This is a genomic window from Collinsella sp. i05-0019-G5, from assembly GCF_042851345.1.
Lineage (GTDB): Bacteria > Actinomycetota > Coriobacteriia > Coriobacteriales > Coriobacteriaceae > Collinsella.
This window is the reverse complement of the sequence record NZ_AP031421.1, coordinates 173,015-1,095,760: the sequence shown is the minus strand read 5'-3', so window position 1 is coordinate 1,095,760 and position 922,746 is coordinate 173,015. Positions and strand designations below refer to the sequence as shown.

Annotated in this window: 826 protein-coding genes, 19 tRNA genes, 3 rRNA genes, 2 other RNA genes, 4 pseudogenes and 3 riboswitches (2 of these 857 only partly in view); of the genes and pseudogenes, 298 read left to right on the top strand and 556 right to left on the bottom strand. The window is 60.4% G+C overall.

Features of this window, described 5'->3' with window-relative positions; genetic code table 11:
* The 9 genes from ACGHIZ_RS04990 to ACGHIZ_RS04950 all read right to left on the bottom strand — a co-directional run.
* Positions 1 to 312: the 5' portion of an NADH-quinone oxidoreductase subunit C gene (locus tag ACGHIZ_RS04990; RefSeq protein ID WP_161145593.1), read on the bottom strand. 1,461 nt of this gene lie to the left of the window's left edge; the window shows 312 of its 1,773 coding nt (coding positions 1-312); its start codon is at positions 310 to 312; the stop codon falls past the left edge of the window.
* 3 nt (positions 313 to 315) lie between these two features.
* Positions 316 to 1,875, bottom strand: coding sequence for a hydrogenase 4 subunit F (locus tag ACGHIZ_RS04985; protein WP_161145199.1), 1,560 nt, complete (start codon positions 1,873 to 1,875; stop codon positions 316 to 318).
* A gap of 3 nt (positions 1,876 to 1,878) precedes the next feature.
* Positions 1,879 to 2,532 (bottom strand): hydrogenase 4 membrane subunit, encoded by a 654-nt coding sequence (hyfE, locus tag ACGHIZ_RS04980; RefSeq protein WP_117584080.1) that lies wholly within the window; start codon positions 2,530 to 2,532, stop codon positions 1,879 to 1,881.
* 13 nt (positions 2,533 to 2,545) lie between these two features.
* The gene (locus ACGHIZ_RS04975; RefSeq protein ID WP_055286165.1) at positions 2,546 to 4,003 is read right to left on the bottom strand and encodes a hydrogenase 4 subunit D; all 1,458 of its coding nucleotides are present in this window, start codon (positions 4,001 to 4,003) and stop codon (positions 2,546 to 2,548) included.
* A gap of 15 nt (positions 4,004 to 4,018) precedes the next feature.
* Positions 4,019 to 4,945, bottom strand: coding sequence for a respiratory chain complex I subunit 1 family protein (locus ACGHIZ_RS04970; protein WP_022095201.1), 927 nt, complete (start codon positions 4,943 to 4,945; stop codon positions 4,019 to 4,021).
* Positions 4,946 to 4,957: 12 nt separating this feature from the next.
* A complete protein-coding gene (gene hyfB / locus ACGHIZ_RS04965) occupies positions 4,958 to 6,976 on the bottom strand; it encodes a hydrogenase 4 subunit B (RefSeq protein WP_390449650.1) in 2,019 nt (672 codons plus the stop codon).
* A complete protein-coding gene (locus ACGHIZ_RS04960) occupies positions 6,969 to 7,586 on the bottom strand; it encodes a 4Fe-4S dicluster domain-containing protein (protein WP_022095203.1) in 618 nt (205 codons plus the stop codon). Before ACGHIZ_RS04960 ends, hyfB begins: the two co-directional genes overlap by 8 nt.
* Positions 7,587 to 7,664: 78 nt before the next feature.
* Entirely contained in the window at positions 7,665 to 9,887 is a 2,223-nt protein-coding gene (gene fdhF, locus ACGHIZ_RS04955; RefSeq protein WP_082421866.1) for a formate dehydrogenase subunit alpha, read from the bottom strand.
* Between the two features lie 74 nt (positions 9,888 to 9,961).
* Entirely contained in the window at positions 9,962 to 10,480 is a 519-nt protein-coding gene (locus tag ACGHIZ_RS04950; protein ID WP_022095206.1) for a 4Fe-4S dicluster domain-containing protein, read from the bottom strand.
* Between the two features lie 428 nt (positions 10,481 to 10,908).
* Between ACGHIZ_RS04950 and ACGHIZ_RS04945 the strand changes: the two genes are divergently transcribed.
* Positions 10,909 to 11,232 (top strand): type II toxin-antitoxin system RelB/DinJ family antitoxin, encoded by a 324-nt coding sequence (locus ACGHIZ_RS04945; protein ID WP_149926611.1) that lies wholly within the window; start codon positions 10,909 to 10,911, stop codon positions 11,230 to 11,232.
* Positions 11,225 to 11,701 (top strand): PIN domain-containing protein, encoded by a 477-nt coding sequence (locus tag ACGHIZ_RS04940; RefSeq protein ID WP_390449645.1) that lies wholly within the window; start codon positions 11,225 to 11,227, stop codon positions 11,699 to 11,701. The genes ACGHIZ_RS04945 and ACGHIZ_RS04940 overlap by 8 nt, the downstream gene beginning before the upstream one ends.
* A 141-nt stretch (positions 11,702 to 11,842) precedes the next feature.
* Here the strand turns inward: ACGHIZ_RS04940 and ACGHIZ_RS04935 are convergent, their stop codons facing one another.
* The 16 genes from ACGHIZ_RS04935 to glp form a co-directional block, all read right to left on the bottom strand.
* Positions 11,843 to 12,844 carry a hypothetical protein gene (locus ACGHIZ_RS04935; protein ID WP_390449642.1) on the bottom strand — a complete coding sequence of 334 codons (1,002 nt, stop codon included), beginning with the start codon at positions 12,842 to 12,844 and terminating at the stop codon, positions 11,843 to 11,845.
* 333 nt (positions 12,845 to 13,177) lie between these two features.
* Positions 13,178 to 13,251 (bottom strand) — tRNA-Gly (locus tag ACGHIZ_RS04930).
* A 6-nt stretch (positions 13,252 to 13,257) separates the two neighbouring features.
* A tRNA-Pro gene (locus ACGHIZ_RS04925) sits at positions 13,258 to 13,334 on the bottom strand.
* A 91-nt stretch (positions 13,335 to 13,425) separates the two neighbouring features.
* Positions 13,426 to 14,784, bottom strand: a complete 1,359-nt coding sequence (brnQ, locus tag ACGHIZ_RS04920) for a branched-chain amino acid transport system II carrier protein (RefSeq protein WP_390449639.1) — start codon at positions 14,782 to 14,784, stop codon at positions 13,426 to 13,428.
* Between the two features lie 77 nt (positions 14,785 to 14,861).
* Entirely contained in the window at positions 14,862 to 16,001 is a 1,140-nt protein-coding gene (locus tag ACGHIZ_RS04915; protein WP_225093461.1) for an aminotransferase class V-fold PLP-dependent enzyme, read from the bottom strand.
* Positions 15,998 to 16,249 carry a DUF3343 domain-containing protein gene (locus ACGHIZ_RS04910; protein WP_117765837.1) on the bottom strand — a complete coding sequence of 84 codons (252 nt, stop codon included), beginning with the start codon at positions 16,247 to 16,249 and terminating at the stop codon, positions 15,998 to 16,000. The genes ACGHIZ_RS04915 and ACGHIZ_RS04910 overlap by 4 nt, the downstream gene beginning before the upstream one ends.
* 19 nt (positions 16,250 to 16,268) lie before the next feature.
* Positions 16,269 to 16,895: a sulfurtransferase-like selenium metabolism protein YedF gene (gene yedF / locus ACGHIZ_RS04905; RefSeq protein WP_225093460.1), complete on the bottom strand. Its 627-nt coding sequence runs from the start codon at positions 16,893 to 16,895 to the stop codon at positions 16,269 to 16,271.
* A 61-nt stretch (positions 16,896 to 16,956) separates the two neighbouring features.
* Positions 16,957 to 18,006, bottom strand: a complete 1,050-nt coding sequence (selD, locus tag ACGHIZ_RS04900; protein WP_390449635.1) for a selenide, water dikinase SelD — start codon at positions 18,004 to 18,006, stop codon at positions 16,957 to 16,959.
* 70 nt (positions 18,007 to 18,076) lie between these two features.
* Positions 18,077 to 18,841, bottom strand: coding sequence for an acyl-CoA dehydratase activase (locus ACGHIZ_RS04895; protein WP_349125438.1), 765 nt, complete (start codon positions 18,839 to 18,841; stop codon positions 18,077 to 18,079).
* A gap of 155 nt (positions 18,842 to 18,996) precedes the next feature.
* Entirely contained in the window at positions 18,997 to 20,160 is a 1,164-nt protein-coding gene (locus ACGHIZ_RS04890) for a double-cubane-cluster-containing anaerobic reductase (protein WP_390449631.1), read from the bottom strand.
* Between the two features lie 153 nt (positions 20,161 to 20,313).
* Complete coding sequence (locus ACGHIZ_RS04885; RefSeq protein ID WP_390449628.1) at positions 20,314 to 21,597, bottom strand: double-cubane-cluster-containing anaerobic reductase; 1,284 nt, start codon at positions 21,595 to 21,597, stop codon at positions 20,314 to 20,316.
* Between the two features lie 430 nt (positions 21,598 to 22,027).
* On the bottom strand, positions 22,028 to 23,098 hold the full coding sequence (locus ACGHIZ_RS04880; protein ID WP_390449625.1) for a sulfate/molybdate ABC transporter ATP-binding protein: 1,071 nt from the start codon (positions 23,096 to 23,098) through the stop codon (positions 22,028 to 22,030).
* Between the two features lie 3 nt (positions 23,099 to 23,101).
* A complete protein-coding gene (gene modB / locus ACGHIZ_RS04875) occupies positions 23,102 to 24,544 on the bottom strand; it encodes a molybdate ABC transporter permease subunit (protein ID WP_390449622.1) in 1,443 nt (480 codons plus the stop codon).
* 68 nt (positions 24,545 to 24,612) lie between these two features.
* Positions 24,613 to 25,485, bottom strand: coding sequence for a molybdate ABC transporter substrate-binding protein (gene modA / locus ACGHIZ_RS04870; protein WP_390449619.1), 873 nt, complete (start codon positions 25,483 to 25,485; stop codon positions 24,613 to 24,615).
* Positions 25,486 to 25,688: 203 nt separating this feature from the next.
* A complete protein-coding gene (locus ACGHIZ_RS04865; RefSeq protein ID WP_390449616.1) occupies positions 25,689 to 26,168 on the bottom strand; it encodes a molybdenum cofactor biosynthesis protein B in 480 nt (159 codons plus the stop codon).
* A 10-nt stretch (positions 26,169 to 26,178) separates the two neighbouring features.
* Entirely contained in the window at positions 26,179 to 27,441 is a 1,263-nt protein-coding gene (glp, locus tag ACGHIZ_RS04860) for a gephyrin-like molybdotransferase Glp (RefSeq protein ID WP_390449613.1), read from the bottom strand.
* A 210-nt stretch (positions 27,442 to 27,651) separates the two neighbouring features.
* On the opposite strand from glp, the gene ACGHIZ_RS04855 reads away from it, so the two are divergent.
* Positions 27,652 to 29,073 carry a chloride channel protein gene (locus tag ACGHIZ_RS04855; protein WP_390449610.1) on the top strand — a complete coding sequence of 474 codons (1,422 nt, stop codon included), beginning with the start codon at positions 27,652 to 27,654 and terminating at the stop codon, positions 29,071 to 29,073.
* A gap of 86 nt (positions 29,074 to 29,159) precedes the next feature.
* Positions 29,160 to 30,122 carry a diacylglycerol/lipid kinase family protein gene (locus tag ACGHIZ_RS04850; protein ID WP_390449607.1) on the top strand — a complete coding sequence of 321 codons (963 nt, stop codon included), beginning with the start codon at positions 29,160 to 29,162 and terminating at the stop codon, positions 30,120 to 30,122.
* Positions 30,123 to 30,207: 85 nt separating this feature from the next.
* Here ACGHIZ_RS04850 and ACGHIZ_RS04845 read toward each other — a convergent pair.
* The 4 genes and pseudogenes from ACGHIZ_RS04845 to ACGHIZ_RS04830 form a co-directional block, all read right to left on the bottom strand.
* Positions 30,208 to 30,519 (bottom strand): annotated as a pseudogene (locus ACGHIZ_RS04845) (peptide chain release factor-like protein); the annotation flags it as partial.
* Positions 30,520 to 30,671: 152 nt separating this feature from the next.
* Positions 30,672 to 31,250: a xanthine phosphoribosyltransferase gene (locus ACGHIZ_RS04840; RefSeq protein ID WP_035138016.1), complete on the bottom strand. Its 579-nt coding sequence runs from the start codon at positions 31,248 to 31,250 to the stop codon at positions 30,672 to 30,674.
* 159 nt (positions 31,251 to 31,409) lie between these two features.
* The gene (locus ACGHIZ_RS04835; RefSeq protein ID WP_390449603.1) at positions 31,410 to 32,714 is read right to left on the bottom strand and encodes an MFS transporter; all 1,305 of its coding nucleotides are present in this window, start codon (positions 32,712 to 32,714) and stop codon (positions 31,410 to 31,412) included.
* Positions 32,715 to 32,856: 142 nt separating this feature from the next.
* The gene (locus ACGHIZ_RS04830) at positions 32,857 to 34,140 is read right to left on the bottom strand and encodes an O-acetylhomoserine aminocarboxypropyltransferase/cysteine synthase family protein (RefSeq protein ID WP_117629414.1); all 1,284 of its coding nucleotides are present in this window, start codon (positions 34,138 to 34,140) and stop codon (positions 32,857 to 32,859) included.
* Positions 34,141 to 34,373: 233 nt separating this feature from the next.
* On the opposite strand from ACGHIZ_RS04830, the gene ACGHIZ_RS04825 reads away from it, so the two are divergent.
* Entirely contained in the window at positions 34,374 to 34,820 is a 447-nt protein-coding gene (locus tag ACGHIZ_RS04825) for a C-GCAxxG-C-C family protein (RefSeq protein WP_117635734.1), read from the top strand.
* A gap of 67 nt (positions 34,821 to 34,887) precedes the next feature.
* On the opposite strand, the gene ACGHIZ_RS04820 is transcribed toward ACGHIZ_RS04825, so the two are convergent.
* From ACGHIZ_RS04820 to rpsA, 3 genes are all read right to left on the bottom strand, one after another.
* Positions 34,888 to 35,526, bottom strand: a complete 639-nt coding sequence (locus ACGHIZ_RS04820) for a YigZ family protein (RefSeq protein WP_192934556.1) — start codon at positions 35,524 to 35,526, stop codon at positions 34,888 to 34,890.
* A gap of 213 nt (positions 35,527 to 35,739) precedes the next feature.
* An RNA gene (rnpB, locus tag ACGHIZ_RS04815) (RNase P RNA component class A) lies at positions 35,740 to 36,101 on the bottom strand.
* A gap of 323 nt (positions 36,102 to 36,424) precedes the next feature.
* Entirely contained in the window at positions 36,425 to 37,591 is a 1,167-nt protein-coding gene (gene rpsA / locus ACGHIZ_RS04810; RefSeq protein WP_022095232.1) for a 30S ribosomal protein S1, read from the bottom strand.
* A 339-nt stretch (positions 37,592 to 37,930) separates the two neighbouring features.
* Between rpsA and ACGHIZ_RS04805 the strand changes: the two genes are divergently transcribed.
* Entirely contained in the window at positions 37,931 to 38,665 is a 735-nt protein-coding gene (locus ACGHIZ_RS04805; protein WP_390449598.1) for an HAD family hydrolase, read from the top strand.
* Here ACGHIZ_RS04805 and ACGHIZ_RS04800 read toward each other — a convergent pair.
* Positions 38,662 to 39,981 (bottom strand): serine dehydratase subunit alpha family protein, encoded by a 1,320-nt coding sequence (locus ACGHIZ_RS04800; protein ID WP_161194720.1) that lies wholly within the window; start codon positions 39,979 to 39,981, stop codon positions 38,662 to 38,664. The genes ACGHIZ_RS04805 and ACGHIZ_RS04800 overlap by 4 nt on opposite strands.
* Positions 39,982 to 40,251: 270 nt before the next feature.
* Here ACGHIZ_RS04800 and rpiB point away from each other — a divergent pair, with 270 nt between their 5' ends.
* Positions 40,252 to 40,719, top strand: coding sequence for a ribose 5-phosphate isomerase B (rpiB, locus tag ACGHIZ_RS04795; protein ID WP_035138007.1), 468 nt, complete (start codon positions 40,252 to 40,254; stop codon positions 40,717 to 40,719).
* 180 nt (positions 40,720 to 40,899) lie between these two features.
* Here the strand turns inward: rpiB and ndk are convergent, their stop codons facing one another.
* From ndk to ACGHIZ_RS04775, 4 genes are all read right to left on the bottom strand, one after another.
* Positions 40,900 to 41,304 (bottom strand): nucleoside-diphosphate kinase, encoded by a 405-nt coding sequence (gene ndk, locus ACGHIZ_RS04790; protein ID WP_055251725.1) that lies wholly within the window; start codon positions 41,302 to 41,304, stop codon positions 40,900 to 40,902.
* A gap of 377 nt (positions 41,305 to 41,681) precedes the next feature.
* Complete coding sequence (argH, locus tag ACGHIZ_RS04785; protein WP_390449593.1) at positions 41,682 to 43,112, bottom strand: argininosuccinate lyase; 1,431 nt, start codon at positions 43,110 to 43,112, stop codon at positions 41,682 to 41,684.
* Between the two features lie 118 nt (positions 43,113 to 43,230).
* Positions 43,231 to 43,401: a hypothetical protein gene (locus ACGHIZ_RS04780; protein ID WP_156058436.1), complete on the bottom strand. Its 171-nt coding sequence runs from the start codon at positions 43,399 to 43,401 to the stop codon at positions 43,231 to 43,233.
* A 233-nt stretch (positions 43,402 to 43,634) separates the two neighbouring features.
* Positions 43,635 to 44,861 (bottom strand): argininosuccinate synthase, encoded by a 1,227-nt coding sequence (locus ACGHIZ_RS04775; protein ID WP_035138001.1) that lies wholly within the window; start codon positions 44,859 to 44,861, stop codon positions 43,635 to 43,637.
* Positions 44,862 to 45,416: 555 nt separating this feature from the next.
* Here ACGHIZ_RS04775 and ACGHIZ_RS04770 point away from each other — a divergent pair.
* Positions 45,417 to 46,244, top strand: coding sequence for a Cof-type HAD-IIB family hydrolase (locus ACGHIZ_RS04770; RefSeq protein ID WP_390449588.1), 828 nt, complete (start codon positions 45,417 to 45,419; stop codon positions 46,242 to 46,244).
* Positions 46,245 to 46,589: 345 nt separating this feature from the next.
* On the opposite strand, the gene polA is transcribed toward ACGHIZ_RS04770, so the two are convergent.
* Positions 46,590 to 49,334 (bottom strand): DNA polymerase I, encoded by a 2,745-nt coding sequence (gene polA / locus ACGHIZ_RS04765; protein ID WP_390449585.1) that lies wholly within the window; start codon positions 49,332 to 49,334, stop codon positions 46,590 to 46,592.
* Positions 49,335 to 49,500: 166 nt separating this feature from the next.
* Here polA and ACGHIZ_RS04760 point away from each other — a divergent pair, with 166 nt between their 5' ends.
* Positions 49,501 to 50,898 carry an aminopeptidase gene (locus ACGHIZ_RS04760; RefSeq protein ID WP_390449583.1) on the top strand — a complete coding sequence of 466 codons (1,398 nt, stop codon included), beginning with the start codon at positions 49,501 to 49,503 and terminating at the stop codon, positions 50,896 to 50,898.
* 103 nt (positions 50,899 to 51,001) lie between these two features.
* Positions 51,002 to 51,811, top strand: coding sequence for a YaaA family protein (locus tag ACGHIZ_RS04755; RefSeq protein ID WP_390449580.1), 810 nt, complete (start codon positions 51,002 to 51,004; stop codon positions 51,809 to 51,811).
* A 40-nt stretch (positions 51,812 to 51,851) separates the two neighbouring features.
* Here the strand turns inward: ACGHIZ_RS04755 and ACGHIZ_RS04750 are convergent, their stop codons facing one another.
* Entirely contained in the window at positions 51,852 to 52,367 is a 516-nt protein-coding gene (locus tag ACGHIZ_RS04750) for a hypothetical protein (protein WP_117736398.1), read from the bottom strand.
* 62 nt (positions 52,368 to 52,429) lie between these two features.
* Positions 52,430 to 52,546, top strand: a riboswitch (TPP riboswitch).
* On the opposite strand from ACGHIZ_RS04750, the gene thiC reads away from it, so the two are divergent.
* Together thiC and thiD are read left to right on the top strand one after the other, a co-directional pair.
* On the top strand, positions 52,538 to 53,872 hold the full coding sequence (thiC, locus tag ACGHIZ_RS04745) for a phosphomethylpyrimidine synthase ThiC (RefSeq protein WP_390449577.1): 1,335 nt from the start codon (positions 52,538 to 52,540) through the stop codon (positions 53,870 to 53,872). It overlaps the preceding riboswitch by 9 nt.
* Before the next feature lie 177 nt (positions 53,873 to 54,049).
* Positions 54,050 to 54,880 (top strand): bifunctional hydroxymethylpyrimidine kinase/phosphomethylpyrimidine kinase, encoded by an 831-nt coding sequence (gene thiD, locus ACGHIZ_RS04740; protein WP_390449574.1) that lies wholly within the window; start codon positions 54,050 to 54,052, stop codon positions 54,878 to 54,880.
* A 261-nt stretch (positions 54,881 to 55,141) separates the two neighbouring features.
* On the opposite strand, the gene ACGHIZ_RS04735 is transcribed toward thiD, so the two are convergent.
* The 45 genes from ACGHIZ_RS04735 to ACGHIZ_RS04515 form a co-directional block, all read right to left on the bottom strand.
* Complete coding sequence (locus ACGHIZ_RS04735) at positions 55,142 to 56,215, bottom strand: N-acetylmuramoyl-L-alanine amidase (protein ID WP_390449571.1); 1,074 nt, start codon at positions 56,213 to 56,215, stop codon at positions 55,142 to 55,144.
* Between the two features lies 1 nt (position 56,216).
* Positions 56,217 to 56,522, bottom strand: a complete 306-nt coding sequence (locus ACGHIZ_RS04730) for a hypothetical protein (RefSeq protein ID WP_390449568.1) — start codon at positions 56,520 to 56,522, stop codon at positions 56,217 to 56,219.
* A 10-nt stretch (positions 56,523 to 56,532) separates the two neighbouring features.
* Positions 56,533 to 56,946 (bottom strand): hypothetical protein, encoded by a 414-nt coding sequence (locus tag ACGHIZ_RS04725; RefSeq protein WP_390449566.1) that lies wholly within the window; start codon positions 56,944 to 56,946, stop codon positions 56,533 to 56,535.
* A 78-nt stretch (positions 56,947 to 57,024) separates the two neighbouring features.
* The gene (locus ACGHIZ_RS04720; RefSeq protein ID WP_390449563.1) at positions 57,025 to 57,282 is read right to left on the bottom strand and encodes a hypothetical protein; all 258 of its coding nucleotides are present in this window, start codon (positions 57,280 to 57,282) and stop codon (positions 57,025 to 57,027) included.
* The gene (locus tag ACGHIZ_RS04715; RefSeq protein ID WP_390449560.1) at positions 57,279 to 58,844 is read right to left on the bottom strand and encodes a hypothetical protein; all 1,566 of its coding nucleotides are present in this window, start codon (positions 58,842 to 58,844) and stop codon (positions 57,279 to 57,281) included. The genes ACGHIZ_RS04720 and ACGHIZ_RS04715 overlap by 4 nt, the downstream gene beginning before the upstream one ends.
* Positions 58,837 to 61,023 (bottom strand): fibronectin type III domain-containing protein, encoded by a 2,187-nt coding sequence (locus ACGHIZ_RS04710; RefSeq protein WP_390449557.1) that lies wholly within the window; start codon positions 61,021 to 61,023, stop codon positions 58,837 to 58,839. Before ACGHIZ_RS04710 ends, ACGHIZ_RS04715 begins: the two co-directional genes overlap by 8 nt.
* 1 nt (position 61,024) lies before the next feature.
* Positions 61,025 to 63,448 carry a hypothetical protein gene (locus ACGHIZ_RS04705; protein ID WP_390449554.1) on the bottom strand — a complete coding sequence of 808 codons (2,424 nt, stop codon included), beginning with the start codon at positions 63,446 to 63,448 and terminating at the stop codon, positions 61,025 to 61,027.
* Positions 63,449 to 63,619, bottom strand: a complete 171-nt coding sequence (locus tag ACGHIZ_RS04700) for a hypothetical protein (protein ID WP_270225841.1) — start codon at positions 63,617 to 63,619, stop codon at positions 63,449 to 63,451. It abuts the gene before it with no gap.
* A gap of 125 nt (positions 63,620 to 63,744) precedes the next feature.
* Entirely contained in the window at positions 63,745 to 64,170 is a 426-nt protein-coding gene (locus ACGHIZ_RS04695; protein ID WP_390449551.1) for a hypothetical protein, read from the bottom strand.
* A gap of 2 nt (positions 64,171 to 64,172) precedes the next feature.
* Positions 64,173 to 64,742: a hypothetical protein gene (locus ACGHIZ_RS04690; protein WP_270225844.1), complete on the bottom strand. Its 570-nt coding sequence runs from the start codon at positions 64,740 to 64,742 to the stop codon at positions 64,173 to 64,175.
* Positions 64,743 to 64,750: 8 nt separating this feature from the next.
* Positions 64,751 to 65,119 carry a hypothetical protein gene (locus tag ACGHIZ_RS04685; RefSeq protein WP_390449548.1) on the bottom strand — a complete coding sequence of 123 codons (369 nt, stop codon included), beginning with the start codon at positions 65,117 to 65,119 and terminating at the stop codon, positions 64,751 to 64,753.
* A complete protein-coding gene (locus ACGHIZ_RS04680; RefSeq protein ID WP_390449545.1) occupies positions 65,109 to 65,507 on the bottom strand; it encodes a hypothetical protein in 399 nt (132 codons plus the stop codon). Before ACGHIZ_RS04680 ends, ACGHIZ_RS04685 begins: the two co-directional genes overlap by 11 nt.
* Positions 65,459 to 65,875, bottom strand: coding sequence for a hypothetical protein (locus ACGHIZ_RS04675; protein WP_390449542.1), 417 nt, complete (start codon positions 65,873 to 65,875; stop codon positions 65,459 to 65,461). The genes ACGHIZ_RS04680 and ACGHIZ_RS04675 overlap by 49 nt, the downstream gene beginning before the upstream one ends.
* An 8-nt stretch (positions 65,876 to 65,883) precedes the next feature.
* Positions 65,884 to 66,765, bottom strand: coding sequence for a P22 phage major capsid protein family protein (locus ACGHIZ_RS04670; RefSeq protein ID WP_390449539.1), 882 nt, complete (start codon positions 66,763 to 66,765; stop codon positions 65,884 to 65,886).
* A gap of 6 nt (positions 66,766 to 66,771) precedes the next feature.
* Positions 66,772 to 67,335: a Clp protease N-terminal domain-containing protein gene (locus tag ACGHIZ_RS04665; protein WP_390449536.1), complete on the bottom strand. Its 564-nt coding sequence runs from the start codon at positions 67,333 to 67,335 to the stop codon at positions 66,772 to 66,774.
* A gap of 109 nt (positions 67,336 to 67,444) precedes the next feature.
* The gene (locus ACGHIZ_RS04660; RefSeq protein WP_390449533.1) at positions 67,445 to 67,867 is read right to left on the bottom strand and encodes an HK97 gp10 family phage protein; all 423 of its coding nucleotides are present in this window, start codon (positions 67,865 to 67,867) and stop codon (positions 67,445 to 67,447) included.
* Positions 67,867 to 68,088, bottom strand: coding sequence for a hypothetical protein (locus ACGHIZ_RS04655; protein WP_390449530.1), 222 nt, complete (start codon positions 68,086 to 68,088; stop codon positions 67,867 to 67,869). Before ACGHIZ_RS04655 ends, ACGHIZ_RS04660 begins: the two co-directional genes overlap by 1 nt.
* Before the next feature lie 82 nt (positions 68,089 to 68,170).
* Positions 68,171 to 68,404: a hypothetical protein gene (locus ACGHIZ_RS04650; RefSeq protein WP_117790601.1), complete on the bottom strand. Its 234-nt coding sequence runs from the start codon at positions 68,402 to 68,404 to the stop codon at positions 68,171 to 68,173.
* A complete protein-coding gene (locus tag ACGHIZ_RS04645; RefSeq protein ID WP_390449527.1) occupies positions 68,397 to 70,142 on the bottom strand; it encodes a phage minor head protein in 1,746 nt (581 codons plus the stop codon). Before ACGHIZ_RS04645 ends, ACGHIZ_RS04650 begins: the two co-directional genes overlap by 8 nt.
* A 78-nt stretch (positions 70,143 to 70,220) precedes the next feature.
* Positions 70,221 to 70,331 carry a CD1375 family protein gene (locus ACGHIZ_RS04640; RefSeq protein WP_253279184.1) on the bottom strand — a complete coding sequence of 37 codons (111 nt, stop codon included), beginning with the start codon at positions 70,329 to 70,331 and terminating at the stop codon, positions 70,221 to 70,223.
* A 1-nt stretch (position 70,332) separates the two neighbouring features.
* Complete coding sequence (locus tag ACGHIZ_RS04635) at positions 70,333 to 70,674, bottom strand: hypothetical protein (protein WP_390449524.1); 342 nt, start codon at positions 70,672 to 70,674, stop codon at positions 70,333 to 70,335.
* Between the two features lie 10 nt (positions 70,675 to 70,684).
* Positions 70,685 to 71,716, bottom strand: a complete 1,032-nt coding sequence (locus ACGHIZ_RS04630) for a hypothetical protein (protein ID WP_390449521.1) — start codon at positions 71,714 to 71,716, stop codon at positions 70,685 to 70,687.
* A gap of 347 nt (positions 71,717 to 72,063) precedes the next feature.
* Positions 72,064 to 73,689 carry a hypothetical protein gene (locus tag ACGHIZ_RS04625; RefSeq protein ID WP_390449518.1) on the bottom strand — a complete coding sequence of 542 codons (1,626 nt, stop codon included), beginning with the start codon at positions 73,687 to 73,689 and terminating at the stop codon, positions 72,064 to 72,066.
* The gene (locus ACGHIZ_RS04620) at positions 73,690 to 74,592 is read right to left on the bottom strand and encodes a hypothetical protein (protein ID WP_390449515.1); all 903 of its coding nucleotides are present in this window, start codon (positions 74,590 to 74,592) and stop codon (positions 73,690 to 73,692) included.
* Positions 74,592 to 76,025, bottom strand: coding sequence for a phage portal protein (locus ACGHIZ_RS04615; RefSeq protein WP_390449512.1), 1,434 nt, complete (start codon positions 76,023 to 76,025; stop codon positions 74,592 to 74,594). The genes ACGHIZ_RS04620 and ACGHIZ_RS04615 overlap by 1 nt, the downstream gene beginning before the upstream one ends.
* Positions 76,026 to 76,029: 4 nt before the next feature.
* Positions 76,030 to 77,226: a PBSX family phage terminase large subunit gene (locus tag ACGHIZ_RS04610; RefSeq protein ID WP_390449509.1), complete on the bottom strand. Its 1,197-nt coding sequence runs from the start codon at positions 77,224 to 77,226 to the stop codon at positions 76,030 to 76,032.
* Between the two features lie 3 nt (positions 77,227 to 77,229).
* A complete protein-coding gene (locus ACGHIZ_RS04605) occupies positions 77,230 to 77,655 on the bottom strand; it encodes a helix-turn-helix domain-containing protein (protein ID WP_390449506.1) in 426 nt (141 codons plus the stop codon).
* A 118-nt stretch (positions 77,656 to 77,773) separates the two neighbouring features.
* Positions 77,774 to 78,127, bottom strand: coding sequence for a hypothetical protein (locus ACGHIZ_RS04600; RefSeq protein WP_390449503.1), 354 nt, complete (start codon positions 78,125 to 78,127; stop codon positions 77,774 to 77,776).
* A 358-nt stretch (positions 78,128 to 78,485) separates the two neighbouring features.
* Positions 78,486 to 78,896, bottom strand: coding sequence for a hypothetical protein (locus tag ACGHIZ_RS04595; RefSeq protein WP_390449500.1), 411 nt, complete (start codon positions 78,894 to 78,896; stop codon positions 78,486 to 78,488).
* Positions 78,893 to 79,111 carry a hypothetical protein gene (locus tag ACGHIZ_RS04590; RefSeq protein WP_390449497.1) on the bottom strand — a complete coding sequence of 73 codons (219 nt, stop codon included), beginning with the start codon at positions 79,109 to 79,111 and terminating at the stop codon, positions 78,893 to 78,895. The genes ACGHIZ_RS04595 and ACGHIZ_RS04590 overlap by 4 nt, the downstream gene beginning before the upstream one ends.
* A 79-nt stretch (positions 79,112 to 79,190) precedes the next feature.
* Entirely contained in the window at positions 79,191 to 79,499 is a 309-nt protein-coding gene (locus ACGHIZ_RS04585; RefSeq protein ID WP_390449494.1) for a hypothetical protein, read from the bottom strand.
* Positions 79,499 to 79,732: a hypothetical protein gene (locus tag ACGHIZ_RS04580; RefSeq protein WP_390449491.1), complete on the bottom strand. Its 234-nt coding sequence runs from the start codon at positions 79,730 to 79,732 to the stop codon at positions 79,499 to 79,501. The genes ACGHIZ_RS04585 and ACGHIZ_RS04580 overlap by 1 nt, the downstream gene beginning before the upstream one ends.
* Positions 79,722 to 79,964, bottom strand: a complete 243-nt coding sequence (locus ACGHIZ_RS04575; RefSeq protein WP_390449489.1) for a hypothetical protein — start codon at positions 79,962 to 79,964, stop codon at positions 79,722 to 79,724. The genes ACGHIZ_RS04580 and ACGHIZ_RS04575 overlap by 11 nt, the downstream gene beginning before the upstream one ends.
* Positions 79,961 to 80,851 (bottom strand): hypothetical protein, encoded by an 891-nt coding sequence (locus ACGHIZ_RS04570; protein ID WP_390449486.1) that lies wholly within the window; start codon positions 80,849 to 80,851, stop codon positions 79,961 to 79,963. The genes ACGHIZ_RS04575 and ACGHIZ_RS04570 overlap by 4 nt, the downstream gene beginning before the upstream one ends.
* 109 nt (positions 80,852 to 80,960) lie before the next feature.
* The gene (locus tag ACGHIZ_RS04565; protein ID WP_390449483.1) at positions 80,961 to 81,437 is read right to left on the bottom strand and encodes a single-stranded DNA-binding protein; all 477 of its coding nucleotides are present in this window, start codon (positions 81,435 to 81,437) and stop codon (positions 80,961 to 80,963) included.
* On the bottom strand, positions 81,434 to 81,775 hold the full coding sequence (gene mihF, locus ACGHIZ_RS04560) for an integration host factor, actinobacterial type (RefSeq protein ID WP_390449480.1): 342 nt from the start codon (positions 81,773 to 81,775) through the stop codon (positions 81,434 to 81,436). Before mihF ends, ACGHIZ_RS04565 begins: the two co-directional genes overlap by 4 nt.
* Positions 81,776 to 81,778: 3 nt before the next feature.
* Positions 81,779 to 82,765 carry a DUF1351 domain-containing protein gene (locus tag ACGHIZ_RS04555; protein ID WP_390449477.1) on the bottom strand — a complete coding sequence of 329 codons (987 nt, stop codon included), beginning with the start codon at positions 82,763 to 82,765 and terminating at the stop codon, positions 81,779 to 81,781.
* A complete protein-coding gene (gene bet / locus ACGHIZ_RS04550; RefSeq protein WP_390449474.1) occupies positions 82,765 to 83,664 on the bottom strand; it encodes a phage recombination protein Bet in 900 nt (299 codons plus the stop codon). The genes ACGHIZ_RS04555 and bet overlap by 1 nt, the downstream gene beginning before the upstream one ends.
* Complete coding sequence (locus ACGHIZ_RS04545; protein WP_390449472.1) at positions 83,657 to 83,953, bottom strand: hypothetical protein; 297 nt, start codon at positions 83,951 to 83,953, stop codon at positions 83,657 to 83,659. The genes bet and ACGHIZ_RS04545 overlap by 8 nt, the downstream gene beginning before the upstream one ends.
* A 16-nt stretch (positions 83,954 to 83,969) precedes the next feature.
* Complete coding sequence (locus tag ACGHIZ_RS04540) at positions 83,970 to 84,428, bottom strand: RusA family crossover junction endodeoxyribonuclease (protein WP_390449469.1); 459 nt, start codon at positions 84,426 to 84,428, stop codon at positions 83,970 to 83,972.
* The gene (locus tag ACGHIZ_RS04535; protein WP_390449466.1) at positions 84,425 to 84,565 is read right to left on the bottom strand and encodes a hypothetical protein; all 141 of its coding nucleotides are present in this window, start codon (positions 84,563 to 84,565) and stop codon (positions 84,425 to 84,427) included. Before ACGHIZ_RS04535 ends, ACGHIZ_RS04540 begins: the two co-directional genes overlap by 4 nt.
* Positions 84,546 to 84,794: a hypothetical protein gene (locus tag ACGHIZ_RS04530; protein ID WP_006234222.1), complete on the bottom strand. Its 249-nt coding sequence runs from the start codon at positions 84,792 to 84,794 to the stop codon at positions 84,546 to 84,548. Before ACGHIZ_RS04530 ends, ACGHIZ_RS04535 begins: the two co-directional genes overlap by 20 nt.
* 285 nt (positions 84,795 to 85,079) lie before the next feature.
* Positions 85,080 to 85,292: a hypothetical protein gene (locus tag ACGHIZ_RS04525; protein ID WP_055309833.1), complete on the bottom strand. Its 213-nt coding sequence runs from the start codon at positions 85,290 to 85,292 to the stop codon at positions 85,080 to 85,082.
* Positions 85,293 to 85,303: 11 nt separating this feature from the next.
* A complete protein-coding gene (locus ACGHIZ_RS04520; protein WP_390449461.1) occupies positions 85,304 to 86,275 on the bottom strand; it encodes a prohibitin family protein in 972 nt (323 codons plus the stop codon).
* A gap of 151 nt (positions 86,276 to 86,426) precedes the next feature.
* Positions 86,427 to 86,630 carry a helix-turn-helix domain-containing protein gene (locus tag ACGHIZ_RS04515; protein WP_117790573.1) on the bottom strand — a complete coding sequence of 68 codons (204 nt, stop codon included), beginning with the start codon at positions 86,628 to 86,630 and terminating at the stop codon, positions 86,427 to 86,429.
* Between the two features lie 117 nt (positions 86,631 to 86,747).
* Between ACGHIZ_RS04515 and ACGHIZ_RS04510 the strand changes: the two are divergent.
* The 4 genes and pseudogenes from ACGHIZ_RS04510 to ACGHIZ_RS04495 all read left to right on the top strand — a co-directional run.
* Positions 86,748 to 86,873, top strand: a pseudogene (locus tag ACGHIZ_RS04510) (helix-turn-helix transcriptional regulator); the annotation flags it as partial.
* A gap of 57 nt (positions 86,874 to 86,930) precedes the next feature.
* Complete coding sequence (locus ACGHIZ_RS04505; protein WP_390449866.1) at positions 86,931 to 87,380, top strand: LexA family protein; 450 nt, start codon at positions 86,931 to 86,933, stop codon at positions 87,378 to 87,380.
* 18 nt (positions 87,381 to 87,398) lie between these two features.
* A complete protein-coding gene (locus tag ACGHIZ_RS04500; protein ID WP_390449458.1) occupies positions 87,399 to 88,688 on the top strand; it encodes a DUF4041 domain-containing protein in 1,290 nt (429 codons plus the stop codon).
* 387 nt (positions 88,689 to 89,075) lie between these two features.
* A complete protein-coding gene (locus ACGHIZ_RS04495; RefSeq protein WP_390449455.1) occupies positions 89,076 to 90,203 on the top strand; it encodes a hypothetical protein in 1,128 nt (375 codons plus the stop codon).
* A 202-nt stretch (positions 90,204 to 90,405) separates the two neighbouring features.
* On the opposite strand, the gene ACGHIZ_RS04490 is transcribed toward ACGHIZ_RS04495, so the two are convergent.
* The 5 genes from ACGHIZ_RS04490 to ACGHIZ_RS04470 all read right to left on the bottom strand — a co-directional run bounded on the left by ACGHIZ_RS04490 (position 90,406) and on the right by ACGHIZ_RS04470 (position 94,184).
* Entirely contained in the window at positions 90,406 to 91,017 is a 612-nt protein-coding gene (locus ACGHIZ_RS04490) for a pentapeptide repeat-containing protein (protein WP_390449453.1), read from the bottom strand.
* A 79-nt stretch (positions 91,018 to 91,096) separates the two neighbouring features.
* Positions 91,097 to 91,756 (bottom strand): SGNH/GDSL hydrolase family protein, encoded by a 660-nt coding sequence (locus ACGHIZ_RS04485; protein WP_117786659.1) that lies wholly within the window; start codon positions 91,754 to 91,756, stop codon positions 91,097 to 91,099.
* Positions 91,757 to 91,833: 77 nt separating this feature from the next.
* Positions 91,834 to 92,964 carry a TIGR02452 family protein gene (locus ACGHIZ_RS04480; RefSeq protein ID WP_390449450.1) on the bottom strand — a complete coding sequence of 377 codons (1,131 nt, stop codon included), beginning with the start codon at positions 92,962 to 92,964 and terminating at the stop codon, positions 91,834 to 91,836.
* A 137-nt stretch (positions 92,965 to 93,101) separates the two neighbouring features.
* The gene (locus ACGHIZ_RS04475; protein ID WP_390449447.1) at positions 93,102 to 93,797 is read right to left on the bottom strand and encodes a Bax inhibitor-1 family protein; all 696 of its coding nucleotides are present in this window, start codon (positions 93,795 to 93,797) and stop codon (positions 93,102 to 93,104) included.
* A gap of 84 nt (positions 93,798 to 93,881) precedes the next feature.
* The gene (locus ACGHIZ_RS04470) at positions 93,882 to 94,184 is read right to left on the bottom strand and encodes a hypothetical protein (RefSeq protein WP_390449444.1); all 303 of its coding nucleotides are present in this window, start codon (positions 94,182 to 94,184) and stop codon (positions 93,882 to 93,884) included.
* Between the two features lie 286 nt (positions 94,185 to 94,470).
* Here ACGHIZ_RS04470 and ACGHIZ_RS04465 point away from each other — a divergent pair, with 286 nt between their 5' ends.
* The 3 genes from ACGHIZ_RS04465 to ACGHIZ_RS04455 all read left to right on the top strand — a co-directional run bounded on the left by ACGHIZ_RS04465 (position 94,471) and on the right by ACGHIZ_RS04455 (position 97,025).
* Complete coding sequence (locus ACGHIZ_RS04465; protein ID WP_055251696.1) at positions 94,471 to 95,520, top strand: inorganic phosphate transporter; 1,050 nt, start codon at positions 94,471 to 94,473, stop codon at positions 95,518 to 95,520.
* A gap of 67 nt (positions 95,521 to 95,587) precedes the next feature.
* Entirely contained in the window at positions 95,588 to 96,211 is a 624-nt protein-coding gene (locus ACGHIZ_RS04460) for a DUF47 domain-containing protein (protein ID WP_055251695.1), read from the top strand.
* 283 nt (positions 96,212 to 96,494) lie between these two features.
* Positions 96,495 to 97,025, top strand: coding sequence for a nitroreductase family protein (locus ACGHIZ_RS04455; RefSeq protein WP_390449439.1), 531 nt, complete (start codon positions 96,495 to 96,497; stop codon positions 97,023 to 97,025).
* A gap of 167 nt (positions 97,026 to 97,192) precedes the next feature.
* On the opposite strand, the gene ACGHIZ_RS04450 is transcribed toward ACGHIZ_RS04455, so the two are convergent.
* From ACGHIZ_RS04450 to arcA (ACGHIZ_RS04290), 33 genes are all read right to left on the bottom strand, one after another.
* Complete coding sequence (locus tag ACGHIZ_RS04450) at positions 97,193 to 97,867, bottom strand: DivIVA domain-containing protein (RefSeq protein ID WP_006234242.1); 675 nt, start codon at positions 97,865 to 97,867, stop codon at positions 97,193 to 97,195.
* A 60-nt stretch (positions 97,868 to 97,927) separates the two neighbouring features.
* Positions 97,928 to 98,131 (bottom strand): YggT family protein, encoded by a 204-nt coding sequence (locus tag ACGHIZ_RS04445; protein WP_233540750.1) that lies wholly within the window; start codon positions 98,129 to 98,131, stop codon positions 97,928 to 97,930.
* Positions 98,132 to 98,230: 99 nt separating this feature from the next.
* Positions 98,231 to 98,953 (bottom strand): cell division protein SepF, encoded by a 723-nt coding sequence (locus ACGHIZ_RS04440; protein WP_055251691.1) that lies wholly within the window; start codon positions 98,951 to 98,953, stop codon positions 98,231 to 98,233.
* Between the two features lie 60 nt (positions 98,954 to 99,013).
* Positions 99,014 to 99,751 (bottom strand): YggS family pyridoxal phosphate-dependent enzyme, encoded by a 738-nt coding sequence (locus tag ACGHIZ_RS04435; RefSeq protein WP_390449434.1) that lies wholly within the window; start codon positions 99,749 to 99,751, stop codon positions 99,014 to 99,016.
* Positions 99,752 to 99,870: 119 nt separating this feature from the next.
* A complete protein-coding gene (locus ACGHIZ_RS04430) occupies positions 99,871 to 100,728 on the bottom strand; it encodes a phosphate uptake regulator PhoU (RefSeq protein WP_390449431.1) in 858 nt (285 codons plus the stop codon).
* A 92-nt stretch (positions 100,729 to 100,820) separates the two neighbouring features.
* Complete coding sequence (gene pstB, locus ACGHIZ_RS04425) at positions 100,821 to 101,624, bottom strand: phosphate ABC transporter ATP-binding protein PstB (RefSeq protein WP_390449428.1); 804 nt, start codon at positions 101,622 to 101,624, stop codon at positions 100,821 to 100,823.
* A gap of 12 nt (positions 101,625 to 101,636) precedes the next feature.
* Entirely contained in the window at positions 101,637 to 102,542 is a 906-nt protein-coding gene (gene pstA / locus ACGHIZ_RS04420) for a phosphate ABC transporter permease PstA (protein WP_117798213.1), read from the bottom strand.
* Between the two features lie 3 nt (positions 102,543 to 102,545).
* Positions 102,546 to 103,472 (bottom strand): phosphate ABC transporter permease subunit PstC, encoded by a 927-nt coding sequence (pstC, locus tag ACGHIZ_RS04415; RefSeq protein ID WP_117776690.1) that lies wholly within the window; start codon positions 103,470 to 103,472, stop codon positions 102,546 to 102,548.
* Between the two features lies 1 nt (position 103,473).
* Complete coding sequence (locus ACGHIZ_RS04410; protein WP_117803367.1) at positions 103,474 to 104,310, bottom strand: phosphate ABC transporter substrate-binding protein; 837 nt, start codon at positions 104,308 to 104,310, stop codon at positions 103,474 to 103,476.
* On the bottom strand, positions 104,307 to 105,107 hold the full coding sequence (locus ACGHIZ_RS04405) for a polyphenol oxidase family protein (protein WP_390449422.1): 801 nt from the start codon (positions 105,105 to 105,107) through the stop codon (positions 104,307 to 104,309). Before ACGHIZ_RS04405 ends, ACGHIZ_RS04410 begins: the two co-directional genes overlap by 4 nt.
* Before the next feature lie 210 nt (positions 105,108 to 105,317).
* On the bottom strand, positions 105,318 to 106,472 hold the full coding sequence (ftsZ, locus tag ACGHIZ_RS04400) for a cell division protein FtsZ (protein WP_055251674.1): 1,155 nt from the start codon (positions 106,470 to 106,472) through the stop codon (positions 105,318 to 105,320).
* 199 nt (positions 106,473 to 106,671) lie between these two features.
* Positions 106,672 to 107,460, bottom strand: coding sequence for a cell division protein FtsQ/DivIB (locus tag ACGHIZ_RS04395; protein ID WP_231501570.1), 789 nt, complete (start codon positions 107,458 to 107,460; stop codon positions 106,672 to 106,674).
* Between the two features lie 424 nt (positions 107,461 to 107,884).
* Positions 107,885 to 108,796, bottom strand: a complete 912-nt coding sequence (murB, locus tag ACGHIZ_RS04390) for a UDP-N-acetylmuramate dehydrogenase (protein ID WP_390449418.1) — start codon at positions 108,794 to 108,796, stop codon at positions 107,885 to 107,887.
* A 5-nt stretch (positions 108,797 to 108,801) separates the two neighbouring features.
* Positions 108,802 to 110,220, bottom strand: coding sequence for a UDP-N-acetylmuramate--L-alanine ligase (murC, locus tag ACGHIZ_RS04385; RefSeq protein WP_390449415.1), 1,419 nt, complete (start codon positions 110,218 to 110,220; stop codon positions 108,802 to 108,804).
* Positions 110,221 to 110,317: 97 nt separating this feature from the next.
* Positions 110,318 to 111,433, bottom strand: coding sequence for an undecaprenyldiphospho-muramoylpentapeptide beta-N-acetylglucosaminyltransferase (murG, locus tag ACGHIZ_RS04380; protein ID WP_271740023.1), 1,116 nt, complete (start codon positions 111,431 to 111,433; stop codon positions 110,318 to 110,320).
* On the bottom strand, positions 111,423 to 112,916 hold the full coding sequence (ftsW, locus tag ACGHIZ_RS04375) for a putative lipid II flippase FtsW (protein ID WP_271740016.1): 1,494 nt from the start codon (positions 112,914 to 112,916) through the stop codon (positions 111,423 to 111,425). The genes murG and ftsW overlap by 11 nt, the downstream gene beginning before the upstream one ends.
* Positions 112,917 to 112,952: 36 nt before the next feature.
* Positions 112,953 to 114,359 (bottom strand): UDP-N-acetylmuramoyl-L-alanine--D-glutamate ligase, encoded by a 1,407-nt coding sequence (murD, locus tag ACGHIZ_RS04370; protein WP_390449411.1) that lies wholly within the window; start codon positions 114,357 to 114,359, stop codon positions 112,953 to 112,955.
* A gap of 9 nt (positions 114,360 to 114,368) precedes the next feature.
* Entirely contained in the window at positions 114,369 to 115,388 is a 1,020-nt protein-coding gene (mraY, locus tag ACGHIZ_RS04365) for a phospho-N-acetylmuramoyl-pentapeptide-transferase (protein WP_006234262.1), read from the bottom strand.
* Positions 115,389 to 115,391: 3 nt separating this feature from the next.
* The gene (gene murF, locus ACGHIZ_RS04360) at positions 115,392 to 116,816 is read right to left on the bottom strand and encodes a UDP-N-acetylmuramoyl-tripeptide--D-alanyl-D-alanine ligase (RefSeq protein ID WP_215675024.1); all 1,425 of its coding nucleotides are present in this window, start codon (positions 116,814 to 116,816) and stop codon (positions 115,392 to 115,394) included.
* A 126-nt stretch (positions 116,817 to 116,942) separates the two neighbouring features.
* On the bottom strand, positions 116,943 to 118,565 hold the full coding sequence (locus ACGHIZ_RS04355; RefSeq protein ID WP_022094484.1) for a penicillin-binding protein 2: 1,623 nt from the start codon (positions 118,563 to 118,565) through the stop codon (positions 116,943 to 116,945).
* 260 nt (positions 118,566 to 118,825) lie between these two features.
* Positions 118,826 to 119,296 (bottom strand): hypothetical protein, encoded by a 471-nt coding sequence (locus ACGHIZ_RS04350; RefSeq protein ID WP_022094483.1) that lies wholly within the window; start codon positions 119,294 to 119,296, stop codon positions 118,826 to 118,828.
* Positions 119,297 to 119,386: 90 nt separating this feature from the next.
* Positions 119,387 to 120,307 (bottom strand): 16S rRNA (cytosine(1402)-N(4))-methyltransferase RsmH, encoded by a 921-nt coding sequence (gene rsmH / locus ACGHIZ_RS04345; protein ID WP_022094482.1) that lies wholly within the window; start codon positions 120,305 to 120,307, stop codon positions 119,387 to 119,389.
* A gap of 65 nt (positions 120,308 to 120,372) precedes the next feature.
* The gene (locus tag ACGHIZ_RS04340) at positions 120,373 to 120,807 is read right to left on the bottom strand and encodes a division/cell wall cluster transcriptional repressor MraZ (protein WP_006234269.1); all 435 of its coding nucleotides are present in this window, start codon (positions 120,805 to 120,807) and stop codon (positions 120,373 to 120,375) included.
* Between the two features lie 463 nt (positions 120,808 to 121,270).
* On the bottom strand, positions 121,271 to 122,212 hold the full coding sequence (xerD, locus tag ACGHIZ_RS04335) for a site-specific tyrosine recombinase XerD (RefSeq protein WP_271740013.1): 942 nt from the start codon (positions 122,210 to 122,212) through the stop codon (positions 121,271 to 121,273).
* Between the two features lie 2 nt (positions 122,213 to 122,214).
* Positions 122,215 to 123,876: a CTP synthase gene (locus ACGHIZ_RS04330; protein ID WP_006234274.1), complete on the bottom strand. Its 1,662-nt coding sequence runs from the start codon at positions 123,874 to 123,876 to the stop codon at positions 122,215 to 122,217.
* A gap of 263 nt (positions 123,877 to 124,139) precedes the next feature.
* Complete coding sequence (gene tnpA, locus ACGHIZ_RS04325) at positions 124,140 to 124,598, bottom strand: IS200/IS605 family transposase (RefSeq protein WP_055287554.1); 459 nt, start codon at positions 124,596 to 124,598, stop codon at positions 124,140 to 124,142.
* Positions 124,599 to 124,801: 203 nt separating this feature from the next.
* Entirely contained in the window at positions 124,802 to 125,140 is a 339-nt protein-coding gene (locus ACGHIZ_RS04320) for a hypothetical protein (protein ID WP_161115922.1), read from the bottom strand.
* A 256-nt stretch (positions 125,141 to 125,396) separates the two neighbouring features.
* The gene (locus ACGHIZ_RS04315) at positions 125,397 to 126,878 is read right to left on the bottom strand and encodes a DUF1846 domain-containing protein (protein WP_006234276.1); all 1,482 of its coding nucleotides are present in this window, start codon (positions 126,876 to 126,878) and stop codon (positions 125,397 to 125,399) included.
* A 485-nt stretch (positions 126,879 to 127,363) separates the two neighbouring features.
* Positions 127,364 to 128,851 carry a YfcC family protein gene (locus tag ACGHIZ_RS04310; protein ID WP_370739707.1) on the bottom strand — a complete coding sequence of 496 codons (1,488 nt, stop codon included), beginning with the start codon at positions 128,849 to 128,851 and terminating at the stop codon, positions 127,364 to 127,366.
* A 138-nt stretch (positions 128,852 to 128,989) separates the two neighbouring features.
* A complete protein-coding gene (argF, locus tag ACGHIZ_RS04305) occupies positions 128,990 to 129,985 on the bottom strand; it encodes an ornithine carbamoyltransferase (RefSeq protein WP_006234279.1) in 996 nt (331 codons plus the stop codon).
* A 105-nt stretch (positions 129,986 to 130,090) separates the two neighbouring features.
* Positions 130,091 to 131,332, bottom strand: coding sequence for an arginine deiminase (gene arcA, locus ACGHIZ_RS04300; protein WP_006234281.1), 1,242 nt, complete (start codon positions 131,330 to 131,332; stop codon positions 130,091 to 130,093).
* A gap of 572 nt (positions 131,333 to 131,904) precedes the next feature.
* Positions 131,905 to 133,029 (bottom strand): aminotransferase, encoded by a 1,125-nt coding sequence (locus tag ACGHIZ_RS04295; RefSeq protein ID WP_271740011.1) that lies wholly within the window; start codon positions 133,027 to 133,029, stop codon positions 131,905 to 131,907.
* A gap of 149 nt (positions 133,030 to 133,178) precedes the next feature.
* Positions 133,179 to 134,420, bottom strand: coding sequence for an arginine deiminase (gene arcA, locus ACGHIZ_RS04290; protein ID WP_006234281.1), 1,242 nt, complete (start codon positions 134,418 to 134,420; stop codon positions 133,179 to 133,181).
* A 551-nt stretch (positions 134,421 to 134,971) separates the two neighbouring features.
* Between arcA (ACGHIZ_RS04290) and ppk1 the strand changes: the two genes are divergently transcribed.
* The 5 genes from ppk1 to ACGHIZ_RS04265 all read left to right on the top strand — a co-directional run bounded on the left by ppk1 (position 134,972) and on the right by ACGHIZ_RS04265 (position 141,136).
* Positions 134,972 to 137,380, top strand: coding sequence for a polyphosphate kinase 1 (gene ppk1, locus ACGHIZ_RS04285; RefSeq protein WP_117745919.1), 2,409 nt, complete (start codon positions 134,972 to 134,974; stop codon positions 137,378 to 137,380).
* Between the two features lie 113 nt (positions 137,381 to 137,493).
* Complete coding sequence (gene rlmD / locus ACGHIZ_RS04280; protein ID WP_390449398.1) at positions 137,494 to 138,807, top strand: 23S rRNA (uracil(1939)-C(5))-methyltransferase RlmD; 1,314 nt, start codon at positions 137,494 to 137,496, stop codon at positions 138,805 to 138,807.
* Positions 138,808 to 138,912: 105 nt separating this feature from the next.
* On the top strand, positions 138,913 to 139,455 hold the full coding sequence (locus ACGHIZ_RS04275) for a DJ-1 family glyoxalase III (RefSeq protein ID WP_055287259.1): 543 nt from the start codon (positions 138,913 to 138,915) through the stop codon (positions 139,453 to 139,455).
* Complete coding sequence (locus tag ACGHIZ_RS04270; RefSeq protein WP_117745917.1) at positions 139,452 to 140,033, top strand: nucleoside triphosphate pyrophosphatase; 582 nt, start codon at positions 139,452 to 139,454, stop codon at positions 140,031 to 140,033. The genes ACGHIZ_RS04275 and ACGHIZ_RS04270 overlap by 4 nt, the downstream gene beginning before the upstream one ends.
* A gap of 101 nt (positions 140,034 to 140,134) precedes the next feature.
* The gene (locus ACGHIZ_RS04265) at positions 140,135 to 141,136 is read left to right on the top strand and encodes a P1 family peptidase (RefSeq protein ID WP_117745916.1); all 1,002 of its coding nucleotides are present in this window, start codon (positions 140,135 to 140,137) and stop codon (positions 141,134 to 141,136) included.
* Positions 141,137 to 141,508: 372 nt separating this feature from the next.
* Here the strand turns inward: ACGHIZ_RS04265 and ACGHIZ_RS04260 are convergent, their stop codons facing one another.
* Both ACGHIZ_RS04260 and glf read right to left on the bottom strand, forming a co-directional pair.
* A complete protein-coding gene (locus tag ACGHIZ_RS04260; protein ID WP_390449393.1) occupies positions 141,509 to 142,540 on the bottom strand; it encodes a glycosyltransferase family 2 protein in 1,032 nt (343 codons plus the stop codon).
* Entirely contained in the window at positions 142,533 to 143,735 is a 1,203-nt protein-coding gene (gene glf / locus ACGHIZ_RS04255; protein WP_390449390.1) for a UDP-galactopyranose mutase, read from the bottom strand. The genes ACGHIZ_RS04260 and glf overlap by 8 nt, the downstream gene beginning before the upstream one ends.
* A gap of 231 nt (positions 143,736 to 143,966) precedes the next feature.
* Between glf and pta the strand changes: the two genes are divergently transcribed.
* Positions 143,967 to 144,947 carry a phosphate acetyltransferase gene (pta, locus tag ACGHIZ_RS04250; protein WP_006234296.1) on the top strand — a complete coding sequence of 327 codons (981 nt, stop codon included), beginning with the start codon at positions 143,967 to 143,969 and terminating at the stop codon, positions 144,945 to 144,947.
* A gap of 352 nt (positions 144,948 to 145,299) precedes the next feature.
* Here pta and ACGHIZ_RS04245 read toward each other — a convergent pair whose 3' ends face one another.
* The 7 genes from ACGHIZ_RS04245 to rnd all read right to left on the bottom strand — a co-directional run bounded on the left by ACGHIZ_RS04245 (position 145,300) and on the right by rnd (position 152,132).
* A complete protein-coding gene (locus ACGHIZ_RS04245) occupies positions 145,300 to 146,478 on the bottom strand; it encodes an acetate/propionate family kinase (protein WP_138374492.1) in 1,179 nt (392 codons plus the stop codon).
* Positions 146,479 to 146,642: 164 nt separating this feature from the next.
* Positions 146,643 to 147,821: an acetate/propionate family kinase gene (locus ACGHIZ_RS04240; RefSeq protein WP_138374493.1), complete on the bottom strand. Its 1,179-nt coding sequence runs from the start codon at positions 147,819 to 147,821 to the stop codon at positions 146,643 to 146,645.
* A 147-nt stretch (positions 147,822 to 147,968) separates the two neighbouring features.
* Positions 147,969 to 148,304, bottom strand: a complete 336-nt coding sequence (locus tag ACGHIZ_RS04235; RefSeq protein ID WP_035137921.1) for a histidine triad nucleotide-binding protein — start codon at positions 148,302 to 148,304, stop codon at positions 147,969 to 147,971.
* A 49-nt stretch (positions 148,305 to 148,353) separates the two neighbouring features.
* The gene (gene xseB / locus ACGHIZ_RS04230) at positions 148,354 to 148,620 is read right to left on the bottom strand and encodes an exodeoxyribonuclease VII small subunit (RefSeq protein ID WP_006234311.1); all 267 of its coding nucleotides are present in this window, start codon (positions 148,618 to 148,620) and stop codon (positions 148,354 to 148,356) included.
* 42 nt (positions 148,621 to 148,662) lie between these two features.
* Positions 148,663 to 150,114, bottom strand: coding sequence for an exodeoxyribonuclease VII large subunit (gene xseA, locus ACGHIZ_RS04225; protein WP_390449385.1), 1,452 nt, complete (start codon positions 150,112 to 150,114; stop codon positions 148,663 to 148,665).
* 115 nt (positions 150,115 to 150,229) lie between these two features.
* Positions 150,230 to 150,934 (bottom strand): zinc metallopeptidase, encoded by a 705-nt coding sequence (locus ACGHIZ_RS04220; RefSeq protein WP_022094105.1) that lies wholly within the window; start codon positions 150,932 to 150,934, stop codon positions 150,230 to 150,232.
* A 64-nt stretch (positions 150,935 to 150,998) separates the two neighbouring features.
* On the bottom strand, positions 150,999 to 152,132 hold the full coding sequence (gene rnd, locus ACGHIZ_RS04215; RefSeq protein ID WP_390449382.1) for a ribonuclease D: 1,134 nt from the start codon (positions 152,130 to 152,132) through the stop codon (positions 150,999 to 151,001).
* A gap of 98 nt (positions 152,133 to 152,230) precedes the next feature.
* On the opposite strand from rnd, the gene ACGHIZ_RS04210 reads away from it, so the two are divergent.
* The 5 genes from ACGHIZ_RS04210 (at position 152,231) to ACGHIZ_RS04190 (ending at position 159,184) form a co-directional block, all read left to right on the top strand.
* On the top strand, positions 152,231 to 153,148 hold the full coding sequence (locus ACGHIZ_RS04210) for a diacylglycerol kinase family protein (RefSeq protein WP_117820686.1): 918 nt from the start codon (positions 152,231 to 152,233) through the stop codon (positions 153,146 to 153,148).
* Positions 153,149 to 153,556: 408 nt separating this feature from the next.
* Positions 153,557 to 155,506 carry a C69 family dipeptidase gene (locus ACGHIZ_RS04205; protein ID WP_390449379.1) on the top strand — a complete coding sequence of 650 codons (1,950 nt, stop codon included), beginning with the start codon at positions 153,557 to 153,559 and terminating at the stop codon, positions 155,504 to 155,506.
* A gap of 400 nt (positions 155,507 to 155,906) precedes the next feature.
* On the top strand, positions 155,907 to 156,479 hold the full coding sequence (locus ACGHIZ_RS04200; protein WP_390449376.1) for a hypothetical protein: 573 nt from the start codon (positions 155,907 to 155,909) through the stop codon (positions 156,477 to 156,479).
* Positions 156,480 to 156,693: 214 nt separating this feature from the next.
* Complete coding sequence (locus tag ACGHIZ_RS04195) at positions 156,694 to 158,445, top strand: ABC transporter ATP-binding protein (protein ID WP_390449373.1); 1,752 nt, start codon at positions 156,694 to 156,696, stop codon at positions 158,443 to 158,445.
* Positions 158,438 to 159,184, top strand: a complete 747-nt coding sequence (locus tag ACGHIZ_RS04190; RefSeq protein WP_390449370.1) for an energy-coupling factor transporter transmembrane component T family protein — start codon at positions 158,438 to 158,440, stop codon at positions 159,182 to 159,184. The genes ACGHIZ_RS04195 and ACGHIZ_RS04190 overlap by 8 nt, the downstream gene beginning before the upstream one ends.
* Before the next feature lie 125 nt (positions 159,185 to 159,309).
* Here ACGHIZ_RS04190 and ACGHIZ_RS04185 read toward each other — a convergent pair whose 3' ends face one another.
* Positions 159,310 to 160,056: an aspartate/glutamate racemase family protein gene (locus tag ACGHIZ_RS04185; RefSeq protein WP_373199815.1), complete on the bottom strand. Its 747-nt coding sequence runs from the start codon at positions 160,054 to 160,056 to the stop codon at positions 159,310 to 159,312.
* Positions 160,057 to 160,140: 84 nt separating this feature from the next.
* Positions 160,141 to 161,397: an ATP-grasp domain-containing protein gene (locus ACGHIZ_RS04180; RefSeq protein WP_373199814.1), complete on the bottom strand. Its 1,257-nt coding sequence runs from the start codon at positions 161,395 to 161,397 to the stop codon at positions 160,141 to 160,143.
* Between the two features lie 234 nt (positions 161,398 to 161,631).
* Between ACGHIZ_RS04180 and ACGHIZ_RS04175 the strand changes: the two genes are divergently transcribed.
* Positions 161,632 to 162,264 carry an MOSC domain-containing protein gene (locus ACGHIZ_RS04175; protein ID WP_226812443.1) on the top strand — a complete coding sequence of 211 codons (633 nt, stop codon included), beginning with the start codon at positions 161,632 to 161,634 and terminating at the stop codon, positions 162,262 to 162,264.
* A 234-nt stretch (positions 162,265 to 162,498) separates the two neighbouring features.
* Positions 162,499 to 163,632: a glucosaminidase domain-containing protein gene (locus ACGHIZ_RS04170; RefSeq protein ID WP_118081795.1), complete on the top strand. Its 1,134-nt coding sequence runs from the start codon at positions 162,499 to 162,501 to the stop codon at positions 163,630 to 163,632.
* Between the two features lie 39 nt (positions 163,633 to 163,671).
* Here the strand turns inward: ACGHIZ_RS04170 and ACGHIZ_RS04165 are convergent, their stop codons facing one another.
* The 3 genes from ACGHIZ_RS04165 to ACGHIZ_RS04155 form a co-directional block, all read right to left on the bottom strand.
* Positions 163,672 to 165,045 carry a serine/threonine-protein kinase gene (locus ACGHIZ_RS04165; RefSeq protein WP_229090626.1) on the bottom strand — a complete coding sequence of 458 codons (1,374 nt, stop codon included), beginning with the start codon at positions 165,043 to 165,045 and terminating at the stop codon, positions 163,672 to 163,674.
* Between the two features lie 95 nt (positions 165,046 to 165,140).
* On the bottom strand, positions 165,141 to 165,563 hold the full coding sequence (locus ACGHIZ_RS04160; RefSeq protein WP_118081799.1) for an XRE family transcriptional regulator: 423 nt from the start codon (positions 165,561 to 165,563) through the stop codon (positions 165,141 to 165,143).
* Positions 165,564 to 165,610: 47 nt separating this feature from the next.
* Entirely contained in the window at positions 165,611 to 166,054 is a 444-nt protein-coding gene (locus ACGHIZ_RS04155) for an FxLYD domain-containing protein (RefSeq protein ID WP_390449364.1), read from the bottom strand.
* Between the two features lie 222 nt (positions 166,055 to 166,276).
* On the opposite strand from ACGHIZ_RS04155, the gene ACGHIZ_RS04150 reads away from it, so the two are divergent.
* The 5 genes from ACGHIZ_RS04150 to ACGHIZ_RS04130 all read left to right on the top strand — a co-directional run bounded on the left by ACGHIZ_RS04150 (position 166,277) and on the right by ACGHIZ_RS04130 (position 173,258).
* A complete protein-coding gene (locus ACGHIZ_RS04150; protein WP_390449361.1) occupies positions 166,277 to 168,598 on the top strand; it encodes an NAD(P)/FAD-dependent oxidoreductase in 2,322 nt (773 codons plus the stop codon).
* A 21-nt stretch (positions 168,599 to 168,619) separates the two neighbouring features.
* The gene (locus tag ACGHIZ_RS04145) at positions 168,620 to 169,897 is read left to right on the top strand and encodes an aconitase X (protein WP_390449359.1); all 1,278 of its coding nucleotides are present in this window, start codon (positions 168,620 to 168,622) and stop codon (positions 169,895 to 169,897) included.
* Positions 169,898 to 169,911: 14 nt separating this feature from the next.
* Positions 169,912 to 170,355: an aconitase X swivel domain-containing protein gene (locus tag ACGHIZ_RS04140; RefSeq protein WP_195544163.1), complete on the top strand. Its 444-nt coding sequence runs from the start codon at positions 169,912 to 169,914 to the stop codon at positions 170,353 to 170,355.
* Positions 170,356 to 170,465: 110 nt separating this feature from the next.
* On the top strand, positions 170,466 to 171,887 hold the full coding sequence (locus tag ACGHIZ_RS04135) for a M20/M25/M40 family metallo-hydrolase (RefSeq protein ID WP_390449356.1): 1,422 nt from the start codon (positions 170,466 to 170,468) through the stop codon (positions 171,885 to 171,887).
* A 51-nt stretch (positions 171,888 to 171,938) separates the two neighbouring features.
* A complete protein-coding gene (locus ACGHIZ_RS04130) occupies positions 171,939 to 173,258 on the top strand; it encodes an MFS transporter (protein ID WP_349117182.1) in 1,320 nt (439 codons plus the stop codon).
* Positions 173,259 to 173,351: 93 nt separating this feature from the next.
* On the opposite strand, the gene ACGHIZ_RS04125 is transcribed toward ACGHIZ_RS04130, so the two are convergent.
* Together ACGHIZ_RS04125 and ACGHIZ_RS04120 are read right to left on the bottom strand one after the other, a co-directional pair.
* Positions 173,352 to 173,675 (bottom strand): hypothetical protein, encoded by a 324-nt coding sequence (locus tag ACGHIZ_RS04125; protein WP_195544160.1) that lies wholly within the window; start codon positions 173,673 to 173,675, stop codon positions 173,352 to 173,354.
* A 2-nt stretch (positions 173,676 to 173,677) separates the two neighbouring features.
* Positions 173,678 to 174,865 carry an N-acetyldiaminopimelate deacetylase gene (locus tag ACGHIZ_RS04120; protein ID WP_390449352.1) on the bottom strand — a complete coding sequence of 396 codons (1,188 nt, stop codon included), beginning with the start codon at positions 174,863 to 174,865 and terminating at the stop codon, positions 173,678 to 173,680.
* 144 nt (positions 174,866 to 175,009) lie between these two features.
* A riboswitch (Lysine riboswitch) is annotated at positions 175,010 to 175,178 on the top strand.
* A 65-nt stretch (positions 175,179 to 175,243) separates the two neighbouring features.
* Between ACGHIZ_RS04120 and dapA the strand changes: the two genes are divergently transcribed.
* Genes dapA through dapD form a run of 3 tightly spaced genes read left to right on the top strand, consistent with a single transcriptional unit; the run spans position 175,244 to position 179,045 of the window.
* The gene (gene dapA, locus ACGHIZ_RS04115) at positions 175,244 to 177,553 is read left to right on the top strand and encodes a 4-hydroxy-tetrahydrodipicolinate synthase (RefSeq protein ID WP_195544159.1); all 2,310 of its coding nucleotides are present in this window, start codon (positions 175,244 to 175,246) and stop codon (positions 177,551 to 177,553) included.
* The gene (dapB, locus tag ACGHIZ_RS04110) at positions 177,546 to 178,286 is read left to right on the top strand and encodes a 4-hydroxy-tetrahydrodipicolinate reductase (RefSeq protein ID WP_390449349.1); all 741 of its coding nucleotides are present in this window, start codon (positions 177,546 to 177,548) and stop codon (positions 178,284 to 178,286) included. The genes dapA and dapB overlap by 8 nt, the downstream gene beginning before the upstream one ends.
* A 39-nt stretch (positions 178,287 to 178,325) precedes the next feature.
* On the top strand, positions 178,326 to 179,045 hold the full coding sequence (gene dapD, locus ACGHIZ_RS04105; RefSeq protein ID WP_117564410.1) for a 2,3,4,5-tetrahydropyridine-2,6-dicarboxylate N-acetyltransferase: 720 nt from the start codon (positions 178,326 to 178,328) through the stop codon (positions 179,043 to 179,045).
* 255 nt (positions 179,046 to 179,300) lie between these two features.
* Here the strand turns inward: dapD and ACGHIZ_RS04100 are convergent, their stop codons facing one another.
* From ACGHIZ_RS04100 to ACGHIZ_RS04060, 9 genes are all read right to left on the bottom strand, one after another.
* A complete protein-coding gene (locus ACGHIZ_RS04100; protein WP_349088630.1) occupies positions 179,301 to 180,305 on the bottom strand; it encodes a nucleoid-associated protein in 1,005 nt (334 codons plus the stop codon).
* Between the two features lie 111 nt (positions 180,306 to 180,416).
* A complete protein-coding gene (locus tag ACGHIZ_RS04095) occupies positions 180,417 to 181,577 on the bottom strand; it encodes a DUF2974 domain-containing protein (protein WP_390449345.1) in 1,161 nt (386 codons plus the stop codon).
* 127 nt (positions 181,578 to 181,704) lie between these two features.
* On the bottom strand, positions 181,705 to 182,655 hold the full coding sequence (locus ACGHIZ_RS04090) for an L-lactate dehydrogenase (protein ID WP_006234343.1): 951 nt from the start codon (positions 182,653 to 182,655) through the stop codon (positions 181,705 to 181,707).
* 201 nt (positions 182,656 to 182,856) lie between these two features.
* Positions 182,857 to 184,020 (bottom strand): pyridoxal phosphate-dependent aminotransferase, encoded by a 1,164-nt coding sequence (locus ACGHIZ_RS04085; protein WP_006234344.1) that lies wholly within the window; start codon positions 184,018 to 184,020, stop codon positions 182,857 to 182,859.
* Between the two features lie 118 nt (positions 184,021 to 184,138).
* Positions 184,139 to 186,139 carry an NAD(+) synthase gene (locus ACGHIZ_RS04080; protein ID WP_196022592.1) on the bottom strand — a complete coding sequence of 667 codons (2,001 nt, stop codon included), beginning with the start codon at positions 186,137 to 186,139 and terminating at the stop codon, positions 184,139 to 184,141.
* Positions 186,140 to 186,450: 311 nt separating this feature from the next.
* The gene (locus ACGHIZ_RS04075; RefSeq protein ID WP_390449341.1) at positions 186,451 to 188,214 is read right to left on the bottom strand and encodes a B12-binding domain-containing radical SAM protein; all 1,764 of its coding nucleotides are present in this window, start codon (positions 188,212 to 188,214) and stop codon (positions 186,451 to 186,453) included.
* Between the two features lie 14 nt (positions 188,215 to 188,228).
* Positions 188,229 to 188,771, bottom strand: a complete 543-nt coding sequence (locus tag ACGHIZ_RS04070) for a hypothetical protein (protein ID WP_196022590.1) — start codon at positions 188,769 to 188,771, stop codon at positions 188,229 to 188,231.
* A 7-nt stretch (positions 188,772 to 188,778) separates the two neighbouring features.
* Complete coding sequence (locus ACGHIZ_RS04065) at positions 188,779 to 189,963, bottom strand: MFS transporter (protein ID WP_215673814.1); 1,185 nt, start codon at positions 189,961 to 189,963, stop codon at positions 188,779 to 188,781.
* Positions 189,941 to 190,222, bottom strand: coding sequence for a DUF2087 domain-containing protein (locus ACGHIZ_RS04060; protein ID WP_196022588.1), 282 nt, complete (start codon positions 190,220 to 190,222; stop codon positions 189,941 to 189,943). Before ACGHIZ_RS04060 ends, ACGHIZ_RS04065 begins: the two co-directional genes overlap by 23 nt.
* A 492-nt stretch (positions 190,223 to 190,714) precedes the next feature.
* On the opposite strand from ACGHIZ_RS04060, the gene ACGHIZ_RS04055 reads away from it, so the two are divergent.
* Both ACGHIZ_RS04055 and ACGHIZ_RS04050 read left to right on the top strand, forming a co-directional pair.
* Positions 190,715 to 191,668 (top strand): hypothetical protein, encoded by a 954-nt coding sequence (locus ACGHIZ_RS04055; RefSeq protein WP_161144876.1) that lies wholly within the window; start codon positions 190,715 to 190,717, stop codon positions 191,666 to 191,668.
* Positions 191,669 to 191,806: 138 nt separating this feature from the next.
* Positions 191,807 to 193,108: a hypothetical protein gene (locus ACGHIZ_RS04050; RefSeq protein WP_390449336.1), complete on the top strand. Its 1,302-nt coding sequence runs from the start codon at positions 191,807 to 191,809 to the stop codon at positions 193,106 to 193,108.
* A 103-nt stretch (positions 193,109 to 193,211) separates the two neighbouring features.
* Here ACGHIZ_RS04050 and ettA read toward each other — a convergent pair whose 3' ends face one another.
* The 3 genes from ettA to ACGHIZ_RS04035 all read right to left on the bottom strand — a co-directional run bounded on the left by ettA (position 193,212) and on the right by ACGHIZ_RS04035 (position 196,051).
* Positions 193,212 to 194,891 carry an energy-dependent translational throttle protein EttA gene (gene ettA, locus ACGHIZ_RS04045; RefSeq protein ID WP_390449333.1) on the bottom strand — a complete coding sequence of 560 codons (1,680 nt, stop codon included), beginning with the start codon at positions 194,889 to 194,891 and terminating at the stop codon, positions 193,212 to 193,214.
* Between the two features lie 184 nt (positions 194,892 to 195,075).
* Complete coding sequence (locus ACGHIZ_RS04040; RefSeq protein WP_390449330.1) at positions 195,076 to 195,780, bottom strand: SdpI family protein; 705 nt, start codon at positions 195,778 to 195,780, stop codon at positions 195,076 to 195,078.
* Positions 195,773 to 196,051, bottom strand: a complete 279-nt coding sequence (locus ACGHIZ_RS04035; RefSeq protein WP_152074836.1) for an autorepressor SdpR family transcription factor — start codon at positions 196,049 to 196,051, stop codon at positions 195,773 to 195,775. Before ACGHIZ_RS04035 ends, ACGHIZ_RS04040 begins: the two co-directional genes overlap by 8 nt.
* Positions 196,052 to 196,349: 298 nt before the next feature.
* On the opposite strand from ACGHIZ_RS04035, the gene ACGHIZ_RS04030 reads away from it, so the two are divergent.
* Both ACGHIZ_RS04030 and ACGHIZ_RS04025 read left to right on the top strand, forming a co-directional pair.
* A complete protein-coding gene (locus ACGHIZ_RS04030) occupies positions 196,350 to 197,141 on the top strand; it encodes a ThiF family adenylyltransferase (RefSeq protein ID WP_390449327.1) in 792 nt (263 codons plus the stop codon).
* Positions 197,142 to 197,155: 14 nt separating this feature from the next.
* Positions 197,156 to 197,938 (top strand): TatD family hydrolase, encoded by a 783-nt coding sequence (locus ACGHIZ_RS04025; protein ID WP_390449325.1) that lies wholly within the window; start codon positions 197,156 to 197,158, stop codon positions 197,936 to 197,938.
* A gap of 79 nt (positions 197,939 to 198,017) precedes the next feature.
* Here ACGHIZ_RS04025 and ACGHIZ_RS04020 read toward each other — a convergent pair whose 3' ends face one another.
* Positions 198,018 to 198,272: a hypothetical protein gene (locus ACGHIZ_RS04020; protein ID WP_390449323.1), complete on the bottom strand. Its 255-nt coding sequence runs from the start codon at positions 198,270 to 198,272 to the stop codon at positions 198,018 to 198,020.
* Between the two features lie 120 nt (positions 198,273 to 198,392).
* Here ACGHIZ_RS04020 and ACGHIZ_RS04015 point away from each other — a divergent pair, with 120 nt between their 5' ends.
* Positions 198,393 to 198,590 (top strand): type II toxin-antitoxin system RelB/DinJ family antitoxin, encoded by a 198-nt coding sequence (locus tag ACGHIZ_RS04015; RefSeq protein WP_390449320.1) that lies wholly within the window; start codon positions 198,393 to 198,395, stop codon positions 198,588 to 198,590.
* A 238-nt stretch (positions 198,591 to 198,828) separates the two neighbouring features.
* Here the strand turns inward: ACGHIZ_RS04015 and ACGHIZ_RS04010 are convergent, their stop codons facing one another.
* From ACGHIZ_RS04010 to ACGHIZ_RS03950, 13 genes are all read right to left on the bottom strand, one after another.
* Positions 198,829 to 199,257, bottom strand: a complete 429-nt coding sequence (locus tag ACGHIZ_RS04010) for a secondary thiamine-phosphate synthase enzyme YjbQ (RefSeq protein ID WP_117786627.1) — start codon at positions 199,255 to 199,257, stop codon at positions 198,829 to 198,831.
* Between the two features lie 2 nt (positions 199,258 to 199,259).
* Positions 199,260 to 200,120, bottom strand: a complete 861-nt coding sequence (locus ACGHIZ_RS04005) for an amidohydrolase family protein (RefSeq protein ID WP_390449317.1) — start codon at positions 200,118 to 200,120, stop codon at positions 199,260 to 199,262.
* A gap of 27 nt (positions 200,121 to 200,147) precedes the next feature.
* The gene (gene frlD / locus ACGHIZ_RS04000) at positions 200,148 to 200,948 is read right to left on the bottom strand and encodes a fructoselysine 6-kinase (protein WP_390449314.1); all 801 of its coding nucleotides are present in this window, start codon (positions 200,946 to 200,948) and stop codon (positions 200,148 to 200,150) included.
* Between the two features lie 121 nt (positions 200,949 to 201,069).
* On the bottom strand, positions 201,070 to 201,933 hold the full coding sequence (locus tag ACGHIZ_RS03995; protein WP_390449312.1) for a PfkB family carbohydrate kinase: 864 nt from the start codon (positions 201,931 to 201,933) through the stop codon (positions 201,070 to 201,072).
* 13 nt (positions 201,934 to 201,946) lie between these two features.
* Positions 201,947 to 202,915 carry an SIS domain-containing protein gene (locus ACGHIZ_RS03990; RefSeq protein WP_390449309.1) on the bottom strand — a complete coding sequence of 323 codons (969 nt, stop codon included), beginning with the start codon at positions 202,913 to 202,915 and terminating at the stop codon, positions 201,947 to 201,949.
* 62 nt (positions 202,916 to 202,977) lie between these two features.
* Positions 202,978 to 203,829 (bottom strand): sugar phosphate isomerase/epimerase family protein, encoded by an 852-nt coding sequence (locus ACGHIZ_RS03985; RefSeq protein WP_390449306.1) that lies wholly within the window; start codon positions 203,827 to 203,829, stop codon positions 202,978 to 202,980.
* Position 203,830: 1 nt separating this feature from the next.
* Positions 203,831 to 205,414 carry an amidohydrolase gene (locus ACGHIZ_RS03980; protein WP_390449303.1) on the bottom strand — a complete coding sequence of 528 codons (1,584 nt, stop codon included), beginning with the start codon at positions 205,412 to 205,414 and terminating at the stop codon, positions 203,831 to 203,833.
* Between the two features lie 9 nt (positions 205,415 to 205,423).
* Entirely contained in the window at positions 205,424 to 206,887 is a 1,464-nt protein-coding gene (locus tag ACGHIZ_RS03975) for a YfcC family protein (RefSeq protein WP_161194911.1), read from the bottom strand.
* A 218-nt stretch (positions 206,888 to 207,105) separates the two neighbouring features.
* On the bottom strand, positions 207,106 to 207,849 hold the full coding sequence (locus ACGHIZ_RS03970; RefSeq protein ID WP_390449299.1) for a GntR family transcriptional regulator: 744 nt from the start codon (positions 207,847 to 207,849) through the stop codon (positions 207,106 to 207,108).
* Positions 207,850 to 207,999: 150 nt separating this feature from the next.
* Complete coding sequence (locus tag ACGHIZ_RS03965) at positions 208,000 to 208,659, bottom strand: HAD family phosphatase (protein WP_311774750.1); 660 nt, start codon at positions 208,657 to 208,659, stop codon at positions 208,000 to 208,002.
* 64 nt (positions 208,660 to 208,723) lie between these two features.
* On the bottom strand, positions 208,724 to 209,566 hold the full coding sequence (locus ACGHIZ_RS03960) for a Cof-type HAD-IIB family hydrolase (RefSeq protein ID WP_117803851.1): 843 nt from the start codon (positions 209,564 to 209,566) through the stop codon (positions 208,724 to 208,726).
* Between the two features lie 236 nt (positions 209,567 to 209,802).
* Complete coding sequence (gene pgi, locus ACGHIZ_RS03955; protein WP_117564424.1) at positions 209,803 to 211,497, bottom strand: glucose-6-phosphate isomerase; 1,695 nt, start codon at positions 211,495 to 211,497, stop codon at positions 209,803 to 209,805.
* Between the two features lie 199 nt (positions 211,498 to 211,696).
* Positions 211,697 to 212,272, bottom strand: coding sequence for an iron-containing alcohol dehydrogenase (locus tag ACGHIZ_RS03950; protein WP_347499836.1), 576 nt, complete (start codon positions 212,270 to 212,272; stop codon positions 211,697 to 211,699).
* A gap of 175 nt (positions 212,273 to 212,447) precedes the next feature.
* Between ACGHIZ_RS03950 and ACGHIZ_RS03945 the strand changes: the two genes are divergently transcribed.
* The gene (locus ACGHIZ_RS03945; RefSeq protein WP_390449293.1) at positions 212,448 to 213,953 is read left to right on the top strand and encodes a DNA repair protein; all 1,506 of its coding nucleotides are present in this window, start codon (positions 212,448 to 212,450) and stop codon (positions 213,951 to 213,953) included.
* On the top strand, positions 213,946 to 214,371 hold the full coding sequence (locus ACGHIZ_RS03940) for a hypothetical protein (RefSeq protein WP_271759673.1): 426 nt from the start codon (positions 213,946 to 213,948) through the stop codon (positions 214,369 to 214,371). Before ACGHIZ_RS03945 ends, ACGHIZ_RS03940 begins: the two co-directional genes overlap by 8 nt.
* A gap of 26 nt (positions 214,372 to 214,397) precedes the next feature.
* Here the strand turns inward: ACGHIZ_RS03940 and ACGHIZ_RS03935 are convergent, their stop codons facing one another.
* The gene (locus ACGHIZ_RS03935; protein ID WP_390449290.1) at positions 214,398 to 214,781 is read right to left on the bottom strand and encodes a heavy-metal-associated domain-containing protein; all 384 of its coding nucleotides are present in this window, start codon (positions 214,779 to 214,781) and stop codon (positions 214,398 to 214,400) included.
* Positions 214,782 to 214,956: 175 nt separating this feature from the next.
* Between ACGHIZ_RS03935 and ACGHIZ_RS03930 the strand changes: the two genes are divergently transcribed.
* Positions 214,957 to 215,661, top strand: coding sequence for a DUF3793 family protein (locus ACGHIZ_RS03930; RefSeq protein ID WP_118226543.1), 705 nt, complete (start codon positions 214,957 to 214,959; stop codon positions 215,659 to 215,661).
* A 46-nt stretch (positions 215,662 to 215,707) separates the two neighbouring features.
* Positions 215,708 to 216,127 (top strand): flavodoxin, encoded by a 420-nt coding sequence (locus ACGHIZ_RS03925; RefSeq protein WP_118226545.1) that lies wholly within the window; start codon positions 215,708 to 215,710, stop codon positions 216,125 to 216,127.
* 116 nt (positions 216,128 to 216,243) lie between these two features.
* Here the strand turns inward: ACGHIZ_RS03925 and ACGHIZ_RS03920 are convergent, their stop codons facing one another.
* From ACGHIZ_RS03920 to ACGHIZ_RS03895, 6 genes are all read right to left on the bottom strand, one after another.
* Positions 216,244 to 216,996 (bottom strand): amino acid ABC transporter ATP-binding protein, encoded by a 753-nt coding sequence (locus ACGHIZ_RS03920; RefSeq protein ID WP_055251428.1) that lies wholly within the window; start codon positions 216,994 to 216,996, stop codon positions 216,244 to 216,246.
* A 12-nt stretch (positions 216,997 to 217,008) separates the two neighbouring features.
* Positions 217,009 to 218,370, bottom strand: coding sequence for an ABC transporter permease subunit (locus tag ACGHIZ_RS03915; RefSeq protein WP_390449285.1), 1,362 nt, complete (start codon positions 218,368 to 218,370; stop codon positions 217,009 to 217,011).
* 117 nt (positions 218,371 to 218,487) lie between these two features.
* Positions 218,488 to 219,348, bottom strand: coding sequence for an ABC transporter substrate-binding protein (locus ACGHIZ_RS03910; protein ID WP_195239157.1), 861 nt, complete (start codon positions 219,346 to 219,348; stop codon positions 218,488 to 218,490).
* A gap of 147 nt (positions 219,349 to 219,495) precedes the next feature.
* Positions 219,496 to 220,362 carry a deoxyribonuclease IV gene (locus ACGHIZ_RS03905; protein ID WP_117848784.1) on the bottom strand — a complete coding sequence of 289 codons (867 nt, stop codon included), beginning with the start codon at positions 220,360 to 220,362 and terminating at the stop codon, positions 219,496 to 219,498.
* Positions 220,363 to 220,534: 172 nt separating this feature from the next.
* Complete coding sequence (locus ACGHIZ_RS03900; RefSeq protein ID WP_390449281.1) at positions 220,535 to 221,554, bottom strand: Gfo/Idh/MocA family protein; 1,020 nt, start codon at positions 221,552 to 221,554, stop codon at positions 220,535 to 220,537.
* Between the two features lie 90 nt (positions 221,555 to 221,644).
* Complete coding sequence (locus tag ACGHIZ_RS03895; RefSeq protein ID WP_117800398.1) at positions 221,645 to 222,835, bottom strand: aldo/keto reductase; 1,191 nt, start codon at positions 222,833 to 222,835, stop codon at positions 221,645 to 221,647.
* A 162-nt stretch (positions 222,836 to 222,997) separates the two neighbouring features.
* Between ACGHIZ_RS03895 and ACGHIZ_RS03890 the strand changes: the two genes are divergently transcribed.
* Positions 222,998 to 223,192, top strand: a complete 195-nt coding sequence (locus tag ACGHIZ_RS03890; RefSeq protein ID WP_390449278.1) for a hypothetical protein — start codon at positions 222,998 to 223,000, stop codon at positions 223,190 to 223,192.
* Between the two features lie 122 nt (positions 223,193 to 223,314).
* Positions 223,315 to 224,229, top strand: coding sequence for a ketopantoate reductase family protein (locus ACGHIZ_RS03885; protein ID WP_390449275.1), 915 nt, complete (start codon positions 223,315 to 223,317; stop codon positions 224,227 to 224,229).
* A gap of 91 nt (positions 224,230 to 224,320) precedes the next feature.
* On the opposite strand, the gene ACGHIZ_RS03880 is transcribed toward ACGHIZ_RS03885, so the two are convergent.
* The 3 genes from ACGHIZ_RS03880 to ACGHIZ_RS03870 all read right to left on the bottom strand — a co-directional run bounded on the left by ACGHIZ_RS03880 (position 224,321) and on the right by ACGHIZ_RS03870 (position 227,125).
* Positions 224,321 to 224,539, bottom strand: a complete 219-nt coding sequence (locus ACGHIZ_RS03880; protein ID WP_117640812.1) for a hypothetical protein — start codon at positions 224,537 to 224,539, stop codon at positions 224,321 to 224,323.
* Between the two features lie 186 nt (positions 224,540 to 224,725).
* Positions 224,726 to 225,502: a hypothetical protein gene (locus ACGHIZ_RS03875; RefSeq protein ID WP_390449272.1), complete on the bottom strand. Its 777-nt coding sequence runs from the start codon at positions 225,500 to 225,502 to the stop codon at positions 224,726 to 224,728.
* 312 nt (positions 225,503 to 225,814) lie between these two features.
* The gene (locus tag ACGHIZ_RS03870; protein WP_390449269.1) at positions 225,815 to 227,125 is read right to left on the bottom strand and encodes an O-acetylhomoserine aminocarboxypropyltransferase/cysteine synthase family protein; all 1,311 of its coding nucleotides are present in this window, start codon (positions 227,123 to 227,125) and stop codon (positions 225,815 to 225,817) included.
* Positions 227,126 to 227,398: 273 nt separating this feature from the next.
* Between ACGHIZ_RS03870 and ACGHIZ_RS03865 the strand changes: the two genes are divergently transcribed.
* The 5 genes from ACGHIZ_RS03865 to ACGHIZ_RS03845 all read left to right on the top strand — a co-directional run bounded on the left by ACGHIZ_RS03865 (position 227,399) and on the right by ACGHIZ_RS03845 (position 230,921).
* On the top strand, positions 227,399 to 228,301 hold the full coding sequence (locus ACGHIZ_RS03865; RefSeq protein WP_117640815.1) for a LysR family transcriptional regulator: 903 nt from the start codon (positions 227,399 to 227,401) through the stop codon (positions 228,299 to 228,301).
* A 99-nt stretch (positions 228,302 to 228,400) separates the two neighbouring features.
* Positions 228,401 to 228,886, top strand: a complete 486-nt coding sequence (gene rnhA, locus ACGHIZ_RS03860) for a ribonuclease HI (RefSeq protein WP_390449266.1) — start codon at positions 228,401 to 228,403, stop codon at positions 228,884 to 228,886.
* Positions 228,887 to 228,959: 73 nt separating this feature from the next.
* A complete protein-coding gene (locus ACGHIZ_RS03855) occupies positions 228,960 to 230,066 on the top strand; it encodes a Gfo/Idh/MocA family protein (protein ID WP_195624790.1) in 1,107 nt (368 codons plus the stop codon).
* Between the two features lie 2 nt (positions 230,067 to 230,068).
* Positions 230,069 to 230,479 (top strand): acylphosphatase, encoded by a 411-nt coding sequence (locus ACGHIZ_RS03850; protein ID WP_390449263.1) that lies wholly within the window; start codon positions 230,069 to 230,071, stop codon positions 230,477 to 230,479.
* A 61-nt stretch (positions 230,480 to 230,540) separates the two neighbouring features.
* A complete protein-coding gene (locus ACGHIZ_RS03845) occupies positions 230,541 to 230,921 on the top strand; it encodes a Fur family transcriptional regulator (protein WP_195232123.1) in 381 nt (126 codons plus the stop codon).
* Between the two features lie 15 nt (positions 230,922 to 230,936).
* Here the strand turns inward: ACGHIZ_RS03845 and ACGHIZ_RS03840 are convergent, their stop codons facing one another.
* From ACGHIZ_RS03840 to ACGHIZ_RS03830, 3 genes are all read right to left on the bottom strand, one after another.
* Positions 230,937 to 231,734 (bottom strand): HAD-IIB family hydrolase, encoded by a 798-nt coding sequence (locus tag ACGHIZ_RS03840; RefSeq protein WP_195232124.1) that lies wholly within the window; start codon positions 231,732 to 231,734, stop codon positions 230,937 to 230,939.
* 84 nt (positions 231,735 to 231,818) lie between these two features.
* The gene (locus ACGHIZ_RS03835; protein WP_195232125.1) at positions 231,819 to 232,397 is read right to left on the bottom strand and encodes an urease accessory protein UreE; all 579 of its coding nucleotides are present in this window, start codon (positions 232,395 to 232,397) and stop codon (positions 231,819 to 231,821) included.
* A gap of 3 nt (positions 232,398 to 232,400) precedes the next feature.
* The gene (locus tag ACGHIZ_RS03830) at positions 232,401 to 232,829 is read right to left on the bottom strand and encodes a peptidylprolyl isomerase (protein ID WP_117640821.1); all 429 of its coding nucleotides are present in this window, start codon (positions 232,827 to 232,829) and stop codon (positions 232,401 to 232,403) included.
* 120 nt (positions 232,830 to 232,949) lie between these two features.
* Here ACGHIZ_RS03830 and ACGHIZ_RS03825 point away from each other — a divergent pair, with 120 nt between their 5' ends.
* Both ACGHIZ_RS03825 and ACGHIZ_RS03820 read left to right on the top strand, forming a co-directional pair.
* Positions 232,950 to 233,963 carry a dipeptidase gene (locus ACGHIZ_RS03825; protein WP_390449257.1) on the top strand — a complete coding sequence of 338 codons (1,014 nt, stop codon included), beginning with the start codon at positions 232,950 to 232,952 and terminating at the stop codon, positions 233,961 to 233,963.
* Between the two features lie 74 nt (positions 233,964 to 234,037).
* Positions 234,038 to 234,814: a M48 family metallopeptidase gene (locus tag ACGHIZ_RS03820; RefSeq protein ID WP_195232127.1), complete on the top strand. Its 777-nt coding sequence runs from the start codon at positions 234,038 to 234,040 to the stop codon at positions 234,812 to 234,814.
* Positions 234,815 to 234,820: 6 nt separating this feature from the next.
* Here ACGHIZ_RS03820 and folB read toward each other — a convergent pair whose 3' ends face one another.
* The 39 genes from folB to uvrA form a co-directional block, all read right to left on the bottom strand.
* Positions 234,821 to 235,306 carry a dihydroneopterin aldolase gene (gene folB / locus ACGHIZ_RS03815; protein ID WP_022094401.1) on the bottom strand — a complete coding sequence of 162 codons (486 nt, stop codon included), beginning with the start codon at positions 235,304 to 235,306 and terminating at the stop codon, positions 234,821 to 234,823.
* Positions 235,307 to 235,349: 43 nt separating this feature from the next.
* The gene (locus ACGHIZ_RS03810) at positions 235,350 to 235,931 is read right to left on the bottom strand and encodes an HD domain-containing protein (protein ID WP_175406008.1); all 582 of its coding nucleotides are present in this window, start codon (positions 235,929 to 235,931) and stop codon (positions 235,350 to 235,352) included.
* Position 235,932: 1 nt separating this feature from the next.
* On the bottom strand, positions 235,933 to 236,490 hold the full coding sequence (gene folE, locus ACGHIZ_RS03805; protein WP_117766073.1) for a GTP cyclohydrolase I FolE: 558 nt from the start codon (positions 236,488 to 236,490) through the stop codon (positions 235,933 to 235,935).
* A gap of 66 nt (positions 236,491 to 236,556) precedes the next feature.
* Entirely contained in the window at positions 236,557 to 237,138 is a 582-nt protein-coding gene (gene nrdG / locus ACGHIZ_RS03800; protein WP_390449252.1) for an anaerobic ribonucleoside-triphosphate reductase activating protein, read from the bottom strand.
* A gap of 427 nt (positions 237,139 to 237,565) precedes the next feature.
* A complete protein-coding gene (gene nrdD / locus ACGHIZ_RS03795) occupies positions 237,566 to 239,788 on the bottom strand; it encodes an anaerobic ribonucleoside-triphosphate reductase (RefSeq protein ID WP_118081896.1) in 2,223 nt (740 codons plus the stop codon).
* 634 nt (positions 239,789 to 240,422) lie between these two features.
* Positions 240,423 to 240,497 (bottom strand) — tRNA-Val (locus tag ACGHIZ_RS03790).
* A gap of 3 nt (positions 240,498 to 240,500) precedes the next feature.
* Positions 240,501 to 240,576, bottom strand: a tRNA-Gly gene (locus tag ACGHIZ_RS03785).
* Positions 240,577 to 240,717: 141 nt separating this feature from the next.
* The gene (locus ACGHIZ_RS03780) at positions 240,718 to 242,451 is read right to left on the bottom strand and encodes a glycoside hydrolase family 13 protein (protein ID WP_229028178.1); all 1,734 of its coding nucleotides are present in this window, start codon (positions 242,449 to 242,451) and stop codon (positions 240,718 to 240,720) included.
* A gap of 337 nt (positions 242,452 to 242,788) precedes the next feature.
* Positions 242,789 to 242,864 (bottom strand) — tRNA-Gly (locus ACGHIZ_RS03775).
* A gap of 42 nt (positions 242,865 to 242,906) precedes the next feature.
* Positions 242,907 to 242,980 (bottom strand) — tRNA-Cys (locus ACGHIZ_RS03770).
* Positions 242,981 to 243,014: 34 nt separating this feature from the next.
* A tRNA-Gly gene (locus ACGHIZ_RS03765) sits at positions 243,015 to 243,090 on the bottom strand.
* A 105-nt stretch (positions 243,091 to 243,195) separates the two neighbouring features.
* Positions 243,196 to 243,942, bottom strand: coding sequence for an anti-sigma factor antagonist (locus tag ACGHIZ_RS03760; RefSeq protein ID WP_195232130.1), 747 nt, complete (start codon positions 243,940 to 243,942; stop codon positions 243,196 to 243,198).
* 81 nt (positions 243,943 to 244,023) lie between these two features.
* Complete coding sequence (locus tag ACGHIZ_RS03755; protein WP_390449247.1) at positions 244,024 to 246,369, bottom strand: SpoIIE family protein phosphatase; 2,346 nt, start codon at positions 246,367 to 246,369, stop codon at positions 244,024 to 244,026.
* Between the two features lie 59 nt (positions 246,370 to 246,428).
* Positions 246,429 to 246,518, bottom strand: a tRNA-Leu gene (locus ACGHIZ_RS03750).
* A 593-nt stretch (positions 246,519 to 247,111) separates the two neighbouring features.
* Positions 247,112 to 248,140, bottom strand: coding sequence for an ABC transporter ATP-binding protein (locus tag ACGHIZ_RS03745; protein WP_006236139.1), 1,029 nt, complete (start codon positions 248,138 to 248,140; stop codon positions 247,112 to 247,114).
* The gene (locus ACGHIZ_RS03740; protein ID WP_390449244.1) at positions 248,141 to 249,232 is read right to left on the bottom strand and encodes an ABC transporter ATP-binding protein; all 1,092 of its coding nucleotides are present in this window, start codon (positions 249,230 to 249,232) and stop codon (positions 248,141 to 248,143) included.
* Positions 249,233 to 249,234: 2 nt separating this feature from the next.
* Entirely contained in the window at positions 249,235 to 250,170 is a 936-nt protein-coding gene (locus ACGHIZ_RS03735) for an ABC transporter permease (RefSeq protein ID WP_006236141.1), read from the bottom strand.
* Between the two features lie 14 nt (positions 250,171 to 250,184).
* Positions 250,185 to 251,222 carry an ABC transporter permease gene (locus tag ACGHIZ_RS03730; RefSeq protein WP_006236142.1) on the bottom strand — a complete coding sequence of 346 codons (1,038 nt, stop codon included), beginning with the start codon at positions 251,220 to 251,222 and terminating at the stop codon, positions 250,185 to 250,187.
* Positions 251,223 to 251,378: 156 nt separating this feature from the next.
* Positions 251,379 to 253,055, bottom strand: a complete 1,677-nt coding sequence (locus ACGHIZ_RS03725; protein WP_040359996.1) for an ABC transporter substrate-binding protein — start codon at positions 253,053 to 253,055, stop codon at positions 251,379 to 251,381.
* A 294-nt stretch (positions 253,056 to 253,349) separates the two neighbouring features.
* Positions 253,350 to 253,604: a preprotein translocase subunit SecG gene (gene secG, locus ACGHIZ_RS03720; protein ID WP_006236144.1), complete on the bottom strand. Its 255-nt coding sequence runs from the start codon at positions 253,602 to 253,604 to the stop codon at positions 253,350 to 253,352.
* Between the two features lie 159 nt (positions 253,605 to 253,763).
* On the bottom strand, positions 253,764 to 255,317 hold the full coding sequence (gene gpmI / locus ACGHIZ_RS03715) for a 2,3-bisphosphoglycerate-independent phosphoglycerate mutase (RefSeq protein ID WP_055251837.1): 1,554 nt from the start codon (positions 255,315 to 255,317) through the stop codon (positions 253,764 to 253,766).
* Positions 255,318 to 255,322: 5 nt separating this feature from the next.
* The gene (gene tpiA / locus ACGHIZ_RS03710) at positions 255,323 to 256,090 is read right to left on the bottom strand and encodes a triose-phosphate isomerase (protein WP_271743380.1); all 768 of its coding nucleotides are present in this window, start codon (positions 256,088 to 256,090) and stop codon (positions 255,323 to 255,325) included.
* Positions 256,083 to 257,273 carry a phosphoglycerate kinase gene (locus ACGHIZ_RS03705; RefSeq protein ID WP_006236149.1) on the bottom strand — a complete coding sequence of 397 codons (1,191 nt, stop codon included), beginning with the start codon at positions 257,271 to 257,273 and terminating at the stop codon, positions 256,083 to 256,085. Before ACGHIZ_RS03705 ends, tpiA begins: the two co-directional genes overlap by 8 nt.
* A gap of 140 nt (positions 257,274 to 257,413) precedes the next feature.
* The gene (gap, locus tag ACGHIZ_RS03700; protein WP_006236151.1) at positions 257,414 to 258,439 is read right to left on the bottom strand and encodes a type I glyceraldehyde-3-phosphate dehydrogenase; all 1,026 of its coding nucleotides are present in this window, start codon (positions 258,437 to 258,439) and stop codon (positions 257,414 to 257,416) included.
* Positions 258,440 to 258,632: 193 nt separating this feature from the next.
* Positions 258,633 to 259,562: a DNA-binding protein WhiA gene (gene whiA / locus ACGHIZ_RS03695; RefSeq protein ID WP_006236152.1), complete on the bottom strand. Its 930-nt coding sequence runs from the start codon at positions 259,560 to 259,562 to the stop codon at positions 258,633 to 258,635.
* 6 nt (positions 259,563 to 259,568) lie between these two features.
* A complete protein-coding gene (rapZ, locus tag ACGHIZ_RS03690; protein WP_006236153.1) occupies positions 259,569 to 260,489 on the bottom strand; it encodes an RNase adapter RapZ in 921 nt (306 codons plus the stop codon).
* A 98-nt stretch (positions 260,490 to 260,587) separates the two neighbouring features.
* Positions 260,588 to 261,274, bottom strand: coding sequence for an N-acetylmannosamine-6-phosphate 2-epimerase (locus ACGHIZ_RS03685; RefSeq protein WP_006236154.1), 687 nt, complete (start codon positions 261,272 to 261,274; stop codon positions 260,588 to 260,590).
* Between the two features lie 140 nt (positions 261,275 to 261,414).
* On the bottom strand, positions 261,415 to 262,380 hold the full coding sequence (locus tag ACGHIZ_RS03680) for an ROK family protein (RefSeq protein ID WP_006236155.1): 966 nt from the start codon (positions 262,378 to 262,380) through the stop codon (positions 261,415 to 261,417).
* A gap of 171 nt (positions 262,381 to 262,551) precedes the next feature.
* A complete protein-coding gene (locus ACGHIZ_RS03675; RefSeq protein ID WP_390449240.1) occupies positions 262,552 to 263,472 on the bottom strand; it encodes a dihydrodipicolinate synthase family protein in 921 nt (306 codons plus the stop codon).
* A 68-nt stretch (positions 263,473 to 263,540) separates the two neighbouring features.
* Positions 263,541 to 264,392, bottom strand: coding sequence for an acetylxylan esterase (locus tag ACGHIZ_RS03670; protein WP_195622264.1), 852 nt, complete (start codon positions 264,390 to 264,392; stop codon positions 263,541 to 263,543).
* Positions 264,385 to 265,311 carry an acetylxylan esterase gene (locus ACGHIZ_RS03665; protein ID WP_229077155.1) on the bottom strand — a complete coding sequence of 309 codons (927 nt, stop codon included), beginning with the start codon at positions 265,309 to 265,311 and terminating at the stop codon, positions 264,385 to 264,387. The genes ACGHIZ_RS03670 and ACGHIZ_RS03665 overlap by 8 nt, the downstream gene beginning before the upstream one ends.
* A gap of 131 nt (positions 265,312 to 265,442) precedes the next feature.
* Positions 265,443 to 266,270: an ABC transporter ATP-binding protein gene (locus ACGHIZ_RS03660; RefSeq protein WP_006236159.1), complete on the bottom strand. Its 828-nt coding sequence runs from the start codon at positions 266,268 to 266,270 to the stop codon at positions 265,443 to 265,445.
* Complete coding sequence (locus tag ACGHIZ_RS03655) at positions 266,271 to 268,286, bottom strand: dipeptide/oligopeptide/nickel ABC transporter permease/ATP-binding protein (protein WP_035138893.1); 2,016 nt, start codon at positions 268,284 to 268,286, stop codon at positions 266,271 to 266,273.
* Positions 268,287 to 268,289: 3 nt separating this feature from the next.
* Entirely contained in the window at positions 268,290 to 269,246 is a 957-nt protein-coding gene (locus ACGHIZ_RS03650; RefSeq protein ID WP_035138896.1) for an ABC transporter permease, read from the bottom strand.
* A gap of 157 nt (positions 269,247 to 269,403) precedes the next feature.
* Entirely contained in the window at positions 269,404 to 271,017 is a 1,614-nt protein-coding gene (locus tag ACGHIZ_RS03645; RefSeq protein WP_238057733.1) for an ABC transporter substrate-binding protein, read from the bottom strand.
* Positions 271,018 to 271,382: 365 nt separating this feature from the next.
* A complete protein-coding gene (uvrC, locus tag ACGHIZ_RS03640; protein ID WP_390449234.1) occupies positions 271,383 to 273,323 on the bottom strand; it encodes an excinuclease ABC subunit UvrC in 1,941 nt (646 codons plus the stop codon).
* Positions 273,324 to 273,329: 6 nt separating this feature from the next.
* Positions 273,330 to 274,910, bottom strand: coding sequence for a murein biosynthesis integral membrane protein MurJ (gene murJ / locus ACGHIZ_RS03635; protein ID WP_117794699.1), 1,581 nt, complete (start codon positions 274,908 to 274,910; stop codon positions 273,330 to 273,332).
* A 105-nt stretch (positions 274,911 to 275,015) separates the two neighbouring features.
* Entirely contained in the window at positions 275,016 to 275,516 is a 501-nt protein-coding gene (gene ybaK / locus ACGHIZ_RS03630) for a Cys-tRNA(Pro) deacylase (RefSeq protein ID WP_195246823.1), read from the bottom strand.
* 132 nt (positions 275,517 to 275,648) lie between these two features.
* Entirely contained in the window at positions 275,649 to 278,528 is a 2,880-nt protein-coding gene (uvrA, locus tag ACGHIZ_RS03625) for an excinuclease ABC subunit UvrA (protein ID WP_390449231.1), read from the bottom strand.
* A gap of 193 nt (positions 278,529 to 278,721) precedes the next feature.
* On the opposite strand from uvrA, the gene ACGHIZ_RS03620 reads away from it, so the two are divergent.
* The 4 genes from ACGHIZ_RS03620 to ACGHIZ_RS03605 all read left to right on the top strand — a co-directional run bounded on the left by ACGHIZ_RS03620 (position 278,722) and on the right by ACGHIZ_RS03605 (position 284,844).
* Complete coding sequence (locus tag ACGHIZ_RS03620; protein WP_161178032.1) at positions 278,722 to 280,875, top strand: LTA synthase family protein; 2,154 nt, start codon at positions 278,722 to 278,724, stop codon at positions 280,873 to 280,875.
* Positions 280,876 to 281,020: 145 nt separating this feature from the next.
* The gene (locus tag ACGHIZ_RS03615) at positions 281,021 to 281,851 is read left to right on the top strand and encodes an Mrp/NBP35 family ATP-binding protein (RefSeq protein ID WP_006236172.1); all 831 of its coding nucleotides are present in this window, start codon (positions 281,021 to 281,023) and stop codon (positions 281,849 to 281,851) included.
* Positions 281,852 to 283,123: an NAD(P)/FAD-dependent oxidoreductase gene (locus tag ACGHIZ_RS03610; protein ID WP_390449226.1), complete on the top strand. Its 1,272-nt coding sequence runs from the start codon at positions 281,852 to 281,854 to the stop codon at positions 283,121 to 283,123. It abuts the gene before it with no gap.
* A gap of 80 nt (positions 283,124 to 283,203) precedes the next feature.
* Positions 283,204 to 284,844 carry an NAD(P)/FAD-dependent oxidoreductase gene (locus ACGHIZ_RS03605; protein WP_390449223.1) on the top strand — a complete coding sequence of 547 codons (1,641 nt, stop codon included), beginning with the start codon at positions 283,204 to 283,206 and terminating at the stop codon, positions 284,842 to 284,844.
* Positions 284,845 to 285,005: 161 nt separating this feature from the next.
* Here the strand turns inward: ACGHIZ_RS03605 and tnpA (ACGHIZ_RS03600) are convergent, their stop codons facing one another.
* From tnpA (ACGHIZ_RS03600) to recJ, 16 genes are all read right to left on the bottom strand, one after another.
* Positions 285,006 to 285,464 carry an IS200/IS605 family transposase gene (gene tnpA / locus ACGHIZ_RS03600; RefSeq protein ID WP_055287554.1) on the bottom strand — a complete coding sequence of 153 codons (459 nt, stop codon included), beginning with the start codon at positions 285,462 to 285,464 and terminating at the stop codon, positions 285,006 to 285,008.
* 192 nt (positions 285,465 to 285,656) lie between these two features.
* Positions 285,657 to 287,897: an excinuclease ABC subunit UvrB gene (gene uvrB / locus ACGHIZ_RS03595; RefSeq protein ID WP_390449220.1), complete on the bottom strand. Its 2,241-nt coding sequence runs from the start codon at positions 287,895 to 287,897 to the stop codon at positions 285,657 to 285,659.
* A 51-nt stretch (positions 287,898 to 287,948) separates the two neighbouring features.
* A complete protein-coding gene (locus ACGHIZ_RS03590) occupies positions 287,949 to 288,530 on the bottom strand; it encodes a lytic transglycosylase domain-containing protein (protein WP_138375036.1) in 582 nt (193 codons plus the stop codon).
* Positions 288,523 to 289,164 (bottom strand): dephospho-CoA kinase, encoded by a 642-nt coding sequence (gene coaE / locus ACGHIZ_RS03585; RefSeq protein WP_138375037.1) that lies wholly within the window; start codon positions 289,162 to 289,164, stop codon positions 288,523 to 288,525. Before coaE ends, ACGHIZ_RS03590 begins: the two co-directional genes overlap by 8 nt.
* A 192-nt stretch (positions 289,165 to 289,356) precedes the next feature.
* Positions 289,357 to 289,472 (bottom strand): 5S ribosomal RNA (rrf, locus tag ACGHIZ_RS03580).
* 148 nt (positions 289,473 to 289,620) lie between these two features.
* A 23S ribosomal RNA gene (locus tag ACGHIZ_RS03575) occupies positions 289,621 to 292,596 on the bottom strand.
* 397 nt (positions 292,597 to 292,993) lie between these two features.
* Positions 292,994 to 294,499: ribosomal RNA gene (locus ACGHIZ_RS03570) — 16S ribosomal RNA — on the bottom strand.
* The 16S, 23S and 5S rRNA genes sit together here, the layout of an rRNA operon.
* Before the next feature lie 534 nt (positions 294,500 to 295,033).
* Positions 295,034 to 295,393 (bottom strand): 50S ribosomal protein L20, encoded by a 360-nt coding sequence (gene rplT / locus ACGHIZ_RS03565; RefSeq protein ID WP_006234421.1) that lies wholly within the window; start codon positions 295,391 to 295,393, stop codon positions 295,034 to 295,036.
* A gap of 46 nt (positions 295,394 to 295,439) precedes the next feature.
* Positions 295,440 to 295,631, bottom strand: coding sequence for a 50S ribosomal protein L35 (gene rpmI, locus ACGHIZ_RS03560; protein WP_006234422.1), 192 nt, complete (start codon positions 295,629 to 295,631; stop codon positions 295,440 to 295,442).
* Positions 295,632 to 295,663: 32 nt separating this feature from the next.
* Positions 295,664 to 296,233 (bottom strand): translation initiation factor IF-3, encoded by a 570-nt coding sequence (infC, locus tag ACGHIZ_RS03555; RefSeq protein ID WP_006234423.1) that lies wholly within the window; start codon positions 296,231 to 296,233, stop codon positions 295,664 to 295,666.
* A gap of 431 nt (positions 296,234 to 296,664) precedes the next feature.
* Positions 296,665 to 296,751: transfer RNA gene (locus ACGHIZ_RS03550), tRNA-Leu, on the bottom strand.
* Positions 296,752 to 296,790: 39 nt separating this feature from the next.
* On the bottom strand, positions 296,791 to 298,224 hold the full coding sequence (locus ACGHIZ_RS03545; protein ID WP_022094122.1) for a transglutaminase-like domain-containing protein: 1,434 nt from the start codon (positions 298,222 to 298,224) through the stop codon (positions 296,791 to 296,793).
* Between the two features lie 251 nt (positions 298,225 to 298,475).
* Positions 298,476 to 299,342, bottom strand: coding sequence for a class II fructose-1,6-bisphosphate aldolase (fba, locus tag ACGHIZ_RS03540; RefSeq protein ID WP_270226836.1), 867 nt, complete (start codon positions 299,340 to 299,342; stop codon positions 298,476 to 298,478).
* 195 nt (positions 299,343 to 299,537) lie between these two features.
* On the bottom strand, positions 299,538 to 300,221 hold the full coding sequence (locus tag ACGHIZ_RS03535) for an MBL fold metallo-hydrolase (RefSeq protein ID WP_195246505.1): 684 nt from the start codon (positions 300,219 to 300,221) through the stop codon (positions 299,538 to 299,540).
* 84 nt (positions 300,222 to 300,305) lie between these two features.
* Positions 300,306 to 302,666 (bottom strand): bifunctional (p)ppGpp synthetase/guanosine-3',5'-bis(diphosphate) 3'-pyrophosphohydrolase, encoded by a 2,361-nt coding sequence (locus ACGHIZ_RS03530; protein ID WP_238022544.1) that lies wholly within the window; start codon positions 302,664 to 302,666, stop codon positions 300,306 to 300,308.
* Between the two features lie 15 nt (positions 302,667 to 302,681).
* The gene (recJ, locus tag ACGHIZ_RS03525) at positions 302,682 to 305,969 is read right to left on the bottom strand and encodes a single-stranded-DNA-specific exonuclease RecJ (protein ID WP_195246501.1); all 3,288 of its coding nucleotides are present in this window, start codon (positions 305,967 to 305,969) and stop codon (positions 302,682 to 302,684) included.
* Between the two features lie 316 nt (positions 305,970 to 306,285).
* On the opposite strand from recJ, the gene ACGHIZ_RS03520 reads away from it, so the two are divergent.
* Positions 306,286 to 307,242, top strand: coding sequence for a bile acid:sodium symporter family protein (locus tag ACGHIZ_RS03520; protein WP_238022542.1), 957 nt, complete (start codon positions 306,286 to 306,288; stop codon positions 307,240 to 307,242).
* A gap of 27 nt (positions 307,243 to 307,269) precedes the next feature.
* Here ACGHIZ_RS03520 and ACGHIZ_RS03515 read toward each other — a convergent pair whose 3' ends face one another.
* From ACGHIZ_RS03515 to ACGHIZ_RS03480, 8 genes are all read right to left on the bottom strand, one after another.
* Positions 307,270 to 308,070, bottom strand: a complete 801-nt coding sequence (locus ACGHIZ_RS03515) for a DUF4931 domain-containing protein (protein WP_161145022.1) — start codon at positions 308,068 to 308,070, stop codon at positions 307,270 to 307,272.
* Between the two features lie 3 nt (positions 308,071 to 308,073).
* Positions 308,074 to 308,751, bottom strand: coding sequence for a copper homeostasis protein CutC (locus ACGHIZ_RS03510; RefSeq protein ID WP_161145021.1), 678 nt, complete (start codon positions 308,749 to 308,751; stop codon positions 308,074 to 308,076).
* Positions 308,752 to 308,926: 175 nt separating this feature from the next.
* Complete coding sequence (locus ACGHIZ_RS03505) at positions 308,927 to 309,628, bottom strand: ABC transporter ATP-binding protein (protein WP_390449862.1); 702 nt, start codon at positions 309,626 to 309,628, stop codon at positions 308,927 to 308,929.
* Positions 309,629 to 309,640: 12 nt separating this feature from the next.
* Entirely contained in the window at positions 309,641 to 310,501 is an 861-nt protein-coding gene (locus ACGHIZ_RS03500; RefSeq protein WP_055310550.1) for an ABC transporter ATP-binding protein, read from the bottom strand.
* A complete protein-coding gene (locus ACGHIZ_RS03495) occupies positions 310,491 to 311,570 on the bottom strand; it encodes a branched-chain amino acid ABC transporter permease (RefSeq protein ID WP_138375196.1) in 1,080 nt (359 codons plus the stop codon). The genes ACGHIZ_RS03500 and ACGHIZ_RS03495 overlap by 11 nt, the downstream gene beginning before the upstream one ends.
* A gap of 9 nt (positions 311,571 to 311,579) precedes the next feature.
* Positions 311,580 to 312,461 carry a branched-chain amino acid ABC transporter permease gene (locus ACGHIZ_RS03490; protein WP_390449210.1) on the bottom strand — a complete coding sequence of 294 codons (882 nt, stop codon included), beginning with the start codon at positions 312,459 to 312,461 and terminating at the stop codon, positions 311,580 to 311,582.
* 139 nt (positions 312,462 to 312,600) lie between these two features.
* Complete coding sequence (locus ACGHIZ_RS03485) at positions 312,601 to 313,788, bottom strand: ABC transporter substrate-binding protein (protein ID WP_138375195.1); 1,188 nt, start codon at positions 313,786 to 313,788, stop codon at positions 312,601 to 312,603.
* Positions 313,789 to 313,950: 162 nt separating this feature from the next.
* Complete coding sequence (locus tag ACGHIZ_RS03480) at positions 313,951 to 314,253, bottom strand: hypothetical protein (RefSeq protein ID WP_229025963.1); 303 nt, start codon at positions 314,251 to 314,253, stop codon at positions 313,951 to 313,953.
* A 250-nt stretch (positions 314,254 to 314,503) separates the two neighbouring features.
* Here ACGHIZ_RS03480 and ACGHIZ_RS03475 point away from each other — a divergent pair, with 250 nt between their 5' ends.
* Both ACGHIZ_RS03475 and ACGHIZ_RS03470 read left to right on the top strand, forming a co-directional pair.
* Positions 314,504 to 315,847 (top strand): homoserine dehydrogenase, encoded by a 1,344-nt coding sequence (locus tag ACGHIZ_RS03475; protein WP_390449206.1) that lies wholly within the window; start codon positions 314,504 to 314,506, stop codon positions 315,845 to 315,847.
* A 214-nt stretch (positions 315,848 to 316,061) separates the two neighbouring features.
* Positions 316,062 to 316,811, top strand: a complete 750-nt coding sequence (locus ACGHIZ_RS03470) for an SDR family NAD(P)-dependent oxidoreductase (protein ID WP_390449203.1) — start codon at positions 316,062 to 316,064, stop codon at positions 316,809 to 316,811.
* A 345-nt stretch (positions 316,812 to 317,156) separates the two neighbouring features.
* Here the strand turns inward: ACGHIZ_RS03470 and ACGHIZ_RS03465 are convergent, their stop codons facing one another.
* A complete protein-coding gene (locus ACGHIZ_RS03465) occupies positions 317,157 to 318,719 on the bottom strand; it encodes a cation:proton antiporter (RefSeq protein WP_196026051.1) in 1,563 nt (520 codons plus the stop codon).
* A gap of 184 nt (positions 318,720 to 318,903) precedes the next feature.
* Here ACGHIZ_RS03465 and ACGHIZ_RS03460 point away from each other — a divergent pair, with 184 nt between their 5' ends.
* Positions 318,904 to 322,650: a phosphoribosylformylglycinamidine synthase gene (locus ACGHIZ_RS03460; protein WP_390449200.1), complete on the top strand. Its 3,747-nt coding sequence runs from the start codon at positions 318,904 to 318,906 to the stop codon at positions 322,648 to 322,650.
* A gap of 261 nt (positions 322,651 to 322,911) precedes the next feature.
* Entirely contained in the window at positions 322,912 to 323,685 is a 774-nt protein-coding gene (locus ACGHIZ_RS03455; RefSeq protein WP_390449197.1) for a DMT family transporter, read from the top strand.
* Positions 323,686 to 323,876: 191 nt separating this feature from the next.
* Here the strand turns inward: ACGHIZ_RS03455 and ACGHIZ_RS03450 are convergent, their stop codons facing one another.
* The 4 genes from ACGHIZ_RS03450 to ACGHIZ_RS03435 form a co-directional block, all read right to left on the bottom strand.
* Positions 323,877 to 325,019, bottom strand: coding sequence for a diguanylate cyclase (locus ACGHIZ_RS03450; protein ID WP_225093341.1), 1,143 nt, complete (start codon positions 325,017 to 325,019; stop codon positions 323,877 to 323,879).
* Positions 325,020 to 325,207: 188 nt separating this feature from the next.
* A complete protein-coding gene (locus ACGHIZ_RS03445; RefSeq protein ID WP_225093340.1) occupies positions 325,208 to 326,230 on the bottom strand; it encodes a 2-keto-3-deoxygluconate permease in 1,023 nt (340 codons plus the stop codon).
* A gap of 140 nt (positions 326,231 to 326,370) precedes the next feature.
* A complete protein-coding gene (locus ACGHIZ_RS03440) occupies positions 326,371 to 326,694 on the bottom strand; it encodes an AzlD domain-containing protein (protein WP_225093339.1) in 324 nt (107 codons plus the stop codon).
* Positions 326,684 to 327,298: an AzlC family ABC transporter permease gene (locus tag ACGHIZ_RS03435; protein ID WP_390449194.1), complete on the bottom strand. Its 615-nt coding sequence runs from the start codon at positions 327,296 to 327,298 to the stop codon at positions 326,684 to 326,686. Before ACGHIZ_RS03435 ends, ACGHIZ_RS03440 begins: the two co-directional genes overlap by 11 nt.
* A gap of 204 nt (positions 327,299 to 327,502) precedes the next feature.
* Between ACGHIZ_RS03435 and ACGHIZ_RS03430 the strand changes: the two genes are divergently transcribed.
* Entirely contained in the window at positions 327,503 to 328,315 is an 813-nt protein-coding gene (locus tag ACGHIZ_RS03430; protein WP_368141091.1) for an HD domain-containing protein, read from the top strand.
* Here the strand turns inward: ACGHIZ_RS03430 and ACGHIZ_RS03425 are convergent.
* The 3 genes from ACGHIZ_RS03425 to ACGHIZ_RS03415 are packed head-to-tail and all read right to left on the bottom strand — an operon-like array spanning position 328,312 to position 331,937.
* Positions 328,312 to 329,517, bottom strand: a complete 1,206-nt coding sequence (locus ACGHIZ_RS03425; RefSeq protein ID WP_148332570.1) for an electron transfer flavoprotein subunit alpha — start codon at positions 329,515 to 329,517, stop codon at positions 328,312 to 328,314. The genes ACGHIZ_RS03430 and ACGHIZ_RS03425 overlap by 4 nt on opposite strands.
* Complete coding sequence (locus ACGHIZ_RS03420; protein WP_055310559.1) at positions 329,518 to 330,333, bottom strand: electron transfer flavoprotein subunit beta/FixA family protein; 816 nt, start codon at positions 330,331 to 330,333, stop codon at positions 329,518 to 329,520. It lies immediately after the preceding gene.
* A gap of 2 nt (positions 330,334 to 330,335) precedes the next feature.
* Complete coding sequence (locus ACGHIZ_RS03415; protein ID WP_161115343.1) at positions 330,336 to 331,937, bottom strand: FAD-binding oxidoreductase; 1,602 nt, start codon at positions 331,935 to 331,937, stop codon at positions 330,336 to 330,338.
* Positions 331,938 to 332,283: 346 nt separating this feature from the next.
* On the opposite strand from ACGHIZ_RS03415, the gene ACGHIZ_RS03410 reads away from it, so the two are divergent.
* The 3 genes from ACGHIZ_RS03410 to ACGHIZ_RS03400 all read left to right on the top strand — a co-directional run bounded on the left by ACGHIZ_RS03410 (position 332,284) and on the right by ACGHIZ_RS03400 (position 333,776).
* Complete coding sequence (locus ACGHIZ_RS03410) at positions 332,284 to 332,580, top strand: hypothetical protein (protein WP_148332566.1); 297 nt, start codon at positions 332,284 to 332,286, stop codon at positions 332,578 to 332,580.
* Positions 332,577 to 333,086 (top strand): hypothetical protein, encoded by a 510-nt coding sequence (locus tag ACGHIZ_RS03405; RefSeq protein WP_148332564.1) that lies wholly within the window; start codon positions 332,577 to 332,579, stop codon positions 333,084 to 333,086. Before ACGHIZ_RS03410 ends, ACGHIZ_RS03405 begins: the two co-directional genes overlap by 4 nt.
* Before the next feature lie 90 nt (positions 333,087 to 333,176).
* Positions 333,177 to 333,776 carry a hypothetical protein gene (locus ACGHIZ_RS03400; protein WP_148332562.1) on the top strand — a complete coding sequence of 200 codons (600 nt, stop codon included), beginning with the start codon at positions 333,177 to 333,179 and terminating at the stop codon, positions 333,774 to 333,776.
* A 31-nt stretch (positions 333,777 to 333,807) separates the two neighbouring features.
* On the opposite strand, the gene ACGHIZ_RS03395 is transcribed toward ACGHIZ_RS03400, so the two are convergent.
* The gene (locus tag ACGHIZ_RS03395) at positions 333,808 to 334,020 is read right to left on the bottom strand and encodes a hypothetical protein (protein ID WP_390449188.1); all 213 of its coding nucleotides are present in this window, start codon (positions 334,018 to 334,020) and stop codon (positions 333,808 to 333,810) included.
* Between the two features lie 39 nt (positions 334,021 to 334,059).
* Here ACGHIZ_RS03395 and ACGHIZ_RS03390 point away from each other — a divergent pair, with 39 nt between their 5' ends.
* From ACGHIZ_RS03390 to ACGHIZ_RS03370, 5 genes are all read left to right on the top strand, one after another.
* Positions 334,060 to 335,490, top strand: a complete 1,431-nt coding sequence (locus tag ACGHIZ_RS03390; RefSeq protein ID WP_368141088.1) for a hypothetical protein — start codon at positions 334,060 to 334,062, stop codon at positions 335,488 to 335,490.
* A 49-nt stretch (positions 335,491 to 335,539) separates the two neighbouring features.
* Complete coding sequence (locus ACGHIZ_RS03385) at positions 335,540 to 336,325, top strand: DUF554 domain-containing protein (RefSeq protein WP_346973581.1); 786 nt, start codon at positions 335,540 to 335,542, stop codon at positions 336,323 to 336,325.
* Positions 336,326 to 336,413: 88 nt separating this feature from the next.
* A complete protein-coding gene (locus ACGHIZ_RS03380) occupies positions 336,414 to 338,174 on the top strand; it encodes a TerB N-terminal domain-containing protein (protein ID WP_368141087.1) in 1,761 nt (586 codons plus the stop codon).
* Positions 338,167 to 339,471 carry an ATP-binding protein gene (locus tag ACGHIZ_RS03375; protein WP_368141086.1) on the top strand — a complete coding sequence of 435 codons (1,305 nt, stop codon included), beginning with the start codon at positions 338,167 to 338,169 and terminating at the stop codon, positions 339,469 to 339,471. The genes ACGHIZ_RS03380 and ACGHIZ_RS03375 overlap by 8 nt, the downstream gene beginning before the upstream one ends.
* Positions 339,472 to 339,587: 116 nt before the next feature.
* Positions 339,588 to 342,032: a DEAD/DEAH box helicase gene (locus ACGHIZ_RS03370; RefSeq protein ID WP_368141085.1), complete on the top strand. Its 2,445-nt coding sequence runs from the start codon at positions 339,588 to 339,590 to the stop codon at positions 342,030 to 342,032.
* Positions 342,033 to 342,058: 26 nt separating this feature from the next.
* Here the strand turns inward: ACGHIZ_RS03370 and ACGHIZ_RS03365 are convergent, their stop codons facing one another.
* From ACGHIZ_RS03365 to ACGHIZ_RS03350, 4 genes are all read right to left on the bottom strand, one after another.
* Entirely contained in the window at positions 342,059 to 342,937 is an 879-nt protein-coding gene (locus tag ACGHIZ_RS03365) for a spermidine synthase (RefSeq protein WP_368152546.1), read from the bottom strand.
* Complete coding sequence (locus ACGHIZ_RS03360) at positions 342,938 to 344,845, bottom strand: elongator complex protein 3 (RefSeq protein ID WP_390449181.1); 1,908 nt, start codon at positions 344,843 to 344,845, stop codon at positions 342,938 to 342,940. It abuts the gene before it with no gap.
* 99 nt (positions 344,846 to 344,944) lie between these two features.
* Positions 344,945 to 345,841 (bottom strand): DUF4097 family beta strand repeat-containing protein, encoded by an 897-nt coding sequence (locus ACGHIZ_RS03355; protein ID WP_368141082.1) that lies wholly within the window; start codon positions 345,839 to 345,841, stop codon positions 344,945 to 344,947.
* Positions 345,841 to 346,557, bottom strand: coding sequence for a helix-turn-helix domain-containing protein (locus ACGHIZ_RS03350; RefSeq protein ID WP_196032178.1), 717 nt, complete (start codon positions 346,555 to 346,557; stop codon positions 345,841 to 345,843). The genes ACGHIZ_RS03355 and ACGHIZ_RS03350 overlap by 1 nt, the downstream gene beginning before the upstream one ends.
* 219 nt (positions 346,558 to 346,776) lie before the next feature.
* Here ACGHIZ_RS03350 and ACGHIZ_RS03345 point away from each other — a divergent pair, with 219 nt between their 5' ends.
* From ACGHIZ_RS03345 to ACGHIZ_RS03335, 3 genes are all read left to right on the top strand, one after another.
* The gene (locus tag ACGHIZ_RS03345; protein ID WP_368155431.1) at positions 346,777 to 347,697 is read left to right on the top strand and encodes a hypothetical protein; all 921 of its coding nucleotides are present in this window, start codon (positions 346,777 to 346,779) and stop codon (positions 347,695 to 347,697) included.
* Between the two features lie 118 nt (positions 347,698 to 347,815).
* Entirely contained in the window at positions 347,816 to 348,655 is an 840-nt protein-coding gene (locus ACGHIZ_RS03340) for a tRNA (guanosine(46)-N(7))-methyltransferase TrmB (RefSeq protein WP_368141080.1), read from the top strand.
* Positions 348,656 to 348,965: 310 nt separating this feature from the next.
* Positions 348,966 to 351,647 (top strand): DEAD/DEAH box helicase, encoded by a 2,682-nt coding sequence (locus ACGHIZ_RS03335; RefSeq protein ID WP_390449176.1) that lies wholly within the window; start codon positions 348,966 to 348,968, stop codon positions 351,645 to 351,647.
* Positions 351,648 to 351,726: 79 nt separating this feature from the next.
* Here ACGHIZ_RS03335 and ACGHIZ_RS03330 read toward each other — a convergent pair whose 3' ends face one another.
* From ACGHIZ_RS03330 to ACGHIZ_RS03300, 7 genes are all read right to left on the bottom strand, one after another.
* Positions 351,727 to 353,484: a DUF2130 domain-containing protein gene (locus tag ACGHIZ_RS03330; RefSeq protein WP_225093324.1), complete on the bottom strand. Its 1,758-nt coding sequence runs from the start codon at positions 353,482 to 353,484 to the stop codon at positions 351,727 to 351,729.
* A gap of 139 nt (positions 353,485 to 353,623) precedes the next feature.
* The gene (locus ACGHIZ_RS03325; RefSeq protein ID WP_390449173.1) at positions 353,624 to 354,388 is read right to left on the bottom strand and encodes a ChbG/HpnK family deacetylase; all 765 of its coding nucleotides are present in this window, start codon (positions 354,386 to 354,388) and stop codon (positions 353,624 to 353,626) included.
* Between the two features lie 67 nt (positions 354,389 to 354,455).
* Positions 354,456 to 355,001, bottom strand: a complete 546-nt coding sequence (locus tag ACGHIZ_RS03320) for a metallophosphoesterase (RefSeq protein WP_225093322.1) — start codon at positions 354,999 to 355,001, stop codon at positions 354,456 to 354,458.
* Positions 355,002 to 355,067: 66 nt separating this feature from the next.
* Positions 355,068 to 355,247, bottom strand: a complete 180-nt coding sequence (locus ACGHIZ_RS03315; protein WP_225093321.1) for a hypothetical protein — start codon at positions 355,245 to 355,247, stop codon at positions 355,068 to 355,070.
* Positions 355,248 to 355,265: 18 nt separating this feature from the next.
* Complete coding sequence (locus ACGHIZ_RS03310) at positions 355,266 to 355,592, bottom strand: HIRAN domain-containing protein (RefSeq protein WP_128620442.1); 327 nt, start codon at positions 355,590 to 355,592, stop codon at positions 355,266 to 355,268.
* Between the two features lie 422 nt (positions 355,593 to 356,014).
* Positions 356,015 to 357,394 carry an aldehyde dehydrogenase gene (locus ACGHIZ_RS03305; RefSeq protein ID WP_368141078.1) on the bottom strand — a complete coding sequence of 460 codons (1,380 nt, stop codon included), beginning with the start codon at positions 357,392 to 357,394 and terminating at the stop codon, positions 356,015 to 356,017.
* An 8-nt stretch (positions 357,395 to 357,402) separates the two neighbouring features.
* Entirely contained in the window at positions 357,403 to 358,623 is a 1,221-nt protein-coding gene (locus ACGHIZ_RS03300) for an iron-containing alcohol dehydrogenase (protein ID WP_390449168.1), read from the bottom strand.
* A gap of 253 nt (positions 358,624 to 358,876) precedes the next feature.
* Here ACGHIZ_RS03300 and ACGHIZ_RS03295 point away from each other — a divergent pair, with 253 nt between their 5' ends.
* Positions 358,877 to 359,440 carry a ferritin family protein gene (locus ACGHIZ_RS03295; RefSeq protein ID WP_070097113.1) on the top strand — a complete coding sequence of 188 codons (564 nt, stop codon included), beginning with the start codon at positions 358,877 to 358,879 and terminating at the stop codon, positions 359,438 to 359,440.
* Between the two features lie 242 nt (positions 359,441 to 359,682).
* Here the strand turns inward: ACGHIZ_RS03295 and ACGHIZ_RS03290 are convergent, their stop codons facing one another.
* Together ACGHIZ_RS03290 and ACGHIZ_RS03285 are read right to left on the bottom strand one after the other, a co-directional pair.
* Positions 359,683 to 360,564, bottom strand: a complete 882-nt coding sequence (locus ACGHIZ_RS03290; RefSeq protein ID WP_225093318.1) for a hypothetical protein — start codon at positions 360,562 to 360,564, stop codon at positions 359,683 to 359,685.
* 538 nt (positions 360,565 to 361,102) lie between these two features.
* Positions 361,103 to 362,542, bottom strand: a complete 1,440-nt coding sequence (locus ACGHIZ_RS03285) for a PLP-dependent aminotransferase family protein (protein WP_006234492.1) — start codon at positions 362,540 to 362,542, stop codon at positions 361,103 to 361,105.
* Between the two features lie 145 nt (positions 362,543 to 362,687).
* On the opposite strand from ACGHIZ_RS03285, the gene pdxS reads away from it, so the two are divergent.
* The 3 genes from pdxS to ACGHIZ_RS03270 all read left to right on the top strand — a co-directional run bounded on the left by pdxS (position 362,688) and on the right by ACGHIZ_RS03270 (position 364,507).
* The gene (gene pdxS, locus ACGHIZ_RS03280) at positions 362,688 to 363,578 is read left to right on the top strand and encodes a pyridoxal 5'-phosphate synthase lyase subunit PdxS (protein WP_022094325.1); all 891 of its coding nucleotides are present in this window, start codon (positions 362,688 to 362,690) and stop codon (positions 363,576 to 363,578) included.
* Between the two features lie 20 nt (positions 363,579 to 363,598).
* Positions 363,599 to 364,186, top strand: a complete 588-nt coding sequence (pdxT, locus tag ACGHIZ_RS03275; protein ID WP_225093316.1) for a pyridoxal 5'-phosphate synthase glutaminase subunit PdxT — start codon at positions 363,599 to 363,601, stop codon at positions 364,184 to 364,186.
* Positions 364,187 to 364,297: 111 nt separating this feature from the next.
* Positions 364,298 to 364,507 (top strand): hypothetical protein, encoded by a 210-nt coding sequence (locus tag ACGHIZ_RS03270; RefSeq protein ID WP_390449164.1) that lies wholly within the window; start codon positions 364,298 to 364,300, stop codon positions 364,505 to 364,507.
* Here the strand turns inward: ACGHIZ_RS03270 and ACGHIZ_RS03265 are convergent, their stop codons facing one another.
* Positions 364,508 to 365,419, bottom strand: a complete 912-nt coding sequence (locus ACGHIZ_RS03265; protein ID WP_368152512.1) for a hypothetical protein — start codon at positions 365,417 to 365,419, stop codon at positions 364,508 to 364,510. It abuts the gene before it with no gap.
* Positions 365,420 to 365,571: 152 nt separating this feature from the next.
* Entirely contained in the window at positions 365,572 to 366,921 is a 1,350-nt protein-coding gene (locus tag ACGHIZ_RS03260) for an MFS transporter (protein WP_390449160.1), read from the bottom strand.
* 267 nt (positions 366,922 to 367,188) lie between these two features.
* On the opposite strand from ACGHIZ_RS03260, the gene ACGHIZ_RS03255 reads away from it, so the two are divergent.
* Positions 367,189 to 367,599 (top strand): peptide deformylase, encoded by a 411-nt coding sequence (locus ACGHIZ_RS03255; protein WP_225093313.1) that lies wholly within the window; start codon positions 367,189 to 367,191, stop codon positions 367,597 to 367,599.
* 75 nt (positions 367,600 to 367,674) lie between these two features.
* Here the strand turns inward: ACGHIZ_RS03255 and ACGHIZ_RS03250 are convergent, their stop codons facing one another.
* The gene (locus ACGHIZ_RS03250; RefSeq protein WP_276530462.1) at positions 367,675 to 369,156 is read right to left on the bottom strand and encodes an aminotransferase class I/II-fold pyridoxal phosphate-dependent enzyme; all 1,482 of its coding nucleotides are present in this window, start codon (positions 369,154 to 369,156) and stop codon (positions 367,675 to 367,677) included.
* 202 nt (positions 369,157 to 369,358) lie between these two features.
* Entirely contained in the window at positions 369,359 to 370,216 is an 858-nt protein-coding gene (locus ACGHIZ_RS03245) for a LysR family transcriptional regulator (RefSeq protein ID WP_225093312.1), read from the bottom strand.
* A 118-nt stretch (positions 370,217 to 370,334) separates the two neighbouring features.
* Here ACGHIZ_RS03245 and ACGHIZ_RS03240 point away from each other — a divergent pair, with 118 nt between their 5' ends.
* Together ACGHIZ_RS03240 and ACGHIZ_RS03235 are read left to right on the top strand one after the other, a co-directional pair.
* Positions 370,335 to 371,246 carry a DMT family transporter gene (locus tag ACGHIZ_RS03240; protein ID WP_390449156.1) on the top strand — a complete coding sequence of 304 codons (912 nt, stop codon included), beginning with the start codon at positions 370,335 to 370,337 and terminating at the stop codon, positions 371,244 to 371,246.
* A gap of 138 nt (positions 371,247 to 371,384) precedes the next feature.
* Positions 371,385 to 373,634, top strand: a complete 2,250-nt coding sequence (locus tag ACGHIZ_RS03235; protein WP_368141147.1) for a KUP/HAK/KT family potassium transporter — start codon at positions 371,385 to 371,387, stop codon at positions 373,632 to 373,634.
* A gap of 79 nt (positions 373,635 to 373,713) precedes the next feature.
* Here the strand turns inward: ACGHIZ_RS03235 and bsh are convergent, their stop codons facing one another.
* Positions 373,714 to 374,679 carry a choloylglycine hydrolase gene (gene bsh, locus ACGHIZ_RS03230; RefSeq protein ID WP_035137018.1) on the bottom strand — a complete coding sequence of 322 codons (966 nt, stop codon included), beginning with the start codon at positions 374,677 to 374,679 and terminating at the stop codon, positions 373,714 to 373,716.
* A gap of 243 nt (positions 374,680 to 374,922) precedes the next feature.
* Positions 374,923 to 375,342 carry a peptide deformylase gene (locus ACGHIZ_RS03225; protein ID WP_196025965.1) on the bottom strand — a complete coding sequence of 140 codons (420 nt, stop codon included), beginning with the start codon at positions 375,340 to 375,342 and terminating at the stop codon, positions 374,923 to 374,925.
* Positions 375,343 to 375,535: 193 nt separating this feature from the next.
* Here ACGHIZ_RS03225 and ACGHIZ_RS03220 point away from each other — a divergent pair, with 193 nt between their 5' ends.
* Both ACGHIZ_RS03220 and ACGHIZ_RS03215 read left to right on the top strand, forming a co-directional pair.
* A complete protein-coding gene (locus tag ACGHIZ_RS03220; RefSeq protein WP_225093310.1) occupies positions 375,536 to 376,846 on the top strand; it encodes an NCS2 family permease in 1,311 nt (436 codons plus the stop codon).
* 143 nt (positions 376,847 to 376,989) lie between these two features.
* Complete coding sequence (locus tag ACGHIZ_RS03215; RefSeq protein WP_225094240.1) at positions 376,990 to 377,649, top strand: alpha/beta hydrolase; 660 nt, start codon at positions 376,990 to 376,992, stop codon at positions 377,647 to 377,649.
* Positions 377,650 to 377,709: 60 nt separating this feature from the next.
* On the opposite strand, the gene ACGHIZ_RS03210 is transcribed toward ACGHIZ_RS03215, so the two are convergent.
* The 4 genes from ACGHIZ_RS03210 to ACGHIZ_RS03195 form a co-directional block, all read right to left on the bottom strand.
* Entirely contained in the window at positions 377,710 to 379,044 is a 1,335-nt protein-coding gene (locus tag ACGHIZ_RS03210; RefSeq protein ID WP_161160389.1) for a uracil-xanthine permease family protein, read from the bottom strand.
* A gap of 123 nt (positions 379,045 to 379,167) precedes the next feature.
* Positions 379,168 to 380,301, bottom strand: coding sequence for a 5-methyltetrahydropteroyltriglutamate--homocysteine S-methyltransferase (locus tag ACGHIZ_RS03205; RefSeq protein WP_368141149.1), 1,134 nt, complete (start codon positions 380,299 to 380,301; stop codon positions 379,168 to 379,170).
* Positions 380,302 to 380,456: 155 nt separating this feature from the next.
* On the bottom strand, positions 380,457 to 381,353 hold the full coding sequence (locus ACGHIZ_RS03200; RefSeq protein WP_055286633.1) for a LysR family transcriptional regulator: 897 nt from the start codon (positions 381,351 to 381,353) through the stop codon (positions 380,457 to 380,459).
* A gap of 10 nt (positions 381,354 to 381,363) precedes the next feature.
* Positions 381,364 to 382,272 carry an HAD-IIB family hydrolase gene (locus tag ACGHIZ_RS03195; RefSeq protein WP_390449149.1) on the bottom strand — a complete coding sequence of 303 codons (909 nt, stop codon included), beginning with the start codon at positions 382,270 to 382,272 and terminating at the stop codon, positions 381,364 to 381,366.
* Positions 382,273 to 382,365: 93 nt separating this feature from the next.
* Positions 382,366 to 382,476: riboswitch (TPP riboswitch) on the top strand.
* A 51-nt stretch (positions 382,477 to 382,527) separates the two neighbouring features.
* Between ACGHIZ_RS03195 and thiM the strand changes: the two genes are divergently transcribed.
* From thiM to ACGHIZ_RS03180, 3 genes are read left to right on the top strand one after another with little or no spacing between them, the layout of a single operon-like run.
* Positions 382,528 to 383,367: a hydroxyethylthiazole kinase gene (thiM, locus tag ACGHIZ_RS03190; protein ID WP_233543036.1), complete on the top strand. Its 840-nt coding sequence runs from the start codon at positions 382,528 to 382,530 to the stop codon at positions 383,365 to 383,367.
* 3 nt (positions 383,368 to 383,370) lie between these two features.
* Positions 383,371 to 383,712 (top strand): thiamine-binding protein, encoded by a 342-nt coding sequence (locus tag ACGHIZ_RS03185; RefSeq protein ID WP_225093307.1) that lies wholly within the window; start codon positions 383,371 to 383,373, stop codon positions 383,710 to 383,712.
* Positions 383,709 to 384,404: a thiamine phosphate synthase gene (locus tag ACGHIZ_RS03180; protein WP_006234517.1), complete on the top strand. Its 696-nt coding sequence runs from the start codon at positions 383,709 to 383,711 to the stop codon at positions 384,402 to 384,404. Before ACGHIZ_RS03185 ends, ACGHIZ_RS03180 begins: the two co-directional genes overlap by 4 nt.
* Positions 384,405 to 384,640: 236 nt before the next feature.
* Here ACGHIZ_RS03180 and ACGHIZ_RS03175 read toward each other — a convergent pair whose 3' ends face one another.
* Entirely contained in the window at positions 384,641 to 385,510 is an 870-nt protein-coding gene (locus ACGHIZ_RS03175; protein WP_390449146.1) for a patatin family protein, read from the bottom strand.
* A 324-nt stretch (positions 385,511 to 385,834) separates the two neighbouring features.
* On the opposite strand from ACGHIZ_RS03175, the gene ACGHIZ_RS03170 reads away from it, so the two are divergent.
* From ACGHIZ_RS03170 to ACGHIZ_RS03160, 3 genes are all read left to right on the top strand, one after another.
* Positions 385,835 to 388,552 carry an EAL domain-containing protein gene (locus ACGHIZ_RS03170; protein ID WP_390449143.1) on the top strand — a complete coding sequence of 906 codons (2,718 nt, stop codon included), beginning with the start codon at positions 385,835 to 385,837 and terminating at the stop codon, positions 388,550 to 388,552.
* A gap of 180 nt (positions 388,553 to 388,732) precedes the next feature.
* Positions 388,733 to 389,464 (top strand): GGDEF domain-containing protein, encoded by a 732-nt coding sequence (locus ACGHIZ_RS03165; protein ID WP_390449141.1) that lies wholly within the window; start codon positions 388,733 to 388,735, stop codon positions 389,462 to 389,464.
* Complete coding sequence (locus ACGHIZ_RS03160) at positions 389,461 to 390,264, top strand: diguanylate cyclase domain-containing protein (protein ID WP_390449137.1); 804 nt, start codon at positions 389,461 to 389,463, stop codon at positions 390,262 to 390,264. Before ACGHIZ_RS03165 ends, ACGHIZ_RS03160 begins: the two co-directional genes overlap by 4 nt.
* A 397-nt stretch (positions 390,265 to 390,661) precedes the next feature.
* Here the strand turns inward: ACGHIZ_RS03160 and ACGHIZ_RS03155 are convergent, their stop codons facing one another.
* The 6 genes from ACGHIZ_RS03155 to ACGHIZ_RS03130 all read right to left on the bottom strand — a co-directional run bounded on the left by ACGHIZ_RS03155 (position 390,662) and on the right by ACGHIZ_RS03130 (position 396,318).
* The gene (locus tag ACGHIZ_RS03155; RefSeq protein WP_390449134.1) at positions 390,662 to 392,236 is read right to left on the bottom strand and encodes an ATP-binding cassette domain-containing protein; all 1,575 of its coding nucleotides are present in this window, start codon (positions 392,234 to 392,236) and stop codon (positions 390,662 to 390,664) included.
* An 83-nt stretch (positions 392,237 to 392,319) separates the two neighbouring features.
* Positions 392,320 to 393,429 (bottom strand): methyltransferase, encoded by a 1,110-nt coding sequence (locus tag ACGHIZ_RS03150; RefSeq protein ID WP_390449131.1) that lies wholly within the window; start codon positions 393,427 to 393,429, stop codon positions 392,320 to 392,322.
* Positions 393,430 to 393,443: 14 nt separating this feature from the next.
* Positions 393,444 to 393,764 (bottom strand): hypothetical protein, encoded by a 321-nt coding sequence (locus ACGHIZ_RS03145; RefSeq protein WP_390449128.1) that lies wholly within the window; start codon positions 393,762 to 393,764, stop codon positions 393,444 to 393,446.
* 61 nt (positions 393,765 to 393,825) lie between these two features.
* Positions 393,826 to 394,026: a hypothetical protein gene (locus ACGHIZ_RS03140; RefSeq protein WP_147348626.1), complete on the bottom strand. Its 201-nt coding sequence runs from the start codon at positions 394,024 to 394,026 to the stop codon at positions 393,826 to 393,828.
* A gap of 38 nt (positions 394,027 to 394,064) precedes the next feature.
* Positions 394,065 to 394,865 (bottom strand): hypothetical protein, encoded by an 801-nt coding sequence (locus ACGHIZ_RS03135; RefSeq protein WP_390449125.1) that lies wholly within the window; start codon positions 394,863 to 394,865, stop codon positions 394,065 to 394,067.
* A 445-nt stretch (positions 394,866 to 395,310) separates the two neighbouring features.
* Positions 395,311 to 396,318: a radical SAM protein gene (locus ACGHIZ_RS03130; protein WP_390449122.1), complete on the bottom strand. Its 1,008-nt coding sequence runs from the start codon at positions 396,316 to 396,318 to the stop codon at positions 395,311 to 395,313.
* Positions 396,319 to 397,319: 1,001 nt separating this feature from the next.
* Here ACGHIZ_RS03130 and ACGHIZ_RS03125 point away from each other — a divergent pair.
* From ACGHIZ_RS03125 to ACGHIZ_RS03110, 4 genes are all read left to right on the top strand, one after another.
* Entirely contained in the window at positions 397,320 to 397,943 is a 624-nt protein-coding gene (locus ACGHIZ_RS03125) for a flavodoxin family protein (protein ID WP_390449119.1), read from the top strand.
* Between the two features lie 201 nt (positions 397,944 to 398,144).
* Positions 398,145 to 398,486: an arsenate reductase family protein gene (locus ACGHIZ_RS03120; protein WP_055252194.1), complete on the top strand. Its 342-nt coding sequence runs from the start codon at positions 398,145 to 398,147 to the stop codon at positions 398,484 to 398,486.
* 86 nt (positions 398,487 to 398,572) lie between these two features.
* Entirely contained in the window at positions 398,573 to 399,703 is a 1,131-nt protein-coding gene (locus tag ACGHIZ_RS03115; RefSeq protein ID WP_390449115.1) for a GTP-binding protein, read from the top strand.
* Between the two features lie 98 nt (positions 399,704 to 399,801).
* Complete coding sequence (locus ACGHIZ_RS03110) at positions 399,802 to 400,401, top strand: tRNA (cytidine(34)-2'-O)-methyltransferase (protein ID WP_390449112.1); 600 nt, start codon at positions 399,802 to 399,804, stop codon at positions 400,399 to 400,401.
* A 143-nt stretch (positions 400,402 to 400,544) separates the two neighbouring features.
* On the opposite strand, the gene ACGHIZ_RS03105 is transcribed toward ACGHIZ_RS03110, so the two are convergent.
* From ACGHIZ_RS03105 to ACGHIZ_RS03095, 3 genes are all read right to left on the bottom strand, one after another.
* Positions 400,545 to 401,192, bottom strand: coding sequence for a DUF4230 domain-containing protein (locus ACGHIZ_RS03105; RefSeq protein WP_118267933.1), 648 nt, complete (start codon positions 401,190 to 401,192; stop codon positions 400,545 to 400,547).
* A gap of 248 nt (positions 401,193 to 401,440) precedes the next feature.
* On the bottom strand, positions 401,441 to 402,325 hold the full coding sequence (locus ACGHIZ_RS03100) for a DUF6591 domain-containing protein (RefSeq protein WP_390449109.1): 885 nt from the start codon (positions 402,323 to 402,325) through the stop codon (positions 401,441 to 401,443).
* A 155-nt stretch (positions 402,326 to 402,480) separates the two neighbouring features.
* Positions 402,481 to 403,116 (bottom strand): recombinase family protein, encoded by a 636-nt coding sequence (locus ACGHIZ_RS03095; RefSeq protein ID WP_118267929.1) that lies wholly within the window; start codon positions 403,114 to 403,116, stop codon positions 402,481 to 402,483.
* Positions 403,117 to 403,524: 408 nt separating this feature from the next.
* Here ACGHIZ_RS03095 and ACGHIZ_RS03090 point away from each other — a divergent pair, with 408 nt between their 5' ends.
* Positions 403,525 to 404,454, top strand: a complete 930-nt coding sequence (locus tag ACGHIZ_RS03090; RefSeq protein ID WP_199576900.1) for an ATP-binding protein — start codon at positions 403,525 to 403,527, stop codon at positions 404,452 to 404,454.
* 42 nt (positions 404,455 to 404,496) lie between these two features.
* Here the strand turns inward: ACGHIZ_RS03090 and ACGHIZ_RS03085 are convergent, their stop codons facing one another.
* The 4 genes from ACGHIZ_RS03085 to ACGHIZ_RS03070 form a co-directional block, all read right to left on the bottom strand.
* Positions 404,497 to 406,989 (bottom strand): excinuclease ABC subunit UvrA, encoded by a 2,493-nt coding sequence (locus ACGHIZ_RS03085; RefSeq protein WP_390449105.1) that lies wholly within the window; start codon positions 406,987 to 406,989, stop codon positions 404,497 to 404,499.
* A 52-nt stretch (positions 406,990 to 407,041) separates the two neighbouring features.
* On the bottom strand, positions 407,042 to 408,160 hold the full coding sequence (locus ACGHIZ_RS03080; protein WP_390449102.1) for an AAA family ATPase: 1,119 nt from the start codon (positions 408,158 to 408,160) through the stop codon (positions 407,042 to 407,044).
* Positions 408,161 to 408,253: 93 nt separating this feature from the next.
* A complete protein-coding gene (locus tag ACGHIZ_RS03075) occupies positions 408,254 to 410,257 on the bottom strand; it encodes a GTP-binding protein (protein WP_390449099.1) in 2,004 nt (667 codons plus the stop codon).
* 305 nt (positions 410,258 to 410,562) lie between these two features.
* Positions 410,563 to 411,051: a GNAT family N-acetyltransferase gene (locus ACGHIZ_RS03070; RefSeq protein WP_390449096.1), complete on the bottom strand. Its 489-nt coding sequence runs from the start codon at positions 411,049 to 411,051 to the stop codon at positions 410,563 to 410,565.
* Between the two features lie 77 nt (positions 411,052 to 411,128).
* Here ACGHIZ_RS03070 and ACGHIZ_RS03065 point away from each other — a divergent pair, with 77 nt between their 5' ends.
* The gene (locus ACGHIZ_RS03065; RefSeq protein WP_117629603.1) at positions 411,129 to 411,425 is read left to right on the top strand and encodes a hypothetical protein; all 297 of its coding nucleotides are present in this window, start codon (positions 411,129 to 411,131) and stop codon (positions 411,423 to 411,425) included.
* A gap of 48 nt (positions 411,426 to 411,473) precedes the next feature.
* Here the strand turns inward: ACGHIZ_RS03065 and ACGHIZ_RS03060 are convergent, their stop codons facing one another.
* Complete coding sequence (locus ACGHIZ_RS03060) at positions 411,474 to 412,178, bottom strand: class I SAM-dependent methyltransferase (RefSeq protein WP_390449093.1); 705 nt, start codon at positions 412,176 to 412,178, stop codon at positions 411,474 to 411,476.
* A 434-nt stretch (positions 412,179 to 412,612) separates the two neighbouring features.
* Between ACGHIZ_RS03060 and ACGHIZ_RS03055 the strand changes: the two genes are divergently transcribed.
* Entirely contained in the window at positions 412,613 to 413,014 is a 402-nt protein-coding gene (locus tag ACGHIZ_RS03055) for a hypothetical protein (RefSeq protein WP_390449090.1), read from the top strand.
* 125 nt (positions 413,015 to 413,139) lie between these two features.
* On the opposite strand, the gene ACGHIZ_RS03050 is transcribed toward ACGHIZ_RS03055, so the two are convergent.
* Complete coding sequence (locus ACGHIZ_RS03050) at positions 413,140 to 413,952, bottom strand: putative RNA methyltransferase (protein ID WP_390449087.1); 813 nt, start codon at positions 413,950 to 413,952, stop codon at positions 413,140 to 413,142.
* A gap of 178 nt (positions 413,953 to 414,130) precedes the next feature.
* Here ACGHIZ_RS03050 and ACGHIZ_RS03045 point away from each other — a divergent pair, with 178 nt between their 5' ends.
* Entirely contained in the window at positions 414,131 to 415,513 is a 1,383-nt protein-coding gene (locus ACGHIZ_RS03045; RefSeq protein WP_390449084.1) for an MATE family efflux transporter, read from the top strand.
* 27 nt (positions 415,514 to 415,540) lie between these two features.
* On the opposite strand, the gene ACGHIZ_RS03040 is transcribed toward ACGHIZ_RS03045, so the two are convergent.
* Positions 415,541 to 416,407, bottom strand: a complete 867-nt coding sequence (locus ACGHIZ_RS03040) for a LysR family transcriptional regulator (protein ID WP_390449081.1) — start codon at positions 416,405 to 416,407, stop codon at positions 415,541 to 415,543.
* Positions 416,408 to 416,564: 157 nt separating this feature from the next.
* Here ACGHIZ_RS03040 and ACGHIZ_RS03035 point away from each other — a divergent pair, with 157 nt between their 5' ends.
* A complete protein-coding gene (locus ACGHIZ_RS03035) occupies positions 416,565 to 417,467 on the top strand; it encodes a DMT family transporter (protein ID WP_390449077.1) in 903 nt (300 codons plus the stop codon).
* Between the two features lie 88 nt (positions 417,468 to 417,555).
* A complete protein-coding gene (locus ACGHIZ_RS03030) occupies positions 417,556 to 418,281 on the top strand; it encodes a uracil-DNA glycosylase (RefSeq protein WP_250786957.1) in 726 nt (241 codons plus the stop codon).
* A 50-nt stretch (positions 418,282 to 418,331) separates the two neighbouring features.
* Here ACGHIZ_RS03030 and ACGHIZ_RS03025 read toward each other — a convergent pair whose 3' ends face one another.
* The 3 genes from ACGHIZ_RS03025 to ACGHIZ_RS03015 form a co-directional block, all read right to left on the bottom strand.
* Positions 418,332 to 419,012 (bottom strand): SDR family NAD(P)-dependent oxidoreductase, encoded by a 681-nt coding sequence (locus ACGHIZ_RS03025; protein WP_196032399.1) that lies wholly within the window; start codon positions 419,010 to 419,012, stop codon positions 418,332 to 418,334.
* Between the two features lie 9 nt (positions 419,013 to 419,021).
* Entirely contained in the window at positions 419,022 to 419,744 is a 723-nt protein-coding gene (locus ACGHIZ_RS03020; protein WP_390449073.1) for a VUT family protein, read from the bottom strand.
* 156 nt (positions 419,745 to 419,900) lie between these two features.
* A complete protein-coding gene (locus ACGHIZ_RS03015; RefSeq protein WP_390449070.1) occupies positions 419,901 to 421,514 on the bottom strand; it encodes a peptide chain release factor 3 in 1,614 nt (537 codons plus the stop codon).
* Between the two features lie 566 nt (positions 421,515 to 422,080).
* Between ACGHIZ_RS03015 and ACGHIZ_RS03010 the strand changes: the two genes are divergently transcribed.
* The 5 genes and pseudogenes from ACGHIZ_RS03010 to ACGHIZ_RS02990 all read left to right on the top strand — a co-directional run bounded on the left by ACGHIZ_RS03010 (position 422,081) and on the right by ACGHIZ_RS02990 (position 425,388).
* Complete coding sequence (locus ACGHIZ_RS03010; RefSeq protein WP_055309996.1) at positions 422,081 to 422,461, top strand: GntR family transcriptional regulator; 381 nt, start codon at positions 422,081 to 422,083, stop codon at positions 422,459 to 422,461.
* 23 nt (positions 422,462 to 422,484) lie between these two features.
* On the top strand, positions 422,485 to 423,366 hold the full coding sequence (locus ACGHIZ_RS03005) for an ABC transporter ATP-binding protein (RefSeq protein ID WP_195240227.1): 882 nt from the start codon (positions 422,485 to 422,487) through the stop codon (positions 423,364 to 423,366).
* Positions 423,363 to 424,061: an ABC-2 transporter permease gene (locus tag ACGHIZ_RS03000; RefSeq protein ID WP_390449067.1), complete on the top strand. Its 699-nt coding sequence runs from the start codon at positions 423,363 to 423,365 to the stop codon at positions 424,059 to 424,061. Before ACGHIZ_RS03005 ends, ACGHIZ_RS03000 begins: the two co-directional genes overlap by 4 nt.
* A gap of 451 nt (positions 424,062 to 424,512) precedes the next feature.
* A pseudogene (locus ACGHIZ_RS02995) lies at positions 424,513 to 424,926 on the top strand (EamA family transporter); the annotation flags it as partial.
* Positions 424,921 to 425,388, top strand: coding sequence for an EamA family transporter (locus tag ACGHIZ_RS02990; RefSeq protein WP_390449857.1), 468 nt, complete (start codon positions 424,921 to 424,923; stop codon positions 425,386 to 425,388). The pseudogene ACGHIZ_RS02995 and the gene ACGHIZ_RS02990, both read left to right, overlap by 6 nt.
* Positions 425,389 to 425,482: 94 nt before the next feature.
* Here the strand turns inward: ACGHIZ_RS02990 and ACGHIZ_RS02985 are convergent, their stop codons facing one another.
* The 3 genes from ACGHIZ_RS02985 to ACGHIZ_RS02975 form a co-directional block, all read right to left on the bottom strand.
* Complete coding sequence (locus tag ACGHIZ_RS02985; protein ID WP_390449064.1) at positions 425,483 to 426,784, bottom strand: chloride channel protein; 1,302 nt, start codon at positions 426,782 to 426,784, stop codon at positions 425,483 to 425,485.
* 125 nt (positions 426,785 to 426,909) lie between these two features.
* The gene (locus ACGHIZ_RS02980; RefSeq protein ID WP_117717011.1) at positions 426,910 to 427,443 is read right to left on the bottom strand and encodes a TIGR00730 family Rossman fold protein; all 534 of its coding nucleotides are present in this window, start codon (positions 427,441 to 427,443) and stop codon (positions 426,910 to 426,912) included.
* Between the two features lie 36 nt (positions 427,444 to 427,479).
* The gene (locus ACGHIZ_RS02975; protein WP_117717010.1) at positions 427,480 to 427,905 is read right to left on the bottom strand and encodes a potassium channel family protein; all 426 of its coding nucleotides are present in this window, start codon (positions 427,903 to 427,905) and stop codon (positions 427,480 to 427,482) included.
* A 213-nt stretch (positions 427,906 to 428,118) separates the two neighbouring features.
* On the opposite strand from ACGHIZ_RS02975, the gene ACGHIZ_RS02970 reads away from it, so the two are divergent.
* On the top strand, positions 428,119 to 430,923 hold the full coding sequence (locus ACGHIZ_RS02970; RefSeq protein ID WP_390449060.1) for an ATP-binding protein: 2,805 nt from the start codon (positions 428,119 to 428,121) through the stop codon (positions 430,921 to 430,923).
* A gap of 42 nt (positions 430,924 to 430,965) precedes the next feature.
* Entirely contained in the window at positions 430,966 to 431,445 is a 480-nt protein-coding gene (locus ACGHIZ_RS02965; RefSeq protein WP_118081398.1) for a pyridoxamine 5'-phosphate oxidase family protein, read from the top strand.
* A gap of 95 nt (positions 431,446 to 431,540) precedes the next feature.
* Here the strand turns inward: ACGHIZ_RS02965 and ACGHIZ_RS02960 are convergent, their stop codons facing one another.
* A complete protein-coding gene (locus ACGHIZ_RS02960) occupies positions 431,541 to 432,755 on the bottom strand; it encodes a MalY/PatB family protein (RefSeq protein WP_390449057.1) in 1,215 nt (404 codons plus the stop codon).
* Between the two features lie 112 nt (positions 432,756 to 432,867).
* Positions 432,868 to 433,605, bottom strand: coding sequence for a tRNA (N6-threonylcarbamoyladenosine(37)-N6)-methyltransferase TrmO (gene tsaA, locus ACGHIZ_RS02955; protein ID WP_390449054.1), 738 nt, complete (start codon positions 433,603 to 433,605; stop codon positions 432,868 to 432,870).
* A 141-nt stretch (positions 433,606 to 433,746) separates the two neighbouring features.
* Here tsaA and ACGHIZ_RS02950 point away from each other — a divergent pair, with 141 nt between their 5' ends.
* The 3 genes from ACGHIZ_RS02950 to ACGHIZ_RS02940 all read left to right on the top strand — a co-directional run bounded on the left by ACGHIZ_RS02950 (position 433,747) and on the right by ACGHIZ_RS02940 (position 435,990).
* A complete protein-coding gene (locus ACGHIZ_RS02950) occupies positions 433,747 to 434,574 on the top strand; it encodes a TipAS antibiotic-recognition domain-containing protein (RefSeq protein ID WP_390449051.1) in 828 nt (275 codons plus the stop codon).
* Positions 434,575 to 434,625: 51 nt separating this feature from the next.
* On the top strand, positions 434,626 to 434,871 hold the full coding sequence (locus ACGHIZ_RS02945) for a glutaredoxin family protein (RefSeq protein ID WP_390449047.1): 246 nt from the start codon (positions 434,626 to 434,628) through the stop codon (positions 434,869 to 434,871).
* 852 nt (positions 434,872 to 435,723) lie between these two features.
* A complete protein-coding gene (locus ACGHIZ_RS02940) occupies positions 435,724 to 435,990 on the top strand; it encodes a ribbon-helix-helix protein, CopG family (RefSeq protein WP_390449044.1) in 267 nt (88 codons plus the stop codon).
* 147 nt (positions 435,991 to 436,137) lie between these two features.
* Here ACGHIZ_RS02940 and ACGHIZ_RS02935 read toward each other — a convergent pair whose 3' ends face one another.
* Positions 436,138 to 437,097 (bottom strand): tRNA dihydrouridine synthase, encoded by a 960-nt coding sequence (locus ACGHIZ_RS02935; protein ID WP_390449041.1) that lies wholly within the window; start codon positions 437,095 to 437,097, stop codon positions 436,138 to 436,140.
* Positions 437,098 to 437,633: 536 nt separating this feature from the next.
* Between ACGHIZ_RS02935 and ACGHIZ_RS02930 the strand changes: the two genes are divergently transcribed.
* Positions 437,634 to 438,767 carry a hypothetical protein gene (locus tag ACGHIZ_RS02930; RefSeq protein WP_390449038.1) on the top strand — a complete coding sequence of 378 codons (1,134 nt, stop codon included), beginning with the start codon at positions 437,634 to 437,636 and terminating at the stop codon, positions 438,765 to 438,767.
* Positions 438,768 to 439,039: 272 nt separating this feature from the next.
* Here ACGHIZ_RS02930 and ACGHIZ_RS02925 read toward each other — a convergent pair whose 3' ends face one another.
* The 4 genes from ACGHIZ_RS02925 to ACGHIZ_RS02910 form a co-directional block, all read right to left on the bottom strand.
* The gene (locus tag ACGHIZ_RS02925; RefSeq protein WP_390449035.1) at positions 439,040 to 442,294 is read right to left on the bottom strand and encodes an ATP-binding cassette domain-containing protein; all 3,255 of its coding nucleotides are present in this window, start codon (positions 442,292 to 442,294) and stop codon (positions 439,040 to 439,042) included.
* Between the two features lie 253 nt (positions 442,295 to 442,547).
* Entirely contained in the window at positions 442,548 to 443,519 is a 972-nt protein-coding gene (locus ACGHIZ_RS02920; protein WP_390449032.1) for a TlpA family protein disulfide reductase, read from the bottom strand.
* Positions 443,520 to 443,548: 29 nt separating this feature from the next.
* Positions 443,549 to 444,451 (bottom strand): 4Fe-4S binding protein, encoded by a 903-nt coding sequence (locus tag ACGHIZ_RS02915; protein ID WP_390449029.1) that lies wholly within the window; start codon positions 444,449 to 444,451, stop codon positions 443,549 to 443,551.
* The gene (locus ACGHIZ_RS02910; RefSeq protein WP_035586275.1) at positions 444,444 to 444,569 is read right to left on the bottom strand and encodes a CD1871A family CXXC motif-containing protein; all 126 of its coding nucleotides are present in this window, start codon (positions 444,567 to 444,569) and stop codon (positions 444,444 to 444,446) included. Before ACGHIZ_RS02910 ends, ACGHIZ_RS02915 begins: the two co-directional genes overlap by 8 nt.
* A gap of 111 nt (positions 444,570 to 444,680) precedes the next feature.
* On the opposite strand from ACGHIZ_RS02910, the gene ACGHIZ_RS02905 reads away from it, so the two are divergent.
* The 4 genes from ACGHIZ_RS02905 (at position 444,681) to ACGHIZ_RS02890 (ending at position 452,101) form a co-directional block, all read left to right on the top strand.
* Positions 444,681 to 445,355, top strand: a complete 675-nt coding sequence (locus ACGHIZ_RS02905; RefSeq protein WP_349089276.1) for a response regulator transcription factor — start codon at positions 444,681 to 444,683, stop codon at positions 445,353 to 445,355.
* Positions 445,352 to 446,503, top strand: coding sequence for an ATP-binding protein (locus ACGHIZ_RS02900; protein WP_390449026.1), 1,152 nt, complete (start codon positions 445,352 to 445,354; stop codon positions 446,501 to 446,503). Before ACGHIZ_RS02905 ends, ACGHIZ_RS02900 begins: the two co-directional genes overlap by 4 nt.
* A 98-nt stretch (positions 446,504 to 446,601) precedes the next feature.
* Positions 446,602 to 447,576, top strand: coding sequence for a helix-turn-helix transcriptional regulator (locus ACGHIZ_RS02895; RefSeq protein ID WP_390449023.1), 975 nt, complete (start codon positions 446,602 to 446,604; stop codon positions 447,574 to 447,576).
* 157 nt (positions 447,577 to 447,733) lie between these two features.
* Positions 447,734 to 452,101, top strand: a complete 4,368-nt coding sequence (locus ACGHIZ_RS02890; RefSeq protein WP_390449020.1) for a hypothetical protein — start codon at positions 447,734 to 447,736, stop codon at positions 452,099 to 452,101.
* Between the two features lie 112 nt (positions 452,102 to 452,213).
* On the opposite strand, the gene ACGHIZ_RS02885 is transcribed toward ACGHIZ_RS02890, so the two are convergent.
* Complete coding sequence (locus ACGHIZ_RS02885; RefSeq protein WP_161170694.1) at positions 452,214 to 453,221, bottom strand: hypothetical protein; 1,008 nt, start codon at positions 453,219 to 453,221, stop codon at positions 452,214 to 452,216.
* 415 nt (positions 453,222 to 453,636) lie between these two features.
* Between ACGHIZ_RS02885 and ACGHIZ_RS02880 the strand changes: the two genes are divergently transcribed.
* From ACGHIZ_RS02880 to ACGHIZ_RS02870, 3 genes are all read left to right on the top strand, one after another.
* Positions 453,637 to 455,019: an ATP-binding protein gene (locus ACGHIZ_RS02880; RefSeq protein ID WP_040358713.1), complete on the top strand. Its 1,383-nt coding sequence runs from the start codon at positions 453,637 to 453,639 to the stop codon at positions 455,017 to 455,019.
* Positions 455,020 to 455,176: 157 nt separating this feature from the next.
* The gene (locus ACGHIZ_RS02875; RefSeq protein WP_390449017.1) at positions 455,177 to 457,174 is read left to right on the top strand and encodes a type IIA DNA topoisomerase subunit B; all 1,998 of its coding nucleotides are present in this window, start codon (positions 455,177 to 455,179) and stop codon (positions 457,172 to 457,174) included.
* A gap of 45 nt (positions 457,175 to 457,219) precedes the next feature.
* A complete protein-coding gene (locus ACGHIZ_RS02870; protein ID WP_390449014.1) occupies positions 457,220 to 459,460 on the top strand; it encodes a DNA gyrase subunit A in 2,241 nt (746 codons plus the stop codon).
* A 103-nt stretch (positions 459,461 to 459,563) separates the two neighbouring features.
* On the opposite strand, the gene ACGHIZ_RS02865 is transcribed toward ACGHIZ_RS02870, so the two are convergent.
* Both ACGHIZ_RS02865 and ACGHIZ_RS02860 read right to left on the bottom strand, forming a co-directional pair.
* Complete coding sequence (locus ACGHIZ_RS02865; protein ID WP_390449011.1) at positions 459,564 to 460,094, bottom strand: flavodoxin family protein; 531 nt, start codon at positions 460,092 to 460,094, stop codon at positions 459,564 to 459,566.
* A 146-nt stretch (positions 460,095 to 460,240) separates the two neighbouring features.
* On the bottom strand, positions 460,241 to 460,435 hold the full coding sequence (locus ACGHIZ_RS02860; protein ID WP_390449008.1) for a hypothetical protein: 195 nt from the start codon (positions 460,433 to 460,435) through the stop codon (positions 460,241 to 460,243).
* 272 nt (positions 460,436 to 460,707) lie between these two features.
* Here ACGHIZ_RS02860 and ACGHIZ_RS02855 point away from each other — a divergent pair, with 272 nt between their 5' ends.
* Entirely contained in the window at positions 460,708 to 461,127 is a 420-nt protein-coding gene (locus ACGHIZ_RS02855) for a YjdF family protein (RefSeq protein WP_390449005.1), read from the top strand.
* Between the two features lie 208 nt (positions 461,128 to 461,335).
* Here ACGHIZ_RS02855 and ACGHIZ_RS02850 read toward each other — a convergent pair whose 3' ends face one another.
* Positions 461,336 to 461,785, bottom strand: a complete 450-nt coding sequence (locus tag ACGHIZ_RS02850; RefSeq protein WP_196026013.1) for a hypothetical protein — start codon at positions 461,783 to 461,785, stop codon at positions 461,336 to 461,338.
* Positions 461,786 to 462,241: 456 nt separating this feature from the next.
* On the opposite strand from ACGHIZ_RS02850, the gene ACGHIZ_RS02845 reads away from it, so the two are divergent.
* The 5 genes from ACGHIZ_RS02845 to ACGHIZ_RS02825 all read left to right on the top strand — a co-directional run bounded on the left by ACGHIZ_RS02845 (position 462,242) and on the right by ACGHIZ_RS02825 (position 465,507).
* Complete coding sequence (locus tag ACGHIZ_RS02845) at positions 462,242 to 462,970, top strand: lantibiotic protection ABC transporter ATP-binding protein (protein ID WP_373094132.1); 729 nt, start codon at positions 462,242 to 462,244, stop codon at positions 462,968 to 462,970.
* Positions 462,967 to 463,737 carry a hypothetical protein gene (locus ACGHIZ_RS02840; RefSeq protein ID WP_390449001.1) on the top strand — a complete coding sequence of 257 codons (771 nt, stop codon included), beginning with the start codon at positions 462,967 to 462,969 and terminating at the stop codon, positions 463,735 to 463,737. The genes ACGHIZ_RS02845 and ACGHIZ_RS02840 overlap by 4 nt, the downstream gene beginning before the upstream one ends.
* On the top strand, positions 463,737 to 464,552 hold the full coding sequence (locus ACGHIZ_RS02835; protein WP_390448998.1) for a lantibiotic ABC transporter permease: 816 nt from the start codon (positions 463,737 to 463,739) through the stop codon (positions 464,550 to 464,552). Before ACGHIZ_RS02840 ends, ACGHIZ_RS02835 begins: the two co-directional genes overlap by 1 nt.
* Before the next feature lie 109 nt (positions 464,553 to 464,661).
* The gene (locus ACGHIZ_RS02830) at positions 464,662 to 464,946 is read left to right on the top strand and encodes a hypothetical protein (RefSeq protein ID WP_390448995.1); all 285 of its coding nucleotides are present in this window, start codon (positions 464,662 to 464,664) and stop codon (positions 464,944 to 464,946) included.
* A 45-nt stretch (positions 464,947 to 464,991) separates the two neighbouring features.
* Positions 464,992 to 465,507: a response regulator transcription factor gene (locus ACGHIZ_RS02825; protein WP_390448991.1), complete on the top strand. Its 516-nt coding sequence runs from the start codon at positions 464,992 to 464,994 to the stop codon at positions 465,505 to 465,507.
* Here ACGHIZ_RS02825 and ACGHIZ_RS02820 read toward each other — a convergent pair.
* Positions 465,467 to 466,608, bottom strand: a protein-coding gene (locus ACGHIZ_RS02820) for an IS3 family transposase (RefSeq protein ID WP_390446814.1) whose coding sequence is annotated in 2 segments (ribosomal slippage) — positions 465,467 to 466,350 and positions 466,350 to 466,608 — 1,143 coding nt in all. Because the reading frame shifts where the segments join, the coding sequence is not laid out codon by codon here. The genes ACGHIZ_RS02825 and ACGHIZ_RS02820 overlap by 41 nt on opposite strands.
* Positions 466,609 to 466,712: 104 nt before the next feature.
* On the opposite strand from ACGHIZ_RS02820, the gene ACGHIZ_RS02815 reads away from it, so the two are divergent.
* Positions 466,713 to 466,874, top strand: a complete 162-nt coding sequence (locus tag ACGHIZ_RS02815; protein WP_390398069.1) for a helix-turn-helix domain-containing protein — start codon at positions 466,713 to 466,715, stop codon at positions 466,872 to 466,874.
* A 26-nt stretch (positions 466,875 to 466,900) separates the two neighbouring features.
* On the top strand, positions 466,901 to 468,298 hold the full coding sequence (locus tag ACGHIZ_RS02810) for a sensor histidine kinase (RefSeq protein ID WP_390448988.1): 1,398 nt from the start codon (positions 466,901 to 466,903) through the stop codon (positions 468,296 to 468,298).
* Between the two features lie 79 nt (positions 468,299 to 468,377).
* On the opposite strand, the gene ACGHIZ_RS02805 is transcribed toward ACGHIZ_RS02810, so the two are convergent.
* The gene (locus tag ACGHIZ_RS02805) at positions 468,378 to 468,665 is read right to left on the bottom strand and encodes a hypothetical protein (protein ID WP_390448985.1); all 288 of its coding nucleotides are present in this window, start codon (positions 468,663 to 468,665) and stop codon (positions 468,378 to 468,380) included.
* 8 nt (positions 468,666 to 468,673) lie between these two features.
* Positions 468,674 to 469,309, bottom strand: a complete 636-nt coding sequence (locus tag ACGHIZ_RS02800) for a GyrI-like domain-containing protein (protein ID WP_390448982.1) — start codon at positions 469,307 to 469,309, stop codon at positions 468,674 to 468,676.
* Between the two features lie 217 nt (positions 469,310 to 469,526).
* Between ACGHIZ_RS02800 and ACGHIZ_RS02795 the strand changes: the two genes are divergently transcribed.
* The 5 genes from ACGHIZ_RS02795 (at position 469,527) to ACGHIZ_RS02775 (ending at position 472,385) form a co-directional block, all read left to right on the top strand.
* Positions 469,527 to 469,796: a hypothetical protein gene (locus ACGHIZ_RS02795; protein ID WP_390448979.1), complete on the top strand. Its 270-nt coding sequence runs from the start codon at positions 469,527 to 469,529 to the stop codon at positions 469,794 to 469,796.
* A 184-nt stretch (positions 469,797 to 469,980) separates the two neighbouring features.
* On the top strand, positions 469,981 to 470,652 hold the full coding sequence (locus ACGHIZ_RS02790; RefSeq protein ID WP_071128201.1) for a DUF3800 domain-containing protein: 672 nt from the start codon (positions 469,981 to 469,983) through the stop codon (positions 470,650 to 470,652).
* A 774-nt stretch (positions 470,653 to 471,426) separates the two neighbouring features.
* Positions 471,427 to 471,645, top strand: coding sequence for a helix-turn-helix domain-containing protein (locus tag ACGHIZ_RS02785; RefSeq protein ID WP_390448976.1), 219 nt, complete (start codon positions 471,427 to 471,429; stop codon positions 471,643 to 471,645).
* A gap of 78 nt (positions 471,646 to 471,723) precedes the next feature.
* Positions 471,724 to 471,972 carry an AlpA family transcriptional regulator gene (locus ACGHIZ_RS02780; protein WP_250787663.1) on the top strand — a complete coding sequence of 83 codons (249 nt, stop codon included), beginning with the start codon at positions 471,724 to 471,726 and terminating at the stop codon, positions 471,970 to 471,972.
* Between the two features lie 5 nt (positions 471,973 to 471,977).
* The gene (locus ACGHIZ_RS02775; RefSeq protein ID WP_390448973.1) at positions 471,978 to 472,385 is read left to right on the top strand and encodes a hypothetical protein; all 408 of its coding nucleotides are present in this window, start codon (positions 471,978 to 471,980) and stop codon (positions 472,383 to 472,385) included.
* Here the strand turns inward: ACGHIZ_RS02775 and ACGHIZ_RS02770 are convergent.
* Positions 472,325 to 473,466, bottom strand: a protein-coding gene (locus ACGHIZ_RS02770) for an IS3 family transposase (protein ID WP_390446773.1) whose coding sequence is annotated in 2 segments (ribosomal slippage) — positions 472,325 to 473,208 and positions 473,208 to 473,466 — 1,143 coding nt in all. Because the reading frame shifts where the segments join, the coding sequence is not laid out codon by codon here. The genes ACGHIZ_RS02775 and ACGHIZ_RS02770 overlap by 61 nt on opposite strands.
* 261 nt (positions 473,467 to 473,727) lie before the next feature.
* Between ACGHIZ_RS02770 and ACGHIZ_RS02765 the strand changes: the two genes are divergently transcribed.
* The 19 genes from ACGHIZ_RS02765 (at position 473,728) to ACGHIZ_RS02675 (ending at position 494,045) form a co-directional block, all read left to right on the top strand.
* On the top strand, positions 473,728 to 474,516 hold the full coding sequence (locus ACGHIZ_RS02765) for an ATP-binding protein (RefSeq protein ID WP_250787665.1): 789 nt from the start codon (positions 473,728 to 473,730) through the stop codon (positions 474,514 to 474,516).
* 201 nt (positions 474,517 to 474,717) lie between these two features.
* The gene (locus ACGHIZ_RS02760; protein ID WP_390448969.1) at positions 474,718 to 475,251 is read left to right on the top strand and encodes a peptide ABC transporter substrate-binding protein; all 534 of its coding nucleotides are present in this window, start codon (positions 474,718 to 474,720) and stop codon (positions 475,249 to 475,251) included.
* Between the two features lie 57 nt (positions 475,252 to 475,308).
* Entirely contained in the window at positions 475,309 to 475,860 is a 552-nt protein-coding gene (locus ACGHIZ_RS02755) for a hypothetical protein (protein ID WP_390448966.1), read from the top strand.
* Positions 475,857 to 477,674, top strand: a complete 1,818-nt coding sequence (locus ACGHIZ_RS02750; RefSeq protein WP_390448963.1) for a VirD4-like conjugal transfer protein, CD1115 family — start codon at positions 475,857 to 475,859, stop codon at positions 477,672 to 477,674. Before ACGHIZ_RS02755 ends, ACGHIZ_RS02750 begins: the two co-directional genes overlap by 4 nt.
* An 84-nt stretch (positions 477,675 to 477,758) precedes the next feature.
* Complete coding sequence (locus tag ACGHIZ_RS02745) at positions 477,759 to 477,974, top strand: hypothetical protein (protein ID WP_006234636.1); 216 nt, start codon at positions 477,759 to 477,761, stop codon at positions 477,972 to 477,974.
* Between the two features lie 30 nt (positions 477,975 to 478,004).
* Entirely contained in the window at positions 478,005 to 478,412 is a 408-nt protein-coding gene (locus ACGHIZ_RS02740; protein WP_390448960.1) for a PrgI family protein, read from the top strand.
* A complete protein-coding gene (locus ACGHIZ_RS02735; protein ID WP_390448957.1) occupies positions 478,381 to 480,858 on the top strand; it encodes a VirB4-like conjugal transfer ATPase, CD1110 family in 2,478 nt (825 codons plus the stop codon). The genes ACGHIZ_RS02740 and ACGHIZ_RS02735 overlap by 32 nt, the downstream gene beginning before the upstream one ends.
* Before the next feature lie 2 nt (positions 480,859 to 480,860).
* A complete protein-coding gene (locus ACGHIZ_RS02730; protein ID WP_390448954.1) occupies positions 480,861 to 482,462 on the top strand; it encodes an NlpC/P60 family protein in 1,602 nt (533 codons plus the stop codon).
* A 30-nt stretch (positions 482,463 to 482,492) separates the two neighbouring features.
* The gene (locus tag ACGHIZ_RS02725; RefSeq protein WP_390448951.1) at positions 482,493 to 483,191 is read left to right on the top strand and encodes a hypothetical protein; all 699 of its coding nucleotides are present in this window, start codon (positions 482,493 to 482,495) and stop codon (positions 483,189 to 483,191) included.
* Positions 483,192 to 483,193: 2 nt separating this feature from the next.
* On the top strand, positions 483,194 to 484,195 hold the full coding sequence (locus tag ACGHIZ_RS02720) for a conjugal transfer protein TrbL (RefSeq protein WP_390448948.1): 1,002 nt from the start codon (positions 483,194 to 483,196) through the stop codon (positions 484,193 to 484,195).
* A 109-nt stretch (positions 484,196 to 484,304) separates the two neighbouring features.
* A complete protein-coding gene (locus ACGHIZ_RS02715) occupies positions 484,305 to 484,763 on the top strand; it encodes a DNA gyrase (protein ID WP_227110334.1) in 459 nt (152 codons plus the stop codon).
* Positions 484,764 to 484,775: 12 nt separating this feature from the next.
* Positions 484,776 to 487,517, top strand: a complete 2,742-nt coding sequence (locus tag ACGHIZ_RS02710) for a VaFE repeat-containing surface-anchored protein (protein ID WP_390448945.1) — start codon at positions 484,776 to 484,778, stop codon at positions 487,515 to 487,517.
* 72 nt (positions 487,518 to 487,589) lie between these two features.
* Positions 487,590 to 488,321, top strand: a complete 732-nt coding sequence (locus tag ACGHIZ_RS02705) for a class B sortase (protein ID WP_390448942.1) — start codon at positions 487,590 to 487,592, stop codon at positions 488,319 to 488,321.
* A 238-nt stretch (positions 488,322 to 488,559) separates the two neighbouring features.
* Positions 488,560 to 489,201, top strand: coding sequence for a hypothetical protein (locus ACGHIZ_RS02700; protein WP_199408229.1), 642 nt, complete (start codon positions 488,560 to 488,562; stop codon positions 489,199 to 489,201).
* 11 nt (positions 489,202 to 489,212) lie between these two features.
* Positions 489,213 to 489,467, top strand: a complete 255-nt coding sequence (locus ACGHIZ_RS02695) for a hypothetical protein (RefSeq protein WP_197736875.1) — start codon at positions 489,213 to 489,215, stop codon at positions 489,465 to 489,467.
* A 128-nt stretch (positions 489,468 to 489,595) separates the two neighbouring features.
* On the top strand, positions 489,596 to 490,192 hold the full coding sequence (locus tag ACGHIZ_RS02690; RefSeq protein WP_199408227.1) for a hypothetical protein: 597 nt from the start codon (positions 489,596 to 489,598) through the stop codon (positions 490,190 to 490,192).
* A 341-nt stretch (positions 490,193 to 490,533) separates the two neighbouring features.
* Positions 490,534 to 491,820 carry an MFS transporter gene (locus tag ACGHIZ_RS02685; RefSeq protein WP_390448939.1) on the top strand — a complete coding sequence of 429 codons (1,287 nt, stop codon included), beginning with the start codon at positions 490,534 to 490,536 and terminating at the stop codon, positions 491,818 to 491,820.
* A 261-nt stretch (positions 491,821 to 492,081) separates the two neighbouring features.
* On the top strand, positions 492,082 to 493,551 hold the full coding sequence (abc-f, locus tag ACGHIZ_RS02680) for a ribosomal protection-like ABC-F family protein (protein WP_075279303.1): 1,470 nt from the start codon (positions 492,082 to 492,084) through the stop codon (positions 493,549 to 493,551).
* Positions 493,552 to 493,643: 92 nt separating this feature from the next.
* Positions 493,644 to 494,045: a hypothetical protein gene (locus ACGHIZ_RS02675; protein WP_198666432.1), complete on the top strand. Its 402-nt coding sequence runs from the start codon at positions 493,644 to 493,646 to the stop codon at positions 494,043 to 494,045.
* Positions 494,046 to 494,159: 114 nt separating this feature from the next.
* Here ACGHIZ_RS02675 and ACGHIZ_RS02670 read toward each other — a convergent pair whose 3' ends face one another.
* From ACGHIZ_RS02670 to ACGHIZ_RS02645, 6 genes are all read right to left on the bottom strand, one after another.
* Complete coding sequence (locus ACGHIZ_RS02670) at positions 494,160 to 494,714, bottom strand: hypothetical protein (RefSeq protein WP_075279302.1); 555 nt, start codon at positions 494,712 to 494,714, stop codon at positions 494,160 to 494,162.
* A complete protein-coding gene (locus ACGHIZ_RS02665) occupies positions 494,711 to 495,982 on the bottom strand; it encodes a relaxase/mobilization nuclease domain-containing protein (protein WP_117205493.1) in 1,272 nt (423 codons plus the stop codon). The genes ACGHIZ_RS02670 and ACGHIZ_RS02665 overlap by 4 nt, the downstream gene beginning before the upstream one ends.
* Entirely contained in the window at positions 495,970 to 496,416 is a 447-nt protein-coding gene (locus ACGHIZ_RS02660; RefSeq protein WP_117205494.1) for a CopG family transcriptional regulator, read from the bottom strand. Before ACGHIZ_RS02660 ends, ACGHIZ_RS02665 begins: the two co-directional genes overlap by 13 nt.
* Positions 496,417 to 496,626: 210 nt before the next feature.
* On the bottom strand, positions 496,627 to 497,583 hold the full coding sequence (locus tag ACGHIZ_RS02655) for a ParB/RepB/Spo0J family partition protein (protein WP_096227022.1): 957 nt from the start codon (positions 497,581 to 497,583) through the stop codon (positions 496,627 to 496,629).
* The gene (locus tag ACGHIZ_RS02650; RefSeq protein ID WP_033499416.1) at positions 497,570 to 498,334 is read right to left on the bottom strand and encodes a ParA family protein; all 765 of its coding nucleotides are present in this window, start codon (positions 498,332 to 498,334) and stop codon (positions 497,570 to 497,572) included. The genes ACGHIZ_RS02655 and ACGHIZ_RS02650 overlap by 14 nt, the downstream gene beginning before the upstream one ends.
* A 205-nt stretch (positions 498,335 to 498,539) precedes the next feature.
* Positions 498,540 to 498,911: a YraN family protein gene (locus tag ACGHIZ_RS02645; protein ID WP_096227021.1), complete on the bottom strand. Its 372-nt coding sequence runs from the start codon at positions 498,909 to 498,911 to the stop codon at positions 498,540 to 498,542.
* A gap of 547 nt (positions 498,912 to 499,458) precedes the next feature.
* Between ACGHIZ_RS02645 and ACGHIZ_RS02640 the strand changes: the two genes are divergently transcribed.
* From ACGHIZ_RS02640 to ACGHIZ_RS02620, 5 genes are all read left to right on the top strand, one after another.
* A complete protein-coding gene (locus ACGHIZ_RS02640) occupies positions 499,459 to 499,734 on the top strand; it encodes a hypothetical protein (RefSeq protein ID WP_052118776.1) in 276 nt (91 codons plus the stop codon).
* 168 nt (positions 499,735 to 499,902) lie between these two features.
* A complete protein-coding gene (locus tag ACGHIZ_RS02635; RefSeq protein ID WP_227561562.1) occupies positions 499,903 to 500,115 on the top strand; it encodes a YlcI/YnfO family protein in 213 nt (70 codons plus the stop codon).
* Between the two features lie 2 nt (positions 500,116 to 500,117).
* Positions 500,118 to 500,951: a GIY-YIG nuclease family protein gene (locus tag ACGHIZ_RS02630; RefSeq protein WP_368134016.1), complete on the top strand. Its 834-nt coding sequence runs from the start codon at positions 500,118 to 500,120 to the stop codon at positions 500,949 to 500,951.
* Entirely contained in the window at positions 500,952 to 503,513 is a 2,562-nt protein-coding gene (locus tag ACGHIZ_RS02625; protein WP_368134017.1) for a type I restriction-modification system subunit M, read from the top strand. It begins immediately after the preceding gene.
* 1 nt (position 503,514) lies between these two features.
* Positions 503,515 to 504,756 (top strand): restriction endonuclease subunit S, encoded by a 1,242-nt coding sequence (locus ACGHIZ_RS02620; protein ID WP_390448929.1) that lies wholly within the window; start codon positions 503,515 to 503,517, stop codon positions 504,754 to 504,756.
* A gap of 117 nt (positions 504,757 to 504,873) precedes the next feature.
* Here ACGHIZ_RS02620 and ACGHIZ_RS02615 read toward each other — a convergent pair whose 3' ends face one another.
* From ACGHIZ_RS02615 to ACGHIZ_RS02595, 5 genes are read right to left on the bottom strand one after another with little or no spacing between them, the layout of a single operon-like run.
* Positions 504,874 to 505,116 (bottom strand): restriction endonuclease subunit S, encoded by a 243-nt coding sequence (locus ACGHIZ_RS02615; protein WP_390448926.1) that lies wholly within the window; start codon positions 505,114 to 505,116, stop codon positions 504,874 to 504,876.
* Between the two features lie 24 nt (positions 505,117 to 505,140).
* Complete coding sequence (gene tnpC, locus ACGHIZ_RS02610) at positions 505,141 to 506,928, bottom strand: IS66 family transposase (protein WP_390448923.1); 1,788 nt, start codon at positions 506,926 to 506,928, stop codon at positions 505,141 to 505,143.
* Between the two features lie 45 nt (positions 506,929 to 506,973).
* Positions 506,974 to 507,333: an IS66 family insertion sequence element accessory protein TnpB gene (gene tnpB, locus ACGHIZ_RS02605; protein WP_390448920.1), complete on the bottom strand. Its 360-nt coding sequence runs from the start codon at positions 507,331 to 507,333 to the stop codon at positions 506,974 to 506,976.
* Positions 507,330 to 507,770: an IS66 family insertion sequence element accessory protein TnpA gene (tnpA, locus tag ACGHIZ_RS02600; protein WP_390448917.1), complete on the bottom strand. Its 441-nt coding sequence runs from the start codon at positions 507,768 to 507,770 to the stop codon at positions 507,330 to 507,332. The genes tnpB and tnpA (ACGHIZ_RS02600) overlap by 4 nt, the downstream gene beginning before the upstream one ends.
* 57 nt (positions 507,771 to 507,827) lie before the next feature.
* On the bottom strand, positions 507,828 to 508,658 hold the full coding sequence (locus ACGHIZ_RS02595; protein ID WP_390448914.1) for a hypothetical protein: 831 nt from the start codon (positions 508,656 to 508,658) through the stop codon (positions 507,828 to 507,830).
* 69 nt (positions 508,659 to 508,727) lie between these two features.
* On the opposite strand from ACGHIZ_RS02595, the gene ACGHIZ_RS02590 reads away from it, so the two are divergent.
* A complete protein-coding gene (locus ACGHIZ_RS02590; RefSeq protein ID WP_390448911.1) occupies positions 508,728 to 509,246 on the top strand; it encodes a restriction endonuclease subunit S in 519 nt (172 codons plus the stop codon).
* On the opposite strand, the gene ACGHIZ_RS02585 is transcribed toward ACGHIZ_RS02590, so the two are convergent.
* From ACGHIZ_RS02585 to ACGHIZ_RS02560, 6 genes are all read right to left on the bottom strand, one after another.
* The gene (locus ACGHIZ_RS02585) at positions 509,243 to 510,169 is read right to left on the bottom strand and encodes a tyrosine-type recombinase/integrase (protein WP_390448908.1); all 927 of its coding nucleotides are present in this window, start codon (positions 510,167 to 510,169) and stop codon (positions 509,243 to 509,245) included. The two genes, ACGHIZ_RS02590 and ACGHIZ_RS02585, sit on opposite strands and share 4 nt — an antisense overlap.
* On the bottom strand, positions 510,111 to 510,830 hold the full coding sequence (locus ACGHIZ_RS02580) for a restriction endonuclease subunit S (RefSeq protein ID WP_390448905.1): 720 nt from the start codon (positions 510,828 to 510,830) through the stop codon (positions 510,111 to 510,113). The genes ACGHIZ_RS02585 and ACGHIZ_RS02580 overlap by 59 nt, the downstream gene beginning before the upstream one ends.
* Positions 510,827 to 514,027: an HsdR family type I site-specific deoxyribonuclease gene (locus ACGHIZ_RS02575; RefSeq protein WP_368134277.1), complete on the bottom strand. Its 3,201-nt coding sequence runs from the start codon at positions 514,025 to 514,027 to the stop codon at positions 510,827 to 510,829. The genes ACGHIZ_RS02580 and ACGHIZ_RS02575 overlap by 4 nt, the downstream gene beginning before the upstream one ends.
* A gap of 1,201 nt (positions 514,028 to 515,228) precedes the next feature.
* On the bottom strand, positions 515,229 to 515,651 hold the full coding sequence (locus ACGHIZ_RS02570; protein WP_390448903.1) for a plasmid mobilization protein: 423 nt from the start codon (positions 515,649 to 515,651) through the stop codon (positions 515,229 to 515,231).
* 5 nt (positions 515,652 to 515,656) lie between these two features.
* Positions 515,657 to 516,727, bottom strand: a complete 1,071-nt coding sequence (locus ACGHIZ_RS02565; RefSeq protein ID WP_390448900.1) for a tyrosine-type recombinase/integrase — start codon at positions 516,725 to 516,727, stop codon at positions 515,657 to 515,659.
* A gap of 1 nt (position 516,728) precedes the next feature.
* Positions 516,729 to 516,932, bottom strand: coding sequence for a hypothetical protein (locus tag ACGHIZ_RS02560; RefSeq protein ID WP_006681531.1), 204 nt, complete (start codon positions 516,930 to 516,932; stop codon positions 516,729 to 516,731).
* A 140-nt stretch (positions 516,933 to 517,072) separates the two neighbouring features.
* Between ACGHIZ_RS02560 and ACGHIZ_RS02555 the strand changes: the two genes are divergently transcribed.
* Positions 517,073 to 517,486 carry a helix-turn-helix domain-containing protein gene (locus tag ACGHIZ_RS02555; RefSeq protein ID WP_368134076.1) on the top strand — a complete coding sequence of 138 codons (414 nt, stop codon included), beginning with the start codon at positions 517,073 to 517,075 and terminating at the stop codon, positions 517,484 to 517,486.
* A gap of 616 nt (positions 517,487 to 518,102) precedes the next feature.
* On the opposite strand, the gene guaA is transcribed toward ACGHIZ_RS02555, so the two are convergent.
* Positions 518,103 to 519,701, bottom strand: a complete 1,599-nt coding sequence (gene guaA / locus ACGHIZ_RS02550; RefSeq protein ID WP_035136929.1) for a glutamine-hydrolyzing GMP synthase — start codon at positions 519,699 to 519,701, stop codon at positions 518,103 to 518,105.
* Between the two features lie 267 nt (positions 519,702 to 519,968).
* On the opposite strand from guaA, the gene ACGHIZ_RS02545 reads away from it, so the two are divergent.
* The gene (locus ACGHIZ_RS02545) at positions 519,969 to 520,982 is read left to right on the top strand and encodes an asparaginase (RefSeq protein ID WP_195568504.1); all 1,014 of its coding nucleotides are present in this window, start codon (positions 519,969 to 519,971) and stop codon (positions 520,980 to 520,982) included.
* A gap of 22 nt (positions 520,983 to 521,004) precedes the next feature.
* On the opposite strand, the gene ACGHIZ_RS02540 is transcribed toward ACGHIZ_RS02545, so the two are convergent.
* Positions 521,005 to 521,223 carry a helix-turn-helix domain-containing protein gene (locus ACGHIZ_RS02540; RefSeq protein WP_035136926.1) on the bottom strand — a complete coding sequence of 73 codons (219 nt, stop codon included), beginning with the start codon at positions 521,221 to 521,223 and terminating at the stop codon, positions 521,005 to 521,007.
* A gap of 76 nt (positions 521,224 to 521,299) precedes the next feature.
* On the opposite strand from ACGHIZ_RS02540, the gene ACGHIZ_RS02535 reads away from it, so the two are divergent.
* Positions 521,300 to 521,689, top strand: a complete 390-nt coding sequence (locus tag ACGHIZ_RS02535; protein WP_138111664.1) for a hypothetical protein — start codon at positions 521,300 to 521,302, stop codon at positions 521,687 to 521,689.
* 9 nt (positions 521,690 to 521,698) lie between these two features.
* Here ACGHIZ_RS02535 and ACGHIZ_RS02530 read toward each other — a convergent pair whose 3' ends face one another.
* From ACGHIZ_RS02530 to ACGHIZ_RS02505, 6 genes are all read right to left on the bottom strand, one after another.
* On the bottom strand, positions 521,699 to 522,052 hold the full coding sequence (locus tag ACGHIZ_RS02530) for a DUF1648 domain-containing protein (RefSeq protein ID WP_225093255.1): 354 nt from the start codon (positions 522,050 to 522,052) through the stop codon (positions 521,699 to 521,701).
* A 41-nt stretch (positions 522,053 to 522,093) separates the two neighbouring features.
* Positions 522,094 to 523,170, bottom strand: a complete 1,077-nt coding sequence (gene ychF / locus ACGHIZ_RS02525) for a redox-regulated ATPase YchF (protein WP_035136922.1) — start codon at positions 523,168 to 523,170, stop codon at positions 522,094 to 522,096.
* A 114-nt stretch (positions 523,171 to 523,284) separates the two neighbouring features.
* The gene (locus ACGHIZ_RS02520) at positions 523,285 to 524,538 is read right to left on the bottom strand and encodes a 4Fe-4S binding protein (RefSeq protein WP_195568502.1); all 1,254 of its coding nucleotides are present in this window, start codon (positions 524,536 to 524,538) and stop codon (positions 523,285 to 523,287) included.
* Positions 524,539 to 524,689: 151 nt separating this feature from the next.
* Positions 524,690 to 525,757 (bottom strand): glycerol dehydrogenase, encoded by a 1,068-nt coding sequence (locus ACGHIZ_RS02515; protein ID WP_195568500.1) that lies wholly within the window; start codon positions 525,755 to 525,757, stop codon positions 524,690 to 524,692.
* A gap of 113 nt (positions 525,758 to 525,870) precedes the next feature.
* Positions 525,871 to 526,971, bottom strand: a complete 1,101-nt coding sequence (locus ACGHIZ_RS02510) for a glycerol dehydrogenase (RefSeq protein ID WP_138111652.1) — start codon at positions 526,969 to 526,971, stop codon at positions 525,871 to 525,873.
* An 83-nt stretch (positions 526,972 to 527,054) separates the two neighbouring features.
* Positions 527,055 to 528,278 (bottom strand): iron-containing alcohol dehydrogenase, encoded by a 1,224-nt coding sequence (locus ACGHIZ_RS02505; RefSeq protein ID WP_035136916.1) that lies wholly within the window; start codon positions 528,276 to 528,278, stop codon positions 527,055 to 527,057.
* A gap of 500 nt (positions 528,279 to 528,778) precedes the next feature.
* Between ACGHIZ_RS02505 and ACGHIZ_RS02500 the strand changes: the two genes are divergently transcribed.
* From ACGHIZ_RS02500 to ACGHIZ_RS02490, 3 genes are read left to right on the top strand one after another with little or no spacing between them, the layout of a single operon-like run.
* On the top strand, positions 528,779 to 529,855 hold the full coding sequence (locus ACGHIZ_RS02500) for a hypothetical protein (protein ID WP_035136915.1): 1,077 nt from the start codon (positions 528,779 to 528,781) through the stop codon (positions 529,853 to 529,855).
* The gene (locus ACGHIZ_RS02495; RefSeq protein WP_138111650.1) at positions 529,855 to 530,898 is read left to right on the top strand and encodes a hypothetical protein; all 1,044 of its coding nucleotides are present in this window, start codon (positions 529,855 to 529,857) and stop codon (positions 530,896 to 530,898) included. The genes ACGHIZ_RS02500 and ACGHIZ_RS02495 overlap by 1 nt, the downstream gene beginning before the upstream one ends.
* A gap of 45 nt (positions 530,899 to 530,943) precedes the next feature.
* Complete coding sequence (locus ACGHIZ_RS02490; protein WP_229066804.1) at positions 530,944 to 533,121, top strand: MurT ligase domain-containing protein; 2,178 nt, start codon at positions 530,944 to 530,946, stop codon at positions 533,119 to 533,121.
* A gap of 264 nt (positions 533,122 to 533,385) precedes the next feature.
* Here ACGHIZ_RS02490 and ACGHIZ_RS02485 read toward each other — a convergent pair whose 3' ends face one another.
* Positions 533,386 to 534,678: an IS30 family transposase gene (locus ACGHIZ_RS02485; protein WP_390448890.1), complete on the bottom strand. Its 1,293-nt coding sequence runs from the start codon at positions 534,676 to 534,678 to the stop codon at positions 533,386 to 533,388.
* A 192-nt stretch (positions 534,679 to 534,870) separates the two neighbouring features.
* Between ACGHIZ_RS02485 and ACGHIZ_RS02480 the strand changes: the two genes are divergently transcribed.
* Positions 534,871 to 534,947, top strand: a tRNA-Glu gene (locus ACGHIZ_RS02480).
* Between the two features lie 634 nt (positions 534,948 to 535,581).
* On the opposite strand, the gene ACGHIZ_RS02475 is transcribed toward ACGHIZ_RS02480, so the two are convergent.
* Positions 535,582 to 537,669 (bottom strand): glutamine synthetase III, encoded by a 2,088-nt coding sequence (locus ACGHIZ_RS02475; protein WP_138111648.1) that lies wholly within the window; start codon positions 537,667 to 537,669, stop codon positions 535,582 to 535,584.
* A 426-nt stretch (positions 537,670 to 538,095) separates the two neighbouring features.
* On the opposite strand from ACGHIZ_RS02475, the gene ACGHIZ_RS02470 reads away from it, so the two are divergent.
* The 6 genes from ACGHIZ_RS02470 to ACGHIZ_RS02445 all read left to right on the top strand — a co-directional run bounded on the left by ACGHIZ_RS02470 (position 538,096) and on the right by ACGHIZ_RS02445 (position 545,460).
* The gene (locus ACGHIZ_RS02470) at positions 538,096 to 538,968 is read left to right on the top strand and encodes a methylenetetrahydrofolate reductase (RefSeq protein WP_138111646.1); all 873 of its coding nucleotides are present in this window, start codon (positions 538,096 to 538,098) and stop codon (positions 538,966 to 538,968) included.
* Positions 538,968 to 539,756, top strand: a complete 789-nt coding sequence (locus tag ACGHIZ_RS02465; protein ID WP_138111643.1) for a hypothetical protein — start codon at positions 538,968 to 538,970, stop codon at positions 539,754 to 539,756. Before ACGHIZ_RS02470 ends, ACGHIZ_RS02465 begins: the two co-directional genes overlap by 1 nt.
* Positions 539,757 to 539,765: 9 nt before the next feature.
* Positions 539,766 to 542,324 carry a homocysteine S-methyltransferase family protein gene (locus ACGHIZ_RS02460; protein WP_217495600.1) on the top strand — a complete coding sequence of 853 codons (2,559 nt, stop codon included), beginning with the start codon at positions 539,766 to 539,768 and terminating at the stop codon, positions 542,322 to 542,324.
* A gap of 108 nt (positions 542,325 to 542,432) precedes the next feature.
* The gene (locus ACGHIZ_RS02455) at positions 542,433 to 543,797 is read left to right on the top strand and encodes a PFL family protein (RefSeq protein ID WP_138111640.1); all 1,365 of its coding nucleotides are present in this window, start codon (positions 542,433 to 542,435) and stop codon (positions 543,795 to 543,797) included.
* A gap of 479 nt (positions 543,798 to 544,276) precedes the next feature.
* Positions 544,277 to 545,002, top strand: a complete 726-nt coding sequence (locus ACGHIZ_RS02450; protein ID WP_138111637.1) for a methyltransferase domain-containing protein — start codon at positions 544,277 to 544,279, stop codon at positions 545,000 to 545,002.
* Between the two features lie 158 nt (positions 545,003 to 545,160).
* Positions 545,161 to 545,460 carry a YhbY family RNA-binding protein gene (locus ACGHIZ_RS02445; protein ID WP_006234690.1) on the top strand — a complete coding sequence of 100 codons (300 nt, stop codon included), beginning with the start codon at positions 545,161 to 545,163 and terminating at the stop codon, positions 545,458 to 545,460.
* 69 nt (positions 545,461 to 545,529) lie between these two features.
* Here the strand turns inward: ACGHIZ_RS02445 and ACGHIZ_RS02440 are convergent, their stop codons facing one another.
* The 11 genes and pseudogenes from ACGHIZ_RS02440 to ACGHIZ_RS02390 all read right to left on the bottom strand — a co-directional run.
* Positions 545,530 to 548,526 (bottom strand): BTAD domain-containing putative transcriptional regulator, encoded by a 2,997-nt coding sequence (locus ACGHIZ_RS02440; RefSeq protein WP_138111634.1) that lies wholly within the window; start codon positions 548,524 to 548,526, stop codon positions 545,530 to 545,532.
* A gap of 449 nt (positions 548,527 to 548,975) precedes the next feature.
* Positions 548,976 to 549,704, bottom strand: a complete 729-nt coding sequence (nagB, locus tag ACGHIZ_RS02435) for a glucosamine-6-phosphate deaminase (RefSeq protein ID WP_117583336.1) — start codon at positions 549,702 to 549,704, stop codon at positions 548,976 to 548,978.
* 272 nt (positions 549,705 to 549,976) lie between these two features.
* A complete protein-coding gene (locus tag ACGHIZ_RS02430; protein WP_320676340.1) occupies positions 549,977 to 550,444 on the bottom strand; it encodes a PTS glucose transporter subunit IIA in 468 nt (155 codons plus the stop codon).
* 101 nt (positions 550,445 to 550,545) lie between these two features.
* Positions 550,546 to 551,883 (bottom strand): phosphoglucosamine mutase, encoded by a 1,338-nt coding sequence (glmM, locus tag ACGHIZ_RS02425; protein ID WP_117862485.1) that lies wholly within the window; start codon positions 551,881 to 551,883, stop codon positions 550,546 to 550,548.
* 123 nt (positions 551,884 to 552,006) lie between these two features.
* Complete coding sequence (gene rpsI / locus ACGHIZ_RS02420) at positions 552,007 to 552,402, bottom strand: 30S ribosomal protein S9 (RefSeq protein ID WP_022094634.1); 396 nt, start codon at positions 552,400 to 552,402, stop codon at positions 552,007 to 552,009.
* A gap of 2 nt (positions 552,403 to 552,404) precedes the next feature.
* Positions 552,405 to 552,848: a 50S ribosomal protein L13 gene (rplM, locus tag ACGHIZ_RS02415; RefSeq protein ID WP_022094635.1), complete on the bottom strand. Its 444-nt coding sequence runs from the start codon at positions 552,846 to 552,848 to the stop codon at positions 552,405 to 552,407.
* Positions 552,849 to 553,041: 193 nt separating this feature from the next.
* Entirely contained in the window at positions 553,042 to 553,920 is an 879-nt protein-coding gene (locus ACGHIZ_RS02410; RefSeq protein ID WP_138114202.1) for a patatin family protein, read from the bottom strand.
* A 629-nt stretch (positions 553,921 to 554,549) separates the two neighbouring features.
* Positions 554,550 to 556,061: a recombinase family protein gene (locus ACGHIZ_RS02405; RefSeq protein WP_390448883.1), complete on the bottom strand. Its 1,512-nt coding sequence runs from the start codon at positions 556,059 to 556,061 to the stop codon at positions 554,550 to 554,552.
* Positions 556,062 to 556,063: 2 nt separating this feature from the next.
* The gene (locus tag ACGHIZ_RS02400; protein WP_390448880.1) at positions 556,064 to 556,792 is read right to left on the bottom strand and encodes a hypothetical protein; all 729 of its coding nucleotides are present in this window, start codon (positions 556,790 to 556,792) and stop codon (positions 556,064 to 556,066) included.
* 2 nt (positions 556,793 to 556,794) lie between these two features.
* Positions 556,795 to 557,277, bottom strand: a complete 483-nt coding sequence (locus ACGHIZ_RS02395) for a LexA family protein (RefSeq protein ID WP_390449854.1) — start codon at positions 557,275 to 557,277, stop codon at positions 556,795 to 556,797.
* A gap of 84 nt (positions 557,278 to 557,361) precedes the next feature.
* Positions 557,362 to 557,475 (bottom strand): annotated as a pseudogene (locus ACGHIZ_RS02390) (helix-turn-helix domain-containing protein); the annotation flags it as partial.
* A gap of 101 nt (positions 557,476 to 557,576) precedes the next feature.
* Between ACGHIZ_RS02390 and ACGHIZ_RS02385 the strand changes: the two are divergent.
* From ACGHIZ_RS02385 to ACGHIZ_RS02275, 23 genes are all read left to right on the top strand, one after another.
* Positions 557,577 to 557,774 (top strand): helix-turn-helix transcriptional regulator, encoded by a 198-nt coding sequence (locus ACGHIZ_RS02385; protein ID WP_117637851.1) that lies wholly within the window; start codon positions 557,577 to 557,579, stop codon positions 557,772 to 557,774.
* 28 nt (positions 557,775 to 557,802) lie between these two features.
* The gene (locus ACGHIZ_RS02380; RefSeq protein WP_390448878.1) at positions 557,803 to 558,147 is read left to right on the top strand and encodes a hypothetical protein; all 345 of its coding nucleotides are present in this window, start codon (positions 557,803 to 557,805) and stop codon (positions 558,145 to 558,147) included.
* 9 nt (positions 558,148 to 558,156) lie between these two features.
* A complete protein-coding gene (locus ACGHIZ_RS02375) occupies positions 558,157 to 558,402 on the top strand; it encodes a hypothetical protein (RefSeq protein ID WP_390448875.1) in 246 nt (81 codons plus the stop codon).
* A gap of 88 nt (positions 558,403 to 558,490) precedes the next feature.
* Positions 558,491 to 558,691 carry a hypothetical protein gene (locus ACGHIZ_RS02370; RefSeq protein ID WP_117637854.1) on the top strand — a complete coding sequence of 67 codons (201 nt, stop codon included), beginning with the start codon at positions 558,491 to 558,493 and terminating at the stop codon, positions 558,689 to 558,691.
* Complete coding sequence (locus ACGHIZ_RS02365; RefSeq protein WP_158551308.1) at positions 558,679 to 559,077, top strand: hypothetical protein; 399 nt, start codon at positions 558,679 to 558,681, stop codon at positions 559,075 to 559,077. Before ACGHIZ_RS02370 ends, ACGHIZ_RS02365 begins: the two co-directional genes overlap by 13 nt.
* Positions 559,074 to 559,439 (top strand): RusA family crossover junction endodeoxyribonuclease, encoded by a 366-nt coding sequence (locus ACGHIZ_RS02360; protein WP_158551309.1) that lies wholly within the window; start codon positions 559,074 to 559,076, stop codon positions 559,437 to 559,439. Before ACGHIZ_RS02365 ends, ACGHIZ_RS02360 begins: the two co-directional genes overlap by 4 nt.
* Positions 559,436 to 559,993, top strand: a complete 558-nt coding sequence (locus ACGHIZ_RS02355; RefSeq protein WP_117765305.1) for a hypothetical protein — start codon at positions 559,436 to 559,438, stop codon at positions 559,991 to 559,993. Before ACGHIZ_RS02360 ends, ACGHIZ_RS02355 begins: the two co-directional genes overlap by 4 nt.
* A gap of 42 nt (positions 559,994 to 560,035) precedes the next feature.
* Positions 560,036 to 560,332, top strand: coding sequence for a hypothetical protein (locus tag ACGHIZ_RS02350; RefSeq protein ID WP_117765307.1), 297 nt, complete (start codon positions 560,036 to 560,038; stop codon positions 560,330 to 560,332).
* A complete protein-coding gene (locus ACGHIZ_RS02345; RefSeq protein WP_390448870.1) occupies positions 560,320 to 561,603 on the top strand; it encodes a ParB N-terminal domain-containing protein in 1,284 nt (427 codons plus the stop codon). The genes ACGHIZ_RS02350 and ACGHIZ_RS02345 overlap by 13 nt, the downstream gene beginning before the upstream one ends.
* A complete protein-coding gene (locus ACGHIZ_RS02340) occupies positions 561,604 to 562,614 on the top strand; it encodes a DUF1351 domain-containing protein (RefSeq protein WP_117637859.1) in 1,011 nt (336 codons plus the stop codon). It abuts the gene before it with no gap.
* Position 562,615: 1 nt separating this feature from the next.
* The gene (locus ACGHIZ_RS02335; protein WP_199410671.1) at positions 562,616 to 563,188 is read left to right on the top strand and encodes an ERF family protein; all 573 of its coding nucleotides are present in this window, start codon (positions 562,616 to 562,618) and stop codon (positions 563,186 to 563,188) included.
* Positions 563,189 to 563,542: a hypothetical protein gene (locus tag ACGHIZ_RS02330; RefSeq protein ID WP_390448866.1), complete on the top strand. Its 354-nt coding sequence runs from the start codon at positions 563,189 to 563,191 to the stop codon at positions 563,540 to 563,542.
* Positions 563,539 to 564,093, top strand: coding sequence for a single-stranded DNA-binding protein (locus ACGHIZ_RS02325; protein ID WP_390448863.1), 555 nt, complete (start codon positions 563,539 to 563,541; stop codon positions 564,091 to 564,093). The genes ACGHIZ_RS02330 and ACGHIZ_RS02325 overlap by 4 nt, the downstream gene beginning before the upstream one ends.
* Positions 564,094 to 564,118: 25 nt before the next feature.
* Positions 564,119 to 564,814, top strand: coding sequence for a conserved phage C-terminal domain-containing protein (locus tag ACGHIZ_RS02320; protein WP_390448860.1), 696 nt, complete (start codon positions 564,119 to 564,121; stop codon positions 564,812 to 564,814).
* A complete protein-coding gene (locus ACGHIZ_RS02315) occupies positions 564,798 to 565,526 on the top strand; it encodes an ATP-binding protein (RefSeq protein ID WP_152067353.1) in 729 nt (242 codons plus the stop codon). The genes ACGHIZ_RS02320 and ACGHIZ_RS02315 overlap by 17 nt, the downstream gene beginning before the upstream one ends.
* Positions 565,513 to 565,908, top strand: coding sequence for a hypothetical protein (locus tag ACGHIZ_RS02310; protein ID WP_118349165.1), 396 nt, complete (start codon positions 565,513 to 565,515; stop codon positions 565,906 to 565,908). Before ACGHIZ_RS02315 ends, ACGHIZ_RS02310 begins: the two co-directional genes overlap by 14 nt.
* Entirely contained in the window at positions 565,905 to 566,153 is a 249-nt protein-coding gene (locus ACGHIZ_RS02305; RefSeq protein ID WP_390448856.1) for a hypothetical protein, read from the top strand. The genes ACGHIZ_RS02310 and ACGHIZ_RS02305 overlap by 4 nt, the downstream gene beginning before the upstream one ends.
* Positions 566,154 to 566,164: 11 nt before the next feature.
* Positions 566,165 to 566,374: a hypothetical protein gene (locus tag ACGHIZ_RS02300; protein WP_346964631.1), complete on the top strand. Its 210-nt coding sequence runs from the start codon at positions 566,165 to 566,167 to the stop codon at positions 566,372 to 566,374.
* Positions 566,371 to 566,562 (top strand): hypothetical protein, encoded by a 192-nt coding sequence (locus tag ACGHIZ_RS02295; protein ID WP_117637866.1) that lies wholly within the window; start codon positions 566,371 to 566,373, stop codon positions 566,560 to 566,562. The genes ACGHIZ_RS02300 and ACGHIZ_RS02295 overlap by 4 nt, the downstream gene beginning before the upstream one ends.
* Before the next feature lie 2 nt (positions 566,563 to 566,564).
* Entirely contained in the window at positions 566,565 to 567,059 is a 495-nt protein-coding gene (locus ACGHIZ_RS02290) for a hypothetical protein (protein WP_390448852.1), read from the top strand.
* Between the two features lie 2 nt (positions 567,060 to 567,061).
* The gene (locus ACGHIZ_RS02285; protein WP_390448849.1) at positions 567,062 to 567,247 is read left to right on the top strand and encodes a hypothetical protein; all 186 of its coding nucleotides are present in this window, start codon (positions 567,062 to 567,064) and stop codon (positions 567,245 to 567,247) included.
* The gene (locus tag ACGHIZ_RS02280; protein ID WP_390448846.1) at positions 567,244 to 567,465 is read left to right on the top strand and encodes a hypothetical protein; all 222 of its coding nucleotides are present in this window, start codon (positions 567,244 to 567,246) and stop codon (positions 567,463 to 567,465) included. Before ACGHIZ_RS02285 ends, ACGHIZ_RS02280 begins: the two co-directional genes overlap by 4 nt.
* Entirely contained in the window at positions 567,462 to 567,596 is a 135-nt protein-coding gene (locus ACGHIZ_RS02275) for a hypothetical protein (RefSeq protein WP_264297873.1), read from the top strand. Before ACGHIZ_RS02280 ends, ACGHIZ_RS02275 begins: the two co-directional genes overlap by 4 nt.
* Before the next feature lie 754 nt (positions 567,597 to 568,350).
* Here the strand turns inward: ACGHIZ_RS02275 and ACGHIZ_RS02270 are convergent.
* The gene (locus tag ACGHIZ_RS02270) at positions 568,351 to 568,566 is read right to left on the bottom strand and encodes a pentapeptide repeat-containing protein (RefSeq protein WP_390449851.1); all 216 of its coding nucleotides are present in this window, start codon (positions 568,564 to 568,566) and stop codon (positions 568,351 to 568,353) included.
* 50 nt (positions 568,567 to 568,616) lie between these two features.
* Here ACGHIZ_RS02270 and ACGHIZ_RS02265 point away from each other — a divergent pair, with 50 nt between their 5' ends.
* The 29 genes from ACGHIZ_RS02265 (at position 568,617) to ACGHIZ_RS02125 (ending at position 591,386) form a co-directional block, all read left to right on the top strand.
* Positions 568,617 to 569,048: a hypothetical protein gene (locus tag ACGHIZ_RS02265; RefSeq protein WP_117765325.1), complete on the top strand. Its 432-nt coding sequence runs from the start codon at positions 568,617 to 568,619 to the stop codon at positions 569,046 to 569,048.
* Between the two features lie 13 nt (positions 569,049 to 569,061).
* Positions 569,062 to 570,315, top strand: coding sequence for a PBSX family phage terminase large subunit (locus tag ACGHIZ_RS02260; protein ID WP_373198039.1), 1,254 nt, complete (start codon positions 569,062 to 569,064; stop codon positions 570,313 to 570,315).
* Positions 570,315 to 571,829 (top strand): hypothetical protein, encoded by a 1,515-nt coding sequence (locus tag ACGHIZ_RS02255; RefSeq protein ID WP_390448842.1) that lies wholly within the window; start codon positions 570,315 to 570,317, stop codon positions 571,827 to 571,829. The genes ACGHIZ_RS02260 and ACGHIZ_RS02255 overlap by 1 nt, the downstream gene beginning before the upstream one ends.
* The gene (locus tag ACGHIZ_RS02250; protein WP_390448838.1) at positions 571,829 to 573,505 is read left to right on the top strand and encodes a phage minor capsid protein; all 1,677 of its coding nucleotides are present in this window, start codon (positions 571,829 to 571,831) and stop codon (positions 573,503 to 573,505) included. Before ACGHIZ_RS02255 ends, ACGHIZ_RS02250 begins: the two co-directional genes overlap by 1 nt.
* Positions 573,502 to 573,705: a hypothetical protein gene (locus tag ACGHIZ_RS02245; protein ID WP_390448835.1), complete on the top strand. Its 204-nt coding sequence runs from the start codon at positions 573,502 to 573,504 to the stop codon at positions 573,703 to 573,705. The genes ACGHIZ_RS02250 and ACGHIZ_RS02245 overlap by 4 nt, the downstream gene beginning before the upstream one ends.
* A gap of 193 nt (positions 573,706 to 573,898) precedes the next feature.
* Entirely contained in the window at positions 573,899 to 574,456 is a 558-nt protein-coding gene (locus tag ACGHIZ_RS02240) for a phage scaffolding protein (RefSeq protein ID WP_390448832.1), read from the top strand.
* Between the two features lie 3 nt (positions 574,457 to 574,459).
* Complete coding sequence (locus ACGHIZ_RS02235; RefSeq protein WP_117637877.1) at positions 574,460 to 575,341, top strand: hypothetical protein; 882 nt, start codon at positions 574,460 to 574,462, stop codon at positions 575,339 to 575,341.
* 14 nt (positions 575,342 to 575,355) lie between these two features.
* On the top strand, positions 575,356 to 575,511 hold the full coding sequence (locus ACGHIZ_RS02230) for a hypothetical protein (RefSeq protein WP_271736837.1): 156 nt from the start codon (positions 575,356 to 575,358) through the stop codon (positions 575,509 to 575,511).
* On the top strand, positions 575,501 to 575,860 hold the full coding sequence (locus tag ACGHIZ_RS02225; protein WP_117637878.1) for a hypothetical protein: 360 nt from the start codon (positions 575,501 to 575,503) through the stop codon (positions 575,858 to 575,860). The genes ACGHIZ_RS02230 and ACGHIZ_RS02225 overlap by 11 nt, the downstream gene beginning before the upstream one ends.
* Positions 575,861 to 575,892: 32 nt before the next feature.
* Positions 575,893 to 576,186: a putative minor capsid protein gene (locus ACGHIZ_RS02220; RefSeq protein WP_147336073.1), complete on the top strand. Its 294-nt coding sequence runs from the start codon at positions 575,893 to 575,895 to the stop codon at positions 576,184 to 576,186.
* A 2-nt stretch (positions 576,187 to 576,188) separates the two neighbouring features.
* Positions 576,189 to 576,539 (top strand): minor capsid protein, encoded by a 351-nt coding sequence (locus tag ACGHIZ_RS02215; protein ID WP_118349157.1) that lies wholly within the window; start codon positions 576,189 to 576,191, stop codon positions 576,537 to 576,539.
* A gap of 1 nt (position 576,540) precedes the next feature.
* The gene (locus ACGHIZ_RS02210; RefSeq protein WP_117637881.1) at positions 576,541 to 576,939 is read left to right on the top strand and encodes a minor capsid protein; all 399 of its coding nucleotides are present in this window, start codon (positions 576,541 to 576,543) and stop codon (positions 576,937 to 576,939) included.
* A 2-nt stretch (positions 576,940 to 576,941) separates the two neighbouring features.
* Entirely contained in the window at positions 576,942 to 577,658 is a 717-nt protein-coding gene (locus ACGHIZ_RS02205; RefSeq protein WP_117637882.1) for a phage tail tube protein, read from the top strand.
* Between the two features lie 108 nt (positions 577,659 to 577,766).
* Entirely contained in the window at positions 577,767 to 578,270 is a 504-nt protein-coding gene (locus ACGHIZ_RS02200) for a hypothetical protein (protein ID WP_390448826.1), read from the top strand.
* Entirely contained in the window at positions 578,270 to 578,926 is a 657-nt protein-coding gene (locus tag ACGHIZ_RS02195; protein WP_390448823.1) for a Gp15 family bacteriophage protein, read from the top strand. The genes ACGHIZ_RS02200 and ACGHIZ_RS02195 overlap by 1 nt, the downstream gene beginning before the upstream one ends.
* Before the next feature lie 2 nt (positions 578,927 to 578,928).
* Complete coding sequence (locus ACGHIZ_RS02190) at positions 578,929 to 581,619, top strand: phage tail tape measure protein (RefSeq protein WP_390448820.1); 2,691 nt, start codon at positions 578,929 to 578,931, stop codon at positions 581,617 to 581,619.
* Complete coding sequence (locus tag ACGHIZ_RS02185; RefSeq protein WP_117637885.1) at positions 581,616 to 582,329, top strand: distal tail protein Dit; 714 nt, start codon at positions 581,616 to 581,618, stop codon at positions 582,327 to 582,329. The genes ACGHIZ_RS02190 and ACGHIZ_RS02185 overlap by 4 nt, the downstream gene beginning before the upstream one ends.
* Positions 582,329 to 584,881: a phage tail spike protein gene (locus tag ACGHIZ_RS02180; protein WP_390448816.1), complete on the top strand. Its 2,553-nt coding sequence runs from the start codon at positions 582,329 to 582,331 to the stop codon at positions 584,879 to 584,881. Before ACGHIZ_RS02185 ends, ACGHIZ_RS02180 begins: the two co-directional genes overlap by 1 nt.
* 21 nt (positions 584,882 to 584,902) lie before the next feature.
* Positions 584,903 to 585,223 (top strand): hypothetical protein, encoded by a 321-nt coding sequence (locus tag ACGHIZ_RS02175; RefSeq protein WP_117637887.1) that lies wholly within the window; start codon positions 584,903 to 584,905, stop codon positions 585,221 to 585,223.
* 3 nt (positions 585,224 to 585,226) lie between these two features.
* Positions 585,227 to 586,129, top strand: coding sequence for a BppU family phage baseplate upper protein (locus tag ACGHIZ_RS02170; RefSeq protein WP_390448813.1), 903 nt, complete (start codon positions 585,227 to 585,229; stop codon positions 586,127 to 586,129).
* A gap of 12 nt (positions 586,130 to 586,141) precedes the next feature.
* Entirely contained in the window at positions 586,142 to 587,050 is a 909-nt protein-coding gene (locus tag ACGHIZ_RS02165; RefSeq protein ID WP_390448810.1) for a DUF6273 domain-containing protein, read from the top strand.
* Positions 587,051 to 587,154: 104 nt separating this feature from the next.
* Positions 587,155 to 587,625: a hypothetical protein gene (locus ACGHIZ_RS02160; protein WP_390447100.1), complete on the top strand. Its 471-nt coding sequence runs from the start codon at positions 587,155 to 587,157 to the stop codon at positions 587,623 to 587,625.
* A gap of 52 nt (positions 587,626 to 587,677) precedes the next feature.
* Complete coding sequence (locus ACGHIZ_RS02155; protein WP_006235543.1) at positions 587,678 to 587,797, top strand: hypothetical protein; 120 nt, start codon at positions 587,678 to 587,680, stop codon at positions 587,795 to 587,797.
* A 192-nt stretch (positions 587,798 to 587,989) separates the two neighbouring features.
* A complete protein-coding gene (locus tag ACGHIZ_RS02150; protein WP_390448808.1) occupies positions 587,990 to 589,243 on the top strand; it encodes an RNA-directed DNA polymerase in 1,254 nt (417 codons plus the stop codon).
* Complete coding sequence (locus ACGHIZ_RS02145; protein ID WP_117637890.1) at positions 589,191 to 589,436, top strand: hypothetical protein; 246 nt, start codon at positions 589,191 to 589,193, stop codon at positions 589,434 to 589,436. The genes ACGHIZ_RS02150 and ACGHIZ_RS02145 overlap by 53 nt, the downstream gene beginning before the upstream one ends.
* Before the next feature lie 86 nt (positions 589,437 to 589,522).
* Positions 589,523 to 589,936, top strand: coding sequence for a hypothetical protein (locus tag ACGHIZ_RS02140; RefSeq protein ID WP_390448805.1), 414 nt, complete (start codon positions 589,523 to 589,525; stop codon positions 589,934 to 589,936).
* Positions 589,937 to 589,949: 13 nt separating this feature from the next.
* A complete protein-coding gene (locus ACGHIZ_RS02135; protein WP_117637892.1) occupies positions 589,950 to 590,255 on the top strand; it encodes a hypothetical protein in 306 nt (101 codons plus the stop codon).
* Between the two features lie 3 nt (positions 590,256 to 590,258).
* Positions 590,259 to 591,071, top strand: coding sequence for an N-acetylmuramoyl-L-alanine amidase (locus tag ACGHIZ_RS02130; protein WP_373092434.1), 813 nt, complete (start codon positions 590,259 to 590,261; stop codon positions 591,069 to 591,071).
* A gap of 3 nt (positions 591,072 to 591,074) precedes the next feature.
* Positions 591,075 to 591,386, top strand: a complete 312-nt coding sequence (locus ACGHIZ_RS02125; RefSeq protein ID WP_346971874.1) for a hypothetical protein — start codon at positions 591,075 to 591,077, stop codon at positions 591,384 to 591,386.
* A 105-nt stretch (positions 591,387 to 591,491) separates the two neighbouring features.
* Here the strand turns inward: ACGHIZ_RS02125 and ssrA are convergent.
* Positions 591,492 to 591,855: a transfer-messenger RNA gene (gene ssrA / locus ACGHIZ_RS02120) on the bottom strand.
* Positions 591,856 to 592,092: 237 nt separating this feature from the next.
* Between ssrA and ACGHIZ_RS02115 the strand changes: the two genes are divergently transcribed.
* Positions 592,093 to 592,527 carry a hypothetical protein gene (locus tag ACGHIZ_RS02115; protein WP_138114199.1) on the top strand — a complete coding sequence of 145 codons (435 nt, stop codon included), beginning with the start codon at positions 592,093 to 592,095 and terminating at the stop codon, positions 592,525 to 592,527.
* A 58-nt stretch (positions 592,528 to 592,585) separates the two neighbouring features.
* On the opposite strand, the gene ACGHIZ_RS02110 is transcribed toward ACGHIZ_RS02115, so the two are convergent.
* The 6 genes from ACGHIZ_RS02110 to ACGHIZ_RS02085 all read right to left on the bottom strand — a co-directional run bounded on the left by ACGHIZ_RS02110 (position 592,586) and on the right by ACGHIZ_RS02085 (position 599,702).
* On the bottom strand, positions 592,586 to 593,101 hold the full coding sequence (locus ACGHIZ_RS02110) for a PIN domain-containing protein (protein WP_138114196.1): 516 nt from the start codon (positions 593,099 to 593,101) through the stop codon (positions 592,586 to 592,588).
* Complete coding sequence (locus ACGHIZ_RS02105; RefSeq protein WP_138114193.1) at positions 593,098 to 593,451, bottom strand: hypothetical protein; 354 nt, start codon at positions 593,449 to 593,451, stop codon at positions 593,098 to 593,100. Before ACGHIZ_RS02105 ends, ACGHIZ_RS02110 begins: the two co-directional genes overlap by 4 nt.
* Before the next feature lie 139 nt (positions 593,452 to 593,590).
* Positions 593,591 to 595,606: a heavy metal translocating P-type ATPase gene (locus ACGHIZ_RS02100; RefSeq protein ID WP_254668683.1), complete on the bottom strand. Its 2,016-nt coding sequence runs from the start codon at positions 595,604 to 595,606 to the stop codon at positions 593,591 to 593,593.
* 78 nt (positions 595,607 to 595,684) lie between these two features.
* Positions 595,685 to 595,930 (bottom strand): DUF6110 family protein, encoded by a 246-nt coding sequence (locus ACGHIZ_RS02095; protein WP_022094642.1) that lies wholly within the window; start codon positions 595,928 to 595,930, stop codon positions 595,685 to 595,687.
* Between the two features lie 187 nt (positions 595,931 to 596,117).
* Complete coding sequence (locus ACGHIZ_RS02090; protein ID WP_138114187.1) at positions 596,118 to 597,875, bottom strand: ABC transporter ATP-binding protein; 1,758 nt, start codon at positions 597,873 to 597,875, stop codon at positions 596,118 to 596,120.
* On the bottom strand, positions 597,876 to 599,702 hold the full coding sequence (locus ACGHIZ_RS02085) for an ABC transporter ATP-binding protein (protein WP_175406121.1): 1,827 nt from the start codon (positions 599,700 to 599,702) through the stop codon (positions 597,876 to 597,878).
* A gap of 120 nt (positions 599,703 to 599,822) precedes the next feature.
* Here ACGHIZ_RS02085 and ACGHIZ_RS02080 point away from each other — a divergent pair, with 120 nt between their 5' ends.
* Entirely contained in the window at positions 599,823 to 600,821 is a 999-nt protein-coding gene (locus ACGHIZ_RS02080; RefSeq protein WP_229107869.1) for a helix-turn-helix transcriptional regulator, read from the top strand.
* Positions 600,822 to 600,885: 64 nt separating this feature from the next.
* Here ACGHIZ_RS02080 and ACGHIZ_RS02075 read toward each other — a convergent pair whose 3' ends face one another.
* The 9 genes from ACGHIZ_RS02075 to ACGHIZ_RS02035 form a co-directional block, all read right to left on the bottom strand.
* A complete protein-coding gene (locus tag ACGHIZ_RS02075; protein WP_138114181.1) occupies positions 600,886 to 602,250 on the bottom strand; it encodes an ATP-binding protein in 1,365 nt (454 codons plus the stop codon).
* A 343-nt stretch (positions 602,251 to 602,593) separates the two neighbouring features.
* A complete protein-coding gene (gene gatB, locus ACGHIZ_RS02070; RefSeq protein WP_195568837.1) occupies positions 602,594 to 604,270 on the bottom strand; it encodes an Asp-tRNA(Asn)/Glu-tRNA(Gln) amidotransferase subunit GatB in 1,677 nt (558 codons plus the stop codon).
* A complete protein-coding gene (gatA, locus tag ACGHIZ_RS02065) occupies positions 604,270 to 605,784 on the bottom strand; it encodes an Asp-tRNA(Asn)/Glu-tRNA(Gln) amidotransferase subunit GatA (protein WP_253056683.1) in 1,515 nt (504 codons plus the stop codon). Before gatA ends, gatB begins: the two co-directional genes overlap by 1 nt.
* Positions 605,784 to 606,095: an Asp-tRNA(Asn)/Glu-tRNA(Gln) amidotransferase subunit GatC gene (gene gatC, locus ACGHIZ_RS02060; RefSeq protein WP_055250987.1), complete on the bottom strand. Its 312-nt coding sequence runs from the start codon at positions 606,093 to 606,095 to the stop codon at positions 605,784 to 605,786. The genes gatA and gatC overlap by 1 nt, the downstream gene beginning before the upstream one ends.
* 303 nt (positions 606,096 to 606,398) lie before the next feature.
* Entirely contained in the window at positions 606,399 to 607,316 is a 918-nt protein-coding gene (locus tag ACGHIZ_RS02055; protein WP_157758027.1) for a class C sortase, read from the bottom strand.
* Between the two features lie 143 nt (positions 607,317 to 607,459).
* A complete protein-coding gene (locus tag ACGHIZ_RS02050; RefSeq protein ID WP_390448793.1) occupies positions 607,460 to 608,467 on the bottom strand; it encodes a hypothetical protein in 1,008 nt (335 codons plus the stop codon).
* Positions 608,468 to 608,939: 472 nt separating this feature from the next.
* On the bottom strand, positions 608,940 to 610,616 hold the full coding sequence (locus tag ACGHIZ_RS02045; protein WP_390448790.1) for an isopeptide-forming domain-containing fimbrial protein: 1,677 nt from the start codon (positions 610,614 to 610,616) through the stop codon (positions 608,940 to 608,942).
* Between the two features lie 75 nt (positions 610,617 to 610,691).
* A complete protein-coding gene (locus tag ACGHIZ_RS02040) occupies positions 610,692 to 612,356 on the bottom strand; it encodes a SpaA isopeptide-forming pilin-related protein (protein ID WP_390448787.1) in 1,665 nt (554 codons plus the stop codon).
* A complete protein-coding gene (locus ACGHIZ_RS02035; protein ID WP_390449947.1) occupies positions 612,349 to 612,675 on the bottom strand; it encodes an LPXTG cell wall anchor domain-containing protein in 327 nt (108 codons plus the stop codon). The genes ACGHIZ_RS02040 and ACGHIZ_RS02035 overlap by 8 nt, the downstream gene beginning before the upstream one ends.
* A gap of 114 nt (positions 612,676 to 612,789) precedes the next feature.
* Between ACGHIZ_RS02035 and ACGHIZ_RS02030 the strand changes: the two genes are divergently transcribed.
* Together ACGHIZ_RS02030 and ACGHIZ_RS02025 are read left to right on the top strand one after the other, a co-directional pair.
* A complete protein-coding gene (locus ACGHIZ_RS02030; protein ID WP_390446657.1) occupies positions 612,790 to 613,845 on the top strand; it encodes an IS1595 family transposase in 1,056 nt (351 codons plus the stop codon).
* 47 nt (positions 613,846 to 613,892) lie between these two features.
* On the top strand, positions 613,893 to 614,108 hold the full coding sequence (locus ACGHIZ_RS02025; RefSeq protein ID WP_390446660.1) for a type II toxin-antitoxin system RelB/DinJ family antitoxin: 216 nt from the start codon (positions 613,893 to 613,895) through the stop codon (positions 614,106 to 614,108).
* Between the two features lie 5 nt (positions 614,109 to 614,113).
* Here ACGHIZ_RS02025 and ACGHIZ_RS02020 read toward each other — a convergent pair whose 3' ends face one another.
* From ACGHIZ_RS02020 to ACGHIZ_RS01985, 8 genes are all read right to left on the bottom strand, one after another.
* On the bottom strand, positions 614,114 to 617,257 hold the full coding sequence (locus tag ACGHIZ_RS02020; protein WP_390448784.1) for a Spy0128 family protein: 3,144 nt from the start codon (positions 617,255 to 617,257) through the stop codon (positions 614,114 to 614,116).
* Between the two features lie 503 nt (positions 617,258 to 617,760).
* The gene (locus ACGHIZ_RS02015) at positions 617,761 to 618,582 is read right to left on the bottom strand and encodes an HAD family hydrolase (RefSeq protein WP_390448781.1); all 822 of its coding nucleotides are present in this window, start codon (positions 618,580 to 618,582) and stop codon (positions 617,761 to 617,763) included.
* Between the two features lie 218 nt (positions 618,583 to 618,800).
* A complete protein-coding gene (locus tag ACGHIZ_RS02010; protein ID WP_390448778.1) occupies positions 618,801 to 620,081 on the bottom strand; it encodes an MFS transporter in 1,281 nt (426 codons plus the stop codon).
* A gap of 265 nt (positions 620,082 to 620,346) precedes the next feature.
* Positions 620,347 to 621,645: a molybdopterin-guanine dinucleotide biosynthesis protein B gene (gene mobB, locus ACGHIZ_RS02005; RefSeq protein WP_195568418.1), complete on the bottom strand. Its 1,299-nt coding sequence runs from the start codon at positions 621,643 to 621,645 to the stop codon at positions 620,347 to 620,349.
* Positions 621,646 to 621,649: 4 nt separating this feature from the next.
* The gene (gene moaA, locus ACGHIZ_RS02000; RefSeq protein ID WP_238057592.1) at positions 621,650 to 622,705 is read right to left on the bottom strand and encodes a GTP 3',8-cyclase MoaA; all 1,056 of its coding nucleotides are present in this window, start codon (positions 622,703 to 622,705) and stop codon (positions 621,650 to 621,652) included.
* A 234-nt stretch (positions 622,706 to 622,939) separates the two neighbouring features.
* Positions 622,940 to 623,977 carry a hypothetical protein gene (locus ACGHIZ_RS01995; protein WP_195568419.1) on the bottom strand — a complete coding sequence of 346 codons (1,038 nt, stop codon included), beginning with the start codon at positions 623,975 to 623,977 and terminating at the stop codon, positions 622,940 to 622,942.
* Positions 623,978 to 624,192: 215 nt separating this feature from the next.
* Positions 624,193 to 626,091 (bottom strand): ABC transporter ATP-binding protein, encoded by a 1,899-nt coding sequence (locus tag ACGHIZ_RS01990; RefSeq protein ID WP_390448772.1) that lies wholly within the window; start codon positions 626,089 to 626,091, stop codon positions 624,193 to 624,195.
* Complete coding sequence (locus tag ACGHIZ_RS01985) at positions 626,084 to 627,913, bottom strand: ABC transporter ATP-binding protein (RefSeq protein ID WP_390448769.1); 1,830 nt, start codon at positions 627,911 to 627,913, stop codon at positions 626,084 to 626,086. Before ACGHIZ_RS01985 ends, ACGHIZ_RS01990 begins: the two co-directional genes overlap by 8 nt.
* A 259-nt stretch (positions 627,914 to 628,172) precedes the next feature.
* On the opposite strand from ACGHIZ_RS01985, the gene ACGHIZ_RS01980 reads away from it, so the two are divergent.
* From ACGHIZ_RS01980 to ACGHIZ_RS01970, 3 genes are all read left to right on the top strand, one after another.
* Positions 628,173 to 629,519 (top strand): MATE family efflux transporter, encoded by a 1,347-nt coding sequence (locus ACGHIZ_RS01980; RefSeq protein WP_390448766.1) that lies wholly within the window; start codon positions 628,173 to 628,175, stop codon positions 629,517 to 629,519.
* Positions 629,520 to 629,574: 55 nt separating this feature from the next.
* Positions 629,575 to 630,414 (top strand): MerR family transcriptional regulator, encoded by an 840-nt coding sequence (locus tag ACGHIZ_RS01975; RefSeq protein WP_390448763.1) that lies wholly within the window; start codon positions 629,575 to 629,577, stop codon positions 630,412 to 630,414.
* 108 nt (positions 630,415 to 630,522) lie between these two features.
* Positions 630,523 to 631,695, top strand: coding sequence for a hypothetical protein (locus ACGHIZ_RS01970; protein WP_390448760.1), 1,173 nt, complete (start codon positions 630,523 to 630,525; stop codon positions 631,693 to 631,695).
* A 427-nt stretch (positions 631,696 to 632,122) separates the two neighbouring features.
* Here the strand turns inward: ACGHIZ_RS01970 and ligA are convergent, their stop codons facing one another.
* Entirely contained in the window at positions 632,123 to 634,351 is a 2,229-nt protein-coding gene (ligA, locus tag ACGHIZ_RS01965) for an NAD-dependent DNA ligase LigA (RefSeq protein ID WP_390448757.1), read from the bottom strand.
* A 214-nt stretch (positions 634,352 to 634,565) separates the two neighbouring features.
* Between ligA and ACGHIZ_RS01960 the strand changes: the two genes are divergently transcribed.
* The 4 genes from ACGHIZ_RS01960 to ACGHIZ_RS01945 are packed head-to-tail and all read left to right on the top strand — an operon-like array spanning position 634,566 to position 636,220.
* Positions 634,566 to 634,967 (top strand): hypothetical protein, encoded by a 402-nt coding sequence (locus ACGHIZ_RS01960; RefSeq protein WP_148331695.1) that lies wholly within the window; start codon positions 634,566 to 634,568, stop codon positions 634,965 to 634,967.
* A gap of 54 nt (positions 634,968 to 635,021) precedes the next feature.
* A complete protein-coding gene (locus tag ACGHIZ_RS01955; RefSeq protein ID WP_195443935.1) occupies positions 635,022 to 635,390 on the top strand; it encodes a hypothetical protein in 369 nt (122 codons plus the stop codon).
* Between the two features lie 44 nt (positions 635,391 to 635,434).
* Entirely contained in the window at positions 635,435 to 635,956 is a 522-nt protein-coding gene (locus ACGHIZ_RS01950) for a hypothetical protein (protein WP_390448753.1), read from the top strand.
* Positions 635,957 to 635,968: 12 nt separating this feature from the next.
* Positions 635,969 to 636,220, top strand: a complete 252-nt coding sequence (locus ACGHIZ_RS01945; protein ID WP_148331698.1) for a helix-turn-helix transcriptional regulator — start codon at positions 635,969 to 635,971, stop codon at positions 636,218 to 636,220.
* A gap of 109 nt (positions 636,221 to 636,329) precedes the next feature.
* On the opposite strand, the gene ACGHIZ_RS01940 is transcribed toward ACGHIZ_RS01945, so the two are convergent.
* From ACGHIZ_RS01940 to kdpA, 14 genes are all read right to left on the bottom strand, one after another.
* Positions 636,330 to 637,793 carry a S1C family serine protease gene (locus ACGHIZ_RS01940; RefSeq protein ID WP_390448749.1) on the bottom strand — a complete coding sequence of 488 codons (1,464 nt, stop codon included), beginning with the start codon at positions 637,791 to 637,793 and terminating at the stop codon, positions 636,330 to 636,332.
* Positions 637,794 to 637,965: 172 nt separating this feature from the next.
* On the bottom strand, positions 637,966 to 638,589 hold the full coding sequence (locus ACGHIZ_RS01935) for a hypothetical protein (RefSeq protein ID WP_089573198.1): 624 nt from the start codon (positions 638,587 to 638,589) through the stop codon (positions 637,966 to 637,968).
* 20 nt (positions 638,590 to 638,609) lie between these two features.
* Entirely contained in the window at positions 638,610 to 638,963 is a 354-nt protein-coding gene (locus ACGHIZ_RS01930) for a hypothetical protein (protein ID WP_117855322.1), read from the bottom strand.
* Positions 638,953 to 640,092 carry a hypothetical protein gene (locus ACGHIZ_RS01925; protein WP_390448744.1) on the bottom strand — a complete coding sequence of 380 codons (1,140 nt, stop codon included), beginning with the start codon at positions 640,090 to 640,092 and terminating at the stop codon, positions 638,953 to 638,955. Before ACGHIZ_RS01925 ends, ACGHIZ_RS01930 begins: the two co-directional genes overlap by 11 nt.
* 170 nt (positions 640,093 to 640,262) lie before the next feature.
* Positions 640,263 to 640,925, bottom strand: coding sequence for a response regulator transcription factor (locus ACGHIZ_RS01920; protein WP_089573201.1), 663 nt, complete (start codon positions 640,923 to 640,925; stop codon positions 640,263 to 640,265).
* Positions 640,926 to 640,975: 50 nt separating this feature from the next.
* Positions 640,976 to 642,313 (bottom strand): glutamine synthetase family protein, encoded by a 1,338-nt coding sequence (locus ACGHIZ_RS01915; protein WP_390448741.1) that lies wholly within the window; start codon positions 642,311 to 642,313, stop codon positions 640,976 to 640,978.
* A gap of 134 nt (positions 642,314 to 642,447) precedes the next feature.
* A complete protein-coding gene (locus tag ACGHIZ_RS01910) occupies positions 642,448 to 642,819 on the bottom strand; it encodes a DUF86 domain-containing protein (protein WP_195404025.1) in 372 nt (123 codons plus the stop codon).
* Positions 642,806 to 643,300 carry a type II toxin-antitoxin system RelB/DinJ family antitoxin gene (locus ACGHIZ_RS01905; RefSeq protein ID WP_390448738.1) on the bottom strand — a complete coding sequence of 165 codons (495 nt, stop codon included), beginning with the start codon at positions 643,298 to 643,300 and terminating at the stop codon, positions 642,806 to 642,808. The genes ACGHIZ_RS01910 and ACGHIZ_RS01905 overlap by 14 nt, the downstream gene beginning before the upstream one ends.
* Positions 643,301 to 643,342: 42 nt before the next feature.
* A complete protein-coding gene (locus ACGHIZ_RS01900; RefSeq protein WP_390448735.1) occupies positions 643,343 to 644,365 on the bottom strand; it encodes a LacI family DNA-binding transcriptional regulator in 1,023 nt (340 codons plus the stop codon).
* A 120-nt stretch (positions 644,366 to 644,485) separates the two neighbouring features.
* Positions 644,486 to 645,178, bottom strand: a complete 693-nt coding sequence (locus tag ACGHIZ_RS01895; protein WP_117736193.1) for a GntR family transcriptional regulator — start codon at positions 645,176 to 645,178, stop codon at positions 644,486 to 644,488.
* A gap of 205 nt (positions 645,179 to 645,383) precedes the next feature.
* Positions 645,384 to 647,333 (bottom strand): FAD-dependent oxidoreductase, encoded by a 1,950-nt coding sequence (locus ACGHIZ_RS01890; RefSeq protein ID WP_390448732.1) that lies wholly within the window; start codon positions 647,331 to 647,333, stop codon positions 645,384 to 645,386.
* Positions 647,334 to 647,580: 247 nt separating this feature from the next.
* Positions 647,581 to 648,171, bottom strand: a complete 591-nt coding sequence (gene kdpC, locus ACGHIZ_RS01885) for a potassium-transporting ATPase subunit KdpC (protein WP_118385318.1) — start codon at positions 648,169 to 648,171, stop codon at positions 647,581 to 647,583.
* A gap of 12 nt (positions 648,172 to 648,183) precedes the next feature.
* Positions 648,184 to 650,244 (bottom strand): potassium-transporting ATPase subunit KdpB, encoded by a 2,061-nt coding sequence (gene kdpB, locus ACGHIZ_RS01880; RefSeq protein ID WP_390448729.1) that lies wholly within the window; start codon positions 650,242 to 650,244, stop codon positions 648,184 to 648,186.
* Positions 650,245 to 650,260: 16 nt separating this feature from the next.
* Positions 650,261 to 652,084, bottom strand: a complete 1,824-nt coding sequence (gene kdpA / locus ACGHIZ_RS01875; RefSeq protein WP_117628962.1) for a potassium-transporting ATPase subunit KdpA — start codon at positions 652,082 to 652,084, stop codon at positions 650,261 to 650,263.
* A gap of 334 nt (positions 652,085 to 652,418) precedes the next feature.
* Between kdpA and ACGHIZ_RS01870 the strand changes: the two genes are divergently transcribed.
* A complete protein-coding gene (locus ACGHIZ_RS01870) occupies positions 652,419 to 655,154 on the top strand; it encodes an ATP-binding protein (protein WP_390448726.1) in 2,736 nt (911 codons plus the stop codon).
* Entirely contained in the window at positions 655,147 to 655,851 is a 705-nt protein-coding gene (locus tag ACGHIZ_RS01865) for a response regulator (protein WP_117583373.1), read from the top strand. Before ACGHIZ_RS01870 ends, ACGHIZ_RS01865 begins: the two co-directional genes overlap by 8 nt.
* 291 nt (positions 655,852 to 656,142) lie before the next feature.
* Here the strand turns inward: ACGHIZ_RS01865 and ACGHIZ_RS01860 are convergent, their stop codons facing one another.
* The 6 genes from ACGHIZ_RS01860 to aspS all read right to left on the bottom strand — a co-directional run bounded on the left by ACGHIZ_RS01860 (position 656,143) and on the right by aspS (position 662,104).
* Positions 656,143 to 656,343, bottom strand: coding sequence for a hypothetical protein (locus ACGHIZ_RS01860; protein ID WP_035136858.1), 201 nt, complete (start codon positions 656,341 to 656,343; stop codon positions 656,143 to 656,145).
* A gap of 175 nt (positions 656,344 to 656,518) precedes the next feature.
* On the bottom strand, positions 656,519 to 658,846 hold the full coding sequence (locus ACGHIZ_RS01855; protein ID WP_390448723.1) for a ferrous iron transporter B: 2,328 nt from the start codon (positions 658,844 to 658,846) through the stop codon (positions 656,519 to 656,521).
* A gap of 125 nt (positions 658,847 to 658,971) precedes the next feature.
* Positions 658,972 to 659,193, bottom strand: a complete 222-nt coding sequence (locus ACGHIZ_RS01850; RefSeq protein ID WP_006234774.1) for a FeoA family protein — start codon at positions 659,191 to 659,193, stop codon at positions 658,972 to 658,974.
* Positions 659,194 to 659,232: 39 nt separating this feature from the next.
* The gene (locus tag ACGHIZ_RS01845; RefSeq protein WP_022094360.1) at positions 659,233 to 659,475 is read right to left on the bottom strand and encodes a FeoA family protein; all 243 of its coding nucleotides are present in this window, start codon (positions 659,473 to 659,475) and stop codon (positions 659,233 to 659,235) included.
* Positions 659,476 to 659,711: 236 nt separating this feature from the next.
* On the bottom strand, positions 659,712 to 659,960 hold the full coding sequence (locus tag ACGHIZ_RS01840) for an HPr family phosphocarrier protein (RefSeq protein ID WP_040358817.1): 249 nt from the start codon (positions 659,958 to 659,960) through the stop codon (positions 659,712 to 659,714).
* A gap of 356 nt (positions 659,961 to 660,316) precedes the next feature.
* Positions 660,317 to 662,104 carry an aspartate--tRNA ligase gene (aspS, locus tag ACGHIZ_RS01835; protein WP_390448719.1) on the bottom strand — a complete coding sequence of 596 codons (1,788 nt, stop codon included), beginning with the start codon at positions 662,102 to 662,104 and terminating at the stop codon, positions 660,317 to 660,319.
* Positions 662,105 to 662,360: 256 nt separating this feature from the next.
* Here aspS and serB point away from each other — a divergent pair, with 256 nt between their 5' ends.
* The 4 genes from serB to ACGHIZ_RS01815 all read left to right on the top strand — a co-directional run bounded on the left by serB (position 662,361) and on the right by ACGHIZ_RS01815 (position 665,365).
* Complete coding sequence (serB, locus tag ACGHIZ_RS01830; RefSeq protein ID WP_035136849.1) at positions 662,361 to 662,996, top strand: phosphoserine phosphatase SerB; 636 nt, start codon at positions 662,361 to 662,363, stop codon at positions 662,994 to 662,996.
* Between the two features lie 116 nt (positions 662,997 to 663,112).
* Positions 663,113 to 663,895, top strand: a complete 783-nt coding sequence (gene larB, locus ACGHIZ_RS01825) for a nickel pincer cofactor biosynthesis protein LarB (protein WP_390448715.1) — start codon at positions 663,113 to 663,115, stop codon at positions 663,893 to 663,895.
* Between the two features lie 10 nt (positions 663,896 to 663,905).
* The gene (locus tag ACGHIZ_RS01820) at positions 663,906 to 664,823 is read left to right on the top strand and encodes a LarC family nickel insertion protein (RefSeq protein WP_390448712.1); all 918 of its coding nucleotides are present in this window, start codon (positions 663,906 to 663,908) and stop codon (positions 664,821 to 664,823) included.
* Positions 664,824 to 664,825: 2 nt separating this feature from the next.
* A complete protein-coding gene (locus tag ACGHIZ_RS01815; protein WP_390448709.1) occupies positions 664,826 to 665,365 on the top strand; it encodes a TetR/AcrR family transcriptional regulator in 540 nt (179 codons plus the stop codon).
* A 325-nt stretch (positions 665,366 to 665,690) separates the two neighbouring features.
* On the opposite strand, the gene larD is transcribed toward ACGHIZ_RS01815, so the two are convergent.
* From larD to ACGHIZ_RS01715, 20 genes are all read right to left on the bottom strand, one after another.
* Complete coding sequence (gene larD, locus ACGHIZ_RS01810) at positions 665,691 to 666,422, bottom strand: D/L-lactic acid transporter LarD (protein ID WP_152067525.1); 732 nt, start codon at positions 666,420 to 666,422, stop codon at positions 665,691 to 665,693.
* Between the two features lie 49 nt (positions 666,423 to 666,471).
* Positions 666,472 to 667,842, bottom strand: coding sequence for a nickel-dependent lactate racemase (gene larA / locus ACGHIZ_RS01805; RefSeq protein ID WP_390448705.1), 1,371 nt, complete (start codon positions 667,840 to 667,842; stop codon positions 666,472 to 666,474).
* Positions 667,843 to 668,167: 325 nt separating this feature from the next.
* Positions 668,168 to 670,981, bottom strand: a complete 2,814-nt coding sequence (locus ACGHIZ_RS01800; RefSeq protein ID WP_390448702.1) for a phosphoenolpyruvate carboxylase — start codon at positions 670,979 to 670,981, stop codon at positions 668,168 to 668,170.
* 257 nt (positions 670,982 to 671,238) lie between these two features.
* Entirely contained in the window at positions 671,239 to 672,552 is a 1,314-nt protein-coding gene (gene hisS, locus ACGHIZ_RS01795; protein WP_390448699.1) for a histidine--tRNA ligase, read from the bottom strand.
* 303 nt (positions 672,553 to 672,855) lie between these two features.
* The gene (locus ACGHIZ_RS01790; RefSeq protein ID WP_390449945.1) at positions 672,856 to 673,470 is read right to left on the bottom strand and encodes an MFS transporter; all 615 of its coding nucleotides are present in this window, start codon (positions 673,468 to 673,470) and stop codon (positions 672,856 to 672,858) included.
* 95 nt (positions 673,471 to 673,565) lie between these two features.
* Positions 673,566 to 673,700: a hypothetical protein gene (locus ACGHIZ_RS01785; protein ID WP_255413075.1), complete on the bottom strand. Its 135-nt coding sequence runs from the start codon at positions 673,698 to 673,700 to the stop codon at positions 673,566 to 673,568.
* Between the two features lie 3 nt (positions 673,701 to 673,703).
* The gene (locus tag ACGHIZ_RS01780) at positions 673,704 to 675,005 is read right to left on the bottom strand and encodes a M20 family metallopeptidase (protein ID WP_390448695.1); all 1,302 of its coding nucleotides are present in this window, start codon (positions 675,003 to 675,005) and stop codon (positions 673,704 to 673,706) included.
* 116 nt (positions 675,006 to 675,121) lie between these two features.
* Complete coding sequence (locus ACGHIZ_RS01775; protein ID WP_117716632.1) at positions 675,122 to 676,105, bottom strand: DMT family transporter; 984 nt, start codon at positions 676,103 to 676,105, stop codon at positions 675,122 to 675,124.
* A 333-nt stretch (positions 676,106 to 676,438) separates the two neighbouring features.
* Complete coding sequence (locus ACGHIZ_RS01770; RefSeq protein ID WP_390448691.1) at positions 676,439 to 678,628, bottom strand: YhgE/Pip family protein; 2,190 nt, start codon at positions 678,626 to 678,628, stop codon at positions 676,439 to 676,441.
* Entirely contained in the window at positions 678,629 to 681,370 is a 2,742-nt protein-coding gene (locus ACGHIZ_RS01765; protein WP_390448688.1) for a YhgE/Pip family protein, read from the bottom strand.
* A 359-nt stretch (positions 681,371 to 681,729) separates the two neighbouring features.
* Positions 681,730 to 683,754, bottom strand: coding sequence for a molecular chaperone HtpG (gene htpG, locus ACGHIZ_RS01760; protein WP_346964897.1), 2,025 nt, complete (start codon positions 683,752 to 683,754; stop codon positions 681,730 to 681,732).
* Positions 683,755 to 683,956: 202 nt separating this feature from the next.
* Positions 683,957 to 684,457, bottom strand: a complete 501-nt coding sequence (locus ACGHIZ_RS01755) for a GNAT family N-acetyltransferase (protein ID WP_346964823.1) — start codon at positions 684,455 to 684,457, stop codon at positions 683,957 to 683,959.
* Between the two features lie 39 nt (positions 684,458 to 684,496).
* Complete coding sequence (locus ACGHIZ_RS01750; RefSeq protein ID WP_022094060.1) at positions 684,497 to 685,147, bottom strand: tyrosine-protein phosphatase; 651 nt, start codon at positions 685,145 to 685,147, stop codon at positions 684,497 to 684,499.
* A 17-nt stretch (positions 685,148 to 685,164) separates the two neighbouring features.
* Complete coding sequence (locus tag ACGHIZ_RS01745) at positions 685,165 to 685,902, bottom strand: CpsD/CapB family tyrosine-protein kinase (protein WP_055309657.1); 738 nt, start codon at positions 685,900 to 685,902, stop codon at positions 685,165 to 685,167.
* Positions 685,903 to 685,904: 2 nt separating this feature from the next.
* Positions 685,905 to 686,561, bottom strand: coding sequence for a YveK family protein (locus ACGHIZ_RS01740; protein ID WP_117786113.1), 657 nt, complete (start codon positions 686,559 to 686,561; stop codon positions 685,905 to 685,907).
* 195 nt (positions 686,562 to 686,756) lie between these two features.
* Positions 686,757 to 688,181, bottom strand: coding sequence for a cell wall metabolism sensor histidine kinase WalK (locus ACGHIZ_RS01735; protein WP_117786112.1), 1,425 nt, complete (start codon positions 688,179 to 688,181; stop codon positions 686,757 to 686,759).
* Between the two features lie 3 nt (positions 688,182 to 688,184).
* A complete protein-coding gene (locus ACGHIZ_RS01730; protein WP_117786111.1) occupies positions 688,185 to 688,913 on the bottom strand; it encodes a response regulator transcription factor in 729 nt (242 codons plus the stop codon).
* Positions 688,914 to 688,977: 64 nt separating this feature from the next.
* Positions 688,978 to 689,853: a phosphate ABC transporter ATP-binding protein PstB gene (gene pstB, locus ACGHIZ_RS01725; protein WP_390448681.1), complete on the bottom strand. Its 876-nt coding sequence runs from the start codon at positions 689,851 to 689,853 to the stop codon at positions 688,978 to 688,980.
* 103 nt (positions 689,854 to 689,956) lie between these two features.
* Entirely contained in the window at positions 689,957 to 691,195 is a 1,239-nt protein-coding gene (locus tag ACGHIZ_RS01720; protein WP_390448676.1) for a sensor histidine kinase, read from the bottom strand.
* 25 nt (positions 691,196 to 691,220) lie between these two features.
* Complete coding sequence (locus ACGHIZ_RS01715; RefSeq protein WP_390448673.1) at positions 691,221 to 691,916, bottom strand: response regulator transcription factor; 696 nt, start codon at positions 691,914 to 691,916, stop codon at positions 691,221 to 691,223.
* A gap of 197 nt (positions 691,917 to 692,113) precedes the next feature.
* Between ACGHIZ_RS01715 and ACGHIZ_RS01710 the strand changes: the two genes are divergently transcribed.
* Positions 692,114 to 693,454, top strand: a complete 1,341-nt coding sequence (locus ACGHIZ_RS01710; RefSeq protein ID WP_390448670.1) for a D-alanyl-D-alanine carboxypeptidase family protein — start codon at positions 692,114 to 692,116, stop codon at positions 693,452 to 693,454.
* A gap of 161 nt (positions 693,455 to 693,615) precedes the next feature.
* Here ACGHIZ_RS01710 and ACGHIZ_RS01705 read toward each other — a convergent pair whose 3' ends face one another.
* From ACGHIZ_RS01705 to serS, 9 genes are all read right to left on the bottom strand, one after another.
* Positions 693,616 to 694,767: a TM2 domain-containing protein gene (locus ACGHIZ_RS01705; protein WP_035136829.1), complete on the bottom strand. Its 1,152-nt coding sequence runs from the start codon at positions 694,765 to 694,767 to the stop codon at positions 693,616 to 693,618.
* A 176-nt stretch (positions 694,768 to 694,943) separates the two neighbouring features.
* A tRNA-Ser gene (locus ACGHIZ_RS01700) sits at positions 694,944 to 695,034 on the bottom strand.
* 209 nt (positions 695,035 to 695,243) lie between these two features.
* Positions 695,244 to 696,326, bottom strand: a complete 1,083-nt coding sequence (locus ACGHIZ_RS01695; RefSeq protein WP_346964819.1) for an AAA family ATPase — start codon at positions 696,324 to 696,326, stop codon at positions 695,244 to 695,246.
* A 162-nt stretch (positions 696,327 to 696,488) separates the two neighbouring features.
* The gene (locus ACGHIZ_RS01690; RefSeq protein WP_368141436.1) at positions 696,489 to 698,930 is read right to left on the bottom strand and encodes a tetratricopeptide repeat protein; all 2,442 of its coding nucleotides are present in this window, start codon (positions 698,928 to 698,930) and stop codon (positions 696,489 to 696,491) included.
* Between the two features lie 375 nt (positions 698,931 to 699,305).
* A tRNA-Arg gene (locus tag ACGHIZ_RS01685) sits at positions 699,306 to 699,382 on the bottom strand.
* Between the two features lie 157 nt (positions 699,383 to 699,539).
* Positions 699,540 to 699,616 (bottom strand) — tRNA-Arg (locus tag ACGHIZ_RS01680).
* A 353-nt stretch (positions 699,617 to 699,969) separates the two neighbouring features.
* Positions 699,970 to 700,046, bottom strand: a tRNA-Arg gene (locus ACGHIZ_RS01675).
* 77 nt (positions 700,047 to 700,123) lie between these two features.
* Positions 700,124 to 700,501, bottom strand: coding sequence for a hypothetical protein (locus tag ACGHIZ_RS01670; protein ID WP_346964817.1), 378 nt, complete (start codon positions 700,499 to 700,501; stop codon positions 700,124 to 700,126).
* A gap of 173 nt (positions 700,502 to 700,674) precedes the next feature.
* The gene (gene serS, locus ACGHIZ_RS01665; RefSeq protein ID WP_040359108.1) at positions 700,675 to 701,958 is read right to left on the bottom strand and encodes a serine--tRNA ligase; all 1,284 of its coding nucleotides are present in this window, start codon (positions 701,956 to 701,958) and stop codon (positions 700,675 to 700,677) included.
* A gap of 111 nt (positions 701,959 to 702,069) precedes the next feature.
* Here serS and ACGHIZ_RS01660 point away from each other — a divergent pair, with 111 nt between their 5' ends.
* Positions 702,070 to 702,243: a DUF6724 family protein gene (locus tag ACGHIZ_RS01660; protein ID WP_171025133.1), complete on the top strand. Its 174-nt coding sequence runs from the start codon at positions 702,070 to 702,072 to the stop codon at positions 702,241 to 702,243.
* Positions 702,244 to 702,399: 156 nt separating this feature from the next.
* Here ACGHIZ_RS01660 and proC read toward each other — a convergent pair whose 3' ends face one another.
* The 27 genes from proC to ACGHIZ_RS01525 form a co-directional block, all read right to left on the bottom strand.
* Positions 702,400 to 703,170 (bottom strand): pyrroline-5-carboxylate reductase, encoded by a 771-nt coding sequence (proC, locus tag ACGHIZ_RS01655; protein ID WP_055285927.1) that lies wholly within the window; start codon positions 703,168 to 703,170, stop codon positions 702,400 to 702,402.
* 73 nt (positions 703,171 to 703,243) lie between these two features.
* Positions 703,244 to 703,714 carry a 23S rRNA (pseudouridine(1915)-N(3))-methyltransferase RlmH gene (gene rlmH / locus ACGHIZ_RS01650; RefSeq protein ID WP_035136824.1) on the bottom strand — a complete coding sequence of 157 codons (471 nt, stop codon included), beginning with the start codon at positions 703,712 to 703,714 and terminating at the stop codon, positions 703,244 to 703,246.
* Between the two features lie 6 nt (positions 703,715 to 703,720).
* Positions 703,721 to 704,659 carry an SPFH domain-containing protein gene (locus ACGHIZ_RS01645; protein WP_390448662.1) on the bottom strand — a complete coding sequence of 313 codons (939 nt, stop codon included), beginning with the start codon at positions 704,657 to 704,659 and terminating at the stop codon, positions 703,721 to 703,723.
* A gap of 288 nt (positions 704,660 to 704,947) precedes the next feature.
* Positions 704,948 to 705,034 (bottom strand) — tRNA-Leu (locus tag ACGHIZ_RS01640).
* Positions 705,035 to 705,077: 43 nt separating this feature from the next.
* Positions 705,078 to 705,995: a TatD family hydrolase gene (locus tag ACGHIZ_RS01635; RefSeq protein ID WP_055285924.1), complete on the bottom strand. Its 918-nt coding sequence runs from the start codon at positions 705,993 to 705,995 to the stop codon at positions 705,078 to 705,080.
* Positions 705,985 to 706,845, bottom strand: coding sequence for a 16S rRNA (adenine(1518)-N(6)/adenine(1519)-N(6))-dimethyltransferase RsmA (gene rsmA, locus ACGHIZ_RS01630; protein ID WP_055285922.1), 861 nt, complete (start codon positions 706,843 to 706,845; stop codon positions 705,985 to 705,987). The genes ACGHIZ_RS01635 and rsmA overlap by 11 nt, the downstream gene beginning before the upstream one ends.
* A gap of 110 nt (positions 706,846 to 706,955) precedes the next feature.
* Positions 706,956 to 708,557 (bottom strand): methionine--tRNA ligase, encoded by a 1,602-nt coding sequence (metG, locus tag ACGHIZ_RS01625; RefSeq protein WP_238057947.1) that lies wholly within the window; start codon positions 708,555 to 708,557, stop codon positions 706,956 to 706,958.
* A 69-nt stretch (positions 708,558 to 708,626) separates the two neighbouring features.
* Positions 708,627 to 709,505 carry a 16S rRNA (cytidine(1402)-2'-O)-methyltransferase gene (rsmI, locus tag ACGHIZ_RS01620; RefSeq protein ID WP_390448658.1) on the bottom strand — a complete coding sequence of 293 codons (879 nt, stop codon included), beginning with the start codon at positions 709,503 to 709,505 and terminating at the stop codon, positions 708,627 to 708,629.
* A 6-nt stretch (positions 709,506 to 709,511) separates the two neighbouring features.
* Positions 709,512 to 710,573 carry a glycoside hydrolase family 5 protein gene (locus ACGHIZ_RS01615; protein ID WP_138113978.1) on the bottom strand — a complete coding sequence of 354 codons (1,062 nt, stop codon included), beginning with the start codon at positions 710,571 to 710,573 and terminating at the stop codon, positions 709,512 to 709,514.
* Between the two features lie 468 nt (positions 710,574 to 711,041).
* Positions 711,042 to 711,114, bottom strand: a tRNA-Phe gene (locus tag ACGHIZ_RS01610).
* A gap of 123 nt (positions 711,115 to 711,237) precedes the next feature.
* Complete coding sequence (locus ACGHIZ_RS01605; protein WP_035137167.1) at positions 711,238 to 711,522, bottom strand: ribbon-helix-helix domain-containing protein; 285 nt, start codon at positions 711,520 to 711,522, stop codon at positions 711,238 to 711,240.
* Complete coding sequence (locus ACGHIZ_RS01600; RefSeq protein WP_117736226.1) at positions 711,522 to 711,788, bottom strand: hypothetical protein; 267 nt, start codon at positions 711,786 to 711,788, stop codon at positions 711,522 to 711,524. The genes ACGHIZ_RS01605 and ACGHIZ_RS01600 overlap by 1 nt, the downstream gene beginning before the upstream one ends.
* 58 nt (positions 711,789 to 711,846) lie before the next feature.
* Positions 711,847 to 712,227 carry a DUF192 domain-containing protein gene (locus ACGHIZ_RS01595; protein ID WP_138113976.1) on the bottom strand — a complete coding sequence of 127 codons (381 nt, stop codon included), beginning with the start codon at positions 712,225 to 712,227 and terminating at the stop codon, positions 711,847 to 711,849.
* Positions 712,203 to 712,679 carry a TadE/TadG family type IV pilus assembly protein gene (locus ACGHIZ_RS01590; protein WP_055285913.1) on the bottom strand — a complete coding sequence of 159 codons (477 nt, stop codon included), beginning with the start codon at positions 712,677 to 712,679 and terminating at the stop codon, positions 712,203 to 712,205. Before ACGHIZ_RS01590 ends, ACGHIZ_RS01595 begins: the two co-directional genes overlap by 25 nt.
* Positions 712,679 to 714,739, bottom strand: a complete 2,061-nt coding sequence (locus tag ACGHIZ_RS01585) for a hypothetical protein (protein WP_138114453.1) — start codon at positions 714,737 to 714,739, stop codon at positions 712,679 to 712,681. The genes ACGHIZ_RS01590 and ACGHIZ_RS01585 overlap by 1 nt, the downstream gene beginning before the upstream one ends.
* A 64-nt stretch (positions 714,740 to 714,803) precedes the next feature.
* Positions 714,804 to 715,229: a pilus assembly protein gene (locus ACGHIZ_RS01580; protein WP_229030339.1), complete on the bottom strand. Its 426-nt coding sequence runs from the start codon at positions 715,227 to 715,229 to the stop codon at positions 714,804 to 714,806.
* 46 nt (positions 715,230 to 715,275) lie between these two features.
* Positions 715,276 to 715,494, bottom strand: a complete 219-nt coding sequence (locus ACGHIZ_RS01575) for a hypothetical protein (RefSeq protein WP_138113972.1) — start codon at positions 715,492 to 715,494, stop codon at positions 715,276 to 715,278.
* Between the two features lies 1 nt (position 715,495).
* Positions 715,496 to 716,059: a hypothetical protein gene (locus ACGHIZ_RS01570; protein ID WP_217495597.1), complete on the bottom strand. Its 564-nt coding sequence runs from the start codon at positions 716,057 to 716,059 to the stop codon at positions 715,496 to 715,498.
* Complete coding sequence (locus ACGHIZ_RS01565; RefSeq protein ID WP_089572694.1) at positions 716,023 to 716,256, bottom strand: hypothetical protein; 234 nt, start codon at positions 716,254 to 716,256, stop codon at positions 716,023 to 716,025. Before ACGHIZ_RS01565 ends, ACGHIZ_RS01570 begins: the two co-directional genes overlap by 37 nt.
* Before the next feature lie 10 nt (positions 716,257 to 716,266).
* Positions 716,267 to 716,908, bottom strand: coding sequence for a type II secretion system F family protein (locus ACGHIZ_RS01560; protein ID WP_117746903.1), 642 nt, complete (start codon positions 716,906 to 716,908; stop codon positions 716,267 to 716,269).
* Positions 716,905 to 717,798, bottom strand: coding sequence for a type II secretion system F family protein (locus ACGHIZ_RS01555; RefSeq protein ID WP_229030340.1), 894 nt, complete (start codon positions 717,796 to 717,798; stop codon positions 716,905 to 716,907). The genes ACGHIZ_RS01560 and ACGHIZ_RS01555 overlap by 4 nt, the downstream gene beginning before the upstream one ends.
* Positions 717,799 to 717,803: 5 nt before the next feature.
* Complete coding sequence (locus ACGHIZ_RS01550; protein WP_138113966.1) at positions 717,804 to 719,132, bottom strand: CpaF family protein; 1,329 nt, start codon at positions 719,130 to 719,132, stop codon at positions 717,804 to 717,806.
* Positions 719,129 to 720,778 carry a P-loop NTPase gene (locus tag ACGHIZ_RS01545; RefSeq protein WP_161145129.1) on the bottom strand — a complete coding sequence of 550 codons (1,650 nt, stop codon included), beginning with the start codon at positions 720,776 to 720,778 and terminating at the stop codon, positions 719,129 to 719,131. Before ACGHIZ_RS01545 ends, ACGHIZ_RS01550 begins: the two co-directional genes overlap by 4 nt.
* Positions 720,778 to 721,437 (bottom strand): Flp pilus assembly protein CpaB, encoded by a 660-nt coding sequence (gene cpaB, locus ACGHIZ_RS01540; protein ID WP_227790272.1) that lies wholly within the window; start codon positions 721,435 to 721,437, stop codon positions 720,778 to 720,780. The genes ACGHIZ_RS01545 and cpaB overlap by 1 nt, the downstream gene beginning before the upstream one ends.
* A gap of 252 nt (positions 721,438 to 721,689) precedes the next feature.
* Positions 721,690 to 722,643 carry a ribosome small subunit-dependent GTPase A gene (rsgA, locus tag ACGHIZ_RS01535; protein ID WP_175406139.1) on the bottom strand — a complete coding sequence of 318 codons (954 nt, stop codon included), beginning with the start codon at positions 722,641 to 722,643 and terminating at the stop codon, positions 721,690 to 721,692.
* 478 nt (positions 722,644 to 723,121) lie between these two features.
* Positions 723,122 to 725,803, bottom strand: coding sequence for a cation-translocating P-type ATPase (locus ACGHIZ_RS01530; RefSeq protein WP_138113960.1), 2,682 nt, complete (start codon positions 725,801 to 725,803; stop codon positions 723,122 to 723,124).
* Positions 725,804 to 725,943: 140 nt separating this feature from the next.
* Positions 725,944 to 726,171, bottom strand: coding sequence for a hypothetical protein (locus tag ACGHIZ_RS01525; RefSeq protein WP_217495596.1), 228 nt, complete (start codon positions 726,169 to 726,171; stop codon positions 725,944 to 725,946).
* 74 nt (positions 726,172 to 726,245) lie between these two features.
* Here ACGHIZ_RS01525 and pyk point away from each other — a divergent pair, with 74 nt between their 5' ends.
* On the top strand, positions 726,246 to 727,706 hold the full coding sequence (gene pyk, locus ACGHIZ_RS01520) for a pyruvate kinase (protein WP_138113958.1): 1,461 nt from the start codon (positions 726,246 to 726,248) through the stop codon (positions 727,704 to 727,706).
* 761 nt (positions 727,707 to 728,467) lie between these two features.
* The gene (locus ACGHIZ_RS01515) at positions 728,468 to 729,205 is read left to right on the top strand and encodes a DUF559 domain-containing protein (RefSeq protein WP_138113956.1); all 738 of its coding nucleotides are present in this window, start codon (positions 728,468 to 728,470) and stop codon (positions 729,203 to 729,205) included.
* On the opposite strand, the gene ACGHIZ_RS01510 is transcribed toward ACGHIZ_RS01515, so the two are convergent.
* The 6 genes from ACGHIZ_RS01510 to pheS all read right to left on the bottom strand — a co-directional run bounded on the left by ACGHIZ_RS01510 (position 729,202) and on the right by pheS (position 736,805).
* Positions 729,202 to 730,050 carry a hypothetical protein gene (locus ACGHIZ_RS01510; protein ID WP_229030341.1) on the bottom strand — a complete coding sequence of 283 codons (849 nt, stop codon included), beginning with the start codon at positions 730,048 to 730,050 and terminating at the stop codon, positions 729,202 to 729,204. The genes ACGHIZ_RS01515 and ACGHIZ_RS01510 overlap by 4 nt on opposite strands.
* Before the next feature lie 80 nt (positions 730,051 to 730,130).
* The gene (locus tag ACGHIZ_RS01505; protein WP_138113952.1) at positions 730,131 to 730,901 is read right to left on the bottom strand and encodes an energy-coupling factor ABC transporter ATP-binding protein; all 771 of its coding nucleotides are present in this window, start codon (positions 730,899 to 730,901) and stop codon (positions 730,131 to 730,133) included.
* Positions 730,902 to 730,945: 44 nt separating this feature from the next.
* A complete protein-coding gene (locus ACGHIZ_RS01500) occupies positions 730,946 to 731,782 on the bottom strand; it encodes an energy-coupling factor transporter transmembrane component T family protein (RefSeq protein ID WP_390448642.1) in 837 nt (278 codons plus the stop codon).
* Positions 731,760 to 732,845 (bottom strand): cobalt transporter CbiM, encoded by a 1,086-nt coding sequence (gene cbiM / locus ACGHIZ_RS01495; RefSeq protein WP_390448639.1) that lies wholly within the window; start codon positions 732,843 to 732,845, stop codon positions 731,760 to 731,762. The genes ACGHIZ_RS01500 and cbiM overlap by 23 nt, the downstream gene beginning before the upstream one ends.
* A 245-nt stretch (positions 732,846 to 733,090) precedes the next feature.
* Positions 733,091 to 735,544, bottom strand: a complete 2,454-nt coding sequence (gene pheT, locus ACGHIZ_RS01490; RefSeq protein WP_390448636.1) for a phenylalanine--tRNA ligase subunit beta — start codon at positions 735,542 to 735,544, stop codon at positions 733,091 to 733,093.
* Between the two features lie 184 nt (positions 735,545 to 735,728).
* A complete protein-coding gene (pheS, locus tag ACGHIZ_RS01485; RefSeq protein ID WP_035136801.1) occupies positions 735,729 to 736,805 on the bottom strand; it encodes a phenylalanine--tRNA ligase subunit alpha in 1,077 nt (358 codons plus the stop codon).
* Between the two features lie 504 nt (positions 736,806 to 737,309).
* Here pheS and ACGHIZ_RS01480 point away from each other — a divergent pair.
* Positions 737,310 to 738,884 carry a carboxypeptidase M32 gene (locus ACGHIZ_RS01480; RefSeq protein WP_390448633.1) on the top strand — a complete coding sequence of 525 codons (1,575 nt, stop codon included), beginning with the start codon at positions 737,310 to 737,312 and terminating at the stop codon, positions 738,882 to 738,884.
* A gap of 97 nt (positions 738,885 to 738,981) precedes the next feature.
* Here ACGHIZ_RS01480 and glmM (ACGHIZ_RS01475) read toward each other — a convergent pair whose 3' ends face one another.
* The 3 genes from glmM (ACGHIZ_RS01475) to ACGHIZ_RS01465 all read right to left on the bottom strand — a co-directional run bounded on the left by glmM (ACGHIZ_RS01475) (position 738,982) and on the right by ACGHIZ_RS01465 (position 743,881).
* On the bottom strand, positions 738,982 to 740,313 hold the full coding sequence (glmM, locus tag ACGHIZ_RS01475) for a phosphoglucosamine mutase (RefSeq protein WP_195568372.1): 1,332 nt from the start codon (positions 740,311 to 740,313) through the stop codon (positions 738,982 to 738,984).
* A gap of 83 nt (positions 740,314 to 740,396) precedes the next feature.
* Positions 740,397 to 742,709: a DUF4012 domain-containing protein gene (locus tag ACGHIZ_RS01470; protein WP_195568374.1), complete on the bottom strand. Its 2,313-nt coding sequence runs from the start codon at positions 742,707 to 742,709 to the stop codon at positions 740,397 to 740,399.
* A 149-nt stretch (positions 742,710 to 742,858) separates the two neighbouring features.
* Positions 742,859 to 743,881 (bottom strand): DMT family transporter, encoded by a 1,023-nt coding sequence (locus tag ACGHIZ_RS01465; RefSeq protein ID WP_195568376.1) that lies wholly within the window; start codon positions 743,879 to 743,881, stop codon positions 742,859 to 742,861.
* 289 nt (positions 743,882 to 744,170) lie between these two features.
* Between ACGHIZ_RS01465 and ACGHIZ_RS01460 the strand changes: the two genes are divergently transcribed.
* Positions 744,171 to 744,245, top strand: a tRNA-Val gene (locus ACGHIZ_RS01460).
* Positions 744,246 to 744,676: 431 nt separating this feature from the next.
* Positions 744,677 to 745,363, top strand: a complete 687-nt coding sequence (locus tag ACGHIZ_RS01455; RefSeq protein ID WP_195568377.1) for a DUF5710 domain-containing protein — start codon at positions 744,677 to 744,679, stop codon at positions 745,361 to 745,363.
* Between the two features lie 38 nt (positions 745,364 to 745,401).
* Here the strand turns inward: ACGHIZ_RS01455 and ACGHIZ_RS01450 are convergent, their stop codons facing one another.
* Together ACGHIZ_RS01450 and ACGHIZ_RS01445 are read right to left on the bottom strand one after the other, a co-directional pair.
* Complete coding sequence (locus ACGHIZ_RS01450; RefSeq protein WP_390448629.1) at positions 745,402 to 745,758, bottom strand: hypothetical protein; 357 nt, start codon at positions 745,756 to 745,758, stop codon at positions 745,402 to 745,404.
* Between the two features lie 50 nt (positions 745,759 to 745,808).
* Positions 745,809 to 746,891 (bottom strand): HNH endonuclease, encoded by a 1,083-nt coding sequence (locus ACGHIZ_RS01445; RefSeq protein ID WP_390448627.1) that lies wholly within the window; start codon positions 746,889 to 746,891, stop codon positions 745,809 to 745,811.
* Between the two features lie 215 nt (positions 746,892 to 747,106).
* On the opposite strand from ACGHIZ_RS01445, the gene ACGHIZ_RS01440 reads away from it, so the two are divergent.
* Positions 747,107 to 747,598, top strand: a complete 492-nt coding sequence (locus tag ACGHIZ_RS01440; protein ID WP_195245854.1) for a hypothetical protein — start codon at positions 747,107 to 747,109, stop codon at positions 747,596 to 747,598.
* 100 nt (positions 747,599 to 747,698) lie between these two features.
* Here ACGHIZ_RS01440 and ACGHIZ_RS01435 read toward each other — a convergent pair whose 3' ends face one another.
* Entirely contained in the window at positions 747,699 to 749,165 is a 1,467-nt protein-coding gene (locus ACGHIZ_RS01435) for an ATP-binding protein (RefSeq protein ID WP_195569202.1), read from the bottom strand.
* 572 nt (positions 749,166 to 749,737) lie between these two features.
* On the opposite strand from ACGHIZ_RS01435, the gene ACGHIZ_RS01430 reads away from it, so the two are divergent.
* On the top strand, positions 749,738 to 752,773 hold the full coding sequence (locus tag ACGHIZ_RS01430; protein WP_390448624.1) for an insulinase family protein: 3,036 nt from the start codon (positions 749,738 to 749,740) through the stop codon (positions 752,771 to 752,773).
* Between the two features lie 315 nt (positions 752,774 to 753,088).
* Positions 753,089 to 753,685, top strand: a complete 597-nt coding sequence (locus tag ACGHIZ_RS01425) for a 5-formyltetrahydrofolate cyclo-ligase (RefSeq protein ID WP_052043998.1) — start codon at positions 753,089 to 753,091, stop codon at positions 753,683 to 753,685.
* Positions 753,686 to 753,727: 42 nt separating this feature from the next.
* Here ACGHIZ_RS01425 and metA read toward each other — a convergent pair whose 3' ends face one another.
* The gene (metA, locus tag ACGHIZ_RS01420; RefSeq protein ID WP_035136791.1) at positions 753,728 to 754,654 is read right to left on the bottom strand and encodes a homoserine O-succinyltransferase; all 927 of its coding nucleotides are present in this window, start codon (positions 754,652 to 754,654) and stop codon (positions 753,728 to 753,730) included.
* Positions 754,655 to 754,864: 210 nt separating this feature from the next.
* Here metA and ACGHIZ_RS01415 point away from each other — a divergent pair, with 210 nt between their 5' ends.
* Entirely contained in the window at positions 754,865 to 755,842 is a 978-nt protein-coding gene (locus ACGHIZ_RS01415; protein WP_117877461.1) for an L-lactate dehydrogenase, read from the top strand.
* Positions 755,843 to 755,974: 132 nt separating this feature from the next.
* On the opposite strand, the gene ACGHIZ_RS01410 is transcribed toward ACGHIZ_RS01415, so the two are convergent.
* The 5 genes from ACGHIZ_RS01410 to ACGHIZ_RS01390 form a co-directional block, all read right to left on the bottom strand.
* On the bottom strand, positions 755,975 to 756,943 hold the full coding sequence (locus ACGHIZ_RS01410; protein ID WP_349075017.1) for an SIS domain-containing protein: 969 nt from the start codon (positions 756,941 to 756,943) through the stop codon (positions 755,975 to 755,977).
* Between the two features lie 144 nt (positions 756,944 to 757,087).
* On the bottom strand, positions 757,088 to 757,843 hold the full coding sequence (locus tag ACGHIZ_RS01405; protein ID WP_390448618.1) for a GntR family transcriptional regulator: 756 nt from the start codon (positions 757,841 to 757,843) through the stop codon (positions 757,088 to 757,090).
* A 2-nt stretch (positions 757,844 to 757,845) separates the two neighbouring features.
* Positions 757,846 to 759,828: a RecQ family ATP-dependent DNA helicase gene (locus ACGHIZ_RS01400; protein WP_390448615.1), complete on the bottom strand. Its 1,983-nt coding sequence runs from the start codon at positions 759,826 to 759,828 to the stop codon at positions 757,846 to 757,848.
* A 332-nt stretch (positions 759,829 to 760,160) separates the two neighbouring features.
* The gene (locus ACGHIZ_RS01395; protein ID WP_022095156.1) at positions 760,161 to 760,880 is read right to left on the bottom strand and encodes a GntR family transcriptional regulator; all 720 of its coding nucleotides are present in this window, start codon (positions 760,878 to 760,880) and stop codon (positions 760,161 to 760,163) included.
* Positions 760,881 to 761,099: 219 nt separating this feature from the next.
* The gene (locus ACGHIZ_RS01390) at positions 761,100 to 762,107 is read right to left on the bottom strand and encodes a YitT family protein (RefSeq protein ID WP_390448612.1); all 1,008 of its coding nucleotides are present in this window, start codon (positions 762,105 to 762,107) and stop codon (positions 761,100 to 761,102) included.
* 504 nt (positions 762,108 to 762,611) lie between these two features.
* On the opposite strand from ACGHIZ_RS01390, the gene ACGHIZ_RS01385 reads away from it, so the two are divergent.
* Complete coding sequence (locus ACGHIZ_RS01385; protein WP_055310779.1) at positions 762,612 to 763,850, top strand: IS110 family transposase; 1,239 nt, start codon at positions 762,612 to 762,614, stop codon at positions 763,848 to 763,850.
* 172 nt (positions 763,851 to 764,022) lie between these two features.
* Here ACGHIZ_RS01385 and ACGHIZ_RS01380 read toward each other — a convergent pair whose 3' ends face one another.
* From ACGHIZ_RS01380 to ACGHIZ_RS01350, 7 genes are all read right to left on the bottom strand, one after another.
* Positions 764,023 to 764,652, bottom strand: coding sequence for an HAD family hydrolase (locus ACGHIZ_RS01380; RefSeq protein WP_390448610.1), 630 nt, complete (start codon positions 764,650 to 764,652; stop codon positions 764,023 to 764,025).
* A 156-nt stretch (positions 764,653 to 764,808) separates the two neighbouring features.
* Positions 764,809 to 765,792: an SIS domain-containing protein gene (locus tag ACGHIZ_RS01375; protein WP_390448607.1), complete on the bottom strand. Its 984-nt coding sequence runs from the start codon at positions 765,790 to 765,792 to the stop codon at positions 764,809 to 764,811.
* Positions 765,793 to 765,991: 199 nt separating this feature from the next.
* Positions 765,992 to 766,825: a PTS system mannose/fructose/sorbose family transporter subunit IID gene (locus tag ACGHIZ_RS01370; RefSeq protein WP_390448604.1), complete on the bottom strand. Its 834-nt coding sequence runs from the start codon at positions 766,823 to 766,825 to the stop codon at positions 765,992 to 765,994.
* Between the two features lie 13 nt (positions 766,826 to 766,838).
* Complete coding sequence (locus tag ACGHIZ_RS01365; RefSeq protein ID WP_195246997.1) at positions 766,839 to 767,633, bottom strand: PTS sugar transporter subunit IIC; 795 nt, start codon at positions 767,631 to 767,633, stop codon at positions 766,839 to 766,841.
* A 36-nt stretch (positions 767,634 to 767,669) separates the two neighbouring features.
* Positions 767,670 to 768,593, bottom strand: coding sequence for a PTS mannose/fructose/sorbose transporter subunit IIAB (locus tag ACGHIZ_RS01360; protein WP_117746781.1), 924 nt, complete (start codon positions 768,591 to 768,593; stop codon positions 767,670 to 767,672).
* Positions 768,594 to 768,776: 183 nt separating this feature from the next.
* Positions 768,777 to 769,859 (bottom strand): DMT family transporter, encoded by a 1,083-nt coding sequence (locus ACGHIZ_RS01355; protein ID WP_390448600.1) that lies wholly within the window; start codon positions 769,857 to 769,859, stop codon positions 768,777 to 768,779.
* A 402-nt stretch (positions 769,860 to 770,261) separates the two neighbouring features.
* The gene (locus ACGHIZ_RS01350) at positions 770,262 to 771,254 is read right to left on the bottom strand and encodes an SIS domain-containing protein (protein WP_006235139.1); all 993 of its coding nucleotides are present in this window, start codon (positions 771,252 to 771,254) and stop codon (positions 770,262 to 770,264) included.
* Positions 771,255 to 771,459: 205 nt separating this feature from the next.
* On the opposite strand from ACGHIZ_RS01350, the gene ACGHIZ_RS01345 reads away from it, so the two are divergent.
* A complete protein-coding gene (locus ACGHIZ_RS01345) occupies positions 771,460 to 772,182 on the top strand; it encodes a GntR family transcriptional regulator (protein ID WP_390448597.1) in 723 nt (240 codons plus the stop codon).
* Between the two features lie 47 nt (positions 772,183 to 772,229).
* Here the strand turns inward: ACGHIZ_RS01345 and ACGHIZ_RS01340 are convergent, their stop codons facing one another.
* The 27 genes from ACGHIZ_RS01340 to ACGHIZ_RS01210 form a co-directional block, all read right to left on the bottom strand.
* Positions 772,230 to 772,811, bottom strand: coding sequence for a GNAT family N-acetyltransferase (locus ACGHIZ_RS01340; protein ID WP_118080704.1), 582 nt, complete (start codon positions 772,809 to 772,811; stop codon positions 772,230 to 772,232).
* Between the two features lie 77 nt (positions 772,812 to 772,888).
* Positions 772,889 to 773,914, bottom strand: coding sequence for a low specificity L-threonine aldolase (locus ACGHIZ_RS01335; protein WP_271737325.1), 1,026 nt, complete (start codon positions 773,912 to 773,914; stop codon positions 772,889 to 772,891).
* Between the two features lie 45 nt (positions 773,915 to 773,959).
* On the bottom strand, positions 773,960 to 774,823 hold the full coding sequence (locus ACGHIZ_RS01330) for a phosphatase PAP2 family protein (RefSeq protein ID WP_390448593.1): 864 nt from the start codon (positions 774,821 to 774,823) through the stop codon (positions 773,960 to 773,962).
* 87 nt (positions 774,824 to 774,910) lie between these two features.
* Complete coding sequence (gene mfd, locus ACGHIZ_RS01325) at positions 774,911 to 778,543, bottom strand: transcription-repair coupling factor (protein ID WP_390448590.1); 3,633 nt, start codon at positions 778,541 to 778,543, stop codon at positions 774,911 to 774,913.
* A gap of 222 nt (positions 778,544 to 778,765) precedes the next feature.
* Complete coding sequence (locus ACGHIZ_RS01320; RefSeq protein WP_390448587.1) at positions 778,766 to 780,232, bottom strand: hypothetical protein; 1,467 nt, start codon at positions 780,230 to 780,232, stop codon at positions 778,766 to 778,768.
* A 209-nt stretch (positions 780,233 to 780,441) separates the two neighbouring features.
* On the bottom strand, positions 780,442 to 781,488 hold the full coding sequence (locus ACGHIZ_RS01315) for a zinc-ribbon domain-containing protein (RefSeq protein WP_390448584.1): 1,047 nt from the start codon (positions 781,486 to 781,488) through the stop codon (positions 780,442 to 780,444).
* Positions 781,489 to 781,606: 118 nt separating this feature from the next.
* Positions 781,607 to 782,272, bottom strand: a complete 666-nt coding sequence (gene nth / locus ACGHIZ_RS01310) for an endonuclease III (RefSeq protein ID WP_390448581.1) — start codon at positions 782,270 to 782,272, stop codon at positions 781,607 to 781,609.
* 62 nt (positions 782,273 to 782,334) lie between these two features.
* A complete protein-coding gene (locus ACGHIZ_RS01305; protein ID WP_390448578.1) occupies positions 782,335 to 784,137 on the bottom strand; it encodes an ABC transporter ATP-binding protein in 1,803 nt (600 codons plus the stop codon).
* Positions 784,138 to 784,262: 125 nt separating this feature from the next.
* A complete protein-coding gene (locus tag ACGHIZ_RS01300; protein WP_390448575.1) occupies positions 784,263 to 785,618 on the bottom strand; it encodes a DNA recombination protein RmuC in 1,356 nt (451 codons plus the stop codon).
* 51 nt (positions 785,619 to 785,669) lie between these two features.
* Entirely contained in the window at positions 785,670 to 786,233 is a 564-nt protein-coding gene (locus tag ACGHIZ_RS01295) for a hypothetical protein (RefSeq protein ID WP_390448572.1), read from the bottom strand.
* Positions 786,230 to 786,760, bottom strand: a complete 531-nt coding sequence (locus ACGHIZ_RS01290; protein ID WP_390448570.1) for a DUF6036 family nucleotidyltransferase — start codon at positions 786,758 to 786,760, stop codon at positions 786,230 to 786,232. Before ACGHIZ_RS01290 ends, ACGHIZ_RS01295 begins: the two co-directional genes overlap by 4 nt.
* Before the next feature lie 123 nt (positions 786,761 to 786,883).
* Complete coding sequence (locus ACGHIZ_RS01285; RefSeq protein WP_022095171.1) at positions 786,884 to 787,318, bottom strand: hypothetical protein; 435 nt, start codon at positions 787,316 to 787,318, stop codon at positions 786,884 to 786,886.
* Between the two features lie 464 nt (positions 787,319 to 787,782).
* The gene (locus tag ACGHIZ_RS01280) at positions 787,783 to 788,415 is read right to left on the bottom strand and encodes a hypothetical protein (protein WP_390448567.1); all 633 of its coding nucleotides are present in this window, start codon (positions 788,413 to 788,415) and stop codon (positions 787,783 to 787,785) included.
* A 278-nt stretch (positions 788,416 to 788,693) separates the two neighbouring features.
* Positions 788,694 to 789,233, bottom strand: a complete 540-nt coding sequence (gene rbr, locus ACGHIZ_RS01275; protein WP_055285276.1) for a rubrerythrin — start codon at positions 789,231 to 789,233, stop codon at positions 788,694 to 788,696.
* Between the two features lie 114 nt (positions 789,234 to 789,347).
* On the bottom strand, positions 789,348 to 790,253 hold the full coding sequence (locus tag ACGHIZ_RS01270; protein ID WP_390448565.1) for an adenine glycosylase: 906 nt from the start codon (positions 790,251 to 790,253) through the stop codon (positions 789,348 to 789,350).
* 21 nt (positions 790,254 to 790,274) lie between these two features.
* Entirely contained in the window at positions 790,275 to 790,760 is a 486-nt protein-coding gene (locus ACGHIZ_RS01265) for an Rrf2 family transcriptional regulator (protein ID WP_117735425.1), read from the bottom strand.
* Between the two features lie 343 nt (positions 790,761 to 791,103).
* A tRNA-Asp gene (locus ACGHIZ_RS01260) sits at positions 791,104 to 791,181 on the bottom strand.
* A 406-nt stretch (positions 791,182 to 791,587) separates the two neighbouring features.
* Entirely contained in the window at positions 791,588 to 792,055 is a 468-nt protein-coding gene (locus tag ACGHIZ_RS01255) for a YfcE family phosphodiesterase (RefSeq protein ID WP_390448562.1), read from the bottom strand.
* Positions 792,056 to 792,146: 91 nt separating this feature from the next.
* Positions 792,147 to 792,863 (bottom strand): LytTR family DNA-binding domain-containing protein, encoded by a 717-nt coding sequence (locus ACGHIZ_RS01250; protein WP_118238181.1) that lies wholly within the window; start codon positions 792,861 to 792,863, stop codon positions 792,147 to 792,149.
* Between the two features lie 72 nt (positions 792,864 to 792,935).
* A complete protein-coding gene (locus tag ACGHIZ_RS01245) occupies positions 792,936 to 794,279 on the bottom strand; it encodes a histidine kinase (RefSeq protein ID WP_118238179.1) in 1,344 nt (447 codons plus the stop codon).
* Complete coding sequence (locus tag ACGHIZ_RS01240) at positions 794,251 to 795,462, bottom strand: glycosyltransferase (RefSeq protein ID WP_390448558.1); 1,212 nt, start codon at positions 795,460 to 795,462, stop codon at positions 794,251 to 794,253. The genes ACGHIZ_RS01245 and ACGHIZ_RS01240 overlap by 29 nt, the downstream gene beginning before the upstream one ends.
* Before the next feature lie 182 nt (positions 795,463 to 795,644).
* On the bottom strand, positions 795,645 to 796,895 hold the full coding sequence (locus ACGHIZ_RS01235; protein ID WP_390448555.1) for an MFS transporter: 1,251 nt from the start codon (positions 796,893 to 796,895) through the stop codon (positions 795,645 to 795,647).
* Positions 796,896 to 796,996: 101 nt separating this feature from the next.
* On the bottom strand, positions 796,997 to 797,941 hold the full coding sequence (locus ACGHIZ_RS01230) for a zinc dependent phospholipase C family protein (protein WP_390448552.1): 945 nt from the start codon (positions 797,939 to 797,941) through the stop codon (positions 796,997 to 796,999).
* A 92-nt stretch (positions 797,942 to 798,033) separates the two neighbouring features.
* Entirely contained in the window at positions 798,034 to 798,768 is a 735-nt protein-coding gene (locus tag ACGHIZ_RS01225; protein WP_390448549.1) for a LytR/AlgR family response regulator transcription factor, read from the bottom strand.
* Between the two features lie 38 nt (positions 798,769 to 798,806).
* A complete protein-coding gene (locus ACGHIZ_RS01220) occupies positions 798,807 to 800,192 on the bottom strand; it encodes a sensor histidine kinase (protein ID WP_390448546.1) in 1,386 nt (461 codons plus the stop codon).
* A 117-nt stretch (positions 800,193 to 800,309) separates the two neighbouring features.
* Positions 800,310 to 801,587: an amidohydrolase family protein gene (locus ACGHIZ_RS01215; protein WP_117648122.1), complete on the bottom strand. Its 1,278-nt coding sequence runs from the start codon at positions 801,585 to 801,587 to the stop codon at positions 800,310 to 800,312.
* 131 nt (positions 801,588 to 801,718) lie between these two features.
* Entirely contained in the window at positions 801,719 to 803,170 is a 1,452-nt protein-coding gene (locus tag ACGHIZ_RS01210; protein ID WP_118385411.1) for an APC family permease, read from the bottom strand.
* 565 nt (positions 803,171 to 803,735) lie between these two features.
* Between ACGHIZ_RS01210 and ACGHIZ_RS01205 the strand changes: the two genes are divergently transcribed.
* Positions 803,736 to 804,566 carry a C39 family peptidase gene (locus tag ACGHIZ_RS01205; protein ID WP_390448542.1) on the top strand — a complete coding sequence of 277 codons (831 nt, stop codon included), beginning with the start codon at positions 803,736 to 803,738 and terminating at the stop codon, positions 804,564 to 804,566.
* A gap of 373 nt (positions 804,567 to 804,939) precedes the next feature.
* Here the strand turns inward: ACGHIZ_RS01205 and arcC (ACGHIZ_RS01200) are convergent, their stop codons facing one another.
* The 4 genes from arcC (ACGHIZ_RS01200) to ACGHIZ_RS01185 form a co-directional block, all read right to left on the bottom strand.
* Entirely contained in the window at positions 804,940 to 805,902 is a 963-nt protein-coding gene (gene arcC, locus ACGHIZ_RS01200) for a carbamate kinase (protein WP_117794039.1), read from the bottom strand.
* A 23-nt stretch (positions 805,903 to 805,925) separates the two neighbouring features.
* Complete coding sequence (gene argF, locus ACGHIZ_RS01195; protein ID WP_117584179.1) at positions 805,926 to 806,933, bottom strand: ornithine carbamoyltransferase; 1,008 nt, start codon at positions 806,931 to 806,933, stop codon at positions 805,926 to 805,928.
* Positions 806,934 to 807,018: 85 nt separating this feature from the next.
* Positions 807,019 to 808,263 (bottom strand): arginine deiminase family protein, encoded by a 1,245-nt coding sequence (locus tag ACGHIZ_RS01190; protein ID WP_117779474.1) that lies wholly within the window; start codon positions 808,261 to 808,263, stop codon positions 807,019 to 807,021.
* Between the two features lie 41 nt (positions 808,264 to 808,304).
* Complete coding sequence (locus tag ACGHIZ_RS01185) at positions 808,305 to 809,741, bottom strand: YfcC family protein (RefSeq protein ID WP_199413514.1); 1,437 nt, start codon at positions 809,739 to 809,741, stop codon at positions 808,305 to 808,307.
* A gap of 277 nt (positions 809,742 to 810,018) precedes the next feature.
* On the opposite strand from ACGHIZ_RS01185, the gene ACGHIZ_RS01180 reads away from it, so the two are divergent.
* Together ACGHIZ_RS01180 and ACGHIZ_RS01175 are read left to right on the top strand one after the other, a co-directional pair.
* Positions 810,019 to 811,269 carry an arginine deiminase family protein gene (locus ACGHIZ_RS01180; RefSeq protein WP_390448537.1) on the top strand — a complete coding sequence of 417 codons (1,251 nt, stop codon included), beginning with the start codon at positions 810,019 to 810,021 and terminating at the stop codon, positions 811,267 to 811,269.
* 1 nt (position 811,270) lies between these two features.
* A complete protein-coding gene (locus tag ACGHIZ_RS01175; RefSeq protein WP_055252611.1) occupies positions 811,271 to 811,921 on the top strand; it encodes a LexA family transcriptional regulator in 651 nt (216 codons plus the stop codon).
* 141 nt (positions 811,922 to 812,062) lie between these two features.
* On the opposite strand, the gene arcC (ACGHIZ_RS01170) is transcribed toward ACGHIZ_RS01175, so the two are convergent.
* Positions 812,063 to 813,025 (bottom strand): carbamate kinase, encoded by a 963-nt coding sequence (arcC, locus tag ACGHIZ_RS01170; protein WP_006235166.1) that lies wholly within the window; start codon positions 813,023 to 813,025, stop codon positions 812,063 to 812,065.
* A 659-nt stretch (positions 813,026 to 813,684) separates the two neighbouring features.
* On the opposite strand from arcC (ACGHIZ_RS01170), the gene ACGHIZ_RS01165 reads away from it, so the two are divergent.
* Positions 813,685 to 815,046 (top strand): ATP-binding protein, encoded by a 1,362-nt coding sequence (locus ACGHIZ_RS01165; RefSeq protein ID WP_390448532.1) that lies wholly within the window; start codon positions 813,685 to 813,687, stop codon positions 815,044 to 815,046.
* Between the two features lie 371 nt (positions 815,047 to 815,417).
* On the opposite strand, the gene nifJ is transcribed toward ACGHIZ_RS01165, so the two are convergent.
* The 6 genes from nifJ to ACGHIZ_RS01135 form a co-directional block, all read right to left on the bottom strand.
* Positions 815,418 to 818,957 carry a pyruvate:ferredoxin (flavodoxin) oxidoreductase gene (gene nifJ, locus ACGHIZ_RS01160; RefSeq protein WP_390448530.1) on the bottom strand — a complete coding sequence of 1,180 codons (3,540 nt, stop codon included), beginning with the start codon at positions 818,955 to 818,957 and terminating at the stop codon, positions 815,418 to 815,420.
* Between the two features lie 451 nt (positions 818,958 to 819,408).
* Complete coding sequence (locus ACGHIZ_RS01155; protein WP_390448527.1) at positions 819,409 to 820,347, bottom strand: FHA domain-containing protein; 939 nt, start codon at positions 820,345 to 820,347, stop codon at positions 819,409 to 819,411.
* A gap of 3 nt (positions 820,348 to 820,350) precedes the next feature.
* Positions 820,351 to 822,195 (bottom strand): serine/threonine protein kinase, encoded by a 1,845-nt coding sequence (locus ACGHIZ_RS01150; protein ID WP_390448525.1) that lies wholly within the window; start codon positions 822,193 to 822,195, stop codon positions 820,351 to 820,353.
* A complete protein-coding gene (locus ACGHIZ_RS01145; protein ID WP_117564927.1) occupies positions 822,192 to 823,097 on the bottom strand; it encodes a hypothetical protein in 906 nt (301 codons plus the stop codon). Before ACGHIZ_RS01145 ends, ACGHIZ_RS01150 begins: the two co-directional genes overlap by 4 nt.
* A 245-nt stretch (positions 823,098 to 823,342) precedes the next feature.
* Positions 823,343 to 823,939: a recombination mediator RecR gene (gene recR, locus ACGHIZ_RS01140; protein WP_089573257.1), complete on the bottom strand. Its 597-nt coding sequence runs from the start codon at positions 823,937 to 823,939 to the stop codon at positions 823,343 to 823,345.
* 13 nt (positions 823,940 to 823,952) lie between these two features.
* Positions 823,953 to 824,273, bottom strand: a complete 321-nt coding sequence (locus ACGHIZ_RS01135) for a YbaB/EbfC family nucleoid-associated protein (RefSeq protein WP_006235174.1) — start codon at positions 824,271 to 824,273, stop codon at positions 823,953 to 823,955.
* Positions 824,274 to 824,676: 403 nt separating this feature from the next.
* Here ACGHIZ_RS01135 and ACGHIZ_RS01130 point away from each other — a divergent pair, with 403 nt between their 5' ends.
* Positions 824,677 to 825,096: a hypothetical protein gene (locus ACGHIZ_RS01130; RefSeq protein WP_147352053.1), complete on the top strand. Its 420-nt coding sequence runs from the start codon at positions 824,677 to 824,679 to the stop codon at positions 825,094 to 825,096.
* A gap of 21 nt (positions 825,097 to 825,117) precedes the next feature.
* On the opposite strand, the gene dnaX is transcribed toward ACGHIZ_RS01130, so the two are convergent.
* On the bottom strand, positions 825,118 to 827,598 hold the full coding sequence (gene dnaX / locus ACGHIZ_RS01125; RefSeq protein ID WP_158551940.1) for a DNA polymerase III subunit gamma/tau: 2,481 nt from the start codon (positions 827,596 to 827,598) through the stop codon (positions 825,118 to 825,120).
* A 116-nt stretch (positions 827,599 to 827,714) separates the two neighbouring features.
* On the opposite strand from dnaX, the gene ACGHIZ_RS01120 reads away from it, so the two are divergent.
* The gene (locus ACGHIZ_RS01120; RefSeq protein ID WP_390448520.1) at positions 827,715 to 828,440 is read left to right on the top strand and encodes a hypothetical protein; all 726 of its coding nucleotides are present in this window, start codon (positions 827,715 to 827,717) and stop codon (positions 828,438 to 828,440) included.
* A gap of 74 nt (positions 828,441 to 828,514) precedes the next feature.
* Here ACGHIZ_RS01120 and ACGHIZ_RS01115 read toward each other — a convergent pair whose 3' ends face one another.
* From ACGHIZ_RS01115 to ACGHIZ_RS01095, 5 genes are all read right to left on the bottom strand, one after another.
* Entirely contained in the window at positions 828,515 to 829,183 is a 669-nt protein-coding gene (locus ACGHIZ_RS01115; RefSeq protein WP_373205084.1) for a hypothetical protein, read from the bottom strand.
* The gene (locus ACGHIZ_RS01110; protein ID WP_270226961.1) at positions 829,180 to 829,824 is read right to left on the bottom strand and encodes an ATP-binding cassette domain-containing protein; all 645 of its coding nucleotides are present in this window, start codon (positions 829,822 to 829,824) and stop codon (positions 829,180 to 829,182) included. Before ACGHIZ_RS01110 ends, ACGHIZ_RS01115 begins: the two co-directional genes overlap by 4 nt.
* Entirely contained in the window at positions 829,821 to 830,618 is a 798-nt protein-coding gene (locus ACGHIZ_RS01105; protein ID WP_147356338.1) for a hypothetical protein, read from the bottom strand. The genes ACGHIZ_RS01110 and ACGHIZ_RS01105 overlap by 4 nt, the downstream gene beginning before the upstream one ends.
* A gap of 38 nt (positions 830,619 to 830,656) precedes the next feature.
* Positions 830,657 to 831,538: a hypothetical protein gene (locus tag ACGHIZ_RS01100; RefSeq protein ID WP_118098139.1), complete on the bottom strand. Its 882-nt coding sequence runs from the start codon at positions 831,536 to 831,538 to the stop codon at positions 830,657 to 830,659.
* A gap of 676 nt (positions 831,539 to 832,214) precedes the next feature.
* Positions 832,215 to 833,678, bottom strand: a complete 1,464-nt coding sequence (locus ACGHIZ_RS01095) for a LuxR C-terminal-related transcriptional regulator (protein WP_390448516.1) — start codon at positions 833,676 to 833,678, stop codon at positions 832,215 to 832,217.
* Positions 833,679 to 834,789: 1,111 nt separating this feature from the next.
* Between ACGHIZ_RS01095 and ACGHIZ_RS01090 the strand changes: the two genes are divergently transcribed.
* The 7 genes from ACGHIZ_RS01090 to ACGHIZ_RS01060 all read left to right on the top strand — a co-directional run bounded on the left by ACGHIZ_RS01090 (position 834,790) and on the right by ACGHIZ_RS01060 (position 846,549).
* The gene (locus ACGHIZ_RS01090; RefSeq protein WP_117584196.1) at positions 834,790 to 836,643 is read left to right on the top strand and encodes a serine/threonine-protein kinase; all 1,854 of its coding nucleotides are present in this window, start codon (positions 834,790 to 834,792) and stop codon (positions 836,641 to 836,643) included.
* A complete protein-coding gene (locus ACGHIZ_RS01085; RefSeq protein WP_035136732.1) occupies positions 836,640 to 837,653 on the top strand; it encodes an FhaA domain-containing protein in 1,014 nt (337 codons plus the stop codon). The genes ACGHIZ_RS01090 and ACGHIZ_RS01085 overlap by 4 nt, the downstream gene beginning before the upstream one ends.
* 6 nt (positions 837,654 to 837,659) lie before the next feature.
* On the top strand, positions 837,660 to 838,076 hold the full coding sequence (locus ACGHIZ_RS01080) for an FHA domain-containing protein (RefSeq protein WP_006235180.1): 417 nt from the start codon (positions 837,660 to 837,662) through the stop codon (positions 838,074 to 838,076).
* Positions 838,073 to 839,872, top strand: coding sequence for a Stp1/IreP family PP2C-type Ser/Thr phosphatase (locus tag ACGHIZ_RS01075; RefSeq protein WP_390448512.1), 1,800 nt, complete (start codon positions 838,073 to 838,075; stop codon positions 839,870 to 839,872). Before ACGHIZ_RS01080 ends, ACGHIZ_RS01075 begins: the two co-directional genes overlap by 4 nt.
* Positions 839,873 to 839,888: 16 nt before the next feature.
* Complete coding sequence (locus ACGHIZ_RS01070; RefSeq protein WP_390448509.1) at positions 839,889 to 842,759, top strand: FtsW/RodA/SpoVE family cell cycle protein; 2,871 nt, start codon at positions 839,889 to 839,891, stop codon at positions 842,757 to 842,759.
* A 132-nt stretch (positions 842,760 to 842,891) separates the two neighbouring features.
* Positions 842,892 to 844,853 carry a Stk1 family PASTA domain-containing Ser/Thr kinase gene (gene pknB, locus ACGHIZ_RS01065; RefSeq protein WP_390448507.1) on the top strand — a complete coding sequence of 654 codons (1,962 nt, stop codon included), beginning with the start codon at positions 842,892 to 842,894 and terminating at the stop codon, positions 844,851 to 844,853.
* 412 nt (positions 844,854 to 845,265) lie between these two features.
* Complete coding sequence (locus ACGHIZ_RS01060; protein ID WP_390448504.1) at positions 845,266 to 846,549, top strand: tyrosine-type recombinase/integrase; 1,284 nt, start codon at positions 845,266 to 845,268, stop codon at positions 846,547 to 846,549.
* Between the two features lie 51 nt (positions 846,550 to 846,600).
* Here the strand turns inward: ACGHIZ_RS01060 and ACGHIZ_RS01055 are convergent, their stop codons facing one another.
* Positions 846,601 to 847,347 carry a hypothetical protein gene (locus ACGHIZ_RS01055; protein ID WP_390448502.1) on the bottom strand — a complete coding sequence of 249 codons (747 nt, stop codon included), beginning with the start codon at positions 847,345 to 847,347 and terminating at the stop codon, positions 846,601 to 846,603.
* Positions 847,348 to 847,604: 257 nt separating this feature from the next.
* Between ACGHIZ_RS01055 and ACGHIZ_RS01050 the strand changes: the two genes are divergently transcribed.
* The 5 genes from ACGHIZ_RS01050 to ACGHIZ_RS01030 all read left to right on the top strand — a co-directional run bounded on the left by ACGHIZ_RS01050 (position 847,605) and on the right by ACGHIZ_RS01030 (position 851,938).
* Positions 847,605 to 847,850, top strand: a complete 246-nt coding sequence (locus ACGHIZ_RS01050; RefSeq protein ID WP_390448499.1) for a hypothetical protein — start codon at positions 847,605 to 847,607, stop codon at positions 847,848 to 847,850.
* Positions 847,838 to 848,722 (top strand): DnaB-like helicase C-terminal domain-containing protein, encoded by an 885-nt coding sequence (locus tag ACGHIZ_RS01045; RefSeq protein WP_390448496.1) that lies wholly within the window; start codon positions 847,838 to 847,840, stop codon positions 848,720 to 848,722. The genes ACGHIZ_RS01050 and ACGHIZ_RS01045 overlap by 13 nt, the downstream gene beginning before the upstream one ends.
* Before the next feature lie 42 nt (positions 848,723 to 848,764).
* Positions 848,765 to 849,076 (top strand): plasmid mobilization protein, encoded by a 312-nt coding sequence (locus ACGHIZ_RS01040; protein WP_390448493.1) that lies wholly within the window; start codon positions 848,765 to 848,767, stop codon positions 849,074 to 849,076.
* A gap of 194 nt (positions 849,077 to 849,270) precedes the next feature.
* On the top strand, positions 849,271 to 850,989 hold the full coding sequence (locus ACGHIZ_RS01035) for a type IV secretory system conjugative DNA transfer family protein (RefSeq protein ID WP_390448491.1): 1,719 nt from the start codon (positions 849,271 to 849,273) through the stop codon (positions 850,987 to 850,989).
* A gap of 10 nt (positions 850,990 to 850,999) precedes the next feature.
* The gene (locus tag ACGHIZ_RS01030) at positions 851,000 to 851,938 is read left to right on the top strand and encodes a relaxase/mobilization nuclease domain-containing protein (protein ID WP_390448488.1); all 939 of its coding nucleotides are present in this window, start codon (positions 851,000 to 851,002) and stop codon (positions 851,936 to 851,938) included.
* Between the two features lie 534 nt (positions 851,939 to 852,472).
* On the opposite strand, the gene ACGHIZ_RS01025 is transcribed toward ACGHIZ_RS01030, so the two are convergent.
* The 9 genes from ACGHIZ_RS01025 to ACGHIZ_RS00985 all read right to left on the bottom strand — a co-directional run bounded on the left by ACGHIZ_RS01025 (position 852,473) and on the right by ACGHIZ_RS00985 (position 864,688).
* Positions 852,473 to 854,242, bottom strand: a complete 1,770-nt coding sequence (locus ACGHIZ_RS01025) for a DUF262 domain-containing protein (protein WP_390448485.1) — start codon at positions 854,240 to 854,242, stop codon at positions 852,473 to 852,475.
* Positions 854,242 to 857,070, bottom strand: a complete 2,829-nt coding sequence (locus ACGHIZ_RS01020) for a DNA methyltransferase (protein ID WP_390448482.1) — start codon at positions 857,068 to 857,070, stop codon at positions 854,242 to 854,244. Before ACGHIZ_RS01020 ends, ACGHIZ_RS01025 begins: the two co-directional genes overlap by 1 nt.
* A 363-nt stretch (positions 857,071 to 857,433) precedes the next feature.
* Positions 857,434 to 857,509, bottom strand: a tRNA-Arg gene (locus ACGHIZ_RS01015).
* A gap of 305 nt (positions 857,510 to 857,814) precedes the next feature.
* Positions 857,815 to 858,213 (bottom strand): DUF956 family protein, encoded by a 399-nt coding sequence (locus ACGHIZ_RS01010; protein WP_117716162.1) that lies wholly within the window; start codon positions 858,211 to 858,213, stop codon positions 857,815 to 857,817.
* 120 nt (positions 858,214 to 858,333) lie between these two features.
* Positions 858,334 to 859,254: a PTS system mannose/fructose/sorbose family transporter subunit IID gene (locus ACGHIZ_RS01005; protein WP_117564942.1), complete on the bottom strand. Its 921-nt coding sequence runs from the start codon at positions 859,252 to 859,254 to the stop codon at positions 858,334 to 858,336.
* Between the two features lie 16 nt (positions 859,255 to 859,270).
* Positions 859,271 to 860,089 (bottom strand): PTS mannose/fructose/sorbose transporter subunit IIC, encoded by an 819-nt coding sequence (locus ACGHIZ_RS01000; protein WP_035136637.1) that lies wholly within the window; start codon positions 860,087 to 860,089, stop codon positions 859,271 to 859,273.
* A gap of 18 nt (positions 860,090 to 860,107) precedes the next feature.
* Positions 860,108 to 861,097 carry a PTS sugar transporter subunit IIB gene (locus ACGHIZ_RS00995; RefSeq protein ID WP_390448479.1) on the bottom strand — a complete coding sequence of 330 codons (990 nt, stop codon included), beginning with the start codon at positions 861,095 to 861,097 and terminating at the stop codon, positions 860,108 to 860,110.
* Positions 861,098 to 861,447: 350 nt separating this feature from the next.
* A complete protein-coding gene (locus ACGHIZ_RS00990) occupies positions 861,448 to 861,876 on the bottom strand; it encodes a hydrogenase maturation nickel metallochaperone HypA (RefSeq protein ID WP_390448476.1) in 429 nt (142 codons plus the stop codon).
* Between the two features lie 34 nt (positions 861,877 to 861,910).
* Positions 861,911 to 864,688, bottom strand: coding sequence for an FAD-dependent oxidoreductase (locus tag ACGHIZ_RS00985; protein WP_390448473.1), 2,778 nt, complete (start codon positions 864,686 to 864,688; stop codon positions 861,911 to 861,913).
* Positions 864,689 to 864,876: 188 nt separating this feature from the next.
* Here ACGHIZ_RS00985 and ACGHIZ_RS00980 point away from each other — a divergent pair, with 188 nt between their 5' ends.
* From ACGHIZ_RS00980 to ACGHIZ_RS00970, 3 genes are all read left to right on the top strand, one after another.
* Complete coding sequence (locus ACGHIZ_RS00980) at positions 864,877 to 865,539, top strand: TetR/AcrR family transcriptional regulator (protein ID WP_390448470.1); 663 nt, start codon at positions 864,877 to 864,879, stop codon at positions 865,537 to 865,539.
* A gap of 63 nt (positions 865,540 to 865,602) precedes the next feature.
* Positions 865,603 to 866,610 (top strand): DUF5692 family protein, encoded by a 1,008-nt coding sequence (locus ACGHIZ_RS00975; RefSeq protein ID WP_195246710.1) that lies wholly within the window; start codon positions 865,603 to 865,605, stop codon positions 866,608 to 866,610.
* 242 nt (positions 866,611 to 866,852) lie between these two features.
* Positions 866,853 to 868,340: a hypothetical protein gene (locus ACGHIZ_RS00970; RefSeq protein ID WP_390448467.1), complete on the top strand. Its 1,488-nt coding sequence runs from the start codon at positions 866,853 to 866,855 to the stop codon at positions 868,338 to 868,340.
* Positions 868,341 to 868,413: 73 nt separating this feature from the next.
* On the opposite strand, the gene ACGHIZ_RS00965 is transcribed toward ACGHIZ_RS00970, so the two are convergent.
* The 7 genes from ACGHIZ_RS00965 to ACGHIZ_RS00935 all read right to left on the bottom strand — a co-directional run bounded on the left by ACGHIZ_RS00965 (position 868,414) and on the right by ACGHIZ_RS00935 (position 873,936).
* Positions 868,414 to 869,766 (bottom strand): ATP-binding protein, encoded by a 1,353-nt coding sequence (locus tag ACGHIZ_RS00965; protein ID WP_117655936.1) that lies wholly within the window; start codon positions 869,764 to 869,766, stop codon positions 868,414 to 868,416.
* 207 nt (positions 869,767 to 869,973) lie between these two features.
* Positions 869,974 to 870,141: a hypothetical protein gene (locus ACGHIZ_RS00960; RefSeq protein ID WP_164473271.1), complete on the bottom strand. Its 168-nt coding sequence runs from the start codon at positions 870,139 to 870,141 to the stop codon at positions 869,974 to 869,976.
* A gap of 232 nt (positions 870,142 to 870,373) precedes the next feature.
* Entirely contained in the window at positions 870,374 to 871,234 is an 861-nt protein-coding gene (locus ACGHIZ_RS00955) for a PTS system mannose/fructose/sorbose family transporter subunit IID (protein WP_390448463.1), read from the bottom strand.
* On the bottom strand, positions 871,231 to 872,058 hold the full coding sequence (locus tag ACGHIZ_RS00950; RefSeq protein ID WP_118345060.1) for a PTS sugar transporter subunit IIC: 828 nt from the start codon (positions 872,056 to 872,058) through the stop codon (positions 871,231 to 871,233). The genes ACGHIZ_RS00955 and ACGHIZ_RS00950 overlap by 4 nt, the downstream gene beginning before the upstream one ends.
* Before the next feature lie 12 nt (positions 872,059 to 872,070).
* Entirely contained in the window at positions 872,071 to 872,568 is a 498-nt protein-coding gene (locus tag ACGHIZ_RS00945; protein ID WP_117839966.1) for a PTS sugar transporter subunit IIB, read from the bottom strand.
* 47 nt (positions 872,569 to 872,615) lie between these two features.
* The gene (locus ACGHIZ_RS00940; RefSeq protein ID WP_158558613.1) at positions 872,616 to 873,038 is read right to left on the bottom strand and encodes a PTS sugar transporter subunit IIA; all 423 of its coding nucleotides are present in this window, start codon (positions 873,036 to 873,038) and stop codon (positions 872,616 to 872,618) included.
* A gap of 10 nt (positions 873,039 to 873,048) precedes the next feature.
* Positions 873,049 to 873,936: a class II fructose-bisphosphate aldolase gene (locus ACGHIZ_RS00935; RefSeq protein WP_117839964.1), complete on the bottom strand. Its 888-nt coding sequence runs from the start codon at positions 873,934 to 873,936 to the stop codon at positions 873,049 to 873,051.
* Between the two features lie 249 nt (positions 873,937 to 874,185).
* On the opposite strand from ACGHIZ_RS00935, the gene ACGHIZ_RS00930 reads away from it, so the two are divergent.
* Positions 874,186 to 874,974, top strand: a complete 789-nt coding sequence (locus tag ACGHIZ_RS00930) for a DeoR/GlpR family DNA-binding transcription regulator (protein WP_158558612.1) — start codon at positions 874,186 to 874,188, stop codon at positions 874,972 to 874,974.
* A gap of 74 nt (positions 874,975 to 875,048) precedes the next feature.
* On the opposite strand, the gene clpB is transcribed toward ACGHIZ_RS00930, so the two are convergent.
* The gene (gene clpB / locus ACGHIZ_RS00925; protein ID WP_390448458.1) at positions 875,049 to 877,673 is read right to left on the bottom strand and encodes an ATP-dependent chaperone ClpB; all 2,625 of its coding nucleotides are present in this window, start codon (positions 877,671 to 877,673) and stop codon (positions 875,049 to 875,051) included.
* A gap of 286 nt (positions 877,674 to 877,959) precedes the next feature.
* The gene (locus tag ACGHIZ_RS00920) at positions 877,960 to 878,631 is read right to left on the bottom strand and encodes a hypothetical protein (RefSeq protein ID WP_124785760.1); all 672 of its coding nucleotides are present in this window, start codon (positions 878,629 to 878,631) and stop codon (positions 877,960 to 877,962) included.
* A gap of 234 nt (positions 878,632 to 878,865) precedes the next feature.
* Here ACGHIZ_RS00920 and ACGHIZ_RS00915 point away from each other — a divergent pair, with 234 nt between their 5' ends.
* A complete protein-coding gene (locus ACGHIZ_RS00915) occupies positions 878,866 to 879,534 on the top strand; it encodes a hypothetical protein (RefSeq protein WP_117839960.1) in 669 nt (222 codons plus the stop codon).
* A 272-nt stretch (positions 879,535 to 879,806) separates the two neighbouring features.
* Here the strand turns inward: ACGHIZ_RS00915 and ACGHIZ_RS00910 are convergent, their stop codons facing one another.
* From ACGHIZ_RS00910 to dnaK, 5 genes are all read right to left on the bottom strand, one after another.
* Positions 879,807 to 882,107 (bottom strand): hydratase, encoded by a 2,301-nt coding sequence (locus ACGHIZ_RS00910; RefSeq protein WP_124785759.1) that lies wholly within the window; start codon positions 882,105 to 882,107, stop codon positions 879,807 to 879,809.
* A 287-nt stretch (positions 882,108 to 882,394) separates the two neighbouring features.
* Positions 882,395 to 882,811: a heat shock protein transcriptional repressor HspR gene (locus tag ACGHIZ_RS00905; protein WP_117839958.1), complete on the bottom strand. Its 417-nt coding sequence runs from the start codon at positions 882,809 to 882,811 to the stop codon at positions 882,395 to 882,397.
* Between the two features lie 72 nt (positions 882,812 to 882,883).
* On the bottom strand, positions 882,884 to 883,849 hold the full coding sequence (locus tag ACGHIZ_RS00900) for a DnaJ C-terminal domain-containing protein (protein WP_117770265.1): 966 nt from the start codon (positions 883,847 to 883,849) through the stop codon (positions 882,884 to 882,886).
* A gap of 107 nt (positions 883,850 to 883,956) precedes the next feature.
* Positions 883,957 to 884,799, bottom strand: coding sequence for a nucleotide exchange factor GrpE (locus tag ACGHIZ_RS00895; protein WP_117770264.1), 843 nt, complete (start codon positions 884,797 to 884,799; stop codon positions 883,957 to 883,959).
* A gap of 2 nt (positions 884,800 to 884,801) precedes the next feature.
* Positions 884,802 to 886,694 (bottom strand): molecular chaperone DnaK, encoded by a 1,893-nt coding sequence (dnaK, locus tag ACGHIZ_RS00890; protein WP_117770263.1) that lies wholly within the window; start codon positions 886,692 to 886,694, stop codon positions 884,802 to 884,804.
* A 595-nt stretch (positions 886,695 to 887,289) separates the two neighbouring features.
* On the opposite strand from dnaK, the gene ACGHIZ_RS00885 reads away from it, so the two are divergent.
* Positions 887,290 to 887,475, top strand: coding sequence for a DUF362 domain-containing protein (locus ACGHIZ_RS00885; protein ID WP_006235216.1), 186 nt, complete (start codon positions 887,290 to 887,292; stop codon positions 887,473 to 887,475).
* Positions 887,476 to 887,679: 204 nt separating this feature from the next.
* Here the strand turns inward: ACGHIZ_RS00885 and ACGHIZ_RS00880 are convergent, their stop codons facing one another.
* The 4 genes from ACGHIZ_RS00880 to nadA are packed head-to-tail and all read right to left on the bottom strand — an operon-like array spanning position 887,680 to position 891,546.
* Positions 887,680 to 888,225 carry a transcription repressor NadR gene (locus ACGHIZ_RS00880; protein WP_118227044.1) on the bottom strand — a complete coding sequence of 182 codons (546 nt, stop codon included), beginning with the start codon at positions 888,223 to 888,225 and terminating at the stop codon, positions 887,680 to 887,682.
* Complete coding sequence (nadC, locus tag ACGHIZ_RS00875) at positions 888,225 to 889,085, bottom strand: carboxylating nicotinate-nucleotide diphosphorylase (protein WP_124785757.1); 861 nt, start codon at positions 889,083 to 889,085, stop codon at positions 888,225 to 888,227. The genes ACGHIZ_RS00880 and nadC overlap by 1 nt, the downstream gene beginning before the upstream one ends.
* 3 nt (positions 889,086 to 889,088) lie before the next feature.
* Positions 889,089 to 890,492 (bottom strand): FAD-binding protein, encoded by a 1,404-nt coding sequence (locus tag ACGHIZ_RS00870; RefSeq protein ID WP_390448449.1) that lies wholly within the window; start codon positions 890,490 to 890,492, stop codon positions 889,089 to 889,091.
* A 28-nt stretch (positions 890,493 to 890,520) separates the two neighbouring features.
* A complete protein-coding gene (gene nadA, locus ACGHIZ_RS00865; RefSeq protein WP_390448446.1) occupies positions 890,521 to 891,546 on the bottom strand; it encodes a quinolinate synthase NadA in 1,026 nt (341 codons plus the stop codon).
* A gap of 292 nt (positions 891,547 to 891,838) precedes the next feature.
* On the opposite strand from nadA, the gene ACGHIZ_RS00860 reads away from it, so the two are divergent.
* A complete protein-coding gene (locus tag ACGHIZ_RS00860) occupies positions 891,839 to 892,561 on the top strand; it encodes a LytR/AlgR family response regulator transcription factor (protein ID WP_390448443.1) in 723 nt (240 codons plus the stop codon).
* Positions 892,561 to 893,838 carry a GHKL domain-containing protein gene (locus tag ACGHIZ_RS00855; protein WP_117839952.1) on the top strand — a complete coding sequence of 426 codons (1,278 nt, stop codon included), beginning with the start codon at positions 892,561 to 892,563 and terminating at the stop codon, positions 893,836 to 893,838. The genes ACGHIZ_RS00860 and ACGHIZ_RS00855 overlap by 1 nt, the downstream gene beginning before the upstream one ends.
* A 64-nt stretch (positions 893,839 to 893,902) precedes the next feature.
* Here the strand turns inward: ACGHIZ_RS00855 and ACGHIZ_RS00850 are convergent, their stop codons facing one another.
* Positions 893,903 to 894,478, bottom strand: coding sequence for a hypothetical protein (locus ACGHIZ_RS00850; protein WP_124785755.1), 576 nt, complete (start codon positions 894,476 to 894,478; stop codon positions 893,903 to 893,905).
* 136 nt (positions 894,479 to 894,614) lie between these two features.
* Here ACGHIZ_RS00850 and trxA point away from each other — a divergent pair, with 136 nt between their 5' ends.
* The 9 genes from trxA to ACGHIZ_RS00805 all read left to right on the top strand — a co-directional run bounded on the left by trxA (position 894,615) and on the right by ACGHIZ_RS00805 (position 902,896).
* Complete coding sequence (gene trxA / locus ACGHIZ_RS00845) at positions 894,615 to 894,935, top strand: thioredoxin (protein WP_117776407.1); 321 nt, start codon at positions 894,615 to 894,617, stop codon at positions 894,933 to 894,935.
* A gap of 221 nt (positions 894,936 to 895,156) precedes the next feature.
* Positions 895,157 to 895,405, top strand: coding sequence for a hypothetical protein (locus tag ACGHIZ_RS00840; protein WP_006235225.1), 249 nt, complete (start codon positions 895,157 to 895,159; stop codon positions 895,403 to 895,405).
* 1 nt (position 895,406) lies between these two features.
* Complete coding sequence (gene nikR, locus ACGHIZ_RS00835) at positions 895,407 to 895,901, top strand: nickel-responsive transcriptional regulator NikR (RefSeq protein WP_117839950.1); 495 nt, start codon at positions 895,407 to 895,409, stop codon at positions 895,899 to 895,901.
* Positions 895,902 to 895,943: 42 nt separating this feature from the next.
* Positions 895,944 to 898,412, top strand: coding sequence for a carbamoyltransferase HypF (hypF, locus tag ACGHIZ_RS00830; protein WP_390448437.1), 2,469 nt, complete (start codon positions 895,944 to 895,946; stop codon positions 898,410 to 898,412).
* A 131-nt stretch (positions 898,413 to 898,543) separates the two neighbouring features.
* Entirely contained in the window at positions 898,544 to 898,804 is a 261-nt protein-coding gene (locus ACGHIZ_RS00825; protein ID WP_089573632.1) for a HypC/HybG/HupF family hydrogenase formation chaperone, read from the top strand.
* Complete coding sequence (hypD, locus tag ACGHIZ_RS00820) at positions 898,804 to 899,916, top strand: hydrogenase formation protein HypD (protein ID WP_241154622.1); 1,113 nt, start codon at positions 898,804 to 898,806, stop codon at positions 899,914 to 899,916. Before ACGHIZ_RS00825 ends, hypD begins: the two co-directional genes overlap by 1 nt.
* Positions 899,917 to 900,130: 214 nt before the next feature.
* Positions 900,131 to 901,165 (top strand): hydrogenase expression/formation protein HypE, encoded by a 1,035-nt coding sequence (gene hypE, locus ACGHIZ_RS00815; protein ID WP_124785753.1) that lies wholly within the window; start codon positions 900,131 to 900,133, stop codon positions 901,163 to 901,165.
* A 125-nt stretch (positions 901,166 to 901,290) separates the two neighbouring features.
* Entirely contained in the window at positions 901,291 to 901,959 is a 669-nt protein-coding gene (locus ACGHIZ_RS00810) for an HAD family hydrolase (protein WP_124785752.1), read from the top strand.
* 385 nt (positions 901,960 to 902,344) lie between these two features.
* Positions 902,345 to 902,896, top strand: a complete 552-nt coding sequence (locus ACGHIZ_RS00805; protein ID WP_241154621.1) for a transposase — start codon at positions 902,345 to 902,347, stop codon at positions 902,894 to 902,896.
* On the opposite strand, the gene ACGHIZ_RS00800 is transcribed toward ACGHIZ_RS00805, so the two are convergent.
* Positions 902,856 to 903,997, bottom strand: a protein-coding gene (locus tag ACGHIZ_RS00800) for an IS3 family transposase (protein WP_390448431.1) whose coding sequence is annotated in 2 segments (ribosomal slippage) — positions 902,856 to 903,739 and positions 903,739 to 903,997 — 1,143 coding nt in all. Because the reading frame shifts where the segments join, the coding sequence is not laid out codon by codon here. The two genes, ACGHIZ_RS00805 and ACGHIZ_RS00800, sit on opposite strands and share 41 nt — an antisense overlap.
* Before the next feature lie 137 nt (positions 903,998 to 904,134).
* Here ACGHIZ_RS00800 and ACGHIZ_RS00795 point away from each other — a divergent pair.
* From ACGHIZ_RS00795 to ACGHIZ_RS00780, 4 genes are all read left to right on the top strand, one after another.
* Positions 904,135 to 904,296 carry a hypothetical protein gene (locus ACGHIZ_RS00795; RefSeq protein ID WP_241154619.1) on the top strand — a complete coding sequence of 54 codons (162 nt, stop codon included), beginning with the start codon at positions 904,135 to 904,137 and terminating at the stop codon, positions 904,294 to 904,296.
* 155 nt (positions 904,297 to 904,451) lie between these two features.
* Entirely contained in the window at positions 904,452 to 905,690 is a 1,239-nt protein-coding gene (gene istA / locus ACGHIZ_RS00790) for an IS21 family transposase (protein WP_390447279.1), read from the top strand.
* On the top strand, positions 905,687 to 906,475 hold the full coding sequence (gene istB, locus ACGHIZ_RS00785) for an IS21-like element helper ATPase IstB (RefSeq protein ID WP_390448427.1): 789 nt from the start codon (positions 905,687 to 905,689) through the stop codon (positions 906,473 to 906,475). Before istA ends, istB begins: the two co-directional genes overlap by 4 nt.
* 112 nt (positions 906,476 to 906,587) lie before the next feature.
* Positions 906,588 to 906,971: a transposase gene (locus ACGHIZ_RS00780; RefSeq protein WP_338400903.1), complete on the top strand. Its 384-nt coding sequence runs from the start codon at positions 906,588 to 906,590 to the stop codon at positions 906,969 to 906,971.
* 533 nt (positions 906,972 to 907,504) lie between these two features.
* On the opposite strand, the gene ACGHIZ_RS00775 is transcribed toward ACGHIZ_RS00780, so the two are convergent.
* From ACGHIZ_RS00775 to ACGHIZ_RS00760, 4 genes are all read right to left on the bottom strand, one after another.
* Positions 907,505 to 908,062: a hypothetical protein gene (locus ACGHIZ_RS00775; RefSeq protein WP_390448424.1), complete on the bottom strand. Its 558-nt coding sequence runs from the start codon at positions 908,060 to 908,062 to the stop codon at positions 907,505 to 907,507.
* Between the two features lie 236 nt (positions 908,063 to 908,298).
* Positions 908,299 to 908,835, bottom strand: a complete 537-nt coding sequence (locus ACGHIZ_RS00770; RefSeq protein ID WP_055310775.1) for a PTS glucose transporter subunit IIA — start codon at positions 908,833 to 908,835, stop codon at positions 908,299 to 908,301.
* A 151-nt stretch (positions 908,836 to 908,986) separates the two neighbouring features.
* Entirely contained in the window at positions 908,987 to 910,426 is a 1,440-nt protein-coding gene (locus ACGHIZ_RS00765; protein WP_124785750.1) for a glycoside hydrolase family 1 protein, read from the bottom strand.
* Positions 910,427 to 910,596: 170 nt separating this feature from the next.
* Positions 910,597 to 911,589 (bottom strand): helix-turn-helix domain-containing protein, encoded by a 993-nt coding sequence (locus ACGHIZ_RS00760; protein ID WP_124785749.1) that lies wholly within the window; start codon positions 911,587 to 911,589, stop codon positions 910,597 to 910,599.
* Between the two features lie 114 nt (positions 911,590 to 911,703).
* Between ACGHIZ_RS00760 and ACGHIZ_RS00755 the strand changes: the two genes are divergently transcribed.
* Positions 911,704 to 914,295: a glycoside hydrolase family 2 gene (locus ACGHIZ_RS00755; RefSeq protein ID WP_124785748.1), complete on the top strand. Its 2,592-nt coding sequence runs from the start codon at positions 911,704 to 911,706 to the stop codon at positions 914,293 to 914,295.
* 166 nt (positions 914,296 to 914,461) lie between these two features.
* Positions 914,462 to 915,316 (top strand): MurR/RpiR family transcriptional regulator, encoded by an 855-nt coding sequence (locus ACGHIZ_RS00750; protein WP_117839942.1) that lies wholly within the window; start codon positions 914,462 to 914,464, stop codon positions 915,314 to 915,316.
* Positions 915,317 to 915,460: 144 nt separating this feature from the next.
* On the opposite strand, the gene ACGHIZ_RS00745 is transcribed toward ACGHIZ_RS00750, so the two are convergent.
* Entirely contained in the window at positions 915,461 to 916,081 is a 621-nt protein-coding gene (locus tag ACGHIZ_RS00745) for a helix-turn-helix domain-containing protein (RefSeq protein ID WP_117839941.1), read from the bottom strand.
* A 386-nt stretch (positions 916,082 to 916,467) separates the two neighbouring features.
* Here ACGHIZ_RS00745 and ACGHIZ_RS00740 point away from each other — a divergent pair, with 386 nt between their 5' ends.
* Positions 916,468 to 917,562: an IS110 family transposase gene (locus tag ACGHIZ_RS00740; RefSeq protein WP_118260311.1), complete on the top strand. Its 1,095-nt coding sequence runs from the start codon at positions 916,468 to 916,470 to the stop codon at positions 917,560 to 917,562.
* 425 nt (positions 917,563 to 917,987) lie between these two features.
* Here the strand turns inward: ACGHIZ_RS00740 and pyrE are convergent, their stop codons facing one another.
* Positions 917,988 to 918,668 (bottom strand): orotate phosphoribosyltransferase, encoded by a 681-nt coding sequence (gene pyrE / locus ACGHIZ_RS00735; protein WP_390448418.1) that lies wholly within the window; start codon positions 918,666 to 918,668, stop codon positions 917,988 to 917,990.
* 438 nt (positions 918,669 to 919,106) lie between these two features.
* Between pyrE and mgtA the strand changes: the two genes are divergently transcribed.
* Positions 919,107 to 921,875, top strand: a complete 2,769-nt coding sequence (gene mgtA, locus ACGHIZ_RS00730) for a magnesium-translocating P-type ATPase (RefSeq protein WP_390448415.1) — start codon at positions 919,107 to 919,109, stop codon at positions 921,873 to 921,875.
* A gap of 189 nt (positions 921,876 to 922,064) precedes the next feature.
* Here mgtA and ACGHIZ_RS00725 read toward each other — a convergent pair whose 3' ends face one another.
* On the bottom strand, positions 922,065 to 922,746 hold the 3' portion of the coding sequence (locus ACGHIZ_RS00725; RefSeq protein ID WP_117839938.1) for a DUF4038 domain-containing protein. The gene runs 632 nt beyond the window's last position; the window shows 682 of its 1,314 coding nt (coding positions 633-1,314); its start codon lies off the right edge, out of view; its stop codon occupies positions 922,065 to 922,067.

Here is a 922,746-nt window from a genome sequence, read left to right as displayed (position 1 = left end):
CTTGGCGGGATCGACCTCGGCACGCACGGTCACCCAGCCGGGGTCCTCCCCCTCCATGGAGATGACGTAGTACACGGCATAACGGCCGCACAGGCTGCGCTCGTCGTTGCCGATGATCACGGGGATCCAGCCGTAGCGTTCGTAGTACAGGTAGTGGACGGCCTCGGGCAGCTTGTCCTGCTTGACGGTGATCGTCAGCTGGTCCTCGCACTGCCACTCGACCTTCTCGATGCAGCCCGGAACGGCGCGGCGCAGGGCCTCGACATGGCTCTCGCAGCGACGGGCATACACCTTGTTCTCAGTTTCAATCATTCGTTACTCCACCTCGCTCTGAGCGGTCTCGGTACCGAACACAGCGCGGTACATCGGCGTCGCGTGAAGTTCCTCGGTGCTCTGCTCGAGCACGATGCCGGTAGCGGTCTCCACACCGTGCACGAGGGGCAGCGGGGTGGCAATGCCAAACCACAAGATCATGACAGCCAGGATGATTTCGGGGATAAGCATGAGCGCCGGGGCCTCATGCTTGCCCATGCCCTGGGGCGCATGGCCGAATACCGACTTGAGTGCGATACGGGTGAGCGCGGAGATGGCCACGGTAAGACCGAGGGCGACCACGACGACCAGCCACATGGGACCGGCGGTAACACCGGCGACAAAAGTCAGGAACTCAGAGATGAACATGCCAAAGGGCGGGAAGGCGGCAAGGCCGAGCAGCGCCAGGATGGCGAGCGCGGCGGTTGCGGGCGCAACCTCGACGACGCCCTGGATCTTGGCCAGGCTACGCGTGCCAAAGGCGTGCTGGATGTTGCCGGACACGCAGAAGGCAAGCGTCTTGGTAAAGCCGTGGAACACGCAGTGCAGCAGGGCCGCGGCGATACCCAGCGGGCCACCGATACCCAGGCACAGGGCGATAACGCCCACGTTCTCCACAGACGAGTACGCAAAGCGGCGCTTGAGGTCGTCCTGGCGAAACATCGAGAGTGCCGCCACCAAAATGGACAGCGTGCCGACGATCAACAGCAGAAGTTGCGGATACTCGGCACCCACGGCCTGGATGGTAAAGCCGTAGAAGCGCATGATCACAAGCATGGCACACTTAAGCAGAACACCCGAGAGCAGGGCCGAGACAGGACTCGGAGCCTGAGAGTGGGCATCGGGCAGCCAAGTGTGCATGGGGAACAGGCCAGCCTTGGTGCCAAAGCCGATCACGATAAACGCAAAGGCGAGGCGCATGAGCGTCGGGTCGAACTGGTCGGCATACGGCAGCACGCACGACAGGAATGCGGCCTCGTGGGCGTTGGGAATCACGTCGGCGGCGTTGGCGTAGATCAGCAGCGTACCGAACAGGCCAAATGCCACGCCGGCGGTACAGACCATCGCATACTTCCAAGAAGCCTCGAGGGCCGTCTTGTTCTTGTAGATACCCACCAGGAACACAGTGGAAAGCGTGGTTGCCTCCACGGCGGCCCACGTGAGGATCATGTTGTTGGACAGGCACGCGAGCAGCATGGTGAACACAAACAGGCTAAACAGCGCAAAATACTGCTTGGCGCGCTCGGCGGGCATGGAGCCCTCCTCGATATCGGCCTTTACATAGGGCAGCGAGAACAGCCCCGTAAGAAAACCGATAAAGCCGATGAGCAGCACAAAGATGGCGCCCAGCGAATCGAGGTGGAACCACAGGCCAAGAGCGCTCGCGGTTTCGCCGCTCATAAGGACGTCGCCGGCCGTCATAATCGACAGCACCAGGACGGCTGCGACGGAGACCAGGTTGAGACCGGCAAACACGTTATAGGACGTGTTCTTGGGCAAAAACGCCATGACCAGCGAGAACACCAAAGGAGTCGCGAGCAGGGCGAGAATCAACGTTTCCATGGACTACCCCCTCAGCTCGGACAGGTCGCGCGCATCGAGCGAGTGGGAGTCGTCCCAAATGCGACGCACGACGATGGACATGATGATGACGGCAAAGATGGCGTCGGTGGCGATACCGATCTCGATGATCTCGGGAGCGGTGGGGGCCAAAAGCGCGAGCGTCACGTGGCTGCCGTTTTCCATAAGGCAGTATCCAAAGATCTGCTTCATGATGTTGCGCTGCGAGATGATGCAGGTGAGGCCCACGAAGAAGTGAGCGAAGCTAATAGCGAGCGCAGGCGTTGCGACCTCGGCCGTGGGCAGGCTGATCTGCGTCACAACGGCAAAGCAGATCGCGACCTCGACGGCGATGATGCAGATGGCCCACGCGGGCTTAAGGCCGGCCTTGAGCGATGCGTCGCTCGGCTCGCCCATCTTCTTGTATGCGCGGTTGAGGATGTAAGGGACCAGGACGACCTTAGTGATAAAGGCAGATCCGGCCCACATAAGCAGCTCCTGCGCACCGGTAGTAGCACCGAGCGTAGCGAGCAGTCCCACGAGCACCAGCGACTGCACCGCATACCAGCGAATGGCGTGCTTGATGTTCTTGGAGACGACCACCATGGTGGACGTGACGATCAGAAGGCCGCCAAGGATGTTGACGATCGAATAACCCATGTCGTTCTACCTCCTAACCGATCCAGCTGGCCGAAAGCGGGCCGCTGACGATGACCATGATGATGAGCACGATGAACACGAACGCCATCGCGCGGGGAAGCGGGGCTCCCGCAGCGACCTCGTCGCTCGGCTCGCCGGGCAGGCAATAGCCCATCCACTTGAGGAACCAGGCGAAGGTGGCGACGGTCTCGGCGACCATGATGCACACGAGCACCAGGATCGCGACGTTGCCGGCACCCACAGAGAAGCCGCCGGCGATAATCTGGAACTTCGAGAAGAACGTGTTCATGGGCGGCACGCCGGCAATAGCGAGCGCGGCGACACCGAAGCCCACGCCCGAGATCGGGTACTTCTTTACGATGCCGCGAAGCTTGGGCAGCATACGCGTGCCGAGCGTAAAGGAGAACGAACCGGCGATCAGGAAGAACAGCGTCTTGGCGAAAGCGTGGTTAAAGATGTGGCAGACGGCGCCATCGAAGGCGAGCTGGCTGCCAAAGACCGAAAGGCCCAGACCAAAGAACACATAGGAGAGCTGGGCGATCGTGGAAAAGGCCAGCAGACGCTTCATGTCCTTTTGCGGCAGGTACATAAGGAAGCCAAAGAGCATGGTGACCATGGCGTCGATAATGGCGACCCAACCCACGATCTCGGGGATCTCGCCGGCAGAGACGAGTGCACGCGCGAACACGCACACGCCGACCTTGACCATCGAGGCGCCATGCAGATAGGCCGAAACAGGCGTCGGCGCCTCCATGGCCGAAGGCAGCCACATGTACATGGGGACCTGCGCGGACTTGGCCCAAGCGGCAAAGAGCACCAGCAGAAGGACGATAGCCTTGAGCTTGGCGTCGAGGCCGGCAATCGCGGTGATGGCGAAGGTGCCGGTGTGGGCAAACACGATGGCAGCACCCAGATACAGGCCGAGCGCACCGATATGCGTGATGATCAGGGCCTTCATGCCGGCCTTCTTGGCCGTAGGCGACATGTAGTAGCTGATCAGGCCCCAAGAGCAGGCACCCGTGATCTCAAAGAACACGAGCTGGCCCAAAAGGGTCGAGCTGTACACGAGGCCGGCCATGGCACCGATGAAGGTCGCGAGGTACGCGTAGAAGCGACGACGCGGTGCGTCGGGATGCTCACGGTTATTCTCGCTCATATAGGGAATCGAATAGATCACGACAAGCAGGCCGATACCCACAAAGGCGGGCGCGAGCAGCGTGCTCATGCGATCGAAGGTGAATCCCATGACGAGGGTCTGCCCAAACGAGATCAGGGGGACCTGAGTGTCGGGCATGCCGGCGCCAGCGAAATTCGCGGCGAGGGCGATGGTGCAGACCGTCGAGACGGCGGCACCCAAAACGCTGAACCACTTGGCGTACGGACGGGGGAACAGGGCGACGAGCACCGAGGCCACCATCGGGGCCGCGATAGCGACCAAGCCGAGAAGGGACAGACTGACTGCAAATGACATTGTTTCTCCCTTCTCCTACACGCCGACGACCACGAAGACAAACGCCAGAACGGCGATCCCCACGACGGCCCAGGTCTGATTGCCAAGCACCTTAAAACGCGAGCGCGAGCAGGAGTTCTCGATCACGCCGCATACGACAAAGTCGATCAGGCACTTCACCAGGAAGATGACTGCACCCAGAACGGCGGCTGCGCCTACGGTTGCGGGCTCGCCCCAGGGGACGAAGATCGCGCAGAACCAGGCGACGACCAGGACCTGCTTCATGGACATGGCGAGCTTGGCCATCGCAAGCGACGGGCCGGAAAGCTCGGCGAGCGGGCCTTCCTGAAGCTCCTGCTCTGCCTCGGCCTGGTCAAACGGCAGCTTGCCGAGCTCCATGTAGCAGGCAATCGCAAAGGCGATGCCGGCGAGGATCACGGCGACCGGCGCGTCGATGGCGCCCGTCATGATGTGCTGACCCATGGTGGCGATGTCGGTGGAGCCGCACACCAGGGCGGCGGCAAACAGCGCCAGCAGCATGGACGGCTCGATGAGCACGCTCATGAGCAGCTCGCGGACGCCGCCGATACCGGCGTAGGCGTTGGACGAATCCACACCGCAGAGGGCGAAGAAGAAACGGGCGAGCGCCAGGCTGTACATGATGGTAATGGCGTCACCAAAGACCGGGATGGGGCTTTGTGCCGTAAAGAGCGGCAGACCCATCGCGAGCATAAAGGCGACGGCGAAGAACAGCGGCGGCATGATGCGCAGCGCAAAGCTCGCATCCTCGCTCTGGGACTCGGGGCGCGCAAAGAGCTTGGCCAGGTCGCGGTAGTCCTGCATGATGCTGGGGCCGCGACGGTTGTGCATCTTGGCGCGGATCACGCGGCCGAGACCGGAGAAGAACGGTGCGACGGCCATGACGACCACGCCCTGCAGAACGGCAAGTACGATGTTGTTCATGCTCTCCCCTCCTTAACCCATTTGCACGGCGAGCACGAGGAACACCACGAGTGCCGCGACGATGTAGCAGATATAGATGCTGTAGTTGCCGCCCTCGAGCTTAGTCGCGAGATCGGCGAGCTTCTCGACACCCTTATGCGGGGCATCGACGAGAACCTTGTCGGGTACGGGCTCCACAGCCTCGGCCACACCGGTGAGCTTCTGGAAGAAGTGCGCGATGGACCAGCAGACGGCCGTGCAGCGGTCGCGCAGCGTGTAGAGCGGCTGCATAAACCAGGACACCTCGGAGGCAAAGGTCGTGGCCACGACGGGCATATGCTCGTTGGGAGCATAGCCGCATGCCCACGGCTGGGACTTCTGCACCTTGCCGACGGTCTTGAGCTTGCGATAGCCGCAGGCAAGGCCGACAAGCACCACGAGCGCAATGGCGATCGCGGGCGTGGAGGTGGCAGCGCCGGAGTACTGGTTCATGAGCTCCATGCCCTCGGCGGCAAACACGCCACCGTACGGATGCAGCACGGACGCGGCGACATCGACCAGCACGGGCGCGATCACGGGAGCGCCAATGCCCAGCACGACGCAGATGGCCGCGAGCAGGCCCTGCGCAAACACCATGGGGGCAGGAACCTCCTTGGCATTGGACGCGGCCTCGGAGCGGGGCGCGGAGGCAAAGGAGACGCCATAGGCCTTGACGAAGCACGTGACGGCCAGTGCGCCGGTAATTGCGAGCGCGACGGCAGCGAACACGGCCACGATCATGACGGCCTTGTCGCCCTGCATGGCAGCGTTAAACAGCGACTGGTAGGTAAACCGCTCGGACACAAATCCGTTGAAGGGCGGGATGGCCGAGATGGCAAGCGCGCCAATAAGGAAGCAGATGGCCGTTGCCGGCATACGACGGAACAGGCCGCCCATCTTCTCCATATTGCGCGTACCCGTGGAGTACAGCAGCGCACCGGCGCCCAAGAACAGCTCGCCCTTAAACATCGCGTGGTTAAACGTGTGGTAGAGGGCGGCCATCAGAGCCAGGACGGCGATGCCGACCGAGTTGAGCGCCATGGCGGCCATGGAGGCGCCGACGCCGAGCAGAATGATGCCGATGTTCTCGACGGAGTGATAGGCCAGCAGGCGCTTGATGTCATGCTCCTGCAGGGCGAAGGCCACGCCGAGGACCGACGAGATCGCACCGAAGACCATGACCATAAGACCCCACCAGACCTGAACGCCAGAGGCGGAGAGCAGGTCGAGGCCCACCTTGAGGATACCGAAGATACCGATCTTGATCATGCCGCCGGACATGAGGGCCGACACGTTGGACGGCGCCTCGGGATGCGCCTTGGGCAGCCAGCCGTGCAGCGGGATGATACCGGCCTTGGCGCCAAAGCCAAAGAAGGCGAGCACGAAGCACACGGATGCGACCGCGGGGCTAAACTGCGTAGCGCGGAAATCCGCAAAGGCAAACGAGCCGCCGGCGAAGTTGGTCATGGTGAGGAAGCTCGCCATGATGAGCACAAAGCCCACGTGCGCGATCACAAAGTAGAGCCAACCGCCATGGATGGAGTTCTCGTTCTCCTCGATCACGACCAGGAAGTACGAGGTCAGCGACATGAGCTCAAAGGCGACCAGGAACCAAAACACGTTGTCGCCGGTGATGACGAGCATCATGGACGCCACGAAGGTGTTAAAGAAGAAGCCGGCGCGGCCCTTTTTGCCCGGGTACTCATCAAAGTAGTTGAGACCGTAGATTGAACCGGCAAACGCGAGCACCGAGATGAGCGCCACGAACAGGCCGGACAGCTGGTTGAGCAGCAGCTGGAAATGGGCAAACGGGAAGAACACGATGGTGTCGACCGACGTGACATCGCCCAGCACGGCCTGGATACCGGCCACAAACGAAAGCACCGCGGCGACGGCGCCGATTAGGCAGCCGGCGGTCTTGGCGGCGTTATCGGCCTTGATCAGCAGAACCGAGGCGAGCGCACCGATGCACGAGACGGCAAGCGATGCGATAAACAGCGTCATGCTATCCATTGTTTACGCTCCCTTCTGCTTTCTCGGACAGGCCCTGGGCCACAGCGGTAACGTCGACGACCGGACCGTTTTCGATCGAGCGCAGGCGCTTGGCCTCGTCGAGCTCGCGATCGGCCGCGCCGCCCATGACGGTCAGCGCCTTGGTGGGGCACGCCGCCACACAATGCGGGCCGTCCGGATCGAAGGCGCACAGGTCGCACTTGACAGCGCAGGTGTACTGGCCAGGAGCCCACGTAAGCAGGCTGCTCAGGGACTTAGGATACGAAGGCGTCGGGTCGCACATGCCTGCGACACCGGCGATAGACGTGCCATCGGGATGGATGGCTCCGAAGGGGCACGCGATGGCGCACAGCCTGCACCCGATGCACTCCTGCTCCTTGACGTGGATGCGGTCGCCATCGTGCTCGATGGCATTCACCGGGCAGACCTCGGCGCAGGGGGCACCCTCGCAATGGTGGCAGGCAAGGGCGGCCGAAATACCGCCGGTCTTCACGAGCGCCAGGCGCGGCGTATCCTGAAGACCCTGCATCCGGTGGGCGTCGGCACAGGCGGACTGGCATGTTCCGCAGCCGATGCACCTCTCCGGGTTGATGTCGATGAAGCGGTTCATCCCCACTTCCTTTCAAAATAACGGGCCGGGCTCCCGAACGTACGGGACGCCCGGCCCAAAAAGCCAACGAGAACGGGACTACACGATTTGGTTCACGTGCGTCTCGTCGTCGAACTTGGCGGCACCGGGCTCAACGTCCTGGGGAGCGGCGGCGTCCACCAGAGCCTGCTTGAGCTCGGTGTACTGACGCTCCACCTCGCCCTCAGCCCAGACCTGGTCGGCGATAGCGTCGACCTGGCAGGCGGAGAACTTGTCCTCGGGCGTATGCGAGACCGGGTCGACCTTGTGAATGGTCAGCTCGTTGCACTTGCCGATCCACCACTGGTAGGTCATGTAGACCGTGCCCTTGTTGATGCGATCGCTCACGTCGGCACGGCTGTATACCTGGCCGCGGCGGCTGTGAATCGAGACGATGTCGCCATTCTTGATGCCGCGCGCCTGGGCGTCCGCGGGATTCATGCGGACAAAACCGGGCTCGTCGGCAAGCAGCGCCAGCGTCTTGCAGTTGCCGGTCATCGAGCGGCAGCTGTAGTGGCCGACCTCGCGGACGGTGCACAGGATGAGCGGGTACTCATCGTCGGGAAGCTCGGAGGGCGCCTCCCAGTCGTGCGCCATCAGGTTGGCACGGCCATCCTTGGTGGTGAACTTGCCACCAGCGAACATGTCAGGCGTACCGTGGTCGTTCACATCGGTGCTCTTGACGGGCCACTGGGCGTAACCGCCCTCGGGAGCCATCTTCTCGTAGGTCGCGCCCACAAAGTTGGGGCACAGGCTAATGCACTCGTTCCAGATCTGCTCGGTGTTGTCGTAGTGCATGGGATAGCCCATGCGCGTAGACAGGTCCGCGAAGATCTCCCAGTCGTGACGGCACTCGCCCTTGGGCGGAACAGCCGCGTCAAAGTGCTGGAAGCTACGGTCGGATGCGGTAAAGACACCCTCGTGCTCGCCCCAAGAGGTAGCGGGCAGGATGACGTCGGCGAGCATGGTCGTCTGCGTCATAAAGATGTCCTGGCAAATGAACAGATCCAGCTCGGAGAGCGTCTTGCGCATGCCGGCCGAATCGGGCTCGGTCTGCACCGGGTCCTCGCCGTAGTTGTAGAAGCAGTGCACCTTGCCCTCGTCGACCAGGTGGCCCAGGTCGGTGAGCTTGTAGCCCTCCTCGAGCGGGAGCTTTTCCTCGGGCACGCCCCAAGCCTTGGCAAACTTGGCACGCACAGCCGGGTCGGTGACTTTCTGGTAGCCAGGATACAGGTTGGGCAGCATGCCCATATCGCAGGAGCCCTGGACGTTGTTCTGGCCACGCACGGGCGCGAGGCCGGAGTTGGGTTTGCCGATCTGGCCGGCAACGCAGGCGATGGAGGCGATGGTGTGCACCGTCTTCAGGTTCTGCTTCTGCTGGCATACGCCCATGCCCCAGCCAATGATGGCAGAGGGCTTCGCCGTGGCGTACATCTCGGCAGCTTGGTGGATCAACGCAGGCTCGACGCCCGTGATGTCCTGTACGGATTCGGGAGTGTAGTTCTTGATGGTCTCCCACCACTCGTCAAAGCCGTTCGTGTGCTCGGCGACGAATTCCTTGTCGTAGAGGCCATCGTTGACCAAGCAGTTGGCAAAGGCGTTGAGGAACGCGACGTTGCAACCGTTCTTGATCGGAAGGTAGAGATCGGCGATACGCGCAGTTTCGATATGGCGCGGATCGGCGACGATGATCTTGCAACCCTTTTCTTTGGCTCGCACGATACGCCTTGCGACGATGGGGTGCGAATCGGCAGGGTTATAGCCGAAGAGGAAAATGCAGCCCGCATCCTCCATACCGGGGATGGAGCATGACATGCAACCTGAACCAACCGTGTCCATCAGACCGAGGACAGTAGGGCCGTGTCAAGTACGGGCGCAGTTGTCCACGCTGTGGGTGCCGATGCACGCACGCGTAAACTTCTGCATGACGTAGTTCGCCTCATTGCCGCCGCCTCGCGAAGAGCCGGTGGTCATGACAGCGTTAGGACCATATTCGTCAATTATGGCCTGCATCTTAGATGCGGTGAAATCCAGTGCCTCGTCCCAGCTTACGCGCTCAAGATCCGCGCCCTTAGTGCGGCGGATCATCGGGTGCAGTACGCGAGGAGTCAAGATCTTGGTGTCGTTGATGAAGTCGTAGCCGCTCATGCCCTTAAGGCACAGCTCGCTCTGGTTGGTGATGCCGTTGAGCGGTTCGGTGCCCACGACCTGGCCGTTTTGGACCAGGAGGTTAAACTGGCAACCGGCGCCGCAGTACGGGCAGATCACTTTATGCTTCTCCATGACACCCTCCTTCCTTTCTCTGCTACCGAATGCTCGGTACTTATTTGACAATCATTGGGCCTGTCGCCCGACGCTTACGCCTCGTTTTCGATGGTGGCGCGGGCACGCTCGGCAGTCAGTTCTGCCAGACGCTCCTCGTCTACCAGGGTGAGGCCCTTGGTCGGACACGCCTCGGCACACGCCGGACCGCCGGGACGGTCCACGCACAGGTCGCACTTGAGCACGAAGCTCTTAGTCTGCGAACCCACGCGAACGTCACCCATCAAGACGGGGACCTGCGTGGTCGCCACGCTCACGGCGCCAAAGGGGCATGCCATGACGCAGCTCTTGCAGCCGATGCAGTTGTCCTCGTTGACGCCGATGCGATGGTTCTTTGGATCAAAGAACAAGGCGCCCGTGGGGCAGGCCTTGGCGCACGGAGCGTCCTCGCAGTGGTGACATGCCACCGGCGCGGAAATCTCGTAGGTGCGCGTTACGCGCAAGCGAGGTGCGGCGATGTTGCCGGGAATATCGTGCGCCTCGATGCACGCCGCCATACAGGTTTGGCACCCAATGCAGCGTGAAGAATCAGCCACGACTCGTTTATTGCCCATGTTGTTCACTCCCTCCTGAATCCCATGCCGGAGAGACCCTGTCGACGTTGCCCCGGACCGCCCGTGGTCCGGCATCGACGAATCGAATGCATGCGGCGAAACAGGCACTCGGTAGAGTTTCTCCAACGATATACAGGTTAAATATACGCAGTTGCAGGGGGCAAACTTGAGCATAGGCCCTGCAATACGGGTGTATTGCAGGGGTTTTGGCAGGTTGGAATTATTCTCTAGAAGCTATAAAGGTGAGTGTATTACATGCGTACATCCAAGGGAGATTTCACGCTCGTTTCTGAAAGATGTAGTACGTTTGTAATATCGTTTACACTCAATTACTCTAGTGCAATAAAGTAGTGGTTGTAAGATTGGCTATTATTAGCCGATGTTGTATTTGACTATTCGAATTGCACGCTCATTAAGGGAGGCCAGTGATGTCATCGACTCAAAAACGAGCCATCCTGCAGGTGCGCATTCGCGAGGAAGACAAGCAGCATGCCGAGCGTCTCTACGACGCCATGGGCACATCGCTCGCCGAGGCTGTCCGTCTATTTGTCGCGCAGAGTATTTTGATGCGCAAGCTCCCCTTTCAGCCGGTCGCCGTGCGCTCCAAGGACGGCACGTCCGCCTATGGACTGCTCAAAGCATATGGGGACCCCAATCGCCGCTCCGAGGAGCGCAATGCCTGGATTGAATACCTAGCCACAGAAAGCGACGAGTCGGTTTTGGGTCCCGAGGAAGTAGATATCCATGAGTAGCACCATCATCGACGAGACCGTCATCCTTCGCTACCTGCTTGACGACGACGAGGTCCTGTCACCGCGCGCTGCCAAGGTCATCGCCACGCGCACCGCACGTGTCTACCCCGAAATCATCACGCGCGTCGTGGTCACGCTGCGCGACGTCTATAAGGTTCCCCGCGTTGAAATTGCTGCGGCCATGAAAAGGCTGCTCGATGACGTCATGGTCGACGAGCCCACCGTTGTCGCCCTTGCCGTCAAACTCTTCGGCAAGACCCATATGGACTTTACCGACTGCCTCCTCGCAGCCCGAACCACCATCTACAACGATGATGTCGTGAGCTTTGGCAAGCCCATCATCCAAGGCATGATCGACTACCGCCGCCAGCGCCAAACCGCCGCCGACGCCCGCAGCCGAAGCACCGACGCCCGCGGACACGGCACCGACTCCACCATCGACAAGCTCCGCCACCACGGTCGCCACTAACCGGCAGGCAACGGCATCGCCCGCCCCTCAGCCCCATCCCCTCCTAAGTTGCGGTGAAATACGGACTGTTTCATGCCTTTAAAGGCCTCGATAGTCCGTATTTCACCGCAACTTATTGAAGGTTGGCTGCGAACGATTTCTCTATCGGGAGTCGGCGTAGGGTTTTGTTGTCGGAATACCGTAACCGCGCATCATGGCACCGAACGATTCTACTTCGTAGGTGTCCGAGAGTTTGAAATGAATGACGTTGTGGCCCATGGCGCGAAGGTTCGCATCGCGCATGAGGGCCGCTCGATAGGTTTTTGCCGCCGCTTGCTCCGGATCATTTTGAGCTTCGTCTTCAAACTTACCCAGCCCATGCAGCTCTGCCAGCGTCCATGAGCCGTCTGGCATCTGCCAGCCATAATCTGCTAGATAATAGCCAGCGTTTCCTGGTCGCGGTATCTCAACTTGAAGCTCAGGCGCGGCAACCCCAGCGAGAATCATCGCTGCTCTCGCCTCGGACTCGCCGCCATTGTCTGACCTGCCATCCATATGCTCAAAAACGTCAAAAGCACGCGCGATGCCATGCAACCCTCGGCAATTTGCCTGCGCATATGCCCGCAGCTCTTCGCGTTCGACATCGTACTCACGGGCCAAGCCATCGACATAGCCCAGCGCATAACGAAAGGCGCTCGTTCGAGCGATATCAACAACCGTTCGATACGGATCCGTCAGCGTAAACAGACCGAGACGCCACACTTCGCCCACCCGCCAGCGCTTGTATTCAACGAACTCATACGTATCACGCCTTGTAGACCGTGGCAGCAGTACTTGCACTTTATCCAGAAGCGTATACGCCGAGCCGATGCCGTAGAGCAGCGCTGCTGTCGATCCGCAAAACACAGCATCCGGTTCAACGACCGCAATAGCGGATGCCAGCTGAAAGATGCGATCTTCAACCCCAAGATTATTCCAATAGACCGGATCCGCATACACGTGGTTGTAAAGACGAAGCATGAGCTCTTCCTGCATATGCTCACGCGCACGGCGTTCATCCCAAGGATCAATTGTTATAAGCAGCTGTCCATCTTGATGAATTCCAACGGCCGAGAATAGCATTCTTGCATATGACTGCGGAAAATGTTTGCCTTTATCGAGCATGGCCAACCCCATAACCATCACGGCGGAGAGAATACCATTACGCTATCGCATGCTTCCGTCCGCAGGCCTTGCCAAAAGCTGACCAAAAGCTTGACGTCGCAGGTCAGAGCTTCAAAAAATATTTCCACTCTCGGTAGACGGTCGCTACGACCCTCCCAACGGCATCAAAATCCAACCTTACAAATAGTTGCGGTGAAATACGGACTACATGGGCCATAAAAGCCGGAAAACAGTCCGTATTTCACCGCAACTTAGGAGGGGATGTGGGGTCCCCGGCATGTATATGAAAACAGCTCTGGTCCCAAAAGGAGCCAGAGCCGTTCGTCTATCTTATGGAGCGGGCGACGGGAATCGAACCCGCGTCATCAGCTTGGAAGGCTGGGGTTCTACCATTGAACTACGCCCGCAAGATATGGTCGGGACGACAGGATTTGAACCTGCGACATCCTGCTCCCAAAGCAGGCGCGCTACCAAACTGCGCCACGTCCCGAAGGTGTTGAGCAGCTAAGGTCTAAACCTTGCGTGTCCCAAAGCGAAGGAAATTATAGGGGAGACTCCCCGCCTGTGCAAGCGCAGAAACCCTAGCTCCTCGAATGTGCGACAAAACGACTATGGAGCAGACCGATCACAAAGGCAACCACGGCAACCGGCGCCCACGCGGCACCGATATCTGCCAGTGGCAGCGCATCAAACGGTAGCCACGCGCCCGCAAAGAACGCGTCGCGAACCGAGGTGATCACGCTCTGCACCGCGACAACGCCGCCGACCCAGACCCATACCTGCGAATGCGCGTCGCAAAAGCCGTGCACCAGGCCCATAAGTACCAGCACGATGGCAACGGGATACAGGGCATTGAGCATAGGCACCGAGAACATGAGGATCACGTCGAGACCCACGTTGGAGAGCACGCACGAAAACGCTGCGAACACAAAGGCGAGAATCGCGAAGGGTCGGCGCATGGCCTCCTCGGAAGCCTCCGCTCCCCCTTCGACCACATACGTCTCGCAGAAGTAGCGTGAGCAGCAGCTGATAAGGCCGATGCACACGTTCATGCAAGCGAGGAAGAAAATCGCAAAGACGACAACCGTGCCAGCAAGACCAAAGTGCATAGAGGCAGAACGCGCAAGAATCGCGGCGCCGTTGGTGGCATCGGGCATAACCGTGCCGAGTTGCATTCCGGCAAGCGCCAGGCCGCAGTAGATGATGGCCATGAGCACGCCGGCGATCACACCGGAACGCGAAATCTCGAAGGCCACGCGCTTGTCGTCGGTAACGCCCAGCTCGTGAATGGTCTCGGCGATGATAATGCCAAAGGCGAGCGACGCAAGCAGATCCATGGTCTGATAACCGGTCAAAAAGCCCTGCACGGTAGCACCGGCATTGTAGGGAGTCTGCGGCGCGGCAGCCGGTCCCAGCGGCGAGATCACGGCAGCACCCACGACCAGCACGATGAGCGCAATGAGCGCGGGGCCCGTAATGCGCCCGAGCACGCGCGTGATAACGCCCGGACGCAGCGTGAGCGCAAACGCGACGACAAAGAAGCCAACGGCAAACACCAGGCGAGCCGTGCCGAGCGAAACGCCCTCGGGCAGTAGCGGCACCAGCATCTCGAAGGCCGTAGAGCTTGTGCGCGGAATGGCCAGGCACGGGCCGATGGCCAAATACACCGCCGCAACGAAGAATTCGCCAAACTTAGGATGCACGCGCCCAGCCAGCTCGCGGGCCGTGCCGGCGAGCGCGACGGCGATAAATCCCATAACAGGCAGACCGATAGCGGCAATCAAAAGGCCGATCATGGCAAGCGGCGTGGCCGTGCCGGCCTGAAGTGCCAGCAATGGCGGAATGATGAGGTTACCGGCGCCAAAGAGCATCGAGAACAGCGCAATGCCGACGGTAACGACATGGTCGGAGCGCAGACCGCGCGGTGCGGATGAGGCCATAGGCACACCTTTCGGGTCGAAACAAAAACGGGACGGGCAAAAACACCCATCCCGCAAGTATAAACGGTCTAGCAGCTTTAGCAGGCTAAATCGCGCAAAGCGTCAATCGCGGTATCGACTTCCTCGTCCGTGTTGAAATACCCAAACGAGAAGCGAACGACACCCTGGCGCTCGGTCCCGAGCGCGCGGTGCATGAGCGGAGCGCAATGGGCGCCGGGGCGCGTCGCAATCCCCCACCCTTGCATGAGCGCGTCCGAGATCTCGGCAGAGTCGATATCACCCACGTTGAGTGAGACGATCGCCGAGCGCACGGGCTGGTCAAACGCACCGTAGAGCTTAATCCCCGGAATCTCGCGCACGCCAGCGAGAAAGCGATCAGCCAGCGCTCGCTCATGCGCCGCGATCGCCTCGACCCCGCCTTGCGCCTCGATAAAGTCGAGGCCGGCAGAAAGGCCCGCGATGCCGTGGCCGTTGAGCGTGCCCGCCTCAAGACGCGTGGGCCACTCAAGCGGCTGCAGCGCATCGAAGCTGTGCACGCCCGTGCCGCCCATGGCCCACGGCCACACGTCAATGCCCTCCGCCACGGCCAGCCCGCCGGTCCCCTGCGGACCCATGAGTCCCTTGTGGCCAGTAAAGCACACCACGTCGAGCCCCATGGCCTGCATATCGATATGCGCCGTGCCGGCAGACTGCGAGGCATCGACGATCACCAGCGCGCCGGCCGCATGGGCCATGGCGGCCACGCGCGCAATGTCGACCTCATTGCCGGTCACATTGGAGGCGTGCGTCACCACTACGGCACGCGTGTCAGGCGTCACCAGCCGCTCGAGCTCGTCGTAGTTGAGCGCGCCGCTCGCATCGCAGCCCGCATGCTCAACGGTCACGCCCCGCTCTACCGCCAGGCGGTTAAGCGGACGTAGCACGGAGTTGTGCTCGAGCACCGTCGTGACCACACGGTCGCCGGGGCACACCACCCCGTTGATGGCGGTGTTGAGCGCCGCGGTTGAGTTGGGCGTAAAGCACACATGGTCCGCCCTCGGACAACCTAAAAGGCGCGCGAGCTTGGCACGGCAACCGTGAATCGTACGAGCGGCATCGAGGGCGCCCGACGTGGCGCCGCGCCCGGCATTGCCGAGCGAGTACATCGCCTGCGTCACGGCATCGATGACCGTCTGCGGCTTGTGCATGGTCGTCGCCGCGTTATCCAGGTAGATCATCGCACGACCTCCCACATATCAATCACGGTATAGCCCTCGGTGGGAACGCCCGCCGCGGCAAGCTCGCTGCGCAGCAGCTCCTCATCGGCAGGCAACGCCTTCCACGCCAGACCGCAGCCGGCAGCGACCTCCCCGGGCACGGGAATCGTTCGCCCGGGAAGGCCGCGCTCGATGCACAGGGACTCGCAGCCCATGGCGGCCGCCGTGGTGGGAAACGTGATGACAAGCGCCGGGCGCTTCTCCCTCATGGCAACTCCAACCAATACGCTACGGGCGCACGACACGCACGGCCTGCTCCATCTTCTCCACGATCACGTACATGTTGGTGACCTCGCCCACCGCAAGCTGGTCCTTAATGCCAAAGTGGTCCAGGCAGGTACCGCAGGTGAGAATCTCGACACCCTGCTCCGCCAGCCCCTTCAGGTCATCGAGCACCGGCGAACCCTCGACGGTGAGCTTGGCGCCGCCGTTGTAGAACAGCATGGTCGCAGGCAGCTCCTCCTGCTGCGTCACGGCAAAGATAAACGCCTTCATGAGCTTGTGGCCCAACTCGTCGTCGCCACGGCCCATGCAATCGGTGTAGACGGAAATGACGAGCTTGCCCTTGCCGGCGTTGGCGTCGCAGAAGGCAGCGCCATCCTGCTCGGGATCGGCCACGGCAACGGCGCCAGAAGTCGCCACGGTCACGTGCCACTCGGCGTCAGAAACCTTCTCGACCGAGGCCGTGCAGCCCTTCTCCTGCGCCATCTTGGAGATGTTCTTGACGGCGGTCTCGTTATCGACCGAGGTCACCACGGCACCCTCGCCGTCAAGCTGTTTGAGTGCCTTAAGCGTCTTGACGACGGGCAGCGGGCAGGCATCGCCCATGGCATTGACTTCAATCTTGGTAGACATAGCAAAATCCTTTCGAAAGAACCGTTCTAGAGAACGGTAAACAGTTACATAAACGTGCGGGCTAGCGAACAACGCGAACGGCAGGACCGCCCGGCACCGGCTCGCACACGCGACCGACGGCGGCGGCGATACGTCCTTCGGCATGCAAACGGCGCGCAAGCTCATCCACATCCGCCGCGGGCGCCGCGATGAGCAAACCACCCGAGGTCTGCGGATCGTACAGCGCATCCAACATGCCCGGCTCCAGCTCATCGTCAACCGTCACGCGCGGGCCAAAGAAGTCCTGGTTGCGGTAGGAGCCCGCGGGGATAATGCCCAGACGCGCCATGTCGAGCACCTGGTCAAAGAGCGGCACCGCCCCCGACGCAAGCTCAATCTGCACGCCCGAGCCCTCGGCCATCTCGCACGCATGCCCGATCAGGCCAAAGCCCGTGATGTCGGTGCAGCCGTGAAGCTCAAGTCCCTCGGCCAGACGAATCGGAGCCTCGTTGAGGGTGCGCATCGAGTCAAACATGGCTGCGGCCTCGTCCCGCTCGATGAGCTCGCCCTTAATGGCCGTGGTGATGATGCCCGAGCCAACCGCCTTGGTCAGCAGTAACGCATCGCCCACGCGCGCGCCGCTGTTGGCGAGCATGCGGTCGAGCGCGACAAACCCGCTCACGGACAGGCCGTACTTGGGCTCGTCGTCGTTGATGGTGTGACCGCCCGCGATGGAGCAACCCGCCTCGACGCACTTGTCGGCGCCGCCCGCCAGAATCTGACCGGCAACCTCAACGCCCAGACAGCTCGGGATGCACAGCAAGTTCATGGCATGGCTCGGCCGCCCGCCCATGGCGTAGATGTCCGACAGCGAGTTTGCCGCGGCGATCTGGCCAAACAAAAACGGGTCGTCGACCATCGGTGGGAAGAAGTCGATGGACTGCACGAGACCCAAGTTATCGCCAACGCGAAAGACGCTCGCATCGTCGGAGGTATCGAACCCCACGAGCAAGTTGTCATTATGCACATTGGGCAAATCGCCCAGGACCTGGGCGAGGGCTCCGGGAGCCAGCTTGGCGGCTCAACCGCTCGCGGCCGTCATAGACGTGAGCTTAATCTGATCGTCAGCCATCGATACCTCCTCTCATCGGTCAATCATTTTCTCCCAGTATACGCATGAATGCGAGCCGACGGCGGATGCATTAATTGAGCGCCTGTGCGCGAATCGCCGCGCCGATCGCTCCGGCAAAGCGAGCCTGGGGCGAGGTGGTCACCGGCGATCCCAGTAGCTCGCCCAACCGCTCCACCACGAAGGCGTTCTCGCACAGGCCACCGGTCAGGTAGTACGGGGCGCCCGCGGCCTGCCCGGCCATGGTCGCCACGCGCGAGACCACGCTGTCGATCACGCCACGCGCAATGTTCTCGCGCGGCTCGCCACGACCGATCAGGCTGATGACCTCGCTTTCGGCAAACACCGTGCACATGCTGGAAATCTTGGTAGGCTCGCCGGAACGTGCCAGATCGGCCATCTGCTGCTGGGAAATACCTAGGCGGTCGGCCATGATCTCCAAAAAGCGCCCCGTGCCGGCGGCGCACTTGTCGTTCATGGCAAACTTGGCCACTCGGCCACTTTTAAGCTGAATGACCTTGGTGTCCTGACCGCCCACGTCGATCACGGTGCCGTGATCGCCAAACAGGCGCACGGCACCGGTACCGTGGCAGGTAATCTCGGTCACGACCTTGTGCGCATAGGGCACGGCGACACGACCGTAGCCGGTCGCGACCACGCGCACGTCGTCGGCCGTCACGTCGTAGCCGGCCGCTGCCAGCGCCTCGCGCAGCCGCTCGGAAGCATCGACCGAGGAAAACCCGGTTGGCTGCACGCACGTCCACGCCACCGAACCCTCCCCATCGACCACAGCAGCCTTAGCCGCCGTAGACCCGATATCAATCCCGATCCCTATCATGGCTCTCTCCCAATCTAAACATCAAAGGTAACGGCGCGTTCAGGCGCCTTAGCTCTAGGTTTCTCAGGTGCCGGAGATTGCCCCGAAAGAGGAGCGCAGCGTACTTTGGGTACGCAAGCGACGGTTTGAGGGGCAAAATCCGGTGCCTGAGAAACCTAGAGGGTTTCGATGAAGTCGGCGATGCGGGTCTCGATCTGACCCATGTCGCCATTGCTGTAATCGGTCTCAATCTTCATGTACGGAATGCCCGCACCCTCGACAGCCTCCTGCATGCGCGCGCTCTCAACGTTGAAGGTGTGGCAGGCCTGCAGCACGCTCTCTACCACGCCATCGACATGGTACTTCTCGCACATAGCCAGCGTGTTTCCCATGCGGCCTTCGTTAGGCGTCATGACCGAGCAGTTGATGTCCAGGTAGCGGTCGGCGATGGCGCGCAGGATGTCGGGAGCATCCGGGTCGATCATCATGGCCGCCGTGCGCTCGCCCGAGCAGTCGTCCATGCACACGACCACACCACCGTTGGACTCGATGGTGCGGCCGATCTTGTTGATCACGCCGCCCACCGGGCAGCCAGTGATCAGAATGCGCTTGGCGTCTGCCGCAACCGGGCGCTCGCCCGCGTCGTAGGCCTCGCGCAGCTTGGCAACCTTTTGCTCCAGCTGCTGCGTATAGGCCTCGATATCAAAGCTGAACGTACCGGCAAACATGGTGCTCATCAGGTCGACGCCGCTCATGGCCGCCGGCTGGTTGGCCTGCAGGGCAAACATGTCGAGCTGGGCCGCACGCAAGCGGTTGCGACGACGGACGGCAGCGCGCAGGTCATCGTCGGTAATCGTGATGCCGTAGAAGCCCTCGAGCTCCTCCTTGAGCAGGCGGCACTCCTCGTACCAGCCTTCGCGCTCGTAGGCGCGATCGCGACCCTGCGGAAGATGCAGAATGTGCGTGCGCTTGAGCTCGTTGAGTAGCTCGTACATCTTCTTCTTGCCGTCGCAGGTGGTCTCGCCGATGATCATGTCGCTAAAGTGCGTAAACGGGCACTTTTGCGAGTAGGCAAAACCGTACGTCGACTTGATGAGCGGGCACAGGTTTGCCGGCAGCACCTTCTCGGCCTCGGGAATCACCTCGTCGGATGTGCCGCACAAGGCCACACTTGCAGCGCCCGCGGCATCGATAATCTCGAGCGGCGTATAGCTGCACAAAAAGCCGACCAGGCGATTACCCGCCTGCTTATAATCCTTGACGCGAATAAACGCCGCCTTGCGCTGCTCGTTGAACTCCTCAAACGTGGACGGCAACGGCTGCTCAATATATTCCGGCATATAGCTCCTTAACAAACCTTTTAACCAACCAAGGAAACGGCTTTCCCAGGTGCCCGAGGTTGCCGTGAAAGAGAAGCGCCGCATACTTTGGTAGCAAGCGACGGTTTGAACGGCAAGATCGGGTGTCCGGGAAAGCCGCCGGGACGGATAGCCCTAAATGGTTTCCAAGAAGGCCTCAATCCTGGTTTGTAGCTGGCCTGCATCCTCGCCGGCGTAGTCGGTCGTGATGTGCATAAACGGAATGCCGGCCTCCTCGGCGGCCTTCTCCACGGCAAACGACTCCATCTCGTAGAGCGTGCAGAACTGCAGGGCCACGTCGACGATGCCGTCGGCATGCAGGTCCTTGGCCATCTGGACAATGTCCTTCATACGCTGGTCGTTGGGCGTAAAGACGGCGCAGTTGATCTTAAAGTAGCGCTCGGCGATGGCATCAAGCATCTCGTCGACCGTCTCACCGGACTCGTCGACCAGATCCTTGTAGTAGCGCGAACCCGTGCAGGACTCCTCGCCCACCACGACGCCGCCGGCCTTCTCGATGAGGTTGAACAGCTTCCAGTTGGGCACGGCCATGGGCGTGCCGGTGTACAGGATGCGCTTGGTCCCCTTGGGCGCCACGCCCTCGCCGGCCTCGACACGCTGCTCGCACTCAGCCGCCATATCGTTAATGGCTCCGGTCAGACGCGGCGTGTCGTCCATAAAGGCGGCCTGAACGGTCAGCAGGCTGTCGAGACCGCTGATGGGCGCCGGGTCGGCAGCGCGCGTGGCAGCGAGGCGCTGCAGGGCACGGCGCTTCTCATTTACGGCGTGGATGGCGGCTTTCAGACGCTCAGGCGTAATCGTGACGCCGCACTCTTCCTCGATCTTGGCGGCGAGTTTCTTGACCTCGGCCTTCCAGGTCACGAGCGTCGACTCGTCGTGCACGTTGGGGATATCCATGACGTACATATTCTTTTGCGTCGCAAAGAACTCGTAGGCCTTCTTCTTACCGTCGCAGGTGTTCTCGCCTACCACCAAGTCACTCGACTCAATGTAGGGGCAGACCTCGCCCGGCTTAAAGCCGGCAAAGCTCTTGATGAGCGGACAAGTGTTGCGCGGCAAGTGCTCCTCGACCTTGTCGGTTGCCCAGTCGGCACCCGAGCACAGACCAACGGGAATGCCGTCACAGGCAAGCACGATCTCCTCGGGCACGTACACGCAGAACGACCCCACGATCTTGGTGGCCTCGCCGGCCTCCTTCTTGTCGAGCATCTCCTTAATACGGCCGCTGTGGATGTTGGTGGCCACGAAGTCCAGGTAGGACGTTGACTTGGGACGGTTGTTCTGCGACAGGAACATGTCCCCGTACATCTGGCCCACGGCGCCCAGCAGCATATCGTGGTCGGCAAGATTCATGCCGAGGCTCTCCCACATCGGATGAAAATCGAGTGCTTCAGCCATAACGGTTCCCCTCTCGAACCAAAAATGAATAGCTACGGTATTGCTGCACGGTGGGTGGCGAAAACCCAGCCGCGCCTAAACCCGGAATTTTGGGGAACCTGCTTTGCGGTCGATTATTTAGTTGTGCGTCGTCTCTCCCGGAGCCGTGAACATACCTGCTCATATGCGGCTCCGAGCCATATATAGGGCACGCGCGGCAACGCGGCGAATGTATGTCGTCTGCGGCATATGCGTACCCTCCTTTACAAGATAAGATCAACTATATCAACGGTCATCGACCATGCGAACACCGTTGACATTCGTACGACAGCATCGTGTGCCGTCGTTTAATAAACAATTCTCTTGATTGATAAGAGTTTGTCATCTCTCATTCGGCGAACGGCAAAAACAAAGCCGCCGAGGCTTATATCCCCGACGGCATTACCCGGCGCTATCGACAAACCAAATGGATCCTGCTGGCATCGAAGTGCATGCGCAGCGTCTCGCCTGCTTGCGGTAGCTCGTCGACAGGCACGCCCACCTTGTTGACCTTCCACTGCAGACGCGTGGGCGCATCAGCGCGCGGCACGTCCAGCAGCACCAGCCGCTCAAAGCGCGAATCGCTCACACGGGCCACATGCAAATCGTAGCTGTTACGGCCCCGCTCAACGCGATTATCAATATGGAAATAGCTTGCGCGAACGCCCAGGTACGCCACATTATCGGGGACCTCGCGGCCCACGTTAAAGGTCATGCCCCAGTCGAGGGCCTCAACTTCTTCGTCGCCGATTTTGCGCGCACGGCTTGTGTTCTTGCAGCCAGTTAGGCGCAGCGCCGCCAGCGTCTGCGGACGGCGGACCACGTCCTCGACGGAGCCGAGCTCCTCAACATGCCCGTCGTGCATCACACAGATGCGCTGGCACAGGCGGCATGCCTCGTCGATGTCGTGGCTCACGTAGAGCACGGTGCGGTTGCAGACATCGAACAGGTCGAGCATATTCTGCTCGAGGGCGCTCTTGAGGTACGCATCGAGCGCACTCATGGGCTCGTCGAACATAAAAATGCCCGGATGCGCCGCCACCATGCGGGCAAGCGCCACGCGTTGTTGCTGGCCGCCCGAGAGCCGCGCGGGATAACGGTCGGCGAAATCGGCCAGGCCAAAGATGCCCAGATAGCACTCGGCCAGCCTTTTGCGCGCCGCGGCGTCGCCCGCGTCCTTTACACCGGCACATACGTTATCGGCCACCGTCATGCTGGGAAACAGCTGATAGTTTTGGAACAGCAGGGCGCATTTTCGCTCCTGGGGCGACAGGTTGATGCCCGTCGCTGAGTCAAAAAAGGTCACGCCGTTGACGACGATCTTGCCCTCGTCGGGCGTCTCAACACCGGCAATGCAGCGCAGTGTGCAGCTCTTGCCGCAACCCGAAGCGCCCAGCAGCGCCACACGCTCCTCACCGGCCTCAAGCTGCATGTCGAGCATAAACCCGGGATAGTGCTTTTTGATATCCAAAACGAGTGACATGGCCTATCGTCCTCCCTGCGGCGCCGTATCATCGCGCATGAGCTCGGCCAGCGCCTCGCGATCAATACGCAAGGCATCGCCGCCCGCCGGGTCGAGCGAATCGCCCTGTCCGTTGAGATCTTTGGTCTGCTTGCGCTCCGCACGGGAAAAGCCCCGCTCGCGATACTTTTGCGAATGAGCGGTGTACATGTTGATGAACAGGATGACTAGGAAACTAAACACGATCACGACGACGACCCAAAAGAGGGCTACCGACGTGTTGCCGCCCATCCACTCAAAGTAGATGGCAATGGGGATGGTCTGCGTAATACCGGCGTAGTTGCCCGCAAAGAACAGCGTGCAGCCAAACTCGCCCATCGCGCGGGCAAAGGCGAGCACCGTGCCGGCGGCGATGGAGGGCCAGCCGAGCGGCATCATGAGCTTGGCAAAGATGCGACGTTCGGACCATCCCAAGGTTCGCGCGGCGTCGAGCATCTGCGTGTCGAGGCTCTCAAAGGCACCGAGTGCCGTACGGTAGACCAATGGAAACGACACCACCACGGCAGATATCACCGCCGCGGGCCACGTAAAGACAATCGAGATGCCGTGCGCGATGAGCCACTGGCCCACCCCGGTCGAGCGACCAAACAGCATGAGGAGCAGAAAGCCGCAGACCGTGGGCGGCAGCACCATAGGAATCGTAAAGACCGAATCGAGCAGACCCTTGATGCGACTCGAGGTACCCATAGTCTTCCACGCGGCGAACAGGCCCAGCGCAAAGGAGATCAGCAGGGCAAGACCGCTCGTTTTAATGGACACCCAAAACGGGCGATAGTCGATGTCGCTCAAAAAGGAGGCTAGAGAGGTCAAGGGCCCCTGCTCATCCCGCAACACGACAGACGATGCCTCTACCATTTGAGCGCTATCAAGCCAACGCGCGCCGCCCTTGGCATCACCTGAGGCTGATGCAATCACCACATAGCGGTCCCCATCCGCACCGCGTTTGTCAAAGCCATAGGTATACCCGCCGGCGTCAAACGTTGTTTCCGTCGTGACATACCAAGGAAGATCCACGTCCCCTAGCTGCGCACCTCCCATGCAGTTTGCGCTGTCGAGCTCACTGACGAGGGCCTTGAGACCCGATACGCACTCGTTGTCCTGCGGATCCAATCCATACTTCTCGACCGCCTTGGGCGATATCCACACCACAACGCGATCGGCAGCAGGCGCCACCACAAGGTCCACGTCCTCGTCAACGGGAAACCGGTAGCCCTCAGGCTGGCCCTCCATGGCACGAGCGGTCCCCCTGGCCAACCGCTCAAAACCCTCGATCCCATAGGAAAGCCCATGAGCGGTCGCAGCAACCTGGTCCTCGTCCTCAGCGTCCCCAGCAAACGCAAATCCAGGCACCCAGCAAAGCATGAAGGTCAAAGCACAGGCGACAAGCATGCGGAATCTATTAAGCACGAAAAGCTCCAAGCGGATACAAGGACGGAGTTAAACACAAAACGATGGAATTATCGCGCCAAGCCGCACTACGCGGAAAGCTCAAAGCCGTACTTGGCCCAAATCTTCTGGGCTTTCTTGTTGGTCAGGCAGAAGTCGATGAACGCCTTGGCCTCGTCGGCATGCTCAGAGCTATCGGCGACAGCACCGGGATACACGATGGGCTTGTGCGAATCCTCGGGGCACACGAAGGCCTCCTCGATGCCGTCGTAGCGAAAGATATCGGAGCTGTAGACAAAACCAGCCACACAGTCGCCCGTAGAGACGTAAGACGCAGCAGTGCCGACCTTGTCGGCCAGGGCCACCTTGTCGGCGATCTCAGGCGCGTACTCGCCGTCATCACCCTCGGTGCCGGTGTAGAGGCCCACGGAAGCCAGCGCCTGGTTGGCGTACTTGCCGGCGGGGACGGTCTTGGCGTCGCCAATGGCGATCTTGCCGTCCAGATTCGCGACGTCGGCGATGGCCTCGACCTTGGTGTCGGAGCCCTCGGCGCGAATGATCACGAGGTCGTTGGCGAACATATCCTCACGGGTGTCGGCGTCGACGAGCTCGGCGGCTTCGGCGTCGTCCATGGTGCCCTTGGAGGCCGTGATGAGCACATCGACGGCGGCACCGGCGCGCATCTGCTCGACAAGGTCGCCAGACGCCTTAAACTGCGTGTCGGCAAACGCAGTGCCGGTCTGCTCGGTGTAGAGCTCCTGAACCTCGGACAGGGCCTTCTCGAGCGAGTTGGCGGCAAAAACCTGCAGCTCGACAGCTTTCTTGGAAGATGCCTTAGCAGAACCGGCATCGGATCCGGCCGGCTCGGACGTCTTGTTGCCCGAGCAGCCGGCAAGACCAAGGCCGGCAGCGGCGACAGAAGAAAGCGAGACGAATCCGCGGCGAGAAACCATATCGAACATGTTCAACCCTTTCGAACGCTATACCCGGGCACCCCGCCGCAGGCTTTATTCTGTTACTAGATTATACTTCTGCGCGAATAATATTTGTGATAATTAGTTCTAGTCTAATTAGTTTCTTTTACCGATAACCCCGAGATGGCTGCACTGTCGCTGCATAAAAAGGCGGAGCAGCCCGCAAGGTCGCTCCGCCGCAGGTAGCGCGCTTATTTGGCGTGCCCGCCGCCCGCCGTCATCTGGGCCGCATGCTCCAGCTGATCGCTCACGGCCTCCCAGCTTTCGCGGGCCGCTTTCGTGGATCCCGGAAAGTTGATGACAAGCGTATACCCACGCTGCATGCACACGGCGCGCGAGAGCATGGCGCGGCGCGTCTTGGTCATGGAGTACGCACGGATTGCCTCTGCAATACCCGGCACATCGCGGTCGCAGACGGCACGCGTCGCTTCGGGCGTTACATCGCGCATCGAAAGCCCCGTGCCGCCGCAGGTGAGCACGACATTGGCGTGGCACTCATCGGCGGCTTCCACAATGGCATCACCGATCTCGCTGGCGTCGTCGCGCACGACCACATGCGAGGCGACCGTCCATCCCTGTGCCTCGATAAGTTCCTCGAGTGCGGCTCCAGCCTCGTCCTGGGCAAGATCGCGCGTATCCGAGCACGTCACGATCGAAATCTTCAACTCCATAGCATTCCTCCTACAACACGGCGTCCTCAGGCAGGTCGACACGCATGACATCCACGACGTCGCCCGCCTTGAGCTCGCACGGTCCTTCGTCAATACGCAGCAGGCAGTTGGCCCGCTGCATCGTGCCGAGCAGCGCCGAATTCTGCGTCTTGGCCTCGGTCACCAACAGCTCACCGGTCTCGGGGTCGCGCAAAACCGTGGCGCGATCGAAGAAACGTCGGTCCTGGCGCTTTTTCACACCGTGCGTGAGCGTCGCCTGCTGCACGGGACGCGCACCCTCGGCAAAGCCGCGCATCTTGTGGATCGCCGGGCGGGCGAGCATCTCAAAGCCTACATACGCCGCGGCCGGATTACCTGAAAGCCCCAGGTAGGGCTTACCCCCGAGCAAGCCAAACGTGATGGCCTTGCCCGGACGCATCGAGATGCGGTCAAACAGCACCTCGCCCTCGCGCTTAACCAACGCCGTCACGTAATCGTAGTCGCCCGCTGAGGCGCCACCGCTCGTAATGACAAAATCGCACTCCTGCACGGCACGATGCACCAGCTCGGCAATCGCCTGCTCATCATCGGGCGCAATGCCGTAGAACACGGGCTCGGCGCCGGCATCGAGTGCTTCGGCCATCAACGCCGACGAATTGGAGTCGCGAATCTGCCCACGCGCCGGCACGCTGCTCGGTGCGACCAGTTCCGTGCCCAGCGAGATAATTCCCACACGCGGGGCAGCGTGCACCTTCACGCTCGCGTATCCGGCGCTTGCCAGCAGACCCGCGCCCGCCGGAGCCACGACCTCGCCGGCGTGCATCACGACATCGCCGGCATGGGCCTCCTCGGCGGCAGAGCGAACGTTCTCCCCTACCTTGGCAGGCGCCGAGAACCTCACATGCGAGTCCTCGTTACCATCGCCGTCGAGCACGTCGACGATCTCGTATTTCACCACGGCATCGGCACCCTCGGGCACCAGCGCGCCCGTCATGATGCGGACCGTCTCGCCCGCGCCGATTGTGCCCTCAAACACATGGCCCGCGGCCTCATGTCCGATAACGTCGAGCGTCACCGGCGCCTCGCCAGATGCCTGCGCCAAGTCCGCCGAGCGCACGGCATACCCGTCCATGGCGCTGTTGGCAAACGGCGAGATGTCGATATCGGCCACCGCGTCCTCTGCCAAGGGAAGACCGGCGGCCTGCCACACGGGAATCTCGATGAGATCCGTCGGAGCAACGTGCGACAAAACAATCGACTGCGCATCCTCCAGCGGAATGAGTTTCTCTGCCATATGCACCTCTTAATGCCACGGCGCACATCACGGGCGCCGATTCTTTATGTTTATCTCAGTATAATCCCCCGCCGCACGACGGCGGCACGGCCCATGCCCACGAATACACCTGTCGGTAACGGACGGCGAAACAGAACCGAAACCAACCTGCCGGTTTGTCTCGTTTGCCACGTTCTATAATGCTCGTGTTGCAACCCAAAAGAGGAACGTATGGCTTTTACCGACAAACCCGAAAGCGCAAACGAGGCGCAGGATCATTCCCAGCCGCTCGACGACGGCGGCCTTTTCTCCCTGAACGACGTCATCATGGCAGGCAGGCAACAGCTCACCCGCTCCGAGTATCTCTTGGCTGCCGACACGCGCCGCAACGCCCGCAACCTACTCGCGAGCTCCAAGTTGCTCGTGCTCGTCGTCATCGTCTCGCTCGCCATGGGCGTTGCCGCTTGGGCGTTTTTGGCCTCGCTGAATATCGCGACCGACTATCGCGAGCACCATGCGTGGGTCTACGCGCTGCTTCCCGTTGTGGGCGTTGCCACCGCATGGGTGTACAAAAACCACGGCCTTGCCGCCAAACGCGGTAACAACCTGGTCATCGACTCCGCTCTGGGCACACGCCTCATCCATATGCGCATGGCCGTCCTCACCTTCGTCTGCTCCACGCTCACACACCTAACGGGCGGGTCAGCCGGTCGCGAGGGAGCTGCGGTGCAGATTGGCGGCACCATCGCCAGCAACATCTCGAGCCTCGCCCACCTCAAAAAGCACGACCACCACGACCTCATGCTCGCCGGCATCTCGTCGGCCTTTGGCGCCGTATTCGGTTCGCCCCTTGCCGGAGCTTTCTTTGGCATGGAGATGTGCTTTATCGGCAAGATCGACTACACCGCGGGCATCTATTGCCTGGTCGCCTCGTTTACCGGCTACTTTACGTCGCTTGCCTTGGGAACCGAGTACGAGGCGAATGTCATCGCCAGCGTTCCCAACATGACACCACGGACGGTTGTCATCGTTGTTATCAGCGCCATTATCTTCGGTCTGACGGCACGCCTCTTTGCCTGGTCGGTTCGAACCGTCAAGAGCCTGTACGGTCGCCTTATCACCAATTACCTCGTTCGCGCACTCATAGGCGCACTCGTGGTTTTAGCCGCCTATGCCCTCCTCGACGCCTGGGACTACGCCGGCCTTTCCACGTGGCTTTCCGGCGCCGGATTTGCCGGCAACACCACCCTGGCGGACGCAGCCATCAAGTTGGTCGTCACAGCGCTTACCCTGGGCGCGGGCTTCCAAGGCGGCGAGGTCACGCCCCTGTTTGGCATCGGCGCGGCACTCGGTGGCTGGATCGGTTGCCTTACCGGGCTCGACCCCAGTTTTCTGGCGGCTCTCGGCATGCTCGGCGTGTTCTGCGCCGGCCTCAACGTGCCCATCACCACCTGCATGATGGCCATCGACCTGTTCCACGGCACGGCCGCCGGGTTCTTTGTCATCGTGGCCTTTATCAGCTACCTAACCGGCGGACACCGCGGCGTGTACCCCGCCCAGCGCATCATCTCGCCCAAGCGCCGTTCGCTTATTGTGGATGAGGGCGGTACGGTAGCGGATGCTATCGAGCGCCACAACGACCTGATAGAGTAGATGTAATAATCGCCGTGCAGCCACAATCGGGGTCAATTCGACCTGAGCGCGACCGCACTGTCATGTCACACGCCGGGAGTCGCCCCATGCACGCAACTGATTTTGGCCGCACGCTCATTATCGCCAACCCAGCCGCCCAGTCAGGTGCGGCACGCGAAGTTGCCGAGCGCCTGCAACGCTTTTTGGACATGACTGCACGCGCATCCCAGTTTGACCTGGTGCTGACCGAGCGCATGGGACACGCCAAGGAGCTGGCCGCACAGGCTCAGGGCTATCGCACCGTTATCGCCCTTGGCGGCGACGGCGTGATTCACGAGGTCGTCAACGGACTTATGACGCAAGAGCAGGACGCCCGCCCCGCTCTTGCCATCCTACCTGTGGGCTCCGGCAACGATTTTGCCCAGACGCTCGGTATCGACGATTTCTCCGGCAAGGATTTTGGCGCGCTGCTCACCTGCGAGCTGCAACGTCAGGACATCGGGCGCATTCGCTCTTGGAGTCCTGCGAGCGGCAGCGGCGAGGCTACCGTTGAGTACTACGACCAGACGCTTTCGATCGGCATCGATGCCGCCATCGGCCTTGGCACCGCCGAGCTGCGCAAAAAGACGGGTCTCACCGGCGCGCCGCTCTACACCCTCTCGGGACTTGAGCAGTTTGGCCTACGCTATCGCAACTACCCCATGACAGCCAGCTTTGACGGCGCGCCCGCCGAGCGCGTGAGGGCGATCATCATGGCGATTCAGCTGGGCCCCACGTATGGCTCGGGCTATCGCATCTGCCCCGGCGCCGACCCCTGTGACGGTATGTTCGACGTCTGCTACGCCTGCGGCCCCGTTCCGCGCGCGGTCGCGCTTCCCATGTTCCTTTCGGCCAAAGACGGCCACCATACCAAGCTGCCACCGGTTCGCATGCGCCGCTGTCGCCATGCCGAGCTTACCTTTGAGGAGCCCGACTACCCCATCCAGGCCGACGGTGAGCCCATTGTCGCCTCGCGCATCGAGGTCGACGTCCTCGCCGGAGCCCTCCACGTCTGGCACCCCACCCGCTAATCCCACCTAAGTTGCGGTGAAATAGGGACTGCCTTGCGGCTTTAGCTGCATAAACAGTCCCTATTTCACCGCAACTTAGGAGTGGCTATTCGTCGCTGCCCGGTTTGCGACGGTTGGCCTTTTTAATCGCGTTGAAGTGCTTGTCGTTGAGCCTGCGCTGGCGAGAGCGTTGAGGCACCTTGGTCTTTACGCGTCGACGCGGTGGACACCCGCGACGCTCAAGCTCTGCCCTCAGCTTACGCAAACAGCTCGCACGATTCTGAAACTGACTGCGGCTCTCGCGCGCCGTCACGGTAATCCCCGTGGGCCCATGCTTCATGCGCACCGCTGAATCCGTCGTGTTCACGCCCTGCCCGCCCGGACCTGTCGCGCGAAACACCTGCACCTCGCAATCGCGCGCCAACTCCTCGACCGACATCTCGGCATAGCGCGCATACTCGCGCCATCCCATCTTGTTCTCATCCATATCAACACCTCCCCTCATACAAAAAATGTGACAAAGGGACAGTCCCTTTGTCACATCGCATACCAATCGCTTGTGTTGCGAGCCTAGGCGAAGGTGATCTCGCCGTTCTCGCAGTCCATATCGGCGATACGGGCCAGGCTCTCAACGCGGAAGCCGCGCTTGCGGAGCTTATCGCCACCGCCTTGGAAGCCCTTCTCCACCGCAATGCCAATACCAGATACCTCGGCACCCGCAGCCTCACAGATCTTGATAAGACCCTCGAGCGCGCAGCCGTTGGCCAGGAAGTCGTCGATAATCAGGACCTTGTCGCCCTCGGACAGGAAGCGCTTGCCAACGATAACCGGGTACTCCTTCTGCTTGGTAAAGGAGTAGATGGTCGTGGCATACTGCTCGCCGTCGAGGTTGATGGACTGTGCCTTCTTGGCAAAGACCACCGGCACGCCGCCAAAATGCTGGGCCGCAATGCAAGCCATGCCAATGCCCGAAGCCTCGATCGTCAGGATCTTGTTGATCTCGACACCCTCGAACAGACGGGCCCACTCGGCACCCATATGGTCGAACAGCTCAACGTCGCACTGGTGGTTGAGGAAGGCATCAACCTTAAGGACGTTACCGGCCTTTACGATGCCGTCATGGCGAATACGATCCTCAAGCTCCTGCATGGCGCAACCCCTTCTCGCGGCAACGATACCGCGCGATTAATAAACGTTGTTCGATAGTCTACCACGGACCGACTCCCGCCCGCCCCACAAGCCCCTACGCATCATAAAGCCGCAAGACCAGTAGATGGGCCCGATTCGTGGCAAGCCTGCCTCCACAGGCTAATGGCGGGCACGCACCCTCACCAAACGCACCATGGCGAGCGCAAAGCCCACAGCGGCCACAGCCATCAACACATAGAACACCGAGCGGAAACCAAACAAGAACACATCCGGACGGCCTGCAACAAAACTGGTCACGGCCTCGCCCATCGCCACGCTCATCTGCCCATACAGGATATTCGACGCCACCGTAATGCCCACTGCCATACCCGCATAGCGCGCCAGGCTACCCAGGCTGCCAGCAAAGCCGAGCGCTTCGCGCGGAGCCGAGCCCATGTACAGCGAGTTATTGGGGCTCTGAAAAATCGACGTTCCGCACGACATAAACGCGACACAGCACACGATCACAGGGATGGAAGAGTGCTCGTCGAGCGTACTTACCGCAAAGAGACCGCACACGTACACACCCAGGCCCACCGCCGTGGGGCCCTCGCAGCCAACGCGGTCCGAAACCGTACCCGAAAGCGGGCCGATAAAGGCATTCACCATCGGCAGCGCCAAAAAGAGTAGTCCAGAGATGTCGGAACCAAAGCCGTGAGCGTCCTGAAAATAGAACGGCAGGATAAACTCGGATGCGCCAATACCAACGAACACGATGAGCATGCAAGCAAGGTTGATGGTGAAGGCCGAATTTGCAAAGCAGCGACGAGCAGCCTCAACCAGGGACATGGGGCGCTCGCCGGCCTCCGGCTTAACATGCGGTAGTGTATAGAGTCCCACGATAAACGAGATGACGCCAATGGGCAGGTTGATGAGGAAGATGCTCTCCCAGGGAAAGCTTGCCACCAGCATGCCGCCGAGCACGGGGCCGCACATCATGCCGAGGGCCACGAAGGTCGCGAGAATACCCATGGCACGACCGCGCTCGCGCGCCGGAAACGACTCGGTGATGATACCCATGTTGTTAGCCATGGCCGCCGCGCAGCCGACGCCCTGCACAATGCGTGCCAGAATAAGAACTTCGAGCGAACTCGAAAGGCCGCAAAGCAGCGAGCCGGCCGTAAAAACGATTACGCCCAGCTGGAATACGCCCACCTTGCCGCGCACGTCGCCCAAGCGGCCAAACGGCAGCATAGCCACGCATGTCGCAAGCAGGTACACCGAGCTCACCAGCTGGATGCGGTCGAGGCCCACGCCCAGCTCCTTTTGCATCACGGGCAACGCCACGGTCACGACGGTCGAATCCAGACACGACATAAACGTCATGATGAGCACGGTAAACAGAATCGCCCATTTGTTCTTGCCATGGGTGTCGCCCTCAAGGGCAAGGTGCTCGCGGCGCAGCTGCTCTGCGGTTTTCTCCATATCCATCCTTTCGAGTGGCACAACGCAAAAAACGGGGCCCCAATCGCCTGCGAACAGTCGCGATTGGGGTCCCGCCTACGGAATCGGAACTATATGTCACCGGAACCCCAAGAGGCTCCGTCGCTTCATACGAGAAGCTAGCCTAGCACTGCTCGAGCGCCTGCTCAAGGTCGGCAATCAGATCGGCCGTGTCCTCGAGGCCGCACGACAGGCGCACCATGTCGGCGGAGATGCCGCAGGCGATGAGCTCCTCATCGTTCATCTGACGGTGCGTAGCGTTAGCGGGATGCAGGCAGCAGGTGCGAGCATCGGCCACATGCGTGGCGATCTGGGCGAGTTTAAGGCTCTTCATAAAGGTCTCGGCCGCCGCGCGACCACCGTTAAAGCCAAAGCTCACGACGCCGCAGGTACCGTTGGGCATGTACTTCTGAGCCAGGTCATAGTACTTATCGCCCTCCAGGCCCGGATAGCTCACAAAGCGCACCTTGGGATGGCTCTGCAGGAACTTAGCAACGGCCAGGCCGTTCTCACAATGACGCGGCATACGCACATGCAGGCTCTCGAGCGAGCTATTCAGGAAAAACGCCGCCTGCGGGTTCTGCATGGGGCCGAGGTCGCGCATGAGCTGAGCGGTTGCCTTGGTAATGAAGGCACCCTCGCGACCGAACTTCTCGGCATAGGTCACGCCGTGATAGCTCTCGTCGGGCGTGGTGAGACCCGGGAACTTGTCTGCATGGGCCATCCAGTCAAACTGGCCGTGGTCGACGATCACGCCACCCAGGTAGGCCGCATGCCCATCCATGTACTTGGTGGTAGAGTGCGTGACGATGTCGGCGCCCCACTCAAAGGGACGGCACATCACGGGCGTCGGGAAGGTGTTGTCGACCATCAGCGGCACGCCGTGGTCATGCGCGGCCTTGGCAAAGCGCTCAATATCGAGCACGGCAAGGGCGGGGTTGGCAATCGTCTCGCCAAAGACGAGCTTGGTATTGGGCTCAAAGGCTGCCTCCAGCTCCTCATCGGTGCAGTCGGGGGCGACAAACGTGCAAGTCACGCCCATGCGGCCCATGGTGTGGGCGAGCAGGTTATACGTACCGCCGTAGATAGCAGAGCTCGCGACCACGTGATCACCGGCACCGGCCACGTTAAAGATCGCGAGGAAGTTCGCGGCCATGCCCGAACTCGTGAGCATCGCAGCGGTGCCGCCCTCCATCTCGCAGATCTTGGCGGCGACCAGATCGCACGTGGGATTCTGCAGACGGCTGTAGAAGTAGCCCGACTCCTCCAGGTCAAACAGCTTGCCCATGTGCTCGGACGTGTCGTATTTCCACGTGGTGGACTGGTAGATGGGCACCTGGCGCGGCTCCGCATCGCCCGGATGATAGCCGCCCTGAACGCACGTGGTACCGATAGTCTGCTCGCACATATCCAACTCCCTTACTTGGGTTTTGTTTTATTCGGTTCACAATACCGCTACCCCGCACCCCTCTCAACCCATCCCGCCGATAGGTTATGGGACAAATTAATCAGGTTTATTTGTCCCAAATCTTAAGAAAGTGTTCGATGGCGAAAAACAATGAGATATGCACTGCGGTCTCGATAAGCGAATGCGCCAGCAAGGGTACCATAGGCGGGTACACCGCAATCAAGGAGACACCGATGAAGCAGATTGATACCACTCAGCTCAACACTGCCACCTGCCAGGCTCAGGCTGCCGAATACCACGCCCGCGGCTTTAACTGCGCGCAGGCCGTCGCCTGCACGCTCGCGCCCGCCGTCGGGCTCGACCCCCAGGTCGCCTTTACCCTCACCGAGGGCTTTGGCGCCGGCATGGGCGGCATGACCGAAACTTGCGGTGCCATCTCGGGCGCCGTGGCCATCATGGGCTTTGTAATGAGCGATGGCATGGAAAACCCCAAGACCAAGGGCCAGACCTACAAACTGTCGCGCGAGATTGCCAAGCGCTTTGGCGAGAAGAACACGACGACCGTCTGCGGCACGCTCAAGGGCATCGGATCGGACAAGGGTCCGCTCCGCAGCTGTCCCGGTTGCATCGACGATGCCGTCGAAATCGCCTGTGATGTACTAAAGCAGCTCGCCGAGTAAACGGCAGCGACATAAAACGACGGTCGGTGTGCTTGGGATCCGTCCAAAAGCACGCCGACCGTCGCCGTTAGAACTCGGCAAATTCGGGAGTGCTGACCTCAATCTCCTCGCGCCCCGCCATAAGCTCGCGCATCTTAGCGCAAAACGACCCCTGCTCCCCCGCCTTAAACACCAAATGAAGTGTCACGGCATCCGCGTACTCGGTATCCGAAACCTTGGCACCGGAATCCTGGGCCAAGCGAAGCACCTGCTCATACTGCGGATAGGCCACATGCACGTCAACAGGCACGACACTCGTCATCTCGACGATCTGCCCGGCCTCCTGAGCCGCGGCCACCGCCGCCTGCGTCGCCGCGGTATAGGCGCGTACCAAGCCACCGGGCCCCAACAACGTACCACCAAAATAGCGTGTCACTACGCAGCAAACATTTTTGAGCTCCGCACCGCGCAACACCTCGAGTGTCGGCATACCGCTCGTGCGGCTCGGCTCACCATCATCGCTCTGGCGCTCGCGTCCATCGACCAAAATCCACGCGGGAACATTGTGTCGAGCGTCGTAATGACGCTTGCGAACCATCTCGATAAAGGCATTCGCCTCGTCCTCGGACTCAATATGGACCAGCTGGGCAATAAACCGGCTCTTGCGGTCCACAAACTCGCCCGAAACCTCAATATTCGATTGCAGAGTAAAATAGCTGTCCAACAAAGCCCCTCAACAAAACTAAGCGCGGCAACAAACAGCCTCAATAATACGATAACCCTAGTAAAAAGAATGGCAACGCCGATGATTCCGTCAACGAAAGCGAGAACCCGTCAGCGCGAGCAAGGTGCCTTGAAAGCCGAGGGCATTGACCTTATGGTCATGCCCGAAGGTTTGAAAGGCAGATTGCCGCGCTGACGGGTTCGCAGCGTCAACAAAGTGCCGAGTGGGCCGATAAGCCGGGTTCTGTCGTGAACGGTCATTTATCTTGTCTGCACGTTACCGTGCAGCTCCACGCACGCTACCCGAACGCGGACCGGGCCGGCCCATAGCGTTCCTATTCGCGCTTGCTCCGGATGGGGCTTGCCAAGCCGCCGTGTTGCCACGACGCTGGTGGTCTCTTACACCACCGTTTCAGCTTTTCCCTTTACGCCTTGCGGCGCAGGTGGGAGTCTTCTTTTCTGCGGCGCTTTCCGTCGGATCACTCCGCCCGGCCGTTAGCCGGCATCCCGCCCTCTGGAGCCCGGACTTTCCTCACGCGTACTGCAAGCAGCACATCGCGCGACCGTCTGGCCCACTCAGCAGTGCAAAAGTGTAACACACCGTTGCCGCAGGCAATGGCACAACGCAAACGCTCGACACGATAAACCAAGAACCGCCATGCGCTACAATGGTCCTGTCGATGGGCAACGTCGTCAGTCGAGACGCGACCGCGCTCCGCACCCCTCCGTCTACTCGGTGTGTTCCCGCCTCCTCCCCGAGGCGGGATGTCGGCTTTTTTCATGCACCGACAATCCAATAGCCTGTGGACAGCCCGGCAGCATTGCGCATCTCGGCGCCAAATGCAAAAAGGGACCCGTCCATTACGGACGGATCCCTTAAAACAAGTGATCGTCAAACCGATTTACTCGGCGTCGGTCTCCTCGTCCTTCTTCTCGGAAGGAAGCGGGGTAACCTCGATCTCGACGCCCAGAGTCTCAGCAGCGGACTTCATGGACAGGGAGATACGACGACGGTCGAGGTCGATCTCCATGACCTTGACCTGAACCTTGTCGCCCACGTGGGTGACCTGAGAAGGCTGATCGACGTGCTTGTTGGCCATCTCGGAGATGTGCACCAAGCCCTCGATGCCCTCGCCCAGGTCGACGAAAGCGCCGAACGGGACAAGCTTGGTCACAGTGCCCTCGACGATAGCGCCGACGGGGTACTTCTTGACCAGTGCGCGCCACGGATCCTCGGTGGTCTGCTTGAGACCCAGGGAGATGCGCTCGCGGTTGAGATCGACGTCGAGAACCTCGACCTCGACCTCCTGGCCGACCTTGACAACCTCGGAAGGATGGTTGACGTGGTTCCAGGAGAGCTCGGAGATGTGGATGAGGCCGTCGATACCGCCGAGGTCGACGAAGGCGCCGAAGTCGACGATGGAGGAAACGGTGCCCTGGAGACGCATGCCAGACTTGAGCTTGGACAGGATCTCGGAACGCTCGGCCTTACGGGACTCCTCGAGCACGACGCGACGGGAGAGGACGACGTTGTTGCGGTTGCGGTCCATCTCGATGACGCGAGCCTCGATGCGGGTGCCCATGTAGGAGGTGAGGTCCTTGACGCGACGGAGGTCGACGAGGGAAGCGGGCAGGAAGCCACGCAGGCCGATGTCGAGGATCAGGCCGCCCTTGACAACCTCGATAACCTCGCCCTCGACATTCTCGCCGGAGTTGAACTTCTCCTCGATGCGGTTCCAAGCACGCTCGTACTCGGCACGCTTCTTGGACAGGACCAGACGACCGTCCTTGTCCTCCTTCTGGAGAACCAGAGCCTCGATGGGATCACCGAGTGCAACGATGTCTGCAGGGTTAGCGTCCTTGCGGATGGACAGCTCGCGGACCGGGATAACGCCCTCGGACTTGAATCCGATGTCAACGAGCACCTCGTCATGCTCGATCTTAACGACAGTGCCGTTAACGAGATCGCCCTCATCAAAGTCGGTAATCGTACCGTCGATGAGGTTGTTCATCTCCTCCTCGTTGACATCGTCAAGAGAGAAAATGGACGAGTTCTGAATCTCACTCAAAGGTGGACCCCTTTCGAACTACGGGGCCCCGATTGCTAGGACCTACAGAAGGGTGCGACAAGCACACAACGTTTAGGAACACTCGGGAGCCGACAGATACTAATGTGACGCTTATGCAATCACGTTCGTATAGGTTACGGGGAAATGAGTTCGATTTCAAGCGTGAACTGCGATTTTTTACTCGTGTGGAGACTTTTTCGTAATCTTATGAACACACGTCTCCGCAACTTGACGATAACCAGCCAGGCATTCGGCTTTGGGGTAAAGTATCCGGAGCCAACGATTCTAGATCGATTTTTCGAGAAAGGTGCCCGCGTGCTCAAAGCAGTCGTTTTCGATATGGACGAAACGCTTCTTAGCATCAACCTCAACGCGTTCATCCTTCGCTATTTTAAGGATGTCTCTTCGATGCTCGCGGATATCGGGCGCCGCAGCCGCGGTGGCACGATGGCACGCCTCGGCACCATCCTGGTCGACCTCAACGCCAATCGCCGCAGCGGCACGGACAACCGCACCAATCTTGAGTTTTACCAAGAAGAGGTCGAGCGCCGATGCGGGATTTGCCTCTCGGACCCACTTATCTACGAGGCGTTTACCTACTACGACCGCGAAGTTCTTCCGTACAAGAATGACGAACTCATCAACGCCCATGCCATGCCGGGCGCACACGCCGCGCTCCAGGCCGTACAGGGCGCAGGGCTGCGCTGCGCGCTCTTTACCAACCCCAGCTTTCCGCAGGGGGCCATCGAGTGCCGCATGGGTTGGGGCGACCTGGCCGACGCCCCCTTTGAGCTCGTCACGCACATGGGAAACGCCACCCGCTGCAAGCCTGATGCCACCTACTATCTAGAGCAGCTTCAGGTGATGGGGCTCGAACCGCACGAGGTCCTTATGGTGGGCAACGATCCCAAACGCGACTTCCCTAGCCCCGCCTGCGGCATTCAGACTGCCTATGTAGGCCAGGGCAAGCCCAACCGAGTCACCTGGCGCGGAACCATGGAAGGCTTCGCCCGCGACTTTAACGCCGTAGTAGAGGCCTTCTACGAGCACCAAGTAGCCGACGAACTGTCCTAGCACACTTGGGTTTTGCCGATCATGATGTTGAGGATCTCGACGTCGGTATCTTTCATGCCCACACGGCCTACGTAGCCCATACTGGCGATTGTCTGCTCAACGGTATCTTGGATCAGGCCCTCGCCGGCGCGGAAGCCGCGACCCTGCATGGCCATATCATGGCCCAGGATCGCTGCATCGACGGCAGCCGAGATCTTGGCGGCACAGCTCGCCTTGGCGCCATCGCACACGATGCCGCCCACATTGCCGAGCGTATTGGAGACCGTCGCACCGATTTGCTCGCGCGTGCCACCGCACAGCCAGGTAATCGCGGCACCGGCACCGCACGCAGCGCAAATAGCGCCGCAAAACGCCGAGAGCGCACCAATGTAGCTCTTGATATGCACGGCAATGAGATCGGACAGCATCACGGCACGCACCAGGCGCTCGTGGTCGCAGCGCAGGTACTCGGCATACTCCATGACGGGCAGTGCGCAGGTAATGCCCTGATTGCCCGAGCCGCACACAATGGCGACCGGCAGCGCGCAACCGTTCATGCGGGCGTCGGACCCGGCGGCCGCACGGGCACGGGCACGGCAGGCGACGTCATCGGCACGAGCACCCAGCAGCGTACGACCCACCTCGGCGCCCCAAGCGTGCGCAAGGCCCTCGGCACTGATTGCGCCATTCAGCTCAATCTGACGCTCAACGGCAGCGCGGGCGCCCTCAATGTCACCGTCCTCGATAAAGTCGATGATGGAATCAATGGACATGGGCGTATCGGCGTTATCTGCCGCACGCTCGGCCACCACGCGCTCGGCGCAGGCGGCGCACTCCCCCGCCGACTTGCCGCATACCGGAATACCATCGAGCGTATGGCACGTGACATTAGTGTGGTGATCGGTAATCTCGACGACCGCGGTATGGCCCCCGGACGTCGCAGTCACCTTGATGTAGAGGTTGGGCACACCCTCGACAAGCGACACATCGCAGTAGCCGGCGTCGGCGAGGAGCTCGGCCACGCGAGCGCGGTCTTCATCGTTAACGCTCTCGAGCACCTCGAGCGCGCTCTTAGCGTCGCCGCCCACGGCACCCAGCACGGCCGCGGCTTCAATACCGTGCATACCGCCCGAGTTGGGCACGGTCACGCTCTTAACGTTCTTGATAATGTTGCCCGAGCAGGCAACATCCATATGATCGGGTTCGCAACCGAGCGTCTGGCTCGCCAGCGCCGCTGCATAGGCAACGGCAATGGGCTCGGTGCAGCCGAGTGCACAGACAAGCTCGCGGTTCAAAACATCGCAAAACGCGGCATCACGGATGGAATCGGTAGGCATAGGTATCTCCTGCTTGCATAACGGGCTGGACTCTCAAAATAGTTGGCTCCTTTATTTGATAACAATGCATCAAAAACCGCAACCACGGTTCCGGCGGACGGCGCTCAAGCACAAATTGGCGGCATTATTCATGAGAGGCCGGTCTTGTTGCCTGCTAAAGCGTTTGACCAAAAAACGCCCGAGCGTTTACGCAAAAGTCGCGCTATCATGCAGTCGAACGCGGTAAACACCTTTAGCATTTGCGCCGCACAGACCAGAGAGGAACCATCCATGAAGATCGGTATCGGTAACGACCACGCCGCCGTCGAGCTCAAGAACATCATTTCCGAGCACCTGAAGGAACGCGGCTGCGAGGTCGTGAACTTTGGCACCGACACCTCCGAGAGCTTCGACTACCCCATCGCCGGTTACAAAGTGGGCAAGGCCGTTGCCAACGGCGACGTTGACCTGGGTATCCTGATCTGCGGCACCGGCGTCGGGATCAGCCTGGCTGCCAACAAGGTCGAGGGCGTACGCGCCGTCGTGTGCTCCGAGCCCTTCAGCGCCAAGCTCTCGCGCATGCACAACAACACCAACGTGCTCGCCTTTGGCGCCCGCGTCGTTGGCTCCGAGCTCGCCAAGATGATCGTCGACGAGTGGCTCGACGCCGAGTTTGAGGGCGGCCGTCACGAGCGTCGCGTTAACCTCCTCAACGAGATCGACCACACGCGCGGCCTTAAGATCGTCGACGAGGCCTAAAGATTCACAAAGCCATACGACGCTAACGCCAGCCCCCGCCCGGAAGAAACATCCGGACGGGGGCTCTTTAGTAGATTTGTGGGGGTTTACCAAAAGTCTACTGGAATAAAAAGGGCGCCGCGGATGAAGTTCCGCGGCGCCCAAGCCACACGCTAACAGCTTTAAGGAGTCAAAGCTGGTTTAGCCAAAAAAGCGCTTGATCTCGATCTCGGCGTTCTCCAGGCAGTCGGAGCCGTGGATCACGTTGGCGTTGACATCGACAGCAAAGTCGCCGCGAATGGTGCCGGGGGCAGCATCAAGCGGGTTGGTGGCGCCCATAAGGGTGCGCATCTTGGAGACAGCGGAGAGGCCGGAAACGACCATCTTGACGACCGGACCGCTCGTCATAAAGTCGCAGAGACCGCCAAAGAAGGGCTTGTCGGCCAGATGGGCGTAGTGCTCCTCGACGGTAGCGCGCTCGAGCGTGGTCATCTCCATGCGCTCGATAACAAGGCCGCTGCGCTCAATGCGAGCAACGATCTCGCCGATCTTGCGATCGCGCACGGCGTCGGGCTTAATCATGATGAAGGTCTTCTCGATAGCCATAAGGTAGCCTTTCAAGTAGGTTCGCGCGTGCCCAAGTCCCATTCCGGCACCCGCCTGGACTGCATCGTAACAGAGTTCTAGCTGCAGTTAAACAAAAAGCCGTTTATTGAAGCGTTATTATTTATTAAAGCGCTCCATATGTGTCACTTCTGTTTCGAAGCCCGACTAGAGTACCATCCGTCCCACTTTCAACTGCAACGAACAGAACGGGCGGTCGATTGTCGCCCGTGAACGCACCCCCTTCACAACCTGCGCAAATGTCCTACAGAAGTTCTCGACAAGCTCCTTTCTTCTCTATAACAAAACGGGTGCCCACCGTAGCGGGCACCCGTAAAGGCAAAATATGATGAACACACCAGACAGACGCATCCAATAAGCTAATTAGCTCCGTGGCCCATCTCGACGACCTTGGATAACGAGCCAAACACACCCTCATCGGCCGCGAGCTGCGCCTCGGCTCTTCCCAACTGCACGGCAACGGCAGCAGGGGCGGTACCACCCTCGGTCGTGCGCGCGGCGACAATCGACGGGATGTCGAGTGCCTCGGTAATGTCGCGCTCAAAGAGCGGACTTGCTTCCTGAAACACCTCAAACGGCAGGTCCTCAAGATTGCAGCCGCGCTTCTCACACATTAGGACAAGATGACCCACCACGGCATGTGCCTCGCGGAACGGCAGGCCGCGCTTTGCCAGGTAATCGGCAGCATCAGTGGCTGCCAAGTGGCCCACACCACACTCGCGCGCCATGGCGTCCTCGTTGACAGTCCAGGTCGAGATCATGCCGGCCATAACCGACAGGCACTGCATGAGCGTATGGGCGGTATCGAGCGCACCCTCCTTGTCCTCCTGCAAGTCCTTGTTATAAGCAAGCGGCAGGCCCTTCATGGTCACGAGCAGCTGCACCAGGTTGCCGTACACGCGACCGCTCTTGCCGCGGATAAGCTCAGCAAAGTCGGGGTTCTTCTTCTGCGGCATGATAGACGAGCCGGTGGAATACGAGTCGGAAAGCGTGATAAAGCCGAATTCGGAGCTCGACCACAGCACGATCTCCTCGGAAAGACGCGACAGGTGCATGGCCATGACGGAGCCGGCGTAATGCAGATCGAGCAGGAAATCACGGTCGGAAACCGCATCGAGCGAGTTGGGAATCACACCCGCAAAGCCAAGTTCGGCAGCCGTCATCTGGCGATCGAGCGGATAGCTCGTACCGGCAAGCGCGGCAGCACCCAGCGGGCAGTTGTCGGCGGCATCAAAGGCGGCCTTCAGGCGCGAAAAGTCGCGCGCGAACATCCAGGAATACGCCAGCAGATGATGCGAGAGCAGCACGGGCTGAGCGTGCTGCATATGCGTGTAGCCCGGAAGAATCACCTTGTCGTACTTCTTGGCCGCATCCACCAGCACATGGCGCAGCTCAAGATTGGCCTCCATGAGCTCCTTGGCCAGCGTCTTGACGCCCAGGCGCGTATCGGTCGCCACCTGGTCGTTGCGCGAACGCCCAGTATGCAAGCGCTTGCCAGCCTCGCCGATACGACGCGTCAGCTCGCTTTCGATGGACATATGAATGTCCTCGTCGTTGATATCAAAGGTGAAGTTGCCGGCATCGATATCCTGTTCGATTCCGGTCAGGCCCTCGGCAATCGCCTGCTCGTCCTCGGCGCTGATAATGCCCTGGGCCGCCAGCATCTTGGCATGTGCCTTAGATCCGGCGATATCCTGCTTATAGAGATGTTTGTCAACCGGCAACGACGCGCCAAACTCCTGCGTGACCTCGGCCACGCCTGCCTCAAAACGACCGCCCCAAAGAGCCATGGAACCGTCCCCTTTCATCAAATCCCAAAACAAGCGCCCAAAGCAATGCGCCCTGTCGCTAAAGCGATTTCTCAACCGCTAGTTTTGCATATTCCCCACCATGTGCGAGGCCATATAGCTAATTTGCAAAGAAGTGACGCGCCATGCACTTGGCGCCCAACGTCTCCCTCCGAATGTTGCCCTGCGAACCATCGATCCAGGCCTTTAGGCTCATAGGAACGTCCTCGACCTTTGCAGCATCGAACTCGGGCGCGAGGGCAAGTAAAGCATGCGCGATAGCATTGAACATAATGGATACTCCCCATATATATAGGCGCAGGGCCGTCAAATTGATAGGAGGAGCCCCGCCGGACAACCCCGGCGGGGCTCGGACTCAGCCGCAGACGCGGCATCATATATGCGGGCGGAACGTAGGGGCCACCGATGTTAAGAAGTGTCAGCAAGCATAACGAGAGGTAGGGACCCCATGCGCCCGTTATGTATCACGCGGATGGGCCGCGCGGATACCAAAGGAAGGAGGCGCTAGGCCTGGGCGGCAGCAGAGCTGGGGCCCTGGACCTTAGCCCACGTCTTGAGCGACAGCGTATCGATCTCGATAAAGCCGGCGCTGGCCTTCTCGTCAAACGTAGTGTCGCGGTCGTAGGTAGCCAGACCGTAGTCATACAGGCTAAACGGGCTCTTGCGGCCGACGACATGGCAGTTGCCCTTAAAGAACTTCAGACGGACGGTGCCGGTCACGAACTTCTGGGTGTCGGCCATAAAGGCATCGAGCGCGTTTTTGAGCGGGCTGTACCACTGGCCGTTGTACACGGCGGTGGCCCAATCCTGCTCGAGCTTAATCTTGGTCTTGAGCAGGTCGCCCTCGACGCAGATGTCCTCGAGCGCCTTGTGGGCGGTGATGAGCGTCAGGGCGCCAGGAACCTCGTAGCACTCGCGACTCTTGAGGCCCACCAGACGATCCTCGACCAGGTCGAGACGGCCAAAGCCGTTGTCACCCGAAATCTTGTTGAGGGCGATGACGATCTCGGAGAGTTTCATCTTCTTGCCATCGACGGCGACAGGCTTGCCCGCCTCAAACTCAATCTCGGTGTAGGTCGGGGTGTCCGGCGTGTCCTCGGGGTTCTTGGTCATAACCCAGGCGTCGTCGAGCGGCTCGTTCCAGGGATCCTCCAGGTGACCGCACTCGATGGCGCGACCCCACAGGTTGTCGTCGATGGAATAGGGGTTGTCGTTGGCGCCCTCGGGAACCGGCACGTTGTGGGCGTGAGCATAGGCAACCTCATCGGGACGGCACTTCAGATCCCACTCGCGAACCGGGGCGATAACCTTAAGCTCGGGGTCGAGGGCCTTGACGGCAGCCTCAAAACGAACCTGGTCGTTACCCTTGCCGGTGCAGCCGTGGGCGACGTAGGTCGCGCCAAACTCGTGAGCGACCTCGACAAGCTTCTTGGCGAGCAGCGGGCGAGACAGCGCGGAGAGCAGCGGGTACTTGTTCTCGTACATGGAGTTTGCGGCGATGGCCTTAGTCAGGAACTCATCGGAGAACTCGTCGCGCAGGTCGAGCACCTGGCAATCGAGAACGCCCAGGTCAAGCGCCTTCTGCTTCTTGGCATCCAAGCCGGTCTCCTCCTGGCCCACGTTGCCGCAGACGCAAACGACATCGAGATTCTTCTCGTCCTGGAGCCACTTGACACATACGGATGTATCAAGACCACCGGAATATGCGAGAACGACTTTTTCCTTGCTCATGGCTGTTTCCTTTCGCCCTTGGTAGCTAGTTAGAACATCGGTCAGTTGCAAGTCATTTCGAGGTCAAAAAACCGTGCAATATCAGGTTAAATAGCAAAAAAGCAGCACAGCATGCCCTTGAAACATGCGTTTATATCGTGCTAAAACCCAACGACCTCAAAATGGCTCTGTTGGGGCATTTCACCCCATACGAACAGAGACGATTGCTATCGTCGTCGGGAAATTGCGCGCTGGCGTCGGATGGCATTATCTGCAGTGGTGATGATCTTTACGAACTGCATCTGCCTCTCCTTTCACCTATCGCCGGGCGCAATTCTAATATCGTAAACGGTACCTTTTCTTCGGTAAGCGGTTGTATTTCCGTCTCCGTTTTCGATGGTCGCTATATTACGCTAAAGTGCCCGCAGCACAAGCGACAAATTCAAATTTCTGAAAAGTTTTTTCATTACTTTGTGAAGCGTGGTGCAAATACGCTCCGTTCCTGCGACAATACGCTCAGTTACTGGTTGATGGTTATAACGTCTGAAACAATTTCGAAACGAAAGGCGCGCTTTTATGCAAACTTACGAATCGGACACCAATATCGGAAGCATTAAGATTCTCGCCGTCGACATGGACAAGACGCTGCTCACCGACAAGCGCGTGTTGCCGCAGGGTCTTGATGAGCGCCTGGACAAGCTCGCCGACGCAGGCATTGTATTCTGCCCCGCCAGCGGACGCCCCGCCCCCAAACTCGAGGAAATGTTCGAGAACATTAAGAACCGCCTTGCTTTTTGTCCCGACAACGGAGCCTGCGTCATCTATCGCGGCAGCTATATCTATAAGAGCAACATCGATGTGGCGCTGTATCAGCAGGTGCTTGCTCGTGCCTCGGAGGACCCGCGCGCCGTTCCCGTCCTGTGCTGCTACGACGAGTTCTATGTGCTCGCCCGCGACCATCAATACCACGACGAGATCAGCGTCTACTACAACACGATCAACTATGTCGACACCTTTGAGGGCCTTGATATCGAGTCCAATAAGATCTCGATCTTTTTCCCCGCCTACGATGCCGAGCCCGCGTTCCGCGAGACCTATAACCCCGCGTTCTCGGATCAGCTCTATGTCACCAATGCCGGCCGCGAGTGGATCGACTTTATGAACCTGGGTGTCGACAAGGGCGCCGGCGTCGCGCATCTGTGCGAGCAGCTGGGCATTGATATCGCCGATGCCGCCGCCGTGGGCGATACGTACAACGACATCCCCATGCTGGAGCGCGTCGGGCATAGCTTTATCGTGGATAATGCCGAGGAGCACATGAACGCGCACGCCAAATGGCGTATTCCGAGCAACAACGACGGGGGCGTACTGACGCTCATCGACGCCATCCTGGCGGCTCGGTAACGTGGCTCGTCGGACCTGGCCGGGCGGCGCGGATTAGTTTTTCGTTCGGTCAGGTCCTGGGCTCGCTCGGAAAGCACATTAAGTGCTTTCCGGCTCGTGCGGAATCTACGAAAAACTAATCCGCGCCGCCCGGCCAGGTCCTAGGTTTACTTTCCTGCCGCCAAGATGGCGTCTTGAGTGTCTAGATACTTAGCTGAAATGATTTGAGCAGAGGGGAGCCCCTTGTTGGAAGGGGCTCCCCTCTGTTTTGGTTACTGTGGGACAAATTAATCAGTAGTGTTTGTCCCAAATCTTAAGTATGTGGGGGCTTGCGTCTTGGGCGAGCTTGCCTTACGGAGTGCTTCCCTATTTCGCGTCGGCCCAGGTTATGCCGGTGCTGGCTTCGGCGATCAACGGTACGCGGAGGTCTACTACGTGTTCCATGACGTCGCGGACCATGGTGGTTAGGCGCTCGACTTCGTTGACGGGGCACTCAAAGTCCAGTTCGTCGTGTACCTGCAAGATCATGTGGGCGGCAAAACCCTCTTCTTCCAGGCGGCGGCTCACGCGGGCCATGGCGATCTTGATGATGTCGGCCGCGGTGCCCTGCATGGGGTGGTTCATGGCCGTGCGCTCGCCAAAGCCGCGGAGTTGCGGGTTTTTGGCCTTGAGCTCCGGAATATGACGCCGGCGGCCGTACATGGTCTCGGCGTAGCCCGTCTGCTTGGCACGTGCCACCACGCTGTCGAGGAACGTACGCACACCCGGGTAGGCCTCGTAGTAGCGGTCGATCATGTCGCGCGCCTCGGCCATCGAGATGTGCAACGACTGCGACAGACCGTAGGCCTGCTGACCGTACACGATGCCAAAGTTCACGGCCTTAGCGCGGCTGCGCAAGTCGGGCGTCACCTCGGAAACCGGCACGCCAAACACGCGCGCGGCCGTCTCGGCATGGAAGTCTTCACCCTCGTTAAAGGCGCGCACCAGGTGCTCGTCTCCCGAAAGATGCGCCAGCAAACGCAACTCAATCTGCGAGTAGTCCACCGCCAAAAAGACGCTGCCCTCGCCCGCCGAGAACGCCGTCTTGACGGTACGCCCCAGCTCCGAGCGCGTCGGAATGTTTTGCAGATTGGGGTCGCTCGAAGACAGGCGCCCCGTCGCGGTGATGGTCTGGTTGTACGTGGTGTGCACACGCCCGTCACCACGGCGCAGCGGGCCCAACGTGTCCAGATAGGTCGACTTAATCTTGGACTTCTCACGCCAGTCCAAAATCAGGCGCACGATCTCGTGGTCGCGGGCAAGGTCGCTCAGCACCTTGGCGTTGGTCGAATAGTAGCCGCGCTTGGTCTTTTTGAGGCCCTTGGTCGGAAGTCCCATAACATCAAACAGCACGTGCGAGAGTTGCATGGGGCTGCCGATGTTAAAGGTCTCGTCGCCGGCCAGGTCGCGAATGCTGCGCTCGACCTCGGCAATCTGGGTCGCCAGGCCCTCGGACAGACTGTGCAGGCGGTCGGGGTCCACGAGCATGCCCGCGCGCTCCATCTTGGCAAGCACCGGCACGAGCGGCATCTCGATCCCATCGAACACGTTGGCGGCGTTCTCGCGGGCCATGCGGTCACGCAGCGGTGCAACCAGCGCCAGCGTCAAGGCCGCCGTGCGAGCGGCGGGCGCAGGAGCGTCCTCGCCAGCACCCTCTGCGCCGCGCGCCGCAGGCAGCGCCATCTGCAGATACGTATCGGCCAGATACACCTCATCAAACTCGGAGCGGTCGGAATCCAACAGGTAGGCGGCAACAACGGTATCGAAGATGCGCGTGGAATCGACTGCCAGCGGATCCATGAGCTCGAGCTCAGAAGAATCGATGGGCGAAAGCTCATGCAGAAGCGCCTTCATATCCGGGCTCGCCACACGGCCTTTCATAAACAGACGCGCGAGCACGCCGGCAATCACGCCGTGGGCGAAGTTGAAGCCCTCAACCTCAGCCGCCGCACCGCTGTCGCCCTCCTCGAGCGCAAACAGGCCCTTGGACGTCGCCAACCACAGCGTGCGCGTCAGCCCAAAGAGCGCGCCCTCTTCCTTGTCATCGTCCACCACGGCGGCGACCCACTCGCCGGCATCAATCACGCGGGAGACCTCAGCCGCAACGGCACCAAGCGCGCCAGCATCGCCGGCGGCTGCGCGCAAAACGGCGGGAATCTCAAACGTGCCGGCAGCTGCCCCGCCCTCGCCGCCGATCAGCGCCAAGAAACGGTTCTGCATGGCGGTGATACCAAGCGTGCCCAGCGCCGCGGAAACCTCATCGGCGGAAAACGCCGGGAAGGACGTCGCCTCAAAATCGAGCTCAACGGGTGCATCGGTGCGGATGGTCGCCACCTTACGGCTCAGCAGCGCGTCGTCGATGTGTGCGCGCAGGTTTTCTCCCATCTTGCCCTTGACCTCGTCGGCGTGTGCGATGACCTCATCCAGGCTACCGTACTGCGCAATGAGCGCGCTCGCCTTTTTGGGGCCGATGCCCGGCACGCCGGGGATGTTGTCGGACGTGTCGCCCTTCAGACCATAAAAGTCGGGCACGAGCGCCGGCGTGATGCCGTGATACAGATCGTCCACGCTCTCGGGCGTCATGATCGCCACGTCGGACAGGCCCTTGCGGGTCGAGACCACGTTAACGTGCTCGGTCACGAGCTGATACATATCGCGATCACCGGTCACCAGCAGCATGTCGCAGCCGGCCTCCTCACCCAAGCGCGCCATGGTTCCCAGGATATCGTCGCCTTCCCAGCCCTCGGACTGCAGAATCGGCACGTTGAGCGCGGCGAGCAGCTCCTTGATCATGGGGAACTGCGCGTGCAGGTCGGGATCCATGGGCGGGCGCTGCGCCTTGTACTGCGGCAGCATCTCCATACGCACGCGCGGCTTGCCCTTGTCAAACGCCACGACAACGCCGTCGGGATTAAAGGCATCGATCATCTTGAGGAACATGTTCAGAAAACCAAAGATCGCGTTGGTGGGGCGACCGTCCGGCGCGTTCATGGTCGGCGGCACGGCGTGGAAGGCGCGATGCATGAGCGAGTTGCCGTCGATGACGGCAAAGGTACGGCGCTTTTCAGACATATTGAATACCTCGCTTTGGGCTGGGCACGGTTTGCTCACACCAGTTTACACGCTCCCCGCCCCGCGGCCACCGCACATCAGGCTTCCCTGCCGCCGCGGGCCCGCGCGTGATACGATGGCTCACGGTACATCAACCAGCACGATCGATCCGAAAGGAGCCTGCGTCATGGAGCGTCCCAGCGCATGGAAAAAGTACACGCCACAGCAGATCGAGGAGCTCGAGGAGCTTTGCCGCGGCTATAAGCAGTTTTTGAGTGAGAACAAGACCGAGCGCCTGTGCGTCAAGGCCGGCATCAAGATGGCCGAGGAGGCGGGCTACGTCAATCTGGAGACCGTGATCGCCGAGGGCCGCGCGCTCAAGGCCGGCGACAAGGTGTACGCCGCCAACCACGGCAAGGACCTCATGCTCGTCAACCTGGGCACCGCCCCGCTCGAGCAGGGCTTTAACATCCTGGGCGCCCACGTGGACTCGCCGCGCCTGGACCTCAAGCAGAACCCCGCCTTCGAGGCCGGCGACATGGCTTATCTCGACACGCACTACTATGGCGGCGTCAAGAGCTACCACTGGGTCGCTTCCCCGCTCGCACTCGTGGGCGTCATCTGCAAAAAGGACGGCACCACCGTCGACATCAACATCGGTGACAAGGCCGACGACCCGGTCTTTACCATCTCCGACCTGCTGATCCACCTCTCGAGCGAGCAGATGGCCAAGCCCGCCAAGGACGCCGTCGACGCCGAGATCCTCGACGTGATCGTGGGCGGCCGCCCCGTCAAGTTTGACGAGGACGACAAGGACGCTCCCAAGGAGCCCGTCAAGCAGATGTTCCTGGATATCCTCAAGGAGCAGTACGACGTCGAGGAGGAGGACTTCCTCTCCGCCGAGATCGAGGTCGTGCCCGCCGGCCCCGCCCGTGACATGGGCCTCGACCGCTCCATGATTCTGGGCTATGGCCACGACGACCGCGTCTGCGCTTACCCCTCCATGCTCGCCCAGATCAACGTGGCAGACGTCGAGCGTACGAGTATCACGCTCATCGTCGACAAGGAGGAGATCGGCTCCGTGGGCGCCACCGGCATGACGAGCCGTTTCTTCGAGAACACCGTCGCCGAGATCATGACGCTCGCCGGCGAGAGCAGCCCGCTGGCCCTGCGCCGCGCACTCGCCCGCAGCCGCATGCTCTCCTCTGACGTGTCCGCCGGCTTTGACCCGGGCTACGCCGGCAAGTTCGAGACCAAGAACGCCGCCTTTATGGGTCGCGGCCTGTGCTTTAACAAATACACGGGCAGCCGTGGCAAGGGCGGCTCCAACGACACCGACGCCGAGTATGTGGCCCTCATCCGCGACATCATGGACGAGGCAGGCGTGGACTTCCAGACCTGCGAGCTCGGCCGCGTCAACGCGGGTGGCGGCGGCACCATCGCCTACATCATGGCCGAGTATGGCATGAACGTCATCGACTCCGGCGTTGCCGTCCTGTCCATGCACGCCCTGTGGGAGGTCGCCAACAAGGCCGATATCTACGAGGCCTATCGCGGCTACAAGGCCTTCATCGAGCGCGCGTAACCAACCCTTCATCAGTTGCGGTGAAATACAGACTAAACTGGCCCATAAACGGCCAAAACGGGCCGTATTTCACCGCAACTTTCTTTTTTGCAAAGGAGAGTCCATGCCGCAGGTCATCATTTCGCCCGCCAAGCAGATGCGCGCGGCCCAAGATGCTTTTGAAGTCCTGGGCATTCCACCTTTTGCGCACGAGACGGCTCGCCTCCACCGCGCACTGCTAGATATCGAGCGGAATGAAGGCAGCGGAGGTCTGCAGGCGCTATGGAACGTGAGTGACAAACTGCTGGGGCCTTGCCTCAACACCCTGCATGAGTTTGGGCCCATCCTGAAAAACGGCGATCTCGACAATCCCGCACTCGCCCGTCACCTCTCCCCTGCCGTCATGTCCTATCACGGCATTCAATACCAGAGCATGGCGCCCGAGGTGATGGATTCCGCGCAGCTCGCATGGCTGCAAGACCATCTGTGGATCCTCTCGGGCCTTTACGGGTGCGTTCGCCCCTTTCATGCCGTCGAACCATATCGGCTGGAAATGGGCGCGAAGCTCGCCGTTGACGATGCCCGAGACCTCTATGCGTTTTGGAGCGACAAGCTCGCGCGGGCTATCGCCCCGGCAGGCTCAAACACCACGATCGTCAACCTCGCCAGCGTAGAGTACGCCAAAGCCGTTCTGCCCCATCTCGCGGGCGACGCCACGGTCGTCACGTGCCTCTTTGGCGAAGGCATCCGCAACGGCAAGCCCATCCAGCGCTCGACCGCCAGCAAAAAGGCACGTGGTTCCATGGTGCGCTGGATGGCAGAAAACAAGCTCGAGGATGTAAGCGGGCTCACCGCGTTTGATGTTGGTTATCGTCACTTTCCCGAGCTTTCAAATAAGAACACTTTGGTCTTCCTGAACGAACAGACCTTGTAGGACCACCGCTACTTTTGAATGTGCTGCCTAGGCACGGCGTCTATTCCGCCAAGCCGTCGGCTTTGGCAACTTCGTTTGTCGAGCCATCTTGGTAGGTAATCTTAACGTGCTCTACCTCGGACACCGCAACACCCGATGGGGGCTCCAAGCGCCATTCCGTCAGCGCGATATCCATCGTCGTGGGCACATCCCCTTGATCTTTGAGCTCGACCGACAGCGTCTTAAGCGACGCATCGAAGGTCACGCGCTCGATCTCTTCACCAGGAATGGAACCGCCGCTCAGCTGCAGCTGGACAAATCCATCGCGCGGATACCAATAGTCGCCCGGCGCGGCAACGGTATTGCCACCCGCGACCTTCACCGTCATTATCGGTAGGCTATCATCAGCCTCGAACTCCCATGCAGCGCCGCCGCGACCACCAAACGTCCAGATACAAACGGCAATCACCAGCACGGCAAGCACCGCAAAGCCAATCGCGACAAGGCCATGGTGCGCACGGCTTTCCTCGGCCGATACATCCCATTGCGTCTCTCGATATAGATGCTTGTCTTCCATGTTCGCCTCCCCACAGGCACGCTCGTTGGCCCAATCGTACCCATTCAGGCTATACTTGAGCCCATGACATAACGGGGAGCTTGCAGGACAAGACGGCAGGCTGAGACTGGGCGCGCCCGCCCTGACCCGCAAACCTGATATGGGTAATGCCAACGAAGGGAGCCGTGCCAATGAGCACACAGACCGAGCCCAAGCTCGTCACGCAAATCGACTTCGCCCGCGCCGGGCAGATCACACCGCAGATGAAGGAGGTCGCCGAGCGCGAGCATCGCGACCCCGAGTACATCCGCGAGCGCGTGGCCGACGGCCGCATCGCCATTCCCGCCAACATTGTGCATATCAAAAAGGGCATGCGCGCCTTTGGTGTCGGCGAGGGCCTGTCCACCAAGGTCAACGTGAACTTGGGCATCTCGGGCGACAAGGCCGATGCCGCCGAGGAATGGAAGAAGGTCAAGATTGCCGAGGACTTTGGCGCCGACGCCATCATGGACCTCTCCAACTCGGGCAAGACGCGCCAGTTCCGCCAGCAGCTCATCGACGAGACGCCGCTTATGGTGGGCACCGTCCCCATGTACGACGCCATCGGCTACATGGAAAAGCCGCTGGTCAAGCTCACCAAGGACGACCTGCTCGAGGTCGTTCGCGCGCACGCCGAGGACGGCGTGGACTTCATGACCATCCACTGCGGCATCAATAAGTCGGTCATCAAGACCTTTAAGGAGACCGGCCGCCTCATGAACATCGTCAGCCGCGGCGGCTCGCTGCTGTTTGGCTGGATGGAGGTCACCGGTAACGAGAACCCCTTCTACGAGTTCTACGACGAGGTGCTCGAGATCTGCCACGAGTACGACGTGACGATTTCGCTTGGCGACTCCTGCCGCCCGGGCTGCCTCTACGACTCCAACGACGCAACCGAGACCGCCGAGATGATCGAGCTGGGCAAGCTGTGCAAGCGCGCCTGGGCCGCCGGCGTCCAGGTCATGGTCGAGGGCCCGGGTCACATGGCGCTCGACGAGATCGCCGCCAACATGAAACTGCAGAAGCGCCTGTGCCACAACGCCCCGTTCTATGTGCTCGGGCCGCTGGTGACCGATATCGGCGTGGGTTACGACCACATCACCGCCGCCATCGGTGGCGCTATCTCCGCCAGCTCCGGCGCCGACTTCCTGTGCTACGTGACGCCGGCCGAGCACCTGTGCCTGCCCAACGCCCAGGACGTGCTCGATGGCCTCATGGCCACCAAGATCGCCGCACACGCCGCCGACATCGCCAAAAAGGTGCCCCACGCCCGCGACATGGACGACAAGATGGGCCAGGCACGCCGCAAGCTCGACTGGGAAGAGATGTGGAAGTGCGCGCTCGACCCGGTCACCGGCAAGAAGCGCTACGAGGAATCCCCCGCCGCAACCGAGGGCACTTGCACCATGTGTGGCAAGATGTGTGCCGTCCGTACCGTCAACAAGATCTTCGAGGGCACCACGATAGATCTGGGCATGGAGGACTAACTCGTCACCGGAGCCGCAATCGGTAACAAGGTGTTCGTCAACTGTTGACGTGTGAACATTTGCTTGCGTTTGCGTAAAGATTGCACTACCCGCCCGGGATCGGCATACAGCTGGCCCGGGCAACTTTATAATGCAGGCAGAAGACCCATTTGAATCCGACCGGACAAGGGAGCGAACATGGATCGCAGCAAGGTTCCCGCCGTTCTATCCATCGCAGGATCCGATTCCAGCGGTGGAGCCGGCATTCAAGCCGACATCAAGACCATCACGGCGCACCGCCTGTATGCCGAGACGGCCATCACAGCCATAACCGCACAAAACACGCTCGGCGTCACCGCCGTGCAGAATATCTCCCCCGATATCGTCGCTGCGCAAATTGATGCCGTCTTTGACGATATTCGCCCGAGCGCCGTCAAGATCGGCATGGTCTCCTCTGTCGAGATTATCGAAGTCATCGCCGACCGCCTGAGCGCCTGGAACGCAACGAACGTGGTCGTCGACCCCGTTATGGTCGCCACCTCGGGCGCGCGCTTGATTGCCGAGGATGCGGCCGAGGCGCTCACGCGTCGCCTGTTCCCGTTGGCAACGGTCATCACGCCCAATATTCCCGAGGCCATGGCGCTGCTCGATTACGAAGTCGATTCCGAGCGCACGCAGCAAAATGCCGCCATGCTCCTCACCCGCCGCTTTGGCTGCGCATCCCTCGTTAAGGGCGGGCATTTTGTCAACGAGGCCAACGATGTATTGGCCGAACCCGCGCCACTCGATGACGAGGGCAACCATCTAGGCGATCCGCTCACCACGTGGTTCCGCCACAAGCGCATCGAGACCGACAACACACACGGCACCGGCTGCACGCTTTCGTCCGCCATCGCCTGCGCGCTGGCCCAGGGCATGGATCTTGCCGATGCCGTCAATGCGGGCAAGGCATACCTGACAGGCGCTCTGGCCGCCGGCCTGAACATGGGCAAAGGCTCTGGCCCTGTCAACCACATGTGGCAGTACTGAGACAGTTTGCCGCAGCTCGCTATTGATGCTGACCATCAGGCAAAACTCGCTGACGGCACCGCAACACGCTGACCGTACTTGGGGTTTTGCGCCCACTTGGGATATTCGAGGGATACGAGAAAGGGGCCGTGGCGACGAACCGCCACGGCCCCTTTTGCTGTTATCGCCCGCGGTCGCTCCCGCCCCAGATCAGGGCGAGCGCGACAACCGTGACGAAACTGCCCAGAATCGCGCCGAGCGCCGCGCCCATGACGAAAGCCATTACCACGGCACCCCGTCGGTGACGCAGACCTGCAGACGGTCGAGCGGCTCGCCGTAGATACCGGCGTAGTCGTCGCCGCTATAGGTAGAGCCGTCGTCGCACACGGTGTTCAGCCATCCGGCGCGCGCAGTGGTCTGGGAGCGGTACCACGCCTGCTTGTACTCCTCGCCGCTCGGCGTCACGTAGTACATGCGTACGCCGTCGATGGTATGGCCGGCGATACCGGCGCAGCCGTTTACGGTGTCGTTGCGGTCGCCCTTGGCGACCCAGTCGAGCCAGCCGTCCTCGACGGTGTGGACCTGATACTTGAGCGTACCGCGATCAACTCGGGCGCAAAGGAGGTCATGCTGTCGGCACGGGTAGCCCGCGAAGCCGTCGTCGCCGGCACCGAAGTCAGTCACCTCGTCCAGCCAGCCGCCACCCTTGAGGTGCAGCGAGTAGTGTACGGGAACACGGGCGCCAGTGGAGCGAGGGAAACCGCCCGGCGCGCCCTGCGACTCCGAAGGCGCAGCAGGGGTCGCCGCGGGCTGCACAGTCGGCGCGGACGGCTGCGTGCCGCCGACCATCGCGTCGTACCACTCGACGGCGCGCTGCATGTAGTGGTCGCGCTGCGAGCCGGCCAGCTCGCCGGGGCAGGACGTGGACGACCAGTGCTTGTGTGGGAACACGTTCACCATCCATGCCGGGCGGCCCAGCCCGTAGTACAGGCACAGCGCCGCCACGAGGTGCGCACCGCTCTCGATAGCGGCCTCGTGAACCGTCCACGGGCCGCGCGCGCTGTTGGCGTGCTCGATGGAGATCGTGGTGTCGTTGCCGCCGCCCGTGCCGATGCCGTCGCCGCAAGCGTAGGCGCGGTCGGTGTCGTTGACGTGCTGCACGATGTAGCCGTTGCGGTCGACCGAGTAGTGGGCAGAGCAGCCGTTGGCGGCCCAGATGCTGTTGCACTGGGCCGCATTGAGGTCACCCGCCATATGGTGGATCGTGACGCCCTTGATGCCGAAGGGTCGTCCCGCCGAGAAGTTGCAGCCGAGGAGCTTGTACTCGTCCGGTTGGACGTTCGCGAAATCTGCCATGTTAGTCCTCCTTAATGTCGCCGAGCGCGAGCAGCGCGTCGAGCCATTTGTCCGTGATGCCGACGGATTTGAAGGCGGCATAGGCCACCTGCACGCCGCCGACACACGCGAAGATGGACGTCACCCACGCCGAGGGGTCGGTGGGCACGCCTCCCGCCATGGCCGTGAGGGCGCCGCACCCCGCCGAGATGGCGATGGCCGTCCAGCGGGCGACGCTACCCGTCATGGCCTTGGTCTTGATGGCCTGCACGATGTACGGCACGACCAGCACCGTGCACACCGTGAGCCCTGCCTGAATCTCAGTCATTTGATTGCTCCTATCTGTTTGTCTCCTTGTTGTACATGAGGTCGACGCGGTCGTAGATGTGGTCGACCTTCTGCGCCATTCCTTGGCTGCGTGCCTGGCTGTGCGCGAGGTCCGAGTGCAGCACCTCGTTCGAGGCCACCACGGACTCCATCAGCGTCTTCATGGCCTCCATGAGGCTGTTGGACCTCTCCATCTGGCTGGCGATGCGGCCCTCCATCTGCGAGCGCTCGCGGTCGCGCTGCGCCCGCGCGGCCACCTCCTCCTGTTTGCGCTCCTCGCGCTTGAGGTCGATGTTCGCCTTGCGCTCGTTTTGGGCCTTGTATTCGTCCAAAAACTGCCTGCCGAAGTAGAAGGCGACGAGCACAAGCAGCACGCCTCCCAGCCACCCCGGGCCATACGGCGCGAAAAGCTTGAGCGCCTCCATCCGGCCTCCTTCCCGTTCTGCAGTGTGGTGGGGCCCATTCCCCGCCACACTGCAGGTTCAGGCCTCCGTAACGCCGGCCTACACCGCCGCCATCGTGCCGACGCACACGGCCAGCGGGCCCTGCGACAGGATCACGGCGCGGTCGGTGATGATGCACCCCGTGCAGGAGCGCACCATCGGGACCGTCACCACCGCGCCGTGCAGCATCACGTCGAGCGCCGTGTCGTGGACGCCCACGACCGTGCCGAACTCCATCGTCAGCCGCTTGCCGCCCGACGGCATCGCCGCCGCCAGCCGCGCCGCCGCGCCCTTGATCTCGGCTGCCGAATCGCTCATCGCTCGTACCTCCTCGCCGTGTGCTTTATGACGCAGCCGGCGTCGAGCGTCAGCGTCTGCTTCTGGATTGCCAGCTTGCCGACAACCCCGCCGGTCCTGTAGTTCATCGCCACCGCCATGCACGGCTCGACGGGCTTGTAGACGCTCCTGAACTCGTCCGTGCGCGTCACGGCGCGCTCGGTGGCGAGCAGCTCCGCCGCCTTGCGGTCCGCCGCCGCCTGCATGGCGTCCTGGGGCCAAGGCGTGGCGTTGCCTCCCTCCTCGACCTTGTCGGCGACGAAGATGGCCTCGCCGCCGTCGATGTAGCAGTAGCCCCAGCTGACCTTGCTGTGGTTCTCCGTGGCGTGGTAGGTGTAGCTGACCTTCTGCCACTCCCCCGTCATGGTGAACCCCTTGGTCACCGGGCCAAGCGCCCTCTCCTGATCCCAGAAAGACTGTATGATGCCCGTCGCGCCCTTAGTGCCCTTGACCCACACGCTCTGCGTGTAGTCCGTATCCTTCTTGACGCTCGGCCCCTCGTCCTGGCAGAAGCCGACGCGCCCGCCACTCGAGACGACCTTGATGCCGAAAAGCACGCCCACCTGCGGCGAGTCGGGGACGTAGACGGTCTGGATGCTGCCGTGCGACTCGCTCTGCCTGAAGCTCTTATCCGACTTCTTGCCGGTGCCGATGAGGGCGTTGGCGGCGCCCTCGACAAGGTTGGCGTCCTCGGTATCCACGCCCGGCAGGCTGTCGTAGCTGTAGCTCTTGACGATTCGACGACCGACCGAGACGGTCGAGAGGTCTGAATCGGGCGAGTCGTCCACCGCCGTGCCGCGCACCGATGCGTCCTGCGTGCTGAAGTCCACGTGCACGACGTTGCAGACCTCGGCGCGGTTAGTCGATTCGGTCATGGCCGGCATGAAGCGCGCATCCCTGCCCTCGGTGAACTCCGCCGAGATGGGCATGTCGGCAGGCTCGACGTAGCGCCTGTAGATCACGTTGCCCATCCGGTCGGTCACCGGCGAGCGGAACCCGGCCGCCTTGAGGAGCAGGTCCACCGCGTCCAGCTTATTCTTAGCGTCGTTGTCCCCGCCCACGCCGAAAACCAAGGTGCTGCCCAGAAGGAGGCTGCTGGGGTCGGCGTAGACGGTGAGGCCGACCGATTCGGCTATCTTGACGGCCTCGTCAACCAGATTGCTGCCCGCAACGATCACGTACGGCCCGTCGAAGTCGTCGTCTTTGAGCCGCTTCAGGAGGCCGTAGGCGTTGATCTGGCCCTCGCGGTAGGCGCCGTCGATGTCCACCGAGTCCACCTGCGGCATGAATGTCCCGAGGCACTCGCGCCTCTTGCTGCCGTCCGTGAAGGTGGCGTTGAGGTACACGCGCAGAAAGTCGTTGCCAACGTCGAACTTGTCGGCGAAGTCCAGGGATGCAGTCTCGTAGAGCGCCGTGTTCGCGTTGCGCTCGATGGAGCCGCCGTTCTCGATGTCGCGCACGAAGTCGAGTTCGAGTCCCGTCTCACGTGATACGCGCACGAAGTCGTAGGAGGCGTCGAACGGCCTTATCCAGCTATCAGCCATTGGCGGGCTCCTCCCACGTCTCCCACGTCGGGTCGCACGAAGCCACCCACGCGCCGTCGGAACGCTTCACGCTACAGTTGAGGCGGGCGCGGAACCGCTCGCCGTAGAGATCGCGCACCCAGAAGCGCCCCGCCATGTTCATGACCTCGAGGAATGACTTGTAGTCCTCCTCGTCGAGCAGCAGGAAGTCCATGCTGTCCTTGACGTCCCGTTCGTTGATGCCGTACGAGACGGGCAGCCCTTCCCCGCCGTCGGCGAAGTGCAGCATCTTGTATCCGTGCGTCACCTTGCGGCTCGAGCCCTTCTTGAGATAGCGCCCGAGCCACGACCTCTCAGCGCCGGCTCCCCAGTTGAGAGCCACCTCGCGGCTCGCCACGGTCGTCTTGACCCTCGTCGCTGTGCTCACGCCCGTCGCGGCGTAGGCAACCGCGACGTACTCGAACTCGCTGTTGAGCGGAGGCAGCGGGTCGCTCGCGCCCTCGCCAGCCGCAAGGTGCGAGCCGAGCTGCAGGTTCGAGCCGTCGGGCAGGACGCGCGACACGGTGAAGTGGGACGTCTCGGGCGTGTCGTCACTGTCGGCCTTGCCTGGGAATACCGACAGCTGGCATCCCAACCTCTCGTCGACGAAGATGTTGAGCGACGGTTTGGCTGGCGGTGCCCAGTCAGTCCGGAAAGTTCTCGAGGCGGCGACCGACAGCGACGATCCGGCTGTGACTGTGAGCACGACCCTGTAGACCGTGCGGTTGGCGAAGGCGTGCTGCGCATAGCCCAGGCCAAAGGAGCGCGCGTCCTTGTCAAGCATCCCGCTCCACAGGATGTTGCCCCTGATGTCGCGCAAAGACAGGTACTGTCGGCTGACGCCCGTCTCGTCGGCCACCTTCCACGTGAAGGTATGCGGCACCGCGCGCAGGGTCGCCCCGTCCGCAGCCGGATCGGTGAAGAATGTCTGGGGCGCGTCCGCCACGGTATATGCCGCCGCGCTCGACCATGCGCCCCAGTCCTCGTCGAGGCCCTTGGTGCGCACGCGCACGGAGTAGAGGCCCTTGGTGCCGGTCGGCAGCTTCAGGCTCGCACCCGGGCCATCGACCGTCGTGGTGGTTGGACCCGTCGGCGTCGTGACCTGCACCTCGGCTGAGGTCTGCGCCGAGCCGTCCGGATGGTTGGGCACCCATTCGAGCGTCGCGGTCGAACCTGTGGCGTAAGCCGCCCTGACGCCCCTGATGGACGGTGCGAGCGGCGGGCATATTGTCGTGACCTCGTTCGACTCGGTCCACGGTCCCTTGAGGCCGCTCTTGACCGCGCGGGCGCGGTAGCGCACCGTACCCGCCGGTGCCTCCTCGTCCTCCCAAGAGGCGTTCACGTCCGCATCGACCCACGTCTTTCCACCGTCGGTCGTGAGCTGGAACTCCCAGCTGTCGACGAAGGCCGGTGCGTCGTGCCCCTTGAGCACGACCTTCGCCGCCTCCGCCTTGACCGCCTCGAGCATGCCGAGCGCCGTCGGCGTGGTGTAGATCGCCGGCGCGCTCACGCCGTAGTCCGACGTGCCGCCAGGGCCCGTAGCCTTGGCCGAGAAGATGTACATGCAGCCCGGCTCGAGGCCGTTGTAGGTGTGGCTCGTGGTATCCCAACTGACGGTGCCGACGTCGACGAACTCCCCCGTGCCGTTCTTCACCGCGCCGACGGTCACGGTCGACCAGGGATAGTCACCGTTCATGCCCGTGTAGTCGGTGTCCCAGCTGACCTTCGCGCTGGTGTCGCTCAGGCGCTCCGCTCTGATGTTCTTCGGCGTGTGCGGCGTGTGGTAGGCGCGGCACGGCACCGTGACGGTGTTGGAGGCGTTCGACGTTCCATTGCCGAAGCCGCCCGTGACGTTAATCTGGCCAGTGAAGGTGTGGTTGTAGGCGTCGCCGTTGCCGCGCGCGAGCTCGACGTCGCGCGACGTGCACTGCACCCATACCCAGCCGGAGTTGTTCGTCGAGTAGACCGAGCCGTTCCACGAGCCGCCCGCCGACGAGCTGCCGTTTGCGTAGCAGTCGATGGCGTAGCGCGTGCCGTAGCCGTGCGTGACGCGGTAGGTCACGGTGGTGTCCGTGCGCCCGACCTCAACAACGTCCACGTACGCGCACCAGCAGTACTTTCTATAGCCACTGCCGCCTTGAACCCAGTTTCCCTGCGCCATGCTACGCGACCCCCATCGCCATGCTCTGCTCCACCGCCGCGACGAAGGCCCTGAACGCGGACGCCACGCGCCCGTCGATGCCCAGCAGGTCGCCGTCGAGGTAGAGGTTGTAAACGTTTCCGCCGCCCGCGATGCCCGCGGCTCCGCTGGCGGTCGCCCCGTATGCTCCGCCGCCGGTAACGCTCACGCCGAACACGGCGGCCTTCTCGACGTTGCGTACCGCCGACCTCATGGACTTCACCGGCTCGTCCGCTGTGTCGTCGATGCCGAGGGCCGCGCCCTGCATCACGTAGCCGAACATCTTGCGGAACACGCGCGAGGGCGAGTGGATTCCGAGCAGGTTCTTGGCAGCGTCGATGGCGCCGCCCACCACGCCGGTAATCTTGCTCACGACCACGCCTGCCGCGCCGCTGATTCCGTTTGCGATGCCCTGCACGATCTGCGAGCCGATGGAGGCCACGCGGCCCGGGATGGAGGACAGGGCGCCCATGATCGCGCTGCCGATGTTGGCTGCAGCCGAGGTCACGAAGCCGACCGCGCCGCGGATGGCGGAGCCCAGGCTGCTGATTCCGTTGCGGCCGATGCTCGCCAGGGTGGACGGCAGGTTCTGGATTGCGCCGCGGATAGCGGACACGATGTTGGTGCCGCACGCGCTGACGAAGCCGGCCATGCCGGCGATGCCGTTGCCCAGGAACGTGATGGCGTTCCTGCCTAGGCTCAGCCAGTCGAGCGCCGACCAAGCCGAGACGAAGGCCGAGAAGATGCCCGGGATGTTGGCGATGAGCGTCGGTATCGCCTGCACGATGCCAAGCGCCAGCGTCACGATTGCCTGGATGCCGGCACCGAGCAGTATCGGCGCGTTGTCGTTGATCGCGCTGGCGAGGTTCTGCACGATGACCGGGGCCTGCTCGATGAGCGTCGGCAGGCTGTCGGCTATGCCCTGCGCCAAGCCGACGATGAGGTTCGCCGCGCCCTCTGCCAGAACGCCCGCGTTCTCGGCTATGGACTCGGAGAGGCCGGTGAGAATCTGCAGGCCGCTCTCCGTGATGGAGGGCAGGTTCTCAGACAGGTAGCCGCCGAGCGATGTCATGAGCGACGCCGCCGTCTCGGAGAGGAACGACAGCCCCATCTCGATTCCCTCGGCGAGCCTGGGAACGACCTCGCCGCCCACGTCGGCGAAGCCCCCGGCGATGCCGGGCAGCGATGAGGTGATGTTCTCCTGCAGCGTGGACAGGTCGCTCTCGAGCAGCGTCAGGCCGTAGGCCATGGCGAGGTGCAGAGACTCGAGCGGGTTGTCACCAGCCGACCAGATCTCGCCAAGGCCCTTGAAGCGCTCGCCGATCTCGTCCACGCCGTCCGAAACGGCGGAGAGGATGTCGCCCATAGGCCCGGGCACGGCCTCAGCCGCGCTGTCGAGCGCCTGCGTGAAGATGCTGACGAACGCCTGGCCGAGCACGGGACCGACCGACGTGACAAGGCTCGGTAGCTGCGACAGCGCCGTGCCGACGATGGTCGCAATGCGCGGGACGACGTTCGATGCCGCCGTCTCGACCGACTGTAACAGCTCCTCGGTGAGCTTGCCCATGTCGGCGTCGTCCTTGCCGAGCTCCGTCACCCAGTTCTCCCAGGCGGCCTTCGCCATGTTGCAGGAGCCCTCGATGGTCGTCGCGGCCTCGCGCGAGGTCGTGCCGGCGATCTGCATCTGCTCCTGCATCGTGTGGATGGCGAGCACGATGTTGTCGAATGAGAGACTCGACTCGTCCACGGCGGAGTTGACGGCGTGCGCGTCCTTGACGAGGCGCTGCATCTCCTCCTTGGTTCCGCCATACCCCAGCTTGAGGTTGTCGAGCATCGTGTAGTTCTGCTTGGCAAATCCCTGGTACGCGTTCTGGAGGTCCTCCATCGCCGTGCCGAAGGTGTTCGCGTTGTCGCTCATGTCGACCATTGCCGTGTTGGCATACTCGGCGGCCTTGACCGTGTCGCCGCCGAGCGATTTGACGAGCGAGGCCGAGAAGCCTGTGACCTGCTCCATGTACCGGTTGGCGCTCAGGCCGGCCGTTATGTAGGCGCGGTCGGCGTTTGCCAGCACCGTCGTCTGGGCCTGCTCGAGCTGCTCCCACTTACCGGAGCACTGCTCGACGGTCTGGCCGGTCATGGCGGCGTAGTCCCCGAGGGACTTGCCCATGTTGCCGAATATCTTCTGTATGCCGCCGACGTTCTGCTCGTATGCGGCGTATGCATTCATGCTCATGCCCGTGACGGCGGCGACGCCCGCCCCCACGGCGGCGACGCCCACGCCTACCGCCTTGGCGGCGGTCGCGCCGGCCTTGCCGAGCGTGCCCACGACCTTCGAGGCGACGCCCTCCACCTTGCCGCTGGCCTCGTCCTTGAGGCCGACCTTAATCATCAGGTCGAGAAGGTTCACCTAGACCACCTTCAATCCCATCCGCTCGATGATGTCTGCGGCGATCTCGTCGCCGCCGCGCGTGTCCTCCGCCTCGGACCCATCGCCAGCACCGCCGTTGACGATGCTCAGGAAGGGCTCCTTGAGCCACTTCCCCTGCGCCATGAGGCGCACCGACTCGCTCAGGTACACGCGGAACGCCTCCCGCTCGTCCCGCTCGCGCCACCGCGCGACCATGTACCTACAGAAAGGGCGAGCACGCCGTGGCCCGACGTACTCGCCCAGACAGAGCCATATGTGAGATGGGTCCTCGGCGGCTATCCAAAAAAAGGAGCCAGGACGTCCTTGATGCCGTCGATGCCGTCGATGGCATCCTTGATGTCGGCCACCCACTTCTTGACGGTGAACTCGGCCTTGTACTCCTCGAGCGTCTGGCCGTCGAGTGCGGCGAGCAGCTTGTAGCTGATCTCGCCACCCTGGCGCAGCACGTCGGGCAGAAGACCCACCACCATGTCCACGGCGAGGCCGTTGACCTCGGCGGTGGCGGCTGCCTTCGCGGCCTCGGGGTCGCCCTTGGCCTTGGCGGTCGCCTTGGCCTTGGCCTTGGCGGAGTCGGAGCGGAACTTGGCGTAGGCGGCCTTTGCCTTCGCGCCGAGTTCGCCGTTCATGACGTCCTCGGCAACGTCCGCCAGCAGGCACATGGCGTTCTGGAACTCGTCGGCGTTAAGGTTCTCCAGCTTCATGTTTAGGCTCCAATCTCCTGTTTGATATACAGCTCGTAGGGCACGATCTCGGGGTTCTTGATTGAGTAGTGGCCCGTGAACTCGAACGCGAACTGACCCTTGGCCTTGTTCTGCGTCGTGATCTGCAGGCCGCCCGTGTTGAGCGCGTTGATGAGGCGGATGGCGATATAGCCGTTGCCGTTCTCGCCCGAGTAGTCGCCGATGAGCCAGATGTCGGCGAAGTCCTCCTCCGAGAGCGCGGAGCGCGGGACGATCTTCCCCTCGGTCTCGTCGGCTGCAGCTGCGAGCTTCTTGCCGAGCGCGGTGTTCAGCGTCACGAAGGTGCCGCTCAGCTTGGCCTCGATGCTGTCGATGCGCTTCAGCTCCATCGTGTTGGCGGGGCAGTTGTCGATGTCCTCGCCGTAGTCGATGAAGCTGGGCGTGGCGGCGAAGCTGGTTCCGCCGCTCGTCGCGCCCATCAGCTCGGACTCCGCGACCTCGGCGGTCTTGGGGTTGAAATTCGTGGCGAGCAGGCCCGCGTTGATGACGATCTCCTTGAACGTGTTCTCGGGGATGCGCGTGAACTTAGACATATGACCTCCTAGTAGCTGGTCATGTACTCAATGGTCAGGTTGATGATTCGGCGCTTCACGGCGTTGTCCTCGTCGGCCATGGCGTTGCAGAACGGCTCGCCCTGCATCACCCACATGCCGCCGCCGTCGCACGGCAGCAGCACGCCGGAGAGCCCGAGTGCCCGGGCGACCTCCTCGGCCTTGGCGTTGGGCGCGGCCTCGGACGATGTATGGAACCAAAGGTTCACCTCGGAGTTGCACTGCGTGCCGAATGCCGCGGTCGGCAGGTCGTAGGTGATGTAGGGCATCTTCGCCTTGCGCGGCACCGCCGAGTCGCGGTATACGGGAAGGCCGAAGCCCTCGAGCCAAGCCTGCAGCGCCGCCGCCTTAGTCGCCATCCGGCACCTCCCACTCCTCCGCGCCGCACTGGCCGAAGCCAAACGACGCGCAGCACGGCGCGGCGCCGTCGTCCGCGTTCGACGTGCAGCGGAATACCTGCCCGTCGAACGCACGCTGGAAGAGGTCGCCGTACCGCAGCGGCTCGGCGGTCGTCACGGTGTAGACGTTCCTCACGCCGTCGTGCTCCGCGATGCGCGAGGCCGTGGAGCTGTCGCGCACGATCGCCGCCGTGAAGCCGTCGCCGACGGCGAGGACGGTCTTGAAGCCGCCCTCACCGTCGGGCTCGGTCTTTGCGACGAGCCTCGCGCACGCCACCGCCATGCGCTCGTACAGGCGGCTCACAGCTTTCTCCAAGGGTCGAGACGCGCCTTGAACTGCTGTCGCCACGTGATGGGCGAGCCGTCGCCGCCGACGCGCGTGTAGCTGTAGCCGCCGAAGCTCTCGGATGCGTACGGGCTGTCCAGCTCCTTGGCGTGCTCGGTCTGCCACGCCGCGATCTCGTTAGCGAGGTCGACCACGGCGCGCGGGATGGCGAGCGCCCAGACGGTGCCGACGAACTCCTCGTCCGTGAGTCCGTTGTAGGGCCACGCGTGCAGCCCGTCGTTGAAGGTCGAGCCCGTGATGCGGACGTACTGGCCCTCCTTGAGGCCGAGGGCCGCGGGCGGCACGAGGCGGCCGTCCTCGATACGGACGCGCCCCGTGCGCTTGTCGGCGACGAACCAGTTGCGCAGCGACAGAAGCACCTGCTCGAGCATCTCTGCGCCTATCGCTTATCGGTGATGACGGCGGCGAGCTCGGGGCTGAGGGTCTTGACGCCGCAGAGCATGTCGATGGAGACGGTGTCGGTCTTGGTCTTCTGGTCGTAGCCCTGCACGACGCGCAGGCCGAAGCCGTCGTAGGAGGTGGAGAACGCCTTGGGGGCGCCGAGCGGCATCTCGAGCTGGCGGGTCACGAGCGCGAAGGCGTTCTTGTGGAACGCGATGGACGGCGTGTAGTTGGCCGTCTCCGCCGTGGTCTTCTGCACATTCTGGTCGCAGTAGAAGTCGAGGCCGTACTTGCGGCCAAGCGATGCCTCCTTGAGGGCGGTGCCGTTGTCGCCGACGGCGGATGCATTGGTGAACGCCTCGGTGTTGAGCAGGTCGGCCTCGGCCTGGGAGCCGTAGACGAAACGGCGCTCCGTGGAGGGCGCCTTGGCGTCCACGAGGAACTTGCGGGCGGCGATGATGTCCGCCACGGCGATGGCGCCCTTGGTGTGGTCGACGCGGTTCGTGACGTCCTTCTCGAGCGCGAGCAGGTAGCCGTCGATCTTGTCGGCGAAGGCCTGCATCGCGGGGACGAGGAACTGTGCGGAGAAGTCGACGATGCCCATCGTCAGCTCCTTGGACGTGACGGCGAACGTCACGTCGAGCAGCTTGTCCATCTTGACGGGAACCTTGCCCTCCGTGGCGTCCTGCACCTCGACCTCGGTAGTAAACTCCTTGGCCTCGAAGGTGGCGGGCTTGCGGACGGTGATGGTGTCGCCCACGCCGGCGACGAACTCGGAGGAGTAGTCGCGGTGGACGAGGTTTGCCATGACGGCGTTGGTGCGCAGGACGTCCAGCGCCTCGTTGGCGATGATGTTGGGTGTGAGGATGGTGTTAGCCATTTAGCCCTAGCCTCTCTGCTCCGCCTTGTACTTCATGTACTCGGCGGTGCTCATTTCGTTGATGTCCTTGCCGCCCTCGCCCTTGGGGGCGTGGGCCACGTCGGCGCCCTTGACGGTTGTGGTTGCGATGAAGTCGGCCCAGTCGGCCTTGATGCCCTCGGTGAGCTTGTCCGCGCCCTCGATAGCGCCGTCCTTGACGGTCACGTTCTCGAGGTCGGAGACCTTGAGAACGGTCTCGATGCGCTTGGGGTCGACGCCCGCCGACTTGAGCAGCTCTCGGTACAGGCCGCGCTTCTCGGCTGCGGCCTTCTCGCCCTCGACCTTGGCCTTGTAGTCGTCGAGCTCCTTGCACTTGGCCTTGTACTTTTCCTCGTACTCGCCCGCGCCCTCGCCCTTGGCCTTGAGCGCGTCCAGCTCCTTCTTGTAGCCGTCCGCCTTGCCCGCGGCCTCCTTGAGCTCGTCGCGCTGCGCCTTGAGCGCGTCCACGCTCTCGGCGTGCTCCTCGATGATCTGGTCGATCTTCTCGTCCTCGATGCCCATTGCCTTGAGCATCTTTCGCGTGAGTGCCAACAGAATCTCCCTTGCTTCGGAATGGGCGGGTCCCAGCCTGTTGCCTCGGCAGGGCCCGCGCCGCAATACCTCGCGGCAAGGGTGAGTATCCAAGCGGAGTAACGCGGCCCTACGCGCCACCCCTCAGGTGCTTCTCGAGAATCGCCCGGTACGCGTCGCCGTGGCCCGTCGCCGCCTTGCGCAGGAAGTGCTTGCCCTTCATGCGGGAGGTCCCCTCCTCGACGTACGGCGCGTACTCGACGTTGGTGCCGATGAAGCAGTCGTAGCCTTTGAGGAGGTGCGTGACGGAGTTGCGCAACCTGCCCGTGTCGACCGGGCACGTCGCCTTGGCGTAGCCCTCCGCGACGAGGCCTATCTCCTCCAAGCCCGTCTTGTAGGCGCGCAGGAGGGCCTTCTCGACCTGCTCGATGTTGTTCTGCCGTATCTCGATGCACTCGGCGGTATCCAGCTTCGCGGCGTTTACGATCTCCTCGGTGATGAGGGTGCCGTGCCGCCCGTGGTCACCGACGCCGCCGACGAGCCCGTAAGCCATCAGTCGAGCACCTCGCAGCCGTAGCCAACGCGGCCGTTGACGTCCGCCTCGATGGCCTCGATGGCCTGCACCGGCACGCCCTCGCACCCGAGCGTGCAGCCGTCGTCGGGCTCGACCTCGTCGCCGCGCTGCGTGCAGATGTAGGTATCCGGGAACGTGAAGCCGAAACCCAGCTTTACGGCGCAGTTGCCGCAGTTCGCACAAGTGAATAGCTCTTTCATGCCTGACCCAATCTCTCTGCGGGCAGTGTCGCGGCACGGTCACGCGGCATGAAAAAAGCCCCGCCGTGGCGGGGCCTGCTGGCTAGTTATTTAGTTCGCTTTCGAATATCTCGACTATATCGGCTTCAAGAGCATCCTCGAACTTATCCGGGCCAAACAGCTCGTAGTACTCCCTGCGATTCTCGTCGTCGTATTTGGCCTCTTTAAGCCATAGCTCCTGAACGGCTTTAGGCTTGGAATCGAGAACGTGACCTATAGCGTCGACGTCGTCTCTTCCGTCGAGATAGCTAACGGCTTCGTTGAGTATGTCATTCATGATGCTCAATCTTGAAACCGAACCTCTCCTCAATCGCCCGAAACAGCCTGTCCTCGTTGCCGCCGTAAAGCCTTTGGATCCTAAGGTACTTCACCTCATCGACATTATAGGACGCATCCGGCTCGGAAACCTTCTCGAACGTGTAGATACTTCCATCGTGAGCTGCGATTATCCCCATCTCGCAGCCCTTGCCGCCGACCGCCAAAAGGTCAGCCGCGCTCGGGATGCCAGAGGCCGGGTGGTTGTGGAGCAGCACTACGCGCCGACCGTCCCCGATTGCCGCCTCGACCTTCTTGCCGAACTTCGCCGGAGGGACCACGGTGCTGCCGACGGTCGAGTTAACGCAGCTCGTGATTGTCTTGCCCGTTGACAAGTCGATGGCGTAAAGGTCCTCGCCGTTCGTGCCCCCTCGGTGGCTGAGGATGCGTCTTATACTCGCATGTACGCCGTCCGCGGCATCTTTGCCGACGGCTTTAGACACCTTTGCCCTGTAGTCCCTGCTCGCGATCTTCCCCATATCCACCGCGAACTCCATTGAGTGCTCTACCGGCTTAGCCCTCGATTTCCCGCCGCCCTCGTAAACCGTGCCGAGCGCCGAGTCCAGCACCTTTTGCTGGTCGCCCGCCGACATCTTCCTGAACCCGCTCGACGGTATGCCGTAGTCCTCGAGCTGGAGCGAAAGCCGCTTTCGCGCCTCGGTCTTGGATACGCCCGCAACGTCCAGCTTGCGCTTGGTTCCGGGCATGTCTATGAACTCTGAGATGCTGCGGTTCGCGGGCTTCGCGCCGTTGACGGCTGGCTTGCCCGCCTTCCATTCCTCGTATGTCATGCCCTCGGGCAGGCGGCTGAACCGCTCGCCGTCGAGCACGTCAAGCCCGTCGCAGCACGCCACCAGCGTGCAGCGGCAGTTCGCGGTCTCGGCATACGGAGCCTCGGGGTCGCCCGGGTAGCGGCACCCGTTGCTGAACTTCTCCCCGACCTCTACCTTCTCGCGGTCGAGCTCCCTGTGGCTCGAGCGCGTGCGCAGGTCGAGCGTCGCCACCCATTCCTGCTGCACCTTGATACCGAGCCCCTTGGCCCTCTTGTAGCTGTCGACGCGCCCGGCGTTCTCCGCCGCCGTCGTCGAGGTTCGGGCCAAGCGTACCGCCGCCGCGCGGTTCGCACCCGTCACGTCCTGCATGCGCTTGGCTATCTTCGGTATCGACTCGCCGAGCAGCACGCCCTGCGTGATCTGGTTGGCGATGAGCCGGCGGTTCCACGCCACGTCCTTGGCGACGTTGACGGACGGCTTGGGCAGGTAGCTGTCGTGGTCGGTGAGCAGCCTCTGCGCGGTCGACGCGTCCTGCAGTGCGTAGGCCGTGTCAACGCCCACGGCGCTCTCGACCTGCCACGTGCCGTAGTTGTAGTTCTCGGCGTAGACCTCTGGCAGCCTGCCCTCGATGGCGGCGGCCGCGACGACGTTCGCGTGCGTCATGGCCTCGGCGCACTGCTTGAGGACGATTCGGTAGCGCCTGCCAGCCGCTATCTTCCCGCGTCGCCAAGACCTGTATTGCGCCTTTGTGATCTCGCCGGCCTCGAGCCGCCCGCGCATCTTCTCGTCGTCGGCCTCGAACTGCGCCAGATAGCGCTTGAGGTTGGCGTAGGCCGTCTTGCTCGCCTCGCCGTACACTCCCGCCACCTCGCGCTCGAACGCCCGAATCTCGGCGTCTGAGAACTCGTGAGCGCTATCCTTCGCCATGCGCCGCCTCCAATCGTCGGCACGCATGGTCGCCCGCGCATAACGGAAAAGGGCCCCGACCGAAGCCGGGGCCCTTCCCTACTCGCCGTCCGCCTCTAGCATCTGGCGCACCTCGTCGCGCCAGCGCTCGGGAACGCTCTCGAGCGTGCGCTTGCCGCTTTTCACGGCGCGGTAGTAGATCTTCGCCAAGTTACTCACCTCCAACGATGTCGCCGAGCTCGAGAAGGGCCGCCTGCGAGTCGGCGACCTGCTGCTGGAGCGATGCGATCTGCTCCTCCATGCTCATGCCGTCCGCCTCGTGTGCCGCCCAGACGGTGTCAAAGTCGGCCTTTGCGCCCTCGACCGTCAGCTCGCCAGTCGGGTCGGTGAAGTGCAGCTCCTCATAGGTGAACACCTTCACCTTGACGGAACCGCCGTCGCCGCCCTGCTCCTCGCGCTCGCCCTCGGCGATGCCGCGGCGCAACCAGACGTCGGTCCCCGCGATCTCGACCGCCTCGGGCATCTCGCCCGTTCGCTCAGACTTCACAACCATAAATTACCTCCTAACCCACGGCCCTCGCCGCGTTGAATATGCACCGCTTACCGTTCATCTGGTGCTCCATGACGGCCGTTTTCAACCAGCCCCAGTAAGAGCACACGCGCCTTGCCAAGCGCTCGGTGCGCCTGCGCATGTAGCGCGCGAACGCGCGTCGCAGTCGTTTCCAGAGCCTCTTTCGCAAGTCGACCCGGCGCCCGCGAGCGCACCAGATGCGATAGCCCGCGAAGTCGATGGGCTCGGCGCCGTTGCGCCTCACCTTCCACGGTTTCAGCGACAATCCTAGCCGCCCCAAAACGCGCGCGGCGATGGCCGCAGCCTTCCTGAGCGAACGCTTTGAGTTGCCGAGAAAATAGCCGTCGTCGGCGTACCACACCTGGCATCCCGCGAGCCTCACGCGCTTGCCGCGCCGCTCCTTCGCCGCCTCCTCGACCGCGTGGTACGCGAACGAGATCACGAACGCCGCCAACCGAAGCGACAGGTAGCTGCCGAGGATAAGGACGCCGTTCATCGTCGACAGCAGCGAATGGAGCAGGTAGAGGACCTGGCTGTTCTTGACGTAGCGCGCCACCAGACCCTCCACCACCGCCGTCCGCATCGAGCCGTAGCAGTTGCGGATGTCGACGTGTACGTGGTAGGCGAAGCGGTGAACCTCGCGCCTGAGCTTGCGCATCCCCAGCGCCGCGCCCTTGCCCTTGACGCCGCTCGACACCTGCCAGAAGCCGACCTTGGCGGCAAGGAGCGGCTCGAGCGCCCCAACGCAAAGGTAGTTGCACACCTGCCGCTTGATGCTCTCGACGCTTATCTCGCGCAGCTTGCCGCTGTTCGGGTCGTGTTTCAGATAGGTTCGGATGGGCTCGAACGTCAGCGTCTCGGTCGAGAGCTCTAGCCAGATGCGGTCGACGAACGCCGTCTCGGTGCCGTATTCGTCGGCGACGCGCCAGCCGTTCTCCTTGCCGGAGTCGCTTTTCTTCCATCGGTGCAGGGCCTCGACGACGCTTCTGCGCGTGAGCTCGAGGCCCTTGCAGTAGGTTTTCATAGATCAAAGCTCTTTCTGTCTGTCATACGAGCGTTCGCCTTGCGGCTACCAGCCCGTGAGCCTTGCGGACAAATTTCACTCAAAGGAGTCAGGCTGAGCCGCGTCCCGCCAGAAAGCGGCGGGCGCGGTAGACACGGTGCGAGTAGAGATTTATAGACAGGTTGCCGGGAGACGAAGTTCCAGTTCGCCCTGCCAGACCTGTTCCTCGAGTTCGCGTAACGAAGACCAGCCGCCGAGCCGTTCCTCAGGTTGCCGAGGAACTGAACCAGAAACCAGCGCCGCCCTCACCGTGAATCCCTGTTTGGAGTTAGGAGGGGGCCAGCCCCCTCTCAGGGCTACGCCCTGATTCACCCCCGGCTACGGCCCGTAGCAGAAAGCCGGGAGACGAAGCTCCAGCCCGCCCCGCCAGACCAGTTCCACGAGTTCGCGCAACGAAGACCAGCCGCCGAGCCGCTCCCCAGGCTGCCGAGGAACTGAACCAGACGGATTGTGCCTTTGACTTTGCCGCCGGAGGTGTCGAAGTAGAAGTAGTCACCGACACCGGTCGTCGCCGAGCCGCCGAGCCCCTTTCCCAAGATGAGGCCGTTGACGAACTGGATGTCGAGCATGTAGCCATCTGCCGCCGGCATGCACGCCGCCGTCGGGGTCACCCCGTCCGCCACGGCGTTCTTCTTCTCATTGCGTGTGTCGGGGTTGACCGCGATGCCGAAGCCCATGCCGTCGGAGACGAAGAGCGTATCGCCCATGAACTCCCACAGGCCCAGCCCCGTCTCGACGCCGCCGGCCTTGAACGGATGCTTGCCGTCCTTCGCCACCTGGCCGTCGCCAACGAGGGCATCGGTGTTGCCCGTGCACCACGGCGCACTCTGGAGCCATGTGTTCACGGTCGTGTCGAACGCCTTGGCGACGTCCATGAGAAGCGCCACGTTGCCGTCTGCGAGCGTCTCCTTGCCGCCGACGACCGCGCCGTCGAACACGTCGTACGCCGCCGCGGCGCCTCGGTCTGGGCACGTGGTGCCCGTGTCGGTGCCGTACATCATCGACGCACCCACGGGAATCTTCGCCGCCTGCTCGGCGGTGACGACCACGCGCGTGACGCCTGTCTCGGCGAGCGCGGGGTGGATCTGGATGTTGAAGTCCGTGCAACCCGGGAAGTCCACCTGGGAGGACTTGCAGAGCGTCTTGGTCAACTGGTGGAAGTTGATATACCACTGGTCATAGACGCTCATGCCCGAGTAGCCCGTGGTCGCGGTCTTGCAAAGGTCCACGAGCGAGTCGTGCGACGTCGTGCGGTTGGCGACCTTCGCGCCCGAGACGGAGCGCGGGCGCCCGTCGGCGTCGATGCTCATGGGGTATGTCGGCGTCAGCATGTACGGTCGCAGCGTGCCGTCCGGCAGCAACGCCTTGGGGTTCGGCTGCGAGCCGCTGAATCGGCTGTCGGACCACGAGACGAGCAGGTTGCCGTTCGTCAGCACCTCGACCGCCTGCCACACGACCGGCGCGATCTCGTAGACGTTGTTGCCGTGTCCGTTGTCCACGCGCGAGAAGCCGTAGTCGACGCCGTCGATAGCCTCGACCCACGGCACGCCGTCGGCGTCGGCACCGGCGTTGGCGGACACGTGGAACCACGGGCCGCCCTCGGCGTCGAACGGGTCGACAGCCGCGCTCGTCGCCGTCGCGGACACGAACTCGGTGGAGGCCACGCGCTTCGCGGCAGCGCTCATGGGCTGGATGTCGGTGGGACTGCCCGCCGGGATGAGGAACGTGTACACCAGCCCCGTCTTGTGCTTGTCGACCATCGCGGCGACGCTCTCGTTGGAGTAGCGGCCCGTCGAGGCGTCGCGCTCGAGCGACTTCTGGTCGCCCAGATTCTTCACCGCGCCGACAAGCGCCCACACCGCCTTGTCCGATGCCAGCGGGTCCGCGTACTCGAACCCCTCGGTTGCCTGCTCGGTTGCCTGCGTATCGGCCATTTAGGCACCTACCTTTCGCATTTGGCAAATCTTGCCGTTTACCTTCTTGAGTCCCAGCGCCGTCACGGCAGCCGCCGAGTCGATAATCGACTGGTAGTTCAGGGCTGCCGTCTTGGCGTCCTTGAGCGCCGCCTGCGCGTCGGCGAGGGCCTTGGTCGAATCCTGCTCGCGCTTCTGCTCGGCGGTCTTGCGCCCCGCCTCAGCCTCCTTGCGCTTCGTCTCGTTCTGCCCGCGCTCGGTCTCTTTCTCCTTGCGCCCCGCCTCGGCGTCGTCGCGGCCCTTCTCCGCCGTTTCGACAGAAGCCTTGAGCTGCTTGAACTCGTTGTTGACCTTGTTCACGCCAGCCGCCGCGTCCGTCGCGGGCTTCTTGAGCTCCGCGATCTGCTCGGCGGTGAGGTCGCTATATCTCAACGCGTCGCCCTTCGGCACGCCGACGACCAGCACGTTGTTCTCCATCGTCGCCGTTGCCTCCGAGCCCGAGGCGAGCGTCGTGGCTCGTGCCCCCTTGACCTCGGCGGCGACGGCCCTGTCGCGTGCGGCCTCCGCCGCCTTCTGCGCGGCCTTGGCCTCGTCTCGCGCCGTCTCTGCGTCCTTGATGGTGCGCTGGTCGCTCGGCTCGTAGATGTACTCGGCGGGCTTGGCTCGCCTCTTTACGTCCCAGAGCGCCTCGATGCGCGTGCGCCCGCCGTATGCCTCGTCCGTGATGTAGGCCCATGCGTACACGCGCCCAGCCGCCTGGAGCAGCTCGTCGGGAATCTTCGCCTTGCTGTCGGCCACCGCGACCGTGTAGCACGTCCCCGTGGTCGACTTGGCGAAATGCACCTGCTCGCAGCCGACAACCTCGACCTCGCGCCCGGTGTCCCACTGCCATAGCTCGCCGTCAAGCACCTGCAATGCCGCCATCACTCATCACCTTCCTCATCCTCGTTGTCCTCGTCGCCCTCCTGGGCACCCTTCGCGTTCGCCGCCAGGGCGGGCGGCAGCGCTGCCATGCGCTCCTCCTGCTCCCGCTGCTTTCGCTCCAGAATCTTCGCCCTCTCGTCGGGCGTGATGTTCGGCAGCTTTCGCAGGATCGTCTCCTCGTCCAGCCACTCGGCCTCTAGGCACACGGTCTCGACCTGCTCCTTGGTGTTGCTGATGCGGGCGCGCGTGAACACGGGCGTGTCCTCGATGCCCTGCAATGCGAGGATGTCCATGATACCCTCGCGGATGTGGCGCTCGAACTCGGCGGCCTCCTCGTCCATCGGCTGGTATGCCGCGTCGATATGGTCGTTGGTCGCCCCCGCCGCGATGGTATGGACGTCCAGCGCGCCGAAGTCCTCGTAGATGTCGGCCTTGATCTGCGCCAGCGTCTCCTTGCGGCCCTCGACGGGCACCTCCTGCGTGTACGGCGTCACGGACTGCCCCTGCTCGGCGTCGACCTCGGCCACGTGCGTCAGCTTGAGCTTCGCCCGCCACAGGTCGAGGTCCCCGTCGTCCATACCGCCGGCTCCGTTGATGAGCCAGTAGATCTGCGCGCAGTCGCGCGTGTCGTTCACCAGGCCGCTCTTGATGAGGTCGTAGGCGTCGATGCTCTCGCGCATGCCGACGAGCGTGCTCTGGTGCGCGTCGCCGCCCCAGACCGCCACGATGGGCAGACGGGAGTAGTTCTCCGCATCGACAGCCAGCTTCATCCCGTCCGCCGGTATCTCCTGATACGTGACCTTGTAGGCGCGCTTGGCCTCGGCCACCTCGAAGTCGAAGCCGCTGCCGCCCGACACCATCTCCGTGTAGCCGTCCTGCTCGTAGAGGGTCGCGTGCCACGGGTGGTCGGAGTCGAGCCGCCAGAACCTCACACCGGCGTATAACGCCCCCGAGTACTCGTCCCACACCGGGCAGAACTCGTCGGCGGTGAACACGTCGATGTGGTCGAGGTTCCAAAACGGGAACGACACACCGTGGATGAGCGCCTTGAGCCCCATCTCCATGACGTCGTCGTCGAAGCGGTCGCCAAGCCCCTCCTTGGTCGTGTCCTTGCCGCCCGCCGAGACGTCCACGAAGCTCACGCCCTTACCGAGCGAGTACGTGCAGCGCTGGACGTTCAGGCGCTTGAACAGGTTACTCGCCAGCCTCAGCTTCGAGGCCGTGAAGTCCTCGGCCTCGGCACCGGAGCACGAGTAGATCTTCTGCACGAAACGGTTGATCGTGACGTTGTGCTGGCGGTAGTACTCGTTCGCGGTGACGGCGTTGCGGTACATCTCGCTCGACATGTGCCGCTCGATGGCGTCTGCCGCGAACGCCGTCGCCGACGCCGCCGCCTTGAGGTCGCCATCGGTCACCAAAGGCCCCTTAGACAAGCCGCTACCTCCCTCCAAAGAATGGGTTTACCTGCTCTTTCGCAGGCTTGTACATGCGCAGTGTTGCCACGCCGTAACGGAGCGCGTCGCAGCTGTGGTCCTCGACCTTGACAGGCCTGTCGCCGTCCGCCTTGGCGTCCCAGCAGTAGCCGCCGAGCTCGCCTATCAGCCCCGCGCAGGCATCGGAGATGCGCACCGTGCCGTTGCCCAGGCACACCCCCGTCTCTCGTATGCCGTCCGCGACGTCGTTGCGCCCCTTCTTGGTCTTGAACCCGGCCTGCCGCATCGCGGCGATGAAGCTCGTGGCGCTCGGGTCGATGATGAACGTGGGCGGCTTGCCCAGCCCGCGCACGAAGTCGGCCATGTCGGCCACGTAGTCGGCGTCCGTCTTCTGATGCCCCGTGTCGCGGCCCGAGTAGCGGTACTCGTCCACCGCGTGCCACACCTTGCCGTCATACGCCCACAGCAGCGCCGCGAAGGCGTTCTGCGTGCCGTAGTCGCAAGACACCGCGTACTTGGCGGCGCTACCCGTATATCGACTCTCTAGGGCACCCTCCCACTCGGGATAGACCAGACCCTCGGCCAACGTCCACTTGCCCAAGATGTAGCGGTCGTAGTACACGCCGCTGCCGTAGTCCTTGATGAGGGCTTCGACCACATCCGGTGCCAGCGCGCCGTCCCAGATCGTGTAGTCCTGCCTGTAGATGTCGCTGTCGCCGTCGAGGAACCGCTTGAACCAGTGGTTCGGGCTGTCGGGGTTGCAGGTGCCGTCGAAGCAGCTATGCTCGCAGCGCAGGCGGCTCTTGAGCATCTGGAACACGTCTTCGCTCCACGTGGCGACCTCGTCGCCGTAGACCCACTCGAACGTGGCGCCCTGAATCTTGGATACGCTTGTCTTCTTATCCGCCCCGAGGCAGTAGACCTTGCGCCCGAATATCTGGGCCGTGTTGTCCCGCCCGATCTGGCTGACGACGTCTTCGCTGTAAAGGGAGCGCATCGGCTCGAGGATGTTGCGCTCGAGCGTCGAGCGGGTGTTCCCGATCATCACCGCCAGCCCCTCGCCCCTCATGGCGAGAAGCCTCTGCGGTATGGTCACGGCTATGTCGACGTAGCTCTTTCCCGAGCCCGTCGCCCCGCATTTTACGTTGTATCGGTGCGTGCAGTTGGCGAGATACTCGCCTTGCATCCTCGTGAGCGGCATCGGCTACTCGTCCCCGCCGATTGAGGACGGCACGGACAGAACCAGCTCCTTGGCGGCCTTGAGCACCGCCGTGTCGGTGGTGTCCATGATGCGCTGCGCCTTGGCGTACTCCTGCGGGTACTTGCGCTCGAGAAGCCACGCCGCCGCCTGCCAGCTGTCGCCGCTCGCATCCATGATGCGGCCCACGAGCGTCGCCTTGCGCTCGACCTCGCCCTTTTTCATGGCTTGACACAGTTGACGTTGATTGTCGGTTCTGGGGTGGTTAATCCAGCGGCTGTATGTCTCGGGGGCCACCCCGAGATATGCGGCGATGTCCTTGTCGGTCATGCCGACGCGGCACAGGCGGAGGGCATCCTCTATGCCCTCCTTGGTCAGTTTTTCACGCCCTTTTCCCGCCACAAAATCACATTTCCGCTGGTAGATAGCCATATGGAAACGCGAACGTTCCCACCTTTTTACGCTCGTGGACAAGCACGTGCGTTTGCCCACGAGCGTAAAAAGGGGGTAACGTTCAAAGAAAAGGCCCCGGTTTTCCGGGGCCTTTCGGCTATTCGACCTTTTTCCTGTGCGCGGCCTGTCGTATGCGGTTGCTCTCCGCCTCTTCATCGAGCTGCCTCTTCCGCTCCGCCAGATAGCACCCCTTGCACAGCCTCCACTTCTTCGCCTGCGCCGACGTGTCGAACACGGGCCGCGCGTCGCACACGATGCACAGCCCATCCGTTCCGGTCGAAAAGCGCCCGTACCGCTGCCGCGCGTGCCTCACGGCGCTCGGCGTCACCCTCAGCTCCGCCGCGATCTCCGCCGCCGTCCGCTCCGGGTGCGCCTGCATCCGCCTTATCATCTCGTCCGTCCACAGGACGTAAGAGGAGCGCCCCTTCCGGAGCGCCCACTCGTCCCTCAACGGATGTGTTGACTTTGTAGATGGGCCTTTCGGCCCATCTCCTACAGGTGGCCTACACGCCATTCGCATACCCCCTCGCGCTCGGTTTGCTTCGGCTACCATACCAAGCGCCGGGGACTACCTCACGCACGGCGCTCGATTATCGCCCCGCACTTCGGGCAATGGACGGCTTCATACGCAAGCATGTCCCCATCAGCCGAGACACTAAGCTCAATCTCGGTATCCAGCTCAACCTTGACCATCGGTTCACCATCGCATCCGCGCATCAGTGTCATAGTCCCAATCGGAACGTTTTGGCAGCCATTATGCGGAGCGTCGTATGTTGACATGACGCGAGGGCCGTCGCAGAAAAAGCAGCTCATTCGCCCTCGCCCCTCAGCTTGCGGATACGGTCTGCAATGTCGCGCATGGCAATTCGACCGCAGCCGTCCTCGCCACCGGGGCACGATGCGCAGCCATCTTCGTCTTTGTCTCTGTGGAAGTAGGCGCAAGCCTCGTAATACCGCGCGTCACCTGCCTCGCTCAAGTCCTCAAGCAGCCTCTCCCAAGTGTCGGGCAACGCGATATGCATGTCCTTCGGCTTGAAGCTGTTGTAGTACAAGTTGCCTTCGTACTCGGCTTTAATCGTCCATTCGATTTTCTGGCTCTCTACCAACGTTCTGAAGTGAAACTCCTTCACGCTCACCTTTGTTCCGCATAGGTCGTACAGAACCTCAGTGTCCAGCGGAATCTCGCGTCCCTCGGCATCTTTCGGCAATTCGATATTCATAGCCCAAACTCCTCGTAGTCGCGGCACTCGCCGCACTCGTCCTCGCAGTACAGCAGGTTCTCCATGAGCCACGCCACGGCCCACTTCGCCAGGCGCCAGAACCCTTCCTTGCGGTCAGGCGCCTCCGCGTCGTAGGCGCGCTCGAACTCGAGGTGGCAGTAGCCGTAGTCGACGTGGATGTCGCTGCCGCAGAAGTGCCTGCAGTTCCCGCACATCCGAGGCTCGCAGTCCCCGCCGAAATGGCGCTCGATAGTGGCGTCGGTCACCCCCATCGGGTAGCCGCCGACCCTCGAGTCACTCATCGCAGTCCGCCCCCCCTACGCTCTCGTCGAGCAGGTCGATGGCATCCCCGACGGTCGCCTCGATGCTCGTCAGCTGGCGGCGCAGATTCTGCACGAGGTTCGCGTCGGCGACCTCCGCCCTTCCCGCCTCATAGGCGCGCTCGATCATGTCGACTACGGCCACCTGCATCGCCGTGTCGTTGTAGCCGCGCCTGACGCGGTATTTCCCCAGATAGGCGTGCGCCCTGTCCTGCGGCCTGCACTCGCGGTCGAAATGGAACACCTCGACCGCGTCGGCCTTGATCTGCTCCAAAGTCTCCATCAGATTCGTCTCCCCTCAGCCAGCGCGGCGCGCATGGCGTTGACCTCGCAGCCCGACTCGCTCCTCGTCCCGAGGTACACGTCCACGGGCCGCTTGCTCTCGTTCCTGTGAGCCACGTTCTCGCACCAGCCGCAGCAGTACCGCTGGCGGGCGCCCCTCGCGCGGAACCGCCTGCCGCACTGGCGGCACACGAGCACGTTGCCCCCTCGCATGTCCCGCGACTCAGCCCTCATGGCGCGCCTCCCAGTAGTTGCACCTCGCGAGCCCCTGCGTGGTGTGCACGAAGTCGGGGCAGCGCATGCACGTGTACCGCTTGCGGCCCTCGCCGGACGCCGTCATGACCGCCTCGCTCACGGCGCAGAACCCGCACGTCTCGCAGCGGGCGCTGCGCGGCCCGTCGTCGTAGATGCTCGCGGACCCCTTCGGTCTGCCCATGTTCTCGCTCCTCTCGTCGCCCAAGCTCATGACGCCCTCCTCTCGCATGCGGCCCTCGCATCCAGCAGACGCCGCGCGTCCTGGTACGCCTTGAGCGCCACCGGGTCGGCGGTCGTCCCCCTCGGGGCCTTCACCTTCGCCGGGTCGATGCCCGGATGTTCCTCGCGCCACCTGCGCTCGAGCTCCGCCCTCGTCTGCTCGGGCGTCCTCGTCGGCTTGAACGTGGCGGCTTGAATCTCGGCGTCGGTCGGCTTGCCGCGGGCATGGGCCTCGGCGTCGAGGCGCTTCTGGTTGCCGTTCCACAGCATCGCCGCAGCCTTGAGCGAGGTCACGGGCATCCCGTTCGAGCGGATCCAGCCCTGCGACTCGTAGTGCGCCCAGAACTTGTCGGGGTCGCCGCTGATGCAGTTGGCGGCGAAGTACGCGCGGCACTCGTCCAGTGTCGGCGGGGCGAAACCGTCGGCGTCGCCGCCGCGCGTGCCATCAACACAAGCTAGGCTAGGTAAAGCTAGGCTAGGACAGGCTAGGTTAGGGTTTTCGCTTTCGGAAACCTCGGTTTCGGGTTCTGAAAACCTAGGTTTCCCGTTTTCAAAACCTAGGTTTTCGCTTTCGGAAACCTCGGTTTCGGGTTTTTGCTCAGGCTCAGGTTCGGGCTCCGGCTCGGTCTTGGCCTTGCGCGGCCTGCCGCCCTTCTTGGCCTGCTCGCGCTTGTTCTTGGAGTTGTCGATGGCGTTCTTGAGTCCCTTGAAGGCCCTTTTGACGCTCTTGGGCAGCTCGATCTCGACCCCGTGGAGGCCGTACATGAGCACCGCGTCCGCGAGCATCATGCGCTCCCTCATGTCCTCGGGGTCGTTCGGATCGTAATCGTCGTAGAGCTCGGCTATCGAGCTGGCGAAAACCGTGAAGTCGTTGGCCATCAGAACCACCCCCAGAGAAGCGAAGAGAAGAACAGGAAACCCGCGGAGAAGGAGGCGGCGAACAGGGCCGCCCCCCAGTGGTCGCGGATGATGTCGGGTACGTGCCTCATCAGAACGGCACGTCCTCGTCGTAGAGCTCGGACTGCGGGACCGCGGCGTAGGCCTGCTGGGCGCTCCACTGCGGCGCGGCCTGCGCCTGTGGCTGCACGGGCACCGTGTCCGCGAGGCTCTGCTGCGGCTGGGCCTGCGTCTGCCCCTCACGGCGCACCATAACCTCGATCTCGTCGACGATAACCTCGAGCTTCGAGCGCTTCTGGCCGTCGCGCTCCCAAGAGCTGTAGCGCAGCTTGCCCTCGATCGCGACCTTCATCCCCTTGGCGAGGAAACGGCCAACGGCCTCGGCGCGGTTGCCGAACATGGTGCAGTCGACGAAGTTGGGATAGTCCTCCCACTCGCCCGTCTGCGCGTTGCGGCGGCGGTCGTTTACCGCCACGCCAAAGGACAGGACCTGCGTCCCGCCGGCGGTGGCGCGCAGCTCGGGGTCGCGGGTCAGATTGCCGCTGATGTTCACTCGGTTGATGCTCACTGCCCGTCCTCCTTCGCGGTCATGTTGTTCTTGATAAACGCGACAAGGCGCGGCCCCTGCATGTAGCCCAGGCCGCTCACGCGGCGACCATCGGGGATGTCAAGCGCCTTGACGATCACCTTCGCCTTGACCGTGCCGATGCCCGGGAACGAGCGGGCGAACTCCTCGACCTTGAGCCTCTGCGCGATGGGCGCCTCGATGGCCGCCTCGGGCGGGATGTTGCCCGCCTTGCAGGCGGCCTTGAACGCGGCGCGCTCGCGGCGCGTGTGGACGGCCTTCGCCATCGCCTCCTTGCGCTGCTCCGGCGTTCGGGTCGGCGGCAGGTTCTTCTCCTCCATGTCCTACATCCTCTCGACGTATCCGTGAATGCCGTTGTCGACCATGACGGCCCTCACGCGGCGCAGCTCGTCCGCCGTGGCGCACTCGATGACAACGCGGTAGCCCCCCTGCGGTGCTGGGGCCGCATCCTCGGCCACATCCGGCTCGGGGCGCGACGGCACCACCCGCACGCATCTCGGCACGCCCAAGGGCGGCTCAGGCTCCTCGGCGGGCAGCGGCTCGGGGTCGAGCGGCAGCGGCGCGGGCTCCGGCTCGGGCTCCGGTGCGGGCGCCATCGCCTGCTCGTAGGTCGACACAAGCGCGGCGGCCTTGGCGACCTCATCGCGGTGCGCGGCGACCGCAGCCGCAACCTCGCCCGAGTCCGTCGGCAGGGTCATCGTCCACCACGCCACGGCCCACGCCTTCTCGGACTCGTCCGCGTAGTCCAGGCCGTTGACGAACTTGAACTGGTGCAGCAGCTCGCCCACGCGGCGCTCGATGATGTTCTTGGCCTTGACCTCTCCGAAGCTCGCGTTGAGCCACTTGTCGTCGGCGATGCGCTCGTATGGCACCAGCGGCCCCATCTCGCCCGCGAGGTCGTAGTAGTGGCCCTTGAGCGCGGCGAGGCGGCGGGACCTGCACTCGCCGTCGTATCGGTCGATTTCGGCCTTGTACTCATCGGAGAGCCTGTCGATGGGCGCCGTGATCTCGCCGATGGTCTTGTCGAACGTCTTGAGCAGGTCGCTGTACTTCTTCTTCGCGGCCTTTCGCTGCGCCTCGATGGGCTTCTTCACGTCGTTGACAGCCGCGCGGTACTTCTTCGCCGCCTTGAAGTCCTCGTCCTTCTTGATGCGCTTGACGTCCATGTAGTCCGCCAGCTTCTCGTCCACGTTCTTCTTAAGCTTTGCCAGCTTGTCCTCGAGCGTGTCGTCGATGGCGAGAGACGCCACCAGCGTGTCGAAGTCTTCCTCGAGCGGCACGGCCTCGACCGCCAAAACCTCGTCTGCCATTAGAAGCCTCCCAGAAAGTCGTCGTCGGTCGCGTACTCAGCGGGCGCGGGCTCATAGACGGGCGCGGGCTCCGGCTCGGGTGCGGCGGGCTCGGGTTGCGCCTTGCGGGCCGCGATCTCCTCCTCCATCCACAAGGCCGCGCGGCGCGCCTGCATGAGCGTCATGTCGTGCATGGAGCCCGACGTGCAGCCCACGGCGGCGCAGATGGCAGCCATGGCCCCGGCGCTGTCGAGCGCGGTCGCCGCCATGAACGGCCTGAACAGGTCGCGCACGGGCTGCAGGTCGGCCACGGGCTCGACGCTCTCGGCCTCGACGGCCTGAGTGCCGGCGTGCATGTCGCGCTCGACCTTCTGGTCCATCTCCTCGCCCGTGTACATCCCGCCGAACTCGTCGGGGTAGGCAAGGCGCCATGCCGCAGCCTTGGCGCACTTGTCGATCATGACGCCGGGCATCTTCGCCCAGTTGCTCTTGCCGGTGCTGTAGTCGGTGAGCGCCAGCTCGACGTAGGCCGGCTTCTTACCGTCGGTGAACGCGACCTCGGCCCAGCCGCCGATGAGCTGCTCCCCGATCATCTTGTAGACGGCGGAGCCCTTCTTCTTGACGACCTCGCCGTCGCGGAGCACCACGACGCCGCTGTCGATGCCGCCGTAATTTGGCTGGCGGTTCGCGCGGCGGTTGAACACCTGATAGGCCGTGATGATGCTCGCGGGGGCGTTGCCGTACTTGACCAGATAGACCTCCTTGGTGAAGGGGTTCAGGTGCTGGCGGTTGCACAGCTCCACGCACAGCGCCAGCTCGCTTTCGGTCGCGTTCGGGCACAGACGCTCGCGGATGTCCTGCGAGGTGAACTTGACGGGCATGCCCGCGTCGTCCTTGAACTCGATGACTTCGTTACTCATCGACACTCACCTCGCATCCGTAGAGCTTGGAGATAGTGGCGACGGCGCCGCTCTCGGCGTAGACGTCCTCGCACCTCTTGCCGTACGCGATGATGACGGCCAGGAAGTTTCGGTCGAACTCGATGGGCTCCTCGTCCATCAGCACGGGCGCGACCGCCATGCCGTAGGCGACGCCGCGGAGCACCGCGGGGTCGATATCCTTCTTGAGCGCCTCGGCGTTGAACTCCGCGTTGATGAGGACGTTGCCCACGGCCTGCCTCATGAGTTCCTTGAGTGCCTTGCGTTTCATTTCTATGTCTCCGTTTCTACTTTTTCTCTGCGGCTGGGTCTGCCCAGCCGCGATATACCTGTATGTCCATGTGCGGCTCAACGCCGCGCCGACGAGGCCACTTGACGACGTGGAGCTCGACCACCTGGTTGTCGTCACCCCAGACAGCCCCGTTCATCCCGTCCAGCACCAGCTTGGCTATGTTGTCCGCGTCCGGCTTGAACGTGTAAGGCTCCGACGTGATGCTCTTCGGCCTCGACTCCGGCAGCGGGCCGTACGCGTCGATGCGTACCGCGACGGGGACCCTGAACGGGAACAGCATCCCCTTGAGACCCGGGTACGCCTCCCGCATGGCCTTGAGCGCCGCGTCGCGGATGGCGGCCTCGTTGCGGATGGTCTCGGTGGGCGTGTACATCCGCGCGTGGCGTCGGTCGAGCCTGTGGCGAAGCTTGCCGGCCACGAACGGGACGGTGAACGCGAAGTTCCTTCCGATCACAGCATCGACCCCATTCCGAGCACGACGCGGATGCCATCCGCCGCGAGCAGCATCGCCCGCAGGACGTACGGCATGAGCGCGTACACCGCGAACAGGAGCGCGATGTACGCAGCGCACCTAAGCAGCCTCGATGCCATGCGTTCCCTCCTCGATCCACTGTTCCACCCATTCAGGGCGCACCATGCGCCCCACCTTGCGCCCCTCGGGCAGCTGCGAGCGCAGGCGGCCCGCCTTGCACTCGATGCGCAGCGTGTCGTATGGCACCCCCGTCACCCTCGACGCCTCGCGCAGCGTGTACATGAGCTTGTGTCTGATGCCAAGCTCGTCGGCCATCTGCTGGAACGTTTTGGCTCTGCTAGAATCCATGAGTGACCTCCTTTCAGGTCAGGGAGCCGTCCCTGCTTTCCACACTGGGCGGCTCCTTTTTTGTCTTTCCGGGGCCTCGCCCCCGGCACGGCACCGGTAGGGAACGTCCCCGCGGCTATGGTTATCGGAGAGCCGCGGGGCAACGGTGCCGCCCCGGGGATGGGGCCCGCGGGTATTGCCTGAGCGGCAATACCCGCGTTAACGCGTTACACACGCGTTAGGCTTCGGGCCATGATTCGTAGACAGCAGACATATCGCCCGAAGCACGTCCGACCAGCGGGCCCCCTACTCGTGCGGCTCGTCGACTGGGTCGAGCGGCACCCTCGCATCAGCGCCGCGATCGTCCTCGCCGGGTTCATCAACGACGCCTGCGACCTGCTTGGGCGCGTCGTTGATCTCGCGATGTTTCTCATGAAGCTCGCGGGTGTGCTCTAGCACGAACGCGACCGCGAGAACGTCGAGGAAGACCCGGACGGCCGCATGGATAAGGTTCAACATCGCCGCCGCCCCTACTTCGTGCCCACGATCGGCTGGGAGCCCTCGGGCACGACGACGAGGTTGCCGTCCTTTCCGATGCTCTTGAGCGCGTCGATGTAATGCTGCTGGAGGACCTGGTCGTTGAGCGAGTTCGCGAGGACCGCGTTCGCGTCCGCCTCGCCCTGCGCCTCGATCTTCTTTGTTTCGGCCTCGACCTTGGCCGTCTCCTGCTCGTTCTGGGCCTTCTGCTTCGCGACCTCGGCGGCCTGAGCCTCGCTGTAGCTCTTGGTGATGTTCTTCGGGTAGCGGACGTCCTGCACGCTCACCTGCTCCACCGTGAGGCCTATGCCCTTCCACTTCTCGGTGAGGGCCTTCTGGACGGCCTTGGTGAACTGGGAGCGGTCGGTGAGCATCGTCACCGTGTCGAAGCCGCCCGAGACCTCGCGGGTGACGGCGCGGACGTCGTTGGAGATGTACTTCTCCACGAAGCTCTCCTGCGTGCCGTACTCGCTGTAGAGGCTGAGCGCGGCGTCGGGGTTCAGGGAGTAGTTGACCTGGATGTCGATGTTGGCGCTGGCGCCCGACCTGTCGTTGATGGAGACCTGCTTACCCTCGTAGGAGCCGCCGTCCACCTTGTAGTCGGTGTCACCGTAGAAGTTGATGAGGTTGTTGCGGGTGTCGTAGGTCACGACGTCCTGCCAGGGGGCCTTGGCGTGGAAACCGGCCTCGGAGGTCGAGCCGGCGAGCGAGCCGCCGAGGTTGCGGATGACGCAGACCTCGCCGGTGTCCTGCGTGTAGAGGCAGGCGGCGGCGGCGATGGCGGCACCTGCCAGGATGAGGGGCAGGGCGCACGCGGGCGAGACGATGCGGGCCTCGTACTTGTTGCCCCAATAGTCCGCGGGCCTGGCGGCCTTCTCGCGCTCGGCCTCGTTATACCGCTTGATGGCGACGGCGGCGGCCACGCCGCCGAGTCCCAGACCAGCTCCGATAATCAGTTGAATCATGTCGCCCTCCCCTACAGCTCGAAGTCGGAAAAGTCGCGGGCCTCGACGGGCTCGGCCTCGACCGTGATGGCCTCGGGGACGTTCCAGCCGCCCAGCTCGATGTCGATGTAGTTCTCGTTCATGGTTCTCTCCGTTTCGTTTGCACCCTAATTTATTTAGGGTCGATTCCCAAAAAAATATTGCCGTCAATGCCGAAGTGCTTACCTAGTTTGTCTGCCATCGTGGCCGTAAGCTTGTCCGCTTGTGCATCCTCGATGGCTGTAAGCGTCGGCTCGGTAACTCCCAAAGCTGCGGCGATTTCCTTTTTCTGGAATCGCTTGGCCCCCGCTTCTCGAAACTCCTTAAGGTTCTGCATCCGTTCCTCCTTTCGTTGACCTAATCATAATCTAATTTTGGTCAAACCACAATTACTTTTTTCTTTAAACCAAAATTATTTTTGCTTAGGATAAAAGCGACCCAGTTAGGAGGCACTATGGAATTTGGTGAGAAGCTTCGGTCGCTACGCATAAAAGCAGGATTGACCCAGCTAGACATCGCCGAAAAGCTCGACGTGTCAGCAGCGGCCATCGGAGCATGGGAAAACGGTCGGGCAAAGCCTCGCCTAACCAAGTTAGGGCAGCTTGCCGAACTTCTTGGAACGAGCGCAGCCGACCTAATGGGAGAGACCCCGGAGCACGTGCGCCCCAACGGCGCCCAGTACGTGACCCTGCCCGTGCTCGTCGCCGGGCACGCAGGCGAGTTCACCGATGAATTCGGTCCCGACGAGGTCGCTGACGTGCCGATCTCAGTCCTTGAGCGCGTCAACGACCCGGACGCCTACCTCATGCGCGTGCGCGGCTCATGCATGAATCGCAGGTTTGCCGACGGCGAGAACGCACTGCTCTCCCCCAGATGCGAACCGCGCAACGGCGACGCCGTGGCGGCCGAGTACAACGGCGAGATGATCCTTAGAAGCTACTACCGCGGGGCGTCGACCCTCGTGCTGTCGCCGGACAGCTACGAGGACGGCTACACCGACATAGTGTTCGACGATCCGGAGAACGCCAGCGTGAACTTCCGTGGCGTCGTCAAGTGGCACCAGGCCAGCGAGGTCAAGAGATATTAGAGACAGAAAGGCGAACCGATGGCTTTCAGGGACATGTTCAAGGCGACCGAGTACAAGCAGCGGGTAGAGGAGCTCGAGTCCATGCTCACGCCGGAGATGGCGGACGCGGATAGGCTCAGGCGCGAGGCCGAGGACCTCAGGAAGAAAATCGAGAAGGAGAAGGCCTCGCTCGAGAAGCTGGAGAAGCAGAACGGCAAACTGGATGCCATCGTCAAGGAAAAGGAGTCCAAGTCGCGCGCCCTCGATGACGAGCTGCTGGTCGAGGAGTTCGGCCTGTACCGCCCGCGCTTCGACTTCGCCGACTCGACTCACTACAAGGACGCCCTCGACCGATGCCGCAGGAAACAGAAGGAGGCCGTCAAGAGCTTCAGTAAGGCCGCGGACAAGACGTCCTGGACGGTCAACGGCAGCGCCTCGAAGGGTAAGGCGATGGTCCGCGAAATCTCGAAGCTGCTCATGATGGCGTACAACGGCGAGTGCGACGAAATCGTGCGCAAAGTCAAGGCGACCAACGTCGAGCGCTCGCTCGAGAGAATCGAGAAGTCGGCCGCAGCCATCAACCGCAACGGCAAGACCATCGGCATATCCATCCCCGCCGCATACGTCCTCCTCAAGCAGGAGGAGGTTCAGCTGGCCTTCGAGTTCGCACAGGAGAAAGAGGAGGAGAAGGAGGCGCTGCGCGAGGCCCGCGAGCAGGAGCGCGAGGCCCGGAAGCTCGAGCGCGAGATAGCGGCCGAGCGCAAGAAGCTCGAGAAGGAGCGCTCCCAGTACCTCAAGGCGTACAAGGACATCTCGGCACGCCTGAATGATGCCGGCGACGACGAGCGCGCCGATCTCGAGGAGAAGGCCGCGGAGCTCAAGGCGAAGCTCGACGACGTGGACAGGGCAGTGTCGGATGTCGATTACCGAGAGGCGAACCAGAAGGCAGGCTTCGTATACGTAATCTCCAACATCGGCTCATTCGGTGAGGGCGTCTACAAGATCGGGATGACGAGGCGCCTTGAGCCGATGGACCGCATCCGCGAGCTCGGAGACGCGTCCGTCCCGTTCAATTTCGACGTGCACGCGCTCATCTTCTGCGATGACGCCCCGAAGCTCGAGGCGGCGCTGCACCGGGCCTTCGAGGACAGGAAGGTGAACATAGTCAACCAGCGCAGGGAGTTCTTCCGCGTGTCGCTCGATGAGATCGAGGAGGTCGTCAAGGCGAACTACGACAAGACCGTCGAGTTCCACAGCGTGCCCGACGCCGAACAGTACCGGACGAGCGAGAAGTTGCGCGAGAGGGGCATTTTCCACCCGCTCGCCTAAAGAAAAAGCCCCGGATTTCGGCCCCGAGGCTGGCCACGTCCTGAGCTGTAAGCAAAGGGCTAACTCATAAAAGCAGGAGGCGCCGCCTGGACGCCTCCTGGGGACTCCTTCACACACACGGTGGATGAGCTAATCAGATTGTCGCCCAATCGCGACGAAATGTAAACCGAACACGTTGTGGAGATTGGGGGCCGGCAAGGGTGAGACCCCATGCGTCTACATCTAGGGAGGTGATGCCCATGAAAGCGAAAAATCTCGGGACCGTAGGCTGATGCCGAGGCCCCGAGACCAAGGAGACGGCCCCTGCACTTTGGAACGTGAGACGGGGCCGAGGTCAGAACCGGGCGAAACGGAGAATAAGCCCGCGATCTGAACGGATCTGATTATATGACAAAGAAGCAGCGCCGCCGCGTCTGGGGCTCCGTGACCGAGATGAGGCGCGGCAAGAAGTACGTCCTGCGCTGGATGCAAAACACGCCGCAGGGCCGCAGGCGCAAGACCAAGACCGTGTACGGAACCTACCGCGAGGCGTGCGCGGAACTCGACCGCATCCACGTCGAGCACGCCGACGACGCGCCCGTGCCCACCATAGCCAAGGCCTACGAGACGTGGCTCGTCCCCAAGATGGCCGCACAGGTCGAGGCGGGGACGCTCGCCCCCAACACCCGCGACCTCGTGCTGCGGTCGTGGAAGAACTACGTCGGACCCCGCTGGGGCGCAATGCCCGTCGACCAGCTGCGCGCCGTCGAGCTGCAGGACTGGCTGCTGACACTGCCCGCCGCCACCGCCGACACTGCCCTGCTCACCCTGCGCAAGGTCTACGCCTGCGTCTCGACCTTCATCCGCCTGCCGCTCGACCCCTTCGCCGCCAGCATCAGGTACACCATGCCCACCCGCAAGACCCGCGAGCGCTCAAAGCGCGTCTACACCCTCGACGAGGCCCTGGACGTCCTCGTCGCACTGCGCGGCAACCCCCTGGAGCCCGCGTTCATCCTCGCGTGCTTCGGCTCCTGCCGCTCGGGCGAGTCGCTGGGCGTGCGCACCGAGGAGGTGTTGCACTGGGAGCGTAGCGGCACCGTCCTCGCCTCCGCCGACATCTGCCGCCAGATGCAGCAGTCCGGCACCGAACCGGTGGGCGCCCTCAAGACCGCCAAGTCCGCGCGCACCGTCGTGATCTTGCCGCAGGCCGCCGAGCGCCTCGTCGAGATAGCGGCGGCGCGGGCCGCCGAGGGCCGCGAGTGGCTGAGCGACCGGGGCGACGGGCTGCCCATGAACCGGAGCATCTGCAACGACCGCTGGCGGAAACTCTGCTCCGCCCGCGGCATCGAGCACATCCCGTGGTCGAACCTGCGCAACTCGTGGCGTACGATAGCGGAGGTCGAGCTTCGCCTGCCGTGGGACCTCATCGAGATGCTGATGGGCCACGCCCTCCCCGGCGTATCGGGACGGCACTATATCCGCCCCACCGCCGAGCAGGTCGTCCGCGCCGCCTTCGACGCGCTTGGGATAAGTTAGGATATTCCCCCGCAAAGCCGCAGGTAGATGGCACGCAGTTAGTTGTGGCAGTACTAAATAGCCAGTAACCTGCCAAAAAGAGACAGGCTACTTTGCACCAAAAACCGTCGCAACATTCGATGAAAATCGTGCAAACGCGAAAAATCATTGAATGTTGCGACGGTTTGATTTTAGATAGCGGTCGAGCAAAGGACCAGAGCGCCTATTCGTCGGCGAGCTGGATGCCGAGCAGGCCCGAGAGTGCCAGCGCCTGCTCGGCATTGACCGTCAGGCCACGCAACTCATGGTAATCGCCCGAAACAACGGGCGCTGCAAATGTACAGCGCGACACATCAACGCCGGAAAGCGACGTCTTGAACACATCAACACGCGTCAGGTCACAGCCATCCAGGCGTATCTGACCCAGCTTGGCACCCTGAAACGCAGCCTCTCTCAGACGTGTATCGCATGCTGTCATAGGGCCAATACGCCCCTCCGAAAGATTTGCGTAGCTCAAGTCGCACGATCCAAACGACACACTCGACAGACGCGCCCTGAGCAAGTTGAGTCCCGGTGCCGAGCAATCGACGAAGTCGCAGCGATTGAGCCAACAGCCTTCCATGTTGCAGCGGATAAAGCGGCAACCGCGAAACACCACGTCGCGAAACGTCGAGCCGCTCCAGTCAACACCATCGAACTCGCAAGACCGGAACACGACGCCATCGAAGGTCGCGCCGTTCGCAACGTCATAGGCAAGATCCAAATCTTCGAAAGCGGTATTGGAGACGAGCTCATCGCCCTCGGCAAAGAGGTCGATGAGCTCGTCCATGCCCATATGGGAGCCAAGCCGTTCGTTTACCCGGGCAAAGCCACCACAAAGGCGTCTGTCCCCTTTGTGGTGGCTTGAGGCTGCGCTACTCACCGAGCATCTCTTGGAGCTTGGCTGCCACGGCATGTCCCAAGCTCTCGTGGCTCTCGGGCATCATATGCAGGTAGTCGATATCGCCCGGCTCGGCAAACTCGGCGGCATTCAAAAAGTCGCAGCCAAACTGCTCGGCCACGTGCGCGTAGTACTCGCCAAAATGCTCCGAGGCCTCGACGGAATGCTCGTCAAAGTCGGTCATATACACATCGGCGATTTGCGGCTTGATCTTGATAGGAGCCATCAGCAGAATGCGTGGACAAGGCGCGGCGTTGGTCCACGGAAACGCGCGGACGGCGCGAATCAGCGCCATAGCGCCACGGGCGATATCGGAAGCTGTCACGTTAAAGACCGTCTTACAGTCGTTGGTGCCTAGCATGATCACAATGGCGTCCAGCGGCTTATGGGCCTCGAGCAGCATCGGTAGCGCGCGAATGCCGTTGAGGTTGGTGTCCAGATGGCACATATCGTCGCGCACCGTCGTGCGGCCGTTGAGCCCCTCCTCAATCACATGCCAACCCTCACCCAGGTCGCGCTGGGCCACACCACACCAGCGCACATCCTGCGCATAGCGCACCGCAGTGCCATCGCGCATACCAGCCGGATCATAGCCATAGGTGTTGCTGTCACCAAAGCACAGAACGTTTTTCATCTTGAGCTCCCCATTCAGTAAAAAGCCGACGGGGCGATCCCTCCCGTCGGCTTGGCATATCACATCACGCGCGCCGCTTACAGGTACTTGCGCCAGTCGTCCTCATCCTCATCATCCTCGGCGGCAGCCTGGGCCTGCTCGGCGGCACGAGCGGCTGCGGCGCGGGCGGCAACCTGGGCATAGGACTCCTCGTTGCGCTCGGGGAAGCTTGCCAACACATGCTCGAACTTGGCGAAGTCCTCATCCCAGCGCGTAGAGGGCACAGCAAAGAAGACCCGCTTGACCTTGAAGTCGCCCGATGCGAGCTCCTTGCGGAAAATCTCGGCCACGGCCTCGGCATCAAAACCGTTGTTGTCGCAGCCCCAAGCGCCCAGTACGAGCTTCTCGCGATCCAGCTCGTCGCAGATGGCGAGCACAAAGCGGATACGGTCGCGCAGCGCGTCCAGCAGCGCATCGTCGCTCACGCGGTACTCCTGGCGTGCGCGCTTGGCATTGGGCGCGGCGGCCACGATCACATCGGCATACGCATGCACGTGGTTGCGGTCAAAACGCACCGCAGGCACTACCAGCGCACGGTTGCGGTAGAGCTCGCAGTTGATATTGCGGCGACGGTTCTCGCCATACCACTTGCGCTGCTTGTCGAGCACGTTGTACAGATACGAATCGGCGCAGAGCGTAGCCTCCTGGCCCAGATAGCCCTGGATGTAGCCGCCACCCGGGTTGGTGAACGAGGCAAAGGCGAGCACTGCCATGTCGCAGAACTGCGCATAGCCACGGCCGTTGTCCAGAATGGCCTGCGTGGCGGAGGCATCAAGCACGGTGACCTCGGGCAGGGTCGGAGCGGGCTCCTCGGCAGGCGCGGACTCGGTCTCTGCGGGTTCCTCGGCAGGCGCAGACTCGTCCGTGACCTCGGCCTCGACGGACGCAACCTCAGCGGCCTCGACCTCGGCGGACTCAGACTCCTCGGCAACCGGCTCCTCGGCAGCCGCAGCCGCTTGGGCCTTGGCCTTCATCGCCGCGACAAAGCCGGCAGGCATACCGTCGAATTCGCGAACGCCGGCAAGCGAGCGCTCGATATCCTTGGCACACGCCTCGGACACAGCCGCCACGTGGCGCTCGGCGGCCTTTGCGCGAGCCTCACGCTTGGGGTTGGGCTGTCCCGCGCGGTTGGGCCTGCGGTTACGGTTCCTGTTGTCGACATCTGCCATGAGTGGTCACCTTTCCTGTCGCTGCCGCTTTCGGTTTTTCCCATCCATGATACCCCGCCATGTACAAAAAAGACGGCCCCGAAGGACCGCCTTTCGCATTGATTTACGCACGCGGCAAGCACCGCTGCAACTCGCCGCTAGTCGCGACGACCAAGGATATTCAGGATACGCAGGAACACGTTGATGATATCCACGAACAGGTTGGACGCCATGAGCACAGCGTTGGGCAGCGTGGGCGGCACCGTCGTGGCCACATAGGTGTCGTAGCCAATAAAACCGGCGAACACCACGATCACGATCAGGTCGGTAATAGACTGCGAAACACCCATAAACATCAGCACGATCTCGACCAGGATCGTGGCAAGCAGAACGCCAAAACCGATGCCGTACACGCGCTGGAAGAACTTGGGGAAGGTCACGCCCAGCGCGCCAAAGACAAAGGTGATGGCGGCGGTGGCGATAAAGGCGGTGTTGATGGTGGGCAGGTCGTAGTTGGCAAGGCCAAACGACGCGGTCAGGCCAAAGGTGCTCGCAAAGATCACGTAACCCGTGAGCGACAGGCCCACAGACTGCTTGCCCGCGGCAGCCGACATCATGACAATGCCGACGATGGTCAAAATAAACGAGCCAAAGACCAGCGGCAAAGCGGCGCCGCTCATCATCATGCGGGCAAACGCCATGGTGCTCGTAAAGTAGGCGCCGGCGCCCATGGCGCAAAAGCCCGAGAAGATCAGGGCAGATATGGCGAGATTGTACGCGCGCGGCGACATCTCCTTGGCGCGACTTGCGCCGGTCTCGACGGGGCCGTTCTGATAGCCCTGGATATCGTTCATAGTTTCGTCCTTTCAAAAAGCGCCGCGAATGACGGCGCAGCAGATGACAAGATTCCTACCATTGTAGCCGAACGCCGTGCGTCCCTACTTACGGCGCTCGCCCTCGAGGGTGCGGTCAAACGCCCAGACCCACCAACGCATCACGTGGGCCTGCGAGCCGTCCGGCCGTCCGCACGCCTGGTCCTCCAGATATAACTCGGTCGCGTGCCCGCCAAAACGCACCTTATAGGTTGCCGTACGGATGCCGTGAACCGTCAGGCCAAACCCAGTGGTCGAGACAATCTCGTCAATCGTAAAGCAACGACCGTCGACCCAGCAGACGGTGACCGGCACGACCTGTCCGCCCGCGAGGATGCGAGCCACGACGTCCACATACTGCTTGTGCACGCGCCGAGTTTTGCCATCTGTCTGTCGATATTCCATGCCTCCTATTATCGAACGCATGTTTGCATTTTGTAAAGCGAACAGGCTGTGGTTTTGGGGTGTCGGAGCGATCGCATGTGTCCGCATGGCGTGTTAGCAAAAAGAACACCCGCGGTCAACAGGGATAATATTCAATTTTAGTGCCAAAAAATTCACTGCTCCCATCAGAACTCGGTAAAGAAACCCGCAGGAGGTGATACGATTTATCATGTTTCTGTAACGTGCCTGCAAACTTCGAGAAAGCCCATATATGGACGTAACGTTCTCAACCTTCCTCGGCCAACTTGTGTCGAACCCAGTCCTTGCCGTCACCGTGATCCTCGCGCTCGGCGCCATCTTCGTCAATGGATGGACCGACGCACCCAACGCCATCGCGACCTGCGTCACTACGCGTTGCATGCCCGCCCGCGCCGCTATTCTCATGAGTGCCGCATTCAACTTCTTGGGCGTGCTCATCATGACGCACTTTAACGCGAGCGTCGCCAACACCATCTCCCATATTGTCGACTTTGGCGGAAACAGCACCATGGCGCTCGCCTGTCTGTGCGCGGCGCTGTTCTCCATCGTCGTCTACGGCGCCACAGCGTCGCGTTTTGGCATCCCCACCTCGCAAAGCCACAGCCTTATCGCCGGCCTGACCGGTGCCGCCATCGCCCTCGGCGGTGCGAGCAGCGTCAACGTCCACGAGTGGATGAAGGTCATCTACGGCCTGGCGCTCTCCATCGGTCTGGGCTTTGTCATGGGCTGGGTCCTGTGCAAGCTCGTCTCGATTCTTTTCGCCGCCGCCAACAGGCGACGTGCCAATGTCTTCTTTAAATACGCTCAGATCGCGAGCGCTGCGGCCATGAGCTTTATGCACGGCGCGCAGGATGGACAGAAGTTCATCGGCGTGCTCTTTTTAGGCGTGGCCTTTGCCAGCGGCCAGACGAGCGTCGGCGATGCCGGCATCCCCATCTGGATTATGCTGCTATGCTCGGCCACCATGGGCATCGGCACCAGCGTGGGCGGCGAGCGCATCATCAAGTCCGTTGGCCAGAGCATGGTCAAGCTCGAAAAGTACCAGGGCTTCTCCGCCGACCTGGCGGGCGCCGCGAACCTGCTGCTTGCCACCCTTACCGGCATCCCCGTGTCCTCCACGCACATCAAGACCTGCGCCATCATGGGCGTCGGTGCCGTCAAACGCCTCTCGGCCATCAACTTCGGCGTCGTCAAGGACATGATGTTCACCTGGTTCTTCACCTTCCCCGCCTGCGGACTCATCAGCTTTGTCATGGCCAAGCTGTTCATGATGTTCATCTAGTCAAACCGAACGTCCATCCGGACCGTAACACCTCGCCCACCCGTCTTCGCCTCGAAAGGACCCACTCATGGCAAAGAAACCCGATTCGTTCTACTTTGACAACTACGTCGCCTGCGCCGACCTCGCCGTCCAGGCCGCCGAGCTGCTTACCAAGATTTTCGAGAACTTCGATCCCGCGAAGATTCACGATATGCTCGACAAGATGCACGCGATCGAGCATGCGGCCGACAAGAAGCACCATGAGCTTGAGGACGCCCTGCTCACGGCCTTTATCACCCCGCTTGAGCGCGAGGACCTGGATCTGATGAGCTGCTCGCTCGACACCGTGCTCGACCGTATCGAGGGCGTCGTGCAGCGCGTCTACTTCACCAACATCCAGAGCATCCATCCCGACGCCATCGTCATCGCCCACAAGGTGACCGACGCCTGCCGCGCCATGAAGGACCTGATGGTCGAGCTGCCTAACTACCGCAAGTCCAAGACGCTGCGCGAGCTCGTCATCCAGATCAACACCATCGAGTCCGAGGCCGACGAGCTCTATATCAACGCCATGCGTAACCTGCACGTTAACGGCAAGGACCCGCTCGAGGTCATCGCTTGGCGTGACGTGTACGCCTTCCTGGAGTACTGCGCCGACTGCTGCGAGAATGTGGCCGATGTCGTGGATTCGATTGTCATGAAGAACAGTTAATTGGGGGTACGTGTCCCGGCGGCGAAGGGCCGGCCACGGTTTGCTTTCTCACTCCGGCTGCTTTGCAGAGTCGTTCGAAAGTAAACCGTGGCCGGCCCTTCGCCTTACGTACCACCATTGGGAACTTTAGCTGATAGATTTAGCGCGATGGGGGTTTGGCTGAAGGGACCTATGGTACCCGTTCGGACACTTTGGCCCTTGATGAGCGTTTGGCTGATTGCTGCTTTGGGTACTGTTTGGGTTACTTTGGGTTTGTTTGATTTTTAATTGTTGGAGGGCTTGTATGGCGTATTTGGATCTGGCTCGGGGTCGGTATTCTTGTCGTTCTTTTGAGGATCGGGCTGTGGAGCAGGCTGTGGTGGATGCCATTGTTGAGGCGGGGCGGATTGCTCCTTCTGCTTGCAATAATCATCCAACCCGTGTGATGGTGTTGGATACGCCTGAGCTTCTGGAGAAGGCTGCTGCTTGTCAGCCTCGGTTTGCTCGTGATGGGTCTATCTTTGGGGCTCCGCTTGTCTTTCTTATTTGCAGCGTTACCGATGGTGCTTGGGTACGCCCGTATGACCAGATGAATTCCAGTGAAATCGATACGTCCATCGTGTGCGATCAGATGATGATGGAGGCCACCGAGCAGGGCCTGGGAACGTGCTGGGTATGCCATTTTAAGCCTGAGGTGGCACAGGAGCAGTTCAATCTGCCCAAGGGCGTCTATCCCTATCACATGCTCGTCTGCGGATATCCTGCCGACCACATCGCCGATCCCGAGCATCGCGAGGCCCGTACCATTCCCCTCCCCAACTTCCTCCTCAAGTAGATTTTTGGGACATGCCTTAAAACCTACCCTTGACCGCTCACCCATTCGCCGAGCTCTGCGCCACTACGTGCAGAGCTCGGTTTTTTATGTTGCGCGCCCCGGTACAGTCATAAAAAAGGGCCCGCAAGCTGCGGGCCCTTTCTAGGCACTAAATTGTAGGCCGAATGTTAGTCCAAGTCGTCGGCGGCAAAGTTGTCGATCGGGGCGAAGGGATCGGCCACGGGGACAACCGGGTCAGCGACGGGCAGCGGCTCGGCGGGAACAGTCACCGCAGGAGAAGCGGCAGAACCGACCGGCGTGGAGGCCATGAGGTCGGCCGGGAAGGAGTTCTGGGCATCATCCATAAAGTGCTGGATGAGCTTGAGGTACTCGGCCTTGAACTCCTCGCGGGAAGCCTTCAGACGGTCGATTTCCTCGAGCTCGGCCTGCTTCTCGGTCAGAGCCTGGCGGATAACCTCGCGGGCCTTGGCGTCAGCCTCGTTGCGGATACGCTCAGCGTTCTCGTTGGCATCGTTGACGATGGTCTCAGCGGTCTGCTGGGCAGCGATCAGGGCAGCGGAAATCTGGCGCTCCTGAGCGGAGAAGTCAGGGGCGGGAGCAGCCACGGGGGCGGCAGGAACGGCCTGGGCGGTGGCATCCTGAGCCTGGGCAAGCTGAGCCTGTGCGTCGGCAAGCTGCTGCTCGGTAGCAGTCAGACGACCCTTAAGGTCGACAATCTTAGCGAGCATAGCGTCAACCTCGGAGGACAGCGTCTCCAAGAAGACGTCGACCTCGGCAGGATCGTAGCCACGCTTGGCCTCAGAGAAAGTCTGAGCCTGGATGTCTGCAGGGGTAATAGCCATAACAAGTCTCCTTTTTCATCGCCTCGGCGTACACGCCCGACGTAAGTTACTAAGTCAGTTCTATACGAGTATACCTATAAGAAGCTGCAGAACCAGCCTCTGCACCAACTGCAACGCAATAATCGCAACGACCGGCGAAAAATCGACACCGCCCATCGGCGGGATGAAACGACGGAACAGGCCGAGCCACGGACCGCACACGCTATCGAGCACCGCAGCAATATCCTGAAGCAAACCGCCCTGCTTCATGGGAATCCACGTCATAAAGCAGTAGACGACAATGAGCGTGGAATAGAAGTTGAACAGCGTGTTGACCAGCTGGACGATAGTGTAGATGTTGATGGGAATCTCCTCGTCTTGTCTTTACTTAAGGTAGCCGTCGGCACGAAGCTTCTTGAGATCGGAATCTTTGACCTCGCAACCGGCGGGCAGCACCATGAACACGCGGTCGCCTACCTCCTTGACCGTGGCGCCCAGACCGCAGGCAAAGCCGTAAGAGAAGTCCAAGACGCGCTTGGCAACTTCGGTGCGTACGCCCACAAAAATCAGTGCGACAGGCTGCTTGGTGCGAACGCGGCGCACCACGGTCTCCACGTCGTCATAGCTCTCGGGGCGCAGGACATAGGCCGGCAGCTGCGGCGTGGCGTTGATGATATTGCTCGCATAGGCCGAGGCATCGCTCGGTGCAGGCGCGGGTGCAGCGGCGGCACGGGCGCGGGTGTTCTCGGCGTAGCTCGACGGCGTGTCATAGGCACCAGGACGATAACCGCTCGCAACACTGTCCTGCGAGCGCGAAGGCGGGTTATACGTCGTGGCATGGCGGGAGTCATCGCCGACCAGCTGGCCGGAGCGCGTATACACGGCAACCGACTCAGCTTCACCGCGGCGCGTCTGACCAAGCAGGCCGTTGCTCGGCTCGTCTTGGGTGTAGAAGCCCTCGCCCGAAGCACCGCTGTAGCCGTTGCCCTGATAACTATCGTCATAGCCGTCATCGTAGCCGTAGTCGTCGTCCTGGCCATAACCCTGGTCGTAACCCTGCTGGCCGCCCAGGTGCATCTTATTTTTAATCTCGTCAAGGAAGCCCATGGTTGTGTCCTCTCGCGGTTTAGTGCAGGCGCCCCGATAATCAGTGCGCACTTCAGAGCCTTATTTTACTGCAAACTCCGGGCTAAATACTACCCTGCCCAGGCGAACGAGCGTAGAGCCCTCCTCAAGGGCAGGCTCAAAGTCCTCGCTCATGCCGCAGGAAAGCTCAGGCAGGTTCAAATCGGGATGCGCCGCCTCCAGCTCATCCCTCAGCTCACGAAGCCCCGCAAAGGTGCGGCGTGCCACATCCTTATTCCCCCGGGGCGCCATAGTCATAAGCCCCTGTACGCAAATTCCCTCAAGTTCCGCAAGCTCACCCGCGGCGGCGCGAATCTCATCGGGCGAAAAGCCTCCCTTCGACTCCTCACCACTCACATTGACCTCGATGAGCACACGCTGGGGGCCAGCGAGCTCGCCTGCCTCAATCTTGCGGACAGAACGGCTCGAGATCGCCTGTGCCAGATGCAGCGAACCCACCGAGTGAATCAGCTCGGCTGAGCCCAGCACCGCATTGATCTTATTGGTCTGCAGGTTGCCGATCATATCGAAGCGCACCTCGGGCAGCTCCGGATGCTCCGCCAGACCCGTGAGCTTGCGAACCAGCTCCTGCGGGCGGTTCTCGGCAAAATGGCGATACCCCGCCTGGATGGCGGCAACGGTCTCATCGACACCAACGGTCTTGGACACGGCAATGAGGCGCGCGGCGTCGTGGGGGCGGCCCGCGCGATCGAGCGCCGCATAAAAACGTTCCAGAATCTGCTCGCGGCGAGCGCGCATCAAGTCCAAATAGTTATCCATTGCCAATCGCCTCCGCTGACAGCCAAACAAGTAGTCCCATGCTAACGCAAGAGCGCGGCCCCGCATGTGCAAGGCCGCGCTCACTTAGGTATTTACAATCTTTCGACGAACGGGGCTACTTACTCCTCGTCGTCCTCGCCATCGTCCTCGTCCTCAAGATGATCGAGCAGGTAGCGAAGACCCTCGCTGACCTCGTTAGCGGGCACCTTGGCAACGTAGCGAGCGTCGACGGCGGGCCTCATGATAACACCCTCGCCCGAAGGCACGCGCATGCTCTCGAGCTCATCCTCGTCCACACGGGCGATATCGCCGGCGTTCATACGCTGACCAGTCAACAGGAAGGTCAGACGGCAAGCGGCATCGATGGAAATCGAAGCGATGCGATCGAGGTAGCGCGAAACCATGATAGCGCGGCGCAGGTCGTCATAGTTGCTGTCGTCGTCCATAAAGTCGCCCGTATCCATACGGTTAAAGGTGCGGAAGAACTTCTCGTAGGCGGCGCGCACTGGCTCGTCCTCGACGGCCAAGTTGCAGATGATGGACATGTCATTGGTGACGAGCGCAGAAAGCGAAGAGCCCAGCACCTGGTAAACAGCTTCGGCCTCGGCCTCAACCGTACCGACGAGCTCCTGGGGCAGCGAGATGTCGGCCTTGACCATGTGACGCGTGGCGCGGCAGATCTGGCGAACCTTATCGGTCATGCGCTGCAGGTTAAAGTCGACGTAGATGATCGTCTGAAGCAGGCGGAAGTCGGAGGCGACCGGTGACTGCGTGGCGATCAGGTTGTAGCAGACGGCCTCCAGGTTGGCGCAGCGCGCGTCAATCGAAAGCGTACGTTTCTTGGTCTTGGTGGCGAGCTTGCGGTCGTCGGTCACATAGGCCTTCACGGCATCGTGGAGGGCCAGATCGACGGCCTCGTAGATGCTCAGCATCTCGTGACGGGCCTCGACGAGCTGACGGGAAAACAGTTTGCGCATGGTTCACTCCAATCAGTTGGGTGCGGTCATGCCGCCCGCACAGTGAATACGCACCGGACCAGGTCCGATCGGCTTGGGACTAGTCGCACCGATCAGCCAAAGCGGCCGGTGATATAGTCTTCCGTCCGCGAGTCCACCGGGCTGGTGAAGATCGCGTCGGTTTGACCATACTCGATGAGCGTGGCGGGCTCGCCGGCAACTTCCTGCAAGAAGAATGCGGTGTAGTCGCTGATACGAGCTGCCTGCTGCATTGAATGCGTGACGATGATGATCGTCATCTCGGGCGCCAGCTCGGCCATCAGATCCTCGACCTTAGAGACGGACGTGGGGTCGATGGCGGAGCAGGGCTCGTCCATCAGGAGAACATCGGGTTGCACCGCAAGCACGCGCGCGATGCACAGACGCTGCTGCTGACCGCCCGAGAGCGCCAAACCATCCTTGTTGAGCTGATTGGATACCTCTTTCCAGAGGTTGGCGCGCTTGAGCGATTCTTCCACGATGTCATCGAGGTCGCTTTTGCTAGTCACGCCCTGCAGACGAGGGCCAAAGGCGACATTCTCGTAGATGGATTTGGGAAACGGGTTGGGCTGCTGAAAGATCATGCCCACGCGACGACGGAGATCGACCGGGTCGACGCCCTCGGCATAGATATCATTGCCGTCGAGCGTCATGGTGCCCTCGACGCGCGTACCCTCGATCAGATCATTCATGCGGTTGATGCAGCGCAAAAACGTCGACTTGCCGCAGCCCGAAGGGCCAATGAAGGAGGTGATGGCGTTTTTGGCGATGTTGAGGTCAAGCCTCGTCAGCGCATGAAAGTCACCGTACCAAAAGTTGAAATCCTTGGCCGTAATGGCCGCTTGCTCCAGCGTGGGAGCGGACTGATAAACGGACATGGGACTCCTTAACTAGCGACGCTTGCGCGACAGGAAGCGCGCAAACAGGTTGAAGGCCAGAATGATCACCATCAGCAAGAGCGCGGTGCCGTAGGCTGCGTTCATGTTGATGCCGTCGTTGGCAAGCAGGTACAGGTGAACCGTCATGGGGCGGCCGGAATCGAGCGGCGAAATAGGTAGATTGATGGCTTGGCCCATGGTGTAGAGCACCACCGCGGTCTCGCCGATGGCGCGGCCGATGGCAAGGACAATGCCGGTGGCGATGCGGCCGAAGGCAGAGGGAAGCACGATCTTGGAGACGACCTGCCACTTGGTGGCGCCCAGGCCATATGCACCCCAACGGATATAGCGTGGAACGGCGCGGATTGCCTCCTCGGTGGTGCGCATGACGATAGGCAGCATCAGAAGTGCCAGCGCCAGCGCGGCAGAGACCATCGAAAGACCTAGGCCCATGGCCTCGACAAACAAGGCATAGCCAAAGAGGCCCATAACAATGGAGGGCACCGAGGCCAGGGCATCGGCAGCATAGCGAATGATGTCGACGACCTTGCCCTGCTTGGCGTACTCGGCCAGATAGACGGCTGCCAGCACAGCAATCGGCGTGCAGATAAGCATGGCGAGCGCCGTCACATAGACGGTCGAGACGATCGTGGGCCAAATTCCGCCCTCGGCGTTGACGCCCTGGGGCCAACCGAAGATAAAGTCGAGCGAGATATGCGGCAGGCCGTTAATGACCACATAGGCAATGATAGCGACCAGCACCAGCGTGGTGATGTAGGCAGCCGCGCGGAATACGCCGAGCATGATCTTGTTGGACAGGTCCTTGTTGATGCGACCCTTCTTGCCATGGGAAAGGGCACGCTTGATGCGCTCGCGCGACGAGGTCGTATCGACCGTCGTGTCAACGGAATCGGACATAGCCTACCCCCTCTTCTTCTTGGAAATCAGACGGACGATGCCCACCAGCGTGGCGGAGATGATAAACAGGACCACGCCCATGCCGAACAGCGCCGAGCGGTGCAGACCCGAGGAATAGCTCATGTCGAGCGCGATCTGGCTCGTGAGCGTCGAGATGGGGCTCGCAATGCTGTCGGGAATAACCGGGGCGTTACCCACGACCATGAGCACGGCCATGGTCTCGCCGATGGCACGGCCCATACCCAGCACGATGGCATCCACGATACCCAGCTTGGCGGCAGGTAGCACGACCTTATAGATGGTCTGCCACTTAGTAGCACCCATGGCATACGATGCCTCGCGAATACCCATGGGAATGGAATTGAGGGCATCGATGGTGAGCGTGGTGATGGTAGGGACGATCATGATGGCAAGCACGAACCACGCCGTCAGCGCACCAAAACCAAGACCACCGGTCAGTTGCGCGATAAACGGACGGATGATGATCATGCCAAAGAAGCCATAGATGATAGAAGGGATGCCGGCCAACAGGTCAACGGCAGGGCTGATGAGCTTGCGCACGCGCTTGCTGGCGATCTCGACCAGATACACGGCCGTGCCCACGCCTAGGGGCACACCCATGGCGAGCGCACCGACGGTCACCAGACCCGAGCCGGCAAGCAGCGACACGATGCCGTAGTGGCCCTCAGAGGGCGCCCACGTAAAGCTAAAGAAGTCCGCCAGACCGATGTCGGTAAAGACGGGCAGCGCCGAGTACGTGGTAAAGACAAAAATCAGGATGACGGTAACAACCGCCAAGAACGCGCAGGCAAAGAAAATCCACTGCAGCGCCTTCTCCTTGATATAGGTGCTGCGCGATACGAGCGCCAGCTCGCGCTTCTTGGGCGCCTGAGCATTCTGCTCAGTCTGGGAGTTTTCCTGTGCTTCCATGCTACTCACTCCCCTTCTCGTCGTTGGTGACGGGAATAAAGCCCGCCTCGCGAATCTGCTTGTCCATCTTTTCGGACGTCACGTAGTCGATGTAATCCTGCGCCTGCTGCGAAGGCGCACCCTTCACAAAGAAGTAAAGGTCGCGCGAGATGGGATAGCCGCCACTCGCGACCGTCTTCTCGGACGCCTCAACATGATTGACCGAGACGGCCTTGACCGAGGTCTTGGCGTTGAGGCTATCGACGAAGCCCAGCGAAATGTAGCCGATAGCCCCGCGCGAACGAGATACCACGTCGCGCACCTGGCCCGTGCCCGAAAGAACGGCGGAGCGGCGATCGAACGGGGTACCGTCCATCACGATGGTGCGGAAAGCTTCACGCGTGCCAGACGCCTCATCTCGGTTGATAACCTGAATCCTCAGGTCCTCGCCACCGACTTCTTTCCAGTTGGTGATCTTGCCGGCATAGATATCGCGGAGCTGCTCGGTCGAGAGGTTATCGACGGGGTTGTCTTCGTTCACGATGACCGCGATACCGTCGTGGGCAATGACGATGGGAGTCAGGCCCAGATCCTGTTCGTCGGCATTGAGTCCACGGGAGGAGCTGGCGATATCGGCCGTGCCAGCGCTGACGGCTTCGATGCCAGCGGAAGAGCCCAAACCGGAAACGAGCACGTCGATGCCGGTCTCCTCCTTAAAGCCCTCTGCCGCAATTTCGGCGATAGGAAGGCAGGTCGTGGAGCCGGCCACGGTAATGGAAGAGGTAGAAGATCCCGAAGAACAGGCGCACAGCGTAAGCGTAAGCACAGCGGCGCTCAGGACCGATACGATCTTTCTCATAGCATCACGCCGATCGCAGCATGGCGCCCACAGGTGCCGTCCTCGTTACGGTAGGAATAAAAGCGGTCGTTCTGACGCACAGTCGAAAGCTGGGTATCCACGATATTATCCGCGTCCACACCGGCATCTACCAGCGCCTCACAAATGGCAGCGGAAAGATCGAGCATGCGAGAGGCACTCGCATCGATGCAAGAGAACTCGACGGCAAAGCGATCCATGAGTTCCTGGGATACCTCATATTCGTCAGCCAAGATATGGGGGCCGATATAGGCGGAAACGTCGCTCGCATCGCAGCCGGCAGCATCGCAAAGCGCCTGGCACGCCTTGGCAGAAATACGTGCAATCGTGCCCTTCCAACCGGAGTGCACCACGGCAAATCCGCCAGGGGCCACCAGCACCACGGGAACGCAGTCGGCAAAGCAGAGCAGCACGGGCACGTCATGGGACGTACAGACGATGGCATCGCAGCCCTCGGCAATCTGCTCGCGAACAGCCTCAAGATCGTCGGCGCCGTTCGAAGTCACCGTAACGATATGGTCACCATGTACCTGATTGGGCACGAGCAGATTATGCTCGCACTCAGTGGCGCCCATAGCTTCGAGCGCTCGACGACGATTTTCTTGAACAGCAAAGGGGTCATCGCCTACATGCGAGCCCAGGTTGAGCGAGGAGTACGCATCTTCAGAAACGCCACCGGTGCGCTCGGTAAAGGCAAAGCGGACATCGGATGTCGCGCCCTCCACCAACGTAACTCCATCATGGTCGACACGCGAAACGTTGTCCGCACGTGCTGCCATACTAAAGCCTCCTAATAACACAAGTACCGCGGCGTCGCCGCACAGTCCGCGTTTATACGGCTGTCATACTTCCTTAAAAGGATACCCGCAGCGGTAGGGACCAAACGTAAAGGGAACGTAAGGAGATTGGAGGCTTTCGTTTACAAACGAGAAACAAAACGGGGTGCATCCAAATGGACACGCCCCGTGCAGGTCGTTGAGAAAAACGAACTAGAAGCTACCGCGCTTCAGGAAGTCGGGAAGCTCGAACTGGTCGTTGCCAAAGTTGGGCAGCTCGGTACCACCGACGTTGCGGGTCGGAGCGGCCTGAGCCGGGCTGGCAGCCGGAGCGGTGCGCTGCGGCTCAGCGGAGGCAGCGGCCTTGCTCTGAGACTGCTGAGCAGCAAAGAGCTCATCCTGACGGTTGACGTTGGAGTCGGAGAAGCCCGTAGCGATGACGGTGATACGCACCTGATCGCCCAGGGACTCGTCGACAACGGTACCGAAGATGATGTTGGCCTCGGGGTCGACGGCGTTGGCGACAACGTCGGCGGCGTCGCTGATCTCCTGGATGCCCAGGTCCTTGGAACCGGCGATGGAGAGCAGCACGCGCGTGGCACCATCGATGGAGCTCTCGAGCAGCGGGCTGGAGATGGCCTGCTGGGCAGCGTCGACGGCACGAGTATCCCCAGAAGAGGTACCGATACCCATCATGGCGGTACCGGCCTGCTTCATGATGGTCTTAACATCGGCGAAGTCCAGGTTGATGATACCGGGGACGGTGATGAGGTCGGTGATGCCCTGGGTGCCCTGGGAAAGGACGCCATCGGCAATCGCGAAGGCCTCGAGCATGGTGGTCTTCTTCTCGGCGATGTCGAGCAGCTTATCGTTAGGAATGACGATCATGGTGTCGACGCAATCGGAGAGGGTCTTGATGCCCTCCTCGGCGCTCTTCTTACGCTTGCGGCCCTCGAAGGTGAAGGGCTTGGTCACGACGGCGACGGTCAGTGCGCCGACCTCGTTCATCGCGATATCGGCAACGATGGGAGCAGCGCCGGTACCGGTGCCGCCGCCCTCGCCGCAGGTGATAAACACCATGTCGGCGCCAGCGAGCGCCTCGGCGATGTCGTCGCGGGACTCATCGGCAGCCTTGCGGCCAACCTCGGGATTGGCGCCGGCGCCCAGGCCGCGGGTAAGGTCGGTGCCGATGTGCACCTTGATATCGGCATCAGAGATCGCGAGTGCCTGAGCATCGGTGTTGATGGCAACAAACTCGACGCCGCGGATGCCCTCTTCGATCATTCGATTGACCGCGTTGGTACCGCCGCCGCCGACGCCGACCACCTTAATGACGGCAAGGTAGTTGTTGATCTCTGTCTCGTGCATGTCGGTCCTCCGAACAAAGGTTATAGCCATAGCATGGGTCGACCCCTGCGCACATTAACCTTCAGGTTGAAAGTAAATGCAAAGGTAAACCGTATTATGTTTGCACATTATGAACGTATCAGTCAAATAATTGACCGTGAAAACCAAACAAACCAGATAAACGGCGTGGTATGGCCCCTCAACAAAGCATCAACCAGCGCTACGAGGTCGGAGCATTCCTAAATGTGTAGTTGCCCGGAGAGCGCACATTGATATACGTTACGCCCTCTACCTGCGAAAGCAACTTGGTGACTACGCGTTCCTTCTTGGCGATATCGTCCGAATCGCCCAGCGACACCTCAATGCCGTTATTGAGGTTTGCCGAGATGGCTTCGACCGAAGGCGTGGAAATATCCTTGACTTGTCCCAAGAACTCGCTCGAAAAACCACGCACATAATCCAGGCCGGCCTTAACGGCTTTGGAGTTCACCGCCTGGCCGGAAACAGGAGCGACATCCGCCGAGACATCAGTCAACAACACCGCGCCATAATGCTTGGCGAGCGCCAGCGCGGCATCGATTCCGGTCAAGGTATTTGAGCCCTGCCCTGTCGTGATGACGTTGCCCTGGTCGTCCACTTCGACCGACGTCGACAGCGGGGCGATCCAGGTGTCATCGTCTCCGATAGCCCAGGCAAGGTCGTCGGAGCTGATATACGCAATGGCGATAACTTTACGCTCCGTCGGCGTGATGATAAGCGTATGGGGAAACTGGCGTTGGACATCCACGCCCGAAACCCACGGGTTCTGCTTGAGATCCTCGGTAATCTGGTCGGGATCGACGTTAAAAAGCGACGTTCCCTCGGGCAAGTCGATCAGCTGGATAGCATCGTGCTTCGTCACATGCTCGCTGCCTTGAATCTGAATATCAGTGGCGGTAAACAATCCAGAGTTAATCACCACGATGGCAACGACGACGAGCACAGCCAAGACGGCCAGAACGCCGCCCACGATTTTGCCTTTGCCTGTAACGACAGAAGCGGCATCTGATGTTTTATTTACCATTGCCCCAAGTGAAGACAACGGGTTGACGCCTTTTTTACTCGAAGGCTTCTTAGCGGTAGCCGGCACCGATGTCAGCGAGCGCGGTTTCGATGCGCCCAGCGTACGACCTGGACGCGGCGCTTTAGTTCCCGTCGAGGGCTTAGGAGTTGCCATGGGACGGGCAGGCTTGGCGCCCATAACAGGCTTTGACGTCGTCGAGGGACGCGAGGACTTTTTTGCGGCCGGACGATTACCGAGCTGCGAGCCGACGACCGGACGACTGGTCTGTCGAGCATGCCCGACAGACTTAGAGTGCGCAACGGTATTGCGTTGAGGTTTGGCAGGCGCGCCGGAACGCCCTCCGGCGCGGCGGAAGGTGGGTTTCGATGCTCTAGAAGCCGAGGAATTTAACTTCCGGTCTGAGCTCGATGCCATACGCCTCCCTCACCTTTCCGTGCACATGTCTAATAACCGCGGCAACGTCATCGGCCGAGGCAGTTCCGTTATTAACGATAAAATTAGCGTGAACGGGCGAAACTTCCGCGCCGCCAATCGAAAAACCCTTTAATCCACAATCCTCGATAAGCTTGCCCACACTCGCATCGGGCGGGTTGCGAAAGACAGACCCGCAGGATGCGCGACCCATGGGCTGCGTACGCTTGCGCCTCGTCAGGTACCGCTCCATGCGCTCGCGAATGTCGGCCTTGGGCGCCGGTTTAAGCTTGAACACGCACTCGAGGATGATCTCATTGCGGGGAAGGCTACATTCGCGGTAGCCCCAAGTGATCTCGGACCCCGCATAATGCTTGATACCGGATGCCGGGTCAAACGTTACGACATCCTCAACCAGCGAGCCAATCCACTCGGTCCGTGTGCCGGAATTCATAGATATCGCACCGCCGACCGAACCAGGAATGCCAACGGCAAACTCAAGGCCCGAGAGGCTACGCGACAGGGCATCGTTGACCAGGCGCGCAAACATCACGCCCGCACCGACCGTCAGCGTACAACCGTCATCGGCAACAACCGTGCGCTGAAACTCACGTCCGAGCGAAATGACGGCACCGCGATAACCGCCATCGGCAACCAGCAGATTGGAGCCCTTGCCGATGATGACCCACGGCACCTGCTCGCGATCGAGCACCGCCACGGCGCGGCGGAGGGCATGATAGCTATGGCACGTCACAAAGAGGTCGGCCTTGCCGCCGATACGATAGCTCGTATGACGCGCAAGGCGCTCGTCCTCGATCACATCCGTGTCGATCATGCCCGAGAGCGCCATGACGGCGTTAAACAGACCCATTAGACTTAAGCGTCTTTCTTGGCAGTCAGATACTCGATGAACTCGGGACCGACGGTCGTAACATCTCCGGCACCCATGGTGAGCAGCAGGTCGCCCTCGCCCACCATCTGCTCGAGCTCCTGATTGAGCTCAAGACGGCTGGAGCAGTACACGACCTCCTTGCCAGGATGCTTGGCGCGCACGGTATCGGCGAGCATCTTAGAGGTGACACCCGGAATGGGCATCTCGCCAGCCGAGAACACATCAATCAGCAGCAGTTTATCGGCATTGGCAAATGCATCGGCAAAGTCGTCGCACAGGGCCTGCAGACGCGAATAGCGGTGCGGCTGGAACACGACGTCGACGTGCTTGTAGCCCAGCGACGAAGCGGCGGCAAGCGTCGCCTTGATCTCGGTGGGGTGATGGCCGTAATCATCGACCACGGTGATGCCATCGATATCGCCCACGTGGGTAAAGCGACGGCGGACGCCCTCAAAGCTCGAGAGCGCCTTGGCGGCGGCGTCGATGTCAAGGCCCAGGACATGGGCGACGGTGAGCACGGCCGTGGCGTTGAGCATGTTGTGGCGACCGGGATTGCTCTTGATCTCCACAGCGTGCTCAGTGCCGTCCTCAAAGCGAACGATAAAGTCACTCTGGATGCCCTTGACATCCGGGTGCACGCAGACGATGTCGTTGCTCTCGGCAAAGCCGTAGGAAAGCACGTGACGGCCCGTCGACTTGGCGAGCTCGACCAGATGCGGGTCCTCGCCGCAGACGATGACGGTGCCGTCCTCGCCCACCAGGCTCATGAATTTGGCGAAAGTTGCCTCGATCTCCTCGATACCCGAGTAGTGATCGAGGTGGTCGGCCTCGACGTTGGTCACAATGACCACGTTGGGGTTCAGGAACAGGAAGGAGCTGTCGGACTCGTCGGCCTCGGCGACAAAGTAGTCGCCCGAGCCGTTCTTGCCGTTCGTGTCATAGCCCTCGACGATGCCGCCGATCAAGAAGCTCGGATCCAGGCCCATGCGGTCGAGCATGGTGGCGCACATCGAAGACGTGGTGGTCTTGCCATGCGTGCCGGCAACAGCGACGGTGGTGTAGCCGTGGCCCAAAGCAGAGAGCATCTTGGCACGGGGCCACACGGGAATACCAAGCTCGCGAGCGCGCACGAGTTCAGGGTTGGACTCCGGAATAGCGGTGGAGACAACAACCACGTCGGGCTTGACCTCGTCGATCGTGGCGGCCTCATGGCCCACATGCACCTTCACACCAGCGCGGGTAAGCTGGCGGATATAACGTGACGTCTTAAGGTCGGAGCCGGTAACGGCATAACCGCGCTCGCGCAGAACGAGGGCGATGCCGCTCATGCCGGCGCCGCCGATACCGATAAAGTGGGCGCTCTTAAACTCGGGCGCGGAGGTTGCAGTCTGGGAATCAGCCATGTGCTCGTGTACTCCTTGCGTAAACACTGCCTGTAACCCGTTAACTGTACCGCACCTACCGCATCAGCGCGAGGGCGACCGACGATATCCCGTCTAACTAACGCAAACCCTCTACCGCATCCGCCAGAAGAGCGGCGGCCCTATCCTGAGCCAGACCACGCGCCGCCTGACGCATGGCGTCGCGTGCCGCCGCGTCATCGACCAGGTGCAGCAGCTCATCGGCAAAGGCAGAACCGTCGATATCGGCATCGGCGCAGAGCACGCCGGCCCCGGCGTCGACCAGATAACGGGCATTGGTGGTTTGGTGGTCGGCTGTCGCATGCGGGTACGGCACGAGCACCGAAGGCACGGCGAGCGCAGCGATCTCGGCCACGCTCGATGCGCCCGAACGCGAGAGCACCAAATCGGCAGCAGCCAGCATATCGCCCATGTTGTCGATGTATGGCTGGACGCGGTAACGCTTCGCCTCCTCGGGCGTCAGCGCCAAAGCGCGCTCGGTCTCCTCAAAGCCGTCGGCACCCGTCGAATGCAACACATAGAGATTCTTGCGCGAAAGCAGCTCGTTTTTGAGCGAAACCACGCGCTCGTTGAGGTGCTGGGCGCCAAGTGAACCGCCAAAGACGAGCAGCAGCGTAGCGTCCTCGGGAACACCAAGTGCCTTGCGGCCGCGAGCGCGATTGCCCTCGATCACCGAGCGACGTACGGGGTTACCGGTCATGAGCACGTGGTCAGGGTCACCTTCGCGCTCAAAGACCGAACGCGCTGCCGGCACCGAGATGCACACGCGGGCGGCGTGGGAGTTCATCATCTTGTTGGCCAGACCCGGAACAGAGTTCTGCTCGTGCAGCAGATACGGAACGCCGGCGCCCTTGCACCAACCCAGCAGTGGGACCTCAACGTAAGCACCAAAGCCGATAGCGGCATCGGGCTTACCGACCTTCGAGAAGTGACGGGCGAGCGCACGCTTGGCTTTGTTGACACGCCACAGCGAGGTCAGCGCCGTCCAAGGACGGGAGCGGTCGAAGCCCGTGACCGTAATGGGCACAAAATCAAACCCAGCCTCGGGGACCAGACGACCCTCGAGCTTGCGCGACTGGCCCACGAACACAACGTGGTGGCCACGGTCACGCAGCTCTTCGGCCAAGGCGAGCGCGGGGTTGATGTGCCCGGCCGTGCCGCCGGCTGCAATAGCAACGGTCATTTTATCGGTCATGGTAGTCCCTTCGTACACGCGGTCCCTGGTCGTCGGTACGCAGACGCGCCGACGGGTCCGAGTTCAAATCGATTCGATTATATCCGCCGCCCGCGTTGCGAGGGCTGGGGCGCTGAGGACGACCTTGCGGCGCCGTTCGCTGACGCGGGCGGGCTGCCGGCTCGGTCGCAGAGCCATCCAGGACGGTAAAACCGTTACGCGAAGATCGCTCGCCGCGCACGTGGGGCACGCCGGCGGTACTCTCATCCATAACGGCAAAGCTCTCGCGGCGGCGGTCATACTCATCGCGGCGGGCGCTCTCGTACGAAACGCGCAGGATCAACCCGGCAAGCATGAGCGACACAATAATCGACGAACCGCCGTAGCTAATAAACGGCAACGGTTTGCCCGTCATGGGAAACACGTTGAGGATGCCCAGCGCGTTAATCAAAAACTGCACTGCGAGAATGACCGCGGAGCCAGACGCCATAAGCGCGCCCCGGCGATCGGTCGCCTGCTCGGCAATGCGAAACGCCGAGTAGATCAGCATCGCAAACACCAAGAAGAACAGCACGGTTCCGACAAAACCGACTTCCTCGCCAATGATGGCCAGGATGTAGTCATTGTGCGCCTCGGGCAGATACGAGTACTTCATGGTTGAGTTGCCGATGCCACGGCCGAACAGACCGCCCGAGGCAAAGGCCATAATGGCAAGCGTGGCCTGATAGCCGTCACCATACTCGTCGGCCCAAGGGTTCAAGGCAACCTGAATACGCACCATACGGTACGGCTCTGCGACAAGCGCAATCACGATCACGAGAATGCCGAAGATTAGCACGCCGATGATAAATCTGGGGTCGAGACCCGCAAACAACGCCATGCACATGAGGGTCAACAGGATGATCAGGACAGTACCGAAATCGGGCTGGATAAAGATCAGAAAGAGCGAAATGCCCAGGTAGATGCCCATCTTGCGAAGGAATTCGTTGATGTTGCCACCGGGCGAAAAGAAGCGATCAAGCATGATGGCCGAATACGCAATGGCAAATGGCTTTAAAAACTCGGAAGGCTGGAACTGAATGCCGGCGATGTTAAGCCAGCGCGTGGCGCCACGGCTGCCGCTGCCCACCAAGAACACCAGAAACAGTAGCCCTATCATGCCTATGAGGAAGATCCTGAGCACATCCTCCCCAAACCAGCTGTCCGGCAAAACGCGCACGATGGCAATCAGCGCCAGAACACCGACCACGGCAAACGCGGCCTGTCGACCCAGAAAAAACGTCGCCGAGCCATTCTCGTGCAGCGCCTCGACCGAAGACGCCGAGTACACCATCAGCAGGCCAAAGCATACCAAGGTAAACAAGCAGGCCATGAATATCAAACGGGGGCGCATGATACGGGCGGGAACGCCGGCAATATAGCGTTCGCTAAACGACTGCCCGCCGCGACCGGAACGCGGTGTGCTGCGCCGCGAGGAAGCACGGTCCGAGTCGGGCCTCCTCATACCTTGTCGGGGGCTCTCCTCTCTCACCGGCAACCCCTATTCCATTTGCGATTTCGCCGCAGCGGCAAGCTGGGCCACATAGTCCTTAAACACGCGGCCGCGCTCCTCATAGCCCGAGAACTCATCGAACGAAGAGCAGGCAGGAGAAAGTAAGATCACGTCGCCACGGCTCGACAGCGAACGGGCGACGTCCACGGCATCGCGCAGGTCATCCGCCTGGGCGATATCCACATCGCCGTCGACATCGGCCTCGTCCATAGCGGCGGTGAAACGCTCGCGCGCATCGCCAAAGCAGACGACCGAGCGTACGTTATCCATAACAACGCGCGCGAAGTCCGTGAGCGGCGTGCCCTTATCGTGGCCGCCGAGCAGCAAGATCACGTCGTCATCGGGAAATGCCGTCAGTGCCTTCTCGACCGCATCGGTGTTGGTCGCCTTGGAATCGTTGACGTAGCGCACGCCGTCAATCTCGCCACACGGCTCCACGCGGTGCTCGAGCGGCTGGAACGAGGCAAGACCGCGGCAGACACCATCGACATCGGCACCGACCGCCAAGGCAGCCGTGGCGGCGCACAGGGCATTGATAACATTGTGATGGCCCGAGATCTTGAGCTCGGATGTAGCGATGAGCGGGGTCTCGACGCCCTTCAGGCGCACGACCATCTTGCCGTCGCGCACAAAGGCGGCATCCTCGCCCTCAGGCTCGTCAAAGGCAACCTTGCAGATGCGACGACCCGGCGTGTAGATGTACTCATCGAACTCGTGAATGCCGGCGTCTTCGACGTCGACAACCGCCAGATCGTCATCGACCATATTGTCAAACAGTTTGATCTTGGCAAGCGCGTAGTTCTTATGGCTCTTATGCCAGCCCAAGTGGTCGGGAGTGATGTTGAGCAGCACCGCCACGCGGGGGTGGAGCTCGGTTGTCGTAGCAATCTGATAGCTCGAGAGCTCAGCCACAAACCACTCGTTGTGGGCTCGGCCGTCAATCTCGTTGACCGGCGGCTCGCCGATGTTGCCGACAGCAACGCTGGCCTCGCCGGCAGCCTTAAGCAGATAATCAGCCAGCGACGTGGTGGTCGTCTTGCCGTTGGTGCCCGTGATGGCAATCCAGTTATCGGGCGACAGGCGATAGGCAAACTCGGGCTCACCCATAATCTGGGCGGCATGCTCGCGCCCGGCCTTAAAGAAGCCCGAGAACTCCGAGATGCCCGGGCACGTCACGCATACGTCATAGGCGCCCTCGACCTGTTCGGTCCCATAGACAAACGACGCACCAGCAGCCTCGAGCGCACGCGTGGCGTCATTGGGTTCAGAGGTGCCACCGCCATACACGGTAACGGCACTTACGCGCTCGGAATGTGCCAGCGCCCAGCGGGCGACATCGAGACCGGATTTGCCCTGACCCAAAACGAGCAGGCTAAAGACATCAGCAAGAGGCATGAAAGACCACTATCCCAACTGGAAGAACAGGGCAAGGCCAACGGCACCAAAGGCAGCAGCGATAATCCAAAAACGGATGACGACCTTGGTCTCGGCCCAGCCCTTCTTTTCGAAATGATGATGGATGGGCGCCATAAGGAAGACGCGCTTGTGCGTAAAGTGGAAGTAGACAACCTGAATCATGACCGACAGGGTCTCAACGATAAACAGGCCGCCGATGATGAGGGAGACGACCTCGGTGTTGGTCATGATGGACGTGCAGGCAAACGCGGCGCCTAGGGCAAGCGAGCCGGTATCGCCCATAAAGATGCTCGCCGGATAGCAGTTGAACCACAGAAAGCCCAAGCAGGCACCGGCACACGCGGTGCAGAAGATGGACAGGTTCACGTCTCCGTGCAAAAACGCCATGGCAGCCATGGCGAGCATGGCAATCATGGAGGTGCCGCCAGCAAGACCGTCAAGGCCATCGGTCAGGTTCACGGCATTAGAAAGACCGGCGATCATCAGCCAGCAAAAGACAATGTAGAGCCACGGGAACGAAAGGCCGCAGATGGTGGTCGAAAGCACGCCAAGGTCAATCGTCAGGCCGCCGGGAAAACGAATCTCGGGGGCGACGCCGCACCAGTTAACGGCAAGTACCGTAAAGGTGACACAGATAATGGTTAGGCCGATCATCTTGGCATGAGGCGTCAGACCGAGCGAGCGCCCATGCGTAACGGAGGTCAGGTCGTCGATCAGGCCCAGCACGCCTGTCGCCAGCGTGGCGAGCAGCACGAGCACGAGCTCGGTGGTGAGCTTGCCCATCAGCAGGCAGGTCAGCGAAATCGCGACGAGAATGACAACGCCACCCATGGTGGGCGTTCCCTGCTTAACCAAATGACGCTTGGGGCCGTCGGCACGAACCTGCTGGCCGATACCCTCGACCTTAAGTAGCTTGATCCACCACGGCATGAGCAGCAGCGCAATGGCAGCGGCGATGCCAAGCCCCAAAAAAGCCTGATACGTTGGATACGAGGGATTGCCGAACATGGGCTAGCACACACCTTCCACAAAGCGGTCGAGCTCAACAAAGCGGGAACCCTTGACCAGTACAACATCATGTTTTTCAAGCGCGCCGCCCATGCGGTCGAGCACCTGCTGATAATCGGAGAACACCTGGATGCGGTCCTCGTCCATGCCCATCATGCGCGCGGCATCGGCCATAAGCTGGGCCAGCTCACCACCCACGCACGCCAGCATGTCGAGCTTCTTGGCGGCGGCATAGGCGCCCACGAGCTCATGCATGCGAGGAGCCTCATCGCCCATCTCGCCCATCTCGCCCAGGATCGCCATGCGAGACCCCGTGCACGAAAGCGAGCACAGCAGATCGAGACCAGCAGCCATGGATTCGGCGCTGGCGTTATAGGAATCGTCGATGACGCGGGCACCGCTCTTGGCGCGCTTGATCTCCTGGCGGTGCCCGGTGATCGTGAGGCCCCTAAAGGCAGCATCGATCTGCTCGGGCGTCACGCCCAGGCGATAGGCAACCGCGGCGGCCTTAACGGCATTTGGGACGGACTGCACGCCGGGGATGGCAAGCATGGTATCGGTCGTCTCACCCTGGCCAAAATCGAGCGTAAAGACCGGACGGCCCTCGTCATCAACACGAATGTCGCGGGCACGGACCTCATCATCGTCCGAGACGCCGGCCAGCATCACATCGATACCAGCAGGCTGGGCGAACGTATCGCGAATGAACGGCGTAAAGTCGTCCTCACCGCCCAAAACCAGCAGCGGCAAGAAGTCGCCGGCGGCGCACATACCCTGGACAATCTCGGCCTTAGCGCGGGCGATGTTCTCGCGGCTGCCCAAAATGCCGATGTGAGAGGTACCAATCTTGCTCACGATGGCAAGGTTGGGATTGGCGGACTGGGACAGGCGCTCAATCTCGTGGAAATGGTTCATGCCCATCTCGAGCACCAGGACCTCGGTATCGGCCGGAGCAGAAAGCACCGTGAGCGGCATGCCGATCAGGTTATTGAAATTGCCCTTGGTGGCCCAGACACGATAGCGCTTGGCGAGCACGGCGGCGAGCACGTCCTTGGTCGTCGTCTTGCCGATGGAACCGGTAATACCAACGACCAGGCAGCCAAGCTCCAGACGGTACGCGTGCGCCAAACGCAGCAGAAAGTCCTCGGGATCATCGGTCAGCAAGATGGCACAGCCCTTGTCCTGCGCCAGCGAGACCAGCTCGGCCTCGGGCTCACGCGTCATCACGACGGCGCCGGCACCCGACTGGACGGCACGGGAAGCAAAATCATTGCCGTCGACGTTTTCACCGGGAAAGGCGACGAAAATCGTCCCTTCCTCGACCTGACGCGAGTCGATAACGCACCCGCGGCATACCCGATCGGCTTCTCCCGTCACGGTTCGGGCCCCTGTTGCGGCCGCGAGGTTGTTGACGGCGATCTCTATCATTGCAGCTCCCCTGTAAACCTAATAATGCTATCGGCGTATTGTATCCCAGCGCCGCACATGCGTGGTGCAGGGCATGTGAACACCCTCATATGGGACAACAAACCACGCCCCAAAGATTGTAACCCCCTACTTCGTGTGCGGGATACCCAGCACGTCGAGCGCGTTGGCCATAATGGACTGGAACGGCACCGCAGCGGCATCTGAGCCGCTCGGCGTTCCGTCGAGCGTGATATAGCACAGCACCTTGGGCGATTGTGCCGGCGCAAAGCCCATAAAGGACGACATGTAGTTCTCCTTGAGGTAGCCGCCGTTCTCGTCGGCTCGTTCGGCCGTACCGGTCTTACCCGCCACGTCATAGCCGTCAACCGCGCCGCCAACGCCCGTTCCCTCGGACACGACCGTCTGCATGCACGATGTCACCTGGGATGCGGCGTCCTCAGAAATCGCGCGTTCGCCTTCGCCCCAGTCCTTCTCGTCGCCTTTGCTGGACTTATAGAAGTGCGGGGTCATCATCACGCCGCCGTTGGCGATGCCGCCCACGGCACGTGCGATCTCAATCGGCGAGACGGACAGCGCCTGTCCAAAGCTCATCGATCCCAGCGTGGCGCCGTCATACTGGTCACGCTCCTTGACGATGCCCAGGCTCTCGCCCGGAAAATCGACACCGGAGCTGTGACCGATGCCCCACTTGTCCACATAGGCGGCAAAGTCGTCGGCACCGATCTTGCGCCCCACCAGGACAAAGCCCACATTGGACGAACGGCGCATCATCTCGCGCACATCCATGGTCATGCCATAGTCGCGCTTATCGGCATCGGTAACGGTATCGTCGCCCACCTTGATGCTCGCCGGCACCTCAAACGACGTACTCGATCGTACGACGCCCAAGTCGAAGCCGGCGCCCGCCACGAGCGTCTTAAAGACCGAGCCGGGCTCGTAGGCGTCAGTGACCAGGCGCAGGTTCATATCCTCGGTCTTGGCGTTCTCCAGATCGGTCTGGTCGTAGGTCGGGTACGAGCAGGCTGCGAGAATTTCACCGGTCGTGGGGTCGGTGACCAAAGCCGAGCCGTTCTTGGCCTTTGTCTTCTCGACAGCCTCTGCCAGAGCATCCTCAGCCGCACGCTGGATATTGACGTCGAGCGTCGTCACGATATCAACGCCGTCGACCGCGGCCACCTTTTTATAGGCACCGCCCGCGATATAGCTGCCGTCCCTCGCGCGCTCGCGCACGAGAGAACCGTTCGTGCCGGTCAGAAGCTTGTTGTATTGCTTTTCGAGACCCGTCAAGCCGTCGTTGTCCACATTCACTACACCCAGCACCTGCGATGCCAGATTGCCGTATGGATATACGCGCTTCATGGCCTGCTCAAAAAGCACGCCGGGCAGGTTCTTCTTCTCCAGCACCGCAGCATCGTCTTCGTCCACTTGGCGCTTGATATACACCCAGGTGCCATCGGACTCGACGAGCTTGCGGCAGGTCTTTTTATCGATTCCAGTTGCCTTGACCAGCGCCGACACCGTCTTGTCAACATCCTCGACAAGCTGCGGGTTCACGGCGATGTTGCGACATTCGACCGACGACGCCAGCACGTTACCGTTGCGGTCGTAGATGGTGCCGCGTTTGGCATAGAGGGTCTGCGCAAGCAGGCGGCGCGCATCGGCACGCTCGCGCAGTTTATCGGCTTCGACAATTTGATAGTCGGCAAGGCGAAAGACGCCCAAGCCCAAGCCAAGCCCAATGAATCCCATGACGGCTTTGCGGCGAGGCAGAGGCGCGCCTGTGAGCCATTCGGTCGACGAGCTCTTGCGCGACCTGGTGTTATGCACTTGAGGGCCGCCCGAGCCGCGAAGTCGCGACGCCGGGTCGTTGCCACGGGACTGCCCGGCGTTGTAAGATTGCCGACCCGTTCCTTGATAACCAGAACGTCCCCGCGACGAGGGACGTCCAGAACCGCGGCCCCCATCGGAACCGCGGCGATAGTCATTTGTCATACTCAGCTACCGTCTTGCTACTGAGCGGTCGCGGTCGCGTTGGCGCCCGCGGCTGCATCCTGCGAAAAGTCAAGTGTAACGCTCTCGCTGGGCTCCACCATGCCATAAGCGCCCGCAAGGTCGCGAATGCGCGTGTCGGCGCCATAGACCGAATGCATGACCTCCAGGTCGGAGCTCTCATCGGTCGCCTTTTCGAGCGTGTTGGTAAGCTCGGCGTTGCTGTTGAGCACCTGGGCCGTAACGCCGGCGAGCGCCACGCGGGCGACGCCGATCGTCATGAAGATAGCCGCAATGATGCAAAACGTTTTAAGAACGCTCATGAAAACCGGGCTTACCGCCTGGTTTGCCTGACGGCCCGCGCCCGTGTAGACATCAAAGCGCGGCGTGCGCTGCTCACGGGGAGCAACGGGGGCCTGCGGCGTCTCACGATAGGCGGGCATGGCGTTCATATCATAGGCGAGTGCTGCGCTTGAAGTGTTGTAGCCCATGATATGCCGCCTCCCATCCCGAGTACGTTGGTAGTGTGTTTAAGCTTCGTTTATGGTGCGAGCGGGAGGTCCAATATCGCGCGGTCGCGCCTACAGACGCTGCGCCACGCGGATTTTGGCTGATCTCGCCCGAGGGTTGCGCTCAACCTCATCAGGCTGGGCAACCAAGGGTTTGCGGGTGATGACCTTGAGTATCGGCACGTTGCCGCACACGCACACCGGAATCTCCGGCGGACACGTGCACCCCTGGCTCATCTCCTTAAAGTGGTTCTTTACGATACGGTCCTCGAGCGAGTGATACGAGATGACGCAGATACGTCCGCCCGGGTTGAGCCACCTGGTGGCGGCATCAAGCCCTCGTTCGAGCACATCGAGCTCGTGATTGACCTCGATGCGAATGGCCTGGAAACTTTTCTTGGCCGGGTGTCCGCCATGCCGACGAGCGGCAGCCGGGATACCCGCCTTGATGATCTCGACAAATTGGCCGGTGGTTTCGATCGGTTCTTGCTCGCGGCGGCGCACGATCTCGCGCGCGATCTGCGAGGCGAACTTCTCTTCGCCGTAGACGCGTAGAATCCGGGCGAGGTCGTGTTCGTTATAGGTGTTGATGACCTCAGCTGCGTTTAAGGTGTTATTACCCGGATCCATCCGCATGTCCAATGGGGCGTCCTCGTTATACGAAAAGCCCCTGCCAGGGATATCGAGTTGCGGTGACGAAACGCCCAAATCGAACAGGAAGCCATCGACCCCGGGCACCTCGGCCGAGCAAAGTAGCTCGTCCAAGTCGCCGAAGTTGCCCTTCAGCAGCTGGTGCGGAACGCCGGGAACCTCGCGGTCCAGACGGGCGCCAGCGGCCTCGAGGGCCATGTCGTCCTGATCGACGCCGAGCAAAAGGCCCGTCTCCCCCACCTGCGCGGCCATCTTTACCGAATGGCCGGCACCGCCAAGGGTGCAATCGCAGACAACGGAGCCGCTCTTTAGCCGCAGCGACTCAAGCACTTCGCCGAGCATGACAGGTTCATGCCGATATTCTTGTGTCAAGATCCCACGCTCCATCCGTTACCCGTGCCTTGCCCTTACGAGAAGAAGAGGTCCAGCAGGGCCTCATCGTCATCGTCCTCATCGGCCGCGGCGCGATCCCAAACCTCAAGGTGGTCGTAGTTGCCCACAACCGTGACCTCGCGGTCGAGGTTCGCCTGCTTGCGGAGAGACTCGGAAAGACCGATACGACCGGCGCTGTCCACGTCCATCGACGTGGTGCGCTTGTTGATCGCCCTCATGAGCTTCTGGTCATTAATGTCACGCGGGTTAAAACCCTCGTGGCCCTCACGACCCGCGAAGAGTCCTTCGACCCACTTATCGAAGGCCTCGGCAGAGAACACGTACAGAGCATCGACATCCAGGGCTTTGAACACGCGAACGTGCTCTCCAAGCTCCTCGCGAAGGGGTGCAGGCAGGGATAGACGACCTTTTGCATCGAGATTGCGCTCGTATGCACCCGTCATTCCCATGTGCGCCCTCCCCTCGGTTACTCAGATGGCACGTACGCGGGGAACCACCCCGCCTGTCGACGTCATCAATAATATGGGGAACCGCCCCATTTTTCAACACCTTTCCCCACCTCTTCCCCCACTCCGCCCCACCACTCCACCCACCATATATTGCAAAACACCCCCAAGCATATGTTCGAAAACACAATATGTTGTGTTTACAGCAACGGCGGGATGCCACCTGTGGCACCCCGCCGTTCAACCTCAACCTTCAAGTTGACCTTGAGGCGATTTTTGCGTCCCTTTACATGCCGTTCACATCGCCCCCAAACTCCCCCACCCAAGGCACGTGCGGCCCACCACCGCGACGCCAAGTGGCGAAAAATGGGACGGGGCCCCAGATTGCCCATGCGTGCGCAAAAGCACGCCGCGGCAATCTGGAGCCCGTCCCCAAATACCTATAAATATGCAGGTCAGCGATGTGTTAACGATGTGCCAGCGGGTGCGCCGCCAGATAGACCTCGGTCAGTTGTGTACGATCGACATGCGTGTAGACCTGCGTGGTCGATATATCGGCATGTCCCAAGATCTCCTGTAGCACACGGAGGTCTGCGCCGCCCGCAAGCATATGGGTAGCAAAGGAGTGACGCAGCGTGTGGGGATGGAGTCCCACCAGCCCCACCTGGCGCCCGTAGCGCTCACAGATGGCATGGATGCCCTGGCGCGACAGACGGCGGCCGTTCTTATTTAAAAAGACCGCCGAGGTCTCGGTTCCGCGGGCATGGGCCGCCAAGCGAGAACGCCCCTCAGTTACATAGAGCATCAGAGCTCGCGCCGCGCTTCCCACCAGCGGGGACAGGCGTTCCTTCGAGCCCTTACCGCGAACGAGCACAAAGCCATCGTCGATATGGATATCGCCCACATCGAGCCCCACCAACTCGCTCACACGCAAACCGCATCCGTAGAGCACTTCCAAGATGGCATGGTCGCGCAAGCCCATCTCGCCCTCGGGGAAGTCTTGATCGAGCAGCGCCGAGACATCCTCCACCGATAGATACTCCGGCAAACGCTCAGCCTTTTTAGGAAGGCGCAACGCCGCCGTTGGATTTTGGGCCACAGCCCCATCGCGCACCAAAAAGGCATGCAGGCCCTTCACGGCCGCAAGCGCACGCTCCACCGAGGCATCGGAATAGCCCCCATCGCGACGGTCGGCGACAAAGCCCTCCACGACCTGACGGGTCACCTCTTCAAAAGACACAATACCCGCCCGCTCCAGATAGGCGCAGTATGTCGTCAGGTCACGACGATAGGCCGCAATCGTGTTGCGCGCCAAACCCCGCTCGACCGCGAGGTAATCGAGATACTCCCCCGCCGCCACGGCGAGCGACGAGGGAGTAGCTTCGGTATGTTCCTTATTCGCCGGCACCCTTAGTCCGTAGCGAGGTTCATGGGCGTCACCTGCAGACGGTCGACACCCTCGTGCTGGCCGATCGAAGCGCGCACGAACTCGCGGAACAGCGGCTGCGGGTTGGTCGGGCGGCTCTTAAACTCGGGATGAGCCTGGGTTGCCACATACCACGGATGCACGTCGCGCGGCAGCTCGACCATCTCGACCAGGCGCTCGTCGGGCGACAGACCCGAGATAACCAAACCGGCGTCCTCGAGCTGGTCGCGGAAGGCGTTGTTGAACTCAAAGCGGTGACGGTGACGCTCGTAGACGAGCTCCTCGCCATATGCCTCGCGAGCGAGGGTATCGGCGGCGAGCTTGCACGGATAGGCGCCCAGGCGCATGGTGCCGCCCTTCTCGGTCACGTCCTCCTGCGAGCTCATCAGATCGATGACACTATACGGGCCATCCGGATCGAACTCGGAGGAGCTGGCGCCGGCAAGGCCGACGACGTTGCGCGCAAATTCGCACACGGCCACCTGCATACCCAGGCAAATGCCCAGATACGGAATCTTGTGCTCACGGGCAAACTCGGCCGCGAGGATCTTGCCCTCCAGGGCGCGCTTGCCAAAGCCGCCGGGGACCAGGATGCCCGAGGCGTCGCCCAGAACCTCGGAGACATTCTGCTCGTCGAGGCTCTCGCCGTCGACCAGCTGGACGTCCACATGGCGATCGTAGAAGACGCCCGCATGGTGCAGGGCCTCGATAACCGACAGGTACGCATCGGGCAGCTGCGTGTACTTGCCCACGACGGCGATCTTCACCTTGTCGGCGTGATGGTTGGCGTGATTCTGTTTGCGCAGGAACTCGTTCCACTCGCTCATGTCGCGCTCACGCGGGTCCAGACCCAGGCGCTCGCAAATGCGCAGGTCAAAGTCCTGCTCGGCAAGCAGCTGCGGAACATCGTAAATGCTCGCGCAGTCCTCGTTGGTAAAGACACAATCGGTGTCGACGTCGCAGAAGCTTGCGATCTTTCCGCGGATAGCGTCATCGATATGGTGGTCGGAGCGCAGCACGATGATATCGGGCTGGATGCCAAAGCTGCGGAGCTCCTTGACGGAATGCTGCGTGGGCTTGGTCTTGACCTCGTGGGCGGCGGCGATATAGGGAACGAGCGACACGTGGATGTAGCAGACGTTCTCGGGGCCGGCCTCCTTGCGGTACTGACGGATGGCCTCGACAAACGGCTGCGACTCGATGTCACCGATGGTGCCGCCCAACTCAGTGATGACCACGTCGGAGCCGGTCTGTTCCTCAATACGACGGAACTTATCCTTAATGGCGTTCGTGACGTGCGGAATCACCTGCACGGTGCCGCCCAAAAAGTCACCGCGACGTTCGCGGGCGATCAGACTCTTATAGATGGCACCAGTCGTAAAGTTGGAATCGCGGGTCAGGTTCTCGTCAATAAAGCGCTCGTAGTGGCCCAGGTCCAGATCGGACTCGTAGCCGTCCTCGGTCACAAAGACCTCGCCATGCTGGAACGGGCTCATGGTGCCGGGGTCGACGTTCAGATACGGGTCGGCCTTTTGCATCGTCACCTTGTACCCGCGCGACTTGAGCAGACGGCCCAGCGAGGCCGCGGTAATACCCTTGCCCAGAGACGAAACCACGCCACCGGTTACGAACACATGCTTGGTCATATTGAGTTACCTGCGCTTCCCGTAGAAGTTGTCCATACACATCTTACGGGTCTTCATTGTAATACTCGCGACGCGCGCCGCACGCAATTTTTCTCGCGTGCGATTGCATTTCTCAATCTTGAAATCAGAACCACCCTTAAAAAGGGTGGTTTGCTCTTAGGGTATAACCCACGGGCCCCGGGCTCGCGTCTAAAGGCGCGGGCCCGGACTTCGTCCAGGCCTAGTGCATCTTGACCCGTGGCGCGCCGGTCGAACCGGCAGCATCACCCCCTCTTGAAGGGGTCCTCGTACTCCTTCACGCTCAGCTTGTCCAGCGCGATGTCGTGGGACTCCTGCTCCCTGATGTACTTGGCGATCGTCGCCTCGTTCAGGCCGACGGTGGACACGTAGTAGCCCTCCGCCCAGAACTTCCTGTTGCCGAACTTGTACTTGAGGTTGGCGTGCCTGTCGAATATCATCAGCGAGCTCTTCCCCTTCAGGTAGCCCATGACGCTCGCGACGCTGTACTTCGGCGGGATCGCCAGCAGCACGTGCACGTGGTCGGGCATCAGGTGCCCCTCGATTATCTCGATCCCCTTGTACTCGCACAGCTTCCTGAGGATCTCCCCTATGTCGCTCCTGATTTGGTTGTAGATCACTTTGCGCCTATACTTCGGCGTGAACACGATGTGGTACTTGCACATCCACTTCGTGTGGGAAAGGCTGTAGGCCTTCTGGGCCATGGCGACCACCCCTTCGACTCGAATTCTTGACGGCCTGAACAATCGTCAATATCGGTCGGAGGGGTGGCTTTGTAAAGCCGTTTGTCTCCACCCGCGTAGCGGGTGGTTTAAAGCTGGCCGCTGCGCGGCCAGCGGACTAAAGTCTTGAACAAAACGCCGCCCGGTTTCCCAGGCGGCGTCGCTGTGGCAAGGGTTACATGCTGCTATCGATCAGCAACCTCGTCCTCAAGCATTTCTTGAACGAGCATGCCGGTACGGACGCCCTCAAGATACCACTCGCCACGTTCGGTGAGGCAAATGCCATTTGCAAGCTGACCGCCGTCGTCGCTATAACGCGAGACGACATCAATCATGCCTTCGGAATCCAAACGATCGATTGCGGCGCGGACACGATACGGCGAAACCCCCACGCGCTCGGCAAGCGTTTTGCGCGAGAAACCATACGGCCCGCCATTGTCTTCGGTTTGCTGGTCGATCTCCATCAACACCAGCACCTCGACACGCTTCATATCGTTGACACTCGCACGACCCTTGCCCGCCATAGCAGCCTCCTCAAACCGAGCACGAGCATCTAACGCGCCGTGCGCGACCGACACACCTCACGATGGCAGGTAATATCCATCATGCGGCATCCCGCTAAGGATGAAACAGTTACGGTTATTGTATACCGCTCAAATTGTTTCTAGGCAGGTAAACAGCTATTTTTCGCCGAAATAGGCGCTTTATTGATCAAAAAGCCGTACCGGGCGCTAACCCGATACGGCCAAAATGCAATGCAATTACCGCGGTGCTTCAAACTTAGCGATGGAAGAAACCGCGGCGCTCAAACTTGGGCTCGCAGCACACGTTGATACCCAGTTTGCGCAGTACCGTCTCGTCCGTCGGCGAGATGATCACGCTAAAGAAGGCATCGCAACCGCGCAGCTGCTCCAGGCCCGAAAGGACGCGAGCGGCCGTCTCACTCGTGGCCGAGGTGATCGACAGCGCCATAAGCGTCTCGTCGGTGTGGAGGCGCGGGTTTTTGCTTCCCAGGAAATGCGTCTTGAGCTTGCTGATGGGCTCGATCGCCTCATCGCTAATGACCTCGAGCTCAAGGTCGACGCCCGAGACATGCTTGAGGGCGTTCATAATGAGCGAACTTGCGGCGCCCAGGCGCGTGGAGGTCTTACCGGTCACCACGGAGCCATCGGGCATGACCATGGCACCCACGGGACCACCCGTCAGCTGCTCCCTGGTGAGGGCCGCCGAGCGCGCCGGTGAGTAGTTCTTATCGATGCCGGCTTTCTTCATAATAATTTTGAGACGGTCGACTTGCTCATCGCCCACGCCGGTACGGCGCACATTTTCGACCGCGGTAAAGTAGCGGCGGACGATCTCCATCTTGGAAGCGTCGCGGCAGGCATCGTCATCGGTGATGGCAAAGCCGACCATATTGACGCCCATGTCCGTAGGACTCTGATAGGGGCTCTTGCCCAGGATCTTTTCCATCAGAGCACGGACCACCGGGAAGGCCTCGACGTCGCGGTTGTAGTTGACCGTGGTCTTGTTGTAGGCCTCCAAGTGGAAGGAGTCGATGATATTGGCATCGTCGAGATCGGCCGTTGCTGCCTCATAGGCGATGTTGACCGGATGCGTGAGGGGCAGATTCCAGACCGGGAAAGTCTCGAACTTGGCGTAGCCGGCGGCGGTGCCGTGCTTGTGCTCGTGATAGAGCTGCGAGAGGCAAGTGGCGAGCTTGCCTGAGCCGGGGCCGGGTGCCGTCACGACAACGAGCGGACGCGTGGTCTCGACAAACTCGTTCTTGCCGTAGCCATCGTCGGACACGATCAGATCGACATCGTGCGGATACCCCTCGATGGGATAGTGCAGCTTGGCGGGAATACCGAGCGCGTTCAGGCGGTTGCGGAACACATCAGCAGCAGGCTGGCCAGCGTACTGGGTGATGACCACAGCCGCGACGGCAAAGCCGTTGCCGCGGAACAGGTCAACCAGGCGCAGCACATCCTCGTCATAGGTAATGCCCAGGTCACCACGAGCCTTGTTTTTCTCGATGTGGTTCGCGTTGATCGCGATGATAACCTCGACATCGTCGGCGATGCTCTTGAGCATGCGGAACTTGCTGTCCGGTTCAAAACCCGGTAGCACGCGGCTCGCATGATAGTCATCGAATAGCTTACCGCCAAACTCCAAATAGAGCTTGCCGCCAAACTGCGAGATGCGCTCCTTAATGTGAGCAGCCTGCAGCTCGATATACTTCGCGTTGTCGAAACCCTGGCGCATATATGGCTCCCGTCCCGTTTCCATTTAATGTTCTAGGCGATTATAACGGAGCCCGCCCTCCCCGATACCCAGACCATCAACAGGCACCAACCAAACATCCGTCAAACCTCTTGTCGGACATATTTGGTGCAAACTAACCTGACCCCATTGCACCGCCCCATAACACCAACAATGGCAGCGCCGCAGGTGGAGCAAAAGTCAGCGAAAGCCCACCAGAGCGAGCAAGGTGACGTGAAAGAGGAGGGCATAGGCCTTTTGGCCATGCCCGACGATTGAACGTCAGATTGCCGCTCTGGCGGGCTTGCAGCGTCGAGTGGTTCCGGCGTTTGGTAAAACGCCGGAACACAAGAGCGCCCCCTCCCGCGCACGGAACGGAAGGGGGCTAAAGGTAGGAGTCTACCGGTGGGTTTACCCCGCCGGACAGACGATGACCAGGTGATCCTCTACAGGATCGTCAAGGTTTCCGTGGGGTACCCGTTGGGTACTTAGAGCAGCACGCAGGCGACGGTCAGGATGACGGCGCAGACGACGGAGAGAGCGACGATGAGCTTAAGGGCAAACTTGAGCCAGGTCGTCCACTCGATCTTGGCCAGGGCGAGACCGCCCATGATGGCGCCGGAGGTCGGAGTGAACAGGTTCACGACACCGATGGCGGCGGAGAAGATCATGACCATGACCTCGGGCGAGAAGCCGAGCTTAACAGCCAGCGGTCCCATGATGGGCATGGAGACGGTGGCCATACCGGAGGTCGAGGGGATCAGGAAGGACAGGCCGAAGTAGACCAGGAAGCTCATGGGAGCGAAGATCACGCCGGACAGACCAGCCAGGGCATTGGCGGCAGCGTCGAGGACGAAGACGTCGAGGCCGGTGTTAGCCATGAGGACGGAGATACCACGAGCGAGGGCGATGACGAGAACAACGGACATCATGTCGGCAGCGCCGGTGATGAAGGTGTTAACGATCTGCTTCTCGGACAGGCCACCGATGATACCGATCAGGACGGCCATGAGGAAGAACCAGGTGGAAGCCTCGTCGAAGTACCACTGGCCAATGGGCAGGCCGGTGATCAGGGCAGACCAGCCCTGGACGACGGCGTTACCGTCGGCGTCGTAGACAGCGCCAGCGTCGAAGAAGTTGGCGACGCCCTCGTTGAGGTCGGCCAGCGGAATGAAGCCGACGATCATGACGACGAAGGTGAAGGCGAAGGCGATCAGAACACCCTTCTGACGACCGGTGAGCTTGACCTCCTTGTGGACCTCGGAAGCAGCCTTGCCGTGAGCCTCTTCGGCGTCCTTGAGCTCCTGCATCGACAGGATGGTGGAACCCTTGTCAGCCTTGACCTTCTTGGCATAGTTCATCACGAAGACGATGGACATAGCGGTAGTGACAATCCACAGGACGGCACCGAGGCCGATGATGATGGACTGGTTGACCTCAATGCCAACGCCGGTCAGAGCGTCGACGGCAGCGCCGACGGCGAACGGGTTAACCGTGGAGCCCAGGCAGCCGCAGCCAGCGCCGAGCAGGACGGTAGCGGCGCCGACCATGGGGTCGAAGCCAGCAGCCATCATGGTAGCGGCGAGCAGGGCGTAGAAGGGAACGGTCTCCTCGCACATACCATAGGTGGTACCACCGAGGGAGAAGATGAGCATAAGGACAGGAACGAGCATGATCTCGTTGCCCTTAAGCTTCTGCACCAGAACGGCGATGCCGTTGTCCAGAGCGCCAGTCTCGGTCATCATACCGAGGAAGCCGCCCAGGATCATAACGAAGAGGCAGACGGGCAGAGCGTCAGCGAAGCCCAGGATCGGGGCGGTGCAGAAATCGCTCAGGCGGGCTGCAGTAACCGCGCCGCCGGACGTGCCGGAGACGATAACGGTAATCACTGCAACAATTGCCAGCAGAGCTAGAAGAATGGTGAACGATGAAGGCATACCGCGCTTTTTCTTAGCGGTCTCAGTCATGGTTCTCATCCCCCCTTCATAAATCATTTAACTTTCTCGCGCGAAGCGGATCTTCCGTGCCGTGCCCACCGCCCGACGCGAGATATTTACCAGACAAAGCCGCTCGGGGTGTGCAGCAAGACACCCCGAGCGAGATGCTAGATGCTCTTACTTGAGCGTGGCGTACATGACAGCCTTGATGGTGTGCATGCGGTTCTCGGCCTCGTCGAAGACCTTGGAAGCGGGGCTCTCGAAGACCTCGTCGGTGACCTCCTGCTCGGTGATGCCGAACTGCTCGCACTTCTCGGCGCCAATCGTGGTGTTGGTGTCGTGGAAGCTGGGCAGGCAGTGCAGGAAGATGGCACCCGGGTTGGCCATAGCCATGACCTCGGAGGTAACGCGATACGGGGTGAGCTGAGCGATGCGCTCGGCCCAGACCTCGTCGGGCTCGCCCATGGAGACCCACACGTCGGTGTAGATAACGTCGGCACCGGTGACGCCGTCCTTGACGTCGGTGGTCAGCTTGATGGTGCAGCCGTTGGCCTCGGCGATGGGCTTGCAGGCCTCGATGACGTCGTCAGCGGGCATGCACTCCTCGGGGCCGCAGGCCACGAAGTTCATGCCGAGCTTGGAGCAGACAACCATGAGGGAGCGAGCAACGTTGTTCTTGCAGTCGCCCATGAAGACGAGGGTCTTGCCCTTGATGTCGTAGTTGAAGTTCTCCTGGACGGTCAGGATGTCGGCGAGCATCTGGGTGGGATGCCACTCAGTGGTCAGGCCGTTCCACACGGGCACGCCGGACTTGGCAGCGAGCTCCTCGACGTCGTCCTGGGCAAAGCCGCGGAACTCGATGCCGTCATACATGCGACCGAGAACGCGGGCGGTGTCCTCGATGGACTCCTTCTTGCCCATCTGCGACGAACCCGGATCGAGGTAGGTGACGCCCATGCCCAGATCCATGCCGCCAACCTCGAAGGCGCAGCGGGTACGAGTGGAGGTCTTCTGGAAGAGCAGAACGATGTTCTTGCCCTCGAGATAGCGGTGCGGAACGCCAGCGCGCTTCATGTCCTTGAAGTTCTTGGAGAGCTTGAGCAGGTACTCGATCTCCTCGGTGGTGAGGTCGAGGAGCTTGAGGAAGCTACGGCCGGAGAGGTTAACACCCATGGTTCGAATCCTTTCGAAGAAATGAATTACATAAGTATCAGTGTTGCCCGTTTGACGGGCGAAACCGGTGCGGTTGTAGGGAGACCGCACCGGAAACGGAAAGACTTAGAGGTCCTCGCGCCAGAAGGGCATGCTCATGCAGCGCGGGCCGCCGCGGCCGCGGGAGAGCTCGGCGGAGGGCACGACGAGAAGGTCCAGGCCCTCCTTGTACAGCACGTCGTTGGTGACGGTGTTGCGGGCGTAGACGCAGATCTTGCCGGGCTCGACGCACAGGGTGTTGGAGCCGTCGTTCCACTGCTCGCGGGAGGCCGCGATCGGGTCGCCGCCGCCGCAGGGGATCAGCTTGACCTGGTCGACGCCGGTGGCGTCCTCCAGGACGTGCTCGAGGGTGTCCTCGATCAGGCGGATGTTCACGTCGCCCGGGTTCTTGCCGGCGGTCAGCTCGTAGACGCGCAGGGTGCCCATGATGGCGGGGTGGATCGTGAACTTATCGACGTCGATCTGGGTGAAGACCGTGTCGAGGTGCATGAAGGCGCGCGAGACCGGGATGTCGAAGGCCAGGATGCGCTCGACCTTGGAGTCGGAGTTCCAGAAGATGTTCTGGGCCATGACGTCGATCGCGGCGGCCTGGGTGCGCTGGGAGATGCCGACGGCGAGGGTCTTCTCGTTGATGTTCAGCACGTCGCCGCCCTCGGTGTGGAACTGGCAGTCGCGGCGGAAGTACAGCGAGACGTCCTTGTAGTCGGGGTGGTACTTGAAGACGTACTTGCCGTACAGGGTCTCGCGGTTGCGGGTGACCGAGTACATGCGGTTGAGGTTGACGCCCTCGCCGACGACCGCGAACGGGTCGCGGGTGAAGTAGAGGTTGGGCATCGGGTCGATGATCAGGTCGGACTCGGACTCGGAGTTGACCAGGGAGTCGAGGGTCGTGGACGCCGTGAGGGGCATGTCGATCTCGGACTTGGTCATGCCGGCCATGGTCTTCTTGACGAACTCGAGGTTGTCCTCGATGGAGTCCAGCTTCTCGCGGACGATCTGCGGCATGTGCTGGCCGCGGATGCCGGCCTCGGCGATGTACTGGTCGGTGAACTCGGCGCGGGCGCCGGGGACCTGGTCGAACACCTCGGCGACGAGGTTCTCGAGATAGAGGACCTCCACGCCCTGGTCCCTCAGGATCTGGGCGAAGGTGTCGTGCTCCTGCTGCGCGACCTCCAGGAACGGGACGTCGTCGAACAGGAGTCGCTCGAGCTCGTCGGGCGGCAGGTTGAGGAGCTCGTCGCCGGGACGGTGCAGGCAGACCTTCCTGAGCTTGCCGATCTCGGAAGGCACGTGCAGACCTTTCGTCATGGCCTCCTACCTTTCTTTCGGGCCCTTGTCAGGGCCGATTCGTTAGCGCCCCTCCGTGTGAGGCGTTATTGCTGACGACATATTTATATCCAAAATCAGCTCATACTTCCACCTTGCCCCTGAACGGTTTTTTATAGGGGGTGAACGGCATACACATATACTTCACGCATGGCACACTTCATCTTAATAAAGCGTATTTACGTGCTTAAACGCGTTTTAATCCTAAAATCAAATGGAACTAAACTTTGTTAAACCATCCTCAAATTGCATATTTCCAATAAACCTATGAATAGAATTAGCGGTTCACACCGCGTCTCAACCATTTTCATTTTTATTCAGAAAAAAGTTTGTCCTATTCATTTCTGGTAAATAAATTACCGTTTACCAGACGCTTGATACCGTTCACCGGAAACTCAGTATAAGGCCCAGCGGATACCGGCTCGCTTTACGGCCCCATTTGTAACAACTTGACTTCTCGGTATAGAAAAACGGACCCGCTTCACTAGGGAAACGGATCCGTTTTCGATTATCTTCGGCTAATTTGGATAAGGCCCCCGAAGACCATCGGAATCCTAGCGATCGAACTCCGCCAGTGCCTCGCCCAAAAGCCTCAGGCCCTCGCGCAGAACGTCCTCGCTCGCGCAGTAGCCCAGGCGTGCGCCACAGGGAAGCTCAAAGCGGCTGCCGGGTACCAGCAGCACTCCCCTCTCGGACAGCAGGCGCTTGCAGAACTCCTCGTCGTCCTCGGGAATATCCAGCTGGATAAACGAGGTAGACACGCCCTGTGGGGCCGTCCAGGAAACGCGATGCTGCGTATCGATCCAAGCCTGCGCGATATCGCGGTTGCCAAACACGATCTTGCGATTGCGCTCGAGGATCTTGTCCTTGTGCTCAAGCACATAGGTCGCCAAGGCGTCGTTGAACACACCGCCGCAGATCATGGTGTAATCGCGATAGGTACGGATGCGGTTGGACACCTCTTCGTCGGCCACGACCCAGCCCACGCGGGCCGCAGGCGTCGAATAGGTCTTCGACAACGAGTTGGTGACAATGGCCCTCTCGTACACGTCGACCATCGACATAAAGGACTCAGTGTTTTCGAGCGGCAGATACACCTCGTCGCACAGCACGTAGGCGCCCACCGAACGGGCGATCTCGGCAATCTGGCCGAGCATATCGGTATCGAGCACCGTACCGATGGGGTTCGATGCGTTGTTTATGCAGATAAGCTTGGTGTTGGGGCGCACCAAGCGCTTGAGTTCCTCGATATCGGGCTTCCAGCCGAGTTCCTCGCAAAGCTCCCAATACTCGACCTCGGCGCCCAGCGTGCGCGGAATCTCGTAGAGCGGCGCGTAGGTGGGCCACTCGGCGATAACGTGGTCGCCGGGCTCGACCACGGCCATGATGGCGTTGAGGTTCGCACCCGTGCAGCCATTGGTCTGCAGAATGTGGTCGGGATTGACCTCCCGACGATACAGCTTGGCAACCACGGCCTTAAACTCCGGCGAGCCCTCGATCCAGCCGTAGTTCATCTTCTCGCGGTCCAAGCGCTCGTAGAACGTGGCGCCGTCCTGCTCATCGAGCGCGCGCAGCTCGCCCATGGTGAGCGACGAGATCGTCGACTGGGCGATGTCCCACGTGGCACTTTTCTCCCAAACGTTGAGCCATTCCTCAACGCCAATCGTCTTGATGTCCATGGCCAAGCTCCTTACAAAAGCAGTCATCCAATCGTGTTGACGTCCCTCATACAAGATTGGGGCGGTGCGAAAACCCGCACCGCCCCAATGGGAGACATCTAATGGCAGCTAGATGTATGTATTATGACCTGTACGGGTCCTGAAAGACCTTAGAGGTCCTCGCGCCAGAAGGGCATGCTCATGCAGCGCGGGCCGCCGCGGCCGCGGGAGAGCTCGGCGGAGGGCACGACGAGAAGGTCCAGGCCCTCCTTGTACAGCACGTCGTTGGTGACGGTGTTGCGGGCGTAGACGCAGATCTTGCCGGGCTCGACGCACAGGGTGTTGGAGCCGTCGTTCCACTGCTCGCGGGAGGCCGCGATCGGGTCGCCGCCGCCGCAGGGGATCAGCTTGACCTGGTCGACGCCGGTGGCGTCCTCCAGGACGTGCTCGAGGGTGTCCTCGATCAGGCGGATGTTCACGTCGCCCGGGTTCTTGCCGGCGGTCAGCTCGTAGACGCGCAGGGTGCCCATGATGGCGGGGTGGATCGTGAACTTATCGACGTCGATCTGGGTGAAGACCGTGTCGAGGTGCATGAAGGCGCGCGAGACCGGGATGTCGAAGGCCAGGATGCGCTCGACCTTGGAGTCGGAGTTCCAGAAGATGTTCTGGGCCATGACGTCGATCGCGGCGGCCTGGGTGCGCTGGGAGATGCCGACGGCGAGGGTCTTCTCGTTGATGTTCAGCACGTCGCCGCCCTCGGTGTGGAACTGGCAGTCGCGGCGGAAGTACAGCGAGACGTCCTTGTAGTCGGGGTGGTACTTGAAGACGTACTTGCCGTACAGGGTCTCGCGGTTGCGGGTGACCGAGTACATGCGGTTGAGGTTGACGCCCTCGCCGACGACCGCGAACGGGTCGCGGGTGAAGTAGAGGTTGGGCATCGGGTCGATGATCAGGTCGGACTCGGACTCGGAGTTGACCAGGGAGTCGAGGGTCGTGGACGCCGTGAGGGGCATGTCGATCTCGGACTTGGTCATGCCGGCCATGGTCTTCTTGACGAACTCGAGGTTGTCCTCGATGGAGTCCAGCTTCTCGCGGACGATCTGCGGCATGTGCTGGCCGCGGATGCCGGCCTCGGCGATGTACTGGTCGGTGAACTCGGCGCGGGCGCCGGGGACCTGGTCGAACACCTCGGCGACGAGGTTCTCGAGATAGAGGACCTCCACGCCCTGGTCCCTCAGGATCTGGGCGAAGGTGTCGTGCTCCTGCTGCGCGACCTCCAGGAACGGGACGTCGTCGAACAGGAGTCGCTCGAGCTCGTCGGGCGGCAGGTTGAGGAGCTCGTCGCCGGGACGGTGCAGGCAGACCTTCCTGAGCTTGCCGATCTCGGAAGGCACGTGCAGACCTTTCGTCATGGCCTCCTACCTTTCTTTCGGGCCTTACTGGCCGAATGTATCAGCGCCCCTCCGTATGGGACGCTGCTTGCTGACAGCTCTAGTTATATCCAAAAACCACCTGCAATTCCACCTCGCCCCCGAACGGTCAGCAAAGTGCGATGAACGGTATATCTCATATGATTCCCCCATGATGCACTTCGGTTCTCTAAAGCAGGTTTTCAAAGGTAAATGTTCTTTTTTCTAAGGAATTAAGCTAGATTGCACAAATATTTTCATGTTTAGGAATTGCATAGCTAAAACGGTTTTCTGCATATATATGTCGTTTGTTCATGATTCAATTTGGATTCGATTATATTCAGCTCGCAATCATTCTTATTCATACATCCTCACCAATTGAGTATGGATATAGATTGTTTCTAAACGAGTTGGGCAGTTAGTTGCATGCCTTGGCAGCGTAAGAAGTAGGTAAAGATACCGTTCACGCAATACGTCCGTGCCACAGGTCGACTAAATTGAGACAATAGTGAATAGTGTTAGGCTACCGTCCCCTGTGGGGACTGAACGGACAGATGCATATGCCGAGCAAAATCGAAAAGAAGCAAGCCGCCGCAAAGCTGCGCAAACCGCCGCGCGACTTCTCATACACGCAAAACCGAGAGCTCAGCTGGCTACGCTTTGACAACCGCGTGCTCGACGAAGCCTTCGACGAAACCGTTCCGTTATTCGAGCGACTAAAGTTCGTCTCGATCTTCGAGTCCAACCTCGATGAGTTCCTCATGGTGCGCGTGGGCGGCCTGTCCGATCTGGCGGAGCTCAAAAAACAACCTGTCGACAACAAGAGCAATATGACCGCCTCCGAACAGGTCGATGCTGTCATGGCCGAAATGCCCGGGCTCCTTACCCGTTGGGAGTCCATCTTTAAGAGCATCGAGGGCAAGCTCGACACCTTGGGCGTTCACCGCGCCCACATCGATTCGCTTACGCCCGAGGAGCGTACCTTTGTAACCCGCTACTTCCAGGCCTACGTGTCGCCGGTCATCTCGCCGCTGGTCATCGATCCTCGCCACCCCTTCCCCAACCTGCGCAACGGCGCGCTCTATCTGGCCTGTGGTCTGGACGGCGCCACCGACGAGGAGAGCCTACTGGGCCTTATCGAGATTCCCGCCTCGATGAACCGCGTGGTCGAGATCCCCTCGCCCACCGGCACCTACTCCTACATCTTGCTCGAGGACGTCATCCTCGCCTGCCTGGACAGCTGCTTTGGCTCCTATAAGCCGCTGGATCGTGCGCTGATCCGCGTCACCCGCAACGCCGACATCGATCCGGACGGCGAGGGCGTCGAAGAGGAAGAGGACTACCGCCAGCACATGAAGCGCATTCTCAAGAAGCGCCTGCGCCTGCAGCCGGTAGTGCTCGCGGTCTCGGGGTCGCTCGAGAAGGCGACGCTCAAGACTATCCGCAAGGCGCTCGAGCTTTCGCGCCGCTCTGTCTTTACCTGCGATATCCCGCTCAACCTGGGCTACGTCTTTGGCATTGAGGGCAAGATTCCCGAGCACCTGCGCAACGAGCTCCTCTTTACGCCGTTTAAGCCACAGCCCAACCCCACCATCGACATGACCCGCTCCATCCGCGAGCAGGTGCTGCAGCACGACAAGCTGCTCTTCTACCCTTACGAGGCCATGAATCCGTTCCTGGATCTGGTACACGAGGCAGCCTACGATCCCGAGTGCATCTCGTTGCGCATCACGCTCTACCGCGTGGCCAAGCAGAGCCGCCTATGCGAGTCGCTGATCGATGCCGCCGAGAACGGCAAAGAGGTCACGGTGCTCATGGAGCTCCGCGCCCGCTTTGACGAGCAGAACAACATCGAGTGGGCCGAGCGTCTGGAAGAGGCAGGCTGCACCGTCATCTACGGCTCCGAAGGCTTTAAGTGCCACTCCAAGATCTGCCAGCTCACCTATCGCGAGGGCATGGCGCTCACCCGCCTCACGCTTTTGGGCACCGGCAACTTTAACGAGAAGACGGCCAAACTCTACAGCGACTTTATGCTCATGACAGCCCATCCCGGCATCGGTGAAGACGCCAACCTGTTCTTCCGCAATCTGTCGCTGGGCAACCTGCGCGGCGACTACCGCTTCCTGGGTGTGGCGCCCGTCGGACTGAAACCGCTCATCATGCGCGGGCTTGACCGCGAGATCCAGCGCGCCCTTGCCGGCGAGCCCGCCCGCGTGTTCTTTAAGCTCAACTCACTGACCGACCGCGAGGTTATCGACAAGATCGCCGAGGCATCGTGTGCCGGCGTGCGCGTAGACATGATCATCCGCGGCATCTCGTGCCTCAAGCCCGGTGTTCCGGGCAAGACCGAGAACGTGCATGTCCGCTCCATCGTCGGACGCTTTTTGGAGCACGCGCGCGTCTATGCTTTCGGCGTGGACTCGGACATGATTTACCTGAGCTCGGCAGACATGATGACGCGCAACACCGAGCACCGCGTGGAGATTGCCTTCCCCGTGCTCGACCCCACCTGCCGCGCTCTGGTGCACGAGTACATGGGCATGCAGCTGCGCGACAACGTGAAGGCCCGCAGCCTCACGAGCGACGGCACCTGGGTCCCCGTGGAGCGTGCAGAGGGTGAGAAACCCTTCAACTCACAGGAAGCCCTGCTGGAGCGCGCCTATCGCAACGCCGAGGCCGCGCCCGAGCCCGTCATTGAGGCGGAACCTGCCTCCGAGGCCGAGCCGCAGCCAGTAGCACCCAAGGTCCAAGAGGTCCAGGCGACCGTCATTGAGCCCGAGCCTGCACCTGCACCTCAGCCCGATCCGCAGGTCACCAAGCCCGCACCCGAGACGAGCGCCCGTCGCGATAAGCCCGCTGGCAAGACCAAGGCCATCGAGCGCCATCGCCCCGGCCGCGTGCGCATGGGCCTGGGTCTGATCGGCCTGGGTCTTAAGACGCTCATTACCGGCAAGACGAAATAGTCGTTTGTAGAAGCAGTTTGTAGAAGCGCCCCGCATTTGAGGAAAGCCTCGGATACGGGGCGCTTTTCCCTGCTACCATGGTGCGAACAACAACGCGAATGACAGGCAGGAATATGAAGCTCACTATAGAATCGATGACCTACGGCGCCGACGGGCTGGCGCACGCCGACAACGGCAAGGCCGTCTTTGTGCAGGGTGCCGTGGCAGGCGACACCGTCGAGGCCGAGGTCGTACAGGACGGCAAGTCATTCATGCGCGCCCGCACCACCGAGATTCTGGAGCCAAGCCCCAATCGCATTCAGCCTCCCTGCCCCTTCGTGGGCATCTGCGGCGGCTGCTCGTGGGGCAATCTCTCACGCACGGCACAGCTCGCCGCCAAGGAGCAAAACCTGCGCTCCACGCTCGAGCGCATCGGCAAGTTCGCTCCTGAGCTGGCAGATGAGTTGGTACAGCCCATCTGCCACACCAAGGACGACTGGGGCTACCGCAATAAAATCGAGCTCGAACCGACCGTCGTCAACGGTCGCGTGCGCCTTGGCATGCACGGTGTCGACCCCAGCAAAATCGTGACCGTCGATATGTGTCCGCTGTTCGATAAGCGCTTCCCGAAGGCACTCAAATCGGTCGTCGGCGCACTCAACTATCTAAGCGGCAGCCATGACTTGGGGCTCGAACGCGTGGGCATTCGCGCATCGCGCCGCACCAAGGCACTCGAGGTCGCACTCTGGACGCCCACAGGCTCTTTTCCGCGCTCGCAGGTCTCCCGCGTGCTGGCGGACGCCGCTCATCCTACGAGCATCGTACGCGTGATGAGCAAGGGCGAAAAGAAGGCCCGCCGTGTCTCCAAGGTCGAAATGCTCGCCGGAGAGGGCTCATGGACCGAGAATATCGCCGAGGATCAGATGCGCTTGTCTGCCCCGTCTTTTTTCCAGGTCAACACCAAGGGTGCCCAGATTTTGATCGATCTTGTCATGGAAGCGCTCGACCCGCAGGAAGACGAGCTTGCCGTGGACCTGTACTGCGGTGCCGGCACCTTTACCCTGCCGCTCGCCCGCCGCTGCGACTTTGTCGCTGCCGTCGAGGCCTACGGCCCCGCCGTGCGCGATCTACGCCGTAACCTGGAAATCAACAAGCTTGATAACGTCGACGTCATTGGCGGAGACGCGGTGCGCGAGTTCCCCGACCAGGATGCCGACATCTTGGTGGTCGACCCGCCGCGCGCAGGCCTCGCCCCCGAGGCGATCGGCCTTATCGCCAGCACGAGTGCCCGCGATGTCGCCTACGTGAGCTGCGACCCGGCCACCCTGGCGCGCGATCTCAAACGCTTTGTCGAAGAAGGCACCTTCTCCCCCGTAAAGATCACGCCAGTCGACCTGTTCCCACAAACCTTCCACTGCGAGACCGTCGTCCACCTTAGGCGCAACTAGCCGCTTAATCATTGCTCAGAAAATCATTGGGAAATCGAGCGTGGCAAGCGGAGGTCTTCGGGGTATAAGACGGCTAATTGTATGCCGCCTATGAAAGGAACCCTCATGCCCAGCGTTGCCGTTCTCGCCGCCGATGGCTTTGAAACTATTGAATGCTTGACCATGGTCGATGTCATGCGTCGCGGCGGCGTGCGTGCCACGCTCGTCTCGATCATGCCCACGCGCGAGGTCGTAAGCTCGCTGCAGATCCCCGTGACCTGCGATGCGCTCTTTGATGAGATCAACTTTGACGAGTACGACTGCGTCGTGCTGCCCGGCGGCCTGCCCGGTGCCACCAACCTGCGCGCAGATCAGCGCGTCTGCGACGTGGTCTGCGAGTTCGCCGCAACCAAGCACGTCGCCGCCATCTGCGCCGCCCCGTTTATCCTGGGCGAGCTCGACCTGCTCGAGGGGCGCCATGCCACGTGCTTCCCTGGCTTTGAGAAAAGCTTCCCCGAAGGCGCCTATACCGGCGAGAAGGTCACGCAAGACGGCAACATCATCACTGCCAGCGGCATGGCACAGTCCCTCCCCTTTGCATTGGAGCTGCTGCGCACGCTCGCCGGCGACAAGGCCGTCGAGAAGGTCGCCGAGGGCATCCAACTATGATTTTGGCTTCGCAATCGCCGCGCCGCATAGAGCTGATGCGCGAGGCAGGCTACAACATTCGCGTGATTCCCGCGGATATCGACGAAACGCCCTTTGATGGCGAGGCCCCGCTCACGCTTGTCGAGCGCTTGGCACGCGCCAAGGCGGCTGCCGTTGCTGCCGAGCATGCCGAGCCCAATGAGCTAACGGTCGCGGCCGACACCATCGTCACCTTTGACGGCAAGATTCTGGGCAAGCCGGCAACCGAGGACGAGGCGCGCACTATGCTCCGTGAGCTTTCGGGCCGCACGCACCAGGTCGCAACCGGCGTCTGCATCGTTAAGGCAGGCGATACGGCCGCCCCGCATGCCGCCGAAAGCCTGTCCTTTGTCGATGTGACCGACGTGACGTTCTACGAGCTCACCGACGAGCAGATCGAGCACTACGTCGCCTCGGGTGAGCCCATGGACAAGGCCGGCGCCTACGGCATTCAGGGCACAGGAGGACGCATGCTCGTGCACGATATTTCGGGCGACTTCTATAACGTGGTGGGCCTACCCATCGCCCGCGTCGCGCGCGCGATTCAAAAACTCTCGTAATTGCATCTGGCGCTGGGTATCCCCCGGCGCCTACAATTTTGGCGTACCGTACGGATCCCGACCGGGCACAAGGCGCGGCGGAAAACCGATAGGAGTTAAACATGGATACACTGCTCGAGGCCATTGACGTCTGCGATGTCGATGGCTTTTGCTATGGCAACTATACGGACGAGGAGGCCGGCACCGGTTGCACCGTAATCGTGGCACCCGAGGGCGCCACCGGCGGCGTTGACGTTCGCGGCGGTGCTCCAGCATCGCGCGAAACCGACCTGCTGCGACCCGAGAACACCGTCGACAAGGTCCACGCCGTCTGCCTTTCGGGTGGATCGGCCTTTGGCCTCGAGGCTGCAAGCGGCGTCGCTCGCGAGCTTGAGAGCCGCGGCATCGGCCTTCCCGTCGGCCCCACGCAGGTGCCTATCGTGTGCTCCAGCTGTATCTTCGACCTCGCCTTTGGTAACCCCACCGTGCGCCCCGACATTGAGGCCGGCATCGCCGCCGTGCGCGAAGCACTCGACCACACCCCCACCAAGCTCGAACAGGGCAACGTAGGCGCCGGCACGGGCGCTACCGTGGGTAAGCTCATGGGGCCTGCCACCTGCATGAAGGCCGGCCTTGGAGCTGCCGCCGTGGCACTCGGCCCCATCAAGGTGGGCGCCGTGGTCTCGGTCAACGCCTGCGGCAACGTTGTCGACCCCTTCACCGGCGAGTGGGTCGCCGGCATGCGCGCCGCAGCCGATAGCGACCAGATCGTCGACATGGAACTCGCAGCCTTTGCCGCCGCCGGATCCATGCAGATGCCGCTCGACCGCACCAACACCACCATCAGCTGCATCGTCACCAACGTGGAACTCACTAAGGCACAAGCCACCAAGGTCTCCCAGATGGCCGCAGACGCCTACGCACACGCCATCCGCCCCACACACACCACCAACGACGGCGACACCATCTACACCCTCGCCAGCGGCAAACTGGGCGCCCAGGCAAGCGCCGCCGTTCCCCTAGACCTACTGGGCATGCTCGCCGTAAGGGCCCTACAGACCGCCATCGTAAACGGAGCCAAAACCGCCAAAACCTCCCACGGCATCCCCGGCGCCGCGAAGTAGCCTAACCTGACCGGTTGCCCGGTGGGGCTTGGTTATGTTTGCTGCTCTACAGTCCTGGCTCGCACGAAGAGCACATTAAGTGCTCTTCGGCTCGTGCGGAACTCGCGACAAACATAACCAAGCCCCACCGGGCAACCTACCAACCAGATTCTTTTCAGCCCAGGCCCCTGTGTACCGCGCGTCGAAGATCTTCAAATTCAAATAAACTGACAATCGATTCTTATAGCAGAGGCCCCTTGGCCTTTAGTTTGATACAAGTTCCGCACGAGCCGGAAAGCACTTAATGTGCTTTCCGTGCGAGCAGGACTGTTCGCAGTAGCAAACTAAAGGCCAAGGGGCCCAGTCAACCTATCAACAGCGATTACTCAGCAGCTAGTTGAATTTGAAGATCTTTGAGGCAAGACGGTATAGGCCGAGTGTGGTTTTGTCTCCGGCCCGTCCGCGCAGATTGGTGAAGAACCCGACCACGCCGTAGCGGGCACGACGATACATGCGCTCGTCGTAGGCCTTCAAATCATTCCACAGCATCTTTAGGCGCTCGTCGGCGCAATCTTCCTCGGAAAGCTTGGTGAGCACCGAGCAGATCGCCATCATCATGGTGAAATAGCCCATCATGTACGAGCGCAGACGCGACGACTCAACATCGCTGCACAGGTGGTACGACTCCATCATGATGCGCGTCACACGGAACTGCTGGTCCAGACGCTTGACCATCGTGGCCTCGTTGACACTCTGGCCCTCGCGACCGATAAAGTAGCGATAGAGGTCGATGTCGGCGTAGTACATGGTCTTGCAACGCGGCAGCGGCACGTAGGCGTAGATGTTGTCCACATAGAACGTGTGCGCCGGCATGGGAAGGTTGGACTCGCGCAGCACATCCGTGCGATAGCACAGGCTGTGCATGAGTAGGTTCTGGTCCAGGCGGAAATGACCGATCTGATCCCAGGAAAAGATCTTTTTGCGCGGCAGGGCAAATTTGTAGCCAATAGCGGTATGCGTGCCCTCGTAAACCTTCTCGTACACGTAGTTCGAGATAAACAGGTCAACGCGCTGGTCACGCTCTTCAAAGCCACGCAGAATCGACAGCATAGTCGAAAGAGCCGCAGCATCGAGCCAGTCATCCGAGTCGACGACCTTGTAGTAGGTGCCCTGTGCCTCGCGCAGACCCGAAAGGACGGCAATACCGTGGCCGCCGTTCTCCTGGTGCACCGCGCGAATGATACCGGGATAACGTGCCTCCCACTCGTCGGCCTTATCGGCCGTCTCGTCCTTGGAGCCGTCGTCCACTACGATAATCTCGATATCGGTGGCGTAATTGCTCCCCTCCAAGATGGAGGTGATGCAATGGTCCATGTCCTTGGCGGCGTTATACGAGGGAATACCGAATGTTATGACTTTATGCATGGCAGGCGATAATCTCATCCGAAAGATCGAGGGCGGAATTGGTCACAGCGTCCATATCGTAGTAACGATACTCGGCCAGACGACCCACCGGGTGGAAGTTCGTCAGGTTCTGGACGCGCTCAAGATAGCGCTCATAGAGCTCACGGTTCTCGGGCTCAAGAATGGCGTAGTACGGCGTCTCGCCCGAGCCGGGCGTATAGGCCTTGGAATACTCCTTCATGATGGTGGTCTTGCCGGGCAGGATCTGACCGGTCATGTTCTTGAACTCGGTAATGCGCGTGTAGTCCTCGCTCGTGGTGTAGTTGACGGTGCCCACGGGCTGGAACTGGTCCATATCGAGCGTCTCGAACTTCATGTCGAGCGTGCGGTACGGTAGCGCGCCCAGATCGAGATTGAACAGCTCATCGAGCGGACCGGTGTAGACGATCTCGCCACCATAGACCTTGCCGTCGATCTTGACGGTAGTCTCGTCGATTTCAAAGGGGTCACGGGCGTCCACGTCGCAGAACACGTCGATCAGGTCGTGGTCGAGCATGTGCTCAAAGAGCGCCGTGTAGCCCTCCTGCGGCATGCCCTGGAAGGGAGCTTGCGGGAAGTAGCGGTCATCATCGCCCACAAAGACGGGAACGCGGCCGGTGATCGAGGGATCGATCTGATCGGGCGTCTGGCCCCACTGCTTCATGGTGTAATGCAAAAAGACGTTCTCGTAGACGTAATCGGCGACCTCGGCAAGATCCGGGTCGTTCTTCTTACGCAGCTCCATAATGGGCACCTTGACATCCTTGCCAAAGGTCTCCACGAGCTTCTGATACAGCTCCTCGCCGCGCTCGTCACCAAAGGCGAGCTTGAGACTCGCATGGTTGAAGGGCACGGGCATAAGGGTACCGTTGATGTTGGCGAGCACCTTGTGCTGATAATCCGTCCACTTGGTAAAGCGCGACAGGAAATTGTGCACGCGCTCGTTAAAAGTGTGATAGATATGCGGACCGTACTCGTGGATCAGGATTCCGGCCTCGTCAGTGCAGTCATAGGCATTGCCCGCAATGTGGCTACGGCGCTCCAAAACGGCAACACGATAGCCGATGGTCTCGGCAAGACGGCGGGCGCAAACGGCACCGGCATATCCAGCACCGACGACAATCATGTCGTACGCGCCGGCGTTAAAGCCTTCAGGCAGGCCTGAGGTAATCTGCATCGATACTCCTTGTCAAAAGCCACGGGCTCGTTAGCTGGGCTTTTCTCGAACATTCTTCGAGACATATTTATCAGAGCGATTATAGCGCTAATGCGTCCTATAATGAGCTTGCCACACAAGGAAAGCTCAAGCACCGCGGCGTACATAATTGAAAGGTAAACCCGCTAGCAGCGGGTTTATTCGTGAACAGCCGGGTGCCTGGAGCTTAGCGAAACGCTTGTAAGGAGTAACATGAGCGATTTCCTAAACCGTATGAAGTCTGCCGCCAAGGCCGACCTTAAGACGATCGTCCTGCCCGAGGGCGAGGATCCGCGCACTATCGTCGCGGCCACCAAAATCATCGAGGAGGGCCTGGCAAAGATCGTCATCCTGGGCAACCCCGACGAGATCAACGTTCCCGGCGCTACCGTCATCGACCCGCGCAATGCCGAGAAGCACGAGGAGTACGCGCAGAAGTTTGCCGAGCTCCGCGCCAAGAAGGGCGTTACCATCGAGCAGGCTCGCGCCCAGGTGATGGACGCCACCTACTTTGGCACCATGATGGTCAAGATGGGCGATGCCGACGGCCTGGTCTCCGGCGCCTGCCACTCCACCGCCGACACCCTGCGCCCCGCGCTTCAGATCCTCAAGACCGCCCCGGGCACCAAGCTGGTCTCGGCCTTCTTCGTGATGTGCACCGACACCCCGCAGTTCGGCACTGACGGCACGCTGATCTTCGCCGACTGCGGCCTCAACATCAACCCGTCCTCCGACGAGCTCTCCGAGATCGCCATCGCCTCCGCTCACTCCTGGTCCACCTTCATGGGCAACGTTGAGCCGCACGTGGCCATGCTCTCCTACTCCACCATGGGCTCCGCTGGCGGCGAGGTCGCCAAGAAGGTCCAGGAGGCTGTGAAGTTCTGCAAGGAGAAGGCTCCCGAGCTCGCCATCGACGGCGACCTGCAGCTCGATGCCGCTATTGTCCCCACCGTCGCCCAGCTCAAGGCTCCCGGCTCCTCCGTTGCCGGCAAGGCCAACGTGCTCGTGTTCCCCGACCTCGAGGCCGGCAACATCGGCTACAAGCTGGTCCAGCGCTTCGCCGGCGCCGACGCCTACGGCCCCATCCTGCAGGGCATCGCCAAGCCGGTCAACGATCTGTCGCGCGGCTGCTCTGCCGACGACATCGTGGGCGTCGTGGCCATCACCGCCGTCCAGGCTCAGATGGCTGAGTAGCGGACGCACTCCCCCGAAGGCCGTACGGGCTAGCCCCTGAAAACGTCCTCGACCAATGAAACGCCCCCGTTCTGCTCCTTCGGAGCTACGAACGGGGGCGTTTCTGGTCTGCGGGATGTTTTCAGGGGCTAGCCCGTACGGCCTTCTACCACTACGTAGTATTCAGGGCATCTGGAGTGGACGGCGGCTTGGCTACGGGCTGGGGCTGAGGATCTGAATGGATGGGTGTCATTGCCGAGAGCGCAGGCGTTGCTGGTGGCGATCACTTTGGAACTGGAATTTCCGCCTGCCAGCAAAAAGGCCTCCGGAGCTGTTGCGCTGGAGGCCTTTCGTTTACTTGCAAATGCGTGCGTTAGTTGTTCTTGGTCAGACGCTCGACGTCGTGGGCGATCATGTATTCCTCGTCGGTGGGGATGACCATGACCGTGACGGCGGAACCGGCGGCACTGATAACCTGCGGGCCGTTGCCCACAGCCTCGCGGTTCTTGTTGTTGTCGATGCGTACGCCCAGCCACTCAAAGCAGTCGCAGAAGGCCTTGCGGATCGACCAGTCGTTCTCGCCGATGCCGGCGGTAAAGGTGATGGTGTCCACGCCCGCCATGGAGGCGATCATGGAACCGGCCTGCTGCATGGCCTTGTATGCGAACATATCGAAGGCGAGCAGGCAGCGCTCGTCACCCTCGGAGGCGCGCGTACGGATGTCGCGGGCGTCGTTGGAGATGCCCGAGATGGCAAGCAGACCAGACTGCTTGTTCATCATGTCGTCGACTTCCTGGTAACTGTATCCGCCCTCGCGCTGCAGGTAGCACACGGTGGCCGGGTCAATGGAACCACAACGGGTGCCCATCATCAGGCCGTCGAGCGGCGTGAGACCCATCGTGGTGTCGCGGCACACGCCGTCCTCGATAGCAGCGAGCGAAGCACCGTTGCCCAGATGGCACGAAAGCAGGCGGTGGCAGCGCGAGCCCAGGATCTCCTTGGCCATCATCCACTCGTAGCGGTGGCTCGTACCGTGTGCGCCGTACTTGCGCACGTGATACTTGTCGCACACGTCCTTGGGCAGCGCGTAGGTGTAGGCGACCTCGGGCATGGTCATGTGGAACGAGGTGTCGAAGACGGCCACGTTGGGCAGCTCCGGATACTTCTCGCGGCAATATTCGATTGCCGCGGCCTCGCCGTAATTGTGCAACGGAGCGAGCGGGGCCACCTCAAGGATCTTAGCCATGACCTCATCGTCGACGACCGCGGAATCATCGAAGTGCCAGCCACCCTGAACGATGCGATGCCCAATGCCATCAATCGTAAAGTCGGTCTTCTCGAGCTCCTCGAGCACGCGAGCGATAGCAGAGCGATGATCGGGGAAGGGGACCTCCTCGGTCTGCTTGGCGCCACCGTTCTCGGAGTGGCCGAAGATGCCCATGCCCGATCCGATACGCTCGCAGTTGCCCTTGGCGAAAACCTCGCGGGTATCGGTATCCAAAAGCTGATATTTAAGGCTTGAGCTGCCGGCGTTGACAACAAGTACGTTCATGAGACTCCTTTGCAGTGCAATACGGTCGACGCAGACCCCTTAAGGCGGCCGCATTTTAATAAGAAGTTATCACAACTTAATAAATAGCTATCAGGCATATCGCCCAACGAGCATAAAAGGGGGGCCGAACGGCGCTCGGTCGTCCAGCCCCTCCCCTCTTGCAATTACTTGCCGTTGACGATGCGCTCGACGTCGGAAGCGATCATGAACTCCTCGTCCGTGGGGATGACGAAAATCTTGACCTTGGAATCCTTGGCGGACAGGCACCAAGCGCCGTCGCCACGCAGGGCGTTGCGGGCATGATCCATCTTGACGCCCATAAAGGCCAGACGGTCGGCCACGCCAGCGCGGACAGCCGGAGCGTGCTCGCCGATGCCGGCAGTAAAGACCAGGGTGTCCATACCGCACATAGAAGTAGCCATCTCGGCAACCTTGGCGGCAATCTTGTAGACAAACATGTCGAAGGCGAGCTGAGCATCGGGGTCACCAGCGGCGGCGAGCTCCTCGACGTTGCGGCAGTCGTTGGTCTTGCCGCCGGTCACAGCCAAAAGGCCGGACTTCTTGTTCATCATCTCGTCGACCTCGTCGAAGGTGTAGCCACCCTCGCGCTGCAGGTAGCACACGGTAGCCGGGTCGATGGAGCCGCAGCGGGTGCCCATCATGACGCCGTCGAGTGGCGTCAAGCCCATGGTGGTGTCCATGCACTTGCCGTCCTCGATGGCGCACAGGGAAGCGCCGGAGCCGATATGGCACACGACGACCTTGCGGGCCTCGCCGTTGGTCATCTCGGCGATCTTCTTGGAGATGTAGCGATAGCTGGTGCCGTGGGCGCCGTACTTACGGATGTGCAGCTTGTCGCAAACATCCTTGGGAAGGGCGTAGGTCTTGGCAACCTCGGGCATGTTGAAGTGGAAAGCGGTGTCGTAGACCGTGACGTTGGGCAGGTCGGGATACTGCTCCAGGCAGTACTCGATAACGTTGGCCTCGGGGTTGTTGTGCAGCGGCGCCAGCGGAGCGACCTCGCGGATCTTGGCGAGAACGTCCTCGTCGACGAGGGAGGAGTCGCCAAAGTACCAGCCGCCCTGAACGATACGGTGACCAATGCCCTCGATCTTGACGCCGTTGGCCTCGAGGTCCTTCAGAACGACCTCGATGGCGACCTTGTGGTCGGGGAACTCGATGTTCTCGGTCACCTTCTTGGAACCGTTGGCAGCGTGGGTGAAGGTACCGCCGGTAAAGCAGACGCGCTCGCAGGAGCCCTTTGCGGACACCTTGTGGGACTTGGTATCGATGACCTGATACTTAAGGGTCGAAGATCCTGCGTTGACGACCAGAACGTTCATGTGTCTCCCTACTAACAGGCGGTGTGGCGCCGCCAGGTTACATACGCTTCAATAATAAACCCAAACGCCCTCGCGCTCGGGTTTATTGCGTTGATATATAAGTTATCGGTGCCTGAGCTTCCGTTTCATTGCACGGAAGAGGCGTCCTCAGATGAGGTTCTCGCCCAGGTTTTTGCCGCCGAGGACGTGCATGTGGAAGTGCATGACGGTCTGACCGGCGTTGACGCCCTTGTTGGAGATGACGCGGAAACCGTCCTCCAGACCCTTGGCCTTGGCGACCTCCTGGATGGCGTGGGCCATGGCGCCCATGGTCTCGGCGGGCACGTTATCGGCGATGTCACTGTAGTGCTTCTTGGGGATCACGAGCGTGTGGACCGGCGCCTGGGGATTGAGGTCGTCGAACGCGATGACCTGGTCATCCTCGTAGACGACGGTCGAGGGGATCTCGTGGTTGGCAATTTTGCAGAAGATGCAATCACACATGGTTGGTTCCTTTCTCACAGACCAAGGTAATTATATTTGGTCGGGATGGTTAGAACGAGAGGTTGTCGTCGGTGTTGGCGGCTTCGCCGTCGGCGAGCACGTCGTTGCCGTCGACGTCCTTCAGGAGCACCGAGACCTTCTGCTCGGCATCGGACAAGCGGGTACGCAGGCTCTTGAGGAGCTCGACGCCGCGGGTATAGCTCTCAAGCGACTCCTCGAGCTCCATATCGCCCGATTCCAGGCTGCGTATGATGAGCTCCAACTCCTGCGAAGCCTGCTTGTACGTAAGCTGCTCGACCGGGGTCTTCTCTGCCATATCTGTTTCCTTTCCTAAAGGTTTATCGCTGCGAAACGCGGCCTACTCGACCGTATTGACCGTTGCCGCCACGTTGCCGTCTGCCATGCGCACGCGAATGGCGTCGCCCGGCTTAAAGGTCTTGGCACTTGTAGCCACGCCGTCAACGCTGTACGCGATGGAATAGCCGCGGGCAAGCACCTTGAGCGGCGACAGGGCATCGAGCGAAGCCGCTGCACGGCCCAGGTCGGACGCTGGCTTGCTGAGCATCGTGCGCCCCTGATGCTCCAGGCGGGAGCTTGCGAGCGTGAGCGCATGGCGCTTGCCATCGAGTCCTGAGGTGCTTGCGATCAAGCGCTCGGGTAGACGCTCAAAGTTGGAGCGGAATGCCCCAACCGAACGCGTTATGGCGCCGGACAAACGATCGGCCGTCAGGGCAAGCTCAGACTCGCGACGCTCAACCAATAACGTTGGGTCGTTGAGGCACGGGCGGCACGCAGCCGCATCGAGCGCATCGCCCAAGCGAGCCGTATAGGTATCCCAGGCACGGCGACCGCGCTGATCGAGCATCTCCAGGTCGACCTGGGCCGACCCAATCATCGATGCCATCGCGGCACCCAGACGCTGATAGCGCGCCTCGAGCACATCGGCCAACTCCGTCATAGCCGGCGCCACCGATTCGGCCGCCGCCGTAGGCGTGGAGGCGCGACGGTCGCTCACCATGTCGCAAATCGAGGTATCGGGCTCATGGCCAATGCCGGTCACCACGGGCACGGGGCAAGCCGCCACCGCGCGGGCAAGCTCCTCGTCATTAAAGGTCATGAGGTCCTCAAAGGAGCCGCCGCCGCGCACCAGCAAGATGCAATCGGGCGCCGGCGTAATGGCAGCGGCGCGGCGCAGGCCTTCAATGAGCTCTGACGGCGCACCCTCGCCTTGAACTTTAGCCCCCACGCAAACAAGCTCGACAAGCGGGTTGCGACGGCGCAGCGTGCGCTTGACGTCATCGATTACGGCACCCGAAAGCGAGGTGACGACCGCCACGCGCGAGCAGAACACCGGTATGCGGCGCTTGCGCGCTTCGTCCATCAGACCCTCACGGCGTAGCTTTTCGGCCAGTTGCGCCACTTGTTGACGCAGCAGGCCCTCCCCCGCCAGCGAGAACGAGCGAGCGACAAAGCTCATGCGGCCCGTGGCCTTATAGAGATTGAAGCTGCCCTTAAAGCTCACCTGCATGCCGTCGCGCAGATCGAACGTGCGCTTGAGATAGGCGCCCTTCCAGATGATGCAGTCGACGGCCGCCGAGTCGTCCTTGATTTGGAAGTAGCAGTGGCCGCTTCGGGCATTGGGACCACGGAAGCCCGTGACCTCGCCCAGGACGCTCAGCTGCGGAATGGCATCGAGCGCACCGGCAGCGATCTCTACCGCCTGACTCACGCTGAGCTCCTTGCGCTCCTGCTCATCCGAACCGTCGAACTCGGCGGAAACGGCATTGCCGGTCAGATTCCAGCCTGCCACGCAGCCTCCTTTCGTCATCGTGCACATGGGCTCCGGCCCTGCGCAAATTCAAGTCCAACACATAGTACAGCGCCGCGGGGACACAAATCTCCGCGGCGCCTGTCAAGCCAATTTGTTATCGGTTGGAGTTTCTGTTGTAGCGAGCCATAAGATAGAGCAGCTGAATGATCGAAGTGAGCGCTGCGGCAACATAGGTAAGCGCGGCTGCCGTCAGGACCTTCTTGGCACCGTTGACCTGCTTGGAGCTCATACCCGACTGCTCGATATACGCCACGGCGCGGCGGCTGGCATCAATCTCGACCGGCAGCGTAACCAACTGGAACAACACACTAAACGAGAAGAAGATCAGCGCGAGGGTCGTGAGTCCCGCGATGTTCATAAACAGACCCATGAGCAACACGATGGTCCAAGTGTTCTGGGTAAAGTTGACGACCGGCACGAGGGCTGTGCGTACCTTCATCATGGCATAACCACTTTGACGCTGGGCGGCATGGCCCGCCTCGTGGCAGGCGACGGCAACGCTTGCGACCGACCCGCCTGAACGGTTGGCATCAGAGAGGTACAGGTTGTTGTCCTGCGGGTTGTAATGGTCGGTGAGCTCGCCAGCGACACCCTTGATACCCACGGCGTTACAACCGTTGGCATCGAGCATGCGGCGAGCGACCGTGGCACCCGTATCGCCGTCCGAGCGAACCTTGGACCAGGTTTTGTACGTCGAGTTGATATAGTTCTGTGCGGCAAGGCCAAGCACCGTGCAGACAAGAACAACCAGCAGGTACAGCGGGTCGATGCCAAAGCCGTATCCATAGTAATAAGGCATGCGAATTCCTCCGAATCGAGTTACACGTTGGAGGCATTCTACCCACTCAAGCGGCTAGGCTTCCTTACAGCAATTCGATTTTTCCGTCCTTCACCGTCAACCCCATATTGCCGGAAAGCAGATCGTCCAGGCGCGAGCCCACAAGCTCAAAGCGCCAGCCTTCGCGCAAGGGGCTCTGCTCGGGATGCTCAATATAGTCGGCCAGGTCATCGCGCGAGGCAATGACCGAAGTCGCCACGCCCGAGCGCTCGGCAACCAGGCGGATGAGCGCGTACATCAGGTCCGTCACGCTCTCCAACTCCGGCGAAATCTGACGGTGCCCGCGCACCATGAGCGGCAGGCGATCGTGCGGGCAGCTCGCGCCGCGCTTGATGGCCATGAGCGCACCGTCCACGTCGCGCTCCCCCAACTGATCGGTGCCGCGAATGCTACGGAACTCCTCAACGCGCACGGGATTGCGCTTAACGAGCGCAAGCAGCGTGTCGTCGGACATGACCCACTTGCGCGGGATGTTACGGCGTTCGGCGCGGTCCTCACGCCAGGCGGCGAGCTCACGCGCGATGCCCAACTGGTGACGGCTGCACGAATTGATGCGTTTGACCTTGCGGAACGCCTCGTGGCGATCGGCGCGATAGTGCGACTCGTCAGCCAGCGGGCGCAGCTCGTCGAGCACCCAGCCCACACGGCCCAGCTCGCGCAGGCGGCTCATCATCTCGGTATAGGCGACGATCAGGTACTTGACGTCATCGATCGCATACTCAATCTGCTTATCGGTCAGCGGGCGGCGCGACCAGTCGGTCAGCGACTCGGTCTTGGGCAGCGATACGCCGCAGAACGTCTGAACAAGCGCGCCATACGAAATCTGCTGGCGCTCGCCCAAAAAGGCGGCGGCGACCTGCGTATCGAAAATCGGTCGTGGCAGCACGCCCACGGTATGGAGCATGACCTCCATATCCTGCGAGCACGCGTGGAAGACCTTGGTCACGCTCTCGTCGGCCATAAGCTCGGCCAGCGGCGAGAGGTCGTCGATCACCAGAGAGTCGACCGCTACGCTCTCGGCAGGGGTGGCAATCTGAACCAAGCACAGGCGCGGGTGGAATGTGCGCTCGCGCAAAAACTCGGTATCGACGGCAATCGCGTCGAACTCACGGGCGCGCTGGCAAAAGTCGAGTAGAGCCTGATGTGTGGAAATGTACATATCAACCCATCGAATAAGGTTAGGCCCGAAAAACACGGGTAGGATATCGGCATTGCCTTACAACTATACTCGGTTAGTCACAGAACGGGAACGTAAGTATGCGCTGCCTTATCATCCACAACCCGGCATCGGGCCCCAGCTCAGATGAAATCTACGCATTCACGCACGCCCTCGCGCAGGGCGGCGACGAGGTCGTGATGCGTTTTATCGGCGATGGCATGGAGCCCGAGGATGCCGTGGCAGACGTGCGCGAGTTTGATCGCGTGGTCGTTTCGGGCGGCGACGGCACCGTCTCCAACGTGCTCGACCAGATGCGCGGGTGCGGTGTCCCCACGCTCGTCTTCCCCTCCGGTACGGCCTGCCTGTTCTTCAACAACATCGGCAATGCCCCTGAGGCGGCGGCGCTCGCCAAGGCCTGCCGTGCCGGTCGCACGGTCAAAGTCGACATGGGCGAGCTCTTTTGGCTCGACGAGGACGGCAACGAGAAGCGCCACGGCTTTATCATCATCGCCGGCTCGGGCTTCGACGCCGAGATCATGATGAAGGCCGCCCCCACCAAAAACGACATCGGCGAGATCGCTTACTTCCTCTCCGCGCTCGCCACGCCCAATCCCACGGTGGCGCACTTTACGATTGAGCATGACGGCATTGTCGAGGAGCTCGACGGCATCTGCTGCATGGCCGGCAACACCTCGGTCATCCAAAACGACATCAACCTGTTCCCCGACTGCCGTATGAACGATGGCATGGTCGACATTGCGGTCATCGAACCCGTAAAAACTGTGCAGCTTCTACCGACTGTGATCACCGCCGCACTCGACCCCGCCGGCAAGGTACTCGGCCGCCCGCAGTTCAAGATCATCCAGACCAAGGAAGCCAAGATCACCTGCACCCCGTCGCTGGGCATGCAGTTCGATGGCGAGATTATCTCCAGCAATTCGGGCGTCTTTGGAGCCCGCGCGCTTCCGCAATGCCTCGACCTCATCGTCGACGAATTCTCCCCGCTCGGAAAATAGGAGGACCCTATGAACGACAATCCCCTGCTCGGCTTTATCATCATCGTTTTGGCCATGCTCGTCGGCTATGCGATCAACGTGATCCACCGCCGGAAGAAGTAATTCCACATTGGTATGATATTCATCCAATTATCGTCTCCCCTGCTGTTTATGCATTTGCCAAACAGCGGGGGATTTTCTTTGCGCCCCGTGCAAGGCGCTTTATTCAGGTAATGTAATTGCAGGACGTCTTTATTAAAGTAAAGCTACAAACCGAGTATAATTAACCACTCATCGCATATTTCATTACGCTTATCGAGTAAGTTTCTTTCATAGATGAATATTGTTTCCAGTTCGTTACGCTAATGGGGTGTCTTTATTGGCTGAAGCTCTCTGGCAACGGAGAGCTTTCGCACGCTGGGAGGGAAAATGAGGAAAACTCACCCCGTCAACGCGCTCAAAAAGCTTGGCATAGGCCTCGCCTTTGGAGCTGCAACCATCATGTCCATGCCGACGTCTGCGCTCGCCTGCACGCAGATCTACATGGGCGGCAAGCTCACGGCGGACGGCAACACGTACTACGGCCGCGCCGAGGACTTTGGCAAGCGCTATCTTAAGCACTACGGCATCGAACCTGCCCACGAACCTGGCTTTAAGTACAGCTCGATTGAATCTGCTTTTGAATACACTTCGAACAAGCCTACCTATCGCTACAGCTATGTACGCGACCACCCCTCCAACTGGATGGGTCGCACCGACGCCTACTCCGAGGCCGGCATCAACGAGAAGGGCGTCTCCTGCTCCGCCACGCTAAGCACCTCCTATAACGAGGAGGCCGCTGCAGCAGACCTCATCGATGAGGAAGTGGGTCTGGGCGAGTACAGTTACGGCAGCATCATCCTGGGCGAGAGCGCCACGGCCCGCGAGGACGTCGAGCTTCTCGGCAGCCTGATCGATGATCAAGGCGTCTGCACCAACGACCAGATCATCATCGCCGACAACAACGAGACCTGGCTGTTCGCCACACTTTCCGCCCATCAGTGGATCGCCATGAAGCTCGCTGACGACGTCGCGTCGCTCAACCCTAATATCGGGAGCCTCAACTACGATGTCGACCTCAATGACACCGAGAATTGCCTCCACTCTGAAAAGATCCAATCCATGCCCGAAGAAAAGGGTTTCGCCAAATACTCCGCTGACGGCAAATTCGATGTCGCCCAAACGTATGGCGAAAGCCTCGCCGATTCCGGCGTAAACCAGTGGTCCCGCTATGTGCAAGGCCGCGATTATTTTGGTAGTCAGCTGACCGAAGGCACAGATTACGACATTATCACAGTAAAGGAGAAAGGAAAACCTGACCAAAAGGGAGCCATGGTCAGCGAAATCCAGCCCCTGTTCTTCAAGCCTGGCAAGTCTGGTTGGAGCACTTTCGAGTTGATTCGCGCCTTCGGCAACCGCGGCGAGAACGTCCCTGGCCTCAACGCGAACACTGATGGTGTTTATTGCATCGGCAGCGAGCGCAACACCGAGATCAACCTCTTCCAGATTCGTCGCGGGTATGACCCCGAAGTCGCTACCATCCAGTGGGAAATGCTCTCCCGCGCCGCGTACTCCGTCGCCATCCCGTTGTACTCCGCTCTGATAACTGAGGTCAGCCCGTACTTCAGCGATCAGACCGTCTCCTTCGATCACTGCAAACAGACTGACGTCGTGTACAACGAGGAGCCCGAGAACTCAATCAACTACGTCCTCATGGACATCAGCTCGCTCTGCTTTGAGAACCCTGACACCCTTGGTATCAGCGTCCGTGCCTACCTCGATGCGCTCCAGAACGAGCTCATCGAGCAGAACAAGGAAGTTGACGCCGCCATGCTAGCCGAGACGACCACCGAGGGCCGCACTGCCCTGGCCAACAAGGCCGGCAAGGCTGCTACCGAGAACACCTACAAGAAGTGCAAGGCCCTGCTCCAGGAGATGCGCGCCTATCAGAAGGCCGAAAACTTCGACCAGCCCTTCACCCCGAGCGACCTGAACACCGAGATCAACGGCCTCAAGGTGTCCATCACCTACGCCAAGGACGCTCTTGCCACCGACCCGGTAACCCCGGATCAGCCTGGTACTCCTGAGCAGCCCGGTACTCCTGAGCAGCCCGGTACCCCCGAGCAGCCCGCTAAGCCCGAGCAGCCCACCACCAAGCCCGAGAAGCCTGGCAAGTCGGACACCACGACCACGGTAACCACCAACAAGACGAACACCAAGGGCGGCCTGCCCACCACCGGTGATCGTTTTGATGGCCGCATGGTGGCCGCATTCGCCATCGCTGGCGTTGCCGTCATCTCCGCGGGCGGTTACTTCCTCTACCGTCGCAATAAGGAGTAACGTCTTAGCTGAGCGGACAAGGCAGCAATGGCAGCCTCGCCCGCTCAGCCCGCTCTTTTGACCGGCGGGAAACCCGCCTGAAATCTTTTCAAAAAAGATTTCCCCGCACACACTTCGCTGTGCTATAGTGTAGCGCAACAGCAACTAGGTGCGACCGCGCCACGGCGTCACGAAAGGAGCCACCAACATGAAGAACACGATGAAGTCTCTCAACAACTGGTGGTGGCGTGAGGCGAATACGATCGGTCGACAGTGAGTCCCTCACGCCTGTTTTTGCGCTCTAGGTGATTGGAAGGCCTCCGGTTTCGACCGGGGGCCTTTTTCTATCTCGAGCCCGATCGCATTCGCATCACGCGCCTCCGCTTTTCTCTTGCACTCCCATTCCGAAAGGATTTTCACCATGTCTCAGAACACCACCGCCACCCAGCCCCGCACCGTCCAGACCGCCGACCGCGGCAAACTCGACGTCCGCGCCCTCGTCCTGCTCGCCATCCTGCTCGCTGCCGGCTTCATCCTCAACTTCACCGTCGGCAAGGCCATCTCGGGCATCTCGGGCGGCATGATCAGCCCCGAGTTCATCATCTCGGCCTTCTGCCTCACCATCCTGGTCGTTCGTCCCAACATCGGCCAGGCGCTCGTCATTGGCCTCATCTCGGCTGCCGTGATCCAGATCACCACCACTTCGCCGTTCGTCGATTTTGCCGCCGAGGGCATCGCCGCCATGCTCATGGCCGGCATCGTCAACGCCGCCGGCAAGAACGGTCAGGTCAAGCCAGCCATCGCCATTGTCGCAACCTTCCTGACCACCTTTGTCTCCGGCGTCATCTTCATGATCATCAAGATGGCCATGCTCGGCGTGGTCGGCGAGCTCGCCGCCGCCATGCTGCCCGTCGTTGCCATGACCGCCGTCTTTAACGCCATTCTGGTCGGCGCCCTCTACCTGCCCATCCAGAAGGCTCTTAGACTCAACTAACCCGCTCGGCTTTACGAGCCACCCCATCTTGGCGTTCATTCGTCGCTCGCGTACCCAAGTACGCTTCGCTCCTCTTTCTCGCGCCAACCTGGGGCCCCTCGTAAAGCCGTCTCCGTGCTTCACCACCAAAAACTGTCCCAAACAACGAGCTTTTGGGGACGTTCTTAAACGACTAGTCATTAAAGAACGTCCCCAATGACTATGAAAGGTATCCATGGAAACGATCATCAACGTCGACGATGTCTCGTTCTCCTATGGCACGCAGACCGAGCAAGCGCTCAGCCACATCTCGCTCAGCGTGAACAAGGGAGATTTCATCGGCATCATCGGACCCTCGGGCGCCGGCAAGTCCACGCTTGCCGCCTGTCTGTCGGGCGCCGTGCCCCACCACTACACCGGCACGTTCTTTGGGTCCGTCATGGTCGACGGCCACGACACCTGCGAAGTCTCGCTCACCGACGTGTCGCAAATCGTCGGCAGTGTGCTGCAGGATATCGACACGCAGATGGTCGCTTCGGTCGTCGAGGACGAGATGCTCTTTGGCCTCGAGAACTTTGGCGTTCCCCACGACCAGATCAAGCAGCGCGTGAGCGAAACTCTCGAGACCGTCGGCATCAGCGACCTGCGCGACCGCGAGATCGCCACCCTCTCGGGCGGACAGAAGCAAAAGGTAGCCATCGCCGCCATCCTCGCCATGCGTCCGCGCGTCTTGGTTCTCGACGAGCCCACCGCGGCACTCGACCCCGCCAGCTCCACGTTGGTCTTCGAGACGCTGCGTGAGGCAAACCGCGCACTTGGAATCACCATCGTCGTCGTCGAGCAAAAGGTCGCCCTGCTCTCGGAGTACTGCAACCGCGTGCTCGTGCTCAACCATGGCGAAATCGCGCTGCAGGGCGAGCCACACGAGGTCTTCGCACATACCGACGAGCTCCGTGCCATCGGCGTCGACTGCCCTCGCGTCACGCGTATCTTCAATAGCCTCGAGGCCGATGGTCTGGTAAGCGGTACCCCTTGCTTGGATGTCGATGAGGCCGAACGCCTGATTTCGGGCATCGTCGACCCCGCACACGCAGCCATCGAAGCCCAGGCGCCCACCGGTTCCCCGCATGCACCGTCGTTGCGTCCTCATGCCAAGGACGCCGAACCCGTGCTCACCTTCGACCATGTTGAGTTTGCCTATCCCAATGGCGGCGCCGCCGTACACGACCTTAGCCTGACGCTCTATCCTGGCGAGCTCGTGGGCATCGTCGGCCAGAACGGTGCCGGCAAGACCACGCTCACCAAGCTGCTCACGGGCCTGCTTAAGCCCGCCTCGGGCAGCGTGCGCGTTACGGGCCTGGATACTGCCGCGGTCCCCACGAGCCGTATCGCCCGCGAGGTCGCAACGCTCTTCCAAAACCCCGACCGCCAGATCTGCAAGGACACCGTGCTCGACGAGGTCGCCTTTGGCCTGGAGCTTGCCGGCATCGACCGCACCGAGGCTCTGCGTCGTGCTCAACTCGTCATCGACCGCTTTGGCCTGCCTGCCGACGAGGCGCCCTTCTCGCTGTCGCGCGGCCAGCGCCAGATGGTGGCACTCGCCTCCGTCGTGGTCGTAGAACCCAAAATCGTCGTGCTCGACGAGCCCACGAGCGGCCTTGACTACCGCGAGTGCATGACCGTCATGGAAACCGTGCGTACCATGGCCGAGCGCGGCTGCGCCGTAATCATGGTCTGCCACGACATGGAAGTCGTCTCCGACTTTGCCGAGCGCATTGTGGTAATGGCCGACGGCTGCATCCTCGACCGCGGCCGCACGCACGAGCTATTCTCGAACATCGATCTCATGCGGCGTGCCTACGTGGAGCCTCCCCAGGTTATTGAACTCTCGCGCCGTCTGGCATCTTCCGTCTCGCCCGCTTTTGCGCAGGTGAGCGAGGTCACCGATGTCGTTCGAATTGCCAAGGAGATGGTCCACCGTGGTTAACGTCATCGACTACATGTCGGGCGATACGCTGCTGCATCGCCTGAATCCCGTCGTCAAACTGGGCCTCGCCGCCGCCATCATCGTCGGCATCTTCTTGTCCGACACCTATGTGGCGCTGCTGGGCTTTTTGGCACTCACCCTTGCGCTGGGTGCCTATGCCGGCGTCGTCGACCGTCTGTTCTCGCTGCTCAAGTTGCTGATTCCGCTCGCGCTTATCATGCTGGTGCTCCAGCTGGCCTTTATGCGCGATGGCAACGTGGTGTGGGGCTTTATCACCGACACGGGTCTCATCACAGGATCGAAGGCCTGTCTGCGCCTGCTGGGTGTGGCGTTACCGCTCATCCTCATGCTCATGGTGACCAAGCTCAACGACCTTGCCAACGCCTGCGTCGAGGTGCTGCACGTGCCGTATCGCTATGCCTTCACCTTTACCACGGCGCTGCGCTTTGTGCCGGTGTTTGGTCAGGAGATGAACGCCATCATGGAGGCGCAGACCGCACGCGGCGTCGAATACGACACCAAGAACCCCATCAAGAAGCTTAAGCTCATGCTGCCACTGTGTGTGCCACTGCTCATCTCGAGCGTGGGCAAGACCGATGCCACAGCCTTGGCGGCAGAACAGCGCGGCTTCTATCTGCGTACGCGCGCCAGCTCGTACAAGCGCTACCCCATCAAGGGCCTGGACATCGCCGTGCTCATCGTCAGCATCGCCCTCATCGCCATCGGCTTCCTGTTCTAGTTCACCACCGACAGCATCCGCCCAACGCAAAAGGCCTCGGCTCGCACCAAACGAGCCGAGGCCTTTACTGTTTCACCAGATAAAACCTACCAAAATTAACCTGTCCCTTTTTGACAGGTCGGAAGCTAGAGGCGGTAGGGAGCGCCGCTACGGATGATGGATTCACGCACCAGGACATCCATGGCGTCGAGGGTGATCTCGGGAATCTCTCGGTACTTTTGCAACACCGAGAGCTCGGTGCAGGCCAGAATGACGCGGTCGCAGCCGCTACGGGCGAACTCCCACATCACGCGGTCGAACTTATCCATATCGGGCTCACGTCCGGCCTTCACATCATCGTAGATAAGCGACATCACATCGTTCTGACGTTTCTCGCTGGGATAGACGACCTCAACACCCGCAGCCTTACATTCGCGGCCGTAGACACCCGCGCCCACGGTTCCGTCGGTGCCCATGATGCCAATCTTGTGCACCGGCTCGGCCGGCATACTCAGGTTGGGGTCGAACTCGCACTCCCCCATCACCGCACCGGCCAGAGCATAGCGCACCGACTCACGCGGCATGTGGATAATCGGCACCTTCGTAAACGACTGGATCTGGTCGTAGAAGTAGTGCGACGTGTTGCAGGGAATGGCAATGTGCGCACAGCCCAGCGACTCGAGTGCCTGGGCACACTCTTTCATGGTCGCCAGCAGCTTGGCATGCTCGCCGGTCTTAATGGCCAACGTGCGGTCGGGCATGGTCGACTTGGAGAGCACCACCATGTCGATATGTTCCTGATCGCAGGCAGCAGCCGTATGACGCACCACCTGGTCGTAGTAATACGACGTGGCCTCGGCGCCCATGCCGCCGATAACTCCCAGCTTTTCCATCGCCGCCTCCTTGATGACGCTTGCGCAATTGCGCGTATCATACCCGCGCCCGCCCGATGCAAACCGGACGGGCGCCGCGCTCATCTACTTGTAATACGTCTTGAACAGCTTAAAGTGGCGCAGCTTGGTGTGCCACATGCGCAGCCAGCGGTTAAAGACAAAGTCGCCCTTCATAAACGAAGGGTCGGCGCCCTTGCCTTCCTTGTCCAGGCGATGCACCTTAGCGCGCAGCTCGGGATCCTTGACGTACTTGTCGACGACGCCCATGGGGACGACCATCCACAGGGCCTCGTCCTGAGCCGTCACAAACTCCGGCTCAAACGGACGGTTGAACACATACTCGTCCACCACATACTTGGCAACGTTAAAGCCGCTGTTGGTAACGTAGTAGTTGCTGCGGCCCTGGCGCGTGTTGAAATCGAAGAACTTAAACGAGCCGTCGCGCTCGTCGTACTTAACGTCAAAGTTGGAATAGCCCACAAAGTGAAGGTCCTCGAGCAACTTGCGCACGCCGCCCATGAGCTCGTCGTTGGGCTCGGTAATGATACAGGCATGGTTGCCGACACCGTGGGGCTGATGCTCCTCGAGCAGCACATGGCCCAGGCACATCATGCGCACCTTGCCGTTGCGGTCGGAATAGCTGGTGAGCACGCGCATGTACTCGTCGTTGCCGGGCACGCGATCCTGCAAGATCAGGTCGTCGGTGTAGCCGCTGGCATACGAATCGCGAATGACCTGTTCCAGCTCGGCGCGGTCGGCAATCTCATAGGCCTTCTTCTGGCCCTCGAACTCATGCTGCCACCACATGATGCCGTCAGAAGGCTTCAGAATCATCGGGTAAGGAAAATCGATCTGGTCGAGCACTTCGGCAGGCGCCTCACCCTGGGCATTAAGCATCGCCTTGGTAAAGGTAAACGTGTGCGGATAGGGCACGCCATGCTTCTCGCACAGCTCGTAGAAGATCTCCTTCTTCTGGCACTGCTCGAGCATGCTGTAGGGCGCGTAGGGAGCGACGATGTTATCCGCCAGCTCATGAGCATCCTTGGCTTGAGCCACGAGAGCGACATAGTTATCGCCACAGCCCACAAGGACAATCGTCTTGTCGGCATGCGCTTGGGCAATGCTGTTGACGGTTTTGAGCATCACGGGCATGGTGTCGATATCCACGTTGGGCGTGTAGTCGATAATCTGGCTGCGGTACGCGGGACCCGTCTGATACTTGCCAAAGACCAGACTCTTGACCTGGTACTCCTCGTAGAAGGCGCGCGCCACCGAATAGGCGTTGATGTCGCCACCGAGCAGCACGGGAATGAACTCGCGCTCTGTAAATTGCAATGCCATGGAAACTTCCTATCATGAACTGCCCACACAACGGGCGGTTTTTGCGCAGCTGAATTATTCTAGCGTGCCAAGCCGCCGGCGCCCAAAGCTCCACCGTATCTATGGCAATCGACGTAATCGTCCAGCACGAAGGCCAGCACGAAGACGGCGCTCGCCGTTGTATGACAATGGGCAATGAACCTACCATTGTTGTAGGATTCAGTGTATTGACATCTTCGAGCGAAAGGCGCACACGTGCCCCAAGACCATCCGACCGATAATCCCATCCTCAATGCCGCGAGGCGCGAGCTGGCAGAACGTGCGAAAGCGACCGCTCCCCTGTGCACGGCAAACGACGCCTACAACGGACCCGCCCGCATTGTCTCGATCAACACGTCGGCACACAAGGGCACGCGCAAGTCGCCCGTCGCCGACGGGCACGACACCGTTATAGAGCAATTTGGCCTCGCCTCTGATGCGCACGCCGGGCATTGGCACCGCCAGGTTTCCTTTTTAGCTGCAGAGTCTATCCAGACGGCGCAGGCGCGCGGGCTCGATGTGCACGAGGGCGACTTTGGCGAGAACTTCACAACCCGGGGCATCAACCTGCTCTCGCTCCCCTTGGGCACACAGCTCAAGCTTGGCAGCGAGGTGCTTGTCGAAATCAGCCAAATCGGCAAGGTCTGCCACACACGCTGTGCCATCTACTATCTCGCCGGCGACTGCATCTTTCCCCACGAGGGCGTTTTTGGCGTGGTACTAAAGGGCGGAGAGGTCTACGCCGGCGACGATATCCAGGTAATCAAACTCGGCGACGGCACCTGTTCGTTCACCCCCGCCGAGGCCCTCGAAGAGATTGAGCAGGCTCGCCAGAAGGGCACGCTGTAGTTATAAAACCCCACGTTGAGATGGCTTTTACAGCCCAAAACTCCTCTCAAACAGAGCTCTGTAACGTTAAAGTTGAACTCTATGGTTTCTCAACAATTCATCATAACTGCAGGTCAAAGCCAAAGCCTCAAGTTCAACTTGACCCTTTAGAACCTTTAAGGTTCAAGTTGAGGTCGAAAGCAGTAGTAGAATACCTTTCGAACTATAACCTACGATTGATTGCAGAGGGACTGGATGCAGCATTCGAACCATCGCACCGCAGCGCTCATCGCGTCGAAGCCGGCTCGTATCATCACGAGCGCCGCGCTTGCCGTTACACTGACGGCCGCGCCGATGCTCTCCCCCGTCGCAGCCTATGCCGCCTCGCAGGCAACGCAGGATCAGCTTTCCGCTGCCCAGCAGAAAATCGAAACCGCCACGAGTGCCTACAACGAAGCCCGCACCAAGCTCGAGGATCTGCAGAAGCAAATCGACACTAACGAGGCAAGCATCGAGAAGATCGAAGCCGAACTTCCCGATCAACAGGCCAAGGCGAGCTCCGCCATGCGCGATCTGTATAAGTACCAGAAGGGCACCAACCCCATCGTGAGCTTCCTGGTCAACGCGCAGAGCCTGGGCGAGTTCATCACCACCTGCAAGTACACCAACCAGATCACGAGCTCGAGCGTCGACGAGATCGAAGAGCTCAACAAGATGCAGACCGAACTCGAGCAGAACAAGACCGAGCTCGAGCAGGCCAAGTCCCAACTCGAGACCGAGCAGAAAACCGCCGAGGACGCACTGGCACAGGCCCAGCAGCTTCGCAGCGAAGCCCAGGCAAAGGCCGAGCAGGAGAATGCCGCCGAGCTGGCCAAGCTCGAGGCCGACAAGGCCGCTGCCGCCGAGAAGCTCTCGGGCGAGGGCGTGAGCGGCAACAACTCCAACAGCCAGGCCAATAACGCCAACACCACTATCGACACCACGGTGAACAACTCCAATACCGGCAACTCCGATTACGACTCGTTTATCAACGAGTGGACGAGTCGCATCGACAACTACCTCGCCGGCTCCCCCATGGCAGGCCAGGGTTACAACTTTGCCGTGGCAGCCTGGAACACCGGTGTTGACCCTCGCTGGTCTCCCGCCATCGCCTGCATCGAGAGCAGCAAGGGCCTCTATTGTGCCGGCTCCTATAACGCCTGGGGCTGGAGCGCCCGCGGCGGCGGCTGGCGGAGCTTTGGTAGCTGGAGCGAGGGCGTCTCTGCCCACGTTGCCTACCTGGGCGCCAACTATGGCTCCACGCTTACCCCGGCAGCCGCCAAAAAGTACTGCCCGCCCACGTGGCAGGACTGGTACAACAAGGTTGCAACCCAGATGAACCGCATCTAAGATCAACGTCAAAGGGCCCCAATTGGGGCCCTTTTTCTTTTACGCGACGGAGGTATCGACGACGCCAGTCGCGTTTGCAATGGCAACAATGATAATCATTGCCAACAAGAGCACACCCATAGCCTTGAGCCAAAGCTTTGCAAGCTTTTTACCGCGGTATCTATCGAGTAGCTCAAACCGCCGGCGAAGGCGGCGTTTGTCGAGCATCACAAAATGGATGAGCACTACGAGACCGTCGACGAAGATAAAATACTCAATCGCGAGAAACCACATCGGGTAGTTTTGGTTGGCGCCCGTAGGATGAAAAACGGCAAAATGGCTTCCGGCAAAGAAAACAAGTAGCGAAAGATAGACGAATGCGTTCCAAATGCGCCCAACGGTGTCGGGAATGCGGGAGAGTAAATTCGGGCGCTCAGGCACCAACGGCAATCCACCCTGAGACTGATCCGTGGGGAGCACGGGCGCAGGGCACACGGCTCGCCGCTCCGGAGGCTCTTGAAAGGAAGCAGCATTCGGCGCGGACGACGCATACGATGCGCGTGCAGCGTGCCCTAGCGCCTTCGCGCTTGCAAAGCGCTTGTCCGGATCGAGCGCCATCGCCATGCAAATAACATCGGCAAGCGAGGCGGGGACGTCACGTGCCTCGCATTGCTCGCGTATGTTCCGACCTGGCTTGGGATCGGCCCCCGTCAGACAAAAGAACAGCAGGGCACCGAGCGCATAGACATCGCTGCGCACGCTCGTCTGGCCAAAACCATACTGCTCGGGCGGCGCATAGGGACGCGTGCCAAACTTAACGGTATCGGCATCGGCTCCCTCGCGCCACACGCGAGCGATTCCCAAATCGATAATCACCAGCGATGAAAACGTCATGCCTGTATCGGGAGTATAGTTTGCGCCCGACACGATGATATTCGAGGGCTTTAGGTCGCGATGGATCACCGGAGCGGCCATCTCCCCCGCCGACGCAAAGCCGGCATGGAGCTCCGCAACTGCATCACAAAGGGCGCCAAACAGCTCACAAGCATAATCGGGCGTCGCACCCAAACGCCCCACCAGGGCCCCGAGCGTTTCGCCTTCGATGTATTCCATGACCACGCAAAGCTCGTCGCCCACGCGGCGGCAATCGACAATCCGAGGCAAGTGCTCGTAACGTCGCCCAGCATGCTGGGCCGCAAACAGGCGTTCATACGCCCCGCCAATCTGGGCCGACGCGTCGATGCGCTTGCGAACAAAGGGGCCAAGAGATCCTCCGCCGGAGCCCTCAAAGTACACGAGCTCGGTCGTCTCGACGTCGGAGTGCTTGAGCACACGGTCTACGCGATAACTGTCATCACGCTCAAGTGACGCCAGGTGTCCGGCGAGCGCAGCAGTCAGCTCATCATCGGAATATGTTGGGCTCTGAGTATCCATAGCGTCCATAATAACGCAGGGCACGGACGCCCCATGACGCCCGTGCCCTGCACGTTCTAAATATCGTGAACACCGCTTCCGCCGGCAGCTAGCTGTTAGCTCACCGTCTCTTCACCAAAGCGATACAGCTCCTCGTTCACCTTTTGCAGGCTGCAGCCACGATCGATACAGAAAATGATGATGGCGTCACGGCGGTCCTTGCAGTTGAGGACATTGACGCCCGCCGCCGTCAAGGCGCGGTTGGTCTCCTTGAGCGTCAGCGCCATGGCAAAGGCAATCTGCAGCACCTTATTGCGGCTCGGATGCCGCGCACCGGTAAAGATCTGATAGCCAAACGTCTCGTTGAGGTCGGCCATACGCACCACACGCGAACGCTCCAGCCCCTTTTCTTCCAAAAGCTGTTTCAGATACCCCGAAAGCGACGGGGCGGTAAAGTCGTGCTCTTTGATATAGCCCTCGATACTCGGAGCATCGAGCAGCTCGTTGAGCAACTCTTCGGTTAGCTTCTTATCGGGCATATGGCCTCACCCCCCAGCTCGCATAGTAACCATGTTTTTAATTCTAGTTAAAAACCGCTCACGTCAGAACGTTCCCAGCTGGCAACCTGGTCGGGAGATACCGTGCTCATCGCTTCGAACTTCCAGGTGCCGCCCGCTTTGAGATGGTTGGTGTTCGCAAGAGCCGTTCCCACCTGATTGCCGTCTACGTCATACAGAACATACTCAATCTGAATGTAGCTTTGCTCTTTATCCGTATTATTGGTCAATGTGCCAGTGATCTTATACGCGAACTGATTAGACGCATCCCCGGCCTCATCCGAAACCGTATAGGGTTCTTGTGCCTCTTTTTGCTCCTCGACTTGCTGAGTCTGTTCGGCAGGCATTGCTGCATCACCCGTAGACGAATCAGACGAGTTACCGCCCATAGAACCTACGACGCCGGCAACAACAAGCACCACGATGACACCCAGAATGATCTTGCCGATCGGCTTCTTTCCCTCTTTTGCCATTATGCATCCTTCCCACGATCCGGCTACCGTGCCGGCACACAGCACATCGTAGGAGGCAGCGAGTTCAAATTCATTAGCTGGGAGCTAATGTCGCGACACAACTTGCCATCCGACGCTCATTGAGTCTTTTTTCCTTCACCGAACTCATACCTTTGTTGTTGACTATTAAACATTTAGACGTAAACTGCTTTGTTACCTTGTCAACATCTGAAAGGAACCTCATTGGGAAAAGACGTACTGGTGCAGCAACTCGTCGACTCATTCGACAGCTGGCCCGCCAAAAATTCCGGTTGCGGATCGTCCCGCATGACACAAGAGCTCTATCCTTTTGACAAGCTCTTCTCTCCCATCAAAATTAACAAGCTCACCGTCAAAAACCGCATTGTCATGGCACCGATGGGCAATATCGACATGTGCGAGGAAACTGGCCGCCCCAGTGGCATGATGCTGCAGTACTTTTTCGCCCGCGCCAAAGGCGGCTGCGGCCTCATCACAACAGGACTCGTGCCGGTAAGCCACGGCATCGATACCACGGTCACCGAGCTGGACAAGCTCACCTATTTCCCGCGCATCGATCGAAGCCGAACCGTTATGGCAGGCTGGCGCGACCTTGCCCAAGGTGTCCATGCCTTCGGATCGCGCATTTTTGTCCAGCTTACGGCCGGACTCGGCCGCGTGGGCAACCCGCAATGCCTCATCACGCAAAAGAAGTTTCCGGTCTCGGCGAGTTTCTTGCCTAACTACTACATCCCCGCCATTCCATGCATGCGCCTCTCGGACCAAAAGCTGCGCCGTATCGTAAACAATATCGGCCAAGCGGCGGCCGATGCTCATGCCATGGGCATCGATGGCGTCTATTTGCACGGGCACGAGGGTTATCTTATCGAGCAGCTCGGAAACCCCGCCTTTAACCATCGCAAGCTCGGACGTTATGCCGATTGGCGTCAGTTTGGCCTCGATATGATCAAAGAAATCCGTCGCCGCGTTGGGCCCGACTACCCCATCATGTACCGCATCGACCTTTCGCTTGCACTCGAGGAAACCTATGACGAGCAGGTCATGAATTCGACCTATCTGGGACGCATGCGCGGCGGCCGCACAGTCGAACAGACCCTGGGTTATATGGAAGAGCTCGTGGCGGCGGGAGTAGACATCTTTGACGTCGACCTTGGTTGCTATGACAACTGGTGGATGCCCCACCCGCCTGCGAGCATGCCCGCAGGCTGCTTCGTTCCCGTGGCGCGCGCCGTTCGAGAGCGCTTTGCCGCCGACAATATCCGCTCCAATGCCGGCCTTCCCGTACCCGTTGTCGCGGTGGGTAAGTTGGGCTACCCCGACATTGCCGAACGCGCCCTTCGCAATGGCGACGCCGATATGATCATGCTCGGACGCCCGCTGCTTGCGGATCCCGAGTGGCCTAACAAGGCGTACGCCGGTCGCGTGACAGATATTCGCCCCTGCATCGGATGCCAGGAAGGATGCCTCAACGAGTTTGTCGAAGGGGGCCATCCGCAGTGTGCCGTCAATCCACGCTGCAGCTTTGAATACCTCATGCCCCAGACACCCGCTCCCGCCAAAGAACCCAAACGCATAGCGGTGATAGGAGCCGGACCCGCTGGGATGGTCTGTGCGCTAATCGCCGCGCGTCGTGGCCACGACGTAAAGCTCATCGATGCCGAAGATGAACTTGGAGGAAAACTCCTCTCCGCCAGCGCCGCCCGGATCAAGTTCGACCTCGATAACTACCGATCATATCTTGTTCGACAGGTGCGCGAGCAGGCAGAAAAACCCAACGGGAACCTGACACTCGAACTTGGACGGGCAGCACGCGCCGAAGATCTTGCAAAAGCAGGCTTCGACGCAATCGTGTGCGCGACAGGCACTTCCAATGTAATACCGCCCATCCCCGGTCTTACGGAGCTTGCAGCATCGGGTCATGCCGTGCTGGCAACGCAGCTACTGCGCCAACCCGCGCTGCTTGGCAACGCCAAAACCGTCACCATCATTGGCGGAGGGGCCGTGGGCTGCGAGGTTGCCCAATGGCTCACCGTCGAACACGGCATACCACAGGTCAGCGTAATTGAAATGCTGCCTCACATGATGCAGGGCGCCTGCACGGCAAATCGCGGCCACCTACTCCATACGCTCAGGGGACGCAATGTGCGGCTCCTCAATATGACACGCGTCGAGCGCGCGGAAGTCGGCGGCAAACGCGAGTCTGGAGCCCCATCGAGGTGTGCGCGTCTCCACTTGAGTCGCAACTGCCACAAAAACGTTCCCGACCCCTACGTCTCGTGGTCACCGGTCTTGCCCGAGAACGTCGAAAACCCGCTTGCACCCAAAATCGGCAACGACTGGAAGTCACTCGAGCTAACCTGCGACTTGGTAATCATTGCCTGCGGCGGACACCCCGACGACGCGCTGTTCTACAAACTGCAGCAGACGCACGCCGCTGACGAGCTGCATAACATCGGCGATGGGTTTGCGCCCGGCCGTGTGCTCGAAGCGGTCCGTGCGGCATACCGACTCGGCACCAATATCTAACACGAAAGGATGGGCTCACAGATGAACCTGACCTCCCAACAACAAGCCCTGCTCGATGGCGCCAAGGGCCCCGCCATGGCCAAAGTGGTCAAGACCCTCGTTATGTACGGCGAATGCTTTGGCGCCGAGCGTATGGTTCCCGTGACCGGCGCAAACGGTCATCTTGTCACAAGTTTTGGCCTCTCCATGCTCGGTCCAGTCTATGACCTTATGGATGAGCTGCTGAAAGACGGCGCCCTGTCCGGTCAGTCATTCTCGGTCGACCCGAGGCCCCTCGACCCCGCCGTCCCGGCCAACCCGCTGCAAAAGCTGCTGTTCAAGATTATGTATTCCAAACAAGACGATTATGAGGCACAGCTGCGCAGCATGGGTCTATTGGACAACGATGCTTTCACCTGCACCTGCTACCAGCCCGAGGTTGGCAATCGACCTCGGCGTGGCGACATCCTAAGCTGGGCAGAAAGCAGCGCCGTGGTCTTTGCCAACTCCGTGCTGGGCGCTCGCTGCAATCGCAACTCCGGCATCATCGAGATGTTCGGCTCAATTGCCGGCTTTGTCCCGGAATTCGGCCTGCTCACCGATGAGGGCCGCAAGGCGACCTGGATCATCGAAGTCGACTGTAAGCGCAAGCCCGAAGCGCAAGTGCTTGGCAGCGCCATTGGCATGAAGGTGATGGAAGACGTCCCTTACATTAAAGGCCTCGACCGCTGGCTTGGCCGCGAACTCACACCCGGCACGCAGGACTACCTTAAGGACATGGGCGCCGCCAGCGCATCGAACGGCGCTGTCGGGCTCTACCACGTGGACGGCATCACGCCCGAGGCCGTCGAACAAGGCGAACACCTCATAGCACCAGACGCCCGAATCTATCGCATTGACGACGCCGAGCTGGAACGCATCCGCTCGAGCTACCCCGTTATGTGGAAGAACCCGGGCGCGCGCCCCAAGCTTGCCTTCATCGGCTGCCCCCACCTCTCGTCTGCACAACTCGCCCATTGGGCAGACGCCATCTGCGATGGGCTGAGCGCCTCCGGCAAGTGCCGCGTGCAAGTACCCACCGTACTGACCGCCGCCCCATCCGTGGCAGACGCCTTCCGCAAGACTGCGGCATACAGACGCCTCTCGACTACCGGTGCCGTCGTCTCGAGCATCTGCCCGCTTATGTACACCAACAACCCGCTGTGCGGCATCATGCCCATCATCACCAACTCCAACAAGTTGCGTACGTACTCGGCATCGCGCTACTACACCGACGACGAGGTGCTCGCCTACGTCACCACCGGAAAACCAATCAAATAGGAAGGCGACTCCTCATGGAAAAAATCTTTCACGGCCGCGTCGTTGTCCCCGGAACTGCCCACGCCAAGGCACTTGTCTCTCACGGAGGGCTCAACACACTCGCATCGTTTCAGAAGGCACTGATGTTTGGCGACAAAAAGGCCACGTGTTCCGACCAAAACAATCCCGACTTGTACGGCAAACCTTTGGCGGGATGCGCCTTGTGTCTTCCGCAGACTATCGGCTCCACCACAGGCGGCATGGTGCTCTTCTGCGCCACCAAAATGGGGCGCCAACCCGCATGCCTGCTGTTTTCCAAACCCATTGACAGCCTTGCCGCCGCTGGCGCGATCCTCTCGGGTGTATGGACCGACACCCCCATGCCCACCATTGACAACCTGGGCGATGAGTTTCTCGATGCTGTGTCGACGGGAGACGCCATCACCGTGACCGAAGACGGCACGGTCATCGTCGGCTAAGGCTATCCGACCCGCCGCCCGCAAATGAACAACGTGTTTCGCCATTTCCCACGCGCGGTGCGGGCGATAATCTTGACGTATTCGATATACAACACGAAAGGAGTCCCACCATGGGAGCATCGGTATCGGTCGCACAGGGCGCGCCTCTTGATGCAGGCACCTACAAGGCAGACGAGGCAGCCGTCGAGCGCTTTTGCGAATTGCTGCGCATCCCCACCGTTTCGCGTGAGAACATCGCCGAGCGCGATGATGAGCCCTTCAGCCAGTGGATTCCCACGCTTCAGCGACTTTATCCGCATTTCTTTAAAGTCGCCGAGCTCACACGCGTCGACGACTTTGGCATGCTCCTGCGTTGGCCTGGCGCCGATTCCGCCTTGGACCCCATCGTCATGATGGCGCATCAGGACGTCGTGCCCGTCGAGGGCCAAGACTGGAAGCACGATCCCTTTGGAGCCGAGATCTTCGACGGCGAGATCTGGGCCCGCGGATCACTCGACACCAAGTGCATCGTCTCGGCTTTCTTCGAGGCCGCCGAGCATTTGATTGCCCAGGGCTTCGTTCCCCCGCGCGATGTCTGGTTCTTCTCGAGCGATGGCGAGGAAATCGCCGCACCTACTGCAACCCATGCAGTGCAGTGGCTTCGCGAGCATAACATCCATCCCTACATGGTGCTCGATGAGGGTGGCGCCGTGGCAACCGACGCCCCGCTCGGCGTCACCGAACCCGTTGCCATGGTAGGCGTGTCCGAGAAGGGCCACGTCGACCTTACCGTCACGGCGCGCGCCGACGGCGGCCATGCCTCTACGCCTGCGGCAAACGATGCCTGCCGTCTTCTCTGCCGTGTATGCGAGACTATCTCGGCCAACCCCGGCAAGCCGCAGCTCACGCCCGCCGTCGAGGCCACACTGACCGAGTTGGGTGCCCGTAGCAGCGCGACGTATCAGGCAATCTTTGGCAACCTGTGGCTCACGCGCCCCGCGGTTACCAAGATTATGGCCGCCAGCCCCGAGACCTCGGCCATGCTGCGCACAACCTATGCGCTCACGCAGCTCGAAGGCTCCAATGCGCACAATGTGCTGCCACCAGTTGCTCGCGCCAACTTCAACGTGCGCATCGCTCCGTTCGAGACCATCGCTGATGCCGTTGAGCGCGCCCGCAAGCTCGCCGCCCAGCAGTGCCGCGCCTCGAGCGTAAGCCCCGACCATGTCACCGTCGAAATCAACGAGGCGATTCCCTACACCGAGCCCGCGCCCATCTCGACTTACGAAGACGATGCCGCCTTCAACTACATCCATCGCTGCGTGTCGGGTGTCTATCCCGAGGCCGGCTTTGCTCCCTACGTGCAGAACTCCTGTACCGACTCGCGCGAGTTCAACGAGATCTGCGGTCGCGTCTACCGCTTCTGCGGCTTTATCTACTCGGGCGAGGCGCGCAAGCTCATCCATGCCGCCAACGAACGCATCGGCGTCGACGTCTACAAGCGCGGCATCGAATTCTATGTGGCGTTTCTCGCCAACCTTGAACAACTGTAGAACGGGGGCCGATAGCACCCCTCCCCGCTTTTACCGACCAGGAGAACCAGCATGACCCAACCAAATCTTAAGCGGGCGGCCCGGCTCGACACCAAGGCCGTCGCCCTCGCCTCCCTACCCTTTATGGGCATGATCAGCTTTTGGCAGGTCTACGACGGCATCGTTCCCAAGATGCTCACAGGGACCTTTGGCCTATCCAACTCGCTCACCGGCGCGATCATGGCCATCGATAATGTCTTTGGCCTGTTCCTGCTTCCGCTCTTTGGCATCCTCTCGGACCGCTGCGCAAGCAAACTCGGGCGTCGAACGCCCTTTATCTTGGGCGGCTCCGCGGTGGCAATGCTCTCCGTCCCGCTCATCGCGATCGCCAACAACATGGGCAGCCTACCTCTGCTCATTGGCGCGATTATCCTCACGCTTTTTGCAATATGCGCCTACCGCACCATGACGGTTGCCATTGTGGCCGATATTACGCCTCGCCCACTTCGAACCAAGGCGGACTCAATCGAAAAGATCGTCGGCTATGCGGGAACGGGCCTTATGCTCGTCGCCATCTCGGTCATGGTTCCCAAGGCCGACAAACCCGATTATCTCCCGCTCTTTATCTTGCAGGCCGTCTTTATCCTCGTGTCGGCCGTTGTCTACGGCGTCTTTGTCCGTGAGCCCGCCCTCGTCGAAAAGATGCGCGAGAAATCGCTGTCCATGGGCATCGACGAGGATCAGATTGACAAAGATGACTCCCCCGAGGCCGGCGGTAAAAATCGCATTGCAGACGCCGGCGTACGCCGCTCCATCATCATGCTGCTCGCCGCAACGTTTTTCTATTACATGAGCTATAACGCCATGACCACCAATATCAGCCGTTATGCCGATATGTTCTACGGCATGGAGGGCGGTTCCTATGCCATCATCAATATCGTGACGATTGCAGGCGCGCTGCTAAGCTACGTACCCCTGGCAAATCTTTCGCTCAAAATCGGCCGTAAAAAGGTCGCCCTGGGCACCGCCGTCATCATGGTTTTATGCCCCGCGCTTCTTTGGCTGGCACCCGGTTTCTCGCCCGTGCTGTACGGCGTCTTTTTGTTGATGGGCGTTGCGCTGGGCGGCGTGGACCTGTGCGTGTACACGATGATTCTGGAGTGCTGCAGCTCCCAAAGCGTGGGCCGCTACTCCGGTTACTACTACACCGTGAGCATGGCGGCTCAGGTGGCGACACCGATTCTCTCCGGCATCGTTATGGACGTGGCGCCGTCGATGCTCTTCGCCTACATCACGGCAATGGGCATGTTTATGGCCGCGAGCATTGCCGCCGCCAAGCACGGCGATGCCATCTTGATCGACGAGGTCGCTCGCCGCGAGGCAGCAAAGTAGGAGACCGAATTAACTACCGTGCGAAAGGGGTCGGATGGGCAAAGCGCCCATCCGACCCCTTTTTCGTTTCATCCTCAAGAAGCTTGTCGAAGCCTACCCCACCGTGATGGATTCCCCAGTAAAGGTGCTGATGAGCAGCAGGATAAAGAACGCCAAGTAACTGATGCTCAGCGGGTACGCAATAATCAGGAAGACGACCCAGCCGACATTGGTGTTACCGTCGGCACGGCGTTGCTCGCGATTGCGGCAGAGCCAAATCGTCACGCCAATGGCCACAATCAACAGCACAAGTGCCGCTGCCGCCAGTCCAGCAAGCGCAAACATCACGCCAATGCTCACAGCAATAACCGGGAGCAGCAGCAAGCCGCACCCGCACCCACCCGGACTATACACGGCAGACTGTCGACGTCGTTCCATCGTCACTCCAAGTCAAGCAATCGTTTGTAGACATCGAGTCCTTTGAGCAGGACTTCCTCGTCAAAGAGCATGGTATCGGTGTGAAGGGCACTCATCGCATAGGCTGGGCAGCCATCAGCGTCAATCGGGTTTTCTTGCCCCTCTGGCACACCCGTGCCCAGCAAGAAGAACACACCCGGCAGATGGCGCTGATAGAAAGCGAAGTCCTCGGCAATCAGCAAAGGCTCATCCACGAGCTGCAGCTCGGGCAAAGCAGGCGCGACATTGGCAAATAGCTCGGGGTCGTTGTCAACCGGCGGATAGCCCTCGGCAAAGTCGAGATCGTACGTGCAGCCCGTTGCAGCGCATGCCTCATCAAGCACGCGGTGCACGCCCTCGCGTGCACGGTCGAACATGTCGTCTGTAAACACACGCAGGCTGCCGGCAACATGGGCCTCCCCCGCCACCGCGTTGCAGACGGTGCCGGCCTGCAGCAGGCCGAACTTACCAATGCAGGGCTCGTCGGCACCCAACTCGTCCATCAATTCGCGCTCGGCGACCAAGAACTTGGCAGCCGCCAGCGCCGCATCGTGTGATTCGTTTACGGGAACGCCGTAAGTCTTGGCGATATGGATACTTGTCCCGTGAATGCGCACGTGCGTCTCACTCGAGCGCGCCAGCAATGGACCGGAGCAGCTCACCAAAGTGTTTGCAGGCAGGTCGGGCCATACGTGGAACCCGAAGATGCGGTCGGCCCCATAGCGCTCGAACACACCGCTCTCGCATACCGTCTTGGCACCACCGGTCGTTTCCTCGGCCGGCTGGAACACAAAGAGAACATTGCGCCTAATGGCGCCCGGATGCTCGCGAATCGTACGGTCGACATACGTCGCGGCGGCAAGCGCCATGGCCATGTGTCCGTCATGTCCGCAAGCGTGCATCTTGCCGGGATGGGTTGAGGCAAAGGCCGCTCCCGTCGCTTCCGCGATGGGCAGCGCATCCATATCGGCGCGAATCGCCGTGGCACGCACGGCACCAACGCCAGCGTCGAAGAAAGCGCAGACGCAGCTGGGACACGGATGGGTCACCTCGCAAGCGAGCGGCGCCAACACGCCCTCGATATAGGCGATAGTCTGCGGAAGATCGAAATCGAGCTCCGGAATGCGATGGAAATCGCGGCGATAGCGACGGAGTTCTTGGAGCTCGGTCATAGAGAATCCCTTCGTGAGGCACATCTGTTGCAACTTATTGTGATACAGGATTGTGGCACACATGTTTCCAGCATATTGCTGCATTTTTTAAACGTTATATACGAATACTCTTGTTTGGTAAAGTGCAACGTGATAGGGTCGTTACCACTTGATAGAGGCGCGGGCACGAAGAGCCGCGGGCGAGCCGGCAGGCTTTGACCCCGTGGGGAGGCGAAACCCGCCGAACTGGGTTTTTCGGGCACGAACAACCTGGTGGGCCTGCGGGAAACACCCACAGGACTGTCTGCAGCAATGCGGGAGCGCTATCCGGACATTGGGTCCACGCTATGCGGATTCGATGCGCAGATGGCGCCGTCTGGATAGCGAGGTTTACGGGACATGGCATTGACCCCCAACGAGGCATATGCGGCCAAGCAGCCGTTTGTGGACAAGGAGACACTCGAGCATATCGTCGAGCAGTTCCCCACGCCGTTTCATCTATACGACGAGGCGGGCATCCGCCGCAACATGCAAGAAGTGCGCGACGCCTTTGCATGGAACCCGGGCTTTAAGGAATACTTTGCCGTCAAGGCCAACCCCAACCCGGCGCTCATCTCCATTCTCAACGAATACGGCTGCGGCTGCGATTGCTCGAGCTATACCGAGCTCATGATCGCCCGCTCGCTGGGCATCACGGGACACGACATCATGTTCTCGTCCAACGACACGCCAGCTGCCGACTTTGAGCTCGCCGACAAGCTGGGCGCCATCGTCAACTTTGACGACATCAGCCACATCGAGTTCTTTGAGCGTGTTGCGGGGCCCATCCCCAAAACGGTCAGCTGCCGCTTTAATCCGGGCGGCCTGTTCCAGCTCTCCAATGGCATCATGGATAACCCCGGCGATTCCAAATACGGCATGACCACCGAGCAACTCTTCGAGGCCTTCCGCACGCTCAAGGCCAAGGGCGCCGAAAACTTTGGCATCCACGCATTCCTTGCCAGCAATACCGTCACCAACGACTACTACCCCAAGCTCGCGCGCATCCTCTTTGAGCTTGCCGCGCGCCTGGAGCGCGAGACCGGCGCACATGTCGCCTTCATTAATCTGTCCGGCGGCGTCGGCATCCCCTATCTGCCCGAGCAGCAGGCCAACGACATCCACACCATCGGCGAGGGGGTACACGCGGCATACGACGAGATCCTGGTTCCCGCCGGTATGGGCGATGTGGCCATCTGCACCGAGATGGGCCGCTATATGATAGGCCCCTACGGCTGCCTGGTCACCAAGGCCATCCACGAGAAGCAGATCTACAAGGACTATATCGGTGTCGACGCAAGCGCCGTCGATCTGATCCGCCCTGCCATGTATGGCGCCTACCACCACATTACGGTGATGGGCCAGCCGGGTGGCGCCGACAAGACCACAGTACCCGTTACGGACACCTACGACATCACGGGCAACCTATGCGAGAACAACGACAAGTTCGCCATCGATCGCGAGTTACCGCATATCGACATGGGCGACCTGCTTGTGATCCACGATACCGGTGCGCATGGCTACTCCATGGGCTACAACTACAACGGACGTCTGCGCTCCGCCGAGGTTCTGCTGCGCCCCGATGGCTCAGCCGACCTCATCCGCCGTGCCGAGCGCCCGGGCGATTACTTTGCCACGCTCGACGTGCTGCCGAGCGGCCGAGAGCTGCTGGCCAAGTCGCGCGCCGAAAGTGCCCGCCGTCGCGCCCAAGACGAGCGCTTGGCCGTCGCCGCCCAATGGAATAAGCGCATCCAGATCGCGGAAGCGAAGGAGAAGAACATGGATATCCGCAACCTCGAGGGCTCAATCGTCGCCCTCGTCACGCCGTTTAAAAAGGACGGCAGCGTCGACTTTGACGCACTCGAGCGCCTTATCGATTTCCACCTGCAAAACGGCACCGACGCCATCCTCACCCTGGGCACCACCGGCGAGAGCGCCACGATGACCGATGACGAGGACAACTCCGTCGTCGCCGCCGTGGTCAAGCATGTTGCAGGACGCGTCCCCGTCATCGCCGGCTCGGGCTCCAACTCCACGCAAACCATGCTCACCAAGTCGCTCACTTACCAGGGCTTGGGAGCCGACGGCCTGCTGCTCATTACCCCCTACTACAACAAGTCCAACGAAGAGGGTATCTATCAGCACTTTAAGACCGTCGCCGATGCTGTGGACATCCCCTGCATCCTGTACAACATCCCCGGCCGTTGCGGCTGCGGCATCAGCGAGCGCAACGTAGAGCGCCTGGCCGCACATCCCAACATCATGGGTATTAAGGAAGCCTCTGGCAACGTCGCTTACGCGGCCAAGATCGCCCACCTGCTGTCCGACGACTTCCGCATGTACTCGGGCGAGGACGCCCTCACCGTGCCGCTCATGAGCCTGGGCGCTTCGGGCACCATCAGCGTGTGGGCCGACGTTCAGCCGCAGCTCGTGCACGACATGTGCCGCGCCTATCTGGACGGCGACGTGGAGCGCGCCCGCGATATCCAGATTGCCGGCCAGCCGCTCATCAATGCCCTCTTTAGCGAGGTCAACCCCATCCCCGTCAAGGAAGCACTCGCCCAGATGGGTATGATCGAGGCAAACTACCGCATGCCGCTGTGCCCCATGGCAGACGACACGCGCTCCGCACTTACCGATGCTCTGAAAGGAGCTGGTCTGCTTGATTAAGACCGTCATTATGGGAACGGGCCGCATGGGCTCGCTCATCCGCACCACCGCCGAGGGCATTGTCAACACCGCTGGAGAGCCCGTTTTTGACATCGTCGCCCAGATCGGCTTCGACTTGTCCGAGCTCGAGAGCGCACCGGCCGCCGATGTAATCATCGACTTCTCGAACGTCGTGACCTTCGATGCCGTTGTCGCCTATGTCGAGCGCACGGGTGCCGCACTCGTTTCCGGCACCACGGGCTATACGCCCGAGCAGGTGGATCGCCTGCGCGAGCTGGGTCAGAACGCCCGTGTTATGCACTCGGGCAACTACTCTATCGGTATCGCCGCCCTGCGCCATCTGGTTGCCCAGGCCACGCGCGAGCTGCCCGGCTTTGACTGCGAAATCGTCGAGACGCACCATAATCAAAAGGTCGACGCCCCCAGCGGCACTGCCAAGTTGTTGCTCGACGCCGTCGTCGAAGCCGAGCCCGAGGCAGGCTACCACCCCGTCTATGGCCGCGAGGGCATGTGCGGCGCGCGCGACCCCAAGGAGATCGGCATGCACTCGCTGCGCGGCGGCACCGTCGCCGGCGTGCACGAGGTAAGCTTTTTCGGCCAGGACGAGGAGGTCACGCTCACGCACCGCGCCACGAGCCGTCAGATCTTCGTCAACGGCGCCCTGGCAGCCGCGCAGAAGCTCGTCCCCCGCGAGCCTGGCTTCTATACGTTCGACCAGGTCATGTTTGCCTAACCAGGTATCAACCGGATCCACTCAAAGGAGAGACAGCAAATGAGTAATGCAGCCGAGATGGACGCACAGGAGATTATCAACTACATCGCAACCGCGCCCAAGAAAACGCCCGTCAAACTGTACGTGCGCGAAAAGCCGGGCATGAAGGTCCAGTGGGGCAATGCGCACGTCTACGGCGGTCGTCGTGGCAAGACCGTCTTTGGTGACTGGGATGAGCTCAAGGCAATCCTCGACGCCAACGCCGACTCCATCGACTACTACGACGTAGAGAACGACTGCCGCAACTCCGCCGTGCCCATGCTCGACCTCAAGGGTATCAACGCCCGCATCGAGCCGGGCGCGATCATCCGCGACCGTGTCGAGATTGGCGATCGCGCCGTCATCATGATGGGCGCCATCATCAACATCGGCTCCGTCATTGGCGAAGGCTCCATGATCGACATGGGCGCTGTGCTGGGCGGCCGCGCCACCGTGGGCAAGAACTGCCACATCGGCGCCGGCACCGTGCTGGCAGGCGTCGTGGAGCCCGCCAGTGCCACGCCCGTCATCATCGAGGACGACGTTATGATCGGCGCCAATGCCGTGGTCCTGGAGGGCGTGCACGTAGGCAAGGGCGCTGTCGTTGCCGCCGGCGCCGTGTGCGTCGAGGACGTCCCCGCCGGTGCCGTCGTGGCCGGTGTCCCCGCCCGCGTCATCAAGATGCGCGACGAGAAGACCGACAGCAAGACCGGCCTGGAAGAGGGCTTACGTCAACTCTAGGGTTACGCGGTTTTCACCAAACCGCGTAACTAGTCGACGCTGCAAACGCCCCAGAGCGGCAATCTGACGTTCAATCGTCGGGCATGACCAAAAGGTCAATGCCCTCCTCTTTCACGTCACCTTGCTCGCTCTGGGGCGTTTTCGCTGACGTATGCCCAACCTGCGGCGCAATGTCAGCAACCAAGCCGAAAACAAAAAAGGCCGAAGTCCCGAAGGGCTTCGGCCTTTGCTTTCTCGCTGTAGGCGCAACGCAACTTATCGATTCTCGATGCTACCGATATTTTTGAGCTCGATGGAGATGAGGCCGTTAGGCTCATTGACGAACTCGATATACTCGGAGTTCGAACCCATCTCGGCCGGGAAGCTGATCTCGATGCCCGTGTCGGTACGAATCTTGTGATTGCGCACGGCCGCGCGTTCGACCTGCTTGCGCTCCACGGGCACGCGCTCGGGCACCTTCTCCTCGGTCAGCGCCGCACGCACGTTCTCCTTGATAACCGGCTCGTCCTCAAAGACCTCATCGACGATATCCCAAGGCGGCAGCTCCTCGTCATCCTCAACCTTCTCGGCAACGGCAACCTTAACCTTGGCGAGTGCCACGGCCGTATTGGCACCATGCTCCTCGGCGACTTCCTCGACCACACGCGTCACGGTGTCGATGACCTCCTTGCCCGATACACCCGTGTCGCACTGCAGCAGGCCATCGGGGATAAGCATACGGTCCTCGCCGGCAATCTTGCGCTTCTTGTCCACGTAGCCGATCTCCATGGTACTCGCGCGCACGATGGCATAGCTCGGCACCTTTTGCGAGGGGTTCGGCAGAATGGCGTAGTGGCGCGCGATGTCGTTGCGTACCTCCCCCTCCTCGCGGCCCACTTCGTGCATAAAAGCCTGCTTGGAGCCCAGCAGCATCACGGCAAACCAGCGGGCATCCTCATCGTCGTCAAAATCGGCCACGAGCACGTCGGTGGACTCGGCTTTCTCGGCTTTGGTGAGCTCGGAAGAGATGAACTCCGCAATCTGCTGCGACAGGTCCACGAACTCGCGCTCGCCAAAGAAATAGCCCTTGAGCTCGCCGCCAAACGCAGAGTTCTCGGCAAACGTGGCACGTTTATTGTCGGCCGAGGTTCGTGCGCGGCGCAGATGCGTGGTCACGAAGTTGCGCACGGTACGGCTTTCGATATCGAGCTCGCGCTGGCTCATAACGTTAACGGCAGAGTCAAAGTCCAGGATATGCAGAATCGCGTGATTGATTTTCATATACGGCATTCCGTTCTAGATCGATTTCGGCACGAACCAGTATAGCGGTCGAGCCCGCCCCAAGCGCATCGAAGATTGCTGCATTGGGGCCAGGTTTCTCTGCACCAATGGTTAACGCAGGAGCTCGGACTGCCAGGCCTCGAGTTGTTCTGCCAGACTCTTACCGGCAGCGGACATGTCGATCTGAGGGCGTTTGGGCAGCAATGCACATCTAAGGATTGCCGCGATGGTCTGCGAAACAAAATGGCGCGTATCCTTGTCAAAGCCTTGGGCGGCCCGGAGCATCACAGGCAGGTTCTCGCGCATGTTCCCGGCGATATCCGCAAAACGTTCGGCGCCCGTAGCCTCAAACACGGAGAACAACGCTTCTACAAAACGCTCGCGCTCGCCAGGTGACACTGCAAGCAGCATCTCGCGAATAGAGCCATCAACATATCGCGCGCCAGCAGACAGGCGTTCGCAATACACAAAATCGCAGCCGTCGACCACCCAGCTAAAGGGATTGTGTTGCAGCAGGCTAAACTCGGTGCTTTCGACGATAGCGTAGTCCTCTTGCGTCTCGAACATCATGCCGAAGATCGAAGACTGGGGCAGGGTTTTATCGATACGACCAGAAAGGCTCGCAAAGGCGTCTCCGTTCAGAAACTCCTCGACAAAGCCAGGGCCATCGTGGGAGAAGACCCGCTCAATCCGGTTACGAGCACCGCTTGAGCACATCGCTGCACCATACACAGCCAGATTTCCACCCTTGGAATGACCTCCGCACAAAAGTGGCCCGTCAATCGCATCCGCCGCCTCGTCTACATAACGCGCCGCGGATTCCTGGGCCGGCACAGGACACCGGAACGCCATGTTAAAGTCCTCTTTCCAGCCCACAATCGTGCTGTCGGTCCCCCGGAAGGCAAGATAGCTAAACCCCGCCGGAAATCGGAACGTCATGGCCGCAAACTGCTCCGTTGTCTCGGCATCACTCACGCTACGATAGCCGCAAACACGAACGCCACGGTAGCGAGGGCTTGCTGCCACAGCCTCCAACAGGGCACGGCTCCCCTCCGGATCCCACAGGTCGCCAATCATGTCTTGGTAGCACTCGGCGCGCAGCAGCTCGCGTACGTCTAGGCCCTGCCAGTTCGTCAGCTCCGCCATATCACCCGGCAAACGCAAATAGGACAACCACGCAAAGACCAGGCTATCCACCGCGCAGAACGGCCGTTCCTCAAACGGATCAAACGCCGTCTGGGCATAGGTCAAAAAATTAGGCGAATCCGACATGGCCCTCCCATCAACTATGGTGCATTGGGGTGGTGCAAAGTAACCTGACCCCCTCGCACCAAAAAGACGCCCGGACCGTGTGGCCCGGACGCCTTTCATTGTAGCCTGTTGCCCAAACGAGCCGAATTTAGCAGGAGAAGTCGACGCTGTCGATGATGTCCTTGAGGGCCTTGGCGGAGGCGGTGAGCTCATGCTGCTCGTCATCGTTCAGCGGCACGGGGACGCGGCAGACGACGCCGTCGCGGCCAACGACCGTCGGCATGGAGATAGCCAGATCGGACAGGCCATACTCGCCCACCATGAGCGAGGAAACGGGCAGAACGGTCTGCTCATCGCGCATGACAGCGGTGCAGATGCGCTTGACGGCCATGGCGACGCCGTAGTAGGTGGCGTGCTTCTTCTCGATGATGGTGTAGGCGGAGTTCTTGACGTCCTCGGCGATACGCTTCTCGGCAGCCTCGTGCTCCAGATGACCGTGAAGCTCGCAGAAGGTGTTCAGCGGAACGCCAGCAACCTGAGCGCTGGACCAAGCGACAAACTCGGAGTCGCCGTGCTCGCCCATGACATAGGCCTGGACATCGCGCGGGTCAACCTCGACGTGGGCACCAAGCATCTGCTGCAGACGGCCAGTGTCGAGCACGGTGCCGGAGCCGATGACATGGCCCTCGGGCAGGCCGGACATCTTGATGGCAGCATAGGTCAGAACATCAACCGGGTTGGAGACGATTAGCAGAATGCCGTCGAAGCCGGACTTCTTAATCTCGGGGATAATGGACTTAAAGATGTTAACGTTCTTGTTGACCAGGTCCAGGCGGGTCTCACCGGGCTTCTGGGCAGCGCCAGCGGTGACGACGATCATGGCGGCGTCGGCGACATCGGAATAATCGCCGGCGTAGATCTTCATCGGCTCGGCAAACGTCATGCCGTGCGCGATATCCAGAGCCTCACCCTCGGCGCGGTTCTTGTCCACGTCGATGAGGACCATCTCGGAGAACAGACCGCTCTGCATCAGAGCGAACGCCGAAGACGAACCGACGAAGCCGCAGCCGACAATAGCGACCTTCTTCTCGTTAACCATTAGAAACTCCCATCTCTCTCCACAAACAAGCCGCCCGGGAACGACCCGAGCGGCTTGCCGTAATCCCAATACATCCAATCGGGACTTTGATTATGCTCCTATTCGCAGCCAAAAATCGACCGTTTACCGAAATTGTTTGCAGAATTCGTAAAATAACTGCACGAAATCGGTTTCGAGCTATTGACGAGTCGAAATAGGTTTCTAATACAGGCCCGCCTCGCGAATGGCCTCGACAGCCAAAGCGATCTGATCGGGCGGCAGGACCAGCGCCATGCGCACGTGCCCCTCGCCCGAAGGGCCAAAGCTCGCGCCCGGCGTCACCACAACGCCGGCCTTCTCCATGAGCTCCTCGCAAAACGCCATGGAATCGGTGCGACCACCGGGAAGCTTGGCCCACACAAACATAGAGCCATGCGCGTTGGGACGCTCCCAGCCCAGGCCCTCAAGACCGTCGCACAGGGCATCGCGGCGTTCCTGGTACTTCAGACGCTGCGCCTCGACCTCATCGCGCGGACCGTTCAGGCACGCGATGGCGGCCTTCTGAATCGGGAAGAACATACCAAAGTCGATCTGGCCGCGCAGCTTGGCAAAGGCAGAGACCACATCCTCGCGACCGACCAAAAAGCCGATGCGGGCACCGGTGACGTTAAACGACTTGGAGAGCGAGAAGAACTCAACGCCCACCTCGAGCGCGCCGGGATACTGCAAGAAGCTGCCGCCGGGCTCGCCGTCAAACACGATGTCGGAGTACGCGTTATCATGGACGATCAACAGATCATGCTCGCGGGCAAAGGCGATAATCTCCTCGTAGACCTCGGGCGTGCCCACCGAGCCGACCGGGTTCGCGGGCAGCGACACGATCATGTACTTGGCACGATCGGCAACCTCGGGATCGATACCCGCCACATAGGGCAGGTAATTGTGCTCGGCAACCAGCGGATAGTATTCGAGCTTGGCATCGGCGATCTTGGCACCCGCCTCAAAGACCGGGTAGCACGGATCGGGAACCAAAATGGTGTCACCCGGATCGAGCAGGGCAAGGCCCAAATGGCCCACCCCCTCCTGCGTGCCGTTGCACGACTGCACCATAGACGGCGTAATGCCCGAAACGCCAAAGCGACGCTCATAGTAATCGCACACGGCCTGCTTGAGTTCGGGCAGGTCGCGCAGGGCATACTTCCACATCTCGGGATCTTGGGCTGCCTGCGTGAGCGCCTCGACCACATGGTCGTACGGCTTAAAGTCGGGCGTGCCCACGCTCATGTTGTAAATGGTCTTGCCCTGAGCCTTCAGCGCGAGAAGCTTGTTGTTGAGCGAGGCGAAGACCTCCGCGCCAAAGCGGTCGAGACGCTGCGATGCCTGCATGGTGCCACCTTTCGATATAAAAAACGCGGCGCTCCGACAAGAGCGCCGCGCGATACGGGCCATCAGATTGCAAAAGTGTAACGCTTGCAACCCCCGTATTGGTTCAATTTAGCCAACCTTAGTCAACTGGATTGAGCGCGTCGATCTGCGCAAGCCACAGACGCGAGCTAGCGTCACTCGGCATACGCCAATCGCCGCGCGGGCTGAGCGTCACCGAACCCACCTTGGGACCATCGGGCAGGCAGCTGCGCTTAAACTGCTGGGCAAAGAAGCGACGGTAGGACGTACGTAGCCACGTGTGGACGGTCTTGGCGTCGTAGACGCCCTCGAAGCTCTTGAGCGCCATGCGGTAGATCTTGCCCGGCTCAAAGCCAAAACGCAGCAGGTAGTAGAGGAAGTAGTCGTGCAGCTCATACGGGCCCACCAAATCCTCGGTCTTCTGCGCAATCTCGCCGTCGCCCGTGGGCGGCAGAAGCTCGGGGGACACCGGCGTATCGAGGATGTCGAGCAGCGTCTCGGCAATACGCCCGCCAAACACATCGGCCGCATAGCGCACCAGATGGCGCACAAGCGTCTTAGGCACGCTCGCGTTGACGGCGTACATGCTCATGTGGTCGCCGTTATAGGTAGCCCAGCCGAGCGCCAGCTCCGACAGGTCGCCCGTGCCGATGACAAAACCGCCAGCCTGGTTGGCCAGATCCATCAGAATCTGCGTACGCTCGCGCGCCTGGCTGTTCTCGTAGGTCACGTCCTGCACGGCCGGATCATGCTCGATATCCTTAAAGTGCTGTTCCACGGCAGCATGGATTGAGACCTCGCGGAAGCTCACACCCAAGTCACGAGCGAGCGACTCGGCATTGGACTTAGTGCGGTGCGTCGTGCCAAAGCCGGGCATGGAAACCGCCGTGATACCCGTGCGCGACAGCCCCAGTGCATCGAAGGCACGCACGGTCACAAGCAGCGCTAGCGTGGAGTCCAAGCCGCCCGAAAGGCCGATGACCGCAGCCTTGGTACCTGTGTGGGCGAGGCGGGTCTTGAGGCCCGCAGTCTGCAGACCGAGGATCGTCTCGCAGCGCTCGGCCAAGTCGCCGTGGTCGGCCGGCACAAAGGGCGCGCGCGGGAAAACGCGGTCGATATCGCAGGCATCGCGCAGGACAGGTTCTTCGGCCAGCACGCCCTCAAACGAAAACTCAACGGCCGTGGCCTCCGGCGCATCGTCGGTGCGCGTCCACGTCGTCGAGCGACGGCGCTCGGCAACCAGGCGGTCAAGGTCAACGTCGGCGATGGCCATATCGCAGGTAAGCAGTTTGGTCGCGGCGAGCTTGGAGCCGTTTTCGTAGACGAGGTTCTCGCCCGCAAAGACCATGTCGGTCGTGGACTCGCCCTCGCTCGCGTCCGCGTAGGCATAGGCGCAGTACAGGCGCGCGCTCTGGTTGGAGATTAGGCTGCGGCGGTAATCCGCCTTACCGATAATCTCGTCCGAAGCCGACGGATTGAGGATCACCGTCGCACCGGCAAGCGCCATCTCGGTCGAAGGGGGCGCCGGCACCCACAGGTCCTCGCAGACCTCAACGCCCAGCACCATATCCTCGGCACCTTCATCACAGCAGCGGTAGACAAGCCCCGAACCCAGCGGAACCGGACCCTGACCGGCAAACTCGACCCACACGGGATCTGCAGGCGCCGGAGCAAACCAGCGGCGCTCGTAGAACTCGCCATAGTTGGGCAGATGCTTCTTGGCCGTCAGGCCCAAAAGCTCGCCCGCGCAGCACACGGCGGCGCAGTTGTAGATATTCTCGGCAACCGCAACGGGAAGACCGACGGTAAAGACAATCGACAGCTCACGAGTCTCATCGAGGATATGCACCAGAGCAGCCTCGCAGGCATGCAGCAGCGTGCGGTTATGGAGCAGGTCGGCCGCGGTATAGCCGCACAAGCTGAGCTCGGGCAGCACCAGCGCGCGAACGCCGCGCTCGGCAGCCTCGCGAACAGCCGCCAATGCAGCCTCGACATTGTCCTCGACATCGGCAACGCGAATCTGCGGCGACGCCGCCGCCACACGCAAAAAGCCATCGTTCTTATTAGCCGAAACGCAGCATTGCCTTGTTGATCTGGACACTGGAGGCCCCTTCTACCCTGAGATTCAGTCTAACGGACGTTCACATATCTCTAACTAGCCAAAGCAACCTCCCAGTTTACTGAGAGGCCAACCTGTGCTAAGAGCATGTATTTCAATAATATCTTTAATTAAAAAGGAGAAATCGATAATCGACTTCTCCTTTAAGCGAGGCGAGTAAATTCCGAAACTAATGGCAGAATTTATCCATGTAGTCCTCAAAGTCGAACACTTCTACCACGACGCCCTCTTCCTGAAACTCTTTCAGTTGCTCCAAGAGATCTTTGTTAATAACGTCCATGCAGAAACCTCCTCTATCTAATCAATTGTAGTATATCTGCTTTCATGCAATTATCAACCAACTTGTTTAGTTGCTCCTCGTTTGCCGATAGTCCCTCTTTTTTCAAAATGTCGCGCACCTCGTTCTTAGTAATCGGCTTTTCAAACAACGAAAGCAAAGCGAACGAAAAATCATTAACCGCACACATTCTATGGGTGGCACAACTCAGCAGTACTCTTAACCCCTCTTTTGAGCGTCCGACTTCTTTCACAAACGAACTTTTAACCAATTGAAAACCATTATCGTGCATTACATAATCGGCATCGATATTTGTATTCAGCAATCCATAATGCAACAGTTCTTCTATCGCCCTTGTCAGCTCGAGGTCGCCCTGATCAAGGATAAGAGAAATGCTACAATCGGCCTCCAATAAACGGGCCAACTTAAGGTATACCAACTGGGAAACAGCATAGACATGATGGTATTCAGAATTATAGAAGTAGGCAAATGGCTCAACGAGCACGACAGAGGTCTTGGAATCCAGCCAGATTCGATCAGCTGGATTTAGACTAGTTAGCCGTCGCTTTACTTTGGTCAAATGTCCCTTATACCTGACAGCGTGAATAGAATCTAGGATCCAGGTCACCTCTGAAATATGAAGCCGCTGGGGCAAGTCAATTGTGTCGCTACCGTTTATGACCTCTTGCATATAAAAATCAATATGATGCTCATCAGATAAGGATTTTGCTTCATTTAAAGTTAAACCAGTGCCTGAAACATAATCCACTTCGAGGCGCAAATCCTCATATTGGGACTTCGGCATTACAGAGACACCATACTTATCGGGATGATTCCAAACATCCGACCCCATAACGAGACCAAAATTCGTAAATCCTCTCGTGGAATATGGAACACCACATACCTGTTTTGAATAATTCAAAACATTCTCTGTATAAGCTAAGGTGTTCAGAGCCTCTTCTTTAGTTTCGGTCGGAAAGCCAATCATAAAGAATAGATGAACAGGAATACCCGCATTGAGACAATCATGGATATTGCGATCAATCCAATCAACTCTCGTGTTCTTCTTCATTAGATCAAGAACTCTTTGGTTGTATGACTCGAGGCCAAACTGAATCTGCCTACATCCACTTTGGTATATCTTGTTGAAAACGTCTGTACTTAGGGTTGGAGAGAACCTCGTTTCTCCATGCCAGAAAAACGTTTTTCCCGATGCGTTTATTTCATCCGCGAGTTGCTCCATTCTTTTGCCTTCGAATGTTTCATCCACAAAAGAGAAAACTCTCGTGCCGTATTTTTCATTTAACCGACACATTATTTCAAATACTCTCGATATAGGCATCTTTCGGTAACAACCACCGGTAGCACCGGGAATGGTGCAGAAGGCGCAATGATTAAAACACTGCCTAGAGGAATAAACCGGCAATATTAACTCAGGCATGAAGTATTTAGAAAGGGCGAAGCCATCGAAATCGGGAACTGTATCGTTGATAAATGTTTGCTCAATCCGATGGTTTTTATATATCTTTCCACCTTTAGCATGGCAAAGGTTTGGAACACAGTCGAGATTGTCATCACCAGAGTCAAGAGCCTCAAGAAGACGTGCAAGCGGCTCTTCGCCGTCATACATCATTATCGAATCAATGTATTCAAAAAAGGGATGCCATTCTTTCATGCAGTCATCTGCTAAACGAGTAATGTAATTGCCGCCCAATGAGACGTGTTTAACAGATGGACATTCTTCTTTAATCAGTTTCGCTAACGTAACTGCAGAAATCAATTGGAAACAGCCGCTCACCGAAATCCCAATAAACTCGATTTTTCCCTCTGAATACGCTTAAGAAAGGCAGTTTCATAGAAGGAAATAAACGGATTATGCAAGGTATCCGCAAGCGATTTCATTATTTCTGGTGTCGAATAATAATCATAGGGCAGATCTATGGAGTTGAACGTGTATTTAACTCCATATGAGACGTGATTTATGATATAGAGTGCATTTCTAAAAATGTTTTCAGCATATTGTCTTTCTTTTAGATTAAAGTATCTCTTCGATCTGAAAATATCTTTTGCCTCGTCAACATTAAGTGCTGACTTTTGTATCAACTCGATTGTTAATTGAACATTCGAACTAAACGAATCCTTTGATTCCCGATACCTTTTACAGCACTCTTCGACATGTCTAAAAGATAGGAGGTCATCGTAAAATTCCACGTTTAAGTCAACAATGTCAACTTTGTATTGTTCAACCTCTTGAAGATATGACTTCAAAACAGGCAAGGCAAGATACGGCCCCACTGGACTCCATCCTGGGGGAAATACTAAAAGCGTTTTAGGCATATCAACGTCACATCTTTCGCAAATAATTCAATTGAAACACAACTACCATCATAATTGAAAATACACCAAGTCCTGTAACGAGAATTGAGAACATCGCGATGCTCGTGAACAGCGAAACAAGGAGTGTTGAAATAACAACAGCAACCGATTGCAAAGACTCCCTAATTGAAAACAGGCTCATCGATTCAGATCCGTCTCTCGCCAAATCCTGCAGCGATGTTATGAGAAGCACATCTTGAATGGCGTTTCCGGCACCGACGATAAAAAGGAAAATAAACGATATCCCAGACGCATAGCGATAGCCAAACGCCAGATACGCACCGAGCGCAAGATACGTCACAAAACAATATGATTTAACGCAATCGGAACCACTGATTAAACGACCGTATATTGTATTTCCGAACAACAGTCCGATTGTAAGACTACTCTGAAGGAATCCGTATTGTATCGATGACGAGTCAAATTGCAATTGCGCTATAGCTGGCAAAAGAGAATTCAGAGAGCCGAATGCCACGCCACTAGAAATATCGATTAATAGGAAACCAATTGCCAAGTGCTTCGCGTTAAGATCACTAAATGCAGTCCAGTTTTTTTCATTTTTGCTTATCCCCTCTTTATCATTAACCTCGATAACCGACGGAACATCTCGCAGCAACCAGAACGACGCGGCAAAAGAAAGCGCGTCTAATGCAAGAACAGCCTCCGCCCCAAATTGAGCGACAACAAAACCGCCGGCAACTGGCCCCAGAACCATCATCAAATTCTGCAGAAACCCAAACGAATTATTAATTACGTCGCGATTGATACTATTCGTATTGGCTCTTAACAACGAGTAAAAGCAGGGCATTTCAACCGTTCGGCAAAGCGATACCGCGCACGTAATAGCAAACATACTCCATTTACTATCAACAAAAATATAGCAAACGAATAATCCCGCGCGAATTAAGTCTGCCAATCTCATGGCCTGCAGTGTCCCGATACCCATCTTCTGAGGCAGCTGCGCGAGCGCAACTGAAAACAGAGCGGGGGCAAATCTGCAGCAGACCATCAAAGCAGTTGCAGAAACATCGTGAGTTACCTCGTAAATCAGCATTGGCAAAGCAATATTCGCACACCAATTGCCTATTTCGCTTATCCCTCTAGCAATATATAGGACCCGAACCGGACGGCTAGCTCTCAATACCGTGAACATCAGGATTAACCTCGTATTTCAGGCCTCGCTCATCCCTTAATAGGAATCCATAATCAACCAAGTACCGCCTCAACACGGCATAATCAGGATAGAGCTGTGACAGCACACGATTAACCTGAAGCTCCGTATAACTTGTATTTAATTCAAAGAAAGAGACGGCCCATAGCAGCATGATTCTTTTATAGCTTTCCTTTTTTGGAATTGAAACCAGCTCGCCATTCTTGAGAAATCGTTTTTTAAAGTCTATTAGCTCATCCATTCACATCCTCCATTTCATACGCATCTAATACTAAAAATGCATACGCTTTAGGTCATCGTATTCGGCTTCTTTATTCGAACTAAACTCGAACTAATCTAAATTATTTGCTCAAACACTCCTCGAAAGCTCGTTTTTCACTCTGAGTAAAATGCCCTTCCCAGTCAGTCCACGAACAGGAAGGCAACTCACAGCGAGCGGAGTCGAGGCCTCTACCGTCGGTCGTTCAAAATGCACGATAACCTTTTCGATATCCCCATCTGTTATCAGGTCAGAATGAACGACCTCGGTACCGTCTTCGAATGTCATATACGGGTACATCACGTAAACCACCTCGCAATCGTTAATCCAGTTTAGCATCAAGCTATTGCACCAAAGACAGCAAGCCCCCTTGATGAGTTGATGGTATCTGTTAAATGTCACGTACGATTCACATCTGGTGGGTACCCTGATGGCTACACGAAACGAAGCAGATTTACACCGGGAGGACCCCGTATGACAACCAAGTACACCGACGCGCCGCGCACACGTGTCATGACGCCGGCATCGCTCAACAACGGCGTTCACGAAAACCATTCCATCGGCCAGACCATGGCCATCGCGCCCAAAAAGGGCCTGTTTGACGACATTTCCATTCCCCAGATCATCGCCGGCGCCGCAGCTGCCGCTACGAGCGTCGCGCTTGCCTCCAAGATCGGTATCGCCGGATCGGTGATCGGTGCCGCTGTGAGCTCGGTCATCACCGTTGTGTCCTCGCAGGTCTACCGCCACTTTATCTCTGCCAGCGCCGAAGCCCTCAAAGGTACGCACGCCACCGTCGACTACCCCGCCGGCGCCTATGAACCCGTTGAATTAAATGCCGAGGAGCACTTAGGCGGCGCCGCGACTACCCAGGAGATGCGCCAGATTGCAGGGCGCGCGACCACGGCGCGCGTCGCCCCCGACAGCCTGCGCGCCAAGGCGGCGGCAGAGCGCAGCCAGACGCAAAAGAAGGTCATCATCTTCTCGATCGCCATCGCCATCGTCGCGGTTATCGCCTGCACCGCTGCCATCCTTATCACCACCGCCGGTGAGGGTCTGGGCGAGCGTCCCGAGCCGATTCTGTCGTCACGCACGACCGAGCACGACGCGGACAGCACTGGTCAATCGCAAAGCCAGCAGGACGACTCGCAGGGCACCTCCGCATCCACCGACTCGTCCTCGAACACCCCCGATCAGTCGCAGGGCGCCGATTCTTCTGTGAACAACAACGGTACGCAATCCGGCACAACCGACTCAAGCCAAACGACTGACGGCTCTCAACCGAGCACGGGCGACCAGACGAGCGACACCACGTCGGGAACGGGCTCAGCAGACAGCAGCAACACCAGCAACTCGAACAGCTCGAGTGGAACCGCGTCCGGCACGGCATCTGACAGCTCGAGCCAAGGCACGGCATCGGGCAACTAAGCACGTTTGCCCCTCATAGATAATCGACCTGTATAACGGGCGCGAACCGGCAACGGTCGCGCCCGTTTGCCTTGGGCGCCGAGGTAGCAAGCCCCGCGCGATGGTAAGATGCTTTGGTGTGTAAAGAGGAGATTTGCCATGAGCAAGACAATAGTTAAGCCCACGCTATCGCTGGGCAACCACATCTATCTGTATCGTCTGCTGCGTGATGCGATTGGGTGCGGCAAGCAAACGTTTATGACGCAGGTCGAGGAGGCGCTCGCTGCTGGTGACATGGCCGCTTATGACCTGGGCTTCGAGTCCACGCGCGAGCTGCTCGAGGAGCTCGACGACTGCATAAGGCTGACCGTCTTTAAGGGCGGTCGCCTGTATGCCACGCTCATCGCCAACGAGGCCTGGGATGCCGCCCTTGCCAAGGGCGAGGACAAGCCCAAGGCTGCCAAGGGTGCCAAGCAGTCCTACAAAAAGAAAAAGCGCGGCGAGAAGGACCTCAAGGCCGTGCGCCCCAAGCACGTTAAGCGCGCCGAGCCCGAGCCCGTGGCCGAAGTCGCTCCGGAGCCCGAGCCCGAGGCAGAGATCGAAGTCGCTATTGAGGTAACGGCAGAAGCCGACACCGAAATCACCGCCACGACCGATCCCGAAGTCATATCCGAGCAGGAAGCCACTGCGGAGCTCAACGAAGCTCCCAAGTCGACAATCGAAGAAGCCGCTGACCAGCCCGAAACGCCTGCGTTCCAAAACAGCGATGTCTTTGGCGACGAGACCGAGGACGATCAGCCCGACGAGCCCGACGATCAAGGCGCTACCGAGTCGGCGCCGGAGCCCGAGACGCCGCAGCCCGCCATCTCGCTCACGGTCGTCTATGACCCCGAGAACGCAAACGCCGGCATCACCACCATGGCCTCCACGCCCATCGAGGCAAAGCTGCCTGTCGAGGCAGAGGACTCCCCGCAAGCCGATGCCAAAACCGAGACTGAAGACACATCCGTCTCCGTGGAACCGACAGATTCCGCAGTTAAGCCGGAACCGGTGCCTGAGTCTGCACCCGTCATCGAGTCCGCATCCGAACCTGTCTATGACCAGATTCCCGCACCGGCTCCGGTCCCCGCTGCAGCACCGGCCCCCGCACCCGCAACGCCCGCCATCCCCGAGGACTTCCCCGTCGATTTCGCAACCGAGGTCTTCTGCCCCGGCCCGCTTCTGCACCAGCTGTCGACCTATCTCCCCTACGGCGCCGATACCCTCGGCATTGTCGGCGAGTACTACTGGATCGCCCGCGAACGCGGCACCATCGAGGCCGCGCGAAACCGCGCAATCTTCCCCCTGCGCTACACGCAGGCCGGCGAGCGCCACGAAGTCACCGTGCGCATCCGCCGCAACACCACCGGAGGCCTCGGAGCCACCTGGACCGTCGACAAGGTTGAAGACTCCAACGAATAGCAAAACGCGGCGAACGTCACAAAAACGTTCGCCGCGTTTTTTTATTTTCCCAGGTTGAGCATAAGTTCGTGTGACAAAGGGGCTGTCCCTTTGCCACATCAAACTAGTCCCTGGTAAGTTTCCTGTGGATACGATGCGGCTGGGCTGCGTCCTCGCCCAGGCGCTCGATGCGGTTGGCCTGATAGGCCTCGAAGTTACCCTCAAACCAATACCAGTTGCCCGGGTTCTCATCGGTGCCCTCCCACGCCAGGATGTGCGTGGCAACGCGGTCCAAGAACATACGATCGTGGCTAATGACCACCGAGCAGCCCGGGAACTCGAGCAGCGCCGCCTCGAGCGAGGACAGCGTCTCGACGTCGAGGTCGTTCGTGGGCTCGTCGAGGAGCAGCAGGTTGCCGCCCTGCTTGAGCGTAAGCGCCAAGTTCAGACGGTTGCGCTCGCCACCGGAGAGTACGCCGGCGCGCTTCTGCTGGTCCTGGCCCTTAAAGCCAAAGCTCGCCACATAAGCGCGGCTCGGAACCTCGGTCTCGCCGACCATCATGTGATCCAGGCCGTCCGAGACGACCTCCCACAGGTTCTTATCGGGGTCGATGCCGGAACGGTTCTGGTCGACGTAAGAAATCTTGACGGTCTCGCCCACCTCGAGCTCGCCCGAAGTCAGCGGCTCCAGGCCAACGATAGTCTTGAAGAGCGTAGTCTTGCCCACGCCGTTGGGGCCGATGACGCCCACGATGCCGTTGCGCGGCAGGGTGAACGAAAGGTCATCGATGAGCACGCGACCGTCGAACTCCTTGTGCAGGTGATGGCCCTCGAGCACCTTGTTGCCCAGACGCGGACCCACAGGGATGCGGATGTCGGTCCAGTCGAGCTTCTGGCTTGCGCGGGCCTCGGCCTCCATCTCCTCGTAGCGAGCCAGACGGGCCTTGTTCTTGGCCTGACGGGCCTTGGGCGAGCTGCGCACCCACTCGAGCTCGGCCTCCATGCGCTTGGCGAGCTTGGCGTCGCGGTTGCCCTGAGCCTCGATACGCGCTGCCTTGGTCTCCAGATACGTGGAGTAGTTGCCCTTGTAGGGATAGAGGTGACCGCGGTCGACCTCGCAGATCCACTCGGCAACGTTATCCAGGAAGTAGCGATCGTGTGTGACGGCCAGCACCGCGCCCTGGTAGTTGTGCAGGAAGTGCTCGAGCCACAGGATCGACTCGGCGTCCAGGTGGTTCGTGGGCTCGTCGAGCAGCAGCAGGTCGGGAGCCTCGAGCAGCAGCTTGCACAGGGCCACGCGACGGCGCTCGCCGCCGGAAAGCACGCTGACCGGCATGTCGGAATCGGGCAGCTGCAGGGCGTCCATGGCCTGGCCGAGCTTGGAATCGATATCCCAGCCGTCGGCGGCATCGATCTCGTCCTGGAGCTTTCCCATCTCAGCCATGAGGGCGTCCATGTCGCAATCCGGGTCGCACATCTCCTCGCCGATCTTGTTGAAGCGATCGACCTTGGCGATCATATCGCCAAACGCCATGCGCACGTTCTCGATGACGGTCTTGTCGTCGTCGAGCGGCGGCTCCTGCTGCAGGATGCCCACGGTGTAGCCGGGAGTGAGCCTGGCATCGCCGTTGGAGACCTCCTCGATACCGGCCATGATCTTGAGCAGGGTCGACTTGCCCATACCGTTGGGACCCACGACGCCGATCTTGGCACCGGGATAGAAGCTCAGGGTCACATCGTCAAGGATCACCTTGTCGCCATGGGCCTTGCGAGCCTGATACATTTGGTAGATAAACTCCGCCATATGCCTGTTTTATCCTTTCTACCTGCTGTTTCCCTATTCTTGATTCGCTTTAGTGGAAACGAAATGAGGTAACCAGCTCTGAAACTTAACGAAAAAGGGGCATGGTTGCCCACACCCCCTAATACTACCTGGGAAAAGTCCCCCAGAACATACTATGAACTGCGTACGCTAGTTTTCCGCAACCTTAGCGAACGGCTCGCTGCGATTTACGCCACAGCAGATACGAATAGACGTAGGCAGCTCCGACTGAACCAAACGCCAGAACCGCAATCACCGCGGCAACGACTTCACTCGAAAGCACCGCACCTGCCACGCCCATCACAATCAGGCCAATACCCAGCACCATAAAGCAGGCGCCGCCAAAACGCTGCGTACGGCGCCAGTTCTCGGGATCGGCAAGCGCCCAAGGCGTCTTGATACCGAGCGTATAGTTCTGCTTCACACGCGGCAAGTAGTTGCCTACGCCGATGAATAGCAAACCGATAGCACCGGAAATCAGCACGTTGACCGAACCGACCGCCGGCACCACGCCCCAGACCGTAAGCTCTCCCAGCCAGCTTATGGCGCACATGAACAAGGTGAAGGCGATTACGAAGCCCTGATAGAACTTGCCCGAGGTTCGATATGCCTCACCTTTGGGATCGATGCGCGGCACCACGCAGAACATTGCGAGAAGCGCCAGAGGCAGCACGCCGAGCGCGGAGGCCATCCAGCTAGGACCCCAACCATCGACGGCGCCGTTCGCGCCCCAGTGCGTGGGAATCTGTGCAGGCAAGCTCGGCATCACCATGAGGTGCGCTACGACATTGGCAACGCACAGAACGACCAGCGCAATCCACACGCGCGACGATACCCCCGTGGGGTGAATGCCCTTGTTTTCGTTATTCATCCTTATCACCTTCCGTGTCTGTAAAGCCCATAAACCAGCCAATCAAGTCCTGCATGACGGTGGTGTTTAAGCTGTAAACGATGTTTTGGCCATGGCGCTCGTCGGTCACCAGCCCGGCGTTTTTGAGCGTCGCCAAATGATGGCTCAATGACGGCTTGCTGATGTCAAAATGCTCGGCAAGCTCCCCGGCCGTACAATTGCCCTCGCGCAGCAACTCCAAAATGCGCCGTCGCGTTGGATCGGCAAGCGCCTTAAAACCCTCTCCCGGCATAGGACCTCCTCTCAGCACCCCTCATGACGCGCACACTATACTCGATATTTAGATGTTTGTCTAACTATCTAATCTTGTACTCAAAAAAATAGCCGCCTCCGCGTAATGCGAAGACGGCCACTTCTCACGCTACAAACGTGCATTGGAGTTGGTCAACCCGCTGCAACGGGTGCCATCTGCTTCATCTTATGCGAATCCTGGTCTCATTTCAACAAACCCCGAGGGTTCAAATGGAATCGCGATAATACCTATAATGGCGATAGCTAAAACACGACAGCTTCCCCATCGGAGGATATCTATGACCGAAACTGCTGCACTCGTCGAGACACGCGACACCAAGCTCGAGATCATCATGGGCCGCGAGGCACTCGACAAGCTCGCCAACGCCACGGTGCTGATTCTCGGCTGCGGAGGCGTGGGCTCTAACTGCTGCGAGGCACTTGCCCGTGGCGGCATTGGTCATTTCGTCATTCTGGACAAGGACATCATCGCGCCCAGCAATATTAATCGCCAGGCCATCGCCTTTCACAGCACCGTCGGCAAGCGCAAGGTCGATGTTATGGAAGCCATGATCCACGACATCAATCCCGCCACCAGCGTTATCAAGCGCACCGAATACCTGCTGAGCGACAACATCGACGAGTTCTTCGCGAGCGTTTCTGAGCAGACGGGTGGCAAGCTAGACTACGTCGTCGACGCCATCGACACCATCTCGGCCAAGCTCACCATTGCCAAATATGCTCAGGACCATGACATCCGTTTGGTTAGCTCCATGGGCGGGGCCAACAAACTCCATCCCGAGTGCCTCCGCTTTGCCGACATCTTCGATACGGTACGTGACCCCATGAGCCGCATTATGCGCAAAGAATGTAAGAAGCGCGGAATCAAGAGCCTACACGTACTGTTTAGCTGCGAGGAATCGGTTAAGACACAGCCCCGCGATCCTTCCAACATCCACGAGCGCACCGAGCTGGGGACTGCCAGTTTTATGCCGCCCATCATGGGCCAGATGATCGCCGGCGAGGTTATCCGTCAGATCAGTGGCCGCGGCACCGAGCGCGTGCGCGCCGATGGCCAGCGCCTAGACTAGCGGAGCGCGCCGAGATGGAGTCCCGGTTATTTGATGCACACTGCCATCTTGATCTAATGGCTCACCCGGACGCCGTTGCCGATGAGGCAACGGCGCTGGGCCTGATTCTATTTGACTGCGGCGTCGATCCGCACGACTTTGCACGCGCCAAGAAGCGCGCGTGCGGCCGTTCAAATAACTTTGCCGGCATCGGCCTCCATCCCTGGTGGCTCGCCGACGGACGATGTGGCAACGCTGAAATCAATCTGCTTTGCGAAGTTGCTGCCCAAGAGCGCTATATCGGCGAAGTCGGACTCGACTTTTCCGCGCGCTTTGCTGGAAGTGAGCCGCTACAAATACAGGCATTTGACCGGCTCTGCGATGCGCTCGTGCAGCATCCTCTTACCGGGCGCGTGATATCAATTCACGCCGTTCGTTCGGCGGGAACCGTACTGAACGTCCTCGAATCGCATGGACTACTCATCCCAAACTCCGACTCCCCCGTTATCATCTTCCACTGGTTTAGCGGCACTTCGGACGAACTCGTCCGTGCGCGAAACGCAGGCTGCTATTTTTCCGTGAACGAGCGTATGCTCGCCACCAAGCGCGGTCGCGAATTTGCCCGACAGATTCCACTCGACCGTCTACTGCTCGAGACCGATGCGCCGGCCGAGCCAAACACAGAAACAAGTGTGCAATCGCTCATCAGATCGCTCGCAAGGACCTCGATGCACATTGCCTCACTCAAAAACTGTGACGCAAAGCGCATCGAGTCGGTAGTTTTAGCAACTGCGCACTCTGTTTTTGACCTTCGCTAACCCCTGTGGGCAAAAATGCCAAGGGACATGCGAATCGCACAACGCAGTCCCTATTGGCAGGCAGTACAATTCGGCAGCATTACACCAATTCGTGCATGAGATCACGGTTGCGTGCATACAATTCGTCAAAGATATGACGGCGCGACGCATATAGCTCGTGGGCAGCCATATCGGGCACGATTGTTTGTGCAACGCCAAGGACTTGGGCGAGTTCATCCCATGATGCATAGGCGCCACCTGCGAGAGATGCCATGATGGCATCACCGAAGCATGCGCCCACCGTAACCTTGGCAACCGAGACCTCGCGCCCGCATACGTCGGCGATAGCCTGCATCCAAGTTAGCGCAACCGGTGAAACCGCCTTTGCGCGAACGGCGCGCCTGTTTAGCGAAACTGGTGAAAAATAGATTGACGCTAACAGGTCGCACCGCGATACACGAGGAGGGGTGAGGCCATGCCGTCGAACATACCGGCCACGACGATCCGCATCGACCCGGAGGTCAAGAGGGAGGCCACGGCCATCCTGGACGAGCTCGGCCTGTCCATATCCACCGCCGTCAACGCGTTCCTCAGGGCGCTCGTCCGGGAGGGCGGAATGCCGTTCGAGATGAGGGTCAGGACGCCGGAGCCCGACGAGGAGACGGCGAGATAGCCGGCAGGTCGGCGTGAAACGGCAGGGCCAGGCGAGCAACTCGTCCGGTCTCGGGCGCATCGCCCCCTTGCCGGATTCAAATCCGACAAGGGGGCGACCATTGCGCAATCGCAAGAAGATGATGGGGCGGAATGTCAATCCTGGTCCAACAGAGCCTTCCGATAACCGGCTTTTCGGTCTTGAACATCGAGGTTAGAAACGACATAACGTGCTCCTTCTTAGGGTCATTGCAGGGACGTTACTCCCCCAGCACCTCGACGTACACTTTTCGCTTCTGCGGACCGTCAAACTCCGCAAGATAGATGTTCTGGGCACCTCCGCACACGATGTGGCCATCTTGGACGGGAAAGAAGCAACTGTTTCCACTAATCATGCTCTTGATATGCCCACAGGAGTTGTTACCGGTGGCTCCATAGCTCGGCAGGAAGTGTGCATGCGCATAGGGGGCATCGAGTGGGGCGATGCGATCAAGCGTCTCCATAAGATCCGTCTCCACGCAAGGCAGCCCCTCGTTTACCACGATTCCGCAGGTCGTATGCGACAAAATAATCGCCGCCAAGCCATTCGTCACCGAGCTGCGTTCGATGGCAGCGTGCACGTCCTCGGTAATATCGATGAACTGGTCCGGAGCAGTCGATAGATAGCTCAATGTCTCGAGCGTCACCATGTTCACTCATCCCCTTCAAGAAAACGCAGGGCATTACCCCAGTAGAGCCTCTCTCGCGCATCATCGCGCATGGGCACGGTATCGAGTGCCCGCTTGAGTTTGAATGCACGGAAGCGCGGCGTATTGCTGGCGAACATCACTTGGTGCGATAGCGCGCGCTCATACCACAGCGGCCCCATATCGACCGTGAAAAGACGCTGCATCATCTCCTCGGGCGAATCGATGTAAGTGATAGAGGTGTCCGCATAGCAGTTGGGATACTTGAGCAGCATCGCCACGGTCTCGCGCACCCAGGGCCAGCCAAAATGGGTCAAACTAAAACGCACATTTGGATGCGTTGCGATTGTGTGCTCAAATGCAAGCGGGTTACTGCGCGAGAGCTCTGCGCCCGGCTCCCAAGACATACCGGCATGGAAAACCACCGGCTTGTTATAGCGCTCGCACAGTTCGTAAAGCGGCTCGGCCACAGCATCATCGGGGGCAAAACCCTGCTTTGCCGGATGCAGGCAAAGCCCCTTTGCCCCCAACTCGGTAAAGGCGCGCTCCAATTCGTCTGCGGCACCGCTCACCTGCGGGTCTACGCTCGCAAATCCCCACAGGCGATCGGGATGTGCGGCAACCAGCATGGCAATCTGGTCATTGGTGCCAAAGTGCCCTCCGCATGCCGTGGTTACATCGAGCGGCATGAGCACGCTCTTCTGCACATCGCAGACGCCCATCTCGACTTGAAGCTCATCCCAATCCATGGGGCCCATATGCCCCATACCATATTCTCGTGACCAAAAACCGAATCCATCAGGCTCATCACCCGGCGTACAGATCTCGCCGTAGAGCATAGGATGGACCAACATGTCGATAACCATTTCGTACTCCTTTCCAGACATTTGACCCTAGTACGGCTCAAACGAACCAATCACTCGGGACGACAGCTCAGCGCCCGCCTTCATACACGCCGGAATATCAAGGCCATCGATCACGCCCTTGGTAAACCCGGCGATATACGAGTCGCCGGCACCCACGGTATTAACGACCTTCTCCGCCGGTACGATCCCGCACTCATAGAAGCGCTCACCGTCATAGGCAATGCTTCCCTTCTCTCCAAGCGTGGCAACCGCAACGCGCGGCCCCAATTCCTGCGCGTGACGTACCCAGTCTCGCAGCTCCGGAGTGTCATCTTCAAACGACATAAATGCGTAGTCAACGTAGGGAAAATGATTCTCGCAGGCATATTCGGGATCCTGGCTGAACACCGAGAAGTCCATAACCACCATCTTGCCCGCATCATGCCACTCGGGCAGGAGGTCCAAACAATTGCCAAACAGGTCAGTATGAATGATGTCATGCTCTAGGATAAACGCCCGGTCGTCTTCATTCGGTCGATATGTCTCCATTACGCCATCGATTGCCTCGAGATGCACACGATCAACGCCGTCTTTCAATGCCATGAGCATCACCGAGGTGTCGCCATCCTCCACCCGCAGGTGTGAGATATCGAACCCCTCGGCGGCCAGCGCCTCCCTCATCTTGTCTCCGTACTCGTCCTTGCCGACAACCGACACGGCGGATACCGAAACGCCCATTCGCGCAAGATGGATACCCCAGTCAATGCCGTTACCAGTCGGATAGAACACGCCGATGTTTTGATAGACGTCCGCGCAGCAAAAACCAGCCGCACACGCTTTAATACCCATACTTTTCTCCAATGTTCAAAAGGGGACCCACCACATAACGAGCGCCCTTTTCGCGTTTCGCTTATTGTTTTGCATCGGCTGTCCAAGGCCTCATAGCCAGACCGCCGTACGCTTTCTTAAGCTATTCGACGATTGGTGCTCCGTGGCCCCAAGAACCTTCCATGCCGCACACGGTCGAGGCAAACCCGGCAGCAAAATCGAGCGCGCGCTCGATGGCCTCGGCGCCATCCTCACCACGCTTGGCGGAATCGAGATAGCACATCAAAAACGAGGTGAGGAACGAGTCGCCCGCCCCCATGGTGTCCTTCATGTCCGTTACCGGTTTAGCCAGCTGGCGGTAATAACGCTCGCCGTCGTAAGCAATGCAGCCCTCGGCGCCCGCCGTAGCCGACACAAAACGCGGACCCAGGCCCTTCACCCATGCCAGACGCTCGCGAATCTCGTCCTCACTCGCGGCATCCGCCGCACTAAAGAAAGCAAAATCGACGTAGGGCGCAATCTGCTCGTAGTACTCGTCGGTAGAGTCGTCCGAAAAGTCAAAAGAGACCGTGACGCCCGCAACCTTCAACTTGGGCAGCTCGCGCTCGGTAAAGCAATAGTTGCCCGAATGAACCACATCGAACTGCTTCATGTACGAAAGGTCAAAGCGATCGAGGACATAGCGCGCATCGCCACGGATACCGCCCTCGTTGGAACCGAGGAAGACACGGTCACCGTCAACGACGGTCACGCGAGCCGCTCCGTTCTCGCCAATCATCTGCTCGCACTTGTCAAGTTCGATACCCTCATCATCGAGGCTTGCAATGACATGCTCGGCAGCGGCGTCATTGCCAAAAATGCCCATGTATGCGGAGCGTGCGGCACCGCATTTCTTGGCATAAACGGCGAAGTTCACCGCGTTGCCGCCAGGATACATGGTGTGGATATGCTCGTAGCGATCGACGACGTTGTCGCCAAATCCGAGCGCGTTGACGTTAAATGCCATGGTGTTTACCCTTCTAGTACTCGACGACGCCCATGTAGCGACGGAAATCGGGATCATGGTCAAACACCTTGCCGCGTGCGGCACGCAGCTCGCAGTTCATGGAGTAGAACAGCACCGGGTCCAGATAGGCACGGACGCTCGCCGGCACGGCCTCCATACCGTACTCCTTGGCATCGAGCACCATCAGCGTATCGGTATGCGTCTTAAGGAACGCCAGGGCGCGCTCGTCCATAGCACGGCACTCGCTGGAGCCCATCTGCAGGAAGTAAAAAACGCCATCCTGAGTAGCCTCGAAGGGGCCATGGAAGTACTCGGCAGAGTGGATGTAGCTGCAGTGCTGCCACTGCATCTCCATAAGAGAGCAGATAGCGAAACCGTAGGTCTGGCTAAAGTTGGGACCGCTGCCCAGAATATAGAAGAACTCATGCTCCTGGCAAAGCTTGGCAAAACGATCGCCCAGCTCGGCATTTACCTTCTCGCGTGCCGGGGGAAGAATCTTATCCATCTCGGCGATACCGGCATACATATCGGCAAGATCGACGTAGCCCTCCTGCTGATCGAGCAGCTCTGCCGCAAGCGACAGCGAAATGCCAGCGGGGACCTCGGCCTGCGGCACACCCTCGCCCCACGGGTAGACCCACGTGGTCCACTTGCCGGAGTCAATCTTGGATCCAGCGTTGTCGGTCTGGGCGATCACCGTAGCGCCGGCGGCAAGGGCGATCTCACAGCCCTCGACGACCTCGGGGGTGTTGCCACTGTGGCTGCAGGCAATGACCAGGGATTTCTCACCCAAGCGGCGCGGACGCATGATATCGAACTCGCGAGCCGTATAGATATACGAAGTGAAGGTGGTTGCCTCGCGCTGCAGAAGCTCATGAGCCGGGATCAAATCGATCATGGAGCCACCGCAAGCAATCCAGTAGACGCTGTCGAACTTGCCCTTCTCGGCAATTGCCTCTTTGATCAGATCGTGTGCGTTCATATCCAGTTCCTTTCTTGTTTGGCCCGCAATCAATGACGTTGGTTGCGTAGCCGATAGTTGTTTTAGTCAATCAGATATTTCTCGAATGCGGCCATGTTCTTGGCATCTGCCGCCGCTGGGTCATCGTAGTAACGGCCGTCCGTGATTTCCTGGCCCAGCATGCCGTCGAAACCATGGGCGTTGAGTGTGGCGACGAAGGCGTCCATATCGTGCTTGCCATCGCCCCACACCAGATGGCCATACGGGTCGCCGTCGATAAAGTGCATCTCGTGAATTGCCCCATCACCAAAGGCGGCAAACCAGTCCTCGAGCGTCTCGCCCGCAACGCCCATCGCGGTTGTATCAACCATGGGCTGTAAGTACGGGCTCGCGACCTCGTCAATCATGCGCTTCGCATCGGAAACCGTCGTCACAAGGTTGCTCTCCTCGGGACGCAGGCTTTCCATCGTAAGCACCAGACCGTGCTCGCCGGCATACTCCGCCAGAATGGACAAGTGCTCGCGACTGCGCTTCCAGGCTTCCTCGCGGTCCTCGTCCCAGTCGCCCCAGCCCGAGTTGACGGACATACGGTCGCACCCAAGTACCTCGGCAAGCTCAATGCCGTGCTTAAAGTACGCCAGGCTGCGCTGTTTATGCAGCGGTTTGCGTGCGCAGTACTGCCAAGGATAGCAAACATTCTCGGGGCACAGAGTACGATACCTAAGCCCACGGTCTGCAGCCTTTTTCGCCAGGACCTCAGCCTCAAAGTAGCCCGTATGGTCGAGTGTCACATGCGGCTCTGCACACCACAGCTCAATGGACTCAAAGCCCAAACGCTGCTGCACATCAAGGAAGTAATCGAGCGACCACATGATGTAGTGGATATTCATGCCCGCAATCTGTTCGCGGCGCAGCGTCGGTTTGGATTCAGACATCTTATGCCTCCTTATTTCGATCGAACACGATTTGTCCGTCCGACATCGTCATATCAACCAAAAGATCGCGTGCGTCGCGATAATCGAGGTCGAACACATCCCGATCGAGCACGCAGATATCGGCAAGCTTGCCGACCTCGAGCGTACCCAGCTCGTCTTCGCGCATCAGATCGTACGCGCCCCCGGCAGTCCAAGCGCGCAAGAGCTCGACAAGTGTTAGCGCGTTGGCCTCATTCACGGGCAGTCCATCGTCGAAGTATCCGCCGCACGCGCTGTAGATTGACTCGCCCAGGCTCGGAATCAGCAGCGGCAAATCCGTACCACAGCATACCGTGCATCCAGAATCTTCCATGCCGCGGCGATTCCAGCTGTGCAAAAGTCGCGTCTCGCCAATTTGTCGACGCATCATCGACAGGCAATCCTCGCGCCGGTCCAGCGTCAAAATCTGCGGATAGACCTCGCAAATTCCACCTAACTTGCCAAACTCGACAAGATCGGTCGGATCAGAGTTCTCGAGATCGGTAATCGCATGGCGGCGAAGCAACCGTCCATGCTCGTCTCGAGGCAGCGAGGCATAGAGCGCCACGGTGCGACGAACGGCGCCATCGCCCTGGCAATGCAAGGAATATCGGAAGCCGTCAGCATCAATTGCGCGCAGCTCGTTCTCAATCAGATCCCACTCGGGCTCCTCGACAACCGTCTTGCCGGCAGCGCCCGCATCGGCCGTGTCCTCATAGGGGTCAATCATCTCGGCAAGCCCCGCCCATACGCCGCGATCGGTCATGCGGTTGAAGCCAGAAAAACGAACGAACGGACCCCGGAAGCGCTCTCGTGCCTCGCGAGCATATGACAGATTTGCACCGGCACCCACCGGCTGCGACATCATAGAGACGCGAACCGTCAGCTCACCAGATTCCTCACGGCGAGCCATTTCGTCGGCAAAACCGTAGTAGTCATCATACGTCATCTCCTTGATGGCGGTAACGCCGCGCTCGTTAAGCATGCTCATGTAGTCCGAATACCCCGCACGTACCTCGGGCAGCGCGAGGAAATCGCTCATCATGCGCCAGATCTTCTCGGCATAGCACGCCTGGGGTGTGAAGCCGTATCGCGCACTGGCGGCAGCATTGAGAACGCAGGTCTCCGCACCCGGTGTAAAGCAGACGACAGGGATATCGCCAAAACAGTCGTCAAACACAGCTGCCGTATTTGCGTTCTCGGCATCCGATGCCAACGTTTCGGGCAGGTTGTGGCCAAAAGCCGCCGCGCAATCCGGATGATCTTCTTTCCATGCACGCAAGAGCGGCACGGCCTCTTTGGCATCAGCGATGCCGGACAGATCAGGCCCCAACGTCCGCAGCGCCCAGCCTGTATAGAAGGTATGTACATCGATCAGGCCAGGCATGACGGTGCGGTCGCCCAGATCAACTACCTCGTCCGCCTGGGTCAAATACGAAGCCACCTCACACTTGGTGCCAACCGCCTCAATTCGATTGCCACGGACCGCTACGAAACCTTCAAACGGCAGGTCCCCCGTACCGGTAAAGACGCTCTTAGACGTCAGGACCGTCAAACGATCAGACATCACAACCACCTACACCGGAAGCATGCCAGAAATTGCCGTTACGATCAGGCCAAACACGACCATGAAGATGAAGAACTTCCAAATGGTCTTCCACCATTGGCCAAACGAAATCTTAGACACGGCAAGGCCGGCGACCGTCATGCCCGCCACGGGACTGATAGTGTTGATGGTCTGATTAGCAAACTGGAGCGCGGTAACGGCAGCCTCGGGATTGAGGCCCATAAGCTCGGTCAGCGGACCCATGACGGGCATGGTGAGCGCCGCAAGTCCAGAACTCGAAGGAACCAGCAAAGAGAGCAGGCCAAGGACGATATACATAAACGTGGTGTAGACGGCGGCGGGTGCACCGGCGAGCGCAGTAGCGAGCGCCTGGAGGATGGTGTCGATGATCATGCCGCCCTCGGCGATGACCAGAATGCCGCGAGCGATACCGATAACGATGGCGGCGTACGCAAAGTCGGCGAGACCCTTAACGAACTCCTCAGCGATCGTCTGCTGGTCAAGACCGCCCAGGATACCGGCAAGCAAGCCCATGCCAAGAAACACGGCGGAAATCTCATTCATGTACCAGCCCTGGGTAACAAGACCCCAGACGATGATGCCCATACCGCAAGCAAAATCGATAAGCACGAGCTTCTGACGGATAGTGAACTCTTCCTCGATGGAGGCATCGGTCACAGAAAACTCAACACGCTTGAGCTTATCGTCCTCGTACGTAATAGACGACTCGGGATTTTTCTTTACACGCATGGCGTAGCGCATGGCCCATGCGATACCGACGGCAGTGAAGATGACCCAAGAAACGGCGCGCAGCCACAGCTGAGGATTGCCCTCGATACCAATGATGCCTTGGGCGATCAAAACATTAAACGGGTCGATGGTCGAAGCACAATATCCCAGGTTAGGACCAAGGAAGCAGATGATAAACGCCGTCATCGAGTCATACCCGATACCCATCATGATGGGAATGAAGATGGCATAGAACGGTAGGGCTTCCTCAGACATACCAAACGTAGTGCCGCAAATGGACAGCAGCGTCATCGTGATGGGAATGATGAGGATGTCCTTGTTCTTGAGCTTTTTAATCACACGGCTCATGCCGGCATTCAAAGCGTTGGTCTTGGTGATGATTGCGAACGATCCGCCAATCAATAAGACGAACGCAACGACATCGGCAGCCTCCTGGATGCCCTTGGTGGGCGCTTGCAGGACCGCGAAGATATCTTGACCCAGATTGATGGTCTCGCCGGTCTCGGAATCGGTGTAGTTCTTATCGACCTGTTCATAGGTTCCAGCAACGGCGACTTCACGCTCGCCCGCCGCTGTCGAAATTGTCTTGCGCTGATACTGACCAGAGGGAACGATCCAAGTCAGGACCGCAAAGACAACGATCAGCAAGAACATGATCGTATAGACATGCGGTAATTTGAACTTAAAACGTCTGTTTGTCTTCTTCGCCTTCGTATCTGACATAGATACCTCCAAAGAACTCGAGACTGCATCGCATCTCGCTTCAACGCTTGCACAAGGCAAACGTTCTATGACGTTCTATAGATTACCAGCAGCTTTTCTCGTCATCAAGATAATTTCAAACTGATTGCCGCAACGCGGTTGAACGGTTGCGTTTGCGCCGTGAACGGTATGGAAACGCCCGGTGAGATGATCCACCGGGCGCTTTCATACGCAATGTCCTAGATGTCAAAAACGTAGCGAGACCCAACGATCCGCTGACGACCGATGATAAACGGCCGCCGCTGCTCATCAAAGAAGAAGGCTTCCATATAAAACAAGGGTTCGCCAACGGGAACCGCCAGCAACCGAGCGACCTCGGGCGATGCGCACGCGATCTCGAGCGTGCACGGGTCGGTAAACGCAGGCGTCCGCCCCGTCCGGTTGCGCACGAACTCAAAAATGGATTGGTTAGATAGAGGCGCCGTTGATAGATAGGCGTTGTCCTCGTAAACGTATATGTTGTTCTCAAGCATGACAGGGACGCCATCGGCAGTACGCACGCGCTCAACGCAAATCAAGTCAGTTCCAACGGGAACACCAAAGAACTGTGCTTCGGTGGAATCCGCCGGCAGTATCTTTCTCGAAATGACACACGCCCCCGGTTCCATTCCGTTAGCGCGGCATGCGTCCGAAAAACTCTGGACGTCATCCTTCTGGCGAATCTTGCGCTTGAGCTTGGGGGCATTGACAAACGTGCCTTTCCCCTGTCGCTTCGTTAGATAGCCCTGTTGGACGAGCTCCTCAATAGCGCGTCGCACGGTAACGCGGTCAACTTTATAGCTCTCAGCCAATTCGAATTCGTTGGGTATCCGCGCACCTGCCTTGTAGGCACCGGAGTTGATTTCGTTTTTAATGATATCAATGACCTGTTGGTACAGCGGTATCGCTGCTTTACCGTCAGTTAGCCCTTCAGTCGGTGGCATATACCCTCTCCCAGCGCAATTACGTCTAAAACGGGCTTAAGGGCATTCAACAAGTCCTTAAGCCCGCATTAGCTTAAAGTATGCTAGGTGTCGCACCAAAATGTCGGGTATTTACTCATCGGACCCGAAAAACGCGCAACTAACGCGCTCTTACGCGAGTTCCAGCAGGTCCGGCAGCTGATCGATAATCTTATCCGCGGCGTCCTGACTAAAGCCAAAGCGCTCCTCGCGCTTGGCGATGACTGTCAGACCGGCGCGCTTGCCGGCAGTGATGCCAGGCACCGAATCCTCAACGCAGCAGCAGCGATTCGCGGGCAGCCCCAGCAGGTCCAGCGCATGCAGGTAGATGTCGGGCTCGGGCTTACTCTCCTTAAACTGCTCGCCGCTCACCACATACTCAAAGGCATCCGACAGCCCGCACGCGTTGAGCACTTCCTCGATGCTATCCATGGGAGACGAGCTGGCAAGCGCCACGCGAACGCCACGGCGCGGCAGCTCTCGAATCGTATCCACAGCGCCTGGGTTAATCAAAGCCTGATAGTCGCGCGGACGCTTATGCGCCCACTCGTCCCAACGGGCCAACGCTTCCTCGCCAGTGAAATGCCCCTTACCGGCGCGCTCAAACCAATCGACCAGCATATGCAGGAAGAACTGATGCGAGGTACCGACTTGCCCATTCAACTCCTCTTGAGTCAGGTTAAGCCCAAGCTCCTTGGCAAACGCGGCAGTCTCGCCCAGGTAGTAATACTCGGTATCGACAATGACACCGTCCATGTCAAAGATAACGGCGTCGAACGGAAATGCGGACACGGCACCCTCCCTAACAAAAGGGCGCCCGCAAGCAGGCGCCCAAACCATGCATTAATCGGCGATTCTAACCCAGCAGCTTATCCAGCGCCACTGCAATACCGTCTTCGTTGTTATTGGCGGTTACCATCTGGGCAACTGCCTTAACCTCATCGACGGCGTTGCCCATGGCAACACCGGTGCCGGCCCACTCAATCATGGACTTGTCGTTCTGGCCGTCGCCAAACGAGACGACCTCGCTGGCATCGATACCGAGCTTGGGCAGGGCACCCTCGAGCGCACGGGCTTTGTCGATACCGGGCGCCGTGTACTCAAAGTACCAGTCGGCCGTAAACATGCCCGAAAGCGTCTGGGTAAAGGGCGCATACATCTCCTCGTAATGCGCCTGCAGGTAGGTCGGATCACCCGCCGTCAGCAGCTTGTCCACGGGATAAGTGTCCACGACCTCATGCAAGCTCTCGACCTCGCGAATCTTAAGATCGCACGCATCGCGCTCATACTTGACGATATTCTTCTGCAAGCCGTCAGGCAGCGTGATCATGCAATGGTACGAGTCCTCGACGTGCAAATCGCGACCGAGCGAAATCATAGGGATCACGTCGAAATTGCGCAGATGATCAATCAGACGGTGCAGCTCGTCAGCCGGCATGGCCTGGTCAAAAAGGACCTCATCGGTCTGAGCGTCGACCACATGCGCGCCATTAAAGGCAACTAGCAGACCGTCATGGTTTTGAAGGTCGAGCTCCTGCGCCAAGGCGTGCAACCCCCATGCGGGACGGCCCGAAGCCAAGATGAGCTTAATGCCCGACTCCTGCGTCGCGAGCAGCTTCTCGCGCGTACGCGGGCTGATGACCTTTTGATCGTTGGTGAGCGTACCGTCGATATCCATTGCGATGGCTTTGATTGCCATATATGCCTCCCTGTCATTGAACAACCTTGTCTGAGCCATCATACAGAACACCCACGGCGGCGCTGTTTGCAACGGGAAAAATGTCATATTGTCCCAAACATGAACGGCGCGCCTTCGACGATTGCGATGCCCGTCGAGGCGCCTCCCGATACATTCCATCCTATCCAAATAGCAAGGGGCCCGTATCCCAACGGATACGGGCCCCTTTCAGCCATAAGCCAACTCAGCCGTAAAGACTACTTGCGATGAGCGCGATAGAACTCGATGAGCGCCTGGGTCGAAGCGTCCTGCTCGGCCTTGGCGGCGTCGTCGTGGAAGGCCGGGGTGATCTGCTTGGCAAGCTGCTTGCCCAGCTCGACGCCCCACTGGTCGTAGGAGTCGATGCCCCAGACCGTGCCCTCGACAAACGTGATGTGCTCGTACAGGGCGATGAGCTCGCCGAGTGCGAACGGGGTCAGCGTGTCGCCGAAGATCGAGGTCGTCGGACGGTTGCCCTCAAAGCAGCGGGCCGGGACGATCTGCTCGGGCGTGCCCTCGGCACGAACCTCGTCGGCCGTCTTACCAAAGGCGAGCGCCTTGGTCTGGGCCAGGAAGTTGCCCAGGAACAGCTCGTGGACGTCCTGGCCGCTGTCGGTTGCGGGGTTGGCAGTGTTGGCGAAAGCGATAAAGTCGGCCGGGACCACCACGGTGCCCTGGTGCAGCAGCTGGTAGAAGGCGTGCTGACCGTTGGTACCGGGCTCGCCCCAGAAGATCTCACCGGTATCGGAGGTCACAGCGCTGCCGTCCCAGCGGACGTGCTTGCCGTTGGACTCCATGGTGAGCTGTTGCAGGTAGGCCGGGAAGCGGTGCAGATACTGGCAGTACGGCAGCACGGCGTGGCTCTTGGAACCGAAGAAGTTGACGTACCAGACGTTGAGCAGGCCCATCAGCGCGACGGCGTTGTTCTCGAGCGGGGTGTTGCAGAAGTACTCGTCGATGGCGTGGAAGCCCTCAAGGAACTGCTGGAAGCGCTCGGGGCCGAGCACGACGATCAGCGACAGGCCCACGGCGGAGTCGACAGAGTAGCGGCCGCCGACCCAGTTCCAGAAACCAAAAGCGTTGGCGGGGTCGATGCCGAAGGCCTCGACCTTCTCGAGTGCGGTGGAAACGGCGACAAAGTGCTTGGCCACGGCCTCGGCGTTCTGCTCATCGGAGCCGTCGATGGCACCCTGAGCCTTGAGCTGCTCGAGCATCCAGGTCTTGACCTCACGAGCGTTGGTGAGGGTCTCGAGCGTGGTGAAAGTCTTGGAGACGATAATCACGAGCGTGGTCTCGGGATCGAGGCCCTTGAGCTTCTCTGCCTGATCGTTGGGGTCGATGTTGGAGATGTAGCGGCAGTCAATACCGGCGTCGGCGTAGGGACGCAGGGCCTCGTAGGCCATGACCGGGCCCAGATCGGAGCCGCCGATGCCGATGGACACCAGGTGCTCGATCTTTTTGCCGGTAACACCCTTCCACTCACCGGAGCGCACGCGCTCGGCGAAGGCATACATGCGGTCGAGAACCTCGTGCACGTCGGCGACGACGTCCTGGCCGTCGACGATGAGCTGGCCCTTCTCGCTTGCCGGGCGGCGCAGCGCGGTGTGCAGGACGGCGCGGTCCTCGGTGGTGTTGATGTGCTCGCCGGAGAACATGGCGTCGCGGCGCTCCTCGAGCTTCACCTCGCGGGCAAGATCGCACAGCAGCTTGACGGTCTCATCAGTCACCAGGTTCTTGGACAGGTCGAAGTGCAGGTCACCGGCGTCAAAGCTCAGCTTGTTCACGCGCTCGGCATCGGCGGCGAACCAGGCCTTGAGGTCGATACCCTCGGCCTCGAGCTTCTCCTGATGGGCCTCGAGCGCCTTCCAAGCGGCAGTCGACGTAGCATCGATAGGTGCGGCAACAGTTGCCATAGAGTCCTCCTCAGCATACGGGCGCACGCCTCCATGCGCCCGGACATTCAGATGCCACTATTCTAGCGCAGGTCAAGACTATAATCAGCGAGCGTTGCCAATCGGCCCCCAAACGGCAACCGACCAAAAAGGGACAGGTTTAATTTGGCAGGTCAAACGCTTTACCAATCAAAAATAACCTATCCCTTTATGCCAAATATTAGGCCGCGGCGCAGACGCTACCGAGCAACTCACGCAGAGGAGACCCGATGCCCTCCAGCAGCTCGGGCGCGATGATGGCAAAAACGGGAACCTCGCCGGCGCCCACGACGACAGGCACCTTGCCCTCCGAGACAATGCATCCATAAGGGACAAAGCCGTCTTCGCCGGCATCGAGCGCCGCCATGCGACGCGCGAGCTCGCGCGCAAAGCTGGCAGTATCGGCATCGCCAATCGCCAGGACAAAGTCCACGCCTTCGTCGGTCGCCAGGGCCACGGCTTCGTCGATCAGCTCGTCTCCCCCGGCACCCTCAACCGAGCCGCAGCGGAAAAGTACACGCTCGAGTAGGGCTCGATCAAGCGAGCCAAGTGCCGCCGAGACAAGTTCATCGCGCGTATGCTTGTCGCCGCCCAACACGACCAGCGCCTTGGTGCCGCCATAGTGGGCAACCAATCGTCCGCACCAGCGAGCCACGTCTCCATCCGCAACAAGGCGCGTCGGCATACCAAACCCATAGTTGACCATCATTCCCACAACCCTTCCGTGCATGTAGGCCGTATCGATCGTTAGGCTCATGCTACGAAGGGAGCTTTTCCGAGCTGTTTCGCGCTCTTTAGGGCTGCGTTAAAACCCAATTCATAACCGACCAAAACAAACCTGTCCCTTTTCGGCAGGTTTTGACGATGTCTGGGCGAGCGGGTATTATCGAACAGGTATTCGATAAGAACATGTGTTTGATGGGAGGGCACGGGTGGAGCACGGGCAACATACCTATATCTGCATCGACCTTAAGACGTTCTACGCCAGTGTCGAGTGCGTCGACCGCGGGCTCGACCCACTCACGACATGCCTGGTCGTTGCCGACGAATCGCGCGGGCGCACGACCATCTGCCTCGCCATCACGCAGGCTATGAAAGACCTCGGCATCCACAACCGCTGCCGTCTGTTCGAGATTCCCGATGGCATCGACTACATCAAGGCCGTACCGCGCATGCAGCACTACATGGAGGTGTCGGCGCAAATCTACGGTATCTACCTGGAATACGTCAGTCCGCAAGACATTCACGTCTACTCAATTGACGAGTGCTTTATCGACGTGACACCCTATCTGGACCTCTATCACACCGATGCGGAAGACTTCGCCTGCATGCTGCGCGACGAGGTCCTCGCGCGCACCGGCATCACGGCGACGGTCGGCATCGGCCCCAACCTATTCCAGGCCAAGGTAGCACTCGATATCACCGCCAAGCACGTGCCCAGTCGCATCGGCAAACTCGACGACGAGACCTTTCGCAAGGAGATCTGGCCCCATCGCCCCATCGCCGACATCTGGGGCATCGGCCCCGGCGTGGCGGCCCGTCTCGAAAAGTACGGCGTCTACGACCTGATGGGCGTCGCCGCGCTCGACGAAAACCTGCTTTACGATGAGCTCGGCGTCAATGCCGAGTATCTGATCGACCACGCCTTCGGGCGTGAGCCGACAACCATCGCCGATATCCAAGCCTATCGCCCGCAAGCGACCTCGACCACCACAGGGCAGGTGCTCTCGAAGGGTTATGCCTACGAGCAGGCCTACACCGTCTTGCGTGAAATGGTCGATGCCGCCGTACTGGACTTGGTCGATAAGCACGTGGTCTGCGACAGCATCTCGCTCTTTGTGGGCTACGCAAGCGAGCGCGCCGACATACGCCGCCTCGACGCCAGCGGCACGGCGCAGTATATAGACGGCTGCGGACACCTGCGCTCGAGCACGTCGAGTATCGAACCCACCGCAACCGCCGGTCCCGAGCTCGCGCCCCGTGCACCCAAGCCCGTCCAGCGCGATGACGAACGGCGCCGTCTGGTGCGCGAGGCGCAGGCAATCGATGGCATCTTTGTGGGCGAACACGGCGGCAAACCGCGCGGTGGCTATGCTGCCCTCTTTGCGCACTCCAACGCCTCGCGCAAGCTGCCCGAGCGCACCAATTCGTTTAAGAAGATCATGGGCTATTTCGATGACCTTTGGGCACAAACGGTCGATCCCAAACGACCGGTCAAGCGCATCAACCTGGGATTTGGCAACCTCATGCCGGAGGAGTTTGCCACCATCGATCTATTTAGCGATGTCGAGGCCGATGAGCGCGAGCGCGACCTGGCGCGCGCCGTCCTGGCCGTGAAAGGCAAGTACGGCAAGAACGCGCTCGTCAAGGGATTAAGCTTTACCGCCGGCGCCACCGCGCGCGAACGCAACGACCAAGTTGGAGGACACCGTGCCTAAGCCCAAACAACAGCCCGTGCGCCCGCCGACCGCCTTCGAGCGCCTGGCGGACCCCGAGGGCAGACGCCGCGTCGCCGACCCCAACCTCACTGCCAATGGTGCCGTGCGCGCCAACCGCGCCGCACAGTTTATGCCCTTTGCCGCCCTCACGGGATACTACGAACTCGTGCGCAAGCAGGAAATCACCGTCGAGCCAAAACGTGAGCTCACGGAAGAAAAAGCCCTCGTACTTTCTAAAAAGCTCGAGGGTCTCAAACGTGGCGACTTGGTTCGTGTCACCTATTACGATACGTACGGCTATCGCTCCCGCACCGGCATCCTCGACGAGGCGCTCCCCGCCTTCAAGCTCCTCAAGCTCAAAGACATCGCCATCGACTTCGACGACATCCAAGACATCGAACTGCGCGGACGAGCCTAGCCAAGGAAGCGCATCCAGGGCGGCGCTTACAGCGTCATGACGTAGTAGCCCGCGTCTTTCACGGCCGTCTCGAGAACACCACGATCAACCGGCTGTTTAGAGCGCACACGTGCCGTGTGATCCGCATACGTCACCGTTGCCCACACGCCGTCCAGCGCATTGAGGGCATTGGCCACGTTCTGAGCGCAGCCGTCACAGCTCATGCCGCCGATGAGCAGCTCATCGCTATAGGGGTAGTGGGACAGATCGGTATCCGCAACCACTACCTTCTTGGCCTTCTTACCGCTCGCGCCATCGCTGCAACAACTCTTCCCGTGTGTCGAAGCGGCAATGCGACGCAGTCCAAAAAACATGCCGACGGCAATGACGGCCAGCACGATGAGATTCGCAGGGTTGAGCAAGTCACTCATGCGTTCCCCTTTCAAGTAGCCCTATCTAGATACCCCCATGGGGTGTCCCCATCTTAACCCAAAACCATGTCCGTTCGATCAATTAGTTTCCCTTTTCTTACTTTTTAGTTGACCTAGGCTTACTTTCGTGTATAAGTTTTCCTAGGTTAACAAGTGAGGACTCGAAAGGAGCGACGTGACTCGGACCATTGATATCCCGACGTTTCAGGCGGCACTCGTGCGCAACTGCTCCCCCACGCTCGCGGGCATCAAGCCCGCTTCGCTCTTTACCTATCCCGGCGTCTACGCCCGTCAAGATGGCTCGAGCGCAACCGCGGCAATCGAAGATCGTCGAACGCGTCTGCTCAACGTTATCGCTCAGTGCAATCACGAGCTCGATCCGCTCGGCATCCACTTGAGCGTTTTGGTCTGGCGACCTTGTGGGGCGCTCGTCTACGCATACTGCCCCGCGGACCTCATGCACTACCTATCCGACCCCCGAGCCGCAAGCGCGCTCGCCGCCGAAGGCTACGATATCCGCGACCTGCTCTCATCCCTCGTGCATCTCGCCGCGCGTATCACGCAGGCCAGCAGCAATGCCGCAGAAAGCGCTTATGGCGACAGCCTTTGCGCACTCGCCCAAGATAGGCCTTGCGATAAGGGTTGCACCTGCGAGTTCCCCCACGAAATTGGCTACTTTTTGGGCTATCCCTACGAAGACGTGCATCAGTTTATCGTCCAGCATGGCGAAAACTACAAGGTCTTTGGCGCCTGGAAGGTCTACACGAATGTCGAGCAGGCGCTCACGACCTTCGACTCCTATCGCGCCTGCACGCAATACCTCACCTATGTCTATCAGCAGGGCTACAGCCTGGCACAACTTGCCCAGGCAACCCGATAGAACGTATAAACCGCGGCCGCGTGCCGCACAACCGAAAGGACTCAACATGAGCAAGATTGCCGTCGTCTATTGGAGCGGTACGGGTAACACCGAAGCCATGGCCAACTTCGTCGCCGAGGGCGCGACGTCAGCCGGAGCCGAGGCAGAGGCTATCTCCTGCGCCGACTTCTCCGCCGACAAGGCCGCCGAATATGATGCCTTCGCCTTCGGCTGCCCCGCCATGGGCTCCGAGGAGCTTGAGTATGACGAGTTTCAGCCTATGTGGGATGAGGTCAAGGAGACCCTCGGCGACAAGAAGGTCGTCCTCTTTGGCTCCTATTCGTGGGCCGAGGGCGAGTGGATGGACAACTGGAAGGCCGACGCCGACGAGGCCGGCGTCAACGTCGTGGACTCCGTCATTTGCTACGATGCGCCCGACGATGAGGGCGAGGCGGCCTGCAAGGCCCTCGGAGCCGAGCTGGCCTAGCAGCGCCACGCGCCTCATCGAATCGGGCCCATCTCAAAACACGACTGCACCCTACAAAAGCGGAGGCTGGAATCAATCCAGCCCCCGCTTTCCGTAAGGATAGCTTTGCAAAGCAGCTACGAGATATTGCCCAAGAACGCCTTGGTGCGCTCGCTCTTGGGGTGGTCGAAGACCTCGCTCGGCGTACCCTCTTCCACAATGACGCCGCCGTCCATAAAGACGACGCGGTCGGCGACATCGCGGGCAAAGCCCATCTCGTGCGTCACGACGATCATGGTCATGCCGTCGCGCGCCAAGTCGCGCATGACGCCCAGGACGTCGCGCACGAGCTCGGGGTCGAGCGCGGACGTGGCCTCATCAAAAAGCATCACGTGCGGGTTCATCGACAGGGCGCGGGCGATGGCCACGCGCTGTTGCTGGCCGCCCGAAAGCTGGCTCGGCATAAAGTCGATACGCTCGGCCAAGCCCACCTTGGTCAGCTCCTCGACGGCAATCTTCTCGGCCTCTTCCTTGCTGCGCTTGAGTACCTTTTGCTGCGCGAGCATGACGTTCTTTTTGACTGACAGATGCGGGAACAAATTGAACTGCTGGAACACCATGCCCAAATGCGTACGTACCTTGTTAAGGTCGACGCCCTTGGCGCACACGTCCACGCCCTCAACGACGATCGAGCCGCTCGTGGGATGCTCCAGACGATTGATGCAGCGAAGCATCGTCGACTTGCCCGAGCCCGAAGGACCCAGGACTACGACGACCTCGCCCTTGTGCACATCCAGATCGATATCGCGCAGGACCACGTTATCGCCAAAGGCCTTCTGGAGGTTCTTGATGCTGACGACGACCTCGTTCGAGTTATTGGTTTCGCTCATGATAGGACCTCCTTACAGACCGGCGATGTGATCGGCGGGCGTCGCGACGACCTGTCCGGCGCTCTTGGCGGGACGCTTCTTCTTGGTTTCGGCCGTCCCCAGAAGCCTCGCCTCAAGACCACTCACCAAGCGCGCAAGCGGCAGCGTAATGACCAGGTAGAACAGGGCGGCAACCACATACGGCGTGATGGAGCCCGTCGTGGCCACGATGGTGCGGGCGTTCATGACGATCTCGACCACGCCCACGGCGGCGAGCAGCGACGTATCCTTGTAGAGCAGGATAAACTCGCTGGTCAGCGTAGGCAGGACATTGCGGAACGTCTGCGGGATCATCACGTAGAGCAGCGTCTGGAAGGCATTCATGCCCAGCGAGCGGGCAGCCTCGTTTTGACCCTTGGGGATCGACTGAATACCGGCACGGAAGATCTCGCACAGGTACGCAGACGAGTTCATGGCCATGACGATAACGCCCAAGACATAGTCGTCCACCTTGACGCCGGCCAACGGCAGACCGAAGAACGCGATATAGATCTGCAGGAACGCCGGCGTACCGCGAATGATATTCACGTAGATGCCGGCGAGGCAACGCAGGATGCGCGACTTGGAGATGCGCATGAGCGACAGGGCAAAACCGAAGGGAATTGCCAGCGGAAACGCCACAAGCACGATCGAAAGCGACATAAGGAAGCCCTTAAAGACGATCGGCAGGCTCTGGACCAAAATGACCGGGTTCAAGAACAGGCGCAGGAACATATTGGAGTTCCAGGCCTCGACCCACGGCTGCTCCTTAAGATCGGCCAGGAAGTTATCGAAGGCCGTCACGCCCTTGATCTCGACGGAAGGAATTTTTGAAATCTTCTTGGTCGAACCGTCGGCGAGCGTATAGGTGCCGCTAAAGGCCTCATCGCCGCCCTCAACGGGAAACGTCACGCCGTAAACCTCGACACGGAAAAAGCCGCCGGCAGGCGTCGTCTCGCCAAAGTCGATCTTGAGCGTCTGACCATCAGCCGTGCACGTGGGTTTCATGGGCGTACGATCCATGAGGTCCTCGCCCGAGAGCATCGTCAATCGCGTGTCATCGGTACCAAATGTCGTGCCGTCGACAAACGTCAAAGAAAGACCGCTCAGCTCCTCGTCGGCATCGGCCTGAACTTCCCAGGTAATGCGCGTCTCGGTGCCGCCGACCACATCGCTGCCCGAACCGGTGTTGGGTCGGGCGGTAATCTTTGCGGTCTCAAGCGCCTGGGCGGTCGCGGGCGCATATGCCCCCGCGCACACCAGCGCGAGCGCCACGGCCATGACGCAGACTAGCTTTTGGAGCAAGGCGGGCAGTGGAAAACGCTGCTCCGCGGCCCCTTTGTTCAGTCGAGACAAGGTGGCTCCTATCGTAGAAGTTGCCGGCAAAACGAGACGGAAACGCTCTCCGTCAAGAGAAGCGCAAAGGCCCTCTCCGCAAAACGGAAAGGGCCCGCGCGCAATCAAGTAGTTATTTTACTTGATGTTGTACTTAGCCATGAGGGCGTCGACGGTACCGTCGTCGGTCAGGTCCTTGATGGCCTGGTTGATGTCATCCTTGAGCTTGGTGTTGCCCTGGTTGATGGCAATGGCGTACTCCTCGCCGGTGCTAATCTGCTTGATGGTCTGGCAGGTGTTGAACTGCTCGGCGGTCAGCTGGCTGGCAACGGAGCGGTTGGTGACTACAGCGTCGCCCTTATCGGACTGCAGAGCGCTAAAGCACTCGGTAGCGTCCTTGTAGGGGACAATCTTGGCCTTGGGGAAGTTCTCCTGGGCAAAGGCCTCGGCGGTCGAGCCAGACTGGACGATGATGGTAGCGTCAGCGTTGTTGAGCTTCTCGCTGTAGTTGTCGGCCGTGATGTCGGTGTTATCGACCTTGGTCACAATAGCCTGATCGTCCATGTAGTAGGAATCAGAGAAAGTGACTTCCTTCTCACGCTCGGGCGTGTCGGTGATAGCCGCAATGGAAACGTCATACTTGGCGCCCGAAGCGACACCCGGAACCAGCGTGTCAAAGTCATTGTTGATATACTCGACATCCAGGCCCAGCTTGTCGCCGATGGCCTTGATGAGCTCAAGGTCAAAGCCCTGATAATCGCCGTTGTCATCCTTGTACTCAAACGGAGCGTACTCGGCAGAGGTGCCGACGGTCAGCGTACCATCCTTGACGAGCGCGTACTCCTTGGAGCCGTCGACCTTCTCGACCTTAGCGTCGTCAGAGCTGCTGGAACCGGCATCAGAACCAGAGGTGGCGTTGGACGAGCCGCAGCCCGTCAGTGCGAGGGCGAGCGCCATGGCACCCGTGGCGGCAAATGCGCCAAGCTTCTTGAGCTTCATAATCAGTCTCCTTCCGGTGACCTCGTTTGATTCAGAGGCCTGCAAAAACTGTTGGCTATTATGCACCTGGAATTACGAATCTGCAATGAGAAAACTGATTGAAACAAACCCATAACGTGAATGGAATACTCTACTTTGTGACAGTCATTACTGCTGCAATGACCTTAATAATCTAATTTCAGCTGCATAACCTGCAAGTTCGTTCGGAGTCTCCAAAATAAACGGCAGCGAACACAAACGGCCATTCGATACAATATTCTGCATAACCTGCATACCGCCACCAAATTCCTCGCTGCCAAGGTATCCCTTGCCGATGCACTCGTGACGATCTTTATGGGCGCCACAAGGGTTCTTCGAATCGTTGATGTGTACGGCATGCAAGCGATCGATACCCACCACGCGGTCGAACTCGTCGAGTACGCCGTCCAGATCATGGATGATGTCGTAGCCGGCATCGCTCACATGGCAGGTGTCCAAACAAACGCCCAGCTTATCGGACAGCTCTGGGCACTTGGCGGCAACGCCCTCGATAATGCACGCCAGTTCTTCAAAGCTACGGCCCACCTCGGTGCCCTTGCCTGCCATGGTCTCAAGCAATACCGTCGTCTGCTGTCCCTCAAACATCACCTGGCACAGCGTGTCGACAATCATCTGAATGCCGACGTCTGCCCCCTGTCCCACATGCGCACCGGGATGAAAATTGTAGTAGTTGCCGGGCAGCGCTTCCATGCGCTGCAGATCCTCGGCCATGGCCTCCAGGGCAAACTCGCGCGCCCGCTCCTTAGCGGAGCAGGGGTTATAGGTATACGGGGCATGAGCCACGAGCGGGCCAAAGTCGTTTTGCTCCATAAGCTCGCGCAGGGCGGCCACGTCATCCATGTCAAGGTCTTTCGCCTTGCCGCCGCGCGGGTTGCGCGTAAAGAATGCAAAGGTATTGGCGCCAATTGACAACGCCGTCTCCCCCATCGCCCGATAGCCCTTCGTCGTGGATAGATGACACCCGATCGTCAGCATCCCCAGCTCCCCCTCATCAGTTGCGGTGAAATAGTTCCTGTCGATGCCTTATTCTGCCGCAAACAGGAACTATTCCACCGCAAGTTATAAAAGGGGCATCAGAGATGCGGGGCACCGAGCACTACGGCTACGGGCGCCGGCGTCATGATCCCTCACGCGTCAGCGCCAGGTCCTAGAGGGCTAGACGGATTGCATCGATAATGCGCGCGCAGCGCTGTGTGGCGGCAAGGGGCATGACGGGACTCTCGAGTTTCCCCGCCCGGATGAGCTGGGTCGCATGCTGGATTTCGCCGTAGAAATCATCGACCTCAAACGGGGCATTTACTTCGAGCATTCGTCCGTCGGAGTACCTCACATGGGCGAGCTCGGGGCGATGGAGGCGCTCGATTTCCAACGAGCCCCGCTCGCAGGCAATCATTAAGCGGCTTTCATATGCTGCTTTGCCGTCACACGCCATATGAATGGGTATACCGCCGACACTCATATGGATCTCATCGGCCCAATCCACGCGGCCGCCCGATACGTCACGCCAGCGAACTTCACGAGACGAAACATCGCACGCGCCCGCAAGCAGATCCTCAAACCACCCGACTGCATAGCAGCCCATGTCATATAGACAGCCACCCTGCAACGGATCGAGTAGATAACTCGAAGGGGACTCACCATAATCGAGTTTTTGCATGCTTTCGATCGAAACGATACGGCCGAGCTCGCCCGACGCAAGCAAGCCCTTCACGCGAGTACGCATCGGACAAAACCGATTTTTCATCGCCTCCATAAACGGCACACCGCACTCACGGGAAACGGAGGCGATCGCATGGGCCTCTTCTTCATTCAAAACGGCCGGCTTTTCGCACAGTACGGCCTTTCCCGCGCGCAGTGCCCGACAGACCCAATGCGCATGCATGCCATGCGGAAGAGCCAAGTAGATTGCGTCGACATCGGGGTCGGCAATCAGCGCATCATAAGCCGCATCGCCGTTATCGTCGACCGAGGCATGGCCATGCGCAACATCAATCGAAAACGCTCGGCAAAATTCCTCGACATGTGCAGGAGTGCGGGCGGCCGCAGCCACCAGCCGTGCCCCGTCGACCTTCTTGAGCGACGATGCAAATCGATGCGAAATGTGTCCAGCGCCCAAAACGCCCCAACGAACCTCACGCAAATCATCACATGAATCCCGATGGCCCACGACAGCCCCCTTCAGTTGCGGTGAAATAGTTCCTGTCGATGCCTTATTCTGCCGCAAGCAGGAACTATTCCACCGCAAGTTATAAAAGGGTCACGAGGAGCGCGTTTTGCCGAAGGCCTTAAGCACCGCCGTCACGGGGCCAGGCTGAAAACGGCGGCGTACGTCGTCCAAGCGCCCGGGGATATCGATATGCTGCGGGCAATGCCGCGCGCATTTGCCGCACTTGACGCAATTGCTCACCAGCTTGGGCTCGTTCGTCCGCACCGCGCTCGCCGTAAAGTATTGAGACAGCCCCGTAAACCAGCTGTGCGCATAGCTTGCGTTGTAGGCAGCAAAACACCCAGGGATATTGATGCCTTTAGGACACGGCATGCAATAGCCGCATCCCGTGCAGGGCACGCGATTCGATTTTTCAAACTCCCTCAGCACGCGTGCGATGGCATCGAGCTGAGCAGCCGTCATCGAATCCGGCAGGGCCCGATCGGCCAACGCCGCGTTCTCATCCACTTGCGCGGTATCGGTCATACCCGAAAGCAGCATCGTCACCTGAGGATGGTTCCACACCCACGAAAGCCCCCAGGCGGCCGGAGTGCGCAAATGCGGGTCACGGGCGCCATCGAGCACAGCGCGTGCCCGCGGCGGCAGTTTGCCCGCTAGACGACCGCCCAGCAGTGGCTCCATCACAAACACCGCAAGACCGCGCTCCGCAGCCGCCATGAGTCCTGCCGTTCCCGCTTGGTAACGCTCGCCGGCATAGTTGTACTGGATCTGGCAAAAATCCCAGTCATATGCGTCAAGCACCGTCAGGAAATCCGCCGCGCTGCCGTGATACGAAAAACCAATCTGGCGAATGCGCCCCGCCGCCTTTTGACGCGCGATCCAGTCCTCGATGCCCAACGCCACCACACGTTCCCACTGGGCGGGCGAGGTAATGTTGTGCATGAGGTAATAGTCGATATGGTCGGTCCGCAGGCGGCACAGTTGCTCGTCGAAGAACCGGTCGAAATCCTCCGCGCATTTGCACGAAGCATGCGGCAGCTTGGTCGCGAGCAAAACCTGGTCGCGTAGGCCTAGGCGCTCAAGCGAAGCGCCCACGCAAGCCTCGTTGCCGGGATAGAGATAGGCCGTGTCCAGGTAGTTAATCCCCTGCTCCACCGCACGGGAGATGATGGCGTCGGCTGTCTTCGCATCCGGGCGTCCCGGCGCACCGGGAAACCTCATGCAGCCCAGCCCCAACGCCGAGATACGGTTACTGCTTTTGGGGTCAACGCGATATTGCACGGCCCCTCCTCCCCCATCGAAGCCCTGATAAGGCGAAACAAACCTGTCACGTCATCGAAGCCCATCGGAATCGCAATCGAGAACGTATCGTAACGCAGCAGAAATCAGGCCGTCACGGCACCGCTTTAACATCAGCAAAAAGCCCGATGAAAGGAGGCGAGCGTGGCCACGCGTGAGGACGCCTACCCCTATCCCGGCGAGCAATACATCCTCTCGGTCGACCGCTACCAGATCGAGGTCATGAACCATCTGGACGAGCTTTCCGCCACAGGCGCAGGCATCATCTGCACCTTCCCCAAGGTGCGCGATGGCGTTGGATATCCTGTGCGCGTTTTTGCGGTCTGTCCCGCGGCATAAGCGCACAGTGCAATAGTTCTTTTTCGTAACAGCAGTCCCGCGCATCCACCAATCACCCTGGCAGCATACAATCCATCAGGCGCCCCTTACGCGGGCGCCTTTTATATGGGGAGATGATTCACATGCAGATCAACAAGGTCGCCTTTATCGGCAAGGGCGGCGTCGGCCTGCTCTACGGTAGCATGATTGCCACGGCCCTCGGCAATGACGCCGTCGAATACGTTATGGATGACGCCCGTTTCGAGCGTCACGCAGGCGACGCCCTTACGGTCAACGGCGAGCCCTGCGCACTCAAGTCCGTGCGCGTCAGTGAGGCAACGCCCGCCGATCTTGTCATTCTCACGGTCAAGACGACAGGACTCAACCAAGCACTCAAGACTATGGAGCGCGTCGTGGGGCCCAACACGCTCATCGCCTCGCTGTGCAACGGCATTACGAGCGAGCAGAAGATTGCCGAGCGCTTTGGCTGGAAGCATACCGTTCTTGGTATTTGCCAGGGCATGGATGCCGTGTTCCTCGACGGCGCGCTCACCTTTACCAATGCGGGCGAGATTCGCTTTGGCGCGGCAGCAGGCACCGAGCCCGCAACCGTCACCGCCATCGACGAGCTCTACACACGCTGCGGCATCGCCCATACCGCCGAGAGCGACATTGCGCACCGCATGTGGGCCAAACTCATGCTCAACGATGGTATCAACCAGACGTGCATGGCCTACGGCGGAACGTATGGAAGCGCCACAGAGGCCGGCTCCGAGCAGCGCCGCTGCTTTGTCTCCGCCATGCGAGAGACACTTGCGGTCGCCAATGCCGAGGGCATTGAGCTGACCGAGGCAGACCTGACGCAGATGGTGCACCTCATCGAGGGAATCGACCCCACCGGTATGCCCTCGATGGCGCAGGACCGCATCGCACAACGAAAGACCGAAGTCGAGGAGTTCGCGGGCACCATTTGCCGCCTGGCCGCCAAACAAGATATCCAAGTGCCGCAAAACGATTGGCTCTACCAGAGGATTCGCGAAATAGAAAGCAGCTGGTAGCCTCGGCCGCATCGCGACGTGCGCAATACAAGCAGACAGGCCTTCGCGAGGATTCCGTCATTCGCGAAGGCCTGTTGCATTTAGCTCGAGGCTAAAACTGAGGCTTATTTTGCGATTCCGGAACCTCGTCCTCGTCATCGCGGCAAAGTAGCACGCCGGCGCTTCCCAGCAACGCCGCTGCAATCAAGGCGCCCACAATCACAGGAGCGGCGCCCGTAGCGGACTGCAAGCCGGCAGTTAACGCCGCCGTCGGACCAAGGCATCCGATCAAAAGGGCAACGACGGCAATAGCGACATCTCGAGCGTTCATGGAACCACTTCCTCCACGAGAAAGACTTTGTTTCTCGTGACTTAGTGTGCCCCGCGCCCATATGCGCGGCGTACTGCCACGGTAAGCGCTCTGTTAACTCAAATGCATACATAGAACGGGCGCCCTTACGTTGCCCTAAAGCTCGGTAAAGACGCCCGTCCGCCAAATATTCGTGATACAGAAAAATTACCAGCCAGTGTAGTAGTCGGTGGTTCCGGCTGCGCAGCCGGAGTCATAGACCTTGCACTCGCCCTTGGAACCGGTAAACGTGGAGCCCTGAGCCTTATCGCCCGCGGCAACGACGTAGTAACCATCGGAATCGCGCCAAAAGCCCTCGGAATCCTGAGTCCACTCGCCCGTGCGGTGATGGTAGAGCACGTTGCTGCTGTAATAGGTCTCACGACGACCGTTATAGTTATTGACGCCGCTCGAGCGCGTCAGGCCCGAGCCGTTCGCGTAATACGCAGCAGACGCGTAAGACGAGCCGGAGCCGGCGTTGTAATACAAAGCCTGAACGGCCTCAGCGGCCTCGGCTTCGGCGGCCGCAGCCTCGAGCGCCTCACGCTTGGCATCCTCAAGCGTCGTGCGCAGCTCATCGAGCTCGGTCGATTTGGAGTCGACCTCCTCCATCGTCAAAAGACCGCCCGCACCATCGATACAACCTTGCAGTACAGCGCGCTCGTCATCGGTGGCATAGTCACCGTACATGTTCATGATGATCTGGGCGCGGACCTCCAGGGAATCGCGCTTGGCCCCCATAGAGGCATTCCACTCCTGCATGGAGCCAAAGCCGTCGCCGCGATAGTCGACGGGCTGCATCAGCGTCGCCTCGGACGGCGTGGATCCGACCGTGTCGGACAGTGTTGCCGCGTGGGCATCGGTTGCGCCGGCGCCCGCTAAAAGTGCCACGGTCAGAGCGGCGGAAAGGGCGGCGGCTTTCGGTTTTCGTGAATCAATCCTCATGTAGCTGGAAACCTCCGTAGTGCGTTTTTGCTGCGTTTGAGCTGCGCGTGATTCGATCGCGCTGCATAGTACTCCGAGCAAATCGCGACCTGCGGTTTTTCTCAAAAGGTGCACGTCATTTGCGTAAAACTCACATCCTCTCAACAGGAGTTTTCCACATCTCGATTGCATAAAGCATGTCAAAAACCCTGTAATAGCGCCCTTCCTATGCAAAAAAGGCGCCTGCGCAACCATTGCTTGCGCAGGCGCCTTGAGCAGGCATTTTATGCAGCTATACCTATCGAGTCGCAAGGGGTCCTTGCACAAGTCGCCCTACTCGTCCAGTGCGGCAAAGGCCTGCTTCAGGTCCCAAATGATATCCTCGGCGTTCTCGGTACCGATGGAAAGACGGATCGTGGAGGGCGTGATGTTCTGCTCGGCGAGCTCCTCGGCAGAGAGCTGGGAGTGCGTAGTCGTAGCCGGGTGCACGACGAGCGACTTGACGTCGGCCACGTTGGCGAGCAGCGAGAACACCTGCAAGTGGTCGATGAACTTCCATGCAGCCTCCTGGCCGCCCTTAATCTCGAAAGTGAAGATCGAGGCACCACCGTTGGGGAAATACTGCTTGTAGAGCTCATGGTCGGGGTGCTCAGGCAGGCTCGGGTGGTTCACCTTGGCGACGTGGCTGTCACAAGCCAGGAACTCAACGACCTTCTTGGTGTTCTCGACATGGCGGTCGACGCGCAGTGACAGGGTCTCGGTGCCCTGGAGCAGGATCCAGGCGTTAAACGGGCTAATGCAAGCGCCCTCGTCACGCAGCAGGATGGCGCGGACATAGGTCGCGAAGGCGGCAGGGCCGGCAGCCTCGGCAAACGAGACGCCATGGTAGGAGGGATTGGGCTCGGCGATCTGCGCATACTTGCCGCTCGCCTTCCAGTCAAAGTTGCCGCCATCGACAATCACGCCGCCCAGCGAGGTACCGTGACCGCCAATGAACTTGGTCGCGGAGTGGACGACGATATTGGCGCCATGCTCCAGCGGACGGAACAGATACGGGGTGCCGAAGGTGTTATCGACAACAACCGGCAGGCCATGCTTCTTGGCAATCTCGGAGATGGCGTCGATGTTGGGGATGTCGGAGTTGGGGTTGCCGAGCGTCTCGAGATAGATGACCGTGGTGTTGTCCTTGATGGCACCCTCGACCTCGTCCAGGTTGTGGGCGTCGACAAAGGTGGTCTCGACACCAAACTGGGAGAGCGTGTGCTCCAGCAGGTTGTAGGAGCCACCGTAGATGGTCTTCTGAGCCACCACGTGGTCACCGGCTTGGGCAAGAGCCTGCAGGGTATAGGTGATGGCAGCAGCACCGGAGGCGACGGCAAGACCTGCCACACCACCCTCGAGTGCGGCAATACGGTCCTCAAAGACGCCCTGGGTGGAGTTGGTCAGACGGCCGTAGATGTTACCGGCGTCGGCAAGACCAAAGCGGTCGGCGGCGTGCTGGGAGTTGCGGAACACATAGCTCGTGGTCTGGTAGATAGGCACGGCACGGGAGTCGGATGCAGGATCGGCGCTCTCCTGGCCAACGTGCAGCTGCAGGGTATCGAAACCAAAGGTATGCTCGGGGTTGTTGATAAACTGGCTCATGATGATCTCCTTGATCGAACAAAAGTAATAAGAGTAAGAGAAGTAAGTCGCTGTCTCCTGATCACGCCGACGGGCGCAAGCAGGAGCCCGGCATTCGTCTTGGTAAGCAATTCATATGCGGGCCTCCTTTCGCATCCCGGTTCCGTGGTCGGCTTAATTACCTACCGCCTTTGTGTGTTTTGAATAGTACGAGCATTGTTTCGCTCGGTCAATCACTTAAAAGCGCTAACATGTTATCGGTTTTTTAGATAGCTATCGAAAGGACGGGCGTCGATGACCCTCCAGCAGCTTCGTTTTCTGATTGCCGTGGCAGAGTCCGGCTCAATCAACGCCGCAGCTCAGCGCCTCTATACCGCTCAGTCCAACATCTCAAACGCCGTCAAAAGCCTCGAGCAGGAGCTCCATCTGGAAATCTTTACGCGCTCCAGCCGCGGCGTCACGCTCACCAACGACGGTACCGAGCTCTTAGGCTATGCGCGCCAAGTCGTGGAGCAGGCAGATATGCTCGAGGCCCGCTACGAGGACGGCGGCACACCCCAGGCGCGCCTTGCCATCTCGGCCCAGCACTACGCTTTTTCGGTCGAGGCCTTTGTCAACGTGGTCGAGCGCTGCCGCGACAGTAAGTTCGAGTTCATCATGCGCGAGACCACCACCTCGCAGATCATCGACGACGTCCGCGCATTTCGCAGCGATATCGGCATCCTCTATCTGGACGACTTTAATACCCGTGTCTTGCAGAAGGCCTTCGCCGATGCCCGCGCAAGCTTCCATCCCCTCTTCGACGCGACGGTCCACGTCTTCGTTAGCGAGCGCCACCCGCTCGCACGCCGCCCCCAGCTGTCCCTTGCCGACCTCACACCCTATACGCGCTACAGCTTTGAGCAGGGAACCTCAAACTCCTTCTATTACGCCGAGGAACCTTTTAGTTATATCCCCTGCGACCGCAACATACGAATCTCGGACCGCGGGACGCTCACTAACTTACTTATCACGTCGAACGGTTACACCCTATCGACCGGTGTCCTCTCCAATGAAATGCAATGGGGTATGGCATCGATCCCGCTAGCAGACGCCCCAACGATGCACGTAGGCTATATCATGCACGACGAGCGCAAGCCCTCTCCCCTCTTGCAACAATACCTCGACGAGCTCAACCGCATCATCCATGCCAACTAACTGTCGGAAGACGGGGTAGAAATCGTAGATAGCTAGCCCCCGGCGGGCATGGCGCTACAATGGTCACTCACATGAAACACACTCAACGAAAGGAAGCCCGTGAAGGTCATCATCTATACCGACGGCTCGGCCCGATCAAATCCGGGACGCGGCGGCTACGGCGCCGTGCTCAAATACACCAACCCCGCCGGCAAGACCTTTACCTCCGAGCTTTCGCGCGGCTACGCCAAGACCACCAACAACCGCATGGAGCTCATGGCCGTTATCGTGGCGCTCGAGGCACTCAACCGCCCCTGCGAGGTCGAAGTCCATTCCGATTCGCAGTACGTCGTCAACGCCTTTAACAAGCACTGGATCGACGGCTGGAAAAAGCACGGGTGGAAAACTGCCAACAAGCAGCCCGTCAAGAACCGCGACCTGTGGGAGCGTCTGCTTGCCGCAAAGAGCAAGCATAAGGTGGAGTTCATCTGGGTTAAGGGTCACGCCGGCCACGAGCTCAACGAGCGCTGCGATGAGCTCGCCACCACGGCGGCCGACGGCAGCGACCTCGATATCGACGCCGGCTTTAACGAGAGCGACCTGTAATAGCGTTTTCGCGCAGCTTTATATCTCCACGCGCTACACTCATCCTGTAGACCAAACAACGCAAGGGAGACGTATGCTGCGTATAGCGACCATCGGCACATCCATGATCACCGACGACTTTATCCAGGTCGTCAACGCCAACGACCAAGCCGCGTTTGTGGGCACGCTCTCGCGCGATGCCGAGCGCGGTACTGCCTTTACCGCCGAGCGCGGTGGCGAGCGAAACTTTACGTCACTCGATGAGCTTGCGGCAGCCGGCGACGTCGACGCCGTCTATATCGGCAGCCCTAACGCACTTCACTACGAGCAGGCCCTTGCCTGCATCGCCGGTGGCAAGCATGTCATCGTCGAAAAGCCCTTCTGCGCCACCGAAGCGCAGGCGCTCGAGGTCTTTCGCGCTGCCGAGACAGCAGGTGTCGTGGCCCTCGAGGCTATGCGTCCCCTCCACGATCCCGCCTTCCACGCCATCGAGGACGTCCTGGGCGAGATTGCCCCCATCCGCCGCGCCTCATTGCGCTTTGGCAAGTATTCCTCGCGCTACAACGAGATTCTCGCGGGACGTGCCACCAATATCTTCGACTGCAATATGGCATCGGGTTCCCTCATGGACATTGGCGTCTACACCGTCGAGCCCATGGTCGAGATCTTCGGCATGCCCTCCGGTCTCACCAGCATGACCACGCTGCTCGACCCCTCAACGCAAGAGCTCACCCATGGCCCCATCGACGGCTGCGGCTCCATTCTCGCCAGTTATGGCGGAGGGCGTATCTCCGTCGAGCTCGCGCACTCCAAAATTACGAATGACCTGCTGCCCTCGCAGATCGAAGGCGAGCGTGGCACTATCCAGATCGACCATCTGTCCACGCCCCGCAACGTCCGCATCGACTATCGCGGCGACGTCGTACGCGGCTCGGCGACCGAGGCACCGCGCGAACAGGGAGACAACGGCCGCGTGCTCGACCTGCCCAAATCGAGCAACACTATGGAATACGAACTCACAGACTTTATCACCGCCATCGGCGGCATCGATAACGTTAAGGAAGAGATTTGGGAGACCCCGGCGGGACGCCACGAGCTTGGCCACTACCGCGATGTCACGCTCGTCTCACTGCGCATCATGGATGCCGTGCGCCAGCAGGCCGGCATTACTTTCCCGGCCGACGCAGGCAAGCAGGCATAGCGATGGGCCTCTTCGATACGTTCTTCTCCAGCGTCACCGGCGGCAGTCGAGAGCCTCAAAAACCATCAAACGTCGAGCTCGAGCTGCGCCGCAGGCTTACCGTACTCGCAAGCGACGAGGCCACTCAAGACACTCCCCTGCGCTATTTCCTGCACTGGACGGGGCAAGTCCAAGGCGTTGGTTTTCGCTTTACCAACACCAACCTCGCGCAGGCACGCTCCCTCACCGGCTGGGTGCGTAACATGGAAGACGGCTCAGTCGAGATGGAGATACAGGGAGCTCCGGCAAACATCCTATCTCATCTCGAGGCGCTTCATGCCTCCTACGAGTGCATGGGAACGCGTTTTCGCCTCGTAGACGCCCAGGCCCGAGCCCCACTTGCCAATGAAGACGGTTTCAGTCCTCATTATTAGTATTGTGTGCTAAATACGGTATCATTTACCTACGACCGTTAATAGAAAAGAGGCGAGGCGCATGGCGGTGCAAAGAAGGAATACCAGGCAGCGAAAGCTGGTTCTTGACGCCGTGCGCCAAAGTTATAACCATCCCACCGCCGACGAAATCTACAACGCCGTGCGCGAACAGGATGACAAGATCAGCCGCGGCACGGTCTACCGCAACCTCAATCTCTTGGCAGATGCCGGAGAAATCCTCTCGATCAAGACGCCGGGCGGGAGTCGCTTTGATCGCACCATCGAGCCGCACGCACATATCATCTGCACCTCGTGCAGCCGCGTCATCGACGTGCCGCTCCCCTTCGATGCCCAGCTCGACGCCGAGGCGTCCAAGCAAATCGGTTGGCACGTCACGTCGCACTACACCATCTTCGAGGGTCTCTGCCCCGACTGCCGGTAGATGTTTGGGGCATGCCTACTCGGCAAGTAGACGACGCAGTTCTTCTTCGACCGTGCGCACGTAGCGGACGCGGTCGTTGATGCCACGCATAGAGGGGTTGCAGCTCTCCATCAGATAGGGATGGCCCACGACGTTGAGCATGTCGCGGTCGTTTTCGTTATCGCCAAACGCCATCATCTCATCGGGCGAAATACCCAGGGCACGACCGTAGTCGGCAAGCGCGGAGCCCTTGCCCGAACCGAAACCGATAAAGTCCGTCCATTCGGTTCCCGACGTCATCACGTCAACACGGTCGCTAAAGAGGCGCTCGAAATACTCCAGGGCCGCCGGCTGATCCACCTCGGGCGTCTGGAAGGCGATCTTAATGACGTCCTCGTCGATGTCCTCGGGGCGGTCGACCACCGCCACATCGCAGTGGACCTCATAGCGCAAATGGTCGACGAACGCATCGTTGCCGCTCATGGTGTAGAGGTGTCCCTCACACGAAAGGGTCACGTCGGCATGGGGATACGCAACCACGGCATTCGCGATATCCATAGCAAGACTACGCTCCATGGAGCGCTTGACAACGGCACGCCCCTCGCTCATCACCAGGGCTCCGTTCTCGCATACATAGGCGAGCTCATCGGCCACCGGGGTAAACAGATAGCGCAAGCTCGCATATTGACGACCGCTCGCCGGCATAAACACGATACCGCGACGATGCAGTTCATCGATGAGCTCAAAGGCCTCGGAACGCGGCTCGCGCTCCCCCCGATGCAGCAACGTGCCGTCCAAATCGCATGCAATCAGCTTGATTCCCTCAAGACCCATATGCTTTCCCCCCAAAGCACCTCATCAACAGTAAGACGGACTTTGAATAGCTGCCTCTCAAAGTCCGTCTTACTCATACGCACGTTAACCGCGCGCCTTTTTTACAATCGTAAAGTCGGGAGCCATACTCACAACGGCATCCGCCGCACTCGACGCAAAGCGCCGGTCCGCATCGAGTTCACGGGTAACCACCGAGAGCCAAACGCCCTCGACGCCCCGGAGCATGCGGCCCAAAACAGGCTGCACCGGCGTATACATGCGCACGGTATACTCGTCCGAATCGCCTCGGAAAAGCGGCGCGTGCATATTGCCGATCTCCCAGCACGCATGCGCGAGCGCAATCGGGTCCATGCGGTCGACTTCGACCAAATAAACCTCGGCACTGCGCAGGCGCACGACAACCGCCACGGGCACCATGCCCGAACGGTCGATGGCGAGCACATCGCCATCGGCAAGGCGATCGCCATCGGCAGCGCCCAGCCGAATATCGACCGTACGCCCCAGCTCCGTCACGCCCACAAATGTGCGGGCATCGGCCTGGTCCCAATCGAGTAGTAGCTCATCGACCTCAAAGACACCGCCCAGCTCCCGGCGAAGCAAAAGCTCATAGGACGGGTCGTTGAGATTTCCGAGACACGCTGTCGAAACCAGATTCACAGGCATAGCCTAGTCCTCGACCTCGACGAGCTCGATATCAAAGTTGAGGTCCTTGCCGGCAAGCTCGTGGTTGGCATCGAGCGTCACGGCCTCGGGCGTTACGTCGATGACGACGGCGGGGACGGGCATGCCGCTCGGCGTGGACAGGAAGAGCTTCATGCCCTTCTCGATCTGCTCGATGTTGGGAACCTGCTCGGCCGGGAAGGTAATAACCATCTCGGGATTGTGCTCGCCGTAGGCATCGGCAGCAGGAATGTGCACGGTCTTCTTCTCGCCCACCTGCATGTCGACAACAGCGGCGTCGAAGCCCTTGATCATCTGACCGGCGCCGCAGGTGAACTCCAGCGGCTCGCCGCGATCGTAGGAGCTATCGAACTGCGTGCCGTCGTCGAGCGTGCCGCGATAATGAGTCTTGACCTTCTTGCCCTGGTTGGACATGGTAACCTCCGTGATAAGGGCGGCGCACAACGCGGGCCGCCGTGAACATATGGCGCTAACTATACCCTAGTCATACAATTCAATGACAGTTTGCAAAGAAACGCTGCAACCGGAGGAACCATGGCATATCCCGTATTTGACCTACACTGCGACACCGCCGACCGCATCGGCTGGGCCACGCTCGATCTCGACCTGCGCTTTACCGCCGGCACCGACGGTTATTTCCCCGGCGACGAAACGCATCCGCAAGATTTCGACCTCATCGAGGGCAACGCCTGCGCCATCTCGCTCGCAAAGATCGGCAACACGCCATGGGCACAGTGCTTCGCCACGTTTGTCCCCGATGAGATTCCCACCGCCCACGCCGCGCGCTTCCAGGCGCAGATCATGGCGCATATGAGCGGCCAGGCAATGCTCAACCACGACCGCATGGTCAACGTACGCAGCGCGGCAGACATTCGCCCCGCGCTCAAAGACGGCAAGGTCGCCTGCATCCACACCATCGAAAACGCCACGTTCTTTGCCGAGGACCCCGCGTTGATCGAGGTGCTCAAGAGCTTGGGCGTACTCATGTCATCGCTCAGCTGGAATGCGCAGGGACCGCTCGCGAGCGGACACGATACCCACGCCGGCCTCACCGCCGCCGGCATCGAGGCACTTACGCAGATGGAGCACGCCGGCATGGTGCTTGACGTCTCCCACCTCAACGATGAGTGCTTTGACGAGGTTGTCGCCCACGCCACACGTCCCTTCGTCGCCAGCCACTCCAACTCCCGTGCGGTTTGCGGCGTCAAACGCAACCTTACCGACGACCAGTTCCGCACCATTCGCGACATGGGCGGTATCGTCGGCCTCAACTACTGCAGCGAGTTCCTTTCCAACGACGCAGCCGACAAGACCGCCGCAGACGTCACCTTCGACCAGCTGGCGGCACATATCGAGCACTGGCTCGACCTGGGCGGCGAGGACGTCATCGCGCTCGGCGGCGACTGGGACGGTGCCACGGTGCCCGCCTTCCTCTCCGATGCCAGCAAGATGCCCGAGTTCCAGAACATGCTCTCCAAGCACTTTGGCAAGACCGTGATGCAGAAGCTCTGCAGCGATAATGCCCTTGCCTTCTTCGAGCGTTATTAATTTCACATCCCCTGAGCGAGCCGGCATGCCGAACGGTCGACATGCCGGCCCGTCCCCAATCTGAAGGACCGCTTTTGACGCAGCAGTTTACGATTTCCGTATCCCGACCGGATGGGACGCCCATCCCCGTCGTCGTTACCAAAAAGTGCGTCAAGAACTTCAACCTACGCGTCACATCGAGCGGCGAGGTTCACGCCAGCGCACCACTTGGCGCCAGCCGCGAGCGTATTGAAGCGTTTGTGAAGCGCAACAGCGCCTGGATTATCAGCCGACGTGCCCAGCGCGAGCAACGTCAGGCGACGGCGCGAGAGCCGCTCAGTCCCTCGTCCATCATTGCACTTTGGGGCAAGCCCATCACGGTACAGGACGCACTCGACCACAACTTTGCATCACCCGCACCGCGGCCCAAGCAGGCTACCTTCGCAAGTTTTATGGGTACCGACGAGCCAAACGGACGTCCGCAGGCCAAGTGGAACGCGACCCTCGACGGCTTAACGCCCAGTGAGATCCAAGCCCATATTGACCAGCTCTATACGTCCGAGGTCACATCGGCACTGCGCGATATGGTGCACGCATACGAAATCGCAATGGGTGTCGCCGTATCCCGCGTTTCCGTACGCAGCATGAAAACGCGTTGGGGATCATGCACGCCCAAGACCGGAGCCATTCGCATCGCACGCGAACTTGCCGCCTATCCCATCGAATGCCTCGACATGGTTGTCGCCCACGAGCTCGTCCACTTGCTCGAGCCAAGCCACAACCAGCGGTTCCACGTCCTGCTCGACACATACTGCCCCAACAATAGAGCACTTTCTCAGCGACTCAAGCAGCCACCCATAGAGACGTATTAGAACCGGTTAGCGCACACGCTCGATCTCGACACCGCAGCTTGCCAGGGGAAGACCGACGGGCGCCCAAGGCTTATCGAGCTTAACGCGCACGCCAAGCAGCAGGGGGTAACGACGTAGCAGCATCTGGGCCACGCCCTCGGCTGCAGCCTCGATGAGCTTAAACGTATGCTCGCGCAGATAGCCATCGACATCGTGGCATACCGAGCCGTAGTCAATCGAGGCGTCCAGGTTATCGTGCTCCCCCGCTGCACGCAGGTCGGCATAGAGCACCAGGGACACGATGAACTTCTGGCCCAGCGCGTTCTCTTCGGGATATACGCCGTGGTTAGCAAAAACCTCAAGACCTTCAACGGTGATGCGGTCGGCATGGCGCAGATCGTCATAGCTCACGTGGGGTACCGCCGTTGCGGTGGATATTTCGCCCCTTCCACGGCGGGCGAGCTCGGCACCTTCAGTCTTGGTTGCATTCTCGGGCAGTTTCTTATTGCTCATCGCGATCGTCTCCTTCGTTTAGAACCCCGACCGCGCAAACTAACTACACGCGAATCGACAGGTTCTTTTTATCATCGCTCCAGTTGCAAGCATTGCGCGCGGGGCATGCAAAGCAGGCGCGCGACGCTTTATCGGCCGCATAGAGCAGACGCTCAAGCGGTTGGCTGTTCACGCGCAGCTTTCGATGGCCCAGAATGGCCGTCTTAATGGCTGCGGCATCGGCCGGCTCAAACGCCACATCATCGGGCATGCCGCCGAGAATCGCATCAGCGACGCGTTCGCTTGCAACATCATGGGATATACCCGATTCATACTGTTCATCTTTGCCGATATCGTGAAGAAGTGCCGTGGCGTAGATGACCTCGCGGTCAAATTCGAGCTGTTCCTCGAGATTCTTGATCCACATAATGCGAGCGACATCGAGCAGATGGTCAATACCGTGGCGGCAGAAGATGCGCCCCGATTCCAACTGCGCAATGTTGCCCAGGTGCCGCCGAAACAGCCCGTTGGCACAAATGTAATCAATGCGAGGCATGGCATCAAAGGGGGCCAGGCCCGAAGCCATGAAGCCGCGACGCGGCGTCCCCTCATCGGTCTTCGATGTAAAGTCGTTGACGACCCTCATGCTAACGGCCCAGCATCCTAAAGAACCGCTCCTCGAGCGCGGGATCGGTCTCAAAGACGCCGCGGCGAGCGAGCGTCACGGTCTTGGTGCCAGGCTTTTGCACGCCGCGCATGGTCATGCACATATGCTCAGCCTCCATGAGCACAATCGCTCCCTGGGGAGCGAGATACTCCATGAGGGCATCGGCAACCTGTGCACACAGCTGCTCCTGCAGCTGCAGTCGACGGGCATAGACCTCAACCGTGCGAGCAAGCTTAGACAGACCCGCCACGCGACCGTTAGGGATATAGCCGATCGCAGCCTTACCATAAAACGGCAGTAGATGGTGCTCGCACAGCGAGTAAAACGTAATGTCGCGCTCGATAACTAAATCGTTCGAAGCGACGGCAAAAGTTTTGGACAGGTGCTCCTCAGCGCTCTGGTCCATGCCGCCGGCAATCTCGCCATACATACGGGCGACGCGTGCCGGCGTCTCCAGCAGGCCCTCACGAGTTGGGTCCTCGCCTATGCCCTCAAGCAACAGCTTTATGGCGGTCTCAACTTTTTCCTGATCGACCATCTGGGCCTCACTCTTCCGATTTTGCGTTCGGGCTATGGTACCACGCCCTCCGGCATCGGCCACAAGCTACATAGTATGGGTCGAATAGACCGGATCGTCTCGCCAAAGCTCCACAGCATCGCACAGCGCAACGCCCTCACGCGCGGCACGAGCGCGCGTGGTGTTCATGTCGATCACCCGCTGATTACTCGAACCCCTAAAACGCAAGGAGATATCGTGCAGGTCTTGAACGAACGGGCCGTCCACCAACATATCGAGGCAGGCAAGGATACGGTCCGTCACTTCGGTATGATGACGGCCGCCCGGCATAAGCTCCTCGAGCACGTCGCCAGTAAAGCACCAAATGGTCTTCCCCGACTCCACAGGATAGGCCGCACGCACGCGTTCGATAAAGTCAACGAGACCCGCCTGATTCTCGGGTTCCATAGGCTCCCCGCCCAGAATCGTCAGGCCATCGATAAAGGGATGGTCGAGACTCTCGATAATCTTGTCCTCGACGGCGCGATCGAACGGCTCACCCGCAGCAAAGTCCCACGCAACAGAGTTAAAGCAGTTCTTGCACCCACGACGGCACCCACTCACAAACAGAGAAGTACGGACGCCTTCCCCATCAGCAATATCGAAATACTTAATGTTCGCGTAGTTCATAGGTAACTCTCCCGGGAGGCCGGGACATATCATCCCGTCCTCAAACATTCTCGGCCTTCGGCCTGCGAAACTGCGGGCGGGACGATATGTCCCGGCCTCATGCAAAGGGTAACTCAATGAACGAAGCGAACATTGAGTATAGGGTTCGCGGTCCAATAAATACTCAGCTGCAGCTCAACCGCCATTGCAAGCAGATCGTCATTGCAGCTCAACTCATTTCCGCTAAGAACTTCGAGAAGCGAGCAGACCGCATGCTGCATCTCAGCTACGTCAACTTGGCTGAGCCGAGAGGGCCGCTTGGGCTTTTGCTCGATATGAGTTCCGCACGCAAAGAAGGCCACTTAATGTGGCCTTCGTCTTGCGCAGGACTGTCCGAAATAGCGAGCAAATGCCCAAGCGGCCCTCTCGGCTCAGCCCCGGAGCGGTATTAGAGATGCAGCACGCGGTCGCGGATCTCCTCGGTTCGACCCTGGTTCCAGAATTGAGTACCGATGTAGCCGCACGTACGACGGGCGACATTCATCTTCTCCTGATCGCGGTTGCCGCAGTTGGGGCACTCCCACACCAGCTTGCCGTCATCCTCGACAATCTTGATCTCGCCGTCATAGCCGCACACCTGGCAGTAATCGCTCTTGGTGTTGAGCTCGGCATACATGATGTTGTCGTAGATGTACTGCATCACGCGAATGACAGCCTTAAGGTTGTCCTGCATGTTGGGAACCTCGACGTAGGAGATGGCACCGCCCGGCGAAAGCTGCTGGAACATGCCCTCAAACTTGAGCTTATCGAAAGCATCAATCTCCTCGGACACATGGACGTGGTAGCTGTTGGTAATGTAGCCCTTGTCCGTCACACCCGGAATAATGCCAAAACGGCGCTGCAGGCACTTGGCGAACTTGTAGGTCGTCGACTCAAGCGGGGTGCCGTACAGTGAGAAGTCGATATCGCTTTCGGCCTTCCACTCGGCGCATTTGTCGTTCATGTGCTGCATGACGGCCATGGCAAACGGCGTGCCTTCCTTCTCGGTGTGGCTGTGGCCCGTCATGTACTTGACGCACTCATACAGACCGGCATACCCCAGGCTGATGGTGGAATAGCCGCCCACGAGCAGTTTGTCGATCGTCTCGCCCTTCTTAAGGCGCGCCAGGGCGCCGTACTGCCACAGAATCGGTGCGGCATCCGAAAGCGTGCCCATCAGGCGCTCATGACGGCACAGCAGGGCACGATGGCACAGCTCAAGGCGCTCGTCGAAGATCTTCCAGAACTTGTCCATGTCCTGATGCGAGCTCAGTGCGACATCGGGCAGGTTGATGGTCACAACACCCTGGTTAAAGCGGCCATAGTACTTAGGTTTGGTCGGGTCATAGTTCAGCGCGTTGGCAACATTGTTAAAGCCGTTGCCCGAACGGTCGGGCGTCAGGAAGCTGCGGCAACCCATGCAGGTGTAGCAATCGCCATTGCCGGCGGTCTCACCCTTAGACAGCTTGAGCTCACGCATCTTCTTCTCAGAGATGTAGTCGGGCACCATGCGCTTGGCGGTGCACTTGGCAGCCAGCTGGGTCAGGTAGAAGTACGGGGAATTCTCGTGAACGTTATCGTCCTCGAGCACGTAGATAAGCTTGGGGAATGCCGGGGTAATCCACACGCCAGCCTCGTTCTTAACGCCCTCGTAGCGCTGGCGAAGCGTCTCCTCCACGATCATGGCAAGGTCGTGCTTCTCCTGAGGCGTACGGGCCTCGTTGAGATACATAAAGACCGTCACGAACGGCGCCTGGCCATTCGTGGTCATAAGGGTCACGACCTGATACTGAATCGTCTGGACGCCGCGACGGATCTCATCGCGCAGGCGATCCTCAACGACCTCGCGAACCTTCTCGGCAGATGCCGAAACACCGAGCTCCTCAAGCTCGCGAGCGACCTCGCCGCGAATCTTCTGACGGCTCACCTCGACAAACGGAGCCAGGTGGGTCAGCGAAATCGACTGGCCGCCATACTGGGAAGAGGCGACCTGGGCGATAATCTGCGTCGCGATATTGCAAGCAGTCGAGAAGCTGTGCGGCTTCTCGATCAGCGTGCCCGAGATAACGGTGCCGTTCTGGAGCATATCCTCCAGGTTCACCAGGTCACAGTTATGCATGTGCTGGGCAAAGTAGTCCGAATCGTGGAAGTGAATCAGGCCCTCGTTGTGGGCATCCACGATCTCCTGGGGCAGCAGCACGCGCTGCGTCAGGTCCTTGGAAATCTCGCCGGCCATGTAGTCGCGCTGAACGGAGTTGACGGTCGGGTTCTTGTTGGAGTTCTCCTGCTTGACCTCTTCGTTATTGCACTCAATCAGCGACAGGATCTTGTCATCGGTCGTGTTCTTTTGGCGCTTCAGGCTCTGAACATAGCGGTAGATGATGTAGTGGCGAGCGACCTCGTAGCAGTCGAGACGCATAATCTCGTCCTCGACCAGATCCTGGATCTCCTCGACCGATACGGTGTGGCCGGCCTTCTCACATGCCTCGGCGACGTTTTGCGCCGCATAGATCACCTGGCGGTCGGTAAGGCGAGAGCCTTCCTCGACCTCCAAGTTTGCGGCGCGGATCGCATTGACGATCTTATCGATGTCAAAGGTAACCTCGGTGCCGCTGCGCTTGATGATCTTCATCCTCTTGCCTCTTTCGCATCGTAGCCTCATTGCGCTTCAGGGCCAAACGATGCCCGGCAGGGTTTGCCCCTGTCTTGCGGCGCCGTCACGCAATCTGTGTTCTCGATAACCATAGGCCCTCATGCGGACAATCCTCGCAGCCGATCAAGGGGCTCAAAGATCCATCCAAATGGGGCGAATAAGGTTCTCGCTCTCTGTCCGCCATCTATCATACGACAAAGAGGCATCTATATCCTGTATTCTTTTTTTAGTTCAAACACAACATATAGTGTTTCAGCAGGTCAAAGCAATTGGTCAATTTGCAGACGCATTATAAATGAAAGCCTCTTGGCAGACTGCTAAAACGTTATCAACCCAACTACCTGCACAGCAGTTTTGAAACCCCCTCAACCGTGCCGCCGCCAAATAGCACCAAAACCAAGCCGCTCACGCCAAAAGAATCCAAAAGATTATGCTTGACCAACATGTTGCGGTCATGATGGGCCAGGACACATGCAATCTGCCGGCACCCCTACGGGATGCGAAGACCATCGCGTAGGGACCTTGGATCAATATTTGATGACTTATTTGGCGGCGCGCTTGGTGGCAAAAAACAAAACAGCCCAGAGGACATAGCCTCTGAGCTGCGAACATTTGGTGGGCGTTAGAAGATTTGAACTTCTGACCTCTTCCGTGTCAGGGAAGCGCTCTCCCCCTGAGCTAAACGCCCAAATGGAGCGGACAACGGGGCTCGAACCCGCGACCCCAACCTTGGCAAGGTTGTGCTCTACCAACTGAGCCATGTCCGCTTACGAGGATTAATCTTACGTGATGCCCGCATCCTATGCAAGAACTTTTTTTGAAAAGTTTTGCGACGCCCTCGCGAACCTCGCGAAGACATCAGCCACCACGGAAGGCGCAGGCAAACGCAAACTCGCCGCAAGAGGCCCTTACATCTCACCGAGCATGATCCAGGCAGAGCTGTCCTGCGCGAGTCTGCCGTCTGCAAGCGCTGATGAGGTGAGCAGGACCCTGCCCGCCGGCAGCTCCACGGGTGCTGCACCGAAGTTCGTCACGCACGCCCAGCCGTTATCGCGGCGATAGGCGATGACGCCGCCCTCAGCGCCCTCGGCACCATCCGCAAGACCGGTGCGCCCGTCAAGATCGAGCCACGCAAGATCGTTGGCGCACCCGCGCAGCTTGCGCCGCAGCCAGAGGGCGTCACGATAGAGCGCAAGCATCGATGTCGGGTCCGTTTCTTCCCTATCGGCAGCATAATCGGAAAACCATGCAGGCTGCGGCAGATGGGGTGCCGCATCAGCGTCCGCCGGCGAAAACCCAAACGATCCGCCCTGCGCGGGATCGTCCGCCGCTACCCACGGCAGGGGCACACGACAGCCGTCGCGCCCCTTCTCGCGCTTCGGTCCGCGCGTATTGGTTGCACTGGGATCTTCGAGTGCAGTCCACGGGATATCAGCCACCTCAAAAAGACCGAGCTCCTCACCCTGATACACGTATGCCGAGCCCGGAAGCGCCAGTTCAAGCAAAAGGGCCGCCCGCGCGCGGCGCTCGCCGAGTTCACGGTCCTCGTCATAAGACGACCCGTCGCGTAAGAGCCAGTCGAGCGCAATCTGGTGGTAGCGCGTCGCCTTGATTTGCGGCAGGGCATAGCGCGTCGCCACGCGCGGCACGTCGTGGTTGGAGAGTACCCAGGTCGAGGCGGAATCGGATTCGATAGCCGCCTTCAAGCCCTCCTCGATTGCAGCGTGCATGTCATCATAGGTCCAAGTGGCCTTGGCAAACTCAAAGTTGAATGTCTGGCCAAGCTCGCTGGGACGCGCATAGAGATACTGGCGCTCAGGCAGCACCCACGCCTCGGCAACGGCGCTGCGCGGCGGATTATAGCGGTCGAACACGCGGCGCCACTCGCGATAGATCTCGTGGACCTCGTTGCGGTCCCACAGCGGATGGGTGCCGTCGTCAACCATGTCATCGCCCTCGGCGAGATGCCACCGGTCGAGGTCATCGCGGTCGAGATCCTTGGCGAGACCGTGCGCCACATCGATGCGAAAGCCATCGACGCCTCGATCGCTCCAAAACGCCAGGACGTCGCAAAAGAACGCGTGAACCTCGGGGCATGACCAGTCAAAGTCCGGCTGCTCGGGCGTAAACATGTGCAGATACCATTGACCGTCCGCAACACGCGTCCAGGCGGGGCCGCCAAAGTTGGCATTCCAATTGGTGGGAGGCAGCTCGCCATGCTCGCCGCGACCATCGCGGAAGATATAACGGGCGCGCTCGGGCGATCCGGGGCCGGCGGCAAGAGCGGCTTTGAACCAGGGGTGCTGGTTGGATGAATGGTTGGGCACGATATCGACGATGACCTTGATGCCGCGCGCGTGAGCCGCAGCGATCATGTCATCGAAGTCGTCAAGCGAGCCGAGACGTGGGTCGACATCGCAGTAGTCCGCCACATCATAGCCGCCATCGACAAGAGGCGAAGGGTAAAACGGGCTCAGCCAGATGGCCTCGATGCCCAGCCGCTCAAGATAGTCCATCTGCTGGGTAATGCCCGCGATATCGCCCAGACCCGAACCGGTCGAATCCTTAAACGAACGCGGGTAGATCTGATAGATCGCGGCATCGGACATCCATGAGCGCGAAGAGGACTTTTCTGCAGCCATGGGGTGAGCCTCCCTTGCAACGAGGTTTTGCGAGATGCCCACGATGATACGCCCAAAGCTGTCATTCGAGGCAAACAACGCCACAGCCACACCCCAAAACGCTCGCTCCCTCTCGGGCTCGAGCCTCCTGGGACGAATCGATCGATTAGTGAAAAGAACGGAAGACTCACTCCCCCGGCCACAACAGCGAGCGGGCTCCGGGTGCCCCAGGTTGCCGCGAAAGAGGAGGGAAGCGTACTTTATGTACGCGACCGACGATTGAGGGGGCAAGATGGGGTGCCCGGGGCTCGCGCAGCGTCAACAAAAAACGCGGTTCGTTAGAACCGCGTAAGATAGTTGGAGCGGACAACGGGGCTCGAACCCGCGACCCCAACCTTGGCAAGGTTGTGCTCTACCAACTGAGCCATGTCCGCATATGTAAAACAAAACGGGCGCCGGAGCGCCCGGATGTTGCCTGGAGGCGAAGCCCGGATTCGAACCGGGGGTAAAGGCTTTGCAGGCCTCTGCCTTACCACTTGGCCACTTCGCCGAAAAAGGACCGCCTAAACGGTCCGGAAATGCAATGGAGCGGACAACGGGGCTCGAACCCGCGACCCCAACCTTGGCAAGGTTGTGCTCTACCAACTGAGCCATGTCCGCTTGCGGGTTATTAATTTACGCGAGTTATCCAAAAGACGCAAGTACTTTTTTCAAAAAAGTTGCCGGCCGCGTGTTCTTGGTGGCTAAACGCGCTAAAGCGATTGGCTAGGCACGCGATTCCAGTGCTCCGCTAAATAGCTTCACCATCTGCACGCGCGTGCCGGTGCCGTCTGTGCGACGAGCAACCTCCACGTTATCGACGAGCATACGCATAAGCTTGATACCACGGCCGCGTTCCTCAGATGCGACCGGTTCGCTCGCTCCATCGATAGAATAGCCGGCACCCCGATCAAGCACCTCAACCACGACGCGATCGCCATAGGCCTGAACCGTCAGGACGCACCCGATACCGCCCGCATGGTCATAGGCATTACCCAGCGCCTCCCCCGACGCCAACGCGACATCGTAGCGCTCGTCGCGGCGCAACGGAAGCGATTCAAGGAGTTCGGCGATGCGATGTCGATAGTATGGAAGATTCTCGATACCCTGTCGGACCTCGACGCTCTTGCTCCATCGTGGCAACTCTCCCACCGGAATAGCGGGAATCGACTCACGCGCCGGACCCGCAACATGAAGGATGTCGACAAGTCGGGCAATCTCCAAAAAGCGAACGACCTCATCGGAGGCGTTAACGAGCGAAAGCAGGCCCTCTCGCCTCATGAGCTCTCTGGCACGTGTAAGCAAAAACGCCAAACCCGTCGAGTCGATAAAGCCCACGGCCTGGCAATTGATGACAACGCGACGCACGCCCCGGTCGATCAGATTATCCAACCGTGGACGCAGCACGGACACCGAGGCGATGTCGACATCACCCGGTGGCGTCAAAACCGCTATGTCATTCCACTCATTCATACGACCATGGTTCCCCAAAAGAGCTCGCTCGATGCATACATATCTGCAGCTGCGCAGATTTTGCCCGTCAAGTATCGCGGTCTACGATCGACCCCGTAAAAACTCAAGGGAAACCAGCGCAATGTCATCGTCCAGCGCCGACTCGGTAAAGCGGTCAAGCTCTCCCAAGACCTTACCGCAGATTCCCGATACACCCTCACCCGAGACAGAGAGCAAAAGGTCACGAAGGCGCTGCTCGCCAAAGAAAGCACCCGAGCGATCACGTGCTTCGATTGCTCCGTCGGTATACATGAATAGCATGTCACCAGGAGCGAACGTAAACACGCCTGTCTCGTACACCATGCTCTCAAAGGCACCGATCACGCCCGATTGGCACCCAAGGAGCTCCACTTCTCCCCCTCGGGTTTCTCCGCCGCCAAGCGGCGTCGACGACGGTCTAATGACCATAGTGGGAGGATGTCCCGCAGAGCAGTAGGTAGCGCGACCCGCTTTAAGATCAATCTTGGCGATAAACGCCGTCACGAACGTCTCGACCCTCGAAAAGCCCATGAGCATGCTATTGAGCGAGCGGGCCATACGGGCGGGCCCAGCACCCTCCCAGGCATAGGCCGTCAGCGCCGTCTTGACGAGCGCTGACATCGACGCCGCCTCGATTCCTTTGCCGGATACATCGCCCAAAATCATAACGGCGCAATCGTCGGGAAGACGGACAAGAGTATAGAAGTCGCCGCCAACCAACGCCGAATTCGTTGCCGAAAGGTATACCGAATCGGTCGCGATACCCGGAACGTCACCAAGCGAATTTCTCATGCCAATCTGGAGGGTCTGAGCGATATGGCGCTCCTCGCGCTTTTGAGATTCGCCCTCGTAGATCAGTTCAAAGTCATGCGCCAAGTGCACCAAGTAGTCATATTCAAGGTCATCAATCGGCTCTTGACTACCGTCACGAAGCAGAAGCGCGCGCGTCGTCGGGCCTTTCGCAACAGAAGCAGGAACGATCGCGTCGTTGCTGTGTTTGCCATCACCCTCAGAGCGCGGGCGCCCCGCCTCGATGCCGGTGTCGACGTAGAGACCCTGGCAAGGCAGACCATGCGCCCTAAGCCAGCCTCCCATAGGCATCGATTCGTCAACGCGAGTTATACGGACGTGTTTAAGATCCTCGGCACTCGTGCCGCCCAAAACAGACGCCTCAAAGCCATCAGAGCCAACCCCCAAACGTGCCGCTGGCGCCGTCGTGGAAAAGAAAAGTTTCTCGGGATCGTCCGGCAAAGCAACGCGACTGCCGCCTTCAAAATCTATGACATAGGAGCCCAGACTGGCGTCATACTCAACAGGGCAAAAATGACAGTTGAGCATATTGCAAATCTCGGACGATATAGCCTGGGTAGCCGCGGCGGAATCGTCTAGAAAGGTAAACAACTCATCACGTAAGACATTGAGCGAGCGGCCAAGCTCGGCCGTGCGACGAGAGCGAAGGCTCGATGCCATGCCGACCAGCTGGATAGACAGGTAATCGCAAATGACCTCGAGTACATTAACGTCATAGGCGAGCGGTGCCTGAGGGCGCTTCCAACCAACTTCCAGCACGCCAAGGATCTGCGTACCGTAAAAAACGGGAAGACAGATCTCGCTGCGGTACGGAGGCATATCCTGCACGCGCAACAGGTGCTTAGAACGATTGTCCAGGTCCATGAACATACCGGAGGCAGCCCTATCACCCTCAAGGTCCTGTTGAATCGACAAGCGACAGGCACGCGACTCGCGAAGAACATACGTCGGAATGCCAGCGCCATACGGCAAAAACTCGGGCAGGTAGCTGTCGTTCAGCTCCTTGGAGACACCGCGAAGCTTAAAACCGCCGCTCTCAGAAAAATAGATAGCGGCACCCGAAGCATCGAGCGTTCCTACAAGCTGGTTCAAAACGATATCTAACAAACTGGGCAGCTCATCGGAGCCCACCGTGCTCATAATGACCGACAATGTACCCGAGAGACGCTTATTCGCCACCCTAAGCTCCGAAAGCGCACGCTTGAGCTGACGGTCGTGCGAATACTGTTCTTCGATGCTATGGAGTGCCACCAGAACGCGCGGCGCACGGCGGCCAAAGATTCGAGGCGGCGTAACCGAGCCGGCACAAACCAGGACGGGAATAAACGATCCGTCACTTAACTTGAGCATCAACTCGCTCTTTGTTCCATTGGTCTCAAAAGGAAGCCGATGCTCTGTCGCGCGTTCAAAAGCCGACGAGTACAAGAGGTCTTTAACGTCCCCGTTGATCACATCGGAACGCTCCTCGCACATCAAGTCGAGCAAGCGATTATTTACATGCAAAATGGTTCCGTCGAGCTCGCAGATAATGACAGCATCGCTCGTGATCTCGACCAATTGGGCAACGTCCGCCCACTCATTGCGCTCAAGCGTTTCCATCGTGAACCTCACCGTCTATCGGTAACAAAAAAGCCTCCGAAGAGGCTTCTCAAATGCGATGGTGTCGGAGGCGGGACTTGAACCCGCATGACCAAAAAGCGGTCACTAGCACCTCAAGCTAGCGCGTCTGCCAATTCCGCCACTCCGACATGCTATGTTGTTGATTCGCGGTTCGCTTTGTTGAACCCGCGCGTTCAACGAGGAAGATAATAACCTATGTTTCGAGAACTGCGCAAGCACTTTTTTGAAAAAAGTTTACGAATTTGTAAATGCACTGGTAGACGCTTATGTTCGGGCCGGAACGGGGTCGGCTTCCCAACGCGTCCTCGGGCATGCGGTACATTTTGATTCGCGCTTCGCGCTACAAAATGTACCGCCCCCTGCGGAATGCGTTGGGAAGCCGACCCCGTTCCGGCCCTACGTCCACGTACTCCAGGCACCGTTCTCAAACATGTTTTGAGGGCTGATGCAAATTTAGTGGCTCTGCTTTGCCGAGCCCTTATATGGGGAGGCCGGAGCCAAGGCTCCGGCCTCACACAATTCCCTATCAGATTAAGCGAGCGATCAGGGAATCGCACTCCCCTTGCCGAGTTAACGTAGGGCCCGCCCTGGTGTTACTTTTCAGAACACTCCGCAGGACGCAAGAAACCCCCGCCGCACGAAGTGCGCAGCGGGGGTTTCTTGCATGTCCGAGGACGTTCTGAAAAGTAACAACAGGGCGGGCCCGGACGAGAACAAACAACTACAGGTCGATGTGCGATTCCTTGATCGGGAACGGCTCCGCGAAGTGACAGGCGCAGCAGTGACCCGGTGCAACTTCCTTAAACTCGGGGAGCTTCTCGGAGCAGATACCCTGCGCGATCGGGCAACGCGTGTGGAAACGGCAGCCGGTCGGCGGATCCAGCGGCGACGGCGGATCGCCAGCGAGGATGATGCGCTTGCGGGTCTTCTGGATATCAGGATCGGGAACCGGCACGGCAGACAGCAGCGACTGCGTGTACGGATGGTGAGGCTCGCTATAGAGCGTCTTCCAGTCCGAAACCTCGACCATCTTACCCAGATACATAACGGCAACGCGATCGGAGATGTGCTGTACGACGGACAGGTCGTGTGCGATAAACAGATACGCGGTACCGAACTTGTCCTGCAGTTCCTTGAGCAGGTTCAGAACCTGGGCCTGAATGGACACATCCAGAGCGGATACCGGCTCGTCACAGATAATCAGCTTGGGCTTCAGCGCAAAAGCGCGGGCAATACCGACACGCTGACGCTGGCCGCCCGAGAACTCATGCGGATAGCGGTTGATGTGCTCGGGGTTCAGTCCAACGACGTCGAGAAGCTCACGGACGCGCTCAATGCGCTCCTCCTTGGTACCCACACCATGAATGGTCATGGGCTCGGAGACAATCTCACCGATGGTCATACGAGGGTTGAGCGAAGCATAAGGATCCTGGAAGATAAACTGCATCTCACGACGCATGTCCTTGATCTCATGCTTGCTCATCTCGGCAACATCTTTGCCCTGGAAGAACACCTTGCCGGCGGTCGGCTTGGTCAGACGCATGATAGTGCGGCCCGTGGTGGATTTACCGCAACCAGACTCGCCAACCAGACCAAAGGTCTCGCCAGGATAAATCTCAAAAGAGATGTCGTTTACAGCAGAGACGACGCGCTTGGAAAAACGCTTGGCGAACATGCCGGACTCTGCGGGAAACTCCTTGGAGAGGTGCTCGACCTTCAGCAGTGGAGTGCGCTCGTTATTGTCTGCCATTTACGCCTCGCCTCCCTTCTTGGAATCCTTGCGCGTACGGGACGTCTCAGGAGCGTTCTTGAGGAACTCGGGGTCACCGGAATAGTGGCACGCAGAATAGTGACCGGACTCGGTGACAACGCGCTCAGGGCTCTGCTTGCGGCACTTGTCCGTCGCGTAGGGGCAACGAGGAGAGAAGACGCAGCCCTCAGGCAGGTTCATGAGCGAAGGCGGGTTGCCGTGAATCGGCGTCAGCGGCTTCTTCTCTTCGATTGCCTGCTCCGGGATGGAGCGGATAAGACCCCAGGTGTAGGGGTGGCGGCTCTCGTAGAAGATTTCCTCAGCAGTACCGAACTCAACGGGGCGGCCGGCGTACATAACCATGATCTTATCGGCCATATCGGCGACAACACCCAGGTCATGGGTAATCATGATGATGGCGTTGCCGTTCTTCTCCTGCATCTCCTGCATGAGCTCGATAATCTGAGCCTGGATGGTAACGTCCAGGGCAGTCGTGGGCTCGTCGGCAATCAGAATATCGGGATCGCAGGCAAGGGCCATGGCAATCATGACTCGCTGACGCATACCGCCAGAGAACTGGTGCGGATACTCATTGACGCGCTTCTCGGGCTCGGGGATACCCACGAGGTCCAAAAGCTCGGTGGCACGCTTGAGCGCCTCCTGCTTGGAGTAGCCACGGTGCAGACGAAGACCCTCGCCCACCTGCCTGCCGATCTTATAGACCGGGTTCAAGGAGGTCATAGGATCCTGGAAGATCATCGCGATATCGTTGCCGCGAATGTGCTGCATCTCTTCCTCGGTCATTTCGAGGATGGAGCGGCCGCGATAGCGAACGTCACCGCCCTCGATCTTTCCCGGAGGCATCGAGATGAGGCCCATGATGGTCATGGCGGTCACGGACTTACCGGAGCCGGACTCACCGACGACGCCCAGGGTTTCGCCGCGATCGAGCGTGTAGGAGACACCGTCGACAGCGCGAACAACGCCATCCTCGGTGTGGAAATACATCTTAAGGTCATCGACCTCGAGCAGATGCTGGCCCTCAGGAACCGGCTGATCCTTCAGGTCCACATAGTTCTTGTTCTTCTTCATCCTTATGCGTCCTTCATCTTGACGTCGAGGGCGTCGCGCAGACCGTCACCCAGCAGGGTGAAGGCGAGCACCGTCGAGAGAATTGCCAGACCGGGCATGATCATCATCCAGGGAGCGGTCAGAAGATACTGCTGACCGTCCTGAATCATGGAGCCCCACGAAGGCGTAGGCGGAATAACGCCCATGCCGAGGAAGGACAGAGCGGACTCGGTCAGAATGGCGCCACCAATGTTCATGGTCGCGTAGACCACGATGGAGGCGACGGAGTTCGGGAAGATGTGACGCACGACGATACGAGCATCAGATGCACCCATCGCGCGCGCTGCATCAACATAGTCGTTTTCCTTGACCGTCAAGATTGCAGAGCGGAAGACGCGCGCAATCGAAGGCCAGCCAAGAATGCCGATGGCGATAAAGACGTTCTGAAGACCACGGCCGATAACGGCGATCATGGCGACAACGAACAGCACGTACGGGAACGCCAGGAAGATGTCCGCACAGCGCATGATGATCGTATCCCAAATGCCGCCGTAGAAACCGGCCAGGGCGCCCATGACCAGGCCGATCAATGTGGAGATGGCGGTGGCCATGATACCGACAGAAAGCGAAACGCGTGCACCGTAGATAACGCGGACGAGAATGTCGCGACCGAGGGCATCGGTGCCAAACGGGTGCTCGGCACACGGAGCCAGTAGCGATGTCTCGGCCATGGTGGTCGAATCGGAAGCCGTCGGCGAACCGAGCCAGGGCTTAGCCCACAGATCTGCGGTCAGGGCAACCACAACGACGATGATGATCCAGCAGACACCGATAACGGCGAGCTTGTTCTTACGAAGACGCTTAAAAGCGTCGCCCCACAGCGTGCGGGACTTGGCGGGAGCAGATGCGACCTTGGTGGCGGTAGCCTGCTCCTGAGACTGAGAATCAGTTTCCTGCATGAGACGTACCTCCCTTAGGCCTTATCCGACGGACCGCCAAGGCGGATGCGCGGGTCGAGGAATGCATAGCTAATGTCGACGAGCAGGTTGATCACCATGACGACGACAACGATGAGCGTAACGCCGCCCATAACGATGGGCCAGTCACGCATGCTAATGGCGCGATAGACCTCATAGCCGATACCGGGCCAGTTGAAGACCGTCTCGGTCAGGATGGCGCCCGAAAGCATGCCGCCAAAGTCGACACCAATATAGGTAACGACGGGGATGAGTGCATTCTTAAGCGCATGCTTGACGATGATCGCACGATTGGAGAGACCCTTGGCCTTTGCCGTACGGATGTAATCCTGGTTCATGACGTCAAGCAGCTGCGAGCGCATAATGCGCGCAGCATAAGCGGTCGAAACCGAAGCCAGCGTAATGGTCGGAAGCACATAGTGCATCCAATCCTGATACTGAGAGCTGGAACCGCCGGCACCCGAGATCGGCATGGAGATTGCACCGCCCGTGGCGTCCTTGAGGATGACGCCAAAGAACAGCTGCAGCAACATACCGAGCCAGAAGGCCGGGACCGCAACGAGGATCGACGTGGTGAGCGTTACCAAAATATCCCAGAAGGAATAACGCTTTACCGCCGAAATGATACCCGCACCGATACCCATAATTGCCTCGAGCACGATGGCGCACGCGGCAAGTTTGACCGTATACGGATACTTCTGGGCAAAGATTTCCGTAACCGGCAGCTTGCGCTGATACGAATTGCCCAGATCGCCATGAAGCAGGCCGTTCATGTAATACAAGTAACGGTCCACGAGCGACGTTTGAACGGGGTCGCCGTTCTCGTCAAGGATCGCGTTGCCGTCATCGTCCGTCTGGACCAGGTGATAGCGAACGCGAAGCTGAAGCTCCACCTCGGGGGACAGAGCCTTGTCTCCACCGATCAGCTTGATCGGATCTCCCGGCACGATATTCTGGAGGGCGAACAGAATCAGCGTAACGCCCAAAAACACCGGGATGAACTGAAGCACACGTTTAACGATGTACTTACCCATACCACTCCCCTATCTAGGGATTAACCTAAATGGGATGCCGATCGCCAGACCGGCATCCCAAAATTACCATCAGCCAGTTTACCCCAGGTTAGGGAGAACTGTATGTTTCCCATGAGGTCTACGTAAATACTTGACCCTCACGGAAGCTGCAAACTCTTAGGCGAGCTCAGCGGTACCCAGATCGGCGTGCTTCTGCGGATCGACATAGAGGTGCTTAATGCGATCGGAGCCGGCGATGGTGTGCGTGTAGAACATAATCGGGATGACCGGGCAGTCGGCAGCGACCATTGCGTCGGCCTCCTGCATCTTAGCGACGCGCTCCTCGTCGTCAACAATAGTACGAGCCTCGTCGACCTTGGCGTCGAACTCGGGGTTGTTGTAACCGGAGCGGTTGTCGCCACCGAGGGAGTCGGAGTGGAACAGCGGATACAGGAAGTTGTCCATGATCGGGTAGTCGGCAATCCAACCCAGACGACCGAACTGATAGTTAAAGTTCTGATACTGCTCGAGCAGGGCAGACCACTCAGGGGTATCGGAGACAGCGGTAACGCCAACCTTGGCGAGGTCACCGATGATGGACTCCATGATCTCCTTGTGACCGCCGTCCTGGTTGTAGGACAGGGTCACGCTAATGCCACGATCCCCGTTAGCGCCAGCGGGAGCAACCTTGTCGAGATACTCGTTAGCCTTGTCGACATCGTAGGCGCAGAACTCCCATGCGCCCTCCTTGTAGCCATCGATGCCCGGAGGAACAATGCCGTCGGCAGGAGTACGGGTACCCTTGAAGATGGTCTTGCAGATGGCCTCACGGTTGATGGCCAGGGAGATACCCCTGCGCAGGTCGGCGTTGCTGAACGGCTCGGCCGTGGTGTTGCAGGTCAGATAGTACGTGGAAGGCTCGGCGCCGAGCAGCATGCGCTCGCCGTCACCCATGGTGTAGCCGTCCTTGGACACGCCGCGATCCTTCTTGGCGGCGTCGATCTGAGCGACGGGAACGTCGCAGACATCGAGGTTACCGGCCTGGAACTCCTTGTAGGCGGTCTCCATGTCCTTGATGACCTGGAAGTGGATGCCATCGATCTTGGCCTTGTCGCCATAGTAATCGTCGAACTTCTTGACGTTGATCTCCTGGCCATCCTCCCACTTGCCGTCCATCATGAACGGGCCGTTACCGACCGGGGCGAGGTAGAAGCTCTTGACATCGGACTCGGCGCACTCGGGAACCGGGGCCAGAGCCGGGTGAGAGGCGACGAAGGGGAAGTCGGCGTAAGCGGAAGCCAGCTTGACGACGAGGGTCTCATCGTCGGGGCAGGTAACACCGCTGAGCTCGGTAGCGTTACCGGCAAGCAGATCGTCATAGCCCTCGACCATGGAAAGGTGATAGGAGACCTCGGAAGGGCCGTACTCGGTAGCGACAGCCGACTTGGTGTTGACCAGACGCTCCCAACCGAGCTTGAAGGACTTGGAGGTAACGTCGTCACCGTTGTGGAACTTGGCCTTCTTGATCTTGAAGGTGAACTCGGTGGCGTCGTCGTTGGCCTCGAAGGACTCGCAAGCCAGCGGAACGATCTCGCCCTTCTCGGCGTCATAAGAGGTCAGAGCATCAAAGAGCTGGTACTCGACCTGAGTGCCCTGGTCCTCCTGGACATTGTAGGGGTCGATGCAGACCGGGTTGTTGATGTAGAAGTTCAGCTTCGAACCGGACTCAGAACCGGAAGCGTCGCCGCCCTTCTTGCCGCATGCGGCAAGAAAAGCCATGGAGCTCGCAGCAAGGGTACCGCCGACAAAGGCGCGACGACCCATAACGGGCTGGTGGAACATAGAATCAGCCATGCCATCCTCCTTATGAGATAGGACAAAGAAATGTTCAGTCGGACACATGTCGAGACAATCCGATCCGAACCATCAAAACGCCGCCCGTTGCTATGGCTGGTTATGCACAACGAACCAACGTTTCTCAATACAGTAGCGCATTTTATGCACGATTTGGGGCTAATTCCGGTCAACGGTCGAGAATTTCTTTAGTTGGGCGAAGTATGTGGGGATATTTTGGCTCTGTTACAAATATGTAAACAAAAAGGGTCCCGCACTTGCGGAACCCTTTTCAAGTATTTATGTGGCTCGTGCTTAGTAGCCGACGATACCCTGCGGGAAGAAGAACATGCACAGGACGACACACACGGCAAAAACGACGGCCATAATTACCGTCAGGCGATCGAGGTTCTGCTCCATGACGCCCGTGGCAGAGCTGGAGTTATACAGCGAGCTAGCGATCATATCCGAAACGCCGGTGCCCTTACCAGAGTGCATCAGGACGAGAATCGTCAGCGCCACGGCAGAGACAGCCCAAACGACAAACAGAAGAATCTGAAACGGACCCATAGATAAGCTCCTTAATAGAACAATTCAAACTCCAGTACTGTACCACAACCCCCAGCACTCCCCCATCAGCCATTTGGTGACGAGGTAGAAATAGCGCAAAAAAAGAGGGTTGTCCGGTTGTGGACAACCCCCTTACTAGAAAACGGTATTTGTTTTCTATTAGGCCTCGGTGGCGAGTACGCGACCCGTCATCTCGGCGGAAGGCTCAATACCAGCCATGGTGAGCATGGTCGGAGCGATATCGGAAAGACGGCCGTCCTCGATACCGGTGAGCTGTGCCTTCTCATCAACGATGATGAACGGCACGCGGTTGGTGGTGTGAGCCGTGAACGGATGCTTGGAACCGTCGGAAGCAACGTCAAACATGTGATCGGCGTTGCCGTGATCGGCGGTAATCAGCGCAAAGCCGCCCTTAGCGAGAATCGCCGGGACAACCTTGGACAGGGCATCGTCAACAGCCTCGACGGCCTTAACGGCAGCGTCGAAGACACCGGTGTGACCAACCATGTCGCAGTTTGCGAAGTTCACGATGTAGAAATCAGCGCGATCCTCGTTGATGGCGGCGACAAGCTTCTCGGTAACCTCGGGAGCGCTCATCTCAGGTTGCAGGTCGTAGGTAGCGACCTTGGGAGAAGCGACGAGCACGCGCTCCTCGCCCTCCTTGGGCTCCTCGATGCCGCCGTTGAGGAAGAACGTCACGTGGGCGTACTTCTCGGTCTCGGCGGTGTGCAGCTGCTTCAGGCCATTGGCGGCGATAACGTCGGCCAGAACGTTCTCGGGGAACGTCTTGGGGAAGGCGACCTCGACGTCAAACGTCGGGTCGTACTCGGTCATCGTCACAAAGTGCGAAAGCTTGATCTGCTCGCGCTCAAAGCCATCGAACTCCTTGTCCGTGAACACGCGAGTCATCTGACGAGCGCGGTCGGGACGGAAGTTGAAGAAGATGGCCGCGTCGCCCTCGTGGATGCCCTCGTTGTGGGCAGCGAAGGGCTCGACGAACTCGTCGCCGCGCGGATCCTTCTCGTAGTAGGCCTTGATACCGGCAACAGGGTCGGTATCGGCATCGGATGCGTTGACCATGACATCGTAGGCGCGCTGGATGCGCTCCCAACGGTTGTCGCGGTCCATGGCCCAATAACGGCCCGAGACGGTGGCAACGCGAGCGTCGCAACCGGTCTCCTCGGAGATCTTAGCCAGGAAGGCGCAGAACTCACTCATGTAACCGGCACCGGACTGCGGGTCAACGTCGCGACCATCCATGAAGGCGTGGACGCGAACGGTCTTGACACCGTGCTCGGCAGCCATCTTGACCAGAGCCTCGACGTGGCTCATATGAGAATGAACACCGCCAGGGCTCATAAGGCCCATGAGGTGGAGAGTCTTGCCGTCAGCCTTGACGTCGTCCATAGCCTTGACGAAGACCTCGTTCTTGGCGATGGAGCCGTCCTTGATGGCATTGTTGATGCGCGAAAGCTCCTGGAACACGATGCGGCCGGCACCGATGTTGAGGTGACCCACCTCGGAGTTGCCCATCTGGCCATCGGGAAGACCCACGTCCTCGCCCGAAGCGCCGAGCGTGGTGTGGGGGTACTTCTCGTACAGGCTATCGAGGAAGGGCGTCTTGGCAGCGGCGACGGCGTTCTCGCCATCGGCCGGAGCCAGGCCGCAACCATCCATGATGATCAGGAGTGCAGGAAGATGACGCTGTGCCATATGTCCTACTCGCCTGCCTTGACGACCATAGAGGCGAAGTCGGCAGCCTTGAGCGAAGCGCCGCCCACGAGGGCGCCGTCGACGTCGGGCTTGGCGACGAGCTCGGCGATGTTGCCGGGCTTGGCAGAGCCACCATAGAGAACGCGGATGCCGTCGGCGAGCTCCTCACCGAACATCTCCTTGAGGGTCTCACGGATAGCGCCGCAGACCTCCTGAGCGTCCTCGGCGGTAGCGGTCTTGCCGGTGCCGATGGCCCAGATGGGCTCGTAGGCGACGACGACCTGCTTGGGGCAAGTGATCTCGAGACCCTCGAGACCAGCCTTGACCTGGTTCACGACGTGCTCGACATAGGTGCCGGCCTCGCGGACCTCAAGGGACTCGCCGCAGCAGAAGACAGGAACAAGACCGGCGGCAACGAGGGCCTTGGCCTTCTTGTTCTGATCCTCGTCGGTCTCGTGGAAGTAATCACGACGCTCGGAGTGACCGATGATGCAGTAGGTGCAGCCAGCGGACTTGAGCATGTCGCAAGAAGACTCACCGGTGAAGGCACCCTTGGCCTCCCAGTACACGTTCTGTGCACCGAGGGCGATGGGGGCAGCCTGAATACGGTCATGAACCGTGGTGATGTCGATGGTCGGAGGGCAGACGAGCACCTCGACGCCAGCCGGAACCTCGGGCAGAGCCTGAGCCAGCTCGTCGGCGAGCTTGGCGGCCTCGGCGACGTCGTTGTTCATCTTCCAGTTACCAGCGATAAGAAGGGTGCGATTAGGCATCGAGAAGCGCCTCCACTCCGGGCAGGGCCTTACCCTCGACGAGCTCCATGGAAGCGCCACCACCGGTAGAGATCCAGCTCATCTTGTCGGCCAGGTTGAACTTGTTGACGGCTGCGACAGAGTCGCCACCACCGATGATCGAGGTGCAATCAGCCTCGGCGACAGCCTCGGCGATAGCCTGGGTGCCGTGAGCGAAGTTATCGAACTCGAAGACGCCCATGGGGCCATTCCAGAACACAGTCTTGGCACCCTTGACAGCCTCGGCGTAGAGCTCCTCGGTCTTGGGGCCGATGTCCATACCCTCACGGTCGTCGGGGATAGCGTCGGAAGCGACAACCTCGGGGACAGCATCCTCGCCAAAGTGATCAGCAACGCGGTTGTCGATGGGGAGCAGGATCTTGACGCCCTTCTCCTCGGCCTTCTTGAGCATCTCACCGGCGCGCTCGACCCAGTCCTCTTCCTTGAGGGACTGACCGACGGACAGGCCCTGAGCCAGGAAGAAGGTGTAGGCCATGCCGCCACCGATGATCAGGGTATCAGCGGAGTCGATGAGGTGATCGAGAACGCCGATCTTGGAGGAAACCTTGGAACCGCCGACGATGGCGACGAAGGGGCGCTCGGGCTCGGCGAAGATGCCGGTCAGCGTGTCGACCTCCTTCTCGAGCAGGAAGCCGGCGACGGCAGGCAGGTAAGCGGCGGGGCCCACGACGGAACCCTGGGCGCGGTGTGCGGTGCCGAAGGCATCGAGAACGAAGACGTCACCATAGGAAGCGAGCTTCTTGGCGATCTCGGGATCGTTCTTCTTCTCACGCTTGTCAAAACGGACGTTCTCGAGAACGAGGACCTTGCCCGGCTCGACGGCGGCGACAGCCTCGGCGGCCTTCTCGCCATACGTGTCGGCAACAAAAGCAACGTCAAGGCCAGAGAGCTCAGCGAGCTTCTTGGCGACAGGCTCGAGGGAAAGCTCGGGCTGGAAGCCAGTGCCCTCAGGACGGCCGAGGTGGCTCATGAGGATGACGCGAGCGTTGTGCTCAACGAGGTAGTTGATGGTGGGCAGGGCAGCCTTGATACGGGTGGTGTCGCCAACGACGCCATCCTTGATAGGCACGTTGAAGTCAACGCGGACGAGAACGCGCTTGCCGTCGACATCGATGTCGCGGACGGTCTTCTTGGTAAAGGCCATGTTTGCTTCTACCTTTCGTACGTGTCTGCCTCCCATTACGGCAGACGATTTCCTATAAAAAGGGCGCGACCCTAGGGTGTAAGCCCTATGAGGCCGCGCCCTTCTTTAGACGCTCAACGAGCTATTCGCTAAAAGCTAAATTAAGCAACGAACTTCTCGAAGTACTTGATGGTGCGGACCATCTGAGAGGTGTAGGAGTTCTCGTTGTCGTACCAAGAGGTGACCTGAACGAGGGTCTGGCCGTTGCCGAGATCAGAGCACATGGTCTGAGTGGCGTCGAAGATGGAGCCGTGGGTCTCGCCGACGATGTCGCGGGAGACGATCTGGTCCTCGTTGTAGGCGAAGGTATCGGGGATGGTCTCGGCGTAGGCCTTCATGGCAGCGTTGACCTCGTCGACGGTGACCTTCTTGTCAACGACGGCGTAGAGGTTGGTCAGCGAGCCGGTCGGCGTCGGGACGCGCTGGGCGGCACCGATGAGCTTGCCGTTGAGCTCGGGGAGAACCAGGCCGATGGCCTTGGCAGCGCCCGTGGTGTTCGGGACGATGTTCTCGGAGCAGGCGCGGGAGCGACGGAAGTTGCCCTTGCGCTGCGGGCCGTCGAGCGGCATCTGGTCGCCGGTGAAGGCGTGGATGGTGGTCATGATGCCGGAGACGATGGGAGCGAAGTCGTTCAGGCCCTTGGCCATCGGGGCGAGGCAGTTGGTGGTGCAGGAAGCAGCGGAGATGATGTTGTCCTCAGCGGTCAGCGTCTCATGGTTGACGTTGTACACGATGGTGGGCAGATCGCTGCCGGCCGGAGCGGAGATGACGACCTTCTTGGCGCCAGCGTTGATGTGGGCCTGAGCCTTAGCCTTGCTGGTGTAGAAGCCGGTGCACTCGAGAACGACGTCGACGTCGAGGTCGCCCCAAGGCAGGTTGTTGGCGTCGGCCTCCTTGTAGATCTTGATCTCCTTGCCGTCAACGGTGATGGAATCCTCGCCAGCGACGACCTCGTGATCGCGAGCATAGTTGCCCTGCGTGGAGTCGTACTTCAGCAGGTAAGCGAGCATATCGGGAGAGGTGAGGTCGTTGATAGCGACGATCTCGGAGCCCTCATGACCGAACATCTGGCGGAAGGCCAGACGACCGATGCGACCGAAGCCGTTAATAGCAACCTTTACTGCCATTGTGTCTCCTTTCGTAAGGCCCCCGCAAGCTACAGCGCCTGCCGTTGAGGCCCACAAACTAACCACTCGCCTAATATACCTTTTTTTTGGCTTGAATTTCACGAGAATGCTCGAAATTGAAAATCAAATTTGCGTTAAAACGCTTTAACGTATAAAACAGCAGTTAAACCACCATAAAAGCTATTGCGTTAAACTACCCGCTTGCTTCAATGAGCTTTTCAAGGCGCAAAACACGGTGATACAAGGCCGACTTCGACAAAGGAGGGTCGGCCATTTCCCCCAAATCTCGCAGTGAGAGATCGGGGTAACGCTCGCGTAAGTCACAAAAAACTGCCAGAGCGTCCGGCAGCGTTTCGCGCAAACCGCGCCGATCAAGCTCATCGATGAGCGCAAGCTGATGTTGGGCGGCACCGGCACTTCTGGTCTGGTTGGCAAGCTCTGCGTTCACGCGACGATTCACGTCGTTCTTCACCAGCTTAACCGCGCGGGCCTCTTCAATCTCGGCAACGCTGCGCTTGGCGCCAATCAGCTGTAACAGACGTTTAATCTCCTCGGCACTCTTGATGTACACGGCATACGAGCCGCGACGCGCATTGACGCGGGCGTGAACTCCAATCTGCTCCAGAAGGTCGCAAAGTCCCTTTGCATACTCCTCGCCCTGAACCGCAATCTCCAAATGAAAATCGCCACGCGGGTCGGCAACAAAGCCTCCGGCAATCAGCGCACCGCGAATATAGGCGAGCCTGCAGCAAGGACGGGCGACGATGTGGCGCGGCACACCCGCGACGAGCCCTCCCCTACGGTCGAGAATGCCCAGCAGCACCAGAGCCTTATCCAAATCGGGCTGATCGGGCAAGGTGATGAGATAGTTTCGTACCTTGTGCAGGACCGACTTACGAACCGTGAATTCGGTCTTGAGCTTAAGGATACGATGCGTCAGCGCAATCATCGTGCGCGCCACAGCACCCGTCTCGGTCGCGACCGTCAAGCGGTACCGTCCCGAGCCCGCCAGCGAAAGCGTGCCGCTCACACGCGTTAGCGCAGCAAGCGTCGACAAATCGCAGTATTCGCATTCTGGTTCGCAGCGCGCAAGCTCGTCACGCACCTCAGCGGTAAACGACATGTAAACCTATGCCTTCGTGTTGGCACGCGACAGGTCACGGTGGGAGATGCTCACATGATACTGAGCACCCTCCAGGTAGCGGGCCGTGGCCTCGGCAATGGCGACGCTACGGTGCTGTCCGCCTGTGCAGCCGATAGCAATGGAAAGCTGCGGCTTGCCCTCTGCGATATAACCCGGCATGACCGTATCGAGCAGCTGAGTCCAGGCCTTCCAGAACTCCTGGGTCTTGGGGTGGTCCAAGACAAAATCGGAGACCTTCTTATCGAGACCGGTCATGGTGCGCATCTCGGGATCGTAGAAAGGATTGGGCAAGAAGCGAACATCGATCATGATATCCGCCTCGATGGGCATGCCATGCTTAAAGCCAAACGAGAACACGTGGACATCCATAAGCTGCTGGTCGGACAGCTCGGAAAAAGCCATGCGCAGCTTGTTGCGCAAGGCAGAAGTGCGCAAGCGGCTCGTGTCGATAATCATATCGGCTCGATCGCGAACGCCCTGCAGCTGCAGACGTTCACGCTGAATAGCGTCGGCCGTGGTCTCCCCCGGCTTTGCAATGGGATGGCGACGACGGTTTTCGCTATACCGGCGAATCAGCACCTCGTCAGACGCCTCGAGAAACACAATGTCGCAGCTCATCTCGCGCTCTTCCAGTGCGGCAACAGCATCGAGCAGTTCATCGAACAAGCCCTGGCTACGCAGGTCGCAGGTAACGGCAAGGTGCCTGCCCACGCCCGTATTGATGCCAACGAGCTCAGCAAGCTGGGCAATCAGGCGTGGGGGCAGGTTGTCGATACAAAAATAGCCCATGTCCTCAAACACATGCATGGCTTGCGTTCGGCCCGAGCCGGACATTCCGGTGATGATAACGATATCGGGGATACGCTCCGAGCGCTCCGCCGCATCCATGGCATCTCCCTTTTGCATGTGTGCCTCCTAAAATAAGCGCGGGACCCGGCCAGCGGATCCCGCGCGATCAATTGCCTTTATTGAGTATACCGCCCCAAGCGGATACAAGGCCCGTCTTACGCCTCAAGCGCAGCCTTGAACCAACTTGTAATACTCGTGGGGTGCGTGATAGCGGTGCCGACGACAACGGCCCACGCGCCGGCGTCGATTGCAGCGCGAGCCTCCTCGGGCGTATGCACGCGACCCTCGCAAATGATGGGAAGGCCGGGAAATTCCTCGGTCGCCTGACGCAGGAGCGGCAGGTCGGGGCCATCGGCCATGGTGCAGTCGATGGCGGCGACACCGTGAGAGAGTGTGGTGGATACCAGGTCGAAGCCCATATCAACCGCACGGCGAATGTCCTCGATGGTGGCACAATCCGCCATCAGGAGCACACCCTCCTCGTGCAGCGGGCGGAAGGTATCCTCGACCGACTTGCCATCGGGACGCGGACGATCGGTGGCGTCGATCGCCACGATATCGGCACCCGCAGCAACGCAGGCACGAGCGTGACGCAGCGTCGGCGTGATGTAAACGCCCTCGTGCCCGTCCTTCCACAGACCGATGACGGGAACCTCACAGCGACCCTTAATGGCGGCAATGTCGGCAAGGCCCTGGCAGCGAATGGCGGCGGCGCCGCCAAGCTCGCAAGCGCGAGACATTTGAGCCATGGTCTCGGGCGTACGAAGCGGCTCGCCCATATACGCCTGAACGCTCACGACGAGCTTGCCCTTCAGGGACTGGATCAAAGGATCAACGGTCATGTTCGACTCAACCTTTCTCAAAACAGCCTTCTGAGACACCGCACCTTGACGTTCAAACCGTCGCTCGCGTACCGAAGTACGCTTCGCTCCTCTTTCACGTCAATCTGCGGCACCTCAGAAGGCGCACTTGGTAGTTATGTTTACTTCAACGATGCAAGAAGGTGTTCGGCGGCACCGATGAGCGGCGCGTCGCCCTCCAGAGAGCCGATGAGAATCGGCGTGTCCTGAAGCGGGTCGAGCGCCTGGCTGGCATAGCCCTCGTGCACCGAGTCCTTCCACGTCTGTGAACGCCAATCGGGACCTTGGTGAATCACGCCGCCCGAAAGCACGATGACCTCAGGGTCCAGGATGTTAGCGAGCGAGCCCAGGCTGGCGCCCAGCGCAAAGCCGGCGTCATGAATGACCTCGGTCGCCTTTGCGTCGCCTGCGCGGCACAGGTCGTTCACGTCACGGCCGACCGAAGGACGGCTGGGGTCGACGCGGCCAAAACGCTCATCGTACATGCGCCCGATTGATGTTCCGGAAGCAACCGACTCCAGATGGCCGGAACGCCCGCAGGCGCAGGGAATGCCGGCGGCAGCCGAGCACTCGATGTGGCCCATATGGCCGGCAGCACCATGGAAGCCCTGCATCACGCGGCCGTTCTCGACATATGCGCCGCCGATGCCCGTACCGATGCCCAAACACAAGACGGAGAACTTGCCCTTGCCGACGCCCCAGTGGGCCTCGCCCAGAGCATGAGCCTGCACGTCGCCTACAACGGCAACGGGAAGGCCGAGGTCCTCGCGCAGACGCGGCCCCAACTGAACGCCGGACCAGCCGGGCATAATCTCATTGGCATACGCGATGGCGCCCGTCTTGGGGTCGACGACACCGGCAGCGCCGATGCCAACTCCGAGGACCTCGACATCGGGATTTGCCTCAAGAGCTGCCTTGATAGACGCCTCGATGCGCTGGAAGACCGCTTCGCCACCCTCCTGGGCCTCGGTGGGAACCTCAGCCTCAAAAACGGGATGGGGCACACCGCCGTCAGCCGGGTACTCCATGATGGCAGTCGCGATCTTAGTTCCGCCGATATCGACAGAGCAGACGTACTTGTTCTCCATGTCGTTCTCCTTCGGAGACAAAACAACTACAGGAAATGCGCCGTCAGGCTAGCCGTCACAGCGCGGTAAAGGTTTTCCAGGTGCCCGAGATCGCCGAGAAACCGTGCGGCCATTGGCCTAATGGGTCATGACCGCACGGTTGAACGGCGAGGTCGGGTGCCTGGGAAAGCTTTAAAGGAGACCGTTGTCCTGGAGGACCTTGCGAATCGCCTCGACGTTCTCACCGGTCATGGCCTTCACCGGGCGCGGCATGGTCGGGCTGTCGAAGATGCCCATGAGGTTCATAGCGGTCTTGAAGGCGCCGACGCCACCGGCATAGCCCTGGACGCCCGAGGTGACATCCCAGATGTGCGAAATCTCATTGAGGCGATCCTGCTCGGCCTTGACGGTAGCCCAGTCACCAGCCTGAGCGGCCTTCCACTGACGAACGTAGCCCTCGGGCTCAACGTTGGCGAGGCCCGGAACGGAACCGTCGGCGCCACCGAGATAGGCACCGTCGACGACGACCTCATGGCCGGTAAGGATGCTCATCGGATGGCCGTTCTTCTCGTTCTCCTGAACGAGGTAGCGGAACGAGATGTCATCACCCGAGGAATCCTTGACGCCGGCCAGAACGCCCTCGGCACCGAGCTTGGCAAGGAGCTTCCACGGGAGCTTGGTGTGGACACACACGGGGATGTCATAGGCGAAGATGGGCAGGTCGAGTTCCTCATGCAGGATGCGGAAGTGCTCCTCGACCTCGGTCATGCCCTGCAGGGCATAGAACGGGCAGGTGGCGACAAGCGCATCGGCGCCCAGCTCCTGAGCGACCTTACCGTGCTCGATCATGCGCTCGGTCTCGGTGTCGATGATGCCGACCAGAACGGGAACGCGGTGGTCGACGATACGGACGGCCTCGGAGATGATCTGACGGCGACGCTCGTCGGTGGAGAAGACGACCTCGCCCGAGGAGCCCAGGAAGAACAAGCCATCGACGCCGGCATCGATCATGCGGTTGATGCTGCGCTCAAAGGAGGCAACATCGAGCTGGTGGTCTTCGGTATCGGGAACAACGACGGGAGGGATAACGCCGGTGAATTTCTGAGTTGCCACAAGAATCTCCTTAGTTGTCTGGTGGGCAGCCCTATGCCGCCCACTCTTGTTGGCAGTGTCCAGGCCGTCTAGGCCAAAGAACACGAGTAGAACGTTTGGTTAAAAAAGTCGACGACTTCGTTTTCGAACGCATTGATGCGCTCGTGAGCGTATTTGGCATAGATGATATGTCTCCGGTCACACTCAAGACCGTTGAATACGGCAAACTGATCCTTGGGATCGCTCACGGTATCCATGAGCGATGTGCCCATGAGCACCGATCCGCGCACCCGAGACGACAGCGCCTCGAGGCCGCCAGGAAGCGGATTGGCAACCGCCGTGCAGGCGAGACCCCGCTCGTCCAGAGCAGAAACCGCCAGCGCGACTCCGCCGCCTAGACCCTCGCCCCATGCAAAGATGCGGTCGGGGTCCATGCCATCAAGATTGCGCGCCACCTTCGCCAGCGCGCAACCCCAACGGACGCGCTCGACAAAAGCGGGCGAAGAAATCCCCCGCTGCAGGTCGTCCGCACCAGCAACATCGTCATCCAGCGCGAGGACGGCATACCCCATGGCGGCAAATCTCGTCATGTGATGCCAGCCGCGCACAGGCCGATCGATATCGTGGAACATCAGGCACAGCGGCACGCGCTCAGACACTCGGGCACGACCGACAGGCTCGATCAAACGAGCGTGAATCGCATCGTCACCGAGCTCAAAGGAGACCTCCGAGTAACGGGCGCAGGGGTTAACAAAGTCAATCGCCGTAATGGCCAGGCCTTGAATCTCAAGATTCGAAGCGCATGTCTCTAAATCAGAAACATCTGCTTGGACATCACCGCGCCAGTCCCGATATTCTGCGAGCCTTGACGAAACCGTTCCAGGAATTCCCACGAGCCCGGGGACAATCAGCTCATTAACATTGCTCTCGCACTTAGACATGAGCCTCCCCTCCCTTGCAGAAAAACGGAATGATCAGATCGTCAAAATCCTGAATCTCCTCGTGGCCAAAGCCTTCAAAGAACTCATGACGCTTTTCGCAGGTCAGGTTGTTATAGACCGCAAACTGCGTCGCTGGCGGGCAGACGATATCGGCTGTGCCGGTGCCAAACAGCACGGGGCATTTGACCATAGGGGCAAAGTTCTTGGAATCGAAGTACGCCAGCTTGGCATAGGCTTCGTCAATACGAGTCGAGTCCTCGTCAAACCAGCGAGACCAATAGCGCAGGCCCTCGTAGGCAATGTCGTCTGCATCCAAATCCCAGACTAGGCGGAAATCTGACAGGAAGGGATAGAGGATGGCGGCACGATTGATAAGCTCGCTGTTAAGCGCACAGGTCGCAATGCCCAAACCACCACCCTGCGACGCGCCGTTCACAAACACACGGGAAAGATCGATGCCCTCGAGCTCGCGAACAATACGGCACAGGATGCGAATATCTTGGTGCAAGCGGACATAGTAGAGGTTGGCCGGGTCGCCGTCGATGCCGGCGACGATATGCCCGGCAACCGTTGTGCCCTCAAATCCACCAATGTCCTCGGAGGGACCTCCTTGGCCGGGGCAGTCGAGGGCGATGAGTGCCATGCCCATGCCCGCAAACGACGCCTGCTCAAACCAGCTGCGGCTTGCACCCGGATACCCATGGAACTGAAGCACCAATGGCACGGGCTCGTCCGAGACGGGTTTAAGGTACTTGGCATGCAGGCGAGCGCCACACATGCCGGTATACCAGAGGTCGAAAAGTTGGCAGGTCGCGGCATCGGTGACCGATGCCGTGTCGATCGCATAGTCAAGCCCGACGGCGTCGGCCTCGGCCATGCGATCCTTCCAAAAGAGATCGAAATCTGATGGACGGGGCATGGCGCCTCGATATTCACCAAATTGATGTTGTAGCTCCTGAGCACTTGGCATGGCTCGTGAACCCAACCTTTCGAAATCGCAACGGAGGTGCGCCCGGCAAGGGAACCGGGCGCACGGGAGGGAAAGCGAGGCTATTCGCCGAGCTTGGGGTGCAGCAGCGACGGCGCAGCGCCGAGCAGCATCTTGGTGTAGGGGTCCTGGGGATGCTGGAAGACCTGCTTGGCCTCGCCCTGCTCGACGATCTTGCCGCCATTCATAACGATGATGTCGTCAGAGATATAGCGGACCGTCTGGATGTCATGGCTGATGAACACCATGGCCAGGCCGAGCTCCTTCTTAAGGTCGGTCAGCAGGTTCAGAATCTGCGCGCGGACCGAAACGTCCAGAGCCGAGGTGGGCTCGTCGGCGATGATGGCATCGGGGTTCAGCGACAGGGCACGGGCAATTGCGACGCGCTGGCGCTGGCCGCCCGAAAGCTGACCGGGAAGAACCTCGGCGGCGGAGCTGGGCAGACCGGTGAGCTCCAGGAGCTCTTTGACGCGCTTCTCCTGCTCGGCCTCGGTACCCAGGTTGTGGACGCGCATGGGGTCGAGCAGTTGCTCGCGAACGACCATGCGGGGGTTGAGCGCCGTGGCCGGGTTTTGAAACACGACCGAGATGACGCGACCCATGTGGCGACGGTCCTCGGCGGTACGTTTGGTAACGTCCTTGCCCTTAAAGTAGACCTTGCCGCTCGTGGGGGCCTGCAGGCCGCACATGACGTTGGCGGTGGTGGACTTACCGCAACCGGACTCGCCGACGATGCCGATCGTCTGACCGGGCATGAGCTTAATCGTTACACCCTGGACGGCGTGAACCAGGTTGGGGTGCAGAATCGAGCCGGTACGGGTCCTAAAGGTGACGTGGACGTCATCAAGGAAGATGATCGGCTCGACGCCGTTGACTGCGGTCTCGCTCATCTACATCACCTCCGCGTGAGGGGTCAAACCATTTGCCTTGAGCACCTCGTCGGGGAGCTCGGAATAGAAGTGCTCGGTGCCGGGCACGCGCTTGAAGACCGGACGGGTGTCCAGGCCAATACGCGGATGGCTCGAGCGGGGCGCGAAGCGATCGCCCTTGGGGAAATCGCGCGGACTCGGAACGGCGCCGGGCACCTGGTGCAGGCGGCCCGAACCGCTCTCGATGGACAGAACGGAACCCAGAAGACCGCGGGTGTACTCGTGGATCGGGTTAGTGAGCAGCTCCTTGGTGGGTGCCTGCTCGATAACCTGGCCAGCGTACATAACCGTGATGTTGTGGGCGACCTCGGCGACCAGCGCCAGGTCGTGCGAAACGAAGATCATGGCAAAGCCGAGCTTGGCCTGAAGATCGTTGAGCAGCTTGATGACCTGCTTCTGGACGGTAACGTCCAGAGCGGTCGTGGGTTCGTCGCAGATGACCAGCTTGGGGTCGCGGGTAAGGGCCATAGCGATCAGGACACGCTGACGCTGGCCGCCGGAAAGCTCGTGCGGATAGCTCTCGAGCGTGCGCTTGGGATCGAGGCCGACGAGCTCCAGGAGCTCCTCGGCGCTGCGGGTTCCGCCGCGCTTGGTGAGCTGCTTCATCTGGGCAGAGATGAGCATGGAGGGGTTGAGCGAGGACAGGGCGTCCTGATAGACCATAGCGATATCGGTACCGCGCAGGCCGAACCACTCCTTCTTGCTCATCTTGAGCAGGTCACGGCCCTCCCAGAGGACCTCGCCGGAAAGGTGCTCGTCATCGTCGGTCAGGCCCATGATGGCCAGCGTGGTGATGGACTTACCGCAACCGGACTCGCCCACCAGGCCCATGGTCTGACCAGGACGGACGTCAAAGTTGACATGGTCGACGACGTTGATATCACCGTGATGCTCAAACTGGATGCAGAAGTCACGGACCGAGAGAATCGGTTCAACAGACTCGTCGGGCACATGGCGATCGTCACGCTTGAGCTCGACATCGCGCAGGGCGCCAAGGCGAGCGGAGAGGGACTGGGCCTGCTCCTTGTAGGCTCGAACGGGGTCGGAGACCAGCAGGTCGGCCTCGCGACGCTTGGAGGAATCGGTGGGATCCAGGGCGGCGGAGGGAGCAGCGGCCATGGCGTCGGTAATGCCCTCGGAGAGGATGTTGAGCGCCAGGCAGGTGATCATGATGGCCAGGCCCGGGAACAGTGCCTGCCACCAACGGCCGGCGAGCACGCCGCCGCGGGCGTCGGCGAGGATGTTGCCCCAGGTAGCGGTGGGCTCCTGGATACCAGCGCCGATGAAGGTCAGCGAGGCCTCGAAGATGATGGCGTCGGCGACCAGGGTAACGGTGAAGACCATGATCGGGGCAATGCAGTTACGCAGAACATGCTTGATCAAAATCCACGGAGCCTTGGCGCCGGAAACGATGACCGCGCGGACATAGTCCTCGCCGTACTCGGACACGATGTTGGCGCGCACGATACGGGCAATCTGCGGAGTGTACATAAAGCCGATGGCGAAGATGATCGACGGCACGGAGTTGCCCAGGATGGAGACAAAGACGGCCGCGAGGGCGATGCCCGGGATGGACATGATGATGTCCAGGATACGCATGATCGTCTCGGAGACGGCCTTGCGCGAAACCGCTGCAAGGGCGCCCACGACCGAGCCGCAGACCAGAGCCATGGCGGTGGCGCCAAAGCCGATAATCAGCGAGTAACGACCACCGTAGAGCATACGCGACAGAATGTCGCGACCCTTATCGTCGGTACCGAAGATAAATCCGTTGCCGGGAGCCTGGCGAGCCGTAAAGATCTCGACCGGGCTATAGGGGGCAAGAAGGGGCGCCAGAATCGCAGTCAGGGCGACCAGCACCAGCACGACGGCGGCAATCTTAGAAGACAACGTCATCTTCTTCCAGCCACCGAGCTTGAGCCCCTTGGAGGCAGCCTTCTCGAGCTGCTCGGTTTGCTTCTCTCGAATCTTTACCATAATCTACACCGTCCTGATGCGCGGGTTGATGAGCAGGTAGAGCATGTCAACCACGATGTTGATGATGATGAAGGCGAGAGCAACGACGATAACGACGCCCTGAACCAGGTTCGCCTCGTTGCCCTGAACGCCCTGCAGAATCGCAGTGCCCATGCCGGGGAGGTTGAAGATAACCTCGATGACGACGGCGCCGCCCATGAGGTAACCGATCTTAAGACCGAGGGTGGTGACCGGGGTGATCAGCGCATTGCGAAGAACGTTGATGCCGACGACGACCTTCTCGGGAACGCCGGCGCCGCGAGCCATACGGACATAATCCTTGTCGAGCTCCTCGACCATGGCGGTACGCACGATACGAGTCATCTGGCCCGTCAGCGGAAATGCCAAGGCGATAGCGGGCATGATCATACGTCCCAGATAGCCAACCGGATTCGTGGTGAAGTGAGGCAGAGCACCCGATGCCGGGAGCACCTTAAGGTAGGAAGAGAACAGCAGGATCAACAGAACGGCAAGCCAGAACGACGGGGTTGCCAAGCCGGCGATGGAAAAGACGCGGATCACTTGGTCCGGCCATTTGTCGCGATACAGTGCCGCGATGACGCCGAGCAAAAACGAAACGACCGCACCGATGGCAAGACCGATAAAGGTCAGCTGCATCGTGACGGGCAGGGCCGTGGAGATGCGCTTGGCAACGGAGTTGCGAGCAGCACCATAGGTGCCCATGTCGCCATGGATCAAATCGCCCATATAGCGCACGTAGCGCACGGGCCAGGGGTCGTCCAGACCATACTTCTCATGGTACTCGGCAACCGCCTCGGGCGAGGCACCGTCACCCAACGCCGTGTAGGCGGGGTCGGTCTTGGAGAACGACATAAGGAAGAACACCAGGACGGTGACGCCCAATGCCATGATCGGCAGCGCCACAAGACGCCTTCCAATCAAACGTAGCAAGTTGTTCACGTTCTCTCCCCTTTCTTTTGTCGGTAGGACCAACTGGTATATGAGTACGGGTACTCATTACAAGACCCGAGCGACATCGTTGCCGCCCGGGTCTTTGTTTCAACTATGAGGATACGGCCCCAATGACCGACATCCTGCATACAGACTCAAGCGAGTCTTACGCCTTGACGGTCGCAACGCCCCTGAAGGACATGCTCGTCGTGCCGATGCCCTTGAAGCCATCGAGGGCCTCGCCGTTGGGCGCAGTGGACGGATCGTCCCAGGAAGCGGAGACGGTCTTGACGTGGACAACGGGGTACAGAACAGCGTTGTCGGCGATGATGTCGAAGCACTCGTTCCACTTCTTCTGCTGCTCGTCGCCCTCGGCGGCAAGAGCCTCGTCCATGAGACCGTGGAGCTTCTCCCACTCAGCGGACTCCTTCCACGGGCAACGGGTCTGCATCCAGACGTTGTCGCCGTACCACCAGTTGAGCAGCAGGTCGGGGTCAGCGCCGAAGCAGGACGGATCGCCAGGGGCAAGGAGGATATCGTAGGCCTCGCCGCCGTCGATGGCAGCGTAGGTGGCCGGCGAGGTATCGGTCTGGATGGTCACCTCGAAGCCGAGAGCGTCGAGGTCGTTCTTGACCTGGGCGGCCATGCCCTTAATCTGCTCGTTGTCGGTGGTGCGCAGGGTGATGGCACCCGGGGTGATGCCGGACTCCTCGATGAGCTTCTTGGCCTTCTTGGCGTCGGTCTTGTACACCGTGGAAGCCTCATGATAGTTGGTGAAGCTCTTGGGCAGGTAGCAGCTGGCAGCGGTGGCAAGGCCGGCGAAGGTGTTGGTGATCATCTTCTCGGTGTCGAGCGCGTACATGACGGCCTGACGGACCTTGACGTTGTTCCAAGGCTCCTTGGCGACGTTGAACATGATGAAGCGGGTGCCGAAGCCCTGGACGTTGTCGATCTTGCAGCCAGCGCTCTCGAGCTGGTCGACGGCGTCAGCGGTGACGAGCTCCATAACGAGCGTGGAGCCTTCCTGCTGGGCGGTAACGCGAGCGGTGGGGTCGGTCAGGATGCTGTACTGGATCTTCTTATCCTCGGCAGCATACTCACCGTTGTACTCGGGGTTGGGAACCAGGGTGATCTCGGTATCGGAGATAGAGTCGTACATCCAGGGGCCGGAACCGATCGGCTGCTTGGCGCGATCCTCCTCGGACTGAGTAGCCGGGGTAACACGGATGATGGCCAGACGATCCTTGAGCAGGGAGAAGTTGGGGACCTTGGTCTTGACCGTTACAGTGCTGGCATCCTTGGCCTCGATGGACTCGAAGGGCTGGAAGAACGGAGCATAGGTAGCGGAAGCGGCGCAAGCGGTGTAGGAGGCAACGACATCGTCAGCGGTGACCTCGGTGCCATCGGAGAACTTGGCGCCCTTGCGGATGGTGACCTCGAAAGTGGTGTCGTCCACAGACTTGGGATCGTCGGTGGCGAGCTCGTTGAAGGTGCTGTAGTCGTGGTAATCGATGCCGTAGAGGCCCTCGACGACGTGCCAGTTAGCACCCAGGCCCACAGCGGAGCCGGTGCTGGCGGGATCGAAGCTGGACGGAGCGTAAGCGGAACCAGCGGTGATCACGCCGCCGCCACGGTTGGCGGAATCGGTGGAGCCGGAAGCGGAACCCTCGTCGCTAGAGCTGCCACCGCAGCCAGTGAGACCAAGGCCGGCGACAGCAGCGACGCTGCCGGTGAGGCCGAGGAACGAACGCCTGGACATACCCTTGTTGATGATGGCCATGTCTTCTCCTATCAATAGAGAATCTTACTCGGGAGCACCTAGACTTGCCCCCGCGCAACTTGCGGACGATATATACCTTACCTACCGACGAACCCAACTGAGGTGCCGCGCTCGGCGACCGATACATACATACGCTTGAACGGTATTTACTACCGTTCACCGAATTCATTGACAAATGATTCGCCAGACAGTATGTATCGACGAGGTGAGATATCAGTCTTCGTCAACCCGCAGGATAGCAGGGTTGTTCACCATGACTAGTCAAACGTTTTAGCGTTAATAAAACCCGAAACCAGCATGCAATCATGGCGAAATAAATGGTTGAAAATCACGCAATCATGTATATCAGTAGTTTAGGCTCGTGTTTAGCTATCGGAATGGCCAGCCACCGCCTCGGCGCGCTCGGCATTCCACGCAACGAGCGCCTCGTGGACCGCCTTGGCAACATCGGCAGGTATGCCGCGAACTTCCGCGATCTCTTGCTCGCTCGCCGCGCGCAAACGCTTCATCGAACCAAAATGGCGCATAAGGGCACGTTTTCTGGTGGGTCCCACGCCTGGAACGTCATCGAGTACCGAAACTGTCATGGCTTTATCGCGCAACTCACGATGGAATGTGATTGCAAAACGGTGCGATTCATCGCGCACCTGTTTAATTAGATAGAGCGAAGCAGACCCGGTCGGCAGCACGACGGGAGTCTCGTCCCAAGGCACAAAAACTTCCTCATCGGCCTTTGCCAAGCCACAAACTGGTATATCGAGCCCAAGAGCCTCAAGTTGCTTGATCGCAGCGGTCAATTGCGGCTTACCGCCATCGACAACGAGCAAATCGGGGCGCGAGCCAAAGCGCTCGTCGGCCATGCGCTCGGGAGCATAGCGTCGTCCCAAAACCTCGGACATCGACACGAAGTCGTTTGCCTCGTCCAATTCGGCCTGAATTTTAAAACGACGGTACTGGCTCTTGTCGGCGCGTCCGTTGGTAAACACCACCATCGAGGCGACGGTAAAGGTTCCATGCAGCGTCGAGATATCGAAGCACTCGATACGCATCGGCGGCGCCGGCAGCGCCAGCGCGCTTTCGAGCTCCAGGAGCGCTTGATTGGTGCGGTCGTCAGCGTACCCCGTTCGCATCATGTAGCGCATGAGGGCATGGCGCGCATTTTTGGATGCCATATCGAGCAAACGGTGCTTTTCGCCACGCTGCGGCCTATGGAGATGGCAGGAACGCTCGCGCTTGCCTGCAAGCCACTCCCCCAGCGCCTCCGCATCCTCAAGCTCGACAGAGAGGTTTATCTCAGCTGGAATATCGGCCGTCTCGTCGTAATAGCGCTTAAGAAAGCCCGACTGGAGCTCTTCCTCGTCAACATCAAGACCCTTGTCAAGAATGAACTCGCAGGTTCGAACCGTTCGACCCTCACGCACGACAAAGACGCAAGCGGCGGAGATGGTCTCCTCGCGATAGAAACCGATGACATCGATATCGACACTGGAGGGAAAAACGACTTGCTGACGGTCGTCCAGACCCCTGATGACCTCCAAACGACGTTTGACGCGTGCCGCGCGCTCAAAGTCGAGCGCCTCGGCGGCATCCGTCATCTCGGAGGTCAGCTCATCGACGACATCCTTGCGATGGCCCGACAAAAAACGTTCGACACGTTTGACGTTCTTGGCATAGTCCGTAGGAGAAATCGCGCCGACACACGCACCCGGGCCGCGCCCGACATGGTAGTCAAAGCAGGGACGCCCGTTTTGCGCGCAAATCATATTGACGATGTCTTCCTCGCCCCTGTGGGACTCGACGATACGACGACAACGACGCCACTCCGCACAGGATGCGGAGCAGATGGGGATAACCTTGCGCAGCGTATCTATCGTCTCACGTGCCGCACGGCTATCGGTATAGGGACCAAAATAACGCGTTCCCGGCTTATGACGCTCGCGCGTATATTTGATAGCGGGATACAGGTCGCCCTTTGTAATGGCGATAAAGGGGTAGCTCTTGTCATCCTTGAGGTCGACGTTAAAGTACGGATGGTACTGACCAATCAAATTGCGCTCGAGCACCAACGCCTCGTGCTCGGTCTCCACCACGATATAGTCAAAGCTCGCCACCAGCTGCATCATCAGCGGGATCTTTTGACGCTCATCCTGCAGTGTCACGTACTGGCGCATACGGGAACGCAAGTTTTTTGCCTTGCCCACGTAGATGACATCGCCCTTGGCATCCTTCCAAAGGTAGCATCCGGGCTGTGTGGGAACGCGCGAAACCTGCTCGGCAAGCGTTGGAATGTTGTCGTGACCGGCCACACGCACCTACTTGCGACGAAGCAGCGCCGAGACCTCAGGCATCTTAAGGACGACGGCAAGGCCAAAGGTAACAGCAAGCGAGACGACACCCGCAACGCAAACGTAGCCAAGAGTAATCAGAATCGAGCCGCCAAGTGCCCCGACAAAGTGTTCAAGCACCCACATGACGCCGGCGCCTGCGGCAGCACCTAGACCACCGAGCAAAAGGCCAAAGAAACCGCCATGCAGGATAGATTTGACCTGAAGGCCACGCAGGCGACGACGCAGCCACCACAGCGAACAGCCGACCAAGATCACGTAGTCGACAACATACGAAAGCGCGATTGCCGGCATACCGAAGCCCAGCACAACGCCAAACAGCAGAACCGAGCCGGCCTGGCCGATGGCAGAATACAGGCAATAGCGGCTATAGGGCTTCATGTCGAGCAAGGCAGAGAAGCTCTTCTGCATCAACACGACCACGCCGTAGAGCGGCAGCGAGAGCGCTAGGTAGACAAGGTACTCGGACACCAGCGCCACTCCGGATTCATCGAACTTGCCAGCACAGTAGATCATGTTGAGCGGACGTGCGAAGACAATCAGGTACAGTGCGAACGGAATCAGGAAGAACAGCATCTGGGCGACGCCACGCGAAATGCCCGTGCGTACGCTGTCGTAATCCTTCTCCTGTGCGTCGTGAGAGAGCTCGGTATAGAGCGCCGTCGAAAGCGAGGCGGCAATCAGCGCGTAGGGCAGCGTGTACCACAGGCGCGCATAGGCGATGACGGAAGGACCAGTCTCGGGCTGGACCACCAGCGCGGCAGCGTTGGTGATAGAAGTCGAGACAAACATGCACACCGTGGCGAGCAGCGTCGGGATACCGAGCGCAATCGTCTGGCGCAGCGCGGGGTCCTTAAAGTCGATATGGATATGGGGATGCACGCCGTGCTTGCTAAGCGCGGGAATCTGACATGCCATCTGAACAAAGACACCGAGGGTCGTACCGGCCGCAATCAAGATGATGCCGGCACGTTCGCCAAACTGTGCGGACACGGGCGCAAAACCCATAAAGCTCGCAATGACGATCACATTGTTGAGGACCGGGGCAAACGTCGACCAGAAGTAGTCGCGGTGTGCGTTGAGAACGCCCGAGAACACCGAGCCCAAACCATAAAACAGAATCTGGATGGCAAAGAAACGGAACATGAACGCAGCGGTATCCATGCTGCCGCCGTCACCCGAAAGGAACGATTGCGTCCAGATAAAGCCCGGGGCGAACACGGTCCCCAGCAACGAAATGCCACCCAGCACCAAAAGCAGAATGCCGAGCAGGTTGCCCACGTACTCGTTCGAGGCCTCGCGACCCTGCTCACGCCTCACGCCCATGTACACGGGCAAAAACGCCGTCACGAGCATGCCGCCCATCACGAGTTCGTAGAGCATATTGGGCAGGTTGTTGGCGACCTGATAGGAGGACGAAAGTAGCGACATGCCGATAGCGGCCGCCATTGCCCACGTGCGGATAAAACCGGTGACGCGAGACACAATGGTCAGGATGGTCATAAGCCCGGCGGAACGACCAACCGTGGAGTAGTCCGACGAGCCCATGTCGTCAGTGTCATCTCGCGACGAAGAAGCTTCGGATGAGGGTGTCTGAGGCGCAGATTCTTTTGCAAAATGAGCTCCGCGCTTCAATTCTTCCTGCGCCATCGCTCAGTCCTCTCTCGTAATCGCGGCAACCGTCGCCCCGCAAAATGCAATTAAATCATCGGGTGCAAGCTCGAGCTGATAACCACGCTTGCCTCCCGAAATAAAAATGGTATCCCAAAGGACACATGTCTCATCAATGAGCGTCCGGTAGCGTTTTTTCATACCGACCGGGCTGCAGCCGCCGCGAACGTAGCCAGTCGCCGCAAGCAAATCCTTCACATGCATCAAGGCCAAGGACTTCTCCCCCGCGGCACGCGCGGCGGACTTTAGATCGAGCTCGTCGGCAACAGGGATACAGCACACGACATAGTCGTTGGACGGTGTCACGCAGACCAAAGTCTTAAATCCTTGACCGGGCTCCTCGCCAAGCTGCTCCGAAATCGCGACACCCAGGCCCACCGACTCATCACCATCGTCTTCGTACGTATGTAGAACATAGGAAATGCCGGCGCTTTCCAGCTCGCGCATCGCATTGGTTTTTGGCGTCTTTACAGCCTTTGCCATGACATATCCTTTCCCTCGCATTCGGACGCAAGGATTAAGTATATGTCCAATTCGGCTGCATACGTCACTTCGGCACAGCAAGCGCCATCGAATCACAAGGAGTCGATGGCGCCCATAAACTGAATCGCCTATTTATTGAGCATCAAGTTGAGCCTGACGCTCCCGGTCACGCCTGAGCAACGGCGCCAAAAACTTGCCCGTATAACTCTGCGGACAGTCCGCAACCTGCTCCGGTGTGCCCGAAACCACGACGGTTCCGCCGCCGTTACCGCCCTCGGGACCCATATCGATCAGGCGGTCGGCAACCTTGATGACATCAAGGTTGTGTTCAATCACCAGCACCGTGTTGCCCGCATCGACCAAGCGCTGCAGCACATCGAGCAGCTGGCGGACGTCCTCAAAATGAAGGCCGGTCGTCGGCTCGTCCAAAATATAGAACGTCTTGCCCGTCTGGCGTCGATGAAGCTCCTTGGCGAGTTTCACACGCTGCGCCTCGCCGCCCGAAAGCGTCGTGGCGGGCTGGCCCAGGCTCACGTAGCCCAAGCCTACATCGTACAGCGTCTGGAGCTTGCGCTTAATCTGCGGGATATTCCCAAAGAAGGCCAGCGCCTCGGTGACGCTCATGTCGAGCACGTCCGAGATGGTCTTGCCACGGTAGGTGACCTCGAGTGTCTCGCGGTTGTAGCGTTTACCGCCGCAAACTTCGCAGGGAACGTAGATATCAGGAAGGAAGTGCATCTCGATCTTGATCTGCCCGTCGCCCTTGCACGCCTCACAGCGCCCGCCACTCACATTAAAGGAGAAACGACCCGGCGAGTAGCCGCGCGCCTTCGACTCCGGCGTACTCGCAAACAGCGCGCGAAGATCATCCCACAGGCCGATATAGGTAGCAGGGTTGGAACGCGGCGTGCGGCCAATCGGCGACTGGTCGATATCGATAACCTTATCGATACACTCGATGCCCTCGATTTTCTTATATGGACCCACAGGGCGCGTCGAACGGTGAATGGCATTCGTAAGGGCAGGCGCAATGGTATCGGTAACCAGGGAGCTCTTGCCCGATCCCGACACGCCGGTAACAACCGTAAGCGTACCAAACTCGATTTTGGCAGTAACGTTTTTGAGGTTGTTGGCTCGAGCGCCCGTAATTTTAAGGCAGCCGCGACCGGGCTTGCGCCGTTCATCAGGCACCCGGATCATTCGTTTGCCGGTCAGATAAGCGCCCGTCATCGACTCAGGACACGCCATGATATCGGCAGGCGTTCCCGCCGCGACTACGTGTCCGCCGTTGACGCCGGCGCCGGGCCCCATGTCGATCACGTAATCGGCGGCACGGATTGTATCCTCGTCGTGTTCGACGACGATAACGGTATTGCCGATATCGCGCAGGCGCTCGAGCGTCTTGATCAAGCGCTCGTTGTCACGCTGATGAAGACCGATCGAGGGCTCGTCCAGAATATAGAGCACGCCCATGAGACCCGCGCCGATCTGCGTTGCCAGGCGAATACGCTGCGCCTCGCCACCGGAAAGCGTCGCCGAGGCACGATCGAGCGTCAGATAGTCGAGTCCAACATCGACCAGAAAACGCAAGCGCTCCAGGATTTCCTTGACGATACGGCCGCCGATAAACTGTTGGCGCTCGGTGAGTTCCAGGCCCTCAAAAAACTCGAGCGATTCACGGCACGACAGGCAACAAACCTCGTAAATGGACTTGCCGCCCACGGTGACGGCGAGCATCTCAGGGCGCAAACGAGCGCCGTGGCAGCTCGAGCACGGCTCCTCGCGAATGTACTTCTCCAGGCGCGCCTTGGTGTTCTCGTTCGTCGTCTCGGTATAGCGTTCGTACAGGATGTTGCGAACGCCCGAAAACTTGGTATCCCACTGGCTGCGACGTCCGTCGAGCTTTTGGTAGTCGACCGAGATCTTCGTATCGCCCAGGCCATCCAAGAATGCACGACGCACGCGAGGGGGCAAGTCCTCCCACGGCGTATCGGTGCTCACCTTAAAGTGTTTGCAGACCGCAGCAAAAATCTGCGGATAGTAGTTCGAGTTGCCAAACAGGCTACCAAAGACTCCGTCGGCAATGGACTTCGAGGGGTCCTCGATCAACGCCTCGGCATCAACGGTTTTCTTAAAGCCCAGGCCGTCGCACTCAGGACATGCGCCATAGGGAGCGTTGAACGAAAAATCACGCGGCTGAAGATCGTCAATGGAGTGACCATGCTCCGGGCACGCCAAGGCCAACGAATACTCCAGCAGCTCGCCCTCGGTCCCCTCGGGAGCATCACGATCGGGCAGCATGTACACGTTTACATTGCCGTGAGCCAGCGCGGTCGCCTGCTCAACAGACTCGGCGATACGGCCCAGAGAGTTCTCACGGATCACGATGCGATCGACTACGACCTCGATATCGTGCTTGAACTTCTTGTCCAGATCGATCGGATCGTCGAGCGAGCGCACTTCACCGTCGACACGCACGCGGCTAAAGCCCTCGGCGCGAAGGTCCTCAAACAGTTTGGTGTACTCGCCTTTTCGCCCGCGCACCACCGGTGCCAGCACAAACGCGCGGCGGCCCTCCCCCGCCGCCAAGACCTTGTCGGCAACCTGGTCGGTCGTCTGACGCTCAATGACGCGGCCGCATTCGGGACAGTGCGGGATGCCCACACGGGCGAACAGCAGGCGCAGATAGTCATAAATCTCGGTTACGGTGCCAACCGTCGAGCGAGGGTTTTTAGACGTCGTCTTTTGGTCGATCGACACCGCCGGCGAAAGGCCGTCGATTGAATCCAAGTCGGGTTTGTCCATCTGGCCCAAGAACTGGCGCGCATAGCTCGAAAGGCTCTCGACGTATCGACGCTGGCCCTCGGCATAGATAGTGTCAAATGCCAGCGAACTCTTGCCCGAGCCAGAAAGACCGGTAATGACCACGAGTTGGTCACGCGGAATGGAAACATCGATATCACGGAGGTTGTGCTCACGAGCGCCGCGAATAACGATAGAAGAATCAGACATGGAAGCTCCTTGCCTCCTATTGCATCGAATCATACTGTCGATGAGTTTAGCGCACTCGACGCGCACAGATGTTCGTAATACAAGATTCGCAGACCTTTAGCTTTGCGTATCGGGTGCTTTGTTTCTCGAAATGCCGTGGAAAGGTTACAGTAATCTACTACTGAACTTAATTTGCTGTAACAGAGGAACGTCCATGACCGAAGATATCCCCCTTGAAATCACTTCGAGCGACATGGCCAATCTGCCCATATTCATCGCCGTCCTTATCGTGGCCACCGTCGTCGTGCGCGTGTATTTTTCAATCAAACACAATGAAAAGCCGCCCATTGCCCGCGTCTTTTGGTGCGCGACGCTCCTCATCCCGCTCGGTATGGTAGCTGCATGGATTACGAATCAATTGCTCGTAAATGAGGACAATTCCCTATGGGTCCTTTCTTATTCGGCGCTCGGTGCTACCGCCGTCATACTTCTTGTCGAGCCCTTGGTTTCGGGACTTATCGACCAAACCGATCTTGCGACGGGAACGGTTGCCTGTATTTGCCGTGACATCCTTGTCATCGCCGCTGTTTCAGCGCTCTCGTTCGTTTCGCTCGAAATTGCCTGCAACGAAACGTTCTATCGCATTCCCGCCAACTCATTCGGGTTTTCCGTCGGGCTGCTCGCGACGGTTCTGCTCTCCCTTTATTTGCTGGGACAGCGTCATGGAGGCGTCATGGCCCTCGTGCCCGTCGCCTGTTGCATCCTTGGCATTGCCGAGCACTTCGTCATAACGTTTAAAGGCGAAGCCATCCTGCCAAGCGATATCTTGGCCCTTGGCACCGCAATGGAAGTGAGCGAGGGATACGAGTTTACCTTTACCGCCGGAATCGTAACCTCTCTCGCCCTGCTGGAGATTTCCCTGGGGCTTCTTTCGCTTATCCGACCGCGAAAGCTCCGTACGCCCACCCATGTCTTCCCCGCAATCGCCGCTAACCTCTGCGCTTTTCTGCTAGTGACCGTTGTGGGGCTCTCAGGCTTTTCCAGCATCGACTTGGAGCAGGCGCTGGATTTTGGATTTGACCGTTGGCAGCCCATCACCACATATACGTCTCAGGGTTTTATCACTTCGTTCACCGAAATGGTCAACGAGTTGCCCATTGAGAAGCCCGAAGGCTATACGCCCGATGAGGCGCAGAGCATCGAGCAGGAGCTCGCCGCCGCCTACGACAGCACGTATGGCTCGAGCGAGCAGCGCGCGGCTGCCGTTGCCCAGTTCAATGAAATCAAGCCGACGATTGTTGCCGTCATGAACGAGAGTTTTAGCGACCTTTCGTGCTTTGAGCAGCTCCAGGCGGCCGGGTACACCGGCCCCGCATTCTACAACTCGCTTCCCGACACACTTGTTCGCGGCACCATGCTCGCTTCGGTCACCGGTGGCGGAACGGCAAACTCCGAATTCGAATTTTTGACCGGAGCGACAACGGCCTTTGTCGGATTAGGCAAGATCCCCTATCAGCTGTATCAGATGAATGGCGTCAACAGCCTGGCAAAGGACCTTAAAGAGCTTGGGTATACCGCTACCGCTATGCACCCGCAAAACCCCGTCAACTACCATCGAGATAAGATCTATCAGCAGCTGGGCTTTGGAGACTTTCTTTCAATCGGCGATTTCGAAGGTGCGCCCTGTTACCATGCCGGCGTATGCGACTACGCCACCTACGACAAGATACTCGACCTGCTTAGAACCGACGAAGCGCCGCAGTTCATCTTTGACGTCACGATGCAAAATCACGGCGGCTACGACTATGGCACCGTTCCCGCCGAAGAGCTGACAAACTATTGGGTCGAGGGAGCCAGCGAGGGCGCCAATAGCGCGCTCAACACCTATCTCACCTGCATCAACGCATCCGACCGGGACCTCGAGTACTTTATCAACGAGCTCCGCAATATCGGCAGACCGGTTGTTCTTGTCTTTTTTGGCGACCATCAGCCGAGCGCCGCAACGACTCTCAACGACGAGCTGTACCCTCAGGAAGATACGGCAAGCCACGCTTTCCGTGTCTATCAGTCAACCTATTTCGTCTGGGCTAACTATGAAATCGCCGGCAATACCGAGCTCAACGTCTACGACACCGTCGGGGCAAACGAGATTGCAGCCATTACCCTTAATAAGATCGGCGCCCCGCTCACCGACTATCAAAAGGCCCTGCTTGCAACAAGGTCAGATGTGCCCACCATCAATGTCGCCGGCTATCTCGGTGCCGACGGGCTGCGCTACAACTTGGAATCTGAAGACAGCCCATACACCTCGACGATCGACAAGCTGCAGCGCATGCAATACCTCGAGTTCGCCAGCAAAGTTCAGTAAGCCCGCCCATTCGCTTGGGCCCATCGTATTGCAAGCACGCTCGGCCCAAATGCATCGCAAATGACTCCCGCTCGCAAACGAGGGTACAATGACGCTCGTGTCACATCACGGGGCTCCGGCCCCAACATATACAAAGGAGTCATACATGGGTTGCGAGCACGCACAGGCCGCCGGCGGACAAACGTCGCCGTCGCAATTTGAGGAGAACACGCTGTCCGAGGTCAAACGCGTCATCGCCGTGCTTTCCGGCAAGGGCGGTGTCGGCAAGTCGTTTGTCACCGGTGCCATCGCCACCGAGCTTGCCCGTCACGGCCACAAGGTCGGCGTCCTCGATGCCGACATCACCGGTCCCTCTATCCCCAAGATGTTCGGCATGAGCGGACGCCACGTCCATGCCCTTGGCAACCTCATGCTGCCCGAAATCTCCGAGCACGGCGTCAAGGTCATGAGCTCCAACCTTCTGCTCCAAAACGAGACCGACCCCGTCCTTTGGCGCGGTCCGGTCATCGCAGGCGCCATTAGGCAGTTCTGGAGCGAGACCTCGTGGGGCCCCATCGACTACCTGCTGGTCGACATGCCTCCGGGAACAGGCGACGTCGCGCTCACCGTCTTCCAGTCGCTGCCCGTCGACGGCATCGTCATCGTCACGAGCCCGCAGGACCTGGTCTCGATGATCGTCGCCAAGGCGGTCAACATGGCCGAGAAGATGAACGTCCCCATTCTGGGCATCGTCGAGAACATGAGCTATATCGAGTGCCCCGACTGCGGCAAGAAGATCGAGGTCTTTGGCAAAAGCAAGCTCCCCGAGGTCGCAGAGCGCTATAACCTCGACATCTTGGGCACGCTTCCCATTAATCCGGCACTCGCCGAGGCCTGCGATAAGGGCGAGGTTGAGACCGCGCTGCCCGATGGCATGTTGCCCAAGGCAGTCTCTGCCGTCGAGGCTATTACCCCGCACGAGACCGACGAGGCCTAAGTGAACACGAGCGCCTTCTATGACGTCCTGCTAATCGGCGGCGGGGCTTCAGGCCTCGCCGCCGCCATTACGGCCGCACGTGCTGGCAAAAGCGTCTGCATCGTTGAGCGCGATGTCGCCTGCGGCCTAAAGCTCCTTGCGACCGGTAACGGCCGCTGCAACCTCTCCAACGAATCGATTGATCCTCAGCGGTATAACCACCCCGCATTCGTCGAATCTGTCATGGGCCCCCAACCCGAACAAGAGCTTATGGGTTTCTTCTCCTCGCTGGGCATCATGACAACCTCCGAGGAAGGCCGGCTATACCCGCGCTCCCTTCGCGCAGAATCGGTGCGCGACGCGCTTCTCAACGTTTGCAACCGCCTAGGTATCACCTTAATCTGCGGAGCCAACGTTGCCTCGGCGCACAAAGTTTCCGAAGGCTGGGCACTCCAAATAGACCGTCCAGCGCGGGCGCTCAAGGCAAAAAAGCACGACGACCGAAAATCGGAGCTCCGCTCGCTTCGGAAAGCGCTCGCCGATGTCCCTCGCAAGAACGAGGCCCTGCAGGCACATGCCGTAATTATCGCCACGGGCGGCAACCCCACCGGTATCGCCGATACGTTTAGCCTCCCCCTCACTTCGCTGCACCCCATCCTCTGCCCCGTATCGGCAACGGTCGTTGGCGATCGGGCAGCACTCAAGACGTTGGATGGCCTGCGCGTCCGCGCCCGCTTGACGCTCACCCGTAACCGTAGTGAGCTCTGGCACGAAGACGGTGAAGTACTGTTTCGAACCTTCGGCATCTCGGGCGTCGCTGTCTTCAACCTCTCCCGTCGTATCCAGCGCGGCGATACGATCCTGCTCGACGTTTTCCCCGACCTCTCTAAAGACGAGCTGCTCGATATGCTCAACCGGCGCGTTAAGCTGCTCGGCGGCTTTTCGCCCCGCGATCCCCGTTGGCTCGACGGCATGCTCGCCCCGCAACTCTCCCGCGTCGTCTGTACAGCGTTCGAGCAGTGCCATCCAGGCTCCAACGATATCATCCACCTGGTCTCGATCCTCAAGCACTTTAAGTTGCTCGTCGAGGGAACAGCCGAGGAGCGCTCGGCGCAGGTCACGCGTGGTGGCGTATCTGTCGAGAGCATCTCAACACCCAGTCTACGCGCGCGCAGCGTTGTCGACGCCCCGCTTTACGTCTGCGGCGAAGCGCTCGACATCGACGCCGATTGCGGAGGCTTTAACCTTGCGTGGGCCTGGCTCTCGGGCATTCGCGCTGCAAGCAGCCTGTAGCCGCGCAGTCTATAATCAAAAACGCATTCGGGCCGTCTGGGATACCGGACGGCCTCTTTCTTGCCTCTAAGGAGACCTCGATGATCGAAATCACCCAAGTCAACGCGTCGCTCGATGAAGCCGGCGATGAAAATACCTGTCTCATTGTTGGCAAGCGAGTCGCCAAGCGCGTCCTACGTTGCAAGGACTCCGAGATCAAGTCCATCGAGCTCCACCGCAAGTCAATCGACGCTCGCAAAAAACGAGACGTCCATTTTATCCTGAGCTTTCGTGTTGAGCTGACTAGTCCCCACCTCGAGCGAGAAGCGGTCGACAGCGTTGCCGAGCGTGACCGCTCGCGCGTACGCGCGATAGAAGACGATGAGCCTTCATTCCCCTCCCCCGTCTCCGACGCACCTCAAGAACGCCCTGTCGTTGTCGGCGCCGGATGCGCCGGCCTTTTCGCTGCGCTCACGCTCGCCAAAGCAGGTCTTAAGCCCTTGCTTATCGAGCGCGGCGACCCGGCATTTCGCCGCTCGCAGACGATCGACCTCTTTCTAAAGGAGCGCATCCTCGACCCCGAGAGCAATATTCAGTTTGGTCTGGGCGGCGCGGGGACCTTCTCGGACGGCAAGCTCAATACGGGAACAAAAAATCCCGCCCATCGCCTTATCCTCGAAACCTTCGTCGAGGCGGGTGCGCCCCGCGATATTCTGTGGGATGCCAAGCCGCACATTGGCTCCGACATCCTTCCCAAGGTTGTCACCGCTATATCCCAGCGCATCGAGCAGCTCGGAGGTGTCGTCCGTTATCGAACGAAGCTCGTCGACATTCGCATCGACGCGTCTGGCGCCATCACCGGTATTGATGTCCAATCGTCCCAAGACGCCGCTTACGAGCCAATCGAGACAAAGCACCTCATCCTCGCCTGCGGGCATTCTGCTCGCGATATTTTTGAGCTCCTTAAGGACCACAACGTGGCCCTCGCACAAAAGACCTTTGCCATGGGCGTTCGCATCGAGCATCCGCAACGCGACATCGACAGAGCCCAATATGGAGCCTCGGCGGGACATCCAGCGCTCGGGGCGGCCCCCTACAAACTTGTTGCCCATCTTCCCAACGGCCGCAGCGTGTTCTCGTTTTGCATGTGCCCCGGCGGACAGGTTGTTGCCGCCTCTTCAGAACCGTGCCATCTGTGCGTCAACGGGGCCAGTCTCAATGCCCGCGACGGACGCAACGCAAATGCCGCCCTGCTCGTTAACGTCACGCCTGAGGACCTTCCCAACGATGACCCGCTCGCCGGCATCGAGCTCCAGCGTGCCTGCGAGGCGGCCGCCTATCGCCTGGGCGGTTCCAACTGGAACGCACCGGCACAACTCGTCGGAGATTTCCTCGCAGGACGCGCCAGCACGGCACCCGGAAAGGTAAAACCAACCTATCCACTTGGCGTGACCTGGACGGCGATCGACGATGCCCTCCCGCAGCATATCGTCGAATCGCTTCGTTTGGGAATTCCCCTGCTCGGTAAGAAACTGCGTGGCTATGACCGCCCCGATGCGGTCCTCACTGGCGTGGAGACGCGTTCGAGCTCCCCGGTTACGGTCATCCGCGATCGAACATGCCACGCCGTGTCGACCCCGGGCCTTTACCCTTGCGGCGAGGGTGCCGGATATGCCGGCGGCATCATGAGTGCCGCCACCGACGGCATCCGTTGCGCTGAGGCGCTGATAGCAGACCTCTAGTGCACGAACTCTCGCGTCCGAATCAGAACCACCCTTAAAAAGGGTGGTTTGCTCTTAGGGTATAACCCACGGGCCCCGGGCTCGCGTCTAAAGGCGCGGGCCCGGACTTCGTCCAGGCCTAGTGCATCTTGACCCGTGGCGCGCCGGTCGAACCGGCAGCATCACCCCCTCTTGAAGGGGTCCTCGTACTCCTTCACGCTCAGCTTGTCCAGCGCGATGTCGTGGGACTCCTGCTCCCTGATGTACTTGGCGATCGTCGCCTCGTTCAGGCCGACGGTGGACACGTAGTAGCCCTCCGCCCAGAACTTCCTGTTGCCGAACTTGTACTTGAGGTTGGCGTGCCTGTCGAATATCATCAGCGAGCTCTTCCCCTTCAGGTAGCCCATGACGCTCGCGACGCTGTACTTCGGCGGGATCGCCAGCAGCACGTGCACGTGGTCGGGCATCAGGTGCCCCTCGATTATCTCGATCCCCTTGTACTCGCACAGCTTCCTGAGGATCTCCCCTATGTCGCTCCTGATTTGGTTGTAGATCACTTTGCGCCTATACTTCGGCGTGAACACGATGTGGTACTTGCACATCCACTTCGTGTGGGAAAGGCTGTAGGCCTTCTGGGCCATGGCGACCACCCCTTCGACTCGAATTCTTGACGGCCTGAACAATCGTCAATATCGGTCGGAGGGGTGGCTTTGTAAAGCCGTTTGTCTCCACCCGCGTAGCGGGTGGTTTAAAGCTGGCCGCTGCGCGGCCAGCGGACTAAAGTCTTGAACGACACAGGCCCCGAGTTCCACAGGGAACTCGGGGCCTGTTCACTACTTCCTGAATCGTGCACCCTGGCGTTTTCTGCCCGAAGCAAAGGTAGAGCCCTTGCGAGCCTGCGAACGCAAACGCTCAATCGTTTCGTCCTCAGATGCGCCCTCAAGCATCGCCCGAATCTGAACGACGGCATCGCGCAGACGCGCCGCCTCCTCAAAGTCCATGGCGGCGGAAGCGTTACGCATGTCTTCCTCCATGGTCTCGACAATCCGCACGAGCTCGTCATGCGGTAGCCCTTCCAGCTGCTCGGCAAGCGTTTGCTCGGGTGCCACCGTCTCCGGCGCGGCGCCCTCGCCGTTTTCATCGGGCGTATAGAACGCACCGTGACCCAGCGAATCGCCTCTCGAGCGTCCCTTCGAGCCCACAGTCTTTTCGGCCTCGGCAATAAAGCTCGAAATGTCGTTAATGGCCTTGCGGACCGTCTTGGGCACAATGCCATGCTCTTCGTTATATGCCATCTGAATCTCACGACGGCGCTGCGTCTCCTCGATGGCTTCTTTCATCGAATCGGTCACAACGTCTGCATACATGATGACCTCGCCGTCGGCATTACGGGCCGCACGGCCAATCGTCTGAATCAACGAACGGCGGTTGCGCAAGAAGCCTTCCTTGTCAGCGTCGAGAATTGCCACCAGCGAGACCTCGGGAAGGTCCAGACCCTCGCGGAGCAGGTTGATGCCGACGAGAACATCAATCTTTCCCTCGCGCAGCGTTCGCAGGATCTCGACACGGTCCATCGTCGCTGTATCGGAGTGCATGTAATTGACCTTAATGCCGGCATCAAGCAGATGGTCGGTCAGGTCCTCGGCCATGCGCTTGGTGAGCGTGGTCACCAGCACGCGCTCCTTGCGGGCAACGCGCTCGCGAATCTCGTCCTCAAGATCGTCAATCTGTCCACGAACCGGACGCACATCGATCTTGGGGTCGAGCAGACCGGTCGGACGAATAATCTGCTCAACGTCGTTCTGGCTAACCCGCAGCTCATAGTCGCCCGGCGTAGCCGAGACGTAGATGAACTGGGGAATCCTCGCCTCAAACTCATCGAAACGAAGCGGGCGGTTATCGAGTGCCGAAGGCAGACGAAAACCGTGCTCCACCAGCGTCACCTTACGCGAGCGGTCACCTTCGTGCATGCCGCGGATCTGCGGCACCGTCACATGGCTCTCATCGATGATGCAGAGCATGTCCTTAGGAAAGTAATCGATCAGGGTAAACGGTGGCTCGCCCGGTTTTCGACCGTCCAGATGACGCGAGTAGTTCTCGATGCCGTTGCAAAAGCCCATCGTCTCGAGCATCTCGAGATCATAGTCGGTGCGCTGCTGCAGACGCTGTGCCTCGAGCAGCTTATCAGTCGCCTTGAGCTCGGCCACACGCTTCTCGCACTCTTCACTGATTGATTTCAGAGCCGCTTTGACCTTAGGCTTCTCAGTCACGTAGTGCGATGCCGGCCACACGGGAATGGCCTCGTACTCACGTAGCACCTCGCCGGTGACCTCGTCGATCTCGGCAATCAGCTCAACCTCGTCGCCAAAGAACTCAAACCGCAACGGATGCTCGGCATAGGGTGGATACACGTCGACGACATCGCCGCGCACACGGAAGGTGCCACGTGCCAAATCATAGTCATTGCGATCGTACTGGATATCGATAAGCGCATGGATAAAGTCATCGCGCTCGAGCGGCACCTTCTTGTCGACGTTCGGAGCTAGGCCCGCATAGTCCTCGGGAGAGCCAATGCCATAGATACACGAGACCGATGCGACGACGATCACATCGCGTCGAGATAGCAGCGATGCGGTCGCCTGATGTCGCAGCATCTCAACTTCTTCGTTAATCGAGGAATCCTTCTCGATATACGTATCGCTTTGCGGCACATACGCTTCGGGTTGATAGTAATCGTAGTACGACACAAAATAGACCACGGCGTTGTCAGGGAAGAATTCCTTGAGCTCGCTCGCAAGCTGAGCGGCAAGCGTTTTATTGGGAGCCATAACCAGCGTCGGCTTCCCCAGGGCCTCAATAGTCTTAGCCATCGTGAAGGTCTTGCCCGAACCAGTCACGCCCAGCAAAACCTGATAGCGATCTCCGTCCCTCACGCCCTGCACAAGCGACTCAATGGCCTTAGGCTGGGAGCCAGCGGGCTCGTATGGAGACACGACCTTAAACGGTACCTCAGAGCCCTCAACGCCAAAACGTTTAAGCTCTCCTCCAACACGCTCAACTTCAAATTCCGCCATGGATACTCCTAACTCATATATCTGCAGTATACGCAGGCGGCAGGCATAGTCCTATACGAACCGATCGGGATAGAGGGTCTTGTAGCGAACCCAGGCATTATTGACACGAATCAGATACGCCTGCGTCTCGGGAAAAGTGATTGCATTATGAAGCGACGTGCTCTGCTGCGCCCATCCGTCGACATTGCCCATGCCGGCGTTATAGGCGGCAATGGCACTGTCAGTCGACCCGTTAAAATACGTTAGAAGATACGAAAGATACGCACAGCCAAACTCGATGTTCGTAGCGGGATCGTTAAGGTCGCCGGCTGAATACTCGCTGCCATCGACAAGACCCTTGGCAATCATATCCTGGGCAGTCTCGGGCATCAGCTGCATCAATCCCCGTGCGCCTTGATTCGACTCAGCCTCGGGATCCCAATTCGATTCCGACTTTATGACAGCGCACACCAGATACGGATCAAGATTGTGCGAAATGCTCGATTGCTTTACGTACGCCTCATAGTCAATTGGATACAAAGGCTTAAAGAAGGCGGCAGGGGCATACGAGTAGACGAGCGAAATAAGGCCGAAGACAAACATAACGGCAAGTGGCGCCACGCGATACCACGTAAAGAAACGTGTCTTAGGCATCGGCCTCCTCCCTATCCACTACATCCCCGAAGCCATGGCGCGCAAGCCATGCGTCCAGTTGTTCAAAGAGCGAGTTATCGCCTGCCGCATTATCGATGACCGTCGTAGCGAGATTGCAAAGCGAAGCCTCATCAGATTGGCATGCAGAGCGCGCATCAAAATCAGAGGACTCCATACCACGATGAATGGCACGCTCACGACGAACTGCTAAAGGAGCGCTGATAACCAGAATTTCATCAGCCAGGCCAAAAGCATCCTCAAAACCAGTCGGGGCAGAAACCTCGACAACCGCAAAGGGATAACGGGGGGACGAAACCGTGCAACAAACCGGATCAAGAATCCTCAGTGACAGCTGTTCGATGAGAACCGGATGAACGATGCCATTGAGCCGCGCGACTGTATCAGGAGAGGCGAAAGCTCGAGCAGCGAGGACATTGCGGCGAATGCCGCCCTCCCCGTCCAGAATGTCCCAACCGAATTCTTCCGCGAGGGCATTGACGATATCGGAGCCTGGCACATACAGCGATTTGGCAAGCTCATCCAGATCGATAAGCATGGCGCCATGAGATTCGAGATAGCGGCAGGCAGTCGACTTACCCGAAGCAATATTGCCCAAGACAAAAACGGTAAACATCAAGTCCTCCCTAACGCCAATGGGAGTTATTATCGCGCAAATACAAAAGAAGGACTCAAAATACAGCCAAACAGTAAGAGAAGCTAAACGAAGGCGAGTTCGTGTATTACAACCCTCTATTAAACGCAAAAAGGGGGAGGCCGCGCGGCCTCCCCCTTCTCAGTTCAAGCGTACGGCTCGGTGCCGTCCACCGGTCAGCGGCGCCCTGGCCTCCCACGGGCTGACCCCGCAGTACTCTCGGCGCGATGGGGCTTAGCTTCCGGGTTCGGAACGGGACCGGGCGTGCCCCCCATGCTCTGGCCGCTGACCGGTGGGCGGCGCCCACCGTTACGGTGTCCTGGGTCTCACTCTACACGTGCCCTGGGGGCCGCATGGCGCATAGGGGAGTGACTCGGGGGCATCCTCGTGCCCGGACCGCGCCTATGAGCGCTGGGTCCCGCGGGCCGCGAGGTGCGGTTCCGGAAGAGCTCGGGCGATTAGTGCGGCTCGGCTGAGGACGTCGCCGTCCTTGCACCTGCCGTCTATCGACCAGGTAGTCTACCTGGGCCCTTACCGGAAGGAGAACTAATCCCTGGAACGGCTTCCCGCTTAGATGCCTTCAGCGGTTATCCGCGCCGCACGCGGCTACCCGGCCGTGCCGTTGGTCGACAACCGGTTCACCGGAGGTGCGTCCACCCCGGTCCTCTCGTACTGGGGGCAGCCTCCATCGATTCTCCTGCGCCCACGGAGGATAGGGACCGAACTGTCTCACGACGTTCTGAACCCAGCTCGCGTACCGCTTTAAACGGCGAACAGCCGTACCCTTGGGACCTGCTCCAGCCCCAGGATGCGATGAGCCGACATCGAGGTGCCAAACCTTGCCGTCGATGTGGACTCTTGGGCAAGATCAGCCTGTTATCCCCGGAGTACCTTTTATCCGTTGAGCGACGGCCCACCCACTCGGGGCCGCCGGATCACTAGAGCCTGCTTTCGCACCTGCTCGGCTTGTGGGCCTCGCAGTCAAGCCCGCTTGTACTCTTGCATTCAAAAGGACGGTTGCCGACCGTCCCGAGCGGACCTTCGCGCGCCTCCGTTACCCTTTAGGAGGCGACCGCCCCAGTCAAACTGCCCGCCTGGCACGGTCCCCGAGCCGGTTGACGGCCTCGGGTTAGGACGCCGGTCGCGCGAGGGCAGTATTCCAAGGGCGGCTCCCCGGGGGCTGGCGCCTCCGGATCTTAGCCTCCTGCCTATCCTCTACACGCGGGACCAGCGGCCAATGCCAAGCTGCAGTGAAGGTTCACGGGGTCTTTCCGTCCTTCCGCGGGTAAGTCGCATCTTCACGACCAGTGCAATTTCACCGGGTCCATGGTCGAGACAGCGCCCAAGTCGTTGCGCCTTTCGTGCAGGTCGGAACTTACCCGACAAGGAATTTCGCTACCTTAGGACCGTTATAGTTACGGCCGCCGTTTACCGGGGCTTGGCTTCGGGGCTTCGCGCGATGCGCTAACTCCTCCGCGTGACCTTCCGGCACCGGGCAGGCGTCAGACCCTATACGTCGCCTTGCGGCTTCTGCAGAGTCCTGTGTTTTTGGTAAACAGTCGCTTGGGCCTCTCCACTGCGGCCCGCCTCCGCTCCCCGGGCAAGCCGGTTCACGTACGCGCGGGCACCCCTTCTCCCGAAGTTACGGGGCCATTGTGCCGAGTTCCTTGACCATGGTTGACCCGATCGCCTCGGTATGTTCTACCCACCCACCTGTGTCGGTTTGCGGTACGGGCGCGCACGCGCCTGCCTAGGGGTTTTTCTAGGGACCTCGGGCTCACTCGCTTCGCTCAGTCGCTTCGTCCGGAGCCTCGCCCTCAATGCGGACCGGATTTCCCTGGTCCGCGGGCCGCGCTCCATCACGGGGACGTCCAGAACCCCGCCGAGCCACCCCCATCCGTCGCCCCGTCGGTCGTAGCGCCGCGTGCGCGGTGCAGGAATGTCTGCCTGCTGCGCGTCGGCTACGCCTACCGGCCTCGCCTTAGCCCCCGACTGACCCTGGGAGGATTAGCCTTGCCCAGGAAACCTCGGGTTCACGGCGGACGAGTTACTCTCTCGTCTCTCGCTACTCATGCCAGCATTCTCACTCCCATGCGCTCCACCGTCGGTCGCCCTCCGGCTTCTCCGCCCATGGGAAGCTCCCCTACCGATTCTAATGAATTAAAATCCCGCCGCTTCGGTGTCCAGCTTAGCCCCGTGTATTGTCGGCGCATGTCCACTCGACCAGTGAGCTGTTACGCACTCTTTGAATGGATGGCTGCTTCTAAGCCAACATCCTGGTTGTCTGGGCGGACGCACATCCTTTGCCACTCGGCTGGAACTTGGGGACCTTAGCGGGCGGTCCGGGCTGTTTCCCTCTCGAGCACACAGCTTAGCCCACATGCTCTGACTGCCGCGCTCTGGGCCGCCGGCATTCGGAGTTCGGTTGGATTCGGTAGGCGGCGAAGCCCCCTCGTCCATCCGGTGCTCTACCTCCGGCGGTGAACGCGCGACGCTAGCCCTAAAGCTATTTCGGGGAGAACGAGATATCTCCGGGTTTGATTGGCCTTTCACCCCTATCCGCAGGTCATCGCCGCCGTTTTCAACCGACGTGCGTTCGGCCCTCCACGGGGTCTTACCCCCGCTTCAGCCTGCCCACGGATAGCTCACCCGGCTTCGCGTCCGCGGCGCGGGACTCAAGTCGCCCTGTTAAGGCTCGCTTTCGCTCCGGCTCCCTTTCGGTTAACCTCGCCCCGCGCCAGCGACTCGCTGGCTCATTCTACAAAAGGCACGCCGTCACAACTGAAAGTTGCTCCGACTGCTCGTGGGCGCACGGTTTCAGGTACTGTTTCACTCCCCTCCCGGGGTGCTTTTCACCTTTCCCTCACGGTACTGGTGCGCTATCGGTCACAGGGTAGTACTCAGGCTTGGATGGTGGTCCACCCAGGTTCGGACCGGGTTTCACGTGCCCGGCCCTACTCAGGGACCGCGTCGCGCCGTCCGGTCTGGGTTCGCGTACGGGGCTGTCACCCGCTGCGGCCGGCCCTCCCATGCCGTTCCGCTCCCCAGCCGGACCTGCGCCCGGGGGCGGCAGCCCCCGGATGCGCGGCCCTGCAACCCCGTCGGCGGAACCCCTGCCGGGTATGCCCGCTCGACGGTTTGGCCATCGGTCCCCTTTCGCTCGCCGCTACTCGGGGAGTCTCGAGATTGATTTCCTCTCCTCCGGGTACTTAGATGTTTCAGTTCCCCGGGTTGTCCTCCCCGCCCCTATGTGTTCGGGGTGGGGATATGCACACTGCTGTGCATGGGTTCGCCCATTCGGAGACCCCCGGGTCGAAGGATGTGTGCTCCTCGCCGGGGATTATCGCAGCTTGCCGCGTCCTTCATCGGCTCCCTGTGCCAAGGCATCCGCCGTGCGCCCGTGGTATCTTGCGGGACCGCATCGGGCCCGCGGGATATCCACGTGTCGCTAAAATTAATTAATCGATATCATGAATAGCGCTCGTATGTCGCAATTCGGGTATCTCATACCGCGGCACAGTAGTTGAACTGTGCTCGCGATCAGATGCTCCTCACTCATATATAAGTGAATTCTTCTTGTTTGGATCGGATGAATGATTGCTATCATTCTGTCTGATAAATCGCAGAAAAGAATCGAGTCTGGAAGAAATTGATCTTCCATCTCTCTCCTATCGCTATGCGGCTCTCAAGGTACGCGGGTGCGACCCCGGGGACCGGGTGCTGCGGGGACTTACTCCGGGCGACATCAACCGGACGGGCTCCTGCCCTCCATTCGAGTTAAGTTGATCTCTCTAAGAATGTATCTCCCTAGAAAGGAGGTGATCCAGCCGCACCTTCCGGTACGGCTACCTTGTTACGACTTCACCCCCCTCACCCTCCACACCTTCGGCGCCTCCCCCCTTGCGGTTGGGCCGGCGACTTCGGGTGCAGACGACTCGGGTGGTGTGACGGGCGGTGTGTACAAGGCCCGGGAACGCATTCACCGCGGCATGCTGATCCGCGATTACTAGCAACTCCGACTTCATGGGGGCGGGTTGCAGCCCCCAATCCGAACTGGGGCCGGCTTTCCGGGATCCGCTCCCCCTCGCGGGGTGGCATCCCTCTGTACCGGCCATTGTAGCACGTGTGCAGCCCAGGGCATAAGGGGCATGATGACTTGACGTCGTCCCCGCCCTCCTCCGCCTTGACGGCGGCGGTCCCGCGTGGGTTCCCGGCATCACCCGATGGCAACACGCGGCGGGGGTTGCGCTCGTTGCGGGACTTAACCCAACATCTCACGACACGAGCTGACGACAGCCATGCACCACCTGTATGGGCTCCTCTCGGCCACGGGGTCTCCCCCGCTTCACCCATATGTCAAGCCCTGGTAAGGTTCTTCGCGTTGCTTCGAATTAAGCCACATGCTCCGCTGCTTGTGCGGGCCCCCGTCAATTCCTTTGAGTTTTAGCCTTGCGGCCGTACTCCCCAGGCGGGACGCTTAATGCGTTGGCTGCGGCACGGGGGGATCGTCCCCCCACACCTAGCGTCCATCGTTTACGGCTGGGACTACCAGGGTATCTAATCCTGTTCGCTCCCCCAGCTTTCGCGCCTCAGCGTCGGTCTCGGCCCAGAGGGCCGCCTTCGCCACCGGTGTTCCACCCGATATCTGCGCATTCCACCGCTACACCGGGTGTTCCACCCTCCCCTACCGGACCCAAGCCGCGGAGGTTCCGGGGGCTTCGGGGGGTTGAGCCCCCCGCTTCGACCCCCGGCCTGCCGGGCCGCCTACGCGCGCTTTACGCCCAATGAATCCGGATAACGCTCGCCCCCTACGTATTACCGCGGCTGCTGGCACGTAGTTAGCCGGGGCTTCTTCTGCAGGTACAGTCTTGACTCTTCCCTGCTGAAAGCGGTTTACGACCCGAAGGCCTCCGTCCCGCACGCGGCGTCGCTGCGTCAGGGTTCCCCCCATTGCGCAAGATTCCCCACTGCTGCCTCCCGTAGGAGTCTGGGCCGTGTCTCAGTCCCAATCTGGCCGGTCGGTCTCTCAACCCGGCTACCCGTTGTCGGCACGGTGGGCCGTCACCCCGCCGTCTACCTGATGGGCCGCGGAGCCATCCCCTCCCGTCGGGGCTTTAGCCGGGGTGCCATGCGGCACCCCGGGGTATCCGGTATTACCCGTCCTTTCGGGCGGCTATCCCGGGGGAGGGGGCAGGTTCTCCACGTGTTACTCAGCCGTTCGCCACTCGCTTCTATCCGAAGATAGGTGCCGTTCGACTTGCATGTGTTAGGCGCGCCGCCAGCGTTCATCCTGAGCCAGGATCGAACTCTCCGTCCAAAATAAATGGGCTTCGAGCCCGTCCGGTCCTCACAACTATTAGCTGATCGGTTCCGTTCGATTCATATGGTTCTAGTATAGGAAAAGGAATTTCTCGGGGCCGCCTCTCGGCGGCCTTGCGAAAAACAAATCCAAGTTAGACCATTTCAAATGGTTCGATGTCTGCCCGGATGCGACACTCGGAAGTGTCCATCCTCGCAGTATCCGGTTCTCAAGGTGCACGCCCCGCGGCTCATCCGGTCCGACCGGGCCGCGCGGCAAGGAGATATATTGCCAGACCGCGAAGCTCTGTGGGACGTCAATTCCACTCTTCACAAGTCCTACACAACATATTGCTTTCTATAGGTAATAGAAAGACTGGTGCGGATCTTCCGCACGTATCAGATGATGACCCTTTGGTTCAGGAATATATAGAGATCGGTCACCTGTAAGTGTTTATCTACCCGCGCTTTTAGCAATGTAAACCGCGCTTCAGATAAAAAGAGGGAGCGCCGCGCACAACGCGACACTCCCCTAGCGATTCAAGAGAATCTATTAGGCCTCGAGAGCCTTCTTGGCGATGGTAGCCAGCTCGTTGAAGGACTCGATGTCCTCGTAAGCCATTTGAGCCAGGACCTTGCGGTCGAGCTCGATGCCGGCAACCTTCAGGCCGTGCATGAACTGAGAGTAAGAGATGTCGTTCAGGCGAGCAGCAGCGTTGATACGAGTGATCCAAAGAGAACGGATCTCGCGCTTCTTGTTGCGTCGATCACGATACTGATACTGCAGGGAGTGCTGGACCTGCTCTTTAGCATGCTTGTAAGTACGCGAAGCGGCACCGTAGTAACCCTTCGCACGGTGCATAACGGTACGGCGCTTCTTCTTGGCGGCAACAGCGCGCTTAATACGTGCCATGTTCTATCAACTCCTAGACGGTAAAACGAAAAACGGGAACGCGAACTTAGGCGAGACGCGACTTGATGACCTTGCGGTCGGCAGCGGCGATCTCGGTCTCCTGACGGAAGCCACGCTTACGCTTGGTGGACTTCTTGCTCAGGATGTGGCTCTTGAAAGCCTTGGCGCGCATAAGCTTGCCGGTACCAGTCTTGCGGAAACGCTTCTTGGTGCCGCTGTGGGACTTCATCTTAGGCATGAAATACTCCTTAATCGGTTACAGAACACTAGTTACTTGGTATCGCTTGCCGCTTTATCCTCATCGAAGGCGCCCTTAATCGGGGCGAGCAGCATAAGCATGTTACGGCCTTCCATCTTAGGCTTGGACTCGACCGTAGCGTAAGGCTTGAGATCCTCGGCGAGACGCTCGAGAACGTTAAGGCCCTGCTCCGGGTGAGCCATCTCACGGCCGCGGAACATGATGGTGATCTTAACGCGTGCGCCCTTCTTGAGGAAACGCAGAACGTGGCCCTTCTTGGTCTCGTAGTCGCCAACGTCGATCTTGGGTCGGAACTTCATTTCCTTGACCTCGACCTTGGACTGGTTCTTACGAGCAGCCTTGGCCTTCATGGCCTGCTGGTACTTGAACTTACCGTAGTCCATGACCTTGCAGACCGGCGGCTCCGCGTTGGGAGCGATCTCGACCAGGTCGAGACCCTGATCGTCGGCGACGCGCTGGGCATCGCGGATGGCGAACAGGCCGAGCTGAGAGCCATCGACGCCAATCAAACGGCACGAAGATGCAGTAATCTCGTCGTTGATGCGGGTGTCATCAGACTTAGCTATTTTCCCTACCTCCATTCATAAAAAAATAACCCGGCGCTTCTCAGCAACCAGGTCATACACATAGACTTCCTCGATTTGAGGAAGGGAATCTAAGTTGTATGACCAGTCAGCTGCTCATTGGCGCCAAAAGGTGGGAGCCCTCGGGTTCCTCTTTAGGGCATTGTGGGAACAACGCCTTGCGAATAATAACACGTACAGCGCATTATCACATTACGTACACGAAAAAGGGGGCCACAACCCCCTCAAAGCGCAGGTGCATGTATGGTGCCCGAGGCGAGACTCGAAGGGCCTTCGCTTCGCGAAGCCCCGGGCTTCGGGCGCATGGCGCCCTCACCACGCTCCGCTACAAACAGGCCACAGGCCTGTTTACTTAACGCTCCGCGCGCTCACGCGAGTTCGGCACGAAAAAGGGGGCCTTGACCCCCTTGAACGCTCACTTGCATGTATGGTGCCCGAGGCGAGACTCGAACTCGCACGTTGTTGCCAACGGTGGATTTTGAGTCCACAGCGTCTGCCAATTCCGCCACTCGGGCACGTAATGCGTGAGTTAGTTTATCACAGCTTTCTGTTGATTAGTCCGAAAATGGAACTTCGAGCATTTTGATAAGCTCAACCTTGCGCAACATCTCCCGCTTACGACATCCACGTCCGTCAACCGAGGCCTCGCCCATCTGGTTGTCATAGGGGTCCTCACGCATGCCGTCGAAAGCAGGCACAAACTCAGCCTGGAATCGATTGTTGGCCACCATACGCCACGGATCGAGATTGCCAAAGTAGTGACGGCGGCGCCACTCCTCGCCCATCCTGCGAGCAGAAGATCCAAATGACACGTCGGCGTTGAGCCACCCGGTTTGCGGCGTATAGAACTCTGCCCAGTCGTGCGGCCCCACCGAATCAGGCGCAACATACAGGCCACTCTGCCAGCGGGCGGGCACGCCCGCGATGCGGCACATGGTGATAAACGTGAGCGCCATAACGCCGCAATCGCCGCGGAGCGAGTGTGCACAGTCATCGGCGATGGAGCCCAAAAGCAGGTACGGTGGCTGATAGCGATAGTCAATATGCTGTGTCAGGTAATCATAGATAGCACGAGCGCGATCGAGCGGATTCTCGAGACCGTCAATAACACGCTCCGTCAACTGTCGCATGTACGGCGTGAACGCAATGTGCGGACGGTCCTCGGAGGTGTCCTCGGGCAGTGGCGCGTCCATACAGGGATGCGATGGGAGCGCGCCACCATAGATATCGCAATAGGCGGCATCGACGTGATAGCGATAGGTCACCGAGAATGAATGTTCAGTCGAAGATGTCCAAGAGGCAGCGCGAGCCGAAACGTTTTCAGGGGCAACGGTACCCCCCGACGTCATATCGAGAACCTCGATTTGAGACTGTTGACGACAGGCGGCAGCAACGGGTAGCCACGCGCGAACAGCCTCTCCCTCCAGAGCTCCAGGGACAGACACGGATGCCTTAAGCGTGATGACGCGAGCCAACCCGTTTTGCGACTCCATCTCCCTGAGCATCTGGTTACGCAGCGCGATGCCGTCCGCAGAATCGGGACGCAGGCCCGGAACCTCCTTGGGGTACACGCGAAGCGAATCGAGGAAGTTGTCGAGAACGAACAGCTCGCCATCGATAAAGCGCCAGTCAATACGCTTACGATTGATCAGGTCGTCAAGCTGCTCTTCGGTAAACTCTGGCCACTCCTCGCGAATCATCGCAATAGCCTGATCGCGCGACACCGAAAAATGAAGCGGCGTCTCGAGCATGCGATACCGCTCGGCACGAACACAAGCAGCCAGCGAAGGCTCAGGGTTCTGCTCCAGAAGGCGATCGCAAGCAGCAACAGCCTGCGTCAAATACCCGGCATCCTTGAGACGAAGAATCTCAGGCGGCAGTCCAATATCGAGATGACGAAAGTCATCACAGCAAACATCAACAGAGCAACCAACAGGACCCTCGCCAATAACCTTCCCATCCGAAGGCAGCACATCAATAACAGCCATACCAAAACTCCAAGTCACTAGAACGCTTGAAGCCCATTGTAGCGAGATAAAAAGAAAGCCCCAACAAGGGAGCCATCAACGCCGCCGAACGGTAGTCAATAAATAAATTCAGCCCAGTAACCCTGCGGCGTTAAACAAAGGAAGCCCCATCCCCCGGAACTGTTTCCTTGGCGCGACTTCTGGCGAAGCCAGGTGAGCGCAAAGGAAACAGTGTAGGGGGACGGGGCTTCCGGCGGGAAGTTTAGCGACGCTTACGCCTTGTTGACGGAGCCAAACTCCTCCATGAGCTCCTTGGTGCGAACAACGATGTTGTCGCGACCAGGCTTGAGGAGCTTGCGGGGGTCAAAGCCCTTGCCCTGCTGATCCTTGCCAGCCTCGATGTACTCGCGGACGCCCTTGGCGAAGACGAGCTGCAGGTCGGTGTTGACGTTGATCTTGGAGATGCCCAGGGAGATGGCCTTCTTGATCTGATCCTCGGGGATGCCGGTACCACCGTGCAGAACGAGGGGCAGGTCGCCGGTCTGAGCCTTGATCTCGCCCAGACGCTCGAAGGAAAGGCCAGCCCAGTCGGCGGGATACACGCCGTGGATGTTGCCGATGCCGCAGGCGAGGAAGTCGACGCCCAGGTCAGCAATCTGCTTGCACTCAGCGGGGTCAGCGAGCTCGCCGTTGGAGGTCACGCCGTCCTCGGTGCCGCCGATGCCGCCGACCTCGGCCTCGATGGACATGCCCTTGGAGTGGGCAAGCTCAACGAGCTCCTTGGTGCGGTCGAGGTTAAGCTGGAAGGTCTCCTCGTGAGAGCCGTCATACATGATGGACGTGAAGCCGGCCTCGATGCACTTGAAGCAGTCCTCGTAAGAACCGTGATCGAGGTGAAGGGCGACGGGAACGGTAACGCCCGTGGCCTCGACGGCAGCCTTGACCATGTCGGCGCAGACCTTGAAACCGCCCATCCACTTAGCGGCACCAGCGGTGCACTGAAGGATCAGCGGAGACTTGGCCTCCTCGGCGGCCTGGAGAATAGCCAGGGTCCACTCGAGGTTGTTGGTGTTGAAGGCACCGAGAGCGTACTTGCCGGCCTCGGCCTTCTTGAGCATGTCTGCTGCGTTGACGAGCATAAAAGAAACCTCCTGTAAGGTTGCTCCGATAACGCCTGAGATTTTACCACGGCGTACCCGAGCATAAACGTTCGTTTGTTCACGAATATCGTCCAAACAGACTTTTTTTGACCGTTTGCCCTACGGAATCGACCCGTTGGGGAAAAATAGCTTGACGTTTAGACGCTTCTCGTGCTTTAGAAGCTGACTATAAAGCTACACCTGCATGAAAGTGTTCTGCATGAGCTCGCGTGCCATGGTGGTCGAATCGCCATGGCCGGTTAAGCAAACGGTGTCGGGCGGAAGAAGCCGGGCGAGCTTGGAGAGCGAGCGCAGAATCGCCGCCTCGTCTCCGCCGGAAAGATCGGTGCGGCCGTGCCCACCCGGAAACAGGGTGTCGCCCACAAAGGCGATGTTCCCCTGCTCGGTGGCAGCAAACAAGACGATCCCGCCCGGCGTATGCCCTGGTGTCTCGATCACCTGCAGGCAGATATCGCCCACCTCGAGAGCATCGCCCTGGGCGAGCAGGCGCGTCGGCTCCCCAGGGTCGGGCGTCTCAATGCCCCACATAGCTCGCTGTTCCTCGATGTTCGCATGCGGCACCGCCACATCCTTAGCACACAGCTCATACTGACAGCCCTCGCCAACGGTGGTTCGCACGCCGGCAACACCACCAACATGATCGGCATGGCCATGAGTGCATACGGCGCCAAGCATGCGTACGCCGGGATGCTTGGCTCGAATATGCTCTACCAAGCGCTCGCCTTCCCATGCGGGGTCGATAATCACACACTCATTGTCCGAAATAACAGCATAGCTATTGGTCTGAATGGGACCGTTTACGAGCGTCTCGATCTCGACCGATCCCTTGGGAGTTACATCCAAGGACACACCACTCATGTCCCTCTCCTCTCTATAGAACTCGAGGCATCAAACGATGCCTCGAGTGTAGCGAATATCGATAATGTGGCACGTTCGTCGCGACTAAACGCGGCGCTTAAGCTGGGCTCCACCCTCGCCGGGCATCAGGCGGCGCGCGTCGTAGACCGAGTCAACGCTGCTGATGGAGGCTAGCAGCGGATCCAGCCCACTCGCGTCCGAGATCTCGACCATAAAGCGTAGGGTTGCAATACCCTCGCGGTTGGTCGACGTGGCGGCAGAAAGGATATTGCCGCCCGCATCGCCAATGGCAATGGTGACATCCTTGAGCAGGCCCATGCGGTCCAGGCACTCGACCACGATCTCGACCTGGAAGAGGGTGTCGGCAGCGCCGTCCCACTCCACTTCGATCATGCGCTCGGGATGCTCCATAAGACCCTTGACGTTGGGGCAGTTGGCGCGATGCACCGAAACGCCACGACCGCGCGTGATGAAGCCGACGATATCGTCGCCCGTCACCGGATTACAGCAATGCGCCAGACGGACCAGCAGTCCGCTGTTGCTCTCGCCCTTGACGATAATGCCGTTGCTGGCGCTCTTGCCACGCTTTTGCGGCTTGCGGTTGGAGCCGCGGGCCGGCTGTTTCACGACCTCGGCGATAGCCTCGGCCTTGGTGACCTGTTCCTCGGGCTTGGGGTCCAAGATTTGCTCGACCTTGTTACCCACAGCGCGCGGGGCAACCTTGCCGGCGCCGACGGCGGCAAACAGGTCCTCAAGCTGCTTGTAGTTAAACTGCTCCGCCACGGCGTTGAGCGCACGCGTGGATCGCGGCGTAGAGATGCCATACCCGCGCTTGCGCAGGTCCTTGGCCAGTATATCGCGGCCGGCAGCAGCGTCATCGTCTTTGGTCGCGGCGGCGAAATAACGGCGAATCTTTGACTTGGCCGAAGGAGTCTTAACGATCTTGAGCCAATCACGCGACGGCTTGGAACTCTTGTTGGTCAGGATTTCAACGCGGTCGCCCGTCTTGATTTCGTGCGTGAGCGGGGCCACCGCACCGTTGATCTTAGCGCCGACGCAGTGGTTGCCCACCTCGGTGTGAACGGCGTAGGCAAAGTCGAGCGGCGTGGAGCCGGCACGAAGCGCCATGACCTCGCCCTTGGGTGTAAAGACAAAGATCTCCTGATCGAACAGATCAACCTTCAGCGAGTGCAGGTATTCCTTGGCGTCCGTAATCTCATCAGACGCTGCCCAATCGAGCGAATGTTTGAGCCAGTTAATCTGGTCGTCCAGACGCTGGGCATCATTGGTCTTAGACGCAGACGATCCGCCCGACTTCTTATAGAGCCAGTGGGCGGCAATGCCGTACTCGGCCTGCTCATGCATCTCATAGGTTCGAATCTGAATCTCGAGCGGGCGGGCCGTGGGGCCGATAACCGTCGTGTGGAGCGACTGGTAGTTATTAACCTTGGGCATGGCGATATAGTCTTTAAAGCGACCGGGCATGGGGTGCCACAGTGTATGCACCGCGCCGAGCGTGGAGTAGCAATCGCGCACCGAATGCGTGATGACGCGCAGTGCCACCAGGTCGTAGATCTCGGAGAACTCCTTGCCCTTGCGCTTCATCTTTTGGTAGATGGACCAATAGTGCTTGGAGCGGCCATTGATCTGGAAGCCCTCCAGGCCGATGCGGTTGAGCTCGTCGGTGAGCGTCTTGATGGTCTCGGCCAGATAGCGCTCACGGACCTCACGAGACTCCGCCACCATGCGCGCGATGCGCTGGTAGGCGTCGGGCTCAAGGTAGAAGAAGGACAGGTCCTCGAGCTCCCACTTAATAGAGCTCATGCCCAGACGGTCGGCCAGGGGCGCATACACGTCCATGGTCTCGCGAGCCTTAAACAGGCGACGGTCCTCACGCAGGGCTGCAAGGGTGCGCATGTTGTGCAGACGGTCGGCAAGTTTGACGATAATGACGCGGATGTCCTTGGACATGGCGAGGAACATCTTGCGCAGCGTAAGCGCCTGCTTCTCGTCCATGCTATCGACTTCGATGTTGGTGAGCTTGGTCACGCCATCGACGAGCTCGGCAACCGTATCGCCAAACAGGCCGGACACATCGGCGAGCGAGGTCTCGGTATCCTCGACGGTATCGTGCAGCAGCGCGGCGCACACCACATCGCAGTCCATCTTGAGATCGGCCAAAATGATGGCCACCTCGACGGGATGGTTGATGTACATCTCACCCGAACGGCGCTTTTGGTTGCAGTGCTTCTCGGCAGCAAAGCAATAGGCCTGCTCCACCTTGGAGAAGTCGTCCTCATTCATATATTTGAGGCACAGGCGCTCCAGCTTGTCGTAGCTGTCCGCCATAATCTCGGGCGGCAGCTCATCGGCATGCTTATAGTGCTCCATCTCCGAGAACGGTTGGAGGGTGGAATCATGGGCGGTACGGGCTGCGGCATCCATCGAGGTCCCCTTCCCCTAGGCCCGCGGTACGATCGGGCGGTTAACTTTGGCTAGCATATCAGAAGCGCACGAATCAAGCGCCCAACTCCGGAAAGCCGAGAACTCCATGCGCGAGCGCAAGCCCTCCAAATAGCGGATTGACCTGCTCAATTGCACACGGCCGGGGTTTTCGGCCATCGCAATGCGACGGGTGTCATCAAACCCCGAAACGCGACAGAAGCCAAGCTCTTCGAAGATTCCCAGACCGCTTGCCACCGAGCGCTCGTCAACCGGCGTGCGGGCATCGATGGCAAGGCACATCTGCGCGATGTCGATATCGCTCGCACTAAATGAGTCGGCTCCGGTCTTGCCGCGGTTGGAGCGCCACATAGTCTGCAGCGCGCGATAGAGCGTGACGAGCTCGTCGCGCTCGGGCGCGTAGCAGTCGAGCAGGCGCTCGTTAATGCGAGCGTCACGCGACGAATAGAGCAGGTGAATCACGGCAGGTTGCCCGTCGCGACCGGCGCGTCCGCTCATCTGGTTGAACTCAATGCTGCCAAACGGCATGTGATAGAGCACGACATGGCGGATATCGGGCAGGTTCACGCCCTCACCAAAGGCAGAGGTCGAAACGATGCAACTGAGGCTTCCGTCACGAAACGCTTCCTCCACGCGGCGACGATCGGAGCGCGCAAGCCCCGCGTTATAGAATGCGATGCGGGTCGCGCAATCGGGTACCCGCTTGCGCAGCGTCTTAGCAAGCGCCACGGACTGGTCGCGCGAGTTGACGTAGATGACGGTCTTCTCCCCCGTAGCCACGATTGACACCAGGCGGTTCTCGCGGCTCGCAAGGTCCCGGTCATCCTCGAGCCGCAAGTTCTCGCGCACCGTCTCGTCGACCACTGTACGGGTAATCGGTAGCACGCGGGCGAGCTCGGCCACAACCGGAGCCGTTGCGGTGGCAGTCGCGGCCAGAACGACCGGGTCACCCAGGGCCTTGAGGATATCGGGCATGTCGAGATAGGCACTGCGGTCGCCGCCCTTGGCAAGACCGGCATGATGCGCCTCATCGATAACGACAAACCCGATACGCCCCGAGCGCGCAAAGCGATCACGGTGAATAGACAGGAACTCAGGCGTCGTGAGCACGATGCCGGTGCGGCCCGAAGCCAAGCCGGCAAACACGTCATCGCGCGCCGCCTCCACGGTCTCGCCGGTCAACACGCCCACGCCAATGCCGAGCGCAGCCATCGTCGACGAGAGGTGATAGGCCTGGTCAGCAACGAGCGCACGCAGCGGATAGACAAAGATGCTCGCACGCCCACGAAGGACCGCCTCGCGCGCGGCGTGCACATGGAAGATGAGCGACTTGCCACGCCCCGTCCCCATAACAGCCAAAACGCTCTGGTGGTCGGCGAGGGCGTCGAGTGCCTCGACCTGCGCGCGATGTGGCTGGTTCGAGCCGATAAAGCTATGGATAAGCGAGCGCGTGAGCTCGGTATAAGAAAGCTGGGCGAGCGTCTCGCGTTTACGCGACTCCAGACGCAGGCCAGAATCCGCCGGCTGCACGCCGCGGCGAAGCTCACATGCCGGATCGTCGATATTGGGCGCCGCGGTATCGCGCACCAAGACATCTTTGATCATGAGCTTGGGCTTCACACGTCCCTGCCAATGCTCGGCCACTGCCTCGAACACCAGGTCGACGGCGCTATCGCAATTGATGAGCTTATCGATCTGCGGCACGCGGAACATAATGGCCGGCACACTCGCAGCGCCATCGGTCGCCACGAAGCGCATGTGCTCGCCGGTTTTGCCCACCACGGCGCGATCGCACATTGTCACGCCCTCGGCCGCCAACAGCGGCACCTTGTTGCCCTGGCCAAACGGCTCAAGACGGGAGATTTGCTCGATGGTCTCGATATTTAGCTCGGAGAGGTCAACGGTGGCGGCAACCTCGTCGGTGTCCTCAAAGTCCTCGGCGGGAAGCTCGGACAGCACGGCGGAAAGGCGACGGCGGAACTCGTCGAGCTTGGACGCCTCGATGGTCACGCCCACCGCACCCGCATGCCCGCCGCGACGAATCAGCAGATCCGAGCAGCGCTCGACAGCGTCGAACAGGTTGACCTTGCCCACCGAGCGACCCGAACCGCGAGCGATACCGTCTTCGATCGAGAACAGCAGCGCCGGCACGTGATAACGGTTGGTCAGGCGGCTCGCTACGATACCCTTGACGCCCTCGTGCCAGCCCTCGCCACCCACGACGATTGCGCGACCGCCATCATAGGTCTCCTCGACCTTTGCCATGGCATCGCGCGTGAGCTCCGCCTCGATCTCGCGACGCTGACGGTTAATCTCCTCGAGCTCGGCCGCCAGCGCGCTTGCCTCGATGGGATCGCGGGCAAGCAGCAGGTCGAGCGCCAGCTTGGGATCGGCCATGCGGCCGGCGGCGTTCAAGCGGGGAATGAGCGAAAACGACAGGCCATCGGCCGTAATACTAGAGAGGTCGGCCTTGGCGAGCGCGGCCAGCGCGATATAGCCGGGGCGGGCGGTCACGCGCATCTGCTGGATGCCCTCGGCGACCAGCGCGCGGTTCTCGGGCGTCAGCGGCATCATGTCGGACACGGTACCCAGCGCCGCGACCTCGATCAGCGAACGCCAATACGACGGCTTGCCCAGACGCTCGCCCAGGACCTGCACCAGCTTGAGCGCCACACCGGCACCGGCAAGCTCGCGCGAGGGACCCTCGTCCTCGAGCTTTGGGTCGGTCAGGGGCACGCCCTGCGGCACCTGGTCGGACGGCTCGTGATGGTCCGTGACCACCAATTCGATCCCCAGGCTCTCCAGATAGGAAACCTCTTCCTTGGCGGCAATGCCGTTATCGACGGTCACGATCAGCTGGGGGCGAGCGAGCTCGTTAACGCGGTCGAGTGCCGCGCGCGAAAGACCGTAGCCCTCATCAAAGCGATGCGGAATAAACGGCGTGACATCGGCGCCAAACGTGCGCAGCGCCTCGGTCAACAGGCAGGTCGACGTAATGCCGTCAACGTCAAAATCGCCAAAGACTGCAATGTGCTCGTGGTTGCGAATAGCGCGCTCAACGCGGTCGGCAACGACCGACATGCCCGGGATAATGAGTGGGTCGGCCCAGTCGCGATCGAGCGAAGGCGTCAAAAACAATTGGCCCTCTTTGATGGAGCCAATGCCGTGCGCGACCATAATGCGCGCCACCAGCCCAGGAATGCCCAGACCAGCCGAAAGTTCCTTTTCGAGCTCGGGATTTTGCTGAGCGACCGCCCAGCGATGCGTCGTCTTAAGCGATGACATAGGCACCCACCCCCGATAGGGGCAGGTCGCCGCGATACCTCTCACGGTTCATAGCGATGAGTCCTCTGTGTATGCCCGCTTCGGCAGGCAGATCTGTTGAACGGATTTATTATACCGTGCAGCGCGGACGCAAAACGCCGCGGTGCGCCGCGGTTTCGGCAAACGATGGCGGTAATGCCCTCGAAACAATCGAGCGTTTCAGCCGCACGGACACATACGAGCGTCTAGCATATCCATACAAACAAGTTCGCGGATAAAGGGAGTCGCGGGGCATATGAAGCAATGGGCTGGACTGGGGAAGTTCCTCGCGGGGCACATGCAGATCATCGTTCCGATTTGTGTGGCGCTCGGCGTGCTCTTTCCTCAACAGATCGGCGTTCTCAAGCCCATTGTTCCCGCCCTCTTCGCCTTTATGACGTTTCAGGGTGCGCTCAGCAACACCTTTCACCAGGTAGCCGAGGTGTTCCACCGTCCGCTGCACCTGATTCTGGCGTTGTTGGTCTCGGCGGCGCTTATTCCCATCGCGGCCTATGCCATGGGATCGTTGTTCTTTGGTTCCAACCCCAACCTTGTCTGCGGCATCGTGCTCGAATACAGTGTGCCCGTGGCAGTCACCGCTTTTATGTGGATCAGCATGTTCGGCGGCAACGGCCCGCTCGCGCTCACCATCATCCTGACGTCCTCGGTCATCTCCCCTGTGACGATTCCGCTTACGCTCAAGCTCCTGCTGGGCGCCACCGTCTCGATCGACGTGCCGAGCATGATGCAGAACATGGCCTTTATGATCGCCATCCCCGCTGTGCTCGGCATCGTGATCAACGAGCTCACGCGCGGCTGGGGGCACGAGAAACTCTCCCCCGCGCTCTCGCCCGCCTGCAAGTTCATGATGATGGGCGTTATCGCCTCCAACTCCACCGCCATGAGCGAGTACGTGCTGCACATGAACGCGGTGCGCTTGGAAGTCGCCCTCTTTATTTTGGTCTTCGCCATCAGCGGCTTTGTCGTCGGCATTCTGGTCGCCCGCGCGCTGCATCTGCCATATAGCGAAACGACCACCATGTGCTTTACCTGCGGCATGCGCAATATCTCTTCGGGCGCCGTCATCGCCACGCAATACTTTCCGGGCGAAGTTGTGTTTCCCGTCATGTGTGGAACGTTGTTTCAGCAGGTGCTCGCCTCGCTTATCGGACACTTCTTTGAGCGTCTGACCGGCGAGGAGCGCGCCGCCCAGCGCAAGCGGGTCGAGGCCGGCCGCGATGCAATGGCGCGCTAAACCGTCCGCAGTGTGCGGGCGCTCACTTTACGATGTGAGCGCCTCCAGATGTGCGCGGAATCGCTCCGCATCGACATCGAGCGTGGTCTCAGCATTGACCTGAGCCAGCCGATACCCGACAAAGTAGGGTGAAACCACCCAGCGCGGAAGCGCCTTGGCAATGGTCCGGCCGTCCATGTGGTAGAAGAACAAGTTGTACGACTCTGCGCGACCACCATGGTGCTCGTTCAGGATATAGCGCAGAGCTACCTGAATCGCATCGGCGAAGAGGTCCGTCTCGGCTTGGTCTCGCGCGCCATCGCTGGCGGCGATTCCCTGCGGGGCTGAAACATTGACCTCAAAGAACCCCATAATCGGTTCGGTTGAGATGTTGACCGCAACCCTTCCCCTCTGCCAAACATCGATGCCTTCAAAGTTGGCTGAGGTCAGCGCCGCATAGCCGTCCTCCTGTTCCAAGCCCACAATCTGCATGTGTGGATGGACGAGGCTGCCGCCCGAAAGCGGACCCTTGTTCTTGTACATGAGCACGCTTCGATACTGCTGCGAATCGATCATCTGCTGCCAGCAATCCAGAGCAAACCTCATCACATGGTGGAGTTCATCCGGCTTATAGGTCACCAGGTCGGCATCGTGATCGGCCGACTCGATCAGCACGGTTTGACGGGTGGCGCGCAGGGTCTTGAACTTATTCTCGAGCCAGATGCAGTCACCGTCGCGCTGGATGATGTTGGTGAGCCCCTCCGTGTTGCAAAAGGGACACGCGGTACCGGGGCGACGGTTGTCGTCGGGCTTGCCGCTCGCCTGCTGAACATCGAATACCAGCGCCACGGGTTATACCTCCAGCGGCACGATCTTGGTGCCATGGAGCTCGGAGACGTCTAGCGCCGCCGCGACCGCGTCGCGATTTGCCGTAGTGATGCCGCCGCCGGGAAGGATGGTCAAACGATCACCCGCATACTCGATTAAACGAGCCAGGTGATCGAAATTATCCTCGATCGACGTACCGGCAGCGCCGCCATGCGTGAGGATGCGCGTAACGCCGCAGTCGGCAAGTGTATCAATCGCATCGAGCTGAGCCTCGGGCGAGAGCTGGTCAAATGCCATGTGGAAGGTGATGTCGATGGGCTCACGCTTACATTCCTCGGTCGCGCAGCCCGCAGCCATCACGAGGGCGCCAAGCGTAAGTTCGTCGAGCGCCCATCCGCCAGCGCAGGGCTTGCAGCAGCCAAAGACCAAGCCGTCAACGCCGGCGCTTACGGCAAGGCCCAGGTCCATCTCCATCATACGCAGCTCGTCCTGGTCGTAGTGAAAGTCGCCGCCACGCGGGCGAATCATGCACATCACCCGTGCATCGTGCTCGTGGACATAGTTGGTCGTAGCGCTGATAACGCCGGCCGAAGGCGTGGTGCCACCAACGGCAAGGTTGTCGCACAGCTCGATACGCCTTGCACCGGCATCGATAGCCGCCGGCACCCGCTCAAAGTTCTCGGCACAAAACTCGTACAGCATAGATAGACCCCCAAAGACAGCAGATGTTTTCCGACGGGCATTGTCACACATCCCCATGAAGTTGCGGTGGAATAGGGACTCTTTTGGCCTCTGGAGCCCGTATTCAGTCCCTATTTCACCGCAACTTAAAAAGGGGCGCTGACTGAGATAGTCAGCGCCCCTTTTGTTAGGTGGGTTAGCCTCCGAGGTAGGCTTTGCGGACGTTGTCGTCATGCAGGAGCTCTTGGCCGGTGCCGGTCATGGTGATCTTGCCGGTCTCGAGCACGTAACCGCGTGTGGCGATGGAAAGCGCCATCTGCGCGTTTTGCTCGACCAGAAGCACCGTGGCGCCGGCCTTGTGCAGGTCCTCGACAATCTGGAAGATCTGTTCGATCAGAATCGGTGCCAGACCCATGGAAGGTTCGTCGAGCATGAGCAGCTTGGGATTACTCATAAGGGCGCGGCCCATAACGAGCATCTGCTGCTCGCCGCCCGAAAGGGTGCCGGCGACCTGGCGACGGCGCTCCTTCAGGCGCGGGAACTGCTCGTAGACGCGCTCAAGGCCCGGAGCAACCGTGGACTTGGGCTGCGTGTAGGCGCCCATCTCCAGGTTCTCCTCGACCGTCATCTGCAAAAAGGCGCGACGGCCCTCGGGCACCTGGGCCAGGCCCTTACCAACCAGCTTATCGGCGGGCGTATGAGTAATGTCCTCGCCCATAAACTTGATGGAGCCGGTCTTGGAGCGCAGCAGGCCCGAGACGGTCTTGAGCGTTGTGGACTTGCCGGCACCGTTCGCACCGATCAGAGCCACGATCTCGCCCTCGTTGACGTTAAAGGAGATGTCCTTGATGGCGTGGATGGCGCCGTACCAGACGTTGATGTTGTAGACGGAAAGCATCGGCTCTGCCATTTAGTTCTCCCCCTTATCCTGCTTGCCCAGATATGCCTCGATAACGGCGTCGTTGTTCTGGATTTCCTCTGCCGTGCCCTTGGCGATGACCTTACCAAAGTTGAGCACGCAGATACCCTCGCAAATATTCATGACGAGCGACATGTCGTGCTCGATAAGCATGATGGCGATACCAAAGGTGTCGCGAATCTTAACGATGTTCTCCATGAGTTCCGCGGTCTCGGACGGGTTCATGCCGGCGGCAGGCTCGTCGAGCAGCAGCAGTTTGGGGTTGGTGGCAAGCGCGCGGACGATCTCCAGACGACGCTGAGCGCCGTAAGGCAGCGATCCGGCCTGCTCGTTTGCCAGATGCTCCATATCAAAGATGGACAGCAGCTCCATGGCGCGCTCGTGGGCGGCCTTCTCGTGCTTCCAATACGTCGGCAGGCGCAGCACGCCCTCAAAGCCGGAGTAACGCTCCTGGTTATGCAGACCGACCTTAACGTTATCCTCCACCGTCATGGTGTTGAACAGGCGAATGTTCTGGAAGGTACGGGCAATACCCATGCGGTTGACCTGATAGACCGACTTGCCCGAGGTATCCTCTCCGTCGAGCAGGATGGTGCCGTGCGTGGGCTGATACACCTTGGTGAGCAGGTTGAAGACCGTGGTCTTACCGGCACCGTTGGGGCCGATCAGACCGGCGATCTCGGTCTTGCCGATAGTCAGGCTAAAGTCGTCGACTGCCTTAAGGCCACCGAACTCAATGCCCAGGTGGATGCACTCGAGTGCAGGGCGCTCGCCCAGGTCACGATCGGGAACGATGGCGCCAGAAGGATACGGGACCATCTTGCCCTTCTTGAACTCAAATTTACTGGGCATCGGCTGCCACCTCCTTCTTGGAAGCAAAGCGATCCTTAATGCGTGCGAAGAACGCCTTGAGCTGCGGGTTGTTGGTAAAGATCATGACCAGGATCAGCACGATAGCGTAAATGAGCATACGGTAGTCCGAGAACTGACGGAGCAGCTCGGGAAGCACCGTGAGCAGCGCCGCCGCGATGACGGAGCCGCGCATATTGCCCAGACCGCCCAGGACCACGAACACCAGAATGAGGATGGACGTGTTGAAGTCGAACTTGGTGGCGGAGAGCTGCGAGAAGTTACCGCCGAAGAGGGCTCCGGCAGCACCGGCGAGGGCAGCGGAAACCACGAAGGCGATCATGCGGTACTCGGTGACGGAGATGCCTACGGACTCGGCTGCAATCTTGTTATCGCGCACGGCCATAATGGCACGGCCGGTACGGCTGCGAACCAGGTTGAGCACGATCACGAGTGCGACCATGACCAGGATGGCACCGGCGAGGAAGGTCGAGTACGTCGACACGCCCGAGGCGCCCTGGGCGCCCTTGATGATGGCGGTGCCGTCCTCGAGCAGGTGCAGGTCGTCGATCGTAGAGTTGCCCGTGATGTTAAAGATCACGTGCAGGCCGCGCGAGTCGACACCCACGATAAGGCAAGTGACGATCTCTTTGATGATCTCGCCAAAAGCCAGGGTCACGATGGCCAGATAGTCGCCGCTCAGGCGCAGGACCGGGATACCGATCAAGAAGCCCAAGACGGCAGCGGCGATAGCGCCGACCACGATGCTGATGACAAGGCGCACCGGATCGGAGGGAACGGCGCTCTCGAGGGCGACCGCGGTGACGATTCCCGTATAGGCGCCGACGCTCATAAAGCCCGCATGGCCCAGCGACAGGTCGCCCGCGATGCCGACGACAAGGTTGAGGGAAATGGCCATGACGATGTAGGCCGTAATGGGAACCAACTGACCGGCGATCATGCGCGGAATCATGTGGTTCGACTGCATAAAGAACACGATGGCGAAGGCCACGATGCACATGGCATACGTAACAAAGTCGTGACGCGTCTGCTTATCTTTAAGAAACTTCATAACGCTCACCTACACCTTCTCGGGGACGTACTTGCCCAAGAGGCCGGCAGGCTTGACGAGCAGGACGATGATCAAAACACCAAAGACGATGGAGTTGGCAAGGCTCGTGGAAATGTAGGCCTGCGCCATCGCCTCGATGATGCCGATGAGAATGCCACCGACAAAGGCGCCGGGGATGGAACCGATGCCACCGAAGACGGCGGCGTCGAAGGCCTTGATGCCAGGCATGGCGCCCGTCGTAGGCTGCAGCACCGGCGAGTAGGAGCACAGCAGCACGCCGGCGATGGCGGCAAGGGCAGAGCCGATGGCAAACGTCATCGAGATGGTGCGGTTGACGTTGATGCCCATGAGCTGAGCGGCGTCCTTGTCCTCGGACACGGCACGCATGGCCTTACCCATCTTGGTCTTACCTGTAAAGAACATCAGGCCGGCCATGATAACCAGGCAGGCGACGATGGTGACGAGCGAGACGGCGCTTACGTTGAACTTGGCCAAGAACTCCGGCACCTGGAAGGTGACGAGCGAAGTGAAGTTCTTGGGCGTGGCGCCCCACAGAAGCTGCGCGGCGTTCTGCAGGAAGTAAGACACGCCGATAGCCGTGATCAGAACGGCCAGCGGGCCCGCCTGACGCAGCGGCTTGTATGCCAGACCCTCGATGAGAACACCGAGAACGGTACAGACCACACAAGAGAGAACTACAGATGCCCAGCCCGGGAGGCCGAGATACGACGTGGCGCAGAACGAGACATAGGCACCGACCATGATAACGTCGCCGTGAGCGAAGTTCAGCATCTTGGCGATACCGTAGACCATGGTGTAGCCCAACGCGATGATGGCGTAGACGCTGCCCATGGACAGGCCGTTGACCAGGTATTGGATAAAGACCGTCATGTTCCACATCCCCCTTTCGAATAGGTTTCCAGTTGATGTATGAAACAGGGACGTTACATCGTCCCTAGATACCAAGCAAGCAGGGAAGGCCAAAACCTCCCCTGCTTGGGATCAAAACCGCTCTATGTAAGGCGGCCAATTAGGCCTGTACGTACTTGCCGTCGGTGATGACGTACGCCGTGGGCTCCTTCTGGACCTGGCCCTTATCGTTCCAGGTGAGCTTGCCGGTCAGACCGTCAACGGTAATCTTGAGCATAGCCTTGGACAGCTTCTCGGCGGCCTCGGTCGGGTCGGCGTCGACACCAAGACCGGCCTCCTTGAGGGCCTCGGCCACCGCGTGCACGCCGTCGTAGGCGTCGGCGGCAAACTGGTCGGGGGTATCGCCGTACTTATCCTTGTAAGCGTTGACGAAGTCGGCGTTCTTCTCGTCGTCGGCGGAGAACGGGGTCATGAGCAGCAGACCCTCGGCAAGAGAGGTATCGAAGCCCTCAACGCCCAGGATGCCGTCCATGCCGTCGCAGCCCATCATCTTGACGTCGTAGCCCATGTCCTTGGCGTTCTTGAGCAGGACGGACGCCGGCGTGTAGTAGATCGGCGCAAAGATCATGGTGGCGCCGGCCTGCTTGGCCTTGGTCAGCTGGTTCGTAAAGCTCGTGGCGGAGTCGTCCTTAAAGGTCTCCTCGTCAACAATCTCGAGCTTGGACTCAGCGGCCTGGGCCTTAAAGGAATCTGCGATGCCCGAAGAATAGGCGTCGCCGGAGTTATAGAACAGCACGAACTTCTCGTCCGCATACTTCTGCGCCAGGAACTTGGCAGCGTTGACACCCTGGTTGGGGTCGGTGAAGCAAACCTGGAAGACGCAATCCTTGCCGTCGGTGACGTCCTCGGAGGACGCGGACGGGGTGATCATGAACGTCTTGGGGTCGTTACCACACTCTGCGGCAACGGCAACCGACGCACCCGTGGTAGTCGGGCCGACGAGGGCCTGCATGCCCCAGTCGAGCAGGGTGTTGAAGGCGTTGACGGCCTTCTCGCCATCGGCCTGGTCATCCTCGGCCTTGCTGGCAAGCGGCAGCTCCTTGGTCGAAAAATCCTTGCAGCCAAGCTCGACACCCTGGGTAACGGACTTGCCGTAGGACGCGTTGGCGCCGGTCAGCGGGCCGATGGTGCCGATCTTAAACGAAGCGTCGCTCGAAGCGGAACCGCTGTCGCCGCCGTTGGAGGAGCAGCCAGCTAGAATGGACATCGCCCCCAGACCTGCTGCGCTCGCGATAACGCTCCTGCGATTCATAACAGGGTTCAATGACTTACCGGTGAGGCTCGACATGCGGCTCTCCTCTCAAATCTCGTCGGGTTTCGGTTACCCGACAGGCCATCCTTCGCCGTGTTCGGCGTTCGCAAAATAGTAGACGCTTTAGTTGAGAAAAGTGGCGATTATTTCAACTTTTCTTTTGCTTTGTCCATTTATCCATTTTTATGCGTATTTCTATCAGTTTATGCAGTTTAGCCACTTTATTATGTGAAAGTAATGTTTCTGTTCTGTTACAAGCGCCCTTGCCCTGAATAAAACGGCCTCACCGGTCTCGTTATATGCACTTAGGCGGAGATGTACTTGCCGTCCTGGATTACATAGGCTGTCCATGCCGTCGGCACCCATTAGTGTCATGTCGTAGCTCATGTCCTTGGCGTTCTTGAGCAAAACGGACGCTGGGGTGAAATAGATCGGGGCAAAAATAAGCGTGGCTCCGACAAGGAAACTCCTGCGGTTAAGTACGTTGTTGATGCTAAGCATGGTGCCCCCCTCTTCGCTGGCCGCAGTGCGGCCGTCTTGCGGTACGGGGCAAACCTCATGGTGCAAACGTTGACAGTTTGTTACGGAGTTCCGTTTGTAGCGAGCATGTTTCCAATGTTTCCGCAGCGTTTCGGGGGTGCCGTTTTGTGCGACTCCTGTTGCCTGGCGAGCACGCGCCCTCGGTTCACGCTAGAATGCACTCAACCTTTAAGCGGTTAATCCATCCATAAGATGCACGAAGGAGCTATCTATGAGCGAACCCCTGCGCACCGTGAACGTCGGTCTGATCGGTCTGGGAACCGTCGGCGGCGGCGTGGCCCGTCTGATCAAGAGCCACCACGATGAGTACCTGGCAGCCTACGGCATCGACCTTAAGCTGACCCGCGCCTGCGCGCTTGCTTGGGAGCAGGCCGAGGCGGCAGGCATTGAGCGCGAGGCCTTTACGAGTGACTGGCACGACGTCGTCAGCGACCCCGCCGTCGACATCGTCGTCGAGCTGATCGGCGGTGAGCATCCCGCAACCGAGATCTTCACCACTGCCTTTGAGCACGGCAAGCACGTCGTCTCTGCCAACAAAGCCCTACTGGGCCGTCACGTCGAGACGCTTGCCGAGAAGGCACGCGCGTGCGGCGTGCAGATTAAGTGCGAGGCCAGCTGCGGCGGCGGCATCCCCATCGTGAGCACGCTTGAGCACGACCTGGTGGGCAACAAGATCCTGACCATCGCCGGTATTCTCAACGGTACCACCAACTACATCCTGTCGCGCATGGACGCCGAGGGTGCCGATTACGCCGACGTGCTCGCCGACGCGCAGGCCAAGGGCTATGCCGAGGCCGACCCGTCCGCCGACGTCGACGGCTTCGACGCCGCCAGCAAAACGGCGATCCTCGCCTCCATCGGCTTTGGCACCCGTGTGACCACCGACGACGTATACCAGCAGGGCATCCGTACCATCGGCGCCGAGGACATCGCCCAGGCACGCGAACTCGGCTACACCATTAAGCTGCTCGGCATCGCCCGCAACACCGACGCCGGCGTCGACGTCCGCGTGCATCCCACGCTGATCCCCGCCGACCACATGCTCGCCAAGGTCAACGGCGCCATGAACGCCGTCTACGTGGTGGGTGACGCCGTGGGCGAAACCATGTTCTACGGTGCCGGCGCAGGCTCCTTCCCCACCGCGAGCGCCGTCGTAGGCGATATCCTGTCGCTCTCCGAGCAGATCAGCCGCGGCGTGACTCCGCTGCCCGAGATTGAGCCCTATGGTCACAACCTCGCCTTTAAGCCCATGGACGAGCTCCAGACCAAGTACTATGTGCGCCTGAAGGTCGCCGACCGCGTGGGCGCCCTGTCCGAGACGGTCGATATCTTTGCCAAGCACAACATCTCGATCTCGCTCATCAACCAGGTCGAGGACGGCAAGTCGGGCGTCAGCGATGCCTGCTCGGTCATCTTCCTAACGCACCGCGCGCTCGAGAAGGACGTCCAGGCTGCCGCCGCCGAGCTTGCCAGCGTCGACTGCGTGGCCGAGGTCGCCAACGTCCTGTGCATCGAGGACGTCGAGGCCTGGACCGAAGGCGTCATGGCCAACTAACTCATCAATCGCCTAGCAATACGCGCTTTGAGGGCTCCCGTCCGATGTGGGACGGGAGCCCTTTTGTCTCCTGCCCTAAGCACAACGGCAGAGCACATTTGCGCGAGCCGCTCATCGGTAACGCGGGCTACCGTTCACCGATATGCAAACGCGGCCGATTCCGGCTACCGCTACGCTGTGCTGCGTACGTCCACCCCCGAAGAATGGAGGCACCATGTTGCTCGAGGGCAAGAAAGCAATCGTCACCGGAGGCACGCGCGGTATCGGCTATGCCATCGCCTGCCGTTTTATCGAGGAGGGTGCCGCCGTCACCGTCTTTGGCTCGCGCCAGGAGACTGCCGATGCAGCCGTTGAGAAGCTGACAGCCGTCTATCCCGACGCCAAGGTCTGGGGCCGTTCCTGCGACCTCACCTCGCTCGAGGCCGTGACCGAGGCCTTTACCCAGGCTGCAGCCGACATGGGCGGTCTCGATACGGTCGTCAACAACGCCGGCATCTCCCAGCGCTCGCCCCTTTTGGACTATACAGCCGAGGAGTTCGCCAAAGTTATGGACCTCAACGTCGTCGCCGTCTTTAACGGCCACCAGGCTGCTGCCAAGATCATGACCGAGGCCGGCCACGGCGGCACCATCACTACCACAAGCTCAATGGTCGCCAAGTACGGCCAGCCTACCGGCGTCGGTTACCCCACGTCCAAGTTTGCCGTCAACGGCATGGTCCAGTCGCTCTCGCGCGAGCTCGCCCCCATGGGCATCCGCGTCAACGCCGTTGCCCCTGGCGTGACTAAGACCGACATGGTCGCTAACCTGCCCGAAGAGGTCATCAAGCCCATCATCGCCACTATTCCGCTCGGCCGCATGGGCGAGCCCGAGGACATCGCCAACGCCTTCGTTTTCCTAGCGAGCGACATGTCATCCTATGTCACGGGCGCCGTGCTCCCCGTCGACGGAGCCGCCCGCTCCTAAGGGACCACAAGCCTCAGCTCCCAGCCTCAACATAGTCCAACAAAGAAGGCGCGCCGTCTGCATCAACTGCAGGCAGCGCGCCTTCTTCTGTTTGAAAGGGAAGCTGTGTCCCGCAGTCCCGACTCAGACCGGGACGCAGCTTCCCTCAGGGCCATGTTTCGGAAAGAGCGCCCCGTTTTGAACGCCGATTCTGGGATACCGTTTCCGCAACGGGTCTCTCGCGGAAACTGCATCCCACTCTGAGCGCCCATTCCGGGACACAGTTTCCCAACGGCCCCCGTTTCGGAAACCACATCCCGTTCCGAGCCTTCAAAGCGGGACGCGGCTTCCCCGAGAGAGTATCGACTACTTGCCGTCGTCGTCCTCGGCTTCTTCTCTTGCATAGAGCTCCAGCATGCGGCGGCGGTATTCGCGCACGGCGAGCTTGGCGCGCTCCAGGCGGCGACGCTCGCGCGGGGTCAGCTCGGACGGGTCGACCTCATCACCATAGGTCTTATCGGCAAGAAGATGCGCCGCGTCCACGATGCGGGCATCGATGTGGCCGCTCGCCGCCTCGGCGGAAAGACGCTCGGCAATCGTATCGAGCGTAGGCAAGCCCTCGAATACGCGACCATGGCCATGCGAAGTCAGCAGCTCGTGCTCACGTGCGAGCAGGCTCGCCAAATCGTGATGGGCGCGCAGGATGTCGAGCGCATCGGATGGATGCTCGGCAACTTCTGCCACGGCGGCGACCGGCGCGGCGTCGACCACGCGGTAGAAGAGCTGCGCGAGCAACGGCATCAAGAACACCGTGATGGCACCGGCAGCAACCATGACCGACGCAATATCTTGCGACAGCGCGCCCGCGTTGACGGCAACGCTTGTCACGGCAACGATGATCGGCAGGGCCGTGGTGCAGTACAGGGCCACGGTAATGCGACCATACGCCGACACATCACGCGTCGCAGGACAAATGCTCATAGAAATAAGAATGGGCACGGCACGAATAATCAGCAACGCCACGATAAAGCCCACGAGCAGACCCGGGCGCGACGCCACGGCCGTCAGATCGATCTTTGCGCCCGATACGGTAAAGAACACCGGAATCAAAAAACCGTAGGCCAGGCCGTCGAGCTTGGTCTCGAGCGTATGGTTGCCCTCGGGGATGATGTAGCGCAAGACAAAGCCAGCGGCAAAAGAACCCAACACGATGTCGAGATCAAAGACGGCCGAGAACGCCACGAGCGTGACCAGGATGAGCACCGTCAGGCGCACGAAGGTCTGCGACGTGGTATCGGCGCGTTCCTCGACAAACGCAAAGAAGCGGCTGCCGACGCGCTTGGAGCGGCTCGGGACCACGGCCAGCAACACGCAGACCACCGCAAACAAGCCAAGGATTACAAGCGTTTGGATGCCGGTGCGGGCAGACAGCAGCACCGACATGGCAAGCACAGGGCCGAGCTCACCCCAGGTGCCATACGCGAGAATCGAGTCGCCCACGCGCGTGCCGGTGAGCGAGCGCTCACGCATGATGGGCACGAGCGTACCGAGCGCCGTCGAAGTGAGGGCAAGCGTCACGGCGATACCGTCGAAATGACTTACCGAGAACCACGGGGTAAAGCGCACGGCAAGCCAGGCGATACCAAACGTGACGGCCCACGTCGCCAAGCCGTAGCGCCCCTCGACGCCCGTGATGCTCTTGGGGTCGATCTCAAAGCCGGCAAGCAGGAACAAAAAGGCCAGGCCCAGCTCGGACACAAGCGAGACCTCAGCATCTACATGGATGACGCCGAGCATATGGGGTCCCAGCACCGCGCCGAGCACGAGCAAAAAGACCGTCTCGGGAACAGGTTTTCCGGGAATCGCCGAGGCGATGAAGGGACTCGCAAAGGCCACGAGTGCGATGATGGCGAGCGAAACGAATGCCATGTGATGCCTTTCTCTTGTTTGCGCTTCACTGTAGCACCCTCGCCGTCCTCAACGCGCCGCGAGCTGTCGTATCATAGTGAGGTTTACAAACATGTGGCTCAAGGCGACCGCAGGGCAGACCCCGCAAACCGACCGCTGCCGCATACCGTACCGTACGCCCAACCGATCAGGAAGGCAGGAACCAATGGTCTCTCGTATCTACGTGGAGAAGAAACCCGGGTTCGACGTCGAGGCTCAGCAGCTCAAGGGCGAGCTGACCGAAATTCTCGGCATCAAGGGCATCGAGGCCCTGAGGATCATCAACCGCTACGACGTCGAGGGCATCGACGAGGAGCTTTTCCGCTCCTGCGTGCCGACCGTCTTTAGCGAGCCCCAGGTCGATGTGACCTACGACGAACTCCCCGCAAGCGATGGCGCCGTCTTTGCCGTCGAGTTCCTGCCTGGCCAGTTTGACCAGCGCGCCGACTCCGCCAGCGAGTGCGTGCAGCTCATCAGCCAGGGTGAGCGCCCCGCCGTGCGCTCCGCCAAGGTCTATATGATCTCGGGCGCTCTGGACGAGGCCGCCATCGATGCCATCAAGCACTACGTGGTGAACCCCGTCGAGGCTCGCATCGCCTCGCTCGACCTGCCCGAGACGCTGTACATGGAGACCCCCGAGCCCCAGCCCGTCGAGGTGCTCGACGGCTTCCGCGAGCTCGACGAGGCCGGCCTTGCCGCCTTTATCGCCGATCGCGGCCTTGCCATGGACGAGGCAGACATCGCCTTCTGCCAGCAGTACTTCCGCGATGAGGACCGCGACCCCACCATCACCGAGATCCGCGTAATCGACACCTATTGGTCCGACCACTGCCGCCACACCACTTTCGGCACCGTCCTGGACGACGTGACGATCGACGACGCCGTGGTGCAGCAGGCCTTCGACCGCTACATGGAGATGCGCCATGAGCTCGGTCGCGACGCCAAGCCCGTCTGCCTCATGGACATGGGCACCATCGGCGCCAAGTACCTTAAGAAGACCGGCGTCATGACCGATGTCGATGAGTCCGAGGAGATCAACGCCTGCACCGTCAAGGTGAAGGTCGATGTCGATGGCGAGGACCAGGACTGGCTATTCCTCTTTAAGAACGAGACCCACAACCACCCGACCGAGATCGAGCCCTTCGGCGGTGCCGCCACCTGCGTGGGCGGCGCTATCCGTGACCCGCTCTCGGGCCGCAGCTATGTGTACCAGGCCATGCGCGTCACCGGCGCCGGCGACCCCACCGTCCCGGTTTCCGAGACGCTCGAGGGCAAGCTGCCGCAGCGCAAGCTCGTGACTACTGCCGCCGCCGGCTACTCCAGCTACGGTAACCAGATCGGCCTTGCCACCGGTCAGGTCAACGAGCTCTATCACCCCGGCTACGTGGCCAAGCGCATGGAGGTCGGCGCCGTCGTGGGCGCTACCCCGGCAAACCACGTGCGCCGCGAGTGCCCCGCCCCCACCGACAAGATCATCCTGCTGGGCGGCCGCACCGGCCGTGACGGCATCGGCGGTGCCACCGGCTCCTCCAAGACCCAGAACACCGAGTCCATCGAGACCTCGGGCGCCGAGGTCCAGAAGGGCAACGCCCCGGTCGAGCGCAAGCTGCAGCGCCTCTTCCGCCGCGGCGACGCCTGCCGCCTGATCAAGCGCTGCAACGACTTTGGCGCCGGCGGCGTCTCGGTCGCCGTGGGCGAGCTTGCCGACGGCCTGTATGTCGACCTGGACACCGTGACCAAGAAGTACGACGGCCTGGACGGCACCGAGCTCGCTATCTCTGAGTCCCAGGAGCGCATGGCCTGCGCCGTCGCCGACGGTGACGTCGAGGAGTTCATGGGCTACGCCGCCGAGGAGAACCTGGAGGCGACCGTTATCGCCGAGGTTACCGCCGAGCCGCGCATGCGCATGGCCTGGAACGGCGTCGCCATCGTCGACCTGTCCCGCGAGTTCCTCAACTCCAACGGCGCACCCAAGCACCAGGTCGCCCACGTGTGCGCCCGTAGCGTGTGGCAGCCCAGCTGGGCCGGCACCACGCTCGGCGAGCGCATGACCTCGCTTGTCACCGATCTTAACGTCGCCTCCAACAAGGGCCTTTCCGAGCGCTTCGACTCCACCATCGGTGCCGCGACCGTGCTCATGCCCTTTGGTGGCAAGACGCAGCTCACTCCGAGCTCTGCCATGGTCGCCAAGTTCCCCGTGGACGGCGAGACCACCACGGCGAGCGCTATGGCATGGGGCTTCAACCCCTACCTGATGGAGGCCGACCAGTTTGCGGGCGCCTACCTGTCCGTGGTCGAGTCCATCGCCAAGCTCGTTGCCGCCGGCTTTGAGCACAAGCGCGCCTACCTCTCCTTCCAAGAGTACTTCGAGCGTCTGCGCACCGAGGCCGAGCGTTGGGGCAAGCCCATGGCAGCCGTCCTGGGCGCCCTTATGGCCCAGGTCGACCTGGGTGCCGGCGCCATCGGCGGTAAGGATTCCATGAGCGGCTCGTTTGAGGACGAAGCCGGCGAGCTCAACGTTCCGCCGACCCTGATCAGCTTCGCTGTCGCCGTGGGCCGCGCGGCGCGCGCCGTCTCCCCCGAGTTCAAGGGCCTGACGCACCGCGTTGTCCGTATCGCCCCCGCCACCTATGGCGAGGACTACCGTCCCGATGCTCAGCAGCTTCTCGCCGCATTTGACGCCGTCGAGGCGCTCACCGCCACCGGCGACGCCCTGGCCGTCTCCACGCCCGGCTACGGCTGCGGCGCCGAGAGCCTCTTTAAGATGTGCGTCGGTAACCAGATCGGTATCGAGCTTGCCGAGGATGTAGACGTGGAGAGCCTCTTCACCCCGCTCTACGGCAGCTTTATCGTCGAGCTCGCCGAGGATGCCGAGCTGCCCGAGGTCGCCGACGGCGTTGTCGTCGAGCCCCTGGGCACCACCGTCGAGGGCTATGTCATCGACACCGGCTCCGAGGTCATCGAGCTCTCCGAGCTCCAGGAGGCCTGGGAGAGCGGCATCGAGGGCGTCTTTGCCTACCGCAGCGCCGACGAGACCCCCGAGGTCGAGACCATCGACTTCCGTGCCAAGGACATCCACGTGTACAGCGGCGCCAAGATCGCCCGTCCGCGCGTGATCATCCCCGTGTTCCCCGGCAACAACTGTGAGTACGACAGCGCACGTGCCTTCCGCGCAGCCGGTGCCGAAGCCGACACCTTCGTGATCAACAACCTCACGCCCGAGGCCGTCGCCGAGAGCACCCACGAGCTTGCCCGCCGCATCCGTGCAAGCCAGATCGTCATGATCCCCGGCGGCTTCTCGGGCGGCGACGAGCCCGACGGCTCTGCCAAGTTCATCACGGCGTTCTTCCGCGCTCCCGAGGTCACCGAGGCAGTTCGCGACCTGCTCAAGGCCCGCGACGGCCTGATGCTAGGCATCTGCAACGGCTTCCAGGCCCTGGTCAAGCTCGGTCTGGTGCCCTATGGCGACATCGTCGACGCCACGCCCGATGCGCCCACGCTTACGTTCAACACCATCGGTCGCCATCAGAGCCGTCTGGTGCGCACCCGCATCTCGTCCAACCTGTCCCCGTGGCTGTCGCAGTGCAGCCTGGACGACCCCTATACCGTCGCCATCAGCCACGGCGAGGGCCGCTTTGTCGCCAATGACGAAGTGCTCACCCAGCTGATCGCCAACGGCCAGGTCGCCACGCAGTACGTGGGCGAGAACGGCAAGCCCAGCATGGATCTCTCCGTCAACCCCAACGGCTCCGCACTCGCCATCGAGGGCATCACGAGCCCCGACGGCCGCGTCCTGGGCAAGATGGGCCATGCCGAGCGTCGCGGCGACAACCTGTACCGTAACGTGCCCGAGCATGTCCCCGGCGATAAGTTCATGCCGATCTTTGAGAGCGGCGTGGCCTACTTCGCTTAAACCTTTCCCATCAGGTACAATCCCTTCGGGTAACAACACCCGCCACCGACACATCCGGTGGCGGGTTCTTTTTTACTTCGCGCATGTAGGAAGGACATCATGGAAAGCCGCAAGCCGTATCTCGCCACCCTGCCCGGACTCGTCCTGGGCTGCCTCGTCTGCTGTGCGCTCTGAGGGTCGGCTTTCCCCTGCATCAAGATCGGTTACGAGCTCTTTGGCATCCCCGCGCACGATAGCGCCTCGCAACTGCTCTTTGCAGGTTTGCGCTTCACGCTTGCCGGTATCCTGGTTATCGCCGGTATGAGTGCGGCCCAGCGCCGCCCGCTCGTCCCACAGGTACGCGATATCAAGCCCATCTTTATCTTGTCGCTCTTTCAGACCATCGGTCAGTACTTCTTTTTCTATCTGGGCCTCTCGCGCGCCAGCGCCATGTCGAGCTCCATCATCGAGGCCAGCGCCAACTTCCTAGCCATCCTCTTTGCCGCCCTGGCGTTTCGCACCGAAAAGCTCGATGCGGCCAAAGTGCTCGGCTGCGTACTGGGCTTTGCCGGTGTCGCGCTCGTCAACCTTTCGGGCGCGGATGGCACCTTTGGCTTTACGCTCGACGGCGAGGGATTTATCTTGGCCTCCACTGTTGCGGGCGCCCTGTCGACCTGCCTCATTGGCATCTTCTCGCGCGAGCATGACGGCGTCTTGCTCGCCGGCTGGCAGTTTTTAGTCGGTGGCGTGGTCCTTACCGCCATCGGGTTTTTGATGGGCGGCACGTTGTCCCCCACCGAAATCGCCCCCGCCATCGCGCTCATCATCTACATGGCGCTTATCTCCGCGGTCGCCTACTCGCTGTGGTCCCGCCTGCTCGCCGTCAACCCCGTCAGCCGCGTGTCGGTCTTTGGCTTTATGAACCCGGTCTTTGGCGTGCTGTTGAGCGCACTGCTGCTCGGCGAGGGCGCTGGCACGAGCCCCGTTGCCGTCATCGTTGCCCTGCTGTTGGTCTGCGGCGGCATCATCATCGTCAACAAACCCAAAAAAGCCTAGCGAGTTCACCTTTTTAGAGAGGATGTTCGCAAACTTTAGCTTAATGGAGCACACTGGTTCTCGTTGATTTCGTACCGAGTCGCGGCTGCAGACGCCCGTCTTGCCGCACCGCGCCTGGGCATTATGGCCGGTGGCCCCCACAAACGCAAAAAGGGGCGCACGACCATCGCAACGGTCGTGCGCCCCTTTTTCTAGCGAACCTTGATGCCGGATTTCTTTTTGGCATCCTTGATGCGATAGAGCTCCGCATCGGCAGCGCGCAGAAGCTCTTGCCACGTGTTGATCCCATCGCCGTAGCGCGCGTAGCCGATAGACATTCGAAGCGAGTAGGGTGTCTCGGCGCGCGAGAGCTCGTTATTGATCGCCGAACACAGGCGGATAATGTCGTGCTCCGTCACCCCCTTCTGCAGTACGACGAACTCATCACCGCCATAGCGCGCAATAAAGCCGCCGGACGGCGAACAGACGTCCTTGAGTACTGCGGAAACAACCTGAAGAGCATGGTCGCCCTCCACATGTCCATACTGATCGTTAATCTGCTTAAAGCCGTCGGCGTCCATCATGAGCAGATACACATCTTCGGCCTGATCCACATTTGAGAAGAGCGACAGCATATAGGTCTCAAAACGGTTGCGATTGTTGAGGCCAGTCAACGGGTCGGTCGAGATGAGCTGCTCCTGGCAGATGATATAGAGCAGCAACATGCTAATCATTATGCCGACACAAAGGCCAGGCACCGAGTATACGATCTGAAAGGTACCGCCCACCAGGGCCGGAATGGCGAAAAATGCCAAGGTTCGATAGACAGCCTTCGTCTGCAGGCTCTCGACCCTGCGAGATTGCACAAACGCATGCAGGGACGTATGTATAACGTAACAGTAGCTGACAATGGGCTGGATCATATAGGCAAAGCCGCGACGATACACGCCCTGCGAATCGATATAGAACAGGGCGTGCGTCCAGTAACTGGTAAAAGCCAGCACGACCACCAGAGCCGTAGGCAACGTTACAAGCACCACCCTATAGCGCGAGGTCACAAGGTGAGAGCCTTGCATCGTCTCGGAATAGATAAACCAAATGAGACACGCGATGGCGAAGAGCGAAAACGAAACCGCGTTGGAAATCCAGTTGGCTGCAATGCCCAACGTGCCGTCCGCACCATCCGAAAGCGTCCAGATCATATCGAAGAAAATGTAGGCAGCAGACGTGTAGCCCAGCATGCTAAACAAAAGCTGCTGGGTGCTCGAGAACAGGGAGCGACGGCTTCGTACGGCAAGCCCGATAAGAACAATCATGCATAGCAGGAATATCTCAATCTTGAGTGCCTTAACCACTAGACGCCCTCCCTTCAATATCCAAGTGGTCAGAATCGCCCGATTCGTGTCTGGGCAATAAACGCCCCTTTCTCCGCAGGGGTAAGGGGAATAATAGCAGAGCGCCCGAACGTCACTGCAAGACAGCTCTCGTTCGGGCGCTCAAACGGCGCGAGTTGCACGCCGGAATCATTGATGGGTATCGATTGCTACTCGCCATCGATGTCGGTCGCGACAGCCTCTTCGATGGCCTCGACACCGGCAGGCGACAGGTCTTCCTTGCCCTGGCAGAACTTCTTATCGACCCAGCCGGTCAGAATCGGGGCCATGATTGCCGTGATGATGACGGCAGTGGCGATCTGCGCATACGCGGTGGGCGCAAGCTCGGCATAGCGCGGAGCGACCTCGGCGAGGGCGACCGGCGTGGTCATGGCCGTGCCGGCAATGGTGGAACATGCCACAGCCGCCTTACCATTGCCGCCACACAGGCGCTCGAAGGCAAAGGTAATGGGACCGACGATAAAGAGCGTGATGAGGCCCAGCAGGATGCCCGAAATGCCACCGGCGATGAAGCTCGAAAGGCTCATGGACGCACCGAGCTGAAAACCAATTACAGCGATCGCGGGATTGGCGCCGGGAACCAACAGGTTCTTGATAAACGGGAACAAGTTGCCCAGGACCATGCCGATAACAAGCGGCAGGATGGATCCGATGATGGTGCCGACGGGGATGTTGGCGAGACCCGAAACACCAAGGATGATCATCGTGACGGCGGGGCCGGCCGTAAAGAACAGGATACCGACAGCGCCCTGCTCGGACTCGTCGCCGAACTCGCCCATGATACCCGTGTAGAGCGCCATGTTGCAAAACGTAATGCCGCCGATGATTGAGACCGAGCTCAGGCCCAAAAGGTTGTCGTTAAAGAAATACGCAACGCCCAGGCCCAGCGCGGCTGCCACCACAAGCTTAGGAATCAGCACGACGATGCCGGTCTTGATGGCACCCGGTGTGGACTTAAAGCTGATGCCGGCGCCCACAAACAGCAAGATCGCGGCAACGATGGTGTTGGAGCCGCCGCGGCAGGCTGCCGTAAAGAAGCCGCCGATCTCAAAGACCTGTGGGCAGAAGGTATTGAGCAAAAGGCCGACGATCATCGGGTAGATCATGATGTCACCCGGGGTGCGCGGTACCTTGAATTTCTTTTGCTCGTTGGCGGTCGCTCCCTGTGCCATGAAACCCCCTTTTCCGCTGACGCAGAACAAAAGCCCACGTCACGCTTTGCTACAGTAAAGTTTGACCATGGTACCAGAAGAAGCAGACCGCCTCGGTGGGAAATTGGATTCGTTGGCCGGAATGAAAACGCGTCCTGCTCTTATACGAGGCTCAAAACGATATAGAGCACGATGCCCGAAACACAGCACCATAGCATCGACTTTGTCTTGATTGCCACCGCCACGACGCCGGCAGCCGCAATCCAGGGAATCAAGCCCTGCCACAAGCCGGCGTCAAAAGCGCCAGGGCTTATCAAATCGTTAGCAACCAGTGCCGCGAAGGCGGCGGGCGGGATATAACCCAAGGCCTCGGTAACGCGGGGCGACAGCGTTCTCCCGCGCAAAGCAAACGCCGGGGCAATGCGGAAAAATGCGATAGCCGCCCATGACGACAGCCACAGGACCAAAAACTCATTAACGGGCATCGCAAGCGCCCCTTCCTTCGGCGAGAGCATCGCACGCAAGCGCCGCGACAACGCCGACGAGCACGCTTACCGGCACGGCGATATTCGTCCACCCCAAGAGCTTGCATATGGCGACGGACACCGCAGCCAAAACGGCAGCTACGATATTGCCGCGCGACAGTCGCTGCGAAAAGAGCAGGCAGATAAAGAGCGATGTGCAGACAAAACCCGCAATAGCGGTGGGAACATCGACAACGGCGCCGACGATGGCGCCCATCGTACACGAAACGCCCCATGTTGCGATGAGGATCACGTTGAGCACAAAGGACTCGCGCGGGCCCCAATCCTCCCCTTCAACCAACTTGGCAAGCGAGATGCCATATGCCTCCTCGGTAAGTGTCGCGGCAACAGCCAGCGTCTGACGCTTCGAGGCACCCCTCAGATGCGGTGCGATCGATGCCGAGTAAAGCGCAAAACGCGAGGAGATGGCGGCAACGCTCGCGACGATCGATGCTGCAGGCACACCCGCCAGCCACAGGTTGCAGATCATAAACTGGCCGCTGCCCGTCACAAACGTACTGCTTAGAGCAAAGACCATCCAGGGCTCCATTCCCGTCTGCCCCATGATCATTCCGCACGGCGCGCCTATTGCAACATAGGTAAGCATCACCGGCCAGACGGTTCTAACGATTTTGAGCACCATACGTTTCTCATCCTGACAAGGTCTCCGAGCCGCATGTAGCGACACGGCAGAATCATCATCCGGCAGCAACCGAGTTCACCTACAATTGCCACCGGATCGAAAGACACAACTTTTTAGGAAGTCATTATGACAGCTATCGATCGAGACCGGGCGCGCGCGGCCTTCAAAAGCTACACCGATGCCTACGACGCCACCAACCCACGCATCGCGCTCAAAATCGAGCATACGTACCACGTGGCCGAGGCATGCGATGCCGTAGCGCGCGAGCAGGGCTGGTCGTCAGAAGATATTGACCTGGCATGGCTTTGCGGCCTGCTACACGATATGGGCCGCTTTGAGCAGCTGAGACGCTGGGACACCTTTAAGGACGCCGAGAGCATGAGCCATGCGGCGCTGGGCATCGAGGTCCTCTTTGGCGAGAATCCCGCCGATGCACCCGCCGTAACGAGCATCCGCGACTTTATCGATGACCCGGCAGAAGATGAGCTCATCCGAGCGAGCATTGCCTATCACAGCGATTTCCGTCTACCCGCGCAGCTCGACGTGCGCACGCGAAGCTTCTGCGATATCGTGCGCGATGGTGACAAGATCGACATTATGCGCACCATCGCCGACAGCACCGTCGACACCATCCTCAAGGTGGACGAGAAGACGTTTCTCGGCAGCCGTTTCTCGTCGCCGATACTTGCCGCCTTTGACGAGCACCGCTGCGTCGCACGCGATGAACGCAACGAGCCCGCCGACTTCTTGGTGGGACTCATCTGCTTTATGTTTGAGCTCGTCTATCCAGCAAGCCGCGCGCTGGCGCGCGAACAGGGCGATATCCACCGCCTGCTCGACGCGCCCTTTGGCATCACGCGGCCCTTTACCGACCCCGCCACGCAGGCAACCTGGAGCCGCCTAAAGGACGAGATGCGCGACTGGCTGGCGCGCGCCTAGCGCTCAAGCTGGGCCAGCAGCTCCTCGACGACCTCGACGGCATCCCCAACAACCTCGTACTGGGCAGCACCAAAAATGGGGGCATCCGGGTCCTCGTTGATGGCGATGATGCACTCCGCCCCACCGATGCCGGCAAGATGCTGGATGGCGCCCGAAACACCGATACTCACGAGAAGCTTGGGCGAAACCGATACGCCGGTCTGGCCAATCTGATGGCGATACTCCAACCAGCCGGCCTCCACGACAGGTCGCGTGCAACCAAGCTCGGCTCCCAGGGCCTCGGCAAGCCTTCGCATCAGTGGCAGGTTTTTCTTGGAACCAATGCCGCGACCCACCACGACCAGGCGCTCGGCATCGGCGATCGAAGCCTGCTGCCCCCACTCCTCGGCGGGAATCGAAATCTCGACACGAGCCCTGGCGTCTTCCGCAAGCATCACCTGGGTGATCGTGCCGGAACGGCCGTAGTCGAAGTCGGGAGCCTTAAAGATACCGGGGCGCACCGTTGCCATCTGGGGACGATGATTGGGGCAGACAATGGTGGCCATCAGGTTGCCGCCAAACGCCGGACGCGTCTGTTGCAGCAGTCCCGTCTCCGTATCCATCGAAAGTACGGTGCAGTCAGCCGTAAGGCCCGTCTGCAAACGCACGGCAACGCCGGGTGCCAGTTCGCGGCCAAAAGCGGTCGCACCGTATAGGATGGCCTCGGGTTTGCGTTCGGCTACCAAATCGCAGATCAAGCTGGCGTAGACCTCCGCATCGTTTTGGCGCAGGCGCTCGTCGCGACAGGCCAGGACTTCGTCGGCGCCCGCGCAAACCAGATGCTCCAGGTCACCGAGAGAACCCTCGGGGCCCATGCCGGCCAGTGCCACCAGACGGCAGCCACGAGCATCGGCAAGCTCGCGGCCCTTGCCCATAAGCTCATAGGCAACGGGAGTCACCGTATCGTGCTCGTCGGTCTGCACGAATACCCAAATGTCTCGATACGCATCGAGGTCAACCGCGCCGGCGGTCTCGTCACGCTCGATCGAGATAGCGTTGACAGGGCAGGCGTCGACGCACCCACCGCATAGGATGCAGCCGTCGGTTACGCGGGCGCATCGGCTGGGTCGTTCGCCTTCCACTACGATGCCGCCCGAGGCACAGGCGCGAACGCAGCGACCGCAGCCGACACAGGCTTCGCTATCGATAATCAGTCCGCTCATCTATGCCATCCCCTCGATAATCTTGGCAAGTTTTACCGCCTGCTCGGACGCCGTTCCCTCAACGGCCTCGCACGTTTGGTCACGGTCGGGCACAAACGAGCGCACGACCTGTGTCGGCGACCCGGCAAGACCGCAACGCGCGGGGTCGGCGTTCACGTCGGCGGCACTGACCACGCGCACGTCCGCCTCCTCCGCCGCGCGAATACCGGCAATACTCGGCATACGCAACTGGCCAATCTCCTTGGCAGTCGTCATCGCGCACGGCATCTCAAGATACACCGTCTCCTCGCCGGCATCGCATCCGTGAATGAGCGCCAGCGAGCCACAGGTCGTAAAGCCCGCGCTCTGCACGCAACTCACGTCGGTCACGCAGGGAATCTCAAAGGCACCGGCAAGCTCGGGACCAATCTGGGCCGTATCGCCATCCACCGCCATCTTGCCGCAGATGAGCAGGTCGAAGTCCTCGTCGAGCGCCTCGATGCCGCATTTGAGAGCATAGGTGGTCGCCAGGGTATCGGCACCTGCAAAGGCGCGATCGGTCAGCAGCAGCGCGTCGTCGGCGCCTCGGGCGATGCAGTCGCGCAGCAGCGACTCGGTCGCGGGGATGCCCATCGACACCACCGTCACGCGCACATCCATGCCAAAGCCGATAAAGTCGTCCTTCAGCGCCAGCGCGCATTCCAAAGCGCTCGCATCAAAGGGATTAATGACCGCCTGCTTGCCATCGCGCACGATGGTATTGGTCTTGGGGTCCATCTTGACCTCGGTGCTGCCCGGCACGGCCTTGACGCACACCACCATATGGAAATCGCTCATCTTCACGCGCCCCCTTTCTGGACGAGCTCATCCAAGAGCTTCTCCGAAAACAGGTTGCCGCGACCCAGCTGCCCGTCGGGATCGAGCTGGAGCTTGAGCCGCGCCGACTCGACCATGGCCTCGTGACCGTACATCGTCTCTAAGAAGCCCGCCTTGATCTTGCCGACGCCGTGCTCGGCAGAAACGGCACCGCCCATAGCCGTTACCTCCGCAGCCCACTGGGCAAACAGCTCGCCACCGCGACGGTAGTCCTGCGCATCGCGCGGCAGGATGTTCACATGCAGATGGTTGTTACCGATGTGCCCCCAGGCAGCAGATTCAAGCCCGCTTTCGGCCAGTGTGCGGCGATAGAGGGCCACGACATCGGCAAGGCGTGCATTGGGCACCGACATGTCCGAACCCAGTTTGGTGATGGTGGGATCCGTGCGGCGACGCTCGTCGATAAGCATGTTGACGCTCTCGGGGACCGCATGGCGGAAGAACCGCTGGCACTCGCGATCAACCTCGGTGCGCGCGACCCATGTCGCATCGTCGCGGCCACCCGCAAACTCGAGCACCCATCCCAGGTGGTACAGTTCCTCGGTCGCCTGGGCCTCGTCATCGCAGTCGAGCTCCACGTAGACACAGACCTTGGCCTCTTTGTCGAGCGCCGGCAGCGAGGCAAACGCCGTCGACTGCTCGCGCTGGCGACGTAGAATATCCAGGGCGCCAGCGTCGAAGTACTCGATGGCAGCCGCATGGGACAGGACGGGACGCATGGAATCGGTAAAGGACACGGCCTTGTCTTCGCTATTGAAAAAGCAGCTCACACCCCAAACGACCGCAGGCGCCGCCTGCAGGGCAATCTCGAGCTCGGTGATAACGCCGAGCGTGCCGCAAGCACCGATAAAGAGGTCGATGGCGTCCATTTCGTCCGCAACGAAATAGCCTGAGGCATTTTTTGTCTTGGGCATGGTATAGCCGGGAAGATCGAGCTCGAGCGTACGGCCCACTGCCGTCACGAGCGACAGGTGGCGGCCCTGGGCAAAAGCCTCGCCGCGCTGAAGCTCAAGCAAATCGCCATCAGCCAGCGCGACGTGGAGTCCCGTGATATGTGGGCGCATGGGACCGTAGGCGTAGCTGCGGGCACCAGAGGCGTTACATGCCGCCATGCCGCCCAGACAGGCAGATGCCTCGGTGGGATCGGTGGGAAAGAACTGCTCGGGGGCCTCTTGGAACTCCTCGTAGGCCTCAAGCGATGCCTGGTCCCAACCAGCAGTCGGCAGCACCTTCTTGCTCAGCTGCTTGCGCAGCTCCGAGAGCACAACGCCCGGCTCCACGCGCAGCAGAAATTGGCCTTGTTCATCGCGGCGAAGGCCCAAGTAGCGATTCATACGGGAAGTATTGAGGATATGCCCGCCGTGGGGCACGGCACCGGCGGCAAGGCCGGTTCGGGCGCCCTGAACCGTTACCGGGACACGCTCGGCATGGAGCTTTTCCAAAATGGCACGGACCTCGTCTTCCGTTGTCGGAAACGAGATGCTCGAGGCCTCGCCCGATGCGCGAGACTCATCGCGACCATACTCTTCGAACTCGTCGGTGAAGGGTTTGATGGTTGCAGACACGCGAACTCCCCCTTTAGCTAACTACAGTGTTTGCAGGGAGATGTTACCGCATCGTTTCGTCGACGTGTTCGAGACCGTCTCCATAATTGGCGATTTTTACGTTCGTGCAATTCGGCGAGCGGCTTGATTTCCTCGGCAGACGATGCTTTTGACACATATGGCCCCGCCGTCGCCGACCGCGCGATTGTCGCTTGAAAAAAGTTGGAGTATTTTTTGCCGCCTTTTACCTGCGGAGACACCAATCCGTCAAGCATTTGGTCAGCAATTGGTCAAGTAGTGGCTGATACCGTCGGCATCGACAGCCAAAACCGACAGAAGTTTTGGCCCCAGAAGCAGGGAGGTTCCCATGGCATATTACTGGCCCCAGTACGGCATCGTCATCGAAGTCGACGACGATCCCCATCTCCTGCCTTTCGACGAAGAGGCATTCCCCGATACGACGGTCTACCACGTTACCACCGATGTGATCTGCGACCCCGAGTCGTTCTCGGCGCTCGCCCACCGCATCGCGCATATCCACGACATCGAGCTCCCTCCCGACTTCGACGAGCTTGTCTACTCACGCCGCCTGATGCTTCACATGCTCTTTGGAGCGAACCCGTCCACCTTTGCGCGCATCTATACCGCCAAGGATGCCGCATGAGCGCGAAGAAGCCACCCCACTTTGCAGGCCTGGGTCGTCACAAGAAGCTCATCCTTGCCTGTTTGGCCATCGTCTGTGCCCTTGTCGCCGTAGGACTATACGCTTGGCAGTCGCAGCCCGTACCCGAGGCGGGCGCTTCGGTTACGACGGCCGAGGGCAAAACGCGTCAGGAAATCCAAGATGAGCTCGACGCCATCGTCCGCGACAACATGATGACGATTTCGGTCGCACCGGTCGCTCAGCTGCAGGAGGACGGCAAGCTGCGCGTCAACGTGCAAAACGTCCAAGACAATAAATTTCCCCAGCGATTCCGCGTCATCCAAAACGACGAGACCATGTACGAATCCGGTGTGGTCGAGACCGGCAAGACAATCGAAACGTGCCCCGCCGGCGACATCAAAGAAGGCGAGGCGTACATCGAGATCCAGGCACTCGATGCCAAGACCCTCGACAGCCACGGCAATCCGACACGTGTCAAGGTGCGGGTTGAGCAAGCCGAGAACTAGCTTTTCCGGCCGACGCGGCACCGCACGCAATTCACCAGCATTCGTCCAATCATCGCGGGGACGGCCCGCGGCGAATAGAAAGGAACGACCATGGACATCACCAGGAACATGAACGGAGCCAGAGCGCTCGTCGTGGGCGCAGGGCTCGCGCTCGCGCTCGCAATGGGCGCCGCCCCGACGCCAGCTATGGCAGCCGGGCGCGTTGGAACCACGAAAGTAATGGTCAGGACCGAGATCGACAACGTTGAGTTCAAAGTTCCGACGGTTATTCCCTTCGTCGCCAAGGCCGACGGCACGCTTCAGGGCCCCTCAGAAGACGCGACCACCATCGACAATCATTCGGCCTACGGCATCCATGTCACCAACATGAAGATCGACGCCATGAACACCTGGACCATTGCTGCCGACGCCAAAGCCGGAACCGCACAGAACTCCATCGACTTTAAGGTTGGCCCCGACGGCGCGCTCCAGAACGCCAGCGCCGCAATGCAGGGGACGGGCCTCGATCTTTCCAAGAATGCAGCCTTCGACATGGGCTACCAGGGCATTGCCGGCGGCAAGGACAAAATTAAGCTCAAGACAAGCGGAAACGTCGCCCGCGTCACGCGCGACATCTTCCGCGTAACCGGCGAAGGCGATCAGGTTGCAACGATCACCTGGACGGTCGAGCCCGGTGCGCACACGGCATAAGGCTGTCGCCCTGGCCGCCGCCGTCAGCATCCTAGCGTTTGGGCCAGCCATGGCCTTTGCCCAGCAAGAACAGGCGCAGGCCGCCACGCAAGTGACGGTCGACCTCTCGGAGCTCGACCGCGGCGACCGCGAGGAACCGTTGGCGCAGACAGGCGACAGACGATGGCTCTTGGCAGCAGGCGCCACAGCAGCAGGCGCGGGGACCGCCGGCCTCGGTCTGCACATCAAACGCAGCCAGAAACAAAACACGGACAGGCCGCACTAAATTAGCTAAGGAGACCCCATGGCATCAAAGAACCTTTTGCCCGTCGTCGCACTCTGCGGCGCGCTCGCAACCGGAACGCCCGTCGCCGCTTGGGCGACTCCCGTCATGGCAGACTCCTTACCAGCAGCTCTAAGCTCCGCACCAAATCCGTCGAGCGCCATTGCGTGTAAGCGTTTTTCGATCGCACAAGCCGCAATCTCAACCTCGGGATGCCTTCGTCGTAATACGGACGGCTCGATAGTCGTGGATATCAAGCGTTCGAACAAGGCAAACGGCTCCCAGGCGGGGTGCGCCGTCTGCACGTGGCGCTCGGTTGTGCTCGATGCGGATGGCGATCCATGCAATTTAGAGCTGCGCATCGACATCGCTTCGGTCGATGACTCGGCGAACGGAGCGAAGGTCGCCTTCGACGGTACGTTTTTTGAGAAAGGAGGCGGTATATGTCTGGGCTGCGCCGCCGCGAATGCAGATGATGCGCAGCCCACCCTCTCATTCACGGCATCGTTGCGGCTGACCAAAGCCGGTACCGATGCCATCGCGGCGGGAGAAGCGTCCCTGCTGTTCTACGCCGTCAGCACCAAAGACACAGACGCTCATTTCGAGAAGCCAGCCGGATCACTCAGCCTTACACGAGGGATAGAGGCAGGCCCTATTGAAATCGATGCCCACGCGCAAAGCAGGCAACGCATTCTTGCCGACCCGGCGCTTCTCGAAATGGAGTGGAACGGATCCGGAGCCATCGGAATTCTTCCTTCCGCGCTTGACGCCAAGACGCTCCCCTCAAACGACGAACCCATCAACGCAACCATACAAGAAGAGAGCGCGGACAAAGAAGCAGGTGCGGGCGACACGCCGTCGCCGACAAACAGCGTCCCAGCTTCTTTCGAAGCACCGAATGGGCCCGCTGCCGATCCAAACGATCCCGAGTTCGCGGACAGTCTGGGGCTTGCTGATCCTCAAGAGATCGATGAAGGTAACTGCTGCGTGCTTGCCGCGCTCGACCACACGGAGGTCATCGACGCTGCGAACATCGAAGTTGCCGCCGCCAATCAGCCCGTCCGCAAGTCGGCTATCATCGCATTTCCTGAATCCATCGAAGTCGTCTTTTTGCCATCGGGCGAGGTCGTGGCCCCAACACTGCTCACCTTGTTGGGCGCCAAGAATACTCGAAACGAAATTAAAAAGGTCACGGTTGTCGACCCTGCAACCACCGCCAAGCTGCGTCTATACGCCGTTGCTCCAGACGGAGGCAAGACCTTGGAATTCGATGGTGACACACTCCTAGCTTGGCGACGTCTGGACATTATGCAAGACGTCTCGTATCAGATCGAACTCGAAGGGTTTGATCGTGCCCGCGATGCCAATATCATCGCCGCGGCTATTGAATCCCCGCAGCGGCTTATGACACTGCGCTTTGAATACTATCCCTATGTCCCGACAACCACCTGAGGCTTAAATGCTGCACATCATTCCTAACACCACTTATATAACGTATTAGATGAGTCGCGATGTGCCTCGCATTTCGTTCTGCTACGATTGCCACGTTGGCATCAATACAGGAGGGCTCATGCCGGGCTTGGGAACAATCATCAACGTTGTGCTTTTAGTTGCGGGCGGTCTTTTGGGATTAGCGGGCGGCCGCTTCATCACACCGCGCATCCAAGACACGCTCATGAAAGCATCGGGGCTGTGCGTCCTGTTTATCGGCCTTGGCGGCACCATGCAAAAGATGCTCCTTATCGATGGGAAGGCGCTAGCGACCACCGGCACCACCATGCTCATCGTCTCATTTGCGCTCGGTTCGCTCATCGGCGAGGCCGTCAACTTGGAAGCCGCCATCGAGAACCTTGGCGAATGGCTCAAGCGAAAAACCGGCAGCGAGGGTGACAACGAGTTCACCAACGCCTTTGTCTCGACATCGCTCACGGTGTGCATCGGCGCCATGGCCATCGTGGGCTCGATTCAGGACGGTCTGCTCGGTGACTGGTCAACGCTTGCCTTGAAAGGCGCATTGGACTGCATCATCGTCTGCACCATGACGGCGTCGCTTGGCCGCGGCTGCATTTTCTCCGCCCTGCCCGTCGCCGTGTTCCAGGGGACGATCACGTTGTTTGCCGGCGCGCTCTCCCCCATCATGACCACGGCAGCCCTCGACAGCCTTTCGCTCGTAGGCTCCATGCTCATCTTCTGCGTCGGCGTCAACCTCATCCGTCCTCAGACCTTCCGCACGGCCAATATGCTCCCCTCCGTCGTCATCGCCGTCATCTACGCCCTCCTGTTCTAAATCTATCAACGCAGCGGTATCTCGAACATCTGTTTGATGCTGTGCTATGATATGAGGTCACCGTAGCTGCGTTAGGAGAGGAGAAGCGGTGGCCGACCAGGACATCAAGATGCTCATCGAGCGCATTATGGCCGAGGCCCGGACCCATCAGTCCACCCGCTTCTCAAACGAAATCTACGCAGACGAGCCGATTCTCAAAACCGGCCGACAGATGCAGAATTTCCTCCCCGACCAGTACCGTAAAATGCGCGAGATATCGCGTTGGCAGGATGACCCCAAGGGCGGTGCGGGCCGCTGGCTTTCGGAAGCCGAGCTTTTTTACCGCCAGGGCCTGCTGATGGCCGACTTTGAGGACGACTGTCCCTACAACGGCACCTTTAAGTCGTACTTTCCCACCTACAACGCCATGAGCGACCGACAGCTGCGCGGCTACTTTACCTGGCGCGCCCAAGTGCGCCGCGGGACCGTCGAGGAAACGTCTACGTCCTTTGCCTTTCTGTATCTCTATGAGCTGATTTGCGGCATCGGCGTAGATAATCCGCTCGATGGTTTTAACAAGATCAAGGCCTTTTGGGATGCCTACCGCGCCTTTGAGCCCGGCATCGACCGGTTTGCACGCGTGTGGTTGCAGGACTACGCCGTGTTCCACGGGCTCGACCCCAAGCTGCTTCGTGATTCTAAAACCGTCATGTTCGATAACGCCCTTATCGAGCTGCGGCGCGCGGCACGAGACCTTGTACCGGCACCGGCACCGTCCGACCAGACCCCCAAACGTCGCAAAACCTCCGAGCCCACGCTCCCCCTTCCGCCCGATGAGGTGCGCGAGGAGCGACTCATGGCCGCCATCAACGCCCTCTCCACGTACAACCTAAGTAACTCGCGGCTCGACCGCAGCCACCACCGCGATCTGCGCCACGTGGCATGCGCCGTGTATGTCCGCATGTCGCGCTACTATGACACGCACCGAAAGACCGGCATCGTAGCGAGCTTGTTTGGGGAGGAGACGGCCATGCCCTACACCATGTTTGCCTCGGCCGTATTCTTTGCGCCCGAGCGCCACGAGGACTGCGAATACCGCCTGGATCCCATCCATATCTACCGTTGCCAAAACGGCTTTTGGGAATGTATGCGTATCCATGGTAGTAGGCAAAAGAGCAGCAAGCTCGGTGAAATGATGCGCGCCTGCGACCAACGCCTGCGCCTGGCGCTGGACCCCGCCCATCCCCTTAAGGAAGAAAAGGTCCCCAAATATCTGGCCAAGATTATCGATGACGAGATTGTGGCATGGCTTTCGTGGGACGCCGCACACCAGCCCGTCAAGATCGATATCGACCTGACTCAGCTGGGGCACATTCGGAGCGCCGCTGCGCAAACGCGCGAAGCACTTTTAATCGACGAAGAGCGCGAGGACGATGTGCCCACAGAGGTCGATACGGCGGAATCCGAGCAACCGGAAGCCAAGCCTGCGACCGACGTGATGGCCGAGCCGATCGCGGCGCCTACGGAGCGCAACAAAGCCGACGAGCCAACCATTTCCACCGAACAGTTTGGCGTCGTGGCACCGCTCCTCGCACCGACGCCAGCGGTCGTATCGACTGCACCCGCTGGCACCGCAACCGAACTCGCGCCCGCCGCAGATGCCTTCCTTCGCGCGCTGCTCGAGCAAAACGCAGCGCAAGCGACATTGGCGGTAGTGCAATCGGAGCAGAGCGAGGACATGCTCGTCGACAGCATCAACGAGGCGCTCTTTGACCTGGTGGGCGACACCGTTATTGAATTTGGCTCAGCAGGACCGCAAATTATTGAGGACTACGAAGCAGACGTGAGAGGATACCTAGACCATGAGTGATACCGCATCCGCAGCACCCCGCGTGCCCAAGCGCGTCGCCGCCGTCATTCTCAACTCGCTCAAGGGCGGCGTTGTCCCGCGCATCGGCCTTCCCTATATCACCGTGGGGCGAGAGGTCGAGATCCGTGCTCTGCTCACCGACCTGAGCCTCATCGCCGATGGCGGCGCAAGCTTCCGTTTCCTAGTCGGTCGCTACGGCGCCGGCAAGAGCTTTTTGCTCCAGACCATCCGAACGCATGCCATGGGCGAGGGCTTTGTGGTCGCCGATGCCGACCTTTCCCCTGAGCGCCGCCTACAGGGCGGCCAGGGCCAGGGCCTCGCTACCTATCGCGAGCTCATCCGCAACATATCGACCAAGACGCGCCCCGAGGGCGGCGCGCTCAACCTTATCCTGGATCGCTGGGTCGCCTCGTGTGCCGACGCCGACGAGACTGCCGTTAATGCCCAACTCGCTCCACTCGAAGAGATGGTCCACGGCTTCGACTTCGTCCGCATGCTCCGCCGCTACCGCACGGCAGTATCCGAGGGCGACGAAGAAGCTATGAGTCGGGTGACCAAATGGATTCGCGGCGAATACCGCACCAAGAGCGAAGCGCGAGCCGAGCTAGGCTCCTCGACCATCATCAGCGATGACGACTGGTACGACTACGTTAAGCTCATTGCGCGCTTTTTGGTCTGCAGCGGCTACAAGGGCATGCTGGTGCTCATCGACGAGCTCGTGAATCTGTACAAGATTCCCAACGCGATCACGCGCCAATATAACTACGAGAAGATCCTGACCATGTACAACGACACGCTCCAGGGCAAAGCGCAGTACCTGGGCATGATCATGGGCGGCACGCCAACCTCCATCGAAGACCGCCGCCGCGGCGTCTTTTCCTACGAGGCCCTTCGGAGCCGTCTCGCTCAGGGCCGTTTTGCGCGCGATGACCTCAAAGACATGCTCGCGCCCATCATCCGCCTGCAGCCGCTCACCTACGAGGAGCTGCTGGTGCTCATCGAAAAGCTCATGCAGATCCATGCCGGCTACTTTGGCTGGACGCCCACGCTTACCGAGAACGACTTGGTGGACTTCCTCAAGATTGAGTTTGGCCGCGTGGGAGCCGATACGCACTTGACGCCGCGTGAGGTCATCCGTGACTTTATCGAGCTGCTCGATATCCTGTGTCAAAACCCCGATGCCAACGTGGCCGAGTTGCTGCAAAGCGTCGGCGGCGACGCGTTGGCACCGGCAGCCGCAACAGGCGACACCGGCACCGCAGACGGCGACCGCAACTTCGCCGAATTCACCATCTAGCCTGCCAAAAAGGGACAGGTTTATTTTGGTAGGTTTTATCTGGGCAAACGCCGATGTTGCAAGATATCGAGCCGTTGCCCGTTGCGTTGATCGACCCGTTGATGAGAGGAGGTCCCATGAACGCTTTTGACCGATATGCCCCGTTTATCCAGGATTTCATTTACTCCCACGATTGGGAGAGTCTGCGCTCCATCCAGGTTGCGGCGGCAGATGCCATCTTCAACACGCAAGACAATGTGCTCCTGACGGCATCCACGGCATCAGGCAAAACTGAGGCGGCCTTCTTTCCCATCCTGACCGAGTTTTGGGAGAACCCGCCCGCGAGCGTGGGCGCCCTCTATATTGGCCCCCTCAAGGCACTCATCAACGACCAGTTCGTTCGTCTCAACGATCTGTGCGAAGAGGCCGATATCCCCGTCTGGCACTGGCACGGCGATGTCTCGCAGTCGCACAAGGCAAAGCTCATCAAAAAGCCGAGCGGTATCCTACAGATTACGCCCGAATCACTCGAGGCACTCCTGATCCACAAGCACATGGCAATCCCGCGTATGTTCTGCGACCTGCGCTATGTGGTCATCGACGAGGTCCACTCGCTCATGCGCGGTGACCGCGGCGGGCAGACGCTCTGCCTTATCGAGCGTCTCTCACGCATGGCAGGCGTGCAGCCCCGTCGCATTGGCCTTTCGGCCACCATCGGCGACCCCGAACGCACGGGTGCCTTTCTCTCACAGGGAACGGGACGCGACTGCGTTATCCCCCGTTTTGAGGAACCGCGCCGCGTGTGGCGCATCTCCATGGAGCACTTCTACAACTCGGGTCCCCAGGCACAGCAGCGAGGATTCGAGAGCACAGGTCCGCAGGAAGCTGAGGTGCTCGCATGCGAGCGCATTGAGACGGCACCACCCGCGGCACTGCCCGTCAGCACCCAAGGCATGCGCCCTAGCGGGCAACTCCCACAGGAGGAACGCCGCCAACGTCGCGAGCAGGCACGGGGCAAGGCTGCCCCCAAGGACAGTCGCACTTCCTCAGCCCCCGAGGGCGAAGTCGACATCCCGCAGGCAACCGAACAGGCACTGCTCAACCCCACCGACACCGCACCCGACAACGCCGACCCCGGCATGAGCTACATCTTTGAACATACCCGCGGCCGCAAGTGCCTGGTCTTTGCCAACTCGCGCGAGGAGGCAGAGGCCGTATGCTCCATGCTGCGCAGCTACTGCGAAAGCCGGCACGAGCCCGACCGCTTCCTTATCCATCATGGCAACCTCTCGGCATCGCTACGCGAGACCGCCGAGGAGCTCATGCGCGACGAGGAACAGGCACAGACAACCGTCACCACCTCCACGCTGGAGCTCGGCATTGACATCGGTCGCCTGGAGCGCGCGTTCCAGATCGATGCACCGTTTACCGTCAGCTCCTTTTTGCAGCGCATGGGGCGCACGGGACGCCGCGATCTTCCGCCCGAGATGTGGTTTGTCATGCGCGAGGAAGAGCCCGAGCCGCGCACGATGATGCCCGAGACCATTCCGTGGAAGCTCCTGCAGGGCATCGCGCTCGTACAACTCTATCGCGAGGAGAAGTGGGTCGAGCCGCCCGAGCTCGATCGACTCCCCTACAGTCTGCTCTATCACCAGACCATGTCGACGCTTGCCAGCACCGGAGAGCTCACGCCGGCCGAACTTGCCCAACGCGTGCTCACGCTCAGTTATTTCCACCGCGTCTCAGCCGATGACTATCGCGTACTGCTGCGCCACCTCATCAAGATCGACCACATCCAGGTCACCGAGGGCGGCGGGCTGATCGTGGGCCTCGCGGGCGAGCGCATCATTAACAACTTTAAGTTCTACGCTGTGTTCCAGGAAAACGAGGAGTTTACCGTTCGCAGTGAATCGGCCGAGCTGGGCACGATTGTCAACCCGCCACCGCCCGGTGAGCGCATCGCCATCGCCGGACATTGCTGGATTGTCGAAGAAGTGGACTGGAAGCGTCACACCGTCTTTGCCACGCAGGTCAAGGGCCGTGTGCCGGCCTACTTTGGCGACTGCCCCGGTGACATCAACACACATGTACTCGAGCGCATGCGCCAAGCGCTCACTGAGCACGCAGCATATCCGTACCTTATGGGTAACGCACGGGCTCGCTTGGCGCAGGCTCGTCATACCGCCGAGATTTCGGGCGCGGGAACTAAGCCGCTCATCAACCTGGGTGGCGACACCTGGGTGCTCTTCCCCTGGTTGGGCAGCTACGCCTTTTTGGCGCTCGAGCGCATGCTCAAGATTAAATGCGCCGCGGAGCTTGGCCTTCGCGGACTCGATCCGTCGCGCCCGTACTTTATGCAGTTTAAGATGAAGGCCGACGAGGAGACGTTCTTTGAGGTGCTCGCCGCCGAGGCCGAGAAGGACTTCGATCCCATCGAGCTCGTCTATCCCGGCGAGGTGCCTTACTTTGATCGTTACGATGAGTTCGTTCCCGAAGAGCTCGTGCGCAAGGGCTTTGCCGAAGGCGTGCTCGACATCGAGGGTATGAAGCAGCGCGTCCTCAGCTGGCGCGACCACGCCTAAGACCAGTCTTTTTGGGACGGGGAGATTTACTTGTCGTGAAGGACGGTGCCGAGGAACTCAGCGTCGAAGGGCACGGCTTCGGCAAAGGCGTAGTCGCCGTCGCTGGCGATGAGCAGGTAGTTCTCCTCGCCGCCGAACTCCATATCGCCACATGGGACCACCCAGGCGTGGGCGAACACCTCGAGCGCCGTGGCGGCGCAATCGCGCAGGAACGTCACGTCGCTCCCCTCGTTCGCGCTCACGATATTGGCAACGTAGATACCCCCGGGGTTCAGGCTGCCTCGCACCAAACGCAACGCCTCAACCGTCGCCAGCTCGCGTACGGGCTCGGCACCGCCAAAGCAATCACTCACGACCACATCGTAGCGACGATGGCCCACGCTCGTCACACCCAGATACGAGCGAGCCTCAGCGGTAATCACCCGCAAGCGGTCGCCCACCGCGCGCTCCAGCTCGTCCAGGTAGAACCAGCGGCGCGCCAGGCGCGTAATCTCTCCGTCATACTCGATGACGTCCATGCGCAAGCCCGCGTGTGACATCAGGGCGAACTTAGGATAAGCAAACCCGCCGCCGCCCAGCATAAGCATGCGGTCGATACCATGCCCGCAAGCATCACGCATTGCGTCCTCGGCCTCAAACACATCGTCAAATGCGCGATAGTACGCAAAGACCGGCTCCGCCCAACGCTCGCCAACGTAGCTTGCGCTTTGGTAGACGCCGCCTTGCACCAAGACGCGAATCTCATCGTCGCTCTCATTGTGCACGCGTTTCACACGCGCCAACCCATTGCGGGTTCGCGCAACCTGCAGACAGGCAGCACGAACAGCGACAGCAGCCGCACCAAGCGCCGCGGCTCCCAGAGCAACGCCGGCAACGACGCCGGCAGAAACACTCGGCTTGTTCATCTAGAGCTCCTTTTGCAGATAAAGGCCATGGTCATAAAATCCAAGATGGCGATAGTACTCGCGTGTGCCAATCGCGCTAATCACGTTGATGCGCGCATAGCCCGCGTCCCGAGCAATATGGCACGCACGCTCCACCAGCGACCGTCCCAATCCATGGTGCTGGGCCGCCTGGCCTTGATCCCCCACGCGCGCCGCCATGCCATACACGTGTACCTCGCGAATCATCGCCTCGTCCAGCATCGTCGGCAACTCGTCCGCATGTGCGGCAACAAAAGCGCGATCGGGCAGCGACAACCGCAAAAAGCCCGCGATCTTGCCCTGCGGCGTCACCCACTGCAAAAAGCGCTCGCGCGTCACCGGCGTCTCGTACGCCACTTCTTCGTCAAGGGTCAACTCGTCCAGGTCGGCACCCGCCGTGCTGATCTCGCGATAGCGAATCTCACGCACCGTCGCACCATCACCCCGAGCAGCCAGGCGGTTCTCAACGAGCTGGCGCAGGTTGGGCTTCTTGTTGCCCACCATGATGTCGTCGGAGCTAAAGTCGCGGATCATGCGACTGATGCGGCAGAACGCCGGTGTCACCACGATGTCGTCGGCCAGCACATCGAGCAGCTCTTCCTCGGTATAGGGACGCCACTCGCCGCGCTCATAGCAACCCACCAGACGCGAGCCCTCGATGAGCGCACACGGGTAGACCTTGACCTCGTCGGGCATAAAGGCCCCCTCGGTCATAAAGCACTCGTAGTCACGCTTGTCCCCCTCGGGCGTGGCGCCCAGCAAGTTGAGCATAAAATGCGCGTGGATCTTAAAGCCAAACAGGCGTGCAAGCGAAAACGCCCGCTCAATCTGCGCCACCGAAATGCGACGCTCGTTGATATCGAGCAGGTGCTGGTCGAGGCTCTGGATGCCCATCTGGATCTTGGTGCAGCCCAGGCGGCGGATGAGCGTGAGGGCCTGTGGCGTCACGGCATCGGGACGCGTCTCGATAACGAGGCCCACCACGCGATGCTTCGCCGTCTCGTTGATGCGCTGCTGACGTTCAAGCTCCTCCATCGTGGCCGTCTGCCACTCGGCGACCTGGCCCCACGGCGTACCGGGACCGTACAGACGACGCATCGCGCGGTTATAGCCACCCACGGCAGCATCCACACGCCCTTGCTCGTCGGCAACGCCGGTAGCGAGCTCGGCCTCGTCGGTCGCAATACCGGCAGCCCGATAGCGCTCGCGGCGCTCCGCTACCACCGGCGGCAGCGCATCGGCGGGCGCGTCATCGAGCAGGCGCCCCGCCTCGGCACGGCTGATGCCCGGACGCGCCAACATGGGATTAGCCGCCACACCAGCCACGGCATCGTCATTGAGCGCACGGAAGAGCTCCGACATAAACCATGCCTGATACCCTTGCGGATAGTCGCTCCAGGTACCGCCAAGCACAATGAGCTCGATCTTATCGGTCGCATGCCCCATTTGAGAAAGCGCCGTCAAACGGGCACTCACCTGCAGATACGGGTCGAAGCAGTTTTGCTCCGCACGGGCGCACGCCGGCTCGGCATGCAGATAGCTTTTAGGCATGCGCAGATCGTTGGGGCAAAACAGGCAATCGCCCGAGCACGGCCAGGGCTTGGTGATGACGGTAATGGTCGCCACGCCCGAGGCCGTGCGACGAGGCTTCATACGCAGCACCTGCAGCAGTCGACGTTCCAGCTCGGCATCGACATTCCACCCAGCCCAACGAGCCGGCTCCTCACGTTTTACCCGCTGGTAAAACGGCAGCAGACGGCGCTTGGCCAAATCGCGTTTGTCGGCACCCTCACGGCGCGCCTCGGCATGTATCAGTTTGACGAGCGCTTTGTCGTCCACGTTCTCGCCATGACGCAGGGCCTCGAGTATGTTCAAGATAATCTGTTCCATGCCCCCATTGTAAAGGCAAAGGCGCCGGAGCCGTTCTCGGCTTCGGCGCCTTCATCAAACAGCGCGTCTATATCTTCGCCTAGGCTTTCGTCTGCCTCACTACTCCGAATCAAACGACATGTCGCCCGAACCGACCTCAAAACGATACGTAGCAGACTTATCCCCGTTATCGAATTCAAGATTCAAAATGGTCTCGCCATCGTAGCCAAGCGGAAGGAAATCGCTCTCGAAGTCGCCGCTGCCCAAGGTGAGGCTCGCCTTAAAGCCCGTAGAGTTCGGAACCGTCATCTCCACATCGCCCGAGCCCACACTCACGTCCATCGACTTCGCGGGGGCCTGATAGAGCTCGAACGTCACATCGCCCGAACCGACCTCAGCGCTGAGCGCATCAGTCACGCTGCCCGTAAACTCTACATCTCCCGCACCCAGGAAAAGGTCGAAACCATCACAGATGACACCGACAATCTGCAGATCACCCGAGCCCACGTGCGCGTTGACTCCCTTCAGATGTTCGGCAACACGGCGCGGCAGCTCGACCGTAACCGAGCGGTCAATTGCCTTACCGTCATCACTTCCAAACTGGGAAACCTTGAGCGTCGAGTCCTCGACGGATGCGATGTTTTGCGTCGCGGCCTTGGAGGCATCCATACCCTTGGCAACGCGCCCCCGCTCGATAACGCGAGCCTTGTTGCCATCAACAACCTTGACGTCCACCGAAGCCGCATTGATATCGAAATCGAGGTAGCGGAACTCATCGGCATCAAAAGTCATGCTCGAAAGTTGCTGAGGCCGAGCGGAATAGCTGCCGTCGTCCAAGAGATCGTCATCGTCAAACATATCGCCAAAATCAGACAAATGGCCAGATAGAATACCGGTCGTACGCACCATATCGGAATGAGCCAATAGCCGCGAAGTGCCAAAGACAAGTCCGATGATGAGCGCAAACGCTCCTATGCCAATGCCCAAGCGCACCTTGGATTCATGCGAAAGCTTCATCATTCACCACCCTCTTTGGCAATCGGCTCAGCGGTAGTCGCGGTAGCCACGTCAGTATCAACCGGAGCGGAAACATTCTGAGCCCTAGCGACCGCCGGTGCCGGACCAACCTGAATATCCCCGCGCGCCCAATCACCATCGAGCGCACGCGCTACCCAGTGATAGATGGGAATCGTAAAGAAGATCAGCGCGGCAAAGGGGCCGGCACCAAACAGGAACATCAGCAAAAAGAACAGCAGCCAGCATACGGCCCAATACGGGAACGACTGGAACGGGCCCTTCACCGGAGTCGAGCCAACCGCGGTGCCACTCGTCGCCTGCGCCGTAGCGGCATTGGCGGCCTGCGCACTCCAGCTTGCCGCTTGCGCCGCCTTGGCCGCAGCATCACTCGCCTGCGTTGCCGCCTCGGTAGCGCGCGCCGCCGCCTCATGGGTGCGTGCGCGCTCTGCCGCCTCGGCCTCGCGCTGACGAGCGCGGTCCTCGTTCTCAAACTCGATATCGTCCTCAATCTCATCGCTCGGATTGAGCAGCTCGTCCAGACTCACACCATAGAGCTTGGCGAGCGAGATCAGGTTCTCGGTATCGGGCGAGCTCTCCGCACGCTCCCATTTACTGACCGCCTGGCGCGACAGCCCCAGCTTTCGCGCCAGCCCTTCTTGGCTAAAGCCCTTGCTGCGGCGAAGGTCGGCGAGCCGCTGCGCAGTTTCTACATTCATGGTTCCTCCTTTGTGATGCCAGCCGTGCCGCCGGACCGTTTTTGTTCTTAAGGCGCCTTGCACAGTTAAAAATCTATCCGCCACCGCCAAAAGCATGCCACCTATTCTAGTGAGATTTTTGACAACCGGCGGTTGCGGGCACATATGAGCTGCGGAAATGTGTCCAAACAAAGCAATGACCCACGGCTCGGTTGTCCCCGTTGCGGCGTTAACGGTAGTATGGTCGTACTGTTTATTCCGCACCGCCAACGGAGGGAGTTCCGCGCCGTGAACCGCGATTTCGCCTCATCGCTCATCCAGCTCAACAATACGTTCTATCGCGAGCACTCCGCTTCCTTTTCCGATACGCGCCAGGCCCCGTGGCCCGGCTGGGTGCGCACCATGGATATCGCGCTCGAACAGCTCGACGTCGCCACGATCGAGCATCCCGTCCGCGTCTTCGATCTTGCCTGCGGCAATATGCGATTCGAGAACTTTGCCGCCGGCGGCGCACTTGCCGCCAAGGGCGTCGACGGCGCAAACCCCTCGGCAGATGCCAGCTGCCCGTTTGAGTTCTATGGTGTTGACTCGTGTCAGGATTTGGCTATCGATGCGCACGGTCACGCCCTGCGCATTCCCAACCTGCACTTCCAGGAACTCGACGTGCTCGACGCCCTCATGAAGCTCAACCCCGCCGAGACGCCCAACGTGCTTTTCGACGCCCCGCTCGCCGATATCTCGGTCTGCTTTGGCTTTATGCACCACGTGCCGTCGTGCGAGTACCGCGTACGCGTGCTCGACGCCCTGGTGCGGCAAACGCGCCCAGGCGGCATCATCGCCATCAGCTTTTGGGAGTTTATGAACGACGAGCGCATGGCGCGCAAGGCCGTTCGAGCCGAAGCCCGCGCCGAGCTCACCCCGCCGTTTGAGGGTTACGATTCCGTGCAGTTTGAAGCCGGCGACCACCTCATTGGCTGGCAAAACGACCGCCACGCCTACCGCTATTGTCATCACTTTGACGATCAGCAGATCACCGACCTGGTGCGCGGCGTGCGTACGTTCTACAAGAGCGGCGAGGTCCCCGTGCGCGAGCTTGAGCGTTTCCATGCTGACGGTCGTAGCGGCGAGCTCAACCGCTATGTGATTCTCAAGCGTCTGTAGGCACCGACGACTCGCCGCCGAGCCGCACCGCATCTTTCGGGCAAACTATGCCCACCTTTTTTCAACCCATTGACGGAACGCGCAGTTATGCGTTCCATACTTATGACCAAGGAGCCTCATGGGAGCCGTCCACGTTCGCACGCCTAAGAACTTTGTGCTCGAGGAGCGCTTGGAGCGCTACGCCGATGCGATTGAGACGAACCCCGAGGCATATGCCGGGGATTGGCGCGAGGCCTGCGCGCCAGTTGGCAGCAAGCCCTTCGAACACCTTCACCTGGATCTTGGCTGTGGCAAGGGAACGTACCTGGTAGAGCGCGCCACCCGCGAGCCGAACACGCTCTTTGTCGGTATGGACCAGGAGCCCATCTGCATCGCCTATGCCGCACAGAAAATCTGCGAGCAGGAACTGACCAACGCACTCGTCCTGCCCCGAGGCGCCACATCGCTGCCGCAGCTGTTTGCCGCAGGCGAGCTCGATGCCATCACCGTTAACTTTCCCACGCCGCAGCCCAAGGCCAAGTACGCCAAAAAACGACTCGTCCATGTCGACCATCTGATGCTCTATCGCCCGCTCTTTTCAGCCGGCGCCACCGTCACGCTGCGAACCGACAGCAAGCCATTGCGCGACTACGCCCTGGGGCAGTTTGCCGCGGCCGGCTACGGCACGCTTTGGGTTAGTGACGACGTCCGCCGCGACCATCCCGAGCATCCCGAGACCGAGTACGAGTGCCGCACGCGCGAGATGGGTGCTGTCGCCTACGGCATTTGTGCCACACCCGGCGAGAAGCCTACCGAAGAGCAACTCGCAGCAGGCCGAGCGCAGGAGCAAAGCCTTGCCTGCTACCTGCCCGATAACCTCGATGAGCTTACCTATGTGCCCCTCGGCATGGAAGAGGCCGTCGAGAACTTTAAAAACCGCGCCCGCAAGGGCAAGAAGCGTCTGCCGCAAGAGTCCTAGGGGCTTCTGATGGTCGCGACGTCGGCAAACAAGCGCGAATAGGCGCCGGCGAACGACCCTCAAGCCTAAGTGAGTAGACTTTTTTGCAATAGCCAAGCACAACCCGCGTAGCGAAAAATAAAACCGCAGGTAGAGCCCTTGTGCAAAAGCCATGTGCTCGCGACATCGCAAAAAGTCTACTCACTTAGCTGGCAACCGCACCAAACGGCCGGGCAGAACGCCCATTTCCTGCATTTTCTCGCGCGCTGGCACCCCGCGCCGCTGCTACGCCATAATAGTTGGCGGACAAACGGCGAGAGAAAGCAACCACATGGCACAGACCACGACAGATACTTCCGCCAGCACCGTTTCTGGCGCCGGCGCCGCCAGCTCGTTCTCGGGCGGCACGGGAACCGAAGCCGAATTCGGCTCGCTCGGCGCGCTCTCCCCCACCTGGTGGGAGCCCGAGGATGGTAGCGAGCCCGAACCATGGCTCACGCCCGATCAGGCCTTCGAACGCTTCTTTGAATGGACAAGCGACCGCGGTATTGAGCTGTGGGACCACCAGGAAGAGGCCCTCATGGATCTAGCCGCCGGTGACCATGTCATTTTGGGAACACCGACCGGATCGGGCAAGTCGCTTGTCGCGCTAGGCATGCTCTTTATGGGCATGGCACAGGGCAAGCGCTGTTATTACACGGCCCCCATCAAGGCTCTGGTCAGCGAAAAGTTTTTCGACCTTGTGCAGGTGCTCGGCCGCGATAACGTCGGCATGATCACCGGCGACACGCATATCAACACCAAGGCGCCCGTCATCTGCTGCACGGCAGAAATCCTTGCCAACGATGCACTGCGCGAGGGCGAGGGCGCCGACGTGGGCTGCGTCGCCATGGACGAGTTCCACTATTTTGCCGACCCCGACCGCGGCTGGGCCTGGCAGGTGCCACTGCTCACCCTGCCTCACACGCAATTCATGCTCATGAGCGCCACGCTCGGCGATGTCACTGCCATCGCCGCCTCACTCGAGGAACACACCGGCGCTACCTGCGACCTGGTCGTCGATGCCCCACGCCCCGTGCCGCTGAGCTACGACTACGTGACGACCTCCCTCGAGGGCACCGTCGAGCTCGCGATGCGCGGCGGAGAGGCCCCGCTCTATATCGTGCACTTTAGCCAGGATGCCGCCCTTGCGACGGCACAGTCGCTCGCCAACTTTGGCATTGCCAGCAAGGAGCAGCGCGAGGCCATCAAGGAGGCGGCCAAGGGCACGAGCTTCTCGACGGCCTTCGGCAAGATCCTCAAGCGTTTGCTTGGCTGCGGCGTCGGCGTGCACCACGCCGGTATGCTGCCGCGCTATCGCCTACTGGTCGAACGCCTGGCGCAGCAGGGCCTACTGCCCGTCATTTGCGGCACCGACACACTCGGCGTCGGTATCAACGTGCCCATCCACACCGTGGTGCTCACCGCGCTCACCAAGTTCGATGGCTACAAGATGCGTCGCCTGCGCGCCCGCGAGTTCCATCAGATTGCCGGTCGCGCCGGCCGCTCGGGCTTCGATACCGAGGGCATGGTCATCGCCGAGGCACCCGAGCACGAGATCGAGAATGCCAAGCTTATGGCCAAAGCGGGCGACGACCCCAAAAAGCTCCGTAAGATTAAAAAGAAGAAGGCCCCCGAGGGCTTTGTCACCTGGAACAAGCAGACCTTTGAGCGCCTGATCGAGACGCAGCCCGAAACGCTCAAGCCGCGCCTTCGCATCACACACTCCATGGTGATTAGCGTGGTCGAGCAGGGCGGCGATGCCCGTGCCCGCGTACACGACCTCATCGAGACAAGCCTGCAGACCCCCGAGGAAAAGACCAAGCTCGAGGTTCGCGCCGACGAAATCTTCGCCACGCTCATCGACTCCGGCGTCGTCGTGCGCACCGAGGTGCCGCCCGCGCCCGACGCCCCGACTGACGCCGCGCCGGACATCGACTATGCACTGACGGTCGATCTGCCCGAGGACTTTGCGCTCGACCAGCCGCTCTCGCCGTTCTTGCTTGCCGCATTGGAGCTGCTCGATCCCGAGAGCGAGACCTATACCATGGACCTGATCTCGATGGTCGAGGCAACGCTCGAGGATCCCAAGCAGGTGCTGCGCGCACAGGAGCGCGCCGCACGCGATCGCGCTATGGCCGAGATGAAGGCCGACGGCATTGAATATGAGGAGCGTCTGGAGCGCATTCAAGACGTCACGTACGAAAAGCCGCTCGAGGATTTGCTCGACGCCGCTTTTGACAAGTACTGCCAGGAGGTACCCTGGGCAAACGACTACCAGCTCTCTCCCAAGAGCGTCCTGCGCGATATGCTGGAGAGCGCGAGCGACTTTAAGGGCTATATCCAAAAGCTCGGCATCGCCCGCTCCGAGGGCATTTTGCTACGCTACCTGGCAGAGGCTTACCGTTCGCTTGACCGCACCGTACCCATTGAGAAGCGCGACGAGCGCCTGCGCGACATTATCTCGTGGCTGGGCTTTGTGGTGCGCTCGGTGGACTCGAGCCTGGTGGACGAGTGGGAGAACGCCGGCAATCCGGCTGCCCTCGACGCCGCGCCGCCGCAGGGCATCGACGAGGTCGTGGCGGACCGCCGCGGCTGCACGCTGCTGGTGCGTAATGCGCTCTTCCGCCGCGTAACCCTTGCCGCTCGCGAGCACGTTCGCGACCTGGGCGAACTCGACGACGACTGGGGCATGAGCGAGATCCGCTGGCAAAAGGCGCTCGATGCCTACCACGAACAGCACGAGGAGATCCTCACCGACGGAGATGCCCGCAGTGCCGCGATGTTTTCCATCGATGAGTCCGATGAGAAGACCGCGCACGTGTGGCACGTGCATCAGATCTTTGCCGACGAGGAAGGCGACCACGACTTTGGCATCATGGGCGATGTCGATCTGGACGCCACGCAAGACGGCGGCGAGGTCATCTTCAAAAACTACCGCGTCGGTTTTATCGAGGACCTGCTCGAGGACTAACCGAACATACTGGAACGAAACGAAGCGGGGCCGTTGGCAATATCGCCAGCGGCCCCGCTTTTGCACTAAACGCTATGCCTTACTCGGCATCCTCGACCTCATACGAATCCGCCTCGGCTGGTTCATCACCTGTCTCCGGCGCAGCCTCACGTGCCTCGTCAAAGGCAGCCTTCATGGTCTTGTTGCCCCACGTGAGCTTTCGAATGGTGAGTTCATCGGCTTTGTTGTGGGCCAGACGCAGATTCTCGGTACTGCGACGCAGGTCGTCCTTGGTCTTCTCGAGCTGCTTAATGGCGGCATCGATCTCCTTAATCGCCGACTCGAACTGCTTACTCGCCAGGTTGTAGTTGCGCGAGAAGCCGTCCTTGAACTTCTCCATCTTGGCTTCGAAGTTCGTAACATCGATATTCTGCTGTTTGTACTCCGCCAGCTCCTGCTTATAGCGCAGCGAACCCATGGCGGCGTTGCGCAGCAGCGTGATCATGGGAATGAAGAATTGCGGGCGGATCACGTACATCTTCTCATAGCGGTAACTCACGTCGACAATACCCGCGTTATAGAGCTCGCTCTCGGGCTCCAGCAGGGTGCAGAGCACTGCATACTCACAGCCCTTCTGTCGGCGATCGTGGTCGAGCTTCTTAAAGAAGTCCTCGTTCTTGTGCTTGGTCGCGGTCTCGTCGTTCTCGTTTTTCATCTCGAACATGATCGAGATGATCTCGTTGCCGCTCGCGTCGCACTCGCGGAAGATAAAGTCGCCCTTGGTACCCTCGGACGCATCGTTATCTTTCTCGAAGTACGCGTTAGGAAACGCCGTCATGCGCAGACGGTTAAACTCGGTCTCGCAGTGCTGCTCGAGCGACTCGCCCACCATCTTGGTGGACAGGCGGACCTTCATGTCCTTAAGGCGCTCAATCTCTTCATCCTTGTAGCGGATCAGCTCATCGCTCGCACGCTTGGCTTGAGCAAGCTCGAGCTCATGTGCCGCCTTTGCCTGTTCCTCGCGCGAATCGCGCACTGCCAGCTCACTCGTCAGTTTCGCACGTGCCTCGTCGCGCTCTCGCTCCGCCGCGGCGACTGCCTCCGACAGGTTCATTTTTGCCATCAGCTCCTGCTCGCGCAGCTGGGCACGCAGACCCTCAGCCTCTTGCTCAGATTGTACCTTTGCGGCGGAAAACTTCTCCTGTACCGTCGCGCGGTAGTCAGCAAGTGCACGTTCGGCCTCGCTGCGAGCGGCATCGAGATCACGCTGCGACTCTGCCGCGGCAGCGGCAAGCGCCATCTCCTGAGCCTTGTCCGCTGCGGCAAGCCTGGCCTGCAGCTCGGCAATCTGGGCATCACGTGCAGCTAAATCGTTTTGAGCAGCGTTGCGCGCCGCCGACTCGGCAAGCTTGGCTTCGTCATCTTTGCGCCCCAGCTGCGCACGCAAATTGTCGATCTCGCGCTGAAGCTCAGCATTCTCCTTCTGAGCATCGGCACGGGCCTCAACCGCCGCACGCTGGCTTGCGCTCTCGCGCTCTGCGGCAGCGCCCTCGAGCTTGGCGCGCAGCTCGACAAGCTCGGCATCGCGCTTGGCGACCTCTTGTGCCAACTCCCGAGCCGCAGCATTCTTCTGCTCAACGAGTTGTGCATCGCGCTGAGACTCCGCCTCCTGCAGGGCAGCCGTCGAACGCGAGCGCTCAAGCTCCAGCGCCTGCTCGCCCTCGCGCTGGACCGCCTTCACACGCTCGTCCAGGTCGCGCGAGAACTCAGCATCGCGCACCTGTTTGACGATGTCCGCATAGCCGGACGCATCGACCTTAAAAACTTCGCCGCAATGCGGGCACTTGATCTCGTTCATAACAGCTCCTCGATGGACGCAAATTTCAACCGCCTACACTCTACCGCGCCGCACGGACAAAAAAGGCGCCGCCACCATAATGGCAACGGCGCCAGAACCACCGCAAAGGTGCCTGTTCCCCTTGTGTTGGCTTGAGCTCTTACAGGTCGCGATAGTCGATCAGGCGAAGATCGGGTTGAGACTCGAGCCAAGCGCGCAGCTCAGGATCGATCAGCGCATCGACTTCCTTGGTACGATCAGTCGTAAGCGAGCTGTTCTCGAGGATAAAGCGATCAAGATAGCCCGGGTGACACACAAAAACGACCGTCTCGCCGTCGGATATCTCGCGAACCGTCTGCATAATCGAGTCCTTGGGTTCGTAGCCCGGCTCCATCGAATGCATCACCATGCGCAGGTCGGTATCTCCGCAATGCACCACCGCCGTGGGGTCGAAGCTTGCCTTTTGCTCCTTAAGGCCCAGCTCCTGGGCAACCGCCGAGATCGCTCGGTTAAGGTTTTCGCTCATGACGGCATGGGCCTCAAAGTAATCGGGCTCGCGGCCCACAATCTCGACAAAACGGTCGTGCTGTGCGCGGATCTCGATGCAGGCCTCGTCGAAGTCTATCAGCTCCTCACCGCGCTTAAAATGCTCACGGAAGGTACGGCTGCTATGGAACTCGCCGTTCTCGTTGAGCATGCTCGGGATGAGCGCCGGATCGGCGCACGGCTTGCCCAGGCACACGTTGGTATGCTGGCCCACTGCAATATCGGCATCCGCCACGAGCGACCACCCACGCTCGGCCTCGGGCATATTTGGCATAAGGCCCGCCGAGCGCACCAAGCCCTCGTTGACGCTGCGAGCAATCCCTAAGTCAACGGCATACGAATACCCGATATCATCGGCACGAATAAGCAATTGCTTCATAACGACTCCAATCTATGTGAAAACCACCACAAAAGTTCACTGTCCCCTTTGTGGTGGTTCTGGCACCCTATAGCCCAAAGAAGCTAAGAATCTGGTCGCGGCTTACGGGCTTGTACTCGTTGGCGTCGAGGCCCACATCGTAGCGGTAAATGGGGCGCTCGCGATCGCGGTTGCGCGCGTTGGTGCGGTCTCCCCTGCTGTGGATATGCCCGTGCAGCATGATGGCGCCACGCGCCTTGCCATTCCAGCTAAGCATGGGGTAGTGGCTCATAACCAGACGATGGCCCTTGGCATAGCCGGGGGCAATCTCCAGATAATCACGCACGTCTTCCCAAATTTGCGGCACGTCGGGATCTTCCCAATCGCCGTCATGGTTACCACGGATGAGCGTCACGTTTTGGCAGGCAATACGCTCGCGCAGGCGCACCGCCTCCGCCAGGGGCAAACGATAGGTAAAGTCACCCAGAATGTAGAGACGGTCATCCACAGCCACGCACTCATTGATGGCATCGATGACCTTGCGATTCATCTCCTCGACCGAGCCAAACGGCCGGTCCATGTCGTGCAAGATATTCGTATCGCCCAGGTGCAGATCGGCGGTAAACCACATCATCGTCTCTGTCCTCATTTCGCAACGTGTTCAACTCGTGCTAAGTATACAGACGCAGCGATGCGGCGGTTATCCAAAGAACCCGCCGAACAGTCCGCGGCGGCGCTTGTCTTGCTTTTTCGAAGCGTCACCCTGGGTATTCTTATCCTGCCGCTTCTTACAATCCCGCTCCAACTCATCGTCATCGAGTAGCATATCCCACTCAAACGGATCGTCTGTCAGATCGAACTGGTCGTCGTCATCAAACATGGCAGTCTCCCTTACCGATTAGCGTGCATCCACCACGTAGAGTCCAACACGCACCTGATGCCACGGGCTGCGCTCGGGAGCAACCTGTTGCACGCGGGCCTCAAATACGTCCTCATGGCCGTAATACATCATCAAGGACAGCGGGCCGACCTCGTTTCCCGGAACATAGCCAAGCTTGGTGTTGCCACAGTAAATCGCAACCGCCTCGGGATCATGGGGATTATCGCGCTCGGCGCACAGCGTCAGTTTATCGCCCACTTTAAGATCGCCTAGGACCAAAGCGCCGTCGGCATATTGAAATCCTGCGATATGAAATGACAGAAGAACACGTGAAGGCTCGTACATGGCAACTCCTCTAACGGCCGGATAAACCAACGCTTAACCTCACTGAGAAGTTTACGGGCCCGTGCGGACACGAATTCACCCGCTCGCGCCTTTCACCCAGTTGCCGCAACGCTTGCGAGACAGAGCGCTTGCAGATAAGATAGGGGTACGGATGGCACCCGTGGCAGCGGGTCTTGCCAACTCCGATACACGTTTTCATCGTGAGAAGTGGCCGTCTTCGCTTACGCGGGGGCGGCTATTTCATTCGGCCGATAAACAGGCCGAGTTCGATAGCCGCGATTAACAACGCCAGTAACGAAATAACATCGCTTACGTTCATACCAATTCCCTTCTAAAGGGAGTTGGCCCATCCGTACCCCATAGCAGTAGTCTAACGTTAATGACAGGTAATAGGAACACTTGTTCGTATTACCTGCCATTTCCTAATGCACAAACATGCGCACAAATTTGTGCTTCCAGCTTGCGTAGGGCGCATACCGAAACGGCACGTCCAGCCACGTTGCCTTGTTCACGATGCTCTTCTTATGGCTAAACGTATCGAAGCTCTCGCGGCCATGGTACTGCCCCATGCCGCTCGCGCCCATGCCGCCAAAGCCCATATGGCTCGTAGCCAGATGCATGATCGTGTCGTTGACGCAGCCGCCGCCAAAGGGCACGTAGCGCACAAAGCGCTGCTGAACCGCGCGATCCTGACTAAAGATATACAGGGCCAGCGGCGTCGGACGATCCGTAATAAACGCTTCGGCCTCGTCTAGGCTCTCAAACGTCAGCACCGGCAAGATGGGGCCGAAAATCTCCTCCTGCATCACGGCGTCCTCAGGCGCCACGCCGTCTAGGATCGTCGGCTCAATTTTGAGCGACGACTCGCGCGCCGTTCCTCCCAGCACAACCTTATCGGGGTCGATCAGCCCGCGCACGCGCGCAAAATGCTTGGCGTTGACAATATGACCGTAGTCCTCGTTGTCGAGCGGGTGCTCGCCAAACATGCGACGGACCTCCTCCTTGATGAGACCCAACAGCTCATCGTGCACGCGCACGTCGACCAGCAGGTAGTCGGGCGCCACGCAGGTCTGGCCCACGTTGAGCCATTTACCAAATGCGATACGCCGCGCCGCGACCTTCAGGTTTGCCGTCGCATCCACGACACAGGGGCTCTTTCCGCCCAGCTCAAGCGTCACGGGCGTAAGGTTTTTACTCGCGCGCTCCATGACGAGCTTGCCAACCGGAACACTACCGGTAAAGAAGATCTTGTCCCAGCACTCATCGAGCAGCGCTTGGTTTTCGGCGCGCCCGCCCTCGACAACCGTCACCAGGCGCGGATCAAATGCCTCTTCACAGATTTGCTTGAGCACCGCACTCGATGCCGGAGCATAGGCACTCGGCTTGATGACCACGGTATTGCCCGCGGCAAGAGCCCCGGCGAGTGGCTCGAGCGTCAGCAAAAACGGATAGTTCCAGGGCGCCATGATAAGCGTGACGCCATAGGGCACGGCTTGCGTTTTGCACACGCTCACGGCGTTAGCGAGGTCACACGGACGCAGGCGCGGACGACTCCATCGAGCCACATGAGCGATGTGATGACGAATCTCGGAAAGCGACGTGCCGATCTCGCACATATAGGCCTCGTCATGCGACTTTCCCAAATCGGTCTTGAGCGCATGGGCAATATCGGCCTCGTGGGCCCGCACCGCATCGCGCAGGCGCACCAGTGCGCGGCGGCGAGCATCGACATCAAACGTAGCGTGCGTCTTAAAGTAGGTGCGCTGATCGCCGACGATGCGCGCAATTTCCTCGGTGTTCATGGACCCTCCTAGTTCTCGTCCTCAAACATACCACCTGCAACAACTTCGTACATATGCTCGAGCTCCAGGCGGTCCATCAAAAGCGGAACGGGGTACAGCGGATTGGCCTCGGCATCGGCATGTGCCGCCATTTGCGGAATATCGGAGCGGCGAATACCCGTCACATACTTGGGAATGTCCAAGGCGGCGTTCATTCGATCGACCCAATCGATAAAGGCCTCGGCCGCCAGGCTGTCCTGCGCGTTAACCGGCGCGATGCCGGCCATGCGGGCGAGATCGGCGAGCTTGGGAGCAGCAGCTTCGCCATAGGCGCGAAGCATATGCGGCAGGATAATGGCGTTAGCCAAGCCGTGCGGAATCCCGTAACGCCCGCCCAAGCTGTGTGCGATGGCATGAACGTATCCAACATAGGAGCGCGTAAAGGCAACACCCGCCTTATACGCCGCCGCAAGCATATTGCGACGTGCGTGCATGTTGTCGCCATGCTCATAGGCCTCGAGCAAATTGTCGTGGATGAGCTGAACCGCCCGTCGCGCCATCTTGCGCGTATAGGGCGTGGTGCTTCGCCCGATAAAGGCCTCGACGGCATGCGTCAGGGCGTCCATCCCCGTCTGCCCCGTAATGGAGGCGGGCAGGCCGCGCGTAAACTCGGGGTCGCGCACCGCAAGGCGCGGGATAAGCACAAAGTCGTTAATGGGGTATTTATAGTGCGTCTCGTCATCGGTGATAACCGCCGCGAGCGTGACTTCGCTTCCCGTACCGGCGGTAGTGGGAACCGCAATAAGCAGCGGCAGGAGACGGTGGACGCGCAACAGGCCACGCATCTTGTTGATGGGCTTGTTTGGCTGCGCGATACGTGCCCCCACGCCCTTGGCACAGTCCATGGCCGATCCTCCGCCAAAGCCGATAATGGCCTGGCAGTCGTTCTCTCGATACAGGGACGCCGCTTCCTCCACGTTTGAGACCGTAGGGTTCGCACGCGTTTCGGCATAGACCGTAACACCAATCCCCTGAGCCGTAACCGCACGCTCGAGTGATGCCGTGAGCCCCAGACGGGCAATGCCGGGATCCGTCACGATAAGGACCTTCTGGATCGAGCGCTTTTGAAGCACTGTGGGCACATCCTCGGCATGCTCTAAAATGTGCGGCTCGGTATAGGGCAGGATCGGCAATGCAATGCGAAAAACCGTCTGATATGTTCGGCACCAGGCACGACGGGCTAGATGCATAAAGGAAACTCCCTCATTTGTTGATTGGTCAACATTTGCTCGACCGATTGTACTCAGCGACGGTCAAAGACGGCCTGCCAATCGTTAATCAATCAACATCTTCATATCTCAAAATTGTTTTATTAAAAATCATTCCTAATAGGCTTCACATTTGGTTGCATTTATGGATAATAGAACTCGTCAAGACGCACGTCCGGAGAGGGCCCTTACGGGACCGGACGAGCGCGCAATCGCCATCGATCGAAAGGATCGAATCATGAAGTTTGTTTGCCCCGTTTGCGGTTATGTGGAAGAGTTCGACGGCGACCAGCTGCCCGAGGATTTTAAGTGCCCCCAGTGCGGCGTTCCCGGTTCTCGTTTCCTGAAGCAGGAGGAGGGCCAGCTCGAGTGGGCCGCCGAGCACGTCGTGGGCGTCGCCAAGATGGAGGGTGTCTCTGAGGACATCGTTGCCGACCTGCGCGCCAACTTTGAGGGCGAGTGCTCTGAGGTCGGTATGTACCTGGCCATGGCTCGCGTCGCTCATCGCGAGGGCTATCCCGAGATCGGCCTGTACTGGGAAAAGGCTGCCCACGAGGAGGCCGAGCATGCCGCCAAGTTCGCCGAGCTCCTGGGCGAGGTCGTGACCGACTCCACCAAGAAGAACCTCGAGATGCGCGTTGAGGCCGAGAACGGCGCCACCGCCGGCAAGACCGATCTTGCCAAGCGTGCCAAGGCCGCCGGCCTCGATGCCATCCACGACACCGTGCACGAGATGGCTCGCGACGAGGCCCGCCACGGCAAGGCTTTCGCCGGCCTGCTCAAGCGCTACTTTGGCTAAGCCAACCGCCTGAGACATAACCTCAAGCTCGATGAGGCCCGGACCGTATTGGTTCGGGCCTTTTTCGTGCCTCACGAACTTGTTAACGCCCTGAAATAGGACCGCCTTCGGCATCGGCTTCTCGTCAAAAACTAAGTGAGTAGACTTTTTGGAACTTGCCGAGCACACCACCCATATTGCTTTATAAAGCCGCAGGTAAATGACTTGTTGCAAAACGGCCTGGTCGCCAAAGTGCTAAAAGCCTACTCACTTAGAACCGCAGCCGTCCACGATCGAGCCATTTTGTGTCTAGCGGGCATCTTTCCGTCGATTACTCCCAATTTTGTCCAGTCAACGAATAGTTCAGACCGGAGTAATGCCTCAGCCCTTTGCTCATCTGAGCTTTTATCACGATATTCAGCATCGAGCATCCTGCATACGGCCTTAACGATCGCGCGGAATCTATCCTCATCCGATATCTGTCTGTATGTCAGGAGAAGCACATCGTAGCCCATGGCCTGAAGGGCCGTCATGCGGTCAGCGTCACGCAAGCCATCCCCTGCGCGTCCGTGCGAGGCCTTTCCCTGACATTCAATGGCCACCTGTCGCCTACCGTCCGGTGAAGAAAGAAGTAGGTCGATATATACACGGGACTTTCCCACAATCGCTCGAGCACTTGTGCCTAGCATCACTTCAACATTAAGCTCTATGTCGCAAAAACCTTCGCCTCCCAGGGATCGCGGCAGTGCAAGTAGCAAATACGCCTCGACCTCAAAAGGCGACGCGGCACCCAATGGAACGAATTGCGATACCGCCATAAATCTATTGCCGTAACGCATCCCGCAAACATCTGAACAAAAACGGTCAAGGTCTCTGCCCAAAACCAAAGCGTCTCGACGCCATAAATTTGAAGCGGTGCCGTCCTCGGACGGGCAGCGCACCCAACCCAACGTCGTCGAAATCGCGCCCGAATCAATTGCACGCGTAAGCTCCGCCTCAAGTGCCGCCGGCAGAGCACACACCGCAAACAGGCCGCACATCTCCGCCAACACAAAAAGAAGCTGAAGATCCGTCAGATGCCGCGACATGATGAATGCCGTCAGTAGAGGAGACGTAATCAAAAATCCATGCTCCGTTTCCAGCACGGATTCCCTGGGGGGCTCACCAAGGAACAGCCGCTGCCTAATGCTGGTAGGACAAGTCCGTTTGTTTCTCGTCTGAACCAATGTATACAACGGAAAACCGAGCGCGACCGCAGCCGTCGGGTTGCGGGCGAGATCATATCGCTGCCGGTCTTCTTCCGGTCGTGGAAGCGGCGGACACAGAGCGCGGACCTGAGGGGGCAAACGCCAGTACCTAAAAGCCGATATGTCACAAAGTAGATCTTTCATAGGCACAGGAAAACACGAATTTCAACCCAGTCAGTCACGCATTGGCGCGAACGCGCCAAAAATGGTGCCGAACGGACTGCCAAGTTTTCAACAGCCCTCCCCAACTGGCCAAAAGCTTGCCGAGAGCTGGACGAAGTTCTGTTGAAAACCCCATTTTTTTCTCATGCAGAAACTTTGCGCGACAAGTGAGTAGACTTTTTTGAACATCCCGAGCAGCCCGGTCATCCTGCTTTTCAAAACCGCAGGTAGATAGCTTGTTACAAAACTGCCTGGTCGCCAAAGTTCCAAAAGCCTACTCACTTAGGTTGCAGAGTGCTCCCATTAGCTGCGATTCCAAGGTATTTAGCGCTTTTGGACTCAAATCGTCATACTGAACAAGAATTTGACTTGAGTTTTCAGGGACAGATGCGCCATCGGCACACCAATAACAGTCACTGATATCGACAAAAGGGATACTCGAGCGCGTGAGGGCCCGCACAAAAGAGCTTCCGCCCGCTCCACGCTCCGCAACCACGATACAGTAAAGGCCCGCGTCTGCATGCTCGATCGAGACCTCTCCTGCCGGAAATACCTTCCGCACAAGCGCCATCAGGCCATCACGCGCCTCGCGAGCACGAACGCGCACGCGGTTCACATGTCGCTCGTAATCACCCGATTCCAGCAAACGCGCCAAAGCGACCTGATCAACAGAGCTCACCGACGAGGCGTAGAAACCAAGGTTGCGCCTAAACCGCTCCATCAACTCATCGGGCAACACCATGTACGCCAAACGCAACGCCGATGAAAGGCTCTTCGAAAACGTGTTGGTGTAGATAACCGACTGGGCGGCATCGATCGACGCGAGCGCGGGAATCGGCTTCCCGGCAAGGCGAAACTCACAATCAAAGTCATCTTCGATGAGATACCGACCTGGTCGCTCGGCGGCCCAGCTCAGAAGCGCATAGCGCCGCGCAATGCTCGTCACAAGGCCGGTCGGATACTGATGGGACGGCATCAGATGAAGTACATCGGTCCCGGTTTTCTGCAGAGCGCTCAAGTCCACGCCCTCATCATCCAACGGGATATGTCGAACTTTGCAGCCCATAGCCTGATAGATGCGCGTCAGACGTAAATAGCCCGGGTCCTCAACGGCATACACCTTGTCAGCGCCAAGCAACTGAACCAACATGGTATCGAGCAGCTGGGCGCCCGCGCCGATAACAATGTTATTGGGATCGACATTCATGCCCCTTGTCCCACGCAGGTGGTGAGCAATTGCGCGTCGCAGCCGAGCGGTGCCCTGCGCCGGTGCGGGCGAAAAGATTTCGCGCTCATCTTCGGATGCCAGCGTCGCCCGTAGTGCGCTTTGCCAAAGCCGCGCCGCCTCCAAAGCGGAAGGAGAAAGTGCATCGAATCGCTCGACCTGTCCGTTGACATCATGCGCGCTGGGACCCGCAGAGGCGGCATCTCGGTCGATGCCCTCCGCAGCCGAAGCCAAAACCGGTGCATCCGGAAGCTCGCAAGCGTAGTAGCCACGACGCGGCATTGAGCAAATATAGCCCTCGGCAAGTAACTGGCTATATGCATTCTCGATGGTAATGACACTGATTCCCAGATGACTGGCAAAGGCGCGCTTAGACGGAAGATGCTCCCCCGCCGCAATACGTCCAGCAACAATATCATCTCGAATTTTCTGGTAAACATACTCATAAAGCGATGCTTCGCCGCGTTTTTCCAAATTGTAGTCAAGCATGAGCCTATCACCTGACCTTATTAAGCCATTCAATCTGGTATTAGTCTGACCTTGTTATTATCTTGAAAACTGAGTATTTCGCCATACCCAGCTCCCCGATAGGATGTTCCGTCAAGCAATGCACATGCCAACCAAGGGAGCAACCATGGCAGAACAGACCAGCAAGGCCGATCGCGTCAAACTCAATCGCGAGCTCGCGCAGATGCTCAAGGGCGGCGTCATCATGGACGTCACCACACCCGAGCAGGCGCGCATCGCCGAGGAGGCAGGCGCCTGCGCCGTCATGGCACTCGAGCGCATTCCGGCCGATATCCGTGCCGCGGGCGGCGTCTCGCGCATGAGCGACCCCAAGATGATCAAGGGCATCCAGGAGGCCGTCTCCATCCCTGTTATGGCCAAGTGCCGCATCGGGCACATTGTCGAGGCGCAGGTCCTGCAGGCCATCGAGATCGATTACATCGACGAATCCGAGGTTCTCTCCCCCGCCGACGATGTCTACCACATCGACAAGACCCAGTTTGACGTCCCGTTTGTCTGCGGTGCCCGCGACCTGGGCGAGGCGCTGCGCCGTGTTGCCGAGGGCGCCACGATGATCCGCACCAAGGGCGAGCCGGGCACGGGCGACGTGGTCCAGGCCGTGCGCCACATGCGCAAGATCCAAAAGCAGATCCGCGACGTTGTTGCCCTGCGCGATGATGAGCTCTTTGAGGCAGCCAAGCAGCTGCAGGTTCCGGTCGAGCTGGTGCGCGAGGTCCATGCCACGGGCAAGCTTCCCGTCGTGAACTTTGCCGCCGGCGGCGTAGCGACCCCCGCCGACGCCGCGCTGATGATGCAGCTGGGCGCCGAAGGCGTCTTTGTGGGCTCGGGCATCTTTAAGAGCGGCGACCCGGCCAAGCGCGCCGCCGCCATCGTCAAGGCCGTGGCCAACTTCACCGACGCCAAGCTCATCGCTGAGCTTTCGGAGGACCTGGGCGAGGCCATGGTGGGCATCAACGCCGACGAAATTGAGATCATCATGGAGGAGCGCGGGCGCTAGTCCAGCAGAAAGGATCGCACATGAGCGATTACGCAGACCAGACGGTCGCCGTGCTGGCGGTCCAAGGTGCTTTTGCCGAGCACGAAGCGAGGCTGTCCGAGCTGGGCGCACACTGTATTGAGCTGAGGCAGGCGGCTGATTTGAAGCAGGACTTTGACCGTCTGGTACTTCCCGGCGGCGAGTCTACCGTTCAAGGGAAGCTGCTTGATGAGTTGGGCATGCTCGAGGAGCTTCGTGCCCGTATCGCTGAAGGCATGCCCGTCCTGGGCACCTGCGCCGGCCTGATTCTACTGGCTCACGACCTTGCAGCCCACGACGATAAGGGGACGCCGCGCCTGGCAACCATGGATGTACTTGTCGAGCGCAATGCCTACGGCAGGCAGCTCGGCAGCTTTCGAACCAAGGGGCAGGTAGCCGGCATCGACGGTGAAGTGCCGCTGACGTTTATCCGCGCGCCCCGCATCGTCGAGGTCCACGGCGACGCCAAGGCCTTAGCGAAAGTCGACGAGCGCATCGTCGCCGCCCGCCAGGGCAACCAGCTCGGCGTAACCTTCCACCCCGAACTCGACGAAGACACCCGCCTCCACGAACTGTTCCTACAAATGTAGGCAGAAAACAAACGAGCGTGGATTTTCGGACGCATAGCAAATGAGAGTGGATAATCTCCCACTTTGAGCTTGAATGCAGGCTCAAACCGGGAGATTATCCACTCTCATGCTATGCAGTCATTTAAGAACGTCCCCAATGACTACTTCGACAACACCGATGTTTTGGTACCGACAGCGAAAACCCGCCAGAGCGAGCAAGGTGCCTTGAAACGAGGCGGCATTGACCTTCTGGTCATGCCGCCGAAGTTGAAAGGCAGATTGCCGCTCTGGCGGGTTTGCAGCGTCAAGCGGTTACGGCGTTTGGTAAAACGCCGTAACTAATTAAAAGCGATTGCCGCGGAAGCCGCCACCGTTGCGGCCGCCACGATCGCCACCGCGGCCGCCGCGGTCGTTACCGCGGTTGCCGCCGAAGCCGCCACGGTTGCCACCGCGATCGCCATAGCCACCACGGTTGCCGCCAAAGCCGCCGCGACCGCCACGGTCGCCGCCACGGTCACCAAAGCCGCCACGGCCACCGCGATCGCCACCGCGACCGCCACGGTCGCCGCCACGGCCACCGCGATCACCAAAGCCGCCGCGACCGCCACGGTCGCCGCCACGGCCACCGCGATCGTCACGGCCGCCGCGAGGACCGCGGTCCTCGTCCAGGCCCATGGCGACGAGCGGAGCGATAACCTTATCGAGAGCGGCCATCAGCTCGGTGGCCTCCTCGTAAGAAAGCTCGGGCAGGAGCTTCTCCTTCTTGTTGGCAAGCTCGACCAGGCCCTCAGCGGCATCCTCGGCAGCGAAGACGACGATCTTGCGCATATCGCCCTCGGCGTCGTCGATGCGGCCGACCAGATCGGCAGCCTCGGCCTCGGCCATCAGGCCATCGAGCTCACGAAGGCGCATGCCCAGTAGGTCGGACATTTCCTTCTGCTCCATCTTGGGCTTGAGGTCAAGAAGCTTGATGGCGCGCTCGATGTTCGCCATGCGCTCGGCCTTGGCCTCCTCCTCCTTGGAAATAGCAAAGCGACGGCTACGCAGCAGGCGGGCGGCCTTCTGCATCTTGTCCATCAGCTCTTCGTCATCGTAATCAACGGCGGCCTCGGCAACCTCGGCCTCCTCCTCGGCGGAAACCTCGTCAGCAGCCTCAACCTCGGCAGCTTCGGTCTCCACGGTCTCGACTGCCTCAACCTCGGCAGCCATGGTCTCGTTCTCGGTCTCGTTCATGATCTCTTCGTTCTCAGACATGAGACTCCTTCTTGGCCCTCTCGGGCATCATCGCCCCATTCGCGGGGCCCGTCGCGCACTCTTTGCGCTTTAAACATTCATGCCTCTCGGCAAAACGTCCATTAGTTTATGGTGTCGCCATTCAATCTAGCTGCAGAATCTATGTGCACACATTAATGCGACATGTGCGACTCGCGACGAGCGTACACCAGCGACGTCGCGAACCCAACCACGGCAATTGCAGCCGCCACACGCACGGCTGCCGCAAATCCAATCGCCTGGGCAACGTCGGTCGCAACGCCAGCGGCGCCGGCAGTCGCCGCAGAACTCGAGAGCAGGCCGATAAACAGCGACGGGCCAAACGATGCGGCAATCATGTTCCACGTGTTGAGCAATGCTGTTCCGTGAGGATGCTCAGCGACAGGCAGCGTCTCCAAGCCGGCCGTTTGCGAGGGGCTCAGCACCAAACCGACTCCGGCATACACAACAACGGTCAGCGCCACGACGACGCCGATGTTCATGCTTGCGGCCGTCATCGAGATGGCAGTCTGCCCCACGGCGATCAGGGCAAAGCCGACCGGCAGCAGCGGCCATGCGCCACGGGCGTCCATCACGCGTCCGCCCACAATCGAGGTCACGGCATTGCAGGCAATCGCCGGCAAAATGAGCAAGCCCGCAACAAGGGCGGTCATGCCGTATGCGCCCTCAAAATAGAGCGGCAACAAAACGCTCATCGAGAACGTCGTCATCATCGACACCACCACAAGCAGACACGCAGGCCAAAAACGAACGCCCGCCATGGGACGCACGTTAAGCACCGGATGCTCGAGCTTGAGCTGGTGGGCCGCAAACAGGCCGAGCAGCACAATGGCGGCGAAGAGCGTCGCGATGCCGGCAATCAGATTGGTCGAGAACTCGCCTACGGAATACACAAATGCCGTAATACCGGCGGCGAGCAAAACAACCGACAGAATATCAAGCGTGGCGTTCGAACGCTCTCCGACATTCTGAACGAGCTTTACGCCCGCCGCAGCGACCACAATGCCGCCCACCAGCGGCACTACGAACACCGCCCTCCAGCCAAACAACGTGCACATGAGACCGCTGATCACGGGTCCAAACGCCGGCCCCAGCGTAATGCAGGCACCGCCCAGGCTCAGATACAGACCGAGCTTCTCGCGCGGAGCGCAAGACAGCACTACGTTCATCATGAGCGGGAACAAGATACCCGATCCCGCAGCCTGCAAAATACGGCTTGGCAGTAAAACGCTAAACGACGGAGCGACCAGGCACAGGACTTCGCCGGCGACCATGCATCCGCATGCGAAAAACAGCAGATTGCGTGTCGAGAAACGACCGGACAGGAAGGCCATGATGGCCGTAAAGATCGACGTCACGATCATGTAGCCCGAAACAAGCCACTGCGCCGTGGTGGCACTCACCGAAAAGGCCGCCATAATGTCGTGCAACGCCACGTTAATGATGTTCTCGTTAAACGCGGCGACAAAGGCTGCAGCATACATTACGACGAGAATCGCCGAGGCTGTCGACGGTGATTGAGTTTGCTTTTGGGATTTGGTCCCCATGAAATTCCTTCCTCTTAGAACGACAATCGCATCGCCCCAGAGGAACGGTCCAGGGCGAAAATGAGCCCTAGACTTACGCCAGACGCCGTACACGACGAATCTGACAACATGGTCCAACGTCGAAAGATTGTAACGCGGACGCGCAGCTTTCCTTCCGCGCTATTATTAAAAGTCCACGAAAGCATGAGACATGAGGAGCCCGCCATGATTAAGCCCATCATGAAATCCGAGTTCTTTTTACGCCTGCCTTCCGAAGACGCGGGACCCGACGACGCCGTGATCGGGCAAGACCTCCTGGATACGCTCCACGAGCATGAGCACGAGTGCGTGGGCCTCGCCGCCAACATGATCGGCGTGCGCAAACGCATCATCTGCGTAAAGGACGGCAACAGGGCGCTCCTGATGTACAACCCGCAAATTCTTGAGCAGGTCAATGCCTATCAAACGAGCGAAGGATGCCTCTCGCTGATCGGCGAGCGTCCCTGTACCCGCTATCGCCGCATTAAGGTTGAGTATTTGGACGAGAACTTCATCCACCGCATCAAAAACTTCTCGGGCTACACCGCCGAAATCATCCAGCACGAAATCGACCACTGCAACGGGATAGTGATTTAGTTCCGCCGATTCAAGAAAGCTCCCTGCAGCAAAACAACTGCAGGGAGCTTTTCATAGTGCGGAGCTTCTATCCCACTAGCTCTGACGGTAATGATCAAAGAAGTCGGCGAGGTCTTCGAGGGACTCTTTGAGTACTTCCATGCGCGGCAGGTACACGATGCGGAAGTGATCGGGCTCGGCCCAGTTAAAGCCGCCGCCGCGCGTGATCAGAATCTTCTTCTCGTGCAGCAGGTCGAGGGCAAACTGCTCGTCATCGGTGATGTTGAACTTCTTAACATCCATCTTGGGGAAGATGTAGAACGCCGCGCGCGGCTTGACCACCGAGATGCCGTCGATCTTGTTGAGCGCCTCATACACAAAGTTGCGCTGCTCGTAGACACGACCGCCGGGACGGATGTAGTCGTTAACCGACTGATGGCCGCCGAGCGCCGTCTGGACGATCGACTGAGCCGGCACGTTGGAGCACAGGCGCATGTTAGAGAGCATGTTGATGCCCATGATGAAGTCGCTCATGCAGCGCTGGTTGCCCGAAAGCACCATCCAGCCAATACGATAGCCCGCGATCATGTGCGACTTGGAAAGGCCGCTAAAGGTAACGCAGGGCAGATCGGGAGCGAGCGAGGCAATCGAGACGTGCTCGTAGCCGTCCATGCACAGGCGGTCGTAGATCTCATCGGCAAAGATCATGAGCTGGTGCTTGCGCGCAACCTCGACGATGCCCTCGAGCACCTCGCGCGGATAGACCGAGCCCGTGGGGTTGTTGGGGTTGATGATGACGAGGGCCTTGGTCGCGCTCGTGATCTTGGACTCCATATCCTCCAGGTCGGGATACCAATCCGCCTGCTCATCGCACAGATAGTGCACGGGATGGCCGCCGGCAAGGGTTGCGCACGCCGTCCAGAGCGGATAGTCGGGGCTGGGGATCAGAATCTCGTCGCCATTGTCGAGCAGCGCGTTCATCGAAAGCTGAATGAGCTCGGACACGCCGTTGCCCGTGTAGATATGCTCCATCTGAACATTGGGCAGGCCTTTGATCTGGGAGTACTGCATGATCGCCTTGCGCGCAGAGAACAGGCCGCGCGAGTTGGAATAGCCTTCGCAGTCGGGCAGCTGCTGACGCATATCCTTGATGACCTCGTCGGGCGTGCGGAAACCGAAGGGCGCCGGGTTGCCGATATTGAGCTTGAGGATGCGCTCGCCCTCGTCCTCCATACGGGCGGCCTCGTCGACGACGGGACCGCGCACATCATACAGGACGTTATCAAGCTTGGTGGATTTAGAAAAAGTACGCATGGTGGTGCTCCTTGGAATTTGAGCTGAGGGACTAGGTTCGGATTTGGCAACTTTACGGGACGGAGGGGTCTCACCTTGGTCGGCGTCACCGGCAAGCAGCCAGGTAACATCGACCTCCAAAATGCGGGCGAGCAGCTCGGCCACATCGCGCCGCGGGATCGTCTTGCCGCTCACATATTGGCTCATCTGACTCTTGCCGAGTTTTTTGCCGAGCATCTCCGATGCGCGGATCACGTCCGACTGGCGAACGTCGCGATCGGACATAGTCTGTCGCAGGCGATCGCTAAACGTCTCTTGGGCCACTAGAACCTCCTTGCTGGCAAAGTTCAATTTATAGAACACGAATTGAACCTGAGTTCAATTTAGGCAGCAGTATAGCGCGGCGCATTATCCGGAAGTTCAATTTCACAAGAAAATGTACCGAACCCCGAGAATTGTCCCAAAGCGGACAATGACGTGTACACGTTTAGAGGTATTCAAGGAATCGAGCGGCCGCGAGCGAAACATCGGCCGTTCGATATATGGCGTTGATCTGGCGATGGGGATGCCCCTCGAGTGGGCGCACGGCAACATCGAACTGACAGCGGCGCAAGATGAGCGCGGGTAGAATGCTCACGCCCAGGCCGTCCTCGACCATAGCCATAATCGCATAGTCATCCCAAGTCGACAGTTTTGAGCGCACTGTCAGTCCCGTCCGACGAAACAGCGGCGTAATCTCGTCATCGGTGCCGCGTTCTAGCAGAATAAACTGCTCGTTTGCCAAATCGGCAAGGGGAACGACCTCCGCCGCGGCAAGCGAGGAGTCCGCCGGCACTACCGCCATCAACTCGTCGCGCACCAAAGACCGCGATGCCATGCCGTTTTCTCGGGGTTCACGCGGGATAAAGCCCAGATCGCAGCGGCCCTCTGCCACCCATTGTTCAATCTCTGAGTAATCGCCCATCAGCAACTCGTAATCGACGTCCGGGTGATCGGCGCGAAAGCGCGCAATCACCGGCGGCAGCACGTGGGTCGCCACGCTCGAAAACGTACCGATGCAGATTTTGCCGCGCATGAGCCCGCGCATCTCATCCACCCGTCGCTGCAAGCGAGTGAATTCCTCACAGAGCGCTTCGACAGCCGGCATGACCTGCCGCCCATCGGCAGAAAGAGCCACGCCCTCGCGACTGCGGTCGAGCACCTTAAAGCCCCAGTCGGCCTCAAGATCGGCCACCATACGGCTCACGCCCGACTGCGAATAGCTCAGGCGCTCGGCAGCACGCGTAAAGCTTCCGGCGCGCACGGTCTCGAGCAGCACCTGCATCTTTTGAACATTCGTTTCCACGGCACCCCTCCACCTATGCATGAGCTTTTGTCATGTTATCTATGCATTATATTCGCTTTTCTTCTAAAGCCAGTTCACCCATAGTGAACATGCTCGGATATAGAGGGGATGGAAGCGCATGAACAACGGGCTGTTTACGTACTTAGCAGCATTGCTATTGTTTGGCTCCAACGGCATCATCGCCTCTGCCATCGCGTTGCCGAGCTCCGATATCGTGCTACTGCGCACGTTTTTGGGCGCCCTCTCGCTTGTCACTATCCTTGCCATCACCCAACGCCATAAGTTGCAGGCGCCATCTCGCCTCCGCGAAGCCGCAGCCCTCCTCCTTTCGGGAGCCGCGCTGGGCGCCAGCTGGATTTTTCTGTTCCGCGCCTACCAGACGATCGGCGTCGACGTATCCTCGCTGCTGTACTACTGCGGCCCCATCATTGTCATGGCGCTCTCCCCGCTCATCTTTGGCGAAAAGCTGACCGGCGGCAAAATCGCCGGCTTTGTCGCCGTTGCTTGTGGTGCTTTTCTCATTGCAGCGCAAGGTCTAGGCGGCAATATGCCCATTGCGGGTATCGTCTGCGGTATCGCCTCGGCATTTTGCTATGCGCTGATGGTCATCGCTAGCAAGGGTGCGCCACACATCGAAGGCCTCGAGAACTCCACGCTCCAGGTGAGCGCCGCCTTTGTGACCGCGCTGGTCCTCACGCTCATCACGCAGGGCGCTCCCTCATTCCTGTCCGCCGGCGTCGCCACCAGTATTGATTGGCGCGCCGTCGTCATGCTCGGCGTCGTCAACACCGGCATCGGCTGCCTGCTCTACTTTAGCGCCGTCGCCAAACTGCCCGTCCAGACCGTCGCCGCCGTCGGCTACCTCGAGCCGCTTTCGGCGGTCGTGTTCTCGGCCGTCCTTTTGGGCGAAGCCATAACACCGGTCCGTCTGATGGGCGCCGTGCTTATCATCGGCGGCGCGATCTTTTGCGAACTCGCCGGCAAACGCGCAAACGCCAAGGCTGGCATCGCCCAGGCAGCACGTGCTTAAAGCCCCTGCTTTGAAATGCTACCTGCGTAGATAAATAATCCCCAGCTGAGGATTATTGTCTAAAATAACCCGATGTGCCAAACTGCTCTTGTATGTATAAAGACGGCATAAAGTTTTTTGTCCTAGACAGATAACCGGATGTCTAAGGGAGTCCTCGTGGCACACAATAAACTGGAGGCAAACCTCCAAGACCAGCACGGGCAAGGCGGGCACGGAGCCATCCCCCTCTCCGCTGGCATGCTGCTCGTAACGCTCGGCGTCGTCTATGGTGACATCGGCACGAGCCCCATGTACACCATGAAATCAATCGTCGCCAACAACGGCGGCATCGGTACCGTCAGCGAGGACATGATCCTGGGCGCGCTTTCGCTCGTCATCTGGACCATGACGCTCGTGACCACGGTCAAGTACGTAGTAATCGCCATGAAGGCCGACAACCACAACGAAGGCGGCATCTTCGCCCTGTTCAGCCTCGTACGCAAGGTGGCACCATGGCTGATTCTGCCCGCCATGATCGGCGGTGCGGCACTGCTTGCCGACGGCATCCTCACCCCCGCCGTCACGGTCACCACAGCCATCGAGGGTCTGCGCACCATCGAATGGGGCCATGCGCTGCTGGGCGACGGCCAGACCAACGTCATCATCATCACAATCATCATTATCTGCGGCCTATTTGCCATGCAGCGCGCCGGCACCTCGTCAATCGGCAAGCTCTTCGGCCCGCTCATGACGCTGTGGTTCCTGTTCCTGGCAGGCGCCGGTCTGTTCAACATGCTCGGCAACCTGTCCATCTTGCGCGCGCTCAACCCCATCCGCGGCATTATGTTCCTGTTCTCGCCCATCAACCATTCGGGCATTATGGTGCTCGGCTTTGTCTTCCTGTCGACAACCGGTGCCGAGGCACTCTACTCGGACATGGGCCACGTGGGCAAGGCAAACATCTATGCATCCTGGCCATTTGTTAAGGCGGCCCTTATCCTCAACTATCTGGGTCAGGGAGCTTGGCTACTCGCCAATAACTCCAACCCCCAGATGCTCGCGATGGATATCGTCAACCCGTTCTATATGATGCTCCCCGAGCCCCTGCGCCCCTTTGCCATCGTGCTTTCGGCCGTGGCGGCCATCATTGCCTCGCAGGCGCTCATCACCGGCTCGTTCTCGCTGGTATCCGAGGCAACGCGTCTCAACCTTATGCCGCATCTGCGCATCCACTACCCCAGCGATACCAAGGGCCAGCTCTATATTCCGCTCGTCAATAACATCATGTGGGTCGGCTGCATCTTCATCGTGCTGCTGTTCCAAAACTCCGAGCGCATGGAGAGCGCCTACGGCCTCGCCATTACCGTGACCATGCTCATGACCACGACGCTTTTGACGAGCTACATCGCCGGCATCCTCAAGCACAGGCTGGGTGCCTGCGTCTTCGCCCTGCTCTTTGGTGCCATTGAGCTGTGCTTCTTCGCCTCGTGCCTCACCATGTTCTTTGACGGCGGCTACGTCATGATCTTCCTGGCCGCACTGCTGTTTGGCCTTATGTACGTGTGGCGCCGCGGCACCGCCATCGAGCGCACGCAGACGATTCTGTTGCCCGTCTCCAAGTACATCGATCAGCTCAACCGCCTGCGCAACGACGAGACCTATCCCGTGCTCGCCGACAATCTGGTATTTCTCACCAACAGCCCCGACCCGCTCACGCTCGACCGCGACGTGCTCTATTCCATCCTGGATAAGCATCCCAAGCGCGCCAAGGCATATTGGTTCATTAACGTGCACGTTACCGACGAACCCTATACGCACGAGTATTCCGTCGAGACCTTTGGCACGGACTTCCTCTTCCGCGTTCGCCTGGACCTGGGCTTTAAAGTCAACCAGCGCGTCAACGCTTATCTGCGTCAGATCGTCGGCGACTTGATGGCATCGGGCGAGCTGCCGCCGCAACATCACATCTACTCCATCTACGAGACACGCGGCAACGTGGGTGACTTCCGCTTTTGTATGCTGCGCAAGATGCTTGCCCCCGAAACGGACATCAACCGCAATGACCACCGCGTGATGGCCATCAAGTACGCCGTCCGCCGCGCCTGCGGAAGCCCGGCACGCTGGTACGGTCTTGAGAACTCGGCCATCATCATCGAGTACGTGCCGCTGTTTGCCCGCATGCGCCCGGCCGTTAAGCTCGTGCGCACCCAGGTGCCGCTCGAGGTTCAGATCGAAGAGGCCGAGGAAATGGAAGTCGACATCTTCTCGGACGACTTGGTCAACGGCAACGAGGCCGGTAGGGACATGAACGTCGATCCCACCGAGCTGCTCGAGAGCGTCGCCGATACGCCCGAACAGCAACTGCTCGACGGCCTCGAAAGTGAACAACTCAACGACGCCAACTTCTAGCGACGTCACAAATCAACGAAAGCGGCCCTGCACCTCACGGGAGATGCAGGGCCGTTTTGCATTGCGGTAAAGCTATCGGCTACGAACGGCGCGGCTCGGGAACCACGAGCCTATCGGGGCTCGCGCCCTCGGCATCCATCAGGCTCACGTAGCGAATCGACGGATCCCCATACATCGCGTAGTAATAATTGCCCGTGCGCGCGCTAAAGCATCCGGTGTAGATAGTCTTCTCGAACTTGCCATCGCCCATCCTGGACGCTCCCTCGATCATTACCACGCCCTCGAGCGAGCGGAACATGCGAACGACGTTTTCGGTCTCGCTCTCCTTTTGCGGGTAATTGGCATTGAGGTACGCCGCCTTTACAAAACGGCTCGGCGAATAGCAATCGCCCGGAATGCCGCGCATGCCGGCACCGGCTCCATAGGGCTTGAGCTCGGCGCCACGCCATGTCGCCGTCTGCGGAAAATCGCTTGTGGCGGTGATATAGGTGCGCAGGTTTTCCATGTGCCACGGGAAGGTCGGCTGGTTGGCAAGGGTGTCGACCGGATCGTCGTATACATGCAGGCCGTCAGCCATCATCTCGACCACGATGCTGCGCTGGCTGTCGCCGATAATCCAATGGAGCAGCGACACGCCCAGCCCCTCTCCGGCAGATTTGGCGACAATCACCGTGTCGCGCAGCGCGGCCTCGACCTCATCGACCGTCGAGAACGTCGCTGCCACCCACAGGGGGAACTCATAGGCCGCGATATTGGTCTTGCCGTCGACAGGGTCCTCGGCATACTCGGCATAACCCGGGAAATTGAGACCCGCCACGGCGAGGCCCGCATCGTTGCCGCAATCGAAGAACATAGGGTAGTTCCTGTAATCGATGCACATACCAATCACCGCGTGCGCCGCTGTCGCGTCGTCGATAAACGAATACGGAATGTGAAACCCGCGCGGCATCACGCGAACCTGTTGGCCGTAGTCAAAGCTCCAGTCGAGATTGCGGCCCAGATACATGTGGCCAGAATTATCGGTAAATCGAATACTCGTACACATAGCGCCTCCTAGCTTTACGTTCTTGCTAATTTCATTGTCTCCAAACAAAAAGGCGCTAAACACAAAAGCCCGGACATGACAACAATGTCACGCCCGGACTATTCAAGCAGGATAAACTCAACCAAGTTAACCCCGCAGGTCGTCTAAGGGGTCAAAGTGCCGCAGATTGCCACGAAAGAGGAGCAAAGCGTACTTAAGGTACGCGAGCGACGATTGAGCGGCAAGGTGCGGTGCTTTGACCCCTTAGACCAACTTTCCTAGACAGTGATCGATCATATGCTGGATCATCTGTGCCTCAAAGCCCGCGTAGTCGCGGCGGCACTCCTTCATCTTGCCGTCGACGATCTGGTCAAAGGCAACCTTGCACTTGATGTAGCGCGTGGACTTGGTGACCTCCTCGTGCGTCAGGCAGCTCTCCTCCATCTTGCTGGCACCCAGGCCAAACACCAGACGGGGGTTGTAGAGCACATGGGGCTCGCCGGCGTCGTCCAGATAGACGCAGACCTTCTTGGTGACGCCGATCTGGTTGGCGGCCAAGCAGCCGGCATCATCGAGCGACTTGATGGTATCAATCAGATCCTGAGCGACCGACTCGTCCTCGACAGTCGCAACCTCGCAACGCTGAGACAGGATAGCCTCGTCGCGGCAGAGCTCTTTAATCATACGTTCCTCCATAGGGGTCGTTGTAACTGCTTAAGTATACGGTACCCACTCATTTTCATGCGAAAAATACCGTCCGTCTGCTACAAAGCGCCGAACATCAACATGCGAGGAACAACAGCGTCGTAAAGGGGCTATAGTGAGTGAGTTCGTGTCAATCGGCCTAAACTCGGGGCCGAACAAGGAAAGGGTATGCATGGACGAACTATTTCACGTCAGCGAGCGCAAGTCCACAATCGGGACCGAACTTCGCGCTGGACTGACAACATTCCTGGCGATGGCCTACATCATCGCCGTCAACCCCGCGGTGCTCTCGGGCGCTGGCATCGATGCGGGAGCGCTCGCCTGCGCCACCTGCCTGGGCGCCGGCATCATGACCATCTGCATGGGCATCTTCGCCAACCGCCCGCTCGCCTGCGCGTCGGGCTTAGGCGTCAACGCGATGATCGCTGGAATCGCCACCACCGTCTGCGGCGGTGACTGGCACGTGGCCATGAGCGTCATCTTCCTTGAGGGCGTCGTCATCTTGCTGCTCGTGCTTTGTGGCCTGCGCGAGGCCATCATGGACGCCATCCCCGTGGTTCTGCGCCACGCTATCTCGGTGGGCCTGGGCCTGTTCATCGCCATGATTGGCCTGTGCGATGCCGGCATTATCACCGCTGGCGCCGGTACACTCGTCGGTCTGGGCGACATCACCTCCCCCACCTTCATCGTCGGCATCATCTCCATCCTGGTGACGGTCGCCCTCGCCTGCCGCAACGTCCCCGGCTCGCTGCTCATCGGCATCGTCGTCGCCGTCATCGCCGGTATCCCCCTAGGTGTGACCCAGGCTCCGACCGGTATCATCGCCCCGCTCGACTTCTCGAGCATCGGTGGCCCCATCGCCGACGCCGGCGGCGTGCCCGCCATCGTCAAGGTCCTTACCGACCCCACGCTCCTCGTCATCTCGTTCTCGCTGCTCATGAGTGACTTCTTCGACACCATGGGCACCGCGATGGCCGTGGCCAAGCAGGGCGAGTTCCTCACCGACGACGGCAACGTCGAGAATATCAAGGAGATCCTGATCGTCGACTCCGCCGCCGCCGCTGTGGGCGGTTTCATGGGCGTCTCCTCCATCACCACCTTCGTCGAGTCCACCTCTGGCGCTGCCGACGGTGGCCGCACGGGCCTCACCTCCGTCACCACCGGCGTGCTGTTCATTCTCGCTGCGTTCTTCTCCCCCATCGTCACCATCGTTTCCAGCGCCGCCACCTGCGGCGCCCTGGTCTACGTCGGCTACCTCATGATGAGCGAGGCCTCCGAGATCGACTGGTCCGACGTGTCGCAGGGTTTCCCGGCGTTCATGATTGTCGCCGGCGTGCCCTTCACCTACTCCATCTCTGCCGGCATTGGCCTGGGCTTTATCGCCTACGTGATCGTCGCGCTCTTTAAGGGCGAGGCTTCCAAGATCAAGCCGCTCATGTGGATCGCAGCCCTTGCCTTCCTCGTCTACTTCTTCGTGGCGTAACAGCATAGTCTGCTAAAGCAAAACAACAAGGCGCGGAATCGCATCGAGCGGCTCCGCGCCTTTCTTTTAGCGTCTGCCCCCGTGCCAGCGTGCGACAATTGAGGCTGTCAATATCACAACACCGAGAGAAGCCTGCCTTGGAAGTGCATCAGAAGCAGATAACCGTTTATTCAGAGTGTGCAGAAGGCGCGCCCGTCATCTACCTCCCCGTGGTTATGGGCGACGGTAGTGAAGTCTACGAGCGCTGCCGAGAGCTCGACTGCCCGCCGTTCACCCTTGTCGCCATCGGAGGACTCGATTGGAATCGCGAGTTGAGCCCCTGGGAATGTGAGGGAACTATACGAGATGCCGAGCCCTTTGGCGGACAGGCTGCTGGTTTTCTTGACGAGTTGTTGAAGCAGATAATCCCCCAGGCCGAATCATCGCTCCCGCAACCACCCGCCTGGCGCGGCGTTGCCGGCTACTCGTTGGCGGGCCTCTTTTCGCTTTGGGCCCTCTGGCAGACCGGTACCTTTGACCGCGCCGCAAGTGCATCGGGGTCGCTGTGGTTCCCCGGCTTTATCGACTACGCGCGAGAGCGCACGATGACAGCCACGCCCGACGCCGCCTATCTGTCGCTCGGTAAAAAGGAAACCAAGACGCCCAACCGCATGATGCGGCACGTACTCGACGATACGCGTGCGATGGAAGAGCTGTTTATCGAGCATGACATTCCAACAACGCTGGAGCTCAACCCCGGCAACCACTTTGCCCAAACTGACCTGCGCATGGCGCGCGGCATCCACTGGATACTGACGCATTAAAAATGGCGTCCACGCGTACATACGCATGGATGCCATTTTTAATTTGGCTGAACGCAGCTACTATTCGGCAGTCTCCTCAAGCTCGGAAGTATCGAACTCAAAGTCATTACCGGGCAGGATGGCGTTGAGCACAATGCCCACCAGCGAGCCCACGGCAAGGCCCGAAAGCGAAATCGTCACGCCGCCCAGCTCCAGCACGATGGCACCGGCGGTACTGTAGGCAATGCCGAGCGAAAGCACGAGCACCAAAGCCGCAACCAGCACATTGCGGTTGTTCTGGAAATCAACCTGATTCTCGATAAGGTTGCGAACGCCCACGGCACTGATCATGCCGTAGAGCACGAGCGACACGCCGCCGATTACACACGCCGGCATAGCAGCGATCACAGCAGCAAACTTGGGGCAGAACGAAAGCACGATGGCGCAGCAGGCGGCAATGCGAATCACGCGCGGGTCGAACACGCGCGTCAGGGCAAGCACGCCGGTGTTCTCGCCATACGTCGTATTGGCGGGGGCGCCAAAAAGCGATGCCAAGATGGTCGCCAGGCCATCGCCGAGCAAGGTACGGTGCAGACCGGGATCGGCAATGTAATTGCGTTCGCAGGTAGAGCCAATGGCGGAGATATCGCCGATATGCTCGATCATAGTTGCAAAGGCCAGCGGCATGATGGTGATGATGGCCGTCGTGGCAAGACCGCTATCGAACTGCGGTCCAAAGAGCGCAAACACGGTGTTGTCCCACACGACGGGCAAGCCAACCCAGGGGGCAGCTGCGACGCCAGAGAAGTCGACCTCACCCAACGCAGCCGCAACGGCATAGCTCACCACCACGCCCAGCAGAATCGGCACGATCTTGACCATGCCGCGGCCCCAGATGTTGCAGATGATGATCACGGCCACAGCGATAACGGCGACAAGCCAGTTGGTCTGACAGTTGGCAATGGCAGAGCTCGCTAGGATCAGGCCGATGGAAATGACGATGGGGCCGGTCACCACCGGCGGAAAGAAGCGCATGACACGTTTGGCGCCAAATGCGCGGAACAGCGCCGCCAGCACCGGATAGAGCAGGCCGGCGCAGGCAACGCCCAGGCAAGCGTAGGGCAAAAGCTCGGCCTCGCCGTTGGGTGCAATGGCGGCATAACCCGCGATAAAGGCAAACGACGAGCCCAGAAACGCGGGCACCTTACCACGCGATAGAAAATGAAACAGCAGCGTGCCGATGCCGGCGAACAGAAGCGTCGCCGAAACGGAAAGGCCGGTGAGCACGGGCACGAGCACCGTGGCTCCGAACATCGCAAACATGTGTTGCAAACCCAACACGAACATGCGCGGGCGGCCGAGCGATGATGCATCGTAGATGGCATCGGTGACGGCGGGCGTCGAGGATTGGGACATGGAAGTCCTTTCATGATGGAAGGGCGATCAGGCATATCGGATAACCTGCCCGAACGATACGATCCGGACCATTGTACGTGATACGTCATGTCTCGCGCGCGCCGTCACCTGCAAGCGGTAGCGTTACTTCCAAACGCGCTCGGCAATGCGCTTGACCAGCGCGATCTTTGCCCACTGTTCGTCCTCGGTCAGCTTGTTGCCAATCTCGCAGCTGGCAAAGCCGCACTGGGGCGACAGGTACAGGTTCTCGAGCGGCACATACTTTGCGGCCTCGTGGATACGTTCGACGATAACGTCCTCGTCCTCAAGCTCAGCCGCCTTGGTGGTCACCAGACCCAGCACGACCTTCTTGCCGGGAGCAACGTACTTGAGCGGCTCAAAGCCACCGGCGCGTGGCGTATCGAACTCAAGGTAGAACGCGTCAACGTTCTCATGTACGAACAGGTACGGCGCAATGGGATCGTAACCACCCTCGAAGGCATACGTGGAGTGATAGTTGCCGCGGCACACGTGCGTGTTGATAACCAGATCGTCGGGCTTGCCCGCGATGGCGGCATTGTTGAGCGCCACGCCCAGCTCGCTCACCTTTTGCAGGTCAACCGGGCTCATGCCGGCCTTGGACACAAAGTCGGTATCGCAATAGATGCCCCAGGTGCAGTCATCAAATTGGATGTTGCGGCAGCCTGCTGCGTACAGGTCGGCGATCACCGTGCGATAAGCGGCCGCAATGGCGTCGGCAAGTTCCTCATCGGTCTTATAGACAGCGCGCAGGCTCTCCTGCTGGCCGTCGCAGCGATCGAGCGTGACCTCAGAGAACGTCTGGATCGGCGCCGGAATGGTCTGGCGTGCGACCTGGCCCTCCCCCTCAAGCGCCTTGACGAACTTAAAATGCTCGACGAACGGGTGGTTCTCGCCGCTAATGGGACCAGTAACCACGGCGGTGTCGGCCGTCGTCTCCTCATCATGGAACATATAACCCGTGCGTGAGGTGCGGCGCTCAATGCCGTTAAGGCCCCACATAAAATCGAGGTGCCAGTAGCTGCGGCGGAACTCGCCATCGGTGATCACCTGCAGGCCGGCGGCCTTCTGCTTGGCCACCAAATCGCGAATGGCATCGTCCTCGACGGCCTTAAGGCCGGAAGCGTCGAGTTTACCCGCGACATAGGCGGCACGGGCGTCCTTTACAGCCTGCGGACGAAGAAAGCTGCCGACGATATCGGCGCGAAACGGCGCGTTCGGTTGAATCGAAGTGCTCATAGATATCTCCCTTTGCATTGGTTGCTTTACCGGGACAGAGTATGAGCGCTCATATGACCATCGTAAAATATACGTTTATAACAGTTTGATATAGATGTTTCCTATATCAGTCTGGACTGTCATAAAGAGACTTGAACCGTGCGGAGCACAGCAGCCTAGATATGCTGACGAATCGCGTCGATATAGGCCCGACCGTAGCGCGTAAGCGTCGTGTTCTTGCGCGTGATGATGCCAATCTCCATGTACTCGTCCACGTCGAGCGGAATCGAGATAATGCCGGGGCCGTTGAGCTCGTGGCTGATCACGCCCGAGCATACCGTGTAGCCGTTGAGGCCCATGGCCAAATTGAACAACGTCGCACGGTCGCGCACGCGGATATTTTTGCGACGCTCGAACGTCGAGGTCAGCTCCTCGGAATAGTAAAACGAGTTGTAGCTGCCCTGCTCGTAGGACAGGAACGGGTAGTCTTCCAGATCCTCGAGCGTCACGCTGGAGCGGTCCGCCAGCGGATGGTCGGCGCAGACGAAGACATGCGGCGTGGCGCAGAAGAGTCCTTCGAACACGAGCTCGTTGGCCACCAGCATGCGCTCGATGACCTCGCGGTTGTGCTCGGACAGATATAGGATGCCCAGCTCGCTTTTCATGTGCGCGACATCCTCGATAATCTCGTGGGTCTGTTCCTCGCGCAGGGTAAAGTCGTAGCGCGCGGCATCGAACTCGCGGATCACGTCGACAAACGCGTTGACGGCAAAGGAATAATGCTGGCAGCTCACACTAAAGTGCGGCACCTGCTCGGATGCGCCCTTGTACTTGCCCTCGAGCAGGTCGGCCTGGTCGAGTACCTGGCGCGCATAGCCCAAGAAGGTCTCGCCTTCCTCGGACACAATGACGCCCTTGTTGGTGCGCTCAAAGATGTGCACACCCATCTCGTTTTCGAGATCGCGAATCGACGCGGTAATCGAAGGCTGCGACACAAAGAGCCGGCGCGAGGCCTCGGTAATGCTGCCGCATTCGGCAACTTTGACGACATATCTGAGCTGCTGGAGCTTCATGGCTGTCTCCTTAGCTGTTAGTGAGATTCGCGTCGGCAGTACCCGGCAGGCGCATAAACGGCGGCATCTCCCCCGTCGCGGCGCAGGCGGCAATCTGATGCAGGACTCCGGCGACCGCATCATCCACCGCGGCGCCGATATGCCAGCGCGCGGCAGCCGTGACGGCCTCGTTGGCATTGGCGACTGCAACGGAGTTGGGAACGGCATCGATCATGGGCAGATCGTTATCGGAATCGCCAAATACGGCCACCTCGTCGGGCGTCAGGCTCAAGGCGCGCGCCAGCTCCAGCGCAGCGCAGCCCTTGTCCCAACCATCCGGAAGGATGTCGAACAGGCGCACTCGGTTGTTGGGAAACACAAGCGAGAGTTCCGGCACCTCAACGGCAACGCGCTCGCGTAGCTCCGCGAGCTCCTCACGCGAACGGGCACTCCAGATATTCGCCTTAAACACCGGCGCGCCATCGACGACGGGACGACACGGGGCCTCTTCGCCTTTGAGCCACGCATTGCCGCCCGACTCCATAGCGCGACGCACACGCTCGGGATTGCTCGTCACGCAATAGGCATCGTTGCCCCAAAAGTCATCGCCCAGGCTGTAGACTTTTAGAAATGTATCGTCGGTCTCTTGCTCCAGATAGTCAGCCAAACGCATCAGAGCATCGTTGTCGATTGCGCGCGAAGCGACTACTTCGCCGTCGACAAACATCACCTGGCCGTTACAGAACGCACCGGTCGAAAAACACTCGGAACGGTTTTTGAACATCCAGCCCATCGCGGACGGCTGACGACCCGAAACCGGCCCAAAGTGCAGACCCGCCGCCTGCATGGCATGAACACCCTCAATGGCGTAGTCGCTGGCGCCGTCATGCCCGGCTGGAATCAGTGCATCGTCCATATCGGTCAGCACAAGTTTAATCATAAGGCCCCCATTCGTATCGGTCCTACCTATTGTAACGACCTGCCAAAATAAACCTGTCCCTTTTTGGCAGGTGCGCTAGTATAGGGAACAACAGATTCGATGCGGGAGTGCCGGCGGTGCAAACCACAAGGCTGAGAGGGCATGGGGCCCAATCCTTTGAACCTGTCAGTTAATGCTGGCGTAGGGAGCATGCCGCCTTTACAGGGGTGCTGTCTATGCACAGCGCCCCTTTTCTATGCCAAGGAGGCATGTGCAGTGATTGATTCGGAACAGCTTAAGCAGCATATGGTCAAGGCCGTGGAGGAGATTCGCGCCACCAATCCGATGGCCGGCTCCATCACCAACACGGTGACGATCGACTTTGTCGCCAACGCACAGCTCGCCGTGGGCGGATCGGCCGCCATGGTCTATCTGCCCGACGAAGGCGAGGCACTCGTTGCCGGCGGCGGCGCCATCTATCTCAACATGGGCACGCTCTTCCCCATCTACGAGCAGACGATTCCCCGAGCGGCCAAGGCGGCACACGACGCCGGCAAGCCCTGGGTGCTCGATCCGGTGGGCCTGGGCATCGGTAGCCTGCGCACCCAGCTGGTAAACGAGCTCAAGCAGTACAAGCCCGCCATCGTGCGCGGCAATGCCTCCGAGATCATTGCGCTCGCCGGCCTGTGGGGTCTTGAGGGCGAGGCGGCCGATCTGAGCCGCGTACGCGGCGTCGATACCACCGACACGGTCGACGCCGCCCGCGATGCCGCCGTGGCGCTCGCCCGCTACACCGGCGGCGCCGTGGTCGTCTCGGGCGAAGTCGACCTGATTACCGACGGCACGACCGTGGCCAAGTCCCACGGCGGCAGCCCGCTCATGTCCAAGATCACCGGCTGCGGCTGCTCGCAGGGCGGCGTGCTGGCCGTGTACGCCTGCGCCGCCGACCCGTTTACGGCAGCCGTCTGCGGCACCGCCGTCTACAACGTTGCCGGCACGCGTGCCGCCGCCGTCGCCGACGCCCCGGCAAGCTTTAAGGTCGCCTTTATCGACGAGCTCTACCGCGCGACCGCCCAGGACATCGCCGATAACCGACTCGAGCTCGAGGAGGCATAAGCCATGTCCGAGCCCGCAACCAATGCCGGCATGAACACACTCGTCGCCGTGGCCATCGCCCCGTGCGGCACCGGCGATGAACTGTCCGCCGAGGTCGCCGAGGTCGTGCGCGTCATTCGCGAGAGCGGCCTTCCCAACCGCACCACCTCGATGTTCACCGAGATCGAGGGTGACTGGGACGAGGTCATGCAGGTCGTGCGCGACGCAACCTTTGTGTTGGCGAGCAAGGGCATCCGCACCGAAGTCGTGCTCAAAGCCGATATTCGACCCGGATTTACCGACACCATGACCGGCAAGCTCGAGCGCATGGAAGCACAGATCAAAAAGCAGGAGGAAGCACGATGAGCATCCGCGACAACCTTGATATCTCGGCCTATCTGGTACTCGGCCCCGAAAACACGCTCGGGCGTCCCGTGGGCGATGTGGTGGCCCAGGCGCTCGACGCAGGCTTTACCTGCATCCAGGTGCGCTCCAAGGTGGCAAGTGCCCGCGAGATCATCGCGCTGACGGGCGACGCCGCGCAGGCAATCGCACAGGCCGGCAAGACCGGTCAGGTCGCCCTGCTGATCGACGACCGCCTGGACTGCGTACTCGCCGCGCGCGAGCAGGGCATCGCTGTCGACGGCGTGCACGTTGGCCAGAGCGATATTCCCGTCGAGGTCTGCCGCAAACTTTTGGGCCCCGATGCCATTGTGGGCCTTTCGGCCCGTTGCGAGGAGATGCTCGAGTACGTCAAGACCGCCGACATGAGCCTGGTCGACTACCTGGGCATCGGCCCGCTCCACGAGACCGAGACCAAGCGCGACTGCGGACGCGCGGCCGACGGCTCTATCATCACCAAGAGCTTTGAGGACTTGGCCGCACTCCACGCGGCAAGCCCCGTGCCCATCGTGGTGGGCGGCGGCGTCAAGACGGCCGACCTGCCACAGCTCAAGGCCACCGGCGTCGATGGCTTCTTTGTGGTGAGCGCCGTCTGCAGTGCCGACGACCCCTACGCCGCCGCCAAGGAGCTCGTCGATACCTGGCAGCAGGCATAGGCTCAAGCCGAGCAGCCGATTCGCAGCCTCATATCTTCAGCGATGGAAAGCGCATCCCAGTTTGGACCTCCATTCCGGGATGCGCTTTCCATATAGAGGCTCAACGGGAAACCGCATCCCAGTCTGAACTCATATTCCGGGACGTACTTTCCGAAACCCCACCGCTTGGGAAACTGTAACCCGTTCTGAGCGCTCATTCTGGGACGCGCTTTCCGCCGAGTCCACGGCAGCTTGCCCTACCCCGCCAGATACGCTTCCAGCGCGGGCAACGTCGCCTCCGCATCGCGGCGGCCGATCTGGTAGATGCGCTCGAGTTCATCGGGCTCGCGGCACAGCGACGGCACCTTCACCGATTCGCTCGGCCGCACCACAAAGATCTCGTCAGCGGCTTCGCGACGCGCCAGGTCATCGAGCGTGGCATTGTAGGCCTCGTGCCGATGCTCAAGCGCCGCAACAAACTCCGGATAGTGACGATACACGCGACGCAGCATAGGCATCACGCTATTGGGCTGCTTTACAAAGCCCGCCGGCTGCGTCAGCACCACCACGTTGCGGTCATAACCCTGCTCAAACAGCCAAGCGCTGGGAATGGAATCGGCAACACCGCCATCCAAGTACTTACGACCCTCGATGGCAACAGGACGCGTCGCCACGGGAATCGCCGACGACGCACGGATCCACTCGATATCGCGCTCGTCGCCATAGGGCAGGTCATGGTAGACGGCCTGCCCCGTCTTAAGATCGGTACATACGCACGTAAACCGCATGGGGCAGGCGCGATATGCCTCCAGATCGATGGGATCGCGCTCGATGGGTACCTCATGATAGGCAAACTCGGCATTGAACATATCGCCGGTTCGCAACCAACTCGTCACGCTCGCATAGCGCTTGTCGGCGCAATAGGCCTTGTTGTAGCGAATGGCGCGGCCGATCTGGCGCGATTTAAAGTTGTAGCCAAAGGCCGCGCCCGCCGAGACACCCACCATATGGTCGCAGGTTAGGCCGTGCTCCATCCATACGTCGAGCACGCCCGCCGTATACATACCGCGGTAGCCGCCTCCCTCGAGCGCAAGTCCCACCGTGCGCGTCGTGTCTGGCTGTGCCATGCGACCATCTCCGTTCCTGTGTTTTAAAGCGGAACAAGTATACCCGCCAACATATATCGCCTCGGTCGCGTTTCCATCGAACATCACATCGTCGCGCCACCATTTGGCGAATAATAGCCGCCCGCAGCATGAACAGCCATATACAATCCAATATTGTTGTTTATACTGCTGAGCAATCATCAGCAGCGAACACGAACCGACAAATTATCCCAGCGACGCAGCAAGGCGGAGGCCTGGATACATGCAAAGCGTTGAGCAGCAACGCGTGTGTACAACGAGCTCGCCCGACGCAATACACCCCGACCTCAGGAAGCCGCTTACAGCATGGATATCGCCAGCAATTACACCGAGACGCTCGAAAAGACCATCCGCGACCTTCTCGAGCGTCAGGACGATCTGATCAGGACTGCCTTTACCGACGAGCTCACCGGGCTTGGCAACCGCGGCGGCTTTGCCCGCTCCCTCGAGGAGCTCTGGGAGCAGGACGCCCCCGTTACCATGGCGTTCATCGATATCGACAATCTCAAGCATTGCAACGATATCTTTGGGCATGACGAGGGAAACCGCTATATCTTGCAGGTAAGCCTCTATCTCAAGCTATATATGAAGGTGGACGAGGCGGCATTTCGTCTGGGAGGCGACGAGTTTGCCATCCTGTCTACGATTGCGACCGAGGATGACCTTGCCGAGCGTCTGGAGCACTGTCGAGAGGTCCTGCTCAAGAATAACGATTCCGAGATGCCTCACTCGTTTAGCTACGGAGTGTCACACGCCGACCCCGCCCTGGGCGAAGCCTCCAATCGCATGACGCTCGATGCCGACCATCGCATGTACGACTACAAGCTGCGCCATGCCGTGCACCTTGATCGACGCAATATCACGCAAGTCCACGCCGACGATTTCGAAGTTAGCGATCGCATTTTCGACGCCCTTTCGATGCTCAACGAAGGCCGCTATTTCTTTATCGAGAACCTGGACAAACATCGCACCCTTTGGTCACAAGGCGCTATGCGCGATCTTGGCCTTCCTTCGGAGCATATAGACAACTGCCACGATTACTGGAAGACGCGTGTCCACCCCGATGACCTCGAGGCCTATAGCGACGATATCGACCAGATCTATAACGGCTCCAAACACCGTCACGTCCTGCAGTATCGCGTGCGCAATGCCGCCGGTGACTACGTTCTCTGCCGTGCTCGCGGGTTTCGTATCGACGGCGACGAAGGTGTCTCCTCGCTCTATGTCGGCGAGCTCGTCAACCACTCGCTTGCCGAGACCGTCGACGCCGCCACGGGCCTTGGAACGCAGCGCATGTTGCTCAACGCTATCGATGCCTGCCGTCGCGACTGTTGCGAGACGGGGCTTATAGCGGTGCGCGTTCGCGGCACGACAAAGCTCAATGAGCTTTACGGAGCCGAGGCTGTCGACAACATGCTCGCCGAATACGCAGGCCGCATGTTGTCGATCACCCGTGGCAGGAGTCGCGTCTACCGCTCACGAAGCGTCCAGTTTGTCGTGCTCAGCAACGATTTGGACCATAAGGCGTTCGAGGAACTGGTCCGTCATCTAAAAGAGGCCGTTTTCGCTCCCGTTCGAATCGCGGGCGATACCATTACTCCCGTCTGTCTAGTCGTTCCGGCCTTTTACGAGCGCCTAACCAATCAAGCGACCGCCGTTTTAGGCGAACTCGACCGTCGCCTTCGCACGGCCGGCGGACTTGTCCCCAACGACAGCCTCCCCATACCCGAGATAGAGCGCAAAAGCGCTATCGCCGAGCGCATCGATATGCTCACGGGCCTCTGTCGACCCAGCGAGTTTATGCGGCGCGCCAACGCATTTCTCCAGACAAGGCGCGACGGCGCTTGGTGTATCGCCACCGTCGACATGGGACACATGCGACTGTTCAACGAATGGCACGGACAGGCCGAGGGCGACCGCGTGCTCGCCGACGTGGGCACGGTCCTCAAGGACATCGAAAATGCCGACATGGGCGTCGCAGGATACTGGGGCCAAGACGACTTTTGCATACTCATTCCCTTTGAGCGCGACACCGTCCATCGAATCTATAGTCGCATTCGCGAGACCGTGGCCAAGCACGATGACGGCGTAGGCTTCTGGCCGTCCATGGGCGTTTGCCCTATCGACTCCAACGAGGAAATCACCATCGATGCACAGGCCAAGGCCATGTTTACCAATCGGCGCGCAAAAAACGACTTTAAGGAGCGCATTGCCATTTTCCGCCCCGAGGAGTATGAGCGCGAAATCTCGTTCCACCGCACGCTGACCGAATTCCAGTACGCGCTCTCAAACGGCCGCATCACCTACTACTTGCAGCCCCAGGTCGACATGGAAACCGGCGAGATTATTGGCGCCGAGGCGCTCACGCGCTGGATTGACAAGGATGGCTCCCTCATTTCACCCGTCACCTTTATCCCCGCTCTCGAGGAAAGTGGTTTTGTGGTGACGCTCGACAAATACGTTTGGCAGGGCGTTGCCTCGTGGCTGCGCGGGCGCATCGATCGAGGGCTTCGCGTGGTTCCGATCTCGCTCAACGTGTCGCGCGTGGATATCCTTGCCTGCGACGTTGCCGAACATATGGGAGCGCTCGCCGCGCAATACAACCTACCGCCCGAGCTCATGCGCATCGAGATCACCGAGACGGCTTATACGGGAGAGTCCGAAGCTGTGGATAAGCTGACAGCCGACCTGCACAGCCGCGGCTTCTCGACCTACATGGACGATTTTGGCACCGGCCAGTCCACGCTCGCGATGCTCAAGAACGTCAACGTTGACGTCATCAAGCTCGACCGCACGTTTGTGCCCGTCGACGGCGATCAAGGCCGCAGTGTGCAAATCATTTCATCAATGCTCGAGATGGCGCAGTCGCTCCATCTGCCCGTTGTGGTCGAAGGCATCGAGACAACTGAGCAGGCAAACATGCTACGCCAAATGGGCGCCCGCTACGCTCAGGGCTTTCTCTACTACCGCCCCATGCCGGCAAAGGATTTTGAGGCATTGCTCGATGGTGGCGACAGCGACTAGTACGCTCGCGCGCAAAACGCTGGCACCGAGGGGGACGTTTGTCCCCATGAGCCAGCCTACGCCCCAAAAACGCCACCGCCGAAGGGGTGTTTTGTCCCCATTGGCTAACTTATATCCCCAATCCAAACCAAATTGGGGATATGATACAAACCACTGTTGTGCCCAAGGAGGTTATCCATCATGAACGAGTCGTATCGCTTGGGCGAGCAATCGATTATCTCCTATCTTCAGCGACTTGCGAGCGGGGTCTCGACCGCCGAGCTCGATGTTACCGCGCTGCCCCCGGAGCTGCGTGCCATCGGTGAGCAACTGCAGAAAACGCTCGCCATCCTGCAACAAGAACGCGAGCTGCTTGAGCACGGCGCCTATATCGACTCGCTCACCAATCTTGGCAACCGTGGCGGACTCGACCGCCATGTCGATCAGCTCTGGCGCAAAGGCACCCCCTTCACCTGCGCCTATATCGATATCGACCGCCTTAAGCATTGCAACGATAAGTTTGGCCACGCCGAGGGCAATCGCTACATTCTGAGCATCTGCCGCGCACTCACCGAGACAATGGAGCACGATGAGTTGCTGTTCCGTATCGGTGGAGACGAATTTGTACTTATATCCCCCACGACAGACGAAGCCGAGCTCGAGCAGCGCCTGGAGCGGACGCGTGCCAATCTTATCGAGGCAACATCGGACGGCAAGGCGCCCATGATCGCCAGCTTTAGCTTTGGCTGCTCGCGCGTCGACCCACTTGCAGGCGATACGCGTCGCCAGATGACAAAGGACGCCGACCGCAAAATGTATCGCTACAAGCTCATGTACCGTGTGCAACAACCGGAAGAAGGCGATGCGCTGCAACGCCCGATCACCGAACAACCCCCCCCTGCAACGACCGAGTGTTCCAAGCGATCTCCATGAGCTCCGAGACACGCTATCCGTTCATCATTAACCTCGACACCGGCGAATCGCAATGGTCGGTTAATGCCGTGCGCGATTTTGACCTACCCTCCCAGCATCCCTACAACTCGCTCGATATATGGCTTGCCCGTGTTCACCCCGAGGACCGCGACAACGTACGTGCCGAGCTCGATATGGTGGTAAACGGCACGTGGCACTTCCACTGCATGCAGTATCGCGTCATGAATACCGCCGGAAAATACGCGCTTTGCGACTGCACGGGTTACCGCCTGGACGGCACCGATACCGAGCCCAACATGTATGTGGGCATTGTCGTCAACCGAAGCTTGGCAGATACGACCGATTCCGTGACCGGTCTGGGCGATATCCACGCCCTGGTCAACGCCATTGGCGAAATGCGTCGCGTGGCACGAAACGCGGGCTTGATCGCCATTAAAATCGACGAAATCGCACAGGTCAATGCCCGCTTTGGCTTTGATGCAGGCGACCGCGTTTTGGCAGAAAGCGCCGCCTGCCTCATGGATTGCTCGCGCGGCAAGGGTCGTCTGTTCCGCTCGACCGGACCGATGTTCGTGGCGCTCTTTGACGAGCTTGATCCCGAAGAGACCGACGCGGTTGCAGACGAAATCGAACGGTTCTTGGGATCGCCCGTGCTCCTTGGCTCATTTGAATATCAGCCGCCCCTTCGCGTGGCGACGCTTCATCTGGACGCCGTCGACCGACAGCCCGTTTCCATTTTGAACGAACTTAATGCGCTGATTAGAGAGGCGCCACAGGTACCGGGCACCAAGCTGGACTAGCGTTATGGGGCGCATGATGGTTAATTTCCGATCTCGGCGAACACATCAGGCAAATAGGTCGTACCCGCAGTTAGCCGAACGCCCCCCGCAGTCCCTAGCGGGCCCGGGGCACCGTTTTCCCAGTTAAAAGAATGGTGGAGATGCGTTTCGATGTGTCCGGTGGCCATACTCCGCCCACCGCCCGACATCTTTTCCCGGGCAAAGTCGAACGGTCGGTCCGCCTATTCCGTTTCCCCTAGGCTAGTACAGCGGGGGTTCCGGAGCCGCCCATTACATTCGTTCGAGAGGCGCTAAATTCATATGGAACGCGAAAGAGTTGATCACCCGATTATTATGCCCGCCTTAAAAAACAACCAAATATACGCCCCAATATCATTCCAGCACAACCAGGAATCCATTATTTGGCCAATTCAATAGCCCCCTCACCGCTCATTACCAAAATATGATCGGCGACATCGAGCAATCTAGAATCATGCGAAACGATCAAAAAGGCCTGACCTCGCTTATTTTGTTTAATGTACTCTATCAGGCAGCCACATGTCGATCCGTCAAGATCATTGGTCGGCTCATCGAGAATTACAAAATCCGCTTTTCGGCATAACGCCATAGCCAAGCGCAACCTTTGCAGCTCTCCTCCAGATAGATTAGAACATTTTTCCCATCTTTTTTTATCAATTGGTTCGAAACCGCATTCCTTGAGAAACGACGCCATTAACTCATAGCTAATGCCGTATTCATGCAAATAGTCTTCAACTGTGTCGCCGGGGACGAAAGCCGTTTGCTGCATAGCAGAGAAACACTCCGACCGAACTCGGTCAAGATTGATAGCGGTCAACTTTGTGCAATCGTACTCGATATTGTCATTTGCATGCTCATAAAAACCCAGGAGCAGCTTTAATAGTGTGCTTTTTCCAACACCATTAGGGCCTGTAATTACATACGTTCTGCCCACGTCAAATTGAAGATTCGCCCCGCATGTTATATCAACCAGCTCTTCATCGCGAATTAAACTGAAGTCTAAATCTAGGACCTGTATGCGGCCCACATTATTAAGCGCAAGGCAATTTCGGCAATCCCGTTTTCGCGCCTTTATTTCATTCAGCCTAGCTATTGATGCCCTCGTTTCCTGCAAAGACTGAAAGACGCCGATATAGTACTTGCCACAGCTCATCAATAGGGAATAATAAGAATTTATCATGGTAAATTCCCCAATTGTCATAGCTCCTGTGGCTATTCTTGCTCCCGAAACCAGCAACAAAACAGCTTGAAATCCCGCCGCCGCCATACGATCGCTAGAACTTACTATACTTTGTACTTTCGCGAGTGCGAGAACTGAAGGATAGTACGCAGCATCAAACTGTTTTTCTACATGCTCGAAGCTGCTGTCATAACCGGCTAGCAGCTTAATCTCGAACGTCCGTTCGATAGGTGATGCTATGGAGCTGAACAGGAACCCATCTTCCTCTTTCTTTTGAAATGAAGCGGCAAGTAGTGAGGGCTGGAGCATAAGCACCATAATGCAATACGCCCCAAGAAGCGTTATGCCGACGGTGCATATCGATAAATCGAGAGAAGCGATTAGCAGAAAAACCGCAATCATTGTAATCGCATTCATGAACAATGGAATCATGTTTACGACAACAAACGATGTTATTGAAGAGGTGTCCGAGTTTATTTTCTGAGCAGAGTACAACGGGGAAGTCGACTCTATGTCTGTAAGTGGCAAATGTTGAAAGTCTGACACGATTTCTTTTAAAAAACTGAAATACGAGAGGTTCAGGACTGACGTCTGGAGCATCTTTGCAAAGTAAGAGAAGACCGCCGAAATAATCCCCAATAATGCTATTGCAAAGGCTAAAATATAAATTGAATGCATGTCCTGACCGTAAACGAGCATATCAACAAACTGTCCGTTCAAATACGGTGACAGCGATGTCAGAGCATAGCTCACCAGAACCATGACCATCAGCATCTTTGCACCGCGGCATGACATCGTTGTTTTGACCACATGCCAGAACAACGCGCACTCGTCTCTCCGCCATTTGAATTGCATCATTATATCAACCACGCCTCTGAACAGGGCCTTTTATTTGAGTTGTCAATTATATTCAACCCTCTATCCAAAGAACTGTCCTTTCGCAGCCGTAACACATAGTAATAAACGCCTGCAGTGTGGTCATTTCGATAGAGTTCGTAAACATCATCAATTGCCTCATCTACTGATGTCCACCTTGTTGGATTAGCCAAATACGCACTCCATGCAACACCCTCAACAAACGAAGAGCATGGATAGACCTCGTCATATCCCAGCAAAGACATCGTTCCCGACAACTCGCTGCTCATTATGTCTTGCACTATTGAGACTGCATCCAGACTGTCCTTATCAGCACAAGCCATCATTCCCACCATCAGCGCGGTACCATCATCGCTTAAATAATCAGGGAGCTTTTCGATAATCTCGTTGCTAACTCGGCATCCATCAAATCCCCCATCTCCGACAAAAGGATATTCAAGTCCATTGGGAATGGGGACCAGCGGAGGATTTGCAACAATATAGTCGTATTTACTATCAGGTTCGAGCTTCTCATACAAATTCCCTTGAACCGTTTTTATCGCACCGTCCAGACCATTCAACTTGGAATTAAGCATGTTAGTTACACAAGTTTCGGCGTTTATCTCCACCGATGTAACCGTCATGCCACCCGCTGCCATGATCAGCGACTGAATCCCAGAGCCCGCACACAAATCAAGCCCCTTCTTCCCGAGCTGAGGAGATAGCCGCCTGGCAAGTCCTAATGAATCTGGGCCGAAATATCTTTTAGGGTTTGGCTGCGGAGCATCCGCGACAATCCAGACACCTCTATATCGATTTAAAACCAGACCCGCTGAGCGGACAATCCCGTCCTCTAAAACAACGATGCCAGCGTCCACTAATAGTTTAATCAGCTCAATAAATGGCTTCATTTCAGCTTGCGCTACAGACTCTCCAAGATACAGAAGCCTCACTAGTCCGCGATATTCTTGGTTTACTTTACCCGATGCAAATAAGTGCTCAACAACATAAAACCTATCCCCCGCCACGGATATGCCCTCGAGTAAATCTGTTAAGCCAACCCTATCAAATTCTTTTGACAATCGACTGTATTGGTCCATTTTGTCGTCCATCCCGCTTCCGCTGGCTATCGCCTCATAAACACAAACCTAACTAGCCGCACGAACGACAAAGAGGCCAAGCTGAACAGAAGTAGAAACAAAACTTCAAAAACACTGGTATTCCAATCGCGTACCCAGCCCTCTACCGCCAACAAAAAAAACAGCAGCCCCATCCATAACGTCACAGAAGAAATCAACTTTGCGTAAGGGCGTATATCAATCCCGCTCTCCCTTTTTGTGACATCATATCCAGCAATTGAGCAGAGCCATCTTCCTCTTCTGTATTGGATTGAAAGGATAATCAGGGCAATCGAAGTCATCAAGCAGACAGCATCCCCTGTTTCCATAGAACTTCCTTTGCTTTCCGTCCTTGTTACGCATTCACAATCGAATCAAACCAGGTGTGAATTACTCGATAGCAACCGCCTTCGTATAAACCATAGCCGCTGCAGCAGCATTAACGACTGCGCCGTAGTTAACACCAACTACGATGTCATAAACTGCAACTGCCCAAACTGCAGCCGGGAATATAGCAACTCCCACCGCTGGCTCCGGATCTTGACTGCCACCATTTAAGTTAACTGGACCAACCCGCGGATCAAAATCCATTTTTTACCTTCTTTCTAACTTGGCAATAGTCTCCAAAACTACAGATCAATCTGCAATTCTCTAATCTCCATATCACCTTCCATTAACTCATTAGGTATCACTCCCTTCAAGAGAGTGGGCGGCAAAAGACACCGATCTGTTTCGCTCACCGAATAGATCAGGTAATTCAGATCTCGCATTCCATCACTTTTCAAACCCTCTTGAGTCGTTTCGCTCTTAAAAACAAGCTCAAAGACCGACATGTAGTCTCGAATTCCCTGCCATTGCTGCAAGTTCGGAATTACGCCAAATATTGAATATAGGAAGTAGGCATCTTCAACAATCGTTCTTACAAAAGCAATTTGCGTCATACACTCTTGCTGGTTGTCCTGAAGCTCCAATACGACTGATGATGAGCCGAAGTTATCCGAGATGTCATTGACCGTTTGAACTATAGACCCATCAACAATCGGAGACAGATACGAACATCTCAGTGGAGCGGCTTTCGCGTAGTAGGGAATATACATGATATTGTTACGCTGATACAGAAATCTAGGTGCAAGATCGTCTAAATCGCCCTCGAGAAATAAGCCTGTTTTCCATATTTTCAAAATTGTATTTAGAACTTTTTCGGCAACGATTGACCTATCGCTGCCGGACAACTTCTTATTGGCGCAAATTTCGTTAGCGATATCTTTAATGCACCGTCCTCCATCTATCAAATTAACGATAGCGAGCGCATCTTCATTGAGACGAATATAGTAGCTGTTCGCGGTCAAAACGCTACCGGTCTGAGTGTGCCTTACGCGTACGGCATACCGCATTCTCGGAACAGCACCCAGCATCTCTCTTTTCTTCATATTTCCTTACCCTACCTCTAGGAAATAGTAATTCATGATTCCGTTCGCAAGTTCTACCGACACCGACCGTTTAAACCCAAACTGCTCGAGCCCAGATTCGCAGCCATCCTCAGTGATAGCGGCTACTCGACATGGCGTTTCCGAACCTTCCCAGCGCAACTCCGTAATTTGAATCCCCCTTTCCAATATAAATAAAACCAAACTGCTAGACCTGCCTCTTAGTGCAGCGCCCTTAGCCGTAATCAGCATTCCGCAAGGTTCGATGGAATCAGCCCTGATCAGGCAAACCTGATAACGCCCATCAAATAGAGTCTGCCTAATTAGACGTCCTCTCATCTTTCCATTTTGTATAGTTGAGAATGGGTCAAGCACGACATATTGATCCATGCTTTCATTGGCTCTATAAACAAAAGACAAAACCTCTTTGCAGTCGCTCTCTTTAGCCCTAACTGCTTTTACGCAACTTACCCCCGTGCACACGTGCAGCATCCTCCAATTCTTGAGATATATCTATGTTCCTTTCTTTGAAAAGAACAGGAAGCCCCTGTTGGATACTTGTGAAGTCCGAAAGCTCCTCTATACGAGCTAAGCACTTCTCGACAATTGGGTGCCGTAACGCATATCTATCTATTTCGAGATCAATATAGTCCTGCAGAGTATTTCGATTTAGATTCCAAATGGTAATCGGCAGGTAAGGAGACACCGAGAGCTCCCCATACGCATTGACGCATATTTGCGGAATTCTCCCTGTCTCCCTATACATATACAAATGGTCTACGGGGTCACCCCAGGTAATCTGCATTTGAGAAACGGCATTGCGCGCGCTCAAATATGCAGCAAGCGCATCATTTTGCTCGGGCGTTAGGCACAGATCCTTATAATTCAGCTCACCTCGTCCGAGCGGCATCAAAGGCTGTGCTCTAAAATCACTTACACCTTCTTTTTCACAAAAACTAATTATTGAAGGGTATTCCCTTATATTCCTAGCATGGGGAAGAGAAGCAACTGCGACCCTTATTCCGTGTCTTCGTGCGATCTTAATCGCATCCAGTACTCGATGAAGCTTACCGTTACTCAACCTCACATGGTCATAAGACGCATCTGAAAGCCCATCGAGACTAAACTGCACTAAATCCAGTCCATCTCTTTTTAGGGCGTCAGCAATTTCATCTGTCCAAAGAATGCCATTGCTGACCATTGACACGAGAGTGCCTCGATTAAGCTCCTTAACTAACCTCACGGCGCGACGAATCAAATCAAACCTAAGAATGGGCTCTCCGCCACAAATGCAAATCGAGGAAAGATCAATCAAGGCAAGCTGTCGAAAAACGCTGATTAGTTCGTCATCATTCATTTCCTCATAGACACATTCCCCGCCGAAATCAAAACAATGCCGACATCGCAAATTGCATCGATAGGTCACATCAACTGAGGCCGAGCTAAGATAATTCATATAGAATCCGCCCTCTTTCGTGCTTACAAAATACTTAATTGCAATTATGGACCTAGCAATTCTCGTTTATTTCTAATTATTTGTAATGAATATGTAATGGATTCAAAAGCTGTAAGTTTGAGTCCTACATATTAAAGACATTGACGACTTCCTCGGACCTAAAGTAGATGGCAGATTCCCCAATCATGGAAACCGTTATATAAGCCCACTCTAAAACTCAATTTGATTTTTATTATAGGACAATCTTTCGCCTCATCTTTGTCTGTTTAAAGAAAAAGGACGATATGAAAGAAATCGGAGAATTTGTACCCTTTGGCTTGCTCTTTTACAAACGTATTCCCAATACGTTTTAAACATGCAGCACTCGCCTTAAGGTCGAAATATAAACGGGGCGAGGCCGGGCTACGTCACGTACCGCAGGACGGGGGGCACAGATCAGATTCACCTATCATGAATTCATCTGCGCGATAAAACTGTGCATGCAAATTTACCGCACTATGAACTACATCGTGCAGGACATGAAGGAGTCGACGACCCGCTAGCTTCACCCGCTTGAAAACACCCGCAAGCGACGGCAGCGTGAAAAGCAATTGGCCTCCGGGGAAACCTCTACGGAGTTCTCGATCTCCGTATTTGTCGAACTGCCAGTTCTGCCACGCCGTCCACTTCCTGCCCGCCGAGGTCATTCCTCAAGCCGCACAGCAGCCCGCCTTCTAAGACCTCAGAGTTCGCCATCGAAGGCGACCTGCCCAGACTCCTCACAATCGGCTTGCATGAGGCCCCGCGCTCCAACATCCTCTGGACCGTGTCCCTTTCGTACCTGGTAAGCGAGCCCGCCGTTGGCTCTCGGGGCCGGCTTCCCGGTCCCGAGAAACACTCGGATGAAGCTACCGATCGAGACGGGGCGCATGATGGGCAGTCGCTGGAATCGCGCCCCACGTCATCTGCCCGCTCGTGCGATAATCCTCCGCAGAAGTCACCAACAACAGAGGGAGTTTGCGATGAAGGTTCTTTTGGTCAATGGCAGTCCCAAGGCAAACGGCAATACCGCCCGCGCACTCGCCGAGGTCGCAGGGCAGCTTAATGCAGAAGGCATTGATACCGAGGTGTTTCAGCTGGGCGCCAAGCCCATTCGCGACTGCATCGGCTGCGGTCAGTGCGGCAAGCTTGGCGGTCGCTGCACCTTTGACGACGACGTGGTGAACGAGCTGATCGCTGCCGCCGAGCAGGCAGATGGCTTTGTCTTTGGCTCACCCGTCTACTATGCGCACCCCAGCGGACGCATCCTTTCGGCCCTCGATCGCGCCTTCTATGCCGGAGGCAAAGCCTTTGCACACAAGCCGGGCGCTGCCATCGCCGTCGCCCGTCGCGGCGGTACGTCGACGACTTTCGACGTGCTCAACAAGTACTTCACCATCAACCAGATGCCTGTGGTCGCCTCCACGTACTGGAACAACGTGTTTGGCGCCATGCCGGGTGAAGCTGCCCAGGACGCTGAGGGCCTGGCCACCATGCGAAACATCGGCAAGAACATGGCTTGGCTCCTGCATTGTATCGAGGCAGGACAGGCTGCCGGCATCGAAGCCCCCGAAGCCGATCGCGAGCGCACCAACTTCATCCGATAAGTCCAGCGGTGGTCACCTCGATGTTCTATCAATGTCAGCGAGAAGCCAACTGACGAGGCAAGGTGCCTTGAAAGAGGAGGACGCTGGGCTTTTGCCCGCGTCCGACGATTGAAAGGCAGATTGCCCGTCAGATGGCTTCGCAGCGTCGAGGTGACCGTCGTTCGTTAGAACGACGGAACTACGAGAACGGCGGAACATACTATGAACGTGCAAATCTTCGGGACTAAGAAGTCCTTCGATACCAAGAAGGCCCAGCGCTATTTTAAGGAGCGCCGCATTAAGGTGCAGTTTATTGACCTTAAGGAAAAGGAGATGAGCAAGGGCGAACTCACGAGCGTGATGCAAGCGGTCGGCGGTATCGACAAGCTGCTCAACCCCAAGGCCAAGGACGAGGAGACGCTCGCGCTTATCCAGCACCTCACCCCTAGCCAGCGCTTCGACAAGTTGCTCGAAAACCAGCAGGTTCTGGCCGAGCCCATCGTGCGCAACGGCAAAAAGGCCACCGTCGGTTATTGCCCCGATGTATGGGGAGCCTGGGAGTAGCCTGTGTTATTTGCCAGCGCGTGGGTATAAGAGCAGGCGTTTGGCATATGATTCAACTGTAAGCCATGTCTAACAAAGGAGGGCACATGCCCAACAAACCCGTGAAGATTATCATGCTTACCGGATACCTCGGTGCTGGCAAGACCACACTGCTCAACCACATCCTCGCTAACGATGGCGGCATCCGCGCCGCCGTGATCGTCAACGATATCGGCGAGATCAACGTCGACGCCAGCCTCATCGCCGACGGCGGCCTTTCCGAGACCGACGACCTCATCCCGCTCACCAACGGCTGCATCTGCTGCACGCTTTCTGAGGACCTTGCCAACCAGCTGCAGGGTATCGCCGATTCGGGCAAGTTCGACTACATCATCATCGAGGCCTCGGGTATCTGCGAGCCTATCCCCATCGCCTACACCATCTCGAGCTTCTGCGATGAGGCCAAGGTGGGCGGCGAGCCCAAGCTCGCGCTCGACAACATCGTGGCCGTGGTCGACTGCGCCCGCATGTACGACGAGTTCAACGGCGGTCGCGACCTGCTGGCCGAGGATATCGACGAGGACGACATCGAGAGTCTGCTCATCCAGCAGATCGAGTTTTGCTCCACGCTGATCCTCAACAAGACCGATACCGTCACGCCTGAGCAGATTGCCGAGCTCAAGGCCATCGTGCGCAGCCTGCAGAAGGACGCCGTGATTGTCGAGGCCCAAAACGGCGAGGTTCCCATGGAGGAGCTGCTCGACACCGATCGCTTCGACTTTATGCGCGCCTACAACTCCGCCGCTTGGATCGAGGCCATGGAGCATCCCGAAGAGCATGACGACCCCGAGGTGCTCGAGTACGACATCGAGACCTTTGTGTACTCGCGCCGCAAGCCGTTTGACCTGCAGAAATTCACCGATTTTGTTGAGCAGGAGTGGCCCGACGAGGTCATTCGCGTCAAGGGCCCGCTGTGGCAGACCGGCGATCCGGACATGTGCTACATGTTTGAGCAGGCCGGCCACCAGATGCGCCTGATGGAGAACGGCCTGTTTGTCGACTCGGCGCCCGAGGGCGAGAAGCAGAAGATCATCGACGAGAACCCCGAGATCATGCAAATTTGGGACGACGAGACGGGCGACCGCATGACGAGCCTGTGCGTCATCGGCCGTCACATGGATAAAGACGCGCTCATCGCCGCGCTCGATGCCTGCCTGACCGACTGGCACCGCGCCTAGGCTATCGAAGCGGGTATTATCGCCCATGCAACCGCCAAACCACCACGAAGGTGACTGTCCCCTTCGTGGTGGTTTTTCGTTCTATGCCAAGGAGATTCATGTTCAATATCGTGCTGTACGCGCCCGAGATTCCGGCCAATACGGGCAATATCGGCCGCACCTGCGTGGTTACCGGTGCCCGCCTGCATCTGGTGGAGCCGCTGGGGTTTTCGCTCGACGACAAGACGGTGCGTCGCGCCGGCCTGGGCTACTGGCAAAACTTGAACGTGACGACCTATACCGGCTGGGAGGATTTCCTTGCGCGCAACGGCCTCTCCCCCGCCGACGAGCGCCTGCATCTGTTGACCAAAAAGGCACGCCGCACCTATGCGCAGAGTACCTACCGCGATGGCGACTACTTGGTCTTTGGCAGCGAGAGCTCGGGCATTCCCGAGCCACTGCTCGCCGCGGCACCCGAGCGCTGTGAGCGCATCCCTATGCTGCGCGATTGCGACTCGCTCGATAACGCCGAGGCTTGGGAAGCCCACGAGGAGGCGCTCGGGCATACCGAAGATAGCCACGAAGCCATCCTTCAGCAGGATATCTGCGGCAACTTCGTCGACCCGAACGACTACCGCATCAGCGCACTCAACCTCTCCAACAGCGCCGCCATCGTCCTCTACGAGGCCCTGCGCCAAACAGGCTTTCCGGGAATGTGACAAAGGGACAGTCTCGTTGTCATATCGGACAATTGTCACATTGACACCCTTCAAACGAAATCAGAGCTGCCCGCTATCGCAACGTAAGGCATCGCGATAGCGGGCGTTCAGCTGAATCAGTAATTTGATTTCAAAGGTAGATATTAATCTTCGAATTCGACATTGACCCTTACGTCTGGACCACAGAACGTCGACACCTGCTTTTTCACCAGTTTTACTGCACGTTCATCAGATTTTTCCAGCATGCCACTTTCTTGAACCTTTTGCCTCTGGTCCTTATCAGCCTGCTGAAGCAATTTATTTAAATCGTCCGTACTGACCTGATTCCAATTAAGAAAACCATTGTCCTCAACGTACTTTTTAAGCGAGTTCGGATCCGTTGACAACGTCACGATCTCGGAATGCGGAAGCGTAACATTAACAGATTTTATTACCGACTCGTTGTTTTTCGAACGATGGACTTTGACCTTCAGGTTCTCATCGTCTACGTTCAGGCCGATATCCGCCTTGCCATCGATGGTCGCTACATATCGCTTAGTAGTAAATGGATTGTTAAAACCAAACGGATTCCCTGCGTCGTCAATATATAGAACCTGAGTAAAATCGTATTCGTAGGTAAGCAACTTCGTTACCGGCTTAATTTCTTCCCGAATCGAATCATCGCTTATAACGGTCTGATCGCGCGTCAACCACAGGTACACGCAGCCGCCGCAAGCTGCAATCAAGCCTAACGCCAATAGGGCGACAATTATCTTCTGGCCAATTGTTTTAAACGGATTGGAAACGCTCATTTAGCCCTTGTCCTCCAGTTGTCCTCAGGGTAATTACGGACTCAATTCATTTATATTGGGTTTTGATGTCAACCAATTCAGAAAGGAAGGACTTAAATCCAACATAATATAAATACACATTCATACGTTAATTTAATACCTATTCTGCTGCACGTAACTTTAGAAAGATTGGGGCACAGACCATAGGCCGGCACCCCAATCCATACATAGGCATCATAACGCGTTGATCATTCGATCATACGCCCACGTTAATCAACTGAAACGCTGACGCCCATCCGCTGATCTCGGTCGCCATATCCGATCATCAGCTCCCGTCCCTTTTTATCCTTTGCGCAAAAACTGCTGTCATACGAATATTCGATGTCCTTGTATCCCTTTTTCTTGCAAGCTTTGATGTATTTGTCGTACCCATCATGATCGATGCCAAATGCGACAAACGAAAGGCAGTCTTTTTCGTCTAACGACGTATAAACGATAGGGCAATCAGGCTTCGGCAAGGATTTTGCAAGGGCTTTTGTTGGCCAGTCATACGCCTTGACACCGCCCTTTGATGAAGTCGTATAGGTTTTCGACTTGAAACTATAGTACTCGAGATATATCTTTCCATCGCCGCCTAGATAGGCAATAGTCGCCACTGAAGGCTCCATCAGGTCATATTGATTCTGCTGGGCATTGGCGACATAGTCACCATGAATAATGCACGGAACGCTATCAACCGATTTTCGCTTCTCGACGATTCGCTGGCTATTCGCCGTCATTATCAGCGTTGAATAATCGTGCGCAGCCTCTTCCTCATCAAAAACGTCAGTAAACAGGAGTTTCTGTTCGTCAGTCAACTCCCCTTTCGGCTCAAACTGAATAGTGAACTGAGCAATATCGAAGCTCGATTTATTGTCATATTCAAATGTCATCATCTCGACGCCATCAACAACGCCTTCTGAGACACTCCAGTTTAGTTGATCGATTTTTACTGAATCCTTCTTACCTGGCTTTGGCTTCTTTCCACTTTTCTTAGTCGCTGCAAATGCGCATGTCGGACTCCAGCCGCGACCCGTAATTCCGAGTGGTAGAGAAATGCCGATTAGCGCCGCCGCGCTAAAAGCCAGAACTGCCGTAAATAACTTTTTCTTCATTACATATCCCTTGGTAGTCGTTTAACCTCCCCCTCGTCAAATAGCAGACGAATTGGCGACGCAGTGGCACTATTTGATTCAAGGGCGTGAACTGGATAAACATCGAGGGAAGGAGTGGGCCCTGTGCAATAAACTCCCCTCGTCAAAATGTCTAGCTAAAGAGGACGGACAGACGGCGAACGGTCATATCCGTTCACGTCCGCCCGTCTCCAACGATCAAACGTCGATGCGCTAACGTTCAAAAGCATTGCGGCCTCTTGCCTCGTAACCTCACCTCCTTCGAATGATTTGATGACATCGCGGTAGCTATCCGGACGTTCGAGCGTCGGTCTCCCAAACCTCACACCCCGCAGACGCGCCGACGCGATACCCTCCGCCTGGCGCTGCTTTATGTTTTCGCGCTCCACCTGAGCCACGTAGCTCAAAACCTGAAGCACTAGGTCGGCAATAAAAGTCCCCGTAATTCCATTGGGTTGTTCGCGTGTATCAAGCAATGGCATATCGAGCACCACGATGGCAACGCGTTTGTCCGTCGTTAGGCGACGCCATTCATCGAGAACTTCACGGTAGTCGCGACCCAATCGGTCGATACTCTTAATCACCAGAACGTCCCCTTCGCGCAGACGACGAAGAAGACGCTGGTACTGAGGACGCCTGAAGTCCTTTCCACTCGCTTTGTCAGCATAGATCAAATTCGTTTGGACCGGAAACCGCTCCAGCGCATCCAGTTGGCGATCCAGGTTCTGGTCTGCTGACGAAACTCGAGCATACCCATAGATTCTGTTTTTCATGATTGCCCCTATCAGCCGCACGATGGCAGCTTCAGCTCATCTGAGAGCCCACTCACAATAGGGCGTGCAAATTTCGCGAATGGGTTGAACCCATTTTCGGGCTCCAACGTAAGCTATTCAAGCACCGCTTCGACAACGCACGGCGCCAACCTTATACTTTGAAATGAAATTAATCGTTTTTAATTTAGATTAACTAGAATAAAATGAAATTAACCTGAGACGCTAAAGGAGGGCATTGTGGAATACCTCGAAAACCCGTTTACCCCTAGCTTTGGCGAGGTCCCTGCCCATCTCGCTGGCAGACAACAGATTATTCGGGATTTGGACCGTGCCTTCTTGAGCCAGCGCAGACGCCCGGAATTGACCTCGATCTTCTCAGGCGCGCGTGGAACCGGTAAAACTGCTCTCATGTCGTCGCTCGCGACAAGGGCGGAATCCCATGGCTGGATTGCCGTAAAGACGACCGCGCTCTCGGGAATGCTTGAGGAAATCGAGTTCGGGGCCAAACGTGCTGCAGGCCATCTTATCGACCCGTCTAACAACTTCGAAGTCACCGGTCTCGGAATTGCACCGCTCGGCAGCATCGAGGTCAATCGCGTTCACGATGTCTCAACCTGGCGTTATCGCATGAGCGACATCATCGACCAGCTCAACGAGGCGGGCACCGGTCTGCTCGTCACGGTTGACGAGGTGGACCCGACACTCGACGAGATGATTCAGCTCGCAGCGACGTATCAGCACTTTGTGACCGATGGGAAACGCGTCGCCCTGCTCATGGCGGGACTTCCCAACAACGTATCGACGCTACTGAACCACAAGACGGTCTCGTTCCTTCGCCGCGCCCAACAATATCATCTGGGTCGCATTGCCGACTATGACGTGCGCGAGGCCCTAATTCGCACAATCCAGGAAAACGATCGCCTAGCAGATGCTGAGGGAATCGATAGAGCCGTTCGCTCGATCTCTGGTTTTCCCTTCCTATTGCAACTCGTAGGCTACCGTGCCTGGGATCTTACAAGCGATTCGAAGGAAATCTCGTCACGTGACTTTGACCTAGGAATCAAAATCGCACGCGACGAGATGGATGACCGAATCCTCGCGGCAACCTATCGGGAACTCACTGCAGAGGACAAGCGATTCCTCATCGCCATGCTCGATGACGAGGAAGAGTCCACCACCGCTGACCTTGTCGAGCGCCTTAAGCGTTCGCCGCAACAGGTCTCCCGCTACCGACGCCGCATGATAGACGCCGGCATCATTGGAGAACGCGGGCGCGGAATCGTCGCTTTTGAATTACCGTTCTTCCGCGACTATCTCGCCGCTCAATGCGTGAAATAGGCATCGGATGTGACAAAGGGACTGTCCCTTTGTCACATTCTGCTAGAGGTAATGGCCAGTGATGCTTGCGGAGCAGGCAGCGATGTCGCCCGGCGTACCGGTGCAGACGATTTGCCCGCCCGCGTCGCCGCCACCCGGACCCATGTCGATCACGTAATCGGCGTTACGGATAAGGTCGAGGTCGTGTTCGATCACGATAACCGTGGCGCCCTTGGCAACGAGGCCATCAAACACACTCAGCAGCACCTGAACATCGAGCGGATGTAGGCCGATCGTGGGCTCGTCGAACACGAATACGGCATCGTCCTGCACGCGGCCCATCTCGCTCGCAAGCTTAAGACGCTGCGCCTCGCCGCCCGAAAGCGCCGGCGTGGGCTCACCGAGTGTGAGATAGCCCAAGCCCAGGTCGTGCAAGGTCTGCAAGCGCGTCTGGACTTTCTTGAGTCCCAACGTGGCGTCAATGGCCTCGTCCACACTCATATCCATAAGTTGCGGCAATGTAAGTAGGCTCCCGTCCTTGCCCTCGCGATGGATATGCGAGGCCGCGTCTGCATAACGTGAGCCGCGACATGCCGGGCAGACGATCTCGACGTCGGGCAAAAACTGCACGTCGAGTGATATCGATCCTGTGCCATCGCACGTAGGGCAGCGCAAGGCGCCAGTGTTGTAGCTAAATGCGCCTGCCTTGTAGCCGGCTGCCTTGGCCTCGGGCGTGCGGGCGAAGGCGCGACGCAGCTCGTCATGGATATCAGCATAGGTCGCTACCGTCGAGCGCACGTTGGCGCCGATAGGCGTGGCGTCAATCAGGTTGGCGCGTGCGATGCCCTCGGCATCGATCCAGCGCACGTGGCGTGGCAAGCGCTCGCCAGCTGCCTGCGCTTTAAGCGCCGGGATGAGCGTCTCGAGTACCAACGTCGTCTTGCCCGAACCCGAAACGCCCGTCACCGTGACAAGGCGACCGCGTGGTATATCGACTTCGAGCGGTTTGACGGTATGGATGGCATCGGTCGCCATGCGGATATGGCCTTGATCGAACATTTCGTCGTCAGCCACCCGCGGGCGCAAACGCTTGGGGTCTGCGCGCAAAAACGGTGCGATGCGGCTGCCCTGCGATTGTTCGACCTCGTCCACCGTACCAGCGGCGATCACATTGCCGCCGCCTGCTCCGGCAACGGGGCCCATCTCAACCAGATAATCAGCCTCCGCCAACACGCGCGTATCGTGGTCGACAACAACCACGGTGTTGCCGTCGCCCACTAGGTCGCGCATCACACCCACCAGGCCGTCGACATTGGCAGGATGCAGGCCAATTGAGGGCTCGTCCAGCACATAAAGCACACCCGTCGATCGGTTGCGCACCACGCGGGCGAGCTGCACGCGCTGGCGCTCACCCGTGGAGAGCGTGACACCGGCGCGGTCGAGCGAAAGATAATCGAGACCCAAATCGACCAGGCGACGGGCCGCGCCCAAAAATGAATCGCAGATATCCGTCGCCATGGGCTGCATCTCGGCCGGCAAGGATGCGGGCACCCCGCGCACCCACTCAATCGCCTCGCCCAGCGTCATGGCCGCGGCCTGCGCCAGATTGATACCGCGCACCTGGGGCTGGCGCGCAGCCTCGCAGAGACGCGTGCCGCCGCAATCGCGGCATGGGCCCTCGCGCAAAAAGCGAGCCACGCGCTTAAGCCCCTTATCGTCCTTGACCTTGGCGAGCGCATTCTCGACAGTATAGACGGCGTTGTAATAGGTAAAGTCGAGCGGCGTGGCGCCCTCGCCGTTTTTGGGAACGTAGAGAATGTGCTTCTTAACCGCCGGGCCATGGAACACGATATTGCGCTCTTGGGGCGTGAGCTGGTTAAACGGCACGTCAGTGCGCACACCCATCTCGCCGGCCACCTGCTTCATCAGATCCCACATGAGTGTGCCCCAGGGAAGCACCGCGCCCTCGTCGATGGTCTTTGACTCGTCGGGCACCAGGCTCGCCTCGTCCACTTCGCGCATAACGCCGGTACCGCCGCAGGTAGGGCACGCGCCGCCACTGTTAAAGGCAAGGTCCTCGGCACCCGGCGCATAGAACTCGCGCCCGCACGTCGGACACGCGAGCGACAGGCCCGCGGCCACGTTAAGGCTCGGCTCCACGCGCGCCCCGCAATGCGGGCAGACGTGATGGGCGCAGCGGCTAAAGAGCAGACGCAGGCTATTGTTGAGCTCGGTCATGGTGCCAAAAGTGGAACGCACGCCCGGCACGCTGGGGCGCTGATGCAATGCGAGCGCCGCCGGCACGTGCAGCACCTCGTCCACCTGGGCGTGCTCGGCCTGCGTCAGACGACGGCGGGTATAGGTGCTGAGCGCCTCCAGGTAACGGCGCGAGCCCTCGGCATAAAGAACTCCCAGTGCCAGCGAACTCTTGCCCGAACCCGACACACCGGCAATGCCCACGAGCCTTCCCAACGGAATGTCGATATCGATGTCCTTGAGGTTATGGACACGTGCACCGCGCACCTCGATAGCACTTGGTTGTTGCAACACCGTCATCGCTTCCCTTCCTGTTGATCGAATATGACAAAGGGACAGTCCCTTTATCACATTACTCGTGCCATAAAACACGATCTCGAATGTACTCGCCCAGCATGGGCACGGTAAACCGGACGAGGCCGTATCCGGCAGCCTCGATGACGCGCTCGCGAATCAGGCTTGCGCGATATTTGCTCGCCCAACTCTGAGTACGGTCGCAGCGCTCAATGATATCCGCCATACGCGTCGGTTTACCCTCGTCAGCAGCCATGGCCTCGATAAAGAGGCGTTGCGGACTGCGCAATCCATAATACAGGGGCGCGTCGACCGCTTCGTAGAACTCGGAGACGGCATCCGCATGGCCATTCTCGACATCGCACCTTTCAATGACCTGAGAGCCACGCCGGACGGCAGAGCGCCACATGTAATAGCCCACCAACTGAACCATATAGGGATGCCCCATGCTCTTGTGTGCCGCAAGGTCCGCCGTCTCCGCGTCAACGTAAAGACCAGCGTCTTTGACCGTCTGGATATATGAATCGCGCACCTTGGGCAAAGATATCGCCCCCAGCGCACGCTGCTGAGCACGCCGCAAAAACGTTACGCTCGGCTCTTCGAGCAGATCGTCAACCATGCTGGGTAAGCCGGCGAGCACCAGCGCAAGACCGCGCTGATCGCTATCGGACAAGCCCGTGGCATCCTGGTCTCCGAGCACCTGCTGATAGAGAACGGCAAGAGCCGCCAGCTCCTCGATAGACGCAGACTGCGCCTCGTCAATCGCAAACAGTATGCCCTTGCCTGGACCGAGCTTCTTGAGGCGCTCGTTGACCAGCCCTCGTAACGTCTCGCCCTTTGCTCGCGCCGCCTCGACCGACATCCGGCCAAACGACGGCCCGAACTCCATTGACGTCACAACGGGTTTATTCGAGCGAAGCGCGTCGGCTAAGCGGTCGCATAAGCCAAGCGAAGCGGAATCGGAGATAACCGCCCATCCGCGCTCGCTGGCTAGACGTTGCAGCTCCCGCAGGAGAACCGTTTTGCCGCAGCCGCGGTTTCCCGTAATGAGCATGAGCCTACCCGGCGCTCCGGCGCCGTTATCGAGCCCTTCCTCGAAATCTTCGACGACCGACTCGCGACCGATGAGCATCGGAGGCCGCTTGCCAGCCGTGGGCTTAAAGGGATTTGGATTCATGTCGGCCTCCTCGGATTGGCAAACCCTGGTAATAGTTATACCAACTTATACCGAGTTATACCAATAGCATGTGACAAAGGGGTTGTCCCTTTGTCACATGTGGCCGAAAAACTCCGCGTCTGCTGCACGCCAGGGGCGGAAGGTGGCGGGATCGACCTTTACGTGTGCCGCGGCGGGTACGTCGTACCATTTGACCGTGTAACCGGCGCCGTGAGAGCAAAAGACCGAGTCGGGCGTGTTGGGCAGATCGGCCTCGGGCTCATAGGCGGCCGCCTCTATAACGCGCTCGGCATCATGACAGGCCGCATAACCGGCGAACTCCAGGTACAGATGCCCGCGACCGCTCGTGTAGGCAGCCACCTCCAGCGCGTAATCCTGCACCTCGGATGCCGGCACGCGACCCACAAGCTTCGCCCGGTCTCCCGCCATCGCCGGTGGCTCGTACTCGGCACCCATGCGCGTGGCATCCGAGAGCGCCCGGCCCACGCACTCCCCCGGCACCTCAACCTCAAAGTGGTACCACGGCTCCAACAGCACCGCCGCGCCAGCCTCACGCGCCTGCATGAGCCCCTGACGAATCGCGCGGTACGTGGCCTGGCGAAAATCGCCGCCCTCGGTGTGTTTGGCATGCGCACGGCCGCCCGTGAGCGTAATGCGCGCATCGGTCATGGGCGAGCCGGTCAGCACGCCCAGGTGATCGCGCTCCATGGCGTTGGTGAGTGCCAGACGCTGCCAGTTAAGATCGAGCTCGTCGGTCGAGGTCACGGTGCCAAACTGCACGCCCGAACCCGCCGGCAACGGCTCCAGACGCAGATGCACCTCGGCATAGTGGCGCAGTGGCTCAAAGTGGCCCACGCCCTCGACCGGCTGCGAAATGGTCTCCTTATAGAGAATGCCGCCGGGCTCAAACGCAATCGAAAGACCGAAGCGATCGGCCAGCACCCGCTGCACGACCTCGAGCTGCACGGCGCCCATCAACTGCAAGTGAATCTGCTCGAGATGCGTATTCCAGCTTACGCCGAGCATGGGATCTTCGTCCGCCAGCTCAGTCAACGCCTTGAACACCGCATGGACGTCGTATTCGCCCGGCAGCACCGTATAGGTGAGGACCGGCGCAATGACGGGCGCATCGCCCGCGGGCTCCGCGCCCAGGGCGTCCCCCGGGCGAACGTGCGCAAGACCCGTCACGGCACAAATACCGCCAGCAGCAACTTCTTGGGCAAGCTCATACTTCTCGCCGTTATAGATGCGCACCTGGTCGATCTTTTGCTCCCATGCCTCGGCACCGGAACGTCCGTCAATCATCTGCTTGGCATGCAACGTGCCGCCGGTCACTTTAACCCAAGCCAAACGCTCGCCGTGATCCCCGCGGCTGACACGATAGACGCGCGCGGCAAACTCCGGGAGCCACGCCTGTTCGCGCATCAGCGCGCATATGCCATCCAGCAGCTCGTCCACGCCTTGGTCCTTGAGCGCCGAGCCGGCAAAGCAGGGAAAGAGCTTGCGCTCGGCAACCATGCGCGACAGCGTTGCGACAGAAAGCTCGCCCGCTTCAAAAAACTCCTCGAGCGCCGCCTCGTCCAACGCAGCAGCGTCCTCCTGAACGGCGCCGCCCGCCAGCAGTTCGTTGGCATCCAGGCAGCCCTCGGAAAGACGTTGCCTAAGTTGTGCCAGCAAAACATCGCGGCCGGGATTCTCCAAATCGATTTTGTTGATGAAGATGAACGTCGGGATGTCATAGCGCGCAAGCAGGCGCCACAGGGTTTCGGTGTGCCCCTGCACGCCGTCGTTGGCGCCCACAACCAAAATCGCGTAGTCGAGTGCGCGCAGCGTGCGCTCCGCCTCGGCAGAAAAATCGACATGCCCCGGCGCATCCACGAGCATGACGTGGGTATCGCCATGGTCGAGTACGGCCTGCGACGAGAAAATCGTGATGCCACGCTCGCGCTCGATCGCGTCAGTGTCCAGATGCGAATCACCATCGTCCACGCGGCCGCGCTTGCGAATGCGACCCGCGTTGAACAGCATGGCCTCGGCCAGCGTGGTCTTGCCGGCATCGACATGCGCCACAATTCCAACGACCGCTTGCTTCGACATGGCTCTCCTCTTATTGCAAGCCCATCGCACGCGGCAACGGGCATCCTCGTTCCACACTGGATGATACAATTTACGGGCCGGCGGGCGAAGCGGGCCCTATCCCCCGACCGAGCTCATCGCCCCGCGTTGCCGCGCGGCGATTTTCGTAGGTTCGCGCCTTGCGAAAGCCGGCACCTCCCTTTTTTGTCTGCCCGGGGTCATCTGGGACGGTAGCAACGCGAGCCCCACAACAACGCGTTTTACCAAAAATGGCCCCACTCGGGGCCATTTTCATTTCGGTGAAACGCTGGTATGTGACTCGGCCTTTATGCCTCGCGCAGCCAATCAAACGCGACGCGCGGCGTACCGTCCGACACATATACGATACCGGCGCGCTTAAACCCGGCCTTGGCGATGGCTCCCTGCATGGGCAGGTTGTCCTGATGCGTGTCGATGCGCAGGTGATCGGCACGCTCCTTGGCAAAGGCAAACATCGCAGCCGCGATACCGTGCGCGGTGCCATCGGACGCCACGCGATGCAGCACGGCATATGGAGTGTCGCTGCGCCATTGACCGTCCTCAATTACGTCATAGCACTCGTCCGGGCCGGGCAAAAAGGCAAACGTCGCCACCACACGGCCGTCGACTTCGCACACGTAACTGCCACCAGCGGCAATATCGGCAGCCAGCTGCTCGGCCGAAGGCGTGCCCTCGGGCCACTGCGTGGCGTTACCATGCGCGCGCATAAACGCGCGGGCGGCGTCATAGATAGCCATGACGGCGGGAATGTCGGTATCGAGAGTTTTTCTGATCATCACGCGGCGACCTCACGTTTATTGGTATCACATTGATTGGGCAATGATACCAACGTTTTGAGAAGGGCGCGAAGCAGATGGGTAGCAAAAAGCGAGCCGCCTGGTCAAAAGCCAAAAGCGAGTTTTTAGGCGCTGCCACGGGCGGCGATATGAGCGACCTGTTTGCACGCGAAGACGTGCGCCGCGACGCACTAGACGCCGAGCGCGATGAAGCCTGGCGCTACAAGTCGTGCGAGCGCAAAAACCGTTACGACACGCGCGCCGAGGCCGAGGCAGTTATGGCCGACTGCGAAAACCGCGGACGGCGCGGTTTGGCCTGCTACAAATGCGAATACTGCGGCGGATGGCACCTGACGTCGCACCCTTGGAAATAGGCGCCACTTCGGCACGGCACTGACGGAGCGCCAGCTATCGCGCGCAAGCTACGGGCGCGGCGGCACCAAAACATCGTAACGAACGGCCTTGCCCGCAAGTTGATAGCTCGGCTTAACGCCGGCAAGCAGCGGTCCCTTTACCGGCCGCTTGATAACGACCTTGCGCGGGCGCGCCGCAAGCGCAGCTTTAACCAGCGTCTCCTCATCGGCACACGGCTGTTCCAAATGGTGCAAGAGTTGGAACTTCTTTTTCACCGCCGCGCTCTTGGTGCGCTCGGGAAACATGGGGTCCAGATACACCACGTCGGGAGCGGCAAGCTCGCCCTGCCCGATCAGCTCAGCTGTATGGCGAAGGCCAGCAATGCTGTCCTCGCCCGCATGTAAGCGCATACGCGACACGGCAACCGCAAGCGCCGGATCATCTGCCGCGCGATCCAAGGCATCCTTGAGGAGCGCCGCAATCACGCAATCCTGTTCATATAAATCGACGGTAAAGCCCGCGGCCGCCAGCAGCAGCGAATCCTCGCCAAAGCCTGCCGTGGCGTCAATCGCCCATGGCTGCTCGATGCCTTTTGCGCGCGCAGCCTTTACCAGCAGCTCTTGCTGCAGACGACCCTGCTTGAGACGTGGAAGCATGCGGGCAAAATCGGCTCGCAACTCCATCGAGCCATCGGTGAGCGTAAGGCCCTCGGGCTTCCCGATCAGCTCAAGCCCCGCGGCCCGAGCAACAGAAAAGGGATCGACGACGCCCATGGGCACTCCTTCACAAGCAATACGGATACGTGAGCGCCGTTGATGTCGGCACCCAACCGTCCGCTATTGTCCCACATGCGACATGGTCCACAGCATCCCAATGCAAAGCACCGCCATCAATCCCGTGCACACGGCAGCGATCACAGAATCACTCATGCGCCTTCCCAGCGACCGCGGCTCATCCACTTGCCCTGCTCCGTACATCATGGCTCCTCCTTCGGTCCAGCTCTTACCATGGCCTCATCATCGCAGCGCCGCGCATGCGCTGCCATCGATTTGACTTACGTCCAGCTTTCCTTTTTGAAAGGTTGAACCGTGCAGGCAAGAGACGCTTTCAGGCGCATGCATCGCCGCGTTGAACTACAATGTGCTTCACCATATGTGCAGCACATAGGGTGCGCCAGGTTGGCGTACTCGTATCGAAAGGACCAGCCATGAGCTTCACTCGCAAGACACTCAAAATCCTTGCCCTGATTTATTTTGTTCTGGGCATCGCCAGTCTCGTCATGGGAATCGCCGGCATCGCGACCGGCAAGTTCGAGTCCACCTACGGATCGAACGCCATGCTCGCCGCGGTCGTGCTGGTCGCCAAGGGCCTCATCGATCTTGCCGCGGGCGTTGCGGGCATCAAGGGTGCCAACAAGCCTTCGCAGGTTGACGGCGCGTTTAAGCTCGGTATCGTTGCTGCAGTCGCCACGCTTGCCCAGGCGGTGCTCACGCTTCCCGCGTTTGGCGGCGACGCCATCAACTTTGGCGCCTTTGTCATCGTGGTGTACGACCTGTTCTTTGTTCAGCAGGCGCACGCCGTCAAGGCCGAGAACAAGGACCGCCTGTAAGCGCTCGCTTCTCATAGCCTCTGCAGCCAAGCAACTAAAAAGGGCCGATCGCACATCTCCGCGGTCGGCCCTTTGCATTTGCCCAGATAAAACCTGCCAAAATAAACCTGTCCCTTTTTGGTAGGTTAGTGGCGGTACTCGGCGATGATGAAGTCGATGTCGGTTTGAAGGTTGTCCAGGTTTGCCAGGCGCTCTTTGTCGGCGGGGCGCGTGCGGTAGTAGTACGGTGTCATCTGGAACACCGCCTCGATGTCGGCCTGGGTCTGGAGCGTAATATTCGCAGATACCCGCTGCGTTCCGACCAACTCGAGCTCGGTAGTCTTCGGCAGCTTCTCGTCATTGAGATATGGCGTGTCGTAGAGCACCTCTTTGAGCCCAAACAGATGACGGGCACCCGGCACCACGGTGTAGAGCGAGCCCTCGGGCGCCAGCACGCGGGCAAACTCGCGCTCGTTAAAGGGGGCAAAAAGCTCGGTCACCATATCGAAGGCACCATCGGCCACGGGGATATCCTTCATATTGGCCACGAAATAGGTCGCATCGCCGCACTTGGCGGCCAGACGCACCATCTCTTTGCCCAAGTCGAACCCGTAAGCATCCACGCCCGGCACCGCACCCATGGCGCTCGTGTAGTAGCCCTCGCCACAGCAAATATCGAGCAAGGTCATGGGGATGTCCGTAGACGCCGCACGCTCAGACGCCTGCTCGCGCACCAGCTCGACCATCGCATCGCGCAACGGCGCATAGTAACCGCGGTTAAGAAAGTCGCGACGGCTGCGCGCCTGCGACTTGGGATCGCCCATGGAGTCGCCGCTCTTGGACGAGCGCAGCAGATACAGATAGCCCTCGCGCGCACGGTCAAACCGGTGTCCGCCCGCGCATGCAGCACCGCGCTCGTCGTCTACCAACGGCTCATGGCAAACGGGACACAACAACATGGCAACTCCTTAGCGCGAACAACACAACGCCCACCATTGTCGCACGCCTTCCCCGCCTAGTCATTGGGGACGTTCTTGAATGACTAGTCGTTTAAGAACGCCCCCAATGACTAGTCGATTAGGAGTATCATCGTCTGCGCAAATAAGCACGATATAGCATGTTAGAGATTGAGAGCGCATGGCTGATACCGTATCTAAGCACATTGACATGACCACCGGATCGCTGTGGCGCAATATTCCCCTGTTCGCCTTCCCCGTGGCCGCCACGAGCATCTTGGAGCAGCTATCGAACCTCATCGCCACGGTCATCATCGGTAACTTCTCAGGCGACCAGGGAACCCTCGCCATGGCGGCGGTTGGCTCCAATGTTCCGCTTACCAGCCTTATGATCAACCTATTTATTGGCCTGTCGCTTGGCTCCAACGTGGTCATCGCCAACGCTATCGGCCGCAACGATCAGAACATGGTCAGCCGCGCCGTCCACACCTCGATTCTCATGGCGCTTGTGGGCTTTGTCGTCATCGCGCTGGGCGAGATCTTTGCCGAGCCCATGCTCGCCGCGCTCAACGTTCCCGCCGAAACCATGCCGCTCGCCTCGCTCTACCTGCGCGTCTTTTTGCTCAGCATGCCCTCGATCTTGCTCTACAACTTTGAGGCCGCGATCTTCCGCTCCGTCGGCATCACCCGCATGCCGCTGCAGGCGCTTGCCGTGTCCACCGTCCTCAACATTGGCCTGGACCTCATCTTTGTCCCCGTACTCCACTGGGGCGTCGCGGGCGTCGCCATCGCCACCGCCATCGCCTACACCGTCAGCGCCGCTACGCTCTTTATCCGTCTGCTCAAGACTGACTCCGTCGTCCGCGTCACTCCACGCGACTTAGGCTTAGACCCCGTCGCCCTCAGGCGCATCGTCAAAATCGGCCTGCCCGCCGGCATCCAGAGCGCCGTCTTTGCCGTCGCCAACATCATCATCCAGTCCGCCATCAACAGCTTGGGCACCGAGGTCATGGCGGCATCGAGCGCCGCCATGAGCCTGGAGTACGTGTGCTACAACCTGCTCAACAGCTTTAGCCAGGCTTGCACCACCTTTGTGGGGCAAAACCACGGTGCCCGCCAGATCGACCGTTGCACCAAGACCCTTAAGGTCTGCCTGGTCGAAGGCGGCATCGTCGCGCTCACTACCATCGTTATCATCGTCGGTCTGGGGCGCGAGATCCTAGCGCTGTTTAATAGCGACCCCAACATCGTCTCGATCGGCTATATCCGTGTGTGCTCGATCTTCCCGGCATACGCCTTTAGCATGTTCTACGAGAATATGTCCGGCTACCTGCGCGGCTTTGGCATCTCGCTCATGCCCGCCCTCATCACCATGATCTGTGTCTGCGGCATCCGCTTCTACTGGGTATTCTGCGTGTTCCCGCACTTCCGCACCTTTGCGAACATCATGATGGTCTACCCCATCAGCCTGGGCACCACGGCATTCTTTATGGTCGTGGCGGTATTGCTCTGCCACCCAGCACGCACCTATCGCGCCGCCCAAGTCAAAGCGACTGCCCGCTAAACACCGCACTCAACGTCACGCCAGTCATTAATTGACAATATGAGAGCTCATATAGTCGATAAAGCGCCTCGTGGCGATGGGCATGGTGTCCCAGCTGCGCCAGGCGGCCACCACGTCGCGCGAGGGGGCATGCACGATGGGCCGCACACAAATATCGGCTCGCATGCCCTCCACAGTACGACGGTAGAGCATGCTCACTCCTAGGCCCTCCTCCACCATCGCCATAATGGTGTAGTCGTCGGTCACCTCACTCGTCACGTGCGGCGACAGCCCGTGCGCCGCGAATGCATCGAGCACCAGGCTCTGTTCGCCCTCATCCAGCAGCACAAACGGTTCGGACGCCAGGTCGGCAAGCGTCACCTTTTCCTTTGCCGTCAGCGGATGGGCGGACGGCAACAGTGCCACCAACTCGTCGTGATAGACCACGCGCTTCTCGAGCCCAGCGGTAAATCCGCGCGCCGTAAAACAAAAATCAACCACGCCATCGTGTACCCATTGAGCGTTGCACGTGTAATCGCCCTGCTTGAGAGTAAAGCGTACGCCAGGGTGTAGAGCCCCAAAGTCGCGAATCACGCGCGGCAGTACGGTGCGGCTCACGTTAGTAAACGTCGCGATACGAATATCAGTCGAGGAGAGCCCCAGCAACTCCTGGCGTTTGCCCTCAAGCTCGGCCTCGGCAGTTACGATCTGTCGCAGATACGGCAGGTACTGTTTGCCGTCGCGCGTAAGCGAAACGCCCTGCTTGCCGCGCTCGATAAGCGTGGTACCCAGCTCGCGCTCGAGCGCCTTGACGGCCTGGCTCACCGCACTTTGCGTATAGCCCAGCTCGTCCGCCGCGCGTTTCAGGCTACCGCAATCGACCACCATACACACAATCTGATACCGCGATGCCATCGTGCCTCCACATCGATATAGCCTTAAAACGTTTTGCCAGGGCTTTTTCTTCTAACATTAGTATTTCTTAATCATACTGAAGATACATTCGCTTTACTACATCCATATCTGGGAGCAGAATCCTTTTTACGAAACCGTTCTGTAACAAAGGAGTCCCATGGATCGCAAAAAAGCAATCGCACTCTCATTTTCCGTTCCCTTCGCATGGGGCTTTTCGTACCCCCTCATGAAGATCGGCATGGACAGCATGAACGCCACGAGTATCGTTGCGCTGCGCTGCATCATCGCCTTTGCGGCCTGCCTGGTGCTCTTCCACAAGCGCGCTTTCCGCATCAACCGCGACCTTATGGTCCGTGCCGCCATCATCGGCGCCATCATGGCAACCGAGCTCACCTGCATGTGCCTGGGCTCCAGCCTCACCTCGGCTTCCACCGCCGGCTTTTTGCAGAGCCTGACGGTCGTGATCGTACCGTTTGCCAACGCGGCCCTGCTGCGTCGCGCCCCCGAGCGCAAGGTGCTCATCGGCACCGCCATCGTCACCTGCGGCATGCTTTTACTCTCGGGCGCCGACTTTACCAGCCTGAATCCAGGCGCGATCATCATGCTGCTCTCGGCCTTTATCTATGCCGGCCACATTATCGTAGCCAAGCGCTTTGTCGAAGAAGTCGATCCGCTGGCTCTGGGCGTTTGGCAGCTGGGCTTCGGTGGCTTGTTCTCGGGCATCGCCGCATGCGCCTTTGGCGGCTTTACGCTTCCCAGCACGCCGAACGAGATCGTCGTTGTCGTTGCGCTCGCACTCATCTGCTCTGCCTACGGCTTTATCACCCAGACGCTCGTGCAGCCCCACGTACCTGCCGAGACCACCGGCTTCGCCTTCTCGCTCGAGCCGGTCTGCTCCGCCGTCTTCTCGTTCTTCCTGGTCGGCGAGGTCCTGAGCGCCATCGCCTTCTTTGGCGCCGCCCTCATCCTCACCGGCGTCATGGTGGCAACCGTCGAGCTTCCGCGCCTCCGCGCACATGGACAGGCTCGCATGGCAGGAGCGCCCGAGCACGTCTCGTAGACCCCGCTCTTCATACAGCCGCGGCATAAAGGCAACCGGTGCGCCTTTACAATAGATGCCAACAGAGCATCTGACGTAAAGGAGCCCCATGGACGCCGCGACCCGCGACCGCAACATAGCAACTTGGTTGGGCGATGCACCGCAGCCGGTACGTGACACTACGAACCAGCTGCTCGAGCGCATCGCCCTTTTGCGTGCCGAGCAGACTATCTACCCGGCACAAGACGACATCCTCAATGCCCTCGCCTACACGCCGGCCGACCAGGTCAAGGTTGTCATCTTGGGTCAAGACCCCTATCACGGACCCAACCAGGCCATGGGGCTGTCGTTCTCGGTCCCCGCGACGCAAACCAAGTTGCCGCCGAGCCTGCGCAACATCTACAAGGAACTCAATGCCGATCTGGGTTGTCCCATTCCCGCCACAGGAGATTTAACGCCATGGGCACAACAGGGCGTCCTGCTTCTCAACACTACGCTCACCGTGCGCGAGCATGCCGCGAACTCGCACGCCAAGCTGGGCTGGAGCACGCTCACCGACTACGTTATCGAACGCTGCTGCCAGCTGCCTCAACCGGTTGTCTTTTTGGCATGGGGCCGCTTTGCCCAGCAGATGGTCGAGGGCAAGCTCGTCGCAACTGACGCGGGCAAGGCAACCGACAAGTTCTGTCTGGCCTCCACGCACCCCTCGCCGCTTTCGGCCAATCGTGCCACGGCAGAACTCCCCGCCTTTATGGGGTCGCGTCCCTTCTCGGCAGCCAATCGGCTACTCGAACAGCACGGCTCGACCCCCGTCAACTGGACTTGCCTCGGCTAAAAATCGATACATCAAAAACGCGCCCGACGGCTTTCCATCGGGCGCGTTTCCTATTCGGGCCAAATAAATTGCGTGCGGCCGGCCTCGCCGCCATCGATCAACAGACTCTGTCCGGTCATAAACCGGTTGGTCACGCCCACAAAGTAGATCCACTCGGCGATCTCTTGGGCGGTGGCCCAGCGTTTAAGCGGCGTGAGCTCCATAATCTGATTCCACAGGCGCTCGTCTTCCATCACGCAACGGTTGAGCGGCGTGATAACGCCGCCTGGGTCCACACTGTTGGCGATGGCCTGCGGCGCCAGGCGGTTTGCAAGGTTCTTGGTGTACGCGATAACGCCGCCCTTGCTGGCAGCATAGGCAGGAAACTCCGATCCCGTATGCCCGCTCGCCGACCCCACATTGACCACGGATTGGATAGCCGGCACCGGCTTGGCGGCAAGCCCCTCCCCCGCAAAGGCGTAGCGCTCGGTCACGTTGATGGTGCCATACAGGTTGGCGGCGATGTCATCGGCCGAATCCTGCGTACCGGCAACGTTCACGATCACCTGGGGTTCAAGGTCGCCTGGAAACGAGCCCGGCTCGCGGACATCAACGATCAGATGGCGGTAGCGCTCGTGTTCGACCGCCGCCGGCAGCAGATCAAAGCCCACGACCTCGTGGCCCTCGTCCAAAAATCGTTGCACGCATGCGGCTCCGATACCGCCCGAAGCACCCGTGATCAAAACCCGCATACTTGCTCCTTAGGCGGTTGCGTGGCGCTCGAGGTACTCGGAGCCCACATTCTCGCGCTCCCAGCCGCGCACGACCTTGTAGCCCACGGGGCTCAGGAAAACCTCGCACAGCAGCTCGGCAACAGCGCCCGTCAGGGAGCACATGAGGACCTGCACCCAGGTCCAGCCGAAGAACGTGTGGCTCACCACAATGGCAAAGACCAGGTTGTCGATAAACTGGCCAACACCCGTGGACACATAGGAACGGAAGGCAAAGCTCGCAAAGTTATTCTTTTTGAGCATGCGGCCGAGCGACTGGTTGAGCGTGGAGTTAACCACGGCAGAAACGAGCATGGCGAGCGAAGATCCAAACACCACGTACCAGGTGCCGCCGATGGTGGCGTTAAGGGCAGTGTTGACCTCGATCATGCCCGTGTCATAGTAGGCGCCCCACATGCCGGGCGTGAGCGAGCACAGCCAAAAGCACAGGCTTACGGCCAGGTTGACCGCCAACGCGAGGATAGAGATTTTGATGGATGCCTTGGCGCCAAAGCGCTTGCAGATCATGTCCTGGCACAAAAACGAGACCCAGCTCACCACAAAGCCGCAGTCGAGTGCCAGATACGGCAGGCTGATAAGCTCTTTGTTGGCCAGCAGATTCATCATGATAACGCTCACGATAAACAGCGAAACCGTTGCCGCGGGAATGCTCCGCAACAGGACCTTGTAGTCCTCCATGACCTTCTTGATCATTATGTGCTCCTTTGGTTTTAGGTTTAACGAGCAGGATATCGGACCCGAACTGCTCGAACGTCTCGGTCTTGAGACGACGGTGGGTATGATAGCCGCTCACGCGGCATCAGGCAAGCAATCGGCGCGGCGGCCCCGCAGGGCCACCGCACTGGTGCGTTAAAAGGCTACGTTGCCAAACTCCGACAGGATAAGGTCGGGGTTGTGGTCAGTTGCCCAATCCACGTTCCACGGGCTCGTGAACAGCAGCAGCTTACCGCCGCGCATGTCCTCGACGCGCAGGGTGTCGCGCGTGAGCGAAAGAGCCGGAATGTCAATGGTATCAGGGTCGTTCTGGATCCAGCGAATGTCCGTATAGGGCAGCGGCTGGCGACGAACCTCAACACGATATTCGGCCTTGAGGCGGCGCTCGAGCACCTCAAACTGCAGTACGCCGACCACGCCCACGATGACGCTCTCCATGCCGGCACCAAGCTCGCGGAAGATCTGGATGGCGCCCTCCTGGGCAAGCTCCTCCATACCCTTGACGAACTGCTTGCGCTTGAGCGTGTCGACCTGCGTAATGCGAGCGAACATCTCGGGGGCAAACGTCGGGATCTGCGGATACTGAACGTGGCGCTTGCCGGAGCACACGGTGTCGCCGATGCTAAAGATACCCGGGTCGAACAGGCCCACGATATCGCCCGCATAGGCCTCGTCCACGATGGCGCGGTCGTCGGCCATCATCGAGGTGCCCGTCGCCAGCTTGAGCTTGCGGTTACCCTGCATGTGGAAGGCGTCCATACCGCGCTCGAACTTGCCCGAGCAAATGCGCACGAAGGCAATGCGGTCGCGGTGGTTCTTGTCCATGTTGGCCTGGATCTTAAACACGAAGCCGCTAAAGTCGTTCTCGGCGGGCGCGACCGGCTCGCTGGTGAGCGTATCGGTATAGGCGCGCGGCGTCGGGGCCAGACGCAGGAACTCCTTAAGGAAGGGCTCCACGCCAAAGTTGGTGAGCGCCGAGCCAAAGAACGCCGGGCTCAGCTTGCCGCAGGCCACGGCATCCAGGTCGAGCTCGTCACCGGCGCCATCGAGCAACTCGATGTCGTCCATCAGGTTCTTATGGTTCTCCTCGCCAATGAGCTCGTCCATGGACGGATCGCCCAGCTCGGCCTCGACCTCGGCGACCTTCTTGGTGGCGTTGGCGTGGCCGTCGCCCTCAAACGCGATAACGCGACGGGTCTGGCGGTCGAACACGCCGCGGAAGTTGCGGCCGCTGCCGATCGGCCAGTTCATGGGATACGTATTGATGCCCAGGACGTTCTCGATCTCTTCCATGAGCTCAAAGGGGTCGCGAGCCTCGTGGTCGAGCTTGTTCACAAAGGTAAAGATGGGAATATGGCGCAGCGTACAGACCTTAAAGAGCTTTTTGGTCTGGGCCTCGACGCCCTTGGCGCCGTCGATAACCATGACCGCGGCGTCGGCGGCCATAAGCGTACGGTAGGTATCCTCCGAGAAGTCCTGGTGGCCGGGGGTATCGAGAATGTTGACGCAGGCGCCGTTGTAGGTGAACTGCAGCACCGAGGAGGTAACGGAAATGCCGCGCTCCTTCTCGATGTCCATCCAGTCCGAGACGGCATGCTTAGCCGAGCTCTTGCCCTTGACCGAGCCGGCGGTCTGGATGCTGCCGGTATAGAGCAGCAGCTTCTCGGTAAGCGTGGTCTTACCGGCGTCCGGGTGGCTGATGATCGCGAATGTGCGGCGCGACGAGATTTCATCCGACAGGCTTGCCATGCGGATCCTTTCTTGCATTGAGTGCATTACGTCGTTGTAACCGCACTATTGTAGCCGCGAAATCTCGCTCTAGGGCGCCTATCAGGACAAATTCATCAGTTGGGGCCTAGGGTAGCAGTCGATGGCGGCACTCCGCAGTAGTTTGTCTCGATCTGTAACATCTAGACGGTTTTTGAACCTCTACCTGTTACAGATTTAGACAAACAGGTGGGCGTCCCAGAAAGATCTCGATCTGTAACAGGTAGCCGTCCAAATCGGTTCCAGATGTTACAGATTGAGATATAAGGATAGACGGGTGGCCAATGTCTCGTTCTGTAACATCTAGCCGCGCAAATCGACTCTTACTGTTACAGATTGAGACAAATAGGCAGGCGGGAAAATAACATCTCAATCTGTAACAGCTGGCGACCAAAAACGGACCCAGATGTTACAGATTGAGATTGTTTTGGAGCAAGCGCGGCGCCGATGGTCTATTCCACATTTAGCTCTTGCATAACTGTGCATAGTGTATATATACTGTGCTTACCGGTTATATACACGTGTAGCCCAACAGCTAAGGAGCCGCTGTGGACATCATCCTATCCAATTCGAGCGATAAGCCCATCTACGAACAGATATCCTCGCAGGTCAAAGCTCAAATCCTTTCGGGCACGCTCACTGCGGGAGCCAAACTCCCCAGCATCCGTGCGCTCGCGAGCGATCTTGGCGTGAGCGTCATCACCACCAAGCGCGCCTACGCCGACCTAGAGCAACTCGGGTTTATCTGCACCGTGCAGGGCAAGGGCTGCTTTGTCGCCGAGGGCAACCAGGAACTCTTGCGCGAAAACCAGCTCTGCCATATCGAAGAGCTACTTGCGAAAGCGGCGAGCCAAGCCGAAACCCTGGGCGTCACGCGCGACAAACTGCACGAGATGCTCGACCTGGTAGCCCCCGAAACCATGCAGTAGCCATCTGAAAGAAAGGCTATACCATGCAAAACCTTTTAGAACTCAAAGGCATCTCACGCCGTGTGAGCGACCGCTTTTCACTACGCGACGTCACGCTCGCTGTGGAGCCCGGCCAGATCGTTGGCTTTGTAGGCGCAAACGGCGCCGGCAAGACAACGACCATTCGCGCCGCGCTCGGGCTTATAAAGCTCGATGCCGGCGAGGTGCACCTGTTTGGGCAGCGCTGTGGCGCCGACGCGCCCGATGAATCGCAACGCCATCTACGCTCCCGCGTCGGTCTTGTCCTGGACACGTGCCCCTTCCCCTCCACGCTCAGGGTGGGCCAGATCGAGTCGCTCGTAGGCCCGACGTACCCCACATGGGACCGCGAAACGTTCGCCGGATTCATCAACCGATTTGGCCTCGATCCCAAGACAAAGGTCAAGGACCTCTCCCGCGGCATGGGCATGAAACTGCAGCTTGCCTGTGCACTCAGCCACAATGCCAAGCTGCTCGTTTTGGACGAAGCCACCGCGGGCCTCGATCCCATGGCACGCGAGGAGCTGCTCGATGAGCTGCTTGCCTTTGTCGCCGACGGCCAGCACAGCGTGCTGCTCTCGAGCCACATTACGTCCGACCTCGATCGTGCCGCCGACCGCATCATCTGCATCGATAACGGATCGATTGTGTTTGATCTGCCGCGCGAGGACATTACCGACCGCGCCGGCATCGCCCACTGCACCCAAGCACAGGCCGCCGAGCTTATGGCTTGCGTCGAAGGTGCCCGTGCCGCCCACCACGCCTATAGCGTGGACGTGCTCGTGCCCAACCGTCGCGAAACGCTCGAGGCCTTCCCCGAGATTCCCTGCGATCGGGCAACCATTGACGACTATCTGCGCCTCATGCTGAAAGGGGCTTCGAAATGAAACGCGCCTTTATGTCCGAGCTCGCTATCGTTCGCACGCTCGTCCCGAGCATCGCGGGCGTCGGCCTGTTCATATTCGTCGTGCTGACGCTCGTCAACGCGTCGGATGGCGATTCCGGTATGAGCGCCGGCGCCTGCGCCGTCAGTGCCATGTCGCCCATCATGGTCATGAACTCACTGGCCGGTTTCGACAATCAAAACGGTTGGGAGCGCTACCGGGCAACGCTGCCCTTCTCGCGCAAAGACATCATCCGCGCACGCTACCTGAGCGTTATTGTCTTCTCCGCCCTCATGGCATGTGCAGCTACGCTTTTGAGCATCGCCTCCATCCCGCTCTTCAATGGCGCGGGCATTCCTTCGACGGGACAGACGGTCTTTGAAATCGCAATCGCCTCGGCAGCATCGATGCTCATCTCCCTCATGATGGTGTTTTTGGCACAGCCGCTGTTCTTTCGATTTGGACACATGGAGGCGCTGCGCCTATCCGTTGGCCTGTTTGCCATGCTCGGATGCCTTGCCATGGCCACGCTGAGCTCCTCCAACCCCATCAGCAACTGGCTCATGTCGATTGCCGGAGCGAATCCCGACCCTGCCGTTCTGGGCTGTCTGTGTGCAGGCATCGCCGCACTTGCCCTCGCGCTATGTGCAATCAGCTGCGCCGTCAGCACCAAGGTCTATCGGGCACGCGACCTGTAATCGACAGCCAAAGGGCTTGGGCTGCACGCCACCTCATTTACTAGATAAGACGAAGCAGCAACAACGTCGCTACCGCCCTTCACGGCATGCCGTTTAGCTCTTGGCAACCAAAGAAAGACCGACGGCATATTGAAGGTGAATGGTTTTCCGCGAAGTGAACGAGTAAAATCAGCGCCCCGTATCATCGACATTTTTAAGGACTTAATTCCTGCGGTTTTTGCCTAAAAATCCTGCGGTTTTATTCGAAAAAAGTGTGCATGCTCCAGGGGTCCATATTTACTCGTTCACTTCTCGGAAAAACATTCACCTTCAATTCGAGCCTTAACCAAATGGTTCCCCGGAACATGGCCCCCGTCTCGCCGCGGCCATATCAAACCTTCATGGTGGGGCGGTATCCTCATGTCCATAAAACTCGCAGGATAAACCCATTATCCAAGGAGGTACCGCACCCGTGTCGTGGGTTGTCGCAGCATTTGCGTCAGCATTCTTTGCCGGCATCACATCCATCTTGGCCAAATGCGGCATCAAGCAGACCGACTCCGATGTCGCGACGACCATTCGCACCTGCGTGGTGCTCGTTTTCGCCTGGGCAATGGCGGGCATTTCTGGATCCATTGGAACCATCGGCAGCATCGAACCCAGATCCTGGCTCTTTCTCGTCCTCTCGGGACTCGCTACCGGTGCTTCGTGGATCTGTTACTTTAAGGCGTTGAGCATCGGAAATGTCAATAAGGTCGTACCGGTCGACAAGATGAGCACCGTGCTCGCCGCACTGGTCGCCATCGCGCTTTTTGACGAGACGAGCAACCTTGCGGTTAAGCTCGTGGGAACCGCTGTCATCACCCTCGGCACGTTTTTAATGATCGAGAAGAAGCAGTCCGCCGAACCCGAGCAGCAGCAAGACCGAACCTGGCTCGCTTACGCCCTCGGCGCCGCCGTGTTCGCGGCACTCACCTCCGTCCTCGCCAAGATCGGCATCGAAGGCGTTGAGTCAAACCTGGCCACGGCAATCCGCACCTGCGTGGTACTGGTTATGGCATGCGCAATCGTGGCAGCCAAGGGAAAACTGGAGCAGGTCGCGCACGTTGACCGGCGCGAACTCACATTTCTCGCAACATCGGGCATCGCGACTGGAGCATCGTGGCTGCTCTATTACTATGCCATCGCTGCAGGCCAGGTGAGTGTCGTGGTGCAGATCGACAAACTATCGATTGTCGTATCGATGCTATTTGCGCGCCTGGCATTCAACGAAAAACTCTCCCGCCGCAGCGCCATCGGTCTCGCCCTCATCGTACTGGGCACCGCCGCGCTTGCAATTTGGAAGTAGCGCCGATACCGAACGAAATCCAGTCCACCCGCAAATCCGTGACACAGCGCCCGCACCGGACTTGAGATGTTTGTACTGACCGCGCGCTGCCGTGCTACTTGCGCAGCGGCTTGGGCAGCGGAATGCCGGCGGCGATGGCTGCGGCGATGATCATGCAGACGATACCCTTGAGCGGGAAACACATAAGCAGCAGGCCCACGACCATGACCGGCTGACGCATAACGGCGCCCATCGTCGAGGCCGTGCAGACGGCGACGCAAAAGACCGGATCGGCGCCGGTAAGAATGGCAAAGCCGTAGCCCAGGCTTACGCCCGAGAAGATGACGGGGAAGAAATGGCCGCCGCGCCAGCCAAGGTTGATAAGGGCGGGCGTCAGCATGGCCTTGACCAGACCGGTCGCGATAAGCACGCCGACGGGAATGGTGAGGTAGGTCTCCATAAGTACATCGGCCTGGGTCTCACCGGCAAACATGGTGTAGGGCAGGACCGTGCCGCAGATGGCGAGCGCTAGACCGGCCAGCATTGCCTTAACGACAGGACGCTCCCCCATCGCGTGCGCTAGGGCCTCGCTCGCATGCTCAGAGACAAAGTACAGCCAACCGCATACGGTGCCGACCAACGCCAGCGGAATGAGCCAGACAAGTTCCAGGCTGCCCACCTCGGCGGACTCGAACCTGGGCATGCCCATGCCGCCGCCCATGAGCTGGCCGAGCAGCAGATAGGTGCCCAGACCGCCGGCAATCGCAATGCCGTAGACCATGGTCTTCTGTGCCTTGGGAAGCTTGATGGTGATCTCGTCGGACGCGGACTCATCGTCATTGGCACCCTGGCCGTCGGCGCTACCGGCAAGCGGCGCCACAAAGCCAAAGACGGGCGCGGTAAAGAGCGCCGTCAGCGCGGCCTGGGTGCCCAGCAGCGTGAGCTCCCTAAACTCGGCGCCAAAGCGGCGCATGCGGTCGCCGACCCAGCTGCACAGGCCCGCGATAACGCCGGTCAGGCCGGCTTCCGGTCCAATACTTCCGCCAAACAGCAGCGGCAGCAATGCCGCGAGCGAAAGCTTGCCCAGGTTGTCGTACGGGTAGCGCCCGTCTTGCTTAACCTTTGCCATCACCTGGTTGAGGTCGTCGGTCTTGGTGCCCGTAAGCTTTTCGTACAGACCGATTAACAGGCCGCCCAGTAAGCAGACGAAAAACGGGTACGGCAGAAAGCCAAACGGGCCGCTGGCAAGCTCGGGCGAAGTGACGCCCAGCGCGTGCGGAATCTCGGTCCATAGATAGTCGATACCGTGCTCCATCGCAAAAAAGAACAGCCAGACCGCGGCGCCTGCGAACGCACCGGTCACGGCAACGCTAACTAAAAACAGTGCTCGGTTTTTGGGCTTTGCAAGGCTATCCATCGGGGCCTCCCGTGGTCAAAGTCGGCATAGATACGTTTTATTGTAGAGCGAGCGTTGCCCGAACGAGCCAACCGTCTGCGCTGCAAACGGCACCATTGGGAGTCATAGTGGGGCAGGCTCAAGACTTATCCGTTGATAATCGAGGCAATCTCGCGCAAATCGTCGGCAAAGTAGATTCCGTGCTGCCGTCTCGGGCTCGAAAGCCCTTTATCAATCATGTGCTCGAGCAGCGCCTTAAGATCGTTGTAGTAGCCCCCGAGGTTGTACAGGATGCACGGCGCACTCAAGTGCCCCAACGACACGGCGGACATGACCTCGGCAATCTCCTCGAGCGTGCCCGTACCGCCCGGGAAAGCGATGAACGCGTCGCCGAGCTCGATCATCTTGGCCTTACGCTCGGCCATGTCACTCGTCACGATGAGGTCGTCAATACCGTCGTGTTGAAACTCTGCCTCGATAAAAAAGCTCGGCTCAACACCCGTCACGTGTCCACCCGCCTCGAGCACGCTATCGGCAAGCGCGCCCATCAGGCCCGACTTGGAGCCGCCGTATACCAGCGCGTGGCCGTTGGAGCCAATCCACGTGCCGAGCTCTCGCACTGCAGGCAGAAACGCCGGGTCGTTGCCGACGCTCGCGCCCAGGTACACCGTGATGTTCATATGCAATCCCCCTCGTCGTGACGCGCGGCACCCGTTCTATCGTTGCCGGCGACGGTACTCGCGCACGCGGCGCGACAGGTCAGCGAGCTCGTCACGATCGAGCTCTTCCAAATGCTCAAGATCGTCCATAAAGCGCGCCATGGTGTCCTTTTGGCGCAGTTTAATGAGCGTATTGCAGTAGTTCACCGCCACACCCGTGAGCATGGCGATGTAGAAGATGCTGATGACGCTCAGGACGACGGTAATAGCGCGGGCGACCGGCGTTTCGGCCGGGATATCGCCAAAGCCGATGGTCGAGACCGTCTCAAAGCTAAACCAGAGACCATCGCCAAACGTAAGGGTCGTGGGCTCGGACAGCCAGACGGCCGTCGAGCACAGCAGATAGAAGACGAGAAACAGGCCCGTGATGCGCGCAAAGCCAGCCTGGCGCAAAACATCGGCAAGCGTCCTCAACTTGTTCATCGCGACCCCTTTTCCCAGACGCCCAATCACATTCGCTCGGTATTGTCCCACAACCGGCAGTTAGGCAACCGGCAGTTAGGGACGTTCCTTTTGTGCCGGCAGAAAGGGACTGTCCCCAACTGCCGGACGGGACCGTTTAGCGGTGCGGCGGCCGACTGGGCAGGCTGAGCTGGTATCCTTATGCGAAACTGTCTCAACTCGATAGGATTTCATGTGAAACCTTCCGCCGTCCTTCGCTTAGCCCTACGCCGCACCCTGGCTGTCGCGCTTGCCGCACTCACCGTGCTGAGCGCCGTCATGCCTGCCCCCGCCTTTGCCGCCGACTCCGACCAGCAGGTCAAGACGGTCCGCGTTGGCTGGCTCGTCAACAACAAAGGCTTCCAGGAAGGCACGCCGGGCGAGCGCCTCTCGGGATGGGGCTACGAGTACCTCCAGACCCTCTCGTATTACACAAAGGGCTGGCAATACGAATACGTTAGCGGCACCTTCTCCGAGCTTATGGACATGCTCGAGGCAGGCGAAATCGACCTCATGCCCAACATCTCGTATTCGGCAGAACGCGAGCAGAAGCTGCTCTTTTCCTCAAATCCCGAGGGCACCGAGCGCTACTATATCTACGCCAGGCCCGACCGCGACGATCTGGCCAAGGGTGACCCTCAGGCGCTCCAAGGCCTCACCATCGGCTGCAACTCTGGCGTTATGCAAACTATCGTCGGCCAGCAGTGGCTCGCCAACGAAGACGTTACCTGCACCTATAAAGAAATCGACACCGGCAGCGCCCTCTTTGAGGCGCTTGCAGACGGCGAGGTCGACGCCGTCATCATGAACGACACCATTTCGTCGCCCGATGCGTCACCCATGTTCTACGTAGGCTCGAGCGACTACTATTTTGCCGTTCCTAAAAGCCGCCCTGACCTGATGAACGACATCAACGCCGCCATGACGACCATCGCCCGCGATAACCCGCGCTATAACGAGGAAGTCAAATCGAGTTACTCGACCCAAAACAGTGGCTCGTCATCGCTCACCGGCACCGAGACCACCTGGCTCAAAGAAAACGGCAATACCATCACGCTCGGCTATCTTAAAAACCAACTTCCCTACTGTACGCAAAATGACGACGGCGAGATGGAAGGGTCGCTCGCCTCGCTTGCAACGACGTTGCACGACAAGTTTGACATTACGGTCAAAACAATCGCACTCTCGAACAACAAGCAAATGATCAAAGCCCTTTCCAACGGAACCATCGATGTCGCCCTGCCGTTGTTTCGCGACTACTGGCTCGCCGAGCAGACAGGGGTCATCCAGTCAAACTCGATGGGAACGGTTTCGCTGACCGCCATTCACAGTGGCAAAAACCTGAACAGCGACCTTAAGAACATCGCTTGTACAAAGAGCACAATCGTTAACCGTTTTGAGCTCGAAAGTCTCTTTCCGAACGCAACGGTAACCGAGTATTCGAATGACGGCGAGGTGCTCAAAGCCCTCAATGAGGGGAAGGCACGTTGCATCATTGTCCCCAGCACGCGCCTGGAAACTCTCCGCGACATCTACGACATCGAGGATTTCGAAACACAGGAACTCACCAACACGGCGCAACTATCGTGTTTAATTTCGCGCGGCAAGCCCGAGCTGCTGGGAATCATCAATAAGGGCATCGTCAATGCAGGTGAATCGCTCTCTGCAAACAGCTATTTCCCCACATCGTACTCGGCGCAAGAATCGGATGCGTTCCGACTTCTCTACCGCAACCGCATCGTCATTGCGGCAGTCGTCATCTGCATTTTGTTCACCGGCATCGTCATCCTTGTCTGGTCGCTTTACCGCGCACAGGAGGAACGGCAGAAAGCCGATGCCGCCAACGCCGCCAAAACCGCTTTCCTCACGCGCATGAGCCACGACATCCGCACGCCGCTCAACGGCATCCTGGGCCTTATCGAAATTGAGGAATTGAGAGAAGGCGACATGCAGGTCGCCCGCGAAAGCCGCGCCAAGGCGCGCGTTGCTGCCAATCACCTGCTGTCACTGATTAACGACATCCTCGAGATGGGCAGGATCGAGGAGCGCAAAGTGACGCTCGAGCACGAATCATTCAACCTTAAAGAGCTGTGCGACAATGCGCTCGTACTGTGCAAGCTCCGCGCATCGGACCGCGGCATAACCATGCTCGACACCAGCGAGCCCTACGCTGTCGACCAATATATGATCGGCAGCCCCACCCATATTCGGCAGATCCTTGTCAACCTGCTCGACAACAGCATCAAGTACAACAAGCACGGAGGCACCGTCACGTTCTCATCGACCATCAAACCGGTCGACGACGAGCACGCCGTGTTTTGCTTTAGCGTCTCGGATACCGGCATTGGTATGACATCCGAGTTTTTGGCACACATTTACGAGCCGTTTGCCCAGGAAGGCGACGATGCGCGCAGCAAGTTCCAAGGAACCGGCATTGGCATGTCTATCGTCAAATCGCTCATCGATATGATGGGCGGCACGATTGAGATTTCGAGTGAGGTTGGCGTGGGGAGTACGTTTGACGTCCGGATTCCGCTCGATATCGACAAGGACCCTCAGATAAAAGAATGCGCAGACACGCAGGTAAGCAGCTGCTCGCTCGCCGGCATGAACGTCCTTTTGGCAGAAGATAACGAACTCAATGCCGAGATTGCCCAAGCTCTGCTCGAAAGCGAAGGCATCGTCGTGACTCGCGCCGCCGACGGCAACAAAGCAGTCGACCTATACGTTAGTCGTCCCGCCGGCAGCTTCGATGCGATTCTGATGGACATCATGATGCCGGGCATGGACGGCTATGAGGCAACCCGCGCGATTCGTCTGAGCGAGAAGGTCGATGCAGCCGATATCCCCATCATCGCGCTCACCGCCAACGCCTTTGCCGAGGACGCCAAGGCGGCACACGATGCCGGCATGAACGCCCATCTGTCCAAACCGCTCGACTTTAACAAGCTCAAAAACATACTCGCCCGCATCAAGAAAAACGGATCCGTTTCGCTATAGTTTGTGCTCAACCACCACGCACGACCAGAAAGGAAGCCAACGATGTTTAGGCCCTTACGTCGAAAGAAACGTGCCATCACCGACGAGGAAGCGCGCGAACTGCTCGCTACCTGCAAGCGCGGCGTCTTTGCCGTCAACGGCGACGATGGCTACCCGTACGCCATTCCCGTCAACTACTTCTTTGACGACGAGCACGACAAGATTTATTTCCATGGCGCCAAGGCTGGCCACAAGGTCGACGCACTCAAGCGCGATGACAAGGTCTGCTTTACCGTTTACGGCAACGAGTGGTACCAGGACGGTGACTGGGCTCCCTACGTTATGAGTACCGTGGTCTTTGGCCGTTGTCGCCTGGCGAATGACACCCCCGCGTTTATCGAGGACAAAGTCCGCCAGCTCGCGCTTAAGTACTACCCTTCTGCCGAAGAAGTCGAGGAGGAAATCGCCAAGGACATTAAGGGCGTCCAGCTCTACGAGATTACGATTGAGCATCTCTGCGGTAAGCAGATTCAGGAAAAATAAACCTCCGCAGCAGGTCTGCGCCCAATGGTTACAGATGCCTTACCACACGGGGCCTTCCAGCCGACTTGGCAGAAGGCCCCGCATGCAGGGCACACTTACCGTGCATTAAAAACGTAACGGTCTAGGCGGTCGCACGCCTCCTTTACGCGCGAAAGCGGCAGCGCCAGATTCACGCGAATGTGGCAGGGCCCGTGGAACGGACGGCCATCCTGATACCCCACGCCCACGCGGGCGCCCTCGTCGAGCAGCCACTGAATATCACGGCCATGCTCGCGACACCACTCGGTGCAGTCCAGAAACACCATGTACGTGCCCTGCGGACGCGAATAGGACACGCCCCCAAAATGCTCGTCCACGTAATCGCAGAAGTACTCGATATTGCCGGCAAGCACCTGGTTGAGCTCGTCCACCCACTCGTAGCCCTGCGGCTGGTAGGCACCGATAAGCGCATGCATGGAGAGGACATTCATTTCATTGTAGTGAGTCTTGTTAGACACGGCGCACATGCGGTCGCACAGCGTCTCGTTGTAGATGATGTGGTAGCTGCCGACCAGACCCGCTAGGTTAAACGTCTTGCTCGGCGCATAGAGGGCAACCGTGCGCATGCGGGCATCCTCGCTCACCGACTGCGTCGGGATATGCTTGTGACCCGGCAGAATGATATCGGACCAAATCTCGTCCGAGATCACCACGCAATCGTGTTGGCGGTAGATGTCCATGGCGCGCTCGATCTCATCGCGCTCCCATACGCGGCCGCAGGGATTGTGCGGCGAGCAGAACACTGCGGCATGAATGTGGTTTTGGGCGAGTTTGCGCTCCATGTCCTCAAAGTCCATGCGCCACACGCCCTGGTCGTCGAGTTTAAGTGGGCTGTGGACAATGCGATAGCCCGCGGCCTCGATGGACTTGGTAAAGCCGATGTAGGTGGGGCTGTGGACCAGCACCGCATCGCCCGGCTGGACATACGCGCGCAACGTCGACACGACACCGCCCAGCACGCCGTTTTCGTAGCCGATATGCCCAGGGAGCAGGTCCTCGACACCATTGCGGCGGCTCTGCCATTCGATGATGCGGTCAAAGTACTCGTCGCTCGGATTGAAATAGCCAAACATGGGATGCTGCGCGCGCTGAATGATGTGTTCTTGGACCGTGGGCACCGTGGCAAAGTTCATGTCGGCCACCCACATGGGAATGCGGTCGAAACCCTCGTCGGGTGCGTTCGGAGCCATACCGGGAATCTCACCCCAAGAGTCAACGGCGATGGCGTCCATGTTGTGTCGATTGATAAGTGAGGTAAAGTCGTATTTCATGCTGAGCTCCCGTGCAAAGTTGATTGTTTTGGTAGGCGCTATTGTCCACCAGCACGGGCGATTTTGGCATGAGGTTTAGCGCTTAATTTGACGGGTGCGGACGAATGGCTGGTTAGTCTTGCGCGTCGTTGACGGCGACTACCGTCAACCTGGCTCCGTCAACCGTAAACGATATGTCGAGTCCGGCGTAAGCCAAGTGGTAAACGCGGTTTGGCTCGTGCTTGCTGCCCGCACGGCGCGGATCTTGGCGCAGGACCTCGACCAAGCCAGGGAGCTTTGCGCTTGGAACTTTGTCTTGCAGTGCTTGCGGGAACTCGACGTCGAGCTCTTGCCACGGCGCGTCTTCAATCCAGCCGCCCGTCGCATCCGGGTGACAGTCGGCAAATGGAATGTAGGGCTTAATGTCGTAGATGGGCGTGCCGTCGCGCAGATCGGCCCCCAGCACATGGATGATGGGGCCATCGTCGGTGAGCTCGACACGGTCGAGCTTGACGCAGGTAAGACCGATGGGATTAGGGCGAAACGGACTCCGCGTGGCAAACACGCCCACGCGCTCGGCTCCGCCCAGACGCGGCGGGCGCACAGTCTTCGACCACTTGACGTTGGTGCCGGACCTGTCCTGCGACCTGGCATCGGCAGCTATGTCCTTAGCCGTGCCACCGGGCGTTCCGTTTTCGAAGCGCCACAGCAGCCATAGGTGAGAGAAGGAGTCCAGACCCTCAACCGCTACATTGGAGGCAAATTCCGGCTCAAAAACGATGCGTCCCTGCAGATGGGGCGCCAAAAAGCTGTTGCGCGGAATGCCGAACTTCTGCGGCAGGTCGGTATGTATGTGTGCGATAGGTTCCATGCCGGTCATTGTACGGCATGGAGGTGTGGGGCGTTGCGTGCAATTCTTCGCCGCGGTCCCCCGTCGTGCAACCAACGGTTGCTTGGAAGGGCGCCTGCTGCCGCGTATGCTTAAGCCATCAACCAGCAGAAAGGAGCCGTTATGGCCTTTGCAGAAAAGCTCATCGCTGTCCGTCGCGCTCATCACCTCACCCAAGAGCAACTCGCCGCCAAGCTCTTCGTCACACGCCAAGCCGTCAGCCGTTGGGAGCGTGGCGAGGTCACACCGGGCATCGACATGATGAAGCTCATCGCCGCCGTGACCGGCGAGCCCCTGTCTCACCTGCTCGAAATGCCCGAGCACTATTGCCAGAGCTGCGGCATGATACTCACGCCCGGCGACTGCGGCACCGATGCCACGGGCGCCACGACCGATCATTACTGCAAGTGGTGCTACGACCACGGCCAGTACACCTACGACACCACGATGGAGGCAATGATCGAGGACTGTGCCCCGCGCCTGGCGCAAAACACCGGCATGTCGCTCGACGAAGCCGTCTCGCTCATGGGCGCCGTCCTGCCGCAACTGGAGCGCTGGCGCACCGTGCAGGAAAACGAGGAACGCTACGGCGCCGAGGCTCGGGCGCGCTATGGCGATGAGGCTATCGATGCAGCAAACGAAGCGCTGCTGGACATGGACCCCGAGGCATGGAACGACATGAAGGAACTTGAACGCGCTATTCTGGGCCAGCTCTCGATTGCCATGGGCGACGGCGATGCGGACGGAAGCGAGGCTCGCAAGCTTGTCGCGATGCATCGTCGCTGGATTGCTCTCAACTGGGGATGCGAGCCCCAAGACGAAGCGTATCTGGGCCTCGCCCACGGCTATCTTGCCGACCAGCGCTTTGTTGACTACTACGACAAGCCCTGCGGCACCGGAGCCACGGCGTTTCTGGTCCAGGCCATCGAGTCGTCGCTGGCCCGCGCATAGACCGCGGCGGCTTTGGGTATTTCAATCAAAACCTCAACCGATTGGAGACCTATGGCTACTGATCCTGAGCTCACGCTGTACGTTATGACCGGCTGCCCGTACTGCATAAAGGTCAAGCGTTTCCTTGCCGATAACGGCGTGACCATTCCCGAGCGCAATATCTCGACCGATACCGAAGCCGAGCAGACGCTCATCGCCGTCGGCGGAAAACGCCAGGTTCCCTGCCTGTTCATCGACGGCAAGCCACTCTACGAGTCGAGCGATATCATCGCGTGGGCACAGAAGAACCTGCTCTAGCGTTCTATTGCGGTCGGCTGGCCCCAACCCATACGACCCAAACATGTACACCAGCATCCAAAATCGACATTTTTCGACATCTTTGGATGCTGGTGTACAGTTTTTGCAGGGGTAGTCATTGGGGACGTTCTTAAATGACTCGTTGTTTGAGACGGCCTTTGGATTATGGCTGTTTGAGGCCATCTGACATCTCTGGAAAGGGCTCCTTAGAGGACCGTGCTCAAAAAATGGCAAATATGAGTACTGCTACTTGTTTAGTAACAGCGATTTTAATCATTTCAGGGATCATTCAACGCCCCAAGCGCCCGCAGACGGCGTTATTCCTCCCCATATGTTCAATAAAAGAGACGCCTAATGGTATTAAATCTCATCAGGGACCTCATTTTTGAACAAAATAAATGCAACCATAATGGCAACAGTACTCATATTTGCCCTTTTTTGCACACAGACCTCCAGAATAGTCGTTAGGGACGACTCAAAATGGCAATTCCGGCACTTAGACGCTCTCTTCTTGAATGACTAGTTGTTAAAGAACACTCAGCGACTACTCCAATTCGCGACACACTGTGTCGCGAATTGAGCTGTTCTCACCACCGAAGACCGGTGAAAGCTCCTGGCCAGAATCTCGATAGTTTGTTAAAGTGCCCCCTCTGCAGGTTCAATGAGCGCTCATGTTCCAGACTGGAAAGCGAAGAAATAGCGAAGCCATCGATGCTCATTTCCTATCGAAAAAACTAGTCAATACACGCTAATTAGTTTGATAAACTGCTTGTATTTTTGTCTACAAAACTGTATACAAAAAGAGATTCCGAGAACCAGCGCTCGACATTATGTCAATCGATAGGAAGCGCTATGGACGCTAAGCAGCTCGAAAAGATGATGGGATTTGCCCCCGGAGAGTTGGAGAAAGCCGCGGAGGCATACGAAAAAGATGAGTGGCCGAAGGGTCGCACCATCAAGCTGGGAAGACCGCCGATCTCTGATGAGCCAAGCGTTGTTTTATCGGCACGTGTGGGTGAGTCGGTTCTTGATGCGTTTGATGCAAAAGCAAAGCGCCATGGGCAGACACGCACAGAGCGACTCAGGGAGCTCATCACGATCGATGCAATGATTGCCTAGTTATCCACCGAGCCCAAAGACGTACGCCAGCATCCAAAGTCGACATTTTTCAACATCTTTGGATGCTGGCGTACGGTATTTTGCAACATAGTCATTCGGGACGTTCTTTTAAATGACTAGTCGTTAAAGTGCGTCCCCAACGACTAACTAGCCGTGGAAGCGGGCTATGGGCGCAAGTGGCTGTTCGCGAAAGACGCGCTCGACGGCGGCGCGGTATTCGTCGACCTTTTTGGTCTTACGCACGAGCTTGTGAACGGTAGCGGGGTCGGCGAAGGCGCATTTGGCATAGAACCACCACTCCTTCATGCGAAAGACCGCGTTGCCGCCGATCTCTTCTGCATAGGCCGCAAACAGCGTGTCGTGGAAGCGCTGCAGTTCGGCTGCTGTGGCAGCAGGACCGCCGTTGACCATGCGTGCCAGCGCAGGGTTCGCGAGCAAGCCACGCCCCAGCATCACATGGCGTGTGCCGGGATAGGCCTCCACCAGCGCATCCATATCCTCAAGATCAAAAATATCGCCGTTATAGGCAACCGGGAACGGCGCACGCTCCAGCGTCTCGCCATAGAACTCCTTGCGCGGCGAGCCCGTATAGCGGTCCTTTTGCACACGCGGATGCACGATTAGCTCTGCCAGCGGCATGCGACAGTAAAGGTCGAGCACGCGCTCATACTCGTCATCGCTCTCCAGACCCAGCCTGGTCTTGACCGACACCGGCAACGGCGATCGCTCGCACACGTCACTCAAGAATACCTCGAGCTCGTCGAGATTACGCAAGAAACCCGAGCCCTTGCCCTTGGCGACAACCGTTCCCGAGGGGCAACCCAAGTTGAGATTGACCTCGCGGTAGCCCATGTCGGCGAGCACCTGTGCCGCCCACACAAACTCGTCTGCGTTCTTGGACATCAGCTGAGGCACTACGTTGAGCCCCTGGTTATTGGCAGGATCGATCTCCTTAAACGCCTTGCCCCCAAAGCGGTTTCCCACCCGCGGCGGCGGCAAAAACGGCGTGTAATAGCAATCGAGCGCACCGAAGCACTCCGCATGCACACGACGGAACACATGCCCGGTAATCCCCTCCATGGGGGCAAGCGAAAGAATCATCAACATCTACTCTCAGATCAATGCGGCAAAGGGGCCGTCCCTTTGTCACATGCATTATGCCTTGTGCTTCAGATGATTCACAAGGCAGAGGTGGCTACTTGACGATAATCACCCTTCCATCCGTCGCCTCACGCAACGAAGGTGAATGCTTTTCCGCGAAGTGAACGAGTGAAATCGAGCCCCCGAAACATCGACACTTTTGGAGAGCCATTTCCTGCGGTTTTGTCGCTCAAATCCTGCGGTTTTTGCATCCAAAAGTGCGAATGCTACAGGGGTCCAGAATAGGTCGCTCACTTCTCGGAAAACCATTCACCTTCGATTTGCTGGCGCTCACAAACAGTGAGAGACTGTCCCACGGCAACCCCCTTGCGCGTCATTCGCCCCACGACAGCGACTCCATGCTCCAAAAACGACGTTCATGATCACGACAACCACCAACACCATGCCGTTGACACTACGTTTGAACAACAGACACCCTCCACTCATCTATACTCAAGAGCGTGTGCACATCGCCCCCGAAAAACGATGAGAGTCGAGGCCCCATGCAGCAGCTCACCGAGCAAGAAAAGAAACGCATCCAGCGGTACTGCACATACCCCAAGATCGCAGCGACCGCACTCGTCATGTCGTTCGTGGCATGCCTGTTGATGTTGCCGCTCCAAATGATTAACGATATCGCGTTCCACCAAAAAGAATTCCAACCCGCGGGCATATATACCGCCATCGCACTCACCGTTATCGAACTCGCCATCTTTTGCTATTGCGCTCTTGCGCCGCGCTTTGGAATGCAGGGCAAACAGTGGAAGGAGCTGCAGAGCAGGCTTGCGGTAGCCCAGACCAACAAGGACCGTTCCGCGGAGGTCGCCGGCGTGCTTGCCACGCAAGCTGCCGGCCGCCTGCTCAAGAACAGCGATAACGATCTCGCGCGCAACCTGGGCGGTGCCGCCGAGGTCGCCGGCGCCGTAGGGGCAGTCGCCACGGCGGCAGACGTGCTAGCCGAAACCTCGAGCAATGCCGAGGCCATGGCAAACGCATACGGCGTGACGATTCCAAGCGTCAAGAAGCAGATCATAGCTCTCGCGGTGGTGCCCGCCATTGTGCTGCTTGGCGTCTACATCCCGCAGTTTGTCCAGGGAAATAACGCGCTTCAGGTAAGAAAGGCTGCAGCCGCCGAGCAGCTCGCCATCGCGCAAGATGCCTTGGAGCCCGTGTGCGAACGCGTCGCAGCAGACAACCCATACGAGTCGTATCACGACTACGGCTACCGCATAATCGGCTATCTACGCGATAATGACCTCGGCGCTCAAGCAGCCTATATCTACCTTTCTTTTGATGCAGACGGCATGCTCACGGACGTCGATTACATCAGTCAGATCGACCCCGAGGCAAGCCTTGCAGACAACCTCGCCCGCGCCGAGCAGGATATCGCGACGCTCTATGCCCCGCTCAATGGGCTGGACGTTTCCGTTGCCACACCGGGCCTCCTCACGCCGTGCAGCCTGTCGGATGAATTTAAGCAGGCATTTTTAGCCGGCTCCCTATATGAAGAAATCAGCATCAAGACGGAAGACGAATCTATCAGGTCGTACTACACCTTTGACACCGAGCCCAAAGAAGAGTTCGACGAATACACCCATCCGGAAATTAGGCTCATGCTCTCTGCAAAGAAGAACTAAAGGCTTACGCTCTAATTGCCGCTCGCAAACATCGTCTATATCTCGAGGTCTAATACTTTTCCAAGAAGTGAACGACCGTTTTTTGACCCCCGAAACATCGACATTTTCTGACGCCAAAACCGCAGGATTTAACAATCAAAACCGCAGGAAACCGCCTTCAATAAGTGTTAGCGCTTCGGGGGTCCATTTTGACTCGCTCACTTCTCGGAAAAGTATTAGACCCCGATTTCGCAATGGTCTCAATGTGACGAAGGAACAACCCTTTTGTCGCATTATTCGGAGCGCAGGGCTTCCACGGGATCCTTTTTGGATGCGCTACGGGCCGGCAGCAGGCCAGCGACAACCGTCAGCAGCACCGAAATTGCAATGAGCACCAGCGCATCCTGCACGGGCAGGCTCATCAGATTGGGTACCTGTTTGGCAGTAAGCGCCCAGGCATTAACCGGAAAGCTCACGGCCACCACGACGACAACAGCAAAGACGCCGGCAATGAGGCCCTCGATAAAGGTCTCGGCATTGAATACGTTGGCCACGTTACGCTTCGACGCGCCGATCGCACGCAGGATGCCAATCTCCTTTTTGCGTTCCAGCACGCTGATGTAGGTGATGATGCCGATCATGATGGAGCTCACCACCAGGCTGATACTCACGAATGCGATGAGCACCAAGCTGATGGTGTTCACGATGTCGGTCACCGAACCCATGATGATGCCCATGTAGTCGGTGTACGAGATTGCCTGTTCATCGTGGCCAGAGGCTTTGACCTGCTTGTTGTACGCGTCGATGTGATCGAGCACGCGCTCCTTGGCCTCAAAGTCACGCGGGAAAATCTTGACCGAGATGGGGTCTGCCTCGTCCGCATAGCCCAACGTGGTCAGATTGTTGTCGTAGGTGAGCTTCGACGCCTTCGCATAGCTCATCATGAGCGAGCTCAGATCCTCGGCGTCCATGTTGAAGTGAATGGCATTGGCAAAGGCGCTCGCATCCACGCGCATAGCGCTCGCCAGGTTGGCAAAACCCGATGACATCTGCGTCGCCATCTGGCCCATGAGCCCCGCTGCGCCCGCCTTGAGCTGGGACGATACCGTCGACGCTATCTGCTCGCTAATTGTCTTCATCATCTGATCCATAGCCCGCTGCAGATACGGAGCCAGCTGCTTTTGCACATAGTCGGTCATCACCTGCTGCAGGCGCTCGGCCAGGGCATCGCCGCCGAGCGCCTTGAGCTGGGCAAGGATTTGCTGGGCCGTGGCATCATTCTCAAGATACGTCGAGAATGCGGCAGAGAGCTTTGACGCGTCCTTAAGATCATCGGGCGACAGCGCCTTAAACTGATCAGACTGCAAAAAGCCCTCAAACAGCTGGTTGGCTAGTGTTCCCACCTGCTGCATTTGCTCGGGCGTGAGTTCCAGACCGTCAAAGATACCCGAGAAATCTGGGGTTGGCGCTTTGGCCATGATGTCACTGAAGTCAATATCCTTCCCAACGCCCGAAAGGTCAATGTCCAGCCCGGATAAGTCGATACCAGAAAGGTCCATACCGCCGGCAACACCCGAGAGCGCAGATGCATCGAACGAGAACGCGCTCTTCAGCGCTGCCTCGTCCACACTGAACATGCTGCCTAGATCAACTCCTTGTTTGGCCTCGCCCTGCAGTTCATCGAAAGACTTGCCCGTAAAGACATCCGTCTCGGGATGGGCAAGCTGTTCTTGCACAATCTGCGAATCGGCGGCGCGCTCCATAAGCTGGCGAGTCAGCGCATGCGTATAGGCAATGCCCGGGGTCAATGCGCTCGCGTTGGCCGTCTCGTTAGGTCGCACCACGCCCACAATGCGCACGTCAATACCGTCGGCAACCTTGGCCGTCATAAAGTCGGCATCGTCAGACATGTCAGTCCACATGCCAGTCTCTTCGTTTTTGCGATACGCATCAGCCGGCGACAGCACCTTAAACGTGGTAGACAGCGCATCGTCGTAGGTAAAGTCGGTGCCGGTCTCGGGCGTTTCGACCCCACCGTCAGCCGTCATAGCGCTGTTTACCAGATCGTTGAGCTCATCGATATCCAGCGCACCGATGCTGTAGAGCGTGTAGTCGCCCACCGTGCCGCGGCTCGAAAGCACCATTACGGCTTCGTCGGCAGACGTGGGCCAATGACCGGCGACGACATCGTACTGGCTGTCGAGCAGGCTCTGGTCGTCAATCATCTCGTTAAAGACCGAGGTTCCCATGGATTCCATGCTCACCGTTGCCGCCGAGCTTGCGCCTCCGCTCATGGCCTCGGTCATAGCGTTGGGAACAAGCCGAACGGGCCTCTCGTCGCCCTTGCTCAAACGATAGACAACCGGCGTCACGCCGTAGCCGTACTGGATAGCGTTGACCTCTTTGTCGATACCGTCGCCGCCACCGTCAAGCCATGCCTTAAAGCTCGTCATATCGTTAGATTTAACGCTTGCGAACATATCCTTTACGGCCGTGACCACGGGAATCTTATCCGTTCCCTTAGCCTTGCCACCGGTAGCGTCATCGGACGAGGCCTCGCCCTTGGATACCTCCTCATCGGTAGCCCCCTGTCCGCCCATCATGGACGACAGGTCGTAATCTTGTTTGGAAATCGTAAGCGGGTAGCTTGAGAGCGTGTCCTCCTCGACCTTTTTGATGTAGCCGTTTACGCCGTTGGAGAGCGCCAGAATCGCTGCGATACCAATAATGCCAATCGAACCTGCGAAGGCAGTCATGGCCGTACGGCCCTTCTTGGTCATGAGGTTTCGGGCAGAAAGCCCCAGCGCCGTCACAAAGCTCATCGAGGTTTTGCGCGTGGGCTTGGCCTCGCGACGCGCGGCCTCGGTAGCATCAAAGGGATCTGAATCGTCGGTGACCTTGCCGTCCGCCAGGCTGACGATGCGCGTGGCGTACTGGTACGCCAGCTCGGGATTGTGCGTGACCATGATGACCAGACGATCGCGCGCAACGTCCTTGAGCAAATCCATAACCTGCACGGATGTCGTTGAGTCCAAGGCGCCGGTCGGCTCGTCAGCCAGCACAATCTCGGGATCGTTGATCAAGGCGCGGGCAATGGCCACGCGCTGCATCTGCCCGCCCGAAAGCTGGTTCGGGCGTTTGTCAACGTGCTCGCCCAGACCAACCGCCTCGAGCGCCTTACGCGCACGCTGGCGGCGCTCGGCATGTCCCACGCCCGTGAGTGTAAGCGCCAATTCCACGTTTTCCAAAATGCTCTGATGCGGAATGAGGTTGTAGCTCTGAAACACAAAGCCAATGCGATTGTTTCTGTAGGCATCCCAATCGCGGTCGCTGAAGTCCTTGGTCGAGATGCCATCGATCAGCAGGTCGCCGGAATCGAAATGGTCGAGTCCACCAATGACGTTGAGCATCGTAGTTTTACCCGAGCCCGAAGGACCCAGGATGGCTACAAACTCGTTATCGCGAAAAGACAGGCTTACGCTGTCGAGCGCTACCTGCGTAAACGACTGCGTAACGTACCTTTTGCAAATACCTTTGAGCTCCAGCATGGACGGCAACCTCTCCTGCGCAGGCACCCTGCCCGCTCTCCTCCGCCGTTCGTATTCGACGCGTTTGTCCTACTCTATCCCCATTTTTTGCCGACGCCAGTGAGGAATGTAACAAACCGCGCCAAAAAACGAACGGGACGGCGCCCAAAAGAAGAGGTCCCGAGCGGGACCTCTATGTGGTGGAGCTTATCTTGAAAGGTAGCGGACTACTTCGCACAGCGGTGCACGATCATCGCCATGCTTTACGCGTTTTCTACTGCTCGCTATTCGCAATCGCCTGGTCGATAAGCTTGTCGAGCGCTGCGCGCTGCTCAGCGGAGCTGATGGCGCCCACGATGGGCTCCCCTACGATGTTGCCATTCTGATCGATGACATACGTTGTCGGGAACGAGAACAAATTTGACGTAAACTTACCGGCCTCGCTATCCGACTTGAACCAGATATTCTTATATGTCACGCCCTTCTTGCTCAGTACGTCCTTGGCATCTGCAATCTCGCCCTTGTTGCCATCGAGCGTAAAGGAATTGACGCCCACGACCTGGCCGCCCTTCTTGGCAAGCTCCTTATTCAGGTCCTCAAGGTCGCCCAACTCACCCACGCACGGCTTGCAAGTGGTGAACCAGAAGTTCATGACGGTGACCTTGTTCTTAGAGAACAGCTCGTCGCTGTTCACGTCGTTGCCATCCAGGTCCTTGCCCGTAAAGCTGGGGAACTTCGTCGCCTCGCTCGAAGCATTGGCACCAGCCGTCATGCCAGCGGTCGAAGCGTCGACGCTCTCGCCTGAGCTCGGCGTGCTTCCACAGCCGGGGAACTCCTTCTCCAAGCTCTCGAGCTTGTCCTCGATCTCCTTGATCTGCTGCGCACCGGCCTTGAGCGTCTTGAGCTCATCCGCCGTGAACTCATCCTTGGCGCCGTCGATGGTCTTGAGCAGGAAATCGCCGTAATTGCTGCCGTTCTCAACCATTGCCGAGTCTTTATTTGCCGCATTGAATACCTTTTCCCACAGCGCGTTATCACTCGAAAAGATATCGTTCTCCTTCTGCATGAGTTTTGTATACAGCTCGGCGGCCTCATCGGCATTGGTCGGCTTCTGCGCAGTGAGTTCTGCGATCTTAGGATCGGAGCTCGCAGATTCGCTCGCATTGCCACTGGGCGCCGAACACGCCACAAGGCACAAGGCCAATACTGGCACCATAAACAGGGCCGCAATCTTAGAAAGCTTCATGGTCATTCCTCCGTTTTGTCGAAGCTTGTTTACTTTTTATCGGCGGTCAAGGGAAGCTTTTCCGCCGACACATCCAGGCCATAGCGATAGCTGATGGCATCGACAGGGCAGGCCCCAATGCACTTTCCACACCGGATGCATTCGGCATGATTGGGCGCGCGGACCACATCAACGTCCATCTGACAAACCTTTGAGCACTTGCCGCACGAGACGCATTTGCACGCGTCAACCCGAATCCCCAGTAGGGACACCCTATTCATGAGCGCATAGAATGCGCCGAGCGGGCAAATCCATTTGCAGAAGGGGCGGTAGAACAAAACGCTCAGCACTACCACGGCAATGAGAACGGCAAGTTTCCAAGTAAAGAGCTGCCCCAGCGCAGATCGAATGCCGGCATTAGCAATGGCCAGCGGAATGGCGCCCTCGAGCACGCCCTGCGGACAGATGTACTTACAAAAGAACGGGTCGCCCATGCCCACGTCGTTAACCACCAAGACGGGCAGCAGCACCACGGCAAACAGCAGCACGACGTACTTGACGTACGTGAGCGGCTTAAGCTTTTTCGTGGAGAACTTTTTGCCGGGAATCTTGTGAAGCAGTTCCTGAAGCCAGCCAAACGGGCACAGAAAGCCGCATACAAAGCGTCCCAGCAGCACGCCGAGCAAAATGAGCGTACCGGTAACATAGTAAGAAAAGTTGAACTTGGATGAACCTACCACCGACTGGAACGACCCGATGGGGCACGCACCCGATGCCGCGGGGCACGAATAGCAATTAAGTCCAGGTACGCAGACTGTTTTTCCCGCGCCCTGATAGATGCTTCCTTTGGCAAAGTTTGGCAGGTGAATATTGGTGACCAGCGTCGCCGCCGCCTGAATGAATCCGCGAAATCGGGCCAAAACATGCGACGCAGTGTTTTTTCTTTTATCCAATTCCGATACACTCCAAGCACAGCCTAATCGCTTTGGCCAGCACGGCATCCGCCTCGCCGCGCATAACACCAAAGCACACCATGGCAATTCCGACGATCAACAAAGCGACCTGTACCATGGGTTTTACCGCTTTGAACAACTCGACCACTCCTTTCGTTACGCGACCATTGGACCATATCGACTATAAAATCCGTGTTAAGTGCGATTTGAAATGTGCAAGGAGACCGTTATGCGTATTTTGATCGTCGAGGACGAGCGGGCGCTGTGTGACGCAATCGCGCGCAGCTTGCGAAACCTGGCATACAGCGTCGACTGCTGTCACGACGGACAGGAGGCGCTCGACCTACTGGACGTTGAGGCCTTCGACCTCGTGGTACTCGACCTCAACCTTCCCCGTATCGACGGCATGACTGTGCTCAGGGAACTTAGGAAAACCGACTGCGAGACCAAGGTACTGATTCTGTCCGCACGTGGCGGAGTATCCGATAAAGTCGCCGGACTCGATGCCGGCGCCAACGATTACCTCACCAAGCCGTTTCATCTGGACGAGCTTGCGGCAAGGATTCGCAGCCTTACCCTCAGACGCTTTACACAAAGCGACATAGTTTTAACCTGCGGAAAGCTCCGCTTTGACACCAAGGCGCGCATCGCTTCCGTGGACAGCGAGGCTTTATCTCTTACGCGCAAGGAAACGGGAATCTTGGAATACCTGATGCTTAATCAGGGGCGACCGGTAAGCCAAGAGGAGCTTATAGAGCACGTTTGGGATAGCAGCGTGAACAGCTTTAGCAACGCAACCCGCGTTCACATCTCGTCGCTCCGAAAAAAGTTGCGCAGCGCTTTGGGATACGACCCGATTCGCAATCGGATTGGAGAGGGCTACGTTATGGAGGATAGCGAATGAAAAGGCTTTCGCTGCAATGGCGCATAACGATTATGACGGCACTGCTGACGTGTGCGGCATGCGTGCTGACGAACTGCCTGGTCGGCTATACGGGCATGCGCTACATGGATGCCATCGGCAGCAACATCTCGGCCTTTAACGCAACCGGCGAAGATTCGTCCCAGGCGTTCGACCCAACGAAAGCGACCCCCGATGACAAGGTCACGATCGTCGTAAACGACGCACAGGAGTCTTTTGGCACGACAACCTGGTGCATCACGGCTGGAGTCACACTCCTTGGCGGCGTGCTGGCATACTTTGTGAGCGGCCGTGCGCTCAAACCGCTACGGGCTTTTGCAGCCCAGGTTGAGCGTGTGCAGCCTGACAACCTAAGCGAAATCAGACTCAATGAAGATGTGCCCACCGAGCTACAACGATGCAGCGCCTCTTTCAACGACATGATCACCCGTCTTGGCGAAGGGTTCTCTGCACAACGTCAGTTTACCGGCAACGCCGCACACGAACTGCGCACCCCGCTCGCCCTTATGCAAGCACAGATTGAACTTTTCATCTCCGAGCACTCCGGTTTGCAACCCGAAACAGCCGAGCTGCTCGGCCTGCTACAAGAACAAACCGAGCGCATGTCTCGAATGACCAAGGTATTGCTCGAGATGAGCGAGCTCCGCAGCGTTCCTTGCGAGGACGATGTTGAACTCGGTCCCTTGTCCGAAGAGGTCCTCACCGACCTTGCGCCACTTGCCGAGAATAAGGGCATAGCCCTCAATTGTGCTGGAGACGCTTTAGTAATCGGAAGTGATACGCTCCTCTATCGACTGGTGTTTAATCTGGTCGAAAACGCCATCCGTTACAGCCGCTCCGGCTCGACTGTCAACGTCTCCATCAGCGACAGCGACAGCCACGTGCTCCTACGAGTCAAAGATGAGGGCCCGGGAATACCCAAGCAATACCGAGAGAGCATCTTCCAGCCGTTCTTTCGTCTAGACAAATCCCGCAGCAGGGCATATGGCGGCGCAGGACTCGGACTAGCGCTCGTTTGGGAGATTGCAGCGCTTCACGGTGGCACGGTAGAGGTCGAAGAAAGTTCCGAGAACGGGACCACCATGCTCGTAAGCCTTCCAAAACGATCTGCAGCGTTAACCGAACAGTAAAACGAAAGGGGTCCCGAGCAACAGGAGTACAATTGCTGCTATTGTTGCCAGCTGTTGGGAGATGGAAGATGGACTGCGATGGCTACCCATGCGTTCCCATGCCGTTGATGTGCACCGCCTTTGTGCCGGGGCAGATTGACGCTGCGGTTGCAGGCATTTCCGACCCCAATTCGCGCGCCATTGCCACGGCAGAAGCGCTGTACTTTCGCGGACAGGCCGCCCTCGCTGCCAAGACGGCGCGCCCCCATCTTGACGCCACCAATCCCGCACTGCGCTATTCCGCATGCTTTATCTGCGGATACGCCAGTCTGTCGCTCAACCGTATCGCCGACGCCCGCCGGTGCCTTGCTGGCATCCTCGATACGCCGGCCGACGAGGAATCATCCGCTATCCACGCCACGCATATCCTGTTCGCCTCGGCCGCAAGCGTCCTGCTGCACTTGTCTTCCCCGTATTCTGCCGAAGAGTTTTATCCGCTTGCGGCGCATCTGCCCGAAGGCCTGCGCCTGTTCGCCAGCTACGTGATGGCGCATGCCCTGTACCTGCGCGGCGAATATGGCCGCAGTCTGGGCATGGCGGAAAACGCCCTGATTATGAAACAGGGAAGTTATCCCATCTCGGAGCTGTTCCTGCACTTGTCGGCTTCTATGGCCCTCATGAGTCTCAAAGACGTCGACGCCGCAAAAACGCACTTCGGAGCTGCTTGGAACATTGCGCGCCCCGACGGCCTTATCGAGCTCATTGGCGAGCACCACGGCCTTTTGCAGGGGCTCATCGAGGCATGCCTAAAATCGCAATACCCTGACGATTTCGCACGCATCATCGAGATTACGTATCGATTCAGCTACGGCTGGCGGCGCATCCACAACCCCGATTCGGGCGAGGACGTGGCCGACGATCTAACGACCACGGAATTCACCATGGCCATGCTCGCCTGTCGTGGGTGGACCAACGCCGAAATCGCACGCCATATGGGAGTATCGCCGGGCACCGTCAAAAACCGCCTATCCGGCGTATACGCAAAGCTTGGCATCGGCACACGCGCCGAGCTGGTCGCGCATATGTTGCGTTAGCGACCGGGCTGCCCGGCGTATCGAAAGCACTCCGGAGGCTTGACGCTTTCGCGCGCTTAAATTGGACACTTTGGCCATCGAACGGCACTACCGCCACGGGGCACCTTCTCGCAAAATTGGATTATTTCCACCGATACCTGCGGGATGGGAGCCAAAGATGCTTGATCGCCGTTCGTTACTTGTTGCCGGAGCATCCTCGCTGACGAGCATTATGTTGCCGCGCGTGCCGGGAAGCGCAAGCGCCTTCATATTGCCGTTCGCGCCCACCGAAGCCTATGCCGACGAAGAAGACCCCTTCAGGGTGCTCGTTCTCTCGCGCACCATGTTTGGTGTGGTCGTGGTCGACGTCGCCAACAAGAATACGCCCATCAAGGGAGCCCAGGTCACGCTCGCGTCGCGTTATGCCGCGGGCAAGCAGCTCTCCGCCACTACCGACGACGAGGGCACGGCCATCTTTGAGGTCGCGCCGCTTTCGGAAGGCTACGTGGACGAGGCGACGCTCCTTGACGCGTACGACTTTAACGGCGGCATCTCCATTAGCATGGCGGGCTACCGTGATGTCGAGATTCCCCTTGCGCGTATCCAGGGCGGCACCGCCATAACCGCGCCCACGCGTCCGCTCTCCGATGGCGAGCCGTACTTTCGCCAGCTCACATTCGACGAATGGGACATCCAGTACGCCGACGCTACATTCATGGCACTGCCGAAGGACGACGCCGGAAACGACCAACCCGACACGCACGCCTTTACCGTGCAGGCGCATCTGCCACAGGGTGGACAGGCAACGCTGCGCATCAACAAAGTGACGCCCGCCGCGGGCAGCTCATCCGAAACCGTCACGCAGATCGGCCAAGTCAAGGCCAGCGCATCGGGCGCGGATAATCTGGCAACGTTCACACTCGAAGACAAGTTCCTCGATGCAGCGTCAAGCCTTCTGGAGGAAGGTTGCAAGTTGCGCTTTGCGCTCGACTATCAGGGCAAAACCTACACGCTCTCCTCCCCCATGGCCGTTGTCACCGCGCCGGCCGCAAAGGCGGAATCGGGCTCGACCACCATCATTCCCACCACCATGGACCAAGAGATCACTCCGTTTGATTTCCCCGCAGCGTTTCCCGGTATCGGCGGCAATAAGTTCACGTGTTGGATGCCCACATTTCCCATTCTGTTCGATTTCTCGTTTGCTGGATACGTGCTGTTTGGCGGAGGATACAAACCAGCCAGCTATATGAACGATTCGGGCAACCCTGATCCGGAATACTGGAAGAAATCGCCGCGCGAGTCGGGCGCCAAGCAGGCAAACCGCTACCTCGACGAGATGGAGGGGAAGTGGAATCAATATAAGAGTATGAGTGCCGGTTCGGGCACCGATCCAAGAAACACCAAGCTGCTTCGTCACCACTGCACGCTGCTGTTTACGGTGGATATCGCCACGCAGCTGTACGGATCGCTCGCCTACGACTGGGTGGGCAAAACCTGGGGCAACAACAACGATCCCGCATACGGCAATATTAAGGCCCTCTTCCAGGTAAGAACCGACCTCAATTGGACCGAGCAGTTTACCCTAGGACCGGTGCCGTTTTTCCTAAACGTCAACCCCTGGGTGCTGGCGAAGCTGGCGCTCGCCGTGGGTGCCCACACGCACGGCAGCGGCGCGGCGTTTTTTAAAAACATTTCGCTCGACTATTCAAACACGTCGGGCTCGTTCACCATCCAGATCGGGCTTGCCGTCACCTTTGGCGCCGGCGTTGCAGGCGTCGCTTCGTCTGCCGTGCGCGGCGCCGCATCCCTCACGCTGTTCATTGGGTATGAGAAGGCAGATGGACACCAGCTTCCGCGACTGCGCGTAGGTGCAGACGTCGATGTCGATGTGATACTCCAGTTTGTAATGTTCAAGTGGACCACCAAGGCTTGGTCGGGGTCGTGGCCCACACTCCTCGATTCGTGGAATATGTCGGTGAACAGTGGCAACCAGTATGTGCTCCAGCGCTCTGAGCTCGCATTGGGTGGAGATACGCCTTACACGCTGGATGCCCGCTTCGGCATGCCCGGCAACATCGAGGCGGGCGGCGTGCCGCAATTTATCGCATCGGCCACCATCGTCAGCAACGCCGAGCTGCTCGCACGCGCCGAGGTTAAGGCCACTGCCGTAAACGCCGCGCCTGTCGTGCGCGATTGGGATCAAGCGGTCACGTGCATTGAGCTTGAGGCGGATGCAGAAAGCGACGACACGGGACAGATCGAGCATTTCGTCCATGCACTGATAGGGAACGACGAAAACGCCGCGCCGATGTACGAGTACACCTATATCGGGCAGGCGACGAACGCTGTTGCGGACCCCAACGCCAATTCTGCTGGTGTATCGGAGGACGAGCGTGGCGGCATCAAGCCCTCGAGCGACAACGTGCTGTTTTCCGGCGTGCTCAGCGAAGCTCACATGAAGCTGGCAATGATCGCCGGCGTAGAATGCCTGTTCCGTATCGCCTCGGTGCGCTACGGCGACAATGGCCGCTCGCGCCTGGTGGTGCACACAAAGGCAAACGGCACGTGGTCTGCCCCCATGCCCGTGGACTTCCCCCTTGGCTTTGGCGAGGGCGACGTGGAGCGCGACGGCATATTCGATTACGACTTCGACGTAGTGGAATATACGGACGGAAGAGAAAACCAGGACGCTTACGTGCTGCTGGTCTCGGGCGAGCGCCCCGACGGCGACAACACCCTTTTCGATACGGCAAGCACAGCCGGCATACTGTCCGTTGTGCGCCTGCGCATAAGCAACGACGGAGTTCGCGTGATGTCGCACACGTCGTGGCGCAGCATCTCGCGCGGCCGCCTTCAGGAGGATGGCTACCATTGCCTGCAGTGCCCACGCATCACGGTGGGCAAGACGCTTGTCGACGGACGTCTGTCGGGCGCCTACCTCCGCCGCCACGGAACCACCGCAGAAAAGGCGCTCGGCAGCGAGGCCGAGGTTGCGCTGGAATGCTTTGCCCTGTGGTCGGATGATTTGGGCGACAGTCTCACGTTCCGTCAGGTCCTCCGCTTTCCGCAGGCACCGTCGAGCATCGAGCTAGGCGCGCCCGAGAATATCAACGGCAAAATGGTGGTACCCGTTGCATACGAGACTGCAGGCGGTTGTGGCTGCGCATCGTACGCCGTGATCGGCCAGTCCATTGCGGGCTGGGGCGTTATGTCGCCAGATGCCACAGTACCCCACGCGGTGCCGTGGCCACAACATTCGGGCTTTTTGGCAACCGTCAACGAGCAACTGCAGCATATTACTTGGACGCGAGGCGCATCGGCATTTGCAACGCAGCCCGTGGGTGCCGCAGGCTGTGGCCCGGCATCGTTTAGCGTAAGCAACAACGGCAGGTGCGTGCTCTATGTAGAGAACACCGATGGCAAGGTGGGACAAACCTACGACGAAGAAGGCAACCCGGTAGCAGTGATGGGCAAGCACTTCCGCATCTTCGCCAGTACCTTGGCGGGCGATCTGTTCACGGAGCCGTTTGTGATGTGCGAGCTGGACCATCCCGTCGATCAGATAACGACATTTTTGACGTCGGGAGGCATGCTCTCCGCGCTCGCCACGCACATTGTGAGCGCGGAGCAGAGCAAGGCGGAGCTGCACGGCATCGAAGTGCCCTTGGTGGCATGTGCCACTCCGACGGGCGCGGTCGCCACCTCGGGCGCGGTGGTGCCCGGAGCAGCAGGCGAATCCTTCATGGTCACGGTGCGAAACGACGGCAACACCTTGCTGACCGCCGGCACGATCGATCTGTACCGAGAGGGCTCCAGTCAGCCGTTCTCCAGCGCATCCATCGGGTTCGGAGTGAACGCACGCATGGCATCGATCTACGATCCAGAGCTTGCCGAGGACGCTTCGGCCAACGACATGACACACGTGAAGTACACGCTCGAGACGCTGGGCGCACATTTTGCAACGCACCCGCTGGTAGCCGACAGTGGCAACGCCGTGCTGGCACCGGGTTGCACGGCACAGTTCCGCATGAGCTTCGCCATCCCCGAGAGTTGGAGCGACGAGGTGGGCAAACGCGTAACGCTATATGCGAAGGCGCGTAAGCTGGTGGCGCTCGATCCCGTAACGCTCGAGGAAATTCGACCGGGCGCAAACTCGGCGCTGGGTGCCGTGCTGCACGAGCTTCATGTGCCCGACGCGGCATGCGAACGCTCAGAAGTTCAGGTCGGCGTATGCGACAACGCGGATACGACGGAACTTCACGACGCCCCGATGACGGTCGACGGCGATGGCGGCACGAGTGGCGGCGGTACTGACAAGGGCGGCGGCTCCGGCGGAAGCAGCTCCAGCAGTGGCAAGGACCACGGCACTAACAAGCGCTCCGGAAAAGCGGGCGCGCTCGCTGGCACGGGCGATGTCAATGCTCCCCTTACGGCAGCCGCTGCAGCACTCGCCGCGGCAGGCGCCGGCCTCATCGCCTACAGCGCCCGCCGCACGGCGCTCGAAAAAGACACCGCCGATGAGGTCAATTCTGATAAGCCTCGCTAGCTCCTAGTTACTTTTGTGAGAGACGCCGACTCGGCTCATCGAACACCAAAAGGGGCTGGCCCCGATAACTCGGAGCCAGCCCTGAGTCGCCTGACATGGGAATCGCAACCCGCTACTTGAGCTTCAATGCCTCCATCATGGGCGCGGCGGCGTCCCAATCGATCTTCCAGCCAATCGACACGCGGACGGTCTCGCCCGTCGCGGGAGCCGTCGCAAACAGCGTATGGCCGTTGTCGGGACCGGTAAAGCGCAGCCACGTTATGCCGTTGTACTCGACCTGGTCGGTTGTTGTCTCCTTGCCTTCGTAGACCTGCTCTAGGCTTGCAACCTCTTCCTCCGGCGAGCGCGGGAAGATGCTGATGTTCAGGCGTCCTCCAGTCTCGTCGTGGAAGAAGTTTGCCTTTTCGCGCTCTTCGTCGGACGAATCCAGCGTGTACCCATCGGCGGCCTCGATGCTGTACGATGCGCAGTCGATGCCCGTTAAATCTGCCTTCTCGCCAGAATCGGCCACGCCGCCGGCCGCCTTGAACTCCTTGGTCTCGCATCCCGTGGTGTCAAAGTGCATGGCCTCATGATTCTTGGCGGGGGCATAAGCGTCTACGAACTCGACAGTGATGGGCCCGTAGTACGCCGTCTTGGGCGCCCAGAAATACACGTACTCAACGGTCTCGCCCGGGCCGATATCTGGCCTCTCGGAAAGGTCGATGCCCTCGTGCAGCTCATCGGGAGCCTCGCTTGCAACGTAGTCGAGCACGGCCGCCTTGCCGGAAGTAAACAACGGGTCGCCTGCCTCAAGATCGCCCTGGGCAGCATGCACGTTAAAGGAACTGAACGTCCTGTTCTTTGTGTTGTTGTTGGTGATCTTGATGTGCAGGTAAAAGCCGTCCTGCAGCTTGGCATCGCCGCGATAGAACGTACCGTGAGCCACCGACTCATAGGTAATGCCTGCCACCTCGACCGTCTGCGAATCATAGGCCCTGGGCTTTTCCTGCACAGGCGCGCTGCCGCCCGAACCGCCAGGCGAGCCGCTCGGAGCACTACCGCCACAGCCGGCCACTGTACACGCCAGCACGGCCGAAAGCGTCACGGTGGGAATTCCTAACAGCAGTTTCTTTGTCATGGGCCTCATCATTCTCACCGCTCCTTTCGGCTTGCAGCTCATCCATTGCCCGAGTCCCAAGTCGACCCCGTGGCATCGGCTTCCACTATGAGCGTATGACGAAACACGGCGCCGGCGAAGTGACCCGTGGCCCAAATAACGACCCACCAGCGTTCCTTATGGGCCAAAAGAACTCGCACATGCACGCCCCCGGCCCATAAAACGAGACGTCTGTCCCAATGTTCGATTCGATGCAACAATCCGCACGACACGTTTTCGACAACGTATCCAACCGCAAACGCAGCAAGACGCATTCGGCCGCCTTCAAATTTACTCGGGCAGAACCGACTCGGTTTTGTCCGAGTAAACTCGAGCATAAACTGATCCATGCGATACAATTAACTCGGACAAAACCGAGTCGGAAGGAACCGAGTAAGTGGAATTTATTGGCAGGGAGCGTGAGCTCGCCCGTATTAAGAAAACGCTCAAAGCACCCGAGCAGCGCAATGTTCTCATTTACGGCAGGCGTCGCGTCGGAAAAAGTGAGCTCATCAAGCAGGCGCTAACCGATTTGTCGGACGTCGCAACGGTCTATTACGAGTGCCGCCAAACCTCCGAGGCAGACAACCTCGAGAGTCTGTCCGTCCTTGTTGCTGAAGCGCTGAGCTTTCCTCCGCTCGCCTTCACAGGCATCCGCGAGCTCATCGAATTTCTGTTTGCCCAAGCTAAAGACAAGAACATTACCCTCGTTCTCGACGAATACCCCTACTTGAGAGATGCGGTTAAAGGCTTAGACAGCATTCTTCAGACCTCAATCGACGCCCACAGGGAAGACTCACGTTTAAACATTGTCCTGTGCGGCTCCTACGTTGAGATTATGAAATCCCTCATCGAGCATGAAAGCCCCCTCTACGGGCGAATTGATCTCGCGCTTGAGCTTAAGCCCATGGATTACTTTGACGCTGCGAAGTTCTATCCCGCGTTCTCGCCCGAGGACAAGGTGCGGCTCTATAGCGTTTTTGGCGGTATCCCCTTTTACAATCGCCTCATCGATCAATCCCAAAGCGTACGCGACAACATCATCGAGCTCGTCACGGAACCTGGCGCCCGCTTAGAAAGCGAGGTGCCGTCCTATCTCAACGCCGAGATCTCGAAGATGACCAACGCCAACGAAGTTTTCGGGGCTCTCGCACAAGGCTACTCCCGTTGGGGGGACGTGCTGGCACAGTCGCACGTCTCGAGCGGTCCGGCCATGGCAGACGTGCTCGACAAGCTCATGTCACTCGAAATCGTCCAAAAGCGTGCACCCATCAACGACCCTACGAACAAGCGCAAGTCTGGCTACTTTGTAGTGGATCCGCTTTCGCTCTTTTACTATCGCTATGTTTTCCGCAATGCCTCAGCGCGTCAGCTGCTCGACCCGGAAGTCTTCTATGATCGTCACGTCTTCCAAGACTTCGAGGAAAACTACGTTCCTCATATGTTCGAGGAGATCTGCCGTCAATACCTCGTGCGGCAGAACAGGACCGGCAAGATCGAACCGGCTTTCGACGCCATAGGCAAGTACTGGTACGACGACCCCGCAAACAAAACGAGCGGCGAATTCGATGTGGTAACGCAAGACCCCGAGGGCTACGCATTCTACGAAGCAAAGTTCCGCAAATCCCCCATCACGCAAAAAATGGTCGACGAGGAAATCGCCCAAGTCGAGGCAACGGGACTCAAGTGCCATCGCTATGGATTCTTCTCCCGTTCGGGCTTCGAAGCTGGCGAAAGCGATCGAACCGTCTTCATCGACCTGCCGCAGATGTTTGGATAGGACAGGACAGGTCCCTCCCGCATTCCAAGCATTCATTATCTAATCGAACGGTTGTTCGATGGATTTCGTGTTGGTTGGAATCGTCTGTGGGCTGGGCTATGCTACCTTGACTATCTATATGACTTAAACGCAGCAAAGGAGCACCGAGAGAGCGAGTATGGCAAAAAACACCGCAAACTATGGTAACGACAGTATCCGCCAGCTCAAGGACGAGGAGCGCGTACGCCTGCGCCCCGCCGTCATCTTTGGCTCGGACGGACTCGACGGCTGCGCGCATGCCGCCTTCGAGATCCTGTCCAACGCCGTTGACGAGGCGCGCCAGGGCTACGGCAAGCTCATCACCCTTACCGCCTTTCGCGATGGTTCCATTCAGGTAGAGGACAACGGCCGCGGCTGCCCGCTCGACTGGAACCCCTCCGAGAAGCGCTTTAACTGGGAGCTCGTCTTTTGCGAGCTCTACGCAGGTGGCAAATACAACAACAACCAGGGCGGCGACTACGACTTCTCGCTCGGTACCAACGGCCTGGGCTCGTGCGCGACCCAGTACGCCTCCGAATACATGGACGTCACGGTTTGGCGCGACGGCAACAAGTACTCCCTGCACTTTAAAAAGGGCAAGGTCGTTGGCGCCAAAAAGAAGGCACTCGAGATTGAGCCCAGCGACGAGGACCGTACCGGCACCACCATCAAATGGCGCCCCGATCTTGAGGTCTTTACCTCCATCAGCATCCCCCACGATTGGTATCGCGAGACCATGCGCCGCCAGGCCGTGGTCAACGCCAACGTGACCTTCCGCCTGCGCATCGAGGGCGACGACGGCGAGTTTACCGAAGAGGATTTTTGCTATCCCAAGGGTATCGAGGACTACGTGCTCGAGAAGGTCGGTGCCGACTACCTTACCGAGCCTTTCTTTATCGAGGCCGACCGCCGTGGTCGCGATCGTGAGGACCTGCCCGACTACAATGTAAAGATCACCGCGTGCATGTGCTTCTCGCGCACCTTCACGATGCAGGAGTACTACCACAACTCCTCCTGGCTCGAGAACGGCGGCTCGCCCGAGAAGGCTGCCCGCAGCGCCCTCACTAGCGCCATCGATGCTTACATTAAGCAACAAGGCAAGTACAACAAAAACGAGAGCGGCATTAAGTGGCAGGACGTCCAGGACTGCCTGGTGCTGGTGACCAACTGCTTCTCCACCCAGACGTCTTACGAAAACCAGACCAAGAAGGCCATCAATAACCGCTTTATCCAGCAGGCCATGACGGCATTCTTTAAGGAGCGCCTCTCGACCTACTTGATTGAGAACAAAGATGCCGCCAACAAGATCATGGAGCAGGTGCTCATCAACAAGCGCTCGCGTGAGAATGCCGAGAAGACGCGTCAGAGCATCAAGACCAACCTGCAGCAGAAGACCGACATGGCCAACCGCGTGCAGAAATTCATCGACTGCCGCTCCAAGGACAAGAGCCGTCGCGAGATCTACATCGTAGAGGGCGACTCGGCAGCGGGCGCCATTCGCACCTCGCGCGATGCCGAGTTCCAGGGCGTTATGCCCGTCCGCGGCAAGATTCTCAACTGCCTGAAGGAGGACTATCCGCGCATCTTTAAGTCCGACATCATCATGGACCTTATGCGCGTGCTGGGCTGCGGTGTGGAGATCAAGGACAAGCGCATCAAGAACCTGGGCGCCTTTGACCTGGACAACCTCAACTGGAACAAGGTCATCATCTGTACGGACGCCGACGTCGACGGTTATCACATCCGCACGCTCGTGCTCACCATGCTCTACCGCCTGGTGCCCACACTTATCGACGAGGGTTACGTGTATATCGCCGAGTCGCCGCTCTACGAGATCAACTGCAAAGAGAAGACCTACTTTGCCTACACCGAGCTCGAGAAGAACGGCATCCTCAAAGAGATCGGCGACCAGAAGTGTTCCATCAACCGCTCCAAGGGTCTTGGTGAGAACGATCCGGACATGATGTGGCTCACCACCATGAACCCCGAGACGCGCCGCCTGATCAAGGTGGAGCCCGAGGACGTCACCAAGATGGAAACCATGTTCAACCTTTTGCTTGGCAACGACGAGGCAGGCCGCAAGCGCCATATCTCCGAGCACGGCAAGGAATACCTGGACCAGCTGGACCTGCAGTAGCAGCAAATCGATAACGACGGCCCATAAGAAGTTCAAGAGGAAATCGTGGCAAAGAAGAAGACGAAGAACCAGCCAAAGAAAAAGCAGGTCAACGCCGAGAACGTCATCGGCCTGCACTCCGAGGTCACCGACCAGCCGATCACGCAGACGCTCGAGGTCAACTACATGCCCTACGCCATGAGCGTCAACGTCTCGCGTGCGTTCCCCGAGATCGACGGCTTTAAGCCCTCGCACCGCAAGCTGCTCTACACCATGTACAAGATGGGTCTGCTCAAGGGCGAGCGCCAGAAGAGCGCCAACATTGTGGGCCAGACCATGAAGCTCAACCCGCACGGCGATGCCGCGATCTACGAGACGATGGTGCGTCTGGCAACCGGCAACGAGGCGTTGCTCGCGCCGTTCGTTGAGTCGAAGGGCAACTTTGGCAAGTATTATTCGGGCGATCTGAGCTACGCCGCCTCGCGTTATACCGAGGCCAAGCTCTCCCCCATCAGCGCCGAGATCTTCAAAGATATCGACAAGGACCCGGTCGACTTCGTCGACAGCTACGACGGCGCTATGAAGGAGCCGCGCTTGCTGCCCACCACGTTCCCCAACATCCTTGTCTCGGCCAATAAGGGCATCGGCGTCGCCATGGCGTCCGACATCTGCGGCTTCAACCTCAACGAGGTCTGCACCGCCACGATGCACTACCTGCAGGATCCCGACTGCGACCTGCTCGAGTACATGCCCATGCCTGACTTCTCGACCGGCGGCGAAATTATCTACCGCCGCGAGGAGATGGAGAAGATCGTCGAGACCGGCCTTGGCAGCTTCCAGATCCGCTCCCGCTGGCGCTGGATTCCCGAAGAGCGCATCATCGAGGTCTACGAGATCCCCTACACCACCAAGACCGATGTCATCATCGAGCGCATCGTCAAGCTTTCCAAAGAGGGCAAGGTCAAGGAGATTGCCGACATCCGCGACGAAACCGACCTCTCGGGTTTGCGCATCGCCATCGACCTTAAGCGCGGCGTCGACCCCGACAAGCTTATGGCCAAGCTCTATCGCTCGACCACGCTGCAGGATTCGTTCTCGTGCAACTTCAACGTGCTCGTCGACGGCTATCCCCGTGTCATGGGCGTGCGCCAGATCCTGCACGAGTGGGTCAAGTGGCGTATTGAGTCCACGCGTCGCCGCATTAACTTTGACCTGGGCAAAAAGTCCGAGCGCCTGCACCTGCTGCACGGCCTCGAGGCGATCTTGCTCGACATCGACAAGGCGATCGCCATCATCCGTGGCACCAAGCTCGAGGCCGAGGTCGTGCCCAACCTTATGCGCGGCTTCGACATCGACGAGACCCAGGCCGAATTTGTTGCCGAGCTCAAGCTCCGCAACATCAACGAGGAGTACATCCTCAACCGCACCAAGGACATCGCTAAGCTTGAGGGCGAGATTGCCGAGCTTGAGGAGATCCTCTCCAGCGAGGAGAACATCAAGAAGGTCATCAGCGACGAGCTGGCCGCGGTCAACAAGAAGTATGTGATGCCGCGCCGCACGGGCAGGATCGAGCCCCATGAGGTTATCGAAGTAAGCTTGGAGCCCGAGGTCGAGGAGTACCCGGTCACCATCATGCTCTCGCGCGATGGCTACCTTAAGAAGATGACGGACCGCGTGCTCAAGAAGGCGACCACACTCAAGTACAAGGACGGCGACAAACCCTTTATCGAGTTCCCGTCCTCCAACACCCACGAGCTGCTGGTCTTTACCAACAAGAGCCAGGTGTACAAGTGCAAGGTTGCAGCGTTTGAGGACACCAAGTCGGCCCAGCTGGGCTCGTACCTGCCGACCGATCTTGAGATGGAACCCGACGAGAGCGTCATCTGGGTCATCGACCCCGAGGATTACAAGGCCGACGTGCTGTTTGTCTTTGAGAACGGCCGCGTGGTGCGCGTCGCACTTTCCGGATACGTCACCAAGACCAACCGCAAGCGCCTCAAGAACGCCATCTACGGCGGCAGCAAGCTGCTGTATGCCCAGGTGCTCAACACAGATCGCGACATCGCGCTGGTCTCGAGCGACTATCGTTTGATGAACTTCAACACGTCGCTGCTCAAGACCAAGACGACCACCAACACGCAGGGCGTCCAAGCCTTTACGGCCAAGAAGGGCCGCTCGGTCACCACCGTCGGCACGACCGAGGAGATCCTTGGCGCCGGCGTCTCGGCCGAGAAGTTCACCGCGCAGAGTCTGCCCTCCGCCGGTGCCCTCATGAAAGAAAACGACATGCCGAGTCTGTTTGACTAACAGCCGTCTGGCCGGTTCCGACAGCCCAGCCCCCTTGAAACGCAGCAAGGCCCGAATGGTTCAAATGAACCTTTCGGGCCTTGCTCGTTATTGGAGATGCGCGCTAGGCGACCTTGCGAGCGAGCTCTCGCACCTCTTCCAGTTTGGGCGACGATGCCATGCTGTCGCGCTCGGTCATACCGCTGATGGTGACAATGCCCTGGTCCTCCCACTTGCAGTACGCGCAGGTCGACTTGTACATAGCGATCGCCGCATCATAGACGCCCTCGCTATGGCTATCGAGCAAAAGGGCCGTCTTGGTGAACGGGAAGCCCGTAGCACCGAAGGCGTACAGGCGGTCGATGGCGGCCTTCTCCTGCGCGGTGATATCGAACCAGTAGATAGGCGAGGCAAAGACGACCATGTCTGCGTCTTTCAGCGGCTCGATCACGTCGGCCATGTCATCCTTCTGCACACAGGTGCCCTCATGGGTAAAGCAGTACTGGCATCCCAGACAACCAGCGATCTTTTTGCCGGCAACGCGGATGACCTCGACCGTATGGCCGGCCTCGCGCGCGGTCTCGGCAAAGGCCTCGACCATGGTGTCGGTATTGGCACCCTTGCGCGGGCTACCACTCAATACAACGATATTCATAGAAATCTCCCTCCTTCATGCCGCAGGCGCGCGGCACACATTTCGTTGTAACCAAAACAGATGAAGCTATTCAGTCGTCCGCAGACCACATCTCTCGTTCGTGCTCTCTAGACAAGGCGCAAACGGTGCTGCACCCCCCTGTCGCGCTATATCCCTACGCAGTGTTCAGAATCCCTGCTCACCGAGCAGCACCGCGCGAGGTCCAGCACGAGTACGCCTTCCCGGGTACAGGGCTCATGCCCTATGCGGGAGATGAGGACCTTCGGGAACACGTCCCCGATGGGCAGAAGCGACGCGAGCTCCCCCTCAAGCATCAAGTTGATGCTCATATCGCCTCTCACATACGCTCTCCTTCCCGGTTTCGAAACTCGAATTGATTTAAAGTTTCGAAACCGGGAAGGCAATATACAAAAGGATGTGTCGAGGAACGAATCCCAGCCACGTCATGTCGGCAGCGATGAAGGGCGCGTCCGCGCGTGCTACAATGCGGGCACCAGAGATGAAAACACAGTCCCCGTCGGGTAGTCGTGGGCGTGCGCTAGTCCGCATCAGTAACCTGCCTCCTTGGTTGTCCCTTCTCTGCATGGTCATCTACATAAAGGAGGAACCAACCATGCAGATCAGCGTGTCGTCCACCCTGACCGTATATCACGACGGTCAATTCTGGGTCGGGATGGCGGAGCATGTCGAGGACGGAAGGTACGGCGTCGCCCGCATCGTCTTCGGCGCGGAGCCGTCCGATGAGGAGATCCTGCAGTTCGTTGTCGGCAAATGGGAGAAACTCTCGTTCTTCGGTGACGACCCGGTCGAGACGAGCAAACCCGCGAAGAACCCCAAGCGGCGCGCCCGTGAGGCGGCGAAAGCCCTTAAGCGGCCCGCGATGAGCACCAAGGCGCAGCAGGCGCTCGCAGCACAGAGAGAAGCGATGAAACAGGAGTCAGCTCATGCAAGAAGCCGACGCCGCGCGGAAGAGGCTGATGCGCGCTTCGAGCAGCGAAAGCTGAAGCGCAAACAGAAGCATCGTGGGCATTGATTGCCATTTGCAGCAAGGCAAACCATATACAGCAGCGGCGCCAGTTCCACTTGAAGCCGACGCCGCGTAGACGCTGATGGTGACGGCTATGCACGGGCACGGGCGCGCCACCGCACTTCACAGCTTGTTTCTCAAGTATTTGGGACGCACACGCGGCGTTCGAAAATGCGGAGCGACTCCGCATGGCTCGAGACTGAGCCGAGGTGCCCTACTTCTCGCCTTCCAGCAGGCCCACGATGCGATCGATGTCGACGGCAAAGCGGGGCCTTCCCTCGCGCTCATAGAGGTCAAGGTACGCCTGGCACTCGGAGACAATGCGTTTGGTGTTGCCATCGATGATGCGCTGGAGCGTCTCGTAGTAGGCCGAGCCCTCGGTCCTGAAGCGGCGCTGGTAGGCCTTGGTTATGGGGAACATCTTGATGTAGTGGATGCCGTGGCGGCAGCCGGGGCGCGTCGTGGGGCGGGGTGGCAACGCAAAGTACTGGTCTTTGGGCACGTTAGGGGCGATGTTGGAACGCAGCGGCACGGCGAAGTCCCTGCGCTTTCCGCGGAAACGCAGCCTCACCACCACGATGCAGGGGCGATTGTGCTTAAGCATGAGCTCACGGTCGCCATCGACGAGGTCGAAGAAGTCCTGGGAGATGGATACGATCTTCATCGGTTGCGCCCCCTTCATACGAAGCGGGGCCCGCATCGCTGCAGGCCCCTACAGGTGGGCGATATTCTACGCCTTGCGGCACCCCGTCGCCCACGGAGGTTAAACGTACACGTAAGCCGTACTCTGAAAGCCGCGGCTTCCGGCAAGTAGTTTATACCACGAAAGGTCGCTTTCGATGCACCTAGCTCGCAAAATAACACTCGCTGGGCCGTCACCCCTGATCTTCTCGACCGTCTCCTCCGGGTACTTATTGCGTGCCACGGGCACCTCCGTCCTTGTTATCGCGATAAACATACCATGAGTGGCGTACGGGTCGAGAAGGGCTGGCGCCAAAAGAGCCCAACGGCCGTTACGGCTTCGTTAGAAACGCGCCCCACCATGGATGGTGAACCCGAAAGGTAAGGCGCGCGGGCACGGTGGCTCGGCCCGCGCGCCCGGAAGAGAAAGGATAAGCCCATGGATTACATGCTCGAGACGCGCGGGCTCACCAAGCGCTTCGGCCGCGGCGACCAGGCGCAGGACGCCGTGGCCGACGTGAGCCTTCATATCCGCGAGGGCGAGGTGTACGGGCTGCTCGGCCCCAACGGCGCCGGCAAGTCGACAACGCTCAAGATGATCTGCGGGATGCTGCGGCCGACGGCCGGGGAGATCCTCTTTGCCGGGCACGCCTGGCGCCGCGAGGACCTCTACGCAATCGGCAGCCTCATCGAGGAGGCGCCGCTCTACCCCAACCTCACCGCGCGCGAGAACCTGCGCGTGCGCACCACGCTGCTGGGCCTTCCCGAGAGCCGCATAGATGAGGTGCTCGCCGCCGTGGACCTCGCGGACACCGGGAAGAAGCGCGCCGGGCGCTTCTCGATGGGCATGCGGCAGCGCCTGGGGCTCGCGCTGGCGCTGATCGCCCGGCCACGCCTGCTCGTGCTCGACGAGCCCACCAACGGCCTCGACCCCATCGGCATCGAGGAGCTGCGCGACCAGATCCGCGGCTTCGCGGCGGCGGGCACGACGGTGATCGTCTCGAGCCACATCCTCTCCGAGGTGCAGCAGATGGCGGACACCATCGGCATCATCTGCGGAGGGCGCCTCGCCTACGAGGATGCGCTTCGGCCCGGGCAGGACCTCGAGGAACTCTTCATGAGCGTCTGCCGGGAGGGGCGTCGAGCGCGCGGGGAGGTGGCGGCATGACGGGCGAGAAAGGCGGCCTGCTCGCGGGCCTGCGCGCCGAGGCCCTGAAGTCGCGCCACGCGGCACCGGTTCGCCTGGCCGTGCTCATGGCGCTGCCGATGCCGCTGCTCGGCGCGATGCCCTACCGAGGCGTGCAGATCTTCAGCGCGTGGAACTACTGGTACGCGCTCTTCCTGCCCGTGTCTCTCTCGCTCGTGGTGGCGTGCGTCGCGCGGGCGGACGCGCGCACGCGGATGCGGGGGCTTCTGGGCCTGGGCTTCCCGCTCGGGCGCGCCTGGTGGGCCAAGGCGCTCTGGTGCCTCGCGCTCTGCACGCTCTCAAACCTCGTGGTCTTCGGCATCTACCTCGCGGGCTCGGCGTTCTCCTCGCAGGGCCTCACGGCCGCGGGCACGTTCACGATGCTCCTCTGCGCGCTCGCCAACACGGTGACCGCGGCGTGGATGATCCCCGCAGGGCTCTTCCTCACGGCGCGGCTCGGCATGCTCGCGGGCATCTTCTGCCCGCTCGCCACGCAGCTCGTGGGTGGGTTCGCCTGGTCGCTGATGCCGCTGCCGCAGCTCTTTCCGCCGTCGGCGAGCATGGTCATCCCCACGAGCTTCATCCCCGTGCTGCCGAGCGGTGAGCCACTCGCGGCGGACATGGCGCTCGGCGGGGCGCTCGCGGCGGACGGCATGCTCACACTGGCGGGCCTTGCGGTCTGCGCGCTCGCGTTCGCCGCGCTCACGGCGGCGGGCGCGGCCTGGTTCGCGCGCTCCGAGGAGAGGTGATGGCCATGACACGACTCTCCGACCCGACGCCGCGCATGACTCTCCCGCGGGCCCTGCTCTCCGAGGCCCTGCGCCTGGCGCGCTCCCCGCTCACGGCGGTGCACCTCGTCTGCGGCCTGGCAGCCGGTCTTGCCTGCGGCGAGTACTTCTCCATAACCCGATGGGACCCGGCGCTGGGCGCGGACGCCTACGCCCAGTTCCTCGGCGCCCTCATGCCGCTCATGTCCGCCATCGTCTGCGGGCTCGCCGTGGACGAGGAGCGCGCTGCCGGGCGCCTCGCCAACCTCACAGCGGTCCCCTCGCGCGGGCGCGCCGTCGCGGCGAAGCTGCTCGCCCTTGCGGCGCTCGGCGCGGGCGCGCTGGCCGTGGCGCTCGGCGTGTTCGGGGCCGTGCTCGCCGTTGCCGGGCGCCTGCCGCTCGGGCCCGCTCCGCTTGCGGCCGCCTGGGCGGGCATCGTACTGGGCAGCCTGCCCCTCTACGCGCTGGGGCTCGGCGTGGCCCTGCGCCTCGGCCGCAACGCCGTCATCGGCGCCGGCGCGACGGGGATGCTCCTCGCGTTCTTCTCAGTGGGCGGACTTGCGCACGGCCTCATGACCGGCGAGCTCACCGGTGCCCTGGCGACGCCCCTGAGCTGGGTGCCGCTCGCCTGGCCCGCGCGCCTGGGGTCGCTCGGGGTTGAGGCCTTCATCGACGCCGCACGCGCGACGGGCCCTCTCCTCACGACTGCGCTCGCTGGCCTCGTGCTCACCCTGGCAACCGCCGCCGTCCTTATCGCCTGGTTCTGCCGCTTCGAGGACGGGAGGGCAGATGCGTAGGAAACCGCTCGCCGCCGTGCTCGCCCTCCTCTCCGCAGCGCTCGTCCTGGGCGGGAATGCCCTGCTCGACGCCGGCTGGGGGTCGGCGCTGCGCTCGATCGCCGACCGCGTGCTGCCCAACCCTGAGATCACCATGTGGGCGCCCGCGCCCGAGCCCGGCAGCCACGCGAGCTCCTACGCCGACGCTACCGGGGCGGGGGCGAACTACGTCTACCTGGTGGACGCGGCGGACGACAGGGGCGATGTCCGAGAGCTCCAGCTCATCTTCTTCGGGCGGGAGTCGGACGGCGAGGGCTGGCTCGAGATCGAGGCGCACGGCGGCTCGGGCGTGCGCTACCGCGCGTGCAACGCGGCCGAGGCACCCGCGGCTGCGCGCGGGGCTCTGGACCGCTGAGCGCGGCGCAAGTACAATGCCGACGGGAGTTTCAGGAGGTCGAACATGGCAAGGATACTGGCAGTGGATGATGAACGGGCGATCCTCGACGCGCTCGCGCGCGTCCTCGGCTGCGACGGCCATGAGGTCGTCAAGGCAGCGGACCCGACGGCGGTCCCGGGGACGGACCTCTCGCGCTTCGACCTCGTGCTCTGCGACGTCATGATGCCGGGGCTCGACGGCTTCGAGCTCGTGCGGCAGATCCGCCCGGACTTCGACGGGCCCATCATCTTCCTGACCGCGCGCGTGGCCGAGGAGGACGCCGTGGCCGGCTACGGCCTGGGCGCCGACGACTACGTCCGCAAGCCCTTCGGGGCCGCGGAGCTGCGCGCCAAGGTCGCGGCCCATCTACGCCGTGAGCGCCGACCGCACTCGCACGCCCTCTCCTTCGGGGAGGTGCGGATCGACCTCGGGGCGCACGGCCTCGCCGTGGGTGGCGAGGCCGTGCCGCTCACGCCCACCGAGTATGGATTGGCAACACCTATTTGGACGATTCCGGGAGGGACAGCCCCGCCTCCCTGAACTCGACCGGCGACATGTAGCCCAGCGTCGAGTGGATCCTGAAGTTGTTGTACCAGTGCACGTAGTCCGAGAGCTTGGCCCGGAGCTCGCGCGTCGTGCCGAACGTCTCGCGGTGGACGAGCTCGGCCTTCAGTATCCTGTTGGTCGACTCGTCGACGGCGTTGTCGTAGGGGCAGCCCTTGGCCGACAGCGACCTCTCTATGCCGAAGGCCTCGAGCATCAGGTCGATCTCGGCGTTGTCGAACTCGCTGCCGCGGTCCGTGTGGAACACCTCGATGTCCGAGATCGGGAAGGAGAGCGTCGCGAACGCCGACTTGACCAGCCGGGCGTCCTTCCTGGGCCCGGCGGAGTGGCCGACGATCTCCCTGTTGTAGAGGTCGACGAGCAGGCAGACGTAGTTCCACGACGCCCCCACGCGCACGTAGGTCAGGTCGCTGCATATATGGGTGCGCGGCGCCCTGCCGCAGAAGCCGCGCGCGACGACGTTCGGCACGTCGGCCTCGTTGACCGCCCCGGGGTGCACCTTGAACCTCTTCCTGCCGTATGCGCTGACCAGGCCGTTCTCCCTCATGATGCGGCAGACCCGGCGCCGGCTGACGGTGACGCCCGACCGCTCGAGCGACGCCTTTATCTTGCGCGAGCCGTACCGGCCCTTGCTGGCGGCGTGGGCCGCGACCACGGCCGGCGCGGCGGGGTCCGGCGCGGCGGGCCGGCCGGGCCGCGAGCGCATGGAGTAGTACGTCGACCTCGCGACGCCGAGGAGCCTGCACTGCGCTGATATGGGGTAGCGGCCCTCGTTGGCCGCTATGGCCCTCACTTTCGAGCGTATATCAGCGCCGCTTGTTTTAAGACGTCGACCTCCATCCGGAGCCTGCGGTTCTCGCGCTCGAGCTCCAGGATCCGGTTCTGCTCGGGCGTGCGGTTGTCCGCGGCGCGCGGCGAGCCGGTCGCGTTTATCGACTTGATCCACCTCTCCACGGTGCTCTTGCCGAGGTCGTACTCGTCCATGATCTCGCGCTTGGGCTTGCCGGCGTTGTAGAGGTCGACTATCTGCCTCTTGAACTCGTCGGTGAAATGCCTCGGGTGCCTGGGGTCCCTCATATACGGCCCTCCCGTCTCCTGCGCCCCTCCCGGAACTGTCCACACCAGTGTAGCCAATCCAGTACGCCATCTGCGAGTACCTCGCCCGCCACCCCGGGCAGGTCATGAGCCGCGCGCAGATACGCGAGGCGGTGCTCGGCTGGGAGAGCGACGCCGACGACGCGGCCATATCCATGCAGGTCAGCCGCGCCCGGAGGAAACTCTCCGAGGCCGGCGCCGATCCGATCGCGACCGTCTGGGGGATGGGGTACAAGTGGCAGCTCTGAGGACCGGGGCGCGAGGTCGCAGGGGCATGCCGCTCTCCTTCGTCATCGCGCGCTACTTCGCCTACGCGTTCGCGGCGGTCGCTACGGCGTGGCTCGCCTCGTTCATGGCGCTCTCCGCGGCGATCAACGCGGGCTTCGTCTACGAGGCAAGCTGGGGGCCGGCCAATGCGCGCGAGGTCGCGGAGGGCCTGGCACGCGACGGCGTCTGCGGGCAGCAGGACGTGCCGACGGCGTACCGCTACCTCATCCTGAACAAGGACGGACACGTGCTGATGACAGACCTCGAGGGCACGCGGCTCGAGGGCGCGACGGAAATGGCCCGTGCGGCACTCGCCGCGGATCCGGGCACAGTGGAGATCGAGGGCGGGGGCTCGGGCCTCACCTACGCCGCGTTCCCGCTCAAGGGCGGCGGGGCCTGCGCACTCGTCAGTGAGTACCTGCCGCAGTGGGCCTCGCGCGACCTCGCCGGCCTGCTTCCCAACCCGCAGAACCTCATGCTCGTCGGCGCCGCGGCGGGAAGCGCGCTCGCGCTCGCGCTCGTGGCGCGCCGCGCGAGCCGCGTGATCTCACGCAAGATGGCGCCGCTCGCGGAGGCGGCGGGGCGCGTCGGCGCGGGGGAGCTCGACTTCGCGGTCGGCAGCAGCAACGTGCGCGAGGTGAACGACGTCCTCGCCGCGATGGACGCCATGCGGGCCTCCCTCGCCGAGTCGCTCGAGGCCCGCTGGGCCGCGGAGCGGGGGCAGCGCGAGCAGGTGGCGTCGCTCGCCCACGACCTCAAGACGCCGCTCACCGTGCTGCGCGCCAACGCCGACTTCGTGGCGGAGGAGCTGGAAGACGAGAAAGACGCCGACCTCGCGGCCGCCGCGCGCGACATAGCCGGCGGTGTCGAAAGGCTCGACGGCTACGTGCGCCTGCTCATCGATGCCTCGCGCGGGTCCGACGGGGCGGAGAGGGTCCCCATGCGGCCGGCCGAGCTCTGCGAGCAGGTCCTCGCCGAGGCCGCCCAGATCGCCCGGGCGCGAGGCGTGACACTCGACGCGGCCACGGGCCCCGCTGTCGTGGGCGCGCCCGAGGCCCCGCTCGACCGAACCGCCCTGGCGCGAGCCGCCGCGAACCTCGTGGCCAACGCCGCCGAGCACGCGCGTTCGCGCGTGGCGGTCTCCTGCGACGTCGCGGGCGGACTCCTCGTCATCGAGGTGTCCGACGACGGACCGGGCTTCTCTCCCGCCGCCCTCGAACGCGGCTGCGAGCGCCTCTTCACAGACGACTCCTCCCGCTCCTCGCGCGACGGAGGCCGCCACTACGGGCTCGGCCTCCACGCCGCCTCCGAGGCCGCGAGCGCCCACGGGGGCTCCATCTCGCTCGCCAACAGCCCCTCGGGCGGCGCGGTGGCCACCATCGCGGTCCCCCTGTGCGGGGCCTGACGACTCAGGCCCTCACACCGGCGTGCCTCGCAATCAAACGCTTCCCGGATAATAATACCCGTTGCAGGGATCGCCCTGGCTAGTCGCCGCCCATGCGCATGAGCATGTCGACGATGCGAGTCGCCATCTCGTCCACCGCCGCACGGATGTTGGCGACCCAGGACGCATGGCCGGCCTGATCGGATGCCTCCGCCTCAAGCACGTCGCAGTTCGCAGTCACCGCCATGAGCAGGGTGACGAGGTCGTGCAAGGCGGTGCAAATGAACGCGCACTCCCGCGCCTCGGCCTCCGCCACCGGTCGCAGCGCGCGCCCCGTTGCCGCCCACGCCACGGCGAGCGCCCAAAAAGCCGAAGCAATCGGCGTCACTCGTTTCGCTAAATCAACTTTATGGGATGACGGATCACGGTCTTGAGCTTCTCCGGCGCGCACTTGCGCGGGTCGGAGAGGTAAATCTCGTGATGCAGACGAGCTTCGGAGAAGTCGGGGGCGTAGCCCCGTTCCGCCGCGAATGTGCGCATGGCGTCTATGGTCGCCGGCTCGTCGTCGTAAGGCCCGGTATGCATGCACTGAACGCAAAGGCCCTCGTCGACCCTCAGCAGCTCGACCGCCGAGAAGTCCAGCTTCTTCTTGGCGGCAGCTTCCGAAACTGCCCAGTCGAAGTCCTCGCGAGTGACGAAATCGGGCAGACGGATGCACGAGATGAAGTTGAAGTCATCCTTCCGCGCATAATCAATCTCGCCATCGGTGCGGTCTTGCCACCAGAAGCCCTCGAGCGGAGGCACGACGAAGTCGAAATAGCCTTCGATCTCTCGCGGGCCCTTCTTCGACATCTTGATGGTATAAGCGACGCCGTAGAGCAGCGGCAACGCGTTCTGGTACTCGCCGCCTTCGGCATTGGGATTGCCCTTGCCCCGCACGGCGACGTAGCTCATAGGCGGAACGGTTACGACGCTCGGCTTGCCGGACGGCTTGTAGAGCTCCCTGAACTCCTTCTTGAAATCGTATGCCATCGCAACAAACCTCCCTGAGCTTGGGTTTCCGTCGATATCCGACCAAATATAGCAATGGGCGCGGCTTCGGAAGAGGCCGCGCCCATTGCAGGATATTATAACACAGAATCGAACGTCTGTTCTATTCCCACTCGATGGCTTCGATTCTAGCGTTCCGTCACTCCAGTTGCACCCAGTTTTCGGTGCCGCCTCGAGCCGAGTGCCGCCAGGTGACACCATGTCGCGTTTCGTCGGCTTTGGGGACAAAAGCTGGGACAACTTTAAAAACTTTTTTCAAACTCAGGGCTTTGAGTTTTTGTTTTTGTCCCAAAGGGCGCGGCGGGACGCCTTTGCAAGCTCAATATTGCCGAAAACGCCCGTTTTGAAACTCAATCGCCCTTTTGCCCGCAAGCCGCCAGCTGCAATCGCAAGTGAATCAACGCGGGCGGCTTTCATGCTGGTTGAAAAACCGCAGGTCGCAGCTCTTCGTCGTCCGCAGGTAAAGTGAGTAGTCTCAGGTGGCTTGCCCATGAGTTGGCGAGCGGGCTTTGAGATTCCGCCGACGTCTGGAAACGCTTCGAGCTCCCTTGAATTTCCGGACAGTACATGATATAAGGTAATTGGTTTTCCGTTAGGAAGGCTTCCAAGTGCCGGGGACGTTTTCCCCGGCTTTTTTCTTATCCAGGAGAACAATGCGAGAACTCAGCATCTTCGTCGACGAGTCGGGAAGCGACGGCCTCTCCGACCGCCACTACCTGCTCACCGTCGTCATGCACGACCAATCCGAAAACATCGCGAATTCGATCGCGGCATATGAGGGCGCCCTTCGCGCCAAGGGGCTCCCGGACATACCCTTCCATGCGTCGCCGCTCATGAACGGCAAGGACCAGTACTCGGGGCTCGACCTGAGGACGCGCAAGATGATGCTCGGCTCGTTCCGCGTCTTCTTCCGCCACATGCCCGTAAAGTACCACACCTTCGCATACGCGACCAAGCAGTTCGCCTCGCTCGACAAGCTCGCGGGGGCGATGCGAAGGGATATCGTGAACTTCCTGTTCGACAACCTCGCGGAGCTGCAATCCTACGATATGGTCAAGGTCTATTACGACAACGGCCAGCGCTCCATCGCCGAGTCACTCCATCGCGCGGTCGAGTACGCGCTGTCGAAGGACGCCGTCGTCTACCGATCGGCGCAGCCCTCCGAGTACCGGCTTTCGCAGGCGGCGGACTACATCTGCACCATGGAACTCACCGCGATCAAATACGCCGAGCACACCGCCACCGCGACGGACGAGAAGTTCTTCGGCAAGTGGTCCGATTTCAAGAAGGGCATACTGAAGGAGACGCGCAAGAAGCTCGTCTAGGGAGGCGATCAGCCCTTGGCGGAGCGTTTACCGACAATGGAGTCTGTTACGCGGGGGGTTGATAAGACGCCACTTAGCTGCATAATAGGTTCCAGTTAGAAACCCTCGGGTTTGCGGAGCGGGATCGTGAGAGCGATTCTGCCCTATTTTTTTGCCCCTATTTCTTGCATGCCTTAATGGCTTCCGCATTCGCTCCCCATTGGTTCAGAAAGGGTTCGGGGAAATCGTCGAGTTGATTGCGTACCTCGCGTTTTGCAAAATAGAGCACAAGGCCCTCTAGCTCGAATTATTACATTTAGAACCCCGCCGCTCGTCCATCCCAGCTTGCCCAGAAAGCCCTCCCGCAATGTCCGTGTCCCAACGGATGGGTACCATTTATCAGGGTGCACCTGGGGCAACGGGCCGGCAGGCCAGCGCAAGGTCGCTCGCAGAACACGCAACATCAAACACGACAGAAGAGGCGAACGACAGATGCCGGACCCCGGACGACAGCACCGCGGAAGACGAGCATTCCGACCACAACCGAACAATCTTCGATCCTAGGCAGGCGCCCGCATGGGCGCCTTTTACTTTTCTGCGCATTAGCTGGCAGCTAAGGCGCACGGCTCATGGCCGTTTCGTGGAGGCCCGACCAGCTCGACCCACCTCGACCCGTCTCCGCTCCCGTCGTGCGCGCCAAGCGCCATCAGGCGGTTCAATCGTCGCGCAGACGAAAAGGGACACTGTGCCGCGCGGCGTGCACGCACGGTGCCGCACGGGAAGATTGGAGGAGCCATGGCACGCACAGCCGAATGCGCCACGCCCGAGGGCAACCAGGACCGCGACGAATGGATGACGGTGATCGAGATGCAGGAGTACATGAGGGCGAGCAGAAACAAGGCGTACGACCTCATCTGGTCGGGAGAGATCGACTCGTACAGGCTCGGCAGGAAGCTCCTGGTTTCAAGGGCGTCCGTGGACGCCTACATCGAGTCGAGGAGCGGCAGGAAATGACGGCGGCGACCGCCCCGGGAGCCGCCCGCGGCCGGGCACGCGAGGGAGCCTCGAGACGAAAGGAGCTCGAGGACGACCATGACCAAGAGCACTAGCAGGAGCCAGGTGAGGCTCATCGCATCGACCAACGCGATATTCGGCGCCGACGAGGCGTGCGCGATGCTGCGCATAAGCCGCGACGCCATGTACCGGCTCGCCAAGGACCCCGACGACCCGTTCCCGATCCGCTACATCGGCGGCAAGACGCGCGACGGCATCGTGCTGCACGACGAGCTCGTCGCATGGGTCGAGCGAAACAGCATCGTCGGCTCGCCCAGAAGGGGCTAGCGCCGATGGCGGCCGCAGGCCCGAGGGGGCGCGACGGCCCCTCCCCGCGCGAGTTCACGGCGGTACGGCACTTCATGATGGCGGACCTGGGCCTCTCCGGCCTTCCCCTGCTCGTCTACGCGCGCATCTTCGGCTTCTGCGACGCCGGGTGCTGCTACTTCGAGAGCAAGGGCGGCCTGGCCCGATTCCTCAACGTGCAGGAGCGCAGCGTCCACCGCGCCATCCGCGACCTGCTCGACCGGGGCCTCATCGAGGAATGCGGCGTGCACGCCCCGGCGCGCGGGCACGCCACCAAGCGGTACCGCATCGTGCGCGAGAGGCTGCCGCCCGGAGCGCTGTGGATTGGCAACACCTATTTGGACGATTCCGGGAGGGACAGCCCCGCCTCCCTGAACTCGACCGGCGACATGTAGCCCAGCGTCGAGTGGATCCTGAAGTTGTTGTACCAGTGCACGTAGTCCGAGAGCTTGGCCCGGAGCTCGCGCGTCGTGCCGAACGTCTCGCGGTGGACGAGCTCGGCCTTCAGTATCCTGTTGGTCGACTCGTCGACGGCGTTGTCGTAGGGGCAGCCCTTGGCCGACAGCGACCTCTCTATGCCGAAGGCCTCGAGCATCAGGTCGATCTCGGCGTTGTCGAACTCGCTGCCGCGGTCCGTGTGGAAGACCTCGATGTCCGAGATGGGGAAGGAGAGCGTCGCGAACGCCGACTTGACCAGCCGGGCGTCCTTCCTGGGCCCGGCGGAGTGGCCGACGATCTCCCTGTTGTAGAGGTCGACGAGCAGGCAGACGTAGTTCCACGAGGCCCCGACGCGCACGTAGGTCAGGTCGCTGCATATATGGGTGCGCGGCGCCCTGCCGCCGAAGCCGCGCGCGACGACGTTGGGCACGTCGGCCTCGTTGACCGCCCCGGGGTGCACCTTGAACCTCTTCCTGCCGTATGCGCTGACCAGGCCGTTCTCCCTCATGATGCGGCAGACCCGGCGCCGGCTGACGGTGACGCCCGACCGCTCGAGCGACGCCTTTATCTTGCGCGAGCCGTACCGGCCCTTGCTGGCGGCGTGGGCCGCGACCACGGCCGGCGCGGCGGGGTCCGGCGCGGCGGGCCGGCCGGGCCGCGAGCGCATGGAGTAGTACGTCGACCTCGCGACGCCGAGGAGCCTGCACTGCGCTGATATGGGGTAGCGGCCCTCGTTGGCCGCTATGGCCCTCACTTTCGAGCGTATATCAGCGCCGCTTGTTTTAAGACGTCGACCTCCATCCGGAGCCTGCGGTTCTCGCGCTCGAGCTCCAGGATCCGGTTCTGCTCGGGCGTGCGGTTGCACGCGGCGCGCGGCGAGCCGGTCGCGTTTATCGACTTGATCCACCTCTCCACGGTGCTCTTGCCGAGGTCGTACTCGTCCATGATCTCGCGCTTGGGCTTGCCGGCGTTGTAGAGGTCGACTATCTGCCTCTTGAACTCGTCGGTGAAATGCCTCGGGTGCCTGGGGTCCCTCATATACGGCCCTCCCGTCTCCTGCGCCCCTCCCGGAACTGTCCACACCAGTGTAGCCAATCCACTGGCAACCCCTGACGGTTCGTCAGGGTTCCCGGCGCGAAAGGGTGACGAAATGACAGGGCTCGCCGAGAACAAGGGTGACGAACCGTCAGGGTTCGCAGCCCGAACCCCTGACGAGATGACAGGGAAACCCCTGACGATATGCCACCCAATAAGCAAAAGGGACAACAAGGACTTCAGAAGATAAGGAAGGGGCGCCCGATGGACCGAGCGGGACTCATCACCCTGGAGCAGGCCCGTGCGGCCGGGCTCTCCTTCGACGAGCCGGAGCCGAGGGCGTGCCCGCACTGCGGCGCCGCCCTCGATCCGCTCGGCGCGGCGCTGGCGGGCAGGGTCGCCTGGGTCTCCGCCGCCCCCTGCCCGTGCGAGGGCGCGGCTCGCGAGCGGGAGGCCGAGGCGCGAAGGCGCGCGGCCCTCGCCGCCAAGGAGGAGGCCGCCCGCCGGGAGAAGGCGCTCTCGCGCGCGGGCATCCCCAGGCGCTACTGGGCCGCCGAGGCCGACCGCCCCGAGTTCGCCGAGTACATCGCCTCGTTCGCGGGCAACGGGGGCGCCGGGCTCTACATACACGGGGGCGTCGGCGCCGGCAAGACGCACGCCGCCTCCGCCATGGCCAGGCTGTTCGCCGAGGCCGGCTACGACGTCGCCTTCACGACGGCCAAGGGCATGCTCGAGCGCGTGAAGGCGACGTTCGACGAGGGCGGCACCGAGGCCGCCGTCGCGCGGTACGCCAAGTGCGACGTGCTCGTGCTCGACGACCTCGGCAAGGAGGACGCGACCGAGTGGTCCGTCGGCACCGTGTTCAGCGTGCTCGACGCGCGCTACGAGGACATGCGCCCGACCATCGTCACGTCGAACTACGCGCCGGGCGCGCTGGCGGACAGGCTCGCGAGGCGCGGCGAGCGCGTAACGGCAGAGGCGATCGCGAGCAGGATCTCCCAGACCTGCAGGACCGTCTACCTGGGCGGAAGGGACAGGCGCCGCCTCGGCTAGCTTGTGCGCTTCCCGTGGAGGCGCGGACGGCTCGACCCGGCTCGACCCATCGCGGGCGGCCCCGCCCTCTACCGCAATCGAAATCGCTATACACGTCTTGGGCGGCGCCGACGCGCCGGCACGCACGCCTGCTCCGACTCGCACCGTGCCCCCATCGCGAGGACGCCGCCCGCCAAGCGACAAACGAAAGGCGGAGGGCCCATGGACGGCTTCGAGAGGATAACCGGCCGCGAGCACGACGGGCTCGTGGAGAAGTGCCAGGAGAACGGCTGGCTCAAGGTCGGCGGCTTCGACTGGCAGGACGACCCGTTCCTCGAGGAGTACCCCTACGAGTTCTCCCGCACGGACAGCGTCGACAGGCTCCGCGAGGCGCTCGGCTCGGGCAACTGGGCCATACGCCAGGGGTTCTGCTACCGCGACCTCGCGTTCATCCAGCAGGTGAACGGCGGCGACGAGTGGTGGACGCTCAAGCGCGACGGCGACGCGTGGACCGGCTTCGAGAGCTGGAGCTTCGGCGCCATCGCCCAGGAGCCCGAGCGCTTCGAGCGCGCCATGCGCGACATGTGCGAGGCGACGCCGGAGCAGTGCCGCAGCGGCGAGTGGGCCCATCTGCACGAGAAGGCGCCCGAGCCGCTGGCGCAGCGCGCCGCGTCCGCCCGCGAGGCGAGCCGCGCGCACGCCGGGCAGGAAGCCCGCGTCCCAATGGCGCGCGAGAGGGCCGTCGGGGCCGAATAGGGACGACCGGGGCGCGAAGGCGCCCCTTTTTCATCTCGACTGGAAGGGAGGCGCGGGATGGCGAGCGACTACGGGGACGAGGCGGGCGGCAAGCTGCTCGACTGGATGCTGAGGATCGGCCAGGAGGCCGGCGCCGAGGCAATGGAGCGCAGCGCGAGGGAGCTCTCCGAGCGCCTCGCGGGAATCCGCGGGACCATCGCCGGCGGGCGCGCCGAGGCCATTGAGGCCGAGGGCGTGCCGACCTACGCGAAGCTCAGCCTCGAGGAGCTCTCGGGGCTTCCCGAGTACGCGACGATCAAGGAGGTCGTCTCCGACAAGCTGCGCGCCGCGTCGGTCGAGCACCACATCATCCCCGGCGAGGGCCGCGACTGGCTGCTCTTCAAGGTGGAGGACGCCCCCGAGGTCGACGAGGCCTTCCGCCAGCTGGAGCAAGAGACGGGAAAGGCCGCCGATCGCGCAAGGGAGCGCCTCGCCGAGATCGCCGAGAGGCGCCGGGCGCCCGAGCGGCTGGCGGAGCGCGCCGAGCGGGCGCGCGAGGCGTCGAGGGCCCACAGCCAGGGCATCGGCCGGGACCGCGGCCCGCGCCAGATCGAGGGGCCCGAGAGATGAGGTGGCAGGCGGCGGCCGCGCTGGCCGCGGCGGCGTTCGCCGCGGGAGACTTCGCGGCCGCGGCAATCGCGGCGTCGGGCACGAGCCCGATCCTCGACCCGGAGGCCGCCATGGCGGCGATCCCCGCGGCGCTCCGCGCGGGGCGCGTCTTCTCTGCGGAGGCGCTTCCCCTGTGCGCCGGGACCGCCTGCGCGTGCGGCGCGCTCCTCGCCTGGGACCGCTCACTGGGGACCAAGGGGGCCCGGCGCGACGGCGAGGAGCACGGTAGCTCCAGGTGGGCCACGCGCAAGGACATCGCGCCCTTCGGCGACCCCAAGGACCCCGACAACAACATCATCCTCACCGACAACGCGCGCATCCGCCTCGTGAGCCGCAGGTTCGACCTCTCCACCGACACCAACGACAACGTGCTCGTGGTGGGAGGACCCGGCACCGGCAAGACGCGCTACTACGTCAAGCCGAACCTCCTGCAGGCCAACGCCAGCTTCTTCGTGACCGACCCGAAGGGCACGCTCATCCGCGAGATGGGCGGCGCGCTGGCGGAGCTCGGCTACGAGATCCGCGCGTTCGACACCATCGACTTCTCGCGCTCCATGCGCTTCAACCCCATAGCCTACATACGCGACGAGGCGGGCGTCATCCGCTTCGCCCGCGGCATCGTCGCCAACACCGAGGGAGAGGCCGACCACAAGGGCGACCCCTACTGGGAGAAGGCCGAGCGCCTGGTCTACACCGCGCTCACGGCCTACCTCGTCATGCACTGCGAGCCCGCCGACCGGAACCTCGACGGGCTGCTCACGCTGCTCTCGCTCGCCGACGCCCGCGACGACCCGGGCTACATGAGCCCGCTCGACATGGTGTTCCGCGAGCTGGAGACCGGCGAGCGCTACGTCAGGCGCGGCGGCGCCTCGGCGGAGGGCGGATCGCTGCGCGGCTTTTCCGAGGAGGACGGCGCGTGGGAGTGGGTCAAGGTCCGCGAGCCGGCGCCGCCCGACGACTTCGCGCTCGCGAGCTACCGCGAGTTCCGCGTCGCCGCCGGCGACACCATGAAGTCGATGCTCTCGAGCTGCAACGTCCGCCTGAAGCCGCTGTCCATCCGCGCCGTGCGCGACCTCACCTCCAAAGACGAGCTCGACCTCGCCCACATGGGCGACGAGGGCGCCAAGGTCGCGCTCTTCGCGTCGATGAGCGACACCGACTCGACCTTCGACTTCCTGTTCGCCCTGCTCATGGACACGGCCGTGAGCGCGCTTTGCGCCGAGGCGCTCGAGGCGCACGGCGGCTCGCTGCCCACGACGGTGCACTTCGTCTTCGACGAGTTCGCCAACATCGGGCGCATACCCGACTTCGAGCGCACCATCGCCGTCACCCGCAGCAGGAACATCGCCGTCTCGATGATCGCCCAGTCGCTCTCGCAGCTGAAGGAGACCTACGGCGACAACAACGCCGAGACCATCGTGAACGCCTGCGACACGCTGCTCTACCTGGGCGGCAAGGCGAACGAGACCAACGAGGAGATCAGCAAGATGGCCGGCAAGCAGACGGTGGCGAGCGAGACGCAGAGCGACTCGCGGGGCGCCGGCTGGACCCGGACCGTGAACCGCGGCATCTCCGAGCGCGACCTCATACAGCCCGCCGAGGTGGCGCGCATGCCGCGCGAGGACGCGCTCGTGCTCGTGAACGGGTGCATGCCGCTCATGGACCGGAAGTACCGGCTCGAGCGCCACCCGCGCTCGCGCCTGCTCGAGGAGGCGGCGCGCCGCGGCCCGTTCGACTTCGCGGAGTACCGCAGGCGGAAGGACGGCCTCTCGTGACGGGGCCGCGAAGGGCGCGGGCCTCCCCCGCCGCGGGGGAGGAGCAGCAAGGAACATCGCCAACCGAAAGCAAAGGAGAGCAGCATGCTCGCAAACGTCATCAAGCTCGTGTCGGGCTGCGTGACCTTCCTCGGCGGCTTCCTGGTCGTGTGGGGAGCGGTCTCGCTCGGCCTGGCCATCAGGGAGCAGCAGGGCGGCCCGCAGATCGCGACCGCCATTTCCACCATCGCCGGCGGCGCGATCATCATCGCCGCGTCGGTCTACTTCGGGCAGCTGGACACGTCCTGGCTGCCGGCATAGGGGGCGTCGCGGATGGCGCTCCGGATACCGGTGCAGAAGGACATCGGCGAGTACGAGGAGAAGATCGTCGGGAAGATGAGCCTGCGCACGCTCGCATGCGTGTCGCTCGGCTTCGGCAGCGCGGTCGGGGCGGCGGCCTTCGTCCACCTGGGCCTGCGCGCAGACGTCGCGGACGCGGCCTTCCCGATCATGCTCTGCAGCATGCCGTTCTGGCTCGCCGGGTTCTGGCGGCCCTTCGGCATGCGCGCCGAGGAGCTGCTGCCGCTTTTGGCGGCACACGAGCTCTCCCCGCAGCTGCTCGCGTACGAGCCCTGCCTCGCCGGGAGCCTCCCCGAGGGCTCGCCGCGCCCGGGCCGCCCGGGACGTCGCGCGAGGCGCAGGGCAAGGAAGAAAGGAGCCGAGCTCTATGAGCCGAGCAAGAAGCAACAAGAAGAATAGGCCGAAGCGCCCGAGCACCCTCGAGCTGCTCCTCGGCGGCACGGGCGGGCGCAAGGACGCCTCGAAGGGCGCGGAGGCCGAGCGGCAGAGGCGCCGCCGGGAGCGCGACCGCTCGCGCGAGATGGCCGCCTACGTCGGCTACGACGCCATGTACAAGGACGGCATCGCCCAGGTGATGCCCGGGGTGTTCAGCCAGACGGTCGAGTTCTCCGACATCAGCTACCAGTCCGCGCGCAAGGAGGCGCGCGAGACGGCCTTCACCGTGATGAGCTCGCTGTTCAACTACTTCCCGGCGGACTCCCACGTGCAGCTCCAGGTCGTGAACGCGCCCATCCCAGCCGACGAGGTCGGCCGCAAGGTCTTCTTCGAGCCCGGGGAACGCGCCACCGCCGGGCTCGCCGAAGAGTACAACCGGATCCTCAACGACAAGATGCGCGAGGGCGTCTCGAACCTCGTGCGCCACCGCTACCTGACCTACGCCGTGGGCGCCGACGACGTCGACGCCGCGGTGCCCAAGCTCGCGCGCATCCGGGGCGACGTGGAGCAGACCCTCGCGCGCATACGCTGCTCGTCGCGCGCCCTCGACGGCGCCGAGAGGCTCGAGCTCCTGCAGGGGCAGCTGCGCCCGGGGTCGCGCTTCGAGTTCTCCTGGGACAAATTGTCCCCGACGTCGGGAGCGCGCACGAAGGACTTCGTCATGCCCTCCACGCTCGACTTCAAGCCCGAGGGCAGGTCCGACTGCTTCCGCAGCGACGGGCGCTACGGCGCGGTGCTCGCCGTGCGCAGCTTCGGGTCGGTCATCGAGGAGACCTACCTCGCCTCCATCATCGACCTGCCGCTGCCGCTCAACGTGACGCTGCACGTGCAGCCCATCGCGCAGAGCGAGGCGCTCGCGCTCGTGAAGCGCCAGATCGACTGGATGGACAAGGAGATCATCGACGAGCAGATGAGCGCCGTGAAGAAGGGCTACGACTACCAGATCCTGCCGCCCGAGCTGCGCTTCTCGAAGGAGGAGGCCGAGGAGCTGCTCGACTTCCTGCGCAACAAGTCCGAGCGCCTGTTCGTCTACACGGGCCTCGTCTACACCTGGGCCGACAGCCTCGAGGAGCTCGACCGCCGCGTCCAGCAGGTGACGAGCGTCGCGCAGGGCTGCACGATCGGCCTCGAGCCGCTCCACTTCCGCCAGCGCCAGGCGCTCAACTCGGTGCTCCCGCTCGGGAACAACCACGTCACCGTGAGCCGCTACCTCACCACGGGGCAGGTGGCGATGCAGATGCCCTTCGCGAGCCAGAGCCTCGACGAGGCGGGCGGAGGCTACTACGGGCAGTCCAAGGAGAGCGGGAACCTGGTGCTGTGCGACCGCAAGCGCCTGGCGAGCCCCATGGGCTTCGTGTGCGGCAAGCCCGGCTCGGGCAAGAGCTTCTCGGTCAAGCGCGAGATAACCAACACCGTGCTCGCGCACCCCGAGGACGAGGTCGTGATCTTCGACCCGGCCGGCGAGTACGGCAACCTCGTCGGCGCGCTCGGCGGCGCGAACGTCGAGCTCGCCCCGGGATGCTCGGCGGTGCTCAACCCCCTCGACACCGCCGACGTCGCGGACCGCGCCGACGCCGCCAAGCTCGCGTACAAGACCGACGCGGTGCTCGCGCTCTCGAGCGCGCTCATGGCCGAGGGCCGCGAGGGCCTGCCGGAGCGCGACCGCTCGATCATCGCCCGCTGCGTCGGCGAGGCGTACCGGGAGTGCGCGAAGGACGGCCGCCTGCCCACGCTCGGCGACTTCCACGCGGCGCTGCTCGCTCAGCCCGAGCCCGAGGCCGCCGACATCGCGCTGCGCTACGAGCGCTACGTGAAGGGCGCGTTCTCCTTCTTCAACGGCCAGAGCAACGTGGCGCTCGACAACCGCATCACCAACATCGACATGCACGGCCTCGGCCAGAACATGCGCGTGTTCGGCATGATCACGGCGCTCGAGATGGTGCGCAACCGCGTGATGGTCACGCCGCCGCGCCCCAACTACACGTGGCTCTACATCGACGAGGTGCAGAGCCTCTTCGCGCACCCGACGGTGGTCGAGTACTTCGCCCGCCTTTGGCGCGAGGGGCGCAAGTTCGGCCTCATCTGCACCGGCATCAGCCAGAACACGAGCCACATGCTGGCCAACGCCGAGGCCCGCGACATGGTGCTCAACTCCGAGTTCTTCCTGCTGCACAAGCAGTCCACCGCCGACCTCGACGCGTGGGCGGAGATGCTCCAGCTCTCCGCCACGGAGCGCGGCTACATCGGAGACGCCGTCAAGCCCGGCGAGGGGCTGCTCATCAGCGCCGGGATCCGCGTGCCCATCACCGACGACTTCCCGAAAGGCCCGCTCTACGACCTGTGGAACACCAAGCCCGCAGAGGTCGCCGAGCGCGAGATGCGCCGGGCGGCGCGAGAGGCGGAGGAATAGGAATGGCCGGCCCGAGCGAGGGCGGCGGGATGCTCGAGGTGGTCGCGGCGCAGCGCCGCGACGTGCTCACCGCGGGCGACGTCGCGGAGACCGAGCGCGACGCCCTGGGAAACGTCTCGGAGGGAGCCGGCCCGCTCGACCAGGCGGGAGGCCCCGCCGCAACGGCGAAGGGGCGCCCTTCCAGGCCCGACGCGCCGGAAGGCGGGCTCGGGGACAAATTGTCCCAACCCGCCGGAGACCGGCGCGCGGCGGCAGCGATGCGCTCGCGCGTCGAGGCGGCGAAGCTGGCGATCGCCCGGGAGGCAGTCTCCCAGCTCGACGACTCGGAGGAGCTCGAGGGCGCCTCGGGCATGTACGACGCGGGGCATGCGGCCAAGAAGGCCGCGGGAAGGCTGCGGCAGAGGAAGGCGAAGAAAGCCGCCCAAGGCAGCCGCAAGGCGGCGACCGCCCTCGGCGCCCCAAAGGGAGGCGCGCGCGGCCCCGAGGCAGCCGGCGCGACCGCCCCGGCCAAGCACCAGGCGGCCCAGGCGGCCGCGCAGGCGTCGGGCGAGGCGGCCCGAGCCGCGGGGTCGAAGGGCGCCGCCTCCGCGATCGCGGGCGCGGTCTCGGGCGCGGCGCCCGCCCTGCTCGGGGCGGTGGCCGGCATCGTGGCCTTCGTCGCCTGCGCGCTCGCCGTCGCGCAGCTGCTGAGCGCGCTGTTCGGCTTCTGGGACGACGCAGCCTCCAAGCAGGGCCTCGAGGGGCTGCCGCCCTACATCACCTACGAGATGGTCGAGGCGGCGCTCGAGTGCCAGGAGGAGTACGGGCACCCGGCGGGCTGCACCATCGCGCAGATCATCCAGGAGTCCGGCCAGGGCGACCGCATGAGCCAGCTCGCAGAGCGCGACCACAACCTCTTCGGCATGAAGTGGTGGTCGGGCTACGCGGGCTGCCCCGAGGTGGCCGGCAAGGCGAACTGGGCCACCAGCGAGGAGTACGTGCCCGGCGAGCACACCCAGATCACGGCGAGCTTCATCCGCTTCGCCGGCGACGCCGAGTGCATCCGCTTCCGCAGCAGGGTCTTCCTGCAGGCGGAGCGCTACTCGGGCAACGCCCTCATCCGCGAGGCGATCGAGAGGCACGACTCGGACAGGATGGCCGAGGGGCTCAAGGACGCCGGCTGGGCGACCGACTCGTCCTACGTCGAGTCCCTGAAGTCGATCATGGCGCAATGGGGCCTCTACAGGCTCGACTCCATGACGGTCGAGGACCTGAAGGACCCGGCCGCGAACGGGAACGCGATCGTCGAGGCGGCGTACAGCCAGCTCGGCGTGCCCTACGTGTGGGGAGGCTCGACCCCCGGCAAGGCGCTCGACTGCAGCGGGCTCACGCAGTACTGCTACGCGCAGGCGGGCATCCGCATAAGCCACTACACGGGTTCCCAGTACGAGGAGCTCAGGCGCATACCGCTCTCGGAGGCGAAGCCCGGCGACATCCTCTACCGCTCGGGCCACGTTGCCATCTACATCGGCGACGACAGGTACATACACGAGCCGCGAACGGGCGACGTGTGCCGCATAGCGAGCGGCATCGGCAGCTTCAGCTGCGCGCTCACCGCGAGATAGGAGAAACCAATGCAGGGAAAGTCAAGGGTCATGGCCGCCGTCGCGGCAGGCGCGCTCACCGTGGCGCTCGGCGCGGGCGCGGCGCGCTGCGCCATCGCCCCGCAGGAAAGCCCCCAGGAGCTGGCGCCGCCCGCGATGGCCGGCGCCCCTGAAGGCACTGGCTCGGAGACTGGAAAGGCGACATCGGGCGCCGAGGCGCTCTGGAACACCGCGTGGACGGGCGCCGACGACCCGACCGCCACGCTGCGGATCGTCGAGGGCGCCATGGTGGAGAGCGCGGACGGCACCGAGCGCGCCTGGTTCTTCTCGGCCGAGGAGCCCTCCGAGGCCGGCGGCGTGCTCAGCGTGCCCATCGAGGTCAAGGGAACCGGCGACAAGGCGGGAGGGCTCTCGCTCATCCAGGTCTCGGGCGGCGGGGACGCCCGCACCCTGGCCTGCGACCTCCTGACGCAGGCCTACGTGCCCCAGAAGGCGCAAGACGGAGCGTTCTCCGTGACCGGCACCGACGACCGCCTCTCCGAGGCGCTGGGCGCGGATGCCGCCGCCATCGAGGAGGCCGTCGCCGGGAAGGCGGCGAAGGTGTCCCCGCAGGCGACGGGAGCCACCTGGGACAAGGAGGTGTGGCTCGACTACGCCTGGAACGTCGCGTCGACGACCTTCACGCTCGACGACCCCGCCTCGACGGTGGTCACCGTGGTCTCGCGCAGCGGCTCGCTGGAGGCGATGTAGCCGTGCGGGCGCTTGAATCGCGACGCCGAAGGGTCTTCGCCGTCTCCGCCGCGGCGGCGTTCGCCCTCTGCGCGCTCCTGCTCGTCCCCGCGCAGCCGGCATACGCCGACATAGCCGGGGACGTCAACGATTGGCTGTGCGGCCTTCTGCGCGACTGCTGCAACTGGATGTTCAAGGCGCAGACGGGCGTGCTCGGGTCGATCGGCGCGAACGGGATCCTCTCGGCCGACTTCGCGCACATGCTCACGAGCTCGAGCGACCTGACCATGCACGACGTCGCCCGGGGCGTATGGCAGGTTGCCATCCTGCCGATCGGGTGCGGGGTGCTCGGCCTGGTCTTCACCCTGAAGCTCATCGAGATATCCCAGCGCATGGACGGCAGCCAGAGCCTCCCCGGCGTCAAGGAGGTCGTGTTCCTCCTCGTGTTCTTCGCCGTGTTCCTGTTCCTCATACAGAACAGCTTCGACCTGATGGCGTCGATCTACGAGGTCTGCGGGCTCGCCATCGACCGAGTCGAGGCGCTCTTCGGCGCCGGTGGCGCGCTCGACCTGCCCGAGGTGTCAGTCGTCACCACCGACGACGACATCCCGTCGCTCATCGCCATGCTCGTCGTGAGCCTCATCAGCTGGGTCGTGGTGCTGGCGGCCTACGTCGTCGCCCTCGTGGTCTGCTGGGCCCGCGCGCTCCAGCTCTACATCATGGCCGCGTTCGCCCCGATCCCGCTGGCGTTCCTCGGCATGGACGCCACGCGCCAGATAGGCCTTGGCTACCTGAAGAGCTTCGGGGCGGTCTGCATCGCCGGCGTCATCATCCTCGTGCTGCTCATATCGTTCCCGCTCGTGCTCGGCGGGCTCACCGGGGCGAACCCCGGGACGGGCACCCCGGCCGACGCGGTCGCGAACGGGCTCACCTACGCGCTGCAGTACCTGGCCATGTGCGTGCTGCTCATCCTGGCCCTCGTGAAAAGCGGCTCCTGGGCGCGCGACATCGTGAGCGGCTTCTAGCGGAAAAGCGAGGAAGGGGGCGGTCGCCATGAGATAGGGGCGCCGCGCCGGGGCACGCGTCCCGGCGGATGAAGACAAGGACCGATTGAAAACGAAAAGGAGGAAAGACATGGAAGAGAGGAAGAACGTGTACCTCTCGCTGCACAAGAGCTTCGTGCGCGAGGGCATCGAGTACACCGACCGCGCGACCGGCGAGGCCAGGACCTTCAACTCGGCGACCCTTCCCAAGGGCACCGTCGTCGACGGCATGGACGTGGGAGGCTACGAGTTCAGCCCCATGTTCGTTAACGAGAGCCGCTTCAAGGGGGCCGACTTCCGGGACATACCGCTGCTCGCGAACCGCGAGGTGTGGCTGAGGAAGACGGTGATGGGCCCGGACGGCCAGCCCGAGCTCGACGAGGGCGGACGCGCGGTCAAGGACACCGTGAAGGTCATGCCGGCGCAGCTCAAGGAGGCCGTTGACGCAGGGCGCTCGCGCTACCTCGCGGAGCGCGCCGAGCACGCCCGCCAGGCGAGCCGCGCCGCCGAGCACGAGGCGCCCCGCGCACAGCGAAGCGTCGAGAGATAGGGAGGCGGAAAGATGAACGCAGCGAAAGACTGCACCCTGCAGGAAAAGCTCCTCCGATGCGCCATGGCGCTCATCCTGGCGGCGGGGGCGCTGCTCGCCTCCGTGGCGGCCTCGCCCGCCTACGCCGCGCCGAGCACGGTAGACGTGTCCGTCGGCGGCAAGATCCCCTACGGCGGCTTCGCCACCACGTGGATGAGCGCCGACGGGAACATCGCCTACTGCGCCGAGCCCTCGTCCCCGACGCCCGCGCCGGGCTCCTACTCGACGAGCCCCGTGCCGAGCGACGACGTGACAGCGGCGATCTGGTACTCGTTCGGCTCTCCCGGCTTCGACGCGTCGATGTTCCCGGGCAGCTGGTACGACGGCGGCGGCTGGGACGACGCGAAGTACGCCGCGGCGAGCCATGTGCTCATCGCCTACGCCTACTCTGGGTCCGAGTCGGCTGCCACGCACGGCACGAGCGCCGAGTTCGCCTCCTGGGCGAAATCCGAGCTGATCGGCGGGACCTTCGCCAAGATGAAGGCGGGCGCCGGCAAGGTATCCGCCGGGTTCGAGGCATTCTGCGTCAGGACCGGCGGCGGCTCACAGACGCTCGTGAGCTTCAGCTGGTCCGCAGGCGGCGTCAAGGTCGCCAAAGAGGACTCCGAGGCGGGCGCAGAGCCCCAGGGCGACGCCTCGCTCGACGGCGCGAGCTTCTCCGTCGTTAACGAGACCGGCCGGTACGTGCTGGTCGGCGGCAAGTACTACGCCGACGGAGAGGTCTGCGCCACGATCAAGACCGCGCCCGAGAACGGATCGCACGTCGCCGCGACCGGCGCCGACGCACTTCCCGCAGGCAATTACCGCATCGTCGAGTCCGGAGCGCCCGAGGGCTACGACGCCAGCGACGCCTCCGTCGCGTTCACCGTGAAGGCCGGCGAGGTGCGCGACCTCACGGGCGACCCCGTGACCGACGAGGTCTTCCGCGGCGGCGTGCAGGTGACCAAGTCCGACAAGGAGCTGCAGGCGTCCGAGGCGCTCGCGGGCAGCGGCCACAAGGAGGCGCCTGGCGAGCACCCCGGCCTCGACGGGATCGAGTTCACCGTCACGAACCGCTCGGCGCACAAGGTCCTCGTTGACGGCGAATGGCGCGAGCCGGGCGAAGCCGTGGCCACGCTGACCACCGCATGGAACGACGAGGCCGGCGCCTACACCGCGCAGACCGCGGCCGACGCACTGCCGTACGGAACCTACGACGTGCGGGAGACGGCGACGAACGGGAGCTACCTGCTGACCGACGGCGAGCCCCGCACCTTCGAGGTCCGCGCCGGCGGCGAGATCGTGAGCGCCTCCGCGGACGGCGCCGCGCTCGAGTTCCGCGACCAGGTGGTGCGCAACGACCTCGAGCTCTCCAAGAAGAGCGAGTCCGACAACGCCGGCCTCATGGTCCCGTTCGCCATCGAGAACGCGGCCACCGGCGAGACTCACGTGCTGGTGACGGACCGCAACGGCGACGCGTCGACCGCGAGCAGCTGGAACAGGCACTCGAGGGACACCAACGCCAACGACGCCCTGCTCGGCCATGAGGGCCCGATTGCCGCCGCAGACATGGACCCGAAGGCCGGCATCTGGTTCTCGCTCGGCGAGGACGGCTCCTCGGCGCCGGTCGACGACTCGCTGGCGGCACTGCCGTACGGCGCCTACACCATGACCGAGCTGCGCTGCGAGGCCAACGAGGGCCTAGAGCTCATCACCAGGAGCTTCTGGATCGAGCGCGACTCGACGATGGCCAAGGCCGTGTGGATGGGCCTCGACGACCAGGAGGGCCCGCGCATCTCCACCACCGCAAAGGACGGGGCGGACGGCGACAAGGACGTCTCGGCCGACGCCGAGGCCAAGGTCGTCGACGCGGTCGCCTACGAGGGCCTGAAGGCCGGCGAGGCGTACGAGCTCTCGGCAACCCTCGTCGACAAGGCGACCGGCGAGCCCGTGGCCGACGCCTCGGGCAAGCCCGTGGGGGCCAAGGCAGAGTTCGCGCCCGCGCTCTCGACGGGCAGCCAGGAGGTCGAGATCTCCTTCGACGCGAGCCTGCTCGGCGGCCGCGACCTGGTCGCGTTCGAGAGCCTTCGCAAGGACGGCGCCGAGGTGGCGTCGCACGCGGACCTCTCCGACGAGGGCCAGACCGTCCACGTCGCCGTCGAGGTGGGCACCCAGGCGGCCGACGCCGCCGACGGCGACCAGGTCATCGAGGCCGGCAAGGCAAAGGTCGTCGACACGGTGGCCTACAAGGGCCTCGTCCCCGGCGAGACCTACATCGCCGTGGGCACGCTCATGGACAAGGGCACCGGAGAGCCGTTCCTCGACAAGGACGGCAACGAGGTGACCGCGCGCACGCCCTTCGAGCCAGAGGCGCCCTCCGGCACCGTCGAGGTGACCTTCGAGTTCGACACCGAGGGCCTGGCCGAGGGAGACGAGCTCGTCGTCTTCGAGAAGGTCCTGGACTCCGCCGGCAACGTCGTGGCGGCCCACGAGGACATCGACTCCGCCGAGCAGAGCGTCGTCGTGGACAACCCCGACACGCCCGAGGTGCCCGAGGAGCCCTACGCCAAGACCGGGGCCGACGCCCCCGACGCCACCGGCTACGCCGTGGCCGCAGGCATCGCTCTAGCAGCTGCGGCGGGCGCGGGCGGGGCGCTCGCGTACCGCAAGCGCAAGACGGCCGGCGCAAGCAAGGACGCGGCAGCCGAAGAGCCTGCCGAAGAGCCGGAAGAGTAGCGGCGCCGCATCGATACCGAACCGGAGGCCCTGGGCGCCCGCCCGGGGCCTCCCCTGCGAACGGGGGAGGACATGAACAAAGGGAAAGCCGCCACGGCACTCGCCATTGCCGTGGCGTTGCTGGCGCTGGCGGCGCTCGCCGTCCTGCCGCTGCCCGAGAGGAACCCGTACGGGGTGCACGAGGCGCCTGCTGCGGAAAAGGATGCGGCAATGGAGGCTCAAGAGACGGGAGGCGGCATCGACTGGGACGCCCTTCCCGCCTCCGTCGTCGCTTGGGTGCACGTGCCGGGCACGACCGTCGACTACCCGATCGTCCAGGGCCGGCCCGAATCGCCCGACTTCTACCTCACGCACGACGCCGGCGGCGAAAGATCAGCGTGGGGCGCTCCCTACATCGACGCCGGGTGCGCGCAGGGCGCCGAGAGCCCGCTCGTCATCGTCTACGGGCACCACATGTCCGACGGCACTATGTTCGCGCCGCTCGCGCAATACTCGTCGCGCGGTTTCGCCGAGGGGCACCGCACCATCCGGGTCTACACCCGCGAGAATGCGATCGAGCTCGAGGTCTTCGCGGCTGACGTGGTCGACGCGAGCTCAGAGGGCAAGCGGACCAACTTCGCCGGCGCTGCGGAGCTCGACGCCTACCTCGGGGACAAATTGTCCCAGTGCGAGGTCGTCCTGGAAGATTCGGCGGACATCGCGCATGCCTGGGCCTTCGTGACGTGCAGCTACCAGACGAGCAACTCCCGCACCGTGGTCTACGCGAAGGAGGTGGAAACATGGGATTCGCGCCCTTCGGAATAGGGCTCCTCATGGGGCTCCTCACGCTCACGGCCTACGCCTGCTGCGCAGCCGGCGACGACGACCGAGACTAGGACTTGCAGATCGAAACTACAACCGAATATGGCCCTTCGACCCCTTGCCGCTATATCTCGGCAAGGGGTCTTGCATGTGGTGAGATAATTTACGCACTTGATAGAAACAAGACGCTGCCGGCTGCTTCTCGATAAGCTTCCGGTTGTCCATGAATAGAGGTACGCAATTGGGAAAGATTAAGCTGCAAGACGTCAAAAGGGCCATCGACATCGGAAAAGACGTTCTGCCCTTCGTTGAGCCCGCTGTGAACAAATACGGGCCCGCTCTGATCGACTGGGGGCAGCAAAGGGGGAAGCAGGCGGCAGATAGCCTGGGAGAAGCCAGGGACTCATTCCTTTCAAAGGGTCGGGCAATCAAAGACAAGAAGGAGCAGCAAAAGTCACTCGAGGCATCCCGCAAGAAGGCCGTGGCAAGCTCGCTTCCGCCGATCTCCGCAAAAGATTTCTTCGAGAACTTCGAGAACAACGTCTCCAGCGAAGCCGACCTCAGCGATGGGTACATGGCGATCGCCGGCTGCTACGCCGTCGTCACGATGAAATCGGCACGAGAGAAAGACCCTTCCGCCTACGAGGACGTCTATGTCGGTTGCGGCAAATCCATGGGCTTCAGCATATACACACAGCTTTGCGGTTTCGGCAACATCGACGTCTACGCTGACTTCAAGTTCAAAAGACCAATGATGATTCTGCTCTTCCCGTGTGAGGAGAAAGACCTCGAGACCCGCTATGAGGCCCTCGTCAGGGATCTTCAGGCCGAGGGCTCGTACAACAAATGGGACGTCCTGGCGCGTTCCGATGAGGCGAGATAGGCGCTAAGAGCATGAGCGACAAAGAACTTGCGCCAATCAGCGTCGAGGTCGTTCCCGTCGAGGACTTGGAGAACATCAGGCTCGTCGCGAACGCCGATGCGGGCAAAGAGAACAACGTCGGCATCGGAGAGCGGGCGGACGCCATTCTCGGCCTCGCCTCGGACGTCATAGACCTCGTCGAGGAAAACAGCTCTACAAAGTCGAGGTTCCCGAAGGCTACAGCTTTAAGGACCTCGTCGCCTCGAAGAAGGATCCGGAAGCGGTAAGGGCCCTCGTCCGAGACCCGAAAGGTCGCCTGAGCGGCGACGTCTCCCTCAAAGCCGCTGGGGTCAGCCCCGCACAGATCGCCAGCGTCGGCCTTGCCGCAGCGGCGATGGTTGTCGGTCAGGCGTACATGACCGAAATCAGCGACAGCCTCCAGTGCATCGACGCCAAGCTGGAATCGATCGCCTCCATGATCGCCGGCGACCAGAGGGCGAAGGTCAAAAACGCCCTGGACATCGCTAGGACCTACGCAGCCCTTCATGACGATTACCTCCAAAAGCCCGCCGAGGCACGACAGGCGGCAAGAAACGAGATCGAGGGCAGGTACAACGACGTCGGTCAGGTAATCGATTGGATTACCGAGCAACTCGCCGGCATCGAAGACAAGGCCAGGGACGCCGCTGAGCGCGAAAAAGACCTCGAACCGTTGCTTAAAGAGGTCCAATCCTACGAGGCTCAGTTGGGGGTGCGGCGTGGAGTATGGACCACCGGTTTCTCGGCGCGCGCCTCATTTCTCGACAGCGTACACACATTGTTCGCGTTCGGCGCCGCATCCCCTTTTTCCCAGGATCTTTGTTCCGAATTGAGATACAGACGATCAGAGGCTATCCTGCTCATCAGGATGCTTGCATACTTTGATGGTGCGAGTTGCGGACACGCAAGAGCTACGCGTTTGGTTCGTTTTCAGCGGTGTTGGAAGTATCGGCTCAATGAAAAGCCAAGTTGACATTTTCGTGGACCGAGGCTTAGAAATGGCTTTTCTCGCTTGCGCAGACATGGTGCATAAAAGCGTTTTGCTTGGGAATTCTAACGAAATAAATAACCGCATAACGTAAACGCAACCAAAGATACAAAAGGAATCGAATGGCCGGAGAGGATTGCCCTTACCGATGGTCGATTCTTGACAGGCAAACTCAAGCCTCGTTATTATTACATGGTTTGCCAGACCGAATTAACAAAGGAGGGGTGTCGTGGTTGGTCTTTTCCGCACGTGGATGAGCGCCTAGAAAGCGGCGCTGTTGTGGCGTCGCGCTGTTTCTGCACGCCATTCCACGATTGGACATAACCATGATGTTTGAAACCTCTCGGGGCAGGTTTGCTCTGCTGTGCCATTCATGGCAATTCAAGCTTTGTTTCGTATGGGGCGGGGAGCTCGTTTCGACATTGACGAGTTCGATTCTCCAAATGGGTCTTATTTGGCATCTCGCCCTCACGACAGGGTCGTCTTCTCTCCTCTCCTTAGCATCGCTGGCAGGCTTTCTGCCGATTGCTTTGTTCGAAATCCTTGCGGGCGCCGTTGTCGACAGACTGCCTTTGAAACGTGTCCTCATCGGCGCCGACCTCTTCATTGCCGCGGTGGGTGCCGCCTTGGCGATTGCCTCGTTGGCCGGCGGCTTACCTGCATGGCTAATTCTCATCGCCCTGTTTCTCCGCGCAGTTGGCACTTCGTTCTACACGCCGGCCTCCCAATCTCTCACGCCCCATCTCGCCCCGCCAGAGCATCTCGTTCGCCTATCGGGGGTGACTCAGGCGATTCAGTCCGGCGGATACATTCTTGGCGCCGCGCTTGCAGCAGTGATTTATCCCGTGGCGGGCATTACCGCCATGATTGCCCTCGACGTGCTGGGAGCGCTTTTCGCTTCTCTAGCTGTCCTCGCCGCGCGGATAGACGCAGGAGGACTCGACGAAGCCGACCGCAGCTTGTCCTTTTCCAATAAGGTTCGAGAGCTCTTCTCTGAGATTTCGGACGGCTACAAGCTGACTAGGGGGTACAGGGGGTTGTTCGCCCTTCTTTGGTGCGGGTTCGTCTTCGCTTTCGCGTTCTCTCCGCTCGCGGCATTGTTCCCAATAATGACCTTGGGGCATTTTGGCGGTAGCACGGGGGATGCTGCTTTGGTGGAAATCCTTTTTTCTGCAGGCATGCTGGCTGGGTCCGGCATCTTGGCAGTTACGGGAGGGTTCCGCAATAGGTCGTTCACCATGGTCGCCGCGATTGCCGGCTTCGGCATTGCCGCAATCGTATCCGGATCGCTCGGCCCGTCATTGTTCGCTGCTTTCCTGCCGGTGAGCTTTCTTATGGGCGCATGCTCCCCGTTGTACGCGGGAACCCAGACTGCCCTTATGCAGGAGCAGATACCTCCTGAGTACCTAGGCCGCGTTTTCGGCCTCTACGGAACCATCATGGCGTGGGCCATGCCCATGGGCCTCGCGGCCCCCTCCGTTTTTGCGGATCTGCTTGGAGCTCCGTTATGGTTTGTCGGCTCTGGAGCGACCATGGTACTGCTTGCGATGGCTATGCTGCTTGCTCCGAGCGTCCGAAACGTGGGGAAAAGAGATACCGGGCGGATTCAATAGCCCAAGTATTCGAAAAAAAGAGGCAGCAGCCATCGGTTCACGCGTCAGCCTTCAAGCCCTTGCGACGACGAGGTATTGCACCGACATCCCACATCGCGCTCCTTATTCGTCGCCAACTATCATTTTCGGATTTGCCGGCTTGCGCAAGGTCAAAACGCTCGCGCCGGCAATTGGGCAAAGGCGAAAAATCGACGTGAGCAATCTTTTTTGGCATGGCTGCGCTTCCAGTAAAAGGCTAATACACAAAAGGCGGTTCAACCTATGGAACTCATAGTCAAAGCTAAAGACATCTTTTTGGAATATGCCGGCCGCGATATCCTGGATATCGAAGAGTTGGAAATCTACTCCTACGATCGCATCGGCTTGGTGGGAGACAATGGCGCAGGCAAAACCAGCCTGCTTAAAATTCTGAGCGGCAATCTTACCATTGCGGACGCCGACGTCAGGCGCTTCGGCAGCATTGCCCTCATCGGCCAACTCGATGAACTCGACCTTGATGCGGCTCAGGACAGTGGTGAGATGCTCTCCCGTCTCAACGTCGCCGGAGTGGCGCAAGAGACGATGAGCGGCGGAGAGGAAACACGCGCCAAGATTGCCTCTGCGCTCTCCCAGCATGCAAGCGCGATCTTTGCTGATGAGCCTACGAGCCACCTCGACCAAGACGGCATCAGCCTTCTCGTCGGACAACTCAAGGCATTTGATGGAGCCCTTCTCATTGTGAGCCATGACCGTTATTTTCTCGATCAGGTAGTGGACAAGATCTGGGAGCTCAAAGACGGCGGTATTTCCGAATTCTGGGGTGACTACACCGACTATCTGCGACAGAAAGAAGAAGAGCGCAAAGTTCAGGCGGCTCGATACGAAGAGGCGATGCGCGAGCGCGAGCGCCTTGAAGCCGCCATCGAAAAACAACGGAAAAAAGCACGGCAGGTCGACGCCAAGCAGAAGGGCGCAAAGAAAAGCAACGAGTATGCAGGTCGATTGGGGCATCAGAAAGCAACCGGCACCAAACAGAAGAGGATGTACCAGGCGGCTAAGGACATGGAGAAGCGCCTCGAAGCGCTCGAAGGGATTGAGGCCCCCGACAGCATTCGCACCGTGCGGTTCCGCCAGAGCAAGGCCCTGGAACTGCATAGTAAATTTCCCATCTCGGCAGACGATTTCAGCTTGAGCTTCGGCAACTGCATGCTCTATGACCACGCGAAATTCGAGATACCGCTCGGTGCCAAAGTGGCCATCACCGGTGGCAACGGTACAGGAAAGACCAGCTTGCTGAAGGCAATCGCTCGACGCGCCGACGGTATCAACATCTCTCCCAAGGCAGAGATCGGTTACTTCGAGCAAACAGGCTACAAGTTCGACGCCCGTCAGTCTGCGATCTCGTTCATGCAGGATGGTTGCGAGTACAGCATGACCGAAATCCGAAGCGTCCTCGCCTCTATGGGAATCGGACCGCGTGACCTGGCAAAGGACGTTGGCGTTCTCTCGGGAGGCGAAGTCATCAAGCTGCTGCTCGCGAAGATGCTGCTGGGCAGATACAACATCTTGCTCATGGACGAGCCTGGAAATTACCTGGACATCAAGAGCGCCGAAGCCCTCGAGCAGATGATGAGCGCCTATGCCGGAACGATAGTGTTCGTCTCCCACGATAAGAGGCTGGTCGAGAACGTCGCAGACATTATTTACGAAATAAAGGACACCAAGCTAGTCAAAATCTTTCAGCGCGAATAACCCTAAATGAGCAGGATATATTCCCAGAATGGAGACAAAAGGCCTCGAAGGGGGGGTGCCTCCAGGCCCTGTCGGCGCTCGCCATGACGCGCATGTACTACGACGGCAGCATGGACGACCGCAGCGCCCTCATCGAAGAACAGCGGATCCTGGACAAATCTCAGGGCTTTCTGAAAAAGAGGCAGGTCCTCGCAGCGCTCATGGAGATGAAGATCGGGGGCATGAAAGGGACGCCCATCGCGCTTCCTCGCGGAGCCCAGGGAAACGCCCTCAAGAGGCTGGTCTCTCAGACCCCCAGAGCCGCTGCAAAAGAGCAACTCCTCGAAGCTAAGGTTGAGATGCGCGCGAGCCTACGCTCCGGAGAGTCGAAGCTGAGGTCCGAGGCCGAAGATCGAAAAGGCAAAATCCAACGCATCGCGGCGGTATCCCGGTCAGCCAGGACGCTGCTCACTGATGGGACCGACTGCTGGCTCATCGACGATCAGACAGATTAGGAAAGACAAAGAGGCGGGCAATTGCCCGCCTCTTACTACATCACCCACTTGAACACGGCGCGGAACAGCCAGACGAAAAAGCCCAGCGTGACCTTAAGCGCCGCCTTGAGGAACCTACCAAGCCTCTTCATCGACGTCACCCCAATCTTCCTTGACCTTGCGGGCACCATCCTCGGCGCCCTCTTCCTTCTCTTGCGCGAGCAGCCTCGCCAGCTCGTCGGGCACGCCCGGGACCTCCGCCCTCCCCAGCGCGCGCTGCAGCTCCTTTATCTGCGACTTCAGCGGTTTTGAGGGAGGACCCACGTGCTCGCGGTAGCAGGCGCCGATCGCGGCCGCGTCGCACAGGTATCCCCGCACCCGGGCGAACGCCTCGTCGCCGTCGAGCAGGACGCGCCGGGCTCGCCCGAGCTCGGCCTCCGAGGCAAGCATGAAGCGCCATCCGCGGGACCTGCGTGCGGCCGGGATGCCGTCCGCGGGCGCGTCGGCGCGCCAGTCGTCGCGCACCTGGTGCCAGTTCGCCGTGAGCCAAAGCCCCTTCTCGGGCACCTCACGCATCTCGAGCTCGAACTCCGTGAGCATGTTCGCGCCGGAGAACGGCGACCCCTCCGTGAACGAGAGCGTGTCGAACAGCGTCGTCCTGCCGCCCTCGTACTCTATCCTCACCATCATCTCCGGCCCCTCTCCCTGCGCTGGTCCTGCTGGGCCCGCTGCCGCTCGGCGGCGAGGATGCGCTGCTGCTCGTCCTCATGCCGGCTGCCGCGCTGGTTGTCGCCGGCTTCGCCGCGCTTGTCGCCGTTCCCGTAGCGGGTCTTGAGGGGCATGAGGCCGTTCTCCGCTATGTAGGCTCGCGCAGCCTCGAGGCGGCGGTACCCCTCGCCGCCCGCCTGGCCGCGGCGCTCGAGCGTCGCCATCCTGAGACCGAACTCCTCGATCGACTCGACGTCGAACTTCGCGCAGGTCTCGAGCGCCGAGGAGAGCCTGCTCAGCTCCGAGAGGTCGTTGAGCTCGAGGGCCCGCTCGGCGGCCTCGCGGATGCGCGCGGTGCTCGCGTCCGTGGGGCGGTAGGCGCCTTCGCGCTCGAACCGCCGGCGGAGCATCTCCTTGCCGTAGACGAACCCCAGGCGCTCGCCGCTGACCTTCTTGGACGGCTCCTCTGCCAGGCTGAACACCCAGTCGTCCCGCCTCGCCTTGGCCGAGTTGTCGGCGACGTGCACGCCCAGGGCGTCGAGGATGCCGAGGAACTCCGCCTCGTCGCGCGCCGTGGTCTTGGCGAGCGCGACGCGGGCGCGGATGTCGCCGACCCACGAGTAGCCGCCAGAGCGCATGATCTCCTTCTCGGCACGGCCCAGGTAGACGCTCCTGCGACTCCTGGGCCCGCCCGCGCCGGCGCGCCCTCGCGCCTTCGACGGCGATTCTGGCGCCCGGTCGTTGGAGAGGCCCGACAGCCCGCGCTCGCGGGCCATGTCCTGAAGGTCTCGGTTGAGGTCCTCGGGGTGCTGGGTCTGCATGCGGTAGCCCGTGCGGAGGTTCGCGTTGTTCACTACGATGTGCGCGTGCGGTATGCCGCGGGCGTTGTCGTCGTGGTAGACGATGGCGATCTCGTGGTCGCCGAAGTGCTTGAGCGCCCACGAGCACGCGAGCTCGCGCAGCGCAGCCAGGTCGATGTCGTCGCCGGGGTCCGGCGAGAGCACGAAGTGCTTGAACGTGCGCGCGGGCTTTCCCCTCCAGGGTGCGTCCGTGCCGAAGGCGGCGCGAGTGGCGTCCATCTCGGCGTCCCAGGCGCAGGCCTCCTTGGCCTCGTCTCCCAGCGCGCCGGCGTCGCGCTCGTCGTAGCTCAGGTTGAACAGGTCGCGCGCGAGGGCGCGGCCTCCCTTCTCGAGGTAGCGGCGGATGCCTCCGGTCGCGCCGTGGCCGCTTATCGGCTTCAGGATCGGCATGGCGACCCCTCCACGAGCGAGTCGGCTCCGATGCGCCCGAGCTCGGCCGCCATCTCGCGGGCCGCGGCGTTCACGTCGGCGAGCTCGCGCTCGATCGTAGGGACGCTCTCCGCCACGAGGTCGCGGTCGACGCGCCCATGGCGGGCGTGGAAGTTGATGAGGTTCATCGCGTGCACGGCCTGGTTGTAGTGGTAGCCCCACTTCGTGAGCTCGCGCGACATCGCCCACAGGGCCCTGCGGTCCACGAGTATGCGGTGCTCGTCTCCCGCGTTGGCCTCCGTCGACAACGGTATGCGCACGAGGTAACGCAGGTACTCCGACTTGCTGAGGCCGGCGCGCTCGCACCGCTCGCAGAGCGCGTCGTAGTCGCCTCCCTCCATGCGGAACGTGACGCGGCGCTCCTTGCCTTTGGCGACGCCGGCTTCCTCTTCCATGGCGGATTCCTTTCCTCGGGCCCGCCGCGCGGCGGGCGCGTCTCTCTAGGGGCGCGGGGGATCCCCCGCAGGCGGCGGCCCGGCCCGGGCGCCGCCTCTGGGACCGGGCCTCGCGTAAGCGGGCTCCCCAACGGCCCGCGGCATGACGGGTCCGAGGCCGCCCGGTCCCCAAGTGCTATGGACGCCCGACGCGATGTCGGACGCCATAGGCTACTTGCTGGATTTCGGGCCTGAGGCCCTTCTGCGGCGCTTTCGGGCATCGGTGCCCGCATCCGTGTAGGGCGCGGTCATGAGCGCCATCTCCCGCAGCAGCGAGAGGTCGGCCGGGCTCGGGCTCTCGGGCGGGCTCTCCAGGAAGTCGGCGACGAGCCTCGCGGCCTTCGCGATGCGGCCGTCGGGGCCTGCCTGCGTCTTGCCCTCGCTCCTCACGTAGTCGGAGAGCTCGCGCTTGGTGCGCCGCCAGGGCTCCATCGCGGCGTGCATCTCCGCCTGGCGCTCCTTCGGCATGCCCGCGAGCGTGCGCACCGCCTCGGCGCTGAGGTTGCCGCGGTCGGCCTCGGCGGCCCACTCGGGCGAGAGGTCCTCGGCGATGCGGCGGGCAAGCCTCTCCTCGCGCGCGATGGTCTTGCCGGAGACCTTGCGGCCCGTCTGCCGCTCGATGATGGCGGCCTTCACGTCGTCGACGCGCATGCCGGAAAGCGACGGGTCCTCGGAGCGCAGGCGCACGGCGTCGCCCCTGAGCGCCTCGGTCGCTGCGGCGCGCTCGGTCACGGTGAGCGCGCGGGTGAAGTAGTTCGCGGCGTGGAGCAGCGTCACCGCCCGCTCGTCGTCGATGCCCTCTATCACGCGGCAGGGCATCTTCTCGTAGGCGGGGTCGTCCTTGGCGAGCAGCGCGTAGGCGGCCTTGCGCCGGTGCCCGGAGACCATCTGCCACGAGCCGTCGCCGACCTTGCGCACGAGCGGCAGGTCGGTGAGGCCGTCCTCGCGTATGGACTCGGCGAGCTCGGCTATCCCCGTTGGGTCCATGGAGTAGGCGGCGTTCGCCGGGTGGTCGGCGATGTCGGCCACCGCTATCTCGGACACCGGGTAGCGCCCGCGGGTGCGCGACGCGCCGTCGAGAAGCCCCGTGATGGTGAAGCCCGCGGCCACCTGGCTAGGCGAGCTCACGGGACACCTCGTCGGCGAGAGCTTCGTAGTCGCGTGCGGGGCGGCTCCCCGGCTCGAAGGCCGCCACCGGCTTCCATTGCCAGCTGCCCTCGCAGACCTTGCTGCTCGCGTGGATGACCGTCTCGAACTGCTCGCCCGGGAAGAACCCGTCGAGCACGGCCGCGCCCGTGGCCTCGGCGTTGGTCATGCGGCCGGGCACGCAGGTGCGCAGTATCTTCCATCTGGGCGTGGGCATGCGCAGAGCGTCCGCGATGGAGCGCGTCGCCTCCACGGTGAGCGCCGTGCCGCGCATCACGGTGGAGTCGAGCTTCACGGGGATGACGACCATGCCGCCCTCCGTTGCGGCGAGGTAGGCGTTGAAGGCGAGCCTGCGCATCACGGGGCTGCAGTCGATGAGGCAGACGTCGTAGGAGCCCGAGGCGTCGTCGAGGGCGAACTTGAGGCGCTGCTCGCGCAGGAGCATCTCGTTCTGGTCGACGAGGTCGATGGTCGAGGCCACCACGTCGAGGCCCTCCCCGGCGGCGTAAGCGACCTCTTCCACGGGCGCGCCGCCGTAGAGCAGCTCGACCGAGGTGCGGCGCTCGGAGGCGGCGCGGTCGTAGAGGCCGAAGAAGTCGGTGGCAGACGCCTGCGGGTCGAGGTCGACGAGCAGGGTCCGAAGGCCCCTGGCGGCGAAGATGGCCGCCAGGTTGACGGCGGTCGTCGTCTTGCCGACGCCGCCCTTGTAGTTGGAAATGGCTATCGTGCGCATGGGTCGCGTCCTCTCTAGCGTGGGGCGCGCCTCGCCGCATCCGGTCCGGCGCGCCCCGAGTCTCGGAGCGTCGGGACAAAACCGTACGGATTTGTCCGACAAGCGGAGTGTACCACGAAAACGTACGTATATGTACGTTTTCGTGGTACAGGGGCCGGTTTCGGGGGAAAGCCCGGCCCCGGGAGCCCGGGGCCGGGCGCGCCGCCTAGGAGAGCGGCTCCATCTCGCCGAAGCAGTTGATGTGGTGGCGAAGGAGTGCGCGGTTCTCCTTGACGACCATCATCGCCACCTCGTCGAAGCGGACCGGGGTGTCGGCGTAGTCGTCGCCGTTGCCGGCGAGCCACCTCGCCGCCAGCGCCTCGCGCAGCCCGCGCGCCCTGTGGGCCTCGGGGAAGCCGTCCGTCCCGATCCGGACCGTGGCGTCGACGAAGACCAGGGTCCCGTCCTCGTCCACCGCCACGAGGTCGATCCCGCCGATGCCCTCGGGTCCCTGCCAGGCCTCGTCGACGATCTCGTAGCCCTTGCGCTCGAGGAAGGCCTTGACCGCGCCCATCGCCTTTTCCTTCATGTCGTTCATGTCTTGCTCCTTAGACTCTGAGGCCCGCCCCTGTGGCGTGCCTTGCGCCGCGTGAGTCGCATGCAGCGCGGGCGTGCCTGCAAGGGAGGAAGCGAAGTCGGGCATGGAAATAGAAGTCTCCCGACGGCAGTTTTTCGCGTTGTTCGCGCGCGGAGCGCATGGGGCGAAGAACCCGAAAAAGTGTCGCGGCCCTTGCTGGCCGCCTGCCGGCGTGCGACCCTGCGCGTCCAAGGAGCGCCGGGGCGGGTATTCGGATCAAAGGGGCGCAGGCGTGCGGCATGGAATCCGGCGTGGGCGCCGAGACCCTCCGGGCATGGGATGCGGCCCATCGGCGGTTGCTGGGCTCCCGCGGGGATTGACGACGACGTCGTGGCGGGGACGGAGGCGGGTTCCCGAGTCGCGGCGCCGCGGCATGAGTCGGGACGGACGGCTTTCCCGTGCCGCTTGCGGCCGATATGCGCACGGGACCGCGGGCGGCGAGATGGTTCTCCGCATGGAACGGCTACGGTGCTGCGCGACACGTCCGTTGAGAGAAGGAGGCGAGCTGATGTTGAGCCACGAAGAGAAGTTGGAGCGCATCGAGCTCATCGATGCCGTGTGCGATGCCGGGAGGCTGGCGAGGGGCCTGGACCAGCTGCTCGAGTCCCTGGCGCATGCCGACCAGCTGGACCCGCTCGACGTCGAGGGGATTCTGGCCCTGAAGTCGATAAGTGAGAGGTGCGCCGAGCGCATCGGCGACGCCGCGCGAATCTTGGAGGCTCAGAACGAGGTTCTCTACGCCGAGGAATGGGCAAACGCCAAACCTCGCGAAAACGAGAGATGAGGACCCGAACGAAAGCGGCCATCCAAGCCCGATCAGGGCGTCCATCGCCGTCCGCGCTCATATAAAGCCTGGACATCGGCTGTCCTCGCATTCCCAGTGCCGCCGCGTGCCGTCGCGTTATAATGCTGCAAACGCATTTGTATTGCATTTCGAGCGATGGGAGCGCAGATGCCCGACAGCTACAAGGAGCTCATCAAGAGCAATCCCGACGAGACCGAGATCAGAAGCTTCCTGGTGGACGGCGACCAGGTCTCCGTGACCCTGCGCATCCCCGACACCCTGCGCGACGCGGCGAAGGAGGAGGCGGCCCTGCGGGGCATGAGCTTCTCTGCTTTCGTGCGCACCTGCATGATCGAAGAGCTCGCGAAGAAGGGGGCGTGAGCATGATCCGGGTCAAGACTCTCACCGTCCAGCTCATAGACGCGAAGCCGGACCGCATCCGCATCTGCCGCATCGACGGCGAGTCGCTTGTGACCGTCGTCGTTCCGAGGGAAGACCTCGCCGAGGCGAAGTCGCTGCCGAACATCCCGCAGCGCGGCGTCTACTACCTGCTCGACGAGGACCACGGCAACGTGAGCCGCGTCTACGCTGGGCAGACGACTCAGGGCATCGCCCGGCTCGACGCACACAAGGCGAAGAAGGAGTTCTGGAACAAGGCCGTTATGTTCCTCGATGACGACCAGAACATCAGCAAGGACGCACTGGACGTCCTAGAGGCGAAGGCCATCGACTACGTGCGTACCCACGGCTCGTACGAGACCGACAACTCGGCGACGCCCAAACCCTACGTCGACCCGTACAAGGAAGAGGCCGTCGAGCGCCTGCACGATAGGATCCTCTTCAGGATGGCAGCTCTGGGGTACGACCTCGACAGAGTCGACCAGGGTCCGGCGGGTGCGCCGGCGGTCTTCCACACGAAGAAGAACGGCATACGCGGGGCGGGGCGCTACGACAAGGCCACCGGGCACTTCACCGTGCTCGCTGGCTCGAAAGTGAACCTCTCGAGACCTGTGCTGAAAAACGCGGCCGTCGCGGCCGCGCGCAGGGAGATCTTCGGCGATTCGGGCGGTATCGCAGAGCTCGACGAAGATCTCGAGTTCCCGACGCCCAGCGCCGCGGCGGTGTTCGTGCTCGGCGGCAGCCAGAACGGCTGGACCGAATGGGCAAGCGACGACGGAGAAACGCTCAACCAAGTCTATAGAAGCGAGGAAAACTAGATGAACAAGCAGCAGCTGGCCTCCAAGATATGGGAGTCCGCCAACAAGATGCGATCCAAGATCGAGGCTAACGAGTACAAGGACTACATTCTGGGATTCATCTTCTACAAGTTCCTCTCCGAGACTGAAGTCGCTCGCCTGAAGGCACGTGATTTCGCCGAGGAGGATTTGCCGAGCCTCGTGGAAGACGATGAGGAAACGGTCGAGTTCGTCAAGGGCGAGTGCGGCTACTTTATCGCCTACGAGAACCTCTTCTCCACCTGGGTCGCCAAGGGCGGCGACTTCGAGATTTCGAACGTTCGCGACGCTCTCTCTGCTTTTAGCCGCAACATCGACCCTGCCCGCAAGCGCGTCTTCGACGGCATCTTCGACACGCTGCAGACCGGTCTCTCCAAGCTCGGCACCGACGCACGGAGCCAGTCCAAGGCCGCTCGCGACCTCATCTACCTCATCAAGGACATCCCGATGGACGGTCGCCAGGACTACGACGTGCTTGGCTTCATCTACGAGTACTTGATCAGCAACTTCGCCGCCAACGCCGGTAAGAAAGCAGGCGAGTTCTATACGCCGCACGAAGTCTCCATGCTCATGAGCGAGATAGTCTCGTGGCACCTGGCCGGACGCGAGAACATCACCATCTACGATCCCACGAGCGGATCGGGCTCGCTGCTTATCAATATCGGCAAAGCCGTGGCACGACGCAACGGCGACCCGGACTCCATCAAGTATTATGCGCAGGAGCTTAAGGAGAACACGTACAACCTCACGCGTATGAATCTGGTCATGCGTGGAATTCTTCCCGACAACATAGTGGCGCGCAATGGCGATACGCTCGAAGACGACTGGCCCTGGTTCGACACCGTCGAGAACAAGGATGAGACCTATGATCCGCTCTTCGTCGATGCCGTGGTGTCGAACCCGCCGTACTCCCAGAACTGGGATTCGGAAGATAAGGAGCTCGACCCTCGCTTCAAATTCGGCGTTGCTCCTAAATCCAAAGCTGATTACGCCTTCCTTTTGCATGATTTGTACCACTTGCGCCCCGACGGCATCATGTGCATCGTTCTGCCCCACGGCGTGTTGTTCCGCGGCGGCGAGGAGGGCGCCATTCGCAAGAACCTGGTGGAGAACCGCCATATTCAGGCAATCATCGGGCTTCCTGCCAATATCTTCTTCGGCACGGGCATCCCCACCATCATCATGGTGCTGCGCAAGCAGCGCGAGACGAGCGACGTATTGGTGGTGGACGCCTCCAAGCATTTCGTGAAAGAGGGCAAGAACAACAAGCTGCGGGCAAGTGACATCAAGCGCATAGTTGACGCCGTGACAACGAACGCGACCGTCGACAAGTTCAGCCGCCTGGTTCCCATCGACGAGATCCGTGCCAACGACTATAACCTCAACATCCCGCGCTACGTGGACTCGAGCGCGGCCGCCGAAAGCTGGGACGTGTACGCCACCATGTTCGGCGGCGTGCCGAAGGCCGAGGTCGACGCGCTCGAACGCTACTGGAAAGTATGGCCGAGCCTCAAAGGGCAACTCTACCGCAACGCCGACGGTTCGTGTCTTGCGCCCGCGACCGACGACGTTGCGCAAGTAGCGAAGGAAAATGCCGACGTCCGCGCCTTCTTGGGCGGCTATCGTGATGCGACAAGCCATTTACCGGCCACGCTGCGAAGCCGTTTGGTGGACGCTGCCGATGAAGTCGATACCGTGGCGGAGGAAGAGGCCATCGCGGCGCTTTTGAAAGATGCGCTGGCGGGTTCAGCCCTGATCGACGGCTACGACGCCTACCAGGCGCTCGACGATGCCTGGGTGGGAATTTCCGGCGACCTGGAGGTCATCCAGACCGAGGGGAAAGGCGCTGTGCGCAAGGTGGACCCGAATATGGTTGTCAAGAAGAAGAACGGTAAAGACGTCGAGGTGCAGGACGGCTGGGCTGGCCGCATCCTGCCGTTTGAGCTTGTTCAAGAGCACCTGCTTGCCGACGACGTCAAGAAGATTGCTTCCCGTGATGCCCGCCTTGGCGAGATATCACAGGAAGTAGATGGGATTCTCGAGAGCTTCGACGAGGAGGACAAGGGATCCTCTGCTGCTGTCAGCGACGAAGGTTCGTTTGTGGCAGCTGAGCTCAAGAAGGCTGTGAAGGCTATCGGAAAGCACCCTGAAAACGATTTCGAGCAAGGTCTGGTTCGTGCGCAGGCGCTGCTCGATGAGGAGAAAAGCCTCAAGAAGGCGAATAAGGAAGCGAGAGTAGCCCTTGAGGAGACGACCAAGGAGGTCATCGAGGGCCTGACCAACGACCAGTGCGACGATCTGCTGGCCGCCAAGTGGATAGAGCCGTTGCAGGCCGAGCTTCTGGCCCTTCCCGAAACCGTTGTGAGCGACTTCATCGCGAAGGTAGCTGCGCTCAACGCCAAATACGCGACAACTTACTCGGACGTGTGCAACCAGATAGATGATGCAGAAAGCCAGCTGGCAGACATGTTGGGGCAGCTTACGGGCAACGAGTACGACATGGCGGGCATTGCCGAGCTGCGAAAGCTGTTGGGCGGTGAGTAGCATGGCAGAGAAACAAAATACCCCGGAAATCCGCTTCGAGGGATTCACTGACCCTTGGGAACAGCGTAAGCTGAGCGAAGTAGCTACGTTTGGCGGCGGGCATACTCCGTCAATGGCAGATTCCGATAACTACGAAGATGGATGCGTACTGTGGGTTACGTCCCAGGACGTGAAATCTAGCTACCTTGATAGAACTACGACTCAGATAACTGAGAAGGGCGCAAAAAAGCTAACTCTTTATCCCGCCGGATCTTTAGTAATGGTAACGAGGAGCGGGATTCTTCGCCATACTCTTCCGGTGGCTGAGCTGCGGAAACCTTCAACCGTTAACCAGGATATTCGCGTCATTCTGCCCCAAGACACGTGCTGTGGAGGGTGGCTACTTCAGTTCTTTATTTCGCGCAACAAGGAATTGCTGCTTGAGTTTGGCAAGACTGGAACAACCGTAGAAAGTGTAGACTTTGGCAAGATCAAGGACATGCTTTTGCGCATGCCAAGTAGCGTCGAGCAACAGCAAATCGGACGTTACTTCGCACAGCTTGACTCCCTCATCACCCTTCATCAGCGTAAGCACGACAAGCTGTGCACGTTGAAGAAATCGATGCTCGACAAGATGTTTCCGAAACCCGGTGAGACCGAACCCGAAATCCGCTTCGAGGGTTTCACTGACCCTTGGGAACAGCGTAAGCTGAGCGAAGTAGCTACGTTTGGCGGCGGGCATACTCCGTCAATGGCAGATTCCGATAACTACGAAGATGGATGCGTACTGTGGGTTACGTCCCAGGACGTGAAATCTAGCTACCTTGATAGAACTACGACTCAGATAACTGAGAAGGGCGCAAAAAAGCTAACTCTTTATCCCGCCGGATCTTTAGTAATGGTAACGAGGAGCGGGATTCTTCGCCATACTCTTCCGGTGGCTGAGCTGCGGAAACCTTCAACCGTTAACCAGGATATTCGCGTCATTCTGCCCCAAGACACGTGCTGTGGAGGGTGGCTACTTCAGTTCTTTATTTCGCGCAACAAGGAATTGCTGCTTGAGTTTGGCAAGACTGGAACAACCGTAGAAAGTGTAGACTTTGGCAAGATCAAGGACATGCTTTTGCGCATGCCAAGTAGCGTCGAGCAACAGCAAATCGGACGTTACTTCGCACAGCTTGACTCCCTCATCACCCTTCATCAGCGTAAGCTTGAGCTGTTAAGGAATATCAAGAAATCGCTGTTGGATAGGATGTTCGTTTAATAACTTGCGTGAGTTGCCTCTAGTTTCGAGCCCCAGAACCGCCGATTTCGCTATGTCGAGTTGGCGGTTTTTCGTTTTAGTGAGGATAATAATGTTGTGCGCCTTGCCATTAGACTGTCACTGATGAAGGGTGATGAGGTCGTCGAGCTTAAGAAGAATATCGCCGATAGCTCTCTGTTCGCTCTCATTAGGCGCTAGAAACTCAAACGCGTTGAGCTCGTCTCTGTTGATTTTCGGCATCCCTGACCGCATGGAAACAGAAACGGAATAGTCAAAGAAAGCCTTTGTCTGCAGAATTCCAAAGTAAGCGTCAAAACTACCGCGTAGACTGAGAAACCTCTCGGAGTTTCCCCATTTCATTTTGAGAATACTCTGAGAGGTTTCCTATTCCCCGTCTTCAGAGAAGGCCGACGGGTCGATGTCGATGATGGGGTCGTCGGCCATCTTGGCGGCCTCCGCGGCGGCTTCCGGCTTCAACCTGATCTCCTCCGGCACGGAATCCGACCAAGGCATCAGCGAGTCGAGGTAGGCCGGGTCGCCGAGGTCGGCCGCGTTGGGCATCTCCTCCAGCAGCCATTCCAGGTACTTGCGGGGGTTCAGGCCGTTGGCCTTGGCGGTCGCCACCACCGAGTAGATGCCCGCCGACGCCTCGGCCCCGCGCGGCGTGTCGCTGAACAGGAAGTTCTTCCTCCCTATCACGAACGGCTTTATCGCCCGCTCGGCCAGGTTGTTGTCGAGCTCGAGCCTGCCGTCGCCCAGCGCGTTCATGGCGTAGGGCCAGTAGCCCACCGCGTACTTCAGCGCGTTGTCCAGCGCCATGCGAGGCGACGCCTCCATGCGCCTGGCCTGCGCCCAGGTGAAGAAGTCCTCCATCATCGGGCGCAGGTCGCGCTCGCGCCCGAGCCGCCTGCCCTCGAAGTCGCCCGCGGCGGCCATCCCGTCGAAGCGCGAGTCGGCCGCGAACATGGCGTCGATGCGCCTTCGGGCGGCCAGCGCCACCGAGCACGCCGCCTCGGCCTTGGCATCGCCGCCGACCGACTTCACGATCTCCGCGAACTTGCGCCGGATGTGCACCATGCACGCCACGTTGACCACCTCCCCGCCGTTCTCGAGCGTGAAGTATGGGCGATAGCCGTCGGTGCAGAGCCACCCCGACCAGCCGCGCAGGAAGCCCTCGGCCACCTTGCCGCTTCTCGTGGGATTGTATTCGTAGATGAAGATAGGCTTCGAGCACGCCGGCGATGCGAACAGCCACATGCGCGACTTGCATTTCGCCTCGCGCCCGGGCTCCTTGAGCACCTGGACCTCGCTCTCGTCGGCGTGGACTATGTCGCCCTCCAGCAGCAGCGCCTTCATTCGCGCTCGCAGCCTGGAGAGCCACAGCTCCCAGGCGCGCATCGCCCAGTTCGCCATGTTCTGGCGCGATATCGGCGCGCCCAGGCACTTGAAGTCGTACTCCATGCGGTACAGGGGGAGCGCGTTGACGTACTTGCCGTTGAGCACGTAGGCGATGAGCGACGGGGTCGCGAACGAGCCCTTTATCGGCATGGCCGGCATCGGCGCGCGCACGATGGCCGCGGCGGCGTCCTCCCCGGCGGCGTTTGCCGCGCAGCAGGCCGGGCAGCGGTAGACGGCCCGCTCGCGGCGCTCGGCCACCAGGCGCGCCGGCACCATGCGCAGCGCGTAGGTGACCTCGATTTTGAATTCTTGCAGCTCGGAGCCGCATTCCGGGCATTCGCGCGCCGACTCGGGCAGCTCGTGGCGCACGACCACCTGCTCGAGCTTGGAATAGTCGACCACGCGCTTGCCGCCGCGGCGGCGGGGCTCGGCCGGGACGGCCTCGGGCTCGGCCGCACCGGGGTCCGCCGCGGCCTCCATGTCGTTGAACAGCGACAGCTGGTCGGGGACGACCTTCTCGGACCTGCAGCCGAAGAAGCGCTGGTTGGCCAGCAGAACCATCTCTACGAGCCTGTCGCGCTCGGCCCTGACGGCGGCAAGCTCATCGCGCAATTCGCGCTCAAGCTCGGCCGGGACGCGGGCCGCCTCGGCGGCCGCGCGGGCGAGCTTCGCGTTGTCGGCGGCGAGCCGCTCGTTGTCGCGCGAGAGCGACTCGACCTGCGCCAGAAGGCGGGCGATCTGCTCGGCGGCTGGTATGTCCATAGGTTCGCTCATGAGCATATTATCTCATGTTTTAGCAGGTCAAAGTATTGTTTTAGGCTAAAGGACGCTGCCGGAGGCGACCGGGGATATGGCCTGCGGCAGCTCGGCGGGCAGGCCCTCGAGCAGCCAGAGCAGCTGGCGGCGCTCCATCTGCGGCAGCAGCTCGCCGCCCTCGGCGTGGCGCCACTTGAAGCCGCCCTCGGCCAGCCGCACGTAATAGAGGCACCAGCCGTTGACGTCGAAGCGCAGGAGCTTGGCCTTCTCGCAGTCGCGGCTCACGAAGCAGTAAAGCGCCCCGTCCATGGGGTCGCGCCCGAAGTCGGCGGCCACTATCGCGGCCAGCCTCTGGATGCCCGCGCGCATGTCCTGGGGCTTTTTGGATATGTAGATGGCGTCGGGGGTGGTGAACGGGTTCACAGCGAGGCCGCCGCCCTCATCGCCGCGGCTATGTCGGATTCTGCCGAGCCGGCCGGTATGGCCAGCTCCACGCGGCCCACCAGCACGCGTATGGGCAGGGCCGGAGCGGGCTTCACGCCGTCGACATGCCCGGGGGCGTCGGCCGGCGCGGGTTCGGCGGGCGCCGTGCCGGCGGCCGGGACGATGGCCTTGGCGTCGGCGATGCCGGCGGAGGTGACCTTTATCCAATTGGACGCCCCGCTCGACCTGCGGGGAAACCGGCCCGGTTCCTCCTCCCGGAACCTCGCCATCCACCTGTAAAGCCCCGATTCCGAGACCTTGTTCAGCCCGCACCATTGCTTGATGGTCATGTCGGCGGACAGGCACCTCTCTATGCGCCCCGCCCACATCTCCCTGCGCTGCGCGTCTTCCATGGACAACCTCCCAATCGATTGCATTTGCAGGCAATCTTGGGGCAACGGGACCACGTTGTTAAGACGCGTTAGCTTTGACGCTCACATTCCAAAAAGGAATTCTTGCGTTAGCCCATTCTTGCCATTGAGAACATATGCATCTGCGCTGGCTAACCCCTCGAACTGGGCATACGTATACTTTCCTAGTTGAGGATTTATCTTCCCATAGATGATATCGCCAGGATTGAAATGGAATTTCCCGCTAATAAGGGCATCATCTTTTACCGTGTTTACGTTGTCATATAGACGTCCAGTGAAAGATTCCATATTTCCAGGTCCAACGTGGGGCAAGGTGTCGTAATTGCCCGAGCGGGGGTCAACCATGTCGGTCGATATCGATACGTATTCCGACCACTTACGCTGTTCCCAAGAAAGATACCCGTATAAGCCACGGTATTGGCACTTACGCTGATGAAGGGTGATGACGTGATCTAACTGCGAGAAGCTGTTCCCGATAACCTCTTGCTCAGCTAGACACGGAACCAAAATAGATTCGTGCATGAGATCGTCAGGAACCAATTCGTTCATCATGGTTCCGTTTTTTGTAGCGTTGACGAGGATGGGTCTCATAGACTCTTCGCGCGGAATATAGTATTTCCAGAAGCTATAACGCTGCTCGACGATGGGCCTCAAACATGAAAATCGCGGCGACATAAGCCCGTCACCTGCATCGTTGAGAACGAAGCGTCCATAGGCGTGCACTTTGTTGGTATGGCCCTCAAAAGCGATATCTCCAACTCGAATGACTTTGTAGTTGCTTAGCGAATCGTCGGCTGCGCCGTTTCCGCCATTGAAAGTCATCGTCGCAATGGAAAGTGTCCTATCGTATCCAAGCTCACAATTGACGTTTCGCTCATTGTTGACCACATACATATCCGAGAACTTACGCTGTTCCCAAGATGGAGTCGTTCAATCTGGATAACCGCTTGGGAACAGCGTAAGTTGGGCGAGCTTATTCAGCTAGGAGGCTCGGGTGGTACCCCATCCGCAAATAATCCCGACTACTACGGTGGAGATATACCGTTTTTGAGCATTGCCGACATTAACGGAAGAGACATTACCAATACAGCCAAAACGCTGACAGATGAGGGTCTGCAGAACAGCGCTGCTTGGATTGTTCCGTCCGGAGCTGTTAGCCTTGCAATGTATGCAAGCGTCGGAAAAGTCGGCATTATTAGGCAAGATACAGCCACGAGTCAGGCTTTTTACAACATGGTATTCGATAACGAAGCACTTAGAGATTTTGTTTTCACTCGTCTTGAAAAGGCGGAAACTGATTCTGAATGGGAGCCTTATATCTCTACGGGAACGCAAAGAAATCTTAACGCTGATAAGGTCAAATCGTTTTCGTTAGATGTTCCATCTAACGAGGAAGCCTCTGAAATCAGCGCATACTTCGCGAATCTCGACACCCTCATCACCCTTCATCAGCGTGAGCCACGGTTTGCTGATGCAGGTTAAATTAGAGTCGAAAGAGCCCTCATGACGATGTCAATGTCCTTGTTCTCGAGCTCTTGAATGACGTGCAGATAGGTTTCCTGAGTGGTGGTCATGCTTGCGTGGCCGAGCCTTCGGGATACGCTGGCGATAGAGACACCGGCGAACAGCAAAAGTGACGCATGCGTATGCCGCAGCCCGTGGACGGATATGACAGGCACGCCAACATTCCTGCAGTGACGCGCCAAAACGCTGTTAGCTGTCGAGTTATAGACCTTTCCCTTCGCAAATATGGGCTCGGTCGGCGGAAGGTCTTTGAGCAGCCCAGAAAGTTGCATGATGAGTTGCCAGTCAAGTTGAACCTTCCGCACTGATGAGGCGTTTTTCGTGGGAACGAATCCGCCGCCGTTCTTGTAATCCCAGGTCTTGTTCACTGAGAGCGTTTGATGAGCAAAGTCGAAGTCTTCGGGAGTAAGCCCAAGGGCCTCGGAAAAGCGCAGGCCCGTTTTAGCGACTATGAGAATAAGCCAATCCCAACTCGGCCCGCCTGATAAGTCAAGGTCGCCGAGCATGGCATGAAGCTCAAACTGGTTGAGATACTTGATCTTTTTCGCACGCGGCTGTTTTCCTTTGATGATAGCCTTGCGCGTAGGATCGCGGGGGATGAGTCCTTCGTCAACTGCGTCAAGGATCGCCCCTTTAAGCTGATGGTGAAAGTCCATGGTTGTCTGCCGCTCATGATGCTCTGCGTAAGCATTGATGAGCTGCTGGTACGAGGTCCGGTCGAGATCTTTTATCTTGAGGTCTGGAATCAGCTTGGCGAGCCAAGACTGCGTGAGCCGATACTTTCCCATGGTGACCTCACGGATGGCTCCTTCTTTGTAGACGCTAATCCATTGCGAGTAGTAATCGCAGAAAAGCGATTCTCCATTGATACCGATTGGCATTTTTACCCTCTTTCATCGTGTGAGGTGGCTCACGCTGATGAAGGGTGATGAGGTTGTCGATCTCGCTCAACGCCGCGCCTATGGCAGCTTGCTCCGACAATCTAGGAAATCTTACTTGTGTATCTTGCAGTGCGGCCTTTGAAACGGAAATCACCTTGATTCCCTGCATTAAAGGAAGAAGCTGTCTGTGGTATGCATCGGAATTAAGGTAGTGCCCCAGGTAGCCCGACCCAAAGGGGAACCGAGGTCGCGCCGGTATCGTATGCAATCCTGAGATAGTTGGTTCTTTGGGTAGTTTTCGCAGTTCAACACACTTGCCAGCTGCTTCGTCCTCTGCCGTGTCAGCGAAAATGACATCGCCTTCGCGAAGTATCGACCCAGCAAATTTGGGAAGCACTGTATCGTCGGTAATGAACGGAAGATCGCTTCGTTCGCCATCGAGGCAATCTCCGAACTTAATAAGAATATCTCCGTAATGAACATTGCGAGCAGTGCCATTCTCGCCATTCAAGTCGGCGCGTGAAAGAGTGTTGTTCTTCAGGAACTCGAAGCAATCCCCCAACTTACGCTGTTCCCAAGATGAAGCGAGGGGACGCATGGTCACATACGTCCCCTCGGATTGACAAACTCTCGATTCCGCCTGTTCAAAATCGCCGCTCATTCATCGATGTCGAAGCCGCCTTCTAGGATGAACTTCTTCAACAGCGCCGCCGCACGGGTGTTCACCTTGAACAGGGGGAGCATCTTGCCTTCCTTCTGCTCAAAGAAGGCCTTGGCGCGCGCCTTGTCCACCGAGTCCTTCAAATCATCGAAGCGCCCGAACTCGTTAATGTTCGATTCCGTCAGGTCGAGCGCAGCCATGGTGGCAAGAAGATCGCCATCTATGCCGAGTGCATCGACGACTCGCTCGACCTGAGCGTTTTTCGCCCTGCGGGCATAGGTCGTGATGTAATCCCTCAGCGTCATGCCGTCTTCCAGGGCGGCGTCCCCTCGCTCGACGTCATGAAGGAACAGCTCGGCGAAGCGCTGGTCATCCTGGCTCAGGGACGCGAACGATCGGTGGAGCTCCTCGCGCGCGGCGGCGAGCCCCTCGTCGTCCTGCTCAAGGCATTTCAGCCACTTCTCGAAGTTCGCGTTCATGTAGTCGCTGTCTATGAGCCCCGTGTCGATCTCGGTTATATGACCATCAAGCTCATAGGGCGCTTCGGGCGCATCGCCAGGGCCGCCCCCTCCTGCGAACAGCTCCTTGTAGCGCTGCACGAGGATGAGGTAGGTCCGCTCGTCGATGACCGGCTGCACGAAGAAGGACTTGCCGCTCAGCTCGCCTTCTTCCGGCTCCTCCTCAAACTCATAGGTGTCCTGCTCCCATGTGAAGCCCTGTACCTTCGCGGCTTCGAGGAACTCGTTGAGCTCGACGAACTCCTTGGCGAACTTGCGCCTGGCCTCTTGCGATACGGGAAGTTTCGAGAGATCGCCAACGCCCGCTGCCTCGAACACCATGAGTATCTCCTGCAGCCGCGCGTCCATCAGCGCGATATTGTCCGGGAGCTTCTGCACGAACATGTCGAGCGGGCGATCGCCCGAGTACAGCTTCACCGCGGCCTCGATGTAGCCCTTCATAGTATGGGGACGGCGGTAGTAGCGGATGGTGCCGAAGGGCTTGTCAGGGCCGAACAGGCGGTTGGTGCGGCTGAAGGCCTGGATGATGCTCTCGTAGTCGATGACCTTGTCGAGATAGAGCGTGTTGAGCCACTTGGAGTCGAAGCCCGTGAGCATCTGGTCCACCACGATGAGCAGGTCGATGCGGCTCTCGCGGTTGGCGTCGACGTTGACGTAGGGCTTCTTATGGGAAAGGCGCGCCGAGATGTCCTTCTTCATGGCGGGCCAGGTGGGAATAGTGAACTCCTGGCCATATGTTTTGTTGTAGTCCTCGATAAGCTCGACCAGGGCGTCCTCCTTCACAGTGGAGCCGGCGTTATTGTCGATGCTCGGGTCGAAAAGGGCGGTCACCTTCATCTGCGGGGCGCATTCCTTGAAGGCTCGATAGTAGTCGATCGCCTCCGGGATGGAGCTCGTCGCCAAGATTGCATGGAATTTGTTGCCGTGGGAGAGCACCGGGAAACGGCGCAGGATATCCTCTACGACCTTTCCGTGGTGCGGTGTGTCGGGCCAGTACTGAGCGCGGGTCAGGAAGTCCTCGATGCCCTTGATGTGGTTGCCGGCGCCGTCAACCATGGGACCCATGGGGACCTTCGCCTGGTCCATGTAGTGATAGAAGACCTTGCTCTTGCGCTCGTCGGAGATGGCCTCGCCGACGCTCGAGGCCTTAGCCTGCTCGAGGGCCACGGCCTCGCGCACGTCGCGATCGTCGAAGGTCGTCACCATGTACGGGTCGAAGCCCAGCACATTGCCGTCACGGATGCCATCGGCGATGCTGTAGCGGTGCAGGCACTCGCCGAACACCATGGCGGTGGTGGAACCCTTCTTCTGGTTCTCGTCGAGAATCGGCGTACCCGTGAAGCCGAAGAACAGCGCGTTCGGGAAAGCCCGGCGTATGTCCTGGAGCATGTCGCCGAAGGTTGAGCGGTGGCACTCGTCTATAACGAACACGATCCGCTTGGCGGCCAGGCGATCGAGTTCCGCCTGGGTGATCCTGCCCTCGCCGGCCTTCACGTTGCTCATCTTCTGGATAGAGGTCACGATGAGGCGGTTCTTGGGGTCGTCGCTCGCGAGCTTCGACTTCAGTACCTGCGTGTTCTCGGTCCCCTGCACGTCATCGGCGTCGTCGGCGAATGCGCGGTACTCGGAGAGCGACTGCGTGCCCAGCTCGATGCGGTCCATGAGGAAGACCACCTTGTCGGCGTCGTGCGAGTCGGCTATGAGCTGGGCTGACTTGAAGCTCGTCATGGTCTTGCCGGAGCCGGTGGTATGCCATATATAGCCGCCAGGATGCCCCGGGGCGCTGCTCTTGGGCCTCTCGTCCCACTTGCATCTGCGCACCTTGTCGGATATGGCGGCAGCCGCGTAGTACTGGTAGCTGCGCATGACCTTCAAACAGCCGTCCGAGCTGTCCGCCACGGTATAGAAGCCGATGAGTTGGTGCGCCATGGGGATGGAGAGCAGCGTGGAGGTGAAGCGCTTCCATTCGTCTGTTCCGGGTTTGTCGCCCGCGCAGACGGGCTCGTTGTTGAAGTCCTCCCAGTGGAAGAAGAAGTTCGGGTTGAACGCGCCCGTGCCGGGGTTGGCGAAATAGCGCGCCTCGTCGGGGGTCATCCCCACGAAGATCTGCACCAGGCGGAAGAGCCCGGTGAACACGCCCTCGTGGGCATACTTCTCAATCTGACCGGTGGCCTGGCTGACGGGGATGCCGCTGCGCTTGAGCTCGATATGGATAACCGGCATGCCGTTGATGAGCAGGCACAGGTCTCCGCGGCGGTCGTTTAAGATCTTGCTCTTCGCAGGATAGACCGGCTGCTGTGCTATCTGGTAGCGGCTCTGGCCGGCTGCAATCTCCTGACGATCATAGATCTTCAGGCTCACCTCCTTGCCCAGGTGAAGTGCATCGTCAGGGTTGTCGCGCGTGATGGCGACGGTCTTTCCGTTGATGAACCCGTTGAGCGCGAGCGGGGTCTTGAGCGTTTCGATTTGTTCGATGACCTGTGCCATCTCGCCCTGGGTGAGCGGATAGCCGTTCAAGCGGTCTATGTCGGCGTTGTTCTGGAACAGAATCTTCGCCCAGTTGTCGATTAGGTCCTGCTCGGTGGGATAGCGAAGCACGCCCCCTGCGTCGTCCCAGCCATGCTGCTTCAGCACGGTGATGACAGCTTCTTCGAAAGAAGCCTCTTTATCGAAAACCATGGGAGAAACCTATCTACGAAATTGAAAAAAGTTAAGCACTTAACTATTGACAATCATTATAAGACATTGATGCTTCTACCTGGGAACAGCGTAAGTTGGGCAACTGTGGGACAACCTATGGCGGTTTGACCGGCAAAACCAAAGAGGATTTCGGTCACGGCAACGCAAGGTTCATCCCGTATACCAATGTCTTCGATAACCCACTGACGGACACGAAGCGGCTCGGGGCAGTCGAAATTGATTCGAGTCAAAACCAAGTTGCGTATGGTGACGCGTTCTTTACTGTGTCATCTGAAACGCCGGATGAAGTCGGAATGTCCTCTGTTTGACTCTCTGACCAGGAAGATGTTTACCTCAACAGCTTCTGTTTTGGTTACAGGCAAGATTCAACATTTGACCCGCATTACCTTGCCTATATGCTCAGGTCAAGATCGGTGCGTTCCAATCTCACTCTGCTGGCTCAGGGAATCTCTAGGTTCAACATCTCCAAAAACAAGGTGATGGAGTTGAGCGTTCCTGTTCCTTCTGCGGTAGAGCAGGAGCAGCTTGGCCAATACTTTACCAAGCTCGACTCCCTCATCACCCTTCATCAGCGTGAGTGCGGGAAGCCGCCATTCAATCAGTCTCCCGCTTGGGAACAGCGTAAGTTGGGCGAGCTCTGCGAATTGAATCCGACGGCCGTGTTGCCAGACTCATTTGAGTATGTTGACCTAGAGTCCGTTGCCGGTACGGATATGATTTCGCACCGCCGCGAAGAGAAACTCACTGCTCCCTCTCGTGCCCAACGACTTGCCAGCTTTGGCGATATTTTTTATCAAACCGTGCGACCGTATCAGAAGAACAACTATTTTTATGAACTGCCTGATGAGGACTATGTTTTCTCAACGGGCTATGCACAGCTTCGACCGCTTTGTGATGGGAGGTTCTTATTTTCATCCTTACAACGAGACCAATTCGTCTCTTGCGTTTTGGAGCACTGCACAGGAACAAGTTATCCGGCAATTAACGCGAATGACCTTGCTGCTTTGTTTCTAGCTGTACCAATTGATGCCGAAGAGCAACGACTCGTAGGGTCGATCTTGAAGCCAATCGATTCCCTCATCACCCTTCATCAGCGTATGTGCCCCATCTTCTCCTTTTGCGCGCATGGATCAAGAACCAATTTTGCGCAAACCCTTCAAGGGTGGCTTCAGATATTACGCTACCCGCGCCCCATCCCGAAGATGCTCGTGTCGCCATCGGCGCCGGCTTCAGGCGTCTTCGGTACAGCCAAGGGCGCCTTTATTTGCGCCTCTTCCTCCGCTGGTGCGTCAACCTCCTCGCCGAGCGCCAGAAAGAACTTCATTACGAGCTCAACCCTCTGCTGCAGAGAATCGCTCAGCTCGCCGTAAGAGGCCGCCAGGCGCACCTCCCTGGCCAACTCCGCCATCGAGTCCTTCAGCGCCTTCTGAACGCTCACTGAGGGCCTCACCTCGACCTGGGTATCGGTGAGCTTGGCGATGATATAGTCCTGCCTGAGCATGCCGCTCCAAGCAGCCATCTCGCATATGAGCTTGTGCTCTTCGGGCGTGCAGCGGAACGCCATCGTCTTGCTGCGCTTGCGGGCGCTGTTCTCGCACGGCATCTTGCTTACCCCCTCGCTCCGTCAAGGGCGACGGCCATCTCGTCCTGCTTCGTGGGGAACAGGTGCGCGTAGCGGTAGGTGATGTCCACCGCCTCGTGTCCCATGCGTTCGGCGATGGCCAGCGCGGAGAAGCCCATCTCGATCAGCAGGCTCACATGGCTATGGCGTATGTCGTGTATGCGGATGCGCTTTACGCCCGACGCCTTGCACCCGCGCTCCATCTCGTGCGCCAGGAAGTGCTTGGTAACGGCGAACAGGCGCTCGTCGGGGGCGACGTCGTCGCGCATCTCGATGAAGTCCGCCATCTCGTCGCGCAGGAAGGCTGGCATGACGATCGTGCGCACTGACTTGGGCGTCTTGGGGTCGGTCACGGTGTCCACGCCGTGGAGGCTCTGGTACGACTTGTTGATGCGCAGCCGCGAGCTCTCCAGCATGAAATCGGACGGCGTGAGCGCCAGAAGCTCGCCGCAGCGGATGCCCGTCCAGTAGAGCAGCTCGAAGGCGTGGAACGAGAGTGGCTTGTCCATGACGGTCTCGCTGAACCTCAGGTACTCGTCCTTGGTCCAGAACTGCATCTCGCCGCCCTTCTTCGAACCTATCTTGTCGACCCTGCGCACCGGGTTGTCGGTGAGGCCGTAGTAGCGCTCGGCGTGGTTGAAGATGGCGTTGAGCTGGTTGTTCACCGTGCGCAGATACGTCGGCGCCCAGGGCTTCCCGTCGGCATCCCTGTGTTCGGTGAGCTCGTTTTGCCACCTGATGACGTCGATCGGCCTCACGTCGCACATGCGCATGTCCCCGAAGAACGGCACGAGCTTGTCGTTGATGATGTACTCCTTGGTGATCCACGTGTGCTCGCGTATGCGAGGCTTCACCTCGGAGGCGTACACCTCGACGAACTCGGAGAACGTCATGTCCATGGCCCCGCCGTTAAGGCTCTTGAACTGGCCCTCCCACACTGCGGCCTCCACCTCGGAGGAGAAGCCGCGCTTCGTCTTGTGGCGCTTCGAGCCGCGAGCGTCGCGGTAGTAGCACTGCACGTAGAACGTGCCGTTGTTGTCATCCTTGTACACGGGCATGTCAGTCCACCTCCGGGAAGTAAAGGGCGTCGAAGACGTCGCTTCGAACGCGCCCGCGGATCACCACGCGCCCGCGCGCCTCCTGCTCGGCGTTTATCTTCCTGATCACCTCGTAGGCGCTGCCTTTCTTGATCCTCAGCAGCTCCGCGACCTCGTCGGCGTCCAGCATGTGCGGCCTCGGCGTCTTCGCCACCTTCTCGTCCATGGATCCTCCTATCAATAGCGTACAGATACGTACGGTTTACAGATTCAGAGTAAACGTACATATCTGTACTGTCAATATAATTGCGTACATTTGCGTACGTTGATAAGATGTGCGGGTACGTAATTCCAGGAGGAGGGCGCATGTCCGTAGGCGAAAACATAAGGCGGTACCGCAAGCTGCGCGGCATGACGCAGGTGCAGCTCGCCGAGGCGGTCGGTCTGACCGAGGGGGCCGTGCGCCACTACGAGAGCGGCATCCGCGCCGTGAAGCCCGAGCTGCTCGAATCCATCGCCGCAGCGCTCGGCGTGTCCGTCAACGCCCTCAAGGATTACGGCGTCGAGACCGCGGGCGACCTCATGTCGCTGCTCGTGCGGCTCGAGGACTCCTTCGGCATCGTGCCCGCAGCCGACGGCTCGGGGCTCTCCCTGAACCCCAAGGCTCCGCACGCACCCAAAGCCGCGATGGCCATCAAGCTGTGGGCAGAGAAGCGCGCGCAGCTCGAGAACGGCGAGCTCGACGACAGCGAGTACGAGGACTGGAAAGCCTCGCTGTAGCGACTCCTAGCTATTTGCAATCAACGCAACCAAATCAGAACGCCAGGTTAGGCGGTGAGCGCCGCTCGGGCCTGCGTAAGCTGAGTTTTTACTCCCCATTGCATGCCAAGGCATTTCCGGCGTACATGGGGAGTAAATAACGCGGTGGCTTACATGGCGGCACGCGGCAGTACGCCGCGGCATTTCCCCTGGTTACTCCCGTTTTCATTGAGGCGGCGAGATTCTTACTCCCCATTAACCACCTGGGAAAACGCTGTGAGAAGACCGCCGAAAAGCCTATTGAGTTCGATTTGAGTTTCACAGGCCCCGAAACGGCCCCGTTTCGCCCTCGGGGACAAAAACCGCGCGTCTACTCACTTGGGATGAATCTTTACTCCCGCTCCTCCGAATACCGCCCCGTGCCTTGTCCTCTTGAAACACAGGGAGTAAATGGCGAAATCGCAGGTGAAAGGGAGTAAAAAGGCAAAGAAAAAGCCCCCGTTCCAACGCGGGAACGGAGGCTCGATAATCGGTTTTACTCACCAATGTCGCTGGTGGCTTTGCCGTGACCCTCGTACGAAACGAAACTCAGAGGCACAGTGCGGCACTAAAAAGTGCAGGTCAAAGCCCTATCGGCTTACTCCCACTCGATGGTCGCGGGCGGCTTGGACGTGATGTCGTAGCACACGCGGTTGGCGCCGGGGACCTCGGCAACGATGCGGCCGGAGATGCGGGCCAGTACATCGTAGGGCAGCTTGGCCCAGTCGGCGGTCATGGCATCGCTGGACTCGACGGCACGCAGGATGATCGGGCGCTGGTAGGTACGCTCGTCGCCCATAACGCCCACAGACTTAATGTCGGGCAGGACCGCGAAATACTGCCAGCAGCTGTGCTCGGAGTTGCGCTCGCCGGTCTGCTCAAACAGGCGCTGGTTGTAGGCATCCAGCTCCTCGCGCACGATAGCGTCGGCGTTCTTGAGGATCTCGAGTTTCTCCTTGTCGACCGCACCGATGATGCGGATGGCAAGACCCGGGCCCGGGAAAGGCTGGCGGAACACGATGTGACCCGGCAGGCCCAGTGCCAGACCAAGCGCGCGGACCTCGTCCTTAAAGAAGTGGTCGAGCGGCTCGATGAGGTCGAAGTGCACGCCCTCGGGGAACGGGATCAGGTTGTGATGGCTCTTGATGGTGGCCGTCTTGCCGCCCGTCTTGCGAGCGCCGGACTCGATGATGTCGGGGTAGATGGTGCCCTGAGCCAGGTACTTGACCGGCTTGCCATCGGTCTCGAGCTGCTGCGCCACGGCGAAGAACTCTTTCCAGAACTGCGTACCGATGATGCGGCGCTTCTCCTCGGGCTCGGTCACACCGGCCAGAAGCTCGGCATAACGGTCCTCGGCGTGGACGTGGATAAAGTCGACGTCAAACTGCTTGGTGAAGACCTCCTCCACCTGCTCAGGCTCGCCCTTGCGCAGCAGGCCGTGGTTGATGAACACGCAGGTCATCTGCTTGCCCACGGCGCGAGCACCCAGCGCAGCCACGACGGAGGAGTCGACGCCACCGGACAGGGCCAGAATCACGCGGTCGTCGCCGACCTTCTCGCGGAACTCGGCCGTCATGGTCTCGACCAGGTTGTCCATGCTCCAGTTGGGCTCCAGGCCGCAGATCTCAAACAGGAAGTTGCTCAGCAGCTGCTGACCATACTCGGAGTGCTTGACCTCGGGGTGGAACTGCGTGGTGAAAATCTTGCGCTCGACGCACTCCATGGCGGCAACCGGGCACACGTCAGTGCTGGCGGTAACGGTAAAGCCCTCGGGCACCTCGGAAACGGCGTCGCGGTGGCTCATCCACACGGTCTGCTCCATGGGCGTGGAGTTAAAGAGCTTGGCGCCGGCCGTGCGCGTGATGGTGGCGCGGCCGTACTCGCCCACCTCGGAGTGGCCGACCTTGCCGCCGAGCGTCACGGCCGTGATCTGATGGCCGTAGCAGAAGCCCAGGACGGGAAGGCCCAGGTCAAAGATGGCGGGATCTATAGACGGAGCGTCCTCGGCATACACGGAAGCCGGACCGCCGGAAAGGATGAGCGCAGAGGCGTTCATCTCGCGAATCTCGTCGGCCGAGATGTCGCAGGGGACAATCTCGGAATACACGTTGAGGTCGCGGACGCGACGGGCAATGAGCTGACCGTACTGCGCACCAAAGTCGAGTACGAGGACCTTTGCGGAAGCCTTTTGATCCATGGTTCCCCCTCTTGTTGGCGGGGAGCCGGTGCCCACCCGCGTGAATGAACGAAAATAGCCTTCATAGTGTACACGTTATATGGGGTTTCTCGCCCCTCGCAGCCATCAGCGCACGGCAAACGCACGACCTGGGCCCCTGTTTGACGGCAATTGAAGTGTTTTCAAACGTTACAGATGATGTAATACGTTTGAACATTGGACGCCCTGTGCCACAATACTGCCGAACGACTCCGCCTCTGCGGCGGCAAATACGATAGGAATACCAGCATGAAGCGCATCCTTCTCATCGCCACGGGCGGCACCATCGCATCGACCGAGGACGGCAACGGCCTCTCCCCCGCCCTGACCGGTGAGGAGCTCGCCCAGAGCGTCCCCGAGATCTCGGGCCTCTGCGAGCTCGACGTCGTGCAGCCCATGAACATCGACAGCACCAACATGCGCCCCAGCGACTGGATGTGTATCCGCGACGTCATCGTCAAGGGCTATGCCGACCACGACGGATTCGTGATTCTACACGGCACCGACACCATGAGCTACACCGCGGCGGCGCTTTCCTATCTGATTCAGGACAGCCCTAAGCCTATCGTGCTCACCGGCTCGCAAAAGCCCATGGGCAATCCCTTTACCGACGCCAAGCTCAACCTGTACCAGAGCCTGCTCTATGCGCTCGACGAGCATTCGCACGACGTTTCGATCGTGTTTGGCGGCGTCGCCATTGCTGGCACGCGCGCCCGCAAGCAGCGCACCATGAGCTTTAACGCGTTCATTAGCGTCAACTATCCGCCCATTGCCTACATCCGCAACGACCGCATTGTGCGCAACGGGCTTCACGGCACTCATCAGAATGAGAGCCCGGTGCGTTTCTACGACAGTATCAATCCGCGCGTATTTGTCCTTAAGCTGACGCCCGGCGTGAACCCGGGTATCCTGGACGCCCTAGCCGATAGCTACGATGCTGTAATTCTTGAGACCTTTGGCATTGGCGGTATTCCCGAGTTTGGCGAGTCCGGCGATTCGTTCCAAGAGGCAATTTTCCGCTGGGTCGATTCGGGTCGCACCGTCGTTATGACCACGCAGGTCCCCGAGGAGGGCCTTGACCTGGGTGTTTATGAGGTCGGCCGAGCTTACGCCGATCATCCGGGTATTTTGCGCGGCGACGATATGACCACCGAGACGCTCGTGGCCAAAACCATGTGGGCGCTCGGCCAGTCACGCGATGCCGCCGAGATCCAGCGCCTGTTCTACAGCCAAGTCAACCACGACCGTATCCCGATGGCGTAATTCAGTTGTCGACGGGTATCCCCTATTCGATGCCCTCGAGAAGCTCTGACACCGTCATGCCGAGTGCGGGCGCGATCTTAAATAGAACCTTGAGCGTGAAATTTGCCGTCCCATCTTCGATTCGATCGAGGTAGGGTCGGCTGATTCCTGTCGCCACACAAAAATCAACCTTGGAGATACCAAGGTCCCTGCGTGTCTCTTCGACCCGCCTGCCAAGAATCTGTTTCGCACGTTCGTCCATGCAGCCGAGTTTGAAATGGAGCCGAACATAAACGTAAACTATAGTTTACGTTTTGCCGAATACACAGGAGTTTTCTATGTCGGGTTCTTCGGTCCGCATGTACCGAGCCACGCTTCGCACAAACAGCGCACCGCCCAAGCTCGTCGTCGTTGAAGCAGAAGCCCTTTCGCCCGATGAGCGCACGGCATTTGCATTGCTATCAAGTCGCGTCGCCGCCATTCTGGTCCCTTGCCCGGCGCAAGGTGAACTTGCCATCCAATGCCAAGCGCACAGCTGCTCGCTCAATCAGGCTGCCGTGATCGCAACCAGCCAACGCGGTCTGCCCCTTCTCCTGGAAGCCGGTATCGCACTCGCCCTTCGCGGCGCCGGATACGAAAACGAGGCCGCCGCCGACATGGTCTTTAAACCACGATCGAGCGGCGGCCTCGCAGCAGCCATTGAATATGCGTGCAGGCTCGTTGCCTAAAAGGACAAGCTAGAAACCAAAGCCAAAGCCCGTTCCAGTAATCGCCGAGTACATAAAGTAAACGTTGATCACGTTGAGGAACACACCCGTGATGCAACCGTTGCGCAGGTAGCGCTCGCACACGATGCGCGCCATGGCGGCGGAGTCATCATTATTTTTTGCCTGGCGTCCCGCCGTAAAGTACGTCGCCACGCTCAGCAGCAGATTGAGTACCGGCAGCGCCAACAGCTCGTAGCTCTTGCCCCAGCGCGTCACCTCGCCGGCGGCGTTAAACTTCGTTGCCACCTCGGGGCCAATGTTGGGGATAACACACGCTGCAACCACCAGCGGGATCACCGCAAGTACGAGCAGCGCAATACCCATGTACCCAGCTTTTTTGCCGTATTTAAACATATGCGTCGCCCTTACACGTTAAAGCGGAAGTGCACGACGTCGCCATCGGCCATGACATAGTCCTTGCCCTCAATACGCAGCTTGCCGGCGGCCTTGGCGCCCTGCTCGCCGCCGAGCTCGATGTAGTCGTCGTAGCCAATGACCTCGGCCTTAATAAAGCCGCGCTCAAAGTCGGTATGGATAACACCGGCGGCCTGCGGAGCGGTCGCGCCCTGACGAACCGTCCAGGCCTTGACCTCCATCTCGCCGGCCGTAAAGAACGACTGCAGACCGAGCAGCTTATAGGCCGCCTGCGCGAGCACGTCCAGACCGGGCTGTTCCAGGCCCAGGCTTTCCAGGTAGTCGGCGGCGTCCTCGGGATCGAGCTCGGAAAGCTCGGCCTCGATCTTGGCGCAGATCGGCAGCGGCTTGACGCCGTCGATGGGCGCCAGATCGTCGTTGAGCATATCCTCGTCCACGTTGGCCACATACAGGATGGGCTTCATGGTGAGCAGGAACAGCCCCTTGGCGGCGGCACGCTCCTCGTCGGTCATCTCCATGGATGCGGCGCGCTTGCCCTCGTTGAGCCAGGCAAGCAGGCGCTTGGCAACCTCGAACTTGGGCATGAGCTCCTTGTCGCGCTTGGCCTCCTTCTCGAGCTTAGGCAGCTGCTTCTCGAGCGTGCCCATGTCGGCCAGGATGAGCTCGGTCATGATGGTGTCGGCATCGCCGGCGGGATCGACGAACTCGCCGGTGCGGCCCACCTCGCGCATGACGTTGGGATCCTTAAAGTAGCGCACGACCTCGCAGATGGCGTCGGTCTCGCGAATGTTGGCCAGGAACTGGTTGCCCAGGCCCTCGCCCTCGTTAGCGCCCTTCACCAGACCTGCGATGTCGACGAACTCGACCGTCGCCGGCACAATGCGACCCGGGTTAACGATGTCGGCAAGCTTTTGCAAGCGGCTATCGGGCACGTCGACGATACCCACGTTGGGGTCGATCGTGGCAAACGGGTAGTTGGCGGCAAGGCCGGTCTTTTTGGTAAGCGCGGTGAACAGCGTCGACTTGCCCACGTTGGGCAGGCCCACGATACCGATGGAAAGGGACACGACAGCTCCTTTTGGTACAGGTACTTCAAACCGTATAAGTATAGCGCCGCCGCAGCATCCGGGCGAATCCGGACACCGCGGCGGCGCAAATGAAGCAGAGATAGAGCTCGCTGACTAGTCCGCGAGCTTCTCCACCTGGTCGAGCATCTTGTCCAGCTTGGCCTTTGCCTCGGCCTTGACCTTCTGGGCCTCTTCGTGGGCCTTGGCCTTCTGAGCGGCCTTTTCCTCGGCCTCGGGGTCGACAACGACCAGATTGGACGCATCGTGCTCGACCAGCTTGAGCGCATGCTCGGGGCACACCTTGACGCAGGCTCCGCAACCTAGGCAATACGTGGACTCCAGTGCAAAGCGACCGCTTCCCACCAAATCGCAGGCAAACGTGGGGCACACGTTGACGCACTCGCCGCATGACGTGCACTTGTCAAAATCGCATTCCGGTGTGCTCACCTGCATATTCTGGGCAAGCTCGGGGTGGTTCTGCAGCGTCGAGAGCACCAGCTGCCGCCCGTGCGTGAGCGAACGGCGACGCTTGGTCGTCGTGGTGCCGCACATGGTGTTGAGCGTACGCTCGAGCTGGGTAATCTGATGGCGATGAGCCTTGAGCTTTTGCGTCACCGAGGCCAGCGCCGCCGTCGCCGGATTGAGCTTGGTCACCGTTAGGCCCGTGGTGCGGGCAATCTTTTCCATGTACTCCTTGCGCTCGTACTCGCGGCGCTTATGGCACTTGAGGCTCTTGGGGTCGACCTCTAGGCCCATACCCGTGCCAGACCACTCTTCGGCCTTCGCAATCGCCTCGCCAAGAATGTCCTCACCGCCGGTGTTGCGGCATTTATCGCACACGCCCAACGGCAGGTACACACTCACGTTGGGATAGTCGGCCAGTACCGAGAACCAGGTCTCCGCCGTAATATCGCCCACGCAGGCAACGACGACTTCGTTTTCGCGCGGCATGCGCTTAAGGGCACGCGTGCAGGTAACGTAGGCGGTCTCGTGGCTCGTAGCCGCCGAGACAATGTCGTCGTAGACGTTTTTGGGTGCAAGGCGCGGAGAGATGATCGCCTCCGTCGGGCAAGTAGCGGCGCACAGGCCGCACTTGCGACAGGAGTCGAGGATCTCGATGGAGTCTTCCTCGACCTCGATAGCGTTGACCGGGCACACGTCCATGCACGCGGTGCAGCCGCTCTTTTCGTTTTTGCAGGTCAAGCACGGAATGGTGTTGCCGCGCGGGCGCTCCTTGTAGTCGGCAGGATTCCACTGCGGCGCCGATGGATCGAGTGCATCGGTCACGCCGCCAAGCGGGTTTTTAAGAAAGTCGAAACCCTTGCTGATCTCGATAATGTCATCAAACAGATCGTGTTCCTGCGCCATGCGCGGCCCCTCCCTGAGCAGTGCAAACAAGCAAGAGATAATGATACGCTATCGGCCCACGCCTCGGGCAAATTACACGCGGAGCATCTTTGCGGCAAATAGCCCATGGCCTATCGCCGCCTCGATTGCACAAGGTCAATCAAGTGCCAAGCTATGCCTCGCACATGAGCTGCACGAGCTTTTGTCTGGTCACCTTGGCCTGCTCGTTGGCCATATTGCGCTCGTTTCTAAAGACCGCATCCGCAACGCTCATCAGGTCGGTATCGGAAATCTCGCCAAGTCCCAGCTCCGCGAGCGTCGTCGGTAGACCAACGCGCTGGCAAAACTCGAGCACCTGATCAAGCTCGGGCGCACGCTCCAGGCGCAGCTGCACCACCAGGCCAAATGCCACGGCCTCACCATGCATGGCCTTGCACTCGGGCAGAATCGTCAGGCCGTTGGCTATGGCATGGGCAAGCGCTAAGCCACCACTCTCAAAGCCAACACCCGAGAGCAGAATATTGCACTCGATCAGGCGCTCAACCGCTGGCGATGTACGGCCCTTTTTGAGATCGCGCTTGGCAGCGACGCCGCACTCCATGAGTGTGTCATAGCAGGCACGAGCCGCAACCAAGGCCAAGTGTCCCGGCGCGCCACCGTGCTCGTTGGCGCCGTGCGCCGCGGCGCACGAACGCGCCTCGAAATACGTTGCCAGCGCATCGCCCATACCAGCGACCGTCATACGCAGCGGGGCCGCCGCGACCACGTTGGTATCGACCACGACCAAGTCTGGATTCTTCTCGAGCATCAGGTAGCGGTCGAACGACCCATCCTCGTGATACAGCACCGAAATCGCGCTGCACGGACCGTCCATCGACGCCGCCGTGGGACATACACACAACGGCAACTCGGCATAAAACGCAACGGCCTTGGCGATATCGAGCATCTTGCCGCCGCCAATGCCCACCACCATGTCGCAATACTCGGCCCGGGCTTCCTTGGCCATTTCGACAACGGCATCTTCCGTACACGGACCGTTGTAAATCTTAAAGAACGGCTCGCTTAGATCTTCATCCAGAAATCCATCGACGATCTGCCTGCACAGCCGATCCTCGGTGCCCTGGTCAAACAAGACATAGGCAGCGCAGCCCAACCATGACAAATACCTGCCCTGGCGCGAAAGCTCCCCCGGTCCCTGAACATACCGACCGGGGCCGCCATAAACCATAGGAAGCGCCATACGAGAATCCACCCTTCATCAAACAACGATGGGTGCAAAGTACCCTGACCCCTTTGCACCATAGCAAAAAGGGGCAAAGCCATCTGTTGGCTTTGCCCCTTCCTTAGCTTGATTTACTCATCCATGAGATAGTAGTGGCCCAGTGCGTCGGCACCCAGGATGGCGTTTGCGACCATCTCGGGCGTCACCTCAAACGGCATATTGCACATGGTGTCCTCGGGCGCGCACGCGGCCTCGGCAACAATCATGGCCTGCTCGCGCGTAAGCTCGGCAACGCCAAGTTCCTTCATCGTGACCGGCAGGCCCAGCTCAATGCAGAAGCCCAAGACTTCCTCGAGCTTCTCGGTCGGGGCATCCTCGAGTACCAGCTGGACGATAGTGCCGAAGGCGACCTTCTCGCCGTGATACATGCTGTGGCACTCGGGCAGCATCGTCAGGCCATTGTGGATGGCATGAGCGGCAGCAAGGCCCGAGCTCTCAAAGCCAATGCCCGAAAGCAGCGTATTGGCCTCGATGATGTGCTCGACGGCAGGCGTGAGCGCACCCTTCTCCAGCGCAACCTTGGCCTTGACGCCATCGGCCATAAGCGTCTCGTAGCAGAGCTTGGCGAGCGCCAGACCAGCCATGCTGCCCTTGCCGCCAGCGCAGGTGCCGCCGTCGGCATCGTGCGTCGCCTGGGCCTCGAAGTAGGTTGCGAGCGCATCGCCCATACCGGAAACCGTCAGGCGCACCGGGCTCGCCGCGATAACCGTCGTATCCATCAGGACGATATTGGGGTTTGCCTTAAGGAAGAGGTACTTATCGAACTGGCCGTCATCGGTGTAAAGCACCGAAAGCGCCGAGCACGGTGCATCGGTCGAGGCAATGGTGGGGCAAATGATAACCGGGGACTCCAGGTAATAGGCGACGGCCTTCGCGGTGTCGAGGATCTTGCCGCCACCGACGCCGACGATGATGTCGCAACCGTTGTCGCGAGCGAGCGCAACCAGGCGATCGACCTCGCCCTTGGAGCACTCGCCGTTAAAGTCCTCAAACAGCAGCTCGGCCTTGGCCTCGGCAAAGCCGCCCTCGATCTTGGCACCGACGCGCTTCTTGCCCGAAGGCGTCACGATGACGAGGGCCTTAGCGCCGAGCGGCTCGACATAGGAGCCGAGCTTGGCGAGCTCGTCCGGACCCTGGATGTACTTGCTGGGGCTATTGAAAATTGCAGCCATAACTATCCCATTCTCTAAAAGAAAAAAGAAAGGGGCTCCGTACAGATACGTGCGGAGCCCCTCGTTACGATAACAAGAGTCGATTAGAAATCGATGTCGGTGTCGTAGTAGCAGGCCTTGAGGATCTTCTCGAAGTCGGCAGCCTTGGTCTCACGCGGGTTCTCGGGCGTGCAAGCGTCCTGCTCGGCGTTCGCGGCGATCTCGGGCAGCTTGGCGAGGAACTCCTCCTCGGAAACCATCTGCGGGTTCTCGGCGTCGACCTTCACGCCACCATTCGCGTAATCCTTGATGGACTGCGGAATGTTGAGCTGGTCGTTGAGGTCGCGAATCTTCTGGACGAGTGCAGCGATGAGCTCCTCGTTGGTCTCGCCGGGAAGGTGCAGGATCTCCTTGGCCACGTAAGCGTAACGCTCGGCAGCACGGGGATCCTTGGAGTTCCACTGGATGACCTTGCCCAGGTACATGGCGTTAGCAGCACCGTGGATGATGTGGCCGTTCTCGAAGGCAGCACCGGTCTTGTGAGCCATGGAGTGAACGATGCCGAGCAGGCCCGAGGAGAAGGCGATACCGGCGATGCACTGAGCCTCGTGCATGTGCTGACGGGCCTCATGGTCGCCAGCATAGGACTTGGGCAGCCACTCGACGATCTCGCGGATGCCGTGCAGAGCGTTGGCATCGGTGAACATAGAGGCGCAGGTGGAAACGTAGGCCTCCATGCAGTGGGTCAGAGCGTCCATGCCGGTGTGAGCGCACAGCTTGGCGGGCATGGTGTAGGTGAGCTCGGGGTCGACGATGGCGACATCAGGGGTGATGTTGAAGTCGGCCAGCGGGTACTTGATGCCCTTGGCGTAGTCGGTGATGACGGAGAAGGCAGTGACCTCGGTAGCGGTACCGGAGGTAGAGGAGATGGCGCAGAAGTGAGCCTTCTGACGCAGCTCGGGGAAGCTGAACGGCTGGATGATGTTATCGAAGGACTCCTCGGGATACTCGTAGAAGACCCACATGGCCTTAGCGGCATCGATGGGCGAGCCGCCGCCGATGGCGATAATCCAGTCGGGCTCGAACTCGCGCATGGCCTCGGCGCCCTTCATGACCGTCTCGATGGACGGATCGGACTCGACGCCCTCGAACAGCTTGACCTCGAAGCCGCCCTCTTTGAGGTCGGCCTCGACGTCCTGCAGGAACCCGCCGCGACGCATAGAGCTGCCGCCAGAAACGATGATGGCCTTCTTGCCCTTGAGGTTCTTCACCTCGTGGCGAGCGCCCTCACCAAAGTACAGATCGCGAGGATTGGTAAAACGTCCCATACTGTGCCTCCTAAACAAGCCCCTCTTAGACTTGCGTATATAACGGAGCACCCAATTGGCTCCGTTAGGACCGGTTTGCGCGTTGCCGGCGATGACAATGCGCGATGTCTAAACGTCTCAACGCTCAGACAAACACTATTTTACCGTTCTGGTTGGTCAGTTATTCACCTAAAGCCGCCAATGATGAAACGTTTTTTCTATCCCTGAAGACCCTTGTGCGGCATTCATACTCCCAAGCTGGGCAAACGTTTTATCAAGGTTGACTACATATCCTGGGCAGGACGGTGCCCCTCCAAAATATGCACCGTTCGCCGCCAAAAATCGACCGTTTGCGGCACCGTGATACCACTCGGTCGTCCAAGGTGCCGACATTTGTGCGACATCCGTCTTCGTGGTGCAAAGGTGCAAGTCCAAGTGCGGCACCCCCGGTGTGCCACATGCGGGTAAACTAGAACCTTATATAGAAACATTTGAACCCTAACCGCAGCAAAGGAGGCCCCATGGCATTCGATCCCATTCAAGAGGATTGCCATCGCCTCGTTCTTGAGGCCTTGCGCCGCGACAATATCCCGCTCACCGACGCTGCCGCCGTAGAGCGTCTGATGGAACAATTCACCCGCAACCCCGCACCGCTCATCGTGCACGACCGCGACCGCGCCGGGCACCTCATTGCCAAGGTGGTCGAGGCTGTCGACTACCGCATTCCCTTTATCCCTGACGATACCCAGGCAGAGCAAGAAGAGACAGCTGCCGAGAACATGCTCCGCGAGGCGGCCGCACTCGATCCGGCCAACTGGGACGCTCAGCGCATGCTGACCGCCCTCACCGCCGAATCCAACGAGGAATACGTACAGTACCTGGTGTCCAAGTGCGATGAGGTCGAGCACGACCTAGCGCTCAAAATCGCCTCGGCCCAGGACCCCTACGAGCGCGAGGCCGCAGGCGACCTTACGCGCCGCCCCTATCTGCGCTGGCTTGCCGCCTTGGCATCGCGCGCCCTCATTAGCGGCCGCTATCGCATGTCGCTCGAAGCCGCGAATCGCAGCTTGGACTTTGCGCCCAACGACCCCGCTGGTGTCCGCCACACCGCGATGCTCGCCATGGCAAAGCTCGAATACCCCGCCGAGGAGCTCAAGCGCTTTCGCTCCGCACACTCCGTGCCGTACCTCGCGAATACCCCACTGCGCCGCCGCCCCAAAGATGCGGAGCGCGACTTGGACCCGTGGACGCTCATCGCGCTGATGAGCACGGCTTGGCGCGAACTGGACTACGAGGGCGCCGAGCACTACCTGCGTATCCTTGTGCGCTCGTGTCCGCACGCAGCCGAGGCACTCTACTTCCAAACCGAGTTTCCCGATGGCGTCTATGCCCGCGTCAACGTAGGCGTAGGCTCCACCGACGAGCTTGTCCTCGCGCTGTCCGAGGCGACGCCGGTGCTGCAGGAGGGCCTGGGCGCCCCCGACAACGCCAGCTTTGCCGCCTGGGTCGCCACCAACGATATCGTGCGTTCCCAGATCGACGAGCGCATCCTGCGCGCAGCCGAGCAGGGACTTCCATTTAAGGGAGGGGACCTCTAATGGATCCGAGCGTCTACATCCCCGCCTACCTGGAGCGCACCTATCTGGCGTCGCACCCCGAGCTCACCGATGCAGCACGCGAGCTTGTCCATAACGACATTAGCGCGAATCCTCAAAAGTATGCGCAGTCCGAGCATGCCCAAGCGCTGCTGTCCTATGCCGGTGTTCATCGCCACCTGCTCGACGAGCTCCATCGCATCGAGGACATGGGCAGCGACGAGGAGTTTGAGCAGACGCGCAACCGCCTGTTCGACGATATGCGTGATGAACTGCTCAAGATCGTCCGCGTCGATGCGCATGTCCTCGATGCCCAGCTGCTCGCCATCATCCTGGCCGACATGCCCGTTGACGCCTGCCTGGGCGACCTGATGAAGCTCGAGGCGACCACGGCCGATTACCTGCAGCAAAGCGTGCCCGGGTTCGACATGGAAGCCCCGCACTACTGGGCCAACAAAGTGCTGACAGACAGCGTGACGGCGGCCGATCTCACCGTGAGCGAGCCGGCTCTTATCGGGTGGCTTCATACGCTCGAGGCCATCTCGCAGCTGTGCATGGCGAGCGCCCGCTACCGCGCTGCCGCCAACTACGCCCGCCGCGTCCTTAAGGCAGAAGGCTATCCCACCCGAGCCGCAGGCACCGTGTTGCTCGCCCTCGCTCGTCTGGAAGATCAGGACGGCTTTTTTGCCCTAGCCCACCAGCTCGAGGAAGAGATCGGGGCAGACGCACTCGAGAACTCTCCTTGGTATCTGCTCGCCCGCACGATTCTGCTGTTCAAAACGAACAAGATGCGCCCGGCGACACGCGCGCTGCGCGAGTTTGCTAACCGCTGCGAGGGCGGCGCGTTCTTCTTGCTGAACCCCATGTACCAGACGCCGTACCTTCCCTGCCGGCCCGAGCCACGCGATCCCTGGGATCTTTCGCACCAGGCCGTTTGGGAAGCGGACGGCATTATCTCGGATACCCCCGACTTTGCCCCCTGGGCCAATGCCTGCGAAGACGTATCGCAGCTTGCCCAGGAATTTGCGCGCCGCTACGGCTTTTAGCGACGCGATCGCCCCGACCATGTCATCTATGTTAGGAACGGCTTCATGAACTTCCGCTCATCTCTTGCCTGCACCTCGAGCGATATCGCTCGCTGGGGACTGCGCTCTGTCCTCAAACGCCAGGGTGGCGTGCTTCCCGGCCGCATCGCCATGAAAATCGACCCCGAGCTGCTAAGCGACCTCGCGAGCCTGGTCGACCGCAGCGTGGTGATCACCGGCACTAATGGCAAGACCACCACCTCCAACCTCATCGCCGATGCCGTTGCTGCCAGCGGTGCTACCGTGGTGTGCAACCGTGCCGGCAACAATATGGAACCTGGTGTGGTGGGTGCTCTGCTCGAGGCCCGCGGCGGCCTTAGGCACACCAGCAGCGGCAAGCGCGTGGGCGTTTTTGAGTGTGACGAGCTCTACACCGTACGCGTTCTGCCCAAGCTCAAGCCGACGTACTTTGTGCTACTCAACCTGTTCCGCGACCAGCTAGACCGCTACGGCGAGATCGATCACACCCAGGAGGTCATCGCCCATGCGTTGGAGCTCTCGCCGACAACAACGCTTATCTACAACGCCGACGACCCGCTGTGCGCCTCGATTGCCGCGCGCGTCCCTAACACGAGCATCGCCTTTGGCATCGACGGCGCCACGGGCACCGAGTCCGATCGCATTAGCGACTCGCGTTTTTGCTCGCAGTGCAACGCGCCGTTGGAGTACGACTATGTGCAGTATGGTCAACTCGGCGCCTACCATTGCCCCTCGTGCGGTTGGGCACGCCCCGCACTGGTCCGCCGTGTGACGGGCGTGGAGCTCGGCTGCGACGGCTACGGCTTTGACCTGGTCTTTGGATCTGCGTCCGACGCAGCTGCCGTACACATCGCCACGCGCTACAACGGCCTGTACATGGTCTACAACGTTGCCGCCGCCTTCTTTGCGGCGCGCGAGCTGGGCGTAGACGCGGCGCATCTGCAGCCCACGCTCGATGCCTATGTCCCCGCCGGCGGACGCATGGGCCGCTGGGAGATCGCCGGCCGTACCGTCGAGGCAAACCTGGCCAAAAATCCCGTAGGCTTCGATCGACAAATCCAGTCCATCAAGACGGCAGGCGGCAGACTCTGCGCTTTCTTCCTCAACGACAACGACGCCGACGGCCACGATGTATCGTGGATCTACGACGTCGACTTTGAGCGCATCGCCGACACGCCGGGTCTTGTCGCCTTTGCCGGAGGCACACGCGCGCACGACATGCAGGTGCGCCTCAAGTACGCCGGCATCGATGCCGCGATTATCTCGGACGTCGCGCAGGCAATTGGCGCCGTGGCAGACGAGGCCGCCGATGACACCTTCTACGCCGTCGCCAACTACACGGCCTTCCCGCCGCTGGTCAAGGAGCTCGACGGGCTGAAAGGCGCCACCGCCGACGCTGTTGCTGGGCGCGCCGTAGCCCGTGCCGACGGCAGCGCTCTTCCTGTCGGTATCGCGCCAGTCGAGCTTTCGCGCCCGCTGCGCATCGTCTACCTGTACCCCGATGCCCTCAACCTCTACGGCGACGGCGGCAACGTTATCGCCCTCGAGCGTCGCTGCGCCTGGCGCGGCATCCCCGTTCGCGTGGACGAGGTCCGTATGGGCGAGTCACTCGATCTCACCGATGCCGATATCGTCATGATGGGTGGCGGCTCCGACCGCGACCAGCTAGCCGTGGCACACGAGCTGCTCGCCCAAAAAGACAAGGTCGCATCCTATGTTGAGGATGGCGGCTCGCTGCTCGCCATCTGTGGCAGCTATCAGCTGCTCGGCCGTTCGTACTATATGGGCGAGGATCGCATTGAGGGTCTGGGGGTCATTGCCGCCGAAACCGTACGCGGCTCCGACCGCCTGATCGGCAACGTAGCCGTCAAAACCGACCTGGCACCTGAGCCCTTTGTGGGATTCGAGAACCATGGCGGCTGCACGCTTTTGGACGCCGATGCCACGCCGCTCGGAACGTCCGTCGTCACGGGCACCGGCAACAACGGCGACGATGGCTTTGAGGGCCTGATCTACAAGGGCGTCATCGGCACGTACCTGCATGGCCCGGCGCTGCCCAAGAACCCCGAGCTCGCCGACTGGTTGATCGCCCATGCCCTCGAGCGCCGTGGCGATGCACAGGCTGCCGCCCTGCTGCCGCTCAAGCCCCTCGACGACACCTACGAGCACGCCGCCCACGACGCCGCCATGAAGCTCCTCCCCTAGCACCTCACCACCACAAAGGGGACAGGCACCTTTGTGGTGGGTTGATTTCCGATCTCAGCCGAACACATTGAGCGGATAGGCCATTCCCGCAGTTAGCCGAACGCCCCCGCGGCCCCTCCTGGGGTCCGGGGGCGCCGTTTTCCCAGTTGAAGGAACGGTGGAGATGTGTTTCGATGGGTCCGGTGGCCATGCTCCGCCCGCCGCCCGGCACCTCTTCCCAGACTCAGCCGGACGGTCGGTCCGTCTATTCCGTTTTCTTCCAGGCTAGGCCAGCGGGGCATCGCCCCTCTCGGCGCGCGCCCTCTCGATGAGCCCCGGCGTCAGGTCGAGATCGACGAGCGCCACGTCCCCCACGCCGTAGGCGTCCAGCAGCGCCGCCGCGTCCTCCCCGAGCATCGCCCTGAAGGCGCGCGCGGGCGTCGAGAAGCCGAGCGCGCCGCGGGGCTCGGAGTTCACGTGCGACATGGCCAGCGCCAGGTCGGCCGGGGCGAGCCGGTCGAACCTGAGCCCGGAGCCCTTGGGCAGCAGCTTTCTTATCTCGACGTGGTTTCGCTCGCAGGCGCCCTTCTGGTCGCTGCGCCTCGGATCGCAGTAGAACAGCCTCGTCTCGCCCGGCCCCTCGCCGAGCAGCGCCGCGATCGCCCGCTCGTCGGAGAACTCAGCGCCGTTGTCGGTGAGCACGGCGCGGAACACGCGGCGCGTCCCGTCGGCGCCGAGGACCGCCCGGACGCCCTCAAGGGCGTCCGCGACGCGCCCGGCGGTCTTCTCCGCCAGCGGCAGCGCGAGCTGGAGCCTGCTGGGGCGGTGCAGCAGCGTGAGCAGGCAGGCGGAGTCCTCCCGGGCCCCCTCGACGGTGTCCATCTCCCAGGCCGCGGCGCACGCGTCCTCCCCGAGGGCGAGGAACGCGGCATGCGACCTGCGGGCGGAGTGGCGGGTCGCCGCCCGGCCCGCGGCGCGCTTCCTCGGCCTGTATCCGACCTTGCGCCTGAGCTCCATGTTGGTCATGCCGTCGTAGCCCGCCGAGACCCAGCGGTAGATGGTCGACGGCGACAGGTCCACGGGCCCGCCGTTGCGCGCCGCCATCTGCTCGGGCGACAGCCCCCGGCGCAGGCAGTCCCTGATGGCCTCCAGCCTGGCCGCCGCGGCGGGCTCGTCGGCGTCTATCCCGCGCCTGGACGAGACGAGGACCGAGTCGGCGCACAGCTGCGCGGCCCGGGCCTCGTAGAAGACGTGGGGGCGGCGCTTGCAGCCGATCGCGCGGTACCGCCCGCACCCGTTGCAGCAGCGCGGCCACGCGGCCAGGCGCGGGCAGGCCGCCGACAGGTCGGCGGTGGCGTCCACGCGCTCGCCGCGCCTGGCCTTCGGCGCCGTCGCGAACCTGTGCGACGCCACCTCGGCGCTCACCGTCGAGGGCGACCTGCCCAGCTCCCTCGCGATCTCCCTGCACGACGCCCTGCGCTCCAGCATCCTCTGGACCGTGTCCCGCTCGTGCCTCGTGAGCCTTCCGTAGGCCCTCGGGACCGCCCTCGCGGAGCCACTCTTCTTCTTTCCGGACATGCCGTCCTCCGATCTCCCGGGGCCGGCCGGTCCGGCCCTCAGGGTATCGGGTTCCCACATTCATCCGCACATGTGCGGATGAATGTGGGAGGTGTTCGGATAAAGTCGATAATCAAGGCACCTTTGTGGTGGTTTTTCAGTTTGCCAACGATATGTGAACGGCTAAAAAAGTCTGCTATACTCTTTCCCGCTGTCCCCATCGTCTAGCGGCCAAGGACGCCACCCTTTCAAGGTGGATATCGCGGGTTCGAATCCCGCTGGGGGCACCATTTGAATTGAAGAGCCCGTTACCCTCGCGGTAGCGGGCTTTTTGCTACCCATGCGCCGGGATTCGAACCCGACAGGGTGCGGAGCTGAGGAAACGCGAAGCGTTTTCCAGCGCAGCACGCAAGGAGCGAAGCGACGCAGCGAAAGCGGGCGGCGCCAGCCGCACGCGGACATCCCGCTGGGGGCACCATTTGAGATGTGAAGCCCGTTACCAATTCGGTAGCGGGCTTTTTGCTACCGATATGCCGGGATTCGAACCCGGCAGGGTGCGGAGCCCGGCATCATCGCAAGGCCCGTGGGCAAAAAATGGCAAATATGAGTACTGCTACCATTTTAGTTACAGCGATTTCATGCCATCAGAAGGCGATTTAGACGCCAGGGGTCCTACGGCGGAAAAATTGCAGACGTTTATCGGCTAAGTACTTGGACATATGTTGCGTAACACTGCATATTTTGCAAATAAATAATGCTACAGGACTTGTGACAGTACTCATATTTGACGTTTTTTGCCCACAACCCTTTATACCTAGGCGAATCGGCGGCAAAACGGGCTTCAAAGCGCCCTTCGCAAACAAAAACCGGGGCCAGCATGATGCGGACCCCGGCTCAATACCGTGACGATATGTCAGTTACGCTCTATACGTAGAACAGGATGTCGTCGTAGGTCGGGACCGGCCAGTAGTCGGCGGCCACGATCTCCTCCATTGCGTCCACGGCAGCACGCAGCGCATCCATAGCGGGAACGACCTCGTGCGCGTACACGTTGGCCTGCTCCTGACCATCGAGGCCCTCGGCCTTCTGATGCACGGCGTCGAGCGCCTTGATGGAGTCGTTGATGGTGGTGATACCGTTGCAGAGCTTGTTGAGCGTGTTCTGCTCGCACTGCATGGCGGCCTCAGCACCGGCGGCACGTATAGTCTCAAGGCCCTTAGCGACCTTGGTGGCATAGGCGGTAATGACCGGGCGATAGGTACGACGCGCCTCGCGAACCATCGTGGTGGCCTCGATGTTCATGAGCTTGTTGTACTTCTCGAGCTTGCAGTCGTAGCGGCACTGAGCCTCGGCCTTGGTCAGGACACCCGTCTCCTCAAAGAGCGCAATGGCCTTATCGGAAACAAAGGCGGGCAGGGCGTCGGCCGTGGTCTTGTTGTTGGCAAGACCACGCTTCTCGGCCTCAACGGGCCACTCGTCGGAGTAGCCGTCACCGGAGAACAGGATGCGCTGGTGGTCGGTCAGGACCTTCTTGCAGTACTCGAGCGCAGCGTCCTGGAACTCATCCTCGGGCGTACCCTCAAGCGCGTCGGCGAAGGACTTGAGCGACTTGGCCACGGCGGCATCCAGCACCAGGTTGGAGTCGGAGACGTTCTGCTCGGAGCCGCAGGCACGGAACTCGAACTTATTGCCGGTGAAGGCAAACGGGGAGGTGCGGTTGCGGTCGGTGTTGTCCTGCATCAGCTTGGGCAGGGTATCGGCGCCCAGGTCGAGCACGCCGCGCGTGGCATGGACGGAAGCCTTGCCATCGATGATCTTCTCGACGACCTCGGTAAGCTGGTCGCCCAGGAAGATGGACATAATCGCCGGAGGAGCCTCGTTGGCGCCCAGACGATGGTCGTTGCCGGCCGAGGCAACGGAGGCACGCAGGAGCTCCTGATAGTTATCGACGGCCTCGATCACCGCGGTGAGGAAGACGATGAACTGCAGGTTGTCGAGCGGGGTGTCGCCCGGATCGAGCAGATTCTCGGACTCGGTGCCAAGCGACCAGTTGTTGTGCTTGCCCGAACCGTTGATGCCCTCGAAGGGTTTCTCGTGCAGCAGGCAAACCAAGTCGTGGCGGGAGGCGATGAGCTTCATTTTCTCCATCATGACCAGGTTCTGGTCGATGGCCTCGTTGACTTCGCCATAGACGGGGGCGAGCTCATGCTGGCAGGGAGCAACCTCGTTGTGCTTGGTCTTGGCGGGAATGCCGAGCGCCCACAGCTCATCGTCCAAGTCCTTCATGTAGGCCGAGACGGTGGGGCGGATAGCGCCAAAGTAGTGCTCCTCGAGCTCCTGACCCTTGCATGGAGCAGCACCAAAGAGGGTGCGGCCGGTAATGACCAGGTCCTTGCGCTTGCGGTAGGCGTCCTTCTTGATCAGGAAGTACTCCTGCTCGTCGCCCACGGAAGGAACGACCTTCTTGGGGGTCTTACCGAACAGCGCCAAAACGCGCTTAGACTCACGCGAGAGCGCGGTCATGGAACGCAGCAGCGGGGTCTTCTTGTCCAGGGCCTCGCCCGTGTAGGAGCAGAAAGCCGTGGGGATGCACAGGACATCGTCCTTGATAAAGGCGGGGCTAGTGGGATCCCAAGCGGTGTAGCCACGGGCCTCGAAGGTGGCGCGCAGGCCGCCGTTGGGGAAGCTGGAGGCATCGGGCTCGCCCTGGATGAGGTTCTTGCCCGTAAACTTGGTAATGGCGGTGCCGTCGTGGTTGGGCTCCAGGAAGCTGTCGTGCTTCTCGGAAGTAATGCCCGAAAGCGGCTGGAACCAGTGCGCGTAGTGCGTCGCGCCCTTGGAGATGGCCCAGACCTTCATGGCATGGGCAACGGCGTTGGCCACATCCAGGTCGAGCGGCTCACCGCCCTCGAGGGTTGCAGCAAGGCGCTTCCAAATGTCCTTGGGGAGGTAGTCCTTCATGACTTCCTCAGAGAACACCATGGTCCCGAAGCGGTCAGTAAGTTCGGCCATACGGAACTCCCTTCGTATCGGCACCGCGTGAGAAGCGGTGTTGATTACTAACGAACGAGTCATAGCTTAGACTCGCCGTGTTTCCGCGACATTACCGTTATGTTGCTGTCGCGAAACCAATCAATGAGGTTACCCTATCGAGGCGGCGTTGCCACCCTCAACAGCCAATCAACTGCATAAATTGCAGACCTCTCCCCATGGTTTAAGGGTAGTCAATTTGGGATGGAGCTCTATTAACTGGTATTTTGCATCAGATACCAGTCTTTATAGTCCGTGCCTAGATTAGCCGCTCTGTTATAGAGAAAGCCGATAGCAAGGCATCTTTGATTGGTATCCCCGAATAACGAGTGAAACTCCACCGTGACACAGTGGTGCTGTAGAATCCTTACAACACATCACACTATTACGTATCTAGAGGAGCACGATATGCGCGTCGACGAGGTTTTTAAGCAGGCAGCATCCCAGGGCACCGCGCCCGTTTCGTTTGAGATGTTCCCGCCCAAGGGCGAGCTCACCCTCGACACGGCTCGCGAAGTGGCAGGCAATCTGTGCAAGCTTTCGCCGAGCTTTGTCTCGGTCACCTGCTCGGCCGGCGGCTCGGGCAACGGTGCCACCACCGCCCCCATCGCGCATATGATTTCGAGCGAATTCGACACGCCCTCGGTGGCACACCTCACCTGCGTGGGCCGCACCCACGCCGACATCGCCGCCAAGATCGACGAGTATCGCACCGCCGGCGTTGAAAACATTCTGGCCCTGCGTGGCGATCTCCCTGCCGGCGCGACCGAGGACGACAAGCCCGCCTCCGACTACGCCTACGCCCGCGACCTCATCCCCGAGCTCGTCGACGCCGGCTTTTGCGTGGGCGCCGCAGCCTACCCCGAGGGCCACATTGCCTGTGAGGATCTCAACCTCTCGGTCGAACACCTCAAGCAAAAACAGGACGCCGGCGCAAGCTTCTTTGTGACGCAGCTCTTCTTTGATAACGAGTGCTTCTACCGCTTCCGCGAGCTTGCCGACAAGGTCGGCATCACCGTGCCCATTACCGCGGGCATCATGCCGTTTATGGGCAAGTCCCAGATCAGCCGCATGGTCTTTATGTGCGGCGCGTCGCTGCCCTCCCCCGTCATCAAGATTCTCGCCAAGTACGAGAACGACCCCGAGAGCCTGCAGGCAGCCGGTGTAGATTATGCCGCCCGCCAACTTTGCGACCTCAAGGAGCACGGCGCCGACGGCCTGCACCTGTACACTATGAACCGTCCTGCGATCGCCGCGACCATTATGGAGCGCCTGGGGTAATGGAAAAACCGCACATCGATACAACCGCTGTCGAAGTGCCGGCCGACCTTGCGTCGCCGGCGCTTTACCGTGTCGATGCCGCGCACCATCCCCGTGTCGACCGTGCCGAGATGCTGCGGTATCTGGGTTACGGCGGCCAGCAGATTGAGCCCGAACTGTCACGACGTATTGAGCTTGTCGTTGAACGTCTGGAACTGGACATTGAGCCCCGTGGCGTGCGCCGCGTGTTTGCCGTCGATGCCACGGGCGTGGACGAACAAAGTGAGCCTTGCATTCGCTTGGTCGGCACCAACGTTGAGCTGCGCGGTCGCGATATCTATCGCCACCTCAAAGACGCCCGCTTTGCCGCACTCATGGCATGCACCCTCGGCATGGACGCCGAGCGTCGTCTGCGCACCACGGGAGCCCAGCAGCCCCTGGAGGGAGCCGTGCTCGACGCCGCGTGCTCTGCCTATGTAGAAGCCGCCGTTGAGCAGATGGACCAGCAGGCCAAGGCTGCGGCCGCCGCACACGGGCTCGCCGGCAACTGGCGCTTTAGCCCCGGCTACGGCGACTGCCCGCTCTCGGCCCAGCGCTCGATCGTCGATGCGCTCAACGCCACGCGGCTCATCGGCCTTACCGTCACGCCCACCAGCCTGCTCATGCCCACCAAGAGCGTGACCGCGGTGATCGGTCTGTTCGACGGCAAAGTCCACGACGCCCAGAGTCGCCCCACCTGCAATATCTGCCGCATGCGCGAGCACTGCCGCTTCCGCGCCGCCCACACCACCTGCTATTCCAGCCACTAGGAGCCCCCGATGTTCACCCCGCTTATTACTCATAATTCGGATGGTGCCGCGCTGGCGGCGCCCGTCAATGCCGCACGCTGCAACGGCGCTGTGTACAAGCCACGCACGATCGACGACCTGCGCATTAAGGACGATCGCCTGCGCGCCGCCATCGAGGGCACGGGGCACCTGCTGTTTGACGGCGGCATGGGCACCATGCTGCAGGCTGCCGGCATGAAGGCCGGCGCCCTGCCCGAGCTGCTCAACTTTGAGGAGCCCGAGGTTATCACCGATATCCAGCGTCAGTATGTCGAGGCCGGCTGCGACGTGATCACCGCCAACACCTTTGGCGCCAACGCCCACAAGCTCGACGGCGCCGCCACCGTGGCAGATGTCTTTGCCGCCGCTGTCGCCTGCGCCCGCGAGGCCGGCGCCCGCTACGTCGCCGGCGATATCGGCCCCATCGGCGCGCTGCTTCGCCCCTTGGGCACCCTGAGCTTCGACGAGGCCTATGACCTCTTTGCCGAGGAGGTGCGCGCCGGCGTCGACGCGGGCGTGGACCTCTTTATTATCGAGACCATGACCGACCTTGCCGAGATCAAGGCGGCCGTCCTCGCCTGCCGCGAGAACTCCGACCTGCCCGTCTTTGCCACCATGACCTTTGAGGAAGACGGTCGCACCTTCTTGGGAACGAGCCCCGAGGTCGCCGCCATCACGCTCGACGCCATCGGCGCCGACGTTTTGGGTATCAACTGCAGCCAGGGCCCGGCCGAGCTCCGAGGGCTCGCCGCACGTATGCTCACCGTTACCGACAAGCCCGTTATGGTGCAGGCTAACGCGGGACTGCCCCGCGTGGACGACGACGGCAATACCGTCTTTGATATCCAGGCCCCCGAATACGCCGAGGCCGTCGCCGGCATGATCGAGGACGGCGTGAGCGTCGTGGGCGGCTGCTGCGGAACCACGCCGGCGCATATGGCGGCCTTGCGCACGCTTATCGACAACCACACGCCCAGCCCGCGCCGCCGCAAGCCCAGCATGTCGGCCACGAGCGCCCAGACGGTCGTGGACCTTCCCTGTGACGGCCACAAAATCGCCGTCATCGGCGAGCGCATCAATCCCACCGGCAAAAAGCGCCTGCAACAGGCCCTGCGCGACGGCGACCTGGACTACGTCGTGAGCCAGGGCATCAGCCAGCAGGAACAGGGCGCCGACATCCTGGACGTCAACGTGGGCCTGCCCGAGATCGACGAGGTCAAGATCATCCAGCAGGCGACCGAGCAGCTCCAGGGCTCCACGCTGCTGCCGCTGCAGATCGACTCCACCGACCCCGCAGCCGTCGAGGCAGCCGTGCGCCGCTACGCCGGCAAGCCCATCATCAACTCGGTCAATGGCAAACAGCAAATCATGGATGAGATCTTTCCGCTGGTCGCCCATTACGGCACCAACGTCGTCGGCCTCACGCTCGATGAAGGCGGCATCCCCGATACCGCCGAAGCTCGCTTCGCCATCGCCGAGCGCATCGTGGCCGAGGCCGCCCGCTACGGTATCGGCCCGGACCGCATCCTCATCGACTGTCTGGTCATGACCGCCTCGACCAATCAACGCCAGGCCGAACAGATCCTGCGCGCCATGTCCCTGTGCAAGGAGCGTCTGGGCGTCAAATGCGCGCTCGGCGTGTCGAACATCAGCTTTGGTCTGCCTGCCCGCCCGCTGCTGGGCTCGGTCTTTTTGGCTGCCGCTTTTGGCGCGGGCCTGGACGCCCCCATCATGAACCCGGGCTCCAAGCGCTTTATGGATACCGTCTACAGCTATCGCGTGCTGAGCGTTGAGGACGAGGGCTCGACCGGATACATCGAGCGCTACGCCGGCTGGACCGATCCGTACAAGATCGCCGCGAATCCGGCGGCGGCTCAGGCGGTATCGACCGACGCCGCGCCCGCTGCTGGCACCACCGGCACCGACGGCAACGACGACCCGATTCGTCGCATGGTCGTCTCGGGCCGCAAGGGCGAAATCGCGGCCGAGACCGAGCGTCTGCTGGCAGACCATGACGCCATGGACCTCATCAACAATCACTTTATCCCCGCCCTCGACGAGGTTGGCGTCCTCTTTGACCAGGGCAAGTTCTTCTTGCCGCAGCTTATGGCCTCGGCCGAGGCCGCGCGTGTGGGCTTTGACACCATCAAGCGCCTGATGCCCGCCGGCGAGATTGCCGACAAGGGCAAGATCTGCGTGGCCACCGTTAAAGGCGATATCCACGACATCGGTAAGAACATCGTCAAGATGCTGCTCGATAACTACGGCTACACCGTCTTTGACCTAGGCCGCGACGTCGACCCGCAAGAGGTACTCAAGACCGTACGGGAGCGCGACATTAAGCTCGTCGGCCTCTCGGCGCTTATGACCACCACGGTCGTCGCTATGGAGGAGACCATCAAGTTGCTCCATGCCGAGGTTCCGGGCGTCAAGATCATCGTAGGTGGCGCCGTGCTCACCCCCGAATACGCCAAGCAGATCGGCGCGGACTACTACGCCAAGGATGCCGCCGAAAGCGCGCGCATCGCCGAAGAGGTCTTTGGGCAGTAACACAACGGAAACAACCGAGCACCAAAACGTGCCGCACGCGCCACTTGGCACGTGCGGCACGTTAGAATAGATAAGGCTATGCTCGTTTTGGCAGATAGGAGTGCAAGGATGGCGATCACGCCCGCAGAAATCGCGGAAACCCGCGGCATGGTTGAGGAGCAGAACCTCGACATCAGGACCATCACCATGGGTGTTTCGCTCATGGGTTGCGGCGACGAGAGCCTCGACCGCATGTGCACGAAGATCTACGACCACGTGACGCACACGGCTGAGCACTTGGTCGAGACCGCCGAGAACCTCGAGCGCGAGTACGGTATCCCCATCGTCAACAAGCGCGTTTCCGTCACCCCGGTGGCGCAGATCGCCGCATGCTGCAAGGATGAGGACCTCACCCCCATCGCGCATGCCCTCGACCGCGCGGCCGAGACGCTCGGCATCGATTACCTGGGCGGCTTCTCCGCGCTCGTTCAGAAGGGCATCGGCGACGCCGACCGCCGCGTCATCCAGTCCATCCCCCAGGCGCTCGCTACCACCAGCCGCGTCTGCTCCAGCGTCAACGTCGCCAGCCTGCGTGCCGGCATCAACATGGACGCCGTGCTCATGGCCGCCCAGACCATCATCGATGCCGCCAAGCTTACGGCAGATGAGGATTCCGTTGGCGCCTCCAAGTTTGTCTGCTTTGCCAACATGGTCGAGGACTCCCCGTTTATGGCGGGCGCCGTCCACGGCGGTGGCGAGGCCGACGCCGTCATCAACGTTGGCGTCTCGGGCCCCGGCGTTATGGCGGCAGCCCTGGAGAAGCTGCCCGACTCCGCCTCGATGATGGAAGTCGCCGAGAAGATTAAGCAGACCGCCTTTAAGATCACCCGTGCCGGCGAGCTCATGAGCCGCGAGGCCGCCCATCGACTGGGTGTCGAGAAGGGCATCGTCGACCTGTCGCTGGCGCCTACGCCCGCCATTGGCGACTCCGTTGCTCGCATCCTCGAGATTATCGGCGTGGGCACCTGCGGTGGCCCGGGCACGACCTGCGCGCTCGCCATGCTCAACGACGCCGTCAAGAAGGGCGGCGTCATGGCCAGTTCCAGCGTCGGTGGCCTCTCGGGCGCCTTTATCCCCGTGTCCGAAGACGCCGGCATGATCGCCGCCGTCGAGGCCGGCGCGCTTTCGCTCGAGAAGCTCGAGGCCATGACCTGCGTGTGCTCCGTCGGCCTGGACATGATCGCCATCCCCGGCGACACCCCGGTCGAGACCATCGCCGGCATCATCGCCGACGAGATGGCCATCGGCGTCATCAACAATAAGACCACGGCCGTGCGCGTGATTCCCGCCATCGGCAAGGGCGTGGGCGACTGCGTCGAGTACGGCGGCCTGTTTGGCCGTGCGCCCATCATGCCGGTGAACCCCAACGCCGGCACCGTGCTTGCCCACCGTGGTGGACGCTTCCCGGCACCGCTGAACTCGCTGAAGAACTAGCTGAGGGGGACTGGCGAGGAGCCCCGGGGAGGGCAAATATATAAGGTCGCCTGCTCGGACAGTCCTGACTCGCACGGAGAGCACATTAAGTGCTCTCCGGCTCGTGCGGAACTCGCGATCGACCTTATATATTTGCCCTCCCCGGGGCTCCCGCACAACGGGACCTCGGTTGGGCTCTATCCCGGTTGCAGTTGCTTCGCTCCTGCACCACTAGGCTGGTGCGACGGTTTGGCGTTGGATCGGTTCTTTCTGATATATGCTGGTTGCGGCTCTTCTTTTGGGGGGGAGTCGCTTTTTTGTTGCTAGGAGGTTAGCCCGTGGTTGATGGGGATGCTCGCTCTGAGCTTCTTTCTGCTGATTGGAATCAGGAGTGGATGCGTCTGCAGGCCGCTCGGCATCGGGCTGATGATTCTTTTGAATGGGATAAGCGGGCTCGACATTTTCGACCTCTTGAGACTGCTCCGTATGCCCGGGATTTTATGAAATTGCTGGCTCTTGAGCCTGGTGAATCGGTGCTTGATATGGGGTGTGGGGCTGGGTCGATTGCTATTCCGCTTGCGCAAGACGGGCATCCTGTGATTGCGGCTGATTTCTCCCCCGCCATGCTGGGCACGCTTGATGCCGGCATTGAGTATTACGGGCTCGAGGATCTTATTACGCCGCTTGAGCTTGCTTGGGATGATGACTGGAATTTGGTTGGACCGGTCGCGAAAGCGGTAGATGTTGCCTTTGCCAGTCGCTCTGTCACCACGACCAACCTAAAAGGCGCGCTTGCCAAGCTTGATCGTACGGCTCGTCGGCGTTGTGCTGTCACGATGGTCGCCAACTCCAGCCCGCGCTATGACCTGCACCTGATGAACGCTATCGGTGCCTCGGTTACCCGCAGTAATGGCTTTGTGTATGCCTTCAATATCCTCATTCAGATGGGCGCCCTGCCGCAGGTTACGTACTTTGAATCGCCTCGTCGCGATACCTTCGATAGCCTTGAGGCGGGAGTGGCGGACTTCTCCCGCATGCTCGAGCACGGTAACGAGGATAAGATTGACCGTCTACGCGACTACGTCGCTCAGCATATGATTGAGAATCCCCATGCCGGCGAGCCAGGGTCCAAGGGCGTACCGCAGGGGCGTTACATGCTCGACCACGTCCGCAAGGTCCGTTGGGCGTTTATTGCATGGGAGCCGGTCTCCATACCCCGCCCGTAGCCCATCTAAAGCTTGCATCGTCTTCCCGCCCGGCATCCGCATTCTTTGCGAACTGGGCAAACGCGCTCCACACCGCGCCGTTCCTGCGCTATCGTGGGACAGCTCACGTAGATTAAGGCCCCATTGCGGGGCGCCCCATACATAGAAAGCGAGAACCCATGGCACTGACAGGAGCCCAGGTCAAGCAGCTTCGCAGCATGGCCCATCACCTCAACCCCGCCATCATCATCGGTAAGTCCGATGTCAACGAGGGCACCGTCGAGCAGACGGTTGCCTACCTGGAGAAGCACGAGCTCGTTAAGTGCTCCGTGCTGGACGGCTCCAGCCTTTCTGCCCGCGAGGCCGCCGAAGAGCTCGCTGAGCGCTGCCACGCCGAGGTCGTCCAGGTCATCGGCCGCAAGTTCTCGCTGTATCGCGAGTCCTCACGCAAGGACATCGAGAAGATCAAGCTCGTCTAAGAGCCAATGATCCGGCGAGCCAACACATAGCAAGCTTACGGGTGCCCAAGTACTTTGGGCGCCCGTTTTTTATCGCTCGACCAGCACGCGATTGAGCCGCCCCTCCACCAAGCGCTCGTATAGACGCCGCGTCTCGGGCTCGGGCACGCCATTGACCTGCTCCCTCAGATGGTGCATATGCCCGCTGTATAGCTCGACGATATCGCGCCGCCGCCCCGCCGCACTGTAGACGCGCATGGCGCAGCGCACCATATCCTCGCGCGCCGTTTCCTGCCGAAGCCCCGACTCCGCCAGCCAAATCGCCGACTGCAGATCGTTTTCTTCTAGAGCGGCATTGGCCCCCTTAATCATGCAATCGATGTACTTTGACTGCATAATGCGTCGCATACGCAAAAAGTAGGTGGGATTACAGCCATTGGGAACATACAGCGGTCCGGCATAAAGCTGCTCAATCTTAAGGCACAGTTCAACTAAATGGGGCCCGCGCGCACCCGTGCGATTTCCCAAAACCTCGCGGCTTATCTGGTCAAACAGCCGTACATCGGTCTTGACGTAGTCGCCGTTGAGTCCGATGCATTCATTTTGGATGAGCACGCACGACTTGCCGTCTGGCGTCGGCCCCAAGGCCGACCGCAAGCGCGATATCGTCGAGTACAGGTTGTTGCGGGCGCTATTGAACTCGGCATGGGGCCACAGCTCCATGGCCAGCGTCTCACGATCGACGAGCGCATCCATGCCCAGCGCAAGCCGCTCGGCAAGTGTCGCCGCCTTCTTGCGGCGCCACATTTTGTCCGTGATGGGAAACCCGTCGCGCTCGGCGCGAAACGCACCAAACATGCGAATCTCGATATGGTCGATGGTATCAACGGCTTCAACCTCGCCAGCCTGGAACAGACGCTCGCCCTCCCCTTCCAAATCGTCGCGCAGCGAGTACCGCGACAGCTCGCGCACGGGAAGCTTCTTGCGTATCCTGCCCGCCGGCTCGCCCAGACAATGCATGGCAAGGCGCGCAAAGAGCCGATACGATGGCTCTAGAATCCCCGCACGATTCATGGACATCCAGGCCGCAAGGTCGCTGTCTCGGCCCGCACAGGCCAAATGCAGCGCCACGACCCAGGCTTCTGAGCCACCGACCTGCGTCTTGCTAATATCGAGCAGCTCCGCCTCTTCGCGAACCGATACCAGCGACGTATTGCGCAGATACGCCACGCGCTCCAGCAGCAAAGCGTTTTCGCGCATGTACGTAATCGATTCGTCGGCGAGCTTGAGCACCTGGACCGCACGGAACTTTGCGTTGACTGGCCGCCCCTCCGCCAGCGATTGCCAGCCCTCCAGCAATAGCCCAAACAGCTGAATTTGATTGTCGCGAACACGCACCGCAAAGCGGTCGAGCTCGCCAAACGCCACATCGTCGGTCACGGGCAAGCCCGCGAGCAGGCGCCGCGCCGCCAGCACCATACGCAGCCAAATGGATGGCGCCTTAAGCCCGCGGATATCGAGCGCCTCGAGTATCTGCGCCATCTTGTCATCGCGCTCGTCGGGTTTAGCAAACGAGCCGTCGAACAGCTCCACCAGCATATGGTCGGCCTGTATGAGAATCCCCGCGATGTCGAGCTCGCAATCATAGGCTTTGCGCGCCTTGAGCTTCGCGAGAACATTGCCGTCTTTCGCTCGCTCGGTTAGGTGGCGCTTGACCTCGATATGCGCGGACAGCATGTCGAGCACCTCGCAGGATGTCTGTTCTTGCACAACAGGGTTGGCGGGAAGCCCCAGGTCATTGTCGCCGTAAAAGGCGATAGTGAGCGCCTGTGCTATTTTCCAGGTAGCGGGGTCGAGCTCGCGCGCCGCCTGATCGCCCGCACGTTCGATAACGGACGCCATATACCTTGCGAGCTTTGTATTGCACACGCTGACAGCCGCCAGATACACGCCGAGCGCCTCGGCGGGTGCCGGCTCTTTCTCCTGCTTTTCCGCATTGACCATCGCCGTCGCCGCGCGGCAAATGTCCCCTCCGTGCCCGGTCAGGGCAAGATCGGCCCCATACTGCCCGGCAAGTTCCAACACCACATGGCGGTCCAAGAACGCATCGGCCAGGTCCATAGCCAAATCGCATCGGCCCGCCTTAATCAAAATGCGAGCAGCCCGCGATACAAGTTCGGGACGGATCTCGGCAACGAGCTTTCGCAGCCTCAGGCGCGCGTTGTCCTTAGCGCCCAAACACCTAAAGGTGCGATCAGACGGATCCACGCCAAAAAACGGATAATCGCGCACAAAGATGGACTGGTCGATCATCGAAAGCCTTACACCGCACGCCTCTAGCTCCGCAATGCGACCCTCGCCCATCAGCACCATCAAGCAGGCAACGGTAAACAACAGGTTGTTCTCGAGCGATGCGAGATCTGCCAGCGCCGCACCGTACACGTTGACGATTTCGTTCTCGAGCAACCCGGCAACATCGCCCTGTCCATACATTCCCGTCTGCAGGGCAGATACCAGCTCTGGCACACCCTGCGTGAGCCGATAAAAATCGAGCGATGTACTGATCGAAAACGCCGTAGCCCATGACGAATACTCATAGGCGTGCACCTTGAGCATCTGCGCATTGACTTTTACAGAATCGCCCAACCCGTGGATAAGCAATCGGTTGGAGGGGCGGCAAGTAATAAAGACCCCCGTCCCCGTAGCACGTAAGCTGCGGATTCGATCGATGAGGTCCTCTGTTTCGCGCTGCTCGAGATTGGGCACGTTGTCGATCGCAACGAGCGAATGCGGTTTGTCCTTAAGCTCATCGGCGACAACCTCGAGCTGCATAAAGAGCTCGCGTCCAATCGCGCGGTCGGCCTCGATTATCCGAACCGGCCCTCGCGTGGGATCCGATTTAACTTCCTGCACGTATTGCAGCAATACCGACGTCTTACCAAACCCGTCGGGCGCGTAAAGCAGAACGATTCCTGCCTTGCGCCCTTTAACGATGAGCTCGTTCATCAAGCGATCGCGCCGCACCATATAGCCGCCGCCCGTCGGCATCAACTCGAGGTCGTCCGTATTGCCCAGATCGTTTACCATGCCTGCTCCTCAACTCGACCATATGGACACCGTAGCTGCAGGACCATATGAGCCACCCCGTGAATAGCGCGACTTAGAGTTTTTGGTTGTCTGCCGGTACGTGTTTGGCAAGTTTTTGTACAGCGAGGCCCGATGGTAATTTATCCCCCGACCAATAGGTCTTTGCGCAGGTCAATGCGCTTGCCAGCATGTCCCATCCAATTTGCAGTGTAGCGCAGTCGTCTGTTTTTATTTGAGTTGCGCAACTCGCCTATTCCTCGCTACCGCTTGCGACTCTATAGTGGCAAATGTGCATAGAATCTGGTACGGAATGAATCTCATGATTTAGAGCCCACTCGCCAAGCATGTGGCAAGGTTTCCGTCATGCACACATTACGGCCCGCATCCACTAAAAAGGCCCCCGCAAAGCGAGGGCCTTTTGGAAAGCTATGTAAGATCGCTTGGTCGCGTTACTCGCAGAGCGAAAGAGCGGCCTCGTCAGCAACGACGACGCAATTGGTGTGGAGCTGCAGGATCGAAGCGGGGCACTCGGGCGTAACCGGGCCATAGCACATATCGTGCACAGCCTGAGCCTTGGCCTCACCGTTGGCGACAACCAGGATCATGCGGGCATACATGATGGTCTGGGTGCCCATGGTGTAAGCCTGACGGGGCACATCATCGATGCTGTCGAACAGGCGGCTGTTGGCCTGAATGGTGCTCTCGGTCAGATCGACGCAGTGCGTACCCTTGGAGAAGTGGTCATCGGGCTCGTTAAAGCCAATATGACCGTTATTACCAATGCCGAGCAGCTGCAGATCCGGGTAACCGGCGGCAGCGACGATCTTGTCGTACTCGGAGCAGGCAGCAGCGGCATCGGGGTTGGAGCCATCGGGCACGTGCGTGTTGTTCAGATCAATATTGATGTGATCGAAGAAGTTCTCGCGCATAAAGTAGTGATAGCTCTGGGGATCGTCGTGCGAAAGACCGCGATACTCGTCCAGGTTGTAGGTGCTGACCTCGGCAAAGTCGACGTCGCCCTTCTCGTACCAAGCGGCGAGCTGCTTGTAGGCGCCAATCGGGGTGGAGCCGGTGGCAAGACCCAGTACGCAATCGGGCTTGAGGATAACCTGGGCCGAGATGATATTGGCGGCCTTACGGCTCATATCCTCGTAGTCTTTAGCTTTAATGATCTTCATTACGCGTCCTTTCTCGTACAAAAGAGGCAAGGCTCCCCTTACAAGCACTTGCCCGCGGCCCGCGTCGGCCGCAACCAACGTGTGCGGCCACCAGGGCGAGGTCGCGTAATGTATGTGTCTCGTGTCTAGCCGCGTCGAGGCCCCTGCCCGTCCACGGTGACCCAAAGCTGTTTAGCCTCGGACGTTTCCCATCTTGCCACGGAGGGCGCCCTCTTTCAAGGGCGCCCTCCGTAAACGTGTTTGAATTGTAGGCTAAAGGCCGAGCGCGCTCACTAGCGCTCGCGAGCGACGATGAGTTGGTCCATCTCCTCGACGTGCTCTCCAACGGAGCCCTTAATGCTCGAGAACTCAACGGAGTTGCACACCAAGATGGGAACCGTCACATCGTAGCCCTCGGCAGCAATTGCCTCGCGATCGAACTCGATGAGTACATCGCCCTTATGGACGATGTCACCCACTTGCGCATGTACGGTAAAGTGCTTGCCCTCGAGCTGAACAGTGTCCAAACCAACGTGAATAAGCACGTCCAAGCCATCGACCGTGTTAAGCGCAACGGCGTGTCCCGTGGGAAAAATGGCCTCGACCTTGGCGTCTGCCGGCGCAATCACGCGCGTACCCGTAGGCTGAATCGCCACGCCCTGGCCCAAAAGGCCGGTGGCAAATGTCTGGTCATTGACCTCGGACAACGGAATGACGTCGCCCGAGATGGGAGCATCCAGCGTAAGGACTCGACCACGCATACCAAAAGACCTTAGGACTTTAGTGAACATGATCCCCCTCGGACATACCAATCAACCAAAATAGCTTTAACAGTTTACCACTTGGCACCCGTTTTTGACCATTAGGGAAGTTCGCGCTTGACAACCTCGACGATGTCGTCGACAACACGCTGGGTCAGCTCGTGCGTCTCGGCCTCGGCCATCACGCGGACCAGCGGCTCGGTACCGCTCGGGCGCACCAGAATGCGGCCGCGGCCGTCAAGCTCCTTCTCGGCAGCAGCGACGGCATCCCAGATGGGCTGGCAATCGTCCAGACCAGCCTTGTTGTCGGAATGCACGTTGACGAGCACCTGCGGGTACTTCTTCATGATGCCGGCAAGGTCGGTGAGGGTACGACCGGTGCGCTTGAGCACGGCCAGCAGCTGCAGAGCCGTCACCAGGCCGTCACCGGTGGTGTTGTGCTCCAGGAAGATGATGTGGCCGGACTGTTCGCCGCCGATGACGGCGCCGTCCGCGAGCATGCGCTCCAGAACGTAGCGGTCGCCCACGGCGGTCTGGACCATCTCGAAGCCCTGCTCCTTCATAGCGATGGAGAAGCCCAGGTTGCACATGACGGTCGAGACGATCTCGGAGTTGGCGAGCTTGCCGCGAGCGGCGAGGTCAGATCCGCAGATAGCCAGGATGTAGTCACCGTCGATCTCATTGCCCTCGCTGTCCACGAACAGCACGCGGTCGGCGTCGCCGTCGTGGGCCAGACCGATGTCAGCATGGGTGCGCAGCACGAGCTCGCGCAGGGGCTCAAGGTGCGTGGAGCCACACTCAACGTTAATGTCAGTGCCGCAGTAATCGGTGTTGATGGCATGGACCGTGGCGCCCAGGCGCTGCAGCGCGGCGGGCGTGGTCTGGCAGGAAGCACCGTGACCGCAGTCGACGGCAACAACCAGGCCGTCGAGCTTAAGGCCGTCGAGCGTGCTGATGGCATGATCGACATATGCCTTGCGGGCGTCCTTCATCTTGATGATGTGACCCACACCGGCGCCGGTCGGCAGCGTGTCGGCAGCCATGGCCTCCTCGGACATGACCCAGGCGCTGATCTCTTCCTCAACCGCGTCGGGAAGCTTCATGCCCTTGCGGCTAAAGAACTTGATGCCGTTGAACTCCGGCGGATTATGCGAAGCAGAAATGACGATGCCGCCATCGAGCTCGTTTTGGACGGTGAGCAGCGCCACGGCCGGCGTAGGGATAACGCCGCAGCAGTGCGGGCGGCCGCCCTCGGCCATAATGCCGGCGGTCAGAGCACTCTCGAGCATGGTGCCCGAAAGGCGCGTGTCACGGCCGATGCAGATGTCCGGACCAAGAAACTTGGTCGCCGCGCGGCCCAGGCGAAACGCGAGGTCGCACGAAAGATCGGCGTTGGCGACGCCACGGACGCCATCGGTGCCGAAGATGTTCTGGGGCATAGGATCGCTCCTTCCCTAGTAGGCGATATGCAACCGCCCACCCTAGTCGAAAAAGAAAAGCGGGACCCGCCGAGGAATCGGCAGGCCCCGCTTGTACATTGTATCTCGAAAGGAGATAAAACCTTAGCGCTTGGAGAACTGGGGAGCGCGGCGGGCCTTCTTGAGGCCGTACTTCTTGCGCTCGACCACGCGAGCATCGCGCGTAAGGAAACCGGCCTTCTTGAGGTCAGCACGGTAGTCGCCAGCGTTCAGAAGAGCGCGAGCGATGCCCAGGCGCAGAGCGCCGGACTGACCGGAGATGCCGCCGCCATCGCACAGAGCGATAACGTCGAACTGACCGGCGGTGTCGGTCACCTTGAAGGGAGCAAGGGCGTTCTCAACGAGCTGATGACGGCCGAAATACTGCTCGGCGTCACGCTTGTTGATGGTCACCTTGCCGGTGCCGGGGACGAGACGGACGCGGGCGACGGCGTTCTTACGACGGCCGGTACCCTGGTAGACAACGGTGTTCTCAGCCATCTTTAAGCCTCCAGCTCAATCTTCGTGGGGTTCTGGGCAGCATGCGGATGCTCGGCACCAGCGTAGACCTTAAGCTTGGTCATCTGGGCACGGCCGAGGGTGGTCTTGGGCAGCATACCGCGAACGGCGCGCTCGATGACCTTCTCCGGGTGCTTCTCCATAGCCTGGCGGAAGCTCTCAGCCTTGAGGCCGCCGTTGTAGCCGCTGTGGCGATAATAGGTCTTCGTATCGGCCTTGTTACCGGTAAGCTGGACCTTATCGGCGTTGATGACGACAACGAAGTCGCCGCAGTCGCTGTTGGGCGTGAACTGGGGCTTGTTCTTACCGCGCAGGATCATTGCGATCTGGGTGGCAAGACGGCCCAGGACAGCACCATCGGCGTCAACGAGAACCCAGTTGCGCTGGACCTCGCCCTGCTTGGCGTAGTGAGTCGATTTCGAAATCACTTAGACTCCTCCATGTACAGTACGTGTTGTTACAGAGATTCACGGGGCTCTGCAAGTAACCCGTCCATATTACCCCGCTCGCCGTACGAGTCAACAGGTATTTTGGCTCCGACCAGAGTTTCTGCACATGTCATCCACGAGCCGTGATTTTCCAGCTCTTTAGCTGTTGCCATTTTTTGAGGGTTCGCCGTCGTTAGCGCTCAACGAACTCTTGGATTTCCGCGAGCAGACGCTTTGCCTCCTGACGGCCCTGGATATACAGGTCCAAAAGCTTTGCCGAATCGTGCTCGACATGGCCGACCTCGACCGGCTTTTGCGGAGCGACGACCAACGCACGGCCCTCGCGCTCATACTTCCACAGGTGCATGCGCTGGATGTTGTAACGGTCGTGGCGCGTCTCGATAGCCTCGAGCAGATAGGGGTAGTCGGCATAGCGGGCGCGCGCGGCAGGCATAAACTCGTAGGGCTTTTTCTCGTACGAGCGGTCCTGCGTGACAATGACAACCGCGCGATCGAAGCCCGCCTCCTCCAGCACGTGCTCGATAGGAACCGAATCGGCCACACCGCCGTCGACGTATTTGTGCCCGTCAATCTCGACCGGCGGCGTCACCAGCGGCAGCGACGTCGATGCGCGCACAGCGTCGAGATCGAGCACGGCGCTTTTGACCGGCAGGTACGCGGCGGTTCCAAAAAGCATGTCCGTCGCGACGGCGTACATCTCGATGGGGCTCGCGTCGAACGTCTCGTTGTCAAAGGGGTCCAGGCGGTCCTGGACATCGTTGAAGATAAAGTCGTAACCCACAATAGAGCCCGTGGACGCAAACGATGCGGCGCCCATGAAGCGACTGTCGTTGCAGAAAGCCAGGTTGATGCGGTTGGCACGGCCGATCTGGTGCGACTTATAGTTCACGCCGTTGAGGGCGCCGGCCGAGACGCCGTACACCGCCGGGATTTCGACACCAGCCTCCATGAGGACGTCGAGCACGCCTGCGGTAAATTGCCCGCGAAAGCTACCGCCCTCCAGGACGAGCGCGACCTTGCCGGCGTTCTTTGCCTTATCTTCTGCAGTCATGTTGACCTCCTGCGATTGCGTTTTGGCTTTCTTCTACCCAGTTTTGGGATGGTGAGAGCGCAGGTTTTTCGAGGCGGCAGGTGAAGCGGAAAGTGTGTCCCGTTCTCAGAGCAAATTCCGGGTCTCATTTTCCGCTGAGCCCACCATCAGGAAAATGAATCCCATTCCGAGCTTAGATTCCGGGATGCGCTTTCCGCTTGAGCTGCCATTGGGAAAGCATGTCCCACTCTACGGCGGGATTCCGGGTCGCAGTTTCCGCTTGAGGCGCCATCCGGAAACTACGTCCCAGTCTGAGCGCGGATTCCGGGACACGCTTTCCGCCTGGGCCGCCATTGGGAAAGCGCGTCCCGGTCTGCGTTGCCAAGGCGTTTTCTTTACGCTCGCGCCCTGCATAGAGTTCGATTCTCCGCGGGTAGAGATGACGTTGGCGCGGGGGCATTGTCGGCTGTCATCCGATCGACATCGCATCTGTTTTGGGCTGAGGCATTGCGCGGAGAATCCGCGTATTTACTTCGCAAATACGCACCGGCTTCGGCCGCCTACCGGCGTCCTCGCCCGCGGGCTAAAAACGCTTACGCGTTTTCTTTACGCCCGCGCCCTGCACAGAGTTCGATTCTCCGCGGTACGGACTAGAAATAAAAAGACAGGCAGATACGAATATCTACCTGTCTGTTGCTTATGGTGGAGCTGGCGTTCATTCGGTCGAACACCTCGCCACCTGGACCTATAGCGCCAGGCAGCGACGGATTATCGCCCAAGCCAGCAGAATCGTCAAACGTGAATGCCACGCGCAGGCCGTCGTCATCGTCGGGGCCGCCCAGCACCACGCGCGCCACGAACGTGCGCAGGAGCTGCGCGTCGTCCACCTCGGCGGCGGCCATGCCCTCAAGCCAGAACAGCGCGCGGTCGTAGTCAAGGCGGGCGGCCTCAAGGGCCTCGGCCGTGCGCAGCTCGTCCTTGAGGAGCGCCTGCCGCTGCTTCAGCGCGTCTATGCGCTCCTTGCCGCCCGGCGGCGCGATGCCCGACTCGATGGCCGTCCATATGTTGGAGAACGCCGTCTCGATCTTGGCCAGCTCGCCCTTTATGGTCTCGCTCAAGGGCTTCTCGTCGGCGCGCTCCTCCTCGGCGTCGGCCAGCATGCGAGCGATGCGCTCGCGGCTGTCGGCGCTGCCCAGGGCCTCGCGCACGGCGTCGGCCACGCGCTTCTCCACGACATCGCGGCGCACGGTGCGCCCGCAGCTGCGGCAGCGGTAGTAGTGATAGGGCCTGCCCGACTTGCCCGTTCCGCTGGTGCCGGTCATCAGCCCGCCGTCTCGCCCGTCGTAGAGCTTGCCCGTGAGCGGGAAGTCCCACGCTTCGGTCTTGGCGCGGGGCCTGTGCGAGTCCTCAAGCATCCGTATCACCCTCTCCTCGTCATCCATGGGAACGATGGCGGGCATGCCGCCGGGCACGACCACGCCCGCGTAGCGGTACTCCCCGCCGTTCTCCCGCCGCATCAGTATGCGGCGCACCGTCTGGAAGCGCCACTTGCCGCCGCGCTTGGTGCGGTACGGCTCCCAGGCGCGCACCACGTCGGCCACCGACTTGCCCGACAAGACCATGCGCACGCCCAGGCGGATGGCGGCGGCCTCCTCCTCGTTGACCACGTAGCGCCCGTCCACTATGTCCCAGCCGTAGCGCACGCAGCCGTTGGCCATGCACCGCTCGGCGTTCTTCTGTATGCCGTCGCGTATGCGCTCGCCGTCGAGCGCGCTCTCGTACTCCGCCAGCACCTCCAGCATGCCCAGCTGCAGCACGCCCGCCGAGCCGTCCGAAATGTCCTCGCCCGCGTACAGTATCTCGACGCGGCAGCGGCGCAGCATGATGCGCGCCATGGCCATCTCGTCGCGGTTGCGCATGATGCGGGTCACCTTATAGATGACCACGAAGTCGAACAGCCCTCGCTTGGCGTCTGCCATCATGCGCTGGAACTCCGCACGGTCGGTGTTGGTGCCCGTCTGCGCGAAGTCGCAGTACGTGGCCACCACGCGCAGGTCGTTGGCCTCGCAGTACGCCCGCGACTTCTCAACCTGTATCTCTATGGACTCGCCGCGCTGGTTGTGGCTTGAGAAGCGGGCATATATCGCCGCACGTCCGCCCATGGCTACGCCCTGTACAGCTCTACGGGGTCATCGTTAGGCGTTGCCCTGTAATTCAGCACATTCAAGGCTATAGCACCGTCGATAATCTTGAAATACGCGCCATAGTACACATGGTTGCGCCAGTAATGGATAACGGCCTTCCCTATCGATCCGTCGCGAATGTACGACACGGTGCCGTGCGAGCCATTATCGTTCTTGCCGTACGAGTTGAAGAAGACCTCCACCGGGTACTTGGCGTTTTTCCCCGTCTTCGTCAACGGGTGAAGGCTCAACATCACACGGTTTTCCGGGACCTTCACGACCGAATCAACGGATTCAATTCGCGCGAAGTTCGTGCGGAGACTCGGCAATGACGGCACGCCTGTGACAGCGGGCGTGAGCATGTGTTCCAACTTCGCCACGTTCGCCTTCACAGCCGCAACCGCATCCGCATCGCCATAATAAAAGCGTTCGTCGGCAAACACCTGACCGGTATCGCGCTCGTACTTGACCACCGTATGGCATAGGTACGGCTTATTGTCAAACGGGAACGGCCCCAAGTCGTATTCCGGACACACCATGGCGGGCGGCACCTCGTGCTCACGCAGGATACGAGCCTCCTCGGCGCGCTGGGCTTCTTCCTCTGCGCGGCGCTTTTGCTCCGCCTTGCGTTTCTCATCAGCGAACTCGCGCATGGCGCGCTTTTCATCTCGCGCCGCTTTCGACGCATGCAGGAAATCAAACAAGCCCATGGTTACTCCATCTCGCTGGCGGCCTGGAACCACACGACCGTGCCCACCACGCGCACGGGGCCGTCGTCCATGCCGAAAATCATGTCCTCGTAGTCCTCGAAGCTATCCGCCGACAGCATCAGCTTGGTGCTGCCCTTGTACCAGCGGCGCATGACCGCGCGGTAGTCCTCAGTCTCCACCACGGCGATGGAGCCGTTGGCGGGCTGGCGGTCGGGGTCCACCAGCACGTGGCTGCCCTCCGGTATCACGCGGTCCATGCAGTTGCCCTCGACTTCGAGGGCGAACGCGCGCGGGTGCGAGGCGCATATGGACGCGGGCACCTCCACGCGGTGGGCCACCTCCTCCTCGTCCACGAGCGCGCCTGCGTGCACGCGGCCCAACGTGAGCAGCGGCACGGTGGCGCTGCTGGCCACCACGGGCATGGCACCGGCGGGCATATAGGAGCTGCCCTTGGGCTTTTTGGTCACGGGGTCAATCTGATCCATTCCGCCGTCTTCTATAAGGTGTGACTTACTAATCTGATAGCAGGCCGCCATGCGCTCAATAGCTCCCATACGGGGTTCGGAGCGGCCATTTTCCCACTGCGAAACGGCGTTACCTGTCACACCTGCAATCTCACCCAGTTCATCCTGTGTAACGTCGAAAATCTGCCGTAACTTCTTTATGTTGTCGGATATCGGCATCTTAACTCCTTCCAGGACTTAAATTTATTTTCAATTTTACCAAAATTAATCTTGACCGTGTTCTGAAGATTAATTACAGTTATGGACAGAAAGGAGGGAGTATGAAGTCACTCAAGCAGGCGCGCATGAGCAAGGGCGTAACCAAGAAGGCAATGGCTGAACATCTGGGCATTTCAGGACCTACATACGATGTTTATGAAGACCACCCCGACCGTATGCGCATCGAGACAGCTAAAAAGGCCGCCGACTTCTTGGGCTACAAACCCGAAGAAATTTTTTTCGCTTCAAACTGTAATTAGATTTACCTATCAGAAAAGGAGACACACCGTGACCAACGCAAGCAACCAGGCCAACATCGACGCGGATACCGCCAGCGAGCTGCTGCGCATCATCGCAAACGGCAATGACCGCATGGCCATCGACTTCGAGCAGGCGGAGAACGGCTGCATGGAGGAGACGAAGGGAAGCCTGAAGCGCCGCATCGCGCGCACGTGGGGCTTCGAGCTCGAGTCCATCAAGCTGATGGAGGCCGACATGATGACGTGCTTCGAGATGGGCGGCGTGCAGTTCAACGTCTACGACTCGGTGCGGTTCAGCGTCAACGGCAAGGGCTGGAGCACCGACTTCAGCAGCATCGCGCGCGACGATGCCTTCGACGACCGAGAGAACTAGGAGGCGGCCATGTTGAACGAGGTGACCGTACGGGGGGGGTTCACCGCCCTCAACGTCAAGGGCGGCAAGTGCGTGCTGCAGTTCGAGCTCGACCCGGCGCACAGGGACTCCATCCCGAAGCTGGTGGAGTTCACCGGTCGGATGCTCAACATCCACGTGTACGACGACCAGGAGGTGATGTTCGTGGATAGGGATACCGGTGAGGTCGCCTACGAGGACGCCCCGCTGCTTCTGCCGGGCGTCGCGGGCGAATGACCCCGATACAGCGCGCCATGTGCGACGAGTGCGCCGCCATGATGCGCGAGTTCTACAAGGACCCAGAGAACGAGAGGAAGTTCCAGGAATGGAAAAGATCAAGGGAAAGAGGGTGCGCGTCGCAGCCGGCAAGCGAAAGACGCGCACCGCAACGGTTCACTTCCGAACCGAGACCAGTGTAACACCCGAGCAGCGCCGCGAGAGGCTGCAGGCCGTTTTCGCCGCCCTGTTCGTCTGCGCGTGCATCGCCGCCACATGGGCGCTGGAGGCAACAGTATGGCCGAGGTAGACGCCAAGGCCCAGGCCCTCGTGGCCAAGGCGTGCGGCTGGGTTGCCTCGAACCCCGATACATGGGCGAAGCTGCGCCGCATCTGCTACCGCCTGATGCTGGAGGGCCACGTCATCCAGCGCGACAACGTGTACACCCTGGCGTGCCAGAACGGCATGACCGTGAGCGAGGCCAGCGAGTTCAAGCGCGACCACAACCTGTGGAGCGTGCTGTCCCGCTACATGGTGCTGCAGCGCCCCTCCATGCTGGCCGCCGTGAGCTTCCGCCGCACGCCGGTGGACTCCGTGGACCTGGTGGGCACGTGGGAGGCCATCGTGGGCCCAGCCGTTTTCGCCGCCTCCACGCTAACCGAGGCGCAAGGCATCTACGACAGGGGCGCGCAATGAGGTGCACCGTCACGGTCGAGGGCCGAATGCCGAGCCTGAACGACTACATCAGCGCCGAGCGCGCCAACCGCTACAAGGCGGCGGCCATGAAGAAGCGCGAGACGGCGCGCGTGAGGGCGGCGGCCATGCAGCAGCGCGCGCCGCGCTTCGAGCGCCGGGTGACCGTGCGCACCACGTTCTACGAGCCCGACATGCGCCGCGACGCCGACAACGTGGGCTTCGCGCGCAAGTTCGTGCTCGACGGCCTGGTGGCGGCGGGCGTAATCAAGGACGACTCCCGCAAGTACGTGGAGCAGTGCCCCGACAGGGTGCTCACCGACAGGGCGCGCCCCCGCGTGGTCGTGGAGGTGAGCGACGAGTGACCCGCCGAGACAAGGGCAGGCCACACAGGGCGTGGCGCAAGGCCGACCTCGACCGCATAGCTGAGCTGGCGGGAAAGGTGCCCGCCCGCGAGATTCGCCGCGAGCTGCGGCTGTCCAAGAACCAGTTGGATAACGCGCGGCGCGTGATCAACGCCAGCGGCGGCCACGTGTCCCTGCGCTGCTACCGCCACCGCCTGGAGCTGTGCCCGTCGTGCGGGTGCCGCAGGGCGACCCTCGGCAAGGACGGCATCTGCGAACCGTGCAGACGCCAGCAGCAGCTTGAGGCCATAGAGGCCCGCATAGCCGAGCTGCTGCCGAGGCTGACCGCAGAGGAGCGCCGCACCTACGAGCGCACCGAGTGCGGCCGAGAGAGCCGCGCCGACCCCATGCCGCAGGCCCCGGACACCTCGGGCATGAGCCGCTACGCCGCCGACAAGGCAGCAGAGGCGCACGACGAGGCCATGGAGCGGTGGCTGTGCCGCTACCTGTACCGCAGGGTCAAGGCGGCGCAGAAGCGCAAGGAGCGCATAGAGAAAAAAGTTCCGAAATCCTGAAAAGTTTTTATCACTTTTAGTTTTCCCAGTTAGGAGACCCAAATGCTCACGGAAATCATCAGCAAGACCGTCGCGGACAAGACGGTGGACAGCATCCTGAAGCGCATCGAGCGCGCCGTCCCCGTGCCCGAGCCGGGCGACGGCGGCTTCGACGCCGCCATGCGCCAGGCGTTCAACATGGGGGCCGCCTGCATGGCCGCGCAGATCAAGAACGGCCCCGTGCCCACCAAGCGCATCGCGCTCATGGGCGAGGTGGCCCGCGTGGCGTGCCGCGCCCGCCTGGTGGGCATGGAGTGCCGCGTGGTCGTAGACGAGGAGGCCCGCGCATGCAATCGCTAGAGGAGGTCGCGATCTGCGACGTGTACCCCTACGAGCGCGCCGACGGCGAGCCGATGAACCCGCGCGACTTCACCACCAGGGAGAGCGCCGAGCACATCGCGGGCCTGGCCGCGCAGTTCAAAGCCAACCGCCTCAACCCCGGCCAGCCCGTCATGAAGCCCATCCTGTACAAGGAGGGCGGCATCTACTGGATCATCGACGGCGAGTGCCGCGTGCGCGCCATGAGGGCCATCGGCACCGAGCGTTTCCTCGCCGAGGTCTACGACGACCTGGACGACGCCGAGCTGGCGCGCATGGAGGCCGCCAAGGCCATGGTGGAGACCGACGCCAAGCTGGGGCTGACCGCCGAGGAGAAGTCGCGCGGCGTGCAGACCATGCTGGCGCTCGACATTCCCGACGAGGAGGTGGCCGTGGCCGCCCGCACCGACGCGGGCACCGTGGCCAAGGCGCGCCGCGCCGCCCGCAGGGTGCAGGACGCCGCCTACGACATGACGCTCGACCGCCTGGCCGCCATCGCCGAGTTCGAGGGCGACGACGAGGCCGTGGCCGAGCTGCGCGACTGCAAGCAGTCCGAATGGCAGCGCGTGTACGCGGGCCTGAAGGCCGAGGCCGAGCGGAGGCGCAACCGCGCCGAGGTGGTGGCGGTGCTTGCCGACGCGGGCGTCGAGTTCGTCGACGAATGCCCCGAGGGCTTCGCCGCATGCCGCACGTTTTCCGACTACCGCCCCGACCTGGCGGCGCTGGACGCCTACGTGGCCGACAACGCGGGCGCGGGGCTTCTGGCCGAGGAGACGTCGTTCGGCGTGACCCTGCTGGCGCCGGTGGCCGAGGGGGCCGACGAGGCCGCACAGGCCGCAGCCCAGCGCAAGGCCGACTTCCAGGCCGCCTACGAGGACGGCGCGAAGGCCCGCCGCGAGTGGCTCGCCGCCCACGCGGGCGACCTCAAGTCGATGCGCCGCACGGCCCTGGCGCTGACCGCGTTCGCCATGGAGGCCGAGGCCGTGGAATCGTTCGAGGAGCTGCTGGGCCGACCCATCGACCGCACGCCCACCGAGCTGGCCGTGGCCATGGGCTGGCGGGCAGCGTGGAACATGAGCGGCTGGACGGCCTGGAGCCTCAGGGAAGGCGGCGGCTCCGTGTGCTTCAACCGAGCGACGGTCGAGAACGTGACCATCATCTACGAGGCCATGAAGGCCGACGGCTACGAGCCGAACGCGGCCGAGACGGAAACCTACGAGGCGTGCATGGCGCGCCTGGGAAGCGAGGAGTAAATGAGCGAAGCAGTTGAGGCCGAGATCATCGAGCCCGAGGAGGCCTCGGAGCTGACCGTGGCGTACTCCCCCGCCGTGATCGAGGCCAACTTCGACGCCCTGGAGGCGCACGTGCGCAGGCTGGTGGCCGACTACGAGGGCGCGACCTACGACATGGGCAAGGACGAGAACGTGAAGGCCGCCAAGCGCGACCGCGCCTACCTCAACGGCATCGCCAAGGAGATAGACGAGCGCCGCAAGGCCGTGAGCCGCGAGTACACGAAGCCCCTGGCCGCGTTCGAGGACAGGTGCAAGGCCGTGGCGGGCATCGCGAAGCAGGCAGCCGACGGCATCAAGGCGCAGCTTGACGAGGCCGAGGAGGAGCGCCAGCTGCGCGCGTACGCCAAGCTGCGGGAGCACTACGAGGAGTTCGCCGGGCTGCTGGCCCCCGTCGTGCCCTATGAGCGTTTCCACGAGAAGCAGTGGACCAACAAGACCTTCGGCGAGGTGAAGGCATTCAAGGCCCTGGAGGCCAAGGTGGAGCGCCTGGCCCAGGACTGGGAAACCCTCAAGGCGCAGTTCCAGGGCGAGCCGTTCTACGACGAGGCCGAGCGCGAGCTGTTCGCCACCCTGGACCTGGGCGCGGCCATAACGGCGGCGCACAAGGCCGAGGAGGAGCGCCGGCGCATCGCCGAGCTGAAAGCGGCCATGGAGCCGGAACCCGTGGAAGAGCCCGAGCCCGAGCCCGAAGCGGTGCCCGAGCCCGCGGAATGCCAGCCCGCAGAGTTCCCGCAGCCGCTTGAGCAGATGCCCGAGCCGCAGCCCGCGCCCATGCCCGCCCCGGTGCCGCCAGCGCCGCCCGCACCGGCACCCGTGGCCATGGCGGGCGACCCGTGGACGGTCGTGGTGCCGTGCGCCACGCGCGAGCAGATGCAGGGCGTCGCGGCGGCCCTCAAGGCGCAGGGCGTCGTGGGCACCATCATGCACGGCACGGTGGGCCAGGTTTACGAGCGAATGAACGGAGGCTACTAGCATGACCCAGGAACAGCAGTCCATCGACCTCATGGCGGCCGTTGCCCGCGTGCAGCGCGCCGTGGTGGTGCCCAAGGCCAAGTACAACGCTTTCGGCAAGTTCAGCTACCGCAGCTACGAGGACATAGTGGCCGCGCTGAAGGAGCCGTGCGCCAAGGAGGGCCTGGCGTTCTTCATGACCGACGAGCTGGTGCAGATAGGCGACCGCTACTACGTGAAGTCCACGGCGTGCGTGTTCCCCGCCGAGGGCGGCGAGGGCCTGCTGCAGGTGAGCGCCTACGCCCGCGAGGACGAGCACAAGAAGGGCTCGGACGACGCCCAGGTGACCGGCATGGCGTCGAGCTACGCCCGCAAGTACGCGCTGTGCGGCGCGTTCGCCATCGACGGGCAGAGCGATCCCGACGCCATGGAGGAGCAGCCCGCGCCCGAGGAGAAGCAGCCGCCCGCAGACGGCCCCTTCACGGCCCACTGCCGCAGCTGCGGGGCGCGCTACCAGTTCGCCAGCATGCCGCAGTACATGGAGTTCGTGGCTAACAGCCCGTGCTGCCCGCGCCCCGACTGGCAGGTGGAGTAGATGCAGGCGCTCACCGAGGAGCTGGACGAGCTGACCGACAGGCTGGAGGCCGAGCTGAAGACCTGCAAGGAGTCGGGCTGCCAGTACGCCGAGAACGAGGCCGAGTACCGCAAGGCCCTGCGCATCGCCATCCTGAACGAGCGCCAGAAGGGCATGCCCGTCACCATCATCGGCGACGTGTGCCGGGGCCAGGAGCAGATAGCGGAGGCCAAGCGCCGCCGCGACTGCTCCGAGGCCATCTACAAGGCCTCACAGGAGGCCATCAACGTAATCAAGCTGCGTATCCGCATGGTAGACGCGCAGATCACCCGCATCTGGAACAGCGGGGACGTAACCCAAGGAGGGTATCTATGAGCATCAACCGCGTGTGCATATCCGGCAACCTGACCCGCGACCCCGTGCTGCGCTCCACGTCTGGCGGCATGTCCGTGCTGTCCATGGGCGTGGCCGTCAACGACCGCCGCAAGAACCAGCAGACCGGGCAGTGGGAGGACTACCCGAACTTCGTGGACTGCACGCTGTTCGGCACCCGCGGCGAGAAGCTGGCGCAGTACCTCGCCAAAGGCAGCAAGGTGGCCATCGAGGGCAAGCTGCGCTACCGCAGCTGGAACGACCAGCAGACCGGCCAGAAGCGCAGCGCGCTGGAGGTCGTGGTGGACGAGCTGGAGTTCATGAGCGGCCATCAACAGCAGCAGGGCTACGCGCCGCAGCAGTACGCGCCCCAGGCGGCCCCGCAAGCGCCGCAGGCCCGCACGTACGGCCAGGGACGCCCCGCCCCGGCACCTGCGCCGCAGCAGCCCGCCTACGCGCCGCAGCCGGCCACTCAGCAGGCGTACGCGCCACAGCAGCCCGCGCCGCAGCAGCAGGCCATGCCCGATCTGTACGACGAGGATATCCCGTTTTAGGGAAGGCGACGGCGACACTATGGGCATGGTTATACACGACGACTTCTGGGCGGCCGCGCAGGCCATGCCCGAGAAGCAGCGCGCGCCGTTCATCTACGCCATCGTCGAGTACCGGTTCACGGGCAAGGAGCCGCAGGGCAGCCCCGCGTGGCTGCCCACCTTCCTGGTGCTCAAGGGCAGGCTCGACATGGGCGACGAGAAGAGCGAGCGCGCAAGGAAGGCGGCCAACGCCCGCTGGGGCAACAGGCCGGGGAAGGAAGACGCGGTGGACGATGCGGCGGCACGGGCGCAATCCGATGCGCAAGCACATGCGGGAGCATATGCGGATACAGATGCAGTCGCACATGCGCAAGCAGATGCGGATGCACATGCAGGCGCATCGAGTTGCGGCAATGCAGAGGTTGAGGTTGAGGTTGAGTATATAGATAACCCCTTAATCCCCTTTGACGAAATCGTGCATGCGCTCAACGAGGCGGCCGGCACCCGCTACCGCTCAAGCAGCGCCAAGACCCGCAGGCTGATACACGCCCGCTGGGCCGAGGGCTACCGCCTCCCCGACTTCCTGGCCGTCATCGACACGATGACGGCCGAGTGGGCGGGCGACCCGAAGATGGCCAAGTACCTGCGGCCCTCCACGCTGTTCTCGCCGAAGTTCGAGGACTACGTGAACCGCGGCCCGAGGACCCGGAAGGAGGCCGACGGCTATGCCGAGTACGACTGAGTGCCCCCACTGCGGGGCGCAGCTGGAGGTCCGCTACGTGGTGCTGGCTGGCCGCCGCACCTTCTGCGGCTGGAAGCCGTGCGGCTGCCCGGGTGCCGTGGCGGAGCGCGACGAGCGTTCGCGCCTTGAGGCCAGGGCCAAGGCCGAGGAGGCCGCAGCCAAACGCCGCCGGGCCTACGAGCGGGCCGGAATCAAGCCACGCTTCATGACAGCCGCCTCCCCCATGGCCGAGGGCATTGCCGCGAAGGTTGAGCAAGGGCGCGGGGCGTACATCTGCGGCCCCGTGGGAACCGGCAAGACCCACCTGGCGAGCGCCGTGGCGCGGCTCCTGGTGGACGGCGGCACCAGCGTGAGGGTGACCGACATGCTGGGCGTGCTGGCCGCCATCAAGGGCACCTACGGCGGCGACGGCACCGAGGACGGCGTGCTGTCCAGGCTCTCCCGCGTGGGGTGCCTGGTGCTGGACGACCTAGGCAAGGAGTCCCCCACCGACTGGACGCTGGGGCAGGTGTTCCGCGTCGTGAACGACAGGTACGAGAACATGAGGCCCGTGGTCGTGACCACGCAGTACGGCAAGAGCGACCTCATACGCCGCCTGGCCAAGAACGGCGACGAGGAGACGGCGGTGGCCATCGTGAGCCGCCTGTCGGAGATGTGCGACAAGTACGAGCTGCAAGGCAAGGACAGGAGGCTATCGAATGGCAAACGTTGACACGCTGCCCGAGATCCTGCGCCCCCTCATGGAGGGGCCGAGCATCGAGACGCCCAGGTGCGCCGTGTGTGGCGCGCCGTGGCCGCTCAACCGCCACCACATCGTGAGGCGCGGGGCGGGCAAGCTGTTCCGCGACGGGCGCGAGGTTCCCAAGCCCACGGTGATGCTGTGCGGCAGCGGCAACGGCAGCGGCTGCCACGGGCTGGCGCACGCCAACCGGCTGCACTTCCGCTGGGTCAGGGCCGAGCAGAGGTTCAACCGCCCCGCCCCGCCGGGCTCGGGGCACTGGGAGTACCTGCTGCTGCCGGAACCGACCAAGTACGCGGATGCCCTGGCCATGGACGGCTGGGGGCGGCTGCCGAGGGGTAGGCGGTGCATGTGAGCTGGTACGAGCCTTCAAGCGGGTGGAACCTCCCGCCCGGATGCTTCGAGTCAGACCCCAGGGCACCGTGGAACCGGCCCGACCCGTGGGAGGGCCGCGCGTGCCGGGAGTGCCGCTTCTGCGGCCGCGTGCAGGGCGCTGGCGGCGAGGCCGTGTGCGCCCGCGACGCCATGACGGGCGGCGGCCCCGACGTGGAGGCGGTAGACGAGACAAGCGAGGCATGCGAGTGCTTCGAGTTCGAATAGGAGACGAAACGATGAAGAAGATCTACGCGGTGGCCACGGAGAGCGACGTGGTGCTGGCGTTCGAGAGCAGATCGGACGCAGACGAGTACGCAGGCGAGCACGACGGCATGGCGGTGCTGCCGGTGCCGTGCGTGGGGGCCTACGAGTACCCCAGCGAGAAGTCGGCCACCGACTGGGACCGAATCGCCGACGCTCTGCCGAAGGGAGGCGAGCAGGCATGAGGCTGTACATGTGCGCATGCGAACGCTGCGGCAAGGAGGTGCCGGCGACCCTGGCGGGTTACGCCAAGATGGTGCTGAGGAACAGCGCGCGAATCGACGGCAAGGCAAGGGCCTTGTGCCCGGAGTGCGCCGAGAGCCTGCGAGCGTGGTTCCTCGCAGGCGCGGTGAAGCCGGAAGGAAGGGAGTAGCCATGGGAATCATCTGCGATACCTGCGGGCGCGATATCGACGCCCTGGGGCAGGACAACATGGGCGTAGACGCGCCGCTGTGCGAGGACTGCTGGGGCGAGCAGCAAAGCCATACGGTAGCAGTGCCGCGTCGCGAGGCTCGCAACCTGAGGTTCGAGAACGCCCGACTGCGCGAAAAGCTGGACGCCGGAACCGAAGAGACGGCCGTGCAGAACCTGCGCAAGGGCATCGAGACGGCCTACGAGGCGAGCCGCGAGCGCGCCCTGGCGCTCACGAAGCTGGACGAGTGCGAGCTGTGGCTGGGGCGCTGCGAGCCGAGGGTGACGGCGGCACCGACGCTCAAGGGCGCGGCCCAGGACGCCGCCATGCCTTGCCTCAAGGCCGAAGAGGCGCACGGCTTCGCGATGCCCGACGTGAACGTGGAGGTAACGGCCGAGGAGCTGGCCAAGAGCCTGCGCGAGGCCATGAAGCCGGCCATGCGGATGGCGGTGGAGTAGCCATGGAGCAGCAGACCGAGAAGCCGAAGCGCCGACCCAGTATCGATGTGCGCTGCCCGAAGTGCGGCATGCGCGAGATCTGGCACCACCTGCCCAAGGGCGGCGACCGCTGCCGCTGGTGCGGTCACCTGTTCGAGGACTTCACCTACCGCAAGGTCGGGCCGAGCGCGAAGGAGGGGGCGCGATGACGAACTGGGAGCACCTTTTCGGCACGCCCGAGCGGGCCATCCACACGGAGACGGAGTTCCACTCGTGGCCCTTCTTCATCGCCGTGTGTGAGACGAGCCGCATGAGCAGCTGCACTACCAGCAAGCGGCTGCTGGCCAGCTTCTGCGAGGAGGCCGACTACCTGGAATGGCTCAAGGCCGAGTACGACGACGGCGCCATCGAGTGGGAGGAGCGATGAACCGCCCGGGATGCAACTGGGGGTGCCTGCTGTTCATAGCGGCGGCAATCGCCATAGACGCGGCGGCCATCTACGCCATAAGGGCGCTGGCGCTCGGGCTCATGGCCATGGCCGTGGCGGCGTGCGGATAGGGGCAACCGAATACGGAAACAGGCAGAGGGCCGTCCTTCGGGGCGGCCTTTTCCGTGCCCGGCGACACGCTTGCGACCATATGGGCCGAGAGATAGGAGACGCATGGCGAGAGGCGAGACATACGAGGAGTTCACGGCAAAGTTCGAGCCGAAGAGGACGACGGACGACTGCTACACCCCGCCCGAGGTGTACGACTGCGTGCTGCGGTGGGCGCACCGGGAGTACGGGTTCGGCCTGGCGAAGGTGGCGCGCCCGTTCTATCCGGGCGGCGACTACGAGTGCGAGGAGTACCCGCAGGGCTGCACGGTGGTGGACAACCCGCCGTTCTCCATCCTGAGCAAGATCGTCAAGCACTACCAGGAGCGCGGCGTGGGCTTCTTCCTGTTCGCCCCCACCCTGACGTGCATGGGCATCCGCAACTGCTGCAAGGTCGTGACGGGCGTCGTCGTGACGTACGCCAACGGCGCGAGCGTCAACACGTCGTTCGTGACCAACCTCGACCCCGCTCAGGCTCGCAGCGCGCCCGACCTGCGCTCCGAGCTGGATGCCGCGATAGAGCGCCTGCGCCGCGAGAAGGCCAAGGCGCTGCCGAAGTACGAGTACCCGGACGAGGTGCTGACCGCGCCCATGCTGGCGCGCTACTCCAAGTACGGCATCGACTTCCGCGTGGGGCCGCAGGAGTGCAGCTTCACGAGGGCGCTCGACGCGCAGCGCGTGCAGAACAAGGCGATATACGGCAGCGGCTACCTCATATCAGAGCGTGCAGCCGCAGAGCGTGCAGCCGCAGAGCGTGCAGCCGCAGAGCGTGCAGCCGCAGAGCGTGCAGCCGCAGAGCGTGCAGCCGCAGAGCGTGCAGCCGCAGAGCGTGCAGCCGCAGAGCGTGCAGCCGCAGAGCGTGCAGCCGCAGAGCGTGCAGCCGCAGAGCGTGCAGCCGCAGAGCGTTTCGCGCTTTCGCCGCGCGAGCGCGATGTGATCGCGTCGCTTGGCTAGCGCGAAACTAATCAGGAAGGAGGCCGCAGGTGCCCAAGAAGGACAAGCCGCTCACGGCGAAGCAGGAGGCGTTCGCCCGCGAGATGGCCAAGCCCCGCGCCAAGCAGCAGGACGCGTACCGCGCGGCCTACGACTGCAAGCGCATGAACTACAACTCGATAAGCTGCGCCGCCTCCAAGCTGATGCGCGACCCACGAATCGCGCACAGAATCCAGGAAATCCGCGACGCGGCCGCCAAGGACTGCCGCTGGGAGCTGCAGGACGCGGCCGCCCCGCTGTTCGAGGTGCTGGACGGCGCGCTGCCCATCTTCCGACGCCAGGCGGCCGAGGGCAGCATCAACGGCGACGCGCGCCTGGCCATAACCGAGAGCGTGAAGCTGCTCAACGACATGTTCGGCGTGGACGGCGCGAAGGCCGCCATGGCGGAGGCGGGGGTGACCATCGTTGACGACCTCGGTTAGGCTCTCGGACGTCGTGGCCTCCGTGTTCGCCGGCGTGTGGCGCTCCATCAAGGCGCACGAGTTCACGCACTACTGGTTCAAGGGCGGGCGCAACTCCACCAAGTCGTCGTTCATATCCATCGCCATCGTGCTGCTGATCATGCTCAACCCGGAGGCCAACGCCGTCGTGCTGCGCAAGGTCGGCAACACGCTGCGCACGTCCGTGTACGAGCAGATAGGCTGGGCGTGCGACGTGCTGGGCGTGGCGCACCTGTTCGACTTCGGCCTGTCCCCCATGGAGGTGACGTACCGCCCCACCGGGCAGGTCATACGCTTTGTGGGATGCGACAAGCCGAAGAAGCTGAAGTCCGCGAAGTTCCGCACCGGCTACTGCGCCGTGGTGTGGTTCGAGGAGGTAGACGAGTTCGACGGCATGGACGAGGTGCGCAGCGTGCTGGCCACGTTCCTGCGCGGCGGCGACATGTTCTGGGTGTTCTACAGCTACAACCCTCCCCGCTCGGCTCGCAACTGGGTGAACAAGGAGGCGCGCGACCTGGAGGCCCACCCGGGCGAGGACGGGCGCTTCATATGCCACACCACGTACCTGGACGTCATAGACGAGCACCCCGAGTGGATAAGCGCCGCGGCGCTGGCGGAGGCCGAGCGCAGCCGCCGCAAGACGCCCGACTCCTACCGCTGGCAATGGCTCGGCGAGGTCATCGGCACGGGCTCCGAGGTGTTCCCCGACGAGCTGCTGGACATACGTCCCATCACCGCAGAGGAACGCGAGGCCATCGCCCTGCGCTCGTTCGGCGTGGACGCGGGCAGCGTGCACCCGTGGGTGTTCATGGAGGCGGGATACGACGAGAACGAGCGCGTGCTTTACCTGCTGGACGAGGAGAGCCGCCAGGGAACCGAGGCCATCGACGTCAAGACCGCCGAGCTGGTGGCGGCCAAGCTGCAGGCAGCCGAGGACCCCGCCGCCGACGTGTGGTGCGACAGCGCGGCGCGCGGCATGATCCTCTACTACCAGGAGCAGGGCATCGGCGCGCAGAAGTCGCTCAAGCAGGGCCTGAACGCGCCCAAGAGCCGCATCAGGTGGATGCAGAACCTCACGCGCATAGTCATCGACCCCGACCGCTGCCCGCTCGCCGCCAAGGAGTTCCCCGAGTTCGAGTACGTGTCGAACGGGCAGGGCGACATAACCGAGACACTGCCGAAGGTGAACGACGACGCGATAGACGCGGCGGGCTACGCCGCAGGACTGTGGATAAGGAGCAACCTCTGATGGAGAAACGGGGAAACACGGGCTACGCCGAGGCGTGGCTGCGCCGCATGGGATACCAGCCGGACACCCGCATGCAGGGCATGGTGGGCGTCTGGTTCGGCTGGTTCGCGGCGAACAACAGCTGGTACCACTACAGCGAGCGGCGCGGCTTCCGCGTGTACAAGCGCGAGCGCGCCAGCCTGCACCCGGCGGCGCTCGTGGCCGACGAGTGGGCCAGTCTGCTCATGAACGAGAGCACGATCATCTCCAGCACGAGCGACGAGCGCCGCGCCTGGATGGCGCGCTACTTTGCCAACCCCAAGGCGACGGGCGGCGTCGGCGACGAGGGGCACGAGGACGGCCAGGCCGCGCCGCAGCCGACAGAGGACGGCGACGCGCCCACATCGTTCGCCATGGACAACGCCGACTTCATAGCCCGCGCGTTCGCCATGGGCACGGGCGCGTGGGTCATCGAGCCGCGAGGCGTGACCGACAGCGCCTACACGCCCGACGCCGAGCTGCGCATCGTGCGCTACGACGCCACGCAGATAGTCCCGCTCACGTGGAGCGCCGACGACTGCACGCAGTGCGCGTTCGTGGGCCGCGTGGAGGTCGCCGGGCGCGACTACGACCAGTGCCAGGCCCACGTGCTCAAGGGCGGCACCTACCACATCCTCACGCAGCTGTTCGACACCAAGACGCACAAGCAGGTGGCGGTCGAGGGCATCAGCGCCGACATGGACACGCGCTGCACCCGCCCGCTTTTCGCGCTGGTGCGCCCCGCCGTGTCGAACCGCTTCTACGACTACTGCGCGATGGGCGCGAGCGTGTACTGCAACGCCGTGGGGGCCATGAAGGTGGTCGACGAGGCCGCCACCTCCCTGCTCGACCACATTCGCGTGGGCCGCCCGCGCACGTTCGTGGACAAGACCCTCATAGAGTCCAAGACCGACAAGGGGCCGGACGGCAGCCTCACGAAGACCTACTACGCCTTCGGCGAGGCCGACGACACCATCTTCAGCATGAACCCCGGCGACGAGGGGTCGGCCAAGATTCAGACCGTTCAGAGCGACCTCAAGGCCGACGAGAACGCCAGCGCCATCAACACGGGCCTGCGCCTGCTGTCGGTGGCGTGCGGCTTCGGCAACGGCTACTTCTCCTGGGAGTCGCACACGGGCCTGAAGACCGCCAAGGAGGTGGCGGCCGACAACTCGCAGCTGATGCGATCCATCCACCGGCACGAGAACGCCCTGCGCAAGTCCATCGTACGCCTCGTGAACGGCATGGCCGACGCGTGCCGCAGCATCAAGGGCGAGGCCGTGCCCTACGGCGACGTCACCGTGGACTTCGACGACTCCATCATCAGCGACACGCAGAGCGCGCGCGAGATGGCCATGAGCGAGGTCGGCGCGGGCATCATGGCCCCGTGGGAGTACCGCCGCCGCTTCTACGGCGAGACTAGCAACGAGGCCAAGGCCAACGTGCCCGAGCAGCAGGGCGGCGCGTTCGACATGCTGGGCGACGGGCTCGCCTGATGCTGGGGCCGGACTACATAGAGCACTTCACCGACGCAGCGCAGGGGGCCATGGACGAATACACCCTGCGCCTGGTGTGCATCTACGCCGCGCTCATAGGCTCCATCGACTTCGAGGGCGACAGCGCCTACTCGCAGGCCGCCCGCAAGGCGGCGCTTGCCGCCAAGGACGTGCAGAAGGCCATGAACGAGGAGGGCCGCAGAGCCGCGCGCGAGGCTGCCAAGGCTGCGGCCGAGGCCGTGGCCAAGAGCGCCGAGGCCGACCTGGCCACGCTGGGCACGGCCATGGGCGCGCTGTCCAAGACGATGCAGTGGAGGCTGCACAACTCAGCGCGGGCCACGGCGGCGGGAGTGCAGGACGTCGTGAGCCGCGACAACCTGAAGATGACCGCCAACGTGCAGCGCGCCTACCTCGAAGTCGTGGCGCAGGCCGTGGCTCGGGTGAACTCGGGCATGGCGGGCTACGAGCAGGCCACCCGCGAGGCCGTGCTGAAGCTGGCGCGGCGCGGCGTGTCCGTCGTGGACTACAAGAGCGGGGCGTGGGCGCAGGCGGACGTGGCCATGCGCCGCCACATTCGCACGCAGGCGGTGCAGGCCGGCAGCCGCAACACGCTGGAGCTGCTTGAGGAGACTGGGCACGACCTCGTGCAGACCTCCTCGCACGGCGGGGCGCGCGAGAGCCACGCCAAGTGGCAGGGCCGCGTGTTCAGTCTGTCGGGCAAGTCCAAGAAGTACCCGCCGTTCTACCGCGAGACGGGCTACGGCTCTGTCGATGGCCTGTGCGGCGCGAACTGCAAGCACGACTTCGGCATCTACGTGGAGGGCCAGCAGCTGCGGTACGAGCGCGATCCAGATGGCGGCGACGAGAAGCGCGAGGAGCGGTACCAGGCCGAGCAGAAGCAGCGCGAGATCGAGCGCGGCATACGCGCGACCAAGCGAGAGGCGGTCGCCCTGAAGGCGGCGGGGCTCGACGACACCAAGGAGCGCGTGCGCCTGGGCAAGCTGCAGAAGCGCCAGCGCGAGCACATAGCGGCTCACCCCTACCTCGCCCGCGACTACTCGCGAGAGAACCCCTACGAGACGGGCAACAAGAAGCGCGCCCTCACCCGTCAGACGGCCAGCCGCACGGCCTACATGGCGCAGCCGGACGTCAAGGAGGCCATAGCCGAGGCGGGCGTGAGCCAGAAGCGCGTGGGCGAGCTGGTCAAGGCGGGCGGCGATGGCTTCGGCCTCATGGCCAAGGCGGAGCGCGACAAGGTTCTCAGGACCGCCATAAACCAGGCCAAGGCCGAGAAGGCGCGCGACCTGCGCGTGGCCGACGCCGCAGCGATGGCGGTGCACGACGACAAGCAGGCGAAGCACATAGCGGGCAGCCGCCAGCACGAGCAGTACGTGGCGAACCTGAAGCGCAAGGGCAGCGAGTACAAGGAGCCGAGCTGCATCACCGCGACGCTCGAAGAGGTGCGAGACCTCGTTTCAAAGCACGCGGGAACGGGGCTGGCGCGTGCGACGCGCGCCGGAAGCTGGAACAAACGCGAAGTTTGCGACGCAGGGCGCGTGATCGGATACGTAATCGGCGATAATGGAGAGCATATCCCGACCACGCGTTTCACCATCCACTATGCCGATGGCGACGTGCATATCGTCCCGGCGAAACCGAAGGAGGCACAGCAATGAAGCTATCGGAAGCGGTGAAGTATTTTCGCCAGCAGGTCAAGGTGACGTGCACCGACGGCCAAGTGGTCACGGGCAAGTTCGACGACTACCAGAGCGATGCCGAATCGCTGGACGAGCCGAACACCATAGGCATCGACAACGGCGCGGGCATCATCGTGGACATACCCGTCGACGAGGTGGCGAGCATCGCCGCCCTGTAACCACAACCAAATACAGAACGGCTACCAGGCCGCCCATCACGGGCGGCCTTTTCTTTTGCCTGGCGACACCTCGGGGAAGATGCGGTCACGCGATGGGGCGGCGACAACATGCCCCGCACGCGACCACGGCGACAACGGTGGGCCATCCAAGCGCGCAGGGAAGCGCGACAACCAAACACGGAAGGAGCAAGCGATGGCTGAAGACAACAAGCCCCAGGGAAACGAGGGCGGCGAAGGCCAACAGACCGAGCCCCAGAAGGAGGTCGTGTCCTACGCGAAGTACAAGCGCGAAACCGACGAGTACCAGGAGCAGGTGAAGGCCCTCAAGGCCGAGCTGGAGCAGCGCGACAAGCAGATCGAGGAGTTCACCTCCAAGGCGGGCAACGCCGAGGAGCTGCAGGCCGCGCTCGACAAGGCCAAGGCCGACAACGAGGCGTACAAGGCTGACGCCGAGAAGCGCGAGGCCGACATGCGCCGCGACTTCGCCATCGACACCAAGCTGGCGCAGATGGGGGTGCGCAACGCCAAGGCGGCGCGCGCGATCATCCCGAACATCGCCGACGCGAAGCTGGACGAGCAGGGCAACCTAACGGGCATCGACTTCGAGGCCCTGAAGAAGGACAACGCCTACATGTTCACCGACCAGCCCCGCGAGAGCGCGGGCGGCGACCCCAAGGGCGGCGCAGGCTCCGACGGCCTGGCCGACTTCCGCGCAGCTTTCGGACTCACCGACGAACCTTCAAAGGAGTAAATCATGCCAAACAGCATCGAACTGCCCAAGGGCTACGAGAACGTGCTCATGGAGGCGTACCGCAAGGAATCCCTGACCGCAGTGCTTGAGAGCGCCGCGCCGCAGGGCAACATCGCGCAGATGGAGCAGCTGGGCGAGTTCTACTACCCCGTCTACTCCATGGGCGGCCTGGGCGACGTGCAGGCCAACGGGCGACTGCCGCAGAACAGCGGCGCGTCCCTGACTTGGAAGCCCATCAGCGCCAACTACGACCGCGGCACCATCCTGGAAATCGACCAGAAAGTGGACGCCCAGTCCTTCAACCTGGCGTTCGGCAACGCCGCCGCGCACTTCAACCGCACCAAGGTGGTGCCCGAGGGAGACGCGTTCGTGTTCTCCACGCTGTGCGCAGGCACCGGCATCACCAAGGAGCAGAAGACCTACGCCGACGGCGCGGACATGCTCAAGGGCTTGAACGCCGCCATGTGCGACATGGACGAGAAAGAGGTGCCGGAAGAGGGCCGCGTGCTGTTCATCACCCCCACCCTGCTCGGCATGGTGAAGGACCTGGACACCACCAAGTCCCGCGAGGCGCTGGACGGCTTCTCCTCCATCGTGAAGGTGCCGCAGTCCCGCTTCTACAGCGCCATCGACCTCCTGGACGGCACCACCAAGGACGAGGAGATCGGCCACTACAAGAAGGGCACCGGCGCGGTGGACATGAACTTCCTCATCGTCCACAAGGACGCCGTGGTGCTGCGCTGGAACTTCGCGCACGGCAAGGTCATCGACGCCGAAGACAACCAGCAGGGCTTCGGCCACCTGTTCAAGTACCGCAAGTACGGCGTGTGCGGCGTGCGCGAGAACCTGGCGCACTACATTACCGCAGGCATGAAGGCCGCGTAGGAAGGAGGCGCGACATGCGCACCGTTGGACTGGCCTTCGAGAAGGAGGCCCCGAAGAAGGCCAAGCCCGCCAAGGGCAAGGCGGAAAAGCCCGAGGCGAAGGCCGCAGACGAGCAGCCCGCCAAGGGCAAGACGGAAAAGCCCGAGGCGGCCGAGGACGATGGAAACTAGAGCCCCGACCCACGAGGACTACCTGGCAGCCGGGCGTGGGGAGCTGTCCGCCGAGGAGTTCAAGGCGGCGCTCCCCCACGCCACGGCAGCCGTGCGCGACCTGATCTTCCCCAACGAGCCGGACGGCTCCGAGGAGTGGGCGCGCGCGGTCATGGCGGCCTGCGAGGTCGATGCCGCGTACGGATGCTCGGGCGGCATCATGGAGGGCGGCGGCTTCACCGTCGGCTCGTTCTCGTGGAACCCCGGTACCGAAGGGGCCAGCACCTACCGCAGCGACATGGAGGCCGCCGTCCGCCGCGAGCTGCTTGGAACGCCGCTGCTCTACGCGGGCATCGGGGGTACCAGATGATGCGGGTGCCGCGCTCGGCGCGGCCCTCCACCATGTCCGTCAAGGTGCCCAGGGAGGGCGGCTACGGCGGCGAGTTCGAGCAGCCCGTCGAGGTGCGCCGCGTGCGCTTCGAGCCCGTCTCGGCGTGGCTCGTGCGCGAGTACGCCCTGGGCGACGGCGCGCAGGGCCTCGTGATAGCGGACGGCGCGGACAGCCCCGGCATGTTCGACGTGCCAGTGGGCAGCCGCGTGAGCATCGACGGGGGCGAGTGGATGAACGTGGCGAGGTGCACGCCCCGCCGCGCGTTCGGCACCCGTCCCCACCACTGGGAACTGGAGGTGAGGTAGCCATGCCCGCAGCAGTTACGGTCGACCTGACCAAGCTCATGAAGCGTTTCAGCGCGAAGGAGCTGGAGGCCAAGCAGGTGAAGTTCGCCATGAGCGTGGCCGAGGACATGAACGCGTTCACGCCAGAGGACACCAAGCGCATGCACAACTCCATGCAGGCCGCCTCCGACTTCAGGCAGGGCCTCGTCATATGGGACGCCGACTACGCCGCCTACGTGCGCGACCTGCCCGACAGCTCCATCAAGCACGGCAAGAACCCGAGGGCCAAGGCCGACTGGCCGAAGGCCGCGAAGGAAGCGCACGGCGAGGACTGGGAGCGCCTGGCCGTCGACCTCCTGACCGAGGGGGCGTGACATGGCCCCGGACGTGATGGAGGCGGCGAAGGCCGCCATAGAGGCCCTGGGCTACGGCCCGGTGCTCCTCACCCGCCTGGCCGCATCGCGCGGCCACGACGACGCGGTGGTGCTGCGGCCCATGCCCACCACCGACGTGGTGCGCCACATGGACGGCACCCGCCGCGTGGGATACGTGCTGCAGGTCATCGTGAAGGACACCTCCGAGGCCAAGGCCATGGGCGACGCCTACGACCTGGCCGACGCGCTGGACGGGGCCGACCTGTCCTCGCCCACAGGCTCCTACGGCTTCACGAGCGCGTCGCTGTACACCGAGCCGCAGGAGATAACGCCGCCCGAGGGCGGGCCGTACCTGTGGGAGTTCCGAATCAAAGCGACCATAACCATAGAGAAGGGATAACGATGGCAAAGAACCAAGACCTGGGCTTCGCGCCCAACTACATGAGCGCGCTGGAGATCGACACCACGCCAGACGCGGCCAGCCCCACGTGGGCCATCTTCTCGCGCGGCATCACCGAGGTGAAGCCGACCACCAACGAGACCACCGAGACCAAGGACTACTACGACGGCTACGGCACTCCCACCGACAAGGTAAAGAGCGTGCAGCCGCAGTACGAGGTCACAGGCGACCGCTGCTACGGCGACCCCGCGCAGGACTTCGTTGCCAGCCTGGCGCTTGAGACCGGCGAGGGCCGCACGGGCCACTTCCGCCACACCGACCCCAACGGCGACGTGGTTGAGGGCGACTGCACCTACCTGGGCCTGACCGTCGGCTCGCAGCAGGGCGCGGCGTCCGACCCCGGCGCGTTCTCCTGCACAATCTCGGGCGCTGGCGCTATGCGCTACATCCCCGCCAACAAGCTCAAGCAGCCCACGGGCGTCACCTGCACCGCGCCGACCGGCCCGGCCGTGGGCAAGTCCATGAAGCTCGCGCCGACCGTCACGCCCGCCGAGGCGAACGCCAAGTGCTTCTTCGCATCGGGCAACACCGACGTGGCCACCGTCGACAGCGACGGCAACGTGACGGGCGTGGCCGCAGGCGAGGCGGTCATCACCGTGCGCTGCGCGTCCAAGCCGAGCATCTGCACGCAGGTGAAGGTCACCGTGGCGGCGAAGTAGCCGCAGGCGACACCAGACATAACCTCCTGGACATGGGGGCGCGGGCTAGTGAGCGGCCCGCGCCCCTTTTCTATGCCCGACGCTCACCGCTCACGAAAGGGGCAACAAATGGAACTTCTGAAAAACATCCGCGCGTACGAGGACGTGTTCTTCGAGGACCCCGAGGAGAACCCCGACACGCCGCGCTTCCGCGTGTGGTTCGACGACAAGCACATCGAGGAGTACCTGGCCAAGGTCGGCAACGCCATCGACCGCGCGCAGGCCAACGAGCAGATGGCCCGCGAGGCCGACACCCCCGAGAAGGCGGCCGAGGCCAACGCCGCACAGGCCCGCCTCATGAAGCGCACCATCTCGACGTTCATCGGCACCGAGGGCTGGGAGCAGCTGCTCGCGTGGATGGGCGGCGACGAGGGCCCCATCGCGCCCGAGGAGAACATCCGCATCCTGGGCGAGGTCTTCGCCACGTTCCTCAACATGTTGGCGCGCCACGCGACCAGCGAGCAACTGATGGCGTGCGGCCTTGCATACAGCGAGCGCGCCGATCAGGTCCAGGCGCTCAACCGCGCCCAGCGCCGCGCCAAGGCCAAGCGCAAGAAGAAGGGCGGCAAGTAATGCTGCCAGCCGCGCTCACGGCCGAGCGGGTGCGGCTGCCCGATGGCACGAGCGCCACGCGCTACCCGTGGAACGGCGAGGAGGTGCTGGTGCGCGACGACGCGCTCACGATCATCCGCGTCATCGAGGTGCTGACCGACGAGGGCAAGTCCGACGACCAACGCCGGGACGAGTTCCTGGCGCTGTTCTTCGTGGACTGGATGGACGCGTGGTGCGCATGCGACTACGACGCCGCCGAGTTCGTGCGGATGCGCGACGCGGCGGTATGGGACATGTGCGGACTCGACCTGAGCGGCGACCGCCCGCACGAGACCCCGCTGTGGGACTTGGAGGAGGACGCGGCGCGCATACGCACCAGCTTCCGCCAGGCCTACGGCATCGAGTGGGACGAGGCGCGCGGTCGCATCAGCTTCGCCGAGTTCGTGGCACTCGTGGGCGGCTGCCCGCAGGACACGCCGCTCGGCGCGGCCATCCACTACCGCAACCCGGCGACCAAGCCGAAACCAACCAAATACAACAGGCAGGAGGTCGAGGCCTGGAACGCCGCCCACAAGGCGTTCGAACTCGGCAAAGGCCGCAGCTCACACGGCTCTGAGGAAGGAAGCGACGCGGCGATGCGCGATGTGTTCGCCGCGCTCAAGAGAGCGACGAGGTGAGCATGGACGGCAACGTCATCATCAAAGCGGTGCTCGACACCGTTGACGTATCCAAGAACATCAAGGCCCTGGAACGCGACCTCCAGGGCATCTCCTGGAAGAACATAACCGAGGGCGACGAGAAGGCCGCGAAGCTGTCGTCCTCGTTCAAGAAGGCCGGCACGGCCGCCACGGTGACGCTGACCGCGCCCGTGGTGGCCGCCGGCAAGGCCGTATTCGGCGTGGCCAGCGACTACGAGCAGGCCAACGCCCGCATAGCCGCCGCGTTCGGCGTGTCCGGCGAGGAGGCCGAGCGTTTCAGCGGCATAGGCAAGCGCATATACGAGGGTGGCTGGGGCCAGTCCCTGGACGAGGTCAACGATGCGCTGATCCAGTGCAAGTCCACCCTTCGCGACGTGTCCGACGAGGACCTGCAGACCGTCACCACCAACGCACTCATGCTGTCGGACACCTTCGGCGCAGACGTGAACGAGTCCATACGCGGCACCAACGCCCTCATGGAGGGCTTCGGGCTGTCCGCCACCGAGGCCAGCGACCTGCTGACGGCGGGCATGCAGCGCGGCCTGAACTACACCGACGAGCTGGGCGACAACCTGAGCGAATACTCCGTGCGATGGGGCGAGGCGGGAATGAGCGCCAGCGAGTACTTCTCGCTGCTCGAAGCGGGCACGTCCAACGGCGCGTACAACCTGGACAAGGTGGGCGACTATCTCAACGAGTTCCTGACGGCGCTGTCCGACGGCCGCATGGAGGAATCCATCGGCTCGTTCAGCGAGGGCACGCAGGAGGTCTTCGAGAACTTCAAGAACGGCAGCGCCACCGCCGAGGACATGCTGCAGGCGGTGCTGGGCGACCTCACGCAGATGCCAAACGAGTACGACAAGGCCGCGCTGGCCTCCACCCTGTGGTCCTCGCTGGGCGAGGACAATGCCATGGGCATGATCGAGTCCCTGGCGGGCGTGCAGGACAGCTTCGGCGACGTGGCGGGCGCTGCGCAGCAGGCCCAGGAGGCCGCCTCAGACAGCTTCGCCGTGAAATCGCAGGAGGCCATGCGCGAGCTGCAGGGCTCCATCGAGCCGCTTGGCGAGCCACTGCTCAACATCGCCACCAACGTGGCGGGTGTCGTCAAGTCGTTCTCCGAGTGGTTCGCCGGCATCGGCGAGGGCGGCCAGACCGCCGTGCTGGCGATCGCCACGATAGCGGCCGCCATAGGCCCCGTGCTGTCGACGGTCGGCACCGTCGTGGACACCGTGCCGAAAATCGGAGCGGCCTTCCAGGTGGTCGGCAAGCTGGGCACCGGCGCGCTGGGGCTCATAGCCGCGCACCCCGTGGTAGCGGCCATAGCGGCCATCATCGCCGCCGTGGTGCTGCTGTGGAACAACTGCGAGGAGTTCCGCGACGCGGTGACCGCCGCGTGGGATGCCGTGTGCGCCGCGTTCGAGGTGGCCACCCAGGTGGCGGGCGACGTGGCCCAAAGCGTCGGCGAGTTCTTTTCGCAGCTCGGCGAGACGCTGGGCGGCGTGTGGGACGGCATCTGCTCCACGGTGCAGGGGGCCATCGACGCCATAGCCGGGTTCTTCCAAGGCCTGGCCGGCACCGCCTCGTCCATCTGGGACGGCATCTGCAACGTGGTGCAGGTCGCCGTGATGCTGCTGGGCGAGATTCTGAACCTGGCCATCGAGACGCTGCTCATACCCTGGAACTTCATCTGGGAGAACTTCGGCGAGCAGCTGACGGCGGCATGGGACGCAATCTGCAGCGCGGTGGGAAGCTACATCGACGCGGTGAGCCAGGTCATCACCGACGTGGTGACGGCGCTCTCCGAATGGTGGGGCGCGACGTGGGAAGGCATCAGCGGCACCGCCAGCGCCATATGGGAGGCCATCTACGGCGCGGTGAGCGCATACATCCAGTACGTTAGCGACGTGATAGACGCAGCCCTTTGGGTCATCCAGGGCGTGTGGGACACGGTGTGGGGCGCGGTGAGCTTCACCGCCTCCAGCATATGGGATGCCATCAGCTCGGCGATAGGCGCGGCCATCAATGCCATCAGCTCCACCATATCGGCGGTGCTGTCGGCAATTCAGGCGGTGTGGGACTCCATATGGGGGGCCGTGAGCAGCACGGCGTCGAGCGTGTGGGGCGGCATCAGCTCCACCATATCCAGCATCGTGAACGGCATCCGCGACACGATCTCCAGTGTGTTCAACGCCGCCAAGGACACCGTGAGCAGCGTGTGGAACTCCATCAAGAGCGCCATCGAGACGCCGATACAGAACGCCCGCGACACCGTGCGCAACGTCATCGACTCCATCAAGGGGTTCTTCAACTTCTCGTGGTCGCTGCCCCACCTGAAGCTGCCGCACCTGTCCATCTCCGGCAGCTTCAGCATCGCCCCGCCGAGCGTGCCGCACTTCGGCATCGACTGGTACGCCAAGGGCGGCGTGTTCAACGGCCCCAGCGTCATCGGCGTCGGCGAGGCGGGCCCCGAGGGCGTGGTGCCGTTCAACGAGCGCGGCGCGCGCCCGCTGGCCGAGGGCATCGCCAAGCTGCTCGACGGCAAGGGCGGCGCGGCCCATGGCGACACGAACGTGACAATCAACCTGTACGCGACCGTGCGGGAGGAGGCCGACATCGAGAAAATCTCCCGCCAGATAGCCAAGGAAATCAAACGGCAGGAGTGCTTCGCATGATATACAACGGCTTCGACTTCGCGCCGTGGTTCGACACCCGGCTCGTGACCCGCTCGCTGCTGCCCGAGTACGAAATCGCCACGCGCGACGTGCCCGGGCAGCCCGGCTCGCGCTTCATGCGCGCAGAGCTGAAACCCCTGACGATAGACGTGGCGGCGGCCTGGAGGGCGCGCCCCGCCGACGATATGGCGGCCCTTCGCCGCCTCATGGCCTCGCGCCTGCTGTGCCTCAAGGAGGCCGAGCTGTGGCTGGACGACGAGAGGCACCTGGGCCTGCGCTACATGGCCGTGCTGACCTCGCCGGGCGCGCTCGACACGTTGTGGCACACCGGCGAGGCCACGCTGACGTTCACGGCATACGACCCCGTGGCCTACGGGGCCGAGGGGCGAGCAACCGTGTCGGGCACCTCGGGCGTGCAGGTGGGCGGGACGTTCCGCACCTACCCCACCGTGACCGTCAGGCCCGGCGGCAGCACGTCGGCGCTGCGGCTGACGAACATGGGCACGGGCGAGTTCGTGCAGATCGACAAGGCGGTGACGGCATCGAGCGCGGTGGTCATCGACATGGCCGCCCCGCAGGCCACGGTGGACGGCAGCCCCGCGCCCGTGACCTTCGAGAGTGACTTCTTCCCGCTGGAGCCGGGGGCCAACAGCCTCAAGCTGTCCAGCGGCACCGCGACGGTACAGTGGACGGAAAGGTACGTGGGCTGATGATTCTGTGGGCATGCGACCGCTGGGAGGCGTACAAGGGACCCATCAAGACGCTGTTCGAGTGCGAGGACACGCGCGAGGTCAACGGCGAGAACGCCCTGAGCATCACAACGCTGGCGCGCCTGGACAAGGGCGACCGCCTGGTGTGGCGCGACCTCAAGGGCCGCTGGCACGAGAACATCGTGGACGGCGTGGAGGAGGAGCGCGCAAGCGCGGGCATCCTCTACACGTACTACTGCCCGACCTCGGCGCAAATCGAGCTCCTGGGCGACTACCTGGAGGACAAGCGCCCCTACGACGTGAGCGCCTACGCCGCGCTGGCCTCGGCGCTGTCCTCCTCGCGCTGGCAGGTCGGAACCGTGGCCGACCTCGGGCAGGCCGGCACGAACTTCTACCACACCAACGCATGGGCGGCCATCCACGACGTGGCAGACACTTGGGGCGGCGAGCTGTCGTTCGAAATCCAGGTGAGCGGCACCAAGGTGACCGCACGCCGCGTGTGCATGGCCAAGCAGGTCGGCGAGGACAACGGCAAGCGTTTCACCTACGCCAAGGACCTCGTGAGCGTCAAGCGCAGCGTGGACGAGGGCAACGTGTGCACCGCCCTGTACGGCTACGGCAAGTCCCTGCAGACCGCCGACGAGGACGGCAACCTGACGGGCGGCTACGATCGCAAGCTGACCTTCGGCGGCGTGAACGGCGGGCAGAACTGGGTGGGGTCGGCCGACGCGCTGGCGCGCTGGGGACGGCCCGACGGCAAGGGCGGCAAGGCGCACGTGTTCGGCGACGTGGAGTTCTCCGACTGCGAGGACGCCGCCGAGCTGAAGAAGCTCACCGAGGCGCAGCTGGCGAAGTCGTGCGTGCCCACCGTGTCCTACACTGTGGACGCCGTGGCGCTCGCGCGCGCCGGCGAGGGCTTCGAGGGCGCGGACGAAGGCGACCTGGTGACCGTGGTGGACAAGGTGTACGACCCGCCGCTGCGCGTGCGCACGCGCATCACCAAGGTGGTGGAGGACCAGCTGCGCCCCGGCGAGGTCACCTACACGTTCGGCAACTACCAGACGGTCGCCGAGCTGATGGCCGCGCAGAAGTCGGCCGCCAAGTCCACCGCCTCGACCATCCGGGCGACCGTGACCGAGGCCGTGAACGCCTCGAACAAGGCATCGACCGGCAAATGGGGCGAGAGCCTGGCGGCCGCCGAGGAGCGCCAGAAGGCGTACGCCAAGGAGGTCGGCGGCGCCGCCCAGGACTACACCGACCAGATAAGGGACGAGCTGGACAAGGCCCTCAAGGAGTACGCCGACAACGGGGACACCACGCTGGAGGAGGCGCTGAAGAAGTACTCCGACGACGGCAACCTGACCCTGGACGAGGTGCTGCGCCTGTACACCGACACGTCGATAGAGCAAAGCGAGAGCGTGCTCAAGCAGATAGACGAGGCCAACAAGGAGTACCTGGAAGGCGTCACGGGCAAGTTGGACGAACGGCTGACGAGCGCCGAGGGCGAGGTGGATGGGCTGCAGAAACAGCTCGACCAGCTGCCGACGGATATCCGCAAGAAGATCGTTGACATGCTCAACAGCGAGGTGAACACCACGGGTGGCTGGGTGTACGAGGAGCCCGGCCAAGGCATCCTGGTGTACGACAAAAAGCCCGAGAGCGCCACCAAGTGCGTCAAGATAGGCGGCGGAATCATCGGCGTGGCCAACTCCAAGTACTCCAGCGGCGCGTGGAAGTGGCGCACGGCCATAACCGGCGACGGCGTGACCGCCGACGAGCTGACCACGGGCCGCATCAAGGGCGGGAACTCGTACTGGGACCTCGACAGCGGGGCCTTCTACCTGCGCGACGGCTCCATCTTCATGACCGACAGCAACGGCAACAGGGTCTATATCAACGCCACCAACGGCTTCCAGATATACGACAAGAACGGCTCCATCATCGCGGGCACCGTGCTGGTGGGCAGCACCTCCATGTTCCGCTGCAACATGGTCGGCACGTCGTCAACCAACTACATCACCACCGGCACGACGACGAACAACCACCCGGGAGCGTCGTTCGTGAACGGCTCGACCGAGTACTGCACCATCGAGGCCGTCCACGCGAAGGACAGCCCCACGGCGAGCTCGACCGACGGCGTGGGCATATCCGCCTGCGGCTACGGCTTCCTGGCAGTCAACCGCTACTACCGCCAGACGTGGCTGACGACCCCCTACTACGCGGGCTACATGAGCCATCCCGACGAGCAGCTGTACATGAGGAGCGGCAACAGCAACGCGGGCGGCTCGGCGTACGTGAAGCTGCAGGAGAACTCCAACAACTACGTGTACCTGGATAGCAGCCGCGCAGACATTGGGTCGTCGGGCACCGCCAGGATACTCGCCCCGAAGTTCGCCATAGGAACCAGTCCGAGCAGCGGCGGCACCTACGGGTACACGGGCTCCACGCAGTTCATCGGGTGCATCACCAACAACGGCAACACCTGGAAGTGGGGCACCATCAACGTGGTGAACGGAATCATCACCGGCATGAGCAGCATCACGGGAAACTAGACCAGCGAGAGAGGAAACGGAATGTTCTACCACCTTGTGCAGCAGCCCGAAGCGCCGCAGGCGCTCGACGGTGCGCCGAAGCCGCCCGAGGCGCTTCCGGTGTTCGAGTGCATCAGCGACCCGGCCACGGCGCGGGCCATCGTGGAATCGGAAGACGTGTTCGAGTTCGACGGCAAGGGCGGCTTCACGCTCGTGTCCAGCCCCGTGGCCGTCATGGACGCGGAAGGCGGCGAGGCTAACGCCGTGGACTTCTCGGCGCTCACCGACGAGGAGATATGCGGGGTCCACAGAGCGCAGCCCGGCGACATATCGCGGACACTTGCGGCCGAAGGAAAGGAATGAGACATGGCAACGCACGAGCTTACGCTCAACCTCAAGAAGACCAACATAGCGCCGCCCGTCATCACCGTGCACCAGGGCGACAGCGCCGAGGTCCTGAAGGCCGCCATCTACGACGGCGACAAGAAGGCGGCCCTGACGGGCTGCAAGGTGCACCTCATGGCTGCGAAGCCCGACCACACCTACGTGGAGCAGCAGTTCACTGGCATCAGCGACAACGTGGCCACCGTGACGGTCGACCCCGCCGTCTTCGGCGTGGCCGGGCTGCTCAAGGTGTGCTACGTGCGCGTGCGGAACGCGGCAGGGCTGGACGCCACCACCGAGAACGTCCTGGTGAACGTGCTGCCCTCGGCGAGCGCGTCGGGCGAGATATCCGGCCCGTACGTCGATGCGGTGGAGGCGATCATCGCGAACCTCGAAGGGCAGCTAGCCGACGTGAGCGCGCTGAACGCGCAGATGCAGAAGGCCGAGGCCTCCCGCGCGAGCGCGGAAAACCAGCGCGCCACGAACGAGAAGGCACGCCAGACAGACGAAACCAAGCGCGCAGAGGCCGAGAAGGGGCGAGCCACGGCGGAAAGCGACCGCGTGACCGAGGCGTCGCAGCTGAAGACGGCCTCGCAAGCCGCCACGGCTGCGGCAAACGGCGCGGCCTCGAACGCCGACGCGGCGGCAAACATCGCCCTGCAGATAGCCAACAGCGTGGCGCAGGGCAGCGCGGGCAGCTCGGACATGGCCAAGCAGAGGCAGCAGATAGCCGACCTGTACGGCAAGCTGGCCGACGCCACGGACGCGTTCATCTACGACGACGGCACCGTGTACTGCCCCGCCTCCAAGGCCAGTGCATCTGGCAGCACCATCACGTTCGGGAGCACCTGCACGGCGTCCGGCACAACCCTCAACCTCAAGTAGAAAGACAACGAAATGGCACAAGCGAAAATCCTGTCGGTGGGCGGCATCGGCTACGAGGTCATCGACGATACCGCGCGCAGCAACGCGCAGACGGCGCTCAACAACGCCGAGTACAACCGCCAGGGCCAAATCGGCAAGTACGGCGGGCAGAACATCGCCACCATCCTGGCGGGAGAGACCGGCAGCGGCAGCGTGTACGACGCGCTGCACAAGCGAGCCGCCAGCGGCAACTTCGCGGGCCTGCGCGTGGGAGACTACATCGACGTGCCGCTGGTAAGCGCGTCGGGCGTGGCGGCCCAGCAGTCCGTGCGCTTCCTCCTGGCGCACTTCGACCCGTACTACTGCTGCGGCGACAGCTCCAAAGGCCACCACATCGCCTTCGTGGCCTCCGCGCCCATCGCCGTGGCCAAGACCGTGACCGGCGTTGCCAACGACAGCTTCCTGATGTGGAACACGACCAACACGAACCAGGGCACCGCCGACCAGAAATGCCCCTACCCCAACAGCAACCTCAAGGCGTGGGAGACGGCCTTCGAGGCGTGCCTGCCCGAGGGGCTGACCAAGTACCTGCTGACCCAGCGCGTCCTGCTTGAGGAGCGTTACAGCGCCAGCGGCGCGCTCAACGACTCCAACTCGTGGAGCTGGCAGGATATCGGCAAGGTGTTCTCGCTGTCCGAGATGGAGGTGTACGGCTGCCCAGTGTGGGGCACCAAGGGCTACAGCGTCGGCTTTGACTGCCAGTGGGACCTGTTCAGGGACACCGCGCACCGAATCAACGGAACTCGGTACGCTTGGTGGCTGCGTTCCGTCATGGGTGGCTCGTCGTCCAACGTGTGCTACTTCAGCGGCAGCGGCTATGCCACCTACACCTCGGCGACGTACGTCTGGGTTCGCCCCCGCCCCGGCTTCCTCGTCGGCTAGCCAGCCGAGTGCTCTATACTCTGCTTTTAGGCGACCGCCTTGCGCGGTCGCCTCTCGCCCGCGAAGCGGGCCGGTTTTTCCGCCAGTTTCCCCAGGAGGTGCACGTGAGCGGCGTCTACCAGCGCAACCGCGAGGTTTCCGAGTACAAGTTCTTCACGCAGGCCATCGCCATCCGCGTGGAGGTCAACAAGCTGATGGCGTCGTCCTCCGTGGTTCCGAAGACCTATCGTCTGCTGAACGCGGTGCCGACCGTGGAGACGGCGCGCAGCATCGTGTACAACGTCAACCGCGCCGACTGCTTCTATCCCAACAGCTCGTTCAACGCGCTGGAGAGGAAACGCTACCTGACGCTGGCCATAGCGGACTGCGAGCAGCTGATGCTGGACATGCAGTGCCTCATGGATATCGGCCTGCCGGTGAACGCCAACCGCTTCGAGGAGCTGGCGGCCATGGTCGAGGAGGAGATCAGGCTGCTGAAGGGCGCACGCAAGAACGTGCGGGTGACCGGCAAGAAATCCGCCGAGGAGCGCATAGCCGAGGCCGAGGCCGAGCTAGAGCGCCTGCGTTCGCTATAATGGGCGGCGGTCGCGCCTTGTTTATCGGTACAATTGGTGGCTGCGTTCCGTCATGGGTGGCTCGTCGTCCAACGTGTGCTACGTCAACAACAACGGCAATGCCAACTACAACTCGGCGACGAACGTCTGGGTTCGCCCCCGCCCCGGATTCCCTTACTGCCAGACCGAGTAGGCCCCAGAGCCGAAAGCAGAGCGCGAAGAGGAAGGAAGGCGCGACCGTCGGGCTCACGCCCGTAAATACGCACCCCGCGAGGGTGGCCGGACGCTGCTTGCATGGCGCGGCGCTCCGTGGCTTCGCCGCGTTTCATGGCCATACCTCAAGCGGCTGCCAGAGCCACATTGCAAGCCGTGCGGGGTGCTCTCTATGAACTCAGAGCAAAGAAGGGCCGCACGCCGCAAGCGCCGCGAGGAGAAGCGGGCCAAGGCAAAGGCCGAGCGCGTCAAGGCGTGCACGCTTGAGACCGTGGCCGACCTCAACAGCCTGTGCAAGGCTTCCAAGCAGGCCGCGCGCGGCGTGATGTGGAAGGCGTCCACGCAGCGGTACATGAAGGACTACCTGCGCAACGCCGTCCTGTCCCGCCGCGACCTTTTGGAGGGCCGCGACATATGCCGGGGCTTCATCCGCTTCGACCTATGGGAGCGCGGCAAGCTGCGCCACATCAGCGCCGTGCACTTCCCCGAGCGCGTGGTGCAGAAGTCGCTGTCGCAGAACGCGCTCGTGCCCGCGATCGTGCCCACCCTCATAGCCGCGAACTCCGCGAACATCAAGGGGCGCGGCACCGACTACGCCCTGAAGCTGCTCAAGCGCCACCTGGCCGACCACTGGAGGCGGCACGGCCGCGAGGGTTACATCCTCCTGGGCGACTTCTCCGACTACTTCGCGCGCATAGCGCACCAACCCGTCAAAGACCAGGTGGCCTCCGCGCTGCTAGATCCGCGCGTGGTCGCCTTGGAGCACCGCCTGATAGACGCGCAGGGCGATGTGGGCCTGGGGCTGGGCAGCGAGCCGAACCAGATATGCGCCGTGGCCCACCCCAACCGCATCGACCACTATGTGACCGAGATGCTGCGCCCCGAGTCTTACGGGCGCTACATGGACGACTTCTACCTGATACACGAGTCCAAGGACTACTTGCAGGTGTGCCTGCTGCTGATAGAGGGCAAATGCGCCGAGCTGGGCATCGAGCTGAACCAGCGCAAGACGCGCGTGGTGAAGCTCACGCGCGGGTTCACGTGGCTGAAGAAGCGCATCTTCTACACGGAGACGGGCCGCATAGTCGTGAAGCCGTGCCGAGACTCCATAACGCGGGAGCGCCGCAAGCTCAAGAAGATGGCCCGCATGGTCGCCGATGGCATCATGACCCCCGAGCAGGTGGAGCAGAGCTACCAGAGCTGGCGCGGAGGCATGAAGCGGCTGGACGCGCACCGCAGCGTGCGGGCCATGGACGCGCTGTACCGCAGCCTGTTCGGAAATCCCGCGGGGGGGGGGTTGCTCAATGCAATCCAAACCTGGAGGCGACACGGATGGGAACATGCCCCTACCCTAGCAACGGAAGGAGCGACCCATGACAGAACAGGAAATCGCCGGGGAGATCAACGGCTACAAACAGCAGCTTGAGCAGAGCGACTACAAGGTCATGAAGGCGGTGGAGCGCATCTTCTCCGCATCGTCCATCACCGACCTGCTCTCGGCCATCGCCGCAGCTGCCAAGGAGGTGGCCGAGATCATCTCGCAGCGCCAGACGTGGCGCGACCGCATCAACGAGCTGGAAGCCATGGAGCCCGACCAGCCGGAAGCGCCGCAGGAGTAGCGGGCGCCCCTTCGGTGGCGCTTTTCTTTTGCCCGGCGACACCTCGCGGACAATCGCGGCAGCGATTCGAGAAGGTGAGAAAACGAATGACCGACGTGCTGGAAATCTTCGCGCCGTACGGCCCCGGGTCGCTTTTCGGCGCGCTGCTCGTCCTAGTGGTCCTGTACTTCGGCAAGCAGTTCCTCGAAGAGTTCAAGGCCCAGAACGAGCGCAAGGCGAACATCGACCTCAAGCGCGAAGAGCGAAAGCAGGACGAGGTGGACGAGCGGGCGCAGCGCGACCGCGAGCGCAGCCAGATGGAGGGCCGCATCGCCGCGCAGATGGAGCGCAGCAACGCGCTGATGGAGGCTATGAAGGCGCTCATGGAGTCCGTCGTGACCTCCAACGAGGTGCTGCACGCCGACCTGGCGAACAGCCAGGCGCGCAGCCAGGGCATGGCGGCGAAGGTCGACCACATCGCCGACCGCGTTGACCTGCTCTACAAGGAATCGGCTCGATAGAAAGGAATCCGAAATGACAGAAATGCAAGCAATCGCAGCCATCGTGCTGTCTTTCGCCGTGCCGTTCGCGGTGCAGCTGATCAAGACCGAGGCCATGACCGGCAAGGCCGCGCGCATCCTGGCGCTGGGCTGCTCGCTCCTGGCGGGCGTCGTGACCGGCTTCGTGGGCGGCGTGCCCGCAGACCCGGGCGCATGGGTCACGTGCGCCTTCGCCGTGGTAGGCGGCGTGCAGGCGGCCTACACGCTGTTCAAGTCGGTAGGCATCACATCCAAGTGGCTCGACGCCCTGCTGGGCGTGACCGTAGGCGGGAAGGAGTAGGCAATGGCTAAACTGTTCATCATCTGCGGCCACGGCGCTGGCGACCCCGGCTGCTGCGCAGGCGGCTACACCGAGGCCGAGCGCGTTCGCGCCCTGGGCCAGCGAATCAAGGAACTGGGCGGTTCCGAGGTCGAGCTGGGCGATACGTCCCGCAACTGGTACGCCGACGGCGGGCTTAACCGCCTGAGCACCGACGCGCCAGTGGTGGAGCTGCACATGGACGCCAGCGGCATCGCCACGGCCCACGGCGCGCACGTCATCATCAAGGAGGGCTTTGAGCCTGACGAGTACGACAATGCGCTGGCCGACAAGCTGGCGGCGTTCATGCCCGGGCGCTCCGAGAAGCTGGTGCGCCGTTCCGACCTCGCGAACCCGAACCGAGCCGCCGCGCGCGGCATCAACTACCGCCTGTGCGAGAACGGCTTCATCGACAACGACGGCGACCGCGAGAAGTTCAACGGCAACCTGGACGAGCTGGCGCGCATCTACCTGGAATGCTTCGGCATCACTGCTGGAAGCGCCCCCGCAGCCGTCCCGCAGCCGCAGCCTGCGCAGCAGGAAACGACCGAGAACTTCGGCGGCACCTACCGCTGCACTGTGGACTACCTGCGCGTGCGCGACGCCCCCGGCCTGGGCGGCACCGAGGTGGCGCACTATTCCAGCGGCGAGACCGTGACGCTGGATAACTGGTACAAGATCGCCGACGGCTACGTGTGGGGCCGATACACGGGCTACAGCGGCGCAACGCGCTACATCGCCGTGGGCAAGGCCACGGGCAAGCCAGAGGCCGACGACTATCTGGTGAAGGTGGGATAGGCCATGCCGTACCCGAGCCCCGCAGACGAGGAGCGCAACGGCGGGTGCGGCCCCATCCTCGCGGCGGTCGTCCTGCTGTTCATCGTTCTGGCCGCCGCCAGCTGCGCGTCGCAGGCCATGGGAGCGCAGGACATGACCGTGAGGCCAGCCCGCACGGACGGCCCCATATACGACCTGCCCGAGGGCATCGGCCAGGAAATCGTGTGCGACGAGCACAACCGCGAGTACCTGCTGCTTACCACCGAGCAGGGCGGCGTGTTCCTCATGCCGTACATGGACGAGGACGGCGAGCAGGAGATCATGCCGCAGGCCTAGAACGCAAAGAAGCCGCCCCGTATGGAGCGGCTTCTTTCTATCTGACGAGCAATACGAACGCCCGCCTAACGACGAACACGCGTATGTGTTCGCCTACTGAACAGTTGGTGGAGGCGCGGAGAATCGAACTCCGGTCCACGAAAGCCCCCTGATTGGCATCTCCAAGCTCAGTCGCTGGTTTAGTCTCGGACGCTTTGCGCGCAGCGACACGCTCGCGGCGTCCTAACCGGTTCGGTCTTAGCCTGCGCCATACCGATTACGTGCGCAGGAGCATTCCCCTAACATGACGTCGCGCCGGTGTCGGGGAAATCACCGGGTTGACGCGCCGCTATAAACTAAGCAGCGAGAGCCATAGGCTCAAAAGAAGAGTTGTTGTCAATTCAATTTGACGGTACCCCTGTTTAACGAGGCGAGGAGACCTCGGCTTGCTTCCTCTCTCAGAGCTATCGTGTCGAAACCAGTCGCCCCCGAATGTCGGGAAAGTCTGGATGGCATTGGGCACGAGCACCCAACACCCGTCGACTTTTCAAGGAACATGCGGGGCGAGCCCCGCTTGTGGAGTGTTATCTTACCACGTTCTGAAAGCGGACAGCTGTTCTATGCACGAGCTGTGAAGACCCCAATGTGCGCCGCACTTCGCACTTTTGCTACCGATCGCGTCACGTATATTTTCGCCAAGCAAAATTGACCCGTCGAAAGGACCGCCATGGATACCAAGCAGCAACTCGTCAATGCCCTCGCAGGCCTGGGCTCAACCATTACCGAAGCTATGGATGTCATCGAAGGCTTTGTCCCCTGCGGACATCCCGCCCTCACGGTATCGAACGCACTCGTCGCGCTGGACGCCGACGATGATGCAGCTCTCGCCCAGCAGCTTGAGACCGTCGAGGGCTTTATCGACCACGTGAGTGAGAACCGCGGCGTGGCCGCCTACCACGGCATCGAGGTAGAGCTCGCAGGTCCCAAGGCCGATCTGCTCGCAGCAATCCGCGAGGTAGGTACCCTTATGCAGACTGCAGGCGTCAAGAACACCCAGGTCAACGAGTGGGTCTACCGCAGTCTGGCAGCACTCGACAGCTCAGACGAAAAGGCAGCCGAGCAGCTCGCAGAAAGTCCCACCATTAAGGCCGAGCTTTTGTAAATAGCAGACGCGAGTCCCTTGGCGCATCGTCGTCCAAGAGGCCCGCAAACAGTTCGCGTCAGCCGATAGCCGCGCCGCCGCGTTCGGCCAAAGCAAGAATCGACATCATTTGGCGCGGGGTCTTCGCTGCAAGATCGGCATGTTCGAGCAGCTTGTGATCGTTGGTCACTAAGTAATCGACCTGTGCGCGCTTGCACGCGGCGAGCACCAAGTTGTCCTCGTAATCGCGATGGAGCGTCAGATATTTGTCGGCTAGCCACAGATCGGATGCGTCTGCACCCACGGCCGTAGCGTTTTCGGTCATGTTCCGAACAAACGCCAACGCCGCATCGCCAATTGCACGGGCAGATGCCTCGTCGAGCGCTCCCCCGCTGGCAAGAACGCTACGCTTCAGCTCGTGTTGGACAACGTACAGCACGTCCTTGGCGATATGCACCGGAAAGAACAGCAATGCCCCCGTCTCCGCCGCCTGCCCAATAAACGCACGCGCGGCAAGCGACTCGGCATGGTCGACGCAAAACGAATCAACCCATACGTTGGCGTCCACCATTATTTTGAGGGGAGCCCCGCTCACAGGATCATCCCCTTTTGGCGATAGCGCTCGTCCATGGCTTCGGAATAGATTGTGTCCCAACCGCGATCGTCGGATACGGGCGACGTAGCGATGCCCAAATCTGCATAAAGCCGGTCTGCCGCTGCCCACGACGCGGCGAACGGAGTATCGGGCGCGACGGTCTGCTGCCGGTCGTCGACGGCCGCAAGCACTTCCTCGCACTGCCCGCCACCCTGCGCGACCTTGGCCACGACCTTTTTGATGAGCTCGGGCAGCGAGACGCCCGAAAGCCGCAGCGCTTCCTCGGCGCGCTCTTTAACCGAGCGATCTACGCGAACATTCACCTGTGCCATGCTGCCAACGGTAGCCATCTCAACCTCACCTTCAGCATTTACTAGCATTGCTAGCACGAGCATATATCCGAGCTAACATATCGTCAAACAAAAGAAGGCCTGCACCCTGACGGCTGCGGTGCCGCCCGAATGCAGGCCATATACTCAATCGAAAACGCTAACGCAGGTACGCCTTTGCGTTGCCCAGGCTGTAGGCGATCGTTGAGCCGTTGTGCAGCAGTGACGACGTCTGCGGAGTGATCATGCCGGTAATACCCAATGCCAACAGCGCCGAGTTGGTGAGCATCACCTTGGAATACGAACTCGACAGACGGTCGATAAGCCCCTGACTCATGCGGCGCAGGCGCACGATTGCGGCCAGATCTGTATCGGTCAGGATGATATCGGCGACCTCCTTGGCGATGTCGCTTCCACCGCCCATGGCCAGACCCACATCGGCCAGACCCAGCGCCGGTGAGTCGTTGACGCCGTCGCCCACCATGGCAACGTGGCGCCCCTCGCCCTTAATGCGCTCCACATACGCGTACTTGTCCTCGGGCAGCAGCTCGGCCTTAAACTCGTCGACACCTGCCTCGCGAGCAATGCGCTCGGCCGTGCGCTCCGAGTCGCCCGTGAGCATGACCACGTGCTTAACGCCCAACGCGTGCAAGTCGGCGATGGCCTCGCGGACCCCGGGCTTAAGCGGGTCCTCGATACCGAGCACGCCCACAACGGTGCCGTCGACCGCCAGATACAGCGGCGACAGGCCCTGCATCTGGGACTCGATGCGCTCCTTTATGTCGGACTCGAGCTGCGCGCCCTCATCCTCAAACACAAAGTGTGCCGAGCCGATAATCGCGCGACGTCCTTCGATGGACGAAGCGATGCCGTGTGCCACGATGTACTCGACGGCAGCATGGCGCTCGCGGTGCTCGAGCCCGCGCTCGCGGGCGGCGTTGACCACGGCACGCGCCACCGGATGCGGGAAATGCTCCTCCAAGCAAGCGGAAAGGCGCAGGACCTCATCCTCGCTCCAGCCATCGGTGGTGAGCACGCAGGCAAGACGCGGCTGTGCCTCGGTGAGCGTGCCGGTCTTATCAAACACAATGGTGTCGGCCTTGGCAAACGACTCAAAGTACTTCGCACCCTTGACCATGACGCCCATCTTGGCAGCATCGCTCATGGCAGTCATGACGGCGACGGAACCCGTGAGTTTGAGTGCGCACGAGTAGTCGACCATCAGCGCCGCTGAGGTCTTGATGAGGCTGCGCGTGGTGAGCGCAACCAGGCCCGCGAGCAGGAAGTTCCATGGGACGATCTTGTTGGCGAGGTCCTCCATGTGCGACTGACCCTCGGACTTGAGCGAGTCGGCCGTCTGCACGAGCGAGACGATCGAGCGGAGCTTGGTCTGAGCCGTGTTGGCGCGCACACGCACCAAGATGCTGCCATCTTCCACAACGGTGCCGGCGAACACGTCGTCGCCCACGCTGCGCTCGACGGCCAGCGGTTCGCCGGTCAGGGTCGCCTGGTTGACCATAGCGCTCCCCTGCTCGACCACGCCGTCGATACAGATAGACATGCCGGTGCGCACGGCGACCAAATCGCCGGGTTCAAGCTCGGTGGCGGCAACGCTTACCTCGGTGTCGCCGACGACCTTTTGCGCCTTGTCGGGCACATCGAGCAGCGAGTTGATGAGTTCGTTTTCGCTCATGGCGCGGGTGTAGTCCTCGAGCAGCTCACCCACGTTGAGCAGGAACATCGTCTGGCCCGCGGTGTCGACATCACGTTTGACGAACGAAATGCCGATGGCCGAAGCGTCAAGCACAGGAACGGTTAGGCGCGGCTGCGCCAGCTCATGAAGGGCAGCGCGCAAAAATGCCATGTAACCGGCCACGACAAACACCGCACGCAGAGGCGTCGGCAAGAACCAGCGGCGCGCGTAGTGGGCGCCGATAAGTGTGGCAAGATCCATGACGAGCTTGTGCTTGCGTGGCTCAAGCTGCATCACATAACCCGTCTTTGCGTCGGCAATGGCCTGGGCATCGAGCGCACACAAAGCGTCGAGCACGCCCGCACGACACTGCTCATCATATTCGAGCGCCATCTGGCCAATACGGCCGTAAACGCGCACCTTGTGCACGCCGTCGATGTCGCCGCTGAGCTTAAGAAGCGCATCGAGATCACTCTCTGGCACAGGACCCGCCAACTGAAGGCGGGTCCTGCCGGGGATCTCGCTAATAATCGAGAATCTCATAGCTTGTGCCTGGGAGCGTTACTCGGCTGCCTCGTCAGCAGCGGCCTCGCTCTGGGTGATGTAGGCAGCCTCGGCAACCATGTCATCGACATTGGCCTTGGCCTGCTCGACCATGTCCTGGTAGCAGTTCTTGACGCGCATACCGCACGCGATGCCCTGCACGCAGGCATTCTTGACCGGAGCGCTGGTAAGCAGCTTGATGCCGGCCGTGCCAAGCAGAAAACCGCCACCGACAAGCAGGGTATTGAACGTCGACTTCTTCATGTTGTTTCTCCCTTTTGCCGCATTGGACGCGGCACGGTGCCTCAGCACCCGAGTAAACAAGTTTGCTCGAGCACACTTTTGGAAAATAGTTTAGTTTATCTAACTATTAAGTTCAACAATGGTTAACTTTTTGGAAACTATGGGGGTGAACTCAATATGACAAAGGGACTGCCCCTTTGTCATATTCCTACAGCTGCCAGTCCGCCGCCTCCTTTTGCAGCGCAACCATGCGGGCGAATTCTCCACCTGCCGCCTTGAGCTGCGCCGGGGTGCCCTGTTCGGCAACCACTCCATTCTTGAGCACAACGATTTTGTCGGCATTTTCCACCGTACGCATACGGTGGGCAATAACGATAACCGTCTTACCTGCAAGCAGACGGGAGAGTGCCTGCTGTACCACGGTCTCGTTCTCCACATCCAAGCTTGCCGTCGCCTCGTCCAACAGCACGATGGGTGCGTCTTTGAGCAGCGCGCGGGCGATGGAGATGCGCTGGCGCTCGCCACCGGACAGCTTGGAGCCGTTCTCGCCGATCATGGTGTCGTAGCCCTGCGGCATGCGGCACACAAACTCGTCGCAGTTGGCGGCACGCGCGGCCGCAAGCACTTCCTCATCGGTGGCATCACGACGCCCGAGGCGGATGTTTCCCATCACCGTGTCGTCAAAGAGCAGCACGTCTTGGAACACGATAGCGTAGTCGCGCAGGAGTACCTCGGGATCGACGCCCGCAACATCCACACCGCCCACGGTAACCTTGCCCGCAGTGGCATCCCAAAAGCGCGCGGCCAGGCGGCTCACCGTAGACTTACCGGAACCCGAAGGACCGACCAGCGCCGTAACTTCGCCTTCCTTGGCGGTAAAGCTCACATCGGTAAGAACTTTCTCGCCGGCGCGGCCGTCCTCGCCCGCACCATAGCCAAATGCCACGTGATCGAACACCACATCGTGACCCGCGGGCTCAAATTTCTCGCTGCCCCGCGCCACAGGCTCTTCCATGATGGAACGCATGCGCTTGGCAGACGACTCGGCGGCAAACAGCTCGGACATTAACATTAACGCCTGGTCAAAGGGCGCATAGATACGGCTCACCATAAGCAAGAAGGCAAACATCACCAAATAGTCGACCCGCCCCGAGGCAACCATCGCGGCACCCGTTACCAGCGTGGAAGCGACCCCCAGACGCAAAATGACAAAGGCAGAGTTGACCAAAAGCCCGTTAACGAGTTCTCCCTTAGTGGTCTCGCGCTCCTCGTCATCGATCACGGCACCGAGTCCCTCAAGATAATAGGCCTCCTGGTTGGTAGCGCGGATCTCGCGCACACAATCGAGCGTCTCCTGGATCGCCTCGGTGACTTTGACCTTCTCGGCGCGAACACGGTCGAACACCGGGACCATGGGGCCGCGCGTCAAATACAGCACGGCAAAGGCCACGGGAACGCTCCAGAACGCCGTGATCGCCAACTGCCAGCAAAAGAACAGCGATGCTGCGAACACAATAGCGCTTGCGATAATGGCGCCCCAAAGCTCTCCCAACACGTGGCTGTAGGCATGTTCCATGGTCTGGACATCGCCCATGATGGTCTCGGTTAAATCGGCCAGATCACGACGACCGAAAAACGACAGCGGCAGTTTGCGCAAGCGTTCGGCGATCTCCATACGCTGCTTGCCGCACTCCTCGTAAAAGATGCAGTAGGTGTAGTAATACTGTTGCCAGTTAGAGGCAAAGAGCAACACGAAAAAGACCAGGAGGCCGCCCACGATCGGCAGGGCATCCGGCAGGTCAGCGCCAGTGGCGAGATGTTCGACAAAACCGGCCATGACCAGGAATAAAAAGCCCATGCCGGCCATGGTAATAAGATTGGTGAGCGTGGTCCAGAAAATGCCGCGCTTTACGCCGGCGACGCCTTTATCGGATAGGAAATACTTCTTTTGGAATGAGGCGAACATTTAGGCCTCGCCTCCCTTCGTGACGGCGGCATCCGCGGTCGCTGCAGTGATTTTCCAGCTCGCGGCCTGTTCGTATTCGGCCCACATCTTGGCATACAAACCCTCTTGGGACAGCAACTCGGCATGAGTACCCGACTCCTGCACCCTGCCCTGGTTGAGCACCACGATTTGATCTGCGCCCACTACAGTCGAGAGTCGATGAGCAATCATAATGACCGTGCGACCCGCCGCCAGCTTGCTAAAGGCGCGCTGGATGAGCGCCTCGTTCTCGGGGTCGGCAAACGCCGTGGCCTCATCGAGCACCACGATAGGCGCGTCTTTAAGGATCGCGCGGGCGAGCGCCACGCGCTGGACCTCGCCGCCCGAAAGATATGCTCCGCCGGCACCGAGCATGGTATTGATGCCCTGCGGGAGCTTGGCCACAATGTCGTCGCACTGAGCTGCGGAGAGGGCCGCACGCACTTCGTCGTCAGTGGCCGTAGGCTTGGAGGCGCGCACATTATCGGCAAGTGTTTGCCGGAACAGCTGGTTAGTCTGGAACACGAAAGCGACCTGGTCCATAAGCTCGTGCGGATCCATATCGCAAACGTCCACACCGCCTACAAGCACTCGGCCCGAAGAGACATCCCAAAAACGAGGAATCAGGCTTGCGCAGGTTGACTTGCCGCCGCCCGAAGGACCCACTAGGGCGAGGGTGCTACCAGCGGGAACACTGAAACTTACATGGCTAACGGCAGGTGCTTCGGCACCCTCGTACGTAAAGCTTACGTCCTCAAATCGCACTTCGCCGCCGGCAGGGTGCTTGAGTTGGGCGGGCACGGAGAGCTGCTTGGAATCCATGATACTTCGAATACGAGCCAGCGAATCGGCACTCATCTGAGAGGCCTCGCCCACAAACATGAGCTTGGTCAGGGCCGTCGGTACCACGGCCGAAAATATCGCGTAAAACGTGAAGTTGGCCATAAAATGTGCGAAGTCCGTCTCGCCCGGCGCCAACAGCAACGCCACGGGCAACAGGAATGCCACAAGACCATTGAGCGCGGTAAGGTTGAGTACCTGCGGACCTCGGCAGAACGTGCCCGCATAGTTTTGTGCCATGTCGGCGTATTCGGCGATCGCATCGTGGAAAGCCTTAAAGGAGTAGACCGTCTGCTGAAACACCTTGACCACGGGAATACCGCGTACGTATTCGGTGCCGGTCTTGTTCATCTTGACCAGCGCTCCCATGTAGGCCTTCATGAACTCGGCGCCTTTGCCGCTCATCATGGTGGCCATGGCGCCAAACGAAATGGCCACCGAGATGAGGCATGCCGCGCCCAAGCGCCAATCGAGGGCGAAAAGCAATACGAGCAGGCCCACGACCATGGCGGCGGCGCCTGCGATATCGGGCAGCATGTGTGCGAGCAAAGTCTCGGTGGAGGCGGCACATCCGTCTACAACACGACGCAGCTCACCGGTGGCGTGCGTGTCAAAGTAGCCAAGCGGCAGCTTAAGCAGGTGCTCGCTCGTAGTCTTGCGGATATTGGACGCACAGCGAAACGCGGACAGATGCGTGCACATGAGCCCCACGAAATAAGCTACGATGCTTGCCAGGGCAAAACCCACGGCCCACCAGCCATACATCGCGATGTCGCAGGCTTCGCTCCAGTTAGGCGCCACGGCGATCAGATCGCGCGCGACAAGCCAAATGCACACGTACGGGCCAAAGCTCAGCAGCTGCGAGAGCGCCGAGAGCGCCATGCCCAAATACGTTAGGAATTTGCGGTCACCGGCATACGCGAGCAACTCGCCGATGCCTCCACCTTCCCTTTTTGATCCCTTTGCCATGAGATTCCTTTCTAACGGCTTGAGAGTTAACCGTTCTCAACTTATCATTGATATGTTAGCCAAGGCACACAATCGAGCCAGGCGTGGACGTTTTCGCAAAGGAAGGGGACGCTTTTGAAAATGCATCGGGCTGCGACCGACATAACTGAGCTCTACGCACCACAGTTTGAGCAGTTTGGCCTGGAGCTTTCCGGCAAGGGCGCTGTCTTTACCGGCGAGGTGGCAAACGATCGGGCGCACGGACGCGCATGGATCATGCCTCTCTCCCCTGCCTGCATTGTCATGGAGCATTTCATCACCCCGACGCACGATATGTACCTGGCCGAATACACACCCGAGCCGTACGCCTGCGTGAGCGAAGTCAGCGCGCCCACACTTACATGCATGCCCGAGACTGGCATAACGCCCGCGAACCTCAAACCATCGCATGGACCGTGGCCAAACAATGCCGTTTGCAGCTTTATCCAAGATAGCTGTGGCGAGGAATTAAGCCCGCTGTTTGCGGGGGAACTTTATCACTCGCGCTCGGTGCTCTTTTTGCCTGGATATTTTGACGAACTGGAGCACCGCTATCCCACCGAGTTCGCGGGAATCTTTGAGGCGTTTGCCGAGCCATGGCACGAGGAAGCGACGTCTGCCATCTATCACACGCTGCGCCGGATTAACGAGGACCGTGCCCAAACCGTAGGCGGACACGTCTATATGCAGGGCATCGTGGAGACCATGGTCGCGGAGCTCGCCTGTTCGCGCGCGGCCCACAAGCAGGCGCGGCAGGCGGCAGACACACGCGTCAGCATAACCATGGCCGAAGAAGCAACGGCAATGATTGAGCGCACGCTCGACAAAGGCAGACATGTGGGTATCAACGAGGTGGCCGAGAGGCTCTACACAAGCCGCTCCAAACTATGCGCCACCTTTAAGGCCCAAACCGGCGAGTCCCTGGGCGCCTACATTCGCAGACGCCGTATGGAGCGAGCGCAGGACCTTTTGGCAGATAGCGCGCTCACGATAGCGCAGGTGGCAGAGCGTCTAGGCTACCCTCAGCAGGCCGCCTTCGCCCAAGCCTTCAAGCAATACACCGGCATGACACCCACGGCTTGGCGAAGCAAGCATCGCTAAGGCCCAAGCTCCCTGGCCGTAACGGAGCGATTAATTAGCCGCCGCCCGTCAGCTCACCCGGGATCTAAACGTCAAGATGCGCACAATCAAGCGCCTTTTTGATAAGAGGGACAGATCGATCAGCCAAATACAACGGAATGTTGAGCACCCCGTCGTCGAGCTTTAGGTTCTTAAGTGAGTAGCGGACCCTCAATGGAGTCGTCTCCGCATGCTTGTCGGCATAGTACTTAAGGCTCTTGGAATGAACGACCTCTCCCGATTTGACCTCGACGGGAACGATTTCGTTTCCGACCTGAATCAAAAAATCGACTTCGTGCTTCGGCTTCTCGTTTGTCCAATAACGCGGAGCAGCATCTAACTGTGAAAGTAATGCCTGAAGCACATAGTTCTCGGCGAACGAACCTTTGAACTCCGAAAATAGCGCATCCGAGATGGCAAAAGCGGACGCATCCAGCCTTGCCATGCGGCGCAGCAAGCCGACATCAAGACAGTAGACTTTAAATGCCTTGAGGTCATCGTACGCAGAGAGCGGCACACCACCGGCAGCATTAAGGCGAACCGCCGTGATGAGCCCAGCATCGGCAAGCCATTCCAGAGCATCCTCGTATTCTCGAGCACGAGCCCCCTCGCGCACCGCACCCCAAACGAACTTTTTGTTCTCGCGCGCCAACTGAGCTGGAATCGAGTTCCATATTTGCGAAAGCTTGGCGAACTGCGCACGGCCACCATGCTTGGCAAAATCGCGCTCGTAGGAATCCAAGAGATCAGACAACACCTTATCGACCTGAACGATATCGCCCGTCTCCACCCACCGGCCAAGAGCCTCTGGCATGCCGCCGCATGCAAAATAACGACGAAGATGCTCGACGAGACGGACATGGAAGAAATCGGGCACTGTCTCGATCTGATCCAGGCCGCCAAGGTATTCGTCGTAGTTTGCAGCGCCCTCGGCTTTCAGAAACTCGGAAAAGCTCATGGGGCGCATCTCCATGAACTCGACCTTTCCCACCGGAAAAGCGCTGGTCTCACGGGACAAGCGAACGCCCAACAAAGACCCTGCGCATGCGACGTGATACTCGGGGGCCTCGTCACAGAAGTATTTAAGGGCGCCGACTGCAGAAGGACAATCCTGGATCTCATCAATAATAAGCAGCGTTTCGCCGGGCTCGATAGGCTGTCCAAGTGCCAGGGAAAGATTTGAGATGATCCGTCGAGGATCGCGCGTACCTTCGAAAAACTGAGCGTACTCGCTCTGTACCCCAGGTGACGGCTCCTCGAGCGTCAGATACACAAAATTGCGGTACGAGGTTCGACCGAACTCCTTAAGCGCCCACGTCTTTCCAACCTGGCGCGCCCCCTTAAGGATAAGCGGCTTACGATATTCTGACGCTTTCCAAGCGTTAAGCTTGGCAATGATATCTCGCTGCATGGCCGAACCTCCCGCAAAGAATCTTCCGTAAACGTGATATTTCCCACATTTTACCCTAGGTAAAACGTGACATTTATCACATTTACGGAAGTTTTAAGCTCATTTCGCCACACTTTCATCACATTCAAAAGGCGGAGGCGCATTTTGCGCCTCCGTCACCATCTTTCCTATCAGCCCGCCTGACCCGAACGGCCGAGTCGTCACGGAACCGAGGGGCCGAGCGCAGGGCCTTGCCTCTCAATGAGTTCCGCACGAACAGGAGGCGCCAGTGGCGCCTCCGTCGTGAGTCAGGACTGTCCGAAATTGAGAGGCAAGGCCCTGCGCCCGGCCCCTCGGTTCCCGCTTACGAGAGCGACGTTCTCAGCAACTCGTTGAAGAGCTTCGGGTTGCCCTTGCCGCGGCTCGCCTTCATGCACTGGCCCACCAAAAAGCCGATGACCTTCTGGTTGCCGTCACGATACTGCTGCGCCTGCTCGGCACAGTTTGCCAGCACCTCGTCCACAATCGGCTGCAGCGCACCGGCATCGCTCACCTGACGCATACCACGCTCGTCGACGATCTTGTTGGGGTCGTCGCCGGTCTGGGCCATGGCCTCAAAGACCTCGTGCGCCTGGTTGGAGCTGATAGCATCGGTCGCCAGCAGCTTAGCCAGCGCCGCAACCTGAGCCGGCGCGATACCGGACTCGGTCAGCGACACGCCCGCGCCCTTAAGATAGGCGATCATCTCGTTCACCAGCAAGTTTGCAACCGTCTGGGCCTCCTTGCCAGCCATACCGGCAGCGGCGGCCTCAAAAAACTCGGCAAACTCGGGGTCGCCGGCAATCTGCTCGGCGTCGGCCGCCTTAATGCCAAAGTCGGCCTCAAAACGGACGCGCTTGGCATCGGGCAGCTCGGGGATCTCGCCACGGCAGCGGTCGATGAACTCGTCGTCCAGATCGAACGGCGCCAGATCGGGGTCGGGGAACAGACGATAGTCGTCTGCCGTTTCCTTCACACGCATGACCACGGTGCGCTTGCGACTGGGCTCCCAGTGGCGGGTCTCCTGATAGATGATGCCGCCCTCCTCGAGCACCTCGGCCTGGCGGCAGATCTCGTAGGCAAGGCCATCGTGCAGGCTCTTAAACGAGTTGAGGTTCTTGAGCTCGGTCTTGGTGCCCAGCTTGGTCTCGCCGCGGCGGCGCAGCGACACGTTGCCGTCGCAGCGCATGGAGCCCTTCTCCATGGAGCAGTCCGAAATGCCCAGCGTCACAAAGATGCGACGGAGCTTTTCCATAAACAGGCGAGCCTCCTCGGGCGTGCGCAAGTCGGGCTCAGTCACGAGCTCAATCAAAGGCGTGCCGCAGCGGTTGTAGTCGACGAGCGACTCAGCCGCGGCGGTAATGCGGCCCTCGGCGCCGCCCACATGGACCATCTTGGCGGCGTCCTCCTCCATGTGAATGCGCAGGATGCGGATGGGCACCGTGTAGGAACCGTCCTCGCGACGCTCAGGCATCTGCAAGTTGGACGCATCGTAGCTGGCCAGGTGGCCGGCGCGCTGGTTGCCCTCGCGCATGGTCGACGTCATGGACGTGGACAGGCCCTCGGCGTTGGCCGAGGCGCTCGCCAGACTCTGCGCCTCGGCCTCACCAAACGCGCAGTCGGGGCGCTCGGCGGCACCGCGACCTGTCACGTCAAGATCCAGGTGACCGTACATGGCAAAGGCGACCGGACCCTGCGTGGTCTGGAAGTTCTTGGCCATGTCGGGATAAAAGTAGTGCTTGCGGTAGAACATCGAGTGGCGCTGGATCTCGCAGCTGGTGGCGAGACCGGCCTTGACGATGCTCTCGATGGCGCGCTTGTTGGGCACCGGCAGGGCGCCGGGCAGGCCCAGACACACCGGGCACACGTTGGCGTTGGGCTCGTCATCGTGGCTGAGCTTGCAGTTGCAGAACATCTTGGTATCGAGTGCGGTGAGCTCGGTGTGGATCTCCAGGCCGATCACGGCCTCCCAATCCTGCAGGACCTCGGAAAGCTCCTTCATTACAGCTCGCCTCCCTTCCCGGCAAAATCGGGCGCGACGGAAAGCGCGGGCGCACCCGTGGCGGCATCGGCAAAGCCGCGCTCCAGGGCGCGGGCAAACGTGAGCAGCTGACGGTCCCTAAAGGCAGGTCCCACCAGCTGGGCAGAAACGGGCAGCTTGCTGTCATCGCCCAGGCCCAGCGGCACCGAGATACCGCCGTTGCCGCAAATGTTGAGCGAGATGGTGTACAGGTCGGAGAGGTACATCTGCGTAGGGTCGTTGAGCTCGCCAAACTTAAAGGCCGTGCGCGGCGAGGCGGGCATGAGGATGGTGTCCACCTTGGCATACGCGGCGTCATAGTCCTGCGTGATGAGCGTGCGGGCCTTTTGCGCGGCGTAGTAGTACTTGTCGTACACGCCCGAGCTCAGCAGGTAGGCGCCGAGCATCTGACGGCGCTTGGCCTCGGCGCCAAAGCCGTGGGCGCGCGAAAGCGAGCTCTGGTCGGACAGGTTGGCGCAGCCCTCCTCCTGGTAGCCGTAGCGAATGCCGTCGAAGCGAGCCAGGTTGGAGAACGCCTCGGCCGGGCCGATGACGTAGTAGGCGGCGATGGCGGCGTCCAGGTGCGGCAGGTCGACCTCGACCAGCTCGGCGCCCTGGTTCTGCAGTTCCTGGGCGGCGCGCTGAACAGCGGCCTTGACCTCGGGCGTCAGACCATCGGCCTCCATAAACGCGGGGATGATACCCACGCGCTTGCCCTCGATGCTGTCGTTGAGATGCTCGGTAAAGTCGACGGCGCAATCCTGGCTGGTGCAGTCGTACGGATCGTGGCCCGCGCCGGTAAGCGCGTTCATGGCCAGCGCGACATCCTCGACCGTGCGGCCAAAGGGGCCCACCTGGTCGAGCGACGAGCCAAAGGCAACCACGCCGTAACGGCTCACGGCGCCATACGTGGGCTTAAAGCCCACCACGCCGCACAGCGACGCCGGCTGGCGAATGGAGCCGCCGGTGTCCGAGCCCAGCGAGAGCGCGACCTCGCCCGCGGCGACGGCGGCAGCGGAGCCGCCCGAGGAGCCGCCGGGCACGCGCTCGGTATCCCAAGGGTTGTTGGTGCGGTGGAACGCCGAGCTCTCGGTGGAGCTGCCAAAGGCGAACTCGTCCATGTTGGCCTTGCCCATGGGCAGGCAGCCGGCGTCGAGCATGCGCTGGACGCAGGTGGCGGTGTAGACGCTCTGGTAGTCCCCGAGCATGCGGGAAGCGCAGGTGGTGCGCGTGCCCACGAGGTTCATGTTGTCCTTAATGGCCAGCGGCACGCCCGCGAGCGGGGGCAGCGGCTTGCCTGCGGCACGGTCGGCATCCACGCGCGCGGCGGCCTCGAGCGCAAGCTCGGGCGCCACCTGCAGGAATGCCTGGACCCCGCCCTCGCGCGCCTCGATGGCGGCAAGGGAGGCCTGGGCCACCTCGGTAGCGGTAAAGTCGCCGGCGGCAACGCCCGCGGCGATCTGGGCGGCGGTAAGGGAATCGAAGCTCTGCGCCATTACTCGCTCTCCCCCTCTCCCAAAATGGACGGCACGCGGAAGTAGCGGTCGCGCGCGCTGCCGGCGTTTTCGAGCGCGACGTCGAGCGGCAGATCGCGCTCGGGCTCGCGCAGGTCGTCGCCCATCACGTTGGACAGGCTTCCGATGGGATGGAACGTGGGCTCCACGTCGGGCAAGTCATATTGCAAGACGGGCTCGAGCATCTGGACGGCGTCGTTCATGTAGGACGTCATCTGGGTGAGCTCGTCATCGGTCAGTGCGATTTTTGCGTACTCGGCGATGCCGCGCACGTCTTTCTCGCTGAGTGCCATAGGCGCTCCCTTCCGCATAACAGATAAACCGCTCTAGTATACAAGGCAACGCCGCTTGGAGCAGGCGCTTTACCCAAATGCAGCGAAAACGTAACGAGGGCGGCGGTTGGCAGGCGGCGGGCTGGCGGTTCTGCAGCAAAACCGCACCGTCCATAGCGAAAACCGTCCCGCCCACAACGATAACCATCACAACATTCGACGCTTTTCGCCAAAATCGCGATTTTCATCGAATGTTGTGATGGTTTGGAAGTCCCGACCACCACAAAGGTGCCTGTCCCCATTGTGGTGGTTCTGAAGAATGTCCTATGCCGAGGCCTTGGCCTTGCGGCGCTTGCGGACCGCGTGGATCACGATGTCCAGCAGCAACAGCACAATGGCCACGACCACGATGAGCACGGCAAACTCGCGCTTGCCCCAGTGACGGCCGGCCAGCGACTTTTGCTTGTCGACGTCCTTCTTGTTGTACTTGGTGCGCACGCAATGCACCAGCAGGCGATGGTCGTTCACGCCGTAGGGCGTGCAGGTGACGAGCGTCACCTTGTCGGCGCCGGGCTCGATGGTCAGCGACTCCATCTCCTCGGGCAGCACCACCTCGGAGTCCACCATCTTGTAGGCGAGCGTCTTGTTCATGGTGTGCAGCAGCACCAGGTCGCCGGGCTCCAGCGAGTGGATGTCGTCGAACATGCTCAGGTTGCGCATGCCCGAGTGCGCGGTGAGCACGCAATGCGTCGAGGTGCCGCCCACCGGCAGGCTCGTGCCCTCCAGGTGGCCGACGCCCGCCATAAGGACTTCCTCGCTCGTACCGTGGTAGATGGGCATGCTCACGTCGATGGAGGGGATCTCGACCCAGCTCATCATAGGGTCGCGGTCAAAGATGAGCTGCTGGGCGTAGGGCTCGATCTGGTCGGCGGGAAGCTCGGTGGCCTCGCCCGCCAGCTGTTCGTTAAAGGAGCGCGCCTGGAGCAGGATGCGCTCGCGCTCCTCGGCAGACAGCGCGTCCACGGTGCTGGACACGGTGCTGATCTGGTTGAACACGCCCGAGGCCTCGAGCCGGTCCAAGATCCACGGCCAGGTCATAAGGCCCACGCCGATAAGGATGATGACGATGGTGATGAGCCGGTCGGCCCAGCGCGGCAGCCGCTTGCGGCGGCGCTTGGGCTTTGGTTGAGGTTTGGGCTGAGGGCTTGAGCCGCCGTTGGCCGCAGCGTTATTGCTCTTCATATGTTTGGCGCCCTGCACCATCGCCGGTCACTCCTCTACAACTCAAGTTGTCTAAACAAATAATAGCCGATTCGCGAGCTCGTACGCCGGACAACGCAGCTAGGACCGAAACACCGCCTACGGTCCGAATTCTTGGAGACCTTCTACAGCGCTTCTTGCCATGGATATTCCTTTCCAAACATGCGATCGACTTCGAGCTGAATTCGCTCATCGTCGATTGCCGCCAAAGATAGCGCAAGCGAAATGTTGTCGACACGGGAGGAGTCGGCAAACACGGGCGCATAGCGCCACACTTGGATCATCGCCGTTTCGTTATCCGGCAACTCCCCGTCTGCGACTTCGAGGACGCTCAGTTGACGCCATGCACTTCTTAAGACGGCCTTTTGTTCCATGCCCGGCGCAGCGAGCATCGAACGCGCAGCGAGCGCCGTCTCCCCGGCGTCAACAAGATAGTCGATCTGCGGCGTCTTCCTTGCAAAAAAGACCTTCGAGACAGGCGAGGAGAGCTCTGCCATGTGCTCGCTGAGCAGAAGATCGACGGCAACAGGGAACACGACGACACGTCGCTCGCGACGCTCGCGCCTCGCGAGCCCCCTGTCAACAAGCTCGGTTATGGCCTCACTCGCGCGGCTTGCCGAAATCCCAAGCGCACGACAAAGGTCATAGGGACGATATGGCTCCTGGGCTGCTCCCCAGATTGCGGCAGCCTGCGCGTTGGGTGACATCTTGGTCGCGTGATTGCGAAACCGGGCACCGCTCCTTTCCGTGCAGGCTGCGCCCATAAATGGAAGAAAAGCCTGTCTACCTGGGCAGACAAAGGGAATCCCTTGTGCGACCAATGCTTTGCGCTGACGTGCATCGGCATCAGGAAACGAAACGACAACAGGAGTCTCCGCGCGCAAGGCTAGCTGACTATAGACCCTCTTAGCCTCGGGAAGCCCGACGCCAGTAGGCAAACTTGCAAGCAAAAATGAAAAACCGTTTGCGTCAACCGCGCGGACCTCAATCGCCCGCAGATGCAGCGGCAAGCGTGCGGATCCAGGCCAAGTTTTGGTCTTGGCGGAGAGTCCTAGTGCTTCTTGAAAATAGATTAGCGCTTCGTTCATTTCCATCGTTTTCGTTCGATTCCATTTTATATTGGAATTATACATAATTTTCGGAATTAACGAGATTCCGTTCGCGCCTAAGCCCATATTTGAGTTTTCAAAATGTCCCGAATCGGCGAGGCGATTCGGGATACAATCGTTACAGGAAACGACGCACCCCGCGTAAGTACTTAGGAGCGCGGGCGACCAGTTTCCGACGTTGTTAAATGCCCGGGCCTCTAACCCCGGGCATTCTTATTTGCGCTTGTTGCGGCGCAAATGCCTTCTACCGTCCGCACCGCGCGTGCGCCTACGGACCTTAAACCGAACCTCATACGAGTCAAGAAACGCGATGACGAACGAGTCCGCATCGGACGATGGAGGCTGGCTGCGTTATCCCAAAAAAACGGGGCAGACTCCAGTGCGGAGTCTGCCCCGAAAAGAGAATGGCAAAGCAAGAACGTAAATAGACGAGAAAAGTGTCCGCAAGTCTCATGGCCATCACATCTCGCCTGCCAGAGGGATAGGTGGATGAGCGTTACCCCTGCTCGGACTCCTCGGCCTGCTTACGGCTGCGGATGAGGTGCGCCACGCCGATGCACAGCACCGCGCCACCAGCGATCCAAGTGAACGTCACGCCGTTAAGGCCGGTGAGCGGGAGGCCGGAACCCTTCTTGTTCTTGACGGTAAGGATAACGGTGCCGTCGTTGACGGCCGGATCGAGGACGAGGTCGGATTCGCCCTTGGTCGCGTTGACGGTCAGGGTGTTATTGCCCTCGTCCTGGTTGAGACCGGACGCGGAGATGATGAAGGTAAATTTGGGCAGGGTGTTATAGTCGTCGAGGGCATGGGTCTCCTTGACGGTGTAGGTGCCGGCGTCAAGGCCCTTGACGTTAATCTCGCCGTTTTTATCAGTCGTGAACTCATGCTCGTTGGAACCAAGCGAGCCATCTTCTTGGACGTACAGGTCCTTGGAGTTGGAATCGTCGGGGTCGGTAGCTTGGATGGAGAACTTTACTCCCTCGAGCTTAATGGCTTCCTTGGCAGAATCCTCCTTGATGAGCTTGAGCGCGTAGGTGTAGTCGCGCACGGTGTCGGGCACGGAGGTGCCGGTACCCTCTGCCATGGGGTTGTTGGAGTAAACGAGCTTGACGGTGTTCTCGTTGCCGTTGCCGCCCACGACGATATTGGCGTCCTTTTTGGGGTCGAGCTTGGCGGTATACTCGACATAAATCATCGTCTGCGCGGAGAGATTGGCCACGGCGGTCTTGAGGTCGGTGAACTTGACAGTCAGGGTCGACTTGCCGGTGGTTTCGTCGGCGGTGACGTCAGCAGTGTAGTTGTCTGCCATGATCACAGCTGCAGTATCACGATCCGTCCCGGCGTAAACCTTGATGCTGCCTTCGTCTGCGGTCAGGCCAGCGGACAGTTCGTCGTAGAACTCATACTTGTACGCGCTAAAGGACGCAACGTTGTCAGCAACAGTGCCGGTAAGCTGGTAGTTCACGTTCTGGCCCATCTGCGAATCGGCCTTGTCCGCCCAGTTGCTGTTCGGACTGTCGTCCTTGACCTTCTTGGTCACGGTAGGAATGCTGGTCTTCTCGGTAACGGTCACGGACTTGCCACCAACGAGGGCAAAGATGGGCGAGGTACCGGTGTTGGGCTTAGAGGCGTCCAGCACGTCGGTCACAAAGAGGTAGTAGCCGTTGTTCGGAGCGGTAAAGGTTGTGCCGGCATCGAAAGAAGTGCCCGTCTGGGTGGAATTCTTGGCCACGGCGTCCGCGATCTTGTAGAGCAGGTCGCTGTTTTTCACACAGGTCTTGTCAGTGGTGTCCCGCACGTTCTGGGCGAGGTAGTCCGCGACGTCCTCGGCGGTCGAGGAGTCGTTGATATTGGGGGCCGCGACCTGCTTGAGAACACCGATGACGGCCTTCTCCGTCTCATCGTTCGCCCATTTAATGTCCGAGGCGACCTTGGATTCGTTCTGGTCCACAACCTTGGCCTTAAAGATCTGATACGCCTTAAACTTGGTCGTGCCGTTCTTGTCGGCCTGCGTGATCGTGATCGTATTGTCACCCTCAGCAAACGCCATGGTCACCGGGGCCATCACGCCGCCGAAGCTCAGCGCCGCGGTGAGGCCGGCGGTTACTGCCAGGCGTGCGATGTTCTTGCTCATGCTCATCTTCTTTTCCTCTGCTTTCTGCTTGAATTCCATTTGATCTAAATCTGTTTGTCTGTGTCTTAGCATCTACTTCGCTACGTCTCGCCCCGCTCTCTGTGGGGCTGCCAGCTACTCTTTATGGCTGCCACCTCCCCGCTTGACCAGGAGCGCAACCACAATGAGCGCGGCTCCGGCGACCGCTGCGGCGGCCGCGGCGTACATTGCCATATCGCCAGTCGTGGGCATAAAGCCTCCGGTGGTAATGCTAGGGGGTGTGCCGGTGGGCGTGTTGATGAGCGACGCCTCCAGGCTGCCCGTCGACCCGTCCGCGCTGTCGGCGCGCAGGGGCGACTCGGCCGTGACGGTGAGCTTGGGCTTGGCGGCCGCCACCTGGTCGACGTCCAGGCCCTCGGCCTTGACCGTCACGCCGCGCATGCCCTCAAAGGCGGTGTAGCCCTTGGGCGCCTTGAGCTCGCGGACCTCCAGCTTGCCCGAGTCCACGCCCGAGACGGTCACGCGGCCGTCCTCGCCCGTGGTAACGGTGGCCTTGCCTTGCGCATCCCACGTGCCATCGGCCGCTAGCGTGCGGCCGCGGTCGTCGGCGATGCTCAGGACCGCCCCGGCAAGCGGCTTGTCGCCGTCGCTGCCGCGCTTGGTGAGCGCGAGATCCCAGGTGTAGGCGCACGCATCATCGCTCGGCGTGCGAGTGAAGCCGGCGTCGCCGGACTGGTCGGCAAGAGGAGAGCGCGGGTAGCGCAGGTAGACCTCGTTGGGGTTGCCCTTCGCGATGCCGTGGTTGCAGCCGCCGGAGAGCGGCGCATCGTACACGGCGACCACGCGGGCGCCCGTGGCGAAGGCGTCGGCCCCGCCGAGCGCGGCGATCAGGTCGCCGGTGCGCACGGTGAAGGTCTTACCGTCGACCGAGACCCCGCACTGGGCCGTAATATCGGTCCAGCCCTCCGCGGGCTCGGTGCCGACGCGCCCGTCTTTGCCGGCCGAGACGGCGTCAAAGCCGCCGTCCGCGCCCGCCGCCACGTACACGCGCATGCTCGCGGCCACCTTGGAGGAGTCGAGCCCCGCGCTCATGGTGTCGACGAACTGCACCGTATAGGTGCCGTAGGCGGTAAGACCCGCCGGGACCGTGGCAGAGAGGCGCCAGTACAGGTCGTCGGCGACCGTGGCGTCGGCGGCCTTCTGCCATGCGGCGGTGCTGTCCTCCAGCACGTGCTTGGCGACCTTGGGCGTCGCCGCCTTGGGCTTGACGGTGACGGCGCCACCGCCGACCAGGGCCATGATCGGCGCGGTGCCGGCCTCGCCCTGGGCGATGGCGTCGTCGGCGGCGACGATGAGCCAGTAGCCGCAGGACAGCTCGGCCGTCGTGCCCGCGTTAAGGGCCACGGACACGGCGCCAGAGCTCTGAAGGGAACGAGCGAGCTGTGCGCTCAGCGCGCTCGTAAGGTGGGAATCGGTGTTGAGCCACTCGGCAGCTTCCTGCGCAGTGGTCTGGGAATTGGGCATGCCGGCGCTGTGCAGCACAGGCAGCGCGGCGTCGCGCACGGCATCGCTTGCCCAGACAAGGTCGGTGGCGATCTTGGCGTCGCTGTCGTCATCGACGACGTTGGCGCCAAAGATCTGGTAGGTGTCGTAGCTGCGCGCCACGGTGCCTGTCACCGTGATGAATCCGGTCGCGCTCGGCGCGGCCTGCGCGGATGCGGGGAACACAACCGCGCAGATGCCGATCAAGAGGGCAAGCAGCGCAAACAAGATCGGGAAGGAGCAAACTTTCTTATTCACGACGCTCACCTCCCCTCGCGCTCGCCTTGCGACGAACGTGCATCCAGGCTGCAGCGACGCAAAGCATCGCCGCGCCGGCAAGGTACGTCAGAGTGACGCCCGACATACCAGAAAGGGGCAGAGTGGTGGAGTAGGTGTTGGTGAAGGTGGGGGTGGACTCGTCGGTGAGGTCGTAGGTCGTGCCGTTGGTCACTGACTTGCCGTCACGATCCTGAATCTGCTTGTAGGTAGCATTGACGTTAATCTTGCCTTGAGAGTCGTCAACCGCGTTGACCGTAATCTGATAGACCGACTGGTCGTACTTATAGTGCGCAAACAGCGTGTTCGGCTGCTGTTCGCGGACGTAATAAGTAAGGCTCTGTTAGACCAAGGTTGACATAAAAACGATGTCACCGCGAGGCGGTACCCTTCAATTAACGTCGAAGGAGCGCCCATGGATGCAGACGACCTGGTCATCACCCTCAAGAAGAGCCTGGCGAAGCTCAGCAGGACCGAGCGCCGTAAAGCCGTCGAGTTGGTCGGGGACGTCGTCCGCGCCGCCATGTTCGACGATGCGGCGGGAGATGGCTATGAGGTAGAGCGCTGCCCCCGTTGCGGCTCGGTCGCTATCGTCAAGAAGGGCAAGTCCAGGAACGGCGAGCAGCGCTACCTCTGCCGCGACTGCGGCAGGACGTTCTCCGGCTCCACCGACCGGATCCTCGGCACGAGCAAGTTGCCCCGCGAGACCTGGATGGCCTATGCCGAGTGCTTCGCCCTCATGCTCCCTCTCCGCGAGTGCGCCGGCCGCTGCGGTGTCTGCCTCAAGACCGCCTACACCATGCGCCACAGGCTCATTGAGTGCCTGAAGGAATACTCGCCCACGTTCCATGTGGGGCAGGGGCAGGCTTGCGAGCTCGACGAGACGTACTTCCCCGAGTCCTTCAAGGGCAACCATTCAAAAGGCTCCTTCACCCTGCCGAGAAAGGCTCGCCACCGCGGCAAGCAGGTCCACAGGCGCGGCCTCTCCCGCGAGCAGATCTGCGTCATGACGGGCGTTAGCGACACGGACGCCACCTTCTTCGAGGTCTCGGGCCGCGGCGTTGTCTCGCGCAAGCGTGCGGCGGAGGCCCTTCGCGACCGCATCGGCGCGGGCGCGGTCGTCGCCACGGACAAGGCGACCGCGTACATCGACGTGCTGCGCGACCTGAAGGTCGCCTCGCATGAATCCTATGATTCCAAGGACCGCTCGGAGGGCACCATCAACCGCATCAACGCCGTCCATTCGCTCCTCGGCTCGTTCATGGCCCGCTTCAAGGGAGTGTCCACCAAGCACTTGGGAGCCTACCTCGACTGGTTCCGCTGGTGCCGCACCTTCATGGCGGCGGGTTCGCGCGCGGCGGAGTCCACGGTCGCCCGCCAGCTCGCCAACGGCTCCTGCTCGACCCGCGTCCGCGACATGTTCGGCCTCGAGCCTCCCCTCATGGACTACTGGGACGGGCGGGCGGCCTAGCGAATTAAAATGGTGGCCACGGAGCAGCGACCGCGGAAGGAGCGGCAATGACATCGAACGTCCCGGCCACCACGATAAGAATCGATCCCGAGGTCAAAAGGGAGGCCGCAGCCGTGCTCGACGAGCTCGGGCTCTCCATGTCGGGCGCCATGAACATATTCCTCAGGGCGGTGATCCGCGAGGGCGGCCTGCCCTTCGACGTCAGGCTGGGATCTGAGGGGAAGGCTGACGGGGAGGGCGGGGACCGCGATGGACGGGGGTAGCCCGATTATTTTCCGGTTCGACGAACAGCCGATCGTGTCAAATTTGGTCTAACAGAGCCATAAGTAAAGGTCTTGCTTGCACCGCGGCCAGTGGAGTCAGCCGGAAGTTTGTTGAGTTGATCGAGTTTGTACTCGATCTTGTCGAAGCTCAGAGTCTGGGACTTGCCGCCGTCGGCAGTGGTGGTAATCTTGCCGTCGGGGTCGGTCTTAACCGTCTTAGCATTCTCAAAGTTCTTGTTATCAGCAAACTCGAGCGTAAACTCCTTCATCTCGCCACCCTTAACGACCTTGGTCGCCGCAGGCGTCCAGGAGCCGGTAGATTCGTACGGAGTGTACTTGTTGGTGAAGGTCTTTGATCCATCGGGGTTGGCAATCGAATAATAGCCGTTGCTATCCTGCACTACGCCCCACGGTCCTACGTTGTCCCACTCCCCAGAAGACTTGTCGAGTTTGTGCTTGGTCACACTGACGTTTTCAATTGTGTAGTTATGGATCTTGAGAGCTACCTGCTGGTTCGGGTCGTTCTTTTTCGGAACAGTCATGAGCTCGGTCGGGTTATCCTTGGCGCTTACCACAATCTCATACACAGCGGAGTCGTACGTGATACCAGGTTCAGCGCCGGAATCTTCGACCAAGTAGTATGTGATAGTGGTTATGTCAGCTGTACCACTCGTTGCGAACTGTTCATCAAGATCAAACGTGATGTTACCGCTTGCGTCATTTTTTGCAGTTCCAACCTCGGTGCAAACGTTACGATTGAATGTCGCGCTAGCCAAAGGGTCGGTTGAGTCCTTGCGGTAGACCCTAAAGGTAAACTGATTCTCTTCGAGCTTCTCGTTCACATTTGTCTGCGAATTACGTAGTACCTTGGTCGCCTTGAGCTTGAGGCTCGGATAGACATACGTGTCCTCAGGCGCGCCCATGTACAGGTCGCCGTTCGACATGATGCCGCCGCCATGGTCCCAGGAATAGTTGCCGGTGATGAACGTTGTCGCAACTTTTTGCGCATTGATCGCGGCTTCGCCTTGAGCTGTAACACCCGAGCTCAGGCCGATGCTTTTATATACCTGCACGCCACCGTTAGCGGGGATAGTAATGGCTTGCGTAAGCTCTTTACTTCCCTTGTATTTGGCGTCACCGCCGCCAAGCATTTTGCCAATCACCGCCGCGATCGGGGTCTTATGATCCTCCGCCGCAAGGAAGAAGTCCGCGTGGCCGTTTTCGCGAAACTCTTTGGCATTGTAGGCGTCAGTATCCTGGTTCTTTTTGTGTTCAAGGCCTTCGTAGCCACCAGCGGATAGGTGAGGGGTGCCTTCGTTACCGCTATTCTTTTCAGAATTATAATCAGCTTTTGCGTCCTGCTGATCTTTGGCAGACGAATTGCCAAAGATTGCTGTGCCCTCAGTGTTCGTTACCAACGTCTTGCCCGTAGGGCAGACTGCAACGCCACCGCCATAGCCGCCAGCGGTATTGGCGCTAATGTACGAGTTATATATGAATAGCCTACCAGCAGTCTTCTCCTTGCCCAAATCCGAGTTTCCCTGGACAAAGATACCGCCTCCGCCCCAGTCAAAGCGAGACATGCAAGAGTTATTAGTGATGTAGACTGGGCTATCGTTTGACGACCCATTTATCATCGCGTCAACCATCTGGCCCACTCGAATGCCAGCACCTTCAGATCGGTAGCTCACGTTAGAGGCAATAATTCCTCCCGTGATTTTCAGCCACGCCATACCCGTACGGGATTGCTCATTACGGTCGACATCCGTGACATAAACACCGCCGCCGGCTTCCTTGGAGTAGTTGCCGGTAATCTGGCCGCCCGAAATGGTGACATGAGTACCGTTTCTAGCGGCAAGTCCAGCGCCGCCATGATCGCCATAACCATCTTTGCCACAGAAATTGGCATATTTATTGTTAGTGATGTAGCCACCGGAAACAGTGACGCTGCCGCCTTCGGCCATGATGCCGCCGCCGAAACCAATACCAGAAGGAAGTGTGCTGTTGCCGGAGATTACGCCACCAGTTATGGTGACCGTGGAACCTCCAGCATACACACCGCCGCCACTAGGAGCGCTGTTGCCGGCAATTACGCCACCGGTCAGTTTTAGGGTCGAGGCCTTACCTTTATCGTTGGACACCTTAATGCCCGCGCCCGAGCTAGAAGCGCCACACACATAGCCACCGCTCATGTTGACGGTAGAGCCGTTCTCGGCATAGATGAGGTTGCCAACATTGCAATTATACTGTTGGGTAATTACACCGCTATCAAGATTAAACGTACCGCCCGCATAAACGTTGATGAGCCTCATCGTGGAGCCGGCAGCGGTACCCACGATGGCACCGTTGATGCTGACCTCGTGCCTATAGAGAGTCTCGGTTGTCCCCGTACCGTTCGGCGTCGATTCGGTCACGTAATACGTGAGTTTGGTCGGAATGCCAGAGCTGGTGTCGTAGTCCATCGAGGCAACTCGCCCATTATTGCCGCCATCCGAAGTCTGCTTTTGATCAGACCCTTGGTTAGAATCTTTAACTGTAAGCGCCGCGTTATTGGTGATGTTGAAGAGCGGCTTATTTGAATTGTCGCCCGAATGCGTGATTTTATGGCCGCTTAAGTCCAGCGTTATATTGCTGCCGCTCTTCTCAAGTTTGATTTCGCCGGGATAGTCAATATCAGCTGTAAGCTCGAAGCAGGCAGTTTGGTTTTCCCCAACGCCTTGAAGCTTAGCTGACAAATCATCGGCGTTAGTAATGTTAGTAATAGCTGTGGTTGTCTCTTCGCTCTCTGCAGCCTCCTCGGCTGACGCGACAGCGTTAACATCCATCGCATCATTATCTTCCGCCTGCGACTCGTCCTTGGACTGCTCCTCCGGCCGAGCATCGTCGTCGCCCGCAGCATCGCCGCTATCCTGGTTTTCGGCATCCCCGTTAGTAGTTTTTTCTACATCAGTAGACTCAGTTGAGGAACCACCCGCCGTCACAGTTTCCTCGGTAGAAGCTGTCTCGGCATCGTTGGCAATGGCCTGCGAGATCGGAGGCATGACGAGCGACAGTACCAGGCTCAACACGGAGGCTCCGCACAAAACGCCTGCCAGTACACGGCGCGTCGCTTTATTACTCTGCTTAGATTTGTCCGAATTCGCTTTCATCGATGTCTCCTCCCCAAGAGACCGCGATCTTGCTCTTTCACCATCAAACGTATCTGCGCAATCTGTAATTGCGCTCGTTTAGTAATGCAATTATAACGATTGTTTAAACATCTGAGCAACAAAACCGACATTTTTGTAGCGAGTTCTCAATTCTCTTGACATTTGCTCAGATTTACCTTCGTTTATTCGCTATCTATTTTTTGTTTCTGCTAGTAATTTAGTTGCGTATTATTTTTTAATGGCATTAGATTTATTTGCACAACATTTTGCTCAAGAGCAAACATCCTGTGAACGGTCGAAAATCGACCGTGAGCGGTAGGTCATCAACCGGGAGGAATACCCTACCAAACTGATGAGAATATCTTTAACCCATCGGTGGTTAGAAGCGTAATGTTCAGACAACTAAATTTGAATTTTCGCGCAGATTTTAGGCATCAATTCGCCCAAATCGCCTGAGGCCACCACAAAGGTGCCTGCCCCTTCGTGGTGGTTCTCCCCCGACGCTATAGCAGATGTTCCTCGATAAAGATCGCGATGCCGTCTTCGTCGTTGCTGGCGGTTACAAAATCGGCGGCGGCACGGGTGGCGTCGCTGCCGTTTGCCATGGCCACGCCCACGCCGGCGTCAGCCACCATGCAGGTGTCGTTATCGTCATCGCCAAACACGCAGATGTTCTGGAGCTCCATGTCGTTGAGCTCCGCCACGCGCACAAGGCCGCGCGTCTTGGACACGCGCGGGTCCATGAACTCGTAGAGCCGCTGCGTGGTTTGCAGGGCAGCCGCCTTAACAGTGTCATCGGCAAACGTCGACGCCCGCTCAATCACCCGCGGCATTACCTCGGGTGCCATGGTAAACATCACCTTGGGCTGCGGCTCGCGCAAAAACTCGGCAAAATCGACCACCTGGTAGGGCACGCCGTCGACGCGCGACAGGTGCTCGACGCATGCGTTGCTCTCGGGCACGCAGAACACGCCGTCTCGGGGGCAGACGGGCGTTGCCGGAAGGTCTGCCATGTGCCTGCAGATGCGCGCGATGGTCTCGCCCGGCAGCGGATAGCTCAGCTCGTTGATGTTGTGCGCACGGTCGATGACCTCGGCGCCACCGCAGCCCACCAGCACGTCCACCAGGCCTTCGATGCCCCAGAGCTCGTACATGGCCTCGGTCGCGTGGGCGTCGCGCCCGGTGCACAGGCCAAAGAGCACGCCGCGCTCGCGCAGGGCGCGGATCGCCGCCACGGTGCGCGGGGACACCGTATGCTGGCTCGTGAGCAGCGCGCCGTCGATATCGCAGAACACGGCTTTGATGTGGCTGAAGGTGGTGTCCATGAGGGCCTTTCTGGGTTGTGCGGCGGTGTGGGGTGTATTCGTGAACGGCGTACATGGTATACCAAGGCACAGGCCGTTGGGGCCCGATCGCCACAAAGGTGCCTGTCCCCCTTTGTGGTGGCCGAACTCGAAGGGTGGCCGGACCCGGGGCGCAAACCATCACAACATTCGACGTTTTTCGGCAAAATCGCGATTTTCGCTGAATGTTGTGATGGTTTTTACTGCCTTGCGGCACGATCAAAGTGCCGGCGGCCAAACAGCAGCAGCGCCGCGGGAACCGCCGTCACGACCATGCCCGCCCCGATGAGCGCCTGCTGTACGCCAAATGTCGCCGCCAGCCACGGGGCAATCGCCAGCGGCGCCACGCCGGCGAACATATTGCCAAAGCCCATGACCGAGTTGACGCGGCCGAGCTGTCCGAGCGGGGCCGTCGTTTGCACGATCGTGTTGTGGAGCGGGTTGACGACGCCCCAGGCCACGCCCAGGGCAATCTGGCCGACGAGGGCTACACCCACGTACGGTGTCCCCACATAGAGCAAACTTCCCAGGCCCACGGACATGAGCGCCACGAGCAGGGTTTTAAGGTTGACCAGGTGCGGCGGCAAGCGGAGCGCGAGGACGGCGCCCAGCACCGCGCCCAAACCGCTGGCCGACGAGAGCCAGCCCATCCATTCGACACCGACATGTAGGACATCGCGGTAGAAGAACGACTCCAGTGGATCGAAGGCGCCGTAGCCAAAGTTTGAAAGAAAAATAATGCAGAACAGCAGGGCGAGGATGCTATTGGTAAAGACCGTCTTGATACTGGTCGCGAAGGTGACGCGGGCGGATGTGCTGGGGTTGGAGCTTTGTCCCGCACGCCCCCCTTCCTCTGCCGAATCGGCATCCGCATCTCCGGCGACATGGCTGGTCTGCGGTCTAAAGCCCCAACCGGCGACGAGCGCCAGTACGGTAAAGATCATCATGAGCACGAACACCGCACGCGACGACGCAGCAGCTGCGACAAAGCCGCCCAGTGTGGGGCCGACGATAATGCTCACGTTGGAGAACATGGCGATGGCGGAGTTGATGTCTTTGAGCTCGACAGGATCGTCAGTGAGGTAGGCTGGATAGGATGTGGCGATGGGCTGGGCGAATCCCATCACAAAGCCCAGGAGCACCGCGCCGAGCAGGACGATGCCGGTCGCGCTGCCAAAAACGAGGATCGCCGCGCCGGTTGCCAACGTGCCCACGATGCTCAGCAAGAAATGACGGCGCGGGCCCCAGGCGTCAAGCGCCGCGCCACCCGCAAAGGATCCCAAGATCACGAATACGTTCATAAACAGGACGGCCAGCGATGTCGCCACAACCGAAGCGTCGTCTGCATAGGTGAGCGTTCCGATGACGCCGATAAAGTAGCTGGTCTGAAAACCGGTGTAGATGAGAAAGCGCATCGCCACCAGGCGCTTGGCCTGCACGGACAGCGATGATCGAGGCTTTGAGAAAAGAAAGGCGAGCATGGAGACTCCTTGTTTCATACGAATACGGGCGGCGGGCATTCGCCACCGTCTGTCAAATCAATCTATCCGCATGAAACATTAAGGACGCATCAAGCCCCTTCTCTCCGTTTTTCGCCCGTCATGAACTACTTGGTAGATTTTAAGGCATGTCCCACGCATCTACCAAAGCAAAAACCACCACAAAGGTGTCTGGCCCCTTTGTGGCGGAAATGACGTTTGCCCAGATAAAACCTGCCAAATTAAACCTGTCCCTTTTTGGCAGGTTTTAGGCTAGATGATCTTGGATGAGATCGCAGATGGCTCGGGCGTCGTTGATGTTGATGGCTCGGGTCGCAAAGCCAGCATCGAAGGCCTGACGCGCCAGGGCTTCGTTGCAGGCAAGGGCCAGCGTGTGACCGTCGACCAGGTCGAGCGAGCTCTTGCCGCGCAGACGGTCGACACCAGAGCGCGCGACCACGATGTTGTCGAAGCCCTCGGTCTTGTAGCCCTCGATGATCACCACGTCGACATCGTTGTAACGCGACAGCAGCTCGCGTGCGGGCATCTCGTCCTCCTCGCGCGTGTCGGCGTACTCCGCCCAGCGCGTGGCGCAGATGAGTCCCACGTGCTTGGATCCGGCCTGATGATGGCGCCAGGTGTCCTTAGCGGGTACATCGATATCAAAGCCGTGATGCCCATGATGCTTGAGCGAACCCACGCGCAGGCCGCGGCGGGTGAGCTCGGCGATAACCTTCTCGACGAGTGTGGTCTTGCCCGAGTTCTGGTAGCCGATAAACGCGATCGCGGGGACAGCCGGGGCCGGAGCTGCGGGCGCGACGGCGACGGGTGCGCTCGCGGGCGCGGCACCGTCAGCGGCCACGGCCTTAGCAGCAGCAACCTGACGCTCGGCACGATCCCACACGCCCGAGCGGCCGCCCTCCTTGTGCAACAGGCGCACGTCGACGATCTCCATGCCGCGATCTACCGCCTTGCACATGTCGTAGATGGTCAGACATGCGGCACTCGCGCCGGTCAACGCCTCCATCTCGATACCCGTCTTGCCCGTCACGCCCGCCGTGACCAGCACGTGAAAGCCGACCTGCCCGTCCGCGCGCGCCGGCACCCAGCCCTCGGGCATGTCCTCGGCCGGCGTCCCCGCCGGAGCGATGGGCGCAATATCGCACTTGCTCTTGGTAATGAGCAGCGGATGGCACATGGGGATGATGTCGCTCGTGCGCTTGATGGCCATAATGCCCGCCACGCGCGCGCAGGCAAGCACGTCGCCCTTTTTGGCGCGGTCCTGCAGCACCATGGCTTGCGTCTCGGGGTGCATGAGGATGGTGCCCTCGGCGATGGCAATGCGATGGGTCTCGGCCTTGTCGGACACGTCGACCATGCGCACCTCGCCCTTGGCGTCCACGTGCGTCAGCTCGTCGCGGCGCGCGTCACGGGCGGGCTCGGCGGCAGCGCTGGCAGTCGGCTGCACGACCGTGGCGACATCGCCGGCCGCAGCCGTGGCTTTATGGGCAGACATCGCGGCCCTGCGAGCGGCCTTGGTGGCATCGGCGTACCTGCTCTTGGCCATATGATCATCCTCCGATTTGGGACATAAATCGTTGCGTGCCCTCAATTATCGCGTGTTCCTGCGGTTTGTGGGCGACGGCATCGCGCCAAATCGAAAGTACCTGCATATCATCACCACGGCGCAGGGCGTCGCGCACCGAATACTCGGCATCGCTGAACAGGCACGGACGCACGTTGCCATCGGCCGTCAGACGCAGACGGTTGCAATACGCACAAAAATGATTGGACATGGCGCTAATGAAGCCGACCGTTCCCGCCGCGCCCGGAAAGTGCCAATAGCGCGCAGGGCCCGCGCCGGCAGGAGCGTCGTTGATGTCGAGCGGCTCGAGCTCGCCCAGTCCCGCCGCGGCGGCCCCGGCATTGATGCGCGCCCGCAGCTCGTCGCTCGGCACGGTATCGCTCGCGTCCCACAGCTCGGGATTGAGCGCGGGCGCATGCGGGTCCACAGCGCAATGCGAGCTTGTGTGCTCGTCGCCGATGGGCATGTATTCGATAAAGCGCAGGTGGATGGGGCGGTCGAGCGTGAGCCGCGCAAGGGCCGCCACATCCTGGTTGAGCCGGCGCACAACAACGCAGTTGACCTTAACGGGCTCAAAGCCCCAAGCTAGCGCCGCGTCGATGCCCGTCATGGTCTGCTCGAGTCGGCCCAGACGCGTGATCTTTCCAAAGAGCGTAGGGTCAAGCGTATCGAGTGAGATGTTGACGCGGTTAAGCCCGGCATCTTTGAGCTGCGGCGCCAACTTGGGCAGCAGGGCACCGTTGGTGGTAAGCGAGATGTCCTCGATCTGCGGGATTGCGCGGATGTCACGAATGAGCGGGATGATGCGGCGGCTGACCAGCGGCTCGCCGCCCGTCAGGCGTACGCGGCGAATGCCCTCCCCCGCCACCAAGCGCACAAAGCGGGCGATTTCCTCGGCGCTGAGCAGCTCGTCGTGTGCACGGGGCGCCACGCCATCGGCCGGCATGCAATAGATGCAGCGGAAATTGCACTTGTCGGTAACGGCAATGCGCAGGTAGTTGATATCGCGGCCAAAGCCGTCATGTTGCACGTGCCCGTCCACGCAGCCCTCCTCTCACGCGGCGTTTTATTCTTCGGAAAACATAATACCCCACGAGAGAATCATGCCGACACCCGTACGACAGGACAGGTCGCTTCGAGCAAAACGGACTTTCCAAGCCCATCCTCAGCACGCAAACCATCACAACATTCGATGCTTTTCTCGTTTTTGGCAAAAAACGTCGAATGTTGTGATGGTCTGCCTGCCGCAGCGCCCCGTAGAAGGACCAAAGCACCCCTAAAGGCCGCCGTCCCAGTGCCGAATCACGAATTCTCGCAGGTCGTTTTGACGTTTCTGAAACACCTCGCTTCGGTCGCACTTAAGGCCCATAGCGAGTGCGATGGCATTCATCGCCCGGTGCAATTGCAGCTGGTGGGCAAACTGAGTCCCGGTGAGGACGATCATCCTAAAGCCCAGCGCACTCAGCACGGTCATACGCTCCGCATCCGACGCGCTGCGCTGTTTATCAAGATGGTCCGAGCCGTTGTATTCAATCCCTGTACCGCTTGCAGGCGCATATACGTCAATCTCGAAATACCCGGCCTTTGCGAGATACTTGAACTCGTTGGGAACATCGACCCGATGGTTGAGCTCGATCTTGGCGTATCCCAGCCCGCCCTGGGAACGTTTTGCTACGACCATGATTGCGGTGGCCGTCTCCATGGGCGACCGCGCGCCATCGTGCACGCGCTTGAGCACAGCGGCCGCGCGTATAGCCCCCTGACGAGATCGGTTCTCATTGCAATAAGCAATCAAGTCGGCAACGGTATACCTCTGCCCCATCTCGATATAATCGCCTGTCGACAGATGATTCAAATGGTATCGGGCACAGATTTCGTAGCCATATTCCAGCTGCTCGGACTCGCTCATCCACGAGCCCGCCTGGACAAAGCACATGGCCTCATCAACCACCAGAAGGCCCTCCGCCACCTCGATAAGATGGCCTGGAGGTATCGGCGCCCCAAACACGTGGCACCTAAATCCAGCCGGCGTCGAGCGCTCAAAATCAAAGTTGACGAGCGTGTCGATATGATCGAGCTCTTCTCGCGGAATACCAAGCGAAACCAGATAGTCGGTAACGATCCCAACTGCCGTTGAAGCCCTCAGTCCCTTGGCATCGAGTCCCAATTTGGGCAGGCTCGCGGTCGGCTCCCCCTCGTTGGCAAGCGAGTCCTCATCGTATAGACTGCTTGCTCGCGAGAGCGGCTCGGACGGGCGCGCCACGTTGTGGTACAGCCAGGCAGTCTTATGGGACAGGACGATCGGCAGATCCATGAGCCCTCCAATGGAGTCGGATAACCAACCTTATTCCCCTGCTCACGGGTTCGCACACCTTCGTGCGCAAGAAAGCGATTCCACTCGATCGAGTGGCAGAAAAACCATCACAACATTCGATGCTTTTCCCGATTTTGGCAAAAAACGTCGAATGTTGTGATGGTTTGAGGCGAGGTGAGGGGCACGGAGGGATCAAAGCATCGTGCTCGAACGGGTTAATCCAGCTCTTTTAAGCCATGCGCCAGCTGCCAGTACTCGCCGTGCTGGGCGAGCAGCTCTTCGTGCGTGCCGCGCTCGATGATGCGGCCGTGTTCGAGGACCATGATGGCGTCGGCGTCGCGGACAGTGGACAGGCGGTGCGCGATCATAAACGTGGTGCGACCGCGCATGATGCGGTCCATACCGCGCTCGATGAGCTTTTCGGTACGCGTGTCAATGGAGCTCGTGGCCTCGTCCAGGATGAGCACCGGCGGATCAGCGACGGCCACGCGCGCGACGGCGAGCAGCTGACGCTGACCCTGCGACAGGTTGGCGCCGTCGGCCGTGACCGGTGTGTCGTAGCCCCGCGGCAGGCGGCGGATAAACGAGTCGGCGCAGGCGGCCTCGGCAGCGGCGCGCACCTCCTCGTCGGTCGCGTCGAGCTTGCCAAAGCGGATGTTCTGCGCAATGGTGCCGCTAAACAGGTGCGTGTCCTGCAGCACAATGCCGAGCGACCCGCGCAGGCTGGCCTTGGCAATGTGCTTGACGTCGATGCCGTCGTACGTGATCTCGCCGTCATCAACCTCGTAGAAGCGGTTGATGAGGTTGGTGATGGTCGTCTTTCCGGCACCCGTCGAGCCCACAAACGCGATCTTTTGCCCCGGCTTGGCAAACAGGTTGAGGTCCGTGAGCACACGGGTGCCCGGCACGTAGGAAAAGTCCACGGCATGGAAGCGCACGTCGCCGGCAAGCGGGACCAAGCCGCACGTGAGCTCGGTGCCGTCGGCGGCCACCGCGCGGCCCGACTCATCAACGGCTGCCACGTCATGCAAGTGCCCGTACGCGCCCACGCCCTGGCCCTCGGGAATCTTCCACGCCCACGCGGCGTCGCCCGTCTGCACCAGCTCCACGCAGCCCTCGTCCACCTCGGGCTCAAGGTCCATAGCCGCAAACAGGCGCTCGGCACCGGCCAACGCGTTGAGCAAGAAGTTGCCGAGCTGCGTAAATTGGTTGATGGGCATGGCGGCCTGGCGCACAAAGACCAGGTAGCTTGCAAGTGCGCCCACATCGGCGAGCCCCTTGATGCAGAGCATGCCGCCCGCCACGGCGACGATGGCATAGTTGACATAGCCAATCACGACGGTCATGGGCACCATGGAGTTGGCATAGCTCACGGCGGCGGTACCGGTGCGGCGAAGCTCGTCGTTGCGGCAGGTGAAGCCGGCGACATTCGCTGCCTCACGGTTAAAGACCTTGATGACCTTTTGGCCCGAGACCATTTCTTCGATATATCCGTCCAGGTCGCCAAGCGATGCCTGCTGGGCGGCAAAGAAGCGCTTAGAGCGCGCGCCCGAGTAGCGCGCATACAGCACAATGGCTGCATCGCACACGAGCGTGATAATCGTGAGCTGCCAGTTAAGGATGATGAGCATGGCCGTGGTGCCCACGACCTGAATGGCGGCCTGAATCACGTTGGCAAAGCTGTTGTTGAGCGCCTCGGAGACGGTGTCGACGTCGTTGGTGAAAAAACTCATGATGTCGCCCGAGCGCGTGCTGTCAAAATAACTGAGCGGCAGCGTCTGGATGTGCGCGAACAGGTCGCGGCGAATATCGGACACCACGCGTTGGGCCGCACGCACCATGATCTGTGAGTAGCCCAGGGCCGAGAGCACGCCCGCGGCGTAGATGATCGCCGTCAGGATGACCTGCCTGGCAAGCAGTTCCTCCCCGCCCGTGGCCAAACCGTTAACGATGGGGCGCACCATGTAGGTGCCGGCGAGGCTCGCGATGGCGGCGACAGAGGCGAGCACGCCCACCGCGAGCAACGAGAACTTGGCATGCCCCATGTAGGAGAGCAAGCGGCGTACAGTGCGCTTGAGGTCGGCCGGGCGTGCTTGGGCTGCGGTCTTAGGCATGGCGCTCACCCCCTTCCAAGGGCGATCCGCATGCGACGGAGGAAAACGGATCATTCGCGCAACCATCGTCACTGCCGTCGCCGGCTTCCGCGTTCCTCGCAAACTCCATCTGCGAGGCGTAAATCTCCTGGTAGATGTTGTCGCCCGCCAGCAGCTCCTCGTGCGTGCCCACGCCGTGGACACGACCGTCGTCCAACACCACAATGCGATCGGCATCCATGACACTCGCGATGCGCTGGGCGATGATGAGCACGGTCGTATCGGAAATCCGGGCGATGTGCTCGCGAATCTTAGCGTCGGTCGCCATATCGACCGCGCTGGTGGAGTCATCAAAAATGAGCACGCGCGGATGCTTGAGCAGCGTGCGCGCGATGCACAGGCGTTGCTTCTGGCCACCCGAGACACCGGCGCCGCCTTGGCCCAACTCGCCGTCCAGCCCGCCGATGCGATCAAGGAACTCGTCCACGCACGCCGCGCGGCAAGCCGCGAGGAGCTCATCGTCCGACGCCTGCGGATTGCCCCACTGCAGGTTCTCGCGCACGGTGCCCGTAAACAGCACGTTCTTTTGCAGCACAATGCCCACGGCGTCGCGTAGGGTCGCGAGGTCGTAGTCACGCACGTCACGTCCGCCCACAAGCACGGCGCCCTCGGTAGCGTCGTACAGGCGCGCAATCAGCTGCACAAGCGAGCTCTTGCCCGATCCCGTACCGCCGAGGATGCCCACCGTCGAGCCGCTCTCGATGCGAAGGTCGATATGCTCGAGCACATCCTCGGCTGCATCCGCGCGGTATTTAAAGGAAACGTCGCGAAACTCGATACTGCCGTCCGCTGGTGCCGCAATCGCGAGGTCTCCCGCGGGGTTGGCGATAAAGGGCTCCTCATCGAGCACCTCGACGATACGGCCCACACTCGTAAGAGCGCGCGTGAGCAGCAAAAACACATTGGAAATCATCATAAGCGAGTTCATGATCAGCAGCACGTAGCTCATAAAGCCCGTGAGCGAGCCCACGCCCAGCTTGCCGGCGAGAATCATGCGGCCGCCAATCCACAGGATGGAGAGCGCAGCCACGTACATCGACAGCTGAAACACCGGCAGGTTGAGCACCGCGTTGCCAAAGGTCTTCGTCGCAGTGCGCGCGAGCTCGGTATTGACGGTGTCGAACTTGGCCTCCTCGTGCTCGGTACGAACGTAGGCCTTGACGGCACGCACGGCGGTGAGGTCCTCCTGTACCACGCCGTTGAGGTGGTCCATCGAGGTCTGGAGTTGGCGGTAGAGCGGACTCACGCGATAGGTGATGACGCCCAGCACGATTGCCAGCACGGGCAAGATGATCGCAAAGACGGTGGCGAGCGGGCGCGACAGCATCAGCGCGTAGATAAGGCCGACGATAAGCGTCACCGGGCCGCGCACCATAGGGCGAAAGCCGTTGCCCACAGCATTTTGGATAACGGTGATGTCCGTGGTCATGCGGGTGACGAGCGAGCTGGCGTCGTAGTTGTCCAGGTTGCCAAAGGCGAGCGTTTGAATCTTTTTGTACTCGGCCTCGCGCAGGTTGGCGCCTAGGCCCGAGGCAACGCGGGCGGACGTGCGGGCATAACCCAAGCCCAGTACCAGCGAAAGCGCAGCGCACACCAACATGTACGCACCCTGTAGCAGCATGTAGTTGATATCACACGCAGGCACGCCCACATCGATGATGTTGGCCATGATGACCGGGATAAACAGCTCGAGCACCGTCTCAACCGACACAAAGAACACGCCGAGGATGGCATCGCGACGGTATGCCCCTAGATAGGAAAACAGTATTTTGAGATTGCGCACGCAGGTTCAACCCCCATCAAACGTTGTTCGCAAACGCACGTATTATTGCGCGCCGAATAATGGTGTCAAGTATTCCGAAATCGTTTTCTGCAAGGTTAGCGCCGGCGGCGAGTTCTCGTGATGTGTGTCCATATTCACTCGGAATAATGGTGCGCGAGACTTTTTTCGCTCCGGCGTCAACACAAACCTTGACTCTACAATCGTTGTAGGGTTTTCACTACACTGGTACGTAAACGAACCCAGCCAGAAAGCCCCGCCCATGGAACACGACCTCACACGCGGCAATGTCCTCAAGACCATCGCGGTCTTTGCCCTGCCCTATATGCTCTCGTACTTTTTACAGATGCTCTACGGCATGGCCGACCTGTACATGATGGGGCAGTTTAGCGGCGCCGCCGGCATCACCGCCGTGGGCAACGGCGCGCAGACGCTCTATATCATTACCGTGACGCTCGTGGGCCTGGCCATGGGAACGACGGTCATCGTCGGCCACGCCGTGGGCTCGCGCCGCTTCGATCGCGCCGAGACCGCCATCGGCAACACCATCACGCTCTTTATGGGTGTCTCGGTGGTGCTGGCCGCTGTCCTGCTCGCGCTGTGCCCGCAGATCGTGGCGCTCATTGGCACTCCCGCCGAAGCCGTCGAAGGCACTGCCGCCTACCTGCGTATCTGCTTTATGGGCATTCCCTTTATCGCCGCGTACAACATTCTTTCGGCCATCTTTCGCGGGCTGGGCGATTCGCGCTCGCCCATGTACGTGATCGGCGTGGCGTGCATCATTAATATCGCGCTCGACTTTCTGTTTATCGGCCACATGGGGCTCGGCCCCGTGGGCGCAGCGCTCGGCACGGTGACCGCGCAGACGGCCAGCGTTGCCCTCGCGCTCGTGTGGCTCAAGAGCCGTCGCACAAACATCCACGTTAAGCGCAGCGACCTGCGCCCCCAGCCCGAGGTGCTCAGCAGCATTCTTAAAATCGGCGTGCCCGTGGCTGTGCAGGACGGCTGCATCCAGGTGGCGTTTATGTTTATCACCGTCATCGCCAACCACCGCGGTCTGGTCGACGCCGCCGCCGTGGGCCTGGTCGAGAAGATGATCAGCTTTTTGTTCATTGTGCCGAGTTCCATGGGTGCCACCGTCAGCGCACTCACGGCGCAAAACGCCGGCGCGGGCAAGGGCGACCGCGCGCGTCAGGTACTCAAGGACGCCATGACGATCTCGGTGGTGTACGGCTGCCTGATCACGGTGCTGATGTGGCTGGTGGCGCCGGCGTTTATTGGCTTTTTTGCCAAGGACCCCGCGGTGGTCGCGGCCGGTACCGGCTATATGCACAGTTATATTTTCGATGCAATCTTTGCCGGCATCCACATTTGCTTTAGCGGCTTTTTCGCTGCATACGGCAAGAGCTACATCGGCTTTGCGCACAACGTGCTGGCTGTGGCACTCATTCGCGTGCCGGGCGCGTGGCTGCTGTCGAACGCCTATTCCGACACGCTGTTCCCCATGGGTATCGCCTCGCCGTGCGGATCGATTCTGTCGGCAGTCATCTGCGTGATTGCCTTTACCGCGCTCAACCGCCGCGGAACTTTTGACAAGCTGGCGGCGTAGCGGGGCGACGCATGCCTAGCACCTCTCCTCTGTTTTTACCGAAAGGAGCGGTCCCATGACCGACATGCCAACTGAACATACCGAGGGCCTGCTCCGCATTGGCGAGGTGGCGCGCCTGCTCAATTTGAGCGTGGGCGCACTGCGCCATTACGAACAGATGGGGCTATTGGAGCCGGCATATGTCGATCCGGCGAGTGGGTACCGCTACTACGGATCGCGGCAGCTCTCCACCCTCAACACCATCGGCAACCTGCGCGTTCTCGATCTGCCGCTGGCCCAGATTCGCGAGTTTGTCACTACGCGCGATATGGATTTGATGCAACGGCAACTGACCAAGCAACAGGAGTTAATTGAGCACAGGCGGCGTGAGTTGGAGCGCATGTCGCGCAAGATTGACCAGCGACTTGCCTTGCTTCATGGCGCTTTGAATGCTGATCTCGACACCATTAGCGAAATCGAGGAACCCAAACTTCGCTGCGCCGTGCTTCACGAGCGCGTCAATCCCACCGACGCCTATTCGCTGGGATGGCATATCCGCCAGCTTCAGCAGGGACAGCACGAAACCTTTGCCTATCTTGGCAATCTGGGTGTGGGCATCGCGCCCGAACGCCTCGCCGCCGGTGACTTTGATGGCTACGACGAGGTCTTTCTGCTGCTCGACGATACCGATGAGTACTTGGGCGATGTTGAGACGCGACCCGCCGCGCGCTGCCTGACCATAAGCTTCCGCGGCACGCACGGGCAAGCAGCCCCACGCTACGAGCAACTGCTGAGCTACATGCACGAACACAACCTGACGCCCGCCGGCCCCTCGCGCGAGATTGCCCTGATCGATGACATCATCAGCGACGATCCGGGAGCGTATGTGACGAGGATCGCGATACCGATCCGCTAATCACTACCATTTATCGAGCAATTCCATCCATTTACCTTAATCCGAATTAGATTGTATTTTGTAGCAAATAAAATGACAGCATATTGCCCCCCATAGGCAGGAGACATTATGCCCAGAGTTCAATCACGTCGCTCGTTTCTTCTCGGCCTAGCCTCGATCATCGGCTTATCCGCGTCACGCCCAACAAGAGTATTCGCTGCCGACTCAAACTCATCCGTCGCTTTTACATCAGACCTAGCACAAGACTACGCGCTTTCCCTGTTGCCCATCGTCGACGGATCCGCGAACTTAGAGATCGAGCAAATCGTTCCCGTATGCCAACAAATCGGCCTTATCTGTGGCTATGAAATCAGTGTCACAAGGGAAGGAAGCCCTTACGGTTATTTAATACTTGACGCATCATATCCTGGGCTTCTGAAGGAGATAACCCTCGGCGATACCATTCTTCCGATTTCAGCTTCTCTATCAAACGCCATTTCAACTTATTCCGGCCGACAGGCCACAAACCCAACCGTACTAATTTCGTACAACGATATTGAATATGGAACTTTGGTGCCAGGAACTAGAGACTGTGTAACCAACTATAACAATATACGGTCTGTCCCGATTGTCACCGAAAAGGGTATAGCACCTCAAAGCAATAACCCAACTTCATGGGATGCAGTCATTATCAATGAAGATGACTTGATGTTGCATTTCCAAATAGACGATTTAAACGGAATACCGTTCCGAGGAGTCTCGGAATCATTAGTTGAAGCCCGCACTAATAAGTATGCATGCGTCGTTTCTGCCTTGTACGCTGTATCAATGCATTACGGTCTCACCAGTTCAAACGCTAATCAATTTAATCCCGATTATTATAAAGAAATATGGAACGTCACTGGCACAACAACGTATAAGACCAATGATCAGGGCGTCGAGTACGGAAGCACGATCATCCCAGATGGAATTGTTCCGTTTAAAAGTCTTGCCGCTCAAAAGGGTAGAGCACTTAATACTCAATTTTTCGGTTATCAGCCTCAATTCGCTCAGTACAGAGCAACTATCGATCAAGGGAATATCGGCTTGTATCATATGTGGATCAACAGCCGAAACAGTAAAGGATCCGTCGAGCTATCAGGTCATACAGTCACGGTAACTGGCTATTTTACTGGGCATAATGGAAGCCCTGGCATCGAACTGCAGTGGCTCGAAGTATTCGACGGATGGAATACTTATCCCCGAGCGATTAACTATGCAACGCCCAATATGGTCAAATTGAACGGAACAGTCTTTTGGTAGACCGGATGGCACCATCAAAATGCTATGGCACCACGGCCTTTGCCCTGGTTACGATATTGGTGATTTTCGCTATGTTTGCATCCGTTTCTTCATGCACAGATAGAGCCCGCTATAGCGGAGGAGATGATTACCTTGTCTTTGGAGCCGGCAGCGTTCATTCTATTGAGGGAACGGAACTCGTAATCCAAACAGACAACAGTCCCCGCTACACCGACGCTGGAAAGCAAACCCGGATTACATTCCCCTCATCTGGCCGAATCAAAGACAAGCTTTCCCAAATCAAAGTTGGGACAAGAGTTTCCTACTCACGCTTTGAGTCGGTAGACGCATCTGGGTCATACGAGGGAAACGATATCGAAATTGAACAGGCAAACACTATAAGGAGATGTTGAGGAACTGAGCCTCTGCGCAGTTTCTCAACAAATCATTATGCCTCCGGGACCCTACCCGTCGCCAAAATCTGTTCAAGTGCCGCCTCATCCAGCACGGGTACACCCAGCTGCTCGGCCTTGGTGAGCTTGGAGCCCGCTTTGGGGCCGGCGACCAGATAGCTCGTCTTCTTTGACACGCTACCCGAAACCTTGGCGCCGAGCACCTTGAGCGCCGCGCCCGCCTCGTCGCGGGTGCGGTTGACGAGCGTGCCGGTGAGTACGAAGGTCAGACCCGCGAGCGGTTGTGCATCGGCGAGCTCATCCGCCACGCCCGCGTCGGCTGCGGCTTGTGCATGCACGGCGCCCAAGTCGACCTCGAGCGACAGGCCCGCCTGACGCAAACGCTCCAGCACGGCAAGGTTTTCGGACACGGCCAGGAACTGTTTGACGCTCGCCGCAATCTTGGGACCGATGCCCTCGCACTCGGCGATGTCCTCTTCGCTCGCCAAGATGAGCTTGTCGATCGACAGAAATCGCTCGGCGATGACCTCGCCCACACTCTTGCCCACGTGGCGGATACCCAGGGCAAACAGCACGCGACCGAGTGGCTGGCTCTTGGACTTGTTGAGCTCGGCGATGATTTTCTCGGCCGTCTTGAGGCCCACCGGGATGGGGTCCCCCTTCTTGACGCCCTTTTTGCTGTTGGAGCTGGCATAGGTGCGGCCCGTGTCCAGGCCGGCGATATCGTCGACCGTGAGCTGGTAGAAGTCCGCGACATCGTGGATCAGGCCGGCGGCGATCATCTTGTCGACGATCTCGTCGCCTAGGCCGTCGACGTCCATGCAGCCGCGACTCACCCAGTGGAGCAGGCGCTCCTTGAGCTGTGCGGGGCAATCGATGGACACGCAGCGGTAGGCCACCTCGCCATCCTCGTGGACCACGGGGCTGCCGCACACGGGGCAGACCTCGGGCATGTGCCAGTCGACCGAATCGGCCGGGCGCTTGTCGAGCACCGGGCCCACAACCTCGGGGATTACGTCGCCCGCCTTGTGCACGATGATGGTATCGCCCTCGCGCACGTTTTTGCGACGGATCTCATCGATGTTGTGCAGCGTGGCGCGCGCGATGGTGGAGCCAGCAACCGTCACCGGATCGAACTCGGCGACCGGCGTGAGCACACCGGTGCGGCCCACCTGGATGCGAATCTCGCGAAGTACCGTCTGTTTTTCCTCGGGCGGGAACTTAAAGGCGATGGCCCAGCGCGGCGCACGGGCAGTAAAGCCCAGGTCGAGCTGCTGTTGGAAGCTGTCGACCTTTACGACCACGCCGTCGATGTCGTAGTCCAGGTCACCGCGATGCTCGAGGGCCTGGGCACAGAACTCGTGGACCTCGGCCGGCGTGGCGCAGCGTGCCACGTTGGGATTGACGCTAAAGCCGGCGCTGCGCAGCCAGTCCAGAAACTCGCGCTGGCTGTGGACGTGCAGCGGATCGGTATCGGCGATGGCGTAGATGAAGGTGGCCAAGTCGCGACGTGCCGTGACCTTGGGATCCTTCTGGCGCAATGATCCGGCGGCGGCGTTGCGCGGGTTGGCGAAGGGGTCGCGGCCCTCGGCATCGGCCTCTTCATTCAGACGAACAAAGCTGCCCTTGGGCATATAGACCTCGCCGCGTACTTCGATGGTACGCTCGCGGTCGGCACCCATGTGGGTGAGCGCCGCCTCGGACAGGTGCATGGGCACGTCCTTGATGGTGCGCACGTTAAGCGACACGTCCTCGCCCGTGGTGCCGTCGCCGCGCGTGGCGGCGCGTACGAAGGTGCCGTTTTGGTAGGTAAGCGCGACGCCCAAGCCGTCGATCTTGAGCTCACAGGTATAGGTGACGCTACCGGCGCCGAGCGCATCCTCGGTGCGCATGAGCCACGCGTCAAGTTCGTCCAGGTCCATGGCATCGTCCATGGAATACAAGCGGGCCATGTGCGTGACCGGCGCAAACTGCTCGCTCACGTATCCGCCCACGCGCTGGGTATAGCTGTCGGGCGTCACCAGGTCAGGATAGGCCGCCTCAATCTCCTGCAGCTCAACGAGCATTTTGTCGAAGGCGGCGTCCGTGATCTCGGGTGCGTCGAGCATGTAGTAGCGGTACGCGTGGTAATCGAGCTCGTGGCGCAGCTCGGCCGCGCGCGCTGCCGCCTGGGCACGGGCGTCGGTCGGTGCGGCGGCATCCGCGCTCGCGGGCGTTTCGGTATCGATGTCCACACCGTCACCAAACAGGCTCGATTGCTCCATAGCGGTACTCCTTCGCTCGATTTCAAACGGATACTAGAGTACCACCGGTCACGATGGGGCCGAATAGCGGTCTCAAACCGCACCGAATCGGCAACCGTCAAACTGGAGCGACAGCGGGTTCGACATGCTAAATTATGCGACTCAGTTCATAGTAGTTAATATTTTATATTGTGTTTGCAATATATTTTGGTATTATCAACGTGAGGTGATTGAAATGAAGAATCAGTCCAAACGTTTCCTAACCATCCTCGTCCCCCTTGTCCTTATAGCAGCCGCTTTGCTCGGCTTTTTCTGGAAGGACATTCCCTTTTCGAAGGACCTTTCCTTGCGGGGCGAAGTCGTTGCTGTGTATCACCCTTCCGCCAGCGGGGCGAGTGAAGGTCGCTTCGTTATCGCAAGTGAGCAATTCCAATCCGCACCGCTGCACCTCAACTTCAAAATCAATTCAACCATCCCCATTAAGGATCAGGATGGCAAGAAGGCAGAAGTCGGAGCCATCAAAGAAGGCGTCTACGTTGACGTAACCTGCACCGTCAACACCAGCAGCGATCCCGATCCCACAAAGCTGCCCGCCCTCATAACGCCAACAGCCATCACGATTACGCAAAAGGAATAGCTCGATGTCAGAAAGGAGTTTAAAAAATAATCACCAGATAGTTAGGAGCCAATGATGAAAAAGGTTGCTTATTTACTCGCCGTCTGCCTTGTTGGGTTATCGTGCATGACCGCGCAGCCCGCCTTCGCAGCAGAAACCCATTCCTCTATCATTTCGCCAGTTGCCGAAAGTCGTTCAATCTACACCGCCGAAACCACCCTCGCCTATTCGAACGGCGTCAGGCTCCATGTTACTTACACCGTTAACGATACCTATGGAACGATAACAGGCATCAAATCCATAAAGAACTGGACCTCCAATTCTCGAGTAAGCAACATCAGCTGGACTTATAGATACGGACTCAGCAACGGAAGCGTCGTCGTAACTGTTACTTACTATTACAACGGCAGTTGGCATTCTGAAGCAAGAACCATCTATGCTTAGGATTTTTTGGCTGCGGCATTGCCGCAGCCTTTTTGGGGTTAATTATGGAAAGCTCAGATAAACGATGCCGTTTTAGCAGTGTGATGTTGCTCGCCACTTTGTCTGTCGCAGCAATCATGGCGGCCTTCTCAGCGTTCAGCGTTGCCAACGAGGCGCGGGAGGTGCTCTTTGCACCCACTCCCCTCTACATTAACGGTGAGTCCATTCCGAGCGCCGTCCTTACCGCGCTTGCCATCCGCGACGTTCTGGCCCTGGCGCTTTCAATCGCATGCCTGATTGTCTACGTGAACTTCTGCCTTGACGTCGTCAGCACTCAGTCGATATTCACGCGAAAACAATGCCGGCGTCTTCTGGTTGTTGGACTTCTGCTGCTCATTTCTTCAATTGTCTCGATTACCCTAGATAACCTGTGTGCCATCCAGCTCCCCAACGACGTCAGTATTACCGCAATTGGCATCTTTGGTTTTAACGCTTGGACACTGGTTCTCGCTTTGTTTGCGCTATCCCTTTCGGCTATCTTTGAGTACGGGCGACTCTTGCAGTCGGACGTTGACGCCATTATTTAGAAGGAGGGCAGCATGCCAATCGTCATGAGACTCGATCGCGTCATGGCGGATCGCAAAATGTCCTCTCAAGAACTTGCCGACATTATCGGCATCTCGCCCGTTAACGTTTCGCGCATTAAAACGGGGCGGCTCAAGGGCATCCGCTTTTCGACGTTGACCGCAATGTGCGAGGCGCTTCACTGCAAACCCGGCGACATCATCGACTGGATGTCGGACGAAGAGTACGTCGAGGCATTTGGAAGTCTTCCCAGCGACGAAGACTAACCAAAATGATCCGTTTCCCCGTCCCCAAAGGATCAATAGGAAAAGAGGGGGGCTGTCCCGCGTTGACGGAACAGCCCCCCTCTGGCATCGGTATGTACGATACAGCTCGTTAGAAACCCTGGCCGTTGCCCTGACCCTGGCCCTGCTGGCCCAGCAGCTCCTCCAGGTACTGGCGCAGCTGCTCATCGGTAATGCCGCCGTTGCCGGTGTCGGTCGCGCTGTCGTTCTGCTGCTGGTTCTGTAACTCCTCATCAGAGCCCAGCTCGACGGTGACCGTCTTCTCTTCCTTGCCGCGCATGAGCGTGATCTCGACCTTCTCGCCCACCTCGTGGCTGCGCAGCGCGATGATCAGGCCATCGGCGCTCGTGATCTCGTCGTCGCCCAGCTTGGTGATGACATCGCCTTCCTGGATGCCAGCCTTGGCGGCGGGGCCATCCTCGACGACGCTCGCTACATACGCGCCGCTATCGGTGCTCAGCTTGTTGGTGCGGGCGTTGAGCGCGTTGACGCTCGAAAGCGTAGCGCCCATGTACGGATGCACCGGCGTCTTGCCGTCGATGATCTGGTCGGCAATGTTCTTGGCATAGTTGACCGGAATGGCAAAGCCCACGCCCGAGCTGGAGCCCGAGTAGCTCTCGATGAGCGAGTTGATACCCACAAGCTCGCCGTTATCGTTAACGAGCGCGCCGCCGGAGTTGCCCGGGTTGATGGCGGCATCGGTCTGGATCATGTTGGCATAGATGGTGTTACCGTTGGCAGAGCTCATGGCCGTAGAGCGATAGAGCGCCGAGACGATACCCGTGGAGACAGACTGCTCGTTGCCAAACGGCGAACCGATGGCCATGACCCACTCGCCCACGTTGAGCTTGGAGGAATCACCGATCTCAATCGGCGTGAGCTTGGAGGCGTCGGCGTCCTTGAGCTTGATAACGGCCAGGTCGCTCGAGGCGTCGTTGCCCACGAACTCGGCCTCATATGTGGTGCCGTCATCCATGGTCACCACGTACTGGTCATAGCCATCGACCACGTGGTTGTTGGTGAGGATGTGGCCCTCGGTATCGAGCACAACGCCCGAACCGACGCTGCCCGAGCCGTCCGACTCGTCGGCAGACTGCGAAAGCGAGCCATTCTGGCCGCCGCTCGAAGTGGCGGTAATGGAAACCACGGAGGGCAACGCCTTGGCAGAAACGGCCTCGGCCAGCGTGGTGTCCTCGGAGTCGATCGAGATCTTTTGCGTCGACGAACCCGAAGCACCCGCCGTCACGGCATTCTTTCCGCCGCCAATGTTGAGCGTGCCGCTCATAATGAGCGCAATGACCAGCAGAGCGCCGCAGGCACAGCCGGCGAGTGCCGTAATAAAGATCGGCAGCTTTTTGGTCTTGGTCTTGACCACCGTGTGCTTGTTTACAACCTGCTGGCCACCCAGCGGCTTACCGGTCTGCGTGTCGTAGGCCTGCACGTAGGGAATGTTGTTGCCATCGGCAGGCGTCGACTCCACCTGCACGCGCGGCTGCTGCTGAGTCTCGCCGGCGTTGCCCGCATCCTGGGGACGCTGGGAATCGTTCTCGCTCATAGCTGCGATCCTTTCGTCAAATAACCAAAGGCCCGCCAAACATGTGGCGGGCCATCATTGTTCACGTTGAGTTGTACCCCAAGCTGGGCAGTCCCGAGCACTAGATGCCAAGATTTCAGCTTTGCTTAAGTAATGACATGCTTATAGGCCAATTCGTTTTATGCCGTCATGTCTATTCGATATAGCAGTCGATAGCAAAACTATATGTTGAATCGTTAATAAAGTCTGTAATCGTCGCGCCCATACCCGATCCGCACGTCCACTTATCCTTCTCCGCATCGTATGGCGTTGGCCCCCACCCCGTTTCATATGATGCTTCGCTTTCTGTGAAGTAGTTCATCACATATTTATCTTTCTGCATGAGCGCATACCAAGCGTTTGCATACATCACAAGCGGATCGGTTTGAATTATCGAATATTTTCCTGACCGAATTGCAATGCTTTGCCCATCTTCAGAATATTCAACAACAATCTCAATCTTTGCCAACACCGGCAGTGAATCATCTGACTCCCTATGAACCGTCACCAAATTCTTAGTTGCCGCTCTTGTCAGGGACGCTGCACCGTCATTATTCCTGTTTATGCTGCCAACAGCCATTTTTCTATTTCCGGCACCCAAGACATCTTTGCTTCGCGCCGAGGACACAATAACCCCAGCCTCATTCCGAACTATCATGTCGGTCACAAGCGTCAATCGTTTTTGCGCATTCGTAAGCTGCGCAGCGTTGGCCCCTCTCGCCCCAGCAAACATAACAGCTCCTGATGCCAAGACGAATAGCTGTCTTCTGTTGATCATTCCTCTCGCTCCTCACCGATTTAGTTAACTTTTTCCATATAGTAGGGATGCAAAGTTTCCTCTTCTAAATTGGCATCACTTGCAAAGAATAGAATCCATTTCTCTCCCGCCTTCAGCCCTGAAGCAGTTCCGGTATTAAAGTAACTACGGATATCAATCTCTTTCCGCCCTCCACTTGACACGAGAGCCTCAAATTGTCCGTTATGAATATCCGACAGCGTCTGTACTTCAACTGAAATATGTTCGTCATCTTTTCCACCGACGACCGAGGGGCTCGGTTGATAGGCCGCGACAACCAATATCCCAAGAAATGCGCAAAGAAGCCCCAGCGTTTTACGTATGCGCTTTCTATCATCTTCGCCGTCACTCTCCACAATACGTCCCTTCATGCGATATATAAATCGTTGTGTCATATGGAAGAAAACGCAGCTGATTGAACCAACCATCCCAGACAACAAGCATATATTTCTTATCATTTGAATATGTATTATGCATAGCCACATATCCCGCAACAGCCATCGCATGAGCGTCATGGCTTGAACTGAGAGTCCCAGAAAAGATACTGAGATTTCCAGAATCTGCAGTTGCCCTGAAAGAATCCCAAGATGGATACCAAGCAAATGATGTCTCAAGCCTTTTCCCGCGCCTAGCACAGAACTCCTTAATAGCCGGGGCAGCATTTGGAGATGGAGTCTCTCCTTGGGTAAAGTAAAGGCCCGTAGCTTGATCGAATGACTTATTTGGTTTGCCGGATGTTCCCGATAACTGCCAAAGCTCATGATATAAGTCTGGCAATTTGAGCCGGTTTAGCGTTACATAGTGGCTGCTTACCGCAAACATCGCAGACACATCGCAAGCATAGGTCCCCGTTTCTTTAATAACCTCTGATTGTGTAGGCGTTATCATCCCTGAAATAGTTTTACTTGCGTCAATGACATATCCTTGTTTATACAGGTCTTTGGGCAATACGAAAACATCCTCGAACCTGCCTGGAGATCCGCTGCGGCTATTTCCCACAGAAAACACCGCTGTTGACCGGCATCCCTTCTCATCTAAAACAACGTTATTATCCAGATCTGCAATACCAAAAGACAGCTCGTCAAATTTCAAAGCAACGATGTCATCTTGGGATGCGAGAAGGGCTATTTCATCGCTTGTATTCTCAATGGGCATAGGGGCGTTCGGAGCCAAGCAGTATTCGCTGATCCACCAAGATCGCTCTGAATCAAATACGACGTAGCCATAGTTAACGTCATCCCGCTTCGCGCGAACGATATACCCGATTGATTCCCCATCGGAATTCACCATTTTTACTGGGTCACAAGCGGTCACCGGCTCATCCGATACGTCATCAAAGAAAGCTTGCGCTTGCTCCACAGCTATTTGCGGTGTGACACGAACCAAGTCGTCGTCTCCAAAAACCAACCTTGGAGACATCAGGGCGGCAAGCAATACTATGAATCCGACAATCACCTTTCTCGAATAACGCATTTCTTCCTCCATCCGTGCAGTAGGGAGATACGGTAACTAAATGATATTCGTGAGATAGTGCTATACGTTTGATATTGTTTTTACTGACACACTTTAAATCAGTGAAAGGTCTTCTTTTCGCCCTAAACGAGAAAAGGGTACTGGAGAAATCTCCGGTACCCTCACATTCCTCTATTTACTTGCTAGTCCTTAAACAGATAGCCCACGCCGCGGACGGTGGTGATGTGCGCCGCGATCTGCGGGCCCACCTTGGAGCGGATGCGTCGAATGTGCACGTCGACGGTGCGCGTGCCGCCGCAGTACTCAAAGCCCCACACGCGGTGCAGCAGCACCTCGCGGCTGTAGGCGCGATTGGGATGCGTCGCCAAAAAGCTCAGCAGCGAGTACTCCATCAGCGTCAGGTCGATGGGCTCGTTATCGAGTGTCACCTGGTAGGTAGCCAGATTAATCTCGAGGTTATCGATGTTGAGCACATCGTCGGCGGTGACGGTCTCCTCCTCGCCCATCAGGCGCTGCGCGCGAGCCTTGAGCTCGTTTGGCGTCGCCGTGGGGCACACAAAGTCGGCATGCGCGTGATTCGGCAGGCGCAGGGTACCGAGCGCCTCATCGTCGACGATCACCAACATGGGGACACCGCCGCGATCGTCAAGCCACTTGGCAATCTGATCGATGCGGTCGCTGCGGATGCCATCGGAATCGAGAATCAGCAGGTCAAAGTCGTGCGCCGCAGTCGGCGAATCGGGGGTTGCCAGGCTCACCTCGACACCCAGGGTGGTCGTCAAGCTGCGGGCAAACTCGTGGAAGCGCGTCGTGCGCGCCATGAACAGGGCACTCTTATCGGACATATCGGCCTCCAAAGAAATGAGCTCAATCGTACTGAAACAAGCCAGCGCGATTAGGAGTTCGCCAGGTAGTGCTTGATCTCCCACTCGGTGATCGTAGACTCAAACTTATGCCACTCGTCGCGCTTCTTTTTGAGGAAGAAGCTGTGGATGTGCTCGCCGAGGGCATCCTTCATAAACTGCGAGTCCTCAAACACGTCGAGCGCCTCTTTGAGCGAGCGCGGCAGCGGCGCGTAGCCGGCCTCGACCATCTGACGGTCGGTAAGCTTGAGCGTCTCGGCCGTTGCCTCGGGCGGGAGCTCCAGCTTGCGCTCGATACCGTCGAGACCAGCCGCCAGCGTGACGGCGTTGACCAGGTACGGATTGGCCATGGGGTCGGGGCTACGAAGCTCGATACGCGTGGACAGCTGCTTGCCGGGCTTGTAGACCGGGATGCGGATCATACTTGCGCGGTTGCGCAGGCCCCACGTGGCGTACTGCGGCACGGAGTCGCCGCCCGTGGTGATGCGCTTGTACGAATTGACGGTGGGGTTGGTGATAGCACTGATCTCGCGCGCGTGCGCCAAGATACCGGCCATATAGTGCTTGGCGATATCGGAGAGATGGTACTTCTCGTCGCCCTCGCCCCAAAAGACGTTGTTGCCGTCGTGGTCGAACAGCGACTGATGCAAAAACATGGCGCTGCCGTCCTCGCCCGCCAACGGCTTGGGCATAAAGGAGGCGTGGCAACCGCTCTCGTAGGCCTGCTGCTTAATGATGAGTTTGGCCGTGGTGATGGCGTCGGACATGCTCAGGGCCTCGGCGTGGCGCAGGCTCATGCCGTGCTGCGAGCGGCCGGCGGCGTGGAAGGTGTACTCCACGGGCACGGACATCTTCTCGAGCGTGAGGACCGTGTTGCGACGCAGGTCGCGAGCGGCATCGCTCACCGAAAGATCGAAGTAGCCCACGTTGTCGAGAGGCTCGGGCGTGTGCTCGTCGGGGAAGTAGTAGTACTCCAGCTCGGCGCCCACGTTGAGCAGATAGCCAGCCTTCTCGGCCTTGCGGAACATGCGGCGCAGGGCATCGCGCGGGTCGCCGGCGAACGGTTTGCGATCGGGAGTGCACACGTCGCAGAACACGCGGGCGACGCCGTTGTGGCTCGGGCGCCACGGCAGGATCTGGAAGGTCGAAGCATCGGGGAACGCCAGCATGTCGGCTTCCTCGGGCGTGGCAAAGCCCTCGATGGCGGAGCCGTCAAAGCCGATACCCTCCTCAAAAGCGACCTCGAGGTCCTCGGGGCTAATGGCAAAGTTCTTGAGGCGGCCGAGAATGTCGACAAACCACAGACGCACAAAGCGGATGTCACGCTGCTCTACAGAGCGGAGTACGTAATCGATGTTCTGCTGGTTCATGTCGCTCCCCTTTCTTTCGGGCGGGTTTCGACTGGTCTATATCGCAGATACTATCGCAGAAAAATGTTTCCGCAGGGTTAAAGCGTATCAAGCGCTCAAAAAACGTGCGCGAACAGGCAGTTGCGAACGAGTGGCTAGCGTTCAGATTCGGAGACAATTTGTCTACAAGCTCGTTCCAGCGTAGGGAACTCCATCGTCACTGCATCCCATACAACCGAGCGGTCGACATTGCCGTAATCATGCGCAAGATAATTTCTCATGCCGATAATTCCACGCCATTCGATTTCGGGATGAAGCCGCTGCGAGCGTTCCGACAACTTACCCGCTTCTTCCGTCACCCTAAGCGCACACATCAAAAGGGAGTCCGCCAACGCCCTCGTCCGCACGTCATTCGCATGCAGAAACTGGTCCTCGGTGATATCAAAAGCCCTGATGCGCTCGTTCGTTTCAGAGATGGCTTCCAAAACCTCTTGAGCGCGAAGGCCGTCTGACTTACGCGCGATCATAAAGGATCACTCCTTCGCGCTCGATTACCGCGGCAAGATCGTCATCAAGATGATCACTCGAGACGAGGTCGACCTGCCTCCCGGTTTCTTTGCGCACCGCCTCACCAAACGCCGACAACGCGAAAAGGCCAAAGCCCCGATCGCGATCGACTTCGAGACGTAAGTCGATATCGCTATCGGCACGCGCCTCGCCACGAGCATACGAGCCAAAAAGAATCACGGTTTTGATGGCGGGAATCGAGCTGGCCGCCTCGCGGACGGCGGACTCAATCTGAGCAATATCCAAAATGTCTGCGGCGACGTTTTCGCTCGCAGAGTTTTTACCAAGTGAAGGAACAAACGGCAGCGAGCGCTCGCGCAGCATCTGCCTCATAAACATATTGACCGCTACAGACGAAGTCATGCCGAGTTCTTCGCATAGCTCGGCAAATGAATCTTTAATTGACGAGTCCACTCGTACACTCAGTACAGACGCAGCCATGGATACCTCCTGTATGACATTGTCTATATATTATCACACAAACTAACGTGAGGTCGAAGCACGGTGTTCGATGTGACCGGGAATCTCGATACGTTTGGGGGCGAGCCTTGCGGCATCGCCCACCGTGGTGGTGACCACATCGATGCGCTCGGACAGACGCTCGACTACGCGCTCGGCAATGGTGACGGTGTCCTGCGCAGCCGTGGTCACGCCGCCAAAGAGCACATGGTTCCAGGGATAGTCGTCAAACGTTGCGATCTTGAGACCCGCCGGCAACGAGGGTCCCAACTGTGCTAGCGCCTCGGTTAGGCGCAGAAAGACCAAGCCGTTGACGGCAATGAGGCCGAGCTTTTTACCTGCGCACTCGCGGATGGTCTCGTCCAAGCGGCCGACGCCCGTGGCGCCACCGTCTGCCAGGGTAACAACCTCGCCGGCCAGGCCGCGACACGAGAGCTCGTCGGCAAAGGCCTCGGCACGCTCGCGGCGCACGGGACTGTCGTCGCTCGCTTCGGTAAGCAGGCACAGGCGCTCGCTGCCAGCGGCGACAAGAGCGTCTACCAGGCCGGCAACCAGCTCGCGGTTGTTAGAGGTCACCAGATCGATGCCGCCATCGGCAACGTCGCGGTCGAGCAGCACAACGGGCAGGCGCCCCGCGGCCGCGGCAATCGCCTTGTCGTTGCCACCACAGGTGTTAACGACCAGGCCGTCCACGCCGGCATCGATAAGTCTGGTGAGCGACTCTGCCTCCTTGGCGGGGTCGTTGCCGCTAATGGCCGTCATGAGCGAGCAGCCGCGCGTGGCGGCGCTGACGGAAAGACCCTCGAGCATGGCGCTGGAGAACGGGTTGGCGATGTCTGCCAGGATCACGCCGATGAGATTGGTGCGCGAACTGCGCAGATTGCGCGCGGCTGCACGCGGGCGATAGCCGGTGCGCTCGATAACTTCAGCAATGCGGGCGCGAGTTTCCTCGGTCATCTGCCCGGGGCGGTTATTGAGGTAGCGCGAAACCGTGGCCGGGCTCACGCCCGCCTCGGCGGCAATGTCCTTAATCCTCATCTGCGCCATAGCGCACCCCGTTTCCTAATTGTCGGCAGTCTGGGCCATTTTAGGCATTTATGCGAACTGCCTACGCCACCAGACCCGCAGAACGATCTTAATTTCACCGCAGCTAATAAAGGGCGCGAGTTAGATAGCCGAGTCTTTGGGCAGCTCGAAATAGTCGGGATGCAAGGCGATAACCGGGCCCTGCTCCTCGGGCATCAGATGCAAGTGCGTCTCTGCCAAATAGCTCGCCGTGTCGGTGTCGCCCTTCTTAATGGCCTCGAGAATCCGGCGATGCTGCCGACGAATCGGTTCCCAATCCAGATCCTGCGACACCATACGCAACCAGTTGTATCGCTCAAAATGCGTGTTGACGCTCTTCATCCAATCCCACAACATATGGCGGCCGGCAATCTCAAAACACGTCTCATGAAACAGGTTATCCAAGTCGAAAAAGCGACGCGTTTCGCGATGGTCGAGCGATTCGGACTCGGCAAGAATCTGCTCAAGCCGCTGCTTTTGCTCGGGCGTGGCGGCAGAGCAGCATTTAATAAGCACGCTTCTCTCGAGTTTCTCGCGCAAGAAGCAGGCGTTCTCGGCGTGCTCCATGCTGATTTTTGAGACATAGGTGCCGCTTTTGGGACGCGTTTCCACCAGCTCCTGCTCGCGCAGGCGCACAAAAGACTCGCGAATGGGCGTGCGCCCGATTCCTGTCTCCTTTTCCAGACCAATCGCCGAAAGGCGCGTGCCGGGTTTGAGCTCGGCATAGATAATCTTGGAGCGCAATGCGTTATATGCCTGATCTTGCAGGCTCTGATAATGCTGGTGTTGTTCCATAAAGCCCTCGTATGAAGCTCACGGTTTGTCGAATATCACCCGTAATACTATCGCATCCCCCATTCCCTCAGTTGAGGTGAAATAGGGCGCGCTCGCGTCGCCAGGATCACAAGAGCAAGCGGCGGCATCCCGAAACCCGGGACACCACCGCTGTTTTGCTATCGGATGGCGCAGAGACACCCCTCCTCATGCAGCAAGGGGTTGACTAGAGTTCGCAGGCAACCTTGTAGCCGTCGCCGATGGCGTCACGGATATTGCCGCACTTCTGGGCATCGCCCAGCACGTGGATGGCAACGCCGGCAGCGGCAAGGTCGTCGGCCAGCTTGGTGTTGGGACGATAGCCCATCGCGAGCACCAGCGTATCGGCATCGGCGATGGTGTGGACCTCGCCGTCCTTCTCGTAGCTGATGGCGTCCTCGGTAATCTCGGTCACCTTGGCCTCGGTCAGCACGTGAACGCCCTTGGAGAGCATGCGCGTGATGAGCACCGCGCGACCGGCGCCGCCCTCGTTAGCGGCAAGCGTCTTGGTCATCTCGATAACGGTGACATCGCGATTGGCCGGCGACAGGTCGTTGACCAACGGGGCCAGGTAATCGGCCGTCTCGCAGCCGACGGTGCCGCCACCCACGATGACGATCTTCTTGCCCGGGAAAGCCTTGCCGCCCAGCAGGTCATCGGCCGTCATAACTTGCTTAAAGCCCTGCATGAATGCCGGAGCGATGGGTTCGGCGCCATAGGCCAGGACAACCTCGTAGCCCGCGTAGTCGCGCTGAATGCCCTCGGCCGAAAGCTCGGTACCAAAGACGCACGCGACGCCGGCCTCGGACAGGCGACGATACTGATACTTGATCACGCGGGTGAGCTCCTGCTTTGCCGGCGGAACGGCCGCGATGCGCATCTCGCCGCCCGGCTCGTCCTGCTTATCCACGAGCACCACGTTGTGACCGCGCTTGGCGGCAATGTAGGCTGCCTCCATGCCCGCGGGGCCGGCGCCCACAACGAGCACGTTCTTTGCCTCGGCGGCAGGCTCGTAGCCGGCCTCGTCGCGCTCCACGTCCGGGTTGACGGTGCAGGAGATGCGCTTGCCGAACATAATGCCGTTCAGGCAGCGCAGGCAGCCGATGCAGGGACGAATCTCGTCGGCGTTGCCGGCAGCCGCCTTGTTGCAGAACTCGGCATCGCACAGATTGGCGCGGCCCATCATGCAGATGTCGGCAGCGCCGTCCTCGATCAGCTCCTCGGCAATCCATGCCTCGTTGATGCGGCCGACGGTGGCGACGGGAATGTTCACATGCTTCTTGATCTCGCGCGAACAGGCGGCGTGCGAGGCCTGCTGGGTACCGGCGGCGGGAATGGCGGAGCCGCGCTTGATGGTGGTGCCGCCCGACACGTGAATCATGTCGACACCGGCCTTCTCCAGGCGACGCGAGACATAGATCATGTCGTTGAGGGTCAGGCCGCCATCGGTGTACTCGTCACCCGAGATGCGGACGTCGATGATGAAGTCCTTGCCGCAGCGTTCGCGAATCTCGGCGACGACCTCGAGCAAGAAGCGCATGCGGGCGTCGAGCGAGCCGCCATACTCGTCGGTACGCTTGTTGTAGAGCGGGGTCAAAAAGCCGCCAAGCATGCCGTGGGCGTGAGCCGCATGCACCTCGACGCCATCGACGCCGGCCTTCTGCATGCGCACGGCAGCGTCGCCGAACTGATGCGTGAGCTCGTGGATCTCGTCAACCGTGATGGGGCGCGGCGCCTCGCGGGCATAGGACGGGCCCACAAAAGACGGGGCGATGAGGCGCGGCGTGCCCGGAATGTTAAAGGCCATGTAGGCGGGGTGGAAGAGCTGCGGCATGATCTTGCAGCCGTACTCGTGGACGGCGGCGGCGAGCTTTTCCCAGCCGGGGATAAACGTGTCGTCGTAGCAGCACATGTCACCCGGCAGATAGGTATAGGTGGGCTCGACCGTCACGACCTCGGTGATGATCAGACCCACGCCGCCCTTGGCACGGGCGCGGTAATGATCGACCAAATCGTCGGTCACATAGCCGTGATCGGCCAGGTTGGTAGACACCGGCGGCATAAAGACGCGGTTCTTGACCTCGGTCGTTCCGACCTTGATCGGGCTAAAGAGCATCGGGTAGGAGGAGGACTCCATGCAGGCTTCCTTTCGTTTGAGCCGCTCGGCGGCAGTTGCTAACGTACTTATCGTACCAGCAACTGCCGTATCCGCACTCGCTCGCACTCTCCACCTTCAATCCCGACCCTCACAAAAAGTTGCGGTGGGATACGGAGTAGATGAGGCTTTTGACAGACAAAACAGTCCGTATTCCACCGCAACTGATGGGCGGGGTGGAATTGAGGGCTCAGATAGTCAGTCATGCCCTCATCCGCCACTTCCTCACCTACAGCGCGCCGTCCAGCATAAGGTTCACCTTAAGCACGTTGACCGTGGGCTCGCCGAAGACGCCCAGGAATCGGCCCTTGGTGCACTGGGCGATGATCTCGCGCACCTCGTCTTCGCTCTTGCCCGTGGCCTTGGCAAGGCGCGGGACCTGGTACTCGGCGGCATCCGGAGAGATCTCCGGGTCGAGGCCGGACCCCGAACACGTCACCAGGTCGACGGGCACAGCGTCCATATCGGCATCGGAGTTGGCGGCGCGAATCTTCTTCACGCGCGCATCCACAAGCTGCCGATACTTCTCACTCGCCGGGGACAGGTTGGACGGGGCACCATACGCCATGAGCTCGCCGTCTTCGCCTTCGACAATTGACACGTTCTGGATACGACCCCACATGTGGGCTTCGTCATCGAAGTTCTGGCCGATGAGCTCGGAACCCACAACCTTGCCGTCGACCGTAATAAGCGATCCGTTCGCCTGGTACGGAAACGCAAGCTGCGCGACGCCGGTCACCACGAGCGTGTATCCCAGGCCGCAGACGATGGTAAACAGCGCGAACACGCCAAGTGCGCGCGATGCGATACCTTTGAACATACAAACCTCCGTCTACATCATGCCAATGCCGAACAAGGCCAGCAGCATGTCGATAATCTTGATGAATACGAACGGCGCCACGATGCCGCCCAGACCCCACACCAGCAGGTTATGGGTCAACAGCTGGCCGGATGGAACCTCGCGGTACTTGACGCCCTTGAGAGCCGCCGGAATTAGCGCGACGATGACCAGCGCGTTGTAGATGATGGCGGACAGCACGGCCGTCAACGGGTTGGTGAGGCTCAGGATGTTGAGGGCGCCCAGTCCCGAATAGATCGGCGAGAACAGGGCCGGGATGATAGCGAAGTACTTCGCCACGTCGTTGGCCACCGAGAAGGTTGTGAGCGAGCCGCGGGTCATGAGCAGCTGCTTGCCAATACGCACGACCTCGATGAGCTTGGTGGGGCTGGAGTCGAGGTCGACCATGTTGCCGGCCTCCTTGGCAGCCTGGGTGCCCGTGTTCATGGCCACGGCGACGTCGGCCTGGGCCAGAGCGGGCGCGTCGTTGGTGCCGTCGCCGGTCATGGCGACCAGGTGACCCTCACGCTGGAACTCGCGGATCTTCTCGAGTTTGCCTTCAGGGGTGGCCTCGGCCAGGAAGTCGTCAACGCCGGCCTCGGCGGCGATTGCCGCGGCGGTGAGCGGATTGTCGCCCGTCACCATGATGGTCTTGATGCCCATCTTGCGCAGGTCGGCGAACTTCTCCTTAACGCCGGACTTGATGATGTCCTTGAGGTACACAACGCCCAGCACGCGGCAGTTCTTGGTCACGACCAGCGGGGTGCCGCCGGCCTTGGCGATGCGTTCGACGGCCTCTTCGCACTCCTGGGAGAACACGCCGCCGGCTGCCTCCAGATAGGTGCGCACGGAATCGACAGCGCCCTTGCGGATCTCATTGCCCTCGTAGTTCACGCCGGACATACGCGTTGCCGCGGTGAACGGGATGAACTCCATGCCCTTATCCTCGAGCGTGCGGCCGCGCAGACCGAACTGCTCCTTGGCGAGCACGACGATGGAACGGCCCTCGGGGGTCTCGTCGGCCAGCGAGGAAAGCTGGGCGGCATCGGCCAGCTCCGCGGGATCGACGCCGTCGACCGGGATGAACTCGGCGGCTTGGCGGTTACCCAGGGTGATGGTGCCGGTCTTGTCGAGCATGAGGATGTCGACGTCGCCGGCGGCCTCGATGGCGCGGCCGGACATGGCCAGCACGTTGGCCTCGTTCAGACGGCTCATGCCGGCGATGCCGATAGCGGACAGAAGGGCGCCGATGGTAGTGGGAGCCAGGCACACGAGCAGCGCCACGAGCGTGGTCACGGCCGTGGGGTTGACCATGTCGTTAAGACCGACCGAGAAGCAGGAGTAACAATACAGGGCCAGTGTGACCAGAATAAAGACGATGGAAAGGGCCACCAGGAAGATCTCCAGAGCGATCTCGTTAGGGGTCTTCTTGCGCGCGGCACCCTCGACCATCGCGATCATCTTGTCCAGGAAGCTCTGGCCGGGCTCACTGGAGATCTTGACGATGATCCAGTCGGACAGCACCGTGGTACCGCCGGTAACGGCAGAGCGGTCGCCGCCGGCCTCGCGGACCACGGGGGCGGACTCGCCGGTGATGGCAGACTCGTCAACGGAGGCAGCGCCCTCGATGACGTCGCCGTCGCCGGGAATCTGCTCGCCGGCGCGTACGATCACCAGGTCGCCGCGCGTGAGCTCGGTGCCGGGAACGACGGTGAAGTGCTCCTTGTCCTCAACGGACTCGATGCGATGGGCCTCGACATCCTTCTTGGCCGCACGCAGAGAATCAGCCTGAGCCTTACCGCGGCCCTCGGCAAGCGCCTCGGCGAAGTTCGAGAACAGGTCGGTGAGCCACAGGATGACCGCGATGGCGACCACATAGTAGGTGGGCACACCCGCGTCCCGCACACCGAAGATGGAAGCGACGACCAGGACGGAGGTCATGACGGCTGAAAGCCACACCAGGAACATGACCGGGTTTTGAATCTGGACGCGAGGGTCCAGCTTGGCAAACGAGTCGCGGACCGCGCGGCCCATCATGTCTTTTTGCATAGTCATAAATCTGCGCCCTCCTTTACGCAATCATCTGGAAGAACTCGGCAACGGGGCCAAGCGCCAGGGCCGGGAAGAAGCTCAGGGCACCGATCAGCAGAACGATGAACACGAGCAGGAATACGAACATGCCGTTGGTGGTAGACAGGGTACCGGCGCTCTCGGCGACCTTACCCTTCTTGGCCAGCGAGCCGGCGATAGCCAGCGTACCGATGATGGGCATGAAGCGGGCGAACAGCATCTCGAGGCCGAGCATGACGTTGATCCAGGGAATGTTGCAGTTCATACCTGCAAACGCCGAGCCGTTGTTGCCGCCGCATGAGGTGAAGGCATACAGCACCTCGGAGAAGCCGTGCGCGCCACCATTGTTGAGCTGGTCGGCAAGACCGGGCACCATGCAGGCGATGGCCGAGCACACCAGAATGGCAAACGGAGTTGCCAGGCACAGGACAACTGCCCAGCGCATCTCGCCCGGCTCGATCTTCTTGCCCAGGAACTCGGGCGTGCGGCCGACCATAAGGCCGGCGATGAACACTGTGAGGATGGCGAAGCCGATCATGCCGTACAGGCCGCAGCCCACGCCGCCGAAGACAACCTCGCCCAGAGCCATCTGGAGCATCTGGACAAAACCGCCCAGCGGGGTGTAGGAGTCGTGCATGGAGTTAACCGAGCCGTTGGAAGCGGCGGTGGTGTAAGCCGACCACGTGGAGGAGGTGACGATACCGAAGCGGCTCTCCTTGCCCTCCATGTTGCCGCCGGCTTGGCCGTCGGTCATCTCGATATTGACCGCTCCGCCATCGGCCAGCTGCGGGGTGCCCGCATGCTCGTTGACGGCGATGATGCCGGTGAAGATCACCAGCAGGATGAACATGGCGGCAAAGATGGCCTTGCCCTGCTTGGTGTTCTTGACGCCGATACCGAAGGTGAAGCAGCAGGCAGCCGGGATCAGCAGCAGGCTGGTCATCTCGATGATGTTGGTGAAGGCACTGGGGTTCTCATACGGATGGGCGGAGTTCACGCCGAAGAAGCCGCCGCCGTTGGTTCCGGACTGCTTGATGGCGACCTGAGGAGCCGCAGGACCCTGGGGCAGGAACTGCTCGGTGACCACGCGCGCGCCCTCGACAACCTTGCCGTCGACCTTGACCGTGTCGCCCTCGATCTGGGCGCCGTCGAGGACGCTCCAGCCGCCGTCTGCATTAGGCTGGACGGCGACGGGCTCTACGAGCTCAGCCTTCTGAGCCGGCTGGAAGTTGGAGATGACGCCACCGGCAGCCAGGCAGATGCCGAACACGAGGTTCAGCGGGATGAGCACATACAGGACGGTGCGGGTGAGGTCGACCCAGAAGGAACCCAAGCTCTGCTCCTTGACCTGACGGAAGCCGCGAATCAGCGCGAACATGACCGCGATACCGGTGCCAGCGGAAACGAAGTTCTGCACGGTGAGACCCATGAACTGCACAAGGTAGGACAGGGTGGTCTCGCCGGAGTAGGACTGCCAGTTGGTGTTGGTTATGAAGGAAGCAGCCGTATTGAACGACAGGTCCCATGGCACACCCGGCAGGTGCTGGGGATTGCCTGGCAAGAAGGACTGAAGCGCTTGAAGTGCCACAAGGACCACGAGGCCGATCCCCGAAAAGACCAGCACGCTCGCCAGGTAGCGCCTACACCCCATCTGCTCTGCCGCGTCGATGCGAAGCAGACGATAGACGCCACGCTCCACAGGAGCAATCACAGGCGACAGGAACGTATGCTCACCATCCATGATATGGGCCATGAACCGACCGAGCGGAACGGCCAGGACGACGAGCACGGCAAAGTACAAGATGTACTGAATCGCAGCGTCCATAGTTTACGAATCACTCCTCATCAGAATGTAGATGTAATAGATAAGGAGTCCAATGCAGACGACTCCGATGATGGGAATGAGGATGTTCATTTACCGCCCCTTTCACGCGCGGTCCGATGTCTCGGACGCCTGCTCTCGCAAGCGCCTGGGGACAGTAAACGCTTCTAGAGATTAAAGAGGCGTGAGGGCCGGGGCTCACGACCTTAAGATGCCGTAAAGATGCAGGTAGAAAGCACTATTGCGGCTGCAGTGCGCCTATACTCGACCTCGCGAGCATACAGTGGCGTCCTCACCGCGTATGCACGCATGGACAACGTTTCAGAAAGGCTACGCTATGCAGCGCGACGCATCGGACACTCGCGTCAATCCAGACCTCATCCTCAAGGCAATTGAGAAAGACGAGGTCGCCGATGACGCTCGAACCAGCCGGGGACACCTCAAGATTTTCTTTGGCTACGCTGCTGGTGCAGGCAAAACCTATGCGATGCTTCAAGCCGCCCACGCCGCCAAGCGGCGAGGTGTCGACGTCGTCGCGGGATACATCGAGCCGCACGAACGTCCGGCAACTGCCCATCTTGCACAAGGGCTTGAGAACGTGCCCTGTAAACTCGCTGAGCACAACGGCATTGCGCTCAGCGAGTTCGATCTAGATGCGGCTATCGAACGCGCCCCTCAGCTCATCCTTGTCGACGAGCTCGCCCATACGAATGCGCCGGGGTCTCGCCACGACAAACGTTATCAAGACGTCGAGGAACTTCTACATGCAGGCATCGACGTCTATACGACTGTGAACGTTCAGCATATCGAGAGCCTAAACGACATGGTTGCATCCATCACCGGCGTTGTCGTGAGCGAACGAATCCCCGACCGCATCTTCGATGATGCCGACCAGGTCGAGCTCGTTGACATAGAGCCCGAAGACCTACTTGAGCGCCTTCGCGCCGGCCTCGTCTACCGTCCCGCACAAGCCGAGCGAGCGCAACAGCATTTTTTTACCGTCGAGAACCTCACCGCACTCCGAGAAATCGCGCTGCGCCGCTGCGCCGACCGCACCGGCCACCTCACAGACGCCGCACGCGTGCTGGGAAACCGTGACTACTACACCAGGGAGCGTATCTTAGTCTGTGTCTCACCGGCGCCGACCAATCCCCGCATCGTCCGTGCCGCCGCACGCATGGCGAAAGCGTTTCGCAGCGAGCTCGTCGCCCTGTTCGTAGAGAGCCCGCGCACGCAAGCCATGAGCGATGATGAGCGCGCCAAGCTTGCAGCCAATATCGCCCTAGCCGAGCAGCTCGGAGCACAGATGGAAACCGTCTATGGCGACGACATCGCGTTTCAGATCTCCGAGTTCGCACGCCTGTCGGGTATTTCGAAGATCGTCATGGGGCGCACGGGCGAACGCAGCAGCGTCCGTCAGGCCCTCTTCGGCCGCAAATCTCTCGTAGAACAGCTCATAACATTCGCCCCGAACCTCGACATTTACATCATTCCAGACCAGTCGACTCCGCCCTCCCGGCCCAAAGGACGCCGCCGTGCGCTCGCCCTGCAGCCGCCCAGCAGCCGAGACGTGCTTCGCACGCTGGCCTTCTCACTTGTCGCCACGTCGATCGGCACGGCTTTCCGCCATCTGGGATTTGCCGATTCCAGCATCATATCCCTCTATATCCTCACGGCTCTGCTGACCGCCGTCACCACGACGGGGCGTATCTGCACGATCGTATCGAGCGTGCTCTCTGTAGTGCTTTACAACTTCTGCTTCGTCACGCCCCTGTTTTCGCTCGCCAGCTACGACCGAAGCTATCTGGTCACGTTCGGCATCATGTTCGCTACCGCTATGGTCGCCGGCGAGTTAACTGCGCGCATCGCCGACAACGCCCGTACCTCCGCCGAGAACGCATTCAAAACGCGCGTACTCCTCGAAACGAACCAGCTCTTGCAGCAAGCCCATAGCGCGGAGGAGTGCGCCCGCGTCGCCATGAACCAACTCATTAAACTGCTAAAACTCGACGTGGTCTTCTACACCGCCGAACACGGCACGCTCGGCAAGACGCTCTATGAGTCCGCTGGCACCGAAAACCGATCCGCGTCGCTGCTCACCGACTACGAGCGCGCCGTTGCAACCTGGACCTACACCAACAACAAGCGCGCGGGCGCAAGCACGCGGACCCTGCCCGAGGCGCGCTGCCTCTACCTCGCGGTTCGCACCGGCGACAAGGTATTCGGTGTCATCGGCATCGCCCTGGAGGGGCGCGAGATCGAAGCCTTCGAGTATTCGATCGTCCTATCTATCGTAGGTGAATGCGCCTTGGCGCTCGAAAGCGACCGGGCGGCGCAAGAGCGCGAAGAGGCTGCGGTCTTGGCGAAAAACGAGCAGCTGCGCGCCAACCTTCTGCGCTCCATCGGCCACGATTTGAGGACACCCCTCACGGCTATATCCGGATCTGCGGCAATCCTTCGGAAGAGCGACGAGAAGCTCAGCCTCGAACAACGCTGCGATCTTGCCGATGCCATCTACGACGACTCCCTCTGGCTTATCGATACCGTGGAGAACCTCCTCGCCATCACACGCGTCGAGGACGGCACCATTCGCCTCAACTTAACATCCGAGCTCATCGACGAGGTCATCGAGGCCGCCCTCAGCCATGTCGCCCAAGCATCGCATGGACGTACCGTCACCATCGAGCACACTGACGACATCCTGCTGGTACGCATCGACGTCCATCTCATCATGCAGGTGCTTACGAATCTCATCATGAACGCCTTCAAATACACACCCGAGCACTCGACTGTCACCATCAGCGCACGTCGCGAGGGTGCGTTCGTCGTGGTGGACGTCGCAGACGATGGGCCAGGTGTGGCAGACTGCGACAAGCCTCATATCTTTGAGCGCTTCTTCACCTCAAGCAATACGCGGCCCGTGGATTCGCGTCGAAGCATCGGCCTTGGGCTGTCGCTCTGCCGCTCCATCGTGGAGGCGCATGACGGCGTCATCGAAGCTCGTGACAACCACCCCCATGGGGCCGTCTTCCGTTTTACCCTGCCCGCCGAGGAGATCGAGATTCATGAATAATGCCGCTAAGCCACGCATCCTCCTGGTCGAAGATGACCTGACCGTTCAAAACCTCGTTTCGACCGCGCTTGACCTCCACGGCTATGTCGTGAGCAAGGTTTGCAACGGCCAGGCCGCCATCATGGATGCGGTGTCGCACGGCCCCAGCCTCATCATGCTCGACCTCGGCCTTCCCGACATTGACGGTATCGAGGTCATCACGAAGATCCGAAGCTGGTCGGCAGTCCCCATTATCGTCATTTCGGCGCGCACCGAAGATTCCGACAAGATTGCAGCACTTGACGCAGGGGCAGACGACTACCTCACCAAGCCCTTTTCTGTGGATGAGTTGCTCGCGCGCGTCCGTGCGAATTTGAGGCGCTCCTCGATGGCGTCGAGCGAGTCGACAGAAGCGAGCACATTCGACAACGGTCCGCTGCATATCGACTATGCCGCGGGATACGCGACGAAAGACGGACGCGAGCTCTCGCTCACCCCAACCGAGTACAAATTACTCGTCCTTCTGGCGAAAAACGTCGACAAGGTGCTCACCCACACCTTCATCACCCGCGAGATATGGGGCACGAGCTGGGACAGCGATCTGGCGAGTCTGCGCGTGTTCATGCGCACCCTGCGCAAGAAGATCGAGGCAGACCCCTCTCACCCCAAGATGATTCAGACGCACATGGGTGTCGGGTACCGCATGCAGCGTCTCTAGCCCACCCCACAAAAAAGTTGCGGTGGAATACGGAGTAGATAAGGCCTTTGACGGCCAAAACAGTCTGTATTTCACCGCAACTGATGGGCGGGATGGAGTTAGAGGCCCAGGTAGTTGGTCATGCCTTCGACGGCGAGATTGGCGCTCGCTACGGCATGGACCACGGTGAGCGGGCCGTTGACCACATAGTTAGCGATACCCAAAAATACTCTTCAACTCGCCACACTCTCCCCCAAATGTGCAAAGCGCCCCGCGAACGGATGCTCGCGAGGCGCTTGGGTGCCTGGACCTTTATTTGATACCGCGGCCCAAGTCTTCGGCGATTTTGTCTACGCCCTTAAGTGCGGCGCAGGTCTTTTTGTTGGAGCAATGTCCTGTGCAAACGCCACCTTGAGCGCAGTCGGCGCAGGTGCCCTTGCGATAAATGCGCACGCACACGGCGACAAACGCAATGCCGATAACAGCCAGTACAACAATATCGATAGGTGCCATAGCAAGCCTCCTCTAGTTAACCACCACTTACTTTACCCCATTCTCCACCTGCCAAAAAGGGACAGGTATATTTTGGTCGGTTTTATCTGCGGAAACGCCACATCTCCCTCACCAAAAAGCCCGAGTGTCGCTGGGACACCCGGGCTCGTGGAAAGGGGCTAATCCTTATTCGGACTTAAGCGGAAACTGCGGCGGAAGCAGTGTTGGTCTCGTCCTCGTCGGTCCATGCATGCTTGGGCATGGGACGGAAGATCTGGAAGAGCATCGCAACCAGCAGCACGATGGCTACAATCGTCCAAATACCAAACTGGCCCAACACAAACAGGTTGTAGAACTGGTTGATGAACAGGCCGATCACCCAAGCGAAGGCGCACTCGTAGCCGATGGCAATCGCGGTCCACTTGCCGGAGTCCATCTGGTTGCGGATAGTGCCCATGGCGGCAAAGCACGGGGCGCACAGCAGGTTAAAGGCGCCAAAGGCAACGCAAGCGCCCATAGTCCGGAACATGCCGGCGAACGCGGTCCACAGGCTCGGGTCGGTCTCGGCGGCGTCGGCAACGGACAGCAGCGAGCCGGCGGTGGCGACGACGTTCTCCTTGGCGACAAGTCCAGAGACAGTCAGCGCGGTGGCCTGCCAGGTGCTAAAGCCGAGCGGGGCGAAGATCCAAGCGACCAGGTTGCCCAGCATGGCGAGCACGGAGTAGTCCATAAACTCCTCGGGGATGCCGTCCATCGCAGGCAGGAAGCCGAAGGAACCGTTGTAGCTACCAAAGTTGGAGAGGAACCAAACCACGACGGTGGACGCGAAGATGACCGTGCCGGCCTTCTTGATAAAGGCCCAGCAGCGCTCCCATACATGCAGCGCCCAAGAGCGGATTGCCGGGAAGTGATAGGCGGGAAGCTCCATAACGAACGGCGTCGGGCGACCGGCGAAGAGCTTGGTCTTCTTGAGCATGAGGCCCGAGGCGATGACGGCAAAGACGCCCAAGAAGTAGAACAGCGGGCTGATCCATGCGGCGGTGGTGGAAGAATCGCCGATGATGGAACCCATGAGCAGAGCGATGATCGGCAGCTTGGCGCCACAGGGAATAAACGTGGTGGTCATGACCGTCATGCGGCGGTCCTTCTCGTTCTCGATGGTCTTGGTGGCCATGACGCCGGGGACGCCGCAGCCCGAGGACACGAGCATGGGGATAAAGGACTTGCCGGACAGGCCAAAGCGGCGGAACACGCGGTCCATGATGAAGGCGACGCGGGCCATGTAGCCGCAGTCCTCCAAGAAAGACAGCATCACGAACAGCAGGAACATCTGCGGCACGAAGCCGAAGATGGCGCCCAGACCGCCGACGATACCGTCACAGACCAGCGAATCGACCAGGCCACCGTCCTCGGTGCCGCCCGCCACAAGGGCATCGTGCACCACGGTGGTAATACCCGGAACATAGGGGCCGTACTGTGCCGGGTCGACCGAGTCGGCGGCGTCACCCGCAGCCTCGACAGCTGCGTCGTAGGCGTCGCGGCCCTGGCCGAGCACATACCAACCGTCGGTGCCAAAGAGTTGGTCGTTGGTGAAGTCGGTCACCGTGCCGCCCAAGGTAGAGACGGCAATGTAGTACACGCAGAACATGATGACCACAAAGATCGGCAGGCCCAAGATACGGTTGGTAACCACACGGTCGATCTTCTCGGAGGTGCTCATCTTGGCCGGAGCCTTGGTGAGGCACTCGTCGATGATGTGGGCGATCACGCCGTAGCGCTCGCCGGTGATGATGGACTCGGCGTCGTCGTCGCAATCCTGCTCGCACTGGGCGACCAGCTGCTCGACGCGAGCGGCCTTCTTCTTAGTGAGGTTGATGAGCTTGCAGGCGTCCGCGTCGCGCTCGAACAGCTTGACGGCGTAGTAGCGACGCTTGTTGGCGGGAACGCTCGCCGGCAGATTGTTCTCGATGTGGTCCAGAACGTCCTCGATGGAGGAATCGAACTTGTGCTCCGGCACCTGGCCCTTGGAAGCAGCGGACTTCTTGACTTGCTCGAACAGCTCGTTGATGCCCTTGTTCTTAAGGGCCGAGATCATCATGACCGGGCAGCCGAGCTTCTTGGAGAGCTTGTCCGTGTCGATCTTGTCGCCGTTCTTCTCGACCAAGTCGGCCATGTTGAGGGCGACGACCACGGGCAGGCCGGTCTCGATAACCTGAAGCGCCAGGTACAGGTTGCGCTCCAAGTTGGTGGCGTCGACCACCTGGACGACGACATCGGGCTCGCCGCTCATGAGGTAATCGCGCGAGCACTGCTCCTCGGGGCTATAGGGGGAAAGCGAGTAGATGCCGGGGAGGTCCGTGATGGTAACGTTCTTGTCGCTCAGGAGCTTGGCTTCCTTTTTCTCAACCGTGACACCGGGCCAGTTGCCAACGTAGCCGTTGGCGCCGGTGATCAGGTTGAAAAGCGTGGTCTTGCCGCAGTTGGGGTTACCCGCCAGCGCGACATGGATCTGAGAATCCGCCATTCAATCCTTCTTCCTTGTGTGCCTGCGCTGCTTTCTCCGCGCGGGCTGGATAATGTGCTTCAAAGATGCTGCATTAAGTTAGAAAAACCTAACTTTATCTGCAGAAATAACCGCGCAAAGATCCCTTACTGGACCTCGACGACGGCGGCCTCCTCCTTACGGATGGAAAGCTCGTAGCCGCGCACGTTGATCTCGACCGGATCACCGAGCGGTGCAACCTTTACGACCTTGAACGAAGTGCCCTTGATGAGCCCCAGGTCCATGAGGTGACGGCGAAGTGCGCCCTCACCGTGAAGCTTGACGATGGTAGAGCTCTCGCCCACCTTAACGTCACCCAACGTCTTCATTTACTTGTCCCCCTTTCAGTTTTTACAGAACGCTGTGGACTAACCGACGGTCATGATGTGCATGGCGACCTTGGAATCGATGCCAAAGCGAGCGCCCAGCACCGTGACGATGATATTGGCGCCACTCGAGCTCACCACGTGGATCTCGTTGCCCTCGACAAAGCCGAGGTCCTTGAGATGGTGCTTCATGTCCTCATTGCCCTTTACGCGAGACACGCGCACGGTTTCGCCCGCTTTTACCATCGAAAGCGGCATAGCCGGCATCTGCGGTCCGCAAGACATGAGTGAGCTCCTAACGTCAGTTCGTCCTCAACATCGACGCAGCAAAAGTTAACCACGTCTATGTTCGCTATAGTAAACTAGCACGTGGTTAACTTTTTGGAAAGGGTTCCTATTCAGATTTCGAAAAAGTTTCCTATACGAAACAAAAGAAGCACCACAAAGACCATCTCTTTGCGGTGCCTTGTCATACCAATTTATGCAACAAAGGGGACTGTCCCTTTGTCACATTGATGCGCTTAGAGCGAGAGGTTTCTGATCGACGTGACGCAGGAGGCCTCATCCACGCCCGAAACGCGGAACACGACGTCTTCGCCACATTCGCCGCAGAGTGCCATGAGCCCTATAACGTCGCGGCCATCGGTGTAGCGGTCACCAATCGAAACCGACACGTCACTACGGTGCTTGGCAATGATGTCATAGAGCAGCGCAACCGGGCGGGCATGTAATCCCAACGGATCTTTAATCGTCTTTGTAAACTCGACCATGTCCCCTCCCGCGACATCGCACATCGGCCGGCAAAACCCAGCCACGTGGTAGTTATTGTAGCGTTAGATGCTTGTTGAGGGCGGGACGGAAATCGCATCCCATTTCGAGCGTCAATGATGGGACACAGTTTCCGCCAGAAGGCTCAACCGGAAAGTGCGACCCGTTATTTGGCTGGATTCTGGGACGCAGTTTCCGCTGAGCGACCCTGGCGGAAAGTACATCCCATTCTGGACGCAAATTCCGGGACGCAGCTTCCTCGACGTCCGGTCACCCCATGCCCTCACAACCTCGGCGCATAAAAAACGAGGGAAGGCCCGCGTCCTTCCCTCGTTGCAGGCAATATGTAGCCGCTCGCCTACATCAGGCGCAGGCTGACGTCCTTGAGCTGGGCGCCACTAACGGCACTCGGAGCGCCCGACATAAGGTCGGAGCCGCTGGCCGTCTTGGGGAACGCCATGACGTCGCGGATGGAGTCGGAACCGGTGAGCAGCATGCACACGCGGTCCAGGCCCAGAGCGAAACCGCCCATCGGGGGCGCACCAAACTTGAGGGCCTCCATGAGGAAGCCGAACTGAGACTCGGCACGCTCCTCGGTAAAGCCCAGGAGCTTGAGCATGGACATCTGCATCTCGGCGTTGTGGATACGCATACCGCCGCCGCCGGCCTCAAAGCCGTCCATGACAAAGTCGTAGGTGCAAGAACCGGCTGCCAACGGGTCGGCCTCGATCTTGGCGATGTCGGTCTCGGTCGGCAGGGTAAAGGGCTGGTGCTCGGCAGCATAGGCCTTGCGATCCTCGTCCCAGTGGAACAGCGGGAAGTTGACGACCCACAGGAAGTCGTGGCCCTCGCGCTTGATCTCGAGCGCATTGGCCATGTGGGAACGCATGCCGCCCAGGATCTCGTCAGAGAGCAGGCGCGGGCCGGCGGCGAACATCACAAGGTCGCCGGGCTCGACATCCATGCGCTCGCGCAGAGCCGCCATCTCCTCGTCCGAGAAGAACTTGACGATGGGGCTGTTGATAGAGCCGTCCTCGCGGAAAGCAATCCAGGCCAGGCCCTTGGCGCCAAACGTGGAGGCCACGCCGGCAAGCTTATCGATCTTGGCACGTGCCCAGGCACCGGCGCCCTTGGCGTTGATGGCCTTGACGACAGAGCCCTCCTCGTTTGCGGCAGTCGCAAAGACCTTGAACTTGGAGTTGGCGAAGATGTCGGTCAGGTCGACCAGGTGCATGCCATAGCGGGTATCGGGCTTGTCGGAGCCATAGGTGTCCATGGCCTCCCAGTAGTCCATACGACGCAGCGGCGTGGGCATCTCGACGCCCATGCGGCCGAAGGCGTCGGCCAGGACCTCCTCGAGCGCGCTCATGACGTCGTTCTGGTCCACGAAGGACATCTCGATATCGACCTGGGTGAACTCGGGCTGACGGTCGGCACGCAGGTCCTCGTCGCGGAAGCACTTGGCAACCTGGTAGTAGCGCTCGACGCCACCGACCATGAGCAGCTGCTTCAGGAGCTGCGGGGACTGCGGTAGAGCGTAGAAGTTGCCCGGCTGAATACGGCTGGGAACGATGAAGTCGCGGGCGCCCTCGGGCGTGGACTTAAACAGGGAGGGCGTCTCGACCTCCATGAACTCACGGTTGTGCAGCGCCTCGCGAATGGCAAAGGTAAAGTCGGAGCGCAGCTTGAGGTTGGCCATCATCTCGGGACGGCGGAGGTCCAGATAGCGATAGCGCAGACGGGTGTCCTCGCTGGTCTCGATGCCGTCCTCGATCTGGAACGGCGGGGTGACAGACGTGTTGAGCACCTCGGCGTGGTCGGTCAGGACCTCGATCTCGCCGGTCGCGAGCTTGGCGTTGGTGGTCTCCTCGCCACGGGCGCGCACGACGCCGTGGATCTTGATGGGCCACTCGGGACGCATGGTCTCGGCGATCTTAAAGGCGTCGCCGTCGGAGTGCTCGGGGTCGAAGGTGAGCTGCGTGATGCCCTCGCGGTCGCGAAGGTCGCAGAAGATAAGGCCGCCGTGGTCGCGGCGACGGCTCACCCAACCGGTGAGGGTGACCTCTTCGCCCACGTTCCCGCGGCGAAGCTCGCCGCAGGTACGGGTGTGCATGGAATGCTCGTCGATGGGACGGGTCTGGCTCATACCAGTGATCCTCCTTTATGGATCTGTGCCGCCCCGTGTCGTTCCGGGCGGCGTCGTACAGATTTGCCCAGCCTGCGTAAACCGCGCAGCCAGACATGGCGTTCTATCTTATCGCACCTGTGTCGATGTGCCGCGGAAAAGTGGCTCCTGCCCAAAGACTTGACGGAGACGAAACAATTGACGCACCGCGGCCGTCGCCAAGGCGCGCCACGTGCGACAATGTCCCCCAATACAACTGCACTCGGAAAGGCCCGCCATGACTGCACGCCTCATCGTTATGGATATCGACTCCACGCTCATCAACCAGGAGGTCATCGACCTGTTGGGCGAGGAAGCCGGCGTGGGCGAGCAGGTGGCGCAGATCACCGAGCGCGCTATGCGCGGCGAGCTGGACTTTAAGCAGGCACTTGAAGAGCGCGTGGGGTTGCTTGCCGGCTTGGACGAGAGTGTGTTCGAGCGCACCTTTGAGCGCGTGACGTTTACCCCCGGCGCGCTGGAGCTTGTGCGCTCGGCACACAGCAAGGGCTGGAAGGTTGGCGTGGTAAGCGGTGGCTTCCACGAGGTCGCCGACAAGATCGTAGCCGCCGCGGGCATCGATTTTTGCCTGGCTAACCGCCTGGAGGTCGTGGACGGCAAGCTCACCGGTAAGTTGGCGGCAGACATTGTGACCAAGGAGTCCAAGCTCATCCGGCTGCTGGATTGGGCAGTCGAGTGCGGTGTCGATATGGCCCACACCGTCGCGATCGGCGACGGGGCAAACGATATCCCTATGATTCAGGCCGCGGGCACGGGCATCGCGTTTTGTGCCAAGCCCAAGACGCGCGAGGCCGCCCCATTTGCCATCGACGAGCGCAACCTGATGCTCGCCATGGACATCATCCTGCGCGACTAGTCAGTTTGCTTCACAACTTCATCTAATCTGACATGTCAGATTCCCGAACAATTATGCTCTAATGTTCGGAAACAACCCTTCGCGTGCTAAACTTTTCTGCGTCGAAGGGAACTTATATGGACAAACGAGATCTTGAGCAATTGCTAAGTGACGTGGCAGACGGAAGCATTACGCCGGCCGATGCCCTCACGCGCATCCAGACGGCGCCGACCGCCGACCTGGGCTTTGCACAGCTCGATCTTTCGCGCGGAGTGCGCCAGGGAGCCGGCGAGGTTGTCTACGGTGCCGGTAAAACCGCCGAGCAAATTGCCGCCATTATCGAAGCGCTGCGCGATGCCGGCCAGGAGCGCATCCTGGTCACGCGCCTGGATGCCGAAAAAGCCACGCACACCGCTGAGCTTCTCGGCAACGACATCGACCTGGGGTATGTCCCGGACGCCCAGCTCGCCCTGGTAGGTGGCAAGCCCTCCCCCACCGGCAACGGACGCGTTGTCGTCGCCTGCGCCGGCACGAGCGACCTGCCCGTCGCCGAAGAAGCCGCGTTGACGGCCGAGTTCTATGGCAACGAGGTCGACCGCCTCTACGACGTGGGTGTTGCCGGCCTGCACCGCCTGCTCGCGCATGCCGAGGAACTCGCCCAGGCACAGGTGGTCATTGCCATCGCCGGCATGGAGGGCGCGTTGGCGAGCGTTATCGGCGGTCTGGTGAGCTGTCCGGTCATCGCCGTTCCCACCAGCGTGGGCTACGGCGCAAGTTTTGGTGGCGTAGCCGCGCTGCTCGCCATGCTCAACTCCTGTGCCAGCGGCGTATCGGTCGTCAATATCGACAACGGCTTCGGCGCCGCCTACCAGGCAAGTCTTATCAATCATCTGAGCGCCGGCGCGCCCCGCGCCCGTTAAGGAGCATTCCATGTCCAACCATCAGCACACGCTTATCATCGACGGCACCTCGGGCATCAGCGGCGATATGACCGTCGCGGCCCTGCTCGACCTGGGCGCCAGCGAGGGGCACCTGCGCGAACAGCTCGCCACGCTGCCGGTCGACGGCTTTTCGATCGCCGTCACGCGTGCAAACAAGCATGGCATCGACGCCTGCGATTTCGACGTCCAGCTTGCAGAGGAGCTCGAGAACCACGATCGCGATATGGCCTGGCTCTACGGCAACGAAGCAGCTGCCGAGCACACGCACGAGCACGAGCACCACCATCATGACCATAGCGAGCACGAACACGAGCACTGCCACGAGCATGACCATGAGGCCCATGGCCATGGCCACGAGGACCACCATCACGCCCATCACCATCACCACCGTTCTTTGGCGGACGTCACCGCCATCATCGACGGCTCGCAGCTAAGCGATGGCGCCAAGCGTCGTGCCCTCGCCATTTTTTCCGTACTCGCTGATGCCGAGGCAAAGGCTCACGGCAAAACGCCCGACACCGTCCTGTTTCACGAGGTGGGCGCCGTCGACTCCATCGTCGACGTCTGCTCTGTCGCCATCTGCCTCGACGATCTGGGTATTGAGGAAATTGTGGTCGAGTCGCTCTCCGAGGGCCACGGAACCATCCGTTGCGCCCACGGCCTCATGCCCATTCCCGTCCCCGCTGTCGTCAACCTGTGTCAGGCGGGCAATATCGCCCTCACGCCTGCACCGGTCGCCGGCGAGCTCGTGACGCCGACGGGCGCCGCCATCGTCACCGCACTGCGCACGTCCGACCAACTGCCCTCACGCTACCGCATCGAAGCCGTCGGCTACGGCTCCGGCAAACGCCCCTACGAGGGCTGCTCCGGCACGCTCCGCTGCCTGCTCGTTCACGCGGACGCATAGCCATGGATGCCCGCAAGGCAAAAAGCCGTGCCGCCATCGTTGCGGCGTTCTCCGAGCTCCTGTGCGAGGAAGATTACGGCAAGATCACCGTCGGCGACATCATCGCTCGTGCCCACGTAGGTCGGGCCACGTTCTACGGGCTCTTCAAGAGCAAAGATGACCTGCTCGCTGAGCTCGTGCGCGATATCTGCACCCATGCCCTCGACGACGATGGCACACCGCTCGATGATCCGCTCGTACAAGTCGAGCATATCCTCAACAACCTCTGGGAACGTCGCCAAGGCGTCCGAGCGCTGGTAGCCGGCGCCGGCTCACGCGTCTTCGCCGACTGCTTACGCAAGACCATCATGGCCCGAGCAGCCGAAACCGTCCCTACCGACCCAAACGGCCCCGCCGCCACCATGGACCGCAGCTTCCTACTACACCACATAGCCTCAAGCTTCGTAGGAATGGTCCAATGGTGGGCCTGGCACAATTTCGAAGCCCCAAAAGAGGACGTAGCCAAAGACTACCTATCAGCCATCAAGCCCCTCTTCAACTAAGTAACTATCCCTTCCCAAAGTGCGAATCCCATTCCAAAATCCCGCTCCGACTTAAGACACTGCGCATCCCAAAGTGTCTGCAAAAGCCCAACGCCCCCAACAGCAACAAGCCCCTCCCATCCAAATTCAGATATATATGTTGGGTTGCTTGTTCGAACACAGCCAAGAGTGCCCAGGGCTCGGTAGGGGTTAACTTTCCAACGCATTCCGCAGGACGCAAAAAAGCTCGCCGCACGAAGTGCGCAGCGAGCCTTTTTTGCATGTCCGAGGACGCGTTGGAAAGTTAACCCCTACCGAGCCCGGACCTTATAGAGCCGTCCTTTGACTAGAACATGCCCAAGAAACCATGCACAAACAGTGCAGCCAGAGCGGCACCGACAAACGGAGCGATGCCAGGAACGAGCAGGCCGTACTTCCAGTTGTTGTCAGCCTTGTTCTTGATCGGCAGTACCTGGTAAGCCATGCGAGGACCAAGGTCACGAGCCTGGTTCATGGCGAAGCCGGTGATGCCGCCCATGCCCATGCCAACAGCCCAAACAATCAGACCGACGCAGATGGCGAGCATCAAAACGTTCTCGCCGGCGCGGCTAGCAGCAGCAAGGATGGCGCTGATGAACACAAAGGTGCAGATAGCCTCGCAGAAGAAGTTACGGGCATAGTTCGTACCCTCGGTGGTGGGGTTGGTCGAGAAAATGTTGCGCTGGGCAATGGGGTCGACGACGCCCTCAGAAGCCTTGAACTCATCGGCATACATAAGCCAAGCGATTACAGCGCCCACAAAGCCGCCGAGCATATCGGCAATCATGAAGGGGATGCAGCTGCTCCACGGCACCAGGCCTACGATGCACTGGGCAAGCACCATGGCGGGGTTCATGCACACGGCGCCGCCAAAGACAAACAGGCAGACCGAGATGCCAAAAGACCAGGTGGTGATGGCAAACATGTGACCGGAGCCCTGATACTTGGTGCCCTTAAGCACGGTATCGCAGTGCACGCCCACGCCAAAGATGATCATGAGGGCCGTTGCGCCGAATTCGCAGAGGAGTTTGGTAAGCATAAAACCTTATCTTTCTTGTCGGTTATAAACGATTCGTTTAGGCCGCGTACTAGTGCTGAGCGACGACAACGCCCAGGCCATCGGGAATGACGGCCACCTTGGCATCGGCACCCTTCATCTCAAAGGCGAGCCTGAGCGCCTCCTCGATAGTGTTGACCGGCGTCATGTGCATATCCTTGATCATCTGGTGATTGCACAGATCGGTAACCATGATCACAGGGTGATGCGCCAGGATGCGGGCAAAGATCTGGCTCGTCCACTGGTCGGGCAGGGTCTCGTCCTTAGGACGGTCGATGCAGGCGCGCTCAAACTCTGCCGGATCATTGTCGGCGATGTTGTGATAGAAGCCCTCGCCACCGTGACCGTCGGCACAGCCGGCGACGTCGATGATCACACCGCCCTCGGGAAGCGTAGCCTCGGCAGAGCACATGCCCTTCACGGCCTGGTAGATGTTCTGGTCGAGCGGGTAGCCGCCGTTGGTGGTGATGGCAATCTCGCACTCGACGGGCTCAACGCCGGCAAGGCTCTTCACGAACTCACAGCCGGCCTCGTGCGCCTTGTGAATGTCGCCGGCAAAGGAGCCGATGACCTCGTGCTTGCCGTTGAGCACCACGTTAAGCACAAAGGCAAGGTGAGCCATCTCGGCAGCGGCAAACATGTCCTCGCTCACGTGGTTGTGGCACAGGTTGCCGGCACGCGAGTGGGAATCATTCACAAACTGACCGTTGTGGTTGTACATGATGGTCTTGTAGCTGGCGATGCCAGGCAGGACGGACTTGCGGCTACCAGAGAAACCGGCAAAGAAGTGCGGCTCAATAAAGCCCTCGGCAAGCAGCAGATCACAATCGGCGGCAATCTTGTTGATGATGCACTCGCCACCAGAAGGCAGGGTGCCAATCTTTTTCATCATGCTGTCGTCAGTCGCGACGTGCATAACGATTTCCTCGTTGGCAACGATCTCCTCGCCGTACTTGTTGACGAGCTCCTCGTGCGTCGACGGACGGTGCATACCCGTAGCAACCAGAATGCGCAGGCGAGCCTCGGGCGCAGCGGAATGGATGTGATGCAGCAGAATAGGCATCGTCACACGCGAGGGAACGGGGCGCGTATGATCGGAGCTAATAATGACGATATCCTTCTTGCCAGCACAAAGCTCCTCGAGCGAAGGCGAACCATAAGGGTTGGCAAGCGACTCCTCTACCAGCTCTTCCTGCGATTTCGTGGTCTTAAACTCGTTTTGATGACCTTCCATCGCACCCGCGAAATTCTTATCCTCGAGCTCCAGATGCAACGTCTTGTGGTCAAACGGTAGTTCACATTCAAACAATGACGAGCGCCCTCTTCCTTTCAACTGACACACTAGATTAACCGTTGGAAGGATACGCCGCTCACCGAAAAACACCACCGTCCACCGACTCATTAACACAACGTTCATATTTGACCCACAACAAAACGGCCGCGACCCCAAACGGGACCGCGACCGCTACAGTCGTAAGGCGAGAAGCGCCAAATGCGCCACCGGGATAGACCCCATCCAAAACGCGCGAAGCGCGCCAGCTTTTCCCAGCCAGTAATCCGCCGAAGACCGAACATCGCAGGGCCCGCCATTAGTTTACTTTTAGGCACATTCCGCAGGACGCAAGAAGCCCTCGCCGCACGAAGTGCGCAGCGAGGGCTTCTTGCATGTCCGAGGACGTGCCTAAAAGTAAACTAATGGCGGGCCCGGACGACTACAGGGCTATCGATTACCCCGTGTTCTGCAATCCTGCCGAGACGCCGGTCACAGTCGAAAGAATCAGGCTCATGTACTCGGCCTTCTTCTCCTCGGCCATCTCGTCCTGATTCATGCGCACCTCGCGAAGGGCGCGGACCTGGGCGATGGACAGAGCGTCGACGTAGGGGTTACGCACGCGAACGGCGCAGCCGAGCACGCGACGACGCTGCAGCGGCCACTCATCACCGACGATGGCAAGGACCCACTTACGCGTGAGCTGCATCTCGGTGAAGACCTTCTCGGACAAATCATCGCGGTCGCCCAGGTGCAAATACATCTTGGCGATGCGCTGGTCGGTCTTGGCGATCGACATCTCGATGTTGTCGATAAAGGTGCGGAAGAACGGCCACTCCTGGTAGGCAGCCTTGAGCTGGTCAAGATCGCCCAGCTGCTCGCAGGCGGTGCCCAGGCCGTACCAAGCGGCCAGGTTAATGCGCGCCTGGCTCCAGCTGAAGATCCACGGAATGGTACGCAGGTCATCGAGCGACTTGGCGCCCAGGCCGCGCTTGGCGGGACGCGAGCCGATCGGCAGCAGACCGACCTCGGTAAGCGGCGTCACGGTCGAGAACCACGGTGTAAAGTCCTCGGTGTTCAGCAGGTCCAGATAACGCTCGTGGCTTGCGGTGTTGAGCTTCTCGGCCATATCCCAGAACTTCTGAGTGGTCTCGGTGTTAGTCTTCTCGACACTCGGGGCCGACTGCAAAAGCGTTGCAGCAGCAACGGACTCAACATGGCGCTGAGCCAGCGTGCGGTTGCCGTAACGGGCAAAGATGACCTCGCCCTGCTCGGTGAGCTTAAAGAAGCAGTTGACCGAACCCTTGGGCTGCGCCAGCACGGCCTTGTTGGCCGGGCCGCCGCCACGGCCAACGGCACCGCCGCGACCGTGCATGAGCACCAGGTCGATATCGTTCTTCTCGGCCCACTTGGCAATGCGCTCCTGCGCGGAATGCAGCGCGAGCATGGCCGTGGTAGGACCGGCGTCCTTGGAGGAGTCGGAATAGCCCAGCATAACCTCCATGCGGCGGTTGGTCTGAGCAAGACGCTTCTGCACCACGGGCAGCGTAAGCATCTGGTCGAGCACGTCGACGCAGCCCTCGAGGTCCTCGAGCTGCTCGAATAGCGGGATCACGTCGAGCTCGGGGACATCTTCCTCGTGTGCGAAGGACAGGTGGGCCAGCTCGAAGACGTCAGCCACATGCTGGGCGCTCTTGGTAAACGAGATGATGTAGCGGTGCGCCATCTTCTTGCCGTAGCGCTTTTGGATGGAGCCGATAGCACGGAAGGTATCGATGACTTCGCGCGTCATGGGCTGCAGGTCGCCATGGATACCGTTCTCGTGGATATCCTTGAGGGCGCGGGCATGCACCACGGAGTGCTGACGGAACTCCATCTCGACCATATGGAAGCCGAAGGACTCGACTTGCCAGATGATGGTCTGGACCGGGCCGTAGGCGGCACGGACGGCACCGCAGGCGGCCAGCGAACGCTGGACGACGCGCAGGTCATCCAGGAACTCATCGGCGCTGTGGTACATGGTGTCGGTGATACGGCGCACGGTGGCGTTCAGACGGTCGGCCATGACGAGCATGACGGCGCGATGCGGCTCGTGCTCGGAGATCAGCTCGGCGCGGGCCGTGTACCGAGGGCTCATCTCGACCTGATGGTTCCACAGGTTAATGAGCTCGGCCGACGGCTTGCTGTAGGTGGCCTCGAGCGTGAGGTTGCGGCCGATGTGGCGGCACTTGTCCTCGAGCTTGAGCACCATGTGCGTAAAGTACTTGGCGGCGACCTCACGGCTCACCTTGGCGGTGACGTTGGGGTTACCGTCGCGGTCGGAACCGATCCAGCTGCCGGGATGGAAGAACGCCGGGCACAGCGGCGGCACAGTACCGGCCTTGTCGCCCAGCACCCAATCGTCAAAACGACGATAGATAACGGGGATAACGTCGAACAGCGTGTTATCGAAGATGTCGATGATGGTATCGGCTTCCTCGACCGGCGTGGGCTTCTTGAGCGCGATGGGGCTCGTACGCACCAGGGCGTCGATCTCCTGCAGCATATGGCGCTCGTTCTCCACCAGGTCGGAGCCGCCCAGACGCGGACGCTCCTCCAGCAGGTTGGAGATACGGCGGATCTTGCCCTCGACGGCCTTACGACGGGCCTCGGTGGGATGTGCGGTAAAGACAGGGTGGAACTCGAGCTTGTCGAGCAGCTCGTTGGCACCCTCGACACCCAGCTCATTCACCAGCTGGTGATAGGCAACGGTAAGCTCGTTGGCAGGATCGACCTCGGTATCGGTCGACGCACCGGCCTCGCGCTCGCGCAGCTGCGCCACACGGTAGTTCTCCTCCGACAGGTTTGCCAGATGGAAAAAGCTCGTAAAGGCGCGGACAATGACCTGCTGCTTATCGAGCGGCAGGCTGTCGATCAAATCGACGACCTCACGAAATGCCACGGCAGTGGGCTCGTCGGCGGTGGGCACGCCCTGCTCGTCGACGGCTTCGTCGGCAGCGCAGGTACCGGGGTTGCCGGCATTGACCACAATCTCGGCTGTCAAAATCTTGTCGAACAGGTCCGCGATCTCGGGATCATACTCGCTAAGCACACGGCGCTCCAGGCGCAAGAACAGCGCCAGATTGTCGCGCAGCTCCTCGGGGATCTCGATCTCGGCGAGACGCTCCCTGGACTCGGCATTCGAGCCGATTCGGTTAACGAGGCGGTTGACCACGGCAGCGACGCGCGCCGCGGCTTCGGGTACAGACTGGTTGCTTAGGTTCTCAGCCACGTTTCCTCCCATTCCTCCTTCTATGCACGTAACATGCGGTATTCATTATAGGCGCTTGAGAAATACTTTCGACACTGATTGCGCTTTACCACACAAAAGTATTTTCTGCATTGCAAAGGTTTTTGCCCTAAATGGTCGTATTTCTCGGTGGGCGGCATACGTAAACGGGGGCATTCCGCATAAAAGCGAAACATCCCCGTAACAATCGCTCTCCATGAGCAGGGCACGTTAGCAGGCCCGAAGCTCAAAAAGATGCGCTACAGGCGCTCGCGAACCGCCTCGACGACGTTGTCCAGATCGGCGAGCACCTCGTCATGGCTCTGCATGTCGCGCACTTTGACCTTGCCGGCGGCAAGCTCGTCGCCACCCAGGACTAGGATGAGCTTAGCGCCCACCTTGTCGGCCTGCTTAAACTGGGCCTTAAGGGAACGGCCCTGATAGTCGGCCTCGGTCACGATACCTGCGGCGCGAAGCTCCTGCGTAATGGCAAAGACGTTCTGGCGCAGCTCCTTGCCGGCATTGGCGACGTAGACGCACGGGACCTCCTCGGCACCCAGGTCGCTGCCAAAGGCCTGCAAGGCCAGCAGGGCGCGTTCAAAACCGACAGCGAAGCCGACGCCTGCCGTGGGCTTGCCACCCTCGAGCTCGACCAGGCCGTCATAACGACCGCCGCCACCGATGGAGCCGACACCGGCGCCGGGAGCCTCGACCTCAAAGACAGTACGGGTGTAGTAGTCCAGGCCGCGCACCAAGGTGGGATCCTCGACATACTCGATACCCGCCGCATCCAAATAGCGCTTGACCTGCTCGTAGTGCTCACGGCACTCGTCGCACAGGTTGTCGCCCATCAGCGGGGCGTCGGCCATGATCTCGCGGCAGTGGTCGTTCTTGCAGTCGAAGGCGCGCAGCGGGTTGAGCTCGGCGCGCTCGCGGCACTCATCGCACATCTCGTCGGCGTGATCGAGGATAAACTGCTTGACCTGCTCGCGGTAAGCCGGACGGCACTGCGCATCGCCCATCGAGTTAATAAGCAGGCGAAGCTTGGAAAGGTCGAAGCCCAGGCGCTTGTAGAACTCCATGAGCATGATGATGCACTCGGCGTCTGCCGCCGGATCGGGAGCGCCGAGCCACTCGATGCCCACCTGATGGAACTGGCGCAGGCGGCCCTTCTGGGGACGCTCGCCGCGGAACATGGCCTCGGCGTAGTAGGCCTTAAACGGCGTGGAGCCCTGGGGCACCAGGTTGTTCTCCACGACGGCGCGCACCACACCGGCTGTGCCCTCGGGACGAAGGGCCAGGCGCTGCTTGGGCTTGAGCTTGGTATCGGTGCCCTCGGTAAAGACGCGCTCCAGGTTGGCGCCGCTAAACACGCGGAACATCTCCTTGCGCACGACGTCGGTCGACTGGCCGATGCCGTGGACAAAGACGTCCACCTGCTCGATCGCGGGCGTCTCGATGGGTTTAAAACCAAACGGCTCGAACACGCCGGCAGCGATCTGCTGCATCTTTTGCCAAGCGCGCATCTCGGCGCCGATAAGGTCGCGGGTTCCCTCCGCCTTCTGTGCCTGCATGGGCAAACACCTTTCTTTTGTATCGCGTCATAGGTAGTGGACATTATACGGCACAAAGCAGCAACGCGGCGGCGTGTCTGACCGAACGAGGGTATGGGGACTCGTTCGGCCAGACACGCCGCCGCGGTTTGTGATCCCTTTTCCTCCGTCCCCTTCGGATTACGTGATCCCTTGGGGACGGAGGAAAAGAGCTCATTTCGTAGACCCGTGGCTGCCCTGGAAACCGAATGACAGTACGGGCATCCATTCGGCTTCCAGGGCAGCCACGGGCAGAACAGGCAAACAGGAATAGGCGGCGACCCGCTACTCCCCCGCCACGCTTGCGCGCAGCTTGGCGGCGATGGGCTCGGATGCCAGCAGGAACACGAGCATGACCACGGAGCACGCCAGGCACACAATCCAGGTGCTCGCAAAGGAGCCCGTGGCATCGAACAGCACGCCCGAGACAATGGCGCCCACGGTGCCGCCGACCATCTCGAGCGAGGTAATGGTGCCCGTGACCTTACCCAGGTCGGCCATGCCAAACTGCTTGGACGCGGCGATGGTAGGCGTGATGGTGCCCATGCACGTTCCAACACCAAAGCTCACAGCGGCGACAATAGGACCGAGGTCCGTCGTCGGGAAACACAGCGCCACGCAGGCGATAATGCACGCAACGGAGCCAAGGATATTGCCAAAGCGCAGGCCAAAGCGGTCATAGATCGCACCGAGCGAAATCTTGGCAATAACGACGGTGACCATGTAGGCCGAAAGTACGGTACCCGCCCACATGGGATCGTGGCCGCCCGTGACAATCTTGGCACCGTTGACGGTAACACTCGTCATGTTGGTAACCTGGTTGGGCAGGATGGCGCCATTGACCAAGCCCATAAAGAGGAAGGCGACGACAAGCAGCCAAAATGCCGGGCTCTTCTTGATACGAGACCAGCCGACGCTAACCTCGGGCGCCGTGTGCTCGTCCTTGTCGCCAGCCGTCGAGACGGACGGATCGCCCGGGTTCTCGCCGAGCGGCTTCAGGCCGATCTCGGAAGGCTTGGTGCGGAAGGAATAGTCATGCAGTTAACGAAAATCGTGTAGCACGTGGCCATGATCACAAAGCTGGAGGCCACCACGAGCCAGCCGGGGAAGAACTTACGTTGCTGGGACATGGATTACTCCTTGTGGTCCGCAATGTATCCGAGAGCGACGGCGGCATAAGCCGCGGCGCCAAGGGGAAGCTCGGTATCGCTAAAGCGTGCCTTGGGATGATGCTGAGCAAAGTGCTCGTCCGTATCAGTCACGGCAGCGCCCACGGTAAAGTACGCACTCGGGATCTCGCTCGAGATCAACGCGAAGTCCTCGCTCGCCATGGCGTGGAACAGCGGCAGGAAGGCAGCCTTGGGCAGCACCGCGCCCACGTAGCCAAGCGACGCCTGGGTCATATCGCTGTCGAGCACGAGCGGCGGAACGTCCGAAAGCGTCTCGATGGCTGCCGGCGTACGATATGTTGCGGCAACGCCGTTGACGACCTCCGCGATACGCTCCTTGAGATGAGTCATGAGCTCGACATCGAAGCCGCGCAGCGTTCCCTCGAGCACACAGGTGTCGGGGATGACGTTGGCCGCCAAGCCGCCAGCGAACTTACCAACGGTAAGTGCGACTTCCTTGGCCGCTGGCACCTCGCGGGAGATAAGCTCCTGGAGCGCCAGGTGCACATGGACGCCGGCCGTGATGGGGTCGATGCAGATCTCGGGGCTCGAGCCATGGCCGCCCTTGCCCTGCAGCGTGATGCGGAAACCGTACACGCCCGAAAGCGCCGGGCTCCCATAGAGCACCAGGCCGAGCGGCGATTGGCTGTTGACGTGCATGGCAAAGGCAGCCTGGGGGCGCGGGTTCTGCAGCAAGCCATCGGCGATGGCAGCGCGGGCTCCCTCAAAGGTCTCCTCACCCGGCTGGAACAGCAGTTTGACGGTGGCATTGGCGTCGACAAGCTCGGCCTCGCGGGCCTTGAGCAAACGGGCCGCGCCGAGCAGCGCCGTCGCATGCATATCGTGGCCACAAGCGTGCATGCACCCGTTGGTGGAAGCGAAAGGCTCGCCCGATTCCTCGACAACGGGCAGGGCATCCATGTCGCCGCGAAGCATGATAACCGTACCGGTTTGCTCGTCCGCGCACGTACCATTGCCCTGAGCAGCCGCGGCCGCACCGGCACCGATCAGGCCAACAACACAGGAGCCGTCGACAAGCGTGGTATGGGGAATGTCCATCTCGTCCAGACGTGCCTGGATATAGGCAGACGTCTGCGGAAGATTGTTACCGAGCTCGGGCGTCTGATGGAGATCGTGGCGCCATGCGGCAAGCTCACCGGCAAATGCCTGGGCTTCTTTGACCAGACCATCGCCGATAGCGGTCTGCGCCGCTGCGGTAGCCTGAGGCGCTGGTTGCGGTTGAAGATCGGACAGAGCTGATGCCATAGATGCCCTCCAGTAACGTTTTTGCAGCACGCACTTTGACAGCGTAAAGTGCAAGGTACAACTGTAAGGGCATGACATAAAAAATGCCGCCCCGGGAGGGCGGCGCAACAAGTTGTTTACAAATGCGGGTGTGATTTTCGGCGCAAGAAATCGAAATGCGTCTCGCTCAAGATAATCGACAAAAAGATGAGCGCAAAGCCGGAAAGCAGGCGCGAGGTGAGCGCCTCCCCCATCAACAACACCGAGAACAGCACACCCGAGGGCGACTCCATCGAAAGAAGCAGCGAGCCCGTCGAGGCCGGGACGTGCGCCAGACCGACGTTTTGGACGAGCAGTGCCACGCACGTGCAGCCCACCGAGAGGAAGACCATCACGCCGATAAAACTCGGCGTCCACACGGACAGAGGCGCCTGAGTCTCGAATAGTAGCGACGTGATTAAGCTCAAAACGCCATTGCCCACAAACATCCAAAACGTGATGACGTTGATATCCATCTTGCGGCCATACTTGGCGGTCACCGCCATCTGGATAGCAAAGAAGACCGCGCCGCCCAGCGTGATGGCATCTCCAGCATTGAACTCGACGCTATCGAGTGCCACCAGGCCAATGCCCGCCAGGCACAGCAATGCAGCGCCCAAGTTGTAACGGGTAAGCCTTTCTCCGCTCAGGACATAGCTCGCAAACGGCACGAGGATGCAATAGGTACCCGTCAAAAACGCGCTCTTGCCCGCCGTGGTCTGTGCCAGGCCAATCGTCTGCAAACCGTACGCGCCCCACATAAGTGCGCCCATACCAAGCCCGACGATAAGGTTGCGAACATTAAAGTGTGCGATGATGCGTTTGCGGAAGATGGCGAACATAACCAGCGAAGCCGGGAGAAAGCGAACGTAGACCAGCTCGAACACCGGAATGGTGTCGAGTGCGTCCTTCATAGTGGTAAAGGAGTAGCCCCAGATAATCGCCACCGAAAGCAGTAGAACTTTCCAGAACAACGGCGAGCGTGCGCCGGCACCCCGGGGAATACCACCCGCGCCCAAATCCTCACGGGCTACAGGGCTATCGGGCATGTTTTCGATTTCGTTGGCAGCGTATTGGGCCATGGAACATCCTCGCGCTCAATCTGGGCGTGGTGTCCGCACGCGCGTGACCGCATGCCGCCTCATGGTCAAATAAAAACGGGGCGCACCGGACCCCCGGTACGCCCCGCTACTGTAGCAACAACCAAGTAACCCACGCAATTCACTACGCTAAAGCGTCGGTACAGAAAACCTCGATGTTCCGGCAACGTCAGCGAAAACGCCCCTAAGCGAGCAAGGTGACGTGAAATGGAAGGGCGCTGACCTTCTGGTCGCGCCCTTGAAATTGAACGTCAGATTGCCGCTTAGGGACGTTTGCAGCGTCGAGCCGTTACGCGGTTTGGTAAAACCGCGTAACTAAATAAGCTTCGTGCTTTCAAGCTTTTCGATGATCCAGTCGTTGGCTTTGATGACCGGGCGGCGGAAGACGACGCCAAGGGCCAGCGACGGAATCAGGTAACTCGCCAAGATACCCAACTCAATCCAGTACTCCATATGGTAGGCGCCGGCCATGGCGGCATGCATGGCGTTGATGCCGTGGGTAAACGGCAGGAACGGGTAGATCGCCTGGAACACGGGGCCGGTCATCTCGATGGGGAACGTGCCGCCCGAACCGCCGACCTGCATGACCAGCAACACGACGGCGAGTGCCTTACCGATATCGCCAAACGACACCGTAAGCGTGTAGACGATATTGGAGAACACGAGACTCGCGATCCAGCCCGCCAGCACAAATTGCAGCGGGTTGTCGCACTGGATGCCAAAGAACAGGATGTCGCCCGCGCACACGAGCGTTGCCTGCAGCAGCGCCAGACCGCCAAAGAACAGGTAACGGCCCAGGTAGATCTCGTGCAGGCGCACGGGGATAAGCTCGTTGATGAGCTCATCGTCAACCGACACCTTCATCATGGCCGCCAGTACAATCGAGCCGACCCAAAGCGACAGAATCGTGTAGAACGGTGCCATGGCCGAACCGTAGTTGCGGATCGGATAGACCGGTTTGCGGTCGAGCGCGACGGGACCGGAAAGCGACACGGCCAGACCCTCGGGATCGTTGCCGATCATTGTCTTGATCGTGGCCAGATCGTCCGACATAAGGGCACCGTCGAGGTCGTCCTTAAAGGCGCTGATCTTGTCCGACGCCTCGCCCAGCTGATCGGAAGCCTTGTTGACCAGCCTTGCGGCCTTAGAGAGACCCTTTGCCAGCGAACCAGATGCGTCGGTCAAGCCGTCTACGGCGCTATCCAGGTCGCCCGAGATGCTGTTCAGCGAATCCAAAACGCCCGAAATGGTCTTCTTGAGCTCCTTGGCCTTAACCGAGAACGTGGAATCGTAGTCGGACTTGGCGCCCGAGATACCAGCCTTGGCATCCGCGATTGCCTGATCGACCTCGGCACGCGACTTGTTAACTTCTGCCATGCCGTCAGAAAGGGACTTTGCGGTTGCCGTCAGGTCCTTGGCGTTATTGCGATACTCCACTGCGATTCTGCTCAGCGATGTTGCCACAGACTTGAGGCTGTCCTGGAGCTTTTCGTCAGTCAACTGATCGGCAAAGCTGCGGAGCTGGTCAGCAGTGGCGTCGATATCGTCGGCACGCGTGTTGAGCGCCGCCGCGGCATCGTTGAGCTGGGACACCGTAAGGTCCACATGTTGATTCGCGGCATCGAATGCCTTCGCAAGCTCGGCGGACACATTGTCAAACGAGCCCGCGCTTCCGTCAATCGCGGCGTTGATGGCGTCGTTGGCGTCCTTCAGCGCTTCCTTGGAATCGCTCATACCGCTCTTGGCATGCTCCATCAGCTGCTTAGTCGACTCATCGACCGTGCCCGTCTGCTTGAGCATACCGCCCGCCGACGTCAGCGAATCGGACGTGGAACTCAAAATGCCCGCCAGCGACGTCGCGCTGGCCTGAACGTCCTGCAGGTCCTGGACCGAATCGCCCAGCGTCGAGGACAGGTTGGCGATAAAGTTGCTCACTTGGTCGGTGCTCATGTAGTCGAGCAGGCTGGACACGGTTTTAAGACCGATGGTCGTGATGGTCTTGGTAAAGGTCTCGTTGACCTGACTCTGGACGGCGCTCGAACCCTTTTCAGTCACGATCTGTGCGATGGCGTTGGCCTTCTGGTTCTCATAGAACTCGATATCGGCGTGCTTCACCTCGGTCGAGAAAAGCGTCATCATGTCGGCGCTAAACGTTTTAGGGATAACGACGGCAGCGTAGTACGCGCCCGACTTAACGCCCTCAATCGCCTTATCGCGGTCGTTGAGGACGACCCAGTCGAAGTTCTCGTTGCCGCGCAGGGTGGCGGTTACGTTTTCGCCCACGTTGACCTCGACGGGAATCAGATCGCTCTCGTAACCCTCATCGGTGTTGACCACTGCAATCTTAAGGTTGCCGGTATTGCCGTAGGGATCCCAGCTTCCGGCGATGTTAAACCATGCATAGAGACATGGCACGATGATCAGGCCCATCACGACGACCATGCCGATCACGGAGCGAGACACGTTTTGGACATCGCGCTTAAACAGGTGCAGGATGTTTTTCATTTATGCCTCACCTCCTTTAGAGTGCTTGCCAAGCGGGGTGGTGTCCCCGTCGTTTCCGTTTACGTTGTCAGCGCCGTCGGCATCTTGAGCCTTACGATGCGCACCGATATGCGGCAGACGGCTCGTAGGCTGTTCGCCTCCCTTGGCGCCACGCTCGCTGGCGTTGAGACCAAACATGCGACGGGCGGCAGGGATCGCCGCCGTGTGCTCGCGCATCTCGCGGCGAAGGTCCTCGTCCGAAAGCGCCGAGATACGCATCTGGGTATTGAGGCTCGCACGGATGTATTCGATGTTGATGAGCCAGCCGCAGATGGCGATAACCGAAATGATCCAGATAACGAGCAGGATGATCTTGCCGTTATTGTCGATATCGAGCACCGTCGAAAGCACAAAGAGCAGAACCTGCACGCCTACCACGGCGGCAAAACCGCCCTTGATGTAGTACGGGTAGCGATGCTCAAACGCCACGGCATGATCGAGCAGCTCGCGACGGTACGAATCCGAATCGAGCATGACGCGCATGGCCGTGCGCAGCGAATAGCGCTGGCGCGGTAGGTCGTTGGACTCGCAGATCATTAGGCCCGTCGTGGAAAGCTGCTTATCAAAGAGCAGATTGAGGTTGAGCAGCAACGGGCGCAGCTGCAGACCGATAAAGAGCGCGATGGCAAGGAACACGCCCAGGACGCACAGGTTGAACAGGTAGTTGAACGAATACATGCCACCGACGGTCTCGCGCAGCAGGTTGATGCCATAAGTGAAGGGCAGCAGCGGATGCAGCCATTGGAAGAAGCCGGGCATCATCTCGATGGGATACATGCCCGACGAGCCGGGGATCTGCACAATGACGAGGATGACGCCAATGGCTTTACCGATATGCTTAAACGTGGTGGACAGCGCATAGATGATATTGACGTAGGTGAATGAAATCGCGATGCCGCCCAGCACGAACAGCAGCGGGTTAACGCACTGTACGCCAATGACCAAATCTCCCACCGTAACGATAATGGCCTGGAACGCGCCCAGGATCACCAGCAGCAGCCAGCGGCCAAAGTAGCCCTGACGCGCCGTAAAGCTACCGATGCCCTCGCGGTCGACCTCGAGTTTATAGATAGCGATGAGCACATAGCCGCCCACCCAAAGCGCCAGATTGGTGTAGAAGGGAGCGATGCCCGAGCCAAAGCTCTTGACCGGATAGATTGACTTGGACGTCAACTCAACCGGAGACGCCATGAAATCTGCCACGTCATTGACATCGACGCCCATCAGATCGGCCAGCTCGCCCATGGACTCGGAGGTCTGCAGCGCCGCGATGTCATTGGCGGCGGTTGCAAGCTTGTCCTGGACCTTGGCAAGCGAGGAATCGGTCTGGGACAGCGTGGTCTTGGCCTGGCCGAGCGTAGCGCTAAGCTGCGCCAACGTGCCGCGCGCATTTGCAAGTGTAGGTGTCATACCCGAGACGATACCGGTCAGGTCGCCCGAAACGGCAGCAAAAGAGTCGAGCGCGCTCGAGGCCTTCGGCAGCGCGTTTTGGCCCAAGTCCGTCTGGGCTTGGCCAAGGTTGGTCGCACCGGTATGAATTGCGTTATTGATAGCGTCACTGGCACCCGAAACAGCCGCTGCGTCATTCGCCATGGCGCTCGACTGCGCGGACAGACCGTCCTTGATGCTCTGAAGCTTTTCATTCTGCTCTCGAAGCAAATCGATGGTCGATACAATGCGCGCGTCAATTTCCTCGGAACCTGTCGACGTGTCATTGGCGAGAATCTCCAAGTGCCCGATAACGGCCTTATTGTGGTCGATCGTCGCTTGAAGAGACTCGAGCGAGTTGTCGATACGGGTGGTCGTAGATGTGACCGCGCCCGTCAGCTTGCCGATGGCAGCGTTCGCAGAGGCCGACGTCTTGGTGAGCGCAAGGCCGCCTTCCGAGAGCGCCTTGGAGAGCGAGGCGACAGAGTTGCCCGCCGTGGTGCGAGCTTCGCTCAGCAGGTCGTTGCCCTGGGAGATCGCCTGCGTCAGCGACGGTGCCTGGCCTTGCAAGCCGGCAAGTGCCGCATCAGCCGAGGCGATAGCGCCACTCGTCTTATCGATGGCGGCATTCATATCGCCAATCGAATCGCACACCTCGCCCAAGGTGTCGGACGCCTCGGACACCGAACTTGCCAGCGAGTCCTGAGTCTGGGTTGCCTTGTCCTTTAAATCGACACCGGCATCCTTGGCGATACCGGCAACAGTCTTGCCTACCGTAGAGACAAATTCCGAGTTGATCTGCTCCTCGATGGTGTTTGCACCGGTATCGGTAACCTTGGGCGCAATGGCGCTCTTCTTCTCATTGACGTAGTACGTGAGCTTGGGCTGATGGTAGTTGCCGTCGAGCATCGAAACCAGGTTATCCGAGAAGTTCTTGGGAATCACGATAGCGGCATAGTACTCGCCGCTCTCGACGCCCTCCTTGGCATCGGCCGTCGAGTCGACGAACGTCCAGCCCAACTGATGATTCTCCTTGAGCTGGTCGACCACTTTGTCGCCAGCGTTGAGCTCACCCACCAAGTCGTTTTGGGTGCCTCGATCGTTGTTGGCGATAGCAATCTTGATGCCTTGGGTGTTTCCATACGGATCCCAGTTTGCCACGATGTTATACCAGGCATACAGCGAGGGAATAACGCACACGCCTAGGGTAACCACCAGGGCGACGGGGTTCACAAGCAGTCGCTTAATGTCGCGCTTAAATATCGCAAAGGACACCTTTGCATTGGATAGTTTGCTGCCGAGACTCACGCTTGGACCATCCATCCTGTCGTTAAATCGAATCGTACTATCGACAACCATTGTAGTAGGCGCTTTAACGTCTCAAAGCACAATGGTGTTGAGTTTTGCGGGTAGCAATATACTACGAAGATGAGTTAACGTACAGATGTACAGTATCCTAAATTTCAGCAGGTCACAAAACCACAACCCGCACAAATAAATGATCCCTTGGGGACGAAGGGATCATTCAAAAGGAAACGAGAGTGGAAAATCTCCCACTTCAAGCCCGCATTCGAGCCAAAAGTGGGAGATTATCCACTCTCGTTCTAATCTAGTTACGGTGCCGTATCCCCGAACTACATCAAGTTGCAGACAGCTGCCGCGAAGGCAACGGGGTCCTCGGGCAAAATGCCCTCGACCAGCAGGGCCTGATCGTAGAGCAGACCGGAGTACTGCTTGATCTTGTCGGCGTCGCCTGCCTTCTGGGCAGCGACAAGCTTGGCAAAGACCGGGTGCTTGGCGTTGAGCTCGAGCACGCGCTGGCTCTTGGGCATACCATCGGGCGCTCCCTCGGGACCCTTCTGGAGCACCTTCTCCATCTCGAGCGAAAGCGGGCCCTCGGTGGTGATGCACGCGGGAGCATCGGTCAGGCGCGCAGAGACGGCGACCTTCTCGACCTTGTCGCCGAGCGCCTCCTTCATGGCGCTAAAGAGGTCCTCGTTCTCCTTGGTGGCGTCCTCGGCCTCCTTCTTTTCGTCCTCGGTCGCCAGGTCAAGATCACCGGTCGCGACGTTCTTGAGCTCCAGATGACGATCCTCGACCTCGGGCTCGGCACCGTCGGCCACAGCCTTCTCGGCAGCCTCGCGGGCAGCGTCGTCCTCGTAAATCTTGGGCATATCGGCGGCAATGTACTCACGCATGGCCTGGAAGGTGAACTCATCCACATCCTGCGTCAGTAGCAGCACGTCATAGCCGCGGTCGAGCACGCCCTTTACCACGGGCATCTTGGCCAAGCGCTCACGCGAGTCGCCGGCGGCGTAGTAGATGGCCTTCTGATCCTCGGGCATGCCCTTGGCATACTCGGCTAGGGTAATCATCTTCTGCTCCTTGGCAGACCAGAACAGCAGCAGGTCGGCGAGCTCATCGGCCTTCATGCCATAGCTCGAGTAGATGCCGTACTTAAGGCCGCGGCCAAAGTTCTCAAAGAACTTCTCGTAGGCCTCGCGGTCGTTGTCACGCATATCCTCAAGGTCAGCGGTGATCTTCTTTTCCACACGCTTGGCGATGGCCTTGAGCTGACGGTTCTGCTGCAGCGTCTCACGCGAGATGTTGAGCGACACGTCGGCGGAATCCACGACACCGCGCACAAAGTTGTAGTAGTCGGGCAGCAGGTCGTCGCATTTCTCCATAATCAGCACGTTGGAGCTGTAGAGCGCCAGACCCTTCTCGTAGTCCTTGCTGTACAGATCGAACGGGGCGCGACCCGGCACAAACAGCAGGGCGTCGTACTCGAGCGTGCCCTCGGCGTGGAAGCTGATGGTGCGCGCAGGATTATCAAAGTCGTGGAACGTAGACTTGTAGAACTCGTCGTAGTCCTTCTGCTCAACATCGGAGCTGCGCTTTTTCCAAATCGGCGTCATGGAGTTGATGGTCTCGAGCTCCTGGTAGTCCTCATACTCGGGCTTGTAATCGTCGCCGGCGTCCTCGGGCTTGGGTTTCTGGCGGCTCTTGGACACCATCATCCGAATCGGGTAGCGCACATAGTTGCTGTACTGCTGAATCAGGCTCTTGAGGCCCCACTCGGTCAGGAAGCGATCGTAGGTCTCGGCCTCGCCATCGGCGTCGAGCTTCTCGTTCTCACGCAGCGTCAGAATGACATCGGTACCGTGCTCGGCGCGCTCGCCATCCTCGATGGTGTAGCCCTCAAGACCGTCCGACTCCCACACATGGGCGACATCCTCGCCATAGGCGCGGCTCACGACCTTCACATGGCTGGCGACCATAAAGGCCGAGTAGAAGCCCACGCCAAACTGGCCGATGATGTCGACATCCGAACCCTGCTGCTCGGCGTTCTCGGTCTTAAACTCCTCGGAGCCGGAATGGGCGATGGTGCCCAAGTTGCGCTCGAGCTCCTCGGCGGTCATGCCAATGCCGTTATCCGAGATCGTGATGGTGCGGGCATCCTTGTCGAAAGAGACGCGGATGGCAAGGTCACCTTGGTCGAGCTTAACGCTCGGATCCTGCAGGCTCTTAAAGTTGAGCTTGTCGACGGCGTCGCTCGCGTTAGAGATAAGCTCGCGCAGGAAGATTTCCTTATTGGTGTAGATGGAGTTGATCATGAGGTCGAGCAGTTTTTTGCTCTCGGTCTTAAATTGACGCATGTGCAGTCCTTTCGCGCTACCCCCGTCCGCAAAAACGGCCCGGTTGCCCGAGCCGCATCGCAGACCTGCTATGTTCAGACTTAGATTTTATAACCCATTAGCGCGCATATATACATACGGAATCGAAAAACTGTATGTCCAAACGCTCCGATGCGCCAATTGCCAAGGAGTGCCCCCCCCTGCCGGCAGAAAAGGAACGTCCCTATCTGCCATCTACGCGCTTGGGCATCCAGGCATGGGGTTGGCCCTCGTCTTCGTAATCTACCGGGGCAATTTGCGTGTAGCCCGCCTTTACATAGAGCGGCAGCACGTATTCCTGTGCATGCAGCTTAATAAGCTTTGCGCCGGCATCGCGTGCACACGCATCACTGGCCTCGACGATCGCACTCGCCAATCCGCGACGACGCATAGCCGGCAGCACTGCGACGCGCCCCATAATGTAGGTCTCCCCCGCCGCAACGCCTTCGTCCATGTCGCATGCCGGCAACACCGGGGCCTCTGCGTCAGCCACGCGCTCAAGCTCTTCGGGAAACACGCGCGAGCAACCGGCAAGCTCGCCGTCTACATAGAGCGTCACATGAATGCAGTTCGGATCCTCGTCGATAGCGTCGAACTCATTCTCGTAGCCCTGCTCGTCCATAAAAACGACGCGGCGCACCAACGCCGCGTCATCAAAGCATCCCGTCTTAAGTTGAATATCCATGGCTGCCCCTTCATTCAATGCGAACGTTAGGGACAGATTTTAGCGAAAATGAGCTCCGCGCACGCTAAACTTCGCGCGAGCCTTCGCCAGGCAATCGTAATGACCCACGTTATGGGCATCGCTCGCGATGAAGCTGTACAGGTTCTGATCGAACAGGCGCTGTGCCGGCTTTTTCTCGCGACCAAAGCGACCGCCGGCAATAAAGTCCGCCGAAGCCTGCAGCTTGCAGCCCATATCGACCAGGCGCTCCGCCACGCTTACATCCTTTTGAACCGCACGATAGCGCTCAGGATGAGCGATGATCACCTGGTAGCCACGGCACTGCAAATCGTAAATCGTGTTCTCGTACTCTCTAAACGCATACGCATCGGCATGCGTCGAAAGCTCGAGCAGAAACTCGTTGGTTCCATCGAAATGCAAGTGCTCCGCGGCATCGATACCAAGCTCAACGAGCTTTCGATGGTTGACCTCGAAGCCCATCTGGAGCGGAAAACCGTCAGCGTTATCACGCAGCAGCTCAAAGGCATCCCACATCTTGTCGTAATCAAAATAGGGATCACGGCAGTGAGGAGTGCAAACGATTCTGGTTACACCGGCCCGCTTGGCAGCCTCGAGCATCGCCAAGCTCTCATCGAGATCGGCGGCGCCGTCGTCTACACCCGGCAAGATATGGCAATGAATGTCACGCATAGGTCAGCCTTAATCAACTAAACGTTTGCTCGGTTGGTGAAGATGCCCTTTTTGGAAGTCCCCTGATCGTCGGAGCCCTTCTTCACCTTCTTACCGTCCTTGGTGTAGTAGGAGTAGTAGTACTCGCTGGTCTCGGTCTCGCAGTAGTTCATAACGGTACCGATGAGCTTGACCTTCTCGGACTTCTTAAGCTGACCGATGGCGTTGAGCGCCTCCTCGCGCTTGGTGAAGTCCTCGCGCACCACGAACAGCGTGCCGTCGGTCAGGCTGGCAATCTCGGCAGCATCGATGAAGGTGCCGACCGGGGGAGCGTCGAAGATGACGTACTGGAACTTAGCAGACAGTGCCTTTACCAGCTTGGCAAAGCGGTGAGAGACGATGATGTCGGCAGGATTGGGAATATGCGGCTCGGCATCAAGGAAGTAGAAGTTCTTCTGACCCGTCTCGACAATTGCCTGGTCAATGGAGATCTGCTCGGAAAGAACCGCATAGAGTCCGCCGCGCGAACGAACGCCGAGCATATCGGAAAGGGACCTGCGGCGCATATCGGCCTCAACCAGGAGCACGGACTTGCCACTCGTGGCAATTGCCTGAGCAAGGTTAATGGAAACCGTAGACTTGCCCTCGTTGGGAATCGAGGAGGTAACGGTGATGGTGCGAATGGGGTCGTCCACGCTCGCAAAGCGGATGTTGGCCAGAAGGGTCTTGGCGGCATTCTGTACAACGAGCTTATCGGTGTTCTTTGCCTTAGCCATGCCTATTTACCACCTTTCATAGCCGGAATTCGGCCAACAACGGGAATGCCCAGGAGCTCTTCTGCCTCTTCGGCACCGCGGATGCGGGTGTTGAGCATGTCTGCCAAAACGACATAGGCAACTGCGATAAAGATGCCCGCGAGGAACGCGACAGCAACGTACAGCATACGCTTGGGGCCGCTGGGGGCTTCGGGGGTCTTAGCCTCGTCGATAACGTTGATGCTCTGGGCAGCGCCGACGTTCTGAGCGACCGTACTCACCGAGCTAGCTATGGCCTTTGCGACCTTAGCCGTCTCCTTGGCATCGGTGCCGGTAACCGAAAGCGTAATGACACGCGTGGTGGTCTCGGAGGAAACAGACACCTTGTAGTCATCCAGATCGGTGAGGCCCAGTTCATTGGCTGCGCCGCTCTTAACGCTATCGCTATCCAGCAGCGTGGCGATATCGTTGGAAAGCATCTGACTCGCCGAGAGATCGTTGTAGCTCATCTGACCGCTATCGTCGGTCTTGGCGAGAATGTACATGCTCGTCGTCGCGGTATAGGTGTTGTCCATCGCAACGAAGGACACGATGCCCATGGCGATCGCGCAGACCACCGGAAGGGTGATGACCAGCTGAAGGTGCTTCTTCAGCAGCTGGAACAGTTCGAGAAGGGTCATGCAGCTTGCCTTTCATTTCCCCAGTTCGGATTGACAAAACTGTCCGTATGTTATCGCATCTTTTTACCGAGACCAAACTCTATACATAAGAAACAGGCTCTCCTGTAAAAATGTCGGAAGCAATCGTAAAATTGCACAACAACGCCGCACCCGAAAGTCAAATGCGGCGTCTACATCAATATCTATGTTGTATCGCTATGCGAATGGCTCGTCCTGCTGTATGGGAAACGTCACCGTAATGGTGGTTCCCACGCCCAACTCGCTCGACAGATCGAGCGTGGCGTGATGATACAGGGCCGCATGCTTGACAATGGCAAGCCCCAGACCGGTTCCGCCGCGTGCCTTGGACCTACTCTTGTCCACGCGATAGAACCGCTCAAATACCTTGCCCTGTTCTTCAGGCGCGATACCGATTCCCGTGTCGGCGACCGCAAGGAACGGATGGCCTTCGTCGTTGGTGCCGCACTGCAGCGTAACCGTACCGCCGGGTCGATTGTAGCGGATGGCGTTGCTTGCCAGATTATAGATGAGCTCGTCAATCAAGCGCGACACGCCCTCGATGACCACAGGCTTGGTCTCATGACTTATCGTCACATTCGCCTGACGGGCGACCTGTTCAAGACGCTGCTCGACCGCGTAGATGGCACGCGAGAGCTCAATAGGCTCCGTGGACCCAATGGGCACCGCCTCGCCCTCAGCTGCACGCTCGGCCTCGTCCAAGTTAGACAGCGTAAGGATATCGTTGACAAGCGCTGCCAAGCGGCCCGCCTCACGATAGATGCGACCGCCAAAGTTGCGCAGGTCGCCCTCGCCCTCGACCATGCCGTTTGCGATGAGCTCGGCATAGCCCGAAATCGCCGTAAGCGGCGTCTTGAGCTCATGGGTGATATTCGCCGTGAACTCGCGGCGCATACGGTCGTTGTCCGCTAGCACCGCCATTTGGCGCTTGAGTTCCTGGCGCTGCGACTCGATACGCTCAAGCATGGGGACCATCTCGGCATAGGCGTGCTCATAGCTACGGCGTGGGTGGTCCAAATCCACCTCTTGCAACGGCGCGATGATGGCACGGGACTCGCGGCGCGCCATAAAAAACGAGAGTACCGCACCCGCTGCTGCGATAAGCAGCATCGGCGCCACCATCGACAGCAAAATCGCCGCAACGCCAGGCTGGGCCTGCGCCAAGCGGACAACCTGGCCGTTATCAAGGGCGACGGCGCGATACAGCATAATCTCGTCGAGCGTAGAGCTTGCGCGCTCCGCGGAACCCAAACCACTCTCAAAGGCCTCGATGACCTCGGGGCGATCGCCATGGTTGGGCAGTGTGGAAGGCGACGCCTCGTTGTCGTAGGCAACCGATCCATCCTTGTTAATCAGCGTGATGCGCAAGTCCTCGCGATCGAGACTACGCAAGAACGGGATGGGCTCCTGCTGTTCGTCGAGAGCGGCAGCAATGAGCTCGGTTTCCTGCGCCAGATTGGCACTCGTGGCATCCGCCAAGGTGTTTTGCACAAAGAACGCACCCAGCACCGTAAACGCCACGATAACCGCCATGGCGCAGACAAAGATCGTCACAAAAACGCGGTGCGACAGCGTATGTTTTCCCTGGGGGGCGAAGACCACGGGTTACTCCTCCGATGCGGTGGCCGCGGTGTCGTCGCCTTTGGCACCATCGCCGGCAGAAGGCTCGGCCAAGCGGTAGCCCACGCCGCGCACGGTCTCGATGGCGCTGGCATGCTCGCCCAGTTTTTGGCGAAGCGTCTGCACGTGCACGTCAACGGTGCGCGAACCGCCGTCGAAGTCCCAGCCCCACACGCTCTGCAGCAACGACTCGCGGGTAAAAACCACGCCGGGCTTGCGCATGAGGTACTCGAGCAGGTCGAACTCGCGCAGGGTGAGCTTAAGCGGCTCGCCGGCAACGGTCACCTCGCGATGGCTGGGCGAGAGCACGATGTCGCCCACGCTGAGCACATCGCTCGCCTGCTTGACCATGCCGCCGCGACGCAGCAGTGCGCGGCAGCGGCTCGCAAGCTCCATGAGCGAAAACGGCTTAGTCAGGTAATCGTCGGCACCGCCATCGAGCGCCATCACCTTGTCGAGCTCGGTATCCTTGGCGGTAAGCATCATGATGGGCACCGTCGCCGTCAGGCGATCGGCACGCAGTCGACGCATAATCGCCAAGCCATCGGTATCGGGCAGCATGATGTCGAGCAGGACGGCATCGGGTACCCGTCGCGCCACGGCAGCCTTAAACTCACCGTCGCACGAAAAGCCTTCGGCCTCAATCCCCTGCTTGCGCAGCGCATAGACCGTCAAATCCCTGATGTTGTCATCGTCCTCGACGTAATAGATCATGTTGAACCCCTTTGCGGCCGGCATGACCGCATCTTAACTCTAAAGGTACCTTTACTAGATGGTATCAGCCAAAACGCCCCGTCAAATAATCCGCCGTGCGCGGATCGGTCGGATTCTTGAAGAGTTGCGCGGTGGGCGCGTGCTCCACCAGCTCACCCAGCAAAAAGAATGCGACCGAATCGGAGATACGCGCCGCCTGCTGCATATTGTGCGTAACGACCACGAGCGTGCAGGTCTCTTTGAGCTCACAGGCCAGCTGCTCCACCACCAGCGTCGACACAGGGTCGAGTGCCGAGGTCGGCTCGTCCATCAGCAGAATGTCGGGCCGCACGGCCAGCGCGCGGGCGATGCACAGACGCTGCTGCTGGCCGCCCGAAAGACCCAGACCCGACTCTTTGAGCTTGTCCTTGACCTCATCCCATAGCGCAGCGCGACGAAGGGAGTCCTCGACCAGCTCGTCGAGCACGACGCGGTCGCGCACACCCATACCGCGCGGCCCATAGGCGACGTTGTCGTAGATGCTCATGGGAAACGGGTTGGGGCGCTGGAACACCATGCCCACGCGCTGGCGCAAACGGCAGATGTCGTAATCGCCCAGGATATCTTGACCATCGAGCGCAATCTTGCCCGCGATGCGGCAATCCTTGATGCCGTCGTTCATGCGGTTAAAGCAGCGCAGCAACGTGGACTTTCCGCAGCCCGAAGGCCCGATAAATGAGGTGATCTGCTTGTCGCGGATCTTGATATTCACGTCCTTGAGCGCATGATGGTCGCCATAGAACAGGTCGAGGCCCTCGACGTCGATGCGCGTCGGCGAGGCGGCAAGATCCTCTGCCGTGGGGCGAGTCGCATCCCCAACCTCGCGCTCGTGCGCGGCCTCGGCCTGCGCTTCCATGAGTTCTTCAAGCTCCGTGGGCTCCACAGCCGCAGCAGCCGTCATACCGCATACCTCCACATCGATATCAATTCAGCAGTATCGATAGTAGAAATCGCGGCCCATATGCACGTGAGCGCATTGTCAAGTGTTTGTAAGGGCACGCTGGCTATGCGGCGGGCAGCTCGATGGTGAATATCGTGTGTTCGGGCGTCGATTCACATGCAACGGTACCGCCGTGTGCCGCGATGATCTCCTTGGCAATAGCAAGGCCCAGACCGGCACCACCGCGATTGGTCGCACGCGCCGCATCCAGGCGATAGAACTTCTCAAAGATCACCTTGAGCTTAGCCGCAGGGATAGGATCGCCCTGATTGATAAAGCGAACGCGCACGCCGCCATCGTCTTGGCGCCCGGCCTCAATCGTGATAGTCGAGCCCTCATAGCTATAGGCAATAGCGTTTTTCATGATGTTGTTGAACACGCGAGCCATTTTGTCGCCATCCACGAGCACCGTCAGGTCCTCGCGAATATCAACTTGGACTTCCTTATGCTGCTCGTTGAGGATGGGATAGAACTCGTCAGCCACCTGAGCCAGCAGCAACCCCAGATCAACATAGCCGCGCGTGAGCACGATATCGTGGAAGTCAAAGCGCGTGATATCGAAGAACTCTTCGATGAGCGCATCGAGCCGGTGCGCCTTGTCGAGAGCCACGCCCGTAAAGTGCGCACGTTGCTCAACCGGCAGCTCAGGAGCCTCTTGCAGCAGCGAAAGATAGCCCACTACGCTCGCAAGCGGGGTGCGTAGGTCATGTGCCAAGTACGTAACCAGATCGTCCTTGCGATGCGACTCGTCACGCAGAGCTTGCTGCACCTTGCGCTCACGGTCACGCACGCGGTTAAGGGCGCCCTCGGCCTCCAAGAAGTCGCCGTCGATGTTGTCCCAGGTGTCGGGGTGATCGATCAGGCGATCTTGAATACGAGCGGCCAGCACACAATCGGCATGCTGCTCGCCCTGTTCGTAGCCCTGGTAGTACAGGGCACGGCCGCACAAGAACAGCACGCACGCGGCAAGCGCCAGCACAAAGCCAAGCATGTTGAATACAAAGCCGGCATCGAACAGCACCGGCCCTTCGATGCCGCCGAGCGCCATGGCGCCAATCGCCAACGTCATGGCCCACGCGGCGCCGCCAATCACCACGCAGCGGCGCACGATCTCAAATCGATCGATCAGCAAAAAGCCAACAAGCAGCACCGCCAAGATTCCGACGATGTTGTCGATGCCAATCAGCAGCAGGCTCAGCAAAAAGAGCAGCACCGTTGCAAGCGCACGGTTGTCGACGACCGACCTCACGTAATCAAAGAGCCGATCGGGTACCTCGAATGCCTGCCTATCGTCTTTTGTCATATCCACTTCCCCACCATCAAAGGCGTTATTCGATTATGTAGCCGACGCCCCAGACGTTTTTGATAAAGCGCGGCTTTTGTGCGTCGTCGCCGATCTTTTCGCGCAGGTGGCGAATGTGCACCATCACCGTATTGTTGGAGCCGGGCATAAAATCCTCGTTCCACACCGCACGGAACAGGTCCTCCACGGCCACCACGCTGCCGCGATGCTCGACCAGATACAGCAAGATTGAATACTCGGTGGGTGTGAGGCGTACCGGTGCACCGTCCACCGTCACGGAACGAGCGTCGCGGTTGATCTCCAAGCCGTCGAGCTGAATGGTCGGCGACTCGGCCGCCTGTGCACGGCTACCGTAACTGGTGTAGCGGCGAAGCTGAGCGTGCACGCGCGCGATGAGCTCCAGCGGGCGGAACGGCTTAACCACGTAATCGTCCGCGCCAAGCGAAAGGCCCTCGATCTTGTCTTGCTGGGCATCGCGCGCCGTCAGCATGATCACGGGATAGGTATGGCTGGAACGGATCGTACGCAGCAGCTCAAAGCCATCGATATCGGACAGCATGACATCCAGCAGCGCCAGATCGAACTCCTGCTCCAAGATTGCCTTGGCAGCATCGGCCCCGCTATAGGCAATCTGGACATCAAAGCCCTCTGTTGTAAGGTAGATACCAACCAAGTCGGCGATGGCCTTTTCGTCATCAACTACCAAAATGCGCTCGTTCATGCGTGCTCCTCTCGCGCTCCATTATGCCCGAGGGGGTGCCCGTCACACACAACAAGCGTGGGTGATTAAGTCGGCCTTAAGCACCCTTGCGCCCGTTCGGGCGCGGATGTGGGCCACGCACGCACGCGATGATCGCCGACGCCGGCAAACGATATACTCTTGTTCCAGAAGAGACCATCCCGTCGAAAGCGAAATCCGTGAAGTCCCTCACCTCTTTTGCAAAGCGCTTAGCCCAGCTTGCCGCCGGCTTTGTCTGCGCTATCGCCCTTGCCGCTGGCGTGCCCACCGTCGCCGGCGCCCAAGTGCTTACGACCGACAATGTTTGCGGCAAAACCGCCGATGCGCGCGGCATCACGGCCGAAAACCTGCCCGATATCGATGCGACCAATGCCCTCGTCATGGGCAAAGACGGCACCGTCTACTATGGGCGCGGCGCCGATGAGCAGGTCAAAATCGCCTCGATCACCAAGGTCATGACCGCAATCCTAACCGTCGAGAATTGCAAGATGGACGAGAAGGTCACGGTGAGCAACGCCGCAGCCACCGTGGGTAATTCGACCGCCGGCTTGCTCGAAGGCGACGAGCTTACCGTGGAGCAGGCACTGCGCGGCCTGATGATTCCCTCGGGCAACGACGCCGCCATCGTGCTCGCCGAATATGTGGGCAAGAAAATCGACCCTAAGACCAAAGACGCCGAGGCCACATTTGTGAAGGCCATGAACGAGCGCGCTAAGAAGCTCGGCTGCACCGGTACGCTTTTTGAAAACCCGCATGGTCTGGACTTTGATGAGTGGGCTGGCGATATGCACTCAACCGCACACGACGTAGCGCTGATGATGCAGGAGGCCATGAAAAACGACACGATCCGCGAGGTCGTAGCGAGCGAGGATTCCTGGATCGAAGTCACGGGCGCCGACGGCACCGACCATTCGCATTCCATGGACACGCATAACTATTTGCTGGGCCAAGATGGCAACATCGGTGGCAAGACCGGCACCACCGACGACGCTGGCTATTGCTTTACGGGAGCCTACAACCGCGATGGCGACGAGACCTACACCGTCGTTTTGAACTCCAGCACCACCGACCAGCGCTTTGCCGACACGGCCGCCCTTGCCAACTGGTACTACGGCCACAAGGTGACGGTTGCGATCGCCAACACGCAGGAAAAGACCACCAACGGCAATCCGCTCATCGCGCGCATTAGCCAGACCGATTGGACGGACAAGACGATCGATGCCACGCTCGCCGACCCCGCAGCTCAGGCAACCGTCTTTTCGCTTGCTGGAGAGGTGACCGAGAAGGTTACCTACGATGACCTTTCGGGCACGGTGCATGTGGGCGACAAGGTGGGCAGCGTGACGCTCAAGCAAGACGGCACCAAGATCGCCGTCATGGATTTGGTTGCCGACGAGGAAGACTCGGGGCCGAATCCCATTGAGTGGCTCCTTGTAAAACTCGACCGCTTGGGCCGCCGCATCGACAACCGCCCACTTACGGCAGAAAGCGAGACCATCGCCAAGGCGCCCGAGGTGTAGGGCTGGGGGAACATTACATTTGAGATTGGAGAGGCGTCCAACGGGGCGCCTCTTTTTGAATACCTCTTAAACGGGATGCGTCAGAATCACCAAAGCGACATTGCTAGCCGTTTACCTTCGCTGTGTCTTTTCGGACCTTGAAAACGGGTCCACCGGGCATGCTAGTAGATCCTTTCGACCTCCTTGGTCAAGGCCCTGAAAAGATCCCCAGCTGAGGGGTCTGCCCCAGGACACAGCGATTGCCAGGCACCCGTTTCTCCGATGGTGCCCGCACTCGTCATAACAAGATCGTCGCTCCGCCTGCGAATGGAGACACTAACGGAGCGGCCATTATGGAACCCATGGATATCGACTTTATTTATGCGCCCATCAGCTAGATAACTAATCATGACATTGATGCTGTCACCATACTCCGGCAATTCGAAGCCGTGGGAATCCATCAATAGCTTCACGTCCTGATGGTAAATGCGGGCCTCGACGACATTCTTGGGCATCTTCCCCGTCTTTGTTGGAGAGCAAAAGCTGATGCTTGGCTCCTCTTCGCTCATGCCTCGGTCAAACCTAAGCATGCACGGGCATACCGACTCAATGGTTCGCAAGGCGTCCGCCGCGACCTTTTCCTCGGTAAACATCTCCACGTCGATGCCGTTTTCTTCCATATAGGCACGGTTTTTACGTTGAAGCTCTAGCCGAGCCGCAGCCTCCCCATCTCCACGCTGTTCCCAATTTCCGGAGTCGGCGACATTTCGATCGAATGTAGAATCAACGGAACATGGCGCTTGCTGTTGAGTCTGATCACTGTCGCCGAGACGCCTTAGCTCGGAGCGTCTCATCAGTAGTGTCACAATATCAAACAGCCAACCAAATCCAAAAAGGCCAAAGGTAAAGAGATATAGAAAGAAGCTACCCCACATCCGTGCATACGCCCTATGAGCGCCCGACCACCCAAGAAGGAAGCATAGCAAAAGCGCCTTGTTTGCCCTGTCAACCGACGTAATCTCTCGAGTGAGAGATTTCTGTTCAGGCTTCGCCAAAGGTGTAATTTCATGCGATGAAACAGTAATTGAGGACGTCCTTGACGCCGAGCTCCGAGCGCCTGATTTAGCAACGGCGCGAGCGACATCCCCAACTCCGACGGTCGTTCTGCTGTATACGGCATTGTAAGCAGCCTTCTTCGGATTTTTGATCCACCCCATGCCCTTCTTACCATAGCCGGGGATTATCGCCCGCTTTACCGCGCGCTTCGCTCTGCCGGTCGTTCTTGCCTTGAGTGATGTCTTTAGATTCGGCTTACGCAGCCCGACCTTTACCATATTTCTACTCCATCCCCTCGGAACCCCACACCGGGGTGCACGAGCACGCCTGGGTCTCCCCGTTTTCAAGCGCCCCGTGTTTGCCTAATGTTCACGCCCTTTCGGACTCTAATCCCCAGCTGCCATTCTTGATAATAAAAAAGGGCCCCAAATGGGACCCTTCTTCAAAGTCATACTGGCGGAGAGCTGGGGATTCGAACCCCAGATGCCCTTTTGGGGCATACTCGCTTAGCAGGCGAGCACCTTCGGCCTCTCGGTCAGCTCTCCGTAACAGCCGTTCTATAGTAACCAAACAGCCGAAGTTGGGCAAGGGGAATTTTGAGGCGTTTCCTCTTTTACCTCTCTTTTACCAGTAAACGTCTCAGTCAATCATCTCAACCTGTAACATCTGCAGGCCGTAATCCCCTCCAGATGTTACAGGTTGAGACAAAGATACAAGGACGGCCCCAGCGACAGCGCGGACAGCCCATTCTTTATTAGTCCTCTCGAACGGTCTCCAACAGATAATCGCGCATGTATGGAATTGCAAACGAAACACGGCCATAGCCCGCGGGCTCAATCAACCCCGCATCGATCAGACGCTTGCGATATGACCCAACTTTGTTCGCCGACAAACCCATCTTCTTGGCGATATCGCCGTTGGCGATATCGACGCCCTCGCATTGAGCCATCGCCGCGAGATACTGAAACTGCCGTTCCGACACCCTGCGCAGCGCTGGGGCAATCACCATAGCATTAAAGCTATCAAGAGCCGCCTGGATACCCTTACGAGCCGCCTCTTCGCTCACGCTCTCCGCCCCACTGCGCGCAGCAACCTGCCAAGCGTAATATCCGACCAGCTGGACCATAAAGGGATAGCCTGCCGAAGCTTTTGTTAATAGCTCAGCGGCACCTTTGTCGAGCTCCTTGCCCGCTCGTCTCATCGTATCCTCAAACGATCCGCCAACTTCAAAATCGGAAAGCCGAGTAAGTTCAACATGTTTGGCTCGCTGAAGGAACGTCAACGTATCATCCACCACCACGCCATCTACCGATGTCGGCAGCCCGGCGAAAGCGAAAGCGACATTCGCTCCTTGGCGGATCAAGAGCTGCATCTCATTGCCTAGCTCGCGCATTTCCTCAGTTGAGGCATCCTGGATCTCGTCGAGCGTAATGAGCAGACCACCGCGCTTCGCAGCATCGTACATCGCCTCGCCCAGATGAGAGGCCGACTTCGACATCTCCATGGAGCCAAGGCTGACCCCTAAAATCGATGGGGAAATCGAGATTGATTCAAGACGAACGTTTCGCTGCAGAGCCTCGAGGATTCTATTGCAAAAACCAGCATTGGAGGCAACGTCAACGACCTCGAATCCTTTTTTGCGTGCAAGGTCACCCAATGCATTAAGGAGCACCGTTTTACCTGTGCCTCGGACGCCCGAGATGCGCATGAGTCGATCGGGGGCACCAGGACCATTCTCAAGAGCCTCGGCAAAGTCATCCAAAACAGTGTCCCGTCCGATAAGCTCAGGCGGATTCATGCCCGCCGTTGGCTTAAAGGGGTTAACAGCTTTCGTCATTCTGCCCTCCTCTGCTAGTTTTAACAACTTTAACAAAGTTTAGCAACTTTAGCAGAGTTTAACAGTTTTAGCAGGCTCGGCGGCTTTATGCCTTACCAATCCTGCCGGGTCCTCCCGCCCGCGCCGATACAAATAGCGCGGTGCGGCCCCTCTATATCGCCCCTACCCCAGCGAGCGGTTGAGGGAGCCGAGCTCGTCGTTGCCCATGGTGCGCCACATTTGGAAGATGCAACCGCGTGCCAGGAAAAAGAAGCCGTTGTCGACCAGTTGCACAGCGGCATCTGCCAGCTGATTCGTCACGGCGGACACTGGCGGCAACTCAAGTCCAGCCTTGCGGATAGTCTCGCCCGCTTCCTCGAACGTCGGAGGCTCGCTAACGCCCATCTCGTTCATAAGGCCCTGCATTTCTTCCAGCGCGCTACTGCCCGACTCCTCGCCGCGCGGCACGAGACGGTAACAAGCCAGCGCCAGGTCGAGCTGATCGCAATTCCAATAGGCAAACGCCAAGCGATAGAACAGGTAGCCGATTGCAGAACGATCGCTGGCAATACGTAGGCCGTGGCGCGCCACCTCGATAATCTCGTCAAAGCGCTCCAGACGCGCAAGCACGTTGATGAGCGCAAAGTGCGATTGCATGGACGAGCGCGCCAGATCGTAAAGATGGCGCACCTCGGGCAGCGCTCGTTCAAAGTCCTCTTGCTCGGCGTAAAAGCTGCAGATCTCGTGCTGGGCAAAGTACAGCGCATCGGGCGCACGAAGGATTCGCACAGAGCGGTCTTCTTCCAACACCGGTAGCACCATGCGCACCAGCTGGTTATCGCAAAACTGCGTTTGAACCGGACCTGTCGCCAAAAGCTCGGCGACGGCGCACTTAGCCTCCAACTCCTCGACAAGACGGGAAAAGCCTTCAAAAGCACCTGTACGGTCGACTTTTGCCTGCTCGCGCAATTCAACAACACGGGCCACGTATGGGTCATCGTCCTCTTCCATGACCTCCAACTCGTCAGCCTTATCGGCGAGCAGCAGATCGCGCAGCGCCGGCGGCAGTGTGCGATGGTCATCACGCGGACGAGCATGAACCTCCGCAGGCTCAATCGTCTCCGGAGCGGTTGACTCATACGCCTCAAGCACACGCTTGCACGGCATATCGTCCATGTCCATGCTCTCAAGATCCTTGGCGACAGGCACGCAATCGGCCAGATAGGCCGCGCGCCCAAAGAAATACGTTGCGACAACGCGCTCGCCCTGCTCACTGTCGGGAGCAGCAATCTGCACATAGCAGCGCGTGATGCAGGTGCCCGCGGCAAAACACGCTGCCGCAAGCGTGAGTGCCACGCGCGCATCGTGCTCCGCGGCCCAGATCGCACGCGTGTCCTCTTCCAGCTCGCGCCAGGCGTCATCTTGAGCGTCGTATTCACGTTGCGGCATGGCATTCACGACAGAGTGCCCAAACCGAACGAGCATAATCCCCTCGGCAACATTTGCCCGATAGGTATAGTCGAGCCGCGTGACCACGTTGAGCGCCTCGACAATACGCGCGAAGCGGGTACGCACATCCCACTCACCGCCCGGCTGGCAAGCCACCGTACCCGGTTTGCCCCACGGGTTATCGCTCGAGGTCGTATCGAGCAGTCGGGGAACATCGTTGGTCGTCTTGGCGATATGCCACGCATCAAAGAGCGCGCAGCCCTCAAGGCTCGGCGAGGATGCCGCAGGGGCCAATCCGGCCCCGATGCGCTCGAGGATGCCGGAGAGGCGGTTGAGACGGCACTCGATGGCAAGCAGCATGTCAATCTCGCCCTGGTCCAGCAGGCTACGATCAAAATTGAGATAGAACAGCTTCGACCGGTCGATGCGCGCTAGGCTCATTTCGGACTTGGCGGCAATGGTGCGCAGACGGGGCAAGTCGACCTCGCTCATAAGGGCGGCGGCATAACGCTCGATACCGCTCGGATTCTCGGCATGGTCAACGCGGTAGAGCAGCGTCTCGATAGCGTCAGGTAGCGGTGCCGTGTTAAAGCCCAAAAACACCTCGACCGGCTCGGGCAACTTTACGAGCTTGATCTTGTCGACAACGTTTTGCATGTCCGCATCGAGACCGTCGGCGTCCGCCGTGTTCGCAACAGCGCTTTCGGAGTTGGCAAATATCACGTAGCGCAGGAACATCGATGCCATGAACTCGCCGTAAGGAAGGGAGCGGGCCGAATTCCATGTATCGTGATCGGACTGCTCGCGCATGGGGCCTTCGGGAGAGCCGACGGTTCGCGCGCACGTACGCATTGCACCGCTGGCTTCCCTTACCATAATCTCACCAATACTGGAATCCGACTCGTCAAGGACCAGTTCCATGTCGGGATCGTTGGGCAGCGGAGCCTCGCTAACGGGGCGGTCCACCTTGTACACCTCACCCGAAACGCTTACGTAGCCCAAAAGCGACACATGACTTTTGCCAACGAATTCGACGACATAACAAGATTCATGCTGGTCCTCGCCAAAGAGTTTCCAGACCACGCCATATGAGCGTCCCGCAGGCTGCTCGGGCATCGCCGGAAAGCGCTTCTTGGGATCGAGAAACCTGAGCTTGTATGTCGGACGCTCTGCCACGAAGTATCACCCTGATCGGTCGTTGAGAGAAGGAGTGGTCGCGGATAGGCCGCGATACCTACTCGGAATCTTACACGAGTCGATAAGAAATCGTCCGCTTCACGCCCGCGCCTCGACCGAGGTTCGAATCCATGCAGTGCTTACGTAAAAGAAAAGCCCCCGTTGCCGGAGGCTTCAAGTTCAATTGGTGCGGCGTATAGGATTCCGCGCATCCGCTGCGCGGATCCGCACCGGCTTCGCCCGCCTGCCGGCGCGCTCGCCCGCGGGCTAAAAACGCTCCGCGTTTTCTTTACGCCCGCGCCTCGACCGAGGTTCGAATCCGTGCAGCGGCGACATAAAAGAAAAGCCCCCGTTGCCGGAGGCTTCAAGTTCAATTGGTGCGGCGTATAGGATTCGAACCTATGACGTTCTGATTCGTAGTCAGACCCTCTATCCAGCTGAGGTAACGCCGCGACTTGTTGATTATTATGCACATCGACTGAATAAAGGTCAAGCATTTTTCGAAAAAAGTTATTGAATTTGATTTTTACTCATTTAGACCACTTGATGCGATCTTCGACGCATCGCGATATAAGAAAAGCTCCCGTTGCCGGGAGCTTTAAAATCAATTGGTGCGGCGTATAGGATTCGAACCTATGACGTTCTGATTCGTAGTCAGACCCTCTATCCAGCTGAGGTAACGCCGCAACGCACGGATTATTATGCACGTGACCCCTCGATGGGTCAAGCGACAATTTGGAAAAATTTTACGAAGTGATGATTAAGATGCTCGCGCCTCGACCGAGGTTCGAATCCGTGCGGTGCCGGCGTAAAAGAAAAGCCCCCGTTGCCGGAGGCTTCAAGTTCAATTGGTGCGGCGTATAGGATTCCGCGCATCCGCTTCGCGGATCCGCACCGACTTCGCCCGCCTGCCGGCGTCCTCGCCCGCTCGCTAAAAACGCTTCGCGTTTTCTTGACGCTCGCGCCTCGACCGAGGTTCGAATCCATGCGGTGGCGGCATAAAAGAAAAGCCCCCGTTGCCGGAGGCTTTAAGTTCGATTGGTGCGGCGTATAGGATTCGAACCTATGACGTTCTGATTCGTAGTCAGACCCTCTATCCAGCTGAGGTAACGCCGCAGCGCAAGACATATAAAACCACTTTAGCTTATTGGAGTCAAGCTCAATCTCAAACTTTTTTGTGAAACGCAGTTTTGTCATGCTGCTCCGCATATACCGCCGTTCCCCGTACGATCGATTGGCTTTTCGATCACGTCAAACTTGGCATCAAGTTCCCTCAGGAGCGATCTCACCCGCTGGGCACAATCATAATCGGCAAACGAGATGCTCAGCATGCGCGCGACCTGGTTGGAAGTCCCAACTCCATAGAAGTGCTCCAGCGCCACAAGCCCCACGTGCGTCACAAAGGTCTCGACCACATGCGGCGACTCCTCAAAACACCATTGTGTCAACGGACCCTCACTCGTCTGCCGAAGCACCAGGCCACCCATGCCAGACGGCTCACACGTTACAAGCAGGTACTCCCCACCCTCGTCGCTCTCAAACAAAACCACCCGATCATCAAACAGCTCCATCGCGTCCCCTTTCTCTCGCTCTTATTTAGCAAAAGCATAACAGGTAGATAGCTGTATACAGAACAGTTGTTCGTGTGTTTTCTATTGAGCTGTCCGCACGGCATGGTATGGACCTGCGCGCGAAATAGGGCGCCCCCGAAGGAGCGCCCTTGCATATCCCCTATGCAGCCAAGTTACGCGACCGGCTCGATCTTCTCGAGACCGCCCATGTAAGGACGCAGAACCTCGGGGATCGTGATGGTGCCGTCGGCGTTCTGGTAGTTCTCCAGAATGGCAGCCATGGTACGACCAGCCGGCAGGCCGGAACCGTTAAGGGTGTGCAGGTAACGCGAGCCCTTGAAGTTCTCGGGGTCGCGGTACTTGATGTTGGCGCGGCGGGCCTGGAAGTCGCCGCAGTTGGAGCAGGAGCTGATCTCCTTGTAGGCGTTGTAGCTCGGCAGCCAGACCTCGACGTCGTAGGTCTGACGGGCAGAGAAGCCCAAGTCGCCGGTGCACAGGCTAATCACGCGATACGGAAGGCCAAGCTGCTGCAGCAGGTACTCGGCCTCGGCGGTCATGCTCTCGAGCTCCTCGTCGGACTCCTCCGGCTTAGCGAACTTGACCATCTCGACCTTGTCGAACTCGTGCTGACGGATGATGCCGCGGGTGTCGCGACCGGCGGAACCGGCCTCCTCGCGGAAGCAGGGGGTGAAGGCGGTGTAGCGGCGCGGCAGGGTGTCGGCGTCGAGGACCTCGCCGGCGTGCAGGTTGGTAAGCACGACCTCGGCGGTGGGGATCAGGAAGTTGTCGCCCGAGACGTGGTAGGCGTCGTCCTCGAACTTTGGCAGCTGACCCGTGCCAAACATGGTCTGACGCTTGACGACGATGGGCGGCCACCACTCCTTAAAACCACGGCTGGTGTGCGTATCGAGGAAGAAGTTGATAAGGGCGCGTTCCAGGCGGGCGCCAGCGCCACCGAGAACGGTAAAACGGCTGCCGGAGAGCTTGTTGCCGCGCTCGAAGTCGAGGATGTCCAGATCGGTGCCCAGATCCCAGTGCGGCTTAAAGTCGAAGTCGAACTCGCGCGGGGTGCCCCAGCGGCGACGCTCGATGTTCTCGTCCTCGTCCTTGCCGTACGGCGTGGCCTCGCAAGGAATGTTGGGCAGGTGAGCCATGAAGTCGTACTGCTCCTGCTCGAGGGCAGTACGACGCTCGGCCAGACCGTCAATCTTCTCGTTGACGGCGCGCACGGCCTCCTTGGCAGCCTCGGCCTCGTCCTTCTTGCCCTCCTTCATCAGGGCGCCGATCTTCTTGGACTCGGCATTACGCGTAGCCTGGAGCTCCTCGACCTCGGTGATGACGGCACGGCGCTCGTCGTCGAGCTCAAAGAACTTCTCGCGATCCCAAGACGTCTGGCGGTTAGCCATGGCGACATCGATGGCATCGGGATTCTCGCGAACAAACTTGATATCAAGCATTAGATCCTCCGGCGATATACATTCCATTTAGGTTGCAACCTTGTACATGTATGGGCAAGTATATACTTATGAGCGTTTACGACCCAACTCAACTACGCAAGAAGGCACCCAATGGACGCAGTTTTTTCCTTTTTGTTTGGCACCCGCACCGGTTTTGCCATCCTTTTCGCCGGCGGCATCCTGTTATTTGCGATTCTTGCCTTTGTAATGGAGAAGCGTACCCATAAGATGTACGTCGACCGCGGACCCAAGTCCGAGGATGAGGAAGACGGCTTCTGGGACTAACCTGCCAAAAAGGGACAGGTTTATTTTGGTCGGTTTTATCTGGGCAAACGCAAGCGCCCCGCAACTGGAATTGAGCCAGTTGCGGGGCGCTTTTTGCTATAGAGATAAAACCGCAGGAAAACCAGCCAAAATAAACCTGTCCCTAAATGGAAGGTTTTACTGAAGGGTGGCGTCGATTGCCTTGACCAGGGCGCTGCGCATGCCGGCGTCCTCGAGCGCAACGACGCCCTTGATGGTGGCACCACCGGGCGAGCATACGGCATCCTTCATCGCCGCAGGATGCTGGCCAGTTGCAAGCTGCAGCTTTGCCGTACCTAGCACCATCTGGCTCACAATGCGATAGGCATCGGCACGCGGGATACCGTGCTTGACCGCCGCATCGCCCAGGGCCTCGATTGCCATGGCGACAAATGCCGGAGCGCAACCACCCACCGTGCCTCCCACAAACAGCAGACTCGTATCGAGCTCGACCACCGCACCGAGTTTGCCAAGCAGATCAAGCACCACGGCGCTCTGCTCATCACTAAGCGTGGAAGCCTTCTCGCAAGCGATGACGCCCTCGCCCACCGAAACCGGTGTGTTGGGCACCGTCGAGATATGCGCGACGCCCGGCAGGACCTGCTCCCACTTGGCACTGTCCCAGGTCCAGGCAACCGACAGAACGACCTTTTTGGCAAGAGCATCCTTGAGCGGGGCGAATACCTTCTCGATCATGTACGGTTTGACCGCAGCGACCACGATATCGGATGCGGCGACAACCTCGGCGGCATCGTGGCAGGCGACCATGCCGCGCGCCTCGCAGCGCTCAACCAGTGCGTCGTAGCGACCCGCGCAGGCGCACATGTCGCTCGCAGCTACACCGGCAGCGATCCAGCCATCGGCCATAGCGCTCGCCATATTGCCAAAACCGACAAATCCAATCTTCATATCTCATAGTCCTTTCAGACACATTCCTCAAAACGAAAGGTATTGTCCCACGCCATTGTTTCGTATTGCCGACCTATTTGTGATACGGCTCGCCACGGCTGATCTTGCAGGCACGGTAAATCTGCTCTAGCAGCACCACACGCGCCAGGTTATGCGGCAAGGTAATGCGTCCAAAGCTGAGCATCTCGTCGGCGCGGGCGCGCACCTCATCACTCACGCCGTCCGAACCGCCGATTACAAAGGCAATGTCGCTGCTGCCTCGCAGCATAAGATCGTCGAGCCGCGCCGAGAGCTCCTCACTCGAACGCTCCTTGCCCTCGATAGCCAGCAGGATCACATGCGCCCGAGACGGCAATGCAGCAAGAATTGCCGCCCCCTCCTTGTCGCGCGCGGCATCCACGCCGCCCGCCTTAGCCGGGTCGATATCGGCCACCTCGCGGATATCCACCTTGGCATAGGCACCTAAGCGCTTGGTGTACTCAGCGCACGCGTCCTTCCAAAAGCGCTCCTTGAGCTTACCGACGCAAACGACGGTGTATTTCACGCGCGCCTACTCCTTCGAACCGTTTTGAACTTTGCCGGCGGTCAGCATCTGCTCGAACATCGAGGCCGACTGCGAGAAATCGCTCGGCAGTACGACCGTCGAAGTTTTACCCGTGCGAGCGAACTCCGTCATCATCTCGGACCACTGCGTAAACATGAACAGCTGGTTGGCCTCGTCGTTGCCGACGCCCGTCTCCTGGATGATCTCGAGTGAATCTTTGATGCCCAGCGCGATGGCCTTGCGCTGGTTGGCGATGCCCTCGCCCGCCTTTTCCATAGCCTCGGCCTCGGCGGTCGCCTCGGTGACGCGCTTGATACGGTCTGCCTCGGCGAGCTCCTGTGCCGCAGCGCGCTTGCGCTGGGCGGCGTTGATGTCGTTCATGGAGTTCTCGACCTCGGTCGGCAGTGCGATTTTGGTGATGAGCGTCGACACGAGGGTGAAGCCGTAGGCGGCCATCTGCTCGGAAACGGTAGCGTTGACATCCTTGGCGATGTCATCCTTCTTGGCAAAGACCTCATCAAGTGTGTAGACGGGGATCGAAGAGCGCAGGGCGTCGGTGATGAAGTCACGCATCTGGTCGACGGGCTCCTGCAGCATGTAGTAGCTCTTGTAGATACCCGAATCTGCCGGGCCGGCGCCCATGTCATAGCTCACGTGGTACTGAGCAGAGACCTCAAGGCCGATGGTCACGTTGTCCTGGGTCTTAACGTCGATGCCAAAACCGTTTTTCATGGTGCGCAGGCTCACCGTGGCGGCCTTGCGGTCGATCACGGGCACCTTCATGTGGAAGCCCGCGTTGACGATGCGGTTAAACTTGCCCAGGCGCTCGATGATCACGGCATGCTGTTGTTCAACGACATAGCAGGCGTTGGGAAGCAGCAGCAACAGGATGATGATGGGAATCAAAAGGCTGGTAAGGGTGGCGATGATACCGGACAACAGCATGGTCTCTCCTCTGATAGGCACACGTTGGGACTAGGATACCCGTCCAAGGAGATCGTGCATATCAAAAAAGCTCCCATTGCTGGGAGCTCTTTAATTTAATGGTGCGGGCGAAAGGACGTCCGCGTATCCGCTTCGCGGATCCGCACCGGCTTCGGCCGCCTGCCGGCGTCCTCGCCAGCTCGCTAAAAACGCTCCGCGTTTTCTTTACGCTCGCTCCTTCACAGGTTCAAGTCCCTGTGAAGGGCCCATAACAAAAAAGCTCCCATTGCTGGGAGCTCTTTAATTTAATGGTGCGGGCGAAAGGACTTGAACCTTCATGGGGTTGCCCCCATACGGACCTGAACCGTACGCGTCTGCCAATTCCGCCACGCCCGCGTGCAGGAATTAGAATAACGGAGCGCCATCGCGAACGCAAGAACTATTTTTGAAAAAGTTTGCAGGCATTTTCCCAAGCTGCTCGCGCGATTGCCTCAGCATCCTCGCCGGTACGATCGACACGGTCGTTGACCAGCGTGTTTGCCGTAATGGAGATCATTGCGGGCTCGCATTCAAGACCGCGGATGGGCTCCGGAGCCATATACGGGCAATCCGTCTCGAACAAAATTCGATCGAGTGGGGTTGCCGCAAATGCCTCGCGCACATCGTCGTTGCGCTTAAAGGTGGCCGCACCGCCATAGGCGATATAGCAGCCCAAATCCACAAAGCGCTCCATCGTGGCGCGGTCCTCGCCAAAACAGTGCAGCACACAACCAGCCTGGGGCACACCCACCTCGCGCAGTACGTTGTACGCATCGACGTGCGAGGTGCGCTCCCCATCCGAGTCCTCGTGACGCAGGTGCAGCTCCACCGGCACATTGCGGCGCACGGCAAGCTCGAGCTGGCGCGCCATGCAATCAATCTGCACGTTATGGGGTGCCGGCGCGATATCGTCGTCATAGTCCATGTGATAGTCCAGGCCGATTTCGCCAATACCGGCGCATAAGGGGTCATCAAGTGCGGCAACGACCTGTGCATGAACGTCGTCGGTATAGTCCGGCGCGCCATACGGATGCACGCCGGCAAGATACTTGATCTGCGGGATATCCTGCATCGGAAGAATCTCGCGCACCAGCCAGTCGCTATAGTCCGCCACGCTGCGCTTGTCGGCAATGGGGTCGAACATCGTCACCAACAGGTCGACGCCCGCGGCTTTGGCGCGCACGAGCGTCTCGGGCACATCCTTGCCCCAAAACGAAAGCAGATGTGCATGCGTGTCGGCAAGCGGCGCCAAGGGCACGGGACAAGCAACCGTCTTCTTTTTCTTGGTAAACGTCACGCGTTCGGCATTAGGCGTCATGGATTAGCTCCCGGGCCAGACGGACAAAGTCGGCAACATCGAGCGTCTCGGCGCGCGTGGTGGGTGCGATACCGCAAACCTCAAAAGCGGCATCGAGCACGTCCTTGGCAAAACCGTTGGCGCTCATGGAATTGCGGATGGTCTTGCGACGCTGAGCAAATGCAGCATCAATCACGCGGGCCACAAATTCGCGATCGAGTCCTTCGGGCACCACGCCGTCAACACGGTCGATACGCACGACGGCCGAGTCCACGTGCGGCGCCGGCATAAAGCAACGCGGCGGCACCTCAAAGCGACCCGTCACCTGCGCATACAGGCCGAGCTTTGCCGTATAGCCGCCATAGGTCTTGTTGCCCGGCACTGCGGCAATGCGATCGGCAACCTCCTTTTGCACCATGACGACGGCGCGCTTGAGCGCGGGCATCGTCTGGAAGAACTGCAGGATGATTGTCGCCGCCACGTTATAGGGCAAGTTCGCGACAAATACCGTCGGCTCACCGCCGGCGGCCTGCTCAATCTGCTCCGGCGTCACCTTAAGCGCGTCGCCCATGATAAAGCGGAAGTTGGCGTAGTCGGCGGCGTGAGCATCGAGCACCGGCTCGAGCTCGGGATCGGCCTCGATCGACGTGACGCACGCCGCCTCCTGCAACAGCGCAAGCGTGAGCGTACCAACGCCCGGACCAACCTCGAGCACGCGCTCATCGCCTGCAAGCTCGGCAAGCTCGCAAATGCGCTCAATTACATGGTTGTCGATCAGGAAGTTCTGGCCCAGGCGATGCTTGGTCGCAAGGCCAAACTCCTCCAGCAGCTCCCTGGTGGCCGTGGGGTTTGCCAAAGGCGAAGTTGTCATGGTTGCCTCCTTAGCATGATGGCGGCGTCTTGAAACAAAAGGGCATGGACCGTGGCGGCCATGCCCTTACAGCTAAACAGCAAATTGCCGATATGGCGCTCGCGCGGTCTCTACGCCAGACGCGGGAACAGCGGATCGCCCTTCTCGACGGACTGACCACCGGCAAGCAGGCCCCAAGTGCAAATGCCCTTGAGGTCGTCGCTCGCGGCCTCTTCCTCGCAGGACAGGCGACGCAGGGCCTCGGCAGAAGTCTGGGGCATGAGCGGCATCAGCAGGTGAGCGGCAATGCGGATGGCCTCGAGCAGGTTGTAGATCACAAATGCCAGCTCGTCAGCCTTGGCCTCGTCCTTGGCAAGCGCCCAGGGCTCGGAGTCCTCGATGTAGTGGTTGGCGGCATGGATGAGCTCCATGACCTCATCCTTGGCTCCGCCGTAATCGAGCACGTCCATCTTGGCCATGTAGCGCTCGACCAGGCCATCGGCGATCTTTGCCAGCGGGTTGTCGAACGCATCGAACGACGCGGGCTTGGCGGGCGCGCAACCGTCAAAGTACTTGCCGCTCATGTTGAGCGAACGCGAGATAAGGTTGCCCCAGCTGTTGGCCAGGTCGGCGTTGTAGACCTGCTCCATGCGATCGAAGCTGATGGCACCGTCGGTGCCGGGGACGACGTCGGTCATGAAGTAGTAGCGATAGCCCTCGACGCCCAGCATGTCGATAACGTCCTGCGGAGCGATGGCGTTGCCGCGGCTCTTGGACATCTTCTCGGCCTTGCCGGTCTCGGCATTGCGCACGGTCAGGAAGCCGTGGGCAAAGACGTGCTCGGGCAGGGCCTCGCCGATGGCCATGAGCATGGCGGGCCAAATGACACAGTGGAAGCGGATGATGTCCTTACCCACGATGTGGAACTGCGCGGGCCAGCGATAGGCCAGCTCGGCACGCGCCTCGTCGGTGTCGACACCGTAGCCGACGGCCGTCATATAGTTGAGCAGCGCATCGAACCACACGTAGGTCACATGACCCTCGTCAAACGGGACCTGAATGCCCCAGTCAAAGCTCGTACGGCTCACGGAAAGGTCGTTAAGGCCGCCCTCGACAAAGCTGCGAACCTCGTTCATGCGGAACGCAGGCTCGACAAAGTCGGGGTGCTCGTCATAGAGCTTGAGCAGCTTGTCCTGGAAGGCGGAAAGCTTAAAGAAGTAGGACTCCTCCTGCACGCGCTCAAGCGGACGGTGGCAGTCGGGGCACAGGTGCTGGCCGACGCTGCCGTACTCCTCGTCGCCCTTCTGGACCTGCGTATCAGTGAAGTAGGTCTCGTCAGGCACGCAATACCAACCGTCGTAGCTGCCCTTATACAGGTAGCCGGACTCCTTCATGCGCTCCCACAGGTACTGCACGGCATGATGCTGGCGCGGCTCGGTGGTGCGGATGAAGTCGTCGTTGGAAATCTCGAGCTTGCTCCAAAGCTCCTTGAAGTGCGGAGCCTGGCTGTCGGTCCACTCCTGCGGCGTCATGTTGTGCTTGGCTGCGGCCTCGGCGACCTTCTCGCCGTGCTCGTCCATGCCGGTCAGGAACTTGACGTTATAGCCGGCGGAGCGGCGATAGCGAGCCTGAACGTCGGCGATGATGGTGGAATAAGCCGTGCCCAGGTGCGGATCGGCGTTGACGTAGTAGATGGGCGTCGTGATAAAGAACGAAGGCTTGCTTTGATCCATGGGGTTTGTCCTCCAGAAAAACGTTGCATACAGAGGATGATTCTAGCGCAAGGGCTGGATATCCTCCATCTATTGCATATCGAGCACCATGGCATAGACATCGCGCTTGCGGCGCGAATACTTCTGAGACAGGCGCTTGGCCACCGCAGAGGCGGGCTCCCCCTCCTCGAGCGCGGCGCGGATATCCTCGCGCAGGGCCTCGTCGGGATCCTCTGCCGCGGCGCCAACCGGCACGATACCGGCCTCCTCATCCTCACACGGCGGCGCGATGACCAGCGCAATCTCGCCCTTTACCTCGCCGCGAGCACGCAGCTCCTCGGCGAGCTGGGCGGCGGGCCCGCGCAAGACCTCCTCGTGCAGCTTGGTGAGTTCGCGGCAGACGGCAACCTCACGTTGGGGAAAGACCTCCGCCACGGCCTCGAGCGTCGCCACGATGCGATGTGGAGACTCGTAGAAGATGAGTGCGCCGGGCACCACGGCAAGACGCTGCAGTCGGCGCACGCGGTCGCCGTGCTTGCGACCCAAAAAGCCTTCGAAGAAGAAATGCTCGCAGGGAATGCCGGACGAAACGAGCGCCGTGACGCAAGCAGAAGGCCCGGGAATAACTTCGACGGGCACATCGGCCTCACGCGCCGCCTCGACCAGCGCCTGGCCGGGATCGGACACGCTCGGCATGCCGGCGTCCGAGGCAAAGGCGAGGGTCTCCCCCGCCAGCAGGCGGTCGACCAGGCCGGCGGCGCGGCTGGCGATCACATTCTCGTCGCAACGGACAAGCGGCTTGGAAATGCCCAGGTGCATCAGCAGCTTTGACGTCACACGCGTGTCTTCGCAGCAGATGACATCGGCAGCGGCAAAGGCTTCGCCAACGCGCGGGGACAGGTCGCCCAGGTTGCCGATGGGCGTGCCGACCACATAGAGTTTGCCCGTATGGGCGCTGTTTTGCGTCATATCAACCTATTCAATCATGCCGCGCTCGAGCGTGCCGAGCGCCGCGCGGGCGTCCCATGCTGCAATGCGCTTCTCGGTCTTCCACGTTTGGAAGAACCAACCGGCAGCCGGCGCAAACGAAGCCAGCTGATTGGCGATAAACACGCGCTCGTAGGCATTGCGGCCCTCGGGCGTAACCGACGAGTTGGCAAAGATCGCCGCGCCCGACCATTCGCCCACCAGCACGGGGAACCCAGTTGAAATCGCTTCTTTAAGCTCGCGCTTGTTACGCGAAATCGCCGTCGTCAGCCCGCGGGGGCTCGTGATGTCGAGCGCATGCTCGTCGCGGTAATGGTACAGGTGAAGGTCCATGTAGACGTTCTTGTACTTGGCGCCGCGCATAAAATGCTTCCACTCGCTGGGATGCCCCGACGACGAGAAAACGACGATCTTATCCTCGGGCATATACGAACGGACGAGCTCGTAAGCATCGCGATAGAAATTGCGCAGGTAGTGAGCAGGAATGCCATCCGTCATGGTGAAGAGGCTCTTGCGGACACTCATCTGCGGCGTATCCAGCAGCTCAATACCCAGCAGGCTCTCGGCCTCGCCGTAGCGATCGGCCAAGCGCTCGAGCACGTCGAGTGCGACATGACGACCGTTGGTGGACGAATGCCACTCGGCAACAGCCTCCGGCGTGGCGGGCGAATCGTTGGAATCGCCCTGGCCACCGGGCACAGTCGCCAGGTCAAGCAGCACGCGAATGTTGTACTTGGCAGCCCACTCAATCGCGCGGTCGATGTAATCGACAACCGAGATGTAGGAGGCATCGGACTCCTGTGAGCCAAAGGCATACCAAGGCACCGGCAGGCGCACGGCGTTGAGGCCGATCTGCGCCATGCGACGGAAATCGTCCTCGCTCACAAACGTCTCGTAATGACGGCGCATGCGCTCGTTATAGGCGGCGGTGCCCATGGCCTCCTGCAGCTCGGCCGCGTTGGATGCACCGGTCGCCGCGTATAGCGACGGGGTCACCCAAGGCTCGGGAATAAACCAGCCAGAGAGATTAACGCCGAGTATCCTCTCCATCACTGCCCCCTTCGGATCGTGCAGGCCGAGCCTGCATCGTATTGCATAGGAAAAGTATCGTTTTGAGTATACCCGCGCATGCGGACAGACGACCGAACGGTCTGTAAAGTGGCGCAAAAGCGGGAGGAATGTCTGAGCGGGCGGGCCCGAGATGTGCACGCACGTCGGAAGTAAGCGCCGGAAAGCGCATCCCACTCTGAAGCCAAATTCCGGGACGCAATTTCCGCAGAGCCCTCAATAAAAGAAAAGGACCCCTTTGCAGAGGTCCTAGTCAATTCAAGGTGGCGGGGAAGGGAATCGCGTCCGCGCGCTGCGCGGACGGACCGCTGCGGCGCTTGCGCGCCTTGCGAGCTACGCTGGAAAACGCTTGCGCGTTTCCTCAGCTCCGCGCCCTCACGGGGTTCGATTCCGTGCATGGGCTACATAAAAGAAAAGGACCCCTTTGCAGAGGTCCTAGTCAATTCAAGGTGGCGGGGAAGGGAATCGAACCCCTGACACGAGGATTTTCAGTCCTCTGCTCTACCAACTGAGCTACCCAGCCATTTGAGGTGTGCCTTGTTTCAAGGCTTGATTAGTATAACCAAGGACGCGTTCCGGTCAACCGAGAATTTTAAAAAAGTTTTTGAGCACAGCCTCGGTTCTATAAATCGGCACGTCAGAGGCATCAGCCGGCAGCAAGAAGTTTTTCACTCAGAGCCGCACGGGCAAACTCACTTGGCGTCATCCCCTCGGCAGCCGCCCGTCGACGAATGGCCTCCTTCATTCCCAGAGGAATCTTGACCGACAGCGTTGCCGTCCCCTCACCTGAGAGCGGGGGCCGTCCATGCACGATCCCACCAACGGTGTGTTCGCCATCCGGAAACTCTCCGCGCTCGTACGACTCGCACCACGCGTCAATCATTTCATCCGTTACAACCTGACCATTAGCGGCCGTATACGTCTTGCCCATCATCGACCCCTTTGCCGAGCCTGTTCAATCTCCTGCCAAAATTTCTTCTGGACTGGAGACAAGGCATGAATGATAAGCCACCCACGGACAAGCTCGACCGCGACAAGCTCCACGCTTCGTCCGTCTGGGAGCCATCCAATCGCAAGCCATCTCGGCGGCTCGTCCTTCGACTCGCGACGAATGCACTCAGTAACCGCAAGCCAAGCGCTAAGCACCTGCTTTTCCGTCAGGTGCTTTTTAGCGTTGGGATGAATCTCAACATCCATGCATCTTCTCCTCCATCTTACCCAATTTCGTATGACGAAAGTCCACTGTCGCCAATTCTTAAGCCGGCACGCGTTGGAGAGCAGGGGTCGAAACAATGATTGAAGGACGCTCTAGTACGGCCCAGGCGCCGGGGCAGGAGCACATGCGCCAAGGGCGGACGTTTTCGTAGCGCGCGAGGATATTGCCGTCGCGATCGATGAAGGCGATGTCGATGGGATAGGCCATAAAACACGTATGGACCGAAGAGCAGCGTGGAAACGCCATGACGAGCGGCAGGCCGTTGGCGGCAACCGGACGCCGTCCCAGCATGCCGCGCAGGCGCACGACAAACGACTCCGCCACCACAAACTCGGCCGGCGTCCAACCCAGCCTATTGAGTGCCCGCGCGTAGACGATGTAGGACGAGACCGCGGTCACATGACCACCCCCGGACGCCATGGATCGACCGTCACCGCACGCTCGTGCGACAACGTTGTCGGCGCCCCCAGCGGAACGCCAGCGATGCTGAGAGAAGTCGGCCACGGCTCATAGTGCATGGTGCAGGTGTAGGTCCTAAACGTACCGGATAGGGAGAGCAGGCCACCATCCGATGCCTCCGCGCCTTGCTCGCTCGACACTTCGATCTGCAAGTCATAGCCTTCCATGGCATTCAGAATTTGAGTCTGAACCGTCGCCGAGGCATCGGCAGAGCTTTCGTCGCCCTCCCCCTCCGACGCCACGGCGTGCGCCAACACGATGTCGGGCACCACGCGGTCGAAGCGCGCAACAGCGCTGGCAAAGATCATGACGTTGTACACGATGAGTGCCAGCACCAGCAAAACGGGCGTAACCACTGCCATCTCAACCGTCGCTTGGGCGCGCTCCTCGCGCAGACGCATGCGGATACTCATTACGACCCACCGCCCAGAGCGCCAACCAGCGTGGCGACATCGACGGTGAGCGGGATGGAGCCGCCGCCGGGCAGAGGAATCTCCGCAAGTGTGAACACCGTACCGCTAATGGTGCGTTCGACTTGATATTCCAACGCCTCGCAAAGCGCCTTGGGATCGGTCACGCCCAACGGAATACTTCGCAGTTTGTCTTGCGTTTGAGAGAGACCCGCAATGTCAGACCCCGGACTCTTAATGACGTTGGCGGAATCGGTCAGCACCGGCTTTCGCAGGCGCAAGTCGCACGGTTCCAAACCCAGCGCCGCCACGGACGCCGAAACGGTATCGCCGAGCCACGATGCAATGGAGCCCAACGCACCGCTGCCCCCTCCTAGGTCTTTAATCATCTCGTCCATAAGTTCGTCGGCCGAACCTTGGATGTCTCCGTATCCCACGAGTAGCCGTCCCCAAACATCCATGACGCCGTCGAGCACGCCGGCAACGCCGCCCGAGCGTTCCTTCAATGTCGAGAAAAATCGCGAAAGCACGTTGTTTTGCGCCGTCGCCTCATCGGGCGCCAGCACCGCGGCAGAGATAGCACCGCGATCGCCAAGCCTGACTGCCGCGTTAAACGAGGAGTTAAGTTGATCGGGGCTGGTAATGTCACCCGAAACTGCAAAGGCGACCACGCCGTTGCGGCCAGGTGGGGCGATACGCGGGCGCTCGCCGGAAAGCGCTTTAATGGCCTGGTCAAACGCATTGCCCGCACGGTCGGCCTCATCCTCGGTCTGACGCTCAAGTTCGAGTTCTTTGTTGCGGCATTCGACGTAGTCTTCCAGAGCCTCTTTGAATCGATCAAAGTGGTACTCAAAGCCGTTTTCGATAGAAGTCGAAGGAGCCGCAACGGCACCGAGCGACGAAACACCAAAATGGCATCTATTGCATTTGTCCTGCCCGTCATAAGCAGCAACCGAGGCCAGCCCGCATGGCGCCCCCTTCTTATAGTTGGGGCAACTCGTTCCGTAATGCAGATACGTCTTGCCATCGATGGCACTGGTTGGCCACACCGTATCGGTATAGAGTTCCGTCGCTCGCACCTCGTCAGTGTTGCGCGGCAACAGCGGGATATAGGAAGCGACTTCATCTCCGTCCTCGGTTACATATGCACGATTGACCTCTGTACTCGCATAGGTGTAAAACGCCTTGCGCGCCGCCGACTCCGCCTTCGTCTCGACGCTTGAACCCTGCGGTTTTTCGTCTGCCAGGCGTTGACGGTAGTAGGTCTTCGCGCGGTCGAGCGCCACCTGTGGCTCCCACGAAATGCTCGAGGCATAATGCGGGTTCTGCTCACCCGAGAGCTTTGCCAAACTCCTCGTACGTTCCCACATGCATGAACAGCTACCGACCGAAGCCGGAACCGATCCACCGCAATCCGCAAGCCAGGCGCGTTCTTTTGCTTTCGCCGTCTCCTCCAAGGCCTTCTGCAGCTCATCTGCTGCGCGCTCCAGATCTTTCGATGTGTCTTTAATGGCATCGGTCGAGATCTCAGAACCCTCGAGCGCAACGAAATCCGACTCGGACGTCCTGGGCACGGCAAGCGCCGTACCGGTATAGGTCACACTATCGGTATCCTGCGCCGACACCGCCTGCGTGGCACGCGCGGCAATCAGATACGGCAGAGCCGTCTCGATTTTCTGCAAGCCTTCCGATGCGCTTTTGGCAAACTTGTTGCGCGTTTTAATGATCTCAATCCCGGTGTCGACCATATTGCCGGCAACTGGTTCGGCACCCGGGATGAGGATGGCGACCAGGCCCGTCCCGATCGTGGCAAACCCCGCTAGCCCCAGACTCAAGATGCTCGCATCAACCACCGTGGCAGCCGTGTGATAGGACGACACTACGTTGGCACCCGCCAGCGCGCCGCTATCGGCCGCCACCTGGGTGTCCCCCGCGCGCGACATGCTCCATATCGCCGCGGTCGACGAAAACAACAACGTGAGCACCACTAGGATGACCACGGCAGAAGAAAGCGTGGTGTAGGCACCGTCTTCGATAAACAGGTCGATACCGGCGCGGCCCATAAAGCCGCCTCGCTTGCGATGGCAGCTCGGACGGCGCGTCAAAACGCGTCTAGACCAGAAACGCTTAATCCCATGCAGCAATCCACGAATCATAATCTCCCTCCAGCCATTCGGGACGTGATTGATACGAGACATCGACCTTGAGCTCAACGTAGCCACCCTCGGCGGTACCACCCATAGCCTGCGCAAACGCACCGATCACAGGCAACGGCTTGACCTCGCCGGAAACGGACACGGACGAGACGCCACCCGCATCGGCCCGGCTAAGCTCAATATCCCACGACAACGGCCCGCCGGCATGAAAGATCGAAACGTTGGGCACTGCGGCAAGCCGGCGGCGGGTGAACTCCTTAAGATCGTCGTCCTCCGCCGTCGTCGTGATCATGAGCCGCGCGGTCTCGGCGGCGGCAGACTCCATGACCGCGCGCGTATAAAGCAGGCACACCGGTTGCAGTGCGAGAAGGATGAGCGTCAGAAACGTCGGCAGCAAAAAAGCGGCCTCGACCGTAGACTGCGCCCAGTCCTCGCGCGCGATATCAATACAACGCGATGTCCTTAGCGCCCGCAGCGGCGTCGATAACCGACGTCGAGGCAACGCCATGGGATGCCGCCCGCTCAACCAGCGCCGCCAAGCGTCCATCGGTGCCAGCACGCCAAAGTCCCACAATCGCCAGCACGATCGATAACAGCGCCACCGTGACGATGGCGTATTCCACAGTCGCTTGGGCAGATTCCTCGCGCAGGACGTCATGCATTTCACGACCCCTCCTTTGAGTTCGATGCCTGCGGGCTCAGGCGGATCACGCGCAGGCGGCACGAGGCATCGCCGGCATCCGCGGCAACCGTCACCATATCGACCCAGCCGCGCCCATCGCGCACGATGGCGCCCCATACGTTGCCCTTAATATCAAGATAGCCGCTCAGGGCGAGCTGGGCCGTTGGCACCTCGCGGTAGGCGCGTAACATATCCGCCGCTGCCTCGGTCATCGGTCGGTCCTCAGACCATGCAAGCCGGACCGTAATCGCGTTGTCCCCAGGCGAATCCGTCGCAGTGCCAGACCGCTTGTCGAGCGTCCGCAGAAAGGTTTGCGCCGTGACAGCGACATCCGAATCGTCCGCATCTCGCATCTCATCTTTTTGAGACGCCACCGCCGAATCTGAGCCCGAATCGAAGGCGGCCCCAGGACGCTGCTGCCGCGCGGCGTTAAGCCCCCAAAGCACCGCCGCTATCGCCACGGTCAGGCAAGCAAACACCAGCAGCACCCCGATGGGGCGCTCGCCCTCTACAGGCTGTTGATGCCCTCGCTGATAGCGTTCCATAGATCTTGGACCTTGCCCTTAAATGCGACGATGGCGATAATCGCGATCACCACGAGCACGCCGACCAAGATGGCATACTCGGTGGTACCCTGTGCACTCTCCTCCTGCAGTAGCTCCTTGGCGCGCTGACGAACATGTGCCGCCCGGCAAAACGCCCAGCCCTGGACCTTGCCAGCAGCGTCAGTCATCGTGTTCATGTATTCCTCCCTACATCATCCCGCCTGCTCCCAGCAGCGGGCCCAATATGGACAGAAGCAACGCCGGCAAGATGAGCGTGCCGGTGGGAATCAGCAGCTTGACGGGCGCACGCTCAATCTCGCGCTCGACCGCGGCGCGATGAGCCGCACGGATCTCGCGACTTTGAGCGGCCAGTGTCTCGGCAAGTGGGGCACCCAGGGCGAGTGCCTGCCCCACCGTAATGGCAAAGGTCTCGAGCGCTCGCACGTCCAGGTCGCGCGCGGCGGCCAACAACTCGTCCTCACGCGTGCCCACGCCCACCTGCCACGCCATGCAGGCCCGCTCAAGGCGAAGAGCCAGCACTGACCGGCGGTTGGCGCAGAAAATCTCAAGCGCCGCATCAAACGAAAGGCCGGCCGAAAGACCCAAGCGCACAACATCGATCATCTCGGACACTTCGCCGAGCGACACTCGCGCCGGGCCGCCCGCTCCAACCGCGCCCTTCACTCGCGCGGTCAGGGCATCGACCACCGAGCGACCCGCGGCAGCGACCAGCACCGCCTCGCGCTTGCAGGCCCCTGCGATCTTGCGCGCATCCGCCCGATCCAAACCCGTCGCGACAAATACACTCAGGGCACACAGGCAAGCCACAACTGCAACCAGGGCGCTCATAGCTCCACCCGCATAATGCGCCGGATAACCACCAGGGCAACGACGTTGAGGGCTAGACCCAGCACCACAGCGCCCGCACCGGCAGGCGTCGCAAGACCGCGACGAAAATCTGCCGAAAGCAGCGCCAACACCGCGCACATGCCCGCCGGCATCGCCGCGACCATATGCGCAGACATGCGAGCCTGCGACGTCTTAACATCCAGGCGGCGCTTGAGCTCAATGCGCTCCCCCACCATGCTCGACGCCTCGGACAGTAAGTCGGCAAGCGGAGCACCGGTGCGCTGAGACACCTTAAGCGCCAAGGTCACAAGCGAAAGGCCGGGGGCGTCGATGCGCACGAGCAAGTCATCGAGCGCGTCGGTCGCCGAGATGCCGCAATCGATCGCCGCCGCTACCCGCAAAAACTCGGTATGCACCGGTTCTTGCGCATGAGCGCCCACAAAGCGCATGCCCTGGGCCAGCGAATGTCCCGAGGCAAGCGACATGGAAAGTGCGGTAAACGCCTCGGGCATGGCCTCTTCTGCATCGTGTTGCTCGCGCCGGCTCTCAAAGCCATCCCGAGCGGCGCCAGCGGCAATCGGAGCAACAAGTCCCAAGGCAAACCCGAGGGGCGATAACGACACCATCGTTAGCAAAACGCAGCAGACACCGCTCGATAGCAGCAGAAACGCCAAACGCCCCGAAGCATCTTCGATCACGAGGCCAAGGCGACGCGCCGGAGCCAGCGATGCCCACGAACGGGCAATCTTTTTCAGCAGATCGTTTTCCACCAACTCACGCGGCAGCTTCTCTGCCACCGTCTCGAACGCCTGACGCGCCAGCTCCGCCGGCGGCACCTGCGGCACACGAGGTTCCGCCCCGCACGCCGTCGCGACAGAAAACCCTGCCAAACCCCCTACGACGAGGGGCACAGCGACCTCCATTCGTCCACCTCCTCTTGTGTGAGCGTCCCCGACCGCAGGCCTTCTGCGATAAACGGCGGCTCGCGGTCAAGCGTCCAGGTGCGCTCGGCGGCATCGAAAGTCACATAGCGCTCGAGCTCTACGCCGCCCGACGCGGCGCGACGCACCCCCGAATACGAGGAGACGAAGCGCCTGCCATCGGCGTGGCGCTCGGACATCACGATGCCGTCGAGCGCCATGGCAATCTGCTCTTCGATGAGCTCGCTCGGCAGATCGATGCCATAACGTGCAAGCAACGTCAGACGCACCACGGTCTCCTGCTCGGAACCCGCATGAAGCGTGGTGAGCGACCCGTCGTGGCCCGTGTTCATGGCCTGCAACATGTCGCAGCACTCGGCACCGCGCACCTCGCCCACCACGATGCGGTCGGGGCGCATGCGCAGGGCATTGGTCACCAGGTCGCGGATCGTCACCGCGCCCTCGCCCTCAATTGAAGCCTCGCGCGCCTCTAGACGCACCACGTGCGGATGATGCGCAAACTTGAGCTCGGCAGAGTCCTCGATCGTCACGATGCGCTCGCCGGTGGAAATCTCACATGACAACGCGTTGAGCAGGGTGGTCTTACCAGATCCCGTGCCTCCCGCAACCGCCAGGTCCTGTCGCAGCGACACCGCGCACGACAACAGCTGCGCATACCAAAGCGGCAGCGACCCCAGCCCCACAAGCTCGTCCAGCGAGCAGATGCGGTCCGAGAACTTTCGGATGGTGAGAATCGGTCCGTCAATCGCCACAGGCGGAATCACCGCGTTGACGCGATAGCCCGTTTTGAGGCGGGCGTTGACGATGGGGCTGCGCTCGTCGATACGGCGGCCAAGTGGCGAGATGATGCGGTCGATAAGCACACGGATCTGTTCATCATCCTCAAACGCATGCTCGATGGGGTGCAAGACGCCGCCGCGTTCAAAGAAAGCCGAGCGGCAGCCGTTGATCATGATCTCGGTAACGGTGTCGTCCTCGATGAGCGGCTGCAACGGCCCCAGGCCCACTACGTCATCCAAAATCTCGTCGATGATGGTCTCGCGCTCGGTCGTCGCGAGATCGGTCGGTTCCTCAACATTGAGCGCCGCCTCCACCGCGGGACGCAATTCCGAGCGGGCAAGTGCCGGGTCGATATAGGCGCTGATACGCGCCACTTCGTCGTAACCCATGCGGTCCATCACGGCGCACTTGGTGCGTCGTTTCACCGCGCGGCGACGCCCCGCATCTACAGGCGCTGCCCCCGCTGCAGCGCCGGCAGCCTTAATCCTCGTTTGCAGGCTCATCGCTGATCACCCTCGCGCGACCAGGGAAGGCGGATACGCGGGCGTTCGGTGCGCGTTGCACGGTCGGCGACCATATCGCTCCAAGGGCCGACGGCGCACCCCAGTTCCACGAGCATCTCGCGCGTGGCCTCGCGCACGCTGGTCGCAAAAGCGCTGGTCTGCCCCACTGCCTCATCAGCGCGCCCAAACGCCATGAGCGCGGCGAGATCCTGCCCGCCATCGGCGATACGAATCTTGGAGCTCAGCGCACAGGCAATCTCAAAGCGCATGGCGACGTCCTCGTCTGCCCCGCGCGCACCGAACCGGTTGAACACGGCGCTCATGCGCGTGCGCGGCACACCTACTCGACTTGCCAGTTCAATGACGCGCGACGCCGATGTCGCGGACGACACCGCAGCATCGCCAACGATCAGGCAGCGGTCGCTCGCCGCCACCGCAGCCGCCACGGCGTCGCCCCAAAAGACCGAGGTATCGATAAAGACTACGTCGGATTCGCGACGCAAAACATCAAGCAGTAGCTCCACCGGACGTGCCATGAGCTCGGCTTGCTCGGGCGCCGCAACGGGACCCCAGAGCGTAACGCCTGGCGCCACGCGCATCGATGTGGCTACGATATCCGGCTCGGTGAGCGCGCCCGCCGCCGCCGGCTCGATAAGTGCCGCCATATCGCGCGGAGCATCGACGCCTAACAAGTCGTAAAGGTTTCCAAACATCAGGTCCAGGTCGAGCACGGCGGCACGCAAGCCCAACAGCGACGATGTGTGTGCCATGGTGGCAACGATCGTCGACTTGCCGCAACCGCCCGAACCCGAAATGGCGCAGATGACCGGAGCTCGATGCTGCGGAGCGGCAGCGTCTGCCGGCGGCATCGGAGGCGGCGGGGCGGGCGTCGGCGACAGCGTCCCCGTCTCCCCCGCCGCAACCACACGCTGCGTCCAAGCCGGCATGGCAGCTTGTTCGGTCTGCAAGGCAGGCTCGTTCTGTGCAATCTGCTCATGCTGCATCAGCGACAACTCGCCGCACCCGGCAAAGCCCTCAACTTCGTCGAGTTCATCCGCCAGATTCACGCCGTGCACGTATCCCATATCTACAGCCGGGGAGTCGCCAGCATGCTGTGCCGGCCCTCCAGCGTCATCGTATACAAGGGGGTTCCGGGGGCGCCGACCATGCTCGGCTTCCGCTTTTCCATAATCATCAACACGCGGGCCTCTTGTAGCGCGAGGCGCCCCGGGTTCCCTATCAACAAAAGCATCGGGCTCAATCGTCATGCGCCGATCGGAATCAACCGCTCCCTCGCCCGCGCGCCCGTTGCCGCATATACTGTGCGCAGCGATGACCTCGGTCGCCCCCGCGCGAAACAGTCCCTCGATATCCGACGGATCGAGCGCTTCTATCAACACGACCACGCGACTCACGCGGCCTTCGGCCGTCAGGCGCGCAACAGTCTTGCGCACATCTTCGATATCAAACAGAGACGCCGCGATGATGGCAGCCCCGCGGCGCGACGGAAACGCCCGCGCCATGGAAACCAGCCCGTCCAGGTCACCCACGCGAAGCACCTGTGCACCCGCATCACGGCCCTCGACTTCCTGCTGCAACAGCCCGTAATCGCCGCACGCGCAGCACGCAAGCCAGATCGCCTTCATCACTCGTCGCCTCCGCTCTTTTTGCCGCGCGCCGTGGCGGGAATCGTCAAGCTGACCGTTCCCTTGCCCGAGGCTCCCAGCAGTTCCTTGACGTCTTCGGGGTCAGCCGCCAGCGTCACCCATTCGATCTTGCCCTCGCGCGTGGCACCGGAATTCTCACTGGTATCGATCACGTGCGCGCCGCACAGTCGATCGGTTACGCCATCTTTTTGCACGTACACGTCCACATAGCTGCCCACGCCCGTGGCACCGCCGACCGAGTGCTCGGCATCGACCGCCACCGAAACGGCGACCTTGCCCTTAGGCACCTCGAGCTTGTGGCTCTCGGCCTTGGTGTAGACATTGCAGATCACGGCGTTTTTGGGAATACGTGAAGTCGTCACGTCGCCGCGTACCTGGCGCAGCTCGGTCGCCGCGTCACGCGGCAGCAAACTCGTCAGCCATTCCTGGGTTATGACATTGGTCTCATCGAGGGTCTCGCCCACATCGATATCGCGCGCCGCGACGCATACCTCGACGCGATCGCCACCGTACTTGGCCAAGGTCTCAGCCTGGACCTGTTCGGCTTGCGAGCGGATCGACGAGCCGTAAACCATGCAGAGCAGAGCAGCGAGCACGCCCGCGACCAGACTGATGGCGATGCGCTTGCTCTTGTTCACGGCCGCTCCTCTCATGGCAGTGCCGGGCGAATGCCCGTACCACCATTGTCTGGGTGGTCAGAGTGCAAAGCGGCGCAATCGCGATCTTGGTTTTCGATGTCAAACCAATCGCTGACCAAAAGCTGACCAGCCCGTCAAGCTCGTGGCAAGGTTTTGGTCAGCACGTCAGCAAACTGCATGTTTCGAGGCTTTTCCGCAGCAAAAAAGCCGTCTCCCGAACAGTTGGGAGACGGCTGTCATAGGAAAAATCAATTACAGATGGACATCGGGATCGAGCATTTGAGCGCTCACGCGCATGGATGACGCCAGGTTTTGGAACGTTTCCAGACGCAGGCTGTCGATCTGCCCGGCGTCCTCGGCCTCGCGAACGGCGCAGCCCGGCTCATGGGTATGCGTGCAATCGCCAAACCGGCACGCGTGCGATGCCTCGACAATCTCGGGGAAGGCGCACGCCAGACCCCGCTCGTGACCCACGAGCGGTAGGCTGCGCAGGCCCGGGGCATCGGCGATCACGCCGGCGTCGCCCGGCAGCGCCACCATCACGCGCGCGACGGTAGTGTGACGGCCCTGGTCGTCGCGTTCGCGCACACCGCCGGTCGCCAACGTATCGTGGCCCAGCAGTGCATTGAGCAGCGTCGACTTGCCGGCACCCGACTCGCCCAGAATCATGGCGCAGCTCCCGGCAGGCACGCAGGCACGGACCTCGTCCAGGCCGCGGCCCTCGGCAGAAGACGTCACGATCACGCGCACGTCCGGGCCCACTAGGCGGCGCACGCGGTCCAGATCGCGCTCGAGCTCCTCGGCATCGCAGCGGTCAGCTTTGGTGAGCACCACCACCGGCTCGGCATCGCAGTCGAGCGCCAACACCAGCGAGCGCGCCACGCGGTCGAGCAGCACCTCACCGGCACCGAGCGCCTGCACGATTAGCACGCTATCCACGTTGGAGCAGAGCACCTGGCGCTCTCCACGGGCACGGCCGCGCCAACGCTCAAAGCTCGTACGGCGTGGCAGCACGCACTCAATCACGCCCATATCGTGCCCGGGAGCGCGGCGCACCGCCACACGGTCGCCCACGGCAGGCAGCAGGACCTCGTCCTCGCCGCGCGACTTGGCAAACCCCACGGCATGCTCGGCGCGGAAGGCGTCATCGGCAGTCGCCACCAGCGGAAACCCGCGATCCAAGCGCACCACGGCGCCAAGCTGCATCTGCTCGGGCTCCTCGGCATGTGCGCAAAAGTCGTCAAATGCCGCCTGCTGAGCTTCATCGACCGGCAGGTCATCGAACGCCGGAACATCCTGCAGCGCGTCGAGTCCCGGCACGTTTGCCAGCAGCTCCTCGGCTGATGCGGGGGCCTCGGTCGCAAGCTTCCGACGACGATCGCGCTTAGCCCGCGCCCCCGTCGTCTTTTTCTTCGCTTTAGCCTTAGCCTTGCCCACAAGCGCCTCCCAGCACCATAAATCACAACTGAGCAGGTATTTTAAATCAAAAAGAGCTGGCCGGGCAAAGCCCGACCAGCTCACAAACTTTCCCTCAGCCCTTTTCATCCGCACGGGAGAAAAGCCAGCAAGGATACCGCAGGGCCCGCCCGCCGGGAGGGGTTTCCTAAGGGCACATCCCGCAGCCGCAAAGCGGCGAGGACGTGCCCGTGGAAACCCCGCAGGCGGTCGGGCCCGGACAGGTACGTTACTCCTTCTCGACCGCGCGCATGATCGCCTTGTAGATCTCCATAAGCGGGATGATCAGGAAGGCCAGACCCAGCGCGGCAAGAACGCCCTTGAGCTCAAGCGTCACAGGGCCGAAGAACATCTCGGCAAGCGTCGGCTGCACGGTCACGATCACCGTCAGCACCAGTGCCAGCGCGGCGGAAGCCCACAGCCACTTGTTCTGCTTCTTCATGGTGAACAGCGACGCACGACGGCTGCGCATATTGAAGCAGTGGAAAATCTCGACCATGTTGAGCGTGATGAACGCCATCATCACGCCTTCCTCGTCGGCATTGCCGGCGATCATATCGGCGATGTGGATGTAGCCCATGTCAAAGTACACGCCCACAAAGAAGCTCGCCAGCACCAGCACGGTGATGATCAGGCCCTGGACCACGCAGTCCAGACCCATATGTCCGGCAAAGACGCCGTCCTTGGCGTTGCGCGGCTTGCGCTTCATGATGTCGCCCTCGGCATCCTCCATGCCCAGCGCGAGCGCGGGGAAGCAGTCGGTGACCAGGTTCACCCACAGCAGCTGCACCGGCTGAAAGATGGTAAAGCCGATGAGCGTGGCGATAAACACCGAGAACACCTCGGCAAGGTTGGCCGAAAGCAGGAACTGGATGACCTTGCGGATGTTGTCGTAGATGCGGCGCCCCTCTTCGCAGGCACCGATGATGGTGGCGAAGTTGTCGTCGGCAAGTACCATGTCGGCGACGTTCTTGGTGACGTCGGTACCGGTGATGCCCATGCCCACGCCGATGTCGGCGCGTTTGATGGACGGGGCGTCGTTGACGCCGTCGCCCGTCATGGCCACGATCTGGTCGCGTGACTTCCATGCCTCGACGATGCGGGTCTTGTGCTCGGGCTGGACGCGGGCGTACACGCCGTAGTCCTCGATGTGCGCGTCGAGCTCCTCGTCGCTCATGCGATCGAGGTCGGCACCGGTGATGGCATGGCTGCGATCGGTGACGATGCCCAGCTGCTTGGCGATGGCCACGGCGGTGTCGATGTGGTCGCCCGTAATCATGACGGTGCGGATACCGGCGTCGTGCGCCTCGCGGATGGCGTCGGCGACCTCGGGGCGGACCGGGTCAATCATGCCGGACAGGCCGCAGAAGACCAGGTCATGCTCGAGCGCGGCGGGGCTGCAGTCGGCCGGGACCTCGGTGTAGGTGCGGCTCGCCAGCGCCAGCACGCGCAGGGCCTCGTCGGCCATGGCCTTGTTGGCGGCCACGAGCTCGGCGCGACGCTCCTCGGTCAGGGGGACAACCTTGTCGCCCTCGTAGATATGGGTACACAGGCCGATCACCACGTCGGGCGCGCCCTTGGTGTACTGCTCGTACTCGCCGTCCAGGGTCTCGACGACCACGGACATCATCTTGCGGCCCGAGTCAAACGGGGCCTCGCCCACGCGCGGATGCTCGGCAGTCAGGCCAGTGAGCCCCGCCTTGCCGGCATCGTTGACGAGCGCACACTCGGTCGGCTCACCCACAGCCTCGCCCAGTTCCTCGTCCCACTGGGCGTCGGAGCACAGAGCCATGCCGGCCAGGAACTTCTCCTTAGGCGCAGCGAGCTCGTGCTTGACGACGGTCATCTTGTTCTGGGTGAGGGTACCGGTCTTGTCGGAGCAGATGGTCTGTGTGCAGCCAAGGGTCTCGACGGCGGAAAGCTTGCGGATGATTGCCTGGCGCTTGGCCATCTTGGTCACGCCAAGCGACAGCACGATGGTCACGACGGCGACCAGGCCCTCGGGGATGGCAGCGACGGCGAGCGAGACGGCGACCATAAAGGTATCGAGCAAGGCTGTCGGGTCGGTGAGGACGTTGCCCACGCCGTGACGGATGATGTCGACGCCAAAGATGACGACGCAGATGACGATAACCATGATGGTAAGGATGCGGCTGAGCTCGGCGAGCTTCACCTGCAGCGGCGTGAGCTCTTCCTTGGCCTCGGCCAGGGCGCCGGCGATCTTGCCCATCTCGGTGTTCATACCGGTGCCGACCACGACGGCGCGACCGCGGCCGTATACCACGGTGGAACCCATGTAGCACATGTTCTTGCGGTCGCCGAGCGGCACGTCGTCGATGCCGGCGGCGAGCTCAATGACGTTGGCATGCTTCTCGACGGGCACGGACTCGCCGGTAAGGGCGGCCTCCTCGATCTTCATCGTGGCGCTCTCGAGCACACGGCAGTCGGCCGGGACGGAGTCGCCCGCCTCGAGCATGATCACATCGCCGGGCACGAGCTCGGCGCTCGGCAGGTGCACGAGCTTGCCGTCGCGCAGCACCTTGGACTGCGCCGCGCTCATCTCCTGCAGGGCCTCGAGGGCCTCCTCGCTTTTAGCCTCCTGAACCACGCCCAGCACCGAGTTGACGATAACGACGAACATGATGATGGCGACATCGGCAAAGTCCGCCTCGCCCTTGACCATGCCCGTGAGCGCGCTGATGACGGCGGCAACGATCAGCATGATAACCATGGGGTCGGCCATCTGCTCAAAGAAGCGCTTCCACAACGGCGTCTTCTCGGCTTCCTCGAGCTTGTTAGGGCCTGTCTTGGCGAGGCGCGACGACGCCTCGTCGTTGCTCAGGCCGAGGTTCTCATCGACACCTTGGTCGCTGAGTACCTCCGCCGCGGCGGACAGGTATTCCTTTTGCATATAGAGTCCCCTCCTGGGATTCGGGCCACTCAGCAGATTGATGCCCGATCATAATTCCCAGGAGAAGGGCAAGGGCTCATCAAGGCTGCCGTGCTGAGCGGCAGTTGATAGTGGGGCTATGGTACCCCAAAGCGGCGCGTCTAGCCAAAACATTCCAATTGGAAACACGGCTCGAGTGCAACGATGCAGACCGTGTGATGCTCAACATTGATAAAACGTTTTTTCTTCGGTGCATCATCAAACTGAAATATCGCCCAGATAGCAGCGGTCAGAACGGTTGGTAAAGATTTTTCATATACCGTTTTTACCGCAAAAAATGAACTTCTAATTCGGCATACGGTCGATTTTTTGAGGTATTCGGTCGGCATTTCGTTATAATCATCTCAGTTTAATTTCTTATGGTTTATCTATCAGCGCAAGACGATGTCAGATGGAGGTCTGAATGTACAAGCGCACCAAGATTGTATGCACCATGGGTCCCGCCTGCGATAGCGACGAGACCATCCGCGAGATGATCAAGGCGGGCATGAACGTCGCCCGTTTTAACTTCTCGCACGGATCCTACGACGAGCACCACGGTCGCATCGAGCGCGTCCGTCGTATTTCCAAGGAGCTCGGCATGCCCGTCGGCATCCTGCTCGACACCAAGGGCCCCGAGGTCCGCACCGGCCTTTTGGTCGACGGCAAGAAGGTTGCCGTCAAGACCGGCGACAAGATCGTCGTCACCGCTCAGCCCACGTCCGAAGATTTCCACGGCACCTCTGAGCACATCTCCCTCGACTACCTGGCTCTGCCCTCCGAGGTCGAGAAGGGCTCCCTTATCCTGATCGATGACGGTCTGGTTGCCCTCGAGGTCGAGTCCGTCGACGGCCAGGACATGACCTGCGTCGTTAAGAACGACGGCCTGATCGGCGAGCGCAAGGGCGTCAACATGCCCAACGTCAACATCTCGCTGCCCGCCATCACCGAGCGCGATCGTCAGGACATCCTCTTTGGCCTGACCGAGAACATCGACTACATCGCCGCTTCCTTCATCCGTGACGGCGAGTCCGTCCGCGGCATCCGCGAGCTTTGCCGCGAGAACGGCGGCGAGCACGTGACGATCTTCCCGAAGATCGAGTGCGCCCTGGGCGTCGAGAACTTCGACGAGATTCTCGAGGCTTCCGACGGCATCATGGTCGCCCGTGGCGACCTGGGCATCGAGATCAAGCCCGAGCTCGTTCCGCACATCCAGAAGGAGATCATCGCCAAGTGCAACGCGGCCTACAAGCCCGTTATCACCGCTACGCAGATGCTCGACTCCATGCAGCAGAACCCGCGCCCGACGCGCGCCGAGGTTGCCGACGTTGCTAACGCCATCTACGACGGCACCGACGCCGTTATGCTCTCTGGCGAGTCCGCTGCCGGTAAGTACCCGGTCGAGGCCGTTAAGATGCAGGCCAGCATTGCTCTCGAGACTGAGAAGTACCTCCCGGCTCACGCTCCGCTCGAGGTTCCGGCTGACGCTCACGGCACCCGCGTCGTCAACAACGTTGTGGGTATGTCCGCTGTGAACATGGCTACCACCGTTGGCGCCAAGTGCATCACCGTGCCGACGACCACCGGTCGTACCGCTCGCCTGATCTCGCACTTCCGTCCCAACATGCCGATCTGCGCGTTCTCCCGCCACGAGTGGGCCGTCCAGCAGATGATTATGTACTGGGGCGTTATCCCGCACCAGGCCGAGATCACCCAGGGCACCGTCAACGGCACGATCGTCAAGGCGATCGAGACCGCTAAGGAGCTCGGCTACGTCGAGACTGGCGACCTGACCGTCGCTACCGCCGGCGATCCCCGCATGAGCGTCCAGCTCGAGGACAAGGTCTCCTCGACCAACGTCGCTTACGTCGCTCAGGTGCGCTAAATCGCACTTGCAAGCAGACTTGCATTGCAAAGGGCCCGGAAGGCTTCGCCTTCCGGGCCCTTTTTCTGTGCGCTAAAGCCGGGGCACGGCAAAACACGCGCCCATTTCTTTACCAAAAGCGCGAAATCCGCCCTTCAAGGCCCAGAACTAGGACTCCTGGCTCCAAAAGTGTTCGCCCGGCGGCAAACCCACACCCCGTGCAGAGCTGCTATATCGTTTTAGCAAGGTCAAGATCAGCCACGTTTTCGGAAGTATGCGGCAAATTCTGAGACCTCCGAGCACACCCCGTTTTTTCGCAACAAAATGCCTGATAAACTAGCCTCAAAAGCCAGGTCTGCTCACAGGGTTCAGATTTTGCCGCATACTTCCGAATTGACGCTGGCACTCCTTAATCCATAGGCACGCTTTTCAGCCAGGAGGGCATCGTGGATCTGACGCTATGCGGCCAAACTGCTTTTAACTATCACCGCATCCCGCCGCAAATACTGGGTCTTTACCCTGCCATTAGCCTTGGCAATATGGATCGCAGATGTTGCGGCCTCAGAAGTCATGCGGTTGTAAAAGACCTGCTTCACGCACCGCTTCACAGGCTTGTATTCACCCGGGCACAATCCGGGTCGCGAAGCCTGTTTAAATCGCATCTCCTGACCCAAGAGCCACCTCCTGGGTCGTTTAGGCAGACTGAGCATGGATTTGATGTCACGTCGCCCGAGTTTACGCTGCTCAACCTTGCTGCGAAGGTCTCACGCAACCAGTTACTCATGGCTTGCTACGAGATGTGCGGCTCCTTTGCAGTGTTTAAGCCCTGCGAGCGAACGCAGCAACAACTCGATGAATCTATTTCGCTTAAGCTCATTCCACCCAACTGCGGCTGGGAGCGAGTTAACGACACCAAGGGCAATGACACCAACCTGTGGAAGCGCCAACCGCTCCTCAGCGCGGCGGATATTGCCGCGTTCGCTAAGCAGGCCGCAGGCCTGCGCGGCGTTAAGCAGCTCCGCTGGGCGGCCGAGCACATGACGGGGCAGACCGCCTCGCCTTTCGAAGTCCAAACATCCATACTCGTCTCACTCCCCCGTGACGAGGGCGGCCTGGGTATCGGCATCACCAACAACGTGCGCATCCCACTCAGCGACGCCGCGCGCTCGCTGTATGACAAAACCTGCTGCTACGCCGATATCCTCATCGAGAGCGCCACCGACAGCATGGGCGTCATTTTGGAATGCCAAGGCCGCTCCGCCCACGATGGCGAAGCCGCAAGCCTCTCCGATGCCGAACGCACCACCGCGCTCACCAGCATGGGCTACGATGTCATACAAATTACCTACGACCAGATCAAGGACAAGAAGAGCTTTAACAACATCGCCGAGCTCATTCATAAAAAGGCGGGGCTCCCCTACATCCCAAAGACCGATCAGGAACGTACCGCTGAAAATGCCCTGCGACGGGAGCTGTTGGTCGATTGGGTTGAACTGTTCACCGTTAAGCCGGCCGGCTAGCAGCTAGCGATCAGGGGGACTGCGGGAATGTCAGAAGCGGCAACGCGAGCCGCAAATCCTGCCTCGGTCAGCTCGATGACCTCGGTAAACGTTGCATCGAAAAACTCCTCGGTTAGCAGGCGATACGGCGGATGATCGGGCTCGCCGGGGTTTTCGCGCACGATCTCGTGCATAACGCCGATGGTCTTGAGCACATACTCCTTATGGATGGGATACTGCCCAAAACGTGCCGCAGCGGTATACAGGCGATCGGTCGCGCGCGGAATCGAAACAATGCCGAGCGTCTTGCCAAACCAGTCAAAGTCGCCTTGCTTTTTAATGCGGAATTCCTCGCACGGCTTGCCGCCGTGCGCCTCCAGGTACTGATTCACGCGTGTATTCCATACGGTATCGGCCACCAGATGCGACCAGACACCCAGTGTCAAATCAAGCAACGACTGCGCCACGTCCTCGGACGCAAGCGAGAACTCACGAGCGCTGGGACCGACAACCGGCTCGGCATCCTTGTAGCGCTGGGGATAGTGCACGCGGTTCAGTCGCTCGCGTTCCTCGATAATCGAGGTCGCCGCGGCTGGCGCACCGGTGGGCGAACTTTTAAGCAACGGTGCCACATAGGTATCCCAGAACTCATGCTCACGAGGCTTAGGGATAGGCTCGGGCTTTGCAAAGTGCGTAATGCGGTACGGGATGGGATCGGCGATGCCAGGGACCATATAGCCCACGAAGATATCCGGAACCACGCAGCCAAACAAAAAGGCATTGCGGTCGCGCACGCTATTGGCAAGCGCACCAGTGCGCTCCAGCAAACGCTCCGTCTGAGCGATATGAATGTTCCAGCTTGGCATAGCCACCCCCATAAAAAACCTGGATAACTATACCATCACGGCAAAGCCGCGCGGACGGCTACGCACGCTCTACGCAGCAACTAGTCCGTAGCACCGTTTTCAGTTCCATACGACGACGAAGACGCCTCGACCACATGGTGATATCGATCGATATAGATTGCACGGGCACCCAGGCGTCGCACCAAATCCTGGTGATGCGTGCTCATCAAGACCGTCTTACCCGCCGCGACGTAGGCCAGCAAGAAGTTGACCACGATGTCGCATGAATCCTCGTCGAGCCCATTGGTGGGCTCATCGAGCACCAGGATATCCGGGTTCATCGACACCACCGCAGCCAGCGCAACGCGCTTCTTTTGCCCGCCCGAGAGCTGATAGGGAGAGACGTCGACAAGGTCGGCAACCTGGAACAGCTCCATGGCATCGCGCACGCGGCGCTCGAGCTCGTCTGCCGGCAGCCCCATCTGCGCGGGACCAAAAGCAACTTCCTCGCCCACCGTAGCGCAGAACAGCTGGGCGTCGGCATTCTGGAACACAAAGCCCACGCGCTGATGAAAACGCTGAGCGGCCGCAGAATCCTTTAGAAACGCCGCATCGACCGCATGCCCGTCGAACAGGTACGCACCCGCGTCCGCAAGCTCAAGGCCGTTGATAAGACGCATAATCGTCGTCTTGCCGCAGCCGTTAGGACCAAGCAGAGCAACGAGCTCTCCACGGTTCACCTGCAATGAAACGCCATCGACCACCGTATGACCCGCATAGGAAAACACCACGTCGCGAAACTCGATGAGCGGCGTGACCTCGGCGCCGGCAGCACCGCTCGCACCCATCGCGTTATTCGTATCGTTTGCCAAAACGTCGCCCTTCCCTACTCACATCAACGGTTCGACCGTCCGCGCTACAGCACCGCGCACAACACGGCGAGCAACGCCACAACGGCCGCGTAAACCGCATCGTGCCAGCCAAAGCCGCTCCGTGCAAGCGCCGGATACACGCCGGCGAAGCCGCGACACAGCATGGCCTCGTCCATCGCGCGGCTGCATTCCATCGCCTTGATAAACGTCATGCCCATGATACCCGCCAGCGAATCGGTGCGCGAAAAACCCGCAGGCGCGGAACCGACGCTGCGCAGCATGACCGATTCGCACAGATCGTGCGCCGTGCGTCCCAGCACCTCAATATGCTTGAGCGCCATATCAAACGTAAAGATAACCTCGTCGGGCAGGTGCAGCATTTTGAGCGCCGCCGACATGCGGCTCCAGGTGAGCGTCCACGAAACACCCAGCACCAGCGACACATTAATAAACGTCTTGAGCGCGATCTTGAGCATGGCGCCCGCGGCAGAAGTGTCCAGCAGCAAGGCGAGCAGTACCAGAACCACCGCGAGCCCTGCAGCGCCAAGCGCCGGCACAAAGGTTGCCCGCAGCCCGCGTACGGGGCGCACGGCAACGAGCACCAGCGCGATAGCCGCCATCAACATGAGGTACAGAGGGCTCTGCGTCAGACACACGCACAGGACGCAAACGAACATCCCCACCAGGCGCACCGGAGCCGAAACGCAAGAAAGGGCGCGGTCGACCATCGACCCGCCCTCGTGCGCGCCTCCACCCAGGCGAACCCGCTCAAGCAGGCTCGCCAGGTGCAGGACGTTCTTTTGCATCACGCGATGACGAGCGCCCGTGGGCTCGTATCGCTCCTCGGCCGCAAGCCAGCTAGGCAGCTCGACCATCGCCATGGGCTCCGCTTTCCTTGACCGTCAGCGAGATCAGACGGAATGCGATGGTGAGCACCGCCACGCCAATCACGCCGGACAAGATATACATGGCAGCCTGACCGGCAAAGCCGAGACCCTGCTCCTCGGAATAGGCCTGCAGGTAATCACCCGTAGGCAGAGCGTCGGCAAAGGTCGGGGTGTCGAGACCGACCGAAGCCTGCAGGCTGTCGTCGCCAGCCTCCTGAACGGCGGTCGCGGCGCCCTCGGCGTCCCACTCACCCCAGGCGTCACCCGTGGCCAGCAGGCCCAGCGGCGTGGCCACGACAAGCACGGCAACCAAGATGAGCGTGGGGACCAGCGAGGTCTTCTTTGCAGCAGCGCCCTCGGCAGCAAGCTGTCCATCGGCGGCTTCGGGGCCGACGATAACGCTCGGCGCCGTCTTCTTGATAAAGCCGTAGATCGCGGCAGTCGCCACGCCCTCGACCACGCCGGCTACCAACATATGCGGGATCATCATGGCCGGAATGGCAATGGACAGCGGGAAGGGGCAGTACAGCGGAGCGCCCGAAGCATTCGTGAAAAGCATCGGCTGAATACCAAACTCGATTGCTGCGCACAGGGCCGCCAGGCACAGGCCGACCCAGCCGCTTACGATGGCCGAAACCGAGGTGCCCCAGCTCTTGTCGTGCAAACGGCTGTTAAGCGCACGGAACACGATGGCTGCCACAAACGGCAGCACAAATGCCATGTTAAAGCAGTTGGCTCCAAAGGACAGGATGCCGCCGTCGCCAAACAGCAGCGCCTGCAGTGCCAGTGCGACCGAAACCGCAATGGCCGCGGCCTCGGGGCCCAGCAGCAGCGCGATGAGTGCACCGCCGACGGCGTGACCCGTGGTGCCGCCGGGCAGCGGCACGTTAAACATCATGAGCAAGAAGGAGAACGCAGCGCAGATGCCCAGGAAAGCCATGTGCTCGCGATCGAGCGTGGCGCGTACCTTTTTGATGCAATGGACCCAAACGGGCACCATCGCCACCGCCATAACGGCATCGGTCTGCGGGGACAGGTAGTTATCTGGAATGTGCATATACGCCTCCCGGTTATCGACGCACAGAATTGCAACGCCGCTTGAATCACCTTGTCAGTGTTACGCATTGTCAGATTCGTAACACGCCGCGGGCTATCATAGCAAAACGGCGCACTGCCGACAAAGCAGCACGCCGTTATGTAATGCGCGTGTCATATATGAAGGCTCAACGGTGCCTTATACCGAAAACAGCAGTCACGTAAGACTCGGCGGCAGCCGACGCTGGTCTATATCCGGCGCAGGACCTAGCCGCGGACCTCGCCGTTTACGCCCTTGCACACCTTGGTGACGATCTTCTGGTGCGCCTTTTCGACCTCTTCGCTGGTGAGCGTGTGGTCGTCGGAGCGATACGTAAGCGCAAAGGCCATGGATTTCTTGCCCTTGCCGATGCGGACCGGATCGCGGTAGACATCGAACAGGCGCACGCCCTCGAGCAGCTTGCCGCCGGCGCTGGTAATGCGGCGCTCAAGATCCTCGCAGGTCACAGCGTTGTCGACCACGATAGCAAGGTCGTGCTCAACGGCAGGATACTGCGAGAACTCGCGGTAGTTCTCCTGGTTGCGGGCGCCCTTGATCAGCTTGTCCAGATCGAGCTCAAAGGCAACGACGACCTCATCGATGCCCATCGCCTCGCGCGCCTCGGGGTGAATCTCGCCGACCCAGCCCAGTACGGTGCCGCCGGACAGAACCTCGGCCGCACGACCCGGCTGCAAGAAAGCGTAGCCCTCGCCCTCGACGGGACGGAAGCGAACCTTCTCGATGCGCAGCTGGGCGAGCAGCTCCTCGACAATGCCCTTGCCAAAGAAGAAACGCAGCTTGCGGTACTTCATGCTCCAGGACTGCTCGCTCCACTGGCCCGAGAGCACACCCGCCACGGACTTGGTCTCCTTGGGCAGGCTGGCGTTCTCGCGACCGTGGAACAGGCTGCCGACCTCGTACAGGTGCACATTGGGCGTACCGTGCGCCTCGTTGTAGGCCACGGACTGCAGCAGGCCCGGCAACAGCGAACGACGCATCTCGGTCTGCTCGGCTACCAGCGGGTTCATGAGCACCACGGGGCAACCGCGACCCTCGGTGGACATACCGATCTTCTCCAGGTCGCCCGGGGCGGCAAAGCCGAAAGTCGTGGTCTCGTTGAGGCCGCAGGCGCGCAGGATCTCGCCGACCTTACGGGTGAGCTTCTGCTCGCGGGTCAGGCCGCCGATGTGGTTCTTGGCAGCCGGGATGGTCGCCGTCACGCGGCCCATGCCCCACAGGCGCAGGACCTCCTCGATCAGGTCGATCTCGCGCAGCAGATCGGGACGGAAGCTCGGCGGGGTGACCATAAAGTCCTCGCCGTCGCGCTCGACGGTGCAGCCCAGACGGGTGAGCGAACGCTCGATAAAGTCGGGCTCGATGTCGGCACCGCAGATGGCATGCACGCGGGCCAGGCGCAGCTTAATGCTGTCGATGGTCTTGGGCGCGGGGAACACGTCGACATAGCCGGGAGCGACCTCGCCGCCGGCGATCTCCTCGATGAGCGCGCAGGTAACGTTGGCGACGTCCACGCAGCCGGTCTCGTCGACCTGGCGCTCAAAGCGAATGGAGGCGTCGGAGATCAGCGACAGATCGCGGCTGGTGTGCGAGGTGCGACCGGCGTTGAAGCAGGCGCTCTCGACCATCACGTCGACGGTGTCGTCCTCGATCTCGGAATCCATGCCGCCCATAACGCCGGCCAATGCCACGGGACGCTCGCCGTCGGTGATAAGGCCCATGCCGGCGTCGAGAACGCGCTCCTCGCCGTCGAGCGTCGTGAACTTCTCGTCTTGCTGGGCGGCACGAACCACCACGCGGCGGTGGCCATCGCGCTCGGCAAAGGTGTCCAGGTCAAAGGCGTGCAACGGCTGACCGGTGAGCATCATCACATAGTTGGTGATGTCGACGATGTTGTTGTGCGGGCGCACGCCCAGGGCGTTGAGGCGCTTGACCATCCAGTCGGGCGAGGGGCCGACCTTCACGTTGCGCACGATGCGGGCGACATAGCGGTCGCACAGGCCCTCGTCGGCGATCTCGACGGAAAGCTCGTCGTCGGTCGCGCGGCCGGTCTCGACCTTAATGGCGGGCAGCTCGACGTGGAAGTCGCGGTCGAAGATGGCGCCGGTCTCGCGGGCCATGCCGATCATGGACAGGCAGTCGGGGCGGTTGGGCGTGATCTCGCAGTCGAGCACGGTGTCGCTCGAGCCCACGTACTCGGCAAACGGCATGCCGCAGGGCGTATCCTCGGGCAGGATCATGATGCCGGAGTGGTCGCCGCCCAAGCCGAGCTCGCGCGCGGAGCAGTTCATGCCCATGGACACGACGCCGCGAAGCTTGCTCTTCTTGATCTTGACGCCGCCGGGCAGGACAGCGCCGATCATGGCCGCGACGATGTGGTCACCGGCCTCGAAGTTCTGCGCGCCGCAGACGATCTGCAGCGGAGCGGGGTTGCCGTCGGCGTCGAGGTTCTTGTCACCCACGTCGACCGAGCACACATACATGTGGTCGCTATCGGGGTGCGGGGTCTTGGTGAGCACCTGGGCGGTCACCACGTGGTCGAAGGACTCGCCCACGGTGTCGATCGCCTCGACCTCGGTGCCGGTACGGATATATTCGTCCGAAAGGGTCTTGGGATCCTCCGGAATATCGATCATGGTCTTGAGCCAGTCGTAAGAAACACGCATCTAGCTCTCCTTTCATACTGAAAGCCTGCGAAGAGATGCAGGTGGAAACTTCAACTTTGTGAACATTCCTTACAAAGCGAGGGTTGTCCAAGTGCGGCAGATCGGCCCGAAAGAGGAGCGCCGCGTACTTTGGTACGCAAGCGACGAATGAGCGCCGAGGTGTCGTGCTTGGGCAAGCCGCAGCCTAGAACTGATTCAAGAAGCGCATATCACCCGTCATGAGAGTTCTGAGGTCGGGCAGGTCGTAGCGCAGTGCCGCGACGCGCTCGGCGCCAATACCAAAGGCGAAGCCGGTGTACTTCTCGGGGTCGATGCCACAGTTGATCAGGACGTTGGGGTCGACCATGCCGCAGCCCAGAATCTCGATCCAGCCGCTGTGCTTGCAGAAGTTGCAGCCCTTGCCGCCGCACACGTGGCAGCTCACGTCCACCTCGCAGGAAGGCTCGGTGAAGGGGAAGAAGTGCGGGCGATAGCGCGTCTTGCGATCCTCACCAAACATGCACTTAACAAAGTAGTCGAGCGTGCCCTTAAGATCGCCAAAGGTGATACCCTCGTCGACGACCAGGCCTTCGATCTGGTTGAACTGCGGCAGGTGGCAGGCGTCGGCCGTGTCGGGACGATAGACGGTGCCCGGGCAGATCATGTAGATGGGCGGCTTTTGCGACTCCATGGTGTGGATCTGCACGCCCGAGGTCTGGGTGCGCAGCAGCACGTCGGACTCGCCGTGAGCGTGAGCCTCGGGATGCGCAACGCTGCCGGGGTTGTTGTCGACCACATAGAACGTGTCGCGAGCCGAGCGGCTCGGGTGATCCATGGGCGCGTTGAGCGCGGTGAAGTTGTAGTAGGAGGTATCGACCATGGGGCCGGACTCGACGGTGTAGCCGATGCCGCAGAAGATGTCCTCGGCCTCCTCGATGATCTGCTTGATCAGGTGCTGGTGACCGATCTGCGGACGGATACCCGGCAGCGTGATGTCGACGGCCTCGTGCTCGAGTGCGTGCTTGAGGGCGGCGGCCTTCATCTCGGTGGTGCGCTCGTCGAGCATGCCCTCGATCAGCTGGCGCATCTCGTTGGCGCGTTTGCCCATCATGGGACGATCCTCGGGGGCGAGCTTGCCCATCATGCGCATCAGGCCGGTGATGCGGCCCTTGCGGCCGAGCAGCTCAACGCGCGCGGCCTCGAGCTTGGCGGCGTCGTCGGCACCGGCGACGAGCTCCTTGGCCTCTTCCTCGAGTTTGACCAGATCATCAATCAGACTCATGTCTTCCCTTTCGTCTCTCGCGCTTTCCGCCTGCCGGGACGACTGTCGCCGTCTGGCACTGCGAAAACGCGGCCCGGTTCGGTAACAAAAAACCGCCCTCGGGCATGTGCATTGCCCAAGGACGGTTGAATTCCGCGGTACCACCTTGTTTGACCCGGCGGATGTCTGGCCCGCCGTGCCCACTCTGCGCCTCTTGTCGCGAGGCTCACGGCTTCCCTACTGGGGCTTTGCTGCCACTGGCCGCGCGCCCGTTGAGGTCGCTGCTCGGGAGTGAACGCTTGGCCCTTGCCACCGCAGGAAGGCTTGCAGCCCATGACCTTCCCTCTCTCGCCGGCGACGCGGCGGGCAAAACCCTCTCCGTCAACGCATTGGGCTATAGGATAACACATTTCGCGAGCGCATCGCCGCGTTCCGTTTTGTTCGCGCTGGGTACAAGGCAAGTAGCTGTGCAAACTGGCCGTGCACCCGCCTGCGGCGCTCGGCCTGCGAGATTAAGGATATGGTATGGGAAAGAAGTACGATAAGAAGGCCAAGCCCGCAGCGGGCAAGACGCCCAAAGGCATGAAGGTCGATAAGGCCGTCAAAAAATTCCGCAAGCTCGAGGGCAAGCTGTGGACCCGCGAGTACCTGCTCAAGATTGCCGAGTTTGACGGCGCGACCATTGCTCCCGCCAACGGTGCCGCCGCCCGTGCCGACACCATGGGCACCCTTGCCGGCGAGCACCATAAGCTCCTGACCAGCGAAAAGTCTGTCGAACTTGTACGTTCGCTGGCACGCGAGACCGTCACCGGCGGAAAGATCGACGACCCGCAGCTGCTTGACGAGATTCGCGTGCTCGGCCGCGACCAGCGCGAGGCAAGCGTCATCCCCACCGAGGAGGCCGAGGCCTGGACCAGGCTCACCTGCGAGGCCGACGCCGTGTGGCACAAGGCCAAAGCGGCCAACGACTGGGCGAGCTTTGAGCCCTATGTGGACAAAATCGTCAGCCAGCTCAAGCATCAGGCCGAGCTCATGGACCCCAAGCGCGACCCATACGACGTGTGGCTCGACCAGTACGAGCGCGGCCTTTCCACCGAGAGCTTCGATGCGTTTTGCGACGAGGTTAAGGCCACGGTCGTGCCGCTCGTGCACGCCATCGGCGAGCGCGGCCAGCAGCCCGCTGCAGACTTTTTGCACGCCCGCGTGCCCGAGGCCGCCCAGCGCGCCATGAGCTTCGATCTGATGAAGCTTGTCGGCCTGGACCTGGACGACACCACGCTTGCCTTTACCGAGCATCCGTTTAGCGAGGGCTTCTCGGTGGGCGACGCGCGCATCGCCACGCACATCTACGAGGACGATTGCATCTCCAACGTCTACAGCATCATCCACGAGGCCGGCCACGCCATGTACGAGCTGGGCGTGAACCCCGCCTACGCGCGCACGTGCCTGGAGGGCGGCACCTCCATGGGCATCCACGAGAGCCAGAGCCGCTTTTTCGAGAACACCGTGGGCCGCAGCCGCGCCTTTATGGGACCGCTGCTCGAGGTGCTGCGCCGCCACGCGCCCGAGGTCTACGGCAACGTGGACGAGGACACGCTCTACCGCGCCGTGAACATCGCTCAGCCGTCGCTGATCCGTACCGAGGCCGACGAGCTCACTTACCCGCTGCATATCATGGTGCGTTACGAGATTGAGCGCATGCTGTTTGCCGGCGAGGCCACGGCCAAGGACATCCCCGCGCTTTGGAATCGCTTTATGGACGAGTACCTGGGCATTCCCGTTCCCGACGACACACGCGGCTGCCTGCAAGATACGCACTGGAGCGGCGGCTCGTTTGGCTACTTCCCCACGTATGCGCTGGGTAGCGCCTACGATGCCATGTTTGTGCCGGCCATGTGCCGCGACGGCGTCGACCTTACCGGCGCCTGCGCGAGCGGCGACCTGACACCCGTCCGCGCCTGGCTGGGCGAGCACATTTGGCAGTGGGGCCGCGCCAAGGACGCGCCGGAGCTCATCAAGGGCGCGTGCGGCATGGCGTTCGATGCCCGCTACTACTGCAGCTACCTGCAGGACAAGTTCACCACGCTCTACGAGCTGTAAGGCATAACCGACACGTCAACGCAAAGGGGACGCCGCGGAACCAATCCGCGGCGCCCCCTTTCCACCTAGTTGTTTAAGAACGTCCCCAATGACTACCTTACAGAGCCTCGAGCGCGTTGGCGATGCGCTTCATGGCGGCATCGGCGGATGCTTGGTCGGGCGCCTCGGCCAGCACGCGGATAACCGACTCGGTTCCGCTCTTGCGCACGAGCACGCGGCCCTCGCCTGCCAGCGCAACCTCGGCCTCGGCGATGGCGTTCTGCACGCCCATGTTCTCGAGCGCGGCGTCCTTGTCCGCCACGCGCACGGCCACCTGCGCCTGCGGCAGCAGCTTGCACGGAGCCGTGAGCTGCGAGAGCGTCTCGCGCTCGGCACGAATCACTTCCATCACGCGCAGCGAGGTCATAATGCCGTCGCCCGTGCGCTCGATATCGCCAAAGATCGTATGGCCCGTCTGCTCGCCGCCCAGGCTGTAGCCGCCCTCGCGCATCTTGGCATACACGTGACGGTCGCCCACGCCGCTGGTCACGGCGCTCAGACCGGCAAGCTCCAACGACTTGATCAGGCCAAAGTTGCTGGCAATCGTCGGCACCACGGTACCGCCCGAAAGGCGACCGTGCTTGTTCAGATACACGCCGCACACGTACAGGATCTGGTCGCCGTCTACCACGCGACCGCGCTCATCCACGGCCAGGCAGCGGTCGGCATCGCCATCGTAGGCAAAACCCACGTCCAGGCCCTGCTCCACCACATGGCGCTGCAGACGCTCCATATGCGTGGAGCCGCAGTCGACGTTGATGTTAAAGCCATCGGGCGCGGCATTGATCACGCGCACGTCGGCACCGAGCGCGTCAAACACCGGCTTGGCCACCGAGGAAGCCGAGCCGTTGGCGCAGTCGATACCGATCTTGACGCCCTGCAGCGAAAAGTTCGCACTTGCAATGAGCGAAGCAATGTAGCGGTTGCGGCCCTGCATGTAGTCCACCGTGGCACCGATGTGGTTGCCCGTGGCCAACGGAACTTCGCTCTTGCCATCGATGTAGTCCTCGATGAGCTCCAGTACGTCCTCGTCCATCTTAAAACCGTCGCTATTGACGAGCTTAATGCCGTTATCGCAAAACGGGTTGTGGCTCGCGCTGATCATGATGCCGCAATCGAAGCAGCCCTCCACGGTCTGATGCGCCACGCCCGGCGTCGGGATCACGTGCAGCATATAGGCGTCCGCACCGCTCGCGACCAGACCGCTCACCAGCGCCGCCTCGAACATATAACTCGAGCGACGTGTGTCCTTGCCCACGATAACGCGCGCCTTGCGCTCGCGGTTGGCGCCGTAATACCAGCCCACAAAACGGCCAATCTTATAAGCGTGCTCTACCGTCAGCCCAACGTTGGCCTCGCCGCGAAAGCCGTCGGTGCCAAAGTACTTCATGCGCTCTCCTTACAAAATAGGGGCGAACAGATTGCCTGTCCGCCCCAAAATGGTACTCGATTATCTGCGCTACCAGAAAAACCCTACGCCGACGCGCTGTCGCGAGCCGCCTGGCATGTAGGAGTCTGACGCAGCGTAAGCGGCTTGTCCCCCGCCTCGGCCGACGTGGTCAGCGTATACGTGATCGTCGTCGTCTCGCCAGCATGCAGGTCAACGGTGCCCGAATAGAAGGGGATTCCATGCCACGTAGCGGCGCCGAGACCAAACTGGGTGCCCTCGACGGTCAGATCAGTAATGTTGCCGCCCGTCGGGGCAAACAGTGAGACATTCAGACGCTCGTCGTCACGCGCGGCATCGGGTGCGCTCGCCGCAACGTAGTCGGGCAGCTTGCCAGCCTCCTCCTGCGTCATGATGTTCGTCAGGGTAACGGTGATGCGATAGGAGCACGTGCCGTCACCGTTCTTGATGCCCTGGCCAATCTGCGTATCAGCGTTCAGGTACCAGTCGAGCTTGGAGAAGCTCAGGTTGTTAAAGTAAACGCCGGCAACAGGATCGGCACTCGGGTCATCCGGATTGGGCAGCGAAGCGTCAATGCCCGTCTCTTTGATGGCATTCTGCTCATCATCGTTTCTCATCCACGCGATCAGGCGGCCCTCTTCGGCACCGCGCTCAACGGCGCTGACAAGCTTCGTAACATCGACATCGCCGATACCGCCAAGGATCTTGTCGAAGGCAGCGCTGGCGACGGATGCAAAGATGCCGTCCGACTCCTCGACCGGATAGTTCCAGTACACATCGTGCATGAGGACCTTTGCGGCGTTGGTGCCGTCGACAACCGTTCCGTCGGGCAGCGAGACATTACCGACCAGGCCCAGCAGATACTGCAGGAACACCGGGTCGATACCGATGACGCCATCAACGTCCTGTCCATACTGGGACTTCCACAGCGCGGCGACACGCTGCGAGTTGCGGGGCCAATCAGGCGAATAGGTATTGCCCGAGTTGTACAGGTTACTGTGGTTGCCGAACAGCGCCTCATCCTCTTCGTCGACGCTCTCGACTGCCTCATCCTCGCTGAGTCCAATGCGGGGAACAAACTCGCCAATCGACATCTGGCCGTCGGTGACCGAAATCAGACCCTGCGAACCGCCAAAGCCGCCGCAGGCACGAATCTCGACGTTGTTCATGGCGTACATAAGGTAATTGCGCGTCTGGCCGTTGGCGCCGAGCATCTGGGGAAGGACGGGGGCAACCTTCTCCGCCGCGTCAACCGCGCCGTTGAGGGTGGCAAAGCCGTCCTTGGCCTTATCGACCAGCTCGGTCACCTGGGAAATATGAGTATCGCCAATGCCCTGGACCTTCTCGTTGGCGCTCTTGAACACCTTCGAGCTGCTGGAAAGCGAATCGGCGACCGCCTGCAGCGCGGACACGTTAATCATGCCGTCCTGGAACAGCTTGCCGGGCGTAGCCTGCGAAAGGTTATCGGCCATGGGAACCAGCGCATCGCTCGAGACATCGGACAGGGCGTCAATCATGGTGCGGGCCGCATTGATATCGCTGCCATACACCGGGATAAACGAAGCCGCCGCCCACAGCGGGCTCGAGGTCTCCGCCTTCATGCTGTTGCAGAGCTCATCGATCTTCTTCGCGTCGTCAGGCAGCGTCGAAAAATCGCCCGACGTGACCTTGTCCTTAAGGCCACCGACGATCTCGACAGCCTCCTTCGCTTCGCTCTTTACGGTCTTTGCCGAGTTAAGCAGCATAAAGCCGCTTGCGCCAAGCGCAACGAGAAGCACCGCGACTACAGCGGCAATAATGGCGCCGGTGTGACGCTTTTTGTGCTCGCCCTTGCGATGGCGATGACGGACCAGACCGTCAGAGGTCGAACTCGACGAAGCGTCGCTACCGTAGTTCAAGCCAAAATCGTAATAATCTTCCTTGGAACCCGAGCCCGCAAACTCGGCACCGCTATCATCCAGGCGGGCGAACGTGCCAGTCTCGGAGGCGCCGGTGTAAATCGTGCCAAGGTTACCCGTAAGCCCCGCGCCACCGGCAGAGGGAGTATTGTTGGCGGCCTTGCCGGCATTAACGTTGCCGGCGGCATTCGCGGCGTTGGCAGCATCTGCGTTGTTCGCGGGTACCGAAGGAGCCCCGCTCGGCTGCGACGTGGAGGTTGCACCGCCCGCAAAGACATTCCCTCTTGCACGGCCGGTCTTTTTTGCCTTTTGAGACTGCTCGTACAGAGCGGTAAACATCGCTGTCTCGCCCGGGGACACGCGCTTACCGGAACCGCCCTGTCCAGCGCCGCCCGGCGTGCCGGCCTTACCAGCCCCGTTCGGACGCGGCGGAACTGCAGGGCGACCGCTATCGCTGCCCTTAAAGTGATTACCAGCCATAAAGAAATCCTCGCAATTGAGTCGCAATGAAAAAGTCCATAACGTTACTAGTTTATGGCATTTTGAGCATCGACAGCTAAACTCCAGACACGGACATCAATTGGCGAAAATGCGGCACAACACCTTTTCCGTCTTGGCGGCGGCGCCAGCTACACCGTGAGGAACATCATCACGATGATCATGGCAAAGCCGATAAGGTCGGTCGGCAAAAACACCGTGCCCAGCATAACGGCGCTGGTGATGGTCGCCGAAACCGGCTCCACAGTTCCGATGAGGCTCGCACGCACCGAGCCGATGTCCTTAACGCCCTGCATATAGAGCATGTAAGCAAAAAACGAGCCGATAACCACGAACACCGCGAGCGCCTCGATGCCGGCAGCGTCGAGCGCCGGCATATGCGCCCAGGGCTGCACGAAGGCACATGAGACCACGCCCGCCGTGAGCATTGCCGAACCCGTGACGATGGGGCTGCCGTATTCGGGCAGGATCTTGGCGGGAATCACCGCCATACACGCGGCGCTGACCGCACACATAAGACCTGCTGCCAGGCCAAGCGGCGAGATATTCAGGCTGGTGGGGTCGCCGCCGGTGGCGATTAAAAAGGTTCCACCCAGAGCCAGGCCAATGCCGATGACTTCGCGAGTACGCGGCATGCGGCGATCGGTCACGCAGGCGTAGCCCATGATGATAACGAGCTGCAGGCACTGGAGCACCGTCGCGGTTCCGGCGTTCGTCAGGCGCACGGCCGAAAGATAGCAAAACTGGTTGAACAGCAGGCCAAAGGCGGTAAAGAGCAGCAGCTGCTTGCGATCGGCGGGTGTGGTCCAGAGCTTAATCAGGCGCTCGCGGTCGCGCGTAACAACCACGGCCATAAAGAGCAGGCCGGCGAGAATCTGTCGTATGCTCATAAGCCACAGCGTATCGACATGGTAGGTATCGAACAAAAAACTCGCGCTGGTACCCGAGAAACCCCAAAACGAACCGCCCACCAGCGTGGCTAAGACGCCCGTGATCATCTTGCGCGTCGAAGCGCTGTTCAGGCGCTCGCGCCAGGCGCGGCGGGTGCTACGGCTGAGCTCGTCGGTGCCCTCGGGCACATCAATGTTCGATATATCGGTCATCGGCACCGAAGCCCCTGTGCCTTCGACCTGCTCGACACGCTCTTTGCTCATTCCACTCCCCCGAAACAGCCTGGAAACAATTCGGCTTACCTTACCACGGCGAAGTCACCAGCTGGAGGCTTGTCCGCTTATCGGTAGGACAATTCCGCAGGCGTCTTTCCATAGCTCGATACCGCAATGGCCTTGCATTATGCGACAGCCAAATCGCGGCAGCAGGCTCTTTTGAGATGGATATGACAAAGCCCCCGTATTCCACAATGTAAGCGATTTTTAAAAATGTTCTTGCCACCGAGTTCAGGCTCCGTTATATTATCCCTTGCGCGCTTGCGCACCCTTGATCGGGCGTTTAGCTCAGGGGGAGAGCGCTTCCCTGACACGGAAGAGGTCAGAAGTTCAAATCTTCTAACGCCCACCAAATGTTCGCAGCTCAGAGGCTATGTCCTCTGGGCTGTTTTGTTTTATGCCGCCAAATCCGCTGGCAGTTCCAACCGCCCAAATGTGCGCCAACAGCGCCAATGCGGCGTTATGTGAAACGATAAAGTACCTCATGGCGCGAAGATAGCACGCACGCCGGCGGCGGCCGGCGGTCCTGTTAAGTTTCCGGTAAACGACCGGCGGCTTTTCGCCGTGTGCGTCCAAAGTGCTCATTCGCCGATATCTAAACCGCAATCCGTCAAGCTTTTGGCAAGGTTGCCACCCAACTGGCCGAAAGCCGACCATCTACTTGCCAATCTATCCATCGGCATAACCAATCAGTCCGCACCGCAACTTCTCAGCAAAACGCCGCGATGTCTGCGCCCTGCGGTATCCTTGAGCCACTTGCACCTGCAGCACCAAGGAGCCGCCATGCGCACTGAGCTCGATGTCCCCTTTTCGCACAAAGAAGAAGCCAAGGCGCTGGGCGCCAAATGGGACCGGACCAAGAAGATCTGGTATGTACCCAGCGGCGTCAACCCCGAGCCCTTTGCCGAGTGGCTGCCCGGTGTTGACCGATCCGACCCCTCGGCGCCGTATATATATCTAGTACTGGGCAAGCGCGAGTGCTGGAAATGTCACAAAGAGACCTCGGTCGCGGCCTTCGGCATTCCCTATCGAGCCGATAACGACGAGAGCATCGTCATCGCGCACGCGCCCAACGAAGCCGGGCACATTGCCATCGACACGGCCAACGCCAACGCACTCGCCATCGTGCCCGCTCTTGGCTGCGTGCCGGGCGAGATCCGCGACTATCTTCATAAGCGCTGCGGCTACAAGCCCGTAGGAGCGCGAGCTTCCAAAGCCCCGTCGCTCGGCAACACGTGCACCAGTTGCGACGCGCTGCAAGGCAGCCGCTATCTGTTCGAGGAGCCCTCGTCCCCGTTTGCCCTCACTGCCATCAACAAGCTGCCGGCACTGGAGTTTATACGCGTCGAAGTTGCCGGCGTCTTTGGCGTCCCGGCCACGCGCACCGACTTTGACCAAGCGCTCTTTACCTGGGCACGCGACCATCACGCCGAGTTCCACAGGCAACTCGGTGAGGGGGTTTATTTGTAGAGACGAAGATGCCTTCACAGCCAGCTCCTCCGCATCACCTATCCCTCGTCGCCGGCGTCATACACGATATCGAGGCCACAAACAGGGCATTTCTCCGGATACACCGGCATATGAACGCCTGTCTGTTTTCTCACTTCGTCGCTGAGTCTGTCACGCGCATCGATGAACCGAATGTCGAGACACGGTATTTGCGAGCCGCAGCAAGGGCAGGTGCCAGCAAACGACCCGCAATCAACTTCTACGCCCGGAAACATATTGTTGTCGATAAGGGCACGCGGCAGTTTTCCGTACTTCCCCATCACGATATCGCCTCGCCAGCTCACGCTCGCTCCCTTCCCGTTATTCAAACCAGGAAGAGCATGCACCAGCAAGTGCGCGCGAGATTGCATCGCCACGCGATCCGATCAAACAACACGATCGTAAAAGACCGCCAAAGCCAAATACGCTAATACGGCAGAAGCCCCGCCTTTTCACGCTTCTTTTCCGAGCGATCGAACTCAATGCGATGGGCCTCAAGAAACACCGTATTGGGTCGCCACTGACGCTCATTCGGCTGCCTTAGCGTCGCACCCGCAAAGGAAACGTAGTCGGTCTTATCCAGCAGGTACGATCCGCACAGCCGATATTCGCCGCAAACAGGCTCAAACGAAATCAGGTGAGCATCAAATAGGGAATGAAGATCGCGCCGAAGCAGAATGCCGTTGCTGGCAACCTGCGATTTGGGTCCCGAGTAATTCTCGATATGTGCAGCCTCCAGAGCTTCGCTGACGCCGCAGTCCGACACCGCGCAACGGCCATCATAGGCGGCAACGAGCTGCTTGCGGAACCATTGCTGCCCCAATCGCTTGCGCCTTAACGCATAGCGGACCTTTTCGTCGTCGGTCGTACCCTGTCCGGCAAACTCAATATCGACGGGCATGTGCTTCAGATAACTCATGTCGGGCGCAAAACGAGGGTCCGGTCCGCCTTTATGAACAGGACCGTGCAGAACAAACCATCCGTTTTCGGGCTCGAACCGTTCAACAAATGCAAGGCCGAGCACCTTATAGCCCACCTCGGTTGCAAATATGACTCCGACTGGAACGCCACATTCCATGCAGTTGAGCATTTTACGGTTGTAATTCTGGTCTCGAAAACCAACGGTACCCGGCGCTTGAACCGAGTACTTAATGACCCACGTACCATCGTCCAAATAGAGCGGAGGCACATCGGTGTAGAAGCTCTTTTTAGAGTTATGGACCGAAAGCGCAAAGATCTTATTGGGATCTTGCTTCACCCGATCCTGGCCCGGCCAGAAGATCCCTGAATCCCGCGTTACGGGAAAGAAGTCCGAGCCAATTCTCAAACGGTACTGATACTGAGGGCTATCTTCCTTGGTGTGGTGCGGAAGGCTGGTCCAAACGCCGCCGCGCTGCTCCTCACCCAGAAACCACTCCCATGCCTCAACGTATTCGGAAGGCACGAGACTGCAGGCGCGGTCATAGCTTGGTCCATCCATCAACGGAACAGCAAGGTCAATGTCGTTCATCGCCAGCACCTACAACCATACGAACGCGAGTCATGCCCCTCAATAATATGGCCGAGAGTCAATTATTACGAGATCTCATTCCGCGATCGGCGCATCGTTGATGCTCTCGGTTTGCCGCCGGCGCGCTTGTACCCCGCTACCCCACTTCCCTGTATACTGATGTAGCACGTGTTTCATCCGGGCTTGTTGGGCCGGGTCGTTCATGGGAGGGTCTTATGGCTGCCTCGAATCCGCCTAAGGGGAGCGTTTCTTCTTCGTCCATCAAGCCGGTTACGCGCAAGGCCGTGCGTTGCCAGCGCGAGGTCGCTTGGCTTGTCACGCAGGCGGCGGGCAGGCTTGTGGCGACCACTCAGGACGTCAATGCGCCTACGCCGAGCTTTGTGTTAGCGGCGGCGCTGGATTTTGTGCGCCAATTGGAGCTTGCCGCGCAGGATGCCAACGGCCACCTCGACTACCAGAACGTTATGGCGCCCGACCTGCAAACGTTCTGTCACATGGCCAAGTTGCCTGCCGCGCCCAATGCGCTTTCGGACGCAGGCTACATGTTTACGCTCTCGGGCGCGGACCTTATCCGCGACATCTATGCATACTGTAGCGAGCTCGCCGAGCGCCACGTCTTTGACGCGGCAGAAGTCAAACCGGGAAATGTCATCAAGCTGGTTCTTAGGCTGTTCTTGATAGACGGGTTCGGGGCCATGCCGGCGTAAGCCGAGTCTTGAGCATCACCGTCGACTGGGCAACAACCGCTTTACCTTAATGGACGCCAATCGAGGGTCGATTATTGGGTCGCCTCGTCCACTAACGCATCTATCCCACGCACTCCGACAGTCGATACTTGCGGTTGCGGCTCGTCGCCGGCGCCGTGGGCTCAAGCTCGCCTTGAGCAATGAGCGCGTTGACGCGCGACCTAACCTGGGAAATTGTGAGCCCTGTGCGCTCTGCCAGCTCGCGCGTCCCCAGCTCGCCGTAGTGTTTGAGTGCCGTCACAATTAAGCCCCCGCCATGATCGACCGACTCGATCTTTGAACGGTAAAGTACGACCTTGAACCGATCGAATCCCGGGCAGAACAGGGGCTCGGCCAGACCATGCGCGCGCATGGCATCGATCATCATCGGGATGCCCGAGCCATTGCCCTCAGCCGGCGAACCTGCGCCATCCGGCAGCGGGACAATCGACATGAGCTTCACAAGCGTCGCGTTACGGCATCGGGAGCTGCCGTCAAACAAGTTCTCGCGAGTCTTTCCCCCGTAAAGGCCGCCAGGATTCGTCACCTCGACACGATCATCAAAGACGTCGACGGCAATCGATTGTCCACAGAGCCGATCCCCGTATTCTCGATGGATTACGGCGTTGGCGATTGCTTCGCGCAGAACCTCCTCGGGAATCTCAAGCGAGTCGACACGCGAGACGCCTTGGACGATCGAGGTTCGCCGCAAATTCTTGGCGACGGCTGCGACGGCATCCGAGATCATCTCGCCCAACGTTCCCTCACAGATTGTGCGGTCCATGAACCTTAGTGGCCCCGCAGCTCCCTTTTGAGTTCCCACGTGGACAGCCACATCAATGAAGAGCTTGGGATAGAACTGCTGAGGGTAAACGCCCGCGGCAAGGAGGCCGGCCTTGGTAACATTGCCCTGGAAGTCGAGGAAATTCAGACGCTCCATCTTTGTCTTCTTGTCCGCCGCACCGCGCATCGCTCGAGGCGTCAACGAATAGGCACGCTCTATCGTGCGGTCGACCAGCGACTCGTCGAGATCGCCCACACTCGTGCCGGGCACCGCATCGCGATCGCTAGGACTCGTCCGTTCGTATGACGACAGTGCCAAAACCTCGGTCGACGAAAGCGGGACATCTTTGTCATCGATGCGTTTGTAGCTGCCACCTTGAGCGCCCCGCTCTATGACATAGCAAGGCTTGCTCGACGGGTCGAGCTCCTCAATCGTGATAACGAGAACAACGGTCCCCCGAAGCCCCACGCGCTCAATGGTGTATTTGGGCGGATTGGCCAGCTTTCCGCGACCGCCAGCATCGCCCATGCCCGCCACGAATTGGTTGAGCACCTTCTCGGTCTCAAAGTTTGCAACTGGGACAAAACCCGCGCGCTCGCTCACTCCGAGCACGATGATGCCGCCGGCGGTGTTTGCGAAAGCGCTGACCGTTTCCCATACGTCGCGGGAAAGCGTCATGGCGCTCTCTTTTACTTCGACGCTAAGGTCATCCGAGCCCATACGCCTTAAAGACTCAAGCAGACCGGTCAGCTCGTTTTCGTTCATCTGCACGTCCTTTCGCTCGGTCCTGCGGAGAATGCCACGGATAGATTTCCCTCGTCTCTCAGTTATCTCTCGTAATTATCTCTCATCTATCTTTCTATCTCTCGGCTTAGAGATAGAAAGATAGATAGAGATGGAATGTCTACCATTTGCTTCATTTATACATATTTTTGCTGGTAGAACAATCGGTATTGAGACAATACCATGATTGCCTGTCTCTTTGCTGCTCAGTTATCTCTCATATTTTTCTCTCATCTTCCTGTCATCTCTCATATTAGAGACGAATGAGAGACGAGAGATACGCGAGTGATGGACGAGCGAGGATTTTCGGAGGGTCGGATATCGAGAGTGGATATTTGGACGGTTTTTGGGGCTTTTGGCGGCCGATTTCGCCCGAAAGTCCACGCTCGTTTGGCGAGTGTCCAAATTTCCACGCTCGTGCGGCGGTCACGCGGGGCCTATGCCCAATCCGGCTGCATCGTCTTCAGTTCGCCGCAGGGTCGCAGCCCCATATGGGTATACTTTCGAGGATTCGACTCGATTCGCCCCCGCTGGGGCGTCAAAGGAGACTGCATATGCCCACCACCTCAACCGACCCGCGCGCCGCTGCCGCCGCGCTGCTGGTACCCGGCACCACCTGCCACGGTTTTGCCATCGAGCGTTGCGAGACCGTGCCCGAGCTCGATTCGGACGCCTACGTGCTGCGCCACACTGTCTCGGGTGCTCGCCTGCTGTACCTGGCGTGCGACGACGAAAACAAGGCCTTTGCCATTGGCTTTAAAACGCCGCCGGCCGATTCCACCGGCGTGTTCCATATTCTTGAGCACTCGGTGCTGTGCGGATCGGCCAAGTTTCCCGTCAAGGAGCCGTTTGTCGACCTGATCAAGAGCTCCATGCAGACGTTCCTCAACGCCATGACCTACCCCGACAAGACCATCTACCCCGTTGCCACCACCAACGAGCAGGATCTGTACAACCTGATGGACGTGTACCTGGACGCGGTGTTCAACCCGGCCATCTATACCAAGCCCACCATTTTTGAGCAGGAGGGCTGGCACTACGAACTGGACCTGCCGGAGGGCGACGGCGACAGCAGCGCCGCGAGCCTGCACGAGGGCACGCTGCGTTATAACGGCGTGGTGTTCAACGAGATGAAGGGCGCGCTGTCCGATCCCATGAGCGTGCTGGACGATGCCGTCAACGCCGCGCTCTATCCCGACACCGCCTATGCGCACGAGAGCGGCGGCGACCCGCGCGCGATTCCCGCGCTCACCTACGAGCAGTTCCTGGACACGCACGCGCGACACTACAATCCCTCCAACTCCTACATCACGCTCTACGGCGACCTGGACGTGGACCGCGCACTGGCCTTTTTGGACGAGCGCTATCTGTCGCAGCCGAGTGCCGCGAGCCGCCGCATGGACGCTGCCGTTGCCGCCGGCGAGGACCCGTCCACGCTGGCGCCCAATCCGTTGGACGCGCAGGCGCCCGTGACCTGCGAGTACAAGCGCATCGAGATGGCCACCACACCCGAGAACGCCCTGGTGGGCCTGGGCCTTGTGCTGGGCAGCGCGCTCGACCGCAAGCGCACGATCGCGGCGGATATCCTGTTCGAGGCGCTGCTGGGCTCCAACGAAGCGCCGGTTAAGAAGGCCATTCTGGCCGCCGGCCTGGGCGGCAACGTGGTGAGCTACACCGCGGCCGAGAGCCTGCAGCCCTACGAGCTCATCATGCTGCAAAACGCACAGCCCGGTGTGGCGCGCGAGCTGCGTCGCGTGTTCCAGGACGCCTGCCGCGACCTGTGCGAGCACGGAGTTCCGCGCGAGCGTCTGGAAGCCATCATCAGCAGCAACGAGTACGACCTGCGCCAGCGTGACTATGGCATCGCCGACGGCGTGGCCATTGCGTGCGACGCGCTGAGCACCTGGCTCTACGATGACGACGCCGCGACGCTGGCGCTCAAGTACGGCCCGGTGTACGAGGAGCTGCGTAGCGAGCTGGACGGCAGCTATTTTGAGGACCTGCTGCGCGAGCTGGTGCTGGAAAACGACCACATGGCACTGGTCGAGCTGGTGCCGGTGGACGCCGCCGAGGGTTCGGAGGGTGCCGAGGCCGCCGAGCTGGCAGCCAAGCGCGATGCCATGACCGATGCCGAGCTGACCGACGTGGTCGAGCGCACGGCCGCGCTGCGTGCCGCGCAGGAGGCGGAAGACACACCCGAGGCCAAGGCCACGCTGCCGCGCCTGCGCGTGTCCGACATTGGCGAGGCGCGCCCCGAGCCGCCGCTCGTTGTGGACACAACCGCGCCCATCCCCTGCCTGCGCCATGGCATCCCCACTAACCGCCTGGCCTACGCCATGCAGTACTTCGACCTGAGCTGCGTCGCATTTGAGGACCTGCCCTACGTGACGTTGCTCTGCCGCCTGCTCAAGCAGCTGCCCACGCGCGAGCACTCGGCCGAGGAACTCGACAACTTGCTCGCCGGCAAGCTCGGCTTTTTGAGCTTTACGACCGAGGTCATGACGCAGCCCGACGTGGACGACGTGCGCCCCTACCTGCTGGTGAGCGCCGGCGCCCTGTCCGAAAAGATCGACGCACTGGCAAGCCTGCCGCGCGAGGTGTGGTCGAGCACGCTTTTGCTCGATGCCGACGCCGACCGCGTTCGCGACGTGCTCACGCAGATTCGCATTGGGCTTGAGCAGGGCTTTATCAACAACGGCCACTCGGCGGCGCTGGGTCGCGCGATGAGCTACAGCTCGCCTTCGGCCGTGGTGCGCGAGCAGCTTTCGGGCGTAGATTTCTACCTGTTCCTGCGCAATCTGCTCGAGCACTTTGACGAGCGCGTGGACGGGCTGCGTACCAAGCTTGCCGAGCTGGCGGAGCGCATCTTTGTGGCCGATGGCTGCATGGCGAGCTTTACCGGCAGCAACGAGGACTTTGACGCATACTGGGATGCCGCGGGCGACCTGGGGCTGGGTGCGGGCGATGGTGCCGATGCCGGCCGCGACGCTCTCGTGGTGCCGACGCCGCGCGACCGCCACGAGGCTTTCGTCATCCCCAGCGATATCTGCTTTGCGGCAAGCGCGTCCGACCCGCGTCGCCTGGGCATCGACGTGACGGGCGCCTGGGCGGTTGCCGCCAACGCGCTCTCCTACGACTACCTGTGGAACGAGATTCGCGTGAAGGGCGGTGCGTACGGCTGCGGATTCCGCGCAGCCGGCGAGCGCCAGACGGCGTTCTACACCTACCGCGACCCAGCAATCGACCCCTCGATTGAGCGTGTGGCGCGCGCAGGCGAATGGCTCGGCAGCTTTGAGCCCGACGAGGCTGCCTTTGAGGGCTTTATCGTAAGCTGCGTGAGCGGCATGGACGCGCCGGTGAAGCCGTACGCGCTCACCAAGCGCCGCAACACGACCTACCTGGCCGGGCTCGATCCGCACGCACGCGAGGAGCGCCGCGCCCAGATGCTCGCCGCCACGCCCGGTGAGCTTCGCTCGCTCGGTGCCGACGTGACGCGCATTGCGGCCGAATCGCCAACCTGTGTTTTTGGCGGCCGAGACGTCATCGCCAAGAGCAACGCCGGCTTCAACGTCATCGACCTGCTGGGCTAACGCACTAAAGGTAGATTTTTGGGACATGCCCGAAAATCTACCTTTTTTCTGCGGCATGAGCGGGGCGGCGCAGCCCACCGCGGCGGTTTGTCTCAATCTGTAACATCTAGACGGCAATATCGGCTCCAGATGTTACAGATCGAGACGTTTCCAGACGACGCCGACCTTTTGTCTCAATCTGTAACAACTAGGTCCAATTTTGCCGAGTTACTGTTACAGATCGAGACAAACCGCCGCAGACGCCCATCACAGCACAGATAAAACCCGCCAAAATAAACCTGTCCCTTTTTGGCAAGTTTGCTAGAGGAGGTTGGGATGGACAAGGCTGAGTTGCGGCGGGCGGTGATTGCCCAGCGCGATGCTCTTGATTTGGACTTGCGGGCGGCGAAGTCTGCTGATATCTGTGCGCGGCTGGTTGAGCTGCTGGGCCGCTTAGATGCCGCGGCGCCGCGCATCGTTGCCGTCTATGCCGCGATGGGTTCCGAGGCAGACCCTGCCGCGTTTGCCGCTGCGGCCGCCGCGCGCGGCTGGCGCGTGGCCTATCCGTGCATGCTCTCGGCAACAGACACCGTGGCTTGTGGCCAGCGCATGTGTATGCGGGCAGTTGCCGCCGACGATGCGTCCGCGGCTCCGTTTATCGCCCACCCTACGCGGGCCTTTGCGGCCACGGACATCGACAGCAACCACTTCCCTATCGTGCCTGCCGAAGCTCTCGACATGATCGTCGTGCCGCTCGTGGCCTTCGACCAAACCGGCGCGCGCCTGGGCTACGGCGGCGGTTGCTACGACCGCTACCTGCCCATGCTCTCGCCCGCATGCCAAATCATCGGCATCGCCTTTGACGAGCAGCGTGTCGACCGCGTTCCCACCGACGCTCACGACCTGCCGCTACCCCACATCATCAGCGCCTAATCGCCGCCATATCAGCCACGGCTACAGCAGTACCATCGCAGCCTAGTGCTCCTCGCCGGCGCGGGCCAGGTCGTAGGGCGTGGTCTGGTAGACGTAGTAGTTGAGCCAGTTGGTGTAGAACAGCTGAGCTTGGCTGCGCCAGACGTTACGCGGCTCGGCGGAGGGGTCGTCGCCCGGGAAGTAATGCGCCGGCACCTCCGGGTTGAGCCCGCGCTTCACATCGCGCTCGTACTCCAGGCGCAGCGTATCGGTGTCGTACTCGGGATGGCCAAAGACAAAGAAGCGACGGCTGTCGGTCGACTTGACGATGTACAGGCCCACCTCGTCGGACACGGCCACGACCTCAAGCTGCGGCTCGGCCTCCACGTCCTCGCGGCGCACATCGGTGTTGCGCGAATGCACGGCATAGAAACGGTCGTCGAAGCCGCGGACCAGCGGGCTTTGCGGCTTCACCAGATAATGCTCGAACACACCGCTCGCCTTTGCCGGCAGGTCGTACTTCTGGATACCGTAATGATGGTACAGGCCAGCCTGCGCGCCCCAACAAATGTGCAGCGTAGAGTGCACGTGCGTGGTGGACCAATCCATGATCTGGCAGAGCTCGGGCCAGTAGTCGACCTCTTCGAACGGCATCTGCTCCACCGGCGCGCCCGTGATGATCAGGCCGTCGTAGTGGATGTCGCGGATGTCGTCGAACGTGCGGTAGAACGTCTCCAAGTGGCCGGCGCTCACGTGCGTGGCCTCGTGCGTCTTGGTGCGCAGCAGGTCCACCTCCACCTGCAGCGGCGTGTTGGAGAGCTTGCGCATGATCTGCGTCTCGGTGGCAATCTTGGTGGGCATGAGGTTGAGGATGAGCACGCGCAGCGGACGGATGTCCTGGTGCAGCGCGCGGTACTCGGTCATGACAAAGATGTTCTCGCTCTCGAGCTGCGCGGCGGCAGGGAGGGCGTCGGGGATGCGAATGGGCATGGATGCTCCTTACGAGTCAGTTGCAGCTATGGTACAACGACCGGCCCCATCCGCGCGAGCACATCGCCCAGCGATGCCGTCAGCGGCCCAAATCACTCCAAAAGTAGAGATTAAGGCATGTCCAAAAATCTACGGCGCTTTAGCCTAGCAAAGTGGCAGCAGGACGCTACAATGGTTCGACGCGAAAAACTCGGCCGAAAGGATACGTATATGTACCAGACGCGTAAGATCGGTGTGGTCGGCCAGGGCCACGTAGGAGCACATGTCGCCAACAGCCTGCTCATGCAGGGCATTGCCGATGAGCTGTACCTGTGCGATATCAACGAGGCCAAAGTGACGTCCGAGGTCCAGGACCTGCGCGACTCCCTTTCGTTTGTCCCGTACAACACCAAGATCGTCAACTGCTACGACCACTACGAGGAGCTTGCCTGCTGCGACGTCATCGTCAACGCTGCCGGCAAGGTCGCGCTGGCCGCCGGCAACCGCGACGGCGAGCTGTTCTTTACCACCGACGCCGCCCGCTCCTTTGCCAAGCGCATCGTCGACGCCGGCTTTGACGGCATCTTCGTGAGCATCTCCAACCCCTGCGACGTCGTGTGCACCGAGCTGTGGCACCTGACCGGCTACGATCCCAAGAAGATCATCGGCTCGGGCTGCGGTCTGGACTCCGCCCGCTTGCGCACCGAGATCTCCAAGAAGGTCGGCGTGAGCCCCAAGTCCATCGACGCCTACATGATCGGCGAGCACGGCTTTAGCCAGCTTGCTGCCTTTAAGGCCGCAACCATCGCTGGCAAAAACCTCAACGAGCTTCAGGCCGAGAACCCCGACAAGTACGCCTTCGACCACATGGAGGTCGAGGAGCTTGCACGCAAGGGCGGCTATGTGACCTACCAGGGCAAGCAGTGCACCGAGTACGCCGTTGCCAACTCCGCCGCGCGCGTCTGCGCCGCCGTGCTGCACAACGAGCACGCCGTGCTTTCGGCCTCTACGCTTATGACCGGCCAGTATGGCGAGGAGGGTATCTTTACCTCCCTGCCGTGCGTGATCGGTGCCGAGGGCGTCGAGGAGGTCTACACACTCGACCTTTCCGAGCACGAGCTCGAGGGCTTCCACAAGAGCTGCCAGCACATCCGCGACAACATCGCCCAGCTCGACTGGTGGGATACCGAGGCCTACGACGCCAAGTAAGCCGCTGGCTGCCGCAACCTTGCGAATCTATGCGCGATACTAAGCGGGCCGCGCCGGAAACCCACCGGCGCGGCCCGCTTTTTGACTCACGCAGTGCCCCTGCGAATCGAAGGTGAATACTTTTCCCGTTACTTAGTACTGCTCGATGCCCATGTAGCGACGAATCTCAGGGCTGTGGTCGAACACCTTTCCGCGGGCGGCGCGCAGCTCGCAGCTCATGTTGTAGAAGAAGATCGGCTCCAGGTACGAACGCACGCTGGCGGGCACCTCGCCCACGCCGTACTCGAGTGCATCGAGCACCATTACCGTATCGGTATGCGTGTTGAGGAACGCCAGCGCGCGCTCCTCCATGGGGCGGCACTCGCCCGATCCGAGCTGCACAAAGTAGAACACGCCGGGCTCGGTGGCCTCGAAGGGGCCGTGGAAGTACTCGCCGGAGTGGATGTAGCAGCAGTGCTGCCACTGCATCTCCATGAGCGAGCAGATGGCCATGGCATAGGTCTGGCTAAAGTTGGGGCCGGAACCAAGGATATAGAAGAACTTGTGCTGCTGGCAGAGCTCGGCAAAGCGATCGCCCAGCTCGGCGTTGACCTTCTCGCGGGCGGCGGGCAGCAGCGCATCCATCTGCTTAAGGCCCTCGTACATGTCAGCGAGTGCCTCGTAGCCTTCCTGCTGGTCGAGCAGCTCGGCGGCGATCAGAGCGCCGATGCCCTGCGGCACCTCGACCTGTGACACGCCCTCGCCCCACGGATAGACCCAGGTGGTCCACTTGCCGTTATCGATCTTGGAGCCCTCGCAGTCGGTGAGGGCAACGACCTCGGCACCGGCCGCCAGCGCCATCTCGCAGCCGTCGACGACCTCTTGCGTGTTGCCGCTGTGGCTGCAGGCAATAACGAGCGACTTCGGCCCTAGGCTCTTGGGGGCCATCAGGCAAAACTCGCGTGCCGTGTAGACCGTCGAGGTAAACGTGGTGGCCTCGCGCTTGAGCAGCTCGTTGGCCGGCATCAGGTCGATCATCGAACCGCCGCAGGCGATCCAAAAGACGTTCTCAATCTTGCCCTTGCGCTCGATGATTTCCTGAATCAGATCGTGTGCGTTCATGGTGATGCCCCTTCTTGTGTGGCGGTTTTGAACGACTGCAGCTCGTACCTGCAGTCGTTCTATGTTGTCCTATTTATAGCACGCACGACGACGTCCGTGAAGCCATTCCACCAAACTTGTTCTATATTGTTCTATCTATGGACGTTAGATGTCGAAGACGTAGCGCGAGCCCACGATCTTTTGGCGGCCGAGCAGTAGAGGGCGCCCGCCGGCGTCGGTAAAGTAGGCCTCCATATAGAAGAGAGGCTCGCCGACCGGCACCTCCAGCAGCGGGGCCGTCTGAGTATCGGCAAGCGCAATCTCCACGGTGCAGGGGTCGGACTTGAGCGGCGCGCGACCCGAATGCTCGGCAACGAGCGCAAAGATTGAGTTATCGGTGAGGTCCTCGTCGGCCAGCGTCTGCAGGTAGGGATGGTCGGCGAGCACAAAGGCGTTGTTCTCGAGCATGACGGGGATGCCGTCGGCCGTGCGCACGCGCTCGACCACGATAAGCTCGCAGCCGGGCTCCACGCCAAAGAACGCCGCATCCTCGTGCGTCGCCGCGACCACCGTGCGCGACACCAGACGCGCACCCGGCACCATGTCGTTGGCAGCACAACCCTCAGTAAAGCTCTGGACGTCACCCTTCTGGCGAATCTTGCGCTTGAGCTTGGGGGCGCACACAAACGTGCCCCTCCCCTGCTGGCGGTTGAGATACCCCGCGCGCGACAGCTCCTCGATGGCACGGCGCACGGTGATGCGCCCCACGCCGTAGGACTTCGCGAGCTCCATCTCGGAAGGAATGCGCGAGCCGGCCGCGTACACGCCGCGTGCGATCTCGCCTTTCAGGTCGTCCATAACCTGCTGATACAGCGGCACGGCGGATGCGCCAGAGCGGTCGGTTTTATCGTCGAATGCCATCGTTATGCTCCATTCCGTGCATGCTCGGACTCAAACTCTTCAATCGCCGCCATAAACTGCTCGCCAAAGGCGTCGGCCTTTTTCTCGCCGATGCCGTTGACCTGGATAAGCTCGTCGCGCGTCTGTGGGCGTAGGCGGCACAGGCCGCGCAGGGCCTTGTCGGAAAAGACCATGTACGGCGCCATCTCCAGCTCCGTCGAGATCTCCTTGCGGAGGGCACGCAGGCGCTCGAACAGCTCGGCATCGTCGCCAACACGCGGGCGCTGATCCAGCTCGGCCTCCTCGCGCAGCAGATCGACGGCGCGGCGGGCGCGGGCCGAGGCCTTGCGCTTGGACGCACGACGCTTAACGGTAAAGGCAAACACCTCGTCCTCGACCTCGCCGGCGCGCGGGCCCAGTCCCACGACCGGGTACTGCCCCTGCGAGGTAGCCAAATAGCCGCGCCCGCACAGCTGGCCGATGATGTCCTTGATGCGCCCGACCGATTCGCTCGACAGCTCACCGTAGCCGCGGTCCTCGTCCAAATGCATCTGGCGAATGCGCTCGGTGTTGCCGCCGTGGAGCACGTCGGCGATGAGCGACTTGCCGAAGCGCATGGGCCGCATGGCCACATAGCGCACGGCGGCGCGGGCCATGTCGGTGACGTCCTCGACCTCGAACTGCGTGAGGCAATTGCTGCAGTTGCCGCAGCCCTCGGCGTCATCCGTGGCGGTGGCGCCCGCACCAGCCGCAGCAGCATGCTCGGCCGCGGCCTCGTCGCCAAAGTAGCGCAGCATGTATTCGCGCAGACAGCCGGTGGTATTACAGTAGCCCTCCATCTGGCTGAGCAGGCGATATCGATTCTGGAGTGCCCACGCGCGCTGCTCATCGTCAAGCGCCTCGTCGGCAGCGTCGCCGCGATCGATCAAAAAGCGGCGCATGCGAAAATCGTTGCCGTTCCACAGCAAATGGCAGCTGGCCGGGTCGCCATCGCGACCGGCGCGGCCCGCCTCCTGGTAGTAGGCCTCGATGCTCTCGGGCACGTTGTTATGGATCACGTAGCGCACGTTAGGCTTGTCGATACCCATGCCAAAGGCGTTGGTGGCAACCATCACCTGGGTATCGTCGTCGATAAAGGCGCGCTGGCTTTGACAACGGGCGTCGTTGCCCATGCCGGCATGGTAGCGGCCAACGCGAATGCCGCTGGGGCCCAGCGCCTCGGCAAGCTCACCTGCCAGCGCATCGACCGTCTTGCGGGTCGAGCAATACACGATGCCGCTCTCGCTCGAATGCGCAATCACATAGTCGCGCACCCACGCGGCCTTGGCCTTGTCGCCCATCTCCTCGCAGCCAAAGTAGAGGTTCTTGCGATCGAAGCCCGTCACCACCGTCGCGGGGTTTTGCAGGCCGAGCATCTGCTGAATGTCCGCACGCACGCGCTCGGTCGCCGTGGCGGTAAAGGCCGCCACGATGGGGCGCTGCGGCAGGGAATCGATGAACTCGCGAATCTGCAGGTAGGCGGGGCGGAAATCCTGGCCCCATTGACTCACGCAGTGGGCCTCGTCAATGGCCACGAGCGGCACGCCAATGCCGGCAGAACTCGCGGCCTCCTGCGCAAAGGCTAAAAAGCGCGGCTCGAGCAAGCGCTCGGGCGCCACGTACATAAGCTGGTAGCGGCCCTCGCGCGCCCGCTTGAGCACAGTGTTTTGCTGGGCCGGAGTAAGACTGGAGTTGAGATAGCTGGGCCGCGCGCCCGCCGCAAGCAACGCACGGGTCTGGTCCTCCATAAGCGACAGCAGCGGACTCACCACAAAGGTGATGCCGGGCAGCATGAGCGCGGGCACCTGGTAGCAAATGGACTTGCCGGCGCCCGTGGGCATAACACCCAGCGCATCGCGACCGGCAAGGATCGCATCGACCATGCGGTCCTGTCCCGGGCGAAACGAGGTGTAGCCAAAATAGGCGCCGAGCGTGTCGAGCGCCATCTGCTGCATGTTATCGGTCATGGTTTCCTAACGTCCAAGTCATCTGCCGCCGATTATACGCCGCCACGCGGACAGCAGCACACGGCCGCCGCCCAGACTAGTCGTTTAAGAACGCCCCCAACGGCTAAGGAGTGTCCCCAGGTGCCGACAGAAAAGGAACGTCCCCAAGTGCCGGCCCGGCAACGCCGATGTTTTGGCGCGGACAGCGAAAGCCCGCCAGAGCGAGCAAGGTGCCTTGAAACGAGGCGGCATTGACCTTCTGGTCATGCCGCCGAAGTTGAAAGGCAGATTGCCGCTCTGGCGGGCTTGCAGCGTCGAGCCGTTGCGCGGTTTGGAAAACCGCGCAACTAGAGCTACATGACCATAACGTAGCGCGATCCCACGTAGTACTGCTTACCCATCAGGACCGGCTCGCCATTGGGGCCCGTGAAGCCGGCACGCAGGTTGAGCAGCGGATCGTGCGGAGCAATGCCCAGCTCGGCCGCCTGCTCGGTATTGGCACGAACGGCCTCGACCGTGCGGTAGCCAACCGAAACAATCGGCGTTCCGCCAACACGCTCGACCTCGGCAAAAATCGACTTGTCCTCAAGATCGGCCGTCAACAGCTCACGGTAGGCATCAAACGGCACAAAGATGTTCTCCTCAAAGATGGGCTCGCCGTCGGCCGTACGCACGCGCTTGATATGCAGCAGCAGCGCATCCTTCTGCAGGCCAAAGAACTCCATCTCGTTTTGGCGCGCCGGAACGATCTGGCGATCGATCACGTGCGCACCGGCCTTCATGCCGTTGCCGGCACACAGCGCGGTAAACGTCTGCAGCGTCGAGGCGTGAAACTGGCGATTGATGTGCGGCGTGGAGACAAAGGTGCCACGGCCCTGCTGCTTAACCAGGTAGCCGTCGGAGCACAGCTCCTCGACAGCGCGGCGCACCGTAATACGGCTCACCTCGTACTGCTCGGCTAGTTCAAGCTCGGACGGAATACGCTCCTTGGGTGCATAAACACCTTTCTCGATCGCATCCTTGATTTCGTCATAAATCTGCTGGTAAAGCGGTGCATTTTTGGGCGCAGGCATATCTGATCACTCTTATCAAAATAGCTAAATTTCTAATACGTATATAACGTCTAGTTTCATGTTACCTCATATTGATAAAACGATACACCCTCCCTACCAAAAAGCGACAGCTTCATTTTGGTAGGTTTTATCTGGGCAAACGAGAGCCCTCGAAAGCAACGGGGCTTTCGGGGGGGCTCGTTCGGATGGGTTGCGCAGGACCGGCAAAATGCCAATACCCTACTTGCCGTCGTCCTGCTGCAGGCTGTCCTGTTCGCTGAGGCGCGCCTGCCTGCTGGCCATGCGTGCGGGCTTGTCGGGATCGGGAACGGCCGTGGGCATGGGCTCGTCGACATGACCGCCCCACCAGCCGCCCACAAAGTTGAGCGTGTGGAACACGTTGATCACGGCGCCGGGATCAACGTCGCACACCAACTTGATAATGTCCTGGCTCTCGTAGGTCGAAACAACGGTGTTCAGCAGGTACATCTTTTCGCGGCTGTATCCGCCGACGACCTCGGCGCAGCTAATGCCGTGCTGAAAATGGTTTACGTAGGCAGTCATGACCTCGTCTGCCTTGCGCGTCGTAATCTGCAGCGTCACGCGATCGTAGCGACGATAGAAACTGTCGATGGTCTTGGTCGAAATAAACTGGAACACGATGGAATACGCCGCCTTGTCCCAGCCAAACATAAAGCCAAAGATCGCCAGGATAAAGCAGTTGAAACCAAAGATGACGCCCCAGATGGTCTTGCCCGTGTGGTTGGAAACCCACAGCGCGATAAAGTCGGTGCCGCCGGTGGATGCGCCGGATTTAAGTGCGATGGCAGCGCCCAGACCCGAGACCACGCCGCCAAAAATGATGAGCATGATCTTGTCGCCCAAAAATGGAGCGAAGTGAAAGACGTTGAGGAACAGCGACGAGAGCACGACCTGCATCATCGAGAAGATGACGAAGCGCTTGCTAATGCCGCTCCAGCATAGGAGCGCCACGGGGATGTTGAGCGCGAGCATACCGAGCGAAATGTCGATGTGAACGCCGCCGAGCGAGGTAACGCGATCGAGTAGGACCGCGACGCCGGTGAGACCGCTCGGAAGCAAGTCGGCGGGTTGAATGAACGCCTGGATCAGAAATGTCTGGAGAACGGCAGAAATGGTGACCGCCACGGCGGTAATGGCGCGGCGGACGATGGTGAGGCGGCCGAGCACGAGCACGCGGTCCGTGAGCTGTTCGATGGCGTTCGCCACGTAGGCTCCCTTCGAAGGCAGATGTAGTTGTGGGGCATGCCCGCGATTGTAGCATGGAGCGTGCGGGGGCGCTTCAATTCACCCTCTCTCGACAACCAAAACGGGACCAGCAACCCCCACGACCAAAGGGCTAAATTCCAAGTGAGTAGACTTTTTACGATCTGCCGAGCACACCCAAAACAGCCACCTCTGTGACCTGCACTGATAATTGTTCTCGGGGGAAGCGGGCACTGCGGGGCGCGGCAACGGCGCGCGATTTCCGCGTCGCAGCGCTACCCTGATGCTGAATGCCGGGACGATGACCCACTGACCTGCTGACGCCTCTTCGGCCGTCCTCAAATCCGACCTGTCTCGCCCCGGCATCCGCGTCCCGGAGTCCTGCCATGACCTAATAGGAGCATGAGCGCGGACAATCGGACAAGCCAATTGGATTGTAGCGCTCCCGTCAGTGCAATGTCTGGGAGACCCGGGCGCGGAGCAGGCGGCAGACCGAGGGGAGCGAAAATGGAAGGCGAAACGGTCATCGCGGGCGTCGACACGCACAAGGACGTGCATGTTCTGTGCCTGCTCGACGGCCTCGGGAGGAAGATCTGGAGCGGGAGCTTCGGGGCCGACCCCGAGGGCTACGACAGGCTGGCGGAGGCGATAGGCGACCCGGGGAGCTGCATGGTCGTCGGCGTCGAGGGCACGGCATCGTACGGGGCCGGGCTGACAAGGAGGCTCGTGGAGCTCGGGTACAACGTCGTCGAGGTGCTCAGGCCCAAGAGGGACAAGGTGAGGCCCGGCGAGGGGAAGAGCGACCCGCTGGACGCCGAGCGCGCGGCGCGCAAGGCGGCGTCCGGGAAGGGCTGCTCCGTGCCGAAGTCGCAGGACGGCTGGGTCGAGGCGGTGCGCCAGCTCTACGTCGCGCGCAGGCTGGCCGTCGCGACGTCCACGTCCTGCGTGGCCTGCGCGAAGTCGATGCTCACGACGGCCCCGAGCGCCCTGAGGGAGCGGTTCAGGGGCCGCGAGCGGCCGAAGGACCTCATGCCGCTGCTCGCGCGCGGGAGGAAGGCGGGCGACGCGCTCGAGGAGAGCGTGCTGGCCTCGCTGCGGTCCGTCGCGGCGGTCTGGAAGGAGGCCCGCAGCCAGGTCGAGTCCCTCGACGAGCGCATCCGCGCGCTGCTGGAGGCGAACGCGCCCGCGCTGCTCGGCGTCGAGGGCTGCGGCACCACGACCGCCGCCGCCCTGGTCGTGGCCGCCGGCGACAACCCCGGCAGGCTGAAGGGCGAGGCGGCGTTCTCGATGATGTGCGGCGCCTCCCCGATCCCCGCGTCGAGCGGGAAGACGGACCGGCACAGGCTCAACCGCGGCGGCAACCGGCAGGCGAACTGGGCGCTCTACGAGATCGCGATCAAGCGCATGGCGTACGACGAGAGGACGAGGAGGTACGTGGCGAGGCGGACCTCCGAGGGGAAGTCCCGGCGGGAGGCGGTCCGCTGCCTGAAGCGCTACATAGCGCGGGAGGTGTACCACGTGCTCATGGACCCGAACCCCGACGGCGCCGCGCCGGAAGGCCCCGAGCTCGCGAAGATGCGCAAGGCGATGCGGGTGACTCAGAAGAAAGCCGCCGCGGAGCTCGGCCTGTCCGCAGCCACACTCGGGCACTTGGAACGGGGGAAACGGCGGTCGACGAAACTGGAGAGGAGGTATTACGAGCTCCTGTGCGAATTGGAGAGAGCGCTCCCGCAAACTGCCTCTTGACAACTTATAGGAGCGTCGGTTTTACTAGAGCAGATGCACTTTGTGCTCGGCCTGCGCCAAAAAGTCTACTCACTTAGCCCGAATCGAAGCCAAACGGATCAAAATCGAAACCAAATTGAGCCAGTCCACCGCAAAAAACGTTTGAACCCGTGCTTCTCGCGGCGGATTGACACTACAAAGCGGCCAAAATGTCGGTCAGGTTGTCGATGACAACGTCGGCGGCGGACTGATCCAGATTGACACCCTCGTGCGGACGCAGCGCCAGGACGCGGGCGCCGGAGCGCTTGCCGGCCTCGATGCCCAAAGGCGAATCCTCGATAACCAGGCACTCGGCAGGCTCCACCCCCAGCGCCTCCATGGCGCGCAGGTAGATCTCGGGGTCGGGCTTAAACGCGCTGCACTCGTGACCACTGATGGTGTAGTCCAGCACGTCGGCGATACCGGCAATCTCCACCAGCTCGTCAATAAGCTCGCGATAGGACGAGCTCGCGATGGCACACTTGACGCCGCGCTCGTGCAGCTCGCGCATCACCGGCTCCGTCTGCTCGTTGAGCAGCTCGGCATACGGAACAGGGTGAACCGGGCTGTAGACCTGCTTGTACTCAACGCGCAAGCGCTCGCGCAGCTCAACATCGTCGGGCACCAGCGACTTCCAGATGGCAGGCTCGTTAGACCCCGAAAGATCGGGGATCTCGTCAAAGTGGAACCCCTTTTCCTCCATAAACGCCACGCGGCGACGGTTGTAGAACCACTCGGTATCGACCAGCACGCCGTCCATATCAAACAGCACTGCCTTGATCATACGCATCTCCTCCCACCTGCCAAAAAGGGACAGGTTTATTTTGGTAGGTTTTATCTGGTGTTTTGCGACGCGACAGACACGCCCCCAAAGCAAAAAGGGGACGGGGCGCAAACCCCATCCCCTCTCAATCAACCCGTAAGGTCTACTTACTTGTGATTAGTAGGAAAGCTTCCACATGTAGCGACGCATGGTCAGCGGGTGCTGACGGGCCTCGGCGATCTGGTTGCCGTACTCGCGCATAACGGCGAGGTGCAGCAGCGGGTTGAAGTAGGTGACGACGCTCGCGGGCACGGCGTCAGCCAGGCCGTAGTCCTTGGAGTCGATCAGAGCGACCTTGGCGCCCATGCGCTTAAGGAAGGTGAGGGCGCGGGCGTCCATCGGACGGGTAGCGCCATCGGACATGAAGAAGACGTAGGGCTTACCCTCGGTGGAAACCTCGAACGGGCCGTGGAAGTACTCACCGGTGTTGTAGGCGGCGGCGTCGATCCACTGCATCTCGGTGAACAGGAAGGCGGCGTGAGAATAAGCCATCTTCTCGGAGGCACCGGAAGCCATGAAGTAGATCATCTTGTCGTCCTTGAAGTCCTCGGCGAACTTCTTGGCGAGCTTCTTGCAGGACTGAGCAGCGTTCTCGCAGAGATCGAAGACGTTGGTGAGGCCGGTGATCATGTCCTCGTAGTGGTCATAGCCCTCGGTCTGCTGAAGGATCTCGACAGCAAGAGCGATGGCGTAGCCGGGCTTCTCGCACTTGGCAGCGAAGTTGGCGTGGAAGCCGTGAACGATGACGTAGTCAGCGTCGACGGTCAGAGCGGAGCCAGCCTTGTTGGTGAGGGAGACGACCGGGCAGTTGTGCTTCTTGGCGGTCTTGTTGGCCTCGACGGTCTCGGGCGTGGAGCCACCGAGGGAGCAGGTGATCACGAAGGTGTGCTCGTTGACCCAGGAAGGCGTGTCGTAGTTGAACTCGTTAGCAGTGAAGATCTGAACGTTCAGCTTGTCCGTGTTGTTGGCCAGGAAGTACTTGGCGGGGTAAAGGTCGGACATGGAGGCGCCGCAGCCGACGAAAGCGACGCTGTGGATCTCGTGGTTGGACAGGACGTCAGCGACGATCTGCTTAGGGAGGTTAAGGTCGATCTCGTACATCTGACACATTCCTTTCAATTTTTGCGGCGCCACATTGCCGGGCGCTCGCAGGGTTACCGTGGTTTGGACCGAGTCGCCGGCCCGTTGAGGATGCGACAAAGGGACTGTCCCATTGTCGCATTTTGGGGATGGAAGCCTGCCTGGGGTATGGGATGCCAGGCAGGCCCCCGGGGGAAAGCGGTTAGGCGCTTAGTCGCGACTAAGCCAGGATGCCGACCGCGGAGAGGGCGATGCCGCCCACAATGGCGATCACGAGAAGCCAACCGGTGTTGACGTTCTTCTTGATGAGCCAGTACATAAGGCCGGTGAGGCCAAGGGAGATCATCTGGGGCATCATGCTGTCCAGGATGTCCTGGATAACGACGGTGCCCTCAGCGAACTGCAGCGGGGTGGTGGCGCCGATCAGCGTGGCGATCATGCCGCCCACGGACATAAGACCCACGATGCCGCAGACATACATGAGCTTCTCCATGAGGTCGCCGCCCTGAAGCTTGCTCAGGTACTCGTGGCCGCCCTGATAGCCCATCTTGGCTGCGAACCAAGTAATCAGCACGGAGGGGACGATGGAGATGAGAAGGGCCAGGATCGGGCCCATGATGGAGCCCTGCTGAGCCAGCTGAACGCCCAAGCCAAAGGCGATAACGCGGATGGTGCCCTGGAAGAAGGAGTCACCGATGCCGGAAAGCGGGCCCATAAGGGAGGTCTTGACCGCGTTAATCGAATCGGGGTTGAAGTTCTCGGGATCCTTGGCGTACTCCTCCTCCATGGAGGCGGCGAGGCCCAGGATGAAAGCGCTCGTCTGCGGGGTGCAGTTGTAGAACGCCATGTGACGGTGGTAAGCCTCTTTCTTAGCAGCAAGCTGCTTGGGGTCGGACTCGTCCGGATAGAGGCGATCGAGCGTGGGAACCATACCGTAGAGGAAGCCCATGTTCATCTGACGCTCGTAGTTCCAAGAGGCCTGGATGGCCCAGGAGCGCCAGAAGAACTGGCTGACCTTCTTGTTCAGGGACACGTCCTTGGTTGCGGTTGCCATAGTGTGTTCCTCCTTAGTCTTCGTCGTCTTCGAGCGGATCGTAGTCGGAATCGACACCGGCGGCTGCATGGGAACCGTTGAACTTGAAGCCCATGAAGACGACAGCCAGGCACACACCGATCAGAGCGACCGCGATGACGGACAGGTTGAGGTAAGCGGCGAGCAGGAAACCGATGAACAGGAACGGAGTCATACCCTTCTTGATCATCATGGTGAGCAGCAGGGCCAAGCCGTAGGCGGTCATGATCTTGGTCGAAACGTTAAGACCAGTGGACAGCCACTCGGGAACCATGTTGACGATGGCCTGAACCAGGTCGGTGCCAACAAAAACGGCGAGGAAGATCGGCAGGAAGTACATGATGGCGTACAGACCGGAGCCGGCGCAGATGTGCATACGGTAGGCGGTCTTGAACTTTCCGTTATCGATCGCGTTATCTGCCACATGGGTGAGGACGGCGATGATGGAACGGAACACGATGCCGAGGAGCTGACCCAGGACGGCGACCGGGATGGCGATCGTCATGGCGGTCTCGGCGGAAGCGTCGGTCAGGCACGCAAAGGCAGCGGCCACGATGCCGCCCAGGACCATATCGGGCGGAACGGCGGCGCCGACCTGCACCAGGCCCATGGACACGAGCTCGACGGCGGCACCGACGGCAAGGCCGGTGGGCACATCGCCCAGCAGCAGACCGACGAGCGTAGCGCCAACGAGGGGCTGCTCGAAGTTAAGACGACCGAGCAGGCGGGAGTCCCACATGCAGAACACGCCGACGAGGCCGACGAGCACCGCACTGATGAACGTATTCATACCCTTCTCCTTTCAGTCAGGCAAAAGCCTGGTTGATTACAGCTTGGCGTCGATGTCGACGCTCTGATACGTAGGGGTCTGCTGGACATAGAGCTTAATGCCCATGTCGAGCAGCTGGTTGACGTCGGCCTTCTGGGTGGCGTCGAGGAAGACGGAGCTGTCCTTGCCGCCGACCTGATCGGCACCGTCGTGGTTGGCGGTGGCGCCCAGGTTGATGGCGTCGAGCTTGTAGCCCTGGCAGAACTGCAGCATCTCGGCCGTGTTGCCAAAGACGAACATGACGCGCTCGCCGAGGGTGTTGAGCTTGTCCATCTTGGCGAGGGCACGCTCGACGGTGAAGACGTTCAGGCGCACGCCCTGGGGCTTGGCCAGCTTAAGAGCGCCCTTCTTGATGTCATCGTTGGCGGCAGCGTTGTCGACGACGATGATGCGCTCGGCCTGAACCTTGGTGGTCCAGGTAAAGACGACCTGGCCGTGCAGCAGACGGTAGTCAAGACGTGCGAGGACGATCTTGGCGGGACCGGAGCTGTGACGGGACGCCTTGGCTTTCTTGGCGGGAGCCGCGGCGGCCTCGACCGGTGCGTTGGGGTTGGTCAGACCGGTGCGGGCCTCGTTGATGAGGGCCGCGAGCTCGGCGCCCTTGACGGGGACGGGGCTCATAGCGAGCGTCAGTGCCAACGGAATGTTGAAACCGCTGACAACCGTGAACTTCGTGCCGTTCTTGGAAAGCTCGACCATGTTGTTGTTGACCGAGCTGCCGAGCATATCGGTCAGCACATAGACGGTGTCGTCCGCGTTGAACGTGGCGATCATAGCCTCAACCTTATTGGTGATGGGCTCCTTGTCGTCACGAGCAAGCGACACGACGTGGACGTTCGACACGTCGCCGAGAACCATCTCGAGCGTGTCTTTGGCGCCTGCGGCCAGGCCGCCATGAGATGCGAGAATGATCTGATTCATCTTGCCTCCTCCTTTTCGTTATGGTCATTATAACGTCTTATACGTTGCCTATATTGCTAATTAGTATAAAGACCGTTCGCGGGTGAAAATCGACCGTTGACGGGTTTAACGTACTTGAAACGTTGGGGCTGGATAGGCCGGCGCTGGCTGGATAACCCCAGGTCAGACGCCGCACACAATCCTCTATCGCACGAAGTACCAGGGGCTTTCCTGCACGGTGGGTTCCAGCGCGATGCCGGTGCGTTCCTTAAACAGATCCATGTCCTGAGATTTTTCGGTCCACCACGCGTTGGGCTTAAAGGTCATGCTCTCAATGACATGACCGACAAACACACTGTTGCGCAGCTTGGAGAAGTCGGTGTTCATGATCAGGATGGATGCGAGCACAAGCACAATGCCCAGAACCTTGATCGCGCCGGCGGACTCGGCATAGACACCAATGCCCACCAGTACGGTGACGACCGTCTCGAATGACATTACGACGGGAACTTTCGACGTCTCGAGCCCCATGGACAGACCCTGCATATATAAGATGTAGGCCACGGCTGTGGGGATGAGTCCAAAGCCAAGGAACAACAACAACAGCTGTGGCGACATTGCCGCAGCGACATCCGGCCACGGAGCCGCGATGGCCGCCATAACCGCACCGCCAAAAACAAAACCCCAAAACGTGACAGCCAGCGGGTGGACCGTCTTGGTTGCTATTCGGCTAAACACCGCGAGCGACGCACCACAAAGGCCTGCAATCACGCCCGACGTGACGCCCCAAACCGAAAAATGGAAACCGGAAAGGTCGCCATTGGTCACTGCAAGTACACAGCCAACGATGTTAAAGACAATGGCAACGAGCTTGTTGGGGGTCACGTCCTCGCGATAAAGCACGCGGCCGAGCACGACGCCAAACACCGGCGAGGTATAGAGCAGCACCGAGGCCGTGGACATGCCCACCTCGCCCATGCACTCGTAATAGCAGGTGTTGGCGGCGGCCAAACCGACGATACCGACAAGCGCGCAGGGAACAAGCTCTTTAGGGCTTGCCTTGAACAGGGCCAGCGGACCCTGAGCCACGGTAGACCCCTCACCCGGACGGCAGCCCATAAACATCAGGACCGGTGCCAAGATAAGCGCTCCGACCAACAAGCGAAAGGCGGCCATGCTCTGGGACGAAACGCCCATGGCCGAGATGCCGTTTACAAAGATTCCGATGCTGCCCCACATAAGCGCGGCGATCAGCACCAGCACATAGCCCAGATTGCTTTTCTTCAACGCAGCCTCCTCGGTATTGTTTCCAATATGTTTCACACTACGTTATAGTCGTTATATACATTTTTCAAGACACAAATCGGCGAGCGGGAAAATCCGCTCGCCCACACACTCATTGGGTACTCATTAGGGACGTACTTAAATGAGTAGTCGTTGGGGACGTCCTTGGATGACTAGTCATTTAAGAACGTCCAACGACTAGGACTGTCCCCAAGTGCCACATCTGGACCAAGGCGACGCCGATGCTTTGGCAACGCCAGCGAAAACCCACCTGAGCGAGCAAGGTGCCTTGAAGCGAAGCGGCATTGACCTTCTGGTCATGCCGCTGAAGCTGAAAGGCAGATTGCCGCTCAGGTGGGTTTGCAGCGTCGGCCCGTTACGCGGTTTGGTAAAACCGCGTAGCTCTTAGTAGTCCAGCTTCCACATGTAGCGGCGCGTCATGTAGTCCTTGTGGGTGACGGCAGAGAGCGCGCGCATGTACACGTTGTTGAGGATCGGGGCAAAGATCAGGTGGTTGAAGTACTCGCTCACGCTGTCCTTGATGTCGTTAAGGCCGAGCTCCTTGGCGTCGAGCTGATAGACGCGCTCGCCACCGTACTGGTTGACGAAGCGGATGCCGCGCTCGTCGTTGCAGCGGCTGCGGCCGACGCTGATGAGCTGGAACAGCGAGGTGCGCTTGTCCAGGATCTCGAAGGGGCCATGGAAGAAATCGCAGGTGTTGATGGTGCAAGAGTCGATCTGCAGCATCTCCTGCACGTTGCAGATGCTAAAGACGTAGGCGGCACCAAAGAGCGGGCCCTGGGCCATGACGTTGATGCAGGGCTTGTCGGCGTTCTGCTCGGCCCACTTGGCAGCGAGCGGACGGGTGTACTCGACGGCCTTACGATAGATGGGGTCGACCAAGTCAAACGCGGCCATAGCGGTCTCGTACTCGGCATAGCCCTCGGTCTGCTGCGTGAGCTCCATGGCGATCATGGTCACGACGGCGGAGTTGGTGCGACCCATGCAGGACTCGTCGACGGCCAGGCTGTCGTACTGGATCTTGTAGTCGCAGACCTCGGTGAGGCCGGACTCGTCAACATAGATGGCGATGGTACTGGCGCCGTGGTCCTTGGCGACCTGGGCGGCAACGATGGTCTCCTTGGTGCCGCGCATGGACACGACGACGGCCAGGGTGTTCTCGTTGACGTAGGCCGGGGTGGCGTGCACGAACTCGTTGCTGGTGTAGCTGGAGCTCACGACCTGCGTGGCCTCGTGCTCCATAAAATACTGAGCAGGATAGTTGCCACCGTTGGATCCGCCAGCGCCAATCCACACGACGCGCTTGATGCCGCCCTTGTCTGCCTTGTCAGCCAAAACCTGGGAGACGACGTCCTTAACCTGTTCCTGAGTAGTCATCGTGCATCAGCCTTTCTTCTCGTTTGATGCTCTCGATGGCATACAAGTTACATACATGTTTTAACGATGTCGACTAGTTGTATGCTATATTTGACTTAGAAATTTTGCTGCTGTGGTTTTCGATTGCTCGTTACCAGCGGTTTTGTTGTTGTATTAAATACATGCTTGCTTAGATAGGCATACAAGTTAGATATAGGTTGGCAATATGAGCGTCTCATCTAAAAAGAAACTGAGCCAATACGAGCGCTTGGCGGGCATGTTGCGTGACCGCATCGCCGCCGGCATCTACGCACGCGGAGACAAGCTGCCGTCCGAGATGGAACTCATGGACGAATCGGGGCTGTCGCGCAGCACCGTGCGCCACGCCCTTAAGGTTCTCGTTGATGAGGGCCTGGTGCGCACCGAGCGCGGGCGTGGCGCCTTTGTGGCCGACACGCCCGCGCTCCACGAGAACAACCTAGTGTTTTCGAGCTATACCAAGCAGGTCGAAGGTCAGGGCATGAAGCCCACCACGCGCACCGTGGACTCGGGCTTTGCCAAGGCGGCCGGCAGCATAGCTAAGTTCTTTGACGCCGCCGTGGGCAGCAAGCTCGTCAAACTTGTCCGTCTGCGCTACCTGGACGACGTGCCGCTGTGCCTGGAGACCACCTACCTGCCGCCAAGCTTCGAGACGCTCATCGATCGCGATATCAACGGTTCGCTCTACGCGACGCTGCGCCAAGAATTCCATCGCGCGCCGGCACAGGGGCATAAGACCTTTGAGGTGTGCTACGCCTCGCAAAACGAGGCGTTTTTGCTCAACGTCGAGCGCGGGCAGGCACTAATCCTGATCACCGACTACGTCTACGACACCGACGGCCGCCCGCTCCATGTCTCCAAGCGCATCCAACGCACCGACCGTGCCAAATACACCGAACCCATCGGCTAACCAACACCAAAACCACCACAAAGGGGACAGGCACCTTTGTGGTGGTTTTAGGCGAGGAGGTCGGGGAACCAGGTTGGCTTAGGTTGGTTAGGGACGCGCTCGGCCAGGACCAGCTCCATCCAGCACATGTCGTACCAGCGGCCGAACTTTTGGGCGCAGCGGTCGAAGGCGCCCACCAGGCGATATCCCATATGGGCATGGAAATCCTGGCTGTTGTGCGTCAGGTACTCGTCGTCCTTGTCGTGCGGCACGGCAATGAGCGCGCACATGTTGGTGATGCCCATCGCGATCAGACATTGCTTGAGCGCGTCGTGCAGCTTGCGGCCCAGCCCGCCGTGGCGCACATCGCGCGCCAGGTAGATCGATGTCTCGACCGACCAGTCGTACGCCTCGCGGCTGTTAAGCGAACTCACGTAGGCATAGCCTACCGGACGCCCGTCCAACTCCATCACCAAATATGGATAGCGCTTGAGCGTACGCTCGATGCGCCCAGCGAACTCCTCAACGCTCGGCACCTCGTATTCGCAGGTAATCGCCGTCTGGCGCACATACGGCTCATAGATGGCAAGCAACGCCGGCGCATCATCGGGCGTCGCCAGGCGAATCGTCGGCTCGGACATCTCGGTCATACAACCCTTCTCCCCAAAAGCAAAGGCCGCCCTGCGCCAAGCTCAGGCGCAGGGCGGCCCCTTGTCATTACATCAGGCTACAGGACAGCCGCCAACGCGTCGATATCCTCCTGCGTCGTGGCCCAGCTGGTGCAAAAGCGCACCACCGTGTGAGTATCGTCGTACTTTTCCCAGTACTCGATCGAGGCATGCTCGCGAATGCGGGCCATGTCCTCGTTGGGCAGAATCACAAACTGCTGGTTGGTCGGCGTCTCCAAGAAGAACTGGTAGCCGCGCTCGTGCAGCACGCGACGCAGCGCCTGAGCGGTCTCAATCGCCTGGCGACCAATCTCAAAATACAGGCCATCGGTAAAAAGGGCCTCGAACTGCACACCCGTCAGGCGGCCCTTGGCAAGCAGCGCGCCGTGCTGCTTAATACGCGGAATGGGATGCGCCGGGGTGTGCATGCCGCAAAACACCACAGCCTCGCCGCACAGAGCGCCGCACTTGGTGCCGCCGATGTAGAACACGTCGCACAGCTGCGCCAGCTCGGGCAGGGTAATGTCGCACTCATCGGCCGCCAGCGCATAGGCCAGGCGGGCACCGTCCACAAACAGCGGAATCTCGCGCTTCTGGCACACTGCGTGAATCGCCGCGAGCTCGGCCTTGGAGTACAGCGTGCCGTACTCGGTCGATAGGCTCACGTACACGGCGCCCGGGAACACCGTGTGCTCGTAGCTCTCGTTTTCGTAGAACACCTGGATATAGTTCTCCAGATCCTCGGCGTGCATCTTGCCCTCGTAGCCGGGGATGGTGAGCACCTTGTGACCGCCAAACTCGATGGCGCCCGCCTCGTGGCAGGCGACGTGGCCGGTCTCGGCAGCAACGACGCCCTCGTACGGCGCGAGCAGCATGTCAATCACCGTCGCGTTGGCCTGCGTGCCGCCCACCAGAAAAAACACGTCGGCATCGGGGGCCTGACAGGCCTCGCGGATAAGCTGCTTGGCACGCTCGGTGTGCGCATCGGTACCGTAGCCGGGCTGCGGCTCCATATTGGTGTCGACGAGCGCCTGCAGCACTGCCGGATGTGCGCCGTGGGAATAATCGTTGTTAAACGCGAGCATGGCAATCCTCTCTTACCGGGTATCGGCCAGATGATTCAAACGGAGCTATTGTACGCCGTTGGGATAGGCAATGCGTGCGGCAAGGCACTCAAGTGCCAGTACCAGGGCAAAACCGCAGCTCACGTCACTCAAAAAGTGCGCGCCGATCACGATGCGCCCAAAGGCGACGAACGCTGCAACAACAACCGCCGCCCAAAAGATCACGCGGCGACGCGAAGGTTTTTCCTTAAAGGCTGCCGCGGGAAGCCCGGCGAGCATAAGGCCGATCGCCGCATGCGCCGTGTGTCCGCTCGCAAACGACTTGAACCCGTCCTTGATCACGCCGGCGGCGATATAGGCCCACTTGTCGGGGTTGCCGATCACCCACCACGGCTGAAAATTGAGCCCCGGCGTGACCTCGATCACGCGCATGCGCGGGCGCGACCATAACGGCTTAACAATGACGTTGAGGATGATGGCCTGAGCGACCCACACGGCCAGCACCATCAACGCCCAGCGCGTAAGCTCGTCGGGCTCGGTCGTGCGCGTGAGGCGGTAGGCGATGAAGTTGGCTGCGATGACCAACGCAAACGTCAGAACCAGCTGAAACGCAATAAGCTTGCCGCCGACGCGCAGCGATCCGATAATCTCGTAGCCGACCAGACCCACGTTGATCAAAACGCCCAGCGCAGCGAGCCACTTGCTCACCTTGGAGTCGGAACGCACCGCGCGCACGAGCATAACGCCCGCGACGCTCGCCGTCAGCTCGAACGGTAGCTCGCCGGCCGCCTCGACAAAGCGACCGTACATGCTGCCGATGTTGAACAGCGCACTCGAGATCTGATAATCAAAGAAGCTGCCCACGCCCAGACAAAGGCACAGGACGGCCGCGATAATAGCGACATCTTTCTTATAGATGTATCCGAACATGCTTTCCTTTCGATGGGGCTGGAATCAACCTGCGAGGTGGCGGGGCAAAGAACAACTGGTAGCTATGCCCCGCCACGCCCCTACTTGTTAGTCATCGTCGCTCGTGCCTAATTGCTGCAGCAGCATGAGTGCCGCGGCCACCGGGCCGGTGCCGTCGTTGGCGTCGAGGCCGCGACCCAGGCCACTGCCCGCGCCGGCGCCCGCCTTGTAGGGCACCGACAGCTTGCGGCTCTTGGGAAAGTTCACCGCGCCATAGCGGGTCTTAAGCTCAAAGGCCACCTTCTTGGGCACGTCGACGCCCAAAAACGTGATGCGTCCGCCGCTGAGCGTGACGCTCTCGAGCCCCAGGCGCTCGCCGCGGATACGGATACGCGCGCGGTTGAACAGATTGAGTCCCGCCAACGGCAGCTCGCCATGCGCGGCCTCGGTCTCTTCCTGCACCTCGTCGATGCTCTCCAGGTCCTCGGCCGCTGCGAGCTTGCGGTACACGAGCACGCGCTGGTCCACCGCCGGCAGGTACTCCTCGGACAAGAAGTAATCGGCCGGCAGATTAATACCCACGCTCGCCGCCTCCACGCCGGCGTCGTCATCGCCGCGCGCCTCGGCCACGGCCTGGCCCAACATCTGCGTAAACAGATCAAAGCCCACGCTCGACAGGTTGCCGTGCTGCTCAGCGCCCATCAGCGAACCGGCGCCGCGAATCTCCAGGTCGCGCATGGCGATACGCATGCCGCTGCCCAGGTCCTGGAACTCGGAAAGTGCAGTCAGGCGCGCCGTGGCCTCCTCGGTGAGCGGCAGCTCGCCCGGGAACATAAAGTACGCGTAGGCCTGCGTGGCAGAGCGACCCACGCGGCCCTTGAGCTGGTAGAGCTGTGCCAGACCCAAGCGCTGCGAGTCCTCGATGATCAGCGTGTTGGCGGTCGCGTTGTCGATGCCGCTCTCCACGATGGTCGTGGCGATGAGCACGTCGATCTTTTTGGTCGCGAACTCAATCATCACGTCCTCGACCTCGCGCGGGCTCATCTTTCCGTGCGCCACGCCCACGCGCGCCTCGGGCGCGGCCTCGTGCACGCGCGCCACGGCGTCGTCGATGGTCTTGACGCGGTTGGACACGTAGTACACCTGGCCGCCGCGGCCCACCTCCAGGCGAATCGCCGCGCTCACCACATCGGGGTCGTACTCCCCCACGTGCACGATCACGGGACGACGCCCAGTCGGCGGCGTGGTGATCAGGCTCATGTCGCGCACGCCGCTCGTGGCCATCTGCATGGTTCGCGGAATAGGCGTTGCCGAAAGCGTAAGCACGTCAATCTGCTCACGCAGGTTCTTGAGCTGCTCCTTGTGCTGCACGCCAAAGCGCTGCTCCTCGTCGATGATTACCAGGCCTAGGTTCTTGGGGTTCACATCGGCCGAAAGCAGACGATGCGTGCCGATGAGCACATCGATCGTGCCCTCGGCAAATGCCTTGAGCGCGCGCTTTTGCTGCGCCGGCGTGCGAAAGCGGCTGAGTACCTCGACTTCAAGGCCAAACGGGGCAAAACGCTCAAAGAACGTCTCGTAGTGCTGCTGGGCCAGAATGGTCGTGGGGCAGAGCACCATGACCTGGCGACCGGAGTCCACGCACTTAAACGCCGCGCGCAGGGCGACCTCGGTCTTGCCAAAGCCCACGTCTCCGCACAGCAGGCGGTCCATGGGCTTGGGCGCCTCCATATCGGCCTTAATGTCAGCGATGGCCTCCAGCTGATCGCGCGTCTCGTCGTAGGGGAAGCTCTGCTCCATCTCGATCTGCTCGGGCGTGTCGGGCGGGCAAGCGATACCGGTAATCGAAGAGCGGCGCGTATACAGATCGACCAGGTCAAACGCCAGCTTTTTGGCGTTCTTGCGCGCCTTGTTGGTGGCGCGCGTCCAGTCGGCGGTGTTGAGCCTGGTCAGGCGCGGCTTGTCGCCGTCGGGGCCAACATAGCGTGTGATGCGGTCAACCTGCTCGAGCGGCACGTAGAGCTTGTCGCCGTCGGCATATTCCAGCAAAAAGTAGTCGCGCTCCTTGCCGCCCACTTCCTGGCGCGCGATCTCGCTAAAGAGCGCGATGCCGTGAGTGGCGTGCACCACGTAGTCGCCCGGCTTAAACGGAAACGTGATCTGCGTAATGTCCACCTTGCGGCGGCTGCGCGCGCGGTTGGCGTCCATGCGGGCGTTGAGGTCGGCGATCGAGAACACGGCCAGGTTGGCATCGGGCACCACCACGCCCTGCGGCAAGGCGGCATCGACAAAGGTCACGCGTCCGCGCGAGATGGTGGGCACGGTGGCGCCGGCGGCAGCCTGGGCGGCACCTGCCTCGAGCGAGCGGGCGTTGAGCGCGTCGGCCTTGCGTTCGCGAATTGCAGCATGAGCATCCTGGCGGACAGCACGATCGGCAGAATCCGCCGCTGCCACGCGCACACGGTCGCCAATAGCGCCCGCGTTTTCGGGCGCGGCCGTCAGCGACTCCTCAAAAGTAATACCCTCATCGCCAAAGGTGAGCTCCATCGACTCGCGCGCACCGCGGTCGGGGATGGCAAATACGCAGGCATAGCGCTTGCCCACGACCTCCTGGATGCGCGTCATAAAGCGATTGTCCGAGCCCGCGATGGCCGGCTGCTCAATCTTGAGCTCTGCCGTCACCGCACCGCCGGCACGAATCAAGCTCACGTAGTTAAGGCGCTGCTGGGCACCAAAGTCGAGTTGCTGGGCACGCACGTACAGGCCGTCCAGACGGTCGACCCCCGCCTCGCCGGCACGCGCCTCGATATCCTCGTAGGCGCGCAGGCAGTCGTCGAACAGCGAGCGCGGCTCGGACAGCACCACGAGCGCCTTGCCGCTCACATGCGACAGCGGGCTCACGGTCTGGCCGTACATCACCGGCAAAAAGCGGTCGAGCTCGGGCGTGACGATGCGTGCATCCACCATCTCGAGCAGCGCCGCCAGCTTACTGTCGTCCTGGCTGGCACGGCAGAGCGCCACATGCATGTTGTGGACGGCGTCGTCGGTAAGTGCGAGCTCGCGACAGGGGAAGATCTCGATGCTGTCCTCGTTGCCGATGGTCTGGCCCGTGGAACTCACCATGCGGCGGATGCGGTCGATCTCGTCGCCGAAAAATTCAATGCGCACGGGTGCCTTCTCCTGCGCGGGGAACACCTCGACGGTATCACCGTGCACGCGGAACAGGCCGGGTGCGTCGGCGGCACCGGCATTGGTATAGCCCATGCCCACCAGGCGCTGCGGCACCTCGTCAAAAGGGATCTCCTCGCCCACCGCAAAGGTCGTGGACTCCCAGTAGCGGCTCTCGACTGGCGGCACGCAACGCAGCAGCGCGCGGGCTGAGGCAACCATAATGCAGTTGTCACCGCGCACGATGCGTCCCAGGGCCTCGCAGCGCTGCGCCACCACGGCATCGTCGGGCGCCTGCTCGCGCCACGGGTAGTCCTTGCGCTCGGGAAAGCGGCACACGTGCGCCAGGCCCACATAGGCGGCCAGGCTGCGCGCGGCGCGATCGGCAGCGTCCTCGCCGCTCACGATATAGACCGTGGGACGCGGACGGCGCGCAAACTGGGCGGCCGCCATAAGCGTGCGACCCGACTGCGACACGGCCAACGTCACGTCCTCGCCGGCATCGAGTCCGGCCTCGACGGTCTGCAGTGCCTCGGCAGTGTAGAGCTGCGCGGCTATACGGTGAATGAGCATGCTGTTCCTCCGGCATCGCAACGCCAAAAGCCCGCCGGGGCAAGCTCGGCGGGTCGTTCGTCAAATTCGTTGTCTGTCATGGTAGCGCATGAAGAGGACTCCAGCTCAGGCGTACGCCCAGCCCCGCAACAAAAACGCCAGATAGAACCGGGCTCATCGGCTTCGCCAAAATCTCCCCGTCACTTCGAACGCCGCAACCACGGAAGGTGCCCCAAGAAACGGCTATTCCTCAAAAAAGCTCGCAACGTTCAAGCGGCTCGTCCACTCGCCTATGGTGTTGGCAAAGCCGACGCGTGTGTACACGCCCGCGAAACGACCGCGATACAGGTACAGGCCTTCCATATTAGAAGCGGGCGCAAAACCAAGATCATCCACAAGTCCTTTTGGTGCCTCTCCTCGATGCGGCCCATTGACAAGCGTTCCGCGCAAGCAGGGAGTCTGATACTGCTGAGCATACTCCTGTACAATCGCCCCAGCGGCCGCAGCGCGAGCAAGCACCTGGGACCATTCCCGTTCCGTGGCATCCAAGCCGGCAACAACGCCAACCGCGTTGTAGCCGCCGCACGGCTTGACAATCCATCGATCCTTTTCGGCAAATCTCGACAACTGGGCGCTTTCGTCCAAAATCTCGGTATAGGGCACATGCTCCCGTACAAACGATTGCTCCTCCGGGCTCAACAAGGACTGACCGGCCCGAGACCACAGAAATGCAAATACGGTCTTAGTCGCACACGGCCACGTTCTAAAACCACCAACGATGCACGCGAGCCCTTCTTGAGCCGCCTCGATTAAGGCCGAGCGTCCGTCGCACGGCTTATCCCACAGCTCGCCGGTCACCGCGCGCCGCCAAACGCAATCAATAGGACCGGCGGCATCGCACAGCCGCCTAGCACCGCTCTCGTCTTCGCCAATCCGCAGGTCGCGCACATCCGCAAAGCGCACCACCACACCCCGTCGCCTCATAAGGTCGACAAAATGAGCCGCATCTTCCAAGTCGATGCTTTCCGAATAGTCGACGATTGCCACCGAAGCAGGATATATTTTTGATTGCGGTGCATAGAGCCCCTCGTCAACGCGGGTCCCGTCGTCCGATCGTGCACTATCCTCGGTGCGGCGAGGATGGGCCAGCTTCCACTCTGCATAGGTCTCAAACAATGCGTCTATCCAGCTACCGCACAAATCGTACTGCCGAAAGCCGGGGTGGTCGGATGCAAACTCCTCAAAGGAAGGCGTCATTCGCACCGCCTGACAGACCGCATCGGTCACTACCATTCCGGCACTGCCGTCGGTATTGAGCTCGCAAAACGTATACGAACCGGCATCTTCGTCAAGAAAGATATCAACACGCGCAAGGGGAATTTGGCAATCATAGCCGGCATCCATAGCGCACAGGTCAGCAAAAGCCGGATCCATGCGAAACCACGCACGCACGGAGGCATCGGAACAAAACGCCCGCGTCACCTTGTCCATAATGCCGTACATGCGCTCGGCGGCCTCCTTAAGAAGCGCCGTCATATCCATGTCGAATATCTTTGGCGTCAGAGCCCAGGGCGCAGGATCACCATGGTAGAGCGCATGGGTTTGAGACAAGTATTCGTCGCCTTTGCGACGACCAGGTAGGTCACCTTCGCGCGTGCGTACGATGCGTTCAAAATAATCTTCGAGCTCTCGCGTCTTCAATGTTGCCACGTTACCCTCCATTGCTTGATTTTTTGCTCATGCTACGCCAGCACGCACGACTTCGGCGCGCTTGAATAGGCTTCTAAATTAGCAACACATTTTTGCATGAGGCGGCAGGAGGCGACAAATACTCCAGCTCAAGCGCATGCCCAGCCCCGCAACAAAAACGCCAGACGGACGAGTCGCCTGGCGTTATCAGAGTGAGCTATACGCCGAGTCTAATCGTAGACGCCCATTTTAAGCAGTGTGAAGGTCGGGGCGCCGTCACCCTGTGCGACGCGGACCGTGCAAGTTTCGGTACGGCCCCTGGATGCATCCGCTTGAATTGCGGCGATGAACTGGTCCTTTGGCAGGCCGTAGGTGCTCTCGGGGATGTCGGAAGGAAGTAACGCACCGCCAGCACTGTAAACCTCATAGGTGAGCTCGTAGATGTTGTCGCCAAGGTCAGTCGCGCCCGTAACGATGGCACACGATGGGTTGTAATTTCCCTGGCCGTATTCCTGCTTCAGATACAAGTACCCGTCATGCGCTTCGGCCGAATCGGCAAGCATCTGCCCACCCGACCCTTTATCAAAGGTCATGTCAGCATCCGAGAGCGTCAGACCCGTCAGGCGATTGAGTTCCCTATTGATCACATCGGTCGCCATGCGCTGATAGTGACCGTTGTCATAGTCGCCTTTCTCGATTCGATACGGCGCGTTGTCAATAAAATGGCACCAGATAAACTTGACCAGCTTGTATTTCTCGTCATCAGAAAGTCCGTCAGTCGAATCGAAGCCGCCCGCCTGATACCAGTCCCGATCGAAGTGTTCCTCCGTAAAGTTCGACAGGAACAGGTTTGCGGCGGCATAAGTTGCCTGGTCGTTGAGGTCGACTTTTACGCTGCCGCCCGTCTGCTCGGGCTCTTCCGGCTCTTCTTGCTCTTCAGCAGGCTTCTCCTTGGCGCTTCCCTTGTCCTTGTGCTCGGCCGAACCCTCGTCGGACCCAAGTACTGTAATCTGCGATGAATTGCCCTGCCCAAGCGGACCCAGCACGCCGGTCAGCGCCAGCGCAGCGCCACCGGCCACAAGCACGCCCGCTATACATATGCCGATAATCACCGCGCGCTTATACGACTTCTTCTGCACGGAAGGCATCCCTGCCGCCGGCATCGGTGCGGGCTCAGCAGGCGCGGCCGCCGGAGAGGCAGCGCCCATGCGTGCCCCGCAGTTCGTGCAAAAATCGGTTCCGTCGGGCATCTCGGAGCCACACTTGGTGCAAAACATATTCGGGCATCCCCTTACAACAAACGGCATCTGCCGTCATCATATTGAGCCCTCGCGACCCAAATGTGTTGCGCAACATTGGCCAAAGCCTTCGGACGCCGGCAAAACGTGCCGGGCCCTACCCCGTCACGCGCACGCTGGGGCAAAGGTCTGCCAGCGGGCACTCGTCGCACTTAGGTTTGCGAGCGTCGCAGATCTCGCGGCCAAAGGTGATCCACTGGTGGTTGACCGACTCCCAATACTCGTGCGGCAAAATCTTGAGCAGATCTTGCTCGGTCTTGAGCGGCTCTTTGGCATGCGTCTTGGGGCTCAGCATCAGGCGGTGCGCGATGCGGTTGACGTGCGTATCGACCGCGATGCCCTCGACAATGCCAAACCCCACGTTGAGCACGATGTTCGCCGTTTTGCGCCCCACACCCGGTAGCTTGACGAGCTCCTTCATGTCGGCCGGCACCTCGCCGCCGTAATCGGCAACGATCATCTGCGCGGCCTCCACGGCGTGCTTGGCCTTGCTCTTATAAAAGCCGAGTGACTTAATGGTGTCGGCCACATCGGCCACGCTCGCCCCCGCCATGGCCTCGGGCGTGGGCCACTGGGCAAACAGCCGCGGCGTCACCTTGTTGACCTGTGCATCGGTCGTCTGAGCCGAGAGCAGTACCGCGATGAGCAGCCTAAAGGGATTCTCGTGGTCCAAGAAGCACTCGACCGGGCCATAGCGACGGTTGAGGCGCTCGCACACCTCAACGGCGCGCTCGCGTTTGGCGGCATTGGTCTCGCGTGGCATAGCGTCTCCTCAGCTCAGCGGCACAACAAACTACAGGCACGATTGTCCCACGTCCGGGGCGCTTACACCTCCAAAAATGCGCCGGTCTGGCGGCCCCACAGGCTTGCGTACTCGCCGCCCGCCTCGACAAGCTGTGCATGCGTACCGTCCTCGACAATCTCGCCGTCCGCCAGCACCACGATGCGGTCGAGTGCCGCCACGGTGGACAGGCGATGCGCCACCACAATAGAGGTTCGACCGCGCATCAGGTTCTCGAGCGCCTCCTGCACCAACGCCTCGGACTCGCTGTCCAGGGCAGAGGTCGCCTCGTCGAGCACCAAAATCGGCGCGTCGGTCAGGATAGCGCGGGCGATGGCCACGCGCTGGCGTTGTCCACCCGAAAGCTTAACGCCGCGCTCGCCCACCATGGTGTCAAAGCCATGGGGCAGGCGATCGATAAACTCCAGGGCATTGGCCAGGCGTGCCGCCTCGCGAATCTGTTCGTCGGTGGCGTCGGGACGCCCGTAGGCGATATTCTCGCGAATGGAGCGGTGGAACAGCAGCGCCTCCTGAGGCACGTAGGCAACCTGGCGGCGCAGGCTCTGCTGCGTGCAGCGCGAGACGTCTTGGCCGTCCACGAGCACGCGGCCACCCTGTACGTCGTCCAAGCGCAGCAACAGCTTGGTGAGTGTTGTCTTGCCCGAGCCCGATTTGCCCACCAGGCCCACGCGCTGGCCCGCTGCCACATGGAGCGTCAGATCGTCGAACACGTTCTCGCCCGCCGCGGCGTCACGGTATGCAAAGCTCAGGTGCTCAAAATCAATCGCGCCCTCGCCCACCTTGAGCTCGGGGGCGTTCTCGTCGTCTGCCACCAGACGCGGCTCGTCCAGCACGCGCGTCATCTCGGCCGCATCGCCGAGCGCGCGGTTGATGCGCTGCATCATGGAGCTCACATAGTTCAGACGCATGGTGAGGTTGTACGTATAGGTAAAGATCATGACGAGCGCGCCGGCAGAGATGCCAAACCACGCGTTGCCGCCCGCCACGAACACACTCACCACGGCCATGGTGATAACGATAAGGCCCGAGGTCGTAAAGTTGCGTTGCATCATGGCGTGCATCGAAACCGTCTCGGCGTCGCGCGCGGCACGGTCGGCGGTATCGAATAGGTCACGCTCAAAGTCCTCGCGCCCACAAGTCTTGACGGCCAGGATATTCGTGACCGCATCGGAAAGCACACCCGATAGCTTGTTCTGCGCGGCGGACGTCGCGGCCGAAAGCGGCATGATGCGTTTGTACATAAGCCAGACAAACGCGATGTAAACGACCATGATGCCCACCAGGATCACGGTAAATGTGGGCACCACCGGGGCGAGCGCCGCTACCGTGCAGACAACCGAGGTGATAGTGGGGATGAGCGAATACACCGTCACGTCCACCAGCCCCGTGTAGCCGCTCATAAAACGACTCGTCTGGCTCACGAGCGATCCGCCAAATCGGCTGGTGTGGAATGTCATGGATTGATTGGAGAGCGTGTCGAAGCACAAGCGCGCCAGGTGATAGTTGCCCGCAATCTCGAGCTTGTAGACGGTGTAGTCCTGCAGCTTGGAGAGGATCTGGCCTACCAGGTTAACGAGCACGAGCGCCAGAATGTAGGGACCAAAGACCTCGAATACTTGATCGCCCGCCACGGGACCCGCTTGGACACGGTCGACGATGAGGGCCATCACATAGGTGTTGGCAAACGTGAGCAAAAAGATGTAGCCCGCCGACGAGAACACCGAGAGAAAGACAATCAGCGGCTGCGTGCGCGTGACGTCCCAAAAACGCTGCAGCGTGCGGCGCACGGTGGAGCGTTTGAGCGGACTGGTGTTTCTCTGAGACATGGGCTTCCTTTCGCGTCTGATAGGGCGAAACGCCATTGTTGCACACTAAAGCGCACTTCAGGCAAGTGCGACGCGAAAAGCGTCCGCGCCCCGCGCTTGCGCAGGCGCTCCGCCGTCAGATGCAGCTAGTCCTCGTCTTTTTGGTCTGCGAGCAGCTCCGCGGATGTGAGCCCCAAGATCTCGTCGGCCTCCTCGGCATCTTCCAGCGCGTCGATGTCCTTGAGCTTGCGCTCCATAACGTTGGTGCGCGTGGTGATGATGCCCTCGACCGTTTTACCCGCGGTCTCGATCTGCTGCTGGGCACGACGCAGCGCCGCCTGATAGCGCGGCAGCTCGGCCTTGACGGCAGAGAGCACACGCAGCACGTCGTCGGTGCGCTTTTGCAGCCTAAACGTCTGGTAGCTCATCTGCAGGCTGTTGAGGATGGCCGCCATGGTGCTGGGGCCGGCAACGTTAACGTGATAGTCGCGGCCCAGGGTCTCGATAAGCCCGGGGCGGCTGACGACCTCGGCGTACAGGCCCTCAAACGGCACGAACATAATGCCAAAATTGGTGGTCGCGGGCACGCTCAGGTACTTTTCGCAGATGTCCTTTGCCTCGCGTTTCACCATAGCATCGAGTGTCTTGCGCGCGGTGGCCACAGCTTCGGCATCACCCGACTCTTGCGCGTCGAGCAGATGCTCGTACGCGTCGCCCGGGAATTTGGAGTCGATCGGCAGCAGCACGGGATCGCCCTCGTCCACCGGCAGCTTGACGGCAAACTCAACGCGCTCCGAGGCGCCGGGCTTGGTGGCGACGTTTTCCAGATACTGGTCGGGCGTAAGGATGTCCGCCAGGATCGCACCCAGCTGTACCTCGCCCAAAATGCCGCGCGCTTTTACATTGCCCAGCACGCGCTTGAGGTCGCCTACGCCGGTGGCAATGGACTGCATATCGCCCAAACCCTTGTACACAGCCTCGAGCTGGTCGCTCACCTGCTTAAACGATGCGGACAGGCGATCGTTGAGCGTACGGGAGAGTTTCTCGTCCACCGTCGCGCGCATCTGATCGAGCTGCACGTTGTTGTCCTTGCGGATGGCGCTCAGCTGGGCATCGACCGTCTCGCGAACCTTGTCCAGGCGGTGCTCGATACCCTCGCGGTTGGCGCCAAGCTGTTGGGCTGTCTCGCGGCGCAGGTCATCCATACGGTCGCCGGCCTGCGAGAACTCACGCGCGATGGTCAGGTAGCGCTGCTGCTCTACGGCCGCATCGGTCGTCTGCTGCTGCGCGATGGCATTTGCCGTGCGGCGGGTTTCGGCCAAAGCGACGTTCAGGGTGTCGAGCGCATTGTTGGCCTGCTCGAGCGCAGCCAGCATCTCTGCCCCGCTATCGCCGCGCTCCTGCAGCTCGACGCGAAGGCCCTTGAGCTGCAGGGCACAGGCCGCAGCGACCCCCACCGCCACCAAAGCAATCACAATAAGTGCAATATCAATTGCAGACATAAACTCCGCCCAACAAACCCAATCGATCATCAATCAAAACCGCGATCAATCTTACCCCGCCACACGCACCGGGCGCCCGGCCCCTTCTTGGGCGCCCCTCTCCTCCGCATATTCCATAATGCGGCGCGCCGTCTCCCTGCTCACCTTTGAGTCATCACCGGCTAAATATGCGTACACGTTTCCCTTATTCAGATTCAAATCGCGGCAGAGACCGTAGCGCGTTACACCCGATTCCTCTAGCGCTCCCAACGTTCTTTTTCGCATCAGGGCGTTGATTCTTCTGTCCGCCACTGGCTTTTCCTTCACCGCTCTATACGCACGCCAAACGTTGGCATAACGATTAGGAAGTTTGTCCTCGGCGCATAGAGATGCCAGGCTACCCGTTTGGGCGTACAAGGACAAAACGCCTCGGTAACCCTCTTCCATCCACGAACCCTCGGATAAGCCCAGAACGTATTCGGCTTTACCCTGTGCCAAAGCGAGCAAAAACAGGGGCTCCGCCACGCGCGGCGCAACCGTCGTCGCTTGCTTAACCAGTTTTCTAAAACTGAGCGACTGCTGTCCGGATAGCTCTCGGCAATAGCCTTTTAAGAATCCCTCAAAGGTCAGATTCAACCGAGCACCTCCTTTTTGTATTGGCTGTATGCGCAGACCATCTCTTGATAACTCCGCTCCGAAGGCGACGACGCCAGCGCCTCGCCCTCGTCGAATATAAGCCGTTCGAGCAGTCCCCAATCAAGTCGGTCGACGAATGCCTGGCTATGAAGATCGATGATGTCGTTCGGACGACAGGCATAGAGCTTCATTACCGCCAGGTCCTCCAAGGATGGCGTAAAGTACCTGATAAAGCGCGCCCCAATATCCAAGGGAATCAAACGATCTTCGTAATTGAACGGCATCTGATTACAATATGCCACCGCCATACCATTCACCTCGGGGTATCGAGCTATGATCTCGCGGAGGCACCTATCTGCCTCAAACACATCAATGTCATGTGTAACCGAACGATCCGTCACATCGTTTAGCATGAAGGCGCTTCCTCCCACCAATACAACGTTCGGCCTGTCGTCTCTTGGACCTATTTCCAGCTCCGCCTCTTCGTCAATGCCCAAAAGAGTCTGCTCTAAATCCTGCTTATACATAGCAAATCCTATTATTATTTATCTTCAATAATACTATTCAGTCGCACGACAGGACCCACAGGATGCAAGAATTCTGCTCGTGGCGATAATTCGTACACCCTGGAAGTCCTAATGTGACAAACGCTAACTCTCCCAGCCGGCGCGGATGGTTGTTGCGACATCGCCTAGGCGCTGGCCCAGGGCCGCTAGATGCTGGAGCACCTCATTGGGCGAGGCACCGTTGAGAATGCACGTGAGGGCATATGAGGCCAAGAAGATTGCCGCAAGTCCTAGCGGAATGAGCACGATCATCGCCAATGTGCGCAGGCGCTGGCCCACGCGGCGACGACGCGCACGACGCTTGTCGAACGCGAGCTCCTGCGCATATGAATCTTGCTGTACGGAATAGGCCTCTGGTGCCGATTCGCACCCGGGCACGGCTGCAGGTACAGCAGCGGGCACGACGTTTTGCACGGGCGCCTGGTTGGCAACCCCTTGCATTTGCATCTCTATAAGCCGCCGCTGCTGCCGCAGCATGCGCTCGGCTTGTTGCTGTGGGGTCTCAAGAAACAGGTCCATGTTGGCCTCCAAAATCGGAGCGTTCGACGCTTACGACCAGCATCCCGCACCGCCATGACCGCGACAACGCAATCGCCGGCAATAGCCACAAAGTTTCTTTTGCTCAAAAGCTGTCGAAAAGCTCAACAACTCCCCTACCAGCACTTTCTCTGAGCTTTTTTACCGAATGATCTTTTGCCCTTCCACCAACCCGCCAACTAACCAAAAGCTGACCAAAAGCTTGACGGAAATTGTGGAGACCGGGACCCCAAACAAAACGTGCCGCCCCATAAGGGGCGGCACACAAACCAATCTATGAGCCAAAACTCGCTGGCAAGCCCGCGCCGTCAGACCCGCGGCGTATGCCTTTGCCTCGCGCGACTCTGCGAAGCCGTGAGCGAGAGGGAAAGGGATGCGCCGCGGGTCTGACGCCCGGAGCGGTAAGGCCGGCAGTTGCCCTGCGCTCCGTGGTCGGTGGGGGCAGATTACATGCCCGAAAGACCGCGAGCAGCGGTGGCACACAAAAACGCCAAGACTAGAATCACGAGCGAACCGGCAATGTCGGCCACCACGCCCGTAAAACGACGCTCAAACAGCCAGCTCTCAAAGTGCGGGACGACATTGCGCCAAACACGCCACAGCAAGATGCCCATGCCGATAACGCCCGGGATATTGAGCAACAAAATCTCGGAGCACAAGAGGCCGATCAGGTTGCCGGTGGCAAAGCCCGCATCGCCCTCGCAGTATTTGCGATAAATCATGTACAGCATGTACGCCACAAACGGCTGTAGGCACGCAGAGATAAACGCAACCACCATCGAGGGGTCTTGAGAAAAGACATCGGTGAGCTTATCCACACTCGTGGCATCCTTAGAGGCCAGGAACAGACCAATGACTACAACAGGCACCACGCCCAAGATGACCTCGACCATCGTAAACAGTTTGGCAGTCAGGTCTTCGCTCGCCGTATTCAAATGAGGCGCCCACTCAGGATGAGCATGTGCGCCGACCTTCTTGTCCTTCTCGGCACGATCGGCCTTTTTGCCCTCAGGGACCCGACGACCAGGATCCTTGCGAGTCCCCGCCGCAGCAACCCGAGCCCGAGACTTCTTACCCATAACCAACACCTCACAAGAGGAAACGAATAGCCAACGCTACCTAGTGTACCCCACCCAAGAACGGTACCGTCCCAACCAATCCCCACACAAAACGTGCCGCCCCAAAAGGGGCGGCACACAAACTTTAATATCAGCTTTTCTGTAGCGAGCACGCAACGACCCAACGCCGGGGCGCAGGGCGGGGAAATACCTTTGCCTCGCGCGACCCTGCGGAGCCGTGAGCGAGAGGGAAAGGTATTTCCCCGCCCTGCGCCCCGCAGTCCACGTTCGTATCGGCGCTAGTAGTTCACCACCTGCTCCTCAAAGTACGCCTTCGGGTGGTTACACACCGGGCACACCTCAGGCGCCTCGGCACCAACGTGCAGGTGCCCGCAGTTCAGGCACTTCCACACCTTCACGCCCTCACGCTCAAACACCTCGCCCGACTCGATGCGCTCGACGAGTTTGTTGTAGCGCTCCTCGTGGGCCTTCTCGACGGCGGCGACGCCACGGAACTTCTCGGCGATCTCGACAAAGCCCTCCTCCTCGGCGGTCTTGGCGAACTCGTCGTACATCGTGGTCCACTCGTAGTTCTCGCCCGCAGCGGCGTCGCGCAGGTTGTCCAGAGTGCCCGGAACGGCGCCGTCGTGCAGATACTTAAACCACAGCTTGGCGTGCTCGGACTCGTTGCCCGCCGTCTCGGCAAAAATATTCGAGATCTGAACGTAGCCGTCCTTTTTGGCCTTGGATGCATAGTAGCGATACTTGGTGTGTGCCTGGGACTCACCGGCAAAAGCGGTCTCGAGGTTCTTCTTGGTTTGGGAATTCTCAAAATCCATAGGTGTACTTCCCTTCAACGCATGCCGCCCACAGACTTTGAGCGGCCTTGCTTTAAGGATGCCCTCATGCCGAGAATTTAAACCTTACAATCCCGTTCTTCAGATTCGAGTGAGCTACACACTCAGCCAACGATCGCCCTCGGAGCCGCAAAAGCCCTCGCGCTCCAGATCGGCAAGAATGCTTGCGACCAGCTCGCGCTCGACCGGCTCTCGGCCGGCTGCCGTCTCCATCTCGTTAACGCCTGCAACGGCTTCATCGAGCGTAATACCTGCCGGTTGTCCATCGCGCGCCGCCAGCAGCATGCGCACGATGTGGGCGCGCTTTTGGCGACGCGAGCCCTCAAACTTGGACTGACGGCTATAGCCCGCCGACCGCCTGGACGGATTGGGCAACGTCTTTTTTAGATATGCGCCGTAATCTAGCAACGCGTAATACCACGCGCGCGGCGTGTCGGCATCATCGAGCGGCACGGCAAAGGGAGCGATCTCGTCCGCCGACGCACCGGGGGCCGCCGGACAGGCCGCCTGAATCAGCGGCACCAGCTCGCGATCGGGAACAGCCGGCACGTCGGGAAAGAAATGATGCAGAAAGACCGTGCGCACGTTGGTCTCCAGATACACACCCGGAAGATCAAACGCAAACGCACGGATGCCCTGCGCCGTCGCCGGGCCAATACCAGGAAGAGCGACCAAGTCACGCGTCTCACGCGGAAACTCCCCGTCCCAGTCCTCTACAACGCGCTGAGCGGCCTTGTGGAGCGCCAGAGCGCGTCGGTTGTAGCCCATCCCCTGCCAAGCGTCCAAAACATCGGAAGGAGCGGCCTGAGCGAGCGCCAGAACGGTCGGAAAGCGATCGAGCCACGCCGGCATGCGCGTCTCCACGCGCGGCACCTGCGTCTGTTGCAGCATGACCTCGGAAAGCCAGATGATATACGGGTCGCGCGTGCGGCGCCACGGAAGGTCGCGATAACGCAGGACCCCTTCCGAACGAATCATCGAACGAAAGGGGTCCTGAATCATGGCAATGCTCCTTATGCTGCGCTATTCCTCCCGGCAAGCGCACGCGCAGGTGGCGTACTCGGGAAACGCATCGCGGTCGGCGAACTTGGGATCAACAGCCGGGAACTGGCGATGGGCGACAATATCGCCGAGCGAAACGGAATCGAGATAGTCGCGCATCAACGCCTGGGCTCCGGCCCACAGGGGATGATAGCAGCACGTGCCCATGCGCGCACAGTCGCCGTCAGGCGCGGTGCAGTCGTTCATAACCATGGGGCCCTGAACAGCCTCGACGACCTGGCGGATGGTGACATCGTCCGGACTGACCTTGAGACGCATGCCACCGTGAACGCCACGCAGGCTCTCCACAATACCGGCCTGGACCAAACCGTGCTGAATCGAGCGGGCAAACGAATACGGGACATTGACCTCTTCGGCAGCGGTGCGAACAGAAAGCAAACGCTCCGGATCCTCGGCAAGCATCGCCAACATACGAAGGGCGTAATCAGTCTTCCTCGATATGTCCATTTTTCCCCTTTCAAGGAATAGGAACAGCTCGAACGAGCTCCGGGGCCGAGCTTACGTCGAGACGTCAATGACCGTATGGACGCCCAAATAGCAAAACGGGTGTCCACTGAATGCCGCGTTTGAAGCCTCTTGCATCAAAAACGGCCCACAGTGCAATTCAGTATAACCTAACCCCCTGCTTCGTTGAACAGGTGTTGCGCAACAAACGTCTTGTTTGAGCACATGTCTTAAACGGAGCTTGTCCGGGAATTGGAAGGATTTAGTTTTGGGCGAAAGGTACCGATGGGATCAAGGTCCTATCAAACGCAAAAAGCCACATCCGAAGACGTGGCTTTAATTACGTTGGCGGGAAGTACGGGGCTCGAACCCGCGACCTCCGACGTGACAGGCCGGCGCTCTAACCAAACTGAGCTAACTCCCCAGGCAGACGTTCGCGTTTGTTTCCGCTCGCGTGCGCTGCGGTGATTAGTATACACAGAAGTCTGTCCGCCGCGCAACAACTTTTTTGAAAAAATTTTTTGGCTGTCCGGGAGGGTCTCCGGGGCTGAGGGCGGGGGTTAAGTTTGCTGCTCTACAGTCCTGCGCAAGACGGAAAGCACATTAAGTGCTTTCCTTTGCGTGCGGAACTCGCGACAAACTTAACCCCCGCCCTCAGCCCCGGAGACCCTCCCTGCCGTAACATTATTCAACCAGTTTTGCGGGCGTGCGCCGCTGCGCGGCTAGCCCGCGTGCTCCTCGGCGGGATTGGTCTGATGGATTTTGTTGAACTTTGACCTTTGGCTCAAAGAAAACGGGGGACGCATCTGCATCCCCCGTTTTTGTTGCGGTTAGTCTAAGTCAATAAATTTGGTGCTCAGGATCTTGCCTTCCTTGACGAGCATTCTGGCCATGGTGGGGCCTCGGGTGCCTCTGGGGTAGCTGGCGCTGCCAGGATTGAGGACTAGGCAGCGGCCTACTTGGGCTTCTTTGGTTACGTGGGTGTGACCGTTGATGGCTACGTCTACGGATCCCACGGGCAGATCTTCACGGTAGTGGGCTACGGCGAATTTGAGGCCTTCGTAGGTGAAGATGGCCAGACGGTCTACATCCGGGCCGTAGTCGCGGTAGTAGTCGTTGTTTCCTAGGACCGCTCGCACGGGGGCGATGGTGCATAGATGCTCGTAATCCATCTCTGAGGTGAGGTCTCCGGCGTGGATGATCAGATCTGCGCCCTTGAGCTCGTCCAGAAGCGTGGGCGAAAGATAGCCGTGGGTGTCCGAGATGATGTCGATGCGCTTGGCGCTTGCACTGTTCATGGGATCCCTTCTGCAAAACCGATTCGACGTATATACAAAAAGCCCCACGGCTCCGCAGACAATTGGTCTACAGGGCTGCGGGGCCAGTGTGCTAGAGACTCAGGGCCTTCTTGAGCGGCACAACGCGGCGGCGCGAGACCGGCACGCGTTCGTCGACGCCTGTAATGCCCAGTTGGATAGCGCCCGAGGGCACCGTCTCGACATCTGTGACGCACGCCAAGTTGACGATATAGCGGCGATGAACGCGAAAGAAGCCAAAGTCGCAAAGCTTGGCCTCGAACTGCGCCAGCGAAGTCGTCGAAAGAAAACGATCATCGACGGTATAGATACAGGAGTAATCGTCCTTGGCCATGATGAAGCGAATGTCATCCACGGGGATGAGGACCTTGCGGCCGCCCTTTTCCACCGGAATGCGCTCGATGGTGGCTTTGCTGTCCGTGACGGGCTTGGCGTGCTGCATGACCTTCTCGATCGCGCGATCCAGGCGTGCCTCCTCAACCGGCTTCATGAGGTAATCGACGGCATCTACGTCGAACGCCTCGACGGCATGATCGCTATACGCGGTCACAAACACAATCGCCGGCGGATTCTTAAGCTTATGCAGCGCCTCGGCAAGCTGCAGACCAGAAGCACCGGGCATCGAGATATCGAGAAATACGACATCGACGCGGCTTTCCATCAACATCTCAATGGCGGAGCGGACGCTCGACGCCTCAGTGATCGTGCCGATCTTGCCCGTCTGCTCGAGCAAGAAGCGAAGTTCCGAACGGGCCGGGGCCTCATCATCCACAATCATCGCACGCAGCATAGGGATTAAACCTTTCGTCAACAAACTACGCTGGGCATCCGCCGCTCGGCGTTGAGCCCATAGCCTTTTATTTTACTCTTGAATGTCAAAGATGCTCTCTGACAAATCAAGATGCAGGAGCACTTTGGTGCCCTTGCCCGGCGCCGATTCGACGCGCGTATAAGAGTGCGGTCCATAAAAGCGATGGATGCGCTCAGAAATATTGTGCATGGCCACGCCGGCGCCGCCGCCTTGCGGGGAACTGGCATCGGGGCGGGCGGAGCGCTCATCAAACAGCCTGGCGGCGGTGCCCTCGTCCATGCCCACGCCGTTGTCGGCCACGGCAATCAGGATTGCGTCGTCGCCGTCTTGATGGACGGTCACATCGATCTGCAGGGCATCGCCATCGCCCATGCCATGCCGCACGGCGTTCTCGACAATGGGCTGGATTACAAAGGCCGGGACCAACGTGTCCTCGACATCCTCGGAGACATCGAAGGTCGCCAGTACGCGGTCCTCGCCAAAACGCGCCTTCTCAAACGTCAGGTAGCGCTTGGTCTGGGCAACCTCGCGCGAGACCGGGATAAGCGACCCCGAGTTGTCGAGCGTGGCGCGATAGAACGAGGAGAACTCGCGCAGCAGCTCGCGGGCACGCAGCGGGTCGGTACGCGTAAACGACGCGATGGTGTTGAGCGTGTTGAACAGAAAGTGCGGGTTGATCTGCGCCTGCAGGGCACGCACCTCGGCACGTGCCGTCAGTTCCTTTTGCACCTCGAGCTCGTGGATGGCGAGCTGCGTGGACAGGATCTCGGCAAAACCCGAGGCGAGCGCATACTGGGTACGGTCGACAGCACGCGGGGTCTTGTAGTAGAACTTGAGCGTGCCGACGGTGCGGTCGCCCACCTTGATGGGCGCGATGATGCCGGCGGGAACATGGTTGTGCGAGCCATCCGAACCCACCACGTCCACTACGCGGTTGAACGACTGCACGATGCCGTGCTCAATGACGTAGCGCGTGGCAAGCGTATGGATGGGCGAATCGGGCAGCAGCTTTTCCTCGAACTCGCCCGCGCAGGCCAGCACGTTGCTCTCATCGGTGATGGCAACGGTCATGGCACGTGTCTCGGGCAGGATACGCCGGCACACCAAAAGCGCCGATTCCTGCGTCAGGCCGCCCTTAATGTCCTCGAGCATGGCCGAGGCAACCGAGAGCGTCTCCTCGGTGTACTGGGAGCGTACCGAATCGGGATTGAGCGTCAAATAGATAAAGATGCACAGGAAGATGCACAGCAGCGCACAGGCGATCACCGTGGCAATCGGCTCAATGCCAGTCGCCAGGGCAAAGATAAAGTACACCAACACGCAAACGGCGCAGACAACGGCGATGATGCGAAAGATTGAAATTGAATTATCGCGCTGGGCGCGGCGGTCGATCATTCAGCCCCTCCAGGATGCTAATCAGTTGTGCGTCGCGCCAAAGTTCGTCCATGATCTTGGGCCAGAAACTCTGAAAACGCAGGTAGCTTGCGGCGTTTTGGCGGGCATAGGTCTTGGCCTCGTCAATACCATGACGCCAGATGCGCAGATATCCCTCGTGCTCGCGGGTAAACATACTGCGAACCATGGCGGTCTTGCGCACGCGGTCGTCGAGCTCGCGCGAGATCCACGGACCCGGATAGGGCATGAGTGATGCGGCCGTAACCGGAATGAGCTCCTTTTGGTGCGCAGCGAACGTCAGCTTGGCCCGCTCGTAGTACCAACGGTACACGTCCTGCATAAAGCGCGGCGAGCGCTTCTCGGACTCGGGCGGCAGGTGGCGCACGGTCCACTCGTTGTCGAACCACACGTCGTAGCCAAACATGCGCATGTTAAAGAGATAGTCCAGATCCTCGCCGCGGGTAATAAACGGGTCGAACGCCACGCGGGTAAACGCACGGGCATGCAGGGCCATCAGGCCGCCGCACACGTAATTGGAACGCGAGATGCGGGTGCCCGAGAGCGCCTTTTTCATCCAGCGATTGAACTCGATACGCTTGGTCCACCAGCGATGGCAAATGCCCGCTTTGTCCGTGGGAGCCAGCGGCGACCCGTCGCGATCGTAAAAGTATCCGCTCTTGACTAAAATCGGCAGGCCCTGACGCGTCTGTTGGCCCAGTGCATAGGTCGCACGTTTCATAAAGTCGGCATCGATGACGGTCTCGTCGTCATCCAAAAACACAACCGCGTCGTGCCCCAGCACCGCCGCGCAAGCAAGACCCATGTTGCGGATGGCGCCGTAGCCGCGCAGGCTCACGCACTCGCCCGAGCCTTTGGGCGCAATCTGCGCCACGCGGTCGGCAACACGCGAAGCCTGAGTATTGGTAACGATGGTGACCTTAAGTGAGGGATGCGCATTAACGATTTCGTGCACGCGATGGGATACGTCGGCCGTGGCAGAAACCGGACAGACCACCAAGAGAATGATGCGCGGAATGTCGCGCACCTGTTCGAGCGAAGTCAGGCAGCGATCGAGTTCCGAGTTGGCGGCATTGAGCGACGTCGAGTGATCGTAGGTGCCGGGAGCGTTTGCTTGGGTATCATCGCCCGCCCAATATGTTGGGATCACAACCGTGGCGTTCATACCTTTACCCTCCTTGCAACACAAAAACGGGGCGCCGCCAAACACAGGCGACGCCCCGCGACCTAGCTGGTTCCATCATACCCACTTGGGCTAAACATTGTTCGAAAGTCAGAATGATTTATGCGGCTACTTCCAAAAGAGTACTGCAGATAGGCACAATTGCTGTACTGAGCCCGGTTGCCTTACGCCGCCGTCTGAGCCATGCGGGACAGACGGACCAGCAGCACAAAGCCAACAACCAGCAGAACGCCAATAGAAAGGACGCCCAGGGACGGGTTGCCGGTCAGCGAGGTGACAACCGACACCAGGAAGGTGCCCATAACGCTTGCGTAACGGCCAAAGATATCGAAGAAGCCGTAGTACTCGTTGGACTTTTCCTTGGGGATGATGCGGCCAAAATAGCTGCGGCTGAGCGCCTGCACGCCGCCTTGGAACAGGCCGACCATAATGGCAAGCACCCAGAATTCAAAGGCGGTCTTTAGGAAGAACGCGGCGAACAGCACAATCCCCATGTAGGCGGCGACCGCCACCAGGATCATGTTGAGCGTGCCCACGCGTCCGGCGAGCTTGCCGTAGATGATGGCGGACGGAAAGGCCACGAACTGCGTAACGAGCAGCGCCAGCACCAGCTGCGTCGAATCGATGCCCAAGGCCGATCCGTAACTGGTGGCCATGGAAATGACCGTGTGCACACCGTCGATATAGAAGAAGAACGCGATCATGTAGACCAGCACGGTCTTATTGTGGGCAATCTCGCGCATGGTGTGTCCGACCTCGGAGAACACACCGCCCACGATGTGGCCGATGGTGTCCTCGGGACCGCGCTCGCGACCGTACTTTTGCTTATAGGTGCGAATGAGCGGCAGGGTAAAGATGAGCCACCAGGCACCAGTGATGATAAACGACAGACGCGTTGCCAGCATGGTGGGGATGCCAAGAGCGGGGCCACCCATGATGAGCGCCAGGCAGATGACGAACGGCACGGTGGAACCGATGTAGCCCCAGGCATAACCCGAGCTGGACACGGCGTCCATGCGCTCGTCGGTGGTAATGTCAGGCAGCATGGCGTCGTAGAACGTCATAGAAGAGTTAAGGCCGATGGTGCACAGCACGTACACGGTCAAAAATGCCATGGCGGACATTGGGATAGCCTGCGCCAGGCAAAGCACCAGGCCCGTGAGGAAGAAGCCCAAGAAGAACTTGATCTTGTTGCCGGCGTAGTCGGCAAGTGCGCCCAGAATGGGCATGAGCATGGCGATGACCAGCGAGGCGATCGTCTGCGCATTGCCCCAAGCGACCACCAGGTCGGCCGAGGAAGCGCCGGTATTGATGGCGTTAAAGTAAATGGGCACCACCGAGGTATTGAGCAGCACGAGGGCCGAATTGCCCACATCGTACATAACCCAGTTACGCTCGAGCTTGGTGTATTTCATGGACAGGGACCCTTCGTATTTGCCCGATATGCAGTTAGTTCATCGTACCCCAATTGTCCAGAAGCACCGGTAAGGATTCGGCAAAGGGGCACGCATGAGCCCTATTCCTCGCGGTCGAACTCCTCATCGGCATTGAGCACGCGACCGCTGTAATTGACATGGTTGGTCACGGCTTCCATATCGCCGGTCTCGATAAAGCGGGCAACCGTGCACTCGTAATCGAGCAGCGCGCGGTCAAAGACCTCGGGGAAGCTCTCGGTCGAGACTTCATCGGTAAAGGGGTTCTTCCATGCCAAGTGGCCCAGGTTGCCGGTACGCTCGGGCAGCTCGGTCGTCACGCGGTGCGCAAGGCCGTCGAGCAGCGAATAATCGTGCACCAAGCCCTCGAGCAGGGCAATCGCGCGCGTCTTGGCCGAACCGGCCGGCTCGATAGTGCGGTAGAGCAGCTGCATGTCGGCTACGGCGCCGGCGTACTCCCCCGCCGGGATGTCGATACCGTACACGCGCCCGGCGACGTAGCTCATCAGCACGCCGGCAACACGATTGATGCGGTCGGTAGTGACGATCTCGCCCGCCGGCGGATAATCCTCGACCGTTGCCCCATCGCGCTTGAGCTGCAGCATCAGCACGTCCAAGTCGCTTTCGAGCACGGCGTGAACTTGACCGCCCGAAGCCTCGAGCTCGGGGTCGGACTCAACAATGCCAAACTGCTGCTCGTAGACAAAGGGGTGGGCATTGCGGTCGAGCACATAGTGCGACAGCAGGCCCAGCGCAAACGCGCGACCCAGATTGGCATCGCGCGGCTGCAGGTGCGACACGCCATCGCGCAGGCATGAGAACTGGCGCGACATGCGCGAGCGGTGCATGACCTGCGCCAGCAGCGTGCAGTCGGAAACACGCGGTGTCAGAATGTGAAAGAAAAACGGGTCGGGGCCTTGGTTGCCCAGGATAAAAGCGATGCGCTCCTCGTCGGACGCGATGACGCCCTGCGGAAGACGGTCGATGCTTTCCTCGCCAAACAGATGATGCGTAATGAGCGCGGGCATATTGTTCCTTTCGATTTCATTCGATGTCACCCATTATGCCCACCGCACGGCCATGCCAAACCTACGCCGGTAAACGTTGGCATGCGAACCGCCTACGCAAGCCCCAAGTGCGCCTTAACCTCGGCAGCGCGACGACGGGACACCGGCACCGTCGAGGTTACGCGATCGAGCCTGAGCTCCATAAGACCCGTGGAACCGATCTCGACATTATGCACGTCTTCCAAATTGACCAGATAGCTGCGATGGACGCGGATAAAGCCCTCGGAGGCCAAGCGACGCTCGAGCGAGGAAATCGACTCATTGATCAGGTATGTCCCCTCGGCACAGACCGCATTGCAAAAGTCGGCGCGCGCCTCAAAGTAGCAGACATCCGCCACGGGGATGAACACCTTTTTACCCCCGCGGTCCACCGTCAGGCGAAGGGGCTGGCGCGGGGTATGGACAGTGCGGCGAACACCCAGGGCGGTCTCGATCTTGTCGAGCGCCTTTGACAAGCGGGCGTCCTCGACCGGCTTGACGACGTAATCGACAGCATCGAGGTTATAGGCATCAGCCGCATACTCGGCAAATGCCGTCACAAACACCACGACCGGCGGCGTTTTTAGGTTCTGCAGCGTCTCGGCAAGCTCAATTCCCGAGCGACCGGGCATCGTGATATCCAAAAACAGCACGTCGGGCTTGTTCGACAGGATCGACTCCACGGCCTCGGTGACATTGCCCGCCTCGGCAATCTGGCCCACACGCGCATCCTTTTCCAACAGATAGCGTAGCTCGGCCCTAATAGGAGGCTCGTCATCAACCACCAAGATGTTCCAGCCTTCGGACATATGCGCTTCCCCTCTTTTTCTCTCAATCCAACCGCGTGCTACACCGTCAGCGGCGCCGGCTCATGCGGCTCGCCGTTCAACTCTACGATGACCTGCGTTCCCACGCCCTCCTGAGACTTCACGCGCATGCCAGAATCTTCTCCGTAAAAGAAATGGATGCGCTGAAGTACGTTAAAGAGCGCCAGGCCGCAACCTCGCTTGACGGAGCCGTCGGCAGTAATGCTCTCGGGCTCCTCTCGGCGATGCTGCTCAAACAGATGCGCGCAGACTTCTTCGCTCATACCGATGCCGTCATCTTCGACGATGATCTCCAAGCCGTCATCGGTCTCAAAAGCCCCAACACGAATAGAAAGCGGCTCGGTCTCGCGCTGGGCATGCTTGATGCAGTTTTCGAGCAGCGGCTGCAAGATAAACGGCGGCACCATGCTGTCGCGCACCTCAAAGTCGATGTCGACCGAAACGCGCAGACGGCCGTCGCCATACCGGGCCTGCATAAGATTGATATAACGAGTGCCCTGTTCCACCTCGTGCTCGAGTGTGGTGAGCGTATCGGAGTCAGAAAGCGTCTGACGATAGTAATTGGAAAAGTCGATCAGCAGCGATCGCGCCTTGTCGGGCTCGGCTCGCACGAGCGATACGATAGTGCTGATGGTATTGAACAGAAAATGCGGGTCGACCTGCGACTGCAGGGCGCGCAGCTCCACGCGGGCCGTAAGCTCGTCCTGGCGCTCGAGCTCAAAGCTGGCGAGCTGCGTGGAAATGAGATCGGCAAAACCCGAGGCCAACGCCGTCTGACGCATATCGATGCTGCTCAGGCGGGGGTAATACAACTCGAGCGTGCCCACGCAATGCCCGCGCACGGTAAGCGGCGCGACAATGCCGGCGCGCAGGCGGGGAAAATAACCGCCCGTCTCGTACGAGGCATCGCGCGAAAACACGCTTTGCTCACCGCTGTTGATCACGTTGAGCGTGGTCTCGAGCACCACCGGGGTGCCGGCAGGGCACTTTGCCGAGTCCTCGCCCCAGCTTGCCAGCACCTGCTTGCCGTCGGTAAAGCAGATGGCCGAGGCGATAGTTTCGGACAGAATGATTTTGGAGGCGCCCAGGGCAGCTTCGGGCGTAAGGCCACGCGATGTGTAGGCGAATATTTTTGATGCGATGGCGAGCGTACGGTCGGTTGCGCTCGATGTGAGGTCGTCGGGGACCACAAAGACATACGAGAAAAAGAAGCACAGCATGACCAGGCCGGCAATAACGACAACGCCCGGAACGGGATTGGGATTATCGGTTAAATCCCAGATAAGTAGCAGGATAAGCGCCGGAACGACGACACCGAGCAGGATGGCCTGAACCACATGCTGGGCCGTACGAAAGACCTTGGTAGAGTTGTAGCTCTTGCCCAGAATCAGCCTGTTTAAATCCACCGTCATCCCCTCTTGTCCGTAGCACCCATAGCAATAAAGAGGGCCGCAAGCGACCCTCTCCATTGCATTATGCAATCAAAAACTGTGTTTTACATCCAGCCATCGACAAACGGTATCTTAGGCGCTGTATTTGTTGGCCTCGCCAAAGGTGCCAGCCTCGACGATCCAGCCGTCCTTCATGATGACGTCCATGTTGTCGGTGTTGAGCACGTGGATGTCGGCGGCGACGTCACCGTTGACGACCAGCAGGTCGGCGCACTTGCCGGCCTCGATGGAACCGGTCTCGTCCTCGATGTGGCACATCTTGGCACCGTTGAGGGTGGCGCAGGTGATGGTCTCGACCGGGGTGAAGCCGATCTTGTCGACAAACTCGTACATCTCCTCGATGGAGCAGGTGCCGTACGGGGTGACGAAGGAGAAGGAGTCGGAGCCGATCGTCATGACGACGCCGCGCTTCTTGGCCTCGCGCAGGCAGTCGTAGTTGCGCTGCAGCTCCTTCTCGACCAGGGTGCCCTCGTACTTGTCGTGCAGCTCGGGGACGTAGACGGGCGGATAGGTGGCGTACCAGGTGGGCAGGAAGGCGATCGTCGGGGTGAAGAAGGTGCCCTGCTCGGCCATGAGGTCCATGGTGCGCTCATCGATATCGAAGCCGTGAATCAGCTGCTCGCAGCCAAAGCGGACGGAATCGTAGGCAGCGGCGTGGTTGTTGTAGCAGTGGCTCCACACGGGGATGCCGACCAACTTGGCCTCTTCGATCACGGCCTGGATCTCCTCGGAGCAGTAGTGCTGGTCGCGACCGGAGTCCCAGCGCCAGATGCCGCCACCGGTAGCCCAGATCTTGATGGCATCGGGGTTCTCGCGCAGGCGACGACGGACGGCCTTGCGCAGATCCCAAGGACCGTCGACCTGATCGCCCCAGGGGTGCGATTCCTTGTTGAGCTCCTGGCTGCAGTGGTGGGAGTCACCGTGACCGGCAACACGGCAGAAGCCGAGTCCGGTGGCCAGAACGCGCGGGCCCTTAAAGACGCCCTTGTCGATGCAGTCACGGATCTGGATACCAAAGCGGCCAATCTCGCAGACGGTGGTGAGGCCGTGGGTGAGGCAGTCGTAGGCCTGCTTGACGGCGACGGCCTGCTTCTCGAGGAGCGGCTGCATAACCCAATCGGTGTCATCGTCGGTCAGGTTGCCCGAGAAGTGCAGGTGGGTGTCGATCAGGCCGGGAAGGACGGTCTTGCCGGCGGCGTCGATAACCTCAACGCCCTCGGGAAGGTCCTGCATAGCACCGGCATACTCGATCTTGCCGTTGTCGTCGACGAGAACGAGGGAGTTCTCGACCGGCTCGGCACCGGTACCGTCGATGAGCTTGCCGCCAACGATTGCGTACTTAGTGGACATGGTTCCTCCTTATGGATCCATATAGTGGGCGAGGCCGTGTTGGGTTAAGGCCTCACAAAGCTACCCAAGTGGTGCCGGGTTCGGTGCGCGGGAGAGAGGATTCCGCGCACCCGATCCGCCCCGGCTAGGCGTTACTTTTTGCGGGAATTGGTGAAAGCCATGAGGGCCAGGCCAATAGCCAACCAGCCGATCACGATGCTCCACTCCACCATGTTGAGGGAGGCGGGAGAGAACGGGATCACGAGCAGGCCAATGATGGTGCCGCAGGCAACGATAGCGAGGCTGATGCCAAACTTGCCGCCGGGCACCTCGTAGGGACGAGGCAGGTCGGGCTCGGTGAAGCGCATGCGCAGGCAAGCGAGGGCGACCATGCCGCAGGAGAAGATGAAGGCGAGAGCCGACACGTTGGTCAGAGGGATGAGCATGTTCTTGCCCAGGAACGGACCGACGACAGTGATGACGCCCAGAACGACGCAGGCGAGCTTGGGAGCGCCGGACTTGGGATCGACCTCGGCGAACTTCTCGGGCAGCTGGCCCTTTCGGCCCATGGCGAGCATGATGCGGCTCGTGGCGCCGTAGAAGGAGTTCATCGGGCCCATGGGTCCAAGCGTGGCGATGACGAGCATGGCCAGGTACAGGAGCATGTTGATGCCCTTGAGGCAGGCAAGCGCGGGAACCGGGCTCTTAACGAACTCATGCCAGTCGAGGATGGTGCCGAACGAGTAGATGCAGACCATGTAGAAGCCGCCTGCGGCCAGCAGGGCCAGGGAGATGATCTTGCCGAACTTGTTCCAGTTGAGGCCCTCGGCTGCTTCCTCAGCCTGCTGAGGAATGGTGTCGAAGCCGGCGTAGAAGAACGGGGTCAGAACCAGGACCGAAACGATGCCTGCGAACAGGCTGGTGCCCTCGGTAGCAGGCTTGCCGCCGCCAGCACCGGTGACCTGGGAGAACACGGGCATGGCGTTGTCCGGCGAGCCGGTGAACAGCGAGACGCCCATGGCGAGCAGCATGCCGCAGAGCAGGGCCTTGGTCAGGAAGGCCTGCAGCTTGGCGGCCGAGCTGGCACCGCGGAAGTTGAGGAAGATGACGTAGGTTGCAAAGCCGAGCGCGATCAACGTCGGGAACAGGTAAACGTCGGCGCCCAGGATGGTATAGAGCTTGACGGCACGCAGCCACTCAAGACCGGGTAGGCTGCCGAACATCTCGGACACGAGGGTCGAGATAGCGATTGCCTCCCACGGGCACAGGATGCCGTTGCCCAGGGCCAGGAGCCAACCGGTGATATAGCTCAGCGTACGGCCAAAGCTACGATCGACATACTCGACGATGCCGCCCGAGATGGGGATAGCAGCCGTGAGCTCACCGAAAACAGCTCCGACGGGCACGAGAAAGATTGCACCCAAGAGGAATGCGATCATAGCGGGAACGGGACCGCCGCCCACGACCATCCAGTCGCCGACCTGCAGAACCCAACCGGTACCGATGATGGCACCGAAACCGATGGTGAAGAAGTTCCAGAGCGAAAGCGTTTTCTTCATGCCACCGTTACCCTCGACTGCAACTTCTGCGTTCTTGTCCGCCATTATTCCCCTCCTTTCCTTATTGACGCCTCTTTGACGTCACCCCTTGCGCGGCCTGTTTTGCCGCACGCTTTTATTTCGTGGCTTTACAATACGGCCTTGGCACAGCAGCGCCGCTTGCGGCTCGACCGAAGGCAGAACTGCAAAACGAGCGGCGCCGTTTTTGGGATGAACGGCACGGTTTGCCGCTCATTGTTGTCGCCCGTCCGACGGGCGTACGCTCATCGGACGCATATAGAGATGTTTTTGAGGCCGTGTGTTTTGCGCCTTTCGTACCGTTTACCGAGCTTTTGACGCGCGGACCCATTTGTTGCACATCTTTTTTGTAGGATAGACAGGTTATACATGAGACAAGGCGGTACGAATGGCATACGGATACAACGACGGTGATCAACGGCGACAAAGCGTTCGCCTTGCTGGCCGCACCACGCCGACGCCCAGAAGTGCCACGAGCAGCAATCCGCAACGCCCTCAAGAGCAACCCAGGCCTTCGTCTCGGCAGCAGACAAACAGAACACGGCAGAGTGGCCGTCCGAGCACGGGCACAAGCGCACAGCAAGATAGCCGCTTGGGCGCGCGCACTCGACAGCGCCAAGCCGAGGTTCCGCAACTGCGCCGCAACGGCGCACGTCAGCCCGGCAGCCATATCAACCGCTTCTTTTCGCATCCCCAAGGCGGACGCGACGGCAAGCCCTACCGCTCGACATCGTACGTGAATGCCCCCGCCCTGCCGGCTCGTCGGCTTTGCCTCGCACTGTGCTCTATCCTCATCTGTCTGGTCTTTGTGCTTATGAGCTCCTGTATGTCCCACGGCTCGGCCGGTCTCGAGCCCACCGCCGAGGACAAGCTGCTCAGGGCCCCCGTCGCGCCCGGTTATTCTTTCGCCTTTTCGACCCCGCGCTCGCAATGGCAAGCCGGCACGATGCCCCATATCTATCAGATCGACCCTGCATGGTCGGAGCTGCCTTACGCCGGCGGTACCATCCGCCAAAATGCCTGCGGGCCTACGTGCCTCACCATGGTCTATATCTTTAAGACGGGACGCACCGATATGACCCCCGTCAATATGTGCGCGCTTTCCGAGGCAGGCAATTACGCCCCCACCGGTGCAACCGAATGGTCGTTTATGACGAGCGGTGCGTGGCAGTTGGGACTTAACGGAACGGAGCTTCATAACGATCGCGACTCGATGACTCAGGCGCTGCGTTCGGGAGCGCCCGTCATCGCCGCCGTTCGGCCGGGCACCTTTACCAACGTGGGCCACTACATTGTACTTTACGGTATTGACGACGCCGACCAGATTGAAGTCTTCGATCCCAACTCGGCCAGCCGCAGCGCCCGCCGCTGGGGCGTCGTAGAGGTCCTCAACGAAGTCGAAGCCATGTGGGCCTACTACTAGTCACTGGGGACAGACTTAAATGAGTGGTCTCTGGATGCCCGGAACTGCTGGCACGGAAAGCGCACCCCGCTTTGAAGTTCGATAGCGGGATGCGCTTTCCGTTAGCGGCCTGTTTGGGAAACTGGGGGCCATTTTTCGGGCAAATTCCGGGATGTATTTTCCGGTTGAAGGCCCCGGGGAAACTGTGCCCCATTTTGGACGCTCATTGTGAGATGCACTTTCCGCAGTTGATTGGTGCTACTCATTTAAGTCTGTCCCCAATGACTACCGATAGCAAAAGCCCCGCAGTCGGAGCGGACTGCGGGGCTCATGAAGAGAGGCTAGTCTGTGGGCGCTTTGCCTGGCGCCCACGAGAGATGCAACGGAGTAGGGACTACTCGTGGATGCGGGTACCGGAGAGGCCGGCCATGGTCTCGGCGGCCTTGTCCAGGGCGCCGATGATGCAGGTGCGGCCCTTGCGGGAGCGGGCGAACTTGATGGCGGCGCGGACCTTGGGCTCCATGGAACCCTTGCCGAACTGGCCCTCGTCGGCCAGGCGCTCGGCCTCGTCGGCGGTGAGGTCCTCGAGCTCCTCCTGGTTGGGCTTGCCAAAGTTGATGGCGACATGCTCAACGGCGGTCAGCAGGAACAGGACGTCGGCGTCGCAGTCCTCGGCCAGCAGCTCGCCGCCCAGATCCTTGTCGATAACGGCGGGAACGCCCTTGTAGCAGCCCTTGTTCTCGTAGTCGCGGACGACGGGGATGCCGCCGCCACCGCAGGCGATGACGATGAACTCGTTGTCGAGCAGGTTGAGGATGGAGTCAGCCTCGACGATCTTCTTGGGATCGGGGGAGGCGACGACGCGACGCCAGCCGCGGCCGGAGTCCTCGACGAAGACCTTGGAGGGGTCCTCGGCCATGAACTCCTTGGCCTGCTCCTCGGTGTAGAAGGGGCCGATCGGCTTGGTCGGGTTCTTGAACGCGGGATCGTCCGGGTCGCACTCGATCTGGGTGACGACGGTGGCGGCGTGCCAACGCTTATAGCGCTTGTGCATCTCGCGGCCGATGCCCTGCTGCAGGTGGTAGCCGATGTAGCCCTGGGACATGGCGCCGCACTCGGGCAGCGGCATCTCGGGGGTGCCGATGGCGTCGTGGGCAGCGGCGAAGGCGTTCTGGATCATGCCGACCTGCGGGCCGTTGCCGTGGGTGATGATGATCTCGTTGCCCTGCTCGATGAGGCCGAGGAGAGCGTGGGCGGTGTTGCTCACGGCCTCGATCTGCTCGACGGGGTTGTTGCCGAGGGCGTTGCCGCCGAGGGCGACGACAATACGATCGGGCTTTCCGTACGGTTTACTCATAGTGTTCGTTCACTTCCCAGCTACTAGCGAAGCGTCGCGTACATCATGGCCTTAATGGTATGCATGCGGTTCTCGGCCTCCTGGAACACGCGAGACTGCGCGCTCTCAAAGACCTCGTCGGAAACCTCCATCTCGGTCACGCCGAACTTCTCGGCAATCTCGGCGCCGATGGTGGTCTGCGTATCGTGGAAGCTCGGCAGGCAGTGCATAAAGATGGCGCCGGGGTTTGCCTTGGCCATGACCTCGGGCGTTACTCGATAGGGAGAGAGAAGATCGATTCGGCTCTTCCACAGCTCCTCAGCCTGGCCCATACCGACCCAAACGTCCGTATAGATCACGTCTGCATCCTTGACGCCCTCGTCGATATCCTCAGTGAGCTGGATCGTGCAGCCATTCTGAGCGGCGATCTCCTGGCAGCGCTCAAGAAGCTCGGGATCGAAGTGCGTGGCGCCCTCGACATCGCCCTTGGGTCCGCAGGAGCAGAAGTTAATGCCGAGCTTGGCGCAGATAACCATCAGGGAGTCGCTGACGTTGCCCTGCTCCTTGCCCATATAGGTGAGCTTCATGCCGCGCGTGTCGCCAAACTCCTCACGCATGGTAAGAATGTCGGCAAGGGCCTGGGTGGGATGGTACTCGTTGGTCAGACCGTTCCAGACGGGAACGCCAGCCTTGGCGGCAAGCTCCTCGACGATTGACTGGTCGGAGCCGCGATACTCAATACCGTCATACATGCGACCGAGCACGCGGGCGGTATCCTCGATGGACTCTTTCTTGCCCATCTGCGACGAGCCGGGGTCGAGGTAGGTCACGCCCATACCCAGGTCCATACCGCCGACCTCGAAGGCACAGCGCGTGCGCGTTGAGGTCTTCTCAAACAGCAGGACAATGTTCTTGCCCTCGAGAAAGCGGTGCGGATAACCGGCGCGCTTCATATCCTTGAAGTTCTTTGAGAGGTCGAGCATGTACTCGATTTCCTCGGACGTAAAGTCAAGCAGGGTAAGAACGCTTCGACCAGAAAGATTAAGAGCCATGATTTGAGTCCTTTCGGTTGTTGGAACACACAAGGAGGGATGGGCGGCGCAGACCACACGCGCCGCCCAGATACGCTAACGCTGACTAGATTTCCTCACGCCAGAACGGCATGGTCATGCAACGCGGGCCGCCGCGACCGCGAGAAAGCTCCTCGGAGGGGGCGACGAGCAGCTCGACGCCAGCCTTGTAAAGAGCATCGTTGGTTACAACGTTGCGCTCATACACGCAGACCTTGCCCGGTGCGACCGCAAGAGTGTTGGAACCATCGTTCCACTGCTCACGGGAAGCCTCGATCGGATCGCCACCACCGCACTCAATCATGGTGATATGGTCCATACCCGTCGCAAGCTCGAGGATATGCTGCAGGGTGCCCTCGAGTTCCTCGATATGCACCTCCCCCTCCGAATCGCCCTTGGTCAGGCGGTAGGCACGAAGCGTCTGGTAGATGCCGGGATAGACCGTGAACTTATCGCGATCGACCTGCGTGCAGACGGTGTCGAGGTGCATGTAGGCATAGCCGTGCGGAATCTTGATGGCATAGATGTTCTCGATCTCGGCCTCATCGGAACCCCAGAACATATTCTTGGCGAGCTCATCGATGGCTGCAGTCTGGGTGCGCTCGGAAATACCGATGGCGAGCGTCTTGGCGTTGATGTTGAGGATATCGCCGCCCTCGATATGCCACTCGCTGTTGTGGTCATACCAAATGGGGCTACCAGCGTAATCAGGATGGTTACGCAGCACCGTTTCGTAGAAGATTACCTCGCGATTGCGCTGATTCCAGTACATGCGGTTCATGGTAGCGCCCTTGCCCACGACAGCCAGAGGGTCACGGGAGAAATACGAGGCCGGCATGGGGAACAGCACCATATCGTCGCCCTTCAGCTCGTCGCCGTCCAGGCTGGCAAGAGAGCCGCCGACATGCGGGATCTCGAGGTCGCGCACATACAGTCCGCCCATAGCTGTGAGGACAAATTCCTTGTTGTCCTTGATGGAATCGAGCTTCTCGACAACCGCCTGGCGAAGAGCGGCGTTCTTGATACCCGACTCGTTCATGAACTTTCCCATGAACTCCGCACGCGCGCCCTCGACCTTATCAAACGTCTCGGCAACCAGGTCTTCCATATAGACGACCTCGGCGCCAGCGCCGCGAAGAAGGTCGGTAAACTGATCGTGCTCTTTCTGGGCATAGTCCAGATAGAACGCGTCGTGAATCCAAACGCGGTCGAAATCCTCCGCCTTCATGTTTACAAGATCCATACCGGGGCGATGGACGCACACCTTCTTAAGGGCGCCAATCTCGCTATGAACGTTCAGTCCTTTGTTCATCTCTATCCTTCTTTCTTACAACTGTATGTAAGGTTTTGCTTTTACGGCAAGGGGATAAGGCCCGAAACCGCAGTGAATGCCATGCAGATAACGCTCACGACCAGGAAGAATTTCCAAGCAACCTTCCACCACTGGCCAAGCGGAATCTTGCAGACGCCAAGACCGGCAACGAGCATCGCGCTTGTTGGCGAAATGAGAGACATGGCCGCGCTGCCCATGGAAAGACCCGTAACTGCAGCCTCGGGGTTTAAGCCCATCAGCTCAACAAGCGGGCCAAAAATTGGAATCGTAAGAGCAGCGATACCCGAAGAGCTCGGAACGAGGATCGACAGAAGGTTATCCACGACATAGAGGATGCTCGTAAAGATAACGGCTGGAACTCCAGTGAGAGCCGTGGCGAGCGTATTGAGAATCGTATCGATGATGAGGCCGTCATTGGCGATTACGAGGATTCCGCGGGCAAGTCCAACAACGATGGCAGAGAACGCGAAATCTGCAATTCCCTTAACGAACTCGCCAGCGATCTCCTTCTCATTCATCCCGGAAACAACACCAGAAAGAAGGGCCATGGCCAAGAAAATCGCAGAGATTTCGTTCATGTACCAGCCCTGGGCTACCAGGCCCCAAATGATAGCGCCAAGTCCAAGCACGAAAATAACCATGACGGCTTTTTGCTTAGCGGTGAACTCGCTATCGAGGAGGTTCTCATCCGCGCCAAACTCTTTGCGTTTCTCGATATCATCGTGGAAAGCGGGGGACGCTTCGGGGTTTTTCTTAACCTTGAGGGCATACATTACAACCCATGCGACGGCAACCGCCGTGAGCACGGCAAGGGCAATAGTACGCAACCAAAGCTGGGGGTTGCCCTGGATACCGAGGATGCCCTGGGAAATCAGGACGTTGAACGGATTGACGGTAGATGCGATGTATCCGATACGGGCACCCACAAACACCGTCATGAACGCTGTAATTGAGTCGAAGCCCATGGCCATCATGATCGGCATAAGAATCGCAAAGAACGGAAGCGTCTCCTCTGCCATACCAAAGGTGCTGCCGCCCAAGGCAAAAAGCACCATTAGGATCGGAATGATGAGGACGTCCTTGCTCTTGAACTTCTTCACCACTCGGGCGACGCCGCTCGTGATGGCTCCGGTCGCCGTGATGACCTGGAAGGAACCTCCCACGATCATAATGAATGCAACGACCTCGACCGCTTGCTGGATGCCGATCGCAGGGGCCTCAAGTACTTCGAAGATGCCTTGGCGAAGATCGACCTCGTTGCCGTCCTCGTCCGTATAGACCTTATCGACAGGCTCATAGGTGCCCGAGACCGTTACCTCGCGACCGTTAACCTCCTGGCGCTCAAACGAACCCGAAGGCACGACCCAGGTCAGAACGGCAAATACGGCCATCAAGACGAGAATGATGGTGTACACGTGCGGGACTCGAGGAGTGCGCTTCTTTTCTGTCTCTGCCATCTCTCCTCCTTAATTCAGGGGTTTTTCGTTGCCGGCAAAGCCATTGTGTCATCGCGCAAAACACCCTTCCGTCTCTTCGCCCGCCAACGAAGCGCATCAACCCGTAAACGGATTTCAGATTGATGTAATTTGTCAATTTGCTATCTAAATTGATGTTTAACATCAATTACTAAGCCGGTTCGTGCCATTCACCTGTGACAGATATGATGTAAATTTAATCAAACTCGTAATGTGCCACTATGGAAGCAATAAATACTCACCGCCAAAGCGAGGTCACATGTCCGCATTGCATGTTCAAAATGAAATAGGAAAGCTAAAAAAGGTGCTTCTGCACTGTCCCGGCCCCGAAACGCGCAACTACCCCGACGGGCAGTTCAATCGGGTCTTTACGTTGCGTCCGTCTAGCAGCTCATTCGATCTTGATAAAGCCCTTAGGGAGCATCATGCTTACTCGGCGATGCTCGAGCACGAAGGGGTAGAGATTCTCTATCTTGAAAACCTTCTTACCGAAGCCCTTGATGCGACAGAGCAAGCGCGTCGCTCTTTTATCGATAGCTACATTTCAGAATGCGGCGCGCGGGGCATTGAGCTCGAGTCTGCCATTCGCGAGTATCTCGAGCGCATCGAAGGCTCCCGCGCCCTTGCTCAAGCAGCAGTCAACGGCATCCGCTACTCCCAGGTCTTCAACACAGATAAAGAGGTGTTCAGCCTCACGAAACTGACGGCAGACGCATACTCACCTGACGATCTTCTCGTAAGCCCCCTTAACACCATGTGGTTCACACGCGATCCGGCGAGCGTCATCGGCGAAGGCGTTACGCTCAACCACATGTACTGGCCAGAGCGCAACCGTGAGGTTATCGCCTACAAAACGATTTTTACCTATCACCCAGATTTCCGCGAGACCCCTCAGTTCTTCAAGCATGAATCGACTTACCACATTGAAGGCGGCGACCTGCACAACCTCAACAGCGAAAACATAGCCGCTGGAATCTCGCAACGAACCGAGCCGGCGGCGATAGACACTTTAGCAAATAACTTGCTGTGGGATGAGAACTCGACTATTGAGTCCGTATGGGCCATTCAGGTCCCCTACGATGACCTCTGCATTCATCTCGACACATATTTCACTCGCGTTGACTACGAGACATTCCTCGTTGCTCGGGAGCTTCTCGACCAAGCGCGAGTCTACCGCATTACGCGGGGCAGATCGGAAGGGACAACCCGTGCGTGTCATGTCGCAGGCGGACTGAAAGAAGCGTTGCGATTAGCCCTAGGTTCAAGTTCGTTGCAGTTTATCCTTTGCGGTGGCTCAAATCCCGGAGCAGCAGAGGTCGAAAGGACCAACAATGCCACAAGCACCCTTTGTTTGGAGCCAGGCAAGGTCTGCGTATACGAAGAAAACGCCGAAACCAACAAAGCGCTGGAGCAGGCCGGTATTGACCTTATTCCCATCTCTATCTTTGAGCTGACAAACGGCTTTGGCGGCCCCAACTGCCTCTGCCTCCCCCTCGTCCGCACTTCATAACATGGGAACGGGTCAAAACATAAAGGCGCTTCGCAAGCGCGACCAGCTGACACAGGAGGAATTCGCGGCACTCATCGGCGTCTCCAAAGAAACGGTATGCCGCTGGGAAAAGGACCGCTATACAATCCGCCGCTCAACGTTGCTCAAGATAGTATCGAAATTTAACCTGCAGCTCGACGACCTCACATCTGAAACCGCAGGGCTTGCCGCAAAGCTCGACCACGAGGGGCGGAAGGGGGAATCCAAAGAAGTTACTACTGATTCCCTTTGCGATGTATTTAAAATCTTGAAGAATGGAGGCAGAACGGGACTTAAACAAACCGGAATAACCGCGCTTCCCTCATCCGTATTCAAGAAACATCGCGGGTGCTTCTTTGTTCAAATGGACACGTCCGCCATGTCCAAATGCTATCCGATTGGATCCCTTCTCCTCGTGGATCCAAACCTGAAACCCTGGAACGGATGCTCCGTCCTCGCTTTGGCCGATAATTCAAGAATCGTCATACGTCGTTATAGCACCGGTACGAACACCGTGATGCTCTCATCCTACTCATATCGCACAGCGGAACCGGATATCGTGCTGGACAAACGCCGAATTAGGATTCTGGGAATCATCGTCTGGTTTCAGGCATCCCATGATCTGAGCATCTAACCAAATTTGCTCTTGTTTACCCCCTGCACACATCTCAAACAGCAAAAGCCCCGCAGTCGGAGCGGACTGCGGGGCTCATGAAGAGAGGCTAGTCTGTGGGCGCTTTGCCTGGCGCCCACGAGAGATGCAACGGAGTAGGGACTACTCGTGGATGCGGGTACCGGAGAGGCCGGCCATGGTCTCGGCGGCCTTGTCCAGGGCGCCGATGATGCAGGTGCGGCCCTTGCGGGAGCGGGCGAACTTGATGGCGGCGCGGACCTTGGGCTCCATGGAACCCTTGCCGAACTGGCCCTCGTCGGCCAGGCGCTCGGCCTCGTCGGCGGTGAGGTCCTCGAGCTCCTCCTGGTTGGGCTTGCCAAAGTTGATGGCGACATGCTCAACGGCGGTCAGCAGGAACAGGACGTCGGCGTCGCAGTCCTCGGCCAGCAGCTCGCCGCCCAGATCCTTGTCGATAACGGCGGGAACGCCCTTGTAGCAGCCCTTGTTCTCGTAGTCGCGGACGACGGGGATGCCGCCGCCACCGCAGGCGATGACGATGAACTCGTTGTCGAGCAGGTTGAGGATGGAGTCAGCCTCGACGATCTTCTTGGGATCGGGGGAGGCGACGACGCGACGCCAGCCGCGGCCGGAGTCCTCGACGAAGACCTTGGAGGGGTCCTCGGCCATGAACTCCTTGGCCTGCTCCTCGGTGTAGAAGGGGCCGATCGGCTTGGTCGGGTTCTTGAACGCGGGATCGTCCGGGTCGCACTCGATCTGGGTGACGACGGTGGCGGCGTGCCAACGCTTATAGCGCTTGTGCATCTCGCGGCCGATGCCCTGCTGCAGGTGGTAGCCGATGTAGCCCTGGGACATGGCGCCGCACTCGGGCAGCGGCATCTCGGGGGTGCCGATGGCGTCGTGGGCAGCGGCGAAGGCGTTCTGGATCATGCCGACCTGCGGGCCGTTGCCGTGGGTGATGATGATCTCGTTGCCCTGCTCGATGAGGCCGAGGAGAGCGTGGGCGGTGTTGCTCACGGCCTCGATCTGCTCGACGGGGTTGTTGCCGAGGGCGTTGCCGCCGAGGGCGACGACAATACGATCGGGCTTGCCAAGAGGCTTAGACATTGCTGGAATCCTTTCTGTAAAAGGCCTACAACCCATTAATAACCCGCGTCCGTGCAATACGCGAGTTTATTAAGGTTTATATTCTCTTTATCGCTCATTTTATTCATTTTGAAAATAGTTTAACGGTGAACGGTCGTTTTTACCCGCTCAGCGTAAAGAAGCCCAGCTCACACATGTTTACGTCATCTACGTGCGACTTTATTTAATTAGAGCAGTGATTGGGCCAGATTATGCAAACTATATCTTTGCTAAACACATAACGGACACTGCAATTATTTACTCGCACTATACGAGATTCTATGCACTTGCAAGACAAGTATGCACCCCTGCAATAACACGGGGCTTTTCATCCAACAAAAGGGATAGCCGAACGCGCTTCACTTTGCGGCAAGCGATTGTGAGTTCGCAGTATGGAACTTTACCGTCGGATACTGCATGAACGCCGCTGATGCCCTTTCGCTCCTGCCCACCCAAGCAGCCGAGAACGCTAACGGCGTCCCCAGCGTTTTCGCATGGCACCGCGCCGACTCGATGGCTTTGAGACCTAAGCGAATCTTTGCTATCTGACAATTTTTGTATGATTTGGGTCATTCCTATCTGCCAATTTTTGTATGATTATGGGCAAATCTATTTGCCAATTTTTGTCATTGAGGGGTTTTATGCTACGCCGTAAGGTCACTGACAGGCTTTTGAGCTGGAAGAACAACTCCAATAAAGCGTTGCTTGTTACTGGTGCGCGTCAGATTGGCAAGAGCTATGCGATTCGCGCGTTTGGTAAAGACAACTACACGTCGTATTTTGAGGCCAATTTGCTGCTCGATGCCGAGGCAAGAGATGTGCTCATTGGCGCTAAGAACGCCGTTGACTTTATCAACCGCGTGGCCCTTCTTGCGGATGCACCGCTTGTTGAGGGAGATACGCTTATCTTTGTCGATGAAATACAGGAGTATCCGCAGATCGTCACACTCATGAAGGCGTTGGTCGAGGACGGGCGCTTTAGCTATGTCTTCTCGGGGTCTATGCTTGGGACTGAGTTTAAGGGGATCTCTTCTTTTCCGGTGGGGTATGTAGAGCACATTGTTATGCGCCCGATGGATTTTGAAGAGTTTTGTTGGGCAAACAGCGTAAGCGAGAATGTGCTTGCAGGCATTCGCAGCTGCCTTGTCGAGAAACATCCTGTCGAAAACTATATTCATGAGGCGATGCTCAAGAACTATAGAGCCTATATCGTTTGCGGCGGCATGCCGGAGGTCGTTCAGAATTATATTGATTCGGGTTATTCGCTCGTGAGCACACGTGAGCTTCAAACTCAGCTGGTCGATCAGTACAAAAGCGATATCTCAAAATATGCATCGACTCGAGCGTTTAACGTTCGGTCGATTTTTGAGCAAATTCCCGTTCAGCTTGAGGCGGAGTCTCATCGCTTTGTTGTTTCGTCTCTGGGTGAGGGAGCTCGCCTTAAAAAATATGAGCAGGATTTCCTGTGGCTTGTTAACGCAGGTGTTGGATTGATGGTCGCCAGGGTGACGGAGCCACGGAGTCCTCTCAAGAGGACGGAGAAAACGACAGCCTTCAAACTATACGAGTCTGATACAGGCATGCTCGCATCGCGATACCCCGGCAGCACCGCACGCGCTGTCTATCTTGATATGAAAACTCCCAACCTTGGTGGTCTCTATGAGAACGTGGTCGCGCAGGAACTCGTTGCCCTCGGGGCGGATGCATGGTACTACCAAACGCGTGAGGTCGGTGAAGTTGACTTTGTGATCGAAGGCGTCCACGGTCATGTTGTCCCAATCGAGGTCAAATCGGGCAAGAAAGTTCGAGCGCACGCGGCCCTCGATCGTCTGATGAGTGTGGGCGAGTACAAAATTCCCGAAGCCGTTGTACTAAGCCACGAGAATCTCAGCAAAGAGGGCAAGGTTCTGTACGTTCCAATCTACATGACGTTTTGTCTCGATGAGTTTATGGAAAAGGATGACCCCAATAACGATTTCTCGTTCGCACCCATATCTCTCTAGCCATTTGAATCCGCAATCCAGCCCCGTCCACACATCAATGCATTTCCCAAGGTGCTGCGCGTTTCGCGCCAAAGGCGCGAAAAAGCAAAGGGATAAGGCGTTGCAACAGCCACGCCCCCCCATCCATCCCCAAAGTAACGCGCCTTTCGCGGTAAAGCCGCGAAACAGCGAAGGGGACGGAATACCCGACCAACTACGTCCTTCATCCGCCCACACAATCCGAGGACGTAGTCGCAGCAGGATCTGAGGGCTGACCTTCGCGGACACTCCGCAGGACGAAAGAACCCCCGCCGCACGTAGTGCGCAGCGGGGGTTCTTTCATGTCCGAGGACGTCCGCGAAGGTCAGCCCTCAGATCCTGCGGTGAGAGACCTAGGCCTCGTTGTACACCGTCTTGAGCTTCAGCAGGTGAGCGTAGCGGTCCATAGCGGCCTGCTCGTTCTCCTTGAAGAGCTCCTCGGCGCGCTCGGGGAAGGAACGCGTCAGCGAAGCGTAACGGGCCTCGTTCATCAGGAACTCCTGATAACCGCCCGCGGGCTCCTTGGAATCGAGCGAGAACTTCTTGCCGGCAGCAGCCTCGGGGTTGAAGCGGAAGAGGTTCCAGTAACCGCACTCGACAGCCTTCTTCATCTCGGCCTGGCAGTTCTGCATGCCGCCCTTCTTGATGGAGTGCATCTCGCAGGGGCTGTAGCCGATGATGAGGGACGGGCCGTCGTAGGCCTCGGCCTCGTGGATGGCCTTGAGGGTCTGAGCCGGGTTGGCGCCCATGGCGACCTGCGCCACGTAGACGTAGCCATAGCTCATGGCAATCTCGGCCAGGGACTTCTTCTTGGTCACCTTACCGGCAGCGGCGAACTGAGCGACCTGGCCCAGGTTCGAGGCCTTGGAGGCCTGACCACCGGTGTTGGAGTAAACCTCGGTGTCGAAGACGAAGACGTTGACGTTGTGGCCGGAAGCCAGGACGTGGTCCAGGCCACCGAAGCCGATGTCGTAGGCCCAACCGTCGCCGCCGAAGATCCAGAAGGACTTCTTGGTGAGGTAAGCCTTGTCGGCGAGGATCGCCTTGGAAGCGTCGCAGCCGCACTTCTCGAGCTCGGCAATGTAGGCAGCGGCAGCGGTCTTGGAAGCCTCGGCGTCGTTGACGGAGTCGAGCCAAGCCTGGCCGGCGGCCTTGAGCTCATCGGACGGACCATCGGCAGCGATGATGTCCTGGGTAGCGGCGATCAGCTTGTGCTGAACGGCCTCATAGCCAACGGCCATGCCCAGACCATGCTCGGCATTATCCTCGAACAGGGAGTTGTTCCACGCCGGGCCGTGACCGTCCTTGTCCTTGCAGTAAGGAGCGGTGGCAGCGGGGTTGCCCCAAATGGAGGAGCAGCCGGTGGCGTTGGAGATGAACATGCGGTCGCCGGCGACCTGGGTCACCAGACGTGCATAGGCGGTCTCGGCGCAGCCGGCGCAGGAACCCGAGAACTCCAGGTAGGGCTGCTTAAACTGGCTGCCCTTGACGTTGGCCGCGATGAGCTCCTTCTTCTCGGAGACGTTCTCGACCATGTAGTCCCAAACGGGCTGCTGGTCCATCTCCTGCTCGGTGGGAACCATCTCGAGGGCGCCCTTGGGGCAGACCTTGACGCAGTTGGTGCAACCCATGCAGTCGAGCGGGGACACGGCCATGGTGAACTTCATGCCCTTGGCCTTGGGGCCCATGGCGTCGAGCGTGCGGGTAGCCTCGGGCGCGGCGGCAGCCTCGTCCTCGGTCATCGCGAACGGACGGATGGTGGCATGCGGGCACACATAGGCGCACTGGTTGCACTGGATGCACTTGGTCTCGTCCCAGTGAGGAACGACCACGGCGACGCCGCGCTTCTCGTATGCGGAGGCGCCCAGCTCAAACTGGCCGTCGGCGCAGCCGACGAAGGCGGAAACGGGCAGGCTGTCGCCATCCATGCGATCGATGGGCTCGAGCAGGTTCTTGACCTGCTGGGCGATGGCGGACTTGGTCTCCTCGGAGAGCTCGACGGGAGCGGCGTCCTCGGCGGTAGCCCAGTCGGCCGGAACCTCGAACTTACGGAAAGCGGTAGCGCCGGCATCGATGGCCTTGTGGTTGGCGTCGACGATAGCCTGGCCCTTCTTCATGTAGGACTTGGTAGCCGCGTCCTTCATGTACTGCAGGGCGTCCTCGGCGGGCAGGACCTTGGCCAGCGCGAAGAAGGCGGACTGGAGCACCGTGTTGGTGCGCTTGCCCATGCCGACCTTAGCGGCCAGGTCGATAGCGTCGATCAGGTAGACGTTGACGTTGTTGTTCGCGATGTAGCGCTTGGCCACGGCGGGCATGTGCTCGGCGAACTCCTCGTCGCTCCACTGGCAGTTGACCAGGAAGGTGCCGCCCGGCTTGACGTCGCGGACCATCTTGAAGCCCTTAACGATGTAGCTGGGGTTGTGGCAAGCGACAAAGTCGGCCTTGGTCACGTAGTACGGCGAGCGAATCGGGGAATCGCCAAAACGCAGGTGCGAGACGGTGACGCCGCCGGTCTTCTTGGAGTCGTACTGGAAGTAGGCCTGGACGTACTTGTCGGTGTGGTCGCCGATGATCTTGATCGAGTTCTTGTTGGCGCCGACGGTACCGTCGCCACCCAGACCCCAGAACTTGCACTCGATGGTGCCGGGGGCTGCGGTGTTGGGCGCATCCTCGGCCTCGGGCAGGCTCAGGTTGGTCACGTCATCGACAATGCCGATGGTGAACTCGCGCTTGGGCTCGTCCTTCTTGAGCTCCTCGAAGACAGCGAACGCGGACGCGGGAGGCGTGTCCTTGCTGCCCAGGCCATAACGGCCGCCGACGACCTTGATGCCCGTCTTGCCGGCCTCGTAGAGAGCGGAGACGACGTCCTGGTAGAGCGGCTCGCCGATGGAACCCGGCTCCTTGGTGCGGTCCATGACGGCGATCTTCTGGACGGTCTCGGGAAGAACGTCGACGAAGTGCTTGATGGAGAACGGACGGAACAGACGAACCTTGACCAGGCCGACCTTCTCGCCGTGAGCGTTGAGGTAGTCGATGACTTCCTCGAGCACGTCGCAGAAGGAGCCCATGCACACGACGACGCGGTCGGCATCGGGAGCGCCGTAGTAGTTGAACAGGCCGTAATCGGTGCCGAGCTTCTCGTTGATCTTCTTCATGTAGCCCTCGACGACGGCGGGAAGCTCGTCGTAGACCTTGTTGCAGGCCTCACGGTTCTGGAAGAAGATATCGCCGTTCTCGTGGCTGCCGCGGGTGTGCGGGTGCTCAGGGTTGAGCGCGTGGTCGCGGAAAGCCTGGACGGCGTCCATGTCGCACATCTCGGCCAGATCCTTGTAGTCCCACATGGCGACCTTCTGGATCTCGTGGCTGGTGCGGAAGCCGTCGAAGAAGTTGAGGAACGGGGTCTTACCCTCGATGGCGGCAAGGTGAGCCACCGGCGAGAGGTCCATGACCTCCTGGACGTTGCCCTCGGCGAGCATGGCGAAACCGGTCTGGCGGCAGGCCATGACGTCGGAGTGATCACCAAAGATGTTCAGGGCGTGCGAAGCGACGCAACGCGCGGAGACGTGGAAGACGCCCGGGAGCTGCTCGCCCGCGATCTTGTACATGTTCGGGATCATCAGGAGCAGGCCCTGGGAAGCCGTGTAGGTGGTGGTCAGAGCACCGGCGCCCAGCGAACCGTGAACGGTACCGGCTGCACCTGCCTCGGACTCCATCTCGACGACCTTGACCGGGGTGCCGAAGATGTTCTTGCGACCCTGGGCCGCCCACTGGTCGACATGGTCGGCCATCGGGCTGGACGGCGTAATGGGATAGATTCCCGCTACCTCGGTGTACGCATACGAAACATATGCGGCCGCCTCGTTGCCGTCCATAGACTTAAACTTACGCGCCATATACCCCTCTCCTCTCATATAGGTATACAGGCCCCGGCGATCGCCGGGATGTTGGCGTGATGGGATTTACGCTGTTGCTTCCAATCATCTGGCAGGCAGGCTCAGCAGCAGGTACATGGCGTGGAGAGAAGACATGCCGAGGCGAGGGGCAGCTGATGCGCCCTACAGGCCCGACCGCCCGTCTTGCACATGACCGAGCGCCGCAAAGGCCGCATGCCGGATGCTCCCGGGCACGCCCCGGCGATGGGAAGCGCCCGCAACGGAAATCCGCATGCGGGTTTATTGTACCCCGCCTTCAAGTGTAATTTCGGCAAATATAGGCGGGCGGTAAAGGTTTACCTTGGGTGACTGCCAAGGGCCAAAATGGCCTCTCCATCCCCAGGCGACCGGCTCTGGCGCGCCGAGGAGTGTCCCCAAGTGCCGGCAGAAAAGGAACGTCCCTATCTGCCGGCTAGAGGGCACCGAAGAGGATGGCGTAGGTAGTGGATTCGCCGAGCTTGAGCTCGTCGCCGGGATTGAGTTGGGCGGAACGGCCGGGCTCGACCTGAATGCAGACGCGCGTGGCCCCGTTTACCACCACGGTTCCGTTGGTGGACGACAAGTCCTCGACGTGCCAGATATTTTGAGCATCGCACCAGATATGGGCATGGCGGGCCGAGACATCGTCGCCGACGTCGGTAATATCGCCCTCACCAGTGGCCAGCGCGCCAATCTCAACACCCTGCTCACTCGGCTGAATCCAGCGCGGGGCGCTCACGACAAAACTGTTTTGCACGCGCAGCAAGCCCAAGGGGTGCGCCGGGGCGGGTTCGCGCTCGCCTGCGGTCATCGACATGCCAAGCGAACGCGGCATGGAGGTGCCTCCGCCACAGGTCGCGTGCGCGTAGTCGATGGCATAGTTCACCGAGGACCGCACATCCGCCGAACAACCGACGGCGACAAACAGCACCAGCACGGCCTCGGCGCGCTCGGCGGGCATGAGTTCCGCCGCCTGGGACAGGCGATCGAGCGCGTTGCGATAGAGATTCGTGTCCTGGTGGCACTCTTCGAGCGCGCGTACCATCGGTTCACCTGCAGGACCGCACACCATATTGATCACAGCCGTGGAGTCCATGGGATTGCGCTGGCGCAGGGCCAGTTGCGACATAATACGCGCAGCCGAGGTACCGTATTCGGCAAAGTAGCGCTGCTGAAGCGTGCCGACCGGCGCGCGAACGATAAAGCGGGAAACCCAAGAGCGATCGGCGGCTCGGCTCTGCGGGCTGCGGCCGTCGGCGAGCGGACGGGACGAAAGCACCAAGCCGCACAGCTCGATATGGCTCAGATGCGCCGCGCGCTTAAAGATGTCAAACATGGCCCCGCATGGGGTGAGCTCAACTTGAGATGCCATGACCTAGGCCTCCTTGGTCGTAGAAATAGAATCGGACGATACTTCGACAGGTCCGCCAAAAGTACGGGCAGCTGCGGCTCCACCGGCAAGCGGAGTCGCCATCTGGGCTTTTGTGCGTCGTGGTGCCGAAACGGGAAGTTCAAAGGCAAAGCCCATCGCAAGCAAAAACCACGTAAGCGTATAGGTTGCAACCAGAGCGGCAACAAGGCCGCCCATCACGGCGCGTTGGGAAAATACGCTACATGCAGCCACAACCAGCACCGGAACCTCGCAGGCAGAAAGCGCAAGCACACCCTGCAGGAACCCCGAGCGCCGATTGCGCGCAAGTGCCCCCGCGGTAACGCCGGCTATGCCTGGCAGCGCCAACGCCAGTGCGGCAATAATACTCGGTAGCGACCCAGACCACACGAGCGATCCCAAAGTCGCCGTCACGCGGGCGCCCGACGCCAGCAGCGCGGCCGAAACCACGACCACAGCCCAAACCACGCCACAGACGACCGTCGCGCCGACCATCAGCGCGCGACGAACCGCGCGGCCAGACGCATCCATGGGGCACGGCGTGAGCGGCTCGCCGCGAAGCGAACGACCGACATTTTGCGCATAGTGGTCACAAAACGCCGAGAGCGCCGCCTCGACCGCCGCCGGCTCGGGACGATCTTTTTGATGACTGGACAGACAGGCCATCACCACGTCGAACAGCTGGGCATCGACAAACGCCAGCGCATCGCGTAGCTCTTCGGAATCCGGCTCAAGCCCCAGCTGCTGGGCCTGCTCGGCCGCGGCGAGCGCCACATCGGGCTCACGACGAAGCAGCTGAGTCAAATCACAACCGGGCGCATGGGCACCAATGGGATAGTCGGGCCGTGTGTCCGTCTTGAGACGGTAGGGGCTGGCAATGTCGCGCGTCTTTTTGCGCGAACCCGAGGTGCCCGAAGTGCTCGGCGCGGCTTCGTATGGCACGACGCCGGCAATGAGCTCGTAAACCGTGCTTGCCGCGGCATAGACGTCAATCGCCGGCGACATACGCAAAGCGCGCAGGTCGGGAATATCGTCGGTGAGCATCTCGGGCGGGGCATAGGCAACCGTCGCGCGACGCAGCGTGGCATAACGCTCCGTAAACGACGCCTTGCCGCCGGTACCGGCCACGGCCGACGCAGGCTCAAGCGCCAGCGACGGGCCAAAGTCGATCAGGCACAGGTCAAAGGTGCCCTCGGCAAGCTGCCGGTCAAGCGGTAGACGCGCCGTACGCACCATAATATTAGCGGGCGAGATATCGCGATGGACAAAGCCCTCGCCCACCAGGCTCATACGGCAGAGCAGATCGAACAGGTCGCGACCCAGACGCGCCGCCACAAGCGGCGATAGGCGGCCGGCATCGTCCACGGCAAAGCGCGAGCGCAAGCGGGCGAGCGTCTCGCCCTCGACCCATTCCATGACAATTGCAGGCACACCGTCGACCTCGCCCCAGCCATAGAGGCGGGGAAAGCCCTTAAGGCCCGAAAGGGCGCGATGGCATTCGTATTCCTCGCGAAACGCCGCCTTGAACTTGGCGACCAGCGCCTCGTGAGCGGCATCGTCGTCAAACTCATCGCGCGTCGGCAAGATGAGCTGTTTGAGTGCCACGGCCTCGCCTTGGGCGTTGACGGCACGCGTCACGCGGCCGATACCGCCACGGCGCATGGTGGCATCGTCGGCAAACAGCATCGTAAAACGACGCAGATAGGCAGGCAGTTCGCCCTGACCGAGCGCAATGGCCGGCTCAAACCCGTCGACACGCGCCAGGCGCAGGCCGACCATGGGATCGCGACCGAGCGATTGTGGTGTGGTGGATGCAAGATCGGTCATCATAGGGCAAGCGCCGCCACGTTATTGTTGAAGTTACCGAGCGCGACGTCATCATCGCCGTAATGGCCGACCCATTGACATAGGTTGGTGTAACAGCCCCACAGATTGGCATACTGCTGATACCACTTTGACCGGGGCGAGAATGTCTGACGACCGAACTCGGCTCGAATGACAAACATCTCCCCGACCAGGCTGTCGCACGGCCTGGGATCTCCCGTAGAGTTATAGGTCGAGACCACGTCATTGGCACGAGAAACATAGCCGTCGAGCATGTTGTACTTGGTCACAAGCCAGCTGTGAATGCTCTCTTCCTCAGCAGCGGAAAGGCCACCGGAGTTTGCATCGTTGTCAGTGTTGCCGCCCGTCGAGCCGCCGTTTCCAGACCCTCCGGCAGAGGAACCCGACCCAGAGCCACCGCCCGAACTCGACGAATCCGAGCCGGAGCCAGAAGTATCCGAGCTACCGGGCTTTCCGGACTGCTGGGCGTCCTGCTCCTTCTGCTGCTCGACCTTATTCACCGTTGCCGCCACGCTATTGTTGGACAACCGATCGATGATCTTGGTGTTGGTGAGCACGATGGTTTTGCCATTGGCAAGCGTGACTTCGTTGTCCGGGGCCTCGGCGCCGTCCGCGTCGCCGGTGCCAAACACAATATGCGCGACCACACTTGCCCAAGCATATCCAGTCGTGGTCCCCAGGTCACTTTTGACCTCATGCCCCACGCGCGGTTCGCGTGCGGCATGTGCCTGCATCATGGACGGCACGGTCATGCCATAGGCAGAAACGCCAGCTATGACCAGCACCAGCGAGCAAGACAGCAGTGCGTACGCCCGCGGCGCCAAGCCCAGTCGGCGTCGCATGCGCACCGCGGCGCCGCGCTTTGTCTGAGTGCCACCGGGCCGCATGCGTTCTCCTCCAACAAAAACACGCCGCTCGGGAGCGGCGCATTCATTCGAATCCATATTTGAGTGTATCAGCGAACCCAAAAGGTTGCGCAACGAATGGGCAAATTAAGGATGCGAGTGGAAGCATCCATGCGATAAGCGGATACAAAGCATCTTTGTTGCACAACAAACTTACAGTCGCACGGGGAAATTATGGCTACCCCGTGCGTCGCGATGAAGACATACGGCAGGAGCAGGCTCGCCACCTAAATCGTGCGACGGGCCTCGATGGCGCGCCCAAGCGTAAGCTCGTCGGCATACTCCAGGTCGCCGCCCACGGGAAGGCCGCTCGCCAGACGCGATACCTCAACGCCCAGCGGCTTGATAGTGCGGGCCAGGTAGCTCGCCGTGGTCTCGCCCTCGATATTGGGGTTGGTGGCGATGATGACCTCGTGGATGTCCTCGTGGCCCAAGCGTGCCAGCAGCTCACGAATGTGCAACTGCTCGGGACCAATCTTGTCCATGGGACTGATCACGCCGCCCAATACGTGGTAGAGACCGTGGTAGCTGCCCGTGCGCTCAATCGCCTGGACATCGCGCGGCTCGCCCACCACGCAAATGCGAGTGGTATCGCGCATCGAATCCTGGCAGATGGAGCACTCGTCGGCCGTGGCGTAGTTAAAGCAGCGGCTGCAAAAGTGAACCTCCTGCTTAACCTCCAGGATAGCCTCGGCCAGGCGGCGCGCCTCCTCGGCATCGGCCTCGAGCAGGTAATAGGCGATGCGCTGGGCCGACTTGGGACCAATGCCCGGCAGACGGCCCAGCTCATCGAGCAATTTTTGCAGACTATGGTTGGCACTCATATATATGCGTGTCTTAGAACGGCATGCCCGGGATGTTGAGGCCGCCGGTGATGGCGCCCATCTGCTTGTTGGCGAGCTCGTTGACACCGCGGACGGCCTCGTTGACGGCAGCCATGATCATGTCCTGCAGCATATCGACGTCCTCGGGATCGAGGGCATCGGGGTCGATGGTGAGGTTGACGAGCTCCATCTCGCCGTTAACGGTCACCTTGACCATGCCGCCGCCGGCAGAGGCGTCGACGGTCTGGGACTTAAGGTTTTCCTGCGCGGCGGCAAGCTGCTCCTGCATCTTGCGAGCCTGCTTCATCATTTGCTGCATGTTCATACCGGCCATGATGGCTCCTTTACGTGCGGCCGCGCGACAAGCTGCAAGGGCAGCCGGAGCGCGACGGGACTTTCAAACTCAAAAATCGTACCACGGCGCGGGGCAAGCAAGCGGGGCGGACACGCTACCTCAGTCGATATACATGTCCTTGAGCGTGACGCACGCCCAAGATTATGCAAGGTCGAATTATGCAAGGTTGCATAATTATCTCAAGCTACATCTAGCAGAGCTGGAACCAGGCAGTTTATGCGTAGGGCTACAAGGCTACATGGCAAAATGCCGAGCCGCTGCTCGAGGCGGCACGCATGGCGGCTGGGTATAATTTGATTGTCATAGATGACGATTTGGAGGTGCCCTCGTGAATGTCCCAGCCGTACTCCAAAACATCCGCTCAAAACACCCCGTTGCATATGTGGTTCTCTATCTCTTTGTCGTCTGGGTATTACTGGTTATCATCACCCATGCCATAGCTTTTGGAGCAGAACTGCTGATAGCCAGCTCGGACCAGCCCGTCGTCAAATGGGAGACGACCGATGAATGCACCGACGGAACCCGAACCATTTACTACAACAGCCCGTCCCTCTACCAAGAGTTCAAGGTCAAGATAAAGGACTCCAAGATTGTCGATGCCGAACTGGGCTCTTTATTTACAATCGGAGCAACCGTCAACGCCGAGCAAGTCGAGTACACGGACAGCCATGCGACGTATCGTATCGACCTCAGCATCCTAGGCCGACCGTCACGCGCCTGTCTGCTCGAATGCGATATACGCGGCACCACGTTGCACATGTCCGAAATACAGATGCGCCCGGGCAAGGGGTTCTCTTCTTGAGCAGTATACCCGCCTGCGCAGCTACTCCACCGGCTTGAAGATGGTGGACTGGCCGAAGACGCTGCGGATGAGGGCTTTGGCCTCGTCCTCGGTCTGCGGGATGCTCGGGGCTGCACCCTGATGGCCGAAGGGGCCGCCCGCACCGGAGTTGGACTCCCAGGGAGCTGCAGGAGCGTCCTCCTCTTTGGGGGCAGTTGCAGCGGACTTGGGCGCGGACGCCGCACCCGGCACGTCGAACGGAGGCAGATCGTCCCCACCAGCATCGGCAACAAAACCGCCAACCATGGCATCGTCGTAGGGAACCTGCTCGGATTCCCATGGCGCAGACGGCGCGGCGGGCTGAGCCTTGGGAGCGGACGCACGCTCGGGCGCTCGGGGCGCGGGCTCGGTCGGGAGCTTGCCCGTGGCAGGAGCGCCGGCGGGGTTGTCGGAGCGCAGCCAGGGGGCTTTGCCCAGGTCAGACGACTTGGGCGCGGGCGAGGCAGGCTTGGGCGCGGGTGTCGGAGCAGCCGGTTTGGCCATGACGGGCTTAGGCGCCGACGGGGTCGGCGCCGCTATCGGTGCTGCTTTTGGCTGCGTCGCGCTGGCGCTCGAGGATGCAGGGGCCGCCGAGGACACGGGTTGCGGGTCCGCAGATACCGCAGCCCGTGCAGATGGAGAATGCTCCTCATGTTGAGGAGCCGGCGTGCCACCCCCATCCAGGACATAGTCGACGGTACGACGACCGAAGACCGCACTGACTGTCGGCAGGACCACCGACTGCGTGTCGGCGCGTCCAAGCATCTTGATGGCAAAGGTCGAGCCCGCGGGGAACGAGACCGTGAGCCTGGAGCCGTCGTCAGCCGTGGCGCGGGCATTGAGCAAAAGCCCCGCGTAGGAAGCCTGACGCGCCTTGACACGCTCGACAACCTCGGCCCATTTGCGCTGCAGCTCTCCGGCATCCTCGACCGCGGGCGTCTCGGCAGTACCGGCGGCGGCAACCTGGGCGGCATTGTTGGACTGGGGCTTAGGTGCCGGAGCGGTGGCAGGCGCGGGAGCCGCAACGGGCTGAGGCGTCGGAGTCGGCGCAGGCTGAGGTGCAGGCGCTGCAGGCTTGGAAGCTGACACGGACGCAGAACGGGACGCAGGCTGGGCAGCCGGAACAGCAGCACCACGGTCCCAAGGCATACCGCCCTGGCGCGCGGACGTAGCAGCGGGGGCAGCGGATGCCGCCGGAGCGGCAGCACGAGCGCCCGAAATTAGCGTCGGCTGTTGGGCAGCAGCGGGTACGGATGCTGCAGGCGCGGCGGCCTGAGCAGCAGCCACGCTCGCCGGCACGGCGCCGTTGGCAACCATGGCCTCCAAGCGGGCCACGCGCTCGGCCAATGCCTCAATCGTTAAATCGGCCTCGGGACGTGCCAGGCGCGTGCAGGCGATCTCGAGCACCAGGCGCACGTCGCTCGCGCCCCTCATCTCCAGTGCGGCATCGTCGAGCACCGTCAGCACACGGGCCAGGCGGTCGGCAGGATGCTCGCCAAAGGCAGCGGCCTCGGCAGCAAGCGCCTCGGCCTGCTCGGAGCCGCCCTCAAACAGCTCGGCACGGGCACCGGCAACGCAGGCAACGTACACGTCACGCACATGCGCCACCAGGTCGCGCGTCAGCTCCAGCAGGTCGTTTCCTTCCTCGACCTGCGCACGGATCAGTCCATAGAGCTCGGCAACATCGCGATCGGCAATGGCGCGGGAAAACTCGCCCAGAATCTGGTCCGAAACCTCGCCTAAAAGCGAGCGGGCGTCGTCCGCATGCACAGAACCGTTGCCAAAGACGCTCAGCTGCTCCAGCGTGGACAACGCGTCGCGCATACCGCCCTTGGCATGGCGCGCCACGATAGCCAGCGCCTCATCGTCGTAATCGAAGCCCTCCTGCTCGCACACGTATGCCAGGCGACGCTCGATATCCTCGTTGCCGATGCGATGGAAATCGAAACGCTGGCAGCGCGAGAGGATGGTCTCCAGAATCTTTTGCGGGTCGGTGGTGCACAGCACAAAGATCACGTGTGCCGGCGGCTCCTCGAGCGTCTTGAGCAGCGCGTTGAACGCCGCCGTCGTGAGCATGTGGACCTCGTCGATGATATAGATCTTGTACTTGCCGCGCACCGGGGCAAAGTTGACGGAGTTGATGATTTCCTCGCGCACATTGTCCACGCCCGTGCGGGAGGCGGCATCGAGCTCGTAGACATCGGGGTGGTTACCCTCGGCAATGAGCTCGCACTCCTCGCAAGTACCGTCGGGCATGCAGCCGCTTGCACCCTCGGCGCGCGCCGCCTCGGCATTGCGACACAGTAGCGCCTTGGCCAGAATGCGCGCCATGGTGGTCTTGCCCGTGCCGCGCGGTCCGCAGAACAGGTAGGCGTGGGACAGGCGCCCCTCGGTGATAGCGTGCTCGAGCGTCGAGACGATATGCTGCTGGCCCACCACGGAGTCAAAGGTGAGCGGGCGATACTTTCGGTACAACGATTCCATGGGTGCTCCCCCGGGTATACTGAGTCTTGTTGCCGCGGCGGCCATGCGGTCGCACGGCATACTGCATTCCATAATAACCCGTACGGCGAGCCCGCCGCGATAGGAGTCCAAAGAGCATGGCAGACGCAGAGAGCAACCTCGTTCCCTCCGAAGCAGCCGACCAGGTCGAGGTCGCGCTCGAGGAGCAGGCCGCAGCCGACGACGGCATCCTGTACCTCAACGAGTACCAATACGAAAACGACCTCGTCACCGACTTCGCCCGCCTGGTCGCCTCGCCCAGGCGTCGCGGCTCGCTGTATGTCGCCGCGGCAATTGCCGCGCTCATCGGCATCGGCATGCTGGTGGCCGGCGGCAACTGGATCAAGTTTGGCGTCGTCTTGATCGTATTCGGCGCCTTTTTGGCCTGGTGGAGCAAAAACCTGCACCACACCCTCGCCCGCGACTTTATCGACGCCGTTGAGGCCGACGAGTCCATGGGTGGCCGCTATCGCCGCGTCGCCGCCAACGAGGACGGCCTGATGGTTTGGGGCACGAGCGGCAAGTCGCAGTTCTTCCCGTTTGAAAAGCTCGACCACGTGCTCGACGGCGAGCGCATCTTTGTAGCCATGTTCGCCGACCAGGGCGTGACGATCCCTAAGGACACCTTTGTCCGCGGCAATGCCGAGCAGTTTGGCACCTTCCTTAAGGCGCGCATTAACAAAAAGCTCCGCATCGAGACCAAGAAGAAGAAAATGAAGGCCGAGAAGGCTGCCGCCGAGGCCAAGCGGAGCGACAAGGCCGACAAGCCCCAGGATAACAAGGGCAAGCGGCGCAAGCAGAAGAAGAGCAAGAAGAAGCGCTAGGGCCGAGCGCCACTGCGAAGGGAATCTCATCCCGCTTCAGCGTAGGATGAGGCTCCCCCAACAGGGCCTTCGAGCTATTTAACTTCAAACCTGAAGAGCCTTCGCTCCGGCAGATCGGTCATCTTCATCGTATAGGTCCCGGGAAACGCTTTCTCAAAACGGACGGTCTCGTAACCTTCGAAATAGTCGTTGGTGTTTTGCATCATGAATGGGACGAGTAACTCGTTCTCCGCCCCAACCTGTACAGCAAACGCAGCAGAACCGCCCAGCACCGGCATTGCCTGCGTTATCAGATCGGTATTGACCACAAAGTCATAGTTTGGCGCAGACTCCGGCACCAAATGCCAAACATACGCTTTAATTCCGCCTTCGACATTGTCCTTATTCCTGACACGCATCTTTACGGCGATAACACACGTGATGTCGGCGTCCTTCAATTTCGTTTTCGTATCTACGATGCCATATTTTGAATAATCATCATGCGCACGCTTGAGATACTCGCGCGGCGTGAGCAGCTCTGCCCCGTCTATGCAAAACGAATACCCGTCAGTCGCCACATCCTTCGACCCCAGAAACGCCCCATCCATCGAGAGCCATTCGCCCTCCGCGTAATATTTTTCAGGAATGACTGTCCGGTTCCCGTTAACGACGCTCACCCTCATGCCCGCAAGGCCGGTAACAGCACAGCCAAAAAGCGCGAGCATCGACCTTCTCGTCAACAGGGCCTTCTTCATCGCGCTCACGACCTTTCCCGAACTTTCACAACGGCACCGTCGCGCATGCAGTAAACACGATCGGCTAGCTCCTCGAGCACCTCTCCGTCATGGCTAGACAGAAGAACCTCGCGACCCGTTGATGCCGCCATCGCCACAACGCGCTTGAGCATTTCCACGCCCGCTTCGTCGAGGGCATTCGTTGGCTCATCGAGAACAAGCAGCTTCGGCTTTTCCATAATTGCCGCAGCTATTCCCAGACGCTGCTTCATCCCAAGCGAGTATGCTCGAAACTTCTTTTTTTCGTCTGCATCGAGCCCCACGAGCCGCAGGGCAGAGCGAATGTCCTCGGGGGTGGCAACGCCATTGATTTGAGCTATGAGCTCCAGATTGTCGTAACCAGACAGATATCCTAAAAAGGAAGGCGCCTCTATCAACATCCCCAGACTCGGCGGAAACGAGATATCCGCCCCAAGTCTTTGGCCATCGATAATAATCTCGCCCTCGGTGGGTCTAATCAATCCGCAGACCGCTCGCATGAGCATGGTCTTACCCGAACCGTTTATCCCCTGAAGCCCGACCACAGTCCCAGGGTCAACCTCGATAGACACGTTGCGCAGGACATCGTTTTTGCCCATGCGCTTCGATACGTCCCTAACGATCACACTCATATCTTGTCCCTCTTTTCGATAAGGTCGGCCCTTCGAAACCACAGTCCACCCAACGATAGGCATAACGACATAATCACAATTGAAAACAAGCCACTCGAGCCCGTCGCAATTCCTTCTTTGACGATTCCACCCCAGCGCAACAGCATCAAGGCATTTCCCAGTAGCGCCCAATGCCGCGCATATGCCGAACAGATCAGGTAGCTCATTACAACCGCAAATGAAACTGACGGCCCAAGCACAAACCCAACCGTTGCCTGCACAAACGCAAGCGCCTCAAAAGCAAGAAAGAGACCTGCGAAAAACGGCAGTGCACCTGCTTCGCTCGCCTTGAGAAACCACGGCGCCAAATTAGCCAGCTGAAGCGACTCGCCATGGATGACCGCGCTGAACGAGGCACTCACCATCAAGCTCCAAATCACAACAGAGCAAACCACCACGAGCAGCGAAAATGCTGTTATCGCCGCCACTGAGATAAAACGCGAGACCCACCAAAGGGTTCTCGCCCGGCATCGGACAAGCGTTTGCAAACCAAACCCGTGCAACGATTCGGCGGGATAATCGAGTGTTGTATAGAGAATAAGCAGAATGAGAAATAGCCATCCTAGCGGAGGCACAAACATGACCCCGGGCCTAGGCTCAAACGGAGCAGATCCGGCAAACACGAGCGCAAGATTGTCCGCAAACCCCAAGGCATCCGTCCTGACCCCATACACAGAAGACAAACCGTAGGCGTACACCAGGTTCGCAACGGTCACTGCCGCAATCGCAATAAAGGTAATGATGTTCTTCTTCAAAACGGTCCTCAGGTCCGCGGCGACCAGCCTAAACAGCATCAGACCATCTCCCGCCTTTTCCACGCCCCAGAAAAAGCCAACGAAGCAAGGGTCAATAATATGATTTCCGCAAAACCGGCTCGAATGTCTGGCCAGTTATTCAGCGATTCCGACCTGATGCTGTTGAAGATATTGCAGTTAAACCCCACACAAGCCATTACGCCGAAGATCCAGCCATTTGCAAAATGCCACGCAACCATTAGCAGATACGGGACAATTATCGCTTTGATTCTGCTACGAAACAAAATTGAGAAGCCAGTTACAGCCATGGATAAAGTCCCGAGCGTGACCGCATCGAACAGCGTGTATGCAAGCACATATAACAAAGGATGTGAATAAAATAGACCGGAGAAATAGCTATGTAGGTAAAGCCCTACGTAGGTCGACTCATCGACCCGAGGAAGATACGCAGGAAAAAGCATCGAGACAATCAGGAAATTGACGAGCAGAGGAATGGCAGTCACTGTAAACGCGGAGAGGAAAGCAGACAGCACCTTTACGTTCACGTATGCCTTTCTGGAAACGCGCGTGCATATCTGCATGTCATAACCACTCAAACGCTCAAAGAGGCACGACCAAGATCCGGCCAACATTGCAAGCAGGGGCAGTGCATAGAAAAACACCGACGCAGACAGTGGCGCGTTCGCGCTCACAACAATCCAGTTACCGAAGCTGCTTTCACGTGTTTGACCGAGATAGTTTTTGGCTTGCATGCCAACGCCGTAACCAAAAGAAAGAAGGTTGTGACGTTCTTTTTCCAAATTTGCCCACGGCTCCAGCGCAGCAGCTATTGCAACTGCGACTGCAATCAAGAGAGCAAAGATAAAAGCTGGGCGTCTTATCGTTTTCGACAGCTCATATCTTACGAGCCTTTGGTTCATACGTCCTCCTCCCCCTTCCGACCCAGAAAGCCGGAAGGGAGCCAATTCAAACAACTATGCGGGAAGCTTGCGGAAATGCCCGACGCAGTCGGGGCTCCATACACCAATAACAGTGCCGTAGCCAGACTCCGCCCATGCAGTCAGTCGCGCCGCAGATCGCCCGTTCTCACGGACGAGGTTATACATTTCCCACTGTCCCTTGTGATTCGAACGATACGTTCCCTGAGTACAATTCATGCTGCCGCTACCGCTTGTGTTATACGCACCGTCTGTATATAACCGAAGCGGATTTCCCGTATAACCTTGGATATCCAGATAGAGCGATGAGGAATCATCCTTTTGACGGTAGCCAGTTGCACTCGTCCCGGCACATTGAAAACTAAATGCCCTATCGGCATTGTTCGTACAGGTCGTAATTCCCGTATCGGCGTTTTGAGTAATGCTAGAAACCTGAGAGGTGTCAAACTCCTCTTGCGCGAACGATGCAGCGGGAACCCCTAGGGACAGACCCGCAGCAATCGCCAACCCGACTCCGATTCGAGTAATAGCGCTCCTTGGCTTAATCATGGCCTTCTCCAATCAAAAGCGGCTAACAATGCGTCGACGCACAGCAACCTTTGCATGAATGGAGAAAGATGTCTGTAAACACTCGCTATTGAGTTGATAATCCAGGCGTTTACACGTTATCTACCTGCGATAACAATGAAATAAGCTCTGCTTTGTTCTTGATCTTCAACTGGCGATAGGACGCGGATCGCAGCGCTTGCACCGTAGATGCAGCGTAACCGACATCCTCCGCAATGGCCTTTGTCGTTGCCCCCTCTGCCGTCATCAGCAAAATTTGCGACTGAACATCAGAAAGGGAGCGCGACGTAAGCAGGGCCAGCTGGCGCACGCGGGCCGTTTCGGTGGACCCGTTCGCCCGGTACTCCAAGACGGCCTTCTCGTCCTCAACCGAGCGGGCGAGCGCGATGTGCGTAACGAACATGGGCACAGACCAGCAAACAATCACCGTTGCCACGACGACATTGACAGCCGAACTTTGCCCCAACAACGACGCGAGGAACAACGGCTCGAAAACCGTCAGATCCTGCACCATATTGAGCAAGACAGCCCAAACAGGAGCCGTCGCCCCGAAGCAAAGCATCCATATCCCAAGCATTTTGCGCTGCGGACAGCTTCGCATCACTATATATGTGAGCAGCACCCCCGTCAGCACCGCAAGTCCATGGATTCGCCCCCTAGCGACCGCATAGATTAAGGCAACCATGCCCATTGACACCAACGGCACGATAGCCCGAGCATGGGCATGCACCTTAAACGGACGCAGCCCAACAGCGAGCGAAGCCGTAGACGCCACGCCGCAAAACAGGACCGGCACAGCCATCAACGGAACGCGTATGCACATCAATGCCGCGATATAGATAAAAGACCATTCCACAGCAGATAGCACCGCCCATACGTACGGGCTTCCGAGCCAAATCGCTTCACCCGCTCTATCCAGCGCAGCGCCACGATTCGCTTTTCCACCCGCGTAGCGTAGCGACAGAAGCAGTCCGAGACCCAATGCGTAGCTTAAGAGGGAAAAGGCGACAGCCCGCGAAACACCGGACCCCCAATCGCTATCCGCCATTACCAAGGGCCCCGCCGCAAGGAGGATAAAGAATAATGTGAGCAGGTATCGAAACAGCCGGCGCGTTCGAGCTGATGCCACTATATCGTCAGCATGCCGCTGCGGTAGCTCATGCCCTACAGTATCGCCCTCACCCGCAAACAGCGCCACGAGCTCGCGTGAGCCCGCAACCGACGCCTTCCCGTATGCTCGGTGAAGCGTTGTTCTCACCGTCGATGGCTTCGTATCCGTCTCCTTGGCAATTTCCGCCGGCGTTTTCCCTTTGAGCAGCAGTCGAACAAACTGCTCTTCTCTAGGCGACAGGGCAGGGGAAAACACCCCCGCATCGAATGTGTCGGACGCACAGGCGATATCCGAATTGTTGTCCCGTTTCCCCCTTAGCAACATGCATACGAAGGCAGCAGCGATAACGGACCCCATCGCCAGCAATGCAATGACCACGGCATCGCTTGCGAAGTATGCCGCCTCAACAGCCGGAATAAGACCAATAGGAACTGCTACGAGCACAGAACAGGCAAACACGTCGCGCCGCCCATGGCCAAAGGCACGAGGGCGGCAAAACGGCGGGGCCACAGTCAATGCGAGATAGACCAACGGAATTAAAAGCGCAAGGCCAATTGACGCGGCCGTTACAGGGGGCATCCCCCATGGCTCGGGAACGACTCTCCATGAAACTCGACAGCAAAACAGCAGGCAAGACATGACGGCTATTGTTTCTGTAAAAATCGCGTCCTGCGGGTGACGAGTTTCCCTTTCGTCAGTCCGTGTCGACCTCTGCGTCAAAGGAGAGTCCGCCGTGCCCCAAATAACATATGAGAGAAGCAGCGACCCAACAAAGCACGAGACACACGAAACGCCATGTAACAACCAAATCGGTGCAAACACGATTGGAATAGAGTCTCCGCGAGCATAGAAAGCCAGGTCGGCCCATTCGGGAACCGTTGCAATAACACCAAGGAAAACACCGATGGCACCGAGATGCCTCGGCCTTCTCATTCCCCCCTTGCATAGCGCAGCACCATGAACAAACGCCGCGAGGCATGCGCCCAGGATAACGAGCCAGGTCATTGCACCTGACGCTAGGCCGATTGAAGATGAAAACCGGTGATAAGGGGTGACCGCCATTACGACAAGCGCAATGGCGCAGGCAAATGTAGCAGAACGGCGGGAAAAGAGCATACGGCCTCCATAGCGTGTCATTATATCGCTCGAGCCGCTCGTTTATCTCTGTTCTCACACCAGCCAGCATCAATGATTCAGGCGAACTCCAATCCGCGCCAGATCACGGTCCGGCTTTTGTTCGCAGTCCCCACATCAAAGCGGGATGCGGTTTCCTTTTGGACGCCGGTTCGGAAAGCGCATCCCGTTCCAGGGCAATATTCTGGGATGCAGTTTCCGCAGCCCACCCCATTTGGAAAGCGCATCCCATAATTTGGCTGAAAACTGAGATGCGCTTTCCAAACGAGCCGAAACGGGCCGAATCGATCGGGCCACCTCGCATCCCGCTATCCTCGCCATCTGCCCGAGCGTGCTACACTAGCAGCATCTATGCCACCGCGAACGGCTCGGCCCCGCGCCCGCCGCTCGCAAACGAACTTTAAACGCACGAGGGTTGGCCATGCCGCTTTTCTCGCAACATACCGCCCGGTTCTCGCCGGACGTTCCTTTGGAGGGCACCAGCTCTCGCGAGCTGCTCAAGCGGTACCAGCCGCTCGAGACACTTGCGACCGGCGGTTTTGGCTCCATCGAGATCTGCCGCGACACGCACCTGCGCCGCCGCGTCGCCATTAAACGCATCCCCCTTATCAACGGTGCCGGCATGCCCGCTAGCGACATCATGGATGTCCTGCGCGAGGCGCACACTGCCGCCATGCTTCAACATCCCAACATCGTGCAGGTCATCGACTTTACGCACGACACAGCCTATGCCTACCTGGTTATGGAATATGTCGATGGCATGTCGCTGGCCGAGTTTTTGCACCGCGCGGACGGCCACTCACTTACCTTTGACGAGGCCGCGGCCATTGCCGATGCCCTGGGCCAGGCGCTCACCTTCGCCCACAGTAATGGCGTACTCCACCTGGACATTAAGCCCGCCAACGTGCTCATCGACCACTCGGGCAATGTAAAGCTCACCGACTTTGGCATGGCGCGGCTGTCGTCCGCCGGTGGCTTTGGCGGCTCACGCGGCGGCACCATCGGCTACATGCCGCCCGAGCAGCTCGATATCGAGACCGGCACGGTCGACGAGCGCGCCGATGTCTTTGCCCTCGCCTGTGTGATCTACGAGGGCCTGTGCGGCAGCGCTCCTTTTATGGCGGCCACGCCCGCCGACTCGCTCGGCCGCATCATCGGCGGCGCCACCTATCCCAGCGAGCTGATACCACACTTTCCCCCGGGAGCCGAGGCCGCGCTCATGAGCGCGCTCTCCCCCATGCCGCAGGACCGCCCCAACAGCATCGAGGCATTTTGCGACCAGCTCCTTGCCGGTCTGGGCAGCGTGCGCGAAGGCCGTCGCAGCCTGGAGCAAATGGTTGGCGAACTTTCGGATGACGAGCAGGAGCTCGACGATATCGAGCCGTCGCACTACGAGGACGACACCATCGAAGTCGACCCCGCACTCGGCTGGGCAGGCACGCGCTGGAGCCATGCGCGCGACTACGCCATGCACGCTATCTCGGCGCTAACGTGCGGCGCCTTTAGCTTTTTGCTGATGCAGACGGCCGGCGTCGCGGCGCTTCCCGGCCTGGTCATTGCGGCTATCGCGATCGGAGCGGCGGCCGGCCTGGCCCCCCAGATTGGCTCGGCCATCTCGGCTGTGGGCTTTTTGGTGCTCATGGCAAACGCCACCATGCAGGCACAGGGCGTCCTGTCGATGTTGCCCGTCGCGGTGATCTTTGCCGCCGCCATGTCCGGTTGGTGGATCGCCTGGGGTCGCACCGAGGCTGCCGCGAGCGCCGCACTCACCTGTGCACTCGCGCTTGGCTGTCTGACCGGCAATACCTTCCTGGCAGCTGGGGTCACCGCCGGCGTCGCGTCATTTTGGCTCGGCCCGGCAAGCGCCGCCGCGGCAACGGGCATGGGCGCACTTTTTGCCCGTCTGGCCACGGTCGCGCTTTCAGCCGGAGGCGTGCTGGGGCTCGGTAACGTTGCCGCAGCGCTGGGAGACCCACTCCTTTGGGCTGCCTTTGTGCTGGTAGCGGCAACTGCCGCGGCGTCATCTGCGCTGCTCAACGCCCATGCCAAGCGTGCCGATCAGGGCTCAAACCTTGCCGTAATCGCCGCCATCGCTGTCGCCGGCATCGGCTGCGCAGCGGCGTCCTGTCTTGCACACCATATGGAAATTGCCAGCCTTGCAGCCGCGGTCGTCGCCAAGGCGGCGGTTGCGGGAACCCTATCCTCTATAATCGTTGGGATATGCCTATATTTGCTCGGATACCAAAGAACCTATACGGAGAGTGATCTTTCGTGAACTTCCTGAACATCTTCGAGGACCACGTGGCCGGCATCTTCGGTGCCACCCGTGCCCCGTTCTCCTTTAAGAAGCTTGCCAAGCAGGCCGCTCGCGACATGGAGGATCAGACTCTGGTGATCAACGGCGTCAACACGGCGCCGGCACTCTATACCATCCTGATCGCCGCCGACGACGATCCCATGCTCGCCCCGTTCTACCCCGAGCTTTCGCGCGAGGTCCGCGAGTTTGTGAAGGCGCAGGCCGAAAAGCGCCGCTATGTCTTTGTCGGCGAGCCCCTCGTGCGCTTTATGATCGACCCGCAGCTGCGCGCCGGCAAGTTCTCGGTCTTTGCCGAGAACGTCGATGCCCCCACGCTCGGCCGCCTGTACGAAGAAGAGCGCGCCTATCAAAACGGTCTGGGCCAAAACAACTCCGCGGCAAGCCGTGCCGCCAGCGCCCCGCGCGCCGGCCAGCAGCAGTTTGCTGCCCCGCAGCAGCAGCGCCCCGCCGCCATGCCCCAGCAGCAGCCGACGCCTCGCGCCGCCGCTCCCGACCCGCTTGCCGTGGCAGACCCCTTCGCGCCTAGCGTCCCCGACCCCGCCGCAGCACCCATCCCGGTGCCGCAGACCGTCTCGCGCGACGCGCTTGCCGGCATGGGCGGAGCCGCCGCGACCGGTGCCGCCGTGGGCCTAGGCGCCGCAGCCGGCATCGCCTCCAACATGGCGAGCACTCGCGCCCCGCAGCGCCCGCTCGCCCAGCTCGTCGACGTCGTGAGCGGCGAGAGCCATAGCATCACCTCCGCACAGGTGACTATCGGTCGCGAGCGCTCGGTTTCCGATATTGCCCTGCGCGACCCCAACGTGTCGCGCCGCCACGCCCAGCTCACCTTTACGGGCTCGGATTGGTCGATCGAGGACCTCAATTCCACCAACGGCACGCTCGTCAACAACCGCCGCATTACGCGCTGCCCGCTGCGCAACGGCGATCTGCTGACGTTTGGCCTGAGCACCTTTGAATTTAGGGGATAGTCGCTTATGAACATCGATATCGTCCTTTTTGCAGGCCGCATCGTCCTGGTCGCCCTGCTCTATATCTTCCTGTTCGCCGTCATGAAGACCGGCGTGGGACTTGTGCGCGGACAGCGCCGCGACTCGGCTATCTGGACGATCGATGTGGACAAGGGCCCGCGCGGCATCCGTGGCATCCACGTAGACATGCTCGGCCCCGTCATCGTCGGTCGCTCGCCATCTTCGGACATCTGCATCAACGAACCGTTCGTCTCGGCCTCGCATGCGCGCTTTTCGCTGCAGGGCCCGGCGCTCATCATCGAGGACCTCAACTCGCTTAACGGCACGCTCGTCAACGGCCGACAGCTCGTGGAGCCCGCGACGCTGCGCGAGGGCGACGAAGTCCAGATTGGCGATGTGGTCATGAAGGTGAACCGTCGATGATCGACGAGGAGAACAAGTCCGCAACTATGACCGAGGCACCGGCCGCCGCCACAGCTGCGCCGGCCCACGCCGCTCCGGCGGGCTCCGCACCCGCGGAGCCCGAGGACACCGTGTTCTCCCTGCCTCTTTCGCATGTAACGCATGATATTTCGGATCTCGCCGATAACGAGGACGAAGAGGATGCCGTAGCGGCGCCCATCGGCGCACATGCTGCGGAACAGCCCACAGCGCCCGAAGCAGCCCCGGCGCCGGCTCACTTTGCAGAGCCCGTCGCCGCGGCAATTAACGAGAGCGCTGCGGTGTTTGCGGCACCCGAGCCCGCCGCGCCGGCGTTTCCCATAGCCCCGGCATCCGAGGTTGCGCCCGCGTCTACGCCGGCGCCCGAGCCTATAGACGTCAGCCCGCAAGACGACGAGTCGACCGCCCGCGTGTCCGAGGAGCCCGACTCCCCGGACACCGGCGATTCCGAATCAAACGCCGAGACCGACACCGTCTCTCCCGGTGACACAGCCGAAATCGACGTTGCCGCCGTTGAGGCCAAGCTCAAAGACCCCGGCTCGACCATGAGCTTTGAGCCCCTGACCGAGGAGCGCATCGAGACCGACTCGACCTATGATGCCGGCACCACCACGCAACTCATGTGGGGCGCCCGCTCCGACGTTGGCTGCGTACGCCCGCACAATGAGGATTCCTACCTGGTGCAGTCGCCGCTCTTTTGCGTATGCGACGGCATGGGTGGTCACGCTGCCGGCGAGGTGGCCTCTTCCATCGCCGTTGAGACTATTGCCAAGACGGCCCCGCAGTCCGCCGACGCAGCACGCCTGGCGGCAGCCGTCGAGGCAGCTAACGCCGCCGTAATCGAGGCGGCCCTGAACGGCCTAGGCAAGCCCGGCATGGGTTGCACAGCCACTTGCGCCTATATCGAAAACGACACGCTCGCCATCGCCCACGTGGGCGACTCTCGCGCCTACCTGCTCCACGAGGGCACGCTCATCCGCGTGACCCGCGACCACTCCTACGTGGAGGAGCTCGTGGACGCCGGCGAGATCACGGCAGACGAGGCTCGCGTCCACCCCAACCGTTCGGTCATCACCCGTGCGCTGGGCTCAGACCCCGCCATGTATGCCGACCACTTCACTCTGCATATCGAGGAAGGCGACCGCCTGATCCTGTGCTCTGACGGCCTTTCGAGCATGATTCCCGATAGCGATATCGAGAACATCGCCACGCAGTCCTCAACCGCGCAAATCTGCGTCGACAACCTAGTGGACGCGGCGCTTGCCGCCGGCGGCCACGACAACGTGACCGTAGTAGTCGTTGACCTGGTTGACGATGGCGTTATGCGCGAGGCGCAACGCGTGCGTCGCCGCAACATTACTATCGCCGCCATCCTGGCCCTCGTCTTTGTGCTGGCAGCTGGCATCTGGGCCTACACGGGTGTCACCGGCTCGTACTACCTGGGTACCCACCAGGGCAATGTCGCCGTCTGGCGCGGCCTGCCCGGCAAGCCGCTCGGACTCAAGCTTCACTGGCTCGAAAGCGAAACCAGTATTAAGCTGTCCGACCTGCCCGAAGACACGCAAAACCGCCTCAAGGCGGGCATTCCGCAAACAAGTGTCGACGATGCGCAGGACACGATATCCAAGTACCGCCACCAGATCGACGAGGAGCAGACCCGCCAGGTGATCGACGCGCAAACGATTCGCGACAACACCAATCAGGGATCGACCTCCGAATCAGATTCCGAGAAAACCGCCGAACAGTCCGCCGAGGCCGAAGCCTCCGAAAAGAACTAGAAAGGGAGTGCCGCTTATGAGTCGCCGCAACACCGAGCTGCTCTTGCTCATCGCCTCGGCGTTCCCCGTCATCCTACTGTATGCGATGTACGTCCTCACCGCGGGCGCTGCCATCTCCTTTGAGACGCTCGCCGTACCGATCGGCCTCTTTGCCGCCTTTGCCGCGGCCCACATTGCCGTGCGCATCTTGGCGCCCGGTGCCGACCCCGCTATCCTGCCCATTGTCTTTGTGCTTTCGGGCATCGGCATCACGTTCGTGACGCGTCTCGCCCCCGCTCTCGCCATCTCACAGCTCATCATCCTGTTTGTCTCGGTGGCGCTCATGGTGGGAACGCTCGCGTTGGTTAAGAACCTCGACGTAGTCATGCGCTACAAGTACACCTTTGGCATTATCGGCATCATTCTGCTGATGCTGCCTATCTTTATCGGCACCACGATCTCGGGCTCCAAGCTGTGGATTCGCATCGCGGGCTTTACCATCCAGCCCGGCGAGTTCGCCAAAGTCTTTATCGTGCTGTTCCTGGCCGGGTACCTGGCCGAGAACCGCGAGCTGCTCTCCATCTCCAACCGCAAGATCCTAGGCTTTAAGATCCCTCGCCTGCGACTGCTGCTGCCGCTGTTTGCCGTGTGGGGCGTGTGCCTACTCGTTGTCGTCTTCGAACGCGACCTGGGTTCGGCCGTGCTGTTCTACACCATCTTCTTGCTGATGCTCTACGTTGCCACGGGTCGATTCTCGTATGTCGTTATCGGCCTTGCGCTCTTGGCCGTCGGCGCCGTGGGCGCCTACAAGTTCCTGTCGCACGTTCAGGTGCGCTTCCAAGTTTGGGTCGATCCGTTTAAGGACGCCCAGGGCCAGGGCTACCAGATCGTCCAGTCGCTCTTCTCGCTTGCCGATGGCGGTCTGGTCGGTGTTGGCATCGGCAACGGCATGGCCAACAACATCCCTGTCGTCGAGTCCGACTTTATCTTCTCTGCCATCGGCGAGGAGATGGGCCTTTTGGGCGGCGGCGCCGTGCTCATCCTGTTTATGCTCTTTGCCGTGCGTGGCCTCACCACGGCTGCCCGCGCTAAATCCGACCTCGCCGCCTTTAGCGCCACGGGCCTTACGGCCGCCATCAGCTTCCAGGCCTTTTTGATCGTGGGCGGCGTTACCCGCCTGATCCCGCTGACCGGCGTCACCCTGCCCTTTATGAGCCAGGGCGGTTCCTCGCTGCTGGCGAGCTTTATCATCGTCGCGCTCCTGCTGCGCGCCGGTGACGAGGCGACCGGACGCGAGGCCGAGCTTACCGGCACCGGCACCATGGCTGCCATCACCGATGATCAGGTCGCATCTGCCGCCGCCCCGACGGGCACGCGCTTTGCCACCTCGTCTTCCTACGGCAGCGGCAGCCATTCCGTCGGCTCGCGCATGCGCCGTCGCCTGCTCGACACGCCTGAATCCGGTGTGCTCGGCCGCGTTGCGCTCGCCAACCGTCTAACCCGTGCGGTGCTCGCCTTTACGGCGCTGTTCGCCATCCTTATCGGCAACCTCACCTATGTCCAGGTCATCAAGGCCAAGGACTATCAGGATATGCCGACCAACAACCACACTATCGCCCGCTCCAAGTACATCCAGCGCGGTTCCATCATCACGTCCGACGGCGTGACGCTGGCCGAGTCGCTGCAGCAGGAGGACGGCACCTACGTACGCTCCTACCCCAACGGCAACCTGGCAGCGCACGTGGTTGGCTACGTGAGCCAGCAGTATGGCACCACCGCCATCGAGAGTGTCATGAACGACACGCTCACCGGTTCTAAGGACTACTCCAGCTGGAACAACGCCATCGCGTCGCTCGCGGGCCAGACCCAGCCGGGCAACACCGCCAAGCTCACCATCGACTCGCGCATCCAGACGGCGGCCGAGCAGGCACTCAAGGGCTTTAAGGGCGCTGTAGTGGTCATCGACCCGCGTACCGGCGCGGTGCTCGCATGTGCCAGCTCGCCCACCTACGACAACACCAACATCGACGCCCTACTGCAGACGGGCGGCGGCGAGGACGGCTCTATGTACAATCGCGCCATGGACGCGCTGTACACGCCGGGCTCCACGTTTAAGGTCGTTACGCTTTCCGCGGCACTCGAGACCGGCACCGCCAGCCTTACCAGCACCTACCAGGCGCCCAGCTCCATGGACATCGGCAACGCGCCGGTCACCAACTATGCCAACGAGAGCTACGGCACCATCAGCCTGCAGCAGGCCTTTGCCGTGTCCTCCAACGTCGTCTTTGGCCAGGTGGCAAACGAAGTTGGCGCAAACACGCTCGTGCAGTTTGCCAACGCCTTTGGCTACGGCCAAAAGCTCGGCCAGGACCTGACCTCCACAGCCTCCATCATGGCCGACCCGTCGCTCATGACCGAGTGGGAGACCGCCTGGGCCGGCGCCGGCCAGCCTGTCGGCATGGACCACACGCCCGGCCCGCAGACCACCGTCATGCAAAACGCCGTGATTGCCGCCGCCATCGCTAACAGTGGCGTGGTCATGGACCCGTACTTTGTAGCCCAGGTACTCGCCCCGGACGGAACTGTGGTCAAGACCACGCAGTCCCGCTCGCTGGGTCAGGCCGTCAGCTCCGCCACGGCCGACCAGGTCAAGCAGGCCATGCTCGCCGTCGTCCAGTCCGGTACCGGCACCGATGCCCAGGTCCCCGGCGTCAAGGTCGCCGGCAAGACCGGCTCGGCCGAGACCGGCGGCACCAACGTCAACTCGATGTTCGTTGGCTTTGCACCTTACGATTCACCCACGGTCGCCATCTCGGTGGCCTTGGAGGATTACGACAAACACGACGTCAAGGCGGCCAAGATTGCCGGCATCGTCCTGACCGCGGCGCTCGCCGCACAGGGAGCGTGATGCCCATGATCGAATCGGACACCCGAGGCGCGCCGCGGCCGAAGAGTTAGCGGCAACGCGCCACACGGCCCCAGCGGCCACATCGTAGGTACTACACACATCGTTGAGCGAATAGTTATGTTAGGAGCAGGAATGGAACAGAGGGTCCTCGGGGGAAGATACCTCCTCAAGGATAAGGTGGGGACAGGCGGCATGGCGACCGTCTACCGTGCACAGGACCAGGTCCTCGACCGCACGGTAGCCGTCAAGATCATGCTGCCGCAGTATGCTGGCGACGCAACCTTCGCCGCACGCTTTAAGCAGGAGGCCCAGGCAGCAGCCGGTCTCTCCTCCCCCTATATCGTGGGCGTCTACGATTGGGGCAAGGACGGCGACACCTATTACATCGTCATGGAGTACCTGCGCGGTACCGACCTTAAGAGCGGCATCAAGAGCCACGGCGCCCTCGACCCCAAGAAGGTCGCCCAGATCGGCTCGCAGATCAGCTCCGCGCTTTCGGTCGCTCACAAGCACGAGATCATCCACCGCGACATTAAGCCGCAGAACATCATGGTGCTGCCCGACGGCAACATCAAGGTGATGGACTTTGGCATCGCGCGCGCCAAGAACAGCCACCTCACGCAAGACAACAACGTGCTGGGAACCGCCCACTACGTCAGCCCCGAGCAGACCCGTGGTCAGGACCTCGGCCCCACCTCGGATATCTACTCGCTGGGCGTCGTGATGTATGAGTGCGCCACCGGCCGCGTTCCCTTTGACGGTGACGACGCTATCTCGGTCGCACTCAAGCAGGTCAACGAGCTGCCTATTCCGCCGAGCCAGATCAACTCCGGTGTCGACGCCGACCTTGAGCGCATCATCCTCAAGTGCATGGAGAAGGACCCGGCAAACCGCTTCCAGACCGCCGACGAGCTGCGTCAGGTGCTCAACAGCTACCTGTCGGGCCGTGCCGTCAACATCTCGGAGCCCACGCGCATCATCGGTGCCCCCGGTGAGCTGGGCGCCACCAAGACTCGCGAGCTTTCCGATCAGACGCGCGCCATGGTGCGTCCCGTCTCGGGCGTGAGCGGCCAGAATACCGCCCGTAGCTCGGTTTCGGGCTCCACCGGCTCCTACGAGGTCGAAAAGCCCAAATCCAACAAGAACAAGATCATCGCCGCCGTGGTGGCAGCCGTTGCCGTCATCGGTATCGTGGTGGCCTTTGCCACAGGACTCTTTGGCGGCGAGCAGGTCACCGTGCCCGATGTGCTAGGCAAGGACCAGCAGACTGCCGTCGAGCAGATCAAGGAAGCCGGCCTCGAGGTCGGCACCATCGACCAAAGCTACAACGATGATGTCGACGAGAGCAAGGTCGCCGAGCAGACGCCCAACGGCAACACCAAGAAGGCCAAGGGCACCAAGGTGAACCTGGTAATCTCCAAGGGCCCCAAGCCCTCCGAGAAGGTCGAGGTTCCCCGGCTGGTCGGCCTGACCAAGGACCAGGCAGAAGCCGCGCTGGCAAGCGTTGGCCTGAAGGGCAACGCCTCCGAGGAGGCCAACGAGGCCGATGAGGGCCAGGTCTTTGAGCAGGGCACCGAAGCCGGTAAGGAAGTCGAGAAGGGCACGACCATCTCGTACAAGGTCTCCAGCGGTCCTGACACCACCTCCGTCCCCGATCTGACCGACATGACCGAGGCCCAGGCGCGCAACGCCCTCGATATGGCAGGCTTTGGCGTCGACGTGAGCTACCAGGAGAACGATTCGGTTACCGAGGGCACCGTGATTAGCTGGAACCCCAGCGGCAAGCAGAAGCCTGGCGCCACGATTACCGTCGTCATTGCCAAGAAGTCCGGCAAGGCCAGCGTTCCGGGCAACCTGTACGGCAAGAGCATCTCCGCGGCCGTCACCGCGCTCAACAACGCCGGGTTCTACAACATCGCATTCTGCGATCAGAACGGCAACCCCGTGAGCGGCAATGAAAACGCCACCGTTACGGGCGTCTCCCCCACCGGCAAACAGTCCACCGACAGCACGATTACGCTGACGGTTGCACTTTCTGGCTCGGGTTCGGGTTCAGGCACGAGCACGGGCGACGATTCCGGTACGACCAACTAGTCGCAACCCAACCGCTCATTACGGCTCTCGCCGCAAACATATTCGCTCACAGGCGCCCGCTTGCTCCCCCAGCAAGCGGGCGCTTCGTTTTTGACATGGCATGAACCAGAAGAGCCCGGCACCGTGGCGGTGTACCGGGCTCGACAAATCTCTGGTGCCCCCGGGCGGATTCGAACCGTCGACACCCGCTTTAGGAGGTCTTGTATTTCTATTTGAGCTGGTGTTTTATAATTTTATACAACTTCATATAACCGCATGTAAAACGGCATGTTTCAAGAATCGCGAGATATAGGCTTCAAAAACTTTCTACCCTAATTCTACCCAGATACTCTTGCTTGGGTAGATTTTTGGGATTAGGCTAGGGGCAAGCCTTTAAGGGCTTGCCCCTAGCCTAATCCCAAGGAATCCCACCATGAGCACCAAACCACGAGTCGTCGGAAACGGCAGCGTATATCAAGTTAAAGAGGGGGTGTTCCAATACCGCTTCAACCTCGGCAAGGACCCCAAGACTGGCAAATACGCCTACTCATCCAAGAGAACACTGCACTGCGAAGGTGTGAGTAGACGCACACAACAGGCAATGCTCCGCAAAGCCTTGGAAGAATACAAGGAGGAGTTGAACTCCGGTGTCGTCCGTGACAACGGAAACCTCACCGTCGCAAAGTACGCCGAGAACTTCCACAGCCTAAGGGAAGAGGGCTTCAAGAAGTCACCGCTCGCCTATGCCCGTGAGGGCAACTATATTAGCCACATTCAAGAAATGTTCGGCCATATTCGACTTACTGACCTCCACCCTGACGATATACGGCACATCTACGCAAACGCCCGCAAAAAGGGAATGTCCGAAGCCGAGCTACACGGGACACATGTCAAACTGCGACAGATTCTCCAAGACGCCGTAGACAACGAGCTCATCCTTCGTAACCCATGCACGCCAATCAAGCTTCCCAAACCAACTTACAGGGAAAGAACTCCGCTTACGGCAGACGAGGCTTCACGATTTCTGTCTTGCCTCATGGATGAACCACTGTCGGCCAAGGCAACGGGCACCATGCTCTTGCTCCAATGTGGTCTCCGACGCGGCGAAATGCTCGGCTTGACTTGGGGCGACATCGATCTTGGGCAGCGCACGTTGAGCGTGTCGAAGCAGTTCACCAATGACAAGACTCTCCGACCGCCAAAATCGAAGATGAGCCGACGCACCATAGCAATCAACGACTCCCTGGCCTGCTATCTCAGCAAATGGAAGCTGGAACAGCGGGCGCAGCTCAACCGATACACTCTCGATCAGGACGACAAGACGCCTATCGTTAACGGCATAAAGGTCGTCACGATCGAGGATGACATATACGCCACAGTCGTCAACGTAGACGGCCACAACTTCGACCGATGGTTCCGCGACTTCTGCGTCGATAACGGCTTTGGGAGTTACAACAATATCACCAGAAGATTCCAGCGAAACGGCAAAGAGCACGTGAGGGGCACGGGATACAGTGGGCTCGTCCCCCACGCCCTGCGGCACACGCAAGCGACGCTCCTAATCGGAGAAGGCGCAGACGTGAAGACTGTCCAGGCAAGACTTGGACACGCATCTCCAAGTACGACGCTCTCCATCTACTCCCACGCCATCGAGGCAAACGATCGTAAGGCAGCAGATGCCTTCGGCGAGCTCATTTCCCAAGAGAGCAATTCATAAAGGAAGGGCCGAGATATACCCGGCCCTTCCCTTGCTTTGAACATAGATGGACTAATGGCGATAGACCATCGCTCCATATGGAGCTTTATCCTCCCAGGAAAACGATGAGGCGTCGCGAATGGGGAAGACGCCGATTATAGGTGCCTTCGTCCATTCGTCGGTATTCAGAATCGCGCCGTCCTTGTCATAGATCGGCTCGACCTGAGAACTCTGGACATCACGAATCCCCGGCCATTTATCAGCTATTGCGTTAAGCACCTCATCCGTAGGACAGGCTTCCTTTGAGGAAAGATAAACATAGTGCGGAATTGCATCGCTTGCGTTCCGCACTTCAAGGACGAAAGCATAGTCGCATGATGAGGCGTTTGGCTCATTGACCACAGGCCAATCGTCAGGGACAACGAGATACGAGCCACCTCGCAGGTCCACGCGTTTCATTGACGGCCCCTTATCAACAAGGCTGTCTTGCGGAACAAATCGCAGCATATGGTTACGAAGAGCCTTGTAATAAGAGAGCTTGTCATTTAAATCGTCGGCAGCGAGCGACAGGGACTCAGCATCGCCATATCCACTAAGCTCATCCTGAATAGACTTGACCCGCTGCGCACAAAAAGCACTCAGCTCTGCAGCCGCACCCTTGTTGACGCGGAGACAGAGACTCGCGAGAAGGTCGACCACTTCCCCCGGAGTCTTAAACTCTTGCGGATGTTGTTCCTTGAACATGCTGATGTTGTCATCGGTCTGTTCAAGGACGGTCGTCCCAAACTTTCGTTTTTTCGGTTTCCTGGAACGTTCCATTTCATCCTCCAATCGATTTTCATTGCAAGTATAACCCTGTTTTTCGAGGTAAAAGCGCTTATCCGAAACTTTTCAGAATCTTTTCTGAATCTTCAGCGCCTCGATTGCCAGAAGCAGTATCATCGAATTGCACAGATAAGCGAATGCCGGAATGGAGGTGCCCGAAGAAGGCCATAGAAACAAAAAGCCGCCCACCCCTCCCCTCTAGTCGCCAAACTGAGGTGGGGAGGAGTGAGCAGACCAAAGGAGATTCTACCATGGTAGATTCCGCTGTTCCCAAAGCGGGTATCGTACCCGCTTCTCCTCGCGTCGTTCTGGGACGCGAGCGTCTGCTCGGCGTCACCGAGATTCGTGAGTTGACCGGGCTTGGGGAGGTTGCCGCCGCATCGCTCATGAAAGAGAGCGGTCGCTGCCTCAAGCTTCATAGCCGCCTCTTCGTCATCGAGTCCAGCTTTTTTGAGTACCTTCACGAGTTGGAGGTGTCGGATCCGTGCAGCCTGTAGCCAACAGCTCATTCAACGTCGAAGCCGATCAGCTCAAGACCTATATCGAGGAAATGAACGGGCGTAAGCCCATGGCTCATATACGCAGCCTCCCCTCTCTCGACAAGCTCATCGGAGGCGTCGTACCCGGAATCCTGACCATAGTCGGAGCGGCACCCGCTGCCGGCAAGACGACGCTCCTCAAGACCATCTCCGACGACCTCGCATCCCAAGGCGCGCCCACCGTCTTCTATTCCGCGGAACTCCCCGCGTATCGCATCGCCCAGAAGGGCATCACGCGCCTCGGCAATGGAGACTTCAGCCTTTCCGAGGCGACCGGGACCATCCCCGAGAAGAGGGAGGCATTTGAGCACGCCTGCGCCATCTACGCCGAGACCGTAGCACCTAACTCGTGCATCATGGACAGCCAAACGTCCATGGAAGATCTCGGGCGTTGCATCGGTGATTGCATTCACGAACGTGGGCAGCGCCCTGCCGTTTTTGTGGATTACCTTCAGCTCATTGCAGCAACCAATTTCAATGTTCGCGCGGAAGAACGCGTTGTCATCACCGCTTGCGTCCAAGCCCTGGGCAACATCGCCCGGACGTATGACGTCCCCGTTTTCCTGATAAGCAGCGTCGCGCGCGATAAGTACAACGATGCGAACACCGAGCTCAACGTCTTCGCTGGCTCGCAGGGTATCGACTACGGCTCCGACAACGCTCTCTTCCTGCAGGTCGACGGCAGGGACAAGAAGGAGCGGAGGTACAACTCAGAGCTAGATGTTCGTCCCCTGCTCGTTCGCGTCCTTAAGGCACGCTATGGCACGCTTGGGAGCGCCAAGCTCACCTTCGACGCGCCCCATGCCACCTTCTATGACCAGGAGGGCTAGGCCATGCGCGGCAACAGCAAGACTGCGCATATCAACGTCCGAATGACCGAGGAGGAGCGTGCCATCATCATGGCGCGCTCCTCCTCTTTTGACATGGCCCCATCGACGTTCATGCGCGAAGCTGCCCTCCGCATCGGGCAGAAGCCCGTCAAGGTCGCCGACGAGGCGACCTTGCGGCAAATCCTCCACCAGATGAAGAAACAGGGCGGAAACCTCAACCAGGCCGTCCATGCCGCAAACGCCTATGGCGTGGATGCGCAGACGGCCCGACAGCTCACGGAGGCCGTCCGACTGGTGTCGAGCACGGCCTCGCAGCTTTCAAACCTCATCTCCAAGAATCGAGAACTATCATGAAAACCAAGATGCTCACAGCGCTCCTATCATCCCTTTTCCTAGCGATCCTCGCATGCCCCGTACTCGCCGCCCCCATCGACATGCTCGTCGCCGGGTACGGACTCGACGCATCGGCAATTCCCACAACGTTCGACGCGGAGACCGTCCTCGGCTGGTGGCTCTCGGACGGGTTCGTCACCCATCCCCTCGGGGCCTTGTTCGTCTTCCTCCTTGCACTCTGCGCCTGCGCCCTCATCGCCTACTCAAGCGCCCTCAAATCACGAGCCGAGGACGGCGGCGTGCTCGGCGACGCCCACGTCAAGACGGGCCGCGAGGTCGTGAAGGGGTCCATGACATGGGGCGGCTCGACGAACCCCTCGTCGCGCGGGTTCGTCTACGGTTTCACCAAATATCGCGGTAAGCCCTGCTATTTCTACGAGCCGAAGAAGATGATTTTCGTATCAGGGGCCACTGGGTCAGGTAAATCACGCTTCCTCTACCTCCCCTCAATCGACCTGCTCAGCTACGGCGACGCCTCCAACGGCTCCGAGCCCGCGACCCTCGTCGTCTCAGACGTGAAGAACGAGCTCATAGAGCTCACGGGCGATGAGCTTGCCCGTCGTGGCTACCGCGTCCTCCTGCTCGATACGCAGCACCCCTATCGCGGCCAGAGGTTCAACCCGCTCAAGCAGGTTCTCGACCTCCATGCCGAGGGGCGCGACCAGGAGGCCGAGCAGGCGGCGGACGCCATCGCGGAGCTCGTGGTGCAGGATGACGAGAAGGGCAAGGGTTCGCACTGGACGGCATCGGCCAGGGGCCTGCTCTCGGCCCTGGTCCTGCTGGTCTCCATGTCTGACGAGTGTCCCGAGGGATCGAGGCACCTCGCGACCGTCTGCGAGGTCTTGGACCGTGGCACCGAGGCCGAGGGCGACGACCCGGCCGAGCCTCTGAAGGCCGTCTTCCGCTCCCTGCCGAGCGGTCACCCCGCCAAGGGCAGGGCGTCGCAGTTCGTCTCCTCGGGCGGCAACGAGCTCAGGAGCATCCTCTCGACGCTCAAGGTGGCACTCCGCCCGTTCTCGTCCGCGCCGGTTACATGGATGACCTCTGGCTCCGACATCGACCCGCGAACGGTGCTCACGGAGAAGAGTGCCGTCTTCCTCCACGTGCTCGACGAGGGCTCCCCCTACAACTGCATAGCGGCGATATTCCTCTCGCAGCTCTGGGCTTCGGTCCAGGCGGTCGCGGACGTGAACGGCGGAAAACTCCCCCGCCCCGTGCAGATACTCGGCGACGAGTGGGGCAACCTCCCCCGCGTCGAGTGCCTGCCCGCGCTCCTCAGCCTAGGACGCAGCTACGGTTGTTTCTGGGTCGGCGCGACGCAGGACGTATCCCAGCTCAACAAGTACGGCGAGAAAGACGGCCGCAGGAAGATCCTCGCGAACTGCGGCATCAAGGTCGCGATGAAGCTCGCCGAGGAGGAGGACCGCCGGTACTTCACCGAGCTCATCGGCAAGACCACGCGCCACACGCAAGGCACGAGCAACGGCAGGGCCGCGTCAGGCACGTCCTCCTCGACGTCCTACAGCGAGAGCGCCGACGACGTGATACACCCCTGGGAGTGGCGCGACATGGCCCCGGACCGGGACGGGATCATCGTCGTGAAGCACGCGGACAACGGTATGCCCGCATGTCGAGCCGGCGTCTTCCGCTCCCCCGTCACCGACTGCACCAACACGCCCACAAGGGAGCACTTCGACCTCGGGACCCCCGAGCACGAGGCGGAGAACCGTCGCGCCTACCAGCGCCGCCTCGACGAGTCAGCTGCTGGGAAGATGCGCGAGGAGGCCTCGACCTGGTGCCCAAAGTGGCCCGAGCCGGAGAAGAAGAACGGGAGCAAGCCGGGCGGCAAATTCAGCGGGCTCTCGCTCGACTAGGGAGGCGACCATGACGGCGATAAAGCAGACGAGCGTCTGCAGCGAGAAGCACCTCGCGAGACTCAGGGATTACCTCTCCTGGGACCGCGACAAGGCGCTCGCCCACGGCACGCAGAACATTATCGACGATGACCGCTGGTTTCAGGAGATGGCAGACACGAGGGCGGCCATGGGTCACGACAGGCCCGGCAAGGCCGGTGCCAAGTGTACCTACATGCAGCACCAGATACTCGGGTTCCTCCCAGACGAGTGCGACCTCAACGGCGGGAAGATGACGCCGGAGCTGTGCATGCGCTATGCGAGGGAGTACGTGGCCGAGCGCTACCCCAACCAGGAAGTCGTGATGGTGCTGCACCGCGAGCGCTGCCGCGCGGACGCCACCGACCGCTACGCCGTGCACCTCGGCATCAACCGCAGTGATCTGGAAACCGGCCGAAGGCTCGACGAGGGCCCCGCCCGAAAGGCGGCGGCATCACGCGTGAAGACCGTCCGTACCCTGGACGAAAGGTACGGCCTCAGGCAGCTTGAGCGCGGCAAGGCCAACTCGCGCGTCCACGCGAGGCAACCCGGCACGGAAGAGCGCGACATGGCCCGAAAGGGACAGGCCGAGCGCTCGGAGAACGCCCGCGTCCGCGTCGCGGTCGCCCGCCGAATCGAGGAGGTCGGGCGCATGCGCGACTGCCCCGACCGGATGGGCGAGCTTGAGCGGCGGCTCAAGCGGGACGGCATCGAGCTCGCCAGGTCGAAGGGCGGGAGCCTCCAGTACCGCTTCCCCTCGAAGTCTCTCGGGGGCATGAGGAAGGTCAACGGCGGAAGGCTCGGCTTTGCCGTCGACCGCTCGACTGGCATCGCCGTCCGCTTCACGCTGCGCGGGATAGCGACGGCGATGCGGGCGTTCTGGGAGCTTGAGCGCAGGGCGCTGGAGAACCAGAACGGCCGAGACGACTGAGCATTTGGGCCGGGACGCAACAGGCGTCCCGGCCCCTTCTTTTGCCCTTCGGTGAGAGCGACCTCGGAGCGGTTCGCCGTCCCGCCGCAGGCGGGCAAGATGATTCCGTGCAACGGAATCCATATCTTGCCTGCACGGAGCGAGCCGGTTGCCCAAGGCAACGCGAGCCCGGGCAGGTGAGCGCCGGTTGAACCGACGCCGAGGAGACGCGACCCTGGGGGAGCGTCGCACGACGGCGCTCGGCGACCCGGCGCGAGAGGCCCAGCCCGGCGACCACGGCGGAGCGATGGCGACTTCTGGAAGCCATCGAGCGCAGCCGTTCGGCGGGCTGGGCCGGCGTGAGCGGAGGCGGACGAAACGCGACCCTGGGGAGCGTTGCCAGGGAGCCGCAGCGAGAGCGACGCCGTGCGTCGCGGGGGTCCCGCCCATAAGCGGGACCCATCGGCCGCAAGGCCGATTGCCGCGCCTCGGCCCTCTCGACCTGCGCGTCGGGGAGGAGTCGGCAGTAACCTCTCCCCGATCCACAACGGAGACCTAAAGCCGCTCGTACGCCCCCTTCACCAGCTCGCCCATAAGCTGCCTTCGCTTGCCTAGGAACTCCTCGTAATCGAGGTCCTCAAACCCAACAGGCAGGGCATGCTCCTCGCAGTTGCGGCGATACTCGTCCTCCCCCAGCGCGGCGCGATACCTACGAACGTACTCATTCGGGGCATCATCCGAGATGTAGATGTTGTTCTGGTAGTCAACGAGGGTGAAGTTGCCTCGGTTGCTGCGCTGTGAAAGGTAGCCCTTGGCCTTCAGGTAGTTATCTGGGAACAGATGATGCTTGTCCAGAGCCTTTTTGGAACCTGATGAGCCGGTAAGCAGCAGTTGAGAAAGAGGGGCCGTGCTGAACAGCGCCTTGGCACCGAGCACGACCTGAGCCGCGACGAAGCCCCACCAGGTCGGGCCCGTCGCCTCGTTTGCGTCGAGGGAGCTGGGCAGCGTGATGGAGAAATAATCGTCCGTCATGATGGCAGCGAGCCTACGGTCGAAGTACGCCCGGAACTCATCGGCGGTCTCAAGGCGCGAGACGTCGTTAAGCTGCTGCTCGAACTCGGATTCGAAGGACCCCACATAGAGCCCCGTTATGGCTGCGGCGAAATACCAGCGCCGCACGAGCCCGCGCACAGCCAGTGGCTCCATGTCGAACTCATAGCGCCCGATAAGGTAGAACGCATAGCAGAACATGAGCGCGTTGCCCGACCCCACCTGGTCAGAGCAGACGTAGCCCGCCTCCGCCAGCGTGTTGATGAAGGCATGCCAGTTGTTCAAGTCGAGCACGAGATCGAGGGCGCGACCGAACGTGGCAAAGTTCTCGGCCCGCGTCTCGGGCGTCGTTTCCTTTGTCTTGAGATCTCGCCCGCGAAGAATCTGGTAGGCATAACGCAGGCGACCCCTCTTGAACCCCACGCCCACCGTGGCGCGAATGATATGCGTCGGCGAGACGGTCATGAGCGGGTTGTACGAGGTGCCCTTTACGGGCGCATGGCTCATGGCGCAGAACTCCTCTATACGCTCCCTCATGGCAGGTTCGTAGACCGAAAGCAGGGTCATGATGAAGTCATCCTGCTTAAGCGCCTGCCCTTGCGAGTTCACACGCACGAAGATGTCCGATACGGTCTCCTCGTCAGCCGATTCGGAAATCTCCAGCGTCGGCAGAAGATAACGCTCAAGCCCGAGTAATGCGTTGAGCCCGCTCTCGACGGCATCCTCGCCGTCATCGTCGAGTTCGGGTTCTCCCTTTTTGGCATTCGCCTCGTTAAGGCGCTTGATGAACGCCCTGCGATAGGCGCTCAGCTTGTTGTCGTGGTTCGCCGCGAAGGCCTCGGATACGTCCGGCACATAGCGCGAATCCTTCTCGGTCGAGGCGTCGGCATTCTTGAATGAGCGTGCGATGGGGTCGTAGGCGACCTTCACCGTACGCTCCCTGAAGTTCTTGTCTCGCACGGACACGCCGTACAGGGAGCTCAGAAGGGCAGTGAGTCTCTGCTGTCCGTCGATGACAAGGGACTTGGGGACGGCATACACCTTTTGGTTCGAGCCTATGGCAGACTTCTTGCCCGCGTTGTCGCTCGGAGAGTCCCACAGCATCACATAGCCGATAGGGTATCCGCGGAGCATGGAATCAAGCAGGTCGCGGACCTTTTCGTTGCCCCACACGAAGGGTCGTTGCAGGTCGGGCAGACCGATCTTGCCCGTCTGAACGTCCTTCAGGATGTTACCAACCTCCAGCGATATGGGGTTATAGATGGAATTTGGCACTATAGTTCACCGACCTTCTTGGCGTACAGGTTGAAAAGATGGGCGACTATCTTCTCCTCGTCCCCACCGAAGTCGACGCCATAGGCAGCTTCGACAGCAGCGTCGAGCGCCTTATGCGCAGACATCAGCTCGGGGAAGAACGTTTCGTTCTTGGGATCGTACATGTCCGCGAGCGTCGCACCTTCTTGGGCATCCCGGGCGTCGAGCACGGCTTGGGCGCAACGCTCAACTTCTTCGCGTTGGGATTCCGTGGGCTCGGGCCAGACGAAGTTGTTGTAGTCAATACCAGCCGAGTACTGATAATCATCTTTCAGTCTTCCGGTCACGACCCTAACCCATGCATTATGAAATTGGGACTGCAACACCCCATATTGATAGAGAGTTGCATTTGGGATAAGACGAACTTTATTGCTACAAAAGACCTCAGCATCGACGAACCCCATTGGGATGTATCGCCTTCGGCTTGATGAAACCTCTGGTATCAAGATTGAATCTGTATCCGACAGGATTTCAGTTCCAAAATGGGCAGGACACTCTGCAGCCTTAACGGTCTGACTTCTCTTGCTCTTGAGCCGATACCGGCGCACCGCTTCAACCCTTTCCCTGCATTTAGGCAGATTCTTTAGCTCATCCCAATTTGCGTTCCCAAGCCATAAACACCAACGGCTTTTGCCACGGATAAATTCTTGTGATCCAAGCCACTTGTGAAAGAATTTCTCTGCACCAGGTTCAATTTGCAAAAATTCGATTTTCTGCTCATCAGTGAAAAGGTAATTGCCGTCGTCTATAGGCTGGGAGCCTATTCCCATTTCTGGAACATCTGATAATGGCTTACTTCTGCTGTAGACAGAAACGTCCGGAGCGTCTTTAAGATAAGCATTGATTCGGTCCACGGAAATCTGCTCTTCGTCAGAATCGGGCGTTGCGTGATAGAAGAGCGTCTTGGCCCCAACCTCGCGCGAGAAGCCCACGATGACGCAGAACACGTGTGCCTTGTCTGCCGCCTCGTTGTCCCAGCGGAAGGTGTTGTGCGCGAAGTCGATATGGACTCCCAGGTCGTACAGGGGTTTCCAGAGGTTGGCGACCTGCTCCCCCTGGCAGATGGAGTTGGTCGAGACCAGGGCGCAGCGCGTGCGCTTCCCTTGCGTGAACCTCGCGGCCTTCATGTACCAGGCCCCGCAGTAGTCGATGTTGCCCGCGTTCTTCGCGCCATCGAAGACCTCAAGGAGCTCTGCCTTCTGCTCCTTGGATTGGTTGCGAGCACCCAGGAACGGCGGGTTGCCCACAAGATAAGTAAGGTCATCGGGGAACACTTCGGACCAATCGGTCTTGAGGGCGTTGCCCTCATGGAGGTTACTGAGGCTCCTGAGCGGCAGGAAGTCGAAGTCATAACCGACGTATATCTCCTGCGTCTTTCGGAGCATCTGCTCCTCGGTGATCCAAAGGGCGGTCTTGGCGACCGAGACGGCGAAGTCGTTTATCTCGATGCCGTACAGTTGATCGAGAGATACGCGGACGGGGCTGTCCTGCGCAATGACGAGGGACGTCTGCCCCGCGTTGCCGGTCTCCTCGCTGAGCTCGTCCTCGATGATTCGGTTCTCGATGGTACGCAGCTGCCGGTACGCCTCGGTAAGGAAGTTGCCCGAGCCGCACGCGGGGTCACCGATGGTGATGGAGGCAACCTTGTCGTGCAGCCTCGCCAGGGCCTGCTTGCGTTTCGTCGCCGTCCTCTCGCCCTCGGCCTCGTGCAGCTCGTCCCACAGCTCGTCGAGGAAGAGCGGCTTGAGGCAGCGCTCGATGTTCTCCACGCTCGTGTAGTGCATGCCCCCGGCATGGCGGGTCTCGGGGTTCAGCGTCCCCTCGAACACGCCGCCAAAGATGACGCCCGAGATCTCACGCCAATCGAAGTCCTGGGACGCGTCGGTGATGGCCTCGAGAATCTCCGGGGTCATCTGCGGGACGATGATGGAGGAGTCGGCGAACAGACCGCCGTTCACGTACGGGAAGGCCGCGAGGTCCTCGTCCATGTACTCGTCCCGCTTGTCCAGGGGCGTGTCGATCGCCTCGAACAGGTCCACCAGCTTGCGGCGGAGCTTGGCAGGGTCACCCTCGCAGTACCTACCGAACGCCTGGTGCGATTGCAGGAGGTCGGCGTCCTCGGCGTAAAGCAGGAAGATGATTCGGGTGATGAGCACGTTGAGCGAGCGCTGCTCCTCCTGCGCGCGCTCGTCCTTCTCCTCGATGTGGTGGTACTGCTTGGCGAGGGCATCGTAGAGCCTGGAGACGTAGGCCCCGGCCTCGATGGAGAGCTGCTGCTCCTTGTGCAGGCGGCTCGTCTCGTTGGAGGTCAGGAAGGAGAGAAGGTACAGGCTGTCCTGGAGCTCTTCGAGGGAGAACTCCTGCACGGTGTCCTCGGGCCGCTCGTTGTCGAGGTCGTAGAGGCGGAAGATCCCGAAGTTGCACGTCATCACCCAGCGGGGGCGCTCGGAGTACGGCAGGTGCCGCGCGTACCACATGGCCTGCTGGAGCGGCGTCTCCATGCCGCCGTTTCTGGGCTCGGGTTTGTCGAGGTCGATACCCCACGACTTCTGCTCACACAGGAAGTTGTGGTCGGAGACGAACACGTCGATGCGGCGGCCTCTCACCTTCCGCTCGAAGTCGACGAAGCTGTCTATGGTGTTGGACGGGATGCCCAGGACGTTGATGAGCAGATCTACCCAGAACTTTTGCGTGTCCTGTTGCTCGTTGTTGGAGCCCGCGGGGATGGCGGCAAGGCGCTTCTGCCACCGCTTGACGAACTCCTTTGCCTCTTTCTTGCTGGCAGGCATACCGGACCTCCTGCGTCGTTGTCACTTTCGGACAATTTTAAGGGGTAAAAGCCCTCTTCCAAGCGGAAGGGCGAGTTTTCAACGGTCCACGGTGTCGCAGGGTCCCAGGCGAAACCCGAAGACGCCGGGGGCTGTTGGAAACTCGCCCATCTCACAGCAACGTCACCCTAGGTTTTCAACGCTTTCCATGGCCGAAGGGCTTCTTATAAGCCCGTAGGCTGTGGGAAGGGTTGGAAACCGGACTTTGGGCATAGCCCTTCACAAAAAAACTTTCTACCCAAATTCTACCCAACTGACGTTAACGATGCCCTCATATAAGAAAGCAGGTCAGACGATTTATACCGTCTGACCTGCATTTACTTCTGGTGCCCCCGGGCGGATTCGAACCGTCGACACCCGCTTTAGGAGAGCGGTGCTCTATCCCCTGAGCTACGGAGGCATGCTGTACTAGTGTAGCAGATTTACGCCGCTGTAATGCAACGTATAGCCACTCTTCGAAGTTGCGGTGGAACAGCCCTCCGGAAAGTGCGTCCCACTATCCAGGCAAATTCTGGGTCAGACTTTCCCCATGAGACCTCGCTGGGAAACTGTGACCCAGAATTTCGGCTCGAAACGGGACACGGTTTCCCAAACGACCCCGTTCCGGAAACTACATCCCGGAATCGACGCTCGAACTGGGATGCACTTTCCCGATCGAGCCACATGGGAGACTGCGCCCCACTTTGAGGGGGCGCTCTTTAATGACTACTTGCCTTTGTGGAAAAGGTTTTTGATAACGGAGGGGATGCTCTTGGCGCCCTTGGCCGTCACATCGATAAAGTCGGGCGAACGAACGAGCTTGTCCTCGTCAATGTACTTACGCACCGCGCGAAGCGTTTCCTTGTCATTGCGCGTCGAAAACGTAAAGTGGCCATTCTCTTTGGTAAAGATGGCAAAACGCGTAATTTTCTTGGTGCCGCGCAAAACCTCGGCGGCAATATAGTCGACCTCGTCCCACGGGATTTGGATATAATCCTCGGGATTACGCTCGTTATAGTACTCAAACGCCTTATTGCCCACCATCACGTTACCGTGACTGGTAAGCCCCATCAGGCAGGTTGCCGGCGTTGCCAGATCGACCGTGCTGTTCTGAGATTGCGCCATACGCGCCTCGCCCTCCAATAAAAACAATCGGACCGCATCCAGTGTACCCACCGGGTGCGGTCCGTTTCAATGGCTCAAAAGCCCTTGCCTAGCAACTCTCGGTCTTAAGCCGAAGCGTGCTTACATGAAGCCGCAGACGCGACCGATGATGCCGACGGCGAAGAGAGCCAGGATGATGACGATCGGGCTGACCTTCTTCTTGAGGAGCTTGCAGACCAGAAGGGTCAGGCACACGGCGGCAAGGCCGGGGATGAGCTGATCGAGGTTGGCCTGAAGCGTGGTGACCTTCACCGGGTCGAGTGCGTTGGCACCGACAGAGCTGTACATCGTCAATGCCTGCTTGATGCCCTCAGAACCGGCGGGCAGGTTGGCCCAGTCGATATAGGCGCCAGCGGACTGCGTGACCTTGGAGACGACCGGGGTGAAGGAGATGGACACCCAGCGCTCGACCAGGGCGCCGATGATGAACATACCCAGGATGGAAGCACCCTCGGTGACCTTGCCCATCAGACCGCCGGAGAGGTCCTTGGCGATGGAGGAGCCGACCTTGTAGCCAAACTCCTGCGTGTACCACAGGAAGGCGTAACGGATGATGTTCCACGCGAAGAAGAACAGCAGCGGACCGGCGATGCTGCCGGACAGGGCCAGGGAAGCGCCCAGTGCACCCAGAATCGGGCGAAGGGTGAACCAGAAGGCGGGGTCGCCGACGCCGGCGAGCGGGCCCATCATACCGACCTTGACGCCCTGAATGGCGACGTCGTCAATCGGAGCACCGTTGGCGCGCTCCTCCTCGAGGGCGAGGGTAACGCCAATGACGGGGGCGGAAACATAGGGGTGGGTGTTATAGAACTCCAGGTGGCGCTTAAGAGCGGCAATCTGGTCATCCTTGCTGGTGTAGAGCTTCTTGATCGCAGGGATCATTGCGAAGCACCAGCCGCCGTTCTGCATACGCTCGTAGTTCCACGAGCCCTGAAGGAACTGATGACGGAAGCAAACCTTCTTACGGTCAGCCTTGGTGAGCTGAATCTTGTTCTCTGCCATATGTATCACTCCCCTCCTACTCGTAATCGTTCAGAATGTCGCCGAGCGGGTCGCCGGAGCCACCGCCCGTGCCGCCACCCTGCTTGGCCAGATCCTTAAGGCCAAGGTAGATGAGGGCAAGGGAGATGCCGATGAGGCCAAGGGCGATCAGCGTGAGCTGAGGGATGGCAGCAAGGACAAAGCCGAGGATGAAGAACGGCCAGGTCTCCTTGGTGGCCATCATGTTGATGACCATGGCGTAACCGACGGAAGCGACCATGCCGCCGCCGACGGCCATGCCGCCGGACAGCCAGTCGGGCATAGCGTTAAGCGCGTTGGTAACAGCCTCGGCCGGGATAACGCACAGAAGTACTGCCGGGATGGCGATACGAAGGCCCTGCATGAGGATGGCAGCGTACTGCCAGCGCTCGATGCCGGAGAAGTCGCCCTTCTCGGCGCAACCGTCCATGGCGTGAGCGATAGCGGTAGCAATGGTACGGCAGATCATGGTCAGGAACAGACCAGCGACCGACAGCGGGACGGCGACGGCGATGGCCGCGGTAACGGCCTTGGCCGAATCAGTGGCGCCGCCGTTGAGGGCGAGCACCATGATGATCGAAGAAGCGACCGAGGCCAGAGCGGCGTCAGGCGCGACGGCGGCGCCGACGTTAGCCCAGCCAAGGGCCATCATCTGGAGCGAACCGCCCAGGAGGATGCCCTCCTGAAGGTGACCGGTTACGAGACCGATAAGCGTGCATGCCACGAGCGGCTGATGGAACTGGAACTCATCCAGAATGCCTTCCATACCGGCAAGCAACGCGACAATCGCAACAAGCAGAATAGTGATTGCAGACATGTATCGGACCCTCCTTTACTATGCTTGAGCGGCCAGTTCGGCCTTAGCTTTCTTCAACATGGCGTCGAGATCCTCGGAGGCATCCGAAGGAACCTTGCGGACCTCGAACTTGACGCCCTTGGCCTTGAGGGCCTCGAGGGTCTTAACGTCGTCATCGCCCATAGCGACGGCGTTGGTGACGACGACCTTGCCCTTGGAGTGAGCCATGGAACCGATGTTGACTTCCTTGATGTCGACGCCGGCCTCGATGGCCTTGAGCGGATCCTGCGGGTTCTCGAAGAGCAGCATGGCCTTGGTGTCACCAAAACGCGTGTCCTTGACGACCTCGGCCATCTTCTTGATAGGCACGACGTTGGCATGGACTCCCGGAGGGGCAGCCTGCTCGATCATGGTCTTGCGGAGCTCGTCGTGAGCAACGCCGTCGGAAACCACGATGATGCGGTTGGGGTTGATCTGCTTGGTCCACGTGGTGGCCACCTGACCATGCAGCAGACGGGTGTCGATACGGACGTGGGCAATCTTGATGTGCCCGTCGCCGATGACCGTTCCCGGAGGGATGGCGCCTGCAGGAGCAGCGGCGGCCGCAGCCGGCTTTTTCTCCTCGGGCTCCAGAGACTCGGGCTTGACGCGCACGCCAGCCTTAGCCTCAGTCACGAGATGTTTTGCGATCGCATGTGCAGTGTTCTTTGCATCAAAGCGCTGCGAATATGCCTCGATGAGCATAGGCAGGTTGACACCGGTGACGATAGCCCAGGAATCATGGCCCTCGATGAGCCCGCTGATCTGGTTGAACGGCGTGCCGCCCCACAGATCAACGAGGAAGAGCACCTGCTCCTGGTCCTCGAAGGAAGCGATTGCTTCCTCGACCTTAGCACGGAAGTCGTCGGGGCCCATGCTCGGCTCGAGCGAGACCACGGCAACAGACGGCTGATCGCCAAAGACCATCGAGCCCGTCTGCTTGATTCCAGCTGCCAAGTCCCCGTGGCTAGCAAGAACAATACTTACCATCACATAACCTCCTTTTTTACTACGTATTTCCTACATGACATGAAGGAAGTATACCTGTTTGGTTTGTGGAATTATAGCTAAATTCGTAAAAGGTTGCATTATTTGTTTAAACGCCTAAGTTTGTTACAAATTGATTACGTTGCTGCTTTTTGACTCATTACACGCCAAGGCGTCACTCATCAAGCCATGTACTTTACAGATACAAGCAGGCTGTTCATTAATAACGATTTTTAGCAAGTGCGAATGTACTTGTACTACTGCTATTTTGTTTAAACAGACATGACTTGACTATTTTCGTGACTTATGTTCTAGCGCAAGTAGTCGTTGGTGACGTCCCCAACGACTAGGGGTTAGACGATGTGGAGGGGGTGAGCGGCATCGACGGCGTCGAGGACGTCGGAAGGGCCGTCGGGGGCAGCGTCTGCCGGTTCCTCGTCGGGGGTCTCGATCTGCTTGATCATGACCTCCTGGCCCTGCAGCAGGTATGTTTCGCCGCTACCGCAATGGGGGCAGGTCTTGCCGTGCTCGACCGTCGCGTAGTCGCGACCGCATGCCGCGCAATGCGTCACGGCCTCGACGGGCTCCACAATAAGCTCCGCGCCCAGCGTGATAGGCTTTTTATCTGCCGCCCAGCGCCAAGCGTCGAGCAGCAAGTCGGGAACGACGCCCGAGACCTCGCCCAGCAGCAGCGTGACGCTCGAAACGCGACGCACGCCATTGGCGCGCGCCACGTTCTCGACATCGCGAATGATGTGATAGACGATTCCGAGCTCGTGCACTTTTAATTCCTTCCGCCGTTCCCGTTATGGCTACTTACTTGCGACCAAATTTGATCTTGATAGCACGCTTAAGCGCATACTTGCCGAGGCTTGGGAGCTTTTGCTCGTATTTGACCATCGTGGAGCACTCGGGGCGGTCGCGATCCAGATGGATGGCGTCGAACGCGCACTTGGTGGTGCACAGGCCGCAGCCGATGCACTTGTTGGGATCGACGATCGAGGCACCGCAGCCCAGGCAGCGGGCGGTCTCGGCGCGCACCTGCTCCTCGGTAAAGGTCTCAACGTACTCGCTAAACGGCGCGGCCTTCTCGCGCTCGCGGTCCACGTGGGCAACCTCGCGGCTCGCGTTGTCGTAGCTCTCGATCACGACATCGTCGCGGTCGAGCGCGGTGTAGTGGCGCTGGTTGCGGCCGATGGTGAGCGTGGAGCCTGGCTGCACAAAGCGATGGATGGACACGGCGGCCTCGTGACCGGCGGCAATGGCGTCGATGGCAAAGCTCGGACCGGTGTAGACGTCGCCGCCTACAAAGATGTCGGGCTCGGCGGTCTGATAGGTCTGAGGATCGGCAAGGGCACCCTGGCCGCGGCCGAGCTCCACCTTGGAGCCAGCTAGCAAGTCGCCCCACACAATGGACTGGCCAATCGACATGACGACACGGTCGGCATCGACACGGCGCAGATCGTTCTCGTCGTACTCGGGCGCAAAACGGCCCTCGTCGTCAAAGACACGCGTGCAGCGCTTGAAGGTGATACCGCACACACGACCGGTCTCGTCCAGGTGAACCTCCTTGGGACCCCAGCCGCAGCTGATGTGGGCGCCGTCCTCAACGGCCTCGCGACGCTCCTCCTCGCTGGCGGGCATCTGGGCCTCGCTCTCCAGGCAGAACACCTCAACGTGCTCGGAGCCCAGACGGCAGGCGTTGCGCGCGACGTCGATAGCCACGTTGCCGCCGCCCACCACGATGGTGCGGCCGGGCAGCGCGTCGATCTTGCCACTGTTGACCTCGCGCAAAAAGTCGACGGCCACGGCCACGTCCTCGGCATCCTCACCCGGAATACCGGCGAGGCGGCCGCCCTGGCAGCCAATGGCAACGTAGAAGGCCTTAAAGCCCTGTGCGCGCAGCTCGTCGAGCGTCACGTCGCGACCGACTTCCACGCCATAGCGGAACTCGGCACCCATCAGGCGAATGATCTCGACCTCGGCCTCGATAACATCCTTCTGCAGCTTAAAGCTGGGAATGCCGTAGGTGAGCATGCCGCCCGGGCACTCATTCTTCTCGAACACGACAGGTTTGTAGCCCTTCTCGGCCAGGTAGAAAGCGCAGGACAGGCCGGCCGGACCGGCACCGATGATGGCGATCTTCTGGTCGAAGCCGCCGGCACGCGTCGGGGTCACCACGGGCGGGACGTAGCGGGTCGCGGCATCCAGATCGCGCTGGGCGATGAACTTCTTGACCTCGTCGATGGCCACGGCGGCGTCCACACGGCCGCGGGTGCAGGCATCCTCACAGCGGCGGTTGCACACACGGCCGCAGATAGCGGGCAGCGGGTTCTCGCGCTTGATGAGTGCTAGGGCCTCGTCATAGCGACCCTGAGCCGCGAGCTTCAAATAGCCCTGAACGGCAACGTGCGCGGGGCAGGCCGTCTTGCAGGGAGCGGTGCCGGACTCATGCGTCTCGATGCGGTTGTCGTTGCGGTAGTTGGGCGACCACTTGGTGTGATCCCATTTGGTGGCGTCGGGCAGCTCCTGGCGCGGATACTCGGACACCTGTCCGCCGGCCTTTTTGCTGCAGAGCTTCTGGCCGAGCTTGGCGGCGCCGGCCGGGCACACCTCAACGCAGCGACCGCAGGCAACGCACTTGTCCTTCTCGACCTTGGCGACATAGGCCGAGCGCGACAGGTTGGGCGTGTTGAACAGCTGAGAGGTGCGCAGGGCATAACACACGTTGACGTTGCAGTTGCAGATAGCGAAGATCTTGTTCTCGCCGTCGATATTGGTGATCTGGTGCACAAAGCCGTTGTCCTCGGCCTGGCGCAGGATGTCGTAAACCTCGTCGCGGGTCACGTAATGGCCACGATCGGTCTCAACCACGTAGTCGGCCATATCGCCCACGGCGATGCACCAGTCGGCGGGGTCATCGGCGCAGCCCTCGCCCATCACGCGACGGCTCGCGCGGCAGCTGCAGGTGCTGGCGGCATACTTACCCTCGTATTTGTCGAGCCAATGCTCGATATGCTCGATCGGCACCGAGGTGCTCGTGGCGTCGATGGCCTTCTCGACCGGAATGACGTGCATGCCGATGCCGGCGCCTCCGGGCGGCACCATCGGCGTGGCCTTGGACAGCGGCCCCTTGGACGCCTGCTCAAAAAACTTGGCATAGACCGGATGCTCTTCGAGCTGGCTCACGCGCATGTTGAGGAACTCGGCGGAACCCGGTACCAGCATGGGCAGCACCCACTGCTTGGCGCGCTCGGGATTTTCCCAGTTGTACTCGAGCAAGCCCGTGCAGCTCATGTCGTCGAGCATCTTCTCGATCTGGGCCTCGGGCATGCCGGTGAGCTTGACCATCTCGGGCAGCGTGTAGGGACGGCGCATCTTCATCTTGCAGAGTACCTCGGCCTGCTCGTCAGTCGCGGCCTCGGCAAACGACCAGTACTCGTAGCCCAGCAGCTCGTCGCGATGCAGCAGGCGGTTAGTGCAGTGCTCGCACAGTTTGACGATGGCCTCGCGCGGATGCTCCGGCAGCGGCGGCACAAACTCCGCACCGATATCGGGCTCGGTGTAGCTAATCCCCGGTCCGTTGAGAATCATAGTCGTCCCTTCTCTTGCCGCAGCCTGGCAGGCACGCAGCGCCCCTCTTTTTACGGGCTCGACATGCCCCCACACCGTTCACCCGTTATTGTTGACATTGTGTCAAAAACAGTATTGACGAACCGTCAACAATATTCAAGACTGTTAGGCGAACGGTCAGGCTCAAACGGATGAAAGGCGGCAAGCACATGAGCAGTAACGCAGCGAACACCTCTGTGGCCGACGCCGTCCCCGCGCCCGACAGCACGGCAAAGCGCTTGACGGGCGACGAACGCCGTCGCGAGATCCTCGATGCCGTGCGCACCGTGAGCTCCGAGCTGGGCGTGTCTCATCTTTCGGTGTCGGCCGTGACCAAGCGAGCCGGCTGCACGCGCTCGCTGTTCTACCACTACTTCGCCGATATGGACGCCGCCGTCACCGCCGTCATGGACGAAGCGATCGACGGTTTTATCGCCGAGCTCGAGCGGTGGAACGCCGGCCGCATCGTCGGTGATATCGAGGGCGCACTCGACACCGTCGCCCCGCTCTTTAAGCGTCTGGTCGTGAGCGGCCACGAGCTGCCGAGCACGCTCACCTCGAGCAGCGGTGCGCTCTACGGCGGCTTTTTGCACAACGTGGTCCAGCGCGTGGCGCAGTATATCTGCGACACCACCGTGGTGGATTTTGTCGCCCATCATGAGCTACGCATCGACCATGTCTACGAGACGTTCTACACCCTCATCATGGGGTTGTTGATGTATATCCGCACACACCCCGATGTGCCCGACGAGACGGTCAAGGAAATCATCGCCTCGACACTCCACATCGAGGGCTATACCGCCAAGTATCCGGAGCGCAAGCCCCAGAACTGACGACATTTGGCCAAACTGCCCGCGATCAGAAGAGGGGCCGCGGGCGTGTGAAAGGAGAGCAGCATGCTGTTCGACGTTTGGGGTAGCGATACCCTTATCCACTGGGCTGGCTGGGCCATGGTCTTTATTGGCCTGATCGTGCTCAACGAGGTCGGCCGCCGCACCAAGCTGGGCGCGGCCATCATCTTTGGCGTGGCTCCGCTGGCCATGACCATTTACTGCGTCGCTATCGCCGTGGGCGTTTCGCAGGGTGCCGAGTGGGCGCTCACCAACCCCACCCACGTGTACCAGAACAGCTGGTTCCACTACGCCAAGGTATACGCGGCGCTGGCCGGTTGCTGGGGCTTCATTGCCATTAAGTACCAGTGGGGCAAGATCGGCAAGGCGCATTGGTTCCGCGCGTGGCCGTTTGTGATCGTCGCCATCAACATCATGATCGCCGTCGTGTCCGACTTTGAGAGCGCCTATCACTTCTTTGTCCTGGGCCAGTCCACCTGGGTCACCTCCGAAGGTGCTACACAGCTGGCCGGCTGGAACAACGTGTTCAACGGCATCGCCGGTATCATCAATATCTTCTGCATGACCGGCTGGTGGAGCGTCTACGCCTCCGAGGATCAGACCGATATGCTGTGGCCCGACATGACCTGGGTCTACATCATCGCCTACGATATCTGGAACTTCTGCTACACCTACAACTGCCTGCCCACCCACTCCTGGTTCTGCGGCTTTGCGCTGCTGCTGGCGCCAACCGTCGCCGCCTTTATCTGGAACAAGGGCGGCTGGATCCAGAACCGCGCCTTTACGCTGGCAATTTGGTGCATGTTTGCCCAGGTGTTCCCATACTTCCAGGAGGAGTCCATCTTTGTGACCCACTCCACGCTCGACCCCGGCGCCGCCACCGCGGTCTCGATCGCCGCGCTGGTCGCCAACGTCGCCGCAATCATCTACATCGCCTACCGCGCCAAGAAGCTCGGCCGCAATCCCTACAAGCAGGATGTCTTTGAGGGCACCAGCGATTGGGAGAAGGCTACCGCTCGCCGCGCCAAGGTTGATTACGCACACGCCGAGTAACGCGCTCGCTGCCGTCCGCATTTGGATGTAGGCGCGTCTCTTTGGCTCCGTAATCTCGCGTTATGCGCAGCCCCCGGAAAGCAATTCGTTTGCTTTCCGGGGGCTTTTTGCTGTCGCGCGTGCATTCATGCACATATTCACAATGTATCGCGCAGATAAAATCGAATTTCCGACTGCACGCCAGCTCTATGTGACCTTAATTTTGGGTACATTGTTGTCCCGATATTGAGCTTGGGGGATATATGGAAAATGAGACGAGGGGCCAAGAGGACGCGGCCCAAGATGCAGCGGCGTGCGCCGAGGCCTTGGAGAGCCTAGACCGGTTTTCGCTGGACGAAGTTGCGTTTGACGAGACAATCGTCGACATGCAGGACGCGGCGGGCGATGGCATACCGGATACGGGCGACGACGTCGAGGATGCTCGCGATGAAGCCGATGTCGAAAAAGGCGATGACGAGGGCAATGGCCAACCGGAACCCAACGCGGGAGATGAGACCTCCCTGCTTGGCGACTTGCCCGTCGACGAATCGCTCACCCGCGAGCTCCCCGGCTTGGGCTCTGCGCCAGTCGTCGACGAGACCATCGCCATGGGAGATATTCCCCTGCCGTCCGCTCCCTCGGCACACGAAGCCGAGGTTCGTCATCGTAAGATGTCGCCCAAGCGCCGCAATCTGATGGTCGCCGGTGTCGTGGCCGTCGCGCTCGTCGCCGGCGGCGCGGGCTATGCGGCTTGGAACGGATACCAGCAAGAGCAGGCCGCCGTAGTTGCCGCAAACGCCCATACCATGATGTCGGTGCAAATTGGCGTACATGCCGCGGGACTCGACTGCTCCACCGGCTCAAAGATCCCCGTGCAGGTGAGTGGCCAGGACTCCGACGGCTCTTCTGTGAGCGAAACGCTCTACGTTGACGAGCACGGCCGCGGCATCAAACTGCTGCCCGGCGATTACACGCTCTCCATCGCTGCCTCCCCCATCGCGGCCGACGGCACCATCTATACCGTCCCGACCACCAAGACGCAGGTCACCGTTAAGAGCGATGGACAGGATTTAAGTGCCCAGGCTGCCTTTAAACTCAAGGTGCCTTCGGCCGACACGGTAACCGACGACCAGATCGATGCCGCCGCCAAATATGCCGAGGAGGGAGGCGCGAGCTCCGCCGCCACCGCCAAGGTGCTCCAGCAGGCGGCAACCGCGCGGCGCGACGCCGCCGTCAATGCCCTGAGCGCGCAAAAGGCACAGGCAGCCCGTGATGCCGACGCCCGTCACAAGGCAACCGACCTCTACCAGCTCGATATCCCCGTCGAATGGTACGGCAAGGTCGAGACTTGGCAAAATGGCAGCACGCTATGCATCTATCTTGCCGGCGACAGCGATACGCCGATTGTGACGCTCGTCGCGGTGCGCGAGGGCGAGAGCTTTACGCCCGATGAGGGCGATACGGTTTTGGGTGCGGCCAATCTAGGCAACGGTTATACCGTCTACGCCAGCGGCCCCGTCTATCCGTACGTGGTGCCCCAGACCATCAACGGGCGCACGCAGAACCCCGTGTCGACCTATCCCATGGACACAGCCATTGAGCTTGTCGAGCTTACGACCGGCAACCGCTACACCTACAGCCAGATCAAGAGCGTGCTGGTCGGCAAAGACGGCAAGGCCGACGCTGCCACCAAGCTCGAATGCGACTACATCGCCCAGATTCTGCTGCCGAGCATCAAGGCCCAGGACTAGCCGGGCGCATCATGGTACTCCCCAACCGTGATGAAGGGGCCAGGAGGTCCTGGCCCCACAGATCCGTAGATGATTAGGCAAGGAGCCACTTCCATGCGGGCACAGCGTGTACCACACCGTGTTCACATGGAATATCGGCCTGTTCATCCATAGTAACGATTACCGACTCGCCAAGATCAAACTGGGCCATCGAGGCATCGAGGGCTGCAATTTCGCGTTCGCGCGTTTTCTCGCTTGCCATATCCACACTCACCTGAGTCAGGCTATAAGCCTGCATGAGAAGTGCATCCCCAGCCACAAAGTCAACCTCATGGCTTTTATTCTTCTCCTTGACCAGTAGGCGGCAGACCGAACCGACCCGCACCGCAGGAGTCCTTCTTCTGAGCGCATTGAACACCGCAGTCTCGAGCCTCTGGCCCTGGTCCAATGCCGATGCGGGAGAGAATGCTCCAAACATCGCAGGATCGACAGCGTAGACTTTAGACGCAGACCGCGTATTATTTGCAAGTGAACGCGTAAACTCCGGCACAGAAAACAGCAGGTAGGCGTCCTCGTAATACTCAAGTAAGTCGCTGAGCGAATTACGACTGACGGGTATCTGCCTGCTCTTGAACTCGTTGTACACCTTGTTCACCGACAGCTCTCGTCCCGAAGATGCCATACACCGCGTCAGAAACAGTGAGGCCAAACGAGGGCTCTTGACGTCGTAACGCTCCACAACGTCCATAGCGACCGTTCGCGACGCATATTCCTGTAGCAGCTGAATCGCGTCTGCGGGCGTCTGCTCAAGTGTCGCGATGAATCCCCCTCGCTCGAGATATCCGACCAGATGGTGTCGGAGCAACGCTGCAGCGCTTGAGGAGAAGGGCGCGTTCGACTCAGGAACGCTCCCCGTCTTATATCGGACGTATTCCGAAAAACTCAACGGAAAAAGCTCTCGCACAAGAGAACGGCCCCTGAACTCGCTCTTAAGTTCTGAGGACAGCATCTTAGAAGAAGATCCCGTCACGTAAACGGTCGCCTTCTCCGTATCGACCACGCGTCGCAGAAACGCACCCCATTCGGGTATTTCCTGGATCTCGTCAAAGAAAAGGTAGGCGCCCTCGCCTCGAGCAGCAGGATATAGTGCATAGAATGTATCGAGCACGTCCGCTAGTAGCGATGGCTCATACGGACGCAAGCGCTCATCCTCAAAATTGAAATATAGCATCCGGTCAAGCTCGACGCCTTGGCCCTGAAGCCGCCGTATCTCCTGATACAGGCGATACGTCTTTCCACAACGACGGGCGCCCACAATCACATATACGATGTTGTCGCGCTTTGGCTCCTGCGGGTTGCCCAGATCAAGGTCGCGCTCAAAGACCTGCGGAATCCCCTGTTGCTCAAAGTCCTTTATTTTTTGAGCCACCAAGTCGTTGAATGCCATAATTCTCCAATCTTGCTCTCCTGCTAATCAAGATTATAACGATTCTTGATTAGCAGGAGAGCAAGATTATGCGTATCTTGATTAATGGATAAGCAAGTTTTCTATTAGTGGCCCCTCCCGGAGGATATCGAGCGGCCGAGGGGGCAGGCATGAACGCCTCTAGCCGAAAACAAAGTAGCTAAAAAAGCCCCGTCCCAAATCAGCTACTTAACGCCAGGGGTCGGCTTCGAAGAGGGGCTCGCGCTCGGGGCGACGATCGCTATAAGGATCGTAGCCGTCGTCATCCTCGTTCTCGGCACGAATGTAGGGATCGGTGGGCTTTTTCGTCTCCCTCTTCTCGCGCAGGGGCTGCTTGCACTCGTCCTTGCTATCCATGGCATGCACCTTTCCGTGTGGCTTGAATTCCATTCTTACACTATGACTGATTACGGCCATCGTAATGCATGGATACCGCGGGATGCGGTATCCAGAGCGCACACGTGCTTACGAATCGTCTACGCGTATCGGCGCAGACAGTGTATACATTGCTTTAAACCCAACGCAAGCCCGCCCGAGCGCACCTTAGGCACACTCGGGCGGGTAAACATCGTCTTGAAACTTGCAGCAACTAGCAAATCCCCGTCAGGCCAAGCACCAGGCCAATGACCATGGTGCCGATAATGATCCAGTTCACGTTGGTGTTCTTCTTGAGCAGCTTGAAACAACCCAGGGTGTACAGCAGCGGAATCAGGCCGATGAAGATCGTATCGAGATACGTCTGGATCATGACCGGATCGCCCTCGGGCATCGGAATTGAGATCGCGCAGTTGAACTTAACGAACGAGGCAGCCATGGCGCCGATCATCAGCAGGCCGAGCGTGCTTGAGAGTTTGGTTACAATACCCATCAAGCCGCTCTCGTAGATCTTGGTGATGAAGCTCGAACCGACGCGATACCCAAGAACCGTCAGCACCCAACGCGTAATCCACGACGGAATGTTGTAAATGAGCAGAAACGCGATCGGACCCAGAAGCGATCCGTTCTGAGAGCACAGCGCCATACCGACCGAGGCCGCGATAACACGGATAACGCCCCAGAAGATTGCATCGCCGATGCCCGACATGGGACCCATGAGCGAAGCTTTGACCGAGTCGATCGAATGCGTATCGAAATCAGGCTCGGCCGCGTTCTCCTTCTCCATCGAGGCAACAAGGCCCATGCAGAACGTACCGACATTTGACGTGATGTTATACCAGGTCGAATGGCGTACCAGGGCATCGCGACGCTGTTCTTTATCCGGGTAGAAACGCTCGATGGCAGGCCAGATGGACCACATGAAGCCTGAAGCGCCTCCGCGAGCGCCGCCGCCGTAATGGGCAAAGACGTTGAACGAGTGGAAGAAGATGCCGCGCAGCATCTTACGGTCTTCAGCGGAAAGATCCTTAGTGGAGATGCTGATCTTCTCGCTTGCGGTATCGGTGGTACTCATGCGAAGAAATCCTCCTCTTCGAGCTCGGCGACGGACTGGGCACCAGCTGCGACGCCCGATTCGCGCAAGGCCTTAATCTGGTTGCGCAGGTCGAGATTTTCAAGGTCACGCAGGGCCGTAACGACCAAGATCACTGCACCGACGGCGGCAATTGCGACCATGGGCATGTTGAGATATTGGAAGAGCACGAAGCCGAGCAGGAAATAAATTGCAATCTTGTTATCCCAGAGCATGCGCAGAAGTAGCGCCATGCCCACGGCGGGAAGCAGGCCGGATGCAGCATTGAACCCGTTCAGGACCGCCTGCGGCACCATATTCATAAGCTGCGATGCCGGCTCGGCACCGACCCACACCGCCAAAAACGTCGGGATGGCGAATAGACCGTTCATGACTACGGCGCCGCCAAAATGGCAGATGAAGAGCTTCTTACTGTCACCCGAGTTCGCGGCCCAATCAATAACAGGAGCCCAGAAAGACATGAGCACGTTGAGAACGAGCGAGTAGATGATGTTCGCAAAAATAGCCGCAGCCACCGCGAGCGGAATCGCTACGCCCTGCTCCATGCCAGACACGACCACGAAGCACACAGCGAGCACCGTTCCTGCCACCGTATCAGCCGAAGTCGCACCGCCCACGTTGACGCTTCCGATGAAAATAGCCTGGAGCGCAGCACCGATGATAATGCCTGCGGTAACATCGCCAAAGATAATGCCCGCCACAAGACCCACGCCCAGGGGCTGGTCAATCATGGGCTGTCCAAACGTCCATTGGACGAAATAGCAGATAAAAGCTGCCAAATATGCCAAGAGCGCAGTCGTCAGCATATCAATCCCTCCTTAGAGCTTTGCCAGCAGGTCGGAAACCTTGACCTTACCGTCTGTAACGCCGACCTGATGAAACACCGGCAGATCTTGCTCACACAGCTCGCGCGCTGCAGCCACCTCGTCTGGATTGAGCGTTACACCCGTTGTCAGCAGCACCTTGGCTGCATCGTCGCTTCGATCGAAGCGGCCGACATTCGCAACGTTCACGCTGCCGATCCTACCGGGAGCCCCTTTCACTAGTTTGAGTGCATCGGCGATGTTCCCAGTAAGGGCGAAGATGCGCATCTCGCCCGCACGCGGATCGTTAGCAATCTTGATAGCGTCGTCTATTGTACGGATGAGAAGCTTCTGCCCACTCGGGCAAGCCATCTTGAGCGTCGACGACTGGGTTTCATTTTGGGCCGCAGCGTCATTCGCGACTAAAATACCCTTGGTGCTCAGCTCCTTTCCCCACATGAGCGTGACCTGTCCGTGAACCAGGCGGTCATCCACTCGCAGCTGAACGATCATTTCGTTCTCCTTTCGTCTTCGCTCCGCCCGCCAAAGCGGACCACTTCCTATCCAAAGAAATCGTCATCGGTATCTGTCGCCCCGCCTGCCCGCAGGACCACACGCCGCATGGAGGTCGATGCCTGCGCGATTACGCTGTCGATATACTCGGGCGTGAACGCCTCGCCCGTAATCAGGCATTCGAGAATTAACGCGATGTTGAAACCGGTCACATGTACGATGCCGTGCTTTTCCGGCTGCATGGCCGTAACCATGTTGCAGACGCTCCCGCCCAAAAGATCGGTAACGATCAACGCATCGTCCTCTGGCCTCACGCCATCGATAAACTCTGCGATCTGCTCATTGGGATCCGATTCGTCCACATAGCAATCAACGACGGTTATGGCGCTATCATCATGAAGCAGCACCTCAGCCACACTTTTGACGCCACTTGCTAGGCGTCCGTGGGTTGCAACTAAAATTTTCTTCATAGCACACCCCTTAAGCCAAAGGAGCCGCGCCATTGGCGAATACTCGCACGACATGCTCGAATGTGCTGCGCAGGCTCTCGAACGCGACTGCCGTCATATCGTGCCAATAGATCGGAGCATCCGGATGTCCCTCAGTCTTTTCATCAACCATGGCGCGCACGGCATCGCCGGCATATTTAACGCCATACGTGTAGTAGTTAATCTTGCGGATGCCGGCATTGATGGCACGAGCGTAATCCTCGTCGGAAACACCGGAGCCACCGTGCATGACAAGTGGCACGTTCACACAGCTGCGAATGTCGGTCAGAACGTCAATGTTCAAATGGGGCTCGCCCTTATACAGGCCGTGCACCGTTCCGAACGAGCAGGCCAGGATATCGAGCCCCGTGGACTCAACGAAGTCACGCGCCTGGTCAGGATCGGTATAGATGGCGCCCGCCTCTTCCGCCGTGGACCCAGCATCAGGATCGCCACCCTCACGCGACCCCATAGAACCAAGTTCGCACTCAAGGCCTGCACCAAAGTCGGCGCACATCTGGGCAGCGTACTGGGAAAGCTCAACATTACGTTCGTAGGAAAGTGCAGAACCGTCGAACATGACGCCCGTGAAACCGAGCTCCAACGCACGACGAGCATAGGATAGATTCTCACAATGATCCAGATTCAGGCAGATATGCGCACTCGAGCGCTCAGCCAGTGCTGTAACCAGCGGAGCCACCACGTCAATCGGCACCAGCGACTCGTGAACCTCGGCATGCTGGATGATAATCGGATAACCTGTTTCCTCCGCCACGTCCACAGCGGCGCGGACGGCCTCAAGACTCGCGGAATTTACTGCAGCGACCGCCATATTGTTCTGTTCGGCGATGTTGCAGATATCTCTCATACTGACGAGCATCTGTTCTCCTTTCCTCAGGCAGACCATCGCTGTTTGGCTTTCTCCAAACGCAACATTTTGCGAGTTCATTATATTGCGTTTTGTTTTGCTTTGTTTCGGAATTGACGTCTGCTACCGCGAACGGTCGAAAACCTGCCCCGAACGTTCGATATGTTTTGTTTAGAGTTGTTTTATTTCATTTCAGGAATTGTTGTTCTGGTAAAACTGAAGGTAACAAGCCTTGTCCCACAACAAGCCCTGGGAGTTCTTATGAGTGAACCGCGTCCCTATTACCTGGAAGAACGGCAGGAAGAAATACTCGACTTACTCAATGCGAACAGCACTGTTCGCATTGTTGACCTCAGCGAGCGCTTCGGTGTTTCGGAAGCGACCATTCGAAAGGATATGCGGGCTCTCGAAGGCAGAGGACTTCTCAGGCGAACCCATGGCGGCGCGATCTTACCGAACCCCAATTCTCGCGAACTTTCGTTTGAAGACGCTTCTTCGACGGCCCAAGACGAAAAACGCCGCATCGGTTACGCTGCGGCGAAAATGGTGCGCGACGGCGACACGTTCTTTCTTCAATCGGGAACAACAACGGGCTGCATGCTACGCGCTCTCAAGGGCCGCAAGAATCTCACGGTTCTCACGAACGACCTATCTCACGCGATACTTGCCGAAGAATTGCTGGTGGACAGCGAGGTCATTCTCCTGGGCGGACAACTGAGATTTGGCTATCACTACACACAGGGCAACGAGACTATCCGGCTGCTTAACGAGTACTTTGTTCCCACTGCTTTCATGGGAACCAATACCTTCTCGTTTTCAAAAGGATTTATGGCGCATCGATTGGAGCAGGCGAACATGGTGAGCGCCATCGCGAACGCTGCCGACCGACGCATAACCCTCATGGACTCATCGAAAATCGGCGTCATCGGCTTGGTTCACGCCCTTGACCTCAATGAGATTAACTGCCTGATCACCGACACCGGTGTCGATGCGGACACGAGGCAGCGACTTGCCGAGCTTGCCCCCAACTTGGAGATCATCTACGCCTAGACTGCCCGGCACATTCGACGCAGCATGAAAAAGGGGCGACGGGTAAATCCCGCCGCCCCTTTGCTTGAGCTCAGCTATTCCTCGGGCGCCTCGTATATCGGCGTCGGCGTGTTGTCGCACACGACGGTAAAACCGCCGTCCTTGTCGACATCGACCGTCACCTGATCGCCCTCGCGCACCGTACCGTCGATGATAGCGGCGGCAATGGCATCCACGACCTCGCGCTGCACGAGACGCTTGAGCGGACGGGCACCAAAGACCGGGTCCAGGCCGCCCACGGCGAGCATCTGCTTGGCCGCCGGGGTGATGGCCAGCGTCATGCGCTCCTTGGCCAGACGCGCGCGGACGTCGGCGAGCTGGATGTCGACGATCTTCTCGATCTGCGCCATGCCGAGCGGATGGAACACCACGATATCGTCGATACGGTTGAGGAACTCGGGGCGGAAGGTTTGAGCCATGGCCCCGTCAACCTGATGGCGCATCTCCTCCTCGTCCTTGCCGGACAGATCGGCGATAGCCTTGGAGCCCACGTTGGACGTCATGATGATAATCGTGTTCTTGAAGGACACTTGGCGACCCTGACCGTCGGTCAAACGGCCGTCGTCGAGCACCTGCAGCAGCACGTTAAAGACATCCGGATGAGCCTTCTCCATCTCGTCGAGCAAGATCACGGAGTAGGGACGACGGCGCACGGCCTCGGTGAGCTGGCCGCCCTCGTCATAGCCCACGTATCCCGGGGGCGCACCGATCAGACGCTGGACGCTGAACTTCTCCATATACTCGGACATGTCGATACGCACGAGCGCGCGCTCGTCATCGAACAGGCACTCGGCCAGCGCCTTGGCGAGCTCGGTCTTGCCTACGCCGGTGGGGCCCAGGAAGAAGAAGCTGCCGATGGGCTTGTCTGGGTCGGAGAGACCCGCACGGCTGCGACGCACGGCCGCGGCTACAGCGGAGACGGCCTCGTCCTGACCGATAACGCGCTTATGCAGCTCGCCCTCCAAGCCCTTCAACTTGTCGAGCTCGCCCTGCATCATCTTGGACACGGGCACACCGGTCCAGGCGCTCACGACCTCGGCGATCTCGTCGGAGGTCACCTGTTCGTTGAGGCCCTCGCCGTCCTGCTGCTTTTGCGCCTCGAGCGCAGCCTCGGAATCCTGAATCTGCTGCTGCAGACCCGGGATCACAGAATAGCGAAGCTCGGACGCACGGCCCAGATCGCCGTTGCGCGTCGCGCGCTCCTCTTCGCTCTTGGCCGCGTCAAGCTGGCCCTTAAGCTCCTGCACGTGGTCGATGGCGTTCTTTTGGTTGAGCCAGCCGGCCTTTTGCACGTTGAGCTTTTCCTGGACTTCGGCAATCTCTTGGCGCAGAGCCTCCAAACGCTCCTTAGAGGCGTCGTCGGTCTCTTTCATGAGCGCCTGTTCCTCGATCTGCAGCTGGGTGAGCTGACGCGTGGTGGCGTCGATCTCGACCGGCATGCTGTCGAGTTCCATGCGCAGGCGGCTCGCGGCCTCATCGACCAGGTCGATAGCCTTGTCGGGCAGGAAGCGGTCGGCGATGTAGCGGTCGGAGAGGTCGGCGGCAGCCACGAGCGCGCTATCGGTGATGTGTACGCCGTGGAAGATCTCGTACTTCTCCTTCAGGCCACGCAGGATTGAAATGGTGTCCTCGACGGTAGGCTCGCTGACCATCACGGTCTGGAAACGACGGGCGAGCGCCGCGTCCTTCTCGATGTACTTGCGGTACTCGTCGAGCGTGGTCGCGCCGATCGCGTGCAGGTCGCCACGAGCGAGCGCCGGTTTGAGGATGTTGCCGGCGTCCATGGAGCCCTCGGTGGCACCCGCGCCCACGATGGTATGGAGCTCATCGATGAACAGGATGACCTTGCCTTCGGATTTTTGCACTTCCTTGAGCACGGCCTTCAAGCGGTCCTCGAACTCGCCGCGGTACTTGGCGCCGGCGACCAGCGCGCTCATGTCGAGCTCGATGAGGTCGCGGTCGCGCAGGGTGCTCGGTACGTCGCCGGCCACGATTCGCTGAGCAATGCCCTCGACGATGGCCGTCTTGCCGACGCCCGGCTCGCCGATAAGCACGGGGTTGTTCTTGGTGCGGCGGGACAGAACCTGAATAGTACGACGGATCTCGTCGGTACGGCCGATGACCGGGTCGAGCTTGCCGGCGCGAGCCAGATCGCAGATGTTGCGACCGTACTGCTCCAACGCCTCAAACTGCGTCTTGTCCTCGGCAGACGTCACGCGGTCATCGCCGCGCAGTTCCTCGTAGACTTGCTCGATGCGCTCCTTGGTCACGCCGGCGTCACGCAGCACGCGACCCGCCTCACCCTTGTCCTCGGCAAGTGCCATCAGCAGATGCTCGGTCACCACAAAGCTGTCGCCCATCTTGGTGGCCTTTTTCTCGGCCTTCTCGATCACGCGAACGAGCACGTTGGACAGGCCCATCTGCTGACCCTCGCCCGACACCTTGGGCGCATGGTCGATGGCATCTTGTGTGGAGCGTGCGAGCTGAGCCGGGTCGGCACCGATGCGCTCGATGATCACGGAGATATTGCGCTCGCCGGCACCGAGCAGGGCAGACAGCAGGTGGATCGGCTCCACCGCGCCGGCCTGTGCATCGGCAGCCGTGCTCATGGCGGTCTGCAGCGCCTCGCGCGACGTCATTGCTAGCTTATCGATTCTCATGGAATCACCTCTCTTGGGGCGGCCGCCCTACGGGGCGGCTTCACGTTGTTCGAGAAGTATTGTTGCCAGCTTTACGCGATCTTATACACAAATCTAAGTCTCTATATATAAGATTTTCTGAGTGAATTACGGATAGGGTACTGAGATGTCAGCCCGCCGCTGCCCAGGCGCGCTACCGTCTCGATCTGTAACATCTAGCAGCCATTTTTGATCCTAGATGTTACAGATCGAGACAGACCGAAAACCACCACAAAGAGGACAGGCACCTTTGTGGTGGTCGCGGTCTCTACTCCTTCGCCGAACCCGTACTTCCCGATTCGACGGTCCAGGGCATCTCATCCTCGAACAGCCATGTACGGGCAGACCCACTATCGCGTGCAGTCTGCGGGTCAGGCAAGCAGGTCTGTTTATAGGCATCTTGGATACACTGACCCATAAAATCGTTGAGCTCGCTCTGGTCGCCCTCCATGACATAGGCGACATCGCCGTCCATGATGTAGATGCCCGGACCCTCATTGCCCTCGTAGCCCGGATCGTACGAGACATCACATAACTTTGCGCCGTTTGCAGTGTCCAGCTCGATGGACGAGTGGCATCCGCCAACCATGTCGTTCGCTTTTGCCCGATAGGACGCATATCCGTACCAACGCTTAAATGTTTTGCCCTTGAGTAGCTCGGACGCCCTATCGATCAGGCTTGTATCCGTGGTATAGCGCATGGCCCCAAGCTGAATACGCGGATAATTACTAATACCCAGCACAGCCGGCTGCTCATCAAAATCAACGGTAATGGTCTCGGGCTTGTCGTCGCCGGTCAGAAGTTCGACAGATTGAGTCACAGGCTTGACCACCGGCTCCGTCACCGCAGCAGGTAGAAATGCCATACCGACAGCGCCCGCGCCAACCACAGCGATCGCAAGCGCCAAGACAATCAATCCAATACGGGCAGAACGGCTCACGGCAAAACACCCCACAATGCAAACCTTCGCCACCTGCACTAATGATACCGCCAGCTAACACTATTACCAAAAGAAGCCGCGCGCTCCTCACCACCACAAAGGGGACAGGCACCTTTGTGGTGGTTTTCGACGCTAACGGTCGACCATCTCGCGCAATGAGATTAAACTTGAATTGCTCTCTGAACATATCCATTTCTGCCTATCCTCAACAGATCTTTGTCTCGAGGAGCGCATATGAAGCCGCCTCATTCCACCGGTCGCAACGTCATCGCCATTCTCGCCATACCCATCGTGATGCTCTTCCTTATCGTCATCACGCCCTTTTCCCTTGGTATCACCTCGCCCTTCGATTTATGCGGAATGGTCGACGCCAGCTCGCGTGCCACCTCGCTCTCCTTTATCTGTCGCGGCGTGTTTTACGAAGATGGAATTCCCACCGGAAGTTGGCAGTCAAAGTTGCCACTGCTCGGTCAGATCGACGGATGCTCCCCCTATTTCTGCCTTGGACCTCAGACGCTAAACTATCTAATCGACGACCAGCCACTCGACTTCATCACCCTCGCCTACGACTACGCACCAAACACCGATGAGCGCCACATGAACCAAGTCCTCGACAAGATGCTTGGACAGTGCGGGCTCACCGAGGAGGCCGGTCGAACCATCTATAGCAACCAGAAATTAAAGCGAACAGAACTCCGCCGTGTCGGAAAAATCAAAGGGCGAAACGGGGCCGCCTACTGGGATGCCTGGGCAACACGCGACAAGGGCGAATTCGGACACAGCACCTATATGGTCACTGTCTACACCAAAGACGGAATTAAGGACAATGTTGACGATTTCGCGTCATCCAAACTCGGCATCCCCAAAACAACCAAACCCGCCAGCCCAGATGAAATTCTGTAGAGCCGCCCATTAACATGCCGCTCAACGATCACAACAGCATCGAGCTCGTCCCCACCACCACAAAGGTGCCTGCCCCCTTTGTGGTGGTTTTCAACAAAAAGAAGCCGCCCCGATAACAGAGGCGGCATCAAGCAAGTCTATTTATTAGCGTCCCTCAAGACCCAACGAGAACGCAGAAATGTAGCCCGGGGCTTACCCTTTCCCGAACGCGGCCCTCGTGAAGCGCGTGAGCGGGCGGGAAAGGGTAAGCCCCGGGCGGACAATTAAGTGCGCTACTCGGCAGCGGCCTTGAACTTGTTGTAGTTGATCAGGCAGCCGGCCTTGACGATGGCACGCTCCTCTGCCGTCATATCGGCAATGTAGAGCTCAATCTGCTCGACCGCACCATCGGCGCGCACCACGTAGGCGGCGATGTCCTTCAGGTCGCCATCGAGCGCGGCACGGATACCCGGCACAAAGACGTAATCGCCCACCTCAAAGTTGGGCTCGGCCTCCATCTGGAAGGGCACCATGCCCCAGTTCATCACGTTGGAGCGATAGCGCTTGGTGGCGTACTCGTGGACGATGTTGGCCAGGCCGCCAATTACGCGCTGGCAGCTCGCGGCCTGCTCGCGGGCGCTGCCGTCGCCAGGCTTCTTGGCGTAAATCATGGAACCGAACTCGGTCGCCTTGGCATCGGCCGCGACACCCGCGCCGGCCAGCGCCTCAAACACACCGGCAAGCTCGGCATCGAACGCCGCCAGGTCGCCCGCGGACTCGCCGGCAACGCGACGCTTCTCCACAGCGTCGACCTCCTTGGAGCGACCCACGTAGGCCGGGTCGCGGCGGCTCAGCGTAAACTCAGCCAGGCCCAGCGGGTTGGAGCGGAAGGAGCTCGTCTCGCCCGAGGGAATGAGCTCGTCGGTCGTGGTGACCGGGTCCATGATCTTGGAGCAAACCTTGAGCAGGATGTCGTCGCCGAGCGGCTCCATCGCGGGCCACGGCTTGATGTTGGGGCCTTCGACCAGCTCGTCGGCAGGCTCCGCCTTGCCAAAGCCCCAGTACACGCGCTTCTTGTACGGCGCGTCGTCAAAGGTGTACTCGCAGGCCTCGTCCCAAGTGTCCTCGGGCAGGTCGGTCGCCGGCGTCAGGACGCCGCCGTTGGCAGCCGTTGCCGCAATGGAGCGGGCGTCCATCAGGGCCACGGCGCTCAGCTGGCCATTACCCGGCTTGGAACCCTCGCGGTTGGGGAAGTTGCGCGTGGTGTGACGGATCGAAAGGCCGTTGTTGGCGGGCGTGTCGCCGGCGCCGAAGCACGGGCCGCAGAATGCCGTGCGCACGATTGCGCCGGCCTCCATGAGGTCGTAGATGTAGCCGCGGCGTGTAAGTTCGAGCGCCACGGGCTGGCTCGTGGGATAGACCGACAGCGAGAACTCGCCGCAGCCGGTATTGGCGCCCTTGAGCACGCGGGCAGCCTGGACCACGGAGTCATAGTTGCCGCCCGAGCAGCCGGCGATAACGCCCTGCTGCACGTGCAGCTTGCCGTCGACGATCTTGTCGAGCAGGCTAAAGTGCGTCTTGCCCTCGCCGATCTTGGCGGCCTCGAGCTCCACCTCGTGCAGGATGTCCTCGAGGTTCTCGTTGAGCTCGTCGATCTCAAAGCCGTTGGAAGGATGGAACGGCAGTGCGATCATGGGCTTGATGCTCGACAGGTCGACCTCGACGCAACCGTCGTAGTAGGCGACATCGGCGGGCTTGAGCTCGCGATAGTCGTCGCCGCGGCCGTGCATGGTCAAAAACGCGTGCGTGTCCTCGTCGGTGGCCCAGATGCTCGACAGGCAGGTGGTCTCGGTGGTCATGACGTCGACGCCGTTGCGGTAGTCGGTCGTCATGCTCGCGATGCCGGGGCCCACAAACTCCATGACCTTGTTCTTGACGTAGCCCTTGGCAAAGACAGCGCGGATGATGGCGAGCGCCACATCGTGCGGGCCGACGCCGGGGCGCGGGGCACCCGTGAGGTAGATGGCGACGACGCCGGGATAGGCGACGTCGTAGGTGTCGCGCAGCAGTTGCTTTGCCAGCTCGCCACCGCCCTCGCCCACGGCCATAGTGCCCAGAGCGCCGTAGCGGGTGTGCGAGTCGGAACCCAGGATCATCTTGCCGCAGCCCGCGAAGTTCTCACGCATAAAGGAGTGGATAACGGCGATATGCGGCGGAACGAAGATGCCACCGTACTTCTTGGCGGCCGAGAGGCCAAAGACGTGGTCGTCCTCGTTGATGGTGCCGCCCACGGCGCACAGCGAATTATGGCAGTTGGTGAGCACGTAAGGCAGCGGGAACTGCTCCATGCCCGAGGCGCGCGCCGTCTGGATGATGCCGACAAAGGTGATGTCGTGGCTCGCCATGGCGTCGAAGCGAATCTTGAGTGCCTCGGGATCTCCGGACGTATTGTGTGCCTGGAGGATCGAATACGCGATGGTGCCGCGCTTGGCATCCTCGGGCGTCTGCGTAATACCGCGCTCGGCAGCCTCGGCCGCAGGCACAACCTCGCTGCCGCCGCGCAGGTAGATGCCGTCCTCGTACAGCTTGACCATACTGTCTCCCACTCTGCCCAAAACGATTTGGGCGCATAGCATACATTCGTTCAATATCGTGCCATAGAACGGTTGCGAGTGGGTTACGAATCTGCACGTTCACTTTATCTCAGTAAAGCAAAGAACGAGTTGGGTGCCGGGGGCAGACTTAGACGCCGAAATGACGAGAGTGGATAATCTCCCACTTTGAGCCTGCAAACAGGCCAAAAACGGGAGATTATCCACTCTCATTCTGCGGGCACTCATTTAAGTCTGTCCCCAATGAGTGCCCGGCAGCGTCGGCGGAGCTATAGGTCGCTACCCGTACCTAGCAGCTTGCGCATGACTTGCTCGGGGTTGACTGAGCCGTCGCGCGGGGCCAGGGCGGTGATCTTCTTCTGCATCTTATACTCGTGCAGCTCGTCCTCGAGCTGGCGCACGCGAGCGCGGAGCTTCTCGTTCTCGCGCTCGCGCTCCTCGGAACGCTCCTTCATATCGAGGATGCGCACCACGCCGGCAAGGTTGATGCCCTCGTCGGTCAGTTGGTTGATGAGTTCCAGACGCTCGATATCGGCACGCGAATACAGGCGCGTGTTACCGCCCGAGCGCTGAGGATTCACCAGGCCCTTGGACTCGTAGACGCGCAGAGTCTGCGGGTGCATGCCGGTCAGCTCGGCCGCCACGCTGATCATGTACAGCGGTTTGTTCCTATTGTCCTCGGCCATGCTACCTGACCCCTTTCCGTCTCGTTATCGTCCATCATAAGCCCGCGGGCGTGGGCGTGCGCCGCGACCGCCCTAGTACGTCGCCTTGTAACGATTGACCTTCTCGCGATAGTCGCGCGTGTCGGCCTCGCGCAGCTTGGTCATGGCATCGCGCTCATCGTCGGACAGGTTCGTGGGAACCTGCACCTTGATCTCGACGAGCAGCGCGCCCGTGCGGCCACGGTGCTTAACATCGGGCGCGCCCATCTCCTTAAAGCGGAACTTCTTGCCCGTCTGGGTACCCGCGGGCACTTTCAAACGGACCGTCGCACCGCCGGGCGTGGGCACGTCCACCGTGCAGCCGAGCGCCGCCTCGTAGACCGAGACCGGTACCTCCATGGTCACGTCGGCGCCTTTGCGCCTAAACAGCGGATGCTCCTCCACATGCGTGGTCACGACCAGGTCGCCGCGCTCGCCGCCGGCAACGCCATACTCGCCGCGACGTTTGTAACGCAGCTTGCCGCCGTCGACCGCGCCTGCAGGCACCGAGACCGTAATGGTCTGCTGCTCGCCTGTCGAGGGAATGCGGTAGGTGACCTTGTGCGTCACACCGCGAAACGCGTCCTCGGCCGTCACATCGACGGTCAGCGACAGGTCGCCGCCCTTGCGAGCGCGGCTGCGGCCAGCGCCGGCACCGGCAGCGCCCGCAGCCCCGGCAAAGCCCGAGCCCCAATCGCTGCCCCAGGCGCCGTTGCCGCTAAAGATGCTGTCGAAGATGTCGCCCCAGCCGCTGGCACCAGCGCCGGCACCGTAGCCGCCGCCATACGCGCCGCCCGCGCCCGGCATGCCGCCAAACATGAGCATCTGGTCGTACTCTTTGCGCTTCTTCTCGTCCGAAAGCGTCTCGTAGGCCTCGCTAATCTCCTTGAACTTGGCCTCGTCGCCTCCGGCATCGGGGTGATATTTTTGCGCGAGCTTGCGAAACGCGCTCTTGATCTCTTTGTCGGAGGCGCTCTTGGATACGCCCAGGATGTCATAGAAGGTTTTGCCTGCAGCCATCGTAGCTCCTCTCCTGTTTCATCCGCCGCCCAGCGGGCGGCGGCTCATGCTTTCATATGGCACTAGGCCAGAAAGGGCCCCGGGTGTTGCCCCGGGGCCCTTCTCAATTACTCCTCGGTGCTCTCGGCCGTATCGGCCGTAGCATCCTCGGGCGCCGCTTCGGGCTCCGGTGCGGGGCGCTTCTCGCCACCGTAGGTCACCGTCACCATCGCGGAACGCAGGATGCGATCCGCCATGCGGTAGCCCTTCTGGTACACGTCGTTGACAGTCTCGTCGTACTGCGATGCGTCCTCGACACGCCCCACGGCCTGGTGCTCGAGCGGATCGAACGCCTCGCCCTTGGGGTCGATGGGCTCAACGCCCTCGTGCGCAAACACATCGAGCAGCTTGGCATGCACCGCATCGACGCCATCGACGAACTGCTTAAAGTCGTCGGAAAGCTCCTGGCTACGGGCATGGTCGATCGCGCGCTCGATATCGTCAATCACCGGCAACAGCGCGGTAACAAGCTTCTCGGTCGCGCGCTCGCGCTCGGCGATACGCTCATTGGCGGTGCGGCGACGGAAGTTCTCCCAGTCGGCCTGCAGACGGGCGGTACGCTCGGTGGCGTCCTTTGCCTTGTCCTCGGCGGCCTTCTGAGCCTCTGCCGCAGCATCGAGCTCATTGCGCACGTCGGCAAGCTCTTTCTGAGCCTGCTCGAACTTGAGCTTAAAGTCGTTGTCGGCGGCTTCCTCACCGGCGCGGATAGCGGCTTCCACCATCTCGTCCTCGGTCATCGTCGCCTCCTTGTTGGAATCCTCTACCTGGTTCTCGGCAGCCTCGGCGGCCGGGGCCTCGTTGGCCACGGTATCGTCAACGGCCTCTACGGGAATCTTCACGTCCTTCTCCTCAGAGTCAACGGGGGCGGCGCCAGCGGCGGCCGCCTCCGTGCGAGCTTTACGGGCGGACATGATTATTTGTCCTCGTCGTCCACAACCTCGTAGTCGGCGTCGACAACGTCATCGTCGGCAGGCTGGGCGCCGGCGGCACCGTCGGTCTGCTGCTGAGCGTCGGCGTAGACAACCTGGGCCAGCTCGTAGGCCACGGACTGCAGGGACTCGCCGGCGGCCTTGATAGCCTCGACGTCAGAACCCTCGAGCGCCTTCTTGGCGTCGGCGATAGCGGCCTCGGCCTTGGACTTCACGTCGGCGGAAACCTTGTCGCCCAGCTCGTTGAGGGTCTGCTCGGTGGAGTAGCACAGGCTATCGGTCTGGTTACGGACCTCGACCTCTTCCTTCTGCTTCTTGTCCTCCTCGGCATGAGCCTCGGCGTCCTTGACCATACGATCGACTTCGTCGTCGGACAGGGCGGTGGAGCCGGAGATGGTGATCTGCTGCTCCTTGCCGGTGCCCTTGTCCTTAGCGGAGACCTTGACGATGCCGTTGGCGTCGATGTCGAAGGTGACCTCGATCTGCGGCACGCCGCGACGGGCAGCCGGGATACCGGTCAGCTGGAACTTACCGAGCGACTTGTTGTCGCGGGCAAGCTCGCGCTCGCCCTGGAGCACGTTGATCTCGACGCTGGTCTGGTTGTCGGCAGCGGTGGAGTAGACCTCGGTCTTGGAGGTCGGGATCGTGGTGTTGCGGTCGATCATCTTGGTCATGATGCCGCCCATGGTCTCGACGCCCAGCGACAGCGGGGTAACGTCGAGCAGCAGGATGCCCTCGACGTCGCCGGTGAGCACGCCGCCCTGGACGGCAGCGCCGTCGGCAACGACCTCGTCGGGGTTCACGGACATGTTGGGCTGCTTGCCGGTCATGGTCTTGACGAGCTCCTGGACGGCGGGCATACGGGTGGAGCCGCCGACGAGGATGACCTCGGTCAGATCGGAGAGCTTGAGCTTAGCGTCGCGCAGAGCGTTGGTGACAGGCTGCTTGCAGCGCTCGAGCAGGTCGCGGGTGATCTTCTCGAACTCGGCGCGGGTCAGCGTGTAGTTGAGGTGCAGCGGGCCAGACTGGTTCATGGTGATGAACGGCAGGTTGATGGTGGACTGCTGGGCTGCGGAGAGCTCCTTCTTGGCGTTCTCGGCGGCCTCCTTCAGACGCTGCAGGGCCATGGGGTCCTGACGCAGGTCGACACCGTTCTCCTGCTGGAACTTATCGGCCATCCAGTCGATGACGCGCTGATCCCAGTCGTCGCCGCCCAGGTGGTTGTCGCCCGAGGTGGACAGAACCTCAAACACGCCGTCGGCGAGGTCGAGGATGGAGACGTCGAAGGTGCCGCCGCCCAGGTCGAAGACCAGGATGCGCTGGTCGGTGCCCTGCTTGTCCAGGCCATAGGCAAGAGCAGCAGCAGTCGGCTCGTTGACGATACGCTTGACGTTGAGGCCGGCGATCTTACCGGCGTCCTTGGTGGCCTGACGCTGGGCGTCGTTGAAGTAGGCCGGGACGGTGATGACGGCGTCGGTGACGGTCTCGCCCAGATACTTCTCGGCGTCAGCCTTCATCTTGGCGAGCGTCATGGCGCTCACCTGCTCGGCGGTGTAATCCTTGCCCTCGATATCGACGACGGCACGGCCACCCTGGCCCTCCTTGACCTCATACGGCACGGTCTTGATCTCGGAGGTGCACTCGGAGTACTTGCGGCCCATGAAGCGCTTGATGGAGAACACGGTGTTCTTGGGGTTGGTGACAGCCTGGTTCTTAGCGGCCTTACCCACGACGCGGTCGCCGTCGGCACGGAAGCCCACGACGGACGGGGTGGTGCGGTCGCCCTCGGCGTTCACGATAATGGTCGGAGAACCGCCCTCGAGAACGGCCATTGCGGAGTTAGTAGTACCAAGGTCGATACCAAGAATCTTACTCATTAGAAATTCCCTCTCTCTTTTGCGTTCGCGCCGCCTCGACGATCTGTCGCGCGGCGCTTCGGCTTGTCTTTCAGGATGTAGTGTATCCCCTTATGGGCCGGAATATACAAAATCTAAGTCAATTCATATAAGATTTCTTATTGCTGAGAGTTTAGGTTCTTAAATGCGCAGGTAGATGCGCTGATTGAGTTCTCGGCAAATCTATTGAGATCTATGTAGAGATGGCTGAGGCTTGGGTCCGAAGGTGTCTGGAGCTGCCTTGCGGAAAGCTCGTCCCGTTTTGAGAGCTGATGCCGGCTCGCAGTTTCCGCTAGCGGGCCTAACCGGAAACTGCGACCCGGTTTTCGGCCAAATAACGGGATGCCCTTTCCGCAGGCGCGCTCAATAGCTCAATATTACAAGTCACCTTTAGCTAACATTTGCGCAGCTCAACGGCCCCACCTGCGCGTTTTTTAGTAAACCTTGGCATACTCGGCGAACGGTATGAAGATGCCGGCCAGAGGGTATTGCAAACGGTCGCTCCCGTGGTATGTTTTTGCCCGAATCAAACCGGCGCGCATCGCCTGTAGCGTCGGTCAACAGAGAGGAAACTACCATGGCTCATCCCGTAATTGATGCCGACGAGTGCATCGCTTGTGGCGTTTGCGTCGACTCCTGCCCCGCTGGCGTTCTGGAGCTCCAGGACGTCGCTACCGTCGCCGACGAGGACTCCTGCGTCGCCTGTGGCGCTTGCCAGGACGCTTGCCCCGCTGGCGCGATCACCGAGATCGTCGAGGAGTAACAACTCCCCCACTTGCACACTCAAAAGTACACCGTGCACAAAAAAGGAGGCTTCCGCATCGCCGCGGAGGCCTCCTTTTGTTTGTATAGGCAGCTAATTGGGGACGGGGCTACCTTGGCAGTTGCGGTGGAATAGTTCCTGGCTCATTGCTTAGGTGCCGATTGTAGGAACTATTTCACCGCAACTTATAAATACAGTATCGGGTTAGGACAAATCATCCTCGTAGGGCATTAAATCGGCAAGGTAGCCCTTCTCCTTGAGTATGGCCTCGATCTCGTCGAGGGTCTGCTCGTCCTCCGCCGCGATGCGATGGAAGTGGTAGCCGCTCGTCACCGTTAGTAGTGGAAAGCTCTTGCCGCTCTCGATATCGTGCAGGTAGCGCTCAACATCGCGACGATTGCGGATGTCCAGGTCGGCCGTGATCTTGCCGTACACACGATGGTTGACGATCACGTTGAGCACGGCGCCACCCGCGTCGACGATACTCGTAAGCTCGTCGCCCGCCTGCTCCACGCCGTGGCGCACCTTAACAAGACGCGTGGGCACGGCGGGGCTACTCGCGGCTTCCTGCAGCACGTAGCCGCGGTTGGTCGCCACGATATCGTGCCCATCGGCACGCAACAGGGCAATATCCTGAACCACGACCTGACGGCTCACGCCAACCTCGCGGGCAAGTGCGCTGCCCGAAACGGGCTCCTTGGCTCCTTCGAGCACGGCCATGATGGCACGGCGACGCTCGCGGGCGTTCATTATTTACCGTCCAGCAGACGCAGGTGCTTAAGCGAGAGGTCGAGGATCGGCGCAGAGTGCGTCAGGGCGCCCGAGCTAATATAGTCGACACCCAGATCGGCCAGGGCGCGAATGTTGCTGGCGTCCACGTTGCCCGAGCACTCGGTCTTGGCGCGACCGGCGATAAGCTCGATGGCGGCGGCCATGTCGTCATGGGTCATGTTGTCGAGCATGATAATGTCGGCACCGGCCTCCACGGCTTCGCGCACCATGTCCAGGTTCTCGCACTCAATCTCAACTGTCGTGGTAAACGACGCATGGGCGCGCGCCATCTCGATCGCGCGCGTCACGCCACCGGCGGCATCGATGTGGTTGTCCTTGAGCATGACGGCCGTCGACAGGTTGTAGCGGTGGTTGCTGCCGCCGCCAATCTCAACCGCGGCCTTCTCGAAGACGCGCATGCCCGGCGTGGTCTTACGTGTGTCGACAAGCACGGTCTTGGTGCCCTCGAGCACCGCAGCCATTCTGTGCGTATAGGTAGCGATACCGCTCATGCGCTGCAGGTAGTTGAGCGCCACGCGCTCGCCCGAAAGCAGCACGCGCGCATCGCCGCGCACCTGGCCCACGTGGTCGCCGGCGTGCACCTCGTCACCGTCGGCAACATCAAACAGCACCGAGCTCTGCGAATCCAGCAGCTCAAAGGTGCGAGCGAACACATCCAGGCCGGCGATGATGCCATCGGCCTTGGCGATAAGCTCCACCGTGGCGGGACGCGCCGTGGGGCACACGCTCGCCGTGCTCACGTCCTCAAAGGTAATGTCCTCGCGCAGAGCCTGCAGAATCAGATCATCGACGACGAGTTTCATGGTAATGGGATTCATGGTCTACTCCTCCACGGCCTGCGTGCCGGCGGCACGAGCCAAATCATCGATTGCAAGGGTATGGGCACTCAGGGCGCGGTGACGCCCGTCAAGCGCGGGCTCACCGGCCTGCTCCACGGCCAGCGACTCGCCGGTGCGCATGTACCACGCGGCGCGACGACCCCAGACCAGCGCCTCGAGCAGACTATTTGATGCAAGGCGATTCTTGCCGTGAACGCCGTTGCAAGCCGTCTCGCCCGCGGCGTAGAGCTCGGGCATCGAAGTGCGGCCGTCCTTATCGACCCATACGCCGCCCATAAAGTAGTGCTGCGTGGGCGTAACGGGGATGGGCTCGTCCAAGATGTCGCGGCCGTCCTCAAGGCAGCGCGCGCGAATGTTGGCAAAGTGCCCAGTCACCACGTCGCGCTCGACGGGGGCAAAGCTCAGCCACTCGTGCTCGGTGCCGTCCTGCTTCATCTGCTCGCGGATGGCGGCAGCGACAACGTCGCGCGGCTGCAACTCGTCGGTAAAACGCTCGCTGGCGGCATTGAGCAGAATCGCGCCCTCACCGCGGCAGCTCTCGCTGATCAGGAACGTACGGCCTGGCTGCGGCGAGAACAGGCCCGTGGGATGGATCTGCACGTAGTCCAGGTGCTCCATCTTAATGCCGTGCTCCTGCGCGATGTAGCAGGCGTCGCCCGTGAGCTGCGGGTAGTTGGTCGAATGGTCGTATACGCCACCGATGCCGCCCGTCGCCCACAGCGTATGGCGGGCATGGATCTTAAACGGCTTACCGACATGCACGCCCTCAGCGGCATTTGCCAGCTCGTCGGCGGGGCGAGCTGAATCGTCCTCGTCCACGGCAACAGCGACGACACCAGTGCACACCGTGGCCCCATCGCGCTCGGCCGTCAGGATGTCGGTCATGGCAACGTGTTCGAGAATCTGCACGTTGTCCAGCTTACGGACGGCCTGAAGCAGCTTGGTCGTAATCTCCTTGCCCGTAATGTCGGCATGGAAGGCAATGCGCGGACGGCTGTGCGCGCCCTCGCGGGTAAAGTCGAGGCCGCCATCGGCCTTGCGCTCAAAATCCACGCCCATCGCTAGCAGGTCGTTGATGACCGAGCGGCTCGAGCGGATCATGATGTCGACGCTCTCGCGGCGGTTCTCGTAATGGCCGGCGTGCATGGTGTCCTCAAAGAAGGCATCGTAGTCCGAGCCCTCGGGCAGCACGCAGATGCCGCCCTGCGCGAGCATCGAATCGCACTCGTCGACCGCGCCCTTGGAGAGCATGATCACGCGCGTACTCGTCGGCAGGTTGAGCGCCGCGTACAGGCCCGCTACGCCGCAGCCGGCAATGACGACGTCGCACTCCATATCGGGGTATTGCTTGGTTTCCACAGGAATCCTCTCCCTTGAATGTGACATAAGGAACCATCCCTCATGCCACATTGTTCTAGCGTGCTGCGTACTCGAGCATGCGGTCGAGCGTGAGCTTGGCCTGGTCTGCCGCCTCGTCCGAGACGCCGATCTGCACCTCGCCCTCGCCCGTCTCCAGGCAGCGCACAAGCTTTTCGAGCGTGATGAGATCCATGTTGACGCAGGTGGGCTGCACCGCGGGGAAGTAGAACTTCTTGCCGGTGCCCTGGCAGCGGCGCTCGAGCTCGTAGAGTACGCCGCGGACCGTCACGATAATGAACTCGCTCGCGTCGGACTCCTCGGCATACTTGATGATGCCGGCGGTGGAGCCGATGTAGTCGGCCTCAGCCAGGACGTCAGCCTTGCACTCAGGATGCGCCAGCACGAGCGCGTCGGGGTGGGCCTCCGTCGCGTCGACGATCTGCTCGACGGTGATGATGTGATGGCGCGGGCAGTAGCCGTTGTTGGGGATGACGTGCTTTTGGGGCACCTGCTCGGCTACGAAGCGGCCCAGGTTCTGGTCGGGAATGAACAAGATGTGCTGCTGCGGCAGCTCGGAGACGATCTTGACGGCGTTTGAGCTGGTAACGCACACGTCACTCCAGCTCTTGATCTCGACCGTCGAGTTGACGTAGCACACCACGGCCAGGTCGTCGCCATACTCGGCGCGCGCCGCGTCGACCGTCTCGCGCTTGACCATGTGCGCCATGGGACAGTCCGCGCCCGGCTCGGGCAGCAGCACGGTCTTGGTGGGATTGAGCAGCTTGGCGCTCTCGCCCATAAACTCCACGCCGCACAGCACGATAGTCTGCTGCGGTAGGCTTTTGGCGAGCTTTGCCAGGTAGAAGCTGTCGCCGACGTAATCGGCCACAGCCTGAACCTCGGGCGCCACATAGTAGTGCGCCAGGATCACCGCGTCACGTTGGGTTTTTAGTTGCTGAATGGCCTCGACAAGCTCTGCGGGCACCAGTGCCGCGCGCTCCGTTGCCGTCGTTGCCGATGCTAGGCCGGCCGCGATATCGCGTGCAAGCTCCGACGCATCCATGTTCGCGCTCTGTGCCATCAAGGCCCCTCTCTTTTGGCGAATCTTGGGGCTTTAGTATGACACCTAGGTTTACAGCTGACAAGACAGCTGTAAACCTAGGTGTAAGGTTGAAATAAAGATTCAATCATGCGGCAGGTCCATTTTCGAACTGGCAAGCTGAGGATAGCCGAGCTCTCGATAGCGCAGGAGGCATCTTTCGCCACCGCAATACCGCTCGGCGCGAGTTGCGCACCGTGAGGCACGAACGGGCGCTCCCCCGCGAGTGGTCCGCGCCCAATGTGGCAAAATCGAACTACTAAGGGGGCTCAGAATGCTCAAGATTATTGCCTGCGACGATGACGCCGCTTTTCTAGATAGACTGCACCGGATGATCGACCGTTGGTCGATCGAGACGGGCACGGCGGTCGATGTTGCGCTCGTCACGCGCGGCGAGGACCTGCTGGCGCGCCATGCCGCGTCGCGCGCCGACATCATCCTGCTCGACATGATCATGCCGCTCGTCAACGGCATGGACACCGCACGCGAATTGCGCCAGGCCGACACCGCCGTGCGCCTGGTGTTCCTCACCTCGTCGCCCGAGTTTGCACTGGAGTCCTACGAGGTCCGCGCCTTCGACTATCTGCTCAAGCCCGTGACTTACGAACGCCTGGCGCAGTTACTCGACGAACTTTCGAGCATGCGCCCGGCGGCAACCGACGAGCTCGTGATCAAAACGTCCTTTGGCCACCACGCCCTGCGCCTGTCCGACATCGAATATGCCGAGGCGCGCAACAAGCACGTGGTCTTCCATCTGCGCGACGGACGCGATATCGAGGCACTCGAATCGTTCCGCAGCGTCGAGGACCGTTTGGCGCAAAATGCCACCTTCTTTAAATGCCACCGTAGCTACCAGGTCAACTTGCGCAACATCGACCACTTTGACCGCACGGACATCGTCATGCGCTCGGGCGCGTGCATTCCGCTGTCGCGCAGCAGCAAGCAGGGGTTCCAAGACGCCTACTTTGCGGTGCGCTTTGAGGGCGGGAGGCGCTGATGATCTCCTCGGTCGAAATGGTCCTTTGGGCAATCCACCACGCCACGACGCTGCTCTTTGGCGTCTTTGCCTCGGCGGCGCTGTGCGGTATCGAAATCAATCGACGCCATGCACTCGAGTTGGTGGGGGTCGGAGCCGCAACCGGCGCTGCCTTTTCGATCGCCAATGTCGTTGGCGGAGAGCTTTTTGCCCGTCAGGTCTATCCGCTCGTCGTGCACTTGCCGCTTACCGTCTACCTATGCGCGCGCTACCACTTGAGTCCGCTACTCGCGACGTTGGGCGTCACCAGCGCCTATCTGAGCTGCCAGTTCAGCAATTGGATGGGCATCGCCGCATTTGCCGCAACCGATTCTCAGATCGCGTACTATCTGGCACGCATCGCTACCACGCTCGGCGTCTTTGCCGTCCTGCTGCATTGGGCCGGCGACATTGGACCCCGCCTGGCGATTAAAAGCCCCACCGAGCTGGGCATCCTTTTAATCCTGCCGCTCGTCTATTACATCTTTGACTACGCCACCAACGTCTACACCACGCTGTTCCACTCGGGCTCGGTGGTGACAGTTGAGTTTTTGGCATTTGCGCTCTGTGCCTTCTATCTTATGTTTCTTGCCGTTTACCTGCGCGAATACGAAGAAAAGGAAACCGCCGAGCGAGAGCGTTGGATGCTCGAAACCCGCGACAGCGCCGCCATCAAAGAGCTCGAGGCTTGGCGTCAATCTGGGCGCGAGCTGTCGATTCTTCGCCACGATATGCGCCACTTCCTACGCGGCCTGGCCACTTTAATTGAGGAGGGCCACACCGACGAGGCGCTCAACCGCATCGACGAACTCTGCGAAGCCGGCGACCGCACCGCCGTACGCCGCTTCTGCGCCAACGAGACCGTAAACATCGCGCTTTCGTCATTCAACTCAGATATCAATAGAAACGGCATTACCGCCAACCTGCGCGCCGCCGTACCCGAAACCGTCCACGTAGGTGACGCCGACCTGTTTAGCGTGCTCTCAAATGCCTTGGAAAACGCTATCACCGCCGCAAGCGCCGCACCCCAAGGAAAGCGATTCGTCGACCTTGACCTGCGACTTGAGGACGGCCAGCTGTTGCTGTTAGTTTCCAACACGTTTGACCGCGCGCCGCGCATGGTCGACGGCATGCCCGTGACCCGGCATGCGGGCCACGGCTTTGGAACCAAGAGCATCAAACTTGCCGTGGAGCGCATGAACGGCAACTGCCAGTTCCGCATTAACGGCGATCGGTTTGAGCTGCGCGCTGTGATGTAGAAGTACGGCGCCGATCTCGCGGCGCGCCTCGCCCGCCAGGCAATCGCTCGCCGGTGCCGATCCGCTACAGTGGAGCGACCGCCGGGGTCAGCTGCTTGATGTAGGCCCACATACGCTGCTTGGCCGCTTTGTCGGTCAGCGCCGCCTCAAAGCCATCGAGCGCGAGCACGCGGCGGCCCTGCACATGGGCGACCAGGCCGGGCTTGAGCATGGCGGTGTCGAAGTCATCAATCGCCACGAGCATATCGGCGTAGGTTTCGCGCATGACATCGGCCGCACTGTTGTCGAGCAGCAGCACCGCCTCGGGGTCCAGAGCCTCCAGCGCCTCGCGGAACAGGTCGCACGGCAGAGTCTCGCCCACCGCGACCGCTCCGTCACCCGCGCCGGCGACGCTTGCCAGCACGCAAAAGTCCTCGGGGGCATATCCGATGGCGCCGAGCGCCTTGCGCAACGCGGCGCCATCCGCGCCGGCAGCCAGCTCGCCGCCCGAGCACTCGGCTTCATCCAAATCGCCTTTGACCAGCACAATCGGCGAGCACGCGTTGCCCGCGATACGCACACCGCGACCTGCAAGCGACGCGAGCTCCTGCTCGGTCGCCTGAGCGATGGCTTCTTTTTTCTGGCTTTGTGACGTGGGCATGCGCTCTCCAATCGTTTGCGTGCCCACCATTATATAAAAGAGCCGCCCGCGAGTGGTTGCTTTGCGGGCCGCTGGGTATAAGCACGGTCGTACTGAGTTTTACGCGGCCGAGCCGCGTCGTATTATGGAGGTCACCATGGCTGACATTAAGCAGATTACCCCCGAGAACTTCGATTCCATCGTTAACGACAGCCTGCCCGTACTGGTTGATTTTTGGGCCCCGTGGTGCGGCCCCTGCCGCTCGCTCTCGCCCATCGTAGACGAGGTTGCCGACGAGCTGGCCGGCAAGTTGGCTGTGGCCAAGTGCAACGTCGACGACAACCAGGACCTGGCCATGAAGTTTGGCGTCATGAGCATCCCCACGCTGATCGTCTTTAAGAACGGCGAGGAGGTCGACCGCTCGGTCGGCGCCTTGCCCAAGGCAAGACTTCAGGCACTGCTGGAGAAACATCTGTAATACGCTTGTTACCCATCTGCCGTCCATGAGCGGTTTCGCACCGCTCGCCGGAGTGCCAAACGCAAGGTATGCGACCACGGATAGTATGGTAGATACAAACAGCCCCCAGTGAACGGGTGCGGGTCAGACGGACTCGCACCCGTTTTCTTATGCGGCGGCGCTCAAGGCGGGCGTAGTAGAATCTGAACCACCATATCGCCCCGTACAAAAGGAGACTCCCCATGCATGACGTCGGAATGAACATGAGCCAGCTTGCCATGAGCGTCAAGCAGGTCGACGACACCATTGAGCTCGCTCACGAGTGGAGCCATCAGCTGCTGCATGCGACCGAGAACTTTGACATGGAGCGCATTGGCGCCAAGCTCGAGGCCGCCATGGCGGCACTCCACGAGGCGCACGATGCGCTCGAGGGCTACGAGGAGGCCATCGAGGCCGACCACAACTCCGTCGGCTCTGTGAAACTGGTGTAACGTGGCCGAGCACGAGCACGCGCACAATCACGGTGCGGACGACGATGCAAGCTGCCGCTACAGCGGCTCCAGCTCCGAGCTGGTCCGCTTTTCGGTCACCGCGCCCGACGACCTGCTGCGCCGCTTTGACGAGCAGATCGCGCGCCGCGGTGACGTGGCTAACCGATCCGAGGCCGTACGCGATCTGATTCGCGCCTCGATCGCCAAGGAGCAGATGCGCACGCCCGACGAGCATGTTATCGGGTCGCTCACCATGATCTACGACCACCATACCGGCGACCTGACGCGCCGTCTGGACGAAGTGCAGCACGACTACACCGACGAGATCGTATCGACCATGCACGTGCATCTGGATCACCACAACTGCTTAGAGATTCTGGCGCTCAAGGGTCGCGGCGAGCGCGTCTACGAACTAGCCGACCGCCTGCTGGGCCTGCGCGGCGTTAAGCACGGTGAGCTCACGTGCGCCGCCACCAAGCAGAGCCTGGGGCTGTAGCGCACCTGTCCCTATTTGGTCGGTTTTGATGAGGGGTGTCGCATGCGACATGTGCATATTCATGTGACGGGCATTGTGCAGGGCGTTGGCATGCGGCCGTTTGTGTATCGCGAGGCCATGGCGCATGGCATTTGCGGATGGGTGCTCAACGCGGGCGACGGCGTGCATATCGAGGCGCACGCCCGTGCCGAGGCGGTTGACGGATTTGTCGCTGCTCTTTCTGAGCATGCGCCCGCGGCGGCTCGCGTTGAGCGAGTCGATATTGCGGATTTGAAGCCTAGCGGCTGGAGCGCTGCCGATGAGCAGGGCTTTCGTATTGTGGCATCGCAGGACCAGACCGCGCACACGACGCTCGTCTCGCCCGATATCGCCACCTGCGATGATTGTCTGCGCGAGTTGTTCGACCCCGCCGATCGGCGCTATCACTACCCTTTTATCAACTGTACCAACTGCGGACCGCGCTTTACCATCATCCGGTCGCTGCCTTATGACCGAGCGGCCACGTCGATGAATTGTTTTCCCATGTGTCCTGAGTGTGCCGCGGAGTATGCCGACCCACTCGACCGGCGTTTTCACGCGCAGCCCGATGCCTGCTTTGATTGCGGGCCGCATATCACGTGGCGCGAAGCGAGCGTGGGCGGTGAGCCGGGCGAAGCCGCCGCGTTGCCGGCCGTCGGCACCACACGCGAAGCCAGCGACGCTATCATCGAGCGCTGCATTGAGCTGCTGGCCGGCGGTGGCATCGTCGCCATCAAGGGCCTGGGCGGATTTCACTTGGCATGTGACGCCTCCAACGAGCAGGCGGTAGCCGAGCTTCGTCGTCGCAAACGCCGCAGCAACAAGCCGCTTGCCGTTATGGTGCGCGACCTTGCCGACGTTGAACGCCTGTGCCATGTCAACGACGTTGAGCGCGGCTTGCTGGCCGGCAGCATTCGCCCCATTGTGCTGCTGCGCCGACGTGCTGTTTGCGAGAGCGGCGGCTCCCCCGACGCCCTCGCGCTCGCGCCGTCCGTCGCGCACGACCTTCCCGAGCTCGGCGTTATGCTCCCCTACACCCCGCTTCAGCATCTGTTGCTTGCCGCAGCAGAAGCCCGCGGTGTGCATGCACTCGTCATGACCAGCGGAAACCTGAGCGAAGAGCCCATCGAGACCGATGACGACCTTGCCTGGGAGCGCCTCGTTGCCGCCGGCATTGCTGATGCGCTACTCGGCAACGACCGCGCGATCCTCTCGCGCTACGACGACTCCGTGGTGCGCGTGGTCAACGGCGCCATTATGCCCGTGCGCCGTGCCCGCGGATATGCACCCCAGCCGCTGCCGTTGCCGGCGCTCGACGGCGCTCCGTCCTGCGTGCTCGCCTGCGGGCCACAACAAAAGGCCACGATTGCGCTCACGCGCGAAGGGACGAACGGCGAGGCAACCTGTTTTGTGTCGCAGCATATCGGCGATGTTGAAAACGGCGGGACCTTCGATGCCTGGAACGCCGCGCGCACGCGCTTGGAAGATCTCTTTGACTTGGCGCCCGCCGCCTTGGCCTGCGATTTACACCCCAGCTATCTATCGGACCAGTGGGCGCGCGAGCAGGCGCGAAAATGCAATCTGCCGCTCGTCGAAGTGCAGCACCATCATGCGCATATCGCGAGCGTAATGGCCGAGGCCATCGCCGCGGGCCAGCTTACAACCGACACGCGTGTCCTTGGCATCGCCTTCGACGGCACCGGCGCCGGCACCGATGGGACCATTTGGGGCGGCGAGTTTCTTGTTGCCAGCCTTGACGGCTTTGAGCGCACCGCGCATTTGCTCACCTGGGCGCTCCCCGGCGGGGCGGCCTCCGTACGCGACGCTCGACGCAACGCCTTTGCCCTGCTCAGCGAACTCGGCCTACTCGAGCACCCAGGCGCCGCTCAGCTTTTGGACAGCCTCGACGAGCAAACGCGTAGCGTGACAGCCACCATGATCGAGCGCGGCATCAACAGCCCGCGTACCAGCAGCATGGGACGTCTCTTTGATGCCGCGGCAGCAATTCTGGGCATCTGCGACAAGGCAACCTACGAGGGCGAACCCGCCATAGAACTCGAAGCCGCCGCCTGGCGCGCGTTCAGCAGTGAAAGTGCCTGCCCCACCGGCAATATGGTCAGCTTTTCCGTAACCGAATCATCCCGTCCGGACGACTGCCATGTTCTGAACTCCAGACCGCTTTTTGAGGCGCTTTTGGAGGGAATCAGGACCGGCGTGCCCACCGGCAAGCTCGCGCTCGACTTCCACGTCACCATCGCGCGCTCCTCGGCACGAATCGCACGCGAAATCTGCGCCCGTGAAGGCCTCGACACCGTCGCGCTCTCGGGCGGCGTGTTCATGAACCGACTTTTGCTTCAGCTCCTCACCCGCGAGCTCAAAAGCATGGGTCTCACTGTCTTGATTCCCCGCTCCGTGCCCGTCAACGACGGCTGTATCGCCTACGGTCAGGCCGTCATCGCTCGCGCTCGCCTCGCGCAGACAGCATCGCGATAGGCTGTTTTGCCAGCCTGCGCGCCGCCGTCTCACAGGTGTAACGCGTTTGCTCGTGACTCCTGCGAGCGCTACCATCAACTGATGGGTAATTAGGCGCCTATCCAGCGCAAAACGTATAAAAGGGGAACATTATGTGCCTTGCCGTTCCCGGTAAAGTGGTCAAACGCGACGACGACCTTAAGGCGACCGTCGACATGATGGGCATCGAGCGCCCCGTTTCGCTGCGCCTCGTGCCGACGGCACAGGTAGGCGACTATATTCTCGTGCACGCCGGCTTTGGCATTCAGATTGTCGACGAGCAGGAGGCGCAGGAGACGCTCGACCTGGTCAACACCATGACCGAACTGGTCGAAGAAGACCAGCTGGCCACCAACCCGGCCGAGGCTTACTAGTGGCGGCCGGACAGCCGGCTCGCTCCGGTATCGACTTCTCGGCATTCCGCGATCCCAAGCTGGCTCGCGAGCTCATCGAGCGCATCCGTGAACTCGTCGGCGACCGCACCATCAACCTTATGGAAGTCTGCGGCACGCACACCGTGAGCATCGGTCGCTATGGCTTTCGCTCCATTATGCCTGCCGGGCTCAAACTGCTGAGCGGTCCGGGTTGCCCCGTCTGTGTTACCGCCAACCGCGATATCGACCATGCAATCGCGCTCGCCAAGATGGACGGCGCCATCATCACCACCTTTGGCGACATGATGCGCGTGCCCGGGTCGTCTACCTCGCTCGCCGCGCAAAAGGCGGCGGGGCGCGATATTCGCATTGTGTACTCCCCGCTCGATGCACTCGATATCGCCGAACACAACCCCGATCGCCCGGTCATCTTTATGGGCGTCGGCTTTGAGACCACGACGCCCACCATCGCCGCCGCCATTTTGGAGGCCGATGCACGCGGACTCCAGAACTTCTCGGTCTATTGCGCCCACAAGACCACGCCGCCGGCGCTGCGCGCCATCGCCAACGATCCCGAGACCACTATCGACGGCTTTATCCTTCCGGGACACGTCGCCACCATCACGGGCTTAGCCCCCTTTGACTTTTTGGTCGATGAGTTCGAGACCCCAGGCGTAGTCACCGGATTTGAGCCGGTCGATATTCTGCAGGGCATCTGCATGCTGGTCCAGATGGTTGTTGAGGGGCAGCCCGCAATCGACAACGCCTACCGCCGTGGCGTCAACGCAGACGGCAACCCCGTGGCGCGCCAGCTGGTCGAGCAGGTGTTTGAGCCATGCGACACCACGTGGCGCGGGCTGGGGCCGATTGCCAACTCGGGCCTTTCCATCCGCCCCGAGTTCTCGCGCTTTGATGCCCGCACTCGCTTTGACGTGCCCGTTGAGACGACGGTCGAGCCGCGTGGGTGCCGCTGCGGCGACGTGCTGCGCGGGGCCATTACGCCGAGCGACTGCCCTCTGTTCGGCCGCGCTTGTACACCCGAGCATCCCATCGGCCCCTGCATGGTGAGTTCCGAGGGCAGCTGTGCAGCATATTTCCGCTACCGAGGCTAATGGGTTCCGCCGCTCTAACGAACGGCGGGCCGGTCGACGCTGCGCGCCATTCAGGCGAGCGATTTGCCTTTCAATCGTCGGCTGCGGGCAAAAGCCCAGCAGCCTCCTCTTTCAAGGCAACTCACTTCGCCTGAATGGCGCTCGCTGACTTTTACTTAACATCGATTCTGCCACACTCAGCTATTGCCGACCCCCCACGATTGGAGTTTTCGATATGTCCCGTACTGCCACCGATAGCACTGTCCTGTTGGGCCACGGCTCTGGCGGCCAGATGATGAAACGCATCATCGATGAGGTCTTTTTGGATGCCTTTGGGTCGCCCGAACTGCTCGAGGGCAACGATGCCGGCGTCGCTGCGCTGCCCGCGAGCGGGCGCATCGCCATGTCGACCGACAGCTTTGTAGTCTCGCCGCAGTTCTTCCCCGGCGGCAATATCGGCCGACTCGCCGTGTGCGGAACCGTCAACGACGTCGCGACCTCGGGCGCTAACGTGCGCTACCTCTCATGCGGCTTTATCCTCGAAGAGGGCTATCCCATGGACAAGCTGCGCCAGATTGTGCAGACCATGGCCGAAACGGCACATGAGGCAGGCGTGAAGATTATCACCGGCGACACCAAGGTGGTCGAGCGTGGCGGTGCCGACGGCGTCTACATCAATACCGCTGGCGTAGGCGAGGTGCCCGCAGGCGTGACGCTCAGCGGTGCCAACTGCCGGCCCGGCGACGTCATCCTGGTGTCGGGCACACTCGGCGACCACGGCATCGCCATCATGAGCCAACGCGAGGGCTTGGCGTTTTCGAGCGCCATCGAAAGCGATGCCGCGCCGCTCAACCACCTGATTGCCGATGTGCTTGCCGCAGCACCCGACACACGCTGCTTCCGCGACCCCACGCGCGGTGGCCTGGCCTCGACGCTTAACGAGTTTGCCCAGGCCAGCGGTGTTGCCATGGAGATCGACGAGGATGCCGTGCCCGTGCGCCCCGACGTGCAGGCCGCCTGCGAGATGCTCGGCTACGACGTTCTGCAGGTGGCAAACGAGGGCAAGATGGTTGCCGTGGTGCCGGCCGAGCGGGCCGATGCCGTGCTGGCCGCCATGCGCGCCGCGCGCTACGGCGAGAATGCCGCCATTATCGGTCGCGTGCTGCCGCTTGCCGAGGACGCCCGCCCCGCCGTGCGCGTACGTACCGGTTGGGGCTCGACCCGCATCCTCGACATGCTCGTAGGAGAGCAGCTGCCGAGAATTTGCTAACGACAGAGATGGTCGGGCAGCGCGGCCCGATACACGGCAGTCAAAGTTGTTCAGATTTCAAACATGCCCGACACGCCAGCCCGTTATCATGGGTGCGTCCTATAACCCAAACGGCGGGAGCACCCATGGCAGCAGCTTTTTCCCATGTGATTTTTGATTTAGACGGCACCATCCTCAACACGCTCGAGGACCTGGCAGCCGCCGGCAACCATACCTGCGAGATGCACGGCTGGCCCACGTTTGCCGTAGACGAGTACCGCTACAAGGTGGGAAACGGCATGCTCAAGCTGGTCGAGCGCTTTATGCCCGCCGAGTATGCGGGCGACGGCCGTATGTTTGAGCAGACGCTTGCCGAGTTTAGGGCTTATTACGGCGAGCACAAGGAAGACCACACCGCACCGTACGCCGGTACGATCGAGATGCTCGACCGCCTGCGCACCGCGGGTGTGCAGCTTGCCGTGCTCACTAACAAGGACCACGTCTCGGCGGTTCCGCTTATCGAGAAATACTTTGGTTCCGAGCGCTTTGCGCTGGTGCAGGGCCGCGTCGATGCGTTTCCTCCCAAGCCCGAGGCACCTGTTACGCTGCACGTGATGAAAGAGCTAGGCGCCGACCCGGCAACCACACTCTATGTAGGCGATTCCAATGTCGATATCCTGACCGGTCACAACGCCGGCCTCAAGAGCGCGGGTGTCACCTGGGGCTTCCGCGGCCGCGCAGAGCTGGAAGCCGCTGGCGCCGACTACGTGGTGGACACCCAGGACGAGCTCGCGGCGCTAATCCTGGGCGAGTAGCGGGGCTGTCGCTCAACACGGCTGCATAGATTCTGTCGCGCGGAAAGCGCATCCCGTTTTGCCGCCTCAGAATGGGATGCGCTTTCCGGTTGAGCCTTGTCGGGAAACGGCATCCCGTTTCAGAGCAATATTCCGGGTCGCGCTTTCCGCAACCCACCCCATCCGGAAACCGCGACCCACTATTCGGCCAAATACCGGCTCGTATTTTCCCGAGCATTCGATGCAACGCTGGCGCAAGGAGTGTCCCCGACTGCCGGCAGAGACGATATGAGCAGGACATAAAAACATTGGGAGCCCCCGGCATGAAAGTCCGCGGATCAGGCCGACAATGGTGAGTGTCTAATCCAGCCGTGGCGGCCACGCCGCATTCATGGAAGGGGCTCCCATGCTCGATACTACCACCTTCGTCGGCCTCGACGTCCACGCCCGCTCGATAAAGGCCGTCTCCCTCGACGTCATGACCGGGGAGGTGCGCTGCGCGACCTTCGGCTACGACGCCGGGGCCGTCGCGGCGTGGGTCCGGTCCGTGGACCCCAGGGCCAGGTGCGTGTACGAGTCCGGGGTCACGGGGTTCGACCTGCAGAAGAGGCTCTCCGGCCTGGGGGTCGACTGCGTGGTCGGCGCCGTCTCGAAGATGATCAAGCCCAGCGCGGACAGGCGCAGGAAGAACGACCGCAACGACGCCGAGTTCCTCGCCCGCATGCTGTCGGTCGGCAACGTGGTCGAGGTGTGGGTCCCCGACGACGAGTGCGAGGCCGCCCGCGACCTGACCAGGGCGCTCGAGGACGCGAGGGACGACCTCTCGCGCTCGAAGCAGCGGCTCTCCAAGTTCCTGCTCAGGCACGGGCTCGTCTTCGACGAGAGAACGCCCACCGGCCGCAGTGGATTGGCAACACCTATTTGGACGATTCCGGGAGGGACAGCCCCGCTTCCCTGAACTCGACCGGCGACATGTAGCCCAGCGTCGAGTGGATCCTGAAGTTGTTGTACCAGTTCACGTAGTCCGAGAGCTTGGCCCGTAGCTCGCGCGTCGTGCCGAACGTCTCGCGGTGGACGAGCTCGGCCTTCAGTATCCTGTTGGTCGACTCGTCGACGGCGTTGTCGTAGGGGCAGCCCTTGGCCGACAGCGACCTCTCTATGCCGAAGGCCTCGAGCATCAGGTCGATCTCGGCGTTGTCGAACTCGCTGCCGCGGTCCGTGTGGAAGACCTCGATGTCCGAGATGGGGAAGGAGAGCGTCGCGAACGCCGACTTGACCAGCCGGGCGTCCTTCCTGGGCCCGGCGGAGTGGCCGACGATCTCCCTGTTGTAGAGGTCGACGAGCAGGCAGACGTAGTTCCACGAGGCCCCGACGCGCACGTAGGTCAGGTCGCTGCATATATGGGTGCGCGGCGCCCTGCCGCCGAAGCCGCGCGCGACGACGTTGGGCACGTCGGCCTCGTTGACCGCCCCGGGGTGCACCTTGAACCTCTTCCTGCCGTATGCGCTGACCAGGCCGTTCTCCCTCATGATGCGGCAGACCCGGCGCCGGCTGACGGTGACGCCCGACCTCTCGAGCGACGCCTTTATCTTGCGCGAGCCGTACCGGCCCTTGCTGGCGGCGTGGGCCGCGACCACGGCCGGCGCGGCGGGGTCCGGCGCGGCGGGCCGGTCGGCCCGCGAGCGCATGGAGTAGTACGTCGACCTCGCGACGCCGAGGAGCCTGCACTGCGCTGATATGGGGTAGCGGCCCTCGTTGGCCGCTATGGCCCTCACTTTCGAGCGTATATCAGCGCCGCTTGTTTTAAGACGTCGACCTCCATCCGGAGCCTGCGGTTCTCGCGCTCGAGCTCCAGGATCCGGTTCTGCTCGGGCGTGCGGTTGCACGCGGCGCGCGGCGAGCCGGTCGCGTTTATCGACTTGATCCACCTCTCCACGGTGCTCTTGCCGAGGTCGTACTCGTCCATGATCTCGCGCTTGGGCTTTCCGGCGTTGTAGAGGTCGACTATCTGCCTCTTGAACTCGTCGGTGAAATGCCTCGGGTGCCTGGGGTCCCTCATATACGGCCCTCCCGTCTCTCGCGCCCCTCCCGGAACTGTCCACATCAGTGTAGCCAATCCACAGGAAGGGGAACTGGACCCGGGCGCACTGGTCCTGGATCGAGTCGATAAGGTTCGCGGAGGGGGCCGACAACGAGGTGCTGGCCTACTACGTCGAGGCGGTCAGGCGGGCGGCGGAGGAGAAGTCGAGGCTCGAGGGGCTCGTCGGGGCCGAGGCCCGCAAGCCCAGGTGGAGGAGGAGGGTCGACTCCCTGCGCTGCCTCAAGGGCGTCGACACCGCGACCGCCGCCGACTGTTAGCGCTACTGTAAAAACAACCATTTTGACCAACGCTCAACAACCAATCATGCCAACGCAATCCCGCCATTTGCGCCAACGCATTTTCACCATTTCCACCAACGCCGGGGCTTACGCTTCGATCGACGAGCGGACGATGCTTTCGGGAGGAGCGGGCCGTGGCGGAGAAGAACCTGATCGGAGAGTTGGACATGTACAGGGAAGCGGGCATAAAGCCCAACTTCAGCGACATAGCGAAGCGCTACGGCAAGGACAGGCACACCGTGGCGTCGTACTGGAGGGCCGAGGGCGGGCGGCCCCGCGACGGGCGCGGCGACAGGGCGGGCTCGTTCGACGCGCACATCGAGGAGGTGGCCGCCAAGGCGCAGCTGCCGGGAGTCACCAAGAAGGGCATCCACGAGTGGCTGCTGCACAGGTATCCCGGCGAGGACCTGGCCGGCTACAACGCCTTCACCCAGTTCATGCGCAAGAACGGCATCGCCGTCGGGGCCTCCGGCGGCCCGGAGCCGCACCCGCGCTTCGAGACGCCGCCCGGACTGCAGCTGCAGTTCGACTGGAAGGAGTCCGTCAAGATGGCGAACCGCGACGGCGAGCTGTTCGAGTTCAACGTGTTCGCGGCGACGCTGGGCCATTCCCGCAGGCACATATTCATCCGGTCGGGGACCAGGACGACCGACGACCTGGTCAGGTGCATGTACGCCACGATCGCGAGGCTCGGCGGCGTGCCCCGCGAGTGGGTCACGGACAACATGTCCGCCCTGGTGACGGTCAAGGGCGGCAGGCGCCTCAAGGTCCAGCGCGCATACGAGTTCGCCAAGGCCGCCGGCTTCGAGCTGAAGCTGTGCCGCCCGCGCAGCCCCCAGACCAAGGGCAAGGTCGAGTCGTCGAACCGCTTCCTGTCGCGGCTCGCGGCCTACCAGGGCGACTTCGACGGCTGGGACGACATCGACGAGATCATCGCGCGGATCGAGGACGCCAGCAACTCCGAGCCCAACGAGACCACGGGGCTGCCGCCCTCCGCGCTGTTCATGGAGGAGAAGGACGCGCTGCTGCCCGTCGGCAACCTGCGCGCCCTCGAGGAGGCGATGGGCGACGTGGTGCGCGTGGCCAGGGTGCCGGCCACGATGCTGGTGAGCGCGCACGGCGAGCCCATGTCGGTGCCCAGGCGCTGCATCGGCAGGCCCGCCCGCATCGTCTGCATGCCCGGCGGCGCGATGGACTGCTACGTCGGCGGCGAGCTGGTGGCCACGCACGTGGCGGGCGGGCCGGCCTACGACCCGGCGCACTACGCCGAGGCCATGGCCGGCAAGCGGTGGTTCGGCGACGCCGCCGGCGACATCGAGGCGGCCGCCGCGGCCAACCTCGGCCTGCTCGACTCGATAGGGGGCTCGCTGTGAGCGCCGCCGTGCAGGCCAGCCCCCTCAACCGCCTGGCGGCCAACCTCGAGGAGCTGGGGCTCGAGGGCATGGCGTCGTCGGTGCCCGAGTACGTCAGGCTCGTCGCCGACGGGAGGAAGGGCCTGGTCGACGCCATGCTCGAGCTCACCGACGCCCAGATAGCCCTCAAGCGGCGCGCCGACGACGAGCGCCGCACGAGGATGGCCAACTTCCCCTACATAAAGACGCTGGCCGACTTCGACTGGGGCTTCCAGCCGAGCGTGCCGCGCGGGCTGGTCGAGCAGCTGGCCACGCTCGAGTTCATCGACCGCGGCGACAACGTCGTGCTCGTCGGCAGCCCGGGCGTCGGCAAGACCCACCTGTCGATAGCCATAGGCCACGAGGCGGTGATGGCCCGCAAGCAGGTGTACTTCGCCGACTGCTCGAGGCTGGTCGAGGACCTCAAGCACGCCTCGGCGAAGGAGGCGCTGGCGCGCAGGATGCGGTTCTACGAGCACTGCAGCCTGCTGATAATAGACGAGCTCGGCTACCTCGACATCGGCAAGGAGGGTGCGGACCTGCTGTTCCAGCTGGTCAACAGGCGCTACGCGCTCAAGCGGTCGACCATCGTCACGACCAACGTGCCGGTGGGCAGGTGGGGCGACGTGTTCGGCAGCAACGTCACGGCCTCGGCGGTGGCCGACAGGCTTTGCCACCATTGCGCGATGATCAAGATAACGGGACGGTCGTACCGCCTGAAGGACGTGTCCATCGGCGGCGAGGAAGGGAAGGAGGAGGGCGCCTAGACACCGAAAGCGGCGCATCCGCGTTGGCGAATCCGGCGCATCCGCGTTGGCGCGATTGGCGAAAATACGTTGGTGAAAATGGTGAAAAATATATTGACGCTAACACCACCTCGTGTTCGAGGCCGGCGAGTTCTCCAGGTTCAGGAACGCCCGCTCGTTCGCCGCGTGGGTCGGCCTGACGCCCTCCGAGCACTCCAGCGGGGAGAGCGACCGCAGGGGCGCGATCACCAAGGCCGGCAACAAGCACCTGAGAAAGACGCTGGTCGAGGCCGCGTGGCACTACCTGACGTGCTCCGGGCGGCCGAAGGACCTCGCCAAGGGCCAGGCCCCGGACCCGGCCGCCCGGAGGCATGCCGCCAAGGGCGTGCGGAGGCTGGTCGAGAGGCGGGAGGCGCTGCTCGCGCGCGGGGTGCACGGCAACAAGGCGAACGTGGCCACGGCGCGCGAGCTCGCCTGCTGGGTGTGGGCGGTCGGCCTCATGGCCGAGGAGGCATAGGGGGGCGGTCCCCCGAACATAAGCCAGTCACCCCGGAAGCGGTTCGATCCGAAGCCGTTGAGGCGAACCTCAGGTCCCTTTTCTGCGAGCGCCCAGGGCGCCACACGCGTGCACAGACTGTCGGTTCGACGTAGAAGCCTCAGCCGTAGCAACGGATTGCCCAGCGAGAGATCGCCACGGGCGGATATTAAACTGCAAAGACGAGCGTCGGTAAGACACGCCAAGGTCGCCGCGGACGGGTTGATATAGGGAGAGGGCCTGACCCCATATCGTTGGGGCCAGGCCCGATTTTGCCTCTTGACAATGTCCTGCTCATATTAAAAGGAACGTCCCCAAGTGCCGCCCCAATGACTACCATGACAACGCCGCAGGTAGAGGACGGACAGCGAGCGGGCACCAGAGCGAACAAATTGGCATGAAAAGAGGACGGCATAGACCTTCTGGTCATGCCGTCCTCTTTGAATGACAAGTTGTCGCTCTGGTGCCCGCGCAGCGTCGAGCAGTTGCGGCGTTTGGTAAAACGCCGCAACAAACTAGCTCAGCATTGCATCCATCATCTCGGAGTTGACGGAGTCATCGGCAGGCCACTCGCCGTCGTCGTTGCAGGTGTACTTGAAGATAACCGTGGTCTTCCTGGGCTCGGTGGCCTTGGTCACATCGACCATAACCTGACCGGCCATCTTGTACAGCTCGTCATCGGAAGGAACCGTGTCAAGCGCAGCGACCTTCTCCTGATACTGAGTGGAGAAGTCCTCGACGATCTTGTTCATAGACTTGCAGGTGATAGAGACCTCGGCGGTCGCGACACCCTTGTCCTCGTCGACCGTCACGTCGCCGATCTTGTAGTCAAAGCCCTCGAGATAGGTCTTGGCGTACTCCTTGGGATCGATACCCAGCTGCTCGAACTCGTCGCCCGAAGCCTCCTCCAGACCAGAGAGGAAGTCGTCGCCACCGTTCTTGACCTCGTCAAACTGCGTCGTAAGATCCTCGGTGATGAGTTCCTCGACCGAAGGACCTCCACAGCCGGAAAGCACGACCACGCATGCAACCAAGACGGCCATGAGGGGCGCAAGCAGCAGCTTCTTTTTCATGTTGTTCCTCCCAATGAGCGGCACCGCGCTTCCCAGACGCGGCGCACGTTGTAAAAAGTAAGCCCATACTATCAACTTATTAACACCCTCGACGGCACGAAGGCGCGGTCGGTTCGTTTTAGCGTCCGAACGGTTTGCGAGCCCGCCCAACGTGCAATAAAACGCTTCCCCGCGGTGCAATAAAAAAGGTGGCCGGACAACCCGACCACCCTTGCACATCCTTATGATGCCGCAGTTTACTTGCGGACGACCTTAACGATGGCGTCACCGGCGGCGACAGCGGAGTCGGCCTCGACGGCGAGCTCGACATCGGCAAACTCGGCGGTGTTGGACACGGCCACGACGACGCAGTCCTTGTAGCCGGCGGCGGCGATCTTGGCGCGGTCGATCTTGAGCATGGGCTGGCCGGCCTTCACGACGTCGTCGGCCTTGACGAAGCCCTCGAAGCCATCGCCGTTCATGTTGACGGTATCGACGCCAACGTGCACCAGAACCTCGATGCCGCTATCGGACTGTAGGCCCACGGCGTGACCCATGGTGACGGTCACCTTGCCGTCGCAGGGAGCGTAGACCAGATCGTCCTCGGGCCACACGGCACAGCCCTTGCCCAGGACCTCGCCACCAAAGACGGGATCGGGCACGTCGGCCATCTTGATGACCTTGCCCTTGACGGGCGAGCACAGCACGTCGGCGCCGGCAGAAGCAGAGATGGAGGCCGGAGCAGCGGCAGCCGCGGGCTCAGCCTTCTTCTTGAACATGTCAAACAGACCCATACGATTTCTCCTCTTGATTAAGCGCAACGTTTTGCGCATGCCTATGGTGATTATAGTGCCAAATGGCCAAAATACTAAGGTGAGGGTTCGAATCGCAAGCCCTTCCAAGCCCTTCCCAAAACCTTTTCCCCAGTGGCGCTCATATTGTCGATTAATCCAGGCCCTCGGCACCGTTGGACTTGATGATCTTCTGGTAGGCGTAGAAGCTGTCCTTGCGGCGGCGCTCGTAGGTACCGGTGCCGTCGTCGTACTTATCGACGTGGATGAAGCCATAGCGCTTGCGCATCTCGCCGGTGCCGGCGGACACCAGGTCGATGGGACCCCACCAGGTGTAGGCGATCAGGTCGACGCCGTCGGCAATGGCCTCGCCCATGGCCTTGATGTGGCTCTGCAAGTAGGCGATGCGGTACGGGTCGTGGATGGAACCGTCCTCCTCGACCTCATCGTAGGCGCCCATGCCATTCTCGACCACCATCAGCGGAATCTCGTAGCGGGCGTAAATCTCGTTGAGGGCGATGCGCAGACCCAGCGGATCGATCTGCCAGCCCCAGTCGGTGGACTCCAGATAGGGATTCTTGCCGCCAAAGGTCATGTTGCCCTCGGTCATCTCGTGATCCTTGTGGGTGCCCACGGTGCCGGACATGTAGTAGCTAAAGGTGTAGAAGTCGACCTTGCCGTCGGCGATATCCTGCAGGTCACCGTCCTCCATCACAAGCTCGACATCGTTCTCGGCCCAGAAGCGCTTGGCATAGAACGGATACTTGCCGCGCACCTGCACGTCGGAGCAGTACCAGTTCATGGTATTCATCTCCTGCTGCGTGGCGAACACGTCGGCCGGATCGCACGTGGCGGCATAGGAGAGGATGAAGCAGTCCATGTTGCCCATCTTAAACTGCGGGTAATGCTCGTGGGCATAGCGCACGACGCGGCCGCTGGCGACAAACTGGTGATGCAGCGCCTGCATACGAGCCTGCGGCGTAGCATGGACCGCCGAAGCCGGGCCCTCAAAGCCCTGAATCATGCTGGTCTCAAAGAGGTTGCCCATGTCCTGAGTGCCGCAGTTGATCTCGTTGAAGGTGAGCCAGAACTTGACCTTGTCCTGATAGCGGTCGAAGACGGTCTGGCAGTACTTCTCAAAGAAGCCGATGAGCTCGCGGCTCGCCCAGCCGTTGTATTTCTCGACCAGGTGATAGGGCATCTCGTAGTGCGACAGGGTCACGAGCGGCTCGATATTGTGAGCGCGCAGGCAGTCGAAGACGCGGTCGTAGAAGGCGAGGCCGGCCTCGTTGGGCTCGGCGTCGTCGCCGTTGGGGAAGATGCGGCTCCAAGAGATGGACATGCGGAACATGGTAAAGCCCATCTCGGCGAACAGCGCGATGTCCTCCTCGTAGTGATGGTAAAAGTCGATACCGTCATGGTTGGGGTAGAAGCGATTAGGGTCGATGTCGATCGTAATCTGGCGCGGCTCCTTGTAGCTGCCGCCCAAGAAGTGGTCGTCGACCGACGGACCGCGGCCGTCCACGTTCCAAGCGCCCTCAAACTGATTGGCGGCGGTAGCGCCACCCCAATAGAAACCCTCGGGGAATCCCATAAGTGTCTCCTCGCTCATGCGTGTTGCTGATGAAACGAGTATGCCGCCGAGTCGCTCCAGGCCAGGGCGAAGGCGCCGATTTGGACACTTCTTTTCGCAGACGCGCGCTGCAACAGCGCTGCAGCTGAAACTTTTTGACACCGAAGGAGCGAAGACGATCCGCCCCGCGCTTACCGGCGGTATGCCGCGGGGGTACAGCCATACTTGTCGTGAAACTTACGGTAGAAGAAGCTCATGTTTTCATAGCCCACCGCATGCGCAGCCGCCCCGGCCGTGGCGCCACCGCGCAGAAGCTCGGCCGCACGCACCAGGCGTCGCTCCTGCACAAGTTGCCTAAAGGTCTTGCCCACATGTCGCTTGAGGAGCGCCGTCGCATAATTAGGGCTCAAGCCAAACTCCGCCGCCATCCCCTCGAGGGAGCATGCAGCGAATTCGCGATCGATATAGCCAAGCATTCCCGTCACCAGGGCAGTGGGCCCCGCCGCGCCGTCCGCCGCGCCGCGCACCAGCTCGCGCTCGTAGCAATCCATGAGCTCGGCCAAAAACAGCTGAAACAGACGCAGGACGATCTCGGAACCGTTGGGGCTCGGGTCGTACAGCTCGCAGAGCATCTCCTGCATGTAGCGCCGAATCCGACGGCTCTCGCCGCAATGAAAACGGACATGGCCCCGATGGTCCGTCTCGCTGTTGAGCGCGTTGAACAAAAACCGCGAGACCGCGCTCTCGCGCGAGAGGCTCGACTCGAGACTCCGGCGCAAAAAAGAGCGTGAAACGGTCATGCTCAGCATGATGTCGTCCTCGCCGAGCGCCGCCACGGCATGAGGGCAAAGGGCGTCGAGCAAAAGCACCTCGTTGCGGCGCAACTCGAGCCTCTCCCCCGCCACCGTCTGCGGGCAGCGCCCGCGATACACATAGCTCATCTCCACGTAATCATGCACGTGCTCGGGAACTGCATTAAAGCGCGAGTTTTTCCTTATCGTCAGGCCACGCGGCATGCCGGGCTGGGCATAGGCAAACCCTGGCTGCCCAATCTTGCGCACTGGGCATCCGTCGATTTCGACATGCTCGGTCATAATCGACCAATCAAATGCCATGCCGTCTTTATAAGCGATCTCACTGGTGCTCAGTTCGCTGAGCCTACGCTCGAGCTCGTCGATCTCCATGGCTTGCCAATCGTTGATTTGGTCATAGTTCGTCGTGATTCAGATATTAGCAGAACGCGCCGACGCGTCCATAATCTGTGCTATGCAGCAGACCGATCGAGCCAAGGAGGATCCATGACCGCGTACTATCAGCAGGTGCTCGAGGGCACATACGACAACCACGTGCTTCCGTTTTTGTGGATGAAGGGCGAGAGCCATAAGACCATTGCCGAGTATCTGGAAAAGATCGCCGGCGCCGACATCCACGAGGTCTGTCTCGAAAGCCGCCCACACCCCGATTTTTGCGGCGAGGGCTGGTGGCGCGACTTGCGCTTTGTCATTGACGAGTGCAAGCAGCTGGGCCTTAAGCTCTGGATCTTGGACGATGCGCACTTCCCCACGGGCTTTGCCAACGGCGCCGTCGAGGAGGCCGTGCCCGAGCTCCGCAAGATCGTGCTCACGCACCGCACGTTCGACATCGTGGGCCCCACGTCCGCCGCGAGCATCGCGCTCGCCAACATGCTCGACAAAACGGAGCGCTTCTACGGCGTGACATTTATGCAGGACGGCAGCCCCGTCGACGTCGCTTACCGAGTAATCGACGATGCAGACGGCAACCCCAGCCGCCTGGTCTTCGATGCACCTGCGGGCCTCACGCAGGCATGCGTGATGTTCACGAGCGGCAAGACCTCCTACAACGAGGACTACATCAATATGGTCGACCGCGCCTCGGTGGCGCAGCTCATCGATGCTGTCTACGAGCCGCATTTTGAGCATCTGGGCGATGAGTTTGGCAAGACGATCCTGGGCTTTTTCTCCGATGAGCCCGGATTTGCCAACGAGAAGGGCACCACGGGCCCCGATGGCATCTCGGACACGCTCATCGGCAAGGCCACCGCGCCCCTACCCTGGTCGGCCGAGCTTGAGCGTCGCCTACGCGCTGCACTGGGCGAGCGCTACCTGGCCGAGCTCCCGCACCTGTGGGACCGCGAGCCGGCCGGCGCGCACGTACGCCACGTCTATATGGACATCGCGAGCACCCTCTATAAGGAGTGCTTCTGCGACCAGCTCGGAGACTGGTGCCGCGCGCGCGGCGTGCAGTACATCGGCCACGTTATCGAGGACAAGGACTGCCACGCGCGCCTGGGCGTGGGCGCCGGGCACTACTTCCGCGCCGTGGGCGGTCAGGACATGGCGGGCGTCGACATCGTGATCAACCAGCTGGTACCCGGCATGGACCGCGGCCTTCACAGCTACGGACGCGGCGTATGGGACCTCGAGTTCTATAACTACGTGCTGCCCAAGCTGGGCTCCTCGGCAGCACACCTCGACCCCAAAAAGCAGGGGCGCTGCATGGCCGAGGTCTTTGGCGCATTTGGATGGCACGAAGGCCTGCGCGAGATGAAGTGGATCGCCGATCATTTTTTGGTGCGCGGCGTCAATTGGTTTGTGCCGCATGCCTTTAGCATGGCCGCCTTCCCCGACTGGGACTGCCCGCCGCATTTCTATGCGCATGGCCAAAACCCCCAGTTTGCACACTTTGGGCAGCTCATGAGCTACATGAACCGTACGGCGAGTCTGCTGAGCGGCGGGCGTGCAACGACCCCGGCGGCGCTTCTCTACCATGCGGACGCCGAGTGGGCAGGCGAGGCGAACTTTATGCAGCATGCCGCCTCCGAGCTTATGCGCGCGCAGGTCGACTTTGACATCGTGCCAGCAGAGGCATTTGAGGACGCAGGGCGCTATGCCGTTGAAATTGCCGCAGACGGTAGCGGCTTTAGCGTGAACGGCCAGGCATACCGCTGCCTGGTGATGCCCGGAGCCGAGTTTGTCGGCGGAGCCGTGCTCGACTTTGCCGCGCGCGCCGCAGCCGCGGGCGTTGCCGTGTACGCGCTGGATAAGTTGCCGAACAAGCGCTACGACGGCGACACTGCAGGCCGCGAGGGCTTTGCCTCCCTGGATGCAACCGCGCTCGCCGGCATCAAACTCCTGGCGACCACCGGGCTCGCAGGCACACTTGCCAATACCGGCATGCAGACCGTGGTTTGCGCCGAGCCCCAGCCCTGGCTGCGCGCACTGCGCTACGAGCGGGCGGGCGAGAGCTATCTGATGCTCGTCAACGAGCATCCCAAGCAGGGTATCTCCACTCAGGTTGCGCTTGCCGACGGCACACCCGTTGCAGGCGCGCGCCTCGACCTGCTCAACGGCACCGAGCCCGCCGCCTTTGACGGCACGCTCGAGTTGGCTCCCTACGAGAGCTGCATCGTGGTCCTTGGGGCTACAGGTTCCGCCGGCGCGGCAACCGTTGGAGACGAAGCCGCATGCATCGACGGGCCCTGGGCGGTTGCCTTCTCTGCCCCTGGCACCGATGCCTTTGGCGAGCCTGTTGAGCTTGCAGACCTGCACGACCTTTCCTCGGCCGAGTTCCCCGGCAAGGCCGGCACATTCCGCTACCAGGCCTCCTTTGTCCTGGGCGAAGCGGTCACCAGCACCGTCATCGACCTTGGCGAGGTCTTTGAGACCGCAACCGTCGCCCTCGACGGCAAATCCCTCGGCACCCGTATCTGTCCGCCTTACCGCTTTGAGGTCGGCGCGCTTTTGGCCGGTGAGCACGCGCTTACGATCGACATCATCAACACCCTCGATCACGCCGTCCCCGACATATTCGGCATGACCGAGCCCTCCGAGCCCAGCGGCCTCTTGGGGCCCGTACGTGTGCTCGGGTAACGCCCCGGGCGCAAACGGCCCAACAAGGACAGTGCCCCCATGTTGAGCCCGCACGGCGTCGAGCGGTCCGTCGTTCATAGACCGGCGGACCAAAACTCCCAGCCAAGCCGAACGTTTTATTTATCGTTATGATTGGTTTATCGCGACGCAAACGCATAGGAGCCATATGGATATCAGGCGAAAGATCACGCAGGGCAAAAGCCTCACCCCCACCGAGCAACAACTTGGGCAAACGGCCCTCGCCATGGGCGAGGATGTGCGCGGGCTTTCCATTAAGGAATTTGCCGCGTGCGCCAACGTTTCGGTCGCGAGCGTGCACCGCTTTTGCAAAAAGCTCGGCCTCGAGGGATTCAAAGACCTCAAGGTCGAGCTCATCCGCCAGGCGACCGAGGCGGGCAATCGGCGCGACGTGGACATCAACTTTCCCTTCGATGCCACCTCCACCCCCGCACAGGTAATGGAGCGCATGGAGGGGCTCTACCAGACCACCTTGGCCGAAACGCAGGAACTGCTCGACCCCGCACAGCTCGACTACGCCGCCAAGCTCGTCATGCGCGCCGACACCGTGGACATCTACACGGGCTCGCATAACCTGTATCCAGCGGGAATGTTCCGCGATCGCTTGCTTTCCGCCGGTAAAAGCGCGACGTGCTACGGCAGCGTCGAGGCGCAGGTGCGTACGGCGCTCGCCTCGGGCCCCGACCATGTGGCGATTGTCATCTCCTACAGCGGCCTTGCCCCCAACCTCAGGGAGATCTTGCCGATCCTCAGCAGTCGACGCGTCCCGGTCATCGTCATCGGCACACCGTACTGCGCCCGCATTCACCCCGGCTTTGCCGCCTATCTCATGGTGAGCGACCACGAGAGTATGACGCACCGCATCACGCAGTTCGCCAGCCACATCGCCGTGCAATACGTGCTCGATTCGCTCTACAGCAGCTACTTTGCCAAAGATTACGCCCGCTGTTCCGAGTTCCTCGAGCGGTCGTTTCCCTACACCCGCCTGCCCGGGCTCAAGTAACGACGAGCGTGGATTTTTGGACACTCAGATAACGAGCGTGGATAATCTCCCACTTTGAGCCCGCACACAGGCCAAAACCGGGAGATTATCCACGCTCATTTTGGGTCCCCTGGGAAACGCATGAGGAGGGCGGATAGACAGCCGTTATTTGCGAGGCGTCAGCGACGTAAAGAGCCCGTGTTGGTTGCAGTAAAGATATATCCTGCCGCGCCCGGTAATATGGAAGCGCGGCTGCACCGATTGCTCTGGATAGAGCTTCTTAAAGCAGACGCCGTCCATAGTCGCATATGCCACAAAGCTAATGTAGTGATCCTTGGTCATGGGATGATCGAGCGTGACGTACCAATCGTCCTCGATGCGCTCGATGGAAAAGGCGTGGTCCGCGTCCGGCTCTTCGGCCTCCTGGGGAAACATCGTGGAGCCACAGCAGCTAAAGCTGCCTTCTCCGAGCGCGTGCACAACGTTTCCGCAGATAGGGCAAACGTAAAAGACGCCTTTGAGCATATTGCCTGCACGGTTGGCGTTGGCCCGAATGTCACCAGCCAAAAGCTCAGCCACGCTTATGCCGAGTCTCTGGGCCAAAGGCTCAACGAGGGAAATGTCGGGAAGGCCGCGGCCGGATTCCCACTTGCTGACGGCTTTATCGGTCACACCAAGGCTTTCCGCCAGGGCGCGCTGGGTGAGGCCGCGCTCTTCGCGCAGCTGCTTAATGGCATGCGCTGCCAAAAAAGTATGGGAGGCATTGGTTTGCCGTGTCTGGTTCATGGGCTGTCCAATCAAATTGAAGAAATGGAGTGAACCGGTTCGACAGTCAGTATCCATTTGAAGGCCAGGCTCGACAACCTACGCTGCGTAGACATGCGCCAATCGAACGAGCGCGGATTTTGGACGCTCATCCTAAGTAGTCATTTAAGAACGTCCCCAATGACTACATCAGGAGTGTCCCCAGATGCCGCATCGCCAGCAACGGGAGTGCCGATGTCTTGGCAACGACAGACACTATGACCCAATCCAGGGGCACGGAAACGACAGGAGCCCCCGCTCGTGACCGCGGGTCGGGACTGCGACAATGTTGTTGAAGTGCCAGAGGCGCAGCCGCGCCGCAACGAGGTTGGGAGGCTCCCGTGCCTAGATATTCTACCGCCTTCGGAATGGACGTGCACCTCAGGTCCACCACCGTCTGCGCGCTCGACGCGGAGACGGGCGAGGCCGTGACGAGGAGGTTCCGCGGCAACCCCTGGGGCGAGGTCGCGGAGTGGATGTCGGGCTTCCCCGGCCCGTCGCTCGCCGCCTACGAGAGCGGCTACCTCGGCTTCGCCCCGCAAAGGGAGCTCTCCGGGCTCGGCGTCGACTGCGTCGTCGCGGCCGTCTCCAAGGTCCCGAGGTCGGCTGCCGACCTCTCGTCCAAGAACGACCGCAACGACGCGGCCAGGATGGCCAAGGCGATACTGTCGCACGACGTCACCCCGGTATGGGTGCCGTCCCCCGAGATCGAGGGGCTCAGGGACCTCGCCGCCGCCCACGACGCGGCGACCGCGAGGCTCGCGGCGGCGAAGCAGCGGCTCCTGGCGTTCCTAGCCCGCCGCGGCTATGTCTACGGCGGCACGACGCCGGCCGGCAACCCCCGGAAGTACTGGACGTACGGCTTCCTCAGGTGGCTCGACGGCATACACCCCGCCGACGACGGAGGCATCCGGGCGCTTGCGGCGCTGAGGAACGAGGTCGAGGCGGCCGACGAGACGAGGGAGGCCCTCCTCGCCGAATACAGGGCCGCCGTCGCGGCGGGCCCCCTCTCGGCCGAGGTCGAGGCGCTCCAGTCGATCAAGGGGTGCGGGTTCGCGCTCGCCGCCGCCTTCGCGTCCGAGGTCGGCGACTTCTCGAGGTTCCGCTCCGGCAGGCAGGTGACGGCCTACTTCGGCCTCGCCCCGAAGCAGAGGTCGAGCGCGGACTCCGTGCGCCTCGGCGGAATCAGCGGGGCCGGCAACGCGCTCGTCAGGAAGCTGGCTGTCGAGGGGTCCTGGTGCTATGCCCAGGCCGGCCACCAGCCGAAGCTGATGCCCAAGGGCTCCGGCGTGCCCCTCGAGATAAGGATGCACGGGAGGAAGGGGTCCGAGAGGCTCCTGCGCCGCCGCGAGGAGATGATCGCCCGCGGGATGCCGCAGGCGAAGGCGAACGCGGCCACCGCGGCCGAGCTCGTGAGGTGGCTGTGGGCCCTCGGCACGATGTGCCGGGAGGGCGCGGAATAGACATAAGCCCCCGTCCCGGCGAGCCGGGCAGCCTTCGGGGACACCCCCGTTCTCGCTGTGCGCGCGGCGGCCGCCGCATGCGCGAAGACAGACTAGGGGAACCCCGCCGAAGGAGAGGATTGCGGGCCGCCGGAGCGGTATCCGCGGATATGAGACTGAGCCGAAGGCGTCGATGACATGCCGGGGGCGGACCGGGACGGGTTTAACGGCAGGCCCCGCCGACCGATTGCAAGCGGTCGGCGGGGCCATTGTGGCCCTTGACAGTGGATTGGGTCATATGAGCGAGCGGGCCGCATTTGAGACAAGGTGACGTGAAACGAAAGGGCGCTGACCTTCTGGTCGCGCCCTTGAAGTTGAACGTCAGATTGTCCAAATGCGGCCCGCGCAGCGTCGGCCGGTTACGGCGTTTGGTAAAACGCCGTAACCTACTTAACTCCGTACTGCTCGTAGTAGGCGTCGATAGCGGCCTTGAGCTCGTCATCGATGACGACCTTGCCGTCGATCTCGTGGTTGTAGAGGGTCTCGACGACCTCGGCCATGGAGACGATGCTCGCGACGGGGAAACCGTACTTGGCCTCGATCTCCTTCTGCGCGGTGGTCACGCCACCCTTGCCGACCTCCATGCGGTTGAGGGACACAATCAGGCCCTTGATCTCGACATCGGCAGCAGCCTTGACCTTGGGATAGGTCTCGTCGATGGACTTACCGCTGGTGGTGACGTCCTCGACCATGACCACGCGGTCGCCGTCCTGGGGCTCGTAGCCCAGCAGGTTGCCCTTGTCGGCGCCGTGGTCCTTGGCCTCCTTGCGATCGCAGCAGTACTTGACCTCCTTGCCGTACAGCTCGTGGTAGGCAATTGCGGTCACGACGGCCAGCGGAATACCCTTGTAGGCCGGTCCAAACAGCACGTCAAAGTCGTCGCCAAAGTTATCGTGGATGGCCTGGGCGTAATACTCGCCCAGCTTCTTGAGCTGATAGCCCGTCACATAGGCGCCGGCGTTCATAAAGAACGGGGACCGACGGCCGCTCTTGAGCGTAAAGCTGCCGAACTTAAGAACGTCGGACTCAACCATAAACTTGATGAACTCTTGCTTGTAAGCCTCCATGCGGGCTCCTCTCGTAATCGCGTACGTGCCTTCCAGTTTAGCGCAGGCGAAGCGTCGATGCGGGCGCGCTTTGAGGCCACGGCATTCTGTAAAGGCTTTGTCAGGGGCAATGGTTTTCCGAACAATGGGGTTGACATGGCAAACCCCCTCATCAAGAATACGGGCGGATTAAAAAGGGGTACGAGATACCCAAAGCGCGCTGCGCTCAGCCTTTAGGAGGTGTGCCATGGAAGGCAGTCCTAGTCGAAAAACCTGTATGTCGCCCTCGGCACGCCGCGAGGATTCCGTATTCGCATAAGCGTCACGAACCGATCGTCAAAACCACCACAAAGGTGCCTGTCCCCTTTGTGGTGGTTCGCGAGTATGACGTGAGCGACATCTATGTTTTTTAAAGCAAATACGACACGTACGCTAACTCCCTTCAACAAGGAGGACCCTATGCTGATGCTCAAAACCGCCACGGTACTCGAAGCCATCTCCAAGCGCCGCCGCACGGCGCGCCCCGCCGCTCACACCGGCATGCCCAAGAACACCATACTCGCCGCTACCCATAGCGCCGAGGACGCCCTCGTGCTGCTCGACACCACAGCCGACGGGCTCACTGCCGAGCACGCCGCCGAGCGCCTAGACGCCACCGGCCCCAACACCATCGAGGCACCGACCAAGACGCTCGCCCGCCGCATCGCCGACGCCTTCATCGATCCCTTCGCCGGCATCCTCGCCGCGCTCGCGCTGGTCTCGCTCTACATCGATGTGCTCGCCGTACCCGAGCCGCAGCGCGACCCCTCCACGGTCATCGTCATCGGCATCATGCTGCTGGTATCGGGCGGCATGAAGTTTATCCAGGAAGCCCGCAGCGGCAATGCGGCAGAGGCTCTCAAGGACCTGGCCTCCAACACTTGCACCGCCCTGCGCGACGGTGAGCGCGTCGAGATCCCCTTCGACGAGCTCGTCTCCGGTGATGTGATCCGCCTCTCTGCCGGAGATATGGTGCCGGCCGATGCCCGCGTCATCACCGCGCGCGACCTATTTGCGATCGAGTCCGCGCTCACGGGCGAGAGCGAGGCCGTCGAGAAGACCGCTGCCGCCACGGTTGTCGAGGGTGCCGACAGCTCCGCGCTACCGCTCTCTGCCTGCAAGAACATCGTCTTTACCGGCACCTCCGTGCAAAACGGCACCGCCATGGCACTTGTCGTTGCCACCGGCTCGGACACCTACCTGGGCGGCATCGCCAAGATGCTCAACGGGCGCGGCGAGAAGAGCGCGTTTGACCGCGGTGTCGCGAGCGTCTCCATGCTGCTCGTACGCCTCATGCTCGTCATGGCGCCAGCCGTCTTTGCCATCAACGCCGCGACAAAGGGCAGCGTCATCGACGCGCTGCTGTTCGCCACGAGCGTGGCCGTGGGTGTCACGCCGCAGATGCTTCCCGTCATCGTGACCACGAGTCTGTCGCAGGGCGCCAAGGACCTTGCCCGTCGCCAGGTTATCGTCAAGGAGCTGCCGGCGATCCAAAACCTCGGCGCGATGGACGTCCTGTGCTGCGACAAAACCGGCACCCTCACCGAGGACCGCATCGTGCTCGAGCGCTACCTCAACACCGACGGCAACGAGGACGCACGCGTACTGCGCCATGCATTTTTGAACAGCTTCTTCCAGACCGGTCTCAAGAACCTTATCGACCTGGCCGTCATCGACCGTGCCGATGTGACGCCCTCGACCATCGTGCCCGATTCTATGCTGGGCCAGAGTCTGCGCGACCGCTATACCAAGGTCGACGAGGTTCCCTTCGATTTCTCGCGCCGTCGCCTGAGCGTAGTTGTCGCCGACGCCCAAGGCAAAACCCAGATGGTTACCAAGGGAGCTGCCGAGGAGATGCTCGAGATCTGCTCCTTTGTCGAGGTCAACGGTATCGCCCAGCCTCTCACCGAAGATAAGCTCGCCCAGATTCGTAAGCAGGTCGCCGGGCTCAACGCCGAGGGCCTGCGCGTAATTGCCGTGGCGCAGAAGACCAGTCCGCGCTGCGTGGGCGAGTTTGGCATCGCTGACGAGTGCGACATGGTGCTGATGGGCTTTTTGGCCTTCCTCGATCCACCCAAAGCAAGTACCGCGGGCGCCGTCGCCACCCTCGAGGCCAAGGGCGTAGCGGTCAAGGTTCTGACCGGCGACAGCGATCGCGTCGCCGCAACCGTCTGCGAGCAGATTGGTATCGACGCGAGCAATGTCTTGCTGGGCTCCGAGATCGATGCGCTCGATGACGCCGAGCTTGCCGAGCGCGCCGAGAAAACCCATCTCTTTGCCAAGCTCTCGCCGCTGCAGAAGGCGCGTCTGGTGCGCGTCATGCGCGAGCCGCTCGGTCACACCGTGGGCTTTATGGGCGACGGCATCAACGACGCCGCCGCTATGCGAGCGAGCGACTGCGGCATCTCGGTCGATTCCGCCGTCGACATCGCCAAGGAATCCGCCGATATCATTTTGCTCCAGAAGGACCTGGGCGTGCTCGAGCGCGGCATCATCGAAGGCCGCCGCACCTACGGCAACCTGCTCAAGTACCTCAAGACCACGGTGAGCTCCAACTTTGGCAACGTGCTGTCCGTGACCGTCGCGAGCCTGTTCCTGCCGTTTTTGCCCATGAGCGCCCTGCAGCTGGTGTTGCTGTCGCTGGTCTACGAGATCGTGTGTATCGCGCTGCCGTGGGACACCGTCGATGACGCCTGGACCGCCCGTCCGCGCGCCTGGGACGCCGCGTCCATTAAGGGCTTTATGCTCGAGTTGGGTCCCGTGAGCTCGCTGTTTGACATCGTAACCTTCGCCGCGCTCTTCTTTGTGGTGTGCCCTGCCACCGTAGGCGCAAGCTGGTCCGAGCTCGCCGGGACGGGCAACGCCGCAGGCATGGCGGCCTTTGTGGCGCTCTTCCAGAGCGGCTGGTTTGTCGAGTCCATGTGGCCGCAGACGCTCGTGATCCACATGCTGCGCTCCCCGCGCCTGCCGAGCCCGCGCGACCACGCCGCGCCCGCGCTGTGCGTTCTCACCGTACTGGGCCTGGCGCTCGTCACCTGGCTGCCGGCAAGCCCCATCGCCGATGCGCTCGGCCTCTTGCCGCTGCCGGCGAGCTTCTTCGCGCTGCTCATCGGCATCGTCACCGCCTACATCGCGCTCACTCAGCTGGCAAAGCGCCGCTACATTGCCCGCCACGGCGAGCTGCTGTGACGCCCGAATCGTGGCGCGCGACCCATCAGGCGGTCAAAAAGTCCCGTCTCAAGTTAAACCACTCATTTAAGTACGTCCCCAATGAGTGCGGCGGAATGGCTCCCCTTGACAGCTTAAAGCCGTCATGCAGGAACCATTCCGTCGCAGCCTTATGAAAGGGACTGGGTTGTAAATGTTGGAGAAGAGCCGTTAGCGCTCGGGTGTCAGGATCACCAGAGCGTCGTGCTCAAAGGGATGCTGCGCCACGCGCACGGTGCCGTCACCGTTGTCACGGACGGGCAGTTTTGCGATGCGCTTGTCCTCCATGTCGAGGACCGTCGCCGTCCAGCCACGCGCGCCGTCGAGCTTAAACTTGAGCGCCGTGGTGCGCGGCAGGTACGTGACGACGCGATCGCCAACGCGCGCCACACGGATGGCCTCGCGCGCGTCATCGAGCAGCTCCTGCGCCGGAACCACGGCAAGCGCATCGTCACCGGCAGTAGCGCCTAGGCTGGCAAGCACATGCTCGATCGCGCCAAAGTCCCACACACCCGCAAACTGCAGGCACTCTTGCCAGCGGAAGGGCATGTCAAAGCCCTCGCCCAGGACCGAACCCTGGCTGCGCGATGTCTGCCAGTTCCAAACGCCGTGCGCGCCATAGGTCACGCCGGCACTGGCGCCGGCAAGAATCGACGACCATACGCTCGCGCGGCAATCCTGCGCGGTAAAACGCCAGTAGACGTTGCGCGACGCACCCATCTGCTCGTAGCAAGGCTCGGAGTTGACCATCGGCTTTTTGGGATAGTTGGCGATAAAGTCCTGCGGCAGACGCCATGCCTCGGGCTGGCCCTCGTAGTTGTGGCCGGGCTGGAACATGTAAAAGTCCAGACGG

Bases quoted from the DNA above. Each gene is read 5' to 3' on its own strand.
- ACGHIZ_RS04985 (WP_161145199.1), bottom strand. From the start codon at position 1,875: ATGGAAACGTTGATTCTCGCCCTGCTCGCGACTCCTTTGGTGTTCTCG.
- hyfE (WP_117584080.1), bottom strand. From the start codon at position 2,532: ATGGGTTATTCGATCGTCAACATCCTTGGCGGCCTTCTGATCGTCACG.
- ACGHIZ_RS04975 (WP_055286165.1), bottom strand. From the start codon at position 4,003: ATGTCATTTGCAGTCAGTCTGTCCCTTCTCGGCTTGGTCGCTATCGCG.
- ACGHIZ_RS04970 (WP_022095201.1), bottom strand. From the start codon at position 4,945: ATGAACAACATCGTACTTGCCGTTCTGCAGGGCGTGGTCGTCATGGCC.
- hyfB (WP_390449650.1), bottom strand. From the start codon at position 6,976: ATGGATAGCATGACGCTGTTTATCGCATCGCTTGCCGTCTCGTGCATC.
- ACGHIZ_RS04960 (WP_022095203.1), bottom strand. From the start codon at position 7,586: ATGAACCGCTTCATCGACATCAACCCGGAGAGGTGCATCGGCTGCGGA.
- ACGHIZ_RS04950 (WP_022095206.1), bottom strand. From the start codon at position 10,480: ATGGGCAATAAACGAGTCGTGGCTGATTCTTCACGCTGCATTGGGTGC.
- ACGHIZ_RS04945 (WP_149926611.1), top strand. From the start codon at position 10,909: ATGTCATCGACTCAAAAACGAGCCATCCTGCAGGTGCGCATTCGCGAG.
- ACGHIZ_RS04940 (WP_390449645.1), top strand. From the start codon at position 11,225: ATGAGTAGCACCATCATCGACGAGACCGTCATCCTTCGCTACCTGCTT.
- ACGHIZ_RS04935 (WP_390449642.1), bottom strand. From the start codon at position 12,844: ATGCTCGATAAAGGCAAACATTTTCCGCAGTCATATGCAAGAATGCTA.
- brnQ (WP_390449639.1), bottom strand. From the start codon at position 14,784: ATGGCCTCATCCGCACCGCGCGGTCTGCGCTCCGACCATGTCGTTACC.
- ACGHIZ_RS04915 (WP_225093461.1), bottom strand. From the start codon at position 16,001: ATGATCTACCTGGATAACGCGGCGACGACCATGCACAAGCCGCAGACG.
- ACGHIZ_RS04910 (WP_117765837.1), bottom strand. From the start codon at position 16,249: ATGAGGGAGAAGCGCCCGGCGCTTGTCATCACGTTTCCCACCACGGCG.
- yedF (WP_225093460.1), bottom strand. From the start codon at position 16,895: ATGTCTACCAAGATTGAAGTCAATGCCATGGGCGATGCCTGCCCGCTG.
- ACGHIZ_RS04895 (WP_349125438.1), bottom strand. From the start codon at position 18,841: ATGATAGGGATCGGGATTGATATCGGGTCTACGGCGGCTAAGGCTGCT.
- ACGHIZ_RS04890 (WP_390449631.1), bottom strand. From the start codon at position 20,160: ATGCCGGAATATATTGAGCAGCCGTTGCCGTCCACGTTTGAGGAGTTC.
- ACGHIZ_RS04885 (WP_390449628.1), bottom strand. From the start codon at position 21,597: ATGGCTGAAGCACTCGATTTTCATCCGATGTGGGAGAGCCTCGGCATG.
- ACGHIZ_RS04880 (WP_390449625.1), bottom strand. From the start codon at position 23,098: ATGTCACTCGTTTTGGATATCAAAAAGCACTATCCCGGGTTTATGCTC.
- modA (WP_390449619.1), bottom strand. From the start codon at position 25,485: ATGTTCGATATGGTTTCTCGCCGCGGATTCGTCTCGCTTTCTTCTGTC.
- ACGHIZ_RS04865 (WP_390449616.1), bottom strand. From the start codon at position 26,168: ATGGAGTTGAAGATTTCGATCGTGACGTGCTCGGATACGCGCGATCTT.
- glp (WP_390449613.1), bottom strand. From the start codon at position 27,441: ATGGCAGAGAAACTCATTCCGCTGGAGGATGCGCAGTCGATTGTTTTG.
- ACGHIZ_RS04855 (WP_390449610.1), top strand. From the start codon at position 27,652: ATGGCTTTTACCGACAAACCCGAAAGCGCAAACGAGGCGCAGGATCAT.
- ACGHIZ_RS04850 (WP_390449607.1), top strand. From the start codon at position 29,160: ATGCACGCAACTGATTTTGGCCGCACGCTCATTATCGCCAACCCAGCC.
- ACGHIZ_RS04840 (WP_035138016.1), bottom strand. From the start codon at position 31,250: ATGCAGGAGCTTGAGGATCGTATTCGCCATGACGGCATCGTAAAGGCC.
- ACGHIZ_RS04835 (WP_390449603.1), bottom strand. From the start codon at position 32,714: ATGGAGAAAACCGCAGAGCAGCTGCGCCGCGAGCACCTTGCCCTTGAG.
- ACGHIZ_RS04830 (WP_117629414.1), bottom strand. From the start codon at position 34,140: ATGTGCGAGCAGACTATCGGTACCACGTGCGTTCAGGGCGGCTATCAT.
- ACGHIZ_RS04825 (WP_117635734.1), top strand. From the start codon at position 34,374: ATGAAGCAGATTGATACCACTCAGCTCAACACTGCCACCTGCCAGGCT.
- ACGHIZ_RS04805 (WP_390449598.1), top strand. From the start codon at position 37,931: ATGGACGAAACGCTTCTTAGCATCAACCTCAACGCGTTCATCCTTCGC.
- ACGHIZ_RS04800 (WP_161194720.1), bottom strand. From the start codon at position 39,981: ATGCCTACCGATTCCATCCGTGATGCCGCGTTTTGCGATGTTTTGAAC.
- rpiB (WP_035138007.1), top strand. From the start codon at position 40,252: ATGAAGATCGGTATCGGTAACGACCACGCCGCCGTCGAGCTCAAGAAC.
- ndk (WP_055251725.1), bottom strand. From the start codon at position 41,304: ATGGCTATCGAGAAGACCTTCATCATGATTAAGCCCGACGCCGTGCGC.
- argH (WP_390449593.1), bottom strand. From the start codon at position 43,112: ATGGCTCTTTGGGGCGGTCGTTTTGAGGCAGGCGTGGCCGAGGTCACG.
- ACGHIZ_RS04780 (WP_156058436.1), bottom strand. From the start codon at position 43,401: ATGTTCAATGCTATCGCGCATGCTTTACTTGCCCTCGCGCCCGAGTTC.
- ACGHIZ_RS04775 (WP_035138001.1), bottom strand. From the start codon at position 44,861: ATGAGCAAGGAAAAAGTCGTTCTCGCATATTCCGGTGGTCTTGATACA.
- ACGHIZ_RS04770 (WP_390449588.1), top strand. From the start codon at position 45,417: ATGCAAACTTACGAATCGGACACCAATATCGGAAGCATTAAGATTCTC.
- polA (WP_390449585.1), bottom strand. From the start codon at position 49,334: ATGTCTGAAAAGCGCCGTACCTTTGCCGTCATCGACGGCAACTCGCTC.
- ACGHIZ_RS04760 (WP_390449583.1), top strand. From the start codon at position 49,501: ATGGAGCGTCCCAGCGCATGGAAAAAGTACACGCCACAGCAGATCGAG.
- ACGHIZ_RS04755 (WP_390449580.1), top strand. From the start codon at position 51,002: ATGCCGCAGGTCATCATTTCGCCCGCCAAGCAGATGCGCGCGGCCCAA.
- ACGHIZ_RS04750 (WP_117736398.1), bottom strand. From the start codon at position 52,367: ATGGAAGACAAGCATCTATATCGAGAGACGCAATGGGATGTATCGGCC.
- thiC (WP_390449577.1), top strand. From the start codon at position 52,538: ATGAGCACACAGACCGAGCCCAAGCTCGTCACGCAAATCGACTTCGCC.
- thiD (WP_390449574.1), top strand. From the start codon at position 54,050: ATGGATCGCAGCAAGGTTCCCGCCGTTCTATCCATCGCAGGATCCGAT.
- ACGHIZ_RS04735 (WP_390449571.1), bottom strand. From the start codon at position 56,215: ATGGCAGATTTCGCGAACGTCCAACCGGACGAGTACAAGCTCCTCGGC.
- ACGHIZ_RS04730 (WP_390449568.1), bottom strand. From the start codon at position 56,522: ATGACTGAGATTCAGGCAGGGCTCACGGTGTGCACGGTGCTGGTCGTG.
- ACGHIZ_RS04725 (WP_390449566.1), bottom strand. From the start codon at position 56,946: ATGGAGGCGCTCAAGCTTTTCGCGCCGTATGGCCCGGGGTGGCTGGGA.
- ACGHIZ_RS04720 (WP_390449563.1), bottom strand. From the start codon at position 57,282: ATGAGCGATTCGGCAGCCGAGATCAAGGGCGCGGCGGCGCGGCTGGCG.
- ACGHIZ_RS04715 (WP_390449560.1), bottom strand. From the start codon at position 58,844: ATGGCTGATAGCTGGATAAGGCCGTTCGACGCCTCCTACGACTTCGTG.
- ACGHIZ_RS04710 (WP_390449557.1), bottom strand. From the start codon at position 61,023: ATGGCGCAGGGAAACTGGGTTCAAGGCGGCAGTGGCTATAGAAAGTAC.
- ACGHIZ_RS04695 (WP_390449551.1), bottom strand. From the start codon at position 64,170: ATGAAGCTGGAGAACCTTAACGCCGACGAGTTCCAGAACGCCATGTGC.
- ACGHIZ_RS04690 (WP_270225844.1), bottom strand. From the start codon at position 64,742: ATGTCTAAGTTCACGCGCATCCCCGAGAACACGTTCAAGGAGATCGTC.
- ACGHIZ_RS04685 (WP_390449548.1), bottom strand. From the start codon at position 65,119: ATGGCGACTAAGGCGGCGGCGCTGCAGGCTTGGCTCGAGGGCTTCGGC.
- ACGHIZ_RS04675 (WP_390449542.1), bottom strand. From the start codon at position 65,875: ATGCTCGAGCAGGTGCTTCTGTCGCTGCGCAACTGGTTCGTCGCCGAC.
- ACGHIZ_RS04670 (WP_390449539.1), bottom strand. From the start codon at position 66,765: ATGGCTAACACCATCCTCACACCCAACATCATCGCCAACGAGGCGCTG.
- ACGHIZ_RS04660 (WP_390449533.1), bottom strand. From the start codon at position 67,867: ATGGCTTACGGGCTCGTCGGCGGCGTCGGTGACCACGGGCGGCACGGC.
- ACGHIZ_RS04655 (WP_390449530.1), bottom strand. From the start codon at position 68,088: ATGAAAGAGCTATTCACTTGTGCGAACTGCGGCAACTGCGCCGTAAAG.
- ACGHIZ_RS04650 (WP_117790601.1), bottom strand. From the start codon at position 68,404: ATGAATGACATACTCAACGAAGCCGTTAGCTATCTCGACGGAAGAGAC.
- ACGHIZ_RS04645 (WP_390449527.1), bottom strand. From the start codon at position 70,142: ATGGCGAAGGATAGCGCTCACGAGTTCTCAGACGCCGAGATTCGGGCG.
- ACGHIZ_RS04635 (WP_390449524.1), bottom strand. From the start codon at position 70,674: ATGGTTGTGAAGTCTGAGCGAACGGGCGAGATGCCCGAGGCGGTCGAG.
- ACGHIZ_RS04630 (WP_390449521.1), bottom strand. From the start codon at position 71,716: ATGAAAACCTACTGCAAGGGCCTCGAGCTCACGCGCAGAAGCGTCGTC.
- ACGHIZ_RS04625 (WP_390449518.1), bottom strand. From the start codon at position 73,689: ATGGCCGATACGCAGGCAACCGAGCAGGCAACCGAGGGGTTCGAGTAC.
- ACGHIZ_RS04620 (WP_390449515.1), bottom strand. From the start codon at position 74,592: ATGGCGGCATTGCAGGTGCTTGACGGCGAGCTATGGCAGTGGGACACC.
- ACGHIZ_RS04610 (WP_390449509.1), bottom strand. From the start codon at position 77,226: ATGCCGCTCACGAGGATGCAAGGCGAGTATCTCGCCAACTGCACGCAC.
- ACGHIZ_RS04605 (WP_390449506.1), bottom strand. From the start codon at position 77,655: ATGGCTATCTACCAGCGGAAATGTGATTTTGTGGCGGGAAAAGGGCGT.
- ACGHIZ_RS04595 (WP_390449500.1), bottom strand. From the start codon at position 78,896: ATGAATATCGAATTGCCGAAAGATGCCGAGGGACGCGAGATTCCGCTG.
- ACGHIZ_RS04590 (WP_390449497.1), bottom strand. From the start codon at position 79,111: ATGTGCGGGAACTGCAGGCACTTCTGCGGCAGCGACATCCACGTCGAC.
- ACGHIZ_RS04585 (WP_390449494.1), bottom strand. From the start codon at position 79,499: ATGGAGACTTTGGAGCAGATCAAGGCCGACGCGGTCGAGGTGTTCCAT.
- ACGHIZ_RS04580 (WP_390449491.1), bottom strand. From the start codon at position 79,732: ATGAGGGCTGAGTCGCGGGACATGCGAGGGGGCAACGTGCTCGTGTGC.
- ACGHIZ_RS04575 (WP_390449489.1), bottom strand. From the start codon at position 79,964: ATGAGCTTGGGCGACGAGAGGAGCGAGAACATGGGCAGACCGAAGGGG.
- ACGHIZ_RS04570 (WP_390449486.1), bottom strand. From the start codon at position 80,851: ATGGCCAACGACTTCACGGTTTTCGCCAGCTCGATAGCCGAGCTCTAC.
- mihF (WP_390449480.1), bottom strand. From the start codon at position 81,775: ATGGAGGAGAAGAACCTGCCGCCGACCCGAACGCCGGAGCAGCGCAAG.
- ACGHIZ_RS04555 (WP_390449477.1), bottom strand. From the start codon at position 82,765: ATGGCAGACGAGGTTTTGGCGGTCGAGGCCGTGCCGCTCGAGGAAGAC.
- bet (WP_390449474.1), bottom strand. From the start codon at position 83,664: ATGAGTAACGAAGTCATCGAGTTCAAGGACGACGCGGGCATGCCCGTC.
- ACGHIZ_RS04545 (WP_390449472.1), bottom strand. From the start codon at position 83,953: ATGAAACGCAAGGCACTCAAGGAACTCATGAGGCAGGCCGTGGGCAAC.
- ACGHIZ_RS04535 (WP_390449466.1), bottom strand. From the start codon at position 84,565: ATGGCATCGAGGCTGCTTAGGTGCGCTGCGTACATCGCGCTCCTGTTC.
- ACGHIZ_RS04530 (WP_006234222.1), bottom strand. From the start codon at position 84,794: ATGGATTCTAGCAGAGCCAAAACGTTCCAGCAGATGGCCGACGAGCTT.
- ACGHIZ_RS04525 (WP_055309833.1), bottom strand. From the start codon at position 85,292: ATGTTGAACCTTATCCATGCGGCCGTCCGGGTCTTCCTCGACGTTCTC.
- ACGHIZ_RS04520 (WP_390449461.1), bottom strand. From the start codon at position 86,275: ATGATTCAACTGATTATCGGAGCTGGTCTGGGACTCGGCGGCGTGGCC.
- ACGHIZ_RS04515 (WP_117790573.1), bottom strand. From the start codon at position 86,630: ATGCAGAACCTTAAGGAGTTTCGAGAAGCGGGGGCCAAGCGATTCCAG.
- ACGHIZ_RS04505 (WP_390449866.1), top strand. From the start codon at position 86,931: ATGGGAGAGACCCCGGAGCACGTGCGCCCCAACGGCGCCCAGTACGTG.
- ACGHIZ_RS04500 (WP_390449458.1), top strand. From the start codon at position 87,399: ATGGCTTTCAGGGACATGTTCAAGGCGACCGAGTACAAGCAGCGGGTA.
- ACGHIZ_RS04495 (WP_390449455.1), top strand. From the start codon at position 89,076: ATGACAAAGAAGCAGCGCCGCCGCGTCTGGGGCTCCGTGACCGAGATG.
- ACGHIZ_RS04490 (WP_390449453.1), bottom strand. From the start codon at position 91,017: ATGGGCATGGACGAGCTCATCGACCTCTTTGCCGAGGGCGATGAGCTC.
- ACGHIZ_RS04485 (WP_117786659.1), bottom strand. From the start codon at position 91,756: ATGAAAAACGTTCTGTGCTTTGGTGACAGCAACACCTATGGCTATGAT.
- ACGHIZ_RS04480 (WP_390449450.1), bottom strand. From the start codon at position 92,964: ATGGCAGATGTCGACAACAGGAACCGTAACCGCAGGCCCAACCGCGCG.
- ACGHIZ_RS04475 (WP_390449447.1), bottom strand. From the start codon at position 93,797: ATGAACGATATCCAGGGCTATCAGAACGGCCCCGTCGAGACCGGCGCA.
- ACGHIZ_RS04465 (WP_055251696.1), top strand. From the start codon at position 94,471: ATGGACGTAACGTTCTCAACCTTCCTCGGCCAACTTGTGTCGAACCCA.
- ACGHIZ_RS04460 (WP_055251695.1), top strand. From the start codon at position 95,588: ATGGCAAAGAAACCCGATTCGTTCTACTTTGACAACTACGTCGCCTGC.
- ACGHIZ_RS04455 (WP_390449439.1), top strand. From the start codon at position 96,495: ATGGCGTATTTGGATCTGGCTCGGGGTCGGTATTCTTGTCGTTCTTTT.
- ACGHIZ_RS04450 (WP_006234242.1), bottom strand. From the start codon at position 97,867: ATGGCTATTACCCCTGCAGACATCCAGGCTCAGACTTTCTCTGAGGCC.
- ACGHIZ_RS04445 (WP_233540750.1), bottom strand. From the start codon at position 98,131: ATGACGTGGATTCCCATGAAGCAGGGCGGTTTGCTTCAGGATATTGCT.
- ACGHIZ_RS04440 (WP_055251691.1), bottom strand. From the start codon at position 98,953: ATGGGCTTCCTTGACGAGATTAAAAATAAGATGCACCTGGGCGGCCAG.
- ACGHIZ_RS04435 (WP_390449434.1), bottom strand. From the start codon at position 99,751: ATGGATAACTATTTGGACTTGATGCGCGCTCGCCGCGAGCAGATTCTG.
- ACGHIZ_RS04430 (WP_390449431.1), bottom strand. From the start codon at position 100,728: ATGCGCAAACTGTTTTCCCGTCAGCTCGTCGAGGCCCGTCACGAGATG.
- pstB (WP_390449428.1), bottom strand. From the start codon at position 101,624: ATGTCCGTTTATCAGTCCGCTCCCACGCTGGAGCAAGCGGCCATTACG.
- pstA (WP_117798213.1), bottom strand. From the start codon at position 102,542: ATGTCCGATTCCGTTGACACGACGGTCGATACGACCTCGTCGCGCGAG.
- pstC (WP_117776690.1), bottom strand. From the start codon at position 103,472: ATGGAAGCACAGGAAAACTCCCAGACTGAGCAGAATGCTCAGGCGCCC.
- ACGHIZ_RS04410 (WP_117803367.1), bottom strand. From the start codon at position 104,310: ATGAGAAAGATCGTATCGGTCCTGAGCGCCGCTGTGCTTACGCTTACG.
- ACGHIZ_RS04405 (WP_390449422.1), bottom strand. From the start codon at position 105,107: ATGGCAGCACGTGCGGACAACGTTTCGCGTGTCGACCATGATGGAGTT.
- ftsZ (WP_055251674.1), bottom strand. From the start codon at position 106,472: ATGCACGAGACAGAGATCAACAACTACCTTGCCGTCATTAAGGTGGTC.
- murB (WP_390449418.1), bottom strand. From the start codon at position 108,796: ATGGGTCTGTTTAACGCCGTCATGGCGCTCTCGGGCATGATCGACACG.
- murC (WP_390449415.1), bottom strand. From the start codon at position 110,220: ATGGCTGATTCCCAGACTGCAACCTCCGCGCCCGAGTTTAAGAGCGCC.
- murG (WP_271740023.1), bottom strand. From the start codon at position 111,433: ATGACCGATAAAATGACCGTTGCTATTGCAGCCGGCGGCACGGCCGGG.
- ftsW (WP_271740016.1), bottom strand. From the start codon at position 112,916: ATGAGGAGGCCCGACTCGGACCGTGCTTCCTCGCGGCGCAGCACACCG.
- murD (WP_390449411.1), bottom strand. From the start codon at position 114,359: ATGCCTCTTGCTGATGTCTTTAGCCTGCTCGTTTTGGGTCAGGGCAAA.
- mraY (WP_006234262.1), bottom strand. From the start codon at position 115,388: ATGTTCGGCAATCCCTCGTATCCAACGTATCAGGCTTTTTTGGGGCTT.
- murF (WP_215675024.1), bottom strand. From the start codon at position 116,816: ATGATAGAGATCGCCGTCAACAACCTCGCGGCCGCAACAGGGGCCCGA.
- ACGHIZ_RS04355 (WP_022094484.1), bottom strand. From the start codon at position 118,565: ATGGGATTCATTGGGCTTGGCTTGGGCTTGGGCGTCTTTCGCCTTGCC.
- ACGHIZ_RS04350 (WP_022094483.1), bottom strand. From the start codon at position 119,296: ATGGGCTACAACACTTCAAGCGCAGCACTCGCCTATGATATGAACGCC.
- rsmH (WP_022094482.1), bottom strand. From the start codon at position 120,307: ATGCTCGGCGAAGTGCTTGAGTCGCTGCGGCTAAAGAGCGGCTCCGTT.
- ACGHIZ_RS04340 (WP_006234269.1), bottom strand. From the start codon at position 120,807: ATGGGAATGACGGGTGCATACGAGCGCAATCTCGATGCAAAAGGTCGT.
- ACGHIZ_RS04330 (WP_006234274.1), bottom strand. From the start codon at position 123,876: ATGACCAAGCATGTGTTCGTAACCGGTGGCGTGGTTTCGTCTCTGGGC.
- tnpA (WP_055287554.1), bottom strand. From the start codon at position 124,598: ATGGCCCAGAAGGCCTACAGCCTTTCCCACACGAAGTGGATGTGCAAG.
- ACGHIZ_RS04320 (WP_161115922.1), bottom strand. From the start codon at position 125,140: ATGGCGGGCAAGGGTCGTGCGAGTGTCAACGATATGAAGCGTGTCGAG.
- ACGHIZ_RS04315 (WP_006234276.1), bottom strand. From the start codon at position 126,878: ATGCGCCAGGGTTTCGACAACGCGAAGTATATCGAGCTGCAGGCTGCT.
- ACGHIZ_RS04310 (WP_370739707.1), bottom strand. From the start codon at position 128,851: ATGAGAACCATGACTGAGACCGCTAAGAAAAAGCGCGGTATGCCTTCA.
- argF (WP_006234279.1), bottom strand. From the start codon at position 129,985: ATGGGTGTTAACCTCTCCGGCCGTAGCTTCCTCAAGCTCCTCGACCTC.
- arcA (WP_006234281.1), bottom strand. From the start codon at position 131,332: ATGACGAAAGGTCTGCACGTGCCTTCCGAGATCGGCAAGCTCAGGAAG.
- ACGHIZ_RS04295 (WP_271740011.1), bottom strand. From the start codon at position 133,029: ATGGACATCAAGACGATTGGCGTTGAGGAATGGCTCAACGTTTGGGAG.
- arcA (WP_006234281.1), bottom strand. From the start codon at position 134,420: ATGACGAAAGGTCTGCACGTGCCTTCCGAGATCGGCAAGCTCAGGAAG.
- ppk1 (WP_117745919.1), top strand. From the start codon at position 134,972: ATGCATATGCCGAGCAAAATCGAAAAGAAGCAAGCCGCCGCAAAGCTG.
- rlmD (WP_390449398.1), top strand. From the start codon at position 137,494: ATGAAGCTCACTATAGAATCGATGACCTACGGCGCCGACGGGCTGGCG.
- ACGHIZ_RS04275 (WP_055287259.1), top strand. From the start codon at position 138,913: ATGCCCAGCGTTGCCGTTCTCGCCGCCGATGGCTTTGAAACTATTGAA.
- ACGHIZ_RS04270 (WP_117745917.1), top strand. From the start codon at position 139,452: ATGATTTTGGCTTCGCAATCGCCGCGCCGCATAGAGCTGATGCGCGAG.
- ACGHIZ_RS04265 (WP_117745916.1), top strand. From the start codon at position 140,135: ATGGATACACTGCTCGAGGCCATTGACGTCTGCGATGTCGATGGCTTT.
- ACGHIZ_RS04260 (WP_390449393.1), bottom strand. From the start codon at position 142,540: ATGCATAAAGTCATAACATTCGGTATTCCCTCGTATAACGCCGCCAAG.
- glf (WP_390449390.1), bottom strand. From the start codon at position 143,735: ATGCAGATTACCTCAGGCCTGCCTGAAGGCTTTAACGCCGGCGCGTAC.
- pta (WP_006234296.1), top strand. From the start codon at position 143,967: ATGAGCGATTTCCTAAACCGTATGAAGTCTGCCGCCAAGGCCGACCTT.
- ACGHIZ_RS04245 (WP_138374492.1), bottom strand. From the start codon at position 146,478: ATGAACGTACTTGTTGTCAACGCCGGCAGCTCAAGCCTTAAATATCAG.
- ACGHIZ_RS04240 (WP_138374493.1), bottom strand. From the start codon at position 147,821: ATGAACGTTCTGGTCGTCAACGCAGGATCTTCGACCCTTAAGTATCAG.
- ACGHIZ_RS04235 (WP_035137921.1), bottom strand. From the start codon at position 148,304: ATGTGTGATTGCATCTTCTGCAAAATTGCCAACCACGAGATCCCCTCG.
- xseB (WP_006234311.1), bottom strand. From the start codon at position 148,620: ATGGCAGAGAAGACCCCGGTCGAGCAGCTTACGTACAAGCAGGCTTCG.
- ACGHIZ_RS04220 (WP_022094105.1), bottom strand. From the start codon at position 150,934: ATGCCTTATTACTATGGATACGGCTTTGGCATCGACCCGCTGTACCTG.
- rnd (WP_390449382.1), bottom strand. From the start codon at position 152,132: ATGTACATTTCCACACATCAGGCTCTACTCGACTTTTGCCAGCGCGCC.
- ACGHIZ_RS04210 (WP_117820686.1), top strand. From the start codon at position 152,231: ATGCGCTGCCTTATCATCCACAACCCGGCATCGGGCCCCAGCTCAGAT.
- ACGHIZ_RS04205 (WP_390449379.1), top strand. From the start codon at position 153,557: ATGAGGAAAACTCACCCCGTCAACGCGCTCAAAAAGCTTGGCATAGGC.
- ACGHIZ_RS04200 (WP_390449376.1), top strand. From the start codon at position 155,907: ATGTCTCAGAACACCACCGCCACCCAGCCCCGCACCGTCCAGACCGCC.
- ACGHIZ_RS04195 (WP_390449373.1), top strand. From the start codon at position 156,694: ATGGAAACGATCATCAACGTCGACGATGTCTCGTTCTCCTATGGCACG.
- ACGHIZ_RS04185 (WP_373199815.1), bottom strand. From the start codon at position 160,056: ATGGAAAAGCTGGGAGTTATCGGCGGCATGGGCGCCGAGGCCACGTCG.
- ACGHIZ_RS04180 (WP_373199814.1), bottom strand. From the start codon at position 161,397: ATGGCATTGCAATTTACAGAGCGCGAGTTCATTCCCGTGCTGCTCGGT.
- ACGHIZ_RS04170 (WP_118081795.1), top strand. From the start codon at position 162,499: ATGCAGCATTCGAACCATCGCACCGCAGCGCTCATCGCGTCGAAGCCG.
- ACGHIZ_RS04165 (WP_229090626.1), bottom strand. From the start codon at position 165,045: ATGGATACTCAGAGCCCAACATATTCCGATGATGAGCTGACTGCTGCG.
- ACGHIZ_RS04160 (WP_118081799.1), bottom strand. From the start codon at position 165,563: ATGCCCGATAAGAAGCTAACCGAAGAGTTGCTCAACGAGCTGCTCGAT.
- ACGHIZ_RS04155 (WP_390449364.1), bottom strand. From the start codon at position 166,054: ATGGCAAAAGAGGGAAAGAAGCCGATCGGCAAGATCATTCTGGGTGTC.
- ACGHIZ_RS04145 (WP_390449359.1), top strand. From the start codon at position 168,620: ATGAACCTGACCTCCCAACAACAAGCCCTGCTCGATGGCGCCAAGGGC.
- ACGHIZ_RS04140 (WP_195544163.1), top strand. From the start codon at position 169,912: ATGGAAAAAATCTTTCACGGCCGCGTCGTTGTCCCCGGAACTGCCCAC.
- ACGHIZ_RS04135 (WP_390449356.1), top strand. From the start codon at position 170,466: ATGGGAGCATCGGTATCGGTCGCACAGGGCGCGCCTCTTGATGCAGGC.
- ACGHIZ_RS04130 (WP_349117182.1), top strand. From the start codon at position 171,939: ATGACCCAACCAAATCTTAAGCGGGCGGCCCGGCTCGACACCAAGGCC.
- ACGHIZ_RS04125 (WP_195544160.1), bottom strand. From the start codon at position 173,675: ATGGAACGACGTCGACAGTCTGCCGTGTATAGTCCGGGTGGGTGCGGG.
- ACGHIZ_RS04120 (WP_390449352.1), bottom strand. From the start codon at position 174,865: ATGACCGAGCTCCAAGAACTCCGTCGCTATCGCCGCGATTTCCATCGC.
- dapA (WP_195544159.1), top strand. From the start codon at position 175,244: ATGGCATTGACCCCCAACGAGGCATATGCGGCCAAGCAGCCGTTTGTG.
- dapD (WP_117564410.1), top strand. From the start codon at position 178,326: ATGAGTAATGCAGCCGAGATGGACGCACAGGAGATTATCAACTACATC.
- ACGHIZ_RS04100 (WP_349088630.1), bottom strand. From the start codon at position 180,305: ATGAAAATCAATCACGCGATTCTGCATATCCTGGACTTTGACTCTGCC.
- ACGHIZ_RS04095 (WP_390449345.1), bottom strand. From the start codon at position 181,577: ATGTCGGATTCGCCTAATTTTTTGACCTATGCCCAGACGGCGTTTGAT.
- ACGHIZ_RS04090 (WP_006234343.1), bottom strand. From the start codon at position 182,655: ATGGTTAACGAGAAGAAGGTCGCTATTGTCGGCTGCGGCTTCGTCGGT.
- ACGHIZ_RS04085 (WP_006234344.1), bottom strand. From the start codon at position 184,020: ATGCAGGCATCGCAGCGTCTCGACCGCTTTGGCGCGGAGGTCTTCGCC.
- ACGHIZ_RS04070 (WP_196022590.1), bottom strand. From the start codon at position 188,771: ATGCCTAAAACGCTTTTAGTATTTCCCCCAGGATGGAGTCCAGTGGGG.
- ACGHIZ_RS04065 (WP_215673814.1), bottom strand. From the start codon at position 189,963: ATGTTCACGGTATTGAGAGCTAGCCGTCCGGTTCGGGTCCTATATATT.
- ACGHIZ_RS04060 (WP_196022588.1), bottom strand. From the start codon at position 190,222: ATGGATGAGCTAATAGACTTTAAAAAACGATTTCTCAAGAATGGCGAG.
- ACGHIZ_RS04055 (WP_161144876.1), top strand. From the start codon at position 190,715: ATGACAACCAAGTACACCGACGCGCCGCGCACACGTGTCATGACGCCG.
- ACGHIZ_RS04050 (WP_390449336.1), top strand. From the start codon at position 191,807: ATGAGCAAGACAATAGTTAAGCCCACGCTATCGCTGGGCAACCACATC.
- ettA (WP_390449333.1), bottom strand. From the start codon at position 194,891: ATGGCGGAGTTTATCTACCAAATGTATCAGGCTCGCAAGGCCCATGGC.
- ACGHIZ_RS04040 (WP_390449330.1), bottom strand. From the start codon at position 195,780: ATGAATAACGAAAACAAGGGCATTCACCCCACGGGGGTATCGTCGCGC.
- ACGHIZ_RS04035 (WP_152074836.1), bottom strand. From the start codon at position 196,051: ATGCCGGGAGAGGGTTTTAAGGCGCTTGCCGATCCAACGCGACGGCGC.
- ACGHIZ_RS04030 (WP_390449327.1), top strand. From the start codon at position 196,350: ATGACCGAAACTGCTGCACTCGTCGAGACACGCGACACCAAGCTCGAG.
- ACGHIZ_RS04025 (WP_390449325.1), top strand. From the start codon at position 197,156: ATGGAGTCCCGGTTATTTGATGCACACTGCCATCTTGATCTAATGGCT.
- ACGHIZ_RS04020 (WP_390449323.1), bottom strand. From the start codon at position 198,272: ATGCAGGCTATCGCCGACGTATGCGGGCGCGAGGTCTCGGTTGCCAAG.
- ACGHIZ_RS04015 (WP_390449320.1), top strand. From the start codon at position 198,393: ATGCCGTCGAACATACCGGCCACGACGATCCGCATCGACCCGGAGGTC.
- ACGHIZ_RS04010 (WP_117786627.1), bottom strand. From the start codon at position 199,257: ATGGTGACGCTCGAGACATTGAGCTATCTATCGACTGCTCCGGACCAG.
- ACGHIZ_RS04005 (WP_390449317.1), bottom strand. From the start codon at position 200,120: ATGGTTATCGACATGTTGGTCCATCCTATGCTCTACGGCGAGATCTGT.
- frlD (WP_390449314.1), bottom strand. From the start codon at position 200,948: ATGGGTATTAAAGCGTGTGCGGCTGGTTTTTGCTGCGCGGACGTCTAT.
- ACGHIZ_RS03995 (WP_390449312.1), bottom strand. From the start codon at position 201,933: ATGGCATTTAACGTCAACGCGCTCGGATTTGGCGACAACGTCGTCGAT.
- ACGHIZ_RS03990 (WP_390449309.1), bottom strand. From the start codon at position 202,915: ATGAACGCACACGATCTGATCAAAGAGGCAATTGCCGAGAAGGGCAAG.
- ACGHIZ_RS03985 (WP_390449306.1), bottom strand. From the start codon at position 203,829: ATGTCTGAATCCAAACCGACGCTGCGCCGCGAACAGATTGCGGGCATG.
- ACGHIZ_RS03980 (WP_390449303.1), bottom strand. From the start codon at position 205,414: ATGTCTGATCGTTTGACGGTCCTGACGTCTAAGAGCGTCTTTACCGGT.
- ACGHIZ_RS03975 (WP_161194911.1), bottom strand. From the start codon at position 206,887: ATGTCAGATACGAAGGCGAAGAAGACAAACAGACGTTTTAAGTTCAAA.
- ACGHIZ_RS03970 (WP_390449299.1), bottom strand. From the start codon at position 207,849: ATGCCACCGACTGAAGGGCTAACTGACGGTAAAGCAGCGATACCGCTG.
- ACGHIZ_RS03960 (WP_117803851.1), bottom strand. From the start codon at position 209,566: ATGGCAATCAAAGCCATCGCAATGGATATCGACGGTACGCTCACCAAC.
- pgi (WP_117564424.1), bottom strand. From the start codon at position 211,497: ATGGCAACTGTTGCCGCACCTATCGATGCTACGTCGACTGCCGCTTGG.
- ACGHIZ_RS03950 (WP_347499836.1), bottom strand. From the start codon at position 212,272: ATGAGCCTAACGATCGATACGGCCTACATGCACGGAAGGGTTGTGGGA.
- ACGHIZ_RS03935 (WP_390449290.1), bottom strand. From the start codon at position 214,781: ATGAGTGACTTGCTCAACCCTGCGAATCTCATCGTGCTGGCCGTCATT.
- ACGHIZ_RS03925 (WP_118226545.1), top strand. From the start codon at position 215,708: ATGAGCAAGATTGCCGTCGTCTATTGGAGCGGTACGGGTAACACCGAA.
- ACGHIZ_RS03920 (WP_055251428.1), bottom strand. From the start codon at position 216,996: ATGAGCGAAACCAATAACTCGAACGAGGTCGTCGTCAGCATCAAGAAC.
- ACGHIZ_RS03910 (WP_195239157.1), bottom strand. From the start codon at position 219,348: ATGAAGCTCAAGAAGCTTGGCGCATTTGCCGCCACGGGTGCCATGGCG.
- ACGHIZ_RS03905 (WP_117848784.1), bottom strand. From the start codon at position 220,362: ATGCTGACGATCGGGTGTCATCTATCCACGACGAAGGGCTATCGGGCG.
- ACGHIZ_RS03885 (WP_390449275.1), top strand. From the start codon at position 223,315: ATGCAGATCAACAAGGTCGCCTTTATCGGCAAGGGCGGCGTCGGCCTG.
- ACGHIZ_RS03880 (WP_117640812.1), bottom strand. From the start codon at position 224,539: ATGAACGCTCGAGATGTCGCTATTGCCGTCGTTGCCCTTTTGATCGGA.
- ACGHIZ_RS03875 (WP_390449272.1), bottom strand. From the start codon at position 225,502: ATGAGGATTGATTCACGAAAACCGAAAGCCGCCGCCCTTTCCGCCGCT.
- ACGHIZ_RS03870 (WP_390449269.1), bottom strand. From the start codon at position 227,125: ATGAGCCAGTTTATCAACAACCCCGAGCATACCTTTGGTTTCGATACC.
- ACGHIZ_RS03865 (WP_117640815.1), top strand. From the start codon at position 227,399: ATGACCCTCCAGCAGCTTCGTTTTCTGATTGCCGTGGCAGAGTCCGGC.
- ACGHIZ_RS03855 (WP_195624790.1), top strand. From the start codon at position 228,960: ATGCTGCGTATAGCGACCATCGGCACATCCATGATCACCGACGACTTT.
- ACGHIZ_RS03850 (WP_390449263.1), top strand. From the start codon at position 230,069: ATGGGCCTCTTCGATACGTTCTTCTCCAGCGTCACCGGCGGCAGTCGA.
- ACGHIZ_RS03845 (WP_195232123.1), top strand. From the start codon at position 230,541: ATGGCGGTGCAAAGAAGGAATACCAGGCAGCGAAAGCTGGTTCTTGAC.
- ACGHIZ_RS03840 (WP_195232124.1), bottom strand. From the start codon at position 231,734: ATGGGTCTTGAGGGAATCAAGCTGATTGCATGCGATTTGGACGGCACG.
- ACGHIZ_RS03835 (WP_195232125.1), bottom strand. From the start codon at position 232,397: ATGCCTGTGAATCTGGTTTCGACAGCGTGTCTCGGAAATCTCAACGAC.
- ACGHIZ_RS03830 (WP_117640821.1), bottom strand. From the start codon at position 232,829: ATGTCCAACCAGGGCAAGAAGGTCAAGACTCATTATCGCGGCACGCTC.
- ACGHIZ_RS03825 (WP_390449257.1), top strand. From the start codon at position 232,950: ATGGCATATCCCGTATTTGACCTACACTGCGACACCGCCGACCGCATC.
- folB (WP_022094401.1), bottom strand. From the start codon at position 235,306: ATGAGCAATAAGAAACTGCCCGAGAATGCAACCAAGACTGAAGGTGCC.
- ACGHIZ_RS03810 (WP_175406008.1), bottom strand. From the start codon at position 235,931: ATGAGGGTCGTCAACGACTTTACATCGAAGACCGATGAGGGGACGCCG.
- folE (WP_117766073.1), bottom strand. From the start codon at position 236,490: ATGGTCGATCAGGAAAAAGTTGAGACCGCCATAAAGCTGTTGCTTGAG.
- nrdG (WP_390449252.1), bottom strand. From the start codon at position 237,138: ATGAACTACGCGAACATTAAGTATTTCGATATTGCTGATGGGGAAGGC.
- nrdD (WP_118081896.1), bottom strand. From the start codon at position 239,788: ATGAAGATCATCAAGCGCAGCGGCACCGAGGTTACCTTTGACATCGAT.
- ACGHIZ_RS03780 (WP_229028178.1), bottom strand. From the start codon at position 242,451: ATGGCTGCAGAAAAGTCCTCTTCGCGCTCATGGATGTCCGATGCCGCG.
- ACGHIZ_RS03760 (WP_195232130.1), bottom strand. From the start codon at position 243,942: ATGAATGAGTGGAATGACATAGCGGTTTTGACGCCACCGGGTGATGTC.
- ACGHIZ_RS03755 (WP_390449247.1), bottom strand. From the start codon at position 246,369: ATGGAAACGCTTGAGCGCAATGAGTGGGCGGACGTTGCCCAATTGGTC.
- ACGHIZ_RS03745 (WP_006236139.1), bottom strand. From the start codon at position 248,140: ATGGCAGACAATAACGAGCGCACTCCACTGCTGAAGGTCGAGCACCTC.
- ACGHIZ_RS03740 (WP_390449244.1), bottom strand. From the start codon at position 249,232: ATGAAGAAGAACAAGAACTATGTGGACCTGAAGGATCAGCCGGTTCCT.
- ACGHIZ_RS03735 (WP_006236141.1), bottom strand. From the start codon at position 250,170: ATGCAGGAAACTGATTCTCAGTCTCAGGAGCAGGCTACCGCCACCAAG.
- ACGHIZ_RS03730 (WP_006236142.1), bottom strand. From the start codon at position 251,222: ATGGGTAAGTACATCGTTAAACGTGTGCTTCAGTTCATCCCGGTGTTT.
- ACGHIZ_RS03725 (WP_040359996.1), bottom strand. From the start codon at position 253,055: ATGGCTGATTCTATGTTCCACCAGCCCGTTATGGGTCGTCGCGCCTTT.
- secG (WP_006236144.1), bottom strand. From the start codon at position 253,604: ATGGGTCCGTTTCAGATTCTTCTGTTTGTCGTTTGGGCTGTCTCTGCC.
- gpmI (WP_055251837.1), bottom strand. From the start codon at position 255,317: ATGGCACAGCGTCATCTTCCTGCACTCCTGATCATCATGGATGGTTGC.
- tpiA (WP_271743380.1), bottom strand. From the start codon at position 256,090: ATGCCTAATCGCACCCTTCTTATCGCTGGTAACTGGAAGATGAACAAC.
- ACGHIZ_RS03705 (WP_006236149.1), bottom strand. From the start codon at position 257,273: ATGGCCTTTACCAAGAAGACCGTCCGCGACATCGATGTCGACGGCAAG.
- gap (WP_006236151.1), bottom strand. From the start codon at position 258,439: ATGGCAGTAAAGGTTGCTATTAACGGCTTCGGTCGCATCGGTCGTCTG.
- whiA (WP_006236152.1), bottom strand. From the start codon at position 259,562: ATGTCGTTTACCGCTGAGGTGCGTGACGAGCTTGCGCGCTGCGAACCA.
- rapZ (WP_006236153.1), bottom strand. From the start codon at position 260,489: ATGCAAAAGGGAGATGCCATGGATGCGGCGGAGCGCTCGGAGCGTATC.
- ACGHIZ_RS03685 (WP_006236154.1), bottom strand. From the start codon at position 261,274: ATGACCGTTGATCCTTTGATCCAGTCCCTGAAGGGCAAGCTCGTCGTG.
- ACGHIZ_RS03680 (WP_006236155.1), bottom strand. From the start codon at position 262,380: ATGGAGAACAAGTACGTCTGCTCTGTCGATATCGGCGGAACTAAGATC.
- ACGHIZ_RS03670 (WP_195622264.1), bottom strand. From the start codon at position 264,392: ATGTCTAAGTGCGAGAGCAATGTTAATGAGCTGATTGTCCCCGGGCTC.
- ACGHIZ_RS03665 (WP_229077155.1), bottom strand. From the start codon at position 265,311: ATGCCCCGTCCATCAGATTTCGATCTCTTTTGGAAGGATCGCATGGCC.
- ACGHIZ_RS03660 (WP_006236159.1), bottom strand. From the start codon at position 266,270: ATGAGCGAGACCGCAGTCAACGGCGTCGAGCCGATCATCTTCCTTGAT.
- ACGHIZ_RS03655 (WP_035138893.1), bottom strand. From the start codon at position 268,286: ATGGTAAAGATTCGAGAGAAGCAAACCGAGCAGCTCGAGAAGGCTGCC.
- ACGHIZ_RS03645 (WP_238057733.1), bottom strand. From the start codon at position 271,017: ATGGCCATCATCAACAAGGGTATGTCCAGGCGTTCGTTCCTCGGCCTC.
- murJ (WP_117794699.1), bottom strand. From the start codon at position 274,910: ATGGGCTCGTCGGACTACTCCACGGTTGGTCGTTCCGCCGGGCTTATG.
- ybaK (WP_195246823.1), bottom strand. From the start codon at position 275,516: ATGGCAAAGGCTGTAAAGACGCCAAAAACCAATGCGATGCGCGAGCTG.
- uvrA (WP_390449231.1), bottom strand. From the start codon at position 278,528: ATGTCTGATTCTTCTATCGTTATTCGCGGCGCTCGTGAGCACAACCTC.
- ACGHIZ_RS03620 (WP_161178032.1), top strand. From the start codon at position 278,722: ATGACCGAAGATATCCCCCTTGAAATCACTTCGAGCGACATGGCCAAT.
- ACGHIZ_RS03615 (WP_006236172.1), top strand. From the start codon at position 281,021: ATGGGTTGCGAGCACGCACAGGCCGCCGGCGGACAAACGTCGCCGTCG.
- ACGHIZ_RS03605 (WP_390449223.1), top strand. From the start codon at position 283,204: ATGATCGAAATCACCCAAGTCAACGCGTCGCTCGATGAAGCCGGCGAT.
- tnpA (WP_055287554.1), bottom strand. From the start codon at position 285,464: ATGGCCCAGAAGGCCTACAGCCTTTCCCACACGAAGTGGATGTGCAAG.
- uvrB (WP_390449220.1), bottom strand. From the start codon at position 287,897: ATGGCGGAATTTGAAGTTGAGCGTGTTGGAGGAGAGCTTAAACGTTTT.
- ACGHIZ_RS03590 (WP_138375036.1), bottom strand. From the start codon at position 288,530: ATGCCTAAGACACGTTTCTTTACGTGGTATCGCGTGGCGCCACTTGCC.
- coaE (WP_138375037.1), bottom strand. From the start codon at position 289,164: ATGTTTACCGTTTTTGTCTTGGGCAATATTGCTTCGGGTAAGTCGACT.
- rplT (WP_006234421.1), bottom strand. From the start codon at position 295,393: ATGGCACGTATTAAGCGCGCTGTTGCCGCCAAGAAGAAGCGCCGTACC.
- rpmI (WP_006234422.1), bottom strand. From the start codon at position 295,631: ATGCCTAAGATGAAGTCCCACAGCGGCACCAAGAAGCGTTTCCGCAAG.
- infC (WP_006234423.1), bottom strand. From the start codon at position 296,233: ATGGAGGTAGGGAAAATAGCTAAGTCTGATGACACCCGCATCAACGAC.
- ACGHIZ_RS03545 (WP_022094122.1), bottom strand. From the start codon at position 298,224: ATGGCTGTTATTGATGTGCTGCCTTCGGATGGGAAGGTTATTGGCGAG.
- fba (WP_270226836.1), bottom strand. From the start codon at position 299,342: ATGCTCGTCAACGCAGCAGACATGCTCAAGAAGGCCGAGGCCGGCAAG.
- ACGHIZ_RS03535 (WP_195246505.1), bottom strand. From the start codon at position 300,221: ATGAGTGGTGTGTCCTTGGATGTAACTCCCAAGGGATCGGTCGAGATC.
- ACGHIZ_RS03530 (WP_238022544.1), bottom strand. From the start codon at position 302,666: ATGGATGCCGCAGCCCGTACCGCCCATGATTCCACCCTCCAACCGTTC.
- recJ (WP_195246501.1), bottom strand. From the start codon at position 305,969: ATGTCATCGCTTAAGACGACGCATCGCTGGGCGGTCGCTCAGCAAAAT.
- ACGHIZ_RS03520 (WP_238022542.1), top strand. From the start codon at position 306,286: ATGCAGATCATCGTTCCGATTTGTGTGGCGCTCGGCGTGCTCTTTCCT.
- ACGHIZ_RS03510 (WP_161145021.1), bottom strand. From the start codon at position 308,751: ATGCTGTACGAGTTTTGTGCCGAGAACTTTGAGCGGGTGCCGGCGGCT.
- ACGHIZ_RS03505 (WP_390449862.1), bottom strand. From the start codon at position 309,628: ATGCTTTCCGTCTACAACATCAACGTCTGGTACGGCGCCATCCACGCC.
- ACGHIZ_RS03500 (WP_055310550.1), bottom strand. From the start codon at position 310,501: ATGCCCAGTAAATTTGAGTTCAAGAAGGGCAAGATGGTCCCGTATCCT.
- ACGHIZ_RS03495 (WP_138375196.1), bottom strand. From the start codon at position 311,570: ATGAAGTTTCTTAAAGATAAGCAGACGCGTCACGACTTTGTTACGTAT.
- ACGHIZ_RS03490 (WP_390449210.1), bottom strand. From the start codon at position 312,461: ATGACGGTCTTTATCCAATACCTGGTCAACGGCCTGTCCATGGGCAGC.
- ACGHIZ_RS03485 (WP_138375195.1), bottom strand. From the start codon at position 313,788: ATGTCGAGCCTCACCGGTAAGTCATTGAACCCTGTTATGAATCGCAGG.
- ACGHIZ_RS03480 (WP_229025963.1), bottom strand. From the start codon at position 314,253: ATGCTTAGCATCAACAACGTACTTAACCGCAGGAGTTTCCTTGTCGGA.
- ACGHIZ_RS03475 (WP_390449206.1), top strand. From the start codon at position 314,504: ATGAGCGAACCCCTGCGCACCGTGAACGTCGGTCTGATCGGTCTGGGA.
- ACGHIZ_RS03470 (WP_390449203.1), top strand. From the start codon at position 316,062: ATGTTGCTCGAGGGCAAGAAAGCAATCGTCACCGGAGGCACGCGCGGT.
- ACGHIZ_RS03465 (WP_196026051.1), bottom strand. From the start codon at position 318,719: ATGGCATTCGTTTCGCTCGCCATCATCGCACTCGTGGCCTTTGCGAGT.
- ACGHIZ_RS03460 (WP_390449200.1), top strand. From the start codon at position 318,904: ATGGTCTCTCGTATCTACGTGGAGAAGAAACCCGGGTTCGACGTCGAG.
- ACGHIZ_RS03445 (WP_225093340.1), bottom strand. From the start codon at position 326,230: ATGGCACAGGGAGCGACCGCCAACGAGCAAAAGAAATTCAAGGTACCG.
- ACGHIZ_RS03440 (WP_225093339.1), bottom strand. From the start codon at position 326,694: ATGCCCGTTAATGAGTTTTTGGTCCTGTGGCTGTCGTCATGGGCGGCT.
- ACGHIZ_RS03435 (WP_390449194.1), bottom strand. From the start codon at position 327,298: ATGGGGCAGACGGGAATGGAGCCCTGGATGGTCTTTGCTCTAAGCAGT.
- ACGHIZ_RS03430 (WP_368141091.1), top strand. From the start codon at position 327,503: ATGACAGCTATCGATCGAGACCGGGCGCGCGCGGCCTTCAAAAGCTAC.
- ACGHIZ_RS03425 (WP_148332570.1), bottom strand. From the start codon at position 329,517: ATGAGCGGACTGATTATCGATAGCGAAGCCTGTGTCGGCTGCGGTCGC.
- ACGHIZ_RS03420 (WP_055310559.1), bottom strand. From the start codon at position 330,333: ATGAGCGATTTCCATATGGTGGTGTGCGTCAAGGCCGTGCCGGGCAGC.
- ACGHIZ_RS03410 (WP_148332566.1), top strand. From the start codon at position 332,284: ATGGCATATTACTGGCCCCAGTACGGCATCGTCATCGAAGTCGACGAC.
- ACGHIZ_RS03405 (WP_148332564.1), top strand. From the start codon at position 332,577: ATGAGCGCGAAGAAGCCACCCCACTTTGCAGGCCTGGGTCGTCACAAG.
- ACGHIZ_RS03400 (WP_148332562.1), top strand. From the start codon at position 333,177: ATGGACATCACCAGGAACATGAACGGAGCCAGAGCGCTCGTCGTGGGC.
- ACGHIZ_RS03390 (WP_368141088.1), top strand. From the start codon at position 334,060: ATGGCATCAAAGAACCTTTTGCCCGTCGTCGCACTCTGCGGCGCGCTC.
- ACGHIZ_RS03385 (WP_346973581.1), top strand. From the start codon at position 335,540: ATGAGTCGCGATGTGCCTCGCATTTCGTTCTGCTACGATTGCCACGTT.
- ACGHIZ_RS03375 (WP_368141086.1), top strand. From the start codon at position 338,167: ATGAGTGATACCGCATCCGCAGCACCCCGCGTGCCCAAGCGCGTCGCC.
- ACGHIZ_RS03370 (WP_368141085.1), top strand. From the start codon at position 339,588: ATGAACGCTTTTGACCGATATGCCCCGTTTATCCAGGATTTCATTTAC.
- ACGHIZ_RS03365 (WP_368152546.1), bottom strand. From the start codon at position 342,937: ATGAACAAGCCGAGTGTTTCTGCCGGCGTCGTTGCCGGCGTTGCTCTG.
- ACGHIZ_RS03360 (WP_390449181.1), bottom strand. From the start codon at position 344,845: ATGGAACAGATTATCTTGAACATACTCGAGGCCCTGCGTCATGGCGAG.
- ACGHIZ_RS03355 (WP_368141082.1), bottom strand. From the start codon at position 345,841: ATGAAGCTTTCGCATGAATCCAAGGTGCGCTTGGGCATTGGCATAGGA.
- ACGHIZ_RS03350 (WP_196032178.1), bottom strand. From the start codon at position 346,557: ATGAATGTAGAAACTGCGCAGCGGCTCGCCGACCTTCGCCGCAGCAAG.
- ACGHIZ_RS03345 (WP_368155431.1), top strand. From the start codon at position 346,777: ATGGTCGTACTGTTTATTCCGCACCGCCAACGGAGGGAGTTCCGCGCC.
- ACGHIZ_RS03340 (WP_368141080.1), top strand. From the start codon at position 347,816: ATGGGAGCCGTCCACGTTCGCACGCCTAAGAACTTTGTGCTCGAGGAG.
- ACGHIZ_RS03335 (WP_390449176.1), top strand. From the start codon at position 348,966: ATGGCACAGACCACGACAGATACTTCCGCCAGCACCGTTTCTGGCGCC.
- ACGHIZ_RS03330 (WP_225093324.1), bottom strand. From the start codon at position 353,484: ATGAACGAGATCAAGTGCCCGCATTGCGGCGAAGTTTTTAAGGTCGAT.
- ACGHIZ_RS03325 (WP_390449173.1), bottom strand. From the start codon at position 354,388: ATGAAGCAATTGCTTATTCGTGCCGATGATATCGGGTATTCGTATGCC.
- ACGHIZ_RS03320 (WP_225093322.1), bottom strand. From the start codon at position 355,001: ATGATGTGGTTTACCGCCGATCTGCACCTGGGCGATACGAATATCTTG.
- ACGHIZ_RS03315 (WP_225093321.1), bottom strand. From the start codon at position 355,247: ATGTTTGATGACGACGACCAGTTCGATCTGACAGACGATCCGTTTGAG.
- ACGHIZ_RS03310 (WP_128620442.1), bottom strand. From the start codon at position 355,592: ATGTACGAGCCTTCACGTGTTCTTCTGTCATTTCATATCGCAGGATTT.
- ACGHIZ_RS03305 (WP_368141078.1), bottom strand. From the start codon at position 357,394: ATGAACACCGAGGAAATTGCGCGCATCGTCGGCGATCAGCGCACCTAC.
- ACGHIZ_RS03300 (WP_390449168.1), bottom strand. From the start codon at position 358,623: ATGCATCTAGCCCGTCGTGCCTGGTGCCGAACATATCAGACGGTTTTT.
- ACGHIZ_RS03285 (WP_006234492.1), bottom strand. From the start codon at position 362,542: ATGCTTGACTACAATTTGGAAAAACGCGGCGAAGCATCGCTTTATGAG.
- pdxS (WP_022094325.1), top strand. From the start codon at position 362,688: ATGGCAGAACAGACCAGCAAGGCCGATCGCGTCAAACTCAATCGCGAG.
- pdxT (WP_225093316.1), top strand. From the start codon at position 363,599: ATGAGCGATTACGCAGACCAGACGGTCGCCGTGCTGGCGGTCCAAGGT.
- ACGHIZ_RS03270 (WP_390449164.1), top strand. From the start codon at position 364,298: ATGCAGTCATTTAAGAACGTCCCCAATGACTACTTCGACAACACCGAT.
- ACGHIZ_RS03265 (WP_368152512.1), bottom strand. From the start codon at position 365,419: ATGTCTGAGAACGAAGAGATCATGAACGAGACCGAGAACGAGACCATG.
- ACGHIZ_RS03260 (WP_390449160.1), bottom strand. From the start codon at position 366,921: ATGTATGCTGCAGCCTTTGTCGCCGCGTTTAACGAGAACATCATTAAC.
- ACGHIZ_RS03255 (WP_225093313.1), top strand. From the start codon at position 367,189: ATGATTAAGCCCATCATGAAATCCGAGTTCTTTTTACGCCTGCCTTCC.
- ACGHIZ_RS03250 (WP_276530462.1), bottom strand. From the start codon at position 369,156: ATGTCCGATCGCGACGTTCGCCAGTCGGACGTGATCCGCGCATCGGAG.
- ACGHIZ_RS03240 (WP_390449156.1), top strand. From the start codon at position 370,335: ATGAACAACGGGCTGTTTACGTACTTAGCAGCATTGCTATTGTTTGGC.
- ACGHIZ_RS03235 (WP_368141147.1), top strand. From the start codon at position 371,385: ATGTCTAAGGGAGTCCTCGTGGCACACAATAAACTGGAGGCAAACCTC.
- bsh (WP_035137018.1), bottom strand. From the start codon at position 374,679: ATGTGTACGAGTATTCGATTTACCGATAATTCTGGCCACATGTATCTG.
- ACGHIZ_RS03225 (WP_196025965.1), bottom strand. From the start codon at position 375,342: ATGATTAAAGAGCTCTGCCGCGACGAGGCTATCCTGTCTCAGCGTTGC.
- ACGHIZ_RS03220 (WP_225093310.1), top strand. From the start codon at position 375,536: ATGGACGAACTATTTCACGTCAGCGAGCGCAAGTCCACAATCGGGACC.
- ACGHIZ_RS03210 (WP_161160389.1), bottom strand. From the start codon at position 379,044: ATGTCCCAATCCTCGACGCCCGCCGTCACCGATGCCATCTACGATGCA.
- ACGHIZ_RS03205 (WP_368141149.1), bottom strand. From the start codon at position 380,301: ATGAGCACTTCGATTCAACCGAACGCGCCGTTTCGCGCCGATATCGTC.
- ACGHIZ_RS03200 (WP_055286633.1), bottom strand. From the start codon at position 381,353: ATGAAGCTCCAGCAGCTCAGATATGTCGTCAAAGTTGCCGAATGCGGC.
- ACGHIZ_RS03195 (WP_390449149.1), bottom strand. From the start codon at position 382,272: ATGATTAAACTTGTGCTGACCGATATGGACGATGCACTGATTCCAGCC.
- ACGHIZ_RS03185 (WP_225093307.1), top strand. From the start codon at position 383,371: ATGTCCGAGCCCGCAACCAATGCCGGCATGAACACACTCGTCGCCGTG.
- ACGHIZ_RS03180 (WP_006234517.1), top strand. From the start codon at position 383,709: ATGAGCATCCGCGACAACCTTGATATCTCGGCCTATCTGGTACTCGGC.
- ACGHIZ_RS03175 (WP_390449146.1), bottom strand. From the start codon at position 385,510: ATGGCACAGCCAGACACGACGCGCACGGTGGGACTTGCGCTCGAGGGA.
- ACGHIZ_RS03170 (WP_390449143.1), top strand. From the start codon at position 385,835: ATGGATATCGCCAGCAATTACACCGAGACGCTCGAAAAGACCATCCGC.
- ACGHIZ_RS03165 (WP_390449141.1), top strand. From the start codon at position 388,733: ATGAACGAGTCGTATCGCTTGGGCGAGCAATCGATTATCTCCTATCTT.
- ACGHIZ_RS03160 (WP_390449137.1), top strand. From the start codon at position 389,461: ATGAGCTCCGAGACACGCTATCCGTTCATCATTAACCTCGACACCGGC.
- ACGHIZ_RS03155 (WP_390449134.1), bottom strand. From the start codon at position 392,236: ATGCTGATGGTCATGGTTCTGGTGAGCTATGCTCTGACATCGCTGTCA.
- ACGHIZ_RS03150 (WP_390449131.1), bottom strand. From the start codon at position 393,429: ATGGACGACAAAATGGACCAATACAGTCGATTGTCAAAAGAATTTGAT.
- ACGHIZ_RS03145 (WP_390449128.1), bottom strand. From the start codon at position 393,764: ATGGAAACAGGGGATGCTGTCTGCTTGATGACTTCGATTGCCCTGATT.
- ACGHIZ_RS03140 (WP_147348626.1), bottom strand. From the start codon at position 394,026: ATGGATTTTGATCCGCGGGTTGGTCCAGTTAACTTAAATGGTGGCAGT.
- ACGHIZ_RS03135 (WP_390449125.1), bottom strand. From the start codon at position 394,865: ATGAAGAAAAGAGAGATGCTGGGTGCTGTTCCGAGAATGCGGTATGCC.
- ACGHIZ_RS03130 (WP_390449122.1), bottom strand. From the start codon at position 396,318: ATGAATTATCTTAGCTCGGCCTCAGTTGATGTGACCTATCGATGCAAT.
- ACGHIZ_RS03125 (WP_390449119.1), top strand. From the start codon at position 397,320: ATGAAGGTTCTTTTGGTCAATGGCAGTCCCAAGGCAAACGGCAATACC.
- ACGHIZ_RS03120 (WP_055252194.1), top strand. From the start codon at position 398,145: ATGAACGTGCAAATCTTCGGGACTAAGAAGTCCTTCGATACCAAGAAG.
- ACGHIZ_RS03115 (WP_390449115.1), top strand. From the start codon at position 398,573: ATGCCCAACAAACCCGTGAAGATTATCATGCTTACCGGATACCTCGGT.
- ACGHIZ_RS03110 (WP_390449112.1), top strand. From the start codon at position 399,802: ATGTTCAATATCGTGCTGTACGCGCCCGAGATTCCGGCCAATACGGGC.
- ACGHIZ_RS03105 (WP_118267933.1), bottom strand. From the start codon at position 401,192: ATGAGCGTTTCCAATCCGTTTAAAACAATTGGCCAGAAGATAATTGTC.
- ACGHIZ_RS03100 (WP_390449109.1), bottom strand. From the start codon at position 402,325: ATGAAGAAAAAGTTATTTACGGCAGTTCTGGCTTTTAGCGCGGCGGCG.
- ACGHIZ_RS03095 (WP_118267929.1), bottom strand. From the start codon at position 403,116: ATGAAAAACAGAATCTATGGGTATGCTCGAGTTTCGTCAGCAGACCAG.
- ACGHIZ_RS03090 (WP_199576900.1), top strand. From the start codon at position 403,525: ATGTCGTCGCTCGCGACAAGGGCGGAATCCCATGGCTGGATTGCCGTA.
- ACGHIZ_RS03085 (WP_390449105.1), bottom strand. From the start codon at position 406,989: ATGACGGTGTTGCAACAACCAAGTGCTATCGAGGTGCGCGGTGCACGT.
- ACGHIZ_RS03080 (WP_390449102.1), bottom strand. From the start codon at position 408,160: ATGAATCCAAATCCCTTTAAGCCCACGGCTGGCAAGCGGCCTCCGATG.
- ACGHIZ_RS03075 (WP_390449099.1), bottom strand. From the start codon at position 410,257: ATGTCGAAGCAAGCGGTCGTTGGAATTGTGGCGCATGTCGATGCCGGC.
- ACGHIZ_RS03070 (WP_390449096.1), bottom strand. From the start codon at position 411,051: ATGATCAGAAAAACTCTCGATACCGACATTCCCGCCGTCATGGCTATC.
- ACGHIZ_RS03065 (WP_117629603.1), top strand. From the start codon at position 411,129: ATGGGTAGCAAAAAGCGAGCCGCCTGGTCAAAAGCCAAAAGCGAGTTT.
- ACGHIZ_RS03060 (WP_390449093.1), bottom strand. From the start codon at position 412,178: ATGGGCGTCGTCGATCCCTTTTCTGTTGCTCGGGCCGCGGGGCTTGAG.
- ACGHIZ_RS03055 (WP_390449090.1), top strand. From the start codon at position 412,613: ATGAGCTTCACTCGCAAGACACTCAAAATCCTTGCCCTGATTTATTTT.
- ACGHIZ_RS03050 (WP_390449087.1), bottom strand. From the start codon at position 413,952: ATGTTGTTGTGTCCCGTTTGCCATGAGCCGTTGGTAGACGACGAGCGC.
- ACGHIZ_RS03045 (WP_390449084.1), top strand. From the start codon at position 414,131: ATGGCTGATACCGTATCTAAGCACATTGACATGACCACCGGATCGCTG.
- ACGHIZ_RS03040 (WP_390449081.1), bottom strand. From the start codon at position 416,407: ATGGCATCGCGGTATCAGATTGTGTGTATGGTGGTCGATTGCGGTAGC.
- ACGHIZ_RS03035 (WP_390449077.1), top strand. From the start codon at position 416,565: ATGGATCGCAAAAAAGCAATCGCACTCTCATTTTCCGTTCCCTTCGCA.
- ACGHIZ_RS03030 (WP_250786957.1), top strand. From the start codon at position 417,556: ATGGACGCCGCGACCCGCGACCGCAACATAGCAACTTGGTTGGGCGAT.
- ACGHIZ_RS03025 (WP_196032399.1), bottom strand. From the start codon at position 419,012: ATGCGGGTTTTGATCACGGGTGCTTCGGGCGGTATCGGAGCCGCATGC.
- ACGHIZ_RS03020 (WP_390449073.1), bottom strand. From the start codon at position 419,744: ATGATCAAGAAGGTCATGGAGGACTACAAGGTCCTGTTGCGGAGCATT.
- ACGHIZ_RS03015 (WP_390449070.1), bottom strand. From the start codon at position 421,514: ATGGCAAGCCTGTCGGATGAAATCTCGTCGCGCCGCACATTCGCGATC.
- ACGHIZ_RS03005 (WP_195240227.1), top strand. From the start codon at position 422,485: ATGCAAAACCTTTTAGAACTCAAAGGCATCTCACGCCGTGTGAGCGAC.
- ACGHIZ_RS03000 (WP_390449067.1), top strand. From the start codon at position 423,363: ATGAAACGCGCCTTTATGTCCGAGCTCGCTATCGTTCGCACGCTCGTC.
- ACGHIZ_RS02990 (WP_390449857.1), top strand. From the start codon at position 424,921: ATGATCGAGAAGAAGCAGTCCGCCGAACCCGAGCAGCAGCAAGACCGA.
- ACGHIZ_RS02985 (WP_390449064.1), bottom strand. From the start codon at position 426,784: ATGGATAGCCTTGCAAAGCCCAAAAACCGAGCACTGTTTTTAGTTAGC.
- ACGHIZ_RS02980 (WP_117717011.1), bottom strand. From the start codon at position 427,443: ATGAACATCACGGTGTACCTGGGCGCGAGCGTCGGCAACGACCCGGCG.
- ACGHIZ_RS02975 (WP_117717010.1), bottom strand. From the start codon at position 427,905: ATGAACAAGTTGAGGACGCTTGCCGATGTTTTGCGCCAGGCTGGCTTT.
- ACGHIZ_RS02965 (WP_118081398.1), top strand. From the start codon at position 430,966: ATGTTTAGGCCCTTACGTCGAAAGAAACGTGCCATCACCGACGAGGAA.
- ACGHIZ_RS02960 (WP_390449057.1), bottom strand. From the start codon at position 432,755: ATGAAATACGACTTTACCTCACTTATCAATCGACACAACATGGACGCC.
- tsaA (WP_390449054.1), bottom strand. From the start codon at position 433,605: ATGGAACCTATCGCACACATACATACCGACCTGCCGCAGAAGTTCGGC.
- ACGHIZ_RS02950 (WP_390449051.1), top strand. From the start codon at position 433,747: ATGGCCTTTGCAGAAAAGCTCATCGCTGTCCGTCGCGCTCATCACCTC.
- ACGHIZ_RS02945 (WP_390449047.1), top strand. From the start codon at position 434,626: ATGGCTACTGATCCTGAGCTCACGCTGTACGTTATGACCGGCTGCCCG.
- ACGHIZ_RS02940 (WP_390449044.1), top strand. From the start codon at position 435,724: ATGGACGCTAAGCAGCTCGAAAAGATGATGGGATTTGCCCCCGGAGAG.
- ACGHIZ_RS02935 (WP_390449041.1), bottom strand. From the start codon at position 437,097: ATGTTGATGATTCTTTCGCTTGCCCCCATGGAGGGGATTACCGGGCAT.
- ACGHIZ_RS02930 (WP_390449038.1), top strand. From the start codon at position 437,634: ATGCAGCAGCTCACCGAGCAAGAAAAGAAACGCATCCAGCGGTACTGC.
- ACGHIZ_RS02925 (WP_390449035.1), bottom strand. From the start codon at position 442,294: ATGCTGGAGCTCAAAGGTATTTGCAAAAGGTACGTTACGCAGTCGTTT.
- ACGHIZ_RS02920 (WP_390449032.1), bottom strand. From the start codon at position 443,519: ATGAAGCTTTCTAAGATTGCGGCCCTGTTTATGGTGCCAGTATTGGCC.
- ACGHIZ_RS02910 (WP_035586275.1), bottom strand. From the start codon at position 444,569: ATGGTACAGGTCGCTTTGTTGATCGTCGGAATTGCCATGGTGTGCTTT.
- ACGHIZ_RS02905 (WP_349089276.1), top strand. From the start codon at position 444,681: ATGCGTATTTTGATCGTCGAGGACGAGCGGGCGCTGTGTGACGCAATC.
- ACGHIZ_RS02900 (WP_390449026.1), top strand. From the start codon at position 445,352: ATGAAAAGGCTTTCGCTGCAATGGCGCATAACGATTATGACGGCACTG.
- ACGHIZ_RS02895 (WP_390449023.1), top strand. From the start codon at position 446,602: ATGCCGTTGATGTGCACCGCCTTTGTGCCGGGGCAGATTGACGCTGCG.
- ACGHIZ_RS02890 (WP_390449020.1), top strand. From the start codon at position 447,734: ATGCTTGATCGCCGTTCGTTACTTGTTGCCGGAGCATCCTCGCTGACG.
- ACGHIZ_RS02885 (WP_161170694.1), bottom strand. From the start codon at position 453,221: ATGACAAAGAAACTGCTGTTAGGAATTCCCACCGTGACGCTTTCGGCC.
- ACGHIZ_RS02875 (WP_390449017.1), top strand. From the start codon at position 455,177: ATGGCAAAAAACACCGCAAACTATGGTAACGACAGTATCCGCCAGCTC.
- ACGHIZ_RS02865 (WP_390449011.1), bottom strand. From the start codon at position 460,094: ATGAATATCGTTGTATTGAGTGGTAGCCCGCGCAAGGGTGCCAATACC.
- ACGHIZ_RS02855 (WP_390449005.1), top strand. From the start codon at position 460,708: ATGCAGATCAGCGTGTCGTCCACCCTGACCGTATATCACGACGGTCAA.
- ACGHIZ_RS02850 (WP_196026013.1), bottom strand. From the start codon at position 461,785: ATGAAGATCGTATCCATCTCCCAGGACTTCTTCGACCTCGTCGATGGC.
- ACGHIZ_RS02845 (WP_373094132.1), top strand. From the start codon at position 462,242: ATGGATTACATGCTCGAGACGCGCGGGCTCACCAAGCGCTTCGGCCGC.
- ACGHIZ_RS02840 (WP_390449001.1), top strand. From the start codon at position 462,967: ATGACGGGCGAGAAAGGCGGCCTGCTCGCGGGCCTGCGCGCCGAGGCC.
- ACGHIZ_RS02835 (WP_390448998.1), top strand. From the start codon at position 463,737: ATGGCCATGACACGACTCTCCGACCCGACGCCGCGCATGACTCTCCCG.
- ACGHIZ_RS02825 (WP_390448991.1), top strand. From the start codon at position 464,992: ATGGCAAGGATACTGGCAGTGGATGATGAACGGGCGATCCTCGACGCG.
- ACGHIZ_RS02815 (WP_390398069.1), top strand. From the start codon at position 466,713: ATGAGCCGCGCGCAGATACGCGAGGCGGTGCTCGGCTGGGAGAGCGAC.
- ACGHIZ_RS02810 (WP_390448988.1), top strand. From the start codon at position 466,901: ATGCCGCTCTCCTTCGTCATCGCGCGCTACTTCGCCTACGCGTTCGCG.
- ACGHIZ_RS02800 (WP_390448982.1), bottom strand. From the start codon at position 469,309: ATGGCATACGATTTCAAGAAGGAGTTCAGGGAGCTCTACAAGCCGTCC.
- ACGHIZ_RS02795 (WP_390448979.1), top strand. From the start codon at position 469,527: ATGTCGCGTTTCGTCGGCTTTGGGGACAAAAGCTGGGACAACTTTAAA.
- ACGHIZ_RS02790 (WP_071128201.1), top strand. From the start codon at position 469,981: ATGCGAGAACTCAGCATCTTCGTCGACGAGTCGGGAAGCGACGGCCTC.
- ACGHIZ_RS02785 (WP_390448976.1), top strand. From the start codon at position 471,427: ATGGCACGCACAGCCGAATGCGCCACGCCCGAGGGCAACCAGGACCGC.
- ACGHIZ_RS02780 (WP_250787663.1), top strand. From the start codon at position 471,724: ATGACCAAGAGCACTAGCAGGAGCCAGGTGAGGCTCATCGCATCGACC.
- ACGHIZ_RS02775 (WP_390448973.1), top strand. From the start codon at position 471,978: ATGGCGGCCGCAGGCCCGAGGGGGCGCGACGGCCCCTCCCCGCGCGAG.
- ACGHIZ_RS02765 (WP_250787665.1), top strand. From the start codon at position 473,728: ATGGACCGAGCGGGACTCATCACCCTGGAGCAGGCCCGTGCGGCCGGG.
- ACGHIZ_RS02760 (WP_390448969.1), top strand. From the start codon at position 474,718: ATGGACGGCTTCGAGAGGATAACCGGCCGCGAGCACGACGGGCTCGTG.
- ACGHIZ_RS02755 (WP_390448966.1), top strand. From the start codon at position 475,309: ATGGCGAGCGACTACGGGGACGAGGCGGGCGGCAAGCTGCTCGACTGG.
- ACGHIZ_RS02750 (WP_390448963.1), top strand. From the start codon at position 475,857: ATGAGGTGGCAGGCGGCGGCCGCGCTGGCCGCGGCGGCGTTCGCCGCG.
- ACGHIZ_RS02745 (WP_006234636.1), top strand. From the start codon at position 477,759: ATGCTCGCAAACGTCATCAAGCTCGTGTCGGGCTGCGTGACCTTCCTC.
- ACGHIZ_RS02735 (WP_390448957.1), top strand. From the start codon at position 478,381: ATGAGCCGAGCAAGAAGCAACAAGAAGAATAGGCCGAAGCGCCCGAGC.
- ACGHIZ_RS02730 (WP_390448954.1), top strand. From the start codon at position 480,861: ATGGCCGGCCCGAGCGAGGGCGGCGGGATGCTCGAGGTGGTCGCGGCG.
- ACGHIZ_RS02725 (WP_390448951.1), top strand. From the start codon at position 482,493: ATGGCCGCCGTCGCGGCAGGCGCGCTCACCGTGGCGCTCGGCGCGGGC.
- ACGHIZ_RS02715 (WP_227110334.1), top strand. From the start codon at position 484,305: ATGGAAGAGAGGAAGAACGTGTACCTCTCGCTGCACAAGAGCTTCGTG.
- ACGHIZ_RS02710 (WP_390448945.1), top strand. From the start codon at position 484,776: ATGAACGCAGCGAAAGACTGCACCCTGCAGGAAAAGCTCCTCCGATGC.
- ACGHIZ_RS02705 (WP_390448942.1), top strand. From the start codon at position 487,590: ATGAACAAAGGGAAAGCCGCCACGGCACTCGCCATTGCCGTGGCGTTG.
- ACGHIZ_RS02695 (WP_197736875.1), top strand. From the start codon at position 489,213: ATGAGCGACAAAGAACTTGCGCCAATCAGCGTCGAGGTCGTTCCCGTC.
- ACGHIZ_RS02690 (WP_199408227.1), top strand. From the start codon at position 489,596: ATGACCGAAATCAGCGACAGCCTCCAGTGCATCGACGCCAAGCTGGAA.
- ACGHIZ_RS02685 (WP_390448939.1), top strand. From the start codon at position 490,534: ATGATGTTTGAAACCTCTCGGGGCAGGTTTGCTCTGCTGTGCCATTCA.
- abc-f (WP_075279303.1), top strand. From the start codon at position 492,082: ATGGAACTCATAGTCAAAGCTAAAGACATCTTTTTGGAATATGCCGGC.
- ACGHIZ_RS02675 (WP_198666432.1), top strand. From the start codon at position 493,644: ATGTACTACGACGGCAGCATGGACGACCGCAGCGCCCTCATCGAAGAA.
- ACGHIZ_RS02670 (WP_075279302.1), bottom strand. From the start codon at position 494,714: ATGATGGTGAGGATAGAGTACGAGGGCGGCAGGACGACGCTGTTCGAC.
- ACGHIZ_RS02665 (WP_117205493.1), bottom strand. From the start codon at position 495,982: ATGCCGATCCTGAAGCCGATAAGCGGCCACGGCGCGACCGGAGGCATC.
- ACGHIZ_RS02660 (WP_117205494.1), bottom strand. From the start codon at position 496,416: ATGGAAGAGGAAGCCGGCGTCGCCAAAGGCAAGGAGCGCCGCGTCACG.
- ACGHIZ_RS02650 (WP_033499416.1), bottom strand. From the start codon at position 498,334: ATGCGCACGATAGCCATTTCCAACTACAAGGGCGGCGTCGGCAAGACG.
- ACGHIZ_RS02645 (WP_096227021.1), bottom strand. From the start codon at position 498,911: ATGAACGACATGAAGGAAAAGGCGATGGGCGCGGTCAAGGCCTTCCTC.
- ACGHIZ_RS02640 (WP_052118776.1), top strand. From the start codon at position 499,459: ATGTTGAGCCACGAAGAGAAGTTGGAGCGCATCGAGCTCATCGATGCC.
- ACGHIZ_RS02635 (WP_227561562.1), top strand. From the start codon at position 499,903: ATGCCCGACAGCTACAAGGAGCTCATCAAGAGCAATCCCGACGAGACC.
- ACGHIZ_RS02630 (WP_368134016.1), top strand. From the start codon at position 500,118: ATGATCCGGGTCAAGACTCTCACCGTCCAGCTCATAGACGCGAAGCCG.
- ACGHIZ_RS02625 (WP_368134017.1), top strand. From the start codon at position 500,952: ATGAACAAGCAGCAGCTGGCCTCCAAGATATGGGAGTCCGCCAACAAG.
- ACGHIZ_RS02620 (WP_390448929.1), top strand. From the start codon at position 503,515: ATGGCAGAGAAACAAAATACCCCGGAAATCCGCTTCGAGGGATTCACT.
- ACGHIZ_RS02615 (WP_390448926.1), bottom strand. From the start codon at position 505,116: ATGAAATGGGGAAACTCCGAGAGGTTTCTCAGTCTACGCGGTAGTTTT.
- tnpC (WP_390448923.1), bottom strand. From the start codon at position 506,928: ATGAGCGAACCTATGGACATACCAGCCGCCGAGCAGATCGCCCGCCTT.
- tnpA (WP_390448917.1), bottom strand. From the start codon at position 507,770: ATGCAATCGATTGGGAGGTTGTCCATGGAAGACGCGCAGCGCAGGGAG.
- ACGHIZ_RS02595 (WP_390448914.1), bottom strand. From the start codon at position 508,658: ATGTATGTGGTCAACAATGAGCGAAACGTCAATTGTGAGCTTGGATAC.
- ACGHIZ_RS02585 (WP_390448908.1), bottom strand. From the start codon at position 510,169: ATGCCAATCGGTATCAATGGAGAATCGCTTTTCTGCGATTACTACTCG.
- ACGHIZ_RS02580 (WP_390448905.1), bottom strand. From the start codon at position 510,830: ATGAGCGGCGATTTTGAACAGGCGGAATCGAGAGTTTGTCAATCCGAG.
- ACGHIZ_RS02575 (WP_368134277.1), bottom strand. From the start codon at position 514,027: ATGGTTTTCGATAAAGAGGCTTCTTTCGAAGAAGCTGTCATCACCGTG.
- ACGHIZ_RS02570 (WP_390448903.1), bottom strand. From the start codon at position 515,651: ATGCCGTGCGAGAACAGCGCCCGCAAGCGCAGCAAGACGATGGCGTTC.
- ACGHIZ_RS02565 (WP_390448900.1), bottom strand. From the start codon at position 516,727: ATGCCCGTGTACAAGGATGACAACAACGGCACGTTCTACGTGCAGTGC.
- ACGHIZ_RS02560 (WP_006681531.1), bottom strand. From the start codon at position 516,932: ATGGACGAGAAGGTGGCGAAGACGCCGAGGCCGCACATGCTGGACGCC.
- ACGHIZ_RS02555 (WP_368134076.1), top strand. From the start codon at position 517,073: ATGTCCGTAGGCGAAAACATAAGGCGGTACCGCAAGCTGCGCGGCATG.
- guaA (WP_035136929.1), bottom strand. From the start codon at position 519,701: ATGGATCAAAAGGCTTCCGCAAAGGTCCTCGTACTCGACTTTGGTGCG.
- ACGHIZ_RS02545 (WP_195568504.1), top strand. From the start codon at position 519,969: ATGAAGCGCATCCTTCTCATCGCCACGGGCGGCACCATCGCATCGACC.
- ACGHIZ_RS02540 (WP_035136926.1), bottom strand. From the start codon at position 521,223: ATGGACGAACGTGCGAAACAGATTCTTGGCAGGCGGGTCGAAGAGACA.
- ACGHIZ_RS02535 (WP_138111664.1), top strand. From the start codon at position 521,300: ATGTCGGGTTCTTCGGTCCGCATGTACCGAGCCACGCTTCGCACAAAC.
- ACGHIZ_RS02530 (WP_225093255.1), bottom strand. From the start codon at position 522,052: ATGGGTATTGCGCTGCTCGTACTTGCGGTGATCCCGCTGGTGGTTGCA.
- ACGHIZ_RS02520 (WP_195568502.1), bottom strand. From the start codon at position 524,538: ATGGCGCAGGAACACGATCTGTTTGATGACATTATCGAGATCAGCAAG.
- ACGHIZ_RS02515 (WP_195568500.1), bottom strand. From the start codon at position 525,757: ATGGCGCTTCCTATGGTTTATGGCGGCCCCGGTCGGTATGTTCAGGGA.
- ACGHIZ_RS02510 (WP_138111652.1), bottom strand. From the start codon at position 526,971: ATGGCTGCAATTTTCAATAGCCCCAGCAAGTACATCCAGGGTCCGGAC.
- ACGHIZ_RS02505 (WP_035136916.1), bottom strand. From the start codon at position 528,278: ATGGGACGTTTTACCAATCCTCGCGATCTGTACTTTGGTGAGGGCGCT.
- ACGHIZ_RS02500 (WP_035136915.1), top strand. From the start codon at position 528,779: ATGGCATTCGATCCCATTCAAGAGGATTGCCATCGCCTCGTTCTTGAG.
- ACGHIZ_RS02495 (WP_138111650.1), top strand. From the start codon at position 529,855: ATGGATCCGAGCGTCTACATCCCCGCCTACCTGGAGCGCACCTATCTG.
- ACGHIZ_RS02490 (WP_229066804.1), top strand. From the start codon at position 530,944: ATGAACTTCCGCTCATCTCTTGCCTGCACCTCGAGCGATATCGCTCGC.
- ACGHIZ_RS02485 (WP_390448890.1), bottom strand. From the start codon at position 534,678: ATGTCCGGAAAGAAGAAGAGTGGCTCCGCGAGGGCGGTCCCGAGGGCC.
- ACGHIZ_RS02475 (WP_138111648.1), bottom strand. From the start codon at position 537,669: ATGGCCGAACTTACTGACCGCTTCGGGACCATGGTGTTCTCTGAGGAA.
- ACGHIZ_RS02470 (WP_138111646.1), top strand. From the start codon at position 538,096: ATGCGCGTCGACGAGGTTTTTAAGCAGGCAGCATCCCAGGGCACCGCG.
- ACGHIZ_RS02465 (WP_138111643.1), top strand. From the start codon at position 538,968: ATGGAAAAACCGCACATCGATACAACCGCTGTCGAAGTGCCGGCCGAC.
- ACGHIZ_RS02460 (WP_217495600.1), top strand. From the start codon at position 539,766: ATGTTCACCCCGCTTATTACTCATAATTCGGATGGTGCCGCGCTGGCG.
- ACGHIZ_RS02455 (WP_138111640.1), top strand. From the start codon at position 542,433: ATGGCGATCACGCCCGCAGAAATCGCGGAAACCCGCGGCATGGTTGAG.
- ACGHIZ_RS02450 (WP_138111637.1), top strand. From the start codon at position 544,277: ATGAAATTGCTGGCTCTTGAGCCTGGTGAATCGGTGCTTGATATGGGG.
- ACGHIZ_RS02445 (WP_006234690.1), top strand. From the start codon at position 545,161: ATGGCACTGACAGGAGCCCAGGTCAAGCAGCTTCGCAGCATGGCCCAT.
- ACGHIZ_RS02440 (WP_138111634.1), bottom strand. From the start codon at position 548,526: ATGGTAAACGATCTGGGCAATACGGACGACCTCGAGTTGATGCCGACG.
- nagB (WP_117583336.1), bottom strand. From the start codon at position 549,704: ATGAAGATCATTAAAGCTAAAGACTACGAGGATATGAGCCGTAAGGCC.
- ACGHIZ_RS02430 (WP_320676340.1), bottom strand. From the start codon at position 550,444: ATGCGTGGTCGAGTCCTTACGCTGGATGCTCCCATCTCGGGCGACGTC.
- glmM (WP_117862485.1), bottom strand. From the start codon at position 551,883: ATGCCCCAGAACATCTTCGGCACCGATGGCGTCCGTGGCGTCGCCAAC.
- rpsI (WP_022094634.1), bottom strand. From the start codon at position 552,402: ATGGCTGAGAACACCGTTGTCTACCAGGGTACCGGCCGTCGTAAGAAC.
- ACGHIZ_RS02410 (WP_138114202.1), bottom strand. From the start codon at position 553,920: ATGACTGCAGAAGATAAGGCAAAGAACGCCGGCAAGGTCGCGCTCGTC.
- ACGHIZ_RS02405 (WP_390448883.1), bottom strand. From the start codon at position 556,061: ATGGGCGGACGTGCGGCGATATATGCCCGCTTCTCAAGCCACAACCAG.
- ACGHIZ_RS02400 (WP_390448880.1), bottom strand. From the start codon at position 556,792: ATGGGCTTGTTTGATTTCCTGCATGCGTCGAAAGCGGCGCGAGATGAA.
- ACGHIZ_RS02395 (WP_390449854.1), bottom strand. From the start codon at position 557,277: ATGGATCAGATTGACCCCGTGACCAAAAAGCCCAAGGGCAGCTCCTAT.
- ACGHIZ_RS02385 (WP_117637851.1), top strand. From the start codon at position 557,577: ATGAAGTCACTCAAGCAGGCGCGCATGAGCAAGGGCGTAACCAAGAAG.
- ACGHIZ_RS02375 (WP_390448875.1), top strand. From the start codon at position 558,157: ATGTTGAACGAGGTGACCGTACGGGGGGGGTTCACCGCCCTCAACGTC.
- ACGHIZ_RS02370 (WP_117637854.1), top strand. From the start codon at position 558,491: ATGGAAAAGATCAAGGGAAAGAGGGTGCGCGTCGCAGCCGGCAAGCGA.
- ACGHIZ_RS02365 (WP_158551308.1), top strand. From the start codon at position 558,679: ATGGCCGAGGTAGACGCCAAGGCCCAGGCCCTCGTGGCCAAGGCGTGC.
- ACGHIZ_RS02360 (WP_158551309.1), top strand. From the start codon at position 559,074: ATGAGGTGCACCGTCACGGTCGAGGGCCGAATGCCGAGCCTGAACGAC.
- ACGHIZ_RS02350 (WP_117765307.1), top strand. From the start codon at position 560,036: ATGCTCACGGAAATCATCAGCAAGACCGTCGCGGACAAGACGGTGGAC.
- ACGHIZ_RS02345 (WP_390448870.1), top strand. From the start codon at position 560,320: ATGCAATCGCTAGAGGAGGTCGCGATCTGCGACGTGTACCCCTACGAG.
- ACGHIZ_RS02340 (WP_117637859.1), top strand. From the start codon at position 561,604: ATGAGCGAAGCAGTTGAGGCCGAGATCATCGAGCCCGAGGAGGCCTCG.
- ACGHIZ_RS02335 (WP_199410671.1), top strand. From the start codon at position 562,616: ATGACCCAGGAACAGCAGTCCATCGACCTCATGGCGGCCGTTGCCCGC.
- ACGHIZ_RS02330 (WP_390448866.1), top strand. From the start codon at position 563,189: ATGCAGGCGCTCACCGAGGAGCTGGACGAGCTGACCGACAGGCTGGAG.
- ACGHIZ_RS02325 (WP_390448863.1), top strand. From the start codon at position 563,539: ATGAGCATCAACCGCGTGTGCATATCCGGCAACCTGACCCGCGACCCC.
- ACGHIZ_RS02320 (WP_390448860.1), top strand. From the start codon at position 564,119: ATGGTTATACACGACGACTTCTGGGCGGCCGCGCAGGCCATGCCCGAG.
- ACGHIZ_RS02315 (WP_152067353.1), top strand. From the start codon at position 564,798: ATGCCGAGTACGACTGAGTGCCCCCACTGCGGGGCGCAGCTGGAGGTC.
- ACGHIZ_RS02310 (WP_118349165.1), top strand. From the start codon at position 565,513: ATGGCAAACGTTGACACGCTGCCCGAGATCCTGCGCCCCCTCATGGAG.
- ACGHIZ_RS02300 (WP_346964631.1), top strand. From the start codon at position 566,165: ATGAAGAAGATCTACGCGGTGGCCACGGAGAGCGACGTGGTGCTGGCG.
- ACGHIZ_RS02295 (WP_117637866.1), top strand. From the start codon at position 566,371: ATGAGGCTGTACATGTGCGCATGCGAACGCTGCGGCAAGGAGGTGCCG.
- ACGHIZ_RS02290 (WP_390448852.1), top strand. From the start codon at position 566,565: ATGGGAATCATCTGCGATACCTGCGGGCGCGATATCGACGCCCTGGGG.
- ACGHIZ_RS02285 (WP_390448849.1), top strand. From the start codon at position 567,062: ATGGAGCAGCAGACCGAGAAGCCGAAGCGCCGACCCAGTATCGATGTG.
- ACGHIZ_RS02280 (WP_390448846.1), top strand. From the start codon at position 567,244: ATGACGAACTGGGAGCACCTTTTCGGCACGCCCGAGCGGGCCATCCAC.
- ACGHIZ_RS02275 (WP_264297873.1), top strand. From the start codon at position 567,462: ATGAACCGCCCGGGATGCAACTGGGGGTGCCTGCTGTTCATAGCGGCG.
- ACGHIZ_RS02255 (WP_390448842.1), top strand. From the start codon at position 570,315: ATGGAGAAACGGGGAAACACGGGCTACGCCGAGGCGTGGCTGCGCCGC.
- ACGHIZ_RS02250 (WP_390448838.1), top strand. From the start codon at position 571,829: ATGCTGGGGCCGGACTACATAGAGCACTTCACCGACGCAGCGCAGGGG.
- ACGHIZ_RS02245 (WP_390448835.1), top strand. From the start codon at position 573,502: ATGAAGCTATCGGAAGCGGTGAAGTATTTTCGCCAGCAGGTCAAGGTG.
- ACGHIZ_RS02240 (WP_390448832.1), top strand. From the start codon at position 573,899: ATGGCTGAAGACAACAAGCCCCAGGGAAACGAGGGCGGCGAAGGCCAA.
- ACGHIZ_RS02235 (WP_117637877.1), top strand. From the start codon at position 574,460: ATGCCAAACAGCATCGAACTGCCCAAGGGCTACGAGAACGTGCTCATG.
- ACGHIZ_RS02230 (WP_271736837.1), top strand. From the start codon at position 575,356: ATGCGCACCGTTGGACTGGCCTTCGAGAAGGAGGCCCCGAAGAAGGCC.
- ACGHIZ_RS02225 (WP_117637878.1), top strand. From the start codon at position 575,501: ATGGAAACTAGAGCCCCGACCCACGAGGACTACCTGGCAGCCGGGCGT.
- ACGHIZ_RS02220 (WP_147336073.1), top strand. From the start codon at position 575,893: ATGTCCGTCAAGGTGCCCAGGGAGGGCGGCTACGGCGGCGAGTTCGAG.
- ACGHIZ_RS02215 (WP_118349157.1), top strand. From the start codon at position 576,189: ATGCCCGCAGCAGTTACGGTCGACCTGACCAAGCTCATGAAGCGTTTC.
- ACGHIZ_RS02210 (WP_117637881.1), top strand. From the start codon at position 576,541: ATGGCCCCGGACGTGATGGAGGCGGCGAAGGCCGCCATAGAGGCCCTG.
- ACGHIZ_RS02205 (WP_117637882.1), top strand. From the start codon at position 576,942: ATGGCAAAGAACCAAGACCTGGGCTTCGCGCCCAACTACATGAGCGCG.
- ACGHIZ_RS02200 (WP_390448826.1), top strand. From the start codon at position 577,767: ATGGAACTTCTGAAAAACATCCGCGCGTACGAGGACGTGTTCTTCGAG.
- ACGHIZ_RS02195 (WP_390448823.1), top strand. From the start codon at position 578,270: ATGCTGCCAGCCGCGCTCACGGCCGAGCGGGTGCGGCTGCCCGATGGC.
- ACGHIZ_RS02190 (WP_390448820.1), top strand. From the start codon at position 578,929: ATGGACGGCAACGTCATCATCAAAGCGGTGCTCGACACCGTTGACGTA.
- ACGHIZ_RS02185 (WP_117637885.1), top strand. From the start codon at position 581,616: ATGATATACAACGGCTTCGACTTCGCGCCGTGGTTCGACACCCGGCTC.
- ACGHIZ_RS02180 (WP_390448816.1), top strand. From the start codon at position 582,329: ATGATTCTGTGGGCATGCGACCGCTGGGAGGCGTACAAGGGACCCATC.
- ACGHIZ_RS02175 (WP_117637887.1), top strand. From the start codon at position 584,903: ATGTTCTACCACCTTGTGCAGCAGCCCGAAGCGCCGCAGGCGCTCGAC.
- ACGHIZ_RS02170 (WP_390448813.1), top strand. From the start codon at position 585,227: ATGGCAACGCACGAGCTTACGCTCAACCTCAAGAAGACCAACATAGCG.
- ACGHIZ_RS02165 (WP_390448810.1), top strand. From the start codon at position 586,142: ATGGCACAAGCGAAAATCCTGTCGGTGGGCGGCATCGGCTACGAGGTC.
- ACGHIZ_RS02155 (WP_006235543.1), top strand. From the start codon at position 587,678: ATGGGTGGCTCGTCGTCCAACGTGTGCTACGTCAACAACAACGGCAAT.
- ACGHIZ_RS02150 (WP_390448808.1), top strand. From the start codon at position 587,990: ATGAACTCAGAGCAAAGAAGGGCCGCACGCCGCAAGCGCCGCGAGGAG.
- ACGHIZ_RS02145 (WP_117637890.1), top strand. From the start codon at position 589,191: ATGACAGAACAGGAAATCGCCGGGGAGATCAACGGCTACAAACAGCAG.
- ACGHIZ_RS02140 (WP_390448805.1), top strand. From the start codon at position 589,523: ATGACCGACGTGCTGGAAATCTTCGCGCCGTACGGCCCCGGGTCGCTT.
- ACGHIZ_RS02135 (WP_117637892.1), top strand. From the start codon at position 589,950: ATGACAGAAATGCAAGCAATCGCAGCCATCGTGCTGTCTTTCGCCGTG.
- ACGHIZ_RS02130 (WP_373092434.1), top strand. From the start codon at position 590,259: ATGGCTAAACTGTTCATCATCTGCGGCCACGGCGCTGGCGACCCCGGC.
- ACGHIZ_RS02125 (WP_346971874.1), top strand. From the start codon at position 591,075: ATGCCGTACCCGAGCCCCGCAGACGAGGAGCGCAACGGCGGGTGCGGC.
- ACGHIZ_RS02115 (WP_138114199.1), top strand. From the start codon at position 592,093: ATGGATACCAAGCAGCAACTCGTCAATGCCCTCGCAGGCCTGGGCTCA.
- ACGHIZ_RS02105 (WP_138114193.1), bottom strand. From the start codon at position 593,451: ATGGCTACCGTTGGCAGCATGGCACAGGTGAATGTTCGCGTAGATCGC.
- ACGHIZ_RS02095 (WP_022094642.1), bottom strand. From the start codon at position 595,930: ATGAAGAAGTCGACGTTCAATACCCTGCTTGTCGGTGGCGGTTTTCTG.
- ACGHIZ_RS02090 (WP_138114187.1), bottom strand. From the start codon at position 597,875: ATGTTCGCCTCATTCCAAAAGAAGTATTTCCTATCCGATAAAGGCGTC.
- ACGHIZ_RS02085 (WP_175406121.1), bottom strand. From the start codon at position 599,702: ATGGCAAAGGGATCAAAAAGGGAAGGTGGAGGCATCGGCGAGTTGCTC.
- ACGHIZ_RS02080 (WP_229107869.1), top strand. From the start codon at position 599,823: ATGCATCGGGCTGCGACCGACATAACTGAGCTCTACGCACCACAGTTT.
- ACGHIZ_RS02075 (WP_138114181.1), bottom strand. From the start codon at position 602,250: ATGCAGCGAGATATCATTGCCAAGCTTAACGCTTGGAAAGCGTCAGAA.
- gatB (WP_195568837.1), bottom strand. From the start codon at position 604,270: ATGAAGGAGCTTTCCGAGGTCCTGCAGGATTGGGAGGCCGTGATCGGC.
- gatA (WP_253056683.1), bottom strand. From the start codon at position 605,784: ATGGCGCAGAGCTTCGATTCCCTTACCGCCGCCCAGATCGCCGCGGGC.
- gatC (WP_055250987.1), bottom strand. From the start codon at position 606,095: ATGGCACTCAGCGAGAAAGACGTGCGCGGCATCGCCGAGTACGCAAAA.
- ACGHIZ_RS02055 (WP_157758027.1), bottom strand. From the start codon at position 607,316: ATGAAGAGCAATAACGCTGCGGCCAACGGCGGCTCAAGCCCTCAGCCC.
- ACGHIZ_RS02050 (WP_390448793.1), bottom strand. From the start codon at position 608,467: ATGTATAATTCCAATATAAAATGGAATCGAACGAAAACGATGGAAATG.
- ACGHIZ_RS02045 (WP_390448790.1), bottom strand. From the start codon at position 610,616: ATGGAATTCAAGCAGAAAGCAGAGGAAAAGAAGATGAGCATGAGCAAG.
- ACGHIZ_RS02030 (WP_390446657.1), top strand. From the start codon at position 612,790: ATGGATGCAGACGACCTGGTCATCACCCTCAAGAAGAGCCTGGCGAAG.
- ACGHIZ_RS02025 (WP_390446660.1), top strand. From the start codon at position 613,893: ATGACATCGAACGTCCCGGCCACCACGATAAGAATCGATCCCGAGGTC.
- ACGHIZ_RS02020 (WP_390448784.1), bottom strand. From the start codon at position 617,257: ATGAAAGCGAATTCGGACAAATCTAAGCAGAGTAATAAAGCGACGCGC.
- ACGHIZ_RS02015 (WP_390448781.1), bottom strand. From the start codon at position 618,582: ATGGACACCACCTTCAGCCACATCAAAGCCGTGTTCTGCGATATCGAC.
- ACGHIZ_RS02010 (WP_390448778.1), bottom strand. From the start codon at position 620,081: ATGCTCGCCTTTCTTTTCTCAAAGCCTCGATCATCGCTGTCCGTGCAG.
- mobB (WP_195568418.1), bottom strand. From the start codon at position 621,645: ATGGCCAAGAGCAGGTACGCCGATGCCACCAAGGCCGCTCGCAGGGCC.
- ACGHIZ_RS01995 (WP_195568419.1), bottom strand. From the start codon at position 623,977: ATGGATCTGCCGATCGTCCTGTCCCATAAGACTGCCTGGCTGTACCAC.
- ACGHIZ_RS01990 (WP_390448772.1), bottom strand. From the start codon at position 626,091: ATGCCTAAGACCGCAGCCCAAGCACGCCCGGCCGACCTCAAGCGCACT.
- ACGHIZ_RS01980 (WP_390448766.1), top strand. From the start codon at position 628,173: ATGGAACACGACCTCACACGCGGCAATGTCCTCAAGACCATCGCGGTC.
- ACGHIZ_RS01975 (WP_390448763.1), top strand. From the start codon at position 629,575: ATGACCGACATGCCAACTGAACATACCGAGGGCCTGCTCCGCATTGGC.
- ACGHIZ_RS01970 (WP_390448760.1), top strand. From the start codon at position 630,523: ATGCCCAGAGTTCAATCACGTCGCTCGTTTCTTCTCGGCCTAGCCTCG.
- ligA (WP_390448757.1), bottom strand. From the start codon at position 634,351: ATGGAGCAATCGAGCCTGTTTGGTGACGGTGTGGACATCGATACCGAA.
- ACGHIZ_RS01960 (WP_148331695.1), top strand. From the start codon at position 634,566: ATGAAGAATCAGTCCAAACGTTTCCTAACCATCCTCGTCCCCCTTGTC.
- ACGHIZ_RS01955 (WP_195443935.1), top strand. From the start codon at position 635,022: ATGAAAAAGGTTGCTTATTTACTCGCCGTCTGCCTTGTTGGGTTATCG.
- ACGHIZ_RS01950 (WP_390448753.1), top strand. From the start codon at position 635,435: ATGGAAAGCTCAGATAAACGATGCCGTTTTAGCAGTGTGATGTTGCTC.
- ACGHIZ_RS01945 (WP_148331698.1), top strand. From the start codon at position 635,969: ATGCCAATCGTCATGAGACTCGATCGCGTCATGGCGGATCGCAAAATG.
- ACGHIZ_RS01940 (WP_390448749.1), bottom strand. From the start codon at position 637,793: ATGAGCGAGAACGATTCCCAGCGTCCCCAGGATGCGGGCAACGCCGGC.
- ACGHIZ_RS01935 (WP_089573198.1), bottom strand. From the start codon at position 638,589: ATGATCAACAGAAGACAGCTATTCGTCTTGGCATCAGGAGCTGTTATG.
- ACGHIZ_RS01925 (WP_390448744.1), bottom strand. From the start codon at position 640,092: ATGGAGGAAGAAATGCGTTATTCGAGAAAGGTGATTGTCGGATTCATA.
- ACGHIZ_RS01920 (WP_089573201.1), bottom strand. From the start codon at position 640,925: ATGTCCGATAAGAGTGCCCTGTTCATGGCGCGCACGACGCGCTTCCAC.
- ACGHIZ_RS01915 (WP_390448741.1), bottom strand. From the start codon at position 642,313: ATGAACCAGCAGAACATCGATTACGTACTCCGCTCTGTAGAGCAGCGT.
- ACGHIZ_RS01910 (WP_195404025.1), bottom strand. From the start codon at position 642,819: ATGATCGCGCGTAAGTCAGACGGCCTTCGCGCTCAAGAGGTTTTGGAA.
- ACGHIZ_RS01905 (WP_390448738.1), bottom strand. From the start codon at position 643,300: ATGGCTGCGTCTGTACTGAGTGTACGAGTGGACTCGTCAATTAAAGAT.
- ACGHIZ_RS01900 (WP_390448735.1), bottom strand. From the start codon at position 644,365: ATGGCGCAGATGAGGATTAAGGACATTGCCGCCGAGGCGGGCGTGAGC.
- ACGHIZ_RS01895 (WP_117736193.1), bottom strand. From the start codon at position 645,178: ATGGAACAACACCAGCATTATCAGAGCCTGCAAGATCAGGCATATAAC.
- ACGHIZ_RS01890 (WP_390448732.1), bottom strand. From the start codon at position 647,333: ATGGAGTCCTCCTCCTACCCGATGCTCTTTAGCCCGATCAAGGTCGGA.
- kdpC (WP_118385318.1), bottom strand. From the start codon at position 648,171: ATGTTCAAAGGTATCGCATCGCGCGCACTTGGCGTGTTCGCGCTGTTT.
- kdpB (WP_390448729.1), bottom strand. From the start codon at position 650,244: ATGACTATGCAAAAAGACATGATGGGCCGCGCGGTCCGCGACTCGTTT.
- kdpA (WP_117628962.1), bottom strand. From the start codon at position 652,084: ATGGACGCTGCGATTCAGTACATCTTGTACTTTGCCGTGCTCGTCGTC.
- ACGHIZ_RS01870 (WP_390448726.1), top strand. From the start codon at position 652,419: ATGCAGCGCGACGCATCGGACACTCGCGTCAATCCAGACCTCATCCTC.
- ACGHIZ_RS01865 (WP_117583373.1), top strand. From the start codon at position 655,147: ATGAATAATGCCGCTAAGCCACGCATCCTCCTGGTCGAAGATGACCTG.
- ACGHIZ_RS01860 (WP_035136858.1), bottom strand. From the start codon at position 656,343: ATGGCACCTATCGATATTGTTGTACTGGCTGTTATCGGCATTGCGTTT.
- ACGHIZ_RS01855 (WP_390448723.1), bottom strand. From the start codon at position 658,846: ATGGCGGATTCTCAGATCCATGTCGCGCTGGCGGGTAACCCCAACTGC.
- ACGHIZ_RS01850 (WP_006234774.1), bottom strand. From the start codon at position 659,193: ATGAAGACGTTGGGTGACGTTAAGGTGGGCGAGAGCTCTACCATCGTC.
- ACGHIZ_RS01845 (WP_022094360.1), bottom strand. From the start codon at position 659,475: ATGTCTTGCGGACCGCAGATGCCGGCTATGCCGCTTTCGATGGTAAAA.
- ACGHIZ_RS01840 (WP_040358817.1), bottom strand. From the start codon at position 659,960: ATGGTCGAGTTTACAAAGACGATTAAAGATCCGTTGGGATTACATGCC.
- aspS (WP_390448719.1), bottom strand. From the start codon at position 662,104: ATGAGCCAGACCCGTCCCATCGACGAGCATTCCATGCACACCCGTACC.
- serB (WP_035136849.1), top strand. From the start codon at position 662,361: ATGACTGCACGCCTCATCGTTATGGATATCGACTCCACGCTCATCAAC.
- larB (WP_390448715.1), top strand. From the start codon at position 663,113: ATGGACAAACGAGATCTTGAGCAATTGCTAAGTGACGTGGCAGACGGA.
- ACGHIZ_RS01820 (WP_390448712.1), top strand. From the start codon at position 663,906: ATGTCCAACCATCAGCACACGCTTATCATCGACGGCACCTCGGGCATC.
- ACGHIZ_RS01815 (WP_390448709.1), top strand. From the start codon at position 664,826: ATGGATGCCCGCAAGGCAAAAAGCCGTGCCGCCATCGTTGCGGCGTTC.
- larD (WP_152067525.1), bottom strand. From the start codon at position 666,422: ATGCTTACCAAACTCCTCTGCGAATTCGGCGCAACGGCCCTCATGATC.
- larA (WP_390448705.1), bottom strand. From the start codon at position 667,842: ATGAGTCGGTGGACGGTGGTGTTTTTCGGTGAGCGGCGTATCCTTCCA.
- hisS (WP_390448699.1), bottom strand. From the start codon at position 672,552: ATGCAGGCACAGAAGGCGGAGGGAACCCGCGACCTTATCGGCGCCGAG.
- ACGHIZ_RS01785 (WP_255413075.1), bottom strand. From the start codon at position 673,700: ATGTCCCAGCAACGTAAGTTCTTCCCCGGCTGGCTCGTGGTGGCCTCC.
- ACGHIZ_RS01780 (WP_390448695.1), bottom strand. From the start codon at position 675,005: ATGGCATCAGCTCTGTCCGATCTTCAACCGCAACCAGCGCCTCAGGCT.
- ACGHIZ_RS01775 (WP_117716632.1), bottom strand. From the start codon at position 676,105: ATGGCCCAATACGCTGCCAACGAAATCGAAAACATGCCCGATAGCCCT.
- ACGHIZ_RS01770 (WP_390448691.1), bottom strand. From the start codon at position 678,628: ATGAAAAACATCCTGCACCTGTTTAAGCGCGATGTCCAAAACGTGTCT.
- htpG (WP_346964897.1), bottom strand. From the start codon at position 683,754: ATGCGTCAATTTAAGACCGAGAGCAAAAAACTGCTCGACCTCATGATC.
- ACGHIZ_RS01755 (WP_346964823.1), bottom strand. From the start codon at position 684,457: ATGGATATTCAACTTAAGACGGGATGCTTTGATGACGCGGCGTTGGTG.
- ACGHIZ_RS01750 (WP_022094060.1), bottom strand. From the start codon at position 685,147: ATGCGTGACATTCATTGCCATATCTTGCCGGGTGTAGACGACGGCGCC.
- ACGHIZ_RS01745 (WP_055309657.1), bottom strand. From the start codon at position 685,902: ATGGCTAAGGCAAAGAACACCGATAAGCTCGTTGTACAGAATGCCGCC.
- ACGHIZ_RS01740 (WP_117786113.1), bottom strand. From the start codon at position 686,561: ATGACCCTTCTCGAACTGTTCCAGCTGCTGAAGAAGCACCTTCAGCTG.
- ACGHIZ_RS01730 (WP_117786111.1), bottom strand. From the start codon at position 688,913: ATGATCTATTACGTCGAGGACGATGACAACATCAGGGATTTGACGGTC.
- pstB (WP_390448681.1), bottom strand. From the start codon at position 689,853: ATGACGGCTGCTGCGGCTGTGGAGCCCACGGAGCTTGAAGAACTCATG.
- ACGHIZ_RS01720 (WP_390448676.1), bottom strand. From the start codon at position 691,195: ATGACAAAAGACGATAGGCAGGCATTCGAGGTACCCGATCGGCTCTTT.
- ACGHIZ_RS01715 (WP_390448673.1), bottom strand. From the start codon at position 691,916: ATGAACGAGCGCATTTTGGTAGTTGATGACGAAAAGGCCATCGCCGAC.
- ACGHIZ_RS01705 (WP_035136829.1), bottom strand. From the start codon at position 694,767: ATGGTAAAGGTCGGGCTGCGTAAGCCGAATCTAAAGACATCACTCAAG.
- ACGHIZ_RS01695 (WP_346964819.1), bottom strand. From the start codon at position 696,326: ATGACGAAAGCTGTTAACCCCTTTAAGCCAACGGCGGGCATGAATCCG.
- ACGHIZ_RS01670 (WP_346964817.1), bottom strand. From the start codon at position 700,501: ATGGAGCTGTTTGATGATCGGGTGGTTTTGTTTGAGAGCGACGAGGGT.
- serS (WP_040359108.1), bottom strand. From the start codon at position 701,958: ATGCTTGATATCAAGTTTGTTCGCGAGAATCCCGATGCCATCGATGTC.
- ACGHIZ_RS01660 (WP_171025133.1), top strand. From the start codon at position 702,070: ATGGACGCAGTTTTTTCCTTTTTGTTTGGCACCCGCACCGGTTTTGCC.
- proC (WP_055285927.1), bottom strand. From the start codon at position 703,170: ATGAAGATTGGATTTGTCGGTTTTGGCAATATGGCGAGCGCTATGGCC.
- ACGHIZ_RS01645 (WP_390448662.1), bottom strand. From the start codon at position 704,659: ATGCTGTTGTCCGGTATCATCGCCACCCTTACCAGCCTTTTGATTCCC.
- ACGHIZ_RS01635 (WP_055285924.1), bottom strand. From the start codon at position 705,995: ATGACGCCTAATGCCGAACGCGTGACGTTTACCAAGAAAAAGAAGACG.
- rsmA (WP_055285922.1), bottom strand. From the start codon at position 706,845: ATGACAACTTCGCCTTTGGCAAACCCCACGGCCACCAGGGAGCTGCTG.
- metG (WP_238057947.1), bottom strand. From the start codon at position 708,557: ATGGATCAAAGCAAGCCTTCGTTCTTTATCACGACGCCCATCTACTAC.
- rsmI (WP_390448658.1), bottom strand. From the start codon at position 709,505: ATGACGCAAAACAGCGCCCATACGGGCAAACTCTATGTGGTCGGCACG.
- ACGHIZ_RS01615 (WP_138113978.1), bottom strand. From the start codon at position 710,573: ATGGAGAGGATACTCGGCGTTAATCTCTCTGGCTGGTTTATTCCCGAG.
- ACGHIZ_RS01605 (WP_035137167.1), bottom strand. From the start codon at position 711,522: ATGGGCAAGACGTATACGGCCGCTAATGGTCAGGTTGTAACGGATGAA.
- ACGHIZ_RS01600 (WP_117736226.1), bottom strand. From the start codon at position 711,788: ATGGATGTTGAGATTCATCCCAACGCTAAAAAGCACCTGACGGAAAAG.
- ACGHIZ_RS01595 (WP_138113976.1), bottom strand. From the start codon at position 712,227: ATGGCGTCCGGGGGTGGTCATGTGACCGCGGTCTCGTCCTACATCGTC.
- ACGHIZ_RS01590 (WP_055285913.1), bottom strand. From the start codon at position 712,679: ATGAGTATCCGCATGCGTCTGCGCGAGGAGCGCGCCCAAGCGACGGTT.
- ACGHIZ_RS01585 (WP_138114453.1), bottom strand. From the start codon at position 714,739: ATGGGCCGCGCCGGTATCGACCTGTTTATCGAAGACGGTGCCTACACC.
- ACGHIZ_RS01575 (WP_138113972.1), bottom strand. From the start codon at position 715,494: ATGCATGACGTCCTGCGCGAGGAATCTGCCCAAGCGACTGTGGAATAC.
- ACGHIZ_RS01570 (WP_217495597.1), bottom strand. From the start codon at position 716,059: ATGGAACGCTATCAGCGAGGGCATCAACAGCCTGTAGAGGGCGAGCGC.
- ACGHIZ_RS01565 (WP_089572694.1), bottom strand. From the start codon at position 716,256: ATGAACACGATGACTGACGCTGCTGGCAAGGTCCAGGGCTGGGCGTTT.
- ACGHIZ_RS01560 (WP_117746903.1), bottom strand. From the start codon at position 716,908: ATGAGCGCCCTGGTTGCAGTTGTGGCTTGCCTGTGTGCCCTGAGTGTA.
- ACGHIZ_RS01550 (WP_138113966.1), bottom strand. From the start codon at position 719,132: ATGAGCCTGCAAACGAGGATTAAGGCTGCCGGCGCTGCAGCGGGGGCA.
- ACGHIZ_RS01545 (WP_161145129.1), bottom strand. From the start codon at position 720,778: ATGAAGGCGATCTGGCTTGCGTGCTGCGCGTGCGGCGATTACGGGCTG.
- rsgA (WP_175406139.1), bottom strand. From the start codon at position 722,643: ATGCAGCTTGGCGCCGTGGTGCGCTTGGATCGCGGGTTTCCGCTGGTG.
- ACGHIZ_RS01530 (WP_138113960.1), bottom strand. From the start codon at position 725,803: ATGCAAAAGGAATACCTGTCCGCCGCGGCGGAGGTACTCAGCGACCAA.
- ACGHIZ_RS01525 (WP_217495596.1), bottom strand. From the start codon at position 726,171: ATGCCGACCGAATACCTCAAAAAATCGACCGTATGCCGAATTAGAAGT.
- pyk (WP_138113958.1), top strand. From the start codon at position 726,246: ATGTACAAGCGCACCAAGATTGTATGCACCATGGGTCCCGCCTGCGAT.
- ACGHIZ_RS01515 (WP_138113956.1), top strand. From the start codon at position 728,468: ATGGCTTGCTACGAGATGTGCGGCTCCTTTGCAGTGTTTAAGCCCTGC.
- ACGHIZ_RS01510 (WP_229030341.1), bottom strand. From the start codon at position 730,050: ATGCCAAGCTGGAACATTCATATCGCTCAGACGGAGCGTTTGCTGGAG.
- ACGHIZ_RS01500 (WP_390448642.1), bottom strand. From the start codon at position 731,782: ATGGCGATGGTCGAGCTGCCTAGCTGGCTTGCGGCCGAGGAGCGATAC.
- cbiM (WP_390448639.1), bottom strand. From the start codon at position 732,845: ATGCACATTCCAGATAACTACCTGTCCCCGCAGACCGATGCCGTTATG.
- pheT (WP_390448636.1), bottom strand. From the start codon at position 735,544: ATGCGTGTTTCTTACGACTGGCTCAAGACCATGATCGATATTCCGGAG.
- pheS (WP_035136801.1), bottom strand. From the start codon at position 736,805: ATGAGTCTGATTGATGATCTGGTCAAACTCGAGGAAGAGGCCAAGGAG.
- ACGHIZ_RS01480 (WP_390448633.1), top strand. From the start codon at position 737,310: ATGGGAAAGAAGTACGATAAGAAGGCCAAGCCCGCAGCGGGCAAGACG.
- glmM (WP_195568372.1), bottom strand. From the start codon at position 740,313: ATGAAGTACTTTGGCACCGACGGCTTTCGCGGCGAGGCCAACGTTGGG.
- ACGHIZ_RS01470 (WP_195568374.1), bottom strand. From the start codon at position 742,709: ATGGCTGGTAATCACTTTAAGGGCAGCGATAGCGGTCGCCCTGCAGTT.
- ACGHIZ_RS01465 (WP_195568376.1), bottom strand. From the start codon at position 743,881: ATGAGCAAAGAGCGTGTCGAGCAGGTCGAAGGCACAGGGGCTTCGGTG.
- ACGHIZ_RS01455 (WP_195568377.1), top strand. From the start codon at position 744,677: ATGCGCACTGAGCTCGATGTCCCCTTTTCGCACAAAGAAGAAGCCAAG.
- ACGHIZ_RS01445 (WP_390448627.1), bottom strand. From the start codon at position 746,891: ATGAACGACATTGACCTTGCTGTTCCGTTGATGGATGGACCAAGCTAT.
- ACGHIZ_RS01440 (WP_195245854.1), top strand. From the start codon at position 747,107: ATGGCTGCCTCGAATCCGCCTAAGGGGAGCGTTTCTTCTTCGTCCATC.
- ACGHIZ_RS01435 (WP_195569202.1), bottom strand. From the start codon at position 749,165: ATGAACGAAAACGAGCTGACCGGTCTGCTTGAGTCTTTAAGGCGTATG.
- ACGHIZ_RS01430 (WP_390448624.1), top strand. From the start codon at position 749,738: ATGCCCACCACCTCAACCGACCCGCGCGCCGCTGCCGCCGCGCTGCTG.
- ACGHIZ_RS01425 (WP_052043998.1), top strand. From the start codon at position 753,089: ATGGACAAGGCTGAGTTGCGGCGGGCGGTGATTGCCCAGCGCGATGCT.
- metA (WP_035136791.1), bottom strand. From the start codon at position 754,654: ATGCCCATTCGCATCCCCGACGCCCTCCCTGCCGCCGCGCAGCTCGAG.
- ACGHIZ_RS01415 (WP_117877461.1), top strand. From the start codon at position 754,865: ATGTACCAGACGCGTAAGATCGGTGTGGTCGGCCAGGGCCACGTAGGA.
- ACGHIZ_RS01410 (WP_349075017.1), bottom strand. From the start codon at position 756,943: ATGAACGCACACGATCTGATTCAGGAAATCATCGAGCGCAAGGGCAAG.
- ACGHIZ_RS01405 (WP_390448618.1), bottom strand. From the start codon at position 757,843: ATGGCATTCGACGATAAAACCGACCGCTCTGGCGCATCCGCCGTGCCG.
- ACGHIZ_RS01400 (WP_390448615.1), bottom strand. From the start codon at position 759,828: ATGACCGATAACATGCAGCAGATGGCGCTCGACACGCTCGGCGCCTAT.
- ACGHIZ_RS01395 (WP_022095156.1), bottom strand. From the start codon at position 760,880: ATGCCTGCGCCCAAAAATGCACCGCTTTACCAGCAGATTTATGACGAA.
- ACGHIZ_RS01385 (WP_055310779.1), top strand. From the start codon at position 762,612: ATGGAAGGCGAAACGGTCATCGCGGGCGTCGACACGCACAAGGACGTG.
- ACGHIZ_RS01380 (WP_390448610.1), bottom strand. From the start codon at position 764,652: ATGATCAAGGCAGTGCTGTTTGATATGGACGGCGTGCTGGTCGATACC.
- ACGHIZ_RS01375 (WP_390448607.1), bottom strand. From the start codon at position 765,792: ATGTACGAGATCGACCTTAACCTCCCTAAGCAGATCGTCGCTGACGTC.
- ACGHIZ_RS01370 (WP_390448604.1), bottom strand. From the start codon at position 766,825: ATGGCAACCGCAACCAAGGACGTGTCCCTGAACAAGAAGGTCAGCCAG.
- ACGHIZ_RS01365 (WP_195246997.1), bottom strand. From the start codon at position 767,633: ATGAATACGTTCATCAGTGCGGTGCTCGTCGGCCTCGTCGGCGTGTTC.
- ACGHIZ_RS01360 (WP_117746781.1), bottom strand. From the start codon at position 768,593: ATGAATCAGATCATTCTCGCATCTCATGGCGGCCTGGCCGCAGGCGCC.
- ACGHIZ_RS01350 (WP_006235139.1), bottom strand. From the start codon at position 771,254: ATGACTACTCAGGAACAGGTTAAGGACGTCGTCTCCCAGGTTTTGGCT.
- ACGHIZ_RS01345 (WP_390448597.1), top strand. From the start codon at position 771,460: ATGAGCGTCTCATCTAAAAAGAAACTGAGCCAATACGAGCGCTTGGCG.
- ACGHIZ_RS01340 (WP_118080704.1), bottom strand. From the start codon at position 772,811: ATGACCGAGATGTCCGAGCCGACGATTCGCCTGGCGACGCCCGATGAT.
- ACGHIZ_RS01335 (WP_271737325.1), bottom strand. From the start codon at position 773,914: ATGCTCGCGTTTAACAACGATTATTCCCACGGCGCACATCCGGCAGTG.
- ACGHIZ_RS01330 (WP_390448593.1), bottom strand. From the start codon at position 774,823: ATGTTCGGATACATCTATAAGAAAGATGTCGCTATTATCGCGGCCGTC.
- mfd (WP_390448590.1), bottom strand. From the start codon at position 778,543: ATGCTCATTCACCGTATAGCCGCGCAGCTCTACACTGCCGAGGCACTG.
- ACGHIZ_RS01315 (WP_390448584.1), bottom strand. From the start codon at position 781,488: ATGTTTTGCACCAAGTGTGGCTCCGAGATGCCCGACGGAACCGATTTT.
- nth (WP_390448581.1), bottom strand. From the start codon at position 782,272: ATGCCACGCGAGACCAATGCCGCCAAACGCGAGCGCGCCGTTGAGGTG.
- ACGHIZ_RS01305 (WP_390448578.1), bottom strand. From the start codon at position 784,137: ATGTCTCAGAGAAACACCAGTCCGCTCAAACGCTCCACCGTGCGCCGC.
- ACGHIZ_RS01300 (WP_390448575.1), bottom strand. From the start codon at position 785,618: ATGTCTGCAATTGATATTGCACTTATTGTGATTGCTTTGGTGGCGGTG.
- ACGHIZ_RS01290 (WP_390448570.1), bottom strand. From the start codon at position 786,760: ATGTATAAGCAGGATTTAGAGCAGACTCTTTTGGGCATTGACGAAGAG.
- ACGHIZ_RS01285 (WP_022095171.1), bottom strand. From the start codon at position 787,318: ATGGACCTGTTTCTTGAGACCCCACAGCAACAAGCCGAGCGCATGCTG.
- ACGHIZ_RS01280 (WP_390448567.1), bottom strand. From the start codon at position 788,415: ATGGGTAAGAAGTCTCGGGCTCGGGTTGCTGCGGCGGGGACTCGCAAG.
- rbr (WP_055285276.1), bottom strand. From the start codon at position 789,233: ATGGATTTTGAGAATTCCCAAACCAAGAAGAACCTCGAGACCGCTTTT.
- ACGHIZ_RS01270 (WP_390448565.1), bottom strand. From the start codon at position 790,253: ATGATTCAGGACCCCTTTCGTTCGATGATTCGTTCGGAAGGGGTCCTG.
- ACGHIZ_RS01265 (WP_117735425.1), bottom strand. From the start codon at position 790,760: ATGGACATATCGAGGAAGACTGATTACGCCCTTCGTATGTTGGCGATG.
- ACGHIZ_RS01255 (WP_390448562.1), bottom strand. From the start codon at position 792,055: ATGAACAGTGCAAGCGCCAAGCGCATCGACATCATCTCGGACACCCAC.
- ACGHIZ_RS01250 (WP_118238181.1), bottom strand. From the start codon at position 792,863: ATGCTGCGTGCGATGATTGTGGATGATGAGGCCCCGGCCCGTTCGGAA.
- ACGHIZ_RS01245 (WP_118238179.1), bottom strand. From the start codon at position 794,279: ATGATCGACCGCCGCGCCCAGCGCGATAATTCAATTTCAATCTTTCGC.
- ACGHIZ_RS01240 (WP_390448558.1), bottom strand. From the start codon at position 795,462: ATGAACGCCACGGTTGTGATCCCAACATATTGGGCGGGCGATGATACC.
- ACGHIZ_RS01235 (WP_390448555.1), bottom strand. From the start codon at position 796,895: ATGAAATACACCAAGCTCGAGCGTAACTGGGTTATGTACGATGTGGGC.
- ACGHIZ_RS01230 (WP_390448552.1), bottom strand. From the start codon at position 797,941: ATGCCCGCGCTCATTACGCATCATCTGTTTGGCGAGGAAAGCATCGAC.
- ACGHIZ_RS01225 (WP_390448549.1), bottom strand. From the start codon at position 798,768: ATGTCCGAAGGCTGGAACATCTTGGTGGTTGATGACGAGCCTCCTATT.
- ACGHIZ_RS01215 (WP_117648122.1), bottom strand. From the start codon at position 801,587: ATGTCCACTAAGTACGCAATCGTTGGCGGCAAGCTCATCGACGGTACC.
- ACGHIZ_RS01210 (WP_118385411.1), bottom strand. From the start codon at position 803,170: ATGGCGGACAAGAACGCAGAAGTTGCAGTCGAGGGTAACGGTGGCATG.
- arcC (WP_117794039.1), bottom strand. From the start codon at position 805,902: ATGAGTAAACCGTACGGAAAGCCCGATCGTATTGTCGTCGCCCTCGGC.
- argF (WP_117584179.1), bottom strand. From the start codon at position 806,933: ATGGCTCTTAATCTTTCTGGTCGAAGCGTTCTTACCCTGCTTGACTTT.
- ACGHIZ_RS01190 (WP_117779474.1), bottom strand. From the start codon at position 808,263: ATGAACAAAGGACTGAACGTTCATAGCGAGATTGGCGCCCTTAAGAAG.
- ACGHIZ_RS01185 (WP_199413514.1), bottom strand. From the start codon at position 809,741: ATGGCAGAGACAGAAAAGAAGCGCACTCCTCGAGTCCCGCACGTGTAC.
- ACGHIZ_RS01180 (WP_390448537.1), top strand. From the start codon at position 810,019: ATGTCCGCATTGCATGTTCAAAATGAAATAGGAAAGCTAAAAAAGGTG.
- ACGHIZ_RS01175 (WP_055252611.1), top strand. From the start codon at position 811,271: ATGGGAACGGGTCAAAACATAAAGGCGCTTCGCAAGCGCGACCAGCTG.
- arcC (WP_006235166.1), bottom strand. From the start codon at position 813,025: ATGTCTAAGCCTCTTGGCAAGCCCGATCGTATTGTCGTCGCCCTCGGC.
- ACGHIZ_RS01165 (WP_390448532.1), top strand. From the start codon at position 813,685: ATGCTACGCCGTAAGGTCACTGACAGGCTTTTGAGCTGGAAGAACAAC.
- nifJ (WP_390448530.1), bottom strand. From the start codon at position 818,957: ATGGCGCGTAAGTTTAAGTCTATGGACGGCAACGAGGCGGCCGCATAT.
- ACGHIZ_RS01155 (WP_390448527.1), bottom strand. From the start codon at position 820,347: ATGGCATCTCAAGTTGAGCTCACCCCATGCGGGGCCATGTTTGACATC.
- ACGHIZ_RS01150 (WP_390448525.1), bottom strand. From the start codon at position 822,195: ATGATGACCGATCTTGCATCCACCACACCACAATCGCTCGGTCGCGAT.
- ACGHIZ_RS01145 (WP_117564927.1), bottom strand. From the start codon at position 823,097: ATGCGGCCCGGTGGCACTCAGACAAAGCGCGGCGCCGCGGTGCGCATG.
- recR (WP_089573257.1), bottom strand. From the start codon at position 823,939: ATGAGTGCCAACCATAGTCTGCAAAAATTGCTCGATGAGCTGGGCCGT.
- ACGHIZ_RS01135 (WP_006235174.1), bottom strand. From the start codon at position 824,273: ATGGCCGGTATGAACATGCAGCAAATGATGAAGCAGGCTCGCAAGATG.
- dnaX (WP_158551940.1), bottom strand. From the start codon at position 827,598: ATGGAATCGTTGTACCGAAAGTATCGCCCGCTCACCTTTGACTCCGTG.
- ACGHIZ_RS01120 (WP_390448520.1), top strand. From the start codon at position 827,715: ATGGCAGACGCAGAGAGCAACCTCGTTCCCTCCGAAGCAGCCGACCAG.
- ACGHIZ_RS01110 (WP_270226961.1), bottom strand. From the start codon at position 829,824: ATGAGTGTGATCGTTAGGGACGTATCGAAGCGCATGGGCAAAAACGAT.
- ACGHIZ_RS01100 (WP_118098139.1), bottom strand. From the start codon at position 831,538: ATGAACCAAAGGCTCGTAAGATATGAGCTGTCGAAAACGATAAGACGC.
- ACGHIZ_RS01090 (WP_117584196.1), top strand. From the start codon at position 834,790: ATGCCGCTTTTCTCGCAACATACCGCCCGGTTCTCGCCGGACGTTCCT.
- ACGHIZ_RS01080 (WP_006235180.1), top strand. From the start codon at position 837,660: ATGAACATCGATATCGTCCTTTTTGCAGGCCGCATCGTCCTGGTCGCC.
- ACGHIZ_RS01075 (WP_390448512.1), top strand. From the start codon at position 838,073: ATGATCGACGAGGAGAACAAGTCCGCAACTATGACCGAGGCACCGGCC.
- ACGHIZ_RS01070 (WP_390448509.1), top strand. From the start codon at position 839,889: ATGAGTCGCCGCAACACCGAGCTGCTCTTGCTCATCGCCTCGGCGTTC.
- pknB (WP_390448507.1), top strand. From the start codon at position 842,892: ATGGAACAGAGGGTCCTCGGGGGAAGATACCTCCTCAAGGATAAGGTG.
- ACGHIZ_RS01060 (WP_390448504.1), top strand. From the start codon at position 845,266: ATGAGCACCAAACCACGAGTCGTCGGAAACGGCAGCGTATATCAAGTT.
- ACGHIZ_RS01055 (WP_390448502.1), bottom strand. From the start codon at position 847,347: ATGGAACGTTCCAGGAAACCGAAAAAACGAAAGTTTGGGACGACCGTC.
- ACGHIZ_RS01050 (WP_390448499.1), top strand. From the start codon at position 847,605: ATGGTAGATTCCGCTGTTCCCAAAGCGGGTATCGTACCCGCTTCTCCT.
- ACGHIZ_RS01040 (WP_390448493.1), top strand. From the start codon at position 848,765: ATGACCGAGGAGGAGCGTGCCATCATCATGGCGCGCTCCTCCTCTTTT.
- ACGHIZ_RS01030 (WP_390448488.1), top strand. From the start codon at position 851,000: ATGACGGCGATAAAGCAGACGAGCGTCTGCAGCGAGAAGCACCTCGCG.
- ACGHIZ_RS01020 (WP_390448482.1), bottom strand. From the start codon at position 857,070: ATGCCTGCCAGCAAGAAAGAGGCAAAGGAGTTCGTCAAGCGGTGGCAG.
- ACGHIZ_RS01010 (WP_117716162.1), bottom strand. From the start codon at position 858,213: ATGGCGCAATCTCAGAACAGCACGGTCGATCTGGCAACGCCGGCAACC.
- ACGHIZ_RS01005 (WP_117564942.1), bottom strand. From the start codon at position 859,254: ATGGCAGAGAACAAGATTCAGCTCACCAAGGCTGACCGTAAGAAGGTT.
- ACGHIZ_RS01000 (WP_035136637.1), bottom strand. From the start codon at position 860,089: ATGTCTGCAATCACTATTCTGCTTGTTGCGATTGTCGCGTTGCTTGCC.
- ACGHIZ_RS00995 (WP_390448479.1), bottom strand. From the start codon at position 861,097: ATGGTAAGTATTGTTCTTGCTAGCCACGGGGACTTGGCAGCTGGAATC.
- ACGHIZ_RS00985 (WP_390448473.1), bottom strand. From the start codon at position 864,688: ATGATTCTCAACGGACCGGGGATTAGCTACACCGAGCCCGATATCGGT.
- ACGHIZ_RS00980 (WP_390448470.1), top strand. From the start codon at position 864,877: ATGAGCAGTAACGCAGCGAACACCTCTGTGGCCGACGCCGTCCCCGCG.
- ACGHIZ_RS00975 (WP_195246710.1), top strand. From the start codon at position 865,603: ATGCTGTTCGACGTTTGGGGTAGCGATACCCTTATCCACTGGGCTGGC.
- ACGHIZ_RS00970 (WP_390448467.1), top strand. From the start codon at position 866,853: ATGGAAAATGAGACGAGGGGCCAAGAGGACGCGGCCCAAGATGCAGCG.
- ACGHIZ_RS00965 (WP_117655936.1), bottom strand. From the start codon at position 869,766: ATGGCATTCAACGACTTGGTGGCTCAAAAAATAAAGGACTTTGAGCAA.
- ACGHIZ_RS00960 (WP_164473271.1), bottom strand. From the start codon at position 870,141: ATGGATAGCAAGGACGAGTGCAAGCAGCCCCTGCGCGAGAAGAGGGAG.
- ACGHIZ_RS00955 (WP_390448463.1), bottom strand. From the start codon at position 871,234: ATGAGTACCACCGATACCGCAAGCGAGAAGATCAGCATCTCCACTAAG.
- ACGHIZ_RS00950 (WP_118345060.1), bottom strand. From the start codon at position 872,058: ATGCTGACGACTGCGCTCTTGGCATATTTGGCAGCTTTTATCTGCTAT.
- ACGHIZ_RS00945 (WP_117839966.1), bottom strand. From the start codon at position 872,568: ATGATCGTTCAGCTGCGAGTGGATGACCGCCTGGTTCACGGACAGGTC.
- ACGHIZ_RS00940 (WP_158558613.1), bottom strand. From the start codon at position 873,038: ATGAAGAAAATTTTAGTTGCAACCCACGGACGCCTAGCAAGTGGCGTC.
- ACGHIZ_RS00935 (WP_117839964.1), bottom strand. From the start codon at position 873,936: ATGCTCGTCAGTATGAGAGATATCTGCAACATCGCCGAACAGAACAAT.
- ACGHIZ_RS00930 (WP_158558612.1), top strand. From the start codon at position 874,186: ATGAGTGAACCGCGTCCCTATTACCTGGAAGAACGGCAGGAAGAAATA.
- clpB (WP_390448458.1), bottom strand. From the start codon at position 877,673: ATGAGAATCGATAAGCTAGCAATGACGTCGCGCGAGGCGCTGCAGACC.
- ACGHIZ_RS00915 (WP_117839960.1), top strand. From the start codon at position 878,866: ATGAAGCCGCCTCATTCCACCGGTCGCAACGTCATCGCCATTCTCGCC.
- ACGHIZ_RS00910 (WP_124785759.1), bottom strand. From the start codon at position 882,107: ATGGTCAAGCTGTACGAGGACGGCATCTACCTGCGCGGCGGCAGCGAG.
- ACGHIZ_RS00905 (WP_117839958.1), bottom strand. From the start codon at position 882,811: ATGGCCGAGGACAATAGGAACAAACCGCTGTACATGATCAGCGTGGCG.
- ACGHIZ_RS00900 (WP_117770265.1), bottom strand. From the start codon at position 883,849: ATGGCTGCAGGCAAAACCTTCTATGACATCCTGGGCGTATCCAAGAGC.
- ACGHIZ_RS00895 (WP_117770264.1), bottom strand. From the start codon at position 884,799: ATGTCCGCCCGTAAAGCTCGCACGGAGGCGGCCGCCGCTGGCGCCGCC.
- dnaK (WP_117770263.1), bottom strand. From the start codon at position 886,694: ATGAGTAAGATTCTTGGTATCGACCTTGGTACTACTAACTCCGCAATG.
- ACGHIZ_RS00885 (WP_006235216.1), top strand. From the start codon at position 887,290: ATGGCTCATCCCGTAATTGATGCCGACGAGTGCATCGCTTGTGGCGTT.
- ACGHIZ_RS00880 (WP_118227044.1), bottom strand. From the start codon at position 888,225: ATGAACGCCCGCGAGCGTCGCCGTGCCATCATGGCCGTGCTCGAAGGA.
- nadC (WP_124785757.1), bottom strand. From the start codon at position 889,085: ATGAATCCCATTACCATGAAACTCGTCGTCGATGATCTGATTCTGCAG.
- ACGHIZ_RS00870 (WP_390448449.1), bottom strand. From the start codon at position 890,492: ATGTCACATTCAAGGGAGAGGATTCCTGTGGAAACCAAGCAATACCCC.
- nadA (WP_390448446.1), bottom strand. From the start codon at position 891,546: ATGGCACAGAGCGCGAACATGGATGCGTCGGAGCTTGCACGCGATATC.
- ACGHIZ_RS00860 (WP_390448443.1), top strand. From the start codon at position 891,839: ATGCTCAAGATTATTGCCTGCGACGATGACGCCGCTTTTCTAGATAGA.
- ACGHIZ_RS00855 (WP_117839952.1), top strand. From the start codon at position 892,561: ATGATCTCCTCGGTCGAAATGGTCCTTTGGGCAATCCACCACGCCACG.
- ACGHIZ_RS00850 (WP_124785755.1), bottom strand. From the start codon at position 894,478: ATGCCCACGTCACAAAGCCAGAAAAAAGAAGCCATCGCTCAGGCGACC.
- trxA (WP_117776407.1), top strand. From the start codon at position 894,615: ATGGCTGACATTAAGCAGATTACCCCCGAGAACTTCGATTCCATCGTT.
- ACGHIZ_RS00840 (WP_006235225.1), top strand. From the start codon at position 895,157: ATGCATGACGTCGGAATGAACATGAGCCAGCTTGCCATGAGCGTCAAG.
- hypF (WP_390448437.1), top strand. From the start codon at position 895,944: ATGCGACATGTGCATATTCATGTGACGGGCATTGTGCAGGGCGTTGGC.
- ACGHIZ_RS00825 (WP_089573632.1), top strand. From the start codon at position 898,544: ATGTGCCTTGCCGTTCCCGGTAAAGTGGTCAAACGCGACGACGACCTT.
- hypE (WP_124785753.1), top strand. From the start codon at position 900,131: ATGTCCCGTACTGCCACCGATAGCACTGTCCTGTTGGGCCACGGCTCT.
- ACGHIZ_RS00810 (WP_124785752.1), top strand. From the start codon at position 901,291: ATGGCAGCAGCTTTTTCCCATGTGATTTTTGATTTAGACGGCACCATC.
- ACGHIZ_RS00805 (WP_241154621.1), top strand. From the start codon at position 902,345: ATGCTCGATACTACCACCTTCGTCGGCCTCGACGTCCACGCCCGCTCG.
- ACGHIZ_RS00775 (WP_390448424.1), bottom strand. From the start codon at position 908,062: ATGAAAAAGAAGCTGCTGCTTGCGCCCCTCATGGCCGTCTTGGTTGCA.
- ACGHIZ_RS00770 (WP_055310775.1), bottom strand. From the start codon at position 908,835: ATGGGTCTGTTTGACATGTTCAAGAAGAAGGCTGAGCCCGCGGCTGCC.
- ACGHIZ_RS00765 (WP_124785750.1), bottom strand. From the start codon at position 910,426: ATGGGATTCCCCGAGGGTTTCTATTGGGGTGGCGCTACCGCCGCCAAT.
- ACGHIZ_RS00760 (WP_124785749.1), bottom strand. From the start codon at position 911,589: ATGGAGATCGACGAGCTCGAGCGTAGGCTCAGCGAACTGAGCACCAGT.
- ACGHIZ_RS00755 (WP_124785748.1), top strand. From the start codon at position 911,704: ATGACCGCGTACTATCAGCAGGTGCTCGAGGGCACATACGACAACCAC.
- ACGHIZ_RS00750 (WP_117839942.1), top strand. From the start codon at position 914,462: ATGGATATCAGGCGAAAGATCACGCAGGGCAAAAGCCTCACCCCCACC.
- ACGHIZ_RS00745 (WP_117839941.1), bottom strand. From the start codon at position 916,081: ATGAACCAGACACGGCAAACCAATGCCTCCCATACTTTTTTGGCAGCG.
- ACGHIZ_RS00740 (WP_118260311.1), top strand. From the start codon at position 916,468: ATGGACGTGCACCTCAGGTCCACCACCGTCTGCGCGCTCGACGCGGAG.
- pyrE (WP_390448418.1), bottom strand. From the start codon at position 918,668: ATGGAGGCTTACAAGCAAGAGTTCATCAAGTTTATGGTTGAGTCCGAC.
- mgtA (WP_390448415.1), top strand. From the start codon at position 919,107: ATGCTGATGCTCAAAACCGCCACGGTACTCGAAGCCATCTCCAAGCGC.